The 922,746-nt window shown below is 59.2% G+C and carries 811 protein-coding genes, 10 tRNA genes, 1 other RNA gene and 27 pseudogenes (1 of these 849 only partly in view); 412 read left to right on the forward strand and 437 right to left on the reverse strand.

The window, feature by feature from the left end; all coding sequences use genetic code 11:
- From V3W39_RS00005 to V3W39_RS00015, 3 genes are all read left to right on the forward strand, one after another.
- Window positions 1-1,333, forward strand: a 1,333-nt coding sequence (locus V3W39_RS00005; protein ID WP_330211855.1) for an RHS repeat domain-containing protein, incomplete at its 5' end; no start/stop codon positions are given.
- A complete protein-coding gene (locus V3W39_RS00010; protein WP_177122031.1) occupies window positions 1,334-1,699 on the forward strand; it encodes a hypothetical protein in 366 nt (121 codons plus the stop codon).
- 166 nt (window positions 1,700-1,865) lie between these two features.
- Window positions 1,866-2,282, forward strand: coding sequence for a contact-dependent growth inhibition system immunity protein (locus V3W39_RS00015; protein WP_310503561.1), 417 nt, complete (start codon window positions 1,866-1,868; stop codon window positions 2,280-2,282).
- A 610-nt stretch (window positions 2,283-2,892) separates the two neighbouring features.
- Here the strand turns inward: V3W39_RS00015 and feaR are convergent.
- The 3 genes from feaR to V3W39_RS00030 all read right to left on the reverse strand — a co-directional run bounded on the left by feaR (window position 2,893) and on the right by V3W39_RS00030 (window position 6,028).
- Window positions 2,893-3,846 (reverse strand): transcriptional regulator FeaR, encoded by a 954-nt coding sequence (gene feaR, locus V3W39_RS00020; protein WP_177078332.1) that lies wholly within the window; start codon window positions 3,844-3,846, stop codon window positions 2,893-2,895.
- 117 nt (window positions 3,847-3,963) lie between these two features.
- The gene (locus V3W39_RS00025) at window positions 3,964-4,548 is read right to left on the reverse strand and encodes a DUF3156 family protein (protein WP_330212305.1); all 585 of its coding nucleotides are present in this window, start codon (window positions 4,546-4,548) and stop codon (window positions 3,964-3,966) included.
- On the reverse strand, window positions 4,529-6,028 hold the full coding sequence (locus V3W39_RS00030; protein ID WP_177048700.1) for an APC family permease: 1,500 nt from the start codon (window positions 6,026-6,028) through the stop codon (window positions 4,529-4,531). Before V3W39_RS00030 ends, V3W39_RS00025 begins: the two co-directional genes overlap by 20 nt.
- Before the next feature lie 217 nt (window positions 6,029-6,245).
- On the opposite strand from V3W39_RS00030, the gene V3W39_RS00035 reads away from it, so the two are divergent.
- On the forward strand, window positions 6,246-7,574 hold the full coding sequence (locus V3W39_RS00035; protein ID WP_330211856.1) for a hypothetical protein: 1,329 nt from the start codon (window positions 6,246-6,248) through the stop codon (window positions 7,572-7,574).
- Between the two features lie 171 nt (window positions 7,575-7,745).
- Here V3W39_RS00035 and V3W39_RS00040 read toward each other — a convergent pair.
- Together V3W39_RS00040 and V3W39_RS00045 are read right to left on the reverse strand one after the other, a co-directional pair.
- Window positions 7,746-8,222: pseudogene (locus tag V3W39_RS00040) on the reverse strand (flavin reductase family protein); the annotation flags it as partial.
- A 59-nt stretch (window positions 8,223-8,281) separates the two neighbouring features.
- On the reverse strand, window positions 8,282-9,451 hold the full coding sequence (locus V3W39_RS00045) for a p-hydroxyphenylacetate 3-hydroxylase oxygenase component (protein WP_177048697.1): 1,170 nt from the start codon (window positions 9,449-9,451) through the stop codon (window positions 8,282-8,284).
- Between the two features lie 228 nt (window positions 9,452-9,679).
- Between V3W39_RS00045 and V3W39_RS00050 the strand changes: the two genes are divergently transcribed.
- Entirely contained in the window at window positions 9,680-11,167 is a 1,488-nt protein-coding gene (locus V3W39_RS00050) for an aldehyde dehydrogenase family protein (protein WP_330211857.1), read from the forward strand.
- 135 nt (window positions 11,168-11,302) lie between these two features.
- On the opposite strand, the gene V3W39_RS00055 is transcribed toward V3W39_RS00050, so the two are convergent.
- The 6 genes from V3W39_RS00055 to V3W39_RS00080 all read right to left on the reverse strand — a co-directional run bounded on the left by V3W39_RS00055 (window position 11,303) and on the right by V3W39_RS00080 (window position 17,171).
- Window positions 11,303-12,913: a gamma-glutamyltransferase family protein gene (locus V3W39_RS00055; RefSeq protein WP_330211858.1), complete on the reverse strand. Its 1,611-nt coding sequence runs from the start codon at window positions 12,911-12,913 to the stop codon at window positions 11,303-11,305.
- 25 nt (window positions 12,914-12,938) lie between these two features.
- The gene (locus V3W39_RS00060; protein WP_330211859.1) at window positions 12,939-14,030 is read right to left on the reverse strand and encodes a polyamine ABC transporter substrate-binding protein; all 1,092 of its coding nucleotides are present in this window, start codon (window positions 14,028-14,030) and stop codon (window positions 12,939-12,941) included.
- A gap of 20 nt (window positions 14,031-14,050) precedes the next feature.
- Complete coding sequence (locus V3W39_RS00065) at window positions 14,051-14,830, reverse strand: amino acid ABC transporter ATP-binding protein (RefSeq protein WP_330211860.1); 780 nt, start codon at window positions 14,828-14,830, stop codon at window positions 14,051-14,053.
- A gap of 2 nt (window positions 14,831-14,832) precedes the next feature.
- Window positions 14,833-15,609 carry an amino acid ABC transporter permease gene (locus tag V3W39_RS00070; RefSeq protein ID WP_177115499.1) on the reverse strand — a complete coding sequence of 259 codons (777 nt, stop codon included), beginning with the start codon at window positions 15,607-15,609 and terminating at the stop codon, window positions 14,833-14,835.
- 12 nt (window positions 15,610-15,621) lie between these two features.
- A complete protein-coding gene (locus V3W39_RS00075) occupies window positions 15,622-16,428 on the reverse strand; it encodes an ABC transporter substrate-binding protein (RefSeq protein WP_177078346.1) in 807 nt (268 codons plus the stop codon).
- A 74-nt stretch (window positions 16,429-16,502) separates the two neighbouring features.
- Entirely contained in the window at window positions 16,503-17,171 is a 669-nt protein-coding gene (locus V3W39_RS00080; RefSeq protein WP_177078348.1) for a GntR family transcriptional regulator, read from the reverse strand.
- Window positions 17,172-17,499: 328 nt separating this feature from the next.
- Between V3W39_RS00080 and V3W39_RS00085 the strand changes: the two genes are divergently transcribed.
- The gene (locus tag V3W39_RS00085) at window positions 17,500-17,805 is read left to right on the forward strand and encodes a DUF6482 family protein (protein WP_177078350.1); all 306 of its coding nucleotides are present in this window, start codon (window positions 17,500-17,502) and stop codon (window positions 17,803-17,805) included.
- Window positions 17,802-19,343 (forward strand): cryptochrome/photolyase family protein, encoded by a 1,542-nt coding sequence (locus tag V3W39_RS00090; protein ID WP_330211861.1) that lies wholly within the window; start codon window positions 17,802-17,804, stop codon window positions 19,341-19,343. The genes V3W39_RS00085 and V3W39_RS00090 overlap by 4 nt, the downstream gene beginning before the upstream one ends.
- Here V3W39_RS00090 and V3W39_RS00095 read toward each other — a convergent pair.
- Window positions 19,335-20,615: an MFS transporter gene (locus V3W39_RS00095; RefSeq protein WP_259198435.1), complete on the reverse strand. Its 1,281-nt coding sequence runs from the start codon at window positions 20,613-20,615 to the stop codon at window positions 19,335-19,337. The two genes, V3W39_RS00090 and V3W39_RS00095, sit on opposite strands and share 9 nt — an antisense overlap.
- Before the next feature lie 133 nt (window positions 20,616-20,748).
- Between V3W39_RS00095 and V3W39_RS00100 the strand changes: the two genes are divergently transcribed.
- Window positions 20,749-21,213 carry a hypothetical protein gene (locus tag V3W39_RS00100; protein WP_177078356.1) on the forward strand — a complete coding sequence of 155 codons (465 nt, stop codon included), beginning with the start codon at window positions 20,749-20,751 and terminating at the stop codon, window positions 21,211-21,213.
- Between the two features lie 170 nt (window positions 21,214-21,383).
- Here the strand turns inward: V3W39_RS00100 and V3W39_RS00105 are convergent, their stop codons facing one another.
- Window positions 21,384-23,489: a TonB-dependent receptor family protein gene (locus V3W39_RS00105; RefSeq protein WP_177048681.1), complete on the reverse strand. Its 2,106-nt coding sequence runs from the start codon at window positions 23,487-23,489 to the stop codon at window positions 21,384-21,386.
- A 412-nt stretch (window positions 23,490-23,901) separates the two neighbouring features.
- Between V3W39_RS00105 and V3W39_RS00110 the strand changes: the two genes are divergently transcribed.
- Window positions 23,902-25,089 (forward strand): acyl-CoA dehydrogenase family protein, encoded by a 1,188-nt coding sequence (locus V3W39_RS00110; protein WP_177078360.1) that lies wholly within the window; start codon window positions 23,902-23,904, stop codon window positions 25,087-25,089.
- Window positions 25,090-25,097: 8 nt separating this feature from the next.
- Complete coding sequence (locus V3W39_RS00115) at window positions 25,098-26,186, forward strand: sigma-54 interaction domain-containing protein (RefSeq protein ID WP_177048678.1); 1,089 nt, start codon at window positions 25,098-25,100, stop codon at window positions 26,184-26,186.
- A 34-nt stretch (window positions 26,187-26,220) separates the two neighbouring features.
- Here the strand turns inward: V3W39_RS00115 and V3W39_RS00120 are convergent, their stop codons facing one another.
- The 15 genes from V3W39_RS00120 to V3W39_RS00190 all read right to left on the reverse strand — a co-directional run bounded on the left by V3W39_RS00120 (window position 26,221) and on the right by V3W39_RS00190 (window position 46,756).
- On the reverse strand, window positions 26,221-28,026 hold the full coding sequence (locus V3W39_RS00120; protein WP_330211862.1) for an ABC transporter ATP-binding protein: 1,806 nt from the start codon (window positions 28,024-28,026) through the stop codon (window positions 26,221-26,223).
- A gap of 415 nt (window positions 28,027-28,441) precedes the next feature.
- Window positions 28,442-28,954 (reverse strand): GNAT family N-acetyltransferase, encoded by a 513-nt coding sequence (locus V3W39_RS00125; protein ID WP_330211863.1) that lies wholly within the window; start codon window positions 28,952-28,954, stop codon window positions 28,442-28,444.
- Window positions 28,951-30,393: an MFS transporter gene (locus V3W39_RS00130; RefSeq protein ID WP_330211864.1), complete on the reverse strand. Its 1,443-nt coding sequence runs from the start codon at window positions 30,391-30,393 to the stop codon at window positions 28,951-28,953. Before V3W39_RS00130 ends, V3W39_RS00125 begins: the two co-directional genes overlap by 4 nt.
- A complete protein-coding gene (locus V3W39_RS00135) occupies window positions 30,390-31,598 on the reverse strand; it encodes an acyl-CoA dehydrogenase family protein (protein WP_259198432.1) in 1,209 nt (402 codons plus the stop codon). Before V3W39_RS00135 ends, V3W39_RS00130 begins: the two co-directional genes overlap by 4 nt.
- Before the next feature lie 20 nt (window positions 31,599-31,618).
- Window positions 31,619-33,334, reverse strand: a complete 1,716-nt coding sequence (locus V3W39_RS00140) for an ABC transporter ATP-binding protein (RefSeq protein WP_330211865.1) — start codon at window positions 33,332-33,334, stop codon at window positions 31,619-31,621.
- Window positions 33,331-34,194, reverse strand: coding sequence for an ABC transporter permease (locus V3W39_RS00145; protein WP_177048665.1), 864 nt, complete (start codon window positions 34,192-34,194; stop codon window positions 33,331-33,333). The genes V3W39_RS00140 and V3W39_RS00145 overlap by 4 nt, the downstream gene beginning before the upstream one ends.
- Window positions 34,191-35,171: an ABC transporter permease gene (locus tag V3W39_RS00150; protein WP_330211866.1), complete on the reverse strand. Its 981-nt coding sequence runs from the start codon at window positions 35,169-35,171 to the stop codon at window positions 34,191-34,193. Before V3W39_RS00150 ends, V3W39_RS00145 begins: the two co-directional genes overlap by 4 nt.
- Window positions 35,168-36,829, reverse strand: a complete 1,662-nt coding sequence (locus tag V3W39_RS00155) for an ABC transporter substrate-binding protein (protein ID WP_256348211.1) — start codon at window positions 36,827-36,829, stop codon at window positions 35,168-35,170. Before V3W39_RS00155 ends, V3W39_RS00150 begins: the two co-directional genes overlap by 4 nt.
- Window positions 36,830-37,796: 967 nt before the next feature.
- Window positions 37,797-39,191 carry an LLM class flavin-dependent oxidoreductase gene (locus V3W39_RS00160; RefSeq protein WP_330211867.1) on the reverse strand — a complete coding sequence of 465 codons (1,395 nt, stop codon included), beginning with the start codon at window positions 39,189-39,191 and terminating at the stop codon, window positions 37,797-37,799.
- Window positions 39,192-39,227: 36 nt separating this feature from the next.
- The gene (locus V3W39_RS00165) at window positions 39,228-40,886 is read right to left on the reverse strand and encodes an ABC transporter ATP-binding protein (RefSeq protein ID WP_330211868.1); all 1,659 of its coding nucleotides are present in this window, start codon (window positions 40,884-40,886) and stop codon (window positions 39,228-39,230) included.
- Complete coding sequence (locus V3W39_RS00170; protein ID WP_330211869.1) at window positions 40,883-41,746, reverse strand: ABC transporter permease; 864 nt, start codon at window positions 41,744-41,746, stop codon at window positions 40,883-40,885. The genes V3W39_RS00165 and V3W39_RS00170 overlap by 4 nt, the downstream gene beginning before the upstream one ends.
- A gap of 15 nt (window positions 41,747-41,761) precedes the next feature.
- The gene (locus tag V3W39_RS00175) at window positions 41,762-42,814 is read right to left on the reverse strand and encodes an NADP(H)-dependent aldo-keto reductase (protein ID WP_330211870.1); all 1,053 of its coding nucleotides are present in this window, start codon (window positions 42,812-42,814) and stop codon (window positions 41,762-41,764) included.
- 32 nt (window positions 42,815-42,846) lie between these two features.
- Window positions 42,847-44,100 (reverse strand): acyl-CoA dehydrogenase family protein, encoded by a 1,254-nt coding sequence (locus V3W39_RS00180; RefSeq protein ID WP_177078960.1) that lies wholly within the window; start codon window positions 44,098-44,100, stop codon window positions 42,847-42,849.
- Between the two features lie 23 nt (window positions 44,101-44,123).
- Window positions 44,124-45,056 carry an ABC transporter permease gene (locus V3W39_RS00185; protein WP_330211871.1) on the reverse strand — a complete coding sequence of 311 codons (933 nt, stop codon included), beginning with the start codon at window positions 45,054-45,056 and terminating at the stop codon, window positions 44,124-44,126.
- Window positions 45,053-46,756: an ABC transporter substrate-binding protein gene (locus tag V3W39_RS00190; protein WP_330211872.1), complete on the reverse strand. Its 1,704-nt coding sequence runs from the start codon at window positions 46,754-46,756 to the stop codon at window positions 45,053-45,055. Before V3W39_RS00190 ends, V3W39_RS00185 begins: the two co-directional genes overlap by 4 nt.
- A gap of 423 nt (window positions 46,757-47,179) precedes the next feature.
- On the opposite strand from V3W39_RS00190, the gene V3W39_RS00195 reads away from it, so the two are divergent.
- On the forward strand, window positions 47,180-49,330 hold the full coding sequence (locus V3W39_RS00195; protein WP_330211873.1) for a TonB-dependent receptor family protein: 2,151 nt from the start codon (window positions 47,180-47,182) through the stop codon (window positions 49,328-49,330).
- Between the two features lie 74 nt (window positions 49,331-49,404).
- On the opposite strand, the gene V3W39_RS00200 is transcribed toward V3W39_RS00195, so the two are convergent.
- Together V3W39_RS00200 and V3W39_RS00205 are read right to left on the reverse strand one after the other, a co-directional pair.
- On the reverse strand, window positions 49,405-50,025 hold the full coding sequence (locus V3W39_RS00200) for an NADPH-dependent F420 reductase (RefSeq protein WP_330211874.1): 621 nt from the start codon (window positions 50,023-50,025) through the stop codon (window positions 49,405-49,407).
- A gap of 52 nt (window positions 50,026-50,077) precedes the next feature.
- Window positions 50,078-51,019: an SDR family oxidoreductase gene (locus V3W39_RS00205; protein ID WP_330211875.1), complete on the reverse strand. Its 942-nt coding sequence runs from the start codon at window positions 51,017-51,019 to the stop codon at window positions 50,078-50,080.
- Window positions 51,020-51,160: 141 nt separating this feature from the next.
- Between V3W39_RS00205 and V3W39_RS00210 the strand changes: the two genes are divergently transcribed.
- Window positions 51,161-51,613 carry a winged helix-turn-helix transcriptional regulator gene (locus V3W39_RS00210; protein WP_177043901.1) on the forward strand — a complete coding sequence of 151 codons (453 nt, stop codon included), beginning with the start codon at window positions 51,161-51,163 and terminating at the stop codon, window positions 51,611-51,613.
- Between the two features lie 78 nt (window positions 51,614-51,691).
- On the opposite strand, the gene V3W39_RS00215 is transcribed toward V3W39_RS00210, so the two are convergent.
- The gene (locus V3W39_RS00215; protein WP_330211876.1) at window positions 51,692-52,291 is read right to left on the reverse strand and encodes an NADPH-dependent F420 reductase; all 600 of its coding nucleotides are present in this window, start codon (window positions 52,289-52,291) and stop codon (window positions 51,692-51,694) included.
- A gap of 15 nt (window positions 52,292-52,306) precedes the next feature.
- A complete protein-coding gene (locus V3W39_RS00220) occupies window positions 52,307-53,041 on the reverse strand; it encodes an SDR family NAD(P)-dependent oxidoreductase (RefSeq protein WP_330211877.1) in 735 nt (244 codons plus the stop codon).
- A gap of 111 nt (window positions 53,042-53,152) precedes the next feature.
- Between V3W39_RS00220 and V3W39_RS00225 the strand changes: the two genes are divergently transcribed.
- Window positions 53,153-53,515 (forward strand): winged helix-turn-helix transcriptional regulator, encoded by a 363-nt coding sequence (locus V3W39_RS00225; protein WP_177043904.1) that lies wholly within the window; start codon window positions 53,153-53,155, stop codon window positions 53,513-53,515.
- A 301-nt stretch (window positions 53,516-53,816) separates the two neighbouring features.
- Window positions 53,817-55,253, forward strand: a complete 1,437-nt coding sequence (locus V3W39_RS00230; protein WP_330211878.1) for a tyrosine-type recombinase/integrase — start codon at window positions 53,817-53,819, stop codon at window positions 55,251-55,253.
- Here V3W39_RS00230 and V3W39_RS00235 read toward each other — a convergent pair.
- The 3 genes from V3W39_RS00235 to V3W39_RS00245 all read right to left on the reverse strand — a co-directional run bounded on the left by V3W39_RS00235 (window position 55,250) and on the right by V3W39_RS00245 (window position 57,386).
- Entirely contained in the window at window positions 55,250-55,855 is a 606-nt protein-coding gene (locus V3W39_RS00235) for a hypothetical protein (protein ID WP_330211879.1), read from the reverse strand. The genes V3W39_RS00230 and V3W39_RS00235 overlap by 4 nt on opposite strands.
- A 69-nt stretch (window positions 55,856-55,924) precedes the next feature.
- The gene (locus V3W39_RS00240) at window positions 55,925-56,650 is read right to left on the reverse strand and encodes a hypothetical protein (protein WP_330211880.1); all 726 of its coding nucleotides are present in this window, start codon (window positions 56,648-56,650) and stop codon (window positions 55,925-55,927) included.
- Window positions 56,651-56,813: 163 nt separating this feature from the next.
- Window positions 56,814-57,386, reverse strand: a complete 573-nt coding sequence (locus V3W39_RS00245) for a hypothetical protein (RefSeq protein ID WP_330211881.1) — start codon at window positions 57,384-57,386, stop codon at window positions 56,814-56,816.
- Between the two features lie 1,204 nt (window positions 57,387-58,590).
- Here V3W39_RS00245 and V3W39_RS00250 point away from each other — a divergent pair.
- The 11 genes and pseudogenes from V3W39_RS00250 (at window position 58,591) to V3W39_RS00300 (ending at window position 69,562) form a co-directional block, all read left to right on the forward strand.
- Window positions 58,591-58,923: pseudogene (locus tag V3W39_RS00250) on the forward strand (hypothetical protein).
- Between the two features lie 648 nt (window positions 58,924-59,571).
- Window positions 59,572-61,380 carry an allophanate hydrolase gene (gene atzF, locus V3W39_RS00255; RefSeq protein WP_330211882.1) on the forward strand — a complete coding sequence of 603 codons (1,809 nt, stop codon included), beginning with the start codon at window positions 59,572-59,574 and terminating at the stop codon, window positions 61,378-61,380.
- 15 nt (window positions 61,381-61,395) lie between these two features.
- Entirely contained in the window at window positions 61,396-62,505 is a 1,110-nt protein-coding gene (locus tag V3W39_RS00260; RefSeq protein WP_330211883.1) for a BMP family ABC transporter substrate-binding protein, read from the forward strand.
- Between the two features lie 9 nt (window positions 62,506-62,514).
- Window positions 62,515-63,624 carry an ABC transporter permease gene (locus V3W39_RS00265; RefSeq protein WP_330211884.1) on the forward strand — a complete coding sequence of 370 codons (1,110 nt, stop codon included), beginning with the start codon at window positions 62,515-62,517 and terminating at the stop codon, window positions 63,622-63,624.
- Window positions 63,617-64,537, forward strand: a complete 921-nt coding sequence (locus V3W39_RS00270; protein ID WP_330211885.1) for an ABC transporter permease — start codon at window positions 63,617-63,619, stop codon at window positions 64,535-64,537. Before V3W39_RS00265 ends, V3W39_RS00270 begins: the two co-directional genes overlap by 8 nt.
- Before the next feature lie 27 nt (window positions 64,538-64,564).
- Window positions 64,565-65,581, forward strand: coding sequence for a formamidase (locus V3W39_RS00275; protein ID WP_330211886.1), 1,017 nt, complete (start codon window positions 64,565-64,567; stop codon window positions 65,579-65,581).
- Between the two features lie 4 nt (window positions 65,582-65,585).
- Complete coding sequence (gene biuH / locus V3W39_RS00280) at window positions 65,586-66,272, forward strand: biuret amidohydrolase (RefSeq protein ID WP_330211887.1); 687 nt, start codon at window positions 65,586-65,588, stop codon at window positions 66,270-66,272.
- 2 nt (window positions 66,273-66,274) lie between these two features.
- Entirely contained in the window at window positions 66,275-67,810 is a 1,536-nt protein-coding gene (locus V3W39_RS00285; RefSeq protein WP_330211888.1) for an ABC transporter ATP-binding protein, read from the forward strand.
- Entirely contained in the window at window positions 67,807-68,484 is a 678-nt protein-coding gene (locus V3W39_RS00290; protein WP_330211889.1) for a cysteine hydrolase family protein, read from the forward strand. Before V3W39_RS00285 ends, V3W39_RS00290 begins: the two co-directional genes overlap by 4 nt.
- Window positions 68,484-68,879, forward strand: coding sequence for an oxalurate catabolism protein HpxZ (gene hpxZ, locus V3W39_RS00295; protein WP_330211890.1), 396 nt, complete (start codon window positions 68,484-68,486; stop codon window positions 68,877-68,879). Before V3W39_RS00290 ends, hpxZ begins: the two co-directional genes overlap by 1 nt.
- Window positions 68,876-69,562: a GntR family transcriptional regulator gene (locus V3W39_RS00300; protein WP_330211891.1), complete on the forward strand. Its 687-nt coding sequence runs from the start codon at window positions 68,876-68,878 to the stop codon at window positions 69,560-69,562. Before hpxZ ends, V3W39_RS00300 begins: the two co-directional genes overlap by 4 nt.
- A gap of 231 nt (window positions 69,563-69,793) precedes the next feature.
- On the opposite strand, the gene V3W39_RS00305 is transcribed toward V3W39_RS00300, so the two are convergent.
- Window positions 69,794-70,441, reverse strand: coding sequence for a hydrolase (locus tag V3W39_RS00305; RefSeq protein WP_330211892.1), 648 nt, complete (start codon window positions 70,439-70,441; stop codon window positions 69,794-69,796).
- A 179-nt stretch (window positions 70,442-70,620) separates the two neighbouring features.
- On the opposite strand from V3W39_RS00305, the gene V3W39_RS00310 reads away from it, so the two are divergent.
- The gene (locus V3W39_RS00310; protein ID WP_330211893.1) at window positions 70,621-71,538 is read left to right on the forward strand and encodes a LysR family transcriptional regulator; all 918 of its coding nucleotides are present in this window, start codon (window positions 70,621-70,623) and stop codon (window positions 71,536-71,538) included.
- Between the two features lie 394 nt (window positions 71,539-71,932).
- Here V3W39_RS00310 and V3W39_RS00315 read toward each other — a convergent pair whose 3' ends face one another.
- The 3 genes from V3W39_RS00315 to V3W39_RS00325 are packed head-to-tail and all read right to left on the reverse strand — an operon-like array spanning window position 71,933 to window position 74,782.
- Window positions 71,933-72,847, reverse strand: coding sequence for a DNA/RNA non-specific endonuclease (locus V3W39_RS00315; RefSeq protein WP_330211894.1), 915 nt, complete (start codon window positions 72,845-72,847; stop codon window positions 71,933-71,935).
- Between the two features lie 46 nt (window positions 72,848-72,893).
- Complete coding sequence (locus V3W39_RS00320; protein ID WP_330211895.1) at window positions 72,894-73,151, reverse strand: hypothetical protein; 258 nt, start codon at window positions 73,149-73,151, stop codon at window positions 72,894-72,896.
- Window positions 73,148-74,782, reverse strand: coding sequence for a S8 family peptidase (locus V3W39_RS00325; RefSeq protein WP_330211896.1), 1,635 nt, complete (start codon window positions 74,780-74,782; stop codon window positions 73,148-73,150). Before V3W39_RS00325 ends, V3W39_RS00320 begins: the two co-directional genes overlap by 4 nt.
- 1,981 nt (window positions 74,783-76,763) lie before the next feature.
- Between V3W39_RS00325 and V3W39_RS00330 the strand changes: the two are divergent.
- A pseudogene (locus V3W39_RS00330) lies at window positions 76,764-77,842 on the forward strand (tyrosine-type recombinase/integrase); the annotation flags it as partial.
- A gap of 476 nt (window positions 77,843-78,318) precedes the next feature.
- Here V3W39_RS00330 and V3W39_RS00335 read toward each other — a convergent pair.
- The 13 genes from V3W39_RS00335 to V3W39_RS00395 form a co-directional block, all read right to left on the reverse strand.
- Window positions 78,319-79,746, reverse strand: coding sequence for an aldehyde dehydrogenase family protein (locus V3W39_RS00335; protein ID WP_330211897.1), 1,428 nt, complete (start codon window positions 79,744-79,746; stop codon window positions 78,319-78,321).
- A gap of 75 nt (window positions 79,747-79,821) precedes the next feature.
- Entirely contained in the window at window positions 79,822-81,321 is a 1,500-nt protein-coding gene (locus tag V3W39_RS00340) for a CoA-acylating methylmalonate-semialdehyde dehydrogenase (RefSeq protein ID WP_330211898.1), read from the reverse strand.
- Between the two features lie 79 nt (window positions 81,322-81,400).
- Window positions 81,401-81,760 carry a RidA family protein gene (locus V3W39_RS00345; RefSeq protein ID WP_027620518.1) on the reverse strand — a complete coding sequence of 120 codons (360 nt, stop codon included), beginning with the start codon at window positions 81,758-81,760 and terminating at the stop codon, window positions 81,401-81,403.
- Window positions 81,761-81,792: 32 nt separating this feature from the next.
- A complete protein-coding gene (locus tag V3W39_RS00350) occupies window positions 81,793-82,827 on the reverse strand; it encodes a zinc-dependent alcohol dehydrogenase (protein WP_330211899.1) in 1,035 nt (344 codons plus the stop codon).
- 104 nt (window positions 82,828-82,931) lie between these two features.
- The gene (locus tag V3W39_RS00355) at window positions 82,932-83,723 is read right to left on the reverse strand and encodes an IclR family transcriptional regulator (RefSeq protein WP_330211900.1); all 792 of its coding nucleotides are present in this window, start codon (window positions 83,721-83,723) and stop codon (window positions 82,932-82,934) included.
- Between the two features lie 61 nt (window positions 83,724-83,784).
- On the reverse strand, window positions 83,785-84,954 hold the full coding sequence (locus V3W39_RS00360) for an NAD(P)/FAD-dependent oxidoreductase (RefSeq protein ID WP_330211901.1): 1,170 nt from the start codon (window positions 84,952-84,954) through the stop codon (window positions 83,785-83,787).
- On the reverse strand, window positions 84,951-86,432 hold the full coding sequence (locus V3W39_RS00365; protein WP_330211902.1) for a 2Fe-2S iron-sulfur cluster-binding protein: 1,482 nt from the start codon (window positions 86,430-86,432) through the stop codon (window positions 84,951-84,953). Before V3W39_RS00365 ends, V3W39_RS00360 begins: the two co-directional genes overlap by 4 nt.
- Window positions 86,429-87,244 (reverse strand): ABC transporter permease, encoded by an 816-nt coding sequence (locus V3W39_RS00370; protein WP_330211903.1) that lies wholly within the window; start codon window positions 87,242-87,244, stop codon window positions 86,429-86,431. Before V3W39_RS00370 ends, V3W39_RS00365 begins: the two co-directional genes overlap by 4 nt.
- Before the next feature lie 4 nt (window positions 87,245-87,248).
- Window positions 87,249-88,130: an ABC transporter permease gene (locus tag V3W39_RS00375; RefSeq protein ID WP_330211904.1), complete on the reverse strand. Its 882-nt coding sequence runs from the start codon at window positions 88,128-88,130 to the stop codon at window positions 87,249-87,251.
- Entirely contained in the window at window positions 88,127-89,209 is a 1,083-nt protein-coding gene (locus tag V3W39_RS00380; protein WP_330211905.1) for an ABC transporter ATP-binding protein, read from the reverse strand. Before V3W39_RS00380 ends, V3W39_RS00375 begins: the two co-directional genes overlap by 4 nt.
- 97 nt (window positions 89,210-89,306) lie before the next feature.
- Window positions 89,307-90,341 (reverse strand): ABC transporter substrate-binding protein, encoded by a 1,035-nt coding sequence (locus V3W39_RS00385; RefSeq protein ID WP_330211906.1) that lies wholly within the window; start codon window positions 90,339-90,341, stop codon window positions 89,307-89,309.
- A 13-nt stretch (window positions 90,342-90,354) separates the two neighbouring features.
- Complete coding sequence (locus V3W39_RS00390) at window positions 90,355-91,365, reverse strand: ABC transporter substrate-binding protein (RefSeq protein WP_330212306.1); 1,011 nt, start codon at window positions 91,363-91,365, stop codon at window positions 90,355-90,357.
- 158 nt (window positions 91,366-91,523) lie between these two features.
- Entirely contained in the window at window positions 91,524-92,861 is a 1,338-nt protein-coding gene (locus V3W39_RS00395; protein WP_330211907.1) for an NAD(P)/FAD-dependent oxidoreductase, read from the reverse strand.
- Between the two features lie 502 nt (window positions 92,862-93,363).
- Between V3W39_RS00395 and V3W39_RS00400 the strand changes: the two are divergent.
- Window positions 93,364-94,188: pseudogene (locus tag V3W39_RS00400) on the forward strand (IS5 family transposase); the annotation flags it as partial.
- 315 nt (window positions 94,189-94,503) lie between these two features.
- Here the strand turns inward: V3W39_RS00400 and V3W39_RS00405 are convergent.
- Together V3W39_RS00405 and V3W39_RS00410 are read right to left on the reverse strand one after the other, a co-directional pair.
- Window positions 94,504-95,679: a sensor histidine kinase gene (locus V3W39_RS00405; RefSeq protein WP_330211908.1), complete on the reverse strand. Its 1,176-nt coding sequence runs from the start codon at window positions 95,677-95,679 to the stop codon at window positions 94,504-94,506.
- 5 nt (window positions 95,680-95,684) lie between these two features.
- The gene (locus V3W39_RS00410; protein WP_330211909.1) at window positions 95,685-96,374 is read right to left on the reverse strand and encodes a response regulator; all 690 of its coding nucleotides are present in this window, start codon (window positions 96,372-96,374) and stop codon (window positions 95,685-95,687) included.
- A gap of 97 nt (window positions 96,375-96,471) precedes the next feature.
- On the opposite strand from V3W39_RS00410, the gene V3W39_RS00415 reads away from it, so the two are divergent.
- The 7 genes from V3W39_RS00415 to V3W39_RS00445 all read left to right on the forward strand — a co-directional run bounded on the left by V3W39_RS00415 (window position 96,472) and on the right by V3W39_RS00445 (window position 105,053).
- Window positions 96,472-97,953: an efflux transporter outer membrane subunit gene (locus V3W39_RS00415; protein ID WP_330211910.1), complete on the forward strand. Its 1,482-nt coding sequence runs from the start codon at window positions 96,472-96,474 to the stop codon at window positions 97,951-97,953.
- Complete coding sequence (locus tag V3W39_RS00420) at window positions 97,950-98,759, forward strand: MipA/OmpV family protein (protein WP_330211911.1); 810 nt, start codon at window positions 97,950-97,952, stop codon at window positions 98,757-98,759. The genes V3W39_RS00415 and V3W39_RS00420 overlap by 4 nt, the downstream gene beginning before the upstream one ends.
- A gap of 16 nt (window positions 98,760-98,775) precedes the next feature.
- Window positions 98,776-99,894, forward strand: a complete 1,119-nt coding sequence (locus V3W39_RS00425; protein WP_330211912.1) for an efflux RND transporter periplasmic adaptor subunit — start codon at window positions 98,776-98,778, stop codon at window positions 99,892-99,894.
- Complete coding sequence (locus V3W39_RS00430; RefSeq protein ID WP_330211913.1) at window positions 99,891-102,950, forward strand: efflux RND transporter permease subunit; 3,060 nt, start codon at window positions 99,891-99,893, stop codon at window positions 102,948-102,950. The genes V3W39_RS00425 and V3W39_RS00430 overlap by 4 nt, the downstream gene beginning before the upstream one ends.
- A gap of 137 nt (window positions 102,951-103,087) precedes the next feature.
- Window positions 103,088-103,246 (forward strand): hypothetical protein, encoded by a 159-nt coding sequence (locus tag V3W39_RS00435; RefSeq protein WP_330211914.1) that lies wholly within the window; start codon window positions 103,088-103,090, stop codon window positions 103,244-103,246.
- Between the two features lie 101 nt (window positions 103,247-103,347).
- Complete coding sequence (locus tag V3W39_RS00440; protein ID WP_330211915.1) at window positions 103,348-104,091, forward strand: haloacid dehalogenase type II; 744 nt, start codon at window positions 103,348-103,350, stop codon at window positions 104,089-104,091.
- Window positions 104,092-104,117: 26 nt separating this feature from the next.
- Complete coding sequence (locus V3W39_RS00445; protein WP_330211916.1) at window positions 104,118-105,053, forward strand: DMT family transporter; 936 nt, start codon at window positions 104,118-104,120, stop codon at window positions 105,051-105,053.
- A 30-nt stretch (window positions 105,054-105,083) separates the two neighbouring features.
- Here V3W39_RS00445 and V3W39_RS00450 read toward each other — a convergent pair whose 3' ends face one another.
- A complete protein-coding gene (locus V3W39_RS00450) occupies window positions 105,084-106,649 on the reverse strand; it encodes a PucR family transcriptional regulator (protein WP_330211917.1) in 1,566 nt (521 codons plus the stop codon).
- A 398-nt stretch (window positions 106,650-107,047) separates the two neighbouring features.
- Here V3W39_RS00450 and V3W39_RS00455 point away from each other — a divergent pair, with 398 nt between their 5' ends.
- The 4 genes from V3W39_RS00455 (at window position 107,048) to V3W39_RS00470 (ending at window position 110,279) form a co-directional block, all read left to right on the forward strand.
- The gene (locus V3W39_RS00455) at window positions 107,048-107,377 is read left to right on the forward strand and encodes a tRNA-binding protein (protein ID WP_152748516.1); all 330 of its coding nucleotides are present in this window, start codon (window positions 107,048-107,050) and stop codon (window positions 107,375-107,377) included.
- An 89-nt stretch (window positions 107,378-107,466) separates the two neighbouring features.
- Complete coding sequence (locus V3W39_RS00460; protein ID WP_152748515.1) at window positions 107,467-108,186, forward strand: haloacid dehalogenase type II; 720 nt, start codon at window positions 107,467-107,469, stop codon at window positions 108,184-108,186.
- Between the two features lie 216 nt (window positions 108,187-108,402).
- The gene (gabT, locus tag V3W39_RS00465) at window positions 108,403-109,686 is read left to right on the forward strand and encodes a 4-aminobutyrate--2-oxoglutarate transaminase (protein WP_152748514.1); all 1,284 of its coding nucleotides are present in this window, start codon (window positions 108,403-108,405) and stop codon (window positions 109,684-109,686) included.
- Between the two features lie 110 nt (window positions 109,687-109,796).
- Window positions 109,797-110,279, forward strand: a complete 483-nt coding sequence (locus V3W39_RS00470) for an Lrp/AsnC family transcriptional regulator (protein ID WP_152748513.1) — start codon at window positions 109,797-109,799, stop codon at window positions 110,277-110,279.
- A 20-nt stretch (window positions 110,280-110,299) separates the two neighbouring features.
- Here V3W39_RS00470 and V3W39_RS00475 read toward each other — a convergent pair whose 3' ends face one another.
- Window positions 110,300-111,205, reverse strand: a complete 906-nt coding sequence (locus V3W39_RS00475; protein WP_330211918.1) for a D-isomer specific 2-hydroxyacid dehydrogenase family protein — start codon at window positions 111,203-111,205, stop codon at window positions 110,300-110,302.
- Between the two features lie 245 nt (window positions 111,206-111,450).
- Between V3W39_RS00475 and V3W39_RS00480 the strand changes: the two genes are divergently transcribed.
- The 4 genes from V3W39_RS00480 to V3W39_RS00495 all read left to right on the forward strand — a co-directional run bounded on the left by V3W39_RS00480 (window position 111,451) and on the right by V3W39_RS00495 (window position 116,281).
- Window positions 111,451-112,695 (forward strand): D-amino acid dehydrogenase, encoded by a 1,245-nt coding sequence (locus V3W39_RS00480; RefSeq protein WP_152748511.1) that lies wholly within the window; start codon window positions 111,451-111,453, stop codon window positions 112,693-112,695.
- 114 nt (window positions 112,696-112,809) lie between these two features.
- Window positions 112,810-113,169, forward strand: a complete 360-nt coding sequence (locus V3W39_RS00485; protein WP_152748510.1) for a tautomerase family protein — start codon at window positions 112,810-112,812, stop codon at window positions 113,167-113,169.
- 69 nt (window positions 113,170-113,238) lie between these two features.
- Entirely contained in the window at window positions 113,239-114,714 is a 1,476-nt protein-coding gene (locus tag V3W39_RS00490; protein ID WP_152748509.1) for an NAD-dependent succinate-semialdehyde dehydrogenase, read from the forward strand.
- Window positions 114,715-114,919: 205 nt separating this feature from the next.
- Window positions 114,920-116,281, forward strand: a complete 1,362-nt coding sequence (locus V3W39_RS00495) for an aminotransferase class III-fold pyridoxal phosphate-dependent enzyme (protein ID WP_152748508.1) — start codon at window positions 114,920-114,922, stop codon at window positions 116,279-116,281.
- Between the two features lie 69 nt (window positions 116,282-116,350).
- Here V3W39_RS00495 and gabP read toward each other — a convergent pair whose 3' ends face one another.
- From gabP to V3W39_RS00520, 5 genes are all read right to left on the reverse strand, one after another.
- Complete coding sequence (gene gabP, locus V3W39_RS00500) at window positions 116,351-117,784, reverse strand: GABA permease (RefSeq protein WP_152748527.1); 1,434 nt, start codon at window positions 117,782-117,784, stop codon at window positions 116,351-116,353.
- Window positions 117,785-117,886: 102 nt separating this feature from the next.
- The gene (locus tag V3W39_RS00505; protein WP_152748507.1) at window positions 117,887-118,396 is read right to left on the reverse strand and encodes a hypothetical protein; all 510 of its coding nucleotides are present in this window, start codon (window positions 118,394-118,396) and stop codon (window positions 117,887-117,889) included.
- A gap of 11 nt (window positions 118,397-118,407) precedes the next feature.
- Window positions 118,408-119,640 carry a pyridoxal phosphate-dependent aminotransferase gene (locus V3W39_RS00510; RefSeq protein WP_152748506.1) on the reverse strand — a complete coding sequence of 411 codons (1,233 nt, stop codon included), beginning with the start codon at window positions 119,638-119,640 and terminating at the stop codon, window positions 118,408-118,410.
- A 174-nt stretch (window positions 119,641-119,814) separates the two neighbouring features.
- Window positions 119,815-122,724: an FAD-binding and (Fe-S)-binding domain-containing protein gene (locus V3W39_RS00515; RefSeq protein WP_330211919.1), complete on the reverse strand. Its 2,910-nt coding sequence runs from the start codon at window positions 122,722-122,724 to the stop codon at window positions 119,815-119,817.
- A gap of 210 nt (window positions 122,725-122,934) precedes the next feature.
- A complete protein-coding gene (locus V3W39_RS00520; RefSeq protein ID WP_152748504.1) occupies window positions 122,935-124,173 on the reverse strand; it encodes an MFS transporter in 1,239 nt (412 codons plus the stop codon).
- Between the two features lie 322 nt (window positions 124,174-124,495).
- Between V3W39_RS00520 and V3W39_RS00525 the strand changes: the two genes are divergently transcribed.
- Both V3W39_RS00525 and V3W39_RS00530 read left to right on the forward strand, forming a co-directional pair.
- Window positions 124,496-126,097 (forward strand): amidohydrolase family protein, encoded by a 1,602-nt coding sequence (locus V3W39_RS00525; protein ID WP_330211920.1) that lies wholly within the window; start codon window positions 124,496-124,498, stop codon window positions 126,095-126,097.
- Window positions 126,087-127,079 (forward strand): CobW family GTP-binding protein, encoded by a 993-nt coding sequence (locus tag V3W39_RS00530; protein ID WP_330211921.1) that lies wholly within the window; start codon window positions 126,087-126,089, stop codon window positions 127,077-127,079. The genes V3W39_RS00525 and V3W39_RS00530 overlap by 11 nt, the downstream gene beginning before the upstream one ends.
- Window positions 127,080-127,145: 66 nt before the next feature.
- On the opposite strand, the gene V3W39_RS00535 is transcribed toward V3W39_RS00530, so the two are convergent.
- From V3W39_RS00535 to V3W39_RS00545, 3 genes are read right to left on the reverse strand one after another with little or no spacing between them, the layout of a single operon-like run.
- Window positions 127,146-127,457 (reverse strand): DUF962 domain-containing protein, encoded by a 312-nt coding sequence (locus V3W39_RS00535; protein ID WP_330211922.1) that lies wholly within the window; start codon window positions 127,455-127,457, stop codon window positions 127,146-127,148.
- A gap of 16 nt (window positions 127,458-127,473) precedes the next feature.
- Entirely contained in the window at window positions 127,474-128,343 is an 870-nt protein-coding gene (locus V3W39_RS00540; protein ID WP_330211923.1) for an SDR family NAD(P)-dependent oxidoreductase, read from the reverse strand.
- Entirely contained in the window at window positions 128,333-129,757 is a 1,425-nt protein-coding gene (locus tag V3W39_RS00545) for a flavin-containing monooxygenase (protein ID WP_330211924.1), read from the reverse strand. Before V3W39_RS00545 ends, V3W39_RS00540 begins: the two co-directional genes overlap by 11 nt.
- Window positions 129,758-129,978: 221 nt before the next feature.
- Between V3W39_RS00545 and V3W39_RS00550 the strand changes: the two genes are divergently transcribed.
- Window positions 129,979-131,025 (forward strand): AraC family transcriptional regulator, encoded by a 1,047-nt coding sequence (locus V3W39_RS00550; protein WP_330211925.1) that lies wholly within the window; start codon window positions 129,979-129,981, stop codon window positions 131,023-131,025.
- 9 nt (window positions 131,026-131,034) lie between these two features.
- On the opposite strand, the gene V3W39_RS00555 is transcribed toward V3W39_RS00550, so the two are convergent.
- The 7 genes from V3W39_RS00555 to V3W39_RS00585 all read right to left on the reverse strand — a co-directional run bounded on the left by V3W39_RS00555 (window position 131,035) and on the right by V3W39_RS00585 (window position 138,792).
- Entirely contained in the window at window positions 131,035-132,966 is a 1,932-nt protein-coding gene (locus tag V3W39_RS00555; protein WP_330211926.1) for an SDR family NAD(P)-dependent oxidoreductase, read from the reverse strand.
- A 69-nt stretch (window positions 132,967-133,035) separates the two neighbouring features.
- Entirely contained in the window at window positions 133,036-133,656 is a 621-nt protein-coding gene (locus tag V3W39_RS00560) for a hypothetical protein (RefSeq protein ID WP_330211927.1), read from the reverse strand.
- A 10-nt stretch (window positions 133,657-133,666) separates the two neighbouring features.
- Window positions 133,667-135,148, reverse strand: a complete 1,482-nt coding sequence (locus V3W39_RS00565) for an aspartate aminotransferase family protein (RefSeq protein WP_330211928.1) — start codon at window positions 135,146-135,148, stop codon at window positions 133,667-133,669.
- Window positions 135,145-135,822, reverse strand: a complete 678-nt coding sequence (locus V3W39_RS00570; RefSeq protein ID WP_330211929.1) for a class II aldolase/adducin family protein — start codon at window positions 135,820-135,822, stop codon at window positions 135,145-135,147. Before V3W39_RS00570 ends, V3W39_RS00565 begins: the two co-directional genes overlap by 4 nt.
- On the reverse strand, window positions 135,819-137,447 hold the full coding sequence (locus V3W39_RS00575; RefSeq protein WP_330211930.1) for a xylulokinase: 1,629 nt from the start codon (window positions 137,445-137,447) through the stop codon (window positions 135,819-135,821). The genes V3W39_RS00570 and V3W39_RS00575 overlap by 4 nt, the downstream gene beginning before the upstream one ends.
- Before the next feature lie 10 nt (window positions 137,448-137,457).
- On the reverse strand, window positions 137,458-138,339 hold the full coding sequence (locus V3W39_RS00580; RefSeq protein ID WP_330211931.1) for a TorF family putative porin: 882 nt from the start codon (window positions 138,337-138,339) through the stop codon (window positions 137,458-137,460).
- Window positions 138,340-138,366: 27 nt separating this feature from the next.
- Window positions 138,367-138,792: a DUF2147 domain-containing protein gene (locus V3W39_RS00585; protein ID WP_330211932.1), complete on the reverse strand. Its 426-nt coding sequence runs from the start codon at window positions 138,790-138,792 to the stop codon at window positions 138,367-138,369.
- Window positions 138,793-138,954: 162 nt separating this feature from the next.
- Here V3W39_RS00585 and V3W39_RS00590 point away from each other — a divergent pair, with 162 nt between their 5' ends.
- The 4 genes from V3W39_RS00590 (at window position 138,955) to V3W39_RS00605 (ending at window position 143,515) form a co-directional block, all read left to right on the forward strand.
- Window positions 138,955-139,629 (forward strand): TetR/AcrR family transcriptional regulator, encoded by a 675-nt coding sequence (locus V3W39_RS00590; protein ID WP_330211933.1) that lies wholly within the window; start codon window positions 138,955-138,957, stop codon window positions 139,627-139,629.
- Between the two features lie 210 nt (window positions 139,630-139,839).
- On the forward strand, window positions 139,840-140,988 hold the full coding sequence (locus V3W39_RS00595; RefSeq protein ID WP_330211934.1) for an amino acid deaminase/aldolase: 1,149 nt from the start codon (window positions 139,840-139,842) through the stop codon (window positions 140,986-140,988).
- A 55-nt stretch (window positions 140,989-141,043) separates the two neighbouring features.
- On the forward strand, window positions 141,044-142,480 hold the full coding sequence (locus tag V3W39_RS00600; protein ID WP_330211935.1) for a coniferyl aldehyde dehydrogenase: 1,437 nt from the start codon (window positions 141,044-141,046) through the stop codon (window positions 142,478-142,480).
- Between the two features lie 21 nt (window positions 142,481-142,501).
- Window positions 142,502-143,515 carry an AraC family transcriptional regulator gene (locus tag V3W39_RS00605; RefSeq protein WP_330211936.1) on the forward strand — a complete coding sequence of 338 codons (1,014 nt, stop codon included), beginning with the start codon at window positions 142,502-142,504 and terminating at the stop codon, window positions 143,513-143,515.
- A gap of 9 nt (window positions 143,516-143,524) precedes the next feature.
- Here V3W39_RS00605 and V3W39_RS00610 read toward each other — a convergent pair whose 3' ends face one another.
- From V3W39_RS00610 to V3W39_RS00645, 8 genes are all read right to left on the reverse strand, one after another.
- Window positions 143,525-145,060, reverse strand: a complete 1,536-nt coding sequence (locus V3W39_RS00610) for an aldehyde dehydrogenase family protein (protein WP_330211937.1) — start codon at window positions 145,058-145,060, stop codon at window positions 143,525-143,527.
- Between the two features lie 396 nt (window positions 145,061-145,456).
- Window positions 145,457-145,678 carry a hypothetical protein gene (locus tag V3W39_RS00615; protein ID WP_330211938.1) on the reverse strand — a complete coding sequence of 74 codons (222 nt, stop codon included), beginning with the start codon at window positions 145,676-145,678 and terminating at the stop codon, window positions 145,457-145,459.
- Window positions 145,679-145,798: 120 nt separating this feature from the next.
- Window positions 145,799-147,427, reverse strand: coding sequence for a methyl-accepting chemotaxis protein (locus V3W39_RS00620; protein WP_330211939.1), 1,629 nt, complete (start codon window positions 147,425-147,427; stop codon window positions 145,799-145,801).
- A gap of 228 nt (window positions 147,428-147,655) precedes the next feature.
- Window positions 147,656-149,026, reverse strand: coding sequence for a DUF1329 domain-containing protein (locus V3W39_RS00625; RefSeq protein WP_330211940.1), 1,371 nt, complete (start codon window positions 149,024-149,026; stop codon window positions 147,656-147,658).
- Between the two features lie 16 nt (window positions 149,027-149,042).
- Complete coding sequence (locus V3W39_RS00630) at window positions 149,043-150,854, reverse strand: DUF1302 domain-containing protein (protein ID WP_330211941.1); 1,812 nt, start codon at window positions 150,852-150,854, stop codon at window positions 149,043-149,045.
- Between the two features lie 77 nt (window positions 150,855-150,931).
- The gene (locus tag V3W39_RS00635; RefSeq protein ID WP_330211942.1) at window positions 150,932-152,323 is read right to left on the reverse strand and encodes a spinster family MFS transporter; all 1,392 of its coding nucleotides are present in this window, start codon (window positions 152,321-152,323) and stop codon (window positions 150,932-150,934) included.
- Window positions 152,324-152,417: 94 nt separating this feature from the next.
- Window positions 152,418-153,968, reverse strand: coding sequence for a class I adenylate-forming enzyme family protein (locus V3W39_RS00640; protein WP_330211943.1), 1,551 nt, complete (start codon window positions 153,966-153,968; stop codon window positions 152,418-152,420).
- Between the two features lie 115 nt (window positions 153,969-154,083).
- Complete coding sequence (locus V3W39_RS00645; protein WP_330211944.1) at window positions 154,084-155,055, reverse strand: LysR substrate-binding domain-containing protein; 972 nt, start codon at window positions 155,053-155,055, stop codon at window positions 154,084-154,086.
- Between the two features lie 107 nt (window positions 155,056-155,162).
- Between V3W39_RS00645 and V3W39_RS00650 the strand changes: the two genes are divergently transcribed.
- The gene (locus V3W39_RS00650; RefSeq protein ID WP_330211945.1) at window positions 155,163-155,450 is read left to right on the forward strand and encodes a hypothetical protein; all 288 of its coding nucleotides are present in this window, start codon (window positions 155,163-155,165) and stop codon (window positions 155,448-155,450) included.
- A gap of 386 nt (window positions 155,451-155,836) precedes the next feature.
- Here V3W39_RS00650 and V3W39_RS00655 read toward each other — a convergent pair whose 3' ends face one another.
- From V3W39_RS00655 to V3W39_RS00665, 3 genes are read right to left on the reverse strand one after another with little or no spacing between them, the layout of a single operon-like run.
- Window positions 155,837-157,633, reverse strand: a complete 1,797-nt coding sequence (locus V3W39_RS00655; protein ID WP_330211946.1) for a long-chain-acyl-CoA synthetase — start codon at window positions 157,631-157,633, stop codon at window positions 155,837-155,839.
- Between the two features lie 33 nt (window positions 157,634-157,666).
- On the reverse strand, window positions 157,667-159,022 hold the full coding sequence (locus tag V3W39_RS00660; protein ID WP_330211947.1) for a 3-oxoacyl-ACP reductase: 1,356 nt from the start codon (window positions 159,020-159,022) through the stop codon (window positions 157,667-157,669).
- Between the two features lie 13 nt (window positions 159,023-159,035).
- Window positions 159,036-160,316 carry an acetyl-CoA C-acetyltransferase gene (locus tag V3W39_RS00665; RefSeq protein ID WP_442968379.1) on the reverse strand — a complete coding sequence of 427 codons (1,281 nt, stop codon included), beginning with the start codon at window positions 160,314-160,316 and terminating at the stop codon, window positions 159,036-159,038.
- A gap of 315 nt (window positions 160,317-160,631) precedes the next feature.
- Here V3W39_RS00665 and V3W39_RS00670 point away from each other — a divergent pair, with 315 nt between their 5' ends.
- Together V3W39_RS00670 and V3W39_RS00675 are read left to right on the forward strand one after the other, a co-directional pair.
- Window positions 160,632-161,378: an SDR family oxidoreductase gene (locus tag V3W39_RS00670; RefSeq protein ID WP_330211948.1), complete on the forward strand. Its 747-nt coding sequence runs from the start codon at window positions 160,632-160,634 to the stop codon at window positions 161,376-161,378.
- A 153-nt stretch (window positions 161,379-161,531) separates the two neighbouring features.
- A complete protein-coding gene (locus V3W39_RS00675; protein ID WP_330211949.1) occupies window positions 161,532-162,263 on the forward strand; it encodes a TetR/AcrR family transcriptional regulator in 732 nt (243 codons plus the stop codon).
- A gap of 62 nt (window positions 162,264-162,325) precedes the next feature.
- On the opposite strand, the pseudogene V3W39_RS00680 reads toward V3W39_RS00675, so the two are convergent.
- Together V3W39_RS00680 and V3W39_RS00685 are read right to left on the reverse strand one after the other, a co-directional pair.
- Window positions 162,326-162,774, reverse strand: a pseudogene (locus V3W39_RS00680) (acetyl-CoA C-acyltransferase); the annotation flags it as partial.
- A gap of 352 nt (window positions 162,775-163,126) precedes the next feature.
- Complete coding sequence (locus V3W39_RS00685) at window positions 163,127-164,035, reverse strand: LysR family transcriptional regulator (protein ID WP_330211950.1); 909 nt, start codon at window positions 164,033-164,035, stop codon at window positions 163,127-163,129.
- 105 nt (window positions 164,036-164,140) lie between these two features.
- Here V3W39_RS00685 and epsC point away from each other — a divergent pair, with 105 nt between their 5' ends.
- The 9 genes and pseudogenes from epsC (at window position 164,141) to V3W39_RS33685 (ending at window position 172,466) form a co-directional block, all read left to right on the forward strand.
- Complete coding sequence (epsC, locus tag V3W39_RS00690) at window positions 164,141-164,905, forward strand: serine O-acetyltransferase EpsC (protein ID WP_330211951.1); 765 nt, start codon at window positions 164,141-164,143, stop codon at window positions 164,903-164,905.
- Between the two features lie 15 nt (window positions 164,906-164,920).
- On the forward strand, window positions 164,921-165,811 hold the full coding sequence (locus V3W39_RS00695) for a VOC family protein (protein WP_330211952.1): 891 nt from the start codon (window positions 164,921-164,923) through the stop codon (window positions 165,809-165,811).
- 14 nt (window positions 165,812-165,825) lie between these two features.
- Window positions 165,826-166,716 carry an NAD(P)-dependent oxidoreductase gene (locus tag V3W39_RS00700; protein WP_330211953.1) on the forward strand — a complete coding sequence of 297 codons (891 nt, stop codon included), beginning with the start codon at window positions 165,826-165,828 and terminating at the stop codon, window positions 166,714-166,716.
- Between the two features lie 3 nt (window positions 166,717-166,719).
- Window positions 166,720-168,237, forward strand: coding sequence for an aldehyde dehydrogenase family protein (locus tag V3W39_RS00705; protein WP_330211954.1), 1,518 nt, complete (start codon window positions 166,720-166,722; stop codon window positions 168,235-168,237).
- Window positions 168,238-168,242: 5 nt separating this feature from the next.
- The gene (locus V3W39_RS00710; protein WP_330211955.1) at window positions 168,243-169,400 is read left to right on the forward strand and encodes a M20 aminoacylase family protein; all 1,158 of its coding nucleotides are present in this window, start codon (window positions 168,243-168,245) and stop codon (window positions 169,398-169,400) included.
- A 231-nt stretch (window positions 169,401-169,631) separates the two neighbouring features.
- Window positions 169,632-170,672: an amino acid ABC transporter substrate-binding protein gene (locus V3W39_RS00715; RefSeq protein WP_442968380.1), complete on the forward strand. Its 1,041-nt coding sequence runs from the start codon at window positions 169,632-169,634 to the stop codon at window positions 170,670-170,672.
- Between the two features lie 64 nt (window positions 170,673-170,736).
- Window positions 170,737-171,927 (forward strand): annotated as a pseudogene (locus tag V3W39_RS00720) (amino acid ABC transporter permease).
- A gap of 76 nt (window positions 171,928-172,003) precedes the next feature.
- Window positions 172,004-172,221, forward strand: a pseudogene (locus V3W39_RS33680) (amino acid ABC transporter permease); the annotation flags it as partial.
- A 50-nt stretch (window positions 172,222-172,271) separates the two neighbouring features.
- Window positions 172,272-172,466, forward strand: a complete 195-nt coding sequence (locus V3W39_RS33685; protein WP_442968381.1) for a hypothetical protein — start codon at window positions 172,272-172,274, stop codon at window positions 172,464-172,466.
- Window positions 172,467-173,574: 1,108 nt separating this feature from the next.
- Here V3W39_RS33685 and V3W39_RS00730 read toward each other — a convergent pair.
- Both V3W39_RS00730 and V3W39_RS00735 read right to left on the reverse strand, forming a co-directional pair.
- Window positions 173,575-175,056, reverse strand: coding sequence for a diguanylate cyclase (locus V3W39_RS00730; RefSeq protein WP_442968389.1), 1,482 nt, complete (start codon window positions 175,054-175,056; stop codon window positions 173,575-173,577).
- Window positions 175,057-175,243: 187 nt separating this feature from the next.
- Window positions 175,244-175,390, reverse strand: a complete 147-nt coding sequence (locus tag V3W39_RS00735) for a hypothetical protein (RefSeq protein ID WP_330211957.1) — start codon at window positions 175,388-175,390, stop codon at window positions 175,244-175,246.
- A gap of 733 nt (window positions 175,391-176,123) precedes the next feature.
- On the opposite strand from V3W39_RS00735, the pseudogene tnpC reads away from it, so the two are divergent.
- Window positions 176,124-176,740 (forward strand): annotated as a pseudogene (tnpC, locus tag V3W39_RS00740) (IS66 family transposase); the annotation flags it as partial.
- 807 nt (window positions 176,741-177,547) lie between these two features.
- On the opposite strand, the gene V3W39_RS00745 reads toward tnpC, so the two are convergent.
- Both V3W39_RS00745 and V3W39_RS00750 read right to left on the reverse strand, forming a co-directional pair.
- A complete protein-coding gene (locus V3W39_RS00745) occupies window positions 177,548-177,925 on the reverse strand; it encodes an antibiotic biosynthesis monooxygenase family protein (protein ID WP_330211958.1) in 378 nt (125 codons plus the stop codon).
- A 207-nt stretch (window positions 177,926-178,132) separates the two neighbouring features.
- On the reverse strand, window positions 178,133-178,699 hold the full coding sequence (locus V3W39_RS00750; RefSeq protein WP_330211959.1) for a flavodoxin family protein: 567 nt from the start codon (window positions 178,697-178,699) through the stop codon (window positions 178,133-178,135).
- Between the two features lie 281 nt (window positions 178,700-178,980).
- Here V3W39_RS00750 and V3W39_RS00755 point away from each other — a divergent pair, with 281 nt between their 5' ends.
- The 8 genes from V3W39_RS00755 (at window position 178,981) to V3W39_RS00790 (ending at window position 187,838) form a co-directional block, all read left to right on the forward strand.
- A complete protein-coding gene (locus tag V3W39_RS00755) occupies window positions 178,981-179,343 on the forward strand; it encodes a winged helix-turn-helix transcriptional regulator (RefSeq protein ID WP_330211960.1) in 363 nt (120 codons plus the stop codon).
- 1,248 nt (window positions 179,344-180,591) lie between these two features.
- Window positions 180,592-181,494, forward strand: a complete 903-nt coding sequence (locus V3W39_RS00760) for a SphA family protein (RefSeq protein WP_442968382.1) — start codon at window positions 180,592-180,594, stop codon at window positions 181,492-181,494.
- A gap of 122 nt (window positions 181,495-181,616) precedes the next feature.
- Window positions 181,617-182,882: an ABC transporter substrate-binding protein gene (locus tag V3W39_RS00765; RefSeq protein WP_330211961.1), complete on the forward strand. Its 1,266-nt coding sequence runs from the start codon at window positions 181,617-181,619 to the stop codon at window positions 182,880-182,882.
- Window positions 182,879-183,751 carry a branched-chain amino acid ABC transporter permease gene (locus V3W39_RS00770; RefSeq protein WP_330211962.1) on the forward strand — a complete coding sequence of 291 codons (873 nt, stop codon included), beginning with the start codon at window positions 182,879-182,881 and terminating at the stop codon, window positions 183,749-183,751. The genes V3W39_RS00765 and V3W39_RS00770 overlap by 4 nt, the downstream gene beginning before the upstream one ends.
- Before the next feature lie 10 nt (window positions 183,752-183,761).
- Window positions 183,762-184,772, forward strand: a complete 1,011-nt coding sequence (locus V3W39_RS00775) for a branched-chain amino acid ABC transporter permease (RefSeq protein ID WP_330211963.1) — start codon at window positions 183,762-183,764, stop codon at window positions 184,770-184,772.
- A complete protein-coding gene (locus V3W39_RS00780; protein WP_330211964.1) occupies window positions 184,769-185,485 on the forward strand; it encodes an ABC transporter ATP-binding protein in 717 nt (238 codons plus the stop codon). Before V3W39_RS00775 ends, V3W39_RS00780 begins: the two co-directional genes overlap by 4 nt.
- A complete protein-coding gene (locus V3W39_RS00785; RefSeq protein ID WP_330211965.1) occupies window positions 185,482-186,216 on the forward strand; it encodes an ABC transporter ATP-binding protein in 735 nt (244 codons plus the stop codon). The genes V3W39_RS00780 and V3W39_RS00785 overlap by 4 nt, the downstream gene beginning before the upstream one ends.
- Complete coding sequence (locus V3W39_RS00790) at window positions 186,213-187,838, forward strand: methyl-accepting chemotaxis protein (protein WP_330211966.1); 1,626 nt, start codon at window positions 186,213-186,215, stop codon at window positions 187,836-187,838. Before V3W39_RS00785 ends, V3W39_RS00790 begins: the two co-directional genes overlap by 4 nt.
- 2 nt (window positions 187,839-187,840) lie before the next feature.
- Here V3W39_RS00790 and V3W39_RS00795 read toward each other — a convergent pair whose 3' ends face one another.
- The 11 genes from V3W39_RS00795 to V3W39_RS00840 all read right to left on the reverse strand — a co-directional run bounded on the left by V3W39_RS00795 (window position 187,841) and on the right by V3W39_RS00840 (window position 203,621).
- Window positions 187,841-189,667, reverse strand: a complete 1,827-nt coding sequence (locus V3W39_RS00795; RefSeq protein WP_330211967.1) for a sigma 54-interacting transcriptional regulator — start codon at window positions 189,665-189,667, stop codon at window positions 187,841-187,843.
- A 145-nt stretch (window positions 189,668-189,812) separates the two neighbouring features.
- Window positions 189,813-190,586 (reverse strand): coniferyl-alcohol dehydrogenase, encoded by a 774-nt coding sequence (locus V3W39_RS00800; RefSeq protein WP_330211968.1) that lies wholly within the window; start codon window positions 190,584-190,586, stop codon window positions 189,813-189,815.
- Window positions 190,587-190,607: 21 nt separating this feature from the next.
- Window positions 190,608-192,083 (reverse strand): aldehyde dehydrogenase family protein, encoded by a 1,476-nt coding sequence (locus V3W39_RS00805; RefSeq protein WP_330211969.1) that lies wholly within the window; start codon window positions 192,081-192,083, stop codon window positions 190,608-190,610.
- Window positions 192,084-192,196: 113 nt separating this feature from the next.
- Entirely contained in the window at window positions 192,197-192,511 is a 315-nt protein-coding gene (locus tag V3W39_RS33690) for a helix-turn-helix domain-containing protein (protein ID WP_442968383.1), read from the reverse strand.
- Window positions 192,512-192,780: 269 nt separating this feature from the next.
- Entirely contained in the window at window positions 192,781-193,377 is a 597-nt protein-coding gene (locus V3W39_RS00810) for a TetR/AcrR family transcriptional regulator (protein ID WP_330211970.1), read from the reverse strand.
- Between the two features lie 3 nt (window positions 193,378-193,380).
- Window positions 193,381-194,283, reverse strand: coding sequence for a hydroxymethylglutaryl-CoA lyase (locus tag V3W39_RS00815; protein ID WP_330211971.1), 903 nt, complete (start codon window positions 194,281-194,283; stop codon window positions 193,381-193,383).
- Window positions 194,280-196,193, reverse strand: a complete 1,914-nt coding sequence (locus tag V3W39_RS00820; protein WP_330212310.1) for an acetyl/propionyl/methylcrotonyl-CoA carboxylase subunit alpha — start codon at window positions 196,191-196,193, stop codon at window positions 194,280-194,282. Before V3W39_RS00820 ends, V3W39_RS00815 begins: the two co-directional genes overlap by 4 nt.
- A 35-nt stretch (window positions 196,194-196,228) precedes the next feature.
- On the reverse strand, window positions 196,229-197,017 hold the full coding sequence (locus tag V3W39_RS00825) for an enoyl-CoA hydratase-related protein (RefSeq protein WP_330211972.1): 789 nt from the start codon (window positions 197,015-197,017) through the stop codon (window positions 196,229-196,231).
- Between the two features lie 95 nt (window positions 197,018-197,112).
- Window positions 197,113-198,720 carry a carboxyl transferase domain-containing protein gene (locus V3W39_RS00830; protein WP_330211973.1) on the reverse strand — a complete coding sequence of 536 codons (1,608 nt, stop codon included), beginning with the start codon at window positions 198,718-198,720 and terminating at the stop codon, window positions 197,113-197,115.
- An 85-nt stretch (window positions 198,721-198,805) separates the two neighbouring features.
- Window positions 198,806-199,987 carry an isovaleryl-CoA dehydrogenase gene (locus V3W39_RS00835; protein WP_330211974.1) on the reverse strand — a complete coding sequence of 394 codons (1,182 nt, stop codon included), beginning with the start codon at window positions 199,985-199,987 and terminating at the stop codon, window positions 198,806-198,808.
- A gap of 91 nt (window positions 199,988-200,078) precedes the next feature.
- Complete coding sequence (locus tag V3W39_RS00840; protein ID WP_330211975.1) at window positions 200,079-203,621, reverse strand: indolepyruvate ferredoxin oxidoreductase family protein; 3,543 nt, start codon at window positions 203,619-203,621, stop codon at window positions 200,079-200,081.
- A gap of 129 nt (window positions 203,622-203,750) precedes the next feature.
- Here V3W39_RS00840 and V3W39_RS00845 point away from each other — a divergent pair, with 129 nt between their 5' ends.
- The gene (locus tag V3W39_RS00845; protein WP_330211976.1) at window positions 203,751-204,671 is read left to right on the forward strand and encodes a LysR substrate-binding domain-containing protein; all 921 of its coding nucleotides are present in this window, start codon (window positions 203,751-203,753) and stop codon (window positions 204,669-204,671) included.
- Window positions 204,672-204,787: 116 nt separating this feature from the next.
- On the opposite strand, the gene V3W39_RS00850 is transcribed toward V3W39_RS00845, so the two are convergent.
- Window positions 204,788-205,678 carry a LysR substrate-binding domain-containing protein gene (locus V3W39_RS00850; protein ID WP_330211977.1) on the reverse strand — a complete coding sequence of 297 codons (891 nt, stop codon included), beginning with the start codon at window positions 205,676-205,678 and terminating at the stop codon, window positions 204,788-204,790.
- Window positions 205,679-205,810: 132 nt separating this feature from the next.
- Between V3W39_RS00850 and V3W39_RS00855 the strand changes: the two genes are divergently transcribed.
- The 5 genes and pseudogenes from V3W39_RS00855 to V3W39_RS00875 form a co-directional block, all read left to right on the forward strand.
- Entirely contained in the window at window positions 205,811-206,593 is a 783-nt protein-coding gene (locus V3W39_RS00855; RefSeq protein ID WP_330211978.1) for an enoyl-CoA hydratase-related protein, read from the forward strand.
- A gap of 1 nt (window position 206,594) precedes the next feature.
- Window positions 206,595-207,815, forward strand: coding sequence for a CaiB/BaiF CoA transferase family protein (locus V3W39_RS00860; protein ID WP_330211979.1), 1,221 nt, complete (start codon window positions 206,595-206,597; stop codon window positions 207,813-207,815).
- A 45-nt stretch (window positions 207,816-207,860) separates the two neighbouring features.
- Window positions 207,861-209,051 (forward strand): alpha-hydroxy acid oxidase, encoded by a 1,191-nt coding sequence (locus V3W39_RS00865; protein WP_330211980.1) that lies wholly within the window; start codon window positions 207,861-207,863, stop codon window positions 209,049-209,051.
- A gap of 61 nt (window positions 209,052-209,112) precedes the next feature.
- Entirely contained in the window at window positions 209,113-210,417 is a 1,305-nt protein-coding gene (locus V3W39_RS00870) for an MFS transporter (RefSeq protein ID WP_330211981.1), read from the forward strand.
- Between the two features lie 278 nt (window positions 210,418-210,695).
- Window positions 210,696-210,884 (forward strand): annotated as a pseudogene (locus V3W39_RS00875) (IS66 family transposase); the annotation flags it as partial.
- 150 nt (window positions 210,885-211,034) lie between these two features.
- Here the strand turns inward: V3W39_RS00875 and V3W39_RS00880 are convergent.
- The 9 genes and pseudogenes from V3W39_RS00880 to glcC form a co-directional block, all read right to left on the reverse strand.
- Window positions 211,035-211,729 (reverse strand): annotated as a pseudogene (locus V3W39_RS00880) (IS5 family transposase); the annotation flags it as partial.
- Between the two features lie 203 nt (window positions 211,730-211,932).
- Window positions 211,933-212,676, reverse strand: a pseudogene (locus tag V3W39_RS00885) (AbrB family transcriptional regulator); the annotation flags it as partial.
- Between the two features lie 702 nt (window positions 212,677-213,378).
- Entirely contained in the window at window positions 213,379-214,665 is a 1,287-nt protein-coding gene (locus V3W39_RS00890) for an OprD family porin (RefSeq protein WP_330211982.1), read from the reverse strand.
- A 54-nt stretch (window positions 214,666-214,719) separates the two neighbouring features.
- Complete coding sequence (locus tag V3W39_RS00895; protein WP_330211983.1) at window positions 214,720-216,036, reverse strand: MFS transporter; 1,317 nt, start codon at window positions 216,034-216,036, stop codon at window positions 214,720-214,722.
- A gap of 64 nt (window positions 216,037-216,100) precedes the next feature.
- Entirely contained in the window at window positions 216,101-216,625 is a 525-nt protein-coding gene (locus V3W39_RS00900; protein ID WP_330211984.1) for a gamma carbonic anhydrase family protein, read from the reverse strand.
- A 12-nt stretch (window positions 216,626-216,637) separates the two neighbouring features.
- On the reverse strand, window positions 216,638-217,828 hold the full coding sequence (locus V3W39_RS00905) for a CaiB/BaiF CoA transferase family protein (protein ID WP_330211985.1): 1,191 nt from the start codon (window positions 217,826-217,828) through the stop codon (window positions 216,638-216,640).
- A gap of 25 nt (window positions 217,829-217,853) precedes the next feature.
- A complete protein-coding gene (locus tag V3W39_RS00910; RefSeq protein ID WP_330211986.1) occupies window positions 217,854-218,783 on the reverse strand; it encodes a hydroxymethylglutaryl-CoA lyase in 930 nt (309 codons plus the stop codon).
- A 117-nt stretch (window positions 218,784-218,900) separates the two neighbouring features.
- The gene (locus tag V3W39_RS00915) at window positions 218,901-219,800 is read right to left on the reverse strand and encodes a LysR family transcriptional regulator (RefSeq protein WP_330211987.1); all 900 of its coding nucleotides are present in this window, start codon (window positions 219,798-219,800) and stop codon (window positions 218,901-218,903) included.
- Window positions 219,801-220,568 carry a transcriptional regulator GlcC gene (glcC, locus tag V3W39_RS00920; RefSeq protein WP_330211988.1) on the reverse strand — a complete coding sequence of 256 codons (768 nt, stop codon included), beginning with the start codon at window positions 220,566-220,568 and terminating at the stop codon, window positions 219,801-219,803.
- Between the two features lie 232 nt (window positions 220,569-220,800).
- On the opposite strand from glcC, the gene glcD reads away from it, so the two are divergent.
- The 6 genes and pseudogenes from glcD to V3W39_RS00950 all read left to right on the forward strand — a co-directional run bounded on the left by glcD (window position 220,801) and on the right by V3W39_RS00950 (window position 228,565).
- Window positions 220,801-222,300, forward strand: a complete 1,500-nt coding sequence (glcD, locus tag V3W39_RS00925; RefSeq protein WP_330211989.1) for a glycolate oxidase subunit GlcD — start codon at window positions 220,801-220,803, stop codon at window positions 222,298-222,300.
- Window positions 222,300-223,364 (forward strand): glycolate oxidase subunit GlcE, encoded by a 1,065-nt coding sequence (glcE, locus tag V3W39_RS00930; RefSeq protein ID WP_330211990.1) that lies wholly within the window; start codon window positions 222,300-222,302, stop codon window positions 223,362-223,364. Before glcD ends, glcE begins: the two co-directional genes overlap by 1 nt.
- 3 nt (window positions 223,365-223,367) lie before the next feature.
- Window positions 223,368-224,585 carry a glycolate oxidase subunit GlcF gene (gene glcF, locus V3W39_RS00935; protein ID WP_330211991.1) on the forward strand — a complete coding sequence of 406 codons (1,218 nt, stop codon included), beginning with the start codon at window positions 223,368-223,370 and terminating at the stop codon, window positions 224,583-224,585.
- 20 nt (window positions 224,586-224,605) lie between these two features.
- A complete protein-coding gene (locus V3W39_RS00940) occupies window positions 224,606-225,007 on the forward strand; it encodes a heme-binding protein (RefSeq protein ID WP_330211992.1) in 402 nt (133 codons plus the stop codon).
- 54 nt (window positions 225,008-225,061) lie between these two features.
- Entirely contained in the window at window positions 225,062-227,242 is a 2,181-nt protein-coding gene (locus V3W39_RS00945) for a malate synthase G (protein ID WP_330211993.1), read from the forward strand.
- 122 nt (window positions 227,243-227,364) lie between these two features.
- Window positions 227,365-228,565, forward strand: a pseudogene (locus V3W39_RS00950) (IS3 family transposase).
- Window positions 228,566-228,905: 340 nt separating this feature from the next.
- On the opposite strand, the gene V3W39_RS00955 reads toward V3W39_RS00950, so the two are convergent.
- Window positions 228,906-229,808: a LysR family transcriptional regulator gene (locus tag V3W39_RS00955; RefSeq protein ID WP_330211994.1), complete on the reverse strand. Its 903-nt coding sequence runs from the start codon at window positions 229,806-229,808 to the stop codon at window positions 228,906-228,908.
- 138 nt (window positions 229,809-229,946) lie between these two features.
- Between V3W39_RS00955 and V3W39_RS00960 the strand changes: the two genes are divergently transcribed.
- From V3W39_RS00960 to V3W39_RS01010, 12 genes and pseudogenes are all read left to right on the forward strand, one after another.
- Window positions 229,947-230,561, forward strand: coding sequence for an FMN-dependent NADH-azoreductase (locus tag V3W39_RS00960; RefSeq protein WP_330211995.1), 615 nt, complete (start codon window positions 229,947-229,949; stop codon window positions 230,559-230,561).
- A 34-nt stretch (window positions 230,562-230,595) separates the two neighbouring features.
- Window positions 230,596-230,997 carry a DoxX family protein gene (locus V3W39_RS00965; protein ID WP_330211996.1) on the forward strand — a complete coding sequence of 134 codons (402 nt, stop codon included), beginning with the start codon at window positions 230,596-230,598 and terminating at the stop codon, window positions 230,995-230,997.
- A 56-nt stretch (window positions 230,998-231,053) separates the two neighbouring features.
- A complete protein-coding gene (locus tag V3W39_RS00970) occupies window positions 231,054-232,109 on the forward strand; it encodes an Atu2307/SP_0267 family LLM class monooxygenase (RefSeq protein ID WP_330211997.1) in 1,056 nt (351 codons plus the stop codon).
- A gap of 13 nt (window positions 232,110-232,122) precedes the next feature.
- Entirely contained in the window at window positions 232,123-232,968 is an 846-nt protein-coding gene (locus V3W39_RS00975) for a pirin family protein (RefSeq protein WP_442968384.1), read from the forward strand.
- 32 nt (window positions 232,969-233,000) lie between these two features.
- Window positions 233,001-234,119 (forward strand): NAD(P)/FAD-dependent oxidoreductase, encoded by a 1,119-nt coding sequence (locus V3W39_RS00980; protein ID WP_330211999.1) that lies wholly within the window; start codon window positions 233,001-233,003, stop codon window positions 234,117-234,119.
- A gap of 294 nt (window positions 234,120-234,413) precedes the next feature.
- Window positions 234,414-234,562 (forward strand): annotated as a pseudogene (locus V3W39_RS00985) (AlpA family phage regulatory protein); the annotation flags it as partial.
- Between the two features lie 327 nt (window positions 234,563-234,889).
- On the forward strand, window positions 234,890-235,207 hold the full coding sequence (locus tag V3W39_RS33695; RefSeq protein ID WP_442968385.1) for a 2Fe-2S iron-sulfur cluster-binding protein: 318 nt from the start codon (window positions 234,890-234,892) through the stop codon (window positions 235,205-235,207).
- Between the two features lie 37 nt (window positions 235,208-235,244).
- The gene (locus V3W39_RS00990; RefSeq protein ID WP_330212000.1) at window positions 235,245-236,498 is read left to right on the forward strand and encodes an NAD(P)/FAD-dependent oxidoreductase; all 1,254 of its coding nucleotides are present in this window, start codon (window positions 235,245-235,247) and stop codon (window positions 236,496-236,498) included.
- A gap of 236 nt (window positions 236,499-236,734) precedes the next feature.
- Complete coding sequence (locus tag V3W39_RS00995) at window positions 236,735-237,043, forward strand: hypothetical protein (RefSeq protein WP_330212001.1); 309 nt, start codon at window positions 236,735-236,737, stop codon at window positions 237,041-237,043.
- A 24-nt stretch (window positions 237,044-237,067) separates the two neighbouring features.
- On the forward strand, window positions 237,068-237,898 hold the full coding sequence (locus V3W39_RS01000; RefSeq protein ID WP_330212002.1) for a protocatechuate 3,4-dioxygenase: 831 nt from the start codon (window positions 237,068-237,070) through the stop codon (window positions 237,896-237,898).
- A 581-nt stretch (window positions 237,899-238,479) separates the two neighbouring features.
- Complete coding sequence (locus V3W39_RS01005) at window positions 238,480-239,445, forward strand: fumarylacetoacetate hydrolase family protein (RefSeq protein ID WP_330212003.1); 966 nt, start codon at window positions 238,480-238,482, stop codon at window positions 239,443-239,445.
- A gap of 57 nt (window positions 239,446-239,502) precedes the next feature.
- Complete coding sequence (locus V3W39_RS01010) at window positions 239,503-240,537, forward strand: aromatic ring-hydroxylating dioxygenase subunit alpha (protein ID WP_330212004.1); 1,035 nt, start codon at window positions 239,503-239,505, stop codon at window positions 240,535-240,537.
- 659 nt (window positions 240,538-241,196) lie between these two features.
- Here the strand turns inward: V3W39_RS01010 and V3W39_RS01015 are convergent.
- The gene (locus V3W39_RS01015; RefSeq protein WP_330212005.1) at window positions 241,197-241,679 is read right to left on the reverse strand and encodes a hypothetical protein; all 483 of its coding nucleotides are present in this window, start codon (window positions 241,677-241,679) and stop codon (window positions 241,197-241,199) included.
- A gap of 156 nt (window positions 241,680-241,835) precedes the next feature.
- Here V3W39_RS01015 and V3W39_RS01020 point away from each other — a divergent pair, with 156 nt between their 5' ends.
- The 4 genes from V3W39_RS01020 (at window position 241,836) to V3W39_RS01035 (ending at window position 246,039) form a co-directional block, all read left to right on the forward strand.
- Window positions 241,836-243,038, forward strand: a complete 1,203-nt coding sequence (locus tag V3W39_RS01020; protein ID WP_330212006.1) for an acyl-CoA dehydrogenase family protein — start codon at window positions 241,836-241,838, stop codon at window positions 243,036-243,038.
- A gap of 118 nt (window positions 243,039-243,156) precedes the next feature.
- Complete coding sequence (locus V3W39_RS01025; protein ID WP_330212007.1) at window positions 243,157-243,777, forward strand: NADPH-dependent FMN reductase; 621 nt, start codon at window positions 243,157-243,159, stop codon at window positions 243,775-243,777.
- Between the two features lie 115 nt (window positions 243,778-243,892).
- A complete protein-coding gene (locus tag V3W39_RS01030) occupies window positions 243,893-245,017 on the forward strand; it encodes a M24 family metallopeptidase (protein WP_330212008.1) in 1,125 nt (374 codons plus the stop codon).
- 2 nt (window positions 245,018-245,019) lie between these two features.
- Window positions 245,020-246,039: a 2-hydroxyacid dehydrogenase gene (locus V3W39_RS01035; RefSeq protein WP_330212009.1), complete on the forward strand. Its 1,020-nt coding sequence runs from the start codon at window positions 245,020-245,022 to the stop codon at window positions 246,037-246,039.
- 109 nt (window positions 246,040-246,148) lie between these two features.
- Here V3W39_RS01035 and V3W39_RS01040 read toward each other — a convergent pair whose 3' ends face one another.
- The gene (locus V3W39_RS01040) at window positions 246,149-246,814 is read right to left on the reverse strand and encodes a glutathione S-transferase family protein (protein WP_330212010.1); all 666 of its coding nucleotides are present in this window, start codon (window positions 246,812-246,814) and stop codon (window positions 246,149-246,151) included.
- 315 nt (window positions 246,815-247,129) lie between these two features.
- On the opposite strand from V3W39_RS01040, the gene V3W39_RS01045 reads away from it, so the two are divergent.
- Both V3W39_RS01045 and V3W39_RS01050 read left to right on the forward strand, forming a co-directional pair.
- The gene (locus tag V3W39_RS01045) at window positions 247,130-247,855 is read left to right on the forward strand and encodes a TetR/AcrR family transcriptional regulator (RefSeq protein ID WP_330212011.1); all 726 of its coding nucleotides are present in this window, start codon (window positions 247,130-247,132) and stop codon (window positions 247,853-247,855) included.
- 427 nt (window positions 247,856-248,282) lie between these two features.
- Window positions 248,283-248,771: a cupin domain-containing protein gene (locus tag V3W39_RS01050; RefSeq protein WP_330212012.1), complete on the forward strand. Its 489-nt coding sequence runs from the start codon at window positions 248,283-248,285 to the stop codon at window positions 248,769-248,771.
- Window positions 248,772-249,335: 564 nt separating this feature from the next.
- Here the strand turns inward: V3W39_RS01050 and V3W39_RS01055 are convergent.
- From V3W39_RS01055 to V3W39_RS01065, 3 genes are all read right to left on the reverse strand, one after another.
- Window positions 249,336-250,772 (reverse strand): carbohydrate porin, encoded by a 1,437-nt coding sequence (locus tag V3W39_RS01055; RefSeq protein WP_330212013.1) that lies wholly within the window; start codon window positions 250,770-250,772, stop codon window positions 249,336-249,338.
- Window positions 250,773-251,394: 622 nt separating this feature from the next.
- A complete protein-coding gene (locus tag V3W39_RS01060) occupies window positions 251,395-252,018 on the reverse strand; it encodes a VOC family protein (RefSeq protein ID WP_330212014.1) in 624 nt (207 codons plus the stop codon).
- A gap of 55 nt (window positions 252,019-252,073) precedes the next feature.
- Window positions 252,074-252,991 (reverse strand): polysaccharide deacetylase family protein, encoded by a 918-nt coding sequence (locus V3W39_RS01065; protein WP_330212015.1) that lies wholly within the window; start codon window positions 252,989-252,991, stop codon window positions 252,074-252,076.
- Window positions 252,992-254,237: 1,246 nt separating this feature from the next.
- On the opposite strand from V3W39_RS01065, the gene V3W39_RS33700 reads away from it, so the two are divergent.
- Window positions 254,238-254,501, forward strand: a complete 264-nt coding sequence (locus V3W39_RS33700; RefSeq protein WP_442968386.1) for a transposase — start codon at window positions 254,238-254,240, stop codon at window positions 254,499-254,501.
- Between the two features lie 170 nt (window positions 254,502-254,671).
- Here the strand turns inward: V3W39_RS33700 and V3W39_RS01075 are convergent, their stop codons facing one another.
- Window positions 254,672-255,466, reverse strand: coding sequence for a DNA-binding transcriptional regulator (locus tag V3W39_RS01075; protein WP_330212016.1), 795 nt, complete (start codon window positions 255,464-255,466; stop codon window positions 254,672-254,674).
- A gap of 134 nt (window positions 255,467-255,600) precedes the next feature.
- On the opposite strand from V3W39_RS01075, the gene V3W39_RS01080 reads away from it, so the two are divergent.
- The 18 genes and pseudogenes from V3W39_RS01080 to V3W39_RS01165 all read left to right on the forward strand — a co-directional run bounded on the left by V3W39_RS01080 (window position 255,601) and on the right by V3W39_RS01165 (window position 272,527).
- Window positions 255,601-257,259, forward strand: a complete 1,659-nt coding sequence (locus V3W39_RS01080) for a bifunctional 3-(3-hydroxy-phenyl)propionate/3-hydroxycinnamic acid hydroxylase (RefSeq protein WP_330212017.1) — start codon at window positions 255,601-255,603, stop codon at window positions 257,257-257,259.
- A gap of 1 nt (window position 257,260) precedes the next feature.
- Entirely contained in the window at window positions 257,261-258,214 is a 954-nt protein-coding gene (gene mhpB, locus V3W39_RS01085; RefSeq protein ID WP_330212018.1) for a 3-carboxyethylcatechol 2,3-dioxygenase, read from the forward strand.
- Between the two features lie 15 nt (window positions 258,215-258,229).
- Entirely contained in the window at window positions 258,230-259,093 is an 864-nt protein-coding gene (locus V3W39_RS01090; RefSeq protein ID WP_330212019.1) for an alpha/beta fold hydrolase, read from the forward strand.
- Between the two features lie 14 nt (window positions 259,094-259,107).
- Complete coding sequence (gene mhpD, locus V3W39_RS01095; protein ID WP_330212020.1) at window positions 259,108-259,902, forward strand: 2-keto-4-pentenoate hydratase; 795 nt, start codon at window positions 259,108-259,110, stop codon at window positions 259,900-259,902.
- Window positions 259,903-259,934: 32 nt separating this feature from the next.
- Window positions 259,935-260,870, forward strand: coding sequence for an acetaldehyde dehydrogenase (acetylating) (locus tag V3W39_RS01100; RefSeq protein WP_330212021.1), 936 nt, complete (start codon window positions 259,935-259,937; stop codon window positions 260,868-260,870).
- A 10-nt stretch (window positions 260,871-260,880) separates the two neighbouring features.
- Window positions 260,881-261,900, forward strand: a complete 1,020-nt coding sequence (gene dmpG / locus V3W39_RS01105) for a 4-hydroxy-2-oxovalerate aldolase (RefSeq protein ID WP_330212022.1) — start codon at window positions 260,881-260,883, stop codon at window positions 261,898-261,900.
- A 124-nt stretch (window positions 261,901-262,024) separates the two neighbouring features.
- Window positions 262,025-262,300, forward strand: a pseudogene (locus tag V3W39_RS01110) (helix-turn-helix domain-containing protein); the annotation flags it as partial.
- Between the two features lie 526 nt (window positions 262,301-262,826).
- On the forward strand, window positions 262,827-263,582 hold the full coding sequence (locus V3W39_RS01115; RefSeq protein WP_330212023.1) for a hypothetical protein: 756 nt from the start codon (window positions 262,827-262,829) through the stop codon (window positions 263,580-263,582).
- Window positions 263,583-263,692: 110 nt separating this feature from the next.
- Window positions 263,693-263,923 carry an AlpA family phage regulatory protein gene (locus V3W39_RS01120; protein ID WP_330212024.1) on the forward strand — a complete coding sequence of 77 codons (231 nt, stop codon included), beginning with the start codon at window positions 263,693-263,695 and terminating at the stop codon, window positions 263,921-263,923.
- A gap of 4 nt (window positions 263,924-263,927) precedes the next feature.
- The gene (locus V3W39_RS01125) at window positions 263,928-264,770 is read left to right on the forward strand and encodes a ParA family protein (protein ID WP_330212025.1); all 843 of its coding nucleotides are present in this window, start codon (window positions 263,928-263,930) and stop codon (window positions 264,768-264,770) included.
- A gap of 84 nt (window positions 264,771-264,854) precedes the next feature.
- Window positions 264,855-265,064 carry a hypothetical protein gene (locus tag V3W39_RS01130; protein WP_330212026.1) on the forward strand — a complete coding sequence of 70 codons (210 nt, stop codon included), beginning with the start codon at window positions 264,855-264,857 and terminating at the stop codon, window positions 265,062-265,064.
- A gap of 15 nt (window positions 265,065-265,079) precedes the next feature.
- The gene (locus tag V3W39_RS01135; protein ID WP_330212027.1) at window positions 265,080-266,666 is read left to right on the forward strand and encodes a ParB family protein; all 1,587 of its coding nucleotides are present in this window, start codon (window positions 265,080-265,082) and stop codon (window positions 266,664-266,666) included.
- Complete coding sequence (locus tag V3W39_RS01140) at window positions 266,663-267,211, forward strand: DUF2857 domain-containing protein (protein ID WP_330212028.1); 549 nt, start codon at window positions 266,663-266,665, stop codon at window positions 267,209-267,211. The genes V3W39_RS01135 and V3W39_RS01140 overlap by 4 nt, the downstream gene beginning before the upstream one ends.
- On the forward strand, window positions 267,208-268,398 hold the full coding sequence (locus tag V3W39_RS01145; protein ID WP_330212029.1) for an STY4528 family pathogenicity island replication protein: 1,191 nt from the start codon (window positions 267,208-267,210) through the stop codon (window positions 268,396-268,398). The genes V3W39_RS01140 and V3W39_RS01145 overlap by 4 nt, the downstream gene beginning before the upstream one ends.
- 215 nt (window positions 268,399-268,613) lie before the next feature.
- Window positions 268,614-269,369: a PFL_4669 family integrating conjugative element protein gene (locus V3W39_RS01150; protein ID WP_330212030.1), complete on the forward strand. Its 756-nt coding sequence runs from the start codon at window positions 268,614-268,616 to the stop codon at window positions 269,367-269,369.
- Window positions 269,366-269,884, forward strand: coding sequence for a DUF3158 family protein (locus V3W39_RS01155; protein WP_330212031.1), 519 nt, complete (start codon window positions 269,366-269,368; stop codon window positions 269,882-269,884). Before V3W39_RS01150 ends, V3W39_RS01155 begins: the two co-directional genes overlap by 4 nt.
- Complete coding sequence (locus V3W39_RS01160; protein WP_330212032.1) at window positions 269,881-270,351, forward strand: single-stranded DNA-binding protein; 471 nt, start codon at window positions 269,881-269,883, stop codon at window positions 270,349-270,351. The genes V3W39_RS01155 and V3W39_RS01160 overlap by 4 nt, the downstream gene beginning before the upstream one ends.
- Window positions 270,352-270,559: 208 nt before the next feature.
- On the forward strand, window positions 270,560-272,527 hold the full coding sequence (locus V3W39_RS01165) for a DNA topoisomerase III (RefSeq protein ID WP_330212033.1): 1,968 nt from the start codon (window positions 270,560-270,562) through the stop codon (window positions 272,525-272,527).
- A 136-nt stretch (window positions 272,528-272,663) separates the two neighbouring features.
- Here V3W39_RS01165 and V3W39_RS01170 read toward each other — a convergent pair whose 3' ends face one another.
- Window positions 272,664-272,786, reverse strand: coding sequence for a hypothetical protein (locus V3W39_RS01170; protein WP_330212034.1), 123 nt, complete (start codon window positions 272,784-272,786; stop codon window positions 272,664-272,666).
- A 636-nt stretch (window positions 272,787-273,422) separates the two neighbouring features.
- Here V3W39_RS01170 and V3W39_RS01175 point away from each other — a divergent pair.
- The 11 genes from V3W39_RS01175 (at window position 273,423) to V3W39_RS01225 (ending at window position 281,753) form a co-directional block, all read left to right on the forward strand.
- Window positions 273,423-274,004, forward strand: a complete 582-nt coding sequence (locus tag V3W39_RS01175) for an STY4534 family ICE replication protein (RefSeq protein WP_330212035.1) — start codon at window positions 273,423-273,425, stop codon at window positions 274,002-274,004.
- A 70-nt stretch (window positions 274,005-274,074) separates the two neighbouring features.
- Window positions 274,075-274,332 (forward strand): hypothetical protein, encoded by a 258-nt coding sequence (locus V3W39_RS01180; protein ID WP_330212036.1) that lies wholly within the window; start codon window positions 274,075-274,077, stop codon window positions 274,330-274,332.
- A gap of 100 nt (window positions 274,333-274,432) precedes the next feature.
- The gene (radC, locus tag V3W39_RS01185) at window positions 274,433-274,927 is read left to right on the forward strand and encodes a RadC family protein (RefSeq protein WP_330212037.1); all 495 of its coding nucleotides are present in this window, start codon (window positions 274,433-274,435) and stop codon (window positions 274,925-274,927) included.
- A gap of 54 nt (window positions 274,928-274,981) precedes the next feature.
- The gene (locus V3W39_RS01190; RefSeq protein WP_330212038.1) at window positions 274,982-275,728 is read left to right on the forward strand and encodes a DUF5983 family protein; all 747 of its coding nucleotides are present in this window, start codon (window positions 274,982-274,984) and stop codon (window positions 275,726-275,728) included.
- 106 nt (window positions 275,729-275,834) lie between these two features.
- Window positions 275,835-276,377 carry a PFGI-1 class ICE element type IV pilus protein PilL2 gene (pilL2, locus tag V3W39_RS01195; RefSeq protein WP_330212039.1) on the forward strand — a complete coding sequence of 181 codons (543 nt, stop codon included), beginning with the start codon at window positions 275,835-275,837 and terminating at the stop codon, window positions 276,375-276,377.
- Window positions 276,374-277,045, forward strand: coding sequence for a chemotaxis protein (locus V3W39_RS01200; protein ID WP_330212040.1), 672 nt, complete (start codon window positions 276,374-276,376; stop codon window positions 277,043-277,045). The genes pilL2 and V3W39_RS01200 overlap by 4 nt, the downstream gene beginning before the upstream one ends.
- Before the next feature lie 9 nt (window positions 277,046-277,054).
- A complete protein-coding gene (locus V3W39_RS01205) occupies window positions 277,055-277,774 on the forward strand; it encodes a TIGR03759 family integrating conjugative element protein (protein WP_330212041.1) in 720 nt (239 codons plus the stop codon).
- Window positions 277,756-278,304 (forward strand): lytic transglycosylase, encoded by a 549-nt coding sequence (locus tag V3W39_RS01210; RefSeq protein WP_330212042.1) that lies wholly within the window; start codon window positions 277,756-277,758, stop codon window positions 278,302-278,304. Before V3W39_RS01205 ends, V3W39_RS01210 begins: the two co-directional genes overlap by 19 nt.
- Complete coding sequence (locus V3W39_RS01215; RefSeq protein ID WP_330212043.1) at window positions 278,301-278,816, forward strand: integrating conjugative element protein; 516 nt, start codon at window positions 278,301-278,303, stop codon at window positions 278,814-278,816. Before V3W39_RS01210 ends, V3W39_RS01215 begins: the two co-directional genes overlap by 4 nt.
- A 9-nt stretch (window positions 278,817-278,825) precedes the next feature.
- Window positions 278,826-280,931, forward strand: a complete 2,106-nt coding sequence (gene traD, locus V3W39_RS01220; protein WP_330212044.1) for a type IV conjugative transfer system coupling protein TraD — start codon at window positions 278,826-278,828, stop codon at window positions 280,929-280,931.
- Between the two features lie 90 nt (window positions 280,932-281,021).
- A complete protein-coding gene (locus V3W39_RS01225) occupies window positions 281,022-281,753 on the forward strand; it encodes a TIGR03747 family integrating conjugative element membrane protein (protein ID WP_330212045.1) in 732 nt (243 codons plus the stop codon).
- 235 nt (window positions 281,754-281,988) lie between these two features.
- On the opposite strand, the gene V3W39_RS01230 is transcribed toward V3W39_RS01225, so the two are convergent.
- A complete protein-coding gene (locus V3W39_RS01230) occupies window positions 281,989-282,906 on the reverse strand; it encodes a LysR substrate-binding domain-containing protein (protein ID WP_330212046.1) in 918 nt (305 codons plus the stop codon).
- Window positions 282,907-283,093: 187 nt separating this feature from the next.
- Between V3W39_RS01230 and V3W39_RS01235 the strand changes: the two genes are divergently transcribed.
- From V3W39_RS01235 to V3W39_RS01265, 7 genes are all read left to right on the forward strand, one after another.
- Window positions 283,094-284,614, forward strand: a complete 1,521-nt coding sequence (locus V3W39_RS01235) for an ABC transporter substrate-binding protein (protein WP_330212047.1) — start codon at window positions 283,094-283,096, stop codon at window positions 284,612-284,614.
- 81 nt (window positions 284,615-284,695) lie between these two features.
- On the forward strand, window positions 284,696-285,613 hold the full coding sequence (locus tag V3W39_RS01240; protein ID WP_027603429.1) for an ABC transporter permease: 918 nt from the start codon (window positions 284,696-284,698) through the stop codon (window positions 285,611-285,613).
- Between the two features lie 9 nt (window positions 285,614-285,622).
- Window positions 285,623-286,525, forward strand: coding sequence for an ABC transporter permease (locus V3W39_RS01245; RefSeq protein ID WP_065926124.1), 903 nt, complete (start codon window positions 285,623-285,625; stop codon window positions 286,523-286,525).
- A gap of 32 nt (window positions 286,526-286,557) precedes the next feature.
- The gene (locus V3W39_RS01250; protein WP_330212048.1) at window positions 286,558-287,574 is read left to right on the forward strand and encodes an ABC transporter ATP-binding protein; all 1,017 of its coding nucleotides are present in this window, start codon (window positions 286,558-286,560) and stop codon (window positions 287,572-287,574) included.
- On the forward strand, window positions 287,571-288,560 hold the full coding sequence (locus V3W39_RS01255) for an ABC transporter ATP-binding protein (protein ID WP_065926122.1): 990 nt from the start codon (window positions 287,571-287,573) through the stop codon (window positions 288,558-288,560). The genes V3W39_RS01250 and V3W39_RS01255 overlap by 4 nt, the downstream gene beginning before the upstream one ends.
- Window positions 288,557-289,981, forward strand: a complete 1,425-nt coding sequence (locus V3W39_RS01260; protein ID WP_065939601.1) for a M20 family metallopeptidase — start codon at window positions 288,557-288,559, stop codon at window positions 289,979-289,981. Before V3W39_RS01255 ends, V3W39_RS01260 begins: the two co-directional genes overlap by 4 nt.
- Window positions 289,978-291,132: a M20 family metallopeptidase gene (locus V3W39_RS01265; protein WP_065947786.1), complete on the forward strand. Its 1,155-nt coding sequence runs from the start codon at window positions 289,978-289,980 to the stop codon at window positions 291,130-291,132. Before V3W39_RS01260 ends, V3W39_RS01265 begins: the two co-directional genes overlap by 4 nt.
- 34 nt (window positions 291,133-291,166) lie before the next feature.
- Here V3W39_RS01265 and V3W39_RS01270 read toward each other — a convergent pair whose 3' ends face one another.
- The 3 genes from V3W39_RS01270 to V3W39_RS01280 all read right to left on the reverse strand — a co-directional run bounded on the left by V3W39_RS01270 (window position 291,167) and on the right by V3W39_RS01280 (window position 293,246).
- Entirely contained in the window at window positions 291,167-291,589 is a 423-nt protein-coding gene (locus V3W39_RS01270; RefSeq protein ID WP_323146679.1) for a hypothetical protein, read from the reverse strand.
- Window positions 291,590-291,636: 47 nt separating this feature from the next.
- Window positions 291,637-292,101, reverse strand: coding sequence for a transketolase (locus V3W39_RS01275; protein ID WP_065947787.1), 465 nt, complete (start codon window positions 292,099-292,101; stop codon window positions 291,637-291,639).
- A gap of 128 nt (window positions 292,102-292,229) precedes the next feature.
- Complete coding sequence (locus V3W39_RS01280) at window positions 292,230-293,246, reverse strand: 1-aminocyclopropane-1-carboxylate deaminase (protein WP_330212049.1); 1,017 nt, start codon at window positions 293,244-293,246, stop codon at window positions 292,230-292,232.
- Between the two features lie 198 nt (window positions 293,247-293,444).
- Between V3W39_RS01280 and V3W39_RS01285 the strand changes: the two genes are divergently transcribed.
- The 10 genes from V3W39_RS01285 to V3W39_RS01330 all read left to right on the forward strand — a co-directional run bounded on the left by V3W39_RS01285 (window position 293,445) and on the right by V3W39_RS01330 (window position 302,017).
- On the forward strand, window positions 293,445-293,954 hold the full coding sequence (locus V3W39_RS01285; RefSeq protein WP_065926116.1) for an Lrp/AsnC family transcriptional regulator: 510 nt from the start codon (window positions 293,445-293,447) through the stop codon (window positions 293,952-293,954).
- A 595-nt stretch (window positions 293,955-294,549) separates the two neighbouring features.
- Window positions 294,550-294,885 carry an integrative conjugative element protein, RAQPRD family gene (locus V3W39_RS01290; protein WP_330212050.1) on the forward strand — a complete coding sequence of 112 codons (336 nt, stop codon included), beginning with the start codon at window positions 294,550-294,552 and terminating at the stop codon, window positions 294,883-294,885.
- Window positions 294,882-295,121: a TIGR03758 family integrating conjugative element protein gene (locus V3W39_RS01295; RefSeq protein ID WP_330212051.1), complete on the forward strand. Its 240-nt coding sequence runs from the start codon at window positions 294,882-294,884 to the stop codon at window positions 295,119-295,121. The genes V3W39_RS01290 and V3W39_RS01295 overlap by 4 nt, the downstream gene beginning before the upstream one ends.
- Before the next feature lie 17 nt (window positions 295,122-295,138).
- A complete protein-coding gene (locus tag V3W39_RS01300) occupies window positions 295,139-295,510 on the forward strand; it encodes a TIGR03745 family integrating conjugative element membrane protein (protein WP_330212052.1) in 372 nt (123 codons plus the stop codon).
- A 7-nt stretch (window positions 295,511-295,517) separates the two neighbouring features.
- Window positions 295,518-295,931 (forward strand): TIGR03750 family conjugal transfer protein, encoded by a 414-nt coding sequence (locus V3W39_RS01305; protein WP_150788076.1) that lies wholly within the window; start codon window positions 295,518-295,520, stop codon window positions 295,929-295,931.
- Window positions 295,928-296,569 (forward strand): PFL_4703 family integrating conjugative element protein, encoded by a 642-nt coding sequence (locus tag V3W39_RS01310; protein ID WP_330212053.1) that lies wholly within the window; start codon window positions 295,928-295,930, stop codon window positions 296,567-296,569. Before V3W39_RS01305 ends, V3W39_RS01310 begins: the two co-directional genes overlap by 4 nt.
- Window positions 296,566-297,378, forward strand: coding sequence for a TIGR03749 family integrating conjugative element protein (locus tag V3W39_RS01315; RefSeq protein ID WP_330212054.1), 813 nt, complete (start codon window positions 296,566-296,568; stop codon window positions 297,376-297,378). The genes V3W39_RS01310 and V3W39_RS01315 overlap by 4 nt, the downstream gene beginning before the upstream one ends.
- A complete protein-coding gene (locus V3W39_RS01320; protein ID WP_330212055.1) occupies window positions 297,368-298,885 on the forward strand; it encodes a TIGR03752 family integrating conjugative element protein in 1,518 nt (505 codons plus the stop codon). The genes V3W39_RS01315 and V3W39_RS01320 overlap by 11 nt, the downstream gene beginning before the upstream one ends.
- Window positions 298,848-299,264 carry a TIGR03751 family conjugal transfer lipoprotein gene (locus V3W39_RS01325; RefSeq protein WP_330212056.1) on the forward strand — a complete coding sequence of 139 codons (417 nt, stop codon included), beginning with the start codon at window positions 298,848-298,850 and terminating at the stop codon, window positions 299,262-299,264. Before V3W39_RS01320 ends, V3W39_RS01325 begins: the two co-directional genes overlap by 38 nt.
- On the forward strand, window positions 299,264-302,017 hold the full coding sequence (locus V3W39_RS01330) for a conjugative transfer ATPase (RefSeq protein WP_330212057.1): 2,754 nt from the start codon (window positions 299,264-299,266) through the stop codon (window positions 302,015-302,017). Before V3W39_RS01325 ends, V3W39_RS01330 begins: the two co-directional genes overlap by 1 nt.
- 126 nt (window positions 302,018-302,143) lie before the next feature.
- Here the strand turns inward: V3W39_RS01330 and V3W39_RS01335 are convergent.
- Both V3W39_RS01335 and V3W39_RS01340 read right to left on the reverse strand, forming a co-directional pair.
- Window positions 302,144-302,317: pseudogene (locus V3W39_RS01335) on the reverse strand (DUF3987 domain-containing protein); the annotation flags it as partial.
- Between the two features lie 1,066 nt (window positions 302,318-303,383).
- A complete protein-coding gene (locus tag V3W39_RS01340; RefSeq protein ID WP_330212058.1) occupies window positions 303,384-303,746 on the reverse strand; it encodes a LasR-specific antiactivator QslA in 363 nt (120 codons plus the stop codon).
- Window positions 303,747-304,170: 424 nt separating this feature from the next.
- On the opposite strand from V3W39_RS01340, the gene V3W39_RS01345 reads away from it, so the two are divergent.
- Window positions 304,171-305,337, forward strand: coding sequence for a DUF3800 domain-containing protein (locus V3W39_RS01345; RefSeq protein ID WP_330212059.1), 1,167 nt, complete (start codon window positions 304,171-304,173; stop codon window positions 305,335-305,337).
- Window positions 305,338-305,385: 48 nt separating this feature from the next.
- On the opposite strand, the gene V3W39_RS01350 is transcribed toward V3W39_RS01345, so the two are convergent.
- Together V3W39_RS01350 and V3W39_RS01355 are read right to left on the reverse strand one after the other, a co-directional pair.
- Complete coding sequence (locus V3W39_RS01350; protein ID WP_330212060.1) at window positions 305,386-306,837, reverse strand: hypothetical protein; 1,452 nt, start codon at window positions 306,835-306,837, stop codon at window positions 305,386-305,388.
- Window positions 306,834-311,816, reverse strand: coding sequence for an AAA domain-containing protein (locus tag V3W39_RS01355; RefSeq protein WP_330212061.1), 4,983 nt, complete (start codon window positions 311,814-311,816; stop codon window positions 306,834-306,836). The genes V3W39_RS01350 and V3W39_RS01355 overlap by 4 nt, the downstream gene beginning before the upstream one ends.
- Window positions 311,817-312,433: 617 nt before the next feature.
- Here V3W39_RS01355 and V3W39_RS01360 point away from each other — a divergent pair.
- The 4 genes and pseudogenes from V3W39_RS01360 (at window position 312,434) to V3W39_RS01375 (ending at window position 315,627) form a co-directional block, all read left to right on the forward strand.
- Window positions 312,434-312,751, forward strand: a complete 318-nt coding sequence (locus V3W39_RS01360; protein WP_330212062.1) for a hypothetical protein — start codon at window positions 312,434-312,436, stop codon at window positions 312,749-312,751.
- 116 nt (window positions 312,752-312,867) lie between these two features.
- On the forward strand, window positions 312,868-314,709 hold the full coding sequence (locus tag V3W39_RS01365) for an AIPR family protein (protein WP_330212063.1): 1,842 nt from the start codon (window positions 312,868-312,870) through the stop codon (window positions 314,707-314,709).
- Window positions 314,710-315,095: 386 nt separating this feature from the next.
- Window positions 315,096-315,203 (forward strand): annotated as a pseudogene (locus V3W39_RS01370) (IS5/IS1182 family transposase); the annotation flags it as partial.
- A 16-nt stretch (window positions 315,204-315,219) separates the two neighbouring features.
- Entirely contained in the window at window positions 315,220-315,627 is a 408-nt protein-coding gene (locus V3W39_RS01375; RefSeq protein ID WP_330212064.1) for a hypothetical protein, read from the forward strand.
- A 337-nt stretch (window positions 315,628-315,964) separates the two neighbouring features.
- Here the strand turns inward: V3W39_RS01375 and V3W39_RS01380 are convergent, their stop codons facing one another.
- From V3W39_RS01380 to V3W39_RS01415, 8 genes are read right to left on the reverse strand one after another with little or no spacing between them, the layout of a single operon-like run.
- Complete coding sequence (locus V3W39_RS01380) at window positions 315,965-317,287, reverse strand: MFS transporter (protein ID WP_330212065.1); 1,323 nt, start codon at window positions 317,285-317,287, stop codon at window positions 315,965-315,967.
- A complete protein-coding gene (argE, locus tag V3W39_RS01385; protein WP_173645616.1) occupies window positions 317,284-318,525 on the reverse strand; it encodes an acetylornithine deacetylase in 1,242 nt (413 codons plus the stop codon). The genes V3W39_RS01380 and argE overlap by 4 nt, the downstream gene beginning before the upstream one ends.
- Window positions 318,526-318,547: 22 nt before the next feature.
- Window positions 318,548-319,495, reverse strand: coding sequence for an EamA family transporter (locus V3W39_RS01390; RefSeq protein ID WP_330212066.1), 948 nt, complete (start codon window positions 319,493-319,495; stop codon window positions 318,548-318,550).
- Between the two features lie 46 nt (window positions 319,496-319,541).
- On the reverse strand, window positions 319,542-320,825 hold the full coding sequence (locus tag V3W39_RS01395) for an ATP-grasp domain-containing protein (RefSeq protein ID WP_258345760.1): 1,284 nt from the start codon (window positions 320,823-320,825) through the stop codon (window positions 319,542-319,544).
- 9 nt (window positions 320,826-320,834) lie between these two features.
- Entirely contained in the window at window positions 320,835-321,692 is an 858-nt protein-coding gene (locus V3W39_RS01400; RefSeq protein WP_330212067.1) for a TauD/TfdA dioxygenase family protein, read from the reverse strand.
- Window positions 321,683-322,852 (reverse strand): NAD(P)/FAD-dependent oxidoreductase, encoded by a 1,170-nt coding sequence (locus tag V3W39_RS01405; protein ID WP_044310844.1) that lies wholly within the window; start codon window positions 322,850-322,852, stop codon window positions 321,683-321,685. Before V3W39_RS01405 ends, V3W39_RS01400 begins: the two co-directional genes overlap by 10 nt.
- Before the next feature lies 1 nt (window position 322,853).
- Complete coding sequence (locus V3W39_RS01410) at window positions 322,854-323,975, reverse strand: pyridoxal phosphate-dependent aminotransferase (RefSeq protein ID WP_330212068.1); 1,122 nt, start codon at window positions 323,973-323,975, stop codon at window positions 322,854-322,856.
- A 28-nt stretch (window positions 323,976-324,003) separates the two neighbouring features.
- Window positions 324,004-324,714 (reverse strand): iron-containing redox enzyme family protein, encoded by a 711-nt coding sequence (locus V3W39_RS01415; RefSeq protein WP_330212069.1) that lies wholly within the window; start codon window positions 324,712-324,714, stop codon window positions 324,004-324,006.
- 300 nt (window positions 324,715-325,014) lie between these two features.
- On the opposite strand from V3W39_RS01415, the gene V3W39_RS01420 reads away from it, so the two are divergent.
- A complete protein-coding gene (locus V3W39_RS01420; RefSeq protein ID WP_330212070.1) occupies window positions 325,015-325,572 on the forward strand; it encodes a helix-turn-helix domain-containing protein in 558 nt (185 codons plus the stop codon).
- Between the two features lie 772 nt (window positions 325,573-326,344).
- Here V3W39_RS01420 and V3W39_RS01425 read toward each other — a convergent pair.
- A complete protein-coding gene (locus tag V3W39_RS01425; protein ID WP_330212311.1) occupies window positions 326,345-326,869 on the reverse strand; it encodes a LysR substrate-binding domain-containing protein in 525 nt (174 codons plus the stop codon).
- Here V3W39_RS01425 and V3W39_RS01430 point away from each other — a divergent pair.
- Complete coding sequence (locus V3W39_RS01430) at window positions 326,862-327,179, forward strand: glutathione S-transferase family protein (protein WP_330212071.1); 318 nt, start codon at window positions 326,862-326,864, stop codon at window positions 327,177-327,179. The genes V3W39_RS01425 and V3W39_RS01430 overlap by 8 nt on opposite strands.
- A 200-nt stretch (window positions 327,180-327,379) precedes the next feature.
- Here V3W39_RS01430 and V3W39_RS01435 read toward each other — a convergent pair whose 3' ends face one another.
- Complete coding sequence (locus V3W39_RS01435) at window positions 327,380-327,637, reverse strand: LasR-specific antiactivator QslA (protein WP_330212072.1); 258 nt, start codon at window positions 327,635-327,637, stop codon at window positions 327,380-327,382.
- 169 nt (window positions 327,638-327,806) lie between these two features.
- Between V3W39_RS01435 and V3W39_RS01440 the strand changes: the two genes are divergently transcribed.
- From V3W39_RS01440 to V3W39_RS01460, 5 genes are all read left to right on the forward strand, one after another.
- Window positions 327,807-328,061, forward strand: coding sequence for a helix-turn-helix domain-containing protein (locus V3W39_RS01440; protein WP_330212073.1), 255 nt, complete (start codon window positions 327,807-327,809; stop codon window positions 328,059-328,061).
- Window positions 328,062-328,166: 105 nt separating this feature from the next.
- The gene (locus tag V3W39_RS01445; protein ID WP_330212074.1) at window positions 328,167-329,123 is read left to right on the forward strand and encodes a TIGR03756 family integrating conjugative element protein; all 957 of its coding nucleotides are present in this window, start codon (window positions 328,167-328,169) and stop codon (window positions 329,121-329,123) included.
- On the forward strand, window positions 329,120-330,502 hold the full coding sequence (locus V3W39_RS01450) for an integrating conjugative element protein (RefSeq protein WP_330212075.1): 1,383 nt from the start codon (window positions 329,120-329,122) through the stop codon (window positions 330,500-330,502). Before V3W39_RS01445 ends, V3W39_RS01450 begins: the two co-directional genes overlap by 4 nt.
- 3 nt (window positions 330,503-330,505) lie before the next feature.
- On the forward strand, window positions 330,506-330,814 hold the full coding sequence (locus V3W39_RS01455; RefSeq protein WP_330212076.1) for a hypothetical protein: 309 nt from the start codon (window positions 330,506-330,508) through the stop codon (window positions 330,812-330,814).
- Window positions 330,815-330,824: 10 nt separating this feature from the next.
- Window positions 330,825-332,381: a conjugal transfer protein TraG N-terminal domain-containing protein gene (locus V3W39_RS01460; RefSeq protein ID WP_330212077.1), complete on the forward strand. Its 1,557-nt coding sequence runs from the start codon at window positions 330,825-330,827 to the stop codon at window positions 332,379-332,381.
- 8 nt (window positions 332,382-332,389) lie between these two features.
- On the opposite strand, the gene V3W39_RS01465 is transcribed toward V3W39_RS01460, so the two are convergent.
- The 3 genes from V3W39_RS01465 to V3W39_RS01475 form a co-directional block, all read right to left on the reverse strand.
- On the reverse strand, window positions 332,390-332,755 hold the full coding sequence (locus V3W39_RS01465; RefSeq protein WP_330212078.1) for a DUF3742 family protein: 366 nt from the start codon (window positions 332,753-332,755) through the stop codon (window positions 332,390-332,392).
- Between the two features lie 179 nt (window positions 332,756-332,934).
- The gene (locus tag V3W39_RS01470) at window positions 332,935-333,525 is read right to left on the reverse strand and encodes a hypothetical protein (protein ID WP_184316136.1); all 591 of its coding nucleotides are present in this window, start codon (window positions 333,523-333,525) and stop codon (window positions 332,935-332,937) included.
- Window positions 333,525-334,256 carry a hypothetical protein gene (locus V3W39_RS01475; RefSeq protein WP_330212079.1) on the reverse strand — a complete coding sequence of 244 codons (732 nt, stop codon included), beginning with the start codon at window positions 334,254-334,256 and terminating at the stop codon, window positions 333,525-333,527. Before V3W39_RS01475 ends, V3W39_RS01470 begins: the two co-directional genes overlap by 1 nt.
- Before the next feature lie 448 nt (window positions 334,257-334,704).
- On the opposite strand from V3W39_RS01475, the gene V3W39_RS01480 reads away from it, so the two are divergent.
- Together V3W39_RS01480 and V3W39_RS01485 are read left to right on the forward strand one after the other, a co-directional pair.
- A complete protein-coding gene (locus V3W39_RS01480) occupies window positions 334,705-335,034 on the forward strand; it encodes a hypothetical protein (protein ID WP_184316133.1) in 330 nt (109 codons plus the stop codon).
- A 131-nt stretch (window positions 335,035-335,165) separates the two neighbouring features.
- Window positions 335,166-336,125: an ArdC family protein gene (locus V3W39_RS01485; RefSeq protein WP_330212080.1), complete on the forward strand. Its 960-nt coding sequence runs from the start codon at window positions 335,166-335,168 to the stop codon at window positions 336,123-336,125.
- Window positions 336,126-336,254: 129 nt separating this feature from the next.
- Here V3W39_RS01485 and V3W39_RS01490 read toward each other — a convergent pair whose 3' ends face one another.
- Window positions 336,255-336,452, reverse strand: a complete 198-nt coding sequence (locus tag V3W39_RS01490; RefSeq protein ID WP_007901093.1) for a DUF7740 domain-containing protein — start codon at window positions 336,450-336,452, stop codon at window positions 336,255-336,257.
- 223 nt (window positions 336,453-336,675) lie between these two features.
- On the opposite strand from V3W39_RS01490, the gene mobH reads away from it, so the two are divergent.
- Complete coding sequence (gene mobH / locus V3W39_RS01495) at window positions 336,676-338,400, forward strand: MobH family relaxase (RefSeq protein ID WP_330212081.1); 1,725 nt, start codon at window positions 336,676-336,678, stop codon at window positions 338,398-338,400.
- Here the strand turns inward: mobH and V3W39_RS01500 are convergent.
- From V3W39_RS01500 to thrS, 16 genes are all read right to left on the reverse strand, one after another.
- Window positions 338,397-339,317: a hypothetical protein gene (locus tag V3W39_RS01500; RefSeq protein ID WP_330212082.1), complete on the reverse strand. Its 921-nt coding sequence runs from the start codon at window positions 339,315-339,317 to the stop codon at window positions 338,397-338,399. The genes mobH and V3W39_RS01500 overlap by 4 nt on opposite strands.
- Window positions 339,318-339,319: 2 nt before the next feature.
- Complete coding sequence (locus tag V3W39_RS01505; RefSeq protein WP_330212083.1) at window positions 339,320-341,326, reverse strand: ORC-CDC6 family AAA ATPase; 2,007 nt, start codon at window positions 341,324-341,326, stop codon at window positions 339,320-339,322.
- A 3-nt stretch (window positions 341,327-341,329) separates the two neighbouring features.
- Window positions 341,330-342,247, reverse strand: coding sequence for a phosphoribosyltransferase-like protein (locus tag V3W39_RS01510; RefSeq protein WP_330212084.1), 918 nt, complete (start codon window positions 342,245-342,247; stop codon window positions 341,330-341,332).
- Between the two features lie 128 nt (window positions 342,248-342,375).
- On the reverse strand, window positions 342,376-343,365 hold the full coding sequence (locus V3W39_RS01515) for a hypothetical protein (RefSeq protein WP_330212085.1): 990 nt from the start codon (window positions 343,363-343,365) through the stop codon (window positions 342,376-342,378).
- Between the two features lie 61 nt (window positions 343,366-343,426).
- Window positions 343,427-345,148 carry an ORC-CDC6 family AAA ATPase gene (locus V3W39_RS01520; RefSeq protein WP_330212086.1) on the reverse strand — a complete coding sequence of 574 codons (1,722 nt, stop codon included), beginning with the start codon at window positions 345,146-345,148 and terminating at the stop codon, window positions 343,427-343,429.
- Window positions 345,148-346,371 (reverse strand): HsdM family class I SAM-dependent methyltransferase, encoded by a 1,224-nt coding sequence (locus tag V3W39_RS01525; RefSeq protein WP_330212087.1) that lies wholly within the window; start codon window positions 346,369-346,371, stop codon window positions 345,148-345,150. Before V3W39_RS01525 ends, V3W39_RS01520 begins: the two co-directional genes overlap by 1 nt.
- 784 nt (window positions 346,372-347,155) lie before the next feature.
- On the reverse strand, window positions 347,156-348,913 hold the full coding sequence (locus V3W39_RS01530; RefSeq protein WP_330212088.1) for a hypothetical protein: 1,758 nt from the start codon (window positions 348,911-348,913) through the stop codon (window positions 347,156-347,158).
- 399 nt (window positions 348,914-349,312) lie between these two features.
- Window positions 349,313-349,389 (reverse strand) — tRNA-Pro (locus V3W39_RS01535).
- A 90-nt stretch (window positions 349,390-349,479) separates the two neighbouring features.
- Entirely contained in the window at window positions 349,480-349,836 is a 357-nt protein-coding gene (locus V3W39_RS01540; protein ID WP_003174972.1) for a MerR family transcriptional regulator, read from the reverse strand.
- Window positions 349,817-350,119 carry an integration host factor subunit alpha gene (gene ihfA, locus V3W39_RS01545; protein ID WP_002553164.1) on the reverse strand — a complete coding sequence of 101 codons (303 nt, stop codon included), beginning with the start codon at window positions 350,117-350,119 and terminating at the stop codon, window positions 349,817-349,819. Before ihfA ends, V3W39_RS01540 begins: the two co-directional genes overlap by 20 nt.
- Window positions 350,120-350,122: 3 nt before the next feature.
- On the reverse strand, window positions 350,123-352,501 hold the full coding sequence (gene pheT, locus V3W39_RS01550; protein ID WP_330212089.1) for a phenylalanine--tRNA ligase subunit beta: 2,379 nt from the start codon (window positions 352,499-352,501) through the stop codon (window positions 350,123-350,125).
- Between the two features lie 26 nt (window positions 352,502-352,527).
- On the reverse strand, window positions 352,528-353,544 hold the full coding sequence (pheS, locus tag V3W39_RS01555) for a phenylalanine--tRNA ligase subunit alpha (protein WP_003219939.1): 1,017 nt from the start codon (window positions 353,542-353,544) through the stop codon (window positions 352,528-352,530).
- Between the two features lie 109 nt (window positions 353,545-353,653).
- A complete protein-coding gene (rplT, locus tag V3W39_RS01560; protein ID WP_003219940.1) occupies window positions 353,654-354,010 on the reverse strand; it encodes a 50S ribosomal protein L20 in 357 nt (118 codons plus the stop codon).
- Between the two features lie 28 nt (window positions 354,011-354,038).
- Complete coding sequence (gene rpmI, locus V3W39_RS01565) at window positions 354,039-354,233, reverse strand: 50S ribosomal protein L35 (RefSeq protein ID WP_002553160.1); 195 nt, start codon at window positions 354,231-354,233, stop codon at window positions 354,039-354,041.
- 59 nt (window positions 354,234-354,292) lie between these two features.
- The gene (gene infC, locus V3W39_RS01570; protein ID WP_169875357.1) at window positions 354,293-354,844 is read right to left on the reverse strand and encodes a translation initiation factor IF-3; all 552 of its coding nucleotides are present in this window, start codon (window positions 354,842-354,844) and stop codon (window positions 354,293-354,295) included.
- Window positions 354,844-356,766 (reverse strand): threonine--tRNA ligase, encoded by a 1,923-nt coding sequence (gene thrS / locus V3W39_RS01575; RefSeq protein WP_177078969.1) that lies wholly within the window; start codon window positions 356,764-356,766, stop codon window positions 354,844-354,846. Before thrS ends, infC begins: the two co-directional genes overlap by 1 nt.
- Window positions 356,767-357,130: 364 nt before the next feature.
- On the opposite strand from thrS, the gene V3W39_RS01580 reads away from it, so the two are divergent.
- The gene (locus V3W39_RS01580) at window positions 357,131-357,445 is read left to right on the forward strand and encodes a hypothetical protein (protein ID WP_177044037.1); all 315 of its coding nucleotides are present in this window, start codon (window positions 357,131-357,133) and stop codon (window positions 357,443-357,445) included.
- 289 nt (window positions 357,446-357,734) lie between these two features.
- Entirely contained in the window at window positions 357,735-357,947 is a 213-nt protein-coding gene (locus V3W39_RS01585) for a cold-shock protein (RefSeq protein ID WP_003179963.1), read from the forward strand.
- Between the two features lie 73 nt (window positions 357,948-358,020).
- Here V3W39_RS01585 and V3W39_RS01590 read toward each other — a convergent pair whose 3' ends face one another.
- On the reverse strand, window positions 358,021-358,341 hold the full coding sequence (locus V3W39_RS01590) for an I78 family peptidase inhibitor (RefSeq protein WP_177043906.1): 321 nt from the start codon (window positions 358,339-358,341) through the stop codon (window positions 358,021-358,023).
- A 146-nt stretch (window positions 358,342-358,487) separates the two neighbouring features.
- On the reverse strand, window positions 358,488-358,793 hold the full coding sequence (locus V3W39_RS01595) for a hypothetical protein (protein WP_330212090.1): 306 nt from the start codon (window positions 358,791-358,793) through the stop codon (window positions 358,488-358,490).
- Window positions 358,794-358,938: 145 nt separating this feature from the next.
- On the opposite strand from V3W39_RS01595, the gene V3W39_RS01600 reads away from it, so the two are divergent.
- Entirely contained in the window at window positions 358,939-359,151 is a 213-nt protein-coding gene (locus tag V3W39_RS01600) for a hypothetical protein (protein ID WP_003219951.1), read from the forward strand.
- Between the two features lie 33 nt (window positions 359,152-359,184).
- Here V3W39_RS01600 and V3W39_RS01605 read toward each other — a convergent pair whose 3' ends face one another.
- The 7 genes from V3W39_RS01605 to V3W39_RS01635 are packed head-to-tail and all read right to left on the reverse strand — an operon-like array spanning window position 359,185 to window position 366,153.
- Window positions 359,185-360,213: a nucleoside hydrolase gene (locus V3W39_RS01605; RefSeq protein WP_010175635.1), complete on the reverse strand. Its 1,029-nt coding sequence runs from the start codon at window positions 360,211-360,213 to the stop codon at window positions 359,185-359,187.
- Between the two features lie 26 nt (window positions 360,214-360,239).
- On the reverse strand, window positions 360,240-360,644 hold the full coding sequence (gene rbsD / locus V3W39_RS01610) for a D-ribose pyranase (RefSeq protein WP_330212091.1): 405 nt from the start codon (window positions 360,642-360,644) through the stop codon (window positions 360,240-360,242).
- Entirely contained in the window at window positions 360,641-361,558 is a 918-nt protein-coding gene (rbsK, locus tag V3W39_RS01615) for a ribokinase (RefSeq protein ID WP_177115340.1), read from the reverse strand. The genes rbsD and rbsK overlap by 4 nt, the downstream gene beginning before the upstream one ends.
- Before the next feature lie 23 nt (window positions 361,559-361,581).
- A complete protein-coding gene (locus V3W39_RS01620) occupies window positions 361,582-362,604 on the reverse strand; it encodes a LacI family DNA-binding transcriptional regulator (RefSeq protein ID WP_003219958.1) in 1,023 nt (340 codons plus the stop codon).
- Window positions 362,605-362,607: 3 nt separating this feature from the next.
- Window positions 362,608-363,585, reverse strand: coding sequence for an ABC transporter permease (locus V3W39_RS01625; RefSeq protein ID WP_330212092.1), 978 nt, complete (start codon window positions 363,583-363,585; stop codon window positions 362,608-362,610).
- Window positions 363,582-365,135 (reverse strand): sugar ABC transporter ATP-binding protein, encoded by a 1,554-nt coding sequence (locus V3W39_RS01630; protein ID WP_330212093.1) that lies wholly within the window; start codon window positions 365,133-365,135, stop codon window positions 363,582-363,584. The genes V3W39_RS01625 and V3W39_RS01630 overlap by 4 nt, the downstream gene beginning before the upstream one ends.
- Window positions 365,136-365,193: 58 nt before the next feature.
- Window positions 365,194-366,153, reverse strand: a complete 960-nt coding sequence (locus tag V3W39_RS01635) for a sugar ABC transporter substrate-binding protein (RefSeq protein ID WP_177043911.1) — start codon at window positions 366,151-366,153, stop codon at window positions 365,194-365,196.
- Window positions 366,154-366,720: 567 nt separating this feature from the next.
- Between V3W39_RS01635 and V3W39_RS01640 the strand changes: the two genes are divergently transcribed.
- The 3 genes from V3W39_RS01640 to V3W39_RS01650 all read left to right on the forward strand — a co-directional run bounded on the left by V3W39_RS01640 (window position 366,721) and on the right by V3W39_RS01650 (window position 368,984).
- Window positions 366,721-367,809 (forward strand): asparaginase, encoded by a 1,089-nt coding sequence (locus V3W39_RS01640; RefSeq protein WP_010175648.1) that lies wholly within the window; start codon window positions 366,721-366,723, stop codon window positions 367,807-367,809.
- Between the two features lie 229 nt (window positions 367,810-368,038).
- Entirely contained in the window at window positions 368,039-368,290 is a 252-nt protein-coding gene (locus V3W39_RS01645; protein WP_010175649.1) for a DUF1654 domain-containing protein, read from the forward strand.
- A gap of 4 nt (window positions 368,291-368,294) precedes the next feature.
- Complete coding sequence (locus V3W39_RS01650) at window positions 368,295-368,984, forward strand: endonuclease (protein ID WP_177043913.1); 690 nt, start codon at window positions 368,295-368,297, stop codon at window positions 368,982-368,984.
- Between the two features lie 42 nt (window positions 368,985-369,026).
- Here the strand turns inward: V3W39_RS01650 and V3W39_RS01655 are convergent, their stop codons facing one another.
- The gene (locus tag V3W39_RS01655) at window positions 369,027-369,419 is read right to left on the reverse strand and encodes an SPOR domain-containing protein (protein ID WP_256390381.1); all 393 of its coding nucleotides are present in this window, start codon (window positions 369,417-369,419) and stop codon (window positions 369,027-369,029) included.
- A gap of 247 nt (window positions 369,420-369,666) precedes the next feature.
- On the opposite strand from V3W39_RS01655, the gene csrA (V3W39_RS01660) reads away from it, so the two are divergent.
- On the forward strand, window positions 369,667-369,861 hold the full coding sequence (gene csrA / locus V3W39_RS01660; RefSeq protein WP_003192511.1) for a carbon storage regulator CsrA: 195 nt from the start codon (window positions 369,667-369,669) through the stop codon (window positions 369,859-369,861).
- Between the two features lie 120 nt (window positions 369,862-369,981).
- On the opposite strand, the gene V3W39_RS01665 is transcribed toward csrA (V3W39_RS01660), so the two are convergent.
- Window positions 369,982-370,440 carry a DUF2214 family protein gene (locus V3W39_RS01665; protein ID WP_177115342.1) on the reverse strand — a complete coding sequence of 153 codons (459 nt, stop codon included), beginning with the start codon at window positions 370,438-370,440 and terminating at the stop codon, window positions 369,982-369,984.
- Between the two features lie 212 nt (window positions 370,441-370,652).
- Here V3W39_RS01665 and V3W39_RS01670 point away from each other — a divergent pair, with 212 nt between their 5' ends.
- Both V3W39_RS01670 and V3W39_RS01675 read left to right on the forward strand, forming a co-directional pair.
- Entirely contained in the window at window positions 370,653-370,871 is a 219-nt protein-coding gene (locus tag V3W39_RS01670) for a hypothetical protein (RefSeq protein ID WP_371321481.1), read from the forward strand.
- 115 nt (window positions 370,872-370,986) lie between these two features.
- The gene (locus V3W39_RS01675; RefSeq protein ID WP_177115343.1) at window positions 370,987-371,301 is read left to right on the forward strand and encodes a hypothetical protein; all 315 of its coding nucleotides are present in this window, start codon (window positions 370,987-370,989) and stop codon (window positions 371,299-371,301) included.
- Between the two features lie 17 nt (window positions 371,302-371,318).
- Here the strand turns inward: V3W39_RS01675 and V3W39_RS01680 are convergent, their stop codons facing one another.
- Window positions 371,319-371,993, reverse strand: a complete 675-nt coding sequence (locus V3W39_RS01680) for an HAD family hydrolase (RefSeq protein WP_177043917.1) — start codon at window positions 371,991-371,993, stop codon at window positions 371,319-371,321.
- 251 nt (window positions 371,994-372,244) lie between these two features.
- Between V3W39_RS01680 and V3W39_RS01685 the strand changes: the two genes are divergently transcribed.
- From V3W39_RS01685 to V3W39_RS01715, 7 genes are all read left to right on the forward strand, one after another.
- Complete coding sequence (locus V3W39_RS01685; protein ID WP_177043918.1) at window positions 372,245-372,457, forward strand: phage infection protein; 213 nt, start codon at window positions 372,245-372,247, stop codon at window positions 372,455-372,457.
- 169 nt (window positions 372,458-372,626) lie between these two features.
- The gene (locus tag V3W39_RS01690) at window positions 372,627-373,397 is read left to right on the forward strand and encodes an alpha/beta fold hydrolase (RefSeq protein WP_177078975.1); all 771 of its coding nucleotides are present in this window, start codon (window positions 372,627-372,629) and stop codon (window positions 373,395-373,397) included.
- Between the two features lie 111 nt (window positions 373,398-373,508).
- Window positions 373,509-373,760 carry a DUF2790 domain-containing protein gene (locus V3W39_RS01695; RefSeq protein ID WP_330212094.1) on the forward strand — a complete coding sequence of 84 codons (252 nt, stop codon included), beginning with the start codon at window positions 373,509-373,511 and terminating at the stop codon, window positions 373,758-373,760.
- A 50-nt stretch (window positions 373,761-373,810) separates the two neighbouring features.
- The gene (locus tag V3W39_RS01700; RefSeq protein WP_010175671.1) at window positions 373,811-374,482 is read left to right on the forward strand and encodes a heavy metal response regulator transcription factor; all 672 of its coding nucleotides are present in this window, start codon (window positions 373,811-373,813) and stop codon (window positions 374,480-374,482) included.
- The gene (locus V3W39_RS01705; protein WP_330212095.1) at window positions 374,479-375,879 is read left to right on the forward strand and encodes a heavy metal sensor histidine kinase; all 1,401 of its coding nucleotides are present in this window, start codon (window positions 374,479-374,481) and stop codon (window positions 375,877-375,879) included. Before V3W39_RS01700 ends, V3W39_RS01705 begins: the two co-directional genes overlap by 4 nt.
- 93 nt (window positions 375,880-375,972) lie before the next feature.
- Window positions 375,973-376,518 (forward strand): hypothetical protein, encoded by a 546-nt coding sequence (locus V3W39_RS01710; RefSeq protein WP_330212096.1) that lies wholly within the window; start codon window positions 375,973-375,975, stop codon window positions 376,516-376,518.
- Window positions 376,519-376,618: 100 nt separating this feature from the next.
- Complete coding sequence (locus tag V3W39_RS01715; RefSeq protein WP_177078976.1) at window positions 376,619-377,122, forward strand: SPOR domain-containing protein; 504 nt, start codon at window positions 376,619-376,621, stop codon at window positions 377,120-377,122.
- A gap of 3 nt (window positions 377,123-377,125) precedes the next feature.
- On the opposite strand, the gene V3W39_RS01720 is transcribed toward V3W39_RS01715, so the two are convergent.
- Complete coding sequence (locus V3W39_RS01720; protein WP_177079049.1) at window positions 377,126-377,551, reverse strand: GNAT family N-acetyltransferase; 426 nt, start codon at window positions 377,549-377,551, stop codon at window positions 377,126-377,128.
- 165 nt (window positions 377,552-377,716) lie between these two features.
- Between V3W39_RS01720 and V3W39_RS01725 the strand changes: the two genes are divergently transcribed.
- Window positions 377,717-378,637 carry an SGNH/GDSL hydrolase family protein gene (locus V3W39_RS01725; RefSeq protein WP_330212097.1) on the forward strand — a complete coding sequence of 307 codons (921 nt, stop codon included), beginning with the start codon at window positions 377,717-377,719 and terminating at the stop codon, window positions 378,635-378,637.
- Between the two features lie 23 nt (window positions 378,638-378,660).
- On the opposite strand, the gene V3W39_RS01730 is transcribed toward V3W39_RS01725, so the two are convergent.
- The 3 genes from V3W39_RS01730 to V3W39_RS01740 all read right to left on the reverse strand — a co-directional run bounded on the left by V3W39_RS01730 (window position 378,661) and on the right by V3W39_RS01740 (window position 380,697).
- Complete coding sequence (locus V3W39_RS01730; RefSeq protein WP_177121305.1) at window positions 378,661-379,137, reverse strand: hypothetical protein; 477 nt, start codon at window positions 379,135-379,137, stop codon at window positions 378,661-378,663.
- Between the two features lie 55 nt (window positions 379,138-379,192).
- Window positions 379,193-379,822, reverse strand: a complete 630-nt coding sequence (locus V3W39_RS01735) for a flagellar biosynthesis protein (protein WP_259197326.1) — start codon at window positions 379,820-379,822, stop codon at window positions 379,193-379,195.
- A gap of 101 nt (window positions 379,823-379,923) precedes the next feature.
- Window positions 379,924-380,697, reverse strand: a complete 774-nt coding sequence (locus V3W39_RS01740; protein WP_330212098.1) for a helix-turn-helix transcriptional regulator — start codon at window positions 380,695-380,697, stop codon at window positions 379,924-379,926.
- 211 nt (window positions 380,698-380,908) lie between these two features.
- Between V3W39_RS01740 and V3W39_RS01745 the strand changes: the two genes are divergently transcribed.
- From V3W39_RS01745 to V3W39_RS01770, 6 genes are all read left to right on the forward strand, one after another.
- Window positions 380,909-382,525 carry an APC family permease gene (locus tag V3W39_RS01745; protein WP_177043932.1) on the forward strand — a complete coding sequence of 539 codons (1,617 nt, stop codon included), beginning with the start codon at window positions 380,909-380,911 and terminating at the stop codon, window positions 382,523-382,525.
- Window positions 382,526-382,555: 30 nt separating this feature from the next.
- Complete coding sequence (locus tag V3W39_RS01750; protein ID WP_330212099.1) at window positions 382,556-383,482, forward strand: 4-hydroxyproline epimerase; 927 nt, start codon at window positions 382,556-382,558, stop codon at window positions 383,480-383,482.
- A gap of 38 nt (window positions 383,483-383,520) precedes the next feature.
- Complete coding sequence (locus tag V3W39_RS01755; RefSeq protein WP_330212100.1) at window positions 383,521-384,468, forward strand: dihydrodipicolinate synthase family protein; 948 nt, start codon at window positions 383,521-383,523, stop codon at window positions 384,466-384,468.
- A 179-nt stretch (window positions 384,469-384,647) separates the two neighbouring features.
- On the forward strand, window positions 384,648-386,219 hold the full coding sequence (locus V3W39_RS01760) for an aldehyde dehydrogenase (NADP(+)) (protein WP_330212101.1): 1,572 nt from the start codon (window positions 384,648-384,650) through the stop codon (window positions 386,217-386,219).
- Window positions 386,220-386,222: 3 nt separating this feature from the next.
- Window positions 386,223-387,476, forward strand: coding sequence for an NAD(P)/FAD-dependent oxidoreductase (locus V3W39_RS01765; protein WP_330212102.1), 1,254 nt, complete (start codon window positions 386,223-386,225; stop codon window positions 387,474-387,476).
- Window positions 387,477-387,678: 202 nt separating this feature from the next.
- A complete protein-coding gene (locus V3W39_RS01770; RefSeq protein WP_177121363.1) occupies window positions 387,679-388,782 on the forward strand; it encodes an alpha/beta hydrolase in 1,104 nt (367 codons plus the stop codon).
- Between the two features lie 109 nt (window positions 388,783-388,891).
- Here the strand turns inward: V3W39_RS01770 and V3W39_RS01775 are convergent.
- Window positions 388,892-388,968: transfer RNA gene (locus V3W39_RS01775), tRNA-Val, on the reverse strand.
- A gap of 184 nt (window positions 388,969-389,152) precedes the next feature.
- Between V3W39_RS01775 and V3W39_RS01780 the strand changes: the two genes are divergently transcribed.
- Window positions 389,153-390,436 (forward strand): NAD(P)/FAD-dependent oxidoreductase, encoded by a 1,284-nt coding sequence (locus V3W39_RS01780; protein ID WP_177043943.1) that lies wholly within the window; start codon window positions 389,153-389,155, stop codon window positions 390,434-390,436.
- A gap of 165 nt (window positions 390,437-390,601) precedes the next feature.
- Here the strand turns inward: V3W39_RS01780 and V3W39_RS01785 are convergent.
- The 19 genes from V3W39_RS01785 to leuC all read right to left on the reverse strand — a co-directional run bounded on the left by V3W39_RS01785 (window position 390,602) and on the right by leuC (window position 409,674).
- Window positions 390,602-390,678: transfer RNA gene (locus V3W39_RS01785), tRNA-Asp, on the reverse strand.
- A gap of 105 nt (window positions 390,679-390,783) precedes the next feature.
- Window positions 390,784-390,860: transfer RNA gene (locus V3W39_RS01790), tRNA-Asp, on the reverse strand.
- Window positions 390,861-390,915: 55 nt separating this feature from the next.
- Window positions 390,916-390,991 (reverse strand) — tRNA-Val (locus tag V3W39_RS01795).
- A gap of 107 nt (window positions 390,992-391,098) precedes the next feature.
- On the reverse strand, window positions 391,099-391,863 hold the full coding sequence (locus tag V3W39_RS01800; RefSeq protein WP_330212103.1) for an SDR family oxidoreductase: 765 nt from the start codon (window positions 391,861-391,863) through the stop codon (window positions 391,099-391,101).
- Between the two features lie 11 nt (window positions 391,864-391,874).
- Window positions 391,875-393,086: an O-succinylhomoserine sulfhydrylase gene (locus V3W39_RS01805; protein WP_008438742.1), complete on the reverse strand. Its 1,212-nt coding sequence runs from the start codon at window positions 393,084-393,086 to the stop codon at window positions 391,875-391,877.
- 186 nt (window positions 393,087-393,272) lie between these two features.
- Entirely contained in the window at window positions 393,273-394,778 is a 1,506-nt protein-coding gene (gene purF, locus V3W39_RS01810; RefSeq protein WP_003212683.1) for an amidophosphoribosyltransferase, read from the reverse strand.
- Between the two features lie 41 nt (window positions 394,779-394,819).
- Window positions 394,820-395,377, reverse strand: a complete 558-nt coding sequence (locus V3W39_RS01815; protein ID WP_003212681.1) for a CvpA family protein — start codon at window positions 395,375-395,377, stop codon at window positions 394,820-394,822.
- 175 nt (window positions 395,378-395,552) lie between these two features.
- Window positions 395,553-396,215, reverse strand: a complete 663-nt coding sequence (locus tag V3W39_RS01820; protein WP_177043945.1) for an SPOR domain-containing protein — start codon at window positions 396,213-396,215, stop codon at window positions 395,553-395,555.
- Window positions 396,199-397,506 (reverse strand): bifunctional tetrahydrofolate synthase/dihydrofolate synthase, encoded by a 1,308-nt coding sequence (gene folC, locus V3W39_RS01825; RefSeq protein ID WP_177121310.1) that lies wholly within the window; start codon window positions 397,504-397,506, stop codon window positions 396,199-396,201. The genes V3W39_RS01820 and folC overlap by 17 nt, the downstream gene beginning before the upstream one ends.
- Window positions 397,503-398,423, reverse strand: coding sequence for an acetyl-CoA carboxylase, carboxyltransferase subunit beta (gene accD / locus V3W39_RS01830; protein WP_177043947.1), 921 nt, complete (start codon window positions 398,421-398,423; stop codon window positions 397,503-397,505). The genes folC and accD overlap by 4 nt, the downstream gene beginning before the upstream one ends.
- Before the next feature lie 243 nt (window positions 398,424-398,666).
- Window positions 398,667-399,299, reverse strand: coding sequence for a phosphoribosylanthranilate isomerase (locus V3W39_RS01835; protein ID WP_330212104.1), 633 nt, complete (start codon window positions 399,297-399,299; stop codon window positions 398,667-398,669).
- A 63-nt stretch (window positions 399,300-399,362) separates the two neighbouring features.
- Window positions 399,363-400,187, reverse strand: a complete 825-nt coding sequence (gene truA / locus V3W39_RS01840) for a tRNA pseudouridine(38-40) synthase TruA (protein WP_177044041.1) — start codon at window positions 400,185-400,187, stop codon at window positions 399,363-399,365.
- Window positions 400,188-400,395: 208 nt separating this feature from the next.
- Entirely contained in the window at window positions 400,396-402,966 is a 2,571-nt protein-coding gene (locus tag V3W39_RS01845; RefSeq protein WP_330212105.1) for a FimV/HubP family polar landmark protein, read from the reverse strand.
- 160 nt (window positions 402,967-403,126) lie between these two features.
- Window positions 403,127-404,137, reverse strand: a complete 1,011-nt coding sequence (locus tag V3W39_RS01850) for an aspartate-semialdehyde dehydrogenase (protein WP_177043950.1) — start codon at window positions 404,135-404,137, stop codon at window positions 403,127-403,129.
- 249 nt (window positions 404,138-404,386) lie between these two features.
- A complete protein-coding gene (gene asd, locus V3W39_RS01855; protein WP_177043951.1) occupies window positions 404,387-405,499 on the reverse strand; it encodes an aspartate-semialdehyde dehydrogenase in 1,113 nt (370 codons plus the stop codon).
- 64 nt (window positions 405,500-405,563) lie between these two features.
- Window positions 405,564-406,646, reverse strand: a complete 1,083-nt coding sequence (leuB, locus tag V3W39_RS01860; protein ID WP_330212106.1) for a 3-isopropylmalate dehydrogenase — start codon at window positions 406,644-406,646, stop codon at window positions 405,564-405,566.
- A 53-nt stretch (window positions 406,647-406,699) separates the two neighbouring features.
- Entirely contained in the window at window positions 406,700-407,464 is a 765-nt protein-coding gene (locus V3W39_RS01865; RefSeq protein WP_318301608.1) for a class I SAM-dependent methyltransferase, read from the reverse strand.
- Window positions 407,465-407,600: 136 nt separating this feature from the next.
- Window positions 407,601-408,245: a 3-isopropylmalate dehydratase small subunit gene (gene leuD, locus V3W39_RS01870; protein ID WP_094953214.1), complete on the reverse strand. Its 645-nt coding sequence runs from the start codon at window positions 408,243-408,245 to the stop codon at window positions 407,601-407,603.
- A 10-nt stretch (window positions 408,246-408,255) separates the two neighbouring features.
- The gene (leuC, locus tag V3W39_RS01875; RefSeq protein WP_177043953.1) at window positions 408,256-409,674 is read right to left on the reverse strand and encodes a 3-isopropylmalate dehydratase large subunit; all 1,419 of its coding nucleotides are present in this window, start codon (window positions 409,672-409,674) and stop codon (window positions 408,256-408,258) included.
- A gap of 145 nt (window positions 409,675-409,819) precedes the next feature.
- Between leuC and V3W39_RS01880 the strand changes: the two genes are divergently transcribed.
- Together V3W39_RS01880 and V3W39_RS01885 are read left to right on the forward strand one after the other, a co-directional pair.
- Window positions 409,820-410,710 carry a LysR family transcriptional regulator gene (locus tag V3W39_RS01880; RefSeq protein WP_003212656.1) on the forward strand — a complete coding sequence of 297 codons (891 nt, stop codon included), beginning with the start codon at window positions 409,820-409,822 and terminating at the stop codon, window positions 410,708-410,710.
- Between the two features lie 63 nt (window positions 410,711-410,773).
- On the forward strand, window positions 410,774-414,052 hold the full coding sequence (locus tag V3W39_RS01885; RefSeq protein ID WP_177043954.1) for an EAL domain-containing protein: 3,279 nt from the start codon (window positions 410,774-410,776) through the stop codon (window positions 414,050-414,052).
- Between the two features lie 3 nt (window positions 414,053-414,055).
- Here the strand turns inward: V3W39_RS01885 and V3W39_RS01890 are convergent, their stop codons facing one another.
- The 12 genes from V3W39_RS01890 to gltX all read right to left on the reverse strand — a co-directional run bounded on the left by V3W39_RS01890 (window position 414,056) and on the right by gltX (window position 423,580).
- On the reverse strand, window positions 414,056-415,654 hold the full coding sequence (locus tag V3W39_RS01890; RefSeq protein WP_330212107.1) for a hypothetical protein: 1,599 nt from the start codon (window positions 415,652-415,654) through the stop codon (window positions 414,056-414,058).
- A gap of 149 nt (window positions 415,655-415,803) precedes the next feature.
- Entirely contained in the window at window positions 415,804-416,742 is a 939-nt protein-coding gene (locus V3W39_RS01895; RefSeq protein ID WP_330212108.1) for a hypothetical protein, read from the reverse strand.
- Between the two features lie 90 nt (window positions 416,743-416,832).
- Entirely contained in the window at window positions 416,833-417,768 is a 936-nt protein-coding gene (locus V3W39_RS01900) for a hypothetical protein (RefSeq protein WP_330212109.1), read from the reverse strand.
- A 588-nt stretch (window positions 417,769-418,356) separates the two neighbouring features.
- Window positions 418,357-419,313, reverse strand: coding sequence for a tRNA dihydrouridine synthase (locus tag V3W39_RS01905; protein WP_177043957.1), 957 nt, complete (start codon window positions 419,311-419,313; stop codon window positions 418,357-418,359).
- 40 nt (window positions 419,314-419,353) lie between these two features.
- A complete protein-coding gene (locus tag V3W39_RS01910) occupies window positions 419,354-419,803 on the reverse strand; it encodes an acyl-CoA thioesterase (protein WP_088422507.1) in 450 nt (149 codons plus the stop codon).
- A gap of 50 nt (window positions 419,804-419,853) precedes the next feature.
- Entirely contained in the window at window positions 419,854-420,687 is an 834-nt protein-coding gene (locus V3W39_RS01915) for an alpha/beta hydrolase (protein WP_177043958.1), read from the reverse strand.
- A gap of 28 nt (window positions 420,688-420,715) precedes the next feature.
- Window positions 420,716-421,255: a TetR/AcrR family transcriptional regulator gene (locus V3W39_RS01920; protein ID WP_177043959.1), complete on the reverse strand. Its 540-nt coding sequence runs from the start codon at window positions 421,253-421,255 to the stop codon at window positions 420,716-420,718.
- Between the two features lie 183 nt (window positions 421,256-421,438).
- A tRNA-Glu gene (locus tag V3W39_RS01925) sits at window positions 421,439-421,514 on the reverse strand.
- 80 nt (window positions 421,515-421,594) lie between these two features.
- A tRNA-Ala gene (locus V3W39_RS01930) sits at window positions 421,595-421,670 on the reverse strand.
- A 50-nt stretch (window positions 421,671-421,720) separates the two neighbouring features.
- Window positions 421,721-421,796, reverse strand: a tRNA-Glu gene (locus V3W39_RS01935).
- Between the two features lie 79 nt (window positions 421,797-421,875).
- Window positions 421,876-421,951: transfer RNA gene (locus V3W39_RS01940), tRNA-Ala, on the reverse strand.
- Window positions 421,952-422,098: 147 nt separating this feature from the next.
- Window positions 422,099-423,580: a glutamate--tRNA ligase gene (gene gltX, locus V3W39_RS01945; RefSeq protein ID WP_177043960.1), complete on the reverse strand. Its 1,482-nt coding sequence runs from the start codon at window positions 423,578-423,580 to the stop codon at window positions 422,099-422,101.
- 196 nt (window positions 423,581-423,776) lie between these two features.
- Between gltX and V3W39_RS01950 the strand changes: the two genes are divergently transcribed.
- Window positions 423,777-424,823 carry an HlyD family secretion protein gene (locus tag V3W39_RS01950; protein ID WP_177043961.1) on the forward strand — a complete coding sequence of 349 codons (1,047 nt, stop codon included), beginning with the start codon at window positions 423,777-423,779 and terminating at the stop codon, window positions 424,821-424,823.
- Window positions 424,824-424,872: 49 nt separating this feature from the next.
- Window positions 424,873-426,363, forward strand: a complete 1,491-nt coding sequence (locus tag V3W39_RS01955) for an MDR family MFS transporter (protein ID WP_177044043.1) — start codon at window positions 424,873-424,875, stop codon at window positions 426,361-426,363.
- 118 nt (window positions 426,364-426,481) lie between these two features.
- Here V3W39_RS01955 and uvrB read toward each other — a convergent pair whose 3' ends face one another.
- The gene (uvrB, locus tag V3W39_RS01960; RefSeq protein WP_017478784.1) at window positions 426,482-428,497 is read right to left on the reverse strand and encodes an excinuclease ABC subunit UvrB; all 2,016 of its coding nucleotides are present in this window, start codon (window positions 428,495-428,497) and stop codon (window positions 426,482-426,484) included.
- A gap of 343 nt (window positions 428,498-428,840) precedes the next feature.
- Here uvrB and V3W39_RS01965 point away from each other — a divergent pair, with 343 nt between their 5' ends.
- Both V3W39_RS01965 and V3W39_RS01970 read left to right on the forward strand, forming a co-directional pair.
- Entirely contained in the window at window positions 428,841-430,037 is a 1,197-nt protein-coding gene (locus tag V3W39_RS01965) for an amino acid aminotransferase (RefSeq protein WP_259197311.1), read from the forward strand.
- Window positions 430,038-430,347: 310 nt separating this feature from the next.
- Window positions 430,348-430,557 (forward strand): hypothetical protein, encoded by a 210-nt coding sequence (locus tag V3W39_RS01970; protein ID WP_177043963.1) that lies wholly within the window; start codon window positions 430,348-430,350, stop codon window positions 430,555-430,557.
- Between the two features lie 570 nt (window positions 430,558-431,127).
- Here the strand turns inward: V3W39_RS01970 and ptrR are convergent.
- Complete coding sequence (gene ptrR, locus V3W39_RS01975; RefSeq protein WP_177043964.1) at window positions 431,128-432,003, reverse strand: putrescine utilization regulator PtrR; 876 nt, start codon at window positions 432,001-432,003, stop codon at window positions 431,128-431,130.
- 104 nt (window positions 432,004-432,107) lie between these two features.
- Between ptrR and V3W39_RS01980 the strand changes: the two genes are divergently transcribed.
- Window positions 432,108-433,499: an aldehyde dehydrogenase family protein gene (locus V3W39_RS01980; protein ID WP_330212110.1), complete on the forward strand. Its 1,392-nt coding sequence runs from the start codon at window positions 432,108-432,110 to the stop codon at window positions 433,497-433,499.
- Window positions 433,500-433,533: 34 nt separating this feature from the next.
- Here the strand turns inward: V3W39_RS01980 and V3W39_RS01985 are convergent, their stop codons facing one another.
- The gene (locus tag V3W39_RS01985) at window positions 433,534-434,172 is read right to left on the reverse strand and encodes a TetR family transcriptional regulator (RefSeq protein ID WP_259197309.1); all 639 of its coding nucleotides are present in this window, start codon (window positions 434,170-434,172) and stop codon (window positions 433,534-433,536) included.
- A gap of 129 nt (window positions 434,173-434,301) precedes the next feature.
- Here V3W39_RS01985 and V3W39_RS01990 point away from each other — a divergent pair, with 129 nt between their 5' ends.
- Genes V3W39_RS01990 through V3W39_RS02005 form a run of 4 tightly spaced genes read left to right on the forward strand, consistent with a single transcriptional unit; the run spans window position 434,302 to window position 437,890 of the window.
- Entirely contained in the window at window positions 434,302-434,958 is a 657-nt protein-coding gene (locus V3W39_RS01990; RefSeq protein WP_330212111.1) for an O-methyltransferase, read from the forward strand.
- Window positions 434,959-434,983: 25 nt separating this feature from the next.
- A complete protein-coding gene (locus V3W39_RS01995; RefSeq protein WP_330212112.1) occupies window positions 434,984-436,189 on the forward strand; it encodes an arabinose transporter in 1,206 nt (401 codons plus the stop codon).
- A 22-nt stretch (window positions 436,190-436,211) separates the two neighbouring features.
- Window positions 436,212-437,423 carry a YeeE/YedE family protein gene (locus tag V3W39_RS02000; RefSeq protein WP_330212113.1) on the forward strand — a complete coding sequence of 404 codons (1,212 nt, stop codon included), beginning with the start codon at window positions 436,212-436,214 and terminating at the stop codon, window positions 437,421-437,423.
- Window positions 437,424-437,449: 26 nt separating this feature from the next.
- Window positions 437,450-437,890: a bifunctional diaminohydroxyphosphoribosylaminopyrimidine deaminase/5-amino-6-(5-phosphoribosylamino)uracil reductase RibD gene (locus V3W39_RS02005; protein WP_177043969.1), complete on the forward strand. Its 441-nt coding sequence runs from the start codon at window positions 437,450-437,452 to the stop codon at window positions 437,888-437,890.
- A gap of 164 nt (window positions 437,891-438,054) precedes the next feature.
- Here the strand turns inward: V3W39_RS02005 and V3W39_RS02010 are convergent, their stop codons facing one another.
- Window positions 438,055-438,402: a c-type cytochrome gene (locus V3W39_RS02010; RefSeq protein ID WP_442968390.1), complete on the reverse strand. Its 348-nt coding sequence runs from the start codon at window positions 438,400-438,402 to the stop codon at window positions 438,055-438,057.
- Between the two features lie 144 nt (window positions 438,403-438,546).
- On the opposite strand from V3W39_RS02010, the gene V3W39_RS02015 reads away from it, so the two are divergent.
- Window positions 438,547-439,083 (forward strand): hypothetical protein, encoded by a 537-nt coding sequence (locus tag V3W39_RS02015; protein WP_330212114.1) that lies wholly within the window; start codon window positions 438,547-438,549, stop codon window positions 439,081-439,083.
- Here V3W39_RS02015 and V3W39_RS02020 read toward each other — a convergent pair.
- The gene (locus V3W39_RS02020) at window positions 439,080-439,973 is read right to left on the reverse strand and encodes an alpha/beta hydrolase (RefSeq protein ID WP_330212313.1); all 894 of its coding nucleotides are present in this window, start codon (window positions 439,971-439,973) and stop codon (window positions 439,080-439,082) included. The genes V3W39_RS02015 and V3W39_RS02020 overlap by 4 nt on opposite strands.
- A gap of 188 nt (window positions 439,974-440,161) precedes the next feature.
- On the opposite strand from V3W39_RS02020, the gene V3W39_RS02025 reads away from it, so the two are divergent.
- From V3W39_RS02025 to V3W39_RS02035, 3 genes are read left to right on the forward strand one after another with little or no spacing between them, the layout of a single operon-like run.
- Entirely contained in the window at window positions 440,162-441,580 is a 1,419-nt protein-coding gene (locus V3W39_RS02025; RefSeq protein ID WP_330212115.1) for an FAD-binding oxidoreductase, read from the forward strand.
- Between the two features lie 44 nt (window positions 441,581-441,624).
- On the forward strand, window positions 441,625-442,563 hold the full coding sequence (locus V3W39_RS02030; RefSeq protein ID WP_177115368.1) for a LysR family transcriptional regulator: 939 nt from the start codon (window positions 441,625-441,627) through the stop codon (window positions 442,561-442,563).
- 55 nt (window positions 442,564-442,618) lie between these two features.
- Window positions 442,619-443,971: an MFS transporter gene (locus tag V3W39_RS02035; protein WP_330212116.1), complete on the forward strand. Its 1,353-nt coding sequence runs from the start codon at window positions 442,619-442,621 to the stop codon at window positions 443,969-443,971.
- Here V3W39_RS02035 and tspO read toward each other — a convergent pair.
- Together tspO and V3W39_RS02045 are read right to left on the reverse strand one after the other, a co-directional pair.
- The gene (gene tspO / locus V3W39_RS02040; protein ID WP_330212314.1) at window positions 443,921-444,361 is read right to left on the reverse strand and encodes a tryptophan-rich sensory protein TspO; all 441 of its coding nucleotides are present in this window, start codon (window positions 444,359-444,361) and stop codon (window positions 443,921-443,923) included. The two genes, V3W39_RS02035 and tspO, sit on opposite strands and share 51 nt — an antisense overlap.
- 142 nt (window positions 444,362-444,503) lie before the next feature.
- Window positions 444,504-445,103 (reverse strand): hypothetical protein, encoded by a 600-nt coding sequence (locus V3W39_RS02045; protein ID WP_177043973.1) that lies wholly within the window; start codon window positions 445,101-445,103, stop codon window positions 444,504-444,506.
- A gap of 438 nt (window positions 445,104-445,541) precedes the next feature.
- On the opposite strand from V3W39_RS02045, the gene V3W39_RS02050 reads away from it, so the two are divergent.
- On the forward strand, window positions 445,542-445,868 hold the full coding sequence (locus V3W39_RS02050; protein WP_294738839.1) for a DUF6124 family protein: 327 nt from the start codon (window positions 445,542-445,544) through the stop codon (window positions 445,866-445,868).
- Between the two features lie 170 nt (window positions 445,869-446,038).
- Complete coding sequence (locus tag V3W39_RS02055; RefSeq protein ID WP_330212117.1) at window positions 446,039-446,275, forward strand: hypothetical protein; 237 nt, start codon at window positions 446,039-446,041, stop codon at window positions 446,273-446,275.
- 102 nt (window positions 446,276-446,377) lie between these two features.
- Here V3W39_RS02055 and V3W39_RS02060 read toward each other — a convergent pair whose 3' ends face one another.
- On the reverse strand, window positions 446,378-446,611 hold the full coding sequence (locus V3W39_RS02060) for a hypothetical protein (RefSeq protein WP_003214497.1): 234 nt from the start codon (window positions 446,609-446,611) through the stop codon (window positions 446,378-446,380).
- A gap of 293 nt (window positions 446,612-446,904) precedes the next feature.
- Between V3W39_RS02060 and V3W39_RS02065 the strand changes: the two genes are divergently transcribed.
- A complete protein-coding gene (locus V3W39_RS02065; RefSeq protein WP_330212118.1) occupies window positions 446,905-449,148 on the forward strand; it encodes a restriction endonuclease in 2,244 nt (747 codons plus the stop codon).
- A 113-nt stretch (window positions 449,149-449,261) separates the two neighbouring features.
- On the opposite strand, the gene V3W39_RS02070 is transcribed toward V3W39_RS02065, so the two are convergent.
- Complete coding sequence (locus V3W39_RS02070; RefSeq protein ID WP_330212119.1) at window positions 449,262-449,774, reverse strand: AAA family ATPase; 513 nt, start codon at window positions 449,772-449,774, stop codon at window positions 449,262-449,264.
- A 451-nt stretch (window positions 449,775-450,225) separates the two neighbouring features.
- Here V3W39_RS02070 and V3W39_RS02075 point away from each other — a divergent pair, with 451 nt between their 5' ends.
- The gene (locus tag V3W39_RS02075; protein WP_330212120.1) at window positions 450,226-451,170 is read left to right on the forward strand and encodes a DMT family transporter; all 945 of its coding nucleotides are present in this window, start codon (window positions 450,226-450,228) and stop codon (window positions 451,168-451,170) included.
- A 99-nt stretch (window positions 451,171-451,269) separates the two neighbouring features.
- Here V3W39_RS02075 and V3W39_RS02080 read toward each other — a convergent pair whose 3' ends face one another.
- From V3W39_RS02080 to V3W39_RS02095, 4 genes are all read right to left on the reverse strand, one after another.
- A complete protein-coding gene (locus V3W39_RS02080; RefSeq protein ID WP_330212121.1) occupies window positions 451,270-451,512 on the reverse strand; it encodes a hypothetical protein in 243 nt (80 codons plus the stop codon).
- Window positions 451,513-451,524: 12 nt separating this feature from the next.
- Window positions 451,525-452,004 (reverse strand): hypothetical protein, encoded by a 480-nt coding sequence (locus tag V3W39_RS02085; protein WP_177043981.1) that lies wholly within the window; start codon window positions 452,002-452,004, stop codon window positions 451,525-451,527.
- A 55-nt stretch (window positions 452,005-452,059) separates the two neighbouring features.
- Window positions 452,060-452,560, reverse strand: coding sequence for a GNAT family N-acetyltransferase (locus V3W39_RS02090; protein ID WP_177079012.1), 501 nt, complete (start codon window positions 452,558-452,560; stop codon window positions 452,060-452,062).
- A 115-nt stretch (window positions 452,561-452,675) separates the two neighbouring features.
- Window positions 452,676-453,065, reverse strand: a complete 390-nt coding sequence (locus tag V3W39_RS02095; protein ID WP_177121334.1) for a hypothetical protein — start codon at window positions 453,063-453,065, stop codon at window positions 452,676-452,678.
- A 579-nt stretch (window positions 453,066-453,644) separates the two neighbouring features.
- Between V3W39_RS02095 and V3W39_RS02100 the strand changes: the two genes are divergently transcribed.
- The 3 genes from V3W39_RS02100 to V3W39_RS02110 are packed head-to-tail and all read left to right on the forward strand — an operon-like array spanning window position 453,645 to window position 456,156.
- Complete coding sequence (locus V3W39_RS02100) at window positions 453,645-454,982, forward strand: MFS transporter (protein ID WP_177079015.1); 1,338 nt, start codon at window positions 453,645-453,647, stop codon at window positions 454,980-454,982.
- A 37-nt stretch (window positions 454,983-455,019) separates the two neighbouring features.
- Window positions 455,020-455,679, forward strand: coding sequence for an aspartate/glutamate racemase family protein (locus tag V3W39_RS02105; protein ID WP_330212122.1), 660 nt, complete (start codon window positions 455,020-455,022; stop codon window positions 455,677-455,679).
- 24 nt (window positions 455,680-455,703) lie between these two features.
- Complete coding sequence (locus V3W39_RS02110; RefSeq protein ID WP_177121335.1) at window positions 455,704-456,156, forward strand: thiol-disulfide oxidoreductase DCC family protein; 453 nt, start codon at window positions 455,704-455,706, stop codon at window positions 456,154-456,156.
- 139 nt (window positions 456,157-456,295) lie between these two features.
- On the opposite strand, the gene V3W39_RS02115 is transcribed toward V3W39_RS02110, so the two are convergent.
- The 4 genes from V3W39_RS02115 to V3W39_RS02130 all read right to left on the reverse strand — a co-directional run bounded on the left by V3W39_RS02115 (window position 456,296) and on the right by V3W39_RS02130 (window position 459,900).
- On the reverse strand, window positions 456,296-456,787 hold the full coding sequence (locus V3W39_RS02115) for a DUF2269 family protein (RefSeq protein WP_330212123.1): 492 nt from the start codon (window positions 456,785-456,787) through the stop codon (window positions 456,296-456,298).
- Window positions 456,788-456,790: 3 nt separating this feature from the next.
- Window positions 456,791-457,918, reverse strand: a complete 1,128-nt coding sequence (locus tag V3W39_RS02120; protein WP_330212124.1) for a saccharopine dehydrogenase family protein — start codon at window positions 457,916-457,918, stop codon at window positions 456,791-456,793.
- 72 nt (window positions 457,919-457,990) lie between these two features.
- The gene (locus V3W39_RS02125; protein WP_177043991.1) at window positions 457,991-458,491 is read right to left on the reverse strand and encodes a DUF2867 domain-containing protein; all 501 of its coding nucleotides are present in this window, start codon (window positions 458,489-458,491) and stop codon (window positions 457,991-457,993) included.
- Between the two features lie 191 nt (window positions 458,492-458,682).
- Window positions 458,683-459,900 carry an MFS transporter gene (locus tag V3W39_RS02130; protein WP_330212125.1) on the reverse strand — a complete coding sequence of 406 codons (1,218 nt, stop codon included), beginning with the start codon at window positions 459,898-459,900 and terminating at the stop codon, window positions 458,683-458,685.
- Window positions 459,901-459,965: 65 nt separating this feature from the next.
- Here V3W39_RS02130 and V3W39_RS02135 point away from each other — a divergent pair, with 65 nt between their 5' ends.
- Window positions 459,966-460,973, forward strand: coding sequence for an AraC family transcriptional regulator (locus V3W39_RS02135; protein ID WP_330212315.1), 1,008 nt, complete (start codon window positions 459,966-459,968; stop codon window positions 460,971-460,973).
- Window positions 460,974-460,975: 2 nt separating this feature from the next.
- Here V3W39_RS02135 and V3W39_RS02140 read toward each other — a convergent pair whose 3' ends face one another.
- Both V3W39_RS02140 and V3W39_RS02145 read right to left on the reverse strand, forming a co-directional pair.
- Window positions 460,976-462,085: a threonine aldolase family protein gene (locus tag V3W39_RS02140; RefSeq protein WP_330212126.1), complete on the reverse strand. Its 1,110-nt coding sequence runs from the start codon at window positions 462,083-462,085 to the stop codon at window positions 460,976-460,978.
- Window positions 462,086-462,142: 57 nt separating this feature from the next.
- Window positions 462,143-463,069 carry a DMT family transporter gene (locus V3W39_RS02145; RefSeq protein WP_330212127.1) on the reverse strand — a complete coding sequence of 309 codons (927 nt, stop codon included), beginning with the start codon at window positions 463,067-463,069 and terminating at the stop codon, window positions 462,143-462,145.
- A 123-nt stretch (window positions 463,070-463,192) separates the two neighbouring features.
- Here V3W39_RS02145 and V3W39_RS02150 point away from each other — a divergent pair, with 123 nt between their 5' ends.
- The 7 genes from V3W39_RS02150 (at window position 463,193) to V3W39_RS02180 (ending at window position 468,572) form a co-directional block, all read left to right on the forward strand.
- Complete coding sequence (locus V3W39_RS02150) at window positions 463,193-463,999, forward strand: AraC family transcriptional regulator (RefSeq protein ID WP_330212128.1); 807 nt, start codon at window positions 463,193-463,195, stop codon at window positions 463,997-463,999.
- Between the two features lie 73 nt (window positions 464,000-464,072).
- Window positions 464,073-464,525, forward strand: a complete 453-nt coding sequence (locus V3W39_RS02155) for a MarR family winged helix-turn-helix transcriptional regulator (RefSeq protein WP_177132080.1) — start codon at window positions 464,073-464,075, stop codon at window positions 464,523-464,525.
- Between the two features lie 28 nt (window positions 464,526-464,553).
- Entirely contained in the window at window positions 464,554-465,117 is a 564-nt protein-coding gene (locus V3W39_RS02160; RefSeq protein WP_330212129.1) for an isochorismatase family protein, read from the forward strand.
- Between the two features lie 2 nt (window positions 465,118-465,119).
- On the forward strand, window positions 465,120-465,449 hold the full coding sequence (locus V3W39_RS02165; RefSeq protein ID WP_330212130.1) for a hypothetical protein: 330 nt from the start codon (window positions 465,120-465,122) through the stop codon (window positions 465,447-465,449).
- A gap of 5 nt (window positions 465,450-465,454) precedes the next feature.
- A complete protein-coding gene (locus V3W39_RS02170) occupies window positions 465,455-466,669 on the forward strand; it encodes an MFS transporter (protein ID WP_177043999.1) in 1,215 nt (404 codons plus the stop codon).
- Between the two features lie 1,347 nt (window positions 466,670-468,016).
- Window positions 468,017-468,388, forward strand: a complete 372-nt coding sequence (locus V3W39_RS02175; protein WP_330212131.1) for a hypothetical protein — start codon at window positions 468,017-468,019, stop codon at window positions 468,386-468,388.
- A 4-nt stretch (window positions 468,389-468,392) separates the two neighbouring features.
- Entirely contained in the window at window positions 468,393-468,572 is a 180-nt protein-coding gene (locus tag V3W39_RS02180; RefSeq protein ID WP_177044001.1) for a DUF1289 domain-containing protein, read from the forward strand.
- A 19-nt stretch (window positions 468,573-468,591) separates the two neighbouring features.
- Here V3W39_RS02180 and V3W39_RS02185 read toward each other — a convergent pair whose 3' ends face one another.
- The 4 genes from V3W39_RS02185 to V3W39_RS02200 form a co-directional block, all read right to left on the reverse strand.
- The gene (locus tag V3W39_RS02185) at window positions 468,592-469,455 is read right to left on the reverse strand and encodes a DNA/RNA non-specific endonuclease (RefSeq protein WP_177044002.1); all 864 of its coding nucleotides are present in this window, start codon (window positions 469,453-469,455) and stop codon (window positions 468,592-468,594) included.
- A gap of 125 nt (window positions 469,456-469,580) precedes the next feature.
- A complete protein-coding gene (locus V3W39_RS02190) occupies window positions 469,581-469,970 on the reverse strand; it encodes a DUF2846 domain-containing protein (RefSeq protein WP_218171048.1) in 390 nt (129 codons plus the stop codon).
- A 35-nt stretch (window positions 469,971-470,005) separates the two neighbouring features.
- Window positions 470,006-470,434, reverse strand: a complete 429-nt coding sequence (locus tag V3W39_RS02195; RefSeq protein ID WP_177044003.1) for an Sbal_3080 family lipoprotein — start codon at window positions 470,432-470,434, stop codon at window positions 470,006-470,008.
- Window positions 470,435-470,479: 45 nt separating this feature from the next.
- The gene (locus V3W39_RS02200; RefSeq protein ID WP_330212132.1) at window positions 470,480-471,136 is read right to left on the reverse strand and encodes a TetR/AcrR family transcriptional regulator; all 657 of its coding nucleotides are present in this window, start codon (window positions 471,134-471,136) and stop codon (window positions 470,480-470,482) included.
- Window positions 471,137-471,207: 71 nt separating this feature from the next.
- Here V3W39_RS02200 and V3W39_RS02205 point away from each other — a divergent pair, with 71 nt between their 5' ends.
- Entirely contained in the window at window positions 471,208-472,074 is an 867-nt protein-coding gene (locus V3W39_RS02205) for an aldo/keto reductase family oxidoreductase (RefSeq protein WP_330212133.1), read from the forward strand.
- 3 nt (window positions 472,075-472,077) lie between these two features.
- Here the strand turns inward: V3W39_RS02205 and V3W39_RS02210 are convergent, their stop codons facing one another.
- On the reverse strand, window positions 472,078-472,773 hold the full coding sequence (locus V3W39_RS02210) for a tRNA (adenine(22)-N(1))-methyltransferase (protein ID WP_330212134.1): 696 nt from the start codon (window positions 472,771-472,773) through the stop codon (window positions 472,078-472,080).
- 94 nt (window positions 472,774-472,867) lie between these two features.
- Here V3W39_RS02210 and V3W39_RS02215 point away from each other — a divergent pair, with 94 nt between their 5' ends.
- From V3W39_RS02215 to V3W39_RS02240, 6 genes are all read left to right on the forward strand, one after another.
- On the forward strand, window positions 472,868-473,374 hold the full coding sequence (locus tag V3W39_RS02215) for a GNAT family N-acetyltransferase (protein ID WP_330212135.1): 507 nt from the start codon (window positions 472,868-472,870) through the stop codon (window positions 473,372-473,374).
- Window positions 473,375-473,449: 75 nt separating this feature from the next.
- Window positions 473,450-474,340 carry a bestrophin family protein gene (locus V3W39_RS02220; protein ID WP_177044007.1) on the forward strand — a complete coding sequence of 297 codons (891 nt, stop codon included), beginning with the start codon at window positions 473,450-473,452 and terminating at the stop codon, window positions 474,338-474,340.
- Between the two features lie 128 nt (window positions 474,341-474,468).
- Complete coding sequence (proP, locus tag V3W39_RS02225; protein WP_177044008.1) at window positions 474,469-475,971, forward strand: glycine betaine/L-proline transporter ProP; 1,503 nt, start codon at window positions 474,469-474,471, stop codon at window positions 475,969-475,971.
- A gap of 123 nt (window positions 475,972-476,094) precedes the next feature.
- Window positions 476,095-476,523 (forward strand): DUF2231 domain-containing protein, encoded by a 429-nt coding sequence (locus V3W39_RS02230; protein WP_330212136.1) that lies wholly within the window; start codon window positions 476,095-476,097, stop codon window positions 476,521-476,523.
- Complete coding sequence (locus V3W39_RS02235; RefSeq protein WP_177132099.1) at window positions 476,520-477,812, forward strand: PQQ-dependent sugar dehydrogenase; 1,293 nt, start codon at window positions 476,520-476,522, stop codon at window positions 477,810-477,812. The genes V3W39_RS02230 and V3W39_RS02235 overlap by 4 nt, the downstream gene beginning before the upstream one ends.
- An 82-nt stretch (window positions 477,813-477,894) precedes the next feature.
- Window positions 477,895-478,191 carry a DUF3144 domain-containing protein gene (locus tag V3W39_RS02240; protein WP_177115395.1) on the forward strand — a complete coding sequence of 99 codons (297 nt, stop codon included), beginning with the start codon at window positions 477,895-477,897 and terminating at the stop codon, window positions 478,189-478,191.
- 23 nt (window positions 478,192-478,214) lie between these two features.
- Here V3W39_RS02240 and V3W39_RS02245 read toward each other — a convergent pair whose 3' ends face one another.
- Entirely contained in the window at window positions 478,215-479,438 is a 1,224-nt protein-coding gene (locus V3W39_RS02245; protein WP_177044012.1) for an MFS transporter, read from the reverse strand.
- Window positions 479,439-479,562: 124 nt separating this feature from the next.
- On the opposite strand from V3W39_RS02245, the gene V3W39_RS02250 reads away from it, so the two are divergent.
- Window positions 479,563-480,267, forward strand: a complete 705-nt coding sequence (locus tag V3W39_RS02250) for a TetR/AcrR family transcriptional regulator (RefSeq protein ID WP_330212137.1) — start codon at window positions 479,563-479,565, stop codon at window positions 480,265-480,267.
- Here V3W39_RS02250 and V3W39_RS02255 read toward each other — a convergent pair.
- Window positions 480,170-481,093: a LysR family transcriptional regulator gene (locus tag V3W39_RS02255; protein WP_177044014.1), complete on the reverse strand. Its 924-nt coding sequence runs from the start codon at window positions 481,091-481,093 to the stop codon at window positions 480,170-480,172. The genes V3W39_RS02250 and V3W39_RS02255 overlap by 98 nt on opposite strands.
- Before the next feature lie 153 nt (window positions 481,094-481,246).
- Here V3W39_RS02255 and V3W39_RS02260 point away from each other — a divergent pair, with 153 nt between their 5' ends.
- The 5 genes from V3W39_RS02260 (at window position 481,247) to V3W39_RS02280 (ending at window position 488,493) form a co-directional block, all read left to right on the forward strand.
- Window positions 481,247-481,768, forward strand: coding sequence for a sigma-70 family RNA polymerase sigma factor (locus tag V3W39_RS02260; protein WP_177044015.1), 522 nt, complete (start codon window positions 481,247-481,249; stop codon window positions 481,766-481,768).
- 4 nt (window positions 481,769-481,772) lie between these two features.
- Window positions 481,773-482,732: a FecR family protein gene (locus tag V3W39_RS02265; RefSeq protein ID WP_330212138.1), complete on the forward strand. Its 960-nt coding sequence runs from the start codon at window positions 481,773-481,775 to the stop codon at window positions 482,730-482,732.
- Window positions 482,733-482,806: 74 nt separating this feature from the next.
- On the forward strand, window positions 482,807-485,248 hold the full coding sequence (locus V3W39_RS02270; protein WP_330212139.1) for a TonB-dependent siderophore receptor: 2,442 nt from the start codon (window positions 482,807-482,809) through the stop codon (window positions 485,246-485,248).
- A 90-nt stretch (window positions 485,249-485,338) separates the two neighbouring features.
- Complete coding sequence (locus tag V3W39_RS02275; RefSeq protein WP_256348124.1) at window positions 485,339-487,195, forward strand: McrB family protein; 1,857 nt, start codon at window positions 485,339-485,341, stop codon at window positions 487,193-487,195.
- The gene (locus V3W39_RS02280) at window positions 487,192-488,493 is read left to right on the forward strand and encodes an McrC family protein (RefSeq protein ID WP_177044019.1); all 1,302 of its coding nucleotides are present in this window, start codon (window positions 487,192-487,194) and stop codon (window positions 488,491-488,493) included. The genes V3W39_RS02275 and V3W39_RS02280 overlap by 4 nt, the downstream gene beginning before the upstream one ends.
- 25 nt (window positions 488,494-488,518) lie before the next feature.
- On the opposite strand, the gene V3W39_RS02285 is transcribed toward V3W39_RS02280, so the two are convergent.
- Window positions 488,519-489,094 (reverse strand): flavodoxin family protein, encoded by a 576-nt coding sequence (locus V3W39_RS02285; protein WP_177044020.1) that lies wholly within the window; start codon window positions 489,092-489,094, stop codon window positions 488,519-488,521.
- A gap of 114 nt (window positions 489,095-489,208) precedes the next feature.
- Here V3W39_RS02285 and V3W39_RS02290 point away from each other — a divergent pair, with 114 nt between their 5' ends.
- Window positions 489,209-489,793, forward strand: coding sequence for a TetR/AcrR family transcriptional regulator (locus V3W39_RS02290; RefSeq protein ID WP_177044021.1), 585 nt, complete (start codon window positions 489,209-489,211; stop codon window positions 489,791-489,793).
- On the opposite strand, the gene V3W39_RS02295 is transcribed toward V3W39_RS02290, so the two are convergent.
- From V3W39_RS02295 to V3W39_RS02320, 6 genes are all read right to left on the reverse strand, one after another.
- Window positions 489,773-491,608: a peptide transporter gene (locus tag V3W39_RS02295; RefSeq protein ID WP_330212140.1), complete on the reverse strand. Its 1,836-nt coding sequence runs from the start codon at window positions 491,606-491,608 to the stop codon at window positions 489,773-489,775. The genes V3W39_RS02290 and V3W39_RS02295 overlap by 21 nt on opposite strands.
- The gene (locus tag V3W39_RS02300) at window positions 491,605-494,517 is read right to left on the reverse strand and encodes a two-partner secretion domain-containing protein (protein WP_330212141.1); all 2,913 of its coding nucleotides are present in this window, start codon (window positions 494,515-494,517) and stop codon (window positions 491,605-491,607) included. Before V3W39_RS02300 ends, V3W39_RS02295 begins: the two co-directional genes overlap by 4 nt.
- 10 nt (window positions 494,518-494,527) lie before the next feature.
- Window positions 494,528-497,557 carry a porin gene (locus tag V3W39_RS02305; RefSeq protein ID WP_330212142.1) on the reverse strand — a complete coding sequence of 1,010 codons (3,030 nt, stop codon included), beginning with the start codon at window positions 497,555-497,557 and terminating at the stop codon, window positions 494,528-494,530.
- Between the two features lie 45 nt (window positions 497,558-497,602).
- A complete protein-coding gene (locus V3W39_RS02310; protein ID WP_177044025.1) occupies window positions 497,603-498,652 on the reverse strand; it encodes a hypothetical protein in 1,050 nt (349 codons plus the stop codon).
- Window positions 498,653-498,749: 97 nt separating this feature from the next.
- Window positions 498,750-499,733, reverse strand: coding sequence for a hydroxyacid dehydrogenase (locus tag V3W39_RS02315; RefSeq protein ID WP_442968387.1), 984 nt, complete (start codon window positions 499,731-499,733; stop codon window positions 498,750-498,752).
- A gap of 85 nt (window positions 499,734-499,818) precedes the next feature.
- Window positions 499,819-501,183, reverse strand: coding sequence for an MFS transporter (locus V3W39_RS02320; RefSeq protein WP_330212316.1), 1,365 nt, complete (start codon window positions 501,181-501,183; stop codon window positions 499,819-499,821).
- A gap of 154 nt (window positions 501,184-501,337) precedes the next feature.
- Here V3W39_RS02320 and V3W39_RS02325 point away from each other — a divergent pair, with 154 nt between their 5' ends.
- Window positions 501,338-502,270 carry a LysR family transcriptional regulator gene (locus V3W39_RS02325; RefSeq protein ID WP_330212144.1) on the forward strand — a complete coding sequence of 311 codons (933 nt, stop codon included), beginning with the start codon at window positions 501,338-501,340 and terminating at the stop codon, window positions 502,268-502,270.
- Entirely contained in the window at window positions 502,248-503,141 is an 894-nt protein-coding gene (locus V3W39_RS02330) for a LysR family transcriptional regulator (RefSeq protein ID WP_259197265.1), read from the forward strand. The genes V3W39_RS02325 and V3W39_RS02330 overlap by 23 nt, the downstream gene beginning before the upstream one ends.
- Here V3W39_RS02330 and V3W39_RS02335 read toward each other — a convergent pair.
- On the reverse strand, window positions 503,126-504,034 hold the full coding sequence (locus tag V3W39_RS02335; protein WP_177115404.1) for a LysR family transcriptional regulator: 909 nt from the start codon (window positions 504,032-504,034) through the stop codon (window positions 503,126-503,128). The genes V3W39_RS02330 and V3W39_RS02335 overlap by 16 nt on opposite strands.
- A 117-nt stretch (window positions 504,035-504,151) precedes the next feature.
- On the opposite strand from V3W39_RS02335, the gene V3W39_RS02340 reads away from it, so the two are divergent.
- From V3W39_RS02340 to V3W39_RS02350, 3 genes are all read left to right on the forward strand, one after another.
- Entirely contained in the window at window positions 504,152-504,817 is a 666-nt protein-coding gene (locus V3W39_RS02340) for an RraA family protein (RefSeq protein ID WP_177044030.1), read from the forward strand.
- Between the two features lie 10 nt (window positions 504,818-504,827).
- Complete coding sequence (locus V3W39_RS02345; RefSeq protein WP_177079043.1) at window positions 504,828-506,036, forward strand: pyridoxal phosphate-dependent aminotransferase; 1,209 nt, start codon at window positions 504,828-504,830, stop codon at window positions 506,034-506,036.
- A gap of 90 nt (window positions 506,037-506,126) precedes the next feature.
- Window positions 506,127-507,443: a cation:dicarboxylate symporter family transporter gene (locus V3W39_RS02350; RefSeq protein WP_330212145.1), complete on the forward strand. Its 1,317-nt coding sequence runs from the start codon at window positions 506,127-506,129 to the stop codon at window positions 507,441-507,443.
- A 112-nt stretch (window positions 507,444-507,555) separates the two neighbouring features.
- Here V3W39_RS02350 and yghU read toward each other — a convergent pair whose 3' ends face one another.
- The 4 genes from yghU to V3W39_RS02370 all read right to left on the reverse strand — a co-directional run bounded on the left by yghU (window position 507,556) and on the right by V3W39_RS02370 (window position 514,326).
- Complete coding sequence (yghU, locus tag V3W39_RS02355; RefSeq protein WP_259197256.1) at window positions 507,556-508,389, reverse strand: glutathione-dependent disulfide-bond oxidoreductase; 834 nt, start codon at window positions 508,387-508,389, stop codon at window positions 507,556-507,558.
- A gap of 145 nt (window positions 508,390-508,534) precedes the next feature.
- Entirely contained in the window at window positions 508,535-509,962 is a 1,428-nt protein-coding gene (locus tag V3W39_RS02360; RefSeq protein WP_330212146.1) for an efflux transporter outer membrane subunit, read from the reverse strand.
- Complete coding sequence (locus V3W39_RS02365; protein WP_330212147.1) at window positions 509,955-511,136, reverse strand: efflux RND transporter periplasmic adaptor subunit; 1,182 nt, start codon at window positions 511,134-511,136, stop codon at window positions 509,955-509,957. The genes V3W39_RS02360 and V3W39_RS02365 overlap by 8 nt, the downstream gene beginning before the upstream one ends.
- Window position 511,137: 1 nt before the next feature.
- Window positions 511,138-514,326, reverse strand: coding sequence for an efflux RND transporter permease subunit (locus V3W39_RS02370; protein WP_330212148.1), 3,189 nt, complete (start codon window positions 514,324-514,326; stop codon window positions 511,138-511,140).
- 233 nt (window positions 514,327-514,559) lie between these two features.
- Here V3W39_RS02370 and V3W39_RS02375 point away from each other — a divergent pair, with 233 nt between their 5' ends.
- Window positions 514,560-515,030 (forward strand): MarR family winged helix-turn-helix transcriptional regulator, encoded by a 471-nt coding sequence (locus V3W39_RS02375; protein WP_256390387.1) that lies wholly within the window; start codon window positions 514,560-514,562, stop codon window positions 515,028-515,030.
- Window positions 515,031-515,634: 604 nt separating this feature from the next.
- Here V3W39_RS02375 and V3W39_RS02380 read toward each other — a convergent pair.
- From V3W39_RS02380 to V3W39_RS02395, 4 genes are read right to left on the reverse strand one after another with little or no spacing between them, the layout of a single operon-like run.
- A complete protein-coding gene (locus tag V3W39_RS02380; RefSeq protein ID WP_330212149.1) occupies window positions 515,635-516,579 on the reverse strand; it encodes an aldo/keto reductase in 945 nt (314 codons plus the stop codon).
- A gap of 12 nt (window positions 516,580-516,591) precedes the next feature.
- Window positions 516,592-517,971 (reverse strand): efflux transporter outer membrane subunit, encoded by a 1,380-nt coding sequence (locus V3W39_RS02385; RefSeq protein ID WP_330212150.1) that lies wholly within the window; start codon window positions 517,969-517,971, stop codon window positions 516,592-516,594.
- A gap of 18 nt (window positions 517,972-517,989) precedes the next feature.
- On the reverse strand, window positions 517,990-519,444 hold the full coding sequence (locus tag V3W39_RS02390; RefSeq protein WP_259197495.1) for an MFS transporter: 1,455 nt from the start codon (window positions 519,442-519,444) through the stop codon (window positions 517,990-517,992).
- On the reverse strand, window positions 519,441-520,472 hold the full coding sequence (locus V3W39_RS02395) for an HlyD family secretion protein (RefSeq protein WP_330212151.1): 1,032 nt from the start codon (window positions 520,470-520,472) through the stop codon (window positions 519,441-519,443). The genes V3W39_RS02390 and V3W39_RS02395 overlap by 4 nt, the downstream gene beginning before the upstream one ends.
- A gap of 104 nt (window positions 520,473-520,576) precedes the next feature.
- Here V3W39_RS02395 and V3W39_RS02400 point away from each other — a divergent pair, with 104 nt between their 5' ends.
- Both V3W39_RS02400 and mug read left to right on the forward strand, forming a co-directional pair.
- On the forward strand, window positions 520,577-521,200 hold the full coding sequence (locus V3W39_RS02400) for a TetR/AcrR family transcriptional regulator (protein ID WP_330212152.1): 624 nt from the start codon (window positions 520,577-520,579) through the stop codon (window positions 521,198-521,200).
- Window positions 521,197-521,712, forward strand: a complete 516-nt coding sequence (gene mug, locus V3W39_RS02405) for a G/U mismatch-specific DNA glycosylase (protein ID WP_330212153.1) — start codon at window positions 521,197-521,199, stop codon at window positions 521,710-521,712. The genes V3W39_RS02400 and mug overlap by 4 nt, the downstream gene beginning before the upstream one ends.
- Here mug and V3W39_RS02410 read toward each other — a convergent pair.
- The 4 genes from V3W39_RS02410 to V3W39_RS02425 are packed head-to-tail and all read right to left on the reverse strand — an operon-like array spanning window position 521,679 to window position 525,885.
- Window positions 521,679-522,827 carry an agmatine deiminase family protein gene (locus V3W39_RS02410; protein WP_330212154.1) on the reverse strand — a complete coding sequence of 383 codons (1,149 nt, stop codon included), beginning with the start codon at window positions 522,825-522,827 and terminating at the stop codon, window positions 521,679-521,681. The genes mug and V3W39_RS02410 overlap by 34 nt on opposite strands.
- 20 nt (window positions 522,828-522,847) lie before the next feature.
- Entirely contained in the window at window positions 522,848-523,933 is a 1,086-nt protein-coding gene (locus tag V3W39_RS02415; RefSeq protein ID WP_259197490.1) for an extracellular solute-binding protein, read from the reverse strand.
- 1 nt (window position 523,934) lies between these two features.
- A complete protein-coding gene (aguB, locus tag V3W39_RS02420) occupies window positions 523,935-524,828 on the reverse strand; it encodes an N-carbamoylputrescine amidase (RefSeq protein ID WP_177046177.1) in 894 nt (297 codons plus the stop codon).
- A gap of 4 nt (window positions 524,829-524,832) precedes the next feature.
- A complete protein-coding gene (locus V3W39_RS02425; protein WP_330212155.1) occupies window positions 524,833-525,885 on the reverse strand; it encodes an agmatine deiminase family protein in 1,053 nt (350 codons plus the stop codon).
- A gap of 134 nt (window positions 525,886-526,019) precedes the next feature.
- Between V3W39_RS02425 and V3W39_RS02430 the strand changes: the two genes are divergently transcribed.
- Window positions 526,020-526,889, forward strand: coding sequence for a LysR substrate-binding domain-containing protein (locus V3W39_RS02430; RefSeq protein ID WP_330212156.1), 870 nt, complete (start codon window positions 526,020-526,022; stop codon window positions 526,887-526,889).
- On the opposite strand, the gene V3W39_RS02435 is transcribed toward V3W39_RS02430, so the two are convergent.
- On the reverse strand, window positions 526,886-528,931 hold the full coding sequence (locus V3W39_RS02435) for a prolyl oligopeptidase family serine peptidase (protein ID WP_330212157.1): 2,046 nt from the start codon (window positions 528,929-528,931) through the stop codon (window positions 526,886-526,888). The two genes, V3W39_RS02430 and V3W39_RS02435, sit on opposite strands and share 4 nt — an antisense overlap.
- A 311-nt stretch (window positions 528,932-529,242) precedes the next feature.
- On the opposite strand from V3W39_RS02435, the pseudogene V3W39_RS33705 reads away from it, so the two are divergent.
- The 6 genes and pseudogenes from V3W39_RS33705 to V3W39_RS02460 all read left to right on the forward strand — a co-directional run.
- Window positions 529,243-529,950: pseudogene (locus tag V3W39_RS33705) on the forward strand (cache domain-containing protein); the annotation flags it as partial.
- A gap of 363 nt (window positions 529,951-530,313) precedes the next feature.
- Window positions 530,314-530,808 (forward strand): annotated as a pseudogene (locus tag V3W39_RS33710) (methyl-accepting chemotaxis protein); the annotation flags it as partial.
- A gap of 163 nt (window positions 530,809-530,971) precedes the next feature.
- The gene (locus V3W39_RS02445) at window positions 530,972-531,715 is read left to right on the forward strand and encodes a gluconate 2-dehydrogenase subunit 3 family protein (protein WP_259197486.1); all 744 of its coding nucleotides are present in this window, start codon (window positions 530,972-530,974) and stop codon (window positions 531,713-531,715) included.
- Between the two features lie 2 nt (window positions 531,716-531,717).
- Complete coding sequence (locus tag V3W39_RS02450; RefSeq protein WP_177046188.1) at window positions 531,718-533,493, forward strand: GMC family oxidoreductase; 1,776 nt, start codon at window positions 531,718-531,720, stop codon at window positions 533,491-533,493.
- 12 nt (window positions 533,494-533,505) lie between these two features.
- Window positions 533,506-534,831: a cytochrome c gene (locus V3W39_RS02455; protein ID WP_330212159.1), complete on the forward strand. Its 1,326-nt coding sequence runs from the start codon at window positions 533,506-533,508 to the stop codon at window positions 534,829-534,831.
- 265 nt (window positions 534,832-535,096) lie between these two features.
- Window positions 535,097-535,366, forward strand: coding sequence for an Ada metal-binding domain-containing protein (locus V3W39_RS02460; RefSeq protein ID WP_177046192.1), 270 nt, complete (start codon window positions 535,097-535,099; stop codon window positions 535,364-535,366).
- Window positions 535,367-535,413: 47 nt separating this feature from the next.
- Here the strand turns inward: V3W39_RS02460 and V3W39_RS02465 are convergent.
- Window positions 535,414-535,677, reverse strand: a pseudogene (locus V3W39_RS02465) (glutathione binding-like protein); the annotation flags it as partial.
- Here V3W39_RS02465 and V3W39_RS02470 point away from each other — a divergent pair.
- The 5 genes and pseudogenes from V3W39_RS02470 to V3W39_RS02490 all read left to right on the forward strand — a co-directional run.
- Window positions 535,677-535,805, forward strand: a pseudogene (locus V3W39_RS02470) (TetR/AcrR family transcriptional regulator); the annotation flags it as partial. The pseudogenes V3W39_RS02465 and V3W39_RS02470 overlap by 1 nt on opposite strands.
- Before the next feature lie 177 nt (window positions 535,806-535,982).
- Window positions 535,983-536,058, forward strand: a tRNA-Asn gene (locus V3W39_RS02475).
- Window positions 536,059-536,219: 161 nt separating this feature from the next.
- A complete protein-coding gene (locus tag V3W39_RS02480; RefSeq protein WP_330212160.1) occupies window positions 536,220-537,542 on the forward strand; it encodes a tyrosine-type recombinase/integrase in 1,323 nt (440 codons plus the stop codon).
- Window positions 537,543-538,454: 912 nt separating this feature from the next.
- A pseudogene (locus V3W39_RS02485) lies at window positions 538,455-539,425 on the forward strand (integrase domain-containing protein).
- Window positions 539,422-539,723: pseudogene (locus V3W39_RS02490) on the forward strand (hypothetical protein). The pseudogenes V3W39_RS02485 and V3W39_RS02490 overlap by 4 nt, the downstream one beginning before the upstream one ends.
- A gap of 16 nt (window positions 539,724-539,739) precedes the next feature.
- On the opposite strand, the gene V3W39_RS02495 reads toward V3W39_RS02490, so the two are convergent.
- From V3W39_RS02495 to V3W39_RS02525, 7 genes are read right to left on the reverse strand one after another with little or no spacing between them, the layout of a single operon-like run.
- Window positions 539,740-540,177 (reverse strand): hypothetical protein, encoded by a 438-nt coding sequence (locus tag V3W39_RS02495; RefSeq protein WP_032904920.1) that lies wholly within the window; start codon window positions 540,175-540,177, stop codon window positions 539,740-539,742.
- 10 nt (window positions 540,178-540,187) lie between these two features.
- Window positions 540,188-541,021 carry an enoyl-CoA hydratase/isomerase family protein gene (locus V3W39_RS02500; RefSeq protein WP_020302259.1) on the reverse strand — a complete coding sequence of 278 codons (834 nt, stop codon included), beginning with the start codon at window positions 541,019-541,021 and terminating at the stop codon, window positions 540,188-540,190.
- Window positions 541,022-541,058: 37 nt separating this feature from the next.
- Entirely contained in the window at window positions 541,059-541,793 is a 735-nt protein-coding gene (locus V3W39_RS02505; protein ID WP_020302260.1) for a nitroreductase family protein, read from the reverse strand.
- The gene (locus V3W39_RS02510) at window positions 541,793-542,713 is read right to left on the reverse strand and encodes an alpha/beta hydrolase family protein (RefSeq protein WP_020302261.1); all 921 of its coding nucleotides are present in this window, start codon (window positions 542,711-542,713) and stop codon (window positions 541,793-541,795) included. The genes V3W39_RS02505 and V3W39_RS02510 overlap by 1 nt, the downstream gene beginning before the upstream one ends.
- Window positions 542,710-544,401, reverse strand: a complete 1,692-nt coding sequence (locus V3W39_RS02515) for an AMP-binding protein (RefSeq protein WP_230147460.1) — start codon at window positions 544,399-544,401, stop codon at window positions 542,710-542,712. Before V3W39_RS02515 ends, V3W39_RS02510 begins: the two co-directional genes overlap by 4 nt.
- Before the next feature lie 12 nt (window positions 544,402-544,413).
- Window positions 544,414-546,189, reverse strand: coding sequence for an acyl-CoA dehydrogenase family protein (locus V3W39_RS02520; RefSeq protein ID WP_115486828.1), 1,776 nt, complete (start codon window positions 546,187-546,189; stop codon window positions 544,414-544,416).
- A gap of 21 nt (window positions 546,190-546,210) precedes the next feature.
- A complete protein-coding gene (locus V3W39_RS02525; RefSeq protein WP_038442105.1) occupies window positions 546,211-547,008 on the reverse strand; it encodes a crotonase/enoyl-CoA hydratase family protein in 798 nt (265 codons plus the stop codon).
- 173 nt (window positions 547,009-547,181) lie between these two features.
- On the opposite strand from V3W39_RS02525, the gene V3W39_RS02530 reads away from it, so the two are divergent.
- Window positions 547,182-547,757, forward strand: a complete 576-nt coding sequence (locus V3W39_RS02530; protein ID WP_020302265.1) for a TetR/AcrR family transcriptional regulator — start codon at window positions 547,182-547,184, stop codon at window positions 547,755-547,757.
- On the opposite strand, the gene V3W39_RS02535 is transcribed toward V3W39_RS02530, so the two are convergent.
- Complete coding sequence (locus tag V3W39_RS02535; protein ID WP_020302266.1) at window positions 547,754-548,341, reverse strand: TetR/AcrR family transcriptional regulator; 588 nt, start codon at window positions 548,339-548,341, stop codon at window positions 547,754-547,756. The two genes, V3W39_RS02530 and V3W39_RS02535, sit on opposite strands and share 4 nt — an antisense overlap.
- Before the next feature lie 128 nt (window positions 548,342-548,469).
- On the opposite strand from V3W39_RS02535, the gene V3W39_RS02540 reads away from it, so the two are divergent.
- Window positions 548,470-548,865 carry a cupin domain-containing protein gene (locus V3W39_RS02540; RefSeq protein ID WP_020302267.1) on the forward strand — a complete coding sequence of 132 codons (396 nt, stop codon included), beginning with the start codon at window positions 548,470-548,472 and terminating at the stop codon, window positions 548,863-548,865.
- Window positions 548,866-549,414: 549 nt separating this feature from the next.
- On the opposite strand, the gene V3W39_RS02545 is transcribed toward V3W39_RS02540, so the two are convergent.
- Window positions 549,415-550,119 carry an SDR family NAD(P)-dependent oxidoreductase gene (locus tag V3W39_RS02545; protein WP_259197483.1) on the reverse strand — a complete coding sequence of 235 codons (705 nt, stop codon included), beginning with the start codon at window positions 550,117-550,119 and terminating at the stop codon, window positions 549,415-549,417.
- A gap of 290 nt (window positions 550,120-550,409) precedes the next feature.
- On the opposite strand from V3W39_RS02545, the gene V3W39_RS02550 reads away from it, so the two are divergent.
- A complete protein-coding gene (locus tag V3W39_RS02550; protein WP_330212161.1) occupies window positions 550,410-551,792 on the forward strand; it encodes a glycerophosphodiester phosphodiesterase family protein in 1,383 nt (460 codons plus the stop codon).
- A 5-nt stretch (window positions 551,793-551,797) separates the two neighbouring features.
- Here V3W39_RS02550 and V3W39_RS02555 read toward each other — a convergent pair whose 3' ends face one another.
- Entirely contained in the window at window positions 551,798-552,673 is an 876-nt protein-coding gene (locus V3W39_RS02555) for a pirin family protein (RefSeq protein ID WP_177046205.1), read from the reverse strand.
- 20 nt (window positions 552,674-552,693) lie between these two features.
- Window positions 552,694-553,134 carry a DoxX family protein gene (locus V3W39_RS02560; protein WP_177046207.1) on the reverse strand — a complete coding sequence of 147 codons (441 nt, stop codon included), beginning with the start codon at window positions 553,132-553,134 and terminating at the stop codon, window positions 552,694-552,696.
- A 153-nt stretch (window positions 553,135-553,287) separates the two neighbouring features.
- On the opposite strand from V3W39_RS02560, the gene V3W39_RS02565 reads away from it, so the two are divergent.
- On the forward strand, window positions 553,288-554,205 hold the full coding sequence (locus V3W39_RS02565; protein ID WP_177046209.1) for a LysR family transcriptional regulator: 918 nt from the start codon (window positions 553,288-553,290) through the stop codon (window positions 554,203-554,205).
- 6 nt (window positions 554,206-554,211) lie between these two features.
- Here V3W39_RS02565 and V3W39_RS02570 read toward each other — a convergent pair whose 3' ends face one another.
- The 3 genes from V3W39_RS02570 to V3W39_RS02580 are packed head-to-tail and all read right to left on the reverse strand — an operon-like array spanning window position 554,212 to window position 557,788.
- Window positions 554,212-555,444 carry a CaiB/BaiF CoA transferase family protein gene (locus V3W39_RS02570; protein ID WP_177046211.1) on the reverse strand — a complete coding sequence of 411 codons (1,233 nt, stop codon included), beginning with the start codon at window positions 555,442-555,444 and terminating at the stop codon, window positions 554,212-554,214.
- A gap of 26 nt (window positions 555,445-555,470) precedes the next feature.
- Window positions 555,471-557,000, reverse strand: coding sequence for a 3-hydroxyacyl-CoA dehydrogenase (locus V3W39_RS02575; protein WP_330212162.1), 1,530 nt, complete (start codon window positions 556,998-557,000; stop codon window positions 555,471-555,473).
- 2 nt (window positions 557,001-557,002) lie between these two features.
- Window positions 557,003-557,788, reverse strand: coding sequence for an enoyl-CoA hydratase (locus V3W39_RS02580; protein ID WP_010175990.1), 786 nt, complete (start codon window positions 557,786-557,788; stop codon window positions 557,003-557,005).
- A gap of 263 nt (window positions 557,789-558,051) precedes the next feature.
- On the opposite strand from V3W39_RS02580, the gene V3W39_RS02585 reads away from it, so the two are divergent.
- The 4 genes from V3W39_RS02585 (at window position 558,052) to V3W39_RS02600 (ending at window position 562,704) form a co-directional block, all read left to right on the forward strand.
- Window positions 558,052-558,909, forward strand: a complete 858-nt coding sequence (locus V3W39_RS02585) for an IclR family transcriptional regulator (protein ID WP_177046215.1) — start codon at window positions 558,052-558,054, stop codon at window positions 558,907-558,909.
- 69 nt (window positions 558,910-558,978) lie between these two features.
- A complete protein-coding gene (locus tag V3W39_RS02590; RefSeq protein ID WP_330212163.1) occupies window positions 558,979-560,133 on the forward strand; it encodes an acyl-CoA dehydrogenase family protein in 1,155 nt (384 codons plus the stop codon).
- Between the two features lie 200 nt (window positions 560,134-560,333).
- Window positions 560,334-561,608 (forward strand): MFS transporter, encoded by a 1,275-nt coding sequence (locus V3W39_RS02595; protein ID WP_177046219.1) that lies wholly within the window; start codon window positions 560,334-560,336, stop codon window positions 561,606-561,608.
- 169 nt (window positions 561,609-561,777) lie between these two features.
- On the forward strand, window positions 561,778-562,704 hold the full coding sequence (locus V3W39_RS02600) for a GGDEF domain-containing protein (RefSeq protein WP_177046221.1): 927 nt from the start codon (window positions 561,778-561,780) through the stop codon (window positions 562,702-562,704).
- 35 nt (window positions 562,705-562,739) lie between these two features.
- Here V3W39_RS02600 and V3W39_RS02605 read toward each other — a convergent pair whose 3' ends face one another.
- From V3W39_RS02605 to V3W39_RS02635, 7 genes are all read right to left on the reverse strand, one after another.
- The gene (locus V3W39_RS02605; RefSeq protein WP_218171005.1) at window positions 562,740-563,501 is read right to left on the reverse strand and encodes a TenA family transcriptional regulator; all 762 of its coding nucleotides are present in this window, start codon (window positions 563,499-563,501) and stop codon (window positions 562,740-562,742) included.
- A 79-nt stretch (window positions 563,502-563,580) separates the two neighbouring features.
- Window positions 563,581-566,043: an EAL domain-containing protein gene (locus V3W39_RS02610; protein ID WP_177046225.1), complete on the reverse strand. Its 2,463-nt coding sequence runs from the start codon at window positions 566,041-566,043 to the stop codon at window positions 563,581-563,583.
- Window positions 566,044-566,118: 75 nt separating this feature from the next.
- Window positions 566,119-567,939 carry an ABC transporter ATP-binding protein gene (locus tag V3W39_RS02615; RefSeq protein WP_177078423.1) on the reverse strand — a complete coding sequence of 607 codons (1,821 nt, stop codon included), beginning with the start codon at window positions 567,937-567,939 and terminating at the stop codon, window positions 566,119-566,121.
- A complete protein-coding gene (locus tag V3W39_RS02620; RefSeq protein WP_177046235.1) occupies window positions 567,932-568,567 on the reverse strand; it encodes a DsbA family protein in 636 nt (211 codons plus the stop codon). Before V3W39_RS02620 ends, V3W39_RS02615 begins: the two co-directional genes overlap by 8 nt.
- Window positions 568,568-568,570: 3 nt before the next feature.
- Window positions 568,571-569,515, reverse strand: a complete 945-nt coding sequence (gene trhO, locus V3W39_RS02625; protein ID WP_330212164.1) for an oxygen-dependent tRNA uridine(34) hydroxylase TrhO — start codon at window positions 569,513-569,515, stop codon at window positions 568,571-568,573.
- 278 nt (window positions 569,516-569,793) lie between these two features.
- Window positions 569,794-570,087 (reverse strand): BolA family protein, encoded by a 294-nt coding sequence (locus V3W39_RS02630; protein WP_003216739.1) that lies wholly within the window; start codon window positions 570,085-570,087, stop codon window positions 569,794-569,796.
- A 6-nt stretch (window positions 570,088-570,093) separates the two neighbouring features.
- On the reverse strand, window positions 570,094-570,612 hold the full coding sequence (locus tag V3W39_RS02635; RefSeq protein ID WP_003216742.1) for a DUF2059 domain-containing protein: 519 nt from the start codon (window positions 570,610-570,612) through the stop codon (window positions 570,094-570,096).
- Between the two features lie 193 nt (window positions 570,613-570,805).
- Here V3W39_RS02635 and V3W39_RS02640 point away from each other — a divergent pair, with 193 nt between their 5' ends.
- Window positions 570,806-572,194, forward strand: a complete 1,389-nt coding sequence (locus tag V3W39_RS02640) for a class II fumarate hydratase (RefSeq protein ID WP_330212165.1) — start codon at window positions 570,806-570,808, stop codon at window positions 572,192-572,194.
- Here V3W39_RS02640 and V3W39_RS02645 read toward each other — a convergent pair.
- The 3 genes from V3W39_RS02645 to pap all read right to left on the reverse strand — a co-directional run bounded on the left by V3W39_RS02645 (window position 572,188) and on the right by pap (window position 576,615).
- Window positions 572,188-573,147, reverse strand: a complete 960-nt coding sequence (locus tag V3W39_RS02645) for a DMT family transporter (RefSeq protein ID WP_177121058.1) — start codon at window positions 573,145-573,147, stop codon at window positions 572,188-572,190. The genes V3W39_RS02640 and V3W39_RS02645 overlap by 7 nt on opposite strands.
- Window positions 573,148-573,810: 663 nt before the next feature.
- Window positions 573,811-574,995 (reverse strand): thiolase family protein, encoded by a 1,185-nt coding sequence (locus tag V3W39_RS02650; RefSeq protein WP_259197476.1) that lies wholly within the window; start codon window positions 574,993-574,995, stop codon window positions 573,811-573,813.
- A gap of 102 nt (window positions 574,996-575,097) precedes the next feature.
- A complete protein-coding gene (gene pap / locus V3W39_RS02655) occupies window positions 575,098-576,615 on the reverse strand; it encodes a polyphosphate:AMP phosphotransferase (RefSeq protein ID WP_177046243.1) in 1,518 nt (505 codons plus the stop codon).
- A gap of 141 nt (window positions 576,616-576,756) precedes the next feature.
- On the opposite strand from pap, the gene mnmC reads away from it, so the two are divergent.
- Window positions 576,757-578,736, forward strand: a complete 1,980-nt coding sequence (gene mnmC / locus V3W39_RS02660) for a bifunctional tRNA (5-methylaminomethyl-2-thiouridine)(34)-methyltransferase MnmD/FAD-dependent 5-carboxymethylaminomethyl-2-thiouridine(34) oxidoreductase MnmC (RefSeq protein ID WP_259197475.1) — start codon at window positions 576,757-576,759, stop codon at window positions 578,734-578,736.
- On the opposite strand, the gene V3W39_RS02665 is transcribed toward mnmC, so the two are convergent.
- Window positions 578,733-583,532 (reverse strand): NEL-type E3 ubiquitin ligase domain-containing protein, encoded by a 4,800-nt coding sequence (locus V3W39_RS02665; protein WP_330212166.1) that lies wholly within the window; start codon window positions 583,530-583,532, stop codon window positions 578,733-578,735. The two genes, mnmC and V3W39_RS02665, sit on opposite strands and share 4 nt — an antisense overlap.
- A 211-nt stretch (window positions 583,533-583,743) precedes the next feature.
- Between V3W39_RS02665 and V3W39_RS02670 the strand changes: the two genes are divergently transcribed.
- The 4 genes from V3W39_RS02670 (at window position 583,744) to V3W39_RS02685 (ending at window position 588,909) form a co-directional block, all read left to right on the forward strand.
- Window positions 583,744-585,516: an N-acetylglutaminylglutamine amidotransferase gene (locus V3W39_RS02670; RefSeq protein ID WP_330212167.1), complete on the forward strand. Its 1,773-nt coding sequence runs from the start codon at window positions 583,744-583,746 to the stop codon at window positions 585,514-585,516.
- Window positions 585,517-585,519: 3 nt separating this feature from the next.
- Window positions 585,520-587,265: an N-acetylglutaminylglutamine synthetase gene (gene ngg, locus V3W39_RS02675; RefSeq protein WP_330212168.1), complete on the forward strand. Its 1,746-nt coding sequence runs from the start codon at window positions 585,520-585,522 to the stop codon at window positions 587,263-587,265.
- Between the two features lie 172 nt (window positions 587,266-587,437).
- On the forward strand, window positions 587,438-588,622 hold the full coding sequence (locus V3W39_RS02680) for an osmoprotectant NAGGN system M42 family peptidase (protein ID WP_330212169.1): 1,185 nt from the start codon (window positions 587,438-587,440) through the stop codon (window positions 588,620-588,622).
- Window positions 588,623-588,681: 59 nt separating this feature from the next.
- Window positions 588,682-588,909 (forward strand): YheU family protein, encoded by a 228-nt coding sequence (locus V3W39_RS02685; protein ID WP_003192759.1) that lies wholly within the window; start codon window positions 588,682-588,684, stop codon window positions 588,907-588,909.
- A 6-nt stretch (window positions 588,910-588,915) separates the two neighbouring features.
- Here the strand turns inward: V3W39_RS02685 and csrA (V3W39_RS02690) are convergent, their stop codons facing one another.
- Both csrA (V3W39_RS02690) and V3W39_RS02695 read right to left on the reverse strand, forming a co-directional pair.
- Window positions 588,916-589,104 (reverse strand): carbon storage regulator CsrA, encoded by a 189-nt coding sequence (csrA, locus tag V3W39_RS02690; RefSeq protein WP_177046253.1) that lies wholly within the window; start codon window positions 589,102-589,104, stop codon window positions 588,916-588,918.
- A gap of 405 nt (window positions 589,105-589,509) precedes the next feature.
- Window positions 589,510-590,331, reverse strand: coding sequence for an SDR family oxidoreductase (locus V3W39_RS02695; RefSeq protein ID WP_177046255.1), 822 nt, complete (start codon window positions 590,329-590,331; stop codon window positions 589,510-589,512).
- A 329-nt stretch (window positions 590,332-590,660) separates the two neighbouring features.
- Here V3W39_RS02695 and V3W39_RS02700 point away from each other — a divergent pair, with 329 nt between their 5' ends.
- Window positions 590,661-590,813, forward strand: a complete 153-nt coding sequence (locus tag V3W39_RS02700) for a DUF3309 family protein (protein WP_003216767.1) — start codon at window positions 590,661-590,663, stop codon at window positions 590,811-590,813.
- A 59-nt stretch (window positions 590,814-590,872) separates the two neighbouring features.
- Here the strand turns inward: V3W39_RS02700 and V3W39_RS02705 are convergent, their stop codons facing one another.
- A complete protein-coding gene (locus V3W39_RS02705) occupies window positions 590,873-592,960 on the reverse strand; it encodes an LTA synthase family protein (RefSeq protein WP_177046257.1) in 2,088 nt (695 codons plus the stop codon).
- Window positions 592,961-593,282: 322 nt separating this feature from the next.
- Here V3W39_RS02705 and V3W39_RS02710 point away from each other — a divergent pair, with 322 nt between their 5' ends.
- Window positions 593,283-593,753, forward strand: coding sequence for a methylated-DNA--[protein]-cysteine S-methyltransferase (locus tag V3W39_RS02710; RefSeq protein ID WP_259197500.1), 471 nt, complete (start codon window positions 593,283-593,285; stop codon window positions 593,751-593,753).
- A gap of 117 nt (window positions 593,754-593,870) precedes the next feature.
- Here V3W39_RS02710 and V3W39_RS02715 read toward each other — a convergent pair whose 3' ends face one another.
- The 4 genes from V3W39_RS02715 to V3W39_RS02730 all read right to left on the reverse strand — a co-directional run bounded on the left by V3W39_RS02715 (window position 593,871) and on the right by V3W39_RS02730 (window position 597,141).
- Window positions 593,871-594,062: a PLDc N-terminal domain-containing protein gene (locus V3W39_RS02715; RefSeq protein ID WP_010176042.1), complete on the reverse strand. Its 192-nt coding sequence runs from the start codon at window positions 594,060-594,062 to the stop codon at window positions 593,871-593,873.
- A gap of 68 nt (window positions 594,063-594,130) precedes the next feature.
- Window positions 594,131-594,661, reverse strand: a complete 531-nt coding sequence (locus V3W39_RS02720) for a hypothetical protein (RefSeq protein WP_218264039.1) — start codon at window positions 594,659-594,661, stop codon at window positions 594,131-594,133.
- A gap of 41 nt (window positions 594,662-594,702) precedes the next feature.
- Window positions 594,703-595,218 carry an ankyrin repeat domain-containing protein gene (locus V3W39_RS02725; RefSeq protein WP_010176046.1) on the reverse strand — a complete coding sequence of 172 codons (516 nt, stop codon included), beginning with the start codon at window positions 595,216-595,218 and terminating at the stop codon, window positions 594,703-594,705.
- 96 nt (window positions 595,219-595,314) lie between these two features.
- The gene (locus V3W39_RS02730; protein WP_330212170.1) at window positions 595,315-597,141 is read right to left on the reverse strand and encodes a long-chain-acyl-CoA synthetase; all 1,827 of its coding nucleotides are present in this window, start codon (window positions 597,139-597,141) and stop codon (window positions 595,315-595,317) included.
- A gap of 397 nt (window positions 597,142-597,538) precedes the next feature.
- Between V3W39_RS02730 and V3W39_RS02735 the strand changes: the two genes are divergently transcribed.
- A complete protein-coding gene (locus V3W39_RS02735; RefSeq protein ID WP_003216777.1) occupies window positions 597,539-597,817 on the forward strand; it encodes a DUF3509 domain-containing protein in 279 nt (92 codons plus the stop codon).
- Window positions 597,818-597,869: 52 nt separating this feature from the next.
- Here the strand turns inward: V3W39_RS02735 and V3W39_RS02740 are convergent, their stop codons facing one another.
- The 4 genes from V3W39_RS02740 to aroC form a co-directional block, all read right to left on the reverse strand.
- Window positions 597,870-598,157, reverse strand: a complete 288-nt coding sequence (locus tag V3W39_RS02740; RefSeq protein WP_330212317.1) for a response regulator transcription factor — start codon at window positions 598,155-598,157, stop codon at window positions 597,870-597,872.
- Between the two features lie 245 nt (window positions 598,158-598,402).
- Entirely contained in the window at window positions 598,403-598,948 is a 546-nt protein-coding gene (locus V3W39_RS02745) for a 1,2-dihydroxy-3-keto-5-methylthiopentene dioxygenase (protein WP_177046263.1), read from the reverse strand.
- Between the two features lie 28 nt (window positions 598,949-598,976).
- Complete coding sequence (locus V3W39_RS02750) at window positions 598,977-600,128, reverse strand: MFS transporter (protein WP_259197499.1); 1,152 nt, start codon at window positions 600,126-600,128, stop codon at window positions 598,977-598,979.
- A gap of 148 nt (window positions 600,129-600,276) precedes the next feature.
- Window positions 600,277-601,368, reverse strand: coding sequence for a chorismate synthase (gene aroC / locus V3W39_RS02755; RefSeq protein WP_177121045.1), 1,092 nt, complete (start codon window positions 601,366-601,368; stop codon window positions 600,277-600,279).
- Window positions 601,369-601,511: 143 nt separating this feature from the next.
- Here aroC and V3W39_RS02760 point away from each other — a divergent pair, with 143 nt between their 5' ends.
- Window positions 601,512-602,474 (forward strand): alpha/beta hydrolase, encoded by a 963-nt coding sequence (locus V3W39_RS02760; protein ID WP_294739559.1) that lies wholly within the window; start codon window positions 601,512-601,514, stop codon window positions 602,472-602,474.
- A 100-nt stretch (window positions 602,475-602,574) separates the two neighbouring features.
- Window positions 602,575-603,378, forward strand: coding sequence for a hypothetical protein (locus tag V3W39_RS02765; RefSeq protein ID WP_330212171.1), 804 nt, complete (start codon window positions 602,575-602,577; stop codon window positions 603,376-603,378).
- Window positions 603,379-603,515: 137 nt separating this feature from the next.
- Here V3W39_RS02765 and prmB read toward each other — a convergent pair whose 3' ends face one another.
- Complete coding sequence (gene prmB / locus V3W39_RS02770; RefSeq protein ID WP_330212172.1) at window positions 603,516-604,424, reverse strand: 50S ribosomal protein L3 N(5)-glutamine methyltransferase; 909 nt, start codon at window positions 604,422-604,424, stop codon at window positions 603,516-603,518.
- A gap of 240 nt (window positions 604,425-604,664) precedes the next feature.
- Here prmB and V3W39_RS02775 point away from each other — a divergent pair, with 240 nt between their 5' ends.
- From V3W39_RS02775 to V3W39_RS02795, 5 genes are all read left to right on the forward strand, one after another.
- Window positions 604,665-605,255 (forward strand): cysteine hydrolase family protein, encoded by a 591-nt coding sequence (locus tag V3W39_RS02775; RefSeq protein ID WP_177075533.1) that lies wholly within the window; start codon window positions 604,665-604,667, stop codon window positions 605,253-605,255.
- 130 nt (window positions 605,256-605,385) lie between these two features.
- On the forward strand, window positions 605,386-605,706 hold the full coding sequence (locus V3W39_RS02780; protein ID WP_177046270.1) for a hypothetical protein: 321 nt from the start codon (window positions 605,386-605,388) through the stop codon (window positions 605,704-605,706).
- A 75-nt stretch (window positions 605,707-605,781) separates the two neighbouring features.
- Entirely contained in the window at window positions 605,782-606,339 is a 558-nt protein-coding gene (locus V3W39_RS02785; protein WP_177046271.1) for a Smr/MutS family protein, read from the forward strand.
- A 78-nt stretch (window positions 606,340-606,417) separates the two neighbouring features.
- Window positions 606,418-606,963 carry a GTP cyclohydrolase I FolE gene (folE, locus tag V3W39_RS02790; RefSeq protein ID WP_011062625.1) on the forward strand — a complete coding sequence of 182 codons (546 nt, stop codon included), beginning with the start codon at window positions 606,418-606,420 and terminating at the stop codon, window positions 606,961-606,963.
- Between the two features lie 101 nt (window positions 606,964-607,064).
- On the forward strand, window positions 607,065-607,436 hold the full coding sequence (locus V3W39_RS02795; protein WP_063031984.1) for a glutathione S-transferase N-terminal domain-containing protein: 372 nt from the start codon (window positions 607,065-607,067) through the stop codon (window positions 607,434-607,436).
- Between the two features lie 94 nt (window positions 607,437-607,530).
- Here V3W39_RS02795 and V3W39_RS02800 read toward each other — a convergent pair whose 3' ends face one another.
- From V3W39_RS02800 to V3W39_RS02810, 3 genes are read right to left on the reverse strand one after another with little or no spacing between them, the layout of a single operon-like run.
- Entirely contained in the window at window positions 607,531-607,845 is a 315-nt protein-coding gene (locus tag V3W39_RS02800) for an AtuA-related protein (RefSeq protein WP_177046273.1), read from the reverse strand.
- Window positions 607,842-609,173, reverse strand: a complete 1,332-nt coding sequence (locus V3W39_RS02805; RefSeq protein WP_177132317.1) for an acyclic terpene utilization AtuA family protein — start codon at window positions 609,171-609,173, stop codon at window positions 607,842-607,844. Before V3W39_RS02805 ends, V3W39_RS02800 begins: the two co-directional genes overlap by 4 nt.
- A 1-nt stretch (window position 609,174) precedes the next feature.
- The gene (locus V3W39_RS02810; RefSeq protein WP_177046277.1) at window positions 609,175-610,467 is read right to left on the reverse strand and encodes a CitMHS family transporter; all 1,293 of its coding nucleotides are present in this window, start codon (window positions 610,465-610,467) and stop codon (window positions 609,175-609,177) included.
- Window positions 610,468-610,598: 131 nt separating this feature from the next.
- Between V3W39_RS02810 and V3W39_RS02815 the strand changes: the two genes are divergently transcribed.
- On the forward strand, window positions 610,599-611,486 hold the full coding sequence (locus V3W39_RS02815) for a LysR family transcriptional regulator (protein ID WP_177046279.1): 888 nt from the start codon (window positions 610,599-610,601) through the stop codon (window positions 611,484-611,486).
- Between the two features lie 75 nt (window positions 611,487-611,561).
- Here V3W39_RS02815 and V3W39_RS02820 read toward each other — a convergent pair whose 3' ends face one another.
- Together V3W39_RS02820 and V3W39_RS02825 are read right to left on the reverse strand one after the other, a co-directional pair.
- The gene (locus V3W39_RS02820) at window positions 611,562-612,164 is read right to left on the reverse strand and encodes a glutathione S-transferase family protein (RefSeq protein WP_330212173.1); all 603 of its coding nucleotides are present in this window, start codon (window positions 612,162-612,164) and stop codon (window positions 611,562-611,564) included.
- Between the two features lie 11 nt (window positions 612,165-612,175).
- Entirely contained in the window at window positions 612,176-613,342 is a 1,167-nt protein-coding gene (locus tag V3W39_RS02825; RefSeq protein WP_330212174.1) for an aminotransferase-like domain-containing protein, read from the reverse strand.
- Between the two features lie 82 nt (window positions 613,343-613,424).
- Between V3W39_RS02825 and V3W39_RS02830 the strand changes: the two genes are divergently transcribed.
- The 3 genes from V3W39_RS02830 to V3W39_RS02840 all read left to right on the forward strand — a co-directional run bounded on the left by V3W39_RS02830 (window position 613,425) and on the right by V3W39_RS02840 (window position 616,086).
- On the forward strand, window positions 613,425-613,859 hold the full coding sequence (locus V3W39_RS02830) for a MarR family winged helix-turn-helix transcriptional regulator (RefSeq protein ID WP_003212841.1): 435 nt from the start codon (window positions 613,425-613,427) through the stop codon (window positions 613,857-613,859).
- 190 nt (window positions 613,860-614,049) lie between these two features.
- Window positions 614,050-615,396, forward strand: coding sequence for an NCS2 family permease (locus V3W39_RS02835; protein ID WP_003212843.1), 1,347 nt, complete (start codon window positions 614,050-614,052; stop codon window positions 615,394-615,396).
- 63 nt (window positions 615,397-615,459) lie between these two features.
- Window positions 615,460-616,086 carry a LysE family translocator gene (locus V3W39_RS02840; RefSeq protein ID WP_017479988.1) on the forward strand — a complete coding sequence of 209 codons (627 nt, stop codon included), beginning with the start codon at window positions 615,460-615,462 and terminating at the stop codon, window positions 616,084-616,086.
- Here the strand turns inward: V3W39_RS02840 and V3W39_RS02845 are convergent.
- A complete protein-coding gene (locus V3W39_RS02845; RefSeq protein ID WP_330212175.1) occupies window positions 616,083-621,296 on the reverse strand; it encodes a dermonecrotic toxin domain-containing protein in 5,214 nt (1,737 codons plus the stop codon). The two genes, V3W39_RS02840 and V3W39_RS02845, sit on opposite strands and share 4 nt — an antisense overlap.
- Window positions 621,297-621,452: 156 nt before the next feature.
- Window positions 621,453-621,806 carry a hydroxyisourate hydrolase gene (gene uraH, locus V3W39_RS02850; protein ID WP_088426303.1) on the reverse strand — a complete coding sequence of 118 codons (354 nt, stop codon included), beginning with the start codon at window positions 621,804-621,806 and terminating at the stop codon, window positions 621,453-621,455.
- Window positions 621,807-622,265: 459 nt separating this feature from the next.
- Between uraH and puuE the strand changes: the two genes are divergently transcribed.
- The 8 genes from puuE (at window position 622,266) to V3W39_RS02895 (ending at window position 629,512) form a co-directional block, all read left to right on the forward strand.
- Window positions 622,266-623,192, forward strand: coding sequence for an allantoinase PuuE (puuE, locus tag V3W39_RS02860; protein WP_008432189.1), 927 nt, complete (start codon window positions 622,266-622,268; stop codon window positions 623,190-623,192).
- A complete protein-coding gene (gene uraD / locus V3W39_RS02865) occupies window positions 623,189-623,704 on the forward strand; it encodes a 2-oxo-4-hydroxy-4-carboxy-5-ureidoimidazoline decarboxylase (RefSeq protein ID WP_259197448.1) in 516 nt (171 codons plus the stop codon). Before puuE ends, uraD begins: the two co-directional genes overlap by 4 nt.
- 80 nt (window positions 623,705-623,784) lie before the next feature.
- Window positions 623,785-624,780, forward strand: a complete 996-nt coding sequence (gene alc / locus V3W39_RS02870; RefSeq protein WP_294738158.1) for an allantoicase — start codon at window positions 623,785-623,787, stop codon at window positions 624,778-624,780.
- A gap of 121 nt (window positions 624,781-624,901) precedes the next feature.
- Window positions 624,902-625,405: an ureidoglycolate lyase gene (locus tag V3W39_RS02875; protein WP_294738156.1), complete on the forward strand. Its 504-nt coding sequence runs from the start codon at window positions 624,902-624,904 to the stop codon at window positions 625,403-625,405.
- A 50-nt stretch (window positions 625,406-625,455) separates the two neighbouring features.
- Window positions 625,456-626,757, forward strand: a complete 1,302-nt coding sequence (locus tag V3W39_RS02880) for a urate hydroxylase PuuD (protein ID WP_087694785.1) — start codon at window positions 625,456-625,458, stop codon at window positions 626,755-626,757.
- A 181-nt stretch (window positions 626,758-626,938) separates the two neighbouring features.
- Window positions 626,939-628,291: a nucleobase:cation symporter-2 family protein gene (locus V3W39_RS02885; RefSeq protein WP_177115838.1), complete on the forward strand. Its 1,353-nt coding sequence runs from the start codon at window positions 626,939-626,941 to the stop codon at window positions 628,289-628,291.
- A 43-nt stretch (window positions 628,292-628,334) separates the two neighbouring features.
- Window positions 628,335-628,730 carry a hypothetical protein gene (locus V3W39_RS02890; protein ID WP_177132329.1) on the forward strand — a complete coding sequence of 132 codons (396 nt, stop codon included), beginning with the start codon at window positions 628,335-628,337 and terminating at the stop codon, window positions 628,728-628,730.
- On the forward strand, window positions 628,727-629,512 hold the full coding sequence (locus V3W39_RS02895) for an outer membrane protein OmpK (RefSeq protein ID WP_003209104.1): 786 nt from the start codon (window positions 628,727-628,729) through the stop codon (window positions 629,510-629,512). Before V3W39_RS02890 ends, V3W39_RS02895 begins: the two co-directional genes overlap by 4 nt.
- Window positions 629,513-629,647: 135 nt before the next feature.
- On the opposite strand, the gene V3W39_RS02900 is transcribed toward V3W39_RS02895, so the two are convergent.
- Window positions 629,648-630,799 carry a patatin-like phospholipase family protein gene (locus tag V3W39_RS02900; RefSeq protein ID WP_177046292.1) on the reverse strand — a complete coding sequence of 384 codons (1,152 nt, stop codon included), beginning with the start codon at window positions 630,797-630,799 and terminating at the stop codon, window positions 629,648-629,650.
- 32 nt (window positions 630,800-630,831) lie between these two features.
- On the reverse strand, window positions 630,832-631,767 hold the full coding sequence (locus V3W39_RS02905) for a lipid A biosynthesis lauroyl acyltransferase (RefSeq protein ID WP_330212176.1): 936 nt from the start codon (window positions 631,765-631,767) through the stop codon (window positions 630,832-630,834).
- A gap of 118 nt (window positions 631,768-631,885) precedes the next feature.
- Between V3W39_RS02905 and minC the strand changes: the two genes are divergently transcribed.
- From minC to V3W39_RS02930, 5 genes are all read left to right on the forward strand, one after another.
- Complete coding sequence (gene minC, locus V3W39_RS02910; protein WP_003209099.1) at window positions 631,886-632,623, forward strand: septum site-determining protein MinC; 738 nt, start codon at window positions 631,886-631,888, stop codon at window positions 632,621-632,623.
- Window positions 632,624-632,822: 199 nt separating this feature from the next.
- On the forward strand, window positions 632,823-633,635 hold the full coding sequence (gene minD / locus V3W39_RS02915; RefSeq protein ID WP_010176105.1) for a septum site-determining protein MinD: 813 nt from the start codon (window positions 632,823-632,825) through the stop codon (window positions 633,633-633,635).
- 3 nt (window positions 633,636-633,638) lie between these two features.
- Entirely contained in the window at window positions 633,639-633,893 is a 255-nt protein-coding gene (gene minE / locus V3W39_RS02920) for a cell division topological specificity factor MinE (protein ID WP_003175252.1), read from the forward strand.
- Between the two features lie 191 nt (window positions 633,894-634,084).
- Window positions 634,085-634,720 carry an RluA family pseudouridine synthase gene (locus tag V3W39_RS02925; protein WP_177046296.1) on the forward strand — a complete coding sequence of 212 codons (636 nt, stop codon included), beginning with the start codon at window positions 634,085-634,087 and terminating at the stop codon, window positions 634,718-634,720.
- A gap of 195 nt (window positions 634,721-634,915) precedes the next feature.
- Window positions 634,916-636,205: a M18 family aminopeptidase gene (locus tag V3W39_RS02930; RefSeq protein ID WP_003209095.1), complete on the forward strand. Its 1,290-nt coding sequence runs from the start codon at window positions 634,916-634,918 to the stop codon at window positions 636,203-636,205.
- Window positions 636,206-636,348: 143 nt separating this feature from the next.
- Here V3W39_RS02930 and V3W39_RS02935 read toward each other — a convergent pair whose 3' ends face one another.
- Together V3W39_RS02935 and moaB are read right to left on the reverse strand one after the other, a co-directional pair.
- Complete coding sequence (locus V3W39_RS02935; RefSeq protein ID WP_330212177.1) at window positions 636,349-637,575, reverse strand: molybdopterin molybdotransferase MoeA; 1,227 nt, start codon at window positions 637,573-637,575, stop codon at window positions 636,349-636,351.
- The gene (gene moaB, locus V3W39_RS02940) at window positions 637,559-638,098 is read right to left on the reverse strand and encodes a molybdenum cofactor biosynthesis protein B (protein ID WP_003209092.1); all 540 of its coding nucleotides are present in this window, start codon (window positions 638,096-638,098) and stop codon (window positions 637,559-637,561) included. The genes V3W39_RS02935 and moaB overlap by 17 nt, the downstream gene beginning before the upstream one ends.
- A gap of 75 nt (window positions 638,099-638,173) precedes the next feature.
- Between moaB and mobA the strand changes: the two genes are divergently transcribed.
- Together mobA and V3W39_RS02950 are read left to right on the forward strand one after the other, a co-directional pair.
- Window positions 638,174-638,776: a molybdenum cofactor guanylyltransferase MobA gene (gene mobA / locus V3W39_RS02945; RefSeq protein WP_177115840.1), complete on the forward strand. Its 603-nt coding sequence runs from the start codon at window positions 638,174-638,176 to the stop codon at window positions 638,774-638,776.
- Window positions 638,777-638,856: 80 nt separating this feature from the next.
- Window positions 638,857-639,078 carry a YgdI/YgdR family lipoprotein gene (locus V3W39_RS02950; protein ID WP_003209090.1) on the forward strand — a complete coding sequence of 74 codons (222 nt, stop codon included), beginning with the start codon at window positions 638,857-638,859 and terminating at the stop codon, window positions 639,076-639,078.
- A 57-nt stretch (window positions 639,079-639,135) separates the two neighbouring features.
- On the opposite strand, the gene V3W39_RS02955 is transcribed toward V3W39_RS02950, so the two are convergent.
- The 3 genes from V3W39_RS02955 to V3W39_RS02965 form a co-directional block, all read right to left on the reverse strand.
- Window positions 639,136-640,026 (reverse strand): pseudouridine synthase, encoded by an 891-nt coding sequence (locus tag V3W39_RS02955; protein ID WP_330212318.1) that lies wholly within the window; start codon window positions 640,024-640,026, stop codon window positions 639,136-639,138.
- Window positions 640,027-640,091: 65 nt separating this feature from the next.
- Window positions 640,092-640,427 carry a hypothetical protein gene (locus V3W39_RS02960; protein ID WP_003209087.1) on the reverse strand — a complete coding sequence of 112 codons (336 nt, stop codon included), beginning with the start codon at window positions 640,425-640,427 and terminating at the stop codon, window positions 640,092-640,094.
- A gap of 74 nt (window positions 640,428-640,501) precedes the next feature.
- Window positions 640,502-640,738 carry a glutaredoxin family protein gene (locus V3W39_RS02965; protein WP_330212178.1) on the reverse strand — a complete coding sequence of 79 codons (237 nt, stop codon included), beginning with the start codon at window positions 640,736-640,738 and terminating at the stop codon, window positions 640,502-640,504.
- 141 nt (window positions 640,739-640,879) lie between these two features.
- Here V3W39_RS02965 and V3W39_RS02970 point away from each other — a divergent pair, with 141 nt between their 5' ends.
- Entirely contained in the window at window positions 640,880-642,601 is a 1,722-nt protein-coding gene (locus V3W39_RS02970; RefSeq protein ID WP_330212179.1) for a cation:proton antiporter, read from the forward strand.
- On the opposite strand, the gene V3W39_RS02975 is transcribed toward V3W39_RS02970, so the two are convergent.
- Window positions 642,588-643,796 (reverse strand): ammonium transporter, encoded by a 1,209-nt coding sequence (locus V3W39_RS02975; protein WP_259197441.1) that lies wholly within the window; start codon window positions 643,794-643,796, stop codon window positions 642,588-642,590. The two genes, V3W39_RS02970 and V3W39_RS02975, sit on opposite strands and share 14 nt — an antisense overlap.
- Before the next feature lie 348 nt (window positions 643,797-644,144).
- On the opposite strand from V3W39_RS02975, the gene V3W39_RS02980 reads away from it, so the two are divergent.
- From V3W39_RS02980 to V3W39_RS03015, 8 genes and pseudogenes are all read left to right on the forward strand, one after another.
- Window positions 644,145-644,459 (forward strand): DUF883 family protein, encoded by a 315-nt coding sequence (locus V3W39_RS02980; protein ID WP_003209080.1) that lies wholly within the window; start codon window positions 644,145-644,147, stop codon window positions 644,457-644,459.
- A gap of 3 nt (window positions 644,460-644,462) precedes the next feature.
- On the forward strand, window positions 644,463-644,849 hold the full coding sequence (locus V3W39_RS02985) for a phage holin family protein (protein WP_003209078.1): 387 nt from the start codon (window positions 644,463-644,465) through the stop codon (window positions 644,847-644,849).
- Window positions 644,846-645,187: a hypothetical protein gene (locus V3W39_RS02990; protein WP_088426394.1), complete on the forward strand. Its 342-nt coding sequence runs from the start codon at window positions 644,846-644,848 to the stop codon at window positions 645,185-645,187. The genes V3W39_RS02985 and V3W39_RS02990 overlap by 4 nt, the downstream gene beginning before the upstream one ends.
- A 92-nt stretch (window positions 645,188-645,279) precedes the next feature.
- Window positions 645,280-646,443 (forward strand): EAL domain-containing protein, encoded by a 1,164-nt coding sequence (locus V3W39_RS02995; protein ID WP_330212180.1) that lies wholly within the window; start codon window positions 645,280-645,282, stop codon window positions 646,441-646,443.
- Between the two features lie 72 nt (window positions 646,444-646,515).
- The gene (locus V3W39_RS03000; RefSeq protein ID WP_177046309.1) at window positions 646,516-647,847 is read left to right on the forward strand and encodes a deoxyguanosinetriphosphate triphosphohydrolase; all 1,332 of its coding nucleotides are present in this window, start codon (window positions 646,516-646,518) and stop codon (window positions 647,845-647,847) included.
- Window positions 647,848-648,072: 225 nt separating this feature from the next.
- The gene (locus V3W39_RS03005) at window positions 648,073-648,489 is read left to right on the forward strand and encodes a response regulator (RefSeq protein ID WP_177075565.1); all 417 of its coding nucleotides are present in this window, start codon (window positions 648,073-648,075) and stop codon (window positions 648,487-648,489) included.
- 241 nt (window positions 648,490-648,730) lie between these two features.
- Window positions 648,731-649,356: pseudogene (locus V3W39_RS03010) on the forward strand (response regulator).
- Between the two features lie 8 nt (window positions 649,357-649,364).
- A complete protein-coding gene (locus V3W39_RS03015) occupies window positions 649,365-652,997 on the forward strand; it encodes a transporter substrate-binding domain-containing protein (RefSeq protein WP_330212181.1) in 3,633 nt (1,210 codons plus the stop codon).
- A 37-nt stretch (window positions 652,998-653,034) separates the two neighbouring features.
- On the opposite strand, the gene V3W39_RS03020 is transcribed toward V3W39_RS03015, so the two are convergent.
- On the reverse strand, window positions 653,035-653,517 hold the full coding sequence (locus V3W39_RS03020) for a GAF domain-containing protein (RefSeq protein WP_330212182.1): 483 nt from the start codon (window positions 653,515-653,517) through the stop codon (window positions 653,035-653,037).
- Window positions 653,514-654,404 (reverse strand): ATP-binding protein, encoded by an 891-nt coding sequence (locus tag V3W39_RS03025; RefSeq protein ID WP_177046316.1) that lies wholly within the window; start codon window positions 654,402-654,404, stop codon window positions 653,514-653,516. The genes V3W39_RS03020 and V3W39_RS03025 overlap by 4 nt, the downstream gene beginning before the upstream one ends.
- 167 nt (window positions 654,405-654,571) lie before the next feature.
- On the opposite strand from V3W39_RS03025, the gene V3W39_RS03030 reads away from it, so the two are divergent.
- Window positions 654,572-656,881 carry a hybrid sensor histidine kinase/response regulator gene (locus V3W39_RS03030; RefSeq protein WP_177075567.1) on the forward strand — a complete coding sequence of 770 codons (2,310 nt, stop codon included), beginning with the start codon at window positions 654,572-654,574 and terminating at the stop codon, window positions 656,879-656,881.
- Here V3W39_RS03030 and V3W39_RS03035 read toward each other — a convergent pair.
- The 3 genes from V3W39_RS03035 to msrB form a co-directional block, all read right to left on the reverse strand.
- Window positions 656,865-657,317, reverse strand: coding sequence for a MarR family winged helix-turn-helix transcriptional regulator (locus tag V3W39_RS03035; RefSeq protein ID WP_330212183.1), 453 nt, complete (start codon window positions 657,315-657,317; stop codon window positions 656,865-656,867). The two genes, V3W39_RS03030 and V3W39_RS03035, sit on opposite strands and share 17 nt — an antisense overlap.
- Window positions 657,314-657,799, reverse strand: a complete 486-nt coding sequence (locus tag V3W39_RS03040) for a glutathione peroxidase (protein ID WP_177046320.1) — start codon at window positions 657,797-657,799, stop codon at window positions 657,314-657,316. Before V3W39_RS03040 ends, V3W39_RS03035 begins: the two co-directional genes overlap by 4 nt.
- Before the next feature lie 132 nt (window positions 657,800-657,931).
- Window positions 657,932-658,324, reverse strand: a complete 393-nt coding sequence (gene msrB / locus V3W39_RS03045; protein WP_177046322.1) for a peptide-methionine (R)-S-oxide reductase MsrB — start codon at window positions 658,322-658,324, stop codon at window positions 657,932-657,934.
- 202 nt (window positions 658,325-658,526) lie between these two features.
- Here msrB and V3W39_RS03050 point away from each other — a divergent pair, with 202 nt between their 5' ends.
- Together V3W39_RS03050 and htpX are read left to right on the forward strand one after the other, a co-directional pair.
- Window positions 658,527-659,738 carry a pyridoxal phosphate-dependent aminotransferase gene (locus V3W39_RS03050; RefSeq protein WP_063032067.1) on the forward strand — a complete coding sequence of 404 codons (1,212 nt, stop codon included), beginning with the start codon at window positions 658,527-658,529 and terminating at the stop codon, window positions 659,736-659,738.
- A 314-nt stretch (window positions 659,739-660,052) separates the two neighbouring features.
- Window positions 660,053-660,940 carry a protease HtpX gene (htpX, locus tag V3W39_RS03055; protein ID WP_003209055.1) on the forward strand — a complete coding sequence of 296 codons (888 nt, stop codon included), beginning with the start codon at window positions 660,053-660,055 and terminating at the stop codon, window positions 660,938-660,940.
- A gap of 50 nt (window positions 660,941-660,990) precedes the next feature.
- Here the strand turns inward: htpX and V3W39_RS03060 are convergent, their stop codons facing one another.
- Complete coding sequence (locus V3W39_RS03060; RefSeq protein ID WP_330212184.1) at window positions 660,991-661,647, reverse strand: thiopurine S-methyltransferase; 657 nt, start codon at window positions 661,645-661,647, stop codon at window positions 660,991-660,993.
- A gap of 102 nt (window positions 661,648-661,749) precedes the next feature.
- Between V3W39_RS03060 and V3W39_RS03065 the strand changes: the two genes are divergently transcribed.
- Window positions 661,750-662,517: a DODA-type extradiol aromatic ring-opening family dioxygenase gene (locus V3W39_RS03065; RefSeq protein ID WP_177132351.1), complete on the forward strand. Its 768-nt coding sequence runs from the start codon at window positions 661,750-661,752 to the stop codon at window positions 662,515-662,517.
- Between the two features lie 69 nt (window positions 662,518-662,586).
- Here V3W39_RS03065 and V3W39_RS03070 read toward each other — a convergent pair whose 3' ends face one another.
- Window positions 662,587-664,260 carry a DEAD/DEAH box helicase gene (locus tag V3W39_RS03070; RefSeq protein WP_003209050.1) on the reverse strand — a complete coding sequence of 558 codons (1,674 nt, stop codon included), beginning with the start codon at window positions 664,258-664,260 and terminating at the stop codon, window positions 662,587-662,589.
- Window positions 664,261-664,683: 423 nt separating this feature from the next.
- On the opposite strand from V3W39_RS03070, the gene V3W39_RS03075 reads away from it, so the two are divergent.
- A complete protein-coding gene (locus tag V3W39_RS03075; RefSeq protein ID WP_330212185.1) occupies window positions 664,684-665,475 on the forward strand; it encodes a crotonase/enoyl-CoA hydratase family protein in 792 nt (263 codons plus the stop codon).
- Between the two features lie 845 nt (window positions 665,476-666,320).
- On the opposite strand, the gene V3W39_RS03080 is transcribed toward V3W39_RS03075, so the two are convergent.
- Entirely contained in the window at window positions 666,321-667,076 is a 756-nt protein-coding gene (locus V3W39_RS03080) for a spermidine synthase (RefSeq protein ID WP_177045434.1), read from the reverse strand.
- 118 nt (window positions 667,077-667,194) lie between these two features.
- On the opposite strand from V3W39_RS03080, the gene V3W39_RS03085 reads away from it, so the two are divergent.
- Window positions 667,195-668,541: a class II 3-deoxy-7-phosphoheptulonate synthase gene (locus V3W39_RS03085; protein ID WP_330212186.1), complete on the forward strand. Its 1,347-nt coding sequence runs from the start codon at window positions 667,195-667,197 to the stop codon at window positions 668,539-668,541.
- Here the strand turns inward: V3W39_RS03085 and V3W39_RS03090 are convergent.
- Window positions 668,521-669,750: a winged helix-turn-helix domain-containing protein gene (locus tag V3W39_RS03090; protein ID WP_330212187.1), complete on the reverse strand. Its 1,230-nt coding sequence runs from the start codon at window positions 669,748-669,750 to the stop codon at window positions 668,521-668,523. The genes V3W39_RS03085 and V3W39_RS03090 overlap by 21 nt on opposite strands.
- A gap of 45 nt (window positions 669,751-669,795) precedes the next feature.
- Window positions 669,796-670,002 (reverse strand): DUF1127 domain-containing protein, encoded by a 207-nt coding sequence (locus tag V3W39_RS03095; RefSeq protein ID WP_177045440.1) that lies wholly within the window; start codon window positions 670,000-670,002, stop codon window positions 669,796-669,798.
- A gap of 70 nt (window positions 670,003-670,072) precedes the next feature.
- Here V3W39_RS03095 and V3W39_RS03100 point away from each other — a divergent pair, with 70 nt between their 5' ends.
- A complete protein-coding gene (locus V3W39_RS03100; RefSeq protein ID WP_177130545.1) occupies window positions 670,073-670,954 on the forward strand; it encodes a LysR family transcriptional regulator in 882 nt (293 codons plus the stop codon).
- Here V3W39_RS03100 and V3W39_RS03105 read toward each other — a convergent pair.
- Window positions 670,944-671,693, reverse strand: a complete 750-nt coding sequence (locus V3W39_RS03105; protein WP_330212188.1) for a sulfite exporter TauE/SafE family protein — start codon at window positions 671,691-671,693, stop codon at window positions 670,944-670,946. The two genes, V3W39_RS03100 and V3W39_RS03105, sit on opposite strands and share 11 nt — an antisense overlap.
- Window positions 671,694-671,801: 108 nt before the next feature.
- On the opposite strand from V3W39_RS03105, the gene V3W39_RS03110 reads away from it, so the two are divergent.
- From V3W39_RS03110 to V3W39_RS03125, 4 genes are all read left to right on the forward strand, one after another.
- Window positions 671,802-672,752 (forward strand): LysR family transcriptional regulator, encoded by a 951-nt coding sequence (locus tag V3W39_RS03110; RefSeq protein ID WP_177075575.1) that lies wholly within the window; start codon window positions 671,802-671,804, stop codon window positions 672,750-672,752.
- 77 nt (window positions 672,753-672,829) lie between these two features.
- Window positions 672,830-673,282 (forward strand): MarR family winged helix-turn-helix transcriptional regulator, encoded by a 453-nt coding sequence (locus V3W39_RS03115; RefSeq protein WP_010176158.1) that lies wholly within the window; start codon window positions 672,830-672,832, stop codon window positions 673,280-673,282.
- A 151-nt stretch (window positions 673,283-673,433) separates the two neighbouring features.
- The gene (locus tag V3W39_RS03120) at window positions 673,434-673,853 is read left to right on the forward strand and encodes an organic hydroperoxide resistance protein (protein ID WP_010176159.1); all 420 of its coding nucleotides are present in this window, start codon (window positions 673,434-673,436) and stop codon (window positions 673,851-673,853) included.
- 25 nt (window positions 673,854-673,878) lie between these two features.
- The gene (locus tag V3W39_RS03125; protein WP_177045447.1) at window positions 673,879-674,895 is read left to right on the forward strand and encodes an alpha/beta hydrolase fold domain-containing protein; all 1,017 of its coding nucleotides are present in this window, start codon (window positions 673,879-673,881) and stop codon (window positions 674,893-674,895) included.
- A 159-nt stretch (window positions 674,896-675,054) separates the two neighbouring features.
- Here V3W39_RS03125 and V3W39_RS03130 read toward each other — a convergent pair whose 3' ends face one another.
- Both V3W39_RS03130 and earP read right to left on the reverse strand, forming a co-directional pair.
- Window positions 675,055-675,627, reverse strand: a complete 573-nt coding sequence (locus V3W39_RS03130; protein ID WP_003218698.1) for an elongation factor P — start codon at window positions 675,625-675,627, stop codon at window positions 675,055-675,057.
- A 49-nt stretch (window positions 675,628-675,676) separates the two neighbouring features.
- Window positions 675,677-676,810: an elongation factor P maturation arginine rhamnosyltransferase EarP gene (earP, locus tag V3W39_RS03135; RefSeq protein ID WP_177113253.1), complete on the reverse strand. Its 1,134-nt coding sequence runs from the start codon at window positions 676,808-676,810 to the stop codon at window positions 675,677-675,679.
- Window positions 676,811-677,063: 253 nt separating this feature from the next.
- On the opposite strand from earP, the gene V3W39_RS03140 reads away from it, so the two are divergent.
- Both V3W39_RS03140 and V3W39_RS03145 read left to right on the forward strand, forming a co-directional pair.
- Complete coding sequence (locus V3W39_RS03140; protein WP_330212189.1) at window positions 677,064-677,435, forward strand: hypothetical protein; 372 nt, start codon at window positions 677,064-677,066, stop codon at window positions 677,433-677,435.
- Window positions 677,436-677,450: 15 nt separating this feature from the next.
- Window positions 677,451-677,933 carry a GreA/GreB family elongation factor gene (locus tag V3W39_RS03145; RefSeq protein ID WP_177075581.1) on the forward strand — a complete coding sequence of 161 codons (483 nt, stop codon included), beginning with the start codon at window positions 677,451-677,453 and terminating at the stop codon, window positions 677,931-677,933.
- 5 nt (window positions 677,934-677,938) lie between these two features.
- Here V3W39_RS03145 and cysB read toward each other — a convergent pair whose 3' ends face one another.
- The 5 genes from cysB to V3W39_RS03170 all read right to left on the reverse strand — a co-directional run bounded on the left by cysB (window position 677,939) and on the right by V3W39_RS03170 (window position 681,869).
- Window positions 677,939-678,913 (reverse strand): HTH-type transcriptional regulator CysB, encoded by a 975-nt coding sequence (cysB, locus tag V3W39_RS03150; RefSeq protein ID WP_010176165.1) that lies wholly within the window; start codon window positions 678,911-678,913, stop codon window positions 677,939-677,941.
- Window positions 678,914-679,017: 104 nt separating this feature from the next.
- Window positions 679,018-679,518: a universal stress protein gene (locus V3W39_RS03155; protein WP_017477371.1), complete on the reverse strand. Its 501-nt coding sequence runs from the start codon at window positions 679,516-679,518 to the stop codon at window positions 679,018-679,020.
- 63 nt (window positions 679,519-679,581) lie between these two features.
- The gene (locus V3W39_RS03160) at window positions 679,582-680,499 is read right to left on the reverse strand and encodes a 5'-nucleotidase (RefSeq protein WP_177113257.1); all 918 of its coding nucleotides are present in this window, start codon (window positions 680,497-680,499) and stop codon (window positions 679,582-679,584) included.
- 15 nt (window positions 680,500-680,514) lie between these two features.
- Window positions 680,515-681,480 carry a putative 2-dehydropantoate 2-reductase gene (locus tag V3W39_RS03165; RefSeq protein ID WP_177045458.1) on the reverse strand — a complete coding sequence of 322 codons (966 nt, stop codon included), beginning with the start codon at window positions 681,478-681,480 and terminating at the stop codon, window positions 680,515-680,517.
- Window positions 681,477-681,869, reverse strand: a complete 393-nt coding sequence (locus V3W39_RS03170; RefSeq protein WP_177045460.1) for a thioredoxin — start codon at window positions 681,867-681,869, stop codon at window positions 681,477-681,479. Before V3W39_RS03170 ends, V3W39_RS03165 begins: the two co-directional genes overlap by 4 nt.
- Between V3W39_RS03170 and V3W39_RS03175 the strand changes: the two genes are divergently transcribed.
- Window positions 681,868-682,302, forward strand: a complete 435-nt coding sequence (locus V3W39_RS03175) for a PilZ domain-containing protein (protein WP_177045469.1) — start codon at window positions 681,868-681,870, stop codon at window positions 682,300-682,302. The genes V3W39_RS03170 and V3W39_RS03175 overlap by 2 nt on opposite strands.
- A 133-nt stretch (window positions 682,303-682,435) precedes the next feature.
- A complete protein-coding gene (locus V3W39_RS03180) occupies window positions 682,436-683,512 on the forward strand; it encodes a 3-deoxy-7-phosphoheptulonate synthase (protein WP_003218719.1) in 1,077 nt (358 codons plus the stop codon).
- Between the two features lie 58 nt (window positions 683,513-683,570).
- Here the strand turns inward: V3W39_RS03180 and V3W39_RS03185 are convergent, their stop codons facing one another.
- Window positions 683,571-683,852: a GNAT family N-acetyltransferase gene (locus V3W39_RS03185; protein WP_003189869.1), complete on the reverse strand. Its 282-nt coding sequence runs from the start codon at window positions 683,850-683,852 to the stop codon at window positions 683,571-683,573.
- A 626-nt stretch (window positions 683,853-684,478) separates the two neighbouring features.
- On the opposite strand from V3W39_RS03185, the gene oprI reads away from it, so the two are divergent.
- Window positions 684,479-684,730 carry an outer membrane lipoprotei OprI gene (gene oprI, locus V3W39_RS03190; protein ID WP_003172710.1) on the forward strand — a complete coding sequence of 84 codons (252 nt, stop codon included), beginning with the start codon at window positions 684,479-684,481 and terminating at the stop codon, window positions 684,728-684,730.
- Window positions 684,731-684,889: 159 nt separating this feature from the next.
- On the opposite strand, the gene V3W39_RS03195 is transcribed toward oprI, so the two are convergent.
- From V3W39_RS03195 to V3W39_RS03205, 3 genes are all read right to left on the reverse strand, one after another.
- Window positions 684,890-685,852, reverse strand: a complete 963-nt coding sequence (locus V3W39_RS03195; protein ID WP_177045471.1) for a L,D-transpeptidase family protein — start codon at window positions 685,850-685,852, stop codon at window positions 684,890-684,892.
- A 72-nt stretch (window positions 685,853-685,924) separates the two neighbouring features.
- Window positions 685,925-686,218 (reverse strand): hypothetical protein, encoded by a 294-nt coding sequence (locus V3W39_RS03200; protein ID WP_003218723.1) that lies wholly within the window; start codon window positions 686,216-686,218, stop codon window positions 685,925-685,927.
- A 58-nt stretch (window positions 686,219-686,276) separates the two neighbouring features.
- Complete coding sequence (locus tag V3W39_RS03205; RefSeq protein WP_330212190.1) at window positions 686,277-686,882, reverse strand: arylesterase; 606 nt, start codon at window positions 686,880-686,882, stop codon at window positions 686,277-686,279.
- A gap of 10 nt (window positions 686,883-686,892) precedes the next feature.
- Here V3W39_RS03205 and V3W39_RS03210 point away from each other — a divergent pair, with 10 nt between their 5' ends.
- Window positions 686,893-687,576 carry an ABC transporter ATP-binding protein gene (locus tag V3W39_RS03210; protein ID WP_003218726.1) on the forward strand — a complete coding sequence of 228 codons (684 nt, stop codon included), beginning with the start codon at window positions 686,893-686,895 and terminating at the stop codon, window positions 687,574-687,576.
- Complete coding sequence (locus tag V3W39_RS03215) at window positions 687,576-690,086, forward strand: ABC transporter permease (RefSeq protein ID WP_177113259.1); 2,511 nt, start codon at window positions 687,576-687,578, stop codon at window positions 690,084-690,086. The genes V3W39_RS03210 and V3W39_RS03215 overlap by 1 nt, the downstream gene beginning before the upstream one ends.
- Window positions 690,087-690,132: 46 nt before the next feature.
- On the opposite strand, the gene greB is transcribed toward V3W39_RS03215, so the two are convergent.
- On the reverse strand, window positions 690,133-690,606 hold the full coding sequence (gene greB, locus V3W39_RS03220) for a transcription elongation factor GreB (protein WP_177045477.1): 474 nt from the start codon (window positions 690,604-690,606) through the stop codon (window positions 690,133-690,135).
- Window positions 690,607-690,760: 154 nt separating this feature from the next.
- Entirely contained in the window at window positions 690,761-691,921 is a 1,161-nt protein-coding gene (locus V3W39_RS03225; RefSeq protein WP_177045479.1) for a hypothetical protein, read from the reverse strand.
- A 320-nt stretch (window positions 691,922-692,241) separates the two neighbouring features.
- On the opposite strand from V3W39_RS03225, the gene V3W39_RS03230 reads away from it, so the two are divergent.
- From V3W39_RS03230 to V3W39_RS03240, 3 genes are read left to right on the forward strand one after another with little or no spacing between them, the layout of a single operon-like run.
- Entirely contained in the window at window positions 692,242-693,168 is a 927-nt protein-coding gene (locus V3W39_RS03230) for an ABC transporter ATP-binding protein (protein ID WP_330212191.1), read from the forward strand.
- Window positions 693,165-693,890 (forward strand): ABC transporter permease subunit, encoded by a 726-nt coding sequence (locus V3W39_RS03235; protein WP_177075591.1) that lies wholly within the window; start codon window positions 693,165-693,167, stop codon window positions 693,888-693,890. Before V3W39_RS03230 ends, V3W39_RS03235 begins: the two co-directional genes overlap by 4 nt.
- Before the next feature lie 15 nt (window positions 693,891-693,905).
- A complete protein-coding gene (locus tag V3W39_RS03240) occupies window positions 693,906-695,711 on the forward strand; it encodes a Gldg family protein (protein WP_330212192.1) in 1,806 nt (601 codons plus the stop codon).
- Between the two features lie 4 nt (window positions 695,712-695,715).
- Here the strand turns inward: V3W39_RS03240 and V3W39_RS03245 are convergent, their stop codons facing one another.
- The 3 genes from V3W39_RS03245 to V3W39_RS03255 all read right to left on the reverse strand — a co-directional run bounded on the left by V3W39_RS03245 (window position 695,716) and on the right by V3W39_RS03255 (window position 698,239).
- Entirely contained in the window at window positions 695,716-696,024 is a 309-nt protein-coding gene (locus V3W39_RS03245) for a class I SAM-dependent methyltransferase (RefSeq protein ID WP_177045487.1), read from the reverse strand.
- Between the two features lie 255 nt (window positions 696,025-696,279).
- Window positions 696,280-696,714 (reverse strand): DoxX family protein, encoded by a 435-nt coding sequence (locus V3W39_RS03250; RefSeq protein WP_177130564.1) that lies wholly within the window; start codon window positions 696,712-696,714, stop codon window positions 696,280-696,282.
- 103 nt (window positions 696,715-696,817) lie between these two features.
- Window positions 696,818-698,239, reverse strand: a complete 1,422-nt coding sequence (locus tag V3W39_RS03255) for a transglycosylase SLT domain-containing protein (RefSeq protein WP_177075599.1) — start codon at window positions 698,237-698,239, stop codon at window positions 696,818-696,820.
- 238 nt (window positions 698,240-698,477) lie between these two features.
- Between V3W39_RS03255 and V3W39_RS03260 the strand changes: the two genes are divergently transcribed.
- From V3W39_RS03260 to V3W39_RS03270, 3 genes and pseudogenes are all read left to right on the forward strand, one after another.
- Entirely contained in the window at window positions 698,478-699,284 is an 807-nt protein-coding gene (locus V3W39_RS03260) for a TatD family hydrolase (RefSeq protein ID WP_177045493.1), read from the forward strand.
- A gap of 96 nt (window positions 699,285-699,380) precedes the next feature.
- Window positions 699,381-700,862, forward strand: a complete 1,482-nt coding sequence (locus V3W39_RS03265; protein ID WP_330212193.1) for a methyl-accepting chemotaxis protein — start codon at window positions 699,381-699,383, stop codon at window positions 700,860-700,862.
- A gap of 108 nt (window positions 700,863-700,970) precedes the next feature.
- Window positions 700,971-701,228, forward strand: a pseudogene (locus V3W39_RS03270) (terminase); the annotation flags it as partial.
- Between the two features lie 19 nt (window positions 701,229-701,247).
- Here the strand turns inward: V3W39_RS03270 and V3W39_RS03275 are convergent.
- The 3 genes from V3W39_RS03275 to V3W39_RS03285 form a co-directional block, all read right to left on the reverse strand.
- Window positions 701,248-702,045 (reverse strand): acyl-CoA thioesterase, encoded by a 798-nt coding sequence (locus V3W39_RS03275; RefSeq protein WP_177045499.1) that lies wholly within the window; start codon window positions 702,043-702,045, stop codon window positions 701,248-701,250.
- Window positions 702,046-702,146: 101 nt separating this feature from the next.
- Window positions 702,147-702,911, reverse strand: coding sequence for a CHAD domain-containing protein (locus V3W39_RS03280; protein WP_177075605.1), 765 nt, complete (start codon window positions 702,909-702,911; stop codon window positions 702,147-702,149).
- Between the two features lie 79 nt (window positions 702,912-702,990).
- Window positions 702,991-703,269, reverse strand: a complete 279-nt coding sequence (locus V3W39_RS03285; protein WP_177045503.1) for a hypothetical protein — start codon at window positions 703,267-703,269, stop codon at window positions 702,991-702,993.
- A gap of 217 nt (window positions 703,270-703,486) precedes the next feature.
- Here V3W39_RS03285 and V3W39_RS03290 point away from each other — a divergent pair, with 217 nt between their 5' ends.
- Window positions 703,487-704,524, forward strand: coding sequence for a patatin-like phospholipase family protein (locus V3W39_RS03290; RefSeq protein ID WP_177045505.1), 1,038 nt, complete (start codon window positions 703,487-703,489; stop codon window positions 704,522-704,524).
- A gap of 123 nt (window positions 704,525-704,647) precedes the next feature.
- Here V3W39_RS03290 and V3W39_RS03295 read toward each other — a convergent pair whose 3' ends face one another.
- The 6 genes from V3W39_RS03295 to kdpF form a co-directional block, all read right to left on the reverse strand.
- A complete protein-coding gene (locus V3W39_RS03295; RefSeq protein ID WP_330212194.1) occupies window positions 704,648-705,343 on the reverse strand; it encodes a response regulator in 696 nt (231 codons plus the stop codon).
- Between the two features lie 37 nt (window positions 705,344-705,380).
- Entirely contained in the window at window positions 705,381-708,032 is a 2,652-nt protein-coding gene (locus V3W39_RS03300) for a sensor histidine kinase (RefSeq protein ID WP_177113270.1), read from the reverse strand.
- Between the two features lie 156 nt (window positions 708,033-708,188).
- Entirely contained in the window at window positions 708,189-708,734 is a 546-nt protein-coding gene (kdpC, locus tag V3W39_RS03305) for a potassium-transporting ATPase subunit KdpC (protein ID WP_177045509.1), read from the reverse strand.
- Window positions 708,735-708,801: 67 nt separating this feature from the next.
- Window positions 708,802-710,859, reverse strand: coding sequence for a potassium-transporting ATPase subunit KdpB (gene kdpB / locus V3W39_RS03310; protein ID WP_330212195.1), 2,058 nt, complete (start codon window positions 710,857-710,859; stop codon window positions 708,802-708,804).
- Window positions 710,860-710,883: 24 nt separating this feature from the next.
- Window positions 710,884-712,581 carry a potassium-transporting ATPase subunit KdpA gene (kdpA, locus tag V3W39_RS03315; RefSeq protein ID WP_177120571.1) on the reverse strand — a complete coding sequence of 566 codons (1,698 nt, stop codon included), beginning with the start codon at window positions 712,579-712,581 and terminating at the stop codon, window positions 710,884-710,886.
- Between the two features lie 9 nt (window positions 712,582-712,590).
- Entirely contained in the window at window positions 712,591-712,680 is a 90-nt protein-coding gene (gene kdpF, locus V3W39_RS03320; protein WP_003218754.1) for a K(+)-transporting ATPase subunit F, read from the reverse strand.
- A 344-nt stretch (window positions 712,681-713,024) separates the two neighbouring features.
- Here kdpF and eat point away from each other — a divergent pair, with 344 nt between their 5' ends.
- The 3 genes from eat to V3W39_RS03335 all read left to right on the forward strand — a co-directional run bounded on the left by eat (window position 713,025) and on the right by V3W39_RS03335 (window position 715,346).
- The gene (gene eat / locus V3W39_RS03325; protein ID WP_076017313.1) at window positions 713,025-714,389 is read left to right on the forward strand and encodes an ethanolamine permease; all 1,365 of its coding nucleotides are present in this window, start codon (window positions 713,025-713,027) and stop codon (window positions 714,387-714,389) included.
- Window positions 714,390-714,499: 110 nt separating this feature from the next.
- Entirely contained in the window at window positions 714,500-714,667 is a 168-nt protein-coding gene (locus V3W39_RS03330; RefSeq protein WP_177045515.1) for a DUF2897 family protein, read from the forward strand.
- Window positions 714,668-714,767: 100 nt separating this feature from the next.
- Entirely contained in the window at window positions 714,768-715,346 is a 579-nt protein-coding gene (locus V3W39_RS03335; protein ID WP_177113272.1) for a TetR/AcrR family transcriptional regulator, read from the forward strand.
- A gap of 27 nt (window positions 715,347-715,373) precedes the next feature.
- Here the strand turns inward: V3W39_RS03335 and V3W39_RS03340 are convergent, their stop codons facing one another.
- From V3W39_RS03340 to mtnA, 29 genes are all read right to left on the reverse strand, one after another.
- Window positions 715,374-715,706 (reverse strand): ComEA family DNA-binding protein, encoded by a 333-nt coding sequence (locus V3W39_RS03340; RefSeq protein ID WP_177120574.1) that lies wholly within the window; start codon window positions 715,704-715,706, stop codon window positions 715,374-715,376.
- 386 nt (window positions 715,707-716,092) lie between these two features.
- Window positions 716,093-717,370 (reverse strand): O-antigen ligase family protein, encoded by a 1,278-nt coding sequence (locus V3W39_RS03345; RefSeq protein ID WP_177075622.1) that lies wholly within the window; start codon window positions 717,368-717,370, stop codon window positions 716,093-716,095.
- 317 nt (window positions 717,371-717,687) lie between these two features.
- A complete protein-coding gene (locus V3W39_RS03350; protein WP_177120665.1) occupies window positions 717,688-719,682 on the reverse strand; it encodes a polysaccharide biosynthesis protein in 1,995 nt (664 codons plus the stop codon).
- A 164-nt stretch (window positions 719,683-719,846) separates the two neighbouring features.
- The gene (locus V3W39_RS03355; protein WP_177045523.1) at window positions 719,847-721,025 is read right to left on the reverse strand and encodes a DegT/DnrJ/EryC1/StrS family aminotransferase; all 1,179 of its coding nucleotides are present in this window, start codon (window positions 721,023-721,025) and stop codon (window positions 719,847-719,849) included.
- Between the two features lie 99 nt (window positions 721,026-721,124).
- Window positions 721,125-721,751 (reverse strand): acetyltransferase, encoded by a 627-nt coding sequence (locus V3W39_RS03360; protein ID WP_177045525.1) that lies wholly within the window; start codon window positions 721,749-721,751, stop codon window positions 721,125-721,127.
- Window positions 721,748-722,344 carry a sugar transferase gene (locus V3W39_RS03365; RefSeq protein WP_177045527.1) on the reverse strand — a complete coding sequence of 199 codons (597 nt, stop codon included), beginning with the start codon at window positions 722,342-722,344 and terminating at the stop codon, window positions 721,748-721,750. The genes V3W39_RS03360 and V3W39_RS03365 overlap by 4 nt, the downstream gene beginning before the upstream one ends.
- Entirely contained in the window at window positions 722,341-723,558 is a 1,218-nt protein-coding gene (locus V3W39_RS03370; RefSeq protein ID WP_177045529.1) for a glycosyltransferase family 4 protein, read from the reverse strand. Before V3W39_RS03370 ends, V3W39_RS03365 begins: the two co-directional genes overlap by 4 nt.
- Before the next feature lie 2 nt (window positions 723,559-723,560).
- Window positions 723,561-725,105, reverse strand: coding sequence for a heparinase II/III family protein (locus V3W39_RS03375; protein ID WP_256390326.1), 1,545 nt, complete (start codon window positions 725,103-725,105; stop codon window positions 723,561-723,563).
- A gap of 281 nt (window positions 725,106-725,386) precedes the next feature.
- Entirely contained in the window at window positions 725,387-727,531 is a 2,145-nt protein-coding gene (locus tag V3W39_RS03380) for a bi-domain-containing oxidoreductase (RefSeq protein ID WP_177045533.1), read from the reverse strand.
- Window positions 727,532-727,630: 99 nt separating this feature from the next.
- Window positions 727,631-729,559, reverse strand: coding sequence for an asparagine synthase (glutamine-hydrolyzing) (asnB, locus tag V3W39_RS03385; protein WP_177045540.1), 1,929 nt, complete (start codon window positions 729,557-729,559; stop codon window positions 727,631-727,633).
- 10 nt (window positions 729,560-729,569) lie between these two features.
- Window positions 729,570-730,880, reverse strand: a complete 1,311-nt coding sequence (locus V3W39_RS03390; RefSeq protein WP_256352250.1) for an oligosaccharide repeat unit polymerase — start codon at window positions 730,878-730,880, stop codon at window positions 729,570-729,572.
- Window positions 730,881-730,894: 14 nt separating this feature from the next.
- Complete coding sequence (locus tag V3W39_RS03395; RefSeq protein WP_177075635.1) at window positions 730,895-732,142, reverse strand: hypothetical protein; 1,248 nt, start codon at window positions 732,140-732,142, stop codon at window positions 730,895-730,897.
- A gap of 52 nt (window positions 732,143-732,194) precedes the next feature.
- Complete coding sequence (locus V3W39_RS03400; protein ID WP_256348347.1) at window positions 732,195-733,169, reverse strand: glycosyltransferase; 975 nt, start codon at window positions 733,167-733,169, stop codon at window positions 732,195-732,197.
- A gap of 81 nt (window positions 733,170-733,250) precedes the next feature.
- On the reverse strand, window positions 733,251-734,165 hold the full coding sequence (locus V3W39_RS03405) for a GDP-mannose 4,6-dehydratase (RefSeq protein ID WP_259196079.1): 915 nt from the start codon (window positions 734,163-734,165) through the stop codon (window positions 733,251-733,253).
- The gene (gene gmd / locus V3W39_RS03410; RefSeq protein ID WP_177045547.1) at window positions 734,149-735,186 is read right to left on the reverse strand and encodes a GDP-mannose 4,6-dehydratase; all 1,038 of its coding nucleotides are present in this window, start codon (window positions 735,184-735,186) and stop codon (window positions 734,149-734,151) included. Before gmd ends, V3W39_RS03405 begins: the two co-directional genes overlap by 17 nt.
- Window positions 735,187-735,212: 26 nt before the next feature.
- Window positions 735,213-736,661 carry a mannose-1-phosphate guanylyltransferase/mannose-6-phosphate isomerase gene (locus V3W39_RS03415; protein ID WP_177045549.1) on the reverse strand — a complete coding sequence of 483 codons (1,449 nt, stop codon included), beginning with the start codon at window positions 736,659-736,661 and terminating at the stop codon, window positions 735,213-735,215.
- Entirely contained in the window at window positions 736,658-737,923 is a 1,266-nt protein-coding gene (wecC, locus tag V3W39_RS03420; RefSeq protein ID WP_177075637.1) for a UDP-N-acetyl-D-mannosamine dehydrogenase, read from the reverse strand. Before wecC ends, V3W39_RS03415 begins: the two co-directional genes overlap by 4 nt.
- 9 nt (window positions 737,924-737,932) lie before the next feature.
- Window positions 737,933-739,063 carry a non-hydrolyzing UDP-N-acetylglucosamine 2-epimerase gene (gene wecB, locus V3W39_RS03425; RefSeq protein ID WP_177075639.1) on the reverse strand — a complete coding sequence of 377 codons (1,131 nt, stop codon included), beginning with the start codon at window positions 739,061-739,063 and terminating at the stop codon, window positions 737,933-737,935.
- A gap of 783 nt (window positions 739,064-739,846) precedes the next feature.
- Window positions 739,847-741,229 carry a Wzz/FepE/Etk N-terminal domain-containing protein gene (locus V3W39_RS03430; protein ID WP_330212196.1) on the reverse strand — a complete coding sequence of 461 codons (1,383 nt, stop codon included), beginning with the start codon at window positions 741,227-741,229 and terminating at the stop codon, window positions 739,847-739,849.
- A 389-nt stretch (window positions 741,230-741,618) separates the two neighbouring features.
- Window positions 741,619-741,864 carry a lipopolysaccharide assembly protein LapA domain-containing protein gene (locus V3W39_RS03435; RefSeq protein ID WP_330212197.1) on the reverse strand — a complete coding sequence of 82 codons (246 nt, stop codon included), beginning with the start codon at window positions 741,862-741,864 and terminating at the stop codon, window positions 741,619-741,621.
- Window positions 741,865-741,888: 24 nt separating this feature from the next.
- On the reverse strand, window positions 741,889-742,185 hold the full coding sequence (gene ihfB, locus V3W39_RS03440) for an integration host factor subunit beta (protein WP_003218804.1): 297 nt from the start codon (window positions 742,183-742,185) through the stop codon (window positions 741,889-741,891).
- A 337-nt stretch (window positions 742,186-742,522) separates the two neighbouring features.
- On the reverse strand, window positions 742,523-744,217 hold the full coding sequence (gene rpsA, locus V3W39_RS03445; RefSeq protein ID WP_003218806.1) for a 30S ribosomal protein S1: 1,695 nt from the start codon (window positions 744,215-744,217) through the stop codon (window positions 742,523-742,525).
- 119 nt (window positions 744,218-744,336) lie between these two features.
- On the reverse strand, window positions 744,337-745,026 hold the full coding sequence (gene cmk, locus V3W39_RS03450; RefSeq protein WP_016971485.1) for a (d)CMP kinase: 690 nt from the start codon (window positions 745,024-745,026) through the stop codon (window positions 744,337-744,339).
- On the reverse strand, window positions 745,023-747,233 hold the full coding sequence (locus tag V3W39_RS03455; protein ID WP_330212319.1) for a bifunctional prephenate dehydrogenase/3-phosphoshikimate 1-carboxyvinyltransferase: 2,211 nt from the start codon (window positions 747,231-747,233) through the stop codon (window positions 745,023-745,025). Before V3W39_RS03455 ends, cmk begins: the two co-directional genes overlap by 4 nt.
- A 28-nt stretch (window positions 747,234-747,261) precedes the next feature.
- Window positions 747,262-748,374 carry a histidinol-phosphate transaminase gene (gene hisC, locus V3W39_RS03460; RefSeq protein ID WP_177045560.1) on the reverse strand — a complete coding sequence of 371 codons (1,113 nt, stop codon included), beginning with the start codon at window positions 748,372-748,374 and terminating at the stop codon, window positions 747,262-747,264.
- Window positions 748,375-748,383: 9 nt separating this feature from the next.
- Window positions 748,384-749,478, reverse strand: a complete 1,095-nt coding sequence (gene pheA / locus V3W39_RS03465; protein ID WP_003218812.1) for a prephenate dehydratase — start codon at window positions 749,476-749,478, stop codon at window positions 748,384-748,386.
- Entirely contained in the window at window positions 749,478-750,563 is a 1,086-nt protein-coding gene (gene serC / locus V3W39_RS03470) for a 3-phosphoserine/phosphohydroxythreonine transaminase (protein ID WP_177045562.1), read from the reverse strand. The genes pheA and serC overlap by 1 nt, the downstream gene beginning before the upstream one ends.
- Before the next feature lie 218 nt (window positions 750,564-750,781).
- Window positions 750,782-753,436, reverse strand: a complete 2,655-nt coding sequence (gene gyrA, locus V3W39_RS03475) for a DNA gyrase subunit A (protein WP_177045564.1) — start codon at window positions 753,434-753,436, stop codon at window positions 750,782-750,784.
- 302 nt (window positions 753,437-753,738) lie between these two features.
- Window positions 753,739-754,815 (reverse strand): S-methyl-5-thioribose-1-phosphate isomerase, encoded by a 1,077-nt coding sequence (mtnA, locus tag V3W39_RS03480; protein ID WP_177045565.1) that lies wholly within the window; start codon window positions 754,813-754,815, stop codon window positions 753,739-753,741.
- Window positions 754,816-754,923: 108 nt separating this feature from the next.
- On the opposite strand from mtnA, the gene V3W39_RS03485 reads away from it, so the two are divergent.
- The 4 genes from V3W39_RS03485 (at window position 754,924) to V3W39_RS03500 (ending at window position 758,613) form a co-directional block, all read left to right on the forward strand.
- On the forward strand, window positions 754,924-756,255 hold the full coding sequence (locus tag V3W39_RS03485) for a TRZ/ATZ family hydrolase (protein ID WP_330212198.1): 1,332 nt from the start codon (window positions 754,924-754,926) through the stop codon (window positions 756,253-756,255).
- 63 nt (window positions 756,256-756,318) lie between these two features.
- Window positions 756,319-757,017: a bifunctional 2-polyprenyl-6-hydroxyphenol methylase/3-demethylubiquinol 3-O-methyltransferase UbiG gene (gene ubiG, locus V3W39_RS03490; RefSeq protein WP_003218825.1), complete on the forward strand. Its 699-nt coding sequence runs from the start codon at window positions 756,319-756,321 to the stop codon at window positions 757,015-757,017.
- A gap of 4 nt (window positions 757,018-757,021) precedes the next feature.
- Window positions 757,022-757,693 carry an N-acetylmuramic acid 6-phosphate phosphatase MupP gene (gene mupP / locus V3W39_RS03495; RefSeq protein WP_177045568.1) on the forward strand — a complete coding sequence of 224 codons (672 nt, stop codon included), beginning with the start codon at window positions 757,022-757,024 and terminating at the stop codon, window positions 757,691-757,693.
- A gap of 179 nt (window positions 757,694-757,872) precedes the next feature.
- Window positions 757,873-758,613, forward strand: a complete 741-nt coding sequence (locus tag V3W39_RS03500) for a YciK family oxidoreductase (protein WP_003218829.1) — start codon at window positions 757,873-757,875, stop codon at window positions 758,611-758,613.
- Between the two features lie 127 nt (window positions 758,614-758,740).
- On the opposite strand, the gene V3W39_RS03505 is transcribed toward V3W39_RS03500, so the two are convergent.
- The 6 genes from V3W39_RS03505 to V3W39_RS03530 are packed head-to-tail and all read right to left on the reverse strand — an operon-like array spanning window position 758,741 to window position 764,914.
- Window positions 758,741-760,255 carry an ABC transporter substrate-binding protein gene (locus V3W39_RS03505; protein ID WP_177075651.1) on the reverse strand — a complete coding sequence of 505 codons (1,515 nt, stop codon included), beginning with the start codon at window positions 760,253-760,255 and terminating at the stop codon, window positions 758,741-758,743.
- A gap of 15 nt (window positions 760,256-760,270) precedes the next feature.
- Window positions 760,271-761,272, reverse strand: coding sequence for an ABC transporter ATP-binding protein (locus tag V3W39_RS03510; RefSeq protein WP_177075653.1), 1,002 nt, complete (start codon window positions 761,270-761,272; stop codon window positions 760,271-760,273).
- Window positions 761,269-762,225 carry an ABC transporter ATP-binding protein gene (locus V3W39_RS03515; RefSeq protein WP_177075655.1) on the reverse strand — a complete coding sequence of 319 codons (957 nt, stop codon included), beginning with the start codon at window positions 762,223-762,225 and terminating at the stop codon, window positions 761,269-761,271. Before V3W39_RS03515 ends, V3W39_RS03510 begins: the two co-directional genes overlap by 4 nt.
- Window positions 762,222-763,079 carry an ABC transporter permease gene (locus V3W39_RS03520; RefSeq protein WP_003218837.1) on the reverse strand — a complete coding sequence of 286 codons (858 nt, stop codon included), beginning with the start codon at window positions 763,077-763,079 and terminating at the stop codon, window positions 762,222-762,224. Before V3W39_RS03520 ends, V3W39_RS03515 begins: the two co-directional genes overlap by 4 nt.
- A complete protein-coding gene (locus tag V3W39_RS03525; protein ID WP_076017283.1) occupies window positions 763,076-764,023 on the reverse strand; it encodes an ABC transporter permease in 948 nt (315 codons plus the stop codon). The genes V3W39_RS03520 and V3W39_RS03525 overlap by 4 nt, the downstream gene beginning before the upstream one ends.
- 3 nt (window positions 764,024-764,026) lie before the next feature.
- Window positions 764,027-764,914: a proline iminopeptidase-family hydrolase gene (locus V3W39_RS03530; protein WP_008437674.1), complete on the reverse strand. Its 888-nt coding sequence runs from the start codon at window positions 764,912-764,914 to the stop codon at window positions 764,027-764,029.
- Between the two features lie 182 nt (window positions 764,915-765,096).
- Between V3W39_RS03530 and V3W39_RS03535 the strand changes: the two genes are divergently transcribed.
- Both V3W39_RS03535 and V3W39_RS03540 read left to right on the forward strand, forming a co-directional pair.
- Window positions 765,097-765,861 carry a LuxR family transcriptional regulator gene (locus V3W39_RS03535; RefSeq protein ID WP_177045584.1) on the forward strand — a complete coding sequence of 255 codons (765 nt, stop codon included), beginning with the start codon at window positions 765,097-765,099 and terminating at the stop codon, window positions 765,859-765,861.
- Between the two features lie 94 nt (window positions 765,862-765,955).
- Window positions 765,956-766,888: a proline iminopeptidase-family hydrolase gene (locus tag V3W39_RS03540; protein WP_330212199.1), complete on the forward strand. Its 933-nt coding sequence runs from the start codon at window positions 765,956-765,958 to the stop codon at window positions 766,886-766,888.
- Window positions 766,889-767,002: 114 nt separating this feature from the next.
- Here the strand turns inward: V3W39_RS03540 and V3W39_RS03545 are convergent, their stop codons facing one another.
- Window positions 767,003-768,514, reverse strand: coding sequence for a nucleobase:cation symporter-2 family protein (locus tag V3W39_RS03545; RefSeq protein WP_259196092.1), 1,512 nt, complete (start codon window positions 768,512-768,514; stop codon window positions 767,003-767,005).
- A gap of 173 nt (window positions 768,515-768,687) precedes the next feature.
- On the opposite strand from V3W39_RS03545, the gene V3W39_RS03550 reads away from it, so the two are divergent.
- On the forward strand, window positions 768,688-769,638 hold the full coding sequence (locus tag V3W39_RS03550; RefSeq protein ID WP_330212200.1) for a LysR family transcriptional regulator: 951 nt from the start codon (window positions 768,688-768,690) through the stop codon (window positions 769,636-769,638).
- 144 nt (window positions 769,639-769,782) lie between these two features.
- On the forward strand, window positions 769,783-770,616 hold the full coding sequence (locus tag V3W39_RS03555; RefSeq protein WP_023659076.1) for a hypothetical protein: 834 nt from the start codon (window positions 769,783-769,785) through the stop codon (window positions 770,614-770,616).
- Window positions 770,617-770,758: 142 nt separating this feature from the next.
- Here the strand turns inward: V3W39_RS03555 and punC are convergent, their stop codons facing one another.
- Window positions 770,759-771,943: a purine nucleoside transporter PunC gene (gene punC / locus V3W39_RS03560; protein ID WP_330212201.1), complete on the reverse strand. Its 1,185-nt coding sequence runs from the start codon at window positions 771,941-771,943 to the stop codon at window positions 770,759-770,761.
- Window positions 771,944-772,065: 122 nt separating this feature from the next.
- On the opposite strand from punC, the gene punR reads away from it, so the two are divergent.
- Window positions 772,066-772,977: a DNA-binding transcriptional activator PunR gene (punR, locus tag V3W39_RS03565; protein WP_177045596.1), complete on the forward strand. Its 912-nt coding sequence runs from the start codon at window positions 772,066-772,068 to the stop codon at window positions 772,975-772,977.
- 165 nt (window positions 772,978-773,142) lie between these two features.
- On the opposite strand, the gene V3W39_RS03570 is transcribed toward punR, so the two are convergent.
- Window positions 773,143-774,312: an aspartate aminotransferase family protein gene (locus V3W39_RS03570; RefSeq protein WP_330212202.1), complete on the reverse strand. Its 1,170-nt coding sequence runs from the start codon at window positions 774,310-774,312 to the stop codon at window positions 773,143-773,145.
- A 103-nt stretch (window positions 774,313-774,415) separates the two neighbouring features.
- Here V3W39_RS03570 and V3W39_RS03575 point away from each other — a divergent pair, with 103 nt between their 5' ends.
- Window positions 774,416-775,321 (forward strand): LysR family transcriptional regulator, encoded by a 906-nt coding sequence (locus tag V3W39_RS03575; RefSeq protein WP_177113305.1) that lies wholly within the window; start codon window positions 774,416-774,418, stop codon window positions 775,319-775,321.
- On the opposite strand, the gene V3W39_RS03580 is transcribed toward V3W39_RS03575, so the two are convergent.
- Complete coding sequence (locus tag V3W39_RS03580; protein ID WP_177075667.1) at window positions 775,318-775,941, reverse strand: HAD family hydrolase; 624 nt, start codon at window positions 775,939-775,941, stop codon at window positions 775,318-775,320. The genes V3W39_RS03575 and V3W39_RS03580 overlap by 4 nt on opposite strands.
- 196 nt (window positions 775,942-776,137) lie before the next feature.
- On the opposite strand from V3W39_RS03580, the gene V3W39_RS03585 reads away from it, so the two are divergent.
- Entirely contained in the window at window positions 776,138-777,370 is a 1,233-nt protein-coding gene (locus V3W39_RS03585; RefSeq protein WP_330212203.1) for an anthrax toxin-like adenylyl cyclase domain-containing protein, read from the forward strand.
- Window positions 777,371-777,435: 65 nt separating this feature from the next.
- Here the strand turns inward: V3W39_RS03585 and fabV are convergent, their stop codons facing one another.
- The gene (gene fabV, locus V3W39_RS03590; protein WP_177045604.1) at window positions 777,436-778,629 is read right to left on the reverse strand and encodes an enoyl-ACP reductase FabV; all 1,194 of its coding nucleotides are present in this window, start codon (window positions 778,627-778,629) and stop codon (window positions 777,436-777,438) included.
- Between the two features lie 385 nt (window positions 778,630-779,014).
- Between fabV and V3W39_RS03595 the strand changes: the two genes are divergently transcribed.
- A complete protein-coding gene (locus V3W39_RS03595; protein ID WP_177075669.1) occupies window positions 779,015-779,839 on the forward strand; it encodes an aspartyl/asparaginyl beta-hydroxylase domain-containing protein in 825 nt (274 codons plus the stop codon).
- A gap of 147 nt (window positions 779,840-779,986) precedes the next feature.
- Window positions 779,987-781,360 carry a nucleotide 5'-monophosphate nucleosidase PpnN gene (gene ppnN / locus V3W39_RS03600; RefSeq protein ID WP_017477293.1) on the forward strand — a complete coding sequence of 458 codons (1,374 nt, stop codon included), beginning with the start codon at window positions 779,987-779,989 and terminating at the stop codon, window positions 781,358-781,360.
- A 1-nt stretch (window position 781,361) separates the two neighbouring features.
- Here the strand turns inward: ppnN and V3W39_RS03605 are convergent, their stop codons facing one another.
- On the reverse strand, window positions 781,362-781,754 hold the full coding sequence (locus V3W39_RS03605) for a RidA family protein (protein WP_330212204.1): 393 nt from the start codon (window positions 781,752-781,754) through the stop codon (window positions 781,362-781,364).
- A gap of 98 nt (window positions 781,755-781,852) precedes the next feature.
- Between V3W39_RS03605 and V3W39_RS03610 the strand changes: the two genes are divergently transcribed.
- The 3 genes from V3W39_RS03610 to V3W39_RS03620 all read left to right on the forward strand — a co-directional run bounded on the left by V3W39_RS03610 (window position 781,853) and on the right by V3W39_RS03620 (window position 783,008).
- The gene (locus V3W39_RS03610) at window positions 781,853-782,167 is read left to right on the forward strand and encodes an AbrB/MazE/SpoVT family DNA-binding domain-containing protein (RefSeq protein ID WP_177045611.1); all 315 of its coding nucleotides are present in this window, start codon (window positions 781,853-781,855) and stop codon (window positions 782,165-782,167) included.
- Window positions 782,164-782,559 (forward strand): PIN domain-containing protein, encoded by a 396-nt coding sequence (locus tag V3W39_RS03615; protein WP_177045612.1) that lies wholly within the window; start codon window positions 782,164-782,166, stop codon window positions 782,557-782,559. Before V3W39_RS03610 ends, V3W39_RS03615 begins: the two co-directional genes overlap by 4 nt.
- A gap of 74 nt (window positions 782,560-782,633) precedes the next feature.
- Window positions 782,634-783,008, forward strand: coding sequence for a hypothetical protein (locus tag V3W39_RS03620; RefSeq protein WP_177045614.1), 375 nt, complete (start codon window positions 782,634-782,636; stop codon window positions 783,006-783,008).
- A gap of 15 nt (window positions 783,009-783,023) precedes the next feature.
- Here V3W39_RS03620 and V3W39_RS03625 read toward each other — a convergent pair whose 3' ends face one another.
- Both V3W39_RS03625 and V3W39_RS03630 read right to left on the reverse strand, forming a co-directional pair.
- Window positions 783,024-783,353 (reverse strand): YXWGXW repeat-containing protein, encoded by a 330-nt coding sequence (locus V3W39_RS03625; RefSeq protein WP_063032202.1) that lies wholly within the window; start codon window positions 783,351-783,353, stop codon window positions 783,024-783,026.
- 158 nt (window positions 783,354-783,511) lie between these two features.
- Entirely contained in the window at window positions 783,512-784,411 is a 900-nt protein-coding gene (locus V3W39_RS03630; RefSeq protein WP_330212205.1) for a DMT family transporter, read from the reverse strand.
- Between the two features lie 97 nt (window positions 784,412-784,508).
- On the opposite strand from V3W39_RS03630, the gene V3W39_RS03635 reads away from it, so the two are divergent.
- Window positions 784,509-785,357, forward strand: coding sequence for a LysR substrate-binding domain-containing protein (locus V3W39_RS03635; protein ID WP_177075677.1), 849 nt, complete (start codon window positions 784,509-784,511; stop codon window positions 785,355-785,357).
- On the opposite strand, the gene V3W39_RS03640 is transcribed toward V3W39_RS03635, so the two are convergent.
- Window positions 785,354-786,250 carry a LysR family transcriptional regulator gene (locus V3W39_RS03640; protein WP_177130663.1) on the reverse strand — a complete coding sequence of 299 codons (897 nt, stop codon included), beginning with the start codon at window positions 786,248-786,250 and terminating at the stop codon, window positions 785,354-785,356. The genes V3W39_RS03635 and V3W39_RS03640 overlap by 4 nt on opposite strands.
- A 97-nt stretch (window positions 786,251-786,347) precedes the next feature.
- Between V3W39_RS03640 and V3W39_RS03645 the strand changes: the two genes are divergently transcribed.
- Both V3W39_RS03645 and V3W39_RS03650 read left to right on the forward strand, forming a co-directional pair.
- Complete coding sequence (locus tag V3W39_RS03645) at window positions 786,348-787,019, forward strand: NADPH-dependent F420 reductase (RefSeq protein ID WP_330212206.1); 672 nt, start codon at window positions 786,348-786,350, stop codon at window positions 787,017-787,019.
- A gap of 113 nt (window positions 787,020-787,132) precedes the next feature.
- Entirely contained in the window at window positions 787,133-790,060 is a 2,928-nt protein-coding gene (locus V3W39_RS03650) for an HD domain-containing phosphohydrolase (protein WP_330212207.1), read from the forward strand.
- 89 nt (window positions 790,061-790,149) lie between these two features.
- Here V3W39_RS03650 and mqo read toward each other — a convergent pair whose 3' ends face one another.
- On the reverse strand, window positions 790,150-791,796 hold the full coding sequence (mqo, locus tag V3W39_RS03655) for a malate dehydrogenase (quinone) (RefSeq protein WP_177045625.1): 1,647 nt from the start codon (window positions 791,794-791,796) through the stop codon (window positions 790,150-790,152).
- A 493-nt stretch (window positions 791,797-792,289) separates the two neighbouring features.
- Between mqo and V3W39_RS03660 the strand changes: the two genes are divergently transcribed.
- On the forward strand, window positions 792,290-793,477 hold the full coding sequence (locus V3W39_RS03660; RefSeq protein ID WP_177130671.1) for an MFS transporter: 1,188 nt from the start codon (window positions 792,290-792,292) through the stop codon (window positions 793,475-793,477).
- An 87-nt stretch (window positions 793,478-793,564) separates the two neighbouring features.
- Here V3W39_RS03660 and V3W39_RS03665 read toward each other — a convergent pair whose 3' ends face one another.
- Window positions 793,565-793,786 carry a hypothetical protein gene (locus tag V3W39_RS03665; RefSeq protein ID WP_330212208.1) on the reverse strand — a complete coding sequence of 74 codons (222 nt, stop codon included), beginning with the start codon at window positions 793,784-793,786 and terminating at the stop codon, window positions 793,565-793,567.
- A gap of 245 nt (window positions 793,787-794,031) precedes the next feature.
- Between V3W39_RS03665 and V3W39_RS03670 the strand changes: the two genes are divergently transcribed.
- The 3 genes from V3W39_RS03670 to tal all read left to right on the forward strand — a co-directional run bounded on the left by V3W39_RS03670 (window position 794,032) and on the right by tal (window position 796,525).
- Entirely contained in the window at window positions 794,032-794,169 is a 138-nt protein-coding gene (locus V3W39_RS03670; RefSeq protein ID WP_176438721.1) for a hypothetical protein, read from the forward strand.
- 105 nt (window positions 794,170-794,274) lie between these two features.
- The gene (gene dusA, locus V3W39_RS03675) at window positions 794,275-795,270 is read left to right on the forward strand and encodes a tRNA dihydrouridine(20/20a) synthase DusA (RefSeq protein ID WP_330212209.1); all 996 of its coding nucleotides are present in this window, start codon (window positions 794,275-794,277) and stop codon (window positions 795,268-795,270) included.
- A 328-nt stretch (window positions 795,271-795,598) separates the two neighbouring features.
- A complete protein-coding gene (gene tal, locus V3W39_RS03680) occupies window positions 795,599-796,525 on the forward strand; it encodes a transaldolase (RefSeq protein ID WP_177045629.1) in 927 nt (308 codons plus the stop codon).
- Between the two features lie 87 nt (window positions 796,526-796,612).
- Here tal and rssC read toward each other — a convergent pair whose 3' ends face one another.
- The 3 genes from rssC to V3W39_RS03695 all read right to left on the reverse strand — a co-directional run bounded on the left by rssC (window position 796,613) and on the right by V3W39_RS03695 (window position 799,312).
- The gene (gene rssC, locus V3W39_RS03685; RefSeq protein ID WP_003218919.1) at window positions 796,613-797,095 is read right to left on the reverse strand and encodes an anti-sigma factor antagonist RssC; all 483 of its coding nucleotides are present in this window, start codon (window positions 797,093-797,095) and stop codon (window positions 796,613-796,615) included.
- Window positions 797,095-798,276, reverse strand: a complete 1,182-nt coding sequence (gene rssB / locus V3W39_RS03690; protein ID WP_177045630.1) for a two-component system response regulator RssB — start codon at window positions 798,274-798,276, stop codon at window positions 797,095-797,097. Before rssB ends, rssC begins: the two co-directional genes overlap by 1 nt.
- A 346-nt stretch (window positions 798,277-798,622) precedes the next feature.
- Window positions 798,623-799,312 (reverse strand): MlaA family lipoprotein, encoded by a 690-nt coding sequence (locus V3W39_RS03695; RefSeq protein WP_029616133.1) that lies wholly within the window; start codon window positions 799,310-799,312, stop codon window positions 798,623-798,625.
- Window positions 799,313-799,508: 196 nt separating this feature from the next.
- On the opposite strand from V3W39_RS03695, the gene V3W39_RS03700 reads away from it, so the two are divergent.
- Window positions 799,509-800,120 carry an HAD family phosphatase gene (locus V3W39_RS03700; RefSeq protein WP_177120636.1) on the forward strand — a complete coding sequence of 204 codons (612 nt, stop codon included), beginning with the start codon at window positions 799,509-799,511 and terminating at the stop codon, window positions 800,118-800,120.
- A 110-nt stretch (window positions 800,121-800,230) separates the two neighbouring features.
- A complete protein-coding gene (locus V3W39_RS03705; protein WP_003218929.1) occupies window positions 800,231-800,497 on the forward strand; it encodes a DUF4404 family protein in 267 nt (88 codons plus the stop codon).
- Window positions 800,498-800,623: 126 nt separating this feature from the next.
- Here V3W39_RS03705 and queF read toward each other — a convergent pair whose 3' ends face one another.
- Both queF and copI read right to left on the reverse strand, forming a co-directional pair.
- The gene (gene queF, locus V3W39_RS03710; protein WP_330212210.1) at window positions 800,624-801,454 is read right to left on the reverse strand and encodes an NADPH-dependent 7-cyano-7-deazaguanine reductase QueF; all 831 of its coding nucleotides are present in this window, start codon (window positions 801,452-801,454) and stop codon (window positions 800,624-800,626) included.
- Window positions 801,455-801,511: 57 nt separating this feature from the next.
- The gene (gene copI, locus V3W39_RS03715; protein WP_177045633.1) at window positions 801,512-802,036 is read right to left on the reverse strand and encodes a copper-resistant cuproprotein CopI; all 525 of its coding nucleotides are present in this window, start codon (window positions 802,034-802,036) and stop codon (window positions 801,512-801,514) included.
- 156 nt (window positions 802,037-802,192) lie between these two features.
- Here copI and V3W39_RS03720 point away from each other — a divergent pair, with 156 nt between their 5' ends.
- Window positions 802,193-802,873, forward strand: a complete 681-nt coding sequence (locus tag V3W39_RS03720) for a heavy metal response regulator transcription factor (RefSeq protein WP_330212211.1) — start codon at window positions 802,193-802,195, stop codon at window positions 802,871-802,873.
- Complete coding sequence (locus tag V3W39_RS03725; RefSeq protein ID WP_330212212.1) at window positions 802,873-804,225, forward strand: heavy metal sensor histidine kinase; 1,353 nt, start codon at window positions 802,873-802,875, stop codon at window positions 804,223-804,225. The genes V3W39_RS03720 and V3W39_RS03725 overlap by 1 nt, the downstream gene beginning before the upstream one ends.
- Window positions 804,226-804,340: 115 nt before the next feature.
- Here the strand turns inward: V3W39_RS03725 and V3W39_RS03730 are convergent, their stop codons facing one another.
- The 3 genes from V3W39_RS03730 to V3W39_RS03740 are packed head-to-tail and all read right to left on the reverse strand — an operon-like array spanning window position 804,341 to window position 807,585.
- Window positions 804,341-805,585 carry a lipoprotein-releasing ABC transporter permease subunit gene (locus tag V3W39_RS03730; RefSeq protein WP_010176339.1) on the reverse strand — a complete coding sequence of 415 codons (1,245 nt, stop codon included), beginning with the start codon at window positions 805,583-805,585 and terminating at the stop codon, window positions 804,341-804,343.
- A gap of 58 nt (window positions 805,586-805,643) precedes the next feature.
- Window positions 805,644-806,327, reverse strand: coding sequence for a lipoprotein-releasing ABC transporter ATP-binding protein LolD (gene lolD / locus V3W39_RS03735; RefSeq protein WP_017477213.1), 684 nt, complete (start codon window positions 806,325-806,327; stop codon window positions 805,644-805,646).
- Window positions 806,328-806,334: 7 nt separating this feature from the next.
- Window positions 806,335-807,585, reverse strand: a complete 1,251-nt coding sequence (locus V3W39_RS03740; protein ID WP_177075705.1) for a lipoprotein-releasing ABC transporter permease subunit — start codon at window positions 807,583-807,585, stop codon at window positions 806,335-806,337.
- A 94-nt stretch (window positions 807,586-807,679) separates the two neighbouring features.
- Here V3W39_RS03740 and V3W39_RS03745 point away from each other — a divergent pair, with 94 nt between their 5' ends.
- Together V3W39_RS03745 and V3W39_RS03750 are read left to right on the forward strand one after the other, a co-directional pair.
- Window positions 807,680-808,264 carry a PilZ domain-containing protein gene (locus tag V3W39_RS03745; protein WP_177045637.1) on the forward strand — a complete coding sequence of 195 codons (585 nt, stop codon included), beginning with the start codon at window positions 807,680-807,682 and terminating at the stop codon, window positions 808,262-808,264.
- Window positions 808,265-808,330: 66 nt separating this feature from the next.
- A complete protein-coding gene (locus V3W39_RS03750; RefSeq protein ID WP_017477211.1) occupies window positions 808,331-809,053 on the forward strand; it encodes a glycerophosphodiester phosphodiesterase in 723 nt (240 codons plus the stop codon).
- 42 nt (window positions 809,054-809,095) lie between these two features.
- Here V3W39_RS03750 and sthA read toward each other — a convergent pair whose 3' ends face one another.
- Together sthA and V3W39_RS03760 are read right to left on the reverse strand one after the other, a co-directional pair.
- Window positions 809,096-810,490, reverse strand: a complete 1,395-nt coding sequence (gene sthA / locus V3W39_RS03755) for a Si-specific NAD(P)(+) transhydrogenase (protein WP_177045641.1) — start codon at window positions 810,488-810,490, stop codon at window positions 809,096-809,098.
- Window positions 810,491-810,679: 189 nt separating this feature from the next.
- Window positions 810,680-811,597 carry an FAD:protein FMN transferase gene (locus V3W39_RS03760; protein WP_442968391.1) on the reverse strand — a complete coding sequence of 306 codons (918 nt, stop codon included), beginning with the start codon at window positions 811,595-811,597 and terminating at the stop codon, window positions 810,680-810,682.
- A 157-nt stretch (window positions 811,598-811,754) separates the two neighbouring features.
- Between V3W39_RS03760 and V3W39_RS03765 the strand changes: the two genes are divergently transcribed.
- The gene (locus V3W39_RS03765) at window positions 811,755-812,297 is read left to right on the forward strand and encodes a chalcone isomerase family protein (protein ID WP_259196124.1); all 543 of its coding nucleotides are present in this window, start codon (window positions 811,755-811,757) and stop codon (window positions 812,295-812,297) included.
- 172 nt (window positions 812,298-812,469) lie between these two features.
- The gene (locus V3W39_RS03770; RefSeq protein WP_177045644.1) at window positions 812,470-813,768 is read left to right on the forward strand and encodes an MFS transporter; all 1,299 of its coding nucleotides are present in this window, start codon (window positions 812,470-812,472) and stop codon (window positions 813,766-813,768) included.
- A gap of 162 nt (window positions 813,769-813,930) precedes the next feature.
- Here the strand turns inward: V3W39_RS03770 and V3W39_RS03775 are convergent, their stop codons facing one another.
- Window positions 813,931-815,394 carry a glyceraldehyde-3-phosphate dehydrogenase gene (locus V3W39_RS03775; RefSeq protein WP_177045645.1) on the reverse strand — a complete coding sequence of 488 codons (1,464 nt, stop codon included), beginning with the start codon at window positions 815,392-815,394 and terminating at the stop codon, window positions 813,931-813,933.
- A gap of 339 nt (window positions 815,395-815,733) precedes the next feature.
- On the opposite strand from V3W39_RS03775, the gene mfd reads away from it, so the two are divergent.
- Genes mfd through V3W39_RS03790 form a run of 3 tightly spaced genes read left to right on the forward strand, consistent with a single transcriptional unit; the run spans window position 815,734 to window position 822,464 of the window.
- Window positions 815,734-819,183, forward strand: a complete 3,450-nt coding sequence (gene mfd, locus V3W39_RS03780) for a transcription-repair coupling factor (protein ID WP_177075711.1) — start codon at window positions 815,734-815,736, stop codon at window positions 819,181-819,183.
- A gap of 11 nt (window positions 819,184-819,194) precedes the next feature.
- Entirely contained in the window at window positions 819,195-819,764 is a 570-nt protein-coding gene (locus tag V3W39_RS03785; RefSeq protein WP_177045647.1) for a CsiV family protein, read from the forward strand.
- Between the two features lie 9 nt (window positions 819,765-819,773).
- Window positions 819,774-822,464 carry a DEAD/DEAH box helicase gene (locus V3W39_RS03790; protein ID WP_177045648.1) on the forward strand — a complete coding sequence of 897 codons (2,691 nt, stop codon included), beginning with the start codon at window positions 819,774-819,776 and terminating at the stop codon, window positions 822,462-822,464.
- Window positions 822,465-822,557: 93 nt separating this feature from the next.
- Here the strand turns inward: V3W39_RS03790 and nagZ are convergent, their stop codons facing one another.
- Together nagZ and V3W39_RS03800 are read right to left on the reverse strand one after the other, a co-directional pair.
- Window positions 822,558-823,568, reverse strand: a complete 1,011-nt coding sequence (gene nagZ, locus V3W39_RS03795) for a beta-N-acetylhexosaminidase (protein ID WP_330212213.1) — start codon at window positions 823,566-823,568, stop codon at window positions 822,558-822,560.
- A 169-nt stretch (window positions 823,569-823,737) separates the two neighbouring features.
- Window positions 823,738-824,445 carry a TetR/AcrR family transcriptional regulator gene (locus tag V3W39_RS03800; RefSeq protein WP_177045651.1) on the reverse strand — a complete coding sequence of 236 codons (708 nt, stop codon included), beginning with the start codon at window positions 824,443-824,445 and terminating at the stop codon, window positions 823,738-823,740.
- Between the two features lie 262 nt (window positions 824,446-824,707).
- Here V3W39_RS03800 and lexA point away from each other — a divergent pair, with 262 nt between their 5' ends.
- Both lexA and sulA read left to right on the forward strand, forming a co-directional pair.
- Complete coding sequence (gene lexA, locus V3W39_RS03805) at window positions 824,708-825,316, forward strand: transcriptional repressor LexA (protein WP_003172575.1); 609 nt, start codon at window positions 824,708-824,710, stop codon at window positions 825,314-825,316.
- A 10-nt stretch (window positions 825,317-825,326) separates the two neighbouring features.
- Window positions 825,327-825,800, forward strand: coding sequence for an SOS-induced cell division inhibitor SulA (sulA, locus tag V3W39_RS03810; RefSeq protein ID WP_330212214.1), 474 nt, complete (start codon window positions 825,327-825,329; stop codon window positions 825,798-825,800).
- A 112-nt stretch (window positions 825,801-825,912) separates the two neighbouring features.
- Here sulA and V3W39_RS03815 read toward each other — a convergent pair whose 3' ends face one another.
- From V3W39_RS03815 to V3W39_RS03845, 7 genes are all read right to left on the reverse strand, one after another.
- Complete coding sequence (locus V3W39_RS03815; RefSeq protein ID WP_003218969.1) at window positions 825,913-826,146, reverse strand: hypothetical protein; 234 nt, start codon at window positions 826,144-826,146, stop codon at window positions 825,913-825,915.
- 197 nt (window positions 826,147-826,343) lie between these two features.
- Window positions 826,344-826,865, reverse strand: a complete 522-nt coding sequence (locus V3W39_RS03820) for a DUF6586 family protein (RefSeq protein WP_088424509.1) — start codon at window positions 826,863-826,865, stop codon at window positions 826,344-826,346.
- Between the two features lie 147 nt (window positions 826,866-827,012).
- Window positions 827,013-829,634 (reverse strand): type I DNA topoisomerase, encoded by a 2,622-nt coding sequence (topA, locus tag V3W39_RS03825; RefSeq protein ID WP_177045655.1) that lies wholly within the window; start codon window positions 829,632-829,634, stop codon window positions 827,013-827,015.
- A gap of 114 nt (window positions 829,635-829,748) precedes the next feature.
- Window positions 829,749-829,985, reverse strand: coding sequence for a DUF1653 domain-containing protein (locus tag V3W39_RS03830; RefSeq protein ID WP_088424511.1), 237 nt, complete (start codon window positions 829,983-829,985; stop codon window positions 829,749-829,751).
- Between the two features lie 97 nt (window positions 829,986-830,082).
- The gene (gene fadA / locus V3W39_RS03835; RefSeq protein WP_076017236.1) at window positions 830,083-831,258 is read right to left on the reverse strand and encodes an acetyl-CoA C-acyltransferase FadA; all 1,176 of its coding nucleotides are present in this window, start codon (window positions 831,256-831,258) and stop codon (window positions 830,083-830,085) included.
- A gap of 29 nt (window positions 831,259-831,287) precedes the next feature.
- On the reverse strand, window positions 831,288-833,435 hold the full coding sequence (gene fadB / locus V3W39_RS03840) for a fatty acid oxidation complex subunit alpha FadB (RefSeq protein WP_330212215.1): 2,148 nt from the start codon (window positions 833,433-833,435) through the stop codon (window positions 831,288-831,290).
- A gap of 452 nt (window positions 833,436-833,887) precedes the next feature.
- Entirely contained in the window at window positions 833,888-834,325 is a 438-nt protein-coding gene (locus V3W39_RS03845) for a hypothetical protein (protein WP_177045657.1), read from the reverse strand.
- A gap of 105 nt (window positions 834,326-834,430) precedes the next feature.
- Between V3W39_RS03845 and V3W39_RS03850 the strand changes: the two genes are divergently transcribed.
- Entirely contained in the window at window positions 834,431-834,868 is a 438-nt protein-coding gene (locus V3W39_RS03850) for a universal stress protein (RefSeq protein ID WP_003218985.1), read from the forward strand.
- Window positions 834,869-834,983: 115 nt separating this feature from the next.
- Here the strand turns inward: V3W39_RS03850 and V3W39_RS03855 are convergent, their stop codons facing one another.
- Complete coding sequence (locus V3W39_RS03855) at window positions 834,984-836,903, reverse strand: ATP-binding cassette domain-containing protein (RefSeq protein WP_330212216.1); 1,920 nt, start codon at window positions 836,901-836,903, stop codon at window positions 834,984-834,986.
- Window positions 836,904-837,115: 212 nt separating this feature from the next.
- On the opposite strand from V3W39_RS03855, the gene V3W39_RS03860 reads away from it, so the two are divergent.
- Window positions 837,116-839,044, forward strand: coding sequence for a transglycosylase SLT domain-containing protein (locus V3W39_RS03860; RefSeq protein WP_177075723.1), 1,929 nt, complete (start codon window positions 837,116-837,118; stop codon window positions 839,042-839,044).
- A gap of 182 nt (window positions 839,045-839,226) precedes the next feature.
- On the opposite strand, the gene V3W39_RS03865 is transcribed toward V3W39_RS03860, so the two are convergent.
- Window positions 839,227-840,999, reverse strand: a complete 1,773-nt coding sequence (locus V3W39_RS03865) for an ABC transporter transmembrane domain-containing protein (protein WP_177045676.1) — start codon at window positions 840,997-840,999, stop codon at window positions 839,227-839,229.
- Window positions 841,000-841,254: 255 nt separating this feature from the next.
- Between V3W39_RS03865 and V3W39_RS03870 the strand changes: the two genes are divergently transcribed.
- Window positions 841,255-841,428, forward strand: a complete 174-nt coding sequence (locus tag V3W39_RS03870) for a PA1571 family protein (protein WP_176438723.1) — start codon at window positions 841,255-841,257, stop codon at window positions 841,426-841,428.
- Between the two features lie 51 nt (window positions 841,429-841,479).
- Here V3W39_RS03870 and pdxB read toward each other — a convergent pair whose 3' ends face one another.
- The gene (pdxB, locus tag V3W39_RS03875) at window positions 841,480-842,622 is read right to left on the reverse strand and encodes a 4-phosphoerythronate dehydrogenase PdxB (protein ID WP_177075725.1); all 1,143 of its coding nucleotides are present in this window, start codon (window positions 842,620-842,622) and stop codon (window positions 841,480-841,482) included.
- 310 nt (window positions 842,623-842,932) lie between these two features.
- On the opposite strand from pdxB, the gene V3W39_RS03880 reads away from it, so the two are divergent.
- On the forward strand, window positions 842,933-844,321 hold the full coding sequence (locus V3W39_RS03880) for an MATE family efflux transporter (RefSeq protein WP_330212217.1): 1,389 nt from the start codon (window positions 842,933-842,935) through the stop codon (window positions 844,319-844,321).
- Here V3W39_RS03880 and tusA read toward each other — a convergent pair.
- Window positions 844,318-844,569 carry a sulfurtransferase TusA gene (gene tusA, locus V3W39_RS03885; RefSeq protein ID WP_003218998.1) on the reverse strand — a complete coding sequence of 84 codons (252 nt, stop codon included), beginning with the start codon at window positions 844,567-844,569 and terminating at the stop codon, window positions 844,318-844,320. The two genes, V3W39_RS03880 and tusA, sit on opposite strands and share 4 nt — an antisense overlap.
- 101 nt (window positions 844,570-844,670) lie before the next feature.
- Window positions 844,671-845,744, reverse strand: coding sequence for a 23S rRNA (cytidine(2498)-2'-O)-methyltransferase RlmM (rlmM, locus tag V3W39_RS03890; RefSeq protein ID WP_177045683.1), 1,074 nt, complete (start codon window positions 845,742-845,744; stop codon window positions 844,671-844,673).
- 191 nt (window positions 845,745-845,935) lie between these two features.
- Between rlmM and acnA the strand changes: the two genes are divergently transcribed.
- The 3 genes from acnA to V3W39_RS03905 all read left to right on the forward strand — a co-directional run bounded on the left by acnA (window position 845,936) and on the right by V3W39_RS03905 (window position 851,231).
- On the forward strand, window positions 845,936-848,677 hold the full coding sequence (gene acnA / locus V3W39_RS03895) for an aconitate hydratase AcnA (RefSeq protein WP_330212218.1): 2,742 nt from the start codon (window positions 845,936-845,938) through the stop codon (window positions 848,675-848,677).
- A gap of 111 nt (window positions 848,678-848,788) precedes the next feature.
- Window positions 848,789-849,580: a CPBP family intramembrane glutamic endopeptidase gene (locus V3W39_RS03900; RefSeq protein ID WP_177045687.1), complete on the forward strand. Its 792-nt coding sequence runs from the start codon at window positions 848,789-848,791 to the stop codon at window positions 849,578-849,580.
- An 85-nt stretch (window positions 849,581-849,665) separates the two neighbouring features.
- Window positions 849,666-851,231 carry a methyl-accepting chemotaxis protein gene (locus V3W39_RS03905; RefSeq protein ID WP_177130714.1) on the forward strand — a complete coding sequence of 522 codons (1,566 nt, stop codon included), beginning with the start codon at window positions 849,666-849,668 and terminating at the stop codon, window positions 851,229-851,231.
- Window positions 851,232-851,315: 84 nt separating this feature from the next.
- Here the strand turns inward: V3W39_RS03905 and V3W39_RS03910 are convergent, their stop codons facing one another.
- A complete protein-coding gene (locus tag V3W39_RS03910) occupies window positions 851,316-852,008 on the reverse strand; it encodes an alpha/beta family hydrolase (RefSeq protein WP_177045691.1) in 693 nt (230 codons plus the stop codon).
- Between the two features lie 79 nt (window positions 852,009-852,087).
- On the opposite strand from V3W39_RS03910, the gene ccoN (V3W39_RS03915) reads away from it, so the two are divergent.
- From ccoN (V3W39_RS03915) to hemN, 16 genes are all read left to right on the forward strand, one after another.
- Window positions 852,088-853,521: a cytochrome-c oxidase, cbb3-type subunit I gene (gene ccoN, locus V3W39_RS03915; protein ID WP_177120647.1), complete on the forward strand. Its 1,434-nt coding sequence runs from the start codon at window positions 852,088-852,090 to the stop codon at window positions 853,519-853,521.
- 10 nt (window positions 853,522-853,531) lie between these two features.
- Entirely contained in the window at window positions 853,532-854,140 is a 609-nt protein-coding gene (gene ccoO / locus V3W39_RS03920) for a cytochrome-c oxidase, cbb3-type subunit II (protein ID WP_177045695.1), read from the forward strand.
- A 3-nt stretch (window positions 854,141-854,143) separates the two neighbouring features.
- Complete coding sequence (locus V3W39_RS03925) at window positions 854,144-854,350, forward strand: cbb3-type cytochrome oxidase subunit 3 (protein WP_177045697.1); 207 nt, start codon at window positions 854,144-854,146, stop codon at window positions 854,348-854,350.
- Window positions 854,347-855,294: a cytochrome-c oxidase, cbb3-type subunit III gene (gene ccoP / locus V3W39_RS03930; protein WP_177075732.1), complete on the forward strand. Its 948-nt coding sequence runs from the start codon at window positions 854,347-854,349 to the stop codon at window positions 855,292-855,294. The genes V3W39_RS03925 and ccoP (V3W39_RS03930) overlap by 4 nt, the downstream gene beginning before the upstream one ends.
- 473 nt (window positions 855,295-855,767) lie before the next feature.
- Window positions 855,768-857,210: a cytochrome-c oxidase, cbb3-type subunit I gene (gene ccoN, locus V3W39_RS03935; protein ID WP_177045701.1), complete on the forward strand. Its 1,443-nt coding sequence runs from the start codon at window positions 855,768-855,770 to the stop codon at window positions 857,208-857,210.
- The gene (ccoO, locus tag V3W39_RS03940; protein ID WP_003193167.1) at window positions 857,210-857,818 is read left to right on the forward strand and encodes a cytochrome-c oxidase, cbb3-type subunit II; all 609 of its coding nucleotides are present in this window, start codon (window positions 857,210-857,212) and stop codon (window positions 857,816-857,818) included. The genes ccoN (V3W39_RS03935) and ccoO (V3W39_RS03940) overlap by 1 nt, the downstream gene beginning before the upstream one ends.
- Window positions 857,819-857,823: 5 nt before the next feature.
- Entirely contained in the window at window positions 857,824-858,009 is a 186-nt protein-coding gene (locus tag V3W39_RS03945; RefSeq protein WP_008437575.1) for a CcoQ/FixQ family Cbb3-type cytochrome c oxidase assembly chaperone, read from the forward strand.
- Window positions 858,006-858,983 carry a cytochrome-c oxidase, cbb3-type subunit III gene (gene ccoP, locus V3W39_RS03950; RefSeq protein WP_177045703.1) on the forward strand — a complete coding sequence of 326 codons (978 nt, stop codon included), beginning with the start codon at window positions 858,006-858,008 and terminating at the stop codon, window positions 858,981-858,983. Before V3W39_RS03945 ends, ccoP (V3W39_RS03950) begins: the two co-directional genes overlap by 4 nt.
- A gap of 170 nt (window positions 858,984-859,153) precedes the next feature.
- Window positions 859,154-859,408 carry a type II toxin-antitoxin system Phd/YefM family antitoxin gene (locus V3W39_RS03955; RefSeq protein ID WP_177045705.1) on the forward strand — a complete coding sequence of 85 codons (255 nt, stop codon included), beginning with the start codon at window positions 859,154-859,156 and terminating at the stop codon, window positions 859,406-859,408.
- On the forward strand, window positions 859,408-859,818 hold the full coding sequence (locus V3W39_RS03960; protein WP_177045707.1) for a type II toxin-antitoxin system VapC family toxin: 411 nt from the start codon (window positions 859,408-859,410) through the stop codon (window positions 859,816-859,818). Before V3W39_RS03955 ends, V3W39_RS03960 begins: the two co-directional genes overlap by 1 nt.
- Before the next feature lie 207 nt (window positions 859,819-860,025).
- Window positions 860,026-861,429: a cytochrome c oxidase accessory protein CcoG gene (ccoG, locus tag V3W39_RS03965; protein ID WP_177045709.1), complete on the forward strand. Its 1,404-nt coding sequence runs from the start codon at window positions 860,026-860,028 to the stop codon at window positions 861,427-861,429.
- A 14-nt stretch (window positions 861,430-861,443) separates the two neighbouring features.
- Window positions 861,444-861,983, forward strand: coding sequence for a FixH family protein (locus tag V3W39_RS03970; protein ID WP_177045711.1), 540 nt, complete (start codon window positions 861,444-861,446; stop codon window positions 861,981-861,983).
- Window positions 861,984-862,096: 113 nt separating this feature from the next.
- On the forward strand, window positions 862,097-864,547 hold the full coding sequence (locus tag V3W39_RS03975; RefSeq protein ID WP_330212219.1) for a heavy metal translocating P-type ATPase: 2,451 nt from the start codon (window positions 862,097-862,099) through the stop codon (window positions 864,545-864,547).
- Between the two features lie 22 nt (window positions 864,548-864,569).
- A complete protein-coding gene (ccoS, locus tag V3W39_RS03980) occupies window positions 864,570-864,788 on the forward strand; it encodes a cbb3-type cytochrome oxidase assembly protein CcoS (RefSeq protein ID WP_003219033.1) in 219 nt (72 codons plus the stop codon).
- Entirely contained in the window at window positions 864,781-865,464 is a 684-nt protein-coding gene (locus V3W39_RS03985; protein ID WP_259196156.1) for a sulfite exporter TauE/SafE family protein, read from the forward strand. Before ccoS ends, V3W39_RS03985 begins: the two co-directional genes overlap by 8 nt.
- A 103-nt stretch (window positions 865,465-865,567) precedes the next feature.
- Window positions 865,568-866,950: an oxygen-independent coproporphyrinogen III oxidase gene (hemN, locus tag V3W39_RS03990; RefSeq protein ID WP_330212220.1), complete on the forward strand. Its 1,383-nt coding sequence runs from the start codon at window positions 865,568-865,570 to the stop codon at window positions 866,948-866,950.
- Between the two features lie 5 nt (window positions 866,951-866,955).
- On the opposite strand, the gene V3W39_RS03995 is transcribed toward hemN, so the two are convergent.
- Window positions 866,956-867,429, reverse strand: a complete 474-nt coding sequence (locus V3W39_RS03995) for a hypothetical protein (protein ID WP_330212221.1) — start codon at window positions 867,427-867,429, stop codon at window positions 866,956-866,958.
- Between the two features lie 153 nt (window positions 867,430-867,582).
- On the opposite strand from V3W39_RS03995, the gene fnr reads away from it, so the two are divergent.
- Complete coding sequence (fnr, locus tag V3W39_RS04000) at window positions 867,583-868,317, forward strand: fumarate/nitrate reduction transcriptional regulator Fnr (RefSeq protein ID WP_003219044.1); 735 nt, start codon at window positions 867,583-867,585, stop codon at window positions 868,315-868,317.
- A gap of 80 nt (window positions 868,318-868,397) precedes the next feature.
- Window positions 868,398-868,946: an adenine phosphoribosyltransferase gene (locus V3W39_RS04005; protein WP_177045721.1), complete on the forward strand. Its 549-nt coding sequence runs from the start codon at window positions 868,398-868,400 to the stop codon at window positions 868,944-868,946.
- A gap of 150 nt (window positions 868,947-869,096) precedes the next feature.
- Here the strand turns inward: V3W39_RS04005 and V3W39_RS04010 are convergent, their stop codons facing one another.
- From V3W39_RS04010 to dnaX, 5 genes are all read right to left on the reverse strand, one after another.
- Entirely contained in the window at window positions 869,097-870,245 is a 1,149-nt protein-coding gene (locus tag V3W39_RS04010) for an acyl-CoA dehydrogenase family protein (RefSeq protein ID WP_330212222.1), read from the reverse strand.
- Between the two features lie 228 nt (window positions 870,246-870,473).
- A complete protein-coding gene (recR, locus tag V3W39_RS04015) occupies window positions 870,474-871,076 on the reverse strand; it encodes a recombination mediator RecR (protein WP_003219049.1) in 603 nt (200 codons plus the stop codon).
- Between the two features lie 65 nt (window positions 871,077-871,141).
- Window positions 871,142-872,176, reverse strand: a complete 1,035-nt coding sequence (locus V3W39_RS04020; protein ID WP_177045725.1) for an NADP-dependent oxidoreductase — start codon at window positions 872,174-872,176, stop codon at window positions 871,142-871,144.
- A 288-nt stretch (window positions 872,177-872,464) separates the two neighbouring features.
- The gene (locus tag V3W39_RS04025) at window positions 872,465-872,803 is read right to left on the reverse strand and encodes a YbaB/EbfC family nucleoid-associated protein (RefSeq protein WP_003193199.1); all 339 of its coding nucleotides are present in this window, start codon (window positions 872,801-872,803) and stop codon (window positions 872,465-872,467) included.
- Window positions 872,804-872,846: 43 nt separating this feature from the next.
- Window positions 872,847-874,904, reverse strand: a complete 2,058-nt coding sequence (dnaX, locus tag V3W39_RS04030) for a DNA polymerase III subunit gamma/tau (RefSeq protein WP_330212223.1) — start codon at window positions 874,902-874,904, stop codon at window positions 872,847-872,849.
- A 133-nt stretch (window positions 874,905-875,037) separates the two neighbouring features.
- Here dnaX and V3W39_RS04035 point away from each other — a divergent pair, with 133 nt between their 5' ends.
- The gene (locus tag V3W39_RS04035) at window positions 875,038-875,787 is read left to right on the forward strand and encodes a substrate-binding periplasmic protein (RefSeq protein WP_177045730.1); all 750 of its coding nucleotides are present in this window, start codon (window positions 875,038-875,040) and stop codon (window positions 875,785-875,787) included.
- A 209-nt stretch (window positions 875,788-875,996) separates the two neighbouring features.
- Here the strand turns inward: V3W39_RS04035 and V3W39_RS04040 are convergent, their stop codons facing one another.
- The 3 genes and pseudogenes from V3W39_RS04040 to V3W39_RS33720 all read right to left on the reverse strand — a co-directional run.
- Window positions 875,997-877,688: a putative bifunctional diguanylate cyclase/phosphodiesterase gene (locus V3W39_RS04040; protein WP_177075750.1), complete on the reverse strand. Its 1,692-nt coding sequence runs from the start codon at window positions 877,686-877,688 to the stop codon at window positions 875,997-875,999.
- A gap of 18 nt (window positions 877,689-877,706) precedes the next feature.
- Window positions 877,707-878,198, reverse strand: a pseudogene (locus V3W39_RS33715) (methyl-accepting chemotaxis protein); the annotation flags it as partial.
- 795 nt (window positions 878,199-878,993) lie between these two features.
- Window positions 878,994-879,422, reverse strand: a pseudogene (locus V3W39_RS33720) (PAS domain-containing protein); the annotation flags it as partial.
- 310 nt (window positions 879,423-879,732) lie between these two features.
- Here V3W39_RS33720 and V3W39_RS04050 point away from each other — a divergent pair.
- Together V3W39_RS04050 and V3W39_RS04055 are read left to right on the forward strand one after the other, a co-directional pair.
- A complete protein-coding gene (locus tag V3W39_RS04050) occupies window positions 879,733-880,047 on the forward strand; it encodes a helix-turn-helix domain-containing protein (protein WP_003219061.1) in 315 nt (104 codons plus the stop codon).
- 147 nt (window positions 880,048-880,194) lie between these two features.
- Window positions 880,195-880,566: a VOC family protein gene (locus V3W39_RS04055; RefSeq protein WP_330212225.1), complete on the forward strand. Its 372-nt coding sequence runs from the start codon at window positions 880,195-880,197 to the stop codon at window positions 880,564-880,566.
- Here the strand turns inward: V3W39_RS04055 and V3W39_RS04060 are convergent.
- On the reverse strand, window positions 880,480-881,448 hold the full coding sequence (locus V3W39_RS04060; RefSeq protein WP_330212226.1) for a DMT family transporter: 969 nt from the start codon (window positions 881,446-881,448) through the stop codon (window positions 880,480-880,482). The two genes, V3W39_RS04055 and V3W39_RS04060, sit on opposite strands and share 87 nt — an antisense overlap.
- A gap of 97 nt (window positions 881,449-881,545) precedes the next feature.
- Between V3W39_RS04060 and V3W39_RS04065 the strand changes: the two genes are divergently transcribed.
- Both V3W39_RS04065 and V3W39_RS04070 read left to right on the forward strand, forming a co-directional pair.
- Window positions 881,546-882,409 carry a LysR family transcriptional regulator gene (locus tag V3W39_RS04065; RefSeq protein ID WP_177045739.1) on the forward strand — a complete coding sequence of 288 codons (864 nt, stop codon included), beginning with the start codon at window positions 881,546-881,548 and terminating at the stop codon, window positions 882,407-882,409.
- A 61-nt stretch (window positions 882,410-882,470) separates the two neighbouring features.
- Complete coding sequence (locus V3W39_RS04070; protein ID WP_330212227.1) at window positions 882,471-883,382, forward strand: DUF2167 domain-containing protein; 912 nt, start codon at window positions 882,471-882,473, stop codon at window positions 883,380-883,382.
- A gap of 57 nt (window positions 883,383-883,439) precedes the next feature.
- Here V3W39_RS04070 and V3W39_RS04075 read toward each other — a convergent pair whose 3' ends face one another.
- The gene (locus tag V3W39_RS04075; protein WP_177113355.1) at window positions 883,440-884,051 is read right to left on the reverse strand and encodes a hypothetical protein; all 612 of its coding nucleotides are present in this window, start codon (window positions 884,049-884,051) and stop codon (window positions 883,440-883,442) included.
- A 1-nt stretch (window position 884,052) separates the two neighbouring features.
- On the reverse strand, window positions 884,053-885,099 hold the full coding sequence (locus tag V3W39_RS04080; protein WP_177045745.1) for an N-acetylmuramidase family protein: 1,047 nt from the start codon (window positions 885,097-885,099) through the stop codon (window positions 884,053-884,055).
- Between the two features lie 284 nt (window positions 885,100-885,383).
- On the opposite strand from V3W39_RS04080, the gene V3W39_RS04085 reads away from it, so the two are divergent.
- Together V3W39_RS04085 and V3W39_RS04090 are read left to right on the forward strand one after the other, a co-directional pair.
- Window positions 885,384-885,917, forward strand: coding sequence for a hypothetical protein (locus V3W39_RS04085; RefSeq protein ID WP_177045747.1), 534 nt, complete (start codon window positions 885,384-885,386; stop codon window positions 885,915-885,917).
- Between the two features lie 14 nt (window positions 885,918-885,931).
- Complete coding sequence (locus V3W39_RS04090; RefSeq protein ID WP_330212228.1) at window positions 885,932-886,519, forward strand: hypothetical protein; 588 nt, start codon at window positions 885,932-885,934, stop codon at window positions 886,517-886,519.
- Between the two features lie 104 nt (window positions 886,520-886,623).
- On the opposite strand, the gene ffs is transcribed toward V3W39_RS04090, so the two are convergent.
- The 6 genes from ffs to V3W39_RS04120 all read right to left on the reverse strand — a co-directional run bounded on the left by ffs (window position 886,624) and on the right by V3W39_RS04120 (window position 895,939).
- An RNA gene (gene ffs / locus V3W39_RS04095) (signal recognition particle sRNA small type) lies at window positions 886,624-886,720 on the reverse strand.
- A 208-nt stretch (window positions 886,721-886,928) separates the two neighbouring features.
- Window positions 886,929-888,092 (reverse strand): zinc-binding metallopeptidase family protein, encoded by a 1,164-nt coding sequence (locus V3W39_RS04100; protein WP_330212229.1) that lies wholly within the window; start codon window positions 888,090-888,092, stop codon window positions 886,929-886,931.
- A 138-nt stretch (window positions 888,093-888,230) separates the two neighbouring features.
- Window positions 888,231-890,591, reverse strand: a complete 2,361-nt coding sequence (gene ligA, locus V3W39_RS04105; RefSeq protein ID WP_330212230.1) for an NAD-dependent DNA ligase LigA — start codon at window positions 890,589-890,591, stop codon at window positions 888,231-888,233.
- Between the two features lie 87 nt (window positions 890,592-890,678).
- The gene (gene zipA / locus V3W39_RS04110) at window positions 890,679-891,530 is read right to left on the reverse strand and encodes a cell division protein ZipA (protein WP_330212231.1); all 852 of its coding nucleotides are present in this window, start codon (window positions 891,528-891,530) and stop codon (window positions 890,679-890,681) included.
- A 258-nt stretch (window positions 891,531-891,788) separates the two neighbouring features.
- Window positions 891,789-895,277, reverse strand: a complete 3,489-nt coding sequence (smc, locus tag V3W39_RS04115; protein WP_330212232.1) for a chromosome segregation protein SMC — start codon at window positions 895,275-895,277, stop codon at window positions 891,789-891,791.
- Window positions 895,278-895,279: 2 nt separating this feature from the next.
- Window positions 895,280-895,939, reverse strand: a complete 660-nt coding sequence (locus V3W39_RS04120) for a GntR family transcriptional regulator (protein WP_177134675.1) — start codon at window positions 895,937-895,939, stop codon at window positions 895,280-895,282.
- A gap of 280 nt (window positions 895,940-896,219) precedes the next feature.
- Here V3W39_RS04120 and xdhA point away from each other — a divergent pair, with 280 nt between their 5' ends.
- The 4 genes from xdhA to guaD all read left to right on the forward strand — a co-directional run bounded on the left by xdhA (window position 896,220) and on the right by guaD (window position 902,338).
- On the forward strand, window positions 896,220-897,668 hold the full coding sequence (gene xdhA / locus V3W39_RS04125; RefSeq protein WP_330212233.1) for a xanthine dehydrogenase small subunit: 1,449 nt from the start codon (window positions 896,220-896,222) through the stop codon (window positions 897,666-897,668).
- Window positions 897,661-900,060, forward strand: coding sequence for a xanthine dehydrogenase molybdopterin binding subunit (gene xdhB, locus V3W39_RS04130; protein WP_330212234.1), 2,400 nt, complete (start codon window positions 897,661-897,663; stop codon window positions 900,058-900,060). Before xdhA ends, xdhB begins: the two co-directional genes overlap by 8 nt.
- Before the next feature lie 123 nt (window positions 900,061-900,183).
- Entirely contained in the window at window positions 900,184-901,026 is an 843-nt protein-coding gene (xdhC, locus tag V3W39_RS04135; RefSeq protein ID WP_088424560.1) for a xanthine dehydrogenase accessory protein XdhC, read from the forward strand.
- A 7-nt stretch (window positions 901,027-901,033) separates the two neighbouring features.
- A complete protein-coding gene (guaD, locus tag V3W39_RS04140) occupies window positions 901,034-902,338 on the forward strand; it encodes a guanine deaminase (RefSeq protein ID WP_330212235.1) in 1,305 nt (434 codons plus the stop codon).
- A gap of 124 nt (window positions 902,339-902,462) precedes the next feature.
- Here the strand turns inward: guaD and V3W39_RS04145 are convergent, their stop codons facing one another.
- Window positions 902,463-903,227, reverse strand: a complete 765-nt coding sequence (locus V3W39_RS04145) for a GntR family transcriptional regulator (protein ID WP_003219095.1) — start codon at window positions 903,225-903,227, stop codon at window positions 902,463-902,465.
- A 218-nt stretch (window positions 903,228-903,445) separates the two neighbouring features.
- On the opposite strand from V3W39_RS04145, the pseudogene V3W39_RS33725 reads away from it, so the two are divergent.
- Together V3W39_RS33725 and V3W39_RS04150 are read left to right on the forward strand one after the other, a co-directional pair.
- Window positions 903,446-903,532 (forward strand): annotated as a pseudogene (locus V3W39_RS33725) (outer membrane lipoprotein carrier protein LolA); the annotation flags it as partial.
- Window positions 903,533-903,562: 30 nt separating this feature from the next.
- Window positions 903,563-904,753: a benzoate/H(+) symporter BenE family transporter gene (locus V3W39_RS04150; RefSeq protein WP_177045771.1), complete on the forward strand. Its 1,191-nt coding sequence runs from the start codon at window positions 903,563-903,565 to the stop codon at window positions 904,751-904,753.
- A gap of 55 nt (window positions 904,754-904,808) precedes the next feature.
- On the opposite strand, the gene V3W39_RS04155 is transcribed toward V3W39_RS04150, so the two are convergent.
- Window positions 904,809-905,153, reverse strand: a complete 345-nt coding sequence (locus V3W39_RS04155) for a YggL family protein (RefSeq protein ID WP_003219101.1) — start codon at window positions 905,151-905,153, stop codon at window positions 904,809-904,811.
- A 237-nt stretch (window positions 905,154-905,390) separates the two neighbouring features.
- Here V3W39_RS04155 and dacB point away from each other — a divergent pair, with 237 nt between their 5' ends.
- A complete protein-coding gene (gene dacB, locus V3W39_RS04160; protein ID WP_177045773.1) occupies window positions 905,391-906,851 on the forward strand; it encodes a D-alanyl-D-alanine carboxypeptidase/D-alanyl-D-alanine endopeptidase in 1,461 nt (486 codons plus the stop codon).
- A gap of 119 nt (window positions 906,852-906,970) precedes the next feature.
- On the opposite strand, the gene V3W39_RS04165 is transcribed toward dacB, so the two are convergent.
- Together V3W39_RS04165 and rlmKL are read right to left on the reverse strand one after the other, a co-directional pair.
- Window positions 906,971-909,370 (reverse strand): sensor domain-containing diguanylate cyclase, encoded by a 2,400-nt coding sequence (locus tag V3W39_RS04165; protein WP_330212236.1) that lies wholly within the window; start codon window positions 909,368-909,370, stop codon window positions 906,971-906,973.
- A gap of 140 nt (window positions 909,371-909,510) precedes the next feature.
- Window positions 909,511-911,775 carry a bifunctional 23S rRNA (guanine(2069)-N(7))-methyltransferase RlmK/23S rRNA (guanine(2445)-N(2))-methyltransferase RlmL gene (gene rlmKL / locus V3W39_RS04170; protein ID WP_177113371.1) on the reverse strand — a complete coding sequence of 755 codons (2,265 nt, stop codon included), beginning with the start codon at window positions 911,773-911,775 and terminating at the stop codon, window positions 909,511-909,513.
- Between the two features lie 532 nt (window positions 911,776-912,307).
- On the opposite strand from rlmKL, the gene rmf reads away from it, so the two are divergent.
- Complete coding sequence (gene rmf, locus V3W39_RS04175) at window positions 912,308-912,523, forward strand: ribosome modulation factor (protein ID WP_002553055.1); 216 nt, start codon at window positions 912,308-912,310, stop codon at window positions 912,521-912,523.
- 93 nt (window positions 912,524-912,616) lie between these two features.
- On the opposite strand, the gene V3W39_RS04180 is transcribed toward rmf, so the two are convergent.
- From V3W39_RS04180 to sctC, 4 genes are all read right to left on the reverse strand, one after another.
- A complete protein-coding gene (locus tag V3W39_RS04180; RefSeq protein WP_177045792.1) occupies window positions 912,617-913,669 on the reverse strand; it encodes a quinone-dependent dihydroorotate dehydrogenase in 1,053 nt (350 codons plus the stop codon).
- Between the two features lie 86 nt (window positions 913,670-913,755).
- Window positions 913,756-914,211: a transglycosylase SLT domain-containing protein gene (locus V3W39_RS04185; RefSeq protein WP_330212237.1), complete on the reverse strand. Its 456-nt coding sequence runs from the start codon at window positions 914,209-914,211 to the stop codon at window positions 913,756-913,758.
- On the reverse strand, window positions 914,208-914,573 hold the full coding sequence (locus V3W39_RS04190) for a winged helix-turn-helix domain-containing protein (protein ID WP_177045794.1): 366 nt from the start codon (window positions 914,571-914,573) through the stop codon (window positions 914,208-914,210). Before V3W39_RS04190 ends, V3W39_RS04185 begins: the two co-directional genes overlap by 4 nt.
- Window positions 914,574-914,712: 139 nt before the next feature.
- On the reverse strand, window positions 914,713-916,176 hold the full coding sequence (sctC, locus tag V3W39_RS04195; protein WP_330212238.1) for a type III secretion system outer membrane ring subunit SctC: 1,464 nt from the start codon (window positions 916,174-916,176) through the stop codon (window positions 914,713-914,715).
- A 236-nt stretch (window positions 916,177-916,412) separates the two neighbouring features.
- On the opposite strand from sctC, the gene V3W39_RS04200 reads away from it, so the two are divergent.
- The 5 genes from V3W39_RS04200 to nirB all read left to right on the forward strand — a co-directional run.
- Window positions 916,413-917,612, forward strand: a complete 1,200-nt coding sequence (locus V3W39_RS04200) for a CmpA/NrtA family ABC transporter substrate-binding protein (protein ID WP_177113375.1) — start codon at window positions 916,413-916,415, stop codon at window positions 917,610-917,612.
- 12 nt (window positions 917,613-917,624) lie between these two features.
- Entirely contained in the window at window positions 917,625-918,200 is a 576-nt protein-coding gene (locus V3W39_RS04205) for an ANTAR domain-containing response regulator (RefSeq protein ID WP_177045799.1), read from the forward strand.
- Between the two features lie 1,037 nt (window positions 918,201-919,237).
- Window positions 919,238-920,449 carry a nitrate/nitrite transporter gene (locus V3W39_RS04210; RefSeq protein WP_010176415.1) on the forward strand — a complete coding sequence of 404 codons (1,212 nt, stop codon included), beginning with the start codon at window positions 919,238-919,240 and terminating at the stop codon, window positions 920,447-920,449.
- Window positions 920,449-922,119: a bifunctional protein-serine/threonine kinase/phosphatase gene (locus V3W39_RS04215; RefSeq protein ID WP_330212239.1), complete on the forward strand. Its 1,671-nt coding sequence runs from the start codon at window positions 920,449-920,451 to the stop codon at window positions 922,117-922,119. Before V3W39_RS04210 ends, V3W39_RS04215 begins: the two co-directional genes overlap by 1 nt.
- Before the next feature lie 232 nt (window positions 922,120-922,351).
- Window positions 922,352-922,746 carry the start of a nitrite reductase large subunit NirB gene (gene nirB / locus V3W39_RS04220; protein ID WP_177077491.1) on the forward strand. It continues 2,059 nt past the right edge of the window, so only the first 395 of its 2,454 coding nucleotides appear in the window; it begins with the start codon at window positions 922,352-922,354; its stop codon lies off the right edge, out of view.

Genomic DNA, 922,746 nt, shown 5'->3' on the forward strand with positions numbered 1-922,746 from the left:
ACTCGACCGCCTGACCCGCGCCGACCATTCGTACGACCTGCAGGAGCGCTTCGTCCACGACCCGGCCGGCAACCTGCTGATGCAAGACCGCGTAGGGCCGAGTGTGATCAAAGGCAACCGCCTGTTGATGCAAGGCGACCGTCATTACGACTACGACGCCTTCGGCAACCTCCTGCGCGAACGTCGGGGCCGAGCCCAGCAACTGGTCACCGAGTACCACTACGACTGCCAGCATCGACTGATCAGTGTCATCCAACCCGACGGCATCCACGCCAGCTACCGCTACGACCCATTCGGTCGGCGCATAGCGAAAACCCTCGAGGGCCAGACGACAGAGTTTTTCTGGCAAGGCGACACGCTGATCGCCGAGCACAGCGCTGATCATCACCAAAGCTATATCTATGAACCCAACAGCTTCCGCCCGTTAGCACTGCTACAAGGCTACGGCCCGGAAGCCGTAAAACCCTTCCACTACCAACTCGACCACCTCGGTACCCCACAAGAACTCACAGCACCCGACGGCGAAATCGTTTGGTCCGCCCACTACCGCGCCTACGGCCAAATCGCGAAGCTGGACGTCAATACCATCACCAACCCACTGCGCTTCCAGGGCCAATACTTTGACCCGGAAAGCGGGCTGCACTACAACCGCCATCGCTACTACAATCCGGACGTTGGTCGCTATCTGACGCCTGATCCGGTGAAACTGGCGGGTGGGCTGAACGGATACCAGTACGTACCCAACCCGACGGGGTGGGTGGATCCGTTGGGGTTGAATACCTGTCCGGGGGCGAACGGTTGTAAACCGGATGTCGGGGTTGGAGATCCGACCGAAAAAACTACGGTTAACGAAGGCCAGCCTGCTTTACCTCGTCTGACGCAGGCCGAACGACGCGCACGAATTGATGAGCTTGGCGAGGCGAATGCATACCGCCGTCTTGATGAACTTGAACAAGCAACACCCGGAGCGCATTTTCTGGAAAAGCATGGGGCGCAGACGTCGCTAGCTTCCCAGTTGGAACGTGTAATGACAGCTAGAAACCCTACTACTGGTGACATTGAGAGATACGTTAGAGGTTCGAATAGGGGGCAACCAAGACTTCCTAGCGCCGCGACTCATTTTGTTAGCCATAGAGACCAACTAAATGCAATTCACCGCGCACAACTCATATTTAAACTCACTAACATATCGACATCCAGCAAACCGATGGACATGAAAAAAATTATTGGTGAGGGATATAAAAAAGACGGCTTCGAGTATGGAAAACAGACAAAAGCAAGAGTAATACTAGACCCGCACGGACAACCCATCACTGCTTACACGGAGTTTTAAATGAAGTTTTCACCAGACCTCCAAATCACCAGAAACCTGCTATTTACCTATTGCATCGAAAACTCGGACGACATAGAAAGAGAAGACTTCATCGTCTCAAAAAACGTCAATGACGACGGAGAACTCTCTGAACTTTTTGACAAACTTACAAAGCCTGTATTTTTTTCATACAAAGTCGATGAAAGGCAGTGGCATATAGACACACTCAAATACTTCTTAAAAACCAATGATAGCTTCGATTCCGTATTCTATCTTTTCGACACTTACTTTGAAGGCGAAATAATTGACAGAAAACAGTTTATGAGAACCTTGCTCCAGTGCCTTGTGCGCTACCAAGTTGAGTTTACTGAAAGACCACCTACATAAGGCATTGCAGACAAACCTATGGGGTAGAAAAACAGTGACAACCTCACTCGTCCAAACCACTGCTTAACCGCCTTTCAATCTTGACAACAATAAAAACGAGGGATACCCTACTTAAGTCAACCCTATGAAATTAGTCCTCTTGGTAAAAACTGAACAAGACCAAACAATGAGCCCTGCATTAACTATATTGCAACAATTTTTAGGTGGCTATTTTAACCAGGACTGGGTCTACGAGCATGACTCCGCAGATGAAGTAATTGACTCTTTTATAAACGAATCAGCCCCCGAGACATTATGTCAAGTAAGACAGGAAATCATTGAACTCCTAGCCGTTCAAAATACAGAGATAGACCTTCAACAAAACCTGTTCTGCGAACAGTACTGTTACTACCACTACCTCCACGAGTGGACATCAGGGCAACTGTGGCTTGAGCATGTCATAAGAAAGCTCGACGCGGCACTGACTGAAAGAACGGAAAAAGGAGGAAAGATTGAGAGAATAAATGGTCCCCTGTACCGCCCACACACTATCTGCTCCCACCTCGTTTCCAGAAAATTCTTCAGCGGCACTTCAAACCGCTGACTAAATGCGCCGAAAACTATACATAGGCATACCCCACGACTCAACAGAGGCAGGGGAATTATCGGAAAAGACAAAAGATATGTAACATTAATGACAACAAAGAAAACTTATCATTTATGCTAAAAAATCAGGACCCCTAAACCGCTTACACGGACTTTTAAAAATTAAATTAAAACCCAAACTTTCGATCATTAGAAGCTTACTATTCACCTACAACATCGAAAACACTAAGAACCTCGAGCGGGAGGAGATAATAGTCTCCAAAGACGTCAATGACGACAAACAACTTGCGGAGTTATTTGACGAGCTAACCAAACCTGAATACATCCTATATGACAATGAAGAACGGCAATGGTATATCGACACACTCGATTACTTCCTGAACACTGGCGAAACTTTCGACTCCGTCTTCTACCTATTTGACACATACTTCGATGACGAAATTTCCGACCAGCGCCAATTTATGAGGGTTTTACTCGGGTGTTTGATCCGATACCAGGCAGAAGCCACGGAAAGTATTAAATAGTCAGAAGCCATTAACGCGGACAACAGCAAAGGGGGGGGACTTTCATAAAGCACTCCCTTCCTCTCTCGCATCCCCCCTAAAATTTCACCCCACCTGCTGCAACCGCCCAGCCCGAAAATCCTTCGGCGACACTTCAAACTGCTTCTTGAACGACCGGCTAAAGTGCGCCGAATCCGTAAACCCCCACTTATACGCAATCGACGTAATCGACTCGCTGCGCAAAAACGGGTTGGTCAAATCATCCGCACTGCGCTTCAACCGCGCTCGCTGGATGTACCGGCACACGCTGTCATCCTGCTCCTCAAACAACCGATACAAATGCCGCACCGAGATGTTCAACCGACTCGCCAACCCCACCGGGCTCAGCCCTGGCTGGGTCAACGATTCATCAATCACTTTCTGCACATAGCTGCGCAGATTGCTGCCCTGCAACCCGCCACAATCATCGCGTTCATCATCCTCTTGCTCAAACGCCGAGCCCAGCAGCGAGACAAACGCCGACTGCAACGCCTGTCCCTCACCCACCGCGCCTTCGCCGTTGAGCGCGTCCTTGCAGAGTTGGTCCATCAGCACGTGCAACATGCGCCCGCAGGCTTTGCTCGAGGAGATTTTGCCGAAGGTCTTGGGCTGGTTGCCAAGCTGTTTGCACACCTCTACGCGGGACAAGGACAGGGACGCGTGTTCGATCAGCCCGAACGGGGTGATGTCGATGGAGCCCACCGAGTCCATCAACAGTAATTCGCCGGGGGCAAGTTGCACGCTCTGGCCGTTTTGGGTGATCTGGCAGTAGCCGCTGCGCTGGCTGACGAGGAAGCAGTTCTGGTCGTCATCGTGGTCGGCGCGGGTTTTCGGGCGCTTGATCAGGCCGGCGTTGGTGCGCAGGTTGGCCAAAGGCAAACCGCCGCGGGAAAAGGTGGTGATGCTGCCGATGAACAGCGAGCGGTTGAAGGCCAGTTCTGTGTCGAAGTGACCGCAAACCGCGCGCAGATCCCGGGTCCAGCGATCCAGCCCGTCTTGCCCAATCTGTTGCATGCTCATGGTTGTTTCCACCTTGGCTTTTTGTTTTTGTCGGGCAATAGTTAACATGTTATCTATATGCGCGCAACAAGTACGTGTCTGCCAAGGTGGTTGCACTATTGATGCCAAATCCCGCGATCAGTGGGCCTGTAATGCGCGCTGGAAACCGCTCAGAGCGTCCAGCAACCAGGCGCGCTGGATGCTGCTCAAGGCGATATAGCGCCGGAACGCCGGCATGCGGTTGACCACCTCGCTGCCGCCCATATGCTCAAGCCGCACGCACCACTGCTGATCCGCCAGGTCGATGCGCAAACGCTTGAAGTCCAGCGGCATCAAGGCCCGATGCAATGCACTGCCCTCCTGCAATTCAGTTTGCAGAACGCCTAATAGCGCCTTGTCTCCCGACCGCTGCCGACAGCGGATTCCGGTGCGTCGAACGGCCCCGGTGTGGTGCAGTTCGAAGCTCGCCGTGCCCTGCTGCGAGGCAGGGATGCGCAGCACGAATTCGGTCATCACCAGGTGCATCAACAGCTGGGATTCGGTGCGCTCCACGATCTCTAATTGCAACCCGAGGTCGCCCAGGGCAACCCGGGCCGTGGTAGGGCCGCACACCTCATAACCGGCCAGGCCAAGGTTACGTCGCAAGTGCTCCAGCGTAACCCCGGGCCGATACCCGGCAGGCGCACGCCGGGCGCTGAACAGCTCAGACAGTTTTTGCAGCATGGCTGACATACCCGTTGTGGGACTGACCCGGCTCATGGGCGAACTCCTTGGCCAACACCTCTTCCACCGAGGCAGGCTTGAATGGATTGACCTTCTGCACCACCAGGGTCCAGAACAGCGCGTACGCCGCCGTGCACCCGAGCATCACGCCAAAGGGAATGTAGATGTCGGCAGGGTTCATGCCCGGCGGGGTGATAAACCACATGCCCAGCAGGATGCCGATGCTCGACAGAATCTGCGGCAGCGGGAAGAACGGCGAACGATAAGCGCGAGGCAGATCCGGCCGGCGAATCCGCAAAATCACCACCGACAACGTCACCAGCAGGTAAGCAAAACTCCAGGCACACACCGCCGCCAGCACCAGGTGCATGATGTTGTCGGTGTTGCCCCCCAGGTACAGCGCGTGCAGGCACGGGATCAGCATCGCCACCAGGATGCACAGCAGCGGCGTCTTGAAGCGCGGGTGCAGGTAGGTGAAGACCTTGGGCAACGCGCCGTCGACCGCCATGCCATACAGAATCCGGGGCACGCCGGCCATCAGGGTGTTGATGGTCGCAGCGCCGGCAAACAGAAAGCCGATGCCCAGCCACATCGGGCCGATGCTGCCCATCACCTGCTCGGCGAATTTCGGGATGGCCATCGGCGTGTCCAGCAGGTGCACGCCGCCCGCCGCGTCGATCAATACGTTTTCCACCTGGCGCTTCATCGCGGCGCCGTAGATGAACATGCACGTGGCCACGCCCAGCAGCCCCAGCACCATCGCCCTGGGCATGACCTTGGCCGAGTTGCGCAGGTCCGGCGCCAGCGGCGTGACGAATTCACAGCCAACGAACATGAACATCGCCATGCCCACCAGCGACAGGATGGTGATCAGGTCGGTGCCCACCAGGGACTCACCGAACCAGCCGTCCAGTTGCACCGCCGGGGCCGCGATCAGGCCCAGCACGCCGAACACCATCAAGGTGGTCCACATGCCGAACGTGAGGATGATCTCCGCCCGGCCGAACGCACTGACACCAAACGCATTCAGCACCCCGAACACGATCACGAAACCCACTCCCAGCAGCCACGAACCGCCGGCGGATTCCGCCAGGGTGTTGAGGTGCTCGAAGTTCACCAGCGCCATCACCCCGGACAGGATGGTTTCGGCGGTGCCGGCAAACACATGCACGATCAGGTACGCCGACAAGGTGCCGGTGATCGCGAAGAACCGGCCCATGCCGCAGTTGATGTAGTCGTAGACCGAACCGGTGGTGGGCAGGATCGAGGCGGCTTCGGCGAAGGTGGTCGCCTGGGCCAGCATCATTACCACCGCGATCAGCATCGCCACCGCGAAGGCGCTGCCGCCGATGCCAAACCCCATGGTCGCGGTGAGGATCACCGGGCTGGCCATGATCAGGCCGATGGTGCTCGCCAGCGCCGTGGGAAAGCCCACCGTGCCGCGTTTCAGGTGTTCGGTGAGCCGGTCGTTGATCGACATGGTGCGGATCCTCAAGAAGCGGATTTTTAGAAGTATTGGCACTCTGCGCCCCGCCCTGGCTGATCGTCTTGCTCCTGGCTGCCGCCGGTTTTGTTGCTGCCTGCCACCGCCCCGCCGCTGGCGGCCTGGGACAATTGCCTGGCACGCAGGGGAAAGACTTGGCCCGGCGGCGCTCGCCTTAATGCTCCCTCAATTCACCTTGCTGGGGACTATAACAATGCAACACACACAACAAATCCGTCACCTGTACAGGGCCATCAGCCTGGGCATCGCCCTGACACTCATCGAGTCATCGGCCCAGGCCTTCGAGCTGTATGCCGATGACGACACCCACGTCACCGGCAACTTCCTGGCGGTGTACGGCCTGTTCAACAGCCGCAAGAACTACGACGGCACCACCGGCGGTTCAACCTGGCGCGAAGGTTTCATCAAGTATGGCTTGAGCATCGACCAGCGCTTCGGCGCCCTGGGCAGCGTGTATGGCACCGCCAATCTGGTCAGCTCCGGTACCTGGGGCGACGGCGATGCGTCCGGCGTGACCACCGGCAGCGAGCGCACCACCAAGTTCGACGAAGCCTTCGCCGGCTGGCGCTCGGGGGAGCTGTTTCCGGCATTGGGCAAGGATGGTGTGGACCTGTCGTTCGGCCGCCAGGTCATCATGCTCGGCGACGGTTTCATCATCAACGACGACGGCCCCAACCTCGGCAAAGGCGTGGACGACGGCAAGTTCAACCGTGGCGGCGCCTACTACATCGCCGCGCGCCATGCCTTCGATCAAACTGCCGTGCTACGCCTGGGTGGCAAGGACGGCGTGCATGGCAGCGTGATGTGGATCAAGTCCGACAACCGCGCCCAGGCCAACACCGAAATGGCCGCCGGGACCCTGGACTACACCGCTGCGCCCGGCACCCTGGGGTTGACCTATATCCATGGCATCAGCGTTGACGACCGTTACGCCAATGACCTGCAAAAACAGCGCGCCGGCATGAACATCTACAGCCTGCGGGGCGCCGGCAATGCCGGGATCGAGAACGCGCACTTTTCCTTTGAATACGCCTGGCAGGACAAGGACGCTGGCCCGGAGAAGGCCTGGTACACCGAGGGTGGTTATAGCTTCGCCGCACTGCCCTGGTCACCGGACCTGACCTACCGCTACAGCCGCTACTCGAAGAACTGGGACGCGATGTTCTCGGGCTTCAACCGAGGCTACGGCACCTGGGTGCAGGGTGAAGTGGCCGGCAATTACTCGGGGCCGTTCAATACCAACACCGAGGTGCAACACGTGGCGTTGAAGGTCAAGCCGCTGGGCAGCGTCACCCTGGGCGCGCTGTTCTTCGACTACAAGACGTTGAGCAAGGGCGGCATGCTCAACCTCGATGGGCGCGAACTGGACCTGTACGCGGAGTGGGCGGTGAACGAACACCTGATCGTCACGCCGCTGCTGGGTTTGTACAAGCCGAACAAGGATGAGAGCAACGGTGGTAATCAGGTGGGTGGCAATGGCACCAATCTCTATAGCCAAGTCACCGTGGCCGTGCCGTTCTAGCGCAAATCCAACGAGCTGATGAAGATCAAATGTAGGAGCTGGCTTGCCTGCGATGGCATCACCGCGGTGTCTCTGATGTACCGAGGTGTCTGCATCGCAGGCAAGCCAGCTCCCACATTCAAGCGGCGTCAGTCCTCTAGAGAGGCGTTCGCCCTACGGTTGCCGCTCTTCGATCCGCGCATACGCCCCCTGGTGATAAAGCAACGGCGCACGACCAAAATCATCAAACGCCACCACCTTGCCGATCATGATCCAGTGATCGCCGCCATCCACCTGCTGGTACTTCTCGCAGTGAAACCGCGCCGAGCAATCGGCGAAGACCGGCGAGCCGCCCTCCCCCGGTTCGAATTCGATTTCGGCAAAACGATCATCCCTGGGCCGGGCAAAGTTGTTCGACAGGTGGATCTGGTCGGCCGCCAGCACGTTGACCGCAAAATGGCTGGCCTGCTCGAATACCTCGTGGCTGTTGGAGCGTTTGTCGATGCTCCACAACACCAGCGGCGGGTCCAGGGACACCGAGTTGAAGCTGTTGGCGGTAACGCCCACCTTGCGCCCGCTGGCGTCAGCGGCAGTGACCACGGTGACGCCAGTGGCAAAGTTGCCCAGGGCCCGGCGAAAGGCACGTGGGTCGAAACTGTTATCAGACATGCAAGACTCCCGGACTGCATCAACGCGCAGTCCTGATTGTTGTGATGGCCGGGTCGGCGTCAAATCATGCTCGGATCAGGCTCAAGCCCCATCAGCTCGCGGCCAAGAATCTGCGCGCACACGTCGTAGTCGGTGTAGGCGTGGGCGCCGGTCATATGGGAATCGCGGAACAGGCGCTGCATCTCGTTGTGCTCGAACCACGCATTGCCACCGGCGGCCTCGAACAAGCGGTCCACCGCCTGGATGCACATCTTGGTGGCGTACGCCTGGTTGGTGCGCCAGAACGCCAGGGTCTCGCGGCTCGGGTAACGGTGCTGTTCGCTGTGTTCGGCGTGTTCCTGCCAGGTCTTTTCCAGGAACGCCCGGGCAGCGGCCACCTGGTGTGTCGACTCGGCCAGGCGCATCAACGCCGGGGTCGCGGCGCCCACCGCCGCACCGGTGTAGGCACGCACGCGGGTCTTGGTTTTTTCGCGGAACACCTCAAGCATGCGCTCGGCCACGCCCAGGCTGACGGTGGAGAAACCACTGGCGAAATACGGCCGGTACGGCGAGTAGAAAATCTTGCTGTCGGGGTACAAACCAAAGCCGGCGGACTTGCCTTCCATCATGTCCCGGGCTTTCTGGATGCGGTGTTCGGGCACCAGCACGTTGTCGATGATCAGGGTCTTGGTGCCGCTGCCTTTCATGCCGGCAGCGAACCAGTCATCGCGAATCTGATAGTCGCTGCGGGGCAGGACCGCGAAGCAATAGTCCTGGGTGCCCTCGGCGTTTTTGCGACGGAAGCCGACAATCGCCCACTCGGCGTGATCGCAACCGCTGCTCCAGCCCATTTCACCGCTGAACAGCACACCGCCTTCAACCTCCTCGGTACGGCCAAACGGCGCGATGCTGCTGCTGGCGGTGGCATTCGGGTTATCGCCCCAGACTTCCTGCTGCAGCTTGGCGGGAAACAGCGCCAGTTGATGGCTGTGGGTGCACAACAGGCTCATGGCCCAGGCGGTGCTGGCACAGGCGCCGGCCAGCAAGGCAATGCAGTCGGCAAATTGCGGCAGGGAGATTTCCATGCCGCCAAAGGGTTTGGGTTGAAAGGCACGGTGCATGCCGATGCTCTTGAGCAGCGCAATGTTCTCGTCGGGGACTTTGCGGTCCTGCTCGGCCTGGAAGGCGTTGGCAGCGATGGTCGGCAGAATCGCCTTGAGGTCTTCGAGGAGCGGGTTTGGCTTTTTCATGGACGGCCCTGCTTATTATTGGATGTCCGGCTGGCGTTCAAACTCAACGAACGGCGCTGGATGTGGGGCCAGTATGGAGCGGGCAACACCCGCGGAAAATGCACCTTCCACAGCCAAGATTGCACTTTCCACAGGCCTGGCAGCCACAGACATATCGCTCGGCAGGCACAGACAAGCCCGGCTCGCCCAGGCTGGTTAACCTCGGGCTTTTGCGAGCAGGAACATCCCATGAGCGATATTGCGCTGCTGCCTGAAGTCCACGCCTTCCTCCGTCGAAACCATGCCTTGTTTATCGACGGCGGCTACGTGCCAAGCCATTCCAGCCAGACCCTGGACGTGATCAACCCGGCCACCGGCGAAGTGATCGCCCAGGTGGCTGACGCCGACCTTGCCGATATCGACGCGGCGGTGGAGTCCGCCCGGCGCGGCTTCCGCCAATGGTCCCAAGCCGCACCGGCGACACGCGGCAACGTGCTGCTGAAACTCGCCGACCTGCTGGAGCAACACCGCGAAGAACTGGCCCAGATCGAAACCTGCCAGTCGGGCAAGATCATCCAGATTTCCCGGGCCTTTGAAGTGGACCAGGCCGCGCACTTCCTGCGCTACTACGCCGGCTGGGCCACCAAGATCAGCGGCCAGACCATCACCCCGTCGCTGCCCTCCTTTGCCGGCGAACGCTACACCGCGTTCACCCTGCGTGAACCGGTGGGCGTGGTGGTGGGCATCGTGCCGTGGAATTTCTCGACCATGATCGCCATCTGGAAACTCGCCTCGGCGCTGGTGACCGGTTGCAGCATCATCATCAAGCCCAGCGAGTTCACCCCGCTGACCATCCTGCGCATCGCCGAACTGGCCATCGACGCCGGCCTGCCGGCGGGCGTGCTGAACGTGTTGACCGGCGGCGGCCACGTGGGCAAAGGCCTGGTGGAGCACGCGGGCACCGACAAGGTCTCGTTTACCGGCTCGGTGCCCACCGGCATCGCCGTGGGCCGCAGCGCCATGGGCGCCGGGTTGACCCGGGCGACCCTGGAACTGGGGGGCAAGAATTCCGCCGGGTTCCTGCGGGATATGGACCTCGACAAGGCCGTCAACGGCATCATCGAAGCCGGCTTCCTGCACTCCGGCCAAATCTGCGCGGCGGCCGAACGCTTCTTCGCCCACCGCTCACAGATCGAGCCGATCATGGACAAGCTGGCGCAACGCCTGAGCCAGCTGAACATCGGCTCGCCCCTGGATGAGCGCACTGAATTCGGCCCGGTGACCAACCGCCAGCACCAACAGAAACTCGAATGGTTTTTTGCCAAGGCCCGCGCCGAGAACAACACGATTGTCCACGGCGGCAAGCTGATCGACCGCCCGGGCTGCTATGTGGAGCCCACCGTGATTCTCGCCAACACTATCAACGACACCCTGCTCAACGAAGAAACCTTCGGCCCGATCGCCACGTTCTTCCCCTACGACACCGAGGAAGAGCTGCTGGAACTGATGAACAACACACCTTACGGCCTGAGCGCCAGCCTCTGGACCAACGACTTGAGCAAGGCCCTGCGCATGGTACCGGCGATCAACGCGGGCACGGTGTGGGTGAACATGCACACGATGCTCGACCCGGCGGTGCCGTTTGGCGGCAACAAGTCTTCGGGAGTGGGCCGTGAGTTTGGCGGGGCCTTTATCGAGGACTACACCGAGCTCAAGTCGGTGATGATTCGCTACTGACCGGCATTCGTCAGGCGCCTGAACGCCATCCACTGTAGGAGCTGGCTTGCCTGCGATGCAGACAACTCGGTTTTTCAGATACACCGAGGTGATGCCATCGCAGGCAAGCCAGCTCCTACAGAAAATCGGGTGCGCCTACCACACCGCAATATGCGAATCCGTCCGGGGCTCGGTACCTCCCCACAGCACACCGCTGGCCGGGTCCCGCAGGATGATCTGCCCGCGCCCGTAGTCCGTCAGGTCGCTGGCGATCTGCACCTGATGCCCGCGCCGGGCCAGGGCGTTGGCCAGGTCCCGGGACGCGCCCTGCTCGATGCCGACCTTCATATCTCCCAGCCATTGCCAGCGCGGTGCGTCGAGGGCCGCCTGGGGGTTGAGGCCGAAGTCCACCAGGTTCATCACCATTTGCACATGGCCCTGGGGCTGCATGTAGCCGCCCATCACGCCGAATGGCCCGAGGGCCTGGCCATTCTGGGTAAGGAACCCGGGGATGATGGTGTGGAAGGTCTTTTTACCCGGTGCCAGGCAGTTGGCGTGGGTCGGATCAAGGCTGAACTCCTGCCCACGGTTCTGCAGCGCGATGCCGCTGTCGGGCAGCACCACGCCGGAGCCGAAGCCGTGGTAGTTGCTCTGGATAAACGAGACCATGTTGCCTTCCGCATCGGCGGTGGCCAGGTACACGGTGCCGCTGGCGTGGGGGTCGCCGGGCTTGGGCGGTTGGGCCTGTTCGCCGATCTGGCTGCGACGCCGGGTGCTGTAGTCATCGCTGAGCAGGTCGGCCACCGCCACGCGCATGTGCGCCGGGTCGGTGATGTAGTGCAGGCCGTCGCTGTAGGCGAGTTTCATCGCCTCCAGTTGGCGGTGCCAGGTTTGCTGGCTGTCACGGTGATCGAAGCTGAAGCCTTCGAGAATCTTCAGGGCCATCAGCGCCACCAGGCCCTGCCCGCTCGGCGGGATTTCCCAGACGTCGACGCCGCGATAATTGATATGGATCGGCTCCACCCACTGTGCGCGGTAGCCGCTGAGGTCGCGGGCCCGCAGGTAGCCGCCGGTGGCCCGGGAATGTGCATCCAGGCGCTCGGCCAGGGCGCCGCGGTACAGGCTTTCGCAGCGGGTATCGGCCAGTTCTTCAAGGGTTCTGGCCTGGGCCGGGTTGCGGAAAAGCTCGCCGGCCTGTGGCGCTCGGCCGTCGATCAGGAAGGTGTCGAACCACGCCTCCAGCACCGGGTCGCGGTGGGGCGTGAATTCCTCCAGAGCGACCTGCCATTGATGGGCAACCACCGGCGACAACGGAAAGCCGTCCCGCGCCAGGCTGATGGCCGGTTGCAGCAACTCGGCAAACGGCAGTTTGCCAAAGCGCTGCGACAACTCGGCCCACGCCGACGGGCAGCCCGGCACCGTCACCGGGGTCCAGCCATACAGCGGCATCTGGGCATGGCCCGCGGCCTTGACCGCCTCGATCGACACCGCCGCCGGCGCGTGCCCGTTGCCGTTCAGGCCATGCAACTGGCCCTTGCACCAGACCAGCGCAAACGCATCGCCCCCCAGGCCGCAGCCGGTGGGCTCTACCACGGTCAGCGCCGCCGCGGTGGCGATGGCGGCGTCGATGGCATTGCCGCCCTTTTGCATGATCTCGATGCCGGCCTGGGCAGCCAGGGGCTGCGAGGCGGCGACCATGCCGCGCCGGGCAAATACGCTCTGGCGCTGGGAGGGATAAGGGTATTCATGGGCAGACATTTTCAACATGGCAAAGGCTCTTCAAAACAAGGATTCATTGGCCGGATTTGACCCGGTTCCATTCCCGGGTCATCAGGCGCTGGATGGCTTCCGGCAGGTCGGCGGAAACGAAGGTGTGGCTGATCACGTCGTCACCGGGATAGATGCCCGGGTTGCCGCTGACTTTCGGGTCCATCAGCGCAGTGGCGTCTTTGTTGGGGTTGGCGTAGCCCACGTAGTCGCTGATGGGCGCGATCACGTCGGGGCGCAGCAGGTAGTTGATCAGGGCGTGGGCGTTGGCCACGTTGCCGGCGTCCTTGGGGATCGCCAGCATGTCGAACCACAGGTTCACGCCTTCCTTGGGAATCAGGTAGCGGATGTCGATATTCTTGCCCGCTTCCTTGGCCCGGCTCCGGGCCTGCATCACGTCGCCGGAATAACCGATGGCCACGCAGATATCACCGTTGGCCAGGTCGGCGGTGTACTTCGACGAGTTGAAGTAGGTCACCGAAGGCCGCAGTTCCATCAGGCGTTTCGAGGCTTGCTTGTAGTCGTCGGGCTTGACGCTGTTGGGGTCCAGGCCGAGGTAGAGCATCACCTGGGGAATGATCTTCACCGGCGCATCGAGAAACGCCACACCGCAGCTTTTGAGCTTGGCCAGGTTGCCGGGTTCGAACACCATCGACCAGGAGTCCAGCAGCGCATCCTTGCCCAGCACCGCACGGACTTTTTCCTCGTTGTAGCCGATGCCCACGGTGCCCCACATATACGGCACGGCGTAGCGGTTGCCGGGGTCGGCGGCTTCCAGGCGTTGCATCAGCCGCGGGTCGAGGTGCTTCCAGTTATCCAGCAAGAAGCGTTGCAGCGGCTGGTAGGCCCCGGCGCGAATCTGCTTGGACAGGAACTGGCTGGACGGCACCACCACGTCATACCCCGAGTGCCCGGAGAGCAGCTTGGCTTCGAGCATCTCGTTGGTGTCGAAGATGTCGTACTGGACCTTGATGGCGCTGTCTTTCTCGAAGTTTTTCAAGGTATCGGGCCCGATGTAGTCGGACCAGTTATAGACCTTCACCACCGGGTCGGCAGCCTGGGTCATAGGGACAATCGCGGCGCAGCACAGGGCCGCGAACAAGCTCGATAAGCGCATGGTGAATTTCCTTGGGAGGGTCATAGCACACGGCTGAGAAAGGCCCGGGTACGGGGATGGCTGGGACGGCTGAAAATCTGTTCCGGCGGCCCTTGTTCGATGAGTTCGCCCTGGTCGAGCACCACCACGCGGTCGGCCACTTCACGGGCAAAGCCCATTTCGTGGGTCACGACCACCATGGTCATGCCCTCCTCGGCCAGCTCTTTCATCACTTGCAGCACTTCGCCCACGGTTTCCGGGTCGAGGGCGCTGGTGGGCTCGTCGAACAACATGGCCTGGGGCTTCATGGCCAGCGCCCGGGCGATCGCCACCCGTTGCTGCTGCCCACCCGAGAGCATCGACGGATAGTGGTCGGCCTTGTCTGCCAGGCCTACACGCTCCAGCAGGCCGCGGGCTTGCTCCAGCGCGGCGGCACGCGGCACCCCGAGCACCTGGATCGGTGCCTCGATGATGTTCTCAAGGGCGGTCATATGGGGGAACAGGTTGAAGCGCTGGAACACCATGCCGATGTCCCGGCGCTGGCGGGCGATGTTGCGTTCCGAGTCCCGCACCATGCTGCCGTCGGCGCGTTCGCGATAGCCCATGGCCCGGCCGTTGACGCGGATGCGCCCGCCCTGGATGTCTTCCAGCAGATTGATGCAGCGGATAAAGGTGGTCTTGCCGGAGCCCGAGGCGCCGATCAGCACCACCACTTCGCCCCGGCGCACTTGCAGGGAAATGCCCTTGAGGATCTGCAACCGGCCGAAGGACTTGTGCACATCCAGCGCCTCGATGATCAACTCTTCACTTTTGTGCGCCATGGTTAGCGTCCCCTCAGCAATTTCAGGGTGCTGCGACCGAACATCCGGCTGGACGCCGGCGGCGGCGATGAGGGCCGATCCGACTGGCCGAAACGCGCCTCCAGCCAACGCTGGAAAAAGCCCCAGAGCGTGGTCAGCAACAGGAAGTAGATGGCGACCACCAGGTACAACTCGAACACCCGGAAGGTGGCCGAGGTGACCATCTGGGTACTGAGCAACAGCTCCTGCACGCCGATCACACTCACCAGGGTGGTGTTCTTGAGCATCACGTTGAACTCGTTGCCCAGCGGCGGGACGATCACCCGGAACGCCTGGGGCAGTACGATGCGGCGCATCAGCTTGGCGAAGCCCATGCCCAGGGAACGTCCGGCTTCGTATTGGCCCTTGTCCACCGCGCCGATGCCCGCCCGGATGATCTCGGCCATATAGGCGCCTTCATTCAGGCCCAGAGCGATGATCGCCGCCTGGATATTCCCGGGAATGACCAGGCCGAACAGGTCGATATCCTCGAAACGGAAAATCCCGCCCGCCGCCAGCGCCGTGTACAAAAACACGATCTGCACCAGCAACGGCGTGCCGCGCATCAGCCACACATAAAAGCGTACCGGCAGGTGCAGCAGCGGGTTCTTCGACAGCCGCAACAACGCCGCCGCCAGCCCCAACGCACAGCCCAGCAGCATCGCCGACACCGCGATCAGGCAGGTCAGCCAGAGCCCGGTGAGGTACACCCCGCTGGGCTGCAGCAGGTACTGCCAGAACACATCCCAATTGAAGTTCATCGCGGGTTTGCCTCAGTCGAGTGTGTCGCTGCTGACATGCCACTTGTTCAGCAACTGGACGTAACTGCCGTCGCTGCGCATGTCGCTCACCACTTGCTGCACCGCGGCGCTGAGCTGCGGGTCATCCTTGCGGATGCCCAAGCCTGTGAGGATCCGGCTGAACGCCGGCACGCCTTCCTGGAACAGCTCCGGGGCCATCGCGGCGTAGTAACCGGCGGTCTCCACGGTGGTGCCATAGGCGTCCACCTGGTTGATGCGCAGGGCCTGGAAGGCATCGGTGTCGGTGTTGTACACCACCAGTTTCATCGGTGGCTTGCCGGCCTTGGCCAGGCTGTCGTTCTGGGCGTCGAGCAGGGTCTTGATGGTGGAGCCGTTAAGCACCGCCACCTTGTGCCCGGACAGGTCATCCAGCGCCTGGATGCCCTTGGGGTTGCCCTTGGGCACCACCACCGACTGGCTGGAATACATGTAGTTGACGATGTCGATCACTTGCCGCCGCTCGGGCTTGTCGAACAGCTGGTCGACGATCATGTCGCACTGCTGGGCCAGCAGCGCCGGTACCAGCCCGGAGAACGGAATCACCCGCCACTGCACCTGCTTGTTCCCCAGGCGCTTGGCGATTTCCAGGCCCAGGTCGACGGTCAGTCCCCGGGGTTTCTGGGCTTCGTCGAAGGACACCAGGGGCGGTGAATCCATCCCTGAGCAATACACCAGTTTGTCGACCTTTTGCAGGCGCTCCGGCACCTGGGGCGCAGCAGTGGCCCATTGTGTGCAAAGGCCCAGGGAGACAGCGACCAGCAAGGCGCGGCGTTTATGCATGACCAGACACTCCACTTCGTTGAACAACGGGGGCAGGACTCAAAGTCAAAACACGGGCGGGTTGAAACCCGCTTCTATTTTTCCGTTTGCAGGAACTGAATCAGCGCCGGCACGGTGCCTTCGATGTGTTCGCGCACCACGGCTTCGGCGCGGTCGGCGTCACCGGCACGGATCGCATCGAGGATCACCGCGTGTTCCTGGCGGGCACTCAGGGGTTTCTCGCCGTGTTGCAGCCATAGCCGCATCGGCGCCTCTACCAGGGAATACAGCGCCGAGATCTGCTTCATCAGCCGCGGGCGGCCGCTGAGGCTGCACAGGTATTCGTGAAAGGCGCGGTGCCGGCTGACCCACTCGGCGCTTTCATCGCGGTAGTCGTCCATCTCGTCCAGCAGCCGCTCCAGCGCGGCCAACTGGCGCTCGCCGATGCGCCCGACCGCCACGCGCACCGCGAGGCCCTCGAGCGCGCTGCGCATCTCGAAGACTTCGTGTAATTCGTCGATATCCAGGCCACTGACGATGGCACCCCGGTTGGGCCGCAAGGTCACCAGGCCCTGGGCATCCAGGCGGCGAAAGGCTTCGCGCACCGGCATGCGGCTCATGCCGATCTCGCTGGCGATGTCTTCGGCGATCAACCGGTCGCCCTTGCGGTAGCGACCACTGCAAATCGCGTCCAGCAAAAAGGCGTAGGCCTCCTCCTCGGCGGTCAGCGGCTGGCGATCAACGTAAGCGGGAGCGAATTGCATGGGCGGCACCTTTTGAATTTTTGTATCCAATTATCCACAAATGCAAAAAAGCAGTTTGCGTGCCAGATTGGCGGTTAAAGGTTTAAGTGATTGATTCAGATGGAGTTGGAGGGCGCCATTTCACGATGCGCAAACGGTGCATCGCAGGAAGCTGCTACCAAATGGCCCAGGGAGCGCGCCATAAATGTGCAGGTCAGTAGCAGGAGCAGCCGGGAGGCTTCTCAAAATACCTGTACAAAATTAATTTTGTGTACAAGTATCAGGTATAGCGTCCGCTGTATCACGCCCGTACAGGGAGAACGCAATGATCCGTCTATTGGAGTGAACCGTGAACCTGCATGCCCTGACCAAACTGGCCACTGACGGCAAGGTACGTGAGATGGAACTGCTCTCCCTGGAAGGCGGTTTCTATCTGGCGCGCGTCCGGCTGGACCACGGCCAGTTCACGCTGCTGGACGCCGCCGCAAAGCCCATGCACTTTCGCTCCGTCAATCACCTGCGTGACGTGTTGCAATCAGTCCCGGCATTCCCCTGCACCCTGGTGCATCAGTGCGTCCATGATGAAATGTGCGGCCGGCGTGAAGGGCCTATCGAGCCACTGCGCACACCGTTTTCCCTGGAAGTGCCCTGGTGATCCCTCCAGTTCGAAATCTGTGCCTGGTGCTGGGCGACCAGTTGTCGTTTGACCTCGCCTCGTTGAAGGGGCTGGATAGCCAGCGCGACGCGGTCTTGATGGTCGAGGTGATGGAGGAAGCCAGCCATGTACCCCACCACCCGCAGAAAATCGTCCTGGTCTTCAGCGCCATGCGCCACTTTGCCCAGGCGTTGCAGCAGCGCGGCATTCGGGTGCAGTACGTCACCCTGGATGACCCGCAAAACACCGGCTCGGTACCGGGCGAGTTAAGGCGCTGGCAATCGCTGATGCAAGCGCGTGAAGTGCACCTGACCGAATGCGGCGACTGGCGCCTGGAGCAATCCCTGAAAGACTGCGGCTTAGCGCTCCAGTGGCACGCCGACAGCCGATTCCTGTGCAGCCGCGACGAGTTCGCTGCCTGGGCAAGCGGCAAAAAACAGCTGCGCATGGAGTTCTTCTACCGGGAGATGCGCCGCAAGAGCCGGCTGTTGCTCAACGGTGACGGGACGCCGGTCGGCGGCGCCTGGAACTTTGATGCAGACAACCGCAAGGCCCTGCCCAAGGGAACCAAGGCGCCCTACCCGGCGCGCTTCAGCTCGGACTCGATCACCCAGGACGTGTTGGCGCTGGTGGCTGAACACTTCAGCAGCCACTACGGCGCTCTCGACACTTTCGATTACCCGGTGACCCACGCCGATGCCCTGGCACTCTGGGATTACTTCCTGGATTACGGCCTGGCGGGCTTCGGCGACTACCAGGACGCCATGGCCAGCGACGAGCCGTTTCTGTTTCACGCCCGTATCAGCGCGGCGCTGAACATCGGCCTGCTGGACCTGCGCCAGCTGTGCAGCGATGTGGAAGCGGCCTATTGGTCGGGCAGCATCGGGCTGAATGCCGCCGAAGGTTTTATCCGCCAACTGATTGGCTGGCGTGAATACGTGCGCGGCGTCTACTGGCTGAAGATGCCGGACTACGCCGCCGGCAATGCCTTCGGCAACAGCCGCCCGCTGCCGGAGTTCTACTGGACGGGCGAGACGCAAATGAACTGCATGCGCCAGGCGATCGGCCAAAGCTTGAAACACGCCTACGCCCATCACATCCAGCGGCTGATGGTCACCGGCAATTTCGCCCTGCTGGCCGGCATCGTGCCCAGCCAGATATGCGAGTGGTACCTGGCGATCTACATGGACGCTTTCGACTGGGTCGAACTGCCCAACACATTGGGCATGGTGATGCATGCCGATGGCGGCTACCTCGGGTCCAAACCGTATTGCGCGAGCGGCCAATATATAAAGCGCATGTCGGACTACTGCCGCGACTGTGCCTACAAAGTCACTGAAAGCACCGCTGAGAATGCCTGCCCGTTCAATTCGCTTTACTGGCACTTCCTGATGCGCCACGGCGACCGGCTGCGGGGCAATCAACGCATGGCCATGCTGTATAAAAATCTCGATCGCATGCCTGAATCCAAACAGGACGCGCTCTGGAACCGGGGCCAGAGGTTGCTGGCCAAGCTGGATGCGGGTGAATCACTCTGACAGGGTGACCCGCTGTTTCCCGGCCCGCTCACCGAGCAGCATCAACCCACCGCCTGTGAGCAGTAGGCCCGCCGCGATAACAATGTAGTCACCGTACACATCCGCGCCTTGCACGAGGTTGAGCGTCTGGGAACACGCCAGGGTGCCGGTCAACGAAGCAATGGCCAGCACCGGCGTCACCGTCGCCGACACCCGGCCCATATACCCCGCCGGCACGGCCTCTTGCAGCATCGGCCCCTGCACCATGGCAAACACCGAAAAGCACAGCCCGCAGCAGAACATCAGCGCCCAGGCCAGGTAAAACGGCGGATGCAACGCGTAGCCCAGGTAGCTCAACCCCAGGCACAGCAGCGCCACGGTAAACGCCCGGCGAATGCTCAAGGCCCTCAACAACGGCCGCACCAGCAAGGCCGCCACCAGCCCGCCGACGGGGAACGCGGCGAGCACCAGGCCATATTCACGCGGGCTCAGGCCCAACGTTTTGAAGGCATACAACGACAGGACGACGTTGTTGATGCCGAGGGAAACCCCGTACAACGCCACACCGGTCAGCAGGGTCCGAATCGACGGGTGCCCCCAGCAAAACCGCAGGCCGTCCAACAGTCCACGCCAGAATGAGGCGCGCTCGACCGGTAATGCGGCGCGCAAGCCCCGGGTGGCCACGATACACAGCGCCGAACAGCTGAACGCCAGCACATTGATCAGCAACGCCCAGATCGGCCCCACCCACACAAACAAGGCCGGGCCCACGGAGGCTGAAAGCACCGAAATGCCGGTCAGGGAAAACATCGTCTTGGCCGACGCTTCCACCCGACGCTCAACGGGAATGATCACTTGCATGATCGCCTGGCGGGATGGGTTGAAGAACTGCGCGGCGCTGCTGTTCAGCACCAGCAACAGCAGTACACCGGCGAATACCTGCATCGGGTCCGGTCCGGACAGCGAATAGATCAGGATAAAGATCAGGAAGTTGATAACCCGGATCGCATCAGCCGTGATCATCACGTAGAGCGCAGGCAGGCGATCGACCCAGGCGCCCGCCAAGGGTGCCACCAGCACCCGCGGAAGCGCCGATGCCGCCACCGCCAGGCCAACGGCGCTCGGCACAAAGGCGCTGTCACGGAACAGGTCGGTCACCAGCCAGACGATGACCGTGCTCTCCAACACAAACTCGCCGAAGGACGAGAGCGCCTGGCCCAGCCATAACAATGAAAAATTGCGGCTGATGAAAAACCCGGCAAACCGGTGTGTCCCCTGCTTCGTCCTGAACACCATCGCTTCCCTGTGCGAAACCCTGTGAAATTTTCCGGCCGCTGCGAATTGTTGTGAAGCCGGCGATAAATGGCCAATTGCCCATGCTAACGTCGGCGCCGATGTCATCCATTCCATTGAGGGAGCAGCGCCGATGTCTACTACCGTAACACCCGCCGGTGGCGGACCGACTACTCAAAAAGCCTCGACGTCGGTATTCGACGACAAGTTGAATATTTCCAAGTCGAGCAAGGTGATCGCTGATTACATGCGCCAGTCGGGCAAGTCGGCGATTACCAAGCAAGAGCTTTCGCAACTGGCCAGCAATGCCTCGGGCAAGGTGCCCGCCGATGTGAGCGCTGCGGCCCAGTATATGGAGCGCCACCCCGACGTGTTCACCGCCATCGAAACCCATGACGTGGCGGGTGCCGATAACCTCTCCGGCGTATGGAACTTCGACTGGGCGGCCAACGGTGGCCTGAACGGCACGGCCACCGATGCGATCGCCAAGATGCAGGACACCTTCGATTTTGCGATTGCCAAGTCGGCGCAGATCACCGAGATCAGCACCGGTAAAAAGGCCGAGCTGGATTCGACCAAGCAGCGGCCGCAGAACTAGGTTTCTGGACGCAACAAAAATCAAATGTGGGAGCTGTCGAGCTTTAGCGAGGCTGCGATAGCGGTGGGCCAGGCAACATCCATGTTGACTGTGCTGACGCCATCGCAGCCTCGCTAAAGCTCGACAGCTCCCACAGGATTTCCTTTGTTCGTTAGAGCGCCGGCCTGCGGTCAGAAGTGAAACGCGACCCCAGTGGTCACGTTGAACGCATCCCCCACATAGAAGTTGGCCGAATCCTGGCCCTTGGCGTCATACGCGGTGTTGGTGGCCGTGGCATAGCGTTTGTTGGTCAGGTTGCGCGCATCGACGAACACTTCCCACTTCTTGCTCGGTGCCTCATAGCCCACCTTCGCGCCCCACAACGTGTAAGACGGCGCACTCAGTGAGTTGGCAAAGTCGACGTAATAGCTGGACGCCGCCCGGGCGTTGAGCTGCGCATAGAAACCGCTGCCCTGGCGATATTCCAATTCAGCCTGGTAGACCTGCCGTGGCAGGCCCGGCAGTTGGTTGTCACCGAACACCGAGTCATTGCGGTAGTGGAAGTCGTTGAAGGTGTAGGCCTGGCGCAGGGTCACCGTGTCGCCATTGCCGCCGTCCCACAGCTGCGCATTCAAGCCGGCTTCGATGCCCTGGTGAATGGTCGCGCTGCCGTTGGAGGTGGCCACCAGTTGGTCCTGGGTAGCGGTTGCCTGGCGCACCACCACCGACAGCAATTCTTTCTGCACCCACGAACGGTAGACCGTCAGGCTCCCGTCGAAAATACCGTGGCTGCCGCGAATCCCGAACTCCACGGTGTTGGCTTTTTGTGGCCGCACATCGCGGATATACGGCGTGCCGGTGCTGCCCAACTGCCAGGTCACCGGTGGGTCCACCGAGCGGCTGACGTTGCCGAACACTTCGAATTCCGGGGTCAGCTGATAACGCAGGCCGATGCGCGGCGCGACGTCGGTCTCGTCGTATTCCACGCCACTGGGGAACGCGCTGGTATTGGTGCTGGTGCTGTATTCGATCTGTGCCTTGCGCTTGATATCAATCAGCGACAGCCCGGTGGACAGCCACGTACGGTCATTCAGTTGCAGTTCGTTGCCGAGGGAAAACACCGTGTCCCGGGAGCCGGTGTAGTTGGTTTTCTGCTGGGTGATGCCGGTGGCCTTGCTGTGGGATTTCACATCGGCCAGGTACGCCAGGGTGTTGCTGAAGGTCACGCTGCTGTCGCTGCGCAGGCCGAAGAAGGTGTCGGCGGTGCGCAGGTAGCGCAGGGTCAGGTTGACGTCCTGGGAGCGCCATTCCTGGGGCGTTGGCGAATAACGCCAGCCGTTGTCCAGCGGGTAGTCGTTGTAGCCCAGGCCGACTTCGAGCTTGGCATTGTCGTCAAAGGTGTAGGTGGTGGTGCTGCCCAGCAGGGTCGAGCCGTCCTTCTTGCGCCCGATGGGCACGAGGTTGCTCGTGGGGTCGTGCTTGAGCTGGTATTTGGTCAGGGTGTTGCCCTGGCTGAGGGTTTCTTCCTTGTAGCGAATGTAGAAGCGCGTCTCCAGTTGCGGGCTGAACACGTGGCCGAAGTTGGCGACGATCCCCTGCCCTTTGTTCGGCGTGTTGTCCTGATAACCGTCACGCTCGTTGTGCTGGATGCTGACGTAGTAGTCGTTGTCGCCGTCCACGCCGCCGGTGCTCAGTTGCTGCTTGCGGTAGCCGAAACTGCCGGCTTCGAAGCGTGCGTAGTTGCCCGGATCGGTGCGGCCGGTCTTGCTCACGAAGTTGATCGCGCCACCCAGTGACAACGCCGAATAACGGAAGGCGTTGGCGCCATAGAGCACCTCGGTGTGGTCCACGGAGGCCATGTCCAGCATGTCTTCCTGGGTGCCGCCCGGGCCGGTCAACGGCAGGCCGTCGTAGAGAAATTTGATCCCCAGCACATAGCCTTGGTAGAAGGTGTTGAGGCCCGAACCACGGATCGAAATCTTGTTGGCGCCCGAGCCGCTGGTGGCCTGGGCGAAGACCCCCGGCTGCAACGCCAGCACGTCTTCGGCATTCGCCGCCCGGCCCTGCTCGATCTTGCGGTTGTCGATCACCGCGGTTTTGCCGGGCACCTTGGCCAGTTGCTTCTCGGCTTTTTGCGCTTCGGTGGCTTCGGCGCCGGTGACCACCACCGTGGCCAGGGTGGGGTCTGTCTGGGCGGCAACAGCCGCACCGTGTATCAGCATCAACAGCACGCCAAGGCTGGACGCGGTGGCCAGTGACTCAAAACGACGAGCGCGTGGTTCAAACAGTTGCCGCATGGACTCAATACTCCTGGGGTCTCTAATTAGTTGGAGCATCTATTCGTATAGTCGCGCTCTGTTTTCAACTTTGCAGGGTTCGTGCCACGTCAAAACATCAATAAACGCTGGCCCAGCGCGTAATTTAACCGCCATTGGCGCAACACTTTGCTGGTGAAATGTTCGATTCACAACAACGCTTAAAAAACACATTCAATTATATGTTTAATCGATAAAAGCATAACCAAAGCCCCGCCCCACAAGCCTCGGACCCAACTGTGCAAATCCCAACAGCGGACCAACAAAAGTTGCATATCCGACACTCTTCGTTCTTGCACACCCATAAGAAAGCGCAAGTTATCGGCCCACTATTACTTGGTATGAGTCTTGCTCCATCCAACATTCAGGGAAATTAATTAAATGGGGTATTCACGTGACGGCCAACTTACTCTGCACCCGCAGGACGCCGCTGGAGATTGCCCGTGACCTGGCGAGCGAATTCGCCCGCACCGCCGTCGACCGCGACGCCAGCGGCGGCACGCCCAAAGCCGAGCGCGACAAGCTGCGCGGCAGCGGCCTGTTGTCCCTGAGCATTCCCGGGCAATTCGGCGGGCTGGACGCCAACTGGTCGGAAACCTTCGAAGTGGTGCGCGAATTCGCCCGGGTCGACAGCTCCATCGCCCACGTATTCGGTTTTCATCACCTGATGCTCGCCACCGTCCGGTTGTTCGCCACGCCCGCACAGTGGCAAACCTGGTTCAGCCTGACGGCCAGCAACAACTGGTTCTGGGGCAACACCCTGAACCCGCTGGACACCCGCACGGTGGTCAAGCGCCACACCGGCTGGAGGGAATTCTCGGGGCAGAAGAACTTCTGCTCCGGGGCCAACGACTCGGAAATGCTGATCGCCTCGGCCATCGACGAAAGCGCCGGCGGCAAGTTGCTGATCGCGGCCATTCCCAGTGCCCGCAGCGGGATCATCCTGCACAACGACTGGAACAACATGGGCCAGCGCCAGACCGACAGCGGCAGCGTGACCTTCAAGCGCGTACGTGTGGAAGAGTCCGACCTGCTGCTGGACCCGGGCCCGCTGAGCACGCCATTTGCCTGCCTGCGCCCGCTGATTGCGCAACTGCACTTCGCGAATATCTTCCTCGGCATCGCCGAAGGCGCGTTCGAAGAGGCGCGCCAGTACACCCTGGAAGAAGCCCGCCCGTGGTTCCGCTCCAGCGCCAGCCACAGCACCCAGGACCCTTACATCCTCAGTCATTACGGCGACTTCTGGGTGGCGCTGCAAAGCACCCGCCTGTTGGTGGAGCGCGCCGGCCAGGTGCTGGACGCGGCATGGGCCAAGGGGCCGGCACTGACCAGCGAGGAACGCGGGGAAGCGGCCATTGCCATCGCCACCGCCAAAGTCGCTGCCAGCCGCAACGGCCTGGAGTTGTGTAGCAAGGTCTTCGAGGTTACCGGCGCACGGGCGACCAACGCCTCGGTGGCCCTCGACAGGCACTGGCGCAACCTGCGCACCCAGAGCCTGCATGACCCGCTGGACTACAAGCTTCATGAACTGGGCGAATGGGCACTGAACGGTACCCCGCCCATCCCGACTTTTTATTCATAGGGATTACCATGCAACTGCTGACCTTACCGCCCTCGCCCGCCCTTGCCACCTCCATCCGCGCCACCGCACAGGTGTTTGAAGACCCCAGGTCCAAGGCCTTGCTCAAGCATGTGCAACAAGTCGCGCCGAGCGAAGCCAGCGTGCTGATCATCGGCGAAACCGGCACCGGCAAAGAGCTGGTGGCGCGGCATATCCACAACCTCAGCGGCCGCAAGGAACAGCCGTTCGTGGCGGTGAATTGCGGCGCGTTCTCCGAATCCCTGGTGGAAGCCGAACTGTTCGGCCACGAGAAAGGCGCGTTCACCGGCGCCCTCGGCGCCAAGGCCGGCTGGTTTGAAGAGGCCAACGGCGGCACGCTGTTCCTCGATGAAATCGGCGACCTGCCGATGTCGATCCAGGTCAAGCTGCTGCGGGTGTTGCAGGAACGTGAAGTGGTGCGCCTGGGTTCGCGCAAAAGCATTCCGATCAATGTGCGGGTGTTGGCCGCCACCAACGTGCAGCTGGAAAAAGCCATCAACGCCGGGCATTTTCGCGAGGACCTGTTCTACCGCCTGAACGTGGTCAACCTGGAACTCAGCCCGCTGCGGGACCGCCCCGGCGATATCCTGCCGCTGGTGCAGTACTTCATCGACACCTACACCCGCCGCCTGGGGTATGGCGAGGTCATCCTGAGCAAGGACGCCGAGCAACGGCTGGCCACCTACAGTTGGCCGGGGAACATCCGCGAACTGGAAAACGTCATCCACCACACCTTGCTGATCTGCCGCGACGGCGTGATCCAGGCCGATGACCTGCGCATGTCCAACCTGCGTATCGAACGCCAGGAAGACAGCACCACCGCCCATGACCTGCTCGAGCAGGCCTTCCAGCGGCTGTTCGAGGAGCAGATCGACAACCTCCACGAACAGGTCGAGCGCAGCCTGCTGACCGCCGCCTACCGGCTGTGCCACCACAACCAGGTGCACACCGCCGAGTTGCTGGGGTTGAGCCGCAACGTGACCCGCACCTTACTGATCAATCTGGGTGAGCTGAAGGTCAACAAGCGCCGGCCCCTGGCCAACGCCAAGGATGACCGGGTGCTGCACCTGTCGATCTGAACCCCACAGGCGGCGTACTCGGTACGCCGCCTGATCACAGCACCGCTTCGTCCAGGGCATCGCTGAACTGGCGACTCCACAACCGCGCGTATTGCCCGCCCTGGCGCAGCAGTTGTTCGTGGCTGCCGTCCTCGACCACCCGACCATTGTCGAACACCAGGATCCGGTCCAGATGGGCCACGGTGGACAGCCGGTGGGCGACCACCAGCACGGTCTTGTCTTCCATGATTTCGTCGAGCTTGTCCTGGATAAAGCGCTCGGTGATGGAGTCCAGGCTCGAGGTGGCTTCATCCATCACCAGGATCGGCGCGTTCTTCAGCAACACCCGGGCGATCGCAATGCGCTGGCGCTGGCCGCCGGACAACTTGACCCCGCGCTCGCCCACCAACGACTCGTAGCCGTGTTCCATGCTGTCGATGAATTCACTGGCGCCGGCGCGGTGAATGGCCTCGGCGACTTCGTCCATCGAGGCATCCAGGCGGCCGTAATGAATATTTTCGCGAATGCTGCGGTGGAACAGGCCGGGCTCCTGGGGAATCAGGCCGATCTGCTGGTGCAGCGAATGCTGGGTCACATCGCGCACGTCCTTGCCGTCCACCAGCACCTGGCCTTGCTGCACGTCGTAGAGGCGCAGCAGCAGGCTCAGCAGCGTCGACTTGCCGGAGCCCGAAGCGCCCACCAGGCCGACTTTCTGGCCGGCGGGGATGACGATATTCAACTGCTCGAAAATCGGCCGGCCGCTGCCATAGCTGAAGCCCACGTCGCGAAACTCGATATCCCCGCGCTTGACCTGCAACGTCTTGGCACCGGGTTGGTCGATGACTTCGTGGGGGCGAATCAGGGTGCGCACGCCGTTGGCGATATTGCCGGTGGCTTCGAAGAATTCAAGAAAGCGCCGCGACAGGTTGCCCACGTCACTGATGATCAACAGCGACAAGCTGGTAGACATCACAAACGCGGCGATATCGATGCGGTGACTGCGCCACAGGTACAGGGCAAGCAGCAACAGCCCCAGCTTGAGCACCACGCCACAACTGGTCTGGAACCAGCGGATGCGCTCCATGTAGCCGAGTGAGCGGTAAGCGGCGGTCACCTCCTTGTCGAGGAAGGTGCCCAGGTAACTGTGCTCGAACGCATGCCGGGCAAACAGGCGGATATTGGCCAGGTTGGACACTGCATCCACCACCTTGCCGGTGCTGGTGCTGCGGGCGGCCGAATACTGTTGAGCAAGGGGATGACTGCGCCGCGCCAGCAGGTAACAGATGGCGATAAACGCCAGCGACCAGCCGGCCATGAACAGCGCCAACAGCGGCGAAGCCGTCCACAGCAGCGCTGTCGCCAGGCTCAGCGTTACCAGCAGCGGGATCAGGTCGAACAGCAGGATGCTCAGGGTCTGGTTTACGCCAAGCGTCACCTCGGACACCCGGTGCGCCAGGGCGCCTGCGAACTCGTTGCTGATAAAACGGTGGGAGTGCTGTTGCAGATAGGCGAAGACCACGTGGGTGACTGTGCGCCGCTGCAACGGCAACACATGGATGTGGCAGCCTGCCGCTGCACGGGTGAATAACACCTCGCACACCAGCAGCACCGCAAACAGCGTCAACGGCCAGCGCAGCACCTCAAACGCCCGCTCCGCGTCCAGCCCGTTGCTGACGGTGCGGGTGATCTGCCCGAGGCCCCAGGGAATCAGGATCGAACACACCACGGCGGCAATCTGCAGCAGCAGAATCGCCAGGTACCACCCTTTGAAATGACCGATGAAATGCCGCACAAAGGCCGCCGGGGTCGACGGCAAGTGCTGGACATCCCAGGTGCGAAACGATGAAAAAGACGAGCTCATGGCCTATGGCATTCCTGAATGACGCCTGTGGCCGCGCAGCTTTCAGGCAAAAATGGCACCGTTGGTGCTTGATGGTCAGCAAATGGAACAGACAACCGAATCACCTGTGGCAGGGGGCTTGCTGTGGCAGGGAGCTGCTGTAGCAGGGAGCTTGCTGTGGAGAGGAGCTTGCTGTGGCGAGGAGCTTGCTGTGGCGAGGGAGCTTGCTCCCGCTGGGCTGCGCAGCGGCCCCAAAATCCTGGGAGCGCTTCGCACTCCAGCGGGAGCAAGCTCCCTCGCCACAGCAAGCCCCTCGCCACAGCAAGCCCCTCTCCACAGCAAGCTCCCTCTCCACAGCAACCTCCCTCTCCACAGCAGCTCCCTCTCCACAGCAAGCGTACTCACCACAGCAACCTCCCTCACCACAGGTTCAGTGTTACGTTTGCGATTGGTAGCGAATTTCCTCCAGCTCACGACCGCCCCGGGTGAGGGTCCGGCTTGATTCGGCCTGCGCTATCCAACCGGCGTTTTGGTAAAAACGCACTGCCCGCCGGTTTTCAGCCAGCACCCACAACGTCGCCGTCTCCAGGCCCTGGCTCGCAAGATGCTCCAGGCCCCTGAGCCACAGCGCCCTGCCCACCCCGGTCCCCCAATGCTCGGCCAGCACATACACCGCCTGCACTTCACCGGTTTTTCCAGAATCCGCATCCTCATCACGGCTCGGGCTCACCGCAATCCAGCCCACCACACGCCCCTCGACCTCCGCGACAAATACAGCCTCGTTTGCCTGCTCGATCGACTGCCGCCAAAAGGCTTCGCGCCTGGGCTGTGTCGCTTCCAGCGAAGCCAGGTAATCCGCCGGCATCAGCTCACGATAAGCCTCCTGCCAACTGCGAATATGCACCCAGGCAATGTCACCTGCATCTTCGATACGTGCCGTGCGAATCATCCAGTACCCTCTGCGCGTTTTGCATAAATCGCCGAGCCCGCCTGCGGCGACAGCCTGCGATAAACCAACCCCGATAATGCACACAGCAATCCGGCACCCGCCATGATCCAGGCGATATCGCCCTGCTCCACCGTGGCATGCCCACGCACGGCCATGATCAAGCCGAGCAAGGCCGCCGCGATGCCCACCGACAGACTCAAGGTCAGTTGAATGGTCATCGCCGACAGGCTGCTGGCGCGGCTGGACTGCTCCGGCGGCACGTCGGCGTAGGTCAGCGCCCCCAGGGTGCTGAATTGCAGCGAGCGAATGATCCCGCTGCCAAATAACACCAGTATTACAATCCAGTAAGGCGTTGATACCTCGAACAAGCTGCACGCCAGGATGGTTGCACCTGTGAGCACGGCGTTACTGATCAAGGTACGCCGGAAACCGAAGCGGCTGACGATGCGTACCGCCAGCATCTTCATCAGCAACGCACCCACGCCACCGGCAACACTCAACAGCCCGGCCTGCAACGGGTTAAGCCCGAAACACAGCTGAAACAGCAGCACCAGCAAAAACGGCTGTGACGCACTGCCGATGCGCATCAGGTTGCCGCCCCAGAAACTCACCGCAAACGTCGGGATTTTCAGCAGTGAAAAATCGATCAACGGGTGCGCCGTGCGCCGCGCATGCCGGACATACAGCCAGGCACTGAACAGCCCGCCTCCAATCAGCAGCAATGCCCACTGTCGCGGCAACAGGCCGTGGCCCAGCACCTCGAAACCGAACACCAGACCACCCAGCGCCACACCGCTGAGCAACAGGCCGGGAACGTCCAATGGCTGGCCGGGCGCCCCGGAATAATCCGGGATGTAGCGCAGCACCAGGATCACCCCGAGCACGCCAATCGGCAGGTTGATCAGGAAGATCCAGTGCCACGACAACACCGTCACCAGCAGCCCGCCCAGCGGCGGCCCGAGCAACGGCCCCACCAGCGCCGCCACCGTGAGGTACGACATGGCGCGCAGCAGGTTTTCCCGTGCCGACCAGCGCAGCAGGATCACCTGCCCCACCGGCACCATCATCGCCCCCGAAGCGCCCTGGGCCAGACGCGCCAGGGACAATTGCAGCAGCGAGCCCGAGCAGGCACACGCCACCGACGCCAGGGTGAACAGCACAATCGCGCTGATAAATACCCGGCGCGGCCCGAAGCGGTCGGCCGCCCAGCCGCTGACCGGCACAAACAGCGCCACCGCCAGCAGGTACAGCGACACCACCAGGTTCATGCGCACGCTGGGTTCGCCGAAATCCTGGGCCATCTGCGGCAGCGCCGTGAGCACCGCCGTGGCGTCGATCAGTTCCATGAACAGCGCACAGCCGATGATCATCGGTACCCGTCGCGCGTGCCCGGTGCCCACCTCGCCCAAAGGGTGTGAAAGGTCGAGGGCTTTGTTCAAAACAGCCCCGAGGTCGGTGGCGGCGTGCCCTTGAGCTGCCAGGCGCCCACGGCCGCGGCCTTCCAGTGCCGGGGATTGTGGTTGGCCACGGTGCGCGCGTTGCGCCAGTGCCGGTCGAGGTTATGGGCACGGCCGGTAGTGGACGCGCCACCCACGTCGAACACCAGCTCTGCAGCCTTGAGTGCCGATTCGGCCGCGATGTATTGCGCTTGCGCCACATCCACTGCGGCCTGGTCGACGGCCACCGCATCCAGGTCGGCAGCCCAGGCGCGGTCGATGGAGTCGGCCGCGTGCAACACCACCGCTTCGGCGGTAAAAGCCCGGGCCGACACGTCGCCCACACTCAGCTCTACATACGGGTCATCCACCGAGCGCGTGGCGCTGCTGTGCTTGATGGGCCGCGCATGTTCCTTGGCGAAGGTCACCGCGTCATTCAGCGCATTGCGTGCGATACCCGCCTGCACGGCCGCGAGGAACACCTGCAGAAACGGCGTGACAATCGTGCGCTTGCCTTCCTCGACCGTGCGAGTGCGGATCTCGCTGGCCAACACCTGCACGTCATGCAGATGGGTGGTGCCGCTGGCGGTCAGGCGCTGGCCCATGGCATCGAAATCATCCAGCAGCTCAAGGCCCTGGCGGTCCCGGGGCAGGATGAAAGAGACAGGCTGGTCATTCTCGTCCAGGGCGACGGCACTGACCCAATCGGCGTACAACGAACCGGTGCTGTAGTACTTGCTGCCGGACGCGCGAAAGTGCTCGCCGTCACGCACGATGCGCGCGCTGATGGAACCGTTGGCGCCGCCGACTTCCCAACCGGCATTGCCGATCACGGCGCCTTGCAGATAGCGTGCGAACCAACGCTCGCGCTCCTCCTCCGCCCCTTCGGCGCGGGACGCCAGCAGGCCTTCGACAAACCCGAAACCGGGGCGCAATGCCTGGGCCACGTTGGAGTCGGCCGAGGCGATGCGAATCAGCAAGGCAATCACGTCCTTGACCGAACCGCCAGCGCCGCCAAAACGCTTGGGAATCCGCACGGTAAACAGCCCGGCCTGGGCGATCTGCGCCACCGCCTCATACGGCAGCTGGCGGTCGCGTTCGCGTTGCGCGGCACCGGCGGCGATCTGCGGCAGGATGCGGTCGGCGCGGGCGTTCAGTTCGGCCACCGTCACAACCGGCGGCTTGGGTACAGCAGACAACTTGCTCATGGCACTTCCTTGATTCAGGTCTAGATGGCGATTTTCCACAGGCGCGATTCATCAAACAGCCAGCCGGGGTGTTCCGGCTCCAGGGCCGGCACTACCAGCTTCGTACCGCTGCCGGGCAGGCGCGGGACTGCGCCCAACAGGCGCCGGGTGTATTCATGTTGAGGGGATTCAAACAACGTCTCGACGCTGGCGCTTTCCACCACCTGGCCGTGGCGCATCACAAGCACCTCGTCGCTGACGTGGCGAATCACGCCGAGGTCGTGGGAGATAAACAGGTAGGCCAGGCCCAGCGAGGCTTGCAGGTCGGCCAGCAGGTCCAGCACCTGGGCCTGCACCGACACGTCCAGCGCCGACACCGGCTCGTCGCAGATAATCACTTTGGGGTTGCTGGCGATTGCCCGGGCTATCGCCACGCGCTGGCGCTGGCCGCCCGACAGTTGCAACGGTCGGCGCTCGGCCAATTGCGGCGCCAGGCGTACCTGGTCGAGCAACTGTGTCACGCGGGCCGCCTGTTGCTCGGCGTCGATACCGGCAACGTCCAGCGCGTCACTGAGGATCTGCCCGACCGTCCAGCGCGGGTCGAACGAACTCAGCGGGTCCTGATAGATCACGCTGATGTCGCGGCGATGCAAACGCCGGGGCTTCTCCTCGACCCGTTCGGCGCCTGCCGCTGCCCACGGCTGATCAAGAAAACGCACCTCGCCGGCATCCGGTTGCAGCAGGCCGAGGGCGATGCGCGCCACGGTGGTTTTGCCCGAGCCGGATTCACCGACGATGCCCAGGGTGCGGCCGGCGCGCAGCTCGAAGCTGACGCCGTCCACCACCTGGCGTGACTGTTGATCGGGGCCGACATACCGTTTGCCCAGGCCCGAGGCCTTGAGCAACACCGGCGAATCCGCCCCCGGCCGTGGTTGCGCCGCAGCGTTGCTGCGCTCCGGCGACAGGCGCGTGCCACGGGCATGTTCGGCGGGCACTGCATCCAGCAGCGAGCGCGTGTAGGCGTGGCGCGGGTTGAGCAGCACCTGATCCATCGGGCCCTGCTCCACCACTTCACCGTGGCGCAAAACGAGTACCTCATCCGCCAGTTGCGCGACCACCGCCAGGTCATGGCTGATGATCAGCAGCGAATCACCACGTGCCTTGATCTGCTGCAACACCTGCAGGATCTGCGCCTGCACCGTGGCATCCAGTGCAGTGGTCGGTTCATCGGCAATCACCAGGCCCGGGTTCAACGCCAGGGCACTGGCGATCAGCGCACGCTGGCGCAGGCCGCCGGAGAGTTGATCGGGGCGCTGGCGGGCGCGCAGTTGCGGCTCGGGCACGCCCACCAGGTCCAGCAGTTCGATCACCCGTTCGCCACGGCTGCGGCGGTCGCCCCAGCGGTGGGTCTCCAGCACTTCGAGAATTTCCTTGCCCACCGGCCGCAACGGGTCGAGGGACACCAGCGCGTCCTGCAGCACAAAGCCGATGCCGTTGCCACGCAAACGGCGCCAGCCGCGCTCCGACAGGCTGAGCAAATCCACCCCGGCGTAGCTCAAGGTGCGCGCCGTGACCTTGGCGCCTGCACCTGCAAGGCCGATCAGGCTGCGGGCGGTGACGCTCTTGCCCGAACCGGACTCACCCACCAGCGCCAGGGTCTTGCCCGGCTCCAGGGTGAAAGACAGGTTGCGCACCACCGACTGCCCGGCAAACTCGATGGACAGCCCTTCAACGATCAAGCGTTTCTGGTCGCTCATGAAAGACGGCCCTCCAGGCGTTGTTGCAGGTAACGGCCAGTGACCGTGGTCGACAAGGTGGTGAGTACGATGAACAGGCCGGGGAAGAACGTCAGCCACCAGGCGTTGGCGATAAAGTCGCGGCCCATGGACAACATGGTCCCCCACTCCGGCGCCGGCGGGCGGGCGCCCAGGCCGAGAAAGCTCAGGGCCGAGGCCCAGACAATCGCCTGGCCCACGCCCATGGTCAGGGTCACGATCAACGGGCGCATGGCGTTGGGCAGCAACTGGCGCAGGATGATCCGCAGCGGCGGATGCCCGAGCGCGCGGGCGGCTTCGATGTAGCCTGCGTTGCGCACCGCCAGCACCTGGCCCCGCACCATGCGGGCGTAACCCGGTGCACTGCCCAGCCCGGTGGCGACGATCAGCGGGCCGATGCCGCTGCCGAAGATCGCCACGAACAGCAACGCCAGGATCAGGCTCGGGAACGCAAACAGCACTTCCAGCAACCAGCCCACGCCACGGTCTACCCGGGCGCCGCCCAGCCCGCCCAGCAGGCCGAGCACGATGGCGATGCTCATGGCAATCGCGGTGGCAGCAAGCCCGATGAACAGCGACTGGCGGGTGCCGTAGATTACCCGGGAAAAGATATCCCGCCCCGACTGATCGGTGCCGAACCAGTGGGCCCAGCTCGGCGGATGAAACGCCTCGCGGGGCACGATGGCCAGCGGGTCGCTGTAGGCGAACAACTGCGGCACCAGCGCCGCGGCAATCACCAGCAGCAGAAAGGTAATCGCCAACAGCGGGCCGGGCCGCAGCGTGCGGGTGGTGCGCTGAGTCCGCAGCGCGGGCAGCGGTGTTTCGAGGGTCAGGCCGCTCATGCCGCAATCTCCTGTTGGCGAGGATCGACCCACAGGTACAGGAGGTCGACCAGAATGTTGGCGAGCACGTAACCGGCAGCGACCACCAGGCTGATGCCGATGGTCAGCGGCAGGTCCTGTGCCTGCACCGCCTGGTACAGCTGACGGCCAAGGCCCTTGCGGGAAAAGATCACTTCAATCACCACCGCGCCACTGATCAGCGCGCCGATGGCCCAGCCCGACAGCGAAATCCCCGGCAACACGGCGTGGCGCAGCGCGTGTTTGAAGCGCACGTTGAAGTCACTCAGGCCACGGGTGCGGGCGGTCAGGATAAAGGGTTGGTCGAGGGTCAAATCCAGGGATTCACGGGTGACCTGGGCGATAAACCCCGCCAGCGGAATCGCCAGGGCGAACGACGGCAACACCAGGGTGCGCCAGCCATCGCTGCCGGCCGGCGGGAACAGCCGCAGGCCGAAGGCGAACACCGCCAGCAGCAGAATCCCCAGCCAGAAATGCGGCAGCGCGGCGGCCAGGGTTTCGGCGAGCGAGGCCAGGCTGGCTACCCAGCGGCGGCGCCCGGCCGTCAGTACCGTCAGCGCCAGCACCAGAACCCAGGCCAGGGCGAGAGAGGTCAGGGTCAGTTCCAGGGTCGGCCAGGATTGTTCGGCGAGGACGCGCGTCACCGGCAGGTGCTGGGAATAGGAAACCCCTAAATCACCCTGCACCAACCGCCCGAGGTAAAGCGCATATTGCACCGCGAGGGGCTTGTCCAGGCCATATTCGCGAGTGGCTTCGGCGATGGTTTCCGGGCTGGGGTTGCCGCTCGGCCCCCCGAGGATCGCCAACACCGGATCACCGGGCATCAGGCGCAGGGCAAAGAAGGTCAGCGTGGCCACCGCCCAGAGCACCAGCACTCCGCCGGCAAGGCGCCACAGCGCACGTTTGCCGAGCCGGGCCAGGCGCTCGCGCCGTGGGTTGGCAAGTGATGGACTGCTCATTTGTTCACCCATGCGTCATAGAGATAGGTCACCGCCAGCGACGGCTCCAGCCGCACGCCCTGGGTGGTCTTGTAGATACCCAGCCGCGTGCTTTGCGGGTAGGTGGTCAGTTGCAGGTACTGGCTGGAAGCGATTTTCTGCGCCTGGTAATACAGGGCCCGTCGCTGCTCGCTGTCCTGGGTGGTGAGGGCCTGCTGGATCAACGTGTCGAAGGCCGGGTCACTGAACCCGGCGGTGTTCTGGTGGTAGCCACCGACGCCCGCCGGGCGGATGAATTCACTGCCGAAAATGATCCGCAGCACGTCGGCGGTGTTGGTGTTCCAGTAGCCGAGGCGAATGTCGTAGTCCCAGTCGGCCTGGCGCTGGGTGGCCTGCACGTCACTCATCTGGTCGACGATCAGATCGAAGCCGGCCTGCCGGGTGGTGGCTTGTACCTGCTCCCACAGGGTGTATTCCGAGGGTGGCGTGCGGTTGCCCATCACCACGTGGACTTGCAGGCGCTTGCCATCCTTGGTGCGGTAGCCCTCGCTGTCGCGTTGGGTCCAGCCGGCCTGGTCGAGCAACTGCGCGGCCCGGGCCGGGTCGTAATCCTGGGCGTGCTGGAACTCCGGGCTGTAGAAGCGCGTGGCCGGGCTCAACGGGCCGCCGGCGCGGGGGAATTCGTTGAAGTACACACTCTTCAGCGCGCCCTCGATGTCGGAACTGCGCACGAAGGCTTCGCGCACCCGCAGGTCATCGAACGGCGCACGGGTGATATTCAGCGTGCCGTTTGTGGGGTTGCCGGGGCGCTGGGCGATCACCAGGGTCAGGTCCGGGTTACGCCGCGCGGCCTCGTGGGATTCGGGCGGCAACGCTTCGATCACGTCGACCTCGCCGGCCTGCAACGAAGCGAAGCGCACGGAAGGTTCCTGGATGAACTTCCAGACGATCCGGTCGAGCCACGCCGGGCCCTGGTGTTTGGCGGTGGGCGGGGCCCAGTTGTAGTCGGGGTTGCGCACCAGTTCGACCTGGCTTTGGCGGTCCCAGCGCACGACCTTGAACGGGCCACTGCCCACCGGGCTTTCGCAGTTCACGTCGCGGGAGCGCAGCAGTGCCGTGGGGGATTCGATGCCGAGGAAGCCTTGGGCCAACACTTCCAGGAACGCCGCGTAAGGCGTGGCCAGGTGCACCACTGCGGTGTATTCGTCGAGCACGTCGGTGCTGCGGTATTGGCGGATGTAGCCGCCGGCGGTGCTGGACTGGGTCTTGGGGTTGGCCATGTGGTCGAGGTTGGCCTTGACGGCGGCGGCGTTGAACGGGGTGCCGTCGGTGAAGTGCACGTCGTTGCGCAGGTGGAAGGTGTAGGTCAGGCCGTCCGGGGACACTTCCCAGGTTTTGGCGAGCCAGGGGCCGATGCGGCCGTCGGTGTCCATTGAGACCAGGGAGTCCAGGTACTGCTGGGCGACGAATACCTGGGGCATGTCGCCGGCCACGTGGGGGTCGAGGCAGGTGGGTTCGCGGTCGGTGGCGTAGACCAGGGTGCCGCCCTTTACCGGTTGGTCACTGCGTGTGGCGGTGGGGCCGCTTTGGCCGCAGCCCAGGAGCAGGCCGCAGAGTGTGGCGGTGCCGATAAGGAACAGCGGGCTGGATCGTCGCGGGTAAGGGGCGGGTTCTTGCATGATTGGTGAGGCCTGAAGTCCGGGGATTGGGTCATTGCACAAGGCATGCCGGGTTTTTTGGCCTGTAAACAGGGGGGATTGGGGGGCTGGGGGATTGCGGAAAACGACAATGTGTGTGGGAAGTGTTGGTCAGGCAACAGCTCGGCCTTGGTGGGAGTACATATCCGTTATTTAGGTAACGGCTGATATTGGTTCCGCTCTTACAGCGGCTCACTTTTGAAAAGCGCAAAAGTAAGCAAAACGCTCTTGCCCCACCACTCGGCACCTCGCTTGGGCTCGGTGTGCCCTCTCTCCGGTAGCACGAAGCGGGCCGCCGCGACGGGGCGTCCCTGCCCCGTCGCGGCTAAACCGGCGTCCTGCCGGTTTACCCGCTCCGTACTACCTGCGTTCGGCCAGCGTGGTTTAACGGGGCGCCTAAGATCAAGATCAAAAGCAGATCAAGAACACAGCGGCCTACAGGCCGGCTTGAGTGTGGTGAAGCAAAGGCAAGATCAACATCAAAAGCCAGAGCGGGCACGGTCAAACATGTGGGAGCTGGCTTGCCTGCGATGCAGACACCTTGGTGCATCAGGTACACCCAGTTGATGCCATCGCAGGCAAGCCAGCTCCCACAGAAAAGCAGCTCTGCTTTCGCTCTGGATCTTGCTTTTAACACTCAGGTCGGCTTTCAGGCCGCCGTGCTGTTGATCTTGATCTTGCTTTTGATCTGACTGCCCCATTCAGCCCGAGGCCGAACGCAGGGATTGAGGAGCGGGTAAACCGGCAGGACGCCGGTTTAGCCGCGACGGGGCAGGGACGCCCCGTCGCGGCGGCCCGCGGAGCAAGCCCGGAGTGAGGGAACGCCGAGCCTAGGCGAGGCGCCGACAGGCGGGGCAGAGCGTTTTGGTTACTTTGCCGCTTTTGCAAAGTGACTCGCTGTAAGAGCGAAACCATAAGTAGCCGTTACCTAAATAACGGATATGTACTCTCAAAACCGCAACGGCAAAGCAGGCTGAAGCAACGCCGCCGGATCCCGATAACGCGCGCCAAAATGATCATGCGGCAACCGCGCCCGCCCAGCCCCGAACAACCGCTCCCGCAGCGTCTCCCCCTCGTTGTACCGCTCACGAAACCGCCCCCGACGACGCAACTCCGGCACCACCAATTCGATAAAATCCCGCGCCGTCTCAAACGACAAATACTGCCGCAGGTTAATCCCGTCGATCCCATCCTCATCCAGCCATTTCTCAATGGCGTCCGCCACCACCGTCGGCGTACCCGCCACAAAAAACCGCTCGCGATTAAAACCACCAAGCTGCGCCAATACCGCCCCAACGGTGGAGTCCGCTTTGTACCGACTCAAACTCTCCCACCCCTTGACCTGCAGACTCACCAGATCACTGATCAACGTATCGCGCGGATACGCCGTCAAATCGATCGCAGACTGCCCATGAGCCAGCGACGCCTCGACACTCACCAGCTTGCGATAACTGTCGAGCTTGGCACTGACCTCCTCATCGGTCCGCCCGACGATCACCCCGGCCATGACGATAAACTTCACCCCCGCCGGATCGCGATCATGCTCCACCGCCTTCTGCCGCATGGCCTGGATATTCGCACGCACCTCCGGCGCATCACTTCCACCGGTGAACACCACTTCAGCATGCCGCCCCGCAAACTCGATGCCGGCAGGCGACCCGGTGGCCTGGAACAGCACCGGCGTACGCTGCCGCGAAGGCTGGCACAGGTGCGGCCCGGCAACCTTGAAGTGCTCACCCACGTGGTTGATGTAGCGCACCTTGTCCGGATCGGTATAGATCCGCCGCTCGCGGTCGACGATCACCGCATCGTCGTCCCACGAGCCCTCCCAAAGTTTGTACAACACGTCGAGGTACTCGTCGGCGATCTCGTAGCGGTGATCGTGAACCACCTCGGTGTCGTGCCCGAAATTGCGCGCCGCATTCGGCAGGTACGAGGTGACGATGTTCCAGCCCACGCGGCCCTTGGTCAGGTGATCAAGGGTGCTCATGCGCCGCGCAAAGGCAAACGGCGGTTCGTACGTGGTGGAAAAGGTCGCGCCGAAACCAAGGTTTTTGGTCACCCCGGCCATCGCCGGAATCACCAGCAACGGATCGTTGCTGGGGATCTGCATGCCTTCACGCAAGGACGTTTCGGGGCCGTCGCGAAAGCGGTCGTAAGTGCCGATCACGTCAGCCAGGAACACCCCGTCGAAGGTGCCGTATTCCAGCAATTGCGCAAGCTCGGTCCAGTAGTCCAGGTCGTTGAAGCGGTGCCGGTTGTTGTCCGGGTGTACCCACAAACCATGGACGATGTGGCTGACGCAGTTCATCTCAAACAAATTCACGTGCAGTTGCTTGGGCACCAGGAGCACTCCTTCGTAGATGCTTTTTCCAGGACGTCAGATCGCTACGTTCAGGTAGAACGGGACTGGCGTGTAGTCGGTTTCAAGGGTCGGAATCGCGTCGATCAGCGCGCGGGTATAGGCGTGGGCCGGGCGGTCGAACACGGCGCGTACCGAGCCGGACTCCACCACTTCGCCGGCCTTCATCACCAGCACGCGCTCGCTGACGTGGTTGATCACGCCAAGGTCGTGGGAGATGAACAGGCAGGCCAGGCCGAGGCGGCGCTTGAGGTCGTCGAGCAGCTCCAGAATCTGTGCCTGTACCGACACGTCCAGCGCCGACACCGGCTCATCGCAGATCAGGATCTGCGGCTCGCAAGCCAGGGCCCGGGCAATCGCGATGCGCTGGCGCTGGCCGCCGGAGAGTTCGATGGGCCGGCGCGACAAGGCGCTGGCATCGAGGCGCACCAGGTCCAGCAGTTCCAGGGCGCGGTCGCGCCGGGCATGCCGCGGTACACCGGCCACCACCAGCGCTTCGAACAGCACACGTTGCACGGTGTAGCGCGGGTCGAAGGAGCTGAGCGGGTCCTGGAACACCACTTGCACTGCACGCCGGGCTTCGCGTTTTTGCTTGGCGTCGAGGTCGGACCAGCGCTGGCCCTTGATCCATACCTCGCCGGCATCGGCGGTTTCCAGGCCGAGTATCAGGCGGGTCAAGGTGGTCTTGCCGCAGCCCGATTCGCCCACCACCCCCAGCGTCTCGCCACGACGCAGTTGCAACGACACCTGGTTCAGCACCGTGCGGGTTTTGCCGTCGGGGCCGACAAAGGTCTTGGACAGCTCGCGCGCTTCCAGCAGTACTTCGCCCTGGGGCGCAGGCTCGGGTTCAACCGCCGTGAGCAGTCGGCGGGTGGGCTGGAAGTGCACGGCCTTGGCGGCCCGCAGCAGCAGTTGCGTATACGGATGACGCGGGTCTTGCAGGACCTGTTCGGTGCTGCCCTCCTCCACGATCACCCCGTGGCGCATCACGGCCACGCGGTCGGCCAGGCGCGAGACCACCGACAGGTCGTGGCTGACCATCAGCAGTGCGTTGTGTTCGCCGCGCAGGCTTTCCAGCAACGCGATGACCTGAGCCTGCACCGTGGCGTCCAGTGCGGTAGTGGGTTCATCGGCAATGATCAGCCGTGGGTTGCAGGCAATGGCCGAGGCGATCAGTGCACGCTGGCGCAAACCGCCGGAGAGCTGCCAGGGGTATTGGCTGGCGCGCAGTTCGGGTTCCGGCACGCCGACATCCCGCAACAGCTCCAGCACCCGCAGGCGGCGCGCTTCCAGGCCCAATGCGGTGTGCAGGTGCAACGGTTCTTCAATCTCGGCACCCACGCGGCGCAGCGGGTCCAGCGCGCCGAGGGCATCCTGCATCACAAAGCCGATGCTGGCGCCGCGCAGCTGTTGCCAGGCCCGCTCGTTGAGCTGGCGCAGGTCGATGCCCTGGAAAGCCAGCTTGGCGGCCTGCACGTGGGCGTCCTTGCCGGTGAGGCCGGCCAGGGTGCGGGCGGTGACGCTTTTGCCGGAGCCCGACTCCCCCACCAGCGCCAGGCATTCGCCGCGATGCAACTGCAGGCTGACACCGTGCAATACCGGTTCGGCCTGACCGAAACGTACGGTCAAGTCGCGGATGTCGACCAGTGGGCCGAGGGTATGGATATTCATCGTCATAGGGGCTTTCCTTCGCTGCGGCGCAACAGTTCGCGGCCGATGGCACTGATGGAAACAACGGTCAGGGTGATGATCAGGGCGGGCCAGGCCACCAGCCACGGCGCATTGGCCAGGAAGCTGCGCCCGATGGCCAGCATGCCGCCCCACTCCGGCGCGGGCGGCGGTGCGCCGAAGCCAAGAAAACTCAAGGCGGCACCGGCGGTGATCGCACCGCCGATGCCGATGGTGGCGAGGATCAGCACCGGTTTGAACGCATTTGGCAGGATGTGCCGCAGCACCACCGCCAGCTGCGATTGGCCGAGGGTGACGGCGGATTCGACGTAGCCGGCGTTGCGCACCGTGAGGGTTTGCGCCCGCACCAGCCGCGCATACCGCGGCACGCCGGCGATGCCCACGGCAAGGATCAGGTTGGCGGTGCCCTGGCCGAAAAACGTGATGATCACCAGCGCCAGCAACAGGTCGGGAAACGACAGCAGCACGTCGATCCCGCGCATCAAGGCGCCGTCCAGCCAGCGCGGGCCGAGGCCGGCGATCAGCCCGAGCAAGGTGCCCCAGGCCAGCCCCAGCGCGGTGGCGGCCAGGCCCATGAACAGCGACGAGCGCACGCCGTAAATCAAGCGGCTGAGCACGTCACGCCCATTCTCATCGGTGCCCAGCCAATGCACGTTGCTCGGTGCCTGGAACGCCAGGCGCGCCGAGGCATCCAGCGGGTCATACGGGGCCAGCCACTGTGGAAAAACAGCGGCCAGCAGCAACAGCCCGACAAATACTCCGGCGAGCAACAGCCCGGGCCGCAGTTGGGTAAACCCGGCAAGACGCAACGGGTGATTGCCGCTCAACGTTTCAATGCTTTGCGTCATGCCAGGCTCCTGGTACTAGGGCGCGGGGTTGGGAATGCGCTGGTGGATGGCCTGGATCTGCGCCTTGATCTCGTCGCTGAGGCTCACGTCCAGCGCGCCGAGGTTGTCGCGCAATTGCGCCAGGCTGGTTTGCCCGGTGAGCGCGCTGGTGACGAAGGGTTTGTCGATGATGAATGCGAGAGCCAACTGGGCCGGGGTCAGACCGTGTTGCCGGGCAATTTCCACGTAGCCGGTGATGGCTTCCTGGGCCGAGGCGCTGTCATAACGGTTGAAGGTGCGGTACACCGCCGACAATCGCGAGCCCTCGGGGCGTGCCCCGCCCAGGTACTTGCCGGTGAGCGCACCGAAGGCCAGCGGCGAGTACGCCAGCAGGCCGACGCCTTCGCGGTGGCTGAACTCCGAGAGCCCGCCCTCGTACAGGCGGTTAAGCAAGCTGTAGGGGTTTTGCACGCTGGCAATGCGCGGCAGGCCAAGGCGTTCGCTTTGCTTGAGAAACTCGGCGACGCCCCACGGGGTTTCGTTGGAGACGCCGATGTGCCGCACCTTGCCGGCCTTGACCTGATCGGCCAGCACCGCCAGGGTTTCCTCGATAGCCACGCTCTGGTTGTCTGCCTGATACGGGTATTCGCGCTGGCCGAAGATGTTGGTGGTGCGGTCGGGCCAGTGCAGTTGGTAGAGGTCGAGGTAGTCGGTGTTCAGGCGTTTGAGGCTGCCGTCCAGGGCTTCGACGATGTTGCGCCGGTCGTGGTGGCTGAGGCCGTCGCGGATGTGCTGCTGGCTGCTGGGGTCACGGGCCGGGCCGGCAATTTTGCTCGCCAGGATCACCTCGTCACGTCGACCACTGGCCGCCAGCCAACTGCCGATATAGCGCTCGGTGGTGCGCCAGGTTTCGGCCTTGGTGGGCGTGGGGTACATCTCGGCGGTGTCGATGAAGTTGATGCCTTCGGCCAGCGCCAGATCAATCTGCTGATGGGCATCGGTTTCGGTGTTCTGGTGGCCCCAGGTCATGGTGCCCAGGCCCAGCACGCTGACTTGGATATCGCTGTTGCCCAGTTGGCGGTAACGCATGGGTGATCCTTTTTTATTCAAGGGTTGGAGGCTCATACCGCACTCGCTTCGTCGCGGGCGGCCTGCTGCTCGGCGTCGGCGGCTTGCAGGCTGCGCCACGCGGCGTTGGGGGTGACGTCGTTGAGGTAGTAATTGCCCAGCGCCCGCTCGCGAAAAATCGCCGGGTTGTGGGAGGCCAGGGTGCGGGCGTTGCGCCAGTGGCGGTCGAAACGGCGCGACTCGCTGGTGGCAGAGGCGCCGCCGACTTCGAACAGCAGCGTGGTGGCTTCCAGCACTTGTTCCAGCACAATCTGCTGGGCTTGAAAGGCGCGGATCTCGGCCTCGGTGTAATGCTGTTCGCTGGCGTAGCCGCCCTGCTCCGCGTCGTGCACTTGCTGCAGCACCTCGGCAACGGCCAGCACCTGAGTGCGGGCCGCGTAAGCCAGGCTCGACAGGCGACCGATCACCCGCTGCACCAGCGGGTCATCCTTGGGACTCGATTGCCCCGGCACGCCAAACGCACGGGTGCGGCCTTTGACGAATTCGGTGGCGTCGCGCAGCACCGCGTTGGCGATGCCGGCCAGGGTCGCCAGGTGGAACAGTTGGTAGAAGGCACTCAGGTAGGACTCGGCACGCAGCTCGTCTTTCTTGAAGCGCCGCACGATGTGCCGGGCCGGTACGTCGACCGCCTTGAAGCGGGTGGTGCCGCTGCCGGTGAGGCGCTGGCCGAAGCCGTCCCAGTCGTCCTCGACAGTCACACCCGGCGCATCGGTACGCACCGCAAGGCTGACAAAGTCCTCGCCATCCAGGGCCACGGCGGCAATCCAGTTGGCGTACAGCGTGCCGGTGCAGTAGTACTTCTCACCGTCCAGCTGCCAGCCGGAGTCGACTGCGCTGAGGGTCACCGAGTTGCGGGTGGTGTCGGTGCGCTCGGCCATGGCGGCGCCCCACAGTTCGCCGTCGACGACTTTGGCGAACCAGTAATCCTGGGACTCGCTGTCGCGGCTGGACAGCCGGCCTTCAACGAAACCGAAATGCGCACGCACGATCTGCGGCAGGTTTGAATCCGCCTCCCCCAGTTCAATCAACAGGCGAAACAACTGCGGCAGGCTGGCACCCAGGCCGCCCTGGGCCTGCGGCACGCGCAGGGCACCAAAGCCGGCTTCCCGCAGCCATGCCACCGCATCGTGGGCCAGCTCGCGCTGCTGCTCGCGGGCGACGGCGGTGTCGGCTATCCGTGCAAATACGTCGGCGAAACGCTGGTGCAAGTCGGCATAACTCACTTCAGCGGGGATCGAAGCACTCATGGTTTTTCCTTCTTCAAAGGCACTCACGCTTGATTGGCCCGGGGGTCGATCCAGCGGTTGATCAAATCGACAGCCAGGTTCACCAGCACGTACACCGTGGCGGCGAGCAAGGTCACGCCCAACACCATCGGCACGTCTTTGTTGCTGGTGGCGTCGAGCATCAAGCGCCCGATGCCCTGGCGTGCAAACAGCAATTCCACCACCACCGCGCCGCCCAGCAGGCTGGCGAACACGAACCCGGCCAGCGTTACCAATGGCACCAGCGCGTGGCGCAAGGCGTGACGCAGGCGCACGGCGGTTTCGGACATGCCGCGTGCACGGGCCATGGCGATAAAGGGTTGTTCGAGGGTGTCTTCCAGAGACTGGCGCAGCAGCTGGGTCAGCACCGCCGCCACCGGCAAGGCCAGCGCAACGGAGGGCAGGATCAACGAGCGCCAGCCCACCGAACCGGACGGCGGCAACCAGTGCCAATGAAACGAAAACACCAGCAACAGCAGCATGCCGATCACGAACGAAGGCGCCGACGACAGCACCAGCTCGCTGCCTGAAGCAACCGAGCGAACCCAGCGCGAACGGTTGGCAGTGAGGATCGCGCACACCAGCGCCAACACCACCGCCAGCAGCGCGGCGCTAAGGGACAATTGAATGGTTGCGCCGATCTGCTCGGCAATCGCCTGCTGCACCGGGATGCGCAGGCGGTAGGACTCGCCCAGGTCGCCGTGAGCCAGACGCAGCAGATAATTGCCGTATTGCACGATCAGCGGTTGGTCCAGGCCGTACTCGGCCCGCACCCGCGCCAACAGCTCCGGGGTGGGCATCGCATCCGGGCCACCGAGGATCGCCAGCGCGGTGTCACCGCCGCTGAAGTTGACGGCCAGAAAGGTCAGCGTCGCCGCGCCCCACAGCACGCCGATGCCCGCCAGCAGGCGCCAGGCGATGGATTTGAACAGGCTCATGGTTGCCCCCGGTCCAGCCAGATGCTGGTGAAGAACGGTACGTTGTGGGAGGTATCGAAAATCACGCCCTGGACTTGTCGGCCATAGGCGGTGAGTACCTGGGCTTCCACCGAAGGCACCGACGGCACGGTTTCAGTCAGGCGCTTTTGTGCTTCGCCGTAGAGCGCCTGCAACTCAACCGGATCGCGGGATTGGCGAGCGGCGCTGAGCACTCGATCCAACTGCGCATCACGGAAGCGCCCAACGTTCTGGCCAATCCTTTTATCGGTGCTGATGGACTCGCTGTGATAAAGCACGAACATGCCGTCGGGTGTGTTGGTGTGCCAGTAACCGTCCGCCATCGCCTGGAACTTCCCGGCATAGCGCCGCTCGATCACCCGGGTCAGCGGCAGCATCTCGACGGTCATCTCAAAGCCGACTTTTTTCAGGTCGGCCTGGATGGCCACCGAAACGCCGCCGGGAAAGGCCGGGCTGCTGTAGGCCAACAAGGTCGCCTTCAGGCGCTGCCCGGCCTTGGTCCGATAGCCCTGGGCGTCGCGCCCTGTCCAGCCGGCGTCGTCGAGCAAGGTATTGGCCGCCTTGACGTCGTAGGCCAGGGCCTCTTTGTTGGGTTGATAAAACCGGGTATTCGCCGCCAGGAAATCGGCTTTGGCGATGTATTCGCCGAAGCCGGAAATCCACGCCAGACCTTCGCGGTCGACGGCTTTGGCCACGGCGCGACGTACTCGCACGTCGTCGAAGGGTGCCTGCTCAACGTTGAACACGATGCCGCGGCTGGGGTTGCCCTTGCGAATCCGACTGCGCATCACCAGGTTGGGGTTGGCGCGGATGGCGGCGGCGTTCTGGGCTGGGGCGTCGAGGGCGAAATCCGACTGGCCGGACTCAAGTGCAGTGAAACGAATCATGGCTTCGGGGACGTAGCTCAACTCGATACGGTCCAGGTATGCCTCACCCTTGTGACGGGTCACCGGCGGCGCCCAGTTGTAGCCGGGGCGCTTGATGAACACTGCGCCCTGGTCACGGGTGTAGCTCTGCAACGTAAACGGACCGCTGCCGATGGGATGTTCGGCGATGGTCTTCGGCGCCTCGCGGATCTGCCTGGGGGAGATCATGCTCAGCCAGGACTGCGCCAGGACGTCGAGGAAAGGCGTATAGGGTTCGCGCAAATGGGCTTCGAAGGTGTAGTCGTCGATGACCTTGCCATCCAGATACGGCGCGATATAGGCCGCTGCCAACGGGGACTTGGTTGCCGGATCGCGCATGTGCTCCAGGTTGGTTTGCAGCGCCTGGGCGTTGAATTTCTCGCCGTCGCTGAAGGTCACGTCATCGCGCAGGTGAAAGGTGTAGGTCTTGCCGTCGTCGGAGATGTCCCAGGAGCGGGCCAGCCAGGGGCTGATATTGCCCTGCTCGTCCTGGTACACCAGGCAATCGAAGAGAATCCGGCCCATCCACTGGATATTGCCGTTAGACAGTGCATGAACATCGAAACTGCCGGCGTCGGAGGCGGCTGAGACTCGCAAAGTTCCACCGCTACGCCCCGGTGACGACTCATGAAAGTCCGTCGCCGAATAAGTCACTACACCGTTGGTGACCGTGCCATCAGCCGCAGACGTTTCATGTTTCGGTGCCGCAGCCGGCGAACAGGCATTGATCGCCAGGGACAGTGAAAGAACCGCCGAAAGTTTCAGGATGGTTGTCAATGACGCTTCCTTTGAGGAACTCTGAAAGTTTGCAACTACACGGTGTAATGCAGTGAGCATGCCAGTCTTCAAGAAATGCCTTTTTGACCAACAAACAAGCGCATACCCCTTACAAACAGGGCTTTTCGCTACCAAATACTTATATGTTTATACCCGCAATATCACACTGGGTTGTTGGTTGCCTTACACACTGCTTATCAACTGTTGCGTTCGCGACAGTTACAGTAAACCGGTTAAAAAAGTTGACTGTTGAGAATTAAACATCGATTCAAAACAAAGTGTCCGGTAGAACACTTCACCCCCACTAAACCACCGTATTCCTTGATAAATAGCGTTGGCACAGAAACTGCTCAGAGCGAAACAGGCATGACTATTCGAATAGAAAGCTGGGGCTCATTTATCTATTCACAAGGAACACGCTTAATGGATCCAATCTTTCGGGGAGAGTTGCAAAAGTTGACACTTGCCGTGCGGCAGGCAACTTGGCTGGCCATGTTGGGACTGGGCTCGGCCCTGGCATTTTCCGCCAGCGTACAAGCCGATGACGAAGTCACGCCCGCCACCGGGACGCGGCTGAAAACAGTGACGGTAGAGGCACAAAAAATCACGCCCGTTGAGGCGGCAAAAAGTCAGTTGTCCGAAGTGCCAGGCGGTACCAGCGTGGTCGACAGCGAACAAGTGGCCAAGGGACGGACCGCCACTTTGCAGGACACCCTCGCCTATCAGCCGGGCGTGTTCGTGCAGTCCACCGGCGGCAACGACGCCGCCAAGATCTCCATCCGCGGATCGGGCGCCAACACCTCGCCGGGGTACTTCCGTGAGGGCATCAAGTTCCTGTTCGACGGCCTGCCGATCACCGGGCCGGGCGGTACACCCTACGAATTCCTCAACGGCTCGGGGGTGAACTACACCGAAATCCTGCGCGGTGCCAACGCCTTCCAGTACGGCGCGCTGAGCCTTGGCGGCGCCATCAACTTCGTCAACCAGACCGGCTACACCGCGCCCGGCCTGCGAGTGCGGGCGGAAACCGGAAGCTACGGCTACAACAAACAAAGCCTGAGCGTCGGTGGCGTGGAAGGTGCGTTCGATTACTACCTGAATGCCGACAACTACCGCAGCGACGGTTACCGCGACTACAGCCTGTCGAAAAGCCAGGGCGTGGTGGCCAACTTTGGCTACCGCTTCAGCCCGCAACTCGAAACCCGAGTGATGCTGCGTTACCGCGACGAGTTCCACAACGACCCGAGCGCCACCACCCTGGATGCGGTCAAGCACCACTCCGACCGCGCCAGTGACACCGCCGAAAGCAGCGGCGCCGGCAGCCGTCGCCCGGGTAGCGTATGGGCCGGCAGCAAGACCACCTACACCTTCGACGACGACGCCACCCTGTCGGTGGGTTTCGTCTACTACCAGTACGCCCACAACAACAGCCCGAACAGCCCGAGCAACCCCAGCTACTGGGACTGGCATGACCTGAGCGCGGTGATCAACTACGACCGCCGCGACACCCTGTTCGGCCACGAAAGCCGCTCCAGCCTGGCCTTCACCTCCACCGAACACCTCAAGGGCCAGGTCGACTCCACCTTCGCCAACAAACAGACGCGCAAGTTCGTCGACTACAGCTCCTCGTTCGATCACGTGTTCTCCGTGGGCAACGACCTGGAACTGGTGGACGGCCTGTGGCTGACCAGTGGCGTGTCAGCGATCAACGTACGCCGCCATGCCGACGTCAAGGAAGCGCTGGTGGCCAACACCACCACTTACCCGAGCGACGTGACCTACGACAACTGGAGCCTGGCACCGCGGCTGGGCGTGCGTTATGAGTTCACCCCGCAACTGCAAGTGTTTGCCAACGTCAGCCGCTCGGTCGATCCACCGGCGTCGTGGGAATACTCCGGCTCCGGGCCGACCACGCCGTACGTACGGCCGCTGGTGGAGCAAAAAGCCAACACCGTGGAAATCGGCATCAAGGGTTCGTCGGGCATCTTCGACGGCAGCCTGGCGCTCTACCGTTCGTGGGTGAAAGATGAATTGCTCAACGTGCAGATCATCCCGGCCACCTCCACTGCCGCGGCGATCACCGGTGCCTTCAACGCCACACCGACGATCCACCAAGGCATCGAGGCCGGCTTGAATACGCGCCTGTGGGAGAACACCTCGGGTGAAAAGGTCACCCTGCGCCAGGTGTACACCTACAACGACTTCTACTACCGGCACGACCCGACCTTCGGCGACAACCAGTTGCCGGGGATTCCGAAGCATATCTACCAGGGCGAGCTGCAGTATCAGCACCCGGCGGGCTTCTATACCGGGGTGAATGTGCAATCGGCGTCGCGTACGGCGGTGGATTATGCGAACAGTTTCTATGCGCCCTCCTACACCATCTTCGGGGCGAACGTGGGGTATGAGACGCCGAGCAAGGACTGGAAGGTGTCGCTGGACGTGAAGAACCTGACCAACCAGAAGTACGTGACGGCAGTGCAGCCGTTGTATGACGCGAAGGGCCAGGATACGGCGTCGTTGTATCCGGGGGATGGGATTGGGGCTTATGTGGCGGTGGAAATGAGGTACTAGGTCGGAAATGATCAAGCATCGGCGGCTGGGGTTAGTCGTAGCCCCAGCCGCCGAGCCCATCACCGAAAAAGAACTCAGCCGATATCGACATTCATGGCGATGTCCCAGGTGCCGGCGCCGTTTTTGGCCAGGCCGATCATCATCAGGCCAAGCCACTCGAGCGACTGGGCCATCTGCAGGCCGCCGACATCCAACGGACGCAGCCCGAGACTCTCGAGGAAGGTCGAGACGCGCGCCTTGGCGTCCACATCGTCCGCCGCGATGAACGCATCGAGGCGTTCACCCTTGGCAAGTACGTGGCCGAAGAGCGTATTGAACGCCTTGACGACATGCGCGGTGGCCGGGGCGACCTTGGCGATCTCCTGCGCGCCGGAGCTGCCCTGGGAAGTAACGAGACCCGAGAGATCGGGAGCGACCGGGTTGGTGATGTCGATGATCACCTTACCGTCGAGCGCTTTCCCGAAGTCGGCCAGTACCGCGAGCGCATGGGTGTACGGTACGGCGAGAATGACGATGTCGCCCGCCGGAGTGGCGCCGTAAGTCCCGGTGATCGCTCCGGATGCGAGCTTGTCGGCAAGCGCCTGGGCCTTGCCGGGATCGCGGCTGACCACCTCGACGGTGTGTCCGGCCTTGGCGATGCGGCCGCCGACCGCTGTGGCCATGCCTCCCGAACCGATGATGCTGATAGTGCTCATGTGCAGTCTCCGTTTGAAATCGGGTAGTTTTCCAGCATGTGCCCTCATCCCATCAGCCGGCCGGGAAGTAATGACCGTTATCCAGGTCGGCGAAGAGTCCGGGCTGGGTCGGTTCCCAGCCAAGCAGCCGGCGCGTGATGGCATTCGATGTCGGGGTGTCCAGCGTGACCAGATTCGCAAGGAACCCGAAGTATCCGGGCAGCATCAGCACGTCCGCGGGGATAGGCACGGCCGGCAGATTCAAGCGGCTGGCGATGGCTTCGGCGATTTGACGGTATGGGATAGCGACCTCGGCGATTGCATGCCAGCTTCTGCCCGCTGCGCCTTTTTCCAGCGCCAGGCGAAATACGGTGGCGAGGTCGCGGGCATGCACGGTCCCCCAACGGTTGGCACCGTCTCCGGGGTAGCCGACGACGCCCTTTTCCTTGGCCAGCCCGATCAACAACGCAAGAAAGCCGGCGTTATCGGTGGAGCTGTGCATGATCTCCGGGATCCGCACGATAGAAGACCGTATGCCCTTTTCGGCGAGACCGATCACCGTGGTTTCCACGATGTTGCGAACCCGCAGGGTGTTCTTGTACGGATCGCCGCCAGGAAGGGGCGGATCCTCCTCGGTGGCTGGCCGGCCCAAGCCCTCCCACCCGGGCGAGCCGACGCTACCAGACACGACCAACGGCTTTGCGCTCCCGGCCAATGCTTCGCCATAGGCGAGCATGATCTCAAGCTCGGCGGCCGCAACGGCGTTAATCCCGCCGGTTGGAATCAGATCCTGCCGATGCGCGAGGTGAATGACGCCGTCCGAGGCTGCGGCCGCTTCCTTCAGCCCGTCGAGATCCTCGAGATTGCCGCGACGCACCTTGGCGCCGAGCGCAGCAGCCTGCGCCGCGGCCGTGTCGGACCGAGCGAGGGCCGTGACCTCATGGCCGGCAGCGATAAGATCGGAGATGACGTATGGACCGGAATGGCCGGTGCCGCCGGTAACAAAAACATGCATGTGCGTGTTCCTCGTGAGTGATGGGGTGCGCGAAAGGTGTTGGGGACTCAACGTAGGAATCATGCTGGCCGCATCACTTGTAAAAAGCAAGTGATCTGGCGAATCTTACTTGCGCCACGCAAGTGATGCTAAGATGCGGCCATGAAAAAAACTCTCAAAGAAGACTTTCGGTCCCATTGCGCGGTGAACTACGGCGTGGAGATTTTTGGCGACCGGTGGTCGCTCTTGATCATTCGCGACATCGTTTTTGTGGGAAAGAAAACGTATGGCGATTTCCTGAAATCGGAAGAGGGAATCGCGACCAATGTGCTGGCTTCCCGATTGGCCTTTCTGGAGGAGCAAGGGGTTCTCTCCAAGGCCCCCAGCCCCGACGACAGGCGCAAGGACTTTTACACGTTGACCGAGAAGGGCCTGGACCTCATTCCCATTGTGATCAACATCGTGCTCTGGAGCGCGAAGCATGACTCGAAGTCGTACGTGCGGCGCAGCGAGGAGTTTTTTGCTCGATTAAGTCAAGACCCGATGCAGGTGAGCGAGGAAGTGAAGGCGCTGGTCCGCAATGGCGGGTGCATCTTTCCTGAGAGCGGGGGATGAACAAGGCGGCTGATGCCGCCCTGTCTATCGGCGAGGACCTGAGGTCGTCTCGCATCAAAATGTGCGATCACTGATCCCTCAATCGAACTTGACCAAGTCCTTGAAGATCAACTGACCCCAGCTGTTTCCGCGCGCCTGCACAAGCAGCCCGCCGTCCGAAAGCCCGCCAAGCTTGATCGGCGAAAAACCTAGATTTTCCGCGAGCGCACCAATCTCCGCTGCGGCGCCGTCATCGTCACTCGCCAGGAACACGACTCTCCTGCCACCCTGTACGGCCGGGTCCTGGTCTAGAACGGCAGCGGCCAGATGGTTGAAGCCCTTGACCAGTCTCGCACCCGTGAAGGCCTGCGCGACGACCCTGGAGGAAGGCTGTCCTCCCAGTTCCTGAGTGGGCACGCCGTAGGCATTGGTCACATCGATGAGGGTCTTGCCCTTCCAGGTCGGCAGTGTCTTTGCGACATCCGGGTGAGACTCAAAACGAACAGCCAAAAAGACGGTATCCGCCTCGAGGGCTTGCGCCAGTGTTTTTGGAATAACCCCGGGGCCGATCGCGGCCGCTTCGGCTGCAAAACTTTTCGGATCGCGCGTGGTTGCAACGGATACTTCGATGCCTTTGCGGGCAAATGCCTTGACAAGCGCCTGGCCGAGTTTGCCGAAGCCGATAATGGCGTAACTCATAAAAATCTCCTTTGGTCAGATTTGCGCCAGGCCGCCGTCGACGGCGAGCTCACTGGCAGTCATGAAGCTGCTGTCCCGGGACGCAAGAAACGCGGCTGCCGCTCCGATTTCCGCCGGATCGGCCATGCGCTGGAGCGGATTCATCGAGGCGAAGACCTTCATGCCTTCTTCGCCCAGCGCTGCCTTCGCGAGTTCGGTCGCAGTCGGCCCGGGCGACAACACATTGACCCGGATACCCGTGCCCTTCAGATCTTCCGCCCACGTGCGCGCGAGGTTGCGCACGGCCGCCTTGCTTGCGCTGTAGACGCTGAATGCCGGGGCGCCCGTGGTGCCGGCGCTGGATCCGGTCAGGATGATCGAACCGCCCTGCCCCATCAGCGGCAGCGCCTTCTGGACCGTGAAGATCAGGCCCTTCACGTTGGTCTCGAAGGTTTCGTCAATGTGCCCGGCGGTGAGCTTGCCGAGCGCAAGCGGGCTACCCGCCCCGGCATTGGCGAAGACGATGTCGAGGGTTCCGCGCTCGGCCTTCACTGCCGCGTAGAGTCGGTCGAGGTCGGCCTGATCGGAGACCGAGCCCTTCACCGCGCGGGCATTAGGCCCCAGCTCGGCCACGGCGGCATCGAGCGCTTCCTGGCGGCGGCCAAAGATGAAGACAAAGGCACCCTCGTCGATGAAGCGTTTTGCTGCGGCGAGGCCGATGCCCGTAGCGCCGCCGGTGATCACGGCGGTCTTTCCATTCAGTCTGGTCATGACGTGCATCCTTCGTTGGCGTTGTACCCAAGCAGGAAATTGCTTGCTTGAGACGAGGATGCAGCGCTGCTAACCTAAGGACAAGTATGCACCTTTTGGTAAGTATCAAAAATGACGACAACATCTGAAATCTGCGACACCGGCTGCGGGCTCAACGCCACGCTGCGCATCATCTCGGGCAAGTGGAAACCGCTGGTCCTGTTTTTCCTGCGCGGAGGCCCGAAACGCTATGGCGAGCTCAAGCGTTTGATCCCTGGCGTCAGCGACAAGGTACTGATCCAGCAGTTGAAGGACCTGGAAGCCGATCAGGTGCTTGCACGGACCGACTACAAGGAAGTGCCCCCGCGCGTGGACTACACGCTGACCCCGCTTGGCCTTAGCCTGGCGGATGCGATCATCCCGCTGTGCACATGGGGAACCGAGAACGCGGCGCAAATGGCAGACATCTTTGCCAGGCGCGACGCGTTGGCCTAGGGAAGAGCCGGCTGTTTTGTGGGGGGTAAAATGCAGGCAAATAAAAAGGCCGCGAGATAAATCTCGCGGCCTTTTCAAATTATATGGTCGGGACGGAGTGATTCGAACACTCGACCCCTAGCACCCCATTCAGTTGATCACTATTCATCCTTGACTCGCCTTGCTCCTCTATAGAATCATAAAGCCCAATGATATATAGGCTTTCAGCCACTCACGTTTCCAACGACCTCTATCCTGATCTACCCTTAGCTGACGAATCGGTGGGAGTAAATGTGGGAGTAAACCTATCAGGAGGTTGATTATGGCCAAGCTCACTGCCAAGGAATTGGAAGCACTGACGGAGCAGGATGTCGGAATCATCATACGCGATGAAGGCAGTCTTGCCGGCAGGGTAGCACTCCGCAAAAAAGGCATCGCCATCCCCTTTTACTTCCAGTTTCGCTGGGAAGGGATTTACACCCGCTTTTCGTGCGGCACCTGGCCAAACAAGTCGTTAACCGACATCCGCAAAGAGCGCAACGAAGCGCGAGACCTAGTAGGCAAAGGGATCAATCCAAATGAGAACAAGCGCGCAGAGAAGGTCAAACTAAAAGCGGAGCTGGCGGCAAACCTCGCAGAAGCCGATCACCAGAAATCAATGGAGTTAACGCTGCTAGACCTAGCAGGTGAATGGCTTCGCGATGGTGTGGCACGAAAGGATGGTAATGCCGAGCTACGGAGAAAGTTCGCGAAAGATCTTTACCCCGCCGCGGGCTCAAAAGTCATCAGTACAATCACTGAGCATGATCTGCGAGCCCTGGTGCGTTCCGTCATGGCTCGCGGCGCTACTCGTCAGGCCATCAGTCTTTTTTCGGATATCGTCCAGATGTTTGGGTGGGCCCAGAAACGTAAGCCATGGCGAGCACTGCTAGTCGACGGAAATCCAGCAGACTTGGTCGAAATCGATAAGCTTATACCCAGTGACTACCAGGAAGAACGTACGCGAACCCTCTCAGCCACCGAACTTCAAGAGCTGCACCAACGCTTTCAAAAAATGACCTGCGATTATGCGGCTCTACCTGTCGGCGAGAAGTACGATGGAATTCGCCCTCTGAAACCTGAGTCTCAACTTGCGCTTTGGATCTGCTTGGGAACGTTATGCAGAATCGGTGAATTGCTTCAGGCCGAATGGCAGAGTGTCGATCTGGAGAACCATACGTGGTTCATTCCAAGCTCTAACGTCAAAGGCAGCCGGCGCAAAAAACAAGACCATCATGTTTTCCTCTCACCCTTTGCCCTGCACTTCTTTCAGAATCTGAAAACTTTGACTGGACATAGCCAATGGTGCTTTCCGAACAAGCAGAGGGATGGGCATGTGGACGTGAAAGTGGTGAGCAAGCAAGTGGGTGACCGCCAGGCCCGATTCAAAAATCGCAAAGCGCTCTCACGACGTCGCCATGACGATACGCTGGTACTTGCCGACGGCCAGAACGGTGACTGGACGCCTCATGACCTGCGTCGCACAGGCGCGACCATGATGCAGGGTTTAGGTGTCAGCCTGGACATTATCGATCGCTGCCAAAACCACGTACTGGCTGGCTCACGGGTAAGACGCCACTACCTGCATCATGATTATGCCGAGGAAAAAAAACGCGCTTGGAACTTGTTGGGTGATCGACTCAGCGAAGTGCTGTCCTCTCCCTACGAATATCCGCCAACCGAGCCACCGCATGACCGAACAAGCGATGAACATCCCTAACAGATATTGCGAAGCCAATGCCTGAGCATCAAGCCTGCGCTCAATATGGGTTCAAATAAGCTGCGCGCATAATAGCTCTGTAGCTTCATTTGATCCGCAAGGAACGCCTTGGGATTCTCATCGACACGCCCCTTCCACTGCGTCGGAAAGGCTAACAAAACCACGACTGCCTCATCTGCAAGATGAGCACAGACAGTATCTATCGCATTCAATCCCAGATCATGCCCTCTGTACGAAGCGTCAATACACAAGTGATCAATAATGAGCAGACGCTCTATGTCAGAACCTATCCAACGCGCAACGGTAGGTTTGAAACGCCGCGTACGCCGTGAGATCAGCTCACAAAAATGAGCCACTCCCGCGTTTAAACTATCAAGCACTTCCCAAGGATCTTCGCCGTCGTAATAAGACTTTGCCAACTCTGCGATGTAAACAGACATTCTTCCGACCGGTTGATCAAGGCTTTCACCTGAAAAAACGGCGCCCTCGTAGTGAACGAGATAGTCAGAGGGCTCCCCGTATCGAGGCCCGATATCCAGTTTGAGTTCCAGCCGAACCTGGCTGAAGTCGATTACCTCATCAGTGATCTCATCGCTATCCACTCACTTCTCCTAATGGGCAACGACCTCCTTCCACGATGGCAGCGTGCAGCTACGCGGCAGAAAAAACTTCTACACGTAGGCTTCCCAGTAAGCCTGCTGACGTAATGGCTGCATAGACGGGTGGGTAACGTTGTAGAACGCCTGAGACAAGGGCGTTCCATTCACAAGCTGTAGTTTGGACTTACGTTCGGCCTCCACGACTAAGCCTTCGTAGATCCGTACAAATTTGTAAGCCAGTGGCTGCCCCGTTCCGTCTCCAAGCAACGCGAAAAAGTCCAGCTTGGCTTTATGCGCAAGCCGCCCGACGACGATCGTATCCACGTATTGAAAGACGGCCTCTTCATCACCGTATTTCACCCGGGCGGCGATAGGCGTCAGTATCGGATCGACCGAGTGAATGCCAATATGTTTATCGATCAATCGGCGAAGAATGCTTAAGGCACTCTTTTCAGCGTCCGCTCGGAAACGAAAAAAAGCGTCGTCACTATAATTTCTCTGAACCTCGTCGCTTAGCGGGTTGCTGCTAACTTTGAGCGCTTCAAGATTGTGAATATGCCGCATATTGATCAGTGTCAAGAGCACACCCAGTGAAATTAATCCTAAGCCGATCGCTGTAGAGGGATCGGAGATTTTGACATCGAAGTATTTGACAACCAAGGGAGTCAGCAGGTTGTTCCACCAGGGCGCTGCACCGAGTGCTGCAATACCCGCTGCCAGCAGCCCCATCGCTATTTTGTACACGGGATTGCCTCGAATAATGCGAAGCACCTCTAGCACAAACTCTTTGTTCTTCATTTATAACGGACTCCATTCCAATGCTGATAAGGCACTGAAACTGTGCTGACAAACGCCGATTGTAACCAATAGCCTTCGAGGCGTCGCGTTTGTTGCTCCAGTGGCATTGAATCTGTTTGATCACCCCATCACACGCTTTAGCGTTTGGCACTCAGCCAAGCCGTTACCCTGCCCGGCCACCCGGTCGGAGTTTGAACAGGCGATTGGCTGTGCTCATACCGAACGCCACCCACGTTGCCGTCAGCATAAAGAGAATCGCGCTGATGAGAGCGAAGCCCGCGGCAGAGACTCCTTGAGCCTCAAGGTAGAAAAAAGCGACCATCAGTGCGGTATAAACAAGCAAGCCAACCAAGGCAACGTAGATCGGAAAATTGCCATAGGTGTTATCGACGTTGCCATGAGCCATTCGCTGAAAACGCTGACCATCTTCCGAAATCCGAACGAACTCTCGGGCAGCAAGATAATGTCTCATCGCTGCAAAAGCATGGTCGTCATAATCAAGAGCAAGTCGTAGGGCACGTGGATCAAGGTTAATGCGTTTATTGAACGCCTCTCGCACATCCATGACCAACACCATAGGATGAACCGTGCGCCATTCGCCGGAATGCACCAGATCGCGCAAGCGCTGCGTGCGTTGGTGAGAGATACTGGCCACGTTGTGGCTCCAGTTTACGAATAAGGTTAATAGCCCGATTATGAGTGGCACAACTACAGCCTGCCAAACTTGAAAATCCATCAAAGACCCCATAAATATTGATCTGAACAGTGGTTCAGCCTCTCGCAACAACGAATTTAATAAGACATTTAAGCGAGATGGCATCGAGGTGTGATTAATAACACTAAGAGTGCTCTACAACGTTTTCTGATCTCGAGATCTGCTCCCTGGCAGCCCTTCGCCATGCTTTTTGGTTGAGTATTGCCAGAAACCGGAGTCGAACTCAGGATTGTCGCGCGCTGAAGGTTCGCATCCATCCCCGAGGCCGACGAACAATGACTGGTCGCACTTCGAGAATGCCAGGCGCACGTCAAGACTGTCTCGCGTATGGTTTGACAGCATGCGATAAACTATACAAATTTGATTTCGTCGTACCGGTTGAGGCAAATGGATCTACGTCTCGTTGGGCTTGCAGTGCTAATGACCACCTCTTGGGTGACGGTCGTGTCGCTAACCATTTACGTAATGGCGAAGTAGAAGAAACAAAGCCCCGGAGGTTCGCGGCTCCAGGGCTTCTATTTTCGTCTCCATCCCTTAATGGCTGACGAACGTAGCCTGAAGATTACCAGCGGCCGTTGAATAATTCATTACTACTATAGAATATTGTGTTCAGTCGACGGGACGCCGTGGAGGGTGGTTTGCTATAAAATACTACCTAGCGCTAGGCCGGCTTCACTGGCCTTAAAGCCTCCGAAATGCCGTTAGGATTTTAAGCGGCTGCCCGCCGAAAGCCGAGCGGCACGTGGCCTATGCATCGATCAAGCCCATACTGCTGCAGCGTGCCTGCTTGATTAGTATCGAGGACTTGGTGAGGTCGCATCGGGCGAAAAGAAAACTCAGCGGGCCTACGCCTGAGTCGAAAAACCTATCCTCCTTCCTACTTTCTACTTTCGCTTCTTAAGACGCAGGTGGCTCCCAATACTCGACTAGTGGAGTTCGGTGACATGGAGTAGCGAAAGCAAACGGTGAAAGTCACCCTCGGATTATGACGGCTTTTTGTGATCGCCCTTGGCCGGCTCTACCTGTCGTGAGCGGCAGAGACTGGCCGAATTCTGCCAATGCTGATCGGCAGCTGAGGGTCGACAGCTGCCAGTAATATAGGCGGCAGATGGAAACGCCGACATTCGCCGGTATCTGCTGGCCCTTACCTCTTGAGGTCTCACCCCAGCGACGCTTTACAACAGAATCTGGTCACCCTGATAGAATCGATCAGGTTATAAATGGCATGAATACAGAATTGATAGAAGATGAGATGCGCCGGGCGCTATTCGGTGATCCTGAGCCCTCTGCGCCGGCAATTCATCCAAACGCGCAGGACACTGTCTCGGATGTTGTGATCGTGCAACCGGTAAAGGCAGCGAAGAAAAAAAAAAGTCTCAAAAGGCTTCACGCCCAGGCTGAGAGTCACGCTACGGGTGGGAAATGAACTTGAAGGCAAGATGCACGAAATGGTACATGAGGCCGATACGCTGAGCTCCCTACTTGCAGAACAAGAAGCTACTAATACGGCCAGAAAAAATTCAGGTTTGTGGAAGTCGTATCGGTCAAGTCGATGTAAGTGGGTACTTTCCCATGGCTCACTCTCCTGGGCATTAAACCGCATTCGGTTCCCGCAGATTACCCAACAGGCTCGTATCGAATGAGTCCACAAAGATTAGCCATACCCCGATCTGGATTCAACATCATCACTCCAGACCGCTCTCAATGTTAATTGGTCGCCAGCCCAGGCCACATAAATGAAGGTGTCGACAGGCAGATATCGGCCAGCAGCGGTCATGCAATATTTGGGAAGGAGCTATTCAGTTTCTTGCCGTTAATAATCAGCGATGCCCCAGTGCTCTTTTTTGGTCAGTTGCCGGTACTCCTCTTGGAATGGCTATGGCACATTTAAAAGCTTGGCGACGTCATCCTTCAGATCAGGCGCAAGCTGCGCAGGCGCATTGCTGTATGGCATTGGGCTGACCGCCCACTCAGTAGGATCCTTCCAGCTAGCAGCGGACGTTTGCCCCTCGCCATAGAGCAGCCTAGGGAAAGGATGAACGTTCGCTTTCTGTGCAACCCAGCATTCCTGCACATCTTTAGCGCATATCCGCGCTCCCCAACTAACTGCTGAAACCTTCTATCATCTACCAAACGCGGACTGGCGGACGCTGGCATGGGTCATGCATTCAGACACGGAACCTTGTATACATGAATGAACACACCCATGACTGCTCTCGATATTTCTGCTGTTCAAATGTCGCTGCGATCTCGCCAAACGACATTGACCACTTCTCTGAGGCACCTGCTCGCCGGAATAGATGCGGACGCCCAACCAGAAGTCTGGATTCATCGCGAACCATTAGCCTGTTTATTGGAGAGAGCAGCGGCGCTGGAATGCCTGGCTACAGAGCTAGGGGATGCTTTGTACGAAAAGCTGCCGCTGTTCGGTGTGCCTTTTGCGGTCAAAGATAATTTCGACGTAGCCGGCCTTCCCACTACCGCAGGCTGCCCGGCTTTTGCGTATCAAGCTCAGACCAGTGCACATGTGGTGCAGCGGTTGATGGATGCTGGCGCGATCCTGATAGGCAAGACCAACCTCGACCAGTTCGCAACAGGCCTGGTGGGAGTTCGCTCGCCCTACGGCGCAGTACGCAACGCGCACGACCCGGCCTATGTCAGCGGGGGTTCCAGCTCGGGTTCCGCCGTTGCTGTGGCACGGGGTTACGTCTGTTTTGCCTTGGGTACAGACACTGCGGGGTCCGGCAGAGTGCCGGCAGGATTCAACGCCATCGTTGGGCTGAAACCCAGCCTCGGGCTCTTTAGCAGCCGGGGAATGGTGCCCGCCTACCGCACCCTGGATTGCCCATCGATTTTTGCCAACGACGTGGCGCAAGCCTGGCAGGTCGCACAGGTAATGGCGGATTTCGATCCCATGGATCCGGGCAGCATCGCTGTACCAGCGCTAGCGGTGCAACGGCGCGGGCGGCGGGTCGCTGTTCCAGAGCAATGTGAATTTTTCGGGGACGAGCAAGCGGCCGCAGCCTTTGCTAAAGCCTTGGCCTCCCTTAGCTGCGACCCGCTTGTAAGCATAACGCGTGTTCCGTTTGACGTTTTTGCGGAAGCCGCCGCCCTGCTCTATCAAGGGCCATGGGTCGCCGAACGGCGGGCTGCAGTAGAGGCGTTTTTCGAGAGTTCCTCACAGGAGATCCACCCAGTTGTACGCGGCATTTTGCAGAGCTCCGATCAGTATGATGCCGTGGACAGTTTTAACGCTCGGTATCGCTTGGCGCAGCTCACTCGCTCGGCCATGGAGCTGCTGGCCGACGTTGACGTGCTGGTTGTCCCGACCGCCCCCTGTATGCCGACCATTGAGGCTGTATTGAACAACCCGCTGGAGCTCAACTCGCAGCTGGGCTACTACACCAACTTTGTGAATTTGATGGGCATGAGCGCGATAGCTATCCCGTCGCATAGCCGTGGTGATGGCTTACCGGCCGGCATCACCCTGATCGGCCCGGCCGGCGCCGACCAGCGGCTGGCCGAGATCGCAGCTGGCTGGCAAGCCCATTTTGGTTCTACGGATCAGCGCGACATCGTCGCTATGGCCCCCCTCGCCTTTAACAGTCCCACCGTACAGGTCGCGGTAGTGGGCGCTCACCTGCAAGGGCAGCCGCTAAATTGGCAGCTACTGGAAAACGGCGCCCGGCTGAACAGCCTTACCACCACCAGCTTCGACTACCGGCTGTACGCACTTTCCGACACGACACCGGCAAAGCCCGGCCTTGTTCGGGTACGTCAACAAGGCGCCGCCATTGAGGTGGAGGTATGGGAAATGCCGCTTAGCCAGTTCGGCGCATTCGTTGCCGGGATTCCAGCACCACTGGGTATTGGCTCGTTGCAGTTGGCTGATGGCCGATGGGTCAAAGGCTTTATCTGCGAGCCCAGAGGGCTTGAAGGTGCGCTGGATATCACCGAGTTCAAAGGCTGGCGCGCCTATCGCGCCGCACATACCACTTCTTCCAAGAATCCTTGATCAGGGGTAGCACCAATGTCCAATGTGGATCGTCGCAGCTTTATCAAATTGGCCGGGATCATTGGCCTCAGCGCAGCGTTGCCATTCAGCCGCGCCTACTCGGCCGATGCACCCTTGATAGTGGGTTTTATTTACGTGGGTGCACGGGATGACTTTGGCTACAACCAAGCCCATGCACAGGCGGCTGCCATCATCAAGACGTTGCCCAACGTCAAGGTGATCGAAGAAGAAAATGTTCCAGAAACCGTGGCAGTACAGAAAACAATGGAGGCCATGATCCGCCAGGACGGCGCCACCTTGATATTCCCAACCTCTTTCGGCTACTTCGATCCGCATGTGATCAAGGTCGCAAAAAAATACCCGGAGGCGCGTTTTGCCCACTGCGGGGGTCTTTGGCAGAAAGACCGCGATCCCATGAATGCTGGCAGCTTTTTCGGCTACATCGATGAAGCCCAGTACCTCAACGGCGTTGTCGCAGGACACATGAGCAAATCAAAGAAACTCGGGTTCGTCGCTGCCAAACCAGTACCCCAAGTGCTGCGCAACCTCAACGCCTTCGCAATAGGTGCGCGTTCGGTCGACCCAAGCATTGTGACCACTGTGATCTTTACCGGTGACTGGTCGTTGCCGGTGAAGGAAGCTGAAGCAGCCAACAGCCTCATAGACCAAGGCTGCGATGTGCTTACCTGCCATGTAGACGGCCCCAAGGTGATAGTTGAGACCGCCGAGAAGCGCGGTGCCATGACCTGTGGCTATCATGCCAGCCAAGCTGCCTTGGCCCCTAAGGGCTATCTGACCGGTGCTGAATGGAATTGGGAAACACCTTATCGAGCTCATATCGCCAGCCTCCAGAGCGGCGCGCCAATGATCAACTTCCTACGCGGAGGTCTTAAGGAAGGGTTCGTCAAGACTTCTGCGTACGGCCCGGCCGTGAGCGCGCAGGCCAAGCAACAAGCGGACGGCATCAAAGCGGAGATGCTGGGTGGGAGCTTCGCCATCTTCAAAGGACCGCTCAAGGACAACAAAGGCAACGTAGTGATCGCCGATGGCCTTGTGCAAGGCCAGACCGACATCGCCCTGGAAAGCATGAACTACCTCGTCGAAGGTGTTCTCGGCCAGCTCTAAGGAACGTCCATGATTGCCTTGTGTATACTTCGCCGCATCGCGAGCGCCGTGCTGCCCGGGCTTCCCACGCTATTGGCAGTGGCGTCTTCATGCGTTCTCTTTTTGTTGTTTCTCGCAGTCCAGGGAACGCCCGCATGGCAAGCATTGCAGCTGGTCGGCGAAGGCGCGTTCGGCTCCTGGTTTGCCCTGGAAAACACGCTGCAACGGGCGGCACCACTGATGCTCACCGCGCTCTGTGTGGCTTTACCGGCGCGGGCTGGGCTGATCATCATTGGCGGTGAAGGCGCGCTGGTGCTCGGTGGCCTCGCCGCTGCCGTCACACCCTTGTGGTTGCCGCCGCTAGCCCCTTGGCTGATGCTTGGATGCATGGCGGTAACCGCAATGCTTGCCGGAGCACTATGGATCGGCCTCAGTGGCTGGATGCGCCAAAGTCGGGGCGTCAACGAAACCATCAGCAGTCTGCTGCTTTCGTACATCGCCTTGGCACTGTTCAGGCAGCTGGTAGAAGGGCCGCTGCGGGATCCGGCAAGTCTCAATAAGCCCTCTACCCCTCCCTTGGACGATCCCTATCTTGTCGGCACCATCAGCGACAGCTTTGAAGTGCACTGGGGACTGGTGGCGGGCGTGGTTGCCTGTGTGCTGGCGTACGTACTTGTCCGACACAGCGTCAAGGGTTTCGCCCTCGCTGTGGTTGGCGGCAATGTACGTACGGCGTTAATGATTGGCCTGCCGGTGGATCGTCTGATCCTCTTGAGCTGCTTGCTAGGAGGGGCAGCAGCTGGTCTGGCCGGTATGTTCGAGGTCACCGCGGTACAAGGCAGTGCCAATGCTGCGCTGATCGCCGGCTATGGGACCAGCGGCATTCTTGTGGCCTTCGCGGCACGCCATCATCCGCTGGCGATCATTCTGTGCGCGATTCTGCTTGGCGGTCTGGAAGCCAGTGGAGGTCTGCTCCAGCGGCGCTTGGGATTACCGGATGCCACAACGTTGATTCTTGAAGGTTTGCTATTCACCAACCTGTTGCTCTGGGAAGCGTTGAGCGGCCGTCTGGCTGCCTGGCGGGTGAAGCTTGCGCCAGCTCCGGTTCCCGTCGAAAAAGGATCGCTGCAACATGGCTGATATTGACCTAAGCACATTTGTACTAGCGCTGGTGGCCGGTGCCATCCGCGTTGGTACGCCCTTTCTGTTTGTCAGTCTGGGTGAATGTCTGACTGAGAAGAGTGGCCGTATCAATCTGGGGCTTGAAGGCATTCTTGTAACGGGGGCGATGTCCGGCTACGCCGTCGCCTGCATGAGCGATTCAGCCTGGCTAGGGGTAGGCGCAGCTGCGGGTGTAGGGCTCCTGCTAGGCCTTTTGCACGGCATAGCTTGCTCCCTGCCCAGGGTTAACGATATTGCATTCGGGATCGCCTTGATTCTGTTGGGCACTGGGTTGGCGTTCTTTCTGGGCAAAGCTTTTATCCAACCCCAGGCCCCGATGTTGCCATCGTTGGCGTTAGGCGGCTGGAGTAGCGAGGAACGCGTGCGATCGGCGCTGAATATCAACGTGCTGTTCTTCGCCGGTGTAGTCCTCGCCTTCGTGTTGCACTGGGGACTGCGAAGCACCCGGTGGGGCCTGATGCTGCGCCTGGTAGGTGACCACGCCGAAGCTGCTCAAGCGCTGGGCTATCGGCCACTCGCAGTGCGCATTGTGGCCACGGCCATAGGCGGTGCGCTGGCCGGGGTCGGTGGCTCTTACCTGTCGTTGTACTACCCCGGCAGTTGGAACGAAGGGCTTTCCAGCGGCCAAGGGCTGATGGCCGTAGCGCTAGTGATTTTTGCCCGCTGGCGGCCTCTGGCGTGCCTATGGGCGTCGCTCCTATTCGGAGCCGCCGGAGCCATCGGCCCGGCGTTGCAAGCGGTAGGTATCAGTAGTGGTTACTACCTGTTCGCAGCGGCACCTTATGCATTGACCCTGGTGGTGATGTACGCCACCTGCCGAAAAGGCCGAACCTTGAACGGCGCCCCTGGCGAACTAAGCCTGACACGCTGAACCTACCTTTCTTACAGGAGATATGACATGGCCAGTGGTCTTGGTGGCTTGAATAAATCGCCCAATGGCGTGGTTATCGGTTTGGCGCAACTTGCCCTACCCGACCCACATACGCGTGAAGCTCTGTGGGTGCAAACGCAAAAAGTAGTCGGCATGGTTGCCAAAGCGCGACGCAGTAACCCTGGCATGGACCTCATCGTATTCCCTGAATACTCGTTGCACGGCCTGTCCATGAGCACCGCTGCCGACATCATGTGCGACCTGGACGGCGTTGAGGTCGAGGCGCTGCGTCAGGCTTGTCGTGACCATCATATCTGGGGCTGCTTTTCGATCATGGAAGCCAATCCCCACGGAAACCCGTTCAACAGTGGATTGATCGTCGACGACCTTGGAGAAATCCGCCTGTACTACCGCAAACTGCACCCTTGGGTCCCGGTGGAGCCGTGGGAGCCCGGTGACTTGGGCATACCTGTGTGCAAAGGCCCCCGTGGCAGCACGCTGGCCTTGATCATCTGCCATGACGGCATGTTGCCGGAAATGGCTCGCGAGTGTGCCTACAAAGGCGCTGACATCATGCTACGCACCGCCGGCTACACAGCACCCATTCGCCACTCGTGGAAAATCACCAACCAGACCAATGCTTTTACTAACTTGATGCAAACTGCCAGCGTGTGCATGTGTGGTTCGGACGGCACGTTCGATTCCATGGGCGAGGCGATGTTCGTCGATTTTGACGGCACGCTCATGGCAGAGGGCGGCGGCCGCGCCGATGAGATCGTCTGTTGTGAAATGCGCCCCGACCTGGTCCGCGAGGCCCGTCTGCACTGGGGGGTGGAAAATAACATCTATCAGTTCGGCCACCGTGGGTATGTGGCGGTAAAAGGCGGTGCCCAGGATTGCCCTTACACCTACATGCACGACCTTGCAAAGGGCCAATATCGCCTGCCTTGGGAAGCGGACGTTGCGCACACCGACGGCCGCGCCTGCGGTTTCGCTGCACCCGATCGCGACTTCACGCCGACCCCGAGCACCTGGAAGGAATGACCTCATGAGCGAACGCTATCTGCCCACCGAGCCTTACCCTTGGCCATGGAACGGACAACTGCACGCGCACAACACGGCGCTCATCGTGATCGATATGCAGACGGATTTCTGCGGTGTCGGTGGTTATGTGGACACCATGGGCTACGACCTCGCGCTGACCCGCGCGCCCATCGCGCCACTTAAGGCCCTGCTGGCTCTGATGCGCCCCTTGGGCTTCACCATCATTCATACCCGCGAGGGCCATCGCCCAGACCTCAGCGACTTGCCCGCCAATAAGCGCTGGCGTTCGCAGCGTATCGGTGCGGGGATCGGCGATCCCGGCCCATGCGGCAAGATTCTGGTGCGGGGCGAACCGGGCTGGGAGCTCATCGAAGAGCTCGCGCCAGTGCCGGGCGAGATCGTTATCGACAAGCCTGGGAAAGGCTCCTTCTACGCCACCGATCTGGAACTGGTGCTGCGCACCCGAGGCATCGAGAACCTGATCCTTACCGGCATTACGACCGACGTATGCGTTCACACCACTCTGCGCGACGCCAATGATCGGGGTTTCGAATGCCTGCTGCTGGAAGATTGCTGCGGTGCCACTGACCCGGCTAACCATATCGCGGCCTTGAGCATGATCAAGATGCAAGGCGGCGTGTTCGGCGCCGTTGGCCATTCTTCGATGCTCAGCAACCTGCTAAGAGGATGACAATGCGCGCGTTGAGTCTCGAAACAATCGGTGCCAGCAAAAGCTTCGGGTCCTTCCGGGCGCTGGACGATGTGTCTTTCAAAGTGCGCGCAGGCACGGTGCACGCGTTATTGGGTGAGAACGGCGCGGGCAAAAGCACCTTGGTCAAGGGCATTATCGGCTACGCCCCGCTGCAGTCGGGCAGTATCCTGGTCAACAATCGCGAGCATGCCATCGGAAAACCCCGTGACTCGCACCAGTTGCAGATCGGGATGGTGTATCAACACTTCACCGTCGCACCCGGTCTGAACGTCGCGGAAAATCTCGTACTGTCCCGTGGCGACTTGCCGTGGCGTATCAATTGGGCCGCCGAGTACGACCGTTTGCAGGCATTCATGGCGCGCATGCCGTTTCGTCTGGATATTCAGCGGCCAGTCAGTGGCCTGGCGGCTGGTGAGAAACAAAAGCTGGAAATTCTCAAGCAGCTGTATCTGGAGCGTCGGTTAGTGATCCTTGACGAGCCGACTTCGGTACTCACGCCCCAGGAGGCCGACGAGGTACTAGGGTTGATGCAGCAAATGGCCCGAGACGGCGAGCTGACCGTGCTGATGATCACTCACAAGTTCCGCGAGGTCAGCACCTACGCTGACGACGTCACCGTATTACGCAAGGGGCGCTGGGTGGCGAGCAGCGTCGTCGCCGATACGACTACCCAGGAAATGGCCACTTGGATGGTGGGCCATGCGCAAACCGGGATTGTTGGCCGCGAGCGCCCCACGCTGCCAGTGCAAGCCCCGCAACTACAAATTGTTGGATTGGACGTGCCGGGCGACAGAGCGACGTTGGCTGTGAAGGGTATGAACCTGGCAGTCAGGCCCGGTGAAATCGTCGGCATTGCCGGTATTTCTGGCAACGGTCAACGCGAACTGACGGAGGCGCTGCTGGGGCAGCGCCCATTCAGCGCCGGACGTGTCGTTATTGACGGCCAGCCATACCACGCCAAGCGCGAGCAGATGCAACGCCTACGCGTATTCAGCCTGCCCGAGGAGCCTTTGCGCAACGCGTGCATCGCCGGACTCAGCGTTGCTGACAACCTGGCCCTGCGCAACTTCGACCACGCTCCGCTGTGTCGCCATGGATGGCGTATCGACCGAGCTGCGGTGGCGGCCCAGGCACGCCGCCTGATCGAGCGCTTCCAGGTCACTCCCAAGGACCCGGATCGCCCAATCGGTACGCTGTCTGGTGGTAATGTGCAGCGCGCGGTGCTGGCCCGTGAACTTACTGATGACATTGCCGTACTGATCGTCTCCAATCCGGTATTCGGTCTGGACTTTGCATCCGTGGCCTTGATCCACCAACGTCTGATCGACGCTCGCAACCATGGCGCGGCAGTGTTGCTGCTGAGCGAAGACCTGGATGAATTATTGGTGCTTGCAGACCGCATAGCCGTGATCCACGACGGCGCGCTGGTGTTTGAAACTTCTGCATTAACCGCTGACCGCACTGAACTTGGCCGACATATGGCGGGTGCCGAACAGCCTCATCAGGAGCCCGCATGATTAACGTCAGTGCCCGTCCGAGCAATTTCACCTTCGACCCCCACTGCACCGCCCTTGTGATCATCGACATGCAACGCGATTTCCTCGAGCCCGGTGGTTTTGGCAGCGCATTAAGCAACGATGTTCTGCCACTGCAGGCGATAGTCCCTGCGGTCCAGCGCCTATTGTCGCTCGCGCGCAGGTATTCCCTGACAGTCGTGCACACCCGTGAGTCGCACAGCCCCGACCTCTCCGACTGCCCAGCTGTAAAGCTCGAACACGGCCTGCCAGGTCTGCGCATCGGTGATCCTGGCCCCATGGGTCGAATACTGGTACGCGGCGAACCGGGCAACCAGCTTATTGAGCAGTTGACGCCCTTACACTCCGAGTGGGTAATTGACAAACCGGGCAAAGGTATGTTCTTCGCCACCGAGGTGCACGAACGCCTAATCGGGGCAGGGATCACCCACCTGATATTCGCCGGGGTGACTACTGAAGTCTGTGTGCAGACCAGCATGCGTGAGGCCAATGATCGAGGCTACCGCAACCTGCTAATTGAGGACGCGACCCAGAGCTATTTTCCCGATTTCAAACGGGCGACCATCGATATGATAACGGCCCAAGGGGGGATAGTCGGTCGGGTGGCTCAACTTGCCGAGCTTGAGCATTCACTGAACACAAGGAGCCCACTCTGATGGAGATTAATCTTCCCCATGTGGTGACCGCGGTCACACGCGCATTCGTCGATTACGAGCGTGCATTGCTGGCCAACGACCTGGCCACACTGGATGCCTATTTCTGGAACTCGGAGCACACTGTCCGTTACGGCGTAGCGGAGAATCTCCACGGCGCCGATACCATTGCCCGCTATCGACGCCACTGCCAGCCCGTCGGCCCAGGACGGCAGTTGTTGCGTACAGTGGTCAGCACCTTCGGCGAGGATTTCGCCACGGTAAGTACTGAGTTTCAAGATGGCTCTAATTCACGTCTGGGCCGGCAAATGCAGACATGGGTACGCCTGGATGGTGGTTGGAAAGTCGTCGCGGCACATGTCAGCATCGACCTCAGTAGTTTGGAGTCAATTCCGTGAACGCCCCGCATACCGCAAACGCACTTGCAGAAGACGTGTACCGCCGACTGAAACAAGAAATCTTCGAATTCTACCTTCTGCCGTCCGATCGCTTCACCGAGACGCAATTAGCCGACCGGTACCAAGTTTCACGCACCCCGGTGCGGGACGCACTGTATCGCTTGCAACGTGAAGGCTACCTAGACGTAGAGTTTCGCCGGGGATGGTCGGTCAAGCCACTGAACTTCACCCAAATTGACCAGCTTTACGACTTGCGCATCGTGCTCGAGTGCGCAGCGGTAGAGCGCATTTGCGTGTCTGCCGAGGTTCACCCTGAACTTTCTATCTTGCGAGACCAATGGCTGGTTGACCGTAGCCTGTGGCAAACGGACATGCAGACCGTTGCTGACCTTGATGAACAGTTCCATACCCAACTTGTTGCCGCCTCGGGCAACCTAGAGATGACCCGCGTGCACCAAGAGGTCACCGAGCGCATCCGTATCGTCCGACGCCTGGACTTCTTCAAGAGCGCGCGGATTGAGCACACTTACTTGGAACACGCGGCAATTCTTATTGCACTTCAAGCGCGTAAGCGTGACGAAGCACTGTTACTCCTACGCTCTCATGTAGAGCTAAGTAAGCTGGAGGTCCGAAAGTTGACAATTTCAATGCTAAGCGACGCTCGGCGGCAGCATAAGGCGTGAGTAACTGCTCGGACTTCAAGAAATGACCTTAGTGACCCTTTACGTCCAAGCTGCTCCAACTTCGCGCTAAAACTTAACATCACCATCTCGCGCCAATCCAGATCAACGGATACATTCGCCGCTCAAAGCGTACCCCTGGCAGCTATCGGCCAAAAGTAGACGTTTGGCGTAGGGAAAAAATAAAGGCAGCGCCCGCTTTCGCGAGCGACGCCTTCATCAACTGCCCGCTAATCAGGCCTTCTTGTCCGCGTCATCCAGAGCCTTTTCAGCGTTGAACCCGTCGAAGTTATCGAACACGCCAAGAAAGCCCGGCACGGTCACTTCTCGCGCCCAGTCGCGCTGTAGTTCGCAATACATTTGCACCCGGCTGATAAGCTTCGCGCCCGCCTGTTCCATTCTGCGCAACGCCGCCTCGTGCGCGGCGAGCGATGTGCCGCCGACCGCATCGATCGGCACATAAACCTCATAACCTTCCTGGATCGCGTCGAGCACCGGGAATGTCAGGCACGCTTCGGTCCAGAGCGCAGTCATGATGAGTTTCTTGCGCCCGAGCGCCTTGACTGCCTGCTTGAGTTCCGTGTCCTCCCAACTGTTGATCGATGTGCGGTCATAGGTCGGCAGATGGCCGAGCACCTTTTGCAGCTCCTGAATCGGCGGTTTGTTGCGGCCGGTAGCGACATTGACCGTCGAGTGGATGATCGGAAGGTTGTAGTTGACTGCCGCCTTCGCGACGCTGGTTATATTGAAGACGAGTTCATCACGCGGCATCGAGCGGATCGAAGAAACCTGAACAGGCTGATAATCGATGATGATCAACGCCGAATTCTCCGGGGTTAGTAGCTGATCGGTATGGGGGTTGCGGAGAGTCTCGCTTGCCATTGGCAAATCCTTTTCATGGGTGACGCACGTTTGTTAATAAGGCCGGAGCCTGTGCGACTGATGGATTCCGAGACACGTGCGAATGATGCCATGCCTGGAAAATCCATTGTGCTGTTCCCATGTTCGATGCAGTAGTAGCATTGCGCGACGTGCTGTGTCTCGAAAAGGGGAACGCAAGAATGGATATCGAAGAATTACAGACCTTCGTGGAAGTGGCTGATGCCGGGGGCATTTCGCAGGCTGCACTGCGTCTTGGCGTGTCGAAATCGATCGTCAGCCGCCGCCTGGCTCGGCTTGAAACCGAATTGGGTGTGCAACTGCTGGCACGCTCCACTCGCGGGGCGGCGCTTACCGAGGCCGGTGCGATGTTCCGGGACTACGCCGCCAGGGTATGCACCGAGATCGACATCGCCAAGGAAACGATCCTGCCCGCTGGCGTCCTCCGCGGCCGCTTGCGCGTGGCCGTCCCGCTGTCGTTCGGCCCGACCCACTTCGCCCCGATGCTGGCGGAAATGGCACGTCGTCATCCGGAGCTGCACATTCAGACCTGTTACAGCGATCGCTTCGTTGACCTCATTGCCGAGGGATACGATTGCGCCATCCGGGTGGGCTATCTGCAGGACTCCAATCTGATCGCAAGACGGATTGGCCCGGTCTACGGCAAGCTCGTCGCGAGCCCCGACTACATCAGCGCGCACGGCGAACCCGAGACACCGGATGAACTGAGTGCTCATCAGGCGCTCATGCAGGGCACCGAAGCCTGGCAATTCATGGATGGCGACAAAATCATCACGGTTCGTCCGCAAGGGCGCTTCAAGGCCGACAACGGCACCGCCCTCGTCGCTGCCGCGACCGCAGGCCTCGGTGTCGCCTACCTGCCCGACTGCCTCACCCATGAACGCGTGGCATCCGGCGCACTGGTGCCGATCATGACAAACCATCCACCCCCTCCGGCCGGTGCCTACATCATCCGCCCGCCTGGTCCGCATCCAGCGCGGAAAATACGTGTGCTCACTGAACTGCTGATCGAGTTCTTCGGCGAAACTCCGCACCTGGCGGTGCAGCCGCTGTCACATCAAGATGATGCGCTGGCGTGAAGCTGAGCAAAGCAGGAGCGACAGACATTCCCCTGTTGGTGCCGACACCGAATTGACCCAGTTGCCGAGATGTCACTGATCCTGCGTGAATCCTTGCGAACTGTTGTCAGCGCTAAATTTGGGCCGATTGGAGTTAGGTCAGTCCTGCCTCAGCACGTTGGTCAATTCGGCATTGGCATCAACATACGGGGGTAACTTACCGAGGCTCCTACGGTATCGGAGAGGAAACCAGAGAGTATGATCAACCTGGTTTCATGGCTCGCCCCGGCTAGCGCTGATCGACTCTCTCCTTCAAGCTGCCGGGCATCAGACCTTACCGATTCCATTATGGACTGCAGCTCTTCAAGCAGCGGTGCGCAGTGACACTTCAGGTAGGGCGGCTATCGTCGCTCTTCTAGCCTCCCAAATGTGTATCTGCCAAGCGCCGAATGGGTTGAACGAACGCTACATCCGCCCCCGCGAAAACATCCTTGCCATTCAGACTGGCGAAACACAGACCGGTCTTCATCTCTATTGCTGCCAAAGGCACTTGGGAGGTCTGGAAGTCTTCAAGGTCTCTAGCAATGCCCGTGTCCAGGTACTTGCGCTGACTCATCACATACGCGATGGCTGTCAACTCCCCCGTCTGCTCGCTGATGAAAGCGACCACTTTCCAGAAGTCAGTGGGGATTTTCACTTCAAATCGCACCGGGTCGTCTTCACGAAAGAATGGCCCGGTAAACACGGATACTTTCTTCTCATCCCCTTGGGCATTAACTAGGATGTAGTCCTCCAGATCCCCCCACAGGCCGTCATTAAACGGCTGCCATTGGGGACAGGCATTGGTGACGAAGAAGGTATCGATATTCGCTTGCTGGGCGATCTCAAACGTTCCCCAGTTCGGATCTTTGCGGCGTGTCATGTGTCCACGAGAGAAGCGCTTGTCTTCTACTTTCCCGTAAACCTCTTTCAGAATTTGATATTGCTTGCCAATACGTCCGTCGTAAGACCAGACGCTGTGCCGGGGCACGTTCTTGCTCTCAGCACCATTTATGTTGCAGGCTGAATAAATGGGCAAACGCCGGGATGTCGACTGTACAGTGCTGAAGTGCTGGTATTTGAGTTCAAACGAACCATCCGTCAACGTCGCCACATCGGCGAGACGATCAGCGTCCGTGAACATCGGCAACTCAACAGTCGACGGCACTCCCAAAAAATCGATGGCATACCCCGTACGCCCCTCGAAATAAGAAGCAGGCTTGGGAGTCAAGACGACCCCCTGGATTCCAGCCCAAGTGCTTGCGACTAACTCAACGTTTTGATCGGACATGATCCCTCCCTGGAACATCGCATCCGCTCTTGGATGCAACGGGTCGTTATTTCATCCCAAGCACTTTTTCGCGAAGTGTGCTCCAGTTCGTACCCGGTCTACGAATCTCGGCGTAGGACGGGAAAGTCACTTGCCACTGGGATTCACCAGCAATGATAGACAACTGCCGTTCATCGACTTGAGCCTCGAAAAGGTCAGTTGCCCTGCAGACAAAGTCTGCGCCCTGCAGCTTCTGACGCAGGCGTGACTCCGCCTCCTTTCTCATTGAAGGGGGGCCTTTGTAAGTCAATACGACGCTAGTCATTTCAGTACTCCGAAACCTTCGTAGTCGTTACTCCAACCGACTTTCCTTGTCGCCCCAAACAGCATTTGGATGATGGCGTCAGCACGCGCTGGGCCACGTGCCATTGCAAGGATATCAGGATGCTTCGACAGCAGGCGGGCCGCCATACCAGTGGTGAACGGCGTCGCCATTGAGGTACCTGACATATTAGCATATAGCCCCTTGGGGAACGTCGAGACGACAGATACCCCTACACCGATGAAATCCGTCTCTCTCCCGTAATTAGAGAACTGGGCAACGAATTCATTCCCTCGCCTTACAGAACTTTCATGATTCACATCCGGTGAGTCGAGGGGAAATGTCCCGTCTCGCCCTAGCGCCCCTACTGCTAACGTATGGGTATAGCGGGCCGGGTAGCGAATCACAGGCTCTCCATCGTTGCCCGTTGCCGCAAAAACAACCATGCCAGCGTTGCGTGCCTGCTCAAGGAAATCAGGCACCTCTGGCATGGCTTCAAGACTGCCCATGCTGATATTCACCAGATCACACCCGTCCGCTATCGCTTTCTCAATGGCGGCAGCAATTTCAATAGACCTGGCTCGCCCCCGATTTCCAGTCTTCGGGCAGACACGGTACGAAAATAGACGACAAGCGGGGGCAATTCCGTATACCTCAGTTCCTAGCAGTTTTTTCGCCGCAATGGTACCGGCGACGTGCGTACCGTGCCCAAGGCCGTTATCAAGGTAATCAGCAGAGTTCTCGCCCGGCACCAGACACGCGCCTCCAGCCACCTCCAAAGCTTCGTGCGGGCCCACACCACTATCAATGACACCAACGCTCACGTTTGCGCCCGCGTTTTCTTCATAAGGCGCATAACGGTTCATCAGACCAAAACTATAGGGGATCAGTGCCTGCAACTGAACGTTCACCCGCTTTGGCGCTGCAGTTCGCTCGAAACCGGAAACGAACACTGACCAATAGGTGTGCTCAGGCTCGACAATGATGAGTTCGATTTTGGGGTATGTGAGAGGAATCGAAAAAAGAGCAATGCCATTGCTATCGGACTCGACACTGATGTGGGCCCCGCTCCAGTCCACCAGCGCGCGCACATTGACTTTCGATACTGGATTGCCCCCCGTATCAGTGAGGCGTACTTCAAAGTGCTTGCCCCTCGTCCCTTCGGTGACGTGAATTGCGAAGGTATCCAGTTCATCCCCCATTGGTCGAATGTACTGTGGATAGAGCCATGTGGCGGAAGTAACTTTCAGCCCGGGTGAGTTGATACGCACCGACATTAGAGCAGACATATTTGCTTTAACAGCCATCGAGCCATCGAACTGATGAAGCAAAGCCATCTTGGGAGCCGCCCGCCTTCCGAGGTTAGCGATGCCTAAGGCTACGTTGCCCACTCCAAGAACCGAAGCCGACTGAACCTCAGGGCTCCCTGCGGCGCCTTCATCAGACAGTCGCACCACAACGACGTCATCCGAGAACTTTTCCTCTTCAATGGCACGCGTTTTACGAAGGTGCCTCACCAACTGCTCAAGTCGACCGAGCTGTTCGCTATCGACAAAATCAACTTTTCCACTGAGAACGTCGAGCTCATGCAGGACCCTTGGCTTGGCCTTTCTGGCTTTAGGCTTGGCAGGCATGTCACGAACCTCCTTTTCGTCAGATCTGAAATTAGATGATCTGAGCCTAGCACGCACCTTTTCACAAACCCACTTGCCGACGTAACGCGGACTCAATTTCAATTTAGAGCCTTGAACGGGCGACCATAGGGCTTTGAGCTACTGCGGCGGCACCCAGGCCCTCTGATCAGCAGTGCCATGTTTACGGAGAAATTACTGCATTGCATCCGAGACGGGACGCTCAATATGGAAGCAGCCTCGGAAGCGCCATCATCAAGGGGGTCTTTCCATAGACTGTGGGCAAACAGACGATGGCAGGGTCGTCCTGTACGGAGAAATGCGCTAAAACGGCGTGCAATGCACCCAACTGTCCAGGTCTAAATCCATGATTGGGAATACGCTGCTGTTGAAGCAGGTTCAGCGTCCCCGCTTGCTCAACAAAAAATTCGCCACCGCAATCCCTCCTTTGGATCCGATTGAAGACCATTGGTCAGACCGCGCTTCTAGGCCTCACGTGACGATTAAAAAGGCTAAAGGTCGGCAGTCCTACGCACTCACCATCAGAAACCGGCCCTCCATGCCTTGGGCGCAGTAAATGGAACCTGGTTCATGCCCGGCGAAGAACGCAACTAGGTAGAGGACGCGCATAGCAGGGCTATTGTGGTAGAGAACGGCCGTAAGGGGTTCGGCGACCAATTCATAATGCCCTACTACTGCGAAAGTTCCGGCCTCGTTGGGCACGATCCGGGCAGCCCGATCAGCACCATCACTACGCTTGACCGGTGCACTTGGTACGCGGCGATGAAATTACGAGCGAGGACTTGGGGGCACAGTCATTCCCACCCACCACCTGGCACTTGACAACTGGCCAGCAATGCGTTGCCTCCCATAGCTGGACAGCGAGTTATCAATGCCTTGCTATGAACCGCCTGATCGAAGATTCCAATTGTGCAATGTACTTTTCCGGGAAGGCCACAGCTTACTTCGATGCAAGTAATCTTAGCGAAATGATGCTTATCGCCTGAAACGTCCTTCGGTCCTGATAAGCGATAATGCGTCTTTTGCTTGGTGCATATTTCTCGACAAAAGGCAAACGTGAACTACTTTCATACTGTGAGTATCTGCTCACTTAAACAAATCATAAAAGAACAGGGAGCCTTTATGAAAAAAATTTATGTGATTTTCTCCATAATAGCTTTGTCGGTTTCCACCCAAGCTTCTGCTTGTGACTCGCCAAAGTGGTGCACCCGCGTCCCAAATGCAACGAACAATTGGTCGTCAGCAAGCTACCAATGCGGATGTAACGACGTTAAGCCTATCGATAACAATCCGAAATTGGGAGAACAAAAAACCAAAGATATAATTGGGGGCGCCGATCACAGCAATGACGACACCATTGATCCTACCGCGAGATAATTAACTTTAAATAGTTCGGCAATTGCAGGCGGCTGACTTCAGCCGCCACACCTACAAAAGAAAGTCCCCATTTAAACCAAATAGACTTCCAAAATAACCATATCACTCAGTCACTTTATCGACACCGATCGAGCATCACCTTACATAATGCATGGTCGATATTTGAATAGTAAAAACCGAACGGCAAATCGGGGGACATTGGCCCCATAAAAATCTTGCTCCTATCTCCTCCGATAGAGGCGAAGATTCCACCCAGATCCAGTCATTTTGTAGGGGTAAAAACAACCAAAAATAAAAAAGGGTCGCTAGATAAAATCTCGCCCCCCTTGAATTATATGGTCGGGACGGAGTGATTCTAACACTCGCCCCCTAGCACCCCATCTCCTTTTTCATACTTCTTGAAAGCTTCCAAAATTTTACTCTGATTTTTCTAAGCTAGTATTTACCTGAGCTCCAGCGGTGTACTGCTCTACGAGAGCCCAGCAACGTCCATCAAGAGTCGACGTTTTTGTGGGGGTAAAATTTTATGGCCAAAATCACGATCAAAGAACTCGAGTCACTGACTGCCAACGATGCCGGCCGAATCCTCCGGAAGGTTGCGCGTAAAGACGGCAATGCCGAGCTGCAGCGCAGTTTTAACAAGGACCTTTATCCGGCACTCGGCAAGACGTCAGCCAGTAGTGTGTCCGAGCACGATATTTGGGCCCTGATCCGAGCGGTCCTCAGCCGCGGCGCTCACCGGCAAGCCATCAGTTTCTTCGCCGACCTCACCCAGATGTTCAACTGGGCCAGAAAGCGCCAACCCTGGCGGGCCTTATTGGTCGAGGGCGATCCGACTGAGCTGGTCGACATCACCCCGCTGATCCCTGCCGACTATGAGGCCGAACGAAGCCGCATCCTTTCGCCGGCTGAGCTGTTGGAACTGCATACCCGCTTACAACAAATGACCGCCGATTACAACGCCCTCCCCGCCGGCCAAAAATACAAGGATAATCGGCCGTTAGAAAAAGAAACCCAACTCGCGCTCTGGATCAGCCTGGGCACGCTATGCCGAATTGGCGAGTTGCTGCAGGCCGAATGGAAAAATGTCGATCTAGACCAGCAGACCTGGTTCCTCCCCAGCGAAAATGTCAAAGGCACCCGTGGCAAAAAACAAGACCACCATGTCTTCCTCTCCCCCTTCGCCCTGCATTTCTTTCAGGAACTCAAAACCCTCACGAGCGACTCTCGCTGGTGTTTTCCCAACAAACAGGATGATCAGCATGTTGACGTGAAAGTGGTAAGCAAACAGGTGGGCGATCGTCAGGCCCAGTTCAAAAACCGCAAGGGCCTCTCACGACGGCGTCATGACGACACCCTGGTCCTGGCCGATGGCCAAAACGGCGACTGGACTCCACATGACCTACGCCGTACAGGAGCAACCTTGAAGCAGGCCTTGGGGGTCAGCCTGGACGTCATCGATCGCTGCCAAAACCATGTGCTGGCGGGCTCGCGCGTCAGGCGCCACTACCTGCACCACGATTATGCCGAAGAGAAGAAGCGGCCTTGGAACCTGTTGGGCGATCGGCTCAGTGCCGTGTTGTCCTCACCTACGAGCACCCACCAACCGAGTCGATGATGTCTTTTCCAGCGTACGCGGCGACAGAGACGCGGACACCGTCATAGGTCGGTTGCCCCCAGCGCACTCAGGGATTTAACATCCGCGGCAATCGGTATTGTGACCTTAAATCCGCGATGAGCAAAGGTGACCGACTGCATATACACATTCGTGAGCTTCACCGTTGCGGAACTGTTCAAAAAAATATAGCAAACGCCCATGGTAAAATTGGTCCACGACATTGTTGTTTCCGACGTCGCCATCGCCAAGGCTTGCCGCAAAGCCGGCGTCCCTCTCCCTGGGCGTGGCCACTAGGCCAAATCGAAAAAGCAGCGACAACGCAAACCCAAGCCTCCCAAGGTCGAGGGCAAGATCGGATTCCAAGTGCTCGACCGGATACCCCACCCGCCAAGACTGGCACTGATTCAAACTCACCTAGCCATGGTTGCTTGCTGACTCCGTGGTGGCCGCGAGAGGCCAGGCCTATGAATGGATGAATTCATAAGCCCGGCCTCCCCCCCTCTGATGTAAGCCGCCTCGTACGTCAGTTGCCCCAGCCAACCACGCCCTTGATCTCCAGGAAGTCGTGAATACCCCAGCCAGCATACTCGCGACCATTACCGGACTGCTTGTAACCACCGAAGGGCGCAAAGGTATCCCAGCTCGGATAGTTCAGATAGACCGAGCCGGCGCGCATGCGCCCCGCCACTGCGCGGGCATGTTGGATATCACTTGATTGCACATAGGCAGCCAGGCCGTAGACGGTGTCGTTGGCGATTTCGATGGCCTGCTCTTCGCTGTCGTATGGAATGATCGCCAGCACCGGGCCGAAGATTTCCTCGCGAGCAATGGTCATCTGCGCCGTCACGTTGCCGAAAACTGTGGGCCGCACGTAGTAGCCCTTCTCCAAGCCATCCGGACGCCCCAAACCACCCGTCACCAACGTGGCGCCCTCCTCGATGCCAATGGCGATCAGGCCCTGGATCTTGGCGAACTGCGCCTCGCTGATCACCGGACCGAGGTGAGTGCTGGCGTCAAGTGGGCTGCCCGTCACCATCTGCTCGGCGGTCTGCCGGGCAATCTGCAGGGCGCGCGCGTGCTGCGAAGCCGGTACCAACATGCGGGTGGGCGCATCGCACGATTGCCCGGAGTTGGAGAAGCAGCCTTGCACGCCCTTGGCCACCGCAATGTCGAAGTCAGCATCCTCCAGCAGGATGTTCGCCGATTTCCCGCCCAGCTCCTGGGCGACGCGCTTGACCGTATCGGCCGCCGCCTTCGCCACCATGATCCCGGCGCGGGTCGAGCCGGTGAACGAAACCATATCAACCTTGGGGTGGCTTGCCATGTACTGGCCAACGTCGGGACCTGTACCGTTGAGCAAGTTGAACACCCCGGCCGGTACGCCCGCTTCGTGGAGGATTTGCGTGAAGATGATCCCGGTCAGCGGTGCGATCTCGCTGGGCTTGAGCACCACGGTACAGCCCGCAGCGATGGCTGGCGCGACCTTGCAGACGATCTGGTTCAGCGGCCAGTTCCAGGGCGTGATCAGGGCGCATACGCCAATCGCTTCACGCACGACCCGAGTGCTGCCGTGCGATTCGCTGAACTGGAATTTTTCCAGCGCGCTGATGGTCGACTCAAGGTGCGCACGACCACTCCAGATCTGCGCATCACGGGCGAAATGCAATGGCGCGCCCATTTCCTGGCTGACGGCCTTGACCAGGTCTTCGTAACGCAGGTTGTACACCCGCAGAATTTCCTTGAGCAGTGCCAGACGCTCGCCGACGCTGGTCACCGAGAAGGCCGGGAATGCCTTGGCAGCGGCCGCTACGGCCTTGTCCACATCCGCCGCATTACCCACCGCGATGTTGATAAAGGCCTGTTCGGTGGAGGGATCGATAACTTCCAGGGTATTGCCGGACAGGGCATAGGTCCATTGGCCATCGATGTAGAACTTGAGCGCGTTGTTCATGTGTTTTCTCGCCTCGACTGGGTCGCTGGGCGAGGACTATTGGGTCCTCGCCACCGTTGAAGGGATTGCGCAGGTTCAGCTGTTGCTGGGGAACGCAAACTGAGCCGCCTCATGGCTGGCACGGCGTGGCCAGCGCTGGGTGATGGCTTTCTTGCGGGTGTAGAAACGCACCCCGTCCGGGCCATAGGCGTGCAGGTCGCCAAACAGCGAACGCTTCCAACCGCCAAAGCTGTGGTAGCTCACCGGAACCGGCAAGGGCACGTTGACGCCGACCATGCCCACTTCGATCTCATCGCAGAACAGGCGCGCCGCTTCACCGTCCCGTGTGAAGATGCAGGTGCCGTTGCCATACTCGTGATCGTTGATCAGTTGCATGGCCTCTTCCAGGCTGCCAACGCGGACAATGCACAGCACCGGGCCGAAAATTTCGTCGGTGTAGATGCTCATCTGCGCGGTCACCTGATCGAACAGCGTGCCGCCGACGAAAAAGCCGTTTTCATGGCCGGCCACCACCAGGTCACGGCCGTCCACCAACAGGCTAGCGCCCTGGGCAACCCCGGCGTCGATATAGCCCTTGACCTTGTCACGCGCTGCACCGGTCACGAGTGGGCCCATGTCCAGGCCACAGGAAGTACCGGCACCGACTTTGAGTGCACGCACCTGCGGCACCAGTTTTGCCACCAACGCGTCAGCAACCGCATCGCCGACACACACTGCCACCGAGAGCGCCATGCAGCGTTCACCGCACGAGCCATACGCCGCGCCCATCAACGCACCAACAGCGCTGTCCAGGTCCGCATCAGGCATCAGCACCGCATGGTTCTTTGCCCCACCCAGGGCCTGCACACGTTTGCCGCGCTTGGTGCCTTCGCTGTAGATGTACTCGGCAATCGGGGTGGAACCGACAAAACTCAGCGCTTTGACATGGGGAGACTCGATCAGGCCATCGACTGCTTCCTTGTCGCCATGCACCACGCTCATCACGCCCTTGGGAAGGCCCGCTTCGATCAGTAACTCGGCGATATAAAGGGTCGAGCTGGGGTCGCGCTCAGAAGGTTTGAGGATAAAGCAGTTACCGCAGACGATGGCCAGTGGGTACATCCAAAGCGGCACCATGGCCGGAAAGTTGAACGGCGTGATGCCCGCCACCACGCCCACCGGTTGCAAGTCGGTCCAGGCGTCGATATGGGGCCCGACGTTACGGCTGTAATCGCCTTTCAGCAGCTCCGGTGCGCCGCAGGCGAACTCGACGTTTTCGATACCGCGCTTTAGTTCGCCCAGCGCATCTTCCGGGGTCTTGCCGTGCTCCTCGCTGATCAACTGCGAGATCCTGGCTTCGTTCTGTTCCAGTAGTTGCTTGAAGCGGTACATCACCTGCGCACGTTTGGCTGGCGAGGTGTTGCGCCAAGCGGGAAATGCGGCGCGGGCGGCGTCGATGGCTTGCTGCAAGGTGGCGCCGTCGGCCAGTGCCACTTGTTTGGTCACTGCGCCGGTGGACGGGTTGTAGACATCTGCGGTGCGCCCCGTGCCTTGCACGCGAACACCGTTGATCAGATGGGGAACGATACTGCTCATAAAACTCTCCAGTCCCGGACAGGTACATCCCGCCGGCAGCTATGAATGGCTAATGCCCGTGTGGCGGATGCAAGGCAGTTCAGGCTTTGACGGCCGCCTGCAAGGCAATTTCCACCAGAATATTGTCCGCTGCCATGTTGGCCTCGACGGTCGCTCGCGCCGGCAGCGCGTCCTGCGGCACCCACTCGCGCCAGACGGCGTTCATCGCCGCGAAGTCCTGGACCGCATGTTTGAGCCAGATCTGCGCAAACAGGATGTGCGACTTGTCGGAGCCGGCCTCGGCCAGCAGCGCATCGATGCGCGCCAGCACCTGGGCGGTCTGCCCGGCGACGTCCTGGGTACGGTCGGCAGGCACCTGACCGGTGATGTAGACGATGCCGTTGTGCACCAGCGCGTGGCTGAGCAGACCGGGGTTGGGTTGTAGTCGGGTGATGGTCATCGTGGTGACTCCTGCTAAGAAAGTGGGTTGAATCAGGCGATTTGCAGCACCGTGCGGCCGACCAGTTGGCCCTTGCGCATGCGTGCGAAGATGTCGTTGATATCGTCCAAGCGTTCGAGGTTGATCTGTGCCTTGACCAGACCACGGGCCGCGAATGAGACCGCCTCGTTCAAGTCGTGGCGGGTCCCGATGTTGGAACCGGTGATCGACAGCTCCCAACCGCTGATGCTGGAAATGGAAGCGCGCACCGTGTCGGCATCGCCACCTGGCAGGCCAATAAACACTGCCGTACCACCGGGGCGCAGCATCTTCACCGACTGCTCGAACGCAGCGTTGGCGGTGGCGGTCACCAGCACGGCGTGGACGCCGCCGGGAATCTGTTGCCTGAGGGTCTCGACCGGGTTGTCGAGTGCGTTGATCAGGCACTCGGCGCCATAGCTGCGAGCCAGTTCAAGCTTGTCGTCGGCCACATCGATGGCCGCCACGCGCAGCCCCATAGCAATGGCGTACTGCACCGCCACATGGCCTAATCCACCGATACCCATGACCGCCACCCACTGCCCCGGCCGGGCACGCGAACGCATCAGGCCACGGTAGGTGGTCACGCCAGCGCAGAGAATGGGCGCTAGGGCGTACAGGTCCACATCAGGCTCGATAGTGGCAACGAATGCTGCCGGCGCCACCATATACTCGGCGTAGCCACCCTGCTTGCTGTAGCCGGTGGATTCACGATGCTCGCAGATGGTTTCCATTCCACCGAGACAGAACTCGCAGGTGCCACAAGCGCTGTACATCCAGGGCATGCCGACCGCGGTGCCGATCGCGGGCTCGCTGACACCTTCGCCATGGGCGGCCACATGACCGGTAATTTCATGGCCGGGAATCAGCGGCAGCGTGGGCAAGGCCGACCAGTCGCCGTCGATGGCATGCAGGTCGCTGTGGCATACGCCGCAGGCGACGATACGAATCAGTATTTCGCCGGGGCCGGGTTGAGGAATCGGTACCTGTTCAATACGCAACGGTTCGCCGACGGCATGCAGAACGGCTGCCTTCATGGTTTGACTCATCGCTCTCTCCTGAAACATCCGCCCAATTTTCGGGCAATTGGACACCTATACCGCGGGCCAGCGCCGGCGGCAGGGTGTGTGGGTCGTAAGAATTCCCCGGGGCGTCAGCCCACGGGGCGTAAACTGCGCGTTGCGCTGGCGATGTTGCGCGCAGTGTTGATCACCTTGGGCGCCAGGTGTTTGCGCGCGTCCTCCAGGTTCCAGCGGCTGAACGGCACCGAGATGTTGACGGCCCCCAGGGGGTAGCCATCGGCATTGACCACCGCCGCGGCGACGCTGATGTCCCCCGCGAAATATTCTTCCTGGGCATAGGCATAGCATTCACGACGCGCCTCGGCGACGATCGCGCGCAACTGGTCCAGCTCGGTGATGGTGCTGGCGGTATAGCCCTGGCGTTCGGAGGCAATCAGAATGGCATCCGTCTCCGCCTCCGGCAGTGCGGCCAGATACGCGCGCCCTGCCGAGGTGCAGTACATCGGCAGATGACGGCCCAGCGGCATATGAATGGCAATCTGCTTGTGGCTGGGGAAACGCGCGACGTAGAGCATGTCCAGGCCGCAGGGTTCGAGCAGGTTGCAGCTCTCCTCGACATCGCGGTTGAGCTCATGCAGGTAGGGGTTGGCGCGTTCGATCAGCTCACTGGTTTGCAGATAGCCGGTGCCAAGGTCGAGAGACTTGGGCGCGAGGCGAAACCGTTTGGTGACGGGTTCCTTGTACAGGTAACCCAGCGCCTCGAGAGTAAAGGTCGAACGTTGCACGGTGCTTTTGTTCAGACCGGTGGCTTCAGCCAGTTCAATCAGGCTCATGCTCGGACGCCCGGCACGGAATGCCGTCAGGATCGATAGTCCCTTGGACAAAGCAGTAATGAAGAGTGGCGAGTCTTCTAGGGAACTCATGGGGTTATCCTTGTTGTTGCCGCGACAGGCGCGTGCATAACGATGCTGTTCATTCTGTGTTTCATTCGAAATGACTCAAGACAATGCCCGGTTCCACGACCGGCTTGTTGCATTCAAACCTGTTCACTGCAAAGGGGCGCATGCGCTCATCCACTTCGCCGCTGACAATGGCCTTGGCCAGAAATTCACCCGCTGCCGGTGCACCGGCGTGGCCATAACACCAGCCCGCGCTGACGAATAAACCCGCCAGGTCCTGGTGGGCCCCCAGTAGCGGCCCAAAATCCTTGGAGATATGCACCAGACCCGCCCATTGGCGCAAGATGCGCGCGTGCCCCAATTGCGGAAACATCTCCAGATACGCTCGCGCCGTCGCCGCCATTACCGGTACGTCGGCGTTCAGCGTGTGCTGCGGTCGTTCGGCAACTTCGGCACCGCCCACCACTTCGCCGCGTGCGGTCTGGTGCATGTAGCAGAGTCGATCCAGCAGCGCTACGGCAGGACCGATCAGTGCACGGGTCGGCTCCAGCGCCATGGCTTCCAGGCGCATCGGATAACCTTCCAGTGGCACGCCCGCCAGTTGCGCCAGGCGATTGCTCTCGGCACCGCCGGCCAGCACCACGGTGTCGCTTGCAATCCAATGCGCCCCCACCCAAACCCCGCAGACACGCCCGGCGCTTTGGTCGATGGCGGTGACTTCGGTGCGGTAACGAATATCCACCCCACGCGCTGCACAGGCTTGCCGATAGGCATACATGGCAGCATGGTGCGGCGCCACACCGCTGTCGGGCAGGTGCAGGGCCGCGCTCACCCGTCCATGGGCCAACGCCGGAAGCACCTTGCGCAGTTGTGCGGGGGTGAGCAAGCTTGAGGTGATGCCACAGGCCTTGTGCACTTCAAGCGTGCGATTCAGTAGCGCCGCCGTGGCACTGCTCTCGCCCACCATGGTGTAACCCCGGCGAGAGTACATGACATTTGCGCCCAGGCGCTTGGACAATCCCTGCCACAGGTGGCAGGAATGGTCAAAGAAGCGCGTCCACTCGGGCGAACTGAACGCACCGCGAATCAGTGTGCCGTTACGGCCCGACGCGCCGCCCTGCCAGTAACCGGCGTCCAGCACGAGAATGTCGCGCACGCCCAGCTCGGCCAGATTGAATGCCAGTGACAGGCCCTGAATACCGGCCCCGACAATGATGATCGATGCCTTCCCAGGCAAACGGTTGACGTTATTCATTGCAAAGGCTCAACTACATGGGCCAGGCCGGCCGCCTGAGCAACACTCAGAGCACGGCGTGGCGGACGCAGCGTCGGCCGGGCCAACACAGCCAGGGCGATGCCGCTACGGGCACTGACCAACGCCCGCAGCGAATCCCAGCAGGGTTGCCCCTGACAGGGTCCCATGCCACAGGAGGTCAGGCGCTTGATCACTTCCAGGTCGGTAATGCCCTGTGCCAGCAAGGCCTCGACCTCATGGTCAGACACATCGAAGCACGGGCACAACAACGCCTTGTGGCGAGAGCGCGCGGCCACCGGCAGCACCTGGTCGGCCTCCATGACCGACCCCGTTTCACGCAGGCGGCTCTGGCGTTGCTCGCGCAGTTGCAGCAAACCTTCTGCGCGGCTTTGGAAGGTCAGGCTGGCATCGGCCAGCCAGGGCCCGGCATGCACCACGGCGTCACAGGCGACCGACTTTGCGAACAGCGCCGCCGTCACCCGGCTGCGCCCCACCACCCGGCGCAAATCGTCAACCGGTCGCGCGGCGACCACCGTGACGCCCAGTTCGCGCAAGCGACTGGCCAAAGCCTCCTGGTCGCCATTGCCGACCACCACGACCCGCGCCCCCGGAGCCACCGCTTGTTCATGGGTCATGATCAACGCCGTGCGCGCATCCATCACTCCGGGCAACCATATCCCTGGAATGACCGGCGGGCAGGCACGGCGGCCGCTAGCCAGGATCACCTCCTCCGCTTCCAGGGCCAATGCACCTTGCGTCGGGTCATGGGGCGCCGCGAGCAGCAGCTCGCCTTCCCTGTAGGCGCCGAACACTTCCACGCCACTCACCAGTTGCACCCGCTCGTCCAGTGTTGGTCGAGGGTGGCCCGCCGCCTGGGCATAACGGGCCAACGATTGACCGCGCGTCACCAGTACCACGCTGCGTCCTGCGGTCGCTGCGTCATTAGCTGCGGCACAACCGGCAGGCCCACCACCGATGACCAATACATCCGCACTCATATGCCGCGCCGTCGGCACAGTCACTTCGCCTGTGCCTTCAGCCGGTTTGGCCACACCCGCGAGGAAAGCCAGGATAGTCTCCCAGCGCTGGAACAGTGCCGTACCGCTGGGCACCAGGTTGGAGTGTTCGAAACCGCCTTGAATCCAGCTGGCAGGAATCAGTCGCGACAGACGCAGCAGATCGAACCCCGGAACTGGCCAGCAGTTCTGCATTTCCACCCGTGCACCGGGCGTCACCGGCAACAGATCCAGACGCACATTCGGCACACCATTCACTCGGGCCAGAACGCCCGTGACATAGCTGCCGGAATAGCCCAGCGGTCGATGGGATTTGCGACTCCAGGCCAGCGTGCGGATGCCATTGGCCAACAACGCCGTCGCCATGCTTTCCCCCTGGCGCCCCTGCACGACACGACCGTTCCAGAAGAACTCGACCACCTCCGTGCTGGCACGCTCAAGGCGCAGATTGGCGTTGCTCATACCGCATTCCTCTTGGCCTTGCGCTGCGCCATGATGCTGATGCACAGCATGATGATCGACAGCAGGGTCATCAGCGTCGCAACCACGGCGATCAAGGGGTCGATCTCGGAGCGCAGCGAACTGAACATCCGCTTGGTCAGGGTAGAGCTGTCACCGCCACTGATAAATAGCGAGATCACCGCTTCGTCCAGGGAAATGGCAAAGGCGAACATCGCGGCGGCAATCACGGAAAACCGGATCTGTGGCAACGTCACATCAAAGAACGCCCGCAGCCGACTGGCGCCGAGGATACAGGCAGCCTGTTCCTGGGTCATGTCGTAGCTGCGCAGCCCCGCACTGACATTGATCACCACATAGGGCAAGGCCAGCAGCGTATGCGCCAGCACCAGGCCAGAGATGGTGTTGTTCAGGTCGAAGCGCGCGTAGACGAAAAACAGGCCAATAGCGATAAAGATCGTTGGCACGATCATCGGTGCCAGCATCAGGCCGCGCAGCACGCCCGAGAGGCGTGACTGGGTGACATGCAGCGAATACGCTGCCGCCGTGCCCAGGGTGGTGGCCAGCAGCATGGTCAGCGTGGCGGTGATGAGCGACACCTTGGTTGCCGTGCGCCACTCCAACGACGCGAAGTAACTGAAGAATGGCTCGATGCTGAACGACTTGGGCGGAAAGCTCAGGTACCGCGCATCGGACAGCGACATCGGTATCACGATCAGCGTCGGCAGCACCAGGAACAGCATGGTCACCAGTACCAGCAGGTACAGCCAGGAGGCGCGCACCGCCCCTGTCAGGTTCTGTTTAAATCGGCTCATGGTCTCACTCGCTGCGCCGGCCGAGGCCCGCGCTCTTCTTGACGATATACAACATAAGCAAGGTGGCTACCAACAGCACCACACCCAGCGACGACGCAGCGCCCCAGTTAGCGTACATCGACACGTCACTCTCGATCCGCATCGAAATCATCTGCACCTTGCCACCGCCCAACAATGCCGGGGTGACGTAGAACCCGAGGGTGATCACGAACACCAACGTTGCCCCGGCAGCCAGACCCGGCAGCGAAAGCGGAAGAAACACATCGCGAAAGGCACGCGATGGCGATGCACCAAAGGCCGCAGCGGCCTGGTTGAAGATCGGGTCGATGCTCTTCATCGACGCGAACAGCGGCAAAATCATGAAAGGCAACATGATGTGCACCATTCCGATTACCGTACCTGTCAGGTTATGCACCAGCGGCAAAGGGACGTCAGTAATGCCCAGGCTCATGAGCAGGTCATTGGCCATACCGCGGCGCTGCAGGATGATCAACCAGGCATAGGTACGTACCAGCAGTGAGGTCCACAGCGATACCAACAGTAGGCCCATCGCCAGGTTGGCCAGCCAGCGCGGCCCCTTGATCATGAAATACGCATAGGGGTAGCCGATCAGCACGCAGGCGACGGTGACGATGATGCTGATCTTGAAGGTCTGCACAAAGGTCAGCACATAGATTGGTTCCAGCAGCCGGGTGTAGTTCTCCACCGTCAGCTGGCCATTGGCATCGAAGAGCGAAAGCCAGAACAACCATCCGATTGGCAGCACGAACGTCAGCAGTACCAGCAGCAGCGCCGGCAGCCCCGAGCCGAACAGGTACCAGCGATTGCGTCGTTCTGCGCTACGCAGCTCGCGCGCATTGCGCGCACCCGGTTCGGCGCGGCTCATTGCTCGTCTCCCACCACCAGCGTGTCTTGCAGATGCAGCCCCAACACCACAGCCTCGCCACGAGTCGGCAGGCGGTTGCTGGCAGAGCTGCGGGTTGGCCGGCGAATGGCCACGGCCATACCCGCACCCAGGTCGATCTGCACCAGTTGGCTTTCGCCCTGGAAAATGACATCGGTGACATGGCCGTGCAGCAGGTTGCAATCGCCGGCATCGGCCGTCACGAATTGCAGCTTTTCCGGACGCACCACCAAGCTCGGGTTTTTCAACCCGGCGGTGACGCTTGCTGCGCGCAAGGGGCGGCCCTGAAACTGGACCTGGCCGTCCTGCAGCGTGACAGGCAGGCAGGAGGACTCGCCGACGAATTCGGCGACAAACCGGTTCGACGGGCGCTCGTAAAGATTAATCGGCGTGTCGACCTGACGAATCCTTCCCTTGCTCATCACCGCGATGCGGTCCGACATTGTCAGTGCTTCGCGCTGATCATGGGTCACGTAGACCACGGTCATACCCAGGCGCTCGTGCAGGCGGCGCAGTTCCAGCTGCATGGTTTCGCGCAAGCGCTTGTCGAGGGCCGAAAGGGGCTCATCCATCAGTAGAATCTTTGGTTCAAATACGATGGCGCGGGCCAGGGCGATACGCTGACGCTGGCCGCCGGACATTTCGGTGATGCCGCGTTCAATCAGATGATTCAGCTCCACAGTGGCCAGCGCCTGTTCGACCCGTTGGCGGATGTCGGCACGACTGTAGCCGCGCAGCTTCAGCGGATAGGCCACATTCTGAAACACGTTCATGTGGGGGAACAGCGCATAGCTCTGGAACATCATGCCGACATCGCGCTTGTGCGGAGGCTCGAAGATCATCTCACGGCCGCTAAAGCGAATACTGCCGGCATCGGGGCGGACGAACCCGGCCAACGCCATCAACAGCGTGGTCTTGCCGGAGCCGGAGGAGCCTAGCAAGGACAGGAACTCGCCGCTCTTGATCGACAGCGAGACATCATCCAGCGCAGCAAAGTTATCGTAGGTCTTGGTCAGGTTCTCGATGTCGATGGACATCGAAAGTTTAGGGTCTTCAGACATGCTCACACTCGGCACAAATCGGACGCTTTGCGTCCTTTTTATCGTAGATCGGGCGCCATGGGCGCCCCACCCCACTTCTCAAACCACCCGCAACAGATCAGTTGGCAAGGAACAAGGCGAACCGCTGGCGAACGGTTTCCTGATTCTTGACCCACCATTCGGGAGACACCGCGACCACCTTATCGATGTTCTGCGGCGACGTCGGCAGGCGCGCAGCCAATTGCTCGGTAATGATTGGTAGCTCGTAGGCCTTGGCATTCACTGGCGAGTACGGAATCAGCGTGGCCAGGGTCGCCTGACTTTCAGGTTTCATTATCTGGGCAATCAGCTTCATCGCCAGCGCCTTGTTCGGTGCCCCCCTGGGAACGATCAGGCAATCATGGCTCAACAGCGCACCGTCGAAACTGTAATCGACTGCTTCGCCGCTGGCCTTGACTTCACTGACCCGGCCGTTCCAGATCGCCAGGAAGTCCACTTCACGACTGCGCAACAACTGCGCCGAGTCGGCACCGGCGCTCCACCAGTTGACCACCTGGGGCTTGATACGCGTGAGCACCTTGATCGCGCGCTCGACATCCAGCGGATACAGGTCCTTGGGCGCCACACCATCACCCAGCAAGGCCGCTTCCATGGTGAGCCAGGGCTGACGGTACAGGGCGCGTGCGCCCTTGACCTGCGGGTCGAAGAATTGCTGCCAGTTCTTCGCCACGGGGGCTCCGCTGTCTTCAGCCCAAGCCACCACCGTGGCGTACGCATGACTGGCAATCCAGTGGCTACTGACCACTGTCTTGTCGACATGCGTGGCATCGATCACCGAATAGTCCAGCGGCTCGACCAGCCCTTCCTGTTGGGCCTGGGCGCACTCGGTACTGCCCAACTCAACCACATCCCACTTCGGCTTGCCCGACATCACCTGCGCACGAACGGCGGCCAGGCCATCCATGTTGTCTTCCTTGATCGTGACACCCAGCGCCTTCGCGGCGGGCTCGAGATAAGCTTTGCGCTCCGCGTCCTGCAACGCACCGCCCCAACCGGAGAAGGTCAGGCTATCCGCCAGCACAGAGGAACTTGCACCCACTGCCAACACCGCTGCAACTGCACCCTGCAGGAAGTTTTTCTTGATGATATTCATAGGTATGGCCTTATCAATTCTGGATGAACAGGTCAAATCGACGCTGGACTTCAGCTTGGTGCGCCTGCCACCAGACCGGATCGAAGAATATAACTTTGTCAATGTTGGCCGGGGCAGTCGGCAAGGTGGCAGCCATCGCGGCGGGAATAATGCCGGTATCGTAGGCCTTTACGTTGATGGGCGGATTTGGAATCAAGGTCACCAGGTTCGCCTGGCTATGGGGCTTCATGATTTCAGCCACCAGTTTCATCGCCAACTCCTTGTTCGGTGCACCCTTTGGCACGACCACACAGTCGTAGTCGACCAACGCATGGTCATAGGTGTAGTCGACGGCATCACCGGAATGCTTCAGCTCGTCAACCCGGGACGCCCAAATCGCCAACGCATCCACTTCGCGGCTACGCAGCAACTGTGCAGAATCGGTACCGCTGCGCCACCAGTTGACCACTTGCGGCTTGATGCGCTCCAGAACCTTGAAGGCACGATCAACATCCAGCGGGTAAAGTGCCTTGGGCGATACACCATCGGCAATCAGTGCCAGTTCGAGCGTGGTATAGGGTTGCCGGTACATGGCTCGCGAAGCTTTTACTTCGGGGTCAAAAAAGGCTTTCCAGGTTTTCGGCGTGTTCTCGCCCGCATCGTTCGCCCAGGCCAGCACGGTGGAATAGGCGTTACTGGCAATCCAGTTCTTGCCGTAGAAATTCGCGGCAACGCCATCAGTACTGATTACCGAGTAATCCAGCGGTTCGGTCAGCCCTTGCTCCTGCGCCATCACGCAATCATTTGAGGCCAGTTCGACCACGTCCCACTTCGGCTTGCCCGACATCACCTGGGCGCGCACCGCAGCCAGGCCATCCATGTTGTCTTCCTGAATCTTGACCCCCAACGCAGCTTCCGCCGGTTTGAGATAAGCCTTGCGTTCAGCGTCCTGCAACGCCCCTCCCCAACCAGCAAAGGTGACAGCACCTGACGCCTGCGCCTGGGCAACGGAACACAAGGACATGGCAAACGCCACACCCGCCATTCGTTTATTGATTGATCGCATTTTCAACTCCTGAGCTTATTGTAGTTAGACAGTTGAATCGAACGCCGGGCGTTGCTGCCCACCTGCTAGTTGTTATATCGGGAGACGTTTTCCGCCATCCTCTCTTGTCTATTTTTGAAGCCGCCACACGTGTCTGTTTATTGCGCATCCTTGAAACGATACCAGGCGTACGCCAGCCGTTGCCCCAAGCGCAGGAACGGCTGAAACGGAAAACGATTGGGACTCTTGTGGAGAAAATCGATTGCGGTGGGCCTTGAATCACCCATCACCATTTGAGCCAGGCGCTTGCCGGTCTGCACGGAAAAAGACACGCCGCTACCGGCGTAACCGCCGCCGGAAAACACGTTGTCCAGGCCCGGCACCTTACAAATGAACGGCAACGAGTTTTCGCTGACCGCGACCCAGCCGCCCCAGTTGTAATCCACCGCTATGCCCCGCAATACCGGAAATTTGCGGCACAGTGCGTCATGCAGGTTTTGTCGGTGCTGGGGGTTTTCTGCGTCGCGACCGGTGATGGCGCTGCGCCCGCCAAACAGAATGCGATCATCCGGTAAGCGGCGGTAATACGAGAGCAGATTGCGCGTATCAAACATGCACTCACTGCCGACCAGGCTCTGTTGTTTCTCGTCAGAGGTTAAAGGACGCGTCACGATGATTTGCGAGTGAACCGGGAGCACCCGTCCGGCGGTGGCCTTGTTCAGCGCCCCGGAGGTATAGCCATTCGTGGCCACCACCACCTGGCGTGCGGTCACCACCCCGCCCGGCGTCACCAGACGATGGCGGCCGTTGTCGCTGCGCCAATCGATCACGGGCGAGGCGGTATGCACCTTGACCCCGGCAGCGCGAGCCATGCGATGGATACCCCAGGCCAGCTTCAGCGGATGCATCGAAAAACCGTCGGGCATGTAGAGCCCACCGAATGACTCGGCGCCGCCATGCACGACACTCACTTGCGCGTCACTGACAAACTTTGCACCGTACTTCAATACGTCGTTATAAAGACCCACTTCACGCTTGAGCCCGTCCACATGGCTTGCATGGCTGGCGACCTTATAGACGCCATCCGGTTGCACGTCGCAATCGATCTGACCTTGGCGAATCAGAGCACGCACGGTGTTCAGACCCGCTGACATTTCCTCGAAATAGGCTTTTGCCCCGCTTGCGCCATAGCGCTGGATCAGCTCCGCCAGAGGCACACGACCACCTGAAATCCGAGCAAAACTGCCATTGCGACCACTGCACCCCCACGCAACCTGATTCGCCTCCAGTACCACTGCGCGAATTCCATGCTCACGGGCCAAATGCAGCGCACAACTCAGGCCCGTATAGCCGGCACCAATGATCGCCACCTCGACCTCCATAGCCCCGCTGACCGGGCCATCATCCAGGGGAGCAGCACCTGCGGTATCCGCCCAATAGGATGCTGAATGTGGCATTCCGACGCCAGGATGAGCGTTGACCAGAGGATCGTACAATTTATTCTCCGTATCGCTGTGCGATTCACAAATATCACTTAACTGAAATACTCATGCATTTAATGATTCATGTCAAACTATTATCGGATCTAATGAATCGACTTAAACGCTTATGGAGGCTTGGTTATTAAGGAATGAGCGCGTGCAGCAGCCCGTCCTGGCGACGAATGTCTGTCTGAACACTTTCGGCTACCTACCTTTCGGCCGCTGGGCACCATCCAAGCTACGGGACAATGTATGAAAACTGTCGGCGCAAACCGCCTGTAGAACTGGCAAGCGCTTTCAGAGTTTTTTCTCGACACCGAGATCACCGATCTCGACCTTTGACTATGTCGCTCGCGTGATCTTGGAAACAGGCTATTCGCCCCAGGAAATTCACAGCATCCTGTGGATTAAAGTTTTCCCGGCACTAGGCTCTGTACGAAATCCTGTGAAACCCAACCAGCGCGTCTAGGGATCCGAGATTTTGTAGAGTCTTCAGCCATCTACGGAAAGGAATTCTGTGAGGGCAAAGCGTTATGGACTCTCGGATGAGGCATGGGATGTGGTCGCTGATCTTTTCATCGAAACCCATAGCAGAGGCAGGCCGCGGCTCAGTGATCGCCTGATGCTCGATGGCGTGCTGTGGGTTCTCTTCTCTGGTGCAGCGTGGCGGGACATGCCAGAGCGCTTCGGGCCTTGGTCAACGGTGTACCAACGGTTTCGAGATTGGCGAAACCGGGGAACCTTCGATCAGATGCTCAAGCGGTTGCACCTCAAGCTCAACGATCAAGGCTTGATCGACCTGCAAACCTGGATGATTGATTCAACAGCTGTGCGAGCAACCCGGGCCTCATCAGGTGCCGGAAAAAAAGGGGGCCTGATGAACCTGCCGATCACGCTCTAGGCCGCAGTCGCGGTGGCCTGAAGACCAAAATCCACATGCTTTGCGACGCCAAAGTACACCGTTGCGTTTCCTCCTGTCTGGCGGTCAAGCCAGTGATATCAACTACGCCCAGCCACTGTTGGAGGATGTCAGCATTCCAACGAGCTAACGAGCCAACGTGGTCATCCTCGCAAACACTGTCAGTGGTTGCTCGCCGACAAGGGCTACGACGCCGATGCGCTACGCCGCTACTGCGACCGGTATCGCATGCAACCTGTCATCCCGCTGCGCTCAATGAAGCGCAAACCCAAACCCGGTTTGCCCAGGTTGTTTGACCGACAAAAATACCGACAACGCAACATCATTGAGAGCATGTTTGGCTGGCTGAAAGAGAACCGCCGAATCGTGACACGCTTCGACAAGCTTGCGAAAAGTTACGTCGCAATGGTCTCGCTGGCTTGCGCCAGCCAGCCAGTGCCATACTGGAAGCTGTCAGAAATCGGTCTTCGTGATTGCTCCAACACCAAATGCGAGCGGGGGCAAATGAGGGAGCATAGCAAGCAACCCTCGGCCTGAAACTATCGAAATAGAGCCTCATTCAGATGTTTCTTGGCGACCATGAGAGTCTTTAGGCGTCGTCTGGCAGGCTGTTCGACTGATCATTTTTGCCTTTCCACAAACCATGGAGTTCCATTCACTTCCAGTGGATTACTACATTGGGGGCATATTTGAGGGCATGATTTACATAGCTATCTGTATAGGTATACGGGGCCACGGTTACAACGGAAATACCGCGCTGATCATGGTGCCACCCTGGCCACGATTGCTGGCGGTAATAGCGCCACCATGGGCCTGGCAAATCGCACGGGCGATGGAGAGACCTAATCCGCTGCCGCCCGAGTAACGCGCCCTCGAACGCTCCGCACGCCAGAAGCGATCAAATACGCTGTCCAAGTGCTGCGCCTCGATACCGGGGCCGCGGTCCCCGATCTCAATCACCACTCGATCTTCGTCCTGCCGCGCCATGATGCTCAGCTCGCCGCCTCCTGCCGCGTAGCGCAGCAGGTTATCAATCAGGATATTCAGCACCTGGCCCAAGCGATCGCGATCAGCATGGATACGAAACCCATCGGCAATACTCACGTGCATACGCACACAGGCGTCATCCAATTGCGGCTGGAACCAGGCCAATCGTTCGCTCACCAGGGCCGCGAGGGAAAAGTCGCTGCGTTCCAGCACCAACCGACCCGCCCTGGCCATCGACAACAGGTGCAAGTCATCCACCAACTTTCTGAGTTGATCGAGCTGACGCTTGACCATGCCCAATTGTGCTACATCGCTGGGGAACACCTCATCGAGCATGCCCTGCACGCGCCCCATGGCGGCATTCAGGGGCGTGCGCAGTTCATGGGCGATGACCGCGCTTGACTCGCGCACATCCCGCTCGTAACGCTCCAGTTGCGTGGTCATGCTGTTGAAGTCGCTGATCAGGCGTTGCAGTTCGTCGGGCGTGTGTCGGTGAATCGGCAGACGCGTGAAGAAGTCTCCACCGGCAACCTGCCGTGCCCCTTGGGCTATCGCCGAGAACTGGCTGGACAAGGGGCGCGAAAACCACAAGCCACAGACGATGATGATCGGGATGGCCGCCAACACCAGGCAGGCCAGGATCAGCCAGTCACGGTTGGCAATTTCCGGCTGGAAAAATTCCACCGGGTAGTATTCGGCTACCAGTTGGCGCAAGCGTGTCTCGTTGAGTTGCGGCTCGGCGCGCAGGTGCAGCAATTCCTCACGCGCTTGCGGCGGCAGGCGCTGCAAGAAATACCAGTCCGAAAGCTTGAAGTTGACCCACATGCACAGGGCAATCACCACCACGGCGCCGATCGCCAATAGGCTCATGCGCATACCGACCCAGCGCCACAGCGGTTTGTCGTTGACCCGAGATTTCTCAGACATGCGGGTTACCTGAACCGATAGCCAATGGAGCGTACGGTCACCAGTACCCCGGCGATGCCATGGGTTTCCAACTTGCGTCGCAGGTTGTGAATATGGGCGTCAACGACCCGGGCCAGGGCTTCGCTCTCCGGTAGGCAGATTTCCAGCAACTCATCACGGGTGAACGCCTTGGACGGTGTCTTGAGCAACGTGACCAGCAGCTTGAACTCCGTCGGCGTCAGGTCCAGCAACTGCGTTGGCGCCCCGCGGTGCTCAATGGCCGCCGTGAAGGCAGTGAGGTCAACGCGCAGGTTTTCATGGCGCAGCAGTTGCTCAACCGGTTGGCTGCCCAGGGTACGTCGCAATACCGCATGCACCCGTGCCACCACTTCCCGCGAGCTGTAGGGTTTGACCACGTAGTCATCCGCGCCATAACGCAAGGCGCCGAGTTTTTCCGGCTCGTCGCCCATGGCCGTGACCATGATCACCGGCGTATCACTGCTGCGGCGCACGGCGGACAACACTTCAGTGCCACTCAAGCGGGGCAGCATCACGTCCAGCAGGATCAGGTCGGGCTGCCAGCTTTTGTGCAAGTCCAGACCACGCTGACCGTCTTCGGCCAAGGCCACCTCAAAGCCATCCCGGCGCAGATAGGCTTCGAGAATATTGGCGCTGTCGGCATCGTCTTCGACAATGAGGATACGTTTTCCTGACACAAAGAAGCCTCTTGATGAAACCTTGATAATTCACGAACGGTTTATTGAAAGTCCGCTGCCAGTATTGCCCTACGCCCGACTTTCGCGAACCGATCCTATGCCGACCACTGCACCGCTGTCCAAGCCTATCAAGCTGCCTGAACACCTTGGCGCGGTTTTGCTGCTGTCCGGCATGCTGGCCGGCTGTTCACTGGCGCCGACCTATCACACGCCTGCGTTGCCGTTACCGAACAGCCTGCAAGGCACATGGGTCGCGGACGCCCCCTCCTCCACGATCAACGACGTAGAAGCGCTCAGCGAAGAAGAGAAACAGCTGCTGGGCAGCCTGGACTCATCGGCGCAGTTGCTGCACCTGGTTGAGCAGGCCCTGGACTACAACCGTGACCTGCGCCTGGCGTTGCTGCGTGTCGAGCAAGCCCGCGCCCAGTTCGGTATTTCCCGCGCCGATCGCCTGCCCACCGTGGCCTTAGGCCTGCAACGCAACCGCCAGCACCTGCACGACAAGGCCGCCGACGAACGCTATGGGCAGGACATCGCGGTGGCGTCCGTGGGTATTTCGGACTTTGAGCTGGATTTTTTCGGACGCTTGCGCAGCCTGTCCGAAGCGGCGCGACATGATTACCTGGCCACGCGCTACGGTACCCAGGCCGCTCGTAAGGCGCTGATCGTCGAAGTGGCGCGGCTATATTTGCAGCAACGCTTGCAGGCCGACGTTAGGGCCGACACCCAGTCCATTCTCGACAACCAGAACCAGCTGCTGAGCGTGCTCGACGGTCAGCAAAAAGCAGGTCTAGTGGCGCAGGACACGGTTGACACTCAGCGCATGCAGGTCCGTCGTTCCGCGCTGCAACTTGAGGATGCGAGCGCTGAACATGCGCGTGCGCAACAGGCGTTGTCGTGGGTCACAGGGTATCAAGTCGCCCCTCTGGCAGGGGCGGCACAAAGCCCAGTCATCAATCTCAACCCGCCGTCATGGCTGGTCGATCTGCCGTCACAGCGGCTTTTGCAGCGCTTCGATGTGCGCCAATGCGAGGAAGCCCTGCGCGCCGCGAATGCCAACATCGGCGCCGCGCGAGCAGCGTTCTTCCCCTCGATCACCTTGAGCACCGGCGCGGGCATCGCCAGCCCGCGCTTGAGCAACTTGTTTTCATCCGGCAGCGGCGCCTGGCTGTTCACCCCGCAACTGAACCTTCCGCTATTCGACGGTGGCCGCAACCAGGCCAACCTGGATCTCGCGACCGCTCGCCAACAATCAGCCGTCGCCCAATACGAAAAGACCGTGCAGGACGCCTTCCGCGAAATCGCCGACCTGTTGACTCAACGTCAGCAAGCGTTGGCCAACGCCACCACGCAAATTGATCTGGCGGCATTGACCGCATTGAAGGCCAAGCGTCTGGACCAACAGATTGCCTCCGGTGCGGCTGCACGCTCAGAACACCCGGCCGCCTCAATTCGTCTGGCTGAATCCGCCATCGAATTACGCAAGGCCACCTACCAGTTGTTGTTCAACCGCCTGGCGCTGTATCGCGCGCTGTCCGGCGCACCGTTATTTTCCTCCGCTGAAAGGGTTTCACCATGAAACTGACCACTCCCCCTACCCGCACCGTGCTGTGGGGCGCCGCCTTGGTGGCCTGCACGCTCGCAACCCCAGCACAGGCGGCCGACGCCAACCCCGCAGCCGACAAAACCACCGCCACCTTGGGCCTTGGCATGGGTGTCACGCCGCGCTACATGGGTGCCAACCGCTACCGCGCGCTCGTGCTGCCGATGTTCAGCATCCAGCGCGGCGTGCTGTTCGCCGACACCACCCGTGGTGTCGGCCTGCAATTTCAATCCGACAGCGGCTTTGGCGCCAGCGCGGCGATCAACTACGACCTGGGCCGTAAGGAAAAGGACAGCACCAGCCGCCCGGGCGACCGCGAGCTGAACGGCATGGGTGATGTCAGCGGCGCCACCGTCGCCGACTTCACCCTCAGCCAGCAACTGCTTGACTGGCTGTCGGTCAGTGGCGAAGCCGAACTGCGCATGGCCGGCGAACATCGCGGTAACCGCTACCGATTCGGCCTGGAAGGCATTCTATTCCACACAGGCAGCGACACCCTGGCCCTGGACATCGACGCCCATGCAGGTGATGGCCGCTACAACCAGACCTTCTTCGGCGTCACCCAGGCACAGAGCCAACGCTCACTGTACGGGCGATACGACGCCGACGCCGGGATCTATGCCTACTCCGCCGCCTTGAACTGGCAGCACAGCCTGGACGCGCACTGGTCGACGCTGGTCAGCCTGACGCTGACCCAGTACGCCGACCAGGCCCGTAACAGCCCGCTGGTCCGACGTGAAAGCGCCGGCCTGGGCATGTTCGCCATCAACTACACCTTCTGATAACGAGGCGCCAGGCATGCAGGGTTTTGCTCAGTTGTTCCGTCCTTGGGGCCGTCCCCTGCTGCTCGGCGTTGCCTGCCTCATGGTGGCGGCCTGTTCGCGCGAGGAAGCGGTGTCGCAGCCAGCCGTAAGGTCGGTGAAAATCACCACCGTACACGCCGCAGAGGCCGACGCTGCGCCATTGACCGGTGTGGTGCGCCAACGCCAACGCGCAGCCCTGGCCTTCGAAGGCGCGGGCCGATTGGTGACGTTAAACGTCGACGTCGGCGATACCGTAAAACAAGGTCAGGTACTGGCAAGCCTGGACACTGCAGCCGTGCGGTTACGTCTGAAACAATCGCAGGCGGACTTGTTCGCCAGCGTGGCGCAAACCGGCGAGCGCAAGCGCAACAAGGTCCGCCAGCAACAGCTGTTTACCCAGGGCAGTGTCGCGGCCAGCGCTGTGGAGCAAGCTGAAGCGGCGTGGCAAGCGGCCGTCGCGCAGCAGACCGCCGATGAAGCGGCGCTGGACCTGGTACGGCGCGATCAGCGCCAGGGCCAACTGATTGCGCCGTTTGACGGCCGCGTCGTGGCAAGACCCGCGCAGTTGTACAGCGAGTTGTCGCCCGGCCAAGTGGTGATGGAGCTGGAGGCCAGCGGCGCGTTGCAGGTCATCGTGCAAATCCCGGTGGAACAGGCCGCGGGCCTCAAGCCTGGGGACCACGCCGTCGCAGCCGACCCGGCAGCACCCGGCTCAACCCTGCCGTTGGTGCTCGAAGGCTTGTCGGCGCGGGCGCAGAACGGCCTGTTGCAAAGCGCGCGTTTCCGCCTGAACGCCCGCGACCTCGCACTCCCCAGCGGCGTAAACCTCAACGTGCGATTGGCGCCCCCTGCCGCGCCCGCGTTGTCGATTCCAGCCCAGGCCCTGCGCATGGGCGGCGACGCCAGCCAGGTACAGGTGTTTGTCTATGACCCGACCCAGGGCAAGGTCGCCCTGCGTGACATTACGATCGGCCTGATCGACCAGGGCCGTGTCGCCATCGACAACGGCCTCAAGGACGGCGAGCAAGTGGTCGTCACCGGCGTCGCGTTTCTCAGTGATGGTCAGCCCGTCAACCTGCTAGTGCCTTCCAGTCGCCTGAGCACAATCGAATGATCAACCTGACCCGATACGCCTTGGGCGCAAGCCGTCTGACGCTATTCACCGCGCTGTTGATCCTGATCGCAGGCGTGGCAACGTTCTTGAGTTTCCCGACCCAGGAAGAACCCTCGGTGACCATCCGCGATGCGCTGGTGAGCATCCAGTTCCCCGGTCTGCCCAGCGAACGCGCCGAAGAGCTGCTGGCGCGGCCAACGGAAGAAAAACTGCGCGAGCTGTCGCAGATCAAAAATATCGTGACCACCGTTCACCCCGGCAGCGTGGTGATCCAGGTGACGGCGCGCGACGAAATCAAGGATCTGGGGGTGCTGTGGCAACAAGTGCGCAACAAGGTCGCCGAAGCCGGCGCCGGCTTTCCACCGGGCACCCAAGGGCCGTTTGTCGACGATAATTTCGGGCGCGTCGCCGTCGCATCCATCGCGGTTACCGCGCCCGGCTACAGCATGAGTGAGATGCGCGGGCCGCTGAAGCGCCTGCGCGACCAGTTGGGCGGGCTACCCGGCATCGGCCAAGTGACGCTGCACGGCATGCAGGACCAGCAGTTGTCGATCGACTTCAACTCTCAGCGCCTGGCGGGGCTGGGCTTGTCTCCCCAGCAACTGTTCCAGCAATTGCAGCAACAGAATGTGTTGGCCCCCGGGGGTATCGCCAACATTGGCGGGCAGATCACCACCCTGACCGTAACCGGTGAAGTGCTCAGCGTGGAGCAACTGCGCCAGCTGCCGATCCAACTGCCCGGTGTAGACGGCACCACGCAATCGGTAGCACTCGGCGCCATCGCGCAGATCTCGGTGATGGCTGCCGACCCTCCACAGACCGCTGCGGTGTATCAAGGCCAGGACGCGGTGGTGCTGGCTGTGTCCATGGCTGCGGGACAGAACATCCATCAGTTCGGCACAGCCCTGCGCGCTCGTTTGGCACAGTTGGAACAGCAACTTCCGCTGGGCTTTACCGCCCATGTAGTGACGTTCCAGGCCGATGTGGTCGATCAGCAGATGGCCAAGATGAAGCACGTAATGATCGAGACGGTGGTCATCGTCATGGCCGTGGTCATGTTGTTCCTAGGCTGGCGAACCGGGCTGGTGGTCGGCGCCATTGTGCCGCTGACCATCCTAGGCACATTGATCGCCATGCGCATGCTCGGGGTTGAGCTGCAAACCGTGTCCATCGCCGCGATTATCCTCGCCCTGGGCCTGCTGGTGGACAACGGCATTGTGATTGCCGAGGACATAGAGCGCCGACTGCATGCCGGTGAGGATCGACGCCAAGCCTGCGAGGATGCCGGGCGTACCCTGGCGATTCCGTTGCTGACCTCCTCACTGGTGATTGTGCTGGCCTTCTCGCCGTTCTTTCTCGGCCAGACCAGCACCAATGAATATCTGCGCTCATTGGCCATCGTGCTAACACTGACGCTGCTCGGCTCATGGCTGTTGAGCGTCACCGTCACGCCGTTGCTGTGCCTGTATTTTGCCAAGGTCCCACGCCATAAGGCACCCGAGGACAGCTACGACAACGGCTTTTACCGAGGCTATCGGGCCGTCATTCGCCAGGTGCTGCTGCACAAGGTGCTGTTTCTGATTGCGATGCTGGTGCTACTGGCCGCCGCCGTTTTCGAGTTGATGCGCGTGCCCTATGACTTTCTGCCTCAGTCGGACCGCATGCAGTTCCAGGTGCCCATCACCCTAGAGCCCGGTAGCGGTTCGCGCAAAACCTTGCAAAGCGTGCGCGAGATCAGCCTGTGGTTAGGCAAGGAGCCTCAGGTGGTCGACAGCATCGGCTACGTGGGCGATGGCGGGCCGCGCATCGTGCTGGGCCTAAACCCGCCCTTGCCCGCGTCGGAAACCGCTTACTTCACCGTCAGCGTCAAGGCCGGAACGGATATCGATGCCGTGATTGCCAATATGCGTCGCTATCTGCTCAAGCAACACCCCGAGCTGCGTGCCGAACCCAAGCGGTTTTCCCTGGGCACTACCGAGGCCGGTAGCGCCATCTATCGCGTGATTGGCCCGGACGAGAACGTCATACGTACGCTGGCCGGCCAGATCGAACAGGCCCTGCGTAACATGCCGGGCACACTGGATGTGCGCAATGACTGGAGCACGCGCCTGGCGCGCTATACCGTCGAGGTCGACGAACACAGTGCGCGCCGCGCAGGGGTGGACACCCAAGCCATTGCCCAGGCCTTGCAACTGCACTTCGGCGGCATCCAGGTTTCGTCGTTGCAGGACAACGAAACCCGCGTGCCCCTGGTGGTACGTGAACTCGCTTCGGCCAACCATGACGCTCCCGATTTGCGCGGCATTCTGGTCTACCCGGCCGACGGTTCGACGCCTTTGCCGCTGACGGCCATCGCACGCATCGTCGCGTCCAGTGAGCCCTCCACCCTGATACGCCGCAATCAGGAACGCTGCATCACCGTGGTCGGGCACAACCCGTTGCTGACCGCAACCTCCATCGTCGAACAACTGGTGCCACAGGTGGCTGCACTGGCATTGCCACCGGGCTACCGCATTGAGCTGGGGGGCGAAATCGAAGACTCGGCAGAGGCCAACCAGGCGCTGTTGCAATACCTGCCCCACGCGCTGATCGCCATGCTGCTGTTGTTCGTCTGGCAATTCAATTCGTTGCGCAAGGTGCTGATCGTCGTCTCTGCCATTCCCTTCGTATTGATCGGCGTTGCGGTGGCGCTGCTGATCACAGGCTACCCGTTCGGCTTCATGGCCACGTTCGGCCTGTTGTCCTTGGCGGGGATTATCGTCAACAACGCGGTGTTGCTGCTGGAACGGATTGAGGCGGAACTCCACGATGGCCTGCCGGTGTACGAGGCGGTGGTGAATGCTGCCGTGAAACGCCTGCGCCCCATCGTCATGACCAAGCTGACCTGCATTATCGGGTTGATCCCGCTGATGCTCTTCGCCGGCCCACTGTGGGAAGGCATGGCGATCACGCTGATGGGTGGCCTGGCGCTGGGCACATTGGTGACCCTTGGGTTGATTCCGGTGCTCTATGTAGTGCTGTTCAATAAAAAATCGGCCGCCTCCCTTGCTCAATAGTCACGCGAAACATGGGAAAAAATCGCTACACATTCCTATGATTTATAGGTGATACGTTCAAACAGGCATCGTTATCATGACCCGCTAATACCTTTGCCCGTTCAACAGCGAACACCATCGAAGCGAGAAGCGCGTCCATGAGTCTCAATACCTGCAGGGTGATGCATTTTTTGCGCAATGCCGCGATCAGGCTCGGCGGGCAAGAAAAGCCGGCGGCCCACCTGAAGGCACAAAAAATGCCTGTTCGGCACCTGTTCAGCGCAGGCAGTCCTCACGCGCATTTGTGCATCTGGTGATGCGAGCCAACTGACAGGGTATGCTCGACCGGAGAGGGTCTTTGTTGAGCTGGAAGAGGCCAAAGACCGCTGCCCCAGTGCCTATTTATGAGAGGTTGAGCATGAAACTGACAGATTTTGAGGTCCTTAGCTTCGACTGCTACGGCACACTGATTGATTGGGAAAGTGGCATCTTCAATGCCTTGAAGCCGCTGGTGGTCCGTTCGGGAAAAAAACTTACTCGCGATCAGATTCTTGAGGTGTTCGGTCGGCACGAGTCGCCGCAGCAAAAAGCAACACCGACGGCACTCTACTCAGATATTTTGCGCAAAGTGTACGACCGCATTGCGAAAGAATGGAACGTCGAGATCAATCAACAAGAGCGCGAGGCGTTTGGAACTTCTGTCCAGCACTGGCCACCTTTCCCTGACTCGATCAAGGCACTCAACTACTTCAAGCAATTCCACAAGCTTGCCATCCTATCCAACATTGACCGCGGCGAATTCGAATTCAGCAAAGAGAAACTGGGCGTTGAATTCGACTGCGTCGTCACGGCTCAAGACGTTGGCTCTTATAAACCCGACCCCAGAAACTTTGCTTACTTGATGGACGCCCTGGGGAAAATGGGCTTTGAAAAAACATCCATCCTCCATGTGGCCGAAAGCCTGTATCACGACCACGTGCCGGCCAACGCGGCTGGGCTGGCCAGCTCGTGGATTCATCGTCGTCACGGCAAAGAAGGCTTTGGCGCGATCCATGTTCCCGCGACTGAAGCCACCTACAACTTCCGTTTTATCAGTTTGGCAAAAATGGTTGAGAGCCATAAAAAACTGATATTAGAAAAGACCGACAACGTGATTGTCTGACTCCCCTACTATCTGCAGCGAGTGATATGTCGAGCCGTAACCCCTCTTCTTCTTTTTATCTTATGGCTGCGGCCGGTGCGATTCTGATCTGGAGCACCCTGGCAGTCAGCGTGACGTTCTGCAACACGCTAAATCCAATGTTTATCACGGGAGCCGCGTTGTCGGTGGGCGGCATTATTGGATTGCCCTGGCTACGCTTCTGGAAAATGCCCAAGCGATTGTTGGCGGTCGGTACTGCTTGCATGCTCGGTTATCACGTTATCTATTTCTACGCGCTGCAGTTGGCCGACCCGATTGGCGTGAGCCTTATCCATTATCTATGGCCGATATTGATCGTATTACTGGGTCCACTCTTCGTCCAAAACGGGAAGGCCTCATTGCGTTGCCTGCTTGCGGGAGTGGCAGGCTTCGTTGGGGCCTTGGTCAGTTGCCGACCAGGGCAGCTTGATGACTTGAGCAACCTGGCAGGCTACGGGCTCGCGTTTTTATCTGCAGTGGTCTGGGCGGCGTACTCCCTGACATCAAAGAGGTACCCAGAGGTCAAAAGTGCCTCTGTTGGCTTGTTTTGCATGATCTCCGGGCTGGCCTGCCTGACTCTGTATCTAAGCAGTGCGCCTTGGCCCACATTGACCACGAATGAGAGCCTGGCGCTGCTGTATATGGGCGTAGGCCCCATGGGCGGCGCTTTTTATCTGTGGGACTTTGCAATGAAGAAGGCGGACCACCAGACAGTCGCCGTTTTAAGCTACGCGACGCCCGTTTTATCCACGGCCTTTTTAGCCTTCTATTTAGGCCAAGGCATGGAGGTATCCATCTGGATAGGTGCCGCATTGGTAGCGCTATCGATGGCCATGGCAGCAGGCGGCAGTACTGCGCCCCAAAACCATCAAAGCACCAGTGCCTGGTTTAAGCGCTACAGCAAAGGGCCAACCGTTCCATCAGGATCTGACGCTCAGCTTTAGTAACCACCCTATACCGAACCCAAGCGTTTTTTACTCGTCATGCTCCAAGCGATACATCTCTGCAGCGACTTGAATTTGAAACCGCGATTCCGGGTTTTCCAGGGAGATGTCGAGCAACTTCTCAATACGGGCCAAACGGTAGCGTAAGGTACTGATATGTACCTCCAGCACCTTTGCAGTATTGGCTAACTGAAAACCTTCGCTGGATAAGGCACAGACTGTTTCCAGCAGCATGGTGCCGTTCTTTCGATTGGCCAGAGGTTCGATCAGCCGCTGAAGCAGCATCCCACGCGCTTTTTTGTCGCCCATCAGGGCCCGTGGAAACAAAACTTCGTTGAACACATGAAGACGCCCTGGCCGCAGCAAGGGCACCAATGCCGCCACATCTTCAGCTCCTTGAGCCATGCCTGAAACACCTCGATGGACGCGACTGACAGCCATCGCCCCACCTTCGTGACGCAACTGCTTCCAGATCGTTTCGGGCGCGAGCGTCGCCGGAATAATAAAGCTGATCTGGTTCAGCGACACTGAAATCAACGGCGAAATGCTGCTGGCTATCATCAGATTAAACACGCGCGCGGTTTTTTCCTTTCTCCGCTTGAAGCCTTCCAGACTCAGCGGAATAGGTTCGTCCAACAGCACCAGGCAGATCCTGTAATCGCGGGTTTCGCTCCACCCCGACACCAGGGCTCGCTCAATCGCGCTGGGTGTCTCTGGAAACTTACCCTCCAGCAGCCCCGCCACCAGTGCATGGCCCAGCCGAGTCTCTTGGTCCAGCAACTCTCGCTGGTGGGAAAGATGCAGCGCAGCAATGACCGCCGAGTGCTCAAGCGCTCGGGAATGCAGCTCCTCAAATTGATCCTTGGGGCTTTCAAGCCAAACGATGCCGGCAACCTCCCCTTGCAGCCATATCGCGCAGCCAAGCCTGAAACGAGGCCGGCTATCCGAGAGGTTGATCGATAAGGTCTGCGACTCATCAAAGCGGTGTTCCAGAGGGCGTTCGGCGATAAATTTTGTAATCAGATCGCGTTCAAACTGCTCGTTCGTATCGATGTCATGCTCGCTCAAAATATCCCCGGAAGCCGAGACGACCAGGGCGGACACCTCCAGGGCACTGGCCAACGCGCTGCCCAGGCTATCAAGGTTGTCGGCCTCGATGGCGGCCTTGGTCAACTTGCGATGGATCAAATCCGAGCGCTGAATGATTTCGGTCTGCAGGTTGATGATCTTGGCCAGGATCTCTTGCGTAATTGCACTGAAGGGCACCTCCCATGGCAGCTCCAACAGTGGAAAGTTGCACTGTTCGGCTTCAGCGATGGTGGCTTGCGAGAAATGCTCGCGGAAATGCGGCACCGCAAGCACTACGCCAGCGAGCCCCAGATCGTTGAGTGTTCGCACCAGCCCCCGGCTTTCTTCATCGTCCTGAGGCCAGTTGTAGCCGGTGGTAAGCAACACGTCTCCCACCTTCAACCACTGCGTGATATCAGGGTGATCGATAATGTGGACCCAGGCGATTTGCCGATCCAGGCCATTGGCTCCCGCCACGACGGTGGCCTGCCGCAGGATGGTCTGCTCTAGTGCGGTAGATAGTTTCATTACTTGTCCACAAGTGGAGGGCCGACCGAGGTGTGCCAATAAACACGATCACGGGTGTATCGAGCGTTTCACTTTAAACCGCATGTAGCAGCACTATTACCTACTTAGAGTAGGTCAAAATCAAATAAACATCCTACTTTACACACTATCCATGCTGTTTTCCCTCACCTCATGTGTGCCGATGACCGCCGCCCGCGGATTGGCGGAACACCGCTCGACAGGCGCCAGGACTAAAACCCACCATCTTCATGCACAAAGCAGGATAAACCCTGAATAACCTGCTGCCTTTTGTAGGTGGTTTGGCCATTTAACAGTTCCTATGATTGTAAAACGTGAACACGGGTCCCCACCGCAGGGAGCATCGGTGCAAGCTCACTTTAAAATGTCAGGAGCGATGTATGACGCCATACGAAGCGTTTTCCAGTGTCGACATGCGAGTCGGCCAAGTAACCAAAGTTGAAATAAACGATAAGGCAAAGAAACCTGCCTACAAGTTCTGGATCGACTTTGGTGAATTGGGTGTAAAAACCACGAGCGCGCAATACACCCGTCTTTATTCAGCAGAAGAGCTGGTGGGTGAATATGTCGTTTGCGTGGTTAACCTGGGCACTCGAAACATCGCTGGCTTTGCCTCAGAAGTACTGATGCTGGGTGCGGAAACAACGCCTGGCGATGTGGTTTTTCTTAAACCGGAACGCCCGATCACACCTGGCCAAAAAATCTTTTAAACGTCCACCGACGCCGAACGGCATCGGCCTATGAAGTTGGTCTCGAATAACGCTACGTCATACCGATGGGTATATTGAGAGGAAAGGCAATGAAACTCACTGATTTCACCACACTGTCGTTCGATTGCTACGGCACCCTGATTGATTGGGAAAGCGGTATCGTAAACGGCCTCCAGCCGCTGGCTGATCGCAGCGGCAAAGGGCTGGATCGCGAGCAGATTCTGGAAGTGTTTGGCCGCCATGAATCGCCGCAACAAACGCTGACCCCAGGCGCTTTGTACCCGACCATTCTGGGCGCGGTGTATGACCGCATTGCCACCGAATGGGAGCTTGAACCCATCGCCGCCGAACGCGAAAAGTTCGCCACGTCGGTCAAGGACTGGCCTGCATTCCCTGACTCGGCAGAAGCCCTGCGGTACCTGAAACAGCATTACAAACTGGTGATTCTGTCCAACATCGACCGTACCGAATTCAAGTTCAGTGAAGCGAAGCTGGGTGTTGAGTTCGATCACATTGTGACAGCTCAGGATGTGGGCTCCTACAAACCGAACCCCAACAACTTCACCTACATGATTGATCTGTTGGCCGAGGCCGGCATTGCAAAAGACGATATCCTGCATACCGCAGAAAGCCTGTATCACGACCATGTTCCAGGCAAAGTTGCCGGCTTGGCGGGTGCATGGATTCATCGTCGTCATGGCAAGGAAGGTTTCGGCGCAACGCATGTACCGGCGACCGAAGCCAAGTACGACTTCCGTTTTATCAGCATGGCAGACATGGTCGAAGCTCATAAGAAACTGGTGAGCTGACAGTCACGTGCTATTGGCTGATGCCACCTGAGTGTGGCATCAGCTTTCGCCTGCCGGGTGACCATTAACCCGCCGGTACCTTATTTATTACTTCTTTTGGATCGCAGTACTGGGCTGTCTGAAAGAACGTTGCCGCTCGTTTCGTATTAACGGCGCCAGATGATAACGCTTGGCCAGCGCTTCTGTGAGCGCTGAATAACTAACGGAATTTTTAGAATGAGTGACATTAATTCAAACCCGGTTTTGGCCGCACGAGAAACCCACGTGTCTCGCGGTGTAGCGTCCGCACACCCAATCGTTATCAGCCGTGCAGCCGGCAGTTATGTCTGGGATACGGATGGCAAAAAATACTTGGATTTCGTGGGTGGGATTGGCGTACTGAACGTCGGGCACAACCACCCCGCGGTCGTTGATGCGATCAAGAAACAAATCGACAGTTTTACCCACGTCTGCTTTCAAGTTGGGGCTTATGAACCTTATGTGGAACTCGCGGGCAAACTGAATGCACTGGTAGGCGCTGGAGCGCCCTACAAGTCAGTGTTCCTCACGACAGGCGCTGAAGCCGTTGAAAACGCCATCAAAATCGCACGCAGCCACACACGCCGCTCCGGGGTGATCGCGTTTCGCGGTGGTTTCCATGGTCGCACGCTGCTGGGGATCTCGCTGACCGGATTCAGCCAACCGTACAAGCAGAACTTCGGCCCTTTCGCACCTGACGTTCATCACGCGACTTACCCGAATGAGTATCGCGGTGTTTCGACCGAACAGGCACTCGCCTCACTTCAGGACATTTTCGATACGCAGATTTTGCCCGAGCGCGTTGCGGCCATCATCATTGAGCCGGTGCTCGGCGACGGCGGTTTCGTGGCAGCCCCACCCGCTTTCATGAAAGCACTGCGTGAACTGACCACACGTCACGGCATTGTGCTCATCTGCGATGAAATCCAAACGGGCTTTGGCCGCACCGGCAAGATGTTCGGGTTTGAGCACTCAGGCATCCAGCCGGACCTGGTCACCGTTGCCAAAAGCCTGGCTGGCGGGATCCCCTTGTCGGGAGTAGTGGGTAAAGCCGAGATCATGGACGCCCCTGCGCCTGGCGGCTTGGGCGGCACCTACGGCGGCAATCCACTGGGCTGCGCGGCTGGCCTGGCGGTGCTGTCCATTTTCGAAAACGAGCATCTGCTGGAACGCAGCCAAGGCATTGGCCAACAGTTGATGACAGGGTTCGAAAAACTGAAAGCCCGCCTGCCACAGATCGGTGATGTACGCACCCTGGGAGCGATGGCTGCGGTTGAGTTTGTCACCGACAGAGCCAGCAAGGCGCCGGACGGTGAGATCGCACAAAAAGTCATCGAGCAGGCGCGGTTGCGCGGGCTGTTGCTGATCAAATGCGGGATTCACCGAAACATCGTGCGCTTCCTGTGCCCTCTCAATACCTCCGAGAGTGATGTCGAGGACGCATTGACCCTGTTTGAGCTGGCGCTGGAGGCCAGCCTTTGATTCATCGCCCTCTGCGAGACGGCAAATGAATCAGCAAAAGTCGCCTCGGTTGGCGACTTTTGCATTGCAGCATACGCCGAGAGTGGTGTTCATTAGAGAGGCGAATGGAGATGCACGATCTAAACAGGCTTGACCGCATAGATATTTCCATTCTTGCCCAACTGCAGAAGGACAGCTCATTGACCAATGCGGCCCTGGCTGAAAGAGTCAACCTTTCGCCGAGCCCGTGCTACATCCGGGTCAAACGCCTGGAAAAAAGTGGCTACATCTTGCGATATTCCGCAACCCTGAACATCGCAAAGATAGCCGACTCACTGACTATCTATTCTGAAATCGAACTGGACCAGCATCGTAAAGAGAGCTTTCAGCGATTCGAAGTCGCCATTGGCAAGTATCCCGAGGTGCAGGAATGCTACATGGTGACCGGTAAAATAGACTATGTATTGAAGTTCACTTGCAAAAGCGTGGTTGAATATCAAGCCATCATGGATGAGCTATTGCAAAGCGATTGCGGCGTTGCACGATTTCATACGTTCTTTGTGACTAAAACAGTATTTCGCAGGGAAGGTGTCGATTTACAGGCACTTCTGTAGTCCAGAAATGCCTGACAATGCTACCGATGCGCGTAAGCGCCCATAGCGCTCACCGTGCGCTTCCACAGCTCTATGTAGGCATCTTCGGTCATATAGGCGGCATGCGGGGTCAAGGTTACATCTTCTCTGTCACACCATAGGTCATTCGCCCCAATCGGCTCTTGCCAGTAGACGTCTAGCGCGGCGTGCCCGACATGACCTGAGTGCAGCGCTTGAGCAAGGTCGTCCTGATTGATCAACCCGGCGCGAGCGGTGTTGATTAACAGTGCTCCCGGGTTAAGCAAGCGCAGGCGCGCGCTATTGAGAAAGCCTGCGGTCTGATCATTAAGTGCCACGTGCAGTGACACGACCTCTGCCCCGGTAAGCACCCGCTCTAAGTCCGGCTCAAAATGGGCTGTATCCACCGGCGTACGATTCCACACTGAAACACACATGCCCAGCGCACTTGCCATTTCGGCGTAGCAGCGGCCGACCTCTCCGAAACCAATCACTGCGACCTTGCGACCTTTAAGCTGCATGCCGCCCCGTGGTCGCCAAACGCCGCGAACCATGTCCTTTACCATTGGCCCTAACTTGCGCGCCGCAGCAAACGTCAACGCCATGGCATGCTCAGCGACTGCCGTACTGCCATATCCAGGTGTGGTACTCACGGCAATGTTGTTGGCCTTCGCCCATTCCAGTGGAAGGTATGTGCCGGCGCCCGTGCCCATGAAAACGATCGCTTTTAGATGAGGGCATGCAGCCAGCGTCTGTGCCGTGATCACAGTGTGTTCAACCAGCATGACCTCGGCGGTTTGACACAACGCAAGGACATCCGCAGCAGTCGGCTCACCGACATGTATATAAGTCCCCTCCGGAATAACCAAGCGACCTGTCTCAAACAGCGCGTTAAGCTCGTGCGTACAATCAACCAATACAACCTTCATGACATAGCCTCCGTTAGTCGTCAACACAGACTAAGCCAGCGCCTTTTAAAAAATAACTTTAATGCTTCATTGAAAAGAGAATTTGCATCGTTACGAGTGATGTTTCGAATAAAAAATAATAAGCCGATGCTCATAATCAAGTGGCAGTGCAGCGGGTGACTATTGCCAGGCAGTACATGCAATGAGCCAGGGACTACTTCGTCACGGCCAAACGATAACGATGTTTATATTCAAAAGGTCTGATTATGAAAGTGTTGGTGCTGGGTGCAGGTCTTGCCGGGATTCCTTCAGCTTACTATTTGGCCCGGGACGGTCATGAAGTCACTGTGATTGATCGCCAGTCCGCGCCGGCCATGGAGACAAGCTTTGCCAACGGAAGCCTGCTTTGCCAGGGTCACTCGTACCCGTGGGCTAGTCCGGCGGCGCCACGCATCATGCTCAAATCTTTTTTCCGAAATGACCAGGCGTTGCGCATTGCGCCCAAGATCGACCCAAGACTGTGGTCCTGGCTCATCAAGTTTCTCTGCGAATGCCCAAGAGCGCGTGCAGATAAGCACGCAGCCACCCGCCTGAGATTGGCCGCCTATTCTCAGGCGGTCATGAAAGAGGTGGTGAGCGATACCCAAATCGAGTTCCATCACATCGATAAGGGCCTTCTGTATGTCTATCGAACGCACCATTCGATGGAAGAAGGCTTGCGCCAAATGCGCTTTCTGGAACAAGCAGGATTGAACATTGAGGTGGTGTCCGGAGCGCGTGTCGCTGAGCTTGAGCCCGCACTCAAACCTGTCGCCGATAAACTGGTGGGAGGCGTTTACGTACCGTCTGATGGAACGGGCGACGCCCGGCTGTTCACGGCCGAATTAGCTCGCGTGTGTGCGGAACGTGGCGTCAAGTTCATGTTCAACACCCAAGTACTGGGCCTTGATATCGACAACAGAAAAGTGCGCGCAGTCAGCACGTCTAAGGGGTTGATCGCTGCAGACGCTATTGTCGTCGCCATGGGGTCTTACTCATCCATTCTATTGCGCAAGCACGGCGTAAACATTGATGTATTCCCCGTCAAAGGCTACTCCATGACTGTTCCTATCGAGCGGCCCGAAGAAGCCCCGACGATGGGCGGGCTCGACGAAGATAATCTTTTGGCATTTTCCGTACTGGGAGATCGCTTGCGCCTGACCGCAACAGCGGAGTTCAGCGGCTATGACATGAGCATTTCGCGCGACGACTTTCGCTACATGACACAGGCCGCAAAAGACCTGTTCCCAACCATTGGCGATTACAGCAAGGCAGAACTGTGGTGCGGCCTGCGCCCCGCCACACCGGACGGCAACCCGCTATTTGGTGCAACACCGATCAGCAACCTTTTCCTCAATACAGGTCATGGCTCCCAAGGGTGGACCATGTCCTGCGGCAGCGGGAAGGTGACTGCCGACCTCATCGGGGGTCGTACACCAGACCTGGATATAAGCGCAATGCTGTATCAGTAGCCCCTCCCTTACTGCCTGTCATAGGAGAGAACTGCCGTTCTTTCCTATGCCGTATTTGTAGTTCGAATTCACCGCGCTCTTTACTCTAAAGATGAGTCGACTTGGAGGTTTGCCATGCCATTAACCTTAATCGAAACCTGTCGCAAACATACCGATGATGAAATAGAGCAGTTGTTGCAGGCGATCTATGAGGCGCAGCTAAATGCATTCAATGCGCCCGCCTCAGATCGGCAGTTGCGTTATGTCGAACACAACCCTAAGCAATTTTTTACGCCGCCAGACAGCTCGAAGAACTTTACCCTTATTACGATCCAACTGTTTTCCGGGCGTACAGATGTCGCCAAACAAATGCTGTACCAAGAGATCATCAAACGCCTCGGCGCCTTAGGCATACACGAGATTGATATTTTTATCAGTTTGATTGAATCGCCCCGCGAAAACTGGTGTATCCGAAATGGTCGGCCTGCGCCGTAGCGACTTTTTCTCGCAGTATCAAGCACGCTATACGGCGCGATTGAACTGTCATTATGTTATGGAGGTAACATGTCTTTCGCTCTTGAAAATACCGAATTATTGCTCCAGATGAACTTCATCGACGGCGCATGGTGCGATGCCCGCAGCAAGAACATACTGCCGGTAATCAACCCGGCCACGGGCGACGTGTACGCCACTGTTCCCGACAGTGATGAAGTTGACGCCAAGGCTGCCGTCGACGCGGCGGCGGCGGCGTTCACGAACTGGAAAAGGGTTCCTGCGAAACAACGTGCCAACATCCTCAAGCGTTGGAACGACTTGATCCTGGCGAACGCCCAGGACCTGGGGAAAATCATTTCCTCGGAACAGGGCAAGCCGCTGGCAGAAGGTGTAGGAGAGGTCGCTTACGCGGCCAGTTACGTTGAGTGGTTCGCCGAGGAGGCGACACGTTCCAATGGAGAGATCATCCCTTCTCCAGCGACCGGACGGCGTATGGCTGCGCATAAAGAGCCCGTGGGCGTCATCGCGGCGATCACCCCCTGGAATTTCCCTGCTGCGATGATCGCTCGCAAAATCGCGCCAGCCTTGGCAGCAGGCTGTACGGTGGTGTGCAAACCTGCGGCAGAAACCCCTTTGACGTCGCTGGCACTGGTCAAGCTGGCCGAATTGGCCGGCGTTCCTCCTGGCGTCTTGAACATCGTTGTGACGTCGAAATCCAAGGAAGTCGCTGATGTCTGGTTGAATGACCCGAGGGTTCGCAAGATTACCTTCACCGGCTCCACTCCGGTCGGTAAGCACCTGGCGCGGGCGTCTGCCGATACCCTTAAAAAGCTGTCATTGGAATTGGGCGGCAACGCCCCCTTCATCGTCTTTGATGATGCCGTGATTGATGACGCCATCGAGGGCCTGATGGTTGCCAAGTTCCGAAACGGCGGTCAGACCTGCGTATGCCCCAATCGCATTTATGTGCAGGACGGCGTTTACGACGCGTTCGTAGACAAACTGACTACACGCGTTGCCGCGCTGGTAGTTGGCCCTGCGACAAACCCCGCTTCGCAGATTGGCCCGATGATCAATGCCAAAGCCATTGAAAAAATCGAGAGTCATGTGGCGGATGCCGTCAGTCGCGGGGCGCGAGTGGCAACCGGCGGCAAGCGAATCCAGTCGAAGGACTGCGTGAGTGATACCTACTATGCGCCGACTGTGTTGGTCGATGTCGATAAGTCCTCAAGGTGCTTCCAGGAGGAAACCTTCGGCCCAGTCGCGCCGGTCACCCGATTCACCACCGAGGCTGAAGTGCTGCTGTGGGCCAACGATTCACCCTTCGGCCTGGCCTCGTACTTCTACACGACAGACCTGCGCCGAGTCACCCGAGTGGCCGAAGCACTCGAGTGTGGAATTGTAGGGATCAACGAAGGTGCCCTGGCGGCCGAAGCAGCGCCTTTTGGTGGTGTGAAAGACTCGGGCTATGGCCGCGAGGGCTCCACCCATGGCCTGGAAGAGTACATGCATATCAAATACACCTGCCAAGGCGGGCTGGATTGATTTACCACACTTGAAGGGCGCATTACCGGCTGCCGTGCCACGGGGTCGGTAATGACTGGCCTCTATTCGATAACACCTCTATTTGCGCCCTCCCCCTGCTGTGCCGGTTGTTTCCTGCCCTCCACGCGGAACGGCCTTAAGTCCCACCTGGAAGCCCGTGCACAGCCTGTTTGATCTCATCCATCCATTAGTCATTGGAGTTTATATGCACGACGTAGATCGCCTGGTGCGCCAGGATCGTCATTGGGTTCACCCGGTCACCGCATTGCTGGAACACGAAGCGATGGGGCCCTGTATATGGAAGTCGGCCGAAGGTATCCATCTGACCGATATTCACGGCAAACGGGTACAGGATGCCTTCTCCGGTTTGTGGTGCGTGAATGCCGGCTATGGGCAGCAATCCATTGTGCGGGCGGCCCAGCAACAGCTGGAGACGCTGCCCTACGCCACGGGTTATTTTCATTTCGCCAGCGAGCCGGCCATACAGCTCGCAGCCCGGCTCGCAGCGATAGCACCTAAAGGCCTGGATCGGGTGGTGTTCGGCCAGGGTGGATCGGATGCAGTCGACACGGCGATTCGCCTGGTTCGTTACTATTTCAATGCCACTGGCCGGCCGCAAAAGAAGCAGTTCATCGGGTTGCAGCGCGGCTACCACGGCACTTCGTCCAATGGCAGCGGGTTGACCGCATTGCCCTTGTTCCACCGCTATTTCGATGTGCCCACCCAGGAACAGCATCACATACCCTCCCCTTACACCTATCGGCATCCAGCAGGCCCGGACGAGAGCCAGGTGCTGCGCAGCATGGTCAAGGCGCTGGAAGACAAAGTCGCTGAGATCGGCGCGCAGAACGTTGCGGCCTTCATCTGCGAACCCATTCAAGGTTCAGGTGGAGTAATCGTTCCGCCGACCGGCTTTTTAAGGGCGATGCGTGACGCGTGTGATCGCTTGGATATCCTGCTCATCGTCGACGAAGTAATCACCGGGTTCGGGCGTACAGGCCCGATGTTCGCCTGCGAGTCGGAAGGGGTCAGCCCGGATTTGATGACACTCGCCAAGGGCCTGACCTCCGGTTATGCGCCGATGGGCGCAACCTTGATTGGCGAGGAAATCTACACCGCCATTGCCGCGGCCGGCAGTGACGGAACAGCATTGGGGCATGGTCAAACCTACGCAGGACACCCGGTCAGTGCCGCCATCGCGAACGCAACGCTCGACCTCTATCTCGACGGTGGTCTTCTGCAGAATGGCCAGGACGTTGGCGCTTACTTTCAACGCAAGCTCAAGCAACTGGAGTCATTGGCTTGCGTGGGTGAAGTGCGCGGACGTGGCATGTTGGCGGCCTTGGAATTCGTGGTCGATAAACAGAGCAAATCAAAGCCTCCGGCTGCTCTGCAATTCGGGCAGAAAGTCCTTAAGCGCGCGTTTGCAGAAGGTTTGGTATTCAGAGCCTTCTCCGACGACATCCTGGGGTTTGCACCATCGCTGAACTACACCACGGCCGATGTCGATACGCTCATCGACATCTTGAAACATGCGATCGAGAAGACGGCTGCTGACACGCTCTAGGGAACGGAACAGCAACACACAAAAAAGCCCAGACCATAACGGCCTGGGCTTTTTCATATGACCACGGCGTTAGCGTGGCGCTTCCTGGACGACCCGGTCAGGTACCCACGCCTGGGACGGGCTGCCTCGTTTAACCAGCAGACCGGTAATCACCACCAAGGCTGCCAACCCTGCAGTGGCAAGGACTTCGCCTTGATGCGCCGGCAGAGTGAGCATCACGCCCAGCGCGCCAACGATGAACACAATCACCGCCCAGGTCAGCCCAGGGTACAACCACATTCTGAAACTGATGCGGTGCCCATGGGCAATCAGTTTCTTACGCATGCGCAACTGGGAGACTGCAATCACCAGGTAAACCAGCAGCGCAACCGCGCCGGAGGTGGCCAACAGGAAGGAGAACAGGCGCTCCGGCGCGAAGTAGTTGATGATCGTAGTGACGCAGCCAATGGCGGTACTTGCAATGACCGCCTGGCGCGGCACTTTGGCGAGCGTCGTCGTTTTCAGGAACGCTGGCGCCTCACCGCGCTTGGCCAACGAAAACAGCATTCGCGACGCGGTGTAGATAGCGGAGTTGAGACAGCTGGCAACAGCGACCAATACTACGATATCGACAATAAACTTGGCGTTCGGAATTTGCAGATACTCAAGTGCGCGCTGGTACGAGCCCACAAGAGCCAGGGCCGGATCATTCCAAGGGACAATCGACACAATCATGAAGATCGAGACGATGTAGAACAAACCGATACGCCAGATCACCGAGTTGGTGGCCCGCGCAATTTGCTTGCTGGGGTTATGAGATTCCGCCGCCGCGATGGTGACGATCTCAGTGCCCATGAAGCTGAACATAGTGGTGAGCAAGGCCCCCAGTACGGGGGCATATCCATTTGGCGCGAACCCACCGTTGTTGTTGATCAGTGTACCGATACCACTGACCGTAATATTAGGAAGCCCACCCACCAGTGCGATGGCGCAAACCACGATGAACGCGATGATCGCCAGCACTTTCGCCAGGGCAAACCAGAACTCGAACTCGCCGTACCGCGCCACACTGTAGAGATTGGTCAGGGTGAGCCCGCAGGTGATCGAAAGCGCAAAGATCCACGTATCAATACCAGGAAACCAACTGTGCAGGATCGCTGCGGCAGCAATGGCTTCAAGGGGAATCACTAGCACCCAGAACCACCAGTAAAGCCAGCCGATGGTAAATCCCGCCCAAGGCCCAATGGCGCGATTTGCATAGGTTGAAAAAGATCCGGTATCCGGCGACGCTACGGCCATCTCGCCGAGCATTCTCATGACCAGCACCACGAGCGTGCCGGCAGCCAGGTACGAGAGCAGCACCGCAGGCCCTGCGGCCGCAATGGCATGACCCGAACCGACAAAAAGCCCGGCACCGATGACGCCCGCAATCGATAACATCGTGACATGCCGCTGTTTCAGACCAGGGGCAAGCGAAGAGCCGGCCTGTCCTCCGGACTCGAGGGTTGTTTGTATCTTTGACATAGATTCACCGTTTTTTTTATTAGGCAGGTTGTGAAATTCCGGGTGCACGAAGACACCCTATTATTGTTTTATAGTTCTCCAAATATTCGAACTTGGTTTCACTCAGGCGATGACATGGTCGCGTTCCATGACCTGTTCCTGCTCCCGTTTCGGCGCTTCAATAGTGGCTCGCAATCTATCGGCGAGGCACTCGGCAATGTCCCACTGCACCTCCTCGGCTCGACCGGTCAACCAAGTCAGTTGGTTATGAATAAGCACAGGGATAACACCCAGATCCGCCAGGGTTCTTATCGTGGAAAGTGCGTGCAAAAGTTGACGATCAGTTCCATCACGGCAACGTTCCACCACCAGTTGCGCACTCAGGATATTGGACTCACTGAACACCGCGACCCACTGTGCAATCAGCCGAGTTTGTTCAATTAGCGCAGCGGGAGCCCCCCCCATGCAATAGATCGCCGCCCCCGGTTCAGCCTGTATAACGACTACAGGTTTTACCCCACGCGCCAACATCTTCAATAATGTTTCAATAACCTGACGAAAAAGGGCCGGTTGCAACTCGTGGCGATTAGTTAGTTCACCCTGAGTTATCTTGAGGATCGCGAATTCGCTCACACGTCATCTTCCTATCGGTGGCTGTACTCTTTCAGCGATGTGCAGAAGTTGGCGATAGCGCTACAGCTTTGCTCAAGTGATGCGTCGTCCAGTGCATAAGCGATCCGGATAAAGGGTGACAATCCGAAGGCCGCACCATGTACGACGGCTACATGGGCTTCTTCAAGCAGCGCGTAGGCCACGTCTTCATCGGTGTTCAGAAGCCGACCACCCGGCGTCATCTTGCCCAGCAACCCTTCACAATCGGCAAACGCATAGAAGGCACCGGCAGGTGATGAGCACGACAAACCAGGTGTTGCGTTGAGCAACCGCACCATCAGGTCCCGACGGCGCTCAAACACGCCACGAGAGCGCGCAATGAAATCCTTCGGCCCGTTCAGCGCCGCCAATGCCGCATATTGGGAGATGGTGCACGCACCGGATGTCTGCTGACTCTGGAGTTTCTCCATGGCCTCGATCAGCCACCTGGGCCCAGTGGCAAAACCAATCCTCCAGCCCGTCATCGCATAGGCTTTCGACACGCCATTCATCGTCAATACGCGTGGCTGCAAGCGTGACTCTACTTGAGCCAGCGTAAAAAACGGCCTGGCGTCGAATATCAGGTGTTCATAGATATCATCGGACAGGATTAAAACCCCTGGGTAATCCAGCAAGGTTTCAGCCAGCGCTTTTAGTTCTTCTTTGCTGTACACCGCACCGGTCGGGTTTGACGGTGAATTCAATATCAACCACTTCGTTGCCGGCGTAATAGCTGCCCTCAACAAGGCCGGCGTCAACTTGAATCCGGTGTCAGGGGGGCACGGCACAATGATAGGCGTGGCGCCACCCAGGCACACCATTTCGGGATAGCTGACCCAGTAAGGTGCGGGAATAATAACCTCATCGCCTTCATTCAGCGTGCAGGCCAGCGCATTGAAGATAACGTGCTTGCCACCATTACCAACAATCGTATCTTTCCAGCCTACGTCCAACTCATTTTCAACACGAAACTTGTTTGCAACCGCCTCGCGCAGTGCCTGCATACCGGCAACGGCCGTGTAACCTGTGAAACCGGCATTGATCGCGTCAATCGCGGCATTGCTGATAGAGGCCGGTGTATCAAAGTCCGGTTCACCTGCACTGAGCGAAATAATAGTCTTGCCCTGTGATCTAAGTTCCGCCACGCGAGCGATCATCCCGTAAGTCGCCGATGGTTGAGCGCGCGCCAGGTGTTTATTTAGAAATGTCGGCTTCGTCTCAGTCATGGTCGAGTCTTTCCTATGTAAACGACGAGGTGCCCTCGCACGATCAAAGTCGATGGCACCGCAGCGCAGAAACCAAATGCGGTACAGCTCATAGAATCAACAATCGCGGGCTTTAATTCTTCAAACTCCGCAGGTGAATAAGCGAAGACGGCATCCTATTCGGGATAGGACGCTTCAGCGCAGAATCATCGCCAGGTACTCCGCCAGGTGCATCGGTTGTCGGCCACTGACGTTGCGTATTTGTCCCCTGCAGCTGAACCCGTCAGCCACCACTCGGGCGTCCTCGGGCAATTTGTCCAGGTGCGGTTTGAACTCCTGTTCACCGATTATCTTGGCGATGGGCGCACTTTTCAGGTGGTAGCCGTAGGCTCCGGCGACCCCGCAACAGCCTGCCGGGATGATCCCGCCCTTATCACCCAATTGCTTGAGGACCGATTGCTCAGCGCTCAGCCCCCCGCACGACTTCTGATGGCAATGCCCATGGATGCGAACGTCTTCCTCGATTCTGGGCAATTCAATAGCGTGGTTTTGAATCAGCTCGCTCAGCGTGACCAACGATTTAGTCAATTGCTTTGCCCGGGTGTCATCCGGGAAAAGCCCGGGCATTTCATCCCTGAACACAGACAGGCAACTGGGCTCAAGCACAACAATCGAAATACCTTCGCGCAGCGGTTTGTCCAACTGCGTCAAGATCGCTTCCAGATTGGCTTTGGCCTGATCGAGCATCCCCACATCGTAGTAAGGCCGCCCACAGCAGATATGCCGCTGCATGAGCTTGACGCGAAAACCCAGTTTCTCCAGCACCTCGACCCCGGCCTCCAGCACCGTCGGTGTGAACCCGTTATTGAAACTGTCGACCCAGAGCAGGACATCCGTTGCCGAGACATCGTCCTTATGTTCACGCAAACGCCTGGCGGTCTTGCCTGCCCTGAAACTCTGGCCCGCGATCCTGGGAAACTTGACACTCGGCGCCAGGCCAAACAACGCCCCTGCAGCCCTGAACAGCGGGTTGCCCATGGCGTAATTGAGGACGGGTGAGACCTTCGTCGCGACGGGCAGCCACTCGCCAATGCGACCAATCATGGCGTCCATCAGTGATCGAGAATTCTTCTGGTAGTGTCGATACAGGAATTCAGTTTTATAACGTGCAATGTCGACATTGGTCGGGCAATCCGACTTGCAGCCCTTGCAACTGAGGCACAGGTCAAGGGAGTCCTTGATGTCCTTGTTGTTCCAGTCATCCTGGATCACATCGCCCTTGAGCAATTCGAAAAATAAACGGGCGCGGCCCCGCGTAGAGTAACGCTCTTCTTTGGTTGCGCGGTAGCTGGGGCACATCGTCCCGCCTTCCGGCGAGCGGCACTTGCCCATGCCGATGCACCGCTCGGTCTCCCTGGCAAACCCTTTGTCGCCCAGCCGCGCGTCGTACGTGAACAGGCTGCTGACCTCCCTGCGCGTGTAGTCCGGCCCCATGCGCAGGTTGGCGTCCACCGGCATGGCGTGGATCAGCTTGCCGGGGTTCATTTTATTCAGGGGGTCCCAGATTGCCTTGAAATCAGCGAGTGCCTGCATGATGGTTTTGCCGTACATGATGTGCAGATACTCCCCCTTGGCCTGGCCATCGCCATGCTCACCGGACAGCGATCCGCCATAGCGCACTACCAGATGGGCGGCCTCATCCAGAAAAGCCCGCCAGGTATCAATGCCATTTTGGGATTTGAGGTCGAAGGTGATACGCGAATGGATACAGCCGTCACCGAAGTGGCCATACAAGTTGGTCTTGTAGCCGTAGTTGGCAACGATCCGGGAAAATTCGCGTAAATACTGGCCCAGCAAATGCGGCTCGACGGCGGCATCTTCCCAGCCAACTGTCGGATCGGGCTCGTTTGGATCGAGCCCCAGGGATGTCGCGGATGCACCGGTCTCACGGATGGTCCAGATTCGGTTCATCAACGCCGCATCCGTGACCAATCGCACACTGGGACGCCCTGGCAATGAATCAGCGATATCCCGAGCCCTGGTCGCCGCAGCCAGTACATCCGCGTCATTGGTGGCACCGAACTCCACCATCAGCCAAGCATTTCCCGCCGGAAGCTCTGCAATATCGTCGACCTTCATGCCCCGCTCAAGCAACCCGCCGATGATGCCATCGTCCAGCCCTTCCATGGCGATGGGTTCCAGCGGGAGCAACTGGGGTACAGAGTCAGCCGCCAGGAAAATATCCTCGAAGCCAAACACGACCAGCAGGCGATGGGTGGGGTTCTTGACCAGTAACGTCTCAGCTTGCAGTACCGTCACGCAGGTGCCTTCCACGCCAACGAGGGCCCGCGCAATGTTGAAGCCATTTTCCGGCAACAATTGATCGAGGTTATAACCCGAGACCCTGCGCTTGATCGTCGGGAAAATCCCGCGAATGTCGTCGCCGTACTGATCAGCCAGTGCCTTGAGCCCACGTACAATTTCCGCACGCCTGCCGCCTGCGGCCAGGTGCTCCTGATATTGCGCCTCGTCTGTCGGGCCTACCCAGAAGCGCTCACCGTCGTAAGTGAGGATCTCCAGGCGTTCCACGTTTTCGACCGTTTTTCCGGCCATGACCGAATGCGCACCACAGGAGTTGTTGCCGATCATGCCGCCCAAGGTACAGCGGCTGTGGGTGGCCGGATCCGGACCGAAGGTCAAGCCGTGTTTGGCCGCGGCGGTTTTGAGCTGATCACAGATAACGCCTGGCTCTACGCGGGCAATCCTCTTTTGGGAATCAATATCGATGATGCGGTTCAGGTATTTTGACGTATCGATGATGACCGCAGCGTTCACCGATTGGCCACACATCGAGGTGCCCGCCCCGCGAGGCAGCAGTGGCAGGTTTGCCTCCCGGCAAAGGCGCATTGCGGTAATGACATCCTCAATGGACCGGGGCACTACAACGCCGATGGGCAACTGGCGGTAGTTGGATGCCTCCGAGGCATACACTGCGCGTGTGGCGGCATCGAAGCGAATGTCCGCAGTGGTTTGCGCCTCCAATTGTGATCGAAGCTTCATCAGCACGTTCAGGTCAATGATGGATGCGGCGGTACTGGAGGTCATAAGGTTGCCTATTGTTGTGTCAGCGGCTACGCACTGGGTGACGACTGGTGCTGCGCCGGCGTAGGCCGGCGCCTTCAGCGATGATTCATCCTATGCATTGCCGGGCGGCGGCTCCACGGCTGAAAAGTAGGAAAGAAATAACCTTCTCTACTGCGCCAAGTGTGAGCCCGGCCGATCGCATAACGCAGCCCGCCCAGCAACGAACAGGCGTTATTTGGGCTGGCGATACCCCAGCATGACGCCAAGGAAGCTGAAAGCAGCGGCGAACATCACATAAAAGGCGGGTGCGGTTGCGGTGCCCGTCGTTTGAATCAACCACGTCAAAATCAGCGAAGCGAAACCTCCAAACGTCATGACCGCCAGGTTGTAGGCCACCGACAGCCCGGTAGAAAGCACTTTGGTCGGGAACGTTTCAGACAACGCCGCCAATATCGGCCCCGTGTAGGTCGCGATCAACAGCCCGAACACCGCCTGGAAAATGCACAGCGTCTGCAATGACGGCTGCGAAACGATCATATTGAACAGCGGCCAGGCCAACACCAGCATCGCAGCAGACGCGCCGCCCAGTAGCCATTTGCGCCCCACTTTGTCCGACAACCAGCCGGTAATCGGTGAGCAGATCGAGATCACTGTCCCGCCGACAATCGCAGCCATGAAGGACGCTGATTGCGGCAGTTGCAGGACCCTCACCGAGTAGGTCGGCATATAGAACAGAATGACGTAAATGCACACCGTCCAGAGCACCACCATGGCGAAACTGGCAAAGGCCTGCTTGGGGTACTCCCGAATCACGTCCTTGAAGGGCGTCTCGGATTTGTCACCCGCCTCCAGAAATGCAGGCGACTCATCCAGGTTGCGGCGAATAAAATAACCAATAGGGCCAATCAACAAGCCGAATAGAAACGGAATGCGCCAGCCCCAGCTCTCGACCTGCTCCGGGCTCAGGTTGAGGGTAATGCCTGTGCCGAAACAGGCCCCCACCAGCACGGCAAAACCGATACTGGTCTGGATCCAGCTGGAGTAGTAGGCCTTTTTGCCCGCCGGAGCGTGTTCGGTCAGGTACGCCGTGGCGGTCCCCATTTCGCCGCCCGCGGAAATCCCCTGCAGCAGCCTGGCAAATACGATGATGCAGGGCGCCGCCATGCCGATTTGCGAGTAAGTAGGTGCCAGCCCGATAAGGGCTGTGCCTATCCCCATCAGAATGATCGTCAGGGACAGCGCGCCTTTTCTTCCGTAACGGTCCGAATAGATGCCGATGAGCACTCCGCCTATGGGGCGCACCAGGAAGCCGACGCCGAAGGTGGCGGCAGAGAGCATCAGCGAGGTGACGTCATTGCCGGTGGGGAAAAAAAGCTTGCCGATGGTGATGGCAAAGAAGCCATACACCATAAAGTCAAACCACTCAAAACCATTGCCCAATACGGTGGCCACGATGGCCTTGCGGCGCATCGATCCGTGTGCCTGGGAATGGAATGCTAGCGGTGCTGTAGTCATAACGCCTCCGAGCTTTCAGCTATTCGCGCAAGTGAAAAAGCCGTGCCCATCTTGTTGTTGGGGGGGGGTATGCATTTGGCCCACTTGGGCGACACCTGCGTCACCTGAGCCAAGTAGGAAAAAAAACTGCTGCAATAGCACCTGAAATAGGAGAACCCGCCAGCGGCGCGAATCTATGCTGACAACACGCTCTAATGACGTGCCTCAATAACAATCTGAGCCCGCCCCCTCCCCATGCACAGCGTGGGCTGAAAGGGCGAGGCGCCGGGAGGATTCAGTGAAAGACCTTGTAACCCCCGCCATCGAAGTCGGCGAAGAGATGGTCGCAGGCTTTGCGAAAAAAGGGCTTGGCCAAGTCGTACCTGCCACGACCAATGATCGGGGGCACGGCCCCTTCCAGCGCCTCGTGTTGCGTGGGGCCACCGTGATTGACGGTACAGGCGCCCCGCCCTGGGGGCCTGCCGACGTTGTGATCGAAGGTGAGCGCATTGTTGAAATCGCGGCCGTTGGCGTGCCCGGACTGCCCATCAACCCCATGAGACGGCCCGCCAGTGGCGACCATGAAATCAATTGCACCGGCAAGTTCATCACCCCGGGCTTTGTCGATTGCCATGCGCATGTCGGCACGCCATTTCATGGCGAAAATGGCCAAATGCTTCCCGCCGATTACGCCTACAAGCTGTGGCTGGCTCATGGTGTAACGTCGGTGCGCGAAGCCGGGTGCATGAACGGACTGGCATGGACCTGTGAGCAAAAGCTGGCGTCTTCGCAAAACCGCATTGCAGCGCCGCATCTGTATGCCTATGTCTATTTTCCGGCGGTGAATGATTACCTGAAAGCGATCCATACACCCGAACAAGGCCGTGAATGGCTGCGCCAGGTAAAGGACAAAGGGGCTGACGGCGTGAAGTTCTTCGGCGCCTCCCCCGCGGTCATGGAAGCGGCCCTCGACGAAGCGCAGAAACTGGGCTTGCGCACGTGCTGCCACCACGCCCAGCTATCGGTCGGCCGAATGAATGCGTTGCGCACCGCCAAGTGGGGCCTGACCAGTACCGAGCACTCCTATGGGTTGCCGGAAGCGTTATTGGAGGGGCGCACGCTGGCCCTTATCGACGACGACTACAACTACAACGACGAGTACTTACGCTTCGCCACGGCCGGACAAACTTTCCTCCATGCGGCCAAGCCGGGTAGCTCGAAATGGAACCAGGTGTTGGAGGCGTTTCTTGAGGCCGGCCATACATTCGTCCCCACCATGAATGTATACGATGCCAATCGCGACCTGATGCGTGCGCGGCGTGCGGAATGGCATGACCAATACACCGACAGCACCACCTGGAATTATTTTCAGCCGCAACGTGGCGGGCACGGCGCCTATTTCTATCGATGGTCGGTCAAGAATGAGCTTGAGTGGAAGGAAAGCTTCACGATCTGGATGCAGTTTCTGAACGAGTTCAAAAACAGAGGTGGGCGTGTCTGCCCGGGCAGTGACTCCGGATTCATGTTCCAGATCTACGGCTTTGGTTTCATTCGGGAGTTGGAGCTGTTCCAAGAGGCCGGCTTCACCCCCCAGGAGGTCTTGCGCGCAGCCACTCTGCACGGCGCTGAGCTGCTAGGAATCGACAACGAAACCGGTACGCTGGAACCTGGAAAGAGAGCGGATATCCTTATCCTGAATCAAAATCCGATGACGGATTTCAAACTGCTTTATGGCACCGGTGCATTGCGGCTGAACGACAGCACCCGCTCACTGGAACAGAATCGTGCCCTTGAAACCACGATAAAAGCCGGGGTCCTGTTTGAGGTGACCGATCTCCTGGCTGACGTGCGTGACATGGTCGCACGCACCTGGAAGAGAGAAAGCCGTGATGAACGCTGACGCTCACAGCACGCCATGGGAACTCACCCAGTTCATCATTCTTGCGGGCCCGCTGGGCAGCGGTAAAACAACCCTGCTTGAAACGGTCATCACCGCCCCAAACATGGCGAGCTCGACGGCGGTGATCATCAATGAAGCCGGTGCTATCAACATTGACGGGGCCATTTTGGCCGACTCCGCCCAAGGCCTGCCGATGGCGACGCTGAGCAACGGCTGCGTTTGTTGCTCGCTGACCAATGACCTGGTGTTTACGGTAGAAGAACTTATCGCTAGCCGGGCCAGATCTGGCTCGCCCCCCTTGGCGCGTATCATCCTGGAGTGCAGCGGGCTTTCAAAGCCAGGACCCGTTATGCGCTCATTGGCCGGACTGGCAGAACTGCGTATGCGCGTCAGTGTCGTTTCAACTCTCGATTGCAGCCGTGACATAGGTTCTAGCATTGATGCGCAAGCAGAGTTGGCACAGTTGGCAGCCGCACAGGTGATCGTACTGACAAAGGGAGATCTGGTTTCAAATACAGTAAGCGCTCATCGCGTTGAATCCGTCAAACGGCTGAATCCGTTCGCCACCGTCATCAATGAAATCGAACCACACAAACGAATGAATTGGGCCCGTATCAGCGGACCCACCGAGCGGCATGTTCAGTCCTTCATCTCACGGCCAATAGACTCGCAAAGGGTTCAGCATCCGCGCATCCAGGTTCTTCATGCACAGCTGGACAAGCCGGAATGGGAAGATGTACAGGATTGGTTGGAAAACATTGCCAGCGTGCTGGGCGAGCGGCTTTTGAGGATAAAGGCGCTGGTGAATGACCCAAAGGGCATCGCGGTTTTACTCCAGAGCGTCGGTACGACATTCTCAGCAGCGCGACGCTTGTCGGCCCCAGCGACGGAGCGCACATCCGTCGTGTTCATCGTTTGTGATGGTGATGTTGCGTTGCTTTCCGGTGTCGGCACGCATCTGAGCGTAGAGTGGGCCTCATGAGCGGCAGACTGCTTCATCCACCGGCCGGCCAGACACTTCGTCTGGCGGCCTATCTTCCAGCATCTGTCAGAACGGTATTTTTCCCGTCAGTATTTCCCACCACATTCGCCAATCCCCAGCAAAACTCTTCAAGGGGTGCTTGAAAGTGGCCGGTCGGTTTTTCTCGAAGAAAAAATGCCCGACCCAGGCAAATGTGTAAGCCTCAATAAATGCCAGCACCAGCAACCACCACACACCGGTTACTACGCCCACCACCAGCAGGACGACTGCAAGAGTCGATCCGATAAAATGCAGTCGACGTGACGTTCTATTCAGGTGTTCACTCAGATAGAACCTGTAGAACTCATCGACTGCTTCGCCCTTCTCTGCTCTGTTCATATTACTGCCCCTTCGCTCATTTCAGGCGCCAGCCTTCACCATCTCTGGTTATCAACCCTCGCTGCTCGAGCGACACGACGTAGTTGCGATGGCCCTTTTCGCTCTTGCGCCGGAACAAGGGCAATATGTACGGTAAAATTCCCGGCACCAGCATGGCTAACCGCGCAGTCCAGGATTCACTGGGACGAACGAACAGTTCCAGCCGAGGTTTTTCCAGCGCTTTGATGACGGTTTTAGCCACGTCTGCGGGCATTTGAGGCGGGTCCATAAACTGCATCTTGTTGCCATTTTCAATGGCCTCACGCATCAGCATCGGCGTTTCCGTCGCGGACGGATTCACAATGGTGAATTTTACGCCTAAGCGTTTGCCATCCAACCCCAAGCAAAGCATGGCGCCACGCAGGCCAAATTTTGTTGCCGAATAAATGCATGTTTCCGGCATGGGAAATAATCCCCCTAAGGAAACAATTGAAATAACCCGTCCGTCACTGGCTTGTTGCAACAAGGGTAGAAACGCCTGACACAGTTCCAAAGGAACCATCATATTGAGCTGGACTTCACGCGCAATCGATACAATTGGCCTGGTTTCGAATGGAATATTGCTTAATATCCCGGCGTTATTGACCAGCAGATCGAGGCGACCGATCTCCCTACTCACATAGTTCACCAGCCCCCCAAGCGCTTCACGATCGGTAAGGTCCGCCTGATAGGTCAATGCCTGGGACCCGAGGGCAGTGGCGGCCTCGGCCAGGCGCACTGCATCAATATCGACCAGCACGCATTTGACACCGCGGGCGATCAGCGCCGCCGCGATCGCCCGCCCCAACCCACCGGCGCCTCCCGTAATCAGCGCTGTCCAGCCCGTAAATGACGTATTACTTGCCATGCAGACTCTCCCCCAGCACTTCATGAACCACAGGAGCAGCGCTCTTTGGAAAAGGCTGATCGAGCTTGATGGCTGCATACATATCTTCAGTCAAGCGCGGCCAATGCATGCGTGTGCGTAGCGTCTCCAGGTAAGCAGTGAAGGACCGAGCATCCAGATAAACCGCATGCCGGTCAGATTGAACAAACTGAATCCCGCCACTGAGGTCCGGCTCGTCGCTCTGAATCAATTGATCGAATTGGCGCGCGGTGTCGAGCCCATCCAGCTGCGCCCGAAAATACGCAGCCAGGGTGAGCGCCTGGGTATCGAAAAGCTTGAAAGCACTGGAGTTCTGGTCGAGGTAACCGATGGCGCAGAGGTTACGGTGAGTGCGGCTGAACATCGACAGATAAAGCAGGGGCCTGCCATGCTTCCATTCGAAAAACTGCGCAGCGCATTCAGCGCCCCATTTGAACCCTGTGGCACAAAGAATCAAGTCGATTTTTTCGCGTGCACCATCTGAAAAAATGACGACATCACCCTCCAGCCGGTCGATGTTTTTACGCACCGCAATATTGCCGTGCTGAAGATGATGCAGCAGTTGCGAGTTCACGATCGGGTGGGTCTCGAACAAACGATGATCAGGCTTCGGTAAGCCCCATCGTGTCAGGTCTCCCACAAGCAGCTTCAATAAGAACTTGAAGACAGGCCTGGCCAGCCACAAAGGGAGGTGCGGCCCATTTTCACCAAACACATCGGCAGGTACACCAAACACATGCTTGGGAATGAAATAGTAACCACGGCGCATGCTGATAAAGGCTTGTTTTGCGTGAATGGCGGCCTCGCAGGAAATGTCCGCGCCAGAATTTCCCGCGCCCACCACCAACACGTTCTTGCCTTGGAATTCCGATCCGGATTGAAACGAGTTGGAATGACGTATTTCCCCATTGAACTCACCACGAAACGCTGGCAGGTTGGGCTTCCAGTTTGTCCCGGTCGCTAACACGATCCAACGGTATCGCCGTGTAGAACCATCACTCAGGCTGACGGACCAGTGCCCGTCAGGATCCTTTCTAATCAGGGTCACCGTTGTACTGAACTGAATAGACTCACGCAGCCCGAATGCTGCAGCGAAGCTCCTGAGATAGTGCGCGATTTGACGGTGGGAGGGGTATTCCGGAAAGTCCCTGGGCATTGGAAACCCGACGAATCCCGACAGATCCCTGGACGAGATAAAATGCGCCGAATCGTACATCGGTGTACCGACATTGGTGATATCCCAAATCCCTCCAACATCCGAATGCCGCTCGAACTGGTCATACGTAATTTTCTTTGCTTTGAGTGCGCGTGCGGCACTCAGCCCACCAGGCCCGGCGCCAATAATGCAGGCGCTATTTCCTCGGTCGATAATCGCTGCGTCTTGTTCTAATTTCATAGCGCTTTCCTTGGATATCCAGTTCAGTGTTGAACCGAAATCTAAAGGGAAGTCGATGCTTTCGATGAGCCTTTCGCGGCCATTCAGGGGACCATGGAGGACAGATAAGCTGCGCGCACAGGAAATCACCCGCTATGCCCGCAATAGCAGAAAGGGAGGTGCTAGATTACTGACCGAAAGGTATCGTCTACAGACTCATTCTGATGGAGAGCGTGTGATCTATGTTAGAACCCGCAGCCGCTGCCCAGCACTGGAAGCAGCATCCCCAACAAAATGAAGCGGTGGTGGTTCCCAACGTCGCGCGGGCGTTGTTCAGCCTGTTAATGGAAAGCGGGCTCTCGACAGAGCGCATTTGTCGCGGGCTCGGGTTCGGTTATGCCGAACTGCTTGATCTGGACATGCGCTTGTCTTATCGGCAAACCCGAATGCTGATTACTCGAACGCAGCGAGTGGTCAAGGACCCTGCGCTGGGCCTATCTACCGGCGCGCGTCAGACCCCGGTGTCGTGGGGGTTGGCGGGCCTGGCCATGCTGACCTGTAAAACGCTGGGTGAAGCCATCACCTACGGTCTCGAACACCAAGGTGATACCGGAGCGTTACTGGAGCACCGTGCCTGCGTCCATCCCAATGAGTTCATCATTGAGGTCAAACCCAAAGTGTTTGATCTGGAAATTGAGCCCTTCTTGATCGAAGAGGCCTTTGCGAGCGCGGTGTCCGTGGTAAGGCGGCTTGTCGGGCCAGCCTTCAACCCTCTCAGGGTAGAGTTGTCGTACGCTCGCCCGAATTATGCCCAGGCCTATCGGCGCGAATTTCGTTGCCCGATAAAATTCATGGCCGGGAAAAATCGCTTGATCTGCGAAGCCCATTGGTTGAACGCACGCCTGCCGGATTATGACGACATGGCGTGTGGACCATTGCGGGCGAAATTGGATCAGCTGATGAACAGAGGCGATTCACGAAATGATTTGATCGAAACCCTCTCCAGTCATATCCGCCTCAACCTCGACGATCCTGAAGCGCTACAGACCTTTTCCAAGGCGCTCAACATGAGTGAGCGTACCCTGCGTCGTCGCCTGACGGACCTGGGCGTGACGTACAGCGGGCTGCTGGATCGAGTCAGGCACGAGCGTGCTTGTGACTTACTGCAAAACACCCGTATGTCGATAGCTGACATTGCGCACATCATTGGCTTTAGCGACGCACGGGGCTTCAGGCGCGCCTTCAAACGCTGGACGGGTGCGTTGCCGAATACGCAGCGCACCACCTGATGTCAGACTTTATGCCGAGGTATTCTTGAAGGCGATCACGGGTGAAGATGCGCTGCTGTCATTGGCCAGCACGGGCAACTCTCGACGCAATACCCAGAGCGTGATCGGTTTGGGCAGAACTCTGGCCAAACGGATCAGCCACCTCATCGGCCAAGGAAACAAGTAGTCCCAGCGCTGGCTGCGCATCGCGTAGAGCATGTGATCGACGGCTGCCGCTTCGGAAATTTCCAGCGGTGCTGGCATGCCATCGTTTGCGGTTTGCGCGGTGGCGACAAAACCTGGGTAGAGCGATAGAAAGCGAATACCTCTGTTACCAAACTCAATGCGACATGTATCAATCAACAGGCGCAGTGCGCCCTTAGCGGCGCTATATGGCCCCTGCAACGTCACCCCCAGGAACCCCGCCAGTGAATTGGTGTGCACGACAAAACCATGCCCCTGGCGACTCATATGCTCCAGGGCGGGGAACAGATAATTGACCACCACATCATAGTTCGAGCGCATATACGAAGTGACGTCGGACGCATTCATCTCACGCATATCCAACGCAGGTGCGCCGCCGGCATTGAGTACGACCACATCCAGACGACCGTACAGCTCGACAATTTCACCCACCAGATCGGCCGCCGCATGCTCATCCAAGGCGTCCACTGCCGAGACCATGCATTTGCCACCCTGGAGCGTTATTTCCAGTTGCAGGTCATTCAACAGCTCCTTGCGCCGGGCCGTGGCCACAACCCAGGCGCCTTCCTGCGCCAGACGCACCGCCAGTGCGCGCCCCATGCCTGAGGACGCCCCCACCACCAAGACCACTTTGCGTGCAAAGCTGACGCGCTTGCTTGCCGGGCACCGGCGAAGCAAGCCGACCAACGTCAATGCAATCAGCGAGAACACAGCACTGACCAACAGCACGTACTCGGCGTTCTCCCCCACCACCCATTGTGACGCCATCAAAGGCCCGAAAGCGCACCCCAACAGCTGCATGCCCGGCACCAACGCGGCAACTCGCCCCGAAGGATCAAGTTGCAGAGCAATACGTACCTGGAAGGGTGTCAGCATCAGCCAGACCAGGCCAAACGCGCCGCACAGCACCAGAAATACCCTGACGCCCATATCCGCAGAAAAATACATACCCAGCGCGATGCCGCCCAACAACAAGGCGGCGACGGCCAACAACGAAAAGTCCGAGACCCGGCGTACCAGGACGATCCCCAGGCAGCCGCCCAATACCTGCATGAGCAAGGTACCGGAGATCAGCAATTGTGCGTTTTGCGCATCAAGCCCCACGTATTTGCTTAACGGCTCAAGATAAGCCCAAAGCCCACCAATCGCGCTGAGCTGCATGAAGACCAGCCCGAGCAATAACAGGTGATTAAGACCCCAACCGAACCCGGCATCATCCGTTCGCTGTGCTTGCTGATTGGCCAGCCGAATGGGTTGCCACCGGACCAACAACAAAGAAGCTGCCGTCAGCGTACCCATGAACACAAAACCATAAGAGGAGGTGCTCTGAATAGGCAGGACCCAATACGCCAACACCGCAGCCACCAAGGCCTGGCCAAGGGTTTGCACCACCATGAACAGCCCCGCCACGCGGTCAGGTGCCGGGCCTTGGACGATCAGGTTCACGGTGCCCCATAACAGCAAACCTTCGGCCAGGCCGGCCAAGGCCCGCGCCACTGCCAGTGGGCCATCCCCGGTGGTATTGGCCGTAACCAGGTCCATACCCGATGCCGCCAGGATAGCGACGACGGTAAGCTGGCGTAGGCTGAACACGGAGCGCAATAAATCGCCCAGGACGACACCCAGCCCCAACGAGAGAATTTCGCCCATTGCAACCAAGCCGACGCCCTCAAGTGACAGGCGGTTTTGCGCCAGCAACTCTCCCAGCAACAAGGGTTGCAGCCCCACCATCAGCACGGCGATCGAGCCCAGCGCCAAGGCGACACTCAGGTGTTTACGGGAAACAGCGGACGACATGTGCATGGCGTTACACCTCTTGAAGGGTTTTCAGTAACCACGGTTCTCGGGCGGAATCTCGCCTCGGGCAAAACATTGCGTTGCACGTTGCTCATCTTTCATCAGTCGGCTGTTGGCAACTCGCACTACCCACCAAGGCAGCAGTGTCATCTTGGCACCGGAGGCCTTGGCGAGGGTGAACGCCTTGGCGCACTTTTCAAACAGCTGCGCATTCATCGCCATCCGGGTACCGGTGGTGCCCAGGGTCGCGGGCACGCCCTTGATCAACACAGCATTGCCGCCCCGCTGCAAGGTACCGGGAATGTCGTGGACTGACGCCGCCGGCGCACCCATGTGGCCAATATGCCGTGCCTGCTCATCAAACAGAATGGGCATGACCCCGCCAAAGTCTGCCAAGCGCTGGGCGAAGTCCCCTCCGCCCAGCAAAATGGCGCCGACGTCACTCCGGGCACGGTAGATCGCGTGGTGGGTCTGGCTGTCACCCAGCACATGCACCGGCCAATCGACATGAGTGGGGGCCAAGTCATCCAACTGGCCCCACCACATGCTTTGCTCGCCCGGTATGCGCAAGGAAAAACTGCTCCCTTCCTGCACCAGACCCACCAGCCGTTGCCGGATTTCCAGCCATTGTTGCCGCAGTACAGCCTGCATCACGCTCACCTCACACCAGTTGAAAAACGGCGTCGAATCGCTCGAGCGCGTCGTCGATGACGTCGTCGGTATCAGCCAGGCTGGTATAGATCCGACTGCCGGCCAGCGTGATCAGCCCGTGGGCCGTATAAGCAGCCCCCATTTCTTCCATCATGTGCTTGCGCGACTTGGCTTCGTTACGTGCACGCAGCAACTTGAGCGGGTTGCTGGTATCCAGCAACAACACGCCTGAGGTTTGCAGATGCACGATCGAGCCCATGTTATAGGCCACATACGGTAAGCCACGGCGGTTAATGATTTCGTCCAGCCCCTTGCGCATACGGTCACCCGCGCGTCCCGCCAACGCCGGCGCATTCAGTTTGCGCGCCTCGATCAAGGCGTAGTAGCCCGCCACGCAGGACAACGGGTTGGCCGACAATGTGCCGCCGACAAAGGCCCGTCGTGCAGAGGTGCCGATACCGCCGGCGAGCAGTTGCATGACATCCCTGCGTCCACCAATTGCACCCGCCATCGGGTAGCCACCGGTCAGGCATTTACCCAGTACGGTGATGTCCGGCATCACGTTGAAATAACCTTGCGCACCACCCAATCCCGCACGAAAACCGGTGACCACTTCGTCGAAGATCAGCAACGTGTCGAACTCGTCGCACAGCTTGCGCAGTTGGCGGTTGAAGTCCGGGTGCACCGGACGCGTGCCGCTTTCCGGGCCAAAGGGTTCCACCATGATCGCCGCCGTGCCGCCGCGCAGGCGATTGATCTGCAAGCGCCGACGCAACGCGTCCAGGTTATTCGGCGGGCTCTCCTGAGTGTGCGCCGTGGCGCCACGTGGAATACCGACGGCCTCCATACGGCCGGTGCCCGGCAAGCGCATGCCATACACCAACTGGTCACTCCAGCCGTGATAAGCACCACCGATCTTTATCACCCATTTCTTGCGAGTGTAAGCACGCGCCAGACGCACCGCCGCCATGACGGCCTCGGTGCCGGAACCCAACAGGCGCACCATATCGACGCCGGGCATCACTTCGCAGACCAACTGCGCCAACTTCACCTCATATTCATGGAGCAGGCCGGTGACCGGACCGCACTCATCGAGTACCCGATTGACTTGCTCACGAATGGCCGGATGGCTGGAGCCCAACAGGGTTGGTCCACCGGCCTGCAGAAAATCGATATAGCGGTTGCCGTCCACATCGGTCAGGTGCGCGCCTTTGGCCTGGGCGATGGCGAGAGGGAATGGGTGGTTGAATGCCAGGTTGTGCTGTACGCCTCCCGGTATAAATTTTTTCGCCTCCTCAGCCAGCCGCCTCGACCCCTGGCAACGCTCGTCGAAGTAACCCATCACCTTGCTTAGTGCTTCGCGCTTCAATGGGCGAATCGGTTGTTTGACCAGCGCATCGAACCGTCGATAGAGCGAGTCGACATCAGGCCATTGCGAAACCGCTGAGTCTGCCGCAGCAGGCAATGTGATGGGATCAAGAGGCTTGTTCATGATGGAGTCTCGGAAGAAGGGTGAGCATCGACAGCGCTGGAACGCACCAGGGCCTCGACCAGGCGTGCCACGGCGGCAGGTGACTGTGATTTATGACGGGACTGTTCGGTGATTTGGCGTAACAGGTAGTCACGGCAAAAGGTCTCGAGGTCCTCGAGGCGCAACAGAGTTGTCTCGACATCCGGGCCACAGCACAACACCCCGTGGTTGCGCATCAGGTACGCGTTGTAATCCCAACGAATGGCCCGGCCGAACTTGCCGGCCAGCCAGCTGGACCCTGAAGGCGCGTACCCGACCAGGGGAATGTGTTTACCCAAGGAATCCCACAGTTCAGGGTTGGGCACATCCATGGGTTCACCGAGCAAGGTGCAAGCACTGGCTACGGGCTGATGCGTGTGGATGCTGCACTGCACATCCGGGCGCGCCCGCAGGATTTTTGCATGTAGCCCGCTTTCAACCGTTGGGGCACGGTCACCGGAGAGCTGCGCCAGATCCTTGAGGCGCAGCACGCAGACATCCTCGGGGAGCATGGTGAAATAGTCAGTCGCAGACGGCGTGACAGCGATGTGCTGCGCGTCGATGCGCAACGCGAGATTGCCGCCCGTGGCCGCAAAAAAGCCGCGGTGACACAGATGCTGCGAGAGCTCGACAATTTGTTCTTGGACATGACTCATGAGGCCGTCTCCTGTATGGGGTTCAGTCGCCGGTAAAGCGGCGCAAGGCGCTTACGCACCTCCTGGAACGTGGCGAATTGATCGTCGTACAGCGCGCGGGTCACGCGGGACGGCTCAAACAGGCGATGGGGGCGCTTGAGGCTGGATAGGTCGTGGAACTGCAGCTTGCCCAACGCCACCGCCGCAATGAACGCCGCCCCGCGTGCATTGGTCTGGATGGCGTTCTGCGGCTGCTGGATAACGCGCCCACAGACGTCAGCCATGATCTGGCACCACACATCCGATTGGGCACCGCCACCGGTGGCCACGATCACATCGCTGGGCTGGCCGAGAAAACGCGCGAACGGCTCGAACATCCAGCGCGTATTGAGGGCGACTCCCTCCATGAAGGCGCGGATGATGTCCTCCCGCGAGTGCTCCAGCTTCAGATTGAACAGACCGGCGCGCAGGCTTGGATCACTGATTGGTGAGCGCTCACCACACAGCCAGGGTGTGTAGATCAACCCTCTCGACCCCGGTGGCACGCGTGCGGCGATACGGTCAAGCAAGGCATAGACGTCCGGCTGCTGTTCATCACTGAGCAGCTCATCCGGGTGGTACAGCACCTTGTCGCGCAGGAATGAAAGGTTTGCGCCCGCCGCCGACTGCATGGCCATCGCCAGGTAGCGACCGTTGACGGCACTGGGTACCGCAGCTATGTGGTGACGCACGCTGGTTTTCTTGAAAGGGACGTGAGCCCCCACCCACGACGAGGTGCCCAGATAGAGGTGCGGAGCAAAATCGCTGACGCTGGCGCCGACGGCCACCGCCGAGGTGTCGACGGCACCCGCCACCACTTGCGTAGTGCGCGCCAGTCCGAGAGTCTCAGCAAGCTCCGGGCGCAGCGTGCCGATAACTTCGGTGGAGCGGACAAGCTCAGGCAGTTTGCCGGCCTCTATTCCCAGTGCCTTGACCAGCCCGTCGTCGTAGCGGATGCGGTGAGGGTCGCGGTTATCGGTGATCCATGCGGTCAACATCGAGTCGCTGGTTGCACAATAGCGACCCGACAGCCGTAGGTTCATATAGTCGAGCACGTTGAGAAACTTGTAGGTCCGTTCATAGCGCTGCGGCTCGTGATCGACGATATAGGCCATGTGCCCGGCGGCATCCATGCCGGACAACGAGGCCACGCCACCGGTCAGGCGTAATGAACGCCAGAGCTTGAGCGGTCCATAGCCAGCCAGGCTGAACCGCCCTCCTCCCATGCGTTTTTTCACCGCGCCGGCCCCTCGTTTGTCCAGCCACAACATGGCACGTCCAATGGCCACGCCGTCCCGATCTACACACACAGTGCCTTCGCCCTGTGTCGAGCAACACACCGCGATCACCTGGCGCCGCCGGACTGGATCGGCGCTGAGCAGTTCGTTGGCGCCACGCAGGAAAGCATTCCACCAATCCTGCGGTTCCTGTTCGACGCTCAACCCGCTCACATGCAGCGGCACACTGTGAAACGCCCACGCCCGGATATCGCCTTCCAGTGAAACCAGGGCACATTTGCAACCGGAGGTGCCGAGGTCCACAGCGAGGATGAGTTGCTCCAGACCGGTGGCCGCCTGAGGCGTCCGGGATAAGAAAAGCGAAGTCATAGAGGTTTACTCAAAAAGTACGCGAAATCGATGCGACCCAACGGTTGTCATCCGTGGCACGCACATGCCCGTCGTCCTCGACCATGTACAGTTCACGCGCCTTGGTCTTGACCGCTATCCAATCGATGCCCCAGTCGAATCCCAACCAGCGGTGACTCAGGCCGATGTCATAGTCGGCCGCATCCGCCTCGGAAAAATTGACAAGTTGCTGGTAGCCAGCGTGCAGCTTCAGCGTGGTGTTCATCCCCAGCGCATATTTGTAGTCCAGGTCATAGAGCATGCTGCCCCGGGAGTTACGGTCGCCCTTGGCGTAGCATTCCAAGCCCTTCGTGGGATCGTCACGAAACTGCAACTGGGCGCCGCACACGCCGCCGGTGTTGGCACCACGGTAGGTTTTGGACAGCACCCGAGCGACTCGACCTTCCAACGCACCGTAGCCAATTTCCAATACCGCGAACTGGCTGTTGTAGTTGGTCGTGCGCTCATCGGTGGGGGTGAAGGTTTCAAAGTCAAATTTGTTCGGCGCCTTGAACTGCGCCCCGGGGAACATTTCCGCGGCCAGGCCCAGGCCGTAATGCCACGCCTCCGGATCGCCGAACCGATAACCGCCCGCCAGTAAAACGCCCACTCCGTCGCCATCAATAAATTGTTTTTTGCTGACGGTGGTGAACTCGGCAAGCGCGACCAGGCCACTTTCATGGGCAACCTGAACGGTGACGCGTGCGCCTGGATGGTTCAACGAATCCGAAACGCCGCGGGTCCTGACATCGGATACAGCCTTGGCTGTGACATCAATGGCATAGCTGGCCATTTCGTCGGCGAATGCCAAGGACGGGCTGACGATAGGCCACAGCAAAGCAGCCATCAGACAATGGTGTGTCGTTGCACGCATGAGACTCTCCTACAAGAAAGGTCGGATTTACAAAGTGCAAACCGGTGCAGGAGGCAGTGAGGCAACACGTTCGAATTGCTCTGTCTTGCCGAGTATCTCGGTACCGACAAAAGCCCGGACATTGAGGAGCCCCTCTTTGACCCGAACGACGCCTTTGTATTTTTTATGATCGCGGGGATCAAACACCCAACCATCGCGCCATGCTTCCTGGTCGAAACGATCCAGTTGCATGATCTGTACGCCGCAATCGCTGGCGGTGGAGGCCATGTCCTTGACCCAGACCACCTTTCCACACAGCGCGCCGGGTTTATCGACGCAATCGTCGACTTTGACCACCGCATCCTTTTCCGAGGTAAGCCATAGACCTTTGGCTTCCTGTGGACCCGCCGCCGCATAACCGATGGAAGAGCACGCCAGTGCCAGTGAAAGGAACAGCCATTGCCGAGCGTTCATAGTCATCACCTGTATTTTTTGTTTTAAGAGACCGTCACACTAGCGACGCATCGGTTATGATAGTCATCGCTACACGATAGTTATAACTACCATTTTCTAGCTCAGCAACATTTTTTTTCATTTTGATAAGCTGACTCTTCAACCTTTCTTTGCTAGGTGCCTATGGCCAAGCCCAACACTGCCAGCGCCCGCGCCGTTACCGCCGGGAAAACGCAAGACCAAAAGAAATCGCCTGCACAGCAGCGCAGCACCGAGACCTACGAGCGGATCCTGGTCGCGACCGCGCAGACCCTGTGTGATGTGGGTATCGAACGTCTGTCCACCAACCTGGTTTGCGAATGTGCAGGGCTGACGCCGCCGGCGTTGTACCGCTACTTTCCGAACAAATACGCGCTACTGAGCGTGCTGGGTGAGCGCCTGCTGGAAAAACAGAACGGCCTGATCGACCACTGGATTACCCCGCAATTGTTGTCCGGGCCGCCCGAGGATCTGGAATCGGCGCTGGCCGAACTGATCCTGGAAACCTACCGGGTCACCGACGCCACCTTGGGCGGTATGTGGATTCTCAAGGGGCTACGCGCGGTACCGGCGCTGGAGCATGTGAGGATCGACTCCCACCGGCAGGTCTCAAGCGCACAGGCAGAAATCCTCGCGCAGGTGTTCCCACAGGCAGATCCACAGCAACTCGCCACCGCCGCCAGGGTTGCGGTAGAGATGATCCACGCAACGATCGAGTTGTTGTTTGATGAGTCCCTGGACCCCAAGAGCGTGTGTGCCATGGTTGCCTCGATGATTATCAGTCATCTGGACCGGTTGACCCCGGCTCCAAACGTGTAAAGAGAGAGGAGCCAACATGGCCGGTGCGGACCCGTTTCCCGGCCGGATCGCACCTTCAACAGCAGCCATGTGCCCTTTACCCTCTCAGCAGCGAGACCCCGCGTCACCTCACTTACCGCTGAACTCATTGGGTCCTTCATGCGCCGTGTCGAAAATCCCCCGCCGCCCCCTGTTCACAATTACGCCCACTACCATCAGGCGCTGGCTGGGGTGCAGCTACCCGCCGCCTTCATCGATCTGGATGCACTCATCGTAAACCTGCAGCGCCTGGGCAAACGCGCCGGGGGCTTGCCCGTGCGGCTGGTGACCAAATCCATACGCTCGGTGGAGATGATTCGCACGATCATGGCCGCGGGGCCATTTATGCAGGGCCTGCTGTGCTACTCCGCCGCCGAGGCCGCCTGGCTGGCCGGCTTGGGGTTTGACGACATCGTCGTGGCTTACCCGACGGTCGATGAGCGCAGTCTGGTAAAAGTCGCCTGCCAATTGCGCCGTGGACGCTCGATTACCTTGATGGTCGATAACCGGGCCCAGGTACAGGCGATCAACGAGATAGCCGTGACAGAAGGTGTGGTCATGCCGTTGGCGATCGATCTGGATATGTCATCGGCTTTTCCTGGGCTGTACTTTGGCGTGCACCGTTCGCCGATCAATGACGTGGGGAGTGCGCTCCAGCTGGCCGCTAATATCGCCTCGTGCCAGGGTGTCGTACTGCGGGGGCTGATGGGCTATGAAGGGCAAATTGCCGGGTTGATGGACGCGGTGCCAGGCCAAGCCGTCAAGAATGGAATCATCCGTTTTCTCAAGCGCCGCTCCATTGCCGAAGTCAATAAACGCCGTGAGCAAGTCGTGCAGGCATTGCGTAAGGCCGGCCATACGCTGCAGTTCGTGAACGGCGGCGGCACTGGCAGTTTTGAAAGCACCCGACTCGACCCTTCGGTTACCGAGTTGGCGGCCGGCTCCGGCCTGTACGCACCGACCTTGTTCGACCATTACCAAGCCTTCGAACTGACGCCCGCTGCCGGTTTTGCCTTGCCGGTGACACGCACCCAGGCTCCCGGCGTGATGGTGTGCTCAGGCGGCGGTTACATCGCCTCCGGGCCGGCGGGTAAGGACCGATTGCCCCGGCCCTGGCTGCCCAGCGGCTGCCGCTTGATCGACAACGAAGCCGCCGGCGAAGTACAGACCCCCCTGCTGCATACCCTGGCGCAAGCGTTGAACATCGGTGACCCGGTGCTGTTTCGTCACGCCAAGGCGGGCGAACTGTGTGAGCGTTTCGATGAACTGTTGGTAATCAGCAACGGGCGCGTGGTGGACCGTGTACCGACTTACCGCGGCGAGGGCAAAAACTTCTCCTGATGGCCCACGCGTTTCTCACCACTCCTCTTCCTGCACTTTGCCCAAGGATACCGTCATGAATCAGCCTCTCAGCAACCTGCCCTCTTCGCTTGAGCCCGTGCCGTTACTCAGTGAACTGTTCACGGCCCAACAAGACGCCGTGCATGCCCAGGGAGCCCCCACCTACGAGCAGCGTATCGCTGCCCTGGACGCCGTGTTGCGCCTGGTCAGCGATCACCACGACCAACTGCTGGAAGCGGTGTGTGCGGATTTCGGCAACCGTTCGTTCGCCGAGACCCAACTCAGTGAGCTGATGCCCATCGTCAACGGCATCAAGCATATTCGCTCGCACCTCAAAGCCTGGATGCGCCCCAGCAAACGCAAAGTGGGCATTGCCTTCAAGCCCGCCACGGCACGGGTGATCTATCAACCCTTGGGCGTAGTCGGCATTCTGGCGCCATGGAATTACCCGCTGACACTGACCCTTGCACCGCTGGTGGAAGCGCTGGCAGCGGGCAATCGGGTGATGATCAAACCATCGGAACTGACGCCGCGTACCGCCCTGTTGCTGCAATACTTGCTGGCCCAAACCTTTCCCGCCGACCAGGTCAGCGTGGTCATCGGCGACGCGCAAGTGGCCAGCCGTTTTAGCGAACTACCGTTTGATCACTTGTTGTTTACCGGTTCTACACAGGTCGGGCGTCTGGTAATGGCGGCTGCGGCGCGCAACCTGACCCCGGTGACCTTGGAATTGGGAGGCAAATCGCCGGTGGTACTCGCTGCGGATTTTCCACTGAAGAAAGCCGCGCGGATGATCGCCATCGGCAAGCTATTCAACGCCGGTCAAACCTGCGTCGCCCCCGACTATGTGCTGGTGCCGCGCCATTTGGTCGAGCACTTTGCCACCGAATGGGTAGCGGCGGCCAAGCAGCTGTATCCCACCATTGACGGCAACAAAGACTACACCTCGATTATCTCGCGGCGTCACTACGAACGCCTGTTGAATCTGGTCGATCAGGCCATCGTGGCCGGGGCCAAGGTGTGGCAGGACAAGGCGTTCGACCAGAGCACCGAGCGCAAAGTCCCCCCAACCTTGCTGACCGACGTGCCCTTGAACACCGATATCATGCGCGAGGAAATTTTTGGCCCACTGTTGCCGGTAATCGCCTATGACACACTTGACGAGGCGCTCGCCTTCATCAATGCGCGGCCCAAACCGTTGGCGCTGTATTGCTTCTCCAATGATCGAACCAGCATCGCGCATGTGTTGCAGCAAACTCGTTCAGGCGGTGTGACCATCAATGGCACCATGCTGCATGCAACCCAGGACGACCTTCCCTTCGGCGGCGTCGGTGAAAGCGGCACAGGCGCCTATCACGGCTATGAAGGGTTCGTGCGCCTGTCGCATGCACGGGGCGTATTCAAGCTAAGCCCCTTCAATATGTCTGACAAAGTCTCGGCACCCTATGGGCGGCTGACCCGCCTGGTAGTCCGCCTGATGCTGGGCAAGTAGGCGCACAACGAGGAGCACTACATGCTTGCCCCCCTATGGCACACCGCGGATTTACCGGTCAACCTGCTGCGCAGCCTGGCGGATCTCATTGCGCAATTAGGCCTGGACCCCAGCCGGCTGTGCATGGGGCTGGGTTTCAATGTCGCAGACCTGGCCAACCCGCAAAGCCGGGTCTCGATTCGTCAAGCCTGCCTGATGATCAAACGCGCCCTGGAGATGACTAACGGCCGCGACCGAGGACTGGGTCTGGACATGAGCGCGACCGAGTCCATCACCTCCATGGGCCTGGTAGGTTACGCCATGCTGACCAGCGCCACCCTCGGCAGTGCGATAGCCCTGGGCATCGACCTGCAGAAGCAGACCGGCGCGCTGTTGAGCTTTGAGCACCTCGAATCTCCTGGGCATATCACGCTCCAAGTCACGTGCCCATTTCATGAGCCCGACATTCTGACCTTTCTCGTTGAAGAAGCCTTCGGGATGCTGCTGAATATCGCCCGCGCGCTGGCGGGCCCGATGTTCAGCCCATCGTCGATCGAGCTGAGTTACCCAAGGCCCGCCTACGCCGATCACTATGAACACTTGTTTAGATGCCCGGTGCACTTTGATCGCAAGGACAATCTATTTGTCTGCGCCAATCACTGGGCGAATACCCCCATCGGCACCCACGATGCGCTGAGCAATCGACAAGTCGTTGAGCTACTGGAGATGAGTGCTGATCGAGGCGGTGAACTTGAGTTCATCGAGTCCGTCGAGCGCATTCTGCGTCGTGATCTACGTACAGCTGTCAGCCTGTCAGCAGTTGCCTCACAACTGTGTATGAGCGAGCGAACCCTGCGCCGCCGCCTCGCCCAGAACGACATGTCCTATCAGGCCATCCTGGATGACCTGCGCAAACAACGGGCCCTGGCGCTGCTGGGCAATGTGCGCCTGACCCTGGATGAGGTTGCCTACGAGGTGGGTTTCAGCGACGCGCAGAACTTCCGCAAGGCGTTCAAGCGCTGGACCGGCCAGGGTCCACGGCAAACGCGCGCTTGAACATTTCAATTAGTCACGCGGCTTTTGGCTGAAGGCTTCAAGCCTGAAGCCATGCCAAGCGATTGCCAGCAGGCGCAAACGCCGCGGCCCATACAGCGCCTGGATGAAGCGTTCGAACAGTTGGAATTTGCGCGGTGTGTAGGGGTACCAATTGGCTTCGATCTTGCTCCCGGCCTTGTCGATCAGTATGGCTTTACTGCGAGTGAACCCCAGCAACCCTTCCGGCCCACGCAGTTTTCCGAATCCACTTTTCTTCGCCCCACCGAACGGCAGGCCTGGGTTGCCTTCGCTCATGTTGACGTTGTTGATCGAAACACCACCGACCTCAAGTGCACCGGCCATCCGCAGCGCGCGCTGCGCATCGGCGCTGAACACACTGGCGCACAGGCCGTAATGGGTGTCGTTGGCCAACTCGATGGCGTGGGATTCGCTGGTAAAGGCCATGATCGGCAATACCGGCCCGAACGTTTCCTCGTTCCAGACCCGCATGTCCGACGTGACACGGTCCAGAATGATTGGCCGCACTGTCAGGGAATTCGCATCGGGTATGACACCAAATCGCAGGCGAGCACCGCGATCGAGGGCGTCTTGAACATGTTCGATGACCTTGTCGCGCTGAAAGCCGACGGTCATACGCCCGACGTCGGCGTCGCCGTTATCGCCACAGCGTACTACGACCTTTTCCGCCGCCTGGACCAGACTGTCGACGAAACGATCCAGCACGCTGTGTTCTACCAATAAACGCTCCACACCACTGCAGGATTGTCCGGCATTCGTGAAACCGCCCCACAACGCACCCGCCACCGAACGCGCTATTGGCGCGTCGGCAAACACAATCATCGGATCTTTACCGCCCAGCTCCAGCTCAACGGGGATCAGCTCGCGACCGGCCTGGGCCATGATCTTGCTGCCGGTGGGGCCGCTGCCGGTAAAAAAGATCTTCGCCGGCTGTTGGTCGATCAACGCCGAGCCCAGGCTGCCGTTGCCGTACACCACCTGGACCAGGGCCTGGAGTATCGGAGAGCATGCAAGGACCTGTTCGACCAGGCCTTTGCAGGGGGCGTGTTCGGAGGGTTTGTAGACCACCGCATTGCCCGTCGCAATCGCTGCTGCAATACCAGTAATCGCGTTATGGAACGGGTAGTTCCAGGGACAGATGATCAGCACTACACCCAGGGGTTCATGCAGCAGCAACGATTGCTTGCCCAACAATGTAATTGGCGTCTTGACCTTTTCAGGTTTCAGCAACCGTTCGGCATTATTCTCCAACCAATTGAGCCAATCGAGGGTGCCAAGGATTTCCGCGATCAATGCATCTGTTCGACATTTGCCAACCTCCTGCATGACCCGCGCGATGATCATTGAGCGGTGGGCCAGAATCGCGTGTTTGAGCTTGGACAACTCGGCCAGACGCGCCTGGATCGACAGCTGTGAATGAGCACGCAAGGCCGTGCGGGCGTTTTCGAATGCGACCCGGGAAATCGCAGCCTCATATGACAGCACATTGTCGTGCGGGCGGGATTCGAATTCATTATGCGGGGTCATTCAACGCTCCTCGGGATCATCGGCCAGCTGCCAAGATAACGGGCTGTCGGGCACTGAGGCAGGGTTGATACGGACGAAAAAGGGTTCAAACCGGCTATATCTCGATACCGACCTACGAGACCCAGATACCTTATGTATGTCCAGGATGTCTAATGCGAAACGAAACTAACAAACCGTTGAACGGACTCTAGGACTGGCAGCTTGGCCAACGCACTGTTAGGCGTGGGGCTGCAACCAGTAAATGAAGGCGCCGAGGTCGCCGTCGTTCCCAAACCGAGTAATTCCAACTGGGTAGTTCCGTCGCATGGTAAGGGTGAAAGCATTGCAGAAGAAAATGCCCGATGATAGTAGGATGATCGGACCGATTGGCTGCTGTCGCGCCAAGACGTTCTCCTACTATTGCGGGCCCGAGTCAACGGAATTCGAATCCATCAACTCGCTCATCAATTGAAGGTTCGCCTTGATGGCCTCGATGTCCATGAAATGCCCTCTAGCAAAGCCCATAAAATGACCAATGACGAAATCCTTGAGTGGTTTGTTGAAGCTGATCGATGATCCGATGTACATCATCGCTGCTGCGATTCGATACTCGGTGGTGCCCTTGTCATAGGCTGCCAAAAAGAACCTCATTCCATAGATAAAAACGTGTGAGGTGTAAATTATCCAGGGTGTATCAGCATTGCTTGGATAATAACGCCGTCAACTGAGCACACTTCTCTCGCACGCCCACTAGCAGCCCTACATATGAAACTGCTTCACCAGCCGATTCAATTCGACCGCAAGTTTTGCAAGTTCAGATGTTGCAATAGCTGTCTGACTAGATCCCTCTGAAGCTTGATTTGACAGGTCTCGAATGCTAACCAGGCTGCGATCCACCTCCCTGGCAACTTGGGCCTGCTCTTCCGACGCCGTTGCAATCAAAACATTACGTTCGGTGATATTATCAATGGATTCGGTGATTTCCACCAATGCACTCCCTGCGCCTTGAGCAGTGTCAAGAGTTCTCTGAGCTTGGGCGTTAGTATGAGTCATTGCCGAAACAGCCGCTCCAGTTCCTTTCTGAATCGAACTGATCATCTGTTCAATCTCACTGGTTGATTGCTGGGTACGGTGAGCTAAAGCCCTCACTTCATCCGCCACTACTGCGAAGCCTCGACCCGCCTCGCCGGCACGAGCAGCTTCGATTGCAGCATTCAAAGCAAGAAGATTCGTCTGCTCGGCGATAGCCCGTATCACATCCAGAACTTTGCTGATGTCTGCTGCCATAACAGCGAGCCCTTGTACCTCTATGGATGCGTCTTCAACATTTGCAACCATCAAGCTGATGGCTTGAACGGTTTCATCTACGCGTGCACGACCTGCCAATGCGGCGGAATTGGACCGATTGGCTGCTTCAGAGGCTGCTGAGGCATTTCTTGCTACTTCTTCTACAGCTGCGCTCATCTCAGTGACGGCAGTAGCCGCCATCTCGACCTCTTTATACTGTCGCAGCATTCCTTTATTAGCATCCTCAGTGACAGCATGCATTTCTTCAGAAGTCGACGCTAGTTGGTTAGACGAATCAGATATCAAAGAAAGCGTACTTCGCAGACCATGCTGCATAGCTTTCAGAGCCTGCATGAGCCTGGAAACTTCATCGTTTCCTTGCACTTCGATGACCTCGCTGAGATCGTTTTTGGCAATACGCTCAGCGATAGCCAGTGACTGATTAACCGGGCTAGTAACGCTGCGGGTGTACATTAGAGCGAGAGTAATTGCAGACAATATGCTGACCAAGATAAAGCTGCCAACAATCATTTGTGACTGCTCGTAGATAAGAGTGGCTTCCTCGCTTGCCTTTTTAGCTTTGTTGTTGTTCAGTGCAATCAGTTTTTCTATATCGCGCTCCACAGTATCTGCCGATTGCTTCATTGCCTCGTTGGACAATTTGACAGCTTCATCCAAACTGCCAGAAGCAATAAACGACAGATACTGATCCTGTAATTTCTGATAATCGGCATAGCTCCGGGACAGCTCACCAAAAAACTGCTTTCCCATAGGAGTCACTATGAGCGGCTCAAGCTTCGAAAGCAGTTCCTGGACGCCTGCTCGGGCTTTCCTTACGTCCTCAAGTGCTTGAGTTTTACGATTTTCTGGCTCTACAGGATTACGCAACCGCGCGTTGCTGCCTCTAATACTTACAAACTCCCTGTCAATCATTCCCAGCAGGGATATGCTAGGCACTACATTGGTTTCTACGAATTTTTCAGAAGCGTTCAAACTCGCGGTTTGCTTGAGGGCGATGATCCCCAACGCAATAATCAGCATGCAGAAGAATCCGAAGCACAGCGCCGAGCGTGGAGCAAGGTTGAGCTTGCGCAATTTCATAGTGAAATCTCCCGTGGTTTTACCTGTCTCGACGCTTCCGAACAAGCCTGAAGCGCCGTTCGTCACCCCAAGTGACGCAGTCAATGAACGCGAGTTTCCGAAGGCAAAAAACATGTATCTGAATGTAACAGCGCATTCGGCCTGCGTCGTAGGTGCCGCCAGTAAGCATACGCCGCATCGCAGGACGGATAATTCAAGGAGTTTGTTACTCCTTGAATGCTTCAACCGTTACTTCACCCCTGCACTCCTTAGCGCAGAAGGCGTGAAATCAGCCGCCGAATTCTTGCGGTCGAATTGTACGAAGGTTTTTTCCTCGTTACTCATGCCAGACACGATGTACCGACCGGCGACAACGTCGTAAAGAGCCTCGAAGGTGGAAGCGGGAATTTGCCGGGAGAAGTACGGAATAAGCATCGATTGGCCGACGCGCCACAGTTGACCACGGCCGTCGTACAAATCGGACATCGCGATCATCCAGGAATCTTCGTCGACATAGAAACGACGTTTGGCATAGATGTTTCGCTCGCCGGATTTAAGGGTCGCTTCAACGACCCAGACACGATGCAGTTCGTAACGGGCCAGCTCCTGATTAGTGTGGCCTGGATTGAGGATATCAGCGTATTTGACGGTGGTCTGCGCCAGCTTGAAGTTGTTGTACGGGATGTACTTTTCCTGTTTGCCGATCAATTTCCAATCGTAACGATCGGGCGCGCCGTTAAACATATCGAAGTTATCGGAAGTGCGTAGCCCATCCGAGGCCGTGCCTGGTCCGTCATAAGAAACCTGTGGCGCTTTACGGACGCGGCGTTGGCCGGCGTTGTAAATCCACGCCTGACGCGGTTGCGCAATTTGATCGATGGAATCCTGTACCAGCAATACAGTACCCGCCAGGCGTGCGGGTGCTGTCACTTCTTGCTTGAAGAACAGCAACACGTTTGCAGAATCTGCCGGGCTCATTCCCGACATTTGATCAGGAAACGCGACCTCCTCCTGGAACCCAACAAGGCTGTACGCACCATTAGCCTGCGGGGCTGCCTGTACGTATTGCCGGCTCAGGTTGCCGCCACGATAACGGGTGATATGGTTCCAAATCACTTCTAGACCGTTGGACGGAATAGGGAACGGGTAAAAACGGCTGTCTGTGAAGCCTTTGAGCGCGTTCCCGTCTGCAGACAGAGTGGTCTTTGCAGCACTGACTTTTGCTGCCGCTTCCACTTTAGCCGGCACTGACATGGAGCGATGAGTCACATACACAGGAATAGTGTAGGTATCCGGGTACCGCGTGAACATCGCCATCTGCCCCTCAGAGAGCTTCGCCTTGTACTGCTCGACATTCTTTGCAGTGATAACAAACAACGGTTTTTCACCGGCGTACGGATCACCGAGAAAACCGTTTGCCGTCACCGCGGCTGCATCCGTTTTTAATCCTCCGGTATAGGCAGGGATTGAACCATCGGCATTGCCGGCCATTTCTGCACCCAATGGCGTCAATGTAGTACCCAACTTCGCGACCTGATCGGCACTTACGGCAGCCATTACATTGACAGCCATCAAACTCAGGATCAGTACGCCGGATTGAATCACGGTCTTGAAAATCATAATGGTTGCTCCTGATTTAGAAGTTCATGCCAAAGCTCAGGGCCAGGAAATCTCGATCGGTGTTGACGTTGTAGTTACCGCCGAAGAAATTCGTGTAGCTCAGGCTCGCGGTGTAGGTATTCAGATAATCGGCGTCAACACCTAAACTCGTCGCCTTGACCCCTTCATTGAAGGTAGGACCCGTGCCCTTGACGTCCTGCGACCAGGCGATATTGGGCTTGAGATTGATGCCCGCAAATACGCTCGAGTAATCCCAGATTGCGCGTGCGCGATAGCCCCACGAGGTGGAGGTGTAATAACCACCATCGCCGTATTGCACGCTGTTCACGATTGATTCCGGAGCGCCAAAGATAGAGTCGCGCCCCATGCGCTCATCGATTTTGTTGGAAATCCCGCCTACACGTGTCAAGCCAACTTCGCCAATCAATGTCAGTCGTTCAGCTCCCATGACTTGGTCAAAGAAGTGCGTCAGCGTGGTTTGTGCTTGAGTGACCTCCTTGCGACTGTAGCCATGAGTCACCGCATTGGCTTGACCGAGCGCGCCCGCCACACCGCCCGTGGCGAGGGCGTCGGTGACGCTGTTACCTAGGCGACTGGTCACGTCAACCGTGTTGATCTGTAGCGGCATGTTCGGCCGATAGCTGATTTCCCCGCTCCAGGCTGTTCCCGTAGGCAGCGTGGTGGAAAAGCTCAAACCGTAGAGCCGGATGTCCTCCGGGTACTCCATGAAGTAGCTGCCGCGACCGAGAATAATCGGTGAAGCCAACGCCGCAGTCGCCGGGTTACTCGCGGCTCCAAGTGCGGCGGCTAGTCCTGCCGCGTTGGCGTTTTTTACGCTGAAGATCGGCGCACGACTGTGATAATTCATGGCATAAGCGGCGTATTCGGTGCTGTCTCCGAGCCAGCGTAATGCTAACCCCCACTGCCCCGAATTCCGCGCGTCACGGTCTGAGCTGCGCGGAATTATCAACCCCTCTTGGGAAACGCCGACGCCGCGCGCATTCAGGTAGGCTCGGGTACCCGGCTGGTTAAGAGCCGAGACGGTAGCTGGATCAAGAATTGTGAAGTTATTTCGGCAGCCGTCGGCAGCCACGTCTGAGTTTGAGAAGAAGGTGCCGCAGTTGTCGACGACCGTCTGATCCCACTCAAGCTGATAGAACGCCTCAGTGGACAAATGATCCGTCAGTCCTTGAGACACATACAGCATGTTGACCGGTATCAACCCTTCCTTGATCTCGGCCCCTGGGCGTCTAAAGGCGGACACATCTATAGGGTTGATTGAGTTGATGCTATTGCCAATAAACGTGCTCTCCCCCCAACTTACCACCTGCTTACCCACGCGTATGCTGCCGGGTTTTTCATCGAGTTGATAATTGTAATAGGCGAAGGCATCCAGCAGCTCAAAGCCGGAAGACTTAGCAGCTTCCTTGCGACCCGAATTGCTGACGGGCTTGAACTCGCGACTTTCGTCCTGCAGTTCAAAGTCGTACCAATATTTACCGCGGGTAAATACACCGAAGTCGTTGTACTTCAGCTCCAGGTCATGGACGCCTTTGAAAATCTTGGAGAACGTCTCACCCTTTTTGAAATTCAGATGGCCGTCGTCGGTGTTCTGCGTTGCACCGTGGCCACCGTTCACCCTGCCAATCAGGTTTTGAGAGGGGCTCTGAGTACTCCAACTGGCACCTACAGACAGCGATGAGTCGAATTGCCCCTGGATCTCACCTATGTCGAAGGCTACAGCGCGTGCTTCGACACTGATCGCAAGCCCAACTGCCAGCGAAAGAATATGACGACGAACATGGGGTGTATTTCTTATTATTTTCATGTGGATGCTCCTAAATTGATCATCACGCAGGCAAACACTCAGTTGATGCCGGATACCCTGGGACGGCGCGCTTGCACTCATTTGAACTCTGCTCGCGGGTTAGAAGCCGTTTTCAGACTCGAATGCCTGTACGCGGTAGGGTGAGGTGTATTCGTTGGCAAGTGAGCCATGGATAAACCTTGCGCCTTGGCGGAGTCAGCAAGGAAGTGGCGCGACGCCGCCAAAATGGCGAGTGAAGTGAGGAAAAGAGCCAAGGGCACGACCGTAATCAAGGCGGTTTGCAACCCAAGAGCTTTCATCGCCTCGGTTACCTCGGGGGCTCCCACTGCTCGCGCGGCGCTTGTGGCAAACCGATCAGACAATAGCCCTGTGACCAAGGTGCCAAAACCTGCACCCAGAACATATTGGAAGAAGAAGAAAATCGACATAGCGGTGCCGCGCAAACGCGGCTCCACGACGTCCTGGACGGACGGCAGAACCGTCACAAAATACATGAACCATAAAAGCCAGCCTCCACCGATCAGCGCCGTTAGCACTACGAGGTTGCCTGAAGGCTGCGCCAGTCCACACCAAACCAACGGCGCCGATATAATCAGGCAGATCGCACCTAGGCGAAGTCGTCCTTTTGCAAAGGTTTTATGCAGCCGGTCAGCGACAGGCCCCCCAATGAGCAGACCAACCAGCCCTGTCAAACCGAAAACAATGGCCCCCACGATACCGGCCTCAGCGACAGTGGCCTGGTGGTAACGAATCAACAAAGACGGCAGAAACGTATTCAATGCATAAGCGGCAAAATTGAACAGTGCGCCTGAAACGGTTAGCCACCACAGCGTTCTAATCCCCAGGACTTTGCGAAAGGGCTGCGTGACGGGCGCATTACTCACCACATAGGTTTCCTGAGAGCCTCGCACAGGTTCGGCACGAAACAGCAAAAATACCGCGACCAGCACGCCGGGGACCGCAGCTGCGTAAAACGGCGCTCGCCAACCGTAGTGATTGGCCAGCCAACCTCCCAACGCAAAGGCCACCAGTGTGCCCAGTGGCAGCCCCAGCATGAACACGCCCAGTGCTCGAGATCTTTTTTCAGCAGGGTATAAATCACCGATCATGGAGTTTGCTACGGGGGCGCAAGTGGCCTCACCGACACCAACGCCGAGGCGTATCAGAAACATGCTGGTGAAGTTGGTTGCCGCCCCGCTGGCAGCCGTCATGGCGGACCACACGAACACGCCCCCCGACAACAGCCAGGTGCGTCGTACACGATCGGTCAACCGACCAATCGGTACGCCAGCGACGGCATACACCAGGGTAAATGCCGTTGCCAGAAGACCGAGCATCGTGTCGTCCAGCAAGAACTCCTTACGAATGGGTTCGAGTACAACGGCCGGTATAACGCGGTCAAAGAAATTCAGGAAGTTGACCAGTAACAACGCAAATAACGTTGTCCGGGTAGCGCTCGCGCGATCCATGTTGCCTCCACTACGCCGATCGAAGCCGACGTTTTGTTGTTGTTTTTAAACATCTTTTCTGCGGATTAAAATCCGTCGAGATGTTCGAGGTGCGTTAGTAAAGTGACACCGAAAGGAATGGGTACTCCGAGTGAAAACGATCACGCAGTTCGCGCTTTAGGACCTTGCCTATCGCGCTCAACGGCAGTTGATCTATTGCCTGCGCGCCGGAAAGACGTTGCGTTTTACCCACGCGCCCGTTCACCCAGCTCACCACTTCGTCAACTGAGAAAGAATTTGTTTTCCCCACAAAGAACGCATAAGGCGTCTCTCCCCAGGCTGAGGAAGGCACCCCAATGACTGCGCAATCATCGATCTCGGGATGTTGGCGGATCACCGCCTCTATATCCGGTGGATAGACGTTGAATCCACCACTGATAATCATGTCCTTGGAACGACCTAACAGGATCAGAAAGCCGTCGTCATCGAATCGGCCCAGATCACCATGACGGAAATACTGTCGGCCTTGTCCGTCGGTCCAGATCGCTTTACGGGTCGTGTCTGCCTGGCCGTGATAACCGGACATCATGGCTGCCGAACGCCCCACCACTTCGCCGACTTCGCCAGCTGCAACCTCGTTACCTTGCTCGTCAATCAAGCAAATGTCACAGCCAGGCGCCGGGCGTCCTACAGTGTGAAGTTTCGCGGGAAATTGGTTGGCCATCAGCAAGCACGTCCCACCGCCTTCGGTCATGCCATACACCTCAACCAGCAGTCCAGGCCAGCGACGCACAACCTCCCTTTTGAGCTGTTCGGAGAACGGCGCGCTGGTACAAGACTTGAACCGAAAGCTCGTAAGATCGAACGTATCGAAATCGGGCAAGTTCATGATGCGTTGGTATTGAACAGGAACGAGCATTGTGTGCGTTGCCTGTAACCTTTGCGCTTCGGCCAAAAATTCATGTGCATCGAACTTACCCAGCAGCACCGCAGTACCACCGTAAGCAAGGGTGGGCAACAAGCTGATGAGCGTCGAGTTTGAGTACAACGGCGTGGCGACCAGGGTCACCGCCTGATCGAATTGGGCAACGCCATAGCCCGAGATCTGAGCCCAGCGCATGCCGTGCGTATGGACAATCCCTTTCGGAACGCCAGTGGTGCCTGACGAGTAGATGATATTGAAAGAGTGCTGCGGCTCAATCGTAACCGGCGCGGGCTCAACACCTTCAGCAGGCAGCCAGCTTTCCAGTCGTTCCAAATCCACTACTTGAATGTCGAATTGAATGTCGAGCGCAGGCAGGAGCGCCTTCGCCTCGGCATCGACCAATACCACCGCCGCCGCAGAGTCTTTGATCATTGCCAAGATTTGTTCGGCGCTGCCGGACGGCGCGATGGGCGCGGGCACGCAACCGGCCTTGATAGCGCCCAGAAAGATGAGAGTCGCTTGCACTGTGGTTGCAGAAACGATGGCTACCGAGCGCCCTTGAGTCACGCCGTCCCGTTGCAGAGCAGCAGCAATACGTCCTGTTGTGGCGTTGAGCTCGTGGTAGGAGATCGTAGTGCTGCCTTGTACGATCGCGCACTTTTGCGCTTGTTCGCTGGCATGAATTGCAATCAACTCTGGCACGTGAGCAAACGTGCGAGCAGCTAGCTGGAGCGCACCCATAACTTAAATCCTTTATTTTTATAATCTGCACTATCTCCTTGGTAAAGGTGCATGACTAGACGCGGTAAAGAAACACGGCGTTCCATTTATGAAACGCCGGAAACATGCAAGTTCTTTAAATCTTCAGATGTGGAAAGCACTCGTCTGCCAACGGCTGCAACTCCAGGCGTTGCCGCTGGATAATGCTATCGACGAAGTCCAAAAATGCGCTGAGTTTGGGCACCATCGCCACACGGTCGGTATATAACGCATAAAGCGTGGGCGGATCGTAGATCTCAAACTCCGGAAAGATATGCACCAGTTCTCCGCTGCGCAGATCATGAATGGCGCTCGCGGCGGCAATGGGAGCGATGACGTTACCGTGCCTCACAAGCTCCAGTATCTGCGAATGGTCGGTGGAGGCAAATCGTCTCCATGTTGGCAGCAGGTAACGCTCTTCACCCCGCACGAGTTCAAGTTTCGGCACATACGCGGGTAAACGACCGGGCTCAGCCACATTCGAGTCAAGGTAGAAGTTACCGATTATTGGATGGCCTGAAAGGTCATCGGGTGAAGCAGGCATACCCTTTATCTGTACGTAGGCTCTGCTCGCGACGAGTATCGTCCTAACCTCGACGATTTTGCGCGCGATCAGCCGTGAGTCCGATAGCCAGCCCGAGTGGATCACCACATCAAGACTGTTCGGCTCAGGCAGCAGCCGCTCCCCCACCCGAATGCGCACGTCAATACTGGGGTACATGTCCAGAAATTCGTAAAGATAGGGGGTTAACAGGCTTCTCGCGATGTCGCTGGAACAGCCAATCCTGAGGGTACCCGCAGGATCACCGCGATGCGCAGCTATCTCGGCGTCCACATCCTCCATTTCTTCTCGCATACGTACGCAACGAAGATGCAGAATTTTACCGACCTCAGTCAGCACGCTGCGCCGAGTGCTGCGTTCGATGAGTTTGACGTGATAAAGCTCTTCCAGACGAGAGACCGCCCGACTTACTGTGGCCTTGGGCATGCCCAAGGCCCGAGCGGCACCTGACACAGATTCCAGTTCCCCAACCATCGCAAAAATGATGAATGCATCGCCCTTTTCCATGGTTGCTCCCAATACTATTCGCGCACGTTCAAAAACCATTGGTTGTATGTGACCGGTGAAAGACGGTTTATTAAATCCAGTGTTGAACATTTGGTCAGGAATAATCAATGTCAGCCGCGCTATTGGTGAGCCACGGCGCAGTTCTTTCAGGCTTATTCGCGAACTGCTTTGCGCTTTGCGAGCAAACCAGCGATCCCTCCGACAGAGCCAAAGAAAAAAATCCCCAGCAGCAGCGAAGTGAACATTTCCAGCATGGTGATACCGACATGCACGAATGGTATCGACCCAATGGTGAGCAACAGCATGGTTGCTATGTGAAGACAACCTTCACTTTGCCCACAAGTCGCAGGTACACCACTGCCAGCGTTAGCACAAAAGCCGCTGAAGCCGCTTGATCAGGGGGGGTAGGTAGAGTGAGAAGAGCGCGATGGAATACGATGCCAACAAGCCAGTCAAAGCGCCGAACACCGCAGAAAACAATCGGTCCAGCCGTGCGTCTTCGATCCCCAACCAATAGAACATGAACAGTAAACCGACCTAAAAATTCTTGACCCCCAGTGAGGTGCATATCCCAAAAAAACACAGGATCAACACCGCAAAGATGCAGAGGACCGCTAAGCCTCTGAGCGGTGGGAGTGCTGCGGATGAGTTTTCTTCGGGTAGCGACACTGCAGTCGTCCTGTAGGCGAGGTGGCCGAATACAGCTTGCGTGGGACAGCTGTGGTGAGTCGAGCTTAGAGCGCTGCAGTTTCCGTCTGACGGAAACCCGCGCACCGGCAATTCAAAAGCGTATCTCTGCGCGTTCAATAGCCGCGTGCAAGTGAGTGGTGAGCGGTTCGTAGCCCATCGCGCGGTCGCGCAGGAAGTAGACGGGATCGCCGCTCAAACGGAATCCCTGTTGCTTCAAATCGATTTTCTTAACTTTAAACGTGGCTGTAGTTTCCTGCTGGGCCTGCAGCTTAATAAACAGCGGCACCGCATAAGCTGGCAGACTTTTGCTCACGTGCTTGTAGAAGTCAGCTAGGCAAAACGCGACACTGGGCTCCAAGGTCAGCGCCAACATGCCAGCACGCCCATCGGCGTGAGGAACCTGCACGCCATACACCACCGCATCAGCCACGCCGGGGTAACGCTGCACAACTCCCTCGACTTCAGTGGTCGCCACGTTTTCCCCCTTCCAGCGGAAGGTGTCTCCCACGCGATCGACAAATGCCACATGGCGAAACCCCTGATCCCTCATCAGGTCCCCGGTGTTGAACCACGTGTCGCCGGGGCTGAAGACATTTCGTAATAGCTTGGCCTCAGAGGCTTGGTTGTCTGTGTAGCCGTCAAAGGGTACGGCGTCAGACACTTCGCAAAGCAGCAATCCAGTCCCGCCTTTCTCCACGCGCTCCAAGTAGCCACCCTCCCCGCGTATCGGGCTTTCGGCCTCAGGGTCAAAGCGAACGATGGCATAACTCATCGGGCAAAACCCGGCTGTTCGTTTCAGGTTCAGCAGATTCACAAAACCCAGGTTGTTTTCGCTTGCACCATAAAACTCACAAATGTGCCGGACACCAAACCGTTGTTGAAACGCCTCCCAAATATCCGGACGCATGCCATTGCCGATGATTACGCTCAGGCGGTTGTCACGGTCGTTTTGCCTAGGGGGGGAATTGAGCAGGTAACGGCAAAGCTCACCGACGTAAATGAAACTCGTGGCGCCAACTGTGCGAATATCATTCCAGAACCGAGAGGCGCTGAACTTGCGAGAAATAGCGATGGCGCAGCCGCTATTGATCACTGAACTCAATGCCACCGTTAGGGCATTGTTGTGGTACAGCGGCAGAGGGCAGTACATGATATCCCGGCGCGTAAGGCGCATCGCCAGCTGCCCCATCCCGATACCCGCTTTGTACCACCGCAAATGCGTCATGGCGGCGGCTTTGGGCATGCCTGTCGTGCCTGAGGTGAAGATGTAGTAGCATTTTTGCTTGAGCTTTACCTGGCGCGTTTCCGGCAAGTTATGCATTGCGCGCTCAGCGCTATCCCGTTCCAGGTCGGCGTAGCCCGCAGGTAATTGTCCAATGCCACTCCAGAATACCGTCACCCCACCCTCCAACGTGGCGCGCTGCGGGTCAAAGGACTCAAAGCATTCTTCACCAATGACCACCAGGCGCGGCTGCATCAGGTCAAGGCTGTGGTTGAGCACGTCTCCCCGCTGATGGTGGTTCAGCATCCCGGCAATGGCGCCGAGTTTATTGGCCGCCAGCACACAGGCGAGCAATTCCGGCCTATTTTCAAACATGAGAGCCACACAATCGCCGTTTCTCACACCCTTGGCCTTGAATGACTGAGCCAGTCGATTGACCCAGCCATTGAACTGCTCATAGCTCCAAGTCTTGCGCTCGAACAATAGGAATGGCCGGCTCGGCTGCTGCTCGGCCCTCGTCTCGAAAATACGTCCGATAGACGCGAGCTGTTCGCCATCAGCCTTGGCGAGCGCCCTTTGACTGACTAGCATTCGGCCAAAATGGGGGGCTAATCGAAACCCCGCCGCCGCCACATCCATTAGCGAAAACGTGTTGTCGTGATTCATATGTGTTTTCTTATTCTCGTTCGGTTGCACGATTCAGGCGCCGATGAGGCCCTGGCCACAAACACGCAGGGTGCTACCCGTCACTCCATAAGCTTGGGGCGAACATAGAAACGTGATCATCTCGGCAGCATCGCGCGGCGCGCCGCTTTGTTTGAGCGAATTGAGACGACGCCCGATTTCCCGGGTCGCGAACGGCATGGCGTCCGTCATCGGTGTTTCAATAAAGCCAGGCGCAATGGCGTTGATACAGATATTGCGCTCAGACAGCCCTAGGGCTTGTGCACGCACGTACCCGATCAACGCAGCTTTGGTAGCGGCGTAGTTGGTCTGGCCAAAATTGCCGGCAACTCCGCTGATCGATGACAGACACACCACTCGCCCCTGGTCACGTAAAACACGCTCGCCGATCAACACTTCGTCGACGGCAACAATGGCCGCCAGGTTTACGGCAACGACCTGATCCCAAAGATGCTCTTTCATATTCGCCAATGTGCGATCTCGCGTGATGCCCGCGTTGTGCACAACGATATCGACGCCGCCGAACCGCTCCATCAGAAAGTCTGCCAGGCGTCGTGGTGCCTCGGAGGACGCAATGTCCAACCCCAGCGGCGTAGCACCTATCTCCTTGCAACGTTGCTCCAGCTCCAGAGTCATGGCGGGCACGTCGAGGCAGACCAGGGTCGCGCCTTCTTGAGCAAGGCGCTGTGCCGTTGCCAGGCCGATGCCCCTAGCGCTGCCCGTCACCAGTGCAACTTTCCCGGCGAGCACTTGTTCCGTCGGCAGGTGCTCAGGCGTTGCGACCAGCGTACGAATATGCACGGCCTGGCCGGTCACATAAGTGGTTTGTTTGGCGCAGAAAAACCGTACGACGCCTTCCAGCCGTTCAGCACCGGTGACCCCGACATACACTAGATTAACGGTGATGCCTTTTTTACCCACCTCTTTGCTCAAAGATCGGCTGAAGCCTTCAATCCCTCGAGCAACCGCAGCCGCAACCGGCGAATCGAGCGAATCCGGATCAGTTGCAACGATCAACACACGGGCGTTAACGGCAAGCTTGCGCAGACGCGGATTCAGGCTGTCGTAGAGGAACCGATACTGCGCCGGCGTGCGACATCCGCTGGCGTCTAGCACCACAACATCCAGCGTCTGATCCGCCGCAACGAGCACGTCGCAAAGATCGGCGCCAGCTTTCTGCAGCGAGCCGCGCAGAACCCGGGTGTTCTCACTTTCCTCACAGGCTCCCAGCCAGGCGATTTTGCCGGCTAAGGGCCTGGTAGCATAAGCACCCAGTTCACGGGCGAGCGGCACCGGGTTTGGCAAGCCCAAGGCACGTGCCAGCCAAGCCGACAAAGGGTTTGCATGAAGCTGCATCAGCAAATCGGACATAGTGCACCTGTTGTTATTTTTCGATGATTGCGGTGACGGCCTGACCACCCGCCGCACAAATGGAAATGAGGCCACGGCCACCGCCGTTCTCATGGATGGTTTTGGCGAGCGTGCCGACGATGCGCCCACCGGTCGCGGCAAAAGGGTGCCCTGTAGCCACCGAGCCGCCCTTGACGTTGAGCCTGGAGCGATCAATTACTCCCAGCCCCTTTTCCAGCCCCAGGCGCTCGCGGCAAAACTCATCAGACTCCATCGCCGCCAGGGTGCAGAGAACGACCGCCGCAAACGCCTCGTGAATTTCATAGAAATCGAAATCCTGCAGCGCAAGTCCGGTCTTCTTCAGCATCCGCGGCATAGCATAGGCACCTGCCATCAGCAGGCCTTCACGCTCGTCGATGTAATCAACGGCAGCGACTTCACCGGCACGTATATAAGCCAGAATCGGCAACCCCCTCGCCTGCGCCCATTCCTCCGAAGCCAGCAGTACCGCAGACGCGCCATCGGTAAAGGGCGTGGCGTTGGCCGCAGTGATCGTGCCCCCACTACCGAATGCCGGCGAGAGCTTGCCTAGCTTCTCCAACGTAGAGTCACCACGCATATTGTTGTCTTGAGAGAGGCCGTGGTACGGCATGATCAAATCGTCAAAAAAGCCTTCGCTGTAAGCCTTGGCGAGGTTGCGATGACTGGCGAAGGCCAGCGCATCCTGATCGGCGCGTGAGATTCCGTAGCGCTTAGCGGTAATCTGCGCGTGCTCGCCCATGCTCAGCCCGGTGCGATGTTCACCCTTACCGGGTAGTTCAGGAATTAGGTGAGATGGCCGCAGCAATTTGAGCCCAAGACACAGCTTGTCACCCTGGGTTTTGGCAGCGTTGAGTTTGACCAATGCTCGCTGCAAGTTGCGATTGGCACCGATCGGAATATCCGAGGTGGTGTCCGTGCCGCAGGCAATACCTGCATCAATCTGCCCCAGGGCAATCTTATTGGCCACCAGAATCGCCGCCTCAAGACCGGTACCACACGCCTGCTGAACGTCAAACGCTGGTGTGTGCGGGTGCAAACCACTGCCCAGCACCGCCTCACGCACAAGGTTCCAATCACGCGAATGTTTTTGCACCGCTCCACCGACGACCTCCCCCAGTTGGACATTCTGCAGGTCGAACTTCTTCACAAGCCCACGAAGCGTGTCCGTCAGCATCGTCAGATTGTTCAGCTCGGCATAGGCCGTATTCGAACGGGCAAAGGGAATACGGCATGAGCCCACGATGGCAACTCTACGAGGCGAACCGATAAGCATAATGTGCAAGCTCCTGGGTACAGGCATGTAGTTATTGGAGTTTGATAACGGGGCCAGTCCCTGTGTCCGGCAACCGCTCATACAACGTGTATCGCTGCACCTTCGCGTCCGGAAAAACGACCGAATCCGCACAACGGCACGCGGCAATAATACACACATGAACCCTATTGTACACTTACGTTTATTTATATTGCCGGCGGACTTTTTTCCTGAAAGGTGAACGAACATCTATCATTATCGCGCTTGAGCGCCCGGACCACCCTAAATATACGAATCTGTACATTTGCACAAAGCTCAGTATTGTTGACTCAAATAATGCGTCCGCGAACACCCCACAATCAGAGAAAAGCCTTTATTAACATCCTCATCAACGGTGCAAGCTCAGGGTTAGGTTCAGGCATGGCGCACGCATTTACCGCACAACGACACAACCTTGCGCTGTGCGCGCGTCGCCTTGACCAGTTGACTGAGCTTCGCGAGCAACTGCTGCGTGACTTCCCCGCCATTCATGTGTCTATCCAGGTTCTGGACGTCACTGACTACCTGCAGGTGTTTGAGGTGTTTCACGAGTTCAATAAAGAGTTTTCAAGTATTGATCGGATCATTGTCAATGCGGGACTGGGAAAGGGACCGTCACTGGGCACCGGGTGCTTCGATGCCAACCTGGCAACTGCTAACACAAACTTCGTGGATACCCTCGCGCAATGCGAGGCAGCTATGGAGATTTTCCGCGCGCAAGGGCGTGGGCACTTGGTAACTGTTGCATCGGTGGCAGCCATCCGCGGACAAAAAAACGCAAGCCTGACGTATGCCGCTACTAAGGCCGGTCTTGCTTCAATGTCAGAAGGACTACGCCTGGAATGCCGTGACACGGCCATTTACGTGACCACCCTGTTTCCGGGGTTTATCAGCACGGAAATCACCAAGTACAGTGGGAAGAAACCTTTTCAAGTAGACTTGACCACGGGCTGTAAGGCGATGGTTCGAGCCATCGAACGAAAGCCGGCCACCGCTTGCGTGCCTTCATGTCCATGGACTCCGATCAGTTTCATATTGAAGTGACTTCCAGACAGTCTTCTCGCCAAGCTCTGAAGGCCTCGCTCCGCTGGAGCCGACAAGCTGCAACGGGGTGGGCCAAGCGTTTTTAGCTGCTTATCTTTTTTAAAAGTTCAATGCGTTGACATACGCCGTACTCATCTGGATGGGCAAATACTGATGACCGCCAAAACAACCCCGAAGCCGAGCAGCAAAAAGGTCTCGACCGTTCGAGCGGAGGAAATGGAAGACCCCTTGCTGGTGCCACGAGTATTACCGCGCGGGCTCAATAGCCTGCCACGTGACATCGTGCTTTTGTCTCAACGTAGTCGGCTGGTCGAAGCCATCGCCCACTTTGTCGCCGCCAAGGGTTATCCCAATACCAGCGTGGCCGACATCATTGCCAGAGCCGGCGTGTCACGGACAACCTTTTATCAGCAGTTCCAGGATAAGGAAGATTGTTATTTCTCTTGCTTTGAGCGGTTGAGTGAGTCCCATCTCAAACGCGTGACCAACGCAATGCACTCAGATGGAACACCAAAGGAACGTCTGATCGCCAGCGTCGGCGCCTATCTTGAGCACCTGTCAGAAGACGGCGAATTCGCGTTGGCCTTTTTTGCCGAGGCTTCAAGCGCCGGCGACCGGGTTCGCGCGCGCAGTCTTGAAATCAAGACAGAGCAAAAGAACAACTTGATACGCTGGCATCAGGACTTGCGCAAAAGCCACCCAGAACTCATCGCCCCGCCCTCAGCCGTCTTCGATTTGGTCATCGATGGCAGCGATGCATTTCTGGTTCGCTGGGTTCGGAATGGGTTCCAATTAAGCGTGCGAGAAGCGAAACGCGACATCTGCTATTTCCTGTTTGCCAGTCTGGGTCTGCAGGAATGGGCCAAAGAAGTCCTCGCAGTGTAAATACCTCCGGCCGTTCAGCTTTTTTGCAACAAGCGCCGCGAGCAAAAGGGCCGATAGTCGCTCTATGCCACTTCGAACAAAGCCGCGGCGCCCATTCCTCCGCCGATGCACATGGTGACCACGACGTACTTTACCCGTCTGCGTTTGCCTTCGATCAGCGCATGTCCAGTCATGCGCGATCCGCTCACGCCATAAGGGTGGCCGAGAGCAGTAGCGCCTCCATTCACGTTAAGACGATCATCGGGATACCGAGCTTGTCCTGACAGTACAGCACCTGCACCGCGAATGCTTCGTTCAGCTCCCGCAGATTGATATCGTCGACGGTGAGCCCGTGACGCTTGAGCAGTTTGGGAATGGCAAACACCGGACCAATGCCCATCTCGTCCGGCTCACAACCTGCAACGGCAAAACCCCTTAACACACCTAGGGGCTGAAGGTTGCGCTTGGCCGCCTCTACAGAGCTTATGACCAGGCAAGCCGACACGCCATCGGAGAACTGGCTGGCGTTACTCACGGAGATGACACCGCCTGACGACGCCGAGGAGATTTTCTCGACCGCCTCCACGGCTGTGTCAGGTTGTATATCTTCAACGAGGGAAGTGGTGACCAGTTTGCTGATGATCGTACCCGTTGTGCTCTCACGCGCAGCCATCAGCGTTTTGATCGAAGCGATCTCATACCCTTCCCCAGGGAGAGGTGGAGCGCAGTATGGGATGGGCGTTTAGCAACCAACAACAGCATCTATTTCTTATTTTCTGCAACACAAAAAAACAAATATTTTGTATTAAACCATATGACTTATATATATAAATATAAATTAACCTCTACGTCTTCCAGTACAATTTCGAACAAGCCTACCCGTTTTACCGAGCTTTGAATGCCGCCATTTCCTGGAGCAGCATCGTGAGCAAGCGACTCGAACCAATACTCAACTGCCGGCCAAGACGACTGATCAAATGAACACGCGGGCTGGCAAAAATCTCGTTGTGTAAAGGAAGGGTACAAAGCCGTCCCACCGCCACCTCTTCGTCCACCACGAAGGTGGGCAGGAGCGTCACCCCGCCTTGCATCGAGTAACGCTTAAGCATGGCAATGGTATTGCAGGTCAAGGTCGGGCGTAGCATCACACCCAGGTGGTGCTCAGCGAGCGTGATAATCTGTCTAATACCAAATGAGACACCTGGTAAAGCCAATCGGTACGCATCCAAACCCGCAAGCGAAATCGGGCGATCCGATTGAGCCAAAGGGTGCTGGGGATTAACAACCACGCAGACCGGCTGAGGCTGCGAGGCGTGCGAGCGTATTTTCGGATCCGCGGCCGGGTTGAATACCAGGCCTAAATGCGCTTCGTCCTCTACTACCTGCCGTATTACTTCGTTGCTGCCGCACACATTCACCTGAATCTCGACGTTTGGATAAAGCGTGGAGAAATTGCTCAGTGGGCCTGCCAGTCCATCAATGAAGCCCTCCCCCACCGCCAGTACGACAGATCCGCTTTGTAGGCCTCTCAACGCTTGAAGGGAGTCGAGTAACAGTTCCTGGTGTGTCAGGCGTTGACGGTAGTACCCCAAAACTCGGTCGCCTGCCTCAGTCGGTTTCACGCCTCGCCGATGCCGCTCAAGCAGTGGCGCACCCAGCTCCTGTTCGAGCTGGCCTATCTGCCGACTGACTGCAGACGGGGCGACATTCAGATAATCCGCCGCAGCTCGTACGCTGCCGAGCCTTACCGCCTCAAAGAAATAAAGGATTCGACGATCCTGCACCAAGCTCATAAATCTCCTGTGTTGCGATATAGGCAACAAAACTTCGAATTTATGAATATTGCTGGAGCGTCTGCCGCGTGTCCATACTCGATCCATCAGCAACAGGAGATGGATATGAGCTCTCTTTGGCAGCGCCTTCGTGATCAAGCCCACCAATTGACCGAGCGCAACCCGGTACTACGCGACTACGCGACAAGCCATCTGTTGGCCTATTCCACCTTCGAGGCTGCGCTGGCAGCGAACCTCGCACGTCAGATGCAAGCTCAAGCAAACACCTTGGCGTTGGAAAGCTGGTTCAAGTCGATCATCGACTCCACGCCCTCCATCGGGCAGGCAGCGGCTGCGGATATCAATCATCTTGAAGTTGTGAATCCTGCCTGCCCCGATCACCTCACGGCTTTTCTGACGTTCCGTGGCATCCAGGCCGTCCAGACCTATCGCATTGCCCACGCGCTTTGGACTGACGGTGATGTGCAAAGCGCAGTGCTGGTGCAGAACTGGGCGGCAAACACCTGGAGCATTGACATCCATCCGGCGGCACGCCTCGGCAGAGCCCTGTTCGTTGACCATGGCATTGGCCTCGTCATTGGTGAGACCGCTGTAGTTGAGGATGAAGTCAGCCTTTGGCACGGCGTCACCCTCGGCAGCACGCTCAGCGAAGCAGGCGACCGCCACCCGAAGATCCGCCGAGGCGCACTGATTTGCGCGGGAGCGACCGTTCTCGGGAACATCGAAGTGGGTGCTAACGCCATCGTGGCGGCTAACTCTACGGTGCTCAAACCCGTAGCTGCCGGAACAGTCGTGGCTGGATCACCCGCCAAGGTTGTCGGTAACGCCCCGGCATCACTTGCCACTCTTACAACAAAAACCAAAGGCTAATCCGGAGCTACCACCATGACAGCCGTTGCTCAATTCCCGCAGGGTATCGATCACCCTCTGGTTACCGTGCGTAATCATGCGCAGGCTTTGGAGCTTTACCGCCGGATGGGGTTCGCGCCTTCTCCTGTCAGTTACCACCCTTGGGGAAGCGTTACGTCGCTGATGATGTTCCCGAGTAATTTTATCGAATTGATTGGCGTTGAAGACCCGTCAAAATTCGACACTAACTCGGTGAACGGCTTCTGTTTCGGACGTCAGCTGGGTCAGTTTCTTGACCGAGGCGAGGAAGGCGTGTCCTTGGTGGCACTGCACAGCAAAGACGCCGACGCTGACCACGCTCGCATGATCGAATCAGGGCTTGAAAGCCAAGGCCGGATTGATTTTCGCCGCAGAATGACACTGCCCGATGGTCACCACGATGAAGCCGTTGTTTCCCTGGCGCTCTTCATTGACCCGCAACTCCCTGACGCATCCAACTTTATCTGTCACCAGCATCGCCCTGAACTCATTTGGGTTCGAGGGTGGCAGAACCATCCAAACGGTGCAGACGGGATTCTCGCGATTACCTACCTGGCAGATCACACGCTGCTGGAGCCTCGCTGGCGCGCCATCTACGGCGACGCCGTGAAATACAACGGTTCGGTCCTGGAAGCAGATACCCAATGTGGCGTCTTGCGTGCCATTGACGCTGCGACGGCGGCCCAGGAATTTCCTGGTATCGAGCTGCCCAAGGTGGCTCAAGAACGACCTCATGCGATTTCTATTCGCCTGCACACCACAAGCCTCACCACCTTGCGTTCGATCCTCGAACATAACGAGGTCCCGCATCGTGAAGTCCCGGGATGCGTGTTCGTACAACCCCAGGCAGCAGGCAACGTCATCCTCGAATTCGTACAGAACAATTAACTGAGACTGTTGAAATGACTATGAAAGTAGGCGTCATTGGTTTGGGCAATATGGGCGGTGGCATGGCTGCCACGCTCGCCAGCAAAGGCTTTGACGTGAGCGGGTTTGACCTTTCCGAGGCCGCGTACGTCCATGCCAGGGAAAAAGGCGTCAAGCCGATTACTGATCGCAATCAGTTGATCAAAGAGTCGGATATTTTGATCCTGTCGCTGCCCAAGGCCGAGCATGTGGAAGCCGTCTGCCTTGGAAAAGGCGGCATCCTCGAGTTTGGCCGTGAAGGCTTGATAGTTGTCGACACCACCACATCAACACCTGAGGCCAGCCGCAAAGTTGCTGCCGCACTTGCAAGTATCGGTATCGCCTTCATCGATGCGCCGGTCTCGGGCGGACCTAAAGGCGCCGCTGCCGGAACCATGTCGATGGTTATCGGCGCAGAAGATGCGGATCTGGCCCGCGCCATGCCGGTGCTGGAAGGTATGAGCGGCACTCGCGTTCATGTCGGTAAATGTGGCGCTGGCAACGTGGCGAAAATCGCCAATAACATGCTGACTGCCTGTCACCTCATCAGCACCGCAGAAAGCGTCTCGATGGCCGCTAAGGCCGGTGTTGAACCTGAAAAGCTTCTCCAGGGCTTGAATGCGGGTTCGGGGCGAAGCGGTGCTACGCAAATCATGTTCCCTACCTGGGTTCTGAACAAAGCTTATGACTCTGGGTTCACCATGGGCTTGATGCGCAAAGACGTAGGCCTCGCCAGCGATCTGGCCGACAGCCTCGACCTAGATCTGCCTCTGTCGCGGATCGTCGCCCTCCTCTGGAAAGCCAGTAGTGAGTCGCTGCCCGATAACGAAGATTTCTGCGCGATTGTCCAGCGCACCGATGCCAAGCTTTATGGCCGTGGAGAATAATGAATGAGCACTCAAAAAATCCTCGAACTGATGCGCCCATTCTGGGGTGATCGCAGCGTGGTCGGCAGCTATGTCGGCGGTGAGTTTATCGATGGTCACGGTACCCTTGTTGAAGTGCGTAACGCCCACGATGACAGCGTCTCGCTTACCTATCCGGATGCTGATGACTCGCTGATCGCGCACACGGAAAAAGTCGCCAAGGCAGCCCAGGCTGAGTGGTGGGCGCTCACTGCACAGGCACGTGGTCGCACGATGTATCAGATCGGCGCGCTTATTCGGGACAACACCGACAGCCTCGCGCAGATCGAATCGCTGACGGGCAACAAACCAATCCGTGACGCCAGGGTTGAGGTGTCCAAGGTCGCGGAAATGTTCGAATACTACGCAGGTTGGACAGACAAACTGCACGGCGAAGTCATCCCTGTTCCGACCTCGCATTTGAATTATGTGACCTACGAACCGCTGGGCACAGTGCTGCAAATCACGCCGTGGAATGCGCCCATTTTCACTTGCGGTTGGCAGATTGCTCCGGCTATTGCCGCTGGCAATGCGGTCATCCTCAAGCCGTCTGAGTTGACTGCCTTGTCGTCGCTGATGGTTGGTGTATTGATCGAGCGTGCCAGCGTGCCTAAAGGCTTGGTTAACATCATCGCGGGTTTCGGTCACACCATCGGCCAAGGCTTCATCGCTAAGGCAGATATCCGCAAAGTGGTATTTGTGGGCTCTCCAGCGACAGGCCGGCACATTGCCGTAGCCGCGGCACAACGTTGCATCCCGACGGTGCTGGAGCTGGGCGGCAAGTCGGCAAACATCGTGTTCGAGGACGCTGATCTGGAAGTCGCGTTGCGCGGCGCACAGGCAGCGATCTTCTCAGGTGCTGGTCAGAGTTGCGTATCAGGATCTCGCTTGCTGGTTCAAGAATCGATCTTTGAGAAATTCACCCAAGCGCTCGCCCAGGCGGCGAAGAACTTCAAGGTCGGCGATCCGAGTGATCCTGAAACCCAGATCGGCCCGATTAACAACGCCAAGCAGTACAACCACGTAAAAACCATGGTCGAAGGCGCGTTGAAAGATGGCGCGAAACTCGTCGGCCAGGATGCAGATCCCATTCCGGACAGACCTGGATACTACATCAATCCAACCGTATTGGCAGGCACCAACGACCTTTACTGCGCGCAGGAAGAGATCTTCGGGCCGGTAGTGGTCGCAATTGCGTTCAAAGACGAAGCGGATGCAATCCGCATCGCCAACGACAGTCGATTCGGATTGGCCGGCGGGGTCTGGACGCGCGATGTCGGTCGGGCACACCGCATAGCCAGGCAAGTCCGCGCAGGTACCTTCTGGATTAACGGCTACAAGACTATTCACGTCAGCTCACCCTTCGGCGGCTACGGCGAGAGCGGTTACGGTCGGTCTTCCGGGCTCGATGCTCTACGCGAATACAGCGAAGTCAAAAGCGTTTGGGTCGAGACCGCTGCTAAACCTGCCGCAAGCTTCGGCTACGGCGCGAGCCTGGAGTAACGGCGATGTCGATCTCTAAAGTATTGATAGAAGATGCCATCGGCTGGCGTCGTGATTTTCACGCAGCCCCCGAACTCGGTTACAACGAACTGAAGACTTCTGAGCGTGTTGCGCAGCTTCTTGAAGGCTTTGGAATCGAAGTCAATCGCGGGCTTGGCGGTACAGGCGTCATTGGCACTCTGAGCAATGGACAGGGGCCCACTATCGGCATTCGAGCCGACATGGATGCCCTACCCATTCAGGAGTTGGGTCAGTGCACGCACAAGTCGACTCATCAAGGCTGCATGCACGCCTGCGGTCATGATGGTCACACGGCGATACTGCTGGCTACAGCCCGTCACTTAAGTGAAACCCGAAATTTTAGCGGAACTGTCCACTTTGTTTTCCAACCTGCCGAGGAAGGTCTCGCGGGGGCGAAGAAAATGATTGAGGATGGATTGTTCGAGCAATTTCCCATGGATGCTATCTATGGGCTGCATAACTGGCCGGGAGCCCCGGCTGGGCAGGTGGTAATCAACCCCGGCCCTATGATGGCGTCGCTCGATACTTTTGAAATCACGCTGACGGGCAAAGGCTGTCACGCAGCTATGCCGGACAAGGGGGCAGATCCGATCGTCGCGGCGGCAGAGTTGATCCTGGCCTTGCAAACAATCCCGTCTCGACGGCTTTCACCGCTCGACAGTGCGGTGATCAGCGTTACCCAAATCAATGCCGGTGAAGCAATCAATGTCATCCCTGAAACGGCCGTTCTCAAAGGGACAGTGCGTTGCTTGCAGTCCCCGGTTCGTGACAAGGTTCAAGCGCTGATCGGTCAGTTCGTAGAACAGTTGCCGGGTGCGTTCGGCATCAAGGGAGCAATGGTTTTTCACGTCGGATACCCAGTCACCGAGAACCATATTGAAGCCGCATCCATCGTTCGTCGGGCGGCGGTCGCGGCAGTTGGAGAGTCAAATGTTCAGTGGGGGTGTAGCCCTTCAATGGCCTCGGAAGACTTCTCTTTCATGCTTCAAGCTTGTCCTGGAGCTTACTTATGGATGGGGGTAGATGGAGAGAAGCCCTCCGCTGCACTGCATAACCCCTACTACGACTTTAATGACCAGGTTATCGAGCCTGGGGTAGCCGTTTGGATTCAACTGGTAGAGCAGTCACTACCGATAACCTAACGGATCGCTGATCCCTCACTTATCGTAAATTCGGCCTCAAACCGACATAAAAACAAGAAGACGACCATGCCAAATAATAAAAACAAATACAGCCCCTGCTGGGTGCCCTGACGCCCCGCTCTTGTTTCTGCCCTCCCAATTTCGAAGTTGAACACTACGCCAGCAATCCAGGCCAAGGCCCGCCTGCGCGTGGCGTTAGCACTAACTCGCCACACACACGAGAGCACTGCAATGAAACGAGAAAACAAGCTGTTAAAACTGACTTCAACCGTAGCGTGCCTGACCCTCGGTACTGTATTTGCAATCACTGCCAATGCGGGCGCTACGCTTGATAACGTCAAAAAGAAAGGGTTCGTGCAATGTGGCATTAGCGACGGACTTCCTGGCTTTTCATATGCCGACGCCAAAGGAGACTTTCATGGTTTTGACGTTGATGTCTGTCGTGCTGTAGCCGCCGCGGTATTCGGCGACGCGAAGAAGGTCAAGTACACCCAGTTGACCGCCAAAGAGCGTTTCACCGCACTCCAATCGGGTGAAGTCGACATGCTGTCCCGAAGCACAACATGGACGTCATCTCGGGACGGCGCTATGGGCATCCAGTTTACGAATGTCGCCTACTACGATGGACAGGGGTTTCTAGTAAACAAAAAGCTTGGCGTAAAAAGTGCGAAGGAGTTGGACGGGGCTACCTTTTGCATTCAGGCGGGCACTGTAACCGAGCTGAATCTGTCGGATTACTTTCGTAGCAACGGCATGAAATACACCCCGATCACCTTTGATACCTCTGATGAGAGTTTCAAGGCTCTGGAGTCGGGGCGTTGTGATGTGCTGACGACCGATCAATCGCAGCTTTACGGCCAACGTCTGAAACTCGCTACGCCGGATGACTTCATTGTTCTCCCTGACGTGATTTCAAAAGAACCATTGACTCCGGCGGTACGCAGAGGCGATGAAGATTGGTTCACCGTGGTGCGATGGTCACTCGCCGCCATGCTCAATGCCGAAGAGATGGGTATTACCTCGCAGAACGTTGCCGACATGATCAAGTCTTCCAAGAATCCCGACATTGCGCGCTTGCTCGGAACAGAAGGTGCACTGGGCAAAGATCTAAATCTGCCCAATGACTGGGCGACGAAGATTATTGCTCAGGTTGGCAACTACGGTGAGTCCTTTGAGCGCAATCTGGGGACAGGCAGTGACATGAAGATCAAACGCGGCCTGAACGCGCTATGGAGCCAAGGCGGCCTGCAATACGCCCCGCCGGTACGCTGACCTCCACTTGCCCGGCAGGTGTTTGCCGGGCACTGTCCCTTCACCTGATTTTCAGGGGCGCTTCATGCCCACTCATATCCCTTCTTCGCCCGGTTTCTCTTTGAACAACCCAGCCAAAATAGCTTGGATCTTTCAGCTTCTGACGGTCATTGCGGTCATCGGATTCGGCTGGGTGCTCTATGACGATACCCATACGAATCTGGTGCATCGCAGCATCACAACCCGCTTTTCTTTTCTGCAAAATACCGCCGGTTTGGTCATCGCTCAACATTGGATTGACTACAGATAGTCCAATACCTACGCGCGCGTGTTCCTGATCGGTCTCATCAATACCTTTCAGGTTTCCGTCACCGGAGTCATCCAGGCCACGATACTAGGTTTTATCTTCGGCATTGCGCGACTTTAGCCAAACTGGATGATTAACAAACTTGCAACCGTCTACGTAGAAGTACTTCGCAACATTCCCCCCAATGCTTCAAATCCTGTTCTGGTATTTCGCCGTCTTCCTCACAATAACTCATCCGCGTAATGCTCACGGCTTTATGAACGTGGACTTCAGCAGCCGCCGCGGCTTAAACATGCCGGCATCCATGCCTACGGACGGTACATGGCCTTTTTGGCCTGCGTAGCAATACGCGGTAATGGCATCCGCCATGATGTGCAAGTGGGCAAACCGCCGATTTGAGGCAACCGGTGTGTCGGTTCACATGTTTTGGATATCCTGGCGCTCATTTTCGTGACACCTGCCTTCAGCCTCCTGATCTGGGGTGCTCCAGTACTCTGGGAAACATCTGAGATCAAGAGTTTCAATTTCGTCGATGACTAGGTGCTCATTCCTGAACCACTGCCACTGCCACTGCCACTGGCGCTTGCGCTCCCGATGTACACGGCCGCATTTATTGCGGAATAGTCCGCTCCGGCATCAAATCAGTGAGCCATGGGCAATCCGAGGCAGCTCGCTAATTGGCGCTGCGCCCAGGGCCGATGCTCTCAAAGGTCATTATTCCGCAGGCCATGCGGGTGATCATCCCTCAGCTCACCAGCCAGTACTTCAACTTGGTAAAAAACTCTTCTCTGGCAGCCGGTATTGGCCACCCCGAAATGGTGACTTTGTTGCTGGCACAGCTCTCAACCAAACGGGCTAGGCGATTGAAGTCATCGCCATCACGATGAGTGTTTACCTGGACGCCTCCAGCTCAATGCATCAATGCTGATGAACATCTACAACAAGCGCACTGCGCGGATTGAGCGATAAGGGTTAGCCCATGAGCGGACATACCTTTAAACCGGATATGCCGCCTCCCAATACCAGCATCGGTTCCATTGAGTAGATGCGCGCAAATCTTTTCTCGAGCAGGCTTAACCCCCTGTTGACACTGGTCCAGGTTTACCTGGTTCGGCTAGTGTTATCACCACTGCTGAGCTGGGCATTTTCGACGCCAATTGGGTAGGTTCTACGCGAGAGGACTGCGCCAAAGAAGAGGCCTGCAGGGTATCTACTCAACAACACTTTGGCCAGTTTATGTATGGGTACTACCCGTCTCACTTGGACTCGAACAAAGCGGGTTCACACAGCAGATCAAAAGACTTGAATCAGCTATGAATGTCGGACTCTTCATTCGAGGCAATAGTGGAATCACTTTGAGTGCTCCCGGCGAGGCGTTTCTGGCCAGAACGAGACTGATATTGCGAAAGTACGATTACGCTCAGATTGAAGCCAAGAGCAGCGGTGAAGATGTCTTGGGTGAACTACCTCTTCCGAAGCCTTATCTGGGACTCTACTGCCTGTCCTGAGGATTTTTTGAGCAGTACAAGGCGTCTCCATGCACATTACAAGTAGACCATCCAACGGACTGCTGTCGCGAGTGAGGGAGACCAGCCTCGATTTCGCAATCCCACTTGTCGCCACCACGGTGCACATGAGTGACCTGATGCAAATCCCGCTGGACCTGGCCCATCCAGCGGTCATCCGCCGCGCAGGCCACCCACTCGTAAACTGCACCATCCTACTGGAACTGCGAGAAGCAGAATGGGTGGGCACTGGCCCATATGCTCGCTAAGGCTCACCATTAAACCGGCTGTATGACCTATTCGAGGCCGAAGGGTACGATCAACCAAATGTCATTATGCAAATCGAATCATTATTCGATTAACTCAGTTTGTTGCTCGAGAGCGAACTGCTATTCCTTGCACCATCATTCGTTCTCGATACTGCCGGTTTTCGCGAGCACCTTGCACAGATCCAAATAAAACAAGCTATTCCCACTACCAATCTGAGTCTCGTCCAGAGACGCGACGTTCCCTTGCCCCACAAGCGACGACGTTGAGCGCTATGGACAGTCTCGCTCGCGAGCATGCGCAGAATAGCGCGCATAATATACATTGCCGCTGATGCGCGAAGACGAATCCCATAAAAGGTCCAAAAAGGCCTTGTTGCCCCAAACCCTGAAATCCTAATGAGATTGACCTGGCTAATGTAAAGGGGGCGAAAGTGGCAAAGGTATCATTAACGGGGCGTCAATGTGATTTCATACACCCTCTTACACTCATATCACGCGCTGAAAATAAAAGTTGATTCAACGCCTGTCAATGATGCTATTACGTGATACCAGTCAGCAGAAAGACTGATTGGTTTACGCCCGATCACATACAGCCTTATATCTATCCCGGCGACAGTTGTGGTTGCGCGAACTGACATCGTTGCGAAATAACTATAGGGGCGCCCCGAAATACTGAAGCCCAAGATAAATTCATTAAGATCAAAAAATTAACTGCTTATTCTTTGAATAACCACAGAGCATCTTTCTTAAAAGCCAATAAACATTGGGAATGTAGCAAAATTACGGAGCAAATTTTCCGAACCTCTTAAAATTGATACCATCATCCGATTGCGAAACTCTGATCACTTACGGTACCTCTGAAAATTGTTTCGCCCGGAAGCCTTTGCGCCATAGAGGGCCTGATCTGCCGATCCGATTAAAACTTGCAATTGATCCAACTCCGAACCAGCTGCCGTGGCAATTCCAATACTCACACTTACACGCCCCAACGGGCTGGCTTTGTGAGAAATATTTTCTTGCTTCAACCGGTCCAAGATGTGTTGCGCTACTGCATCTGCACTATTACTGTTGGTATTGGGCATAATAACCCCCATTTCTTCTCCACCGTACCGCGCCACCAAATCCGTAGGCCACCGTATGCAATTCTCTATGACTCTGCTAACTGTCTGCAGACAAGTGTCGCCGGCAACATGCCCAAAGGAATCATTGAATAGCTTGAAATAATCGATATCGATCATCAGCAATGTCAACGATGTACCGTCTCGCTGTGCTCGTCGTGCCTCCTTGGTAAGGGTCTCATCAAAGCAGCGCCGATTCGCCAGACCAGTCAATGCATCCCTCATCGCCAACCATTCTAGTTGCCGATTCGAGCCTAGCAATTGCTGCTGAGCGACCAGCAACTCTCCTTCGACTTTGGTCCTCCGACGGATATCCAGGATCAAAAACCAACCGATCATGCAGGTTAGTCCCAACATGCTAGTCACCACGCCTATTGACAGTAGTGCTTCCAGTCGCCACGTAGCCAATGCTTCTCTTTTGCCAAGCGCTACCGTGGTCACCAGTGGAAACTTGTCACTTTTACGGAAGGCATAGAGCCGCTCAACACCATCTAGGCTGGAGGTGAACGATGCGGTACCGACCGATTCATCCACAAGATACTTTGCATACATCGGCAACTTCGAAAATTTGCGTCCCATATCCTGCTCGCGGAAGGGATAGCGAACCAACAGCGTACCATCGGTATAGGATAACCCGATGGCCCCCTCCTGCCCCACATCGATCTGTCCGAAAAGCCGCAGGAAAGTTTCCACCCCCAATGTCACCGCTACCACCCCAGCAAACTCTCCCCGAGCGTCATTGAAACGTCGACTAACAGTGATCACCCATAACTGATTGAACCGGCTACGTATCGGCGGCCCTATGTATAGCTCCCGGGATGGATCGTCGCGGTGATGAGTAAAATAGGCGCGGTCACTGCTGTTGACGCCGGTTGGAATAGGCTGATTAGAAGACATCAGCCAGCGTCCCTGACTGTCATAGATAGCGACGCCGCTCAGTTGCGGCATCAAGCGCTGTTGTCGACTCACTAAAGAACTTAGTCGCTGGATCTGAACAGGACCGCTACCCTCGGTTTCCAAACGCTCAACAAGCCCTACCAAGAGCAACGAGCTTTGCCGAACGATACCTTCGGAATAGGTAGCGAGCGCCTGGGCAAGGTTCAATCCATGGACGTCTACCTCCTTCAGTACCCGATCTCGAGAAGCCAGCACCTTCCAGATGGTCAGCGACGCGAGGAAACAACAGATAACCAACAGCAAGAGCATTACGAGGCGGATTTCACTCTTCACTTCAGTACCTTTTGGAAAGCCCGGCTTCCCCCCCTAGCTATTATTAGTTAGCAATGAAGCAGGCTGACACCCTCGGTGTGCGTAAGGATACAAGCAGAACAGCAGGGGTGCAGCAATAGAATAGGGCGTCTCGAGACAATTAAAAGAGGACTGATAAGTTACGTTAACTCGCTGGTCCGCAACAGAGCCCCTCCTCATATTTTCGCCACGACATGCCGTCCACGCCCACCGCTACATCGCGGCGCAGGGAATAGAAACTCTGCACCAATAACTGCGGTGTGATGTGGTGCGGCAATGCCATGAACTGCATGCCCTTGTTCCTTCGGACAGCTTCACATCCACCTTCAAGTCCCATCGATGCGCAACGGATCCGGCTCAGCGTCCGGCGCGCGGGATGCCTGTTGTGCTTCCCTTGGCTGCGTCCCTTTTCTCCACTATCTCCGAAGGATCAGGTCCTTTGTTCGATGGCTTCTCAAGTACTACAAATGTATCCGACTCCTCAGCGACGTGGACAGTAGGGTTACGGTAGCCTTCCACTGGCCGGTGCTTGCACACCGAGCTGTGCTGAGTTCTCACAGCTTCAGCCACCCGCTTGAGTTCTGTTCGCAAACGACGCAGTTCTGCGTGCTGATCATCGTAAGCGCCCGGTGAACACACCTTCAGAATCCCAGCATTAAGGACGAAGGTGTCATCTTTATTGCGGACGCGATCACCCTTATCGCCAGGATTTCCATGCGCCAACGAAGCGCCAATCCATACCCATTCAAAGCCCGGTCGCTCAGAGATGCCTGCAACTGGGCTCCACCGTTTCCAGCATCGACCTCAGCCACGGCATAAACGCCAACGTGATCCGCAAGTGGCTGCCGACTTACCGCGACCAAGCCTCTACAACCCTGCCGGCATTCGTACCGTGAATAGCTGCAGCGAACTGATGAATCGGTGGTGATCGTATAGCCGCTGGGTGACAAATCCATTACTGTCAAATGGCCAGCCTCAGATCCAAACGGCCGCGTGCGCTTTATTCGTAGCCTCTCGCAATGATCCGTAACTTCTTCTGCTCCTGGAACGGCAAGCTAGTCTGTGATGACTTCGCCGACTACAAAGCCAGCTTCGAGCGGGGCATCACTTAAATCGGCTGCATGGCCCATGCGCGCCGCAAGTTCTTCGACCTGCACGTGGCAAATAAAAGTCAGTTGGCGGAGCAGGCGCTTAACTCGATTGGCAGGCTGTACGAAGTCGAGCGACACGCCAAGGAAATGAGCGACGAAGACGGCTAGCGAGTAGGTCAAGAAACAGCGGTGCCTATCGCTGAAAAACTGCATGAGTGGAGCTGGCCCAACGCGAACTTGTGCCCGAGGGTACGACCACAGCCAAGGCCCTTGATTACAGCCTAAAACGCTGGGTAGCACTGACGCTCTACCTGCAAGATGGTACTGTGCCCATCGACAACAACCAGATCGAGAACTTGATCCGGCCATGGGCGCTTGGGCGTTCCAATTGGTTATTTTCCAGGTCGCCTCGCAGCGGCAAACGGGCGGTGGCGATCATGAGGTTGATCCCATCGGCATGTATGAATGGGCATGATCTGTCTGCTTATCTGAAAGATAGACTGACGCGCCTCGTCGGTCAGGACAAATCCGCCGTGTTCTTCAGCATTCCACCAACTCAACAAAAAGCTGACCACCACGCAGCCTTGCTCGTTGTCGCACTAAGCGATGGTCAACAGCTGTTCCAGGGCGTGATGGGGATGTGGATCAAGGACAGCATTAACAGGATCGTTTCCTTATCGAGCTAGCGGCAGTAGCTATGCGAAACCACTTTAGGGGGGCTGATAGAACAGGCTAGGAGGTAATGGTCCCTGCGCACAAAAAAGGCCCTTACACCTAGTCGAAGTGTGGGAGCCTTTAAACATAAGCGGCGATATGTCGATTGGGGACATTTGCTCTTTTATCGGAAAGCCAGTTCATACAGCCGCTTTTTCGAATGCCACTTGAAACACGTTGCCCAAATTGTCAGTGTCGAGCCGAGACAGCTTCCCATGAGCCTCAAGGCTCCACAGCAGAGCGCGGGTGGAGTACTCAAGCCTGATTGCTTCGATTCGAGAAGATGCCGCAGCAATCTCAGCAAGAAGAGAAAGGGCTTCTCGAGCGGCTGTGTGAAGGTCGTTTCTCTGCTAGATTATACATCGCCCTTCGTGCTCACCGTTGTGCAACGATGGAATGACGACTGTACGCTTATATGTACAAAGTGCTACCGCCCTTTTCTCGTTTTAAAGTACATGATTTTAAAACGCATCAGCGCCACTCCCTATTTAGGCGAATTAGGCGGCATGGAGCGCATTCCCGTTAATATATACAAAAGGTCAACGTCGATCTGAGCCAAGCGGGCGAGGTATAGCACACTACAACCCTACCGCTGGTGCCTTTCGGACAATCCAGCCGTTTCCTAACACCGCTTGGCTAAGCTACTACTGCTGATAACGCTTCATTTGCATCGTAGAGGACTCTATGTCTTGCATGAACGTAGCAGCTGCTGGTGCTTTCTTAAAACTTGCCATTGAAGCATTTGCGTCTTGAACTGAACGCCAGTGAACGATTACGAGCCATTCACCAGCGTCACTCCAGGCGCTCTCCCGTGACTTGAAGCCTGGCTGCTTAGAAACGTGGGTGACTTCCACTTTCTTATCTATGACTTTAAATTGATCTGGAGTAACACCAGGCTTTAGTTTAAATGTAACAACTTCGACAACATCTCCCACCGGAGCTGCCTGCACACTAAAAGCCCCTAACACCAATATAAAAACAGCAGTGCCCAGTGAAAAAAATCTTAAGAAATTTAGTCTCATCAATCAATCCCTCAATTCAAAAACTTGCCTGCGAGCAAGTCAAGCACAAAGCCACTCTACAGGCTATATATTTTCAAGATGCACATTAATCCATCATAGATGGTAGTCCAGATAACGAGAGCCGAATTGAGCACGTCTTAGACTGCACCCTAACTGATTTCCACAACCCGCTAAGCTGACTGTCGCCAAGCTGGACTACCTCAGTTGTCAACTTAGCTTTGTAGCAAGTTCCGCAATGCGTTTACCAAGGAGCCTGGCAGTTTCAAGATCACCGGCTCGAGGCGCTTCATCTGGCGAGGCATCTGACGGAGAGATAGCGAGAGCACCTCCGAAGCCACCACTCCAATTCAGGTCTGCCGGACCGTGAGCCTTAGTGTTGGACGGCATCAATCCAGTGCCGATCCAGATCTGGCCGTGCTGTTGGGACAAAGTCCAGAAATATTGCAGAGTGCTGAATTTGTCGCCATTGGTCGATGCCGAGTTGGTGAACCCCCCAGCAACTTTGTCTTTCCACCCCTGAGTAAACCAAGCTTTGGAGGACGCATCTGCGAATTTTTTGAACTGCCAAGCGGGGCCGCCCATGTAGGTAGGACTGCCATATATGATCGCGGCAGCCGCACCAATTTCCTCCCACCCCCCCTCAGGCAGATCACCATTGGCATCGATTGCATACAACGCGGCATCTGCGACGGACAATGCCCCTTCGAGTACTGCTTCGGCTTGTTTTGCGGTATGCCCATAACCACTGTAAAAGACGATGGCAACAGTTGGCATGAAAGACTCCTTCTCGAAATTTTAAAGGGTTGCAGCTACACGGAGATTCGTCATAGCGTCAAAGGTATCCCTTTTGCACTTGGTCTCTGCGCGCATCGCAGATACTATAACGGAGCACCTAGCGCTGAGAAGGAGGCACCTCGTGGTTACCTGGTAACTATTCGGAAACCGATATTTCCAAACCTTCTCTTCCCCTCTGAACAGGCAGCAGCGATCGCCGAGGCAGCGGGCTCCCCCAAAACCCTCGCTAAACAATAGCGATTATTTGTGAAGCCATACTAATGAAATGGAACCCGTACTCAGCAAATTGCCCTACCCGAATTGTGTTGGATTGCATTGCTGACAAATGGGCAGTGCTTATTATCGGACTACTTAAGATAGAAAAATTGCGCTTTAACGCTTTATTGAAAAAAATTGAGGGTATGTCGCGCAAGGTTCTTTCACAAACACTAAAACGATTGGAGCGAGACGGACTCCTCACACGGACCGCATATCCAACGGTGCCTGTTTCCGTTGAGTACGCGCTGACGCCTTTGGGGGTCAGCCTAGCAGAATCACTCGAGCATATATTGTTGTGGTCAGAGAGAAACATCAATGCTGTGCTGATTGCGCAACAAGCCTATGACGCAAGCAAGAGCAATTAAGGAATGTCCACCCTAGGTGTAGAATGTAGAATATGGTTCTCAAGAACATACACAACTGCACAACCAATATAATCATGTGGACGACACTAACTGCATCTACTTCGGCGACGCGGCAATTATACCCCATGAAAAGCTTACGGCTTTTCTGCACAGGGTACTCAAGCTGTATTGCGGCGCTAAGGACCAGCTGAGGTATCGATTGTTTTCGAGAAGAAACCTATTTTGAAGTCATTCCTACCAAGATCGGTGGCTGGAGGGCCCAGATGCACCGCCTATACTATTATACTAGCCGAGTTGAAGGGTTCGTCTTCAATCGCGAGGCTGACAATGCACCTACTTATCCAGATCTGGCTGAGTGGTGAGAATCGGCATGCCCCCCTCCTAAACCATTGAGTAAGGATGCATGCTTGGAAAAAATCTGTTAGTCGCAACACCTTTTACAGGACGTCGCGCCGAACTCTATTTCCGTCGAATGCTAAAATTGGTTAGTCAGCACCGCGCTTAATATATATTAGTCAGACTACAGTGACACCTAACCTAATAGCATTCCGCCTCAGATACGTATTGTTTGATATTGTACAGCTCTTATAAATTATACAGTCCGCTGGCGACACAGCCCAATTTTAAATCACAACCTCAGCAGGATGTCGCCGCTAAGATACGAAAAGCCAAAATAGACTTCCCGACATAAAATAGAACTCTCAACCTTCGCAAAACTGCTTTAACTAATTTCGGATACAGCAGAACTTGGAGGTTTGCCTCGTGCCCATTTGAAAAACTTTAGAAAAAAACTAGCCCTGAGAGGCCCAAGCTGTCGGACACCTGATTTACGTTCGTAGATGTATAAATCAGATTAACCTCGGCGCCGATGATGCTAACGCCGACTGACTACTTGCAAAGCAGATTGTAGCATTTGGCAATTACCATCCCCACATAGCGAGCCTCTCGAAACTAACAGGCCAAGCTTGTTCCGAATACCAGCACTGAAGTGCGCCGACCCGATACAAAAACAACACCAATGCCCGACCCTTACCCTCCGTCGAAAAGTAAACACCCATAAATACTTCTCTTAAGAAAATAATGATCCAGGCTTAAGCAAGGCCCGTAAAATCAGACCGAGCATATATGCATCTTATTGTTTTATAAAGATTTTTATTTTACCCGAAAGTTTTTATAAACTTGGCATACGAATTGATACAGCACTGACCTGCCGACAAGGCGAATAACAAAAATAAGGAAACATCGATCATGGCAATGCTCCGTCTCAATGCTTTGCGCTTCGCATGCCTGTCCTCGCTTGCAATGCTCACCAGCCAGGCTGTCACTGCCACGGAAGGTGGTGGTTCTACTGCGCCGATGGGCTCGGATAACTGGGCAGTTGCTGCAATCCCCCCTCCAGGCCTCTACGCTCAGGTCTTCGCCAGTCACTATCGAGCCGATTCTCTTCGCGACAATCGAGGGGATAAGGTGCCAGTGGATTTTTCGGTAACGGCAGACTCCGTTTCGCCACGACTGATATGGGTCACCGATCAAAAAGTGCTAGGGGGATCGCTGGCGTTCCACTCGATCATGCCGTTGGTGGACATGAAGGTTGATCTCAACGGCCAATCCCAAAGCAAACGGGGTCTAGGCGATATGTACTTTGGGTCGGCCCTAGGCTTTCATCACAGCGACAAGCTGCACTCACTGGTTGCTCTCGACGTGATCGCCCCGACCGGCGATTACGACCGCCACGATCTGGCTAATATCGGCCGAAACTATTGGGTAGTCGAACCGGTCGTCGCCGCCTCGTACATCGACCCTGCGGGCCTGAACGCCGATATCAAGATGATGTACGACTTCAACATGGAGAACCGTGCCACTGACTACCGCTCCGGGCAGGAATTCCATTTCGACTATTCCGTCGGCTGGGCGGTCTCACCGAGTTGGGTGGTCGGCGTGGGCGGTTACTTCTATCGCCAGACCACCGATGACCGCGTCGATGGCGACCAGCTCTCGGACAACAAGGGCCGGGCATTCGCCATCGGACCTTCGATCAAGTACGACAGCGGCAAGGGCTGGTTCCTCAGCGCCAAATGGCAACAGGAAAGCAGCGTGCGCAACCGCGCCGAAGGCGATGCCTATTGGCTGAAGCTGGTCTTCCCGATCTGACCTCAGCGTCTACCTGAACCCCCGATTCCAGGCCGCAAGCTAGACCTTGCGCGCCTTAAGGCCAGGTCCTGAGCACTCGTCTGCCCGGCCACTCCTGTGCCCTTTGCCTTGTGGAGCACTCTATGAAAACCATTCTTTCAAAAACCTGGCTGCACTATCTGTCCCTTTTTGGTCTGATGTACGGCTACCAGGCATTGGCAGCTGAACCAATACTTTGCGGTCCGACTGGTGCCGCGCCGGCAAGCGGCACGCCAATCCTCGTAGGCGCCATCGTCGGCAAAACCGGCCCAGATGACTTCAGCTCGGCAGCCGCCGCCGCGCGCGCCTATTTTAAATGCGTCAACGAGAACGGCGGGATCGGTGGACGACCTATCGAGTACACCATCGAAGACGACAAGTGGAACCCGGAGACAGCCGCCCAGGCCGCTTCCAAGCTGGTCAAGGACCGTAAAGTGGTAGCCCTGGTCGGCAGCGGCAGCTTTATCGAAATGTCGGTAAACGCCAAGCTCTATGAACAGGAAAAAGTCATTTCCATGGCCTCCGGCTGTGCGGTTCGCGAGTGCTTCGAGGCGCGCAATATCGCCACCACTAACCAGGGCCCTCTACCGAGTAACCTGGGCGCGGTGCAGTGGTCTGTGCGCAAACAAGGCAGCAAGCGCGTCGCATGCATCGGACTGAATATCCCAAGCAATGGCGTCTGGTCCTGCGACGCGGTCAACGACTGGCTCAAGCAACGGGGCCTGGAAGGCATCTCTGTGGTCTTCGACCCGGCCGCAGCGGATTTCACAGGAGTAGTCCTCGAAGCAATGGCCGCCAACCCGGACACCATCCTGCTCAACCTGCCCGCAGGTGCCGGGTTGGGAGTGCTCAAAGCCGCCCAAGAACAGAACCTGCGTGACCAATACAAATGGATTGCTGCTACTCCACTCTACGACAGCAAAATCCCGGCAGCTTTGGGTGACTACTGGGACGGTCACCTAGCAGTGCAAATCGAGTTAACCCGCCTCGACGGCCAAGGCCCTGATGCCAAACGTTGGCGCGCATTGATGGCCAAGTATGGGGTCGGTGATAGCCGTGCGAGCAACCGGATCGACACGTTCTCTCAGGCGGGTTTCGTCTCGGCGAACATCTTCGTCGAAACCTTGCGCAAAATGGATCCCAACCAGATCGACCGCGCTTCGGTCAGCGAGGCCCTCCGCGGCGTTAAGGACTACCGCACTGACTTGCTCTGCGCGCCCTGGACTTTTGGCACCGGGGACAAACACATGGCCAACCATGCAGGAATGATGGTTCAGGTCAAAGACCTGGGCTACAGCGATCTCGAAGGCTGCTTCGAAGTCGAAATTCCGGCGATCTATCGTCAGGATGAACTGGGACAAGGCGCGTGAATAGCTATCTGATCTTTCTAATGGCGGGCCTGGCAATCGGCTCGATCTATGCCCTGTCCGGCGTGGGACTGGTGCTGCTTTACCGGGCCACTGGGGTCCTCAACCTGGCCTATGGCGCTATTGGAGCGGCGGCGGCGCTGATAAGTTGGCAACTAGGCCAGTGGGGCGGATTCGCGCCGCTCTGCTGGCTGGCCGGGATCGTGGTCGCCGGGTTGATTTCCCTGGGCTATGGCCTGCTGATTTCACCACGCCTGGAACACCGCGAACCGGTGATCAAGGCCATGGCCACCCTCGGCGTGCTCCTGATTTTGCTGGGACTGCTGTATAGCCTGTGGCCCGCAAACCCGCGCAGGCTGGACCTGCCCAGTGACACCATTGCATTCAATCTTATGGGCGTGCGCCTGACCCTGACCCGGCTACTGGCGTTTATCGCCACCCTAGTGCTAACCGCCGCCATCACGCTGTTTCTCGCCCGAACCCGGATTGGCTTACACATGCGGGCCTTGGCCAGCCACCGGCAGCTCTCAGCCATCGTCGGGATCCGAGTGATACGAGTCGAGGTGCTGGCATGGTCCATCAGCGGCGTGATGGCCGGCATCAGTGGAATCTTGCTGGGGGCGCTAGTCAGGCTGGACGCCGGCGCGCTGACCTTCCTGGTCATCCCAGCACTGGCGGCGGCGATCATTGGGCGCCTGCAGTCCCTGTCGCTGACCCTCGTCGCCGGCCTGCTCATCGGCGTGGTCGAGTCTCTGTGTACCCTGCTTTCAACGCTGTCGCCCTACCGCTCCGCGACGCCGTTCGTCCTCGCGGTGTTGGCGATTTTTTGGTTGCAACGAAATAACCGTTTGCTGTTCGCCAGCCATCAATAAGGGGCCTGGAATGATGACTCACACACTGCAAAACCACGCCGTGACACGCCCCGCCGATTCACGCCAGGCTCTCAAATGGCTGGCCTTCGGCGCATTGGCATTGTTGCTGGTGTTCGTACCCGAAGTCCTGAGCGCCTACTGGCTGCGTGTCGCCACCACCGCGGCAATCTATACCCTAGCCGCCGCCTCCTTGAGCCTGTTGTATGCCCGCTTAGGCTTGGTTTCACTGGCTCAGGTGGCACTGGTCGGCGTCGGTGGCTGGGTATCATTGCGCGTCGCCCACAGCGGCCACTGGCCCTATGAGCTGAGTCTACTGGCTGGCGGGATCGCCGCCGGTATCACGGGCATGCTGGTCGGCTTGCCCGCCCTACGGCTGCGTGGCCTCTATCTGGCTCTAATCACACTAATGGCCGCCGCAGGCTTCAGTGTGTTGATAACCGCCGTGCAGTTTCCCAATGGTGGTGAGGGCTTGCGCGGCTTCAACCCGGCGGGCGGAATGTTGATGGCCCGGCCCTGGCTTGGGCAGAGCGACATCGGCATGTTCCGCTACTGCGTGATCGTGGCTGGCCTGGGGTTCCTGCTGATCGAATGGCACCAGCGCAGCCGCCCCGGGCGAGCCTGGGCACTGATCCGCAAGGGAGAGGCCTGTGCCATGGCGGCCGGGATCAATGTCTCGCTGTACAAGAGTTGGGCTTTTTGCCTGGCGGGGTTTCTCGCGGGGATCGCTGGCGCGTTGCTCGCGGCTAGCTTGGGCACACTGGATGCGCGCTCCTTTCCGGCCAGCGAATCGATCATGCTCGCGGCCCTGAGTATTGTCGGTGGGGCCTACAGCATTCTGGGTGCGATCATCACTGGGGTCTTGTATCGAGTGTTTCCAGCCTTTCTCGACAACCTTGGACTGGCGGGCGATTTGTCATATGTGATCTTCGGCATCGCCCTGCTGCACACACTCATCACCGCCCCCCAAGGCATTGCAGGGCAATTGCTCGCACAATTGCGGCACTGGAGGGCACGCCCATGATTGAGCTCAATAACCTGTCGGTTTGGTTTGGCGGTGTCCAGGCGCTCAAGAGTATCAGTGTCACTATCGACGCCCCTCTGGTCGGTATTATCGGACCCAATGGCGCGGGCAAAACTACCCTGCTCAACGTACTGAGCGGTTTCGTCACCCCGCGTACCGGCACCCTGAGGGCATTCGGCAGCGACCTCCGCGCTATGCCCCCGCACCTTCGGGCACGCTGGGGCCTGCGCCGCTCCTTTCAGAGGGAACTGGTAGTCGAAGACTTGAGCGTACTCGATAACATTCGCGCCATGCTCGACGCCTTGCCCGGAAGCCACACCGAAAAACGCCGCCAAATCGACGACGTGCTGGAATTCACTGGCCTCACCGCCCAGGCCGATATCCTAGGTGCGCGCCTCAATGGCTTCGAACGGCGCCGCGTGGAACTGGCCAAAACCCTCGCCGGCCAGCCGCGCATCGTCTTGCTCGACGAGCCCGGCGGAGGTCTGAGCGGCGAAGAGATGGCCGAACTGCAACGAATCGTATTAGGTATCGGCCCGCGCTTCTCGGCCACCACCCTGATGATCGACCACGACGTCGAACTGATCGCCAACACCTGCGTCAACACTCTGGTGCTGGACTTCGGCACCTTGATCGCCTACGGACCAACCACCCAGGTGCTTCAAGACCCAAGGGTAAAAGCCGCCTACCTGGGCGACGAGGAACTGCAATGACTGATTCGCTGATTATCCGCGGTCTGAGCCTCGCGCGCGGCGGGAAGCGTGTACTCGACCGCGTAAGCATGAGCATCGAACCAGGTCGCATCACTGCTGTACTTGGCCCGAATGGCGCCGGTAAAAGTAGCTTGGTCATGGGCATCGCCGGGGCATTGCCATTGCTCGACGGCGCGGTGTGCCTGGGCGAACAGTCGCTAACCGGCATGTCCGCCGAACGCATCCGCCGTGCGGGCGTCGCCGCCGTTCCCGAAGGTCACCTTGTGTTTGCCGGACTGAGCGTGCTGGACAATCTCAAGGCTGCGGGCAACCTGCTCTCCAACGCAGAACTGGCTAACGCACTAGAGGAAGTCTTCGAGGTTTTTCCTGAGCTAGCCCAGTGCCGTACCCAGGCCGCCCAAACCCTCTCCGGTGGCCAGCAGCAGATGGTAGCCCTGGCTCATGCACTGATGGCTCGGCCACGGTTCATCCTGGTGGACGAGATGTCTCTGGGATTGGCACCGGTGATCGTTAAACGCCTGGAGGGGGTCATTGAATTGCTGGCCCAAAACGGCACAGGGATCATGCTGATCGAGCAGTTCACGCAGGTCGCCTTGCGCCTCGCGGATTACGTCTATGTGATGAATCAGGGTCGCGTTGTTCTGGAAGGCGATCCCCAGCGCTTCAATGATGCCCCACAGGCTCTGCAAAGGGCCTATCTAGCTCACGGTAACCAGGTGGATCAACCATGACGCCCATATTAAGCACAATCAAGGCTCGTCTAAGTGCATTACTGGTGTTGTTGAATCTGCTGCTTATCCTGCTCGGCGGATGGAGCCTGTACAGTCTTGAACAAGCCAGTACTAAACTGGAAGATATGTACAGCGCCAAGCTGCTGAATATTGAAAGCCTGGGAAGGATGCTGGAAATCAACAGCTCCGCGCGATTTCCCATCTTGCTAGGCGCGATTGAGCGCGACGAATCTAAAACCCAGCGCATCGTTGATAGCATTATACCTTTGCGAAACGAAGTCATTGAACTCTGGACGCGCTATCAAGCTATGCCCAAAAGCCCTCAAGAGCAGGCATTACTAGGAGAGCTGGAAAAAACCCGCAGTGTTTTTCTCGAAAGGATGGACAAAGCAGTACAGGCCTTCCTGGCAAATGACTTTGATCGCACCCTCACACTATTGAGCGGTCCAGTCGACAGTGCCTTCTTGGCTCAACGAGAAGTATTTCGTCACTTGTTCCAACTGCAATCGGCGAGTGCCCTGGAGGCCTATCAGGCGTCACTTGAAAGCAAGCGTACCGCCATGCGCGCGACCTTACTGACCGTACTCGCCAGCATGCTTATTTGCCTGGGTGCGGGGTTTTGGCTGATTCGTTCGATCTCTGGACCGCTGGGGGCAGCCGGGCAATTAGCTAAAAACATCTCGGCAGGTAATTTAGACCAGGAGACGACTGTTGGTGCTACAGGCGAACTAGGCGTTCTGCTCAAAGTTCTGGGGGGAATGCAAAATACCCTCCGGTCGGCAATTCAGCGGATTGCCCAGGCATCCACCCAGCTTAACGGGGCCGTCACAGAGCTCGGCGGCCTGACCGAAGACGGCGCGCGCCAACTCAACGCGCAGAATGCTGAATTGCAGCAAGCCGCCACCGCCGTCAACCAGATGAGCGCCAGTGCCGAGCAGGTGGCGCGCCATGCCCAAGACACAGCAGGTGCCACCCAGTCATTGCAGACGGCCGCACGGCAAGGCCATGAACGAGCGTTGGCGTCGGTGGCGGCGATCGGGAGGATGTGCGGCGATTTGAGCGACATGCAAAATCTTATGGAAGGCCTATCGGGCCAAGTCGAAGGAATTCATAAGGTGCTGGACGTAATCCGCGGTATAGCCGAGCAGACCAACCTGCTGGCCCTCAACGCGGCGATCGAGGCGGCCAGAGCAGGCGATTCTGGGCGTGGCTTTGCGGTGGTTGCCGATGAAGTACGGGCGCTGGCCTTACGCACCCAATCCTCGACTGTGGAAATCGAACGAATGATCGAGGGTGTCAGCAGCGAGACTCAGCGCGCCTTGTCATCCGTCAAGCAAGCCAATGCCCAAGCCGAAGACTCTCGGAGCACTTGCGAGTCGGCCCAGCGGGCGCTGGAAGATATCGGTACCTCGGTGGCGCAAATAAACCAGCGCAATCAAGAGATTGCCAGCGCCGCCGACGAGCAAGCGCATGTTACCCGCGAAATAGACCGCAGCCTGTTGAACATTCGCGGACTGGCCGAAGACAGTGCGACCAATGCCGACAGTATCTCCCAGGCTAACCATCGCCTAGCCCTCCTGCAAGGCGATTTGCGGGAGCTCGTCAGTCAGTTCCGAACCTGAGTCTAGCGGCCCTTGACCCGGTAGCTCAGTTGCGCCCGGGTCATCCCCAGCATTTGCGCGGCCAACGTATAGTTGCCATGGCTTCGCTGCATAGCGGTGCCGACCAGCAAGCTCTCTATTTCCTCCAGAGAGGTACCCAATGTGGTTTGATCACCACGGAGGAAAGCGCGTAGGTGTGTTAACGGTTGCTCACCACCGACCTCCGCCACAGCCTTCAGAGGCCTCACCGTAGCGACGGAAGGTAACTGTACCAAAGGGGCCATCACCAACTGTCCCTGGGCGTTGAGGCCAATAGCATCGCTGATAGGGTTGCGCCCCCCCTGGGACAAATGATGGATATCCATCAGTTCGTTGTCCTGCGCACTGATGACGCCGCGTTCGATCAAGTTTTGCAATTCACGGATATTTCCCGGAAACGGATGAGCCAACAACGCATTGACCAAACGGCTGGTGAAGCCGGTGACCGAACGTCCGTGGCGCTTGCAGAACTTACGCAGGAAATAGTTCATCAGCAGCGGGATATCATCGCGCCGCTCACGCAGGGGCGGCAAATGGATCGGGTAGACATTCAGTCGGTAATACAGGTCTTCACGAAAGCGTCCGGCCTTGACCTCTTCCAGCAGATCGAGGTTAGTCGCCGCCACCACTCGAACATCGACTGAAATTGCCTTACTGCCGCCAACGCGTTCAATTTCCCTCTCCTGCAAGACCCGCAGTAATTTGCCTTGGGAGGACAGGCTGAGGGTGGCGATTTCATCGAGGAACAGCGTACCGCCATCGGCACGCTCGAAACGACCGCTGCGTGAACGGTCGGCACCGGTGAAGGCGCCGCGCTCGACGCCGAACAGTTCCGACTCCACCAGATTCTCTGGCAGGGTCGCACAATTGAGCGCTACGAAGGGCTTCCCGCTACGCGCGCCGATGGTGTAGAGCATGTGGGCAAACAGCTCCTTGCCCACACCCGACTCGCCGGTGAACAACACGGTAGCCTGGGTCGAGGCAACCCGACGCAGCATATGGCAAGCAGCGGTGAATGCCGAGGACACTCCAACCATATGTTTATCGGAGTCCTCGACGTCGCTCGCCGGCGGTTCGCTGGCCGTATTTGTGTCTTCGTAGGCGCTGCGGCTTAGAAAGTCTTCAGCGTTGAAGTGATTCAGATCGCTCTGCACGTCCGGCCATTGCTCGGCCGGCTTACCAATGATCCGACACTGGCTCTGACCAGTGGAGCGGCACTCGACTTCGCGATAGACAATCAACCGACCCAACAACGATGACGCGTAACCGCTGGCGTAGCCGATCTGCATCCAACAGGCAGACTCACTGCCGATACCGTGAGCAGCGATGTGGCTATCGTCTTCAATAGAGTTATGCCATAAAAATTCGGCATAGAAATGACCCTGCGCATTATCGAACTCAAAACGAATCACTTCGTTTTTTACCAAGCCCTCAAGTGCGTGCAACCGCGGCCCTGCGGAAAACAGAGCCGCGTGATCGCCATCGGGCCAACGCTCACGGACCAACTGCGCATCACGAGTACCGGCCATCCAGCCAAGGCGTGTAAACAGCCCACGCGTCTTATCGAGGCCAATAGTTTCCGTTAGTTCACTGCGCAGGGCACCCAACGCCGAACTATGCATCAGCATCACACGCTGGCCGCACATCCAAATGCTCCCGTCCTCCGGCGAAAACGCCACAGTTTCAGCAAGCTGCTCTAAAGTAGGAGTGTGGCCTAGAGTAAGGTGATCCTGAGGGTCAGTAAGCAAATCAGGAATGAGTGGTTGGAAGCCTTTGAATACACCTGAATTATTATTTTTTGGCTGAGTCATCACGGCGTTCCTGATGCTTGCCACGTCAAATCGAGCGCAACAAACAAGGTGGATGGATGGGATCAATCATCCCATCCATCACAACCATTGCCTAGTTGGCAAAACACTGACCGTCCGTTAATCGAACAGTCTTGAACCGCCTAGATTACAAGCCGGAACTGGAAGCCAATAGGTGTGAATGCATCCCACCGTCTACTGCCAAATTAGTACCTCGCATCCAGATTGAGCCATCACCGAGCAGAAATGCCACCACCGGTGCAATATCCGCGGCTCGGCCCGGACGGTCCATAGTCTTCATGTCCTCCTCGGCCCGAGCGCCCAATGTCTCGATGAAGTCCTTGAGAATCGGCGTGTCCACCGGCCCAGGGCTGACCGCGTTCATCCGGATTCCACGCTCGCGCCAAGTCCAGCGGTTCTGCAAAGTCCAGGTGATCAGCGCCTCCTTCGAGAAAAAATAGCTACGTGGTCCGACGATCCCGTGCTGTTCACAGAAGGCTGTCGTGTCAGCGAAGCTCAAACCTTCGGCGGCCTTGATGGTCGCCACAGCATCCGGCCAGCCCACCCCCGCCAGCGAGGCCAGGTTGACGATGGAAGCATTGTTCGCAAGCTTTGGCAGCAACCCCAGGGTAAGGTACTTGAGGCCAATCAGGTTGACCTTGAGCACTCGGTCAGCGCTTTGGGTTGGCGGCAATCCGGCGATATTGGCCAGGCCATCTATCCCCTCGGGCAACTGGGCGAGTAAGGCGTCGATCGAGTCCTGAGAGGACAGGTCGACCTGGATGAATTGATCGACCTCAACCTTCGGCGGATTGATGTCCACGCCAATTACGCGAGCACCTTGTTGGCGGGCTACGCGTGCGGTCTCTTCGCCAATACCCGAAGCAACACCGGTAATGAGCAGCGTTTTGTTCTTCAACATGCAAAATTCTCCCGGCGGGGCTTAGAAAGGGTAATGACGTGGGCTGTGCTGAACACTGATCCAGTGGTCAGTGGTGAACTCTTCAATAGCCCATTCGCCATTGAAGCGTCCCAACCCGGAGTTTTTCTCTCCGCCGAACGGCGCATGAGCCTCGTCATTCACCGGGATGTCGTTGACGTGAGTCATACCTGCCTTTATCTGGCGAGCAAAACGAACGCCGCGCTCCAGGCTGCTCGTGAACACCGCGCTGGACAGCCCATACTCGCTGTCGTTGGCCAGCTCCAAGGCGTGGCCTTCATCCCGGGCACGCAGGATGCCGACCATAGGACCGAAGATTTCTTCCCGAGCTATTTCCATATCAGGGGTGACATCGGCGAATACGTGAGGCGGCAGCAATTGGCCAACCACTTCCCCTTCCACCACTACCCGCGCACCCTCTTCCTTGGCACGACCTATCTTCGCCACCAGCCCCTGCAACTGCTTGGCATTGATGATCGGCCCGATCACAGTGTCGGCTTCATGGGGATCACCGACCTTGAGCGTGCTCACGCGCTGGGCGTAGCGTACGACAAAAGCGTCGTACAAGCCGTCTTCGACGATGATCCGGTTGATCGCCATGCAGATCTGCCCCTGGTGCAGAAACTTGCCCATGACTGCGGCATTCACCGCCTGTTCGAGATCGGCATCCGCCAGTACTACGAACGGGCTGTTGCCGCCCAGCTCCAGCGCCACGTGCTTGAGGTGTTTGCCACCGCTGGCCAGACGCCCGATGTTCAGCCCCACGGGTGTCGAACCGGTGAAGGAAATGAATTTCGGCACTTCATGCACCACGAAGGAATCGCCGATCTTGGCACCCGAGCCAACCACCACACTGAGTAATCCTGCCGGAAGCCCCGCCTCTTCATAGATTCGCGCCAGGAGCAGGCCCCCGGTGACAGGAGTATCGCTTGCCGGCTTGATGACTACCGCATTTCCCAGGGCCAGCGCTGGGGCCACCGAACGCTGGCTCAAATGCAGAGGGAAATTCCAGGGGCTGATGACCCCCACTACACCCAAGGGCGCGCGGTAGACCCTATTCTCTTTGCCTGGAATGTTGGACGGCAGGATCCGACCATGGACGCGGGCCGGGAAAGATGCCGACTCCAGGGTAATGCCCCGTGCCGCCCCCCACTCAATTTGTGCCTTGACCCGGGTGCTGCCAGACTCGCGAATGATCCAGTCGATGATTTCTTCGCGGCGCTGGTCGAAAATCTGGACCACTCGGTGCATCACCGCCGCCCGTTCGGCCGGGCTGACGGCGGCCCATTTCTGTTGTGCCTCCGCAGCTTTGTGATAGGCCTCATCGAGGTCTTCGCGGTCTGCTTGGACAATCTCGGTCAACAAGCTGCCATAGAATGGATCATTAACCTGCAGTACCGCGCTATCGCGACCATCGCGCCAGACACCAGCAATGAATTGTTGATTGAAGACAGGATACTTATCGACAAAGTTGGTCATGAAAAACCTCTTATTGGTATAGCCCCGGACTTGGGGTGCGTACTCGGAAAGTCCAGCGGCCCTGCTGCCCATACAATTCACATGCCAAACCGAGAAAATCCTGAGCGACACTTCTAGAGCCCATTGAACCGGGCGCTTTGTACGGACCAGAAACATAAGAGAGTTTTTGTGCGCCTCCACCCTGCCATCTGACTGATAATTTTATGAATGAAATTCTCAAACGGATACGCCAACGTCCCGATATACCTTTCCTTCAATCGGTAACTCATTTGCGCACGGCCCATCCTCAGCAACTGCGCGGCAACGGTAATGTTTCTCTGGGATTTTTCCAGGACCAACTCGACCGCTAGGCCCTCGATGTCCTTGAGCGAGGTACCCAACCCGATCAACGCTGGCAGACTGGTCAGAAAGAGATCTTGGCCTTCCACAAGCAGAACCGTCTGATCATCTCGCAAGCATTGAAGGTTCGCCGCGATAGACTCGCCACCTCCCCTCCTAGGACAGCACCACCGACTGCAGCGTGCCTGCAGGTGTCGCCAGAAGGCGCGATAGCAAAAGATGCTTTCATCTGTCCGACTCAACAGTGCCCAACTCCAAGCATTATGGACGATTAGGGAATCAAGACGCCCCAGCTTCAGAAAACCCGAATACGTGGCACTGGTATTAAGAGATTGGGGCAAAACACAAAAGTCGGGCGCTAATCTCGCCCCACAAGCAGCATGGATGCCATATTGCGCAGCTGTCGCCTCACAAATTTATTGGGGTCTGTATAGGGGGCAGCCTCCAGATTGATGTGGCAGTCCAACAGTGCGTGAAGCTCCTCGCACAGTTTCCCCAGCCCTTCGCTACTCAAGCCGATGTCGCCCGCACACTGGACTATCAATAGCTGCAGTTGAAGCATTCGACTTCGACGAATTTCTAAGACGGCTGAAGCCTGAGCAAAATTCAGGTGGTGCGATTCAGATCGTGCCAGCTGCGCCAAACTCTTGTTTTGTGAGACATAGATCGACACTTTGTCCCACAACAGAGCGATCATCTGCACTGCGCTCTCGCACCGCCTCAGTCTTTTGTTTTTGAAGACATGTAGCAGATCGAGCTCATATTCGCTAATAAGCTCATAGAGCAGCGCTTGCTTGCTTTCAATGTGGTTGTACAGCGATCCAGCTTGGATACCAACTGCAGCAGCCAGACTGCGCATACCCAAACCCTTATAACCGGTTTGACAGAACAGATCGCTGGCCGCTGTTCGGATTTTGTCGAACGTCGCTGATTTTTCAACTGTGGCAGTCCCCATGACTCAGCCCCTTGCGCTCAATGCAGCAGAGACTTTCGACCCCGAGGTTCGCCCTAACACCTGTGAGATAGCTCGCCCTGCATAGGCGACCTGCTCAAGATCAACGCCGGTTTCAATGCCTAATCCATTGAGCAGGTAAACCACATCCTCTGTCGCGACGTTACCAGAGGCACCCGTCGCGTAAGGGCAGCCACCCAGACCTGCAATAGAACAATCGAAAACCGCAATGCCCTCCTGAAGACTAGCGTAGATGTTAGCAAGAGCTTGCCCATAGGTATCGTGAAAATGACCCGCTAGATGCTCACGCGGTACCTTGCCTCCTACTACCTCAATCAGGGTACGGGTAGCAGAAGCAGTGCCTACGCCGATCGTGTCTCCGAGTGAAATCTCGTAGCAGCCCATGGTGTACAAGTCCCGGGCAACAACCATCACCTGCTCAGGATCAATCATGCCCTCGTAAGGGCAACCGAGGGCACAGGAGACATACCCCCTAACCCGGACACCATGCAGACGAGCGGCATCCATAATTGGGACGAAACGGGAAAGGCTTTCGGCAATTGAGCAGTTAATGTTCCGCTGCGAGAAAGACTCCGAAGCGGCTGCAAATACCGCTACCTCTGTTACACCGGCCGCCATCGCAGCCTCGAATCCGCGCCTGTTGGGGGTGAGCGCCGCATACGTGATGCCGGGCTTACGCCCGATGCCGGCAAACACCTCAGCACTACCTGCCATCTGCGGCACCCACTTGGGCGAGACAAAGCTACCCACCTCGATGTGTTCAAGCCCTGCCGCTGACAGATCATCCACGAGCCGGATCTTCTGACTCACCTCGATTGGATTACGCTCGTTCTGCAAACCGTCACGAGGGCCGACTTCAACAATGCGCACATGGGAGGGCATGTTCATGGCGCAATCTCCACATCAACCAGAACGATACCCTCGCTGATCAGCTCGCCTTCTTGACAGTACACAGCAGTAACTTTGCCAGTCTCTGGAGCTCGGATGGTATGCTCCATCTTCATCGCTTCCAGTACCGCCAGAGCCGCACCGGCTTCCACTTCCTGGCCAACCTCAACCAAAACTCGAACGATGCTGCCGTTCATGGGTGCCGTCAGACCGCCCTGATGTCCGTTGGAGACTTCGGCCTCGGCGATTGGGTCGAAACGACTGACAGCATGCCACTCAACTCCCCATCGCACATACGCTGTGTGACCTTTGCGAACGACGCCAAAATTGCGAGGCAAGCTCGAGCCATGCTGCTGTAGGTCGACGCTACGCTTAACGCCGCCGGATACCAACTGCAGGCGCACGGTCGCAGACAAAACCGATCGCCAAGACGTGTTTATTGCCCAGGGAGAGTTTGTATCATCCAACCTTGCGCTTACAGGATCTGTAGCAATGAGCGCCTGAGCAGCTCGTTGCCAGAACGCTTCCGGCAACTCCACGATCGCTGGTAGAAGGTCCTCATGATGGCGCTCAATGAAGCCGGTATCTAAGTCTTCGGCCGCAAACGCCTCGTGACTGAGGATGCGCTGAAGCAACGCGAGATTGGTCTTGAATCCGCCGACGACCGTTTCGCCCAGCATCGACAGCAGGCGCTGCCTTGCTTCTTCACGATCTTCACCCCAAGCAATCAGCTTGGCTACCATGGGGTCATAGAATGGGGAGACCTCGTCCCCTTCCTCGACACCGCTGTCCACTCTACGCCCTGGGCCTGTTGCAGGTTCGCGGTAAAGCTCCAGATGACCGCTAGCAGGCAGAAATCCTGCCTCTGGATCTTCCGCATAGAGGCGTACTTCGATGGCGTGTCCACGAAGCGGCACCTGTTCTTGGGTAATGGGCAGTGGCTCTCCACGCGCAACTCGAATCTGCCAGGCAACCAAATCAAGGCCTGTGATAGCCTCGGTCACAGGGTGCTCAACCTGCAAGCGCGTGTTCATCTCCATGAAGAAAAAATCGCCACGCTCATCAAGCAAGAACTCTACGGTTCCCGCGCCTACGTAACCGATAGCCTGGGCCGCTCTAACAGCTGACTCACCCATAGCTCGACGTAGCTCTGAGGGCAGCCCTGGGGCAGGCGCCTCCTCGACAACCTTCTGATGACGGCGCTGAATCGAACAGTCGCGCTCATGAAGGTATAAGCAGTTGCCATGCTGATCAGCGAAAACCTGAATCTCGACGTGGCGCGGTTTGAGGACATATTTTTCCACCAGCATACGCGAGTCGCCAAAGGCAGACTGGGCTTCGCGTTGGGCAGCAGATAAAGCCTCGACGAGTTCACTATCGCGCTCGACCACCTTCATGCCTTTACCACCACCTCCCGCAATGGCTTTCAAGAGCACCGGGTAACCAATACTCTCGGCAGCTTCACGGAAGGTCTGCAGATCCTGCGCATCGCCATGGTAGCCAGGCACAAGCGGCACCCCAGCCTTTTCCATGAGTGCCTTGGCAGCGGATTTGCTACCCATGGCGTCGATCGCACTTGCAGGTGGGCCCAGGAAAATAAGACCTGCCTCCTCAAGCTTGCGCGCGAACGTAGCGTTCTCCGACAAAAATCCATAACCCGGGTGAACCGCCTGTGCGCCCTTAGAAAGGGCAGCGTCGATGATCTTGTCCATCAACAGATAGCTATCGCTAGGCTTGGCGCCGCCGAGGTTGACTGCAACGTCTGCTTCCCTAACGTGTAGGGCACGCTGGTCGATGTCACTGTGCACTGCGACAGTCGTAAGCCCCAGCGCCTTCGCAGTGCGCATGATTCGGCAGGCGATCTCACCACGGTTCGCAACGAGGACAGTGGAGATTGTTGTTTTTTTCATGTCATTTTGCTCAATCAATGGTGCGTCTGTGCGGTTCAAACCCACGCCGGTTTGCGTTCCTGGAGGAAAGCACTGAGTCCCTCTTGGCCCTCATCACTGACCCGAATTCCTGCAATGACTTTCTCGGTACGCTGCCTTAACTCTTCGCTAAGATCACCGCTACCAACATCTTGTAGAAGCGCTTTACAGACGCGCATCGCCTGAGGGCTGTTCTGCAATAACAAGTCGATCCATTGCTCAACAGCATCGTCCAGTTGAATCGCCTCATAGGTTGCAGCGAGCAAGCCGATGTCACGAGCCCGTTCGCCAGTGAACCGTTCCCCGGTGAGCGCATAGCGTCGGGAAGCTCGTTCTCCGATGGCTTGAACCACATATGGGCTGATTACACCTGGCACCAGGCCGATTCGAACCTCAGAAAGACTAAACACGGCATCAGAGGTACCAATTGCCATATCGCAGCAGGCGGTCAGACCAACCGCCCCGCCGAATGCACCGCCATGCACGACCGCTACTGTCGGGAACGGCAAGTGACTGAGCAGGCTCATCAGCTCTCCAAGCTCATGGGCATCCTTCAAATTAGCGGCATAATCCAAGGCCGCCGAGGCCTGCATCCAGGTCAAATCGGCACCTGCACTAAAATGCTTACCACGCCCTCTCAAAACTAGAAAACGCACAGCCTCGTTATCCTTCAAATGCTGAAATACGCTAATTAATTCAGCGATCATCTCGGCGTTGAGCGCGTTATTTTTTTCGGGGCGGTTCAACCAGATAGTTGCGATGCCCTTTGGGCTGACTTGAAGTTCAATTGTGCTGAATGTGTTCATGGGACAGTCCTCAATAGGAAATCCTGAAAAATTGAAGCCACTCACGTCGCATAGACTCCGGGGTGAATACGCCAAACGAACCAGGGCTTACCTGATTACATCCGGAAAACACCAAATCGGGTCGCTTCGATCGGAGCGTTCAAACTGGCAGACAGCGCCAACGCCAACACTTCTCGAGTTTGCGCAGGGTCAATAACGCCGTCATCCCAAAGACGAGCACTTGAGTAGTAGGCATGCGCTTGGTGTTCGTATTGCGCAATGACAGGCTGCTTCAGACTTTCCTCATCTTCGGCCGAGAACTCTTGACCGGCGCGTCGTGCTTGCTCCTGTTTGACTTGCACCAAAACGCCAGCGGCTTGATGGGCACCCATTACGCCGATCTTGGCGTTAGGCCACATCCACAGGAAACGTGGGTCGTAAGCTCGCCCACACATGCCATAGTTCCCTGCGCCGAAACTGCCACCGATGATCACCGTGAATTTCGGAACCTGTGCACACGCTACAGCTGTAACAAGTTTCGCGCCGTGCTTGGCGATACCACCTGCCTCATATTTTTGTCCGACCATGAACCCTGTAATGTTCTGCAAGAACACCAGTGGAATTCCCCGTTGACAGGCGAGCTCGATGAAATGAGCCCCCTTCTGCGCTGCCTCCGCAAAAAGAATACCGTTGTTAGCTAAGATGGCGACCGGGTAGCCATTGATTCGAGCGAAACCGCACACCAACGTGGTACCGAACAGCGCTTTGAACTCATCAAGCTGCGAGCCATCGACGACTCGAGCGATGACCTCGCGGACATCAAACGGCTGCTTGGGATCAACGGGGATGACGCCGTACAGTTCGTCCGGGGAGTAACGCGGAGCGATGGATGCTATCGCTTCCAACTGACCAAGTTTGCGCCAATTGAGGTTCGCCACACATCGCCGGGCGAGAGCCAAAGCATGACTATCATTGTCGGCATAATGGTCAGCTACGCCCGAGGTCTTACAATGGACGTCTGCTCCACCCAACTCTTCTGCAGTGACCACCTCCCCCGTTGCGGCCTTCACAAGGGGTGGGCCCGCGAGAAAAATGGTCGCCTGATTGCGAACCATGATGGTCTCATCACTCATAGCGGGAACATAGGCTCCGCCGGCCGTGCATGAGCCCAACACCACAGCAATCTGAGGTATGCCTTGCGCGCTCATATTCGCTTGGTTGAAGAAAATGCGCCCGAAATGCTCCCTGTCCGGAAACACCTCATCTTGGCGAGGAAGGTTCGCACCGCCTGAGTCCACCAGGTAGATGCATGGCAACCGATTTTGCTGAGCAATAGCTTGGGCGCGAAGGTGCTTTTTTACGGTTAGAGGATAGTAACTACCGCCCTTTACGGTTGCGTCGTTGGCAATGATCATGCACTCCACGCCTACTACGCGACCAATCCCCGCAATGACCCCCGCTGCCGGGACATGCTCGCCGTAAACCTCGTATGCCACCAGTTGTCCTATTTCCAGGAACGGAGAGCCGGGATCGAGCAATTCGTCGATCCGATCTCGTGGCAACAGTTTGCCGCGAGAAACATGGCGCTCCTGAGCTTTGCGTCCGCCACCTTGGTGCACTTCAGCCAGCAGCATGCGCAAATCCTCAACCTGGGACAGGATCGCTTCACGGTTAGCCACGTATTCGGCGGAACGGGTATTGAGTTGGGTAGTGAGCGTGCTCATTGTTGCCCCTTCTTGTTCTAATCTGCTCGTAGCGCAAGTGCAGCCCACTCTGGACTGCGACTATTCAGATACTCGGTTGCTAGGTTCAACGCGTCTCGTTGAACAGCTCACGGCCAATCAACATGCGCCGGATTTCGCTGGTACCTGCGCCGATTTCGTAGAGCTTGGCATCACGCCAAAGACGCCCGACCGGAAACTCATTGATGTACCCATTGCCGCCAAGAATTTGAATCGCCTCGCCGCAGAGCCATGTCGCTTTTTCTGCTGCATACAGAATTACGCCTGCACAGTCTTTGCGCACTTGCCGGGCATGACCTGAACCTAATGCATCGAGGTGTTTGCCGACGGAATAGAGATAGGATCGGCAGGCTTGCTGGGTTGTGTACATGTCTGCGATCTTGCCTTGAATCAACTGGAACTCACCGATGCTTTGGCCAAACTGCTTGCGGTCATGGATATACGGAACAACCACATCCATGGCCGACTGCATCAATCCAAGCGGCCCACCGCTGAGTACTGCGCGCTCGTAGTCGAGCCCACTCATGAGCACTCGTACACCTTCGCCCACACCACCCAAGATGTTTTCTTCCGGAACTTCAACATCTTGAAAAACCAATTCGCCCGTATGCGATCCGCGCATTCCAAGCTTGTCCAGCTTCTGCGCTACAGAGAACCCTGGTGCTCCTTTTTCAAGGATGAACGCCGTCATTCCCTTAGCACCTGCAGCGATGTCTGTTTTCGCGTAAAGCACTAACACGTCACAATCAGGGCCATTGGTAATCCACATTTTCGTGCCATTGAGCACGTACCGATCGCCTTTTTTCTCTGCTCGTAACTTCATTGACACTACGTCGGAACCAGCATTTGGCTCACTCATCGCAAGTGCGCCAATGTGCTCGCCAGTGACAAGCTTCGGCAAAAACTTATCCTTCTGCGTGTCAGTACCATTGCGGTGAATTTGGTTAACACACAGGTTCGAATGAGCACCATAAGAAAGGCCTATGCCGCCTGCCGCTCGAGAGATTTCCTCCATGGCGATCATGTGAGCCAAGTAACCCATGCCCGATCCGCCATACCGCTCATCGACGGTCAAACCCAAAAGGCCCATATCGCCAAATTTGCGCCACAAATCCATAGGAAACTGATCGTCACGATCCGCAGCCTCTGCACGAGGAGCAATCTCCTTCGCAGCAAAACCCGCGACCGAGTCCCGCAACATATCTATCTCTTCACCAAGGAAAAAATTCAGGCTAGGCAACTGATTCATCTCAGCATTTCGCTCTTTTAGTTATTTAATAGAGCCGACCTGATGAGCCGGCTATATGGGCTTCAGCTAAAACTCGAATGCGCGGTTGAAGTTAAAGCTGCTTCAACGCGATCTTTGAATTTCGATTAGATGTGGCATCGATGAAGCCAGGAGCAGTCCAACGGGACATCAGGGTTTTCAGGCGATCTTTGGCGCTCACCATGTACCGATCCTTTACGGGGCCGTAACCTCTTACTGCGTCGGGTAACTCAGCAAGCTCGATGGCCAAACTAAACTTCTGCGATGAAAGATCCGACTCCAATACATCAAGGAGGAGCTCATACTCCTTCAACCAGGCAAGCTCGACTTTTCGCTCATGCGTCCGAGCAAATGGATCTACCCAAGAGTTACGAATTCGGCGAACACTGGAGAGCAATTTGAACGCGCGAAGCATCCACGCACCGTAACCAGATTTTTTACCGCCACTGAACAGCGGTGGTGCGAGATGGAACTGGAGACGGAAGTCACCTTCGAACTGAGCATTGACTTTGTCCAGGAACTCAGGCCGGCTGTAAAGGCGAGCTACTTCAAACTCATCCTTGATCGCCATGACCTTAAAGTAATTGCGCGCCACAGCGTCAGTCAGTGCGCCGACTTGCCCCATCACACGCGACTCTAGGGCCTTGAACGTTTGAACCCGGCGATAAAAACGCTCCGCATACTTGGCATCTTGATATTGAGTCAGAAATTCGACCCGACGCTGCACTACCTCATCCAACGATTGAGACAGCTGTTCACTCACAGGAGCTGAATTTTTACGAGCGATCATCTCTTTCACTCGTGTCAGGTCGACAGCGGCGCGACGTCCCCACATAAATGCCGCTTTATTAGACGCTACAGCAGTACCATTGAGCTCCACTGCTTGTAGCAGTGATTGCTGACTCACTGGCAGCCAACCCATCTGACAGGCATAGCCAAGCATGAACATATTGGTGGCAATCGAATCCCCCATCAAAGCGGTGGCCACTTCGCTGGCTTCGATGAATACAGCCCTGTTCGAGCCTAAGGCATCATTGATCTGAGCTTGCAGTTGGTCCGCGCAAAAGTCGGGTTCAGGGTGCTTCAGAAGATCCCCGGTTTCGGCTTGTCCCGCATAGGTTCGTACGAATGCACTGGTAATGCTTTCCTCTACGTTGACCACCGCATGAGTAACGTTCTGTCGTAGTTTGACCAGGGTTTCACTATTGGCGCTCACCACAAGATCGCAACCAAGAAGTAGCTTCGCTTCGCCTTCTGCAATGCGAGGGGCATGAAGGTCAGCTTGCTTGTCCGCGATCCGAATGTGCGACCATACCGCTCCACCTTTTTGTGCCATCCCCGCCATATCGAGGTTCAGAACGCCTTTGCCCTCGACGTACGCAGCCATACCGAGCAGCGCACCGATGGTCACAACACCAGTACCACCGACACCAGTGATCAGAATGTCGTAGGGCTGCTCCACGGACGTAACCTGTGGCTCCGGTAACATCCACAAATCCTTAGCGGACTCTTCGAGTGCGGCAGGCTTTTTCAGCTTACCGCCTTCTACGGTTACAAAGCTGGGGCAGAATCCATCTAGACAGGTGAAATCCTTGTTGCAAGATGACTGGTCGATCTTTCGCTTGTTGCCGAACTCCGTCTCAACGTTAGTAACCGACATACAGTTCGATTTACTGCTGCAATCGCCGCATCCCTCACAAACAGCTTCGTTGATGACAACGCGACGAGCGGGGTCTGGGAATTGCTTACGTTTGCGACGTCTACGTTTTTCAGCAGCGCACGTTTGGTCGTAGATGATGGCCGAAACGCCCCGAAACTCTCGCAATTCCTTTTGAATCTCATCCATGCGATCACGACGAAAAACAGGAACGCCAGGTGCGAGGTCGGTAACTTGCTCGTACCGTTCTGGTTGATCCGTGACGACGACAATCCGGCCTACTCCTTCCGCTGCTAGCTGACGGCTGATCTGCGGAACAGTAAGCGTGCCATCAACGGGTTGCCCACCGGTCATCGCGACGGCATCGTTGTAGAGAATTTTGTAGGTGATCGCGACTTTGGCAGCTACTGCCGCACGGATCGCCAAAATGCCGGAGTGGAAATATGTACCGTCACCTAAGTTGGCGAATACATGAGGTGTTTTGGTAAAAGGCGCCTGTCCGATCCAGGCCACACCCTCCCCCCCCATCTGACTGAACGTGCCATTCTGCGGATAGATCCACTTCGCCATGTAGTGACAACCGATACCAGCCAAAGCACGGCTGTTCTCGGGCACTTTGGTAGAAGTGTTATGTGGGCAACCCGAACAGTAATGCGGTACTCGCTCAACCAATGTGGCGTAATGAGATCGGCCAGCTTCCTGAGCCTCCAGAACGGCGAGGCAAACCTGCAGCTCGCCGCTGGAAACGTGGCCAAGGATCCGCTTGGCAAGCGCCCGCGCGATCATCGCAGGCGTGAGCTCGCCAATAGCAGGCAATAGCCAGTCTGCGTGTGGAAGTGTCCATTCACCCTTATCCGCAAATTTGCCGACGATGCGAGGTCTGACGTCCTCACGCCAGTTGTACAATTCTTCCTTCAGTTGGTACTCGATTAAGTGGCGCTTTTCTTCAACCACCACGATCTCTTCAAGACCCTCGGCAAACTGACGAACCCCTTCAGCGTCCAGCGGCCAGACCATACCGACTTTGTAGACTCGCAGCCCCAATTGTCGAGCACGATCATCATCGATACCGAGCATCTTCAACGCCTGGCAGACGTCGAGATACGACTTGCCTGAGGTGATGATGCCGACCTTCGCCTTTGGAGAATCCATTATCAGGCGATCAAGACCATTCTTTCGAGCGTAAGCAACAGCTGCATAAAGCTTATGCTCAAAAAGCCTCTGTTCCTGTTCCAGCGGAGGATCGGGCCAGCGAATATTCAAACCGCCATCAGGGATGGGAAAGTCTGGCAGCAGCGTTTTTACCCGTTCATGGCTAACATCCACGATCGCGGCACTTTCCACAGTGTCCGCGACAGCTTTTAGAGCGACCCAGCATCCGCTGAAGCGCGACAGGGCGAATCCGTGAATACCAAAATCCAGGTACTCTTGCACCCCTGACGGCGCGAGCACCGGCATCATCACCGCTTTGAAAATATGCTCGGTTTGGTGGGGTAGAGACGAGGATTTGGCGCCGTGGTCGTCGCCAGCGATGGCAAGAACACCGCCGAATTGCGAGGTGCCTGCAGCGTTCGCATGTCGAAAGACATCACCGCATCGATCGACACCAGGCCCTTTGCCATACCAGATGCCGAAGACGCCATCGTATTGCGCGCCTTCAAACATATTGACCTGTTGAGTGCCCCACAGTGATGTCGCCGCTAAGTCCTCGTTCAAGCCAGGCTGAAAGGTGACGTGGTGCTTCTTCAGATGATCCTTAGCCTTCCACAAGGTTTGGTCATAGGTACCAAGCGGCGATCCGCGATAGCCGGAGATAAATCCAGCCGTGTTTAAGCCAGAAGCAAGGTCACGTTGCCGCTGCATTAGCGGCAGTCGAACCAACGCCTGCACACCAGTCATTAAAACCTGACCCGACTCCTGAACGTACTTGTCCTCCAACGACGGAACCTTCGCACTCATGGGCTAATCCTCATCTTTTATTTTTATGTCGAGCACTGAAGGATCTCAGTGAGCGACTTTGAGGTAGATTATTCAGCGACGGTGATATCGTATATTTATAAAAATTGACACGAGGTATAAATAAAACAGATGGCAAATCCACGAGACCTCACCCTTCGCCAACTTAGATACTTCAAGTCAGCAGCAGAAACTGGCCAGTTCTCACAAGCGGCGATGAACAACCATGTATCTCAGTCCGCCATTACCACCGCCATTGGGCAGCTTGAGGCGTCGCTTGGGGTCAACTTATTTGAACGCCTTTCCCATGGCGTGAGGCTGACTCTGGAGGGCCATCGATTTCTCGAAAAAGCACAAACCATTCTCTATGCCGTTCAGGATGCGATGGTCGAACCATTGGCGACGACAAGATCCCTTTCAGGTGTCGTGAGGATTGGAGCAAGCTACACCGTTCTGGGCTATTACCTACCGACGCTACTGGCCAGATTTCGGCGCAGTTATCCTGAGATTGTTTTCGACCTTCATGACCTGGATCGAGTGTCCATAGAACGCGGCGTCAAATCGGGCACACTGGATCTGGGAATTATCATCAGCTCGAACTCCGAACAGTCCTTACCACTCGACAAGGTCGTACTTATGCGATCAAGGCGACAGGTCTGGCTCGCGACCGATCACGAACTCATGGCGAAAGAGTCGATCAGCCTGCAAGACATTCGATCTTTCCCCTACCTTTTATTAACCGTGGATGAGGGAGAACGTTCGGCTATGCGTTATTGGAAGGAGGGAGGAATGATGCCGGAAATAGCCTTGCGTACCGGATCTATGGAGGCATTACGGGGTTTTGTCGCAAATGGCTTTGGCGTCACCATACTGTCGGACATGGTCTACCGAGCTTGGTCTCTGGAGGGAAGAAGATTGGAGACCAGACCTATTTCAGATTCGATACCAGACATGGAACTCGGTCTAATCTGGGATGACGCTGCGCTGAAATCCGCGCCCGCCAAGGCCCTGCACCAATTCCTGCTTTATGCCGGGCATGCGGCGGCCGGTTAACACCGCTTTAGAAAATCGACGAACTGTCGGCAGAACGGTAACAAGAGTTCATACCCACGACTAACGATCTGGAATCGGCGAGCATCACAGCTAGGTAATAATTCGCTACGTTGCGACTAAAAAGTTTGACGTATCAATTCCTCAAGGATGCTGTGGACATGCTCCGCAGCCTCCGTTTCATCCTCTAGACGAGAGATACTTAGGTAGATATGACGCACCATGCGTCGATCTTCGATCATCCGTCCGTCCACCTCACCGTTGTTGATGCTCTCTTGAACCGCACTTTTTGGCAAGATCGCACCACCAAGACCTTTGCTCACGGCCAGCAAAAGCAAATGCGGTGAATTAATCTCTGCGACCACATTCGGGACCATCTTTTCCTTTTTCCAGATGCGTTCCAAAGTTTCTCTCACACCATTTGGACGACTTAATAACAAGAGTTTATGGCTCATCACGTCGGATAGTGCAATGGCGTCAGCGTCGGGCAGGCTTCCATGAGGAGCAACAAAAAGCATGGGTTCCGTCGCGATTTTTGTCATGATCATGCCCCCATCCGCACTGTTATCAAACAGTACAGCCATGTCTAGGCTGCCCTTGGCTAACAAGTTGGCCAAAAAAGAACTCGGCCCCTCGATTACCTCCAATTGGATCGCAGGGCAATTGCTGGTGACCATGACCAGTAGCTCTATGCCGATTCTCGATGAAATAGTCCAAGGTAGGCCAATTTTAACCGGCCCTGCTGGGCCAGTTTCGGCTTGGCTGGCTATAAGACGAGCCGTTTCGACTTGCTTCAGAATCAATTGCGCCTGACGCAGGACGGCTTTGCCCGTCGCTGTCGGTGTAACCCCCTTTACGCTACGTAGCAACAACTTCGCACCCAATTCTACTTCAAGATTTATTAACTGTTGGCTCAGCGCAGGTTGGGCGATGTGCAGTAATTTCGCAGCTCTGGAGAAGCTTCCCTCTTCAACGATGCTGATGAAATAGCTCAATTGTCGAAGGTTCATGGTGGTTGCCTGTTAACGAATAACGGTTTGGACAGGGTAAAGGAAAAAACGATAGTAGCATCGTTAAAGCGTATTTTTAGTGATGACATGAAGTGGCTAACCTTGGCTTGACCAATAAAAAGGAGGCCACCCATGAGTGGGCATATAAAGCTGGAGCGAGCTGGGAACGTCGCTAGGTTGGTGCTGGATAACCCAGGGAAACACAATGCGATGAATCGGAGAATGTGGGTCGAGCTCAGCGATCACATGTCCGACCTCTCAAATGATACTGATCTGAGATGCATCATTCTGACCGGGGCGGGCGATAAGGCTTTCGGCAGTGGTGGTGATATCGACGAGTTTGAAACCGAGCGCGGAACGCGTGCTCAAGCTGAAGCGTTCGGTGCGGATTGCCACAAGGCCATGTCAGCCGTTATGTCTTCCCCTGTTCCTACGTTGGCGGCCATCAAGGGTATATGCGTCGGCGGGGGACTTGAATTAGCGGCTCACTGCGACTTGCGTATTGCTCGATCTGACAGCCGCTTTGCTATCCCGATCGCTCGCTTGGGAGCGGTACTCGCTTATCCGGAAATGCAAGGCCTTCTGCGTCTGGTCAGTTCCTCTACAGCGCTGGAATTGCTCTTGGAAGCCCGAACAATGGATGCCAATGAAGCAATGCTCAAAGGTCTGGTTAATCGCGTGATTTCTGCCGAAGTTTTTGATGAGGAGCTGGAAAAGACAGTCGAGCGCATCGTTAACAACGCCCCGATGTCCGCCCGTACCCACAAGCGCTTTATCGAACGGCTACGGTCTGCACATCTGGAACTTAGCGTTGATGAACTGGCTGAGGGCTATGTCTGTTTCGACAGCAAAGATTATGCGGTCGGCTATCGCTCCTTCCTGGCCAAAACCCGTGCGCAATTTCAAGGAAACTGAGATGAACGAGAATGTACGCAAAGGACCATTGGCAGGCCTTCGAGTAATTGAAATGGCGCATGTGATGTCTGGCCCGGTGGGCGGTTTGTTTTTAGCCGATATGGGAGCGGATGTGATCAAGGTGGAGAAGGTTGCCGGGGGGGACGATACCCGTCGGACGGTACCACCGGCCATCAACGGTGAAGCAGCCTCTTTTATGATTCTGAATCGGAACAAACGAGGCATTGCCGTCGACGCGAAGCAACCTAAAGGACAGGAAGTGCTGCGGAAATTGATGGCCGGTGCCGATGTTGTGCTCGAGAACTATCGCCCCGGGGCCATGAAGAGAATGGGTCTGGCTTACGAGGATCTAAAGCGGCTCAATCCAGGTTTGATCTATTGCACCATAAGTGGATTTGGCAACGATGGGCCATATGCGCAAAGGGCAGGTTACGATCTTATATCCCAAGGCATGTCAGGTCTTATGAGCTTGACCGGCGAAGGCCCGGGGCGTGCTCCGGTCAAGGTGGGCGTTCCTGTCGGTGATGTGACCGCGGGCATTCTCGCAGCAACGGGGATTCTTGCTGCCTACATTGAAAAGTTGCGTACGGGCAAGGGACAGTACGTTGATACTTCTTTGCTCGAGGCGTCCATGATCCACACCTACTGGCCGGCAGCGCTCGCTTTCGCCACAGGTAAATCGGCAGGTCCGATGGGTTCTGCTCATCCTGTTGCGGCACCCTATCAAGCTTTTCGCACCGCAGATGGCTGGATAAATATTGGGGCCATTGGCAATTCTAATTGGGACCGGATTGCTCGAGTGCTGAACATGCCTTCGCTGCACACTGACGTGCGCTTTCAAGACAACGGTGGACGGATGGATAACCTACCGGTCCTCGTCGACCTGATTGAGACCGCATTATCGTCGCGCAGCACAGACGAATGGGTAACCAGTTTCGAGAGTGCTGGAGTGCCGGCGGGCCCTGTGCGGAACATGATGCAGGTATTGGAAGATCCGCACACTCTGGCGCGCAAAATGGTTATTGAGGTAGAACATCCCATCGCCGGGAACATAAAGGCGCTGGGTTGCCCGATAAAGTTCTCCAATCCCGACGGTGTCACCCGGCGCGGCGCGCCCTTGTTAGGAGAGCACACCGAACAAGTTTTGAAGGAGGTTGGTTTCAGCACTGTGCAGATCAACGAACTGCGCGAACAACGCGTAGTGCATGCGCTGCTGGGATAGCTGTGCCGCAAACCGACTTACTCAAACGACAAGACCGGTGACGACATGTTGAGTACAGCTGCGAATATTGAAGACTTGCGCCTGATGGCGCAACGGAACTTGCCCCGAATGGTGTTCGACTATATCGACGGGGCAGCGGGATCCGAGCTAACCGCCAAACGTAATCGTCAAGCGCTGGATGACGTGATACTGCTGCAGGACGTCATGCTTGACCTTTCGAAACGAACCACGGCAATCGAGCTATTCGGCCAGACAATCGCTATGCCAATGATCATTGGCCCTACTGGACTAAACGGGGCTTATTGGCGCAAGGGTGATATATGCCTTGCAAGGGCTGCCAAAGACGCGCAGATACCCTTTGTGATGAGCACTGTAGCGACTGCCGACCTCAAGCAATTAACTGCGGCAGCCGGCCCAATGCGCTGGTTTCAACTGTACATGCTCAAGGATCGCAGTATGGCTGAGACATTGCTCGATCGAATTGCAGACAGTGGTTTCCATGTGCTGGAACTGACAATCGATACACCACTGCCAGGGCGACGCGACCGTGATATCAGGAATAGCTTCACCGTTCCGTTTCGATGGACAGTGAGTAACTTTCTGAATGCGGCGATTCACCCTCGGTGGGCATTTTCAATGCTGTTGGAGGGAGCGCCAACACTGAAGTTATTCACCGAAATCGTTGGTCATGTTCCTCCCGGCAAAACCATCAGTGAGATGGTTCAGCAGCAATTCAGCTGTAGCTTCACCTGGAAGGATATCGAATGGCTGCGTGCCCATTGGCAAGGAAAACTAGTGCTCAAGGGTATCAGTTCTGCCGCGCACGTACGCCGCAGTCTTGCGGCAGGCGTGGACGGAGTGGTTGTGTCAAATCATGGAGGACGTCAGCTCGATGGAAGCCGCGCTAGTATCGAGTGTCTTCCTGAAGTGGCGGAGGCCGCAGCAGGCCGCTGCACTGTTTTGATAGACAGTGGCTTTCGTAGTGGTACCGACGTCGCTAGGGCCATTGCATTAGGAGCTGATGCCGTTCAACTCGGCCGCGCGACATTGTTCGGACTTGCAGCAGCGGGCCAAGTCGGCGTGATGCACGCTTTGAACATTCTCGCAGCAGAGTTTGACAAGGCCATGGCATTGAGCGGCGCTACAAGCCCGGCAGATTTACGGGGACGTACACTATCGCCGCCGCACCTGCATATAGCCGCTCCGCCCTCTCAATCGTTCACTTCGCCTCGTTGACCAGACTGTAACCTTTGCATCGAAGATGCGCTCTATTACAACAATAAAAATGGAGTCCAACATGAGTATGACAAGTACGTTGATTTTAAGCGGCGACGACCTTGAAGAACTGAAGCTTTTCAGACGAGTAACGTGGCGCATTATGCCTTTGGCCATCGTGTGCTTTTTCTTCTCCTATTTCGACAGAATTAATATCAGTTTCGCAAAACCGCAGATGCAGGCCGAACTCGGCCTTAGCGATGCGGCGTACGGACTGGCGGCAAGTATATTTTTCGTTGGCTATGTGTTGTTCGAAGTGCCCAGCAGCCTGGGCCTCAAACGCTACGGTGCCCCGGCCTGGATTTGCCGCATCATGGTTTCCTGGGGACTGGCCACCGCCGCGCTAATGTTTGCATATAACCAATACACGCTTTATTTCCTGCGCTTTCTGATTGGGGTCATGGAAGCGGGTTTCGGCCCCGCCATCCTTTTTTACCTCGCCTGCTGGTTTCCGAAGAAAAAAATCGCCAGCATCAACGGCCTGTTTTTTCTTGCTGTGCCGCTGTCTGGCGCGTTAGGGGCGCCTATCGCCGGCGTAATTCTTGAAAAAATGAATGGCGTTTTAGGTCTGGCTGGCTGGCACTGGTTGTTTCTATTATCTGGTCTTCCGTGCGCCATGATGGGTTTTATCACGCTTTGGAAACTTGATCGGGATATCCAGTCTGCGAAATGGCTTAGTTCATATGAAAAAACAAAACTGCAAAAGATTGTCGACGATGATCGGAAAGTTATCAACCTAAAACATACATCGATGTGGCGAGTGCTACTCTCTCGCGAAGTTACAATATTTGCTGCACTTTACTTCGTCATAAAATTGGCTGCCTATGGCCTTAACTTCTGGATGCCTAACCTCATATCAAAATCTGGTGTGCATGACTTGCTAACGGTCGGTTTTTTAACAGCCCTGCCATACGCTGTGGCATTTGTTGGGATGATTGTCGTAACACGATATTCAGATCGAACAGGCAATCGACGCACGCCCATATGGTGCTGCATGTTGGTGGCAAGTTTGGGTTATTTTCTGGCTTGCATTTTTTCGGACAACCCGGTTGTGTTGATGAGCGCCCTGGTACTGGCAACCGCCGGGTCATTTATTGTGGTACCCATCTTCTGGACACTACCCCAGAGCAACTTCAACGGTTTAGCAATCGCGAGCGGCATCGCTGCGATCAACTCTGTGGGACAATTGAGCGGTATCGTCGCACCGCTATGGGTGGGCTATATCAACGACCTGACGGGCAATGCTTATATGGGGATGATCTCTATCGCTCCGGTATTGCTTGTAGGGGTATACATCGTCATACGGTTTGTTCCTAAGCAGGTCTGAGCAGAAAGTTTTTAAGAAACATGCTGATAAAAAATGGCCCTCAGAGGGTATTGCCAGTTAATTCCAAATTGACTGGCATTTCATACCCGAGCGGGGCGGATACTACTTATCCGTCCAGCAGAACCATCTACCCAGCCCTGCAAAGCCAAGATATGGTGTGCACCTGAGTTTAAGTGGCACCGGTTCTAACCTTTTACGCCAAGCGCAAAGAAATCCATTGCGCGTTAGTCTGTGCCCTGCGGCACCAGCTGGATTCCTACTCTGGCAAAATCGGCGACTTGACTTACACCCTTAATCTCGACCAGTTAAATCCTGAACAACTGCGTGTTCTGGCCACGCAGCTGATGCCACGCGTCGAGACGATGGACAACCAAAGTCACCGTCACACAACGGTCAACGAGAAACTGACCTATGAGATTGCGCAGTTCAAATGTTACAAGTTTGCCAAGCACAGAAAACAACTAAGCATAGGGATAGGTTGAAGTAGTCATGTGTTTCTGGCTGACTTAGGCCGCCGCTGATTTTGAAAGTGCTGAGTCGACCCCAAACGCTAAGGTCACCTGCCCAATCCTGTGTTTTTAGTCGCTGCGACCACCTCGCGACGGCTATCCCCCACATTACAGGCGCGCCTCGCCTGCATTGCTCAGTAAATGTCGGCTGGCCATCCACAGGTTCGACAGCGGAAAAAGCGTCACTAGCTGTGCCGTTTTTTTGGTCTGGTCACGAAAACGCGTATTCACATAACCGAAGTGGCGCTTGTTCACCCGGAAGGGGTGCTCGACCTTCGCCCTCACCTGCGTCTTGGCTTTTTTGATCTTGCGCTTGGCTTTATATAGGATGCTGCGCTTGGCCGGTATCTGGTAGGTACTAAGCCGGGCGAGAATCTGCCAGATGACCTGGTGACCTGGTGACCTTCATGCTAGGGACGTTTCTCCACACCGGTATAACCAGCGTCGGACACACGACGTTTTCGTCGCCGTGTAGCAGCATATCGACCTGCGTGACATCGGCCGCATTGGCCGCCTTATCCACCATGCTATGCACCTGGCCTGACTCATCCACCCCAATATGAGTCTTCATGCCAAAGTACCACTGATTGCCTTTCTTGGCCTGGTGCATTTCCGGGTCACGCTTGCTGTCCTGTTTTTTAGTCGAACTCGGCGCATGAATCAGCGTGGAATCGACGATGCTGCCCTAGCGCAGCGATACTCAGATAGCCATTTAACACGCCCAAAATCTCTGCTGCCAACTCGTGCTTTTCCAGCAGGCGACGGAAGTTGAGGATGATGGTTTCGTCGGGTATGCGCTCTAGGTCTGGCGACGTAGCGAGCGAATCATATTGACAAGCTTCTGCCGCATATATGGAACCGGCTGGCCGCATAAGACGGGATGTCGGGACGCATGCCCTGCAGATTCAGGCTCGCTGGACACATTGCTAGCTCGGTGCGCACCATAGTTTCGTTGAAATTTGTCACCTACTGTTTCGAATACTCTCTAATGTGCGCAGGCAAATTTTCACCAAAGGGGAGTAAGCAGCACGACTGCGAATAATCTCAGTGTCTGCATTGCCATAACCAAACCTATGTCGCAGTTCGATTCGATAGCAATAATCGATAGTGAATCTAGACCCCCAGTGCTGGTAGCGAGAAATGCCGATAGGTAATCGCGCTCCAGCAGTACCGCGAACAGCCAGGCCGAAAGTCCACAAAGCGTGATAAGGGCCAATTCCGCAGCAAGCATGATCGGTAGTTTGCGCATAACGTACAAAAGTGTTGTCCGATCAAAACGCAAACCCACATAACAACCAATGGTCGCATATGCCAACTCCATCAAGAGTTCCGGTAACTTAATTATCAGGATTCCCGTTAATTGCAACACTACAGCAAATATTTGCGGGCACAGCATCAACCCTGCCGGAACACGTAGCCCAATCACCACCCCGACTACCACTAGGACGAGACTGAGCGAAACGTTGAGCCAATAGCCGGACGTGACAGGCTCTTCCGATATGGGCTGTACGATCTCCGCTGAACCAGCTAATTGATGGCTGATCAAAGCACTTATTGCGACAACACATATCAGCCTTACGTATTGCATTGTGGCTACAAGGCGTGAGTCCGCGCCATCATTATCGGGGCCGCACCTGGAGTGCGTCCCCCATAAAGCACTATAGGCTGCAAGACCACCAAGCCACGTTAGTAACAACCCCGCCAGCAAACTTAAAAGCACCGTATGCATGGTCACGGCAAGCATAAATGGCCATTCTTGAACTAACTATGCAAGGACCCCAGCTTTTACTGAATGGCCTACCAACATACCAACTAGGCCAATGGAAAGCTGATAGGCGCGTACTGGAATGATCGTGGCGCTGCCCATTACTCCAAACGCGATACCTGAGAACATAGGTCCAAGGAAAAACTCTGCTGGTAAATTAATTACCCGAAACAGTTCACCCAACATCCCGGCACCCAACACAAGTGGTGCCCACTGTAGCGATACCGGACGCGACGAGAGCCATTCCCCCTTATCATACATTGCACCGGAAAAGACATAGATTGGGGTGCGTTCGCAGCAAAGTATAAAAGCCTGTGTGTGCCATTTTATCCCCTCGCAAGATCCTGGCAATACTGGGCCGGACACATCCTGGCTAAACAGGAAACGACTCACCAGTCCATCGAGCCCGCGCGAAGCTGCGAAAGTTCAGCACTGGCAATTGCCGTTTGATTTGAACTAAACGCTGCCCGATATCTCTAGCCTGCATAGCAAGGTCTTCCACATCTTTTTATGTGGACTGCGAAATGATTGCCATCGCATTAACAGCGATGGCGGTCGCATCAAGTAAACGAGTTCACTTTTCCGTAGGTTGTTCAAAAGGGATTTCCCGCAAACTGCGTGTGAGAAAGTCACCATAGATTATCTGCAGACCAAGGAGCCTTATGAGATTCCTCATCATTTTGTTGGCTAAAAAGCGAGGGTGTAGCCCAAGATGATTCGGTTTTCATCCGCCGCATCGGCGAAGTTCGAGCGCATGGTTGCGTTACGCCAACGTAGCGATACGTTTTTGAACGTGCCTGACTGGATGACGTAGCTCAGGTCCGTCGTTCGTTCCCACTCTCCGCCTTCCCCGCCCGAGGCCCGTAAGGCTCTGGCCTTAACGCTGCTGATATTCGCCGGATCGACTTGATCGCCTTTCACATAACGCAGGTTGAAGGCCAGCCCGGGAATTCCGAGCGCAGCGAAATCGTAGTCATATCGCGTCATCCAGGCCCGTTCATTGGCCAGGGCGAAGGTGCTGACCTGCTGTTCACTGAACAGATAGGTATCAGTCCCGCCGACGTAGGCGTAAGCCGTATCTCCGCTGACTTTCTGGTAGCCGCCGCTAAAAGTGTGTCCTTTGATCGAATAGCCAAAGTTGGTGCTTAAGGTTCGGTTATCGACCTTCCCAAGCAAGTCTCGACCTTGTTCCTTGGCGGAAAAGTAACGCCACTCGGTGAACACCTCACCGGGTCCCACCCAGATCCTGTACTTGAACCCCGCAAAGTGTCGCCGAAACAGGTCCTCCAACTGACTGGTGTGCAAGCTCAGCGTCAAATTTTTCAGCAGTTGATAATCGACCCCTAAATAATACAACCGATCACTGGTGACCGTTGTTGAGTAAGCCCCCTGCTGCGCCATGGCCGTCAGGTCTTCGTAATCGGTAGAATCACGAAGCTTGGTTGAATCCACTTCCAGTGCCGTGAAGGTGAATTTTTCCAGATCCTTACTCACCAATTGAGCGCCGTTGAACCATTGCGGGAACAGCCGACTGTAGTTGGACGCCAGCAACGGCAATTGAGGGCTGAGACCACCCACTCGGGCTTCTGTCTCGGACATCTTGGCCTTGAACGTGGCAACCGCCTTTGAATAGTCGTCGACGGCGCGTTTGTCCGCCCCCCGTGGTAACAACCCGGTGCCTGAACGGTCCGGACTCGAATCTAGCTTGACTCCCAACATACCAACGGCATCCAGGCCAAAGCCTACGGCGCCCGGCGTGAAACCCGATTGCAACTTCAACATGAGGCCTTGCGCCCATTCGCCGCGCCGGGATTGAGTAGCCGAGTCACCATGAAAATCACGATCAAAATAGAAGTTACGCAACTCCAGACTGCCTTTTCCATCGTCTACAAAACCTGCATGAACCGTCGAATGAAAGGCGCAACAAAGCGTCGCGAGCATCAGCGATGCTCGCGGGGTGGTGAATGAAGCCATATCCATACCTGTTTTATTGTTGTTATCAGGAGAGTACGTCGATTGAAAACTACCTCAGTGTTTCGGATTTTTTACATAGCGCATGAGCACAAAGCATCCGACCAGGATCACTGGAACGATGGACAACATACCCATGTAACTGATCCCAGAGACATCATTGATCTTACCCACCATCACCGGTGCGACCATGCCGCTAAGCTGGCCGATGGAGTTGATGGCCGCGGTGCCACTGGCAACCGCGAGACCTGAAAACGTCGATTGAGGGATTGTCCAGAAAAGTGGAATAGCGATGAACGTGCCAGACGTAGCCAGGATAAGAGCCGACATCATGGCCCAGGGCGAAGTGGAAAACAGGCAGGCCAACAGGTATCCCACGGCCGCTGCCAGCAAGCACATCACCAAGTACTTCTTGCGTTCGCCGGTGCGATCCGAGAGCCGGGTCAGCCAAATCATGCCAACACACGCAATGATGTAAGGCAGCGATGACAGCATGCCGACCCAAAGAACGCTTTGTACACCAGACGATTTGATCAGGCTCGGCATCCAGAAATTAAGGCCATAGGAAGCCGTTTTGATCACGAAGTAGATCAGCGCCATGATTGCCACTTCGCGCGTCAGTAACACTCGCCACAACGACCCCAATACCGGCTTTTGCCTGGCTTTGTCATGAGCCAAATTGGCGGTGAGCAGATCTTTCTCTGCCCGTGTCAGCCACTTGGCAGACTCGATGTCACGATCGAGTTTCCACAACACCAGCACTCCCAGCACCACACACGGTAAACCTGACATCAGGAACAGCCAATGCCAACCCGCTAGGCCAAGCACGCCATCCATTGTGCCCAACAATATACCGGCGGCCGGCCCACCCAATGCTCCTGCCAGAGGGACCGACAAAAACCAGAGGCCGTTCATCTTTGCCAAGTGCTTTTTCGGGAACCAGCACGCCAGGTAGAACAGAATCGCCGGGCCAAAACCGGCCTCCATGACCCCAATCAGAAAGCGCAAGAAGTAGAGCGTGTACTGGGTGTAAGCGAACATCATCGCCGCCGTGGCCAGCCCCCAGGAAACCATGATCCGGCAAATCCAGGCCGGTGCGCCGTAGCGCTTTAGACCCAGGCTGCTAGGCACTTCGAACAACACATAGCCAATGAAAAACATACTCGCGGCCAGACCATACGCCGCATCGGTCAAGCCTAACTCATGTTGCATCTGGGTCTTGGCGAAGCTGATGTTGATCCGGTCAAAATAGGAAAACAGAAAACAAATAATGGCCAGCGGCATGATGCGCCAAGCCACACGCCGATAGAGCAATAGCTCGTTGATCGTTTCTTCGCTGCGCGAAAGCGCGATTTCGCCAGTCATGGCAACCATGATGTTTCTCCATTGTTGTAATTATTGGAGAGAGGCAACGCCCTTAGGACCTTGCTCAACGGGTTTAGCTGATTCGAATCAATTTTTCCCTGTAAACCTGCCCCTTGACGACATAGTCCTGGGCGTTACGCCGCATATCCACGATGGCTTCGGGCGTCAGCTCTCGCACCACCTTGGCAGGTGCTCCGAGAATCAGGGAGTTGTCTGGGAACACCTTACCTTCGGTGACAATCGCGCCGGCACCGACCAGGCAGTTCTTGCCGATGACCGCGCCATTGAGCACCACTGCCTGAATCCCGATCAGCGCTCCATCACCGATGGTGCAGCCATGCAACATGGCCTGGTGGCCGATGGTGACGCCATTGCCCACCGTCAGCGCAAATCCGGGGTCGGCGTGCAAGACCGCGCCTTCCTGTACGTTGCTGTGCTGACCGATTCGAATCGGCTCGTTGTCACCGCGCAGAACCGCGTGGGGCCAGACACTGACACCCTCCTCCAGCGTGACATTGCCAATGACAGTAGCGTCTTCGGCGACGAAGGTTTCGGCATGGATGACGGGGATCAGCGTATCGTATTGATAGATAGCCATGGCAGCACCTCCTCAGACCTGAGCGTCGATTTTCAGAACACCGGCCGCACACAACTCGGCAATGTGGTCGTCGCTGTAGCCGAGTTCGCGCATAACCTTATGGGTGTGCTCGCCAATACGCGCAATCGACTGGCGCGGTTGCAGGCGCTCACCATCGAGTGACAACGGCAGCAGCGGCATGGGGGTGAACGATCCGTCCTCAAGTTCCAGATTCGCCAGACCACCGCTTTGCAACAGGTGCGGATCCTCGAACAGCTCTTCCGGGCGACGTATTGGTGCAAAGGGAACGCTATGAGCTTCAAACTCCAAGGCCAGCGCTTGAGCATCCATCGTGGCAAATATCTCGGCCAGGAGAGGCAGGAGCCGTGGTCGCTGCATCACTCGATCATTGTTGGTAGCGAGGGTTTGATCATCGAGTAACGCGGTCTGACCGAGCAGTTGACACAGTGCATTCCACTGACCTTCGCCGGTGGCCGCGACGAACATCTGCTCACCGTTCGCGAAGTCAAACACGTCGTAGATCGCCCAGGCATTGATGCGGTTCGGCATCGGTGCGGCCGCCTGACCAGTGACCACAAACTGCTGCATGTGCTGAGCGGCAAGCAGTACGCAGTTTTCGTAAAGCGCGCTCTGAACCTCACGACCGACACCAGTGGCGTTGCGGTCGTTGAGCGCGGCCAGCACGCCGATGGCACCGAACATTCCGCCCATGATGTCATTCACCGAACTGCCGGCCCGCAAGGGCCTGCCAACGGGGCCGGTCATATAGGCCAGGCCCGCCATCATCTGCACCACTTCATCCAGGGCGAGGCGATTGTCGTAAGGCCCATTGAGAAAGCCTTTGTGCGAGGCATAGATGATGCGCGGATTACGCTCACGCATCGCTGCGTAACCGAAGCCCAGTTCCTGCATGCGCCCGGGTTTGAAGTTCTCGATAAACACGTCGGCGGTGTCGATGAGCTCCAGCACTGCATCGCGCCCTTGCGGCGTGTTGACGTCGATGGCGATGCATTGTTTGTTGCGGTTGAAGGTGCGAAAGAAACCAGCACCGGCACCCAGCAGACGGCGAGTGCCGTCGCCGCGGGTCGGTTCGATCTTGATGACCTCAGCGCCGAGATCACCCAGGATCATCCCGCAGGTCGGGCCCATCACCATGTGAGAAATTTCGACGACACGAATGCCGTCCAATGGAAGTCTAGACATTATTGTTCTCCTCGATCGGACCGGCTCAAGCGCGGATGGCGGCTGACGTGTAATTGAGTGGCAGACCGGCGCGCGCGATGCAGCCGTACAGGGTTTCATCCGGCAACGCGGCGCGAAGCACTTCCCGCGATTCGATCAGTGCAGCCAGATCGATGCCGGTGTCGTAGCCCATGCTTTGCAGCATGAACACAAGGTCTTCGGTCACCGTATTACCGGAAGCACCCGGGGCGAACGGGCAACCACCTAGACCAGCCAGAGAAGCATCCAGCTCGGTAATGCCTTGCTGTACAGCGACCAGACTATTAGCCAACGCAAGACCGCGGGTATCATGAAAGTGCGCGGACTTGAGCTTGTCACCGGCGATGGCTCGAACCGCCTGTAACGTAGTCGCCACCTGAGCGGGATTGGCATATCCGGTGGTATCTGCGAGCGAAACCAGATCGCAACCGGCCTCAAGTACGTGTCGAATTAATTCGCACAAGTCGCTCAACGGCACATCGCCCTGGCGGGTACAACCGAACGCGACGGACATCCCAGCAATCACTTGAACGTCGTGCAAGCCCAGCTCTGACCGCAACTGGCACATCCGCGCCAGCTCTTCGACCATTTCCAGCGGCGTACGACGAACATTGGCCAGGCTATGGGCCACGCTGACAGATACGGGGGCAATGATGCGGTGGGCACCTGACTCAAGCGCATCCTTGGCACCACGCAGATTGGGGGCCAAAACAGTGACGATAAGATCAGGGTAACTGAGGGCGTGGTTAACCACTTCCTTGGCATCGGCCATTTGCGGCAGCAGCTTGGCAGGCACGAAGGAAGCAACTTCCATATGGCGTACACCTGCCGCGTAAGCGGCATCAATCCATAGGCGCTTGGACACAGTGGGCATGATGGTTTGGAGGCTTTGCAAACCGTCGCGCATGCCGACTTCGTTGATCGTTATTATTGTCATGAAGTTCTCTCACAGGCGGAAGCTCAGCTCCAGACTAGAGAGAGGCCGGGACCTCGAAAAGACGTCATTTACGGCCTTATCCATCGTCAGACGCGATGGATAGGATCAGGACGGCGCTTAACGTGATGGGGCGCGCAACAGCAGATGATCCAGCAGGCGCCGCGCGGAAAGCGACAGCGCATCATGATCCCGCACGCAGATCACGAACTCACCCAACGCCCAATCGTCCGTCAGCGGAATGATGCGCAGGTCGAAGAGTTCGGCGTATCGCACCACGGCCTCAAGTGGGAACACTGCCAGGCCCAGTCCGAACTGAGCCAGCCGGAACGCTGCATCGAATGACGACACATAGGAGCGGAAACGCAACTCCCGGCCATGCTTCTCTGCATCTTCGCGCATGGTGGTATTGAGTGTGGCAAACACCGACAACCCTAGATGATCAAAATCCAAGGTCTCCGAGAACGCGATGCTAGTGCGATCGGCCAAGGGATGATCCGCTCCCACCACGACTGCCAGATGGTCCTGGCGGTAAGGCAGAAACTCCAGATCGCCCACGGCCGTCGACCGCCTGCATATGCCCAGGTCAGCGTTGCCCTCCGCCACTCCACGAACCACATCGGGGCTGAAACGCTCTTCGATGTCGGCCTGGATTCTCGGGTTGTCCATCATGAAATCGGACAGTTCCTCCGGCAAAAACTCCATGATCGACGACACATTCGCCAATACCCGGACATGTCCGCGAGCTCCTTCGGCGTACTCGCTGAGTTCGCTGTCCAGCTTTTCCATCGCTCGCGTCAACGATCGGGCATGCCGCAACAAAGCCTGACCGGCAGGTGTGGGTTCAACCCCGCGTTTGCTGCGTTTGAGCAGCGGCGTACCGAAGCGGGCCTCAATGTCGGAGATCCGCTTGCTAACCGCCGACGGTGCAATAAATGCCCGCTCGCTGGCCCGTGCGATGGTGCCTTCCTCGCAGACTAGAATAAACAGGTGTAGGGAGAAATGATCCAAAGGCTGCATCTATGCCCACCCCTCAAGCCGCAGCGTGGCACGCACCAGTCGTTGCTCTTCGCCTTCGATTTCCTTGAGGTTTTCGCAGATGCTCTGAATATGCGCAATGGCCGCCTTGCGCGCCTGTTCCGGCATACGGCTGGTGACGGCGTTGTAGAGGCGCGCGTGGTGACGGTCGATCTGCTTTTTTTGCGTTTCGCGGTGATAGAGATTATTGACCGAGGCGAACACCGTGTTCAGCAGTAAGTCAGTCAGCGAACGCAAGGTCTGCACCAACACCGGATTGTGCGAAGCCTCGCAAATCGCAAGGTGAAACGCATGGTCGAGTCGGGCGTGGGCAGACGCATCCAGCGAACGGCTGTGGGCATCGAGCAATGCTTCATAGGCGCGGGTGATCAGGACAAAATCAGCGTCCGTACCGCGTAGGGCCGCCAGGCGTGCGGACTCGCCCTCCAGCAGGCTGCGCACCTCGAACAAATCATAAAGCGTTCGTGGCTGCGAGCTGAACAAATGCATCAGCGGCGATGCGGCACCATGCCCTGACAGGTCGGCCACGAATGAGCCCTTGCCCTGTTCCGTCTCGATAATCCCGCGAGCGCGCAACAGCTTCAGGCCTTCGCGAAGTGCAGTGCGGGAGACACCGAGTTTTTCAGTCAGGCGCCGCTCCGACGGCAACAACTGCCCGGTTTTGAGTACCCCGTCGACGATCAGGCGTTCTATTCGCTCACAGACCACGTCTGCAACTTGTGGATTACGGGTCACCGCGGTGCTGTCCATCGAACTCTCCAACTGGTATGACCAGCCTCAACATCAAAACCGTACAGACTCAAACACAAACATAACAAGCTGTTTAAGCTTGTTTTTTTTAAAACAATAAGAAACTGCCTAGTAAAAAACTGGTTCGACCAGCCAAACAACGCATAGACAGTAGAACGCCTCGGGCCAATGATGCAAGTCAGCTGCATACGCAAACAGACCTCTTATAAAAACAAGCGAGTGTCGTGCACCGATGAACATTCTCTACGACGAACGCGTTGACGGTGTCCTGCCTGACGTCGACAAAAATGCACTGCTGCAAGCCCTGCACGCGCAATGGCCGGATCTGGAAGTCCTGCATCAGCAGGAAGAACTCAAGCCGTACGAGTGCGACGGACTTTCAGCGTATCGCACCACGCCCATGCTGGTGGTGCTGCCGCGAACCATCGACCAGGTTCAAGGCGTGCTTCGCCTCTGTCATGAAAATAAAGTGTCAGTCGTTGCTCGCGGCGCCGGGACCGGTTTATCTGGCGGCGCATTGCCACTGGAAAAAGGCGTGCTGCTGGTGATGGCGCGCTTCAACAACATCCTCCACATCGACGCCGCCGCTCGCACTGCTCGCGTCCAGCCGGGCGTTCGTAACCTGGCGATCTCCCAGGCTGCCGCGCCGTGTGGCTTGTACTACGCGCCGGACCCTTCTTCGCAGATTGCCTGTTCCATTGGCGGCAACGTGGCGGAAAACGCTGGTGGCGTGCATTGCCTGAAGTACGGTTTGACCGTGCACAACCTGCTCAAGGTCGACATCCTCACCGTCGACGGCGTACACCTGACGCTGGGCTCGGAAGCGCTCGATTCACCGGGTTTCGATCTGCTCGCGCTGTTCACCGGTTCTGAGGGCATGCTCGGGGTAATCATCGAAGTGACGGTCAAATTGCTGCCAAAACCGCAAACCGCCAAGGTGCTGCTGGCGGCGTTCGACTCCGTGGAAAAGGCCGGTCGTGCGGTCGGCGACATTATTGCCGCTGGCATCATTCCGGGCGGTCTGGAAATGATGGACAACCTGGCCATTCGCGCCGCCGAAGACTTTATCCATGCCGGCTATCCGGTCGATGCCGAAGCCATTCTGCTGTGCGAACTCGATGGTGTTGAAGCCGACGTTCACGATGACTGCGACCGCGTGCGCCAGGTGCTGGAACAGGCCGGCGCCACCGAAGTGCGCCAGGCCAGGGATGAAGCTGAACGCGTGCGTTTCTGGGCCGGGCGCAAGAATGCCTTCCCGGCGGTGGGTCGGCTCTCACCGGATTATTACTGCATGGACGGGACGATCCCGCGTCGCGAACTGCCCGGCGTGCTGCACGCGATTGCCGCGTTGTCGGCCGAATACGACCTGCGAGTCGCCAACGTTTTCCACGCCGGTGACGGCAACATGCACCCGCTGATTCTGTTCGATGCCAATCAGCCGGGTGAACTCGATCGCGCCGAAGCCCTGGGCGGCAAGATCCTCGAATTGTGCGTGAAGGTCGGCGGCAGCATTACCGGCGAGCACGGCGTGGGCCGCGAGAAAATCAATCAGATGTGTGCGCAGTTCAATAGCGATGAGTTGACCGTGTTCCATGCCGTCAAAGCCGCGTTCGATCCGAGCGGTTTGCTCAACCCCGGCAAGAACATTCCCACCCTGCACCGCTGCGCCGAGTTTGGCGCGATGCACGTCCACATGGGTCAGATGCCCTTCCCTGAACTGGAGCGTTTCTGATGCGCAGCGAACACGATATCGATGACAGCGGCGCACTGCTGGAACAGGTTAACCAGGCACTGCAAAACGCCACGCCGTTGCGCATCCAGGGTTCCAACAGCAAGGCGTTCCTGGGGCGCATTGTCCCGGGTGAAGTGCTCGACACGCGCATCCATCGGGGCATCGTCAGCTACGACCCGACTGAACTGGTGATCACTGCCCGCTGCGGCACGCCCTTGGCAGAATTGTCCGCAGAGCTGGACGCGGCGCAGCAGATGCTGCCCTGCGAACCGCCGTCCTTCGGTGACGACGCGACAGTGGGCGGGATGATCGCCTGTGGGCTCTCGGGACCACGCCGCCCGTGGTCAGGCTCGGTTCGCGACTTCGTTCTCGGGACACGGGTCATCACCGGGCACGGCAAGCATTTGCGCTTCGGCGGCGAGGTCATGAAAAACGTCGCCGGTTACGATCTGTCGCGGTTGATGGCCGGCAGCTATGGCTCCCTTGGCTTGATCACCGAAGTCTCGCTCAAGGTTCTGCCTAAGCCGCGTCAATGCTTGAGCATCAGCCTGGACATCGACAGCGATCGCGCCTTGTTGCGCCTGGCGGAATGGGGCCAGCAGCCGTTGCCGATCAGCGCCGCGTGTCATGACGGTCAACGCCTGCACTTGCGGCTTGAAGGTGGTGAAGGCTCGGTGGCAGCCGCCCACGACCGTTTGGGCGGCGAGTTGCTGGACGCGTCGTTCTGGGCCGACCTTAACGAACAGCGCTTGAGTTTCTTCGATGAGGATCAACCGCTTTGGCGTCTGTCCTTGCCGAATAACACCGCGAAACTGTCCCTGCCCGGTCGTCAACTGATCGACTGGGGCGGTGCTCAGCGCTGGCTCAAATCCAACGCCGAAGCCGCCTTCATCCGCAAGGTTGTCGAAGCCGTCGGCGGGCATGTGACCTGCTACAGCCACGGTTTGATCGACAGTCCGTTCCAACCGTTGCCGGCGGCACTGATGCGCTACCACCAGAACCTCAAGCAACAACTCGATCCCCGAGGCATTTTCAACCCCGGACGCCTGTACGCGGAGCTTTGACCCATGCAGACCACCCTGAGCGAACACGCCCGCCAACTGCCCCGCGCCGAAGAAGCCGAAAGCATTCTGCGTACTTGCGTGCACTGCGGTTTCTGCAACGCCACCTGCCCGACCTATCAACTGCTCGGCGATGAACTGGATGGCCCGAGGGGCCGCATTTACCTGATCAAACAAGTGCTGGAGGGCAACGAGGTCACTCAGAAAACCCAGCAGCACCTGGATCGGTGCCTGTCGTGCCGCAATTGCGAAACCACCTGCCCCTCAGGCGTTGACTACCACAACTTGCTGGACATTGGCCGCGCGGTGGTCGATGCGGCGGTGCCGCGTTCACTTGGCCAGCGGCTGTTGCGCGAGGGGTTACGGGCAGTCGTACCCAATCCGGGACTGTTCAAAGGGTTGGTCGGCAGCGGCCAGGTGTTCCGTGCCTTACTGCCCAACACCCTGCACGTGAAATTGCCGCGAAACGTGCATCCGGCGAAGCCACGCCCGACTACCCGCCACACTCGACACGTGCTGATGCTCGAAGGTTGCGTGCAGCCGAGCCTGTCTCCCAACACCAATGCGGCTGCGGCCCGGGTACTGGATCGCCTGGGGATCAGCGTGACGTCAGCCAGTGAAGCCGGTTGCTGCGGCGCCGTGGACTATCACCTCGACGCTCAGGGTGCCGGCCTTGATCGCGCCCGCCGCAACATTAATGCGTGGTGGCCGAGCATTGAAAAAGGTGCTGAAGCGATTGTGCAAACTGCCAGCGGTTGTGGCGCGTTTATCAAAGACTATGGGCACCTGCTCAGCGGCGACCCTGCGTATGCCGAGAAGGCGAAAAAAGTCAGTGCGCTGGCCAGGGACCTGGTTGAAGTACTGCGTGACGAGCCGCTGGAAAAGCTCGGCGTACACAGCGGCCAGCGTCTGGCGTTCCATTGCCCCTGCACCTTGCAGCACGCGCAGAAACTCGGCGGCGCCGTTGAGGCGATTCTGACGAGTCTGGGCTTTAATCTCACCGCGGTTCCCGATAGCCACCTGTGCTGCGGCTCGGCGGGCACCTATTCGATCACTCAACCCGAACTGTCGCGACAACTGCGCGACAACAAGCTCAATGCGCTGGAAAGCGGACACCCCGAAGTCATTGTCACGGCCAATATCGGCTGTCAGTCGCATCTCGCCGGTGCGGGCCGAACCCCTGTCCGGCACTGGATCGAACTGGTCGAAGCCGCCCTGCCTTAACCGAGCCCTGGAGAATCCACATGAAAAACAAAGCCCTACTGAGCCAGACCGAAGTCAGCCAAATCCTCGCCGCCGCACGCACCGAAGCGCAGAACAATCAATGGGCCGTGACCATCACGATTGTCGATGATGGCGGCCATCCTTTGGCCCTTGAACGCCTCGACGGTTGCGCCCCGATTGGCGCCTATATCGCCACCGAAAAGGCCCGCACCTCGGCGCTTGGTCGGCGTGAATCAAAAGGCTATGAGGAAATGGTCAACGGTGGTCGCCATGCGTTTTTGTCGGCGCCGTTGCTGACCTCCCTTGAAGGTGGCGTGCCGATCATCGTCGATGGTCAGGTGATCGGCGCGGTCGGCGTGTCCGGGGTCAAGGCCGAACAGGATGCACAGGTGGCCAAGGCCGGCGCGCAATGCCTGAAATGAACTGAACGTGACGCTGTCAGCGCTCGATAAACAACGTGTAATGGAGATACAAAAGTGACCGATTTCGTTAACTGCCATGGCCTTAAGGTTGCGCCTGTCCTGCAGCGTTTCGTTGATTCGGACGTGCTGCCGGGAACCGGCCTGGATTCGCAAACGTTTTGGGGGGGGATCGCCGCACTGGTGCATGAACTAGCGCCGGTCAACCGCGCGTTATTGGCTGAACGGGACCGCCTGCAAATCGAACTCGATACCTGGCACCGAGCACACCCAGGCCCAGTGACCAACATGGCGGCGTACCGCGACTTCCTGAGCGGGATCGGTTACCTGCACGCACAACCCGAGAACGTCAACGTCAGCACCCGTAACGTCGATACCGAGATCAGTGTGCAGGCGGGACCGCAACTGGTTGTCCCCGCAGTCAATGCACGTTACGCGCTGAATGCGGCCAACGCCCGTTGGGGTTCGTTGTACGACGCCCTGTATGGCACCGACGTAATTTCCGAGGATAGCGGCGCTGAGCCGAGTCGGGCTTATAACCCTGTGCGTGGGGCGAAAGTCATCGCGTTTGCGCGGGCATTTCTCGATCAGGCGTTCCCGTTGAGCAGTGGCTCCCATACAGCCGTTTCGCGTTACGGCATTGAAGGGGCTGCGCTGCAAGTTACCCTGAACGATGGCAGTCAAACCGGCTTGGCGAATGCCGCGCAGTACATCGGCTACCAAGGCTCGCTCGCTGATCCCACGGCCATTCTGCTGAAAAATAACGATCTGCACGTCGAGATTCAGGTCGATCGGCAGAGCGACATCGGCCAGGCTGACGCTGCCGGCGTCAAGGATTTGCTGATCGAAGCAGCCCTCTCGACCATCATCGATTGCGAAGATTCGGTGGCAGCCGTCGACGCCGACGACAAGGTACAGGTGTACCGCAACTGGCTGGGCCTGATGAAGGGCGACCTCAAGGAAGACCTGGAGAAAAACGGTAAAACTATCACTCGACGGTTGAACGCAGATCGCGAATACACCGCCGCTGATGGCAGTTCACTGACGCTACACGGGCGTTCGCTGCTGTTCATCCGCAACGTCGGGCACCTGATGACCAGCCCGGCGATTCTCGACAATGGCGGACTGGAAATCCCGGAAGGCATTCTCGACGGCGTCATCACCAGCCTGATTGCCCTGCATGACCTGCAACGCCGGGGCAACTCCCGGGCCGGCAGCGTCTATATCGTCAAACCGAAAATGCACGGCCCCGCCGAAGTGGCCTTCGCCGAGCAGTTGTTCAGCCGCATCGAAGACCTGTTGCAGCTCGAACGTCACACCCTGAAAATGGGCATCATGGACGAGGAGCGGCGCACCAGCGTCAACCTCAAGGCCTGCATTGCGGCGGCGTCCTCACGGGTTGCGTTTATCAATACCGGTTTCCTCGATCGCACCGGCGACGAGATGCACACTGCCATGGAAGCGGGCCCAATGTTGCGCAAGGGCGACATGAAAAGCACCGCGTGGATCGAGGCCTACGAGCGCAACAACGTGCTCGTAGGTCTGGACTGCGGATTACGCGGGCGGGCGCAGATCGGTAAGGGCATGTGGGCCATGCCGGATCGTATGGCCGACATGCTCCAACAGAAAGTCGTCCACCCAAAGGCGGGTGCCAACACGGCGTGGGTGCCCTCGCCGACCGCCGCTACCCTGCACGCTTTGCATTACCACCAGGTCAACGTGCGTTCAGTGCAAACGTCCCTTGAAACGACAGACTTCAGTGGCGTAAGCCCGGCATTACTGGACGGCTTGCTCAGCGTGCCGGTCGTCACCATCCCGTCATGGACAGCCGAGGAGATTCGTCAGGAAGTCGAAAACAATGCACAAGGCTTGCTGGGGTATGTGGTGCGTTGGGTCGAGCAAGGCATCGGCTGCTCGAAGGTGCCCGACATCCATAACATAGGCCTGATGGAAGACCGCGCGACCTTGCGCATTTCCAGTCAGCACATGGCGAACTGGCTGCGACATGGTGTGATCACCCGGGATCAGACCCTCGAAATTTTGCAACGCATGGCGCGGGTCGTTGATGGACAGAACGAGGGTGATCCGCTCTACACGCCCATGGCACCAGACTTCGAGCAATCCATTGCCTTTCAAGCGGCCTGCGCGCTAGTGCTCGAGGGCTGCGCACAACCCAATGGCTACACCGAACCATTACTGCAGAGATTCCGACACTCATTCAAACAATCAAAGACCTAAATAGAGAACCGTTTAAATTTGGATCCCATGCCCATGATTTCCCGTGCCCCCTTGAACGAGCCCCACGAAAGACAGGACACCGTTTCCCCCTTACGAGAAGGGATAGGCAAACGGGTTTGTTTATGACTAACAGCAACGATAAGGGTGGCGAGCTGCTCGGCCAGGAGCGACCGCCCCGCTGGAGCCTAGAGCAAAAGCTGAACATTGTTCGAGAGAACCTTGAGCCAGGGCAAAATGTGTGGGTCGTCGCTCGGCGTAACGGCATCAATGCCAATGAGTTATTCCTGTGGCGCAAGCTGTATCAGGACGGCAACCTGTAGCCGATCAGCGCGGGAGACGCGTGGTGCCGGCCTTCGAACTGAGCGATGCGCTCAAGCAGATCCTTGAACTACACCGGATGTTAGGCAAGAACACAATGGAAGCGAATATCCTCAAAGAAGCCGTGGAGATCGCCCGGTGCCGAAAGTGGATTGCACACTCACCCTTGTTGTCGGGGTGAAGCTGGGCAGCGAATGTCTCGGTGTGGCGCGCTCACAATTAACGGAACGGTTCGAATCAAGCAATCGGTATTGCCAAAGGCACGGCGAAGCTGGCCTGTCAACGACGCTGAGTTAGTGGCCGAATCCAGCAACAGCTCAGCGAACTGTCCAGCTACGGCTACCGTCGTGTCTGGGGATTGCTGCGGCGTACACGCGAACCCCAGTCGCTGCCCGCAAGCAACGTGAAACGGGTTTACCGGGTGATGCATGATCACAACTTGCGGCTTGAACGCCGGATCAAACAACCCGACGTGCCACATCGGCACTAAGGCCGTATTGCGGTGAAAACCAGCGATACTCGTGGATACTCGGACGGTTCTTGAATTCCGTTGCGGGCACGGCGCCAAACCTAGCGCGACCATCGCTCTGGACTGCTGTGATTGCGAAGCCATAGGTTGGGTCGCCAGCCCAACAGGCTACAGCGGCGATAATATCCGCTATTTGATGTTGGAAAGCGTAGAGAAGTGCTTCGGTGATCAACTGCCTGCAACACCGGTGCAGTGGCTCAGCGATAACGGTTCGGCCTAGAGCGCCGAACAGACGCGGCTGCTTGCTCGACAGATCGGCTTACAGCCGGCGACCACACCGGTAGTAATGGCAGGCAGAGAGCTTCGTAAAGACGATCAAGTGTGATTACATGGCGTACATGCCCAAGTCGAATCGAGACACGGCGCTGCGTAACTTGGCAATTACCTTCGAACATTACAATGAGCAGCATCCGCTCAGCGCCTTGAACTACCATTCACCGAGGGAGCCTAGGCGCTTGGCAGAGGCATCAATTTAACGGGGAGTTGGTGTTCGGTTTTGAAGGGGCAAGTCCAATCTTCACAGATCATCTAAGTAGGCACATTTCCGCTTTCTAAGGGAGGACACGTAGCCTGCTTCTGTTTGAGCGACAGCCGAACTCCGATGTGCTCTTACGCTTACAGAAAAGCTACTGACTCTGGGACCGCTTCAGACTTAAAGAACTGTCCACATCCAAGCTAAAACGGCCCCCTCAGTCAATGGTCCCATGAACCCACGGCTCCATCATGCACCCCGTTGTCTTCACAACTTAAATTTTAAACAGGCTGCCGGGGAAAAACACGGAGGAGCTCAGGCTTTACCTTAACTGATCCAATTTGTTAATGATGCTTCGAACAAGCAATGACGCGCTCAATGAGCCAGCGACCTGCTGGTCCAGGAGGAGCGTCCACTCGATAGACGGCAGACATCAACATGCTCACGCCACCAGCAGGTTCTTCCTCGATATGAAGCCGCACCAGTTGGCCACTGTCGAGGTCTGTCTGTACCGTGTGCAACGGCATGCCTCCCCAACCTAGGCCATTGAGCAGGAACGCGCGCTTGGCGAAGAGGTCGGCAAGTTTCCAGGTCTTGGGTGAGAACACGCCGAAGTCACGACCTTTCGACAATTCGGACCGGTCGGTCAACACGAGTTGGATATGCTTGGCGAGTTCACTGTGGGGAATTGGGCCTTGCAGAGCGGCCAAGGGGTGATCAGCCGCAGCCACCATGGCAAAGGCAATGTTCACCAGGGGCTCAGTGATGATTCCTGGCGGAGTCACCGGCAGGAATCCGACGATTCCGACGCTGGCCTGCCGGTCAAGCACAGGTTGGAACGTGGCCCCCAGCGCTTCCACATAAACGCGCAGCGGCACAGCCGGGAACTGCTCACGAAACTCCTTGGCCACCCCAGCAAGCGCCTCGATCGGAAAGAATACATCAACAACAACCGAAAGTTCGGGCTCCAGACCGGCTGCCATGCCCTTGGCTCGCGATTTAATGGCATCGACACTGGCCACCACGTCGCGTGCCTGCACAAGAAGCGCAGTGCCAGCGGAAGTCAATTGCGGATAACGACCGACGCGATCAAATAACGAGACCCCCAACTGTTGCTCCAGCCCTCGCACCAGTTCGCTGATCGCTGATTGTGCGCGGCCTAACCGACGCCCTGCAGCGGAGAAGCTGCCCTCATCCACGGCGGCGACGAATGTTCGCAGTTGGTCCAGCGATACACCGTCAAGCATATGACCTCCAAATGTATCTGATATTCAGATCCAATCCATAAGAATATACCGTCTATTCAGATGCATTATGCAATGAAATCATGCTGGCGCGTCTACAGCCAATTAGCAACCTCCCTTTTTTTCGATTGGAGCGCCAGCATGACCAGCATTCTTCACATCAGTGCCAGTATCTTGGGCGACTACTCCGCCAGCCGAGACCTCACAGCCGAAATCGTCGCCAAACAGGTTGCACTGTACCCCGGCGCCTCCGTTGTTGTCCGTGATCTGGTCGATGACGCGTTGCTGCATCTTAGTCCCGCCCACCTCGCCGTCTTCCAAGGCGCCGTGCCGGCCTCCCCCGAATTAGGTCAGGACATCGCCCAAGGCGGCGCCTACATCGATGAACTATTCGCCGCCGATGTCATCGTCATTGGTGCGCCGATGTATAACTTTTCCATCCCGAGCCAGCTCAAGGGCTGGCTGGATCGCGTGCTGGTCGCTGGACGAACGTTTCACTACACGGTGAATGGTCCTGAGGGCCTGCTTCCTAAAGGCAAGAAGGTGTTCATCGCTTCGACCCGCGGCGGTATTTATAGCGGTGCAAGCCCACTGGCCGCACTGGATCACCAAGAGAGCCTGCTGACCGCTGCGCTGAACTTCATTGGCTTAAGCGAAGTGACCATCGTTCGTGCCGAAGGCCTCGCGCTCGGCGATGAAGCCAAAGCTACAGCCCTAAGTCAGGCCAAAGCTGAAATTGATGCAATCCGAGCCTAAACGTTTGCCCTTCCTAAATCACGAGCATGAACTTATGAACACAAGCTTGACGGCCGTTTCAGCATCAACCAGTACAAAACTTCGAATTGCATCATGGGTGTTGCAACTAATTGCGGCAGCCGCTTTTCTCGCAGCCGGGACGGCCAAGCTCGCAGGCGTTCCGATGATGGTGGGCATTTTTGACCAGATTGGTATTGGGCAATGGTTCCGTATCGCCACTGGGCTCGTTGAGATAGCGGGAGCGTTGGCGCTGCTAGCTCCAGCGTCTGCAGCTTTTGGTGGATTGTTGCTAGCTATTACGATGCTTTTTGGTATTGCGACTCACATTTTCATTATCGGGGGTAACCCAACCCCAGCCATTGTCCTCCTGTTGATTACGTCCGCAATTGCCTACCTGCGCCGGCAAAGCATTACTAGGCTGCTCAAGCGCAGCTAAATCTATTTCTGTCTTCACCACATTGGCAACGACGAATGCCCCATTAAGGAAACTATATGGAGATCGGTATCCACAGCTTTGCAGCGCTACTTCCCGATGCAGCTAGCGGGCGCGTGCCCAGCCCAGCGCAACGGCTCGCAGCTTTGCTTGATGAAATTGCGCTCGCCGACGACGTTGGTATTGATGTATTCGGTATCGGCGAGCATCACCGTCCGGACTACGTCGATGCCTCGCCGGCGGTGATCTTGGCTGCGGCTGCCTCCCGTACGTGCAGGATCAAGTTAACCAGCGCCGTGTCCGTGCTTAGCACGGCCGATCCGGTCCGGCTATTCCAGGATTTCTCCACGCTGGATTTGCTCTCGCAGGGCCGCGCTGAGATCACCGTAGGCCGAGGTTCCTTCGCCGAGGCCTATCCACTGTTCGGGCACGCTCGGGATGACTACGACGCGCTCTTCACCGAAAAGTTGGGGCTGCTGCAGCGACTCCGCAGCCAGACGCATGTTACTTGGTCGGGAAAGTTCCGCCACGCACTGACCGGCCAGGGTATCTATCCTCGGCCAATGCAGGACGTGCTGCCGGTCTGGGTGGGCGTGGGCGGGACACCGCAATCGTTCGCTCGCGCCGGTACCGCCGGACTGCCGTTGATGGTGGCGATCATCGGAGCTGACGTAGCGCGCTTCCGTCCCTTAATAGATATGTATCGCCGGGCCGGACTCCAGGCCGGTCACCCGTTAGAAAAACTGAAGGTAGGCGTACATGTCACCGGTTTTTTGGCCGATACGCCCAGCGCTGCCCAGAACGCATTCTACCCTGGATGGCTACATGCGTTCACGCAGGTTGGCAAGGAGCGCGGATGGGGTCCCGTCACACGTGCACAGTTCGATGCAGCCTGCAGTCCGTCGGGCGCCTTTCTAATCGGTGATTCGACGACAGTCATCGCCAAGGCCCACGCCATTTCGGACACGCTTGGTGGCATCGACCGACTGGCATTCCAGATGAGCGCGGCCAATGCTGGGCCGCAGGTGATGGCTCGTTCGATAGAACTGATCGGGACGGAGGTCGCACCCGCGCTCCGTGATTCAGCCAGTAGCAAAATCACCTCCGCGACTTGATGGAATATTTGTCATGACACATTCCCACGATAACGCAAGCCCCCTCCGGACTATTCAGTTCCGCACGCCAGGCCATCGCCTGGGCCCAATTACCCGGCTCATGAGCCCGAGCGACTTGGGCGAGCATCTCAAGCCGTTCGTTTTCCTGGACTTGTTCGAATTCTCACATTCGGGTGATCGCGGCTTCGTGCCTCATCCACACTCAGGCATTGCCACACTCACAGCGTTCTTCGAAGGACACATGACATACGGCGATACCACCGGCAAGCGCGGGGCTATGGCCAACGAATCGGTGGAGTGGATGCGAGCGGGCAGCGGCGTCTGGCACGCGGGCGAACCTTCGCCTGGGAGCCTTATGCGAGGCTTCCAGCTGTGGGTAGCATTGCCTCCGCATCTGGAGCTTGCCCCTGCGGAAAGCCTCTACTTCGAGGCCGATCGCATCGAGCGCGATGGTCCAGCCCGCATCCTACTCGGCAATTACCAGGGCAAGGAGAGCCCGATCCCTGCGCCGGCGTCGATTACCTACCTGCACGTGAGACTGGCCGATGGTGAACGATGGTCCTACCACCCAGCGCCTGATCACGAAATCGCTTGGCTGGCGACGAATGCTGGAAAGCTGGAGACAGGTGGGCTCGTGCTCGAACGGGAACTGGCAGTGTTCGCTGAAGGGCGTGGCGCTATCGACATCGTCGCGCAAGGCAAAGCCGAATTCGTAATCGGGTCTGCGGCTAAACATCCCTATCCTCTTGTAAATGGCTCCTCATCCGTCCACACCAGCGCGGCTGCCCTGGCCGAAGGTGAGCGCACGATCGCGAGCCTGCAGCGCAGCCCCGCGTTTGCGGCACTTGCATCGCGCTGAACCTCTCGTAACTCCATCAAGAAGGAAGCAGCATGGACAAGAAATCAGTTCTCGTTATCGGTGGCGGCGCAGCAGGACATCAGATTGCCTATCAACTGCGCGATATTGCCGACACCACTTTGGTTGACCCCAAGACCTACTGGGAAGTCCCCATGGCCGTTCCACGCCTACTGGTGGAACCGGACGCTCTGGCCGCACGGATACCGTACGCCAGCTTTATCGGTTCTGCTCAGCATTTACAGGGGCGGGTCACGGCGCTGAATGACGCTAGTGCCAAAGTAGCTCTAGCGGATGGTAGTCAGCAAACCCTCTCCTTCGACTATGCGGTAATTGCCACCGGTTCAGCGTCGTTAGACCCTATTATTAAGGCGCAGGCACCCACTGAATTACAGAGAGCCGCAGAGCTTCTGGCATTGAACAAGCGGTTACGCACCGCGCGCGCTGTCGTGGTTGTTGGTGCAGGCCCAGTCGGCGTGGAGACCGCTGCTGAGTTGCGCGAAAGCTTGCCAAATGTTGAGGTGACGCTCGTCCACGGCGAAGGTCGTGTACTCGACAAAGCGCCAAGCAAGTTTGCTGGCTGGGCGGAAAAGTACTTGCGTATTAAGGGTGTCAATCTGGTGCTCGGTGAAACCGTCACGACACCGTCGGTAAGCAAGCAACCCGGGGATGGCAAAGTGATCACCAGCACCGGCCGAATCCTACCGGCAGACGCGATTATCTGGGCAGCGGGGATCCGTCCGGCAACCGCTTTTGTCGCCGACTCCTGGCCGGATGCGGTTCAAGCCAACGGCCTGGTCAAAGTCGACTCATACCTGCGTGTAGCCAGTCATCCAACGGTCTTCGCTGTAGGCGATGTGACCAACCTACCTGAGAACAGGCTGGCGATCGTTGCAGGGCTTCACGTCAAGTCTGTAGTAGGTAACCTCAAGCGCCTGATCGCGGCCGAAACACCTTCGCAAACCAAACTGAAGCCTTACAAGCCAGCTTTGCCGGGCAAGGGCTCCGGAAAACTGATGATCGTCTCTTTGGGGCGCACTGACGGCTTAACGTCAGTGCCGTTCGGGCAATTCCGCATATCGTTCCTGGCTCGCAAAATCAAATCGCATGACCTCCTTGTGGGCATGTCGCGTAAAGCTCTAGATCTCAGGTAACCGAACCAGCAAGCACACCAAGTAATAACATTGAAGCAGGCGTACGAAATAAAACGTGTGCACCAAGTAAGAATGGAACCTCTCCATCTGAGTTATTTGTAGGCGTAACAGAAAACGTCACTCTGCTCGTGCAGCGCTTGCAGGTCGAACAGTCACCTAGCGTTGCAATGACTCGTCTCATTTTTTGGTACTGAATCCTGGTCACTTCCTAACCCGCCAATCGGCGCCAGGAGTGACCTTCATGCCCCCACCTTAATTGCTGGAACACCTCAACCACTGGTCGAACGCCGCATCATGCGTCGCGACGAGGTGGAGCGGAAAACCGGCTTCAAACGTGCGCATATCTACAAGAAGGTAAGTTCCCGCCAGCCAAATGCATTGGATTGAGTGCGGTAGGCTGGGACTCACAGGAAATCGAGCAGTGGATCGTTGAGCACCTAGGGGCCAGCATGCTTAAAGGCCTGCGTTGCAGGAAATGTCTAGCTAGCGTTCAGGATGTCAGAAGCTTCGGGATACGTATTTTCTCACCTCTACACCTGCGCCTCTTGACTTAATTCTCAGCGAGCAACAATATGGACATAACACAATAACGATCTTGTTTCATTTTTTACGCTTGATCTCCAGCGAGGAGAATCGATAATGAGAAATATGTCCAATAAATCGGATCGGCTGCTGCGGTGGGCTGAACCGAGAGACGTATCACCCCTTGGGGCCGGCATTGGAAAGCCTCCCAAAGCGGGCGCCTATGGGAACGAAAGAGGACTTCCCCTGTGTTGAAAATCTGGGTTACGACCCGCAGCGGAGAAGAGACAGCCATAGAGGCCAAGCCGGGGCGTTCCGTGATGGAAACCATGCGGGACCAAGGCGTTGATGAAATGCGGGCGCTATGCGGAGGCTGTTGCGCGTGCGCAACCTGCCATGTCTTCGTCGACGAAGCGTTTGTGGATCGCCTCCCTGTGCTCGGCGAGGACGAGAACGCTCTGCTTGAGAGTTCGAGCTATCGAAACGCCAGGTCGCGCTTGTCATGCCAGCTCCAATTCGAGGAACAGTTCGACGGATTGCGAGTAACGCTCGCACCCGAAGACTGATGCCCCGTGCTAACCGAACGCTAAGGAAACAATTTCCATGACTATCACCTACGACGTATTGATTGTCGGCTCCGGCCATGCCGGCGCACAAGCGGCGATAGCTTTGAGGCAACTCAAGTTTGAAGGTTCGATAGCCATCGTTGGCGACGATCCCGAGATCCCCTACGAGCGGCCACCGTTGTCGAAGGACTATCTTGTCGGTATCAAATCCTTTGACCGCATCCTAATTCGGCCGGAGGCATTCTGGGTCGATCGGGGGGTGGACTTGTTGCGCGGTCTTCGAGTCGTCTCGATCGATCCATCGGCGCACCGCGTAACAACCGACGATTGCGGCGTAATCGGTTACCGCCAACTGGTCTGGGCCACTGGCGGTCAAGCGCGAAAACTCCAATGCCCTGGGTATGATCTCGCCGGCGTCCACACCATACGCTCGCGTGACGACGTGGACAATCTGCATGCCGAGATCGACACAACGATGCGGGTGGTAGTGGTCGGCGGCGGCTATATCGGACTGGAATGTGCCGCATCGCTCTCAAAAATGGGCAAGCAGGTGACAGTGCTGGAAGCGCTCGACCGGGTACTAGCACGGGTCGCCGGCGAACCCTTGTCACGGTTCTATGAGGCAGAGCACCGCGCCCACGGCGTTGATATCCGGCTGAACGAGCAGGTTGAGTGCATAGAGGGACGCGCTGGCCGCGCCATCGGCGTGAGGCTCGCCAGCGGTGAGGTGTTTGCGACGGATATGGTCATCGTCGGCATCGGTATTGTCCCTTCAGTCGAGCCTCTGCGAGCGGCCGGTGCTGCAAGCGGCAACGGCATCGCAGTCGGCGAGTACGGACAGACCTCGTTGCCGGACGTATTCGCAATCGGCGATTGCGCGCTGCATACCAACGTGTTCACCGACTACTCGGAAATACGGCTCGAATCGGTACAGAACGCCCACGATATGGCTCTATGCGTTGCCAAGGCGATCATCGGTAATCCCGAACCGTACCGCGCCGTGCCTTGGTTTTGGTCCATCCAGTACGACCTGCATCTGCAGACGGTAGGCCTGTCCACCGGATACGAACAGGTAGTATTGCGGGGCAACCCTGAAGACCGTTCGTTCTCGCTGGTGTATCTGAAAGCGGGTCGAGTGGTGGCGCTGGATTGTGTGAACGCCGCCAAAGATTACGTGCAGGGAAAAGCGCTCGTCGTAGGTCGTGTGGCAGCCAAAACACAGGACTTGAGCGATGTATCGATCCCACTGAAGACGCTCGTTGGGACGCTTTCGGACGTCACCTCGGAATGAGCTATAACAAAGCCGCGCACATTGCCAACGCCGTCTTGAATTGGAGGTGGTTACCTCGAAGTCAAATTTGTAACTTGCATCCAGGTCAAACTTTGCTGCCTAACGTTCGGCAATGACCCTGCAACACACTCAAAAGAGGCCAACATTGACATGAAGCTATTGAAAATGAAAAAGGAGGATCAACTGCGCGGCGCAATGGTACTCGGCAATGAGACACAAGCTTCGGGAGAGCACCTATGAGCAGCTTCACCATTGAAGCTTTTCTGTACGACCTCGCATACAAGGCAGGTCACATGCAGCGTTTCAAGACCGAGGCGCAAAGCCTCTTCGACGAGTACTTCATGTCGCAACAGGACCGTTCGGACATCTTGAACTGGGAAGTGCGTGCGATGCACGAACGTGGCGTCAGTCCGATGCTGCTGCTGCTGTGCTACACGGCCGTCTACGGCATCGAGAAGCGCGACGAATACCTAGTCAAGATGGGCATGACGGAAGAGCCTGCGGTCCTGGCGACTTCTGCTGCCCTCGCACACAACCCAACATAAACACGCGCAAGGAGCTTTAGAAGCATGGCAACTATCGTTTCGGGATTCATCGTACCGCACGTACCATTGATGTGTGTAATGCCGGATGCGCCCTCCGCAGAGCAGCGTCAGGTCTGCTGGGACGCCTTCGCAACCATCGGGCGCCGCCTGACCGAGCTAGAGGTCGACACCGTCATCGTGGTCGGTGACGACCACTACACGCTATTTGGTCCGCAGTGCATCCCTTCGGTATTGATCGGCATCGGCGACCTGTATGGGCCGGTAGAGCCCTGGCTCACCGTTCCACGCAGCCGTATCGCCAACAATGAGCCGCTGGCCCAGCACATCATGCGTTACGGCCACCGCAACGGCGTCGATTGGGCGGTCGCGAAATCACTGACGGTGGACCACTCAGTGTTCGTGCCATACCACCATGTGATTCGTCCGCTGGAGCGCGTCCGGATGATCCCGGTCTACTTGAACACCGGCGTCGACCCCTTGATCGACAGCCGTCGCTGCTACCAGATTGGACGTTCGATAGCGGACGCGGTCGACGCATGGAGTGGCAACGAACGGGTTGCGGTGTTCGCCAGCGGCGGCATCGCTCACTGGCCTGGCAATGCGCAGATGAATCAGCTCAATGAGGTCTGGGACAGGCTGGTGATCAAGCACCTCGAATCCGGCGACGTCGAGGCGCTCGCAGTCATCTCCGACGAAGACATTTTCAATGCGGGCGGTAACGGCGGCTGGGAGATCAAGAACTACCTCTGTATGCTCGGCGCGTTTGGCAACTGCACCGGCAAGCTCATCGCCTACGAGGCGGTCCATGAGTGGCTTGGCAGCTGCGCTTACATGGAAATGGGGCGTTTAACCTAACGCACTTGATCGGTGACCTTACACACATCCTTTTTCCCGAAGTCGAAGTCGACGACTGACACTTTGCTGAGGGCGACACCCGCCCCCCCTTGACAAATACACGCTGCTGATCGAGAACTTGCTTGACCTCACGTATCTTCAGTTCCTGCATGGCGCCGAACTCTCCGACATTGCTGACGAATTCGCCCGATACCATCGCATTGACCAACGCTTCCTTACGACCACAGCATTGAAGGTCGCCGCCTGCGGAAAACATCTCATAGGCAGGGTCATATCCGTTGTTGTTGATCTGGCTGATCGGCCAGGGTCACCGTCGATTTGAAGGGGTTGACCAGAAGGCTACGGTCATTCTTGTCAGGTTCGTAAAACATCGGCTCATTCCTGAAGTGCACAGTCAGGGCGTCTAGGGCACTTCGATCACAAGATCCATAAAATTATAATTTGTCCATATTTAGCATAGAGAACACTTATTATAACTGCTATTATAGTGCCTGATCGACGAGAACTCACCCCGGGCTGGACCTGGGTCATGATAAGAATCCACGCAGCACAGCGTGGGAAACTGCTTTTGGAGGATTTTGATGAAGCTGCTAACCGTTTGTGTAGGGGATACCTTTCATCCCAGCGTAGCTGTCGGCGATGATGTGCTCGACCTTGTTGTCGCGCGTGAAGTGATTGCCCTCGCCAGCGATGTTCCCGATCGGATGACCGCCTTGCTGGCCGGAGGGGCCGATACCCTGTCGTTGATCGCGCGCATCGTAGCCCTCGTCGCCGATCCTGAGACGCGCGAACACCTTGTGTCGGCCGCTGCCTTGGTACCCTTTAGCAAGATCATTCTAGGACCGGTCGTACCCGATCCGGATCTCGTGCTTTCAGGGTCGATGAACTCGCACGGACACCTGAATGAAATGGGCGACCAGCCGCCTAGCTACCCCTGCGCCTTCCACAAAGTGAGAAGCGCCCTTTCCGCTTCGGGCTCGGCTATCGTGCCGCCCCCCGGTCATGGCCATATGCTGGACTGGGAAGGAGAGCTTTGTCTCGTCATTGGCGCACGTTGCCACCGCGTTTCGGTAGAGGAAGCGCTCGACTATGTCGTCGGCTACACACTCATGAATGACGTTTCGGCGCGCGAATATGTGATCCCGTTCGTTACCGCCAAGGGCCCTGCACCCACCGCTCAGGCATGGGAACGCAATGTGCTCGGCAAGAACTATCCTACATTCTCACCGATCGGACCGGTGATCGTAACCAAGGACGAGCTCTCGTCGCCGTTTACATATCACATGGAGACCCTGGTAAACGGTGAAATCATGCAGTCCTCTACTCAGGAAGATCTGGTGTTCGGGCCGGCCGAGATGGTGTCGTATTTCTCGCAGTTTTATGTTTTCGCGCCAGGCGACATTATCAGCATGGGCTCGCCTCCGGGTGTCGGCATGGCACGTAAGCCACAAGTCTTCCTGAAGGAAGGCGATACTGTAGAGGTACGGGTCGCATCTATCGGCTCTCTGATTAATACCGTGGCATCCGAAGGTGTCGCTCAGTTCTAAATCCGAACGCGGGTTGGAGGTGAAGCATCACCCCATTCATCTCTGGGAGGAGATATAGTGGCCTATTTGAGAAACTGCTGGTACATCGCGGGACACGCTGAAGAAGCAACCGATAAGCCATTCGCACGAACCTTGCTCAATGAGCCGGTGCTGATCTATCGCACCTCGGACGGCAATGTGGTCGCGATGGACAATCGTTGCCCCCACCGCATGGCGCCCCTCAACCAGGGAAAAGTTATCGAGGACACGATCCAGTGCCCCTATCACGGACTGCGTTTCGACGGCACGGGCGCCTGTGTCTCCATGCCTCTGGGCGGAGTGGCTCCGCCCCGCGCCAAGCTGAAGACCTATCCGATCGTCGATAACCACAGGCTGTTGTGGATCTGGATGGGTGAAGCCGATAGGGCTGATCCCACACTGATTCCAAACTATTCCGACCGCAACGACGACAGTATGGGCTGGTTCACTGGCGTTCTTCATTGCAAGGCGAACTATCAACTGATGGTCGACAATCTGCTTGACCTGACCCACGCAGAGTTTTTGCATCCCTTCCTGTCTTCGGACGGCTGGGCGGGGCGCAATGAACAGAAGGTGACCCAGCAAGGCGATCAGATCACAATCGTCAACATCGCAGAAAACGACAACATTCTGCCCATCATGGCGCAGCTCAAGCCTTCGCTTGGGACGATCGGCAAAACGATCCAAGTCGAACGGTGGGATGCGCCCTCGCTGATCCGACTCCAGGTGGATTACTACAGTGGCGATGACTGTATTCTGCTTCCCAGCGCCCACATGCTTACCCCGGAGACGGAGACCAGCACACACTATTTCATTCGCGGCGGCCAACCCCTCGATCCTGCGAACGGCGAACTTACACAGGCGATGCGCGATGGAGTTCTGTCGATTTTCCAGAACGAGGATATTCCAATCATCGAGGCGCAACAAAGGCTTCTAGGGGATAGGGATTTAATGGAACATGATCCCGCGATCCTCAAAACGGACCTCGGACCGATCCGAGCCCGGAGACATCTGGCGAAATTGATCCGGCAAGAACAGCAGAGTCCGGATGTGCCTGCGGTTGCCGCCGAATAAAGCCGTATCGTCATGATCGTGAAGTTCGCGATTCGCTTTGGCACGTTGACAACAACGATGGCATAACCTCCGATCGGTGGTTTGCCGTCGTGACAACCTGACCTCAGCATCGACCCGCACCTGTCTGACCACGGGAGGGCTTCATCGGCGACAGCACATCTGTGGGTGCGTACCGCGCAGCAACGACCTATTTCACGACGCTGCTGGCTTTTGGAGGTCACCGAAGTCCGCCGCATGGCCCACATACGGCGCAAGTTCTTCGATCTGCATGTGGCCAATCAGACCCTGTGGCCGCCGAGGTGTGGCAAAGGATTGCCGAGCTTTACGAGATGGAGGACGCGGCGGGAACCTCGACACATAAACAGCGACAACAATTGCGCGCCAAGAAACAGACCCAAGTTGCAAATGCTGCACGATTGGTTGCAGTCGACTCATTAAGGTGTGACCAACGACGGCTGGCCGGACAAATCCATGGATAACAGCCTTAAGCGGCGTCCGGACGCTGTCGCGGTGAGCGGTGAGTTACACATTGGATGTCAATCTCGTCGATAACGTCATTCGACCGATCGCTCGGCAAAAATGGTTGATTGCGCTCGCGCTGACGAACAGCGCCTCCTCCGGTACCCCGCCGAAATAGGCTAAGGCCTCACGCAAACCGTTCAGCCAGGCATCGCTAACCTAGCGAGCACCAAAGCGGCGCGGCTGTAGACAATCGCGGCGACGAAGGCCTCGAGTGGGTCGCGGCCCTGCTGGCCCCAAGTGTCGAAGCGCATTGCCGGGTCGTGAAGCGGGCGCTTGAACAGCGCCAACCAGGATTTGAGCCGGCTGGCGCCACCGGCATAGCCTTGCGCCTGGATTTCGCGAAGCAGTACCGTCGGCTGAATCCAATGCGACCGGGCTGCGTCTAGGAGCTCTCGAAGAGACGCGCTGAAGACGTCGAGCCTGCCCCGGTGCGTTGCCCACATCGAATAACGCGTTTGCGACGCTTCACCGCGCAGATACCCGCGAATGGTGTTACGCGAGAACCCGAGAAAGGGTGCGATAGTTTTGATGGCCACTCCCTGACGGGCCAATACCCTGATTTCCACTGACTGCGCCTGGGCCAACACCAGGGCAGCTAAAAAGCCATTTTGATCGCCCAAGGGTCATATTAGCCTCGGCGCCAGGGGGCGGTTTTACATTGGCAGTGACAAGAATACGCCGCTTGACTTAATGCTTAGCGAGCATCAATATGGACAAAACACAATAAAGGTCTAGTATCATTTTTGAATCTTGACCTCCAGCAAGGAGAATCGATGATGAACAACATGTCTAATAAAGCTGCCGTTATTCGCCTTCATGAAAACTCTGTATTCTCAAAAGTGGCCGCATTGATTTCTGAAATTGCCACCAGAGCTACAGAAATAGAGAAAAACTGCGCTGTGCCTATGGACCTCCTAGAAAAAGTAGAGGCAACAGGTGCTTTTCGTATGGCGCTTAGCGCACATTACGGTGGCGGGCAAATGTCGGTGTCCGAAGTTTGCGAAGTCATCGAGAAGATCGCCGCCGTAGACGCGTCCGTGGCATGGCATTTAATGATTGCTATCGGCTCGCAGTACTTCACTGCTCGCTTACCTCGCGAGACATTGGATACGTACTACGCCGCCGGGCCGGACACTTGGTCCAAAGGTGCGCTGGCCCCAAAGGGCCTTGCTGTCCCGGTTGAAGGAGGGTATAGGCTCTCCGGGCGCTGGCCGCTTGCGAGTGGGGCGAGGGAGTTCAAGTGGGTCAGCGTCGGATTCTTCATCCGAGACGAAAATGGGTTGCGCAAAGGTGCGGACGGTAAACAACCGGATTTCCGTATTGGCTTGGTCTCCCATGAGCATGTGAAGGTCATCCCAACCTGGGATGCAGTCGGCCTACGTGGCACCCGAAGTGATGACTTGGAGATGCATGACGTATTCATCGCCGAGGACAGGCAAGGCCCGCTCTGGGGTCCCTCGAACATAGATGCACCGTTATACCGAATCCGCCTCCCCGTTGCGACGGACTCTTACCATGGCGCCGTTCTGATTGGTGCGGTAAAGGCGGCCCTCGTTGAATTGGCAACCAATTCACTAGACCGCAAACCGGCATTCAACCCGGCAGTGCTGATGCGAGATGAACCGGTATTTAAATCACGCTTTGGAGAGCTTGCCGTCCGATTCGACGCTTTGGAAGCGCTCTACCGGCAATGTATTGCGACTCTAGATATGTGCGCGGCGCAAGAGCGCGACGTGACAGAGCAAGAAGCGGCCAAGCTTGGCGCTGCGAACGCCCTGCTGCACCACGAGTGCCCGCGCATTATGGACGAAATAATTGATCTCTCTGGCAGTGGCTCAATATATATGACGAACATCCAGCAGCGGCGCTGGCGAGATGTTCGGTGTGTTGCGCAACACCAGTCCGGAAACATCTCGCTCTACGCGGCCTACGCGGAAAGCTTGGTAGACACTTCCCTCCAGCAGTCCCAAGTGGGCTGAGAAAGACTGTTTCTGCGATATCGATCCAACGGTTGATTTATATCGCAGACTGACGCTTTGTCTCACCATGAGCGGCGCGTCGGAATGCACTCACATGTTTGTCCAGCGAGAAACGGTCATGAAAACCAACAATCAACACGATGTAGATAGGCGGCCATTTATTGTCGGCGTCGGCGGCACAGCTACCGCGGGGTCTTCCACCGAACAAGCACTCAAGCTGGCACTCAAGGCAGCACAATCGGCGGGGGCCAAAATTCAGTTGTTCGGAGGTGAGTTTCTTGCCCAATTACCGCATTACCTAACACCGGCTTCGGTAGGATGCCCGGCTGGACAGCAGTTAATCGAGGCCATACGCAATGCCGACGGCATCATCTTGGCCAGCCCCGGCTATCACGGCACAATCTCAGGCCTAGTCAAGAACGCTATCGATTATGTCGAAGAGACTGCAAAAGACTCGCGCGCCTATTTCGACGGAATCCCCGTAGGACTCATTGCTACGGCTTATGGTTGGCAGGCGACCACAAGCACTATAGCCACTTTGCGCTCGATCGTTCACGCCTTGCGCGGCTGGCCAACGCCCTTGGGCGCGGCGATCAACACGTCCGGCGGCATCTTTCGCGAAGGCGCTTGTAGCGACGCCGCAGCCTCACGACAACTTGAGCTCGTTGGTCAGCAAGTTGCCGAACTAGCTCATCTGCGCTTGAGCGCTCCCCAGTTGCTGCAAGCCGTTTCGAACTGAACGTTAACGGCATTGATCGGCCCTGTTCCATCATTAGTCCAGCGCCGTAACTGCCAGAACATTCTCTCTGCTTTTTATCCAAGCTCTGTACCTGCAGAGCAGGAGTTTGAATCAAATGATGTCTAAAGAAGAGATGCAGCGTCGTTGGTCGCTCACGCGCGCAGTAATGCGCGAAGATGGTCTGGACTGGATCGTATGCACACTGGGCCACCCTTTCGGTTATGCCAAATGGCTAGCCGGACGTGTTGGGCTTGCTGGCACCCTAGTGGCTTTCCCAGTCAAGGGAGATCTTATACTCGCAACTCATGGCGATGCTGTACACCATCGGCCTTATGATTCCGAGGGCGTACGCCATATTGCGACCTGCGCGCAACCTAACCTGTTGGCCAATACTCATGCAGCAGCATTGATTGATCAAATACGCGATTGCGCCCCTAAAAGAATCGGCTTCGTCGGCCTGGGCTACTTGTCTGCCGCTACCTACGCGACTTTCCTAAAATTATTGCCGGACGTTGACTTCGTCGACGCCACTGACAGCCTTGCTGCGATCAAAGCGGTCAAAAGCGATGAGGAGTTGGTTCACATGCGAGCTGCAGCCGCCTTGCATGATCAAGCGGTGGAATTAGTTCGCGCTAATGTTCGCCCAGGCTTGGCACCTAAGCAGATTATCGAGGTTGTGCGCAGTTTTATGTGCACACAGGGCAGCGCGTCTCAAACGTTCATGGCCGGCTCCGCCCCACCAGGGCAACCCTGCAAGTACGCAGGCCCGCAGGACCGGGTCATGGAAAAAGGTGATCAGTTCGCGATGCTGATCGAATGCAGCGACTCCGAAGGCTACTATAGCGAGGCAATGCCAACGTTGTGCATCGGCGAAATTCCCGCCCCGCTCGCCCGAGCCCATGCTGACGTGCTGGAAATCCAGAGCACTCTGGTCTCCATGTTGCGGCCGGGAATCCAAGTCAGTGAGTTACTGAGGGTCAATGATGAGTTCATGGTTCGCAAGGGCTATCCACCCGAGCAGCGATTGTTAGGCCATGCACAGGGCCTTGATCTCGTCGAGCGACCTGCTGCGACGCCATCTGGCGAAAATCTGGTTATTCAAAAAGATATGGTGTTTTCGGTGCACCCGACCGTGCATGCCGAGCAGGCTTGGGGTTTCCCGGTCAACCTGAGTTTTCTAATCACCAACGGTAAGGCTGAACCGATGTTAAAGACCTCTAACACTATTTTCGTGGTTTAACTATGGACAGTCGTGTATTCATTTGTAGCGACAGCGTCCAATGGCAGTTGCTTGATGCTCTGGAGGCTAAGCTGCTATCAGATGGTGTCGACGTGGTGCGCGGACCATCCGATGCAGAAGGTCGAAGAACTTACAGCAGCGAGGACCTGGCACTGCTGAGCAATGTGGACGTCGCAGTCATGACTATACGCCATGACTGTAACCGCGATCTACTGGCGAGTTCTCCTCGCCTACGTGGACTATGCTTCCCGACGACGGGCGTAGAGTCGGTGGACATAGTTGCCGCCAATGAACTCAATATCGCCATTGCCCACGGTGCCACGCAAGGAAACGTCATCGGCATTGCAGAGGCAACCATCATGCTTGCCCTTAACCTTCTATATGACTTGCGTGACTCTGAATGGCGAATGCGCGAAGGTTTGAAAAAGCCACACTATCCGAAGGCGACGGCACTGTTCGGTAAGACTGTGGGCTTTGTTGGTTTCGGTAGAATTGCACAAGCAATGGCATCACGGCTCTACGCCTTTGGCACAACAATGCTTACATACTCCCCGCGCTTGAATCCGGATCGCTTAACCTTTGGCGTCAAGGCAGTGGATCTTGACACACTGATGCGCGAAAGTGATGTCGTGTTCGTTCTAGTAAGCATCACACCGCAAAGCACCCAACTAATTGGCCGCCATGAATTGAGCCTCATGAAACCTTCTGCGTTTCTTGTAAACACTGCTAGAGGGGAAGCGATCGATGAAGCCGCGTTAGAGGAGGTGCTGGAAAACAAGCGGATCGCAGGTGCCGCATTAGACACCTTTGCTTCCGAGCCGCTTTCGCGTGACAGTCCGTTACTGGCGTTTGATAACGTCATTTTGACACCACACATGGTTGGTCAAACCAAAGATGCTCGAGAAGAATTTCTACCCGCTATGCATGAGAACGTCATACGAATGTTGCGTGGCCAGGTGCCTCGATACTTGAAGAACACTGAGGTATCTGCTGCTTGGCTCGAAAAATGGAATAAGTGCTAGTTGGACCGTTACCGTTAGCATGAACACGCGCAAAGACCTGTGGCGCTCTGGCACGAGATCAACCTCTGGATGTGGAACCGTCGCCAATCGCCGGTCCACATCACACTAGTTAGAGCATAACCCCCGCAGGCAGCGGTAATTCAAAGCGATGAACTGCATCTCTTTCGCGCTCCAGAGCGCGCAGAAACGAAGGGCGTTGTTCTACGCGCTCACGATGACGAGTTAATCCAGCGTAATTGTTCAACTCAAACCCAAACTGGGCGGCTGTACTGTATAGCCAACATAGATTGACATCTACAATCGACCAGGCATCCCCATACCACCAGCGGTTTTCACAAACCCGTTGTTCGATGAGGCAGGCAGCCGCGCTAAACTGCGTAAGGGCGTCAGCCTTGATTTGCGCCGTATCATTTGCGGCGTAGGCGCTTGGACGGAAAATCCGATGGACCATCGGGTGCAACGAACTCGCGCACCACGAAAGGTCCGCCAAACTCAACGCTTGCGCTATAGAATCAGAACAGGGAAGCAGTCTTGCTTCGGGCGAGGTATTAGCAAGGTAGTGCAGGATAGCTGGCGTCTCGGTCAGGAATACATCCCCTACTTTCAACATCGGTACCTTACTCTTTGGGTTCATCGCGACATAAGCATGACCGTATTGTTCGCCACGCATAAGCGCGACGCCGTGATCCTGATAAGGTTTACCTATTTCCTCCAGCGCATTCAGAGATATACGCGAGCAAGCACCCGGCATATGGAAAAGCGTCAGCATGGTCATTGATCGTCCTTTGGCTTCGTGTCGATGAGATCGTCATCCGCCGCAGTAAATGCCTGCAGATGCAAACGGTTAAGAGTTACCTCCCAGATTTAACAAATGAAATAGTACGCGCTCGGTACTCTCCAGATCATGCTCCGGGCAACGAAGCTGCAAGATAGCGACATTGCTGCTATCTCCGCCCCGTGGTATATTGCATCCAACACATCTAAAGTACAAATAGTAATTATGGACAAAGATCATAATTCAGACAGGCGTCATTCGATCGCTTTTCCAAAGCGATAGATGTACCTGACCTGATCAGAGCTGTCTGATCCCGTGACCTTCCTTCAGATTGATTTAGAGGAAATTTTTTTGACACTGCAAAAAAATTTGGACCGCTCAGAACCGGATTTGTACCAGCTCCTCGCGCAGGCTCGTTTAGGAGGAGAAGTACTGGGTCGTCGCGAAAGACACAAGCTCGACAAGCTTGAGCGCATTTCCAATGCAACGCATCTGTTGTTTTCGCGTGAAGGGTACGAACGAACAACGCTCAGGGAGATCGCCAAAGAGGCGGACGTCGCGTTAGGCACCCTTTCCTTGTATGCGCGTGACAAGCGGGACTTGGTATTGTTGATATTCAATCGGGTCATACCACCTCTGATTGAGCAAGGCCGGACAAACAGCCGCCGACCTAGGACCCTGACCAACAAGATGGTTGCTTTCTTTGAGCCGTTTTATCAAGCGTATGCCAAAGAGACGCCCCTGTATCGCATCGTTCTCGGGCAATTGCTGAGCGGCACGGAAAGCGTGCATGCACGGGAAAACGACGCAATCCGCACAGAGATGATTGCTTATTTGGCAAAAATGATCGGTGGCTTAGCACCGGACTCGAGCAATGAGCTGTCCGGCCACCTTACGCTGCAGGCTAGATCGTTCTACTACCTGTATTTTGCATCCGTGCGCGTTTGGCTCAGCCAGGACAACCCCGTTCCCGATCAGGGCTTGCGTGACCTACGCGATCTTTTTGCGTTACATATTTCGGGGATCCCCAACGCGTCCTGATCCTCCGTGCAAATGCATCTCTGCAGCATCAATACTTCGACCTTACAAAAGCGTCGATGTCCGCCCTTCTCTCCTATGACCAATCGGTAGCCGCAGGTAATAACTCGCGGCTATCGCTCACGAGTCTTGTCATCGCGATACCCCAGACATGCTAACTACCGTTAGTCGGTAGGCGAGCTGCACACCATACGGCAGAACTCTGCGACTCCCCTTATTCACGCCTGTTTCTCACAGAAGCGAACTTTTAAGAAAATATAAACATACACGAATCATTTATGGACAAAACCTATAAATATACCTCATTATGTCAACTCTGCTATTCCCCCTTAACCCTTGGCGCTGAGCGTGGGGCAAAGCTTTCGGCTTGCGGTCGAGCAACGCCCCCCCACATAGGCGCCCCTACAAAGATCTTTACTGGAGGCTGACAATGAAAGACGGAATGCTAATACTGGAGCCGCCACAGATCATGATTAATCCGGCGGCAGCGGCAGGTCAAAAAAAGGTAGTAGTTTCCTTTGCGAGCCAGCCAAAACTAGTGCCTGGCCGCAGGTCATGGGTCACATACAGGGAGTTGGGTGTCACCGATGCCTCGCACGGCGAAATGCGCGCTCAGGTTATTCAATCCGAGGGCGGCGGTGATACGAAATCAACAGGTTGGCACCTACACCATTGCGATATGCAGTTTTTGTATGTGATGAGTGGCGCAATCAATATCGCATTTACGCCAGAACACGTCGTTCGTCTTGCGCAGGGCGATTCAATCATGATTCCTGGGGGAACGGTACATACGGAACTTGGGGAGCCTGGCGGAGTTAATGTACTTGAGCTGTCTTTGCCAGCGGACATGGGCACCGTATCATGCACCCCGCCGTGGGCCGAAATTGATGTTGACCTTTCCAAAGCAATCAGCCACTAGTCGTTCCTTCAATCGTCGCCTTGAAAGCCTGGCGACGGTTACGCTTCGTCGCAATAGGGCATTTTTAGCACATGCGCTGTACCTGATTATGGTGCTTTAGTGAGGTCTATCTGTATCCGTCCGGCCAAGTCATCTATCCAGCCCCGCAAAGCCAAGACATGGTGCGCACTTAAATCTAAGTGAGCACCGTGTCTATCCCTTTAAGCGGATATTTCATGCAGCCAACACGCAGCCCCTACTCCAAATCCTTCAAAGCACAGATCATTCAAGAGTGTGGCCGGCCCAGCTATTCAATTACTAGCATCGCTCTCTCCCCTCACCAACTATCACCACGCGGAGAGTTCTGTCCTCCAGTGACGGGGCAGGATAACCATCGTGAGTACGCAGATACTTATCGATAGGGGACAATCAGCCTTTTGCTGAATGTAGCGGAGATATGGTTTTAGGGTTTAGATAAACGCTAAACTTGCTCTCGCCCATAAGATCTAGTTTCGCGGGCACCTCTTGAAGTGAAAGACTCAGGGGCGAAGGTCAGTACCTTCCCCCCAGCCGATGAGTTGGAGCTTAACGTCGACGCTGAGGATTGAGTCCTAGCAATTCGTCGATCTGCAAGTGTAGCGTAATCCCCATATAAATTCCGCTGGACGGGTTACCCTGTCCAAACGGGTCTAGATAGGCGCTAGTACCCCACGTTTTATAAATGAATGGCATCGCCACGAGACTGTCGGTCAAGACAAAATTTGCATCGATGCCTAACGAATATTCATTACGACCCGGTGAGTAACTTCCACCGCTGTTCGAGACCTCGTGCGCATCTTCGAGAAACTTTTGCTTACGGGATGTCAGTTGCACCCAGTTCATGTTTAAAGAATAGGTGTCAAGGGGTCGGCTATGAAACGGCGAAGACAGAAGTACGCCAGCATTGACTTGGGTGGCAAGCCCCGTACCGACTTTGTCGTTGAGGTTGTGCGCCACACTCCCATAAAGACTCACTGAGGTTGGCATAGTCATGTCTAGCTTCTCAGCATCTTCGCGCCATATCGCTTTCTTGACACTTACATAGAAACCGGACGCATTTGAGCGCTCCCGCACCGGGACCGTGGGATTGAGGACTTTAGAATCGCCATTAACGGTGTAATAAGGATCGGTCTGAGTGCCATTATTTCTAAACAACATGACCTCGTAGGATTGGGGGTAGGCTTCTTCCTTCATTGACGTTTGGTACAGAAGGTTAGCTAAGTAGATCGTGCTTTCCTTACCGCCCAAACCGTCTTTCGCAGACTCCCAGCCATTGGTGTTCTGGGCTAGCGGATAATAACGCCAGGCACCCAACTGGGCACGAAACCGAGAGTTGTAGTTGTAAGCTACGCGCGCGCCCCAGTTCGAATAGGCAGGTGCATTGATTCCCCCATATTGCAAAAGCGTATTGACGCAGCCCAATATATTATTACAAACCGGCAAGCCGAAATAATCGCCCGCGTTGCTTTTTCCGGCCTCCAGCGTCAACGTGTCATCTAGAAGTTTTTGCTCATAGGTAAATTTTACTAAGTGACTAACCCGAGGAAGATAAGGCGTTGACCCACCCGCTACGATACCTGTGCCTCCCAGTAGAGGATAATCCGGATTATTCACAAACGGCGCATACCACTGATCGAAGTGGATGGTGCCTCCCGGTATGCCCGCTATTTTCGACATATCCAGGTGTCCACCCAGCGAGAATATTGTCACTCCCGAATATTGGCCCTTGTCCCGACCTGCGCTGGGATTTTCCAGAGCGAACTGCGTGATGCTAAAGCTTGGGCTGATCCCTCGATCATTGAGCCAGTTACCTTGGTCCTCAAGCATCTTTTTCGCAGCCAACCGCATAGGTGCCTCCACCTTTGTAGCATCTTCCTTTTTTATTTGTGACGCCGACTGGACCGAGGCATCAATGTTTTCTGCATGAATCTGCAGGGATAAGCACGCCACGCCGATCAGCCCAAAGAGCTGTTTGGTATCCATCTTCACACCTCATTATTTTTATTGTGAGTGCATTTTTTGGCTATCGATTTCCCGTTAACCTGCGATTATCTTTTACAGCCGGCTCAAATTAAATCGACAACGTATCTCGCCACAACCAAATCAATCACGCCAACCCTTCGAATAAAGATTAACCTCATACATGATCACGCGACATACATTTACCCAAACGAACAGATTTTGAGGAACTTATGTAAAACTTTACAGGCAATTAGTTGATGGCAACAGCATCCTATTACCTGGAATATATATAACCGGCTTTTACTTCCCCCACCGCACCCTCCGAAAATTAAACGTTGCCTTGGCGGTAATGGTCATTAGGAAGTCGGCATCAATGACTGTAAGTCGGCCAATAATTTACAAGATCTCATTTGGGGTTTCGTCTCATTATTTGCGCCAACTCTGCCCAATGAGCCACGTCCATGGTATCGAAAATTATGATGCTGTAGTCGCCCGACTAGTTGCTCACTGTTGATGTAATGGTGGGGCCGATGACATCGCCACGATGGCTGGCGATCAATTCCTAGAGTCGTACTGCTCTCGGCGCACAGAGAACCCTGAGAGCAATACGGCTACCGGAAAGCCTAGTTGCTTTTCCGTGGACTCATGCACTCTCGCTTTGCGCTTCGACATCGCGATCTCGCGCACGATTGGCCAGATACATGCGGACCAGGTCGTGACTGACTGTCTCGGCTCGTGCGAAGTAATCTTCGTACTCCCGAGTGTTGCAAGAGAACTCTAGGTGCAAACCGTTGGGATCTTCTACGTACAGTGAATGACAAAAACCATGATCCATTTCAAAAGTTTTATAGCCGGCTTTTTCCAGGCGATCTTTGATGTATGCGATCGCCTCTGAATCGTCGACCTTGACCGAGAAATGGTGGTCGAAAATCGTCAGCTCCGGGAATGGCCGCTTGCTGTGAATAGGCACGGCTTCAAAGAAAGCAATCATGCTCCCATCGCCCATTTCGAAGAAGATATGCAAAAACGGGGTCGGTGTAGGATCGTTGGGGTGCAAATCACCCTCGTCCACCAAGGCCAGCACCATCTTGAGCTCTAGTATATCTTCATAGAAGTGACGCGTAGCTTCTACGTCTTTTGTAAAGAAGGCGTGGTGATGCAAGCGCTTGATACGTGTATTCGCCCTGCGCCTCTCGGCCATTTCAAAAGCCTGAGGTGGTGCTACGAGGTTTACGATACCTGCCAGTTGGTCGTGTTCGAGAGACATGGTTGACTCCTATTTTTTTAGATTTGTTGGTCGTTGGAGCTGTCAATTGGTTTAGTTAAGAGATCCGCAGTTGTTGCGCAGCAAAACTGGCAACCTCATAGGTTGGGGCTACCCAGATATTCGAATCTTCTCGCACGCGATCAAGCAAACGCTTTAGCACATCAAGTTTTTCGGCACTGTGGGCCAGAAAGTGTGGATGAAAAATCAACGTACGCTGTCCGCCCTCCTCCAGCACCCGCTCCAGGGTGTGGTCCAGGTGTTCCTGCCATTGACCGAGCGTATAGGCCTGCTCCGAATCGCCCTGCTGACGACGCAGAAACGCGACGATGTCCTCTAACATGTAGACATCAACCCCTTGCCATTCGAACGGTAAAGAAAGCAGATGACCCACTGGTCTTATGCCCGCAGACCCGCTATTGGAGCAGTATTCAAGTCCAACGCTCTGAAACTCATCCCAAGCCTCTGGGGGAATAGCTCCACCAGGCGGTCGAAAGCCTTTGGGATGAATCCCAATAGCGCGCAAGGCTTCCATTGACTGCCGCAAAAGAGTAATCCGACGGCTCGAATCACACTTGGCCCAATTTTCATGGCGCCAGCCGTGGATACCGATTTCATGACCGTTGTTTTGCCATAACCGCAATGCATCAGGATAGAGCTCCGCATTCATCGCCTCTACGAAATAGGTAGCGCGGATCTCACCTAAGGCATCTATCAAGGTCGGTAACCAGGCAGCAGTGTAATGACGGCCTAAAGGTGCGCCGTCCCAAGATCCCAATTCGAGGTCGGCAGCCTCCCCGAAGTTGTCGAACGTGATGGACAATGCGCAACGTTTGCCGTCTGGTCCCCAACCCTGCTTTGGAAAAAAAATGTCAGACATAATCGTGCTCTCTCTCAACGTGACAGGTGTATCGCTATTCAAACAGAATCGTCCCGAGGTGACTTCGCAAGCTTGAGCCGTTTTCAGTTCGACCATTGGCGTTCAGCTTCACACAGCGCCACAGATGTCCACTTGTCCACTCATCCCTGCAATTCTACAAAGATAATCATACAAAAAATGGTGTTCGTCCATATTTAGTATATGTTTTTTATGGCGTGTCACTGAAGCAAGCTTCAGTCGTCTCGAATGCTTTCGCGGTTGTCCTGTTTCAAGCGCTCTCGCAATGTCGGGTCGGCGTAGTGCCATCGGGCTAGAGTCACTTTCATATTCAACGAGTTAAGTCTGGATGAGATCCCCCTAACAGCCTGTTGGTCTTAATCGCCGTAATCCAGGATAATCCGGGCACAGTCCAGCCGATGACCACCGAACGAACCGCTTTTGCCTGATCAACCGCAGGACTGACTACCTGCTCTCACCATCGCTAGTGACTGGCTGCCAGAAGATCACCTCGCCCGTTTCATTCTCGAAGCCGTCGAACGGCTCGACCTAAGCACGCGCGCCCGGCTTTGTGGCGGACACGGCAGCGCCGTCTGTCACACCGAGGTGCTGCTCAGTCTGCTGGTCTATGACTAGGCGATCGGCACTTTTTGAGCCGCAAGATTGAGCGTGCTACGTACTACTTCGCTCGCCTTTCGCTATCTCGCAACCGACAGCCCCCCCGATCACGACACCCTTCCCAACGTTCGCCGACGTTTCCTCGACGAGTTGGCCGACATCTTCCTTCAGGTGCTGGAGCTAGTAGAAAGCTGCCGATCAGACAGGACTCTTCGTTGGCATCGATCTAATGGGCGAGATAAAACGCCGGCAAGATCGATTGGTCGCCATGGCTGCGGCTAAGGCCAGGATCAAGATGCGCGCTTCGACCAGGATCAGCCCATCTATCAGGAAACTAGGCCAACGCGCGAGGAGTACGGCCAAAACCGGCAAGAAACCCGGCGGTAAGCCGCCCAACGCACCAGTGGAAGGGCCTACGGCGCACGACCAAATTAACCTCACCGACGAAGACTGGCGCCTCATGCGGGTGTCCGGCGGAGGCTTTGAACGGTGCTGAGGTGGATACCTGCACGCTACTCATAGTGGCGCAGAGCCTCACTCAAGAAGGCAACGACAAGCAACAAGTTGAGTGGAACTCATGGCGCTATCGGCCTCGTTAGGTCAGGTGTAGGCGCTACTCGGGGACTGAGGCGACAGCCGCGAAAGCAACATCGCCACCTGCGAAGTGCGCCGAACTCGAACCCTACCTGGTGGTGGCGCGCGAAGACCACCGCTCCGGCTGGCGGGCATGCTTCGCGGAACCGAAGCCGCTCGATGCCAAGGCCCAGCAACGCATGTCGCACAAGCTCACGACTTAGCGGGACGCCATCTCTATGCCGTACGCAAACAGACGTTGGAGCCGGTCTTCAGCATCATCAAATCAGTGATGGGTTTTCGTCAGTCTCTGCTAAGGGTCAAGGAAGAGGTGGGCGGGGAATGGAGCCTGGTCTGTCTGGACTGGAATTTGAATCGCATGGCCGCTATGCGCCAAAAATCCGTCCAAGACGGGTAAGAATGGACTAAATCAGATCGCACCCAGGAAGCGCAGGACATAAATGACTGTAAATACGTAAATACGTAAATACGTAAATACGTAAATACGTAAATAGCGAGGCAAATTGCTTGTCTTCGCTATTGATACCCCTCTCATGAGTTCAAGTCAGACAGGCTACTAGGAGATTGTCAATAACGGCTAGCGCCCGATACCAAACCGGCCTCGATCTTACCTACTAACCCTTGTATGGCCCCCAGATAGCGGCGAACCGCTTCTTCGATGGGCATCGCCTTAGCGATGTACACCAGATTCAAACAACCCATTACTCGCTGCTCATGCAGGATCGGCGCGGCAATTGCGGCAATTTTTCGTTCCTGCCCCCAATGAGCGTGGTTCTCCCCATAGCCTTTGTTCAAGGTATGCTCGACCAATCTCTCGATAAAGCGCTGGTCTCGGGCCAGCACCGATTGCTCGTCGTCCCGACTGACCATGATTTCGATCAATTCCTCACGCTCGGCGACTGGGCAAAAGGCGAAGTATGCCCTCCCCGTCGCCGTCATCAGTAACGGCAACCGCCGGCCCACCATCGAGCGATGGAACGACAGCCGACTGAAGCGGTGGGTAGTTTCGCGAATGACCATGGCGTCGCCGTCCAGCGTGCACAGGTCGGTGGGCCACGCGACCTGCTGCAGCAACTCACCGAGTAAGGGGGCTGCAATGGAAGAGATCCATTGTTCATCGCGAAATCCCTCACTCAGCTCGCGCACTTTTAACGTCAATCGATAACTGTCATCCGACTCACTACGCCGTACATAACCTTCAGACTGCAACGTCTCCAATAGCCTGCGCACGGTGGTGCGATGCAAGCCACTCTGCTCTGCCAGTTGCGCGGTACTGGCGCCGCCGTCGAAGCGGTTCAAGGCATTGATCAGTGTCAGACCGCGCATCAGACCCCGCACGGCTTTGTATTCGGTCTCGCTCATGGATAGACCCTTTATTGTCTTAAATCAACCACGTGCATCTAGTGCACCCTAACAAGGTTTGTCGTTGTCGAACAGCCATGTGATTTCCATACTGCGACTAACAATAAACTCAAAAGCGCTGTACGGAGATGACCATGAATTCCGCACCCACTTCCTCCGCTTTGGACCTGACTACCGACGTCGCCATTGTCGGTGCCGGCCCTGTCGGTTTGATGATTGCCAATTACCTGGGCCAATGTGGCGTGAGCGTCACCGTTGTGGAAAAGCTCGACAGCCTGATCGATTATCCCCGCGCCATTGGTCTGGACGATGAAAGCCTGCGTACTTTCCAGGCTGTCGGTCTGGCCGAAAGTGTCCTGCCGCATACCACGCCCTGGCACGCCATGCGTTTCCTGACATCCAAGGGTCGCTGCTTTGCCGACATACAGCCCAAGACCGATGAGTTCGGTTGGTCGCGGCGCAATGCTTTCATCCAGCCCCTGGCCGACCGTGTGCTGTTCGAAGGCTTGCAGCGTTTTGCCAACGTCAAGGTTCTGTTCAGCCGTGAGCTCGACAGCTTTGAACAAAGCGACAGCGCTGTGGTGCTCAACCTCAAGGATCAGAACGGCCGCAGCGAACGCTTGCATGCCCGGTATCTGATTGGTTGCGACGGCGGTAACAGCCTTGTGCGACGCAGCCTGAACATCAGTTTCGAGGGCAAGACAGCGCCGAATCAGTGGATCGTCGTAGACATTGCCAACGACCCATTGAGCACCCCCCATGTTTACCTTTGCTGCGACCCTGTGCGCCCTTACGTTTCCGCCGCCCTGCCCCACGCCGTACGTCGCTTCGAATTCATGGTCATGCCCGGCGAAACCGAAGCCGAGCTAAGCAAGCCCGAGAACATGCGCAAACTGCTGGCAAAAGTTCTGCCGAATCCGGACAACATCGAATTAATCCGTAGCCGCGTCTATACCCACAACGCCCGCCTGGCCGGTCGATTCCGTGAGGGCCGGGTTCTACTGGCTGGCGATGCGGCGCACATCATGCCCGTATGGCAGGGTCAAGGTTACAACAGCGGCATGCGCGACGCCTCTAACCTAGCCTGGAAGCTGTCGCTGGTCATCAAAGGCCTGGCGGCCGACAGCTTGCTCGACAGCTATGAATTGGAACGCCGTGATCACGCCAAGGCGATGATCGACCTATCGGTGATGGCCGGCCATGTGTTGGCACCACCCAAACGCTGGCAAGGCGTCTTGCGTGATGGCGTGTCGTGGGCGCTCAACTACCTACCGCCCGTCAAACGCTACTTCGTGGAGATGCGCTTCAAACCGATGCCGCAATACACCCAAGGCGCCTTGATCTTACCCAGCGAAAGACGCTCCCCCGTGGGCAAGATGTTCATTCAGCCTCGGGTACTGACCGAAGCAGGCGATACGGTATTGCTGGATGAAGTGATCGGCGAGCACTTCGCGATCATCGCCTGGGGCTGCGACCCGACCTGGGGCCTGACGGCTGCACAGATAGAACAATGGCAAGCTCTGGGCACACGCTTTATCCAGGTGTTGCCAGACGTTCAGCTCGAAGCCGCCAGTGACGTTAGCCAAGGTGTGATTCGCATCGGCGACAGCACCGGCCGTCTCAAGGAATGGTTCGCCCGTGGTTCGGCGTCCATAGCCCTGGTGCGCCCGGACCGCTTCCTTGCCGGGCTGGCCATTCCACAAACCGTCAGCCAAATCTGCGATCAATTGGCCCTGGCCATCAAGGCATTGCCGCAACCTGCCGCGGCGATCATTGCCAGCAAGGTGGCCTGAGATGAGCGCCTATCTGCACTGCTTGTCCCACACGCCGCTGGTGGGTTACGTCGACCCCACGCCTGACGTGCTGGCCGAAGTCGACGGCATGATCGCCGACGCCCGTGAGCGCATCGCCCGCTTAGATCCGGAGCTGATCGTGCTCTTCGGCCCCGACCACTACAACGGTTTTTTCTACGACGTAATGCCGGCCTTCTGCATCGGCATGGCAGCCCAAGCCATCGGCGACTTCGATACGGCCGCCGGTCCCTTGGACGTGCCCAAAGCGCTGGCCGAATCCTGCGCGCAGGCGGTCCTCAATGCGGGTGTCGACGCTGCCGTTTCCTATCGTATGCAGGTCGATCACGCGTTCGCCCAGCCGCTGGAATTGTTGCTTGGCGGTTTGCAAAGCTGCCCGGTGATTCCGGTGTTCATCAACTCAGTGGCCGTGCCTTTGCCCGGTTTCAAGCGTGCGCGCCTGCTCGGTGAAGCGATCGGCCGGTGGGCGCTGACGCTGAACAAGCGCGTGCTGTTTCTGGCCTCAGGCGGTTTATCCCACCAGCCTCCGGTTCCGGAACTGGCGCGGGTCGATGCGCGCATGGCCGATCGCCTGATGGGCAGCGGCCGCAACTTGCCTGCCGATGAACGCCAGGCGCGTCAGCAGCGTGTCATTCAGGCAGCCCTGGACTTCGTTGAAGACCAACACAGCCTGCACCCGCTCAACCCTACGTGGGACCGGCAGTTTCTTGACACCCTCGAACAGGGTCGACTGAGCGACCTCGATGCGCTGGGCAATGACGAGCTGTCGGCATTGGCCGGCAAGTCCACCCACGAAGTGAAAACCTGGGTCGCTGCCTTTGCTGCACTGTCCGCTTTCGGCCCCTATCAGACCGAGGGCCGCTACTACCGTCCGATTCCCGAATGGATCGCAGGCTTCGCCGCCCTTGGCGCCCAGCCGCTGAACAACAACCACTGAATCCGAGGAACTGTCATGACTGCCACTGCATTCACCGAAGCGTCCACCAGCCGTTTTGCCCGTATCAAGGAAGGTGAACTAGACCTGCAACTGCATTACAACGACGTGGGTCAAGGTGCCGACACCGTGGTCATGCTCCACGGGTCCGGACCCGGTGCAAGCGGTTGGGCCAACTTTCACCGCAACATCGAACCGCTGGTGAACGCCGGTTACCGCGTAATCCTCATGGACTGCCCAGGCTGGAGCAAAAGCGACCCGATCGTTTGTGACGGCTCGCGCTCGGACCTCAACGCCCAGGCCCTCAAGGGTTTGGTCGATGTGCTGGATCTGGACCGCGTGCACATCATCGGCAACTCCATGGGCGGCCACAGCACTGTAGCGTTTGCCCTCGCCTACCCGGAGCGCATCGGCAAACTGGTCTTGATGGGCGGCGGCACTGGTGGCCCTAGCGCCTTCGTCCCGCAGCCTACCGAAGGGATCAAGCTGATTGGCGCGCTGTACCGCGAGCCGACCATCGAAAACCTGAAGAAGATGATGAACGTCTTCGTTTTCGATGCCAGCAGCATGACCGACGAACTGTTCCAGACCCGCCTGGACAACATCCTCGCGCGCCGCGATCACCTGGAAAACTTCGTCAAGAGCAGCACCCTCAACCCCAAACAATTTCCGGATTTCAGCCACCGCCTGCACGAAATCAAGGCCCGGACCCTGATCGTCTGGGGCCGCGAAGACCGCTTCGTGCCCATGGACACCGGTCTGCGCCTGCTGGCCGGCCTGCCCGACGCACAGCTGCACGTATTCAACCGCTGCGGTCACTGGGCCCAGTGGGAACACGCCGAGACGTTCAACCGCATGGTCCTGGACTTCCTGACCCACTGATCACCGAGGCCAACATGAACCCTATTCAAAACACGTTGGAACAACTCGCTGCGGATCTGCGTCAGGCCGAAGCCCGCAACGAGGCCATTGCACCACTGCGCGAAGAGATCGGCGAAGACAACGCCGAGGCGGCTTACACCATTCAACGGCTCAACGTCGCCCACGGCGTGGCCAGCGGGCGGCGCGTGGTCGGACGCAAGATCGGCCTGACCAACCCCAAGGTGCAACAGCAACTGGGCGTCAATCAGCCGGACTTCGGCACCCTGTTCGCCGATATGTGCTACGGCGATAACGAAAGCGTGCCGGTAGGTCGCGTACTGCAACCGAAGATCGAGGCGGAAATCGCCTTGATCCTAGAACGCGATCTGCCCCGCGCCGACACCACTTTCACCGACGTGATGGCGGCCACCGGCTGGGTCGTCCCGGCACTGGAAATCGTGGGCAGTCGGGTCCAGGACTGGAACATCCGCTTCGTCGATACCGTTGCGGACAACGCCTCCAGTGGTTGCTTCGTATTGGGTGGCCCGGCTCGACGTATCGATGGACTTGAACTGCGCCAGGCCAGTATGCGCATGACCCGCAATGGTGAAGAGGTCTCCAGCGGCAGTGGCGCCGAATGCCTTGGTCATCCACTCAATGCGGCCGTCTGGCTGGCTTGCACCATGGCTCGCTTGGGCGATCCGCTGCGGGCGGGCGACATCATTCTCACCGGCGCACTCGGACCGATGGTGGCGGTAGCCGCCGGTGACCGTTTCGAAGCCGAGATCGAAGGCATCGGTCGGGTGGGTGTGGAGTTCACTACCGATTGATCGGCAACTTGCGTGCAATAGAGGTCATAACAATGAACAAACTCAAAGTCGCCATCGTCGGCTCCGGCAACATCGGCACCGACCTGATGATCAAGATCCTACGTAACGCCAAGCATCTACAAATGGCAGTCATGGTCGGCATCGACCCGGCCTCCGACGGTCTGGCGCGTGCACAACGCCTCGGTGTGGATACCACCCATGAAGGCGTTGAAGGCCTGACCCGCATGGACGTCTTCAAGGACATCGTGTTCGTCTTCGATGCCACCTCGGCGGGCGCCCATGTGAAGAACGACGCCTTCCTGCGCTCGATCAAACCCGGCATCCGCCTGATCGATCTGACACCCGCCGCCATCGGCCCGTACTGTGTGCCGGTGGTCAACCTCGAGCAAAACCTCGATCAGCTCAACGTCAACATGGTCACTTGCGGTGGCCAGGCAACCATCCCCATGGTCGCGGCCGTATCGCGAGTGACCAAGGTGCATTACGCCGAAATCGTCGCCTCGATCGCCAGTAAGTCCGCGGGTCCTGGCACCCGTGCCAACATCGACGAATTCACAGAAACCACCTCCAAGGCTATCGAAGTGATCGGCCTTGCGGCCAAGGGCAAGGCGATCATCGTGATGAATCCGGCCGAACCGCCGTTGATGATGCGCGACACGGTGTTTGTGCTGTCCGAAGCCGCCGATCAGGCGCTGGTCGAAGCCTCTATAGTGGAGATGGCAGCCGCCGTACAGGCTTATGTGCCGGGCTATCGCCTGAAGCAAAAAGTGCAGTTCGACGTCATCCCTGAAGACGCACCATTGAACATTCCAGGCTTTGGAAAATTTTCTGGCCTGAAGACCTCGGTGTTCCTCGAAGTCGAAGGCGCCGCCCATTACCTGCCGGCTTACGCCGGCAATCTCGACATCATGACCTCCGCTGCCTTGGCCACCGCCGAGCGCATGGCGCAGTCGATGCTGAACGTCTGAGGAGACCGACATGACTTTCAACCCCGGCAAAAAAATCTACATCTCCGACGTGACCCTGCGTGACGGCAGCCATGCCATTCGTCATCAGTATTCGATCCAGAACGTGCAAGACATTGCTCGAGCGCTGGATAAGGCCAAGGTCGACTCGATCGAAGTCGCTCACGGTGACGGTCTGCAAGGTTCAAGCTTCAACTATGGCTTTGCGGCGCACACCGATCTGGAGTGGATCGAAGCCGCGGCCGATGTGATCAGCCACGCCAAGATCACCACTTTATTGCTGCCTGGCATCGGCACCGTGCATGACCTGAAAGCGGCTTACAACGCCGGTGCCCGGGTGGTGCGCATCGCCACCCATTGCACCGAAGCGGATGTCTCGAAACAACACATCGAATACGCCCGTGAACTGGGCATGGACACCGTCGGCTTTTTGATGATGAGCCACATGATCCCGGCCGAGCATCTGGCGCTACAAGCCAAGCGGATGGAAAGCTACGGCGCGACCTGCGTGTACATGGCCGACTCCGGTGGGGCAATGAACATGCAGGACATCCGCGACCGCTTCCGTGCTTTCAAAGCTCTACTCAAACCGGAAACCGAAACTGGCATGCACGCTCACCACAACCTGAGCCTTGGTGTGGCCAACTCCATCACCGCCGTCGAGGAAGGTTGCGACCGTATCGACGCCAGCCTCGCCGGCATGGGTGCCGGGGCCGGTAACGCACCACTGGAAGTGTTCATCGCCGCGGCCGAGCGACTGGGCTGGAACCACGGAACCGACCTTTACACGCTGATGGACGCCGCCGATGACATCGTTCGTCCGCTGCAGGATCGTCCGGTTCGAGTCGACCGCGAGACGCTCGCGCTGGGTTATGCCGGCGTCTACTCAAGCTTCCTGCGCCACGCCGAAATCGCCGCGGCCAAGTACGGCCTCAAGACCCTAGACATCCTCGTCGAACTGGGCAAACGCCGAATGGTTGGTGGCCAGGAAGACATGATCGTCGATGTGGCGCTGGACCTACTTAAACGCTGACAGTGTGCAATATACCGGCTGGCCGCCCACTGTAGAGGTGAGCAGAACCTGTTTTGCACATTACAAAATAAAACGGGTACCACCATAACGCTAAACCTGTTAATCCGCCGCATATGCGGTGGAAAGCCAATATCCCTTACTCCGCAACAACTCGGCCGGACTGATCGGCGATAGTATCGTGAGCCTTTGGGATGACGTTCTGAAGAACAAACAGGAAGAAAAGCAACTCGAACACAACTTCCGCGTCTTCAAGCAGAACCGCCTCAAGGCGCACATCGAGCGGCATTTGGCCGATAGGGAGCTGACGATCGAACGTATCGCCAATGCCGAGCAGTACTCGGTACACAGCTTGCATCGCGCGTTCCTGGATGAACTCGGTTGCAGCATCAGCGAATACATCTGAGCACCAGGCACGAGATGCCATGGATGGTTGCCAAAATGCTCTGAAAGATTCGGTGGGCGCCTCACGGCAAGTTGGCGAGTTTCTGACGCGAATCAGCAATAGCATTCAGGATATTAATGAAATGAACCAACACCTTGCTTTGGCTGCGCAAGAGCAAAGTACTGTCGCGAAAACGGTGAACGGAAACATGATCACCATTCACCGACGGAGTCTCCAACCATTTCAATTACTTGGCTAACGGAACACGAATTCCGAACAAACAAAGTCAGTTACCGCACCACAGAGTAAGTTATTTTAAAGTGTAGCGACAAATAGATTATGGAGAGGAGCATCACAGAACGGACATTCCTCCTAAAACTAACCATGTGTAAAAATCCGAATACCAGAGATGCAGACTTGAACATTCATCACAACTTAAGGCACACCAATTTAAGTCAAGGGACAGTCGCAGCACGGAAGCCCAGGTAGTATAGGCCACTAGACGTACTTAGCGGATCTGCCCCTCAAATATGAGGCTGCTTCTATGTACGAACCCAATAGCTGCAACGCTTTAGCGAAGGTTTTTTATCGCCCCATTGAAGCTGCTATACGCTGGTGCAATCTCATGGATCATGAAACCCAAATACTTGAGTCTGCATCGGACGACCCTGCGCTGCTGTTGAGAAACTTTCCCCAATGGCCGTGTCTCTATGCAAATACCGAAAAAATTTTCGACGCTATCCTCCATGGTGAGCTCGCCTATGGCTGCTTCGGCGTTCCGGTTGCCATTGGCACTCCCGTCGATAGCAGCCAGCTAACCGTGCGCCATACTGAACTCAGACTTTGGATGGCACGCTACTACCCTGACCAGCGACCAAATTTTCTTTTCGAACAGCCCCACAAACAACAAGGAATTATCAGTATTGGCACATACTTGGCATTACAAGCTGATCGAGATTCCCTGCAATTGCAAATTAAAAAAATAGAAGCGTCTTATCAGCAACTAATCAATGAACTTGAGGCAATAGGAATAGAAAGGGAAAATATCCATCAATTGGTCCAGGCTAATAGTAAACTCAGTGACCGAAGTGAAATCGGCTACCTGAAAATCATCGGGGCATTGCTTGAACTCATTTTAGGGAGCTCCCCATCGGGTAAGCCTCACTCAGTATTCAATAGTCAATCTTCCATTGTCGACTCTATAACTGCACATTACAGCGGGGTTACAGGACTGAGCAAGCGCTCGCTGGACGAAAAATTTGCGGCTGGCAGACGTAGCCTTGCCCAGGCTAAAAGGTGAGGATTGCACTGCAATGGGTACGATTGCAATGCAATGACTCTCCCCCATTTCTGCTATTCAATTCAGGTCACCTTCCCACCATGCGCCAACCGGCGCCAGGAGTGACCAGCATGTCCAGCCAATCTTCATCCATCGTTGAAGCACCTCAACCTCAGGTCGAACGACACATCATGCGGCGTGACGAGGTGGAGCGCAAAACCGGCTTCAAGCGTGCGCACCTCTATAACCTGATGAAGGAAGGTAAATTCCCACAGGCTAAACGCATTGGATTGCGTGCAGTCGGCTGGGACTCGCTGGAGATCGAACGGTGGATCGTTGAGCGCCTGGGCCAGCAGGCCTGATGCCATGCGAGTGGTATCGGTGGTTTCCACCAAAGGTGGGGTAGGCAAAACCACAGTAGCCGCCAACCTGGGTGGTCTGCTGGCAGATGCTGGTCTACGCGTTCTGCTGCTCGATCTGGATAGCCAACCCACCCTTTCCAGCTACTACGCCTTGAGCCAGAAGGCTGATGCAGGTGCGTACGAGCTCATCGCACTCAACCTAACAACGCCTACCCAGATTATTTCCAGGGCAGTGATCACAGGACTCGATCTGATCCTCTCCAACGACGATCAAGGCCGACTGAGCACCTTGCTGCTGCATGCCCCTGATGGACGCTTACGACTGCGCCATTTACTCGACAATTTCCGTCTCAACTATGACCTGCTTTTGATCGACACTCAGGGCGCCCGTAGTGTGCTGTTGGAGATGGCCATCCTCGCCTCCGATCTCGCCCTCTCTCCCATCACCCCGGAAATGCTCGCCGCCCGCGAACTGCGCCGCGGTACCTTGAGGCTGATGAGTGAACTCGAGCCGTTCCGTCACCTGGGCATTCCACCGCCCCCTTTGCGATTGCTACTGAACCAGGCGAATACCATTCGAGTGGACACACGGATGATCATCCGTGGCCTGCGCGAGACCTTCGCTGGGGATAACACCATCTCAGTTCTAGACACCGTAGTTCCAGACCGAGTGGCTTATCTCAATGCCGCCTCCCTTGGCCTACCAGTCCACCGAATCGAGACGCATCGCTCACGTGAACGACGCTCGCCATCCGCGATGGAAACCATGCAAGCGCTGGCCATTGAGTTATTTCCCGAATGGCGCGAAGCGATCTCTACGGTGAGCAGATGCGCGGAGGTTCAATGAGAGGAATCACCAACTGGCATTTCTCACCCAGTCATTGGGTTTGTTCGATCTTGTAGCCAACAGTTTTTGGCAAGGAGTCTTTTGATGTTGGATCAACTGCCCATCATCGTTCAACCATCCATTCGCCTCCACCACCCACCTTGCGAGGAGTACTGCACCGTGGTCTTTCGCTTGCAGGGTGGGCGCTCGGCCATGGGGTGGTTCCTCACAGAACTTTCCCAACACTTCGAAGGTTCGGGCACTGCCGAGATCGTCAAGTTCGAGGTCGGTGACCATTTGCGTAACCGGCGTTAACTGAGGTTGTTACCAATGAAGAAGCTCAGTCAGGGGCAGATCACCGACAAGCTGAACCAGGAGCACTTCCCTCGAGGGCCTGAACTGGGGCAGTTGTCCGATCCACTTACTGACACGCCTATGCTGGTCACGCTGGAGCAGTTACGGCCCTACGAACACAACCCGCGCTTCATCCGTAATCCGCTGTATGACGATATCAAGGCCTCGATCCGGGAACGCGGGCTGGATCAACCACCGCCGATTACCCGCCGCTCGGGAGAAACTTATTTCATCATCCGCAACGGCGGCAATACGCGCTTGGCGATTCTCGGCGAGCTGTGGCAGGAAACCCGCGACGAACGCTTCTTTCGGATTCATTGCCTGTTCCGACCTTGGAGCAATGAAATCACCGCCCTACTCGGCCATCTGGCTGAAAGCGATCTGCACGGCCAACTCACCTTCATCGAACGGGCTCTGGCGGTAGCCAAGCTCAAAACCATGCTCGAAGCAGAGGGAGCGGTGCTCTCACAACGTGAGCTGGCACGACGCCTTGCCGCAGGAGGCTATCCAATTTCGCAGTCCCACATCAGCCGGATGCTGGACACCCTTGAACACCTACTACCCGCCATTCCACAAACCCTGTATGCCGGATTGGGCAAGCCCCAGGTCGAACGCCTGATCGCTCTGCGTAGCCAGGCAGAACGAACCTGGAACCGTTATCCAACAGACATCGTTGCGTTTACCGAGTTTTGGCTCGAAACCCTGGGTTACTTCGATGCCGACCCTGAGTCCTTCGATCTTGAGCAAATCCAGGATGAACTGCTCGAACGCATGAGCCGCTTACTCAGACAGTCCTACCGTATGTTGGCCCTAGAGCTGAGTGACACCCAACAGGTCATCTCGACGTCAGGCCCTGTCGTCACCACGCCCTCCGAGAACAGCCATCTGCCGAGAGTCAATAAAGCCGCGGCCGAACCTCCACCCTCCGAGTCCCGTCCCCAATCAACTGAGACCAGGGCCCAGACCGAAACAGCGCGAGAGGAACTGCTCACACCGCCAGAAACGAATGACGTATCAGCGGTCAGCCCTCCGTCGCGTGTTCAACAGATTCGCGAACAGATCGATCGCGAGATTTCAATCGAAGCAGCACCGAGAGTAGAGGCCTGCGCGATCGAAGACATCTGGACCATCGCACCCACACTGGACAGCCCCGAACAACTGCGTTCAGCCATCGCCGGGCTGGCGCGGGAAATGGCAGCCTATGCCGGACATCCCGAGAGCATCATCGATCAACAGCTTGGCTTGGGTTTTGCCCTAGATATGGAGCGGGTAGATCTTGCGACACCTAGCGCGACCGGTGTTAACCTGCTACTCCTGGCCCTGTTGCGCGCTCAAGACGAGGTGAACTGGGAGGATCGCAAGCAACTGCCCTCAGCCCTGTTCGGCCAGCTGTTGTTGGGGGTCTATCAACTTCCGCTGACAGATCGTCCCGCCGTGGATATGGGACTGGAACGACTGCCCGACAGCCTGTTAATCAAACTGTATCGCCTGATCCGCCTGGCCCGGCGTCTGATCGACTTAACGCTTACCCCTGAAGACGACTCACCGAAGGAGTTGCCATGAACCTGTCCTTCAATGTGCTCAACCAGGCCATGCTGACTCAGGTACTGCATGAGCTGCGCCTAGGTAATCTGCAACGCTGTAAGGCACTCGGACTGAGTGAAGACGACATCTACCTGTTGCAATCCTTACCGCCAACCACGCTGTCGCGCCTGGCCCATGCCACCGTCCCCTGGGTTGAGGTCAAGATTGACTCGCCGGTGCTGCACCGGTTGATTGAGCAAACCGAACGCGACGAGCAGAACGAGCGATTGATCAACCGGGCGCTCAAGCTCGGTGCCAGCAGCACCATCATGTATCAGTGCTTCGGCTTGGCGCATTCGGAAACCGCCCTGCGCCGACGTCTGCTCAAGATAGAAACCCGAAAGGGCCGCCCTCTGCATTTGAGCGAAGCGCAGGAACATGCGCTCTGGCAGCGATGGTGCCAATTACGCACGCAGCACGGTACCGAGGATCAGCTCGATGCCATGATGATGCTGGCCGAAGAACAGCAGATCAGCTTGACCATCGTCTGGCAGCAGATTGACCAGTACAGCTCCGAAACATGAACAGTGCCCCTTCCAGCCGCTGGCAGCGAGTCCTGCAGCAATGCGCCCAGCAGCTGAGTGAACGCTGGCCCGCACGCCCGACCACCGAACAACCTTCCAACCAAACTTTGCAGGCAGGCTTTCTGTTCAGTGGCCAAGCTCACGAAGTCGTGCCTCGTCGGCTGCTGTTGGATTTTCGGTTAACGCCGTTGGAGCGTAATGCCTGGCAAGTGTTTCGGCTCATGCTGCAAGACCAGGGCGTGGTCACACCGCGTTATGAGGATTTGCAGCCTTACCTATCAAGCGTGCCCTACGGGGCGTCCGCCTCCCGTGAAACCATTGCTCGCGTCTTGACCATGCTCAGGCTCACGCGCTGGCTCAGCTTGGTGAGTCGCGGACGCGATCAGCTCAGCGGGCGTCTTCAAGGTTCTCTGTACGTTCTGCACGATGAGCCGTTAACCCCCGCCGAAGCCATGGAGCTGGATCAAGACTACCTAGAACTGGTCGGACATTGCCTCAGTCATAACACCAAGTCTGTGCGTATTGTCGCAAAGCACATTTGGGAAGAAATCCGCCAAGACACGGATATCGATCAGGGTCGACTACCGACGCGGCTCGACAGCTGGGGCGAGCACTGGACGCAGCAAGGATTGGATCAAGCAACCGATGACGCTTTACACGATTCCGAACCGGGAGAAAATGCCCTAGTTCGGAATCGTGCAAGCCCTCGTTCGGATTCCGAACCGAGTCTGAACGCCAGTCTTTCCGGCACCGTTCGGAATCCGAACGCCGACTGTACTGTATTAAAAGAAAGTATTTGTACAGTACCGCGCGCGACCCCAGCGTTGGATAACCCGCGCTGGCCCGCTGCGCTGCACCTGAGTCCAAACGAGCGTCAGGCCGTCGCCGTCGCGCTGAACAAGCTCAAACCAGTGGATCGGCAGGCGGTGCTCAACGAAGCGGAGGCACGCTGTGTGGCCGGTGGAATCCGCAAGCCAGCGGCGTATCTGATGGGTCTGATCCAGCGTGCGCTGAAAGGTGACTTTCATCCTTGGGCAGGTCAGGCCAAACCGTCACCCATTGCAGAGCCGCCGGCACCAACTCCCTCGCGCCCCATTCGAAAACAGGGCGAACCCGCATCCGCCCTCGCCCAAGCGTGCCTGAATGAGCTGCGCCAACTGCGAGGCAAACGCGGTGGACGTCAGTAGATTTGATGCCACTGGCATCAAATCCATGGTGTTCCACTCTACGAACACATCGGACCAAACTGTGAAACTCTTAGGGAAAGCCGGTCCACCCTTCACTGACGTCTCCTTAGTTAGCCCTCTTAAACCAAACCGAACAGACCGCATTCAACTTTTCGGCTGTCCTTAACCCTCATCTGTCGCAACGTTTCCGTCCAAGCCTATGCGAGGACCACACCGTGGCCGATCACTATCAACTCAACCTAGGTTCATTGCGCAGCAGCATCACCCTGACCCTGCACACTCACCACGCCGCCCGTATCTGGCAAGGTCGAACCGCACGCGAAGGCGTCCACTCGATCATGGGTATGGCTGGCTACATCAGTGTCACCAACCTGATCAAACAAACCGCGGCCCAGGACGACCCCTATGCCGATTGGGCCATCGTGCAACTCGAAGAAAAGCTGATGCAGGCCAAAGCTGGGATGCTGGAATTGACCCAACAGCTGGATCGGATCAGACAGGATCTTCCAACACAGATCGACATGAGCGACAACCTCAATATTCATCCCGTCACTTTGCCGTTGTACATCGGCAGCCAGTTGGGTTTTCTAGCAGTCTACCTGCTGACCGATTACGACACTCTGGTGCGCCGAACTCTGTTGTCTCATCACACCGCCCTGATCGGCCGCGTCGACATGGAAGCCTGGATCGACGACGGTGCGCACCTCCTGCGCAGCCTATTCGGCCAGGCCCAGCGCTATCGGCATGCCGGCGTCACCCGCGTTGACATGGCGGCGAACAACGCCCGCGCCATTGCGGCCATCGAGAAGATGGGTTTGCCCCCGATGGACATCCTGGAGGGTCATCGCCGCTCCCAGTTCGCGCCGCCAATCACTCGCCGTGGTGCGGTGGCAGTGGATGACGCCGACGCGTTGGCAGAAGACGTGGGAGCGTCGTCTGCGACAGTGAATGAGCCGGAGGACGAAGCATGAATCCCATGATCCCGGCTCAACCAATGCCCTTCGATGCGTTAACACCAGATACCTATCGACAGCTCGAACACGCTGCCTCCCTAAAAGGCCTTTTGAAACCTTTTAAGGGTAAGGGGGAGTTGGAACAGCTGGCGCAGGTCGCGAGGGAAATCGAGGCGCAGTTATGTCACTTGATGGAGGCTGTGGTGCAGCAGGCCGGACAACCTCCTTACTCACTGCTGGATATCCGACTGGTACTACAGAACACCGGCGCAGGCAGCACCTTTTTGCGTTGGCGCACCCGTGACTTCGCCCGTATGGGGGTTGCGGTCTGGGAACGCCAGGTCTGCAACAACGCCCTGCCGCAGGCCGTACGCGAGAGATTGCACCGTTTCGAATGCGATCGCATTGCACTGAACCTGCAGATGAGCGTGGTGCATTCGCTCTACCGCCAGGCCATGACCTGCGCGATCAACATGGCCAGTGCCGAACGGCTGCTACGCCAATTCACACCCGCAGTGGAGGTATCACGATGAGTACTTTTTTCGTTGGCGAAGGCAATATCGGCAGTGCGCCAGAGTTCCAAGAATTTCCATCAGGTAATGACGAGCCGCGGCGCTTGCTACGGCTGAATGTGTACTTCGACAACCCCATCCCACGCGAGGGGAGCTATGAAGATCGAGGCGGTTATTGGGCGCCGGTTGAGCTCTGGCACCGTGAGGCTGAACACTGGAGCACGCTGTTCCAGAAAGGCATGCGTGTGTTGGTCGAAGGCCGTACGGTGCGCGATGAGTGGGAGGACAGCGAGGACAATGCGCGGGTGACCTTCAAGATCGAGGCCCGTCGAGTCGGTATTCTGCCTCACCGGGTACACGGCGTGCTCATGCGCGAGCGCTCCAGTGAACCGACGGCCTCTCAAAATACAGTGCCGACCAGTTCACCGGCGTCGAAATCCAAGAAACGCAGGGGACCGCCTACGTCTGACAGACAGACTCAGGCATAAAAATTGCGCCTTTGCGCGAAGTTGCTGACCCGTCATTACACGCTGCTCGTGAAGCTCCATACTGCCGGTCAGTTGCAATGGGCTAGCAGCCTCGACCATTCAAGGCTGCCCTCTCCGACTAATATGAGGAACCTGCCATTCAGGTTTCTCATATCTCGCCCCTGCTACTACGAATAACGCTGCTCCGAACTCAATCTGGAGCAGTTCTATGCGTCTCTTCCTCTGCGAGAAACCGTCCCAAGGTCGGGACATTGCCAAAGTACTCGGAGCCACCCGGCGCGGGGATGGTTGCCTGATCGGCGCCGACTCCATCGTCACCTGGTGTATCGGCCACTTGCTGGAGACCGCCCCACCTGAAGCTTATGATGCTCAGTACAAGTCCTGGTCGCTAGATCACCTACCGATCATTCCCGTGCAGTGGCGGGTCGAGGTCAAACCCAAGACTGCCGCGCAGTTCAAAATTATCAAGCGCCTGCTGAGTGATGCCCCAAGTGTAGTCATTGCGACCGACGCCGATCGAGAAGGTGAAATGATTGCCCGCGAATTGCTGGAGCTTTGCAGGTATCGAGGCCCCGTTCAGCGCCTCTGGTTGTCCGCCCTCAACGAGGCCTCCATTCGCAAAGCTCTGTCCTCGCTGAAGTCTGGCCACGAGACCTTCCCGCTGTATCACTCAGCCCTCTCCCGTAGCCGCGCCGACTGGCTGATCGGCATGAACCTCAGCCGTTTATTTACCCTTCTTGGTCGGCGGGCAGGCTACGGCGGCGTTTTGTCAGTGGGACGCGTCCAGACACCCACTTTACGTCTGGTGGTCGATCGGGATCGTGCGATTGCCAGTTTCGTCCCGGTACCTTACTGGAACGTTGAAGTGCATCTATCGTCGATGGGTCAGCAATTTATCGCATCGTGGTTACCGCCATCTTTAGGACGGGACGAGGCGGGTCGCTGCCTGCAGCAGGCGCTTGCCAGTCCGGCCGTCCAAGCGATCTCTATCAGTAAGACCGCCACAGTGCTCTCGCTGCAGACTGAGCACTCCCGCGAACCGCCGCCCCTGCCCTTCGACTTGAGCACACTGCAAGAAGTCTGCTCACGCAAGCTGGGACTCGGCGCTCAGGAAACCCTTAACATCGCCCAAACCCTGTATGAAACCCACAAAGCCACCACCTACCCCCGCAGCGATTGTCGCTATTTGCCGGAGAGTATGTTCAACGAGGCACCCACGGTACTCGATGCGCTGCTCAAAACGGATCCTGCACTCAGAACTGCATTTGGGAGCCTGGATCGATCATTACGCTCCCGCGTATGGAACGATACCAAGGTCACCGCGCACCACGGCATCATCCCCACAACCGAGCCGGCAAACCTGGTGCGGATGTCTGAACAAGAACGCCAAGTCTACGAACTGATTCGTAGCCACTACCTCGTGCAATTTCTGCCGCATCATGAGTTCGATCGAACCGAGGTAGAGCTGGAGTGCGGCGAAGAGCGTTTGATCGCTGTTGGCAAACAGATCCTGGTCCAGGGCTGGAAAGGCTTACTCTGCGAAAACACCGAGGAGGATGAGCCCAGTCACAGGTCCCAAGTCTTACCCGTCTTGCAACAGGGCACGCAGTGCGCAGTAAGCGACGTCGAACTCAAGTCTATGTACACAACAGCTCCCAAACCGCTGACCGAGGGCGATCTGATCAAGGCCATGAAAAATGTGGCCAAGCTGGTCAACGACCCACGCCTGAAACAGAAACTTCGGGACACTACCGGTATCGGTACTGAAGCCACACGAGCCGGCATTATCAAAGGATTGATTGATCGCGGTTATTTGCTGAAGAAAAAACACGCGTTAATGGCCTCCGCCGCGGCCCATACCCTGATCGAGGCGGTACCGGCAGCAGTCGCAGATCCGGGTATGACCGCAATCTGGGAACAGGCGCTGGACGAAATCGAAGCGGGACGCGTGACCCTGGAGGAGTTCGTTGCCAAGCAGGCGAACTGGATTGCGCAGTTGGTCGCACACTACCGCTCGCTCACTTTGGCAATAGCGGTCGAGATAAGCCCGGGCTGCCCCAAGTGCAACGCGTCAATGCTCAGGCGAAAGGGAAAATCAGGACCGTTCTGGTCATGCTCCCACTACCCGGATTGCAAGGGCACTGTGTCAATCAGTAAAGCGACGCGTCGCTCATGATGTGCCATGAGACGATCATCATGAGAACGGTGAGTTCTCTGCCTTGACGTCGTCCCACCCTCTCTGCTGTAGTGCCTCAGGATCATCGCCAACGGCGACCCAAGACCGATTTGCTCCGGGTAGCTCGGTCGGACTCCTAGAGTTCGGAGCCTTCTTTTCTGCGGAATTTACTTCCCGTTTTATGCTCGACCTGATCGTGGTGGCGGATGACCGCTGTTGCCTCAACCCGGCAATAGCGGTCATCCGCTTCGGCGATCATATTCAGCCCCGGAGCCCGCCGGGGAAACACCGGGCACCTTTTGTGCGCGGATGCGTGCCAGCAGGTTCCGACCCAGGCCACGACAAGGGTCGGTTGGCGAATCATGGCGCAGTTCAAGCAAGTGTTGCGAGGAGCTTGTGACTGCGTAAGACCGTCAAAGGTGGCTTTTCTGTTCCCCGCCTGGCGCCTCGTCAGGCCTACTCTTCATTTTTTTCATTCCAGTGACTGCTACCGTATTCTAGGCGTAAAAAATCGGGTGGCAGCGCCTTGACGCTCCCCTGTGACAGGCTTATATAAAGGGCGTGGTTCGCTGTCGTTGACAGCCCAGCCCAGGTAGCCAGAACCTTCAAGGCTACGCCACGTTCGTGGTGGTTTACCTCAGTGCGATCAGCGTTCGGAAGCTCGCACGGTTACCGCTTCAGCGGTGATGAATGCCTACTACCCCATGCCTGTGGCTTACCACTGCGGACATTTCTCTGCTGCGGCAGTATTCCCCCAAACGCATCGTTCTGATCTCCATCGCTTGCCGGTGGCGAGTCGTTCATCGCTCGACTTCACCTTACCCACCCTGACGGGGGCTCACTTCCCCGCCAGGGATCGTGCGTCACCGTTTTCCATTGAAACAGGAGAACCACCATGGCCAACGCCAATCAATCCCATGAAGCGACCACCTACTTCAATCTGCACACCGTCGGTATCGGCTACCTTAACCGTGTGCGTGAAGTGCAAGTGCGCCGTGGCCAACCGTTCATGGCGTGCGATATCGCAGCCCTGCACGGAGCCACCGATGCGGTCGAGTACACCCGCTTCGACTGCAAAGTCGCTGGGGGTGAAGCTGAACGCTTGATTCGTCTCTATATGGACGCCGTCAACGCCGAGAAAAAGGTCTTGCTGTCGTTCCGTATCGGCGACCTGTGGATCGATCCATTTCTTTACGAGAAAGGCGCGAAACAAGGCCAACCGGGCGCCAGCCTGAAAGGTCGTCTTCTGTTCATTGACTGGATCAAGGTCAATGGCGTATTCGAGTACAAAGCGCCCGCCAGGCAGGAAGCAACAGCACCTGCTGAGCAAGCGCCTAATAGTGAACCATCCTCTACGTCGGCCGATGCCGATGCTAAGGAATCCGAAAACTCAACAGAGGCTCAGGTCCAACCTGAATCTCCACCTGCTCCCCGCACGGCACGCCGCGATGCCACCCGTAACGTTCAGTCCGCCTGAACCGTCCACGATGCTACACATCAAGGCGCTCTTTTGAGCGCCTTTTCTTCAATCAGCATAGGGGACCAATATGGAATCCTTCTGGCTTTGCGACGACTGCCTGTTCGCAGCGGCTTACGAGGACTACAGCACGCTATCGCTTTACTACACGACGGATGAAACCGTGAAACGCTTCGCCAGTACTCATCATGGTCTGATGCGGTTGATGCCCATCAGTGCCGACTTCGATTCCGAAGCCGGCTGGGGGGTAGAAGCCTTTTCCCTATTGCCCTGCGACGGTTGTGGTTCGCCCCTAAACGGTCAACGCCACCGATTCACGCGGCTGTAAACAACGCGCCATCGGCTAACACCCGCGCCTCTTTATCCACCTTGGGGACACCACTCCTCTCGGGTGTGTACCCCTGATTGTTCCCTTCGGAGGTACCACCATGAGCACCCAACTCACACTGATTGAGACCTCGAACTTCGAGGCTAATAGTGTCATTCACGAAAACCAGCTGATCGACCAAGCGTTGGCTATTTTGGATCGTCGGTTGTTCACCTGCGGCCCTGTCCTGACCTCTCCCGATACCGTAGCGGCTTACCTAAAACTGCAGCTTGTACAACAAGAGCATGAAGTTTTCGGTGTGGTTTTTCTCGATGCCCAACACCGGGTACTGGCGTTCGAAGTCCTCTTTCACGGCAGCATTGACGGGGCCAGCGTTTACCCCCGCCAAGTCGTTAAACGCTCCCTTGCGCACAACGCTGCTGCTGCCATTTTTGCTCACAACCACCCCTCAGGTTGCTCGGCGCCCAGTCAGGCAGATCGCGTCTTGACCGCACGATTGAAGGAAGCCTTGGCCTTGATCGAAGTGTGCGTACTGGACCACTTCATCGTGGGTGAAGGTAGCCCTCTCTCCTTTGCCAAACATGGCTGGCTGTAACCCCTCACAGGCGCCTTCGGGCGCCCTTTTCCATTCTCATTTTGGAGAATCCTGATGAATTCCATATACCAAGCAACAGCTCTGCCACTGGCTTCAAACCCCTTTGCTCGCGGTTACGACCACCTGCACATCGAACGGCTGCTAATGATCACCTACGAAGACGATTACCCTCCCTGTTTTCGACCCGTCCACGCCTCACAGGCGCATCTGCCCGACAATGCGCTGCACCTGTTCGCATGCCAGTTCAATGACGATTTCGCCTTGATCAGCGAAGGCCAATCCATTTCGGACGATTTGGATGAACGCTGCCAGTCCACCGGCCTAGTGCGCCAAGTGATCTACGCTGTGATGGGCGAAATGCTCAACGAGCGGCATCACCTCGGTGATCTGTACTCCCTGGAAGAGGCACAAGCCATGGTCCATCGCTTGAGCTTCGAAACGGGACGCTACAGTCGAGCCTGGGAGATCAGTACCGCACACCTTCCTGAAGAAGCGATGCTTTATCTGGAAGGGTGGGTCAGTCACTCCGCTCCGAGGCGAACCGGCCTCTTGTTCGAACTTTTCACACTGCATGATTGCTCAGGCATAGGTTGCAAACTGATCGGCACGCCATGGACGGACGAGAACTTGCTGAACATTGAGGGCAATCGTTATTCGAGCTTGAGACAAGAACAACTCGACGCAGGCACACCGGAAGCCTTGGTCAACGTACTGTATTTGGCGGCATTGGCGGATGTGCGATTGTTGATCTTCGACCCCGACGCTGCCGTCTTGGATGGGCTCGCCATTTTTGATGAGTAACAACGTGTTCAGTTTTAACACGACCCGCCTTGAATCGACTTTCTCACTGAATCGCTCCTTCACCTCATGTCAGGTTCTGCACTGAATCTGACATGAGGCTTTTTCCATGGAGCGTTTTTTCACGCCTGTCTGCCTGCTGGGTTTGCTGAGCGCCTGCACCGCGCCAATCCCCAATACATTGCCGACCGATCCAGAAATCGACAGTGGCTCCAATCGGGCCCTGCACTCGAGGGGCACAGCCGAAGAAAGCCATCCGCCAGAACTCCACTATGGCCGCTATACGCTGGTCAGCACCGAGCCCACCACGGAACAACGCGATCTTCTTGCCCAAATCATTGACGTGAGCATCCCGTCCAGCCTGAACCCTTCTGTGCTGGATGCATTGCAGTACGTATTGCAGCGTTCGGGCTATTCGCTCTGCCCCGTTACCGCGTCCGTGAGGGTGCTGTTTACTCGGCCCCTGCCCGCAGCCCATTACCGGCTCGGCCCGATCTCTTTGCGTCGCGCGCTGCAAGTGCTGGCTGGCCCCGCCTGGCAACTCACGACCGACGAAGTCAGCCGTTCGGTCTGCTTCGAACAGCAGAAAACGGAGGCCGGCGTCGCGCTGATCACACCCGTCTCGCCCCATCTGTTGGAGGCACGCCCATGAGAGCCTCGACGTTTCAAACCCTCATCATTGGGCTGCTTTGCTTGGCGGTCGCAGGCCTGAGCGGTGGTTTGTATAACCAGTATCAACGCGTGGCCGAACTGCAGAGCACGAACACTCAACACCTACAAACCCTGGACACCCTGCAACATGATTCAAGCGCCCTCAAGGATGCCCAGGAGAAGCTGCAGTACGCGCTGAAAGACCTGAAGCAGATGGTCGATACTGGTGAGCAACAGGCCAATACCCTCGATCCGATGTTGGATCAGTGGGCGCAAGAGATACAGGAACTGCGTGATGGTCTCGCAGCCCGCGCCACCCAGGCAGACCTGACAGCGCTGCGCGCACGCCTTGAACAGGTCGAGCAGCAGCTCCTGGAGCACAAGACCCAGCCATCACCCCCATCGCCGACGCCTTCTGCGACCAAACCGAAAAAGACCGCTCGCCCCAAACCCACCCCGCTCTCGCCACCGTTCTCGGTTTTGAACGTCGAGTCTCGCGGTGGTGAGCGTTTTCTAGCGGTCGCTCCTCATGACAGTCGCTCGCTTATGGATGTTCGGCTGCTGCATAGCGGCGAGCAGCTCGGCGCCTGGCACCTGAAAGTGCTGGGGCCGAACGCAGTCATCTTCGCAGTGGCCTCTCAGCCAGACCAGACCGTGCACCTCCCTTGAGAAGCGATCATGAACAGAGCGCTATTGCCCACCGTTGCCTGTCTCGCTTCGCTACTGGCCATGGGCGTTGCGATGGGTAACCCCGTCACGACACCGTCACGGATCCAGGACACACAGTCCGCTCCGCTGGGGCGCTCTCACTCTGAACAGGCGGCAAGCTGGGGACTGACGGAGCAGGAGTGGACGCGCTTCGAACAGATCCAAGCCGGTCCACGCGGTTTCTGGAGCCCGAACCTCGATCCGTTGACCGCACTTGGGGTTGAGGCCCAGACAGACCAAGAGCGCCAGCGCTATGCCGAATTACAGGTAGCGCTGGAAGCCAAACGCGCCGAGCGCGAGTTGGCCTATCAAAACGCTTACACCGCGGCCTGGGCCAAGCTGTTTCCCGGACTGCTGCCGATCCAGGGCATGGCATCCCCGGCCCCTGCCAACTCGGCGGTCGCGCCGCGCCAAGCCCTGTTTGTGGAGGACCACTGCCCGGCGTGCACCGCCGAAGCGCAGCGTCTGCAAAGCAGTAATACGGCGTTCGATGTCTACCTGGTGGGCAGCCAAGGCGAGGATGAACGCGTCCGTAGCTGGGCTCGGCAAGCAGACATCGATCCGGCCAAGGTGCAACGCCGGCAGATCACCCTGAACCATGACCGTGGTCGCTGGTTCAGCCTAGGTGCTCCGGGGCCATTGCCTGCCACATTTCAACAGGTGAGTGGTCAATGGCAACGCCTCGACTGAGTGGTATTGCGCTCCTAATGACGGCGCTCGCCGGCCAGGCTGACGAACTTCCGCCTCCCGCTTACCAACTGGCGGCGCATGACGCCGACATCCCATCTACGGTGCTGTTCGCGATTGCCTTGCAGGAGAGTGGTATCCGCGTCCGTGGTCGACTACTGCCCTGGCCGTGGACCCTGAACATCGCCGGAACACCCTACCGCTTCGCCACTCGCCAGGCCGCCTGTCACGCCTTACTTCAGGCGCTCGCTCTGCATGACGCCAAGCGGGTCGATGTCGGTCTTGGACAAACCAACCTGGGTTACCACGGGCAACGTTTTTCCAGTCCCTGCGAAGCCTTCGATCCCTACCGAAATCTCGCCGTGACCGCCGCGCTGCTGCACGAGCATCACGCCGCCACCGGTGATTGGGTGTTAGCTGCCGGACGCTATCACCGCCCGGCAGGAGGAGCGCCCGCCGCGCGTTACCGCGCAGGTTTTTCCCGGCAACTCGAACGACTGATGGTTTCCTTCAAACAGAGCACGCCGCCATGAAGCGCGTACCTCTTACCTGTTATTTCCTCCTGCACTTGGCACCTTTCGTCCAGCCGGAACTGACCGTAGCCGGGGATCAGCCTAGCGACTTCACTCGACCCCATTTTCAAGCTGCCAGGCCGCCCATCAACAACAAGACTCAGTCTGATCGGGCCATGCATGCGGACCTGTCCACGTTTGCCAATGAAGCCTGGATACTGCCCGTCCGAAGCTCTCACTTGAGCCCCGGCCAGATCACGTCCCGCGCCCTGAACATGCCAGGCTTGCGGCCATTTTTTCTGGTCGGTGAGGATTCCCAATCACTGGCTTGGTTGCGTCAACGTGCGGCTGAACTGCAGGAAATGGGCGCGGCCGGCCTCGCCGTCGAAGTGACCGATACTGAAGCCCTGGCCCGGATTCGAGCAGCCGCTCCGGGCATCACCATCCTGCCGGTCAACGGCAACGACATCGCCACCCGTCTGCTGATTGAGCACTACCCAGTCTTGATCACCGCCACCTCACTGGAACAGTGAGTCCAGGTCATGGCCGAGCATGCAATGGAGTCCAAGCTCCGGCCAGCGGTGGAGCTGTATACCGTAGCGATCTGCATCGCCGCTACAGTGCTGTGCGTGTACTCGCCCTGGGCCGTGGCCCTGTCACCCGAGATCGGTCTGGTTGCGGCGTTGGCCTATACCCTGTTCGGCCTGATCCGCCTGCGCCAAGCCTGGGAAGTGCTGCGTTATCGGCGCAATATCCGCCGGCTGCCCCGCTACGAGCTGACCAGTCGGCAGATTCCGGTCAGCCGCAAACGTCTGTTCATGGGCCGCGGCTTTCGCTGGACCCGTCTGCACACCCAGCGCTTGGTCGAGGCCCAGGATCCGGCTGTCGCTCACTATGTCGACCACCCGACCCGTTACCGCCTGGCCCGTGGACTCGAACGTCGCCTGGAACATGCACCGTTTCCGTTCTCGACACTGGCCCGTGTCACGGCTTGGAACAGCGCCTTCAATCCGATGCGCCCTTTACCCCCGGTCGGTGGCTCGCCGCTGTTGCATGGGGTCGAGCCCGACGAAACGGAAGTCAGTTTGCCGCTGGGCGAACGGGTCGGACACACCCTGGTGCTCGGCACGACCCGTGTCGGCAAGACACGACTCGCCGAGGTGTACATCACCCAGGACATTCACCGCATCGAACATGAGGTGGTCATCGTCTTCGATCCGAAGGGCGATGCCGACTTGCTCAAACGGATGTACGTTGAAGCCAAGCGGGCCGGTCGGGATAAGGAGTTCTATGTTTTCCATCTGGGCTGGCCGGAAATATCCGCTCGTTACAACGCCGTGGGACGCTTTGGGCGTATCTCGGAAGTGGCGTCACGCATCGCCGGGCAGCTCAGCGGCGAAGGTAACTCCGCGGCCTTTCGCGAGTTTGCCTGGCGTTTCGTCAACATCATCGCCCGTGCCCTGATCGAGTTAGGCCGGCGTCCGGACTACCTGCAGATCCAACGGCACGTGGTCAACATCGACGCACTGTTCATCGAGTACGCCCAGCAGTTTTTCGCCAAGACCGATCCAAAAGCCTGGGAGGTGATCGTCCAGCTGGAAGGCAAGCTCAACGAGAAAAACATTCCCAGGCATATGGTGGGACGCGAAAAGCGCGTGGTGGCCATCGAGCAGTACCTGGCGGCCAAACGGGTATTTGATCCGGTACTGGACGGACTGCGTTCCGCAGTGCGCTACGACCGTACTTACTTCGACAAAATTGTTGCCTCGCTACTGCCGCTGCTGGAGAAACTCACCACCGGCAAGACCGCCCAGTTACTGGCCCCCAACTACACCGACCTGGATGACCCGCGGCCGATCTTCGACTGGATGCAGATCATCCGTAAGCGAGGCATTGTTTACGTCGGCCTGGATGCACTGACCGACGCCGAGGTGGCCGCTGCGGTGGGCAACTCCATGTTCGCCGACCTGGTTTCGGTCGCGGGGCACATCTACAAACATGGCATTGACCATGGCCTGCCCGCATCGAGCAGCAGCAGTGACAAGCTGCCGATCAACCTCCACGCTGACGAGTTCAACGAGTTAATGGGTGATGAGTTCATTCCGCTGATCAACAAGGGTGGCGGTGCCGGTATCCAGGTAACCGCCTACACCCAAACCCTCAGCGATATCGAAGCGCGCATTGGTAATCGCGCCAAGGCCGGCCAGGTCATTGGTAATTTCAATACCTTGCAGATGCTCCGTGTACGCGAGACCGCCACCGCGGAGCTGCTCACCCAGCAGTTGCCCAAGGTCAACGTGCTGACCAAGACCCTGGTGTCGGGTGCGACTGACACCTCCGACCCTGAGGCCAATACCGACTTCACCTCGTCCTCACAGGACCGTGTCAGCAGCACCAGCGTGCCGTTAATCGAGCCTGCTCACATCGTCAGTTTGCCCAAGGGACAGATGTTTTCCTTCCAGGCCGGTGGCCAGCTCTGGAAAGTCCGCATGCCGTTGCCCAAACCCTCCAACGACGACGCCATACCCAAGGACCTACAGGAACTCACTCAACGGATGCGGGCGGCCTACAACGCGCAGGCGGGACAGTGGTGGAGCGCAAGCGGTGGCGGCCCGACTACCAACTTCGATCTAGATCAGGTGGGGTAGCCCTAACCCACCACAGGTTTCGATTCAGCAGAAAACGATCCAGGAGACGTATTGCCCACATCAACTCTGCAGTGCGCAACGGAGTGAACGATGGCGACTTCCGTCCAGAACACGCCGCCACAACCGGTCCAGCGTCCGGGATTAATCGTCTCGGCGATTGGCTTGGTTTTACGCATTATCGGTTTACTGATCGCCTCGTTGCTGTTTTCGATCCTCATCGAGTTCGTCGGCCTACTGCTGTTCTGGGGTGATCAGGGTTGGCGGCACAGCCAAGCTATGTTGACGAACGAACTGGGCTGGCTGAGTGAACACTTCAAATCCTCACTGATCCTCCAGCAGCCCGGACAGACGATTGTCCAATGGCTGGATTTTCTCAATGAGAGGTTGTTGGTCAAGACTGGCTTTGCGGATTTTGCCCGGCAGGCGCGGGTGTCGGGCCAGGGCAACGGATTCTGGAGCTGGGCGAATCAGCTCTACGTGAGCATTGAGGATTTCGTACTGGCGGCGGTGTATGTGACCTTTACCTTCGTAGTGCGCCTAACCGTCTTGGTTCTGGCCACACCGCTATTTTTGTTGGCTGCGTTCACCGGTTTTGTCGATGGTTTGATGCGCCGCGACCTGCGCAAGTTTGGAGCCGGGCGAGAAAGCAGTTTTGTCTATCACCGAGCTAAACGAGCAGTGATACCCCTGCTGATCGTGCCCTGGGTCATTTACCTGTCCCTGCCCTTTTCACTCAATCCTATAGCTATTCTTTTGCCTTGCGCAGTAATACTTGGAGCAACAGTAGCGATCACCGCGACGACGTTCAAAAAATATCTCTGAGTGCGTTCGTCAGAGGGCGAGTGTCAACATAACACTGATAAACGAACACCCTACTTTATGGTTGTCGCTCCCGGGGGATAGGAATAATCATCCTGGTAGGCTCGCACCAAAAGGGGAGCGGCCAATGGCGTTAAGCTAAAAGCTTCAACGTCTTGAAGACATGATCGAAGGTTGCCCTAGTCAATTTGGGTGCTAGAGCGACCACAAGACGGTAGAGTCAAGTAACCTCGTCTTTTCAACGACGCTTCGCCTTCGCTAGCTCAGCGATCAGAAAATCCCTGAAGGCGCAAACCGCCGCCGGTAGATTGCGCCCAGCCATGCTTTGCAGTTCGATGCGTCGTGCATGCATGCCTTCATCAAGGATTGGCAAGCATTGCAACTGCTTGTCCGCCACCTGTTTGTGCAAGGTCATTTCGCTGGCCAGGCTGATGCCGCCCTCTTCACGGACGAAACTGTAGAGCGCGGCAACGTAATTAGTGGTCAAGACCGGATCGAACAACAACCCCTGTACGCCGCAACAGATGTCGAAGAGTTGCCGTATCGTAGTGTCGGCCTTGGGTAACGCAATGGGCCAGGGTTGCAACTCGGCGAGGTTGACAGACTCCCGCCCGGCCAAGGGATGGGCATTGGAGACCACGGCAAAAATTGCCCCGCTCAGGACATGTTCGACCTTGATTTCCTTTTGCGGCGTCAGGCTGAACGTCATTGCCAGATCGGCTTCACCGGAGCGAACCTTCTCGGTCGCTTCAGCGGGCGCACAGACCTCCAGCGTAAAATGAATGCCCTGATACTCACGCCTGAACGCGCTGATGCTCCTGGGCATGTATTCCAGGGCAAATCCTTCCGAACAGGCAACATGCACATGACCCCGTTGCAAGCCATGCAACTCGGTAATTTCCAGCACCACCTGCTCGGCCTCAAGCTGCGACTTGCGCGCATAAGCCGCCAGTCGCGCCCCCGCCTCGCTGAGCACCATGCCGCGGGCACGACGCTCAAACAGGCTGGCATCCAGGGCCAACTCAAGCTTGGAAATTTGCCGGCTCACCGCTGATGCCGCCACATTCAGCCGCATTGAGGCCTCGCTGATCGATCCGCATCGGGCGACTTCAAGAAAATAGCGCAGTGCCGTGGACTGCACGCCATACAGCTGCATCGGAGCCCCCAAGGATTGCCTTTTCGGCAAAGGAAGTATCGAAATATTGTGCTTGCGGCATTGATAGCCCTTCCCTACATTCGTGTCCAGACCAAAAAAAACAGCGCCCGACCTTTTCCTCCTCCTTCTACGCATTTGCGATTCGCTGCCCTTTGATTCAACCACTCTCGCCAACGGAGACGACGGCATGGGCATCAAAGGTTTCGCCTGCAGTATCGCGCTGATGGGCCTTATCAGCAGCTTTCCGGCGCATGCCGGCAAAGCCAACGACACCCTGGTTTACGCTTCCGACAGCGAGCCTGAAAACATCAGCCCCTATCACAACGATTTACGCGAAGGCGTGATTCTCGGCCGGCTGATCTGGGACAACCTGATCTACCGCGATCCCAAAAGCGGCGAATACAAACCCATGCTGGCTACCAGCTGGAAGCAGGTCGACGACACCACCCTCGACTTTGAGCTGCGCAAGGGCGTCAAATTTCACAACGGCGACGCCTTCACCGCCGACGATGTGGTGTTCACCCTCAACTACGTGGTGTCGCCCGAAGCGAAAGTCGTTACCGTGCAAAACGTAGACTGGATCAAGGGCGCCGAAAAAACCGGCAACTACAGCGTCCGCCTGTATTTGAAGAAGCCTTTCCCGCCGGCACTGGAATACCTGTCCAACGCCGTTCCGATGTTTCCCAAGCAGTACTTCGAGAAGGTCGGCCTGGCCGAATTCAGTCGCAAGCCCATTGGCACCGGGCCGTATAAAGCCGTGTCGGTGGTGGCCGGCGAAGGCGTGACCATGGAGATCAACAAGGACTACTTCCCGGACAGCCCACAAGGCAAGCCCCATATCAGCCACCTCAAGTTCCGCGTGATCCCGGATGCAGAAACCCGTCTGGCCGAGTTGATGACCGACGGTGTCGACTGGACCTGGCGTGTGACCTCGGATCAGGCGGTCGACCTCAAGGGTATGCCGAACCTGACCGTGACCAGTGGCGAAACCATGCGCATCGGTTTCCTGATTCTTGATGCACGTGGCACCTCCACTGAAAACTCACCGATGAAGAACCTCAAGGTGCGCCAGGCCATCAACCATGCGATCAACCGCAATGCGCTGGCCACGCAATTGGTGGGGGGCGAAGCCAAGCCCTTGCAGGTTGCCTGTTATCCCGGCCAGTTCGGTTGCGATACCACTGCGGCCACGGTCTACGACTATGACCCCGCCAAGGCCAAGGCGCTGCTCGCCGAAGCCGGTTACCCAAATGGCTTCGAGACAGAAATCTTCGCTTATCGCGACCGTGATTACGTCGAAGCCATCATCGGCAACCTGCGCGCAGTGGGCATCAACGCCAAGCTGCGCTACTTGAAGTACGCCGCCCTGCGCGATCAGCAACGTGGCGGCAAGGTGCCCATGTCGTTTCAGGCCTGGGGCTCGTTCTCGATCCTCGACACCTCGGCGTCGGCCGGTACCTGGTTCAAGGGCAATCCGGACGACAATATCAAGGACCCACAAGTCCAGGGCTGGTTGCAGACCGCCGACAATGCCCTCGACCCGCAAGTGCGCAAGGATAACTACCGCAAGGCCTTGCAGCGCATCAGCGAGCAAGCCTACTGGGCGCCGCTGTTCAACTACTCGATGAACTACGCCTACACCTCGGAACTCGCGTTCACACCGTACCCGGATGAGCTGCCGCGTTTCGTCGAGTCCACGTGGAAGTAATACGTAACCGGGCGCACGGACTCTCGTGCGCCACGGACACGTCCTCACACTTGTCATCCATTGGATATGAGGAAACTTGCCATGCTTGGATTCCTTCTGCGCCGCCTGGGCATCGCCATTTGCGTTGCCATTACCGTGTCGGTGATCAGCTTTTCTCTTTTGCACCTGTCCGGCGACCTCGCCACTGCCATTGGCGGACCGGAAGCCACCAGCGAACAGATCGAACAGATTCGCGTGCAGTACGGCTTGAACAAACCGCTGCCGACCCAGTACTTCAACTGGCTGGGCGATTTGCTGCGGCTGGACCTGGGCAACTCGTTTTTCTTTCAGGAATCGGTCTACAACCTCGTCGCCAGCCGCTTGCCGATTACCCTGGGGCTGGGTGCCATGGCGCTGGGGATCGCCTTGCTGGTGGCCATTCCACTGGGCGTGCTGGCCGCAGTCAAACGCGACACCTGGGTTGACCGGCTGGCCTTGAGCATCGCGGTGCTGGGCCAGGCGATGCCAAGTTTCTGGTTTGCGCTGATGCTGATCGTGGTGTTCGCGGTGACGCTCAAGTGGCTGCCGGTGTCCGGCAACGCGACCCTGTTGCACTTCGTCATGCCGGCCATTGCCCTGGGCTACTACGCGACGCCGGCAATCATGCGCCTGACCCGCGCCGGCATGCTTGATGTGCTCAGTTCCGATTACATCCGCACCGCCCGCGCCAAGGGCCTGCGCCCTGCCCGCGTGCTGTTCAAGCATGCACTGCGCAACGCGCTGATTCCGGTCGTCGCGCTGGCGGCGGTGGAGTTCGGTTTCATGCTCGGCGGCTCGGTGGTGATCGAAACCGTGTTCTCCCTGCAAGGCATCGGGCAACTGGCCTGGGACGCCATCGCCCGTGACGACTTTCCGGTGGTACAGGCCGTGGTCCTGTTGATTGCGGTGATCTACATCATCCTCACGTTGCTGGCCGATGTGCTCAACGCACTGCTCGACCCGCGTATTCGCGTGCGCTAGGAGGCCTACATGAGCACCCCCACTACCCTCGCGATCAATGACTACCTGCCACCACCGAGCAGCCTGAGCCGAGTGCTTGGCAAGAGCTTGCGTCATCGGGGTTTCGCCATCGGCGCGGTGTTGTTGCTGATTATCTTCGCAGGTGCACTGTTCGCGCCGTGGCTGGCACCTTACGACCCTTATGCGCAAGACGTGATGCTGCGCATGAAACCACCGGTATGGATGGCCAACGGCACCTGGGAATACGTGCTCGGCACCGACAAGCTGGGCCGTGACTACCTGTCGAGGCTGCTCTACGGCGCACGTATTTCGCTGTTCATCGGCATTGCAGCGGCGCTGATTTCCGGCTTTATCGGCACGCTCATGGGGCTGTTGGCGGGCTACTACGGCGGCAAGGTCGATGGGTTTATCAGCTACCTGATCACCACCCGGCTGGCGATGCCGGTGGTGATGGTCGCGCTGGCCTCGGCCTCGTTGATGGGCGGCTCACTGAAAGTGGTGATCGTGCTGCTCGGCTGCCTGTTATGGGATCGCTTCGCGGTGGTGGTCAGGGCCTCGGTGCAACAGATTCGCGATGCTGAATATGTGGCGTCGGCCCAGGCGCTCGGCTGCTCGACCCTGCGCATTCTGGTGAGTGAAATCCTGCCCAATCTGGTCGGCGCACTGATCGTCGTCGCGACGCTGGAAATGGCCCACGCGATCCTGCTGGAGTCGGCCCTCTCGTTCCTCGGGGTTGGCGTGCAGCCACCGACGCCGTCCTGGGGCCTGATGATCGCGGAAGGCAAACCCTACATGTTCTTTTCCCCGTGGGTTATCGCCATTCCCGGCGTCGCCCTGATGATTCTGGTGCTGGGCATCAACCTCGTCGGCGATGGCCTGCGCGATCTGATCCTGCCCGACGGCCGTAACTGATAGACCGCCGTAACTGATAGAGGGAACCGAACATGGCACTACTCCATGTAGAAAACCTGCGCGTGGACATCCCCATGGGCAACAGCCCGACGCCGGATGACATGCTGCATGCCGTACGCGGCCTGAGTTTTGAAGTCGAGCGCGGTGAAATGCTGTGCATCGTCGGGGAATCCGGCTGCGGCAAATCCCTGACCTCGCTGGCGTTGATGGACCTGTTGCCACGCAAGGCCAAACGCACCGCGTCCCGGCTGACGCTGGACGGCATCGACATGCTCGGCCAGAGCGAGCGGCGCATGTGCGACCTGCGCGGCAACCGCCTGGCGATGATCTTCCAGGAGCCGATGACCTCGCTGAACCCGGCCTACAGCATTGGCGATCAACTCAGCGAGGTACTGACCCAGCATCGCAAGGTCTCACGCAAGGAGGCCCTGGCGCGCGCCGCGCAGATGCTGGAGAAGGTCGGGATCAGCAATGCCACCGAGCGCTTGCGCCAGTATCCGCATCAACTTTCCGGCGGGCTGCGCCAGCGAGTGATCATCGCCATGGCGTTGATGTGCGAACCGGACCTGATCATCGCTGATGAGCCCACCACGGCGCTGGACGTGACCATTCAAGCGCAGATCCTGCGCTTGATCCGCGACATTCAGAAAGAACTCGGCCTGGCGGTGATCTTCATCACCCACGACCTTGGGCTGGTGGCACGGATCGCCGACCGGGTCGCCGTGATGTATGCCGGGGAAATCGTCGAAACCGCCCCTGCCCTGCAACTGTTCGAGAATCCGCAGCATCCGTACACCCGGGGTCTGCTGGCGAGTATTCCAATCCCTGGCCGGACCAAACCGGGTGAGGCGCTGGGTTCGATTCCAGGCCTGGTGCCGAGTCTGGTCGGCGAACAGCAAGGGTGTGCGTTCCGCAATCGTTGCGGTCAGGCGATCCCGGCCTGCGCGCAAAACATCCCCGAAGTCGAACAGGACGGGCACATGGCGCGCTGCCTGTTCGCCGCCCCGGCCCCGGCACCGATTCGCCTTCAGGAGCGTGCAAGGTCATGAAAAAAGATATCGCTTTGGAGCTGTGTGACATCCGCCGTGAGTTTCGGATCAACCAGGGCTTTTTCAAACCCGCCGCCACCCTGAAGGCCGTGGATGGTGTTTCCCTGCGCCTGATGCGTGGCGAGACCCTCGGTCTGGTGGGCGAGTCCGGTTGCGGCAAAAGTACCCTGGCCAAGATGCTGCTCGGTCTGTTGCCGCCCACCAGCGGCGACGTGTTGGTCAATGGCAAACACCTGGCGGCGACTGATCGCAAGGCAATGTCCCGGCATATCCAGCCGATTTTCCAGGACCCGTATTCCTCGCTGAATCCACGCAAGACCCTGCGCGAAATCGTTACCCTGCCGCTGATCGTGCATGCCATCGGCAGCACCGCCGAGCGCCGCAGGAAGACCGAAGCGATGCTTGATGTGGTCGGCCTGCCCAAACGGGTGATCGACAGCTACCCGAGCCAGCTGTCCGGCGGGCAACGCCAGCGGGTGGCGATTGCCCGGGCGCTGATCATGCGCCCTGACGTGTTGATCTGCGACGAGCCCACCTCAGCGCTGGATGTGTCGGTGCAGGCGCAGATTCTCAATCTGCTGCAGGACCTCAAGCGTGAATTCGGCCTGACCTATCTGCTGATCAGCCATAACCTGGCGGTCATCGAACACCTCGCCGACCGGGTCGCCGTGATGTACCTGGGGCGCATCGTCGAAGAACGCACGCGCGAATCGTTGTTCGCGGAGCCCGGTCACCCATATACCCGCGCCTTGCTGGATTCGGTGCTCACGCCCGATCCGCGCCTGGGCATTCCCGAGATCGGCCTGCACGGCACCTTCCCCAACCCCATGTCACCGCCGTCCGGCTGCGCTTTCCATCCGCGCTGCCCGAGCTGCCTCGCCCCCTGCAAAACGGCCTACCCGGCCAATGGTCCGCTTATCGGCGGCAACGTGCGTTGCCACCTTCACGACACTTCTGCCCAAACACTGGAGCTTGTCCACTCATGAGTCGTTCACTGGCTATCAGCAACACCACAGCACAATTCGACAATGGCGAGTTTTTCAATCTGCTCCAACGTAGCGTCGCCTTGCACACCGAAAGCCAGGCAGCGGACAGCCAGCCCGAGCTGTATCGCTACCTCAATGAGTTCATCACCCCACATGTCGAGGCGATGGGTTTCAGCGTCAAGATCTATGACAACCCGGTGGCCGAGCGCGGCCCCTTCATGATCGCCACGCGCATTGAACACCCGGACCTGCCGACCGTGCTCAGCTACGGCCACGGTGATGTGGTGCGCGGCTATGAGGCGCAATGGCGCGAAGGCCTGTCGCCGTGGCACGTCATTGCCGAAGGCGATCGCTGGTACGGCCGCGGCACGGCGGATAACAAAGGCCAGCACCTGATCAACCTGACCGCGCTGGAACAAACGCTCAAGGCGCGCGATGGCCAACTGGGTTTCAACGTCAAGCTGCTGCTGGAAATGGGCGAAGAAGAAGGCTCGCCGGGCTTGAACGCATTCTGTGCCGCGCACAGCAAAGAGCTTGCGGCGGATATTTTCATCGCCTCGGACGGCCCGCGCCTGGCGGCATCACGCCCGACGATTTTTCTCGGCTCGCGCGGGGTATTCAACTTCGAGCTGGTGGTCAATTTACGTGAAGGCGCCCACCACTCCGGCAACTGGGGCGGGTTGCTGGCCAATCCCGGCATCATCCTGGCCAATGCCATCGCGAGCATGGTCGATGAACACGGTCGGGTGAAAGTGGCGGGCCTGATGCCCGAGACACTGCCGGAGCCGGTTCGGCAGGCGCTGGCCGATATTGCCGTGGGTGGCGGACCGGGCGATCCGGACATCGACGCCAACTGGGGTAACCCGGCGCTTTCGCTGAGCGAAAAGGTGTTCGGCTGGAACACCCTCGACGTCATCGCCTTCAAGACCGGCAACCCAGACGCCCCGGTGCATGCGATTCCCGGCAAGGCTAACGCCCACTGCCATATCCGCTTCGTGGTCGACAGCGACTACACGACCTTTATCCCGGCGGTACGTACCCACCTGGATGCGCATGGCTTCAGCAATGTCGAGGTCAAGCAAAGCCGCATCGATGTGATGCATGCCACTCGGCTGGACCCGCAGAGCCCTTGGGTCGATTGGGCGCTCGGCTCCCTGGCACAGACCACCGGCAAAAAACCTGCGCTGCTGCCAAACCTCGGTGGTTCGCTGCCCAACGACGTGTTCGCGGACGTGCTGGGCCTGCCGACATTGTGGGTGCCGCACTCGTACCCGGCCTGTTCACAACATGCGCCGAACGAACACTTGCTGGCGCCGGTGGTCAAGGAAAGCCTGCAAATCATGGCCGGGCTGTTCTGGGACCTGGGCAACGATGCGGCACGCCTGACCCGGGAACATCAGTTACGGGAGCAGGCGCAATGAGCGCCACGCCACAACAGGCCCTGGACTGGCTAGCCGACCAGCGCCCAGCCATGGAAGCGCTGCTGCGGCGCATCGTCGACACCGATTCCAACAGCTATGACAAGGCGGGTGTCGACGCCGTGGGCGCGCTGCTCGCGGCTGAACTGGAGGCCGACGGCATCCTGCTCAAGCGCATCCCGGTCGAGGGTTTTGGTGACGTGCTGCTCGCCGAAGTGCCAGGCGATTCTGGAAAACCGGTGCTGTTGCTGGGCCATCGCGACACGGTCTTCCCCAAGGGCACCACCACGACTCGCGGCTACAGCCGCGACGCCAACCTCGCCTATGGCCCCGGCGTCGCCGACATGAAAGGCGGCCTGGTGCTCAATTGCTTCGCGCTCAAAGCACTCAAGCGCGCCGGCCGGTTGCCCTATCCGGTGCAGGTCCTGTACACCGGCGACGAAGAAATCGGCTCCGGCAGCGCCAGGCCCCATATCGAAAACGCCGCCCGTGCCGCCCGCGCCGTGCTCAATACAGAACCCGGCCGGGCCAGCGGCAACGTGGTCAGCGCACGCAAAGGCGGGGCCACGCTGATCATCGAAGTCAGCGGCCGCGCGGCGCATGCCGGGGTCAACCATGCCGACGGGGCCAGCGCCATCGAGGCCCTGGCACGCAAGATCGTCAAGCTGCATGCCTTGACCGATTACCCGGCCGGCATCACCACTAACGTTGGGCTGATATCCGGTGGTACGTCGAGCAACACCGTCGCGCCCAGCGCCTGTGCGCGGCTGGACGTGCGCTTCATCGAACTCAAGCATTGGGATCGGATCTTCAGCGCAATCCAGGCCATCGTCGCCGAAGAAGAACTGATCGGCACCCGCGCCGTCCTCAAGGAAGCGACGACCTTTCTACCGATGGAAGCACGCCACAGCGAACGACTGCTGCACCTCTACCAACAAAAAGCACTGGCATTGGGTTTCAGCGTCGAAGGCGAATTCACCGGCGGTTGCGCCGACTCCGGCTTTACCGCCAGCCTGGGCGTTCCAACCCTGTGCGGGCTCGGCCCGGTGGGTGGCAAGGTTCACACTGATCGCGAATACCTGGAACTGGACACCCTGGTGCCTCGCGCCCTGGCCCTGGTGGCGACCATTCTGGCGGTCGGCGACAGCGTTTGAGGCCATGGTTTTCTACGTGTGGTCCCCGACAGGTTCACAGGCAGCTCCCGGCGCTGTCGGGTATCGTTTCAAGGTAACGGGAATGGCTCACTCGGGCGAAGTTTTTGACCTGTTCTACTGCTGCAATCACCGAACATTCGGCCGACAGGTCTGGCGCTATGGAGTAGAGGCATCGCTTACCCATGGAAAGGCTATGCAATACACGTTCATCCAGTTCACCGAGCACGACAAAAGAACAGTCACTCCTGGCCACTTGCACATCAACGTGCTTGCCAGGGACGGTGTCCACCGCATCGACATGGAGCAGCGCAACATTGTCAAAACAGCTGAACCCTTGATGAATCAAGTCAATATGAGCGCTATCAAGTCCGCACACGATGACCACGATGCGCGTGCAACTTGATGGCTCGCGCATCCACCTCATTGCGTTGGGACGACAATCGACAGCTTGGCTCATAAGCGATGCCTTTATGGTTCCAACAGGAGAATGGACCAGGTCATTGGTTAAATGACGCCGCGTGCCTGCAACACGCTTTTCGCCAGGCTTCGGGTCGCCGCTAACACAACCTCCACCTGTTGATCCATCTGTGCAGTGGAGGAGGCTACTTCTCCAAGCTCGACCACGCGCAGCGGATGACCAAAGACGGACCCCAGCCACGTCATGCCGCAATCCGTGCCAGTTTCGACATCCAGTAAAAAGCTGCCGTGGGAGACGCCGCGCAACAGTTGGCTGGCATGGCACGCGTAGGCCCCGTCGGACGGCTCCGGGCTGGACCCGACCTGCAACCAGTCGAGCCTCAACGCCTCGGACTGTTTGATGGCTAGATAAGCCACCTGGTCCCACTCATCTATCGCCACATGCAGCTTGTCGATCATGTACGGGGGCAACGCGGCGCTGGTAACGATCACTACTCCGGCATCCGCCGAAGGCTCCTTGATCCAGACTGCAGATTGCGTTATCGCATGCATGGCGGTACTTCCGGCGGTTGGATAGGAGCAACGTGCTCCGGGTGGCGATTCGACGATGGGGTCGTGACATTCAATATTGATGCCGACTCACCCATCGCTTCGTGAGCTCCCTGGTTTTTTGGCGTTAATCAGCCGTTGCGAAACAGGAAGCTGTAGGCATTCAGCGCAGGCGCCCCACCCAAGTGCGCATACAGCACTTTGGAGCCTTCGGGGAACTCACCACGGCGGACCATTTCAATCATCCCGTGCATGGATTTGCCTTCGTACACCGGATCGGTCAGCACACCTTCCAGGCTCCCGCACAAACGAATGGCTTCCAGCGTGCCTTCGTTGGGCAAACCGTATTCCGGGTAGGCAAAACGTGTATCGAGCACCACGTCGTCTTCGGTGATCTCACGGCCCAGTTCCACCAACTCTGCGGTGTGCCGGGCGATACGCAGGATCTGCGCCTTGGTTTGCTCCGGCTTGGCCGAGGCATCAATGCCGATAACGTTCTTCGAACGGCCGTCCGCGGCGAAACCGACGACCATGCCGGCCTGGGTACTGCCGGTCACAGAGCAGACCACGATGTAGTCGAACGTGAACCCCAGTTGTTTTTCCTGCTCTCGCACTTCCTCGGCAAAGCCGACGAAACCAAGGCCGCCGTAGGGGTGTTCGGAACAACCCGCCGGTATCGGGAACGGGTTGCCACCCCGCGCCACCACATCGTCCATGGCCTTCTCCCAACTGGGCCGAATGCCGATATCGAACCCGGCGGCGTCCAGTCGTACCTCGGCGCCCATGATGCGAGACATTTCGATATTGCCAACGCGGTCATATACCGCATCGGAGTAGTTCACCCAGTTTTCCTGCACCAGCACGCACTTCATGCCCAGGTGAGCGGCAACGGCGGCCACCTGGCGGGTCTGGTTCGACTGGATGCCGCCGATGGAAACCAAGGTATCGCAGCCTTGCTCGAGCGCTTCGGGAATCAAATATTCGAGCTTGCGCGTTTTGTTCCCGCCGAAGGCCAGGCCACTGTTGCAGTCTTCACGTTTGGCATACAACTCGACCTTGCCACCCAGGTGTTCACTGAGGCGCTTCAAGGGCGTGATGGGAGAAGGACCGAAGGTCAACGGATAACGTTTAAAACGATTCAGGTTCATGACGCTGCTCCTTGATTACTGGACATCAAAGCGCCAGACCGAAAGGCAAAGGTTGCCTTCCAGGTTCTTTCAGGCGGGCTTCGATGAGTTCAATATTAAGAAGATTTCCAAAAAGATGTGTTGCAAACTTCTACCACTTAAAGAACTATAATTTCTCGCTATAAATATCGAACATACTTTAATTGCGAATAAACAGCCATGAACGCAATAAACACTCGCAAGAAGCCAAGTGTATCGGCCCCGGTGCCGCAGCCGCTGGATCGAACCGACCGCGCCATTCTCAAGGCCCTGCAGCGAGATGCCTCCATCTCCAATGTGGCGCTGGCAGAGAAGGTGAAATTGAGTGCACCGGCGTGCCTCAGGCGAGTCGAGCGGCTCAAGCAAGTCGGCCTGATCAAAGGCATAGTCGCGCTGCTCGACAATGTCGCGCTGGATGCGGGGATGGTGGTGTTGATCGGCGTGGTGCTGGACCGCTCCACACCGGAATCCTTCGCCGCATTCGAGGCAGCCGCACAAAAAGTGTCCGGCTGCATGGAGTGTCATGTGGTGACGGGGGAATTCGACTACTTCATGTTGATACGAACCAAGGACAGCAACAGTTTCAATCGGCTCCACGCGGAGCAATTGCTTTACCTGCCCGGGGTTCGCCAGATACGCTCGTTCATGGGATTGCGCCAGGTTTTGTCGACAACCCACATCCCCCTTTGATGCTCAAATCAGCCCGAGCAGGCGTCGGTCTGCAGTCCCGTGTCCCAGAAACATCAGCATCCATTCATGGTCGATCTCATCAAAGAACGACATGAGGTCCGCATCCAATAGCAGGGTCAGTTGGTCGATCCTCAGCGAAAGACGACACATAAAGAAGCCCGCAGATACGGCAGGTAGCAACGCCCATAATGCTGACCCCCTTGTAAACGTGGGCGAGAAAGTGGTCCTTTCCTATGGACTTAGCCTGCGCATTGGCGGGCATGCCGTGGAGCGGCTTTTACGGCCTTTTTACGTCGGGTGTTCAACCAGGTGAAAACGGCTCAATCGACGGGAGTCAGCGTAAAGCCAACTACGTGGCCGACTAAATGATCAGGGAAATGGGTTCTGACGATATCCTCATTAACTAAGCTCATCGAGAGCGAAATTTCACTAGAACCTCAACCACTCTCTCCATCAAAGATCGAAGGACCACATAGCTGTAAGTAAACATCTCCAGTACCTCCCCAGAAAAAGCGATTCATCAGACCTCAGGTTTCTTACGGAAAAATTAGACCTCTAACTTGATTCTGCTCCCAGATCCATATGGGCCAGCATCATGCCAACTACCATCTTTCGCTGCTTGTTACTGCTCTCGCTGGCTATCGTCGATGGCAACAGCTATGCCGCATCTGGTCATGAGCAGGATCAACTCAGCCTAGTCCAGCAGCAGCTCGATATTATCGAACGCCTTGCAACGCAAGCTGAGGCAGCCAGCACGGCTGAACCAGTCGAGCGCTATCGCTTCGACTATCTCCGTCTTTCCCAAGACATCCAGCGCATCCGCCACGGTGTGCAGGGCTACCTGTCCCCCTCCCGTGCTCAACCCCGCGATCCCAGTGAACTGGCCGGTGATTACCTCCTCGACACTCTGCCCGCGGAGCCGTCGCCATGAGCATGACGGACGCTCAGACCGCGGCCTTCCAAAACGCCTCCAGTTTTTCGGCGCAGAGCAGCTCGACGCTCTGGCTATCCCTAGTTCTGGTCCTGGCTTTGCTCTGGTGTGCCTGGGTGATGTGGACGGCTTACCGGGGGTGGGCCGCCGGCAGTGTGCGCTTTGGAGCCTTCGGTGGCAGCGCCATGCGCGTGCTGCTCACCTTGTTGGTCCTGATGTTCTTCACCCTTTCCTAATCCAGGAGATCGCCGTCATGCTCAAGTGCCTTGTCCCCCTGAAAAACAACCTGCGTGATCGCGCGAGCCCGCGCTTGATCGGTCTGCTGCTGGTGCTCGGTCCAAGCCTGGCTTTTGCCGAACTTCCGACCATGGAAGCTCCTTCACGGGGTGAAGGTTCCGGGTTGATCGAGACGATCAAAAACTACGCCTACGACGGTGGCATCCTGCTCGGCCTGCTGATTGCCCTGCTCGCTTTTCTCGGTGTGGCTTGGCATTCCCTGACTGTCTATGCCGACGTGCAGAACCAACGCAAGACCTGGAAAGACTTAGGTGCGGTGGTCGGTATTGGTGCTCTGTTGGTGGTGATCATCATCTGGTTCCTGACCAAGGCTGCCGCGATTCTGTGAGGTTGGCATGAACGACGCTATCGAACGCCTTGCCGACGGCACCTTGGTTTTTCTACCAGAGCGACTCAATCGTGATCCTGCCGTATTGCGTGGTTTGACTAATGATGAGATGTGGGTGGCGCTCGGTGCCGGCGCACTTGTCGGCCTGGTACTGGGTGTACCTCTGGCGATCGCAACCGTCTCCATTGCCGTGGCGCCAACCAGCATGATCGCAGGCATGGCCGTGGTGCTATTTGCCGGTGGCACACTACTGCGTCGGGCCAAACGGGCCCGGCCCGAGACCTGGTTGTACCGCAAACTCGAATGGGTACTGGCCAGCCGTTGGCGCCTGGGTCGCGGAAGTCTGATCCTGCACTCCGGCGCCTGGACGGTTCGCCGTTCGCGTCGACTGCGCCCTGCCCTGTCCCGGTGGCAGCCATGAGCCGATTTCGGAATAAGGTAGATGCCCAACAGGCCCACATCTTCAGCCTGCGTCTGGCGGTAGTGATTCTGGCCCTGGTCTGTGCCGGACTTTGGTATGGCTGGCGCTCGGCACCGACCGATCTGACGGTGCATGTCCCCCCGGATCTGCGCTCGGGCAGCACTCGTAAGTGGTGGGATGTCCCCCCAGAGAATGTCTATGCCTTTGCCCTGTACATCTTTGGCCAACTCAACCGCTGGCCTTCGGATGGCGAGCAGGATTATCGCCGCGCCATCTATGGCTTGCAGTCCTACCTGACACCCGCCTGCAAGGCCTTCTTCGACGGTGATTATGAGTACCGTAAGGCCGCCGGCGAGCTGCGCCAGCGGGTGCGTGGCGTCTACGAAATTCTGGGCCGAGGCTACAGCGAAGATCCGGAACTCAGGGTCAAGCAACTCGACCGCGACAGCTGGCTGGTCAAGCTCGATCTCAATGCCGATGAATATTACGCCGCCGAACCGGTGAAACGGGTGGTGGTGCGGTATCCATTGCGCGTGGTGCGTTTTGATCTGGACCCCGAACGCAATAAGTGGGGGCTGGCACTGGATTGTTATCAGGGCACTCCGCAAAAAATCTCCCTACCTGGAGTTGCACCATGAAGCGGATTTCTACCCTGGGACTCACCGTCGCACTGATGCTATGGGGAGCTGCAGCGCAGGCCGTCGAGCTGATGCACTGGGAACGCCTCCCTCTCGCGGTCCCACTAGTGATCAATCAGGAGCGGGTGGTCTTTGTCGATGAGGATGTTCGCGTCGGTGTGCCCTCAACCCTGACGGGCAAGCTGCGTGTGCAATCAACCGGCGGCACGCTATACCTGCGCGCATCGGAAGCCATTGCACCGACCCGACTGCAACTGCAATCAGTCACGACGGGCGAGATCATCCTGCTGGATATCGCGGCCACTCCCGGCGATCAACCGCTGGAACCCGTGCGTATTCTCAAGAATGCTCAGGTGCAAACTACCGAGGCTGAATCTAGAACCGTCCCTGTTCCAGAACGCACGCCGATCCCGGTCGCTTTGACGCGCTATGCCGCGCAAAGCCTGTACGCGCCGCTGCGCACCGTGGAGTCACTGCCCGGCATACGCCGCGCACCGCTTAAGTTGCGCACTGAACTGCCGACCCTGCTGCCGACGGAAAACGTGTCCAGCACACCCATCGCCGCCTGGCGACTCGGTGATTACTGGGTAACGGCGGTGAAGTTGTGCAATCGTGGTTCAGAGACGGTGCAACTCGATCCGCGTCGGCTTCAGGCCAAGCTGTTCGCTGCAGCCTTCCAACATGCTTTCCTCGGGCCTGTCGGCAGTGCCGAAGACACCACGATCGCTTACCTCGTCACTCGCGGTGCCGGCCTCGAACAAGCGGTGCGACTCCCGCCCGTTGCGCGAGGTGCTGACGATGAAAGCTAACGCCTTGCTCAAATGGCTGGTACCGGCTGCGCTGCTGGCCGTGGTGTTGATCATCCTGAAAACCTGGGTCGCAGGTGGCAGCACTCGCTCTCCAGAAAACCCAGTTGATCAGGGCAACATTCAGTTATCCGCCGAGCAAGCCAAGTCGCTCGGCGTTGCTGGCGATACCCCACGCGACACCGTCGCCACCCTGGTCGGTCAGGTGAAGGCCATGCGCAGCGACATGCTTGGCTTGAAGAAACACAACGATTCACTGCAGACGGAAAACAACCGCCTGCGCGAGCGGGAAAACAGCGTCGATTCTCGCATCCAGACGGCGCTTGGCAGCGTGAACCAGCAGGTCGACGAAGGCCGCCGACAAGCCAACGAGGCTCGACTCAAAGCGGAACAAGACAGTCGACAGGCCCGCGGTCTGCTGACGCAATTACAGGAACAGTTGTCGGGGCTGACTGGCAAAGGCAAGGACATGCCAATTGGATTAGGGCTTGAGCCGGGCGATGGGGCTCAGTTCAATGGGCAGCATTCTGCCAATGATGCGCTGCAGTGGATTGAACCCTCGGATGTTCTGACCACCGACGCCCGAGGCAACACCAAGACCTCCTCCGCACTGAGTTTGCCTACCGCCTTCAACTCACTGGAAGGCTTGAACGATAACGCGATTGATCGCAGCCAGAAACAGCTGCGTGCAGTCACCAAGGGTGAGAGTGACCTGACGCGATCCGTTGATCGTAGCGAAGGCGCGAAGCCGGTCTACACCATTCCCGAAAACGCCACGCTGATGGGCTCGATCGCCATGACCGCGCTGATCGGCCGCGTCCCGGTGGACGGCACTGTGAATGACCCCTATCCCTTCAAAGTGCTGGTCGGCCCCGAGAACCTAACCGCCAACGGTATCGACCTGCCAGACGTCGCGGGTGCCGTGATGAGCGGCACGGCGTCCGGTGACTGGACCCTGTCCTGCGTACGCGGACAGGTCGAGTCAATCACGTTTGTATTTACCGATGGCACCATCCGCACGGTGCCTCAGCCGAAGGCGGTAGCCAGCCGTACTGCCTCCACCACCCAGACCTCAAATACCGACAAGATCCGTGGCGGACTCGGTTACCTGTCCGATCCGTATGGCATTCCTTGCATTGCCGGCGAGCGCCGCTCGAACGCCCAACAGTACCTCGGCAGCCAGAGTCTGATCACGGCGGCCGGCGCGGGTGTCGCCGCCTTGCTCGGGGATAAGCAGAGCAACAACAGCGTGATCAGTTCGGGAGGCAGTGCGTTCGGGGTCACCAACAGCACGGGCAACAGTGCGTTGAACTCAATTCTCAGTGGTGGAGTCAGCGACATCCGCGAGTGGGTCAACAAACTGTATGGCGAAGCCTTTGCGGCCGTGTACGTGCCACCGGCCGCCCAAGTCGCCCTGCACCTCGACCATGAGATCACCATCGACTACGAGCCCAAGGGCCGGAGCGTTCGCCATGAAAAAGACCATGCTTCTCTGTCTGACCTGGATTAGCTTGATTTGCTGGGTCCTGACGGGGTGTTCCACCGACAAGGAGAAGCTTTTGCCCCATGGCGAGCAAACCATGCTGGACATCTGGAACGGCGCCGGTTCGCAAGGCACTCAGCAGCAACTGCTGGATGCTCGGCAGCAGTTACGCCGTCCGCTGGCTCAGGCAGATTTCTCTGCCTCTCTCCAAGAACCGTACACGCGCACCGCGACGAACGAGATCCGCAACCTGTTCCCTCGCCTGCCCAATCCCGATCTGGCGCTGTACGTGTATCCGCATCTGAGCGGTACCGAGCAGGCACCAGTCCCAGGTTACTCGACCGTCTTTCCGTTCTACCAACGGGTGCAGTACGCATTACCGGGTGAACGTCAGGAAGACTTGTAGTGCGTACCAGCGATTCGGGGAACCGCACTCCTGCGTGGAAAGCCTGGCGCCATCCAGTGCACCCTCGCGCCACCTTGGTCGATGAAGCCGCGCTGTATGCGCACAACCCCAGCTTCACCGATCACCTGCCGTGGGTCGAATACCTCGATACCGAGCAGTGTTTTCTGCTGGATGACAATCGTTCGGTGGGGGCGGTGTTCGAGTTGCTGCCCATTGGCACCGAAGGGCGCGAACCCGATTGGCTGATGGCAGCCCGCTATGCCCTCGAGGATGCTCTGCAGGATAGCTTTGACGAGCTGGATCAAGCGCCGTGGGTGGCGCAGTTTTTCTGCCAGGACGACAACGACTTCACCCCCTACCTGACCCGGCTCACCGATTATATCCAAGACAGCGCGCGAGGCACGGTCTTCACCGAGGCGTACTTGGAGCTCAGCCGCCGTCATCTGAAGGCCATCGCCAAGCCGGGTGGTCTGTTTGAGGATAAGGTGGTGACACGCCTGCCCTGGCGTGGCAATAACCGTCGGGTGCGCCTGGTGGTCTATCGCTGGCTCGAGTCCGGCGATGAGGAGACGGGACTCAGCCCGGTGCAATCCCTGCATCAGGCTTGCGAACGTATTGCGGCTTCGTTGCAGGCATGCGGGGTGCAATCGACGCGAGTCGATGGCCGGGGGCTGTATGCCTGGCTGCTACCCTGGTTCAATCCGGCCCCCACGCTCACCGATGAAGCACCCGAGGATTTCTACCGCCGCGTAGTCTATCCGGAGCCGGGCGATGGCGAGTCGCTGGAACTGCCCTTCGATCACGACTTTGCCGAGCGGCTGTTCTTCAACGAACCGCGCTCGGATGTGCAATGCGGACTCTGGTTTTTCGACGATCAGCCCCACCGGGTGATGGTGGTGGACAAACTGCGGCGGGCACCCTTGATTGGCCAACTCACCGGCGAAACCCATAAGGGCGATGCGGTGAACGCACTATTCGACCAGTTACCCGAAGGTACGGTGATGAGTCTGACCTTGGTGGTCAAACCGCAGGATGTACTCGAGGAGCAGTTGAGCCGTCTGGCGCGCAAAGCCATTGGTGAAAATCTGGCCTCGACCCAGGCCCGTCAGGATGTAGAAGAAGCTCGCGCGATCATTGGCCGCCAGCACAAGTTGTACCGGGGAACCCTAGGGTTTTACGTACGAGGTCATGATGAACAGCAACTGCACCAGCGCTCGGTCAGCCTGGCTAATGCGCTGCTGGGTGCGGGCCTGCAACCAGTACGTGAAGGCGATGAAGTCGCCGCCTGCAACAGCTACCTGCGTTGGTTACCTATGGCTTACAACCCGGCCCGCGATACGCGCAACTGGTACACCCGCCTGATGTTTGCCCAGCACCTGGCGAATCTGGTTCCGGTGTGGGGCCGCAGCACCGGTACCGGCCACCCGGGCATCACCTTGTTCAACCGCGGCGGCTCGCCATTGAGCTTCGACCCATTGTCGCGCCTGGATCGGGCCATGAACGGTCATCTGCTGTTGTTCGGCCCCACCGGTGCCGGCAAGTCGGCGACCCTGGTCACCCTGCTGATGCAGGTCATGGCCGTGTACCGCCCTCGCCTGTTTATCGTCGAGGCCGGCAACTCATTCGGCTTGCAGGGAGACTACTTCGCGACACAAGGTCTCTCAGTCAACAAGGTCCAATTGAAACCTGGCGCCTCGGTCAGTCTCGCCCCGTTCGCCGATGCTTGGCGCCTGGTCGAGCAGCCGGATCGGGTGGCGAGTCTGTCGATCGATGAGCTGGACGATGAGGTGGTAACCAGTCGCGAAGACCAGCGTGATGTTCTCGGCGAACTGGAAATCACTGCCCGTCTGATGATCACCGGCGGCGAGGCCAAAGAAGAGGCGCGCCTAAGTCGAGCCGATCGCAGCTTGATTCGCGAGTGCATTCTCGCTGCGGCACAGACCTGCGTCGCCGCGGGCCGGCAGGTACTGACCCGCGACGTACGCGACGCCTTGCTGCGCGTCGCCGCCGACCCGCACTTGCCGGAGAAACGCCGCGAGCGCGCCCAGGAGATGGGCGAGTCCATCGACCTATTTTGCCAGGGTTTCGAGGGCGAACTGTTCGATCGCGAGGGCACGCCTTGGCCCGAGAGCGATGTGACCATTGTCGACCTGGCCACTTACGCGCGCGAAGGCTACGAGGCGCAGATGTCCATCAGCTACATCAGCTTGATGAACACCGTGAACAATCTTGCCGAGCGCGACCAGTACCTGGGCCGACCGATCATCATGGTCACCGACGAGGGTCATATCATCACCAAGAACCCGTTGCTGGCGCCGTTCGTGGTCAAGGGGACGAAGATGTGGCGCAAGCTCGGCGCTTGGTTCTGGCTGGCGACGCAGAACCTTGCTGATTTTCCCACTGCCGCGCAGACCATGCTCAACATGATCGAATGGTGGATTTGTTTGAACATGCCGCCCGCGGAAATCGAAGAGATCGCACGGTTCAAGAAACTCACGCCGGCACAGAAAGCCTTGCTGCTCTCCGCCAGTAAGGAACCGGGTAAATACACTGAGGGGGTCGTGCTATCGAAGAAGCTCGAAACGCTGTTTCGGGTCGTGCCGCCCAGTCTTTATCTCGCCTTGGCCATGACGGAGCCCGAGGAAAAAGCCGAGCGCTGGACACTGATGCAGGAGAACGGCTGCTCAGAACTGGAAGCGGCGTATAGGGTAGCTGAACGGATCGATAGAGCGCGAGGCATAGAACCTGCATAGCGAAATCCATTCAAGTATCGCAGACTAACGCGAGTGACAGATTAGTGCGGTACGCGCCGGAGCCGCTTCTGAATCCTCAACAGCAATCCGGGTTCAAAAGCATCTTGACAGTCGCCAATGGGGGGACACCGATTGCGCAGCAATCGCTTGGGGCACGCCGATGACCTCGGACATGCGCTCAACCGCAGGCCCAAGAATCCCACCCAGTGCCAGCACCGGATAAGGCTGGGCCACGGGATTCGACTCAATCAGCGGTCGAGGTGGTTGCGGTAGTTCAAGCTTCGGATCTAACTGCTGCATGGACCCTCTCCTCGTTCATTGCTGGTTGTCCTCACGTAGTCCCGCCACGGACGTTGAGTGTTATCAGGGATCAAGGCCCCTGCAGCCTGTGAGGTGTTCACTGACGTGGAACGAACGGCTCCTTACGACCGGGAGCAAGGGCATGACCCCATGAATCTGGCCTCCTTAGACGCTTCCGAAGATGCGGGCGGGTGGAGGCTGTACCGGCTGACGAGTTCGGCACCTAGAGATCCTGAGCGGGAGAAGGCAACAACATCGACGCCAGGGGCATGCCTGACTGTCAGTCAGGTGCAGCCTTTCCATGGGCTGCGGCACCAGTGCCTGTGTCGTTGCGGATGGCGACGAATCGGATTTATCAGGCCGATTGTCACGAGGAGAGTTGCGGCAATGCCTTGTACGAAGTGGCTTGCAGCAGTGGTACGAGCGACCGTCTCTTTCCGGGAGAAAGAGACGGGCGTGGTCTGGCGCAGCGAAGTGTGCCGAGAGATGAAGTTGCTGCAGCGCAGCGGGGAAGGTCCATCTTCTGCCGCAGTGAGCAGATAAGTCGAGTAGGCATCCATCACTCTTGGGGAGTGACCGTGCGAGCCGCCGGACGCTAATCGCACTTCGGAAGAACCACCACGCAAGTGGCGTAGCCTTGAAGATTCCGGCTACCTGGGCTGGTGCTGTCAACGACAGCGATCCGTGCGCCAATTTTTATACCCACTTGAAAAGGCGGTCAAGCGTCACGGCTAAGACGCTCAGAAAGTGGCGACTGTCGCCACTTCTGTCGCCATGCTCCAGACCACGTTATACGTGGGTTGTCGCCGGCGTCGCCGCTGTCGCCACACCTACATCCATGCCTAACGAAAAGACTCGGACGCACACTGAATAACGTTGCGCTCGATGGAAGTCGCGGAGAATTACTGATGGTGAAAGCAGGCGTGGTGGGAATTAAATTTGAGCATGGAGAGTGGAACGCGGCGGCTTCGAGAAAAAGCGAGTGAACCCTCCGATCGGCGCGATCAAAGATCGCTTGATCGGAGGGTTTGGCCGGAAAAGCAAATCTTAAACGTCAATTACAGACTCAGGCATCAAAGCGGGTTGATTGGGAAGTGACGGCCTCACGTCGCATGATCAGCGTCTGCTGCAACCGCAGCAGAAAACCTGCTTCAAATGCCTCTTGTGGATCACCTTGACGATGACGTTTTCGGTTCTGAGACAGCGCCCACCATAACGGTAATGATGAGCCTTCAAGCCAAGCCTCTGCGCAACGAACACCCGCCTTTATTACCGGAGCGAACTCATCGCCCCAAGGTGTTTGGATCGCGGGAGACCCTTCTGCGGACGGGACAGAGACATACTCATGGATCTGTTGATGAACGCTTTGAGCTGGAATACCAGTCAAGTTTCGGAATGCCTTGTCGTACAAAACGGCGGCGTCATCCAATAGCTCTACTGCCAGCTCAACGTCTTGCGGAAAATGGAGCAGAATACTCTGTGCTCCGTTAAGGCGCTCCTGACTGACCCAGGATACTGACCCCTCACATACGCTCAGCTTTGGGGTTTAATATCTCTTCCTGAGCCTCAGTACCGAGGTGGTCAGGCTCAACCATGCCTCAAAATGATAGGCTGGCTGCTGTCGTATTCTGAGCACAAGGAAGCCGCCAAGGTCTTGGCCAAACGCACCAACTCAGCTTAACCTGATCGACCCGAGAGGGCAGGATAACGATCACCATACGTGTAGCAGGACCCGCGGACGTTGAGGCTGTCCAGACGATCTATGCGCCTGTTGTAACGGGTAGAGCAGACACCTTTGGTTACAGGCATTCTGGCACACAAAGCACTCCAACACACAGGGATGAAAGTAAGGCATGAAGATCTACATCGATGAATCAGGCTTGTTCGATGCGCACAAAAAAATGGAGAAAATCGATAAGGCATGGTGCACAGTGGGAGCCCTCACCGTTCCGCATTTCAGTGAAAAGCAGGTGCAAGCTGCGTTGGCTGAACTTAAACAGGAGCTGGGCATCAAGCCCCATGAAGAGATAAAAAATCCGAGGCCCAGCCCTGACAGCCCTGAGTTCATTAAATTTTTAGAAAAGCTCAAGAAGGCAAAATGCACCTTGCATGCCGTGACCACGAATCGCTTTTTATTCAATGATCAAAAAACGGAAGCTCACAAGCAAAGTCAAATAGCAGGCAGAGAAAACTATCTAAAACTTGTAAAGCCCGAGATGGATAGCCAGTCGTTCATGCTTATGAGACAAGAAGCAGACCGTATCATTCAGCTGATTCAGAAATCGAGCATACAAGAATATAATCAGATCATTTTTCAAGCGGCACTGGTCGCATTCATGCTGGACAAGACTCTAACCTTCTATGCTATTCATGCCCCAAAAGAGCTTTCCCGGTTTTCGTGGGTCATCGATCAAAAAAATCGGGAGATGAAGGTATTCGAGACCCTGTATTTAGCGCTGATGCCTCCATTTGTTCAGGCAAATTTCAAAAGAGAACTCAGAGGCATCCCGCTCACTGCAAAGAATGACTTCAGGTATTTTCTCAAAAACTATGGCGGATCGACGCCATTTGCCCCAATGAGTCAGGAGGAGCTGGCAGAGCGAAAGAAAATCTACGGAATGGACTATTCCGAGATTACAAGCTCCACGATGAGTTTTGACTTCCATAAACTGCTAGATCACGATTCAAAATTCGATGATTCTAAAACAACACTTGGACTCCAGGTGGCTGACTTAGTGATCTCTGGCCTTAACCGGTTTCTCAAAGGAAACGTTGATGATCCAGCCCAGGCTGCGAAAGTATTGGGCCCGCTAACTCTGAACGCTCCCAGACTAGGCTTACCATCCACCCCTCAGCTTAACTTCTACGAGGGGACGGTGTTCCGCTCAGAGGTTAACTATGAAAACCTTGAGCTGCTCAACAGAGAAGCAACCCCACTGTACACCGACCAATTCAGATCAGGTTTTACTGATAGCTACAACCAATTCATGAGCCGACAAATGACACCACAACCGACCTAGTATGATAAGGCTTGGCGAGCACATGGCCAGCTCTGCCAAGCCCAGCTTTTACTCTTCAGGAAGATCAATGTCCTCTTCCGAAACACGCTCTTTCGGAACTTCTATCTCTCCAAACTGCGAGAGATATTCCTCCGTCCGACTAACCACATGCGGGTCAACACTTATGAAACCCAGTGGAACTGCATGGCCGTAGGTAGCAGTCCCCGGCAAGTGAATCAGGACGCCAGCGGCTACGCCAGGTACAAGGAATATCTCAACCGAATCAGGCGGACCTCCGTTCGAGAAAACTTGCGTCTTGGTAAAAGCCTTGATCGGCCCCTGCGCATTACTCTCAAGCAGCAACACCGTTTCGGGGGGGAGATCTTCGGTACCTAGTTTTTCAACAATCCGCTCTTGAACATTTTCCAGGATCGAGGGGAGAACCCAAGTAGTACCCCAATATGGTCTTCTAGGGGCTTTCCAGTAGATTTTACTAGGAAGAAAGCTCGCTGGCGTGTACTTCACTGCCTGGTTCACCGCTAGGTCAAGAACCCCTGAGTTGATTGGCGAAAAGAACGGGCCGATAACTGGTATGGTTTTCCTAAGCTTATGAAACCTGTGCTCTTTCATACCCAAGGCATAACGTTGGTATCGTAAAACTGAAAACTCACTCTTTACCGTGTAGCTGCGAAAGAATTCTGGTGCGAGTTCGATCAGCAACCGGTATTCATTAATCGCTGTATCGGCTACCTGGATCCGCAGATCATCTACAAAGTTCCCGATTGCAGCGGCAACCCCAGACCGGTCATCAAGCTCATCCTCTGGCCGCCACTCAAGGAGATTTGCTGCCCCTTGGGTAAGGGTTGCTCTCGGAGCCTTCACGAACACAGGCACCAATGCCGAGAATTTCTCAGCAGGTGTTACGGCGTCAATCGAATACAACGAACGCTTTAAATACGCTCGTGCCCCTTTCCTTGTATTGAGCTCAGTGAAATGGCGCTTGAATGAGCCAGGTATCTTCCCACTCGCGTTACTGACCATTTCCGTGTCCATTTCGAGAGAGTGTAGGCAATGGTCGAACGCCTCGGTCCGATCCCAGCGTTGTGGGGCAAAAGAAATGAGGTCGAAACCGACTGTCGACGTGCGTTTCTCAACATTAAAAATCTGCGGTTCGTCGCCCCCTGTTAAGAATAGGTCTCGACCAGCACGAGTGATCCTTAGCCGGCCTGAGTCTCGGCTCACATAACCAAGGCTGACTGCATCGTTAAGCAGGAAAGTCATTTCCTGGGGAGAGAAATCGAAAAATTTGGCAACCTCAGCTTCAGGCATCCCGTCAACTGAGTAGATCAGGCGCACAAGAAATTCGGTTGTCAGGGATACTTTGCCAACTTCAGCGACCTTGTGCTCGATCTTGTAGTTCCTACCCGGCAACAGAGCGTCATAAACACCGATGACAACATCTGCTACTTCCTCGTCATCGGGCGTTTCGGCGATCCTATTAAGGGTCAGAGTTCCGATCATGACACCACCTTCTTATCTTTTCTCGCCTTGAACGATTGCGCTGACGCCCCAAGAGCTGCCCGCTGTTGCTCCAGTAGCTGTTCGGCTTCAACAAAAACTGCTCCACCGGTCTCAACTTCTACATTGAATTTTTCAATCAGGTTTGCCATCGGTCCACCTGACGCCCAACGTTGCTTGGCACCAACGATTATTAGCCTGTCCATTGCCCGGCTAACTGCAACGTTGATCCGGTTGGGCCTTCCCATGAAGCCAGGTCTGATGGAAGGCTCCCCCTCCACCAGAGATCCATCCGCATTGTTCCGAACCAGAGATAGAATCACGATAAGGTTCTCTTTTCCCTGATAGCTGTCCACTGTGTCGATTTTGATGGCATGCCGCATAACATTACTCAAGCCTGCAACCCGAAGCTTATTCCTTAGAGCCGACGCCTGAGCTCCATAGGTACAAATGACGCCAATAGCGTGATCGGGGTTTTCTCGACCCTCAAGCCACTGAACAAACCTGATGCATTTGTCCCATTCAAGGATCATCCCCATGATGAGCTCAATCTCTTTGGGGTTCGTAAGCGACTTCCGAGACTTACCTACTTCCGGCTTCTGGTAGGACTCCTTTTTGAGCTCATCCGTGTAAACCCAAGTTAGTGGGTGTTTCAGACTATCAGGGAATACCTCAGGATTGATTTTTGGGGTTTCGCGACCTGGTTCCAAGTCGCCGTCATAAAACGCACTGGAAACCACGCGTCCAATTGGGGGTAGCATGCGGTATTGAGTTGTAATTCTCCTGCCTATCTGCTTACCAAGAGGAGACTCGAATACTCGTTCGAAGTCGCTTTTCACGATCTCGTTGGCAGCAAAGCCGGTGGCATCCACAACCGTAGAGACGACATTTTCCTTGAACCGCGGTTCGAGCTGTTCCTGATCACCGACAAGCACCACCCAACGACCGGCTTGCATTGGTACAGCAAGCTCACTTGCTGTGGATCGGGCAGCTTCATCAATTACAACCAAGTCGAAAACAGTGGACGTTAGCCCAAGTGATGAGCGACCGAGACCGACACAAGTGCCAGCAACGATCTGCCTGGTGCCGGCGAGGAAAGTCTCGAAACTACGCTCGGCAGTGGAGACACTCCCGATAATATCTCGTGTCAATCTTGCCACAGCTCGAAATTTTGCCACGTTGTCCAGTGAACACTTATTCCTGCCCGCTACTGTGTGGAAGAAACGGTCAAGTAGATCCGAATAGGGAAGATCCCTCATTTCTGATATCTCAAGCCCGAGTTCGTAATCAATGTTCAGCGTTTCTAGAGTCCCTAGAAGGCTATGGATTCGATCCACTGCACCGTCAGCTTCTTTATCCTCGGCCAGTCTATTTATCTGTTCAACAACGGGCCGTACGGTGATTTCAAGCAGCGTGAATGTTGATGCCACTTCCAGAGGAATTCCGATCGCCTTCGCTGATGTGAGTAATCGATCTTTTAGTGTCGCTTGGAATTTGTCTTTGTAGAGTTGCTCCACACGCGCGACGTGGAATGGAAGTAGACGCTCCGACACGTTTGGCTCATGACCTACGCGGATAATGCTCGGAGCTTCCAGTGGCGTCGGATATAGCTTCAAAACGGCTTCAGCTGCGTTATTAACAGCTTCGTGTGACTGACTTGAGAGCAGGACATTTCGCACGTAGCCCTTCGTCAAGGCGTAGTGGATCAGCGCACCAATGAACAGAGTTTTGCCTGTCCCAGGCGGACCTTGCAAAAGGCCGAGCGGGCGAACCCTGAAAAGATCCGCGAATGCCTCTGCTTGACTCTGGTTAAAGCCATACAGGGTCCGAATCTCTTCAACATCGACATAAATGGGTTCGTATTTCACCTGAGCATTGCTGTCGGGATTGAAATAATCGATTAGGTTCCTCACCGCCGACCGCCGTTCCAGAATGCGTGAAACTGCAGATACCCGCCGGTCTATATTGGCTTGCTCCATATGACTCTGGAAGCGAAGCCTTTGGTCCGAATCGACAAGATTACCGCTGGCGGACAACCAACCCTCGGCGTCAATGAAGACTGTTGTGTCGTTAGAACTACTGACGTCAAGAAGGCCTATCCTCCTCCACCCCCTCTTGCTCAAACGTTCAACATAGACTCGGTCACTCCGATCAAAGTCGAAAGTTCCGCACTCAAGGACGATTGGGACGACATGGAGTTTTGTTTCTTTTCGGAAGCTGCTGATTCCCAACGCGACAGCTTCAATGGTTAGGTCTTTCTCGACATCGACAAGCTTGCGCCACAACTCAGGGACGCTGGTGAACGCGCGCTCAATTTGGCTGTTTACAAGCTCGGTAATCGCGTCCTCATCAGTCTCTGCCTCAGTTAGCAGCTCCTCTGGCTGCTCCTGATCCTCCTCATCTAATCTCTCGGTGACGGCTGCATCGTCGACCTCTGAACCGGAAAGTAGAGCTGCAAAAGGCTCTTCATGGAACAGCGCCTGGAAGTCGCCAAAGGAGTTAGAGACGCCTCCGACAACCTGAATCTCGAGGGGGAGCGATCCATGCTGGCGTAGTGAAAGAATCTTATTCGTCAGATGAGAGGTCGCAGAAATCCGAGCAAATTTGATCTGGCTTCCCTTCGTTCTGAAGAAAATTGCCTGAGTGGCACCACGAATGAAGAATTGTCCCCGGTCGAATCCGTAGCCAAACACTCCTTCATCAGAGAGCAGTTCGCCGGTCTCAGCGCTTGGCAGGCCAATGGATAAATGCCGGATCACTTTTGGAGGTTCAGGTGCAAGCACCTTTGCCAGAGCATCGGCGAGAGGGTGCAGGGTCGCGTTCTCAGGCGACTCACCCTGACACACCTGAATGGCTGTCACAATGCGTTGCAGGTCCTCTGATGTAATGTCCAAACCATCCAGAATTTCTTCACACATCACCGTTACAGCAAAACGGTCACGCTCAAACCGCCCGCCTTTAACAGGCGAATATGATGACGTCTGAACCTCTCCATCGGCCGCACATGAGAAATCGTGGTAGTCAATGAAATGAGGGGTAAAGGGTTCATCAGTGACAAGGACGTTGCTGGGTTTCAGATCTCCATGAGCAGCACCCGAGTCATGCATTCCCATAATGCTATGTACAAGAGCCAGCAAAAACGAAAGAACAGAGTGAGTGCAAAGTCCAGCTCGATCTCGCATCAACGCATGTTCAGCCAGATTCGGCCCGTCAACATGCAATTGAGTAATGACGATCCCATCGCCAAGCCAAATAGCGCTCTTGATCGGAACGCATGAAGGCGGAGGTGAATAGGAAAGTTCTTGTGCTTTCTCCAGAAAGTCCAGTATCCGAGGGTAGTCTGAATCTCCATCGCTCCATGAGGTTCTTTTCCAGAGCTTCACAACCAGGCGTTCGCCAGCTTTTTCCGACAACCACATGAGCACATAATTGTCTTTCTTCAGCGCCTCCTTGAACGGATACTCCAGAGAAAGCTCCATCTGCCCGTCCACAGTTTTGAAGCGCTCGAGTCGCTTCAAAACTGCAGCTCCGTTCACCTGATTGCTCAAGAGCGAATTGAAGCGATCTAGCATCTGTGAGGCATTCTCAAAACGCTCCGAGGCCTCCCAGGATAGCGAGCGCTCCAAGACCTCGTAAACCAGTTGATACGTGCCATCAGGATCTACATCAGAGTTCCATTCAGGCGGTTCATTTTTGACTGACTGTGGAAGGCGTTCGTAAAGGAAAAGGTGCATCAAACACCCTAGATGGTAAACATCCTTCTGTGGTGCGCTAGATGTCACATCAAGGGCCTCTTCGGGTGTTTGCACACTGGAAAGAAACTGGTACCTGGACTCACGTAGCGAATTGGCTTCCGGATACCGGGCTGACATCAAGTGAGAAAAGCGTACGACGGAAGGTGCGTCTACCCAAACGCTGTGCGGCCCAAGGTCCAGATGCGCAGCGTCATAGGAGTGGAGCGTTTTGGCTTGAGAGAGCATCTGTCGTACTAACTCAAGCCGCTCCTTTGGCCGAAGAAATGGCAGTTCGCTGATTGCGAAGTCCGACAGACGCCTCATATTGCGACGACGCTCGTAGACCTCCCAGTTGTCGACACCTGCCTCTAGGTCGAAGGCTTTAACCTGTAGAACAGTCTGCTCAGTGGCAGTACTACGATCGTTTAGCCACGCAATTACTTTGCGCTCGCGTCCTGCAATTTCCGCGCGTCCCTTTTCTGTCTGAAATCGCGTATCTGCCTTGCTAAAATCCCACCGACGAAGGAGGCCTACTGCTTGAGCGGCGGAGTCATCTTGAACGTTGAACTCCTTATAAACTCCCTTTTCATGCTCATACACAGACTCGCCAGACCCGATGACGACATAGCCCCCATAGTGGCGCATCCCTTCTTTAAAGAGTCCATCTCTTACATTAAAGAACCTCTCCAGTCGCGGCTTCCATTCGGTCGAATTCACTGGTCGCGAAACGAAGTCAGAGTTGACCGCAGCGAAGCGAGCAAGACGCTTTCGGGTATCAGTGACCGTGTCCACGAAATTTTTTAGCGTAAAAACCTGACAGTTTTCAGTTGGAGCAATGCCGCTGAGGTCAGAGCTTCCGGTCAAAACAACTACGCCTTCGATGCGTGGGGTCGGAAGTTTTGGATGTCCCGTGCGCTTAGCTAATTCAGCCAAATGCTCGCGAAGAAGAATCATCACCTGCCTTGCTGTTTCGAGGATTTTCTTTACTGGGGATCGTCCTTCTTGAGGCTTTCCGTTGAGAAACCAATCGCCATTTTTGCTTTCGTAACGCCCATGGCCATCTTTAAGGTCAACAAGGTAAATACGATCATTGGCAAAGAGGATTACGTCGATTTCACGCGGCCCCTGGGGAAGCGACAAGTCCAGATTGGTGTGTCCAACCCAATCTTCGGGGAGATTCTTTTGGAAGTAGTCGATCCCTGGGACTTCACGTTCGTGGATACCCAAGCCATGGTTGACGATTTTCATGAAAGTCCCTTTAGCTCTCGTGCATTTGGCATCGAACTTACACCAGTTTGATATCAAACTGCCAGACTTCGAAAATCTGCCCCATCCTCAGGCGATCCAGACGCTGTATGGGATGCACGCCAAATGAATTGGCTTCAAGCCGGTAGCCAGAATCAAAGACAAACGAGATGACTGACGAACAACGCATCATTCAATGGCCCTGCCCACTCGATAACTGTCCCATCATGCTGCGTGCTTCCATGCTGGCCAATGCAGAGATTTTGCCGCAGGCCAGACAGGGGAGCTACTTTTTCAACAGAATCGGCCGGTTTCTGCCTGTCAGCACCTTCAGCCTCTTATCAAACTTAACCTACCCACCTACTGCAGGAAGATCCCCTTCCTCATAGATGAGAGGCAAGGGTGTCAAATCAATTACAGGCGACGGGCTAAGGCGTGACTATCTCCCGAGGTATTCCAATCAAAATAAAAAACATAAATTAACTTTAATAATCAATTACATAGGAAACGATCTCAGATTACCCCGGTTCCAGATCGCCGCTACCTAGCGCCCTAAATCGCCTGAGATAGCATAGTGCCATTTTGGGAATTTTCGGTAGAATCCGCAGGAAGCTAGATTTATGAACGGTATCGAAATGGACTTCACCCCTATCATCGCTCAAGTCTGGGACATGCGGATCTGGGTTATCCCAACCCCACTGCTACTTGGCTCCCTGAAATCGCCGCAGGCGCAGAAGTACATCTTTGACCTTCTCGTGCGTTTCTTTGGTCGTACTCAGGTCAATCAACAAATCTTTCACCGGCCGCACAGTGCCTCAATGACTATGCCCGGCGAGCCATACAACTCGATTACAGAATGCTCTTGGCACACGGCATATCCGCGCTGCACTATAAAAAATATTAGATTCATTTCTGGCATTAAGAGACAAGCCATATAAAACACAAGCTAATGAGGCTAGAGACTTGGCAAGTTCAACATTTGAAGTAGAGCCACGTCCAACTCAAGAAAAACAGTCAGTCTTCTTCCCCCCTAAACATCTGACAGGATACACGCATGTCAAAGTACCAAACACTTATAAATATTCTCGATCAAATCCGCTTTGAATCTCCTAGAGAGGCAGTGAAATACCGGCCGTCACTTGACGACCTGGAAAAAGTAAACCAAGCAAGATCTAGGGCGCTCTTGCATCTGTTTTTAAAGGTTAATTTCGGCCTGTTAGACTTTAAAACCCGAGAAACATTAGTTACTGACGGCACATATGACGGAGGTATAGATGCGTACTTTATCGACAAAGAAAATAAAAAAATCTTCTTTGTGCAATCCAAATTCAGAGCCACTGAAAAAAACTTTGAAGAAAAAGAAATAGATTTATCAGAAATATTAAAAATGGATGTAGACAGGATCACCGACGGTGAGGACTGCGACGAAGACGGAAATGAGTACAACGGCAAAATAAAACAACTAAAAAGGGAAATCACTCAAATTGAAGATATTGGCAGATATTCGTACGAAGTCATAATTCTTGCAAACTTAAAAAACACCAAGCCAAGCCAGCTAAAAAAACTCACCAATGGATTTTCAGTCAGCGTCTATGATCACGAAAAATCCTATAGCGAACTTGTATTTCCCGTTGTAACGGGAACATATTACAACAACAGTCAACTCTGTATATCCCTAAATCTTAAAAACAAAAACTCCTCTGGATCGAGGATCAGCTACAATGTCGAAACAGAATTTAAAGACTGTGACATCACGGTTGTATTCGTACCAACTGAAGAAATCGGGAGAATCCTATACAGATACAAAAACTCCATACTAAAATTCAACCCAAGATGCTATCTTGAAATGCAATCTAATTCTGTAAACAAGGAAATATATAGCACCATAAAAGAGCGAAAGACAAACGAGTTCGCCCTATTCAACAACGGCATTACGATGCTCTCAGATGAAACTCTCGTTAACGAGAAAGTAGGGCAAAAAGACAAAGCACAAATAATAATCAAAAACCCCCAAATAATAAACGGCGGCCAAACAGCTTACACCCTAAGTAGGATATATGATGAAACAGAAGGAAAACGAGAAGACATAAAAATATTCGAAAACAAAGAAGTACTTTTAAAGATAATTACTTTCGGGGAAACTGCGGCGAAAGATGAGGCTGCAAAACTCAAGCTAATTGAAGACATCTCAAAAGCAACAAACAAGCAGAGCACCGTCAGTGACGCTGATCGTCGTTCAAATGACAAAATACAAATAGAACTGCAAAAAAATATTTTTGAAAGCTTTGGATATTATTACGAAAGAAAAAAGGGCGAATACGCCGATGGAATCAAAGAGAAATACATATCCCGCGATCTAGTTATAGATCGAGAAACCTTGCTCAGACTGGCAATGACATGTGATGGGCTTCCTGCGCAGGCGCGAAGAACCAGTTCAAAGCGTTTATTCCAAGAGGAAAACTTTCGAAAGTTTTTGAATAGCCCTGATAGACACTCTGAGTATTTCTATGCCTACAGCTGCTACCTTAGCTTATTTGACCTTGAAAAAGAACTCTCTAAATATAAGGATGACAGATTTGGAACATCAAACTTCGGACAAGGCGTAAGGTATGGGAAGTTTGCTGTAGTCAGCGTTTGCGCCAAAAGATTCGGCAACAAAAAAGGCAGCCACCAAGATGCAAGAAGCCACATCATGGATGTACTAAATGAATGGGTTAACTTTGAGAGATTTGCTATAGCCAACCCTCTCAACCATACATACTTCCGCGTCTATACTGATGAAGAAAGCGGAGTAACAAACCAAGAGCTTAATTTTGAAGGCTATTACAAAGGGCGAACTTTAAACAATGACATCCAGCATTATTTTTTGAGTGATCGCACAATTGAAAAAGAATGAACACTCAAATGTACACTGGGTAAGCGCTCCATAAACCGCACAGGAATTCAATTTTGATAGTGCGCTCAGCTAGCGTGAAGCCAGTCTCGACTACCTGTAAAGTTGAGCACTGGCTGTTACGCTTTTAGGCGTAGACCTGAATAACGGAACGAATTATTTAGTCCGCAGCGTTTCGACTGATCGGCAAAAACTCGTCTTGGACACTTCGCTTCAGGTTGCTTCATTTTTTTGCCGAAGGGTTAAATCGACTCTACTAAGACGGGTTGAGCACTCATATGCGACTGAGTTTCACGTCCACAACTCATCTTGCCATCGAGTCAGCACAGGCCGTCTGACCTGTGCTGAAAGAGCCCTCCTTTCATCTGCCCCAAGAATTCCTCCAATCCATGAATCATGTGAGCTTTTCTAATTTCGAATACGTCGGCAAACAAAAACAAACCCGCCGCGAGCGCTTTCTAGCCGAGATGGAAAGGGGTATGCCGTGGAGCAGATTGGCCAAGACGCCGCCCAATGCTGGCTTCTAAGCAACTTGCTCGGATTTTCCTTCAAGCTTCAGCCGCCGCCACCCGTCACGAACCAGCTTCAAACAAGGTACATTTACACATGCCGAGAACGATTAGAAATGGCGGCATGGAGAAATTTGGCTGCCTTGAAAGAGAACTGAGATTATGGACAAAAAGTCGCTTTCTGAACGGGACATCTGCAGCAAGTACATCGCCCCAGCCGTTCAGCAAGCTGGATGGGACGTGCACAATCGTGGGCGAAGTCATGCATAGCTGGAACGACACCAAGCTGCGCTTTGGCAAAACCGAATGGTTGGCGGTACTCGCACAGATGAAAAAACACAAAACCCTAATGCCCACCGGCTTTGGCAAACCCACCTCTGGAGGCATGCTCAGCTTGCCCGATTTCGAGTAAACAGAGATTGCTTTTGGCCGTCCTCGGAAAGATACGGATACAAAGCATATTGCTCGATCCAACTTCTCTCGGTATTCCAGTTGGTATTCCAAAGAAATTTACAAATTCACATTAATCAATTAAATCAAAAACCTAAACATCCAATTCAGATTACCCCGGCAGGTGGGTGGGCCCAGCACCGAGACTCGCTGGATCCCACGCGTAATTGGACAATGATCTCTCACTGATCCGACCCAAGCTCAGACAAGCAGCAACGCAGAACTATTCACTACGAATCTTGCTTTCTGATTTTTATCACCGAGTAGGCGTGGATCGGGACCGGCAAGACAATTTTTGTTCACTCATACTTTCTCTGGATGGCTATCCTCATGCTGGAACTCGCCCGACTTTTCGATAGGCACACCCAGGCCAGCGGTGTCGCACTCAGGCATCCCGCTGTAAATAACCAATGAGCGGCCGCTAAGGGATCCCCGCTCTGGCGGTAAATCAGGGTAATCAGCGTCGGAGTGGAACTACCGAAAATAGTCACCGATAAGGCATAAGCCAGCGAGACGCCCAACGCCCTGACTTGCACCGGAAACAGCTCTGCCAATGCCGCCGAAGCCGGCCCGGTATAAAGCACCATCAGCACTGCCAGCCCGCATTGGAAGCTGATCAGCGCCTGGAGACTGGGGTTGTTGTTCAACCATACGAACCCCGGGTAGGCACAGAGCGCGACCCCCACAGCACCAATGAGCATGACGGTGTAGCGCCCGATGCGGTCCGACAGTAGGGCCGTCAAGGGGCACAGCAGCGTGATGAGGCCGACCAAAACCAACCCCAGGTAGGCCTTGTTGCGCGGAAGCTCAAGCACCATCGATGCATAGGTCGGCATGAAATTGATCAATTGTGTCGCGACCGTCCAGAGAACGACGATCAACACCCCCATCACGAGGTTGGGCAGATAAGGGCGAAGGCTAGGCCCCTTCCGTGCCATCGCGTGCTTGTCTTGACTATCGAGAAAGCGGCGCAGCGGCTCGCTTTCCTCAAGACTGCGGCGAATTTTCAAACCTGCCACCACGACCAGCAGTCCGAAGACGTAGGGCACGCGCCAACCCCACTCATCCAACTGAGCGGGCGTCAGCACGCTCGACAACAGACTCGCACTTACACCGCATAGCAGGAATGATCCGGCTTGCGCCACTTGTTGGCTGGACGCAAATAGACCGCGGCGGTTCGCAGGTGCCGTTTCGACAAGATAGGCCAGCGCGCCGCCGATCTCTCCCCCAGCTGCCACCCCCTGCAATATGCGCGCGACGACAATGCTCAACGGCGCCCACCAACCGATGGCCTCGTAGGTCGGGCATACGGCCATGATCAGGGTCCCGGCGCCCATCAACATGATGGACAGGGTCAGCGCGGCCTTGCGCCCCCGGCGATCGGCATAGCGCCCCATCAGCAGCGCGCCCAACGGGCGGGCCACGAAGCCAACGGCGAGCGCCAGGTAGGAAGCGAGCAACGACATCAATGGGTCGGACGCCGGAAAGAACGCGACGGCGATCTGCAAGGCAAAGATTGCAAACAGGGTAAAGTCGAACCATTCCAATGCGGCGCCCACGCTCACCGCCAGGACCAGTTTCCTGCGTTCGCGCCCCTGGCTATCCAGGGCTGTGGCGCTCATTGCTCCCCCCCGGCGGGCATCGGGGGCAATGGCTCGTAACACGCCAGGCGGCGCAGGAACTGTTCACAGGCTTCAAGCTGAGCCAGGTCCACATACTCGTTCGCCTTGTGCGCTTGCTTGATACTCCCTGGGCCGCAGACGATCGTCGGAATTCCTGCGGCCTGGAACAACCCGGCCTCAGTGCTGTATGCCACTCGTTGTCGGTCATGGGCCATTGCACTGGCCTCACGGACCCATTGCGCGAAGGCCTGGTTGCCCTTCTCATCCAACCCCGGGGTATGCAACGTGTGGGAAAACTCGATGGACGCCGTCGCAGCGCGATCATTCATCTCACCGTGCATGGCCTGCTTGGCGTCGTCCTGGATCTGTACCAGCAGTTGCTCGGCATCGCAGCCGGGCAAGTAGCGAATCTCGAAGTCGAAGCTGCATTGACCAGGAATGACATTGCCAGCGACACCACCGTTGACCCGGCAGACCTGGACGGTGGTGTACGGGACATCAAACCCGCTGTCCAACGGCCCCTGTGCAAGCCGTCTGGCCACTTGCTGAAGCTGCATCTGTACCCGCGCGGCATAATCGATGGCGTTGACTCCCTCACTCGGCAACGATGAGTGCGCCACCTTGCCCTGGACACAGCAATTGATTTCATGACGCCCTTTGTGACCGATCACCAACGCCATTGAAGTCGGCTCGCCGACAATGCAACCGGCGGGTTCCAACTGTGCCTGTATGATGAACGGGGCCAAATGTTTCGCCCCAATCGCCCCCACCTCCTCGTCATAGGACAAGGCCAGGTGGAAGCTTTGCCGTGCAGACGCCATCAGCTCGGGAACCATCGCCAGCACCACGGCGATGAAGCCCTTCATATCCGAACTGCCGCGACCGTACAGCCGATCCTGATCCAGGTGGGCGCTGAACGGATCCTGCGCCCAGGCCTGGCACGCTACCGGCACCACATCGGTATGTCCGGACAGGATGATGCCCCCCGGGCGCGGCGGTCCAAGGCTGGCAAACAGGTTCGCCTTGCGCCCGGAGGCGTCCGGCAGAATCTGGGCATGCACCCCGACACCATGCAGGTACCCGCTCACCCATTCGATGAGGTCCAGATTGGAGCGGTCGCTGACCGAGGGGAAACCAATCAAGGTTCGTGCGATTTCCAACGTGCGTGCCAGCACGCTGCGGCCGTCATTCGAGCAAGCGTCTGCCGCTCCCTGCGCAAAGGCCAAGGAAAGAGTCATGGGATCTCCAGCAAACAGAAGTCTATTTTTGAAGAGCAACAGGCATGGGCCCAGAATGAACAGCGCGCCTGTCTCGCGAAAACCAGACGTTGGACAACAACACCGCCACGCACACCACCGTCACCAGGACGGGAACCCAAGGACTATGCCAGGTGGAGAGCACGAACTCGGCGGCCAAGGCAATGACCGGCACGCAAGGCGTGAGAATTGACACCCGCCCGCCTCCCAAGTGCTGAATGGCAAATTGCAGGGTGAACACCGGAATCAGCACACTGACAAACGCCAGCTTGATCAACTGACCGAGCATGGCAGTATCCAGCGTGAGCAACTGGTGCAAATTTTCCCGGCCGACCCACCCTGTGACGATCAATAGCAGGAAGAATCTGACGCACAGGATATCCATGGCGCTGTACTTGCTGTCGCGGTTCAGTCGAGCCGAGCAGAACACATAGATCCCGCCAGTGATCCCGGCGACAGTCGCCAGGGCTATGCCCTCATGCAAGTTGACCAGGCTTACCTGGGCCGTGACCCCAAGCGCGAGACGCATAAGGACCAACGCCATCAGCGACAACAGGATCAGCAGCGCGCCCAGCCAGCGGGAACGACTGACCGAGGAGCGCGCCACCAGCATTTCACAGACCACCACCACCAGCGGCATCCAGCCCTGATAGATCGCCGACTCCACCGACGCCTCGATGCGCTGCAATGCCATGAACATCAACCACCAACTGAACAACGTCAGCACATTGAGCAGCAGCACGCCTCGCCACTCCTCCCGCAGCAGGCGAAACGGTTCATGACTTCGCAAGGTATGCACCACGAAAAATACCGCCCAGGCCATCAGGAAGGTAATGAATGTCAACGCCGCCCCACTGATACGGGTGAACGCCACCATGACCCAGACGGCCGAGAGCGCCGTCGAGATGCAGTAGACCGCCATGCTGACGGCACCGAGTATTCCTGTCTTCATGCCTGCTCCTTGAGAAAAACCTGCTGCCTGCCGCCCACTGGATTGATCAAGCGGTGCCCGGCTCCAGCACTTCCACCTGGGTCGGTACGTAGTGCTGCAAGGCTTCGAAGTCAGCGCGAAGTACCTTTGGATCAGCGTTATACAAAGTCAGGATGCCCGCGGTATCGGCCAGGGACCGGGAGTCCACCACCATGCCGGGGGCGACCCGCCAGTCGATGTTGTAGGTACTGGAAATGGGGGGCTCGTTGAGCTGGCTGATCCGGCCTTTGCGCAAGGGCAACAAGGCGGACACCACGTTGTTCTTCTCGTTGGGCTTGATGTCATCGAGCGCCGCGGCGCCAGCTACGAGGTAGAGATTGGCGTCGATCAGGTTGATGTCGCTGTTTTTCTCATGGTATGGCACCCCGATGCCGCCAGGTACGCGTGCGGCAATTTCCAGGAACACCGGATAACCGCGCTTGCGGTCCACGAAGACCTCGTGGTGCGTCGAACCGTTGCGAAAGTTCAGGGCCGCAATCACGTCCCGGTTGAAGGCTTCCAGGGTTGCCTTGAGCGTGGGGTCGGCCACGGGAATCACGCTCAAGGGCTTGCCCTGGACGAAGTCGAAGTTGGTGCAGCCCAGTTCCAGCACACCGCAGTAACGGATTTGACCGTCAACCACAAACGAGTCGCACTGGAACATGTCGCCGTCGATGAACTCGTCCACCTCATAATCAAAATGATACGGCGAGGCCAATACTTGTTCGCGGGCCTTGATGAATTCGGCCTCGTTGCGAATGATCGACACCTCGAAACTGCCCGCTGCGTTCACCGGCTTCAGGACCAGGGGCAAGCCCAATCGCGCCGTCAGCTCGGCGTAGTAAGCCTGCGGCTCAGCCGATAGCCGTACGTGATCCAGTGGCACAAACTCGGGAATGCGTATCCCTTTCTGGCTGACTGCGTGCTTCATCAGCACTTTGTCGCGAAAGTTCGCCACGATCGCCTGCGTATCGCCCTCTAATCCGAACTCCTCGCGCAACTGAGCCGCCAGCTCAACGTGGCACTCTTCCTGGCAGAAAATACGCAATGACGAAGTATTGCCCTGCACGGCTCGCAGCTCATCGCTGACGATGCTGCGGCATTGGTCATGATCCAGCAGCGGACGGATGTTGCGCTGCAGGTCGGCATCCACACGCACAATCTGCGAGACATTACGCTCGAGCGCAGGCGGCAGGACGTCGGCATGATAGGCGATCAGCACTGTCCGGCAATCTCGACCCAGCGTCTGCAACGCCTTCTCGGAGGCAAAGTTGAGGTAATGGGGCGTCAGGAAAACGATGGTCTGGATCATGGTAGTGCCTCACTGGAAGTCGACGTTCATGCGATAGAGAAGACGCGCATCGGCGCCCCCTTCACTTTTGGGTATTGGCGGACCTTTATGCAGCGTTGAGAGGTTGTCCCAGATCACGATGTCGCCTGGGCGGTAGGCATGCCGATAGCGCGGCGCGTGCTGGACAAGAAAGTCGACCAGACTGTCGAGAATGCGATGGGACAGTACAGGCGTTACCCCGTCTATTTGCATGGCCGTGGCGGCCGGCGCATACAGCGACGCCGTGCAGGCGAGCGGGTGTTTGTACACCAGGGGGTGGACCACGGTGTTTTCCAGTGCGCCAGCCTCCTGGGGATTGAGCTGTTGCACTGCGGCGTCGACATTGCGCAGCGTGTCGCGATTGCCGAAACGGTGGTGAATCCGCAGGTTTTCCAGGTCGAGACCCTTCAGGTGCGGCGGGCAACCTGGGCTTTCCAGCCACTGGCGAACCTGATGCAGGCCTGCGACACAATCTATGAATTGGGTCTCCCCGTGCTGGTCCGGAACACGTACCGACAGCAGTGACGTGAACACTGTGTTCGCCGATTTGTACGACATGTCGGTGTGCCAATACCCTCCTCCTTCATGCACTCCCAAGGCTTCGCCGTCCCGATGAAGATTGGTCACGGTCAGCACTTCCCGATAGTCCTCAAGGCAGTACTTGGCCAACACGTGATGCACAGGCGAGCCCAGCCTGCGCATCAACTGCACATAGGGGGCAACGCTGACGTCCTGGTTGGCGATGACCAGCACCTTGGCCTGCGCGATGGCCTGCTTGAGCTCTGCTGCCGACAGCCCTAGCACGTCGCCAAGGTCCAGACGCAGCGGCTGGAACATCCTCACGCCCATGACCGCAGTCCTTCTTGCAGCGATGTCTCGGCACTCATTTCTGCGGCGGCGGGCACCATCGTGTTGATCGACGCATAGCCTGAAGCTGCACCCGCGAAATACAGACCGGCGACAGGGCTTTTCCCATCCTGATGACAGGTAAAGCCGGTTTGCTGGTTGAGCAGTTGCGGCCAGTCGGTGGCGGGGAGTTGTGCGGTGACGCCGATGGCCGAAACCAGGCATTGGTCCTTCGCCGATACATCCAAGTGCAACTCATACCCCTCGGATGCCTGGGCAGCGACCAGCCGACCCACCTCTTGAGCTTTGCGACAGGACGCCTGGAGCAGCGAATTGCCGTTGAGTGATGCAGGAAGGTCCAGGACGACCTTGTCGCCGTCCTGGCGAATGCTGTTGTAGGCATGCAGCCAGATATTGGCCCGGCCCGTACAGTTTGCGCTGTTGAGTGGCCCTTGGAAGGAACTGGAGGAAGTCTTAGCAATCATTTCCAACGTGCGCTGGCTCAGGGACCTGAGGGCAAAGCGATCATCGGTCTCTTGGGGGTACAGTCCCAGATAGGACTTGATCAGGATCGACACATTGCGGGCGAACGGGGCCAACAACAGTGCGATCTGAAACGCACTGTTACCGCTGCCGAAGATGACCACATCCTGCTGCAGGAAACGCTGGGCCTGGCCTCGCGCAACCATTTGGTAGACTTCAAAGCAATTCAACCAACGGGCATTGGGCATTTCAAAGGGCGGCGCCTTCGGGCGAATTCCGGTTGCCAGGATAATCTGCCGCGCGCGCAAGGAATGATGCTGGGAGCCCGGGGCCAGACTCACCTCGAACAGCTCCTGGGCCTTGCTGACGGTGACCGCTCGTTGCTGGATCCGGGTCAATGGCAAGGCTTTGAAGTTGCTCCGGATATAAGCTGCGTATTCCTCACCGGTGGGGCTGATGCACAACTTGCGCATGAACCGATGCAAGGGATAGGGCGCACCTTCGATCTCCAGTTCATTGCAATATGACTGCAATTGATGGTCTCCCATCATGCCCATGCACCCCCCGAATACATCGCTGATGACAGCGACTTTCAGGCCAAGATCGATCAGCCTGATACACTCGCCAAGCCCTGCGGGACCGCCGCCTACGACAATGACGTCGAATACATGCTGCTCCATTTCAAAAATCCTCCAGACGGGCACAGGCTTGATCAACAATGGGTTTGGCTACCGAGAAAGAAAACCTGACATAGGTAGGGCACTGCCCCAGGTAGAAAGGCGTCGCGGGCAATGGCATGACCCCGCAACGAACGGCCAGGTGTTGACTGAATTCAACCGGAGACAATGAAGGCGCCCGCCGTGAATAGTCGGCCATGATGTAATGGCCGCCTGCCGGTAACCGGATATCCAACCCAGCAGCCAGCAGTGCACCAGCCAGGCGATCACGTTTGTGCTTGTAATGCTCACGCAAGCTATCGAGTCGCCCGACGGTCAACTCATCAAGCAAAACAGCTACGGCTGCCTGTATGGGAGTGGGTTGGCAATAGCTCAGGTAGAGGTGGTGGGCATAGGCTCGCTCCATGAAGGTTGCCTGCGCGCATAACCAGCCGATCCGGACTCCCGTCATGGACAACAACTTTGAAGCGCTACCGGCCACCATCATGGGAATCTGCTGGTGGGGGTACCACGTCGGTGCGTCAGTGTCGTATTGATAGTGACGATAGGCTTCGTCGACAATCACCATGAAGTCATGGTTTTTTGCCAATGCCACCATGTGCTGCCAATCATCAGCGGACATGCACCACCCTGTCGGGTTGTGGGGCGTATTGAGCAGCAATATGCGAACACCGGCACGCAATTGCTGTTCGAGCATTGCCCAGTCGGGACCGATTGAATGCCCCACCGATAACGGCACTGCAACAAACTCCAACCCCAACAATGTGGCCATTCCTGGGTAATAGGGATAGAAGGGTTCAAAAAAAGCGACCTTGCTGCCGTATTGCGTGGACGCTGCGTAGAGGGCCAAGTACAAGGCCTCGGTACAGCCGCTGGTCACCAGAACCTCGGTGTCGGGCGCATAGCCGGCATTGTGGCCCGCAATGCTTTCGCGCAAGATCATTTCGCCGCGAGGGTCGGCGTACTGCCAGCCCGCCCGTACCTGGCGGACCAACGCCGCATTCATGGCATTGTCAAACAGGGGTTCGGGAAGTCCTTGCGACAGGTTCAAGGCCCCTGAGGATGCTGCATATGCACTGGCATCCCTGAAGGGCGCCACTCGACCAATCAATGTCCAATCATCCATGGCTTCCCGCCCCCCTTGTCTTGATCGTTCAAGCGTGAGTGGCTACTCGGTTGAGTCCTTGCCAGAATCGGGTCAACAAGTTCAGCACATCGGCAGCGCCCTCCAGGATATCGTTGCCGTTGTCAGTGTCCCGGGCAGCCTCCATGACCGCATCACTGATCCATTGCACATGATCGGTTTCGACCAGCATGTGCAGATAGAAGTAGGTGAAGTCTTCGTGTTTCCACCCGCTGTAGAGGCGGAAGCCTTCGTAGAGGTTGGCGATCATCGGAAAGCCGAACTCTTCGATAACGTAATGAGCACCAATGGCATGCTCTGTCGAACCCTCGAGGAAAATTCGACGCAGGCCATCGACCAGCTCGCTGGCCTCGGGAATGTATTCAACCTTCTTCCAGTCATCCAAAGTGATGCCAACGCCGGCAAGTACACGCTCAAACATGATGAAGTGTGCCTCGCCTACCCCATCGCCCAGCTCAGACACGACGGTGCGCGCCAACTTCATCCGAATCACTTCACTGTCGGTACGGTGCGAGGTGCCCGCCAGGATCTGGGGGAACGTACGAATGTAGTAAAAGTACTGCTGGAACACTTTCTTCAACGTTGCCTTGGGCAGCGGGGCCTGGCGAAAGGTTTTATAGAACGCATTGGTGTTGATCCCCGAAGCCGTAATCATGCCTTTCATCGAATGGATGATTTGCTCACCCGTCAGACAGCCTTGTTCCATTTGCTGAGCCGGCATAGATCCCCCCAGATACGATAAGGTAGCTTGGACGGCAGTGACGAAATGTCGCTGCTCGTTTCAGATAGTAAACAAACGATCCATGTAAACAAATTAATACTTTCAATCGGCTGTGTTGCGAACCATAGATTTATTTTGAAACAAGAAAAGCCAATAACTATTTATAAATAAAATCAACTACATATAATTTAATAAAATTTTTACGCACAAAGATAGAGCATTATTTATTTTTTGCATCAACAGAATGCACGTCGGCCGCTAAGCTCAAATTAAATCTCCCCGATCTGGAAGTCTTCTATAGTGAACAATCAACCCATTGACATCGCCCTAACCATCAAAGCCGAGCGAGCCGCGCGCGAGTGGTCCATCGGCGAGCTCGCCCAACTCTCCGGCGTATCAAAAGCAATGATCAGCAAAATTGAAAACGCGCAGGTCAGCCCGACCTCAACGATCCTGGGCCGGTTGTCGGGTGCTTTTGGTTTGCCCCTCTCCACCCTGTTACATCGGGCCGAGGGGCGCTCGGGACTTCTTTCAAGGGCGGTGGAACAACCGCGTTGGGTGGATCCAGAAACCGGCTACACACGCCAGCAAATCTCTCCGCGGGAAGGGTGGCCACTGGAGCTGATCAGCGTGAAACTGCCCTCAGGGGTTCGCATCAGCTACCCCGCTACTGCCTATGCATTTCTTCATCAGCAGGTATGGATCACAAAAGGCACATTAACGTTTACCAAAGGCACTACCACCTACATTCTGGAACAAGGCGACTGCCTTCAACTGGGTCTACCTGAAGAAACTTGCACATTTGAGAACGCTACATCGATCGCTTGTGAATATGTCATTGCCTTGAATCGTAAATAAACCGAAGCCTGCTTAGATCCAACAGTCCGGAAGCACTCGGGCAGCGCAAAGGCCGCGCCCACAGCGCCCAATAATGCTTCCGTAACACCGGCGTGGTGGCGCTGTGCAAATAATCGCGTCGGGTGTGGCTGTCCGGCCCCTGCGGCCTGACGGCATTGCCCAGGCAATCACCTTCCCCCAGTCGGCGGGTTGCATGCCGTGGCGCCGTTGACGATGGCCTCTTGGAACACGCTGACAGCGTCAGGCGCTCGCAATAACAATACAATCGGCAGGCCGAGGCCATAGACGGTAAAGGCGTCAAACTCTGCTTCCGTCGGCAAGTTGGTAAGCTTGATCCTCATCTGGCGCAGCTATGCGTGAGCCAACCCTGAGTTGGCGCCGTAACGTGTGCCGGTGGCGCAGGCGATCGTATTCAGGGCAGATCTGATCGACTCCGGGGCGACCAGGATTTCGACCACCGACGGTGGCGTCGCCGAACAGACCGGCACCCTGGCGATACCCACTGATAACCGCCCAGAATCAGCGCAGAAATAGCGTATTGAATCGTCAATTGCATTAGTGAATACCTGCTGCCCCCCCCTTAACAGGCACAGGATCATCAAGTGACACGGAGAGGACACCGAGGGATTTACCCGTGTAGAACATAAGTTATTGACCTTGAACCACGACATTCAGAAATGTGGGTTCAAGGCGATGCGAACTTTCGCCCGCGGCCACTACGAGGCGTTGTTGCGAAGATAGATCCATTCGGGCAAGGCCTCCTGCAGCCATTCTAGTTCAGCTGGGCGAGGTAACGTTCTACTTCCTCGGACAACCAATGGGAAAATTCGCGTTGTTTGTCTTCCGAACTTTCCCTGGGTGGCCACACCAACCAATAGGGGTGGGCGTAAGGTGCACCGACGTCGCACAGCTGGACCAACTCGCCCCGCTCGATAGCGTCATGCACCAGGCTGCGCCGCTCCAGCGTGATGCCTTGCCCCAGGCGAACGGCTTCCAACACCAAGTTGGCGTCATTGCTGCACAACCCCTTGCGCTCGTTGCCCATCTCCACACCGGCCGCCTCGCACCAGGGCCAGGATTCAGTGTTGTAGATAATCGTGCTGTCGATGACCTCTTGCGGCGTCTGCGGCAGGCGTCCACCATTGAAATGAGGAGCGGCAACCACCACGACTTCATCATGAAACAACAGCTTTTGCTCGACGCCCTCCCAATCACCCTTGCCCATGCGGATGCCGATATCCACCGACTCCTGATGCAGGTTGGAAATTGTCAGGCTGGCTTGCAGGCGAATGCTGATATGCGGGCACCTGAACCAGACTCAAACCTTGTTTGAGGTGTTCGAGCAGGCAATCGCCGGGCAACTGTTCATTTGCGGCGACTTTTCCATCGCCGACATGGCGATTTATCCCTGGCTGCGGCTGCACAAACTGCTGCACGTCAGCCTTGAGGCGTTGCCGAACGTTGCGCAGTACCTGCAACGCATGGCCCAACGGGACGACGTTCGACGCGCCTATGCTGCCGGCGCGCCGTATCACGAGCGTGCGCACGGCGACATCGACAAGCTACAGGCGATTGCCGGCAGCCTCGAGCGCCACGCTGTCGGCTAGACCGCCGCCGCGTATTTGCCCCCGTGAAAAATCAACGGACTGCCTTCGTTCAGGTGGCTGTCCGCGACGCTCAGACATGTCGTGAATTTGGGCGGTGTATTCAAGAACAACTGAGGATAGCTGCAAGCGGATTAGAGCTCTGACAAATGAGACTCAATTAACGAAAAGAGCAATTCTATGCGGAAGCTATCAATAGAGCATCACCGAAGTTTCCACTGGAGCCGCTGTTGAATCCTCAACAAGAATCCGGCTTCGAAGGCATCTTGGCTATCACCGACAGGAAAGGTCTTGCGGGTTTGCACCAGCTCCCACCAAAGGGGCGTTTCGCCGGGCGTATCAAGCCAAGCCTGAGCACATTGCACGCCCCGTTCGATCATCGGAGCAAATTCGCTGCCCCAAGGCGTCAGAAGACTTGGGCAACCGTCCGCCGCCGGAATTGAAATGTAGTTTTCGTCCATACACACCCTAGATGTCTGATTTAGTGTTAGACGTGAAATCCAGCCATGAAAAGCTTAACGACACCAAATGAACGCTCGATAACAGGCATGAACATCAAATGGGCTAGATCAATACCAATGTAGACTATATCCCGTGGATTGAGAGTCCCTCAAGGCGCAATTTGCGCGCATGACTCAAGACTACGAACAGCTTCGTCTGCATCTAGCGGAAAACATCCGCCTGATGCGGCGTGTAAAGAACCTGACCCAAGAGCAGTTGGCGCTCATGGCCGAGGTGGATCGCACCTACGTCAGTCAAATCGAACGATGCATGGGCAATCCGTCGCTAATGGTCCTGTGCAAGCTCGCCAATATTTTCAAAATTACCGCAGATCAGTTACTTGTGGAACCCGATAGCCTGCGCCGTTCCCTTAACGTCAAATAATAGTCTCCTGTATCACAAACCCGATAGATCCGCCTTCATAATTTCCACTGACAGTCTTCAGTCCCTAACCGAACCTGCCCAGGCCAACCACCGAGAGCCTGGATCATGCCTGTTGCCTGCTCGTCAATCTCGCCCACAAAGCTAAGGCCCCTGGCGCTGAGCATCTTGCTGGCGTGCGGCCCAAGCGTGGCGCTGGACACCGGCAGCATCACGTCCTCTGTGCTTTCGCCAAGCTGTCTCGAATACAGGGTCGTCGGCATTTGTTTCTGGCTGCTCTGCACCCCCTTCGGCTGCACAGTCAAAACCTCGACCAAGGTTCGTCATTTCATTCCTGAACTGGTGGTCTCGAGCTACGCCACCACGGGCAATAACCCATGGACCGAGATGGCCCCCCTCTCCTCTCCCATCAGCGGTGCGGAAGGTGGCGGTAACTTGATCACGCCGAACACCCAGCGCGACAACCTGCCCCGTTTCAAGAACGTTGACGGTATTGGTCACCCCGGTGGCTGGGCCGCAACGCAACTGGCCTCGCAGTCCGGCTATGCCTGCGCCAGCGGTGCAACTGCATTCATACCCTACTACCTGAGTACCCTGGACTCACTGGCCTGGCGCCATGGCATCCCGGAAAGTTTCTACCCCGAGGCCCTCATGCCAGGGATCCGTGAAATCGGTCGTCAGGCCTCGGGAAACATGTGGGGCAACGTATATCCCCGTCAGGGTTTTCTGGTACAGCCCGACGATTTCAAGGCGGCCGCGGTGATGGCGCAACGGGCCGGCGATGTCATCACCCGTAACGGGCAACCACATGTGTACTTACCGCTCACACCCGCACCACGCGACGGCTACTGGCCGCCGGGGCCGATCGTTGAAAACGATGCTTCAAGCCACAAATGGCAGCTGCTCTCCCCCCAGATTCAGCCCACGTGTGCCATCTTCCCCAGCGATCCGGTGCAGAGCGCTGATGGCGGCTACGCCTGGGCGATGTGGCGCTCCTATAGCTGTTGCAAACGTGAGGGACAGACCTTCCTGTTCAGCATCGACTTCGAAGGTGGTGCTTCATGAGTCGGCTTCTCGCACGACCATGGTTGGGCCCGATGAGTCTGTTGCTCTGCGGACTGCTCGCCATGGCCACGCATGCCCACGCCGCCGAGGGTGATTACCGCCTGGGTACTCAAGGCGAAGTGCTCGACGACCGGGTGATGTACACCATTGGTGGCGGCTCGGCAGTCGGCTCACCGAGCTCGCTCTACCGACCCAGTGGTCTCGGTGTCGGCGGGTCCTGGCAAGCGAACATGATGTGCGGAAACATGAGCCTCACCAATACCCTGCAAAACCAGCTGAACGGTGCCACCGAAGGTTTCCAGCAGATCATGGGCAGCGTTGTGCAGAACGCGACCCAAGCGGTGATGTCGCTGCCAGCGTTGATCATCCAGCGCGCCAACCCTGGCCTCTATGAGTTGTTGAGCAACGGGGTGATGCAGGGCCGTATCGACTTCGATCGCTCCAAGCTGACCTGCCAAGCCATGGCCGAGAAAATGGCGGACAAGGTCGGCCAAGCCGGCTGGGGTGCACTGGCCAAGAACCAGGAGATGCAGGGCAATCTGGAGCACACCGGCGGTGATGCGGTGGCCGCGGTGAAAAATACCGAGGCCCACAACGGCAACAATGGGGTGTCCTGGGTCGGCGGACAGAAGGCTGGAGGTAGCGGGCAGACGCCCATCCGGGTGACCGCCGACGTGGTGCGTGCCGGCTATAACCTGCTGCATAACCGCACGGTGGATGACAGCACCTCGATCAGTAGCAGCGACTGCCTGGGTGGGGCTATTTGCCAGACCTGGGCCTCGCCCCAGGAGGAATCCGAATGGGCTGTTCGCGTGTTGGGCGAGAGCGAAGTCTCGACCTGCGACACCTGCGAAACCCTGCGTGCTACCGCTGGCAGCGGATTGACGCCGCTGATCCAGGAGACCTACAGCGAACGCCTCAAGGCCTTGCAAGGGTTGCTGTCTGGTTCACTGCCGCCTACCCTTGACAACCTAGTTAAAGCCTCGAGCCCGATGCTGCCGGTGACCCGTGGCGTGGTCGAAGCCCTGCGCGACGATCCCGACCAGGATCTGCTGACGCGACGCCTGGCAAGCGAGACGGCCTTGTCCAGCGTGCTCGACAAGGCACTGCTGCTACTGCGCACGCTGCTGGCGGGCAGTCACGAACCGAACATCGCTTCAGCCGAGCCGGCCCAGACCGCCTTGACGAAAAATATCGACGCCCTGGAGCGCGAAATACGTCTGCTACAAACCGAGCTGCAGGTCCGGCAGATGCTCGCCACCAATACCGCCAGCCTGGTGCTCGATCGGCATGCCGGCGGTGCTGATGCTTCGCGTACCGTCGAGCAAGACGACCCTGAGCCGGGCCGACTCAATGATGCTGACGCCAGGCGCAAGTGAGCCATGAAACGCTCACCGCTATTCACTCTGCTTTCAGGTCTGGGGATTGCCGCGGTGATGATCCTGACCGCCGCACTGGTCGCCTGGATCGGCCGCACTGCGCTGGGTAGTTTCGAGGTCTGGCAGCAGGCATTCGAATCCGCACGAGCTTATCTGCGGTGGTGGCGCGCCCTGCACTACGCCGCCCTCTTTGCGCTCTGGTGGGATCTGCTTCGGCGCTACCGACATCGACCACAGGTTCGACTGTGCGTGAAACGCATCGGAGCATTAGGGCTTGTGCTCTTTACCTGCGTCGAACTCACCCGACTGTGAGGTCACCACCATGCTCATGAGCACCAACAGCTACCTGGAGTTTTACCTCTCTCTGCTGGCCTGGATCATCAACAACGGCCTCTGGAGTGTCCTGTCCGACACCGGGCTATTTGCCGCGCCCTTTGGTGCAATCATCTTGCAGGAATGGTTGTCTGCCCGTCAGCAAGGCGCGGATGAAGGCAACAAGGGACTGCTCTCGGTGCCGCGGATCGAGAACCGGTTGTGGCTGGCCTACATCGTCGTGTTGTTCGGTTGCGCGCCGGTCTTTCCGTTGAGCCTCACGTCAATGGCGTTCGATGATGCGGCAAGCCAGCGCTGCGGTATCAGTGTGGCTAAGCCAGCAGAAACCGCCTGGGGGACGACTTTCAATACCATTGGCGAACGCTCCGCCAATGTGCCGATCTGGTGGTTTCTGGTGCATGCCTTGAGCAAAGGCGTGACCGCGGCGGCTACCGCTTCCATCCCCTGCGCACCGGATATCCGGCAGATGCGTATGGAGATCGACAGCTCGCGCATCGACAGCCAGGTACTGCTGCAGGAAGTCGCCGACTTCACCCGCGACTGCTATGGCTATTCCCGTTCTCGGCTGTTCACCAACCGTCCGCAGTTGGACAAGGCGCAAAGTCACGACGCCTCCTGGATCGGTTCAAGCTATTTTCTCGACACGCCCGGCTACTACGATACGGATCGTTCACGCACACCACGCGTCAGCTGGCCCTATGACGAAAGCCGCGATGTCTCCTTGCCGCGGCTAGAGAATGGCGCGGGCTACCCCACCTGCAAGCAGTGGTGGAACGACAGCGGTGTCGGCTTGCGCGGGCGCTTGATCGAGCAAGTCGATCCTTCGCTGCTGACTCAGCTGAAAGGTTGGTTGACTGGCCGTTCGAACAATGAGATCGAGGATGCCACCCTGCGCGAACTGGTCAGCCCGCGTCAGCAATCGATATCCATGTCGCCCGGACAGGTGTACCAGGACTATGGCTCCAGCGCCCGTGGCGGCTCGATCAATCAGGGGCTCAATAACCTCGCCACCAATACCGGGTTGGCCCTCGGCTCCTTCAGCAACTTCCCGGCAATGAATGCACTACGCGCCGCCTTGCCAATGGTGCAGGCCTTCCTGCTCATGGGCATCATCATCAGCTTGCCGTTGATCCTGCTGGTCAGTACCTATCAGCTGAAAACCGTCATGACCGTGACGTTCGCGCTGTTCACCTTACACATGCTGAGCTTCTGGTGGGAACTGGCGCGCTGGGTCGACTCCAGCATGCTCGACACCTTGTACAACCAAGTTTCGGCTTCCAATCAAGTGCTGTTGTCGCTGCCTACGTCCGGTTTTATGGATGGAACCGTCACGGCGCAGGTGATCGAGTATGTGATGGGGGCGATGTTCATCGTGCTACCAATGCTGTTTCTAGGGGCCATGAGTTGGGCCGGATATAGCGTAGGTTCAGGCGTAGAAGGAATGCTCAGCAGGGGAACCCACGCAGCACAGACAGCGAGCTCTAACGGAACCTCTCAGTTGATGAGCGGTGCAAGAATTGTTTCGGGTAAATCGAGCTCAAAATAACCAAGAGACTACTTCAAAGAACCCCATTTATCGTACCGCTCAGGCCAAGACGTTCTATGCGTTGGATCATAGAGATGGTCAATACCTAGAGTGTCTGAATCTTGAATTGGGATAGCTGCTAATAAGACGATTGTGCACATCAGCACAAACAACCAGAAGCTAACAAAAAGAAATGCTCCGAGCAGAGCAAACTTGGCAGTCAGAAAACTCCCGCGAACAAGTAATTTACCTGCGGGCATACCTGCCGTTTCCGCACGCTCAACCACGCGGGATTCAAACGTTTTCAACTTACGGTAACCACGCTTCACAGACATACCACAGGCGAACGCCCAGCGGTGGGCACGTGAACTCTGAACAGGTTGCTGAGTCGGCATGGTCTCGCCCTCTTTTGAGCGTTTTCATGGTTGAGACAAGAGTAATAGCCTACTACTGAAAACGGTCTATATCTGACCGTTTATCAGTTTGCTCAGACGGCACCGCGAGCTTTGATATGGGCGGTGCGTTGAACGCAGCACCCATATCGCATTCCGCCAGGAATAGGACTCGTAAACGGCTAGTAACCTTTCGGTATGCGATAGGTCTTGCCCTTTGTGCGGTCTTCGAAAAAGTCCGCATGCTCCGATTCGTCCGTGCGTATGCAATCGCGCGTCTGACCATTCCCAACATTGCATTTCGACCACTCAACCCGACTGCCTAATTCGTCCAGCCTCGCCACTTCGCCTCGACGCGCTTTTATTTCGTCTAACGACGGCACCCACAGATAGAGAGACACTACTACCAATGTAAGGATCGTAGCCTGCGCCGACAGGAAGTAGAGCCAACGCCTGCTATTCAATTTCTTTGCTGCCACGTTGTACAGTCCAGCAGCCCGCTGAGCGGCAGCATCTGCCTCGGTGAATCTCTTGCTCAACAGCTCAGCGGCTTGATTTGCAGTTGACTGTGCAGAACTCTCGATACTCTGCTTGACGCCAGCCTCCAGTCGAACCAGCTTCTTCTCGACGCTATCCTGCAGCTCACGCAACGCATCAGTAGCCCGTCGAGACTTGCTCTCATCGATCTCTACAGCTTCAAGGACTTTGCGAGCCGCGCCAAAGAGGGCCTGAAAATTTCGATCGTGCGCTTGCTCTTGACTTGTTCCGGTCATCAATATCTCCCTAAAGTCGGACCTTTTAGGTCGGGCATCTCGTGATCTGGTTGCTTCATATCTCTCTGAAGGGAAAGATACTGCTCCTGGCTGTACTCGATCCATTGTTTGTGGGACAGGTTCAAATCCATCAAATCCTGTAAGGCGGCGAAATGTAGACCTCCACCGCTGTCGGCCACCAGCACCAATCCGCCTGTTCCGGTCTCCTCTGGCCCTTGAGCAAGCCGCACCAGATCAATGTAGTCGCGCTCAGCCCTTGTGATCTCAGCCGATCTGCGTTGCAGAATGCCAGCAGCCAGCTCCTCGATAAAATTTTGGAACCTCTCGGTTGACTTAGGCCGTTGCCTGGCGCCTTCGCCAAACGCATCGAGATAGGGCTCAATGCGTGCCGACAGTGCAGCGCTGGGAAGAGGCGCCGTTTCGATGTACCAATGCACCCGCCGCGAAGTACCTGGTAGATCAGGCAATTCGTCCAATTTTTCGGAAAAAATTCGAGATAGAAACTGGTGACGACCAGCCTCTTTTTTTGACTTGTTAGCCTCAGTCTTAAACTCGATCAAACGTACTGTACCGGGGAATGCCATCAGCAAATCCCCCAATCGTTTATCGTCTGGCGTTTGTTGAAGCAAGTTCACCATGCTTGGTAACTGACCGGATCTCAGCTGTGAACCAAGAGCGAACCCCAGCCCATAGAGAAAATTTCCGATAACCACATTTTCGTACAGTTTCATTGAACGTCATCGCCCTATTTTCATGCCTACTCAATTTCTAGAAGCTCACCGGTAGAGCCCTGCGCTAAACCGTTTGTCAGTTTATCGGCCAGGAAAAGCAAACCTGGAGCTCAGTAGACTCAGACCGTCAAACGTTCTTGCCTATCTGATTGATATTCATAAATGACTTGGCTAAAACCAAGGTACGGATCGCTGTTATCGACAGCACTTTCCCTGATAGCCAGAACCTTCAAGGCTACGTCACGTCGGTGATGGTTCTCCCTAAGTGCGATTAGCGTTCGGTAGCTCGCACGGTCACCGTTTCTACGGTGATGAACGCCTACTGCTCTCCTGAGCGCCGTTCGAGCTCTGCTCGCAAGGCAAATCTTCTTGTTTTTCTTCAACCCATTGCGGGGAAATTCTTTCCCCCACGGGTCAGGTTTCTTCGCGCCTTCAACGGAGACATACCATGCCCGACTCACTTACACCGCAAACACTGAACACCCTTCGGTTGCCCATCGTGTTCACCCCTGGCGCGTGGCAACGCGCAGTACTGCTCGAGCAATCCGATCACGCTGAGAAGCTGCAGGTCGATCGGTTGAGCCACGTATTGCGCGCAGCCTTCGAAGCCCACCTGGCCTATCCACACAAGCCCTACGTGCTGTTCGAGGTAATCCACATTGAACCAACCGATCACTTAGACCACGACCCGTTGCTGCAATTGAGTCTGAGCCTACTCCAAGAACCGGGTCAGCCTGGCGCCTTGCTGATAGCGCTTGCAGGAGAACACCAGCGCTAAGCGAAATTGGCGGCGCCCACCTCCACATTCGGACGGCATGCAAGACCTGCATCAATCCAGCACATCACCCAACCGGGGAACCCTCCCCGACGGGCACGGCGTTCCTCCGTTTTTCTCTCGAGGAAATTGCCATGCGCGATATCTACCAAGACGTAACTGACAAGATCGTTACCGCGTTAGACCAAGGCGTTGCTCCCTGGATCAAACCCTGGTCCTCAAGTGGCTCCGCTTACATCGGCCATCAACCCTACCCCATCAACGCCATCACGCGACGCCCGTATTCGGGCATCAATTTACCGCTGCTCTGGGCCGAGGCCAGGTTGCAGGGCTTCACCCAAGATCGTTGGCTGACCTTCAACCAAGCCAAAAAGACCGGTGGGCACATTCGTAAGGGTGAGCACAGCACTCTGGCGGTGCTCTACAAGCCGATGGAGCGCGAGGAACAGACCGAGTCAGGCCAACCCGTACTCGATGAAAACGGCCAGCCCAAGGTCGCTCACTTCGGCATTCTCAGGACGCATTTGCTGTTCAATATCGAGCAAACGGAGGGGCTCGATATGTTCAATGACACCCTGCTTGAGACGGAACAGAGTGATTCCTTCCAGCCCAACAGCGCCGCGGAAAATCTGCTGTTAAGTTCAGGTGCACGCATCGTTCATCGGCCTGCCGACGAAGCCTTTTACCACCCGATCAGGGATCTCATCCAACTGCCGACAAAAGCGCAATTCCACGATGAAGGCGGGTACTACGCCACTGCACTTCACGAGCTGACGCACTGGACCGGGCATCACGCTCGGTTGCAGCGCGAAGGCATGACGTCAGCCTGTCCGTTCGGCTCGCTAGGCTACGCGTTTGAGGAGTTGATCGCCGAGATGGGTGCTGCGTTTTTATGCGCCTACACCGGTATACAGGGAGAGCTGCGCCACGAGGGCTACATCGACTCCTGGCTCGGCCTGCTCAAGGCTGACAAACGCGCGATCTTTCGCGCCAGTGGTCAGGCCCGAAGCGCCTCGGAGTATGTACTCAACCTGGAGCAGCAACTGAAGCAGATGGTAATGGATGACTCACGATGCATGAACGATGAAGTTTGATCATTACCGCACCGCTGCAATCGCATCACAGGGCCCAACGCGAGTTGGGCCCTTTTTTTGCGCCCAGAAAACCCCATGCCGCGGGGCTCTGATGCAAAGAGTCAGAGGTGGGCACACACCCGCAGCCTGTCATTCCGCATCCAGGTTCTGCGCCAGAAAATCCACCAGTTCAAGCGGACTCCGACTGTCGATCACCTTATAAATCAGATCGCGTTTACTGCGCGGCAACTTCTTGACCACGCTCTTCGCCGAGGCTCTGACGGCTTCGTCTGTCCCATGGATACGTGCCGCGAGCAGCAGCACGAGCGTGGCGTCAGTGAGATTCATGGCAAGACCTAAAAAATATGCACCGCAGTGTACCGACTCTTGTCTTTTCCGTACTAGCCCCCCAACAAAACGATGTCTAGCAGTATCAATATCCCGATTGCCACACAAAGGGACTCGAGCCAAAAGGACGGGTAAGGGTTGGAAGGGAATGGGCACTCAAGGGTAAGAGCGCTATCCGAAAAGGCTAAAAGGCCACTGACCCAGCCACTTGCCGGAGGTCACGATGCTCAGTCTGTTTCGCCACAAAAGGCAGAAGCCCCCTCCGCCACCGACACTGAGCGCCACCGAAGGTTACCTGCCCATCGAGTCGGCCCACAGCTTGTTAGCCGCGGAGCACCGCCGCCAGTTGCTCGATCGCATCTGGCAGTACACCGCCCTCTCCCACGCGCAGTTCATCCAGCTCTATTTAAATCCGATTCATCGCTACGCCGAGCAGGTCCAGCAACTCCCGGCCAGCGAGACGCACCACCATGCGTATCTCGGTGGCATGCTTGACCATGGCCTGGAGCTGGTAGCTTGCAGTTTGAAACTGCGTCAGTCGTATCTACTTCCGACCGGCGCCGCGCCCGAAGACCAAGCCGCCCAGACCGATGCCTGGTCGGCTGGCATCGCCTATGGCGCCCTGCTGCATGACATCGGCAAGATCGCCGTGGACCTGCTGGTCGAACGCCAGGATGGCCGTGTTTGGCATCCTTGGCAGGGCGCCATGGATCAGCCCTACCGTTTTCGTTACATCAAGGGTCGTGACTACCACCTGCACGGCGCCGCCGCAGGCTTGCTCTACACCCAAATTCTCGACCGCCCAATCCTCGATTGGCTCAGTGAATTTCCGCCACTATGGGCCAGTCTGCTGTATGTCCTGGCGGGCCAGTACGAACGTGCCGGCGTGCTCGGTGAGTTGGTGATGCAGGCCGACCGTGTTTCCACCGCACAGAACATCGGTGGTAACCCGAGCAAGGCGCTACAAGCACCGATTCAGTCGCTGCAACATCACTTGATCAGCGGACTGCGTCATCTGGTTCAACACGAACTAAAACTCAACCAGGCAGGTGCCGCGGGTTGGCTGACCCAGGACGCCCTCTGGCTCGTGAGCAAAACGGTCACGGACAAGCTGCGAGCCTATCTGCTGTCGCAAGCGATTGAGGGCATTCCCTCCTCCAACATCGCGGTGTTCGACGAACTGCAATCGCATGGGCTGGTCGAGTCCACACCAGAAGGCAAAGCCATCTGGACCGCGCTTATCGCGCAGGGAAACTGGCAGCAGAGCTTTACCTTTCTGCGCATTCAACCGGCATTGATATGGGGAAGCGAAGACCGCCCAGAAGCTTTCAGCGGAACAGTGAGCATTGCAGTCGATGACCACCCGACTGACGTTCCGGCACCTGCACTAGCCCCCAAGGCAGGTGGAACAGGATCGCATCAAAACCAATCGCTGGAAGATCCTATGGCGATGGAGGATGCCGACTACCTCGGAACGTTGCTGGACATGTTCGAATTGTCAGACCCCGAGGCCAGTGACGCACCGTCAGAAAGCGCTCTCGAAATCTCAAATCCCCCTTCGAATAACCCTGGTCAGGTTTTCCTAAATTGGGTCAAGGAAGGCATCCTGAGCCACAAGCTGATCATCAACGACAGTAAGGCAAAAATCCATACCGTAAGCGGAACTGTGTTTCTAGTAACACCTGGCCTCTTCCAACGCTACGCTCAGGAGTTTCCTGGTATCTCACAGGGTGCCACTCAAGAGATTGAAGAATGGCGTTGGGTGCAGAAGCAATTCGAAAATTTAAAAATACATAAAAAACGCAATAACGGACTAAATATTTGGAGTTGTAAAATTCAAGGGCCCAGAAAAACTTCGAAACTTAAAGGTTATTTGATAGAAGACACAAAAATAATTTTTGATGAGCGCCCTAGCGACAATTCTTATCTGGCATTTGAAAATGACTAGTCCCCCACATCACCATCACACCACGCAGTAAAAAGATGCACTTTCCCTACACCGCTGGATCTTCCCTGAGAGCGACGTGGGTAATCATATCTAACGGAGACGCCACGATGTTCAGCTGCAAATAAAGCGGATGCGATCGCTGCTGGCTTAGTGCCAAGCGGCGCAACTTCAAATGAAGAATTATAATCTCTAGTTTTATAGAGCATCAACAACACTTCATAGCACGAGTATGGATTATTAGCACCTGCATAAAGAATCTCCTCGACCTGCTGATCCAACAGGATTGATGCATTCTCCATCAAAGAATGAGTTTCCCACTCTGTCTTGAATGGCGGAATACCAAAAACAATATTAAACCGCTTCAAAACCTCAGGCTCTGAATCAGCAATTAAATTGCGTAAACGCGCACCTTCAAAGCCGACAAAAACAGTGACACTCCCCACACTATTAGGATTTGTCTGCAAACTTATAAACCCCGGAATAGGATAGTAATCCGATGCATAGCTATCACTCAACTGAAATTCATGCCTAGTTTTAGAACCAGTGGCGCTATTATAAGAATGCGGCTCGGCATAGAGAAAATAGAACCTAACTGCCTCCCCTCGCAACAGGTATCCTCGAATTATCAGTAGCAAATCAGGAAAATCTAAAGTAGTGGCATCAAAAAGAATATTTTTAGCCGGAAACTCAAGCGCGATATTTTCGACCTCATTCGCTCTCCAACTTCTCCCATCAATGTGAATTTTATACTCCGAGGGGACATAGCTTACACTTAACGTTTTAGTCGCAGCTCTAGTCGCTATCGACAGGCAGTGAGCACCCCGATCATCCACGACCGTACCGACAAATGCCACATCGTATGATGCACTTTTGAAAGCATCATCTCCACACACCGAGACCCAACTAAAATTCATCATAATCAAAACAACTTATAGTTTATTCCTATCTCTGTCTCAGTCGGCTCTTCCCATTTATCCACGTAATCTTTGAGAAGGGCCTTAAACTGCTCTCCAGAACCAACATATAGAGTGTTAACCTCGCTGGCAGAGAGTGAAAGCTTACGTTTCTTTCTATAACTTATACCAAAATATGGGGCAAAAATCGGATTCGGAACGTAATCATTTTGCATTATATCATAATCACTTTTATTTTTAGTATCAGATGTCTCATACAACACAGACCACATAAGCCCATCCTTAATTAGAGAAACCACCTCACTATCTAACGCTACTCGCTGGCTATCGTTGATGGAAAAGTGATTTATCTCGGGTTCGCTCTGACTAGGTCGTCGCTGAGCAGATTCAAATATACTACCGAGACGCATAATCATGCTGTGTAGCTTTTTCCCGCTTGCCCCTGCCCGCTCTACCTCATCAAGCAATTTGCTACTCACCGCAAATGCTGCAGACGCTTGAGTTTTTGATGTTATGACCAGTGTTGATGAGTCTGACATCTCACCATTAGCATTTGCCTCTAGCAAGGTCTTATGACAAAGCTCTTGAAAATACCGCAAGTTAGGTTTAGAAAGCCCACAAAACCTCCCGAATCCGGCATACAAGAGACAGTCTTTTTGTGGGAGGCCCTTATACAGATAGAGCAAAGACCCAAACAATGTATTTTCAACCCAACCACCCTCTTTACAAAAAAGGCTTAATCCTCTCGTTTTATCATCTTTCGTTTTTTGCAATTCTTCCAGAATAACCGCTGTTGATGCTGAATTGCGACTTAGGATGCTAGCGGATACAACGGAAACATCTGGAGTTACACCGTCAAAGAACAGATCTATAGGAATACCTTCATCTCCTCGCTTTACTAGAGCTTTTCTAATAGTAGTGACAATCCTATTTTTCAATGCTTTATCTGAAACAGAAAAATTAGCCACATCTCGGGCAGACATTTGAGGAAAAATCTGCCTAGCTCGTCCCAAAACCGCAGATTTGTAAGCATCTGTATTTCTGGCTTCAATATGCCCCGGATCAAACAGAGACTCTTTATTGAAATCACCAAGTGCCAGTTCATATCCTTCGTTCTGCAAACGCAGCAGCATCACTTCTGCAGCTAGCAAATCAAAACCTTGATCACTTCGGCCCAACTCTAACTCAATGTTAATAGTTCTGTAGTCATGCGGCTCTATTAACTGCTCTTGGGTACTAGTCAAAAACTCGGAAATTGCGTGAGAGCGAACAGAAAAATTAATGCAATATTGATCATCTGGCTGCTTGACATAATCATTTATAATTACTTGTTGCGCAACCTGAAGATTTTCAAACTCATCAACAAAAACCCTAAAAAAACATCCTTCAAGCCGGGGATCACTTGAAGAAACAGCACCTATCAAGCTCTTAAATACGCTTTTAAAATTAAACATCATCGGACGACTAAGGGAGGGATTCTGAACCCATAACTCAAACTCGGCCAGTTTCTCCTCTACAAATTCACGGACATCATAAAAAGTTTCAACGCCATCGCCTAAGTATCGCTTTGCTGCGCTTGGAATCTTCGTACCTCTCACATCCAACACACCAGACTCTAACGAAGCGCGGGAAATGCTCAGCAAACTTTTTTCCAGCTCTCCCAAAACACACAAGGCAAAATAATAAGAAAAAACAATATCTGCATCATCATCCAACCAAGCACTTGTCAACAACTTACAAAATCTGATGTCAGGCTTCCAGTAAAGCCCTATAAACTTAAGCGACTGATCTGGCACACTGGCTCTATTTGCACTAAACACACTAGGATGACACAAATAACGCATTAACATGGTCTTTCCGCAACCACGTCCACCTTCAATTTTCACCGCTTTTTTTTCTTTAAAAATACTTAAAGATGAAAAAAAATGCGGAACAATAAACTGCCCCCAAACGTCATCTGGTAATAATTCAGCTCTATTACGCAGAAACGCATCAACAATATTTTTGTCCATTACTTAGCCCCGATTAATCAGCGGACACCATTGTCCTTTGGATGTCCAGTAGGCAGCAAGCGTATTGTTCGGTATAGTTCTATTGAAAGCTACTGTCAAATCCAGATCAAATTCAGATTGTTTTAAAACCACATCCCTTGACAACAAGACTTCATTATAATAAAAATCTTTCACATCCTTAATGCTATTATATTCATCCCTACCCCACATCATGCCAGCCGGCATTGATGCGAAAAACCCATGAGATGCTGATAAAATCTCTGCACAGTCAAAATCAACATAAGAACAATCTCTTGCAATTTTACTTACACCCACTGAGTGCGCCATAAAGGAAAGCAAAATCACGTTACGACTTACAGTCCATTGCTCTACACCATAATACTTAAAAAATTTTTCTGCTTGTTTTCCAGTACCTACAAAATCATCAACCAGCACCAACCACTCGACATGTTTCGGTAACTTGGCCACATCCTCTGGTCGAATCGTTATACCTTTGTTTATCAATCCATCCTCCCTGAAGTTCCTAAGCAGAGCAGCGCCGCTTTTACCAGGAGTTCTATCAAATCCACCATCTACAGAAACAAACCTAATCGGTAATCTATGGTTCCCTTCCTTTAACCCGTTTAGGAAGTCATCTACGGTTATAGGTACTTTATATCCAGAACGTTGTAAAGCAGCTGCCAACTGCATTTCTAGCATATGTCGCCTCATGCTTTTTAGCATATCAGGAGATCTATATATGAACGCATCAAGAAGGTGTGCTGCCAAATAGAGCGCGCGCTGGCTTGAGAAATTGTTTAACCAGCCCTGCAACTCATAGTGTTTTATTCCAGAAAGAATATTTTTACGGATAAGCGACTCAATTTTTTGCTTTGTATCACTGAAAAACCGCTCTTTCCCTGGGGGAATTTCGAATGACATTGCCTACCCCTCTATCGAAACACTTTTTATGCAAATCAGACCTATTGTAGCCTGTAGTAGACCTACACTTAGAAAGCAAGAGTCTCTATCTAAACCGCAAAGCTTGAAGCTCACAACGGGCAAACCTTTTATACATTACTGAGCACCTTACGCAGGATTTTTTTCTGCACTTTTTGTTTGCGTTCAGGTAGATTCTGAATCTCGGGCTTCAATGCGGAACAAAACTTTTCGTAGGCCGCTCGGAGCGTCATTGACTTGTAAACATCTTCTTTAGAACTGAATATCTTATAATATTTGTTAAACCTTTTCTTATCCTTCGCATACACCCAAAGCCATTCAACTTCATAGCATACGCCACCTGAGTCATCTTTATTTTTCACAGACCGCTCAAGTAAAAATTTAAACACATAGTTATTAATCGATCGCACAAAGTTATCGACTATAAATGCGATCTTATCCACATCCTCTGCCAACAACAAAATCGGCTTCTCTAGTGACTTAGTATGCGCCGCCAATCCGAGACGTATTGCGTTCTTTGAACCTAACTTTCCAAATCGATGCACACAGCAGTGACGGAGTTCACAAACCTTTTTGAATTCTTGAGATGGGAGAATCAACGGGTTTGGGCGGTTACCCTTCATTCCTATTAGTTCTTTGAGCGTTTCAAAGACGTTATAAGGACTAGCAAGGGAAAAATCCTCCAGAAGAGCTTCTGGCAGAATTTCTTTTTTATGATGTAATGCTGCCGCATACGATACGCTTTTCTCAGAGACAAGTGCCGATATATATTCATCAGAGTGAATCAATTTTCGTATCAGCGCTCGAATGTAACTTTCAGCTGCAGAAACATAGCCAAGCAAAATTAAATTACCTAGTACGGGGCTATAGTCGCCAGTAACTAATTTATTTAACTTCTTAGTATTCGTGATAAATAGATCGATAGGTGATAAATCACTATCACTATGTTCAAAATCAAACTTACTACTTGTCTCAAATGGTGACGTTATGGCTTCTAGCTTACATAGCTCGAAAAACTCTTTCGAAGCTATTTCTGTTGCACTTTCCGACCCGGCTGCTCCTTCTAGCAACACACCTTCTGGTTTTTTTCGCAGACTCATCGCTCATTCCTTCGGGTACTAATCCATAACCATCACAACAGCAGTTTTAAGTCACACATGGTCACGACAAAAACTCATCCACGTAAAGGAGCACATTACTAATGATTTTATCGGCGGTCTTACGCCCGACCCTGCGAAGCTTTCTTAACTCAGTTCCAGGGTCTTGCATAGATAGAATATCTCCAACAGTTTTAGCCCCATCTAAACCGGTGATAACTTTACTTTGCCATGACGTGAGCCGTGGGAGATTCGACAGTTCTAATGCCATACACTTATTAAATGTTGATTCATCAACAAGCAAACTGCCACACTGATGGCAAAAGCGTTGCGTGTCAGTTAATCGGATAGCATTACACTTTCGACAAGGTGGTAATGTAAGTTGTAGCTTCTGAAGCAACTCTTCTCCAAGAAGAGTTTTAGAGGACCGTCGAACAGGATGCTTAACGTTTTTTCGCCCTATGAAGTCAATCACATGCTGAGGGGAGAACCCATGTAGGCCTTGGCTGAACACCCGATTTCTTATCAATAGGGCCAAATGGGGAATATACCGCTCGTAAGACCTATCCTCTCCGTGAGAGACATTTGGGAGCTTTAAGAGCAGACCTACCTCGACAAGCAGGCTAATCATCCTATTGAATAGAGGGTTCTCTTCCTCCTCTATTCCGACAATAATCTGTTTTTGAGTCGTTTTTTTGGCCGGCGAGTTAGCGTCTTTTATTAACTCAACGATTTTGTTCAGCGCCGCTTCGCCTGTATCAATAATACTTTCCAACCTAGGCAGTTTACTTACTAGCGACCTGTATTCACTCAGCCGAACGCTTGTATATTTCTCAATGAGCTTATTAAATTTCTGCTGTGAACTTCGCGAGGTGTCAGAATGATACTCTCGGAGCATCATCAAATAAGCTCGAGGTATTCCAAAAGCCGCATATTTTAGAAGTTGCGAGATATCATCCGGCACTTTCTCATATTCATTGAATCGTTTGTGTGCGATTGCACCCAACACTAATGCGTAGTTTTCCGCTTCAATAGAAAGCCAAGCATCAACACTCTCGGCCTCATGTGCTACGTGAAATTTTGGGCCATATTCAGTAGTTCCTGGATACACCGATGCCTTTGGGGATATACGGGACGTTTTTAGTGTCCTAACAATATCAAAAAACTCGTAAAGATACTCCGGCGTTAAGGTTATTGCAGCATCATCGAGTAAAACAACTATCCGCTTTCTCTCTAGCCAATCAGTCAAAGAGTGGAGCGCGCTTGTTACTCCTGAAACGCTTATTTTTTCTACTAAAAATTCCAAATCGGATGTGGGTGACAAGCTTTGCTCTAGCCGTTCAACAATGCTTTCTAGATCTTGCTTTTTTGCAAACAGGATTGAGCTCAAATCAAGTTCTTGATCATCCTCGATATCACATGCCACTTCGTGCGCTGCAATAAGTATTTTTGCTAGTACCCACGTATTAAAAAGTGCAATTGCGTTAGGCTTCGATTTTAGCAAAGGCTCGAGCCGAAAATATTTATTGAAGGATACATAAATAGCTAAGGGTAACGAATCGTCCCCTTTGCATTTAGTCCAAGCATAACGCATTAAATGCGTTTTCCCACAACCTCGGGGCCCTACAATCAATTTAGTTCCCCGAGAAATCAGGGCAGTATAGATACTCTTGTAGAAATCGCCATCCTGAACAGTACACGCTAAGAGCTCATTCTCTTCGAGATAGTCTGCGCGCTCTTCTAAAAACGACGTGAGCTCTTCAACTTCCACTTGTTGTTTTGCCATTATTTAAAATCCATTTTTAGATGAGCAAGCTGTTTCATGGACATTTGAGCAGCTGCGACACCATAGCTCAATTCGGATATTTTCAACTGCCCGTCTTTCGAACTCACATATTTGAATATCTTCTTCGAATTTTTTTTATCAGAACGAATTATGAATAGGCAATCACTAACAACTGCGTATCCTGAGACTACGTTAGCTATTTTTTTAAAAAAACCCCGCCCTACACGTGCAATGAGTATATCTCCAGGACACGCCACTAAAAACTTAGTAGGGTCTAAACTCAGAAGATCAATACCACCCAAGAGTTCATAATTCGAATGTACGCCGCTTAAATCTGTGGTGTGAACAGTCGCACACTCCAGATCTCTGACTTGTACGGAGGACTGCTTTCCTCTCTTGATTTCCGCAATAGCTTGCAACTCAAGGCTACGAGATGAAGAACTTGTCTTATGTCGTTGCATCCGCGAGTGATAGCTATAATCCAACCGATGAACACCATCATCTGAGGAAATCGATATAGCCGGAGATAGAATTCCGGTTTCCAGAATAGTACGAAGTTCTATTTCTTCACTGCTTCTTTCACAAGAAGCTTTATTGAAAATCAATATATGCGTTTGAGCTTCAGTTCGCTTAAAAATATTTCGAGGCAGTTGTATTATTTTTTTTACACAATGTTCTTTTAAAAGAAACTCTCTAAAACTTGAAAACTTGTCCGCTGTAAATATTCCATCGGGCAGTATAACGCCTGCCTCACCGCCACTTTTCAACATTCTTATCATCTGTGCCAAAAACAACACTTCGGACGAACAAATTTTTGTAATCGAGGAGTATTTACATATTCCAATCTGCTCAGAAACCTGCTGAAACTCATCCCGCCAATCGGGTTTTATATATGGAGGATTACATACCGCAAGGTCTATTGACCCCTCAGTCATCCCGAGAGTGCTTGGGAGGTTAAATAGCAATGCATCTCCAACTACATGATGCCTATTCTGATTTTCAGAATTAGTAATCTGATGCCTGCTTTCAATATCAAGAGAGAATATTTTCGCATCATTCCAACGCTTAGAAGCGGCAAATGATAGACTGCCCAGACCACAGCCCAAATCCAATATATTTGTGGCTTTAGCAGTATCCATCAAAGACACCAGCAAACTACTTATGTCGTTTTCTGTATAATACCGACCGAGACTATCTCTAGAAGTAAATGGAACTATATTCATACTTTTCTAACATCTCTAGAGTATTTTAACGATTCCGCTATTCGAAACATTTGTTCGACATTGCCTAGGTCGTCTCGCATGTATTGTCTCATTACAGGTGACAACCCTCTAAGGTCTGAACACTCCATCTTCAACGCCAGAAGGCAGAAGGCATCCTCAACGTTACGCCCATCGTCCAGCTGAAGGAGCCTCCCCTTTAGGTTAATCATCCCACATCCCACGCGCGCCTAACAAAATATCTCCAATCCGAACCTGCTGTTCGTCTGCCCAATGAGCCTCATAAGATCAAATGAATATACGTACCTAGCAGACTCGGATCCCAGAACCTAAAGCCGCCCCCTAGCCCACAGCATTCGGGAGCCAGAGACCAAATTGAACCAGCCGCACGGCTTAACATCCTAAGTAAATTTGACATGATACTTTTCCCCTACGCCTCACGCTTAAACCTGCCTGGGGCTGAGGCACAACCGGTCACTGGTAGCAGACATGTGGCGCTTTTCGTCAAGAAGGGCTGTGCACCCTGCGACACCATGGCCCTTGAGTTTCAGGCGGTCGGGGAACCCTTCGATGTGTACATGGTTGACAGCCACCAGGATGACGCGCGCGTCCTGAGTTGGGCAACGCACGTCGGCATTGATCCGGGGAAAATCCACGCCGCGCGATCACCCTGGACCATGATGGAGGCCGCTGGCAATCTCTTGATCTACCCGTGAACTACCCGCTGCGGTTCGCGACGCTGATGGAGCATGGCAGCAGCAATGAAGGCGCCCTGAAGCTTATGTCTTCAACCTCTAGCAAGAATGCGTTGTAATGGGCCATTGATTGCCGCGAAAGAATCGACCACTCCATCCATTACAAAATCAAGCGCCCGACCATAGCCGTGATGCAAGCTCGCGGTATCGAATCCTTGATCCTGTAGCTTCTGCAGGGAATCACCCACAGTATCGTGGGCGTCAGCAATTCGAAGATCGTTGGTTACGAAAAGCATTGCAACCCTTGGGTTTCTGGCATCCCACTCTTCAGGTTCCCTATCGCTCTTGAATGCATCCGTCGCCTCTTCATCTGCATCCAACCGGTCCAAGATGTTCTGTAGTGTCTGCAGCAACTTCAAGCTGGCCCGGTCAGCAATCTGCTTTCGTGGGACACCGGCTGCTTGCAGAATTTGCTTAAGGATGCCATTGGGTAGTTTCTGCCAGATTTCATGAATGGATTTGCACCGAGCAAGGAATGCTTGCTGGCTCATCGCTAAGGGCGCGACCCGAGCCAGCTTTCCCAACTGTGGGTAATGCAGCCAACCATTGGCCCTTACTTCGCCCCGAGATAATCCAATCAGATCTTCGGCCGACTTCTCTATGCCCAGGGCACCCGCGAGCTTGGACAGGTTTTCTCCCAAAGCCAGCAGTTGATCAAGTAGCCGGTCCACCTTGGAGGCGATGTGCTCTTCGTTCAGATCGAGCTGAGCGACGATCCCTGAATCCAACGCATGGTTATAGGCATGCAGAATTTCCCGGTCGGGCTTGCCCTTGTACAGCTCACGTAACTGCACCCTGATCAGGTTGCGACCAACTCGCCCGCAGCCTGTGAAGGCCCACTGTCCCAGGTAGGAAGGATTGCAGCACCAGAAACCATGCAGATTGACCGGTGTAGTGGCGTAGAAACTGTTCTGCTCATATCGTTCAAGAAATCTGTCGTCGAGATAGACGCTGGTTCCATCGATCATGCTGTTGGCGCGGTCGCGCGTGACTGCGCCTGCAACACCAGGCCAACGCAGGCCTTCGGCACTCTGCCCTGGGGATAGCTCGCAGGAAACTGCTTCTACCGTCGCCCATACCTGGAGTAGCAAACCGTCACGATCCTCACGAAGATCGCCCTCGAGCCAATCCCCCGGCTTTCCAAGCTCGACAAACGTACAGCCCTTCATCCAGGCGCGTAACGCCGGTCCGTCCTGAAGCATCGCCTTGTAGTAGAAGTGGCGGACACCACGTCCGCCTCGTAGCCACAGGTACTTGCGCAAGTACTCATTGGACATGAACCATTGGATGTTCCGAGACGCCGTAAAGTGGTATTGAGCTGAAATCTCGCCCTCCGCAACGCCAAATTCCGGCAGTTCTAAATCGTCGTATACCAGGCGCTGCTGTTCATTGCCCAAGCAACGTGGGGTGAGCCCCAGCGCCATCCATACCTTCTCTGCCAAGTGATAGGTATAGAACGCACCACTACCCCACGAAGCGACAATATAGTCATTCCCGCTCACACTGGGCGCGAAGTTTCTTTCACTACCCTTACCGCGCAGCACCGGGGTCGAATGTGCTACCTGGCCTTGGTCGCTGTGAAGGATGGGAACTAAGTTTTGGTCGTCGTCGGGAACGACAGCCATCAGCATATGCACTGCCTCGCTGTTTGGTCCGTAGGGGTCATTTTCTGTGAAACAACTGACCTCCACCCGAAGCGCGGGGTCGGTAGCGCTTGGTTGTAGCAGCGAACGCAATCGCTCCGGCAGCAGATTGGCTGGAATGGGGAATGCAGCGAGATAGTCGATCATCTGTACGCGTCCTTGCTATGTCGAAGCCAACTCCATCGTCGCGCCAAGGTTGAACCAAAGTCAGAAGTGGAAGTTGGCGTAAGTTAATGCGCTGAGCTCAAGTTGGTCAGTCGTCAGCATCTGCTCGCTCCACCCAGGATATTAACGATATCGCCGTGTATTCAGGTAGCGGCGAATACTTCTCTACCCAATCTTGTATTGAGCGTTTCTATGCCCTTACTACCTACCAGGCGCTGCCTGGCATCGATGGGGGGCCAGAGCCGGCGCGAAGCAGTGCCGACGCTATCGCTAGCTCGCAGCCACCTAGATCCGGGATATTCGTGGGAGTAAATGTGGGAGTATTTTTTCAGACATGAAAAAGCCCAACCGTTTCAGATTGGGCTAAGTCATTGAAAAATATGGTCGGGACGGAGTGATTCGAACACTCGACCCCTAGCACCCCATGCTAGTGCGCTACCGGACTGCGCTACGCCCCGACTAGGCGTGTTACTGGGTTTGCTTCGCAACGAAGCGATCAGGAATATACCGCAAGCTTTTGAAATGTGGAAGTATTTTAAAAGCCGGAATTACTTCTTCAAAACCACCAGCACATCTTCCAGTTCGGAGATCATCTGGCGGATCAGTTGCTTGTATTGGGTGGTGTCGTCTTTGGCTTCATCACCGGACATACGCTGGCGCGCGCCGCTGATGGTGAACCCCTGGTCGTACAACAACGCACGGATCTGCCGGATCATCAGCACATCCTGGCGCTGATAATACCGACGGTTCCCGGTGCGTTTGACGGGGTTGAGTTGAGGAAACTCCTGCTCCCAATAGCGCAGCACGTGCGGCTTTACCGCACAGAGCTCGCTGACTTCACCAATGGTGAAGTAGCGTTTGCCTGGGATGACGGGCAGTTCGTCGTTATGACTTGGTTCCAGCATAAGCCTCAACTCGGGCCTTCAACTTCTGCCCTGGACGAAAGGTGACCACACGGCGAGCCGTGATCGGGATTTCTTCTCCCGTTTTTGGATTGCGGCCAGGCCGCTGGCGTTTGTCCCGCAGGTCAAAATTGCCGAAACCGGACAATTTGACCTGTTCGTTGTCTTCAAGAGCGTGCCTGATTTCTTCAAAGAACAGCTCGACCAATTCCTTGGCCTCGCGTTTGTTCAGGCCCAGCTCTTCATACAGACGTTCCGCCATCTCAGCTTTCGTCAAAGCCCCCATACGTCACTTCCTTAACGTGGCGTTCAACCTTTGTTCGAGCGAGGTGAGGATATTTTGTGTCGTCGTATTCACCTCATCGTCATTAAGAGTGCGCGATGGATGCTGCCAGGTCAAGCCAACTGCAAGGCTTTTTCTATGCGGATCAATGCCTTTACCCTGATAGACGTCAAATAGCCTGAGGTCTGTAAGCCATTCCCCTGCATTTTCACGGATTACGTCCAGAACAGCACTGGCGGCAACACCTTGATCAGCAATCAGCGCCAGATCACGTCGTACTTCAGGGAAACGCGACAACTCGCTGAATTTAGGCATTTTGCCCGAGGCGACTTCAGCCAAGACTAGCTCAAAAACGAAGACTGGACGGTCCAGCCCCAGGGTTTTCGACAGTTCAGGGTGAATCGCACCCACGAAGCCCACCAGGCGACCTTCACGTTCGATACGTGCAGTCTGCCCCGGGTGCAACGCCGGGTGTTTGCCTGGGGTGAAAGTGAAGGCATCCAGCGCACCGGCAAAGCCCAGTACCGCTTCCACATCGGCCTTGACGTCGAAGAAGTCGACGGTGTCGCGCCCCTGTGCCCAGCCTTCCGGCAGACGGCTGCCGCAGACTACGCCAGCCAGCATCGGCTCTTGCTTCAGGCCATCCAGCTGACCGACAAAACGCAGGCCGCTTTCGAACATGCGCACACGGTCTTGCTGACGGTTCAGGTTATGGGAAAGCGCTTTCACCAGACCCGGCCACAGCGACGAACGCATGGCCGCCATGTCGTTGGAGATCGGGTTAGCCAGCAACAGCGGCTCGACGCCTGGGTTGAACAGTTCGAATTGCTTTGGATCGATGAAGCTGTAGGTCACCGCTTCCTGATAACCACGAGCCACCAGCAGGCGACGCAGTTCCGGCAGGTGCGCACGGGCTTCAGCTTTCGGCTGTGGCGCCAGGCGCGCTTGCGGGTAACGGACCGGCAGGCGGTTGTAGCCGTACAAGCGGGCCAGCTCTTCGATCAGGTCGACTTCCAGGCTGATATCGAAGCGATGGCTTGGCACTTCTACGTGCCACTGCCCCGCTTCACCGGCAGAAATACCGAGACCGAGTGCCGACAGCAGGCGCTCGATTTCAATCGGGTCGATCACCAGGCCAAGCATTTGCTCAACGGCCTTGGCGCGCAGGATGATCGGTGCAACCGACGGCAGGTGCTGCTCGCTGACGGTCTCGATGATCGGGCCGGCTTCGCCGCCAGTGATTTCCAGCAGCAGGCCAGTGGCGCGCTCCATGGCTTCACGGGCCAGTTGCCAGTCCACGCCACGCTCGTAGCGGTGCGAGGCGTCGGTGTGCAGGCCGTAGGAGCGGGCCTTGCCGGCAATGGCGATCTGATCGAAGAAGGCGCTTTCGAGGAAGATGTCACGAGTGGTTGCGGACACGCCGCTGTGCTCGCCACCCATCACGCCGGCAATCGCCAGGGCGCGGGAGTGGTCAGCGATCACCAGGGTGTCGGCGCGCAGGCTGACTTGCTGGCCATCGAGCAGCACCAGCTTTTCGCCTTCTTCGGCCATGCGCACGCGGATGCCACCGTTGATTTCGGCGAGATCGAAAGCGTGCAGCGGTTGACCCAGCTCCAGCATCACGTAGTTGGTGATGTCGACGGCAGCGTCGATGCTGCGCACTTCGGAACGGCGCAGACGCTCAACCATCCACAGCGGGGTTGGCTTGGACAGGTCGACGTTACGGATCACACGACCCAGGTAACGTGGGCAGGCGTTGGGTGCCAGCACTTCGATAGAGCGTACTTCGTCGTGCACGGCAGGGACAGCTGCAACCGCCGGACGTGTGACGGCGGCGGCGTACAGCGCGCCGACTTCACGTGCCAGGCCGGCCAGGGACAGGCAGTCGCCGCGGTTCGGGGTCAGGTCAACCTCGATGCTGGCGTCTTCCAGTTCCAGGTAGACACGGATGTCCTGGCCCACTGGTGCGTCGGCCGGCAGTTCCATCAGGCCATCATTGCCTTCACCGACCTGCAGCTCCGCCTGGGAGCACAGCATGCCGTTGGATTCAACGCCACGCAGCTTGGCCTTCTTGATCTTGAAGTCGCCCGGCAGCTCGGCACCGATCATGGCGAACGGGATTTTCAGGCCCGGGCGCACATTGGGCGCTCCGCACACGACCTGGAAGGTTTCCGCACCATTGCTGACCTGGCACACACGCAACTTGTCAGCATCCGGGTGTTGCTCGGTGCTCAGCACCTCGCCCACTAGCACGCCACTGAAAACACCGGCGGCCGGCGTAACGCTATCGACCTCAAGGCCGGCCATCGACAGACGGGCAACCAGCTCGTCGCGACTTACCTGCGGGCTTACCCAGCCACGCAGCCATTGTTCACTGAATTTCATCCTGCTCTCCTAAAGATCCGTTACGACTAGCGAAATTGCGCGAGGAACCGCAAGTCGTTGTCGAAGAACAGACGCAAGTCGTTCACGCCGTAACGCAGCATGGCCAGACGCTCAACGCCCATGCCGAAGGCAAAGCCCGAGAATTCTTCCGGGTCGATCCCGGACATGCGCAGCACGTTGGGATGAACCATGCCGCAACCCATCACTTCCAGCCAGCCGGTCTGTTTGCAGACGCGGCAGCCTTTACCGCTGCACATCACGCATTCCATGTCGACTTCAGCGGATGGCTCGGTGAACGGGAAGAACGAGGGACGGAAACGCACCGCCAGCTCTTTCTCGAAGAACACCCGCAGGAACTCTTCGATGGTGCCTTTGAGGTCGGCGAAGTTGATGTCGCGATCAACCAGCAGGCCTTCGACCTGGTGGAACATCGGCGAGTGGGTGATATCGGAGTCGCTGCGGTACACACGGCCTGGGCAGACGATGCGGATCGGCGGCTTCTGCGATTCCATGGTGCGGACCTGTACCGGCGAGGTATGGGTGCGCAGCAGCATGTTCGCATTGAAATAGAAGGTGTCATGCATCGACCGGGCCGGGTGATGGCCTGGGATGTTGAGCGCCTCGAAGTTGTGATAGTCGTCTTCGACCTCAGGGCCTTCGGCAATGCCGTAGCCGATGTGGGTAAAGAACTGCTCGATACGTTCCAGAGTCCGGGTAATCGGATGCAGGCCGCCCGAGGTCTGGCCACGGCCAGGCAGGGTCACGTCAATGGACTCGGCGGCGAGCTTGGCCGCAAGATCGGCCTCCTCGAGCGACGCCTTGCGCGCATTGAGAACCTCTGTAACACGCTCCTTGGCCACGTTGATCAGCGCACCGACTTGCGGACGCTCTTCAGCCGGCAAATTCCCCAGGGTCTTCATCACCTGAGTCAATTCACCCTTTTTGCCAAGGTAGTGAACCCGGATTTGTTCCAGGGCATTGATATCTTCTGCGCTTTGCACAGCCTCTAGTGCTTGAGAGACCAGCGCATCCAGGTTTTCCATGTACAGACTCCAGATACAAAATAGGGGAAGAGCTTGAAGGCTCTTCCCCTATTTAAGACGTTTAACACCTTGGGCCACGAAAGCGGCCCAGGGTGACTGTCGGGGGTACTTAAGCCAAGGTGGCTTTAGCTTTCTCGACAATCGCAGCAAACGCCGCTTTTTCGTTCACTGCCAGATCAGCCAGAACCTTACGGTCGATCTCGATGGACGCTTTTTTCAGGCCAGCGATGAAACGGCTGTAGGACAGACCGTTAACACGTGCACCGGCGTTGATACGAGCGATCCACAGAGCGCGGAACTGACGTTTTTTCTGACGACGGTCACGGTAGGCGTATTGGCCAGCCTTGATAACCGCTTGCTTGGCAACACGGAATACGCGTGAACGCGCGCCGTAGTAGCCTTTAGCAAGTTTCAGAATTTTCTTGTGGCGCTTACGCGCCATGACGCCACGCTTTACACGAGCCATGAGTTACTTCCTCTATTCTTGACTAAAATTAACGAAGGCGCAGCATGCGCTCGACTTTTGCCACGTCAGACGGATGCAGCAAGCTGCTACCGCGCAGTTGACGCTTACGCTTGGTCGACATTTTAGTCAGGATGTGGCTCTTGAAAGCGTGCTTGTGCTTGATACCGTTAGCAGTTTTCAGAAACCGCTTAGCAGCACCACTTTTAGTTTTCATCTTTGGCATGTTCGGTACTCCGCATTCAGTTGATAAACATAATCAGAAGGCCTGCCGTGCCCTATTGATTACTTCTTCTTTTTCGGGGCGATGACCATAATAAGCTGGCGTCCTTCCATCTTCGGATGCTGTTCGACCGAACCGTACTCGAGCAGGTCAGCTTCAACCCGCTTGAGGAGTTCCATCCCCAGCTCCTGGTGGGCCATCTCACGGCCGCGGAATCGCAAGGATACCTTGGCCCTGTCCCCATCACTCAGGAAACGTACCAGGTTGCGCAGTTTTACCTGGTAATCCCCTTCCTCCGTCCCTGGACGAAACTTGATTTCTTTTACTTGAATCTGCTTCTGGTTCTTCTTCGCCGCGGCAATCTGCTTCTTCTTTTCGAAGATCGACTTGCCGTAGTCCATCACCCGGCAAACGGGTGGGATTGCGTCGGCGGAGATTTCCACCAGGTCCAATTTGGACTCTTCAGCAATACGAAGCGCTTCATCAATCGAGACGATGCCAATCTGCTCGCCGTCAGCGCCAATTAACCGAACCTCGCGTGCCGAGATATTCTCGTTGATCGGGGCTTTCGGTGCAGCTCGTTTATCTTGTCTCATTTCACGCTTAATAATAATTACTCCGAATCTGGGCGACCACGCCGGGAAACCGCTTGCGCGAGGAACTCAGCGAACTGGGCGACGGGCATCGAGCCCAGGTCAGCACCTTCACGAGTACGCACAGCGACAGTCTGCATCTCGACTTCCCGATCTCCGATAACCAAAAGATAGGGAACCTTGAGCAAAGTATGCTCGCGGATTTTAAAGCCGATCTTTTCATTTCTCAAGTCGGACTTGGCACGAAACCCGCTTTCATTGAGAGTTTTTTCAACTTCAGCGGCAAAATCTGCCTGTTTATCAGTGATATTCATGATCACTGCCTGTGTCGGAGCCAGCCACGCAGGGAATGCACCCTCGTAGTGCTCGATCAGGATCCCGACGAACCGTTCGAACGAGCCGAGGATCGCCCGGTGCAGCATAACCGGGTGTTTACGGCTGTTGTCTTCGGAGACGTATTCGGCTCCCAGACGGATCGGCAGGTTAAAATCGAGCTGCAGGGTACCACACTGCCAGACGCGACCAAGGCAATCTTTCAGCGAGAACTCGATCTTCGGACCGTAGAACGCGCCCTCGCCCGGTTGCAGGTCGTACGCAAGGCCCGCGCTATCAAGGGCGGCGGCCAGTGCAGACTCGGCGCGATCCCACAACTCATCGGAACCGACGCGTTTTTCCGGACGAGTGGACAGCTTCATTTCGACTTCGGTAAAGCCGAAATCGCGGTACACGTCCATGGTCAGCTTGATGAACGCAGCGGATTCGGCCTGCATCTGCTCTTCGGTGCAGAAGATGTGGGCGTCGTCCTGAGTGAAGCCGCGCACGCGCATGATGCCGTGCAGCGCACCCGACGGCTCGTTACGGTGGCAGGCACCGAACTCGGCCAGACGCATCGGCAACTCGCGGTAGCTCTTCAGGCCCTGGTTGAACACCTGTACGTGGCACGGGCAGTTCATCGGCTTGATGGCGTAGTCGCGGTTTTCCGACTGGGTGGTGAACATGTTGTCGGCGTAGTTGGCCCAGTGCCCGGATTTCTCCCACAGGCTGCGGTCAACGACTTGCGGAGTCTTGATCTCCAGGTAGCCGTTGTCGCGCTGAACCTTGCGCATGTACTGCTCGAGCACCTGGTACAGGGTCCAGCCGTTCGGGTGCCAGAACACCATGCCCGGCGCTTCTTCCTGGAGGTGGAACAGGTTCAGGCGCTTGCCGATCTTGCGGTGGTCGCGTTTTTCGGCTTCTTCGATGCGCTGGATGTAGGCCGCCAGCTGCTTCTTGTCAGCCCAGGCAGTGCCGTAGATCCGCTGCAGTTGTTCATTCTTTGCGTCACCGCGCCAGTAGGCACCGGACAGCTTGGTCAGTTTGAACGACTTGAGGAACCGCGTGTTCGGCACGTGCGGGCCACGGCACATGTCGACGTATTCTTCGTGGTAATACAGGCCCATGGCCTGCTCGTCCGGCATGTCTTCCACCAGGCGCAGCTTGTAGTCTTCGCCGCGGGCGGTGAACACATCGATCACTTCGGCACGCGGAGTGACCTTCTTGATGACGTCGTAATCTTTCTCGATCAGCGCGTGCATGCGCTGCTCGATGGCCGCCAGGTCGTCCGGAGTGAAGGGACGCTCGTAGGCGATGTCGTAATAGAAGCCTTCGTCGATGACCGGGCCGATGACCATCTTCGCGGTTGGGTACAGCTGCTTGACCGCATGGCCAATCAGGTGCGCGCAAGAGTGGCGAATGATCTCCAGCCCCTCTTGATCCTTGGGCGTGATGATTTGCAGGCTGGCATCAGAGGTGATCAGGTCGCTGGCGTCAACCAGCTTGCCGTCGACCTTGCCGGCCACGGTGGCCTTGGCCAGGCCGGCACCAATGGATGCGGCGACCTCGGCTACGGAAACCGAATGATCGAATGAACGTTGACTGCCGTCGGGAAGAGTAATAGTTGGCATGGCGCCTCCTCTCCTAGTGGTGACCCCTACCAAAGGTCACGTGGGTTGGGATGAGCCAGTACAAGATCCAACACCAGGCCGTTCAGTGATGAACGCCTGCCTTACAGCGGCAGGAGCCTTTCGGCCAACCGATAATCGAACCAGAGTGACTGGAGTTAAACAAAAAAGACCTTGGCAAGGCGGCAAAGGGCGCGCCGGAAAATAGCCAAGCGAAAGATGCTAGCACAGATGAACGGTCATGGCGCCGGCTCCGCTTCATGAAACGCAAATTCCCGGCTTTTAGCGCCAAAAGTGAACTTGAACTGTACGGCGAGCCTCAAACACACCGAGAATCACCGTTCGTCCACGACTCCAGGAGCATTTCATTATGCGTTTTACCTCGACTTTCGCCCTTGCTGCATCCCTGACCTTCATGTCCCTTGGCGCGCACGCCGCAGCCCCTTCGAACTGGCCTGCCGGCGCGCGGGACAGCTTCATCAAGGACTGCAGTGCTGCCGCCCAACAAAGCGTTGATGCCAAAACCGCCAAAGACCATTGCGAATGTGGCGCGGACAAGATCAATGCCGAATTGAGCGGTGCGGAGATCAAGGAACTCATGACCAACCAGAACGCAGATCCCGCGCTCAAGAACAAAGCTGTCGCGGCTATTTCGTCCTGCAAAGTCGTGAAGAAAAAGTAATATTCAGGCCCTGCCAGACCAGTTAATGGACCAAAAACAGCCCTGAAAACTGCCATTTCTCACAAATTACGCAGCTTTTACGGCTTTTTTTACCAGCTGATATTTCGTGCAGAAGCCCCGTAGATCGGGGCTTTCAGCCAACCAAGGCATGAAACACAACGCGATTGATTAGCAAACAATGCCTTGGGGGGGCTCCCAAGCCGAACATTTCGACTATGATAGCTCGGTGTGCCCAGTTGGCCTGAGCAGCACAGCACTACTGAAAATATATGTTTCTTGGAGATACACCATGTCTAATCGCCAAACCGGCACCGTTAAATGGTTCAACGATGAAAAAGGCTTCGGCTTCATCACTCCTCAAGGTGGCGGTGACGACCTGTTCGTACACTTCAAAGCTATCGAAAGCGACGGTTTCAAAAGCCTGAAAGAAGGCCAAACCGTTTCCTTCGTGGCTGAGAAAGGCCAAAAGGGTATGCAAGCTGCACAGGTTCGCCCAGAGTAATTTCTGCGCTGATCTAAAAAACCCCGTCCATGTGACGGGGTTTTTTATGGCCTGGATAAAAGCGCTGTAACAATCAGCCGCAATTGACCCGATTGATCACCAGGTTGTCATCGGTATTGAGGTTCAGGCGGTCGGAGCGGTATTCCAGGGTGACCATGTCGTCTGGCTTGAGGATTCGTGCGTTCTGCGCACCGGCGCGGCTACGGGCCTGTTCCAGCAGTTGTGGCGAAGCCTTCTGGCCGATTGCGAATTCGGCCGCCTTCGCCTCACAGCGGCTATGACCGGCATCGGTCACGGCAGTGTCTTTGGCTGGCTCAGAGGTACCCGAGGTGCTGCAGCCCGTCAAGACAAGCGCAGCCAACAAAGTACCGAGTGATGCGAGCTTCCAAGGCATGAAGCCTCCTTTGAGAAAAATGGACAGAGATCGTGCGACCATGGTTTGGCCGTTTGGTTTCAGAATTGTCACAAATGGCCGTGGGCCAGTCTGCCTGAGTCGACGCTTCAGATTGGCGAATCAATCGTCACCAGATATGAACGCACTCAGTAGATGTCGATGTAATCAAACGGCGGCTTCGGCCAGTTCTGCTTGAGGGCGTTGAAAATCTGCATCACCCACACTTCATCGCTGGCCGCGACGCTGCCGACATAACCGGAACCCGCCGCCCAAGTCTCCAGGCGGAACAACAGGCCATCGATATCAACACCGCCCACCACGCCCGAAGAGATGTAGGCAATGCCGGCCTTGGTGACGCGCAATTGGGTGTGAACGTTGTCACTGGCGCTGGCAAGCAACTGCCTCACAGCGTCCAGCGTGAGGCTCTCGGGGTTGTTCAAATCGATCTGCACGCGGCTTGCCCTGGCAATTAAACAGGCCGACAGTGTCGCACAGCCCTCCCCTCATGCCTAAGTAGCAGTGTCAAACGCTGCGCAAAATGGTTAACTCCACGCGCCAGTTAATGCACCAACCGCCTTTCAGCCTCGCGAGACACCCATGACCATCGTGACGATCCACGCCGACATCAAAGCCAAGTGGCCCCACGGGCAAAGCTCCTACAGCCCGGGCAGCCCGGAGGAGTTGGCAATCATCGGAATCGACCTGCTGGTCAAGGAACTGGGAACACAGGCCGCGCAGGCATTTATCGGCCAGGTATTCGAGAAATACCCGGCCGATCACATGGGGGCACCAGACCCCGAGCGCGAATAAGACCCGGCCGACGAGCGTCGACCGGTAGACCGCTTACTTCAGGCGACCAAGACGTTCGGTCAGCAGATCGAAGAAGCCCTGGGCATCGCCGTTTTCAACCCAGAACGCGTTCTTCGGTTGTTTCAGACCGTCGTACCAGTCGACGATGGTCTGGCCGAAGGTCGGGCCTTCACGGCTGTCCACCACCACGTTGACCTCACGGCCACTGAACAGCGAAGGCTTGAGCAGGTAGGCAATGACGGTTGCGTCATGCACCGGGCCACCCGGGATGCCGTAGTGCTCCATGTCGCCTTTGACATATTCATTAAGAATATCGCCCACCACCTTGCTCGCGTTGTTGTTCAACGCAGCAATCTGCTTCAGGCGTGCGTCGCTGGTCAGCACCTTGTGGGTCACGTCCAACGGCAGATACGTCAGCTTGACGCCACTTTTGAGCACGATCTCGGCCGCGATTGGGTCCGCGAACAGGTTGAACTCAGCCACCGGCGTGATATTGCCGCCGTTGAAGTGCGCGCCGCCCATCACCACCACTTCCTTGATGCCTTGGGTGATTTCCGGTGCCTGGGTCAATGCCAGCGCCAGGTTGGTTTGCGGGCCGAGCATGGCGATGGTGATGCTGTGAGGCTTGGCGGTGCTGAGGGTCTTGATCAGGTAATCAACGGCATTGCCCTCGGCCAGGCCTTTTTTCGGCTCATGCACGGTGACACCGGAGATACCTTCCTTGCCGTGGATGTTTTCGGCATAGATCGGCGTGCGCAGCATCGGTTTAGGCGCACCGGCGTAGACCGGGATTTCCTCGCGCCCTGCCCACTCGCGGGCCAGGCGCGCATTGCGAGAGGTCTTGTCGAGACGCACATTGCCGGCAACGGTGGTCAGCGCGCGAATCTTCAACTCATCGGGCGAGGCCATGGCGAACAGCAGGGCCACCACGTCATCGGCACCGGGGTCGGTATCGATGATCAGGTCGATTTTTTCCGCCCCGTGGGCGCTTGCAGCGGTTAGCACGGACAAAAGCAGCACACTCCGGAACAGGTGTCGCAGGGTTTGGGTACCACGTTGCATGACGCACTCCTTGTCGTTGGGAAATTCTAGAACGTTACGCCGGAGACCAGCGCGATATTGCAGTAAGGCTGGCACTCGCCGGTGCGCACCACCGCCCTCGCCTTGCGGCTGAGCTGCTTGAACTCTTCGTGGCTGACCAGGCGGCGCTCGCCAAGGGCGACCTGCTCGGTCAGGGTATTGAGATCAGCCAGGGCCGGCGGTTGCTTGAGCAGGATTTCTTCGGCAAGCACGTGGCTTTCTACCTGCATTTCGCTGAGCACGATGCGCAGGGTGCTGACGAAATCCGGGATGCCTTTGGTCAGTGCCAGGTCGATCAGCTCGACGCCCGGCGGCACAGGCAGGCCGGCATCACCGATCACCAGAATGTCGCCATGGCCAAGGGACGCGATCAGCCGCGACAGCGCGATATTGAGCAAGGGAGTCTTTTTCATGAGGGCACAAAACCTTGGACGTCATGCAATGTAGGAATGGAGGGTTGTGCGCCGGCCCGGGTCACGGACAACGCCGCCGCCACCTGGCCGAAACGAATGGCCTCGGCCTCGCTCTTGCCGTTGGCCAGCGCCGCCGCAAAACCACCAACGAACGTGTCACCGGCAGCCGTGGTATCCACCGCCTTGACCTTGGGCGCCACCAGGTGCTCAAAGCCGTGGCCGTCGGCAAACAACGCGCCTTCGGAGCCGAGGGTAATGATCACTTTGCCGGCACCGGCCTTGATCAAATGCGTGGCGGCGACCTTGGCGCTGTCCAGTGAGTCGACCACCACGCCACTCAAGGCCGAGGCTTCGCTTTCATTGGGAATCAGGTAGTCGATGGCAGCGTACCAATCCTCAGGCAGCGGACCGCTGGCCGGCGCCGGATTGAGGATCACGGTCTTGCCCAGTGCGCGACCGCGCTTGAGGGCATGGCCGACGGTGTCCATCGGTGTTTCAAGCTGGCAGACGATGACGTCGGCGGCTTGCAGCACGTTATCAAATGTCTGCAATTTGGCAGGAGTCAGCTCGCCGTTGCTGCCGGCGACGATAACGATCGCGTTCTGGCTGCTGTCATCCACCACAATCAGCGCCACACCGCTGGAACCGTCGACGGTGCTGACGGCCTGGCAGTCGATACCTTCCACCAACAACGCGTCGCGCAACTGCGCGCCATAGGCATCGGAGCCCACGCAGCCAACCATCGCGACCTGGGCCCCGAGGCGCGCCGAAGCTACCGCCTGGTTGGCGCCCTTGCCGCCCGGGACGGTGGAAAACGATTGGCCGATCAGGGTTTCACCGGCGCGGGGCAGCCGGCTGGCCCGGGTGACCAGGTCCATGTTCAGGCTGCCTATTACCACTACTTTTGCTGGCATACATCAGTACTCATCAATTCGGTTCAGCGGTATTGGGCGAACACACCGGCCAACGGCGCCGTCGACTCGCGCAGGACAATACTCGGCGTCACGATGCGTTGATCGATCGGCAATTGGGGTGTCGCAATTCGTCGCAACAAAAGCTCGGCCGCCATCTCTCCCAGTTGCAGGATCGACTGGCCTACCGTGGTCAGCGCCGGGTACACGTACTGGCTCATTTGAATATCATCGAACCCGATCACCGACAGCTCGCCGGGTACGCGGATATTGCGTTCGGCAGCCGCGCGCAAGACGCCGAAGCCGATCATGTCGTTGCCGGCAAAAATCGCGCTGGGCGGATTATCCGCCAGCAGCTGCGCCGCAGCCGCGTAACCACCGGTGCTGGTGAAATCACTTTCCAACACGCGTCCGGCAGGCACTTCCAGCCCGGCCTCGGCCAGGGCGCGGTAGTAACCCGCCATACGCATCTGCGCCACACGGGTATGGCTCGGGCCACCAATGCAGGCAATGTCGCGATGGCCCAGATCCAGCAAGTGCCGGGTCGCCAGGTAAGCGCCCTGTTCGTGGTCGATGCGCACCAGGTCGACATCGATCCCGTCCAGCGCCCGGTCGACGATGACCATGGGCGTGCGCACCGCTTTCAGGCCCGTCGCCAGGCCGCTGTCGTCACCGCCAACGGAGGTCACGATCAGCCCGTCGATGCGTTTTTCCAGCAGCACCCGCAGGTAGCTGCGCTGTTTTTCGGCATTGTCGTCGGAGTTGCAGAGGATCACGCAATAGCCGTTACGCTCGCAGTAATCCTCGATGCCCCGCGCCAGCTCCGCAAAATACGGGTTGAGGCTGTTAGGCACCAACAGGCCGATGGTCGCGGTGGTCTTGGCCTTCAGCGATCGCGCGACCGCACTGGGCACGTAGTCGAGCTGCTTGATGGCCGCCTCGACCTTGATCCGCACCGGCTCGCTGACCGGGCGCGTCTTGTTCACCACATGGGACACGGTGGTGTAGGAAATCCCCGCCAGCGCAGCCACATCCTTGATCGTTGCCATGGCTCAGGCTCGCCGACTGGCGCGCTGGCTACGGTAAGTATCCAGCACCACCGCGATCACGATCACGGCACCGGTGATGATACGTTTGGTCGGTTCGGTGGCACCAATCTGCGCCAACCCTGCCGCCAGTACCGAGATGATCAGCACGCCGAAGAACGTGCTGATCACCGAGCCACGCCCGCCCATCAGGCTGGTGCCGCCAATGACCACGGCAGCGATCACTTGCAACTCCAGGCCGGAACCGGCGTTGGGGTCTGCCGCTTCCAGGCGGGAAATCTGGAACAGTGCCGCCACGCCGGCCAGCAGGCCCATCAGGCTGAACACCAAAATCTTGTAGGGCTTTGGATTGATCCCGGCCAGACGCACGGCCTCTTCGTTGGTACCGATGCCGATCAGGTAGCGACCGAACACGGTACGCGTCAGCACCAGCTGCGCGGCGATGATCACCAGCAGAGCGATGATGAACGACGGAGAAATCCCGAAAGCCACCGGGTTGGACAGCCAGGCAAACGAATCACCGATATAGGCGGTGCGCGAGCCGGTCATCTGGTACGCCACGCCGCGGGCCATTTCCAGCACGCCGAGTGACACGATGAACGACGGAATACGCCAGGCCACGGTGATCGAACCGGTAATGGTACCAGCCAACGCGGCGCAACCCATGCCCAGCACAGCGGCCGGCAACACACTCCAGCCCCAGCCGAGAATCGCCACGCTGACGGCGGATGCGGCCAGGGCCAGCACCGAACCCACCGACAGGTCGATGCCGCCGATGATCAGCACGAAGGTCATGCCGACCGCCAACACCATCAGGTCGGGAATCTGGTTGGCCAGGGTGCTGAAGGTGTCGTACGACAGGAAGTGGTCGCTCAGGAACGAGAACAGCGCAATCATCGCCAGCAAGGCACCGGCCAGGCCCAGGTAAGTGCCCAGACCGTAGAAATTGCCGCCACGTTTTGCGGCGGAAGAAGTCGTTTTCATGGGGTATTCCTAGGCGCTGCGTCGTTGAGCAGCGCATCACGTTTCTGATAGCCGGCAAAAGCGGCGGCAAGCAATTCGTCCTGGGTCCAGCTGTCGCGCTCGAAGGTCTCGATCAAGCGCCCGGCGGAGAGCACGCCGATACGGTCACAGATCAGCATCAACTCACGCAGGTCGCTGGACACCACCACCAGCGCCTTGCCCTGGCGGGTCAGATCGCCGAGCAAAGCGTAAATATCGAATTTGGCGCCGACGTCGATGCCCCGGGTGGGCTCATCAAACAGCATCACCGCGCAATCGCGCTCCAGCCAGCGGCCAATCACCACTTTCTGCTGGTTACCGCCCGACAGCTCGGACACCAACTGTGCAGGGCTGGAACTGCGGATGCGCATGGCGTCGACCTGACGCTTGGCCAAAGCGGTTTCGTCGCGACTGTTCACCAGGCCGGCGCTGGACACTTTCGGCATGTTGCCCAAGGCGATATTGGCGCCGATGGATTGAGTCAGCAGCAGGCCTTCGCCTTTACGGTCCTCGGTGATCAGGGCAATGCCATGACCGACCGCGTCGGCGGGCGAGCGAATGCTGACGACTTGCGCGGGTGTACCCAGGGCCACGGTGCCGCTGTCGGCCAGGTCGGCCCCGAAGATCAGGCGCAACAACTCTGTACGGCCGGCACCGATGAGACCGGAGATGCCGTAGATTTCGCCGGCACGCACTTCAAACGACACGTCGCGGACCTTGTCCGAGCGCGTCAGGCCTTTGACCGTCAACAGCGGGGCGCCGATGGTGCGCGGGCCCAGGTCGATTTTCTCGCCCAGTTCGCGGCCCACCATCAGCGTGACCAGTTGCTCACTGTTGTAGTTGGCCATCGGCTCGACACATACCAGTTTGCCGTCACGCAATACCGCAATGCGCTGGGCGACACGGGCCAGTTCTTCGAGCCGGTGGGAAATATAGATAATCGCCACGCCCCGGGCTTGCAGGCGGGTGATTTGCTCAAACAGCATCTCGACTTCACGGGCGGTCAACATCGCCGTGGGTTCGTCGAGGATCAATACGTGGCAATCGCCGATCAGGTTGCGGGCGATCTCGACCATCTGCTGGTGGCCGATGCCGAGGCTGCCGACCAGGGTGTCGGGGTCGATGGCGTCCAGGCCAACTTGGGCCATGGCTTCAATCGCGGCCTTGCGCAGTTGCTTGCGGCTGATCCAGCCACCGTGGCTGGGCAGGTTATCGAGGAACAGGTTTTCGGCAACCGTCAGGGTCGGCAGCAGGTTGAGCTCCTGCATGACCATGCGGATGCCCTGCTCTTCAGCCTGGGTGCGGCTGCCCGGTGTGTAGGCCTGGCCATTGAATTGCATCTGGCCGTCGGTCGGAGTGACCAGCCCGCCGATGATCTTCGACAGGGTGCTTTTCCCCGCGCCATTTTCACCGGTAAGCGCCAACACTTCCCCACGATTGAGTGTCAGGGTGATGTCGGATAGAACCGGTTGGGCATAGGTCTTGCCGATACCGCTGACCGAGAGGACAGCGTTCGGTGCGGAAGATGACATAGGAACGTCTCCAGGCGTCCGCTCGGGATGAGCGGACGCTGTTTTGTGCTGCCGGGGATTACTTCTTGAGGATGAGTTCGACCGGGGTTTCGATCATGCCATCCACGGCATCGACTTTTTCACCCTTGACCAGTTTCAGAGCGTTCTGGATACCGAACACGGCTTGCTGGGCAGCGGCCTGGTCGGCGGTGGCCAGGACACGGCCGTCCTGCAGCATCGGCTTGATGGCTTCGATGTTGTCGTAGCCAACCACGAATACCTTGCCCGCCTTGCCGGCGCCGCGCACGGCGGAGACTGCGCCCAGTGCCATGTTGTCGTTACCGGCCAACAGTGCCTTGATGTTCGGGTTTGCCTGGAGCATCGCAGCGGCAATCGCGTTGCCCTTGTCGATTTCCCATTCGCCGGACTGGGTGGAGACGATCTTCATGCCGGCGGCATCCATCGCATCCTTGAAGCCAGCGGTACGCTGCTGGGCGTTGGTGGTGGTGGACACACCTTCGATGATGCCAACCTCGTCACCCTTGGTGAGGTGCTTGGCCAGTTCTTCACCCACCAGGCGCGCGCCTTTGCGGTTGTCCGGCCCCACGAACGGAATATTCAGGGATTTGCTTTTCAGCACGTCCACATCAAGACGGTTGTCGATGTTGACGATCTTGATGCCTTTGTCGGAGGCCTTTTTCAGCACGGTGACCAAGGCTTTCGAATCAGCAGGAGCAATGACGATGGCGTCCACTTTGGACAGGATCATCTGATTGACGATATCAATCTGCGCAGCGGTATCGGTTTCGTTCTTGATCCCGTTGGTGATCATGTCGAAATCGGCGGCGTGGGCTTTCTGGTATTCCTTGGCACCGTCTTGCATGGTGACGAAGAATTCGTTGGCGAGGGATTTCATGACCAGGCCGACCTTGGGTTTGGCGGCGGTCTCGGCGGCAAATGCAGAGGAAAGAGGCAGGGCAGCGGATGCGGCAGCAAGCACAGCGACAGCAAGAAGACGTCCAGCAAATGGCAGCTTCATGGGTTCACTCCGATCTTATGATTATTGTGAGCAACGCTTGCACCGAAGAACGCTTCGGCAGCCATCCCACCCGGGCGACTGATACGAGTTTTCACGACACTCGGGGGGCACCCCGTGAAACAACTCGCAAACGTTTGCGTTAGATCAAACTATGAGAAGCTTGTCGAGATTTGTCAACGGGAGAAAACAGCCTTTTGATGAATACGCTCTACGCCCTGCCCTCGCGGCCATTGGCTGCCCTCATTAAACATCGGCGCCGTTTGCTCGTTCTCTGAAACGACAGGTCGCGGTGTGCCTGCCACGTATAACGCCCTCTCTTTTCCGTCATCCTTTTCGGACAACCGAACACTCACCGCCAGTTTGTTCGGAAAGCCGGACACGAAACAAAAATCATCGGCTGAAAAACGAACAAAAATAGATATAAATCAATAAGTTAAATTCTATTTAATAACAAAATACCGCTGGTACAAATCCTGCTCTTACTCAGCACCTCGCGGCGCTCAGAACCGCCCGGGTGTTTCTAGATGAACCTGCATCAGCACTCATCCAAAACTAGAGAGAAGAATAATGAAATCTGCGTTGAAAACTTTCGTCCCGGGCGCGTTAGCCCTCCTGCTGTTGTTCCCTGTTGCCGCTCAGGCAAAAGAAGCTGAAACCAAGCAAAAACTGTCCAACGTGGTGATCCTCGCCACTGGCGGCACCATCGCCGGCGCTGGCGCCAGCGCAGCCAACAGTGCGACGTACCAGGCCGCCAAAGTCGGCATCGAACAATTGATTGCCGGTGTTCCTGAGCTTAGCCAGATCGCCAATGTACGCGGCGAGCAAGTGTTGCAAATTGCCTCCGAAAGCATCACCAACGAAAACCTGCTGCAACTGGGTCGCCGCGTCGCCGAACTGGCAGACAGCAAGGACGTCGACGGCATCGTGATCACCCACGGTACCGACACCCTGGAGGAGACCGCCTACTTCCTGAACCTGGTGGAAAAGACCGACAAGCCAATCGTGGTGGTCGGCTCGATGCGCCCGGGCACTGCCATGTCGGCTGACGGCATGCTCAACCTGTACAACGCCGTTGCTGTAGCCGGCAGCAAAGACGCCCGCGGCAAAGGCGTACTGGTGACCATGAACGACGAGATCCAGTCGGGTCGCGATGTCAGCAAGATGATCAACATCAAGACTGAAGCGTTCAAGAGCCCATGGGGCCCGCTGGGCATGGTAGTTGAAGGCAAATCCTACTGGTTCCGCCTGCCAGCCAAGCGCCACACCATGAACTCGGAATTCGACATCAAGACCATCAAAAGTCTGCCGGATGTCGAAATTGCCTACTCCTACGGCAACGTAAGCGACACTGCCTACAAAGCCCTGGCCCAGGCCGGTGCAAAAGCCATCATCCACGCCGGTACCGGCAATGGTTCGGTGTCTTCCAAGGTGGTGCCTGCCCTGCAGGAACTACGCAAGCAAGGCGTGCAGATCATTCGCTCTTCCCACGTGAATGCCGGCGGTTTCGTTCTGCGTAACGCCGAACAGCCTGACGACAAATACGACTGGGTGGTTGCCCACGACCTGAACCCGCAGAAAGCCCGCATCCTGGCGATGGTCGCCCTGACCAAGACTCAGGACAGCAAGGAACTGCAACGGATGTTCTGGGAATATTGATCGCCCTCAGGCCTGGCCGGTAACGGTTGGGCCATCCCGCTCGTGGCGCACCGCGAGCGGGTCCAACTTCCCCCGCTTTACCCCTCGCGCAAAAAATCCTTGAAAAACAAAGCCCTCCTACACCAAATCGGCAAAAACATTGTCAGAAGAACTTCTTGAATTTTAAGCAGTTGCGAAATTGCCCACAGTTAAATACTGTATGCACGTACAGCCTAACAAGGAATACTCCGTGGCAAAGCCCTCTTCCGCAGCACCCACAGCTCCCGACGCCTACCAACGCCTGGCCGTTCGCGTGCAGAAAATCATCAATTCCACCAATGCCCAAAAAAACAAGGCGGCGTTGATTTTCCGTTTGCCGGAGGAACCGGAAGACGAGTGGGCGCGACTACTGGAGGAGATTGCAGAAAACGACAACGTCACCCTCGCCTATCGCGATGACGGTGGCGTGCAGATTTTCTGGGTTGTGCCGAAGGAAGATTGAGTCAATGAGTGTCCGTTTTATCAGTGTGCTGTTTGTGTTTTTTGCTGTCACCGCTCACGCGCAAGCCCCCAAGACCTTCAGCGAAGCCAAGAAAATCGCCTGGAAGCTTTACCAGCCGCAATCCACGGAGTTTTATTGCGGCTGCAAATACAACGGTAACCGGGTGGACCTGAAAGCCTGCGGCTATGTCCCGCGCAAGAACGCCAACCGGGCGGCACGTATCGAGTGGGAGCACATTGTTCCCGCCTGGCAAATCGGCCATCAGCGCCAGTGCTGGCAGGACGGCGGGCGCAAGAACTGCACCCGCAAGGATGCGGTATACAAGCGTGCCGAGGCGGACCTGCACAATCTGGTGCCGAGCATCGGCGAGGTGAATGGCGACCGTAACAACTTCAGTTTTGGTTGGCTGCCGGTGCAAAGCGGGCAATACGGGTCGTGCCTGACGCAGGTGGACTTCAAGGCCAAGAAGGTCATGCCTCGCCCATCCATTCGCGGAATGATCGCCCGTACTTACTTCTATATGAGCAAGCAGTATGGCTTGCGCCTGTCGAAGCAGGATCGGCAGCTCTACGAGGCCTGGAACAAGACTTATCCGGTACAACCCTGGGAACGCCAGCGCAATCAAACCGTGGCGTGTGTGATGGGGCGCGGCAATGAATTCGTCGGCCCGGTGAACCTGAAAGCCTGCGGCTGAATAAAAACGCGGGAGCGCTGGCGTCTCCCGCAGGCCGGTAGCTTACTGTGCAACCTTGTGTTCGATGACCTCGGACACGGTGTCATTCTTCTTCGCCGTGACCAGTTTCTGGGTCAACTGCGCCTGCTTCGCTTCAGCCTCGGCCTTGGTGCTGAACGGCCCCATCAATACCTGGTCCTTACCGTCTTCCTTCACCAGATAGAAACTGAAACCGTGTTCGAGCAACCACGCGGTCAGGTCAGTCATCGCCTGGAGCTTGTGATCCGGCGGCCCCACCCATACATCCCACTCTTGAGAGGCGATCGCACCGACCGCAGGTTGGGCCTGGGCGGGCGCCTCGGCAACGGCAGGCCTGGCCTTGGGCGCATCGACGCTTTTACCTTCACCGCAACCGGCCAATGCCAACACCGCAATTGCCATCGCTACTTTACGCACTACCCTGCTCCTTAGAGGATCAAAGAGGCGACTTTATCATTCACTGTCTATTCTGGCCGTCATAAACGTTGGCTTAAACAATGCGAATGATGTATCGCAGACCTGTATGATGGCGCCATGGGAATTAATGCCGCCTCTATGCGTCCTAAAAGAGGCAGCCACAGGGAAGCGCTTCGCAGTAAGCTACACACATCCGACATCTGCCCTGTCTGAACATGTGCCTTTCAAAGCAATCAAGGAGAAGTCCATGCTGATACTCACCCGCAAAGTCGGTGAAAGCATAAATATCGGTGATGACATTACCATCACCATTCTGGGCGTTAGCGGCCAGCAAGTAAGAATCGGCATCAATGCTCCAAAGGACGTTGCCGTGCATCGCGAGGAGATCTACCAACGTATCCAGGCGGGCCTGACGGCTCCGGATAAAAACCAGACACCTTGAAGCGCCTCCAGTAGCCAGCCCTTTCGTTCACTGTAACGGCTGGCGAAAACCTCTTTAGCCTGCTCGCGGCTTTACGCGGCCAGCGCGCCCTATTTCCCTCGCTCCAACCCCGGGCCGCCTTCAGCCAAGGCCGACGCCGCGCGCCATACCCGTTGCCGCGATCATCATCAGCACAACCAGCAGCGCCTGCAGGTGGCTGATGCGTGCAAAAAGACCTGCCTGGTGCAGATCCAGACGCGTGCCCCGAACCAAGCCGATACGCCATTTGATAAAGCGGATCATCGGCGCGAGCTCAAGTAACAAAATTAATGCAAACAGCGTCATCTTCACGTGAAACAACGGCTGGTGCAGGTAATACTCACTGCCTTTTTCGTAACTGCCAAAGGCCCGCAGGCCACCGGTTATCAGGAGCACCAGAGCACTGATCCCCCAGATGTTGTCCGCGATCAACACGCTGCGTACGGTGGATGGGGCACTATCAGAAACACCGCGCAGGGCCTTGCCCCGCGCAAGCACGGCTGATAAAGCCATGGCGAATGCCAGTAAATGGACGGCTGCAAGAAACCACTGGATGAACATAAGGCGTACTCCCTTCTGTCTGACACATGGCAGGAACCCTGTTCAGTAATAGCCGCTGGCTGCGTTACACGCATGAAACAACCTGCAAACAAAGGGAACTTGTTGAATGTTACAGAGCCGAATCTCGTGACAAATCTTTTACAGTCTGCAGCGCGCCAAGGAGCACGTTGATGAGGCGACCTGGTAAACAACCCCACTTATCCAAGTCCTGGATGATCGCCGTGCTGATAGGCGTGGTCTTTTTTGGGCTGGAATATGGTCTGCGGTACAAAATGGAGGGCACCTCCGACAAGGCCTACTCCTGGCTGGACCTGACGCTGTTCCTGAGCGCCTATTTGTTTTTCTTCTGTCTCAAGCCGATCCAGGCCGCCATTCATCGAAAACTGTGCCGGCGTGCTCCTCGCCGCGAGCGCCGGAAAGCGTCCTCCTGATCCAAGGCAGGGCCCCGTGAAACCCCGTTTAATCGCTATCAGATCGCCGGTATTTACAGCCGCGCGCCACAACCTATGCTAGGGCGTGCACGGTCAGTGAAAGGTTGCAGCGCAGATGGACACTCTGAGCAAAACTGAAATCGAAGCAGCACTGGCAGCGCGCCTGCCGAGCTACAAAATCGTCTGCACCCTGCATGCCGACGGCACGCTTTCGGCGGTCCTCAGCGGCCCGGAAGCTGATCACTTTGCGGTGACCGGTATCGTCCGGGCGCACCATCGAGGGCCGGAGGCGATTGCCAGGCTCGCCAGCGAAATCCTCAAGGAAATGGTGTTGTCTCGTCAGGGGCTCAAGAGCAACCGCCTCCAGACGCTGGCCGACAACGACTCCGCTGCTGAACCGTCTGCTTACAAAGAAGGCCGATCCGGGTAACCCGATCGGCCTTCTTTTCATGTCAGGCGCTGTAAGTGCAGCAGCCCGGCATCATCGCGCTGAACCTGCAAATGCTCGTACCCGGCAATCGACGGGTGCTCGGTGACCATCGGCACAAGGTGCGTCGACGTCACCACCATCACATCAGCCCCCGCCGCCTCACCGGCGCGAATCCCGACGCTGGCATCTTCAAACACCAGGCAGTCCTGTACCGCCACTCCCAGCCGTTGCGCACCGAGCACATAACAGGCCGGATCCGGCTTGCCGCTGGCCACGTCCTCCGCCGTGACCAGGACCGCCGGCGGATTGATCCCGGCCGCTTGCATACGGCGCAGGGCCAGAGCCCTGGGCGCAGACGTGACCAGCGCCCATTGATCGCCAGGCAACGCGTTGAGAAATTCCACCGCGCCGGCAATCGCCACTACCCCTTCCACATCCTCGAGTTCAGCCTCGGTGATCCATTGCGCCTCTGCCTGCGCATCAACACCGGGCAACGCCTGACGGGTGATGGTATCGATGGCCCGGGCGCCATGGATGGTCTTCAGGAACGCCGCGACATCCAGCCCATGGCGTTCAGCCCAGGTGGCCCAGACGCGCTCGGCGGCGGCAATGGAGTTCAGGAGCGTACCGTCCATATCGAACAGAAAGGCACGGTAACGATTGGCGAATACAGCTGAATCGCGGGTGGACACTGCTCGGCTTCCTCTTGCTTTCGTCACCCGGTCTTGGGTGCTGACGAACCACTTGCCTGATGCAATCTACGGATCGGCCCAAACGCTGTAAACCTTATTCCGGGCGACGGTTTTGTATCGGACTGTATGGAAACCCTGCCTGGATACGCGGACCTGCATTTGGCCACGCCCGGGCACACATGGCGGATACACCGCGAGGATCAACTACGACCACCAGCCAATCCGGCTGCCTCACTCGCAGGAGCATCACCATGTTCAATTTCTCGAAAGCTTCCTCCCTGGTATTCGGCCTGGCGGTCGTCGCAGGCCTCGGGCTGTCATCCGTGGCGTCGGCCCACACCCACGCCGCGGTAGTCAAAGGCGAAGCTTCGCACCTGGTTGCCGAGGGTGGTGCGGACCGCCTGCATGAGCGCGGCCTGGCAGAAGGTGGCGCCGAGCGCGTGCAGGCAGCCCGTACGGTGTGATGCGGCATCACACCACGCTGAACCCGGGCAGCCTCCAGGCTGCCCATTGCATTACAAACTTGTCATTAAGCTGTCAGTGTTGCCAGCACCCTCACTTCATACAGTGAAGTCGTCGGTCACCCACAGCGGGTGACCCAACTTCCCACTGATAAAGAAGCGAGCCCGCCCCATGAAACCTGCAAGCAAACTCTGCCTGATCGCCGCCAGCCTGTTGATGCTGGGCACCGGCGCCGCCGTAGCCGGCCCGATTGCCCCGGTGAAAGCCAACAACGTGGTACTGGTACACGGCTCCTGGGCTGACGGCTCCAGCTGGTCCGAAGTGATCACCCGCCTGCAAGCCGCCGGCCTGCATGTGACCGCCGTACAAAACCCGCTGACCTCGGTGGCAGATGACGTCGCCGCCACCAACCGCGTACTCGATCAACAGGACGGTCCTACCGTGCTGGTGGGCCATTCCTACGCTGGTACCGTGGTCAGCGACGCCGGGGCCAACCCGAAGGTCAGCTCGCTGGTGTACGTCGCCGCCCGCGCCCCGGATGCCAACGAAGACTTCGTCGCCCTGTCGGCCAAGTATCCGTCCACGCCCGTACGTGCAGGCGTGGTGGAGCACGACGGCTACCTGACCCTGAACCAGGATGCCTTCCTCAAGTACTTCGCCGCCGACGTGCCTCGCGCCAAAGCCATGGAGTTGTACGCAGTCCAGCAACCCATCGCCAAGACTCTGTTCAGCGGCCGCACCGTCAACGCCGCGTGGCATACCAAGCCGTCCTGGTATGCGGTGTCCAGCAACGACCAGACCATCAACCCGGACCTGGAACGCTTCCTCGCCAAGCGCATGAACGCCACCACCATCGAGCTGCCGTCGAGTCACTTGTCGCTGGTTTCCCACGCCAAGGAAATCACCGACCTGATCCTCGAAGCGTCCGGCCGCCAGCCTTAATCCCTTCATTACGATCTTGTCATCATCCTGTTGGTTGGCTGTTTGTGTCCCCTGGTTACTGTGAACTCACTGCCGCAGACCGGCAGCCAACCCTTAAAGAGAGATACCGCCATGAAAACTTTTATCCTCGGTTTTGCCGCCCTCCTCGCCACCGGCTCGGCCTTTGCCGATACCACGACCTCGGTGATCCACGACAAACCTGGCTTCTTCATACACATGGACGTGGCGAAAGTACTGTCGAGCACCGACACCTACGGCCAGTGCGGCATCGTCCCCGCCCGCCTCGACTACCTGGACAGCCAGGGCCGCGAACACGTGCTGGACTACCAGGTACAGGGCATCGGCTGCCCCAATGACAATTGATCGGGCTACACTTGCGCCACGCACAACCGGCACATCACCAGGGCAATCCCATGAATATCCTCGTAGTCGAAGACGAGCCCAAGGCGGGCAACTACCTGCTTAACGGCCTGCAGGAACTGGGTTACTCCGTGAGCCTCGCCCGCGATGGTGTGGACGGTTTGCACCTGGCCCTGGAAACCCCGTTCGACGTGATCGTGCTGGACGTAATGATGCCGAAGATGGACGGCTGGGAAGTGCTGCGTCGCCTGCGCAAGGAAGCCGATACGCCGGTGCTGTTCCTCACCGCCCGGGATGACATCGCCGACCGCATCAAGGGCCTGGAGCTGGGCGCCGATGATTACCTGATCAAGCCGTTTTCCTTCGCCGAACTGGTGGCGCGTCTGCGCACCCTGACCCGGCGCGGGCCGAGCCGTGAAGAAGAACAACTGCAGATCGCCGACCTGCAGATCGACGTGCTCAAGCGCCGCGTCACCCGCGGCGGCGTGCGCATCACCCTGACCAACAAGGAGTTCGCCTTGTTGCACTTGTTTGCCACCCACCAGGACCAGGTCCTGTCGCGCTCGCTGATCGCCTCGCGGGTATGGGACATGAATTTCGACAGCGACACCAACGTGGTCGACGTGGCCGTGCGCCGCCTGCGCCTGAAAATCGACGACCCGTTCCAGCTCAAGCTGATCCACAGCGTGCGCGGCATCGGCTACCGCTTCGATACCCAACCATGAGCCAGCCTCGGCATTACTCCCTGACCCTGCGCCTGGCACTGATCTTTGCCTTGCTGGCCTTCGCCCTGCTGGCCACTCTCGGCGTAGCACTGTACCGCGAGCTTGAGCGCGAACTGATCCACCGTGACGACGCCGCACTGATCTACCGCGTCGACCAACTGCGCAACCTGCTGAACGACAGCAACACCCTGGACCTGATCAAGACCAAGCCGGAGCTGTTCCAGAACATGCTGGGCAACCGCGAGTCGGTGCTGAGCATCGCCGCGCCCGGGCAGAAGCCATTGCTGGAGGTGAACCCCGGTAACATCGACATGCCCGACGTGACCCCGGTGCCCAAGGACCACACCCTGGAATTCGCCGACGTGCAGCACTTGCCCGGCATCAATGGCGTGCCCTTCTCTACCCTGGCTGCCACCATCGATTCGGGCGACCTGGGCAGCCTGCAAGTCACCACCGGGCGGCTGATGACCGAGCGCACCGCCGTGCTCGCCAGCTATCGGCTGAGTGTCTACATCCTTGCCAGCATCGCCGCGTTGGTGCTGGCGGTGGTCGGCTACCTGATGGTGCATCGCGGCCTGCTGCCATTGCGGCGCCTGGCGGTGCATGCCCAAGGCATCGGCGTGGGTAACCTCGCTGCGCGCCTCGACAGCCACGGCGCACCGAAAGAACTGCTGCCGATGATTGATTCGTTCAACACCATGCTCGAACGCCTGGCCAAGGGCTTCGTGCAATTGGGCCAGGTCTCCACCGACATGGCCCACGAACTGCGCACACCGATCAATAATTTGCTCGGAGAAACCCAAGTGGCGTTGCAGCAACACCGCAGCGTCGAGGCCTACCAGCAACTGCTTGCCTCCAACGTCGAAGAGCTCGAACGCCTGGCGCGCATGCTCGACAACATGCTGTTCCTGGCCCGTACCGACCCGGCCAGCGCCCTGCGCCAACGCCAGGAACTGGACGCGGCCGACGAAGTGGAACGCATGGCCGACTACTTCGAAGGGCTGGCGGGCGACGTCGACATCAGCATTCTCGCCCAAGGGCACGGGGTGATCTGGGCCGAACCCATGCTGCTGCGCCGTGCCCTGGCCAACCTGTGTGCCAATGCCATCAAATATGGTGCGCCAGGTACCGAACTGCTGATCCGCGCCACGCCCTGCGCCGAGGGTATCAGCCTGAGCGTGACCAACCACGGCGCGACCATTGCGGCGGAGCACTTGCCGAGGTTGTTCGAGCGGTTTTATCGCGTGGATGAATCCCGGGAACGTTCGGCCCATTCCAACGGGTTGGGGCTGTCGATTGTCGCGACCATCATGCTATTGCATAACGGCCGGTACAGCGTGAGCAGTGAAGACGGCGTGACGTGCTTCGCGTTGTTTTTTCCCGGGCGGGAGGCATAGCTGCTTGCCATGGAGCAGGGTCTTCAAGCATCGTAGCGCCCCCATCGGATACGGTGGCTTCCCCTCTCTCAATCTCTGTGGATACGGAAATCAATGAAAACCTCCAAGGCCCTGTTTGCCCTGTCGTTCGCTGTCGCCCTTTCGATGCTGGGTGGTTGTGCCGCCAAGGTAAAAAGCGGCGGTACAGACGCCCTGGCCATTCCGGAATCGGCCAAACAAAACCTGGTGGTGAGCTTTAAAGGCAATACCACCGTCGAGCAAAACCAGGACTGGCCACTGCTCAAGCAACAATGGGGCGCGGCCCTGCAAACCGAAGCGCAACAGGCCGGCTATAGCCTCAAGGAAACGCCAACCATCAACACCGGCAGTGCCGACGGCGTGGGCATCACCATCAACGTCAGCAAGTTCCGCTACCTGACCGCGGGCACCCGCTACGCTGCCGGTGCGCTGGTGGGCAACGCCTGGGTGTTCTCGAAAGCCGACTTTTCCGACTTGAAGTCCGGCGCACCGCTGGGCGCGCGCACCTATGAAACCGAGTCTTCGGCGTGGGAAGGCATTGCGTCGGCCATGACCCAGAAGCAAGTCCAGGCGATTGCCAAGCAAGTAATCGCGGATATCAAGAACGCCAAGACGCAGTAATCCCCTGGCGGGTATCCATGTTGCCAGCGCTGCGAGTGCCGACGTTGGGCTATGCCCGGCGTCGGCATTGCGCTCGCTAAATAAAGACAAGGACGAATAAATGAGCATCTACCCTCCCCTTTTGCTGGCACTCGCCATTGTGACCGCCTACGTGGCCAGTCAGCGCGGCCGATCAGGGCCAAGATGGTTTGCGATAGCCGTGTTCGTGCCCGTGGTCCCGCTGATTGTCCTCCTGCTGCTGCCACGCATTCCCAAGACCGGTGTTGACGCCCTGGTGCATGAAGACCTGCGCCCTTGCCCCGCCTGTTCCAGCCCCATCAAGGCCGCCGCCGCGCAGTGCAAACACTGTGGAGCCGAGGTGGAGCCCATCGCCCTGAAAGATCGCAGCGGCTGGGTCGTGCGCATTACCGCCGATAGCGATGAAGGGTTTGGCCTGCTGGTGGCGCAATTGCAGGAACTCGATGTGCCCACCGTTCTCGATGAACCTCCCCACGCCTTTGTCGGCCCGTTTGAAGAAAAGGCCCAGGCCCAGAATGTGCTCAGGTATTTGAAGTCCGATCAGGGTTTGGACGGACTGGTGACTTGGCGGTCCGTGAGTCGCTAGCCCTCAGGCCAGGTGCTTCTGGAAAAAATGGCGTTTGTGCCCTGGCGGGTAGTCGGCGATATGCCCGAACTCGCTGAAGCCCAGTTTTCGATAAAAGCCGGGAGCCTGGAAGCTGAAGGTATCCAGCCAGATCCCCGCGCACTTTTTCTCCCGCGCCAGGTCCTCAGCCGCCTGCATCAGCTTTGAACCGGTGCCTTGGGTGCGCATCGATTCAGGCACGCTCAAGAGTTCAATGAACATCCAGCCATAAGAGATTTTCCCGTAGAGGCCGCCCACCACGTCCTGGCTGACAGGATCGCGCAGCAAAAGCCCGAAGGTTTCAAACGGGTTCTCGCCACACTGGCTGATGTTGTACGCCCTCAGCGGCTGGAGGATGGCCTGGCGCTCTTGTTCCGTAACGTCGAAAGACAACTCTATCGCTGATGCCATCTCAATCTTCCTGATGTGAATGCCCAATCCGGCGGACATTAGCAGCGATAACCCCCTGTCGCATACAGAACAGTCCTTGCGCCCTCAGCTACACACAGGTCGCAACCGCCCCAGGACAAATACCGCGTGGCCGGTACTCTGGGATGACCACCCGGGAGATTTCCAATGACTTTACGCGCTTGCCTGGCCGCTCTATTGGTACTGACCGCCTCCACCGCCTGTGCCGCCCCGCGCTACGATCACCTGTATGCATTCGGCGACAGCTACTCCGACAACGGTGCGGGTGAACGCTTCACCAAAACCCTGGCCACGCAGAAGGTCAAGGATGCGCAGGAACTACCCGGCTCGCTGTATTGGAAAGGCCGCTGGAGCAACGGCCCGACTGCCGTCGAGAACCTGGCTCACGCCTTGAAGACCCCCTTGACCGACTACGCCGTCGGCGGCGCCAAGAGTGGCAACGGCAACTACTACGCCTGGATGGAACCGGCGCGCGACACCGGCGTTTCCGGCCAGATCGCCGACTACCTGAAATCCGCCAAGGCACACAAGGCGGACCCGAACGCGCTGTATTTCATTTTCATCTCGGCCAACGACTTTTTTGAATGGGCCGACTTCTCACACCCCGAGTCGGTTGCCGTGCTCAGCCAGAACAGCGTAGCGAATATTCAGAAAGCCACCGAGACACTGATTGCCGCAGGCGCCAAACATGTGATGGTGGTGGGCACCACGGATTTGAGTCATGTGCCGGCCGTGGTGCAGGGCAATCAAGTCGAGAACGCGAAAAGCTACCAGCAGGCGCTCGAACAAAAGTTGCCGGTGGTGCTCAGCACATTGGCCAAAACCCATCAGGTCAGCATCAGCTACTTCGACCACGTGGAGTTCAGCGACAAGTTGCGCGCAGCACCCGAGGTTGCGGGGTTGAGTGACCTCGATACGCCGTGCCAACACACCTATCCAGTCGTGAAGCCGGTATGCGAAAACCCGGATGCACATTACTACTGGGATGAATGGCACCCGACGCGCAAGGTGCATGCGCTGGCAGCGCAGGCGATGCTTGAAATGCTGAAAGCTGGCCAGGGTATTTGAACAGCTCCCACAGCCCTATTGAATCAAGGCGAGCACCCACCCGTGACAGCTTCCCTCCTGAAGGAATCAGGCGAGAGTCTGGTGCTTTTGTCGGTGATCTCCACCACGCAGCCACTCACGGGTACCGCCTGGATGATTTGATAAGTCGCGCCAACGGCAGGGATAAAACTGGCGACGTTGGCGCAACTGCGAAAATAATTTGCGCCTTCCTTGTTGGCTCCACCGCTGCTCATGACATTCACGTAGACGCGTCGATCGGGGATCAGTAAAAACCGCTCGCTGGCCTCGCCTTTGCGAGTACCCAGCACGCCGGTCTCTGCCGTGTCATTGCAGCCCGGGTCGTAGTAGGCCCAATACATTTGCACGCCACCGTTGAGCAGGGTGTTGGTTCCCTGGATGGCTTCAAGTGTGGCGTGGGGAGCAGTGGGGGCGGGTTGCTGGTAAAAACCGACACAACCTGTGGTCAGGCTGCAGAACAGCGCCAGGGCCAGTTTTTTCAAAGGCAGATCTCCATGAAAAAAGCCCTGTCATCAAGACAGGGCCAGTCGTTGCCCATCAGAGTTTCTTGAAGGTTTCCTGGGAGACTTCCTGAAGACCGGCTTCGGTGATTTTCTTCCAGTCGCTTTCAGTCACCGCCTGCATACTTTCCTTCTTGCGGGTGATCACTTCCAGGGTGTTGGGGGCCGAAGTTTCGATGCGCAGATGAGACTTGTTGTTCACGTCCACCGAGAAGAAACCCGGGGTAAACCAAGACCAAAACTCGACGATGTGCACCTTCACCGGCTCTGCACCCGTTGCGTTGGCTTCAGTCACCACTTCATAACCCGCCTGCTTGTAGGCCAGGGCTACAGACTCACTGACCAGTTGCGACACCGTACGACCGGACGGCAACAAAACGTCACCCAGCCCTTTCCCGTAGGTGTTGCGCTTGCGGGCGATAGCGCGCTCGGTGATGGTTTTGTCCGTCACTTCGTCGTTTTTCAAGGAGGGGATATCGGCTTCGGGAGGATCAATCTGGAACACACGCTCGTCCACAGCACTGATCAACACCTTTTTACCGTTGCTGGCTGCAGCGACGTGAGCAGCGCTCAGCGGTGCAACGTTCACATCGACTTCCGAACGGCTGGTAGCGCAGCCCGCCAATACCATCAGTGCCACCATCCCCAACGCTATCCGAACGCTCATCTGAATCACCTATTCCATATCGCCATCATTGGCTTGGCCGGGATCGGCCGCGGGTGATTGTATCTGAATGATAGCAATTCGACATCAACCTCTACATGACATTAACTGCCGGTTGCCTGCCGATACTGCCTCGGCGTAAACCCGGTCAACGCCTTGAACTGCCGGGTAAACGCACTGTGATCCGTATACCCACACTGCAACGCCACGTCGGTGATCGGCATCTCGGTATGCAGCAGCCGGTGCGCATGTTCCAGGCGCACCTTCTGGATCATCTGGCGCGGCGTCAGGTGGAACACGCGTTTGCAGTAGCGCTCCAGTTGCGCCACTGAAATCCCGGCGATCCGCGTCAATTCACCCAGGGTAACGCGGCGATTGAAATGCGTCCGAATGTGCTCGTCCACCGCCGCCAGGCGTTGATAGGCCGGGTGGGTTTCACTGGCGGTCTGCAGGTCGACCGAGATGCCCGCCAGGCCGATGATTGCACCGTCGCGGTTATACAGCGGCCATTTGTGCGTCAGGCACCAACCCGGCTCGCGGGTGCCGTACAGGTGCAATTCCAGCTGATCCTCCAGGACAAATCCCTGCTCCAGAACCCGCCGATCCTGCTCGGTGTAGCCGGGGCCCAACTGCGCCGGAAATACCTCGGCGCTGGTTTTTCCCAGCAACGGTTGCAGGTGCTTCAACCCGCACCGCTGCACCAGGGTGCGGTTGGCCAATACGTAGCGCGCCTGCACGTCCTTGATAAAGATCGCGGCATTGGGAATCACGTCCAGCATCGGCAACAACAGCCCCACGCCGGCCAGTAATTCTTCAATGGTTTGCGGGCGGTGGGTCTCGCTCCCTTGGCAAAGGGTTGCGAACGCGCTCTGCATCATGACGCTCTCTCCTGCATTTTGCGGACAGGCCAAGCGCCCGGCGGGCGGTGCCTGGCGAGCAGATTGCCGCATGGTGGCGGCCATGTCGAGTACCCGAAACTGTGCTGATTTCGTCATCGCAGCCTGCGCAAAACATCAATCGCGGCGCCGTTGATGGGTTCACTGTATGGCCACTGCATGCCTATCCAATAACCCACAAGAAGGCGCCGCCATGTCAGCCCAAGGCAAGTTCAAGAAACAGCTTTCATTGATCGACCTCACCTTTATCGGACTGGGAGCGATCTTCGGTTCGGGCTGGCTGTTCGCGGCCAGTCACGTCTCCGCCATCGCCGGGCCGGCGGGGATTTTTTCCTGGTTGCTGGGCGGTTTTGCCGTGCTGCTGCTGGGTATTGTGTACTGCGAACTGGGGGCGGCATTGCCCCGTGCCGGTGGCGTGGTGCGCTACCCGGTTTACTCCCATGGCCCGCTGCTGGGCTACCTGATGGGCTTTATCACGCTGATCGCGTTTTCGAGCCTGGTGGCGATTGAAGTGGTCGCCTCACGCCAATACGCTGCGGCCTGGTTTCCCGAACTGACACAGGCCGGTTCCAGCAACCCCACCGTGCTTGGCTGGTTCGTGCAGTTTGCGCTGCTCTCGCTGTTTTTCGCTCTCAACTACCGCAGCGTAAAGACCTTCGCCATGGCCAATAACCTGGTCAGCGTGTTCAAGTTCATCGTGCCGCTGCTGGTGATCGGCGTGCTGTTCACCTTCTTCAAACCGGAGAATTTCCATTCCCAGGGCTTTGCACCGTTCGGCCTGTCGGGCATCGAAATGGCCGTGTCCGCCGGGGGTGTGATTTTCGCTTACCTGGGCCTGACGCCGATCATCTCGGTGGCCAGCGAAGTGAAAAACCCACAACGCACCATTCCGATTGCGTTGATCCTGTCGGTACTGCTCTCCACGGCGATCTACGTGCTGTTGCAGACCGCCTTCCTCGGCGGCATCCCCACCGAAATGCTCGCCAACGGCTGGGCCGGCGTGGCCAAGGAACTGGCCCTGCCGTATCGCGATATCGCCCTCGCCCTGGGTGTGGGCTGGCTGGCCTACCTGGTGGTGGCCGATGCGGTGATCTCCCCCAGCGGTTGCGGCAACATCTACATGAACGCCACGCCACGGGTGATCTACGGTTGGGCGCAAACCGGGACCTTCTTCAAGGTCTTCACGCGCATCGATGAAAAGTCCGGCATCCCGCGCCCTGCGCTGTGGCTGACCTTTGGCCTGTCGGTGTTCTGGACCCTGCCCTTCCCGTCGTGGGAAGCGCTGATCAACGTGGTGTCCGCCGCGCTGGTGTTGAGCTACGCCGTAGCACCGGTTTCTGTTGCCGCGCTGCGCCGCAACGCGCCAGACCTGCCGCGCCCGTTCCGGGTCAAGTGGATGGCGGTGCTCGGCCCGCTGTCGTTCATCATCGCCGCGCTGATCGTCTACTGGTCCGGCTGGAGCACCGTGTCGTGGCTGCTCGGCCTGCAAATCCTGATGTTCGTGGTGTACCTGCTGTGCGGGCGTTTTGTGCCGACCCTGCACCTGAGCCTGGGCCGCCAGGTGCGTTCCTCCGCCTGGCTGATCGGCTTCTACGCCGTGACCATCCTCCTGTCGAAACTCGGCAGCTTCGGTGGCCTGGGCATCCTCAGCCATCCCTTCGACACCGTGGTCGTCGCCGTTTGCGCGCTGGGTATTTATTACTGGGGCGCAGCCACCGGCGTGCCGGCCCATCTGGTTCGCCTGGAAACCGAAGACGACGAAAGCGAAGCGCCTGAGCCCGACATCGGCCGAGTGCAGCTTGCTTCCTGAGCCTCAGCCCACCCCTGAATGGATAGTGATATGAAACGAGTCCACATCATTGACTCTCATACCGGCGGCGAACCCACGCGCTTGGTGATGAGCGGTTTTCCCACGCTTGCCGGCGAAACCATGGTCGACAAGCTCGACGACCTGCGCACCCAACATGACCAATGGCGCAGGGCGTGCCTGCTGGAACCCCGTGGCAACGATGTACTGGTGGGCGCGCTGTATTGCGCACCGGTCTCGGCCGATGCCACCTGCGGCGTGATTTTCTTCAACAACGCCGGCTACCTCGGCATGTGCGGCCACGGCACCATCGGCCTGGTCGCCTCGTTGCATCACCTGGGGCAGATCGCGCCGGGTGTGCACAAGATCGACACGCCGGTGGGCCCGGTCAGCGCCACGTTGCACGCAGACGGCGCGGTGACCCTGCGCAATGTGCCCGCCTATCGCTATCGCCAAAAGGTGCCGGTAGATGTGCCCGGGTACGGCCGGGTGTACGGCGACATCGCCTGGGGCGGTAACTGGTTCTTCCTGGTTTCCGAGCACGGCCAAGTGCTGCAAATGGACAACGTCGAAGCCCTGACCGATTACACCTGGGCGATGCTCAAGGCCCTTGAACACCAGGGCATCCACGGCGAAGACGGCGCCCTGATCGACCATATCGAACTGTTCGCCGACGACGCTCAGGCCGACAGCCGCAACTTCGTCATGTGCCCGGGCAAAGCCTACGACCGCTCGCCCTGCGGCACCGGTACCAGCGCCAAGCTGGCGTGCCTGGCGGCCGACGGCAAACTCGCCGCCGGTGAACCCTGGGTGCAGGCGAGCATCACCGGCAGCCAATTCGAAGGCAGCTATGAATGGGAAGGCGAACGTGTGCGCCCTTCCATCACCGGCCGCGCCTACATGACCGCCGACAGCACCTTGCTGATCGACGAACAGGATCCCTTCGCGTGGGGCATCTGAACCGCCCCCGCCCCTTCAATCAAACTGGAGCTGAAACCATGAACACCAACATCTTCACCGGCTGCATCCCCGCGCTGATGACCCCGTGCACCGCCGACCGTAAACCGGACTTCGACGCACTGGTCGCCAAGGGTCGCGAACTGATTGATATCGGCATGAGCGCGGTGGTGTACTGCGGTTCCATGGGCGACTGGCCGTTGCTCACGGAAGCCGAACGCCAGGAAGGCGTGGCACGCCTGGTGGCCGCTGGCGTACCGACCATCGTCGGCACCGGCGCAGTCAACAGCCGTGAAGCGGTCGCCCACGCGGCGCATGCAGCCAAGGTCGGTGCCCACGGCTTGATGGTCATCCCGCGGGTGCTGTCCCGTGGCGCGTCGGCGACGGCACAAAAGGATCACTTTGCGGCCATCCTCAAGGCAGCGCCGAACCTGCCGGCGGTGATCTACAACAGTCCTTACTACGGCTTCGCCACCCGCGCCGACCTGTTCTTCGAACTGCGTCGCGAGTACCCGAACCTGATCGGTTTCAAGGAATTCGGCGGCGCTGCCGACCTGCGTTACGCGGCAGAACACATCACGTCCAAGGACGATGACGTGACCTTGATGGTGGGCGTGGACACCCAGGTGGTCCACGGCTTCGTCAACTGCAACGCCACCGGCGCGATCACCGGCATCGGCAACGCGCTGCCACGGGAAGTGCTGCAATTGGTGGCCCTGAGCAAGAAAGCCGCCAAGGGTGATGCCACCGCACGCCGCCAGGCGCGGGAGCTGGAGGCGGCGCTGGCAGTGCTGTCGTCCTTCGACGAAGGTTGCGACCTGGTGCTGTTTTACAAGCACCTGATGGTGCTCAACGGCGACAAGGAATACACCCTGCACTTCAACGAAACCGATGCCCTGAGCGACGCCCAGCGCCGTTATGCCGAGAACCAGTACGCGCTGTACCGCCAGTGGTACGCCAACTGGTCGGCTGAGCAGAACGTCGCTTAACACTATTCAAGGCAGCAAAGATCAATTGTGGGAGCTGTCGAGCCCCGGCGAGGCTGCGATGGGATCACCGCGGTGTCCCTGTTAAACCGCGGCGCCTGCATCGCAGCCTCGCTCGGGCTCGACAGTTCCCACACTGGATGTTCTTTGCCAGCCCCATCTTTAGCTTTCAGGACTACGCCATGACTCTGACGGGCACCATGCTGATTGGTCAGCACTCCATTCCAGGCAGCCGCGAAGCAATCCGGGCGATCAATCCTGCCACCCACCTTGCGCTCGAACCCGCCTACGCCGGCGGCACCGCCGAGCATGTGGAACAAGCCTGCACCTTGGCCTGGAGCGCCTTCGACAGCTATCGCGAAACGCCGTTGGCGGCTCGCGCCGAATGCCTTGAAACCATCGCCAGCGAAATCGAAGCCCTGGGCGATGAATTGATTGAACGGGCGATGGCCGAGACCGGCCTGCCCCGCCCACGGATCCAGGGTGAACGCGGGCGCACCTGCCAGCAACTGCGCACCTTTGCCCGCACCGTGCGCGCCGGTGAATGGCTGGATGTGCGGGTCGATACCGCGCAACCGGATCGCCAACCGCTGCCCCGCTCGGACCTGCGTCAGCGCCAGGTGCCGTTGGGGCCGGTGGCGGTGTTCGGGGCGAGTAATTTTCCGTTGGCATTTTCGGTGGCGGGCGGTGATACCGCGTCGGCACTGGCGGCCGGTTGCCCGGTGATCGTGAAGGCTCACAGCGCGCATCCTGGCACCAGCGAACTGGTGGGGCGCGCGGTGGCCAAGGCGGTTAAGCAATGTGGGCTGCCTGAAGGTGTGTTTTCGCTGTTGTATGGCTCGGGGCGTGAGGTCGGTATCGCATTGGTCTGCGATCCGCGTATCAAGGCCGTGGGCTTCACCGGTTCGCGCAGCGGCGGTATTGCCTTGTGCCAGGCGGCCCAGGCGCGTCCCGAGCCGATTCCGGTGTATGCGGAGATGAGTTCGATCAATCCGGTTTATCTGTTTTCGGCGGCATTGAGCACGCGGGGCGAAGCATTGGCGCAGGGATTTATCGCGTCACTCACCCAGGGTGCCGGCCAGTTCTGCACCAACCCCGGCCTGGTGATTGCCGTCGCCGGGCAAGCACTGGACCACTTCATCGACAGCGCCACCCATTTGCTTCAACGCAGCGCAGCCCAGACCATGCTCACACCGGGGATCTTCAAGGCTTACGAAGACGGCGTCAGCGAGTTTGCCAAGCACGCTCAGGTCGCGGGTACCGGTTTGCCGGCAGCGGGCCCCAACCAGGGCCGAGCCCATCTGTTCGTGACCCATGCCCGGGATTTTCTCGCCAATCACAGCTTGCAAGCCGAGATATTCGGCGCCGCCTCGTTGATTGTGCAATGCGCCAATGCCGATGAAGTCCGCCAGGTCAGCGAACACCTGGAAGGCCAACTGACCGCCACCCTGCATCTGGATGAGGACGACCTGGACACCGCCCGCGCATTGTTGCCGACCCTGGAACGCAAGGCCGGTCGCCTACTGGTCAACGGCTGGCCGACCGGCGTGGAAGTGTCTGATGCGATGGTGCACGGCGGGCCTTTCCCGGCTACCTCGGATTCGCGCACTACCTCGGTGGGTACGGCCGCCATCCTGCGATTCCTGCGGCCGGTGTGCTACCAGGACTTCCCGGATGGCTTGCTGCCGACGGCGCTCCAACACGGCAATCCATTGCTGCTGCGGCGCTTGCTCGACGGCCAGAGAGAAGCCTAGGCCATGTCCGATAACGTCATGCCTGATATCGCCGTAGTGGGCGCCGGAATCATCGGCGTTGCCTGCGCGCTGCAACTGGCTCGCCAAGGCCGGCGCGTGATCATCATCGACCAGCAGGAACCCGGCCACGGCGCCTCGTTCGGCAACGCCGGGCACCTGGCGACCGAGCAAGTGTTCCCGATCGCGGATGCGTCGATCCTGACGCGCTTGCCCGCCATGCTCATGGACCCGATGGGGCCGCTGCGCCTGGACTGGAAATACATGCCGCGTGCACTGCCCTGGTTTACCCGCCTGCTGTTGAACCTGCGTCCGGCGGCCTTCCAGCGTACGGTCGCCGGCATTCGCGCCCTTAATGAAAGCAGCCTGGGCGCCTGGCACCGGCTGCTGGGCAGTATCGATCGCCCCGGGCTGATGCGCGAAGACGGCTCGCTGCTGATCTTCGAACGCCCCGACTCGCGACAAACCATCGATGCCTTGCAGGCCCGCATGCACCAGCAGGCAGTGCCGGTGGATTACTGGCAGGCCAGCGCAGTGCAGGAGGTAGCGCCGCAACTCAGCGAAGGGATTCAGGGCGGGCTGTTCTTTCCACGCACCGGGCACTTTCTTGATCCCTATCAGGCAGTTTGCGAGCTGATGGAAGCAGCCAAGGCCAGTGGAGTACAGTTTCTCAAGCGCCAGGTGGTGGGCGCAAAGCTGGACGAGCACGGTGTTTCGTTGATGACCGGCCAAGGCGTAGTAGCGGCGCGTCAGGTGTTGATCGCCTGCGGTGCGCATTCGGCCAGATTGACCGCCGCGCTGACGGGCAAGAAGGTCCCGCTGGACACCGAGCGTGGCTATCACCTGATGCTGCCCCACGAGCACGGGCGACTGCCGTTTGCCGTCACCTCCCTGGAGCGCAAGTTCATCATGACGCCGATGACCGACGGGCTGCGATTGGCGGGCACGGTAGAGTTCGCAGGCCTGGATCGCCCACCGAACATGGAGCGCGCATGGCAGTTGCATCGACTGAGCCGGGGGTTGTTTCGTCGTGACTTGAAGGCTGAAGACGCGACGCCGTGGATGGGGTTCCGGCCTTCCCTGCCGGACTCGCTGCCGATCATCGACAAGGTGTGCCAGGGCAAGGTGTTGCTTGCGTTCGGGCATCAGCATCTGGGGCTGACACAGGCGGCGGTGACGGCGGAGTTGATTGCACAGCTGGCATCGTCTGCACCCGATGGATTACTGGCACTTGGGCCCTATCGGCTGGATCGTTTCTGAGATCGCAAGAAACGTCTTGCTACTGTTTCGCACTATCGGCGATACCTGGCAGGTAATTATCGTGCATGACCTTAGGGTTACGCCCCACTGAGAACCTGCCTTGAACAACACGCCTTATATGCTGCCCCGCAAAACGCTCTGGAGCGTTGCTTGCGGCATCCTCGCTCTTCTGCTCTGCACTGTCGCGTTCGCCGAACAGGGCATGCCGTTGGGCCAGAAGTCATTCGAAGCGTACCGACTCGATACTTTGCAATGGCTGCGCGACCATCGCAATTTCCAGGGCACCGACAGGGAAGCCGAACTCAACTGGAATGCACCACAGGAGTGGCGACCGGCTGGAGCGCCCAAACGCGGGATCATCCTGGTGCACGGTTTGGGTGACTCACCCTGGTCCTTCCACGACCTCGGCAGCGCGCTCGCCGCCCGCGGCTTTCTGGTAAGGACCGTGCTGCTTCCGGGCCATGGCACACAGCCGTCCGACATGCTGCAGGTACGCATGGAGGACTGGCGCCGGGTAGTCGACGAACAGGCCGCGATACTTCGCGCGCAAGTGGGTGAAATCTACCTCGGCGGCTTCTCCACCGGTGCCAACCTGGTGCTCGACTACGCCTACCAACACGACGACGTCGCCGGGTTGCTGCTGTTCTCCCCCGCTTTCCAGTCCAGCATGACCTACGACTGGCTGACGCCGTTGATCAGTTGGGCGCGCCCCTGGCTGCTGGCGCCAGACGCCAGCCGGCCACAACAGAGCCTGGTGCGCTACATGACCGTCCCCACCAACGGCTTCGCCCAGTTCTACCGCAGCAGCCGGGTGGCCCGCCAGGATCTTGAGCATCGAACCTACGACAAGCCGGTATTCATTGCCGTCGCCGCCCACGACTCAGTGCTCGATACAAACTATGTGCTGGAGACATTCCAGCAACGCTTCAGCAACCCCCACAGCCGCCTCGCCTGGTACGGCACATTGCCGGAGAGCGCCTGGGACACCCAGCGCGTAAAAGCACGCACCGACTACTTGCCGCAGCTGCGGATCAGCCAGTTCTCCCATATGGGCTTGTTGTTTTCACCCGATAACGCACTGTACGGCGAACAGGGCAGCCTGCGGTTTTGCTGGAACGGCCAGACGGAAGATGCCACACGCGCCTGCGAACAGGGGTCAGAGGTGTGGTATTCGGACTGGGGTTATCGGGAAGCGGGCAAGATGCATGCGCGGTTGACGTTCAATCCGTATTTCAACTGGCAGCTGGGGGTGATTGATGAGGTGTTGGGCAACCTTGCTGTCGCGGGTGGGAAAGGTGAGCGCTGAATAGCGTATTGATTGAGGGATTTGTCGCTGGCTCACAAATCCCAGGCAACAAAAAAGGGCCCACCTTTCGGTGAGCCCTTCTAGACCGCCCAGCAGAGCGGATTTTGTTTGGTAGGCGCGATTGGACTCGAACCAACGACCCCCACCATGTCAAGGTGGTGCTCTAACCAACTGAGCTACGTGCCTGCTGTGAGGCGGCATTCTACGGAATTCCGGAGGGCTGTCAACACCTTTTTTGCAGCTAAGCCTATGAATATGCGAATTTTTTATTTGTGACCGGTACAACCGTATTTTTCCGGTGGCTGGCAGCGGATTTTCAACTCAGGTAGGATCGGCGCACTCGTAAAAAATATAAAACAGAGGTTCCAGGATGGCGAACACCCCCTACCCCCAGTCGTATTACGCCGCGTCTGCGAATGCGGTACCTCCTCGCCCGGAGCTGCAAGGCGAAGTCGAAACCGATGTGTGCGTGATCGGTGCCGGCTATACCGGGCTTTCCAGCGCGCTGTTTCTGCTGGAGAACGGTTTTCGCGTGACGGTACTGGAAGCCGCCAAGGTGGGTTTTGGCGCGTCGGGCCGCAACGGCGGGCAGATCGTCAACAGCTATAGCCGTGACATCGATGTGATCGAGCGCAGTGTCGGCCCCAGGCAGGCGCAGTTGTTGGGGGATATGGCGTTTGAGGGCGGCAGGATCATTCGCGAGCGGGTGGCCAAGTATCAGATCCAGTGCGACCTGAAGGACGGCGGTGTGTTCGCCGCACTGAACAGCAAGCACATGGGCCACCTGGAGTCGCAGAAGCGCCTGTGGGAGCGCTACGGCCACACCCAGCTGGAGCTGCTGGACGAACGCCGGATTCGCGAAGTGGTCGCCTGTGACAACTATGTGGGCGGCCTGCTGGACATGAGCGGCGGGCATATTCACCCGCTGAACCTGGCACTGGGCGAAGCGGCGGCGGTGGAGTCCCTCGGCGGCACGATTTACGAGCAGTCGGCGGCGACTCGCATTGAGCGCGGTGCCAATCCCGTGGTGCATACGGCACATGGCAAGGTCAGGGCCAAGTTCATTATTGTCGCAGGCAATGCCTACCTGGGGAACCTGGTGCCGGAACTGGCAGCCAAGTCGATGCCGTGCGGCACACAAGTGATCACCACCGCGCCGTTGGGCGACGAGTTGGCGAAGACGCTGTTGCCGCAGGATTACTGCGTAGAAGACTGCAACTACTTGCTGGACTACTACCGCCTGACCAGCGACAAGCGCCTGATCTTCGGTGGGGGCGTGGTGTATGGCGCGCGGGACCCGGCGAATATCGAAGCGATCATCCGGCCGAAGATGCTCAAGGCGTTCCCGCAACTCAAGGACGTGAAGATTGATTACGCCTGGACCGGCAATTTCCTGTTGACCCTGTCGCGTCTGCCGCAGGTTGGTCGCCTGGGCGACAACATCTACTACTCCCAGGGCTGCAGCGGCCATGGCGTGACGTACACCCACCTGGCGGGCAAGGTGCTGGCGGAAGCCCTGAGAGGCCAGGCTGAACGTTTTGATGCGTTTGCCGGCCTGCCGCACTACCCGTTCCCGGGCGGGCAACTGTTGCGCACGCCGTTCGCGGCATTGGGGGCCTGGTATTACGGGCTGCGAGACAAACTGGGGTTCTGATCCCGAGTCGCGGGGCTGGCTTGCCGGCCCCTGCGCATCAAGCACTTAGCCAAATCGCAGACACAAAAAACCCCGGTCTTTCGACCAGGGTCTTTGCTATCGATCCAACCAAGCCAGCGGCTTGTTTTGGCGTCTCAGGGCGTTCAGTGGGCCCTGGAACAGATATGGCGCAGCGGACGGGACTCGAACCCGCGACCCCCGGCGTGACAGGCCGGTATTCTAACCGACTGAACTACCGCTGCGTATCGCTCAGACTGCTGAAGTGTCACCTTCAACCGCCTTCAAACATCTGACTGATCAGCCTTGGCTGTTCAATCTCAAATCTGAAACATCAGACCTGGAAAATATGGCGCAGCGGACGGGACTCGAACCCGCGACCCCCGGCGTGACAGGCCGGTATTCTAACCGACTGAACTACCGCTGCGCGTCGGTGCAACCTTTAACGTTGCGTCTTGCCCGAAGGCAAAACTCTCAAGAAGTGGTGGGTGATGACGGGATCGAACCGCCGACCCTCTGCTTGTAAGGCAGATGCTCTCCCAGCTGAGCTAATCACCCTTTGCTTCGTTGAGGCCGCGAAATTTACGCAGGTAGCGGACCTAAGTCAATAGCCCGCTTGAAGTTTTTCTGAAAAAGACAAAATTGCTTCAGGACCGTCACGCGCCCTACTCGCTGTAAATCATCTTCTTGCTCATGCCACCGTCAACGACGAACTCCTGCCCGGTCACAAACCCCGCATTGCGCGACAGCAACCACGCCACCATCGCCGCCACGTCTTCCACAGTGCCAACCCTGCCCGCCGGGTGCTGGGCGTGATCGGCATCCGTCAGCGGCTCGGCACGGCGTGCAGCCGGGTCGCGGGCATCGATCCAGCCCGGGCTGACGGCATTGACCCGCACTTCCGGCCCAAGGCTGATGGCCAGCGCATGAGTCAGGGCCAGCAAACCACCCTTGCTCGCCGCGTAGGCCTCGGTGTCCGGTTCCGACTGACGAGCCCGGGTCGAGGCCAGGTTAACAATCGCACCACCGTGAGCCCGCAGATACGGCGCACAGTGTTTGGCCAGCAACATCGGCCCACTGAGGTTCACCGCCAGCACCCGGTTCCAGTAAGCCAGGTCGAGGCTTTCCAGGGTGATATTGCGCGGGTCGGCCACCGCGGCGTTGCACACCAACGCATCCAGGCGCCCGAACTGGCCAAGCACCTCGGCCACGCCCCGGGCAACCTGCCGCTCATCGGCCACGTCCATGGTGATAAACCAGGCGTTGTCGCCCAGCACCTTGGACACCTTGGAACCGCGCTCACGGTCGAGGTCGGTGAGCACCACCTGCCAGCCTTCGCTGATCAACCAGGCAGCAATCCCCAGGCCGATGCCCCGCGCCGCGCCGGTCACCAGCGCGACCCGCCCGTTACTGGCGCTTGCCGCCTCCATGGACCACTCGATCACAGGGCAGCCAACCCACGGGCCAGATCGGCCTGCAAGTCAGCAACGTCTTCCAGGCCCACGGCAATGCGGATCAGGCTGTCGCGAATACCGGCCGCTTCACGCTCCTGCGGCGCCAGGCGGCCGTGGGAGGTGGTGCTTGGGTGAGTGATAGTGGTCTTGCTGTCACCCAGGTTGGCGGTGATGGAGATCAGGCGGGTTGCATCGATAAAGCGCCAGGCGCCCTCTTTGCCGCCCTTGACCTCGAAACTCACCACGGCGCCGAAACCACGTTGCTGGCGCTGGGCCAACTCGTGTTGCGGGTGGCTCTTGAGCCCGGCGTAGTGGACTTTCTCGATGCCGTCCTGCTGCTCCAGCCACTCGGCCAAGGCTTGGGCGTTGGCACAATGGGCCTTCATCCGCAGGCTCAGGGTTTCCAGGCCTTTAAGGAAGATCCAGGCGTTGAACGGGCTCAGGGTCGGGCCGGCGGTGCGCAAGAAGCCCACCACTTCCTTCATCTGTTCGCTGCGACCGGCAACCACACCGCCCATGCAACGGCCCTGGCCGTCGATGAACTTGGTGGCCGAATGCACGACGATATCCGCGCCCAGCTTCAGCGGCTGCTGCAATGCCGGGGTGCAGAAGCAGTTGTCGACGATCAGCATCGCGCCCTTGGCGTGAGCCACCTCGGACAATGCGGCGATGTCTACCAGCTCGGCCAACGGATTGGACGGCGACTCGACGAACAGCAATTTGGTGTTGGCCTTGATGGCCGCGTCCCAGCCGGACAGGTCCGCCAGCGGCACGTAGTCGACTTCGATGCCAAAGCGCTTGAAGTACTTTTCGAACAGGCTGATGGTCGAGCCAAACACGCTACGCGACACCAGCACGTGGTCGCCGGCGCTGCACAGGCTCATCACCACCGCAAGAATCGCGGCCATGCCCGTGGCGGTGGCAACGGCTTGCTCGGCGCCTTCCAGCGCGGCGATACGCTCTTCGAACGCACGCACGGTCGGGTTGGTGTAGCGCGAATAAACGTTGCCCGGCACTTCACCGGCAAAGCGCGCAGCGGCGTCGGCCGCGGTGCGGAACACGTAGCTGGAGGTAAAGAACATCGGGTCACCGTGCTCACCTTCCGGGGTGCGGTGCTGGCCGGCGCGCACAGCCAGGGTATCGAAAGCTACGCCATCGAGGTCGCTGTCCAAGCGACCGGCATCCCATTCCTGACTCATGCTCTACTCCTCAACTCAATGCTTTAAAAATCCAAACGCCCCCAGGCATAACCTGTAGGAGCGAGCTTGCTCGCGAAAGGCTCAAGAACAGCGCGCTAATTCAGAATGCCCGCGTCATCGTTGACGACCTTCGCGAGCAAGCTCGCTCCTACATTGTCAGCCACCGATACCAGGGCCGGTGTCTACTCAGTTGTTGTACAGGTCGATGATCGCGCTGACCGCCTGGGTCTTGATCTTCGAGGAATCGTTACGGGCCTGCTCGATCTTGTTCAGGTAGGCCTCGTCGACATCGCCGGTGACGTACTTGCCGTCGAACACCGCGCAGTCGAACTCCTCGATCTTGATCTTGCCACCGCCGACGGCTTCGATCAGGTCCGGCAGGTCCTGGTAGATCAGCCAGTCGGCGCCGATCAGGTCCGCAACGTCCTGGGTCGAACGGTTGTGGGCGATCAGTTCGTGGGCGCTCGGCATGTCGATGCCGTACACGTTCGGGTAACGCACGGCTGGCGCGGCGGAACAGAAGTAAACGTTCTTGGCCCCGGCTTCGCGGGCCATCTGGATGATCTGCTTGCAGGTGGTACCACGTACGATGGAGTCATCCACCAGCATCACGTTCTTGCCGCGGAATTCCAGCTCGATGGCGTTGAGCTTCTGGCGTACCGACTTCTTGCGTGCTGCCTGGCCAGGCATGATGAAGGTCCGGCCGATGTAGCGGTTCTTGACGAAGCCTTCGCGGAATTTCACGCCCAGGTGGTTCGCCAGTTCCAGCGCTGCGGTGCGGCTGGTGTCCGGGATCGGGATAACCACGTCGATGTCGTGATCCGGGCGCTCGCGCAGGATCTTGTCGGCCAGCTTCTCACCCATGCGCAGACGCGCCTTGTACACCGAAACACCGTCGATGATCGAATCCGGACGCGCCAGGTAGACGTGTTCGAAGATGCACGGGGTGAGTTTCGGGTTCAGTGCGCACTGACGGGTGTGCAGCTTGCCGTCTTCAGTGATGTAGACCGCTTCGCCCGGCGCCAGGTCGCGGATCAGGGTGAAGCCCAGCACGTCCAGGGACACGCTTTCGGAGGCGATCATGTACTCGACGCCTTCGTCGGTGTGACGCTGGCCGAACACGATCGGGCGGATACCGTGGGGGTCGCGGAAACCGACGATACCGTAGCCGGTCACCATCGCTACGACGGCGTAACCACCGACGCAACGGTTATGCACGTCAGTCACGGCGGCGAACACGTCTTCTTCGGTCGGCTGCAGCTTGCCGCGCTGGGCCAGCTCGTGGGCGAACACGTTCAGCAGTACTTCGGAGTCCGAGTTGGTGTTGACGTGGCGCAGGTCAGATTCGTAAATCTCCTTGGCCAGCTGTTCAACGTTGGTCAGGTTGCCGTTGTGCGCCAGGGTGATGCCATACGGCGAGTTGACGTAAAACGGCTGGGCTTCAGCCGACGTCGAACTGCCCGCGGTCGGGTAGCGCACGTGACCAATGCCCATGTGCCCGACCAGGCGCTGCATGTGGCGCTGATGGAACACGTCACGCACCAGACCATTGTCCTTGCGCAGGAATAACCGGCCGTCGTGGCTGGTCACAATACCGGCAGCATCCTGGCCGCGGTGCTGGAGGACGGTTAGCGCGTCATACAGCGCCTGATTCACGTTCGACTTACCGACGATACCGACGATGCCACACATGCGACGCAACCCCTACTTAATGAATCTTGACTGAACACAACTTACTGAGGCGTTTTGGCCGGCAAGAGGTGTTCCTTGAACGGAAGATCAGCGGGTACGCTGATCCCGCTGGCCAGCCACTGACTGCTCCACCCCAAAATGAGGTTTTTGGACCAATCTGCAACCAATAGAAATTTTGGCACGAGTACCGACTCCTGCCACCACGAATCCTGCTGTACCGGCCCCAGGCTCAACAGCCCGACCGCCACAACCACCAGCAGCCCGCCACGGGCGGCGCCGAAGGCCATGCCGAGAAATCGATCGGTCCCGGAGAGGCCGGTGACACGTATCAATTCGCCGATAAGATAATTGACCATTGCCCCCACCAACAACGTGGCGATGAACATGATGGCGCAGCCCGCGATGACGCGAGCCGAAGGTGTCTCGATGTATCCGGCCAGGTAGACCGACAATGACCCGCCGAACATCCAGGCTACAACCCCTGCGATGATCCATGTCAGCAACGACAGTGCTTCTTTAACGAAGCCGCGGCTTAGACTGATCAAAGCGGAGATGGCGACGATTGCAACGATCGCCCAGTCAACCCAGGTAAATGGCACAGTTCAGCCTACAGACGGATAAGGCGGCGCATTTTAGCAGAGCGCCGGGCTATCGGTAAGCTGTGATTGGCAGTGCATTTGAAATCAATGAGTTGCGCCAGATAAATGCAGGAGCCGGCTTGCCGGCGATAGCGTCCTCGAGGCCGCCATCGCCGGCAAGCCGGCTCCTGCAGTTTTAACCGCGCTCAGGCTGGAAGCGAACCACAAAACCTTTCAGGTTCTGCTGGCGGTCCAGCAAGTCCCGCAGGCGATCGGCTTCGGCACGCTCGATCAACGGTCCGATAAAGACCCGGTTCTTGCCATCGGCACTGCGGATATAGGCGTTGTAACCCTGAGTACGCAGCTTTTTCTGCAACGCATCAGCACTTTCGCGGTTCGCCAGGCTGGCCAGCTGGATCGACCAAGTGATCGGCAAGCCGTTCGGATCGATGCGGCTCTGGCCCACGTCCGGCTTGCCCGGTGCAGCCGGTTGCGGCGCTACCGGTTTTGGCGCAGGCGCAGGCGTTGCAGGCTTGGCCGCGACGGCCGGAGCAGCAGGTGCAGGCTTCACCACCGGCACGCTCGGCTGAATCGGCATCGACGGCGCTTGCTGTGCAGCCACTTCGTCATCGGTTGGCACCGGCTCTTCTTCAGGCAACGCCTGCGGCTCGGGCACCACCACCGGCTCAACCTGAACCTGCGGCACCGCTGGCGCCTGTGGCGCAGCCGGAGCTTCTACAACCACCTGGCGCTGCTCGTCCTGGCGGGAAAACAGCATCGGCAGAAAAATCACCGCCAACGCCACCAGAACCAGGGCTCCGACCATTCGCTGCTTGTATGCGCTATCCAGTAATGCCATGTGCAGCTTCCTCCGTGGAGCGCCGGGACAACCATTCGAGCGCCTCGGCAACACAATAAAATGATCCGAACAACAGAATCTCATCCTCAGGCGTCGCAATCGCGCACTGGGCTTCCAGGGCGGCTGTCACGCTTGCATGGGACGTCACCGACGCACCAAGGTTCTGCAACGCTACCTGCAACTCGGCGGCAGGACGACTGCGTGGCGTATCCAGCGGCGCAACTGCCCAGGCTTGAACGTTGCCCAGCAAGGGCGCAACCACGCCATCCAGGTCTTTATCGGACAACAACCCGAACACCGCCAGGCGGCGACCGACAGGCGGCGTGCGCGCCAGGCGCTTGGCCAGATATTCGGCGGCGTGAGGGTTATGCCCCACGTCCAGCAACAGGTTCAGGCGCTTGCCATTCCAGTCGAAGGCACGTCGATCCAGACGCCCCACCACGCGAGTAGCCTGCAACGTAGCGGCAATCTGCTCGGCATGCCAGGGCAAATCCAGCAACAGATAGGCTTGCAGGGCAAGGGCCGCGTTTTCCATCGGCAGGTTCAGCAGCGGCAGGTCGCGCAACTCGACAGCCTGGCCGCGCGCATCAAGCCCGCGCCATTGCCAATGCTGCTCGCCAATCTCGAGATTGAAATCACGCCCACGCAGGAAGAACGGGCAATCCAGCTCACGCACCTTGTCCAGCAAGGTATGCGGCGGATCCAGGTCGCCGCACAGTGCCGGCTTGCCCTGGCGGAAGATCCCGGCCTTTTCATAGGCCACGGATTCACGGGTGTTACCCAGGTAGTCGGCATGGTCGACGCCGATGCTGGTGACCAGCGCCAGGTCGGCATCCACCACATTGACCGTATCCAGTCGCCCGCCCAGGCCAACTTCCAGCACCACCACATCGAGTTGTGCACGCTCGAACAGCCAGAACGCCGCCAGGGTGCCCATCTCGAAATAGGTCAGGGAAATTTCGCCACGCCCGGCATCGAGTGCGGCGAAGGCTTCGCAGAGCTGCTCGTCAGTGGCTTCGACGCCATTGAGTTGCACCCGCTCGTTGTAGCGCAGCAGGTGCGGCGAGTTGTACACGCCGACCTTCAGGCCCTGGGCTTGCAGCAAGGCTGCGACAAAGGCGCAGGTAGAGCCCTTGCCGTTGGTGCCGGTGACCGTGATCACGCGCGGCGCCGGCCTGCCCAACCCGAGGCGGGCCGCTACCTGTTGCGAGCGCTCCAGGCCCATGTCGATGGCTGACGGATGCAACTGCTCAAGGTAGGCGAGCCATTCGCCCAGGGTACGTTGGGTCATATGTTTGCAGGCACCGGCGGCACGACGATCGGCTCTACTTTAGGTGCGACGTACACAGGTGTCGGCAGGCCCATCATTTGTGCCAGCAGGTTACCCAGGCGCGGACGCAGTTCGCCACGCGCAATGATCAGGTCGATCGCGCCGTGCTCCAGCAGGAATTCGCTGCGCTGGAAGCCTTCCGGCAGTTTTTCGCGCACGGTCTGCTCGATCACACGCGGGCCGGCGAAGCCGATCAGGGCTTTGGGCTCACCGACGATCACGTCACCCAGCATTGCCAGGCTGGCGGAAACGCCGCCGTAGACCGGATCGGTCAGCACGGAGATGAACGGAATACCTTCTTCACGCAGACGCGCCAGTACCGCGGAGGTCTTGGCCATTTGCATCAGGGAAATCAGTGCTTCCTGCATCCGCGCGCCGCCGGACGCTGCGAAGCAGATCATCGGGCAACGGTTTTCCAGGGCGTAGTTGGCGGCACGTACGAAACGCTCACCGACGATGGCACCCATGGAACCACCCATGAAGGAGAATTCGAAGGCGGAAACCACTACCGGCATGCCCAGCAGCTTGCCGCTGACGGAAATCAGCGCGTCCTTTTCACCGGTCTGCTTCTGGGCAGCGGTCAGGCGGTCCTTGTACTTCTTGCCGTCGCGGAATTTCAGACGGTCAACCGGCTCCAGGTCGGCGCCCAGCTCGGAGCGACCGTCGGCGTCGAGGAAGATATCAATGCGGGCGCGGGCGCCGATACGCATGTGGTGGTTGCACTTGGGGCAAACGTCCAGGGTCTTTTCCAGCTCCGGGCGGTACAGCACCGCGTCGCAGGATGGGCACTTGTGCCAAAGACCTTCAGGAACCGAGCTTTTCTTCACCTCGGAACGCATGATCGAGGGGATCAGTTTGTCTACTAACCAGTTGCTCATGCTTTCTTTCTCCAGTACCGGTGGCTTGAACACAGCCCCGCGTATGCCCTTGAGCTAAATTCATATGTGGCGATGACACAAGCTGGACGGGGTCAGACGTTCGACCTGCCATTTCCTGCCTGTGTCCTCAGCCTTCCAGACAACCTGCCATGCAGGGTTGCCACTTCATTTCCGGGCCTCCCACAGGCGGCGCCGGGCTGTTTTACACAGTGGTAGTTATGGACGGCGGCAGACTGCCAGCCGTCACATCGTCCCGCTGCTGTCGCGCACGGCTTGCATGAATGCGCGAATCTTTGCGTGATCCTTGATGCCCTTGCCCTGCTCCACCCCGCCGCTGACGTCCACGGCATACGGCCGAACCTGCTGGATGGCACTCGCCACGTTGCCTGGATTCAGACCGCCGGCGAGGATGATCGGCTTACTCAAGCCCTCGGGAATCAACGACCAGTCGAACGCTTCTCCAGTGCCACCGGGAACGCCTTCGACGTAGGTGTCGAGAAGAATCCCGCGAGCGCCAGTATAAGCAGCGCATGCCGCAGCGATATCGTCACCGGCCTTGACCCGCAGCGCCTTGATATACGGACGCTGATAGCTTTCGCACTCGTCAGGGCTTTCATCGCCATGGAACTGCAGCATGTCCAGTGGCACGGCATCGAGGGTTTCGTTGAGTTCGCAGCGGCTGGCGTTGACGAACAAGCCCACGGTGGTCACGAATGGCGGCAACGCGGCAATGATCGCCCGCGCCTGCACCACATTCACCGCCCGCGGGCTCTTGGCATAAAACACGAAACCGATGGCATCGACCCCCGCCTCGACCGCCGCCAACGCGTCTTCTATGCGGGTAATCCCGCAAATCTTGCTGCGAACGGCAGACATGTCGTTGAAACCTCAGGGCGTGTCCGGGAAAGTCCCGGATGGTAACAAATGCTTTTGAGGGCGTCAGCCGCCAAGTTCGCTGAAACCTGTGAGGAAGTGTGGCCCGATGAACCGCTGGGGCAGTTCGAACTCGTCGCGATACTCCACATCCACCAGGTACAGGCCGAACGGATGCGCCGTGACACCGCCGGTGCGGCGAATCCGGCTTTCCAGCACTTCCTTGGCCCACTCCACCGGGCGTTCGCCGGTACCGATGGTCATCAGCACCCCGGCAATATTGCGCACCATATGGTGCAGGAAGGCCCCGGCGCGGATATCCAGCACGATCATCTTGCCGTGGCGCGTCACCCGCAGGTGATGGACCTCCTTGATCGGCGACTTGGCCTGGCACTGGCCGGCACGAAACGCGCTGAAATCGTGGATACCCACCAGATGCTGGGCCGCTTCAGCCATACGCTCGGCGTCCAGCGGGCGGTGGTTCCAGGTGATTTCTTCGTTGAGGTGCGCCGGACGAATCTGATCGTTGTAGATCACATAGCGATAACGCCGGGCAATGGCCTTGAAGCGCGCATGAAAGTGCGCGGGCATCACCTTGGCCCAACTGACGCTGACGTCGTGGGGCAAATTGATATTGGCGCCCATGACCCACGCCTTCATCGTGCGCTCGGCCTGGGTATCAAAGTGCACCACTTGCCCGCAGGCGTGCACACCGGCGTCGGTACGCCCGGCACACATCAGCGAGACCGGCGAGTCGGCGACTTTCGACAAGGCCTTCTCCAGGGTTTCCTGCACCGTCGGCACGCCGGAGGCCTGGCGTTGCCAGCCACGATAGCGCGAGCCTTTGTATTCCACGCCCAGGGCGATTCTGAAAAAGCCTGCGGCCGCCATTTCGGCGGCCGCGTTATCTATATTTGCCAAGAACTGAGAGCCTGATGAGTTGCGCAAAGGCGGCCATTATAAGGCTGCGAGCCGTGCGTGGGGCTTTTTGTAGGAGCGAGCTTGCTCGCGAAGGTCGTTAACGATAACGCGCCAGCCCAGGATAACCGCGGTGCCTGGACGGTCTTCGCGAGCAAGCTCGCTCCTACAGGGGAAGGTATCAAGCCAGCCGGCCGAGCATTTCCTTGGCTTCGCCTTTCTGGCCGTCATCGCCCTCGTTGAGCACTTCGGCGAGGATGTCCCGCGCGCCATCGGCGTCGCCCATGTCGATGTAGGCCTGGGCCAGGTCGAGCTTGGTCGCCACTTCGTCGGTGCCGGAGAGGAAGTCGAATTCCGGTTCGTCGCCACCCAATGCCGCATCTTCGGCAGTGAAGGACGGTTCGATCGGCGGATGCTCCAGGCTTTGGGACAGGCGATCCAGTTCGGCGTTGACGTCGTCAAGCTCCGAAGCGAACGCGTCCGGTTTGGCCGCAGCAGGCGCCTCGGGCTCGTCGGCCAGGGACAGGTCGAAATCTTCCGGCAGGTCGAGGTCGTCCAGGTCAGCTGGCGTCAGGGTCGGCGGCTCTACCGGCGGCAGGTCCTTCATCTGATCTTCAAGGCCGGAGAGGAAGTCGTCGTCGGACTGGGTCGACGATGGCGGATCAAGTTGCAGGTCCAGGTCGAAGTCCGAGAGGTCCTCCTCGCTGGCCTTGGCCTCGGTCTGCTGCTGCAGCACGGACTCGAAGCTCAGGTCGTCCGCTTCCGGGTTGACCACGGCCGGCGAAGCGGCTTCCAGGTCGTCCAGGCTCAGGTCGAAATCGGTGTCAAACGCGTCCAGCTCGGGCGCAGGTTCCGGCGCGGGTGCAGGCGACGCGGGTTCGTCCTTGAGCAGGTCCTTGACGTACTGGGCGTCGAGGGCCGCAGCGGCAACGGCAGCGCTGACGCCCGCCGCGAGCACAGCCATGGCCGGGAAACGGCTCTTCAGCTGTTCAACCTGGGCATGGTTGTCACCGTTGGCGACCAGTTGGCGCTCCTGGGTGACGAACCCGTCCTTGTTGCCCTGCAAACCGTGAACTTCCATCAGCTTGAGACGCAGGTCGCTGCGGGCAGGCTCTTGCTTGATCGCCTCTTCCAGCACTTCAGCGGCCTGGTTCAGATGACCACGGTCGATGTGCGACTGGGCTTGCGCCAGGGCGTCGGCTGGACGCTCGGCAGCCACCGGGGCCACGACCGGTGCAATCACTGGAGCCACCACCGGAGCAACGACTGGCGCTGGAGCCGGGGCCAGCTTGACGTTCGGCGGCGGTACATCAAGGCCTTCGAAGCTGTCGGATGGCAGGTCGTGATCAATGTTCGGCGCAAACTCCGGCTCTTCAGCCAGGGCCCGCGCCATGCGCAGGTGCTTTTCTTCTTCAAGGCGCGCGTTGCGATGGCGGGCCCACAGCAGTAGCAGCAACAGCACCAGCAAACCCGCCGCGCCGCCGATCACGCCGAGCACGATCGGGTTGGTCAGCAGGTCGTTGAATTTGCCTTCGGTGGTGGCGGGCGCGGCGTCAGCCTTGACCGGCGTTTCGACCGGCGCAGCCGCCGGGGTTGCCGCCGGAGCGGTCGCTGCCGGTGTGGCCGGTTGTGCAGCCAGCTCGGCCGGCATCGTCGCGGTGGTTGCAGGCTGCGCTGCAGCGCCACCCGGGGTCTGCAACTTGGCCAGTTGATTGTTCTTGAGCTCGATCAGCCGCTGCAACTTGTCCAGCTGACTTTGCAGGTCAGCCATGCGGCTTTTCAGTTCTTCATTTTCGCGACGGGTCGAATCCAGGCTTTCCTGGGTCACCGCCAGCTTGTTGCTCAAGGCCCGGATGTCGCCCGCCCCGCCCTTCACGCCTTTCTTGGCGGCTTCAGCCGAGACCAGGCTCAGGTTGTCCTTGGTATTGGTCTGCGAAGGCGCATTACCCGCCTGGGTACGCTTGGTGGCATCCAGTTGCGCCTTGCCGGCGAGCTGATTGCCGCCGCGACGCCCCTCGCGCCACGCAGCGTTTTGCGCAGTCACTTCAGCAATCGCCTCGGGCTGCGGCAGGCTGGTGCTCTGCCCCGAATCCGGCAGGCGCAGGACCTGGCCGGTTTTCATGCGGTTGATGTTGCCGTCGATAAAGGCGTCAGGGTTCAGCGCCTGGATGGCCAGCATGGTCTGCTGCACCGAGGCGCCATTGCGATTCTTCGCAGCGATTTCCCACAACGTGTCGCGGGAAGTCGTGGTGTGTTCCTTGGGCTTGCTGATGGCCGGAGCCGTCGCAGGCGCGTTCAGGCGTGGCGCCGATGCTGGTGCTGGCGCACCGGCTGCCGGGGTCGACTGATCGAACTTGGCCGGGTCGAGCAACACGCTGTAGTCGCGCATCAGGCGGCCGTTGGGCCATTGCACCTGCAGCAGGAAACGTACATAGGAATCAGGCAGCGGCTTGCTGGAGGTGACACGCACCACACTGCGGCCGTTGGGATTGACCACCGGGGTAAAGGTCAGGTCGTTCAGGAACGCCTGGCGATCAACGCCCGCGTCCACAAAGGCTTGGGACGAAGCCAGGCTGGGGGTGATCTCGGAAGCGGTCAGGCCGCCGACGTCGAGCAACTCGATTTCCACCGACAGCGGCTGGTTCAGCTTCGACTTGAGGGTCATCTCCCCAAGTTGCAGTGCTTGCGCCATACCGGAGGACAGCGCCGAGGCGGCCGCTATTGCTAACACCAGTTTGCGAACTTGAACCATAGCCTCATCCTTTTTGAACACTCCTCGGCCCGCGAGAAGGTTGGTAACCGCTGCCATTAGGCATGGCGAGCCGATAGGTCACCGACGCGCAATTTTTCCAGCTTGGGGCCAAGCATAGCGCTTGGCTAGAATCAATCTACAAATTGCCGCCAAGTATCTTTTACACAAGGCCTTTTATCAACAACTGCGCCAGTTGCACGGCGTTCAGTGCGGCCCCTTTGCGTACGTTATCTGACGCCAGCCACATATTTAGTTCCGCCGGGTCATCGACTCCGGCGCGAACACGGCCGACATAAACCACGTCCTGACCCACCGCATCGCCAACAGCAGTAGGGTAATCACCCTCTTCCACCCGCTCGATACCCGGTGCTGCGTCCAGGGCTCGGTTGACGGCGGCGAGGTCGACCGCTGCGCCCAATTGCAGTGACACAGTCAGGCTATCGCCAAAAAACACCGGGGCTTGAACGCAAGTGACGGAAATCTTTAGTAAAGGCATTTCCAGCACGGCGCGTAATTCGTGCACCAGGCGCTTTTCCAGGGCGGTGTGGCCCTGGGCGTCGGGCTTGCCGACCTGGGCCAGCAGGTTGAAAGCCATCTGCCGGTCGAAGAACTTCGGTTCCAGCGGGCGCACGTTCAACAGCTCGGCGGTCTGCCGGGCCAGTTCGCTGACGGCTTCGCGGCCCTGGGCGGACACGGCGAGGTTGGCGGTGACGTTGACGCGCTGGATATCCAGCAAACCGCGCAGTGGCGCGAGCACCACGGCCAGGGCGGTGGCCGATGGGCTTGGGCTGCTGACCTGATAAGGCTTTTTCAGGCCGTCCAGGACGTGGGCGTTGGCTTCCGGGACCACTTGCGGCGCCTGATCGGCGGGCAAGGCACCGGACAGGTCGATCAGGGTGCAGCCGGCGGCGGTGGCGCGCGGCGCAAAACTCAAGGTGACCGCCGGGCCGGCGGCGAAGAACACCAGCTGGACTTTGCTGAAATCAAATTCGTCGACTTCCCGCACCCGCACGTTCTTGCCACGAAACGGCACCGAATGCCCGGCCGACTCGCTGCTGGCCAGCAGGTGCAGGTTGCCCACCGGGAAGTCCTGTTCTTCGAGGATCTGCACCAGGGTTTCGCCAACGGTGCCGGTGGCGCCGATCACGGCAATATCAAAGGTCTGGGTCATGGGGGCTGCCTCGGGCATTGCGGGGGGAGCGGCACTTTACCGGGTGGCTGGGGGTGAGGCAATTCGCCTGGGGCTTGGGGTGAGGCTGATGGCCCCATCGCGGGCAAGCCCGGCTCCCACAGTTGACCGAGTAATTCAGGCAAACACCGTTCAATGTGGGAGCCGAGCTTGCCCGCGATGAGGCCCGAAAGCGCAATAAAAAACCCGCGCCTGTCACCAGAGCGCGGGTTTTCTCATAACAAGCAGCGATTACCGCTCCAGCAGAATCCGCAGCATACGACGCAACGGCTCAGCCGCGCCCCACAGCAGTTGGTCGCCCACGGTGAACGCGCCCAGGTACTGAGTGCCCATGTTCAGCTTGCGCAGACGGCCAACCGGTACATTCAGGGTACCGGTCACCTTGTTCGGGCTCAGTTCCTGGATGCTGATATCGCGGCTGTTCGGCACCAGCTTGACCCAAGGGTTGTGCTGGCTGATCAGCCCTTCGATGTCGGCGATCGGCACGTCTTTGTTCAGCTTGATGGTCAGCGCCTGGCTGTGGCAGCGCATGGCGCCGATGCGCACGCAGATGCCGTCCACCGGGATCGGGCTCTTGAAGCGACCGAGGATCTTGTTGGTCTCGGCCTGGGCCTTCCACTCTTCACGGCTCTGGCCGTTAGGCAGTTCCTTGTCGATCCAAGGGATCAGGCTACCGGCCAATGGCACACCGAAGTTCTCGGTCGGGTAGGCGTCACTGCGCATGGCTTCGGCCACACGGCGGTCGATGTCGAGGATCGCGCTGGCCGGGTCGGCCAGTTGATCGGCAACAGCGGCGTGGGTCGCGCCCATTTGCTTGATCAGTTCACGCATGTTCTGCGCGCCGGCACCGGAGGCCGCCTGATAGGTCATGGCGCTCATCCACTCCACCAGGCCGGCTTCGAACAAGCCGCCCAGGCCCATCAGCATCAGGCTGACGGTGCAGTTGCCGCCGATGTAGTTCTTGGTGCCCGCGTCCAGCTGCTGGTCGATCACCTTGCGGTTCACCGGGTCCAGCACGATAACCGCGTCATCCTGCATGCGCAGGCTGGAAGCGGCGTCGATCCAATAGCCCTGCCAGCCGGCTTCGCGCAGCTTGGGGAAGACTTCGCTGGTGTAGTCGCCGCCCTGGCAGGTCAGAATGACGTCGAGGGTCTTCAGTTCTTCAATGTTGTAGGCGTCCTTGAGCGGAGCAATGTCCTTGCCCACAGACGGCCCTTGACCACCCACATTGGAGGTGGTGAAAAACACCGGCTCAATAAGATCGAAATCCTGCTCTTCCAGCATCCGCTGCATGAGCACGGAACCGACCATACCGCGCCAACCGATCAGACCTACACGTTTCATCGCAACTACACCTTGTTCAAAAGTGGGCCGCCTTGCAGCAACATCTGCAAGCGGGCCCGAGAGATTACAGATTCCGTAGCGCGGCGACTACTGCGTCGCCCATTTCTTGCGTACCGACCCTGGTGCAACCCTGGGACCAGATGTCGCCGGTGCGCAGGCCCTGGTCGAGCACCAGGCTCACCGCCTTCTCGATGGCATCCGCCGCGTCGGTCAGGTTGAAGCTGTAACGCAGCATCATCGACACGGACAAAATGGTCGCCAGCGGGTTGGCAATGCCCTGGCCTGCGATGTCCGGCGCCGAACCGTGGCACGGCTCGTACATGCCCTTGTTGTTGGCGTCCAGGGACGCCGACGGCAGCATGCCGATGGAACCGGTGAGCATCGACGCCTGGTCGGACAGGATGTCGCCGAACAGGTTGTCGGTGACGATCACGTCGAACTGCTTCGGTGCACGCACCAGCTGCATGGCGGCGTTATCGACGTACATGTGGCTCAGTTCAACGTCCGGGTAGTCCTTGGCGACTTCCTCGACAATTTCGCGCCACAGCTGGCTAGACGCCAATACGTTGGCCTTGTCCACCGAGCAGACCTTCTTGCCACGCACGCGGGCCATGTCGAAACCGACACGGGCGATACGGCGGATTTCGCTTTCGCTGTACGGCAGGGTGTCGTAGGCCTGGCGCTCACCATTCTCCAACTCGCGCACGCCCCGTGGCGAGCCGAAGTAGATACCGCCGGTCAGTTCGCGGACGATCAGGATGTCCAGGCCAGCAACGATTTCCGGCTTCAGGCTGGAAGCGTCGGCCAGTTGCGGGTAAAGGATCGCCGGGCGCAGGTTGCCGAACAGACCCAGTTGCGCGCGGATCTTCAGCAGGCCGCGCTCAGGGCGAATGTCACGTTCGATCTTGTCCCATTTCGGGCCACCCACGGCGCCCAGCAGCACGGCATCGGCTGCACGGGCACGGTCCAGGGTTTCGTCGGCCAGGGGCACGCCGTGCTTGTCGATGGCCGCGCCGCCGATCACGTCGTGGCTCAGTTCGAAGCCCAGGCTGTACTTGGTGTTGGCCACTTCCAGCACCTTGACCGCTTCGGCCATGATTTCCGGACCAATACCGTCGCCAGGGAGAATCAGAATCTGCTTGCTCATGCGTTCCTCATTTCATCAAGCGACCCGCCCGCAGGCAGGTCGGGAAAAATTAATCAGCGTTCGGCCCACACCACCAGCACGTCGGTGCTGAAGGTGCCGTCGGCTTGAATCTCGAAATAATCACGCACTTCCTGGCCCATCGCCTTTTGCAGCTCAAGAATCGCCGCACGCAAGACCTCGGGGGTGCGCATGCGCTCTACCCACGAGGTGTATTCCAGGCGCAGGCGCTGGCGGCTGCTGTTGCGTACATGCAAACCGGCTTCGCTCAACTGGTGCATCCACTCGCCGGCGGAATAATCGCGCACATGGCTGGTGTCGCGCAGCACTTCGACGGTTTGCAGGTAAGTGTCCAACAGCGGGCTGCCCGGTGACAAGACGTCAACAAACGCCGCCACGCCACCCGGCTTGAGCACCCGGCGCACTTCGCGCAGGGCCAGGCCAAGGTCGCTCCAGTGGTGGGCCGAGTAGCGGCTGAACACGAAGTCGAACTCACCGTCGGCAAACGGCAGGCGCTCCGCGGCGCCGTGCACCGTGCGGATATTGTCCAGGCCACGGTCCACGGCAGCGGCGGCGACCACATCGAGCATTTGCTGGGACAGGTCGTAGGCCACCACTTCCTTGACCAGCGGGGCAACGTTGAAACTCACGTGCCCGGCGCCGCAACCCAGGTCCAGCAGGCGTGCAGCGCCCTGCCCGGCCAGCTCGGCCTGGAGCAGCGCGAACTCGGTGCCTTGAGCGTGCACGGCACTGCTCAGGTAGGCCGAGGCCTGTTCGCCGAATTGTTTTTGCACGACTTGGGTGTGGGCGGTGCTGGTCATGGTGATTTTCCTTGGGTTTCGGGGTGTTTGTACGGGCGCTATCGCAGGCAAGCCAGCTCCTACAGTTGACCGGGTTCACAGGTCAAAAAGTGGGAGCGGGCTTGCCCGCGATGGGGCCCGCACGGCCTACCTCAAATCAAGCGTCGCGAAACAACCACGGCTGGCTGGCCCGGTGCTTGGTTTCAAACGCTGCAATCGCATCGCCGTCCTGCAAGGTCAGGCCGATATCGTCCAGGCCATTGATCAGGCAATGCTTGCGGAAGGCGTCCACTTCAAAGTGATACACCTTGCCGTCCGGACGGGTCACGGTCTGTGCCGCCAGGTCCACGGTCAACTGGTAGCCCACATCGGCTTCCACTTGCTTGAACAACTCATCCACTTCGGCATCGCTCAAGATGATCGGCAGCAGGCCGTTCTTGAAGCTGTTGTTGAAGAAGATGTCGGCGTAGCTCGGCGCGATGATGCTGCGAAAGCCATATTCTTCCAGGGCCCACGGCGCGTGCTCACGGCTGGAGCCGCAACCGAAGTTTTCCCGGGCCAGCAGCACGCTGGCACCCTGGTAACGCTCGGCGTTGAGTACAAAGTCTTTGTTCAGCGGGCGTTTGGAGTTGTCCTGGTAGGCATAGCCCACGTCCAGGTAGCGCCACTCGTCGAACAGGTTCGGGCCAAAGCCGGTGCGCTTGATCGACTTCAAGAACTGCTTCGGAATGATCTGGTCGGTGTCCACGTTGGCACGGTCCAACGGCGCGACTAAACCGGTGTGTTGGGTAAAAGCTCTCATCGGGTATTCCTCAGATCAATTCGCGAACGTCGATGAAACGACCGTTGACGGCAGCCGCAGCAGCCATGGCCGGGCTAACGAGGTGGGTACGCCCACCGGCGCCCTGACGCCCTTCGAAGTTACGGTTGGAGGTGGACGCGCAATGCTCGCCCGACTCCAAACGGTCCGGGTTCATCGCCAGGCACATCGAGCAGCCCGGCTCACGCCATTCAAAACCGGCTTCGAGGAAGATCTTGTCGAGGCCTTCGGCTTCGGCCTGGGCTTTAACCAGACCCGAACCTGGCACCACGATCGCCTGCTTGATGGTCGAGGCAACCTTGCGGCCCTTGGCGATCACCGCCGCAGCGCGCAAATCTTCGATCCGCGAGTTGGTGCAGGAGCCGATGAATACGCGGTCCAACTGGATGTCGGTGATCGCCTGGTTGGCTTTCAAGCCCATGTATTTCAAGGCGCGCTCGATGGAGCCACGCTTGACCAGGTCGGTTTCCTTGGCCGGGTCCGGCACGTTCTGATCAACAGCCAACACCATTTCCGGCGAGGTGCCCCAGCTGACTTGCGGCTTGATCTGGGCGGCGTCGAGGGTGACCACGGTGTCGAACACCGCATCGGCGTCGGAAACCAGGTCTTTCCAGGCTTCTACTGCAGCGTCCCAATCGGCACCGCTCGGCGCGAATGGGCGACCCTTGACGTAGGCAATGGTCTTTTCGTCTGCTGCCACCATGCCTACACGGGCACCGGCTTCGATGGACATGTTGCAGATGGTCATGCGGCCTTCGATGGACAGGTCGCGAATCGCGCTGCCGGCGAATTCGATGGCATGGCCGTTACCGCCGGCGGTGCCGATCTTGCCGATCACGGCGAGCACGATGTCTTTGGCAGTAACGCCGAACGGCAATTCACCCTCGACCTCTACCCGCATGTTCTTCATTTTCTTGGCGACGAGGCACTGAGTGGCGAATACGTGCTCCACCTCGGAAGTGCCGATACCGTGAGCCAGGGCACCAAACGCGCCGTGGGTGGAGGTGTGTGAGTCGCCGCAGACCACGGTCATGCCCGGCAACGTGGCACCCTGCTCCGGGCCGATCACGTGGACGATCCCTTGACGCACGTCATTCATCTTGAATTCGGTGATGCCATATTCGTCGCAGTAATCATCGAGGGTCTGCACCTGAAGGCGCGACACGGTGTCGACGATGGCGTCGATCCCGCCTTTACGCTCCGGGGTAGTCGGCACGTTGTGGTCCGGGGTGGCGATGATCGAGTCGACACGCCAAGGCTTGCGCCCGGCCAGTCGCAGGCCTTCGAACGCTTGAGGCGAGGTCACTTCATGGATGATGTGACGGTCGATGTAGATCAGCGACGACCCATCATCGCGCCGTTTCACTTCATGGGAATCCCAAAGCTTGTCGTAAAGCGTTTTGCCGGCCATCACGCGGTCCTCATCAGGTGTTTCTATGCCCCGGGCCTTGAACGATTCAATAACCCTTTGGCTTGTGAGGCTGATGGTATGGCGCTACATTAAATAACTCAAATTCATATTTTTTATGCTTTGGATTACCAACTGGAATACGACAATGGACCTGGCCAACCTCAACGCCTTTATCGCCATCGCCGAGACCGGCAGCTTCTCCGGCGCCGGTGAACGCCTGCACCTGACCCAACCGGCCATCAGCAAGCGCATCGCCGGTTTAGAGCAGCAATTAAAGGTGCGACTGTTCGACCGACTGGGGCGCGAAGTCGGCCTCACCGAAGCCGGCCGTGCGTTATTGCCCCGGGCTTATCAGATTCTCAACGTGCTGGACGACACCCGGCGCGCCCTGACCAACCTCACCGGCGAGGTCAGCGGGCGCCTCACCCTGGCCACCAGCCATCATATCGGCCTGCACCGCCTGCCGCCGGTGCTGCGCACGTTTACCCGGGAATACCCGAACGTCGCCCTCGACATTCAGTTTCTAGATTCGGAAGTTGCCTACGAAGAAATCCTCCATGGGCGGGCCGAAGTGGCGGTGATTACCCTGGCCCCGGAGCCGCATACTCTGGTGCGTGCGACACCGGTGTGGGACGACCCGCTGGACTTCGTGGTGGCGCCGGAACACAGCCTGATCAGCAACGGCAGCGTCAGCCTGGCGGACATCGCCCGGCACCCGGCAGTGTTTCCCGGTGGCAACACCTTTACCCACCACATCGTGCAGCGGCTGTTCGAGGCCCAGGGCCTGACGCCGAATATCGCCATGAGTACCAACTACCTGGAAACCATCAAGATGATGGTCTCCATCGGCCTGGCCTGGAGCGTGTTGCCGCGCACCATGCTGGACGATCAGGTGGCACGCATCGCTTTGCCGGGCATACAGCTCAGTCGCCAGCTAGGCTATATCGTGCACACCGAAAGGACGCTGTCGAACGCTGCGCGGGCTTTCATGAGCCTATTGGATGCACAGGTCGATCTGCCAGGGAATCAGGCTTGAATCGCCGTGGCCCCTAGACCGTGAACCCGCGCCGAACGCCCATTGAGCCAAGGCCCTTTGATAATGCGCAACCCCGCCGATTCCGTGCCACCCCTGCCCCGCATCCACGCCCTGGACCCACAGGAGGCGGAGCAAAGCTGGGACAGCGCGCCGCAACTGCTGGCGGCGCTCAACGCTGCCCGGCTGGGCGCCTGGAGCTGGGACATCGACACCGGCCGGATAAGCTGGTCCCGGGGCACCCAGGCGTTGTTCGGCTTCGATCCGCGCCAGCCCCTGCCCAAAGACCTGGAATACCTCGACCTGCTGGCCCCTGAGGACCGCGCCAAAGTGGTTCGCGCGTTTCATGCCGTACTCGCGGGCGAGCCGTTCGCCCAGGCCATGCACCACCGCATCCAATGGCCGGATGGCAGCCTGCACTGGCTGGAAATCAACGGCAGCCTGCAGCCGCAAAAGTCCGGTCGCCGACGGATGATCGGGGTGATCCGCGAGATCACCCAGCAGCGCGAACGCGAACACGCCCTCAGCCATTCGGAAAAACGCTTCGCCACACTGTTTCACCTGTGCCCGCTGATGGTGCTCTTGACCCGCCAGGCCGACGGCCTGATCAGCGAAGCCAACCAATACTTCGAAAGCCTGTTCGGCTGGCCGCTGGCTGATGCCATTGGCCGCAGCACCCTGGACCTGGGCCTCTGGGTGCACCCCGAGCAACGCGCACTATTGACTAAGGCCACCCAGCGCAAAGGCACGCCCATCACCATGGAAGTGCAGTTTCGCGCCAGCAACGGGCAAATCCACGATGGCACCCTCAGCGCCCAGAAAGTCGAGCTGGACGGCGAGGACTACCTGATCAGCACCTTCCTCGACACCACCGAACGCAAGAACGCCGAGCAAGCCCTCAAGGACAGCCAGGAGCGCCTGGACCTGGCGCTGGATTCGGCACAGCTGGGCACCTGGGACTGGCACATTCCCAGCGGCATGCTCTACGGCTCGGCCCGCGCCGCCCAATTGCACGGCCTGGAACCCCAGCCGTTCCACGAATCCTTCGAGGCCTTTTTTGAAGGCATGCCCAATGAAGAGCGCGAGAACATGCGCAACGCCTACCGCACCCTGCGGGAAGGCCCGGCGGGCAACTACCAACTGACCTACCGCGTGCAACTGGAAGATGGCAGTTCGCGCTACCTGGAGAGCCGCGCCCGCCTCTATCGCGATGAGCTGGGGGCGCCATTGCGCATGGCCGGGACCCTGCTCGACATCACCGACCAGGTGGAACGCGAGCAACGCCTGATCGCCTCGGAAGAAAAATTTGCCAGCCTGTTCCTCGCCAGCCCCGACCCGATTTGCGTCACGCGCCTGGAAACCGGGCAGTTCATCGAGATCAACCCGGCCTTCACCCAGACCTTCGGCTGGACCGCCGCCGAGGTGATCAACAACAACGCCGAACAGATCGGCCTGTGGGACGAGTCCAGCCAGCGCCTGCAGCGCATCGAGCAGGTGATTCGCGAACAAGCCCTGAGCAACGTGGCAATCATCGTCCATCACAAAAACGGTCAGGCGCTGAACTGTGTGATTTCCAGCCGCCTGATCCAGGTGGGCGACCAACCGTGCATCGTCACCACCCTGCGGGACATCACCCAACAGCAACGCTCGGAAGCGGCACTCAAGGCCAGCGAGGAGAAATTCGCCAAGGCTTTTCACTCCAGCCCCGACGCGGTGTCAATCACCGAGCGCGATACAGGGCGCTACGTGGAGGTCAACGACGGTTTCTGCCGCCTCACCGGCTACCGTGCCGAAGAAGCGATTGGCCTGACGCTGTACCAGATCGGTATCTGGGCCGACGAAAACCAGCGCGCCGCATTGCTCGCCGAGCTGCAGATCAAGGGCCGCATCCATCATCTGGAAATGCTCTGGCACAACAAACGTGGCGACGTGCTGGCGGTGGAAGTGTCGGTGGAGCCCATCACCCTCAATGAAACGCCGTGCCTGCTGCTGACCGCGCGGGACGTCAGCCTGCTGAAAAACGCCCAGGCGCAGATTCGCCACCTGGCCTATCACGACCCACTGACCAACCTGCCCAACCGTGCGCTATTGATGGACCGCCTGAGCCAGCAGATCGCCCTGCTCAAGCGCCACAACCTGCGGGGCGCGCTACTGTTTCTCGACCTGGACCACTTCAAGCACATCAACGATTCCCTCGGCCACCCGGTGGGTGACACGGTGCTGAAAATCGTCACTGCACGCCTCGAAGCCAGTGTGCGCATGGAAGACACCGTGGCGCGCCTGGGTGGTGATGAGTTTGTGGTGCTGCTCAGCGGCCTGGAAGGTACGCGCTCGCAAGTCAGTGTCCAGGTCCAGGAACTGGCCGACACCCTGCGGGAGCTGTTGTCGGAGCCGATGTTTCTCGACGGCCACCGCTTGCAGGTCACCCCCAGCATCGGCGTGGCACTGATTCCCGATCACGGCTCCACCCCGGCGGATCTGCTCAAGCGCGCCGACATCGCCCTGTACCGGGCCAAGGATTCGGGGCGCAACACCACCCAGATGTTCCATAACAGCATGCAGAAAACCGCCAGCGAGCGCCTGCGCATGGAAACCGACCTGCGCCTGGCCTTGTCTCGCGGTGAATTCAGCGTGCACTACCAGCCACAGGTGGATGCCCGGGGCAACCGGATCGTCGGCGCCGAGGCCCTGGTGCGCTGGCAGCACCCGCAACTGGGCGCGCAGTCGCCGACTGAATTTATCAAGGTGCTGGAAGACAGCGGGCTGATCCTGGAGGTGGGCACCTGGATCCTCGACGAAGCCTGCGGGACCTTCGCGCAATTGATCGCCGAGGGCCTGGTGGACCCGCTGAACTTCAGCCTGTGCGTCAACATCAGCCCCCGGCAGTTTCGCCAGAACGACTTCGTGGAGCGGGTGGAACGCAGCCTGCGCACTCACCAACTGCCCTTCACGCTGCTGAAGCTGGAAATCACCGAAGGCATCGTGATCCAGAACCTGGACGACACCATCAGCAAAATGCGCCGCCTGAAAAAGCTCGGCGTGAGTTTTGCGATGGATGACTTTGGCACGGGCTATTCATCACTGACCTACCTCAAGCGCCTGCCGGTGGATGCGCTGAAGATCGACCAGTCGTTTGTACGCGATGCGACTCACGACCCTAACGATGCGGAGATTATCCGCGCCATTGTGGCCATGGCCCGCAGCCTGAATCTGGAGGTGATTGCCGAGGGTGTGGAAACCCCTGAACAGCTGGCATTTTTGCAGGGCTTGGGCTGCCATTTGTACCAAGGGTATTTGCACAGTCGACCGCTGCCGATGGAGGGGTTCAGGCAACTGTTGTTGTAGGCCTTAGACCAACTTTACTGCGTAGCCGCTCTTGTTATTCCAGGTCGACGACAGCAGCGATTCTTTATAACCATAAAGGTCGATATCACCGTTGACCACCACGACCGAGTGCTGAAAGTTGGCCAAGGTGCCCAATACCCCGCCGGCCAACTCCTGAACGGTGCTTGGCCGTGTATAGGCGTAGAGCCCCAATCGACGGAATCCGTCCCCGGGGAGCTCACCATTGTTGAGGGTCTCCATAGCCGTCTCAAAACTCTGCCCGGCGCGACCCTCATGATTTTCCAACTGCGCCCGCTTGGCGCTCACCGCATATAAAAAATTGGCATCCTTCACCAATACTTTGTCAGTCCCGTTGAGGTTGGAATGTTGCTCGGCTTTTTTTAACTCTTCGTGGGTAATGCGCAACTTGAAACCATCTCGCATGACGACTGCGTAACCATCACCGGTTGCGCTGATGCGTTTGTAGATGCCCGCTGGGCTTTGACCCAACTTCATCATCGCGGCTTTCATCGCCGACACCGTCACACAGTTACCTTCCACGCCTTGGTAGAAGCCAGCCCAGATATTCTCGGGTTTGACCCCTACCGGCACACTGGAAACCTGAACCGTGCCCTTGCGGGGATCGACAAGCAACTCATCTGAAAGGGTTTCATCACCAGTAAGCCTGTAGCCATAGCTGTCGCCAAGGCGCTCCCGTGCCCGATAGTTATACCTGACCCCATCCAGCACCAGGGATGCCCCCAGATAACGCGTTTCAGCGAGACCAACGGTATCCTTACCCCGTAGAAAACTGGAAGGGACGTATTGCATGAAGCCCGTCATGCCCATGCCTTCCAAAGCCCGCTTTGGAAACTCACCAGACAAGGTTTTTGTCAGGGCCTCGTCAAAGCTTGCGTCCGCCCTGAGCTCCAAAGTTTCCATCTGCTTGCGCTTCACAAAAGTGGCAAATATGAAACTGGCATCCCGTATCGCGCCCTCATCACTGCCACCAAATCTTGCTGCCCGGGTTGCGCGCGTTAACTCATCATGAGCCACATGGACTGTAAAACCGTCTTTCATAGTGATGTCATAACCAGTGGTAGACCGCTTTACCTCATCAAATACATCGGCAGGGCTTTGACCAAATTTGAGCATCATCATCTTGATGACGGCGGCGTGGGTACTGACATCAACATTATCGCCAAAGCCGGGTTCTTTGGCAGTGAACGCGTTAACGATGTCTTTAGGTTTTCCGCCGTTTTTTCTCAGAAAGAAATCTGCAGGGAAATCGGGCATGACAGGTTTGGGAGTATCCAACGGTACTTGCTTGTCGGGTATCACTTTTACCGGGGGCTCTGCGTCTGGAGTTACTGTGTTTTTATCGGTAGTTAACACGTCCCGATCGAGAAGCTCTCGCAGCCATCGCACAATCGTATTCAGGGACGTTAATACGTCCGCCCAGGAAACATTTCCAGAATCCCGAACACCTGAAGCATTACTGGCAGGTATAAATTCCTGGCTACTCTTGGCCGAAGATGGAACGTGCCACAATTCATTATCTTTTATGTTAATCATCCGAACAGTACCGCTCGACACTGAACAAACCATATTCCACTCCTTCATGTTTATACTTAACAAGCGATAACAACCAGACCGCATCAAGCCAACCAACAGGCACAGTTACCCTGCCGGAGGAGGTTGACTCGACGCCCCACCGCTGGTGTTGCCCAAAAAACGGAACTCTATTCAGACGTAAGCCACACTAACCGGCTTCATACCAACGCAATGGCGTCGCCACGTTTTGGCGCTCCGCCCTTTTTCCCATACAACTCTTCAATACCGTTGATCACCGCCACCGAATGCCCTGTGCGATTGACCATGCCCAGCGTGCCTTTTGCAAGTTCACTCACCGGCACTTTCTTCATATGCTGCTTCAGGCCCAGTCGCAGGAACCCTTCCCCGGCGCCTCTTTCATCTTCACCATCATTGAGACTGCGCACCGCAGCGCTATAACTTCGCTGGGCAGTGCCATCATTATTTTCCATCTGCGCCCGCTTGGCGCTGACCGCAAACAGAAAGTGCGCATCCTTGAGCATCTCCTTGTCGCGCCCGACAAACTTCGACCCACGAATGCCCTCTGCCAACTCCTGACGGCTCAGGGTGAGAGCAAATCCATCGCGCATGGTCACCCGGTAACCCTCTGCGACCTTTTGAACTTCTTTATAGATATCCGTGGGGCTCTGGCCAAACTTCACCATGGCCGCCTTGATGGCCGATATCGTCACGCAATTGCCGTCCGGCCCCTGGCGGAACCCGCCCCAGATATCATCAGCCTTGGCCCCGCCACGCTTGCTGGAAAGATCCGGAAGGTGGCTCGCCCGGGGATCGGGCAGCGGGATGTCCGGTTTAGGCAGTACCGGTGTCGTGGGGACAGGTGTTGCATCGAGATTTACTTTGGTGCCCTTGTCCGACAGCACGCTTTGCAACTGCGCAAAAAACTGCGTGAACATCTCAAGCATATTCTTGAGCAACTGCGAACTGTCTGCAGTGTCACGAAAGCCACCTTGCGCTTTATCGCCAAAGGACAAAGCGTTATCGGTCGCAAAGCTAATATTCTTTGGAGCACTCTTCGCTGCCGCTGTTGCAGGTCCCCCAGACTGTAAGTACTCGGGCCTTATAATCGCTGGACTATTAATCACCTTATCAAACATGCACTCACCTCCTGGAACGTGCTCCCCCTGCATTAACGAGCACGGGGAGCTACCGCCTCTAGTTAAACCCTGAAAAAAACCGTGACGAACTTATGCCCTTGTTCGACGACCGTTATCGAACTGCCGGGGGCTGTCGAACCGACTGCGGTTATATTTATTGAATGAGTTGGTCGAGCAGTCTTCCGCAGGCCCGGGAGCAGTCAAATCCGGCTCGGGCGTGGGACGCACGTCTGGCGTTACATCAGGCTGCGGGACTATGGGTGTTTTTTTATCGACTTCAGACTTCACGGGGGGCTGCGGTATGAGTGGAGTTTTGCCATCGTTCCCAGGCTTTACCGGCGACTGTGGCAGCACCAGCGTTTTGGTCTCGACTTGCGGCAGGATCGGCAGATTCGGCACAACCAGGGTGTTGGCATCAACACCCGGCTTTACCGGCGAGTGCGGAACCACCGTGGCTCTGCCATCGATTTCTCGTGTCACTGTCGTACGCGGTGCAACTTTCGCCTCGGGATGGGGGCAGTGGCAGTTAGCGACCTGAACGGTCACGTTAATATCATTCATCGGCTTGTTTTGCGGCTCCGCATCCCGCCTTACTTCAGGCAAAGGGCCGGGCATTACTTTCGCCAAAATCCCCAAATCCGCCTGCACTTTAGGCACCGGCGCAGGAGCCACTTTCAACGCAGGGTTGGCCTCTGGTACAACCTTCGGTGCCGGACCTGCCTCGGGTGGGACTTTAGGTAAAGGGACAACCTCAGACATCGGCTTGGGCAGGCTGCCTTGAGTCGCTAACATGTTGCGCATCGCCTTCACGACAGAATCAAACATCTCAAACAACTTCTGCAGCGAGTCTCTGGTCACAGTAACGTTACTGTCTTTTGAACCTGCGTCATGATCACGAACAACTGCATTGGAAAAACTGTTTGGAAGCAGGTTATTGCGAGGCTTATTCACGCCGCCCTGCTCTTGGTCCAATGAGCGATAGTCGAGATTCATGGGAACAGAAGTATTAATCGACAGATTAGACATGGACTTATCCTTTTCAAGGCTCCCCTGAACCGGCAAACGGCCTGGGAAGTCATGGTCTTCATTTGGTTTTAAATATGTACGAGTGAACTCACTCCCTACTTTCGTGGAACCTGAGCCCATTGAGTTCCGATAATCCAGCCTTACATAAGGAAACCATAAGACAAGCAGAGAATTTTCCCTATGGACATACGGCAGAAATTCGTATTCCGTCTCGTCTCGTACGAAAAAAACCCGATATATCACGCAACAGTCAGATCTGCATGCAACGTAATGAAATCACTCGCATCGAATAACGGAGTTAACTTGTGTTAGTTACCGCGCGCGCCATTACCTCGCGCCAACTAATTCAACCTATATGCCTTAAAACTTCTGCATTACTAAAACCGGACGCACATTATTTTTTACACACATGAAGAAATCCTGCGCCACCGAGAGCGGTCCGTGCGCACTGGCAAAAACCCGTCAACTTCAACAACTTTACTCGCACATCGTTTATTTCAGGCACAAAAAAAGAGGCACTCGGAGTGCCCCTTTAATTACGCGATGAAACTTCTATATATATAAACTTAATCTTGCAACGCCAATGCCTCAGGCTGCCTGATCGGGCACTCCCAGCAAGCGCGCGACCTGGTCCAGGTCCGTTTCACGACGCATCGCCGTGAACAGCTCCACCGCTTCAGGATAATTGCGTGTCAGCATCGCCAGCCATTGCTTCAAACGACCGGGCGCCTGGCGCTCGGTGAGTTGTTCCACCGACTGGCGCCAGAACTCATGCAGCATCGGCTGCATCTCGGCCCAGGTCATCTCCACCACTTCTTCGCCGGCACGCGCCGCCGTAATCTGCCGGGCAAGGTCAGGGCGCGCCACCAGGCCGCGACCGAGCATGATGTCTTCCACACCACTGATTTCCCGGCAACGCCGCCAGTCTTCAACGCTCCAGATATCACCGTTGGCGAACACCGGCACCTTGACCACTTCCTGCACACGCGGGATCCACTCCCAATGGGCCGGCGGCTTGTAGCCGTCGACCTTGGTGCGCGCATGCACGACGATATGCGCCGCGCCGCCTTCGGCCAGGGCCGTGGCGCACACCAGCGCACCGTCCGGGCTGTCGAAACCCAGGCGCATCTTCGCGGTAACAGGAATATGCGCCGGCACCGCGCGCCGCACGTGCTCGACGATCTGGTTGAGCAGCTCCGGCTCCTTGAGCAGCACCGCACCACCACGGGACTTGTTGACGGTCTTGGCCGGGCAACCGAAGTTCAGGTCGACCACTTGCGAGCCCAACTCACAGGCCAGGGCGGCGTTTTCCGCCAGGCACACCGGGTCCGAACCCAGCAATTGCACGCGCAGGGGCACGCCGGCAGCGGTCTTGGCACCGTGCAGCAACTCGGGGGCGAGCTTGTGGAAGTAGGCAGGCGTCAGCAGGCGGTCGTTGACCCGAATGAACTCGGTCACGCACCAATCAATACCGCCGACCCGGGTCAGCACGTCCCGCAGGATGTTGTCGACCAACCCCTCCATGGGCGCCAAAGCAATTTGCATGGAAAACACTCAACGAAAAACGTGGCGCAGTTTACTGGTTTCAGACGCCAGCAGGTAATTCGCCTTGCAGTGCAGGGCCGTAACCCTCAAGAAATTCCGACGGCATGCGCTTGGGCTTGCCGCTGGACAGTTCGATGCAGACAAAGGTGGTTTGCGCCCGCAGCAAGGTGGCGCCGTCACGCGGGCGTACCAGCTGGAAGCGTCGGGTCATTTTCAGGCGCTGGTCCCAGTCGACGATCCAAGTCGCCAACTGCAGCTCGTCGCCTTCGTAGCCGGCGGCCAGGTAATCAATCTCATGACGCACCACGGCCATGGCGCGATCCAGCCGGCGGTACTCGGTCAAGTCCAGCCCCAGGCGCTGGGAATGGCGCCAGGCGCAGCGTTCCAGCCAGGACACGTACACGGCGTTGTTGGCGTGTCCAAGGCCGTCGATGTCTTCGGTACCGACCTGAAGATCGATGATAAACGGCGTTGCCAAGTCCCAGCCCATGCGGTGCTCCCGGTCGATTAATGTCGGCGGCGAGCAGTGTAACCCATGGCTCAGGCGGTTTGGCGCTCCGGCACGTGGCGGCCGGCCAGCAGCGTCAGTACGCCTTCGATCACACGCGGGTCTGCCAGCACCTTCTGGTGCCCGCCCTGCTCCAGGCGCAGCAGGCGGCTGTCAAACCAGGCGTCATGGATGACCTGGCAGGCCTTGACCGAGACGAAGGTATCGTCTTCGGCATGCACGATCAGGCCCGGGATATTCATTTGATAGTGAGCGACGTCGAGGTGCTTGAGGGGCATGCCCATCGTCAGCTCCACCTCCTGGATAAACGCCGAACGCGCTCGCGCCGGCAGACCGACCATGCCGGCAAAACCGCGCAATACGTCGAGGAACCGCGAAGGCGCGGCGATGCTGACCAACGCCTCGGTGCGCAACCCCAACTGGACCGCCAGCATCGCACTGGCACCGCCCATGGAGTGACCGACAACGGCATGCAACGGTGGCAGCTCGGCTGCTGCTTCCAGCATGGCGCGGGCAAACAGCAACACATGGGCTTCGCGCCCCGGTGAGCGGCCGTGGGCCGGGCCATCCAGGGCAACCACCGAATAACCCGCCGCCACTAACGCAGTGATCAGGCTGGCGAATTGCGTTGGGCGCCCTTCCCAGCCGTGCATCAAAAGCACTGCCGGGCCCTGGCCCCACTTCAGCGCCGACAGGCCGAAACGCAACGTGATGCGCTCCGACTGCGCCAGCAGCGGCAACTCCCAGTCACGGGGCGGCAGATCCCGAGGCGTCATGAACACCCGACGCATCTTGCTGGCCACCGTTTGCGGCGCCAGCCGGCCCAAGGTGCCATTGACGCCACGAATCCACTTCAACGTGCCCATCGCTCATTCCTCAGGCCAGAAGCCGTTCTTAACGCACCGCGGACTTGGCCGCACGCAACACACGATCCGACAACTCACCCGGGCCCAGGGCGCGGGCCAGCGACAAGCCACCGATCATCAGAGCCATGTCGGCCAGCGCCTTGTCGGTGTCTTCGGGGCTGGCGGCCAGCTGTGCGGCCATCAATTCACAGTGTTCATTCAAGGCTTGGCGGAACTCGTCCGGCAAGCGGCTCATCTCGCCCACCGTGGCCGGGATCGGGCACGCGTGGGACGTGGAGTCGCGGTGCTTGCGTGACAGGTAGAACGCCGCCACCAGCGCGCGACGCTCCTCGCCGGTCAGCGTCGAGTCCATGTCTTCAACCGCGGCGCGACGTCGGGCCAGCAACTCGGTGAAGGCCTCCAGCATCAGCGCGTCCTTGCTTTCAAAGTGCGCGTAGAAACCACCGACGGTGAGCCCCGCCGCGCCCATCACTTCGCCCACACTGGGCTCGGCCGGGCCACGCTGGATCAAGGCTGCGCCAGCTGCTTGCAGAATACGTTCGCGGGTTTGTGCTTTTTTATCGTTCATCGTTGCCTCCGAATCTCATGCCTCGAATATTATTACCATAATAATATTTCGCAAGCCACCGGCATGACCATTGGTCAGAAGAACATGTGAGGAAGAGGAAGGAAGATTGGCCAAACGCCAGACAAACAAAAGGGCCATTCAATAATTGAATGACCCTTAAAAATCCCGCAGAGCGGGTAATCGTGGCGTCCCCTAGGGGACTCGAACCCCTGTTACCGCCGTGAAAGGGCGGTGTCCTAGGCCACTAGACGAAGGGGACACAAACCTTCTGTACAACTGATCAGCGCTGAGAACTGATCTGATTCAAGGACGGTGTGGCCAGACCTTGAACCTGTAAATTGGTGGAGCTAAACGGGATCGAACCGTTGACCTCTTGCATGCCATGCAAGCGCTCTCCCAGCTGAGCTATAGCCCCGGATTTTTCGCCTCGCGGCGCAGCAGACCTTTCGAACTGCTTGTTGAAACTGGCGTCCCCTAGGGGACTCGAACCCCTGTTACCGCCGTGAAAGGGCGGTGTCCTAGGCCACTAGACGAAGGGGACACAAACCTTCTATACAACGTGATCAGGCTGAGTCTGATCGAATTCAAGGACGGTGTGGCCAGACCTTGAACCTGTAAATTGGTGGAGCTAAACGGGATCGAACCGTTGACCTCTTGCATGCCATGCAAGCGCTCTCCCAGCTGAGCTATAGCCCCTCGTCGGTGAGGACGGGGCGAATCTTAATGGCGTATTCGAAACGTGTCAAATTTATTTTCAACAATTTTCAAAATTTTTTGCCGAGATAACAATCACTTACCGAGCAAACCCCGGAAAACCGGGGTTTGGCCGTTCCCACAGCGAGCTTAGGCGATAGCGCCCAGCAGCTTTTCCCATTCCTTGTTTTCTTTCTTCGACACACCACCAAGCAAATCAAGGGCTTGGCGCAGACGGAAACGCGTCAGGTCCGGGCCCAGAATTTCCATCGCATCGAGTACCGACACCGAACTGGCGTGCCCGGTGATCGCAGCAAACATCAGCGGCATGGCGTCGCGTAGTTTTAATTCCAGGGATTCAACCACCGCCTGGATGGTCGCGGTGATTGCATCCTTCTCCCACTGGCGCAGGCTTTCGAGCTTCCACAGGATCAACTGCATCAACTGGCGAACCTGATCGCCCGACAGCTTCTTCGACTCAAACAGCTTCACATCGGGGTTCACGCCACCGGCAAAGAAGAAACTCGCCAACGGTGCCACCTGGCTGAAGGTCTCTACCCTGCCCTGCACCAGCGGCGCGATCTTCATCATGTACTCGGGGTTCAACGCCCACTGCTGCACACGGCTGGCGAACTCTTCCACCGGCAGGTCACGCAGCCACTGGCCGTTGAGCCACGACAGCTTCTCGATGTCGAAGATCGGCCCGCCGAGGGACACGCGGGACAAGTCGAAGTTATCGACCATTTCCTGCAGCGAGAACTTCTCGCGCTCGTCCGGCATCGACCAGCCCATGCGGCCCAGGTAGTTGAGCATCGCTTCCGGCATGAAGCCCATGCGCTCGTAGAACGTCACCGAGGTCGGGTTCTTGCGCTTGGACAGCTTGCTCTTGTCCGGGTTACGCAGCAGCGGCATGTAGCACAGCTGCGGCTGTTCCCAGCCGAAGTATTCGTAGAGCAGGATCAGTTTCGGCGCCGACGGCAGCCACTCTTCGCCACGCAGTACGTGGGTGATGCCCATCAGGTGATCGTCCACCACGTTGGCCAGGAAGTACGTCGGCAGGCCGTCGGTCTTCATCAGCACTTGCATGTCCATGCGGTCCCACGGAATCTCGACGTCGCCGCGCAGCATGTCCGGCACCACGCACACGCCTTCGCTCGGCACTTTCATGCGGATAACGTGCGGCTCGCCGGCGGCCAGGCGCTGGGCCACTTCTTCTTTCGACAGCAGCAATGCGCGGCCGTCATAGCGCGGGGTTTCGCCACGGGCCTGTTGCTCGGCGCGCATCTGGTCCAGCTCTTCTGCGGTGCAGAAGCATGGGAAGGCGTGGCCCATGTCCACCAACTGCTGGGTGTACTTTTTGTAAATGTCGCTGCGCTCGCTCTGGCGATACGGGCCGTGGGGGCCGCCGACGTCCGGGCCTTCAGCCCAGGTAATGCCCAACCAGCGCAGGGCATCGAAAATCTGCTGTTCCGACTCACGGGTGGAGCGCAGTTGATCGGTGTCTTCGATCCGCAGGATGAATTCACCGCCGTGCTGCTTGGCAAAGCAGTAGTTGAACAAGGCGATGTAAGCAGTACCTACGTGGGGATCCCCAGTAGGCGATGGCGCGATGCGCGTGCGGACGGTGGTCATGGCGGGTCTCGAATTGGCGATAAAACTGAAAATGAAACAAGGGGCGAATGGTAACAGCCCCAAGCCCTTGGGCTCCAGCGTGGGGAGGCGAACAAAGGGCATATGAGACAAGCTCCGGTCTCAAGACTCGACATGGCTATTTGCCAGAGCGTTCGCTGGCTATATTCCATTACCTTTTGTTACCGACATGATCGCCATGCCTGCCCCGCTCAAACGCCGCCTGTTTATCTTCCTGTTTATCGTGATCCTGATCGCCGCGGGCTTTTTCGCCCAGTGGTTCTTCAAGGGCCGCTTTTATGAAAGCACCGACAACGCCTACGTCCAGGGCGAGATCACCCGCGTCTCCAGCCAACTCGGCGCGCGGATCGTCGAGGTGCTGGTGGGCGACAACGAACACGTGGAAAAGGGCCAGTTGCTGGTCAAGCTCGAAGGCGACGACTTCCACCTCGCCGTCGACCGCGCCAACGCCGCCCTGGCCATGCGCGAGGCCGAGCGCGTGCAGGCCCAGAGCAAACTCACCCAACAAGCCAGCCTGATCGCCGCCGGTGCAGCCAAGGTGTCCTCCAGCCAGGCCACCCTCGGCCGCTCGCAGATCGACCTGAACCGCGCGCAAACCCTGCGCAAGCCAGGCTACGTATCGGAAGAACGGGTGACCACCCTCGACGCCGACAACCATATCGCCCGTTCCCAGGTGACCATGGCCCAGGCCGACCTGCAGGGCCAGCGCCAGCAGGTCAACGCACTGAACGCCGAGATCAAGCGCCTCGACGCCATGATCGCCAACGCCAAAACCGACCTGGCCCAGGCCGAACTGAACCTGACCCGCAGCGAAATCCACGCGCCCATCAGCGGCCTGATCGGCCAGCGGGCCGCGCGCAACGGGCAATACGTGCAGGCCGGCGCCTACCTGCTGTCGATCGTCCCCGACCAGGACATCTGGGTGCAGGCCAACTTCAAGGAAACCCAGATTGGCCACATGCAGCCCGGGCAAAAGGCCGAGCTGACCTTTGATGCCTACGGCGACACCCCGATCGAAGGCCGCGTGGCCAACCTGTTCGGCGCCTCCGGCGCGCAGTTCAGCCTGCTGCCGCCGGACAATGCCACGGGCAACTTCACCAAGGTCGTACAACGGATTCCGGTAAAACTGACCTTCGCCGCCGACAACCCGCTGCAAGGCAAAATCCGCCCGGGCATGTCGGTGACGGTCAAAGTGAACATCCAAGACCCGCACGATGGCCGGTGATCAACTGCTGGCCCCGGTCGGCGAGCCGAGCCGGCGCGACTGGATAGCCGTGATGAGCGTGATGCTCGGCGCCTTTATGGCGGTGCTCGACATCCAGATCACCAACTCGTCCCTCAAGGACATCCAGGGCGCGCTGTCGGCCACCCTGGAAGAAGGCTCGTGGATTTCCACCTCCTACCTTGTAGCCGAAATCATCATGATCCCCCTCACCGCCTGGCTGGTGCAGCTGTTGTCGGCGCGCCGGCTGGCGGTGTGGGTGTCCGGCGGGTTCCTGATCGCCTCGCTGATGTGCTCCATGGCCTGGAGCCTGGAAAGCATGATCGTGTTCCGCGCCTTGCAGGGCTTTACCGGCGGCGCACTGATCCCGCTGGCGTTCACCCTCACGCTGATCAAGCTGCCCGAACACCACCGCGCCAAAGGCATGGCCATGTTCGCCATGACCGCCACCTTCGCGCCGTCCATCGGCCCGACCATCGGCGGCTGGCTGACCGAGAACTGGGGTTGGGAATACATCTTCTACATCAACATCCCGCCGGGCCTGATCATGATCGCCGGCCTGCTGTACGGGCTGGAGAAAAAGGATTCCAACTGGGACCTGCTCAAAAGCACCGACTACCTCGGCATCGTCACCATGGCTGTGGGCCTCGGGTGTTTGCAGGTGTTCCTGGAGGAAGGCCATCGCAAGGACTGGCTGGAGTCGAGCCTGATTGTCAGCCTGGGCACCGTCGCCCTGCTGAGCCTGATCACCTTTGTGATCGTGCAGATGTCCAAGCCCAACCCGCTGATCAACCTGCGCATCCTCGGCAATCGCAACTTCGGGCTGTCGAGCATTTCGAGCCTGGGGATGGGCGTGGGGTTATACGGCTCGATTTACCTGCTGCCGCTGTACCTGGCGCAAATCCAGAACTACAACGCGCTGCAAATCGGCGAAGTGATCATGTGGATGGGGGTTCCGCAGTTGTTCCTGATTCCGCTGGTGCCCAAGCTGATGAAATACGTGTCGCCCAAATGGCTGTGCACCCTGGGGTTCGGGCTGTTCGGGTTGGCGAGCTTTTCGTCGGGGGTGCTCAACCCGGACTTTGCCGGCGACCAGTTCAACCGGATCCAGATCATCCGCGCGCTGGGCCAGCCGTTGATCATGGTGACCATCTCGTTGATTGCCACGGCATACATCATGCCGAAAGACGCGGGGTCGGCGTCGAGCCTGTTTAATATCCTGCGAAATCTGGGTGGGGCGATCGGGATCGCATTGCTGGCGACGCTGCTGGATGCGCGCACCAAGACGTACTTTGATTATCTGCGGGAGGCGATTGTGCCGACCAATCCGCAAGTGGCGGAACGGATGGCGACGTTGACCGAGAAGTTTGGCAACGAGACGGCGGCGTTGGGGAAGTTGAGTGAGATTGCCCATCAGCAGGCGCAGATCATGGCCTATAACGATGCGTTTCACTTTGTGGGGTTGGCGCTGGGGATCAGCATGGTGGCGATCTTGTTGACCAAGGCGTTACCGGCGGGGCTTAAGGCTGGGGAGTCTCATTAGACCGAGGTGCCGCCATCGCAGGCAAGCCAGCTCCCACAGTAGACCGAGTTGTTCAGAAGAACACCGATCAATGTGGGAGCTGGCTTGCCTGCGATGAGGCCAGACCCGGCACCGCAAATCAAACAGCCAACAGACGCTCGCGCAACTTGCCAATCTCATCGCGCATCTGCGCCGCCGCTTCAAACTCCAGGTCCCGCGCCAACTGGTACATCTTCTCTTCCAACTGACGAATACGCTTGGTGATCTCGCTCGGCGAACGCAATTCCGCTTCGTACTTGGCGTTCTCCTCCGCGGCCTTGGCCATGCCCTTGCGCTTCTTGCTGCGCGAGCCCGGCACAGTCGCGCCTTCCATGATGTCGGCCACGTCCTTGAATACGCCCTTGGGCGTGATGCCATGTTCCAGGTTGTAGGCAATCTGCTTGTCACGACGACGCTCGGTCTCACCAATCGCCCGTTCCATGGAGCCGGTAATCCGGTCCGCGTACAAAATCGCCCGGCCATTGAGGTTCCGCGCCGCGCGGCCAATGGTCTGGATCAGCGAACGCTCGGACCGTAGGAAGCCTTCCTTGTCCGCATCCAGAATCGCCACCAAGGACACTTCCGGCATATCCAAACCTTCGCGCAGCAGGTTGATCCCCACCAGCACATCGAAGGTGCCCAGGCGCAGGTCGCGGATGATTTCCACGCGCTCCACGGTGTCGATGTCCGAGTGCAAATAGCGCACGCGCACGCCGTGGTCGGCCAGGTAATCGGTCAAGTCTTCGGACATGCGCTTGGTCAGCGTGGTGACCAGCACCCGCTCTTCCAGGGCCACACGCTTGGTGATTTCCGAGAGCAGGTCATCCACCTGGGTCAGCGCCGGACGGATTTCGATTTGCGGGTCCACCAGGCCGGTCGGGCGCACCAGTTGTTCAATCACACGCCCGGCATGTTCGGCCTCGTAGTTACCCGGCGTGGCCGAGACAAAAATCGTCTGCGGGCTGATGCCTTCGAATTCGTCGAAACGCATCGGCCGGTTATCCAGCGCCGACGGCAGGCGGAAACCGTACTCCACCAACGTCTCTTTACGCGAGCGGTCACCTTTGTACATCGCGCCTACCTGCGGCACGCTGACGTGGGACTCGTCGATCACCAGCAAGGCGTCGTCCGGCAGGTAATCAAACAGGGTGGGCGGCGCCTGCCCGGACTCGCGGCCCGAGAGGTAGCGCGAGTAGTTTTCAATGCCGTTGCAGTAGCCCAGCTCGAGGATCATCTCCAGGTCGAAGCGGGTGCGCTGTTCCAGGCGCTGGGCTTCCACCAGCTTGTTGTTGGAGCGCAGGTATTCCAGGCGTTCCACCAGTTCGCCCTTGATGCCCTCGATGGCGCCCATCAGGGTTTCACGCGGGGTCACGTAGTGGCTTTTCGGGTAGAAGGTAAAGCGCGGCAGCTTGCGGATCACCTCGCCGGTCAACGGGTCGAAGGCCGACAGGCTCTCGACTTCATCGTCGAACAGTTCGATGCGGATCGCTTCCAGGTCGGATTCCGCCGGGTAGATGTCGATCACATCACCGCGCACGCGGAAGCTCGCCCGGGCGAAATCCATGTCGTTGCGGGTGTATTGCAGGCTCGTCAGGCGCCGCAGCAGTTCGCGCTGGTCGAGTTTGTCGCCGCGGTCGACGTGCAGCACCATCTTCAAATAGGTTTCCGGGCTGCCCAGGCCGTAGATGCACGACACCGTGGTGACGATGATCGCGTCCTTGCGCTCCAGCAGCGCCTTGGTCGCCGACAGACGCATCTGCTCGATGTGGTCGTTGATCGAGGCGTCTTTCTCGATAAAGGTGTCGGACGACGGCACGTAGGCTTCCGGCTGGTAGTAGTCGTAGTAGGAAACGAAGTACTCCACCGCGTTGTTAGGGAAGAACGCCTTGAACTCGCCATACAACTGCGCGGCCAGGGTCTTGTTCGGCGCCAGCACCAGGGTCGGGCGGTTCACCTGGGCGATCACGTTGGCAATGCTGAAGGTCTTGCCGGAGCCGGTCACCCCGAGCAAGGTCTGATGCGCCAGGCCGGCCTCGATGCCTTCGACCATCAGGCGGATGGCTTCCGGTTGATCGCCGGCGGGCTCGAAGCGGGTGACTAGCTGGAAATCCGACATAACGTACCTCTTGAGTCACCCCGGGGCCGGAAAAAGCAGCGGGGACGAAAAAGACCGCGACCCGCGACTGTTCGGCGCAGGTTGCAGGAAAAAACCATGATAGCTGTAGAAGTGGAGGCGAATGTGACGGGTTTCAAGGCAATCGTCCTACATGCCGCTGGCCGCCAATGTTGCAATAAGACTAACGGTCGGTAAATAAACCGAAAAACTTGGCCGAAAAGCCGTTTCGGCTGTCGCCGCGAGCGGTGATGGCCTCTATACTAGCTCCCCGTTTGTGCACCGCTCTAGTGCATTCGGCTGGAGCGCGACACGTCCCTCCACTCTCTATAGAGCTGCCGCAAAAATGAGCCTGTTCTCCGCTGTCGAAATGGCACCACGCGATCCAATCCTGGGCCTCAACGAAGCATTCAACGCCGATACCCGAACCACCAAGGTCAACCTTGGCGTGGGCGTTTACTGCAACGAGGAGGGGAAGATTCCACTCTTGCGTGCCGTTGCCGAAGCGGAAGCCATTCGCGTGGCGCAACACGCCGCCCGTGGCTACTTGCCGATCGACGGTATCGTCGCCTACGACCAGGCCGTGCAAAAGCTGCTGTTCGGTGCGCAGTCGCCACTGATCAGCTCCGGCCGCGTGATCACCGCCCAGGCTGTTGGCGGCACCGGCGCCCTGAAAATCGGCGCAGACTTCCTCAAGCAACTGCTGCCCAACGCCGTCGTCGCCATCAGCGACCCGAGCTGGGAAAACCACCAGGCGCTGTTCGAAAAAGCCGGCTTCCCGGTACAGACCTATCGCTACTACGACGCGGCCACCCACGACGTCAACCGCGCCGGCCTGCTGGAAGACCTCAACGCCCTGCCGCCTCAGTCCATCGTTGTGCTGCACGCCTGCTGCCACAACCCGACCGGCGTCGACCTGAGCCCGGCCGACTGGCAACAAGTGCTGGACGTGGTCAAGGCGAAAAACCTAGTGCCGTTCCTCGACATGGCCTACCAGGGCTTTGGCGACGGCATCGACGAAGACGCCGCTGCGGTGCGCCTGTTCGCCGAGTCGGGCCTGACCTTCTTTGTGTCCAGCTCGTTCTCCAAGTCGTTCTCGCTGTACGGCGAGCGCGTGGGCGCCCTGTCCATCGTCACCGACTCCAAGGAAGAAAGCGCGCGCATCCTGTCCCAGGTCAAGCGCGTGATCCGCACCAACTACTCCAACCCGCCGACCCACGGCGCGGCGATCGTTGCAGCGGTGCTGAACAACCCTGAGCTGCGCGCCCAGTGGGAAGCGGAACTGGCCGAAATGCGCCTGCGCATTCGCGGCATGCGCGAGCAGATGGTGGCTGAACTGGCCAAGGCTGCTCCTGGCCACGACTTCAGCTTCGTCGGTCGCCAGCGCGGGATGTTCTCCTACTCCGGCCTGAGCGTTGAGCAAGTGACCCGCCTGCGCAGCGAGTTTGGTATCTACGCGCTGGATACTGGCCGTATCTGTGTGGCGGCGTTGAACCAGAACAACATCGATGCCGTGACCAAGGCTATCGTTCAGGTGCTGTAAGCCTGTTGTGATGCACAAAAAGGGGAAGCCGGTGGCTTCCCCTTTTTCATTCTGAACGCCGCGCCCAATGTGGCGAGGGAGCTTGCTCCCGCTGGGCTGCGAAGCGGGCCCCAAACCTGCCACCGTGAACTTTCTGAATGATTGCGGTGCCTGAATGGGGGCTGCTGCGCAGCCCAGCGGGAGCAAGCTCCCTCGCTACAGGGTGTGGTGGCTTACCTTAAGAAGTGAGGCGTGGCCCTTAAAAATTCGCTGCTTTCAGTGCGCTACCCCTAGACTGACAGCAAGACTGTCCCTTCCCCTCGAGTACCCTATGAGAAACGACGACCTGGACCTGCGTGCCGACCGCGACGAACTGGACCACTTCACCCCACGCCCAACCCCCGCCAAGCGCCAGAAAAGCCTGGTGCTGCAAGTCGCCCTCGGCGTATTCCTCGGTGGTTTGGCGTTGTGGCTGGTGCAACTGGGCGCCGGCGCCCTGATGGCCAAACTGGCCATGGGCACCCTGCAATTTGGCGGCTGACAAAGACCAAATGTGGGAGCCGTCGAGCTTTAGCGAGGCCGCGATAGCGGTGGGTCAGGCAGCATCAATGTCGACTGTGCCGCCGCCATCGCAGCCTCGCTGAAGCTCGACAGCTCCCACAGGGAACCTATTCCGCCTTCAGTCCGCGCTCTTCCAGCAATCGTGGTTTGGCCTTGTGGCTGGTACAACTGGGCGCCAGAGCCCTGTGCAATTTGGCGGCTGATAAAGATCAAATGTGGGAGCCGTCGAGCTTCAGCGAGGCCGCGATAGCGGTGGGTCAGGCAGCATCAATGTCGACTGTGCCGACGCCATCGCAGCCTCGCTGAAGCTCGACAGCTCCCACAGAGGGACCTACTTCGCCTTCAGTCCGCTCTATTCCGGCAACTATGGTTTGTGCAAATCGGTGCAAGCAGACACCCTGTAATTTGGCGATTAACTCCCTGAGTTGAACTTCCCGTAGCAGCTGTCGAGCCCCGGCGAGGCTGCGTTGGCCGCGCTGCCGCTATCGAGTCATACTCTGAACCGAGTCGCGCCTCACGCAGCCTCGCTGGGGCTCGACAGCTGCTACGGCTACGATGTTAAGGCCAGGCCGCGCTCTTCCAGCAACCGCACAAAACTGTTCAGACTCTGCGACACCGTGCCCCTTCGCCAGATCAGCCAGGTATTCAATATCCGGAATGTATCCGTCAGCGGCCACACACTCACCGTCGTAAACCCCGGCATGCTCTCCAGCATGCTCCGCGGCATCAGCGCCAACCCGGCACCGGCGCTCACGCAAGCCAGCATCCCGTGATAAGACTCCATCTCGAAAATCTTCCCCGGCACCGCGCCATCCTGTGAAAACCAGCGCTCAAAGTGATGCCGATACGAGCAGTTCGAGCGAAACGTGTAGATGCTCTCCCCGCTCACATCCTGCCCCCGGGTAATGGGCGCATGGTGCAACGGCGCAATCACCACCATCTCTTCCTCAAACACCGCCACGCCTTCGAGTGTCGCGTGCAACACCGGCCCATCGACAAACGCCGCCGCCAGCCGCCCCGACAACACGCCCTCGATCATCGTGCCGGACGGCCCGGTGGTCAGGTCCAGCTCGACCTTGGCGTGCTTCTGGTTATACGCCGCCAACACCGCAGGAATCCGCACCGCCGCCGTACTCTCCAGCGAGCCCAGGGCAAACGCGCCCTGAGGCTCCTCCCCCGCCACCGTCGCCCGGGCTTCCTGCACCAGGTCGAGGATGCGCCGGGCATAGCCGAGAAAATTCCACCCGGCCGGGGACAACCGCAGCCGGCTTTTCTCGCGAATAAACAAATCCACGCCCAGGTCCTGCTCCAACTGCTTGATCCGCGTGGTCAGGTTCGACGGCACGCGGTGGATCAATTGCGCGGCAGCGCTGATGCTGCCTTGCTCGGCAACGGCTTTGAAAATTTCCAGCTGGACCAGATCCAAGTCATTCTCCAAACGTGAATGTATTGCTTAATATTATTCAGTTTCCGAAAAAGATACAGCCCCGTACGCTGGCCTCCATCCCATTCACTGCGCAGGACGGTGCCATGAACCAGATTTCCTCCCAGACCCACGCCTTGTCGATCAACCCCGCCAACGGTGAAACGGTCGCCAGCTACCCGTACGAAACCGAGGCGCAGCTGGATGCCGCCCTCACCCGCTCCATCACCGCCTTCCGCAACGGCCGCAATACGCCCGTCGCCCAGCGCGCCGAATTGCTGCTGGCCCTGGCCAGCACCCTGCGCGACCAGGCCGAAGAAATGGCCCAAATGATCACCCTGGAAATGGGCAAACCCATCGCCCAGGCCCGTGGCGAAATCGAAAAATGCGCGCAACTGGCCGAGTGGTACGCCGCCCACGGCCCGGCCATGCTCGCCCCGGAAGCCACCCTGGTGGACAACGGCACCGCCCAGATCGAATACCGCCCGCTGGGCCCGATCCTCGCCGTGATGCCGTGGAACTTCCCGGTGTGGCAAGTGCTGCGCGGCGCCGTGCCGACCATGCTCAGCGGCAACACCTACGTGCTCAAACACGCGCCTAACGTAATGGGCAGCGCGTACCTGATGAAACAAGCCTTCCAGCGCGCCGGCTTCGCCGATGGCCTGTTCGAAGTGATCAACGTCACCCCCGACGGCGTGTCCAAAGCCATCGCCGACCCACGCATCGCCGCCGTCACCCTCACCGGTAGCGTCCGCGCCGGCATGGCCATCGGCTCCCAGGCCGGTGCCGCGCTGAAGAAATGCGTACTGGAACTGGGCGGCTCCGACCCGTTCATCGTGCTCAACGACGCCAACCTCGACGAAGCCGTGCAAGCCGCCCTGATCGGCCGCTTCCAGAACTCCGGCCAGGTGTGCGCCGCCGCCAAGCGCCTGATCATCGAAGCAGGCGTGGTGGAAGCCTTCACCGCCAAATTCCTCGAAGCCAGCCGCAACCTGGTGATGGGCGACCCGACCGCGACCGAAACCTACATCGGCCCAATGGCCCGCTTCGACCTGCGGGACGAACTCGACGGCCAGGTCCAGGCCACCCTGGCCGAAGGCGCCACCCTGCTGCTGGGCGGCCATAAAGTCGAAGGCGCGGGCAACTTCTACGCACCCACCGTGCTGGCCAACGTCACTGACCAGATGACCTCGTTCAAACAGGAACTGTTCGGGCCGGTCGCCTCCATCATCACCGCCTGCGATGCCGACCACGCCGTGGCCCTGGCCAACGACAGCGAGTTCGGCCTCACCGCCAGCGTGTTCACCACCGATCCGCAGAAGGCACGCAGCATCGCCAACCAACTGGAAACCGGCGGGATCTTTATCAACGCCTACAGCGTGTCCGATCCTCGGGTCTCGTTTGGTGGTGTGAAAAAGAGTGGCTTCGGGCGGGAGTTGTCGCACTTCGGCGTGCGGGAATTCTGCAATGCGCAGACCGTGTGGCTGAACCGCCGTTAAGGCAATCGCGTCAAACGATGGCCCGCCCTGCGGGTCATCGTGCTGTCTGGTTAAGCACCGTCACATACGCACCGAACATATCCGCCATCGCGTCCGCATAGGCGGCAATTTGCGCCTCGGTGCGCGGGCTTCCCGAGAACTCCTTTGCCACTGAACTGAAGGTGGTGGCGATCAAATCACAGGCCAATACGCGAGTGGCTTCCGGCACCTGCGGCAGCAATTCAAACATGAACGTCTGGAAGATGTTTTGTCCCTCCGCCCGAACTTCATGGGCCTCCGGCGCGTCACGATAAAGCGGCGCCGCGTCGCTCAGGGCTACCCGCATCTGCGCCTCCTCGCACTCCGAACGAATGAACGCATGCACCAGGGTGCGCAACCGCTCCAGAGGCGGTTGACTCACGTCCTCCAGGATCCGGCTGAGCATTTGCGAGGTTTGCTGCCATTCATCGGTCTGCAACCGGAACAGGATCGCCGCCTTGTTGGGGAAATACTGGTACACCGATCCCACGCTGACACCGGCCTTTTCCGCGACACGGGCGGTGGTGAAACGGCTGGCGCCTTCCTTGGCCAAAACCTGAATAGCCGCTTCCAGAATGGCCGACACCAACTCGGTGGACCGCGCCTGTTTTGGCTCTTTACGTGAGGAAATCTGCGAGGTCTGGCGGTCGGTCATGGCGCGTTCCTGCGGCTGGGCGAATGCGAATAGCGAATGTGACGAATTGTTCGCATACTTTAAATGCGACGAATCATTCGCATACTAGCCTGGCGCCTCACGGCGCTCAACCTGCAGCAGGACATCCCCATGAATACGCTTACCTCCGCCCCGATGGCGGCCCTGATTGAACGGTTGTACACACAGGCCGAAGCTGTCTCGAGCCCTGTTTTCAGCACCATGCCCCACGAAGAACGCAATCGCCTGATGCACAGCAAGACTGAATACCTCGAACTCTACGGCCTGCTGAAAGACCTGTGGCTGCCCGTCTCCCGCGACACCGGCACCCTGCTGTACATGCTGGCACGCAGCGCAAAAGCCCGGGCCATCGTCGAGTTCGGCACCTCGTTCGGCCTGTCCACCCTGCACCTGGCGGCCGCCCTGCGGGACAACGGCGGCGGCGCGCTGATCACCAGCGAGTTCGAGCCCTCGAAGATCGCCCTGGCCCGAGAACACCTGATAGAAGGCGGCGTGAGCGACCTCGTCGACATTCGCGCAGGTGATGCCCTGGTGACGCTGGCAACCGGCCTGCCCGACAGCGTCGACCTGCTGCTGCTCGACGGCGCCAAGGCGCTGTACGGCGATGTGCTGAACCTGGTGGAAAACCGCCTCAAGCCCGGCGCCTTGATCATCGCCGACAACACCGACTACTGCCCCGACTACCTGGCCCGCGTGCGCTCCCCGGCAAACGGCTACCTGTCGGTGCCGATCGGCGACGACGTCGAGCTTTCCGTACGCTTGGGCTAATGCCCCTCACCGGAGGATTCAACCCATGCCTGGATTGGTAAGCCCCGTGGTACTGAAATTACTACCCATCACCCTGGCGGTGTTTGTCGGGTTCCTGATCATCGGCATGCAACTGCCGGTGCTGCCGTTGCACCTGCACAACACCCTGGGCATGGACACACTGGTGGTGGGCGTGGTGATCGGCGCACAGTTTGCCGGGGCGTTGTTGTCGCGGTCCTGGGCCGGCAATTTTGCCGACATGCGCGGCCCCAAGCGCGCCATGCTCCTGGGCATGCTGGTGGCCGCCAGCTCCGGCCTGGTCTACCTCGCGTCCCTGGCGTTTGTGGCGTCGCCGGCCATCTCGGTCTGGGTGTTGCTCGCCGGGCGCGTGGTGCTGGCGCTCGGGGAAAGCCTGATTGTTACCGGCTCGATGGGCTGGGGTGTCGGGTTGGTGGGGCCGCAAAATATCGGCAAGGTCATGGCCTGGATCGGTATCGCGATCTACGCCGCCTTCGCCCTGGGCGCGCCCCTCGGCGTGGCGGTGAATAGCCAGTGGGGTTTCAGCGGGATCGCCGTGGCCACTATGGTGATTCCGCTGCTGGCACTGGCCATCGTCGCCGGGGCGCGGGGCGTTGCGCCCACCAGCCAGCGACGCACTTCGTTTTTCAAGGTGCTGCGCACGGTGTGGGTACCAGGCTTGGGCCTGGCCTTCTCCAGCGTCGGGTTTGGCGTGATCACCGCGTTTATCGCGTTGCTGTTTGCCACCAAGGAATGGGGCAATGCGTCATTGGCGTTCACCGCCTTCGGCCTGGCGTTTATCGGCGCGCGGATTTTCTTCGGGCACCTGCCCGACAAGATCGGCGGCGCCAAGGTCGCGCTGGTGTGCGTGGTGATCGAGGCCGCCGGGCAACTGTTGATCTGGGGCGCGGACACCGCCTTGATCGCCTACGTCGGCGCGGCGCTGACCGGCTTCGGCTATTCCCTGGCGTTTCCGGGCTTTGGGGTGGAGGCGATAAAACGTGCACCGCCCCAGTCCCGCAGCCTGGCGATGGGTGCGTATGTGGCGTTCCTGGATATTTCGCTGGGGGTCAGTACGCCGGTGATCGGCGCGTTGGCAGGCGTAGCCGGGGTGGCGTCGGTGTACCTGGCCGGTGCGGTGGCCGTGGCGCTGTCGGTGATCGTGGCGCTGGCGTTGCTTTTCAAGGCGCCAGTGGCAGAGCGCGAGGTTTATACTGCGCCACCTCGCTCTTAACCCATATCACCCGAGATTCCCGATGAGCCTTTCCCTCTCTACAACCCCTGCGCGCAAGCCGGTCGCGCCACTGCTGGCATTTGTCATCCTGCTGCTGGGCGCCGCCTTCCTGCAAAACAGCGTCGGCGGGCGCCAAGTGCTGTTGCTGGTGGTCGGCGCTGCACTGGGCCTGACGCTGTACCACGCCGCGTTCGGCTTTACCTCGGCCTGGCGGGTGTTCATCACCGACCGACGTGGCGCGGGCTTGCGTGCGCAAATGGTGATGCTGGCGATTGCCGTGGTGCTGTTCTTCCCCGCGCTGGGAGCGGGCACATTGTTCGGCCAGCCTGTGGTCGGGCTGGTGGCGCCGGCCGGGGTGTCGGTGGTGTTCGGGGCCTTTATCTTCGGCATCGGCATGCAACTGGGCGGCGGCTGTGCGTCCGGCACGCTGTTCACCGTGGGCGGCGGTAACGCGCGCATGCTGGTGACCTTGTTCTTCTTTATCTGCGGTTCGTTGATCGCCACCCACCACGTCGACTGGTGGTTCTCGCTGCCGTCGTTCCCGGCGGTTTCCATCGTCAAAAGCTTCGGCGTGGTGCCGGCCTTGCTGCTCAGCCTGGCGGTGTTCGCGATCATCGCGGCGGTCACCGTGCGTCTGGAAAAAGGCCGTCACGGGCAACTCGAAGCCGGCGTGACCAGCGAACACCAGGGCCTGCGCCGTTGCCTGCGTGGGCCATGGCCGTTGGTGTGGGGCGCGATTGGCCTGGCCCTGCTCAACTACGCCACCCTGGCACTGGCCGGTCGGCCGTGGGGCATCACTTCGGCGTTCGCCCTGTGGGGCGCCAAAGTGGCCACCGGGTTGGGCGTGGACGTAAGCAGCTGGGCGTTCTGGCAAATGCCGGGCAATGCCAAAGCGCTGGCGGCGCCAGTGTGGGAAGACGTCACCAGCGTGATGGACATTGGCATCATCCTCGGTGCGCTGTTGGCTGCGGGCCTGGCCGGACGTTTCGCTCCAAGCCTGAAAATCCCGGCGCGCTCGCTGTTCGCCGCGGTGATCGGTGGCTTGTTGCTGGGTTACGGCTCACGCCTGGCGTACGGCTGCAACATCGGCGCGTACTTCAGCGGGATTGCCTCGGGCAGCCTGCATGGCTGGGTGTGGTTGGTGGCGGCGTTTGTCGGCAATAGCGTGGGTGTGCGGTTGCGGCCGTTCTTCTTTGCGGGCGAGCGTCCGCAGGTGGCGTTAAGCGGGTGCTAAGGCACGACTAACAGGATCACAACGACATGCCCACCCCATCCTCCAACGCCGACTTCATGCGCCTCGCCCTCGCCCAGGGCCGCCTGGCACTGCCCAAGTGCCTGCCAAACCCACCTGTGGGTTGCGTGCTGGTGAGGGATAACGCGGTGATCAGCCAAGGCCATACACAACCGCCGGGGCTGCATCACGCGGAGGCAATGGCGCTGAGCAATGTGTCCGGTGATTGCTCCGGGGTCACTGCATTTGTGACGCTGGAGCCCTGCTCCTTTCACGGCCGCACGCCGTCCTGTGCGCTGGCCTTGATCAACAGCGGTGTCGAGAAAGTGTTTGTTGCGATGCTGGATCCCGACCCGCGAAACTCGGGAGTGGGCATAAAAATGCTGCAGGATGCGGGGATTACCGTGGAGGTCGGTTTGCTGGCAGAGGACGCGGCCAAAGACCTGGCCGAGTTTCTGGTGCGCAAGTAGGAGCCGGCTTGCCGGCGATGGTCGTCAACGATGACGCTGGTACGCTGGATGAACGCAGCGCTCTCGGATTTTTCGCCGGCAAGCCAGCTCCTACAGGGGAAGGCCCGCCCTCGCGAAAAGCCTTGGAGAGCCCCAACACCTGCCGCGAGACTTTCCTCTCAACATCATCGGCTTTTTGAAATCACTCCACTCATGTACTCGTTCAAATCACGAAAGTCCTGAACCTTCCAGGTGAACGGCGACAGCCTCACACCGTTCTCGCGCAACGTCCTGGGAATCAGGTCGCCATTTGGGCGAAGAATGATGGATGACACGATAACGCCCGGATAATCATTCAGGCGTTTCTTGAAAGCGGGTGTCGTAAGGTCAGGCGTAGGCGGCTTGCTTTTATTGGCCAAGGGTCCTGTGCCCTTGATATCGGCCCCATGACACATGCCACAGCGCTGCACGTAGATATTTTTCCCGTTCACATTTTCCGCAAAAGACAGTGATGTTTGAACGAGCGCCAACATCCCCAACGAAGCGATGAATACTATTTTTGCTTTCACTGTTCCCTGTGACCTTGTTATATAAACCGGATGATTTTCCTTCGGGCCGCACTTGCTTGCAAGGATCGCCAAGAGAAACCAATAAACACTCAGCATGGAGCGAGTCGATTGAAAGCCGTTAAATTCCTGGCCCTTTTAGCCCTGCCACTGTTTGGCGGGTGCTCTACCATGGGCGCCCTCAAATCCTTTACCACCGCGTATCACGAGCCGCAAAACCCGACCACCAGCAGACTTAGGGTGATCACTGATCAGGTCGTGCGGTTGGTACCCGGCAGCACCTGCATCAACTGGGATTTGCCGGGGGCCGGCTCGGTCAACTCAAGGAGCCTAGCCCCGTTGAATGATAAAACCTTCAATGACAAGCGCCTGGGCATCCCCGGTGGCGAGGGTGTAAAAAACAGCGCCGAAGTGTATGTGCAACCGAACACGCCGCTGACGGTGGTGTACTCAGGTGCTGACGGAAGACATCAGTGCCTCTACAGCACTTACTTTGAGCCTGAAGCCGGCGCCGACTATGAGGCTGCCTCAGAGTACTGCACGATCGCCATTTATAAGGTCGTCAAGAATGGAGCCACAGGAGAAGTCAGCCGCGGGCTTGTTAAAAGCGCCCCGGCAAAGGTGTGCCCCTCGGTGTCCCCCCTCTAAACCTCGACTCGAGCCGTTATCCACTCGCGGCTGTAAGCAAGCACGCGACTGGACATCGCCGTCGGAAAATGGATAAACCCATGGGCGGCCTGCGGTAACAGGAACACCTCACTCCCCGCCCACCGCTCGGCCATCTGCAACGTGTCGTCGAGCAACGGGTCCAGCTCCCCCACAAACATCAGCGCCGGCGGCAGCCCCGCAAGGTCGCCATACAGTGGTGACAACGCCGGCTGCCGACGCTGCTCGTCACTCAAGCCCGGCGTGAGCAGGCGCAACGCATCCACCATCCCCGGCCCGTCCAGCAGCAGCGTTTCCCGCCCCGCCGTGCGCACACTTGGGGTGCCGGTCAAATCGTAGACGCCGTAATACAGCACCGCCCCGCTCACCCGCGCCAGCAACTCGGGCCATTGCTTCAGCGCCAGCAACGTCGCCGCCGCCAGGTGCCCACCGGCAGATTCGCCGACGACAATCACCGGCAGGCCGGCAAACTCATCACACTCCCCAAGCAACCAGCGCGCCGTGGCCAGGCAGTCTTCCAGAATCCCTTCCACCGGCGTGTTGACCGCCAGCCGGTAATCCACCGACACCACGGCCACGTCACACGCGTTCACCATGGCCACGTTGAGGTCGTCATTCATCTGCGCATTGCCGATCACCCAGCCGCCACCATGAATATCCAACACCACGCCCTTGACCTTGCCCTTCGGCCGAATGATGCGCACCGGCACCGAGCCCACCCGGCGGCTTTCGGCTCGCAGGCCATGCTTGAGCAACTTGTTGCCCACCACCATCTGGCCGGAGCGCAACAACGCCTGGATCACCCGGGGCGTCACGCGGTTGCGGATGCGAAAACGCGGCAACCACGCCAGTTTCTGGTTGAAGCGCTGCATTTGCGCCACTTCATGTTCGTTGGCAGGCCACAGCGTATGAGTTCCCAATTCGATATTCCCTCTATCTCTAAAAGAGATGGCACCCTCTGAAATCAGCACTACACGTGTTGACCCCCGTCTGCCTAAGATAAGCAATAACTCCCCAAAATGCCGCCCTCATGCGGCGCACAAAAAAAGGAGACTGCTCGATGACCGTTCCTGCCGCCCCTGCCCACCCGCCGCTGCCACAATCGCTGCTGGATGAACTGAGCCAGCTGCTCGGCAACCGGTTTTCCACTTCGGCCAGTGTGCGCGAACACCATGGCAGTGATATTTCCGCCCTCGACCCCATGCCGCCGGATGCCGTGGCCTACGCCAACAGCCTGGACGATATCGTCGCCATCAGCGCCGCCTGTTATCGCCACGATGTGCCGATGATTGCCTACGGCAGCGGCACATCCCTGGAAGGCTGGCTGCAAGCGTCCCACGGCGGCATCAGCATTGACGTGTCGGGCATGGACCAGATTGTGCAGATCCGCGTCGACGACATGGACGTCACCGTGCAACCTGGCGTAACCCGCAAACAACTGAATGCCGCCCTGCACGGCACCGGGCTGTTCTTCCCGATTGACCCGGGCGCCGATGCGTCCCTGGGCGGCATGGCGGCCACCCGCGCCTCCGGCACCAACGCCGTGCGCTACGGCACCATGCGCGAAAACGTGATGGGCATGACCGCCGTGCTCGCCGACGGCCGTGTGATCCATACCGGCGGCCGGGCCCGCAAGTCTTCCTCCGGCTACGACTTGACTCATTTGCTGGTGGGCTCCGGTGGCACCCTGGCGACCATCGCCGAACTGACCGTAAAGCTGCACCCGATTCCCGAGGCGATTTCGGCGGCGGTGTGCCGCTTCCCCACAGTGGACCACGCCGTACGCGCAGTGATTCAAACCATCCAGCTCGGCGTGCCCATCGCCCGCATCGAACTGCTCGACGCGCTGACCATGCAAGCCCTCAACGCCTACAGCAAAACCCAACTGCGCGAGGCGCCGTCGTTGTTCTTTGAACTGCATGGCTCCGAGGCCAGCGTGAAGGAACAGATCGAAACCGTGCGCCTGGTGGCCGACGAACACCAGGGCCTGGATTTTGAATGGGCCGTGCACCCGGAAGACCGCAGCCGTTTGTGGCAGGCGCGGCACGATGCGTACTTCGCGGCCCTCGCCCTGCGCCCCGGTTGCCGCTCGCTGACCACCGACGCCGTGGTGCCGATTTCGCGCCTGGCCGAATGCATCGAAACCACCGCCGCCGACCTCGCCGAAAATGGCTTTCTGGCGCCGATTTTCGGCCATGTGGGCGACGGCAATTTTCACGCGCTGATCCTGGTAGACCCGCACAACCCGGACGAAGTCGAACGCGCCGAAGCCGTGGCCCATCGCCTGGCCGAGCGCGCCATCGCCATGGGTGGCAGTTGCACTGGCGAGCACGGGATCGGTCTCACCAAGCAGCACTTCATGCCGGTGGAACACGGGGCAAACGCGGTGGACGTGATGCAAGCGATCAAGGCCGCCCTGGACCCGAAACAACTGATGAACCCCGGGAAGATTTTCCCTCGTGGGCACACGGCCGGTTAGCGCGGTACCCTCATCGGCCCCATCGGTTTGCAGGAAGCGCCCACATGGAAATCCGCCAGATCAAATACTTTGTCGCCGTGATCGATTGCGGCAGCCTGTCCCAGGCCGCGCGCCAGGTGCATGTGGCGCAATCGGCCTTGAGCAAGCAGATGTCGGCGCTGGAGCAGGAACTGGAGGTGCAACTGTTCCACCGCAGCCACAACGGTGTGGTGGCCAGCGAGGCCGGCAAGGTCTTCTACGAATACGCCCAAGGCATGCTCAAACACCTGACCGACGCCCGCGCCGCCGTGCGCAGCAGCCCCAACGCTGTCAGCGGCTCGATCGTCGTCGCCTTGCCGCAAAGTGTCGCCACCATCCTCGCCATGCCGTTGATGCGCGCCGTGGCCGCGCGTTATCCGCAGGTGGCGTTCCACCTCAACGAAGAACTCACTGGCAACGTCATGGACCAACTGATCCATGGCCGCGTCGACCTCGCGCTGTTCACCTCCCGCGAGCTGCCGCCGCAAGTGGTGTTCGACGCGCTGATCGAAGAAGACTTCTACCTGATCCACCGCGCCAACGCCCCCGACGCGCCGCCAGCCGGCGAGGTAACGCTGCAACAGGCCCTCGCTCGCGCGCTGGTATTCCCCAGCCAGGCCCATGGCCACAGCACCCGCACTCTGGTGGAACACGTGGTGAAACAGCGCGGGCTGGCGGCGGGCGAGATCGCCATGGAAGTGAACTCGGTGCACATCCTCAAAAGCGCGGTGGAGGCCGGCATTGGCTACACCATCATGCCGCTGAACCTGGCCATGCGCGAAATCGAAGACGGCCGCCTGGTGGCCCATCGCATTAACGATACCGAGCTGACCCGCACCCTGGGCATTTGCAGCTGCGCCTCGATGGCCGCCAGCCACCTTAAAACCCTGATCAGCGAGCTGATCCGCGAAGTCGTCCACGGCATGTGCCAGAGCGGCGACTGGCCGGGAGGTCGCGCCCGCTGACCACGCGCCACACCGCAAAACAATCGCCCCTACAACAACAAAAAAGAGGCCCACCATGAAGCCATTAACGGCGCCCCTCGGCGACCTGCCCGACCAGGCCCTGCACTCGGCCTACCGCAAGACCGCCTGGCGAATCATCCCGCTGCTGATGGTGTGCTACCTGGTGGCCTACCTCGACCGGGTCAACGTCGGCTTCGCCAAGTTGCAGATGCTCGATGACCTGAAGTTCAGCGACGCGGTGTATGGCTTCGGCGCCGGGGTATTTTTTGTCGGCTACCTGATGTTCGAGATCCCCAGCAACATCGCCCTGCACCGCTTCGGCGCCCGGCGCTGGATCGCCCGCATCATGATGACCTGGGGCCTGCTGTCGGCCGCCATGATGTTCATCGAAACCCCCATGAGCTTCTACCTGCTGCGCTTCCTGATCGGCATCGCCGAAGCGGGCTTCTTCCCGGGGATCATTTTCTACCTCACCACCTGGTTCCCCAGCCATCGCCGGGGCGTGATGATCTCCCTGTTCATCGCCGCCCTGCCGATCTCCAGCATGCTCGGCTCGCTGATCTCCGGGTTGATCATGCACACCCTCGACGGCGTGGCGGGCTACGCCGGCTGGCAGTGGCTGTTCGTGATCGAAGGCCTGCCCGCCGTGGCACTCGGTGCCGCCGTGTTCTTCCTGCTGCGCGACCGCATCGCCGATGCCCACTGGCTCAGCCCCGACGAAAAGCGCGGCATGCAATCCGCCCTCGACCGCGAAGCCCGGGAAAAGCCCCGCCATTCGGTACGCGACGGCTTGTTGAACCCGACCATCTGGCTGCTGGGCGCGGTGTACTTCTGCCTGGTGCTGGGCCAATACGTGATCAGCTTCTGGATGCCCACCATCATCCGCAACAACGGCGTGGCCGAACCCTGGGCCATCGGCGTGCTCAGCGCGATTCCCTACTCCGTGGCCGCCGTGAGCATGGTGCTGGTGGGCCGCAGCAGCGACCGCCACCGCGAATACCGCTGGCACCTGGCGATCTGCGCCGTGGTCGGCGCCGGGGGCGTGGTGTTCGGCACCTTGTTTGGCGACAGCCTGTGGCTGTCGATGCTCGGCCTCACCCTCGGCACCGCCGCGATGATCAGCGGCCTGCCGGTGTTCTGGGGCATGCCCACCGCCGTGGTCGGCGGTGCCGCAGCCGCGGCGGGCATAGCGCTGATCAACTCGCTGGGCAATGTGGCGGGCTTTTTCAGCACCATCGTCGTGGGCTGGTTGACCCAACTCACCGGCAACACCCAGGCGGCCATGTACTTCATGGCCGGGGCATTGGTGGTCGGCGGGTTGCTGGGCTTGAGCGTGGCACGCAAGCCCGGCGCGGCCTCAGCGGTTATTGCGCAAAATGGAGAAATTCAACGCCGCCGCAACGCTTAGCCACACCAGGTACGGGAACAGGATGAGCCCGGTGATCAGGTCCAGCCGCACGGTCAGCAGCACCATGGCGGCGACCACCAGCCACAGCAGCGCGAGGATCACCATGCCGGCGAGAATGCGGTGGGCGCCGAAGAAAACCGGCGTCCACAGCGTGTTGAGCGCGATCTGCGCGGCCCATAAAGCCAGCACGATTTCGCTGCCGGGGATCAGCGTCAGGCGATAGCCGGCCCAGGCGAGCAGCAGGTAGATGATCGTCCAGGCGACCGGGAACAGCCAGTTGGGTGGGGTGAAGCCGGGTTTGACGAGGGTGGCGTACCACTCGCCCGGCTTGAAGATAATGCCGGTGCTTGCGGCGGCGGCGCAGGCCAGAAGAAAAATGAAGAACGTCAGCATAAGCGGTCCTTAGCTGGGAGCAGCTACCTGGAGATGAAAGCCATGACGGCGGTTTCAGGGTTGGACGTTCAGCGAGGTAAAAAGTGTATTTTTCTTTCCTCCGCACTCCGGCGCAGATGCGCAGGGTTGTTGACGACTACTACTTTTCCGGGCAGGGATTGAACACTTCCGTCGCCGCCACCGCAGACACATACGGAATTTTCGTACCCGGGACCATCCCGACGGAGTAGGCGTTTTTGCCGGTTTCGCGCACATAGGTCTTATCCGTGGTCAGGTCGCCCGGCTGGTTCTCACCCAGCAGGTAATCCAGAAACTGGATTTTCACCGGTGTGTTGAACTGCCCTTCAGCCGTCAGCGGAATGATCTGAGCAGCCCCCGCCCGAGTGAAGGCGAAAAACGCGGCGGCCGCTTCACGACTGCGGAAGGTTTTGACGCACAGCACATCGCGGGTACGCAGCGTGATGAAACGCTGATAGCTGCCACCGGAATAGGTACTCAGAATCAAGCCATCGTCCACCAGAACGCCCAGGCCCTGAGTGGCACGGCACTGGCCATCGCCGCCATTCTCCGAGCCGTAGGGCAGGTAGCACCAGTTGGTCTGGCTCAGGGCCCGCACCGAGCCGGGGGCAATCTTCAGGTCGTGCTCGATTTGCTGGCGAGCTTCAGGGGTTTGATACGGAATGCTGCAGCCGCTGAGGATCAGGGCCAGTAACACGAACAACAGGCGATAAGAGCGCATAGGTTTTCCATAACGGGCACGGCAGGTCGTTGCGCGGGTTGCCAGGGCGAGAGCCTGGAGGGTTTGAGTGATTTGGGGTTGAAGGCGTATTGGATGGTGGTTCCGTTTGTGGGGTAAAGGAGCCGTGGTATTGACCGCAGCAGCTTGCTCCATTGCCTACGCTTGCGTCAGAATCCGCCGGCTTGTGCACCTGGGTGGTCATCTCTAAGGTTGCTCGGTCGCTGAAAACTCAGTGATCGGGTTTAGTAGCCTGAGTTTGGATATCTGTGCATGAGCTTCACCTTCTTCAGACAAGTTGTCTGCGCTTGATGGTGGCTGTGCGCAGGGCGCTTTCGGGCGCGCCGGCTTTAGATATCCACCGGTCTACTAACCTGTGCACAGCTGCCACCCCATCGTTTAGTAGCGACAAGGTGGCGGCCTCATCCAGGGTATCTATATATGTTCAAAATAACGCCGAATCCTCCGAAGAAACCGGATTTAAAGCTCTACCAAGCGGCTGAGCGCGCGCTTGATCACTATCTAAATCCCGCCACCGAAAGCGCCTCGGGATCAGAAGCCCTCTTCAGCGTCAGCTCCGGCGCCAGCAACGAAATCCTGATCGCCAATAGCTACGAAACCGTGTCCTCCGTCAGCGCCCTGCTGCTCGACCTGTCCGACCAACTGACCGGCAAAGACCGCGACGTGGCATTGGCCATACACCAACTGAGCGAATTGAGCGTACTGCTGATCGGCAAACTGATGGACCGCGAAACACCTCGGGCGTAAAGCCCAACACGGTCCTGTGGGACTAGCCCTTCAATCATCCAACCGATTACTCGCCGCGTCGTCGTATGCCACATACAGCGACTCGGCGGGAGGTACACGGTGCATTCAGCCATTGCTGAACCCCGCCTGGTTAGTTGTAATGAGCCAAGTCGAAATCCAAAAGGTGATTCATGGAAGCTGATCCGCTGTGCCTGGTATTTGTACCCGCCCTTGTAGCCGTTCTCACCGCCGCTGAAGACAGAAAGGGCTCACCTCTTACTGAGGCTGAGGTCTGTGATATTCGAGACCGGGCAGTTTGTATCACCCTTCCCTTCAGCGTTGCGCTCGATATGGAAAGGCAGCGCGGCTATCCCGATTTGATTGCGGAGAATTGCTGGAGTGAATGGCAAAACTACAAAGGTCGTTGATCTATAAAGACCGCGATGCGGCAAAGGCCATTCACCTGCTGATCGGCGAACTGATGGACCGCGAGACACCTCGGGCGTAGAGCCCAACGCGGTCCTGCGGGATTAGCCCTTCAACTCACCCAAGCGATTACTCGCCGCGTCGTCGTATGCAACGTACAGCGACTCAGCGATTTGGCTTTTGATGGCCTTGGCGCTTTCCAGACCCAATACGAAGCCTTCGGCCTTGCCACCTGCGCGGTTCAGGTCTTCTTTGGTGTCAGCACCGGTGATGGCGTCGAGGAGCTTGATGGCTTGCGGGCCTACGCCTTTTGGGAGGCTGATTTGGTCGATGCTCATTGGGATGCCTCGGATGGGGTGCGGGATGGGGTGGTGCGGGTGAACGAGGTCATGGGCGATACCTTGAGATTGAGGTCGGTAGCGCGTGGAACCACTGCCGGGGGTGAGCATGGTAGACCGGTATGGGGATTAAAAGGGTGGTTTCGGCCAGAAACGGACGCTGGGCCCAGATCTGCTTCCGGCAAAAAATCGGTCACTCATGCATGTCTACGAACCTATCTTGGTCGATTCACAAACCCACGATAGCAGGCACAATGCTATTATTACTCCAGAAATTGGAAGGGGTGCAGTGAGTGAGTGATTACGACTTCTCGCGTTTAAATGACAAAGAATTTGAGGTGTTTTGTATTGACCTCATTGGTGCCATGAAGGGGGTTCGCTTTGAGCGATTCAAGCCAGGGCGTGACGCTGGAGTTGACGGTCGCTACTTCACTCCTGACAAAGGGGAGTGGATCCTTCAATGCAAGCACTGGGCCTCCACACCTTACTCTCGCCTCGTCGCTCACATTAGGGATTCTGAAGCGCTGAAGGTGGCGAAGCTCAAGCCAGAACGCTACTTCCTTGTCCTGTCTCACCCGCTGTCTAGGGCAAATAAATCTGAGATATTGTCACTTCTCGCTAATCATACATCCAGTCCAGTGGAGGTCTTCGGACGAGAAGACCTCAACGACTTCCTGCCAAAACATCCCGAAGTAGAAAGACGACATTTCAAATTATGGATCAGTAGCACCAATGTCCTTGCTATCCTCTTGAACAATGCTATTAAAGGTCGTAGCGACTTCATGATGGAGGATATAATCGAAAAGTCTAAAATCTATGTCGCAACGCCTAATTTTCAACATGCACTGGAAACCCTTGAAAAACTAGGGGTGGTAATTATTACCGGGCAGGCTGGCATCGGTAAAACAACGCTTGCCGAACAAATTATCCTCCACTTCATAAGTGACGGGTTTGACCTTGTATGCATCAGTCAAGATATTTCCGAGGCGGAACAAGCCTACGATCTTGAGAGATCGCAACTATTTTATTTTGACGACTTCTTAGGAAGAAACTATCTGCAAGCTCTTACAGGTCACGAGGGTAGTCAGATAGTAAATTTTATCAAGCGAGTCGGACGGGATAAATCCAAGAAAAAATTCATACTTACCTCCAGATCAACAATACTTAATCAAGGCCGAATACTTAATGATGTGTTTGATAACAACAACATCAAAAGAAATGAATTAGAGATAAAACTGAATTCACTATCCAGTCTCGACAAAGCACAAATTCTTTACAATCACATCTGGCATTCAAATCTACCTCCAGATCACGTCGAACAATTCTACCCCGACAGGCGCTATCGCCGCATTATAGAGCATAATAACTTCAACCCTAGGATCATCAGTTTTATCACCGACCCGCAACGAGTAGTTGACCTGCCGATATCTGAGTACTGGCGTCATGTCACTGAGTCGCTAGATAATCCAGCAAAAATATGGGAGCACCCGTTCGAATCCCAGCTGGATGATTTTGGAAGAATCATCGTTCTGCTAGTAGCTCTAAATGGGCTGAGTTTAACGGAAGAAGATCTCGCTGCGGCGTATGCGCGAGCCATTTCGATGCCCTTGCTTTCGCATATGAAAGGCAATCGTGATTTTCATGTGTCGATAAGGCATCTGACCAACTCGATGTTGAACAGAGCACTTCTTAAAGATCAGGTGCGTTACAGCTTATTCAATCCTTCGCTTGGTGACTTTCTATTAAGGAGATACTCCACCGACACGCCGACGCTTGCAGTAGTATTCAATTCGTTGCGCAGCCGCAGTGCGGTCGACGTTTTGTTAGATATGTCGAAAAACAAATTCATCAACGGCTCATTAACACAGGAATTTTTGCTGGATTTGTTTAAATCGGAAGATACTATTGAGTTTAGGGGTAGCGACCCGGAATACATCTCAAAACTTTGCTTGGCAATCAATGAGCGAAGCACTTCCGAATCGCTTACTCTCACTTGCACGAAAAAAGCAGCGACTTTCGTCTTGGCATTGGCTAGCCCACCATCCTATGCAAGCTGCGCCGAACTTATACTATCCGCTATAGAGATGGGTTTTACGCAACCTACTTTAGTAGAGTGTTTTGCATTAAGTGCAATGAGGGTTCCTGCCAATGATAGGGAGCTTCCTCATCTAGGCGCAATCGTGAATTATCTCGAACGGCATAACATGCATGAGGCCTCTGAGCCTTTCGCAGATCTGGCTCGGGATTATCTGTTAGATGCGATTGATGAAGTGTTTGACGAAAGCGAAATTTTTGGAGGGGGCGATAGTATTTCAGAAGCACGCAGCAATCTCCAGACATGCATTTCTCAACACCTTCTTAATTGGGGAATATCTCATAACACCGAAATAATTCACGTCATTTCGGAGCATTACGACATTGCAAATAGAATTGAAAAATATTTTGAGCCTCAAGAAGACCAGCCAATGCGCAGCCATTCGATGCAGCAAAGAATGGAGATTGACAGCATCGATGATTTGTTCCAAAGAGACCGTTAGGCTAGGGACTGATTCTGAAAAACCAATCAGTACCTGTACCTGCCCTAAGCAACATGAACTTATGTTCTGTGAAACAGGGGTCAGACCACCATTATTGAAGGGTGGTCTGAACCCTATTCTTTCTCCTCGGGTAAAAATCGTTTAGTGATCATTGCCACTGCCTCCGCCGGAGACGTCAAGGCTGTGTCGATATCAAACGGCGCGTTATCCCACGGCTCATATTCATGATCCAATACAGACTGCCAGGTTGGTGGCGACAGGCCAGGAATATCAATCTTCCTGGTTTCGACCCGTCGCTGGTGTTCATATTTATCAGAACAAACCACCTGGATATTCACTAATGGAGTACCAGAGCGAGTAGCGATCTCGCTCCACGCGTTTCGGCTTTCGATTACTGGGTTAACACAGTCGACTATGACAGTACTGCCAAAACGAAGATTGCTCAGAGCAAGCTCATTAGCGACCATATAACCGCTCCGTCCCACGTCTTGTGCCAGAGCACCGGAGTTTCGGATAGCCTGCTCAATCGTATCGATCCGCAGATACACCGCACTTGTTCTGGTGGCAAGGTCGCTTGCTATAGTCGTTTTTCCAGTACCCGGAAGGCCGCTGAAGACAATAAGCATTCTATCTCCTTCGATTATTGAGTTGACCCAGTCTAGGCCAATACCTGCCGAAGCCAATGTCCTCTTTTGACCTGCCTGTAACGAAGGGCAGCTATCGACCATCAAAAGTCAGTGCGCTTATCTCCATATTGCATGGACAAAAGGGACCTATTCCAAATCAATAAATCCCTCCCTTTCCACCCTAGCAGCCAAAAGCACGCTGGGACGCCTCCGCCAACAACTCATACGACCTCCTCCTAATGACGAGCTGAATCATAGCTATCCGTCCCGGGCCCGCCCCCCCTGCGAATTTCAGCGGAGGCGGCTTCGGAAGGAATTCTTAGCCAACCACACTAAAACAACTCCTTGCCCCCTCCCACCAAACACGCTACAAATCCACCACTAAGTTGTACGACAACCTAAAAATAATCCCCCATCCCCGACGATGGCGCCAACTCCCCGAGCCCCCACCATGACTCCCCCTGCCCCCACCCAATTCCCCCGCCACATCGCCGTCCTGATCCTCCTCTGCATGGGCTGCGCCTTCGCCGGCAACCACATCGCCGCCCGCGTGGCCTTCGACGACGGCGCTGGCGTCCTCCTCGCCATCCTGATGCGCTCCGGCGGCACCCTGTTAGTGCTGGCGATACTGGTCCTATACCAACGCCAAAACCTGCGCCTCCCCCCAGGCGCCTGGCGCTGGCAAGTCCTGCTGGGCCTGCTCATCGCCACCCAAAGCCTCTGCCTCTACTCCGCCGTCGCCCGCGTGCCGGTGGCGCTGGCCTTGCTGGTCGCCAACGTGTTCCCCATCCTGCTGGCCCTGCTCACCTGGGCACTCGGCGGCCCACGCCCCACCGCGCGCACGGCCTTGCTGATGGGCCTGATTCTGGTGGGCCTGGTGTTCGTGCTGGACGTTCCCGGCCGCCTCTCCGCCAGCACCACCCTCGGCCCGGAATGGCTGGTCGGCGTCTCCCTGGCCTTTTGCGCCGCGTTCGTGTTCGCTTGCGCGCTGTGGATCACCGACCACAAGTTGTCCCAGGTGCGCGGTTCGGTGCGCAGCCTGTTGACGATTTTCATTGTGTTCAGCAGCGTCAATCTCGCGGGCTTGAGCGGTGCGCTGGTGGATGGCCTGAACCTGCCGGCCACCAGCACCGGTTGGTTGGCATTGGCGACGTTGGTGGTGCTGTATGGCACGGGGTTTATCGTGCTGTTCATTTCGGTGCCGCGCCTGGATATGCCGCGTAATGCGCCGGTGATGAACATTGAGCCGCTGGCGACGTTGTTGATGGGCTGGATCGTGCTCGATCAGATGCTCAGCGCCGGGCAGGTGGTGGGCGGGGTGATTGTGGTGACGGGGATTGTGCTGCTGACGTATCGCAAGTCTGCCGCGCCTCCCGTCAAGGCGCAGGTCGCGTAAGTCGAGAGGCGGAACGAAAAAGGGGACGGATCCATTTTCAAATGAATCCATCCCCTTTTACTGCGAGTTCAGGCCAAGGCCTGGAATGCCTGCATCCCTTCAACCCATCTGCTCAAACCGCCGCCGCTTCAGGAACAACCCTACCCCCAGCGCAACGGCAAAGATCGACAGCAACCCAAGGTCAACCCCCAACAACCGGACCTGGCTCGCCACAACGCAGCCAACCGCACCCACCGCCACCAGCAACACCCCCAGCCACTTGCGAAGCAGGTGCGACTTCACAAACCGGTCAATCAGAAAGAACAGCACCAGGGCCACGACCAACTGGGTAATTTCGGACATGTGTTTCTCCAGTCAGGTCTTGACGATCAGTGTCGTGGCGGTGCGTTGCGGGCCGATGCCGCCATTCACCTGCGCCTCGATGCTGACCAGTACGTCGCCTGCATGATAGGTGGGCAGGGTTTCATTCACATAGGTGCGCACACCGGCGCCGACCGGTACACCCGCGTATGGGGAGGCCACGTAAGAGGTGGCGCCGGCGAAGGCCGAGGCCGCAAGGTTGGCGATTTTGGTGCGTTGGGCGTTGAGCACGTCGCCCTGTTGCCGGGTCAGCGGCTTGGAGATACCGATCATCATCAGGCATGGCAGGTTCTTGGCCAACATCTTGTCGTACACCTCGACGACCTTGCGGTTGACCTCGTAGTGGGCGCTTTTCGCCTCGCCAAAATGCAGCTCGCTGAGGCGTCCGCGCTCGCTGTCGGTGAGGGTGATCTGCGAGACGTTGAACACGATCCCGTGATTGCCCATGTATTGGAAGGTCTCTTCGAACTTCATCGCACGCATCCTTTCGAGCCAAAGGCGGGGATTGTCTAGAAGGCGCGCGCCGGATTCAAATCATTTCACCTGGCTGGCAAGATGTGTTGCCCGCCGTAAGGTGCTGACGGACATAATAATTGTCGAACTCAGTGCTTTCGACGAACTGGAAGCCATGGCGGGTGTAGAAACGGTTCGAAGCGCTTTCTTTGAGGGCTCCCACTTTGACAGGGAGTGCGACCGCGTCAGCCGCTTTGAAAATCTGAGCGAGCACAGCAGAGCCGATCCCCGAACCTTGCGCGCTCGGTCTCACGTAGAAGTGGTCGAGCACGAGCTCGGTGGAGTGGTGCTTGACTACTACAAAGCCAACCCTCTCTCCAGACACCTCGATGTGATGGGTGTTGTGGGCTTCAAAACCGCTAACAAACCGCTCGCGCGCCCGTACTGGATCAAATCGCCCGACACGTTCCAAGCTTTCGCGCATGGCTTCGATTCGGATGGCGACAAGATCGTCCAGGTCGCTTTGTTGAGCGCGGACTAACGTCACCGGGGAGTGTTGATTGGGTTTGATCGGCATAGGTTGCGCTCTGCGTACCGTCCTGGAATGGCCAGTGTAGGTGGATTGGGGGGCGGTCACGCTCCGCTATTTTCTATCGTGGCCTGGCCCCATTTTTCTGAGGGACAAGGCAAAGCTACTTAAACTTGACTAACGCAGCCGCAATCACAAACCAGGCAGCACAGCTCAACATCATCACCAATTTGATCTTCAGCAGCCGCTTAAGATAAGCGGGAAAGTTTTCAAGGTCGACAGGATCCAGTTCGCCGATGATGAGTGATGCCCTCGGCATCATGATCATTTGAGTGAGCTTTACTATTTCCAAGAGGGACCAAATCAAACCCCGCCTCCCCAGACTCGGCCCCCAAAGATACAGATAACGGCTGTTTTTCAAGGCCTCCTTGATGGCGCCCAAATGACGTCGGCACAGGTACAAGCTGTAGGCAATGCTCAAAATTTCTAGAAGACCCGGGCCACCGGTAACGATGATCACAACCCACAACGGCCATGTATCGATACTGGTCATGGTTGTGCTGTCCTTTTCTGGCGCCCAAAACGGGCTCGAACACCGCAAGGGTGTTGCTGCATAAGGGTCGGGATTGCGCCTGAATGGCGCGCCAGAGATGCTGCTGGACCGCCCAAAACCTGACAACTGTCCGTTCGGCCAGGTTCTACAAAAAACGAATCGTCAGACGCGCCATCCGGAAAAACCTGTGGGAAAGTCACCTGTCGCCCCGTTCTCTAACGCAACTCTGTCGAATACTTGGGCGCGCATGGGTTACCCGACGATGCGTCGGCTGGGGGGCGCTGCCTTCGCGGGCAAGCCCGCTCCCACATTTTTGACCGCGTTTCGGCAGCTTTCAGTTCGGCCGGATGAAGTGACCAGTGCAGCCGGCGGGGTCTGGAAGGCGCGCGCCGGGTTTAAATCATTTCACCCCTGGCCAGGTACGCCGAGGCTGTTCGTCCCCAGGACTTGGCCCAATTCCTGCCTCCCCTACCCCATCAAGTCGCTACTGACTACGCGGACGACTCTTTTGAGCCCCGCCGCCCAACCCCCTTCCCCCGATAATAAAGCATCCCCCTACCACCGCCGAGGCCTTCCCCCATGACGAGCCCATCCACCGAACAGGTCAGCCCCCAAACCCTGCGAAGAGTGATCATCGCCGCCGGCATCGGTAACTTCGTGGAGTGGTTCGACTTCGCCGTCTACGGTTTTCTGGCCACCACCATCGCCCAGCAATTCTTCCCCAGCGGCGACGCCAGCGCGGCGCTGCTGAAGACCTTCGCGGTGTTTGCGGTGGCCTTTGCCTTCCGGCCCCTGGGCGGGATTTTCTTCGGCATGCTCGGCGACCGCATCGGGCGCAAACGCACGCTGGCCATGACGATTTTGCTGATGGCCGGCGCCACCACGCTGATCGGCCTGCTGCCTACCTACGCCGCCATCGGCGTGGCGGCGCCGATACTGTTGTCGCTGATCCGCTGCGCCCAGGGCTTCTCCGCCGGCGGCGAATATGCCGGGGCCTGTGCCTATCTGATGGAGCATGCGCCGAGTGACAAACGCGCGTGGTACGGCAGCTTTGTGCCGGTGTCGACGTTTTCTGCATTCGCGGCGGCGGCGGTGGTGGCCTACGCGCTGGAGGCTTCGTTGTCCGCCGAGGCGATGGGCAGTTGGGGCTGGCGCTTGCCGTTCCTGATCGCTGCGCCACTGGGGCTGGTGGGGCTTTACCTGCGCTGGAAGCTGGATGAGACGCCGGCGTTCCAGGCGGTGAAGCAAGAGCATGCGGTCGCTCACTCGCCGCTCAAGGAAACCCTGCGCAACCATGGTGCGGCGATCTGCTGCCTGGGCGCTTTTGTGTCGCTCACGGCGCTGTCGTTTTATATGTTCACCACCTACTTCGCGACGTATCTGCAGGTGGCGGGCGGGCTGAGCCGGGCGATGGCGTTGCTGGTGTCGCTGATCGCGCTGATTTTTGCGGCGGCGATCTGCCCGCTGGCGGGGTTGTATTCGGATCGGGTGGGCCGTCGGGTTACCGTGATGACGGCGTGTGTGTTGTTGATGGTGGTGGTGTATCCGTCGTTCCTGATGGCCAGTTCCGGCTCGTTCGCGGCGTCGGTGGTCGGGGTGATGTTGTTGGCGGTGGGCGCGGTGTTGTGCGGGGTGGTGACGGCGGCGTTGCTGTCGGAGACCTTTCCGACTCGCACGCGCTATACCGCTTCGGCGATTACTTACAACATGGCTTATACGATCTTCGGCGGTACGGCACCGTTGATGGCGACGTGGTTGATCAGTACCACGGGCAGCAACCTGTCACCGGCGTTTTACCTGATTGCCGTGGCGGTGCTGGCGTTGGCGGGTGGGTTGGCGTTGCCGGAGACGTCGCGGATTTCGCTGCATGACGTGGGCTCGGAGGAAAAAGGCGCGGCGGCGGTGTTGTCGCGTTAAAGTCGGCGGGTGTTCACCCCCTCCGGAGACCTGAGCGATGCGGATTAGCTGCCTTCATACCGCCGAGAGCAACATTGCAGTGTTTGACGCCGCAGCAGCAGCGCTGGGGATCGGGTCGCAGGTGTTGCACCATGCGGTCCGGGCCGACCTGCTGGCAGCGGCCGAACACTCGGGCAAGCTGACTGCAGATATCGCCGAAGAAACGCGGCTGGCGCTCGTTGCCCTGGCTCAGCACTGTGATGCGGTGGTGCTCACCTGTTCGACCCTGGGCCCGGTGGTTGAACTTGCCGGTACTCACACCCGGGTGCCGATTTTGCGGGCGGATGAAGCGCTGGCCTACGCGGCGGTTGAGGCAGGTGGGAAGGTTGTGGTGTTGTGCGCCGTAGAAACCACGCTCGAACCGACTTCTCGCCTGTTTCTCCAAACGGCACAGCACACCGGGGCATCGGTGCAGGTGCAGTGGGTTGCGGGGGCATGGGCGATGTTCAAGGCGGGCGACCTGCAGGGTTATCTGGCGACCATCGCCAAGGCGGCCGACCGTGCCTATGAGGATGGCGCGTCTATCGTGGCGCTGGGGCAAGCGTCCATGAGCGGCGCCGCTTCGCTGGTAACCGCGGGCCCTGTTCCGCTGACCAGTGCATCGACAGGGCTGCGGGCTGCACTGAGTCGTGCCGAACGCGGGTATGATCCAGGCTGACCCGGCCCGATTGGACCCACCCTCATGCCCGCCTCCCAAACCCGTCCTACCCCCGCGCCACTCCTCAAGCCCGGTGAAACCGTGGTGTTGTTCGATGGCGTGTGCAAGCTGTGCAATGGCTGGGCAAGGTTCCTGATTCGCCATGACCGCGACCACCGCGTGCGGTTGGCGGCGGTGCAATCGCCCGAGGGCCAGGCGCTGCTGGCCTGGGCCGGATTGCCGCTGGATCAGTTCGACACCCTCGCCGTGATCCGCGACCGGCGCTGTTGGGCGCGTTCGGAGGCGGTGTTCGAAATCATCGCGCAACTGCCGGCCCGCTGGCGCCCATTGCTGGTGCTGCGCGCAGTCCCGCGTGTCCTTCGGGACTGGGCGTACGACCGCATCGCGCGCAATCGCTATCGGCTCTTCGGAAAGTACGACACCTGCCTGTTGCCGGATCCCGATCATGAACAGCGCTTTTTGAAGGCCCAGCCATGAACGCCCTGGTGCGCATCAACTGGATCGCCCGGAGATGCTCAGGGAGGCGTTTAATTCGGTGTCGCTGAATGTGGCGGGGTTGGCGTTGTGTGGGGTGGCGTGGAATACCAGGGCTGGAACGTAATCTTATCCAGCCCTTCTATACCAGCAGCCCAACCAACTGCCACGGCGTCATCTTCGTCACCATGATCATCACGATCACAAACATCCCCAAGAACCCGAAAACACCCATCCAGAACCATTTGCGGTAAACACCGGCGTATCCATCATCAAGCACCCTGCCCGTCTCAACCGCACTCAACGCCATTTGCTGCAAACGCTTCTGCAACACCAGCACCGGCAGCCACAGCGCCCCCACGCACAGGAAGATGATCAGCGAGGTCAGCACCCATTCCGTGGTCAATGGCAGCCCGGTAAGCCTGATCAGCAGGAAGCCCGTGATGATCTGGATAAAACCCGCCGGCGTGGTGATCCAGGTATCGAACCGCACCACCATCCGCGCCACATGGGCGATCACCTGCGGGTTGGCCGTACGGCTGGCGGCGATCAGGTACAGGTACGAGCCCATGCCGAAACCGAACAGAAAAATCGCCGCGAGGATGTGGATGTACTTCAAGCCCAGATAGAGCATGGGTCAGCCCTGCCCGTCGGAGAACTGCACGCTCAGGCTAAGGTTCGCCGGGTCGTTGATGGCGCCCATGTATTCGTCGACGGTGATTTCACCCACGCATGGCCGCGCGCCGGGTTCTGGCACGTAGCCCTGGGCAATTTTGATGGCGAGGGCCACGGCGGCGCAGCTGGGGATTTCCGGGCCTTTGTCATTCAGGGCCGTGAGTTGCACCGCCAGGGACAGCGGTTGCCCGTCTGTGCCGAGGCCGTGTACGTCGATGTACATCGCGCTTTTGCCATCGCCGAAGCGCTCGAACCAGGTACCCAGCCGGTGCAAACGTGCGGCCCAGGTGGCGTGGTCGCGCACGATTCCCATGCGCAGCGCCTGGGCCAGCAGGCCGTTGGCGACACCGCCCAGCTTGAGCCCCGCGCCGGCCTTGAAGCTCAGGGTGTGGGCACCGTAGCGGCTGGCGAAGATGTCCATATCGGGCACGTCCACGTTGGCCAGGACTCGTGTGCCAAGCTGGGGCAGCTTGCGCAGTGTCAGGTCCTGCCAGCCCAGCACTTCATGCACCTGGCCATTGCGCAGTTGCTTGATCGGTTTGCCCGCGTAGGCCAGCACGCCTTCGACGGTCGAGAGGCCCGGCATCTTGGCGGAAGAGGAAATGCCATGCGCGATCGAGTCGATGCGCGTGAAGCGATAGCGGTACTGATCGATGATCGCAGACGACAGCGTCGGTACCGAGCTGCAGCCACTGAGAATAGCCACGCCCGCCAGTTTGGCCTGTGCATCCAGCACGCCCACACCGTTGACGAAGGTGCGGCAGTCGGACAGGTCGCAGTAGTTCACGCCTGCGTCGATGCAGCTCTGGGCGACGGCATAGGATTGCCCCTGGAACGGGCCGCCGGTGTGGATCACCAGCTGGATGTTCATCGACGGCAAAACAGCGGCGAACCCGGCGCCCATGGCATCGCCGCACCAGCCTTCGCAGCCTGCGGCCGAGTGGCTTTTGAACTCATCGACTTTGCGCTGCAACTTGTGTGGGTCGCGGCCCGAGATCACCAGTTCGATGCCCGGCGCCAACGCCAAGTGCCGGCAAACAATGCTGCCGAAATTGCCGTAGCCACCGACCACCATCACCCTGAGTGTCATTCCATTCTTCCCTAAAAAATCGATCATGCGCCGAGTCTGAGGCAGACTGGCGCCATAGGCGGCTGAATGCCCCTACCCGCCAGGCGTTGCGGCCCGGTCTTCCAGCTTTCGCCTCAGCCGCTTCAGGTGATGATTGACGATCAGCTTGTGCGCCGGGCCAACCGGCAGCATGTAGAGGCGCCCGTAGGTGTTATGGGTGACAACCGATGCGGTGATCGTCAGCACGCGCTCGGCGATCGCAAGACAGATCATCACGTCCAGGTGCCGGTCACGCTCGGTCAGCACCAACATGTCGCGGGCACAGTGCTCCACCAGGAAGAAGTCCAGCCGGTCACCCACCTGCACCGTCTCGCGCCGGGTGCCGGAGAACCCGCCGATGCGCTTCACGCCAAACATCGACGAAATCCCGTCCCTGATTCGGAACGCCTGGCGCAAGAACGGCCCCGGTTCGCCGGTCATGATGTTCCAGGCCTCCAGTGCGGTGATGTCAGCTGGCAGCGGTACCGACCGGGTGTCGTAGTAATCAAGTTCGGACGGTGCGCGCAGCGTGTGAACAACATGGGTAATCGCCAATAGTCTCTTCCCTGTTCGCTCGGCTAGAGCGGTTGGCCTGCATCAATACGATTCCCGTCCGGGTCTTCGAACACAGGTGAAATCGGCGGCAGGACGGCGCCGGCGAGGCAGAGGTTATTTTGCGTGAAGGCTGAAGTAAAGAGAGGAAAGGCTTGCCGTGTTTCGGGAGTGGCTTTCCTCTCTAACGTTTTTCAAAGGTGGAACGCCGCCGCCTCCGCGCCCTGTGGAGCCGCCTCAACCTTCACCTTCAACGCAATCAACAACGCCGCCAGCAGCATCAACACCCCCGCCGCCACAAACACACCGTCGATCCCCCTGAAACTGAACATCGCGCCCCCCGCTGCCGCCCCGGCGGCAATCGCCGACTGCACTGACGCCACCACCATGCCGCCGGCGCTTTCGGCCTGATCGGGCACCGCCCGCGCCACCCAGTTCGACCAGGCCACCGGCACCCCGCCAAACGCCAGGCCCCAGAGCATCAACAGCCACACCTGGCCCGTCACGCTAGCCGGCAACAGCGCCAGGGCGAGCGCCGCAACGCCCACCAGCGCGGGCATCAGCACCAGGGTGCCGCGCGGCAGACGGACCAGCAGCCATCCCGCCAGCAGCGTGCCGGCGAAGTTCGCCACGCCGAAGCCCAGCAGCATCAGCGCCAGCCCTTCGGCGCCGACACCGGTGGTGCTTTCCAGGAACGGCCGGATATAGGTGAACAGCGCAAAGTGCCCGGTGTGCACCAGCACACATCCCAACATGCCCACGGCGATGCCCGGGCGCAGCAGTACGTCGAGCACCGTTCTCAAGCGCGCAGTCCTGCGGGGTGCGAGCGACGGCAATGTGAACAGCTGGAAAACCAGCGTCACGCCGCCCACTGCCGCAGCGGCCAGGAACGCGCTGCGCCAGCCATAAAGACCACCCAAAAAGCTGCCCAGCGGCACTGCCACGACAGTGCCCACCGCGATCCCGCTGAAGATGATCGACAGCGCACGCGGCAGCAGCGCCGCCGGGACCAGCCGCATCGCCACCGCCGCCGCCATGCTCCAGAAGCCGCCCAGAGCGATGCCCAGCAGGACGCGCATCAGCAGCAACACCGTCAGGCTCGACGAGACCGCCACCAGCAGGTTGGAACAGATCATCAGCGCGCTGAAACCCAGCAGCACCACACGCCGGTCGATCCCGCGGGTCAGGCCCGGCACCAGCAGCCCGGCGAACAACGCCACCACCGCCGTGACCGTCACCGCCTGCCCGGCCAAGGCTTCCGACACGCCAAGTTCGGCCGCCATCGGCGTCAGCAAACTGGCCGGCAGGTACTCCGCCGTCAGCAAGCCGAACACGCCCATCGCCAACGAAAACACCGCCATCCAGGCGGGTGTCGCCGGTACGGCATCCGCATCACACACTCTGTTGCTCATCACCAGACATCCTCCAAACGTTATCGAGGCCGCAAGTCTAGGTGCGACGATCAGGATGATCTATGATGCGGAATCTTGAATCCTTTACCGAAACCCCGGAAATGATGCCGACCGAACCGTTCGACGCGTCCTCTGACCTTATCAACGAGCTGCTGCGCGGCATGCGCCTGAGTGGCGTCGAGTACCGCCGCATCCAGGCCGGGCCGGCATTTGGCTTGGGCTTTGCGGCCAGGCCCGGGCACGCCTACTTCCACCTTGTCGCCGCCGGCTGCGTCACCCTGCGTACCGAGGACGGCACCCTGTACGAGCTGACGCCGGGCAACGCGGTGTTCATCTCCCATGGGGGCGCCCACCAGTTGCTCTCCAGCCCGGAGGTGCCGGTGCAGGACATCGCCGGCTTCGACGCGGCGTCCCTCGGTGATGCGGTGTGTGCCGTGGATGCCCGGGCCGATGCGGGCGTGGCTCAAAGCGCCCTGCTCTTCAGCGGCTGCATGGAGTTTGAGCTGGGCAGTTTGCACGGCCTTGGCCGCCTGATGCCGGACCTGATGCTGATCGACGCCAAGGGCCAACGCTATCCGGGGCTGATGCCGATCCTGGCCGCCATGGAGCGTGAAGTCAGCAGCGCCCGCATCGGCTTCGCCGGCATTCTTGCGCGGCTGGCGGACGTGGTGGCGGCGATGGTGGTTCGCGGCTGGGTTGAATGCGCCTGCGGGAATGCCTCGGGCCTGGTGGCCGCGCTACGCGACCCGCGTCTGGCCAAGGCCTTGCTGGCGTTGCACCAACAGCCTGGGCGCGATTGGACGGTGGAGGAACTGGCAGCGCAGTGTCATACCTCGCGCTCGGTGTTCGCCCAGCACTTTCAAACCACCCTCGGCATACCGCCGCTGCGCTATGCCACCGAACTGCGGATGCGCCTGGCCAGCCAGTGGCTGACGCTGGAGCGGTTGCCAATCGAGACCGTGGCGCAGCGCCTAGGCTACAACTCCCAGGCGGCGTTCAGCCGGGCGTTCAAGCGCGTTACCGGGCAGCCGCCAGGGGCCAGCCGGCGACCGGCCAGCCCCGCGCCGGCTTGATGTCAGGCGGCTTGAGCCGCTAGCCGCATCAAGTCCGTGAACAGTTGCACAACCCGCTCATCCTCCACGCCCAACAAGCGGTCACCGACATAACACTCGGTCTTGCACCACCCCGGCACGTCTGTGGGTTCCAGGTTTGTGAACAGCCAATACCCGTGCTCTCGGGCAATCTCGTCGCGGGCGTTGAGCAGTGCCGCCCGGTCTGCGTCGAAAAACAGGTGGAGCATGTTCACCTGCGGCGTGCGCGGCAGAAGGCGAATACCGGGAATCGCCTGCAGGCAGGTCGCCAGGCTCAGGGTGCGTTGATAGCAGGCCTCCAGCATCCCCAGGCGTTGATCAAAGCGCATGGCCGCCGAGACCAGCATTGGGCTCTGTTTGATCAAGGTGCCCCCCATCCGTTGGCGCCACAGGCGTGCCTGTTGGATAAAGTCGGTATCGCCCGCCAGCAGCGAGCCGGCGATGCCACCGAGGCCCTTGTAGGCCGAGACATACACGGAGGAGAAACCTTCAACGATTTCGGCGTAGGGGCGCTGGTAGAAGGCCCGGGTTTCCCACAGGCGAGCCCCGTCCATGTGCAGCGGTGTACCCGAGGCCGCAGCGGCGGCCTTCAGGGCCTCCAATTCGTCCCATTCGGGCAACTGCCCGCCAATCTCGCGGGCCGGTAGCTCCACCACCAGGCAGCTCAGTGGCTCGGCCACCGCTGTCAGATCGTCGGCAACGATCGGTCGCAAGCGGTGACCCACGATCACCCCATGCAAGTGCAGCAAGGCCTGAAACGCTTGCTCTTCGTGCAGCTGCAAATGAGACGAGGCATGGATCCCGAAACGCGGCAGCCGGCGTCGTTCGCTCCAGAGGTTGACCGCAATCAGTTGCGCCATCACCCCGCTGGGCATGAATACCGCAGCGGGCTTGCCCAGCAGTTCGGCGACCTTGGCTTCAAAGCCTTCGATCAGCGCCCCGCCGCCATAATGGTCATGGGACACATGGTTGGCCTGGGCCCAATCCGCCATTTCCTGGAACCACTGGGCAGGCGTGGGCTCTGCAAACCCGCTGATCTCGGCCGTGCAGGCCGACTTGAGTTGGCGGCGTTCTTCATCAGTGTTTGGTATCACGGTAGAGCGCCTGTGCAGGGAGAAAGTAGGTTCAGGAATATCCGGCCCGTGAACGTATCAGTCCTTGACGAGCCTGGCCATGCGCAACCTGAAAAGATCATGCCCACTCACCACCACAATCCCCACCAGCACCAACACCGAGCCCACAATGAACGACGACTGCAACGTCTCGTCCAGTAACCAGACCCCAAACACCACGCCAAACAACGGCGTCATGAACGACAGCACACCGAGGCGCGAGCCCAGGTAACGCCCCAGCATCCAGAACCACACCAGCAGGCTCAGGAACGAGAACACCACCGTCTGGAACGCCAGGCTGGCGACGGTGATGGCCGAAAAATGCACCCCGGTTTGCCCGGTGGCCCACGCCAATGCAGCCAGGATCACAAACGCCCCGGCGAGCTGATAGAACAAGGTCAGTGGCGCCGGTGCCTCGGCCAGCCGCGAGCAGCGAATGGTGACCGTGGTCGCGCCCCACGCCGCAGCGCCCAGCAAGCCCAGCGCATCGCCCAGGCGTTGATCGGCCATCGAGGCACTGCTTTCACCGGGTGCAAAAAACGCGACGATCACGCCCGCAAACGCCAGTAATATTCCGCCCCACTGCACTGCCGTCAGGTGTTCACTGGGGAACCGGACGTGCAAACCGATGGCTGCAAAGATCGGCGCCGTGTACAGGAAAATCACCATGTGCGCGGCGGACGTATAACGCAGCCCCTCGCCGACGGCCACGTATTCCAGGGCAAACAGCGCGCCCACCAACAGCCCGCCGCGCCAGGTGTCGAGGTTCAAGGTCATTTTGTTCCGGCGCAGGATCAGGATCAGCCCCACCAGCACCGCCGCAATGCCGGAGCGCAGGGCGATCTGGAAGATTGGCGCAATATCCGGCGCGGCGACCTTGATCGCCACTTGCTGAAGCCCCCAGATGGCGCACATCACCGTCATGGTGACCGCTGCTGGCCCATCAATCGGCTGACGCTTATCCACGACACTCTCCCACCCACGTTTGTATGGGCGGAGTCTGCGATCTGCGGAACCGCTGGATATAGCGCCAAAACGACAAGCGATAGCGCACAATAGCCATTCGACCAGCCTCGTTGCGTGATCCTCATGAACAAGCCATTTGCCCACCGGGTCGTTGCGCCTTTCACTGATGAGCTGCCGGCACCGCTGTACTTTCGCGCCGCGCAGATGCAGGCCTTGACCACCTACCCGTGGCACCGGCACCCGTGGGGCGAGTTTGTGTATTCGTTCAGCGGCGTGATGGAGATCAAGCTGGCCGACGAGCACTTCATCGTGCCGCCGCAATTTGGCCTGTGGCTGCCGCCCGAGGCCGAGCACCTGGCGCTCAATCGCCAGGAGGCTTATCACTCTTCGCTGTATATCGCGCAGCCCTTGTGCGAGCACTTGCCGGACACCGCGTGTGCCTTGACGATCACCCCGTTGATCCGCGCCCTGCTCGACGACCTGCGGGCCTCACCGCCCGCGCCGCTACAAACCGAGGAAGACAGCCGCCTGCTCTACGTGCTGCTGGACAAGCTGAATCAAACGTCGCGGGTCGGCTCCTACCTGCCCGGCTCCAATGACCCGGTGTTGTCGCCCATTCTGGAAGCCCTGGAACAGAACCCGGCAGACGCCCGTTCCCTGGCCGACTGGGCGCGCCTGGTCAACGCCACCGAACGCACGCTGCTGCGACGCTGCCAGCGTGACCTGGGGATGTCGCTGAACCACTGGAAACAACGGCTCAAGGTGATGCACTCGCTGAGCCTGTTGCGAAGTGGCGTTACCGTCGAGACCATTGCGCTTGACCTGGGCTACAGCAGTTCTTCGGCCTTTATCAGCATGTTCCGCAAGCTCACGGGCGAGACACCCGATGAGTATCGCAAGGCAAAATTAGGCTCAGTCAAGGAAGGTTGATGCGGGGTTTTCTGACAAGAATTTCATACAGCTAAACTGTACAGTTTTCCTGCACGCATGCTAATGTCCGGGCATGAACGCATCTACCAACACTTCCGAAACCCAATCCGCCGCGGCCCTGGCCGCCGAGCTGCGCATCTCCCTGGGCAAGCTGATACGCCGGCTGCGGGAACAAACCCATCCGAATGATTTCACCTCGGCCCAGAAGTCGGTATTGCTGCGCCTGGACCGTGACGGGCCCAGCACCGTCTCGGCCCTGGCCCGGGCCGAGAGCGTGCGCCCGCAGTCCATGCGCATCACCGTGGCCGGGCTGGAGACAATGAAAGCCGTCACCGGCAAACCCGACCCCAGCGACGGCCGACAAACCCTGATCGACCTGACACCCGCCTTTCGCAAACACCTCATCGCCAGCCGGGCAGCCAAGGACGATTGGCTGCTGCGGGCGCTGCAAGAGCAACTGTCTGCCGAAGAACAGGCCGAACTTGCGGCGGCAGTAAAGCTGCTGGAGCGCCTCGCCGACTTTTGAACCACCCCTTCCCGTTTGAGGACATCCCATGGCCGTCACCTCGCTGGATCCCAACACCGCGCTGATCATCGTGGACCTGCAAAAAGGCATCGCCGAATACCCGCTCATCCACCCGATCGGCGATGTGGTGGAGCGCTCCCGCGCACTGCTCGACGCCTTCCGTGAACGCAGCTTGCCGGTGGTGCTGGTCAACGTCACAGGCTTTGCCCCCGGGCGCACCGAGCGGCCACGGCGCAGCGATGTATTTCCGGCGGGATGGGCCGACCTGCTACCCGCACTCAATCAGCAACCCGGCGACATCCTGGTGACCAAACGCACCTGGGGCGCCTTCGCCAGCACCGACCTTGAGGTGCAGTTGAAGGACCTCGGCGTCACCCAGGTGGTGATCACCGGTGTGGCCACCGGCACCGGCGTGGAGTCCACCGCGCGCCAGGCCTATGAAGCGGGTTTCAACGTGACCCTGGCCATCGACGCCATGACTGACGCAAACCCCGAGGCGCACCACTACAGCCTGCATCAGGTGTTCCCGAAGCTGGGGGAAACCGGCACGGCGCAAGACATCATCGGTTTGCTTGAAACGAGAGGTGCGTGACCATGCAGTGGCATGAGCTGGTGTCTTACTTCTTCGGCGGTGTGTTCCTCGCCAACGCGGTGCCGCATTGCGTCGCCGGCGTGATGGGCCAGGCCTTCCAGACGCCGTTTGCCAAGCCTCGCGGGCAAGGCCGGTCGTCCTCGACGCTGAATGTGTTCTGGGGATTTTTCAACCTGGCGGTCGGCTACGTGCTGGTCTGCCGGGTCGGGGATTTCGCGCTCGAAAGCACCTCTGATGTGCTCGCCCTCGGGCTTGGGGCATTGGCCCTGAGTGTGTTCCTGGCGCAGCATTTCGGGCGCTTCAACGGTGGTAATCCTTCAAGGCCGGTGTGAGTTCGATGGGCATTTTCCGCTCGCTGCGCAGCGTCAACTACCGCATCTGGGCCGTCGGTGCACTGGTGTCGAATATCGGCACCTGGATGCAACGCACGGCCCAGGACTGGCTGGTGCTGACCCAACTCACGCCGCATAACGCCTCGGCCGTCGGTATCGTCATGGCGTTGCAGTTCGGGCCGCAATTGCTGTTGCTGCCCTGGACCGGCTTTGCGGCCGACCACTACGACAAACGCAAGCTGTTGATGGTCACCCAGGGTGTGATGGGCGTGCTGGCGCTGATGCTGGGGGTGTTTACCCTTACCGGTTTTGTCCAGTTGTGGCATGTGTATCTGTTCGCGTTCTTGTCCGGTTGCGCCTCGGCGTTCGACGCGCCGGTGCGGCAGATTTTCGTGGCGGAGCTGGTGGGCGAAGCGGACCTTTCCAATGCCATCGCGCTCAATTCCACCTCATTCAACATGGCCCGCATGATTGGCCCGGCGGTGGCCGGCGTGACCATCGCGTCGGTGGGCACCGGCTGGGCCTTCCTGCTCAATGGCGCGAGCTTTTTCGCGGTGCTGGCCTCGCTGTTCCTGCTGCGGGTTTCGGGCCTGCACACCAGCCTGCGGGCATTGCGCACCAAGGGCAGCCTCACCGAGGGCTTGCGTTATGTGTGGGCACGGCCGGACCTGATGGCGATCCTGATCATGCTGTTCTTGATCGGTACCTTCGGCATGAACTTTCCGATATTCATCTCGACCATGGCCGTCACGGTGTTCCACGCCGATGCCCGTGGTTATGGGTTGCTGACGTCGACCCTGGCCATCGGCACCGTTGCCGGAGCGCTACTTGCCGCCGGTCGCGAGCGGCCGCACTTCAAGGCGCTGCTGATCGGCGCACTGGTGTTCGGGGTGGGTTGCACACTGGCGGCGATTGCCCCGAACTATTGGCTGTTCGCCGGGGCACTGGTGATCATCGGCGTGGGCGCCCTGACCTTCAGCAACACCACCAACAGCCTGATGCAACTCACCACCGAACCGTCCATGCGCGGCCGGGTGATCGCCCTGCGGGTGGGCGTGGCGCTGGGCGGCACACCGATTGGAGCACCGATTGTGGGTTGGGTGGCCGACCATCTGGGCCCACGCTGGGCACTGGCGGTCGGCGCAGCCTCAGGCCTCCTGGCGGCCGGGGTGGCGATCTACACCATGACGCGCAAACTGGATCGGCCCAAAGAGATCTGACCGTCCAGCGTAGGAGCTGTCGAGCTTAAGCGAGGCTGCGAAGAGGCCCTGTCAGGCGATACAGATGTCGCCTGCCAATCCGCCATCGCAGCCTCGCTAAAGCTCGACAGCTCCTACAGTTGATCTTCTCAGCCTTGAACAGCGTGCCCGCCTGGCTGACGAGGCTGCGGCCAAACGTACCTTTCCCGCTGATGTCTGTGCGTGGGAGCTGTCGAGCTTAAGCGAGGCTGCGAAGAGGCCCTTTCAGACGATAGAGATGTCGCCTGCCAATCCGCCATCGCAGCCTCGCTAAAGCTCGACAGCTCCCACAGTTGATCTTCGCAGCCTTGAGCAATGTGCCCGCCTGGCTGACGAGGCTGCGGCCAAACGTACCTTTCCCGCTGATGTCTGTGCGTAGGAGCTGTCGAGCTTCAGCGAGGCTGCGAAGAGGCCCTGTCAGGCGATAAAGATGTCGCCTGCCAATCCGCCATCGCAGCCTCGCTTAAGCTCGACAGCTCCTACAGTTGATCTTCGCAGCCTTGAACAGCGTGCCCGCCTGTCTGACGAGGCTGCGGCCAAACGTACCTTTCCCGCTGATGTCTGTGCGTAGGAGCTGTCGAGCTTCAGCGAGGCCGCGAAGAGGCCCTGCCAGACGATAGAGATGTCGCCTGCCAGTCCGCCATCGCAGCTCGCTAAAGCTCGACAGCTCCCACAGTTGATCTTCGCAGCCTTGAACAATGTGCCCGCCTGGCTGACGAGGCTGCGGCCAAACGTACCTTTCCCGCTGATGTCTGTGCGTAGGAGCTGTCGAGCTTCAGCGAGGCTGCGAAGAGGCCCTGTCAGGCGATAAAGATGTCGCCTGCCAATCCGCCATCGCAGCCTCGCTTAAGCTCGACAGCTCCTACAGTTGATCTTCGCAGCCTTGAACAGTGTGCCCGCTTGGCTGACGAGGCTGCGGCCAAACGTACCTTTCCCGCTGACGTCTGTGCGTAGGAGCTGTCGAGCTTCAGCGAGGCTGCGAAGAGGCCCTGCCAGGCGATAAAGATGTCGCCTGCCAATCCGCCATCGCAGCCTCGCTAAAGCTCGACAGCTCCTACAGTTGATCTTCTCAGCCTTGAACAGCGTGCCCGCCTGGCTGACGAGGCTGCGGCCAAACGTACCTTTCGGCTGATGTCTGTGACTCAAGAGATCGCGCGCGCCAACAATCCTGCGTAGGAGCTGTCGAGCTTCAGCGAGGCTGCGAAGAGGCCCTGCCAGGCGATAAAGATGTCACCTGCCAGTCCGCCATCGCAGCCTCGCTTAAGCTCGACAGCTCCCACACTGGTTCTCTCGCGTATCATCCCTATCCTCCCCGCCCAAGGAATCGTCATGCCTTCAACCAAACGCGACAGCGCCCGGATCGAACGTCGCCTGGTCACGACCCTGACCCAAGCCTGTGAAATCGCCAAGGCCGAAATCACCGGCTTCGACTGGCTGACCCACGAAGTCGATTACGCAGCCTTCGCACAAAGCCTTCGGGTGGTCTGGGTATTTGATACCCGGGCGAACAAGGAGCTGGCCCTTTCAACGGGACTGGACGGGCGTATGCGCGAGCTGACCGCCACGGCACTGGAAGACGCCGGCGTGGATCGCCCCGCTTCGGAGCGCTATGTTCGCTTCGACTCCGAAGAAGAATGCCACCTCCAGCATGGCGGCGATTGGCGCCTGCGCGTGGCCAGACTGTATGCCGTAAAGGGGTGAAGCCTTGGCTAAAGATATCGAGAATCCATGTGTCTCAACCTGCCAGCTCAGTGGTGAGCTGTGCGTGAGTTGTGGACGCACCAAGGACGACATCCGCAAATGGAAAAAGATGAAGCGGCCAGAGAAGATGGCCGCTGTGCAGCGTGCAACATTGCGCTTGAAGACGTTGAAAAAGGCCAAGTGAGCCCCTCAGATTCAAGCCCTCACGTACGCCCCACCGATCCCGTCACCGGCAGGTTCCCCAACAGCTTGAGCCCGGTGGTCTTCACGAACGTCGCGTAGTCCATCGGCTTCTCGATGCGGGTTTCAGCGTTGGGCAATACGTAGGCCCAGGCGCGCTGGGACGATACGTCGTACACCAGCTTGAACAGGCGGGTCGGCACCCACACCTTGTTGTCGCCGATGGTGCTGTAGCCCGGGTCAAACAGCGGGCCGGTGAACACGAAGACATTGCCGTCGGCACGCTTGGCAAACTTGCGCACGTCCGCCTCGACCTTGCTCCAGATCTTGCGGTTGTTGGTGGGGTCCTGGGGCACCATGTTCGACAACGCGAAGGATTGGGCCATGGCGTTGGTGCTCGGCGCATCGGCGGCCGGGGATTGATGGCCGCGGTCCACGGCCGGGTGTTGGCCACGGTAGTCACTCAACTCGGCGCGTGCGCCCTTGGGAATGCGCGGGTCCGGGTAGAACTGGTTGGTGCGCTCCTCGCCTTTGGCGTCCTGCAACTGGCCGGCGTTCAGGCGCTCGACCACCACCAGCGGGGTCTTGCTGGTTTGCGAATACAGCACCGCAAAATTATCGGAGCACAGCGCCAGGGGTTTCATGGTGGCCGGCACGGTGGCGGTGTTGATGGGTTGCCTGGCCGGGAACAGGTCGGCGCAACTGTCGAACGACGGCTTTTTCTGTTGGCTTGAATAGAGATCCAGGGCCGCGCCCTGGCCAATGGAGCCCGAGCGGGAAGTGTGTTGCGGGTGCGGCGTGATGAGGTCCAGCAGGCCACGGGCTTGTGCCCCGGTGGAGAGCAAAACAAGGGCCGACAGCCCAACTGCAATTTTGCGAAGGTGCATGGGTTAAATCTTCAAATGGGAGGGAGGAAAAAACGTACCGCGAGGCTCTATTCCGAGCCACACGACCGCTGACAGTCGTGCGGGGGTTATTGACCGTCACCCATCACATTAGTTGCCGGGTACCGTTACTTCACCGGTATATACGAATACCCGCGCACCATGGTTTTCCCTTCGTTCGCCTCCCGCTTGCGAATCTTCTCGAACATGTTCTCCTGGGTGTACTCAACGAAGTATTCCTTACCCGGCTCAACCGAGAGCATCAGGAATACGTTCCGGGCATTCGGACGTTGCCCGGCAGACACCTTGTGCACGCCCGGGCTGACCAGCACCCAGGAATAGGTCTCGCTGCTCAGCCCCACGATTGCGCTGTCATCGATACTGAACACGCTGTCATAGAAGCTGCCCTGGATAACCTGGGTCCGCATCATGTAAACCAGCGCCTTGCCCGCAGGCGGCGCCGGAGGTTCGAAGTAAGGTTGGCTGGTGCTGGTATGACCACACCCGGTCAGCAGCATGAGCAACAGGACCGCGATACTTTTGATGAATCTGCTCACTTGGCCTGCCCCAATAGCTGGTTGATCACCGGTGCCATTTTTTCCTCGACCGTCTTGTATTTCGACAAGTCGAAGCCGCCCTCGCCCGTCAGGTTGTAGTGCGCAACGCCAATGGACTGCTCGCCTTTGTAGAGCTGAACGCTGGCATCGGACAGGTAGGCAGAAAAGTCCCAGGAACGAATGGCGGTGTAGGTCAGGCGGTATTCACAGTTGCCCGGCACCGGCGCGGCATACAGCCGGCTCTCAATGTGGTGTTTGCGCAGCAGCGTTTGCAGGCCATCGACAAAATCCCCTACCACTACCTTGGGGTTCTCTTCGATGCACAGCTGGGAGATTTTGTATTGAGGCGCGACAGGGTCCACCTTGACGTTTGTACACCCGGCCAAGGCCAGTAGAAGGCCTGCCGTAAGGGCTCTGGACAGCATGTTCAATCCCTGAATCAGAAGTGATATCAAAATAATGGCCACATGCTAGCTTGACGCTCCTTGGCGGTCAATTGACAGTGACTGATAGGTTTGAAGATAAGCCCGCAGCAGCCGGATCACCTGCTGTTCCAGGCCGGCCTCATAGGCCGGCGTCGCATTGCCCTCCAGCAGGGCTCGCACCGGGCCCACCACCGCGCTGATCGAGATGGCGGCGGTCAAGGATGGGTCTTCAAAACGGGCATCCGATGCCGTCGCCAGCATCGCCGCAACGGCGGTCACCATCCGCTGGCCGATACGCGCGACAAGCTCTGCACCGCCCCGCTCCCCCGCAATGGCATAGAGGGCTTTGGACGCCGTCGGGTCCATGAGCTTCACCGCCAGAAAAGCCGTGACAAACCCCGACGCCATTTCCGCCACCGTGGTGCCCTGATGTCGATCGCACGCCTGCTCGACGGTCTCGGCCACGTGCACCAGATGCTTTTCCAGCACCGCCGCGAGGAGTGCATCGCGGTTCGGATAGTACTGATACAGACTGCCCACCGACATGCCCGCCCGCTCGGCCACGCGAGTCGTGGTGCACCGCACCAGGCCCTGGGCGGTCAAAACCTGAAGGGTTGCCGTGTGCAGCGCGTCGACCGTCGCCGCCGACCGCGCCTGAACCGCTGATTTTCTTGGCTTTAGTGAGGCTTTGGGAGGGCTCATGGAATGCGAATTCTAAACCTGAAGGATCCTTCATATTATAGGCTTCCTCCCGTCAAGCAAGAGCCACAGCCATGACCCGCTCAGGAAACCGCAGCACCTTCACTCTCGGCGATCGCAACGTCAACCGCATAGGTTATGGCGCCATGCAACTGGCCGGCCCCGGAGTATTTGGCCCGCCAAAGGACCGTGATGCGGCGCTGGCCGTACTGCGCGAGGCCGTCGCATCCGGCGTGAACCACATCGACACCAGCGATTTCTACGGGCCGCATATCACCAATCAGATTATTCGCGAGGCACTGCATCCGTACATAGACGGCCTCACCCTCGTCACCAAGGTGGGCGCCCGTCGAAGCGACGATGGCGGCTGGCTCAACGCCTCGTCGAAGGCCGAGCTGACCCAGGCGGTACATGACAACCTGCGCAACCTGGGCCTGGACGTGCTGGACGTGGTCAACGTGCGGGCCATGCACGGCGTGATGGGCACTGCCGAAGGCTCGATCGAAGAGCCCCTGAGTGTCATTGCCGAGCTGCAACAGCAGGGGCTGATACGCCATATCGGCATCAGCAACGTCACGCCCACGCAGGTGGCCGAGGCGCGAAAACTCGTGCGTTTCGTGTGTGTGCAGAACCTGTACAACATCGCCCATCAACACGATAACGCGCTGATCGACGAGCTGGCCCGGGACGGCATTGCCTATGTGCCGTTCTTCCCGCTGGGCGGGTTCTCACCGGTGCAGTCGGCGGTGTTGTCGAACGTCGCGCAGCGGCTTGGCGTAACACCGATGCAATTGGCGCTGGCATGGTTGCTGCGTCGTTCTCCCAATATCCTGCTGATTCCTGGAACGTCTTCGGTCACCCATTTGCGTGAAAATATCGCGGTGGGCGAACTGCAGCTTTCGGACGAGGTTGTGGCAGAGCTGAATACTATCGCGGGCTGACCCTCAGGCCAGCAGCTCGGTAATCCACCGGGCTTGTTGTGCGACCTCATGCACCTTGTCCTCGGGCACTGCCTGCCGCGCCTGGGCAAAGTCCTTCAGGGTTTGCTGTTTGTGGCGCAGGATGCGCTGCCACTTGAGCAGGAACTGCGGGCTGCGGGCCTGCATTTGCAACGGGCCGAAGTACAACTCTTCGGCGCTGTAGATCACAGGCGCCGCGCGCTCGGCCACGATGATTTCGTAGAAGAAGCGGTTTTCCCGCAGCAGTTCCTCGCAGACGATGGAGTAAGCGTTTTCCATCAGCCATTGGCGCAAGGGTTGCTCGCCGCCGTTGGGTTGCAGCACCAGGCGCTCCTGGCCGTTGAGACGCGCCTTGCCGTTGTCGAGGATGTCGCGGATGGTCTCGCCGCCCATGCCGCAGATGCTGATCGCAGTGATCCCGTCTCCCGGCTCGATGGCCGCCAGGCCACTGGCCAGGCGCACGGTGATGTGTTGCTCCAGTTCATTTTCGCGCACCGTACGCTCGGCCGCGCGGAACGGCGTCAACGCCACCTCCCCCGCCACCGCTGCGGCGATCGCCCCGCGACGCATCAACGCCACCGGCAAGTAACCGTGATCGGAACCAATATCCGCCAGATGCGCACCAGCGGGCACATGCGCTGCCACGCGCTCCAGGCGCATGGACAATGTGTGTTCGTTCAACTGCCGTTCCTTTTTGCCGCGATAGGGCTGATCGGTTCAGGATAACTGATGGGGTATGCTTGCTCACCGCACAATTGCATGGAAGAGGTGATCGATGACGTCATTCAGGGTTCGCGAGCTGAGCAGTACGGACACCGAAGCATTGCTGGCATTTGAAACACTGAACCGTGAGTGGTTCGAGTCGCATATCGATGCCCGCGCTCCGTCGTTCTACTCCCTGCAGGGTGTGGCCGAGCATATCCAGGCCTACCTGGCCGACTTCGCCCTCGGCGCCTGGCACCCGTTTGTGATCGAAGACGCCAGCGGCGAAATCGTCGGTCGCGCCAACCTGAAAAGCATCGACTCACCGAAGGGTTCTGCCGAAGTCGGTTATCGCGTGGGTGAGCGTGCGTGCGGCCAGGGCCTGGCCACCCAGGCACTCAAGCATCTGATCCAGCAGGCACAGGCACGCTGGGCGCTGACGCAATTGGTGGCCTATGTATTCCCGGAAAACGTGGGCTCACAAAAAGTGCTGCAGCGCTGCGGATTCGTGGCTGAACAGCCTGCACCGGGCGACCAGGCGCCTGGCGAAAAGCGCTTCGTCCTGACGATCCAGGCCTGAAGGCGCGAACCTTTACCCGGTAAACACCGTCCGAGCTAAGGCATTGATGCCTACCGCTCGCCACGAGGTTTCCGTTTGAAAGCTGCCATCATCAAAAAATACCGCCTGATCATCAAGACCATGGGCTATGTGGGCTGGGCGCTGTTCTGGCTGCTGCTCTGGGATATCGCCGTCACCGTGGACTTCATGCTGTTCCTCAACAGCAAGATCAACCTTCCACTGATGCCGCTGACCTTGCTCGGCTCGGCCCTGGTGGTGCTGATCAGTTTCCGCAACAGCAGTGCCTACAACCGCTGGTGGGAAGCGCGCACGTTGTGGGGTGCGATGGTCAACAATTCCCGCAGCTTCGCCCGCCAGGTCCTGACGTTGCTGGATGACCCGGGCCACGAGATCAACCCGATAAAAGCGACCTTGTTGCGCCGTCATGTGGCCTATGTGAACTGCCTCGCGGCGCACCTGCGGGGCCAGCCGTGCCCGGAAGAAATACGTGCATTCCTGCCGGCCGCCGAGTTCACCCGCAGCGCCACCACCAATAACTTTGCCAACGACATCCTCAACGGCTCCGCGGCGCTTTTGGCCCAGGAATACAAGGCCGGGCGCCTGGACAGCATTCGCCTGGCACGGCTGGAGTCGACCCTGGTGGACTTGTCCAACAGCCAGGGCGGCATGGAGCGCATCGCGAATACGCCGCTGCCCTACCCTTACGTGTATTTCCCACGGCTGTTCATATCGCTGTTCTGCCTGATCGTGCCGGTGGGCCTGGTGGAATCCCTGGGCTGGTTCACCCCGCTGGCCTCCACGGTGGTGGGTTTCATGCTGCTGGCCATCGAACGTATCGGCACCGATTTGCAAAGCCCGTTTCGTGACAGCGAGCACCAGATCCAAATGGAAGCGCTCTGCGAAACCATCGAGAAAAACCTGCAGTCGATGCAGCGGGATTCCCTGGGTGGCGAGCGGATCAGTTGATCCTTGCCGGGCCGATAACAAAAAAAACCGGCCAGTGGTGAATTATTCAGTGTCCGCATGTATCTGACCCATTAAGCGCATGCCACCAAAACAGTGGCATCGAAATGGACCTGCGGTTGAGTATTCCCATGAAATCACGCAAGAAAACCGTCAATCCGATTGGATTGGATGACATCACCATTGTTGACGACGCCAAGATGCGCAAGGCGATCACCGCCGCGGCGCTGGGCAACGCCATGGAATGGTTCGACTTCGGGGTGTACGGCTTTGTCGCCTATGTGCTCGGCAAGGTGTTCTTCCCCGAGGCATCCCCCAGCGTACAGATGATCGCTGCGCTTGCGACCTTCTCGGTGCCCTTCCTGATTCGCCCGCTGGGCGGCCTGTTCTTCGGCCGGCTGGGGGACAAATACGGCCGGCAAAAGGTCCTGGCGGCGACCATCGTGATCATGTCCCTGAGCACCTTCGCCATCGGGCTGATCCCCTCATATGACTCTATCGGCATCTGGGCGCCGATCCTGTTGCTGCTGGCCAAGATGGCCCAAGGCTTCTCGGTAGGCGGCGAATACACCGGCGCCTCGATCTTCGTCGCCGAATACGCCCCGGACCGCAAGCGCGGCTTCCTCGGTAGTTGGCTGGACTTCGGCTCCATCGCCGGCTTCGTTCTCGGCGCGGGCGTGGTGGTGCTGATTTCTGCGGTGATCGGCGAAGAGGCGTTCCAGTCCTGGGGCTGGCGCCTGCCGTTCTTCCTCGCGCTGCCGTTGGGCATGATCGGGCTCTACTTGCGTCATGCGCTGGAAGAGACTCCGGCCTTCCAGCAGCATGTGGAACAACTTGAGCAGGGCGATCGCGAAGGCCTGGCGGGCGGCCCGAAAGTGTCGTTCAAGGAAGTCGCCACCAAGCACTGGCGCAGCCTGATGACCTGCGTCGGCGTGGTGGTGGTGACCAACGTCACGTACTACATGCTGCTCACCTACATGCCGAGCTACCTGTCCCACAACCTGCACTACAGCGAAAACCACGGCGTGTTGATCATCATCGCGATCATGGTCGGCATGTTGTTCGTGCAGCCGATGATTGGCTTTGTCAGCGACAAGATCGGGCGCAAACCCTTCATTGTCGTTGGCAGCATCGCACTGTTCCTTCTGGCCATTCCGGCGTTCATGCTGATCAACAGCGGCAAGCTCGGGCTGATTTTCTCGGGGCTGCTGATCATTGCGGTGGTGCTCAACTTCTTTATCGGCGTGATGGCCTCCACTTTGCCGGCGATGTTCCCCACGCACATTCGCTACAGCGCGTTGGCCAGTGCCTTCAATATCTCGATCCTGGTGGCCGGCCTCACGCCGACGGCCATGGCCTGGCTGGTGGAGACCACCAACAACCTGTACATGCCGGCCTATTACCTGATGGTGTTCGCCGTACTGGGCCTGTTCACCGGCCTCACCATGAAAGAAACCGCCAACAAGCCCCTGCGCGGCGCGGCACCGGCGGCTTCAGACCTTGAGGAAGCCAAGGAGCTGCTGCAGGAGCATGAGGACAATATCGAGCAGAAGATCGAAGACATCGACGCTCAAATCGCCGAATTGGAAGCCAAGCGCGAGAACCTGGTGCAGCAGCATCCACGTATCAACTGACGCAACATATTTGGAAACGAATAGACGGTGAACTAACGCGCAAGCGCCAGGCTCCTTCCTTAAGCGCAGTCAGCGCGGCCCTGATAAACCTCATCAGGGCCGCTCAACGATAAGGAGCCGCCCGTGACCGTCACCCCCGCCCTCACCCACCGCTGCACGCCTGGCCCGCTTCATGCGACCTTGCTTGCCGGTACCGTCCCGCTGTTTCTCGGCGCCTTGCTGAGTGACATTGCCTACTACCAGACCTTCCAGATCCAGTGGAGCAACTTCGCCGCCTGGCTGATCGCCGGCGGCCTGGTGTTCTGCGGGCTGGCGTGGCTGTTTGCGCTGGTCAACCTGTTGCGGGCCGACCGCAAGGCCGGGCGCCCTACCCTGTACTTCCTGCTGTTGCTGGTCACCTGGGCGCTGGGATTGGTCAACGCCTTTGAACACGCAAAAGATGCCTGGGCCGTGATGCCTTCGGGCGTGGTGCTGTCCGCGATCGTGACCCTGCTGGCCTGCGTGACCACCTGGGTCGGGCTGACCAACCTGCGCTCGGGAGGTGACCAATGAAGCATTCCAGCACACTGACAATGTTGAGCATGGCGATGCTGTTGAGCGCCTGCGGTGGCGAAGCCGACAGCACCCAAGCCCGCGGTCCCGATCCCAAGCTGCCGGAGCCCCAGCGCGGCCTGTTGCCCAGCATGAAGATCGCCGAACCGGTGGCCTGGGGCGAACAGAAACCCACAGTGCCCGAGGGTTACAGCATTACCGCCATCGCCACCGACCTGCGGATTCCGCGCCAGACCCTGGTACTGCCCAATGGCGATATCCTCGTCGCTGAAGGCCGCGGCGGCAGTGCGGCCAAACTCAAGCCCAAGGACGTGATCGCCAGCGTGATCAAGGCCGAGGGCAACACCAAGGTCAAGGGCGGCAACCGCCTGACGCTGCTGCGCGACGCCGACGGTGACGGCACCTACGAGCTGAAAACCGTGTTCGCCGACAACCTCAACGCGCCCTATGGCCTGGCCTTTGCCGACGGCAAGCTGTACGTGGCCAACCAGGATGCGCTGGTGCGCTTCGACTACCAAGACGGCCAGACCAAAGCCGGCGGCCCGCCCACCACCGTCACCGACCTGCCCGCCGCGATCAACCATCACTGGACCAAATCCCTGGCGATCAGCCCCGATGGCCGCTCGCTGTATGTCGGCATCGGCTCCAACAGCAACATCACCGAGCGCGGCATGGAGGTGGAGATCGACCGGGCAATGGTCTGGCAGATCGACGCCGCCACCGGCGCCCACAAGCCTTACGCCACCGGCCTGCGCAACCCCACCGCCTTGACCATTCAACCGGGCTCCGGCCAGGTGTGGGCGGTGGTCAACGAACGGGATGAGTTGGGCCCGGACCTGGTGCCGGATTACCTGACCTCGGTGCGCGAAGGCGCGTTCTACGGCTGGCCGTACAGCTACTGGGGCCAGAACGTCGACACCCGCGCCCAACCGCAAAACCCGGCCAAGGTCGCCGCCGCGATCAAACCGGATTACAGCCTGGGTTCTCACGTCGCGGCACTGGGCGTGGACTTCTCCATCCCGGCCATGGGCGAGAAATTCGCCGACGGCGTGTTCGTGGGCGAGCACGGCAGTTGGAACCGGGACAATCCGGTGGGTTACAAGGTGATCTTCGTGCCGTTCAGCAACGGGCGGCCGTCCGGTGAACCGCTTGACTTTGCCACGGGCTTTCGGGGTGACGACGGCAAGACGCGCGGGCGGCCGGTGGGAGTGACCGTCGATCCAAAGGGTGCGCTGATCATTGCAGATGACCTGGCCAACACCGTGTGGCGGGTGACGCGCAATAAATGAGGCACGAATCTGCCAACGTGGTTGCCTTCCCGTGGAGCGTGGCGGTACCTTCGCCGCACTCACGAACAGGAAGGTAACCGCAATGCCAGACACCACCGACAACGGCTTCTACGATCGCGCGGATGCGCACATCGAGCTGTCAAACGAACAGTTCAGAGCGTTCGCCGACCTGGGCAAAGTCAGCGCCTCGATGATGTTTGGCACCACCCGCTTCAATGCCTGGGTCAGTGCTCGCAGCTTTAAATCCGGCGAAGAAATGGCCCAGGCGCGTGAGGCGATGCTGAAGTATTTCTGTGATCAGTACCGGATGATGCTTGAGGATAATCTTGATGATCACATCAATAATTTCAGCAAATACATGCTCGTAAAAAGCAGTTGAGCAGGCAGGTTGCCGCTCCCCATTCAGTGGGCGGCAACCGCAGGCTTGCCGTGGGCCCGATGCCCCGGCTTGAAGCCATGATTGCGAGCGGCCCACACAATCGCAAACCCCACCGCCAACAACACCAACATCGCCCACGGGAACGAAGCCACACCCCAGGTATCGAGCAACACCCCACCCACCACGCCGCTCCCGGCAATCGCGCTGTTCCACGCCACCACATTCAGCGACAGCGCCACATCGGCCCCGTCTCCGGCAGCATCCGCCAGCGCCGTTTGCAGCAACGTCGCCGCGCCACCAAAACTCAAGCCCCACACCGCCACACCGAGGTAGATCACCCCCGGCACCTGCGCCAGAAAACCGAACGCCAGGCACGTCGCCGCAAAGCCCGCGAGGCTGACCAATACGGTGTTGCGCAACGCCGCATCCACCAACCTGGCGGTCACCCAAATGCCCATCAGTGCCGCCACGCCAAACACCAGCAGTACCAGGTCCACCCGATCCACCAACCCCGCCGGGGCCACGAACGGTGCGATGTAGGTGTAGAGAATGTTGTGGGCGAGCATCCAGGCGATCACCACCGCGAGCACCGGCCGTACGCCCGGCGTGGTCAGCACCTTGCGCAAGGGCATGCGCTGATGGGCCGACTGGCCGGGGTAGTCCGGCACCTTCACCAGCACCCACACGATCAGCACCAGGGTCAGCGCCGACATGATGCCGAAGGTGGTGCGCCAGCCCACCAGGCCGCCCATCCAGGTGCCCAGCGGCACCCCGAGTGACAGCGCAATCGGCGTTCCCACCATGGCCAGCGCCAAGGCCTTGCCCTGTTGCTGCGGCGCCACCATGCGCCGCGCATACCCGGCCAACAAACTCCACGCCAGCCCCGCCGCCATGCCGGCAAGGAACCGCGCCAGCAGCGTCAGCCCGTAGTGGGAGGACAGCGCCGTGATCGAGTTGAACAGCAGGAAACCGACGATGGTCAGCAGCAGCACATTGCGCCGCCGCCAGCCGCGGGTGGCGATGGTCAGCGGGATCACCGCCAACACCGAGCCCAGCGCATAGGCGGTCACCATCTGCCCGGCCATGGACGCTGAAATTCCCAGGCCGTCGCTGATCAACGGCAACAGGCCCGCCGGCAGGGTTTCGGTGACGATGCAGATAAAACCGGTCATGGCCAGAGCGAGCAAGGCGCCGATGGGCAAGCGGTCGGGAACGGCGTCTGCCGATAAGGTGGTTGAGGGGGTCACAGGGAAACTCCTTGAACGAGAGGACTTAAATACCGATCGATATAAATGTTGGGCGCCCTACGAAGCGTTGTCAACGACTTATGTATCGACTAGTATTTATCTCATCACCCGAGAGGATTTCCCCATGGCACAGATGGGCCGCCCCCGCACCTTCGACCGCGACCAGGCCGTGGAACAGGCCATGCACCTGTTCTGGCAGCACGGTTACGACGCCACGTCCCTGAGCCAGTTGAAAGCCGGACTGGGTGGCGGCATCTCCGCGCCGAGTTTCTATGCGGCGTTCGGCTCCAAGGACGCGCTGTTCCAGGAGTGCGTGCAGCGTTACCTGGCGACCTTCGCCCAGGTCACCGAATGCCTGTGGGATGACAGCCTGCCGCCACGCCAGGCCATCGAGACCGCGCTGCGCCAATCGGCGCGCATGCAGTGTGAAGACGGCCACCCCAAGGGCTGCATGGTGGCGCTGGGTGTGATGAGCGCGCCCTCCCCCGAGAACACACAAGTGACCCACGGGCTGACCCATTCCCGGGAGCGCACCCGGGCGGGCATCGTGCATTGCGTGGAGCGTGGCATCCGCCTGGACCAGCTACCCGCCGAGACCAACGCCCGCGCCATGGCCACGGTCTACGACAGTTTCCTGCAAGGCGTGTCGATCCTCGCCCGGGATGGTGTGCACGCCAACACCATCGACGCGGCCATCGGCCAACTGATGCTGACCTGGGATTTATCCGCCGCTACAGCGCCGCCCACTCGGCGCGATGCTCCAGCAGAAAGTCGACAAACGCCCGCACCCGATGGGGCACGTAGCGGCCGTGGGGATACAGCAGGGTAAACGGCCGCGAACGCCCGCCGTAAGGCTGCAACACCTCCACCAGGCTGCCGCTGGCCAACTCTTCCTCGACGATGAATTTGTAGGTCTGGAACAGCCCGGCGCCATGCTTGGCCAGGGTCACGCCGCCGAGCACATCGTCGGAGCAGCTGTAACCGGCCTCGCCGGCAAACTCCCGCTCCTTGCCATCGACCTGGAACAACCAGGAAATACGCCGCCCGTTGCTCGGCAATTCGTACTGGATGCATTCATGGGCCGGCAAATCCTCCAGGGTCTGAGGCGTGCCGGCGCGCTGCAGGTACGCTGGCGTCGCGACCACCACCAGCCTGGCGTCTTCCAGCAAGCGCGCAATCAGCGTCGAGTCCGGCTGGGCACGCACGCGGATCGCCAAGTCGTAGCCTTCGGCGACGAAATCGATGTTGCGGTTGCTGATGTGGATATCCACGGTGACTTGCGGGTACAGCGCGCGGAATTTCGGCAGCAGCGGCAGGATGCGGTGATGGCCATAGGTGGTCGGGATGCTGATGCGCAACAGCCCGGACGGCACCGATTGCGCGCCCATCATTTCCTGCTGGGCTTCCACCAGTTGCGTCAGGGCCTGGCGGCATTGCTCGAAAAACGTCCGGCCGCCGTCGGTCAGGCGGATGCTGCGGGTGGTGCGCACAAACAGCCGCGAGCCCAGGCGTTCTTCCAGCCGCGAGATGCTGCGGCTCACCGCGGCCGGGGTCACGCCCGCCACCTGGGCGGCGGCGGTAAAGCTGCTGGCCTCGGCGGCGAGGCAGAACAGCTCGATGCTGCCCAGCTGCAAATCTTCGAAATGGCGCTTCATGATTGATTACACCGGGTATCGACTTAAGGATGCTCCCGCGCTATTTATCAGCACAGGCCGCATAAATATACAGCGCCACCCGCCCCACGCTTGCTTTCATTCCATGCACACCGCTAATCTTGCGAATAATTCTTATCCGCAGACACTCCCGCCATGTCCGCCAGCGACCTTCCCTTGAACCAGGCCGTCCATATGCTCTACGCCGAGCACCATGGCTGGCTGTTCGGCTGGCTGCGCAAAAAGCTCGGTTGCCCGCAAAACGCGGCGGACCTGTCCCATGACACCTTCGTGCGCATCCTCGCGTCCCGCGATGCATTGGGCGGCATGCGTGAGCCTCGGGCGTTTCTCACCACCACGGCGCGCCACCTGATCATCGACCGCGCCCGCCGCCGCCAGATCGAGGACGCGTACCTGCGGGAACTGGCGCTCACCGTCGACCTGCTGGAAAGCTGCCAGCAATCGCCGGAGCAGATCCTGCTGACCCTCGAAGCCCTGGAGCAGATCGCGTTCGTGCTCGACGGCCTGGCGCTGAATGCCCGGCAGGCGTTCCTGATGCATTTCCTGGAAGGGCTGCGCCAGGCTGAAATCGCCAGCCGCCTGGGGATTTCCGAGCGCATGGTGCGCAAACACCTGATGAACGCCCTGGTGCACTGCCACCACGCGCTGGATGTTTGAGCCGATGCTTGATTCCCCGCATAGCCTCGACGAGCAGGCCGCCAACTGGATGATGCGCCTGCACGACGGCAACCTCAGCGAGCGCGAGCGCCTGCAGTTCGAACAATGGAAAGCCCAGGACCCGCACCATGCTGCCGCGATCGAGCGCCTGCAAGGTTTCGTCGGCCGCTTGCAGGCCCTGCGCCCGCAACACGCGCCGGTGCATGCCGCGCTGGATGCGGCGCTGGTGAAACGTCGGCGCAACCCGGCCGGCAGAGTGGTGCTTGGGTTGATGCTCGCCCTGCCCCTGGCATTGCTGCTGCGCAGCTATCCGCCAAGTTATTTGCTGGCCGACCAGCGCACCGCACCGGCCGAGTGGCAGCGTATCGACCTGGACGACGGCTCGCAGTTGATCCTCAGCGGCAACAGCGCCGTGGACCTGACCTTCAACCCGCAGCAACGCCAGGTGAAACTGCTGCGCGGGGAGATCCTCGTGCAGGTGGCCCATGACGCCACTCGGCCATTTATCGTAGTGACTGAGGACGGACAAATGCGCGCCCTCGGTACCCGCTTCACGGTCAAGCGCGAGGCGCCCGGCACGCTGCTGACCATGCTTGAATCGAAGGTCGCCGCCCAGGATGCCAACCACCACCCTGCCGTCGAAGTCAGTGCCGGCGAGCAAGCGCGCATTACTGCGCAGGCGGTCACGCGGTTGGGCCATGTCGACACCCGGGCGACCAACGACGCCTGGCAGTACCACCAACTGGTGGTCCAGGACCGCCCGCTCCCGGAAGTGCTCGACGAGCTCGCCCGCCAGTACGGCGGCCACCTGCAATTCGACCGCGAGCAACTGGCCGACCTGCGGGTGTCGGCGGTACTGCCGCTGGATGAGCCACGGCGGGCGCTGCAATTGATCAGCGATGCGTTCCCGGTGCGGGTGCGCTCGTTCAGCCCGCTGTGGTTGAAGATCGAGCGCGAAAAATAAATCGGCGCGCCGGGTTCCGCTTTTTGCAATCGCCCCGTCAAGGAAGAAAGCACCTCATCACAGGAACCTCTTCCATGCCGTCGGACTTCAGCGTTTCGCGCCACCCCAAGCGTTCTTTTGTGCCCCTCGCCCTGGCGATCAACCTGGCGACGTTTTCCCTGCTGGGCCTGGGCATCAGCACGCCGGCGGCGGCCCAGAGCGAGGTACAGCGCTACGCCATTGCACCCGGTGCGCTGGGCCCGGCGTTGAACCTGTTCGCCCAGCAGGCGCATGTGGCATTGCTGTTCGACGCGCGCAGCGTGGCCGGCTTGAGCACCGCCGGGTTGCAGGGTGAGTTCGCGGTCAACCAGGGTTTTGCCCGGCTGCTGCAAGGCAGTGGTTTCCAGGCCGTACAAGGCGCCAACGGTTTTGTGCTGGCGCCGGTAAGCAACACCACCGGCTCCCTCGAACTGGCGCCCACCGCCGTCACCGGGCTGACCGAAGAGGCTTCCACCGAACACGTCAAAGGCTACGTGGCCACCCGTAACCTGAGCGCCACCAAGACCGACACACCGATCATCGAAACCCCGCAATCACTGTCGGTGGTCACCAGTGACGAGATCCGTGATCGCCAATCCGAAACCTTGTCCCAGACCCTCGACCTGACGCCCGGTTTCACCAGCCAGCCCACCAGTTTCAACCGCACTTCGGACCGCTTCCGCATCCGTGGTTTCGACGTCGAGTCGGCCACCGGCGGCTCCCTGCGTGACGGCCTGCGCCTGCAAAACAACTCCTACGACGGCGTGCAGGAACCCTACGGCCTGGAACGCGCCGAAGTGATTCGCGGCGCGGCCTCGGTGCTCTACGGCCAACTGTCGCCGGGCGGGCTGATCAATACCGTCAGCAAGCGCCCGAGCCAGACGCCGTACCACGAAGTGAACGTGCAGGCCGGGCAAAACAATCGCAAGCAATTGTCCGCCGACTTCACCGGCCCGCTGGGCGACAGCGAGACCTTGAGCTACCGCCTGACCCTGCTGGACCGCAAGAGCGACACCAGCGCCGACCACATCGACAACGACAAGGTCTACGTCGCCCCGGCCCTGACCTGGCGCCCGGATGACGACACCTCGCTGACCCTGTTGTCGTTCTACCAGAAGACCGAGACCCGCTTCTCCGCGCCACTGCCCTACCAGTTGGTAAAAGGCGTCGGCGACGGCAAGTTCCAGATCGGCCGCCACGACTTTATCGGCGACCCGAACTACGACGAAATGAACGGCGAGATGTCGGCGCTGGGCTACGAGTTCGAGCACCGGTTCGACGAGCACACCCGTATCAGCAACAAGCTGCGTTATTACCAGTCGGAGGTGACCTGGCGGTACCTGCAAGTGAACGCCACGCCGGCCTTCATCGCGACCGCGCAAAACACTGGCATCCTGCGCCGCCAGTACAGCGACCGCGTCGAACGCTCCCGTGGCCTGGCCAGCGATACCAACATCGAAAGCAAATGGCAGTTCGGCGATTGGCAGCACACTTTCCTGCTGGGCTTCGACGGCTATGACACCAGCTACGACTCTCACAACTTCCGTGGCAATGCGCCGTCGCTGAACCTGGCGAACTACGTCAACAACCAGCCGGTGGTGGTCAACCGCGCACCGAATACCGACCGGGGATCGCAGATCGACACCCTGCAAAAAGGCGTGTATTTCCAGGACCAGATCACCTTCGACGAACACTGGATTGCCGTGCTGGGTGGCCGCCATGACTGGGCTGACCAGGACACCGAACTATTTCGCAACTCCGCCAAGACCAGCCAGAGCGACGAGGCCACCACCTGGCGCGCTGGCCTGGTGTACAAGGCCGACAACGGCCTGGCGCCCTACCTGAGCTACAGCGAATCGTTCTTCCCGGTGGCAGGCGTGAACAAGGCCGGGCAAGCGTTTGTGCCCACCGAAGGCAAGCAATACGAAATCGGCATTCGCTACCAACCCGAAGGCAGCGCCACCTTGCTGAGCGCCGCCGTGTATCAGTTGGTGCAGAAAAACGTACTGACCCAGGACCCCACCGACCTCACCCAAACCTATTCGGTGCAAACCGGCGAAGTACGCTCCCGCGGCCTGGAGCTGGAGGCCAAGACCGAAGTCACGCCGAACCTCAGCCTGATCAGCTCGTACGCCTACATCGACGCCCGCATCACCAAAAGCAATATCGCCAGTGAAGTCGGCCAGCGCAGCGAAGACACGCCCTACCACCAGGCCGCCCTGTGGGCCGATTACCGCTTGGCCGAACTCGGCTTGCCGCAACTGCGCATCGGCGGTGGAGCGCGCTACAAAGGCACCACCCAAGCCTCCGGCGTGCCGTCAGAGATGCCCGCGTATACGCTGTATGACGCCCGCGCCAGCTACGAGATCGACCCGCATTGGGAAGTCGCGCTCAACGCCAACAACGTCACCAACAAACGCTACACCTACTGCGAGTTCGCGATTTGCCGGTATGGCGATGAGCGCCAGTTGGTGAGTTCGGTGACGTATCGCTGGTGAGTCCGAATGCGTATGGGGAGTGAAAGCTAAAGGCTATTTGCTACTATGGCCTAACGCTTCACTCACCTATCAGGAAGGCACTACGTGGAAATGGACGAGCCGCAAAAGGACGATTCCGCTTTTAACGCCAAAAACATCAAGATCTGGAAGCTATCTCACGGCGGAAAAACCTTTACCGCCGACCAACATGCCAGTTTCGTGAGCAACCGGCTTGCTGTAGTGCACAGAGATACCAAGGTCAATCAAGGCAAGCATTTCAAAGGTGAACCGGAGGGTACATTGTTCTACCTCTGCCACGGCAATGCCGTACAGGCTCTGGCCCGTTTTTGCGGCCCGGCCAAGGTCGATGACGAGGGCTGGCAAAAACGTCCGTATCAATTACTAAGACGCTCCAGCCAACAAACGCCCTATCGGGACAGCAAAAAAAAGTGGACGCCTCAAGGCAATTCGACTTTCTTCTCGGTCCCGACAGCAGAGCTACCGGAGTTTGAACAAACCCTGCTCCAACCTTACTTCGGACTCAAACTGGCGGAACTCATGAATCTGGAACCCATAGACGACACTATTGAATTTCTGCGTGTCCCCCAACTGCAGGCGGCGGAGCCAGGGCCACTCAACCGAATTCTCTTTGGCCCTCCAGGGACCGGTAAAACCTACCGCTCGGTGGCCGAATCGGTAGCGATCGTCGAGTCGGTGGCGCTTGCTGACGTGCTCAATACGGCGGCTTATACGGACACGAAGGCACGCTTCGACCATTACCGAAAAGAAGGCCAGATTGATTTTGTAACCTTCCATCCCTCGTATTCTTATCAGGACTTCGTGGAAGGTATTCGACCAGACACGGTGGACGGTCAACTGTCGTATCAGGTCGAACCTGGGATACTCAAGCGAATCGCCGACGCCGCAACGGCCAACTGGCATGCAAGCCTGCAAACCGCCGGAACGACCCTGAGTGATACGGAACGATTTGACAGGGCATTCGAACAGGTCCTGGAAGATGTCGAGGAAGCGACCTCCGGTTTCGTCCAGGCCACGCTTTACAACAAGACCAAGGTGAACGTCCGAGTTAGTGTGCGTGAGAAGAGTCTGTTACTGACCAAGCCGGGATCCAACACACAGTTCAGTGTTGCCAAATCCCAACTGCGCAAGCTTTGGGCAAATCGCGCAAATATCAATAAGCCAGCCGACACGGGGATTCACACGCGATCGTCCTATTACGCCGCATTGAAACTGCTCGAGGAAACCGATCTGGAACTCGGGCAACCCGTCGTGCATACCCCAATCACCTTAAAGCGTTATGTACTGATCATCGATGAAATCAACCGCGGCAACATCGCAAAGATTTTCGGTGAGCTCATCACACTGATTGAAGACGACAAGCGCCTAGGCGAAAGAAACGAACTGACCGTGCGTCTGCCCTACAGCCCGGACGAACTGCCCTTCGGCCTGCCACCGAACTTGTACCTGTTGGGCACCATGAATACAGCCGACAGGTCTATCGCGTTGCTCGATACCGCATTGCGTCGCCGTTTCGATTTCCGGGAGTTGATGCCAGATGCCTCAATACTGGAGGGAAAAGTAGTAGAAGGCATCAACCTGCAAACCTTGCTGGATACGCTCAATCGCCGAATCGTTTTTCTGGTCGGGCGCAATCACACCCTGGGCCATGCCTACCTGACAGACGTCAAAGACTTTGGTGCATTGGAGTCGAGGTTTTTCAACCGAATAATTCCATTGTTGCAGGAGTACTTTTTCGATGACTGGGCCAAGATTCGTCTGGTCTTCAAAGATAGCGGCAAGAAGCAATATGCCCTGCAGATCGTACGAGAGTACGAAGAGGATGCACTCGAGGTACTGGGGGATGATATTGACGTTATCCAAAATCGCACTCGCTATGAAATCGCCAGCAAGCTGACACCTGACATGATCCGAGCCATTTACGAATGACGGTCGTCAGCTTTCGGGAATACCTACCCATCACCGTGTGCAAGGCACTTTCCAGCCCAACGGAATCGGTGCTGACACACGATGAACTCGACGCGTTGGAGGCGCTCGGAAAGCAGCTGAATATCACGATCATCGAACACATCTCAAGAACCAAAGTACGTCCTCGCCAGTTCGTGGGAAGTGTCCAGGTAGGTGATCGACTGCTTGAGTTTCTTCCGAAAATCGAGCCTGAGGGGCTAAGCGACCTTCCCGTCGTTCGGCAAAATCTTCTGCAAATGCTACTGGTCGCTCACGATCTTGAACTAAGTCACACCAACTTGGCTGACCTGACACACACCTCAGGAAGCTGGCTCGACTTGCTGATGCGTTTTTTCTGTAATGCCTTTACCGCACAACTGCGCCATGGCCTGGTGAAACGCTACCGTGTCGAGGAGGACGATCTACCTGTAGTACGTGGGCGCTTGCTCTTGGATGAACAAGTATCCCGCAACTTCATTCACAAGGAACGCATGGCCTGTGAGTTTGATGAGCTCGATGAAAATCATCCGCTTAACCAAGCGTTCAAATGGGTCATCGGGCGAATGCTGCGTTTGGCGCAATCGGAGCGGACTCAGCAGGCAGCCAGAGAACTGCTGCTGCATTTGTCGGCGGTATCTGACGTCCCCATCAATCGGCTGAACATTGCTCAAATAACCTTGGATCGCAGTGCTGAACGCTTCCGCATGTGCTGGGAGCTGGCGAAGTTGTTTATTACAGGTAATACGTCTGATATCTACGCAGGAGCACAACAGTCATTCGCACTGCTGTTCGACATGAATGACCTATTTGAAGGCTATATAGGTAAAACTTTCCAACGAGCCCTGCGCCAACACCCAACGCAAAGGGTACGGCTACAACACTCGGAACGCTATCTGGTTAAAGAGGTAGCCTCCGGCCAGCGCCTGTTCAAGCTTCGACCCGATATCGTGATCGTAGAGGGCGACACTATAAGCTGCATTGTTGACACTAAATGGAAGCGCCTGCTCGCGAAACAACGCAAAGCCGGTGTATTACAGTCGGATCTTTATCAGATGTATGCCTACGCCGGACAGCATCAGTGCGACTCTATTGTCTTGCTTTATCCCTGGAATCCCGACGCTGGCGAACTTCAAAATATACGTAAGCGCTTTCAAGTCGAGGGATCGGATGTCTGTATCAAAATCGCTGAAGTTTCCCTCTACGACCTGTCAGGGGTACCCGCGCAACTGCTTGGGTTACTGAGTGGAGAGGTTTCAACCGCTCCACTCACAGCAGGATAGGTGAATGGTGATGAATGACTGCCGGTCAACTCGCAGACGTATCGCTGGTGAGTTTGAGGCGCCCGGCGATCTTCGCCACCCGCTCGCCGTAGAGCAGCGCGGTCTTCATGTCACCTTCGGGAATACCTGAGGCATCCGCATCCGCCGGGGCCTGTACGATCAGGCCCACCGAGCCGCCCAGGTTGTTGACGTCGTTACGGGTGGCGGCCACGGTGTTGGCCGGCAGCAGGCCCAGGCTGACCCAAATGCCGCCGTGCTGGGAGGCCAGGGTTTGCAGGCCGATCAGCGTGACCTGCTTGTCCCCGCTGAAGCTGGCACTCACGGTAAAGCCGCCAAACACCTTGTCTTGCCAGCCCCGGGTAAACCAATACTTGGCCGTGGCGTCCGAGAACTTCTTGAACTGCCAGGCGCTGGAGCCCATGTAGGTTGGCGTGCCGAAGATAATCCCGTCGGCGGCGCTCAATAGTTCCCAGCCGTCTTCGGGAATATTTCCGTGTTCGTCCACTTCCAGCAGCCGCGCGCCTGCACCTTCAGCCACGGTCTCGGCGACGCGGCGGGTATGGCCATAGCCAGAGAAAAACACCACTACTGTGTTGGTCATGTGCAGCTGTCCTGTCAAGATTTGAGAGTAAGCATACTGACCAGTCGGTTTGACTCTCGTCAAGAGGCGGCCCTAGACTCTTTTCAACGGTTTTTTGAAAAGGCGGGCATAACCATGGGACGACCCTCACGCAAGGACGAGCTGCTGGCAGCAGGCATCGCGGTGCTGCATCGCCAGGGCTATGCAGGCTCCTCGGTGGACGCCATCGTGGAAGAGGCCGGGATGCAGAAAGGCTCGTTCTTCGGGCATTTCGGTTCCAAGGAAGCCTTTGCGAGTGAAGCCCTCAAGGGCTATTTCAAAGGCTGGACCGGCAACGCGGAAGCCATTTTGGCTAACCCCGACCTGAATAACCGGGCAAAGCTTGAGGCTCTGGTGCGGATTTCCACGCCCGGGGACTGCGAGACCTACGGTTATGGCTGCCTGATCGGCAACCTGGCCGCCGAGATGAGCATGCGCCACGACGACGTGCGCAACACCCTGGTGGATATCCTTGCGGAGTGGACCAGGCCCTTTGCACAACTGGTGCGCGAGGGCGTGGCCAGCGGGGAGTTTCGCGCCGGGCTGGAGCCCGAGGCGACGGCGCGCTTTTTGATCAATGCGCTACAGGGAAGCGTACTGCGCGGCAAGGTGGACCGCACCACCGAGCCGTACGAGGATTTCCTCGCATTGGCCTCCACGTTACTGCTGGCGGATGCGTGAAAGCAACGCCTCGCCCAACGCCTCGGGCCGCCCGCTGAACAAGGTTTGCAACGGCTGCGGCGACGCCAGGTGGCGGTACAACGCACTGCGCTCGGCGTAATTGCCGGCCAGGCGTACCGCCGCCTGCACGTACGCTTCAAGGGTCGGGGCGATGGTCCAGTCGGGCAAGCCGACACGGCGAAACAACCCCTCGTCGATATGCTCGAACACCTGCGGCCCGGTCTTGCATACGCCCGGCAGGCCGACCGTCAGCGCATCGATGATGCCGTTGGTGTTGCCGAACGGGAACGGGCTGAGGAACAGGTCGCAGCGATTCAGGGTGGCCATGTAATCCGCGTACGGCTGGTGCGGGTACACGGTGGCATCGCCCACGTAGCGCTCGATCAGGCGCACCAGTTGCGGGAACAACAGGCCCTGGGCCTGGCCCACCAAAAAGTGAAAACGCACGCGCTTGCCAGTCTCGCGCAAGGTGCTCAGGGCGATCGCCTGGCATGCGCGCAAAAACGTCGGGTTGAGTTTCATGGTGGTCGCTGCAATGGCGATGTTCACCACCGGCGCGTCGAGCCGCTCCAGCCGTGGCAGGTCGACGCTGATGGCCGACGGACGATACGGCTGGCCATCGGCAGGCAAGCGCAGCAGGTGCTCGCTGAAGCAGGCCGGATCACCGACAAAATCATCTTCCACGCTGATGCAGTCGATATGCCGCGAACCGGTAGTTGCCGGATGCCCCAGCGCCGCCACCTGCAACGGTGCAAAGCGCAGGTTGCTGGCAAACATCGTGATCTGGAACATGCCGACGCTGGGCATGTAGAACACCTCGGGCCGGCGTGATTCGGCCAGTGCCGTCAGTTCCCGCAGGCAGGCGAACAAGTCATCCGGCCGGGCCAGCTCGATAAACTCATCGAACACTTCACGCCCCAGCGCATCCACGTTGGCGCCGTAGCCGACTGCGACCACGTGAAAATCCCGTCGAGCGGCCTGCAGGGTCAGCGAGTGGGTGCGGTAGATCGAATGCCCGCCGGAAAACCATTCCAGCAGCACCAGCATCAGCGGCTTCTCCCGGGCGACCGGTGCTTGTGGCACCACGCTGCGGATGCCCAGGCTTTCCAGCTTGCGTTCGATCAGCGTATTGATCGAGGCCTTGATGCGGTGCCGCTCCGGCAGGTCGGCGTAGCTGCAATGCATGTACACATCGTGCAGCACGTTCAGCGGCAGCGCGTCGAGGCTGTCGAGTTGCTCAAGGCGCCCCGGCAACCAGGCCAATAACGCCTCGCGCTTGGAATGGGCCGCCGGGGTGCCGAGAAAGCGCGGCGACATCAACGCCATGAACAGCGCCGCCGCCAGCGTCGGGTTTTGCGCCCACAGCAGTTCCACATCCAGCGGCAATTGCGACTCGGGGGAATACAGCAGGCAGAACTTCACCAGGTCCTGTTCGGCAATCCGGTAATCGCCGCCCGGGCCCAGCAGGTTCAGCGAGCGCAGGATGTGGTCGCAGTTGACGAAGGCGCTGGCGGCAAACAGTGATGACAGCCAGCGTTGCAGGTTGATGAGCTGGCCAAAACCGTTGGGGCTGATGCTGAAACCCGGGTCGGAAAACAACGCGGTGATGGCGCTGGTGAGCCGGGTCAACACGTGGCTTTCCAGCTCTCCCGGGCTGATCGCCGGGGACACCGACAATGAGAACTGCTCCGACAGTTTTCCGTAGTTGCGATCGATCAACTGCAGCAGGCGCACCAACTCCCGGGCGCCGCCTTCGTGGTCGCGGGTGTAGCACAGGTATTCGAACGTCTCGAGGGAAAACACCGGATCATTCATCGGGTTTGCACCACGTCGATGTTCACCTCGTCGGCGGCGCTGCCCATTGCGGTGAGGTGATAGTCCGGCGCCAGCGGCTGGCTCCAGGCACCGCCCACGGCTTGCGCCTGCTGGTACTGGCGAGTGGGTTCGCTGGCGGTTTCCAGCAGCCCGTTGTGGATCAGCCCGCCACGGCTGATCAGCACCGCGCCACTGCCGCTGGCAGTCAGGGTGGTGACGTCGTCGGTGTGGGTGATGTAGTTGGCGGAGGGTGTATCGAGGTTCAGGCGCAGCAACCCGTCCGCCACCTGCAGCAGGTTGTTGCCGTGATCGAAACTCAAGGCTGCACCGCCGCCGCTGCCATTGAGGGTGATATTGCCGCCGGCGCCGGTCATCACGTTGTTGTAGCCCTTGGCATTGGTGGCGCTGAAGGCAATCCCGGCGCCCGAACCTTGCGCCGTACCCTGCAGGCTGATATCGCCGCTGCCGGAGAGGATATTCACCCCATTGCCAGGGCCCGACGCACCGCTGCGAATACTCAAGCCCGCCGCACTGGAAGCCGGCCCGGCGCGCCCGTTCAACGTGATGTCGCCGCTGGCCGTCGACACGTTGATCACCGAACCGGTGCCGGTGGAGTTGAGGGTCGTGCCCGCATCTCCGTCACTGCTGCCATCGATAAAAATATCACCGCCCTGGGCCGCGTTCAGCGTGACCGTACCGGTGCCGGAAGACGCGATAAACACGCCACGCCCGGAGCCGCTGCTGCCTTCAATGGTCAAGGTGCCGCCACCCACGCTGAGGGTTTGCGCGGAAGTCGCCGCCGTCGAACACACCAGCACGCCGGCCCCCGACACGGCACTGCCGCGCAACGTGACATTACCGCTGCCGCTGGCCGCGATGGTGTTGCTGGTGCTGAAAATCCGTGTGCCGTTGCCGCTGCCCAGGTTGGTGCTGTCCACCGTGATCGAGCCCGCGCCCGCCGTCAGCAGCTTGCTGCCGCCGGTAAGCACGAACGCATCGCCGGTGCCAGTGCTGCTGGCTTGCAACGCGGTAAGGCTGATATTGCCGCCGCCGGCATCAATGGTGCTGTTGCTGATGGTGATCGCCGTCGCGGTGGAGCCCGCCGCCAGTGTTGAAGAAGTGGCGCCCCGCAGGTTCACGTCGCCGCCCTTGGTGGTGAGCCGCGTGCCGTTGCTCAGGGAAATCCCCGTGCCGTTGCTGACGTTGGTGCTGGCCCAGGACTGGTCCGGCTGCACCGCACCGCTGATGGTGAGGTTGCCGCCGTTGGTGCTGATGGTGGCGTTGCTCAGCGCCACTGAACCGTTGCCGCTGTTGTTGAAGTTGGAATACAGCGACACGTTCAAGGTCTTGCCGTCGGCGGCGCTGATGCTGGTATTGGTCATCACGATATTGCGGTGGGCCTGCAAGGTCAGGGTGGCGTTGCCCACGCCCTTGACGTTGTCCAGCACGTTGATGTCTCCCGACGTGCCGGCGCCCGAGGAGGTGCACACAAGAATCTTCGCGCCTTCGGACAGCGATGCGTTGAGGGTCGCCGAACTCAGGTTGGAGCTGCCACCGGCATTCGGCGTGAACGGCGAACCGGTGGATGTGCCGGAACTGGCGCCCTTGGTGATGTTGATATTGAACGGATCGATCAGCCAGGTACCGCCCTGGCCGGACACTGCGCTGAGGTCGACGATGCCGGTGATTTCCAGGGCATGCCCGGAGGTCTCCACCAACCCGCCACGTCCCTGGCTGCCAGCGCCGCTGACGCTGATGCCGCCGTGGAATTGGGTGCTGTCCTTGGACCAGAGGATCACCTTGCCGCCGTCGCCGCTGCTCAAGGCGTTGGCGCTGATGTGCGCGTCCTGGCCCATGAAGGTGCTGTCGGCCTCATGCACATTGCCGCCGCCCTGATAGTCGCCGCCCATCAGCACGGTGCCGCCGCCGATATCACCGTCGGCATTGATACGGCCGCTGTCAAACAGGCCGACGTACTGGCCGGTCATGGTCACGTTGCCGCCCCGCTCGCCCGCATTGCGCCCCGACACATCGAGCACGCCGCTGTTGACCACCACCCCGTTGCTGCCGCCGTCGAGAATGATCCGGCCGTTGCGCTGTTCCAGGCTGCGGGCCTCGATCACGCCTTCGTTGTTCACCACATTGCTGAGCATCGCCTGGGAGTCCCGGGCGCTCATGGCCACGGCGCCACCGTTGGCACTCAACAGCCCGCGGTTGACCACACTGGCGCCGATTGCCGGGTCGTTGACTTCCAGGTTGATCAGCCCATCGCCGTTGAAGTCGAGGGTGATTTTCTCGCCGCCGCCCAGCACCACCGAGCCCAGCCGCGCGACCACTGTGCCTTCGTTCAGCACCTGGCTGCCGAGCAGCGCGACACTGCCGCCGTCTTTGGCATTGATGGTGCCCTGGTTGATCACCGCCCCCTTGCCTTGCCCGGCGAATACGTTTTTACCGGCCATGAAATCGCTGTTGGAGATGTCCAGGGAACTGGCCACCAGGCCACCCACATCCACCATCGAGCCGGCGCCAAACAGTACGCCCGAGGGGTTGATCAGGAACACCTGGCCGTTGGCATTCAGGTGCCCGAGGATCTGCGAACCGTCGCTGCCGGTGACGCGGTTGAGGGCAATCGAGGAAGCGCCCGGTTGCAGGAAATTAACCTGGGCGCCGCTGCCGATATTGAAGGTGTCCCAGGTGGCGATCAGCTTGTCGCTGCCCTGGTGCACCGTCATTACATTGCCGTTGCTGACGATGGTCCCGCTGCCGGCGATCACCTGGCCGTTGGTGGGCAGTGCGTTGCTGTCCAGGGCCAGCGCCGGGATGGGCACCAGGCTGTACAGGGCGCACAACACGGCAAAACTCAGGGGCTTGAGCACCGGCAATTCGGCTTTGGATGGATGCGTCTTCATGGCCTTCTCCTCAGAACGAATAGTTGATGCCAGTGCCGATGGCGCTGATGGTGGTGCCCGCGCCCGGCGAGTAGCCGCTGGCCGCGGTGACGCCGGTCAGGGCGAAGTTGTAGTTGGCCAGGGAATTGTTTTTCAACAGCACGTACTGGCCGAACAGGTCGATGCGCTTGGTCAGTTTGTAGTTGGCGCCGACGGCGTACTGGGTGGCCCCCATGCCGTGGGTATCGCAGTCGGGCGCAGCCGCGCCGATCATCTCGCACTTGCCAGGCAGGGCCTTGCCGTAGGTGGCCTTCAAGGTCCAGGCGCCGATCTTGTGGGAGGCGCCCACCAGGTAGGCGCGGCGGCGGTAGCGCGACAGGTCGCTGGAAGTGGTGCTGGTGTTGACCACCCCGTCTTCGGAGTACGACAGGTCATCGGCGATCACCGACAGTTCGGTGTCACCAAAGTCATAGCCCAGGCCGTAGCGGAAGCTGAAATCGTCCGACGAGGTGCCGTCGGTGACATGGGTGCTGCTGCCCAGGCCCCGGGCGTTGCGGCCCAGGTCGGCAATCCCGAAATAGTTGATGTGCCGCTCGGCCGCGAACACGGCGGTGAAACCACCGTTGTTGTAGGTCAGGCTGGTGCCGTAGACGTAGCCCTTGTCCACATCATTGGCCACGCTCATGCCGTTGTTCGAGTACGCCAGCTTGAGCTGCAGGCCGTTCCACACCGGCGTCCAGTATTCCACCACGCCGGACTGCCGCCGGTTGAACGCCGCGTCGCCATTCACCGCCGTGTCGTCATAGCTTTGCGGACCGACAACATTCGTCGACAACCCCGCGCTGAAGCCCGGCGAGCCGATGATGTTGAAGTACGCGGCGCTGGTCTTGCCGTTGAACGGATCGAGTGTGGTGGTGGCTTCTTTCATCGGCATGTCCCACACGCCATACAACAACGTGCCGTAATCGGTGTTGTTGAACGCCGCACCGGTGTTGCGCAACTTGGTGCTCGGGGACGCCGAGGGGTTCACCGATTTGTCGTCGCTCGCGGTGTAGTTCATCGAGATGCCGTATTCCAGTTGCCAGAGCAGTTTCCAGTCGTCGCTCAGGCCGTAGCCGCCGTGCACGCCGATGGCCGAGACGTTATCGCGGGCACGCCAGAAGCTCGACATATTGCGCCCATTCGGGGTGGCCAGGCGGTTCTGGTTGGCGGGCGCGGCCGGCGTGGCGCCGTGACGGTCGACGTATTCGGGGACGATGCCGAAGTCGCCGTAGATCACCGTGTCGGTCTCGGCCACGGCGAAATCCTCGCCCTTGGAACCCAGGTCACTGGCCAGCCCGGCAAACGCCTGGGGCGAGCCGGTGACAGAGAACCACAGGCGCTTGGCGGCGCGGTCGTCGCTGGTGGGATCGTCGCCCGGGGAAAACGCCAGGCTGGCATTCATCACCAGGTCGCGGTGGTAGAGGTTCACGCCCAGGCCGTAGCCGTAGCGGCTCAGGTGGTTTTCGCTGCGGTCCCATGGGTCCTTGTTGACCCGCACTTTGCCGGCGTCGGCGAACAAGGTGCCTTCGGCGATGGCCCCGGAAAAGTTGCCGAGGTATTTGCGCAGTTCAAGGCGGCCCAGCACACCTTCGTCGCCGGCCACTTCGCCCACCGGGTAGGCGCGCACGCCGTTGGGGCCGCCGAGGCTGAGTTTTTCCGAAGAGTCGAGGTTCTTGTTGGCCCACTGGGCGGTCACCGAACCAAACAGCGAGTAGCCGTTGCCGATGGTTTGCAGGCGGCTGAAGTTGAAGTTGGTCTTCTGGTAACGGCCTTCCGCCCGGGCGGTCAGGGCATCCAGCGACGCGTCGATGGGGGTGTTTTTATCCAGGTAACCAATGCCGTAGGACAGGCTCCAGGCGTTGCTGCCCTGCCAGTCATCGCGCCAGTTGCCGTAGAGGGTGGCGCTGCGAAACACCGCCGCTTTCTCCACGGTAAGGCCGCCGGCGCTGTCTTCGAAACGCCGGTGATCTTCCGCCAGGTTGAAGTTGATGTTGCTGTCCCGCGAGCGCAGCAGCGAGCTGTTGATGAACACCGACGACACTTCGGCGGTGCCGCCCGCGTTGACGCCCTTGAGGTTTTTACCGATGGCGTATTCCAGCTCGGCATAGTTGGCGCCCACCGAGATCCCGGTGGCCCCCAGCGGCTGCTGATAACCGACACCCTTGATGTCCAGGCCCTCGAAGGTGTTCTGCGAGTTGACGGTAAAACTGTCGCCCACACCGAAGGCGTCGTTGAGGCTGACGCTGGAGGTGAGCCGATTGGAACCGGTGTAGTAGTTGCCGTAGTTATCGATGGCGGCCCGGGCGGTGATGGCGGTCATCTCGCTGAGCTTGAGCACGATGTCGGCCGCGCCCGGCTGCTGCGATGGCCGCAGGATCGCGCGCACCGCCACCCCGGTGATGTCCGAGAGGCGCAGCAGCACGCGCTCCAGGTCCTGTTCACGAATGATGGTGCCCGCGGGCAAGGCGTCGACAAACTGTTGCTGCACGCCGGGACGCAGGCGCACGTTGGCATCCGGCAGCGCACTGACCTGGCCGATCACCCCTTCGGAAATCCCGATGATCACCTGGCCATTTTGAATGTCCTGGGCCGGCAGATACGCCCGGGCCACCAGGTAACCGCGGGCACGGTACAACGCGGTGACCCTTGAAGCGGCTTCCCGCAGGCCATCAAGGCCGAGGGTCTGTTGGGTGTACGCCAGCAACTGCGCCTGCACGTCGGCATCGCTGACTTGCCGGTTGCCCTGCACGGTAAAGCGCTGCACCACCAGCTTCACGGTGGAGGGGCTCGGCGCACTCTGGGGCTCATCGTTCTGGCTTTCGATACGCACGCTGCCGGGCCGGGCGGCCTGGCCGCTTTCGGTGGGGCGCAGCACCGAACGGCTCGAATCGAACAAGGTGCCGGAGGACGGCAAGGTGTCTGCCTGGGCGTGCAGGGCAATCAACGTGGCAGCCAGCAAGGTCAAGCGGCCAGGCCCCAGGGCGCGATGCGCCCGGGTAAACGGGAGGTGTGGGCTCATACGGTTCTCTTATTGTTTTTATCGAGACGCAGCGGGCGGTGAGTCTTACGGGAAGAGGATCCGGGCGACGTCCTTATCGCCGAACAACCGTGCGGCGTTGTGGCCAATACCGGGGATCGTGTACTGCGGATGGCGCAGCGGCACCTGCCATTTGTTCGACAGGAAGCCTTCATAACCGACGTACGTCAGTTGGCGCTGCAGCCGGGTTTCACCCTGGTAGTTGGCCCCGCAGGAATTGTCCAGCACGCGGCTGGTGGGGTTATTGTCCTGGGCGCCCACGAGGTAGGTCACATCCCGTGCGGCGTAGCGGGTGAACAGCTGGCGCCCGGTCAGGTGCTGCATTTGCAGGTATGCCGGGGCCGCTTCAATGCCGTAGCGGTAGCGGTTATAGCTGGGGCACAGGATGCTCACGACGGGGGCGAACGCGCCGTCCTGCAGACGGTTTTCGTCGACGTACAGGTAGTTCGACGGGCTGGCGATCACGTAGCGGATGGTCAGGCCATGGGCCTTGAGACCGGCATCGAGGTCGTTGACCACGGCGTAGCGCTGCATCAGCTGTGCGCCTGCCGAGTGGCTGACCATCACGATTTCCTTGAGGGCCGGAAAGCGCTGGCGGTCGGAGAGGTAGCGCACCACATCATCGAGCACCTGGAAGGCCGGGATGCCCTTGTGGCCGTACTGCGATTCGATGCCGTGCATCCACCTGTCCCGGGGCCACAGCGGCATGTCATCGCTGACGCCTGAATCCTGCGGGGTGAGGAAGTTGGGGGCCAGCAACAGGGTGCGTTCGCCAGGGAGTTTGGCGTTGCCCATCAGCTTGCGGCCGGTCTTGAAGTACTGGTCGGCGTCGCGTTGTACGCCGTGAACGATCACCACCGCGCGTTCGATGGATTTGGGCGGGTTGTACAGATCGGCATTGGCGTAGATCAGGAACGGGTAAGCCTGATCGTCATGGCCCAGGCGCAGGACCTGGCGGGCGTCGACGTCGCGCTTGTCGCTGGCGTCGGCCTGGATATCGACTTTGGCGCAGCTGGTCACGCCCACCATCAAGGCGAAGGAGACCAGCACGGTGGCGAAGGTTTTGCTGCGCTTCATGTAGGCAGTTCTCTTGTTTTTTGCGAAGCCTATCAGCGCCGTCCTCCTATGAAAAATATCTAAATAATGCGGTTTGAATACTTTAAAAATATGGTGTTCACCCCCTGGCCTCGCGCAGCCGTTCACAAAACCGCTCCCACACTTGCGGGTTCAACAGATGCGCCGGACGCTCGCCCCGCAGCATCAAGGCGATCTGTTGCGCCGACGACCTCGCCACATTGCGCCGCCCACCGTGAGTGACGCCCGCCGTGTGGAAGGTGGCGACCACATTGGGCAGTGTCATCAATGGTGCGTCCTGCGCCGGCGGCTCGCAGGCCCACACGTCGAGGCCGGCACCGCCAAGGTGGCCGCTGCTCAGCGCCTGGAACAGCGCTGCTTCGTCGTGAATACCGCCACGGGCAGTGGAGACAAACACTGCGCCCGGCTTCATCGCCGCGAACTGTTCGGCACCCATCAGGTGCTGAGTCGTGGCGTTCAACGGGCAGTGCAACGACACGTAGTCACTGCGCCCCAGCAACGCCTCCAGCGTCACCGGCTGTGCGCCCCGGGCGTGGATTTGCTCGGCGCTGAGGTATGGATCGTACGCCAGCACCTCCAGGCCAAAACCCTGGGCGATGCGCGCCGTGCGCTGGCCGATTTCGCCGAGGCCGATCAGCCCCAGGGTGTTGCCGTGGATCTCTTCGCCCATCAGGTCTTCACGGCTGAAACCCCGTTCGCGGCGCAGCTTGGTGTCGGACTCGACGATGCGCTTGACCACCGCCAGCAGCAAACCGAAGGTGTGTTCCGCCACCGAGAACGCATTGGCGCCCGCCTGGTTCACCACCGCAATACCGGCGCGGGTGCAGGCCTCGACGTCCACCGTGTCAAAGCCCGCGCCGCCGGAAGACACGCAGAGCAGATCAGGGCACTGGGCGATCAACGCCTGGTTGACGAACCATGCCCGTGGCAGCTCGTCCTTGGCCGCCGACACATGGTAGGCATGGGCCCGGCTCAGGGCCGCCAGGGTGCGCGGGTCCTCGCCTTGATGAGCCAGCACCTGCAACGCCAGGTTGGCCTCGCTGCGAACCAGATCGTCAAACACGGGGCTGATCCATAAATCGAGCCGACAAACCTGCATGACGCGCGACGAATCGTTCATCCGGGATCCTTCAATGAAAGTGAGTGGTTCAGGGTTTGGCGTGAGCCAGGGGCGATGCCAAGGGCTCGCCGTGATCCTGCACACGTGCAACGGGTCGAGGTTCGATCATGGTCAGCACGATGGCGAAGGTGATCAGTGAACACACACCCAGAAAGCCAAATACGTAGTCCCAACTGAAGCTGTCCAGCAACAGGCCGACCACGAACGGCGCGAAGGCCCCGCCCAGCGAGCCGCCGGTATTGACGATGGAGGCGGCAAACGGCACCCGGTCCTTGGTCGCCAGGCCCATGGGGTACACGAGGAAGGTCGAAAAACCGATATTGAGCAACACACCCGCCAACAGGAATACCGCCGCCAGCAGCGCCGGGTCGCTCGGTGAATGCAGCAGCACAAACATCATCACCACCGTGGCCAGCGAGCTGATCAACATGGCCGGCTTGCGGCGTTTGTCGAAGACCCGGTCCGACAGCCAGCCTCCCAGCAGGTTGCCGATCACCGCGCCCACCCAGGGGGCCGATGCCACGGCGCCCATGGTGATCACCGAGAACTGCTTGACGGTGATCAGGTAGGTCGGGATCCAGGTCATGATCGAATAGGTGATGCCCACCATCATGAAATAGCCGAACGCGCAGGCCCACACATTCCACGACGCCAGGATGCTTTTGTTGTCGGCCAGGGGTTTGACGTCGCGGCTGCGAATCAGCCTGTCGACCCATGCCGGCATGCGCACCATGGGCCTGGCTACCACTTGCCCGTGCACTTCGGTGCCCTGGATATGCCGCACTTCGCTGGGCGAGACATACGGGCTGTCCGCCGGATCATCCTTGACCAGCCACCACCACAGCAGCGCGACAAAGAACCCCGGCACGGCAAACAAATAGAACACCTCGCGCCAGCCATACAGGTGCACGATCCAGGCGCACAACGGCGGTACGAAGGCCGGGGCGAACTTGATGGATGACATGAAAATACCGGTGGCCAGGCCCTTCTCGCTCGGCGGGAACCAGCGGTTGATGATCGACACGATCCCGATATTGATCGGCCCTTCCGCCGCCCCCAACAAGGCCCGCGCCAGCTTCAGTTGCAGCACGCTGCTGGTGAAGCCGATCAAGAGCGTGGCCAGGGAGGTCAGCACCAGGGAGCCGGTCAGCAGCTTGCGGATGCCGTACTTGCCGAACAGGTAGCCAGCGGGAATCTGCACGATGGCGTAGGTCAGGTAAAACAGGCTGGCCAAGGCACCGATGTCGGTGTTGCTGAGGTGGTATTCCTGCTTGATGAAGGGCACCACCACGCCGATGTTCGCGCGGTCGGCACCGGCAACCATATAGGCCAGGAAAAACAGGGCCGCCACAACCCAGCGAAAGCCGCTGGCAGGCTTGGAGTCCGCTTTCATTTCTTCACCGATTTTATTGGATTTATGGTCGGTAACTTCGTGAAGGGTCATTCACGCCAGTAGGCCGTGAGCCAAATAGTGCCGAGGAAATTTAAGTAGACATAGGGATATTCCGTGAACTAAGAATATTCCAAAACCAGATGAGAACGCACCCGTGGCCACCTTCAAACAGCTGGAAGCGCTGATCGCCGTGGTCGATCACGGCACCTTCGACGGCGCTGCCACGCGCCTGGGGCTGGTGCAATCGGCGATCACCCGGCAGATCCAGGAACTGGAGCACTGGCTGGGTTTCCCGCTGTTCGACCGCAGCGGGCGCAGCGCCAAACCGACCCTGATGGCCGCCGAAGTCGTGACCCACGCCCGGCAGGTGCTGCTGCAACGCGACATCGTGAGCAGTTGCCTGATCAGCCCCGAGGTGTTGAGCCGCAAACTGCGCATCGGCATCACCGAGCTGAGTGCCCTGACCTGGCTGCCGCGCCTGATCAAGGCGATTGCCACCCGCTATCCCAAGGTGCGCATCGAGCCGGAAGTGGAACTCAGCGTGCGCCTGCACGGGTTGCTGATGGCAGGCCAGGTGGACGTGATCGTGGTGCCGGATGCCTTCAGCTCCAACGGCCTGGTCAAGGTCGCGCTGGATGAAGTGCGCAACAGCTGGTTCTGCGCCCCCGGCCTGCTGGACCACCAGCGCCCGCTGGCCCTGGAAGACCTGACCCGCTACACCCTGCTCACCCAGGGCAAGCTCTCGGGTTCGGGGTTGCTGGTCGACCGCTGGCTGGCTGCGCGGCACGCCAGCCCCCAGGCGCATATTCCCTGCAGCAGCCTGGCCGCGCTGGTGGGCCTGACGGTGTCGGGGCTCGGCGTCACCTACCTGCCCGACTCCACCGCCGCGCCCTACCTGGCGAGCGGGCAACTGGTGCGGCTGCGGGTGGAGCCGCCGCTGCCGTCGACGCCGTATGTGGCGCTGGCCCGGGCCGACAGCTACAGCCCGTTCCAGCGGCATGTCATTGAGTTGATCCATACCCATTGCGACCTGCACCACCCCTATCAGCGGGAGGGCCTTGAGCATGATCAACCTCAAGCAGATTGAAGCGTTCTACTGGACCCTGAAACTCGGCACGCTGCAGCGGGCGGCCACGCAGTTGTTCCTCACTCAATCGGCGGTCACCAAGCGTTTGCAGGAGCTGGAAAAACAGGCGTGCCTGCCGCTGTTCGAAGGCTCGGGGCCCAAGGCGCACTTGAGTGCCAAAGGCGCTGAACTGCTGGAGGCCTGTGAAGGTTTGATCGACAGCCTGGCCAGGCTTGACGGGCTGCGAGGCGCGTCGCGGCACACCCTGCGCACGGTACGCATGGGGCTCACGGAGTTGGTGACGGTGACCTGGTTTTCGGACTTTGCGGCGCGGGTGAAAGCGGTTCACCCGGAGGTGGCGTTGCATCCGGATGTTGATCTGTCGGCGTCGCTGCAAAGGAAGCTGCTGGATGGCGACCTGGACCTGGTGGTGATCCCGCAGGACTACGTGACGCCGGCGATGGCGGCGATCGATCTGCAATCCGTCGAATTTACCTGGCTGGCGCCGGCGAGCCTCGCGCTGCATGCGCGCTCGCTGTCCCTCAAGGAACTGGCGCAGTGGCCCATCATTGTCCAGGGCACGCACTCGGGGATTACCCAGCGTTGCGAGCAGTTGTTTGCCCGGGCGGGGATCGAGTTCAACCGGGTGTATGGCAGCAACAGCCTGTTCGCGCTGGTGGCGTTGATTCGCGCCGGGGTCGGGGTCAGTTGCTTACCCCGAGGGCTGTTTGGCGATGAGATCCGGCGTGGCGAACTCCAGGAAATGCTCCTGGATACACCGCCCGAGCCGGTCAACTATCAACTGGCCTTCCTCAAGCATGGGCACCTCGGCCTGACTGCCTCCCTGGCAGAGCTGGCCAGCCAGTGCGCGGCGGCTCACACAAACCGCTGAAGCAACAGCCGGGAAAAATCACAGCATTGGCGGGCCAGTTGCGCGACATTGCGGTTCAAACCCAACTGGCGATCCGAGCGATGCAGGGCCACATAGCGGATGCTCGGCAAGGCCGGCTCGGTGACCAATACCCGCAACGCCCCCGCCTCCACCAGGTGTGAAAGGCACGCGGTAGGCAGGTAGCTCACGCCCACGCCCGACAGAGTCAGGCCCACCTGAACCAGCAGGTTGTGACTGGTCAGGGTGCGTGGCAGCTGCACCTCGTGGGCCGCCAGCCAACGCTCGTAAGTCAGGCCGGTGCCCGACTGCGAGCCCTGGGTCAGCACGGTGTAGTCCGCCAACACCCCGAGGCTGACCGGGTCGTTGTCAGGGATCAGTCCGGGCACGCACATCCAGGCGTTTTCCACACTGCCCAGCGGCGTACTCAGGAATCGCGAATCACTGTAGGCATCGGGCACGATCACCAGGTCCAGTTGATCACTCTCGAGCTTGCGAAACAGCTCGCTGCTCAACTCCACCGACGGTTCGATCTGCACCTTGGGGTAGGCCTCGCGCAATGCCTCGACCAGCGCGGGCAGCCAGGTCAATGCCGTCAGCTCGGTGACCCCCAGGCGAAACCGGCGCACCAGCACTTCCTGAGCGCTGACCCGTTCCAGCAGGTAGTCGCGGCGCTCCAGCAGGTCCTTGCCGTAGTCCAGCAGCTCGGCACCTTTTTCGGTCAGCCGCGCATTGCGCTTGCTGCGGTCGAAGATCTGCACATCGAAGGTTTCTTCCAGCTCCTGGATACGCTTGGAAATCGCCGACTGCGACATGTTCAGCTTGTTCGCCGCCGCCTCGAAACTGCCCAGCTCGGCAATCCAGTACAACGCGTCGATTTGCTTGAACGTGATCATCGGCCACCTCCCATGAGAAAAAGCGATCCTATCAGATAATAAAATATCGCTAAAACTGTATGTTCATCGCTCCTAAGATCTAGCCACAGACCCATAAGATCAATCGGAGTTACAGCCATGTCCTTGCCCGGTTCCCGCATCCTCCCCAACCCGCCACTGGCCAGCGCCGAGGTGCTTGAAGCCTTCGCCCAGGTGGTCACCCCGCACATCAGCGACAACCTCGGCCGGCACATCGGCGCCCGTGGGCTGAACCGCTACAACCGTACCGGCAAGCTGGTGGGCACCGCGCTGACGGTGAAAACCCGCCCCGGCGACAACCTGCTGATCTACAAGGCCATGAGCATGCTGCAGCCGGGCCACGTGCTGGTGGTGGACGCCCAGGGCGATACCAACAACGCGGTGATCGGCGAGCTGGTCAAGCTCTACGCCCAGCAACGCGGCTGCGTGGGGTTTGTGATTGATGGGGCGATCCGGGATGTCGCCAGCTTCGAGGACACCCCGTGCTACGCCCGCGCCGTGGTGCATTGCGGGCCGTACAAGACCGGCCCGGGCGAGGTGAATGTGCCGGTGTCCATCGGCGGCATGCTGATCAACCCGGGGGACCTGCTGGTGGGCGATGAAGACGGCCTGGTCGCCTTCTCCCAGGCCGACGCCGCCGAGGTGCTGCGCAAGGCCGCCCAACACGCGGCCCATGAGGAAGAAGTCAAAGCCGAAATCGCCACCGGTGCGGTGCGCCAGAGCTGGATGGACAAGGTCCTGAAACAGGCCGGCCTGGCAGACTGAAGGAGCCATCATGAGCACTGCATTTCTCTCCGCTCGGGTACTGGGCATTGCGCCCTCCCCGAGCATCGCGGCCAATGCGCTGGTGACCGAACTGCGCGCCCAGGGCCGGGACATCGTCAACTTCACGGTGGGCGAGCCGGATTTCGATACCCCGGCGCATATCCTCGAAGCCGCCAGCGCCGCGATGCACAGCGGCGATACTCACTACACCGCCACCAGCGGCACGCTCGCCCTGCGCAAGGCGATCTGCCTCAAGCTCAAGCGTGATAACCAGCTGGATTACGGGCTGGACGAAGTGATTGCCGGCTGCGGCGGCAAGCACATCATCTATCACGCCCTGGCGGCGACCCTGAATCGCGGCGATGAAGTCATCGTGCACACGCCGTATTGGGTGTCGTACCCGGACATCGCGCGGCTGAATGACGCGACGCCGGTGATCATTCCCGGCGACGAGTCACTGGGGTTCAAGCTCTCGCCGCAAGCCCTCGAACAAGCGATCACCCCGCGCAGCAAATGGGTGATCCTCAACAGCCCGAACAACCCCAGTGGTGCGGTGTACAACGAGGCCGAGCTGTTGGCCCTGGCCGAAGTGCTGCGCCGTCACCCCCATGTGCTGGTCATGGCCGACGAGATCTACGAGCACTTCGTCTACGGCGATACACGGCATGTGTCGCTGACCCGTCTCGCACCGGACCTGAAGCCGCGCACGCTGATCGTCAACGGCGCCTCCAAGGGCTACGCCATGACCGGCTGGCGCCTGGGTTTCGGGGCCGGCCCGGCCTGGCTGGTTGCGGCCATCGCCAAGTTGCTCTCGCAAACCACCACCTGCCCCAGCTCCCTCAGCCAGGCCGCGGCGGTGGCCGCATTCGCCGGTGACCAGGCGCCCATCGCCGGGATGCGCGAGGTGTACCAGCAACGCCGCGAACGCATGCTGAGCCTGCTTAAGGACATTCCCGGGGTGAGCTTCACCCCACCGGACGGCGCGTTCTACGTGTTCGCCAACGTTGCCGGGCTGATGGGCAAGACCACGCCCCACGGCGAGCAGATCGACAGCGACACCCAGCTGGCCGAGTACCTGCTGCGCGAACACGGCCTGGCGACGGTGAGCGGCGCGGCGTACGGCATGTCGCCGTATATCCGCCTGTCTTTTGCCAGTTCCCTTGAAGTGATTGAAGAAGGTTGCCGTCGCCTGAATGAAGCGTGCCATCGATTGCGCTGACGGATTCCCGCCCCACCCGGCGGCCATGGATGGCCGCTATTGACTGCCTAGAACAACACTCATAATCATTGATATAAATGAGGCATTCCCATGCACAAGCCCCGCATCGCGCTGGTCTGGCAAATCCTGATCGGCTTGCTCGCCGGCATCGCCATCGGCGCCCTGCTGCACCGTTTCCCCGAATCCCGGCCGTGGCTGGTTGAAAACCTGCTGCAACCGGCGGGCGATATCTTTATCAAGCTGATGAAGATGATCGTCGTGCCCATCGTGTTTTCCTGCATGGTGGTGGGCATTGCCGGGCACGGTGACGGCAAATCCCTGGGGCGCATCGGGGTCAAGTCCCTGAGCTATTTCTTCTGCATCACCACCCTGGCGATCATCGTCGGGCTGGTGATGGGCAACCTGCTTAAACCCGGCGCCGGCACCGAGTTGTCCAGCCTGCAAGCCAGTGCGGTGACCTTGCCCACCAGCAGCGCTGGCGGTGGCCACAGCCTGGGGCAGATCATCGTCGGGATCATCCCGGACAACGTGATCAATGCGATGGCCCAGGGCAGTTTGCTGTCGGTGCTGTTCTTTGCGGTGATGTTTGGCCTGGGGGTTTCGCGCTTGCCGGCCGAGCGTAAAGACCCGGTGATTGCCCTGCTGCGCGGGGTGTCTGAGGCGATGTTCAAGGTGACGTCGATGATCATGGCCTACTCGCCCATCGGCGTGTTCGGGATGATCGCGGTCACCGTGGCCAACTTCGGTTTCAGCTCGCTGTTGCCGTTGGCCAAGTTGATCATGGTCAGCTACGTGTCGATCGCGTTCTTCGTGCTGGTGGTGCTCAACCTGGTGGCGCGCCTGTGCGGGATCAACCTGTTTGCGCTGATGCGGCATATCAAGGATGAGCTGATCCTGGCGTTCTCCACGGCAAGCTCCGCGGCGGTGATGCCGCAACTGATGAAGAAGCTCGAAACCTACGGCGTACCGCCATCGCTGGTGAGCTTTGTGGTGCCGGTGGGGTATTCGTTCAACCTGGACGGTGCTTCGCTGTTCCTGGGGATCGGCACCTTGTTTGTGGCGCAGTTGTATGGCATCGACCTGAGCATTGGCGACCAGGCGCTGCTGGTGGTGACCATGGTGCTGACGTCCAAGGGCGCGGCCGGGGTGCCGGGGTTCATGTTCGTGATTTTGTCGGCGACCCTGGCGAGTGCGGGCTTGCCGTTGGAGGGCATCGCCTTTATCGCCGGGGTGTATCGCCTGATGGAAATGCCGACCACCGCGTTGAATGTGCTGGGCAATGCCCTGGCACCGCTGGTGATCGCCAAGTGGGAACGGCGCGAAGGCGCCGCTGACACCTGTGGCGAGGGAGCTTGCTCCCGCTGGGCTGCGAAGCGGCCCCAAAACCTGCCCCCACGTTCTACCTGAAAGAATGCGGGGTGCTTATTGGGGCCGCTTCGCAGCCCAGCGGGAGCAAGCTCCCTCGCCACAGCAAGCTCCCTCGCCACAGCAAGCTCCCTCTCCACAGGGAGCGCTGGGGTCAGTCGAGGTCCGACGCGTCATGACGCTCGCGCAGTTGCTCTGAAGGCTCGCCCGAAACGCGGTTGACCCGGCGCCCTCGCTGCACCGCCGGCCGCGCTTCGATGGCATCGGCCCAACGCAGCACGTGCTTGTAATCCTGCACCGACAAAAACTCTCCACCCTCATACAAGCGGCCTTTCACCAGGCCGCCGTACCACGGCCAGATCGCCATGTCGGCGATGGTGTATTCATCCCCCGCGATGTATTCGTGCTCGGCCAACTGCTTGTCCAGCACGTCCAGCTGGCGCTTGGTTTCCATGGCGAAACGGTCGATGGCGTATTCGATCTTGGTCGGCGCGTAGGCGTAGAAATGTCCGAAGCCACCGCCCAGGTAAGGCGCGCTGCCCATCTGCCAGAACAACCACGACAGGCACTCGGCACGGGCCGCAGGCTCGGTGGGCAGGAACGCACCGAACTTCTCGGCCAGGTACTGCAGGATCGCCCCGGACTCGAACACCCGGATCGGCTTGGGCCCGCTGCGGTCCAGCAATGCCGGAATCTTCGAGTTCGGATTGACGCCCACGAAGCCGCTGCCGAACTGGTCGCCGTCGCCGATCTTGATCAACCACGCATCGTATTCCGCGCCGGTGTGACCCAGTGCCAACAGCTCTTCCAGCAGGATCGTGACTTTCTGGCCGTTCGGCGTTGCCAGCGAATACAGCTGCAACGGATGACGGCCCACCGGCAATTCCTTGTCGTGGGTCGCGCCGGCGACAGGCCGGTTGATGCTGGCGAAGGTGCCGCCGTTTTGGGTCTTCCAGGTCCAGACTTTTGGCGGTACGTAATCAGTCATGCAACTACTCCTTGGATTGAATGTTCACTGCCACTATCTAACGAACTAACTGTAGGAGCGAGCTTGCTCGCGAAAAACCCGAGAGCGCCGCGTTCATTCAGAGTGTCCGCATTATCGTTAACGACCTTCGCGAGCAAGCTCGCTCCTACAGGTTTTTTTGCGCCAGTTGGGCAATATTCCAGCCGCCACCCAATGCCTTGATCAGCCCCACATTGGCGCTTAACTGTTGAGTCTGCAGATCCAGCACAGTTCGTTGTGCCTGCAACGACGCGACCTGCGCCGTCACCACGTCCAGGTACGCCGCGCCGCCCTGGCGATACCGCGCCAGGGACAAGTCCTCGGCGTACTGCGCGGCAGCCGCCGCGTCCCGCTGGTCTACCAGGGCAGTGTCGAGCCCCGAGATGATCGACAGGTTGTTCTCCACCTGTTCGAACGCGGTCAACACTACACCACGATACTTGGCCGCGGCTTCATCGGTGGCCGCCTTGGCACTGTCGACACCGGCCTGGCGCGCGCCGCCGTCAAAGATTGTCCCCACCAGCGACGGGCCAATCGCCCAGAAAATATTCGGCGCGCTCAACAGGTGCGCGAACTCGTCACTCTGGAAACCACCCTGGGCACTCAGGGTGAGGGCCGGGAACCAGGCGGCTTTGGCCACGCCTATGCGTGCGTTGGCCGAGGCGATCCGGCGTTCAGCGGCGGCGATGTCCGGGCGGCGCTGCAACAGCGTCGACGGCACGCCGGTGGGTACGCCGGGCAAGGCGATATCCGCAACACTGGGGGCAATCGCGTAGGTCGATGCCGACTCACCCAACATCGCCGCTATCGAGTGTTGCAGCACCGCGCGCTGCACCAGGTTCTGGCTCAGCTGCGACTTGACCGTCGACAGTTGGGTACGCGCCCGTGCCACGTCCAGGCCGGAGACGATGCCGCCGCCATGCAGGCCTTCGGTGAGGCTCAGGGCCTTGGCATAGGCGTCGGTGGTTTGTTGCAGCAACTGGTCCTGGCGGTCGATGCCGCGCAGGCGGATGTAGCTGTCGGCCAGTTGCGCCTGCAGGCTCAAGCGTACCGAAGCCAGGTCGGCCCTGGCGGCCTGGGCATCGCTGGTGCCGGCGGCCACGGTGTCGCGCACGCGGCCCCACAGGTCGACTTCATAGTCCACTTCCACGCCAACGGTCCCCGAATCGTAGACATTCGGCGGGGTGGCCGAGCGCAACGGGCGCGTGTCGGACTGGCGAATACGCTGGGCATTACTGGACCCGATGACTTTCGGAAACAGCCCGGATTGCGCCTGGGCCAAAAACGCCTGGGCCTGGGAATAGTGAGCCAGTGCCGCACTCAGGTCCGGGTTGTTTTGCAGCAACTGTTGCTCCATCGCATCCAGTTGCGGGTCCTTGTAGATCTGCCACCAACCGTCGCGACTCGCTTGGTCGTTCGGCGTGCCGACGGTCCACGGGCCTTGGGTATGGAATTGCGCAGCCACGGGCACATCGGGCACGTCCAGCGGCGGCGCAAGGTGGCAGGCGCCCAGGCCCAGGGTGGCGGCCAATACCAGGCAAGTGCGCTTAGCCATGGGGTTTGGCCTCTGGAGTATTGGCGGCCAGTTGCACCGAATCGTCGTCGGCCAGGCCGTCGGGCGGAGTGTCGATCACGCGGTCGGTGGCGGCCAGGCCGCTGCCGATTTCCACGCTGTCGCCGAAGTCACGGGCGATGGTCACGGTCTTGAAGTGCACGTGATTGTTCGCATCCAGGGTTGCCACGCGCATGCCCTTGTCATCGAACACCAGGGCACTGGCGGGCAAGCGCAGCACGTCGGTCTGCACCGGCAAGTTGAACTGCACGCTGGTGTAGGCGCCCGGCAACAGGCGGCTGCCGGGGTTGTCCACCAGCAGCTGTACCAGGGTGCTGCCGGACGCTGCATTCACGGCATCGGCGGTGGCGATCACCTTGGCGTTGAAGGTTTCACCGCGATATTCCGGAACGCTCAAGCGAGCCACGGTGCCTACCTGAATCTGCGGCGCCGACGATTGCGGCACCTGCACATACACCCGCAGGCGGCTGACATCGGAGACTGCGAACAACTCTTTGCCGGTGGCGCCACCGGCATTGATCAGCGCGCCCACATCAGTGGAACGCGCGGTCACCACACCGGCGAACGGCGCGGTCAACCGCTGGAAGCCCTTGGTGGCGATCAACTGGTCGACGTTGGCCTTGGCCGCGATCACCTTGGCCTGCTTGGCGGTCAGGTCGCCGGTGCGTTCATCCACGTCCTGGCGCGATACCGAGTCTGAGGAGAGCATCGCCTGCCAGCGCTTGGCGGTGGTTTGCGCCAGCGACTCGTCGGCCTGGGCCGAGGCCAGCACGGCCTTGGCTTGCAGCAGTTGTTGATCGAGCTCCGGCGTATCAATTTCAGCCAGCAGTTGCCCGGCTTTCACGTGGTCGCCGATGTCGACATTCCAGGTCTTCAGGTAGCCGTTGACCCGGGCAAAGATCGACGCCCGGGAGTACGCCTCAAGGCGCCCCGGCAGGTTCAGGATCGGGCCCTGGGGCTGCACGCTCGGGGTGATCAGGTTCACGCTGGGCAAGGCCTGGGTGTCGGTCCAGGTTTTCAGGTCACGGGATTCGCTGGCGCGCACCCCGATGCCGAACACCACCACGGCGACGAGCACTACCAGCCCCAGCACCAGCCAGAGCAGACCACGGGATTTACGGCGGGGTGAACCCGGATTGGAAACGGAAGTGGACATGTCAAACCCCTTGAGTGGCGGTGGTCGCAAGCGTGGCGTGCTGACGCCGCCCGTGCACAAGACTGAAAATCAGCGGAACCAGAAACAACGTGGCAATGGTGGCGAAGGCCAGCCCGCCGATGACCGCACGGCCCAGCGGAGCGTTCTGTTCACCGCCCTCCCCCAGGCTCAGGGCCATCGGCGCCATGCCGATGATCATCGAGATGGCAGTCATCAATACCGGGCGCAAACGGGTAAAGCCGGCTTCCAGCGCCGCCTGCACCGCGTCACCGTGCACCGCGAGACGTTCGCGGCAGAAGCTGACCACGAGGATCGCGTTGGCGGTGGCCACGCCCATGCACATGATCGCCCCCGTCAGCGCCGGCACCGACAGCGGCGTGTGGGTGATGAACAGCATCCACACGATCCCCGCCAGCGCTGCCGGCAAGGCGGTGATGATCACGAACGGGTCGGCCCAGGACTGGAAGTTGACCACGATCAGCAGGTAGATCAGCACCACTGCGCCGAGCAGGCCAAACAGCAAGCCACTGAAGGCCGCGTTCATGGTTTGCACCTGGCCCTGCAACAGCACCTTGGAACCGGTGGGCACTTCGCTGGCGTGGGCGGTAATGATCGTCTGGATGTCGGCCGCGACGGCGCCGAGGTCACGGCCCTGGATCGCGGTGAGGACCTCGACCACCGGCTGGATATCCGACTGGGTCACCACCGAGTTGGCGTGGCTGCGTTCGATGGACGCCAGGCCGCCGAGGGTCTGGTCTTGCGCCGCACCCGGGCTGCCGCTCAACGGCAAGTTATGCAGCGCGGCCAGGGTGTCGAGGCCGTATTGCGGGGTCTGCATCACAATCGGGTAGGACACGCCATTGGCCGGGTTGAGCCAGAACGTCGGCGCCACCTGGCTGGAACCCGCCAGGTTGACCACCAGGCTGTTGGTCACGTCGCGCTCGTTCAGGCCCACCAGTTGGGCCTGGGTGCGGTCCACATCGATCTTGAAGGTGGGCAATTGCCGCGACTGCTGGATCCGCGCATCCACCACCCCCGGCACCCGGCGAATTTCCCGCAGCAAGGTGCTGGCATAAGTGAAGTTGGCCGGCAGGTTATTCCCGGCGATTTGCACATCCACCGGCGCGGAAGAACCGAAGTTGAGGATCTGCCCGACGATGTCGGAGGCCGGGAACGAGAACACCGCATTCGGGAATTCACGGGGCAGCCGTTCGCGCAGTTCGCGCATGTACTCGGCGGTGGGACGATGGCCCTCTTTCAGGCTGATCTGGATGTCGCTGTCCTGGGAACCGACGGTGCCGGTGTTGTTGTAGGCCACGTTGATCCCGCTGATGGCCAGGCCGATGTTGTCGACGATGGCCGCCAGCTCCTTGGGCTCGATCACTTTATGAATGGTGTTTTCGATCTGCGACACCAGCCGCGCATTGCTCTCCACCCGCGTGCCGACCGGCGCCCGCACATGCAGCAGGATCTGCCCGGAGTCGACGTCGGGGAAGAAGTTGCGGCCCAGGAATGGCACCAGCGCAAACGACACCGCGACAAACGCCAGCATCGCGATCACCGCGATACGCCGATGGTGCAAGGCACTTTCCAGCGCCCCATGGTAAACCCCGCGAAACGCCTCGAACTGGCGCTCGAACCCGCGCTGGAACTTCACCAGCGGGTTGCTCGACGGCGCCACCACCGGCGTACCGTCCGCATGATGTTCATGAGGCTTGAGCAGGTAGTTGGCGAGGGTCGGCACCAGGGTTCGCGAGAGGATGAACGAGGCGATCATTGCGAAAATCACCGCTTCGGCCATCGGCACAAACAGGAAACGCGCCACGCCTTCCAGGAAAAACATCGGCACGAACACGATGCAGATACACAGCAGCGAGACAAACGCCGGGGTGACGATCTGCGCCGCGCCGTCGAGGATCGCCGTCTCCACCGGCTTGCCCTGTTCCAGGTGCCAGTTGATGTTTTCGATGGTCACCGTGGCGTCGTCCACCAAGATCCCCACGGCCAACGCCAGGCCGCCGAGGGTCATGATATTGAGGGTTTCACCGAGGGCCGACAGCGTGGCAATCGACGCCAGGATCGCCAGCGGGATCGACGTGGCGATGATCACCGTGGAGCGCCAACTGCCGAGGAACAGCAGGATCATCAGGCTGGTCAACGCCGCGGCAATGATCCCTTCACGGGCCACCCCGCTGATGGCCGAACGCACGAACAGCGACTGGTCGCCGATCAGGTCGATATTCAGGTTGGGCGGCAAGGCAGCCTTGTTGTCGGCCAGTTTGTCCTTGATGCCGGCGATCACCCCGAGGGTCGAGGCCGAGCCGGTCTTGAGCACCGGCAGCAGCACGGAGCGGTTGCCGTTGACGTGCACGATATTGGTTTGCGGCGGGTTGCCGTCACGCACGGTGGCCACGTCACGAATCAACACGGTGGTGCCGTCGGCGGTCTTGATCGGCAGGTTTTCCAGGTCGTGGAAATCCGTCGGCGCGTTGTTCAGTTGCAGGTTGAACTCATAGCTGCCGATCTTTTGCGTGCCCACCGGGGTGATCAGGTTCTGGGTGGCCAGGGCGTTGGCCACGTCCTGGGCCGAGAGACCCCGGGCCTGCATGCGCGCCGAGTCGAGGTCGATCTGCACCTGGCGGGTCTTGCCGCCGAACGGGTATGGCAGCGCGGCGCCGGGCACGGTGGTCAGCATCAGGCGCACGGTGTTGAGGCCAATGTCGCCCAACTTCTGTTCGGTGAGGCCTTTGCCGGACAATGCCAGCTGCACGATCGGCACCGTCGAGGCGCTGTAGTTGAGCACCAGCGGCGGCGTGGTACCGGGCGGCAGCTGGCGCAGGATGGCCTGGGACACCGAGGTGACTTGTGCGTTGGCCGTACTGATATTGACGCCCGGCTGGAAGTACACCTTGACGATGCCGAAGCCGTTCAACGACTGCGCCTCGATATGGCGGATGTCGTTGACCGTGGTGGTCAGCACCCGTTCGAAGGGCGAGGTGATACGGCCGGCCATCTGGTCGGGTGGCAAGCCGGTGTACTGCCAGATCACGGCAATCACGGGGATGCGAATTTCGGGGAAGATGTCGGTCGGGGTACGCCAGGCCGCGAGCGGGCCCACAATCAGGATGAAAATGGCCAATACCAGGAAGGTATAGGGGCGCCGCAATGCGATGCGCACAAGGTTGAGCATAGGTGTGATCCAGACAGGAAGTTGATGACTGAAGGAGGTACCAAACAGCGCTTCCCTCCTGCCCCGCCCGTCTGTGATCCGGGCCAACTGCACTGACATCCGGTCAAAATAGAGGCATATGCCACGATATAGCGTTTAGAGGCATACGCAACTAATTTGTTGCAATATGTGTCAATATTCATCTTGCCGGATTAACGTTTGGTTAACCCTTTAGCTGTAGCGAGTGACCGCCCGTGAAATGTGCACCGCCCACCCTGAATAGCCCCAGCACCTGCTCCAACGGAGCCGTGCGTCGCGCGTCCCGGCGCATGGCGCAGATCTATGACGAAGCGTTTGTGCCGTTTGGTCTGAAGGCTACCCAGTATTCGTTGATGAACCACATTGCCAATGGGGACGCGCCGAAGATGCGCGACCTGGCGCATTCGCTGGTGATGGATTTGTCGGCCCTGGGGCATACGCTCAAGCCGCTGGTGCGCGATGGGCTGGTGGTGTTGCAGGTGGACGAGTTGGATCGCCGTAGTCGGCGGGTGTTGTTGACCGATGCGGGGCAGCGTAAGTACGAGGAGGCGCGGGTGGTGTCTCGGGAGATGGCGGTGCGGTTTGATGAGGCGTTTGGGGCTGAGGCGGCTTGCGAGCTGCGTAAGGCCATGGATTTTATTGCGTCTGATGAGTTTGCTCGGGCGTTGTTGGGTAAGGGTGGGTGATTGGGGGCATATCCGTTTCTTCGGTTATGGCCGCTATTGGAATGCCGGCCCAGTCAAAAGTAAGCAAAACGCTCTTGCCCCACCACTCGGCACCTCGCCTAGGCTCGGTGTGCCCTCAGCTCCGGCATCACGAAGCGGGCCGCCTAAGATCAAGATCAAAAGCAAGAGCACAGCGGCCTACAGGCCGGCTTGAGTGTGGTGAAGCAAAATCTAAAGCGAGCACGATCCCCTGTAGGAGCTGGCTTGCCGGCGATGGTCGTTAACGATGACGTTTGCGTCCTGAATGAACACGCCGTTCTCAGGTTCTTCGCCGGCAAGCCAGCTCCTACAGAAAAGCGGCTTTTGCCTTTGCTTCACCACACTCAGGTCGGCTTTCAGGCCGCCGTGCTGTTGATCTTGCTTTTGATCTGACTGCCCGGAGCGGGCCGCGGAGCAATCCCGGAGGGAACACCGAGCCTAGGCGAGGTGCCGACAGGCGGGGCAGAGCCCTTTGCTTACTTTGGGCTGGGCCGGCATTCCGGCTTTTCAAAAGTGACCCGCTGTAAGAGCGAAACCATAAGCCGCCGTTACCTAAATAACGGATATGCCCCTCCCCCGATTAAACTCAAAACTTCTCCCGCGAAACAAACCCCAACACCCCGGTATCCATCACCGGGTTAAACCGCACCCGAGTCGTAACGTCCTTCTCAATCTCACGCATCGCCACCTGAGGCAACGTAGAAATATCCGCATCCTCCCGAATCCGTGCCGGCGTCACCGAAGACGTCAAAAACGCCACCCCACGCTGCACCGACCAAGCCAACGCAACCTGAGCCGGCGTCTTCTGCACCCGCCGCGCAATCGTGGTAATCACCGGCTCATCCAACACCCGCGGCCTCATCCCATGCCCCAACGGCGCAAACGCCAACACCACAATCCCGTGCTGCTTGCAGAACTCCAGCAACTCCCACTCAGGCAAATACGGATGTGACTCAACCTGCACCACCGCCGGTTTTATCCGCGCCACCGCCACCAGCTCCCGCAGCGTTTCCAGGCTGATATCCGACAACCCGATAGACCTGCAGCGCCCCTCATCCACCAGACGCTCAAGCACCCGCCACGTCTCGATCAACGTCACACCCGAGTCATACAGCACATGCCCAAACGCATCCCGAGGATGCAGCTCATCACCCGGCAAAAACGCAAACGGCGTATGAATCATGTAGCAGTCGATCACATCCACCTCAAGCCTGCGACAACTGGCCTCGAACGCCGGCACCACCCGTTCGGGCCGATGGTTGTTGTTCCACAGTTTGGTAGTGATGAACAATTCCTCACGCCGGACTTTACCGGCCGCCATCGCATCGTGAAGCGCCGCCCCCACCTGCGCCTCGTTGCCATACCGCTCGGCGCAATCGAAATGCCGAAAGCCCGCCTCCAACGCTTCCGTGACCGCCTCGGTGGTGGCCGTCAAATCCCTGAACAGCGTGCCGAACCCCACCGCCGGCATCGCGCCCGAACCATGCTGCAACGGAAAACGGGTATCGCGAAGTGCATCGTAATAGCTCATCTGTTGACTCCACTAGCGTTTGAAATCGTTGACCGAACGACCACCGAGCGCCACGAACAAGCGCACCGTGTCGAGGTGTTGGGCAGTACCCGCCCGCAGTTGCCCGAGCAAGGCCTGCTCATAGGCCCGTTGTGCCTCCAGCACTTGCAGCAAGCCGTTCTCCCCTGCCCCATAGGCTTGCTGGTTCAGGCGCAAACTGTTGTCGGCGGCTTGCAGTGCGGCGGTCTGCGCCTGGTATTCCTCGGCGTCGTGGTTGATCGCCTGCAGGGTGTCTGCAACCTGGCCGAAAGACTGGATGACGGTCTGCTGGTAGTGGGCGAGCGAGGCGTTGTAGCCCTCCACCGCCGCCTGGCGTTCGGCCTTGAGGGTGCCGCCGTCGAAGATCGGCCCCGCCAACCCGGCGGCAAAACTCCACAGCGCGGCACCGCCATTGCCCGACGCGGCCTGGGCCAGGGACGCGGACAGTTCCACATGGGGATAAAGATTGGCGGTGGCCACGCCGACCGCCGCACTGGCCGCATGCAGTTCGGCTTCGGCTTGCTGCACGTCCGGGCGGTCGTGGGCCAGCTCGGACGGCAGGCTGACAGGCAGCGTGCCGGCCGAGGCAAATTCAGCCAGTTCGAAGTCCGGTGCGCGCCAATCCGCCGGGCCCTTGCCGGCCAGGATCGACAGCGCATGCCGCGCCGCATCGCGCTGCTGGGCCAGTGGCGGCAACAGCGTGCGGTCCTGCGCCAGCCGCGTTTCAGCCAGGGACACCTCCAACTGCGTCGCCGCGCCACTGTGTTGCGCTGCACGCACCAGCTCGAGGTTTTTCGCGTCGGTGGCGAGCAAGCTCTGCACCGCCTCCATCTGCGCGCCGGCCGAGGCCATCAACAGCGCCTGGCTGGCGACGTCGCCGGTCAGCGTCAGGTAGGCCGCTTCGAAGCGATGCCGTTGGAGATCGGCAAACGCCTGCTGCTGCTCGACCCGGCGCTGATTGCCGCCGAACACGTCGAGGTCGAAGCTGACCTGCGGCCCGACGCCATAGAAGTTCGCCACCGCAGGCCGAGCGGCGTTATGCACACGCTGGCGCCCCGCTTGCGCGGCGAAATCCACCCGCGGGAAAAGCGCGCCCTCCGCCGCCGCCACCGAAGCAGCCGCCTGGCGCAACGTGGCGTCCGCCGCCGTCAGCTCAAGGTTGCCGGCAATCGCCCGGCGCATGACGCTGTCGAGCTTGTGAGAATGAAAGGTCGACCACCAGTCGACGTTCACCTTCTGGTTGAACGACACGCGCTGTTCGGCCTGCACGTCATAGTGCTGCGAAGCGGCAACGGACGGCGCCTGATAGTCCGGACCAACCGAACACGCGGACAGGGTCATGACGGCCGTGATAACAAGCCCATGGGGTTTCATTTGGCACACTCCGGAAAACTAGTGGGTCGTGACAGGTTTACGCAGCAGCAGAACCAGCGGGCTCACCACCAGCATTGCCCACAGCAGAATCTTGAATTGACCGAGCACCGCGATGAAGGCGGCCTGGCCGGTGATGGCTTCGTTCAGCGCACCGAAGCCCGCCAGGGACGTCGATGCCGGCACCGAATGCACGGTCAGATGACTGGCCAGCGCCACATGCATCGCCTGGGTGTTGTTGAAGAAAAACCACTGCACCACCGCCACGCCAAGGGTGCTGCCGTAGACCCGGGACAGGTTGAACAGCCCGCTGCCTTCGGGGCGCAAGGTCGGGTCGAGGGTGCTGAACGCCACCCGGGAAAGCGCCGGCATCAACAGTCCCAGGCCGGCTCCCTGGATAGCGCCGGCCACCGCCACGGGCCAGCCGTCCATCAAGGGTGAATAACCGAGCATCGAGTGGTTGGCGTAGATCACCACGGCGATACCAGCGGCTACGAACGGGCGGCCATCCCGATGCGCGGGCACCCGGTTCATCAACCAGAACGCACCCAGCAGGCCCACGCCACGAGGGAGGGTGAGGAAGCCCGTGGTGTCCGGCGGGAAGCCCAGCAGCTCATCCAGCATCGGCGAGGTCATGGCCATGGTTGGCAGCAGCACGAAGCCGACGGCGAAGAAGATAGTGGTCGACAGCACGAAGTTGCGGTCGCGCAATAAGCCCTTGCTGATGAAGTGCGTGCTGGAGGTGAACCGGTGCACGGCGAACAGGTAGAACCCCAGGACGCTGGCGGCGGCCTCCAGCCAGATCTCCGGCGAGTCGAACCACTCCAGGCGCTGGCCACGGTCGAGGAGCATTTGCAGGCCGATCACGCCGAGGGTAAAGCTGGCAAACCCTGCAAAATCAAACACCGGCGCGCTGTTGGCTTTCTTCTCGGGTTGCAACAACGCCACGACCAATGCGGTGTACGCCAACAGCGGCAGGCTGGCGTAGAACATCCAGCGCCAGCCGAAATGTTCGCTGATCCAGCCACCAATCGCCGGGCCGCTGACGATGCCCAGCAACCCTATCGCCGTCCACAGCGGGCCGAATTTTGGCCGTCGTGCCGGGGCCAGTGTCTCCAGGGCGATGGCCATCGACAGCGGCGCCAATACGCCACTCGCGGCACCCTGGATAACCCGTGCGCCGACGAATTGCAGCGAGGTGGTTGCCCCGGTCGCGAGCAGCAAGCCGAGGGCGAAGATCGCCATCGCCGCCTGGTAAACCGCCTTCACGCCGAAGCGCGCGGCCAGCCATTGGGCCACCGGCAAGGTGATCGCGCTGGCGGCCAGGTACGAGGTGAAAATCCACCCCGCCTCGTCGTCCGTCATCGACAGGCTGCCCTGGACAAACCTGAGAGCCGAGTTCGGCAGCGATACGTTGACCGCCTGCAACCAGGTCACCAGCAAGGCCGTGAACCTGAGGGTGCGTGCGCCGTTCATGGGCCGGTCCTGATATCAACCGTCACCGTGGCGCTGGTGCCGGAAAACAGCGGCAAGTCGGCGTTGGCATCATCCAGCTCCAGGCGCACCGGCACCCGCTGCACCACCTTGACCCAGTTGCCGGTGGCGTTTTCCGGCGGGAGCAGCGCGAAGTCGGCGCCGGCCCCCGGGCTCAGGCTGGTGATGTGGGCCTTGAAGGGATGATCCGGGTAGGTGTCGAGCCTGATGGTTGCCTGCTGGCCGGCGCGCATATGGGTCATCTGGGTCTCACGGAAGTTGGCTTCAACCCAGGTGCGACGGGGCGACAGCAAGGCGAAGGCCGGCGCGCCGCTGTTCAGGAAATCGCCGACTTGCACGTCATCCACCTTGGCGACGACGCCATCGTCGGGGGCATAGACCGTCGCGTATGAGAGGTAGAGTTGTGCCTCGTCGAGTTGCGCCTGGGCCTCGCGAATCGCGGGATGGCGGTCGATATCGATGTCAGGATTGCCGTTCAGCGCCACCACGGTATTGGCGATCTGCTGCTCAATGGACGCGACACGTTGCCGGGCGACTTTCAGGTCGGTGTCGGCCCGTTCGAACACGGCCTGGGACACAAACTCGGTGGCCACCAGGGCCTTTTTACGGGCGAACTCCTTCTGGTCAAAACCCGCCGACTCCCTGGCCGCTTGCAGCTCGGCCTGCTGTTGCCGGTAGCTGGCCTTGAGGCCTTCGATACGCAGGCGCGCCACGCTCAATTGGGCCTGGGTGCGGTCGACCGCCACCTGGAACGGCTCCGGGTTGATCCGCAACAGCACCTGCCCTTTGTGCACCGCCTGGTTGTCCTCCACGGCAATCTCGACAACCTGCCCGGACACCCGCGCATTGATCGATGCTTTCGCCACCCGGGCATAGGCGTTATCGGTGGATACGTACGGCGCATCCTGCAGGTAATACACATACCCCGCCGCGGCGACGAGTACCGGCAAGCCCACCATCAACAGTAAACGCCAGGGGGGGCGGGTCGTGTTTTCCAACGCATTGCTCATGATCGAATCACCTTTGCTGAGCCCGGGATTTCTGGGGATCTAATTTTGTGCGATGATGTAAGAATATCGACCCACCCACCTCTACTCAAGGATTTTTGTACGCCATGGCACAAAAAAAGATCACAGAGGCAAAAGGCCGTGGCCGCCCACGCGCCTACGACCCTGAAACGGCGCTGCAAAAAGCCCTCGGGGTGTTCTGGAGTACCGGGTATTCCGGCGCCTCACTGGACGGCATCGCCACCGCCGCCGGGATGAACCGGCCAAGCCTGTACGCCGCATTCGGCGACAAACACGCGATCTACCTCAAGGCGCTCGAACAGTATTGGGGCCTCGCGTCAGCCGCCATCGACGAGGCGCTGGACGACCCGAGCCGGACGTTGGCGGACGCGCTGATGCGCCTGTATGAAGGCCAGCTGTCGATCTATTTTTCGGGGGACGGCGAGCCACGGGGCTGCTTCATCATCGGCACCGCCACCACCGAAGCGGTCGAGGACGCCGAGATTCGCGCCGTGCTGTTACAGCGCCTCGACGCACTCGACGCTCATCTCGAAACCCGCCTGCGCACCGCCATTGAGGCCGGTGAATTGAAAGGCGGTGCAGACCCGGCGGCCGTCGCCGTCCTCGCCTCCTCCTTGGTGCACAGCCTGTCGATACGCGCACGGGCGGGCAAACCCCACGCCGAGCTGATCGCCCTGGCGCGCAGTGCCGTGCAAGTCATCTGCGGATGAAGGAAGGACTGGAAGACATTCTGGCCGAGCATCTCGCCGTGATTTTTTGCGGGATAAACCCGGGGCTGAAGGCCGCCGCCACCGGGCATCACTTCATGGGCCGCAGCAACCGGTTCTGGCGCACCCTGCACCTGGCCGGGTTTACACCCCATGAAGTGCAGCCGGAAAACGACCGCACGATCCTGGAGTATCAGTGCGGGCTGACCACGGTGGTGGAGCGGCCTACCGCCCGGGCAGATCAGTTGTCGGCGGATGAATTCAAGGCAGCGGCAGCGCGTTTTGAAAGCAAGATCACCCGTTACGCGCCGCGGTTTGTCGCGTTTCTGGGGAAGGCGGCCTATAGCGCGTTAAGCGGGCAGCGGGACATTGCGTGGGGGTTGCAGCCGCGAAGACTGGGGACGTCAGCGGTTTGGGTTTTGCCCAATCCCAGCGGCAGGAACCTGGGCTTTACCCAGGCACAGTTGGTCGAGGCATACGGTCAACTGAAGCTGGCATCGCGCGCCCCTGCCTGAACCGCCGGCTGGTGACTGGTCACACAGTGAATCCCGCCGCCACCCGCTGCAATCGCATCGATATTGAGCTGCACCACCTCGCGCTCGGGATAGAGCCTGGACAGTAGCTCAAAGGCTTTTGCGTCGGCCACCTTGTCACCGAACTCGGGCGCAATCACCGCCCCGTTGATGACAAAGTAGTTGATATAGCCTGGTGCAAAATCCGGATTGTTGCGATTGAAACGGCTCTTGCGTGGATTAAGCGGCGGCGACACGGTATGCACCTGCAGCGGTCGGCCGTCTGCATCGGTGGCCCGCTTGAGGATGTCCAGGTGCGCCAGCGTGACCTTGTGATCATAGGATTCGGGGTCGGTGTCGAGGTTGGCGATCACCACGCCCGGCTTGACGAAACGCGCATAAAAATCCACGTGGGCATCGGTGATGTCTTTGCCCTTGATGCCCGGCAGCCAGATGATTTTGCGCAGGCCCAGCCGCGCCTTCAGCTCGGCCTCGACGTCGGCCTTGCTCCAGCCGGGGTTGCGGTTGGCATTGATCCAGCTGCTTTCGGTCATGATGCCGGTGCCGTGACCATCCACCTCGATGGCGCCGCCCTCACCCACCAGTTCGCTGCGAATTGCCTGGGCCTCGGTGACTTCAGTGACCAGGGCCGCTACCTGCGCATCCTCGGCGTGCTGCTGCTTGTTGCCCCACCCGTTGAAGTTGAAATCCACCGCGCCCAGGCCGCCCTGGCCGTCGATGACAAAGTTGGCGCCGGTGTCACGCATCCAGATGTCATCCAGCTCGGTGACCACAAACGTGGTGTTGCGGGTGCCGCATTTTTCTTCAGCCAGCGCTCGCTCCTCTTCCCGACAGAACACGGTCACCGGCTCGTGACGGGCGATGGCGCGGGCGATCCGGCCCAAGGCTGCTTGCACGTCGGGCGTAAAGTCCTCGTGAATGGCCTCCTGCGCGCCAAAGGCAATGAACGCCTGCTGATGTTTTTCGCCTTCGTCGGGCATGAGCCAGTGGCCCTCGGGGGCGGCCTGTGCCCAGCGCGAGACCAGCCCGACGGACATGGCAGCGCCCAGGGTGGCAACCACCGATACCTGTTTGATGAATTCGCGACGTGTTGCCATGGGTACCTCTGGAAGTTGGATCATTGGACGGAAGCGGTTTTGAATTTGGTCCATACGCGCATGCGTGCACGCATGTCCGCCTGGGGGATGTCTTTTCCCGGGATCAGCCGTTCAAACGTGGCCTCGTCCGGGTAGATCTGCGGGTTGTTGCGCATCGCCGGGTCAACCTCGGGACGCGCCTTGGCGTTTGCCGTGGGGTAACCGGTGAAGTTGCTGATGGCGGCCATGTTCTGCGGGCGCATCACGAAATTGATGAACGCGTAGGCGTACTCCGGATGCCGGGCATCCACGGGGATCGCCATGGTGTCCATCCACACCGTGGTGCCCTCACGAGGGATGTGATAGTCGAACGTGACCTTTTTTCCGGCTGCGTCCGCCGCCCGTTGCGCCTGGGTCATGTCGCCGCTGTAGCCGAGGGACAGGCACAGGTTGCCGTTCACCAGGTCGGTCACCGGCTGCGACTGGAACTTGCGGATGTAGGGCCGCAGCTTGAGCAACAGCTCGCTGGCGGCGGCCAGGTCGGCCGGCTTGGCGCTGCGCGGGTCACGCCCCAGGTAATTGAGGGCCACCGCCAGCACTTCGTCCGGTGAGTCGATCAGGGAAATCCCGCAATCGGCGAACTTGGCGGCCAGCTCCGGCTTGAACAGCAGGTCGAGACTGTTGACCGGCGCGTCCGGCATGCGCTGTTTGATCTGCTCGGTGTTGTACGTCAGGCCGATGGTGCCCCAGGTGTAGGGGACGGTGGCGTTGTTCGAGTAGGTGTAGTGCGCGCGCAACTTCTGCAAACCGGGCTCGATGTCATTCAGGGCGGTGAGCCTGGACTGATCCAGCGGTTGCAGGCTACCCGCGCGCATCAGCCGTTCGCCCACAGTGTCGCCAGGAAAAATCAGGTCATAACCGCTGCCGCCGGCCATCAGCTTGGCCTCCAGGGTTTCGCTGCCGTCCATCACATCGTAGATCACCTGGATCCCGGTTTCGGCGGTGAAACGCGACAGCGTGTCCTCGGCGAAGTAATCGGCCCAGTTGTAGAGCTTCAGGGTTTTTTCTTCGGCGTGCAGCGACGACGCCACCAGGGCCCCTAGCAACAGCGTGCAGATAATCTTCATGTCAAAGCCCTCGGTAGGTGTGATGACCGTCCAGACTCAACAACCCGCCATACATTTCCGGGCGACGGTCACGGTAGATGCCCCAGGTCAGGCGGTCCTCGCGCATCGTCGCCAGGTCGAGGCTGTGCACCAGCACGCCGGTGCTGTCGCGGTCAGCTTCGGCGAGCAGCTTGCCCTTGTGATTGCAGATAAAGGACGAGCCGTAGAAGTCCATCTGCAAGGTCGGGTCGGTGGTCGCTACCTCGCGGCCGACACGGTTGGCAGCGACCACCGGCACCAGATTGGCGGCGGCGTGCCCACGCATGGTCATCTGCCAATGGTCCCGGGAGTCGAGGGTCGCGCAGCCCGGTTCAGAGCCGATCGCCGTGGGGAACAGCAAGACTTCAGCCCCCATCAGCGCCAGGCAGCGCGCGGTTTCGGGGAACCACTGATCCCAGCAGATACCCAGGCCGATACGTCCGAACGCGGTGTCCCAGACCCGAAAGCCGGTATCGCCGGGGCTGAAGTATTCTTTCTCCTGATAGCCGATGGCGTTGGGGATATGAGTCTTGCGATACACCCCGAGTAACTGCCCATCCGCATCGGCCACGCTCAGCGAATTGAAACAGGCATTGCCGGCCTTTTCGAACCAGCTGAGGGGCAGCACCACGCCCAATTCCCGGGCCAGGGCGGCAAAGCGTTTGAGCACCACGCTGTGCCGGTATTCCTGCGCCAGCGCCAGGTGTTTGTGATGCTGCTCGATGCAAAAGTATGGCGTGGCAAACAGCTCTTGCAGCAGGATCACCTGGGCGCCCTGCTTGGCCGCGTCACGTACCAATTGCTCGGCCAGATCGAGGTTCGCGGGCAGGTCCCAGGTGCAGGGCATTTGCGTGACAGCAATCGTCAGTACGGTCATGGCATCACCCCTTCACCGGCCAGGCGGGTTGCTGTTGGGTGATGCAATGCACCCCGCCGCCGCCATGGGCCAGGTGATTGATGCGCACCGGTACCACCACGCGCCCAGGGAAAGCACGGGCCAGGACATCGGCGGCAATCTGGTCGGCGTCGATGCCATAGGCAGGCATGATGATCGCGTGGTTGGCGATGTAGAAGTTGGTGTAGGAGGCGCAAAACACTTCAGCCTCAGTGTCCACCGCGTCGGTGGCTTCATGCAGGTCGATCATCTCGAACCGGCGGCCTTGGGCATCGGTGGCCAATTCCAGGGCCCGACGGTTTTCCCGCACCACCTCGGCGTACACCGAATGGGTGTCATGGGTGGCATCCACCAGCAACACGCCGGGGCGGGCAAATGCGCACACGCCATCGACATGGCCGTCGGTCATGTCACCGGTCACATGGTCGGGATCGCCCGGCAGCCAGATCGTTTTCTTCACACCCAGCAAGCGCGCGAAAATCTCCTCGATCTCGGCCTTGGTCACCCCTGGATTTCGATTGGGGTTGAGTAACACTGATTCGGTGGTGATCAACGTGCCTTCGCCGTCCACATGAATGGCGCCGCCTTCGTTGCTCAACGGTGTGCCCAGGCACTCCACGCCCAGGTGACTGAGCACCCGGCGCGCCAGGCTTTCATCCAGATCATGGGCCGACTTGCCGCCCCACGCGTTAAAGCGCCAGCTCACACCGGCGAGCCCCTGTTGCGGATGGCAAACAAAGCTCGGGCCGGAATCGCGACACCAACTGTCATTCACCGCCAGTTCGATCAATGCAATGTTCGGCCCGCACAACGCTTTGGCGCTGGCCACAGCGCAAGGATCGACGATCATTTTCACCGGTTCAAAACGCGCAATCGCATTGGCGACACGGGCAAAGTCCTCCTGCACCAGCGGCAATGTAACGCCCCAGCCGGACTCCCAAAGCGTTTGGTTATGCGGCCAGACCATCCACGTCGCCGCATGCCTGGCCCACTCCGCCGGCATCCACCAGCCACCGTTCTGAATTTCATTCTGCTGCATGACAAATACCTTTGAGTTAAGTCATTGTGTTCAATGAAAACTGCCCGCGAGGTCTTGGCATGCATGCTACGGCTGTAAAAACGGGCTAACAAACGATGGATTTTGTGGAAAACTGATTAGAGGAACTTATCAGCATGCTTAACCATTGGCCGCCTCTGGGCACCCTCCGCGGCTTCGAAGCCGCCGCCCGGCTGGGCAGTTTCCACAAGGCCGCCGAAGAACTGCACCTCACTCAATCGGCCATCAGCCAGCAGATTCGCAGCCTTGAGGCGTACCTGGAGCAACCGTTGTTTTTCCGCAGTGGGCGCAGCGTCAGCCTGACCGATGCCGGGCACGATTTCCTCAGCACCACCCAGGCGCTATTGCAGCAATTGGCCGTGGGCGTTCGTCGCCTGGGCCAGTACCGCAAACCCAACCAACTGGTGCTCAACACCACGCCGACCTTCGCCCGTCACTGGCTGCTGCCGCGCCTGGAGGATTTCCGCCGCCAGCACCCGGAAGTGGACCTGTGGATATTCAGCACCGACGAAGTCCCGGACATGGCCAGCCAGACCATCGACCTGGCCGTACGCGACGACATCAGCTCCCAGGCCGAATGCAGCTTCAAGGTGCTGCATGCCGACCGCCTGTTCCCCGCGTGCAACCCACGCGTGCTGGCACTGCCCAGGGAGCAGCGCACCACCCTGCACGGCGAACGGGAGATGGATTGGAGCCATTGGGCGGTGGAGGCAGGGATTGATGTGGGGCAAAAAGATCAGGGACTGAATTTCTCCGACCCCGGGCTGTTGCTGGATGCGGCGTGTACCGGGTTGGGGATTGCGCTGGTCAGCCAGTTATTAAGCCGACTGGCATTGGAAGACGGGTTGCTGCAACCGCTGGTAGAGGCAACCATTCGCGGGCCCAATTGGGCCTTGCTGACCCACCGTGACAGCGAGAACAACCCGCTGGCACGGTGTTTCATTGAATGGTTGACGAGCAAGCTGGTCACCGCCGTAGCCGATTAGTCCCGGCTGGCGTTCAGCTTCTCCCACAAAAAGCGGTAGACCAGCGCACTCATATGCGCAGCCTGCGCATTGTCCGCCGCCCCCCCGTGCCCACCTTCGATGTTCTCGTAATACGTCACGTCCTTGCCGGCCTCGATCATCTTCGCCGCCATCTTGCGGGCATGGCCCGGGTGCACACGGTCATCGCGGGTCGAGGTCAGGAAAAACACCGGAGGGTAAACCTTCGCCGGATCAAACAGGTGGTACGGCGAAAACGTCCGGATGTAGGCCCACTCTTCAGCTACGTCCGGGTTGCCGTATTCCTCCATCCACGACGCCCCAGCCAACAAGTGGTGGTAGCGCTGCATATCGAGCAACGGCACCTGGGACACGATTGCACCGAACAGTTCCGGGTATTGGGTGAGCATATTGCCGGTCAACAGGCCGCCGTTACTGCCGCCCTGTGCGCCCAGGTGCCGGGGCGAGGTAATCCCGCGGGCGATCAGGTCCCGGGCCACCGCCGCGAAATCTTCATAGGCCCGCCCACGGTTCTGCTTGAGTGCCGCCTGGTGCCAGCGCGGGCCGTATTCACCGCCACCGCGAATGTTGGCAACCACGTACACGCCGCCTTTCGAAAGCCAGGCGCGGCCTACTTCACCGGAGTAATTCGGGGTCAGGGAGACCTCGAAACCGCCATAGCCATAGAGCAACGTCGGCGCCGCTCCATCGAGTTGCAAGTCCTTGCCGCTCACCATGAAATACGGCACACGGGTGCCATCCCTGGAGACCGCGAACTGCTGCTCGATCACGTGCCGGCTTGAGTCGAAAAACGCCGGCAGGGTTTTCAGCACCTCGGGCGCCTGACCGATCTCGGCCAGCGCCAGGGTGGTGGGCGTCAGGTAATCGGTGGTCACCAGCCAGACGGCATCACTGTCGTCGCTGTCCACTGCGCGGGCATACACCGTGCCCATGCCGGGCGCCCCCGTGAACGGGCTGTGCTGCCATCCGTTTGCGCCGGGCGTGAGCACGCTGAGGCGACTCTTGACGTGATCGAGCACGTTCAGCACCAGGTGATTCAGGGTCCAGATAAACCCTGTCAGCGATGTGCTGTCCGTGGGCGTGAACAGCACTTCGAAATCCCGCTGGCCCGCCATGAAGCGATCAAAGTTGATCGCCAGCAACGAGCCGGAAACAAACACTTCATCCAGCGCCCAGTCCTCGCGCAACTCCAGCAACAGCCAGTCTTTATGCACCGACTTTTCAGCCGAGTTCGGCGCATCGATTTTGCTCAACCGGCCATCGTTGCCCCGCAGGTACAGCTCGTTGTTGTAGAACGCCAGCGTACGGCTGACGAAGTCACGCTCATAGCCGGGCGTGTCGTCGTGCATCGCCGCGATGTACATATCATCCGGCACGCCTTCGTAGACAACACGGGCAGCACTCAGCGGCGTGCCGCGCTGCCACTGCTTGGCAATGCGCGGGTAACCCGAGCGGGTCATCGAGCCTTCGCCAAAATCGGTGAAGACATACACGTTGTCACGGTCGATCCAGCCCAGGCCGCCCTTGGACTCCGGCAACTGGAAGCCGTCTTCGACCCAGGTCTTGCTGGCCAGATCAAACTCCCGTGTGACACCCGCATCAGCCCCGCCGCGGGACAACTCCAACAGGCAGCGCTGGTAATCCGGGCGCAGGTAATCAGCACCGTGCCACACCCAGTTTTCGCCTTCGGCGGCGTTCAGTGCATCCAGGTCCAGCAGCGTTTCCCAGGCGGGTTGCGCCTTGCGGTACTCCGCCGGGGTGGTGCGACGCCACAGGCCGCGCGGGTGAGCGGCGTCCATCCAGAAGTTGTAGTAATAGGCGCCGACCTTGTTGACGTGGGGGATGTTGCTGTCCGAGTCCAGCATCTCCAGCACCTCGGTTTTGATTTGCTGGAAGCTGTCGGAGCGGGCGAGCCGGTCTTCGGTCTTGAGGTTCTGGGCCTGTACCCAGTCCAGTGACGGGGTGCTGTCGATGTCTTCAAGCCATAGGTAGGGATCGGGGGTAGTTTGGTGAGCTGTTGACATGCTCGAGTCCTGTCGAAAATTGCGGTGAATATCTCGTGGGTACCCGCTGGGGTATGAGCCCCAAGCTGATCATTTCTTCAGGCGCGAAGCGCACTAATTATAAATTGACGTCAAAATGCCATCATTCTTTATCAAGATATGTCTTACCGGGTCGATACGTTACAAAACCACACTGACCTGAGGGCATATCGTTCATGAAGCTTACAGTCAAAGGCAAGTTGCTGTGTCTGGCCATCATCCCCGCATTGTTGTTCGCATTGATTATCAGCGGCCTTGCGTCGTGGATGCTGCAGCGCACTGCCGATCAGCAAATGCTCGAAACCCGAGAAGGTTTGATCAAGCGCAATCGTGACGTACTGAAGAACTATGTCGAGGTGGCCCTGACCACCATCAAGCCGCTGCACGACGCCTCGGCAAAGGGCGATATGGCAGCCCGGGACAAGGCCCTCGAGTTGCTCAAGCCAGTGAAGTTCGGCGATGAAGGCTACTTTTTCGGTTACGACACCAAAGGCATGCGGGTCTTCCGTGGCGACAGCACCGCCGGGGTCGGCAAGAGCTTCTGGGACACCCAGGACCCCGACGGCTCCTTCCACTACCAGACGTTTGTCGAAGTGGCCAGGAACGGTAAGCACTACGTCGATTACTTCGCGCCCAAACCCGGCCAGGAAAGCGTGCAGGTGCCCAAGCTGGGCTACACCGTGTACCTGGAAAAATGGGACATGGTGCTCGGCAGTGCAATCAATATGGATGACATCGACGCCGCCATGGCGCTGGAGCAGATAGCGGTCACCGAACGCACCCGCGCCCTGCTGGGCAGCATCTTCCTGGTGACCCTGGTGTTGCTGCTGGTCACCGCAACGGCCGGTATCTGGACGGCCAATGGCGTGGTCCGCCCGCTGCGTGTGCTCAAGACCAACCTGGATGACATCGCCGCCGGTGAAGGCGACCTTACCCATCGCCTGGCGATCACCAGCAACGATGAATTGGGTGACCTGGCCGCCTCGTTCAACCGGTTCATCGACAAGATCCACACCATGGTCAGCCAGGTGGCGAAGATGACCACCGACCTCGACGGCCTGGTGCATCAGGCGACCCAACAAACCCTGCGCTCCGAACAAGCGATGCAGCGCCAGCGCAACGAGACCGACCAGGTCGCCACCGCGATCCACGAAATGTCAGCCGCGGCCCAGGAAGTGGCGCTCAGTGCCCAGCGTGCGGCCCAGGCGGCGGCAGAGACCGACCAGCAAGGCCACGCCGCCCGCAAGGTGGTGGGCGACAACATCACCGGGATGAGCGCACTGGTGTCGGATATTCGCCTGAGCGGTACCAGCCTCGACAGCCTGCAGCAGGATGTACGCTCCATTGTCTCGGTGCTCGACGTGATTCGTTCGATTGCCGACCAGACCAACTTGCTGGCACTCAATGCCGCGATTGAAGCCGCGCGTGCCGGTGAGGCCGGCCGTGGTTTTGCGGTGGTGGCCGATGAAGTTCGTGCACTGGCCAGCCGCACGCAACAGAGCACGCAAGAGATCCAGGGCATGATCACGCGCCTGGAAGCCGGCACCACCGCCTCGGTGGCCGCGATGCACCGTTCGACCGAAGCCGGCGAAGGTGCCAATCAGCAGACCAACGAAGTGGGGGTTTCGCTGGATTCGATCTCGGACCTGATCGGCACCATCAACGCAATGAACGCGCAGATTGCCAGCGCCGCCGAAGAGCAGACCTCGGTCGCCGAAGAGATCAACCGCAGCGTGCATCAGATTGCAGGCGCGGTGGAAAGCCTGGCCGACGAAACCGAACACAGCGCGCGCACTATGCGCGATGTGTCTGCGCTGGGGGCCAACCTCAACAGCCTGGTGCGCCAATTCAAGATCTGACCCGGTGCGCCATTGCCTTGAAACAGGGGGCGATAGCTGTTTTAGTGACGACTTATTAGTTAGCTTGATCATTATTAGGTAGCGATTCAATTGCCGTCTTCGGGCGGCAAATCATAAGAAAAACCAACGCACACCCGTGTTTAGACTCAGGAGTGAGTAACCGATGTCCGAGAACGATACCTCCCCAGGGCGTCGCGACTTTTTACGCAAGTCGTTGACGCTGATCCCCGTTGTCACACTGGCCAGTACCGGCCTTTCCTCCGGCGCCTTCGCGCAGACCCCGGCCAGTGACAGCCAGGCTGGCACGCCAGCACCGGCCAGGGTCGATGATTACAAACCGACGTTTTTCACCCCGCAGGAGTGGGCCTTCCTGATGGCGGCCTGTGACCGCTTGATCCCGTCCGATCACGTCGGCCCCGGCGCCGTCGAACTCGGCGTGCCGGAGTTTCTCGACCGGCACATGCAAACGCCCTACGCCAACGGCGGCATCTGGTACATGCAAGGCCCCTTCGTCGAAGCGGCCCCGGAGTTCGGCTACCAGGGTCGCCTGACGTTGCGCGAAACCCTGCGGGTCGGGATCAAGGCCATCGACGCCAGTTGCCAGAAGACCTTCGCCGGCAAGACCTTTGCCCAGCTCTCGACGGCCCTGCAGGAAGACCTGTTGAAGAATGCCGAGAGCGGCAAACTGGCACTGGAAGACATTTCCTCGAAGCTGTTTTTCAGCAACCTGCTCAACGAAGTGCGCAACGGCTACTTCGCCGACCCGTCCCACGGCGGCAACAAAAACATGGGCGCGTGGAAAATGATCGGTTATCCCGGCATGCGCGCCGATTACATGGACTGGGTCACGGTACGGGACAAGCCGTACCCGTTGCCGCCGGTCGATCTGGCCGGACGGAGGGGTTGAGCATGGCGAACATCAAACCAAAAGCAGACGTAGTGATTGTGGGCATGGGCTGGACCGGGGCAATCATGGCCAAGGAACTCACCGATGCAGGGCTGCACGTGGTGGTACTGGAGCGCGGTGCCGACCGTGACACGCAACCTGATTTTGCCTACCCGAAAGTCGTCGATGAGCTTGAAGGTTCAGTGCATCGCCGCTACCTGCAAAGCCTGTCCCAGGAAACCGTGACCGCACGGCACAACCTGACCTCCACTGCCGTGCCGTATCGCCAAATGGGCTCGTTCAAGCCGGGCACCGGTGTCGGCGGTGCGGGCAGCCACTGGTCTGGCTGCCACTTTCGCGCACTGCCGGAAGACTTCAAGTTGCGCAGCAATACCGAGCAGCGCTATGGCGCCAAGTTCATTCCCGACGACATGACCATCCAGGATTTCCCGGTCACTTACGAAGACCTGGAACCGCACTTCGATCACTTCGAATACGTGTGTGGCACCTCCGGCAAGGCCGGGGTTATTCAGGGTGCGAAACAGGTGGGCGGCAACCCGTTCGAAGGGTCGCGTTCCCGTGAGTTTCCGTTGGGCCCGAACCCCAATTACCTCGGCGCAGAGATGTTCTACGGTGCAGCCCGCGAGATGGGCTGGGACCCGTACCCGATCCCCGCGTCCAACGCGTCGGCACCTTACGTCAACCCCTACGGTTGCCAGATGGGCCCGTGCAACGCCTGCGGTTTCTGCAGTGACTACGGTTGCCTGAACTACTCCAAAGCCAGCCCGAACATCAGCATTCTGCCGGTGCTGCGCCAGCGCAAAAACTTTGAGCTGCGCACCCATGCGCAAGTGCTCAAGGTCAACCTCGACAGCGATGGCAAGAAGGCCACCGGCGTCACGTACCTGGATGCCCAGGGCCGTGAAGTGGAGCAACAGGCCGACCTGGTGCTGCTGTGCGCGTTTTCGCTGTTCAACGTGCATTTGATGCTGCTCTCGGGGATCGGCAAACCCTACGACCCAGTGAGCGGTGAAGGCACCATCGGGCGCAACTACTCGTACCAGAACCTCAATCGCGTGGTGCTGTTTTTCGGCAAGGAAGTACAGGCCAACCAGTTCATCGGGATCGGTGGCGCAGGCACCACCATGGACAACCTCAACGGCAACCAGCTGGACAATGCCAAGGCCGGTTTTGTCGGCGGCGGGATTATCTGGGCACGCCAGCCGGGCGCCGGTCCGGTGCGCGGGATCAACGTACCGCCGGGCACGCCAGCCTGGGGCACGCAGTGGAAACAGGCGGCCAGCGATGCGTTCCGTCATTCGTTCTACTTCGAGGTGCAAGGTGCCTGCATGTCGTACCGTCAGCACTACTTGAGCCTGGACCCGACCTACAAGGACGGCTTCGGTCGACCGCTGCTGCGGATGAACTTCGACTGGCACGACAACGAAATCAAGGCCTCGCAGTTCCTGGTGGGCAAGGCGCTGGAGATGTCGAAAATCCTCAACCCGACCGCCATGGCCGGCGACGCCAAGAAGCCGGGCGAGCACTACAACATCACCAAGTACCAGAGCACCCACACTTGTGGTGGCGCGATCATGGGCAGCGACCCGAAAACCTCGGCATTGAACCGCTACCTGCAGTCGTGGGACGTGCACAACGTGTTCGCCATTGGCGCCAATGCGTTCCCGCAAAACAACGGCTACAACCCCACGGGGATGGTGGGGGCGCTGGCGTACTGGTCTGCCACGGCGATTCGCGAGCAATACCTCAAAAACCCCGGCCCGCTGGTTCAGGCATAAGGAGAGAGACCAATGAAAAAGTTTCTCTTGAGCCTGGTTGGCTTGGTGGTGACGGTGCTGGTCGTGTTGTTGGCATTCGCCTTCTGGCCGACCCACACCCGTGGGTTACAACCGGCGCCTGAAGCGCAACAGGCCGCATTGATCGAGAAAGGTCGCTACCTGGCGGATGCCGGCGACTGCACCGCGTGCCACACCGCCAAAGGCGGTCAGCCGTTCGCCGGTGGCCTGCCGATCGCCTCGCCCATCGGCACGCTGTACAGCAGCAACATCACGCCCGACAAAGCCACCGGTATTGGCGGTTATTCGCTGGAAGATTTTGACCGCGCGGTTCGGCACGGTATCGCCGCCAATGGCAGCAGCCTGTACCCCGCCATGCCGTACCCGGCGTATGCCAGGGTAGACGACGATGACCTGCAGGCGCTGTACGCCTACTTCATGCACGGCGTCGCGCCGGTCAATGCCGAGAACCGCGCCAACGCGGTGCCGTGGCCACTGTCCATGCGCTGGCCGCTGGCGATCTGGCGCAAAGTGTTCGCCCCCGACCCCGACGTTGTGGCATTCAAGGCCGATGGCTACAAGGACGCCGACGTGGCACGCGGTGCCTATCTGGTCCAGGGCCTGGGCCACTGCGGCAGTTGCCACACACCACGGGCGGTGACCTTGCAGGAGAAGGCGCTGGATGAATCCAGCCCGGTCTACTTGTCTGGCGGGCCGGTGATCGATGGCTGGCTGGCGGTGAACCTGCGGGGCAACCCGGCAGACGGCCTGGGCAGCTGGAGTGTCGACGACATCGTCGCGACCCTGCGCAGCGCCCGCAGCGAAACCCATGCGGTATTGGGTGGTGCGATGGGCGATGTGGTGGTTCACAGCACCCAGCACCTCAACGACCGGGACCTGCACGCCATGGCGGCGTACCTGAAAACGCTGCCTGCCGACGGGCGCCAGGTCTCGAGCTTCACCGCCGACCCGGCCACCGCCAAAGCCCTGGCTGCGGGGCAGGAAGGCAGCCGTGGTGCCGAGCTGTACATCGACAACTGCGCCGCCTGCCACCGTACCAACGGCCAGGGCGATGCACGGGTATTCCCGAAAATCGCCGGTAACTCGTCGGTGTTGTCCCAGGACCCGGTGTCGATGATTCGCCTGGTGTTGGCGGGCAGTAGCCTGCCGGCCACCGCGACTGCCCCTTCCACCCTGGGCATGCCGGGTTTCGCCTGGCGCCTGTCGGATGACGAAGTGGCACAGCTGCTGAGCTTTGTCCGCACTAGCTGGGGTAACCAGGCACCGGCGGTGAGTGCGGTGCAGGTCAAGCAAATCAGGGACACGTTGCCGCAGCCGTAAGGCCACGCGATAGGTGACGAGGCAGGCTGACGTGCAAGGCGTCAGCCTGCTGATGTTCCTTGACGTTACATACCCGGGTCGAATACTCCGGCCGCGCTGAATCCCACCTAGTTGCCAGGTCGAAAAGCAGCAATCGGAAGTACGTAAGGTGTCCGACTTTGACCTTCTTTGAGGAATAAAAAAGCAAGAAACCGGGTGCGCGGCCCGATCTGATAGGCGATACAGGGGAACGCAAGGGTGGGCCGTTACGGCAGGAGTACGGGCGATGGCTGAAAAAACCGCGTGGATGCTGATGGGCAAAGACGCCAACCTTTTCCCAAGCCACGAGCCGGGAACGCTGGGCGGCCACCGTCGTAGCAGGCTCTATGGAAAGCTCGACTGTCGTGCGGCGCTGCAAGCGATAGCACGCGGTGGTTATGTGAAAAATCGCGTGTTTTTTCTCGATGAAGCTACCGCTATAGCTGCGGGATATCGGCCTTGTGCTGTCTGTATGCCCGACGAATATCGCCGACTGGCACCGGCAATAAGTGACTGACTCCAACCTGGGTTGCCCAGCGCTGGAGTCAGTCACGGCTACCGACCTCAGGCAGTCGGGTCAGACATGCTCACCCTGTTCTTCACGCTCGGGCGCGCCTGCATACTGGCGTACCACGCTTGCAGTGCTTCGCACTCGGCTGGCACCGCCAGCTCCACCAGTTGGGCAAAGATCAACCCTCCTATAACAGTGATATCGGCCATTGAAAACGCCTCCCCCGCAACGAATGGCTGTCGTTTTAGTACCTCGTTGAAATAGTGCATGCCCCTGAGCGCCTTATCACGCTGACGAAAGCCCCACTCGACGTTTTGAAAGCCGGGGCCGGGCGATCTTCGCCGCAGTGGCCGGTGCCCAGTTGATGGCGAGGAGCCGCTCGGATATTGCGCTTTATGATGGGTTGATTGAGGGGTACCGGCAGGCGGGATTGCTGCCGGTGTAGCGATTGATGGCGCAAGCCGGGTTGCCGATTCCCAATGGGCAAAATGTTGGGTTTACCCAACAGCCGTTGATGGATGTGCACAGACCACTCAGGCGAGCCTTGGGAAATCGCCGGGGCAAATCCCCATCACCACATAAAGCTTGACTTATCCTTTCCAATCAGTAACATACGGCGCATTCCGCGATAGCTCAGTTGGTAGAGCAAATGACTGTTAATCATTGGGTCCCTGGTTCGAGTCCAGGTCGTGGAGCCAGACAAGGTTCCAGAGAAGGCTTTCAAAATCTCTGAAACCCCCGAAAACCCGCCTTCTGGCGGGTTTTTTCGTTTTGGCGTTCTGTCGGATTCCGGTGGATACCAGCCATTTTAAGGGTAGAGTTTGGGATAAAGGTCAGTTCGATAAAAGGGAGTACCCTTATGTCGCGCACTACTGCTCCACTCTCCGACGCCGCTTGCCGTTCGGCCAAGCCCACAGACCGCGCCTACAAGCTTTTCGACGGCGACGGCCTTTACCTTCTAGTCCAACCCAATGGCCGCAAAGGCTGGCGTCTCAGATACGTCAAACCTGATGGCCGGGAAGGACTGACCTCATTCGGCAACTACCCCATCGTTGGCCTCTCGGATGCGCGCCGCAAGCGCTTGGAGGTCAAGCGAATGCTGGCGGATGGCATTGACCCTATAGGAGCCAAGCACCAAGCCAAGACGCAAGCCCTAATCAAAGGCTGCACCTTTGAAAGCGTTGCCCTCGGCTGGCACACGGAAATGTCAGCCAAGTGGGCACCGGACTATTCCAAGACAGTGATGAGTCGCCTCAAAACTCATCTCTTCCCGCTGATCGGCGCCCGCGCCATTGTCGACCTTGATACCCACGACCTTATGCGGCCCCTGGACGCGATTAAGAAGCGCGGAACGATAGATATTGCTTTAAGGGTACAAAACTACCTGCAGAGCATCATGCGCGAGGCAAAGCGCCTCCGGCTTATCACCGTAAACCCTGCTTACGACCTCGTAGGCTCGATCAAAGCCTCGCGGGTCGTCCACCGCCCCGCCTTATCCTTATCGCGCTTGCCTGAATTGCAGGAACGGATCGACACCTATAAAGGCCGCGCACTTACCCGGCTGACGGTCTTGCTGTCGCTGCACGTGTTTGTACGCTCCAGCGAGCTGCGCTTCGCCCGCTGGAGCGAGTTCGACCTCAAACGTGGCGTCTGGGAAATACCCGACACGCGACCAGCGTTGGAAGGCGTACCCTTTTCCACAAGGGGTACGAAGATGGCAGGCGATATCCATCTTGTACCCTTATCGCCGCAAGCGATCGCCCTGCTCGAGCAGATCCACGCAATCACAGGCAAATTTGACTTGGTGTTCGCAGGCGATACCAAGTCTTGGAAACCAATGTCCGAAAACACGGTGAACAGCGCGCTTCGGAAGATGGGGTACGACACCAAATCCGAGATCTGTGGGCATGGGTTTCGTTCGATGGCCTGCAGCGCACTGATCGAGTCAGGCTTGTGGACGGACACAGCCATCGAGCGGCAGATGAGCCACAAGGAACGCAACAACGTCCGCGCCGCTTACATCCACAAGGCCGAGTTCATCGAGGAGCGCAGGCTGATCATGAACTGGTGGAGTCGCTACCTTGAGGCTAATCAGCAGAAGCATGTCAGCCCACGCGAATTCGCCAATCAGACGGGTGCCAATGTCACTCGCCTAAAAGCAAAACGTGGCGCAACTGAGTAAGCGCTCGGTCCTCATATCTCAGTGATCCGTTTGTCCACGCGGGTCCATCCAAACAGGGCTGCAAAGCCGCCCTGTTTGGATGGACCTCACTTAAAAAATCTAAAGCCCACGCAATTGTCTGTGGAAAACCACTGATTTCCATTAGTGGATAATTTCATCCACAGCCGCACAACTCCCGAAAATTCGAGCCTTGACCCTAATTCTCCACAGGCGTAGAAAAGGTCGGGCAAAGCGCTGTCGCTGACAGCAACCCAGGTAGCCAGAACCTTTAAGGCTACGCCACACCGTGGTGGTTCTCCCAAAGTGCGATTAGCGTCCGGCGGCTCGCACGGTCACTCACCGAGTGATGGATGCCTACTTTTACCAGTGTGCCCACTGCGGCAACTCATACCCTTTTATAGCTGCCCTGCAGCAACCTATTCGCTTGGCCATTTCATTGCGCCAACCTGCGCCCGTCTCTTTCTCCCGGAAAGAGACGGGCGCTCCTACCGCTGCTGCAGCCCAACTCGTACAAGGCTTTGCGGCATTCCCCCTCGTGACAATCGGCGTGACAAACACCGAAGTCACCAGCAACAGCGATGCAGATGATGGTGCCGCAGCCCAAGGAATGGGTTGCACCTGACTGACAGTCAGGCATGCCCCGGTCATCTCATCACTGCCTTCACCCGACTCAGGATCTCGCGGCGCTGGTCTCGTCAGCCAGTGCAGCCTCCACCCGCCCACTTCCTCGGAAGTGCTCAGGAGGTCAGATCATGAGATGCCCAAGCTCCCGGTCGTAAGGAGCCGCCAGTCCCGCGTGAGTGGACAACCCTCACAGGCCGCAGGGGCCTTGATCCCTGATAACACTCAACATTCTTGGCGGGATGACGTGGGGAAGGTTTTAAAAGTATTGGCTTCGAGAGGCGTTCGATCATGGCACTGGTGGGCAGGCGAGATGGACGCAATTTTGGCTATGGCCGGCAACTGAGTTATGCCGGGCCGCAGGCATTGCGCGATCTATTTGGCGGCGGGCATTACGGGACCGTCAAGGCGCACAGTGATCGCTGGCAGGCGTTTGTACGCTGGTGTCGCTCGGAGGATGGGCCAGGGTTTAACGATGCGCGGCAGATTGATCGGCAGACCTTGCTGGACTACGCCGGACATCTGCGCCAGCACGTTGAACAAGGCGCTATCGGCATCGCCACCGCGCAAAACCGGTTGTCCAGCGTGAACCGAACGATGGCTGCGCTGCGCGGTGATCAGTATGTGAAGGTGGCGAGTCCGAGCAAGGCGTTGGGAATGCGGCGCACCAGTGTTCGTCGCTCGGTGCCGCAAGGCCAAGACCGCGAACACGTGAAGCGGGTCGTAGACGGGCTCTGCGGACATCAGCAGTCGCGCGCCGCCTCCATCGCGCAGTTGGCGCGAGCAACCGGTATGCGCTTACGCGAGGCGATTTTGGCCGACCTTCCCCGACTACAACGGGAAGCCGAGCAACTCGGGAGGATCAACATCCAAGACGGCACCAAAGGTGGCCGATCCGGCGCCTCGGCCCCTCGGTGGATGAGCACATCCTCGACGCACTGGCATTCGCCCTTCAAGTCTCGCCTGACGGTAGCCGCAACCTGCTTGCAGCGAATGAACGCTACCTCGATTTCCAACAGGTAATCGTTCGCCCCGCACGGGAGATTCTCCATGCGCACAACCTCAAGGGTTTCCACGAATTGCGGGCGACCTATGCGTGCAAACGCTATGAGCAAATCACCCAGCATCCTGCACCCATCAACGGTGGCAGCTGCTACCAGCCCGACCGACACCTCGATCAGGAGGCCCGAGCACAAATCAGCTATGAGCTGGGGCACGGTCGTATCGACGTAGTTTCGGCTTACATAGGGGGCCGAGCATGAGTAAGGCATTCGATATGGAGTTGTTCCTGGCGGGCGGGTCTCATACCACACGCCAACGCCACCTGCGTCAGCGAAGGCTATCCAAACAGCAATAGCTGATCGCTGGCGACGCGACAATCCATGGACTTGGCAGCAAAAGCATCTCGCATGGTTCCTATATCACCATATGAACCAGCACGCTGAATCGACGCGCTATTACTATCTGCTGACCGTGCACTTGCTTGCTCATCGTCTAGGAAAGTCCTGGCAGTTCAACCGCCAAACAAGGGCCAACAACCGGCCAAAAACGAACCTTTGAGCAGGGTATCAAGATGTCAGCGAAGTACCGTCAGATAGACACCACAGGCTAGTGCCACCAGCCCAGCCGGGATGGCCAACAAGGAGATCTGGTCGATCATCTTTGACTGATAAATGACATCGGCGAGGTCGTCTGTCTCTGCGGATGCACGTCGCTTCAGTACGGGCACAAGGCACAGTGCATTGCCGAGAACAGCGATGCCTCCTGCCACAACTTTTAGGGCATAAATTCCGTCGAAGCGCGCAGGCTCGATGAGCAGCAATCCGGTCACCAGCACCACGCTGAAGGCGGGCATCTCGAAGAACAGATCGATCTGGCTGTGCAGCCTGGCGACTGTGAAGCCCTGACTCCGACTCTGTGCTCGGGTGCGTTCAAGCAGGTACTCGACCGCTACGACGCCCAGCCAGAAGGCCACGGCGAAAAGATGTAGTTGAAGCAAAAGGTTAAATCGCATGGTGTTCTCCTCAGTCCCTGATCAAACCTGGCGTCTTAGTTGGCGCATCGGAGCGTCTGTCGGGATGATCGCGCTCAAGAAAGCGACGCAGCCCCTCGCGGGTCTCGGGTTGATGGATGGAACGGTTGAAACACTCCGCCTCGATGCGCAAGCCCTCAGACAGGGGTTGGCCATAGCCGCGGATCGCGGCCTCCTTGTCCCCGCACATGGCGGGTTGAGGGAGGGCACAGAGGAATTTGGCCAGTTCCATCGCACGCTCCAGTGAGCGCCCTTTGGGGACCACTTCATTGGCCAAGCCGATGGTGAGGGCTTCAGAGGCCGAGATGACCTTGCCTGTCAGGATCAGCTCCATTGCCCTGCCCAACCCCACGATGCGCGGCAGGCGTTGGCTGCCGCCATCGGCCAGGCCAATGTTCCAGCGGCGACAGGTCACACCGAAGGAGGCGTGCTCCTCGGCGATGCGCATGTCTGCGAAGCAGGCCCATTCCAGGCCGCCGGCGTAGGCAGCGCCATTCACAGCAGCGATCACGGGCTTGTAGATGTCCGTCCAACGGCTGGGTCCGAGAATACCCGGGCGCTCGCCGCGGTCGTGCGCAGCAATCTCGTCCGCGGTGGAAGGCACCAGGTCAAATCCTGCCTCAAGGTCTCCACCGGTACAGAAAGCTTTGTCGCCGGCACCAGTGATGATCGCAACCAGAGCACTCTGGTCATCCCGGAAACGTGTCCAGGCCTCCACCAGCTCCAAGTGGGTGGTTGGCCCAATGCAGTTGCGCTTGTCTGGGCGATTGAAACGGATGACCCTGATAGGGCCGTGTGTCTCGTAGTCGATTTGGGTAAAAGCCATGGCAGCTAGCCCTCTTGTTATTGTTCTGTGCGGATGATCAATGCCACGCCACGCGCTGATTGAGCGGGAAGCGCAACCGTGGGTTGTAGACCGCGCGTTCTCCGGGCATCCCGACCGCCAGCAGCATGACTGGGATTGCGCCTTTCGGAACGGGCAGCACCTGCTTCAGACGCTTCTCATCGAAGCCCTCCATGGGGCAGGTGCTGTAGCCGTGGCTCTGGAACGCCAGCATCAGGTTCTGCGCCGCCAGCGCTGTCGACTTCACGGCCCAGAGTCGCATCTGTTCCAGGCTATTGGGCGTGCGCATGACGGGGCGCCTGAAGCCCATCAGCCTGACCATCTGTCGTTTGAGCAAACCGCGCCAACCCAACCAGCCTTGGTTGTACTGGAATGGGGCGCTGTTCTTGTAGAAATGCTCAATCGCCTTGGGCACAGCGGGTTCTGGCCAAAGCCTGAGTACATCGGCACATGCCTGTTCCCAGGTGTTCGAATGTGCGAACACGGCAATGATCAGCGGTGCTTTCGCAGCGCTCTGGCCCAAACACACAGGCTGCAGTTGTTGCAGGAGATCGGGATTGCGTACGACATGAAAAGACCAAGGCTGCAGATTACATGAGCTAGGTGCCAGCATTGCCAGCTCCAGGCACTCCTGGATAACCGCCTTGGGCACCGCTTCGGCCGTGAAATGTCGCACTGCGCGCCGACTTTCGACCAGTGAGCGGAATACCTTGGCAGATGCAGAAAACTCTGTGCGTGGCGCGGTGGTGCTCATCAGCGGCATCCCGTGCCAGCGCGACTTTGCGTCGTTGTACTGTTGCTCTGCGCCGCAAACCAGTTGAGCACCTCGTCCCAGGCATCCGTAGCTGAAGCCCGGAAATACCCCATGTGACCGATGGGGTGCTTTTTCGTCTCGGGATGGAGATCACGCGTCAGCAACGGAGCATTGCGATAACCCTTGAGGAAGGCGTCTCGCGAGGCAGGAGGCGCCCATGGGTCATCCACCGCATTGGCGAAGACGCAGGGCATGCGGACTTCGGCATAAAGGCTGGCGACCGGAGCCATTGAGGGATCGTCGAAAAAGTAATGGGGGTGGGCACACCAGCGCCGCCAGTCTTTGTAGACACCCAGTGGCAGGTCATCGCCCATCCCCAGCATGCTCCAGGCCATGTAGCCCTTGTACGCGACGATCAGCGGCAGAACACAAGACCACAGCAGGCGAACTTTGAAGGCTTCAAGCCTGGGCATCCACCCGGCCCATCCGGCGCCAGTACCGAAGCAATAGGCAGAAGTGATCTTGTGATGATTGGGCAGCAAGCCCAGAGCATGCCCACCAAAGGAGTGGCCGACCCAGAACAGCGGAGTCCTGCCATCGTCCATGTGCTCAACGGCTGCTGCCAGATCGCGAAAGCCCCAGTCCAGGTAGGACATCTCGAAACCTTTCAGGGATGTGGGCCTGGACTCTCCGATACCTCGGTAATCGACAGTCAGGACGTTGAAGCCTTGTTTACTGGCATGCTCGGCGAAGCGGCGGTAGAAACGCTGTTGCACACCGGTCGCACCGGCCATGATCAGGTTGCCCTTCAGATTGCCCTGTGCTGAATAGTGGGTGGCGGCGAGGCGGTAGCCGTCGTCGGCCACTAGCGTCAGTTGATCAATCACCGAGAAGGTGGCGGCTGAATTAGGCAGAGTCATTCAGAGCACTCCTGCTGTTCTGCGCCAACCAGTTCTTTTCGGAGAATCTTGCCCACATTGCTCTTGGGCAAGTCGTCTCGGAAGATGATGCGGCGGGGACGCTTGTAGCTGACCAGATACTTTTCGCAGTGTGCGATCACGTGGGCCTCATCCAGATAGGGTTGGCGACGAACGACGTAGGCGATGGGTATTTCTCCGGCCTTCTCGTCAGGAGCCGGCACGACCGCCGACTCCATCACCCCGGGGTGAGCATTCAGAACTCGCTCGATCTCCGAAGGGAAGACTTTGAATCCCGAGGAAATGATCATTTCCTTCTTGCGGTCGACCAGGCGCAGATAGCCGTCCGGGTCGAAGAGACCGATGTCCCCCGTGCGGAAGAAGCCATCGCTGGTGAATGCAGACGCGTTTTCTTCGGGCCGTCGCCAGTAACCGGCCATGATGGCGGGGCTGCGCACACATATCTCGCCGGCACCGACGGTGACCTCGTCGTCATTCTCGCTTCGTAGGGAAATTTCAATTCCCGCTACTGGCAAACCTACCGAGCCGGGGCGGGAGCGTCCGGCCGGGTTGCAGGAAATCAGTCCGGTTTCAGTCATACCGTAGGCTTCGGTGATATGGCAGCCAGTGATCCGGTGCCAGAACTTGGCCGTGGACTCGCTGACCGGCATGCCCGCACCGAGGCAGAGAGCGAGGTCCGTGAAGTCCTGCGAGTGAAATTCTTCGTTCTCCAGGAGCGAGTTGTAGAGGGTGTTGACGCCGGGGAAACTGCTTATGCGGTGCCGGGACCACTCTTTGACAAACGCCGTGGTATCGCGTGGATTCATCACCAATACCGCTTTACCGCCTTTGGCCAGGGTGAAGAGCAGATTGCCCAGGCCGAGAATGTGGTAGAGCGGCACCGCGAGCAGCAACACGTAATCCGGCTCGGCCCTGCCTAAAAGATGCGGACGCAGAGCCGAATGCTGTTGGCCAACGTTGAACAGCAAAGCCCGATGACTGATGGGCACTCCTTTGGGCTGCCCTGTAGTGCCACCGCTATAGATTATGAAGGCCGTCTGCTCGGCTGTAATGGGCGCGCGTTGACTTAGTTTGGTCGCACGAGTCGCTACGACCTTGCGCCAGTCGACGGCTCCTTCTATGCGGGTGAACTTACTACCCAAGCGTCGATGAGCTACCCAATTAACCAATGACCGTCGCCAGCCTAGTTGATCACCTGGGGCGACTTGCACAGCAATACTTACACCGGCCTTGAGCATGGCCTGCTGGACACCCTGGCCCATGGGTTCGAAGAGAAATACGGCTTTGACTTCACTGTCCTTGAAAACCTGCGCCAGCTCCTGCGGCGTATACAAAGGGTTCACACAGACGGCGATCAAACCCGCCCGGATTATTCCCAGGCACGCCACCGGATGGGCGAGCATGTTCGGCAAAGCGACTGCAACCCGAGCTCCCGGTTGCAGCCCCTGGTTGATCAACCAGGTCGCTACCGCAGCACTCAGATTCTGTAATCGCTCGTAGCTTATGTTGGCACCCATTGCCGACAGGGCCGGGGCTTTAGGCGTTTTCATAGCGCTACGCTGCAGCAGCTCTTCTATGGTGCAAACCCCAAGGTCAGCAAGCTCGCTGCCACTCTGCGGGGTACTGACTAACTTCAGTTTCTCATTATCTTTTTTATTTGAACGATTCATCTGTGGTCCGCCCTAGCAGAGTTGGATCTGTTCGAGCAGCCCAAGACGCGATGCATTGCGCTTCAGCTTTTCGATAAGTGAAGGGACACGTACTTCGGCTTCGGAAAAATACAGACGGGCCAGAGCAGGTTTGCTTCTGAGGAATTCTTCATCAGACGTTGACGGCGCGACGGCATCCGCGATCCATGCCCACAAATAGCCAAAAACAACGGTACCCAGCAGTTCAAGGAAGTCCGGCGCAACCAAACCCACAACGTCCCGGTTGAAAACCGTATCGACCGATAGTTGCTGAACCAATGGTTCGAACTCGGTCCCCCATGACGCCAAGGTCGTGGCGACCCCTTCCAGTCCTGGACGCTGGCGCAGACGCTCGGCTAGCGCGGGGATGTGGCTGAGGAAGATCCCCAAGCGCTGTCCCTGATCGCTCAGAGTCTTGCGCCCTAGCAAGTCCAGAGACTGGATGTAGTTCGTGCCTTCATAGATCGGACAGATGGCCGCATCGCGCAGCAGCTGCTCCATGCCGGTTTCGACGATGTAACCGTGCCCACCGAACAGCTGGAGAGCGGACGAGATATGTGTACCCGCGTGCTGAGACAGGTAGCCCTTGACGATGGGGGTCAACAACTCTGCCAGCTGTGAGGCCTCCTTGCGTCGCGCGTCATCCGGGTGGCAACGCGCTTCATCAAGCAGGGTGCCGACCCAGGCGCAGAGCAAGCGTGCTGGCTCAATAAACAGCCGCTGCTGAACAAGGCTCGACTTGACGCCAATATGACTTAACAGAGGGTCAGCGGGTTGATCGGGGTGCGTGGCACCATTCAGCGCGCGGCCTTGCAAGCGCTCCTGGGTATAGCGCAGCGCGTTTTGGTAAGCGACCTCGGCCAGACCTACGGTTTGGACACCGACGGCGAGCCGTGCGCTGTTCATCAGCAGGAACATGCAGGCAAGGCCACGGTTCAATTCGCCGACGCGGTAGCCCCTGGCATTCTCGAATGCCAGGGCGCATGTGGCGTTGGCACGAATGCCATGCTTGTGCTCAAGCGCGATGACCGACACCCCGTTGGCTGAGGCAGGAACCTCCAATTGGTATTTCGGCACGACGAATAGGCTGAGGCCGCCAGTACCTGCCGGGGCCCCTTCCGTTCTGGCGAGCACCAGGTGAACGATGTTCTCGGTCAGGTCGTGATCGCCGTTCGAGATGAATATCTTGGTTCCACTCAGGAGGTAGGAGCCATCCGACTGCGTGACTGCAGTCGTGCGAATCAGACCAAGATCGCTGCCAGCCTGAGGCTCGGTAAGGCACATGGTGCCAAGCCATTCGCCACTGGCAAGCTTGTCGGAAAACAGGGATCGAACCCGCTCATCGCCGAATCGGTCGACACAACGGAGAACACCTTCGCGCACGTTGGCGAAAATGCTGAAAGACAGGTTGGTGGAGGCGAGCATCTCGTCAAAGAAGACACCTGCCGTTCCTGGGAAACCTTGCCCCCCAATGGACAGTGGGACCGTCAGGGCGGGCCAGCCGTTCTCCTGAAACAGGCGGTAAGCTGACTTGAAGCCCTGTGGGGTTTTGACCCCACCCTGTTCAAGCCTGCAACCCTCGGCATCGCCGCTGCCGTTCAAGGGCAGCAGTTGCTCTTGGGTGAGCTCGGCACCGACCTCCAGAGTGGCCTTGAACAGGTCGACGTCGATATGGTGGTGCTCTGGCAGCAGAGGCAACAGCTCTGAAAGTCGAAGAACCTTGTGAGCGAGGAAGTTGAACTCCTCCAGTGGTGCTTGGTACTGCAGCATCTCTTGCCCCTGCCTTATTGGTTAACGACCTTTGAACACCGGTTCGCGCTTCTGCATCATCGCCATGACGCCTTCACGCACGTCTTCGCTCTTGATCAGCGTGAACAGCAGTTCGTTGAGCTTGGAGAGCGCGGCATCGTCACCCTCGTCGCGCGCCTGGAAGGCAGACTGCAGGGTGGCCTTGATGGCCAGCGGTGCGGCTTTGGCGATGCGCTCGGCGTACTCGATGGCGCGCGCCAGTTCCTGGCCTGGCTCAACGACCTCGGTCAACAAACGCATAGCCAGCGCCTCGTCAGCCCCAAACTCTTCGCCGGTCAGCATGTAGCGCATGGCGTTAGTCCAACCTGCGGCCTGAGTAAAGCGCACGGTGGAGCCGCCAGACGGCGGAATGCCGCGCAGCACCTCCAGGTGGGCGAAGCGGGTGTTGCTGGCGGCAATCGCGATGTCGGCGTTGAGCACCAGCTCGATGCCCGCAGTCCAGCAGGTGCCTTGCACGGCGAGGACCACTGGTTTGGTGCGGCGCGGCTTCGAGACGCCCCACGGGTCGATACCCTCGTCCGGGTACTTGAAGCCGCCCGAAGCCAGCTTCGGCGTCAGCTCCATCAGATCGAGGCCTGCCGTGAAATGGTCGCCGTGGGCGAACACGACGGCGCAGCGCATTTCATCGTTGCGCTCGAATTCCCCCATGGCCAGGGCCAAGTCATTGAGCATGGCGCTGTCGAAAGCGTTGCGTTTGCCGGCCCGTTCAAGACCGATAAGGAACAGATGACCACGCTGCTCTCGGGTAACGCGACCCGGACCGCTGTTTGCTTCGCTCATGGGAGACTTCTCCTGGCTTAATGAGGGGGCTGCCTGGCAATTCCAGGCGGGCTCTAATTACTTACCGAATGTTCGGTTTGATAAAACTAAACAAACATTCGGTAACCGTCAAATTGAGACGCCAAGGCTTATGACGTAGAATCAATCTGCATGATTTAGAGCAGGAGTAACCCGTGCGCCCACTGAAAATCCCACGCGATGAGCTTCTGCAGCGCTGCGCCAATACCTTCAAGCGCCTCGGCTACCACGGCACCACCATGGATGCGTTGTCGTCCGCCTGCGGGTTGACCAAGGCGTCCTTCTACCATCACTACCCCAACAAGGAATCGCTACTGCGGGACGTGCTGGGCTGGACGCATGAGCGGTTGAAACAGTCGCTGTTCTCCATCGCCTTCGATGAAAACCTGGCTCCGCAAGAGCGACTCACAAGCATGGGGCGCAAAGCCAAGAAGCTCTTCCAGGACGACTCGATCGGTTGTCTGATGGGCGTCGTCGCGGTCGATGCCACCTATGGCAAGGTGGAGCTGATGGAGCCGATCCGGCTCTTCCTGGATGACTGGACTGCCGCGTTCGCCAAGCTCTATAGCGCCGGGTACAGCCAGGAGGAGGCGCAACGGCTGGCGAGGCAGTTGGTGGCCGACTTCGAGGGGGCCATCTTGCTGGCTCGTATCTATGGCGATCCGAGCTACATAGATGCTGTGACCGAGCGAGGCCTGCATCAGCTGGAATCAGCGGGCGTAGGCGTCTAGGCCAGTTCCCGCTCAAAACTCCGTTGCAATTCCTGCCAGATCAGGTCGAGCGGCTCCACACTGCGAGCGGCTCTGCACAGCGCGACAGAACCCTCGATGGAAGCAATCGCGAACAGTGCCAAGCTGCGAGAGCGGATTTCCGCTACGCCCGCTTCCTGTAGCGAATGACTGATGATTTCCTGCCATCGCACAAAGATGCCGTTGGCCTGATCCAGCAGCTGCAACTGGATCTGCGCTTCCAGTTCGGTTTCCGACTCGCCGCGCTGGTCGGACGTGTACTGCTCGACCGCCACGGCCAACACCGCACAGCCGGCCTGGAAGGCCGTCTCTTCAAGGGTGCTGCGCCACAGGGCGACGAACAGCTCCAAACCTTTCAAAGGACCATGCTTGCCCAGCAGCTGCACCAGCGGCTCGCTAACCTCTCGACCCGCGTGGTCGACGGCGGCCTCAAGCAGCTGACGCTTGCCGCCGGGAAAGTGGTGCGCAATGGAGCCGCGCGGCGTGTTCGAGTAACGAACGACCTCGCGCATGCTGGTCGCGGTCATGCCCTTGCGGCGCAGAAGATCCGCGGCGCCGACGATCATTCGGTCACGAGTGGAAGCGCTCATCGTAAAAATTATGCCACCTGTCATATTTTGATGTAGTCTCGACCTCGACTATGCCACTTGTCATAGTCGTTCATCCACCTCTTCCAATACGAGGCACCGAAAAGATGACCGTTCGCCCCACACTTCCCAATCCAATCGATTCCGTAGCCCTGGCATCGCTGAACACTCCCGATGGCTGGCTTGCCTACCCACTGGGCGATGATGTGATCGAAGGCAATCCCGACACCCGGATGAAGCTTCTGCGTACGGTCGGCGTGAAAACCCCGTACAAAGCCGTGGCGTTCTTCACTTCACAACCGTCGAAGTTTGACTGGCGCTTCGATAATGATGAAGCCTTCGTGCTGATCGAAGGTCGCATCGCCATCACCATGGACACCGGCGAGCGATTCGAGATGAGCGCGGGCGATGCCGTCTCGATTCCGGCTGGGCACACGGGGGTCTGCGAGGTCTTTGAGTTCAGCCGGAAATTCACCGTGGTAACCAGCGGATCCGTTGATTGACCTCACATGGATCTTCGCATCGTGTTCAGGCCACCTGCAGTCATGCTCCAGTTTTATGACCTGAACAGTTGCTCGCCCCGCTCACAGGTGAACGCACCCAACTTGAATTGAAATTGATTGGCTGCTTTGGGTTGCTTTCGGCCATTTATGACAAGCAGTCACAACCAAAAGGAGTCATTCGGATGTACTTTCCTGATCCAGCACAGAATGGCCTGGGTACGCCACCTTCGGCAGCTTGCTGCTGCCGTGCTCATGGGGAATCGAAAGAACTCCAATAAAATACGGGCTTGATTAGGATAATCGTAGGGATATGAATACTAAAAATCAGCATAATTTCATTGTAAAACAAATGCTTATTTTTCTGTTCGAGTCCAGGTCGTGGAGCCAGACAAGGTTACAGAGAATGCTTTCCAAATCTCTGAAACCACCAAAAAACCCGCCTTCTGGCGGGTTTTTTCGTTTCAGCGCCCCGTCGAACTCAAGGGGATACAAGCCTCTTCGCCAATGCAGTGCGACGACTTGATCACGACAAGAAACCAGGCTGATCACTTACCAGGGAAGTGTCTGTATATGGTCTTCTTCCAGGCTATAGAAACGTGACGGATCTGGCCGCATCGCAATGAGTTGGAAAAGTCGCGCGGCAGAATCATCTGCTGTCAACTCCGCGCCATTGACGCCCATCCCAGTGCGTAACCGACCGGGATGAACGGTATAGCTCAACAGTCGGCCACCCAACTCGTCCACAACACAAAGCGAAAGCATATTGAGTGCCGATTTCGAAATTCGATAGGTATAGGAACAACCTGTTTTTGAAATGCACTCATCAGCATTTTGAGCAACAGAGCCGCGGCGCGAGGAAATATTGACTACTGTCGAGAGAGAGAACGATGCAGCCAATCGCTTTATCAATTGACCTGGTCCAATACAGTTTACCTCTAGCGCATGCCGCAACTCATCGGCGGTTTCATGGAAGATCGAGTGCTGCTTACTTCCGATGCCGGCATTGTTAATAAGTAAATCTACTGCTGTTATTCCTTTGCTGCTCAAGAAGTCTTCAAAATCCGAAAGATTGGCGTCCAGGTCTTTGGCCAAATAATCCAACGCAAATACCTCGTCGACTGATTTCGACTGGCGAAGCATGTTTAGTTTTTCCGGTGACTTGCTAACACCTACGACTTTGTAGCCAGCGAATTTCGCTTGAAGGCAAAGTGCGTTGCCATAGCCCCCGGTTGCTCCAGTGATGACTGCTATCATGAGGGACCTGAATGATTGAGTGAGTTGTGATTGTTCGGGCAATATAACTTTGATATCCACTCCGACTAGGGAGAACAAATTTTTCTTGGCTGGATATAACTAACTGTATCAAGCGTAGTGGTCAAGATCGCCTGCTCTGCACGGGTCATGGAACCGTTGAGTTTTCTAGACTCTCAACAAAAGGCAAACGGTTAAGGCTAAATACGCCCACACCCTGTCACAACGCTGTCATACGCCAACGCCAACATCCGCAGATACCCCGCCCCTACCCTCCTCTTGAAGGACAACACATGCACACTCGCTCAGGCCCGCCTGCGGTAAAAACCCTGCTCGCCCGTTTTATCGTTATCGGATGCGCGCTGACGGTGAGCGCGTGTGACAGTGTGACCGGGCGCGCACCTGCCGCATCGGCTGCGTTCAAGACCCTGGACGGTGCACCGCCCCTGGTGATCGGCCATCGCGGCCTGCCAGGGCTGTACCCGGAGGAAACCCGGGCGTCGTATGAACATGCGGCCGACGCAGGTGCGGATTCCCTTGAGCTGGACCTGCACATGACCAAGGACTGTGTACTGGTGGCTCGGCACAATCCCTGGTTAAGCGACAACACCAATATCAGCGACGTCGCGAAGACCAACCCCGAGGTTGCACGCCGCAAGCGTACGGTTCCGGGCGTTTTGGTTAACGTCCGGTATCCTGCCACCGCCGAGAATGGCCCGGCCCAGTACCTGAGCGACTTGACCAACCCCAACGATCCAAAATCCGTATTGAAGTCTCTGATCGTGGATGGCGAAGACCACACCAACGACTGGTCGATCAGCGATTTCACCCTGGCCGAACTCAAGCAGTGGATCGGCGGCACAACCTACGATGCCCGGGATGAGCGCCCGACCGACCTCAACGGCAAACTGCCGATCCTGAGTTTCCAGGAAGTGATCGACATCGCGAAAGCCAAAAGCGCCGCCACAGGCCGCGTGATCACGACCTACCCGGAAAGCAAAAACCCGATCTGGAACAACGCCCAGGCGATTGCCAACGGGTGCGGCGCACCGGGCAGTCATCCGTTCGAAGCGGCCTTTCTCAAGACTCTCAAAGACAACAACCTCAATCGCAAAGACGCGCCGGTGTTTGTGCAAAGCTTTGACCCGAACAGCCTGAAATACCTGCGCTCCATCGGCCTGCACGCCAGGGCGGTGCAGTTGGTGGATGGCAACGGCGTGAACTTCAAGACCGGCGAAACCATTTTCATCACCGACAAACCCAACACCTTCGTCAGCGGCCGCCCGTACAGCTGGACCGTCGCGGGCGACCCTCGCTCCTTTGGCGCGCTGCTGACGCCGGCCGGCCTGGCCGAAGTCAAAACGTACGCCGACGGCATCGGCCCGTGGAAGCCGCAAGCAATGTCGCTGACCGCCGCTTCAGCGCAAAACCCCGGTTTGCCTGAAGTCGACACCTTCAAGCCCACCAGCCTGATCAGCGATGCCCACAAGGCCGGGCTGTTCGTGCATATCTTCACCTTCCGCAATGAAGCAAAGTACCTGGCAGGCGCCTACAAGGGCAACCCGGCGGCCGAATACCTGGCCTTTTTCCGGGCCGGTGTGGACGGTGTGTTTACGGACTTCACGCCGACTGCCGTGGCGGCCCGCACGACCTACCTGAAGGAAGTCATGCACTAAAGCGCCTACCGGAAGACGGGCACGCTGGTGGACGGATTCGCGCCCGCCAGGTGCTCACGCAACCGGGCGCCGATTTCGGCAATCTTTGCCTCTCCCGCACGCAGCGCCTGGGCGTTGGTGTGAACCGAGTAGTTTCCCAGCGCCAGGTCATAGGGATGAGGCGCTGCGGAACCGATCACGAACACCGTATCGCGGTGCATCGCTGTCAGCGTCACGGCACCGCTGCCGGGTTCGAACACAGCCATTTCCCCCGCCATGACCCGCCCGGGTGCACCAAGCTGTCCCCGGCTGACACTCAGCCACAATGACTCATGCCCATCGGGCGGCACATAGGTCCAGGACTCACCGTCCTGCAGGGTCACCAGCAGATAATTGATGCCCGCAGGTGCACGAACCGGGCTTTGCACGCCCTGGTATGCGCCAAGAATCACCCGGGCAGGGCCCGCTTGCGGCATCACGCCGGACGCCAGGTACTGGCTATCGACGCGCGCGTTTTCCAGCGATGGAGGCAGCGCAATCCACAGTTGAAAGCCCTGGATCCGCTTCGATGTGCCTACCGACATTTCCTTGCCGTGCCACACGCCACCGCCCGCCCGCATCCATTCAACCCCGCCGTAGTCGAGGGTGCCGGCACCCGATTCGGCATCTTCAAAATGCAAATTGCCTTCGGTAATCAGGGTGACGGTGGCGATCCCCGAGTGGGGGTGCATCGGCATGCCGTTGATAAATGAGCTCTCGCCTTCAAACAGATCAAGGAACACGAAAGGCTTGATCAGGTGCCCCAGGTCCGAAGGGCTCATCAGCCGGGCAATCGGGCCATGCCCACTGCCGGTGGTGCGGTAAGTGATTGCCCGAGGGGCGACGGTTTCATGCACGGTCATGGTGATTGCTCCGGGGTATATCAGCGGCGACGCGCGTCGAGGCTGAAGCGACCGGCACCAAAGGCAACCACTTGCAGCAGGCCACCGGCCATGGCGATGTTCTTGAAGAAGTGGATGAACTGGTTTTGATCCCCCAGCGCATGATGGAAAGCCAAAGCCGTGGCCACGCTGAACAGCGCCAGCACCGCAGCAACCACACGGGTGCGATAACCCGCAATCAACGCCAGGCCACCACCGACTTCAACGATGACCGCCACCACCAATGCCAGCTGTGGAAATGGCAGCCCGACGGAGCTGATGTAGCCGATCATCATCGCGGGAGCGGCCAGCTTCGAAACGCCGGAGAGGATGAAAATCACGCTGAGCAGCACTCGGCCGATCAACGATACCGAGGCCTGGGTTGCGTCAGACTGGCTGCGTTCAACGTTGTCCGAATGAGCAATGTGTTGAGAAGTAGACATGGGGGTATTTCCTTCAATGGGAAACGGTTCGACATGAACCGTTCTGTTGAAGAAATGTTGCGCCGGGTGAGCTAATCTGAATAGCCGGTTAATTTAGATCATTAGATTCGATAAAATAGACAAGCCACCCAACGCTTGCTTGAGGAACCCCACATGCCTTCCGAGCCCGGAACCCCCACACTGGAACAACTGCGCGTGTTCCTGACGGTGGTGGAAGTCGGCAGTTTTGCAGCGGCCGCGCGAAAACTTCACCGCGCCACCTCGGTGGTCAGTTACTCCATCGCCAACCTGGAAACACAGCTGGGCGTGTCGCTGTTTGACCGCCAGACCACCCGCAAACCCCAACTCACCGAGGCCGGGCGAACCGTGCTGGCCGAAGCCAGGACCATCACCAACGGCATTCACGGCTTGCGCGCCAAGGTCAAAGGCCTGCTGCAAGGGCTCGAAGCCGAGGTCCATGTGGTGCTGGATGTGATGCTGCCCGCCGAGCGGGTGGTGGACGCGCTCAAATCGTTTCGGGAGGAATTTCCTACGGTCTCACTTCACCTGCACATGGAGGCGCTGGGCGCCGTCACAGACCTGGTGATCAACCGTGAAGCGATCATCGGCGTGAGCGGGCCGATGAATGACGGCATCGACGGGATCGAAAGAATAGGCATCGGCAGTGTCGAGCTGATCCCGGTGGCCGCGCCGAATCATCCGCTGGCCTCTGGCGCCGCCAATGTGCCGGGCGCGGGGCGCGAACTCACGCAACTGGTGCTGTCGGATCGCTCGCGCCTGACCAAGGACAAGGACTTCGCCGTACTCAGTAACCGCACCTGGCGCCTGGCCGACCTGGGCGCCAAGCACATGCTGCTGCGCGAAGGGATTGGCTGGGGGAACATGCCGACCCCGATGGTGCAGGAAGACCTGGACAGCGGCCGGCTGGTGAAACTGAACATCCCGGAATACGAAAGCGGCAAATATATGTTCGACGTGATCTACCGCACGGACTTGCCACCGGGGCCTGCGGCGAGGTGGTTGATCGAACGGTTTGTTCAACAACGCTCAACGCAGGAACCGGCGGCTTGAAACGCCTCAGTCCAACTGCTCGATCACCCCGCCGGCCTTGAGCTGCCCCAGTTGCTCTGCCGACAACCCCAGGCGCTCGCCCAGCACTTCATCCGTATGCTGGCCCAGCATCGGCGCCGGCCTTACATACTCCACCGGCGTACCCGACATCTTGATCGGGCTGCCGACCATCTCGAACTGCGGATTCTTGGGATGCGGGATCTTCACCATCAACCCACGGGCAATCACCTGCGGTTCTTCCAGGGATTGAGCGATGTTGTTGATCGCGCCCACCGGCACTTTCGAGGCATGAATGCTCGCCACCCACTCGTCCGCCGTACGCCCCAGGAAGTGCGCCGACAACAGCTCGACAATCTCTGCCCGATGCGCAACCCGGTCGGCATTGCGCCGAAAGCGCGGGTCCTGCGGCAAATGCGGCAAGCCGATGCTGTGGCACAGCGCAACAAACTGGCTGTCGTTGCCGCAGGCAATGATGAAGTCGCGGTCGGCGGCACGGAACACCTGGTACGGCACGATGTTGGCGTGGGCGTTTCCGTAACGCTGGGGCACCTTGCCCGACGCCAGGTAGTTCATGCTCTGGTTGGCCAGGGTTGCCACTTGCACGTCCAGCAACGCCATGTCGATGTGTTGGCCGACGCCGGTGCGTTCGCGGCTGAGCAATGCCGCCTGGATCGCGACGGTGGAATACAGGCCGGTCATCAGGTCGGAGAATGCCACGCCGACTTTTTGCGGGCCGCCGCCGGGCAGGTCGTCGCGCTCGCCGGTGATGCTCATCAGGCCGCCGATGCCCTGGATGATGAAGTCGTAGCCAGGCTCTTCGGCACGCGGGCCGGTCTGGCCGAAGCCGGTGATGGAGCAATACACCAGCCGTGGATTGATCTCGGCCAGGGTCGCGTAATCCAGGCCGTAGCGCGCCAGGGAACCGGCCTTGTAATTTTCGATCAGTACGTCGGAACTGGCCGCCAGCGCTCGCACCAGTTCCTGGCCTTCGCTGGTGGCGAGGTCGATGGCCACGGATAATTTTCCGCGGTTGGTGGACTGGTAATAAGACGCCTGCCCGGACGATTCGCCGGTGTCAGTCTTCATCCACGGCGGGCCCCAGCCACGGGTGTCGTCACCGCTTTGCGGCCGTTCGATCTTGATCACTTCCGCGCCCAGGTCAGCCAACACCTGGCCACACCAGGGCCCGGCCAATACCCGGCTTAAATCCAGCACCCGCAAACCTGTCAATGCACCCATTATTCTTGTCCTGTGATGAATCGAAATCAGCCGACTGCCGGCTCTTCATGCCGCAGGGAAATCCCCAGCGCCGCACGCCGCCGCAGCCAGGGGCTTGGGCGATAACGCGGGTCGTGGGTGAGTTCGCTCATGCGCTGCAAAATCGTGAGGATGCGCCGTGGCCCAAGGGCGTCGCCCCAGGCCAGCGGGCCTTGTGGATAACCCAGGCCGAGCTGCACCGCCTGGTCGATGTCGTCGACGCTGGCGATGCGTTGCTGGGCAATGTCGCAGGCCAGGTTGACCACCATCGCCAAGGTACGCTGGGCGACAAAGCCGACGCTGTCGCTGATCACCGTCACGCCTACACCATCATTGGCGAGCAGCGCGTGGGCGGCGTCGCGGCTGGCGCTGGATGTCAGCGGGTTTTGCATCAGGGTGCGATGGCGCGACAGGTCGGTCAGCAGGTCGATGCACAGGGTGCGCGCCGGGTCGGTGTGGAAGCGTTCGCTGGCCGACGTGGCGTCAAGGCCGTACGGCGCCAGCAGGCACAACGCTTCTGGCGAAGGCTGCGCCGCGCTTTCCAGGTGCGCGCCCAACTCGATCACCAGAGCGCTGAGGCGCTCGTAGTCGTCGGCATTTTCGGTGGCGATCCACACCGGCGGGAATGGCTTGATGGCGGGCACCGGTTGCGGCTGCGGGCCGTCGACCACCTGGCCATTTTCATAGCGGTAGAAGCCCTGCCCGCTCTTGCGCCCGAAGCGCCCGCCCACCAGCATCTGGCGGGTCAGCGGCGACGGCTTGTAGCGTGGGTCTTGATAGAACTGGTTGTAGATCGACTCCATCACCGGGTGGGAAACGTCGAGCCCGGTGAGGTCCAGCAGTTCCAGCGGGCCCATGCGGAAGCCGGCGCCTTCACGCAGGATGCGGTCGATATCGCCGCGCTCGGCAATGCCTTCATCGAGCATCTTCAAGGCTTCGGTGCCGTACGCACGGCCAGCGTGGTTGACGATAAAACCCGGGGTGTCCTTGGCGCGCACACCGCGATGGCCAGTGCGGGCGACGAAGGCCAGCAGGTCATCGCCGACCTTCGGCGCAGTGGCCAGGCCGTCGATCACTTCGACCACACGCATCAGCGGCACCGGGTTGAAAAAGTGCAGCCCGGCCACTCGCTCAGGGTGTTGGCAGCCGGTGGCAATGGCGGTGACCGACAGCGACGAGGTGTTGGTGGCAAGGATGCACTCCGCACTGACCACTCCTTCAAGTTGCTGCAGCAGGCCGCGCTTGGCGTCGAGGTTTTCGACGATGGCTTCCACCACCAGGTCGCAATCGTGCAGCGCCTCAATGGTGGCGGCCACTTGCAGGTTTTCCAGTGTAGCGTCCACCGCCGCCTGGGTGATCTTGCCCTTGGCGGACAGCTTGAAAAGCGTGGTGCCGAGGTTGTCCCGGGCAGTCTGTGCCGCACCGTCACGGGCATCGAACAAACGCACCAACACGCCAGCCTGGGCGGCAATCTGTGCAATCCCGGCGCCCATCACGCCGGTGCCTACCAGGCCCATGATCTTGATTGAATCCGTCATCGTCATTCTCCCAGGTAGTTCGCGGTGCGTTTTTCGAAGAACGCGGCGGCGCCCTCCTTCTGGTCTGCCGAATCGAACAGCAATTGAAAGGCCTTGCGCTCCAACACCAGCGCACTTTCCAGCGGCAGGTCGGCGCCGGCGAGCATCACTTCCTTGATCTGCTCCACTGCCAGTGGCGGCAAGGCGGCGATCTGCGCGGCCAGTTCCAGGGCGCGGGGGATGGTCTGGTCGTCCGCCACCACCTCGCTGAGCATGCCCATGGCCAGGGCTTCCGGCGCCTTGACCATGCAGCCCGTCAACGCGATGCGCATCGCCTGGAACTTGCCCACGGCGCGCACCAGGCGCTGGGTGCCACCGGCGCCCGGCATCAGGCCCAGCTTGACCTCGGGCTGGGCGAACCGAGCCGACTCACCGGCCACGATCAGGTCGCAATGCATGGCCAACTCACAACCGCCGCCCAGGGCAAAGCCATTCACCGCGGCGATCACCGGCTTCGGGCAGCGGCTGATGGCTTCCCACAGGTATTCGGTGTGGCGGCGGTACATCTCGATCGGGCTGGCACTGGCGAACTCCTTGATGTCGGCACCGGCCACGAAGAACTGATCGCCACCAGTGAGCACGATGGCGCGCACATCACGGCGCTTGGCCAGGGCACGAAAATGCTCCGCCAGCTCTTCGCGGACCTGGGCGTTCAAGGCGTTTTTCACTTCGGGACGGTGGATGCGTACCACGGCGACGCCATTGTCCTGGACATCGAGGTGCACTACGGGTTGGTCGAGGCTGGCCACAAGTTCTCCTGCTGCAATGTTCTTGTTAGTTCGGAGATTGACAGTTTCGCTATGCGAAACAACATTCCGTATTTAGCGATAATCATAAGGACCGACCCGACGTGATGTAAACGTAAAAACCTGACACGCCCGTAAATCGGGCTATAACTCGTTGTTTAGAAGGGTTTTATTAAACAAAAACACAATCGCCCAGCAAGTTGCTTAGTTTCGCTGTGCGGAATACAATTTTGTTTTGTTGATTTTCTAAAAAAAGGGGGACTAACATGCGCCGTCGAAACCTGGACCCGAACACACCCGAAACACCGGCCGGCAATAACGGGTTCGAGCACTTGCTGATCGACCCGATGAACGCCGACGAGGAGGAAGACAAGGACCGCCAGTTCGTCACCGCCCTGGCCCGAGGCCTGGAATTGCTGCGCTGCTTCACCCCCAGCGAAAGCGTGCTGGGTAACCAGGAGCTGGCGCGCAAGACCGGGCTGCCAAAGCCGACGATCACGCGGATGACCCACACGCTGACCCGCTTGGGCTATCTCAAGCACCTGCCGCAGTCGGGCCGGTATCAGCTGGATGTAGGGGTGATGGCGTTCGGTTACGCAATGCTGTCGAACCTGTCGGTGCGGGCCGTGGCCCATCCGCTGATGGAGACGATGGCCAAGTACGCCCAGGCCGCAGTGGCGATGGCCACGCGAGACCGCCTGGACATGGTGTACCTGGACGTGGTCCAGGGTGAAGCCAACATGACCATGCGCCGCCAGGTCGGTACACGGTTGCCGTTGCACTTGAGTTCCGCAGGCCGCGCCTGCCTGGCAGCGATGCCGGAAAACGAGCGGGAATTTATTCTCGACCATATCCGCCAGCGTCATCTGGAGGACTGGCCGGGCATCAGGAAGGGCCTGGAACGGGCCTTCCGGGATTACACCGACTTCGGCTATTGCATGTCGATCGGTGAGTGGCACCGCGATGTAAACGCCATCGCCGTACCGCTGCTGCATGCACAACATGGGCTGCTGACGTTCAACTGTGGCGGACCGAGTTTTCACCTTTCCCGGGAGAAACTCGAGGACGACATCGGGCCCCGTCTCAAGCACATGGTGAACAACATCGAGGCCGCCGCCCGCTAGACAGATCGGTGCAGGGCCTCGGCAGATTGATGACAACAGGCCTGCCGAACAGGCCGCTGAGGAATGCACATGATCAGAGACCCGGAAACGCTTCACCTGTTGCTGGAAACCCTGCAGCAGTTCGTCAACGAAGCGCTGATCCCACGGGAAAACGAACTGGCCGAGACCGATGACGTCCCGGCGGATATCGTCAGCCAGTTCCGCGAGTTGGGCCTGTTCGGCCTGACCCTGCCCGAAGCCTATGGCGGCCTCGGGCTGACCATGGAAGAAGAGGTCAACGTGGCCTTTGAACTGGGGCGCACCTCGCCGGCATTCCGCTCCTACTTCGGCACCAACAATGGCATCGGCTCCATCGGCATCCTGCTGGACGGCACCGAGGCGCAGAAGCAGCACTACCTGCCGAAGCTGGCCAGCGGAGAGCTGCTCAGCTCGTTCTGCCTGACCGAGCCAGACTCCGGCTCCGACGCCGCCTCACTGAAAACCACCGCCGTGCGCGATGGTGACCACTACGTCATCAACGGCACCAAGCGCTTTATTACCAACGCGCCCCACGCCGGGATCTACACGGTGATGGCCCGCACCAACCCGGACATCAAGGGCTCGGGCGGCATCAGTGCATTCATCGTTGAGCGCAACACACCGGGCCTGTCCCTGGGCAAGCGCGACCACAAGATGGGCCAGAAAGGCGCCCACACCTGCGACGTGATTTTCGACAACGTGCGTGTGCCGGCCGACCAGTTGATCGGCGGCGTCGAAGGCGTGGGCTTCAAGACGGCGATGAAGGTGCTCGACAAGGGCCGCCTGCACATTGCCGCCGTCAGCGTCGGCGCCGCCGAGCGCATGCTCAACGATGCCTTGCACTACGCCCTGGAACGCAAGCAGTTCGGCCAGCCGATTGCCGAGTTCCAGCTGATCCAGGCGATGCTCGCCGACAGCAAGGCCGAGATCTACGCCGCCCGCTGCATGGTGGTGGACGCCGCGCGCAAGCGTGATGAAGGCCTGAACATCGGTACCGAAGCGTCCTGCTCGAAGATGTTCGCCACCGAGATGTGTGGCCGGGTGGCCGACCGTTGCGTGCAGATTCATGGCGGTGCCGGGTATGTGAGCGAGTACGCCATCGAGCGGTTTTATCGCGATGTGCGCTTGTTCCGGCTGTATGAAGGCACCACGCAGATCCAGCAACTGGTGATCGCCCGCAACATGATTCGCGAGGCCAAACACTAAACCCCACAAACAACACAAAACAACTGTAGGAGCTGGCTTGCCTGCGATGCAGACAACTCGGTCTGGCAGTAACACCGCGGTGATGCCATCGCAGGCAAGCCAGCTCCCACACAAGCCAGCTCCCACATTTTGACCGTGTTCCAACCGTATTACCGCAACACCCATAACTTGTGCCCTAACAACTACAACAAGGTATCGCTATGGAAGTCGCCGCTTCGGCGGGTGCGTTGTCGCCCGCGAAAAACAACCTGTGGATCATCGTGTTCATCTTCTGCTTCCTCGGCCTGCTGATCGATGGTGCAGATTTGATGCTGTTGTCCTACAGCCTCAGCAGCCTCAAGGCCGAGTTCGGCCTGACCAGCGTCGAAGCCGGCAGCCTGGGCAGTTTCACCCTGGCCGGGATGGCCATCGGCGGGATTTACGGCGGCTGGGCCTGTGACCGTTTTGGTCGGGTGAAAACCGTGGTCTGGAGCATCGTGCTGTTCTCCGCCGGCACCGCAGTGCTGGGCCTGACCCACAGCTATTGGCAGTTCGCGAGCACCCGCTTCTTCGCCTCCCTCGGGCTGGGCGCGCTGTATGTCGCGTGCAACACGCTGATGGCCGAATACGTGCCGACCCGCTACCGCACCACCGTGCTCGGCACCCTGCAGGCCGGTTGGTCGGTGGGCTATATCGTCGCCACCCTGCTCGCCGGCTGGATCCTGCCCAACCATGGCTGGCGCTGGTTGTTCTACGTGGCGATCATCCCGGTGATCCTCGCCGTGCTGATGCAGCGCCTGGTGCCGGAGCCACAAGCCTGGATCAAGGCCCAGGCCGAGCGCGCCCGGGAAAAGGCCGAAGGCATCAAGCGCGTGTCGGCGAAGAAACCCGACGGCATGTTCAAGCTGATCTTCAGCGACCCGAAAGCCAGCCGCATGTTCATCCTCTGGGCACTCACCGCAGGCTTCCTGCAGTTCGGCTACTACGGGGTCAATAACTGGATGCCGTCGTACCTGGAGGGCGAATTGGGGATGAACTTCAAGTCGATGACCAGCTACATGGTCGGCACCTACGCGGCGATGATTTTCGGCAAGGTGCTCGCCGGGCTCGCGGCAGACCGCCTGGGCCGGCGCCTGGTGTTCGCGGTTGGCGCGCTGGGTACGGCGATTTTCCTGCCGGTGATCGTGCTGTTCCAGAGCCCGGACAACATCCTGTGGATGCTGATTGTGTTCGGCTTCCTGTACGGCATTCCCTACGGTGTGAACGCGACCTACATGACCGAAAGCTTCGAGGCGAAGTTTCGCGGTTCGGCGGTGGGCGGGGCCTACAACATTGGCCGGATTGGTGCCGCAGTGGCACCGGCTGCGATTGGCTTTCTCGCGTCCCACGGCTCGATCGGCGTAGGATTTTTGGTGATGGGCGGCGCGTACTTTATCTGCGGGGTGATCCCGGCGCTGTTTATCCGCGACAAGCAGTTTGACCCGCAAAAACAATAAGCCCCACGCCGGGGCCCGCTGCAACGCGGCCCCGGCTATAAGACGTGCGGCAGTTATACCCTCAAGCAAACCGGGCTAGACTGTACATCAGTCCTACGGAACTGAAGGAACAGTAAGACGCTCTCACCCAGCCTGTAAGACAGTTTTGTGCTTAGAGGCTCATACGCTTATGAAAACACCGACCCAGACCAACGCAATTGACTTCGACAGCGCCAAATTGCAACGCCTGGGCTTTGGTCAGCCTTCCCTTCTTACCCGCCGCCCCGCCACGGTTGCGCAACTTCGCCAGCAATTGGGCATGCAGTTGCAAACCAGCCTGGAGCCGGAACACATCCTTGCGTTGTTCTTCCGCGAGATCCAACGCCTGGTGCCCCTGGACGCCCTGCAATACCGTCACGACACCAGCGACCTGCGCCTGGAATACGGCCACCGCGGCCATCATTCGGTGAGCTATACCCTGAGCCATGAAGGCGAACACCTCGGCACCCTGGTGTTTCGGCGCAACCAACGCTTTATCGAAGACGAGCTGGGCCAGCTGGAGTCCCTGCTCTCCACCCTGCTCTACCCGATGCGCAACGCCCTGCTTTACCGTGCGGCGACCCGCAGTGCCCTGCGCGACCCGTTGACCGAAACCGGCAACCGCATCGCCATGGACCAGACCCTGCAACGGGAAATCGACATGGCTCGCCGGCACCTGCAGCCGCTGTCCCTGTTGATGCTGGACATCGACCACTTCAAGCACATCAACGACACTCACGGCCACGCCACGGGCGACAAGGTGCTCAAGGCGGTGGCCGCCTCGATCAAGAACCAGCTGCGCAATGTGGACATGGTGTTTCGGTTTGGCGGGGAAGAGTTTCTGATCCTGCTGTCCAACACCGGCCGGGATGCGGCGTCGATGGTCGGTGAGCGCCTGCGCCAGGCGGCACAGGCCCAGGATTATTGGGCGGATGAGGAACGTATCGAATTGACGGTGAGCCTGGGTTGCTCGACCTTGCTGGCGGGAGAGTCCGCCGAGAGCCTGTTGCGCCGGGCGGACAATGCCTTGTATGTGGCCAAGCGCGAAGGCCGCAATCGCCTGGCAATGGCGGGGTAACCGCTTCACTTCAAGCGGCCCCGCCATCACGCTGTTTACGCCTCGCTGGCAACCAGTTCCGGTTGTTTGCGGGTGGTGGTCGCCGACTTTTCCAACTGCATGCAGCGTTCCAGGAACAGGTACATGTAGTCGTAGCTCTTGCACACCGCCTGACGCAGCTCTACCTGCAGCTCCTTGGTCGGGTTCATGCCAGCCAGGGTGCAGATGATTTCCAGCGCTTCCCACGGATGGGCATCATCGTACTGGGCATGCATCTTCAGCCACTTCATGGCGCGCTTGCGGTCTTCCTCAGGGAATGCCGCGGCATACACGCCAGTGGAACACACCACGGCAGACCACTCCCCAGTGGCCCCCTCGATGGCGTAGTTGGTGGCGGCAATCGCGACGATCAGCGAATCGGCCGAGCTGGTGTGCCAGCACCAATGGCTCAGTGCATGCAGCTCCGGCGGCACTTCCTGGGCCTGCAACTCTTCCAGGCTCACGCCATGGGCCCGGGCCCAATGTACCCAATAGTCGGCGTGGTTGAGTTCCACGCGAATATTGCGCATCAGCCAGCGGCGCGCCATGTCCTCCCCAGGATGGCGGGCAAATTTGGTCTTGGTGAGGTTCTGTGCCATGTACAACGCAAACTGTTCCACCACCGGCCAACCACCAATCAGGTAGTGGCGCATGGTCTTGGCGCTGAGCTTGTTATCGCGCATGCGCTGGTACAGTTCGTGTTCGACAACGCGGCGCTTGCTCTCACTACAGGCCTGGATCAACTGTTGCGCCCAGGCGGGGTAACTCGAGGCTTCCATAAGCGGGCCGGTTCTGTTGAATGTGTCGATCACTGTCGGGCTCCTTTTGATTTGTGATATGTACAGACCAGCAAATGTTTCATCGGAACGTGCCAGGCGCCTTGAATAACAGAGGCTGCGGTCGCACAGGTCGACACTGCAAACTATCAAAGGTAAACAACTGCGGACGCTCGATCAGGTATCCCTGAGCGTAGTCGACCCCGATCTCAAGCAAGGCTTGTTCGATCTGAGGTGTCTCGACAAATTCGGCAATTGTGCGCTTACCCATGACATGACCGATGTGATTGATCACTTCGACCATAGCGCGGTTAATCGGGTCGTCCAGCATATCCTTTACGAAACTTCCATCGATCTTCAAGAAGTCTACAGGTAAATGTTTAAGATATGCGAACGAGGACATCCCGGCGCAGAAGTCATCCAGGGAGAAATAGCACCCTAACTCTTTGAGCTCGTTGATAAAACGAATTGCACTGCCCAAATTCGCGATAGCGCTGGTTTCTGTAATTTCAAAACAAATCATTTCTGGCGGGATGCCATAGGCGCTGAATTGCTCACGCAAAAACCCGAGAAAGTCTTCATCGCCGATGGTAATGCCTGACAGATTGATCGCACACATGGCCATGGGCCGGCCCGGGCGCTCACGCATGCAGCCCGCGATGATCTTGAACACGTTCTCCACCACCCAGCGGTCCAGGGAGGTCATCAACCCGTAACGTTCGGCCGCCGGAATAAAGCTGTTCGGCAGGATGATCCGCCCCGCCTCGTCATGCAGGCGCAGCAGGATTTCGATGTGCCCATCGCCATGTTCGGTGTGCCCCAGCGGCGCGATTTCCTGGGCGTACAGGCAAAAACGGTTCTCTTCCAGGGCCATGTGCAGGCGCTGCACCCAGGCCATCTCGCCAAAGCGCAGGGACAATTCCGAGTCATCGGCGTGATACACCTGAACGCGGTTGCGGCCCTTTTCCTTGGCCATGTAGCACGCCATGTCGGCGGCCCGCAACGAGGTCTCGAGGGTGGTCGGCGCCTGGGTGATGTGCACCAGGCCGATACTCACGGTGGTGACAAACGGCCGCCCCTTCCACACAAAGTGCAGGCTCTGCACGGTATGGCGCAGGCTTTCGGCGATCTTTTCCGCCACCGGCGCCGGGCAGTTCTCCAGCAGGATGCCGAACTCGTCGCCGCCCAGCCGGGCCAGGGTGTCGCCTTCCCGCAGGTCGGACTGCAACAGCGCGCAGATATGCCGCAACAGCTCATCCCCCGCAGCATGCCCGCAGGTGTCGTTGACCAGTTTGAACTGGTCCAGGTCGAGGAACATCAAGGCATGGCGCCCGGTTTGCTGGCGCCCGACGTTATGCAGCACCTGTTCCAGGCGGAACTCAAACTCACGGCGGTTGGCAAGGCCAGTCAAGGCGTCGTGGGTCGCCTGCCAGGACAGGTTGGCGATGTACTGGCGCTCCTGGGTCATGTCGTGCAGCACCAGCACCGCGCCGACGACTTTGCCGGCACTGCGGATTGGCGCGCCCACCAGGGTGACCGATACGGTGGTGCCATCCAGGCGCTGGATCAGCTTTGAATGCTCGCTGCCCCCACCGAGCTGGCCGCCCAGGATGCGTTCGATCAGGGTAAAGCCGTCGGCCTGGGCGTTTTCGTCCAGCAGGTTGAACAGCGCCGCCAGCGGAAGCCCCTGGGCCTGGGCGGCTTTCCAATGAGTCAGGGCTTCGGCGGCCGGGTTCATATAAGCAATGGCACCGTCGACGTCGGTGGTGATCACCCCGTCGCCAATCGACTCCAGGGTGATCTGCGCCCGCTCCTTCTCCAGTTGCAGGGCATCGGCGAACGCATGCCGCTGGGCCAGCAACTTGTGGGTGCGCAACAGCGCCAGCACGATCAAGCCCAGCGCCGTGGTCAGGTTGGTCACCAGCAGCAGGCGCAGGATCACCCGCGAGCCTTCGCCCAAGGCATCGCTGAAGGCTTTTGCGGCCGGGGTCACGCCATCGTTGATGGCGAAGATCCGTTCCTTCCAGCGGTGCACGTCGCCGCTGCTGACCTGATTGACCAGGATCGCCCGGTGCATCTCCTGGGCCAGGTCGTCCAGCTGCACCAGATAGCCATCGCCCACCGTCCACAGCTCGATGGCTTTTTCCAGGTAACTGAAATGGCGAAAGTTGAGGTACAGCCAGATCAGGCTCGAGACGTCGTCACGGTGGTTGCCGCCCTTGAGGATGCCCAGGCGTGCGGCGGTCAGGTCCGGGGTCGGGCGGTCGAGGGCCACTCGCAGCTCATGCCCGCCCTGGGGCACGGCAATCGCGTTCTGGTATTTAAGGAAGGTGGCTTCGTCGCGGTTGTCGGCGTACAGCGTCAGGTAGAAGATCGCGTCTTTCTGGCCCTTGGACCACAGGCTCTCGCCCGCCACGTAGCCGCGCACCGCCGAGAGCACGTAGAGACTGACGCAGCCTAACAATGCCTGGAACAGTACAACGGCGATAAAAGGCCACACGATGCCCAATAACCGAGGGGTTCCGAGAGTCTGCTTTTGCTTCATGAGGTCCCTTGCACATGCACAACTAAAATACGCACGCGAGTGAAAACCGCTCCTGATAGCTCAGCGTAGGCTAAATCACCGCACTTGTTGCAAGTGTCCGTAAAGTTTGGCGTACAGGCCACCGTCGGCAATCAACTGCTGATGGTCGCCATCTTCGGCAATATGCCCGCCATCAAACACCAGTACCCGATCCGCCTGTTTCACCGCCGACAGCCTGTGGGCGATGATCAAGGTGGTCCGGCCACTGAGAAACCGCGCCAGCGCCTGATGCAGGTTGTATTCGGTCGCCGCATCCAGGGCCGAGGTGGCTTCGTCGAGTATGACCACTTTCGGCTCCGCCAGTACCATCCGCGCAATGGCCAGGCGCTGGCGCTGCCCACCGGAAAAACGCACGCCGGAGCGCCCGACCACGCTGTCCAGGCCCAGCGGCAGTGCCTTGACGGTCGCATCCAGCTGGGCAATTTCCAGCGCCTGCCAGCACGCCTGGTCACTGCGTTCGCGGCCCATGGTCAGGTTGGCGCGCACCGTATCGTTGAACAGCGCCGGGTGTTGCAGCACCACGGAGACATTCTCGCGAATAGTCTCCAGGCCGATTTCCTGCTGGGTCAAACCACCGAAACGGATACTGCCGGCCTGGGGCGTATACAGCCCCAGCAACAGTTGCACCAGGGTACTTTTGCCGCCGCCGCTGGCGCCGACAATCGCGACTTTTTCACCCGGGGCAATGTTCAGGTTCAGTTGGTCGAGCACCAACTCTTCGCCATAACCGAAGTTCAGGCCGCGCACCTCGATGCCGACGGTCTCACGCCCGGTAAACGGATCGGCACCGCCGGCGTATTGCGGTTCGTCGGCGCGGGCCAGCAGTTCGTTGATCCGCGTCAGCGCCCCGCCCGCCGCGTAGTAGGCGTATTGCAGGTTCAGCAGTTGCTCCACCGGGCTGATCATGAACCACAGGTAACTGAACACCGCGAGCATCTGGCCGATGGACAGGTCGGAAAACAGCACCGTGAGCATCGCCGCCGCACGGAAGATGTCGATGCCGAACTGGAACAGCAAGCCACTGGCGCGGCTGGAGGCGTCGCTTTTCCACTGGGAATTGATCGCAAAGTCCCGCACTTCCTGGGCGCGCTGGCCCAGGCGCCCGAGGAAAAAGCCCTGGCGGTTGCCGGCGCGCACTTCCTGGATCGCATCGAGGGTTTCGGTGAGGGCCTGGGTAAACCGCGAGGTGCTGTCGTTTTCCAGTTTCTTCAGGTGCTTGACCCGCTTGCCCAACTGCACCGTGAAGTAAATCACCAGCGGGTTGAACAGCAGGATCAACAGCGCCAGCTTCCAGTGCATCCACATCAGGATGCCGGAGGTGCCCACCAGGGTCAGCATCGCCACCAGGAACCGGCTGAGGGTCTCGCCGACGAATTTGTCTACCGTGTCCAGGTCGGTGACCAGGTGCGTGGTCACCGTGCCGCTGCCCAGGCTTTCATATTCACTGAGGGAAATACGCTTGAGGCGCTCGATCAGCCGCACCCGAATCCGATAGACGATGTCCTTGGCCAGCCGCGCAAACAACCGCGCCTGCAACACGTTGAACACCAGGGCACCGCAACGCAGGAGCAAGGTCACCAGCAGCATCAGGCCGATATAACCGGCAGCCTTCTGCCAACCCAGGGGCAGCGCGTGGTTCATGACTTTCAGCGCCGCGTCGCCATGGCCCAGCAGCACTTCGTCCACCAGCAACGGCAACAGCAACGGAATCGGCACGCTGCACAGGGTCGCCAGCACGGCAACGCCGTTGGCGATCCACAGGGATTTTTTGTGACGCAGGGCCAGGCGGCGGACTTCCGCCCAGGTCAGCCGGTCGACGCGCTTGGGTTGTTCAACGGGATCGGGCTGATCATGCACAGGCAGCTCGCTCCAGCCAGCGACTCAACAGCGGCGCCAATTCGGACAGCGGCTGATAGCCGTTGGTGAGTAACGCCAGTTGCCCGTTGCGCTCGGCCAGCAAGGTCGGAAAGCCGGCGATGCCCAGATCCTGGACCCAGGTGAAATCCGCCGCGGTGGCCGCATGCTGATCGGCCCGGTCGAAGGCTTCGGCGAACTCGATACGCGGCACGCCGGCCGTCTCGGCCAGCTCCACCAGCACATCGGCGCGGGTCACGTCGCGACCCTCGACGTAAAATGCGTGCTGGATCAGGCCCAGCAGTTTCCACGCGCAATCCGGCGCCAGGCTGCGGGCGGTGACCACGGCACGGCAAGCCGGCTCGGTGTCGTAGACAAACCCTTCAGGCAACGCACCTTCGACCTTGAACGGCTGGCCGGTGGCGTCGGTGACGGCCTGCCAATGCTCGAGAATGTAGCGCCGGGTGGTCGGCTCCAGCGCCGCACCACTGCCGGTGCGCAAGCCGCCCACCACCAGGTGCAGTTCCACGCCTGCAGCCTGGGCCTGCTCAACCAGCGCCTTGGCCACCGGGGCAAAACCCCAGCACCAGGAGCACATCGGATCCATTACATAGAGCAGGCGCGCGGACATGGCTCAGGCCTCGGAGGATGGAGATTGCTTGTAGTTGTAGCCAATCGGGTGCGGCATATTGCGGGCCTTGGCCAGTTCAATCTGCTTCTGGCGGTCGATCGCGCTGCGACGGGTCTTCTCTGAAAGCTTATCCCAGCAATGCGGGCAACTGATGCCAGCCACGTAGTGTTCGGATGCACGGTCTTCTACGCTGACCGGTGTGCGGCAGGCATGACATTGATCGTAGTCGCCTTCGCTCAGGTCGTGGCGCACGGTGACGCGATTGTCGAACACAAAGCAGTCGCCTTGCCACTTGGTTTCTTCCTGCGGCACCTCTTCGAGGTACTTCAGGATGCCGCCCTTGAGGTGATACACCTCGTCGAAACCCTCGCTGAGCATATAGCTCGAAGCTTTTTCGCAACGAATGCCGCCGGTGCAGAACATGGCGACTTTCTTGTGTTTGGCCGGGTCGAAGTTGGCTTTGATGTAGTCGGGAAATTCGCGGAAGCTGGTGGTCTTCGGGTCGATCGCGCGTTCAAAGGTGCCGATGGACACTTCGTAGTCGTTGCGGGTATCGATCAGCAGCACTTCAGGGTCGCTGATCAGCGCATTCCAGTCCTGCGGGTTAACGTAGGTGCCGACTTTCTTGTTGGGGTCGACGCCTTCGACGCCCAGGGTCACGATCTCTTTCTTGAGCTTGACCTTGGTGCGGTAAAACGGCTGCTCATCGCAGTACGACTCTTTGTGGTCGATGTCGTCCATGCGCGGGTCGTTCTTGAGCCAGGCCATCAGGCCATCAATGCCTTCGCGGCTGCCGGAAACGGTGCCGTTGATGCCTTCTTCGGCGATCAGCAAGGTGCCTTTGATGCCGTTGTCGACCATTGCCTGCAACAGTGGCTCGCGCAGGGCGACGTAATCTTCGAGGGTGACGAACTTATACAGTGCCGCCACGACAATCGGTTGAGTCATGGGTGTTCTCTCCAGGTGGCTACCCTCGTAAAGGGTGAACCGGATGCAAAAAAAACGCGCCGACTAAGCGGCGCGTTGCGGATTCTAACAAAAATGGCGACGATTATGGACCGCCTCTTTTTTACTGTGGCGAGGGAGCTTGCTCCCGCTGGGCTGCGAAGCGGCCCCAACAAGGCAGTTGCAACCTTTCAGAAAGATCGCGGTGATTGGCGCAAGGGCTGCTGCGCAGCCCGGCGGGAGCAAGCTCCCTCACCACATCAAGCCAATGTGCCACAGTGTCAGTGACCGCCGGCGCAGGTCGGCGAGGCCGGGGCTGCGTCGATTTTCGCCCATTCTTCGGGCGTGTAGGTATGCAGCGCCAACGCATGGAATTCGCTCATCAGGTCACCCAGGGTGGCGTAGACCTTCTGGTGGCGCTTGACGCGATTGAGCCCCTCGAACTGCTGGCTGACCAGCACGGCCTTGAAGTGGGTCTGCAACCCACGGCTGTGCATATGGCTTTCATCCAGCACGCTCAAGTGTTCCGGGCTCAGGGCGACGAGTGCCGATTCGATACGCTGTTGCATGGTCATTCCTGTTTACTTCTTCTTGGCCGGGGCTGGGGCTTTTGGCGTCAGCTCGTTGGTCATGTCTTCCAGCAGCTTGTTCACCACAGGTACCGCGCTTTCCAGCTTGGCCTGGGTCATCTGGGCCGATTGCTGGGTCAGCTGAGGCATTTTCTCCAGGACTTTCTTGCCCAGTGGCGACTGGTAGAACGCAACCAGGTCCTTGAGCTCGGATTCGCTGAAGTTGTCGGTGTAGAGCTTGATCATGTCCGGCTTGAGCTTGTTCCAGCCGATGGCCTGGTCCAGGGCGGTGTTGGCCTTGGCCTGGTAGGTGTCCAGGACGGTTTGCTTGGAAGCCGGCGCCTTGGTCTGTTCGAAACGCTGGGCGAACATTTGCTGCACTTGCATGTACACCGGGGTACCCAGCTTGTCGGCATGGGCCAGGGTAAGGAAGGCTTCGGCACTGGCGTTGTGGCTGGCGGTATCGGCAAAAACCTGGCCGCTGGCACATACCAGAGCAACCGCGGTACAGATGGCACGAAGACGAGTCATCGAGTTTCCTTTTCTAGCAGGCGAGGTAAGACCCCAAGGGCGCCCATTCTGCGCCTAAAAAACGCCGCGGCTCAACCCCACGCCTTATGGGGCCTGGTTTTGCGGGGCTTAATCCGATGAAAAGTCTTTTAAGGGAACCCCCAGGGACGATCAAGGCCTAAACTGCGCAAACGAACCTGAAGGAGTGTGCCCGATGAGCCGTATCGAAACCGACAGCCTGGGAGAAGTGCAAGTCCCGGATGACGCTTACTGGGGTGCGCAGACCCAACGCTCGCTGGTGAACTTCGCCATCGGCGACCAACGCATGCCCCTGGCCGTGTTGCACGCCCTGGCCCTGATCAAGAAGGCCGCGGCCCGGGTCAACGACCGCAATGGCGACCTCCCCGCCGACATCGCCCGGCTGATCGAACAAGCCGCCGATGAAGTGCTCGCAGGCCAGCACGACGACCAGTTCCCGCTGGTTGTGTGGCAGACCGGCAGCGGCACCCAGAGCAACATGAACGCCAACGAAGTGATCGCCGGCCGCGCCAACGAGCTGTCGGGCAAGGCCCGTGGCGGCAAGACCCCGGTGCACCCCAACGATCACGTAAACCGCTCCCAAAGCTCCAACGACTGCTTCCCCACGGCCATGAGCATCGCCGCCGTGCAGGCCGTCACCGAGAAGCTGTTGCCGGCGATCCGCGAACTGTCCGGCGGCCTGGCGGAACTCTCGGCGCGGCACATGAAGCTGGTGAAGACCGGCCGTACCCACATGATGGACGCCACGCCGATCACCTTCGGCCAGGAAGTGTCGGCCTTTATAGCGCAACTGGATTACGCCGAACGCGCCATCCGCAGCGCCCTGCCCGCCGTGTGTGAACTGGCCCAGGGCGGTACCGCGGTGGGCACCGGGCTCAATTCACCCCACGGTTTTGGCGAGGCGATTGCCTCGGAGCTGGCGGCGCTGTCGGGCCTGCCGTTTGTCACCGCACCGAACAAATTCGCCGCGCTGTCCGGCCATGAGCCGCTGACTACCCTGCACGGCGCGCTGAAAACCCTCGCCGTGGCCCTGATGAAAATCGCCAACGACCTGCGCCTGCTGGGCTCCGGGCCGCGTGCCGGGCTGGCGGAAGTCAAGCTGCCGGCAAATGAACCCGGCAGTTCGATCATGCCCGGCAAGGTCAACCCGACCCAGTGCGAAGCGCTGTCGATGCTGGCCTGCCAGGTGCTGGGCAACGACGTGACCATCGGCTTCGCGGCGAGCCAGGGGCATTTGCAGTTGAACGTGTACAAGCCGGTGATCATCCACAACCTGCTGGAGTCGATCCGACTGCTGGCCGATGGTTGCAGCAACTTCCAGGAGCACTGCATAGCCGGGCTGGAACCGGACGCCGAGCAAATGGCTGCGCACCTTGAGCGCGGCCTGATGCTGGTGACCGCGCTGAACCCACACATCGGCTACGACAAGTCGGCCGAGATTGCGAAGAAGGCCTATGCCGAAGGGCTGACCCTACGGGAAGCGGCGCTCAAGCTGGGTTACCTCACCGATGAAGAGTTCGACCAGTGGGTGCGTCCGGAAAACATGCTGGAAGCCGGTCATTGAGACGCTAACCGTGCACGCCGGGCCCTGAGCCCGGCGAACAACGACGGCGCCAGCGCCACCGTCGCAGACCCCAACACCACCAACACGGCCCCGCCGTAGCCGAGGGCATTGATGTCTTCGGCGTGCACGTAGTCGGGCCACATCCAGGCAGCTATGGCTACCGCGACGAAGGTCACCAGTGGCGTCAACGCCAGGGTGGCGCTGACCCGCGAGGCTTCCCAGTGGGCCAGGGCTTCGGCGAATGCGCCGTAGGCAACCAGGGTGTTGAAGCAGCAGGCGACCAACAGCCAGCCTTGTACCGGGCTCAGTTGCAGCGCTTCCAACGGGTGCGCCCAGGGTGTCAGCAAGAGCGCGCAGGACAGGTAGATCACCATCATCACCTGCACCGAATTCCACACAGTCAGCAACTGCTTCTGCCCCAGGGCGTAGAAAGTCCAGACCGTGGTGGCGAGCAGGATCGTCAGTACGCCGGCGGTGTAGGCGCCCAGGGAGGTCAGCAGTTCGGTCAGGCGCTGGTTGAAGAACAGGCCGAAACCGGTGATCAATATGAGCAGGCCCACTCCCTGGCCCAGGCTGAAGCGCTCCTTGAACACGAAGACACTGGCGATCATCAGGAAGATCGGGCCCACCTGCACCACCAGTTGCGCGGTGCCGGGGCTCAGCAGCTTCAGGCCCACCAGGTAGAGCACGTAGTTGCCCATCAGGCCGCACACGGCGATTGCCACCAGCCAGCCGCCTTTGGGGCCGAGAGCGCGCCAATTGGGCAAACGCCGGACCGCGGTGAGGTAGACGAACAGGCAACTGCCGGAGACCACCAGGCGAAACCAGGTGACGGTGACCGGGTCCATCACCTGCAATACCTGTTTGAGTTTGATCGGCAGAATGCCCCAGAGCAGCGCGGTCAGCAGGGCCAGGGATAAACCGTAGACCCAGCGGCCGGAAGAGATGTGCATGAGTGCCCCAAATGCCAGAGGTGGAGGAGCTGCATTCTAGGGGGATGCCGGGGGTGGGTGTATATCCGTTTTTTCGGGTGTTGCTGAAATGGGTTCCGCCCTTACGGCGGCTCACTTTTGAACAGCGCAAAAGTAAGCAAAACGCTCTTGCCCCACCACTCGGCACCTCGCTAAGGCTCGGTGTGCCCGAACGCAGGCAGCGTGGTTTAACGGGGCGCCTAAGATCAAGATCAAAAGCAGATCAAGTGCACAGCGGCCTACAGGCCGGCTTGAGTGTGGTGAAGCAAAGGCAACATCAAAATCTAAAGCGACCACGGTCCACTGTAGGAGCTGGCTTGCCTGCGATGGCATCAACTGGATGTATCTGATGCACCGAGTCGCCTGCATCGCCGGCAAGCCAGCTCCTACAGAAAAGCAGCTTTTGCCTTTGCTTCACCACACTCAGGTCGGCTTTCAGGCCGCCGTGCTTTTGATTTTGATCTGACTGCCCCATTCAGCCCGGAGTGAGGGAACGCCGAGCCTAGGCGAGGCGCCGACAGGCGGGGCAGAGCCCTTTGCTTACTTTGGGCTGGGCCGGCATTCCGGCTTTTCCAAAGTGAGTCGCTGTAAGAGCGAAACCATAGGTGGCCGTTACCGAAGAAACGGATATGCCCCCCTCAAAAACTACCGCACCGCCTCAAACAACCCAGTAGCCCCCATCCCACCGCCAACGCACATCGTGACAATCCCATAACGCAAATTCCGCCGCTGCAACTCACGCACCAGATGCCCCACCTGCCGCGAGCCAGTCATCCCAAAAGGGTGCCCGATGGAAATCGACCCACCATTAACGTTGTACCTGGCATTATCAATTTCCAGCCGATTACGCGCATACAGGCACTGCGAAGCAAACGCCTCATTCAACTCCCACAAATCAATATCCGCCACCTCCAGCCCCCGAGCCTTGAGCAGCTTGGGCACCGAAAACACCGGCCCAATCCCCATCTCATCCGGCTCACACCCGGCCACCGTAAACCCGCGAAAAAACGCCTTCGGCTTAAGCCCCAACTCCAGCGCCTTCTCCAAACTCATCACCAGCGTCATCGAAGCCCCATCGGACAACTGCGACGAATTCCCCGCCGTCACCGACCCATCCTCGGCAAACACCGGCTTCAACCCCGCAAGGCTGGCCAGAGTGGTATCCGGACGATTGCAATCATCCCGATCCACCACCCCGTCCAGCACCTGAACCGCCCCGGTGTTCTTGTCCTCAACCTTGTACTTCACCACCATCGGCACGATTTCATCGTCAAACAACCCGTCCGCCTGAGCCTGGGCCGTACGCTGCTGGCTTTGCAGCGCATACAGATCCTGCTCTTCACGGCTGACGTGATACCGCCGCGCGACAATCTCCGCCGTCTGCCCCATGGGAAAGTAGATACCCGGCACCTGCTCCTTGAGCAACGGGTTGATCAGATTGTCGGTGTTCACACTCTTCATGGTCAGGCTGATCGACTCAACCCCGCCAGCAACGATGATGTCACTGCAACCGGAAGCAATCTGGTTGGCCGCAATGGCGATCGCCTGCAAGCCCGAGGAACAGAAACGGTTGAGGGTCATGCCCGCCGTACCGGTGCCCAGTTGCGACAGCACCGCCACGTTGCGCCCGATGTTGTAGCCCTGGGCACCTTCGTTGGAGCCGGCGCCGACGATGCAGTCCTCGACCGTGGCCGGGTCGATGCCGTTGCGGGTCAGCAGCGCGTTGACGCAATGGGCAGCCATGTCATCAGGACGGGTCTGGTTGAACTTGCCGCGAAAGGACTTGGCCAGGCCGGTTCGCACGCTGTCGACGATCACTACTTCACGCATGGGCCACCTCGATTGTTGTGGTTGTTGAGAGATGGACCGAGCATAGATCCAGCCCTCTTCAACCGCGACAATCATTCATCCCGCGTATGCAAAAGCATGGCGTTACTTCTTCTTGTCCTTCTTGTCGTGCTTGTCCGACTTGTCGAAGGCCTCTTCCAGCGCCAGGTTGATGGTGCGCAGTACCTTCACCCGGGCCCAGCGCTTGTCATTGGCTTCCACCAGCGTCCAAGGCGCAATCTCGGTGCTGGTGCGATCCACCATGTCACCCACCGCCGCCCGGTAGTCGTCCCACTTTTCGCGGTTGCGCCAGTCGTCTTCGGTGATCTTGAAGCGCTTGAACGGGATTTCTTCGCGGGCCTGGAACCGCTCCAGCTGCGTCTGCTTGTCGATCGCCAGCCAGAACTTGACCACGATCACCCCGGCGTCCCGCAGTTGCTCTTCAAAGTCGTTGATTTCGCCGTAGGCGCGCATCCAGTCCGTGGGCGTGCAGAAGCCCTCGATGCGTTCCACCAGCACCCGGCCGTACCAGGAGCGGTCGAACACGGTGAACATGCCCCGCGACGGGATTTTCTGCCAGAACCGCCACAGGTAAGGCTGGGCGCGCTCGTCTTCGCTGGGCGCGGCAATCGGCACGATGTGGTACTGCCGGGGGTCGAGGGCCGCCGCCACACGCCGGATCGCCCCGCCCTTGCCTGCCGCGTCGTTGCCTTCAAATACCGTCACCAGGGCGTGCTTGCGCATGCGCTTGTCGCGCATCAGCCCGGAAAACCGCGCCTGCTCGGTGATCAGCTGTTCTTCATAATCGTCCTTATCCAGGCTCAGGCTCATGTCCAGGCTGTTGAGCAAACTCATCTGGTCAACCGCCGACGGCAGCGGTGCCGGGTTCATCCCGCTGGCTTTGCCCTTGGGCAGTTTCAAGGCGTTTTGCAGGCCTTCGAGCAGGATCTTGCCCACGGTCAGCCCACGGTAATGCGCATCCACGCCCTCGATCACAAACCACGGCGCATAGTCACGGCTGGTGCGACGCAGGATCCGCTCACCGAAATGCACAAACTTGTCGTAGGTCTTGGACTGCTGCCAGTCCAGCGGGCTGATGCGCCAGCTGTGCAGCGGGTCGTCCTGCAGGGCCTTGAGCCGGGATTTCATTTGCTTCTTGGAGAGGTGAAACCAGAACTTGAAGATCAGCGCGCCTTCGTCGCAGAGCATCTTTTCCAGGCGCTCGGCGCCGGCGATGGCCTGGTCCAGCCGCGCATCCTTGATCTCGCCATGGACACGGCCCTGCAACATCTGGCTGTACCAGTTGCCGAAAAAGATGCCCATGCGGCCCTTCGCCGGAAGCTGGCGCCAGTAGCGCCAGGCCGGCGGGCGGGCGAGTTCTTCGTCGGTCTGCTGGTCGAAGGTGCGCACCTCGATCAGGCGCGGGTCCATCCATTCATTCAACAACTTGACGGTTTCGCCCTTGCCGGCGCCTTCGATGCCGTTGATCAGGATGATCACCGGGAAGCGCTTTTGCTGCTGCAGTTCGTACTGCACTTCCAGCAAGGCTTCGCGCAAGGCGGGCACTTCGGCGTCGTAGGTTTCTTTGTCGATGGCGTGACCAATTTCGGCAGATTCGAACATGGGCGGCTCCGTTTCAGAATGAGGCAAGACTAGCGGATTGGACGGCGCTGCGCCGGAGGAAATTCCACGCCCGGTTGTCATGGATCAATGACACCCCGGTTGATCGGCTAGAATGGCCGCCTTGTCTTTACCGAGCCGCCCATGAACCCCGTATCCCACGCCCAGCTCGACTGGGATGACCAAGGCCGCCCGCACTCGCGGGTGTTCGACGACGTGTACTTCTCCGACCAGTCGGGCCTTGAAGAAACCCGCTATGTGTTCCTCCAGCAAAACCGTTTGCAGGAGCGCTTTGCCGCTTTGCCGGCGGGCGGGCGGCTGGTGATCGGTGAAACCGGCTTCGGTACCGGCTTGAATTTCCTGTGTGCCTGGCAGCTGTTTGAACAACACGCCGTACCGGACGCACGCCTGCATTTTGTCAGCGTGGAAAAGTACCCGCTGAGCCACGCCGACCTGCAACGCGCCCTCGCCCTCTGGCCGGAACTGGCACCCTTCGCCGAGCAGTTGCTGGCGCAATACGTCGCGATCCATCAGGGCTTCCAGCGGCTGATCCTGGATAACGGCCGCGTCACCCTGACCCTGTTGATCGGCGACGCCCTGGAACAATTGCCGCAACTGGACGCACAGATTGATGCCTGGTTCCTCGACGGTTTTGCCCCGGCGAAAAACCCGGACATGTGGACCGCCGAGCTGTTTGCCGAACTGGCGCGGCTGGCGGCGCCGGGTTCGACCATCAGCACCTTCACCAGCACCGGCTGGGTGCGGCGGCTGATCAACGCGGCCGGGTTCAAGATGAAACGCACCCCGGGCATTGGCCATAAGTGGGAAATCCTGCGGGGCGAGTTTCTGGGCTGGCCCGCCGAGGCACCGCCCTCCCTCGCCGCCAAACCGTGGTTCGCCCGCCCGCCGGCCATCAGCGGTGAGCGTCGTGCACTGGTGATCGGCGGCGGCCTGGCCGGTTGCGCGAGTGCCGCCAGCCTGGCGGCGCGCGGCTGGCACGTGAGCCTGCTGGAGCGTCACGACGGCCTGGCCCGGGAAGCCTCCGGCAACCCACAGGGCGTGCTGTACCTCAAGCTGTCGGCCCATGGCACGGCGTTGTCGCAACTGATTGTGAGTGGGTTCGGCCACACCAGACGCCTGCTGGAACACCTGCAACGCGGCACGGACTGGGACGGCTGCGGCGTCCTGCAACTGGCCTTCAATGCCAAGGAAGCCGAGCGTCAGGCGCAACTGGCCCAGGCCTTCGCGCCGGACTTGCTGCACCGGCTGGATCAGCCACAGGCGCAGGCCCGCGCAGGTGTTTCCCTGGATCACGGCGGGCTGTTTTTCCCCGAAGGCGGCTGGGTGCATCCGCCTGCGCTGTGCCAGTGGCAGGCCGGGCAACCGGGGATTGAAGTGCTGACCCACCATGAGGTGCTGGAACTGCGCAAGGTCGACGGCCAGTGGCAGGCCTGGGACGGCGAGCGTCTGCTGGCCGGCGCGGCGGTGGTGGTGCTGGCCGGGGCCGCCGAGATCAAGCGCTTTGCGCCGAGCGCAGGTTTGCCGCTCAAACGCATTCGCGGGCAAATCACCGAGCTGGCCGAAACACCGGCCAGCTCGGCCCTGAACACGGTGGTCTGCGCCGAGGGCTACGTGGCCCCGGCTCGCCTGGGCCAACACACCCTGGGGGCGAGCTTCGATTTCAACAGCCTCGACCTCACGCCCAGCGCCGCCGACCACGCGGGCAACCTGGCACTGCTGGAGGAAATATCCCCTGACCTACGCCAGCGCCTGCACGCCGACGCCCTCGAACCCGAACAGCTTCAGGGCCGCGCCGCCTTCCGCTGCACCAGCCCCGACTACCTGCCCATCGTCGGCCCGCTGGCAGACCCGCACCTGTTTGCCCAGGCCTACGCCGTACTGGGCAAGGACGCGCGCCAGGTGCCGGACGCGCCCTGCCCCTGGCTCGACGGTTTATACGTCAACAGCGGCCATGGCTCCCGCGGACTGATTACCGCGCCATTGTCCGGGGAACTGCTCGCCGCCTGGCTGGAAAACGAGCCGCTGCCGCTGCCCCGCAGCGTGGCAGAGGCCTGTCATCCGAACCGGTTTGCGCTGCGCACGTTGATTCGCGGCAAGGGTTAAAGCGGGCACTGCAGCTTCAGCGGTTTATCGGCATCCTCCAGCGCCGTGCGGGTCAGGCGTTCTACCAGTTGATCGCGGGCTTGCTGATGGTCGGCCTGCAGTTTGAGCGTTTGTTCCAGGTAGGTGGTGCTGGCAAGGTCCAGCGCATTGTATTGGGTATCGTAAACCCGGCTGACGTTGGTGAACTCGGCCGCGAATTGATGCTTGAGGTACTCCAGCCAAAACCCCTGGCGCGCCAGAAAGCGTGACAGGTCAGAACTCATTTCCCGTGTGGTGACCTGGGCAATCGCCTCCGTAAGGTCCTCCTGGCTCACGCCACCAACGTCACGGTAAGTGATGCTTTCCGGCTGCCCCGGCAAGTCCAGGGTCTTGGCCAACCCGCTGCGATACACCAGGCGCACCGCCAACTGATCGGCAATGTTTTTGCGCCGGCTGAACACGTCGGAAATGCTGTCCACCTGCTCAAGGCGAAACAGCCCGCGCCCCAGTTTGAGCAGTATCGCGACACTGGGCTTGGTCACCCCGGCCTCTTTCATGGCCTTGTCGAGCATCACCGTCACCTCCATTTCACTGAAACTGTAGGCTGCCGCATCCACGCAGTTGGGTTCACCCTTGGCCAGGTTGAATAACAGCTCGCGCAGTTCGCTGTTCTCGATGGCGGCGTCCATCACGTGCCACACCCGGCGAACCAGGTCATGGCGCACCTGCTTGTATTGCGGGGTATCGACCATCTGCCGCAGCACGGCGAAAAAATCCCCGGACCGCCAGTCGTCCTTGAGCAACTCCCACTTGGCCTGGCGTGCGAGATAGGTATCGGCGGTCTCCCCTTCAAGCCAGGCCTGGCGGGAACGCAGTTCACTGAGCATGGGGATGTCGTCGTCCTGCAAGCCCATGCCCACGCCGGTACGGCGCCGGTATTCATCCAGGTCCATACGGCTCTGGACCGAGATCGGATTGAGCCGCAGGTTGATTCTTTCCGTGACGGCGACCGGTGCCGTGAACAATTCGGGGGGCAACTCGACAATGTTGTTTTCCCGCAAATTAGCGTCTTCCAGGTGCAGGCGTGTGAGCAATCCTTCGGGCAGCTCCCTCGCTCGGGTGTCACGCAGGTTCAGCGAGCGCAATTGATCCATTTGCTTGACCGAGGGCGTTTCACCCAACGGGTTGCTGCTCAAATCCAGGCCGCGCAGCCCGTTCATGGCTTGTAGTTTCCGGGTGGTCTCATGGGTCAGATTAATCCGGTTTTGCGCCAGACTCAGCACCTCAAGGGACGGCATGTGGGACAGCACTTCCGGCAGCCAGGTGAGCTGGTTATTGTCCAGCTTCAGCGAATGCAGGCCCTTGAACGCCTTGAGGAAATACGCCACATCGTTGTCCAGCGCCATGTTTTTCAAGGACAGGCGCTGTATATGGCCAAACTCGATGTCGGGGGGCAACGCCGGCAGTTTGCCGACCCGCATATTGTCCAGGCTCAGGCCATACACCGAGGCGCGGCGAGCATCCGGCAAACGGGTCTGGTGGCGCCAGGCACCGCGCAAACGGTCCGCGACTTGCTGGCGACTATGACGATAGTCATCCAGGCGCCCCGGGAGTTTGCGCATCTCATCATCCTGTTGGACCCACGCCTTGAGCACCGCCTCCAGCCTGGCCAACTGCTGCTCGCGCTGGCGCACCATGGTGGCCCGTGACGCATCATCCGCCCCCAGGCCCTCGATCATTTGGCGGGCCTCACGCTCGCTGAAGAACGGATACAGGGTCATGACTTTGCGCACCATCACGCGCGGTACACGTGTCGGGGTCGGGAGCGGCGGCGGGTCGATAACCTGGCAGGCGGCGATTGACGAGACCGGCTCGGCAGGCACCTTGCCGCGGGCCGCCAGTGCCTGGTCGAGCAACTGATACCGCAACCGCTGGGCATCCGATAAGCCGCTGCCGCCAATGTCCAGGGCCGTGCGCATGCTGACAGGCAGCGCCTGTAACGTTGCTCGATAGAACCCTTGCGGGCCACTGAAGGATTCGCCCAACGCCCGCCCGTCGCGCTCGAAGGCCGCGTATTGCTCAGCGTCCTTGACCACCGTGCGGCTCTGCGTGGCAATCGCAGCACCGACCTCTTCCAGCACATTCCCGCTGATCGACCCCTCGCGAAGTTGCAACTGCAACCCCGACGGCCATTCCGGCAATTGCTGCAAAAGACGCAAGGAAAAACCATGGGCCCGGGCATCCGCCAGTTCCGGCAAATGGAAACTGGCCATCAACCGCTCACGCTGGATCTGTGCCGTGGCCTCACGGGCCGCCTGGGCCAACGCCAACGGCACTCGGCGTTCGTTGCGCAGGTGAACCCGGTCGACGCTGCTGGCGTTGGCAATCAGTTCCCCGGCGATTTTCGCGGGCAGGCCCGGTACCTCCTCGATCAGCCGGGCCTGCTCCGGTCCCAGAGCCCGGTCGTAAGCGGCGTAGAGCCGTCGGTGCAAGGGCTTGCAGTCGATCTTCAAGGTGTATGCCAGTCGCCGCGCCAACGCTTCCCCCGCAGTTTCGCCGGTCATGGCAGGCGTTTCCCCCATCAGCACGTCAAGTTCGCGCTGGTACAAGCCGTCGGCCACGCCCAGCAGGACTTCGCCTTCCTCCAGTTGATCGTGGGTGATGGCCACGCTCAATTCATTGTCGATACGCGCGTCAGCCGGGAACGTTGCCGTGACGTGGCCCTCGGCATCCAGCACCTCAAGGTAGCGTCCACGGGGCCATCCCGGCATCAACGGCACGGCCTCCAGTTGCAAGTCCAGACTTTCGCGCGTGAACGGCTGGCGTTTTTCCAGGCGCCAGATCAAGTCATTGATTTTTTGGTCCAGGGCAAACCATTGGATGTTGTCCTGAAAACTGGCCGGCAGTTTGAGGTTTTCCTGGCCCCACTGCTGAACCTGGGACAACTGAACATCACTGGCTTGGCGTACCTGTTCCAGGCGCCCATCGGCAAGGTCGGTGAGGCTCGGGTCCAGGCGGCGCAAGCCATAGAGGCTGCTGTTCCAGGCCTGCTGCGGGCGCTCATGGAAAGAGCGCCAGCCGCCGGCCCCGTTATGCACCACCGGTGGCGAGTAAGCCTGCAGGCGGCTGGGATGACGGATACACCATTGCCCCTTTAACGGGTCAAAACGTACCGCGTAGGCGAGGCCATCAATGCTGATCAACTGCTGGCCCGCCTGCCGGAAAAATCCCTGGGCATCCGGCTCTTTAACGGCGACAGGCTGCGCGTAAGGCTTGAGGCTGGGGCGCCATAAGCGGGGCTGGCCGTCGGTGTTTTCGATCGCCTCGACGTCATCGAATGCTGCGACGTGATCCCGCGCAGCACGGCGTACCGCGCCGACAATTTTGCCCCCGGCCGCAAACGCGGCCATGGACGCCACGCCCTCCAGCACCGCGCGCAAATGCGAGAGTGCGCTGCTGCGGTCATGATGGCGCCAGTCCTGTACCCCTTCGTAGATCTCACCGAGCATCTGCCCCATCGCCACGCCCATCATCAGTTGACCGATAACCGGCACAAAAAAACCGGCGAGATTGAGCAGGTCCAATCCGAGGGATTCATAGTATTGCCAGCGCTGGTCGCGCACCGCCTGATCAAAATCCGCCGTGGGCACCGCCAGTACCCGGCTGTCTTTTTGCAGCTTGCCGACCATGCTGTTGAAAAAAAACTGAAACAACCCGCTATTGATCGCCAGGGGTTTGATCAACCCCAAGGATTTATGGGTGGTAAACCCGCTGAAAAAGTCTTTGCGTGAAGCTTCGTCGAGATACCGCACAAAAAAATCCGCATAGCTTTTCACGTGCAGCTTCAACCTCAGGTAGAGCTGGAACTCGGCAAACGTCGGGTATTCGAAAATCGGGCGATGCGGCTCCCCCGGCATATAGACGATACAGCGGGTTTCGGGGTGTTCATCAATCGCCGCGAGGCTGAACACCACTACGCCCCACAGGCAGCAATCATGCACACTCAGGCCCTGACACAGCAGCGGTTGGTCATCGAGCGTCAGGCCGGCAATGGTTGACTGGGTGAGGTTCGGCCCTTGGCGAGTAACATCCAATAACAGCTTGAACACTGGCTCGCCGATGTCGCCGCGCAGGTACGCCAGGTAGACGTCCACCGCCATGTCATAGACTTTCATCTGCTTTATTTCACTGGCATCAGGGTTGTGCAGCCTCTCGTCAGCCAGCGGCAGCGCCTGATTCACCGCCGCCCGCAAGTGCAGTTGGTAACGTTGCCCGAGGTCCAGCTCGCGACACAAGGTGGCGAATGCCGGGACGCTGATTTCAGGCACCAAAGCGCCAGTGTCACTGCGATGCACGTCGCTGTCCCGAGGGAACCGCCCGCCCTGTGCCTCCTCCTCGGAAAAATTCTGCATCGCCGCCTGCAGCAGCGTGCGGGTTTCGACCACCACCTTCGGCTGGTGCAGGCTCAGAGGCGAAGGCGCCGGGTCGATCCAGACCCAAGGGAGGTGCAGATAATCGTGCTTGACGTCCAGGGTCACCCCAAACCGGCTTTTCAGGCCACGGGTCAGTTCGTCGGCGCAAAACGTATCCAGGCTTTTGATTCGTTGCAGGACGGCCTGGACCCTGGGTTCGTGAAGCCCCGCCAACTCATGAACCTTCTCCAGTTGCTCCAGCAATTCAGGCTTGGCCTTGAGCAGCCAGGGCGCAATGCGTTGTTGCAGTACATCGGCTTTGTCCAGGTCGCCCGTCAGCTCCAGCAGCGTGGCCGAGAGTTGGTCCTGGGTGAGTTGAACGGAGGCGGAAGTGGCGTCCGGCATCGGCAATGTCCTTTTGGCTCGAAATGAAGTGCGCACCATAACCAGCACTCGCCGCCGCAATCCCATAAGTATGTGACGCCGCTCCCGGATAGCTTGCTTATAACCGATCGGTCTAAAACTCCACGGATTCACCCGTGTCAGTTTCCAGGTACCCGCCGTTTTGGCGCGATTGTTTTTACCCCTCCCCAACGGAAAAACCGGTAAGGAATCTATGTGCGGATTAGCTGGCGAGTTACGCTTTGATCACCAACCTGCCGACCTGGCAGCCGTGGAACGAATCACCCATCACCTCGCCCCCCGAGGCCCCGACGCGTGGGGCTTCCATGCCCAAGGGCCGATTGCCCTGGGCCATCGTCGCCTGAAAATCATGGACCTGTCGGACGGCTCCGCCCAACCGATGGTCGACGCCCAATTGGGGCTGTCCCTGGCGTTCAATGGCGCGATCTACAACTTCCCCGAACTGCGCCAGGAGCTTGAAGCGCTGGGCTATGCCTTCTATTCCGGTGGCGACACCGAAGTGCTGCTCAAGGGCTACCACGCCTGGGGCGAGGCGTTGCTGCCCAAGCTCAACGGCATGTTCGCGTTTGCCATCTGGGAGCGTGATGCCCAACGCCTGTTTATCGCCCGTGACCGCCTCGGCGTGAAGCCGCTGTACCTGTCGCGCACCGGCCAGCGCCTGCGTTTTGCCTCCAGCCTGCCGGCGTTGCTCAAGGGCGGCGATATCAACCCGATCCTTGATCCGGTGGCCCTCAATCACTACCTGAATTTCCACGCCGTGGTACCTGCCCCGCGCACCCTGCTGGCGGGCATCGAGAAGCTGCCACCGGCCACCTGGATGCGCATCGACGCCAGCGGCACCGTCGAGCAGAAAACCTGGTGGACGCTGCCCTACGGCCCCCACGCCGATGAAGCCAACCTGACCCTGGAAGACTGGACCGACCGCGTGCTCGACAGCACCCGCGAAGCCGTGGCGATTCGTCAACGAGCGGCGGTGGATGTGGGCGTGCTGCTCTCGGGCGGTGTCGATTCGAGCATGTTGGTGGGCCTGTTGCGCGAAGTGGGCGTGCAGGATCTGTCGACGTTCTCCATCGGTTTTGAAGACGCCGGTGGCGAGCGCGGCGACGAGTTCCAGTACTCGGACCTGATCGCCAAGCACTACGGCACCCGACACCACCAATTGCGCATCGCCGAAAGCGAAATCATCGAGCAACTGCCGGCGGCCTTTCGTGCCATGAGCGAGCCGATGGTCAGCCATGACTGCATCGCGTTCTACCTGCTGTCCCGGGAAGTGGCCAAGCATTGCAAGGTGGTGCAGAGCGGCCAGGGCGCCGATGAACTGTTCGCCGGTTACCACTGGTACCCGCAGGTGGACGGCGCGAGCGACCCGTATGCCGCTTACCGCGATGCATTTTTCGACCGCAGCTACGACGACTATGCCGCCACTGTCACGCCCAAATGGCTGACCGCCAATGACGCAGCCGGTGACTTCGTGCGCGAACATTTCGCCCAGCCTGGCGCCGATGCCGCGGTGGACAAGGCCCTGCGCCTGGACAGCACCGTGATGCTGGTGGACGACCCGGTCAAGCGCGTCGACAACATGACCATGGCCTGGGGCCTGGAAGCGCGCACGCCGTTTCTCGACTATCGCCTGGTGGAACTGTCGGCCCGGGTGCCGGGTAAATTCAAGCTGCCCGACGGCGGCAAGCAGGTGCTCAAGGAAGCCGCACGCCGGGTGATCCCCAGCGAAGTCATCGACCGCAAGAAAGGCTACTTCCCGGTGCCCGGGCTCAAGCATTTGCAAGGCGACACCTTGAACTGGGTGCGCGACCTGCTGCTGGACCCGAGCCAGGATCGCGGCCTGTTCAACCCGGCGATGCTCGACCGCCTGCTCACCGATCCCCAAGGCCAATTGACCCCGTTGCGCGGCTCCAAGCTGTGGCAACTGGCGGCGCTGAACCTGTGGCTCAGCGAACAAGGAATCTGATTCATGAAACCTCATGCCACGGCTTACAGCCAACGCTTGCTGCGGGGCCAGGCGCCCTCTTACGAGCGCCTGCAAGCCCGCCTCGCCGAAGACGGCAGCGCGCTGGACACCACGCCGATTGCCGTGCATTGCGGCTGGGGCCGGCTGTTGATCGGCCACACCTTCCCGGACCCGGCAAGCCTGGCCCTGGAGTTGCTCAACGAGCAGCCCGGCGAGCGCGACATCGCCCTCTACGTCGCGGCGCCGCAGCAGATCCTGGGGATTGATCCGCAGCAGTTGTTTCTCGACCCGTCCGACACCTTGCGCCTGTGGTTCACCGACTATCGCCCGGCGACCCGGGTGTTTCGCGGGTTCCGGATTCGCCGGGTGCAAAGCGAGGCGGACTGGCAAGCAGTGAACCAGCTGTACCAGGGGCGCGGCATGTTGCCGGTGGACCCGGCGTTGCTGACCCCGCGTCACCAGGGCGGCCCGGTGTATTGGCTGGCGGAAGACGAAGACAGCGGCGCGGTGATCGGCAGCGTGATGGGCCTCAATCATCAGAAAGCCTTCCACGACCCGGAGAACGGTTGCAGCCTCTGGTGCCTGGCGGTGGACCCGCAATGCACCCGCCCCGGCGTGGGTGAAGTGCTGGTGCGCCACTTGATCGAGCACTTCATGAGCCGTGGCCTGAGCTACCTCGACCTGTCGGTGCTGCATGACAACCGCCAGGCGAAGAGTCTCTACGCCAAGCTCGGATTTCGCGCACTGACCACCTTCGCTATCAAGCGCAAAAACGGCATCAACCAGCCGCTGTTTCTCGGCCCCGGCCCGCAGGCGGAGTTCAATCCTTATGCGCGGATCATCGTCGAGGAAGCGCATCGGCGCGGGATTGATGTGCAGGTGGACGATGCCGATGCCGGCCTGTTCACCCTGAGCCACGGTGGCCGCCGCGTGCGCTGCCGCGAGTCGTTGAGCGACCTGACCAGCGCCATCAGCATGACCTTGTGCCAGGACAAGAGCCTGACCCACAAGGTTCTCAAGGCCGCCGGCTTGAACCTGCCGCAGCAACAGCTGGCCGGCAGTGCCGACGACAACCTGGAGTTTCTCGACGAGCACCAGCGCATCGTCATCAAGCCGCTGGATGGCGAGCAAGGCCAGGGCGTGGCGGTGGATTTACAGACGATCGAGGACGTGCAAAAAGCAATCGAGGCCGCACGCCAGTTCGACTCGCGCGTGCTGTTGGAAAGCTTCCACGAAGGCCTCGATTTGCGGATCCTGGTGATCGGTTTTGAAGTGGTCGCCGCCGCCATTCGCCGCCCGGCAGAAGTCACCGGTGATGGCCAGCACTCCATTGGCGCGTTGATCGAAGCCCAGAGCCGTCGACGCCAGGCCGCCACCGACGGCGAAAGCAAAATCCCCCTGGACCACGAGACCCAACGCACCCTGCACGCCGCCGGCTACGACTACAGCAGCATCCTGCCCCGTGGCGAACGCCTGGCCGTGCGGCGCACCGCCAACCTGCACACCGGCGGTTGCCTGGAAGACGTCACTGCCATCCTCCATCCGACCCTGGTGGACGCCGCCGTGCGCGCCGCCCGCGCCCTGGACATTCCCATGGTGGGCCTGGACCTGATGGTGCCGGCCGCCGACCAACCGGACTACGTGTTTATCGAAGCCAACGAACGGGCCGGGCTGGCCAACCATGAACCGCAGCCGACGGCTGAAAAGTTTGTGGATCTGTTGTTTCCCCATAGCCAACCGACGGCTTGAGAAAGGTGTTGCCTTGACTGGCGCTTTCGCGGGCAAGCCCGCTCCCACCTGTGGAATGCATTCCCCTGTGGGAGCCGGGCTTGCCCGCGATGGGGTCGGAACAGTCGATGATTCTCTAGCCAATCGCCCACTCATCGAAACCATCGATGCCCTCAACTCATCAGGAGTTTCCATGACCCGAACCATCCCCGAACCGGATCTCGCTTACCTGCAAAAAGTGCTGCTGGAAATGCTCGCCATTCCCAGCCCCACCGGGTTTACCGACACCATCGTGCGCTACGTTGCCGAGCGCCTCGAAGAGCTGGGCATTCCGTTTGAAATGACCCGGCGCGGCACCATTCGCGCCACCCTCAAGGGCCAGAAAAACAGCCCCGACCGCGCCGTCTCCGCGCACCTGGACACCATCGGTGCCGCCGTGCGGGCGATCAAGGACAACGGCCGCCTGACCCTGGCGCCGGTAGGCTGCTGGTCCAGCCGGTTTGCCGAAGGCAGCCGCGTCAGCCTGTTTACCGATAACGGTGTGATCCGTGGCAGCGTGCTGCCGCTGATGGCCTCCGGGCACGCATTCAATACTGCCGTGGACGAGATGCCCATCAGCTGGGACCACATCGAACTGCGCCTGGACGCCTACTGCGCCACCCGTGCCGATTGCGATTCCCTGGGGATCAGCGTGGGGGACTTCGTCGCCTTCGACCCGCTGCCGGAGTTCACCGAAAGCGGCCATATCAGCGCCCGCCACTTGGACGATAAAGCCGGGGTCGCCGCCCTGCTGGCGGCGCTCAAGGCCATCGTCGACAGCGGCGAACCGTTGCTGATCGACTGCCACCCGCTGTTCACCATCACCGAAGAAACCGGCAGTGGCGCAGCGGCGGCCTTGCCGTGGGATGTGAGTGAGTTCGTCGGCATCGACATCGCGCCGGTGGCCCACGAGCAGCATTCCAGCGAACACGCGGTGAGCGTGGCGATGCAGGATTCCGGCGGGCCCTATGACTATCACCTGTCACGCCACCTGCTGCGCCTGGCGGCGGAGAACGAGTTGCCGGTGCGCCGCGACCTGTTTCGCTATTACTTCAGCGACGCGCATTCGGCGGTGACCGCCGGCCACGACATTCGTACCGCGCTGCTGGCGTTTGGTTGCGATGCCACCCACGGCTACGAGCGCACCCACATCGACAGCCTGGCCGCGCTGAGCCGCCTGCTGGGGGCCTACATCCTCAGCCCGCCGGTGTTCGCCAGCGATGCCCAGCCGGCCAAAGGCTCACTGGACCGGTTCAGCCACCAGATCGAACACGACACACAGATGGAGAGCGATACCCGCGTGCCGTCGGTGGACAGCCTGGTGGGCCAGAAAACCTGAGACTGGCAACTGGGATCCCGGCGCAGTAGCATCGCCGGGATTCCTTAGCTGAGGCTTGTATGCTGATTCCCTACGATGCACTTGAAGTCGACACCCTGACCCGCCTCATCGAAGACTTCGTGACCCGCGACGGCACCGACAATGGCGACGACACGCCCCTGGAAACCCGCGTGCTGCGCGTGCGCCAGGCGCTGACCAAGGGCCAGGCCCTGATCGTTTTCGACCCCGAGAGCGAGCAGTGCCAGTTGATGCTCAAGCACGATGTGCCCAAGCATCTGTTTGACTGAGGACTGTCAAGGGTTGGGGACGGGCTGCCCCTGCCGGCTGAGAATCTTCTGATAGACCTCCGCCCGATGCACATTGACCCCCACTGGCGCTTCGACACCCAATTTTACTTGGGTGCCGCTCACCTCCAGGATGCGCAAGGTGATCTGGTCACCCACCGAGATTATTTCGCCTACCGCGCGGCTTAGTACCAGCATGGGGTTCGTCCTTTTTGAATTACCGGACGCCGACCTTGCGCTACCCGCCTGTCACCATCAATGACCTTCAGGTTAAACAGGCATGCCTTACACGCCAGGGTAAATTACCCTACAGACAGGCAGTGAATAGTCGCGAATAGCATCCAAGAACTAAACGGCATGTTCATATTTGCAGGCGATCTCTGTGGCTAGAGAACTTGCTGTGGCGAGGGAGCTTGCTCCCGCTGGGGTGCGAAGCAGCCCCAAAACCTGCCGCCCAAGTCTTCCTGAAAGAATGCATTGATCTTGTTAGGGGCGCTTCGCACCCCAGCGGGAGCAAGCTCCCTCGCCACAGCAAGCTCCCTCACCACAGCAAGCTCCTTGCCACGGCAAGCTCCCTCGCCACATCAGGTGCTCACCTGAAATTCAACCTTTCACCGCCTGCGACTGAGCTTTCGCCCGCATCTTGTCCGCCATCACGGTCATTTCGTCATACAGCAGCTGCGGGTTCTTCTGCTTCAGCGCCCAGGCCATGCGCCCCTGCTCGTGGGGCAGGATCATGAATTGTCCCTCAGCCACTTGCTGGTAGATGTAGTCGGCGATCTCTGCAGCGGTAATCGGTGAGCTTTCCAGCAACTTGCCCACCTGGGCCTTCATCGCCGGAGTCGGCCCGCGGAACGAGTCCAGCAGGTTGGTCTGGAAGAACGACGGGCACACCACATGCACGCCCACTTCCTGTTGTTTGAGTTCCACCAACAGGCTTTCGGACAGCGCCACCACACCAGCCTTGGCCACGTTGTAGTTGCTCATGGCCGGGCCTTGCATCAGCGCAGCCATGGAAGCGATGTTGATGATGCGGCCCTTGCTCTTTTCCAGCAGCGGCAGGAACGCCTTGCAGCCCTTGACCACGCCCATGAGGTTGATTGCGATCTGCCAGTCCCAGTCTTCCAGGGACAACTCGCTGAAGAACCCGCCCGACGCCACACCGGCGTTGTTGACGATCACGTCGATGCCACCGAGCTTTTCCTCACAGGCCTGTGCGAAAGCCGTGAGCTGGCTGTAGTCGCGCACGTCGCAGCGCTGGGTGAAACCGTCGCCGCCGGCCTGGCGCACTAGCTTGAGGGTTTCTTGCAGGCCTGCTTCGGCGACGTCCGACAAGGCCAGCTGCCAACCCTCGCGGGCCCAGCGCAGAGCGATTTCGCGACCCAGGCCAGAACCGGCGCCGGTGATCATCATGCGATTTTGCATAGGAAAGTAGCCTTGTGGTTCACGGAAGAAGTGAGCCGCAGTGTAGCGAAGGTTTTTGCGCCACCCACGCACCATCAGAGTGCTGAATGCCCCGGGCAAACCGTGGGCCGGGTCGGATAGCGGGAAACCCGCCAAGTTCAATTTATTTAAACTAAGGATGGATAGTTGCAACGCGCTTAAAGGAAATAAGCAAGTTAGCAAAATGCTTTAAAAAAACACGGAATTTTCTGACGAACGCACCGGTCGGAGTTATTAAGGCGTCCGTAATAGCTGTCGGGCTTACTCGTTAAATATCAGGTCTTTTCAGAAGACAATAAGGAAAACAAAACATGAGCCTCATTCTTATCATTATTCTGATCCTCCTGCTGGTCGGTGGTCTTCCAGTGTTCCCTCACTCGCGCAACTGGGGTTACGGACCATCGGGTATTCTCGGTACCGTGTTGGTAGTGCTGCTGATTCTGTTGTTGCTCGGCAAGATATAACCGGTTTAAGAGCGCAAAAAAAAGAGGCCTTGAAGGCCTCTTTTTTTATGCGCGGGTGTTTAGTCCGGCTTGCCGTCCACCACACCTGCGGTGTTATCCAGCAGGCTCTTGGTAGCGGTCTGCAGGAACGATTCGAGCTTCTGCTTCAACGCAGCCTCGTCCGGCGACTCTGGAATCACTTTCCCGGTAGGGTTGGCGCCCAGTTCGTATTCCCACAGCTTCGGTGGCATTTCCTTGGGCAGTACCAGCACACGGTCGCCGGTGAGCAAGGCCACGGTCTGGTCGCTGCCCGACGGCTTGATCACGCCGAAACCCTTGTCGCCTTCCGGCAGGTTGAGCAGGTCGCGGCCCCAGCACTGGTGCAGGGTGTCGCCGCCGAGGCGGCCCATGATGGTCGGCACGATGTCGATCTGGGTGCCGACGGTGTGGTCACGCTCGCCGAATTTTTCCTGCATGCCCGGTGCAATCATCAACATCGGTACGTTGAAGCGGCCCAGGTCCATCTCGGTGATCTGCTGTTCGTTGCCGAAGCCGTGGTCGCCCACAATCACGAACAGGGTTTCCTTGAAGTACGGCTCCTTGCGGGCCTTTTCAAAGAACTGGCCCAGGGCCCAGTCGGAGTAGCGCATGGCCGTCAAATGCTCGTTGAGGCTGCCACGGTCAGTGACTTTCTCAACCGGCAATGGCGTCGGCAACGCGTACGGCGTGTGGTTGGACAGGGTTTGCAGCAGCGCGTAGAACGGCTTGCCGCCTTCACGTGCCTTCAACTCTTCCAGGCCACGGCTGAACATGTCCTGGTCGGACACGCCCCAGGTCGGATCCGAGAACACCGGGTTGACGAAGTCATTGCGGCCGATGAAGTTGGTCATGCCCTGGTTGCTGAAGAAGCCCGACTGGTTGTCCCAGGCGAAGTCGCCGTTGTAGACATACACGTCGTCAAACTTGCGGGCGCTGAGCAACTGCGGCAGGCCCGAGAGCTTGTGGCTGCCTTCCGGCGTCTGCATCAGGTATTCGAAACCCGGCAGGTTCGGGAAGCAGGCCATGGTGGCGAACATACCCTGGTGGGTGTGAGTGCCGTTGGAGAAGAAACGGTCGAACAGCAGGCCTTCCTTGGACAGTTTGTCGAAGTACGGCGTGATGTTGCCCGGGCGGCCCAGGGCGCCCACCGAGTGACCGGCGAAGCTTTCCATCAGGATAACCACGACGTTCTTGATCGGCAGGGTCTTCTCGGCCGGCGGCGTGAAGTCACGACGCACGGCAGCGGTATCGGTATCCACCAGCTTTTCGGTCGGCAGCACCAGCATGTCGCGCACGGTCTGGGTCGCCAGAGGCTGCTCCAGGGTGGCTTTCCAGATGTTCGAACGTTCTTCGGAGAAGCGCGATTTCGCCGCCGAGATCAGCGACAACGTACCGTTGAGGCCCAACTGGTTGGCGAAGTTCGAATCGGTGGTGTACACGTCACCCCAACGCAGTGGCGGGCCCTGACGCAGGGTGCCACGGATGGCGACCACGGCCACCAGCAGGCAGACCACGAACACCGCGATGCGTGTGTACCACGGCGCCACCTGGCGGGTGCCGATGCTGCCACCGCTGAACGGGCCGCGTGGGCGCGTTGCACGGTCGGCGCCTTTGAAGGCGATGCTCAGGATCAGCGTGCCCACGGCCCAGGCCAGCAGGTAGCGCACCACCGGGAAACCATACCAGAGCATGCTCATCACGGTTTTCGGGTCTTCCTTCACATACTGGAAGACCAGGCCGTTGAGGCGCTGGTGGAATTCGCGGTAGAAGTCCATCTCCATCAGGCCCAGGAACAGCGCGATGCTCGACGCGACCGTCAGCCACAAGCGGAAGAACCCGCGCGCCGCCATGGCCCGCACGCTGAACAAGGCCAGCAGCAGCGGGACCAACACGTACATCACCAGGCGGATATCCAGGCGCAGGCCGTTGGCGAATGCTTCGAGGAAGGTCGAGGCCGGTGTGTCGAGGATCATTTCGCGGTTGTAGACCAGCAGCGCCAGGCGCAGCAGGGAGAACATCACCATCATGATCAAGGCACAAAGCAGCGTGTACGCCAGATGGGATTTGACGGTCGGTTGCAGCAAGCGATTAGAAGCTCGCTGCTGATTCAGGGCGTCCGGGTTTGCCATGTCGTTTTAGGACCCATTGGAAGTTTAAGTTGCGAATGAATACAGCGGCGCCCCGCCCTCGCCCAGGCTGGCTGGGGTAGACGGTGAACGCAATGGCGCAAATGGTGCCCGATCAACGCCGGCAACGCCATTGATTACTCACTCCGGCCGTTTGTTGGCACTCGTCTTAGAGCACTCGGACAGGAAAATAGCCGGCGAATTGTCTTGGATGGAATGTGAAAATTTTGTACAGCGAATATCTCGACACACAAAAAACAACGGGATTGTAGCGGCCAACTTACGGCCGTATCTTTGCCCCCTGCCCTTTTGGATCGCCCCGATGATGTTTTATTGCTATCACCCAAGCCCGCTCGGGCCGCTGTTACTGGCGGCGGATGAACAAGGGCTGCGCCTGTTGTATATGGACGTGCATCAATGCCCGGTGCAGGCGGACTGGATCCCGGCAACTAATGAACTGGATGAAGTGCGTCGGCAACTGGATGAGTATTTCGCGCGCAAGCGGGAAGTGTTCGACCTGACATTGGCACCGGTGGGTACGCCGTTTCAGCAGCAGGTCTGGCAGGCGTTGTTGCAGATCCCGTACGGGCGCACCTGGACGTATGGCGAACAGGCCCAGTACCTGGAAAATCCCAAGGCGATCCGCGCGGTGGGCACGGCCAATGGCGCCAACCCGATCTCCATCATCATTGCGTGCCACCGCGTGGTGGGCAGCGATGGAACATTGGTGGGGTTTGGCGGCGGGATTGAAAACAAGGTGAAGTTGCTGGAGCTGGAAGGCAGCTGGTTGATCTAACCCACAATAGGGGTACCCGCGTAGCAGCTGTCGAGCTTAAGCGAGGCTGCGTTTGCGGTTTGCCTGACACACCGCAGACGCAGCCTCGCTTAAGCTCGACAGCTGCTACGCAAAGCTTCAGATCCGCACGTTGCCGCGCGGCCCGGCGATCGCCCAGATGATCAAGCCCAACACCGGCAGCAGCAGGATCAGCAGGATCCACAGCACTTTGGCGCCGGTACCCGCGCCGCTTTTGAACACGTTGATGATCGCCCAGATATCCAGCGCGAGGATGATCAACCCGATCAGGCCATTAAAAGTGGAACCCATGGTATCGCTCCTAAGTGAGGGCTTGCCTGCTTAGGATAGTCAGCCGTGGCCAGGGGTTCCGTTTTATTTCAGACGTGCACCGCAACCCGCAGGGCTTCCAGGGACGGTTCGCCCTTAATCCCGACTTCAGCGCACAACTCCAGCACCCGTGGCACGTCGTTGCCGTAGACCAGCACGGCCTGAATCTCGTCGTCCAGCAGTTGGCTGAAGTTGACCAGCACGTAGCCGCCGTTTTCCGGGTTGAGGGCACTCATCTGGATCTGGATGCGGTTCAGTGCGGTCAGGGCTTCGGTCTTGGCCAGTTGCTTGGGCTTGAGGTTGAACGCCACGCCGGGGCCGAAGGAGGCGACGATCTGGGCAAACAGGTCCAGGTAAGTGTCGGCCTGGAACAGCACGGTGTCGGGCAGGCTGCCGACGACGATCCACTCGCCCAGGGGAATCGGGAAAGTGTCGTCGTAGTTGATGTCCGGGTTGGCGGCCAGGAAAGCTTCAGGATCGGCGTAGGCCTGGGCCGCTTCGTCAGCCACCTTGGCGATCTCGGGTTCGCTCATGCAGCCGGAGCTGATTTTGCTGATGAGTTCGACGAGTGCGGTTTTCATGGGGTGGTCCTGTGGCGGGGCTGATTTTGAGGGCGCAAAGCCTACACCAGTTTTTGCAACTGCGCCGCCGTATCCACCGCCCCCATGGTCTGGGCCGCTGCCAGCGCGGTCACGCCCTGGGCATCGGTGGCCTTGGGGTTGGCGCCCTGGCTGATCAGGTAATCCACCATTTCGGTACGGTTGAACATCGCCGCCATCATCAGGGCCGTGCGGCCATCGGAAGACGCGCCCTCGACCAACGCACCGCCTTCGATCAACGCCTTGACCACCGGCAGGTTGCCCTTGAACGCCGCGCCGGCAATCGGCAGCTGGTTCTTGTCATTGGCAATCTGTGGGTCGGCCTTGAATTCCAGCAGCACTTTCACGGCATCGACATGGCCGTGGTAGGCAGACAGCATCAACAGCGTATCGCCATTGTGGTTGCGCAGGTTCGGCGGCAAGCCCTTGGCCAGCAACGCAGCCAGCATCGCGGCGTCGCCCTTGCGCGCCACGTCGAACACCTGCTCGGCAAATTCGGCGGCTTCGTCTTCGGTCATTTGTTTGGCTTGGTCTGACATGTGGGGCTCCTTGTCTGGTGTTTCATAAGGCGTCCAGTCTCGCGACGGAGTTCCCCACTGTCATGCCTTTTTTCCCAAAAGCGGCGATAGCCAGAATCAATAACGGAACTTGCCCGCCTGGATGTCCGCCAGCAGTTGCCCGGTGACCGGCACGTAGCTGTCCGATCCCGGCAGCCAGGCAAAGATCGGATCATCGCCCGCCTTGTCCGGGTCGAATGCCTCCTCCTTGAGTTTTACCTTCTGGTATTTGAAGGTGCCGGTCGTCTCCATCTTTACCTTGATCCGCAGGAACAATGGCACCGCATACGCCGGCAACTGCCCGTGGGCAAACGTCAGCAGCTCGCGCATGTCCAGGGATGCCAGGGATTCAGCGGGCGTGATGGCCGCCATGCCGGCGCGGCCATTGGTGTTTTCGATCTCTACGCCGTAGGCCACCACTTCGGAAATCTGCGGGTGCTGCAGGAAGATGTTCTCGACTTCGGTGGTGGAGACGTTTTCGCCTTTCCAGCGGTAGGTGTCCCCCAGCCGGTCAACGAACTGGGCGTGACCGAAACCGATATTGCGCAGCAGGTCGCCGGTGTTGAAGTAGCGGTCACCCTTTTCGAACACATCGCTGAGCACAACCTTGCGGTTCTTCTCGGGGTCGGTGTAGCCGTCGAAAGGTGCCTTGTCATCGATCCGGGCCAGCAACAAGCCCTGGCCGCCCTTCGGCACTTCGCGCATGAAACCGTCACTGCCGCGAATTGGCTCACAGCTGTCGTGGGCGTAGTCCACCAGTGCCCAGTGCATCAGAGAAAAGCCGATGGTGTTGTCGAAATTCAGCACGTTGGTGAAGCCGATATTGCCGTCGCTGGCGGCGTACAGCTCACAGATGTGATCGACGCCAAAGCGCTGCTTGAACTCGGCCCAGACGCCGGGGCGCAGGCCGTTGCCGATCATCTTCGTCACCCGGTTGTCACGGTCCAGCTCACTGGCGGGCTGGTCGATCAGGTAGCGGCACAGCTCGCCGACGTAGCCCAGGGTGGTCGCGTTGAAGCGGCGCACCTCGTCCCAGAACTGGCTGGCGCTGAATTTGCGGCGAATGGCAAACCCCGACGCCCCGGCAATTGCCGAACCCCAGCACACGCACAGGCCGGTGGCGTGATACAGCGGCAAGGTGCAATAGACGACGTCTTCGGGGCCCATATCCAGGGCGATGGTGCCGAAACTGGCCGAGGACTTCATCCAGCGGCCGTGCTTGAAAATGCCGGCCTTGGGCAAACCGGTGGTGCCGGAGGTGTAGATATAGAAGCAGGGGTCGTTGAAGTAGATCTGCTGGGTGCTGGCGGGATTTTCCAGCGAATGGTCAGCGCTCGCGGCCATCAGGTCGACATAACCCGCCGGTACGTTGTCCTGCTGCTGATCGGCGACAAACCAGGTTTTATCCGCCTGGATGCTCACTTGGCTGCGAACCACCTCGTAGGCGCCTACCAACTCGGCACCGACCACGATCGCCGCCGGCGTCACCAGGTTGAGGCTGTGCACCAGTGCGGCCTGGGTTTGCGCGGTATTGAGCATCGCGCAAATGCCGCCGACCTTGGCCACGGCCAGCACGTTGAGCAACAACTCGGGGCGGTTCTCGATAAACAACGCCACCACGTCGCCCTTGCCGATGCCCTGCGCTTGCAGGTAGTGGGCCATGCGGTTGGCCTGCTGGTTGGCCTGGCGGTAGCTGAGCACCTTGTCGCCATACAGCAGTGCGGCGCCATCGGGGTTGCGTTGGGTGGCTTGCTCGAAGGTCCAACCGAGGCCGCATGGCTGGTCGGGGTCGGTGATGTTGGCAACGCGGATACCGCGGACCAATCGCGGCAACGCACGGACAATGGTGGGCACCTTACGCAGCATCATGCCCCAGGTGATCATGTCACTTGGCGGGTGGTTCATGGTGGGAACGTCCTTTTTCTTATTGTTCGTATGACCCTCAAACACCCTTTGCACCGTAAGACTGGCGCCGGATGCCTTGCAGGAAAATACGCCAGCCATTCTTTGGCTGTACATGCAGGATTTGAAAAGTTTTGTATCCCATAAGGAAAAGGAATTTAACCGCCCGTTTCGCGGTCACTATGGAAGACCTGCCTTGCGCGCCTGCGGATAAATCTTACGCAGAACCACGCAAAATGCAGGATGCACGATGGCCATTCATGCAAATTGCACGAAACTGAAAATCTTAAAATTTTTCAAATCACTGATTTATAACGATTTTTTAAGATAACCAGTACTGGCACAATCACTGCACCTATCACTCCACGCTGCAAAACACGAGCTAACGGAGCTGATAGACATGAGCCTGATCCAAGATAAGTTTTCTTCTGTGTTCTCCAATTTCGACGTCACCACCCAGGCACGTCCTGATGGCGGCATCCTGCTGACCTTGCGTAACAGCGAAGGCAAGCAGATCAAACGTTCGATCTCTTATCAGCAGTTGCACACGGCCGACCAGCTCACTTGGGTCATCAGCGCCATTCGCCGTGACCTGGCTGAGCAAGCCAGCGATCTGCCGCAGATTTCGATGCTGCAAAGCCAGAACCGCTTTGCCCTGCCGACTTACCATTCGGCCTGATAGTTTTGCCGCAATGAATAAGGCCGTGATGCGCTGACGCATCACGGCCTTTTTATTGACACAACTGCAGCTTGAGCGCCTCGTTCACGGCCTGTACCCGATTGCATACCTGCAACTTGCCGTAGATGTTGCGCAGGTGAAACTTCACCGTGGCTTGGGAGATTGAGCGAATCCTGCTGATTTCCCACACTGTCTTACCCTCGACTGCCCAGCGCAGAATCTCCAGTTCTTTAGGCGTCAGGGGTTTGCCTGACAATACCCTGCGTGCCTTGCTTTTGACGGCAGTGGGCGTGTGATCTGTTTCAGTGGACGGTTGTTCCAGCTGCTTTGGGCCGCTCATTTCTGCCTCCCCCACTTCCATAGGCCTTTGTAGCGCCGACATTCGGATTCCTCCTATTGACAGGCATTCAAATAATTAGGGGAGGGAGAGTTACACAAAGAGTGGAAATATTAAGTCACTGCCGTGATAAACATCCGTTACTTACAGACCTTTAAGTTTCTTCCCACAACATTTTCCAACGCATATGGGTTGAAGTTTAAAACAGCCTCAACTACCGAGGCTGTTTCCTCAACATCCCTTCGGACTCAGTCCTCCAGGCGCGCAAATCCTGTGGCAATGGTATCGCCGGTCAGGTTGATCGCCAGCCCTTCTTCGCCGTTGAACAGGCGGATCACCACAAAATGCGGGTTTTCCCCCATGTCGAACCAATGGGCGATGCCGCCCGGGATGGCGATCAGGTCGTTTTTCTCGCAGAACACCGCGTACACATAATCCTCGATGTGCAGGGTAAACAGGCCACGTCCGGCGACGAAGAAGCGTACGTGATCCTGCGCCAAACGGTGTTCGTCGAGCCGCTCGGCACGCAGTTCGGCTTTCTGCGGATGGTCGTTGCTGATACTGACGACATCGACGTGGGTGTAGCCGCGCTCGGTCATCAGTTGGTCGATGGGCTGCTGATAGGCGGCAATGATTTCAGCCTCGCTGGCACCCGCCTCAAGCCGGGCGGCGGCCTGCCAGCGCTGGAAACCCACGCCCAGTTCGGCCAGGGTCGAGGCAATATCGTCGAGGTGAGTCAGCACCTTGTTCGGGGTGTCGGGGGTGGAGACGGGGTAAACCGCGAGATAGCTCATCAAACTCTTCCTCTGTCACGGGAAAGGCTCATGGCCTCTCCTCTTGCAATCGAATGCCAATGATTATGGCGGCGGCCAGGGCCGCAAGGCTGGCAATGCTGAAGGTCAGGGTCGGCCCCAGCAGGTTCCAGCTGTAACCTGAATAGAGTGCGCCCAATGCGCCGCCGGTACCGGCCAGTGCGGCATACAGTGCCTGGCCCTGGCCCTGCTGGCGAGCGCCAAAGCTGCGTTGCACGAACTGGATGGCCGCCGCGTGAAAACTGCCGAAGGTCGCCGCGTGCATCACTTGCGCCAACAACAGCACCCAGAAAAATTCGGCGAATGAGCCCAGCAGCAACCAGCGCACGGCCGCCAGCAGGAAACTCGCCATCAGCACCCGGCGTACCGAAAAGCGCGTGAGAACCCGGCTCATGGCCAGGAACATCAACACTTCGGCGACCACGCCCAACGCCCACAGCATGCCGATCACCCCACGGCTGTAGCCCAGGTGTTCAAGGTGCAGGGTGAGGAAGGTGTAGTACGGGCCGTGGCTCATTTGCATCAACGCCACACAGGCGTAAAACGCCAGCACGCCGGGGCTGCGCAGTTGTCGCAGAAAGCCGTCACCGGCCAGGCGATTGCCCTGGGTCAACGGCTGCGCATTCGGCACCCAGAGACTGGCACCGATGATGCCCGCCATGATCACCACAACCACCACCGGGTAGATGTCCAGGCTCAGCCAGTCGAACAGGCGCCCCATGATCACCACGGTGAGAATAAAACCGATGGAGCCCCACAGCCGCACCTGGCTGTAGCGTGAGGTCTGGCCCTGCAGGTGCGCGAGGGTGATGACTTCAAACTGCGGCAGCACCGCGTGCCAGAAGAACGCGTGCAACGCCATCACCAGCGCCAGCCAGGCGTAGGTCTTGCTGACAAAGATCAGCGAGAAGCTCACCAGGGTACACACCGCGCCAAAGCGCACGATGGCCAGGCGCCGGCCGGTGTAGTCCCCCAGCCAGCCCCACAGGTTGGGGGCCACGCAGCGCATCAGCATGGGGATGGCCACCAGCTCGCCGATGCGCGCGCTGGAGAACCCCAGGTGATCGAAGTACAGCGCCAGGAACGGCGCCGTCGCCCCCAGCAGGGCGAAATAGAACAGGTAGAAGCTGGAGAGTCGCCAGTACGGGAGTGCTCCCGTCAGCATAAGTGGCTTGTGGCGAGCGAGCTTGCTCGCGCTGGGTCGCGAAGCGGCCCCGATAGAAGCGCCGCATTTTTCCAGGTAACACCGGGTTGCAGGCTTTGGGGCTGCTTCGCAGCCCAGCGCGAGCAAGCTCGCTCGCCACACACCGTCACAGCTGGCCCAACACCGGCGTACTGACCTTCACATCGGCGTTCTGCCCGCGATGGCGCAGCAGGTGATCCATCAGCACGATAGCCATCATCGCCTCGGCAATCGGCGTGGCACGGATGCCCACGCACGGGTCGTGACGGCCCTTGGTGATCACGTCCACCGGGTTGCCGTGCACATCGATCGAACGGCCCGGCGTGGTGATGCTGGACGTTGGCTTGAGGGCCAGGTGCGCAACAATCGGCTGGCCGGAGGAGATGCCACCGAGGATGCCGCCGGCGTTGTTGCTGAGGAAACCTTCCGGGGTCAGCTCGTCACGGTGCTCGGTGCCACGCTGGGCCACGCAGGCGAAGCCGGCGCCGATTTCCACACCCTTGACGGCGTTGATGCTCATCAGCGCATGGGCCAGTTCGGCGTCGAGGCGGTCGAAGATCGGCTCGCCCAGGCCCGGCATCACGCCTTCGGCAACCACGGTGATCTTGGCGCCGACGGAATCCTGGTCGCGGCGCAACTGGTCCATATAGGCTTCCAGTTCCGGCACCTTGTCCGGGTCGGGGCAGAAGAAGGCGTTGTCTTCGACGCTGTCCCAGGTCTTGAACGGGATTTCGATCGGGCCGAGCTGGCTCATGTAGCCGCGAATCACGATGCCCTGGGTGGCCAGGAATTTCTTGGCAATCGCCCCCGCCGCCACGCGCATCGCGGTTTCCCGCGCCGAACTGCGGCCACCGCCACGGTAGTCGCGTTCGCCGTACTTGTGGTGGTAGGTGTAGTCGGCGTGGGCCGGGCGGAACAGGTCCTTGATCGCCGAGTAGTCCTTGGACTTCTGGTCGGTGTTGCGAATCAGCAGGCCAATGGCACACCCGGTGGTGCGGCCTTCGAACACGCCGGAGAGGATTTCGACTTCATCGGCTTCCTGGCGCTGGGTAGTGTGGCGGCTTGTGCCGGGCTTGCGGCGGTCGAGGTCACGCTGCAGGTCTTCCAGGGACAACTCGAGGCCCGGCGGGCAGCCGTCGACAATGGCGACCAACGCCGGGCCATGGCTTTCGCCCGCGGTGGTAACAGTGAACAGCTTGCCGTAGGTATTGCCGGACATGCAGGGCGCTCCGTGAAATCAGTTGAATCAAGTCAACCGTAATAACTTAAGGCGGCCAGTATACGCAGGCTAACCGACTAGTTCATCCTCGAAACCTTACCGGTAGACGTTGGTCCAACCGGCACCTTCCTCATGATGGCGCGATGATGCTGCGAGTTCTGCTTTTGACCCTCACCCTGTTTTCCAGCCTTGGCTTCGCCGCCTCCCCTGTCGTGCTGCAACGGCCTATCAGCCTGGACACCGGCAGTGGCGAGCTGTTTGGCTCGCTGTTGTTGCCCAAATCCGACAAACCGGTGCCCGTGGTGCTGATCATTCCCGGCTCCGGCCCCACCGACCGCAACGGCAACAGCGCCGATGGCGCACGCAACGACAGCCTCAAGCGCCTGGCCTGGGTGCTGGCCAGACACAACATCGCCAGCGTGCGCTACGACAAGCGCGGTGTAGCCGCCAGCCTTGCCGCCACCCCCGATGAACGCAACCTGACCCTGGATGCCTACGTGTCCGACGCCGTGGCCTGGGGCAAGCTGCTCAAGGCCGACCCGCGCATGGGCCCGCTGATTGTGCTGGGCCACAGTGAAGGCGCACTGGTCGCCGCCCTCGCCGCCCCGCAGCTCAACCCGGCCGGGGTGATTTCCCTGTCCGGCAGTGCGCGCCCGGTGGACCAGGTGATCCGCCAGCAACTGGCCGACCACATGCCACCCGCGCTGCTGCTACGCAGCAACCAGATTCTCGACCACCTCAAGGCCGGCCAGGTGGATGCCGACGTGCCTGCCCCGCTTGAGGGGATTTTCCGACCCAGCGTGCAGCCTTATCTGATCAGCCTGTTCCGCGCCGATCCGTCGGCAGCGTTTGCCAAACTGAAGATGCCGGCGCTGATCGTCCAGGGCACCAATGACCTGCAGGTGGGCGTGGCCGACGCGCAACAACTGCAGAAGGCCAAGCCCGACGCCGAACTGACGGTGATCGAGGGCATGAACCACGTGATGCGGATCGTGCCCAATGACGTGAAGCAGCAACTGGAATCCTATAACGACCCTCAGTTGCCGCTGGCTGCCGAACTGGGCACCCGCCTGGTTCGCTTTATCGACGGACTTCGCGCCAGTTAAGCGAGTATTCCCCCTCCAGTCCTGAGTAAAACGGCCGATAAGCCATGGGTCGACAGCAAAAAGCCTGTCGGCCCGCAGAGCTTGGACAGGATCGCGCCGAATGACGAACACCGAAGCAACACCCGAATCTACCGCCGAGAGCACGGCTGAAACCGAAGCCGCCGCATCGGCCGCGTTACCGTGGGCGGAGGTCCAGGCCGAACATTTCAAGATGCTGCGCCTGGCTCCTTTGGCCACCGATCGCTCCACCGGCGTGAGGCCACTGCGCTTTGTGCAGTTTGGCTGGGCCGAACGCAATAACAAGGACCACAGCCTGCTGCGCATGGTCATTCAGTTGCCTGGCCAGCGGGTACGCCGGGAACAGAATCACCTGGATATCTGGGTGGATCACGCCACCCAGCGGGTGCATTTTGGTCCGGGCAACAGCCTGGAGATCGAACCGGCGAACCGCGGTATCGGCCGTTTCCTGGTAGCCCAGGGCGCTGCCTGGGCGAAAAAGAAGTGGGCGCACTATCGTGTCGACGGCGTTGACCTGGCCAACAAGGACGCGCTCAACGAAGCCACGCGCCTGCGCCGGGATCACTTCCTGCGCATTCAGGGGTTTGATGTGGCGTATGCCGATGTCCAGCACCTGAAGGGCAACGTGCAGCCGGGCAAGGCCAGTGACGTGCTGGACAGCTGGAACACTGAAAAACTGCAGTTCGTGGAGATTCTGGAAGCGGCGCAAATGCTGCAACAGGCCGAGCAGAACCTGGCCGAGCAGGAAGTGAAACTGCGCAAGGAAGAGGAAAAGGTCACCAAGTTCAAGCGCGAAGACAGCGGGCTGCGCTTCACGATTACCTGCCTGGTGGCGTTTACCGTGTTTCAGGCGGGGTTGTTGATCTGGATTGCGACACATCGGTAATCCTTCTGCAGAAACCGGATACCAATGTGGGAGCTGGCTTGCCTGCGATAGCGGTGTATCAGCCGGCATCCCCGGCAATGACACTCCGCTGTCGCAGGCAAGCCAGCTCCTACACTGACCGCATTCCTGCCGTTAGATCAGACCCTGGCGGCAAACACCGCCTGATGCGCCCGGCACTGCTCAGCCGTCAACATGAACACACCATGCCCACCACGCTGGAACTCCAGCCAGGCAAAGTCGACTTCCGGGTACAACGCCTCGACGTGAACCTGGCTGTTGCCCACTTCGACAATCAGCAAGCCCTTCTCGGTCAAGTGATCTGCCGCCTCGGCCAGCATCCGCCGAACCAGGTTCAACCCGTCATCGCCGCACGCCAGGCCCAGTTCAGGTTCGTGCTGGTATTCGTCCGGCATGTCGGCAAAGTCTTCGGCATCGACATATGGCGGGTTGGACACGATCAGGTCAAAACGCTGGCCCGGCAAACCATCAAAGCCATCGCCCTGCACGGTGTACACCCGCTCGTCGACGCCATGGCGCTCGATGTTCAGGTTGGCCACTTCCAGCGCTTCAAAAGACAGGTCGCCCAATACCACTTCGGCGTCCTGGAACTCGTAGGCGCAGGCAATACCGATGCAACCGGAGCCGGTGCACAGGTCAAGGATGCGCGCCGGCGGTGTGCCCAGCCACGGTTCGAAGCGGTTTTCGATCAGTTCGCCAATCGGTGAGCGTGGAATCAACACGCGCTCATCGACGATAAACGACATGCCGCAGAACCAGGCTTCCTTCAACAGGTAAGCGGTGGGCACGCGCTCGTGGATGCGGCGGTGCAGCAACCGTTGCACGTGGGAGATTTCCTCTTCTTCCAGGTTGCAATCCAGGTAGCTGTCGGCAATTTCCCATGGCAGGTGCAAGGCGCCGAGCACCAGTTGCCGAGCTTCATCCCAGGCGTTGTCGGTGCCATGGCCGAAAAACAGGTCTTCCCCATGGAAACGGCTGACGGCCCAACGGATATGGTCGCGCAAGGTGCGCAGGCGAGAAGTGATCACGGGGGCAAGCTCCTGGAAAAAACGACCGGCGATTCTAACAGCCTTAAGCTGTACCGACGATGTACGAAAAAACCCTTTGCCGCACGTCGGATTTCATCTTAATTGGGCTTTTTGCCTAAACGTAGTGCCCTATTGACATCGCTACACGCCAACAACGGCGTACCTTACGATGGTAGCGATTCACAGAAGCGCTCAGCCAGAGGACAATGTCACAAAAGCCCCACTCACAGGAGCCCCAGAATGTCCGTTCCAAAGACGATGTTTCAACTCAGCGGTCGTGGTTACGCAGCGGCGAACCTGAACCATGCGACCCTCGTGATCATCGACGCCCAGAAGGAATACCTCAGTGGTCCCCTCGCCCTGTCGGGCATGGACTCTGCTGTCGAAAACATCAAGCAACTGACCGCTGCCGCGCGCAACGCCGGGCGCCCGATCGTGCACGTGCGCCACCTGGGTACGGTGGGCGGGCTGTTCGATCCCCAGGGCGAGCGCGGTGAATTCATCCCGGGGCTTGAACCCCAGGCTGACGAAACCATCATCGGCAAGCTGCTGCCCAGCGCCTTCCACGGCACCGGCCTTGAAAAGCACCTGCAAGACCTCGGCTCCCTGGACCTGATCGTCTGCGGCTTCATGAGCCACTCCAGCGTCAGCACCACCGTGCGCGCGGCGAAGAATCTGGGTTTCCGTTGCACCCTGGTGGAAGACGCCTGCGCCACCCGCGACCTGCCTTACAAAGGCGGCATCCTCAGCGCCGACCACGTGCAGCAGACCGAAATGGCCATCATGGCTGACAACTTCGCCACCCTCGCCTTGACCAAAGATCTGATCTGATCGACCTTCGATGAGCGGGTAGCCACCCGCTCATCCGCAAAAGCCTCTCATTTGCTGCAATTGCCTCTGTACCCGGAACAACCTGTGTATCTTCCGGTCGAAGGGCCGATACCCTGGAGGAAAGGTCGGAATGAAGATATCCGATGGTTTTGATGCACGTCGCTTGCGCCCCAAGGGCCCGAGCAACTGGCGTCTGCGCATCGGCGCCGGCTTTGCCGCGCTGTTTGCGATAGCGGGTGTGCTGCTGGCAATTGCCGGCGCCGCTGGTTTGTTTGGACACTCACCGGCCCTGGGCGAGCTGAATGCCAGCCCTGGCGGTTCTGCCATACTGTTGGTGATCGGCCTGCTGGTGCTGTGGTTCGGCCTATGGCTGTGGCGCCGTTGCCGTCGGCGCATGCGCCAACCCTTGTCACTGAACATCGCCTCGCACCTGATGAAAAAGCACGACTGATGGCGCACAGATAGCGTTTGTTGCGCATCAAGCCGCCGCGATTAGGTAAACTGCCCGCCCTTCGCGGAGGCTGACATGCAAGACGACGATTTTTCCCTGTTCAAGAACGAGCTGCGCGGCGTCAAGCCGATCAAGCACGATCGCGCCGAAACCGGCAAACCCAAGACCGACCGCGCCCAGATCGCCAAGCTGCGCCAGGCGGCGACCGTGCGCACGGACGCCACTACGGTGGACGGCCTGTCGGATCAATTCGTTATTGATGTAGGTCCCGAAGACGAGTTGATGTGGGCCCGCGACGGCGTGCAGGAAAGCCAGATGCGCAAGCTCAAGGTCGGCCAGATCCCGTTCGAGGGCAGCCTTGACCTGCATGGCATGAACGTCGAAAAAGCCCGCGAAACCCTCTGGGCGTTTCTTGCCGAAGCCACCAAATTCGAAATCCGCTGCGTGCGCGTCACCCACGGCAAGGCCGTGCGCCTGGACGGCAAGCGGCCGATGATCAAAAGCCACGTCAACACCTGGCTGCGCCAGCATTCCCAAGTGCTCGGCTTTACCTCGTGCCAGCCGCGCCACGGCGGCGCTGGCGCGGTGTATGTGATGCTCAAGCGCACCATGATGGAAGGCCGCGACGAGTAACAAGTGCCATCGTCAGGCTTGCAGCGATGTGTCGGCCACCGTACCCTTGCCGTTTGCGAAAATCCCACAGGTAGTTTCATGTCCCTGGAACAGAATTACACCGCGATCCTCGGCCAGCTCGGCGAGGACGTTTCCCGCGAGGGCCTGCTCGACACGCCAAAACGTGCCGCCAAGGCCATGCAGTACCTTTGCCGCGGTTATGCACAGACCCTCGAAGAAGTCACCAACGGTGCCTTGTTCAGCTCCGACAACAGCGAAATGGTGCTGGTCAAGGACATCGAGTTGTACTCGCTGTGCGAACACCACCTGCTGCCGTTCATCGGCAAGGCACACGTCGCGTATATCCCGAGCGGCAAAGTGCTGGGCCTGTCGAAGGTCGCGCGTATCGTCGATATGTATGCCCGTCGCCTGCAGATCCAGGAAAACCTCAGCCGGCAGATCGCCGACGCGGTCCAGCAGGTCACCGGCGCCCTGGGCGTTGCGGTGGTGATCGAGGCCAAGCACATGTGCATGATGATGCGCGGTGTGGAGAAGCAGAATTCGTCGATGATCACTTCGGTGATGCTGGGTGAGTTCCGCGAAAACGCGGCGACCCGCAGCGAGTTTCTCAGCCTGATCAAGTAACAGGCTGCCTGGGAAAAAACCGGCGTTCATCGCCGGTTTTTTTTCGCCCGCAGAATTAAGGTAAGCTGCGGCCCCTTCTTCATGGGCAAGAGGTTTCAGCCATGTTCGTCAAAGCACTTCGAGTGGGCCTCGGCCACGTCATCATCGCCGGCGACTTCCTTACCCGCCCGCGCAAAAAGCAGCGCCCTGCCGAACAACAGGCGCAGGTGAACGCAGCGGCCAAGGACCTGACCCTGTATCAATTCCACGCCTGCCCGTTCTGCGTGAAGACCCGCCGCACCCTGCACCGCCTGAACGTGCCGGTGGCCTTGAAGGATGCGAAGAACAACGAACAGGACCGTCAGACCCTGCTGGAGCAAGGCGGCAAGATCAAGGTGCCGTGCCTGCGAATTGAAGAGAACGGCCAGACCACCTGGATGTACGACTCCAAGGTGATCATCGATTACCTGGACAAGCGGTTTGCGGCGGTCTGATAGGCAACGTTCTCTGTAGGAGCCTGGCTTGCCGGCGATGGCGGCCGAAAGATCATTGACTGACTTTCGGGCCTCATCGCCGGCAAGCCGGCTCCTACAGGTGGATTTCCAGGTCCAGCAATGCTGAGCCCAGGCACTTGCCATGGGCGTCCAGCGCCAGCGACCGCGTGACCCCGCCCCGCAGGATCCCCGGCAACACGAAGTTCAGTGCCTGCACATTGGGCAGCTCGTAACGCCGCACCGGTGCCGCGCCCGCCTCCAGCAACGGCGCAAAAAACGCCGCCACCACCTCGGCCGTCAGTTGTTCGCAGAGCAGCGGATAGTCCTCGGCCCGATACGCAATGATCGAGATGTTCGAGGTGTCGCCCTTGTCTCCCGTACGGGAGTGGGCCAGGGTGTGCAGCTTCATGACTCGATCCTCGGATTGACCGCGTTACGGGGCAGCAACAGCGACGCCACCGCCACCACCTGGCGCAGGCTTTTGCTGGCACCACCGCCGCCGGACGGGCCGTTGGTGTAGAGGGTTTCCACTTCATTGCCGACGCGCACCGCTTCGCTGCGCTCTTCGCAGCGGGCGCTGACCCGCAGCCGGACTTCCCAAGGTTCCACCGTGCTGCGCGGCCCATGCAGGGAGTCCATGCCGATCAATTCGGCGCGTACGTCCTGCATTCGCACCCCGGTCAATTCCAGACGTTTGAGGACCACATCCCGAGCCAACTGCGCTCGGGCGACCGCGCCCGGGCCACCGTAGGAGATCTGACCTTCGCCGATCCAGCCGTCCAGATACCCGACACTGACTTTCAACCGCTCAGGCCGTGGCTGCCCGTTCGCGCCGCCGGCCCGCACCCGGTCCACCGCTTCCTCGGTAAACGACACCCGGGAAAAATCCGCGCACACGTCCGGCGTGAGGTACGCCGCCGGGTCGTGCACTTCGTAGATCAGTTGCTCGGTGCAGGTGGCACGGCTGACGCGCCCGCCGGAACCTGCGACCTTGGTGATCAAGGCTTCGCCGTCGGCGTCAATCTCGGCCAACGGAAAACCCAGGCGCGCCAGGTCGTCCACATCCTTGAAGCCCGGGTCGGCAAAGTAGCCGCCACTGACCTGCCCCGCACATTCCAGCAAATGCCCCACCAACGTGCCGCGCCCCAGGCGCAGCCAATCATCGGCCGCCCAGCCGAATTCGAACATCTGCGGCGCCAGGAACAACGACGGGTCGGCCACCCGGCCGGTGATCACCACGTCGGCATCGGCGTGCAAGGCCTCGATAATGCCCTCGGCACCCAAGTAGGCATTCGCGGAAATCAGCCGCTCGCCCAGTGAGCCAAGGGTCTGCCCATTGTCCAGCAACTGCTCCGGCTCGCGGCGCAACACCTCAAGCACGTCATCCCCCACCACCGCCAGTACCTTGAGGTTAAGCCCCAGTTCACTGGCGATCCGCCGCACTTCAACCGCCGCCGCCACCGGATTGGCCGCGCCCATATTGGTGATCACCCGCAAGCGCCGGCGCCCGTCAGGCTGGCCGACAAAGGGCAGCACGCGGCGCATGCGCTCACTCAACAGCGGGTCGTAACCGCCTTGTGGGTCGCTGATGCGTGCCTGTTGCGCCAGGGCAATGGTTCGTTCAGCCAGGCATTCGAAGACCAGGTAATCCAGGTCGCCCTGTTCGGCCAATTCCACCGCAGGTTCGATACGGTCGCCGGAGTAGCCGGCGCCGGAACCGATGCGCAAGGTTTTCATCTCAAATCACTCCCAGGAGCAAAGCCGTCAGGGTCATCAACACCGACGCGGCAAACAGAAAGGGGATGGTGAAGCGCTGGTGATCGGCCAGTTCAATCTTGCACAGGCCCACCAACAGGAAGGTCGCGGGCGTCAGCGGGCTGACCGGGAAGCCGGTGGTGTGCACCCCCAGCAGCGAGGCCTGGGCCACTTGCAGCGGGTCGACGCCCAAAGCCTTGCCGACTTCGGCGATCACCGGCATCACGCCGAAATAGTAGGAATCGGGATCAAACAGCATGCTCAACGGCATCGACAGGAAACCCACCACCGCCGGGATCAGCTTGCCGTGGCCCGCCGGAATCTGCGCCACCGCCACTTCGGCGATGGCCTTGAGCATGCCGGTGCCTTGCATGATGCCGGTGAACACGCCGGCGGCGAGCAGGATGCTGGCCATGGTCAGGGCGGTTTTGGCATGAGCATCGATCCGCGCGCGTTGGGCGTCGACATTCGGGTAGTTGATGCACAGCGCGACCACGGTGCCGAGCATGAACATCACCACCGGGTCGACCCAGCCGGCGATCATCACCACCATCACCAGCACGGTCAGCACCAGGTTGACCCAGAACAAGCGCGGGCGGCGCAGGGCGATGTCATCGTCGCTGAGCACCCGTTGCGGCACCGCGTCCACGCTGGAACCGGCGCCCAGGCCCAGGCGTTTTTCTTCGCGATGGCCCAGCCACCAGGCGCAGGCAAACACAAAGACCAGGCCGACGATCTGCACCGGGATCAGTGGCTGAAACAGGTCCGCCACCGGCACATGCAGTGCCGCCGACGAGCGCAGCACCGGGCCGGTCCAGGGCAGGAAGTTGACCCCGGCCGCCATCGCCGCCACGCAGGCCAGGATGCGTTTATCGATACCCAGCCGCGTATACAGCGGCAGCATCGCCGGTATCGTCACCAAAAAGGTCACCGCGCCGGAGCCGTCCAGGTGCACCAGCAGCGCCAGCGTCGCCGTACCGACGACAATTCGTGTAGGACGCGTCCCTACCGTGCGCAGGATGCGATCAATGATGGGGTCAAGCATGCCGGCATCGGTCATGATCCCGAAAAACAGGATCGCGAACACAAACATGCCCACCACGGGGGCGACGTTCTTGATGCCGGTGATGATAAAGGCGCTGGTTTGCAGGCCGAACCCGCCCAGCAGCGCGGCGATGATCGGCAAGGCAATCAGGGCCACCAGTGGCGAGAGGCGCTTGCTCATGACGGCAGTGAGCAGGCACAAGATGGTGATGACACCCAGGGTAGCGAGCATGGGGTAGCTCCAGAACGGCGTTTTCGGCCGGTTATTGTTTTCCCTGGAGTATTGGAATCGCGTTAGGCTTTGTAAATTGGAATATTCGGCACTCCATATTCGAAAAAACAAAACGCTCGAGCAAAATAAAAATGAAAAATTCGATCCAGCATATCCAGGCGTTTCTCGCCGTGGCCCGCACGGGCAGCTTTACCAAGGCCGCCAACGAACTGCACCTGTCGCCCTCGGCGCTGACGGTACAGGTACAGCAACTGGAGGAGTGGCTGGGGGTTGCCCTGCTCGACCGCAGCCCGCGCCACGTCAGCATCACCGCCGCCGGGCTGGACGCCCGCGGGCCGATGGAAAAGCTGTTGCTGGACCTGGACAACATCGTCACCGGCTCCCGCGACCTGGCGGCCTTGCGCCGGGGCGTGGTGACCATCGCCGCCCTGCCCTCGGTGTGCGCCGGCGCCTTGCCGCCGGCCCTGCGCCTGTTTCGCGAGCGCTTTGCCGGGATCGAGGTGCGGCTGCACGACCTGGTGGCCCATCGGATTCATGCGCAAGTGCGTTCGGGTGAAGTGGATTTCGGCATTGGTGTACGGGCGCGGCTGAGCCACGGATTGGCGTTTGTGCCGGTGCTGAATGACCGGCTGTGTGCGTTTGTGCCGCTGGATCACGCCCTGGCGCGCCATGGCCGGCTGACCCTGCCCCAACTGGCCGACCAGCCGATCATCCTCACCGGGCGCGACAGCAGCGTGCGCGAACAGGTGGATGCGTTGTTCGATGAGCGACAGGTGACGATGCAAGCCGGGATGGAGGCCAACTACATGTCGACGGTGTTGGCGCTGGTGCGACAGGGATTGGGGATCAGTATCTTGCCGGAGTCGGCGGCGGACAGCCTGGAGGGGTTGAAGCGAATTACGATTGATCATCCGGGGGTGAACCGGGAGATCGGGTTGATCAGCCGCAGTGGGCAGCCGTTGAGCCCGGCGGCGCAGCGCTGTTTTGAGTTGCTCAATGAAGAACTGCGCCCCTTGTAGGAGCCCGGCTTGCCGGCGATGGCGTCCTTGAGGGCGCTATCGCCGGCAAGCCGGGCTCCTACAGGGTTTCGGTGATCAGCCCAGCATTGCCACATGCTTTGGATGGCTGGCCACGCGTTTCAACCAGGCCTGCACGCCCGGATAAGCGCCCAGGTCAAAGCCACCTTCATCCGCCACGTGGGTGTAGGCATACAGCGCCACATCGGCAATCGAGAACTGGTCGCCCACCAGGTACGGCGTCAACTGCAACTGGCGCTCCATCACCTTGAGGGCCTTGTAACCGCCCTTGTGCAGCTTCTTGTACTCCTCCAGCCGATCTTCCGGCAGCCCCAGGTAAAACTGGATAAACCGCGCCACCGCGATGTACGGCTCATGGCTGTACTGCTCGAAAAACTGCCACTGCAGCACTTGGGTGCGCAGGCGCGGTTCGGTCGGCAGGAACTCGCTGCAGTCGGCCAGGAAGTTGAGGATAGCGTTGGATTCCCACAGGCAGGTACCGTCTTCAAGCTCCAGCACCGGGATCTTGCCGTTGGGGTTCTTGGCCAGGAACTCGGCGGTCTGGGTGTCGCCCTTCAGGATGTCGACATCGATCCACTCATAGTCGATGCCCAGCAGGCTGAGCATGAGTTTGACCTTGTAGCAGTTGCCCGATTTGTAATCGCCGTAGACCTTGTACATGGAGGCTCCCCTTATGCCGCTTGCGCGTGCTGTGCTTGACGGACCACCGCAGCGAGACGCTTGAGACCTTCGTCCAAACGCGCCGGGTCGATATGGCTGAAATTGAGCCGCAAGTGACCGTGATGGTTATCCGGCTCGGAAAAGAACGGTTCACCGGGCATGAACGCGATGTCCTGGTCGAGCGCAGGTGCCAACAAGGTGCGGGTGTCGAGCGGTTGTTTCAAGGTCAGCCAGAAGAATAATCCGCCCTGGGGTATTTGCCAGTCGGCCAGGTCGCTGAAATGCCGCTCCAGTGCCGCCTGGAACGCATCACGGCGGCCGCGGTAGAAACTGCGCAGCTCCACCAGGTGGTGCTGGTATTTCTCGGTGCCGATCCATTGCATGGCCTGCCACTGGCCAACACGGTTGGTGTGCAGGTCGGCAGACTGCTTGAGCTTGAGCAGATGCGGGAACAGGTCGGGGCTGGCGATCAGGTAACCGACCCGCAAGCCCGGCAACAGGGTTTTGGACACGGTGCCGGTGTAGATCCAGCTGGCCTTTTTCAACCGGCTGACGATGGGCTGCGCGCTGGCGCCGTCGAAGGTCAGCTCGCGGTAGGGTTCGTCTTCGATCAGGGTCACGCCGAACTCGTCCAGCAAGGCGGCGACGGCCTCGCGCTTGGCATCGCTGTAGCGGACGGCTGACGGGTTCTGGAACGTCGGGATCAGGTAGACGAAGGATGGACGATGCTGCTCAAGGCTGTTGCGCAGCGCCTTCAGGTCCGGACCGTCCGCTTCAAGCTGCACTGTCAGGCAATCGGCGCCGAACAGCTGGAATATCTGCAACGCCGCGAGATAGGTCGGGCCTTCCAGCAGGATCTTGGTGCCCTTGTCGATGTACAGCTTGGCCGCCAGATCCAGGGTTTGCTGGGAACCGCTGACCACCATTACCTGGCTGGCCTGGCAGGCAATGCCCAGCCCCCGCGCCTCGGCGGCCAGCAGCTCACGCAACTGCGGCTCGCCTTCGCTCATGCCGTACTGGCCGATGTTCAAGGGCATATCCGTCCAATCCAGCTTAGGCAGCATCACTTCAGCCGGCAGGCCACCGGCAAAGGACATCACCTGTGGCTTTTGCGCCGCCGCAAGGATTTCACGGATCAAGGAGCTTTTAAGACGCGAAACACGTTCTGAGAAGGCCATAAGGGTCACCGGTAGCAAAGCCAGGGAAAAATACGTCAAACTGCTTGACCGAAATTACGACGACTTGGGCAGATACGTCAATATGCTTGACCTTAAAAACCAGACCAGCCAACAAACCGCCATGGAAGCCTTCTTCTTCGGCTACCAGGCGTTCACCGCCAAGGCCGACGAAATGCTCGAGCGCCGCGGCTTGAGCCGGGTGCACCAACGCATCGTGTTTTTTATCGCGCGCTACCCGGCCTTGAGCGTCAAGGAGCTGCTGGAACTGCTCGGGGTGAGCAAGCAGGCGTTGAACATGCCGTTGCGCCAATTGCAGGAAATGCACTTGGTGGACAGCGTGGCGTCCGAGACCGACAAGCGTAAGCGTTTGCTGGAGCTGACCGAGGAAGGGCGACGTTTCGAACAGTCCTTGCGACGCGAGCAGGTGAAGCTGCTGCAACGGGCGTTCGCCGAGGCTGGCGAGACAGCGGTGGAAGGCTGGCTGGCGGTGAACAAGGCACTCAGTGGCCAATCCTGAATTGCCTTTCATCCCTTTCGCACACAAAATAGAAAACATTATTTGCTTTATTTGTATACAAAAGCATAATTCGCTTCGTGCGAGTTCCTGACCTATTGGTCAACAAAACCCGCTGGTACCTCAAAGCGCTGCTGCCCACTCATGTGTCCGGCGCTGGAAATAACAATAAAACTCTTGAGGAGTACTTGCTGTGGAAAGCCGCAAATCCGAAGCCCCTACGCTCGACCTCTCGCCAACCCACAACGGTTGGCTGGAACGCCTGTTCAAACTCCGCTTGCATGGCACCACAGTGAAGACCGAGCTGATCGCCGGCCTCACGACGTTTATCACCATGGCCTACATCATCTTCGTCAACCCCAACATCATGGCCGACGCCGGCATCGACCATGGCGCGGCGTTTGTCGCCACCTGCATCGCTGCGGCACTGGGTTGCCTGTTGATGGGCCTTTACGCCAACTGGCCGGTAGGACTGGCGCCGGGTATGGGCCTGAACGCATTTTTTACCTACACCGTGGTCGGCACCATGGGCTACAACTGGGAGACCGCACTGGGTGCGGTGTTTATCTCCGGTGTGTTGTTCATGATCCTGACGCTCTCACGCATCCGCGAGTGGCTGCTCAACAGTATTCCGGTGAGCCTGCGCCATGCCATGGGCGCCGGTGTGGGGCTGTTTCTCGGGGTGATCGGCCTGAAAACCGCCGGCATCATCGTGCAAAGCCCGGCCACCCTGATCAAGCTCGGCTCCCTGCATGAACCCGCCCCGCTGCTGGCGGCCATCTGCTTCCTGCTGATTGCAATCCTCAGCTATCACCGGGTATTCGGCGCGATCCTGATCAGCATCATCGCCGTGACCCTCGCCGGTTGGGGCCTGGGCCTGGTGGAATACCACGGCATCCTGGCCACCCCGCCAAGCCTGGCACCGACCTGGATGGCCATGGACGTGATGGGCGTGTTCAACGTCAGCATGATCAGCGTGGTGTTCGCCTTCCTGTTTGTGCACATGTTCGACACCGCCGGCACCTTGATGGGCGTGGCCCAGCGTGCAGGCCTGGTGAATGCCGACGGCAAGATCGAAAACCTCTCCCGCGCCCTGAAAGCCGACAGTGCTTCCAGCGTGTTCGGCGCGATGGTCGGCGTACCGCCCGTGACCAGCTACGTGGAAAGTGCCGCCGGTGTGGCCGCCGGTGGCCGTACCGGGTTGACCGCCGTCACCGTGGGCGTGCTGTTTATCGCAGCAATGTTTTTCGCCCCGCTGGCTGGCATGATTCCCGCTTACGCCACTGCCGGCGCGCTGATCTATGTGGCGATGCTGATGATGAGCGGCATGGCCCATATCAACTGGGACGACGCCACCGACAGCATTCCGGCGATTGTCACCGCGATCATGATGCCCCTGACCTTCTCGGTCGCCGACGGTATTGCCCTGGGGTTTATCACCTACGTGGCGCTGAAAGCCGGCACCGGTAAACACAAGGAAATTTCCATCAGCCTGTGGGTGCTTTGCGCGATCTTTATCGCCAAGTTCGCGTTCCTGTAGGCCAACCCGTTTCACCCCGCCTCACCCCGTCGGGTGGGGCTTTTGTACGAATGGAGGAATGCAATGAGTCTGGAAACCTGGCTGCTGTTCAGCGGCGCTGCGCTGGTGGTGATCCTGATCCCCGGCCCCCTGTCCTTGCTGATGATCAGCAACAGCCTGAACTACGGCCTGCGCCGTTCGTACCCGGCCTTTCTCGGCGGGGTGATTGCTTCGATCTGCCTGTTGAGCGCGTCGGCGCTGGGTCTTGGGGCCTTGCTGTTGGCGTCGGAACAGCTGTTCAGTGCACTGAAAATCGTCGGTGCGGTGTACCTGTTCTACCTCGCCTGGCAGAGCTGGCAGCAATCCCGGCAACCGTCCCACGGCGCCGACGTGCCGCAAGTGGCCGCCACTCCGCGTTTTCGCGCGTTGTTTGGCCGGGCATTTGTACTGGGTGCAAGCAACCCGAAAGACATTCTGTTTTTTGCCGCCTTCCTGCCGCAATTTCTCAGCGCCCAGCAGGCCTTTCTCCCGCAGTTGCTGATCATGATCGCCACCTGGACCGTGCTCGACCTGCTGTGCAAGCTGGCCTACGGCCTCGGTGCCCATGGCGCCGCGCGTTACCTGCGCAGCGGCAAGGGCCAAAGCTGGTTCAACCGGATCAGCGCGGGGCTTTTTTCCGGGGCCGGGGCGGCCTCGTTGTTGAGCCGCTAGAGGTCCGTCAGTTTGACGAAGTACACCGTGGCGCTGCTGGAGCGGGCGTCATGATGTATACCCGCAACGATCCTGACCAGACGCCCCTCTTTCAGCGCCCGGAGGACCGACTGGTGCGCTTGTGCCCGCCCCACGACCGTCGACCGGGCGTTGCTGCGCAACCAGGCGTCGGACAACTGCACCAGGCCGCCCGAGCCCAGGGCAATACTCGGTGTTTCGGTCCAGCGCGTCAGCACGTAATACAGGTTGTTCGACTTCGGATGGGTGCCGACAAAATTGACCAGGGTGGCCGGGCTGCCTTTGCGCAGCGTCTGCAGCACAAACCCCTGCCGCTCCAGCACTGACCTCACAGCGGCTTGCGCCGCAAGGGGCCGGGCGTTGTCCAGTGCCCTCGCCGTATGGGCGAATAACCTCGGATCAAGGGCGGTTGGCAACTGGAAGTCCACACGCTCCAGGCCCGGCGCTTGCCCTGCATGACCAATATTGACACTGACCTGGCGCCTTCTTGAAATAGGCCTGAGCAGGCGTAACAAATCATCCGTTTGCCCAGCCAGTGCGGGCGCAGGTGGCAGCCAGTCATCCAGCGTGGCGCGGATATTGAGGATCCGGGTTGCAGTCATCGAACGACCGGAATCCGCCAACTCAATCAGGCGCTCCGTCACAAAGCGCTGGCTGGCCTGGGTCAAGCCGGGGAACGCCATGCCCACCGACGTTGACAAGGGATGGCTGAACAACGGTTCGCGAGGGACCCACACCTGATCCGCGCCCCAGGTGGCCGGTATGGGTTGCTCGCTGACAACGCCAGGTATCAACCAGCGGCCCAGCTCATCCCGGGCGGGAGCGTAGGGCAACTCGGGAGCTCTTAAAAAGATCACGCCGTCCGGTACCGTCGAACCATTGGGCAGCAGTTCGTAGTAATGGCTACCCAGTTTTACCGCGTCGTAGCCGGGCGCACCCGGTACCCGATGCAAGCGGCGTGACGCCGAAATATCCAGTACCGCCTGCTCGTTGAGATGGCGGCCCCAGGGGTGCCAGTGGGTGGAGAGCAACGGTGGTTGCCGCGCTACCCGTTCGACATGGGAGGCCGATGGCACCACCCACTCTGTACCACCCGCCGGCGCTTCCCATGGACGCCGTATACCGGAGCTTGGGCCTGCACGAGGCGCTGGCGGCGCATCGGCGCCCAGCAGCCATTCGCCAGGCTCCTCGATGGACAGCAACAGTTCGTTCTGGCCGCTGTCCCCGGCATTTTTCAAGCGCAATGCTGGCTCGTTCCGGCGTCGATAAACCGGATAGGCATGGCTGCCCTCGACCACGAACTGCTCGCCGCCCTTCACATGGCTGCCTTTGTTGATCGGCCCGTGCAAGGCCACCGCGCCTTCCGGCGTGAGGTCCTTGCGATAGCCCTCAAACCCCTTGAAGCCTCGGGCTACAGGCGGTAATCCGGAACTCATGCCATGGGCCCGTTGCGGGCGGCGGATCACGTTCAAGGCCGACAACATCGAGACCCGCCTGACTGGCAACCCGGGTTTTGGAGCCCCTTTGGCCAGCGGGAATGCCGTCAGCGCGACATCAGCAATCAAGATCAATGCGGCAAAGCCGGTAGCGATGCCATCGCGAGCGTCACCGCTGTGGTGAAAACGCCGGGCGGCCGACAGCACCTCGTAGAGGTTCACCCCGATACTCACCCCGGGGATGAACGACAACAGCCCGCGCACCCGCGCCGCCGATTGTTCGCCCAGGCGCAATTGCCGATAACTGACAAGGTCCCTGGCGGAGTTGGCAACCGCTTGTACGTCGCGCTGCATCGCCAGTACCCGGGCGTGGGTCAGCATGCGCAGCAGGTCGCAGCCGGTGGTCGGGGTAATGCCCAGCCACTGCTGCGGCGCCTGTTCGATCTGTTCGCGAATCTCTTTTTCAATCTCCCCCAATGCCACCGCCGGCTGCGCCCGCCGCACCCCGAACCAACCCCGGAGCACTTGCGCCATGGTCCACAGCGAGGCATAGGAAAAGGGCCAGATAGCGCCCCACGCCGACAGGGCCTGATAGCTGCGGTCTGGCTTGCCACGGGTTGGCCGAACCGCCACCGGGTAGCTTTCCAGGGCTTGCGCCTCCCAGCCGGGAGCGATGGATTGAGCCAGTACTTCAAGGTTTCCAGGGCTCAGCGCCGCCGTCATTAATGCTTGCCGCGCCGCTGCCACACTGTCGTGCTCGGTCAGCGGTGGATAGCCCTTCACCGCCGGCCAGTAGAGCAGTGTCTTGCCCAGCACTCGGTCATCAATCACCAGCACCCCGGCGACATGCCGCGGCTGCTCCAGGGTGAGTGCCGCCAGATGCACACAGCACAGTTGTAAGTGATGACCATTTTTCTTCAAGTCCTCGGGCGTCCTGGCCGCCAGGGCCGTGGAGAACGCACTCAACGCACCCTCGCTCAAGCCTTGCTGTTGAGCGCTGAAATGATCCCGCCGCGCACGCTGCAACCACGGGCGCTCCAGCAGCGCAGTGGACAAGCTGGCCGGTGCCCCGCTGGCATCCGGATAGAACGTGCGGGCAATCAATCGCTCGTATTGGCCCCCCAGGTCCAGGCCGGCGATCAGCCGGGTCAAGTCCTCAGCCGGCAGATGCTGCGCCCACAAGGGCTCAAGGTAGCGGCTGTAGCGCAGGCGCTCACGCGTCCAGGGCGCGTCGGCATCCAGGTTGTGCAAGGCCAATTGCAACAGGCTGTAGGTATGCCGCTCCTGGCTGACCAGCGTCCGAACCCCGGAATCCCCGGCTGGACGCTGTGGATGAGATTCCCAATGGGTGCTGACATCGTCGGGCATGTCCAGGAACGGCGTGTCGATATCCAGCGGCGAGGGCAGCCCCTCGCGCTTTAACGCCTCGACCAGGGTCTTGCGGGCGAATACCTCAAGGCTCGGCAGCACATGCCCCAGTTCCTGCTCAAGAGCACTGGCACTGGCCAGGTAATGCGTGTGCAGACGCTGATAGCGCTTGCGCTGCGGGCGCGAACCACTCGCAAGCCACGCCGGCAATGTGTTGGCCTGGGCCACCGCCTGGCGCAACACACTGATATTGGCGAACGCCTGGGCACGCGCGGTGCTGAGGGGCAGATGCAGGCTGTCGGCCAGCTCGCGGGCGAGCAAAGTGCGTGTCAGCGCCAGGTCCGTGACCTCGCTGAACGGTCGCCCGCCCTGGCCTACCCAATGGTCGGTCTGCGCGTAGCGATTGATCTGCTCCTTGAACGGATCGGACAACACGTTGCCTTCCATCGCCTCGTAGTACACGAGTGTCGGCTCGCTGGCCGCCAGTGCCCGGATCAGCTCGCGGGCTTCGCGCCGTTGATCCTGCGGGATGCAGTGCCAGAGCATCGAACCGTCCGGGCTCCTGAGGCTCGCATCGAGGCTGGCGGACAACTCATCCAGCGAGCCGAAGGCCTGAAAGCCACCGTACTTTCCAGGCACCTGGAGCACTACAGGGTGCGGGCGATCAGCCTGGCTGACGGCTTCCCGGGTGGTGACGACCAGCACCCCGAGCAATCGGTAGAGCGGCTGCCGCGCGCGCCCGATGGACAGTTGCAGGACCCGGGTGGTGCCGGCCGCCCGGTCGCTGGCGAGTGGCGCTGTGTACACCTCGGTCAGCAACGTGCGCTCGACCTCATCCAGTAATCCCAGCCGATAGTAAAGGTGCGCGTCTTTGATCAAGGCCAAACGCTGGGCATTGAGGCGTTGTACGCCCCGACTGGCGATCGAGCCGGGCTCTTTTTCCAGCCAGAAAGCCCTGTCACCCAGCCGATGTTCCTGGCCGTCCAGCATCCCGTGCAGCGTCTCTACGCGTTCAAGCCATTGCCTTTGCAAGGTTTCAACCTCGCTGAAAGGCCGGAAGTCCCGGCTCAGGTCCGAAGGGTTCAGCAACGCCAACAACCCTTGCTCATGACGCCGCACCAACGCCTCGGCGGTGCCCATGGCCAGGCCCGGCGCCAGTGCTGCGCAGATGACTTGCGACGCCCGGCGCTGGCGGTCCCACTCCAGCAGTTGCTCCACGGCTACGCGCAACAGTTCGTCGGCAGGCGACCGACGCCGGGCCTGTTCAACCCGGCGCAATCGTTGGGACGCGCTCCACGAGACGCTTGCCCTATCCACACTCACCCTGGACGCATGACGTGCCAGCAGGCACTCCCACTCGTTGTTCCGCTGAAGGTACAACTGCGCCAACGCACTGTGCCTGAGTGCATCCCCTGCCAGCGCCGGCCCACGGTGTACGCTGAAATCCTCCGCCAACCCGTGCCGACGCCGCAGGGGCAACTGTTGCCAGAGGGTAGCTCGGTGTACACCGTTGATCAGTGCGGGCAACTTGACCTGCATCTGGGCCAGGCTGGCGAACTCATGAAACCCCTGGCCAAGCCATGGCAGGTAAACCACCTGGCGTTTGTCCAGGGCGTCTCCCGAGCGGTAGATATGCAGCGCACCGGCCAAGGGCACCCCGCTTCCTGCATCCGACGGCCACAGCACCGGGCTGACCTGCAAGCGCTCCCAGGCACCGCCAGCCCGCGCACGGACCTGCGGAGTCGGCGCATCGAGAATGCCCAGCGCCATGGCAAACCCATGATCCGACAAGTCGTACAGCGCATGGGCGAGGTACGCGCGCTCCGCAAAGGCCTCGAGGTGCACTTGCACCCACCGCTCCTCCCGGGACAGCGCGCTGCCAAATGCCAACCCTTGCCAATAACCGGACATCGCCGCCTGGATTTGCCCGGACAACCCCAGGGCATTGACCTTGTTCAACACGTCGCTGACGCTGAACGGCAATGTACCTGTGGTATCACCTTGAAGGCTCAGGGTGGTGTAGCGATTGATGTTGATCGGGAACTGCGGGTTATCCAGCAGGCCCAGTGCCCGGTCGGTGAGGCTGTCCACCGCCAGCGGCCCGCCCGGCGTCACCGGCTCGCTGAACAACAGGCAATCGGGGTCGAGGTCGAACGCTTCGCGCAGCGCCTTGCGCACCACACGATGGATACTCGGCGCCTGTTCCAGCAACCGTCGCAGTTGCCTGTTGGCCTCGCGGCAACGCACGTGGGCGCCCCGCAGCTGGTTGATGAACCGGCTGGGCCTGGGGCTTGACTCAATCCTGCGGGTCAGACGGTGACGAAGGCGTGCCAGCTCGTCCTGGGCGTCATCGGGGTCAGGTTGGGGAGAATCGGGGTCGGTAGTCATGTCGCCATCGGTTCCAGATGAAAAACCGAGGGTAAGCAGCGCCTTGCTCTACGGGGCCTTACATAGTTAGGCCGATCACCAGGCAAAAAAAAGCCCGCAGTGTGAGCGGGCGAAAAACCAACGAAGAGCTTTGGGGGTGTGAAGCGCGGTGACGACTCAGCTACCGCGATAGGTCGAGTAGCTGTAAGGCGAAATCAGCAAAGGCACATGGTAATGATCCTGCTCGGCACTGATGCCGAAGCGCAGCACCACCACATCGAGAAACGCAGGCTCGGGCAGTTGCACACCGCGGGCGCGGTAGTAATCACCGGCGCTGAACTGCAACTGGTAGACACCACTGCGGTAGTCATCGCCTTGCAGCAGAGGCGCATCGCAGCGGCCATCGCTGTTGGTCAAGGTACTGGCCACCAGCTCAAGCTGCGTGCCTTCGACACGGTACAGCTCAACCTTGATCGCGCTGCCGGGGCAACCGTGCGCGGCGTCCAATACGTGTGTGGTCAAACGTCCCATAGCGTCTGCGCGCCTCCCGAAGTCAGTAAAGTGAAAGACCGCACCTTTTCAGGGCACTGAAAAGGCCGGCGATGACTGATTAAGACACTTTTATAAAAAATTGTACACAATAAATTCAACAAGCTCGTTTTCCGCTGCTGGCGCCGATTCTGTAGGAGCGAGCTTGCTCGCGAAGATCGTCAACGATAACGCAGCACTTGAGGGTTACCGAGGCGTTCTCAGGTTTTTCGCGAGCAAGCTCGCTCCTACAGTGAATGAGGTTTTTTCAATTTAGTTGACCAGTCAGGCAGGTTTCTTGCAATGCTATCCTGCAAAGACCCTGCGGAAAAAATGCAGAAATACAGGCTTACAAAGTGCGCATCAAGTTGTATACAATCAGTCATCGTCGTGACGCCATCCAGTCTTTCCGCTGCCCGGCCGCCACACACACCGCTACCACGAACAAGAAGGAAGACTGCAGTGAGCGCTGACTACCCACGCGACCTGATCGGTTACGGCAGTAACCCTCCTCACCCACACTGGCCAGGCAAGGCCCGTATCGCCCTGTCGTTTGTACTCAACTACGAAGAAGGCGGCGAGCGCAATATCCTGCATGGCGACAAAGAGTCGGAAGCCTTCCTCTCGGAAATGGTTTCGGCGCAGCCGCTGCAAGGCGAGCGCAACATGAGCATGGAGTCGCTGTACGAATACGGCAGCCGGGCCGGCGTGTGGCGCATCCTCAAGCTGTTCAAGGAATTCGACATCCCGCTGACCATCTTCGCCGTGGCCATGGCCGCCCAGCGCCACCCGGACGTGATCCGTGCGATGGTCGCCGCCGGCCACGAGATCTGCAGCCACGGCTACCGCTGGATCGACTACCAATACATGGACGAGGCCCAGGAACGCGAGCACATGCTCGAAGCGATCCGCATCCTCACCGAACTCACCGGCGAACGCCCGCTGGGCTGGTACACCGGACGCACCGGCCCCAACACCCGGCGGCTGGTGATGGAGGAAGGTGGCTTCCTCTACGACTGCGACACCTACGACGACGACCTGCCCTACTGGGAACCCAACAACCCGACCGGCAAGCCGCACCTGGTGATCCCCTACACCCTGGACACCAACGACATGCGCTTCACCCAGGTCCAGGGTTTCAACAAGGGCGACGACTTTTTCGAATACCTCAAGGACGCGTTCGACGTGCTGTACGCCGAAGGCGCGGACGCCCCGAAGATGCTCTCCATCGGCTTGCACTGCCGCCTGATCGGCCGCCCGGCACGCCTGGCCGCCCTCAAGCGCTTTATCGAATACGCCAAGGGTCATGACCAGGTGTGGTTCACCCGCCGCGTCGACATCGCCCGTCACTGGCATGACGTACATCCTTTCCAGGGAGCCGCCAAATGACCGCGTTCCAGACCTTGAAACCGTCGACCCTGAGCCGCGACGCATTCGTCGCAGCCTTCGCCGACATCTACGAACATTCGCCATGGGTGGCCGAAAAGGCCTTCGACCTGGGCCAGGACGCGTCGATCGACGAGATCGAAACCCTGCACCAGCGCATGAGCGACATCCTGTTGAGCGCCGATCACACCAGTCAACTGGCCCTGATCAACGCTCACCCGGACCTGGCAGGCCGTGCGGCCGTCCAGGGCCAACTGACCCAAGCCAGCACCGATGAGCAAGCTGGCGCGGGGATTCACCAATGCTCGAGCGACGAGTTTTCGCGCTTCACCGAGCTGAACGATGCCTACAAGGCCAAGTTCAAGTTTCCCTTCATCATGGCGGTAAAAGGCAGCAACCGGCATCAGATCCTCGCCGCGTTTGAAACGCGCATTCACAACTCGGTAGACGCCGAGTTCAAATGCGCGCTGGCCGAGATCAATAAAATCGCGTTGTTCCGATTACTGACCCTTTAGCAGACCTGGCCCGAGCGGTTCATGAACGCCCAGGGCCTCGCGAGCATCCCAAGCCACTTACTTTAAGGCAGACAAGAAGAATGAAAGCGCAACCCGTACCTTTCGAGAAGTTCGTCAACCTGGCCGACGCACGCCTGGGCACCAAGATCATCTCTGTCACCGATGACTGGTTCGCCGACGCCAACCGCCTGTTCCAGCCGACCCCGGCCGTGTGGAAGGAGGGCGTTTTCGATGACAACGGCAAGTGGATGGACGGCTGGGAGTCGCGCCGCAAGCGCTTCGAAGGCTACGACAGCGCCGTGATCCGCCTGGGCGTACCGGGTTCGATCAAGGGCGTGGACATCGACACTTCATTCTTCACCGGCAACTTCCCGCCATCGGCGTCCCTGGAAGCCTGCTTCCTGGCGTCCGGCGAGCCGGATGACAACACCCAGTGGGTTGAAGTGCTGTCGGCCGTGGAGCTGCAAGGCAACAGCCATCACTTCCACGAGATCAACAACGACCAGGCCTTCAGCCACCTGCGTTTCAACATCTACCCGGACGGTGGTGTAGCCCGTCTGCGTGTGTACGGCATTCCGTTCCGCGACTGGTCGGCGGTGGGCGACAACGAACAGGTTGACCTGGCTGCGGCACTGAACGGTGGCCGTGCACTGGCCTGCTCCGATGAACACTTCGGGCGCATGAGCAACATCCTCAACCCGGGCCGTGGCATCAACATGGGCGACGGCTGGGAAACCGCACGTCGTCGTACGCCGGGCAATGACTGGGTGATCGTCGCACTGGGCCACCCGGGCGAGATCGAGAAGATCGTGGTCGACACCCTGCACTTCAAGGGCAACTACCCGGACACCTGCTCGATCCAGGGCGCGTTCGTGAAAGGCGGCACCGACAGCCAGATCGAAACCCAATCGCTGTTCTGGCGCGAACTGCTGCCGGCGCAGAAACTGGAAATGCACGCTGAACACACGTTTGCCGAGCAGATCAAGGCGCTGGGCCCGATCACTCACATTCGCCTGAATGTGTTCCCGGATGGTGGTGTGAGCCGCCTGCGGGTTCTCGGTAAGGTAGCGAAATAAGCGGCGAACCGAAATCTGTAGGAGCCCGGCTTGCCGGCGATGGCGGTCTCACGGACGCCATCGCCGGCAAGCCGGACTCCTACACAGAAATCACATCATTCAAAAGATTAAGAAGACAGCCATGCGCACACTGATGATCGAACCCCTGACCAAAGAAGCCTTCGCCCCTTTCGGAGACGTTATCGAAACCGATGGCAGCGATCACTTCATGATCAACAACGGGTCGACCATGCGCTTTCATAAACTGGCGACGGTGCAAACCGCCACGCCAGAAGACAACGCGATCATCAGCATCTTCCGCGCCGACGCGCAGGACATGCCGCTGACCGTGTGCATGCTGGAACGACACCCGCTGGGCAGCCAGGCTTTCATTCCGCTGCTCGGCAACCCCTTTCTGATCGTGGTCGCGCCAATTGGCGATGAACCTGTATCGGGCTTGGTCCGCGCCTTCGTTACCAACGGCAGGCAGGGCATTAATTACCATCGCGGCGTCTGGCACCACCCGGTGCTGACGATCGAAAAGCGGGATGACTTCCTGGTGGTTGATCGCAGTGGCACAGGCAATAACTGCGATGAGCATTTTTTCAAAGAGGATGAGCGGTTGATCCTCGCCCCCCACCAATAAGAGAAGGTCTGATCACTCGACGACAGAGTGACAGGCGAGAGGTAAAGACTGTGGAAGCACATTTGATGGAATGGCTGAACCTTAGCGTGCGCTGGGTTCACATGATCACCGGCGTCGCCTGGATCGGCGCTTCGTTCTACTTCGTCTGGCTGGAAAACAACCTCAATCGCGTCAACCCCAAGGACGGCCTCGCCGGTGACTTGTGGGCGATCCACGGTGGCGGTATCTACCACCTGGAAAAATACAAACTGGCCCCGCCGACCATGCCGGACAACCTGCACTGGTTCAAATGGGAAGCCTACTTCACCTGGATGTCCGGCATCGCGCTCCTATGCGTGGTGTTCTACGCCAACCCGACCTTGTACCTGCTGGCCCCGGGCAGCAGCCTCAGCGGTCCGGAAGGTGTGTTGCTGGGCCTCGGCTCGTTGCTGGCCGGCTGGTTCATCTACTCCTTTCTCTGCGACTCGGCCCTGGGCAAGCGCCCTGCCCTGCTCGGCCTGATCCTGTTCGTGCTGTTGATTGCCGCCGCGTACGGCTTCAGCAAAGTGTTCAGTGGCCGTGGTGCGTACCTGCATGTAGGCGCCGTGATCGGCACCATCATGGTGGGCAACGTATTCCGCATCATCATGCCGGCCCAGCGCGCGCTGGTGGCGGCGATTGCGGAGAACCGCACACCCGACCCGGCGCTGCCGGCCAAGGGTCTGCTGCGCTCACGTCACAACAACTACTTCACATTGCCGGTGCTGTTCATCATGATCAGCAACCACTTCCCGAGCACCTACGGCAGCCAATACAACTGGCTGATCCTGGCAGGTATCGCAGTGGCGGCGGTGTTGGTGCGTCACTATTTCAACACCCGTCATAACAGCCAGAAATATGCCTGGACCCTGCCTGTGGGCGCGCTGGCGATGATTTGCCTGGCCTACGTGACCGGCCCAAAACCGGTGGCGACTGCACCGGATGTGGCCAAGGCGCCAGCAGCCATCGAGTACCAGCCGCTGCCGGAAACGGCGTTGGGTGGCGGGCTTAAGCCAGCTGCGCCAGCAGCACCTGCACCGGCACCCGCCGAAGCGGCACCGGCCCAGGCGTCGATTGATTTTGACAAGGTCCACGGGGTGATTCAGGAGCGCTGTGCGGTGTGCCATTCGGCCAAGCCCACCAGCCCGCTGTTCAGTACGGCACCGGCCGGCGTGATGTTCGATACGCCGCAGCAGATCCAGCAAATGGCGCCGCGCATCCAGGCACAGGCCGTGGCCAGCCAGATCATGCCGCTGGGCAACATCACCCAGATGACCCAGCAGGAACGGGACTTGATTGGCACCTGGATCACTCAGGGGGCGCGTACCAACTGACTGATTAACGCAGGACCCAATGTGGGAGCTGGCTTGCCTGCGATAGCGATGTTGAATTCACCGCCGCTATCGCAGGCAAGCCAGCTCCCACAATTGAGAGTTGCGGTGTGCTTTGACGAATGAGTTCCACCCGGCAATTGAATGCCGAACAACACAACAATAAAAAGATTCGAGGTGTTGCATGTCCCAGTTAGAAACGCAGATTCCTGCCGCGCCTCCCATGGTGCGGCTTCCCCTCTTGCAACTGATTCTGGTAGGCCTGCAACACGTCTTGCTGATGTACGGTGGCGCCGTCGCCGTGCCTTTGATCATCGGCCAGGCCGCGGGCCTGAGCCGTGAAGAAATCGCCTTCCTGATCAATGCCGACCTGCTGGTGGCGGGCATCGCAACCATGGTGCAGTCGTTTGGCATCGGCCCCGTCGGCATCCGCATGCCGGTGATGATGGGCGCCAGTTTCGCCGCAGTCGGCAGCATGGTGGCCATGGCGGGCATGCCCGGCATCGGCCTGCAAGGGATCTTCGGCGCCACCATCGCCGCCGGCTTTTTCGGCATGCTGATCGCGCCGTTCATGTCCAAGGTCGTGCGCTTCTTTCCGCCGTTGGTGACCGGCACCGTGATCACCGCCATCGGTCTTTCGCTGTTTCCCGTCGCGGTCAATTGGGCCGGCGGCGGTGCTGCGGCCTCCACGTTTGGCTCACCGATTTACCTGGCGATCGCCGCACTGGTGCTGGCCACCATTTTGCTGATCAACCGTTTCATGCGCGGCTTCTGGGTGAACATCTCGGTGCTGATCGGCATGGCCCTGGGCTACGGGTTGTGCGGCATGATCGGCATGGTCGACCTCAGCGGCCTCGCGCAGGCGCCGTGGGTGCAGGTGGTGACGCCGCTGCATTTCGGCATGCCCAAGTTCGAGTTGGCGCCGATTCTGTCGATGTGCCTGGTGGTGGTGATTATCTTCGTCGAGTCCACCGGGATGTTCCTCGCCCTGGGCAAGATCACCGGCCAGGACGTCACGCCGAAGATGCTGCGTCGCGGTTTGTTGTGTGATGCCGGCGCGTCGTTTTTTGCCGGGTTCTTCAACACCTTTACCCACTCCTCGTTCGCGCAGAATATCGGCCTGGTGCAGATGACCGGCGTGCGCTGCCGCTCCGTGACGATCATGGCCGGTGCGTTTCTGATTGTGCTGAGCCTGCTGCCCAAGGCCGCGTTCCTGGTGGCCTCGATTCCTCCCGCTGTACTGGGCGGTGCGGCGATTGCCATGTTCGGCATGGTGGCGGCCACCGGGATCAAGATTCTGCAGGAAGCCGACATCGCCGATCGCCGCAATCAGTTGCTGGTGGCGGTAAGTATCGGCATGGGGCTGATCCCGGTGGTGCGTCCCGAGTTCTTCGCGCAACTGCCGCTGTGGATGAGCCCGATCACCCACAGCGGTATCGCCATGGCCACGATCAGTGCGCTGTCGCTGAACCTGTTATTCAACATTCTGGGTGGCGCCGAACGCGCTGCCGCAAGCGAACACGCTCACCAACATTGATTCCTGCGTCACAACAAAAACAATAACGATCAGGGAATACACCATGCACGCCATTCACCCGGGGCCGGCCACGCGCCGTGCCCCATTCTCGCCCCGCGCGCTCTGTAACGGCGCACTTGAGCACCAGCCTCTGAGTCAGTATTCTCGGCGCCCGCTCAAATCGACTCAAAAAAAAACAGCAAATGTAAAAGCTGACTGCAAGGCCAACTTATCCCGGCCCCAAGTCCGCAGCCAATGTGTGCAAAAACTCTCCGAATTCGACTGTGTTCATCACAGCCGACGGGGATTTTTTGGCTTTTTAAACACCTTGGCGCAGCTCTTGCTAAAAGCATTAAAGCTGACCGAACAGACGATTTTTGCGGCAAGCCAAAAGACGCCACACCAGAGCGTCCGCTTAGAAAAAAAACCAGAAACCTTTACCTCGGGAGCAACCGAATGAAACGTACTGTGAATAGCCTGATGCTGGCAGGATCCCTGCTGGCCGGGGGCCAGGCCATGGCGGGTGATCTGCTGCAGTGGCAGAACAACAGCCTGACTTATCTGTGGGGCAAGAACTTCACTGTTAACCCGCAGATCCAGCAAACCGTGACCTTCGAACACGCCGACGCGTGGAAGTACGGTGACAACTTCTTCTTTCTCGACCGCATCTTTTACAACGGCAAGGAAGACGGCAACGTAGGCCCAAGTACTTACTACGGTGAGTTCAGCCCTCGCTTGTCGTTCGGCAAGATTTTCGACAAGGACTTGTCGTTCGGTCCGATCAAGGACGTGTTGCTGGCGTTCACTTACGAGTTCGGTGAAGGCGATAACGAATCGTACTTGCTGGGTCCGGGCTTCGACTTGGCAATCCCTGGTTTCGATTACTTCCAGCTGAACTTCTACCAGCGCCAGACCGAAGGCAATCGCCCGGGTGACGGCGTGTGGCAGATCACTCCGGTGTGGTCGTACACAATCCCGGTGGGCAACTCCAATGTGCTGATCGACGGCTTTATGGACTGGGTGGTGGACAACGACAAGAACGCCCGTGGCACTTACCACGCCAACCTGCACTTCAACCCACAGATCAAATATGACTTGGGCAAGGCGTTGCATTGGGGCGAGAAGCAGTTGTATGTCGGTATCGAGTACGACTACTGGAAGAACAAGTACGGCATCCAGGACAGCGGCGCGTTCGAGACCAATCAGGACACGGCGAGCCTGTTGGTGAAGTACCACTTCTAACCACACCGCATATCCCCTGTGGAATCGGGCTTGTGTGGGAGCCGGGCTTGCCCGCGATAGCATCACCTCGGTATGTCGGTTACACCGAGGTGATGCTATCGCAGGCAAGCCAGCTCCCACACAAGCCCGCCATATTCAGTTCGGTGTCAGGCCCAGAAACCGCTTCAGCTCTTCGCGCTTGGCCAGCGCATCCCGCCGTCCCAGTTCGATCAACTCGCTGCAATACCCCGCCTCGAACAGCAAATAGCTGAGCACACCCGCGCCACTGGTTTTGGTCGCCCCCGGCCCGCGCAGGAACAGGCGCAATGCCGCCGGCAATTCCTGACGGTGACGCGCCGCGATTTCGTCGATCGGCTGGCTCGGTGCAATCACCAATACCTCCACCGGCGCCAAACCTTGTATCGCCGCATCGGCAGGTAGTACATGACTGAACTGGTTCAGGCGTTCGAGCAATTCGATGTCGCTTTCCAGGCTGTCGATGAACGTGCTGTTGAGCATGTGCCCACCGATCTGCGCCAACGTCGGCTCCTGGCCGGTGAAGGTGCGTGCCGGGTTCGAAGGGTCGTTGCCGCGCGGGTTGCCACTCACGCCCACTACCAGCACACGGCTGGCTCCCAGGTGCAGCGCTGGGCTGATCGGCGCCGACTGCCGCACGGCACCGTCACCAAAATATTCCTGATCGAGTTTCACCGGCGCAAACAGCAACGGAATCGCCGAACTGGCCAGCAGGTGCTCAACGGTCAATTGGGTGGGAATGCCAATACGCCGATGCCGCAGCCAGGCATCGATGGTGCCGCCGCCCTGATAGAAGGTCACGGCTTGCCCGGACTCGTACCCGAAGGCAGTCACAGCCACCGCATGCAGGTGCTTTTCGCGGATCGACTGTTCGATGCCTTCCAGATGCAGCTTGTCCCGCAACAAATCCCGCAGCGGCGAACTGTTGAGCAGCGCCACCGGCACCTGTGCGCCCAGCCCCAGCAGGCTGTGGATAAGAAACCGGCTCGCCTGGCTGATCACCCCGGGCCAGTCGCTGCGTAGCACCAGGTGGCTGCGAAAGCCTTGCCAGAAGGCGGTCAGGCGCTGGATGGCGGCGGTAAAATCCATCGCGCCGCTGGCCAGGCTCACCGCATTGATCGCCCCGGCCGAGGTGCCGACAATCACCGGAAACGGGTTGGCTGCCCCCGGCGGCAACAACTCGGCAATCGCCGCCAATACCCCCACCTGATAGGCGGCCCGCGCCCCGCCTCCGGAAAGAATCAAGCCTGTGACCGGTTCAGCTGGGCGCATTGCATCACTCCATGTTGCTTGGGGACTTCAGATCAACGACGGCGTTTTTCATACAGCTTAGGCTCACCCGGCGGCCGGCTCTTGAAGCGGCGGTGGGTCCACAGGTATTGCTCGGGGCATGCGCGCACGGAGGCTTCGACCCACTGGTTGATGCGCAGGCAATCGATCTCGTCGGTTTCACCGGGGAAGTCGGTGAGCGGCGGGTGGATCACCAGGCGATAACCGCTGCCGTCAGCCAGGCGTTCCTGGGTGAACGGCACCACCAGCGCCTTGCCCAGGCGCGCAAATTTGCTGGTGGCGGTCACGGTGGCGGCCTGAATGCCGAACAACGGCACGAAGATACTTTGCTTGGCGCCGTAGTCCTGGTCCGGTGCGTACCAGATCGCACGGCCGGCCCGCAGCAGCTTGAGCATGCCGCGCACGTCTTCGCGCTCTACGGCCAGGGAGTCGAGGTTGTGCCGCTCGCGGCCACGGCGCTGGACGAAATCGAACAGCGGGTTGCCGTGCTCGCGGTACATGCCGTCGATGGTGTGCTTCTGCCCCAGCAACGCGGCGCCGATTTCCAGGGTGGTGAAATGCAGGGCCATGAGGATCACGCCCTTGCCTTCCAGTTGCGCCTGCTTGAGGTGCTCCAGCCCTTCGACATGGGCCAGGCGCGCCAGGCGCGGCTTGGACCACCACCAGCTCATGGCCATCTCGAAGAAGGCGATGCCGGTGGAGGCAAAGTTTTCCTTGAGCAAATGTTTACGCTCTTTGGCGGACTTTTCCGGGAAACACAGTTCCAGGTTTCGCGCGGCGATGCGTCGACGTTCACCGGCTACCCGGTACATTCCCGCCCCCAAGGCACGGCCAATCCCCAGTAAAGCCCGGTACGGCAACTGCACAATCAGCCACAGCAAACCGAGTCCCAGCCATAACAGCCAAAAACGCGGGTGAAAAAATTCAGCTCGAAAACGCGGGCGATCCATTAATGATTCCGGCAAAGACAACGGCCGCGCATTCTACAACGGTTCGACCCGGCTTGCGGCTAGCGGATGTTCTCGTTATAAGTCTCGACACTTTTCGTGACAAGCCGCTTTGCCGACCATGAGCCAAACCGAACCGCTAGACCAAGATCCCGTGTTCCAGTTGAAAGGCAGCATGCTCGCCATTACCGTGCTGGAACTGGCCCGCAATGACCTTGACGCCCTGGACCGCCAGCTCGCCGCCAAGGTCGCCCTCGCGCCGAACTTCTTCAACAACGCGCCGCTGGTGCTGGCCCTGGACAAACTCCCGGCCGGCCAGGGCGCTGTCGACCTGCCCGGGTTGATGCGTGTGTGCCGCCAACATGGCCTGCGCACCCTGGCGATTCGTGCCAGCCGTATCGAAGACATTGCCGCGGCAATCGCCATTGAACTGCCAGTACTGCCTCCGTCCGGTGCTCGGGAGCGTCCGCTGGACCCGTTGGTCGGCGAAGAGAAGAAAAAACCGGAAAAACCGCCGGAGCCGACGATCAAACCTACAAAGATCATCACCTCTCCCGTGCGGGGCGGGCAGCAGATTTACGCCCAGGGTGGCGACCTTGTGGTCATCGCCCCGGTCAGTCCGGGGGCGGAACTTCTCGCCGATGGAAACATCCATGTATACGGTCCCATGCGGGGTCGTGCACTGGCCGGCATAAAAGGTGACACAAAGGCCCGTATTTTTTGCCAGCAGTTGACCGCTGAGCTAGTGTCCATCGCAGGCCAGTACAAGGTTTCGGAAGATTTGCGCCGCGATCCGCTGTGGGGGGCCGGGGTACAAGTCAGCCTGTCGGGCGATGTGTTGAACATCGTTCGTCTTTAACGGATACTGCCGCATTTTCCAAGCATCTCTGGACTCTGATAGCACAGCGAAAACGGCAAAACTTGTGTAGGAATAATTTAAAGGCGGGGTTTGCCTAGGCAAGCCGTGCTTTCTCCTACAACAGCTGCCCGCCTGCCGCGAGTTTCAAGAGATGTTTTTCAGGGGCTAAAAAGTCCTTTTTCCTTAGGGGTGAAACACCTTGGCCAAGATTCTCGTGGTTACATCCGGCAAGGGTGGTGTGGGTAAGACCACCACCAGCGCCGCTATCGGTACCGGCCTCGCTCTGCGCGGCCACAAGACAGTCATCGTCGACTTCGACGTCGGTTTGCGTAACCTCGACCTGATCATGGGCTGCGAACGCCGCGTGGTGTACGACTTCGTCAACGTGGTCAACGGCGAAGCCAACCTGCAACAGGCCCTGATCAAGGACAAGCGCCTTGAGAACCTGTACGTACTGGCCGCCAGCCAGACCCGCGACAAAGAAGCGCTGACCAAGGAAGGCGTGGGCAAGGTCCTCGCCGAGCTGAAAGAAACCTTCGAATACGTGGTGTGCGATTCCCCGGCGGGTATCGAGACCGGTGCTCACCTGGCGATGTACTTCGCCGACGAAGCCATCGTCGTGACCAACCCTGAAGTGTCGTCGGTACGTGACTCGGACCGCATGCTCGGCCTGCTGGCCAGCAAGTCCCAGCGCGCCGAGAAAGGCGAAGAGCCGATCAAGGAACACCTGCTGCTGACCCGCTACAACCCTGAGCGCGTGAGCAAGGGCGAGATGCTTGGCGTTGAAGACGTCAAGGACATCCTGGCCGTGACCCTGCTGGGCGTGATCCCGGAATCCCAGGCCGTGCTCAAGGCGTCCAACCAGGGCGTGCCGGTGATTCTCGACGACCAGAGCGACGCCGGCCAGGCGTACAGCGATGCGGTTGATCGCTTGCTGGGCAAAACCGTGGAACATCGCTTCCTCGATGTAGCGAAGAAGGGATTCTTCGAGCGTATCTTTGGAGGCAACTAAACAATGAAATTTCTCGACTTCTTTCGCGCCAACAAAAAGCCAAGTACCGCGTCGGTAGCGAAAGAGCGTCTACAGATCATCGTGGCGCACGAACGCGGCCAACGCAGCACTCCGGATTACCTGCCAGCCTTGCAGAAGGAACTGGTCGAGGTGATCCGCAAGTACGTCAATATCGGCAACGATGACGTGCATGTCGCCCTGGAAAATGACGGCAGCTGCTCGATTCTGGAACTCAATATCACCCTGCCTGATCGTTGATCGAAAAGGCGGTCGCCACGGCGGCTCGGTTACTGGACTTCTGTAGGAGCGAGCTTGCTCGCGATGGACGTTAACGATAACGCGCTCATCCTGAATGAACGTGTTGTTCTTAAGTTTTTCGCGAGCAAGCTCGCTCCTACAGAAACTTCAGCAACCCAGCCGCCGTTGGCGTTTGTTACGAGGCTGTTTTAATGCCGTTGTCCAATGTCCATATCCTTCATCAGGACGCTGCTGTCCTGGTGGTGAACAAGCCTACCTTGCTGCTCTCGGTGCCCGGTCGCGCCGACGACAACAAGGACTGCCTGATCACCCGCCTGCAGGAAAACGGCTACCCCGAAGCCCGTATCGTTCATCGCCTGGATTGGGAAACGTCCGGCATCATCCTGCTGGCCCGCGACGCAGACAGCCACCGTGAACTGTCCCGCCAGTTCCACGACCGGGAAACCGAAAAAGCCTACACCGCGCTGTGCTGGGGCCAACCGGAACTGGACAGCGGCAGCATCGACTTGCCATTGCGCTACGACCCACCGACCAAGCCACGGCACGTGGTGGACCATGAGTTCGGCAAGAACGCACTGACCTTCTGGAAAGTCCTGGAACGTTGCGGCGATTGGTGCCGGGTTGAGTTAACGCCGATTACCGGGCGCTCCCATCAACTGCGGGTGCACATGTTGTCCATCGGGCATCCGCTGCTGGGCGATGGCTTGTACGCCCATGAACAGGCATTGGCCGCCTGGCCACGCCTGTGCCTGCACGCCAGCATGCTGAGCTTCACCCATCCCCAGAGCGGCGAGCGGTTGCGCTTCGAGTGCCCGGCACCGTTTTAAGCTGCAAACCCGATCAAATGTGGGAGCTGGCTTGCCTGCGATAACGGTGTGTCAGCCCCCAATTGGTTACTGGCAGACCGCTATCGCAGGTAAGCCAGCTCCCACATGGGTTTTGCGCCCGTCTCAAGACAGCAGCTTCCCTCCAAATTCTGAGCCAATACGGTAAACTCGCGCCATTGCTGTCTGGAGCTACTTATGCGCGAAGAGTTGAACCAAGGCCTGATCGACTTCCTCAAGGCCTCCCCTACCCCGTTCCATGCCACCGCCGCCCTTGCACAGCGCCTGGAAGCGGCCGGTTTCCAGCGTCTTGACGAGCGCGAGACCTGGACCACCGAGGCCAACGGTCGCTACTACGTGACCCGCAACGACTCCTCGATCATCGCCTTCAAGCTCGGCCGCCACTCGCCGCTGCAGGGCGGCATTCGCCTGGTCGGCGCCCACACCGACAGCCCGTGCCTGCGGGTCAAGCCACAGCCTGAGCTGCAACGCCAGGGCTTCTGGCAACTGGGTGTGGAAGTGTACGGCGGCGCGCTGCTGGCACCGTGGTTCGACCGCGACCTGTCCCTGGCCGGCCGCGTCACTTTCCGGCGTGACGGCAAGGTCGAAAGCCAACTGATCGACTTCAAGCTGCCCATCGCGATCATCCCCAACCTGGCCATTCACCTGAACCGTGAAGCCAATCAGGGTTGGGCGATCAATGCCCAGACCGAACTGCCGCCGATCCTCGCGCAATTTGCCGGTGACGAGCGTGTGGACTTTCGCGCAGTACTCACCGAGCAACTGGCCCGTGAACACGGCCTGAATGCCGACGTGGTGCTCGACTATGAACTGAGCTTCTACGACACCCAGAGCGCCGCGGTGATTGGCCTCAATGGCGACTTTATCGCCGGTGCCCGCCTCGACAACCTGCTGTCGTGCTACGCCGGCCTGCAAGCCTTGCTCACCGCCGAAACCGACGAAACCTGCGTACTGGTGTGCAACGACCACGAAGAAGTCGGCTCGTGCTCCGCCTGCGGTGCCGACGGCCCGATGCTGGAGCAGACCTTGCGCCGCCTGCTGCCGGAAGGTGATGAATTCGTACGCACCATCCAGAAGTCGCTGCTGGTGTCTGCCGACAACGCCCACGGCGTACATCCCAACTACGCCGAGAAACACGACGCCAACCACGGCCCGAAACTCAATGCCGGCCCGGTGATCAAGGTCAACAGCAACCAGCGCTACGCCACCAACAGCGAAACCGCCGGGTTCTTCCGCCACCTGTGCATGGCCGAAGAAGTGCCGGTGCAGAGCTTTGTGGTACGCAGCGACATGGGTTGCGGCTCGACCATCGGCCCGATCACCGCCAGCCACCTGGGGGTGCGCACTGTGGATATCGGCTTGCCGACATTTGCCATGCACTCGATTCGCGAGCTGTGCGGCAGCCACGACCTGGCGCACCTGGTGAAGGTGTTGAGTGCGTTTTACGCAAGTCGTGATTTGCCATAATTGGCAGGCTGAAACCCATCAACTGTAGGAGCCGTGCTTGCCCGCGATGGCGTCGGCACAGTCAACATGTATGTTGGCTGGCCCACCGCTATCGCAGGCAAGCCAGCTCCCACAGTTGATCTTCATTGTTTGATAGATCGGGCTCAGTTCAACACTTCACTCAACGGAATGAAGTTGACCCGGTCACCGATCGTAAGCGTCGTCCCTTCCAACACTTCCACCAACCCCTCGGCCCACGCCGCACTGCGCAGCACACCCGAGCTCTGGTTGCGGTAGATGATCGCCTTGCCCTGCTCCAGCCGACCGCGCAGGTACTCGCGACGATTCCCCGGCTTGGCCCACACAAACCCCACCGGCACTTCAACGCGCAACGGTGCCACGTCCTGCACGCCCTGGCGACGCAACAGGTAAGGCCGCGCCAGCAAGGCGAAGGTCACCAGCGTCGACGCCGGGTTGCCCGGCAAACCGATCACCGGTACGCCACGGAAATGCCCGAACGTCAGCGGCTTGCCCGGCTTGATCGCCAGCTTCCACAGCGCCAGTTCGCCCTCTTCGCGCAGGGCAATCCCGAGGAAGTCCGCCTCGCCTACCGACACACCGCCGGTGGACAAAATCAGGTCAACCGAGCCCAGCGCACCCAGGCGCTCACGGGTTTGTTCCAGGTCGTCCGGCAGGATCCCGGCGTCCACCACTTCGCAGCCCAGGCGTTCGAGCCAGCTGCACAGTACCCGGCGATTGCTGTTGTAGATCTGCCCGGGACCCAGCGGCAGGCCCGGCTCGATCAACTCGTCGCCGGTGGACAGCACGGCCACCCGGGCACGTCGTATCACCTCCAGGCGATCACGGCCCAGGGAAGCCGCCAGGCCCAGTTCGATCGGGCCCAGGCGCGTGCCAGAAGGCAGTACCAGCTCGCCCACCGTGGTTTCCTGGCCTTGGGGACGGATGTTCTGATCCACCTGCAACGCCTCGGTAAAGCTCACGCGCTCGTCCGCGTGGACCACTGCGTTTTCCTGCATCTCAACGCAGTCCGCGCCTTCCGGCACCGGAGCGCCGGTGAAGATCCGCGCACAAGTACCGGCGGCCAAGGCCTCCGGTGCCGTGCCGGCAAAAATGCGCTGGCTGACCACCAGCGGCTCGCCGGTCCAGTCCGCCAGGCGCAGGGCGTAACCGTCCATGGCGCTGTTGGGCCAGGGCGGCAGATCGAGGGTAGAGACCAGCGCCTGCGCCAGCACCCGACCGTCACACTCGGCCAGCGGCAAGGTTTCCTGCTCGCGAATCGGCGCAGCCTCGGCCATCGCCAGCAGTTGTTCCAGGGCGTCTTCCACCGGCATCAACGCGCCGGCCTTGCCCGGCTTACCCACGAGATTCACAAGGCTCGGCCTGTTTCAAATGCGGGACGAAGTTGCACGGGCGGTGACGGTTATCCAGTTGCTCGGCGAGGATCCCGTCCCAGCCGGTGCGCACCGCGTTGGTGGAGCCCGGCAGGCAGCACACCAGGGTGCCATTGGCCAGGCCGGCCAGGGCTCGGGATTGCACGGTAGAAGTGCCAATATCGGCCACGGAGATTTGCCGGAACAGCTCGCCGAAACCATCTACCTGCTTGTCCAACAGGCAGCTCACCGCTTCAGGGGTGCTGTCGCGACCGGTGAACCCGGTGCCGCCGGTGATCAACACCACCTGCACCACGTCCTCGGCGATCCAGTGCGCCACTTGCGCACGGATTTTGTACAGATCATCTTTAAGCAAAACCCGCTCGGCCAGCAGGTGGCCAGCGGCGGTCAGGCGGTCGACGAAAACCTGGCCCGAGGTGTCGGTTTCCAGGGTGCGGGTGTCGCTGACCGTCAGTACAGCGATATTCAGGGGTACAAAGGGCGCATCAGCCTTGGCTTTCATGGCTCGGTCCGGTTGTCGAAGGAACAGCCCGATGTTATATCACAGCCCCCCATTTCACTGCCCGCAGGAGCCGTCATGCCCAGCCATTTTTCCCCACTGCCCTGCTCCGTATTGCTACTGGCCGGCGGCCGCGGCCAGCGCATGGGCGGCCTCGACAAGGGCTTGCTCGACTGGCACGGGCAGCCGCTGATCGCGCATCTGCATCGCCTGGTGCGACCGCTGACCGACGACCTGATCATCTCCTGCAATCGCAACCAGGCGCAGTACGCGGCCTACGCCGATCAAGTGGTCGGCGATGACAGCCCGGACTTCCCCGGCCCGCTTGCCGGCATCCGCGCAGGACTGGCAGCGGCGCGGCACGGGCATCTGCTGGTATTGCCGTGCGATGTGCCGCAAATCGATGAGCGATTGCTCGCCGACCTGCTCCACACGGCGCAGCAGAACCCGTTGCTGCCGGTAATGGTGCGCCACGGCGATTTCTGGGAGCCGTTGCTCTGTGTGATACCCACTCTGCTACATGAAACTTTCGAACAGGCCTGGGAGGCCGGCGAGCGCAGCCCGCGCCAGATCATGCAGGCGCTGGGCGCCAAGGCCCTGGATTGCCCCGCGAACGACCCGCGCCTGGCCAACTTCAACACACCTGAGTTGTTGCACCAGCCACCCAGCGTGTCAGAATGAGCGTCGCACAAGGAACTTTGCCGACGTTGCACACGTCACAAGGTCAGTACTCAAAAAAGCATTCTCTCGGAGACAAACTCATGACTCAACGGACCATCGCCGCTCTCATGCTTGCACTGGGCCTCGCTACCCTTGCCGGTTGCGCCTCGCCTACAGTGATCACCCTGAATGACGGTCGCGAAATCCAGGCCGTCGACACTCCTAAATTCGACAAGTCCACCGGCTTCTATGAATTTGAACAGCTGGATGGCAAGCGCACACAGATCAACAAGGATCAGGTTCGCACCGTTAAAGACCTGTAAGTCTTAACGCCGGATACGAAAAAGCCCGCTTGATGCGGGCTTTTTCGTGCCTGGGGTTTACCAGTCCAGGCTGATCTCGCTGCGAAAACTGCGCTCCTGGCCGGTGACCGGGTCGATGAACCGTACACCCTGGGCCAGCAGCTTGAGCGGATTGGCGTAGTCGTCCTCGGCATCCTGGATGACGTCGGGGTAGAACGGATCGTTGCAGATACTCGCCCCCAGCGCCGTCATGTGTACCCGCAACTGATGCTTCTTGCCGGTCACCGGGAACAGGCCGTAGCGCCACAGGTCGCCGTTCTTTTCCCGCACCTCGAGCGCCGTCTCGGTGTTGCTCGCCCCCTCTCCTTCCTGCATGCGAAAGAATGGCTCGCCATCCACCAGCCGGCTTTTATGCACCAACGGAAAGGTCAGCCCAGGCAATGCCGGGGCGATGGCTTCGTAGAACTTGTCGATCTTGCGCGTGGGAAACAGCTGTTGATACGCCGAACGGGTCTGGGGGTTGGCCGAAAACAGCACCAGCCCGGCGGTATGCCGATCGATGCGATGCAGCGGCACCAGGGCCGGGTTGTCCAGGCGACGGATCAAGCGCCGCAACAGGGTCTGCTCGACGTACTCACCGGCGGGCGTTACCGGCAGGAAATGCGGTTTGTCGGCCACCACCAGGTGTTCGTCGGCGTACAGGATGGTCTCCTGCACCGGGATCACTTTCTCGTTCGGCACTTCGCGAAAGTAGTAGATGCACAGGCCTTCGCGGTAGGCCAGGTGCTGGCTGATGGGCGTGCCGTTGATGTCCAGCACCCGGCCCCGGGCGATGCGGTCCAGCCAGTGCTCACGGCTGATGGCCTGGAAGTGCTCGCAGAGGCAATCCAGCACAGTCGCCCAATTGCCCGGGGGCAGGTACAAGGTGCTGGCTTGATGCTGGGCAGCGGAAAAAACGGACATGGGCAGGCTCAGAGCTTGGAAATACAGGCGGGCATTATCCCGCATGCAGCCGGATCAGGCCCAGCACAGATTCACGCCTTGGCCAATTCCGCGCGCAACACCGGCGATGCACTGGCCGCCTCGGTGAACTCCTTGAGCCAGCGCAACACATCCACCGCTTCCCAGCGGCCTGGATCATAAAGCGCGTAGAGCAAGCCCTGATAGCCCACTACATCCAACTGCTTGTGATAACCGGCGCGCTGGAACAACGCCTCGATCTCGGCAAAGCAGGTATTGAAATGCACTTTGTTAAACGGCGTCTTGCCTTCCGTGACCAGGCCATCGAGGCGCAGCTCGTTCACCGCGTCGCGCACGACGTCGGCGGACATGCGATTGACGCTGCTTTTCAGTTGTTCAACATTCACCACGGGCGTTCCCTCTCATTCAATCGCTGTACAAACATACAGTAACCGAATAATCGGGAACTCGCCATCGCCGAGTGCTAGCTAAGAAAGTTCACCACCTGCGCTTCGTCGAACGGCCACTCCAGCTCGGCGCCCGTGTCCACCCGGCGCAGCACCGGAATCCGCAGGCCGTAGGCTTCGAACAGGGACTCGGAATCGGCGATATCCACCAACTCCACCAGTAGGCCGTGTTCGACCAACGGCATGATTTCGGCTTCGGCAAACTCACAAAGATGGCAGCCCAGGGTGCCGAACAACTGACATTCAGGAAGCATGGCAAAGGGTCCGGGAAGAATCAGGTGCCTATTCTAACAGTGTCCGGGTACCGCAAAAGCCTGACCCAGATCACCATGGCGTATAACTGATTCAGCGACTCTCGCGACTTTTTTCCCCTGATACCTGCAATGGAGCTGCGCGTGTTTGCCAACCTGCTGATTATCCTGGCCTCCTCTCTCGTGGTAATTGCGCTGTTTCGTCGCCTGCAACTGCCCCCGGTGCTGGGCTATCTGTGTGTTGGCCTGGCCGTAGGCCCCACCGCCCTGGACTGGGTCAATGACAGCGAAGAGCTGCCAGACCTTGCCGAACTGGGGGTGGTCTTCCTGCTGTTTTCCCTGGGCCTGGAGTTTTCCCTGAGCAAAATGCTCAGCCTGCGCCGGGTGGTGTTTGGCCTGGGCAGCCTGCAGGTGCTGTGCTGCGGGTTACTGTTGGGGGGCTTGCTGGCGCTGTTCGGCCTGTCGCCGACTACTGCCCTGTTGCTCGGTGCCGGCCTGGCGTTGTCGTCCACTGCGATCGTCAGCAAAGAGCTGACCAGCCTCGGCGAAATCTTCAGCAGCCACGGCCAGAATGCGATCGGGGTATTGCTGTTCCAGGACGTGGTTGCCGTGTTGCTGCTGACCCTGGTACCGGTGTTCGCCGGCAACAGCGAGCAAGCCTGGTACTGGGCGTTGCCGTTGACCCTGGGCAAAACCGTGGTGCTGTTCCTCGGCCTGCTGCTGGCCAGTCGCTGGTTGCTGCCGCGGCTGTTCCGTGAAGTGGCGGCCTCCCACTCGGCGGAATTATTCGTACTGCTGGCACTGGTCATTGTGCTGCTCACCGCCTGGCTGACGCACCTGCTGGGCCTGTCCCCGGCGCTGGGTGCCTTTCTCGCCGGGATGCTGCTGGGGGAAAGCCATTACCGCCACCAGATCGAAGCGGATATCCGGCCGTTTCGCGACATCCTGCTGGGCTTGTTTTTCGTCAGTATCGGCATGCTGATCGACCTGCAACTGTTCATCAGCCACAGCCTGTTGATTCTTGGCCTGACCCTCGCCCTGATGTTGATCAAAGGCTGCGTGGTAGCCCTGCTGGTGCAATTGCGCGGCAGCGACGGCGAAACCGCCTGGCGCAGCGGCCTGGCCTTGGCCCAGGGCGGTGAATTCTGTTTCGCCTTGATGGCGCAAATGCAGCAGAGCCGGCTGATGCCCGCCGACATCAGTGGCCTGTTGCTGGCCGCCACGTTCTGCTCGATGCTGCTCACCCCGCTGCTGCTCAGGACTGCACCCGCCATCGCCCTGCGCCTGCACCGCAAGCCCAACCAGCAAGTGCAGCTTGAAGAGATAACCGCCCTCAACGCCGAGCTGCGAGGCCATGCGGTGATCTGCGGTTATGGCCGGGTTGGCCAGTCCATCGGACGATTCCTGCACCGCGAACAACAGGCCTTCATCGCCCTGGATGACGACCCGGAGCGGGTCCAGGAAGCCGCCAGCGAAGACAGCGCCGTGCACTACGGCGACTGCCGCCGTGGCGCCCTGCTCAGCGCTGTCGGCCTGGAGCGTGCGCGCCTGGTGGTGATTGCGGTGGACAACAGCGACGTCGCCCTTACCGTGCTCAACGAAGCACGGCGCCTCAACCCGAAGGTGCCGATCCTGGTGCGCACCCGCGACGACAGTCAGTTGGCCGAACTGAAAGCCGCCGGCGCCACTGAAGTGGTGCCCGAGTTACTGGAATCGAGCTTGATGCTCGCCTCCCATGCGCTGATCCTGCTGGGGTTGTCGGACCAGCAGGTAAAGGGCCGCGTGGATGAAGTGCGGCAAAGCCGGTATCGGCTGCTGCATGGCTGCAACCCGAACGAAGGTGACTCCTCCCTCAATCCTGACTGACGGCGCCAATCTTGTGGATCGACAGATCGGCGCCGTAATACTCCTCTTCCTGACTCAGGCGCAGGCCGTAGACGCGCTTGATCACGCCGTACACCAGCAAGCCGCCGGCCAGCGCCACCACCACACCCAGTGCGGTGCCGATCAACTGGCTGATCAAGCTCACGCCGCCCAAGCCACCCAACGCGGTCTGGCCGAAGATCCCGCAGGCGATCCCGCCCCACACACCGCACAGGCCGTGCAGCGGCCACACACCCAGCACGTCATCGATCTTCCAGCGATCCTGGGCCGCGATGAAGCACCAGACGAACAAACCGCCCGCCACCACGCCGGTCACCAGCGCGCCCACCGGGTGCATCAAGTCGGAGCCGGCGCAGATCGCCACCAGCCCCGCCAACGGACCGTTGTGCAAAAAGCCTGGGTCGTTACGCCCGATCACCAACGCCGCTACGGTGCCGCCGACCATGGCCATCAACGAATTGACCGCCACCAGCCCGCTGACCCCGGACAGGGTCTGCGCACTCATGACGTTGAAGCCAAACCAGCCGACGATCAGAATCCACGACCCCAGCGCCAGGAACGGAATGCTCGACGGTGCGAACGCCACCAGGCGCCCTTCCCGATAACGCCCCTGGCGTGGCCCCAGCAACAACACGGCCGCCAGCGCCAGCCAGCCGCCCATGGCATGCACCACCACGCTACCGGCGAAGTCGTGAAAGCTGGCGCCGAAAGTGCCCAGCAACCAGGCTTGCAGGCCGTAGTTGCCGTTCCACACCATGCCTTCGAAAAACGGATAGATAAACGCCACGATCAAGGCGGTGGCACACAGTTGCGGAACAAAACGTGCACGCTCGGCAATACCCCCGGAAATGATCGCCGGGATCGCCGCCGCGAAGGTCAGCAGGAAGAAGAATTTCACCAGGCCATAACCGTGGTCGGCGCTGATCACCGCCGCCGGTTGCATGAAGGTCACACCGTAGGAGATCCAATAGCCTATAAAGAAATAGGCCAGTGTGGAGATGGCGAAGTCACTGAGGATTTTCGACAGGGCGTTGACCTGGTTCTTCTGCCGTACCGTGCCGACTTCCAGGAAAGCGAAGCCGGCGTGCATGGCCAGGACCATGACCGCACCAATCAGAATAAACAGCGTGTTGGAACTATGGACGAGGGTGTCCACCGCGCTTTGCAAATTTTCCATGGAGAATGGCAGGCCTGCACAGGCAGGAAAAAGCACCAAAGCAGTTCATGACCTTCATGACGCGCACTAAATTGGCACCGACGGTCCGACCCTCTTTTGAGGCCGTGAACCGCTTTGGCGCAGCGTTCAGGGTGAAAGGCAGAATCCGACAGGGTTTTTCCGCGAATTTTAGTTATTTAGGGTAAGGTTTTTCAGGGTTTAAGCCCCAACCGCCCGGATTCAGCGCAAGGCCACCGGCCTGCGCACCAAGGCAAAGCAAAAGCTGTACCAGACAATTGCAGTGAACCTTCACCGACACCGGTGACTCGAAACCAAAAGTAAACAGACCAGCCACTCACGGAGATAACCATGGCCAGAAAAACGGCAAAGACTGCTCAGGAAATATTGATGGCGGATTTTCAAACCCTGGTCAGCGATACCGAGAAGCTGCTGGACGATACCGCGATCCTCGCCGGTGACCAGGCGGACGAACTGCGCAGCAAGATTCACGAAAGCCTGCTCAAGGCCCGTGAAACCCTGCAACTGACCGAAGATTCCCTGCGCGAACGCGGCCAGGCGGCCGTCACCGCCACTGAGGACTATGTTCAGGCCAACCCCTGGCAGTCCGTCGGCATCGCGGCCGGTGTGGGCTTTTTGATCGGCCTGCTGGCCACAAGGCGCTAATTTATGTCTATCGGCGAATCCGGCTCGTCCACGGGCCCAAGTTCTACCTCACGGCGCCTGGGCGCGGCTGTCCTGGGTTTGCTGCACAGCCACGTCGAGCTGTTTGGCATCGAGTTGCAGGAGCAGAAAGCCCGCACCGTCAGCCTGCTGCTGTTCGCAGGCCTGGCGCTGGTGTTTGCCTTGCTGTTGCTGGTGGGCTTGTCGGCGCTGGTGATGATTCTGGTGTGGGATACCTACCGCCTGACCGGGATCATCAGCCTCTGCGTGTTCTACATACTGGCCGCGGCCTTCTGTGGGTTGCGCTTGAAGGCGGCAGTGTTCGATGAGTCCACGCCGTTCCACGCCACCCTCGAAGAGCTGGCCAACGACCGGGAGCGCCTGCTGCCATGAGCCTGACTGAATTGCCGCACAACACTTCCCGGCGGGAGATGCGCAAGGCGTTGATCCGCCTGCGCATGGAAATGCACCGTCAGGAAATTCGTCACGAGTCCCAGCAACTGATGCTGCCGCTGCAAAAGGTCCGCAACATGGGCCAGAGCTGGCAGGACGGTTTTGGCATCAAGCACGCGCCGCTGTGGGGCGTGGGCGTGGTGACACTGCTGGGCTTCCTCACCGGCAAAGGCGCCAAGGGCGGCGGGATCGGCACCATGACTCGCCTGGTGCGGCTTGGCGCCGGTCTGATCCCACTGATCAAACTGGCCATGCAAGGCGCATCGCGCAAAAGTTGAGCCCGCTGGCTGCATTCTTGCAAACAGATCAGGCCCGGCCCTCTCCATCGAGGGCCGGGCCTTTTTCATTTCCGGTCTTTTAAGGAGGCCCCGTGATCGACGGGCAACCGCTCGCCTGCTTCCAGCCCTTCATCGACACCGCCACCGGCCGCATCGCCGGCGTAGAAGCCTTGGGCCGCCTGCGCCAGGCGGATGGCCAACTGCGCTCGGTGGGTCCGCTGTTCGCCGATCCGCGTACGCCTTCCGTGGCCTTGCGCCGCCTGGACCGGCAGATTCGTGACAACGCCCTGAGCCGCCTGCATGAAGCACCGCAAGAGTGGTTCCTGAGCCTGAATATCTCGCCACGCTGGATCACCCGCCTGCGCCCGGGGCAGGCCCTGCCGAGCCTCAAACAACTGCAGATACACAACGTCGACCCGCGCCGCATCGTGTTCGAGATCACGGAACTGGGCGGCGATATCCTACGCCTGGCCGAAGTGGTGGAGCGCTACCGCGAGGCCGGGGCGCGGATTGCCATTGATGACTTCGGCGCCGGCTATTCCCAGCTGGACCGGGTGCTGGCCTTGCAGCCAGACATCCTCAAGCTGGACATGCGCCTGTTCCAGGCCGCTGCCCGGGGCGGCCCAAGTGGTGAGGTGGTACGCGCACTGGCGCAGATGGCGGAAAAAACCGGCTGCTGGATCATTGCCGAAGGCGTGGAAACCGAGGCACAGCTGAATTTCGCCCTGGAATGTGGTTCACGTTATGTCCAGGGCTACCTGTTTGCCCAGGCCCAGCTGGACTGGTTCGCCACCGACGCGTTCGTGTCGCGTTTCGCCCAGCTGCGCACCGGGTATGTCCAACAGAAGCTGGCCGAGCGCGGCCGGATCATGCACCTGCGCCACCAACTGGCAGAACTGATGCAGATCCTGCAAACCTGGGCGCAGGCACAGGCGCCCCTGAGCCAGCTGCCGCAATTGCCGGCGTTTCCCTGGCTGCTGCGTTTTTACCAGTGTGATCGGCATGGCACGCAACTGACGCCCAATTTCGAATGGCACCAGGGCGCCTGGCAAGCCGACAGCCGCTACCTGGGCCACAACTGGTCATGGCGCCCGTACTTCTATCATCTGCTCGCCGAGGGCTGGGAGGAGCGGCGCTTGAGCCTGTCATCGACCTATCGCGATGCCACGACCAACCAATACTGCCTGACGGCCGGACAATTCTTTGATAACGGTCAGCGCCTGCTGTTAATCGATATCGACGCCGTCGGCCTGTAGTTTTTCGCTTGCGAAGGCCTGGCTGAACCGGGAAGCTGGGCGGTGTCATTCACCGCACGGAGAGTACCCGCCTTGGATTGGCCCACCCTGCTTACCCGCGAACGCCTTGGAAAACCCCTGCACAGCCCGGAAGAACTGGGCCGCAGCCCCTTTCACAAAGACCACGACCGCATCATCTTTTCCGGCGCGTTTCGCCGCCTGGGCCGCAAGACCCAAGTGCACCCGGTGACCAGCAACGATCACATCCACACCCGCCTGACCCACTCCCTGGAAGTCAGTTGCGTGGGCCGGTCCCTGGGCATGCGTGTGGGCGAAACCATCCGCAGCGCATTGCCCGACTGGTGCGACCCGAGCGACCTGGGCATGGTGGTGCAATCGGCCTGCCTGGCCCACGACATCGGCAATCCGCCCTTCGGCCATTCCGGTGAAGACGCAATCCGGCATTGGTTCCAGCAGGCGTCGGGGCGTGGCTGGCTGGACGACATGACCAGCGCCGAGCGCAATGACTTCCTCAATTTCGAAGGCAATGCCCAGGGTTTCCGGGTACTCACCCAGCTGGAATACCACCAGTTCGATGGCGGCACCCGGCTCACCTACGCCACTTTGGGCACCTACCTGAAATACCCCTGGACCGCACGCCACGCCGACTCCCTGGGTTATAAAAAACACAAGTTCGGCTGCTACCAGAGCGAACTGCCGATTCTCGAACAGATCGCCCACAAACTTGGCTTGCCGCAACTGGAAGAGCAACGCTGGGCCCGCCACCCGCTGGTGTACCTGATGGAGGCCGCCGACGATATCTGCTACGCGCTGATCGACCTCGAAGACGGCCTGGAAATGGAGCTGCTGGAATACGCCGAGGTCGAGTCATTGCTGCTGGACCTGGTGGGCGACGACTTGCCGCAAACCTATCGGCAACTCGGCCCGCAGGACTCCCGGCGACGCAAGCTGGCGATTCTGCGGGGCAAGGCCATCGAGCACCTGACCAACGCCGCAGCCCGGGCGTTCGTCGAGCAACAGGACGCGCTACTGGCCGGTACCCTGCCGGGAGACCTGGTGGAACACATGCACGGCCCGGCCAAGCGCTGCGTGCTGGATGCCAAGGACATGGCCCGCAAGAAAATCTTCCAGGACAAGCGCAAGACCCTCCACGAAATCGGCGCCTACACCACCCTGGAAATCCTCTTGAACGCCTTCTGCGGTGCGGCCCTGGAACAACATGGCGGGCGTACTCCGTCGTTCAAGAACCGGCGCATCCTCGACCTGCTGGGCAACAGTGCCCCCGACCCGTCGTGGTCATTGCACGCCTCGTTCCTGCGCATGATCGACTTCATCGCCGGCATGACCGACAGCTACGCCAGTGAAATGGCCCGCGAGATGACCGGGCGCTCCAGCCCGCAATGAACCCGAGCCCTGGCTTATGGCCAGGGCTGCTTTTCAAAGAATCGCCCTACGCACGGAACAGAGCGGCCTGATCGAAGTTCTTCCCCGCCGCGATGAATAATCGCGCGCCCTGACCGCAGTCTTTCGACCTGTTCCTACGCCCTATGGCTGGCAGGCCCACTAACTTCTTACTACACGCCCTGGTGGAGCATCTTCAGGGCTCTTGTCCATTTCATGGAAAACCCCATGCTCGAACAACTTCGTATCCTGTTGGTGGAGGATCATCCCTTTCAATTGCTGGCCACCCAATGCCTGCTAAGAAACTATGGCTATCACGACCTGACCCTTGCCGAAAATGCCGAACAGGCAATGCGGCTGATGACGCAAACCGAAACGCCATTCGATATTCTGCTCTGTGATCAATGCTTGCCCGACTTGCCGGGGCTTGAGTTGATTGAAATCGCCAAACGCAGAGGCTTTATAAGATCGGCGATATTGCTCAGCGGCCTGCCGATTAATGAACTGGAGAACCTCAAGGCCCAGGCATTCCAGCGTAATTTTCCGTTACTTGGCTACTTGCCAAAGCCATTGAACCCCATTGGGTTGAACCAACTCATCCACCAACTCCCTCCTCCTCCGCTCAACAAAAAAGTAGGAAGTTAAACGTTCCTCCACTACGAAAGTTCTTCGTAATAAAACCACTCGCCCGTTGCCGCCGACTTTCAAATTCCACCCACGCGAAATTCTCACGCCAAAACAACAAACACCCTGCGAAGCGTAATCCTTTGCTTTTTTTAATGTAGGAACATTCTTGTTTTACGTTTGTTCCACGTTCGGTTCATCCTCCTTCATTGCCATGTGGGCTAATGTGCCGACTTTATTTGCGCTTGTATGGAATTTGATCATGAACTCAGTTTTTATTATCGACGACCACCCTGTTATCCGGCTTGCCATTCGAATGTTATTGGAACATGAAGGCTATAAAGTAGTGGGTGAAGCCGACAACGGTTGTGATGCAATACAAATGGTCAAGGAATGTCAGCCGGACCTGATCATCCTTGATATCGGTATTCCAAAACTCGACGGCCTGGAAGTGTTGTGCCGGTTCAACGCAATGAGCACGCCCACCAAGACGCTGATCCTGACGGCTCAGACGCCCAAGCTCTTTGCCACACGGTGCATGCGCTCCGGCGCCGATGGTTATGTGTGCAAGGAAGGAGACCTGAGTGAGCTGCTCAGTGCCATCAGGGCAGTCTTGTCCGGTTACAACTACTTTCCGAGCCAGGCCCTTAACGGCAACAGCAATGAAACAGATTGCAATGAAGAGCTTGAACTTTTCAAAATAGTGAATGATCGCGAACTCATGGTATTACAACTTTTTGCACAAGGCCGGACAAACAAGGAAATAGCCAAAGGCATGTTCCTCAGTAACAAAACCGTCAGCACTTACAAAAAAGGCTCATGCAAAAACTAAAAGCCAAATCCTTGGTAGAACTTATCGAGATGGCAAAACGTAACGCGCTAGTGTGAGAAATCGGATGCCCAGGCGTATAAAGGACTATCTAATCATTTTGAGCATCGGGGTATGCCTCAGCACGGCCGTGGCTGGCGAACAAACAGTTCCCGAGCAATACGCACTGCTGGGGCGTGCCGGTGCGGTTCAACTGGACACCCCGCTGAATAAGACACAACGCCAGTGGCTGCAGAACAAGCGGGACCTGATACTGGGCACCTCCGGGCCAGACTACCCGCCCTTCGACATCACCTCCAGCGGGCGAGACTATGAAGGGCTGACTGCCGATTACGCCGGCCTGGTGGCCAGGACCCTGGCGATACCGTTGAAGGTGCTGCGCTATTCCTCCCGGGAGGCAGCGATCCAGGCGCTGGAAAACGGCGAGATCGACTTTCTTGGCTCATCCAACGGCTTTGAAGCGGCGAATCCCGACATTGTCCTGTCATTGCCCTATGCGGTGGATCAGCCGGTACTGGTCACTCGTGAAGGTGAGCGTCGTAACCTGGGTGACGGCCTGGCAGGCCTGCGCCTGAGCCTTGTCTACCACTACCTGCCCATGGACGAAGTGCAAGCGTTGTATCCAAAAGCAACCATCCATGCCTACCCGTCCTATCAAAATGCCTTGAATGCGGTGGCATTCGACCAGGCCGACGTCTTCCTGGGCGACACCATTTCCACCCACTACATGATCAACAAGGGCTACCTCAGAAATATCCGCATGGCCAACTTCGGCAAGCACGAGGCCAATGGCTTCAGCTTCGCCCTGCGCAAGGACCAGCCCATTCTCCTGAGCATCGTCGATTCGGTGCTCGATGGCGTGTCGACCTATGAACGCGACAGCATCGCCAAACGCTGGAGCGCCGGCAGCGACATCCTGCTGACGGACCGCAAGCTGCAGTTGACCCAGCGCGAAGAACGCTGGCTTCGGGACCACCCTGTGGTCAAAGTCGTCGTCAACGAAACCTTCGCACCGCTGACCTTCTTTGACAACGACGGCAACTTCCGGGGCGTGACCGCCGACCTGCTGGAGCTGATCCGGCTACGAACCGGCCTGCGCTTCGAGATTCAACACATGCGTGATCTCACCAGCATGATTGACCAGGTCGATTCCGGCGCCGCCGACATCATCGGAGCAATCACGCCCAGCACCGGCCGCGAGTCCCACCTGAACTTCAGCCGCCCTTACCTGGAAAACTCCTATGTACTGCTGACACGCAAGGAAGCCGGTGCACCCACAAGCCTTCAAGAGATGACAGGCAAGCGCCTGGCGATCACCCAAGGCAATCCGCTGGAGAGGTTTCTACGGCAGGAATTTGCCCAGATAACCCTCGTCGAAACAGGTGACACCTTCAAGGCATCGGAATTGTTGGCACAGGGACAGGTGGACGGTGCTGTGAACCCCTTGGTGATCGCCAACTATCTGCTTTCGTCTCCGGCATTCCAGGACAAATTGCAGATCAGTTCCAGCATCGGCACGTTGCCTGCGACGTTTGCCCTGGCGACGTCACGCCACGCCGTCGAGCTGAGTTCGATCCTGGACAAGGCGTTGCTGAGCATTGCTCCGGATGAGATGACGGCGATCAACAGCCGTTGGCGTGGCTACAACGCGGCGTCTGATGGCTATTGGCGCAACTATCACCGCCTGATTGCCCAGATCATCATCGGCACAGGGCTGCTCCTGTTGATTTCCCTGACGTGGAACGGCTATCTGCAGCGCCAGATCAAACACCGGAAACTGGCCGAGCGCGCCCTGAGCGACCAGTTCGAGTTCATGCGGGCGCTGGTCAACGAGACCCCGCATCCCATCTACGTACGTGACCACAACGGCTTCTTGCAGACCTGCAACGACAGCTATCTGCAAACCTTCGACGTCAAGCGTGAAGACGTCATCGGCAAAAGCATTACCCAGATGGGCATGGCCCTCGAGACGGAGGCGGCTCAGTACCATACCGACTATCAACAGGTCGTGGCCGAAGGCAAACCGTTGATCCTTGATCGCACCCTGCACGTTCATGGAAAAAAACTCACGATCTATCACTGGATTCTTCCTTACCGCGACTCCATGGGCGAGGTCCAGGGCATCATTGGCGGCTGGATCGATATCAGCGAGCGGCGCCAGTTGTTCGATGAACTGCGCGCCGCCAAGGAACGCGCCGACGAGGCCAACCGGGCGAAAAGCACATTCCTGGCCACCATGAGCCATGAAATCCGCACGCCGATGAACGCCGTGATCGGCATGCTGGAGTTGACACTCAAGCGTGCCGACCAGGGCCACCTGGATCGCCCTGCCATCGAGGTGGCCTACAACTCAGCCAAGGACCTGCTGGAGCTGATCGGCGACATCCTGGACATCGCCCGTATCGAATCCGGTCGCCTGAGCCTGGCCCCGGAGCGGGTCAACCTGCGGGAGGTGATCGAGTCGGTGGTCCGCGTATTCGATGGCCTGGCACGCCAGAAAACCCTGAGCCTGGTGCTGGAGTTCGCCCCCGATGTGGACGACACCGACGTACTGATCGACCCCTTGCGGTTCAAGCAGGTGCTGTCGAACCTGGTGAGCAATGCGATCAAGTTCACTGAACGCGGGCAGGTGAAAATCAAGGTACAACTGAAGGCCACCGGGCAACCCCAACAGATCGAGATGAAACTGGTGGTGGAGGACACCGGCATCGGGATCAATCGCGAAGACCAGCGGCGCCTGTTCGAGCCTTTTGCCCAAGCCGACAATTCCGGGCACCTGGCCAGGAGTGGCGCCGGCCTGGGCCTGGTGATTTGTCGTAGCCTGTGCACGATGATGGGCGGGCAATTGAGCCTGAGCAGCGTGCCCATGGTGGGCACCCAGGTCCACGTCAGCCTGAAGATGCCCAGCCTGCAACCGCTCAAGGCCGTCGATAAACTGGAGCCGGCCGCGACCACCCCTGCGCCGGTTCTCAATGTACTGGTGGTGGACGACCATCCGGCAAACCGCCTGCTCATGTGCCAGCAACTGGGCTTCCTGGGGCATCAGTTCACCGCCGCCCATCACGGCGCTGCGGGGTTCCAGGCCTGGCGAGAAGCGCACTTCGATCTGGTGATTGCCGACTGCAACATGCCGATCATGAACGGCTACGAGTTGAGTCGTTCCATTCGCGAGTATGAGCAGCGTGAGCAAAAAACACCGTGCGTGATACTTGGTTTCACCGCCAATGCCCAACCTGAGGAGAAACAACGCTGTTTCGATGCAGGCATGAATGATTGCCTGTTCAAACCCATCAGCCTCACTGCGCTGGAGGAGCACCTGGCGCAAGTCGATCCGCTACCCACCCGCAACGTGTTTACCCTTCAAAGCCTGGATGCGATGACGGGCGGCGATCCACAGCTGAGCCGGCGCCTGCTTGAAGAACTGTTGAGCAGCAGCCGCAATGACCGGGTAGATCTGATGGCCATGCTGGTCCGACAAGCCGCCTACCAGGACCTGATCGAGCAGGCACACAAGATCAAGGGCGCTGCCAGGATCATCCAGGCCGATAACCTGGCTGGGCAATGCGAAACCCTCGAACAGGCCTGTGGCCAAGGCGAGAATCGACACGTTATCGAGGCGGGCATCAAGGCCATGGAGAAATCCATGCTTGAGCTGGAGAGGATGCTGCAGATGCAACTGGACGTCCTGGACCGTCTGTAGGAGCGAGCTTGCTCGCTCCTACAGGAGGCTCACCCCATCAGCAATCGGTCAACCGCAGGAAAATCGCCGCCAACTGCTCGATGCCGGCCTGGTCCTGCGGGGTAAACCGCGACAGCGACGGACTGTCCAGGTCCAGTACACCGATCAGGCGCCCTTCCTTGACCAGCGGAACCACCAGTTCGCTGTTCGACGCGCTGTCACAAGCGATATGCCCCGGGAATGCGTGCACGTCTTCCACCCGCTGGGTTTGCCGCGAGGCCGCCGCCGCGCCGCAAACACCGCGGCCAAACGGAATACGTACACAGGCGATCTGCCCCTGGAAAGGCCCGAGCACCAACTCTTCATTACGGTTGAGGTAGAAGCCCGCCCAGTTCAAATCGTCCAGCTGGTTGAACAGGAACGCGGAAAACTGCGCGGTATTGGCAATGAAATCGCGCTCATCCGCCAGCAAGGATTCCAGCTGTGCATGGAGCATGGCGTAGCCATCAAGGCCGGTTCCGGCCTGTTGCAAATCGATCATGGTTGACGCTCCAGCAATTTGAGGCCCACCCAATAGCGGGCGAACTGATAGGCACAACGGCCGTTGCGATTGCCGCGGCCGGTGGCCCAGCGCACCGCGAGGATGTCCAGCTCTTCATCGCGCTGCCATTGCAAACCGGCCTTGCTCGCCAACTCACCGATCCAGTGCTCGACCACATCCAGGAAGTGCTCCTGGTTGAACGGGTAAAACGACAGCCACAGGCCGAACCGGTCAGACAGGGCAATCTTGTCCTCAACCGCTTCGTTGGGGTGCAGTTCACCGTCTATGTTCTTCCAGTTTTCGTTATCGCTCTGGTTCTCGGGCACCAGGTGACGACGGTTGGAGGTGGCATACAACAGGACGTTTTCCGGTGCCTGCTCCAGGGAGCCATCGAGCACGCTCTTGAGCACACGGTAATCGCTCTCGCCGGCTTCAAAGGACAGGTCATCACAGAACAGCACAAACCGCTGTGGCAATTTGATCAGTTGCTCGACCACCCGTGGCAAGTCCGCCAGGTGATCGCGCTCGATCTCGATCAGGCGCAAACCGGCCTTGGCATGCTGGGCCAACAAGGCGCGTACCATGGACGACTTACCCGTGCCGCGCGAGCCCCAGAGCAATGCATGGTTGGCCGGCAGGCCGTCGAGAAACTGTTGAGTGTTACGGGCCAACTGCTCGCGCTGTTTATCCACACCGATCAGGTCGGACAGGCGCATGTCCAGGCTGACTTCCAGCGGTAGCAAAAAGCCGCTGCGGCCTTCGCGCTGCCAGCGGGCAGCCAGGCAATGGTCCCAGTCAACGGCTTCACGGGGGGCCGGCAAAAGGGGTTCCAGGCGAGCAAGTACCGCGTCGGCACGCTCAAGAAAGGCATTCAATCGAGAATCCACGACTATTCCTCTGGCAAGTTCTTGTAAAAGATGGCGTATTGGCAACCCTGAGGCAGACCGTGCAGGGCTGCACCGAATAAAGTCGATTCGTGCCGGGCAAGTTCGAGCCTGTGGATGTTCAGCTATGCTTGCCGGGCGAAAGGAAACGTAAAGTGGTACAGCACCCGATGGATATCAAGTTCGCCCACCGCTTGTCTTATAAACAAGCCAGACTGACAGTGCTGGTCGGATTCGTCTTGGGAACCTTGCTCAGCCTGATACAGATTGGGATTGATTATGCCAGCGAAGACGCTTCCATCAACCGGGAAATACGTGCACTGATTGAAATCAGCCATAACCCGGCTTCGCGCATCGCCTATAACATCGACGCCGAACTGGCTCAGGAACTGACCCTGGGACTGCTGCACTCCCCTGCCATCACCCGTGCACAACTGGTCGACAACAACGGTTTGGTACTGGCCGATGTGAATCGCCCGCGCAAGGAAAGCACCTACCGCCCTATCAGCGATTTCCTGTTTGGCGCCAACCGCCAATTCGAAGACCGGTTGTACCTCACCCACATGCCCAATGACGCCCTCGGTGTATTGCGGCTCGACGTCGATACCTACGCATTCGGCAGCCGCTTCCTGCGCCGCGCCGAGATCACTCTGCTCAATGGCTTTGCCCGCAGCCTGCTGCTCACCGGGATTCTACTGGCGCTGTTCTACGTGATGCTGACCAAGCCGCTGGTGCGGATTATTCGCGAGCTGAGCTCCCGCAAGCACGAGCGCCTCGACTGCCCGCCGGGGCACGAACATGACGAGATCGGGGTGCTGGTCAACGTCGCCAACCAACAGTTTGAAACCATGGAGACGGAAATCCAGCAACGTCGGCACGCCGAGAACCGCCTGACTGAATACCTCGGGCAACTGGAAGACATCGTTTCCGCGCGCACCACCGAGCTCAAGGCCATCAATCATCGACTGACGCTGTCGAACGACGAACTGGAAGCGGCGAAGATGACGGCCCTCGCCATGGCCCAGGCACGGGCAGCATTCCTGGCCAACATGAGCCATGAAATCCGTACGCCGCTCAACGGTCTGTTGGGGATGATCGCCCTGTCCCTCGACAGCCCGCTGAACGCCGAGCAACGCCAGCAACTGTCGATCGCCCATGACTCGGGCAAAGTGCTGGTGGAGCTGCTCAACGATATCCTCGACCTGTCCAAGTTCGACGCGGGCCAGCTGGAACTTGAAAGTATCCCGTTCGACCTCGGCGCACTGGTGGAAGACACCGCCAACCTGCTCTCGCAAAACGCCGCGCCCAGCGTGGAATTGACGTGTTTGATCGACCCGCAGTTTCCCGCCCAGGTGCTGGGCGACCCGACGCGGGTACGGCAGATTGTCAGCAACCTGCTGTCCAACGCCCTGAAGTTCACGCGTTTTGGCCGGGTGGATGTGCGCCTCAGTGCGCAGGCCGGCCGGGTCAGGATCGAGGTGTGTGACACCGGTATCGGGATCGCCCAGGACGCCCAGGTGAAGATCTTCCAGCCATTCACCCAAGCTGGTGCGGGCATCACTCGCCAATTTGGCGGGACCGGACTGGGCCTGGCGTTGACCCATAACCTCTGCGAGGCCATGAAGGGCCGCCTGAGCATCAGCTCCGAGGCCGGCTTTGGCAGCCAGTTCTGCGCCGACCTGCCATTGCCGACGCATTTGCCGGCGACGCGCCAGACACCGTTGTCGGGCGACGTGATCGCAATCACCAGCACCAACAGCGGCCTGGCGGAACTGCTCGGCAGCCTCCTGCCAAGCTGGGGGCTGGCGCCGCGCGTCTACTCCATCGAAGATGACTTGACCGGGCAGACCCCGGACCTGTTGATCACCGATTGCCCCGAGTGCCTGTTTCGCCTGCGCCCGACGATCACCGCGCCGATCCTGCTGGTGACTGCCTACGGCAACTTCATGCCCAGTGAAGAGGTCGCCGCCCTGGCGCCTTTGCAGCAACAAGCCCGGCCGCTGAGCCGCACGGCGCTGTACCAGATTCTGCAACGCAACTTGCGCACCGATCCGGACCTGGTCCTTGACCTGATCCAACTGGAAACCGCCCCCCTCGCCCACCGGGCGCGCATCCTGCTGGTGGAGGACAACCCGGTCAATCAACTGGTGGCCAAGGGCATGCTCGGCAAGCTCGGCTGCGAGGTGATCGTCGCGGCCCATGGTGGCGAAGCCCTCAAGCTGCTTGAAGAACAAAGCTTCGACATGGTGTTGATGGACTGCAACATGCCGGTGATGGATGGCTATGAAGCCAGCCGGCAGATCCGCCGCAGCGGGCGCTGGCCGGACTTGCCGATTGTGGCCCTGACCGCCAACGCCATGTCCGAGGAACGCGAGCGTTGCCGGGCGGCGGGCATGAATGACTACCTGGCCAAGCCGTTTCGCCGCGAAGAACTCAAGGCCTTGCTCGACCTGTGGGTGCCGACTACGACAAGCCTTTGATCTGGCGTAATAGCTCGTCCAGGCCGTCACGCAGGGCATCGGCCTGGTTCAGGTCAACCCCGCTGTCGCACAGCAGCCGCGCCTTCAGCGGTTGCACCCGGTCGCGCAGGTTGCGGCCTTCATCGGTCAGGCGCAGGTGCACTTCCCGCTCATCCAGCGCACTGCGCTGACGCCTCACCAGGGCAAGCTGCTCCAGGCGCTTGAGCAGCGGCGTCAGCGTGCCGGAATCCAGCAACAGACGCTCGCCCAAGGCCTTGACCGTGGGCTGCGGCATGGCTGCATCCTGCCATTCCCACAGCACCAGCATCACCAGATATTGCGGGTAGGTCAGGCCCAACTGGTCGAGCATCGGCTTATAGGCCCGGGTCACTGCGCGTGAGGCGGCGTACAGCTTGAAGCACAGTTGGTCGTCGAGGGCCAGGGACAGGTCGGTCATTTGAGCAGGGCTTCAATCTCTTGGGTCAGGTCCTGGGGCTTGGTAGTGGGGGCGAAACGCTTGACTACCTTGCCGTCGCGTCCGATCAGGAACTTGGTGAAGTTCCACTTGATGCCCTTGGAACCCAGCAAACCCGGGGCCTGCTTTTTTAGCTGCACGAACAACGGGTGGGCGTCGCCGCCATTGACGTCGATCTTCTTGAACAGCGGGAAACTGACACCGAAGTTCAGCTCGCAAAATTCCGAAATGGCGCCTTCGTTGCCCGGCTCCTGCTTGCCGAACTGGTTGCAGGGAAAGCCCAACACCACCAGGCCCTGGTCCTTGTAGTGCTGCCAGAGTTCCTCGAGCCCCTTGTATTGCGGGGTGAAGCCGCACTTGCTGGCGGTATTGACCACCAGAATCGCCTTGCCTGCGAAATCGGCCAAGGTCTTTTGCTCACCCTTGATGGTGGTGCAAGGGATGCTCAGCAGGTTGTCGCTCATGGCAGTGCCTCGAAAGAAATGGGAAGAACTGAAAGATAGTAGGCAATTCAATTGTGTGCAATTGAATTGCCCGGACTTATACCTGGGTATAACGGCCCCTGCGGGCGCGAAGGCCCGCAGAAGGCGTACGGTCTAGCGCGGCACCAGGTCCAGGCACACCGAGTTGATGCAATAACGCAGGCCGGTGGGCGGCGGGCCATCCGGGAACACATGGCCCAGGTGCGCATCGCACTTGGCGCAGGTGACTTCGGTACGGATCATGCCATGGCTGATGTCGCGAATCTCGACCATCGCCTGCTCGGCAATCGGCTCGTAGAAGCTGGGCCAGCCGCAGCCGGAGTCAAACTTCGCGTTGGAATCGAACAGCGGCTCATTGCAGCAGATGCAGTGGTACACGCCGTCGGTCTTGGTGCCGTTGTACTTGCCGCTGAACGGTCGCTCGGTGCCCTTGAGACGGCACACGTTGTACTGCTCCGGGTCGAGCATGGCTTTCCATTCATCAACGGTTTTCTGCAACTTTTCCATCGGTACACCTCGGCAACTGAAAAAGCCTGATCTGTGTCTTTTCCATGGATCAGGCGGCACGTATGATTGCGCCTCTTCAAAACGCCAGTCTGGCACCCGCGTAACCGGCATTCAAACGTATTTATGGGTCAGGCCAACGCAGGATTCTCAGCACGGTAGTCTTCACACCGTCTGGATCGTTCATTTTCAGGATCACATCGCCATGCAGGTCAGCAAATCGAACAAGCTCGCCAACGTCTGCTACGACATTCGCGGCCCGGTGCTCAAGCACGCCAAACGCCTGGAAGAGGAAGGCCATCGCATCCTCAAGCTGAACATTGGCAACCCGGCACCCTTTGGTTTCGAAGCGCCGGACGAAATCCTCCAGGACGTGATCCGCAACCTGCCTACCGCCCAGGGCTACAGCGACTCCAAAGGCCTGTTCAGTGCCCGCAAGGCGGTGATGCAGTACTACCAGCAAAAGCAGGTTGAAGGTGTCGGCATCGAAGACATCTACCTGGGCAACGGCGTGTCCGAACTGATCGTCATGTCCATGCAGGCCCTGCTCAACAATGGCGACGAAGTGCTGGTACCGGCGCCCGACTACCCGCTGTGGACCGCCGCCGTAACCCTGGCCGGCGGCCACCCGGTGCATTACCTGTGTGACGAGGGCGCCGACTGGTTCCCGGACCTGGCCGACATCAAGGCCAAGATCACCCCGAACACCAAGGCCCTGGTAATCATCAACCCGAACAACCCGACCGGCGCGGTGTATTCCAAAGAAGTACTGCTGGGCATGCTCGAACTGGCCCGACAGCACAACCTGGTGGTGTTCTCCGACGAGATCTACGACAAAATCCTCTATGACGATGCCGTGCACATCTGCACCGCCTCCCTGGCGCCGGACCTGTTGTGCCTGACCTTCAACGGCCTGTCGAAATCCTATCGGGTGGCGGGTTTCCGCTCCGGCTGGATCGCGATTTCCGGTCCCAAGCACAATGCCCAGAGCTATATCGAAGGCATCGACATGCTGGCCAACATGCGCCTGTGTGCCAACGTGCCAAGCCAGCACGCCATCCAGACCGCACTGGGCGGCTACCAGAGCATCAATGACCTGGTGCTGCCACAAGGCCGCCTGCTGGAGCAGCGCAACCGTACCTGGGAACTGCTGAACGCGATTCCGGGTGTCAGCTGCGTCAAGCCCATGGGCGCGCTGTACGCCTTCCCGCGGATCGACCCCAAAGTGTGCCCGATCCTCAACGATGAGAAGTTCGTGCTCGACCTGCTGCTGTCGGAAAAGCTGCTGGTGGTCCAGGGCACGGCGTTCAACTGGCCGTGGCCGGATCACTTCCGGGTGGTCACCTTGCCGCGGGTGGATGACCTGGAAATGGCCATCGGTCGTATCGGCAACTTCCTGAAGTCCTATCGCCAGTAACGGGCATTGCGCTGTACGGCCCACCCGCGGTCGTACAGCGATTATCTGGCAACACTTCTTTGCCCTGCGCGGGCCCCTTCGCCTTTTACACTCACCGGTTCCCCCCCTGTTCGGGCATCACCCTATAATTACAGGGCGGCAAGGGAGTGGAGCGAGACGCCCGTGCCGTCCCGGGTGTCGGAAATTCCCTTCAAGGCTCTACATTCAGGCTGTAGGACACAGTTTGAAATAGTCCCTCGGTTGAATAGCCCCATGCCGCACCTTATATACCCCGCAGTACGCGACATATTAAGCATGAGGAGAATTCTACAACCATGATGCGCATTCTGCTGTTCTTGGCCACTAACCTGGCGGTCGTGCTGATTGCCAGCATCACGCTGAGCCTTTTCGGCTTCAATGGGATCATGGCGGCCAACGGGGTTGATCTGAACCTCAATCAGCTGCTGATCTTCTGTGCGGTCTTTGGTTTTGCCGGTTCGATTTTCTCGCTGTTCATCTCCAAGTGGATGGCGAAGATGAGCACCAGCACCCAGATCATCACCCAGCCACGTACCCGGCATGAACAATGGCTGCTGCAAACCGTCGAGCAACTGTCCCGCGAAGCCGGGATCAAGATGCCCGAAGTCGGGATTTTCCCGGCCTATGAAGCCAACGCCTTCGCCACCGGCTGGAACAAGAACGATGCACTGGTGGCGGTCAGCCAGGGCTTGCTGGAGCGGTTCTCGCCCGACGAGATCAAGGCGGTGCTGGCCCACGAGATCGGCCACGTGGCCAACGGTGACATGGTCACCCTGGCACTGGTCCAGGGTGTGGTGAACACCTTCGTGATGTTCTTCGCGCGGATCATCGGCAACTTCGTCGACAAGGTGATCTTCAAGAACGAACAGGGCCAGGGCATGGCCTACTACGTGGCGACCATCTTCGCCGAACTGGTGCTGGGCTTCCTGGCCAGCTCGATCGTGATGTGGTTCTCGCGCAAACGGGAGTTCCGCGCAGACGAAGCCGGTGCTCGCCTGGCCGGTACCGGCGCGATGATCAGCGCCCTGCAACACCTGCGCTCCGAACAGGGCTTGCCGGTGCACATGCCGAACACCCTGACGGCCTTTGGCATCAACGGTGGTATCAAGCAGGGCATGGCTCGCCTGTTCATGAGCCACCCGCCGCTGGAAGAGCGGATTGACGCACTGCGTCGTCGCGGCTGATAGCGACAAAAAAAGGGGCGATTCAATCGCCCCTTTTTTGTGGGCGCGATTCAGCCTTTGGCCAGGCGATACACCCGCTCGTCCAGGCGCGTGACGCCATCCTGAACAAACTTCCAGCTGTCCCCCAGGATGTCCTGCTCCTCCAGCACATCCAGTCTCCACTGCCCGCCAAGCAGCAGCCTCACCTCGTCGTCACTCACCGCAAACGGCGGGCCGGCTTTCTGCGATTGTTCATAGTCGAGAGTGATCAACAGGCCTAGGCTGCCTTCAGCCAGCACCCGGTTCAAATGCGCTGCGTACTGCTCGCGCATCAGCGGCGGCAAGGCAATCAATGCTGCCCGGTCGTATAACGCCGTGCACTCAGTTACTGCTCCAGCGTCCAGCGCAAAGAAATCCCCGCACCACAGCTCGATGGCCCCCGCCTGGAAGACCTTGAACGCACCGCGTTGATGGATCTGCGGCGTCAGTCCCTGCTCGCTGAAAAATTCCTCAATGGCCTTTTCCGACAGCTCAACCCCCATCACCCGATGCCCGATGCTCGCCAGCCATGCCAGATCCAGACTCTTGCCACACAACGGCACCAGCACCTGCGCCCCGTTTGACACGCCCAGGCCCGGCCAGTGGCGTAGCAGGTAAGGGTTCACCTCGCTCAGATGGAAACCTGTCTGATTACGCGCCCAGCGCTCATGCCAAAATCCCGGCTCCATGATTCACCCTGAAAATTCGATCAAATAGCGCTAAAACTTATATTAGATTTAGATCAATGATCTGATTGAAGATGGTCCCATCTTAACCCTCTGGACCCGCTCATGCTCCCTAGCCTGTTTATCTCCCACGGTTCGCCCATGCTTGCCCTGCAACCCGGCGCCAGCGGCCCGGCGCTCAAGCGCCTGGCGGCCGAGCTGCCACGCCCCAAGGCCATTGTGGTGGTCTCGGCGCACTGGGAAAGCCAGGGCCTGCTCGTGACGGGCAGCGCTGCCCCCGAGACCTGGCACGACTTCGGCGGCTTCCCGCGGGAACTGTTTGCCGTGCAATACCCGGCCCCCGGTGACCCACAACTGGCAGCCCAAATCGTGGAACTGCTCAAGGCTGACGGCCTGGAGGCGCGCATTGATGACCAGCGCCCCTTCGACCACGGCACCTGGGTGCCCCTGTCGCTGATGTACCCCGCCGCCGATATCCCGGTGGTGCAGGTATCGCTGCCAAGCCGCATGGGCCCTGCCCTGCAGACCCGCGTCGGCCACGCACTGGCGAGCCTGCGGGAACAAGGCGTGCTGCTGATCGGCTCCGGCAGCATCACCCACAACCTCGGCGAACTGGACTGGCACGCCGGGCCGGAAAGCATCGAGCCATGGGCCCGGGATTTTCGCGATTGGATGGTCAGCAAACTGGCGGCCAACGATGAAGCCGCGCTGCACGACTATCGCCGCCAGGCCCCCCATGCCGTGCGCAGCCATCCCAGCGACGAGCATTTGCTGCCGCTGTATTTCGCCCGGGGCGCAGGCGGTGAATTCAGCGCCGCGCACCAAGGCTTCACCATGGGCGCGCTGGGCATGGACATCTACCGGTTCGCTTAATAGCAGGCAAAAAAAACCCCCGAACCAGTCGGGGATTTTTTATGTTCGATCAATCAGCCCAGGGGCGGATCAATCTTCGCGGTAGCGACGCAGCTTCAACTGCTTACCGGCAACGCGAGTGTCCTTCAGCTTGGTCAGGAGTTTCTCCAGGCCATCTTCCGGCAGCTCCACCAGGGAGAAGCTGTCACGCACCTGGATGCGACCGATCGCTTCACGTGCCAGGCCACCCTCGTTGAGGATAGCGCCCAGCAGGTTCTTGGCGGCGATGCCATCACGCGCGCCCAGCGCGGTACGGCAGCGAGCACGGCCTTCAGCCAATGGAACCGGAGCACGACGCTCACGGTCACCACGGTCTGGACGGTCGCCAGTACGTTCTGGACGATCACCGCGCGGAGCGTTGTTCGGCACCAGTGGACGTTCTTTCTCGATCGCAGCCAGGGTCAGGGCCTGACCGTTGGTCGCCTTGCGCAGCAGGGCTGCAGCCAGGGCACGCGGGGTGCAACCGATATCGGCAGTCAGGCGGTCCAGCAGGTCGCCGTGGGTCGATTCAGCGTCAGCCACCAGCGGCGACAGGCTGTTGGTCAGTTTCTTGATGCGGGCATCGAGAACGGCCTGGGCATCCGGCAGGCGGACTTCGGCAACTTTCTGACCGGTTACACGCTCGATCACTTGCAGCATGCGGCGCTCACGTGGAGTCACCAGCAGCAATGCACGACCTTCGCGACCGGCACGGCCGGTACGGCCGATACGGTGAACGTAGGACTCTGGATCGTAAGGCATGTCAACGTTGAACACGTGGGTGATACGTGGAACGTCGAGGCCACGGGCAGCAACGTCAGTCGCCACAACGATGTCCAGACGGCCATCCTTGAGGGAGTCGATCACGCGCTCACGTTGGTTCTGGGCAATGTCACCGTTCAGCGCAGCGGCTTTGTAGCCTTTGGCTTCCAGGGCACTGGCCAGGTCCAGGGTCGCTTGCTTGGTGCGCACGAACATGATCAGGGCATCGAAGTCTTCGACTTCCAGCAGGCTCAATACAGCCGAGGTCTTCTGGTCAGCGTGAACCAACAGGTGAGCCTGTTCGATCGCGGTAACGGTCTGAGTCTTGGTCTGGATCTTCACGTGTTGCGGATCGCGCAGGTGGCGTTCGGCAATGGCACGGATCGACTGTGGCAGGGTAGCCGAGAACAGTACGGTCTGACGGGTGGCTGGCAGCGCCTTGAAGATGACTTCCAGGTCGTCCATGAAGCCCAGCTTGAGCATCTCGTCAGCTTCGTCCAGAACCAGGTGGTTCACGGTCGACAGTACTTTTTCATCGCGACGCAGGTGGTCGCACAGACGGCCCGGAGTGGCGACAACGATCTGTGCGCCGTTACGGATTGCTTTCAGTTGTGGGCCCATAGGCGCGCCGCCGTAAACGGCCACAACGGTAACGCCCGGCATTTGCTTGGCGTAGGTTTCGAAAGCGGTTGCTACTTGCAGCGCCAACTCACGGGTTGGCGCCAGGATCAGGGCTTGCGGCTCGCGCTTGGCAGGATCGATGCAGTGCAGGATTGGCAGGGCGAACGCGGCGGTTTTACCGGTACCGGTTTGCGCTTGGCCAATCATGTCTTGGCCGGCCATGATGATCGGGATCGATTGCTGCTGAATAGCCGAAGGTTCTTCGTAGCCAGTCGCGATGACGGCAGCAAGAATATTCGGGTTAAGATTAAAAGCGGCGAAGCCGCCGGTTTCCTGGGTCATGGGTCTGCCTCTAAGTGCATCCGCAAAGACCCATGCTCCAAAGCTGCGCATGCCGTGTTGAGACTCAAGAGTCGCCCTGGCTGCTTTGTCGGCGGGGATTTGCGAAAACGAATGAATGAAAAAGATTCGTCAAGGAAGAGTCCGCTGTGCGGACGTGCAGCCGAAGCTGACTTCGGGGAATTGCGCTACCTAAACGCGGCCCGGTTAAAGGCCGGCGCGCACTATACCGGAAATCGCTGAAAAAGGGAGCTTTTTTTATCGGAAAACCCAGGTGAACGGCTCTGCATCAAAGGCTTTGCGCATCCAGGCAGCAGGGTCTATTTTTCAAAGGCCCGGCCCTGTTGGTCATGACGCTTAAACGGTTCACCCTTAACAGCGGGCCCTTCGGTCCGAAACCTCCCTTTGCGCCCGAGGGCACACCCCATGAACCAAGCCACCAGCAGCCGCGTCAGCCGTGAACAGCAGGGGCATATCCTGTTGCTGGGCCTGGATCGCGTGGCCAAGCGCAATGCGTTCGACCTGGAACTGCTCAACGAGCTGAGCCTGGCGTATGGTGAATTTGATCGTAATGACGAGGCGCGGGTGGCCATTGTATTTGGGCACGGCGATCATTTTACCGCCGGGCTGGACCTGGCCAATGTGGGCCCGACCATGGCGCAAGGCTGGCAGCCGCCTCTGGGTGGTTGTGATCCGTGGGGTGTTTTTGCGGGGCCCCGGGTGAGCAAGCCGGTGATTGTGGCGGCCCAGGGGTATTGCCTGACCATCGGGATCGAGCTGATGCTGGCGGCGGACATCAACCTGTGTGCCAGTAATACGCGGTTTGCGCAGATGGAAGTGCAGCGTGGGATCTTTCCTTTTGGGGGGGCGACGTTGCGTTTTCATCAGATTACGGGCTGGGGGAATGCCATGCGTTGGCTGCTCACGGGGGATGAGTTTGATGCCCACGAGGCGCTGCGGTTGGGGTTGGTGCAGGAGGTGATGGCCAGCGAGGATTTGTTGCCCCGGGCGGTGGCGTTGGCGAACCGCATTGCTCAGCAGGCGCCGCTGGGGGTGCAGGCCACGCTGATGTCGGCGCGACAGGCGCGGATTGAGGGGGAGACTGCGGCGGCGGCGGGGTTGCCGGTGTTGGTGGAGAAACTGTTGAACAGTGAGGATGCCAAGGAGGGTGTGAGGGCGATGGTCGAGAAGCGGCCCGGGGTGTTCAGGGGGTGTTGATTGGGGGGTCGGGGACATATCCGTTTTTTCGGGTGTTGCTGAAATGGGTTCCGCTCTTACAGCGGCTCACTTTTGAAAAGCGCAAAAGTAAGCAAAACGCTCTTGCCCCACCACTCGGCACCTCGCCTAGGCTCGGTGTGCCCGAACGCAGGCAGCACGAAGCGGGCCGCCGCGACGGGGCGTCCCTGCCCCGTCGCGGCTAAACCGGCGTCCTGCCGGTTTACCCGCTCCGTACTACCTGCGTTCGGCCAGCGTGGTTTAACGGGGCGCCTAAGATCAAGATCAAAAGCAGATCAACAGCACAGCGGCCTACAGGCCGGCTTGAGTGTGGTGAAGCAAAGGCAACATCAAAATCTAAAGCGAGCACGTTCTACTGTAGGAGCTGGCTTGCCTGCGATGGCATCACCTCGGTGTATCTGATGTACCGAGTTGTCTGCATCGCCGGCAAGCCAGCTCCTACAGAAAAGCAGCTCTGCGCTTGCCTTGGCTTTTGATCTGGCTTTTAACACTCAGGTCGGCTTTCAGGCCGCCGTGCTCTTGATCTTGCTTTTGATCTGCGGGCCCCGTTAACCACGATGGCCGCAAGTAGGCACGGTGGAGCGGGTAAATCGGCAGGGATGCCGATTTAGCCGCGCCGGGCCATGGATGGCCCGTCGCGGCGGCCCGCGGAACCGGGCCTTCGTTCCGGCATGCCGAGCCTAAGCGAGGCACCGAGTGGTGGGGCAAAGACCTTTTGGTTACTTTTGGCTGGGCCGGCATTCCGGGCGTTTGCCAAAAGTGACCAGCTGTAAGAGCGGAACCATAAGTCGCCATTACCGAAGAAACGGATATGTACGCAATAACACCTAAGTAGCCGACCGAATCGCCTTAATCAGCGACTGCAGCGAATACCCCAACCGCGGCGCCAACCCCTCAGCCCGAGCCGACAACGCAGCCACATCAAGCACCTGATCCAAATCCGCCGGCACCAGCAGAATCACATTCCCCTCCTTCACCGGCAGCTCCCAATAATGCCGGTGATACAACCCACGCAACAACGCAGCCCCCAGCGGCTTGCCATCATCAGTAGCCCACTGATTGATCACCAACCACCCCCCAGGATTCAGCTTCTTCTGGCAGTTCTCCAGAAACTTCCAAGCCAGGTGCCCCACCCCCGGGCCAACATCCGTATACAGGTCGACAAAAATCAGGTCCGCCGACTCCGCCGTGGGCAACAACTCCAGCGCATCCCCAACGCGGATGTACAATCGCGGATCATCATCCAACCCCAAAAACTCGATGGCCAGGCGCGGCACATCCGGCCGCAACTCGATGGCTTCAACATCGTCCAGAGGCAAAAACTTCAGGCACGCCTGGGTCAAAGTCCCCGCGCCCAAGCCAAGAAACAACGCACTCTCCGGCCGCTCATGGCACAACGCCCCAATCAACATCGCGCGGGTGTAGTCGTATTCCAGCCAACTCGGGTCGGCGGTAAACACGCAGCTCTGCTCGATGGCATCGCCAAACTCGAGAAAGCGGTAATCGGCCACTTCCAGCACGCGGATCATGCCGAAGTCATCATGGACCTCGGCCAGCAGGCGCTCGACGCGCTCCTCAGACATTGCAACTCCTAACGGCGTGCCAACGGGAAAGCCGGGATTGTGGGCGAACCGGCAGCAGCAGGTCACGTACTAATTGCTGATAACATGGCCGCCCGACCGTCAATCACTCGAGTTCATGATGAGCCAACCCTGGAGCCCCGACAGCTGGCGCGCCCTGCCGATCCAGCAACAACCCCAGTACCCTGACGCGGCGCACCTGGCGCAAGTCGAGCAAAACCTGGCGAGTTATCCGCCGCTGGTGTTTGCCGGTGAAGCCCGTGAGTTGCGCCGTCAGTTTGCCGAGGTGACCCAGGGTCGCGCCTTCCTGTTGCAGGGTGGCGATTGCGCCGAGAGTTTTGCCGAGTTCTCCGCAGCGAAAATCCGCGACACCTTCAAGGTGCTGCTGCAGATGGCCATTGTGATGACCTTCGCCGCCGGTTGCCCGGTAGTCAAGGTCGGGCGCATGGCGGGCCAGTTCGCCAAGCCGCGCTCGTCCAACGATGAAACCATCGACGGCATCACCCTGCCCGCCTATCGCGGCGATATCGTCAACGGCATCGGCTTCGACGAAAAAAGCCGCGTGCCGGACCCGGACCGCCTGCTCCAGTCCTACCACCAGTCCACCGCCACGCTCAACCTGCTGCGAGCGTTTGCCCAGGGCGGTTTTGCCGACCTGCACCAGGTGCACAAGTGGAACCTGGACTTCATCGCCAACTCGGCCCTGGCGGAAAAATACAGCCAACTGGCCGACCGTATCGACGAAACCCTGGCCTTCATGCGCGCCTGCGGCATGGACAGCTCGCCGCAATTGCGCGAGACCAGTTTCTTCACCGCCCACGAGGCCCTGCTGCTCAACTACGAGCAAGCGTTCGTGCGCCGCGACAGCCTGACCAACGACTACTACGACTGCTCGGCACACATGCTGTGGATCGGTGACCGCACCCGCCAATTGGACGGTGCCCACGTCGAATTCCTGCGCGGGGTGAACAACCCGATCGGGGTCAAGGTCGGCCCGAGCATGAACCCCGACGAGCTGATCCGCCTGATCGACATCCTCAACCCGGACAACGACCCGGGCCGCCTGAACCTGATTGCGCGCATGGGCGCCAACAAGGTCGGCGACCACCTGCCGAACCTGATCCGTGCCGTACAGCGGGAAGGCAAGCAGGTGCTGTGGAGTTCCGACCCGATGCACGGCAACACCATCAAGGCCAGCAGCGGCTACAAGACCCGGGACTTCGCGCAGATCCTCAGTGAGGTGAAGGAATTCTTCCAGGTACATGAAGCCGAAGGCACTTATGCCGGCGGGATTCATATCGAGATGACCGGGCAGAATGTCACCGAGTGCATCGGCGGCGCGCGGCCGATTACCGAAGATGGCCTGTCGGACCGCTACCACACCCACTGCGACCCACGGATGAATGCCGATCAGTCGCTGGAGTTGGCGTTCCTGATTGCCGAGACGCTAAAACAGGTCAAGCGCTAAGAGCTCTACCCGCAACCGCGCTGCACTGGCCCGCTGGCAATTGAGCTGTATCTGCTCAAGCCCGAGCCAGTCGGCCATCTGCCGCAGATTCAGGGCAAGCGCCTGCATGCCCTCCTCGTCCAGCCCCGGTTCTTCCTCGTGAACGGCATGCACCGCCAGGCGCCCGGCCGCTCGCTCGGCGCGTAGATCCACCCGCGCCGCGATCCGCTCGTTGTGCAGGAACGGCAACACGTAATAGCCATACACCCGCTTGTCCTGGGGCGTGTAGATTTCCAGCCGATAGCGGAAATCGAACAAACGCTCGGTACGGCTGCGCTCCCAGATCAGCGAATCAAAAGGCGATAGCAACGCGCTGGCGGGCACCTTGCGCGGGATTTTTGGCTCCGGCAGGCAATACGCCGGCTGCTTCCAGCCCTGGACCTGGCACGTGATCAACTGCCCATCCTCGACCAACTCTGCCAGGCGACCGCGGCTGTCGCTCGGGTCCAGGCGGAAGTAATCGCGCAGGTCTTTTTCGGTGCCCACACCCAGCGCCGTGGCGCTGTGCAACAGCAGGCCGCGCTGGGCTTGAGCTTCATTCAAAGGGGCTTGCTGGAGAATTTCCGCCGGGATTACCCGCTCCGGCAAGTCATACAGCCGCTCAAAACCCCGCCGCCCGGCGACGGTCACCAAGCCTGCTGCGAACAACCATTCCAGGGCATGCTTTTCATCGCTCCAGTCCCACCACGGGCCGGCGCGTTCCTCACGGGTGGACAAACTGCCCGCACCCAAGGCGCCCTGTTGCTCGACGATGCCCAGCACTCGCGCAATGGTCGCCTGCTGCTCGCGACCAAACCGTGCCATTTGCTGATAGATCCCCTGCCCCTGGGCCGCCCGATCCATGCGCCAGCGCATCAACGGGTACAGCGCCATCGGCAGCAACGAAGCCTCGTGGCCCCAATACTCGAACAGCGAACGGCGCCGGCCCGAGCTCCAGGCGGCCTGTTCGAGAATCAACGGAGAGTAGTTACCCAGGCGGGAAAACAGCGGCAGGTAGTGCGAGCGCACCACCGCATTTACCGAATCAATCTGCAACACACCCAAACGCTCAACCAGGCGATTGACCTGCGCGGCCTTGATCAACGCCGGCGGCTGGCGCCCGGAAAAACCCTGGGAGGCCAGCGCCAGGCGTCGCGCCTGCTTGAGGGAAAAGGACAGTTCTGCGGGCATGTGCATCTCCTTGTGTGCTCGCGAACCACCCTACTGCATCCCGAGTCATTTTCGCAGCGGATCTTCCCAAAAGTGCCGGCGGCTTTCCTGCTCGACATCACCACGGTTGAGCCCGATATCCTTGAGCGCCTCATCGCTCATGCTCATCAACAGCTGGCGTTCACGGTGCACGGCGATCCAGCGGGAACCCAATTGAAGCAACCCGGAAAACGGCCGTTTCGCCATCAGTACAAAGCCTCTTTGACCTTTCATCATCTCGCCCTCCAGTAGGGATGACTGAAGTCTGTGCCTGACGCTATGATCAATCCAACGAATGTTTCTTATGCAATACATCTCGGAGATTGATCGATTGTCCAGCTACCCGAGTATCGATACCGAAGTCCTTCGCACCTTCGTCGCCATCGCCGATCAGGGTGGTTTTACCCGCGCCGGCGAGCAGGTCAACCGCACCCAGTCGGCCGTGAGCATGCAGATGAAACGCCTGGAAGAAGATGTGTTGCAGCGCAAGCTGTTCGAGCGCGATGGCCGCCAGGTGCGGCTGACGCCCGAGGGCCAAGTGCTATTGGGCTATGCCCGCCGGATCCTCAAGCTGCACAGCGAGGTGTTCAACACCTTGCGCGAGCCGCACATGGTGGGACTGGTGCGCATCGGCACGCCGGATGACTACGTGATGCGCTACCTGCCGGGAATTCTCAAGCGCTTTTCCAAGGCTTACCCGCTGATCCAGATTGAAATGCACTGTGAATCGTCGCCGGTGCTGATGCAGCGCCGGGACCTCGACCTGACGGTGATCAGCCGCGAACCGGGAAATGAAATCGGTGAACTGCTGCGCCATGAGCGCATGGTATGGGTGGCGGCGCCCTGCTTCTGCATGGATGAGCACAGCGCCGTGCCCTTGGCCATTTCCGGCCTCGACAGCTTTTGCACGCAGTGGGCACGCGCCGCGCTGGACGCCCAAGGGCAGGAGTATCGGCTGGCGTATCACAGCTCCAACGGGGCCGCGATCCTCGCCGTGGTGGGTGCCGGCCTGGCAGTCACGATCAACATGGAGAGCCTGGTGACCGAGGACCTGCGCATATTGGGCGCAGCGGATGGTTTCCCGGCGCTGCCGTCGGTCAATCTGCGGCTGTTGCGCAACCCGCGCACCACCTCGCCGATTACCGAATGCCTCGCCGAGTACATCATCGAAGGCTTCAAACTTTAAAGGTCAGCATCACCGCACACAGCGCCAGGAACCCGCAGAACAGCCCGCGCAACAGACGCTCGGGCATGGCGTGGGCGACTTTCACGCCCCAACTGATGCTGAGCAGGCCGCCGACGGCCAGGGGCACGCCGATCAGCCAGTCCACCTCATGGTGCCAGGCGTAGGTCACCAGGGTCACGCTGGTGCTCGGCAGGGCCAGGGCCAGCGACAGCCCTTGGGCCACCACCTGGCTGGTGCCGAAGATGCTGGTCAACACCGGCGTGGCCACCACCGCGCCGCCGACGCCAAACAAGCCACCCATGGACCCGGAAGCCGCGCCCAACACCCCCAACCATGGCCAGGAATAACGCATCTGCGCCGAAGGCGGTGCGTTGTGGGTAAACATTCGCAGCAGGTTGTAGGACGCCAACACCAGCAGGAACGCGATAAACCCCACCCGCATCACGCCCGCATCAATCCCCACCGCCCAGATCGAGCCCAGCCAGGCGAAGGAAAACCCCATCACACCCAGCGGCAAGGCATGACGCAGTTCGATGCGGTTGCGCTGGTGATAACGCCACAACGCTAGCATCACGTTTGGCACCACCATCACCAGGGCCGTGCCTTGGGCGATCTGTTGGTCCAGGCCGCAAAACACCCCCAGCACGGGGATGGCAATCAGCCCGCCGCCAATCCCGAACAAGCCGCCGACGGTGCCCAACGCCACACCCATTACCAAATACAACGCTAAATCTGCCACCACTGCGCTCCCGCCGATCCCAGGCCTTGCATGCTACGCAGTCCGCTCTAGCGCGGAAACGCACAGCAACGCACAATGGCTATGCCAACTTCGCATAAGCAGCCGCTGATGAACCCTAATACGCTGACCGACCAACTGAGCCTGTTCCTGGATGTGCTGGAAGCCGGCAGCTTTTCCGCCGCCGCGCGCCGTCATCCGCTCACGCCCTCGGCCGTGGCGCGACGCATCGACAGCCTGGAAAGCTCGGTAGGCAGTCGACTGTTTCAACGCAGCACTCATGCCGTGGTGCCGACGCCCGCCGGGCTGGCGTTTGCCGAGCGCGCGCGGCGGATTGTCAGTGAGCTGCAACTGGCGCGGGCCGAAGCGGTGTCGCTCAGCCACGCACCTGAAGGGTTGATCCGCGTGGACGCCCCTGCAGCCTTCGGCCGACGTCACTTGGCGCCTGCCATTGCCGACTTTCTTAACGTGTATCCGGGCCTCGACGTGCACCTGCACCTGATCGACAGCTTTGTCGACATGCAGGGCGAGCATCTGGGCAAGGTCGACCTGGTGCTGCGGGCCGGGCATATCGTCGACACCCGCCTGATCGCCACGCCCCTGGCCAGCATCGTGCGCATCGCCTGCGCCAGCCCGGCCTACCTGAAGAGCCGTGGCACACCGACCCATCCCAGCCAGTTGAACGAACACGACGGCCTGGACTGGGAAGGCCTGGCACCGATGTTCGCCTGGCGTTTTGAGCTGGATGGGCGCAAGACCACCTACCGCCCGCAACGCATCCGCATGAGCGCCAACAACGCCGAAGCCCTGCTCTCCGGGGCGCTGGCCGGGCTTGGGGTTGCCCACCTCCCGACCTGGCTCGCCAGTGAATACCTGGTGCGCGGCGAACTGGTGCCGCTGTTCTGCGAGAACGGCCTGCCGACGCCTGAAACCGCTGGCATCTATGCGCTGCGCCTGGAGCAACACGCCAACGCCCGCAGCCGGTTATTGCTCGAATACCTCAAGGCACGCTTCAGCCCGGTGCCGCCGTGGGATCTGGCGCTGCAAAGCGGCTTGGGCTGACCGGCCGGACAGAATTGTCTGGCGCGTTAAAGGTTTGCCCGCTAGATTCAAAACCAGACACGTTTTAAGGCACTGCCATGACCAAGCCCCTCGATACCTGCGAATCCTTGCTGCTCGACAACCAACTGTGTTTTGCCCTGCATTCCACCTCGTTGCTGATGACCAAGGTCTACAAACCGCTGCTGCAAGCCCTCGGCCTGACCTACCCGCAATACCTGGCCATGATGGTGCTGTGGGAAGAAGATGGCCTGACCGTCGGGGAAATCAGCAACCGCCTGCTGACGGACCCCGGCTCCCTGACGCCGCTGCTCAAGCGCCTGGAAGCCGAAGGCCTGCTCAGCCGCACCCGCAGCCGCGAAGACGAGCGCGTGGTGGTGGTTGAATTGACCGAGGCCGGGCGTGCCCTGCGAGACAAGGCAATGGACATACCGCAGTGCATTCTGGGCGCCAGCGGGCTGGACATTGAACAACTGCGCAAGCTGCAGGGTGACTTACTGGCGCTGCGCGGGAATTTGCAGCGTAGCGTTTAACCCCGGAACCCGCGTGCCAGAGGGCTCCAACCCTCACACGCGGATTTTTTTGTAAATTTATCTTGCGCACTAACTATTAGCGCGATACATTCACCTCACCACTTACTTAGCGCGCAAACAATTAGCGCAAACACCGACGAGGAAAATCACCATGCAAACTCTCTACACCGCAGTAGCCACCGCCACCGGCGGCCGTGATGGTCGTGCTGTTTCCAGCGACAACATCCTTGACGTAAAACTCTCCACGCCAAAAGAGCTGGGCGGCGCAGGCGGCCAGGCCACCAACCCGGAACAACTGTTCGCCGCCGGCTACTCCGCCTGCTTTATTGGCGCCCTGAAATTCGTCGCCAGCCAGACCAAACGCAAAATCCCGGATGACGCTTCGATCACTGCCCACGTCGGCATCGGTCAAATCCCCGGCGGTTTCGGCCTGGACATCGACCTGCACATCAGCCTGCCCGGCCTGGCCCAGGACGACGCGCAAAGCCTGGTCGACGCGGCGCACCAAGTCTGCCCGTACTCCAACGCCACCCGTGGCAACGTCGATGTACGCCTGCACGTAACCGTCTAACCCACGCGGTTTTTTGGAGAAGAACATGAACACATTTGGCAAAGTACTCACCGGCACCCTGCTCGCCTTCTCGATCACCAATGCCTTTGCGGCCAGCGGTGACGTGGAACACAACACCCAGGCGTTTCTCGATGTACTGAACGCCGGCACCGGCAAACCGATGGAGCAACTGACACCCAAGGAAGCCCGTGCGGTGCTGACAGGTGCACAGTCGGGTGTAAAGCTCACACTGCCCAAGGCCGACGTCAGCCAGAAGACCATTCAGGTCGACGGCCAGCCGCTGAGCCTGACCATCGTGCGTCCGGCCGGGGTCAAGGGCACGCTGCCAGTGTTCATGTTCTTCCACGGCGGGGGCTGGGTGCTCGGGGATTTCCCGACCCACGAGCGGCTGGTGCGCGACCTGGTGGTGGGTTCGGGGGCGGCGGCGGTATTCGTCAACTACACGCCATCACCTGAAGCGCATTACCCGGTGGCCATCAATCAGGCCTACGGCGCAACGAAATGGGTGGCCGAACACGGCAGCGAGATCAACCTCGATGGCAAACGCCTGGCCGTCGCCGGCAACAGCGTCGGCGGCAATATGGCGGCGGTGGTCAGCCTGATGGCCAAGGACAAGGGCACCCCGGCGATCAAGTTCCAGCTGCTGTTATGGCCGGTGACCGACGCCAACTTCGACACCGGTTCCTACAACCAGTTTGCCGAAGGCCACTTCCTGACCCGAAACATGATGAAGTGGTTCTGGGACAACTACACCACCGATGCCAAGCAACGCGCCGAGATCTATGCGTCACCGCTACGGGCCACCACCGCACAGCTCAAGGGTTTGCCACCTGCGTTGATTCAGACCGCAGGCTCCGACGTGCTGCGTGATGAAGGAGAAGCCTACGCCCGCAAGCTGGACGAAGCCGGTGTACCGGTGACCGCCGTGCGCTACAACGGCATGATCCACGACTACGGTTTGCTGAATGTCGTCAGCCAGGTTCCGGAAGTTCGCTCGGCCTTGCTACAAGCCTCGGATGAGCTCAAGCAACACCTGAAGTAAAAACTTAACGCCCAATAAAAAGCCCGCTTGTAGGAGCAAGCTTGCTCGCGAAGAACTCATAGGCACCGCGTATATCCAGGATGTACGCGTTATCGTTGAAGTTTTTCGCGAGCAAGCTCGCTCCTACAGCGGGCTTTTGTCGTACCGGTGCCGCAAGAATTACTTCTTGGCGCGACCTTTGTACGAACCACCTTCACGGGTGTCGATCTCGATCAGGTCGTCGATTTCGATGAAATCGGCCACTTGCAGTTCGGTACCGTTAGCCAGCTTGGCAGGCTTCATCACTTTGCCCGAAGTGTCGCCGCGAGCGGAACCTTCGGTGTAGGCAACCTTACGCACGATGGTGGTCGGCAGCTCTACGGAAACCAGACGGTCTTCGAAGAAGATAGCTTCGCAGACGTCTTCCATGCCTTCTTCCACGAACGGCAGAACGGCTTCGATGTCTTCAGCGTTCAGCTCGTACATGGTGTAGTCGGTGGTGTCCATGAACGTGTAGGTGTCGCCGCTGATGAAGGACAGGGTCGCTTCTTTGCGGTCGAGGATCACGTCGTCCAGTTTGTCATCGGCGCTGTAGACGATCTCGGTCTTGTAACCGGTCAGCAGGTTCTTCAGCTTGGTCTTCATGATTGCGCTGTTACGACCAGACTTGGTGAACTCAGCTTTCTGAACCAGCCAAGGGTCGTTTTCGAGACGGATCACTGTACCGGGTTTCAGTTCTTTACCAGTTTTCATTGCGAATATCCGAAATTTGGATGGGATTTACAAAAATCAAGGTCGCGTATCATATCCAATTTACATAAAACTGTACCAGCGCCGTCGCAAGATCGGTCCGCGAGCCTTGTTCCAGAGCCCATTTTTCAGCGTTCGCCGTCACTTCCGGCCAGTGTTCGAGGAGCATTTTCCAGCTATGTGCCATATCGCCATCAGCGTTCCAGGCCTGCCAAAGGGTGACCAACGCGACTTTCGCGGCCGGTGACAAGCCCTCGGTGTACAACTCAAGGAAAGCGTCCAGCTTGTCCAGGTGAATGTCTTCGTCCTGGCGGTAGATGTGCCACAGCAGGGGTCGCCCGGCCCATTGCGCCCGCACGAACGAGTCTTCGCCGCGCACGGCGTTGAAGTCGCAGCACCAGAGCAATCGGTCGTATTGCTCCTGGCGCACGAACGGCAGCACCTGCACCGTCAAGGCATCGCGCTGGTGCACCTCGCCCACATTTAGCGACGCGACACCCAGCCAGCGCTGCACGTCACCCAGGATCCGCCCTTCCGGTACCAGCAGATGAGTGGTTCGCCCATCGGCGGCCAGCACGTCGAGCCAACTGGCCAGTCCGGCGTTTTCGTAGGCAAACAACGACATGATCCGCGCGCCCGAGGTCGGGAAAACCCCAAGCGCCTGCAGAAACTGCTGCCGGGCGGCGGCGTCTTGCTGGAAGGCATCGCGCTGTTCCAGCAGCCCGGCTTCGCGCAGCAAACCGCCAGTACCGAGACGGAATCCGGGAAAGAAGAAGTACTTTTGCACGCCCTTGAATTTCACCGACGGTAAACCGTGGCAGCCGACCACCCAGTCCTCGGCGCTCAGGTAATCCAGGTTCATCCACAGCGGCGTGCGTTCCCGTGCGGCCATCGCTTCCATATAGTCAGGCGGCAGCTGGCAGGCGAACGCGGCGATCACCACGTCTGCCGCATCGGTTGCCGGCCAGTCGCGAGGCCAGTGGCGTACGTCGACGCCCTCCTGCCATTGCTGGTGCACCTGCACATCGATTTCGGGGCACATGCGTTCGAACGCCCGCAGGTCATCGACCCACAGGCGCACCGCACAACCTTGTTCCGCCACCAATTGCCGGGCCAGGCGCCAGGTCACGCCGATGTCGCCGTAGTTATCGACGACGCTGCAAAAAATATCCCAGCGGGCTTTCATTCCGGGCTCCAACGCTCAAAGGCTCGATTGTCCGCACAAATGCCCCGATTGCGAAGGGTTGATCGCGATTATTCTGCACGCGGCTGTGGGACAATCAGCGCCATCCGGCCCCGTAGCAGCTGTCGAGCCCTGGCGAGGCTGCGTGACGGTGGTGAATCTGACGATTTACTTTGGCTGGAACACCGCTACGCAGCCTCGCCAGGGCTCGACAGCTGCTACGTCGCTACGTTGTTCATTTAAGGGGATATTCATAATGGCCACCAGCGCACCGCTCTCGCTGTTCAAACTCAGTATCGCCGTGGCCTTCGGCCTGTGGCTGGGGTTTATCGCCATCGTGCTGAGCGTATGGCTGGCGTCCCGCTATTTGCCTGAGCAAACCGTGGCGCCGGTGGCTCGGGTGGTGCAGCAGTTGGGCAAACCCGAAGTGGTCGCACCGGAGCCGCCGAACCGCATGTTCGAGCAGTATCAGGAGAACCTTCGCAAACAGGAGCAACAGCAGACCCTGGACCAGGCCCGCAACAACCCGCGCAACCTGTCCAACCCCAAATGCCAGTTCTGGCTGCAACAGGACCAGAACGCCCCCAACGACAAGAGCCGGGCCAACGTCCTGCAATTTTGCGATTGATCACGAAAGCCGCCCATGAATAAGCACGCCGTTCACCAACTGGTCCTGGACAAGCTCGCGGTCGATCTCGATATCGCCCAGCGCGCGGCGCAAACCGCCTACGAAACCGCGACCCACGAAGAAAACATCGCCGAGAACAAGTACGACACCCTGGGGCTGGAGGCGTCTTACCTGGCCGCCGGCCAGGCCCGGCGCGTCGAAGAGATCAAGCAGGCACTGACGCTCTGCCAGAACATGCAGCTGCGCCCCTACGACGAGCAGCGCGGGATCGAGGTGGGCGCATTGCTGGGCCTGGTGGATGAAAACGATCGCCAGCAGTGGCTATTCCTGGCACCGGACGGCGCAGGTTTGAAAGTCGATGTGGTGGGGCAACCAGTGACCGTCATCACCCCGCGCTCGCCCCTGGGCAAAAGCCTGCTGGGCAAGTTCGAAGGGGATGAGGTGGAGATTCTGGTGGGAGGCGCTCGGCAACAGTTTGCTGTTACCGAGGTGAAGTAAGCCGATCAGTGAACCGGTAGTTCAACGCCGTCGAACAGCTCTTCCAGTTCCTGCTTGTTGTGGCACTGGATGGCCTTGGCCATCACTTCGCGGGTCAGGTGCGGGGCGAACTTCTCGATGAAGTCGCACATGAAACCACGCAGGAAGGTGCCGCGACGGAAACCGATCTTGGTCACGCTGGATTCGAACAGCTCGCTGGCATCAAGCACCACCAGGTCGCTGTCGAGCTTGGTGTCGACCGCCATCTTGGCGACGATGCCAACGCCCAGGCCCAGGCGCACGTAGGTTTTGATCACGTCGGCGTCGGCAGCGGTGAACACTACTTTCGGCGTCAGGCCACGGTGACTGAAGGCTTCGTCGAGTTTCGAACGGCCGGTGAAACCGAATACGTACGTCACGATCGGGTATTCAGCCAGGGCTTCCAGGGTCAGCTTCGGCAGCTTGGCCAGCGGGTGACCTTGCGGGACCACAACGCAGCGGTTCCAGCGGTAGCACGGCATCATCACCAGGTCGCCGAACAACTCCAGGGCTTCGGTGGCAATCGCGAAATCGACGGTGCCGTCTGCGGCCATCTCGGCGATCTGCATCGGCGAACCCTGGTGCATGTGCAGGGCCACGTCCGGGTACTGCTTGATAAAGCTGCTGATTACCGGCGGCAACGCATAACGCGCCTGGGTGTGGGTGGTGGCGATCGACAGGGTGCCCTTCTTCTCGTTGGAGAATTCCTGGGCGATCTGCTTGATGCTTTCGACCTTGCGCAGGATCTCGCCGGCGGTGGTGATGATTCGCTCCCCGGCCGGGGTGACGCGCGTCAGGTGCTTGCCGCTGCGTGCGAACACTTCAACGCCCAACTCGTCTTCGAGCAGGCGGATCTGCTTGCTGATACCAGGTTGCGAGGTGTAAAGGCTTTGAGCAGTAGCGGAAACGTTGAGGTCGTGGTGCGCCACTTCCCAGATGTAGCGCAGTTGTTGAAGCTTCATATGTGTCCCTCAAAGCGGATAGACGCCACGGGTATCAGCGACGGTATATAACTATATTAAAGGTTAGACGGATAAATCTAGAACTTTTTATCGTTTTCTACCAATCACACGTCATCACTGCGTCGACGCTGCAACAGCGGCACCAGATATACCGGCACCTGCGACAGCTGCAACACCCGTGCGGCGGTTCTCCCCAGAGGTGTCGCCACCCCGACCGCCTGGCTGTGACTACCTACGATCAACAAATCCACAGAGAGTTTCTGCGACTGGTCGAGAATCACTTCACAGGGGTCGCCCTGGATCACCCGCACCGAACGGATCAACTTGAGGTCCTGCTCCCCTTCCCCCAACTCCTCACGAAAACTGTCGAGCACCCGTTGCTCGATGGTCGCCATCACCGTGGTCAGCCCCTGGCTTTGCCATTCACTCAGGGCCTTCTCATCAAGGTAGCTCTGCAACACCGATTCGGCGAACAGCCCGATGGGCTCGACCACGTGAATCACATACAGATCAGCCTTGAACGTTCGCGCCAGCGCCAGGGCATGTTGCATCACATAAGGCGCGTACAGACCCAGGTCCGTGGCGTACAACATCGAACGAATCATAGAACCTCCTGGATAGCCAGGATGGCGGAGATTGATTCAGCTTAGCAGCGCCTTTGGCAGTGCTCAGCCCTCGGTCTGAATTTTCAACTCGTTACTGATGCCATGGGGCACGTGCCCGGTGGCCACGAACTCCCGGGCCTTCTCGCAATGCCCTTCCTGGTCATCGAAAAACACATCGGCGGCAAAGGCTTCGAGGAACGCCGACTTTTCCAGGCCGCCGAGAAACAGCGACTCGTCGAGACGGATATCCCACTCGCGCAGCGTGCGAATCACCCGCTCGTGGGAAGGCGCCGAACGGGCGGTCACCAGCGCGGTGCGGATCGGGCAGGACTCGTCGGGAAACTCACGCTGCAACAGGTTGAGCGCCGCCAGGAAGCCCTTGAACGGACCGCCACGCAACGGCTCCCGTGCCGACTCCCGCTCGCTGGCCTGGAACGCTTCCAGGCCTGCGGACTGGTAGACGCGCTCGGACTCGTCGGAAAACAGCACCGCGTCGCCATCGAAGGCGATCCGCAATTCAGCACTGGAGGCACGACCTGCACCGCCTGAAAGAATGGTCGCGGCGGCAAACCCGGCATCCAGGGCGCTGCGCACGTCCTCGGCATGTGTGGACAGAAACAGGTGGCAGCCAAACGCTGCCAGATAAGGATAAGGACTGCGCCCGCCGACAAACGCGGCGCGGGAGATATCCAGGCCGTAATGCTGGATCGAATTGAATACGCGCAAACCGGTGTCGGCACTGTTGCGCGACACCAGCACCACCTCGACCCGGGCACGGCCGAGGCTGGCGTTGAGGCTCAGGAGTTTTTTCACCAGCGGGAAGGCGTCACCGGGCTCGAGGGTTTCTTCCTCGTGGTCGATCTGGTACTTGCGGTACGCCTCGACGCCTTGTGCCAGGTAGACCTTGTGGCTTTCGCTCAGGTCGAACAGTGCCCGCGAGGAAATCGCCAGCACCAGTTTGTCGCCCAATCCCTTTGCCATGTGTGTTCCCCCCAATCAGCGGTTATGCCGATCCATAAAACTCAAGGCCTGGTACAGCGCCTGCATTCGTGGCAGCTCACAACCGGCTGCCTTTGCGGCCGCCAAGGGGCGCGCGTAGATCGCCGCCAGCTCCAGCGGGCGCTTGTGCACGTAATCGTGATACATGCTGGGCAGGTAGTCATCCATGCTTTCGGTCATGGTAAACATCTGCCCGGCGTAACTGGCGGGGATTTCATGCCCGCACGCGTGGGCGCCCTGCACCACTTCGGCCATCAGCGCCTGGATCAGTTCACGACTGGACTCATCCGCCATCATCGCCGTGGTGCCGGTGCCGAACAATACGGAGAGGCCGTTGTACGGCACGTTCCACACCAGTTTATGCCAGCGTGCCTGATGCACATTGGCCATGGCCTGGGAATCGATGCCGGCCTGGTGAAACAGTGCGGCGCCCTCTTCGACAATCGCCTGCCGACCGGTGTCATCGTTGGCCGCGGGGCCACTGTGGTAACCCAGGTTGACCCGGCCCAGCGCCTGATGCTCGACAATCCCGGGGCCGGAACGGTGCACGCCGATGTAGCACAGGCCACCCAGCAGGTGCAGCGACGGCGGCAGGTGTTCGCGCAGGCTGTCTTCGACATCCAGGCCATTTTGCAGCAGCACAACTTTGGCGCCCGGAGCGGCGATCTGGGCGATGGTCGGGGCCAGCTCGACATTCCCCGTCGACTTGGTACCCACCAGCAGCCAGTCGCAAGGCGGCATGTCGGCGGCACGGGCATAGGCCTGCACCGGGTGCAGGTGCAAGGTGCCATGGACGGTACTGTTAAGTTGCAGGCCGCGCTCGCTCACCGCGGCGTATTCGCTGCGCAGCAAAAAATGCACATCGAAGCCGGCACGCGCGAGCATCAGGCCGTAGAAACCACCAATGGCCCCGGTGCCGATAATCCCGATCCGGGGCGACTGTGTTTTTGCAACGTCGGTCATGGCAACTCCTCTGGTATTCGTTTGAGCGCCTGCTGCACACCCTGAGTCAGGTCGCTGGCGGTCAGACGCGTCAATGACGCTAATATTCCATGGAATTTCCCGTCACACACCACAAACAGCGCCGGCAGGTGAAAGATCTCGTAGCGCTCCACCGCGCCACCATTGTGGCCCGCATCCACCCAGCAGACCCGGTCCACCGGCAAATCCCAACCCGGCAGTTGCTGGTGAAGGAAGCGGCAACGGGAACAACCCTCACCGGTAAACACCACCAGCGAGGTGCCGGGCAGCCCCAATAATTGCTGGTCGATATCCAGATCGGTAAGTTGCAGTTCTTTCACTATACTGCTGCCACCGCCGTCAACTGGACGGTGCTCGGAGTCCGTGTGCATGGGTCGTTTCTTTCCTCACCCTGATGATGTCGCTGTCGAAATAACCCAACGCCCCCTTTCCGGCATTTCCCGCCAACGGCTGCACACTATCGGCCTGGGCGGCGTCGCATGCAATTGCCCGCGCGCCTGGCGCCAGGGCACGGCCATCGAAATGCACATCCCTGCACTGGGCCTCACGGCCCGCTATCCGGGCTATGTAGCGTGGTGCCGCAAAGGCGAACACGGCTACCGCGTCGGCATTGCCTTTACCGATGAGCAGGCCTTGTTCGGTGCGCGGATGGGCGAGCAAGTGTGCCAGATCGAACGCTATTGCCGGCTGCACGAAGGCAGCGGGCCGACACCCAGGCAGAGCGAAGCCCTGGCCCGGGAATGGGTCACGCGCCATGCCGGCGAGTTCTCCCATGAGGCTTTTGTGCAGCCAGCACTGGATTAAAGCGGCCTTTGCCCATTGTCTCCCAGCCTTGTAACGCGCTAAGGTTCGGCTCCCCGCTGCACTTAAATCATGCTGTGCTCCGCCGCACGGGGATCGCTGGCGGCCGGCACCCGTGACCCTGACGAGTAACACGATGGCTGATTTACCGATCAACGACCTTAACGTCGAATCCAACGAGACCCTGATCACACCCGATCAGCTCAAGCGCGAAATCCCCCTGAGCGACGCTGCCCTGCAGACCGTCACCAAGGGCCGCGAAGTCATCCGTGAGATTCTCGACGGCACCGACCACCGCCTGTTCGTGGTCATCGGGCCGTGCTCGATCCATGACCTCAAGGCTGCCCACGAATACGCCGAGCGCCTGAAAGTGCTGGCGGCGGAAGTGTCCGACACCTTGTACCTGGTGATGCGCGTCTATTTCGAGAAACCGCGTACCACCGTGGGCTGGAAAGGCTTGATCAACGACCCGTACCTGGACGACTCGTTCAAGATCCAGGATGGCCTGCACATCGGTCGTCAACTGCTGCTGGACCTGGCGGAAATGGGCCTGCCGACGGCAACCGAAGCCCTGGACCCGATTTCCCCGCAGTACCTGCAAGACCTGATCAGCTGGTCGGCGATTGGTGCGCGTACCACCGAATCCCAGACCCACCGGGAAATGGCTTCCGGCCTGTCCTCGGCTGTCGGCTTCAAGAACGGCACCGACGGCGGCCTGACCGTGGCGATCAACGCCCTGCAATCGGTCTCCAGCCCACACCGTTTCCTGGGCATCAACCAGGAAGGTGGCGTGTCCATCGTTACCACCAAGGGCAATGCCTACGGTCACGTGGTGCTGCGTGGCGGCAACGGCAAGCCCAACTATGATTCGGTCAGTGTGGCCCTGTGCGAACAGGCGCTGAACAAGGCGAAGATCAAGCCGAACATCATGGTCGACTGCAGCCACGCCAACTCCAACAAGGACCCGGCCCTGCAACCGCTGGTGATGGAGAACGTGGCCAACCAGATTCTGGAAGGCAACCAGTCGATCATCGGCCTGATGGTCGAGAGCCACCTGAACTGGGGTTGCCAGGCGATTCCGAAGGACCTGGCCGACTTGCAATACGGCGTGTCGATCACCGATGCCTGCATCGACTGGTCCGCCACCGAGACCACCTTGCGCAGCATGCACGCCAAGCTCAAGGACGTCTTGCCCAAGCGCCAACGCGGCTGAGCAAAGACTGCGGACACAAAAACGCCGGGCTAAGCCCGGCGTTTTTTATGCCTGCTCGTCAGAGCTTCGCGGCATGGCGCTGATGGCGCTCCATGTAGCGCTCCACGTAGGAGCAGGACGGGATCACCGTATAACCTGCCTCTTCGGCGAACTTCAACGCTTCCTCGGTGAGCGCAGCAGCAATGCCACGGCCCCGCAGCGCGTTGGGCACGAAGGTGCGATAGATATCCAGGGTCTGTTTCCCAAGGTCCATATAGGTCAGATAGGCACGATGACCGTCCACATTGGTCTCGAACTGATGACCAGCCTGGTCATGGTGGATGGACAACGCCTCGCTCATCACTACTCCTCGCGGGTCTTGGTTTCTGACCCCTACCTTACCGATGTTTTTCCGGCGAAGGAACATCTACGCCACCCGGTGCCGGTTTCGACAACGAGAAAAGTCGCCAGTGCCTTGCACTAACGCTCACAACCAGCACAGGGAAATAGTAGGCGCCAATCGCACAATTGCTCAAGACACGCTCGTCCTCCGTTGCGCTGGCGGACATAGAAAGGGCCAATCGAGCATCCTTAGGTCGATGGCCTGAACATTGCCGGCAGTTGAAGCTTGAGACGAACACGCGCTCTTAAAGTCACCTCTACATGCACAAAAGATACCGGGTGGCGAAAAGACATTCTGAACAATAGTGTCGGGGACGATATATAAATTGACTTATGTTTACATGGCTTAACACATGCCAGCCGGCCCTTTCAGGCTGGATCCAATCCCCGGCAGAGTGCAAAAATCTGGATAATTTTTATACAGACTCTCAAAAGATTAGCCAAAATAGATTGGCCGCGAGAATTTTTTTTGCTTCTTGCGCTACGTCAGTTTACTTACTACAAGTAATGGGTAGTATGTACGCCGGCTATTAGCTCACTCTGAGAAAGTAGCCATTTAATAGAAAGTCCTTGAAGGGGAACACGATGAACAACGTTCTGAAATTCTCTGCTCTGGCTCTGGCCGCAGTTCTGGCTACCGGTTGCAGCAGCGTCTCCAAAGAAACCGAAGCTCGTCTGACTGCAACTGAAGACGCAGCAGCTCGCTCCCAGGCTCGTGCAGACGAAGCCTACCGTAAAGCTGATGAAGCTCTGGCTGCTGCTCAAAAAGCACAACAGACTGCTGACGAAGCTAACGAGCGCGCTCTGCGCATGCTTGAAAAAGCAAGCCGCAAGTAATAATCCTTCGGGGTTGTTATCAAGCCGATCCATTCTTGGATCGGCTTTTTTTTGCCTGGAATTTCGTGGGAGCGGGCTTGCTCGCGAAGATCGTCAACGATGACGCGTGCAGCCTGAAAGAACGCGGTGCTCGGGAGTTTTTCGCGAGCAAGCTTGCTCCTACTGATCGACCGGCGTGCTCGACACCATCGGCGCCCCGCCCGGCACACCGATTTCGGTCGGCAAACCGTCTTCGGCGGCAACTACGTCACGCACCTGGTCCCAGTTGACCCGCAGGTTGCTGGACAGGTCTTCACGCTTGAGCAAGGCGTTGATCACCGCAGTGTGCTTGTCGACCACCGACGGGGTGCCGTCGTCGTTCAGCGGCGTATGGGCTTCCAGATAGACCTTGCCACCGGCTGCGCCGAACTTGTAGGCATCGTTGATGATCCGCACCGACGTGCCCACCGGCACCATGCTCGCCATTTCCAACACGTTGTTGTTGAACATGCGGAAGCAGCCGTGGCTGGTACGGGTACCAATACCAAACTTCATGTTGGAGCCGTGGATCAGGTAACCCGGGGTGCCGAGGGTGAACTTGAACGGCCCCAGCGGGTTGTCCGGGCCGGCCGGCACCACGTTGGGCAGCGGGTCGCCGTTGGCAGCGTGTTCGGCCTTGATCGAGGCGGGCGGGGTCCAGGTCGGGTTGGGGATCTTGCCCGTGATGGTGGTGTGGGCGACCGGAGAGCCCCAGCCCTCACGGCCAATACCCAGCGGGAACGTGTACACCACGTTCTGGCCCTTGGGGTAGTAGTAGAGCCGGTATTCCGCCAGGTTGATCACGATGCCCTCACGCGGGCCCGGCGGCAGGATGAAGCGCGTCGGCAGCACAATCTCGGTACCCGCCCCCGGCAACCAGGCATCGACGCCCGGGTTGGCCGCGACCATCTCCGAATAACCCAGGTCGTAGGTCGTGCCCAGGTCGGCGAAGGTATCTTCGTACTTGGCCTTGATCACCTGGACCTGGCCAACGATATCTTCACCCGGTGGCGGCAAAGGCAACTGCAAGGCTGCAGCGGAACCGGCCGCGCAGAGCGCAGCAAGAGACAGGCAGCAGGTGACGACGGAGAGGCGCGACAACATCCGGGAATTCCTTCGCAGATCGACGGGTAGTAAAAAATGGATTGTACACGGCTGCCCGGCGGGCACCCATATTCAAAGTTCGAAGCGCAGCTCTGGCCAGATCGGCGGTGTGCCGCGCTTTTGCGACTCAAGGATCGCCCGGCATAAGGGGCACAAACGCTGGTCCTGGAAGATCGAGCGATCCACCGACGACCAGCGTGGCTGAGCGGGCAACAACGTACCGCAGAGGGTGCGGTCAATGGACCCGCCCAACTCCAATTGACGCGTCACCAGATGCACCCGGACTTCCTGGCAGGCGAACAGATCCAGCTGCTCGTCAGGCTCGATCAGTTGGTAGGCAAACAGGGACCAGGCAGGACGCGACATCAGGGGCTCCAAATCGGGGGGGCGCCACCTTAGCCGAAAGACCGCTGCTAGAAAAGCGTCATAGCAGTGGTTTTAGCGTTGGCCAGACATTTTCCAGCAACTTGCCCTGCGCGCCAACCGCCGGGTGCAATTGGTCAGCCTGCATCAGCTCCGGATGACCGCCAACTCCCTCCAGGAAAAACGGTACCAGCGGGACGTTTTTTTCCTTGGCCAGGGCGCCGTAGACCTCGGCAAATGCCGTGGTGTATTTCGGCCCATAATTGGGCGGCAACTGCATGCCCAACAGCAGCACCTTGGCCCCACCGGCCTTGGACTGGTCGATCATCGATGCAAGATTTTGTTTCAATTGCGCCGGTGGCTGTCCACGCAAGCCGTCATTGCCGCCCAGCTCAATGATCACCACGTCCGGCTTATGCTCTGCAAGCGCCGCCGGCAGCCGCGCCAGGCCTCCGGCACTGGTGTCGCCGCTGATGGAGGCGTTGACCACTTTATCGTCGAAACCTTCGCTCTTGAGCCGTTGTCCCAACAACGCTACCCACCCTTTGCTGGTATCCAGTCCGAAACCGGCACTGATACTATCGCCAACGATCAGGACTGTACCCGCCGCTGCGTTCTGGGCCATGCACATCAAGGCCAGGCCAGCACTCAAAAACCACATTCGCATTGGATTCTCCATGGGCGCAAGCATTCTCACCGCGCGAAACCTTAGCAAAGTGGTTCCCAGCGCGGAAGGTGAACTGACTATCCTGCACGAACTGAGCCTGGAACTGAACAAGGGCGATAGCCTGGCTATCGTCGGCGCCTCCGGTTCCGGCAAATCCACCCTCCTCGGCCTGTTGGCCGGCCTCGACCTGCCCAGCAGCGGCGAAGTCACCCTCGCCGGCCAGGCCCTGAGCACCCTCGACGAAGATCAACGTGCGCGCATCCGCGCCGAACACGTGGGTTTTGTGTTCCAGTCCTTCCAGTTGCTCGACAGTCTCAATGCGCTGGAAAACGTGATGCTGCCGCTGGAACTGGACGGCCGCAAGGACGCCCGTGAACGCGCCAAGCACCTGCTGGAACGCGTCGGCCTGGGCCAGCGCCTCACCCACTCGCCCCGCCAGCTCTCGGGCGGCGAACAGCAGCGAGTGGCGATTGCCCGGGCATTTGCCGCCGAACCGGATGTGCTGTTTGCCGATGAACCCACCGGCAACCTCGACAGCCACACCGGCGAGCGCATCAGTGACCTGCTGTTCGAACTCAACAAAGAGAGCGGCACGACCCTGGTGCTCGTCACCCATGACGAGCGCCTGGCCCACCGTTGCCGACGCCTGATCCGTCTTGAAGCCGGCCTGATGGTCGCGCCCCTGGAGCCTTGATGGCACGTTTGCCGCTGTTGCGCCTGTTCAGCCTTGCCCTTCGCCAGTTGCTGCGCGATGCCCGCGCCGGCGAACTGCGCGTGCTGTTCTTCGCGCTGCTGGTGGCCGTCGCCGCCAGCACCGCCATCGGTTACTTCGGTGCCCGCCTGAACGGCGCCATGATGTTGCGCGCCACCGAATTCCTGGCGGCCGACCTGGTGCTTGAGGGCAGTTCGCCCGCCCGCACCGAGCAAATCCAGAGCGGCACCGAGTTGGGCTTGCAGCACGCCCGGGTCGTGGAGTTCTCCAGCGTGATTGCCACTGACAATGGCATCCAGCTGTCCAGCATCAAGGCGGTCAACGAGGAATATCCGTTACGCGGCGAGCTGAAGAGCGCCGCCGAGCCCTTCGGCGCAGAAACCGCCGGGGGTGGTCCCAAACCCGGTGAAGCCTGGGTGGAAGCGCGGCTGCTGACGGCGCTGAACCTGAAGATCGGCGACAGTATCGACGTCGGCATGAAGACCCTGCGTCTGGCTCGCGTGCTGACCTACGAACCGGATCGCGCCGGCAACTTCTATAGCCTGACGCCCAGGGTGATGATCAACCTCGCCGACCTCAATGCCACCGGCGTGGTGCAGCCCGGCAGCCGCGTGAGCTATCGTGACCTCTGGCGCGCGCCCCAGGGCGGCACCGTGCTGCAAACCTATCGCGACCTGGTCAAGCCCGGCCTCGCGGCCAACCAGCGGCTGCAGGATGCTCGCGACGGCAACCAGCAGATCGGTGGTGCCTTGGGCAAGGCCGAGCGTTACTTGAACATGGCCAGTCTGGTGGCAGTGCTTCTTTCCGGGGTGGCGGTGGCGCTCTCGGCGAACCGCTTCGCCAGTCGACGCTTTGATGCCAGTGCCTTGCTGCGCTGCCTCGGGTTGTCGCGGCGCGAGACCATGTTGCTGTTCAGCCTGCAACTGACCGTGCTGGGGCTGCTGGCCAGCCTGAGCGGCGCCCTGCTCGGCTGGCTGGCGCAACTGGGGCTGTTTGCGCTGTTGCATGACCTGCTGCCGGCGGATGTTCCGCCTGGCGGGCTATTCCCGGCCATCGCCGGGATCGGCACCGGGCTGGTGGCCCTCGCCGGTTTTGCCCTGCCGCCACTGGCCGCGCTGGGTCGTGTGCCACCGCTGCGGGTACTGCGGCGCGACCTGTTGCCGATCCCTTCCAGCACCTGGATGGTCTACGGCGCGGCGCTCTTCGCCCTGGGCCTGATCATGTGGCGCCTGAGTCTCGACCTGGTGCTGACCTTCGCCCTGCTGGGTGGCGGCGTGATCGCCGCGCTGGTTCTCGGCGGACTGCTCCTGCTGCTGTTGCAGAGCCTGCGTCGCCTGCTGGCCCGGGCCTCCCTGCCCTGGCGCCTGGGGTTGGGCCAGTTGCTGCGTCATCCACTGGCCGCGGCGGGCCAGTCCCTGGCGTTCGGGTTGATCCTGTTGTCCATGGGCTTGATTGCATTGTTGCGTGGCGAACTGCTCGACACCTGGCAAAACCAGTTGCCCAAGGACGCCCCCAACTATTTCGCCCTGAACATCCTGCCCGCCGACAAAGACACCTTCGGCGCCCGCCTCCTGGAGTTGCAGGCGCAGTCTGCGCCGTTGTACCCGGTGGTGCCGGGGCGACTGATCAGTATCAATGGCGCGCCGGTGCAGGAGATCGTCAGCAAGGACTCCAGCGGCGACCGCGCAGTACAGAGGGACTTGAGCCTGACTTGGGCCGCCGATCTGCCACCGGGTAACAAACTCACGGCAGGATCCTGGTGGACGACGCAACCGAGCGACGAGATTCCCGGTGTCTCGGTGGAGGCCAAGGTTGCCGATAGCCTGAAACTCAAGCTCAACGATCACCTGGTGTTCACCGTCGGCGGGGAGAACCGTGAAGCGCGAGTTACCAGCCTGAGGGAAATCAACTGGGACAACTTCCAGCCCAACTTCTTCATGATCTTCCAGCCCGGCACCTTGAAGGACCTGCCGGCGACCTACCTGACCAGCTTCTACCTGGCGCCCGGTCATGACCAGCAGATCGTCGACCTCTCCCGGGCCTTTCCGGCGGTGACCATCCTGCAAGTGGAGGCCCTGCTGGAGCAACTGCGCAGCATCCTGGCCCAGGTCACCCTGGCGGTGGAGTACGTGCTGTTGTTTGTGCTGGCTGCGGGGATGGCCGTGTTGTTCTCCGGCCTGCAGGCCACACTTGATGAACGGATTCGCCAAGGTGCCCTGCTGCGGGCGCTGGGGGCGGAGCGCAAGTTGCTGGTCAAGGCCCGGCGTATCGAGTTCGGGTTGTTGGGCGCGGTCAGCGGCCTGCTGGCAGCGCTGGGCACGGAACTGGTGACGCTGGTGCTGTATCGCTATGCGTTCGACCTGACCTGGCACCCGCATCCATGGCTGTTGCTGCTGCCGGTGATCGGCGCGGTGCTGATCGGCGGCGCCGGCGTGTTCGGCACCCGCCGCGCGTTGAATGCCAGCCCGTTAACGGTGCTGCGCGAGGGCTGAAAACGCAGATGGCCCGCGCTCTTTAAAAAGCACGGGCCATCCGCTGTTACTTCACATATTCGATAGCCGTGATCCACCAGCACACTTCGCCGGTTGGAGTCTGCACAAGCGCTTCATCATCCACTTCCTTGCGCAACAATGCCCGGGCCATGGGTGAGTCGATGGAGATGTAGTCCATGCGCTCATAGATCTCATCGTAACCCACGATGCGAAAACGCTTGGTCTGCCCCTGCTCGTTTTCAATCTCTACCCAGGCGCCGAAGAATACCTTCCCTTCCTGCTCCGGCATGTACTCGACCACGCGCATGTCTTCAAGGCGCTTGCGCAGATAGCGCACACGGCGATCAATCTCCCGCAGCAGCTTCTTGTTGTACTGGTAGTCGGCGTTCTCGCTCCGGTCTCCCAGGGAAGCGGCCCACGTCACTTTACGGGTGGTATCAGGGCGCTTTTCTCGCCACAGGTAATCAAGCTCCTTTTTCAGGGCTTCATGACCTTCTTTGGTAATCAGCTTGGTGCTCAAAAGCTCTACATCCCCTGGAAGTTTCCATTTTTCAGACCCGCAGCCGCGGCCTGCACAGCGCAATTAACGCCCGATGCAGACTGTGGGGGTCGATGATAAATGAACGCAGGAAAGTAGCCAGACCCAGCGCTGGATTCCGGCAGCCAACGCCGCGTCAGTTCGCATCCGGTTGAAGCGGGTGCCCTTCAGGCTGGGAGCGCCCAGTCTCGCTCAGCCAAGCAAGAGACTCATCCAGGGTTTGAAGCGCGACCCTCAGGTTGTCCCGCAGAACCGGCAATTGAAACAGTGCTGCCGCCAACTGTTGCTCCTTGTGGCGAACCGCCAGGTCACGGTCATGCAACCGGGTTTCCTGGCTCTCCAGATAGCGCGCACGCTCATCCATTCGACGCTGCTCCGCCTGGTTTAACGCGGCGCTGCCGGCCAGTTGTTCCTCCCGGGCAGTCAGCGTGTGGGCCAACAACTGCAGGGACGCTTCTTTCTCGGCAATGCTCTCGCCGCTGCGCTGGCTCTCCTGCTCGAAGTCGGCCTTTTCCTGACGAAGTTCCAGACTCAGCTGCTCGAGCGCTTCCTCCTGCCTGAGCACAGCGAGCTTCTGCTGCGTCAACTCTTGCGCCACTCGGGAAAGATTGGCGAGCGTATCGTCCACCTCGAATAGTGTGGGCGAGTCTTGCCGGGCGGGTTCAGGTTGTCGGATTACCGGGGCCTGCAGTGGAGCGGCGACCACAGGTGCCTCGACCAATGCTGAGGGTGGCGGTTCAACGAGGGGTTCGGGTACCGGCGGCGCAGGCTCTGAATGTTCAAGGGCCCGTGGAGGAGAAACCATCGTTGAGGAGAAACGAATCGACGGCACGATCAATGAGTTGCTTTCGATAGCGGGCAAGCCGGGCGCGGAAGTGCCGAGGGTGATCACCTTCATCACCAGGGATTTCTTGATCGTCAACGAATGATGATCTTCAGGCCTGGCAGGTGGCAGTTTGCAGCCTTTCAGATCAACGAAATGATAGGGAATCTGGGGCTCACCGGTGCTTGCGGATTTTGCCACGGGCGCAGCGGCAAGTGTCAGGATCTGCTTGAAGACACGGGTCGCTGTTTGCAGGTCTTCCTTGGAATCTATCGCCCCGAGAAAGTAGCGTTCGGACTTTTTACGCAGCGCCGCGAGATATACCCGTGAACTACCGGGCTCTGTCTCTTCATCCAGGCTATAGGCAAGGAAATTGGAAGCAATCTGAGCCACCGCAAAACTACAAAGCAGTGCACCGTTGACCGGCGCATCATGCCCGGACTGCTCAAGAACAAGGGTACGTAGAAGCAGCATGATGATCAGGCTCCATTTGAAATTGGCAGAACGTCAGATTCACACCAAATAAAATATGACAACAATTGACGCATCAACAATATAACAATTGTTGATGCGCGTTATCGCGCCGTACGTAGGACTTATCTTATTCAGGCACTTCGGCGTTTCCAAGACAGCCTATTGAACGTACCATTTTTAACAGTACGACACTGGACATACCCCAATCATAAATATTTCAAATTTTGACTTTTCGAGCACTCACAACCTGCGGTTCATGCAGGTTAATCGGGGTATCGATTTAATCGGGCCTCGCCATATTCATTCAGTAGAAAAGCATAATGATCGAGATAACGAGCCTGACAAAAAACATGGGCGCAAAAAGCATTATCCATGATATGTCATTCAACGCCAAAACCCAGGAATGCCTGGGCTTATTTGGAAATGATGGTGCAGGGAAAACAACTATCATCAAAATGATATCAGGCTCGATCACACCCTCTTCAGGCCAAATAAAAATATTCGGTAACGATATAGCCCTCAATGCATTCCAGGCAAAGAAGATGACGGGCTACCAGCCAGAATCACTTCCAAGCCATAACACAATGAGCGTGAAGGGGTATCTTGATTTTATTGCTGACGTACGCGGATTCCGCGGCGCGCAAAAGCGCAAGATGATTGACCGGGCGGTCGCACGGCTGGAGCTCTGGCGGATACTCAAATGCCCGATCGAAACGCTCACGGCAGGCTTGAAACGCAAAGTCGCCATCGCCCAGGCAATCCTGCATGACCCCGGCCTGCTGTTGCTCGACGAGCCAACGGAAGGGCTGAGCGCCGATCAAAAACACAAAGTCAGAATGCTCATCAAGTCGCTCAACGATGAAATGACGATCATCGTCGCGTCCCGCTCTCCTGAAGAGCTGACCAGTATTTGTAACAGGGCACTGGTGATCGCCGACGGCCGCCTGGTGGCAGACACTTCCCTGCCCGAATTGCAACGCAGTTCCCGTCATTACCAGGCGGTCACCCTTGCAGCCGATACGCCACTGGACCTGCTGGCCCTGGCAGTATTGCCAGGCGTCGCCGGCATCGAGGAAGACCGTGAGACCCCCGGCACGGTGACCATACTCGCTATCCCGGGGCAAACGATTTATCCCCAGATCAATGCCCTGATCGCCCACCGCCGGTGGAAAATCAACGCCCTGAACCTCGAACTCGGGCGCCTGCACGAAGTGGTCCGCCACATGAGCCAGGAGGCCTCGAATTGAAACTTCTACCGGTGATATTCAAGCGTCAACTTGTCAGTTACTTTTCAGCACCCGTCACGTATCTGAGCACTGCTGTTTTCCTGACAGCCGCCACTGCCTTTGGCTTCCATACAAGCCAGCTACTGGAACAAAGCAGTGTTGACTTATACGGTTTCTTTCAACTGCATCCATGGCTTTATTTACTATTGATACCTTTTCTTGCCATTCAATTTTGGGCAGACGAGCCCAACGCGGGCGCCATGAACTTTCTAAAGACCCTGCCGGTCACTTGTTTCGAAATCGTTATCGGGAAATTTCTGGCCGCCTGGGTCGTTTCCGGTATTGCCTTGTTATTGACCTTTCCCATCGTCATCACCGTCAACTATTTGGGAAACCCGGACAATACAGTCATTGCTTCCCAGTACCTGGCAAGTTGGTTGTTAGCGGGAAGCTACTTATCGGCTGGCTGCCTTATTTGCACACTGACGAATCACCGCGCCGTTACATTTACCGTCACACTGTGTTTGCTCCTGGCCGCCAGCGGGCTGTCCTCAATTCTTGATGCCATTGAACACCAAGCGCCAATCTGGCTCATTGATCGTATTCTTTCCCTGAGTCCGTCGACACGCTTTGATGCCATTGGCCAAGGCGTCTTTGCTCTTCAAGACAGTGTGTACTTCATCAGCATGATCGTTGCCTTTCTCGCTGCAGCGATCATTGCCCTGAATGCCAGAAACGGTTGAGAAGGACAAATCACGATGAAATCGCCACTAAGCGCCAGCCTCACCATTATCACCCTACTGCTACTCTTTCTCGCTTTTAACCTGGTATGGGCACTGAAACTTCCCAATCTGCGGCTGGATTTTTCAGAACAAAAAATCCACACACTCTCTGCCCCGGTACAGACGTTACTTGCCTCACTGGAACAGCCGGTTGATCTGTACTTTTTCAACTCAAGCAAACATCCGAAAAAAACCAGCGCGATAGAAAGCTACGGTAAACGTGTGGAGTTGCTGCTCAAAGAGTATGAAGAAGCCGCACAGGGCAAAATCAACCTGCACCTCATCGACCCCGCCCCTTTTTCGGAAGATGAATACAAAGCCAGGCTACTGGGGCTTGACGACCAACAAGGGTTCTTTGGCCTTGTCGGCACCAGCGCCGGCCATGGGCCACACAGCATTGATTCATTCAGCCCGGACCGGGAGTCGCTGCTGGAATATGAAATCAGCCATTTGATTCATAAAGTCATCCACCCGGAGCAACCCGTTATAGGTCTGATATCCGGGCTGCCAATGGACGGTGAACGCGACGAGCGCAACGGCGTGAATACGCCTGACTGGCAGGTGGTTCAAGCGATGCGCCGCCAATTCAATCTCGTGAGCCTGGCACCCGGTATCGAGAAAATCCCCGAACACGTCAAAACCTTGATGGTGGTTCACCCCGGCAAACTGCCGGATCAAACCTTGTACGCGATCGATCAGTTTGTGCTTGGCTCAGGCAGGCTGATGATGTTTATCGACCCGCTAACCGGGCTGGATACCAGCCCCTACCCCCCTGAAAACCCCAAGCTGCAAACACTGCTGACAGCCTGGAGTATCCAGATGCCTGCGAATAAGGTCATTGCCGACCGCAACTATGCCACCTCAGTAATCATCGCCACCGGCCAGCCAGCGGTGCGCCATCCCGCTGCACTGACCTTGCCCCGCCAGGCGATGACACAGGATGACATCAGCACCTGGAAACTCCACAGCGTGAATGTCTTGAGCAGTGGCGCACTGGCGCCCGCGAAGAAAAGCCGCATGACCTTCACTCCCCTGCTCCAAAGCTCCGGCCAAGCGGCCCTGCTTGATGCCAAGCGCGTTGCCGAGCCGGCACCGTTTGATTCACTGATCAACGAGGCAGCCACACGCGGCCAACAGCATGTGATCGCAGCCCGTGTGGAGGGACCCGCCTATTCCGCTTTTCCTGAGGGGCAAGGCGGGCGTGAGGCCAGTTTGCAAAAGTCTGAGAACATCCACGTCGTGGTGGTCGCCGATACCGATCTGCTCAGCGACCGTGTGGCAGGAGTGCCCCAAAACAATCGCGCGATGAGCGGAGCCTCGTCGAACAACGCAATGTTTGTCTTGAACACCCTGGATAACCTGGCAGCACCCGACGCGCTGATGAACGTTCGCCCCCGCGCAGGCGGCGGTCGATCACTGCAGGTGCTGCTGGCTATGCATGAAGACGCTGAACAGGCCTATCGGGAAAAGTCGGCCGAACGGGTGCAACGCCTGGAACGAACGGAGAAGGAATGGCAATTGCTGAACCCCCTGACAATTTCCCCCGCGACCCAGGCGGTAACCTCCAACGCACTGCTGCAGGCACTCAACAAGGAGCGTTTGCGCATCCCCATGGAAATTCACGCGATTAAGGTTCAGGCATACGCCCAGGTTCATGCCCTGGAGCGCAAGGTGAAGCTGCTCAATATCCTGCCGATACCGCTGATACTGTGCCTGATTGCGTGGACCATCTGCTGGTTGCGCCGCCGTCGCCGGCACCTGCCTTCAACGGCGTTTTATTGAAGGCTCAGCGCCGGGCGATCAGCCCTTGCCGGGCAATACGGGTCAACTGGCGTATCACTTCGTGCGCATCACTCGCGCTCGGCGCTTGAATAACGGCCAAGTCAAAGCTGTTGGACGCAAAGCGCGCAAGGGAGTCGCCATCTTCCACGAACTGGATCAGAAAGGCTGAAGGCCGCCCGGTACGGCGCGGCCAGCCATCCAGATAACGCAACAGTGTCGGCTGATGCTTGCCGCCCAGAAGGATTTTTGGATTGCGTTGGGTAAGGTCCGCGGTGATCGGGGCCAAGCGTATGAGGGGGCGTAGTGCATTCATCGTGTCGTGTCTCTGCCTCAAAAGTCTGCGGGCAGGTGAGAGGCAACACCGAACCAGCGCTTTAGCGGAATTTCGAAACCGGCCCATGAGCTCTGGCTTCTGTCGGGACTGTGATCAGTCACCGGTGGCGCCCCGCAATTAGCTGTTTAAATCGGCGCATGGGCAACATCCTAGAGAAGCCCGTAGGGCGGTGTCAAGAATCCCGAGCAATGAAAAGGCCCGCACGGGCGGGCCTTTAGAGGGCGTTGCGCAGTATCAGTGAGTGATGGCGCGGTCGGCAGACAGTTTGCCTGCACCTTCCACCAACACCGCCAGCGTACCGCCCAGCAACGCCAGGGCGAACTCATAACCGTTGTTGGCCATGAACAAACCGTTATGGATATGCACCGAGAAAATCGCTACCAGGGAAATGATCGACAAGCCCAACGCCGCAGGCCGCGCCAGCAAACCGATGATCAGCGCGAGCCCGGCGAAGAACTCGGTACCGCCGGACAACAGCGCCATCAGGGTGCCCGGGGTCAGGCCGATACTTTCCATCCATTGGGCTGTGCCCGCCAGGCCGCCGCCGCCAAACCAGCCAAAGAGTTTCTGCGAACCGTGGGCGGCGAAGATGATCCCGACAAAAATCCGCAGGACGGTCAAACCGTAACCGGCGCGGGTGGAGAGGACGCGGGTGATCAATGGGCTCATGCTGATAATCCTTTTCAATGTAGGGGGTGGTTGGCCGCTATATTAATCAGTTTAAACAATGATAAAAGCCGATAAAACGGCTAATTATAATCGACTTAATAGATCATTTGCGTGAGGCTACCCTTGGCGCTGCAGGCTCCAGAGACTCCCGCTCCCGGTCAAACGCCAGGTAGTACTTGTTCACGCTATTAACATAGCTGACGCCACTCATTCCCACCTGCTCCATGGCAATGCGCTCGACCTGGAAGAACCACTGATTCGGGTTAAGCCCCCGGCGCCGGGCTTCAGCGCGCATGCCCTGGACCCGCTCCGGCCCCATGTTGTAGGCCGCCAGCACAAAGGCCATGCGCTCGCGCTCGTTGAGCTTGGGGCTGGAGAAAAACTTGCGCCGGATCATCGCCAGGTAACGCGCGCCCGCCTGTACATTGTTATCCAGGCTTTCGATGTTGTTGACCCCAACCCGCTGCGCCGCCGACGGGGTGATCTGCATCAACCCGGTGGGGCCGCCGCTGCTTCGCGCGCCGGGGTCGAGGGCCGACTCCTTGAACGCCAGCGCGGCCAGGTTCAGCCAGTCCATGCCTTGCTCGCGGGCATGCTTTTGCAGCACCGGGCGCAGCTTTTCCAGGCGCTGGCGGTCGGCCCTGGCCAGTGGGTAACGCACTTGATACAGGCGACGATAGATGCGCTGGAACGCCACATCCTGGTCAGACGGCGTGCGGTAGGTCTTGAGGAAACGGTCGATGCTGGCCCGCAGCATCGAGGCATCCTGGCGTACGAACCAATACTCTTCGCCCGGCTCGCTGATGGTCACCTGCCGGTCAAAACGCAGCTTGGGCAGGATCTTCGCCCAGCGCTCGGCAATCGGCCGCTCGACAATCGTCAGGTGAAAAATCCCGGCCTGGACCATCTCCAGCACGTCTTCCACCGCCAGGCTGGGGTCTACCCATTCCACCTTCACCGGCGGCAACTTGTGCAGCGCCAACTTCTGGTTGACCTGATTGATCGCATCCGACGCGGCGCTGCCGGTGGTCAGCGCCAGGGTGCGCCCGGACAGTTGCTCCAGCTTGGTAAACCGCCGCTCGCCCTTGAGCCCTACCAGCCACAACGGCACGTCGCTGGCGATCGGGTCACTGGTGGCTATCTTGTGGGCGGCCTTCACGTCGAGCAATTCACCGGGGGCCACCAGGTCGCCCTCGCCACGGGCCAGCGCACCGATCAACTGGTCCTTGGCCTTGGGAATAATCTTGAGGTTGATTTCCTCACCGTCACGGGCGTGACCGTTGAGGTATTGCTCGAAAGCCCGCAGGCGATGGTATTCAACACCGATGGCCTGGCCCTGGACTTCGCCGGAGCTGTTACGGCTCTGGTTGACCAACACCCGCAAGGTGCGGCTGCTGCGGATCTCCGCAAGGTCGCGGACCTTGCCGGTCCGGGTCACTTCCAGCGGCCCGTCCAGACGCGCAACCGCCGCCATGGGCAGCAGTAACGTCAGGCACAACATAAGCAACGCCGAGGGTCGGATCATCCGCTCTCCGGAAGAAAGAATACTGCCCATTGCATCGCGAAAAACGAGGCGTTGGGGGACAGAAACAGAGCGCCATGAGCGCAGGCTTTGGGCGCAAGGGTGGCACGGCAGATGGCAATAAACCAAACACGGTGTTACTTGCGACTTTCAAAGACAGCTTTAACTCGTTGTAGTTCTTGGCTTTTCTTATAAATCTACAGCTCTGATATGCTTTCCGACCGCAGGCGGAGGTAGCACCATGCAACTCATTGATATCGGCGTCAACCTGACCAACCCAAGTTTCGACGAAAAGCACCAGGCCGTCCTCGACCGTGCCTACACCGCCGGGGTGAGCCAATTGGTGCTGACCGGTACCAGTGTCGACGGCAGCGAACAGGCCCTGGAGCTGTGCCAGCGACTGGATGAAAGTGGCCAGCGCCTGTTCTCTACCGCCGGCATCCATCCCCACTCCGCCAGCGATTGGAACGCCGAGAGCGCCAAGCGCCTGCGCGGCTTGCTCAACGAAAGCCGCGTGCGTGCGGTGGGTGAATGCGGGCTGGATTTCAACCGGGATTTCTCGCCACGCCCCCAGCAGGAAAAAGTCCTCGAAGAACACCTGGCCCTGGCCGTGGAGTTGAAACTTCCGGTGTTCCTTCACGAACGCGACGCCAACCAGCGGCTGCTGGAAATCCTGCGGGACTATCGCGATCACCTGTCAGCCGCCGTGGTGCACTGCTTTACCGGCGAGCAGAGTGCGTTGTTCAGCTACCTCGACCTGGACCTGCATATCGGCATCACCGGCTGGATCTGCGACGAGCGCCGTGGGACGCACCTGCATCCGCTGGTCAGGGAAATTCCCCGGGGCCGCCTGATGCTGGAAAGCGATGCGCCCTACCTGCTGCCACGAACCCTGCGGCCCAAACCGAAAAACGGTCGCAACGAGCCCGCCTATTTGCCGGAAGTCTTGCGGGAAGTCGCCCTGCACCGCGAAGAAACCGTGGAAGACCTGGCGCAACATAGCACCGCCTGCGCCCGGGCATTTTTTGGATTGCCTGTGCCGGATTGACGCGGCGCATTGACCCATATCAAAACCCGTTGGCTCGATAGCGGCACAATAATGGCACCTTGCCAATGCTGTTTCCGCTATCAGAGAAAACCTTCCATGGGTGCCTGGCTTAGCAACATCTCGCTGAAGTACAAATTCTGGGCCGTCAACGCGGTCGCCTTCATCACCACCCTGTTGCTGGTGTTGTACGCCGTGCAGCTCGAACAACAGGCCCGCAGCCAAGCCGCTCAGGCTTCAGCACAAGCCCAGGCCCACCTGCTCGGTGCCTGGCCCGCCGGCCAGCCACTGCCCAAGGGCGAGCACTGGCTGACGTTTGCCAAGGGCAAAATCCCGCAACTGGGCGACCAGGATCTGTCAGCCCTCGCCGCAGCCACCGGCTGGGTGGATATCAATCACATGCCACTGTTCGGCGAAAACCCGCTGATGGGCGCCAAAGTGATCAGCCGTGCCGACGGCCAGCAGGTCGCCGTGCTGGCCTATGCACCCAGCTTGAGCCAGGTCTTCGAAGAGCGTTTCGCCAACTACGCCGTGGCAGTGATGATTCTGATGCTGGCCATGCTTGGCGCCTCACAGCTGCTGATCCGTTTTCTGCTCAGCCAGCTCAACACCTTGAAAGACGTGATGCTTCACGTCGAGAAAACCGGCGACCTCTCAGCGCGCGTGCCCCTGGCCTGCAAGGACGAAGTCGGGCAGATGGCCAGTGCCTTTAATGCGATGCAGGCGGGTTATCAACGGGTGGTCAACACCGTGGCACGCACCGCCAAGCAACTGGACGACGGTGCCGCTCGCCTGGCCAGCAGCATGAACGAGGTGCAGCACGGCATGCTCGGCCAGCAAAGCGAAACCGACCAGGCCGCCACCGCGATCAACGAGATGACTGCCACCGTCTACCACATCGCCCAGCACGCCGGCGCCACCCGCGACTTGTCCCAGACGGCCGACACCCTCGCCGGCAGCGGCCAGGAAGTGGTCAGCCGGGTGCAACGCTCGATTGCCGGGCTGTCCAGCGGCGTGCAGCAGACCGCCGAGATGATCCAGAAACTGGCCGAGGACAGCCAGAAAATCAACAGCGTTGTCGGGGTGATTCACAGCATCGCCGAGCAAACCAACCTGCTGGCCCTCAACGCCGCCATCGAAGCCGCCCGCGCCGGCGAGATGGGCCGGGGCTTTGCCGTGGTGGCCGACGAAGTGCGCAACCTGGCCAAGCGCGTGCAGAGCTCCACCGATGAGATCACACGCATGGTGTCCGCCCTGCAGGCCGGCACCCGGGACGCGGTGGACTTTATGCAGGAAAGCTCCTTCAAGGCCGACGACTGCGTGCAGCAGGCCCAGGAAGCCGGGATAGCCCTCGCCGAAATCACCGGCGCCGTGGCGCAAATGCGCGAGAGCAACACGCAGATTGCCGTCGCGGCCGAACAGCAAAGTCATGTGGCCGAGGAAATGAATCGAGCGGTGGTGAGCATTCGTGACGTCACCGAGAACACCGTGCAACAGACCGTCGACTCGGCAACCACCAGCAATGAGCTGGCGACCCTGGCCGGGGAACTGAGCAAGGCCATCGGACAATTGAAGCTGTAGACCCTGAAGGGATGGCTATGGCCCCCATAGCCATCCTTGATTCGCCGCGCCGCCCTGCCCGTCCTACACTCGGTCCAAGATGTTTCAACGGACAGAGGAATCACGATCATGGGCAAACGTCATCCAAATCTCCCCGCCTGGCAATGGCGCAACCAACCGCAGAATCATCAGCACGCGACCAATCAAGTGTTGCAGCTGCTGGCGCTGCCGCTGCTGGTGATCGGCTTTCTGCTGATGGTGTCTGGCGTGTTCGGCGAGAACCTGGCGAGCGTTGCTATCGGGGTTGTCGGCATTGTGGCCGCGCTGGCTTTGCAGCATCACGGTCGTAGCCTGGAGGCGCGCGCCAGCGACGCCTCCCACGATCAACACCTGTTGGTCTGACGGGTCAGGCGAACACCACCACCGACTGGCGGCTGATAGCGATCAACTGGCCGTCCGGGCTCCACAGCTGCGCAGCCGCATGGCCGTAGCCGTCGCGGGCATGTTCGATGTGGACCAGGTATTGGCACCAGTCCAGGGTGCTGAGTTTTTGCAACGGCTGGACGAACTCGATGGTCCAGCTCAGGGTACTGCCGGCGGCCGGCCGGGTCAGGTGCGGCAGCACCGACGGTGGCCACGCATCCACCAGCGCGAGGAGATGCGCTTCGGTCAGCGGCTCTTCTTTCACATCGCCACGCAAGCGTACCCAGCCGCCCATCTCACGGGATTTATTGCCGGTGAACGGCAGGCCGCCCACGCTCCAGCGCATCGCCAGGTGCCGCATGAACTCCGGCGTCACGCCTTTGATGTACGGCAACTCCTGGCACTCGTCCCAGTGCTTGAAGGTGGGCGCAGGTTCAGCCGCGACGTCGATCTGTGACGGGCGCGACGCGCCAAAACTCGCTTGCACCAACGTCATCGTTTCGCCGTTCTGCACCACGCGGCCCAGCAGTTGGCTGACGGCCTTGCCTTCGCGCAGCACTTCGACTTCGTAGCGGGCGGACACCTCCGGCGCCACCGGGCCGACAAAGGTAATCGCCAGCGAACGCAACGGGCGATCCGCCGGAACCTGCGCGCGCAAGGCCTCGTACTCCAACGCCGCGACCAGGCCGCCAAAGCTGGCGCGGCCCTGGGCCCATTCGGCCGGAATCGAAATGTCGAGGGGATGGCTGCGGGCAGCGTCGAGCAAATCACTAAAGCGCATGGCGATCTCAACTTGAAAAAAGGATTGAGGGATCTTAACCAGCCAGCCAGCGCCGTACAGCACCTATTCCAGCCAAAAGTCCGGACAGATAGGCCGCGGGCTCAAGCGAAGCAGTCGGCGCTCAGTTTATCCAGCACACGATCCGCCCGCCCTTCGGCCTCGGCCATGGTGCGGTGCCAGCCCGACACGCACGGCTGCAAATCCGGCTCGTGCCCGGCTTGCGCCAGCCATTGCCAGCAATCATGCCAATCGCCAAGGGCACCCTGGGCCGCCTTGAGACGGGACACGGCCTTGGGGGGCAGCTTGTCCAGCTCGGGATAAGCTTCGGCGGCATAGCGCACGCGCTTGATCAGCAGACGCAGGCGATGACGATCATGGTTGGGGTCGTTCAGCGCCTCGCCGAGGTTTTTCCATTGCTTGGCCAGGCGCTTTTCAATCCGAGTGCGCAAGCCCTTGAGCAATTTCTGCCGTTGGGATGCACGGATAAAGCGGGGGAATGCCTCGAGGATCAGCAGCAAATGCGCCAGCTCCGGCCCTTGTGCGACCGAGCGATAAGTGGCTGGTTGCTGACGGATACGCCGGTCAGCCGCCTCATGATGGCCGTGCTGGTGCAGGTACGCCGCCAACACTTCCCGGTCACGAAACGGCGTGGTCAGTTGGCCGACGGCACTGGCGGACTGTTCGAGTTGCTCGACACCGGGCAACCCGCGCAATGGCCGCAACAGGCTGCGCAAGCGCCGCACGGTGGTGCGCAGATCATGCAGGGCCTCGTCATCCGTGACGGCGGCGAGTCGCGCCTGGCAGTTCAGCAACCCTACTTCCAGGCCTATGACCTGAGCGACCAACTGATCTACCAAGGCTGACATCCTTTCCTCCTCAATGATTAATCCTGGGTGGGCTTGAGGCCGCCGACGCAGCCTCGTTGCACTCGACAGCTGCTACGGGTCAACGTCCTGCGCGAGACTCACGAATGTAGAAACGGGCTTTCTCGGCCTTTTCCGAGCAGCCTTGAAACGCTTCGAACTGCTGCTGGGTCTTGGCGCCCGTCAACAACGACAGGGCCTTGGAGTAACTCACGGTGCCGGCAAACCCTTCGGCCTTGGCCAGGTCAAGCTCGTGCCACGCTGCATCCAGTTGCGTGCCGCAGCTGTCGCGATAAGCGGTCTTCCCGGCACAACCGGCCAGGGCCAACACGATCACAGGTACACACATCCAGGCTTTCATCAAATGACACCTCAAGAAAAGAAAAAACAGTCACAGGAGTAGACGTTGCCCACACCGAAAAGTGCCTTATCCGACTGCCTGAATCCGCAGCGCCGATTGCCAGAGCATACCCGAGCGGAGTAGCCCACTTGCGAAAATAATCGGTTGCGACCGTGATGATTGAAGCGTGCCCCTCGATGGGTGCATTGTGGGCACCTGTTTTGCGAAGGATCTGGTCATGAAGAAACGTGTTGCATTGGTGCTGGGCTCCGGTGGCGCCCGGGGCTACGCCCATATCGGCGTGATCGAGGAAATCGAAAGGCGCGGCTATGACATCGCCTGCATTGCCGGCTGCTCCATGGGTGCCGTGGTGGGCGGGATCTATGCTGCGGGCAAGCTGGACGAGTATCGGAACTGGATCGAAAGCCTCGATTACCTGGACGTGCTGCGCCTGGTAGACGTGAGTTTTCGCCTGGGAGCAATCCGTGGCGAGAAGGTCTTTGGGCAGATCCGCAAGATCGTCGGCGAGATCAACATCGAAGACCTGCGCATTCCCTACACCGCCGTGGCCACCGACCTCACCAACCAACAGGAAATCTGGTTCCAGGAAGGCTGCCTGCACCAGGCCATGCGTGCCTCGGCGGCGATTCCCAGCCTGTTTACCCCGGTGATGCAAGGCAACCGCATGCTGGTGGACGGCGGCCTGCTCAACCCCTTGCCGATCGTGCCGGTGGTGTCGAGCCACTGCGACCTGATCATTGCGGTCAACCTCAACTCCACCAACCAGAAGCACTACACGCTGCCGGTGATCCAGCGTCCGCCGGCGTTCAAGAGCCGCTTCGATAACCTGGTGCGTTCATTGGGTTCGCACTTGCCGTTCCGCCGCAAGCAGGCCGAGCAGTTGTTGCTGCTAGAACAGGAAGCGCTGCTGGCCCAGGCCGCGGATATCAACCCGTGGCTGGAGTCGGCCGAACCCGAGGCACAGCAACCGGCGGCGGCCCCGGAAAAGGCCGGCGCGCCGAAGTCGGCGACCGGCTCGTTCATCATCGATAACGTGGGCCCGGCGTCGCTGCTGGATTTGATCAACCAGAGTTTCGAGGTGATGCAGACGTCGCTGGCGCAGTACAAGATCGCCGGGTATCCGCCGGATGTCCTGATCAACGTGCCGAAGCGGGTGTGCCGGTTTTTCGAGTTTTACAAGGCGCCGGAGTTGATCGCCCTGGGGCGGGAGATTGCGAGCGATACGCTGGACCGGTATGAGAGTGAACAACACTGACGCCCCGTAGCAGCTGTCGAGCGCCAGCGAGGCTGCGTTGGCCTCACCACCGATTCGAGACTGGCACAACACCGGGTTGCGTCCAACGCAGCCTCGCTGGCGCTCGACAGCTGCTACGGACAATCAGGATTCGTTATTTAACAACCGATACCCAACACCCGCCTCGGTCACGATAAACCGTGGCTGAGTCGGATCATCCGCCAGCTTCTGGCGCAGATGCCCCACCACAATCCGCAGGTAATGGCTGTCTTCGGTATGGGTTGGCCCCCAGATATCCTTGAGCAGTTGCTGCTGGGTAATCACCCGCCCGGGATGCCGCGCCAACTGTGCCAGCACTGCGTATTCCTTGCGGGTCAGAGCCACTTCCACACCGTCCAGCAGCACTCGCCGATAGGCCAGGTCGACCGTCAGCGGGCCGAAACGCAACGCCGCTTCCTGGGCCTCCCCCGCCGGCGCCTGGCGCAGCAACGCCCGCACCCGCGCGAGAAACTCCTGGATGCCAAACGGCTTGGTCACGTAGTCATTGGCGCCGTTGTCCAGTGCCTCGACCTTTTGCACTTCACTGGCCCGCACCGACAGCACCAGCACCGGCACCGTGGACCACTCACGAAACTCGCGCAGCACCTGCTGGCCGTCCATGTCCGGCAGGCCAAGGTCGAGCACCAGCAGGTCCGGTTTACTCAAGGCGGCCTGGGCCAGGCCTTCGTTGCCGGTGCCGGCCTCGATCACTTTGTAGCCCTGGGAGGCCAGGCTGATACGCAAGAACTTGCGGATCTGCGGTTCGTCGTCAATGACCAAAATCGTCGCAGTCTGGCTCATGGTGTCCAATCAAAATCCGTGAAGAAAAGAGGGTAGCTCAAGGTTCGCTTTCCAGGCCAGGCTGGGCCTGCAATGGCAGGAATAAAGTGATGCAGGTGCCGCGGCCTTCAATGCCGTCGGCCACGCTGATATGCCCGCCGTGGGCGCCGACCATGCCCTGGCAGATCGCCAGGCCGAGCCCGGTGCCCTGCCCTCCGCGATCACCACGAGCGGCGGTGTAGAACATGTCGAAGATCTTCGCGCGCTCCTCCTCGGGAATGCCCGGGCCTTCATCGGCGACGGCAAAAAACAATTGGTTATCCACCACGCCCGCACTGAGTTTCAGGCGGCCTTGGGGCGGCGAGAAGCGTGCAGCGTTTTCCAATACGTTGACCAGCGCCTGTTCGATCAAGGCCGCATGCACGTAGAGCAGTGGCAGCTCGGGCGGTACGTCGGTGGTCACTTGCAGCGGCGCCAATACCGCACGCAAGCGGCCCAGGGAACTGCCGACGATATCGCCGGGGGAAACCCAATCCCGCGCCAGCTTCAGGGCGCCGTGGCCCAGGCGGGTCATGTCCAGCAGGTTCTGGATGTAGCGGTCCAGGCGCTCGGCTTCATCGCGGGTGCCTTCCAGCAACTCCCGGCGATCCTCCAGGGGAATCGCTTCGCCGAGGGCCAGCAGGCTGTCGATGCTGCCCCGCATGGAGGTCAGCGGCGTGCGCAAATCGTGGGACACCGAGGCCAGCAAGGCACTACGCAGTTGCTCGGTTTCGCCATGCAGGCGAGCGGCTTCCAGCTCCTGGCCCAGTTGCGCCCGGGCCAAAGCCTGGGCCAAGGGCTGGCTCAGGGCTGTGAGCAGGCGGCGGCGTTGGCCACTCAATTCCAGGCCGGCTTTCGGGCTGACACCCAACAAACCCAACGGACCTTCTTCGCCGGACAACGGCCACCACCACCAGCGCCCAAACGGCAAGGTGCCCGTGCCCATGCCCGCCGGCTGATCGTGCTGCCAGGCCCAATCGGCGGCAGCGCGCTCGGCTTCGGTGAAGGTGATCGGGCCGCCGGTCTCGACCTTCCAGTCGCCCTGCCCGTCACGGTTGAGCAGGCACAATTGCAGGTCGCTCCAGCCTTCCAGATGATGCGCGGCGGCACTGATCACCGCTTGGCGATCGGTGGCGGCGGTGAGCTTGCGCGACAGGTCGAGCAACTCGGTGGTTTCTTCCTGGGTATCGCGCAGCGCCTGCAACTGCCGACGCTGGCGCGCAGCGAGGTTGCCGGTGAGCGCCGCCATCAGCAGGAAGAACAACAGGGTCAGCACGTCCTCTTCACGCTGGATCGCGAAAGAGAAATTCGGCGGGATAAACAGAAAGTCGTAGCTCAGGAATGACAACGCCGCACACGCCAGCGCCGGGCCCAGACTGCTGCGTACCGCCACCAGCAGCACGGCGGCGAGGAACACCAGCGAGATGTTCGGCAACGGCAGCACACTGGCGACACCCCAGGCGACGGCCGCCGCGATCACGGTCGCTACCACTGCCAGCGCGTAGTCAAACCACACCAACCCACGCACATCCGGCAGGCGTGGTGGGGCCGGGATTTCGTCGCTGTCGAGGACGTTGATTTCCAGGCCCCGGGCATTGCGCAGCAAGCGTGACGCCAGGCCACCACCAAACAGGGTGCGATGCCAGCGCGGACGTGATTGCCCCACCAGAATCAAGCTGGCGCGTCGTTCGCCCGCATGCTGGATCAGCGTCTTCGCCACCTCCCCCGCCCGCAGCAACACCACTTCACCGCCAAGGCGCTCGGCCAATTGCTGGGCGTTTTGCAGGCGCAGACGCGATTGTTCATCACGCACCCGGCCGTTATCCACATGCACCAGGCTCCACGGCAAATGCCGACGCTGGGCCACGCGGCTGGCGTGACGCACCAGGCGTTCGGCCTGGGCGTCGCCGTCCACGCCCACCAACAACCGGCCACGCACGGCGGGCGCAGCCTGGCCCAACTGGCGATAACCCTGGGCCAGGTCGTCGTCGACGTGGGCCGCAGCGGTTTGCATCGCCAGCTCGCGCAGGGCCATGAGGTTGGTCTGGGTGAAGAAGGCGTCGATGGCCGCGCGAGCCTGTTCCGGCACGTAGACCTTGCCGTCGCGCAGGCGCTCCAACAGTTCGCGGGATGGCAGGTCGATCAGCAGCAGTTCGTCGGCCTCCTGCAAGACCCAGTCGGGCAAGGTCTCGCGCACTTGCACGCCGGTGATACCGCGTACCTGATCGTTGAGGCTTTCCAGGTGCTGGACGTTGACCGTAGTGAAGACGTTGATGCCGGCAGAGAGCAGTTCCTGGATGTCTTGCCAGCGTTTTTCGTGACGGCTGCCGGGGGCGTTGCTGTGAGCCAGCTCGTCCACCAGCACCAGTTTGGGCTTGGCAGCGAGCAGGCCGTCGAGGTCCATTTCTTCCAGCATCACGCCGCGGTATTCGGAGCGCAGCAGCGGCTGTTGCGGCAGGCCGCTGAGCAAGGCTTCGGTCTCGGCGCGGCCGTGGGTTTCCACCACGCCGGCAATCAGCCGCACGCCCTGGCGCAGTTGGGTGTGGGCGGCCTGGAGCATGGCGTAGGTCTTGCCCACGCCGGGGGCGGCGCCGAGGAAGACTTTGAGCCGGCCACGGCCGTCCCGGGGTAGTTCGGCTAACAGGGCATCGGCGCGGCCGGAGTCGCTCATGCGGGCGGTCTTCCTTCAGGTGTTGATGTAGTGATTGTGATGCAGCCATCGCGGGCAAGCCCGGCTCCCACATTTGATCTTCAGTGAATCCAGACTTTGTGTTCAACAAAGATCAACTGTGGGAGCGGGCTTGCCCGCGATTGGCGGCGCCACTGCTTACAACTTTTCCAGCGCCATATTCAACGCCAAAACGTTCACCACCGGCGGCCCCACCAGCGGGCTTTCGATGTGCTCATCCATCAAGCGCTCCAGGGTCGCCACCGGCAGGTTACGTGCGGCCGCCACCCGCGCCAGTTGATAGGCAATCGCCTGTGGTGGCAAGTGTGGATCAAGACCGCTGCCGGAGGTAGTCAGCATTGCCATGGGCACCGGCCCCTGGCCTGGCACCAGCAGTTTGTTGGCATCATCAAATACCCGAGTGGCCAGCGCCGGGTTGCTTGGGCCGAGGTTGCTGGCACTGCTGGAAACGGTGGCAAACGCCCCGGCGGATGGCCGCGGGTGGAACCAGCCGTCACCGGTGAAATCCTGGGCGATCAGGCTCGAACCACGCACCTTGCCGCCGGCATCGCGCACCAGGCTGCCGTTGGCCTGGTCAGGGAACGCGACTTGCGCCACGCCGGTGACCACCAGGGGATAGGCCACGCCGGTGATCAGGGTCATCAACACCAGCAGGCTCAGGGCCGGGCGGATTATGTTGGACATTTCAAATTCCTCAATTCGGTCATTGCAACCTGCAGGCACCGGTTTGCCGGCACCCGCAGGCATCGGGTCAAACCAGGTGCAGCGCGGTCAGCAGCATGTCGATCGCCTTGATGCCCACGAACGGCACCACAATCCCGCCCAGGCCGTAGATCAGCAGGTTGCGACGCAGCAACGCTGCCGCACTCGCCGCCTGCACACGCACACCACGCAGGGCCAGCGGGATCAGCACCACGATGATCAGGGCGTTGAACACGATGGCCGAGAGGATCGCGCTCTGCGGGCTTTGCAGGTGCATCACGTTGAGCACACCCAGTTGCGGGTAGATCGAGGCGAACAGCGCCGGCAGGATCGCGAAGTACTTGGCCACGTCGTTGGCGATGGAGAACGTCGTCAGCGCACCGCGGGTCACCAGCAACTCCTTGCCGATCTGCACCACGTCCAGCAGCTTGGTTGGGTCGCTGTCGAGGTCGACCATGTTGGCGGCTTCACGGGCGGCCTGGGTGCCGTCGTTCATTGCCATGCCGACGTCCGCCTGGGCCAGCGCCGGGGCGTCGTTGGCACCGTCGCCGCACATCGCAACCAGGCGCCCGTCGTTCTGTTCGTGACGAATGCGCGCGAGTTTTTTCTCAGGGGTGGCTTCGGCCAGCACGTCATCCACGCCGGCTTCCGCAGCAATCGCCGCAGCGGTCAGCGGGTTGTCGCCGGTCACCATCACGGTGCGGATCCCCAGCTTGCGCAGCTCGGCGAAACGTTCGCGAATGCCGGGCTTGACCACGTCCTTGAGGTGAATCGCGCCGAGCAACTTGCCGTCGGCACACACCAGCAACGGCGTGCCGCCGCTCTGGGCGATCTTGTCGATTTCACGGGACAGCGCCGGTTGCAGGTCGCGGCGTTGCAGGCCGATGAAGGCCAGCAGCGAATCCACCGCGCCTTTACGGAACACACGGCCCTGATAGTCGACGCCAGACAGGCGGGTTTCTGCGCTGAACGGTACGGAGGTCAACTCATCCGTCGACGGCTCGGCTTGCGGGTGCAGGCCACGCAGGTGTTCGACGATGGATTTGCCTTCCGCCGTGTCGTCCGCCAGGGACGCCAGCAACGCGCCTTCTGCCAGCTCCTTGCCGCTGACACCGGGTGCGGCGATCACGTTGGTGCAACGACGGTTACCGAAAGTGATGGTGCCGGTCTTGTCCAGCAACAGCACGTGCACGTCCCCTGCTGCTTCCACCGCGCGACCGGATTTGGCGATCACGTTGAGGCGTACCAGGCGGTCCATGCCGGCGATACCGATGGCCGACAACAGGCCGCCGATGGTGGTCGGAATCAGGGTGACCAGCAGCGCCACCAGGAACACCAGCGGCAGGTTGCCATTGGCGAAGTGGGCGAACGGCTGCAGGGTCACCACCACCAGCAGGAAGATCAGCGTCAGGCCGATCAGCAGGATGTCCAGCGCGATTTCGTTGGGGGTTTTCTGGCGTTTGGCGCCTTCCACCAGGGCGATCATGCGGTCCAGGGTCGACTCGCCCGGGTTGGCGGTGATGCGGATCATCAACCAGTCCGAAACCAGGCGGGTGTTGCCGGTGACGGCCGAACGGTCGCCGCCGGACTCACGGATGACCGGGGCGGATTCGCCGGTGATCGCCGCCTCGTTGACCGCCGCGATACCTTCGATGACTTCGCCGTCGCCAGGGATCATTTCCCCGGCGGCCACACGTACCACATCACCTTTACGCAGGCTGGCGGCCGGTACGACCTTGAAGCTGCCATCGGCTTCCTTGCGACGGGCGCTGAGGCCCTCGCTGCCGGCCTTGAGGCTGTCGGCACGGGCCTTGCCGCGACCTTCAGCCAGGGCTTCGGCGAAGTTGGCGAACAGTACGGTGAACCACAGCCACACCGCGATTTGCACCGCGACGTAGGTCGGTACGGCGTCCTCCGGCACGAAGCACAGGAGGGTGGTGAGGATCGCGGTCAGTTCGACCACCAGCATCACCGGCGAACGTTGCAGTTGGCGCGGGTCCAGCTTGACGAACGCCTGGACCAGCGCCGGGCGCCACAGGGCCGACATTGCGGTTTTGGCCGGCTCCTGGGTTTTCACCGGAGCCGCGTTTTTTGCAGGCATATTCATTTTCATATCCCCTAGGCTCTTCATTTAAAAAGCAGCCATGCTCAAATGTTCAGCGATAGGCCCAAGTGCCAGCGTCGGCAGGAAGGTCAGGCCGCCCACCAGCAAAATGGTCACGGTCAACAGGGTCACGAACAGCGGGCCGTGGGTCGGGAAGCTGTTCTGGCCAATCGGCGCGGTCTTCTTCATCGCCAGGCTGCCGGCCAACGCCAGAACCGGGAGGATGTAGCCGAAGCGGCCGAGCAACATCGACAGGCTCAACATCAGGTTGTGGAACGCGGTGTTGGCACTGAAGCCGCCGAACGCCGAACCGTTGTTGGCACTGGCCGAGGTGTAGGCGTACAGCAACTGGCTGAAGCCGTGGGGCCCAGGGTTACTGATGGCGCCGGCCGGGCCAGGCAGGCTGGCGGCGATGGCGCCGAGTACCAGGGTGCCCACCGGCATCACCAGCAAGGTCACCACCAGCAATTGCACTTCCCGGGCCTGGAGTTTCTTGCCGAGGTATTCCGGCGTGCGACCAATCATCAGGCCGGCGAGGAACACCGCGATCAACACGTTGAGCAACATGCCGTACATGCCGGCACCGACGCCGCCGAAGATCACTTCGCCGACCATCATGTTGACCAGCGACACCATCCCGCTCAGGGGGTTGAGGCTGTCCTGCATGCCGTTGACCGAACCGTTGGACGCGGCGGTGGTAGCCACCGACCACAGCACGGTGCCGGTGGTGCCGAAGCGCGCTTCTTTACCTTCCTGCGGCGCGGCCTGTTCCACCGCCGGGTTGTTCAGCGCAGGGTTGGGCTGATACTCGGCCCACATCGCGGTTGCACCGCCGATGATGAACAAGGCCAGCATGCAACCGAGAATCGCCCGGCTCTGACGCAGGTCTTTCACGTAGTGGCCAAAGGTGAACACCAACGCCACCGGAATCAGGATGATCGCGCCCAGCTCAAACAGGTTGGCCCAGGCAGTCGGGTCCTCGAACGGATGCGCCGAGTTGACGCCGAAGAAGCCACCGCCGTTGGTGCCCAATTGCTTGATCGCAATCTGGCTGGCGGCCGGCCCCAGTGGAATCACCTGGTCAACGCCTTGCATGGTCACGGCGTTAACGTAGTGAGCGAAGGTTTGTGGCACGCCCTGCCATACCAGGAACAACGCAAACACCAGGCACAACGGCAACAGGCCGTAGAGGGTGGCGCGGGTCATGTCGACCCAGAAGTTGCCCAGGGTCTTGGTGGATTTGCGACCGATCCCACGGCACAACGCGACCAGTACGGCGAGGCCGGTGGCAGCGCTGACGAAGTTCTGCACGGTGAGGCCGGCCATCTGACTGAGGTAGCTCAGGGACGCTTCACCGCTGTAGTTCTGCCAGTTGGTGTTGGTCATGAAACTGATGGCGGTGTTGAACGCCAGGGTCCATTCCTGGCCCGGCAACTTCTGCGGGTTCAGCGGCAGGTATTCCTGGAACACCAGGATGGCGAAAAGCAGAACGAAACCGGCAAGGTTGAACGCCAGCAAGGCCAGCGCGTACTTCTGCCAGCTCTGCTCCTGGTCGGCATCGACACCCGAAAGGCGATAGCAAACGCGCTCGACCGGGCCGAACACCGGCGTGAGCCAGGTTCGCTGCCCTTCCATTACCTTGTAGTAGAACCGCCCCAGGGCCGGTGCCGGAATCAGCACCAAGGCAAAGAAGGCGATGATCAGCCAATAGTCATAACTGTGCATAGCCTGCTCCTAGTTCCGATCCGCGCGTAACAGCGCAACCAGCAGATAAATGAACAGCGCCACAGCCAACAGCAGTGACACCCCGTCCAGAACGCTCATGGAAGTTTCTCCGTCGTGCGGCGACTGCCGCGTGTAGGAGGATTGTCCGCAGGAGTGGCGTAAAGGAACGAGAGCGACGGTATGGGTGGGGCGTAAAGACGGCGTAAAGAGTGGGTTTATGCGGGGTTTACAGGGGCTGTGCACTTCAAATGTGGGAGCCGGGCTTGCCCGCGATGGCGTCAGACCAGACACCCACGCCCTCATCTGGTGCAGCGCTTGAAATGATTCAAACGCCAAACCGTTCCCTCGGCGACAGTTCGGCGCCTTTACGACACGGCATGGGTTAATGGCATGCCCGCTGCAATGCCCTGAAACATTCCAAACCGTTCAGGGAGAGCTACACGATGAACACACAACTCAAACCCACCTTGGGCACCCTGCATTTATGGGGCATCGCCGTCGGCCTGGTAATTTCCGGAGAATATTTTGGCTGGAGCTACGGCTGGGGCGTGGCAGGAACGCTGGGCTTCCTGGTGACCTCATTGATGGTCGCCGCCATGTACACCTGCTTTATATTCAGTTTCACCGAACTGACCACCGCCATTCCCCACGCTGGCGGCCCGTTTGCCTACAGCCGCCGGGCGTTTGGCGAGAAAGGCGGTCTGATCGCCGGACTGGCGACGCTGATTGAATTCGTCTTCGCCCCGCCCGCCATCGCACTGGCCATTGGCGCGTACTTGAATGTGCAGTTTCCGGCCCTTGATCCGAAACACGCGGCAGTCGGCGCCTACATTGTATTCATGGGCCTGAACATCCTCGGCGTGAAACTGGCCGCGACCTTTGAACTGGTGGTGTGCGTGCTCGCCGTCGCCGAGTTGCTGGTGTTCATGGGCGTGGTCGCCCCTGCGTTCAGCTTCAGCAACTTTGCCCTCAATGGCTGGGCCGGCTCCGACACCTTCGGCGCGCCGGCGATTGCCGGGATGTTTGCGGCGATTCCATTTGCCATCTGGTTCTTCCTCGCCATCGAAGGCGCCGCCATGGCCGCCGAAGAAGCGAAAGATCCCAAGCGCACCATTCCAAAGGCCTACATCAGCGGCATCCTGACCCTGGTGGTTCTGGCGATGGGCGTGATGTTCTTCGCCGGCGGCGTCGGTGACTGGCGCACGCTGTCGAACATCAACGATCCCCTGCCCCAGGCGATGAAAACCGTGGTCGGCGACAGCTCGGGCTGGCTGCACATGCTGGTGTGGATCGGCCTGTTCGGCCTGGTGGCCAGCTTCCACGGGATCATCCTGGGTTACTCGCGCCAATTCTTCGCCCTGGCGCGCGCGGGTTACCTGCCCTCCTTCCTCGCCAAACTGTCGCGCTTTCAGACACCGCACCGGGCGATCATCGCCGGTGGCATCGTCGGTATCGCTGCTATCTATAGCGACGGGCTGATCAACCTGGGCGGTATGACCTTGACCGCGGCAATGATCACCATGGCGGTGTTCGGCGCCATCGTCATGTACATCATGAGCATGCTCAGCCTGTTCAAGCTACGCAAGACCGAACCGTTGCTGGAACGCACCTTCCGTGCACCGGGCTATCCAATCGTGCCGGGGATTGCGCTGGTACTGGCCGTGGTGTGCCTGGTGGCAATGGCGTGGTTCAACGCGCTGATCGGGCTGATCTTCCTGGGCTTCATGGTGGTGGGTTTTGTGTACTTCCAACTGACCGCACAAGACCGCGCCGATGCGCCGGCGGACGCGATGCTGACCGGGCTATAAGGTTACCGGGGCAGAACGGGCCTACAATGAACTACTAAGAAAGCCCGTTACTCAAAGCAGCTATTACCGTGGGAAATTTCCCCGCGGTTTGCTGCCTCAAGGAGAGCCCTATGCCGTGGTATGCCTGGTTGATTTTAGTGGTCGCGATCGGCTCGATCGTCGGTGGTTTGCTGATGCTGCGAGACAGCGCCAACAAGGTTGAATTGACCGACGAACAACGCCGACGCGTGGCCGAGCGCAATGCCCAAGCGGACGCCAAGGATGCGCAGGATCGCTGAGCCTGAGGCGGCTCTACCGAGGAGCCGCACAATTTTGTAAACACCCGCCTATGCCCAGGCAAGCTTGGTTAATATGGCCTGATGTTTCGGAGGCCTCCCCATGCGCTATTCACAAGATCACAAAGCTCAAACCCACCAGCGCATCATCAAGGAGGCCTCTGTACGCTTTCGCCGCGACGGCATTGGCGCGACCGGCCTCCAGCCGCTGATGAAAGCGCTTAACCTGACCCATGGCGGGTTTTATGCGCACTTCAAGTCCAAGGACGAGTTGGTAGAAAAGGCACTGCAGGCCGCAGCTGCAGAGTTGGATGTGCATTGCGAAATGCTGTTCAGCCAGGAGCGGCCGCTGGAGGCGTTCATCGACAGCTATCTGTCTGAATGGCACCAGACCTCGCCGGATCAAGGCTGCCCGCTGACGACGATGTCATCGGAGATGGGGTTGCGTGGGCAGAACAGCCGCACCACGGATGAAGTCCTCAATGCTCGACTCAAGCAGGTTGAAACGGCGCTTGGCAACCCGAATGCCGGGGAGCAGAGCCTGGTGCTGATGTCGACGCTGGTGGGGGCGTTGGTGTTGGCGAGAAGTGTCGAGAGTGCCGAATTGGCGACACGGATTCTCGATGTGGTGAGGGGGAGCTTGAAAGCAGAACTCGCTGAACAGAAGAAAGCCGGTCAATGACCGGCCTCCTCGCCTGCTTTCAGATCCTCAATTCACCTCAAGCCGGGCGCGGTTCTTTTCCAGCAATGCCTTGCCGATTCCTTTTACTTCCAGTAACTCATCTATCGCCGTGAACGGCCCGTTGGTTTCGCGGTAGGCGATGATGGCCTTGGCTTTGGCGGCGCCGATGCCGAACAGGTCGCGGCGCAGGGTTTCGGCGTCTGCGGAGTTGAGGCTGACTTTGGAGGTTTGTTCGGCCTTGGTCATTTGGGTGGTGATGGGGGCTGGGGTTTCAGGTTTGATGGAGGGTGCGGCGGTGGTGGCCAGGGAAATGCTGGTAAGGAAAGCAAAGACGAGGGATGAGAAAGTAGCTTTACGCATTGGTGACGCTCCATGACATCGATAAGGGAAAAGCAGCTTTTCCGAAGCTGCTTTTTAAACTTAGGCGATGTTTGGAGAGAGTCAAAAATGGGTGAGTTACAGGGTGTGAGCTGAATGAGCGGTCCTTGAGCCCGGCAGCGAGAGCGCCGGCCCGCCTGCCCCACTACGCTCTCACACGCTCTTGCGGGCCTGCTCGCCAGGACGATCCAACGCAAACGCCGAAACGTGTTCCTGTACCCTTCCCCCTGATAATCCGGCGCCCTAGCACTGGAGCAATCGCTTCGCGCCTCATCGGTAGCGTTACGAACCGCGGCTGCCGTGACCTGCTCACTGAGTTTCAACCGTTCAATGTGTACTGCGCAGGCCTCACCAAATGCAGAGCCGCTTTAGAGCCGCCTTAAGTTAAACGCATGCGCACTATAGAAACCTAGAATAAATAAAAATATAGGTCCCGTAGACGGCGAAGAAAGTCCGTCCTGAAACAGATTGAATACGGTAACGAATGGGAAAATTATGGCGACCATCGCAATATAAAATCTCTTTTGATAATCGTCACTTTGCGGATTCTTGAAAAACGGCCTGATGATGCTCCACAGGAACAAAATATAGAAGAACCCTGCGAGCCCACCCATTTTCCATATAGCCCCAAGATATTGATTATGTGGCGTATAGCCTGACGTGCCTACATCATTGTTGAAATAACCAAGTTCGGAGTCAAACAGTCCATACCCACTGAACCCAGTACCAAATATTGGGCTTTTCATCAAATCCTCAGCCAGAATCACATACAACCCAAGCCGGCCGGAAGATACACCATCCCAGTTCCCTGAATAGATATTGTTTGCCATGATCACGATTTTGGCAAAGAGCTCCACAAAGTAATCCGAGAAAAACGAAATAATAACGGCGGACGCAATGAAAGAGGACAGAATGTATAAAACAACCATAGCCAGTCGTTTAAACGTCATTCGTCCGGCAAAAAAACAACACAGACAACTTATGATCACCCCAAAGGCGGCTTGCCTGGAACCGCTGCCCAAGACCAGAATCAAACTGCACAACATACCGACATAGGCGATCAGCCTGACGTTTCTCGGTGGCTTCATCATTACCCCTAGCGACAGGCAGACCATGAAGGAAAATGAGAAAAACACGGCGATGCCGTTTATGCCGTTACTACCGTGAAACTTGAGACCGAGAAAAGTCGGAGCAAATACGCCGCCATAAATGAATTCCCCTGGAACCCGTTCAAACTCAGCAAATATTGCCACACTCCCCTTTATGAAAATCGCATCCAGGGTTGCTGCCAACGCCGTCGCGGACAGCAGGTAAATGAGCGTCTTATTGAATTTTTCCGGCTGAAAGTCTCCCGCCGCGATACTTCTTCCGAGCAAGTAAATCAGGTAAGGTTTGAAGAAAAAACCCAGGGATAGAAGCGCTCTTGCGATATTTCCCGGCTGGAAAAACAACTGTACATAGATCAGCGAAACCAGTGATAGCACAATGCTTATGAGCAGCCATTTATTTATTTTCTGATGAACCAAAAACACATACGGCAGTGCAAACAGGCATAAGACGTCAGCAGGAGCGATTTCAACGCCAAGAGCCGGAACAAATATACGCAATGGAATGCATAATAAGATGGCTGAAAAAAACAGAAGCATCTTTTACGGTCCTTGCAGTTGATACTGACAAAAAAAGAAAGAAACTGTACGCGACGGCCGCATAAATGTCCATTTGGTATCCAGCATGCTCTCAATATCGGAGAGCACACTTCGTTTTTGACGTGCGGCAGACTTTCAGGGCTATTGAGGCAGTGGATTTGCAGATCGCTTGCCCTGCGCCAAGAAGCGGAAGTGCACTACCAATGGGTCACAAATAGCCAATTGGCGCACCCTCCCATTCTCTCAGCAACTTTCCGCGCTTCAATTTCAGCTGCTACGGGAGATCAGCTAAAAATAAATACCTGCACGGCGTGATCTCAAGGATCGAGGCGGCGCTGCTGGTAAATCCAGTCAACGATTTCACCGTCCGGGGAATAGCCGCTGACCGTTTCGCGCAGCAGTTGGCGCACACGCGTGTAGTCATCCTGTTCGACGGCGCTGAGCAGCTCCGTTAAACGGGCCTTCAAGACGTCCCAAGGCAAGTAGTCCTCATTGGCACTCATAATCATGGGGTGCGGAGTCGTGACTACGTTGTCGCCGATCAGCAATTCTTCATAGAGCTTTTCGCCAGGACGCAACCCCGTGAACTCAATGGAGATGTCACCTTGAAGATTTTTATCAGAACGAATACTCAAACCGGAAAGATGCACCATCTTCTCTGCCAGCTCGACGATTTTCACCGGCTCGCCCATATCCAGAACAAATACGTCACCGCCCTGCCCCATGGAACCCGCCTGGATAACCAATTGAGCGGCTTCAGGGATACTCATGAAATACCGGGTAATCTTGGGGTGTGTAACCGTCAGCGGGCCACCAGATTTTATTTGCTTGTGGAACAACGGGATCACCGATCCGGATGAACCCAGCACGTTGCCGAACCGCACCATGGTAAAGCGGGTCTTGTTCACACGGGAAACATTGGACGTTTCACCGAAAAGCACCGGAGCTATCTCACTGCTGAGCGCCTGCAGCGTCATTTCTGCGAGACGCTTGGTGCTTCCCATAACATTGGTCGGACGCACCGCCTTATCAGTAGAAATCAGCACGAAGTTCGCCACGTTGGCGCGTAAAGAGGCTTGTGCGGCGCTCAACGTGCCCATCACATTATTCAGTACGCCTTCAGCAATATTATGTTCGACCATCGGTACATGCTTGTAGGCCGCCGCATGGTAGACCGTGTTCACGCGCCAGGTTTTCATGACGTCAAAGAGCTTTTCCTGATTGCGGACAGAGCCCAGGATTGGCAATAACTTAACTGAAAGCGACTCACGTACGATTCGCTGCTCAAGCTCTTGCAGGATGCTGTAGAGATTGAACTCGCTATGCTCATACAACAGCAGTGTCGTGGGTTGTAGCGTGAGAATCTGCCGGCAAAGCTCAGATCCGATTGAACCGCCCGCCCCGGTTATAAGAACCGACTGCTCCTTAATGCAATGTTCAAGCAGCTCATCCTGAGGGGGGACAGAGTCGCGGCCTAACAAGTCAGCAATATCAACTTCCTGGATATCGTCAACTTTCACTCGCCCGCTGGCCAAATCCATAAAACCGGGCACGCTTTGCACATGGAGCGCGAAGCCCTCCAGAAAGGTCAATATCTCCCGGCGACGCCCGCGATTGGCAGACGGAATGGCGAGAAGAATCTGCTGGGCACCGGTTACATCAACCATCTGCTGGATATGCTTTGGCTTATAGACATGCAAGCCTGAAATCACACGATCGGCAATGCTGCTGTCATCATCAATAAAGGCGACAGGACGCAACAGCCTCCCCATGCGCAACGCAGCAACCAACTGATTACCGGCTGCCCCTGCACCATAAATGGCCACCTTCGGTAGTCCATCATCCCGGTTGGTAAAAGGAACATGTTGCGCAGCCGTAAACCAGTCTCCCAGGAAATACTGGCGCATCGCGAGGCGTAGCCCCCCGATCATGACCATGCTCAACCACCAGTAATTGAAGATGACCGAGCGTGGAACAAACATTTGATGGTTGCCGCTCCAGTAAACAACCAGCGCGAGAAACAACGATGACAGGCTGACGGCCTTGATAATTGCGATCAGCGCATCGTTTCCAAAATAGCGCATGACTGCACGGTACATACCAAACCGTACAAACAGCGGAATCGCAATGACCGTGGCGCTCAGGAATAACCATAGGTATTCAGTGAAAGGATTGATCAGCTCATCAATCCCCAGACGGACGACAAAGGCCATCCAAAGGGCAAACCAGACAAGAAAAACGTCGGTCACTACCTGGAAGGCACGTTTCTGCCGCCGCGTTAAACCCAGTAATAAGGTTCTCAACTTATCCATAACGCCTTGAAACACCTCTGTTACTCCTAAAGTACATCCGCCACCACCATGAATGATTCCAAGGGACCTCATCCCATGATGATGGAAAACTCCATTTGACCGGCCCGCAGCTCAAGTCCTTCTGCGTTGCAAACAAAGACGGGCATTCCTGACTGTCTAACTGATTACTCTTCGGTAGCCAACTGCATAACGGTCTTGAGCACCGAGCATGTCTTGTCAATTTCAAGCTGCGTCAACGTTGGGTGCACGAGAAACATCACACTTGTTTCGCCGAGTTCTCGTGCTACCGGCAACCGGCTCGCCGGACGCCAGCCAGTATTGTCAAACGCCTTCTCAAGATAGACCTCAGAGCAGGAACCGGAAAATACCGGAACGTCCCGTGCCGAAATCTCCGCCAGAATACGATCGCGATCCCATCCGGCCTTGAGCGCCTGAGGCTCAACAAACACGTAGCACTTATACGCCGCGTGAACACTGTCCTCAGGCATGACTGGCACACGTAAACCTTTGAGTTGGCTGGCGCACTCCCAGATCTGCCCGGCATTCGCTAGCCGACTGGCCTGCCAATCGGTCATGCGCTTGAGTTGAATCCGGCCGATCACGGCCTGAACCTCAAGCATTCTCCAGTTCGTACCGAAGCTTTCGTGCAACCAGCGAAAACCTGGGGGATGGTTGCGTTCGTAGACTGCTTCCCAGCTTTTGCCATGATCCTTGAACGACCACATGTCCGACCACAACTTGCGATCGTTGGTTGTGACCATTCCGCCCTCGCCGCCTGTGGTCATGATCTTGTCCTGACAAAAGGACCAGGCAGAGATGTGGCCAATTGACCCCACCGAGCGCCCCTTGTAACGAGCGCCATGGGCCTGGGCACAATCTTCGATCACTTTAAGGTCGAATTCCTCGGCCAGGGACATGATCGGATCCATATCGCAAGGCCAGCCAGCCAAATGCACACAAATTACGGCCCGGGTGCGAGGCGTCAGCACAGCGCGGATAGTCTGCGCGCTGAAGTTTTGCGAATCGCGATCCACGTCGGCGAAAACCGGAACAGCCCCGGCATTCACAATGCTCGAGACGGAAGCAAGAAACGTGCGTGAGGTGACAATCACTTCATCGCCAGCACCGATACCCAAGGCCTTCAAGGCAAGGTCCAGGGCAACCGTTCCGTTGGCCAGTCCGATGGCGTATTCGGTGCCCGCCCATGCAGCGAACTCCTTTTCAAACTCACGCCCCTGTGTACCGGTCCAGTAGTTGACCTTATTGGACAGAATCACATCACGTACGGCATCAGCCTCCTCTTCACTAAAAGAAGGCCAAGGAGAAAATGGTGAATTCAACACAACCAGTACCCGTCAGTTTTCATTCGAAAATATGAAAGACTCGTCAACACGAGCCCCGTTGCAATTCGCTCAATACGCTGTTCACGCGGCGACGATATTTCAAGAACCGTCAAACAACCTGGCCGGCACTCCGGCGACCGTAACCTTGTCTGGCACATCTCTGACAACTACGGCACCCGCGCCAACCATGACCTGTGAACCGATGTTCACAAGTTGTCGCACGCAGGCACCTATGCCAATCCAGCTCAAATCCTGCACGCAGACGCCGCCTGCAAGCCGGGCGCCGGGGCTGATGTGCACACACGATCCCAATAGACAATCGTGGTCGACGCTGCTGCCCGTATTGAGAATAGCGCCACTGCCTACTCTGGCATCGGCATTTACCACAGCGCCAGCAAAAACCACCGATCCTTCACCAAGCGTGGCATACCGGCTGACGGTTGAATCCGGATGGCGCAGCGTAACCAGCGCAGCGCCTGCCGCCTTGAGCTGGTCCAGTTTTGCCTGGCGTACCCGATTATTGCCGATCGCCACCAGCACTCCGTCATATTCATCCACAGCCGCCAACAGTCTCTCAGTGTTGCCTACGACGTTCCAGGCACCATTTCGAAGCAACCCGGGCCAGGCATCATCAAAGAACTCAATGGTGTCCCAACCACAGCATTCGGCTGTATCCGCGACGACTTTGCCATGGCCGCTAGCACCCAGCACCGCGAGGCGGCTCATGACTTGGAGCCTGTGAACTTCGATGCTGTCGCTTCGCCTTCGGCACTGATACCGTCACGTACCAGAACTTTCTTGATCGTCAGGAAAATCACCTTCATATCCAGCCAAAAAGACTGATTATCGACATACCAGGTGTCCAGCTTGAACTTTTCTTCCCATTCAATTGCATTCCGCCCGTTGATCTGTGCCCAGCCGCTGACGCCAGGGCGCACCTCATGGCGACGATATTGTTCGGCGCTGTAGAGAGGCAGGTATTCCATCAGCAACGGTCGTGGGCCCACCAGGCTCATATCGCCCTTGACCACATTCCACAGCTCGGGCAGTTCATCCAAGCTGCTGGATCGCAGAAAACTGCCAAAGGCTGTCATGCGCTGGGAATCAGGTAAAGGCTCACCGTTTGCATCATGAGCATCTCGCATCGTACGGAACTTGATCATTTCGAACGGCTTGCCATTACGACCTGGACGAACCTGACGAAACAGAACAGGAGATCCCAATTTCTTGCGAATGTTCCAGGCAATTACTGCTATGACCGGAGAAAGCAGAATTAGTCCAAGTAATGACGCAAATAAATCAAAACCACGCTTGATCATCTGGCAACACCCTCCAGCCAATCCACAAACCGATCAGCCAACTTACGTCGGTCAAACTCTCTGACCGCCAATTCTCTGCCTCGTGCGCCCTTGGCCCGCAGCTCGTCACGATCATCTGCCGCCTGTATCAACGCATCTGCGAAAAGAGCAGCATCATCAGGAGGTACGACAAAACCGCAGTTTTCCGTGGAAATCATCTCGGCGAGCCAGCCTGGATAGTTATTTAAAACAGGCAACCCCGAAGCGATATAGTCGAAAAACTTGTTAGGCGACGTTCCGTAGTAAAAGGCCGGTACGTTTGCCAATATTTGCAGCCCCAGATCCGCGCTGGCCATCAAACCGGACAATCGGGCTTTGTTCACCGGGTCATGAAATATCACATTGTCCAGCTGTTCTTCCGTTGCACGCTTCTGAAGCGCGGGCTTGAGCTTGCCCTGCCCGATCAAAACCAGCCGGATATCATCGCGCTTTCGCAGTTTCAGCTCTCGAGCCGCATCGAGCACCGCGTCCAGCTTGTTGGCCACCCCATGCGTACCCGCAAAGACCGCTACCAGATGACTTTTATCCACTCCAGCCGGCAACCATGGCTCAGCAGGCGTGTTGAAAATATCCAGGTCACAACCGTTTGGGATCATTTCGATCCGATCACGCGCCACACCGCGGTGCGCAATGCCATCCACAATACCCGGCGACAACCCAATGACCCGGTGAGCCGAGCGATAGCTTGCCCACTCAAGAAAAGACATGGCGGCAAGGATTACCGGATTACGAATGACACCCATCGCTTTCGGCAGCTCGGGCCAGAGGTCCCGCACCTCGAATATAAACGGCTTATTGCGAAACCACCGGGCGAATATCCCGGGTATACCGGCTGTCAAAGGCGTCGTGGTCGCAAAAACCAGGTCGTAACGCTCGGTTAGTGCAATACCGATACTGCGCACTGCAAACTTCAAAAAGCTGAGCGCTCGAACGAACAGGCCATCGCTGTTGGAGTACGCCAAGTCAAATTCGATGATCTCAATACCGTCGACGGTACCTTTGCGTTTTCCACCAACGAAAGAGCTTTCCAGCCCCGTTTGGCCACCACCATAGCTGCCACAGACCATCGTCACCTGGTGACCCCTGGCAACCAGGCGGCGGGCCATCTCATAGGACCGGATACCAGTTGCTCCTTTCGGAGTTGAAAAATGCTGATGAAAATAAAGGACTTTCATGTCTACCAGTGATACTCCGTAGTCAAAACGCCCGCCGAAGTCACCTCAACCTCAAGCACCGGCACCTCAGTTTTTTGTAAGTAGTAACGAGACTCCAAACCCTGGACGAGTTCCCGCCGAACGATAGGCATGCTGCCCGCAACGGATATTCGATGCGAGCCGTTGGTCAGAACCTCGCCCTCAAACCGCCAGTCCCCAGGCTGCAAACGCCAGCGTAGAACTGCACGATCCTTGAATCCGGTGAATTCATCCCTGACCTTCATGCCGGTATCGGTCAGGCTGACATGCCGCTTATGACGGACGCCGTTGCCGTCGATGTACGTGGCGCCGCAGGAGCTGGTTCCAGCCTGCTCAACCAGACTTTCGACCTGGCGCGTACGCAACCATTCCCCGAACAGAAACCGGCTGAGCCTGGGCATCTGGTCTTGCCCATCAAATTGAACGGTGTTGTGGCTGGCGGTACCCGGAAAATAACTCAGCCAATGGGCAGAGGTGTTGTAGCTGAAGGTCCCTGCATCCCGGAGCAAGTTAATGCCTGCACGCCATAGATCCACATGCAGGGCATCTGCCTGGCTGGGGCGAAATCGGAAGCGCGGGTAGCGCAATACAGCATAGGTTTGTTCACGCCGTAACAATGCATAACCACCCTGATCAAACAGTTGACTACCTGGACGCTCCGCTATCGCCGATGGGCCAGGCAGGAGCAGCCAGCGCAGTGGCAAATCCCATTCACCTGCCGACTCATAGGCTCTCTTTCCGGCAAACAACGCCATGGCCAACTGGACCGCAGGCCTGAAGTCGCGATAGTCCGTATCCGTCAGTGGCAGCAGCCGGGCACCATCATTTGCGCCAATGTTCGGAGCATCTCCAGTGTGCTCGTCGACTAACGAAAATAACCAATGCGCGGCTGTGCGAGCCCTGAGTTGGAAGGTAGCGGAGAACGCCGGGAGCCCCAGTTTGTTTCTCCAGACTTCAACCATGGAAAACGTGTCGAGCATCACCCGATGATAATTGACGGAGTACTGGCTGAAACTGCCATCTTGCTCAATCAACCGAGCGGCCCGGTTTTCGAGCCATTTGCGCCCCAATCGCTGCCAGCGTTCGCCCTCGGGGCAACCGCTTAACGTCAACCAACTGCCGCCGACAAAAAGTGCGGCAGCCTCGGAAGTCCCGTGGTTATTGTCCTGAGCCATCGCATAGCTCAGCGTCGGCTCAATACGTTTGAGATGCAGTCGAACCAGATCCACAAGCCCCGGCAACGGGTGGGCAAACTGTTCAAGAATGACCGAACTCATCGCCAGGTGCAGGACACGAATGGACGCCTCCTGACCGCACTTCCAGTTCGGACCGCAATAGGGAGGATTATTGACACACCAATCCGCCAACCAACCGTTTAACTGCGCCGTCCCTGAAGATCCGCCAACACAGGACTTCTGGGCAAAGACCAACGTCCAGTCAAATCGCGAAGCTTCCCAGATATTCTTGATATCACCGACAGCGGCATCAAAATCCGGAATCCGCCACCATTCCCGGCCGGGATCAGGCACTCGAACTCCATTCAGCGGATTCAAATGCCAGTCAGGAGGTGCGTCCGATACCGGACATTCCCAGAACCCGAAATATCGGACCTGGGAATCCCATTGGGACGCACATGGCAACGAGCCGGCCTGTCTCGCACTTTCCGCAAAAAACGGGCCATGGGGAATTTCAGCCCGAAGGCGTCTGACAGGGTTCAAACCAGTCTTGACCCCAAGCCGATACGTCAATGCACGCGCCAGATTGCCAAAACCGAGAGCTATCGCAGTTTTGGCTTTAACAAGGAGAAGGCTCATTGCTCGCGCAGAATCCGGGCAACTTCAATGCTCACGCGCGCCACTTCGAAAATTTCATCGGAAGTGATCGGCGTGACAGCCCCGTTTTGCACCGCTGCAAGGAAAGCCGCAGCGCACTCGCTTTGCCCCTTGTTCTGTTTCCAGAGATTCAGCTTGCTGAAGCCCGGCCAGCCGAAACCTTTCAACTTGCGGAAGTTATCCAGTTGCAGGACGCGCCCGGCAGCAAAGACTTCAACTCGCTCTTTTGGAAAGCTTGAAGCGCCATTGGCCAGGTAGTGGATTGTGCCGAAAGAGCCATCCTCAAACCCCAGGGTAATCGCCGCTTTATCTTCCGTAATGGCAACAGCAGGCGTATCTCCCATTCTGCGGGCCTGAATCGAAACAATTTTGCTGCCCGCCAGAAAACGCATCAGGTCGATGAAATGACACGCTTCGCCAATAATACGCCCACCGCCGACTGACGGGTCCTGGGTCCAGTGATTCGCGGGAATCGCTCCGGCATTCATCGTCATGATGAAAGACTTGGGCTCTTTTACAGCCGAGAGCAACGCCTTCATCTTTTGGACCTGTGGCGAAAAGCGTCGATTGAACCCAACCATCAAATGTGGCTTGAGCCCTTGTTCGACAGCCTTTCGATAGGCCTCTTCAACCGTTGCCAAATCCTGGGATTCAATTGCCAATGGCTTTTCGACGAACACATGTTTACCCGCCTCCAGCGCTTGAGCGACAAAACGGGCGTGGCTGTCGTGACGGGTGACAATTGCAACGGTATTGATCGTGCTCTCGCCAAGCATCGCACTGATATCAGTCGAGGCTTGTGCAAATCCAGCCTTGCTGCCGTGTATTACACCGTTGATACCGCCGGCAGTCACAATCGTATGGAACTGAGCGCCCGCGGCCTTAAACGCCGGTATCAGCATTCTTGATGCATAGTTTCCTGCACCGATGAAGCCAACCACGGGTTTGACCGGGTCGAAACTGGCTACCGCACCAGGTGCCAGCACGACTTCCTTGATGTTTCGCTCGGTATCTTCCGAGGTGTACTGAAGAATGATACCCAGCGCCGAGTTATCCGTCGTAAGCGTCTGATAAGCATCCGCGGCATCTTCAAATGCAACCCGATGGGAGATCAACGAGTTGACCTCCAATTGGCCGCTGGCGAGCATATCCAGGACGGCTTCGAAGTTGCGCTGCTCAGTCCAACGAACAAAACCTATCGGGAAGTCGTTGCCTTGATCTTCGTAACTCGGATCATAGCGCCCGGGCCCGTAAGAACATGAAACCTGGAATGTCAGTTCCTTCTCGTAGAAGTCAGCTCGACTCAACTCAAGCCCGGTGACCCCCACCAGAACAATGCGCCCACGCTTGCGGCACATGTGTGCCGCCTGGGTGACCGGATCGGAAGACTTGGTCGACGCGGTAATGATGACGCCATCCACGCCTCTTCCGCGGCTGAACGTCATCCCCGCCGATACAACATCTTCCCCTTTGCCGGGATTGCAGGTTTCGGCGCCATAACTGCGAGCCAACGCCAGTTTTTGCTCATCAAAGTCAATGGCAAGTACTCGGCAGCCCTGGGCTCGCAGGAGCTGAACCGTCATCAGTCCGATCAGACCTACGCCGGTGACGACAAAGGTCTCGCCCAGCGTAGGCTGAGCCAGCCGAATCCCCTGCAAGCCGATGCTGGCCAGCACGGTAAACGAGGCGGCTTCGTCGCTGACCGAATCCGGGATCAAGGCGCACAGATTCTTGGGAACGATAACGATATCGGCATGAGGGCCATTGGAAACCACGCGGTCGCCGGGCTTAAACCCGGATACGTCACTGCCCACGGCGCCTACAACACCCACGTTGCAGTATCCAAGCGGCAACGGCTGTGCAAGCTTCGAGCGAACGGCTTCTACCGTTGTCGCCAAACCATCGGTCTGCACCTTTTGCAGAACCATGCGAACCTTGTCAGGTTGCTGGCGAGCTTTTTCCAACCAGTTGGCCCGGCCAAATCCTACAAGCATGCGTTCCGTGCCGGCAGAAATCAGCGTATTGGTTGTATTGATCTTTAGCGTGCCACTGCGAACGGCGGGAGCGGGTGCATTAACCAATGACGTCTCACCGCTAGCCATGTTCTGAACAACCTGCTTCATGCATTCACACCAATAAAGTTAAAAATTCACTCATCACTGAGAAACTTGTATAGAGCTATCTATCCTACCATCGGATAAGACCGGGACGTGCCCGCCGACTCAACCGTCCAGGGCAAAATCGCCGTCCAGATACTGTTTGCACCACAGCTCCATGCAAACGATGCCAAACAACGTATAAGCAGCGTCTATTCGGCCTGAACGATCTGCTTCGATCAGATGCGCCACTGCTTTGGGGTCGAAAATCCCCCTTTTCAGCAGGGATGCCGGAGAAAGCACCTCATCGACCAAAGGCTTCAGGCGTCCTTGCAACCAGTTGCGAAGCGGTACACCGAAGCCCGTCTTGGGCCGATAGATGACGTCGTGAGGCAGATAGGGTTCCATGGCCTTCTTGAAAATCCATTTCCCTTCCCGGCCTTTTTGCTTGATATGCGATGGCAGTGAACCCGCCAGGCGTACCAGGTCAAGATCCAGCAGCGGAACACGCACTTCAACGCCCGTCGCCATACCCATTTTATCGGTGTAGTTGAGGTTGTGATCGGTGAGAAAATGCTTGCACTCCAGGGTGAGCATTTTATCAAGAGGTGTTGCATCCGAAGGCAGCCGCGAAAGTGTTTCTCGCATAGGCGCAAACAGATCATCGGCCGCCAACTGGCGTCGCAAGTCTGGCGCCAACAGCCCATACGCCTGATCAGGTTCAAGCCAGAGGAAATAACTGATCAAGCGATCATCAGCAGGCAAGTCCGCGTAGCGAAAAGCCTTCCCGAGGCGACGAGACAGCGGAGACGACGCCGGAAGCAAGCTTGAGCTACGGGCCAGTACCGAACGCAGCGGTCGAGGCATGCCGCCCCACCAACGCTCTTGTGCCAGAGCGAAATGACGACGATAGCCTGTAAAAATATCATCTCCCCCGGCACCCGACAGCAGGACCTTGATACCGTTCTGGCTCGCCAGTTCCGAGATGAACAACGCATTCAACGCGGCCGGATCCGGCGTAGGTTCATCGAGCAGGTAAACCATTTCCGGCAGACGATCCATCATCTCATCGCCGACGCCTACGACATGCAGGTCGACATCCAGATGCTTGGCAACGCGCTGTGCGTACGGAAGGTCATCGGCGAACCCCTCGTTTGCAGTGGAGCCGTTGTCTACACGGATACTGAAGCACTGCAAACGCCCCTTGTCCCGCATTTCCTGCGCTGCAAACGCGACGATGGCGCTGGAGTCCAAGCCGCCTGACAAGAATGAACCCAACGGTACGTCGGACACCAACTGACGCTGGACGGCAGTCCTGACCGCATCGGCAACATCAACAGCGACATCCGCAACCGTTTTTGTCAGGGGTTTCTCGGAAATTGGCAGTTCGTAGTAAAACCAGCTCTTCTCAATATGCCCATTACGAACGCATAACGCTTGGCCAGGTAAAACTTTTTTGATATCCCGCACAATCGTCCGATCACCTGGTGACCAGAGAAAACCAAGGTGCGCGAGTACGGCTTGCGGGTCAATTTCAGTTTTACTGAAGCCGCCTCGGATCAAGCCTTTCATCTCACTTGAAAATGCAAAACAACCATCATTGGAATGGATATAGAGGGGTTTGACACCCATCTGATCTCTAGCCACCCAAAGTGTTTCAGTGTCGCGCTCCCAGAATACGACCGCAAAAATCCCGTTCAAGCGGTTTAAACACTCAATTCCATAACGACAGAACAGTGCGAGCAATACTTCGGAGTCGGACTGGCTGGAAAAGTGATCCCCCGCCGCTTCGAGATGAGCCCTTAATTCTCGAAAGTTATAGATTTCACCGTTAAACACCATGACCACTCGCCCATCGGCAGAGACCATTGGTTGGTGACCGGCTGAAGTCGTATCGAGAATGGAAAGGCGCACCTGGCCCAGCCATACACCAACGTCGGTATCGGCCCAAACACCTTGATCATCAGGCCCACGACGTCTAATAAACGAAAGCGCCGAAGAGAAATCAATAGATTCCCGCGTTCCGTTATGAATGTAGCCCAAAATTCCGCACATATCAGTTTCTCTAGATTGGGTTATTAACTGGCTCTTCGCGCTTTGAGCTCAAGAATAAAAAAGGAAGCCATATAGACGCCATGAGCAGAGCGACCGAAGCCAATTCTCCTCGGAAAAGGTGAAGCATGGAGGCGACCGTTAACGCATAGACTCCCAACGCACGGTCGCTTTTAGGGTTATAAATAACAGCACCATGGAGCCGCCCCCATATAACCCCAAGAAGAAGCCCGCCCACCAGCACGCCGAGGACGCCAAAATTCATGTAAAACTCGCCAAAAATACCTGGAGGCATTGTCGTTCCTTGCAGCAGCCACATATTGGGCCAGAACGCACCTGTAAATATACCGGCAGCGGTAAGCGGCTTATTCGGAAAAAGCACCGAAGGCAACAAAATCAATACGAGCATCAACAGCGTCTTTCCGTTCTGCCACTCAAGCCCCTGTGGCATTGCGTCTATCAACACCGTCATCGTCTGCAACTGCATAAGATTGCCAGTAAACTGTATCATCAGAAAATGAACAAGCGACAGGAACACTCCTTGGTCTTGATTAATAAAAGAGAAGTTTCCCGTCACGAGATACTGCTGCTTGAACAGATGGTAGGCCATCAACGAAACAAACATCACAACACCCAGCAAAGCGCATTTCAAAAAACTGACCCGCTTGACTCGATAATGCCGAACTATAACCAATGAAAGCACAATAATGAAAAGCGTCGATTTTTGCCCTTGAAGTGAGCAGATAAATAACCCGCCCAAAAAGTAAACCCAAAAACAAACTCGCTCGGAAAGGGACTTCTTCTTGTCGCGCGTCAAGCGGATAAACCATGCCAGCGAGACCGAAAGCAACAGATTCTGTAGTAGGAACAGCCCGTTCAAACCTGCAAACGCCCTGGTTCGATCACTGGCACCTTGGAGCAGCCCTGAAATCCCGCCCAGTAAGAAAAGAATTGCTGCAAATGCCAATATCGCAACGAAGGTAAATACTAATGATCTTTGAGAAAGGACCTTCGGTTCTACAATATAACGGAGCTTGACCGGAATCATAAGATGCGTCCTACGCCCTAGATAACACCCTATCAAAACAAGCACAAGAGCGCCGAAATACAACAAAATGGCCTTTTCAATGGAGCCATTTTTGTCGGAATAAACAAACCCCCATATCTGACTAAACCCATCAAACCCCTTAATAAAGGGGTATAAAGGAACAATGACGCCCGCGCACCAAATTACCAGAAAGAAAAACCCTGCACCAAAAAAATCAAACCCGCTCTTCTTCACCGGGGGACGCAAGGCACCACCGTCCAAATCACTTCCGCTCAAGGTAGCTCCCTTAATCATAAATCAGCGAGGCGGATTTTCACCGCGGTCAGAAGCAGCGTAACGGATAGAAGCGCACCGACTGCATACGCCAGAACCCCAGCCCAGCCACCCAACACGGGAATACCAAAAGACAAGATCATGAGAGCAAATACGCCTTCAACGATATTAACTTTCAGGCTCAAACCAAAAACACGTAGCGCTACAAGCATCGTACCGCAAGCCAGTGCGATAGCTTTCAGCGGTAACGTCAACGCCAACACAATCACATACATGGCAGTCAACTTATATACACCACCCACAAATACCAGCCACGCGGCCGAGGCCACAATCAACAACAACGCAACCGCCGACGATACCTTGAGCATACTTTTTACAAACGCATTATACCTCGCAGACAAAACGCTCTTATTATTGAGTACCTCAACCAGATCAGGAAGCGCTCTTTGCGCAATGATCGCCAGCGGAAGCAAGCCAAGAACAAGGCTTAATATGGCTATACCAAAAAACCCTATTTCCTCAGTTTTGATATGAAATGCAGTCAACATAAGAACAGGCAAACTATCCACTAGCAGCCGGACGAAAAGCCCGGCATTGATAGTCAGGCCAGACGTAGCAGTTTCGATCACCTTGCGCCGGTCTACCTGCACAAAATTCAGCGCTGGAAAAATATAAGTCCTGAGCTTCCACCACACCGCAACCAGGCAGAAAAACTCACCAAGATAACGGGCAATAATCCAACCTTCGACACCATATAACCTAGTAAGTACAATATGCAAAACAATGCCAACCGCTGTAACCAGCATCAATATAAAATAGATTTCGCTGATGGCTTTTACGCCTTGAGCAAAACCTGTAGTGACACGTAGCAGGTTCGTGAGCAACACCAGCCCACAAGCATTTAACACATACAAACTAATCGCCGAAGACAACAAATATTTATGCGTGATGTATATACCGGCAACGACCACAGCCGAGGTAATGCCCACCAATAAAAAAACCTGTCGCAGCACGTCACTCTGACGAGAAAGCCCCGTACTCGCAGCAGTATCCCGGATAGCGATACTTTGCATTCCCAAGCTACCCGCCAATACGACAAGTGCGATTACTGTTTCTAACGAACGCACAACCCCGACAACCGATGGATCCACCCAAGGTGTGATCAAAAACTGACTAATTATTACGCCACCCTGAATACAAGCCGTGATAAAAAAGAGATGCAATAGCCTCGAATTCTCGAAGATGCTGATTAGACGAGCTAACACGCAGTACCACCATTAATCTCGATAAACATTCTCAATGAGGCTCACCCTTATTTTATCGGTGCAAGGAATCCAGGACACTTTTGAGCGCGGTACGGCGAGCGGCAATGGAATAGTTGGAGGAAATCCACTGATGCCTGGCTTTGGCATCTTCAGCGCAAGTCGGCGTGGCAACAACCGCCTCCATGGCCGCAGCAATTTCTTCCTGGCTATCTGGTTGAACCCAGTAAGCGAAGTCACCCGCGACCTCAGGCACCGCGCCCCGAGGCGAAGTTATCACTCGCGCTCCACACGCCAGGGCCTCGCCGATCGCATGCCCGAAACCTTCATAAAGCGTTGGTTGAACATAGGCCAGGCAATTGCGGTAATGGTGCAGCTTCTCTTCATCGGAGATCATCCCGACAAACTCCACCTTGTCTCCTACACCCAGGCGCTGCGCCAGGTCTTTTAGTTCCTGCAGGTAGTCACCATGCTTACCAGCAACAACCAGTCGAAGATGACGTGCGTTAGCCGAAACCTTTGCAAACGCCTCAATCGTCGGAATGAGCCCTTTACGAATGGCATTTGTACGACTTGTCCAGGTCACCGTAAAAAAGTAATCCGATCCAACCGCCGGAAGCTCGCTAGGAGAATAGTAGTCTGTATCGATCGCCAGCGTTGCGTACACTGGGTTTCTGACCGGCAGGTTGGTTGTGACTTCCTCACACTCAGATCTTGAGATAAACAGGTTTCGATCAGCCAACAACAGCGAGGTGCGCAGTACTGCCTTCTGCCATAACGGGCGGTCCAGGTAACACAGACCCGGAATTTCCTTCCGGCAGGTGGAATAGTCAAAGGCCCCAGTTACAATTACTGGACGACGACGTAGTTTTCCGGCGAGCAACGGAAGCGGTGAATGCCCCCACCACCAACAAAAATAGAGATCCGCCTTCCAATCTAATGTGCCCGGCGTCCCCGACAAAACGACTTCGTGTCCAAGCTCCTTGAGAATACGAATATCGACCCGATAAAATTCGACTTTATCAAACATCTCGCGCCAATTAGCGTGAGCGGACATATTAGCAAAAAAACATATACGCACAGTGCACCAACCCGTTACCAGCCACCAGTATTAAACAACCACCTTCTGCTGATACATTGAAAGCAATGTATCGTGCAAATTAGGCACATCAATTTCACCCACCGCATCAAAGAGCTTGGCCGGACTACCGTAAAGCTCTTTAACTTCATCTTCCCTGACAAAGGCAGGATCAACTATTATCGTTGGCCGATAACCTGCAATCTGTGCCATTTCATCAATCACGCTCAGTAAAGAAATGCTGCGACCTGAGCAAATATTTATAAACTCACCGCGTTGATCAGACGTCAACAGCCTCGAATAGGCCTCCACCACAAAACCGACATCAGACAAGTCCCGGGAAACATCCAGGTTGCCTAGCCTGAGTTCCTTTTCCCCACGAGCAAACGCGCCCACGATCTTGGAGAAAACGAATGACTCCGACTGGCCTGGTCCGGTGTAGTTGAATGGCCGCACCACCAATATAGGCATACGAGAAAACCACTTGCGGACCAGGGCCTCCATCGTCAGCTTGCTCAATGCGTAATGGTTAACGGGCTGCGGTTCACTGCTCTCTGAAATGGGCGATGAAATGGCGTTTCCGTAAATATTTGCACTGCTTGCAATGATGATTTTCTCAACAGCCACCGCTGCCTCCTTAATCGCATTAAGAAGGCTTTCCGTACCCAACACATTGACCCGGTAGTATGACAAGGCATCGCTGCCAGTGACATGCGCCAGCGCGGCCAAATGAATAATATGAGTGGGTTGAACCTGCTTGATCCAACCACTGAGCCGCTCCGTGTCATTCAGGTCCGCGTCCAGATGGTCAAACTCACACGCCAGCCGCTCCCCTCCCAGGCCGGCGACCCGCCAGCCAGCTTGGGTGAGGCTTTCCGCCAAGTGCTTCCCGGTGAAACCTGAGAGCCCTGTAATCAGTACTGTCCGATCGTTACTTTGAAGTGCCATTGCGAACCCTTCTCAAGTCAGCTTCAACCATCAACTGGCACAGTTGCTCCAGCGTCGTTTCTGGTTCCCAGCCTAACCGCTCTTTTGCAAAGGACGCATCGCCAATCAACAACTCTACTTCCGCAGGTCGATAGAAGCGTGGATTGACTTTTACCCGGGTGACGCCGGTCCGACGATCAACGCCGAATTCATTCTCGCCACTTCCGGACCAATCAATATCAACGCCTACAGCTTTGAAGCTCATGGCAACAAAATCACGAACAGTTTCCGTGCGATTTGTGGCCAGCACAAATGTTTCCGGCGTGTCGATTTGCAACATCCGGTGCATGCCATCTACATACTCTTTAGCAAAACCCCAGTCTCGTTTGGCATCCATGTTTCCAAGTTCCAAGACTTGCTGCTCGCCCATTTCGATACTGGCTACAGCATCGGTAATTTTCCGAGTAACAAACTCTTTTCCTCGCAGCGGAGACTCATGGTTGAACAGAATGCCGCTGGTGGCAAAAATGCCATATGACTCGCGATAATTAATGGTTGTCCAATGCGCAAACAACTTCGCAACGCCGTAAGGACTACGCGGGTAGAAGGGTGTGCTTTCAGATTGAGGAACAGCCTGTACCAATCCAAACATTTCAGATGTCGAAGCTTGATAGAAGCGAATCTTCGGATTTACTATTCGGATCGCTTCCAGCAAATTAAGCGCACCGACACCCGTAATCTGCGCGGTTGTAATAGGCTGATCGAAGGAAACACCTACGAAGCTTTGAGCCGCCAGGTTATACACCTCGTCCGGGGCGCAATTCTGAATTAAACGAATGGTCCCGGAGAGGTCAGTCAAATCAAATTCGACGAGGTGAAGATCATCATGCCCAAAAACGCCAAGTTCCTCTAATCGCCAAAAACTTACAGAACTTGTCCGGCGATAGGCGCCATAAACCTTATACCCCTTGGACAGCAGCAGTTCGACAAGGTAAGCCCCATCCTGACCTGTAACACCAGTAACCAGCGCATGCTTCTGCATCTGTACAACTCCTAAAAATTTAAGCCTTAAACACGTCCATAGGTATCGTCAAATCGAACAATATCATCCTCACCCAAGTACGTTCCTGACTGCACCTCAATGATCTCAAGAGGAATGGTGCCGGGATTGGAAAGGCGATGAACATGGCCAATAGGGATATAAGTACTCTGGTTCTCGTTCAGCTGAAAAACGCGATCTTCACAGGTGACCTCAGCGGTGCCAGACACAACAATCCAGTGTTCCGCGCGGTGGTAATGCTTCTGCAAACTCAATGTTGCTTTAGGCTTCACCAGTATTCGCTTCACCTGAAAGCGCGAGCCGGAATCTATGCTGTCGTACCAGCCCCAGGGGCGATGAACACGACGATGAAGCTTTGACTCTGGCCTGGCCTTGACATTCAATGCTTCGACAATGGCCTTGACACCCTGGCTACGGTCTTTATCCGCAACCAATACCGCATCAGGCGTTTCGACGATAACAATATTTTCAAGCCCCACGGCCGTTACTAAACGGTGAGAGGCGTAAACCAATGTATTGGAGCTGGAGTCTATGATTACATCGCCATGAGTAGCGTTTTGTTTTTCGTCCTTTTCACTCGAACGCCAAACAGCATCCCATGCACCCAGATCAGACCAACCGGCGTCCATCGTCAGCATTTTTAGCGTCAGACCGGCTGAAGGCGTTTTCGCACAATGTTCGATCACGGCATAGTCGATTGACTCTGGCGGTATCAGGGAGAACGCTTCGAGTTGTGGTCGAATAAACCCATTATCCTGAACTCGGCCCTTCCACGCGGCTTCAGTGGCATCGAAGATGTCCCTTCTGAACGCGCTCAGTGCTTTCAACCAGACTGACGCACGCAGCACAAAAATGCCGCTATTCCAGAAATAGCTTCCATCTTCCAGGTATTTTTCTGCAGTTGACCGCTCAGGTTTTTCAACAAACGCGTCCACCCTCTTGACGTTAGAGGGATCTGCCGAGTGGATATAACCATAACCCGTTTCAGGACGGTCAGGCGTGATCCCCAAGATCACAATGCTGCCGTCTTTTGCAACGTCGATAGCTTTACTGACCGTATCAGTAAAGGCTTGAATATCGAGAATCATCTGGTCGGCCGGGACAACAACCAGGACAGGGTCAACTTCCTGACCCACTTCATCGCGCGCATAGAGCGCCGCCAACGTAAGCGCAGGAGCAGTATTGCGTCCTACCGGCTCAAGAATGACTACAGCTTTAGAAACGCTCATCTCCCGTATCTGGTCGAGACACAGGAAACGATGCTCATCATTGGCAACGATGCATGGGGCCAGCAAATCCGAGCCTTGACCGCCGATCTTCAACAGTCGGGCAATAGCCTGCTGAAACAACGTCTCTCGCCCCGAAATTGCCAGAAACTGCTTGGGGTAAAGAGTTCTGCTAAGCGGCCAGAGCCTCGTTCCAGAGCCCCCAGACATAATAACCGGAAGAATTTTCATACAAGCCAGATTCCCCGAGTATCAACAATCTGACGCCCCTGGAGAAGTGAAGAAGCAACACTTTTGAATGGCTTGTGATCCACTAACAACAATAAGACATCCGCTCGCTCAAACGCTTCTTCTATTGTGCATAACTCAACATTCGGCAACGTCGCAGGCAGAGAATCAATATTAGGTTCTACGACAATAACTTTCCCGGCGTGACGGTTTGAGATATTTTTCGTAATTTCCAGAGATGGACTTTCACGCAGGTCGTCAATATCGGGCTTGAATGCCAGGCCGAAGCACGCAATAACAATGTCTTTTTCCGACTTCTCGGGGTGACTCGACAGATGATCGGCCACAGCAGCATCAACCTTTTCAATAACCCACGATGGTTTCGAGTCATTGACCTCACGTGCCGTTTTGATCAGTTTCGCCTGACCATCAGCCTGGCTGACGATGAACCAAGGGTCAACGGCGATGCAGTGTCCACCCACGCCAGGCCCTGGCTGGAGAATATTAACGCGAGGGTGCCGGTTGGCAAGCTTGATAAGCTCCCAGACGTCGACATCAAACTTATCGCATATCATCGACAATTCGTTCGCGAAGGCGATGTTGACATCGCGAAAGCTGTTCTCTGTCAACTTGCACATTTCTGCGGTTCGGGCATTGGTGATAATACACTCGCCCTCTACAAACAACTTGTAGAGACGTGTCGCCGCGTCCGAGCACTTGGGGGTCATCCCGCCAATGACTCGATCATTCTGTACCAACTCACGCAAAACATGACCTGGAAGTACACGCTCAGGGCAGTGCGCAACGCGAACGTCCGACGCCTCGCCATGGGTCTGCGGAAACGTCAGGTCAGGACGTGCTTCAGCCAGCCACGACGCCATCTTTTCGGTCGCCCCCACCGGTGAGGTGGACTCAAGAATGACCAGGTCACCCTTTTTCAGTACTGGCGCAATGGATTTGCTTGCGGACTCAATGTAAGAAAGATCTGGAGCATGACCATCCTTGAACGGAGTGGGCACGGCAATCAGGAAAGCATCCGCCGGCTCTGGTCGAGTGCTCGCGCGCAGATACCCCTCGGTCACGGCCGCATGCACGACTATGTCCAAATCAGGCTCAACGATATGAATCTGTCCACCGTTGATCGTGTCGACGGCCTTTTGATTAACGTCGACACCAATGACCTTTAACTTTCGCGCGGCAAAAACGGCTGCGGTTGGCAAACCAATGTAGCCCAGACCAATGACAGAAATAGTGGAAAATTCCATGACCAAACCTTAATTTTTGAAAGTGGCTAGAGCATTAACAATGCGCACGCAGGCGTTACCATCACCATAAGGATTATGAGCAAAGCTCATTTCCTCGTAAGCCTTTTGATCAAGTAAAAGCTCACGCAAATGGTGAACTATCTTGTCCTTCTCTGTACCGACCAATCTTACGGTACCGGCCTCAATCGCCTCAGGCCGCTCAGTAGTGTCCCGCATTACCAGGACAGGCTTGCCCAAAGAAGGAGCCTCTTCCTGCACGCCACCGGAATCAGTCAGAATCAAATACGACCGATTCATCAAATATACGAAAGGCAGATAATCCAAGGGTTCTATGAGGTGAATATTTTTTATGCCAGCCAACAAACGATTGACCGGTTCACGGACATTTGGATTTAAATGAACAGGGTAGACAATCTCGACATCATCAAACTCATGGGCAATCGTAGCCAACGAACTGCAAATTCTTTCGAATCCATCGCCGAAGCTTTCACGTCGATGCCCTGTCACGAGGATGACGCGGCGCTGAGTGGGTAAAAAAGCGAACTGCTGAGAAAATTTCTGCTTTAACTGTTCATTGGACTCGAGCTTCTGGACGACCTCAAGCAGAGCGTCAATTACAGTATTTCCCGTCACATGAATTGCGTCAGGTGCAACCCCTTCACGCAGTAAATTCTGCTCCGATCTTTCGGTAGGAGCGAAGTGAAGACACGCGAGCGCTCCCGTCAACTTTCGATTGGCCTCTTCCGGCCAGGGAGAGTATAAATTCCCGGTACGAAGTCCTGCTTCGATATGAGCGACAGGAATTTGCTGATAATACGCCGCCAATGTAGTTGCAAAGGTCGTGGCGGTATCGCCATGCACCAAAACAATATCCGGCCGATAGGTCCGGAAGATTTCCTTCATTCCCTGAAGAATACCAGTTGTCACATCGGTAAGGTCTTGACCCGACTTCATGATATTCAGATCAAAGTCAGGCTCAAGTTTAAATAACTCTAACACTTGATCCAGCATTTCACGGTGTTGACCCGTGACGCAGATTTTGGCCTCAAAACGCTCATCTGCATTCAACGCTAAAGCTAATGGAGCCATTTTTATAGCTTCCGGTCGCGTACCGAAAACACTCAAGATCTTTAAAGTCATTAGATTACCAACGATTCCATATCATTATTTAGTCAGAGAATCAGTCTGGAAACCAGCAACGCTGCCTTGCTCCTGCCTGACCTACCGATTACGCGCAAGCGACCTTTTGCCGCTCCAACTGCAACCACTTCTGCTCTGCAGCATATCATCACCAAGCGTGCCGACATAACGCCTCGCTGGTCCCCTATACTGCGTATGAGACCCCACCACCCCTGCCCAGTTCAGGACCGGACAACGTTTTACCGCAACATTTGCAGTGCGTCGTTTCACGGCAGCGGCGCGTCGCAACCATTCATTGAAATTGGGTCGTTGTCCCATAAGGATCCCGCCCCATCTGTATATTCCCCGTGACGATTGAGCCCACGCTCGACCGTACCACCTAGCTCATTGGTGCTCGCCGGCGCACTTCGCGCAGCCAACCTGAGCAGGCCGCACCTTTATCCAACTCTCACCAGATACTAGCCATAAGCCACTAATCAAGAAGTCACACGCAAATCAGTGACATCAAACCTCGTTGGCCGGCGCAACCTTCAACTATTAAGCTAACAATATAAACTTGCGCAGCACGCTTGACCGCACGCACAAGTAAATACAGATCAAACATCGAAACCTCATGAAGACCCGTCGCGAAATTCAGGTAACTTCCGATAGTCGAAAGCCGCCCAGAAGAGCCTTTCAGATGACCGTTCAGATTTGCGCTGGCGTGTAATATAGATTCCGCACGAAAACAAGACATACGGCCCGGGGGAAGCACGTGAGGCGAAAGGCTTCACGTGCGTGGAATTATTTTTGGAGTAACTTATTGCCAAGCTCTTGTTGCCGATCCAGCTGAGCGGCCCCGGAGCCCGAGGACTGAAGAAGCGAAGCTGCCAGGTCGTGCCTATCGTGCTCTGTATTAACCCGAGCAGCACGTAACGCCTGCCTGACCAGCGCAATACCTATCGCGGCAACAGCGCCGAAGAGCAGGCCAAGCAAAATGATCAATGGGCGATTAGGACTCGACGGAACCAGTGGCTCAAGGGCTTGCTGGTCAATGCTCACCAACTTCAGCTTCGCCATATCAATATTCAGACTGCTCAAGCGGAAAATCTCTGTTCGCAGCGGTTGAACACCCGCAAGAAAGATATCTTCATTTTTTCGAGCATCCAGCACTTCAACCTCTCGGTTGGAGGCCAGCAACTGAAGCTCCTTGGCGATTTGAGCGATGCGCGACTCGGTAAAGTCGTCCGACTTCCGCGACTGCAATGCAGCAAGCTCAGCCTTAAGCGCATCCACCCCCATAAAATAGAGCGGAATCTGCTGATTGTTCACCTCAGTACGCATCACACTGCCAGCACCTGTTACAGCCGATTCGCCAAGTGAGGAAGGCGTAGCTGGCTTTTGAATACCCAAGGAACGGGCAATCCCTATTGCCTCATTCAGTTGAGCGATACGGTCACTACGTAAGGTCTTCAGCTGAGACCGCAGCGCCTTCAACTCATCTTGCAATTGCGCCCGCCTCAAGGAGTCGGATTCTCGCAATGATGCTATTTTGGCTTCTTTTTCAATATCGTAGTTTGAGCGAGCCGAATCGAGCTTGCCGTTAAGCTCCCTCAAACGGTTTTTAGCGATCACATTCAAATCAGCCGTGATGCGCTCGCGCTCACTTGCGATAGCGTAGTCGACAAAGCCATTAAGAATAGAGACGCCGTCGACGCCTTTCGGATACATCATCTCGAGCTTGATGTAGGCACTCAGCGAATTTTTCTTATCTGCATCAGGAAGAATCAAACGGATAGAGTCATGATTGAATTCTTGAAAACTCTGCTCCAGCGTCTGCCCAGGACGAACAAACTTCTCGAAAAGCTTCTGATTTTTCCTGAAATAGCCCAGACGGGTATCATAGGAGTCAAGTGCCGCGCCTACTTTGAGGAGCGCTTCGGAAGGAGGCAGCTGATAAATCTCTGAACGATTTAGCGCATCTAAATCATTAATAGCGGCAGGACGCAAAACACTGCTGATTTTATATAAAGGATCAGCTAAAAATGCGTAGGATGCAGCAATCAATCCCGCGCCGATGGTGACAAAAAGCAGAAGTTTTTTTTGTTGCCAGACAGACGCGAAAAGCCGCACAAAATCAATTTCTTCGGATGATCGAACCGGGGGAGCACGGAAGCTACTACTCACAACAAAAACCTGCCTTCAAAGAGAAACTGCGGGCTCGTTATGCAGACAAAATTGTGTATTTTTATTCTAGTTATATGACCGAAAAACCCAGCGTCGCTGCCGAGTTTTGAGCGCAAAAAATGCCTGTTATCGAGAACAGATTCCATTCTGCCATCTCGCTGACATATTACAAGTCTTGACTTATCCGTAGGGCGCTTCCTTAACACCTAGGGGCAACCCTGATAAAGGTCGCCCGAGAAGGACAAGAAAGAAAATTTTGTAGCAACGAGACAATAATCAGTGGTATCGCCGGATTTACCACCCGCCAGATCACTCCAAGCACTGATGTGTACTGCACGAGAATCGTCCGACGAACGGTTCAGGAGTTCACTGCAATACCCATGGAAGCTCTACCCGCGCCCTGCAGTCATAGACTTTTCACGTCGATTCCATCCAACGATGACACTTAACAGCGGCCCCAGCAGCATTCCAATTATCAAGGCCACCACCACAAACACCGATACGGGCATCTGCCCGGTCACCAACCCCAGGAATGAAAGACACACACCCTGCTGGTTTTCCAGCACGAACCCTAACACTGCCAGCACGACAATCAGCATCGCCAGCACGAGAACAACGCGCTTAATCCCACGCATAACCTTCTCCTACCCAAAAAACACTCAGACGCCTTCTTCCTCGTCTTCGTTCACCCGATCCCGCAATTCCTTGCCTGGCTTGAAGTGAGGCACGAACTTGCCATCGAGGCTAACGGATTGGCCAGTCTTCGGATTACGCCCCACACGCGGCGCCCGATAATGCAGCGAAAAGCTACCAAACCCACGAATCTCAATCCGATCGCCGGTAGCAAGACACTGGGACATCTGCTCAAGCATGGTCTTGATGGCCAGCTCCACATCCTTGGATGAGAGCAGCCCTTGATGGGTGACAATTCGTTCGATCAACTCCGACTTCGTCATATTTTTCCCTTCTTTTTCAAGCAGCTAGGAAAAGCGCTTCGAAGGTTTTAGCATGACCGGAGGAATTTGAACAGCCCAAGTATTGACTTATATTCAAAGAGTTGGGGCGTAACTCTCGGAGCCACAGCTTTAGAGCCCACCACCCCTCGCCTCGCGTAGAGGCACAGAAGCCACTCAAGCGTGGTAACTGGCTGAGGGAGCCTATGAGCGCGAATGCGCTACCAGCAAGACCACAGCGCGCCAGCTGCAGAACACCCAGACGAAGTTCGCGCAACACCAAATCCCAGGCACAAAAAAGGGCGACCGAAGTCGCCCTTTTTCTATGGTCTGACAGAACTTAGTTCTGTTTTTCCATTTGTGCACGCAGCAGGTCGCCCAGAGTGGTAGGACCAGCAGAAGGCTCAGAGGTAGCTGGCTTGTCGCGCAGGCTCTGGATGGCTTCTTTCTCTTCAGCATCGTCTTTCGACTTGATGGAGAGCTGGATTACGCGGCTCTTGCGGTCAACGCTGATGATCTTGGCTTCTACTTCTTCGCCTTCTTTCAGAACGTTGCGCGCGTCTTCAACGCGGTCACGGCTGATTTCGGAGGCTTTCAGAGTCGCTTCGATATCGTCGGCCAGAGTGATGATGGCGCCTTTGGCGTCAACTTCTTTCACGATGCCTTTAACGATTGCGCCTTTGTCGTTCTCTTGAACGTACTCGGAGAACGGATCGCTTTCCAGTTGCTTGATACCCAGGGAGATGCGCTCGCGCTCTGGGTCAACCGACAGGATAACGGTGTCCAGCTCGTCGCCCTTCTTGAAGCGACGAACAGCTTCTTCGCCCACTTCGTTCCAGGAGATGTCGGACAGGTGAACCAGGCCGTCGATGCCGCCGTCCAGACCAATGAAGATACCGAAATCGGTGATCGACTTGATGGTGCCGGAGATTTTATCGCCCTTGTTGAACTGGCCAGAGAAATCTTCCCATGGGTTAGATTTGCACTGCTTGATGCCGAGGGAGATACGACGACGCTCTTCGTCGATGTCCAGAACCATAACTTCCACTTCGTCGCCGACTTGTACGACTTTCGAAGGGTGGATGTTCTTGTTGGTCCAGTCCATTTCGGAAACGTGTACCAGGCCTTCCACGCCTTCTTCCAGCTCTGCGAAGCAGCCGTAGTCGGTCAGGTTGGTAACACGCGCGGTGACGCGAGTGCTTTCTGGGTAACGAGCCTTGATAGCGACCCATGGATCTTCGCCCAGCTGTTTCAAGCCCAGGGAGACACGGTTGCGCTCACGATCGTACTTCAGAACCTTGACATCGATCTCGTCGCCAACGTTGACGATTTCCGATGGATGCTTGATACGCTTCCAAGCCATGTCGGTAATGTGCAGCAGGCCATCGACGCCACCCAGATCGACGAATGCGCCGTAATCGGTGAGGTTCTTGACGATACCTTTGACTTGTTGGCCTTCCTGCAGGGATTCCAGCAGAGCTTCACGCTCGGCGGAGTTCTCTGCTTCCAGGACACTGCGACGGGAAACGACAACGTTGTTGCGTTTCTGGTCGAGTTTGATGACCTTGAATTCGAGTTCTTTGCCTTCCAGGTGCGTGGTGTCGCGCACAGGACGAACGTCGACCAAAGAACCTGGCAGGAACGCACGGATGCCGTTAACGTCGACAGTGAAGCCGCCTTTAACCTTACCGTTGATAACGCCCTTGACCACTTCTTCAGCTGCGAAGGCTGCTTCGAGAACAATCCAGCATTCAGCGCGCTTGGCTTTTTCACGGGACAGCTTGGTTTCACCGAAACCGTCTTCAACCGAGTCCAGAGCAACGTGAACTTCGTCACCGACATTGATAGTCAGGTCGCCAGCATCGTTGTAGAACTGTTCCAGCGGGATCAGAGCTTCAGACTTCAGACCAGCGTGAACGGTTACCCAGCGAGCTTGGTAATCGATATCAACAATAACACCGGTGATGATGGAGCCTGCCTGAAGGTTCAGGGTTTTTAGGCTTTCTTCAAAGAGTTCCGCAAAGCTTTCGCTCATTTTAATTCCTGTTGATAAGGGCGAAGAATACGCCCATCTCCACACCCCAGACGGTGTGGGTTAGTTTCAATTAGAAGAAGCACCGCAGGACTATGACTGGTCCCCTGCAGCCTTCTTGGTCACCCGGCGATATCGCGAATGGCGATTTCACTCAAGATGCGTTCCAGCACCTGCTCGATGGACAACTCCGTGGAATCCAGCTGTATGGCGTCAGCCGCCGGCTTGAGCGGGGCTACCGCACGCTGGGTATCACGCTCATCGCGTGCACGTATCTCATCTAGCAGACTCGACAGACTAACACCATCGACTTTGCCCTTCAACTGCAAGTAACGGCGACGGGCCCGCTCCTCGGCGCTGGCGGTCAGGAAAATCTTCAGTGGCGCGTCGGGAAACACCACCGTGCCCATGTCGCGGCCGTCAGCCACAAGGCCCGGCGGTTCCTGGAAAGCCCGCTGGCGCTGCAGCAAAGCGTCGCGCACCGCCGGCAGTGCGGCGACCTGCGAAGCCCAGGAACCGACCTGCTCGTTACGTAGATCATCGGTCACATCATCCCCTTCAAGGATGATGCGCTGGGGATGACCTTCCGTCGCCCCGACGAACTGCACATCAAGATGCGCAGCCAACAACTTCAGCGATTCTTCGTTGGTCAGGTCGACGCCATGGTTGCGGGCCGCAAAGGCCAGCAAGCGGTACAGCGCCCCGGAATCCAACAGGCACCAGCCCAGGCGCTTGGCCAGGATGCCGGCGATCGTGCCTTTGCCCGAGCCACTTGGCCCGTCGATGGTAATCACCGGTGCTTTGATATTCACAATTGAGCCTCTTGGGCTACACGGAGGCCGACTTGGGCACACAGTGTAAGAAAATTCGGAAAAGACGTAGCCACGTTGGCACAGTCATGGATACGAATCGGCGCAGCCGCTCGCAGGGATGCCACGCTGAAGGCCATGGCAATCCGGTGATCTCCATGGGCATGGACCTCACCACCACCTATCACGCCACCCTCGATGATAATCCCATCAGGTGTTGGTTCACACTTCACACCCAGGGCCAGCAGACCGTCGGCCATGACCTGGATCCGGTCAGACTCCTTGACCCGCAGCTCCTCTGCCCCGCGCAGTACCGTCCGGCCTTCGGCACATGCCGCAGCCACGAACAGTACCGGAAACTCATCGATAGCCAGCGGAACCAGGGCTTCGGGAATCTCGATGCCCTTCAACGCCGCCGCACGAACGCGCAGGTCAGCAACCGGCTCACCACCGACTTCGCGCTGGTTTTCCAGGGTGATATCCGCCCCCATCAGCCGCAGGATATCGATCACCCCGGTACGGGTCGGATTGATGCCCACATGCTCAAGCAACAACTCGGAGCCTTCGGCAATCGATGCCGCCACCAGGAAAAACGCCGAGGAGGAAATATCACCCGGCACTTCAATATGAGTCGCAACAAGCGAGTGACCGGATTCGACCGAAGCCGTAGCACCCACCACCTCCACCGGATAACCAAAACCGCGCAACATCCGCTCGGTATGGTCGCGGGTCGGCGCCGGCTCGGTAATCGAGGTTTTACCCTCGGCATACAACCCGGCCAGCAACAGGCAGGATTTAACCTGGGCACTGGCCATCGGCAATGCGTAGGTCAGCCCTTTCAGTGCCTGGCCACCACGAATCGTCAGCGGCGGCCGGCCTTCCGGCCCGGTCTCGATCACCGCGCCCATTTCGCGCAATGGCTTGGCCACGCGATTCATTGGGCGCTTGGACAGCGACGCATCGCCCGTCAACACACTGTCGAAGCTCTGGGCCGCGAGCAAACCGGACAACAACCGCATGGAAGTGCCCGAATTACCGAGATAGATCGGGCCTGGCGCCGGCTTCAAGCCATGCAGGCCAACCCCATGAATGGTGACGCGCCCATGGTGCGGGCCTTCAATCACCACGCCCATGTCACGAAACGCCTGCAAGGTCGCCAGGGCGTCTTCGCCTTCCAGGAAGCCTTCCACCTCGGTGACACCGTCCGCCAGGGAGCCCAGCATGATCGAACGATGGGAGATCGATTTATCCCCAGGCATCCGAATCTGCCCGCTCAAGCGGCCACCGGGGCTGGCGAGGAAGACCAGATCATCCGCGTTTACAGCAGCATCCATATAAGCCCGACGCGCCAGAATCTTGCTGAAATGCTCCCGCGCCACCCGCGCACGGGTGAACACGCCCAACAACTGATGCCCGTCGCCGGCATCGACCGCGTCGCGCAAGGCGTCAAGGTCGCTGCGGAATGTATCCAGAGTGCGCAACACTGCATCGCGGTTGGCGAGGAAGATGTCATGCCACATCACCGGGTCGCTGCCGGCGATCCGGGTAAAGTCGCGGAAGCCACCGGCGGCGTAACGGAAAATCTCGAGGTTCTCGTTGCGCTTGGCCAGCGAATCCACCAGGCCAAACGCCAGCAAATGCGGCAGATGACTGGTCGCCGCCAACACTTCATCGTGGCGCTCGACCTGCATATGCTCGACATCCGCCCCCAGCTCGCGCCAGAGCCGATCCACCACGGCCAATGCCGCAGGATCGGTTTCATCCAGTGGCGTCAGAATCACTTTATGACGGCGGAACAACTGCGCATTGGACGCTTCCACGCCGCTCTGCTCGGAACCGGCAATCGGGTGCCCCGGTACAAAGCGCGCAGGCATGCCACCAAAGGCCAGCCGGGCGGCACGAACGACATTGCCCTTTGCACTGCCGACGTCGGTCAGGATGGCTTGTCCAAGGTCCATGCCAGCCAACAGCGCCAGCAACTTCTCCATGGCCAGGATCGGCACCGCCAACTGAATGACATCCGCGCCCTGACAAGCAACGGCGAGGTCCGCCTCACAACGGTCCACCACCCCCAACTCAACCGCCAACTTGCGCGATTGCGGGTCCAGGTCTACACCGACCACTTCGCCACACAGGCCACTTTCCCGCAGGCCCTTGGCGAAGGAGCCGCCGATCAATCCCAGACCGACCACCACCAGGCGACCGATCATAGGCACAGCAGGTTGCAATGCAGTGACATCAACCACGAGCCAGAACCTTGGCCAGCGCCTCAAGGAAGCGACTGTTTTCAGCAGGCAAACCGATGGTGATACGCAGGTGGTTCGGCATGCCGTAGTTGGCCACCGGACGCACGATCACGCCTTCGCGCAGCAGGCCCTGGAACACCGGCGCCGCTACCTGGCCGAGATCGACACAGATGAAGTTGCCCTTGGACGGAATCCAGCCCAGGCCCAGCTCACGGAAACCCTCCTGCAACTGCAGCATGCCGCTTTCGTTGAGGCGACGGCCTTCTTCCAGGTACTCGGCATCCTGCACCGCAGCGCAAGCCGCCGCCAGCGCCAGGCTGTTGACGTTGAAGGGCTGGCGAACACGGTTCAGCACATCGGCCACCACGGCGGTGGACAGGCCATAGCCGACCCGCAGCGACGCCAGGCCATAGGCCTTGGAGAAGGTGCGCGAGACCAGCAGGTTCGGATAAGCCGCGAGGAAGTCCAGGCCGTCCGGCAGGTCACTGCCTTCGGCGTACTCGATGTAAGCCTCGTCCAACACCACCAGCACGTGCTCCGGCACGTCTTGCAGGAAGTTGTCCAGCACCTCGGCGCTGAACCAGGTGCCGGTCGGGTTATTCGGGTTGGCGATAAACACGACGCGGGTCTGGTCATCGATGGCCGCCAGCATGGCCGGCAGGTCATGACCCCAATCTTTCGCAGGAATCACGCGCGCCTCGGCGCCAACGGCCTGAGTGACGATCGGATAGACCGCAAACGCATGCTCACTGAACACCGCGTTCAGGCCCGGCGCCAGATAGGCACGTCCGACCAGCTCCAGGATGTCGTTGGAGCCGTTACCCAGGGTCACCTGGTTCAGCTCAACCCGGCATTTTTCCGCCAACAGGGACTTGAGCGCAAAGCCATTACCATCGGGATAGCGGGTCAGCTCGGCCAGCGCATCACGGATCGCGGCCAATACCTTGGGACTTGGACCCATCGGGTTTTCGTTACTGGCCAGCTTTACGATCTTCGATGGATCCAGATTCAACTCACGCGCCAGCTCGTCCACAGGCTTGCCCGGAACGTAAGGCGACAGTTGTTGCACGCCCGGCTGCGCCAGGGCGAGGAAGTTGCCACTCATGTTAAAGCCTCACAAAACCGCTTTCGGGTAAGAGCCCAGCACCTTGAGTGCCACGGCTTCCTGACTGATTTTCTCGAGCACACCCTTGACCAGTGGGTCGCGGTGATGGCCGACGAAGTCGATAAAGAACACATAAGTCCATTTACCGCTGCGCGAAGGACGAGTCTCGATTCGCGTCAGGTCAATCCCGTTGTCGTGGAACGGCACCAGCAGCTCATGCAGCGCGCCGGGCTTGTTGCTCATGGAGACGATGATCGAGGTCTTGTCGTCGCCGGTCGGCGGCACTTCCTGGCTGCCGATCATCAGGAAGCGCGTGGAGTTATCCGGGCGGTCCTCGATTTTCTCGGCCAGGCGCGTCAGGCCATACAGGCCAGCAGCCATGTCGCCGGCAATCGCCGCCGAATTCCACTCGCCCTTGACCCGCTTCGCCGCTTCGGCGTTGCTGGATACCGCCACGCGCTCCACGTTCGGGTAATGCGCGTCCAGCCACTTGCGGCACTGGGCCAGGGACTGCGCGTGGGAGTAGATGCGGCTGATGCTGTCGGTCTTGGTGTTTTCGCCCACCAGCAGGTGATGGTGGATACGCAGCTCGACTTCGCCGCAGATCACCATGTCGTGCTCAAGGAAGCTGTCGAGGGTGTGGTTGACGGCACCTTCGGTGGAGTTTTCCACCGGCACCACGCCAAAATTCACCGCCCCGGCGGCCACTTCACGGAACACTTCGTCGATCGCAGCCATTGGCTTGCTGATCACGGCGTGGCCAAAGTGCTTCATGGCCGCGGCTTGGGTGAAGGTGCCTTCAGGGCCGAGGTAAGCCACTTTCAGCGGCTGCTCCAATGCCAGGCACGAAGACATGATTTCACGGAACAACCGCGCCATCTCTTCGTTGCCCAACGGGCCCTTGTTGCGCTCCATCACCCGCTTGAGCACCTGGGCTTCGCGCTCCGGGCGGTAGAACACCGGCACTTCGCCTTCAGCCAAAGAAGCCATTTTCACCCGTGCAACTTCCTGGGCGCACCGCGCGCGCTCACTGATCAGCTCCAGGACTTTCTCGTCCAGGCTGTCAATGCGTACGCGCAGGGCCTTGAGTTCTTGCTCAGACATTAGCCGTGTTCCTTTTCGAACTCTGCCATGTAAGCCACCAGCGCCTTGACGGCGTGGATATCGACAGCGTTATAGATGGAGGCGCGCATGCCACCTACCGAACGGTGGCCCTTGAGGTTCAACAGGCCGCGCTCGTCGGCGCCGGCCAGGAATGGCTTGTCCAGACGGTCGTCCGCCAGGCGGAACGGCACGTTCATCCAAGAACGATCAGTCAGGTTGATCGGGTTGCTGTACAGGCCGCTGGCGTCGATGAAGTCGTACAGGGTACGTTTCTTCTCTTCGTTGAGCTTGCCCATGGCAGCCACACCGCCCTGCTCTTTCAGCCACTCGAATACCAGGCCCGACAGGTACCAGGCGAAGGCCGGCGGGGTGTTGTACATCGAGCCGTTATCGGCCGCGACCTTGTAGTTGAGCATGGTCGGGCACAGCGAACGGGCACGACCCAACAGGTCTTCGCGAATGATATTGACCAGGATGCCGCTCGGGCCGATGTTCTTCTGCGCGCCGGCGTAGATCATGCCGTACTTGGACACGTCGATCGGGCGCGAGAGGATGTCCGAGGACATGTCGCACACCAGCGGAACATCACCCACCTCGGGAACCCAGTCAAACTCCAGGCCGCCGATGGTTTCGTTCGCCACGTAGTGAACGTAGGCCGCGTCCTTCGAGAGTTTCCACTCGTTCTGACCGGGAATGGCGAAGTAATCGTAAGGCTTGGCCGTGCCCGCCACATTGACGTGACCGTAACGGGAGGCCTCTTCAATGGCCTTCTGCCCCCAGATACCGGTGTCGATATAGTCGGCAGTGCCGCTTTCCGGCAGTAGGTTCAGCGGAATCTGAGCGAACTGCTGGCTCGCCCCACCCTGCAGGAACAACACTTTGTAGTCGGACGGGATGTCCAGCAAGTCGCGCATATCCTGCTCGGCCTTGGTGGCAATGGACACGAACTCATCGCTGCGATGGCTCATTTCCATCACGGAGAGGCCTTTTCCATGCCAGTCGAGGAGTTCACCCTGCGCGCGCTGCAGGACTGCTTCAGGAAGCGCCGCGGGACCGGCACAGAAGTTATAGGCTCTCTTGCTCACATCCAATCTCTCTGATCTGGTGGGACTGCAATCAACATCCCGCAACGCGGACCCCTGTAGGTGCTGGCTTGCCAGCGATGCAAACGACTCGGCACTTCACTTGAACCGAGTTGATGCCATCGCCGGCAAGCCGGCGCCTACAAGAGCGGCGCGGCGTCGTATTTCAAAAGGGACAAACAACAAGGGGGCGAATCTTCATCCGCCCCCTGTGTGTCCGCTTATTCCTGCGGTTCTTCTTCGTCTGCGGCAGCGTCGAGTGTTGGCTCGTCGACGTTGTCATCGCCACCGGCGATTACCTCGCCCTCAAGCTCTTCACCTTCCAGCTCCTCGCCCTCGACTTCCGATGGCTCCTGGACACGCTCCAGGCCTACCAACGTCTCGTCGCTGGCCAGCTTGATCAAGGTCACGCCCTGGGTGTTACGCCCCAGGCTCGACACTTCATCAACCCGGGTACGTACCAGGGTGCCCTGGTCGGAAATCAGCATGATTTCCTCGCCATCCAGCACCTGGACCGCGCCGACCAGACGGCCGTTGCGATCGTTGCTGACCATGGCGATAACGCCCTGGCCGCCACGCTTGTACTCAGGGAACTCGCTGATGGCCGTACGCTTGCCGTAGCCGCGGGCCGAAGCAGTGAGGATCTCGCTGCCTTCTTCCGGGATCAGCATCGAAATCAGCTTCTGCCCTTCCGGCAGACGCATGCCGCGCACACCGCGGGCGGTACGGCCCATGGCGCGAACGTCGGATTCCTTGAAGCGCGTCACCTTGCCGCCGTCGGAGAACAGCATGACTTCACGCTCGCCATCGGTAATGGCGGCCGAAATCAGTACGTCGCCTTCATCCAGTTCGAGGGCGATCAGGCCCACGCTGCGTTGACGGCTGAAAGATTCCAGCGGGGTCTTCTTCACAGTGCCCTTGGCGGTGGCCATGAAGATGAAGTGACCTTCGGTGTATTCGTCCACCGGCAGCATGGTGGTGATGTATTCATCACTGTCCAGCGGCAGCAGGTTGACCAACGGACGACCACGGGCGGCGCGGGACGCTTCCGGGATTTCGTAGGTTTTCAGCCAGTACACCTTGCCCTTGCTGGAGAACAGCAGCAGCGTGGTGTGACTGTTGGCAACCAGCAGGTGAGCGATGTAGTCCTCATCCTTAACGCCGGTAGCCGATTTGCCTTTACCGCCACGACGCTGGGCCTGGTACGCAGCCAACGGCTGGGTCTTGGCATAGCCACCGTGGGAGATGGTCACGACGCGATCTTCTTCCGGGATCATGTCACCCAGGGTCAGGTCGAGACGGGCGTCGAGAATCTCGGTGCGACGCACGTCGCCGTATTCGGCGCGGATCACTTCCAGTTCTTCGCGGATCACTTCCATCAGGCGCACGGCGCTGTTGAGGATGCGGATCAGCTCGCCGATCTGGTTGAGGATCTCCTGGTACTCGGCCAGCAGTTTCTCGTGTTCCAGGCCGGTCAGGCGGTGCAGGCGCAGTTCCAGGATGGCCTGGGCCTGTTCCGGGGACAGGAAGTACTTGCCGTCGCGCAGGCCGTATTGTGGGTCCAGGGTCTCCGGACGGCACGAATCGGCACCGGCACGTTCAACCATTGCCACTACGGCGCTGGATTCCCACGGCATCTTGATCAGGGCTTCCTTGGCTTCCGACGGTGTCGGCGAAGCCTTGATCAGGGCGATAACCGGGTCGATGTTCGACAGCGCAACCGCCTGGCCTTCCAGGATATGGCCGCGTTCACGGGCCTTGCGCAGTTCGAATACGGTACGACGGGTAACGACTTCGCGGCGGTGACGCACGAAGGCTTCCAGCAGATCCTTGAGGTTCAGGATGCGCGGGCGGCCGTCGATCAGCGCTACCACGTTGATACCAAATACGCTTTGCAGCTGGGTCTGGGCGTAGAGGTTGTTGAGGATCACCTCAGGCACTTCGCCACGACGCAACTCGATCACTACGCGCATACCGTCTTTGTCAGACTCGTCGCGCAGTTCGGTGATGCCTTCCAGCTTCTTCTCTTTAACCAGCTCGGCGATCTTCTCGATCAGACGGGCCTTGTTCAGCTGGTACGGGAGTTCGGTGATGACGATCTGCTGACGGCCACCGACCTTGTCGATGTCTTCGATCATCGAGCGGGCGCGCATGTAAATGCGCCCGCGACCGGTGCGGTAGGCTTCGATGATGCCGGCGCGACCGTTGATGATCGCGGCGGTCGGGAAGTCCGGACCCGGAATGTATTGCATCAGCTCATCGACGGTCAGCTCGGGGTTGTCGATGAGGGCCAGGCAACCGTCGATGACTTCACCGAGGTTGTGTGGCGGGATGTTGGTGGCCATGCCCACGGCGATACCGCTGGAGCCGTTGACCAGCAGGTTGGGAATACGGGTCGGCATGACCGCCGGGATCATTTCGGTGCCGTCGTAGTTCGGCACCCAGTCCACGGTTTCTTTATGCAGGTCGGCCAGCAGCTCGTGCGCCAGCTTGGTCATGCGCACTTCGGTGTATCGCATGGCCGCAGCGTTGTCGCCGTCGACCGAACCGAAGTTGCCCTGGCCGTCTACCAGCAGGTAGCGCAGGGAAAACGGCTGAGCCATCCGAACGATGGTGTCGTACACCGCAGTGTCGCCGTGAGGGTGATACTTACCGATCACGTCACCGACAACACGGGCAGATTTCTTGTACGGCTTGTTCCAGTCGTTACCCAGCTCGCTCATCGCGAACAGCACACGCCTGTGCACGGGCTTCAAGCCATCGCGCGCATCAGGCAGTGCCCGACCGACAATTACGCTCATCGCGTAGTCGAGGTAGGACTGTTTCAGCTCGTCTTCGATATTGACCGGGAGGATTTCTTTGGCCAGTTCGCCCATGAGAAGCCTGATTCCTTTTTCGGGTGAAACCTCGTCACATCCTATGGGACGAACGAAGCTCGCCGCTGCTGGCATGATGCCTGGCAACGACTTACGACAAATCAACGAGTTATGACACGGATCTGCGCATTAAAGGTTACCCCTTGGGGTGACCCTGGAAACCGCCGGATGTTATCACAATCGCCGCCACGCACCTATCCCCCTGATGCGCATGGAGCATAGTAAGTTGACGGATGACAGGCTTGACGGCGACGAGAGGGGCTTAGAGCCGGATCCAAGGGGATTTTTGCGGGCGAATTGCCTCAATGCAGGCGTTTACGACACATCAGTTGCGCCATCTTCGCCGTGTCGGGCCGCTCGACGATGCCTTTTTCAGTCACGATGACGTCAATCAGGTCCGCCGGCGTTACGTCAAACACCGGGTTGAAGGCATCTACATCGGCCGCCACACGGGTGCCGCCGACCTCCAGCAGCTCACGGGCGTCGCGCTCTTCAAGCGGCACGTCATCGCCACTGGCCGCCATCAGGTCGATGGTGGAGCTGGGCGCCACCACCATGAAACGTACGCCGTGATGCATCGCGCACACTGCCAACTGATAGGTGCCAATCTTGCTGACCACGTCACCATTGGCGGCAATGCTGTCGGCACCGACGATCACCCAGGTCACACCCTTGGTCTTGAGAATATGCGCGCCGGCCGAATCGGCATTCACGGTGACCGGAATGCCGTCGTTGGACAACTCCCAGGCCGTCAACCGCGAGCCTTGCAGCCAGGGCCGGGTTTCGTTGGCGTAGACCCGCTCCACCATGCCTTCCAGGAACGCCCCGCGGATCACACCGAGGGCCGTACCCACGCCGCCCGTGGCCAGCGCACCAGCATTGCCATGGGTGAGGATCGCCTGGACATTGCCCTGGTGCTTGCGGATCAACTCCACACCCAACTGCGCCATGGTCAGGTTGGCCTCACGGTCGCTTTGGTGAATCGCCACCGCCTCGGCCTCCAGCACCTTCAACGGGTCGGCGTGTTTCTTGAGGCGATCGAGGCAATCGCGCATGCGCTTCATGGCCCAAAAAAGATTCGACGCCGTCGGGCGGGTGTCCGCCAGCAGCGCGTAGTCCTCTTCCCAGGCGGCCTGCCAGTCATCGCCCTCTTTGATGCGCGCACGCGCGGCCAGCACCAGGCCATACGCCGCACTGATGCCAATGGCCGGTGCTCCGCGCACCACCATCGAGCGAATGGCCTCGGCCACCTCGGCCGCACTGGTGCAGGCGACCCAGGTTTGCGAGGACGGCAAAATACGCTGATCGAGCAGGTACAGTGCGCCATCACGCCAATCAATGGCCTTCACCGTCTCCGCTGCCAACAGTCGATCGCGCATCCTTCACCCCGCACTCATGAACAAAAGCCGCCGATTATAGCGATCCGCCAGCCAGGACGCTCGGGTATACTTCGCCGTTCTTTATAGATGCCTGGGAAACCGCCCTCGATGACACCGACTGCCGCCCCGCTCGACTTATTGCTGCTGCCCACCTGGCTGGTACCTGTCGAGCCTGCCGGTGTCGTGCTCAAGGAACACGGCCTGGGCATTCGCGACGGGCGCATTGCGTTTATCGGCCCACGCGCGGCGGCCTTGAAGCTCAAGGCTACCGAGGTACGTGAACTGCCGGGCATGCTGCTCAGCCCCGGCCTGATCAACGCCCACGGCCACGCGGCGATGACGCTGTTTCGCGGCCTGGCCGATGACCTGCCGCTGATGACCTGGCTGGAAAACCACATCTGGCCCGCCGAGGCCAAGTGGGTCGACGAAGCCTTCGTGCGCGACGGCACCGACCTCGCGATCGCCGAACAGATCAAGGGCGGCATCACGTGCTTCTCGGACATGTACTTCTTCCCGAAAGTCGCCAGCGAACGCGTGCACAACGCGGGCATTCGCGCACAAATCGCCATCCCGATCCTCGATTTCCCGATTCCCGGCGCTGCTGACGCCGACGAGGCGATTCGCCAGGGCGTCGAGCTGTTCGGCGACCTCAAGCATCACCCGCGAATCAAAATCACCTTCGGCCCGCACGCGCCGTACACCGTCTGCGATGAAAACCTGGAAAAAATCCGGGTGATCGCCGAGGAGCTGGACGCCTCGATACACATGCACGTGCATGAAACCGCCTTCGAAGTGCAGCAGTCCGTTGAACAGCGCGGCGAACGCCCGCTGGCACGGCTGGGTCGCCTGGGTTTGCTGGGGCCGCGCTTCCAGGCCGTTCACATGACCCAAATCAGCGAGGACGACCTGGCTTTGCTGGTAGAAAGTAACACCAGCGTGATCCACTGCCCGGAATCCAACCTGAAACTGGCCAGCGGTTTCTGCCCGGTGGAACGCCTGTGGCAAGCCGGCGTCAATGTGGCAGTAGGCACCGACGGCGCCGCCAGTAACAATGACCTCGACCTGCTGGGCGAAACCCGCACCGCCGCGCTGCTGGCCAAGGCCGTCGCTGGCTCGGCCACCGCCCTGGATGCCCACCGCGCGTTGCGCATGGCCACCCTCAATGGCGCCCGAGCCATGGGCCTGGAAAGTGAAGTCGGCTCGCTGGAAGTGGGCAAGGCCGCCGATATCGTGGCCTTCGACTTGTCGGGCCTGGCGCAACAACCGATCTACGACCCGGTCTCACAGCTTATATATGCCACCGGACGCGATTGTGTGAAACACCTTTGGGTCGGCGGCAAGCAATTGCTCGACGACCGGCAACTGACCCGCCTGGATGAGCAACAGTTGTGCGCCACGGCCATCGCCTGGGGCCAGCGCATCAGCGGTCACACCGAATAACGCCCGCCCTGGCAGTGCATGCCAGGACCGGCAAAACGCTTTATCAGATTTAGAGGATTCCCCATGAGCAACGTCGACCACGCTGAAATCGCCAAATTCGAAGCCCTGGCCCACCGCTGGTGGGACCGCGAAAGCGAGTTCAAACCCCTGCACGACATCAACCCGCTACGGGTCAACTGGATTGACGAGCGCGTCAACCTGGCCGGCAAGAAGGTGCTGGATGTGGGTTGCGGCGGCGGGATTCTCAGCGAATCCATGGCCCAACGCGGCGCCACCGTGATGGGCATCGACATGGGCGAAGCGCCCTTGGCCGTGGCCCAACTGCATCAGCTGGAGTCGGGCGTGAACGTCGAATACCGGCAGATCACCGCCGAAGAGCTGGCCGAAGAGATGCCCGGGCAGTTCGACGTGGTCACTTGCCTGGAAATGCTCGAACACGTGCCAGACCCGTCCTCGGTGATCCGCGCCTGCTTCCGCATGGTCAAGCCCGGCGGCCAGGTGTTCTTCTCCACCATCAACCGCAACCCGAAGGCGTACCTGTTCGCGATCATCGGTGCCGAATACATCATGAAGCTGCTGCCCCGCGGCACCCATGACTTCAAGAAATTCATCCGCCCTTCCGAGCTGGGTGCCTGGAGCCGCCAGGCCGGGCTGACCGTCAAGGACATCATCGGCTTGACCTACAACCCGCTGACCAAGCACTACAAGCTGGCCAGCGACGTTGACGTCAACTACATGATCCAGACCCTGCGCGAGGAGTAAGCCTGTGAAGTTGCAAGCGGTTCTTTTCGACATGGACGGTACCCTGCTGGATACCGCGCCGGACTTTATCGCCATCTGCCAGGCCATGCGGGCTGACCGCGGCCTGGCGCCGATGAACGACCAGCACATCCGCGATGAAATCTCCGGCGGCGCCCGGGCGATGGTCGCCGTGACCTTTTCCATGGACCCCGAATCCCCAGGCTTTGAAGAGCTGCGCCAGGAATTCCTGGAGCGCTACCTCAAGGGCTGCGCCATCCACAGCAAGCTGTTCGAGGGCATGGAAGAGCTGCTGGCGGATATCGAGAAATCCAGGCTGATCTGGGGCGTGGTCACCAACAAGCCGCTGCGCTTTGCTGAACCGATCATGCAGCAACTGGGCCTGGCGGAGCGCTCGGCGCTGCTGATCTGCCCGGACCACGTGAAGAACAGCAAGCCGGACCCGGAGCCGCTGATCCTGGCGTGCAAGATGCTCGACCTGGACCCGGCCAGCGTACTGTTCGTGGGGGATGACCTGCGGGACATCGAGTCGGGCCGCGACGCCGGCACCCGCACTGCGGCGGTCACCTATGGCTATATCCACCCGGACGACAACCCGCGCAACTGGGGTGCCGACGTGGTGGTGGATCACCCGCTGGAATTGCGCAAGGTCCTGGATAGCGCGCTGTGCAGTTGCTGATCGGGAATGCTTGAGGTTGATGTGCCTTTGTGGCGAGGGAGCTTGCTCCCGTTCGACTGCGCAGCAGTCGCGAAAAGCCGGGGCTGCTGCGCACCCCAGCGGGAGCAAGCTCCCTCGCCACAAGAGCCTTAGCCGCACTCAATCACATGGATTTTCTGTGAACTTTGTCGAGGTTGTTTATGTTTGATTACTCCGCACGTCCAGAACTGCTCAAGGGCCGGGTCATCCTGGTCACCGGTGCCGGTCGCGGGATCGGCGCAGCGGCGGCAAAAACCTATGCCGCCCATGGCGCCACCGTGCTGTTGCTGGGCAAGACCGAAGCCAACCTGGCGCAGGTCTATGACGAAATCGAAGCCGCCGGCCAGCCACAGCCCGTGGTGATCCCGTTCAACCTGGAGACCGCCCTGCCCCATCAATACGATGAGCTGGCAGCGATGATCGAAAAGGAATTCGGCCACCTCGACGGCCTGCTGCACAACGCCTCGATCATCGGCCCGCGCACGCCGATCGAACAGTTGTCGGGTGAGAATTTCATGCGGGTGATGCACGTGAACGTCAACGCGATGTTCATGCTGACCAGCACGCTGCTGCCGCTGCTCAAGCTGTCCCAGGATGCGTCGGTGGTGTTCACCTCCAGCAGCGTGGGCCGCAAGGGCCGCGCTTATTGGGGCGCGTATGGAGTGTCGAAGTTTGCCACTGAAGGCCTGATGCAGACCCTGGCCGATGAGCTGGATAACGTCGCACCGGTGCGTGCCAACAGCATCAACCCGGGCGCTACCCGCACCAGCATGCGGGCCCAGGCGTATCCAGGGGAGAACCCGACCGATAATCCGACACCGGAAGAAATCATGCCGGTATACCTGTACCTGATGGGGCCGGACAGTACGGGCATCAATGGGCAGGCGTTTGACGCGCAATAAACCCTGATACGGTCTGTGTGGGAGCTGGCTTGCCTGCGATAGCATCACCGCGGTGTGACTGAAACACCGAGGTGCCCGCATCGCAGGCAAGCCAGCTCCCACATTGGTTGGTGGTGTGGTTAAAAACTCAGTTCTTCACCACTTCCTCAAGCGTGAAGCGCCCCAGCGGGTTTTGCAGGAAGTTGCTCACGTTCTTGCGTGAGATGTTGATGTACGGGCTGTAGTACAGGTCGATCCAGTTCACATCCTGTTTCGCCATTTTCTGCAGGTCGACATACATCTGCTCACGCTTGGCCGGGTCGGCCTCGATCCGTGCGGCCGCCACCAGGTCCTTGACCTTGTCGTTCTTGTAGCGGGTCATGTAGTTCTGGTTGGTGTCGTGGCCCAGCACGAAGGTGGTCTTCTGGTCCGGGTCGAGGATGTCGTTGGTCCAGTACATCACCGAAATGTCGTATTCGCCGTCCACCAGCATCTGCCAGCTTTGGGTCGGGTCGACCTTTTGCAGGTTGGCTGTCACGCCGACCTTGGCCAACTGATCCTTGATCATCACCGCGATCTGCTCGTCGGCTTCGTTGCCGGCGTTGACCACGTAGTTGAGCTTCAAGTCCTGAGCGCCGGCAGCGGCCAATAGTTTCTTGGCTTCGGTCGGGTCATACGGACGTTGCAGGTTGTTGGCGTAGTGGTACAGCGAGCCTTTTGGAATGTAGGAATAGGCCACAGTGCCCTGGCCGAAGGTGGCGGTTTTCACCAACGACTGTTTATCGATGGCCATGTCCAGCGCCTGGCGTACTTCCGGCTTGGCCAGCAGGCCGTGGGCATGGTTGATCAACAGGTGATCTTCACGGGTCGACGGGTCGGAGTGGACCACCACGTTCTTGTCTTTTTTCAGCTCTTCAACCCGGGAAAACGGGACGAAGATCGCCGTGTCCAGCTCGTTGTTCTGCACCATGCGCATGCGCGTATTGTCGTCGGTGACCGACACCCACTCCACGCCATCCAGGCTCACCTTGCCGGCCTGCCAGAAGTTCGGGTTCTTCTTCAGGATCACCCGATCGCCCTTGCGCCACTCGCCCACGGTAAACGCGCCGGAGGTCACCGGGTTTTCCGAGTAGGCGTCTTCGCCCATCTTGGTCATGGCCTTTTCCGACAGGATCGATACCGTCGGCGAAGCCAGTTGCGAGAGGAAGGCTACCGCCGGGGTTTTCAAGGTCACTACCAGGGTTTGCGGGTCGCTGGCCTTGGCCGTGTTGATCAGGCTGAACGGGTCGCTCCACAGCGAGGCCTTGTTGTCGCGGATGCGCAACAGGCTGAACGCGGCGTCGTCAGCGGTGATCGGCGAGCCGTCCGAGAACTTCGCGGCACGCAGCTTGAAGGTATACGTCAGGCCGTCTTTGGAAATGTCCCAGCTTTCTGCCAGCCCCGGTTCCATTTTGGTCCCCAGGTTATCCACGCGCACCAAGGTGTCGTAGACGTTGGCGAACACCCAGGTATCGCGGTTCTGCGCGCTTTTGATCGGGTCAAACGTGGTGCTGTCTTCGCGGCAGCCGATGGTGAGCACACCCGCCGCGTGGGCGATACCGGCGGTCAGCGACCAGGCGGTGAGCGTGGCGGCGGCGAGCAACTTCAAGTGACGGGATTGCATGTCATAACTCCTTGTCTATAACGGCGGTTGTTCACGAGTGGCAGATAGGGTCAAAGGCTCTTCAAGCACGCAACTGTACCGATGCGTTTGCACAAAATGAGTCGGCGGCAATACCTCGGCACACACCGCGCGTGCATGCCGGCAGCGCGGGTGAAAGGCGCAACCATTGGGCAATTTCAGCGGGCTGGGAGGCTCGCCCGGCAAAGGTTCACTGGGCAGCGGGCGATACGGGTCTATCTCCGGGATCGCCTGGATCAGCGCCGCCGTGTACGGATGACGCGGCGTGGTGAACACCGCTTCCACCGGGCCTTCCTCGACGATTTTCCCCAGGTACATCACCGCCACCCGGTCGCACAGACGGCGGACGATGGCCAGGTCGTGGGCGATAAACAGGATCGCCAGGTTCATGCGCTGTTGCAGTTCCAGCAGCAGGTTGATGATCTGGCCCTGGATCGACACATCCAGGGCCGCCACACATTCGTCGGCAATAATCAGCCGCGGTTCTACCGCCAGCGCCCGGGCAATACCGACGCGCTGGCACTGGCCGCCGCTGAGGGAGCCAGGCTTGCGGCTGGCAAGCTCGGGGCGCAGGCCTACCAGGTCGAGTAATTCGTCGACCCGGCGCGGGATATTTTCTGACGACACCTTGCGTTGCACCCGCAGCACTTCAGCAATGGTTTCGCCGACCGTCAGACGCGGGTTCAGGGCCGCGTAGGGATCCTGGAAGATCATCGCCGTCTCGTGCCGCAAACGCGCGATATCGACCGGCCCGGCGTGGGCCATATCGATGCCATCAAACACCACCTGCCCGGCGCTGATCGGGTTGAGGTGCAGGATCGCCCGCCCCAACGTACTTTTGCCGCTGCCGGACTCGCCCACCAAACCGAGGGTTTCACCGGCGGCCAGGGTCAAGGACACGCCGTTGACCGCCCTCACCCACTGTTTATTCAGACCCAACAGGCCGCCGCCGCTGGCGGCAAAACGCACCTCAAGGTCATTCACCTGTAACAGCGTCATGGGCGAGCTCCCAAGGGATAGTGACAGGCCACTCGCGCGCCTTCCGGCAACAGCTCGGTGCACAAGGTGCCGACTTGCGGGCAGCGCGGGTTGAACCGGCAGCCCTTGGGCAATGCGTCGAGCAATGGCGGCTGCCCGGCGATGGTGCGCAACAAGGCGTGGCCGCTGCTCGTGGCAGGCTGGCACTCGATCAGGCCGGCGGTGTAAGGGTGTTGCGGGTGCGCCAGCAGCTCGTATTTGCTGCCGTGCTCACACAGGCGGCCGGCGTACATCACGGCGATGGAATCACAGGTTTGCGCCACCACGCCCAGGTCGTGGGTGATCATGATGATCGACAGGCCACGCTGGTCCCGCAGGTCCAGCAGCAGGCGCAGGATCTGCGCCTGTACGGTGACGTCGAGGGCTGTCGTGGGTTCGTCGGCGATCAGCACCTTGGGATTGCAACCCAGGGCCACGGCAATCATCGCCCGCTGGCGCATGCCGCCGGAAAACTCGTGAGGGTAATTGTCGATACGCGCTTGAGGATCGGGAATGCCAACCTGGCGCAGCACTTCGATGGCCTGCAAGCGCGCGTCCTTTTTCGACGCCCCCTGGTGCAGACGGATGCCTTCGGCGATCTGCTCGCCGATGCGCATCAGTGGGTCGAGGTGACTGCTGGGGTTCTGGAAAATCATCCCCAGTTGCCCGCCGCGCACCGCGCGCATCCCGGCATCATCCAGCGTGAGCAGCTCCTGGCCGGCCAGACGTACCGAGCCGCCTTGCACCCGCAGGCTCGGGGACGGCAGCAAGCGCATCAGCCCGCGACAGGCCATGGTCTTGCCCGAGCCGCTTTCACCCACCAGGCCGAGGATTTCACCTTCGGCCAGGTCGAAGGACACCCGGTCCACCAGCGTCACATCACGCCCAGTGTTATTGGCGATCACGCTCAGGTCGCGCACTTGCAGAAGGCTCATGAGCGGTCCCCCAACACTTGCGCCACACCATCGGCCAGCAGGCTGAAGCCCATGGCCAATGTCACGATGGCCAGGCCCGGGAAGGTGCAGATCCACCAGGCGGTGGTGATGAACGCCTGGCCTTCGGCAACCATGGTGCCCCACTCGGCTGTCGGTGGTTGCACGCCCAAACCGAGGTAGCTGACCGCCGCACCGTTGAGCAGCACCAGCACCGCGTCAGACATCGAGAACACAATCGAGCCGAACATCGCGTTGGGCAACAGATGCCGGAACAGAATGCGCCCATGGCCAAAACCCAGGCTTTTGGCGGCCAGGGCGAAGTCGCTTTCCTTGAGCACCAGGATTTGCGAACGAATCAGCCGCGCGTAGGACACCCAGCCCACCAGCGCCATGGCGATATAAAAGCTCTTCAAGCCCGGGCCGAGAATGGCCATGATCGCCAGCATCAATACCAGGAAGGGGAACGCGAGAATCACGTCGATCACCCGCATGCAGAAGCTGTCGAACCGCCCGCCGATGTAGCCGGACACCGCACCGACAAAGGTGCCGATCAGGAACGGAAAGATCACCCCTACCACTGCCAGTTGCAGGTCGATACGTGCACCCCATATCACCCTCGAAAGGATGTCTCGCCCGTAGTTATCCGTGCCAAATGGATGGGCCTGGCTGGGACCCAGCAAACTGATGTCGGTGTTTTGCGCAATCGGGTCAAAGGGTGCGATCCACGGTGCAAAAACGGCCAGTGCCAGCCATGTCAGCAGAATCAACAGGCCCCAGGCCGCCGTCAGCCGGCCATTGCGAAAGCCGAAGCGCAGGCGCAAGCGCCACGGAGCAATCAAGGGGCGGCTGCTCATTGCATTTTCACTCGAGGGTCCAGCGCGACCGTCACCACATCGGCGACAAAGTTGACGAGCACCGTCGCACAAGCCAGCACCATCGCCACGCCCTGCACCACCATGTAGTCGCGGGTGAAGATCCCGCGCACCAGCAACTGGCCGATGCCGGGAATTGCGAACAGGCTTTCGATCACCACCGTGCCGCTGATCAGCCAGCCGATGTTCACCGCCAGCAGGTTGACCGCCGGCACCAGGGAGTTGGGCAATACGTGGCGACGAAACACCGCCGCCTCCGACAAACCGCGCGCCCGGGCGGCGGTGACGTGATCGGCCTGCAACTCCATCAACATGCTCGCCCGCAGGTTACGCACCAGCACCGCCGACAGCGCCAGGGCGATGGTCAAGCACGGCAGGACCATGTGGTGCGCCTTGTCCAGCCAGGTACGCCCATAGCCGGAGACCGGGAACAGCCCCCACTGCACGCTGAGCAACAGGATCAGCATCAAGCCCAGCCAGAATGCCGGCATGCCCAGGCCGACCGTGGTGAACAGCCGGATCAGGTTATCCGCCCAGCCGCCCTTGTTACGTGCGGCCACGGTGGCCATCGGCACCGCGATCAACAGCGCCAGCAGCACGCTGCCGAGCACCAGGAACAGGGTCGGCTCGATGCGGGTGACGATCAGTTTCAGCGCGTCGACCTTGTACAGCAGCGACTGGCCCAAATCGCCCTTGAGCAGGTTTTTCAGGAAGTAGAAATATTGCAGCCACAAGGGCTGGTCGAGGCCGTACTGCGCGCGGATCTTCAGCAACGCATCCGGCGTGCTGCGCGATCCCAGCAGGGCACGCGCCGGGTCGCCGGGAATCGAGCGCACCAGTACAAAGGTGATCAGGCTGATGCCAAACAGCACCGGCAGCAACTGCAGCGGCCGGGACAGCACAAAACGGTAACGCGCCAGGTTCATCCGTCAGCCTCGGTGACGAGCAAGGAAGTCCAGCAGCACCGGGAAGTAAGCCTGGGGCTCTTCGTAGAACGGCATATGGCTGCTGTTGGGAAACACGTGCAATTCAGCGTGCCGGGCGGCGCTTTTCATACGCATGGCGCAGGCCGGGGTCAGTTCATCGTGCTGGCCGGTGGTGATCAGTATCGGCATTTTGAATTCGGCCATCTCGGGGATGCGGTTCCAGTCCTTGAGGTTGCCGATGTAGAGGAATTCGTTGGGGCCTTGCATGGTTTCGTAGGGGCCCATGTTCCAGTCGCCGAGGGAACGCTGGACCGGCGCCGGCCATTCATCCAGGCGGCAGACGTGGCGGTAGTTGAGCAAGGTGATGGCCGCCTGGTACTGCGGGTGATCGAGGGTGCCCATGGCTTCATGGCGCTGCATCATCGCCACGGTTTCGCTGCCCAGGGCGCCGCGCAGGCGCTCCAGCTCCAGGGACAGGTGCGGAATGTCGCCGACGGTGTTTTCCAGGATCAGGCTTTTCAGCGCGTCGGGGTAGTGAATGGCGTATTCGATGCCCAGCCATCCGCCCCAGGAATGCCCCAGCAAATGCACGCGACCAAGGCCGAGGGCCTGGCGCACGGTTTCGACTTCTTCGACATAACGGCTGATTTCCCACAGCGAAACATCAGTCGGTCTGGCTGAAGCGCCCGTGCCAAGCTGGTCGAATGCAACCACTCGCAGGCCGTTGTCCTTGAGCCAGCCATGAGCGTCGCGCAAGTAGTCGCAAGGCAGGCCCGGGCCGCCATTGAGACACAGCAACACCTCATCGCCTTCGCCAAAGCTATAGGCCACGAGGTTGTGACCATCGACTTGCACGTTGTACCGCTGGTCGGGGGCAATTTCACGCCACATGTATACATTCCTTGTTGTGTGTCGGCCCTGGGAATAGTGGCCGTTTAAAGGCCAACACTACCGAGGATGCCGCGCGTCCATAACCTGGTAATTCTTATAGGTTTGGTCTGGCAGTCCTTCGCCGGGGCGTGGCATTCTACTTGCAGCAAGACGAGATTCAAACGAATTCGGGAGCAGAACGGATGCTGGCCAGGCTAACGGCGTTTAATGACCGTCTCATCCCCGGCAGGAGCCTGGATGAACAGATGGACAACACCCTCGTATTGGCCCAGGACCTGGGTTTCGACGCGTTGGTCTACGACTACACCCCCGTGCCCATTGACCATAATGGTGCACTGATCACCCCTTCTGTGCTGCAACTGCGCAATACGCCACCCGACTGGTACAGCTTGTGGTGCAGCGCTGGCTTCTATCAGATCGATCCGGTGCAGCACCTGGCACTGTCTACGGTTTCACCATTTGTCTGGTCCTACGAGGCCAAGGCCGATACGGCACTGCAAAAGATCATCGACCCCTGCCACGCCCCGGTTTCCAGCTACCTGCACGACCGGCAGATGACCTGCGGCGTCAGCGTGCCGATCCATTTGCCCCGGGGCGGCTTCGCCTCGCTGACCGGCCTGCGCACCGGCAAGGCCAGTACGGTGTTGCAGGACGCCCGCCGCACGTTGTCAGACTTCAGCCTGATTACCCACGCCTTGCAGGAAGCGGCCTACCCGCTATTCAGCAAGGAGCTGCGTTCCTACCCGCATATCCGCCTGACCAAGCGTGAGCGTGAATGCCTGAAATGGGCCGCCGACGGGCTGACCGCCGCCGAGATTGCCACGCAATTGAGCCGGTCCCTGGCCGTAGTCACCCTGCACCTGGCTTCGGCCATGCACAAACTGGGGGCCAAGAACCGGGTACAGGCGGTGGTACGAGCCACCCACTACCGGTTGCTGGAAGACTGATCCGAAGGAAAAACCTAGCTGTTTTGCTAGTTACTTAAACTTTCCGTGCCGACTATCGTGTGCCTGATCATTTTTTCTCAAGGCAGGGCACGAAATGGAATTCATCGAAACAATCCGCGAAGGTTATGCGGCCTTTCGCGACTACCAAACCTGGTATCGGGTCACCGGCAACCTGGACAGCGGCCTTACGCCGCTGGTCATCCTCCACGGCGGCCCGGGTTGTACCCATGATTATGTCGACGCCTACAAGGACGTTGCTGCCAGTGGCCACGCGGTCATTCACTACGACCAACTGGGCAACGGCCGCTCCACGCACCTGCCTGACAAAGACCCTTCATTCTGGACCGTCGGCTTGTTCCTGGAAGAACTGGACAACCTGCTGGACCACCTGCAAATCAGCAACAACTACGCAATCCTGGGGCAATCCTGGGGCGGCATGCTGGGCAGCGAACACGCCATCCTGCAACCCAAGGGCCTGCGTGCGTTTATCCCGGCCAACTCGCCGACCTGCATGCGTACCTGGGTCAGCGAAGCCAACCGCCTGCGCAAGCTGTTGCCTGAAGGCGTGCACGAGACCCTGCTCAAGCACGAACAGGCCGGCAGCTACCAAGACCCTGAATACCTGGCCGCTTCGCGGATTTTCTATGACCAGCACGTGTGCCGGGTCAATCCGTGGCCGGAAGAAGTGGCTCGCACATTCGCCCAGGTGGATTCGGACCCGACGGTGTATCACGCCATGAGCGGCCCGACGGAATTCCATGTGATTGGCAGTTTGAAAGACTGGAACGTGATTGGCCGGCTGTCGAAGGTCAATGTGCCGACCCTGGTGATTTCCGGTCGGCATGATGAGGCCACGCCACTGGTGGTCAAGCCGTTCCTGGATGAGATTGCCGACGTGCGCTGGGCGCTGTTCGAAGACTCCAGCCACATGCCGCATGTTGAAGAGCGGCAGGCGTGCATGGGGACGGTGGTGCAGTTTTTGGATGAGGCTTGTTCCTTGCCCCACAAAGCACTCAAGACTGGCTAACCAGCCGTAGCAGCTGTCGAGCCTTGGCGAGGCTGCGTCAACGGTGTATCTGACCCACCGCTGACGCAGCCTCGCCAAGGCTCGACAGCTGCTACGCAAAGCTCTTCTGCTTCGTCAAACTTCGCTGGTCTGTGCCCTGCCCTGCACCGCCGCTTTCTTCGGCACTTCCGCCAGCAATGGAATCTCTTTGCCCTCGGCATCAAACAGTTTGCCGCCGCTGAAGTAATCCCCATCCCGCAACGCCGCCACATCCTGGAAGCACAAGCTGCGTTCAGTGCCGGCAACAAACACCGACTGCTGGTCCGAGTTGCCGGTGGTGAAGTGGTTGAACGCCAGGTTCAACAGGATGGCCATGATCGCCGACGAACTGATCCCCGAATGGAAAATAGTCGCAAACCAGCTCGGGAATTGATCATAGAAACTCGGGGCCGCAATCGGGATCATGCCAAAACCGATGGAAGTGGCGACGATGATCAGGTTCATGTTGTTGCGGTAATCGACCTTGGACAAGGTACGAATCCCACTGGCCGCCACCGTACCGAACAGCACGATCCCGGCCCCGCCCAGCACCGAAGTCGGCACCGCCGCAATCACCCGCCCCATGAACGGCAGCAGGCCGAGGATCACCAGGAATATCCCGCCGGTGGCGACCACGTAGCGACTCTTGACCCCGGTAACCGCCACCAGCCCGACGTTCTGGGCGAACGCGCTTTGGGTGAACGAACCGAAGATCGGCGCAAACATGCTCGACAGCATGTCGGCACGCAGGCCATTGCCGAGGCGCTTGGAGTCGACCTTGGTGTCGATGATTTCGCCCACCGCGAGAATGTCCGCCGAGGTTTCAACCAGCGTCACCATCACCACGATGCACATGGAAATGATCGCCGCCAGGTGGAAGGTGGGCATGCCGAAATGGAATGGCGCGGGAAAGCCGAACATCGGGCCCTGGGTCACGCTGGAGAAGTCAGCCATGCCAAGGAACACCGCGATGATCGTGCCGATCACCATCGCCAGCAGGATCGACAGCCGCGAGATGGTCGCGCTGCCGATCTTGCTCAGCAGTAACACCAGCACCAGGGTCAGTGCCGCCAGGCCGATGTTCGGCATGCTGCCGAAATCCGCGGCGCGGCTGTTACCGCCCATGGCCCACCGGGCGGCGACGGGCATCAGGGTCAGGCCGATGGTGGTGATCACAATGCCCGTGACCAGCGGCGGGAAGAATTTGGTGATTCGTGAGAACACCGGGGTGATCAACAACCCGATCAACGACGCGGCCATCACCGCGCCGAGAATCGCCGGGATGCCGCCCGCGCCATCGCTGCCGACAATCGCCACCATCGTTGCCACCCCGGCAAAGGACACCCCTTGCACCAGCGGCAACTGGCAGCCGAAGAACGGCAGCCCAAGGGTTTGCAAAAGCGTGGCCAAGCCACCGGCAAACAGCGAGGCGGCAATCAGCAAGCCAATATCGGCCGGCGACAACCCGGCCGCCTGGCCGACGATCAACGGTACGGCCACGATGCCGCCGTACATGGTGAGCACATGCTGCAGGCCGTAAGCCATGTTGGCTGCGACGCCGAGATTCTCATCTTCTGGCCGCTGCGGTGACGCCTTCGGGATAGTCATGGTGAGGGGTTCTCTGTTTTTGTTGTGCACTCACTGTATGCAATAGAAAGATTGGATGTCCATAGAGTTGTATACAATCAATTTCACAAAACCATCATCAACGATGTTACAAAAATCCATTCAGCCGCCCTGCCCCGTGGCTTGAAGCGCTGCGCACAAGGACTTGAAAAAAAATGCTCAACCGCAAGCTGCGCATTCACGCCCCGGCGATTTACTACTTCGACATGGTTCGCCGCTGCCACTCGATCCGCGAAGCCGCGCGCCGCCTGAACGTCGCCTCTTCGGCGGTGAACCGGCAGATCCTAAAGCTGGAGGATGAAGTGGGCGCGGCGCTGTTCGAGCGGCTGCCCGGCGGGCTGCGCCTGACCGCCGCCGGCGAGATCCTGACCCGTCACGTGAGCATCCTGTTGCAGGATGTGGAACGTGTACGCGGTGAGCTGGACGGTTTGAACGGTGTGCAGACCGGTCATGTGGAAATCGCCACGGTGGAAGGTGCCACCGTGGAGCTGTTGCCCGCCGCCCTCAAGCGCATGCGTGAGCGCTACCCGAAGGTGACCATTGGCGTCACGGTGCAGGGTTCGCAGTCAATTCCAGGCGCGGTGGTCAATGGCCAGGCTGATCTGGGGCTGGCCTTTGCCTTACCGCGCAGCAGCGAAACCATCCAGGTGTGTGTCGGCCATTTCCGCCTGGGCGCGTTGATGGCGCCGGGGCATCCCCTGGCGGGCGAGGCCAGCGTGAGTTACGCGCGCTGCTGTGAACATGGGGTGATCCAGGCCAAGAGCGAGCTGTCGGTTCATCACCTGATCGCGCCTCTGCACAAGCGCTCGGCGGCGACGAACAAACCGCTGCTGCACAGCAACTCCATGGAACTGGCCCGGCAACTGGCGCGCCAGCAACTGGGCATCGCGTTCCAGACACGCATCGGCGTGGAGGTGGATTTGGCCCGCGGTGAACTCCTGCACATTCCGCTGAGCGACCAGGGCGGGATCTTCAGCGACCTCGGTCTGTACGCCCGCAAAGACCGGGACTTGCCGATTGCGGTGCAAGCCATGGCCCATCTGCTCAGTGAAGAAATCAGCTTGCGCGAAAATCGGGAAACACCCCGGGCACCGCGTATTTCCTGACTTCCAGGCCAGCTTCAGTGCTGCCGTTTCGGCATCGGCCCAGGCGAGATTCTGTTCTTTGGAACCCACAACGGATGTGCGGATACTGCGCCCGGCGACCCTTGCACGGTTGCCATGAGCCAAAACGCCAAAGGAATTAAAACAATGAAAAAGGCACTGCACGGCGCAACCGTATTACTCACACTGTTCGGCGGCGGGGAGGCTGTCGCGCTGGAGTGGATGAACAACAGCGTAGGATTTCGCTACGGCCAACAGTTCACCAATCCGAACAACCCGGATGAATTCAGCAAGCGCATCTACAGTTTCACCCACGCCAGCGGCTACCAGTACGGCAGCAATTACCTGAACCTCGATGTGTTCCTGTCAGACAGCCGCGACCCGCGCAAGGGTACCGACCACGGCGGCAGCGAGGTGTACGCCGTGTACCGGCACCAGTTGTACGCTTCAAGGGTCTTCGATGTGCCGCTGGGCACCGGGGTGATCAAGGATTACGCACTGACCTTCGGCTTTGACGCCAACCGCAACAACAACCTGGCGTCGGCGAAAAAGCGCGCGCTGGTGATTGGCCCGACCTTGAAGTTCAACACCGTCGGCGTGCTGGACCTGAGTCTGATGTACTACAAGGAAAGGAACCATTCCGGCATCCCCGGCGCGAAAGAACCCGACCACACCTTCGACGATACCTACATGCTCAACCTGACCTGGATGCGCCCTTTCGAGATCGGCAACCACGGGGCGAAGTTTCAGGGGTTTATCAATCATGTCGGGGAAAAGGGCGAGGACTTCCACGGCCGCGACACCGCGCCGGAAACCCTGATGCGCACCGCGCTGATGGTGGCGGTGCGCCCGGGCAAAAGCGTCAAGCCCAACCTGTACCTGGGCGTGGGCTACGAGTACTGGCATAACAAGTTCGGTGTGGACGGCGGCCGGGGCAGCCGCACTTCAACGCCGACGGTGAATATGGAAGTGACTTTCTAATCCCCCCATGCTTGCTCAAGGAGCCCGATCAACTGTGGGAGCTGGCTTGCCTGCGATAGCGGTGGGTCAGCCAATAATGATGTCGGATATGCCGCCCTCATCGCAGGCAAGCCAGCTCCCACAGTTTGACGGCATTATCAGATCAAGCACGCGCAAGCTCCGAATCACTACCCTTCGGCCGCGCCAGCCAGTAGCCCAACACCGCCAATGGCGCCGTCGCCAGCATCACAATCGCGGTAATCAACAGCGGCTGGTCGATCATCGACGACACGATCAGGCTTGCAAGAAAGCACAGGCCCAACTGCAAGGTGTTCTGCAATGCCGCTGCCTTGCCGGAATTTTCTGCAAACGGCATCAGCGCATTCGCCACCACGATCGGGTAGCTGGCGCCGTTGACCAGCGCCATCAGGCAGAACGGAATCAGCAAGGTGGCGAGCGTGGGCACGGTCAAGGTGGCCACCAGGTACAGCGCCACCATGCTGACGCAGTACGCCAACAGTAGCCACGGCAACAAGGTCTGGCCCTGGAAGCGCTGCAACGCGCTGCGGCAACTGTAGCCGCCGATCAGGAATGACAGCGTTGGCAGTACATAGCTCAAGCCAATGTCGTTGGGGCTGTAGCCCATGCCGCCGAGGATGAACGGCGAGGCGGTGAGCCAGGCGAAGAAACTGGCCGAGCACGCGGCAAAGATCATCACGTTGCCGGTGAACACCCGCGACTTGAGCAGTTGCCCATAACCGAGTCGGGAAGGTTCGCCGTCGGTTGTCAGGCGTTTCGGCAAAGGCTTGAGAAACAACGTCGGCAACAGCAGTAACAGCGAAACCACCAGCAACACACCGAAGATCGCCTGCCAACCCCAGTGATTCAACATCAATGCCCCCAGCAGTGGTGCCAGGGCGGGTGACAGGGACATCAGCGGCATGATGCCCGCGAACACCCGATGGGCCTTATCCGCCGGGTAACGGTCGATCACCAGCGCCTGCCAGCTGACGGCGGCGGAACACACGCCAATCGCCTGCACAAAGCGCAAGGCCAACAACTGCGGTGCGGTCTCGACCCAGAACATGCCCAGGCAACCGAGCACAAACAGCGAAAGGCCCGTGAGCAGCACCGGTTTGCGCCCCAGCCGGTCGGACAGCGGCCCCCACAGCAACTGCCCGACGGCAAAGCCGGCGAGGAAAATGCTCAGGCTCGCGCCCACCGCGCCGGGTGAAATCTGCAGTTGCTCGCCCATGGCGCCAAACGCCGGCAAGTACATATCCATGGCCAGATAGCCGAGCATGCTCAGCCCCGCCAGGTACCAGGTGAATCCAAAAGAATTTTTCATTGAAGCCTTGTATAACCTGCCATCAAACTATTTGCTGACTGGCGCCTATTATGAAGCTGCATACTTCCCTGTGAAGCGAGAATAATTGGACTTTCCTATCAATATTTTTGAAGGCAACACCCATGTGGTCTGAATATTCCCTGGATGTAGTGGATGCAGTGGCCCGCCACGGCAGTTTCAGCGCCGCCGCCCAGGAACTGCACCGCGTGCCGTCGGCCATCAGCTACACCGTGCGGCAAATCGAAGAATGGCTGGCGGTGCCGCTGTTTGTCCGACGTCATCGGGATGTGGAACTGACGCCCGCCGGTAGATTGTTTATCGACGAAGCCCGCGGCGTCATGAAAAAAATGCTCGGCACCCGCCGGCTGTGCCAGCAAGTGGCCAATGGCTGGAGTGGCCAACTGAAAGTCGCGGTGGACTCCATCGTCAAACAGCAGCGCTGCCGGCAACTGGTGCTGGATTTCTATCGCCAGTTCCCAGAGGTGGAATTGCTGCTGGATTACGAGGTGTACAACGGGGTGTGGGATGCCTTGGCCGACGACCGCACCGACATTGTGATCGGCGCCACCAGCGCGGTGCCGGTGGCCAGCCAGTTCACGTTTCGCGACATGGGTTTGTTGAACTGGCTGTGCGTGGTCAGCAGCCGGCACCCGCTGGCGACGGAAAAAGGCTTGCTCAGCGACGACCAATTGCGACCTTTCGCCTCCCTGTGCATGACCGATACCTCGCGCAACCTGCCCAAGCGCGACACCTGGACCCTGGATAACCAGCGTCGTTTAGTGGTGCCCCATTGGGCCTCGGCGATTGATTGCCTGCGAGATGGCCTGTGCGTCGGCATGGCGCCGGCGCACCTGGTGCAACCGTGGATCGAACGCGGCGAGCTGAGCGCCCTGCAACTGTCCCGGCCCTTCCCAGCCAGCCCGTCGTGCGTGGCGTGGGCGCAGAACAAATTGTCGCCGGCCATGGCCTGGTTGCTGGATTACCTGGGGGATACCGAGACCCTGAATCAGGAGTGGTTGAACGGCCCCGCGTAGCAGCTGTCGAGCTTTAGCGAGGCTGCGTCGGCAGCACCACCGCCATCGAGTTTGACCCGCGGCCCTGCGTCGGCAGCCCCACCGCCATCGAGTTTGAACGGTGACCGAGGTGCGTCCTACGCAGCCTCGCTGGCGCTCGACAGCTGCTACGGAAGGTGGGTAGATCTAGTCCAGCAGCCGGGAAAGCGCCCGCACGATCATTTCCACTTCCTTGCCGTCAATGGTCAACGGCGGCAACAACCGAATGATCTTGCCCCGCGTCACGTTGATCAGCAGCCCATGCTCGTGCGCCGCGCGCTGGGCCAGGTCGCGGTGAGGCGTCGCCAGCTCAATGCCGATCATCAGCCCCTGCCCGCGAATCGCCAGCACCTGGGGATGTTCGCTCAACTCCACCCGCAAGCGCGCCAGCAACCGCTCGCCCTGTTGTGCCGCGTTGTCGAGCAGGCCTTGTTCTTCGATGATCTCCAGCACCGTACACCCCACCCGACAGGCCAGCGGATTGCCGCCGAAGGTGCTGCCATGGCTGCCAGGCGTAAACAATTGCGCCACGGCAGCCCGGGCCAGGCACGCACCAATCGGCACGCCATTGCCCAGGCCTTTGGCCAGGGTCATCACATCGGGCACGATGCCTTCATGCTGGAAGGCAAACCAGCGACCGGTGCGGCCGATCCCGGTCTGGATCTCATCGAGTATCAATAACCAACCTTGGCGAGTGCAATGCTCGCGCAAGGCTCTCAGGTAACCCGGCGGCGCGACTTGCACACCGCTTTCGCCCTGGATCGGCTCCAGCAGCACCGCGACAATCCGCGCGCCGAACTCCTCGGTCACCGCCTCCAACGCCTTCAAGTCACCGAAGCCGACCTTGATGAAGTCCCCCGGCAGCTTTTGAAACCCCAGCCGCACGGAAGGCCCGTCGCTGGCAGACATAGTGCCCAGGGTGCGCCCGTGGAAAGCATTCTCCATCACCACCACCAGAGGCTGTTCGATACCCTTTTTCCAGCCATGCAACCGCGCCAGCTTCAGCGCCGTTTCGTTTGCCTCGGCCCCGGAATTGTTGAAGAAGGCCTGGTCCAGCCCGGAAAGTTGGGTGAGGCGCTGGGCCAGCCGCTGCTGCCAGTCGATGCTGTAGAGGTTGGAGGTGTGCAGCAGCAAACCGGCCTGCTCACTGATGGCCGTCACCAACCGTGGGTGGGAGTGGCCGACATTCGTCACCGCCACACCCGCCACGGCATCCAGGTATTCACGACCCTGCTGGTCCCACAGGCGCGTGCCAAGGCCACGGGTAAAGCTCAGGGGCGACGGTTGATAAGTGGTCATCAGGCAGGCGGCGGTCATGGCGTGAGGCTCCAGTGCATCGTAGTGATGACGCCAGTATCGTTAGCCACCCGAGCTGGATAAACTGCGCATTCCTGCAATCACTTTAAACCAAGGCTTGATAATGGATCTGTTCCAGGCGATGACGGTGTACGTGAAAGTGGTGGAAGCCGGCAGCATGACGGCGGCGGCGCAAGCGTGCGGCATGTCCACCACCATGGTCGGCAATCACCTGCGCGCTCTGGAGCAACGCCTGGGCGTCAGCCTGCTCAAGCGCACCACCCGCAAGCAAAGCCTGACCGAGTTTGGCGGGATTTATTACCAGCGTTGCCTGGAAGTACTCGGGCTGGTGTCCGACTCCGAACAGATGGCCGAACAAGCCAACAGCGACGTACCCAAGGGCCTGCTGCGGATCACTGCGCCACCGGCCTTTGGCACCGAACGCCTGGCACCGGCACTCAGTGAATTTTCCCAGCGCTATCCCCAGATCAAGCTGTACGTAGTGCTGAGTAATCAGCGGATGGACATGGTCGACAGCGGCTTCGACGTGGCCATCCGCCTGGGGGAGCTGGACGCTCCAAGCCTGATTGCCCGGCCAATGCTGGATTACACCATCACCCTCTGCGCGTCCCCGGGTTACCTGGCGCGGCGTGGCACGCCCCAACTCCCCGATGATCTGCAGGAGCACGACTGCCTGGCATTCGCCTACCCGGCGACCGACGACTGGCGCAACGCCGACAAACTGTGGCGCATGCGCGGCGCAGAGGGCGAAGTGGAAATTCCCGTTTCCGGCTCGTTGACCATCAACAGTTCCCAGGCCTTGCGCCAGGCGGCACTGGAAGGCATGGGCATCGTGATGCTGCCGGACGCACTGGTAGAGCCCGACCTGCGGGCCGGGAAGCTGGTGGCGTTATTGACGTCCTACCAACTGCCCAGCCGGCCGATGCATTTACTGTACGCCCAGGACCGCTATCGCCTGCCCAAGCTGCGGGCCTTTGTGGATTTCGTCATGGAGAAGTGGGCGCGCTAAAGGCTCACTCCGAGCTCACGCAAGCGTTCGCGTGTCTGCCCGGCAGACACGTGATGAATCCCCTGCCAGCCCAAGGCAATGGCCGCCTCGGCATTACCGGCCACGTCATCAATAAATACCACTTCAGCCGGCTGGATATCTGGCAGATGGGCACGCACCTGCGCCAGGCTGGCGTGGTAGATCGCGGCATCGGGCTTGATCAACTTGATTTCGCCAGACACCACGATGTCGCGAAAATACTGCAGGAACGGATAGTTGGCACGGGCGTAGGGAAAGGTCTCGGCGGACCAGTTGGTCAGGCCGAACAGTGGCATCTTCGCCTCATGCAACGCTTCCAGAATCGCCACGCCTTCAGGTAATGCGCCACGCAGCATCTCGTGCCAGCGGTCGTAGTACGCCTGGATCAAGCGTTCGTGTTGGGGGTGTTCGGCGATCAGCGTGCGGGTCGCATCGGCCAGGCTGCGGCCGGCATCCTGCTCGGTGTTCCAGGCCTGAGTGCAGACCGTGTCCAGGAACTGCTGGCGCTCGTGGTCGTCGGCAATCAGTTGGCGGTAGAGATGGTGCGGGTTCCAGTCGAACAGGACACCGCCGAAATCAAAAACAACTGCGCGAATCGTCATAAGGACATCTCCGTTTAAAACACCTGCAGATGCGGGATAAATGGATTGCATAAATATGCATCGAAACACTTCAGATATTTCCGACAGCACGGACTAGACGGGTTGCTTAGTGTCGAAGGTGCAATCGGTCACACATTTGTCTGGAAGGGAACTCCATAAAACTTACGACACATCGCGAAGAAGTTGGAGGTAACCCATGAACACTATTAATACTTCTGTCATTTCCCCATCAAGCGCCAGCAGAGCAATGCTGGAAAATCGTCAAATGGAACAGGGGGCCGGATCCGGCCCTCTGGAGAAACGGTCCCTGGAGTCGGCGATCGAACGGGTCAAGGGCCAGACCGGAATTGCATCAGGCCATCTTGCACCTTTCCAACGCCTGGCCGCTGAGCACAACACCCTCATTGGGGTACGTGCCGTCGAGCCAGTGGCAACCGGGCTGATCGAGGCAGGGCATCCCACCAAAGACTTTCATATCAAAGGCAAAAGTGCCGACTGGGGGCCGCAGGCCGGCCTGATCTGCGTGGATCAGGGGCTCAGTAAACTGGAGAAGTTTTCTGAAACCAATCCGCAGAAAATCGCCAAGGCCAGCGAGCAAACCACCAGTTGCATCCAGGATGGCTATGCGGTTTCAGTTCCGCTGGCGGTGTCGAGCAACCGCCTTAACGACCTGCTGAAGCTCGGCAAAATCGATCAACTCCAACCCGAGACCCCTGACGGCGTCATACGCTTCAATGCACAGGGACCCAGCCATAAAATCTACGCATTCGAAGGCAAGCGCCAATCACCTTTAGATAACGACTTTCAAATCACCCACCAAGGCAAGCCTGTCGAAGTGCTGGCAAAAACCGAAGGCGGCAAAGCCCTGACGGCTGACTATGATTTGCACTTGATCGGCCCGCACATGAGTGACCTCGGCCCGCAAGACAAGCTACTCGTGCCGGATGTCGCCCACAGCGTATTTAAGGAGCGGGTTGATGGCTATAAACAACGCAGTGCAGATCCCAATCAATACAAGGCGCCAAATGAACTGCGCGAAGACTATGAAAGCGCTGATCGTTTTTATCAAAAGGAAGACAGCAACATCGGCAATGCCACGTCGCGAATAGCGAACATGATCCCGGCGATCAATGAGGCGCTGGTGGGGAAGGGAGAGCGGGTGGTTCACCACAGTACGGATTCAGGGAGCCCGGTGGCTGATGTTGCTGCCAACTACCCGGTAACCTTTTTCCTGCCGGCCAAACTCGGACGGTTCGACGAAATCGCCATCATCAATGACAGCAAGGAAATGGCAGAACTGATCCGGACAGCCAAAGACAGTGGTTACCACATGCCCTTGAACCCACTGTGGGAAAAAGAAGTGGTAAACGTCAGGCGGCCCGCGTTCAGCGAGGCACAGGCGCGCCTCTCTTCATCCCGCACCGTCTGAAGTTGTGAAGTAACCCGCCGCGGCCTTGATAACACCTCTTCAAGGTCGCGGCCCGCTCACATCGCTCAGGCCTGAACCAGGCCCTGGATCTTCACGGTTGGATTGACGTCAGCGTCGTAGTCCACGCCGTCGATCTCGAAACCGAACAGGCGGAGGAACTCCGCCTTGTAGCCGGCAAAATCGCTGATCTCGTTGACATTGTCGTCGGAGACCTGATTCCACAGTGCCGCGACCGCGTCCTGAACCTTCGGCTCAAGTTCCGCGAGGTCGGCACGCAGGCGGCCGTCGGCGTCGAGCTTGGGCTCTTTGCCGTACAGGCTGTCCTTGAACAGGCCATAGACCTGCTCGATGCAACCTTCGTGGGTGCCCTGTTCTTTCATCACTTTAAACAGCAGCGACAGGTACAGCGGCATGATCGGGATCGCCGAGCTGGCCTGGGTGACCACGGCCTTGAGCACCGACACACGGGCGTCGCCCTTCAGTGCAGCAAGGTTTTCGCGCAGGGTCAGGACTTTCTTGTCCAGGTCCTTCTTGGCTTCGCCGATGGAACCGTTCCAGTAGATGTCCTGGGTCAGCTTCTCGCCGAGGTAGGTGAACGCGGTGGTCTTGGCGCCTTCGGCCAACACGTCGGCGTCACGCAGGGCGTCGATCCACAGCTGCCAGTCTTCGCCGCCCATGACTTTCACGGTGCCGTCGATTTCTTCCTGGGTGGCCGGCTCAAGGGTGGTGTCGACCACGACGCCCTTGTCGGTGTTGATACCGCGCAGGGTCACGGCCTTGCCGATCGGCTTGAGGGTGGAGGTGTGCACCACGCCTTGCGGGTCGGTACGGCGTGGCGCGGCCAGGCTGTAGACCACCAGGTCGATCTTGCCGAGGTCTTTCTTGATGGTTTCGATGGTCAGGCGCTTGATCTCGTCAGAGAACGCGTCGCCGTTGATGCTCTTGGCGTACAGGCCTTTTTCCAGTGCGAACTTCTCGAAGGCGGCGCTGTTGTACCAGCCGGCAGAGCTGAGCTTGCCCTCTTCGCCTTCTTTCTCAAAAAACACGCCCAGGGTGTCGGCGCCGCAGCCAAAGGCAGCGCTGATGCGCGCGGCCAGGCCGTAGCCGGTGGAAGCCCCGAGGACCAGCACCTTTTTCGGGCCGCCTTCAATGGCACCGTGTTGGGTCACGTAGTCGATCTGCTCTTTGACGTTCGCTTCACAGCCAACCGGGTGAGCGGTCACACAGATAAAGCCACGAACCCGCGGTTTGATGATCATAAAATTTCTGCCTCTTCCAAGGTGCCGAAGGCCAATGGTGGCCATTACAGCGTCAATCGTACCGGTCTATGACGCCCGGAAAACCGAAGCGTCACGATAGTCGCAAATCTTCTGTTCACAAAATGCTATCCGCAACACTGCTGATCCGGCTATTAGCCGAGGTGTTTTAAAGGGACAACGGTAAAAAACTGTGCAGTGACTTCACAAATTTCCAGCATTTAAAACGCCACCTGAGCGCGATAACACCCTATCATGACCATATTATTTCGATATGTTTCAGCTCGGGCATGATGCCCTACGGGTTGACTGACTCCTTTGCCTGGCCTGCCAGTCGATCGCGGACGGTTTTGAAGCAATCGAAAACCGCCCGATGGAGCCAAGTTTCATGAGTAAGAGTGTCATCCGCAAACGCCTGGCGTCCGCCGCCTGGGTCCTTGGCGTATTGCTGTTCATCTATTGCTTCCCGAAAACCACCCTGGTGTTTCTGCTGCTGGTGGTGTTCTGCGGGCTGTATGACTTCCTGCGCAATGGCCTGTACGACGGCACGACCATCAAGAAGTATTTCATCGGCAATGGTCGCAATACCTGGCTGCTGGCACCCTTCAACACGCTGTTTGACCTGTTGAGCCAGCGCAATCGCCACGTTTATAAGATGAACGACCTGCCACCGGCCTGGCGTGAAGACCTGCAGAAGGTCATCGACGACGCCATGGCCAACAAGGACGAAATCATTCAGTACCTGGATGAGCGCATGGCCGAGAAAAAGCGCGGCATGTTGTTCTTCCAGTGGTACGGCCGTCCGATCGAGACCACTCTGGATATTCCGCAACTGCGGGAAAAACTGCCCTATGTGAAAACCATCGGCGTGTCGGTGTTCAATGAAAACCGCTCCACCTCGTTTCACTTCGGCCCGCTGCGCATGATGTTCCGGGTGCTCTACAACATGGCACCGGCGCCCCATCACGACGGCGTTTACATCCAGGTCGGCAAGCACAAGCACTACTGGCACGATGACCCGCTGTTTATCTTCGATGACACGCTGATGCACGCCTCCTTCAACAAGAACGACGCCAAGCGCTACTGCCTGTTCATCGATATCGTGCGGCCCACCCGGGTGCCGTCCGTGCTCAACGGCCTGATCGCCGGCTTTGCCGGAGCGGTCTTTACCTTGCGGCGGTTTTTCTACAAAAACTGGAAGCTGATTCAGTAACTTCTGCGGCATGATGGTGCGCGACGGTATTTGCGCTCGGCTCCAGTGCCGGGGAAAATGCCAGTCCAATGCGACCGTTAACGGCGCGCACTATCCTCAAGCCACTGGCCTTCCATGGTCCGGTGGCTGTGCTTTCAGGGAATCAGAATGCCCCAAAGACAAGTCATCAATGCCTCCGTAAGCCCTAAAGGCAGCCTTGAAACGCTGTCGCAACGTGAAGTCCAGCAACTGAGCGAAGCCGGTACCGGCAGCATCTACACCCTCTTCCGTCAATGCGCCCTGGCCATCCTCAACACCGGCGCGCATATCGACAACGCCAAGACCATCCTCGACGCCTATAAAGACTTCGAAGTACGCATCCACCAGCAGGACCGTGGCGTGCGCCTCGAACTGTTGAACGCCCCGGCTGACGCCTTCGTCGATGGCGAAATGATCGCCAGCACCCGGGAAATGCTGTTCAGCGCCCTGCGCGACATCGTCTACACCGAAAACGAACTGGACAGCCAGCGCATCGACCTGAGCAGCTCCCAGGGCATCACCGACTACGTGTTCCACCTGTTGCGCAACGCCCGCACCCTGCGCCCGGGCGTGGAGCCGAAGATCGTGGTGTGCTGGGGCGGGCACTCGATCAATACCGAAGAATACAAATACACCAAGAAAGTCGGCCACGAACTGGGCCTGCGCAGCCTCGACGTGTGCACCGGCTGCGGCCCCGGCGTGATGAAAGGCCCGATGAAGGGCGCGACCATTTCCCACGCCAAGCAACGCATTACCGGAGGGCGCTACCTGGGCCTGACCGAGCCGGGGATCATCGCCGCCGAGGCGCCGAACCCGATCGTCAACGAGCTGGTGATTCTGCCGGACATCGAAAAGCGCCTGGAAGCCTTCGTGCGCGTCGGCCACGGCATCATCATCTTCCCGGGCGGCGCCGGCACGGCTGAAGAGTTCCTGTACCTGCTGGGCATCCTGATGCACCCGGACAACCACGACGTGCCGTTCCCGGTGATCCTCACCGGGCCGAAACACGCCGCGCCGTACCTGCAACAGCTGCACGCGTTTGTGGGCGCAACCCTGGGGGAAGCGGCCCAGGCTCACTACCAGATCATCATTGATGATCCGGCAGAAGTGGCGCGGCAGATGACGGCCGGCCTGAAAGCGGTCAAACAGTTCCGCCGCGAGCGCAACGACGCGTTCCACTTCAACTGGCTGCTGAAGATCGACGAAGGCTTCCAGCGCCCGTTCGACCCGACCCACGCCAACATGGCCAGCCTGCAACTGAGCCACGCCCTGCCGCCCCACGAACTGGCGGCCAACCTGCGCCGGGCGTTCTCCGGGATCGTGGCGGGCAACGTCAAGGACAAGGGTATTCGCCTGATCGAGCAGAACGGGCCGTATGAGATTCATGGCGACCCGGCGATCATGAAGCCGCTGGATGAGTTGCTGAAGGCATTTGTGGAGCAGCACCGGATGAAACTGCCGGGCGGCGCTGCGTACGTGCCGTGCTATCGCGTGGTGCAGTGAGTCAGCGCTGAACCGCGACGCACTTGATCTCCAGCAGCAAGCCTGGATTGGCCAGTTCCGATACGCCAATGACCGTCCAGGCGCACAACCCTCGCGGGAACAGGCGGTTTTTCACTTCACGGAAAACCGCCATGTGTTCGCTCATGTTCACGTGGTAAGTGGTCATGTCGACCACGTCTTCAAACGTACAACCCCCCTCCTCCAACACCAGCCGCAGGCTCTCCCAGGCTGCGACGAATTGCGCCTCGGGGTCGGTGATGACTTCCAGCCTTTCCGTGCGGCCGACCTGGCCTGCGCAGTACAACGTCTTGCCGACTTTTACGGCCGGCACGTAGCCGGCGCGCTCGACGATGGGTTGCATGGAGGTGGGGATGATGAGGTGGCGGTCGGTCATATGTTGTATCTCTTGAGGCCGGTATCAGGCGTGTCGACAGGGACAGTTCGGACTATCGTTTTACCTGTTCCGACCCACCCACGCCAGATGAGTAATCTATGGACCAATGGATCTTGCCCTCCACAATTCCTTACCCTAAGGTAAGGAGTATCACGAGAGAGGCTTTCAACATGGCTACCGCCACACTTACTTCAAAAGGACAAATCACCATCCCTGTTCAAGTCCGCGCCGCGCTTGGGCTGGACACTGGCGACCGGGTCGAATTTGTGGAAATGGAAGAAGGCAAATTCGCCATCATCGCGGCCAGCAAAACCGTACTGGACCTCAAAGGGCTGATCCGCAAACCCGCCAAACCTGTCAGCATCGAAGCAATGAACCTGGCCATCGCTGCGCAGGGGGCAAAAGCACGATGATCGGACTGGATACCAATGTGCTGGTGCGCTATGTCACCCAAGATGACCCCGTTCAATCGCCAAAAGCATCCAGACTGATCGAATCTCTCACCACTTCCTCGCCGGGTTTCGTCAGCCTGGTTTCAGTGGTGGAGTTGGTATGGGTCCTCCAATCCAGCTACCAGTGCGCCAAGAGTGAAGTGGTTGCCGTCCTGGAAACGCTGCTACGCACCCGGGAACTGACTGTAGAACACGCCGAAGTCATCTGGCAGGCACTGCGGCGATTCACAAGCACCAAGGCCGACTTCGCCGACTGCCTGATTGAACGCTGTGCCCACGCAGCTGGATGTGAATATACGGCGACATTTGACACCAACGCAGCCAAGGCTACAGGCATGCGGCGGCTGACATGAGACGCCGCGTTGCAGCAGCGTTCAGGCTTTGGTAGAAAATGCCGTTACCGACTTTATCCAGAGATACGACCAACGTGCGCACGCTTCTTCTCGCCGGCTTGACGTTAACGTCCCCACTGGCCTTCGCCGAAACCATCACCTGGCCCGACCTGCCCTCCACCTGCTTCGTCAGTGGCCGCTCCGCCACCAGCCAGGATGTGGATACCGGTTGTGCGGCATTTCTGATCAATGTGAAAGGCCAGGCGGCAGGCACGCCGATCAAGCTGGATATCCCGCAGTACGCGATGCATGTCGACGAAGCCACAGGCAAGCAAACACCAGTGATCCTCATCCAGGCGGAAGAGAATGGCGACGTAAAAGCCGTGGGCTACAAGGAGCTGGGCACCGGCCAGTTGGGCGCGGCGCTGCTCAGGGAAGTTCGGCTTCTGGGTACACAGAAGCCGATTTAAGCGACTGCAATACGGTCAGCGAACCCAACCGCCGCCCTGCCAGTGATAGCCGTCATTGCGTTGTACCCAATGCGGATGCACGTAGCGATAACCTGGACGCTCCGGCTCCCAGTGGCCGTGCACCGCCACATAACGCCCGCCTTCCCAACGCCAGTAACCCCGCGACCACAGGTAGCCTGGCCGCCCTTCGGGCTCGACCTCGATGACCTGCACCGGCGGCGGTTGCGGCGCGACGACTTCTACATATTCACGCTGCACCGGTCGTCGATCATGCACGACCCGCTCCTCTACACACCCGGAAGCCGCGACGACCAGCGCCGCCAATGCCGCATAACGTAACAACATACAGAATCCTCGGGCGTCACCGCCCAGCGTTTACACCAGTAAAAAATGCCCCCTTGTTCCAGCCGCGCTCCTGCTTGGCTATAAGACTTTTTAACAGGTGCCAACTGTCAGGTTGCTGAACCTGCGGGCAGACGGCAGGTAAAGAAAAACTGACCTTTTCAAGAGGTACACACTGCGACCGGTTGTTTCAGGCGCACCAGAATCAGGCCTGCCACCACCACGGCGATCCCTGCATACGTCGATGCATAAATCACGTCGCCGAACATCATTGCCGCCCATACCAGTGTCACCGGAGGCTCCAGGTACACCAACGCAGCCACATGGGTGGCCGTCATCACCCGCAACAACATCCACAGGCTCAGGTAAGCGAGGAAGGTAGAAAACACCGTCAGCCAAAGGATGGAGATCAATACATCGGGGGCCCGGGGAATGCTCAACGTATCGGTGTAGAGCACCGCTGCGGCAAAACCGATCAAGGTCAACGACGACTGGATAAACAACGCCAGGGCAAGGTCGCCGGACTGAGCCTGGGCCGAACGTCGTTCATACAGCGTGGCGACGGTCAGCCCCAGCGCCGACACCAGGGGCAATGCATACATGACCAGCCCGACATCGGCTCCGCTGTTGCGGTATTGCCCCGAGATCACAATCGCCACGCCGGCAAAACCGATCATCAGCCCCAGCCACTGCCAGCCACCACTGCGCTCGGCCACGCTGCCCGATGACAGGGCCGCCGTCATCAACGGCTGCAAGGCCGCGATGATCGCCGCAATCCCCGGTGGCAACCCGTTCTGGATCGCCACGTAGACACAGCTCAAATAGAGAAATTGCGACAGGAACCCGATTACGGCGTGATGGCGGATCCGCGCCCAGGAAACCTTCAGCAGCCGCACGTTCAAGAACAGCGCCAGGCACAGCGACACCAGCAGAAAACGCCAGAACAGCACGTTGAACACCCCATCACTACGGGCCGCCAATTTCGCGCCGATAAAGCCCGAACTCCACGACAGCACGAAGACTATCTGTAACAGCAGCAGCCCTAAGGTCGATCGTTTCATTGAGCCTCCGGTTCGCTTGATTGACCGAAAGGCTAAGGGCCGCGCATGATTCTGTATATTTGAATAGTCTGCACCACTAATCCATAAAAGTGGAATCATGAGTAAACAACTGAACATCGACCTGTTGCGCACCTTTCACGCGGTAGCCCGCTTTCAGCGATTCAACGAAGCGGCCAACCACGTGCACCGCAGTGCCTCCACGGTGACCACACAGATTAAAAAGCTCGAAGAGCAAGTCGGCCAGCGCCTGTTCAGCCGCAGCAACCAGGGGGTTGAGCTGACCATGTACGGCAAGAAACTCCTGGGTGAAACCACCGAGTTCCTCAAGAGCCATGATCGCCTGCTGGCCTCCCTCACGCCGCAACGCATGCAGGGCAAGATCCGCCTTGGCCTGCCTGACTCTTACGCACCAGACTTCATGCAGGATTTTCTGCCGCGCCTGGTGGCCGACAACCCGCTGCTGGAATTGGAGGTGGAAGCGCGTTCCAGTGGCGAACTGCTCACATTGTTCGGCAGCAAACAGCTGGACCTGGCCCTGATTGTCAGCGCCCTGCCCTTGGAACAGGGCGAACGCCTGGGGGAAATCCAGCCACTGTGGGTCGCCGCCGAACACTTCAGCTATCCACAGCAGGCGCCGTTACCGATTGCGGTGCAACTGTCAGGCTGCCCTTATCGCGCCGCCGCGATTCGGGCGCTGAAGGAGCACGGCACTTACTATCGGGTGCTGCTGGAAAGTGCCAGTTCGCCTGCCGTTGAAGCGTGCATTCGCAGTGGCATGGCGGTGGGCCTGGTGGAAGAAAGCCGCATGGGCAAGGGATTGACCCGAGTGATTGCCGGGGCCCAATTGCCCCCATTGCCGGTGCATCACCTGTATCTACTTTGCGATAGCAGCAACCTGCTGGCGCTGCATGTGTATGAGCAGGTCAAAGTCGGCTTCAGCGTCTAGGGCGGGCCGAAACGCAACAGCACCGCGTCGACAAATCGCCGCAGCTTGGCGGTGCGCTGGCGGTTCGCGGTGTAGAGCAAATGCATCTGCCGGCTTGGCGCTTCAAACTCCGGCAGCACGCGCACCAGTTCGCCGCGCGCCAGGGCCGAACGCAAAAAATCTTCTGGCCCCAGGACAATGCCAAAGCCATCCAGCGCCGCAGTCATCAACGCCCGGCTTTCATTCACGTGCAGGCGGCTGGTGACTTGCGCCTTGTGCAAGACGGCGCCTTGGTAGAACGACCATTCGCGATCGACCGGGCGCGACCAGTAGGCGTATCCCAGGCACTCGTGGTGTTCAAGGTCTGCCGGCGTCAGCGGCGTACCGCGCTCGGCCAGGTATTTGGGTGCGGCACAGACCACCAGACGGTAGGGCTGCAACGGCCGGGCGGTGAGGCTGCTGCTTGCCAGAGGGCCGATACGGAACGCCACTTCGTAGCCCTCCTCCACCAGGTCGACAAACCGGTCGGTCAGGTGCAGGTCGATTTCCACCTCGGGGTTGTCCCGTAGAAACCCGGTCACCAGCGGCATCAGGCTGTAGGAGCCAAACGTCACGGGAGCGCTGATCTTGAGCTTGCCCCGCGGCGTGTCATTCATGATCTGTGCAAGGGAGTCCGCCGCCTCAGCCTCCGTCAGGATATGTTTGCAGCGCTCGTAGTAAGCACTCCCGAGCTCCGTCAGGCTTTGCCGACGCGTGGTGCGGTTGAGCAAGCGGGCGCCCAGCCGATGCTCCAGGGCCGCCACATGCTTGGCCACCATTTGCGGCGACAGGCTCAAACGCTCCGCCGCACGGGCGTAGGACCCCATCTCGGCAGCCGTCACAAAGGCATTCATGCTTGAAAGGCGGTCCATCATTCACCACTCCCAGTAACAACACCAAGATCAGAATGGCCATTTATCGCCATCCAGTCGCTAATCATCATAACGGCTCTCTCAACCCAGGAGCACCGACATGAAAATTGGCATCATCGGAGCAGGCTTTATCGGACGCGCCGTTGCGCAGTTGGCATTGGCCGCCGGCCATGAAGTGATGTTGAGCAACTCCCGTGGCCCTCAGTCAATGACCAGCGTGCGCAGCGGCATTCGCGGGGTTCAAGTGGGCACTGCGCAAGATGCAGCGCAATTTGGCGACCTGGCACTGCTGGCCATTCCGTTCGAGCATTACCGCAGCGTGCCGGCGCAGTGGCTGGAAGGCAAAATCGTGATGGATGCCAACAACTACTACCCGGATCGCGATGGCCATATTCCAGTGCTCGACCGTTTTGAAACCACCACCAGCCGGTTGGTCGCCGAGCACCTGTCGCAGTCGACGGTGGTGAAAGTGTTCAACGCCATCCTGGCGCCAGACTTGACCCAGGACGCGCGCAGCAGCGGCGCACCCGATCGGCGTGCGCTGCCGGTCGCTGCAGATGATCCGGCCGCCAAGGCGCAAGTGATTGCCTTGCTGGACGACATAGGCTTTGACGCAGTGGATGCCGGCGGGCTGGATGAGAGCTGGCGGTTTGAACGCGCCAAACCTGCGTACTGCATTCCACTGGACAAAGAGGGGCTGAAGGCGGCCCTGGCGGCGGCGGAGCGCCAAGTAGAGCTGCCCGCCGGTGACTGGTACACGCCCAGACCGTAAACCCTGTAAAACCCCGCCGGCCACTGTCGTGTTCGGCGGATCCCCAGGCACTGCCGGCCCCGCAAATACGACCTATAGTCACACGACGATCAATTTCGCAGGGGTGCTGCAAAATGCCATCTCGTCGCGTCCCTCTCTATGTGCACCTTTCCTACCTGTTCGTCGGGTTGCTGCTGCTTTTTGCGCTGATCAACCTCAGCTATCAATTCCTGCAGACCAAGCGGTTCATGGCCGATGAGGCCCGTTCGCGCTTCGAGATCGCCGGCCAGCTCACCCTCAAAGAGTTGCAGAACCTGTACGGACCCGCCCAGCTCACCGTTGGCCTGCTGTCACAGCAGCGCCTGATGAACGCCACCACCCTGGATGAACGCCTCGACAGCCTGCCCTTCCTGGTGACGATGCTGAAGGCGCAGCCGGCGGTGCGAGGGGTTTACATGGGATACGGCAATGGCGATTTTTTCATGCTGTTTCGCGGGGATGAAAACCCTGCACGAGATCCAAGGCTGGCACCGCCAACAGGCACCGCCTGGACCCTGCAGAACATCCAGGCACACGATGGCAAACCTGTCGGCGAGTATCTCTACTTGAACGCCGACCTGTCCGTGATGGAGCGCCGGGCTGATCCAGCCAACCAGTTCGATCCCCGCACCCGCAGCTGGTACACAGGCGCGAAATCCGCAGGAAAGCTGTTTGCAACCCAGCCATACCCGTTTTTCGGCACCGAGGACGTAGGGGTCAGTTTTGCTCAGCCTACGCAAAATGGTGCCGGGGTCGCTGGCATCGATATCAGCTTGCAGTCTATCGACCAACTTCTGCAGTCGGCCAAAATCACCCCGGGCTCACACCTGACCATCCTCAATCATAAAAACGAGGTGATCAGCTCTGAAAAAGGTTCGCGGCTGATATCGAACAGCAATGGCGAAAATCGCCTGGCGCGCCTGGATGAGCTAAGCCTGCCGGTGACTCAGCAATTTGTGGCGGCCGCGGCCACCCAACACAACGACCGATTAAGCCTCGGTACCCGCGACGGTGAATGGCAAGGCATGCGCGTTGAACTGCCGTTGGCGGGCACGGAAAATCTTTCCCTATGGATGACAACGCCGTATCGAGAGCTGATGGCCAATGCGATTGCCACCCGCAATCACGGCTTGTTCATCTCCCTGGCGTTTCTTGTCGTGAGTATCCTGGTGGCCCTGGCCATGTCCCGTGCGGCATCCCGGCCGTTGGCGGCACTCACCCATCAGGCTACGCAAATAGAACAATTCAACTTTGAGGCATCAACGCAGGTTAAATCGAACATCGCCGAGGTCATCGACCTGGCACATGCCATGGGCAGCATGAAGTCCACCATTCAGCACTTTCTGGAACTATCGACGGTGCTGTCCAGCGAGACCAACTTCCAGAACCTGCTGGCGCGTTTGCTGATGGAAATGCAGGAGACCACCGGTGCCAAAGGCGGCTTGATCTATCTGGCCGATGCCAATGCCGGCCACTTGAAAGTGGCGCGAGTGCGTTGGGGCAATGAGTTACAGGAAACCGCCGAGGGCAAGCCGATTGAACTGGCCGACAACCCGAACCACCCACTGGTGCAGGCACTCAATACGCCCCAGGCAAAGCCTGCGCGATTGAGCCGGGAACAACTGCAGACTCATTTTGGTTTTCTGAAGGATATCCAAACCTCACTGACGCTTTGGGCTTTACCGCTGAAGGACCGCAGCGGCCTGTTGCTGGGCGCCCTCGTGTTGCTGGTGGATGAGAACGAACGGCGACTGACACCCTCGCTAATGGCCTTCGTGGAAGCCTTGTCGAGCACCGCCGCCATCGCCCTTAACACCCAGCGCCTGATCGATGAGCAGAAGACCTTGCTGGAGTCGTTTATCCAGCTGATCGCCGGCGCAATCGATGCCAAGAGCCCCTACACCGGCGGCCACTGCCAGCGCGTACCTGAGCTGACGAAGATGCTCGCCCACGCGGCCTGTGCTGAAAGAGACGGGCCATTCAAGGATTTCGCGCTCAATGAGGAGCAGTGGGAGGCGCTGCATATCGCGGCATGGCTGCACGACTGCGGCAAAGTCACCACGCCTGAATATGTGGTGGATAAAGCCACCAAACTTGAAACGCTGTACGACCGTATCCATGAAGTGCGGATGCGTTTCGAAGTGCTCAAGCGCGACGCCGAACTCGACTACTGGAAAAGTATCGCCGCTGGAGGTGCGGCCGAAACATTGCAAATAAAACTGGCTGAGAAGCTCGCGCAACTGGATGACGATTTTGCCTTTGTGGCCCAGTGCAATATTGGCGGAGAGTTTATGGCGCCGGACCGTGTTGAACGCGTGCAGAAGCTGGCCAACTACACGTGGCGTCGCACCCTCTCGGACCGTATCGGCGTTTCCAACGAAGAAAGTGCCCGTAAACAACGTTCGGCCGAAGCAGAACTTCCAACCATGGAACCCTTATTGGCAGATCGTGCCGATCACCTGTTCCCGCGCAGCAGCCGCGAAACCCTGAGTGATGACAATCCGTACGGCTTCAAGGTCAAGGTTCCGGAACACCTCTACAACCGCGGGGAGCTTTATAACCTGTGTATCAGCCGCGGCACCCTGACCGAAGAAGAGCGCTACAAGATCAACGAGCACATCATCCAGACCATCAGCATGCTGGAAAAACTGCCGTTCCCGCGTCACCTCCAGCAAGTCCCGGAAATAGCTGGCGGCCACCATGAGAAAATGGACGGCAACGGCTACCCGAAGCGTCTCACCCGCGAACAGATGAGTTGGCCGGCACGCATGATGGGGATCGCGGATATTTTCGAGGCACTGACAGCCGTCGACAGGCCCTATAAAAAGGGCAAGAAGTTGTCGGAGGCGATCAAGATCATGGGCTTTATGAAAAAGGATCGGCACATCGACCCGGAGATTTTCGACCTGTTCCTGCGCTCGGGGATCTATCTTGAATACGCCCGGCGTTACCTGCCCGAGGAATTGATTGATGCGGTGGATATCCAGCCCTACCTGGACATGAACTGCACTGAAGACGCTTGATTCGCAGCCAACAAAAAGCCCGCTGACCGTTACCGGTTCAGCGGGCTTTTTACATCGGTTTGGTCCTGAATCAGGACCTCACCGACGTCTTACAGTGCGAGGTCAGAAGCTGGCTTGCTCGGCTCAGCCGCAGGCTTGGCAGCCTCGGTGGCTTTTGGAGCAGTCAGCTGCGGAATCGCTGGCGGAGGCGTCAGCTGCAGAATGTTGGCGGTGTAGGCCCATTCTTTAGCAACAGCTTCAGGGCTGTCGTTCAGCTTGGTGCCGTAGCTAGGCACGATCTGGTGCAGCTTTTCCTGCCAGGCCGGGGACGCAACCTGTTCCTTGAACACTTTCTGCAGCACGGTCAGCATGATCGGAGCCGCGGTGGACGCGCCTGGCGATGCACCCAACAGGCCTGCAATGGTGTTGTCGGCGGAGCTGACCACTTCGGTACCGAGTTTCAGGACGCCGCCCTGCTCTTCGTCACGCTTGATGATCTGCACGCGCTGACCGGCTTGCCACAGGCGCCAGTCGGATTGCTTGGCGTTCGGGAAGTACTCTTGCAGCGCCTTGAAGCGGTCGTCATCCGACAGCATCAGTTGGCCGGCGAGGTACTCGACCAGTGGGTATTCGCGGATACCGACTTTGGTCATTGGCCAGATGTTGTGGGTGGTGGTGCTGGTCAGCAGGTCCAGGTACGAGCCTTCTTTCAGGAACTTGGTCGAGAAGGTGGCGAATGGGCCAAACAGAATCACGCGCTTGCCATCCAGCACGCGGGTGTCCAGGTGCGGAACCGACATCGGCGGTGCGCCAACCGACGCTTTACCGTAGGCCTTGGCCAGGTGCTGCTCGGCAATCGTTGGGTTATCGGTCACCAGGAACGAACCGCCAACAGGGAAGCCTGCGTATTCCTTGGCTTCAGGAATGCCCGACTTCTGCAGCAGGTGCAGTGCACCGCCGCCCGCGCCGATGAACACGAACTTGGCGTCAGTCGACGTCTTGGTGCCGTCTTTCAGGTTTTTGTAGCTGACACGCCACGAACCATCGGCGTTCTTGGTGATGTCCTGCACTTCGCTCGACAGTTTCAGGTCGAACTTCGGCGTAGTTTGCAGGTGAGCGACGAACTGGCGGGTGATCTCGCCGAAGTTCACGTCCGTACCGATCGGGGTCCAGGTGGCCGCGATTTTCTGGTTCGGGTCACGCCCTTCCATCATCAGCGGGACCCACTTCTTGATCTGCACCGGGTCTTCGGAGTACTGCATGCCGGCGAACAGCGGGCTCGCTTGCAGCGCTTCGTAACGCTTCTTCAGGAACTTGATGTTGTCATCGCCCCACACAAAGCTCATGTGCGGAGTGGAGTTGATGAACGAACGCGGGTTCTTCAGGACGCCCTGCTGAACCTGCCAGGACCAGAACTGACGGGAGATCTGGAACGCTTCGTTGATCTCGACCGCTTTCGGGATTTCAACGTTGCCGTTCTTGTCTTCCGGGGTGTAGTTCAGCTCAGCCAAAGCCGAGTGACCGGTACCGGCGTTGTTCCAGCCGTTGGAGCTTTCTTCGGCCACGCCATCGAGGCGCTCGACCATCTCCATCGACCAGTCCGGTTGCAGCTCGTTGAGCCACACACCCAGGGTCGCACTCATGATGCCGCCGCCGATCAGCAGCACATCGACTTTCTTTGCCTCTTCCGCGTGAACGGACGTGATCCCCATCGACAAAGCCAGCCCCAGCAGGGCAGTGTTTACTTTTTTAAACATCAGTAGCACCTATGATAAAACGCCATCCGCCCCACCGCCCCTGATCATGGGCAACCCTCAATCACGCTGCGCCAGGCAACGCACCGCGGGGTTTGCACATTCACATGAGGACCGCAGGGTGGGCACACAAGGCCGACGTATCGACCTCACTTTTATGTCCCTTCTGCGCTGACTTCTTATCATTATTGGCTTCAGCTACCTGGACGACAGCCAACCGCCGGGACGTATACGGGTGTACGCACCGGAGAAAGACTAGACCAAGACGGCGCGCAGAATATCACGGCAAACAGCCGGTATGCGCTGTTTGGCCAATTGACAGCTCTAAATCGCGGGTTTTAACGCCCAAGTGTCAAGCGCGACAGGCGCGACGTGGGGTCACAGGCCGCTTGATGAAACTGAACTCTGCGGCATAAGGCTGTTCTAGACAGCTTCGTCGCTGCTTGCGTAGCATCGGCGGCTGTCCTTCGTGCACTTCTTCCAAACAGAGTTACCCATGACTATCCAGCAAACACCCGGGCACGTGCTGCCCGCGCGCAGCGCCGCCAAAATGGAAGCTGCCATGGCCGTGGGCGCCTTCGCGATCGGCACCGGCGAATTCGCCATCATGGGCTTGATGCCCGACATCGCCCACAATTTGAATTTGAGTGAACCCCAGGTCGGCCACGCCATCAGTGCCTACGCGTTGGGCGTAATGGTCGGCGCCCCGCTGCTGGCCATCCTTGGCGCCAAGCTGCTGCGCAAACACATGCTCCTGCTGCTGATGGGCCTGTACGCTTTGGGCAACCTCGCCACCGCCTTCACCCCGACCTTCGGCTCGCTGGTGGCCTTCCGCTTCATCAGCGGCCTGCCCCACGGCGCCTACTTCGGCATCGCCGCCGTGGTCGCCTCCAGCATGGTGCCCAACGACAAACGCGCCGGCGCCGTGGCCCGCGTAATGATGGGCCTGACGCTGGCCATGCTGCTCGGCAACCCCATCGCCACCTTCCTCGGCCAACACCTGGGCTGGCGCTCGGCGTTTGCACTGGTCAGCGTGATTGCCCTGTGCACCATCGCGTTGGTCTGGCAGTTCGTACCGGATCGCCACGACGAACCCCGCAGCGACCCGCGCAAAGAACTGCGCGCCTTCACCAAACCGCAGGTGTGGATGGCGCTGTCCATTGGCGCTATTGGTTTTGCCGGGATGTTTTGCGTATTCAGCTACCTGGCGCCGACCATGCTCGAAGTGACCAAAGTATCGCCGCAGTGGATTCCATTCGGTTTGGCTGCGTTTGGCGTAGGCGGCATCATCGGCAACATCGCCGGCGGCAAACTGTTTGATCGCCTGCAATTTCGCGCGGTGGGCTGGATCATGGTGTGGTCGATGGCCGTGCTGATTTTCTTCACCTTCGCCGCGAGTTCGCTGTGGAGCGTACTGGTGGGCATCGGCCTGGTCGGCACCATGATCGCCATGGCCGCGCCGCTGCAAATCCGCTTGATGGACATTGCTCATGAAGCGCCGAGCCTGGCGGCGGCGTCCAACCACGCGGCGTTCAACCTGGCGAATGCGCTGGGGCCGTGGTTGGGTGGGATGGCGATTACGGCGGGGTATGGGTGGACCAGCACTGGATACATCGGTGCTGCAACAGCGTTGGTAGGTTTGGGCATCTACCTGATCGCCCGACGCATGAAAGGCGGCCACTAACGCCCTCCCACGATCCAATGTGGGAGCGGGCTTGCTCGCGAAAGCGGTGGGTCAGTCACTGAGTAAATGACTGCCCCACCCGCTCAGTCAGTCATCATGCATCAACCCCGAACCATACTCCCCGTAACTACTCCCCAGCGCGTTGCCCCCAAAATTCATCTTGGCGGCTTTGCTGGGGCTGTGGTCGCCAAAGGCCTGGCATCCCCCGCTGAAACAAGGGTCGCTGCTCACGTTCGACGACCCAGTCGAGCAAGCGCTCAACAGCAAAGTGCCAGCGACCATCACGACCTTGACGAGATTGGAGATCATTTTTCAGTTCCCTTGGCTGGACGCGTAGGCATATACGCTTATGAGGCGAGCGTAGACCTCAATGTCAGTGGGAATTATGAAACTTTGCCGTACGACAGGATTGGTTCAGCTTGATGTCGTTTTGGCGACGAATTATCCCGGCACATATTCTGATTGGCGATATCAACAGTTAGCTCCTACATATTAAAGCCGAAGGGGCATCAATTCAGATGATCCTGCGACCTACGTACAGGGAAGCTCAAGTAATGGCTAAAGACGAAAAAACCAGCGAAAGCGTCGCTTCAAAGGCAGCCAAGCTGCTGGCGGATCCAAGCACTCCGCCGGATGTAAAATCTGTCGCAGCGTCGGCGCTGACTCAAGCGCCGGACAAAAAGAAGAAATAGGTTGGAACGGCGCCAGGGCGGCGGAAGCTCTGGCACTGACCGCCACGGGAGCAGGCACATTCCTGTTAAACTATCCGCCCTTCGCCTTATCCACCTCAGATCCTAATGTCCTCACCTATAGCACCAACGCCATCGTTCTCCCGTCGTTTCTCTGTTGCCCCGATGATGGACTGGACGGACAGACACTGCCGCTTCTTCCTGCGCCTTCTCTCCAAAAACGCCCTCCTCTACACCGAGATGGTGACCACCGGCGCAATCCTCCACGGCGACCACGAACGCTTCCTGCGCCACAACGAGGCAGAGCACCCACTTGCCTTGCAGTTGGGCGGCAGCGTCCCGGCTGACCTGGCCGCCTGTGCCCGCATGGCCCAGGACGCCGGCTACGACGAGGTGAACCTCAACGTCGGCTGCCCCAGCGACCGGGTGCAGAACAACATGATCGGCGCCTGCCTCATGGCCCACCCGGCCTTGGTGGCGGATTGCGTGAAGGCAATGCAGGACGCGGTATCGATCCCTGTCACGGTTAAGCACCGGATCGGCATCAACGGCCGGGACAGTTACGCCGAGCTGTGCGATTTCGTCGGCCAGGTGAAAGACGCGGGCTGCACCAGTTTCACCGTGCATGCGCGAATCGCCATCCTGGAAGGTCTGTCTCCGAAGGAAAATCGGGACATTCCGCCATTGCGCTACGACGTGGCGGCGCAGTTGAAGCAGGATTTCCCGGAGCTTGAGATCGTTCTCAACGGTGGGATCAAGACCCTTGAGCAGTGCCAGGAGCATTTGCAGACGTTCGACGGCGTGATGCTGGGCCGTGAGGCTTATCACAATCCGTATTTGCTGGCCGAGGTGGATCAACAGCTGTTTGGCAGCACTGCGCCGGTGATCACCCGCGCGGAGGCGCTGGCGCAGTTGCGGCCTTATATAGCCGAACACCTGGCAACAGGTGGCTCGATGCACCACATTACGCGCCACGCACTGGGGCTGGGGACCGGTTTCCCAGGGGCGCGCAAGTTTCGGCAGTTGTTGTCGGTGGATATTCATAAGGCCAGTGATCCGCTGGCGTTGCTGGATAAGGCCGGGGAATTGTTGGAGGGGCGGTGATTGGGGTGTCAGTGGGTTTATTGGGTGGCTGATACGATGCTTTCGCGAGCAAGCCCGCTCCCACATTTGGATGGGGGCGCATCAGGGAGATTGGTGTGGTTTTGAGGGCCTCATCGCAGGCAAGCCAGCTCCCACAGTTTGAGCGGGGTGGTCATCGGGCAGTCGGGTTGAACCTGCCGGCGGTTTTGGCCTCCTAGTTAGCAGTGGCCGGTGTTTCAAACGGCTGTTTTCAGGTTGTTGCCCTCGCAAACGATCGAATGCATTTGCGCCCTTGAGCGGCTGTCAGCGCTCGGGTAATGTCATCAGACCCACAGGACAGAGCACGCCCATGACTTCCAAGCTGGAACAACTCAAGCAATTCACCACCGTAGTAGCCGATACCGGCGATTTTTCTACCCTCGCCAAGCTCAAGCCACAAGACGCCACTACCAACCCTTCCCTGCTGCTCAAGGCCGCGTCGATCCCAGGCTACGCCAAGCTGCTGGACGAGGCTGTTGCCGACTGCAACGGCGATGTAGGCCTGGCCAGCGACCGTTTCGCGGTGGCCGTCGGCCAGGAAATCCTGAAAGTGGTGCCGGGCCGCATTTCCACCGAGGTGGATGCCCGCCTGTCGTTCGACACCGACGCCGTACTCAAGCGCGCGCACCGTCTGATCGACCTGTACGACAAGGCCGGCATCAGCCGTGACCGCGTGCTGATCAAGATCGCCTCCACCTGGGAAGGCATCCGCGCCGCCGAGCAGCTGGAAAAGGAAGGCATCCAGACCAACCTGACCCTGTTGTTCTCCTTCGCCCAGGCCGTGGCTTGCGCTGAAGCCGGCGTGTTCCTGATTTCGCCGTTCGTGGGCCGTATCTACGATTGGTACAAGAAGGCCAACGGCAACGACTACACCGGTTCCGATGATCCGGGCGTGCAGTCGGTGACGCGCATCTACAACTACTACAAGGCCAATGGCTACAAGACCGTGGTGATGGGTGCGAGTTTCCGTAACCTGAGCCAGATCGAAGAGCTGGCCGGTTGCGACCGCCTGACCATCAGCCCGGACCTGTTGGAAAAACTGGCAGCCGACAACGGCAAGCTGGAGCGCAAGTTGGCACCAGGCCACGCGGGCGAAGCTCGTGTGCACTTGACCGAAGCGCAGTTCCGTTGGGAGTCCAACGAAGATGCGATGGCCACCGAGAAACTGGCCGAGGGCATTCGTCAGTTCGCCCGCGACCAGGAAAAACTCGAAGCGCTGTTGACCGCCAAGCTCTAAAAACGGGCGACGGCAAAAAGGGCGGTACCCTCGCGGGTACCGCCCTTTTTCGTGCCTGGCTCTTTTTTAAAAGAGGCAGCTATAAACTCAATGGCGCTCCAGCGCATTCACCAGGTCGTGGAACGCCTCGCGGTTGGAGTCGTTCAAGCCCATCAGGATCTTGTGGGCTTCCAGCACCTTGACCCGTACCACTTCCTCGGACTGGTCCTGGGACGGCAGGTCGGTCAGGCATTCCGGGCACGGGATCGGGCGGTCAACGATGTTGAACACTTGATCGAAGCCCATGGACTGCAACAGACGGGTGATGTCTTCGTGGGTGGTGACGACGGTCGGCAGCAGTCCGACCTTCTGCCGAGACAGAATGGACAACTTGGCCAACAGCCCAAGGGTGGTGCTATCGATGCTGCGGGTTTCGGTCAGATCGATCACGATCGCCGAGAAATTCAAGGCTGTGAAAATCCGCTCAATCGTCGCATCCAGCGCTGAACACAAGGTCAGGCGCACTTCACCGACAAACTTCAGGACAAAAGTCCCGTCTTGCTCGGCGAATTGGATTCTTCCGGTACTCATCAAAGATTCCTGCTCAACACCAATAGGGCGATATCATCCGGCATCTCCCCTAGCGTGGCCAATCCAAAAACCTGCCGCAGGCCATCCAGGCTGCCGCCCGCCGACCTGACCCGTTGGGGTAAGGCGGCTTCTTTCTCTTTGAGTGTAGGCTCTGACAAAAGGTCCAGGATGCCATCAGACATCAGCGTCAGGCTGAATGTCGGCGGCAGTTCCAGAATGTGGTCTTCGTAGGTGGCTTCATTGAACAAGCCCACCGGCAAACCACGCCCTTCCAGGTAGCGCACACTGTCTGGAGTGTATAAAACCGGCAATGGCAGGTGACCGCCAATGCTGTAGGTCAAAAGACCTGTTTCTTCATCTATCACGCCGCCGACCATCGTTACGTGCTTGCCCAGCTTGCAGCTGATCAGGCCCCGGTTGATGTGGCCCAGCACTTGCGACGGGGTGAACTCCGGCAAGGTGCCATTGCGCTTGGATTCGAACAACAGCCGTGTGGTCATGAATTTCAACAACACGGTCACGAATGCCGAGGAGGCGCCATGGCCGGAAACGTCGGCCAGGTAGAACGCGACACGCCGCTCATCAACGCGGAAGTAATCGACAAAATCACCCGACAGGTACAGCGACGGGATGATCTGGTGGGCAAACTTGAACTCGTCGATGCTCCACGGGCTCACCGGCAGCATGTTCATCTGCACCTGGCGACCGGCGTTCTGGTCTTCCTGGAGCAGGTTCAGGCTGGCTTCGAGTTCGCGGTTGGCGGTTTCGAGCTTTTCACGGTAACGCTGGTTTTCCAGCAGCAACCGTGCACGATCCAGTGCACGACGCACCGAGTGCTCCAGTACGGCCAGGTCTTCCAGGGGCTTGATCAGGTAGTCGGCGGCGCCCAGGCGCAAGGCCTCGACAGCATCGTTCATCACGCCGGCACCGGACACGACGATCACCGGCGTCTGCGGGGCAATGTCGGTCACCTGGCGGATCAGCTCGAGGCCGCCCACCTGAGGCATGCGCAGGTCGCAGATAACCAGGTCGGGCTTGTCGCGCTCGAACACCTGGAGACCCTGGAGGCCGTTGCTGGCCTGCAGGACACTGAAGCCACTGTCTTCCAAATAGGCCGCGAGACTCGCGCGCACTACTTCGTCGTCATCGATTATCAGCAGCGTGGCACTGGTTTTCTGCATGTGGGCAAACGGCGCCAGAATTAGGTTGGCGTAGGCAGCTCGACAATGGCCGGGCTTACTACTGGATTCGCTTTCTAGCCTCTCTGTCCTACAAAACGCCGGGATATTTCCCGTGCACAAAGGTAAAGCAGAGGTGCCCTTCTAAGGCGCAGACGGTACTCCCATCCGCCAGGGGTTTCAAGCTCATGGCGATGGTCGCCGGGCGTCTTTACATCGCAAATCACCGGTGGTTATAAGAACGTATAAAACCGCGACTTAAAGTAAGGACGTAACTCACGGATAAACCTCGAATCCCGCCCACGAAAAAGGCGACCCGAGGGCCGCCTTCTTCATTTAAGCCCCAGGCTTAAAAGTCGTCTACAACCTTGCCATCCTTGACCTTGAACTCGCGATTCTGCAAGTAGGCGTTACGGATAAAGGTGTATTTGTCGCCGCTGATCAGCTTCTCGGAGGACAGCAGGCTGGCACGTGTGTCGACGATATTCAGGCCGAAGGTGCTGTTGCGCCAGCCGATGTCGTTCATGTAGCGGTAGGGCTGGGTGTAGCTGTCCACGTACTTGGACGGCGCATCACGCAGGGTGCTTGGGCCCAGCAGTGGCAGCATTACGTAAGGACCACTGCCAACGCCCCAGTGACCGAGGGTCTGGCCAAAATCTTCGTCATTGCGTTGCAGCCCCATTTTGGTGCCGACATCAATGAAGCCCAGCACGCCGAACGTGGTGTTCACCAGCAAGCGGGCAGTGTCGACGCCGGCAGCGTGCGGCTTGAGTTGCAACACGTCGTTGGCAAAGTTGCCGACATCGCCGATGTTGCGGAAGAAGTTGTGAACGCCGTCCTGCACGAACTGCGGGGTCACGAACTGATAGCCTTGGGCCAATGGCTTGAGGGCGTAGGTGTCAACGGTGTCGTTGAAGGTGAAGATCGGGCGGTTGACGCTTTCCCATGGATCATCTTCCGAGGCCGCCTGGGCCGCGAAAGGAACCAGCAATACGCTGGCACATACGGATAGCTGAGCTAGACATTGGCTCCAGCGCATAGCTTGAACTCCTTGAATGGTCTGTCATGGGCGCTATGCCCTGAATGTGGCCGTCAGTATATGACGGAAGTGTCAGATTAGGCAGCCTTGCAGAAATGTCATTCCGGTAAATGCACAAAATTCCTACAAATAGAACCGATGTAACCTGCTTGTCATCGGCGTCCGCTAGCGTGACTGCTATTTCAGGGACGTCGAAATGCCCCACGCCGAAGTTGTTGCTGCCAGCGCCCCGTCCTTGACGGCCGTATTGTTCGGGCTGAGTGGTTGCCTGGTGGATTTTGGTTCCCAGGCCCGCGCGGACTCAGCGCCCTCAATCGACCCCCACGCCACCGTCGGCGCCCTGAAGATCCTGCGCAGCCTCGAAGAACAGCGTGTGCCTTGTGCGTGGCTGGACGAGCTCCCTCTGTCGGTTTCCACACCCTTGGCCGCCGGGCTACCCCGCTGGATCAAGGCCACCCAGCCCTCCTCCACCCGCTGGCCCGCGCCCCACGCTTGCTGGCAGGCTTTGATGGAACTGAACATCGAGCGCCTGGAAGGCTGCGTGCTGGTCAGCGGCGAGCCGCGCCTGCTGCAATCCGGGCTCAACGCCGGCCTGTGGACCATTGGCCTGGCTTCCTGCGGCTCACTGTGCGGGCTTTCCCCGGAGCAATGGCAGGCACTCAGCGAAAAGGAACGCGAGCATAAGCGTGCCAAGGCCACTGTCGCGCTGTATGGCCTGGGCGTGCATTCGGTGATTGACCACCTCGGCGAACTGCACACCTGCCTGGCAGACATCAGCCTGCGCCAGCTCAAAGGCGAGAAGCCCTGATCGAGATCATGCACAGTCGGCGCCAGTGGATTAATCTACAGGTCAGCCCGTAGACCTTTCACGGCGTGCCGCGGTCTATGCCAGTGCCTATCGATAAAAGGAAGAACGCCATGCCTGCCCGCGAACAACTGCAAGAACAGGTCAAAATTTTGCGCGAGCAATTGGATCAGAATCCAGAGATGCCACTCGAAAAGCGCGAAGAGCTGCAAACATTGATTGCTGAACTGGAAGTTCAGGAGCCGCTGGAAGGCGCCATTCAGGATCCGAGTATCGCCGACGGTGTGAACCTGGCGGTGGAACGCTTTGAGCTGGACCACCCGGGAATTGCCGGGACCTTGCGCAATATCGTCGTGACCCTGGGCAACATCGGGATCTAAAAGCCGGACACCTACCCAATGTGGGAGCGGGCTTGCTCGCGAAAGCGGTGGGTCAGTCAATACACCTGGTGACTGACACACAGCTTTCGCGAGCAAGCCCGCTCCCACATTTATTTTGTGTGAAGGCTACTGGCGAGCCAGGCGCAGGTTCTGGAATTCCACCGCCTCCGTACTGCGATACGGGTTGATATCCAACCCGCCGCGACGCACGTACCGCGCATACACCGTCAATTTTTCCGGCTTGAGCAGGCGTTGCAGGTCGAGAAAGATCCGCTCCACGCACTGTTCATGGAAGTCCGAGTGCTGGCGGAAGCTCACCAGATACTCCAGCAGGCTGGCATGATCCAGCGCCGCGCCACGGTACTCCACCGCCACGCTGCCCCAGTCGGGCTGGCTGGTCACCGGGCAGTTGGACTTGAGCAGATGGCTGTGGACGCTCTCCTCCACCACGCGCGAGTCATCGCAACGCAACAGTTCCGGGCGCGGGTGCTCGTAGTTGCTGACGGTAATGTCCACGTCATCAATGCACACACCCGGCAAAGCGACCACACCTTCGGTTTCAACCTCACCCAGGCTGCGGATGCGCACGCCTACTGGCTTGCCGGCGGCTGCACTCAGGTCGGTGCGCAAGGTCGCTTCAAGGCTCGGCACATCGGCAAACGCCGTCTGGTTCAACGAGTTGAGGTACAGCTTGAAGGATTTCGACTCGATGATATTCGGCGAGTCGGCCGGGATGCTGAATTCACCGATGGCCACCACGGGCTTGCCGGAAGGCAGCAGCCAGGACAGTTCGAAGCAGTTCCAGAAGTCCACGCCTTTATACGGCAGGGTCTCGGCACTCAGGCCCAGCTCGGCCCACTTGGCGGCGCGAGGGATCGGGAACAGCAACGAAGGGGTGTAGGTGGAGATGTATTCACTGGACTTGCCCAGCGGCGAATGTTCGGCTGCGGGATGCATGGCGGAAACCTGGCTAAATAAACGCGGCCATTCTACCCGCCTTTGCACCCCATTTGCTTATTGGCTGACCGTCAGCTTGCCCACCATGCCCGCCTGGTAGTGGCCGGGGATGTTGCAGGCGAACTCAAGGCCAGTGGCCTTGGTGAAGGTCCAGGTCAGTTCGGCGGTCTTGCCCGGCTCTACCAGCACGCTGTTAGGGTCGTCGTGTTTCATGCCGCCCATGTCGCCGTGGCCCATCGCACTGTGGTCCATTTTGCCCATGCCTGTCGCGGTCAGCATGCCGCTGGCCTGCATCTGCAGCATTTCTTTCTGATGTGCCGCGTGCATGGCGGCGTCGCCAAGGTTGAACTCGTGGAGCAACTGGCCTTTGTTGACCAGCACAAAGCGCACGGTCTCACCGGCTTTTACATCGATGGCCTTGGGCGAAAAGGAAATATCCTGCAGCACCACTTCCACTGTACGGGTGGCCTTGGCGGCCGGTGCAGCTTCACCGAAGGCGAAAGTTTCAGCCGGGGACGCCAGCACCGGAAGACTCAGCGCCATCAGGCAGCCGGCCAACAGCCAGGATTTACGCAAAAACATGCTCACACTCCAAAGGTTCGGAATCAGTCTGTGGGACACTTTACGAACGCGCCGCTGCCAGCCAACTGACGGCCAGATTACAACTTTGTCAGCTTGAGCCTACCGCCGGGTGTGCGCTGTATAAAGTCTGTGTTTACGTAAAGCCATGAGCCGCCCATGAAACTGCTGATCGTCGAAGACCAACCGAAAACCGGCCACTACCTGCGCCAGGGTCTGGCCGAGGCCGGGTTCAACACCGAACTGGTGGCCGATGGCATCAGCGGTCAGCACCTTGCACTGACCGGCGACTACGACCTGTTGATCCTCGACGTGATGCTGCCGGGCCGTGATGGCTGGCAAATCCTCCAGGCCGTGCGCGGTGCCGGGCTCGATATGCCGGTGCTGTTCCTCACCGCGCGGGACGCCGTGGAAGACCGGGTGCACGGCCTGGAACTGGGCGCCGACGACTACCTGGTCAAGCCCTTCGCCTTTTCCGAGCTGCTGGCCCGAGTGCGCAGCCTGTTGCGCCGTGGCAGCAGCCCGCCCCAGGAAACCAGCCTGCAACTGGCCGACCTGCGCCTGGACCTGATCCGCCGCCGGGTGGAGCGCGACGGCCAACGCATCGACCTCACGGCCAAGGAGTTTTCCCTGCTGGAACTGCTGCTGCGCCGCCAGGGCGAAGTGTTGCCCAAATCGCTGATTGCCTCCCAGGTGTGGGACATGAATTTCGACAGCGACACCAACATCATCGAAGTCGCGATCCGCCGCCTGCGCCTGAAAGTCGACGATAACTTCCCCAACAAGTTGATCCATACCGTGCGCGGCATGGGCTATGTGCTCGAGGAACGGTTCAGTTGATGAAACGGATTTCCCTGGCCAGCCGCCTGGCGCTGCTGTTTGCCGGCTGCACCGCCGTGGTTTCATTGTTGGCCGGCGTGCTGTTCAACCACGCCAGCGAGGCGCACTTTATCGAGCTGGACCAGCAGTTGCTCGACGGCAAGCTGGTAGCGCTGCGCAGCACATTGCAGGGTGCCTACACGCCTGAGCTGTTTGCCTTACGAGAAGTGAAGCTACGGGACGAACTCAATCGCCAGCCTGACCTAGCCCTGCGCATCACCTCAGGCGATCAACGCTGGTTCGACGGTGCACCCGGCATCACCCTGCCCCGGGCGCCGGGCCTGCACAGCATGCAGAACGCCGGGACCGACTACCGCGTGTACAACGCGCCACTTGTTCCGGGTGACCCTGACTCTCCACGACTGACGCTGATGCTCGACATCACCCACCACCAACACTTCCTGCAACGCATGCAGCATCTGATCTGGTTGACGGTCGGCCTTTCCGCCCTGGCCACCGCCCTGCTCGGTGCATGGGCCGCCCGCAGCGGCTTGCGCCCTTTGAGGCGCATGAGCGAAGTGGCCAGCAGCGTGTCCGCCCACTCCCTGACCCAGCGCCTGCCCCAGGAGCAAATGCCCGCCGAACTGGCGGAGCTGGCCCAGTCCTTCAACGCCATGCTTGGGCGCCTGGATGATGCGTTCCAGCGGCTCTCGGCGTTTTCTGCCGACATCGCCCATGAGTTGCGCACCCCACTGTCGAATCTGCTGACACAGACCCAGGTCATCCTCACGCAGCCACGGCCGCTGGAGGACTACCGCGAGGCCCTGCACAGCAATCTGGAAGAACTGCAATGGATGGCGCAGTTGGTCAATGACATGTTGTACCTGGCCAAAGCCGACCATGGGCTGCTGGTGCCCAAGCGCGAAACCTTGATGCTGGCGGACGAAGTGGATGCCTTGCTGGAGTTTTTTGCGCCATTGGCAGAGGACGTCCAGGTGCGCCTGGTTCAAGAAGGCGGCGCCAATACCTCAGGTGACCGCAGCATGTTGCGCCGGGCGATTTCCAATCTGCTGGATAACGCATTGCGGTTCACGCCGGCGGGGGGCGAAGTCAGTGTGCGGGTTGTCGAGGGTGTGCAAGGGGTGAGGTTGAGTGTGGAAAACACCGGGGAAGGCATTCCAGAGGCGTTGTTGCCAAGGCTGTTTGACCGGTTTTACCGGGTAGATCCGGCTCGGCATGAAGGGAGTAGCGAGCACGCGGGGCTGGGGCTGGCGATTACACAGTCGATTGTGCGGGCCCATGGCGGGCGGATCTTCTGTGAGTCTGGGCCGGGATGGACGCGGTTTGTGATCGAGTTGCCGCTAGGGCATTGATGCAAGCTGTTCCGGCCTCATCGCGGGCAAGCCCGGCTCCCACATTAGACTGAGTTGTTCTGGCGAACTCGGTCAAATGTGGGAGCTGGCTTGCCTGCGATAGCGGTCTTAAGAACTACGAATACCTGAGGGCATGCGCCGGCTCGATCTTCGCCGCCCGATACGCCGGATAGATCGTCGCCAGAAAGCTCAACACAAACCCCGCCGAGCAAATCAGCAGCACATCCCCACCCTGCAATTCCGAAGGCAGGTTGCTGACGAAATACACGTCCGAACTGAAGATATGCTGCCCGGTCACCCGCTCCAGCCAACCCACCAGTTCACTGACGTTCAGCGCCGCAATCACGCCGAGGATGCCGCCGATCAACGTACCGACGATGCCGATCACCGTGCCCTGCACCATGAAGATCGCCATGATCTGCCGCGGCGTGGCACCAATGGTGCGCAGGATCGCAATGTCGGCGCCCTTGTCGTTCACCACCATGATCAAGGTCGCGATAATGTTGAACGCCGCCACGGCAACGATCATCAGCAACAGCAGGCCGATCATGGTCTTTTCCATCTTCATCGCGCTGAACAGGCTGCCCTGGGTGTGGGTCCAGTCGTCCGCCTTGTAGTCAGCGCCAAGGCTGGCGGCGATATCCGCCGAGACCTTGGGCGCCGCATACAGGTCTTTCACCGCCAGGCGCACGCTTTGCACCTGGTTCGGTTCCCAATGCTGGATCTCTGCCGCGTCGGCCATGTGGATCAGGGCCATGGAGCCATCCAGTTCGGCGCCCACCTTGAACACACCGACTACGTTCAGACGCTGCATGCGCGGGGTAATGCCACCGGGTGCGCTGCTGATTTCCGGCACGATCAGGGTGAGCTTGTCGCCAACGTTCAGGCGGAAACGCCGAGCGGTAATTTCGCCAATCACCACACCGAACTCGCCCGGTTTCAGGTCTTCCAGATGGCCCTGGACAATATGCTGGGCCACGATCGACACCTTGCCTTCCTGGGCCGGATCAACGCCGCTGATCTCGATCGGCTGCATCGCGCCCTTGTAGGAAAGCATGCCGTCCATCTGTGTGAACGGTACCGCAGCGGTGACTTCAGGATTCTTCATCGCCGCATCCGCCACCGGCTGCCAGTCGCTGATGGGCTTCACGCCAACGATGGTCGCATGGGGCACCATGCCGAGGATGCGTGAGCTCATTTCCCGCTGGAAGCCGTTCATCACCGACAACACCACGATCATCGCCAGCACGCCCAGGGCGAGGCCGATCATCGAGGTCATCGAGATAAACGAAACAAAACGGTTGCGGCGCTTGGCGCGGGTATAGCGCGTGCCGATGAAAATCGATAACGGTCTGAACATTCGCGGGCACCGTTGAAAAAATAGAAAACCCGGCGTCAGGCGCCGGGCTTGAAACAGGTCAGATGGCGACCAGATGACCTTCCTGCAGGTGCAGCACACGGTCCATCTGACGGGCCATGCTCATGTCATGGGTCACCACCAGGAACGCGGTGCGCATCTGGGTGCTCAGTTCCAGCATCAAGTCCTTGATGCCCTGGGCGGTGTGGGAGTCGAGGTTGCCGGTAGGCTCGTCGAGCATCACCAGGCCCGGGTTGTTGACCAGGGCGCGGGCAATCGCCACACGCTGGCGCTCGCCGCCGGACAGTTCAGCCGGTTTGTGCTCCAGGCGATGGCCCAGGCCGACCCGCTCCAGCAACGCCTTGGCACGCTGGCGTGCTTCCGGGATCGCGGTCTTGCCGATCAACAGCGGCATGCAGACGTTTTCCAGGGCGGTGAACTCAGGCAGCAAGTGGTGGAACTGATACACAAAGCCCAACGAACGGTTACGCAACTGGCCGCGGGCCTTCTCGCCCAGGGCCGACAGTTCTTCGCCGGCCAGCCAAACGCTGCCCTGGGACGGCGTATCAAGGCCGCCCAACAGGTTGAGCAAGGTACTTTTACCGGAACCAGAACTGCCGACGATCGCCACGCGCTCGCCCGGGTGCAGTTCCAACTGCAGGTTGGACAACACCACCACGGATTCCGGGCCTTCCTCGTAGGATTTGCCCAGGTTGCGGCAGCTCAGGATTGCTTTTTCACTCATGCCCGATTCACTCATAACGTAAAGCCTGCGCCGGCTGGGTACGTGCCGCGCGCCAGGCTGGATACAGGGTGGCAAGGAAACTCAGGACCAACGCAGCGGCGCCGACCATCAACACGTCCTGGCTCTGCACCTGGGACGGCAAGTAGTCGATGAAGTAGACGTCGGAGTTCAAGAATTTGTGGCCGATCAACACTTCCAGCCCGGCGATGGCGGCGCTGACGTTCAGCGCAGCGAGAATCCCCACCACGGTGCCGATCAGGGTGCCGACCACGCCGATCACCGTGCCCTGGACCATGAAGATCGCCATGATCTGCCCCGGCGTGGCGCCGAGGGTGCGCAGGATAGCGATATCGCCCTTCTTGTCGTTCACCACCATCACCAGCGTGGAGATGATGTTGAAGGCCGCCACGGCGACGATCAGCAGCAACAGCAGGCCGATCATGGCTTTTTCCATGCGGATGGCCTGGTACAGGTTGCCGTGGGTACGGGTCCAGTCGCGGGCGTAGTACTGGTTTTCACCCAGGTGCTGGGCGATTTCCCACGAGGTACGCGGCGCGTCGAACAGGTCGTTGAACTTGAGGCGCAGGCCCTGCACCTGGTCCGGCTTCCAGCGATGCAGGCGGGCCAGGTCGGTCAGGTTGGTCAAGCCCAGGTAACCGTCGATCTCACCGGCGCCGACATGAAAGATGCCGACCACGGTGAAACGCTTCATGCGCGGGAACATGCCGGCCGGGGTCACGGTGACTTCCGGCGCGACGAAGGTCAGCTTGTCGCCGATGCTCACGCCGAGCTTGGCCGCGGCCTTGTCGCCGATAACAATGCCAAAGCTGCCGGGCGACAAGTCGTCCAGTTTGCCCTGTTGCATGAAGTTATCGATGATCGAGACGTTGCGTTCCTGTGCCGGATCGATGGCATTGAGCAGGACTTTCTGCACTTTGCCGTCGTTGGTCAGCAAGCCCTGCATCTGGGTGAAGGGCGCAACCGCCAGCACTTTGGGGTTCTGCTTGACCTTGGCGGCCAGGCTTTGCCAGTCGCTGATGGGCTCACCCGACTCGATGGTCGCGTGGGGCACCATGCCCAGCACGCGGGTGCGCATCTCATGATCGAAACCGTTCATCACCGAAAGCACCACGATCATCACGACAACGCCAAGGGCGAGCCCGATCATCGAGGTCAAGGAAATGAACGACACAAAATGATTGCGACGCTTTGCACGGGTATAACGCGTGCCAATAAATACGAAGAGAGGTCTGAACATGTCGGGGCTTGTTCGGAGGAAAAGAAGACGTCCCGGTGGCGGGGTCTGGTAAGCAGCTTTACACTCAGACCATCACCGCTGCCTTGGGTTCGCCATGTCGACATTAGATGAAGAAGATCGCCGCGAATACTACCGTATCGAGGACATGATCGCACTGGAAATTACCCCGCTGTCGGGCCCGGAAGCGCTGAGCAAGGAAGTATTGCTGGATGATTCTCCGCTGTTCAATCTGCTCAGCGAGTTGCACCTGAGCGAATTCGAATCCCAGCACCTGCTGCGCCAGATCGGCGAGCGGGACCGCACCCTCGCCGCCTTCCTCAAAGTGCAGAACAAACGCATGGATTTGCTCAGCCAGATCATGGCGCAAAGCCTGCTGGGCGAGATCGGTACGCCGCAGCCCGTGGTCATCTCCGAAGGCGGCATCGAGTTCCTGAACCCTACGGCAATCCAGCCCGACAGCCACCTGGCGGTCAAGCTGGTGCTGATGCCACAAGCCCTCGGCCTGTTACTGCGGGCCAAGGTCACCCATTGCGATGCCAAGACCGGCGGCTTTGAAGTCGGCACTGAATTCGAAGCCATGACCGATGCCCAACGCCAACTGCTGGCGCGCTATATCCTGCAAAAGCAGGCGCAGGAACGGCGCCTGGCGCGGGAAAAAAGCGAAGAATCCGACACCTGAAGACGAACAATGAATGGCGCGTCGCGTCATCCATCCAGCCAGGAACCCTGGCGTAAAGGAGCAACTGTGACCCTGATTTATGGCCACCGCGGTGCCAAAGGCGAAGCACCGGAAAACACCCTGACCAGCTTCCAGGAATGCCTCAAGCACGGCGTGCGCCGTTGCGAACTGGATTTGCACCTGTCCATGGACGGCGAGCTGATGGTCATCCATGACCCGACCCTCAAGCGCACCACCGACCGGCGCGGCAAGGTCGTCGAATACTCAGCCGCCGACCTGGTGAAGATGGACGCACGCAAAGGCGGCCCGGGCTGGGTCAATCCCTGCCCGATCCCACGCCTGGAAGAACTGTTCGAAAAATGCGACTTCGATCACTGGCAACTGGAAGTCAAAAGCGCGTCACGCACCCGCGCGGCAACCACCGTGCTGGCGATCCGGGAAATGGCCCAGCGTTTCGGGCTGATGGACAAGGTCACGGTCACCTCAAGCTCGCGGGAAGTATTGAAAGCTGCGCTGGACCTCACCCCGGACCTGTCCCGCGGACTGGTAGCCGAATACGCCTGGCTCGACCCGTTGAAGGTAGCGGCCAACTATGGCTGTGAGATTCTGGCGTTGAACTGGACGCTGTGCACCCCTGAGCGTCTGGAAAAAGCCCAGCGCCAGGGTTTGCACGTGTCCGTGTGGACCGTCAACGAACCCGCGCTGATGCGCAGGCTCGCCGACTTCGGCGTAGATAGCCTGATTACAGACTTTCCCGGTTTGGCCACTGCCACTCTCGGGAATTACTGAAATCGGTCTCCCCGGCCGGCTCAGGCCACCGGCCGGAGCCGCTCAAAAAAGCCGGTTGATGCCGTCGTAGGCCGCTACCCGATAGGCTTCAGCCATGGTCGGATAGTTGAACGTGGTGTTGACGAAATACTTGAGGGTATTCAGCTCACCCGGCTGGTTCATGATCGCCTGGCCGATGTGCACGATCTCCGACGCCTGGTAGCCGAAGCAATGCACGCCGAGGACTTCCAGGGTCTCGCGGTGGAACAGGATCTTCAGCATTCCCTGCGGCTCGCCGGCGATCTGCGCACGCGCCATGCTCTTGAAGAACGCCTTGCCGACTTCGTAAGGCACCTTGGCCTTGGTCAGTTCGTGCTCGTTCTTGCCGATCGAGCTGATCTCGGGAATGGTGTAGATCCCGGTCGGCACGTCGTTGACGTAGCGCCAGCTGCCGTTGTCGACAATGCTGCCAGCGGCCGAACGGCCCTGGTCGTGGGCGGCACTGGCCAGGCTTGGCCAGCCGATCACGTCACCGGCACCGTAGATGTTCGGCACGCAGGTGCGGTAGTTCTCGTCGACTTCGATCTGGCCACGGCTGTTGACCTTGACCCCGATGTTTTCCATGCCCAGCTTGTCGGTGTTGCCGGTACGGCCGTTACACCACAGCAAGGCGTCGGCCTTGATCTTCTTGCCGGATTTGAGGTGCAGGATCACACCGTTGTCCAGGCCTTCGACCCGCTCGTACTCTTCGTTGTGGCGCACAGTGATGTTGTTGTTGCTGAAGTGGTAACTCAACGCCTGGGAAATTTCCGAGTCGAGGAAGCTCAGCAACTGGTCACGGTTATCCACCAGCTCGACCAATACGCCCAGGCCGCTGAAGATCGAGGCGTATTCACAGCCAATCACGCCGGCGCCATAGATGATCAGTTTGCGCGGGGTGTGGCCCAGGCTGAGGATGGTGTCGCTATCGTAGATGCGCGGGTGGTGGAAATCGATATCCGCCGGGCGATACGGGCGCGAGCCGGTGGCGATGATGATGTGCTTGGCCACCAGTTTCTCGACCACGCCGTTGGCGCAGACCACTTCGACGGTTTGCTCGTCGGCGAAGCTGCCGGTGCCGAAGAACAGGTCGACGCGGTTACGGGCATAGAAGCCGGTACGCGAGGCAACCTGTTTGGAAATGACTTTTTCAGCGCTCTTGAGCACGTCCGGGAACGAGAACCAGCGCGGCTCACCAATGGCCCGGAACATCGGGTTGGTGTTGAACTGCATGATCTGGCGCACCGAGTGACGCAAGGCCTTGGACGGGATGGTACCCAGGTGGGTGCAGTTACCGCCGACCTGGCGACGGCTATCGACCATCGCCACCTTGCGCCCTGCTTTGGCGGCGTTCATCGCCGCACCTTCTCCAGCAGGGCCGGAACCCAGTACTACCACGTCGTAGTTGTAGACAGCCATGCGTACTCCTCAGAACAGGCCAAGGCGCACGGTTGGGCGCCTGGCTAAATCATGCCGCGGCCAGCGGTCATGAAGGATCAAATAGGCTCAGTGTGTGAGCCGGGGCACAGTCTATAGAAGGCTTAACGCCGCGCACATTAACCCTTGGTCGCGTCGTAGGCCAGTTTTGCCTTTACTACACGGCATTCGTTACGGCTTCACTGCCGTCAGTTGCTCGAATGCCTTGTTGCTCCGTGTGACGAAACCAGCGCCCTCGCGCATCACAAAAAACGCGGCGACCTGGTGTTTTTCGGCGTATTCCCAACCCTGTTCGGGCCCGAGGATCAGCAGCAGCGTCGACAATCCATCGGCCATCAGTGCCGAAGGCTGCAATACCGTCACCGACGCCAGCTGATGGGTGATCGGCGTGCCGGTCCGGGCATCCAGGGTGTGGGAATAACGCCGACCATCCTGCTGGAAATAATTGCGATAGTCACCCGATGTCGACACACCAAAGCCATCCACGGCGATGATTTTTTCGGCCACTTGCTGATCGTCGCGGGGCTCTTCCAGGGCTATGCGCCAGGGCGAGCCGTCGGGTTTGACGCCAGCGGCCTTGAGTTCGCCGGTGGCTTCGGCGAGGTAGCTATGAATGCCAAGCTGGGTGAGTTGCGCGGCAATGCGGTCGACGGCGTAACCGGCGGCGATGCTGTTGAAGTCGACTTCGACGGCCGCGTCCTTGCACAACTGGTTGCCGTCGATGTGCAAATACTGATGGCCTAAACGCTGGCGGACCTGCTCAAGGGTGGTGGCGTCCGGGACTTTTATCTCACGGGCCTGAGGGCCGAAGCCCCACAGGTTCATCAGTGGTTCGACCGTCAGGTCAAACGCGCCATCGCTGGCCTGGGACAACTGCTCGCCAGTGCGCACCAGGTGCAGGACAGGCTCCGGCATCGGCTGGCAGCTGTGGGCCGGCAGGTCGTTGAAACGTTCGATATCGGAGTCGCTGCGGTAGGTCGACATCTGGCGGTCGACCTCTGCGAGAACGCCTTCTACCTGGCGCTGGACTTCGGCCGGGCCAGGAACCCCTGGCGTGCGCACATACTGGATGGAATAAGTGCTGCCCATGGTCGGGCCACCGAAGCGCTCGAGCGAGTCGCCGCCGCAGCCGGCCAGCGCCGCAAGCCCGGCTAAAACCAAAATATGCCGCACGCCGCCCATAAAACCTTTCACTGTCGGAAATTGAATTAACCTGTAGGCAAGCACCTTTTCAGGACTGGCCATTATGCGGCATGTCGTTTTCTGTTTATTGCTGATGTTTTCGGTCCCGGTGTTGGCGAATGAGGCTGATCGGCTCAAACAAGCCGACTTTCCTGCGCAATCACATCAATTGGTGCTGAAAAACCAGGCCGTCCTGACCTACCTGTGGGCAGATGTGTATGCGGCGGCGCTGTTCGCCCAGGCTGACCTGAGCGCCAAGCAGGCCCTGGATCAGCAAAAGGACCTGCGCCTGGAGCTGTATTACTTTCGCGACATCGACCGCAACGATGTGATCAAGGCCGCCACCGCCACCCTCGAACGCCAGCAAGCGCCCGCCGCCCTCGCGCGCCTCAAGCCGGAACTGGATCAACTGCACCAAAGTTTTCGCGATATCCGCAGTGGTGACCGTTATGCGCTGGATTTTCGGCCTCAGCGTGGCCTGAACCTGGAAATCAACGACACGGTAGTGTTCAGCAGTCGCAATGACGAGCTGGCTAAAGCGTATCTCGGCATCTGGCTGGCACCGAAAGGCTTGTCCGACAGCCTGCGCAACACCCTCCTGAATTAATCCCCGCACCCTGCGGCAATTTGCCAGCTTGCTATCGGTTTTTTGTTGCCTGTGGTGGCTTATACACATATCGTTACAAAACTGTTCAGCGCCAGCTTCGTGCCGAGGCTTCAACAGCAAGGACGGTTGCGACCAGGGATTACTAATAAGATAGCCAAAATGAGTGCATGACATGTCCACTACAACGGGCAAGGGCAAGGCGATCTTTCGCGTTGTCAGCGGTAATTTCCTCGAAATGTTCGACTTCATGGTCTACGGCTTCTACGCCACGGCCATTGCCAAGACCTTTTTCCCCACCGACAGCGCCTTCGCCTCCCTGATGCTGTCCCTGGCAACCTTTGGTGCCGGGTTCCTGATGCGTCCGCTGGGCGCGATTTTCCTCGGTGCCTACATCGACCGTCACGGCCGTAAAAAGGGCCTGGTGATCACCCTGGCGCTGATGGCTGCCGGCACGGTGCTGATTGCCTGTGTCCCCGGATACGCCACCCTGGGCGTTGCGGCGCCCCTGATCGTGCTGTTCGGTCGCCTGCTGCAAGGCTTCTCGGCCGGTGTAGAGCTGGGCGGTGTATCGGTGTACCTGGCGGAAATCGCCACTCCGGGCCGCAAAGGCTTCTTCGTCAGCTGGCAGTCCGCCAGCCAGCAAGCCGCGGTGGTATTCGCCGGCCTGCTGGGTGTGGGCCTGAACCACTGGCTCAGCCCCGAACAAATGGGTGACTGGGGCTGGCGCGTGCCGTTCCTGATTGGTTGCCTGATCGTGCCGGTGATCTTCGTGATTCGTCGTTCCCTGGAAGAAACCCCGGAATTCCAGGCACGCAAACACCGCCCTACCCTGCAGGAAATCGTGCGCTCCATCGGCCAGAACTTCGGCATCGTGATCGCCGGCATGGCGCTGGTGGTGATGACCACTGTGTCGTTCTACCTGATCACCGCCTACACCCCGACCTTCGGCAAGGCAGAACTGCACCTGTCGGACTTCGACGCATTGCTGGTAACGGTGTGCGTGGGCATCTCCAACTTCATCTGGCTGCCGGTGATGGGCGCGGTGTCCGACAAGATCGGCCGTAAACCCCTGCTGCTCGGCGCGACAATTCTGGCGATCCTCACTGCTTATCCGGCGCTGTCCTGGCTGGTGGCCAACCCGAGCTTCAGCCATCTGCTGATCGTGCTGCTCTGGCTGTCGTTCCTGTACGGCTCGTACAACGGTGCGATGGTGGTGGCGCTGACCGAAATCATGCCGGTAGAAGTACGTACCACCGGGTTCTCCCTGGCCTACAGCCTGGCGACAGCGACCTTTGGTGGCTTTACTCCGGCGGCTTGTACCTACCTGATCCACGTGCTGGACAACAAGGCCGCGCCGGGGATCTGGCTCAGCGGTGCGGCGGTGCTCGGGTTGGTCGCCACGTTGATCCTGTTCAAAGGCAACCGTCATGAGCTGCGGACTGCGCAGGCTTCGATAGTCGGCGGCGCTTGATGGATCGCTATCGCAGGCAAGCCAGCTCCCACATTTGAGTGGATTCACACATCAACATGTGGGAGCTGGCTTGCCTGCGATGAGGCCGGTACAAACAACACAAAACCCACAGACATAAAAAAGCCCCGAACCAGTCGGGGCTTTTTCATTTACTGCTGATGCTTAGCGCGGGAACGCTGGCGGGTTGACCCCGGCCATGTCTTCCATCACGCGAACCACCTGGCAGCTGTAACCGAATTCGTTGTCGTACCAAACGTACAGAACAACGCGGTTATCCTGGGTAATGGTCGCTTCCGCGTCCACCACACCGGCGTGGCGCGAGCCTACGAAGTCGGTGGAAACCACTTCCTGCGAATTGACGAAGTCGATTTGCTTATGCAGATCGGAGTGCAGCGCCATGTAGCGCAGGTACTCGTTCATCTCTTCACGGGTGGCGGCTTTCTCAAGGTTGAGGTTGAGAATGGCCATCGACACGTTCGGCGTCGGAACACGGATCGCGTTACCGGTCAGCTTGCCGGCCAGCTCAGGCAGGGCCTTGGCAGCAGCGGTGGCAGCACCGGTCTCGGTGATCACCATGTTCAGCGCGGCGCTGCGGCCACGGCGATCGCCCTTGTGGAAGTTGTCGATCAGGTTCTGGTCGTTGGTGTACGAGTGAACCGTTTCAACGTGACCGTTAACGATGCCGAACTTGTCGTTCACCGCTTTCAGCACCGGCACGATGGCGTTGGTGGTGCAGGAAGCAGCCGAGACGATCTTGTCTTGCGCGGTGATTTCACCGTGGTTGATGCCGTGCACGATGTTCTTCAGCTTGCCCTTGCCAGGCGCGGTCAGGACAACGCGGTCGATACCCGGGCAAGCCAGGTGTTGGCCCAGGCCCTCGGCGTCGCGCCACACGCCGGTGTTGTCCACCAGCAGTGCGTCCTTGATGCCGTACTGGGTGTAGTCCACTTCAGCCGGGTTCTTCGCGTAGATCACCTGGATCAGGTTACCGTTGGCGGTGATGGTGTTGTTTTCTTCGTCGATGACGATGGTGCCGTTGAACGGACCGTGTACCGAGTCGCGACGCAAGAGGCTGGCGCGTTTGGTCAGGTCGTTTTCTGCACCTTTACGCACCACGATGGCACGCAGGCGCAGGCCGTCGCCGCCACCGGTTTTTTCGATCAGGATGCGCGCCAGCAGGCGGCCGATACGACCGAAGCCGTACAGCACAACGTCGGTGCCTTTGCGGGCGGCGGCGTTTTGCTGGCCAACCACGTCGGCCATTTCTTCACGCACGAACTGCTCGGCGGTACGGCCAGCGCCTTCCTTGCGGAATTTGTAGGCCAGCTTGCCCAGGTCTACCGAGGCCGCGCCGAGCTTGAGCTCGCTCATGGCTTTAAGCAGAGGGAATGTTTCGTGGACGGAGAGTTCGCTGTCGTCGGCGGAGCGATGGCGAGCAAAGCGATGAGCCTTGAGAATCGCGATGACTGATTGGTTGATCAGGCTGCGGCCATAGATCGAGCTCACCACGTTGTTATTGCGGTAGAGCTGACCGATAAGCGGAATCATCGCTTCAGCGAGTGCTTCACGGTCGATCCATTCACCAAGACACTGGTCGGGCTTCTGAGTCACGGGAACCTTCCACATGTAGGGGCAGAAAAAAGGGGCTACATTATGCCGCCCGACCGCCCTCGGAGCAATGCGCGGCCAGCAACAAAACCCCTTGCAAAAAAATAACGCCGCGCTGGAGCCCAGTAAATACGTGGCTTTCAGGGCACCCCCTTCCGGGCCATTGTGACAAAGTGTCCGTAACCCTCCGAAACATACGCCGATTTCGGCACTACATAATGAGTCAAAAGACGCCTTTGTTTGTCTTAGCCACTACATTTCCTGCAAACCGTAATAGGCTCAGTCAGCAACTGACAGGCGGCACTCCGGGCCGTTACAATTACCGACTTTGTCGCAACGCTTGGAGCTCAACCTTCCGTGCCCGTTCTGCGTCTACCGCTTCTCCCTGCCGCGGCAGGTAAACAGCACTGGGGCAACCTGCCCGGTGCCGCCCTCAGCCTGGCCATCGCCGAGGCTGCCAGCGCTGCCAAGCGCTTTACCCTGCTGCTCACCGCCGACAGCCAAAGTGCCGAGCGGCTGGAACAGGAGCTGAGTTTCTTCGCCCCCGATTTGCCGGTGCTGCATTTCCCGGACTGGGAAACCCTGCCCTACGATCTGTTCTCGCCGCACCAGGACATCATTTCCCAGCGCATCGCCAGCCTGTACCGCTTGCCGGAACTGGCCCACGGCGTGCTGGTGGTGCCGATCACCACGGCCCTGCATCGCCTGGCGCCGACCAAGTTCCTGCTGGGCAGCAGCCTGGTGCTGGATATCGGCCAGAAGCTCGACGTGGAACAGATGCGCACCCGGCTTGAAGCCAGCGGCTATCGTTGCGTCGACACGGTGTACGAGCACGGCGAGTTCGCGGTACGTGGCGCGTTGATCGACTTGTTCCCGATGGGCAGCAAACTGCCATACCGGATCGACCTGTTCGACGACGAAATCGAAACCCTGCGTACCTTCGACCCGGAAAACCAGCGCTCCATCGACAAGGTGGAGTCGGTCAAGCTGCTGCCGGCCCGGGAATTCCCGCTGCAAAAAGATGCGGTCACGCGCTTCAAGGCACGTTTCCGCGAGCGCTTTGACGTGGACTTCCGCCGCTGCCCGATCTTCCAGGACTTGAGCAGCGGGATTACCCCCGCCGGTATCGAGTACTACCTGCCGTTGTTCTTCGACGAAACCTCCACCCTCTTCGATTACCTGCCCCAGGACACCCAGGTGTTCTCGCTGCCGGGCATCGAACAGGCGGCAGAGAACTTCTGGAATGACGTGCGCAACCGTTATGAAGAGCGCCGCGTCGACCCGTCCCGTCCTTTATTGCCACCGGCCGAATTGTTCCTGCCGGTGGAAGACTGCTTCGCCCGCCTGAAAAACTGGCCGCGTGTGGTCGCCAGCCAACAGGACGTGGACGCAGGCGCCGGCCGCGAGCGCTTCCCGGCGCAAGCACTGCCGAACCTGGCGATTGAAGCCAAGGCCAACCAGCCGCTGGAGGCGCTGTCGAACTTTCTCGGTGACTTCCCCGGCCGTGTGCTGTTTACCGCCGAGTCCGCCGGGCGCCGCGAGGTGCTGCTGGAGTTGCTGGAGCGCCTGAAGCTGCGGCCGAAAACCGTCGACAGCTGGCCGGACTTTGTCGCGAGCAAGGATCGCCTGGCGATCACCATCGCGCCGCTGGACGAAGGCCTGCTGCTGGACGACCCGGCCCTGGCATTGATTGCCGAAAGCCCGCTGTTTGGTCAGCGGGTGATGCAGCGTCGCCGTCGCGAGAAACGCGCCGACGCCAACAACGATGCGGTGATCAAGAACCTCACCGAACTGCGCGAAGGCGCGCCGGTGGTGCATATCGACCACGGCGTGGGTCGCTACCTGGGCCTGCAAACCCTGGAGATCGACAACCAGGTGGCCGAATTCCTCACCATGGAATACGCCGAGGGCGCCAAGCTCTACGTGCCGGTGGCCAACCTGCACCTGATCGCCCGCTACACCGGCAGCGACGACGCCCTCGCGCCGTTGCACCGCCTGGGCTCCGAGACCTGGCAGAAAGCCAAGCGCAAGGCCGCCGAACAGGTGCGCGACGTGGCTGCCGAACTGCTCGACATCTATGCCCGCCGCGCCGCCCGCGAAGGTTATGCATTTGCCGACCCAAAGGCCGACTACGCCACCTTCAGCGCCGGCTTCGCCTTCGAAGAAACCCCGGACCAGCAAACCACCATCGACGCCGTGCGCGCCGACATGCTGGCGCCCAAGCCAATGGACCGCCTGGTGTGCGGCGACGTGGGCTTCGGCAAGACCGAAGTGGCGATGCGCGCCGCCTTTATTGCGGTGCACGGCGGCCGCCAGGTGGCGATCCTCGTACCGACCACCCTGCTCGCCCAACAGCACTACAACAGCTTCCGCGACCGCTTTGCCGACTGGCCGGTGACCGTGGAAGTGATGAGCCGCTTCAAGTCGGCCAAGGAAGTGAACGCGGCGATTGCCGACCTGGCGGAAGGCAAGATCGACATCGTGATCGGCACTCACAAGCTGCTGTCGGATGATGTGAAGATCAAGAACCTGGGCCTGGTGATCATCGACGAAGAGCACCGCTTCGGTGTCCGTCAGAAGGAACAGCTCAAGGCCCTGCGCAGTGAAGTCGACATCCTGACCCTCACCGCCACGCCGATTCCGCGCACGCTGAACATGGCGGTGTCGGGCATGCGCGACCTGTCGATCATCGCCACGCCGCCGGCGCGCCGGCTGTCGGTGCGCACCTTCGTCATGGAACAGAACAAAAGCACGGTCAAGGAAGCCCTGTTGCGTGAGTTGCTGCGCGGCGGCCAGGTTTACTACCTGCACAACGATGTAAAAACCATCGAGAAATGCGCCGCCGACCTCGCCGAACTGGTGCCGGAAGCGCGGATCGCCATCGGCCACGGGCAGATGCGTGAACGCGAACTCGAACAGGTGATGAGCGACTTCTACCACAAGCGCTTCAACGTGCTGATCGCCTCGACCATCATCGAGACCGGCATCGACGTGCCAAGCGCCAACACCATCATCATCGAGCGGGCCGACAAGTTCGGCCTGGCGCAGCTGCACCAGTTGCGCGGCCGGGTCGGTCGCAGTCACCACCAGGCGTATGCCTATTTGCTGACGCCGCCGCGCCAGCAGATCACCTCCGACGCCGAGAAGCGCCTGGAAGCGATCGCCAATACCCAGGACCTTGGCGCCGGCTTTGTGCTGGCCACCAACGACCTGGAAATCCGTGGCGCCGGCGAACTGCTGGGCGACGGCCAGAGCGGGCAGATCCAGGCCGTGGGTTTCACCCTGTATATGGAGATGCTCGAGCGCGCGGTGAAAGCCATCCGCAAGGGCGAACAACCGAACCTCGACCAACCGCTGGGTGGCGGCCCGGAAATCAACCTGCGCTTGCCGGCGTTGATCCCCGAAGACTACCTGCCGGACGTGCACGCGCGGCTGATCCTGTACAAACGCATCGCCTCGGCCACCGACGAAGAAGGCCTCAAGGACCTGCAGGTGGAGATGATCGACCGCTTCGGCCTGCTGCCGGAACCGACCAAGAACCTGGTGCGCCTGACCCTGCTGAAATTGCAGGCCGAGCAACTGGGTATCAAGAAGGTTGATGCCGGGCCGCAAGGCGGGCGTATCGAGTTCGAGGCGCAGACGCCGGTGGACCCTCTGGTGCTGATCAAGCTGATTCAGGGCCAACCCAATCGCTACAAGTTCGAAGGGGCTACGCTGTTCAAATTCATGGTGCCGATGGAACGCGCCGAAGAACGCTTTAATACACTGGAGGCGCTGTTTGAGCGCCTTATCCCGAAAACTGCTTGAAGGACGCCCCAATGCGCCTGTTCCGCATTTTGAGCTTGTTGTTGGTGGTCGTTGCCCCTTCGGCGTTTGCCGACAGCCCGTACCTGGTGGAGATGATCCTGGTGCGCCAGAACGCCGAGCCGGTGATCACTAGCCGTGCGGCGCCGGAAAACTGGGACGCCGGCGCGCCACGCCTGCCGGCCGACAAAATGAGCCCGCCGCGGCTGGGCAACATCGTCGAAAAACTCAATGCCGACAATAGCTACACGGTGTTGCTGCATCGCACCTGGGAACAGAACCTCGGTGAGCAGCCGATCAAGCTGGCGATCAGTGACGGCACGGAGCAGTTCGGCCAGTTTCCTATCGAAGGCACCCTGAGCCTGCAACTCGGACGCTTTACCGATATCGATGCAGACTTCTGGGTCAACCAGTTCGACGCCAACGGCAGCGTCATCGCCAGCGAGCACCTCAGCCAGCAAGACGTGCGCACCAAGAACAACCAGCTCAACTACCTGGACGGCGGCCACCTCGCCCTGCTGATCAAAATCACCTCGCTGACCGCCAAGCCGCCCAGCGCGCCACCGCCCGACGTCCAGGACTGATCCAGCACCATGCCCCTGACGTCGTCGTTGACCAAACCCCTGGCCCCTTCGTGGGCCAATCGCTTTAAAGAGCAAAGCCTTGAGCGCGGCCGGCGCTACGCCCTGGAAAACCGCGTGCGTATCGTCGAGTCTGGCGACAGCACCATCATTGCCAGCTGCGAAGGCTCGGGCGGCAATGTCTACCGCCAGACCATCTCCCTGCGCGAATCCGCCAAGGGCACGCTGATCCTGGTGGACAGCCGCTGCACCTGCCCCGTGCACACCAATTGCAAACACATCGCCGCCGTGCTGCTCAAGGTCCAGGAAACCCTGGCCTACCCGGCGGCGGCACAGGATGCCGAGCTGCTGGAGAAACTCCAGGCGGTGCTGGATAACCGCGTGGTGCTGCCGCAAGTGGTGATGGAAGACGTGCAGCCGGTGCCGCGCCTGTGGCTGGCGAGTATCGAGTTCAGCGCCTTCGAACCGCGCAACGGCAAGATGCAGCGTTACATCCAGCATCGCGCGGCGCTGTCCTTCAACTATCTGGGCAACTACGTCAGCGGCCAGAAGAACGCCGACATCATCGTGCGCCAGGAACAGCAGAGCCTGCGGATCAAGCGCCACCCCGAGGTTGAGCAACAGTTTCGCGAACAACTGCGCCTGCTGGGCTTCAAGATTGCCACGCGCCAGAGCAAGGCCTTGCCGGAAAGTGCGGGTGAGCTGTTCGAAATGGTCAATGACAGCGCCTGGCTGACCTTCACGTTGAATGCGTCACCGACCCTGCGCGCCCAAGGCTGGGAATTGCAGATCGATGAGGATTTCGGTTTCGACTTGAGCGCCGTCGACGACTGGTACGCCAGCGTCGACGAAGTGCCGGAACGCGACTGGTTCGACCTGGAGCTGGGGATCATCGTCAACGGCGAACGCCTGAGTTTGCTGCCGATCCTGTTGAACCTGATGCGCTCCCACACCGAGATCCTCAACCCGGAAAAACTCGCCCGGCGGCGCGACGACGAACTGATTCTGGTGAACATCCCCGGCCTGCCCAACGGCCACGGCCCGCTGCAAGTGGCGCTGCCTTACGGCCGGCTGAAACCGGTGCTGGCGACCCTTGGCGAGTTCTACCTGCAAGAGCCCGGCACCACCGCGCTGCGCCTGGCCAAGGCAGACGCCATTCGCCTGAACCCGCTGGAAGACCTGCCACTGCAATGGGAAGGCGGCGAAAAGATCCGCAACTTCGCCCAGCGCCTGCGGGATATCAAGGATTTCAGCTGCGAAGCGCCCGAAGGGTTGAACGCGACGTTGCGCCCTTATCAGTTGGAAGGTTTGAGCTGGATGCAGTCGCTGCGCCAGCTCGATGTCGGCGGGATTCTCGCGGATGACATGGGCCTGGGCAAAACCCTGCAAACCCTGGCGCATATTCTGAGCGAGAAAATCGCCGGGCGCCTGGACCGGCCGTGCATGGTGGTGATGCCCACCAGCCTGATCCCGAACTGGCTCGACGAAGCCGCACACTTCACGCCGCAGCTCAAAGTATTGGCGCTGTATGGCGCAGGGCGTAAGAAACATTTCCCGCAGTTGCAGGACTACGACCTGCTACTGACCACCTACGCCCTGCTGCCCAAGGACATCGAGCAACTGGCCGCCCTGCCCTTGCACGTGCTGATCCTCGATGAAGCGCAGTACATCAAGAACCCCAACAGCAAGGCAGCCCAGGCTGCCCGCGAGCTGAACGCCCGCCAGCGCCTGTGCCTCAGTGGTACACCGCTGGAAAACCACTTGGGCGAGTTGTGGTCGCTGTTCCACTTCCTGCTGCCGGGTTGGCTGGGTGATGTGAAAAGCTTCAACCGCGATTACCGCGTGCCGATTGAAAAGCGCGGCAGCGACGTGCGATTGCAGCACCTCAATGGTCGGATCAAACCGTTCCTGCTGCGCCGTACCAAGGAGCAGGTGGCGACGGAATTGCCGCCCAAGACCGAGATCATCCACTGGGTCGACCTCAACGAAGCCCAGCGCGACGTGTACGAAACCATGCGCCTGGCGATGGACAAGAAAGTCCGCGACGAGATCACCCGCAAGGGCGTGGCCCGCAGCCAGATCATCATCCTCGAAGCGCTGCTCAAATTGCGGCAGGTGTGCTGCGATTTGCGCCTGGTCAATGACGCAACCCTGCCGGCCAAGGGCAGCAGCTCGGGCAAGCTCGACAGCTTGATGGAGATGCTCGAAGAGCTGTTTGCCGAAGGACGCAGGATTTTGCTGTTTTCCCAGTTCACCTCGATGCTGAGCCTGATCGAGGCCGAGCTGAAGAAGCGTGGCGTGGCCTACGCGCTGCTGACCGGGCAAACCCGGGATCGGCGCACACCAGTGAAGGACTTCCAGAGCGGCAAGCTGCAGATTTTTCTGATCAGCCTGAAGGCCGGCGGCGTCGGGCTCAACCTGACGGAAGCGGACACGGTGATTCACTATGACCCGTGGTGGAACCCGGCGACGGAAAACCAGGCGACCGACCGCGCGTATCGCATTGGCCAGGAGAAGCCGGTATTCGTCTACAAGATGATTGCCCGGGGCACGGTGGAAGAGAAAATCCAGCATTTGCAGAAGGAAAAGTCTGATCTGGCGGCGGGCGTTCTGGATGGGCGTACGACAGGGGATTGGAAGCTGGGGAATGAGGATATCGAAGCGTTGTTTGCGCCGTTGCCTCACAAGCAAGAGAAGCGCTGACTTTAAGACCGCTATCGCGGGCAAGCCCGCTCCCACATTTGGAATGCATTTCCCTGTGGGAGCTGGCTTGCCTGCGATGAACGCGACACGGTCTTAATCAATCAATTGAGCATCCCGCAGGGCACCCAACGCCGCCAGCCAACGCGGATCCTGCTTGTACTCGGTCGACGCCACCGCCTGGCCACGCATCCGCGCGATACGTGCCGACGGCGTGACTTTCATGCGCTGGGCAGCACTCAGGGCCAACTCGGCGGCGGCGCGGTCGTTACACACCAGGCCCATGTCGCAGCCAGCCGTCAGCGCGGCTTCGATACGGCTGGCGGCATCACCGACCACATGGGCGCCGGCCATCGACAGGTCATCACTGAAAATCACCCCGTCGAACTGCAACTCACCGCGCAGGATGTCCTGCAGCCAGCGCCGAGAGAAGCCGGCGGGTTGCGCGTCGACCTGTGGATAAATCACGTGGGCGGGCATAACGGCCGCCAACTGCTTGCTCAATCGTGCGAAAGGCACCAGGTCATTGGCACGAATCTGTTCCAGGCTGCGTTCATCATTGGGAATCGCGACGTGGGAATCGGCCTCAGCCCAGCCGTGACCAGGGAAGTGCTTGCCGGTGGCCGCCATGCCCGCGCTGTTCATGCCACGGATAAAGGCACCAGCGAGCAAAGCGGCACGTTCAGGATCGCCTTCGAACGCGCGAGTGCCCACGACGGCGCTGCGCCGGTAATCAAGGTCCAGTACCGGGGCGAAGCTCAGGTCTAGCCCGACCGCCAGCACTTCGGTGGCCATGATCCAGCCACACTGCTCGGCCAGCTGTTCAGCATTCGGGTTGTCGGCCAAGGCACGCATCGCCGGCAGCCGCACAAATCCCTGGCGCAAGCGCTGCACCCGGCCGCCTTCCTGGTCGACCGCCAGCAGCAGGTCCGGGCGCACCGCACGAATCGCGGCGCTCAACTCACGCACCTGGCGCGGATGCTCGATATTGCGCGCAAAAATGATCAGGCCACCCACCTCGGGCTGGCGCAACAAGTGACGATCTTCAGCCGTCAGCCAGGTACCGGCGACGTCCACCATCAAAGAGCCTTGCAGGGCTTGGGTCATAAAGCTTCCTTAAATAACGCACGCAGCCCGAAGCCTCCGCGAGATCGCATCGCCAGGATTGAACCTGGAGACGGACGCTCAGCGAGCGCAACGGGCTGTGGGTAAATAGCTGAAATCGGCATGGGCGGCTAGCTTAGCGGATGCAAGCGGCCGCGCACACCCGGGCGGGTCAAACCTTGGCCGGGGCCGGCACCGACTTGCTGCGGGGGCGCAACTGGGCGGCCGCCATGGCCTGGTCGGTGACGCCGCTTTCGGCACGCATGCCGGCGGCAAGAAACGGCACCATCAGACGCATGACCTGCTCGATGGATGTATTGACGCCAAAGTCGGTCTCGGCAATCGCACGCAGGGCCTTGATCCCGGACATGCTGAACGCCGCGGCGCCGAGCATGAAGTGCACGCGCCAGAACAGTTCGATCGGCGGAATACGCGGTGCGGCTTCGTTGACCAGCAACATATAGCGACGGAACACCTTGCCGTACATGTCTTCCAGGTAGCGCCGCAGGTGACCCTGGCTCTGGCTGAACGCCAGGCCCAACAGGCGCATGAAAATCGACAGGTCATTGCCACTGCGAGGCTGGACTACCAGCGCTTGCTCGACGAGGATTTCCAGCAGGTCTTCCAGGCTGGGCTTGTTTTCAGGCTTGGCCTGGCGGCGCTCCAGCTCACGGTCGAGGCTGATGCAGAAAGGCCCCAGGAACCGTGAGAACACGGCCTGGATCAGCGCTTTCTTGGAGCCGAAATGATAATTCACTGCCGCCAGGTTGACCCCGGCCTTGCTGGTAATCAGCCGCAATGAAGTTTCAGCAAATCCTTTTTCCGCGAACAACTGCTCGGCAGCATCGAGAATGCGTTCAACGGTTTCCGACTGGGCCATGGCTACTCCGCCTGACAAACACTTGTTTGAAACATACGTTTCAAGCTATGTCTTGTCAAGCCTGCAGGTCGGTTTGCGGCCGGTCGGTCAGTTAATTCATGGCCATTTAATCACATTCGCTGAGGTCTGTAGGCAGCGCTATCTCCAGCCTGTAGGACAGGTGATAAATGACCGTCCAGCGGAGTGACTGAAAACGGTGATTGCCAAGCGCAGTCCACTGTATATAATCCCAGTCACTGTATAAAAAGACAGAGCGATCAACATGCTAAAACTGACGCCACGCCAAGCTGAGATTCTGGCTTTTATCAAGCGCTGCCTCGATGACAACGGCTACCCGCCGACCCGGGCGGAAATTGCGCTGGAACTGGGATTCAAGTCGCCCAACGCCGCTGAAGAACACCTCAAGGCCCTCGCCCGCAAAGGCGCGATCGAGATGACCCCGGGTGCTTCGCGCGGCATTCGTATCCCTGGCTTCGAAGCCAAGGCCGACGAGTCGACACTGCCGATCATCGGCCGGGTCGCAGCCGGTGCGCCGATCCTGGCACAACAGCACGTCGAGGAATCCTGCAATATCAACCCGACCTTCTTCCATCCTCGTGCCGACTATCTGCTACGGGTCCATGGCATGAGCATGAAGGACGTGGGCATTTTCGACGGCGACCTGCTGGCCGTCCACACCACACGTGAAGCCCGCAACGGCCAGATCGTCGTCGCCCGTATAGGTGATGAAGTGACGGTCAAACGCTTCAAGCGCGAAGGCAGCAAGGTCTGGCTACTGGCTGAGAACCCTGAGTTCGCGCCGATTGAAGTGAACCTGAAGGATCAGGACCTGGTGATTGAAGGCTTGAGCGTCGGCGTTATTCGCCGCTAACGGAGGCATCATGCAGTTCCTACAGACCCCACAACACACCCAGCTTTCGCTGTTTGAGGCCTTCATGGCCCAGCCCCTTGCGCCCATCCTCAAGGAAACGGTCGAAGCGCCCTGGAGCGCCGAACCCGAAGCGTTCAGTGAACTGTCGTTGCGCGGGGCTGCCGGGAGCTGCCTGAGCCTGCTGGCGCCGATTCTGCGCGAGTTGAGCGAGGAGCAGGACGCACGCTGGCTGACGCTGATCGCCCCACCATCCAGCCTGACCCGGGCCTGGCTGCGGGACGCCGGCCTTAATCGCGAACGCATCCTGTTGCTGCAACCCCGCGGCACTCAGAGCGCCCAGCAGTTGACCTGTGAAGCCTTGCGCCTGGGCCGTAGCCATACGGTGGTCAGCTGGCTGAACCCGCTGAGTACAGCGGCCAGGCAGCAACTGATCAGCGCCGCACGCACAGGCGATGCACAGAGTTTGAACATTCGGTTGGGATAAAACGATGTGCGGGCGACTGGCTGTTGCCAGGGTCCGCCATGACACGAGGCTTCTTCAGGATTGAGAAGCCGATCTGCATAATTGAAGCTTACAAAAAAGCCGACAGACGGACTCAGTGAAGAATCCGTGGGCCGTCTTCCTTCTCCGGCTCGCCTTCAGCCAGGCGCCCCGCCATCTGCACACCTACGCTCAACATGGCTTTTGCCACTTCCACGTGCTGGCCTTGCAGGAACGCTTTTGCGTCCTCGGAAAAATCCAAAATAACCAGAGAACCCTCGTCCTCAGCCCGGCGCAGCTCGATTCGGCCGTCGGGCAGTTCAACAATTTCCAGAAAGGACGTTGGCATAAAAGTCTGTTCTCCACGAAAGGCCGGCATTATATCAGTGTTGTGACGAGCGGGCTTGCCCACGTTGGGCGGTGCAGCAGCCCTCCGACAGCTGACATTGCCAGACCGGAAAAGCCTTGGGGCTGCTTCGCAGCCCAGCGGGAGCAAGCTCCCTCGCCACAAAAGCGCTAGCTGCCAGTGAGAGACTTAAATAGCCCTCAGCACTCGTTCAACCCATCCCGAAACCGAATGGCCAGCTTCTTCAGCTCCTGCCGCCAGCTTTCCAGCTCTTCCCGGCTCAACGGCTCAGGGCCTTCTTCATCCAGGCTCACGGCCACGATCAGCGGCTGCGTCACATCACCCTTGGGCGTGTGTTTCACCCGTGGCGGCTGAAACATTTCGGCGTGGGCTACCAGCAACCGCGCCAGCCAACTGTCCGGGCTCTGCGCCATCTCGACCAACTCGGCCAACTCCGGGATGGCCATGGATTCCAGCACATCCCGGTTGATGATCATCTCGGCACGCGGCGAACCGGCCTGAGGCAAACGATAGAACCCGGCGATCTCATGGCACAAGCCAAGCAAGGCGCCATACAGGTGGAACAGCGCGGCTTCACGCCCGGCCTGTACCAGCGCGATAGCGTTCATCTCCTTTCCTTCCTCGGCACGGCCAAGGGCTTCCAGGGACAAACCCGCGAAGTAAATTTTCTGGTTGGTGCGGGTATAGAGTTCGTTGGCCATGAAGGCAGTCTCCACAACGAATAAGGCGTGATGCTGGCTGTGTAGGAGCGAGCTTGCTCGCGAAGACCTAAAGGATAACGCGTTTAGCCAGAATGCCCGCGTTATCGTTAACGACCTTCGCGATCAAGCTCGCTCCTACAGCCTGGGTCAAGCGCCCTGGCGCTTGTCCTCGACCTTCCACTTGCCACCGTCGTAGAACGCTTTCCAGCCGGTAGGCTTGCCTTCAACCTCGGTTTGCACGTACTGCTCCTTGGTCTTGCGGCTGTAGCGGATCACGGCCGGGCGACCGTCCGGGTCCTTCTTCGGCGCTTCGCAGAGGAAGTGGTATTTCGGATCGATCTCGTCTTTATGGGGCACGATCTCCATCACCAGCGGGGCACGAGTCTCGCGGTTTTTCGGGAACTGGCTGGCAGCCAGGAACAGCCCCGAAGCGCCGTCACGCAGGATGTAGGTGTCGTTGACCTTCTCGCACTTGAGTTCAGGCATCTTCACCGGGTCCATCTTCGGCGGCGCCGCATCACCGCTTTTCAGCAGTTTGCGGGTGTTCTTGCAGGTCGGGTTGGTGCAACCGAAGAACTTGCCGAAACGGCCGGTCTTGAGCTGCATCTCGCTCCCGCACTTGTCGCATTCCAGGCTCGGACCTTCGTAGCCCTTGATGCGGTAAGTGCCCTCTTCGATCTCGTAGCCGTTGCAATCCGGGTTGTTACCGCAGATGTGCAGCTTGTGCTTCTCGTCGAGCAGGTAGGCATCCATCGCCGTGCTGCAGATCGGGCAACGGTGCTTGCCACGCAGTACCAGCGACTCGGATTCACCCTCGTCATCGGCAGCGATTTCATCGCCCGGCACCAGGTTGACGGTGGCCTTGCAGCGCTCTTTCGGCGGCAGGCTGTAACCCGAGCAACCGAGGAATACGCCGGTGGATGCTGTACGAATCTGCATCGGGCGGCCGCAAGTGAGGCACGGAATGTCCGTCATCACCGGCTGGTTGGCGCGCATGCCGTTCTCGGCGCTTTCAGCTACTTCAAGTTTCTTCTTGAAGTCGCCGTAGAACTCGTCGAGCACGTTTTTCCAGTCGCGTTCGCCCTGGGCCACGTCATCGAGGTTCTCTTCCATGCCGGCGGTGAAGCCGTAGTCCATCAGGTTGGAGAAGCTCTCGGACAGGCGCTCGGTGACGATGTCGCCCATCTTCTCCGAGTAGAAGCGACGGTTGTGCAGCGCCACGTAGCCGCGGTCCTGGATGGTGGAAATGATCGCCGCATAGGTCGAAGGACGACCGATGCCACGTTTTTCCATCTCTTTTACCAGGCTGGCTTCCGAATAACGCGCCGGCGGCTTGGTGAAGTGCTGGGACGGGTCGAGCTTGATCAGCTTCAACACATCGCCCTGGGCCATGTCCGGCAGAACGTCGTCGTCGCCCGGCTTGGCGATTTGCGGCATCACGCGGGTGTAACCGTCGAACTTGAGGATACGGCCCTTGGCGCGCAGCTCGAAGTCACCGGCACCCACGCTGACGGTGGTAGACAGGTATTGCGCCGGCAGCATCTGGCAAGCCAGGAACTGGCGCCAGATCAGCTCGTAGAGGCGCTCAGCGTCGCGCTCCATGCCGCTCAGCTTGCTTGGCTCGGTGTTGGCGTCGGAGGGACGAATCGCTTCGTGAGCCTCTTGTGCGCCTTCCTTGCTGCTATAGACGTTCGGCTTCTCCGGCAGGTACTTCTTGCCGAACTCGCTTTCAATATAAGTGCGCGCCATCGCCACCGCGTCTTGCGACAGGTTGGTGGAGTCGGTACGCATATACGTGATGTAGCCCGCTTCATACAGACGCTGGGCCATCATCATGGTCTTCTTCACCCCGAAGCCCAGGCGGTTGCTCGCGGCCTGTTGCAGGGTGGAAGTGATGAACGGCGCCGACGGCTTGCTGCTGGTGGGCTTGTCTTCACGCTTGACGATGCTGTAGCTGGAAGCCTTGAGCTTCTCCAGCGCAGCCATGGCCTGGGCTTCGTTGAGCGGCTTGAAGGCCTCGCCTTTCTCGCGGGCCACTTCAAAGCGCACGTTGTTGCCCTTGGCAGTGCCCAGGTCAGCGTGCACTTCCCAGTATTCTTCGGGGTTGAACGCACGAATCTCGCGCTCACGTTCCACGACCAGTTTTACCGCAACCGACTGCACACGGCCGGCGGACAGGCCACGGGCGATCTTCGCCCACAGCAGCGGCGAGACCATGTAGCCCACGACGCGGTCGAGGAAGCGACGGGCCTGCTGGGCATTGACGCGGTCAATATCCAGTTCGCCCGGCTTGGAGAAGGCTTCCTGAATCGCCTTCTTGGTAATTTCGTTGAACACCACGCGCTTGTAGCGGCTGTCGTCACCACCGATGGCTTCCCGCAGGTGCCAGGCAATAGCCTCCCCTTCGCGGTCCAAGTCGGTTGCGAGATAGATGGTGTCGGCATCTTTGGCGAGCCGGCGCAGCTCTTCGATGACCTTTTCCTTGCCCGGGAGGATCTCGTACTTGGCTTTCCAGCCATGATCGGGATCGACACCCATGCGCGAGACCAGCTGCTTGCGCGCTTTCTCTTTAGGCGTGAGCACCGGACCTTCGCCCGCAGCCGCCTTGCCGCGCTTGGCGGCAGGCTCCTTGCTGGCGCTAGCCGAACCGCTGGTGGGCAGGTCTCGGATATGGCCGATACTCGACTTCACCACGTACTCGTTACCCAAGTACTTGTTGATGGTCTTGGCCTTAGCCGGGGATTCCACAATGACCAGCGATTTGCCCATGGATCGGAAAATTCCTGAATTCGAGAAGTGAAAGGCGGTTGGCGCCTGACGCGGCAACGCTATATATAGTGGCAACAAGGTGAGGTCAAGCGCAGCATTCTGCGCGGCCTGCCTTTATTGCGCGGAAAAAAGGCTGGGTTCGACCTGGATCAAAGCAAAGCGCGGGACCTGTTCGCCGTCAACTTCGACGGTCTCCAGGAACATGCTCAAGGGACGCACCCAAAAGCCGTAATCGCCATACAGTGCTTGGTAAAACACCACTTCCTCTTCGGTCTCGGAATGCCGCGCCACATTAAAAACGCGGTACTTCGGACCTTTATAATGCTGGTAGAGCCCTGGTTCGACTTTCATGCTCTGGCCCTCTTACAAAATTTGTTAAAAAAAAATATAAAAAATTCCAAAAAACAAAAACCGGGGCACTGGGCCCCGGCTTCCGTCAACGAAACGTTTAGATACGTTCGAAGACGGTGGAGATGCCTTGGCCGAGACCAATGCACATGGTTGCAACACCCAGGTTGCCGCCATTTTGCTTCATCACGTTAAGCAACGTGCCGGAGATACGTGCACCGGAACACCCGAACGGGTGACCCAAGGCAATCGCGCCGCCGTGCAGGTTAACCTTCTCGTTCATCTTGTCGAGCACTTTCAAATCTTTCAGCACTGGCAGGGCCTGTGCGGCGAAAGCTTCGTTGAGCTCGAAGAAGTCGATGTCGGAGATGCTCAGGCCTGCGCGCTTCAATGCTTTTTGTGTGGCCGGTACTGGACCATAGCCCATGATCGCCGGGTCCACACCTGCGACCGCCATCGAACGAATCACCGCCATCGGCTGGATGCCCAGGTCCTGGGCACGCTGGGCCGACATCACGATCATGCACGAAGCACCGTCGGTGATCTGCGACGAAGTACCCGCTGTCACGGTGCCGCCCTTTGGATTGAAGGCAGGCTTCAGGGCCGCCAGGCTTTCCAGGGTGGTGTCCGGACGAATGGTTTCGTCGTAGTCGAACAGTTTCAGGAAACCGTTCTCGTCGTAGCCGTTCATCGGGATGATTTCATCCTTGAACTTGCCTTCCAGCGTCGCCTTGTGGGCGAGCTGGTGGGAACGCAGGCCGAATGCATCCTGGGCTTCGCGGGTGATGCCGTGCATTTTGCCGAGCATTTCTGCGGTCAGGCCCATCATGCCCGAGGCTTTCGCCGCGTACAGGGACATGTGCGGGTTCGGATCCACACCGTGCATCATGCTGACGTGGCCCATGTGCTCCACGCCGCCGACCACGAACACATCACCGTTGCCGGTCATGATCGCTTGTGCAGCAGTGTGCAGTGCGCTCATGGACGAGCCACACAGGCGGCTGACGGTCTGGCCGGCAGCAGTGTGCGGGATCTGCGTCATCAAGGAAGCCATGCGGGCGATGTTCCAGCCCTGCTCCAGGGTCTGGTTGACGCAGCCCCAGATCACGTCTTCGACTTCATTAGGGTCGACCTTGACGTTGCGCTCCAGCAATTTGCTGATCAGGTGCGCCGACATGTCTTCAGCGCGGGTGTTGCGGTGCATGCCGCCCTTGGAGCGGCCCATCGGAGTACGACCGAAATCGACAATCACGACGTCTCTTGGATTCAAGCTCATAAATATTCTCGCTCAAGTGTCTGGGGCGCTTAACCGAAGAAGCTCTGGCCGTTCTTGGCCATCTCACGCAGCTTCGCAGTCGGGTGGTACAGCGGGCCCAGATCAGCGTATTGATCAGCCAGGGCAACGAACTCGGCCACACCGATGGAATCGATGTAACGCAGCGCACCACCACGGAATGGAGGGAAACCGATACCGTAGACCAGGCCCATGTCGGCCTCGGCTGCGGTTTCAACGATGCCGTCTTCCAGGCAGCGCACGGTTTCCAGGCACAGGGCGATCATCATCCAGTTGACGATGTCCTCGTCGGACACTTCACGCTGTTCGTAGATGACCGGCGCGAGTACTTCGTGAACCGAAGGATCGGCCACTTTCTTCTGCTTGCCCTTCTTGTCGGTCTCGTAGGCGTAGAAGCCCTTGCCGTTCTTCTGGCCCAGGCGCTTGGCCTCGTACAGTGCGTCGATCGCCGAGCGGCGGTCGTCTTTCATGCGATCCGGGAAGCCTTCAGCCATTACGTCGCGACCGTGGTGACCGGTGTCGATGCCGACCACGTCCATCAGGTACGCCGGGCCCATTGGCCAGCCGAATTTTTCCATGACCTTGTCGATGCGCACGAAGTCCACACCAGCACTGACCAGCTTGGCGAAACCGCCGAAGTACGGGAACAGTACGCGGTTGACCAGGAAGCCCGGGCAGTCGTTGACCACGATCGGGTTCTTGCCCATTTTCTTGGCGTAGGCAACGGTGGTGGCGACTGCCAGCTCGCTGGACTTCTCGCCACGGATCACTTCCACCAGCGGCATCATGTGCACCGGGTTGAAGAAGTGCATGCCGACGAAGTTTTCCGGGCGCTTGAGGGCCTTGGCCAGCAAGGTGATGGAAATGGTCGAGGTGTTGGAAGCCAGGATAGTGTCTTCCTTAACCTGGGCTTCAACTTCAGCCAGTACCGCCTGCTTGACCTTCGGGTTCTCGACAACCGCTTCGACCACCAGGTCGGCGTGGCCGAAATCGCCGTAGGACAGCGTAGGACGAATGCCGTTAAGCACTTCAGCCATTTTCGCTGCAGTCATGCGGCCTTTATCAACGCGGCCCACCAGCAGTTTCGCGGCTTCTGCCAGACCCTGCTCGATGCCGTGCTCGTTGATGTCCTTCATCAGGATCGGCGTGCCTTTGGACGCCGACTGATAGGCAATACCGCCGCCCATGATACCGGCGCCGAGTACGGCAGCCTGTTTCACGTCGCGGGCGATTTCGTCGTAGGCCTTGGCCTTTTTCTTCAGTTCCTGATCGTTCAGGAACAGACCGATCAAGCTCTGCGCGGCAGAGGTCTTGGCCAGTTTGACGAAGCCGGCAGCTTCGATTTCCAGGGCCTTGTCGCGGCCGAAGTTCGCGGCTTTCTGGATGGTCTTGATCGCTTCAACCGGCGCCGGGTAGTTCGGGCCGGCCTGGCCTGCCACGAAACCTTTGGCGGTTTCGAACGACATCATTTGTTCGATGGCGTTGAGCTTGAGTTTTTCGAGTTTTGGCTGACGCTTGGCCTTGTAGTCAAATTCACCGCTGATGGCGCCCTTGATCAGGTTCAGTGCGGCTTCTGCCAGCTTGTCGGGAGCAACCACGGCATCCACGGCGCCGACTTTCAGCGCGTCTTCAGCACGGTTTTCCTTGCCGGCGGCAATCCACTCGATGGCGTTGTCGGCACCGATGATGCGCGGCAGGCGCACGGTACCGCCGAAGCCCGGGTAGATGCCCAGCTTGACTTCCGGCAGGCCGATTTTCGCGGTGGCCGACATCACGCGGAAGTCGGCGGCCAGGCACATTTCCAGACCGCCGCCCAGGGCGATGCCATTGATCGCGGCAACGGTCGGCACGTTGAGGTCTTCGAAATCGCTGAAAATCTTGTTGGCTTCGAGGTTGCCAGCCACAAGCTCGGCATCGGGCAGCTTGAAGTTGTCGACGAATTCGGTGATGTCAGCGCCGACGATGAACACGTCCTTGCCGCTGGAGACGATCACGCCCTTGACCGATGCATCTGCTTTGATGGTGTCTACGGCCTGACGCAATTCATTCAGGGTTAGACGGTTGAACTTGTTGACGGACTCACCCTTGAGGTCGAATTTCAATTCGACGATGCCACTTTCAAGAGCCTTAACCGTGATGGCTTTACCTTCGTAAATCATCAACTGATCTCCACGATATGGAAGCTGAACAGTACACGTCGGACGCAGGATTCAGCGTAGGCACTGACGTTACCGTCGATGCTAACGCCAATTTGCCAGGCACACCCGCCAACGCGATAGTCGGGATTCTGTACGAACGGTCTGAAAGACAAACGCTCAATTCATACGCCCGTTTGATTTGGGTACGTCACCTTCAGCCAAATCCGAAGAATTGTCAATCGCTCGAAAGGGCCGCAAAAACGCGACTTTTCAGTCATTTCAGAACCCGGGGCAGCCGGCATCGCCTCGCCAATGTTTAATCATTCACGAAATCAATAATAAGAAATTTGATTTAAAGGGCTGTACAGAACCGAATATGCGGCTAGGCTAGCGGCACGTTTAACGAATTACCGGCCTGCCTGGCCAACTCCAGCCCGATGATGCTTTCGGGCTTTTTAATGCCCGCAAAAAACTCAGGCCAGCGCCTTGAGCACCGCATCAATGTCCTGCAACACGCTCAACTCGCCCTTTTCGCCCCAGTACAGGGTGATCATTTGCTTGTCGGCTTCGACTTTGTAGACGTTCGCCGGCAGCGTCGCAAAATGTGGCAACAACTTTTCATCGACGCAGCTTTCCTGCCACTGATTGACCCAAACCCCCGGTTCCAACTGCCAATAACTCCAGGTGACCAGTTTGGTGCCGCGCCGTGGCCGGTGATATTGCGCACACGGGCTCGGCGGCTCGTGCTTAAGCCAGTGCGGCCAGTCCTGGGGCGTCAGTTGCATGGCCAAACCGATGCGTCGCGCCTCCATGCGCAGGGCCATGCGCCCGCTCGAATGGCGCGACGGACGCAACCACGCCAGAGGGCTTAAAACCAGCGCAAGGATTGACACCACTATCCAGACCGTCATATGTGTACTCCCGAATTTCTTGATGAGCGGATTTGACCTGACGCAATCCCATCCGCTTGAAACCAGCCATACTGAACTTATCGCTTTCCTTTGGAGGAACTCCTCATGCCCTACGAACATATTCTGGTCGCCGTGGACCTGACCGAAGAATGCGACCCCGTGATCAAGCGGGCCGTAGGCCTTGCAGGTGACTCGGTGAAACTGTCCCTGGTGCATATCGTCGAGCCGATGGCCATGGCCTTTGGCGGCGACGTGCCGATGGACCTGTCCCAACTGCAACAGCAGCAGTTCGACCAGGCCAAGGAACGCCTTGATCGCCTGATCAACAAGTACCCTGCCCTGAAAAAAGACCAGAGCCACCTGACCTACGGCCAGCCGCGCCAGGAAATCCACCACCTGGCCAAGGAGCAAGGTTGCGACCTGATCGTGGTCGGCAGCCATGGCCGCCACGGCCTGGCCTTGCTGCTGGGGTCTACAGCCAATGACGTGCTGCACGGCGCACCTTGCGATGTGCTGGCAGTGAAACTGGTAAAGAGCTCGTAAGACCAAAGGCGATCTAATGTGGGAGCAAGCCCGCTCCCACATTTGAACTGTATTTCATATAAAAAAACCGGTGCTCATATAAATGAGCGCCGGTTTTTTATTGCGCTTGAATCACTCAGGCATCCAGCTCGGCCCAACGTTCAACCAGTGCTTCCAGCTCGCTGTTCAACTGTTCAAGGGAGGCAATCACCTTGGCGGTTTCTGCAGCAGGACGCAGATAGAAACCCGCGTCAGCCATTTCAGCTTCCACGGCAGCGATCTGCTGTTCCTTGGCGTCGATATCACCCGGCAGTGCTTCCAGCTCACGCTGGAGCTTGTAGCTGAGCTTCTTCTTCGCAACAGGCGCTTCCTGGGCTGGAGCTGGCTCGGCAGCCACCGGGGCAACCACGGCCGAGGTCAGGTCAGCCTTGCCGGATTTGCTCTCGGTCACGCCCAGCAGGCGCGGCGAGCCGCCCTGGCGCAGCCAGTCCTGGTAACCACCGACGTATTCGCGAACCTTGCCTTCACCTTCGAAGACCAGGGTGCTGGTGACCACGTTGTCGAGGAATGCCCGGTCGTGGCTGACCATCAGCACAGTGCCGTTGAAGGTCAGCAAGACCTCTTCCAGCAGCTCCAGCGTTTCAACGTCGAGGTCGTTGGTCGGTTCGTCGAGCACCAGCAGGTTGGCCGGTTTGCTGAACAGCTTGGCCAGCAGCAGGCGCGCACGCTCACCACCAGACAAGGCTTTAACCGGCGTACGTGCACGCTGCGGGCTGAACAGGAAGTCGCCCAGGTAGCTCAGCACGTGGCGGCTCTGGCCGTCGATGTCGATAAAGTCGCGACCTTCGGCGACGTTGTCGATCACGGTTTTTTCCAGGTCCAACTGGTGGCGCAACTGGTCGAAGTAGGCCACGTCGATGCGCGTGCCCTCTTCCACTTTACCGCTGGTGGGTTGCAGGCCGTTGAGCATCAGCTTGAGCAAGGTGGTCTTGCCGGTACCGTTGGCACCGAGCAGGCCGATACGGTCGCCGCGCTGCAGGACCATGGAGAAGTCCTTGATCAGGAACGGGCCGTCCGGGTGATGGAAGCTGACGTTTTCCAGCACCATCACTTGCTTGCCCGACTTGTCGGCGGTATCCAGCTGGATATTGGCCTTGCCGGTGCGTTCGCGACGCTCGCCGCGCTCAACGCGCAGGGCTTTCAGGGCGCGTACGCGGCCTTCGTTACGGGTGCGGCGGGCCTTGATGCCCTGGCGGATCCAGACTTCTTCCTGGGCCAGCTTTTTATCGAACAGGGCGTTGGCGGTTTCCTCGGCGGACAGCGCGGCTTCCTTGTGCACCAGGAAGCTCGCGTAGTCGCCGTTCCAGTCGATCAGGCCACCGCGGTCCAGTTCGAGGATGCGGGTTGCCAGGTTCTGCAAGAAGGAACGGTCGTGCGTGATGAACAGCACGGCGCCCTGGAAATCCTTGAGGGCTTCTTCCAGCCAGGCGATTGCACCGATGTCCAGGTGGTTGGTCGGTTCGTCGAGCAGCAGCAGGTCCGGCTCGGACACCAGGGCCTGGGCCAGCAGGACGCGGCGACGCCAGCCGCCGGACAATTCGGCGAGGGTCTTGTCGGCCGGCAACTGCAGGCGGCTCAGGGTGCTGTCGACCAGTTGCTGCAAGCGCCAGCCGTCACGGGCTTCGAGGTCTTGCTGGACGTGCATCAGCTTGTCCAGGTCGGCTTCGGTGACGCAGTTCTGCGCCAGGTGATGGTATTCGGCAAGCAGTGCGCCTACGCCGTCGAGGCCTTCGGCAACCACGTCGAACACTGTCCGTCCGTCGGCCACCGGCAATTCTTGCGGCAATTCGCCGATCTTGAGGCCCGGGGCGCGCCACACAGAGCCTTCATCGGACTTCTGGTCGCCTTTAACCAGCTTCATCATGCTGGACTTGCCGGTGCCGTTGCGGCCGATGATGCACACCCGCTCACCACGGGCGATCTGCCAGGACACCTTGTCCAACAACGGCATAGCGCCGAAAGCAAGGGACACATCGCTGAATTTGAGCAGGGTCATACGCTTCTCCAAAAACTGGGCGCGCATTCTACCTGACTTAGGGCTCGAGGCGGCCGGCATTTTCGCCGTTGACACGTTCTGTCGGACATTTCAGATGAACTTGAATGAAGCGACCGGCAAAGCTTTCACCGGTTGCGGCCAAAAGGCTAAGCTAGGGGCAATCAGTGTCGGCGACGTCGGCACTAGTCCAGTTTCCTCTGCACGGACGTCTCATGCGCAGTCGCCTTTTCAACTTTTTATCTTGTCTGCTTCTTTCTGCCACCGCCGTTCAATCCGCCCAGGCCGTGGACCTCACCACCCAACGTCAATATTACGATGAAGCCAAACGAGCCCTCGCCAAAGGCGACAGCGGCCCGTATTTCCAATACAGCCAGGCCCTGGCCGACTACCCGTTGACGCCGTACCTGGCCTACGACGAACTGACCGCACGCCTGAAAACCGCCAGCAATGAGGAAATCGAACAATTCCTCGCCAAGAACGGCGACCTGCCCCAGGCCAACTGGATGAAACTGCGCTGGTTGCGCTGGCTGGCCGACCGTGGCGATTGGCAAACCTTTGAAAAGTACTACGACCCAAAGCTCAATTTCGTCGAACTGGACTGCCTCCATGGCCAATTCCAGCTGACCCACAACCAAAAAGCCGAAGGCTACAAAACCACCGAGAAGCTGTGGCTGACCGGTAAATCCCAGCCTGCCGCCTGTGATGCAACCTTTGGCCAGTGGGCCGCTGACGGCCAACTGACCGAACAGAAAATCTGGGACCGCGCCAAGCTGGCCACCGAAGCGCGCAATTACCCGCTGGCCAACAGCCTGGTAAAAACCTTGCCGACCCTTGGCGCCCAAGGCCGCCTGATGGTGGACGTGGCGCAGAAGCCCGACATGCTCAGCGACCCGTCGCGCTTCCTGCCGGCCAACGAGGCCATGTCCGACGCCGTCGGCCTGGGGCTTCGCCGCCTGGCACGCCAGGACCCGGACAAGGCCATGGCCCTGCTCGACGGTTATGCCAGCAGCATGCACTTCTCTCGTGACGAAAAAGTGTCGATCGCCCGGGAAATCGGCCTGACCCTGGCACGCCGCTACGACCCGCGCGCCCTCGACGTGATGACCAAATACGATCCGGAACTGCGGGACAACACCGTTTCCGAATGGCGCCTGCGCCTGCTGCTACGCCTGGCGCGCTGGGAAGATGCTTATCAGTTGACCCGCAAGCTGCCGCAGGATTTGGCCACCACCAACCGCTGGCGCTACTGGCAGGCCCGCAGCCTGGAGCTGGCAGAGCCGAAGAACCCGCAAGCCCTGGTGCTGTACAAGGGCCTGGCCAAAGAGCGCGACTTCTACGGTTTCCTCGCGGCAGATCGCTCCCAGTCCCCGTACCAACTGAACAACAAGCCGCTGATGATGAGCCAGGCGCTGATGAACAAGGTGCGTAACACCCCCGGCGTACGCCGTGCCCTGGAGTTCTACGCCCGTGGCCAGGTCGTTGATGGCCGTCGCGAGTGGTACCACGTCAGCCGACACTTCAACCGCGACGAAATGGTCGCCCAGGCGAAGCTGGCCTATGACATGAAGTGGTACTTCCCGGCGATCCGCACCATCAGCCAGGCGCAGTACTGGGACGACCTGGACATCCGCTTCCCGATGGCCCACCGCGACACGCTGGTGCGTGAAGCCAAGGTCCGCGGCGTGCATTCAAGCTGGGTGTTTGCGATCACCCGCCAGGAAAGCGCCTTTATGGACGACGCCCGCTCCGGCGTCGGCGCCACCGGGCTGATGCAACTGATGCCCGGCACCGCGAAAGAGACCGCACGCAAGTTCAGCATCCCGCTGGCCTCGCAACAGCAAGTGCTCGACCCGGACAAGAACATCCAGCTCGGCGCGGCGTACCTGAGCCAGGTCCACGCTCAGTTCAACGGCAACCGCGTACTCGCCACCGCCGCCTACAACGCCGGCCCCGGCCGTGTGCGCCAATGGCTGCGTGGCGCCGACCACCTGAGTTTCGACGTGTGGGTGGAAAGCATACCTTTCGACGAAACCCGCCAGTATGTGCAGAACGTGCTGTCTTATTCGGTGATCTACGGGCAGAAGCTCAATGCGCCACAGCCGTTGGTGGATTGGCATGAGCGGTATTTTGATGATCAGTAACACGACTTTCAGAGGCTGATACATAACCTGTGGCGAGCGAGCTTGCTCGCGTTGGGCTGCGCAGCAGCCCCAAGTAATGTCGCGGCGTTATTCAGATAGATCGGGTTGTAAGGATTCAGGGCTGCTTCGCAGCCCAACGCGAGCAAGCTCGCTCGCCACAACGATCCGGTATGGTCGTCAGGTCAGTGCCTAACCGGCTCATCACCATCACTGAACTGCAACGCCGCCAATCGCGCATACAGCGGATTACTCGCGATCAACTGCTGATGCGTCCCCACCGCCACCAGCTTGCCCTGGTCCATCACGGCAATCCGGTCGGCGTTCTTCACGGTGGCCAAGCGGTGGGCAATCACCAGGGTGGTGCGCCCTTCCATCAGCTGCGGCAACGCTTGCTGAATCAGGTGTTCACTCTGGGCATCCAGGGCGCTGGTGGCTTCGTCCAGCAGCAGGATCGGTGCATCCACCAGCAACGCCCGGGCAATGGCCAGGCGTTGGCGCTGGCCGCCGGAGAGGCCCATGCCGCCGTCGCCCAGGTGAGTCTGGTAGCCATCGGGCATTTGCAGGATGAAGTCGTGGGCGTGGGCGATACGTGCTGCCTCTTCGACCTGGGCGAAGGTGGCCGACGGATTGCCGTAGCGAATGTTTTCTTCAACGCTTCCGAAAAACAGCGCCGGGCTCTGGGATACCAGGGCGAAACAGCGGCGCAGGTCCAGCGGGTCGAGTTCGGTCAGCGGGTGACCTTCCAGGAGAACGCGACCTTGCTGTGGATCGTAGAAGCGCAGCAACAGGTCAAAAATGGTTGATTTACCCGCACCGGACGGGCCGACCAAGGCCAGGGTTTCGCCGGCATTGATCGTCAGGCTCAGGCCATCAATGGCGTAGCTGTCTGGCCGCGACGGGTAGGAAAAGCGCAGGTCCTGCAACTCCAACCGACCGCTGACCCGCTCTGGCAGCTTGATGACATTGGCCTCGGGGGCCTTGATTTCATTGCTCGATTGCAGCAACTCGCCAATCCGCTCTGCCGCACCGGCTGCGCGCTGCAGTTCACCCAACACTTCACTCAACGTACCGACGGCGCTGCCGACGATCAGGCTGTAGAACACGAACGCCGCCAGTTCACCACCGGAAATCCGCCCGCTGATCACATCCATTCCGCCCACCCAGAGCATCACGCCCACGGCGCCCAGCACCAGCATGATCACCAGGGTAATCAGCCATGAACGCTGCAGGATACGTTTGCGCGCGGTGGTGAACGCCTCTTCCACCGTCACGGCAAAGCGTTGTTCGTCCTGCACCTGGTGGTTGTAGGCCTGCACGGTCTTGATCTGGCCGAGGGTCTCGGACACGTAGCTACCCACATCGGCGATACGGTCCTGGCTCAGCCGCGACAGGCTGCGCACCCGGCGGCCGAAGATCAAGATCGGTGCCAGCACCAGCGGCAGCGCGATCACGACGATGCTGGTGAGCTTGGGGTTGGTGACAAACAACAGCACGATCCCGCCGATCACCATCAAGGCGTTGCGCAGGAACAGCGACAGCGAGGAGCCGATCACCGATTGCAGCAAGGTGGTGTCGGTGGTCAGCCGCGACTGGATTTCCGAGCTGCGGTTGTTTTCATAGAAACCCGGGTGCAGGTAGATCAAGTGATTGAACACCTGCCGCCGGATGTCCGCCACCACCCGCTCGCCGATCCACGACACCAGGTAAAACCGCGCAAACGTGCCCACCGCCAGGCCCATCACCAAAATCATGAACAGGCCGATGGACTGGTTGAGCAGGTGCGGTGACTGGGTCATGAAGCCCTGGTCCACCAGCAGGCGGATGCCCTGCCCCATGGACAAGGTGATGCCTGCGGTGACGATCAACGCCAACAAGGCCCCCAGGGCCTGCCAGCGGTAGGGAGCGACGAAGCGGCTGGCCAGGCGAATCGCGCGGCGTTGACGGGCTGAGAGCATGGAGGGTTTCACCTGAAGGTTGGAGACGGGAACCTGCACCTTTACATGGGGGGAACTTGAGTGAATCACAATGAGTCAGGTTAATTATGCTTACCGAACCTAGCCCCTAGAGGCTATCGGTCTAAGGCTCGGCTGGAAATTTGTATCGGTTTCTGCTGGACTGGGCATTCGATCCGCTGGACGTGTATGGAGTTGTAATAACGCGTTCACGCGGGGGATTTAGAGTAGGTACACAACCTGATGAGGAGACGGGCCATGTCCTTGCAAAACAGCAGCAACGCCAAAATTGAAGTGATCCGCCAACCGCAGCAGTTGCCTTGCTCGTACATCGACGCTCAAGGCCGCGAAGTGCAAATCACCGAAGAGATGATCCAGAGCGCATGCGCCGAACTGGAGCAGAAATTGGTCAAGCCTGCCAAGCAAGGCTGATTCGCCCAAGCTCTTTTAAACCCGGCCTTGTTAGCCGGGTTTTTTATGGGTTCAGATTGCCTGTGCACCCAACGCCGAGACGATGTTCGACAAGGCGGCAGACTCGCCGCTGATCCGCACCTTCAAGCCATCAATCTCACGCCGCGGCGGGTAGTGCTTGCGCAGTTGGTCAAATGCCTTGCGCTGCTCGTCAACTGTGCCTACAAGGCTGCGGCGGAAATCCGCGTCATCACGGCGCGGGTCGTACACGCCACGGCAAATAGCCGCCAGCGCCCAGGCCGGGTCGGTATTGGCGTTGAGGCTGACCTCGGCCAGCCAGGGCTCTGGTAGCAAGTCGCTGAGTTGAATGGTTGGCTCCTGGCCCAGATACTGGCAAAGCGCCTGGTAGATCTGCGCGGTGCCGCGCTGCCGGCCGTCCAGGCTGTAGCCGGCGATATGCGGGGTGGCCAGCACACACAGGTCGGCCAGGTCGACGTCCACCTGGGGCTCGCCTTCCCATACATCCAGCACTGCTTGAAGGTCTTCGCGGTCCAGCAGCACGTCCTTGAGGGCGGCGTTGTCGACCACCGGGCCGCGGCTGGCGTTGATCAACCAGGTGCCGGGTTTCAGTTGGTTGAGGCGCTCGCGATCAAACAGGTGCCAGGTCGAACCGTTGCCGGATTTGTTCAGCGGCGTGTGCAGGCTGATCACATCGCATTGCTCGATAATCTGTTCCAGGCTGACGTAATCGCCGTCCTCGGCGATCTGCCGGGGCGGGTCGCACACCAGCACGTTCCAGCCCAACGCCTTGAGCACCTTGACCAGGCGCCCGCCGACCTCACCGGCGCCCACCACGCCGTAGGTACGCTGGGCCAGGTCAGCGCCTTCGATTTCGGCCAGGGTCAGCAGGCTGCCCAGCACATAGTCGACCACGCCACGGGCGTTGCAGCCGGGGGCGCTGGACCACTGGATACCGGCGCGCTGGAAGTAATCGAGGTCGAGGTGGTCGGTGCCGATGGTGCAGGTGCCGACAAACCGCACCGGTGTGCCTTCGAGCAAGGCGCGGTTGACGTTGGTCACCGAACGCACCAGCAGCACGTCGGCCTGCTCAAGGGTCGCACGGTCGATGGACCGCCCCGGAACCCGGCGAATCTCGCCAAAACCTTCGAAGAATGCATCGAGCAGCGGGATATTTTCGTCGGCAACAATCAGCATGGCAGGCTCCTTTCGCGGATCAGCAGTGTACAGCGGTTTTCCTTGTGGCGAGGGAGCTTGCTCCCGCTGGAGTGCGGAGCGCTCCCAAATGAAGCAACGTTTTTTTTCAGGTACACATCGGTTGCCCGTTCTGGGGCTGCTGCGCAGCCCAGCGGGAGCAAGCTCCCTCGCCACAGCAAGCTCCCTCGCCACAAAAAGCAATCTTTGCGCGCGCAAGTGCTTACAAATCCACAACACAGGTTTTTTCCTGACCAACACGTCAGGGCGTAGAATGCGCCGTCCTGCGCTCCGCCTCTCTGGACATCCGTACGTGAACACTGCCGCAACTACCCCCGCCCTCTCTCGCCCCGCCCGCGTCAGCCTTGAGGTGCGCAACCTGCTGGCGCTGGCCCTGCCGATCATGATCGGGCAACTGGCGACCACGGCCATGGGCTTTGTCGATGCGGTGATGGCCGGGCGTGTCAGCTCCCGGGACCTGGCGGCGGTCGCCCTGGGCAACTCCATCTGGATCCCGGTGTACCTGTTGATGACCGGCACGCTGCTGGCCACCACGCCAAAGGTCGCCCAGCGCTTTGGCGCCGGTACCCACGGCGAGATCGGCCCGCTGGTGCGCCAGTCAATGTGGCTGGCGCTGGTGGTGGGGATTACCGCTCTGCTGTTGCTGATCAGCGCCGAACCGATCCTGCACCTGATGAACGTCGACCCCGAGCTGATCAAACCGTGCATGGGCTACCTGCACGGCATCGCCTCGGGCATGCCGGCGATTGCGCTGTATTACGTGCTGCGCTGCTTCAGCGACGGCCTGGGCCGCACGCGGCCGAGCATGGTTATGGGCCTGTGCGGGCTGGCGCTGAATATTCCGCTGAACTATGTGTTCATCTACGGCCACTTCGGCGTGCCGGCCATGGGCGGCATCGGTTGTGGCTGGGCCACGGCGATCGTGATGTGGGTGATGATGCTCGGCCTGGCCGCCTGGACCCGCTGGGCGCCGGTCTATCAGAGCAGCGAGCTGTTCAAGCGCTTTGACTGGCCGCAGTGGTCGGTGATCAAGCGTGTGTTGAGCATTGGCTTGCCCATCGGGATTGCGGTGTTTGCCGAGTCGAGCATTTTCGCGGTGATCGCACTGCTGATCGGCAGCCTTGGTGCCACGGTGGTGGCCGGGCACCAGATCGCCCTGAACTTCAGCTCGCTGGTGTTCATGATTCCCTACTCCCTGAGCATGGCGGTCACCGTGCGCGTGGGCCAGGCCCTGGGCCGTGGCGAACCCCGCGAGGCGCGTTTCGCCGCCGGTGTGGGGATGGGCACGGCGCTGGTTTACGCCTGCCTGTCCTGCAGCCTGATGCTGCTGTTTCGCGAACAGATTTCCACTATCTACACCTCCGACCCGAGGGTGATCCAGGTCGCGGCGATGCTGATTGTGTTTGCGGCGTTGTTTCAGTTCTCGGACGCGATCCAGGTCACGGCCGCCGGCGCATTGCGCGGTTACCAGGACACACGGGTGACCATGGTGCTGACGCTGTTTGCGTATTGGGGCGTAGGGTTGCCGGTGGGCTATGCGCTGGGGCTGACCGACTGGCTCGGCCAGGCACGCGGCCCGAGCGGCTTGTGGCAGGGGCTGATCGTTGGCCTGAGCTGTGCGGCCGCAATGCTGGTGATCCGCCTGGTGCGCAGTGCACGCAAGCGGATTCGCCGGGTTTAAGCGGACTTCTTGCGGATCCAGTACAGGTAAGTACCGGCCTGTTCCTGCTGGTCCACCAGTTCATGGTCGAGAAACACGCAGAACTTGGGGATGTCGCGACGGGTCGACGGATCGGTCGCGATCACCTTGAGCAAGCCTCCGGGCGCCAGGTCGCGGATGTGCTGGTGCAGCATCATCACCGGTTCCGGGCAGTTGAGGCCGGTGGCGTCGAGAACGGCGTCGACGGGTAAATCAGGGGTCAGGCTCATGGTTTACTCCTAAACAGGCCGGCATTTTAGCGGTAATGCGGGGCGCCAGGTAGTCAGCGGCGCCCTCAAGGTTTTCGCGAGCGAGCTCCTACAGGGGCGGGTTACCGGGCCTTTGGCTTCTTCACATCCAGCCGACGCAAATGGCAGGTCACTTCTTCACGGTCGTGGTACAGCTGCTTGCAGCCGATTTCCACCCGAATGCCCCGTTCCTTGAAGCCGTCGGCAATGCGGTCGAGCAAGCGCCGTACTTCGGCATAACGCTGCTTCATCGGCAACTTCAGGTTGACCACCGCTTCGCGGCAATGTCCCTCGCCAATCCAGGTTTCCAGCAGGGCCGCGTTGCGCGCCGGTTTCTCGACGATGTCGCAGACCATCCAGTCCACCGGCTGCTTGGGCGTATAGATGAAGCCGTCGGCCATCAAGTGCTGCACCAGGCCGGTGTCCATCAGGCTTTCGGCCATCGGGCCGTTGTCGATGGCGGTCACCAGCATGCCGCGATTGACCAGCTGCCAGGTCCAGCCGCCAGGCGCTGCGCCGAGGTCGACGCCGGTCATGTCGCTGTGCAGGCGCTCGTCCCACTGATCCCGAGGGATAAAGTGGTGCCAGGCTTCTTCCAGCTTCAAGGTCGAGCGGCTTGGCGCGTCCCGGGGGAATTTCAGGCGGGGAATGCCCATCGGCCACATCGCCGAGTTGTTCGACTCGGCCAGGCCCATGAACACTTCACGGCCGCTTTTGAAGGTCAGCAACAGGCGCGGCTTGCTGGCGTCTTCCACCAGTTTGCCGGCGGCCATCAGCGCCTTGCGCAGGTGCCCTTCGAATTTCTTGCAGAAGTTCGACAGTTCCTTGCCGTCGTTGGTGTCGACCATCTCCAGCCACAGGCTGCCGCACACCGGGAAATCCCGCAGGTGCGCCAGGATCACGCTGATACGGTCGGTTTCCGGCAAATCGATGAACACCCCACGCGCCCATTGCCTTGGGAAGATCAGCTCGGCAAAGCGTTGGCCGCGCATCAGGCGCTGGGCGCCGTCTTCTTCGGTGCACACGAATTCGGCGCAGGCGCTGCCGGTCTTGGCCTTGGCGTAGCCCGAAACATTCAGGCGCGCGGCGTGTTCCGCGATCTCGGAACAGACTTCGCCCTCAAAACCCGGGCGGCAGTGCATAAAAAGGGTGTTCATCAACTCTCCTGGATCACGGGCTTGCGATAGCGCAATGCCTGTCATGAAAACGCGCGCATGATAGCCGAGTTCGGAACCTTGGACTTATCCATAGAGTCCAGTAATTAGCCAGCTACCTAAAACAGGGCTAATTTATAAGCTCTGTTCGTCCCGTCAGGTCCGTAGCCGTGCGGACCATAAGGAGTCATGTAATGTCATCCCTTAATAGTCTGAGAACGCTTAAAACCTTACAGATCGACGACAAGACCTATCACTACTTCAGCCTGCCCGAAGCCGCCAAGAGCCTGGGTGATCTGGACAAGCTGCCGATGTCCCTCAAGGTGCTGCTGGAAAACCTGCTGCGCTGGGAAGACGAAAAGACCGTCACCGGCGCCGACCTCAAGGCCATTGCCGCCTGGCTCAAAGAGCGCCGCTCCGACCGCGAGATCCAATACCGCCCCGCCCGGGTACTGATGCAAGACTTCACCGGCGTCCCCGCCGTGGTCGACCTGGCCGCCATGCGCGCCGCCGTGGCCAAGGCCGGCGGTGACCCGCAGCGTATCAACCCGCTGTCACCGGTGGACCTGGTGATCGACCACTCGGTAATGGTCGACAAATTCGCCACCACCGGCGCCTTCCAGGAAAACGTCGACATCGAAATGCAGCGCAACGGCGAACGCTACGCCTTCCTGCGCTGGGGCCAGAGCGCCTTCGACAACTTCAGCGTGGTACCGCCGGGCACCGGTATCTGCCACCAGGTCAACCTGGAATACCTCGGCCGCACCGTGTGGACCAAGGATGAAGACGGCCGCACCTACGCCTTCCCCGACACCCTGGTGGGCACTGATTCCCACACCACCATGATCAACGGCCTCGGCGTACTGGGCTGGGGCGTGGGCGGGATTGAAGCAGAAGCAGCGATGCTCGGGCAGCCCGTTTCGATGCTGATCCCCGAAGTGATCGGCTTCAAGCTCACCGGCAAGCTGAAAGAAGGCATCACCGCCACCGACCTGGTGCTGACCGTCACCCAGATGCTGCGTAAAAAAGGCGTGGTCGGTAAATTTGTCGAATTCTATGGTGACGGCCTGGCTGACCTGCCGCTGGCCGACCGTGCCACCATCGCCAACATGGCTCCGGAATACGGCGCTACCTGCGGCTTCTTCCCGGTGGATGAAGTGACACTGGACTACCTGCGTCTGTCGGGCCGGCCTGCAGAAACCGTCAAGTTGGTAGAGGCGTACACCAAGGCCCAGGGCCTGTGGCGCAACGCTGGCCAGGAACCGATCTTCACCGACAGCCTGGCCCTGGACATGGGCAGCGTCGAAGCCAGCCTCGCCGGGCCGAAACGCCCGCAAGACCGCGTCTCGCTGCCTGACGTTGGCCAGGCTTTCAGCGACTTCCTCGACCTGCAATTCAAACCCACCAACAAGGAAGAAGGCCGCCTGGAAAGCGAAGGCGGCGGCGGGGTTGCCGTCGGCAACGCCGACCTGATCGGTGAAGCCGATTACGACTTCGAAGGCCAGACCTATCGCCTGAAAAACGGCGCGGTGGTGATCGCGGCGATCACCTCCTGCACCAACACCTCCAACCCGAGCGTGATGATGGCCGCCGGCCTGGTGGCGAAAAAGGCGGTGGAAAAAGGCCTGAAGAGCAAGCCGTGGGTGAAAACCTCACTCGCGCCCGGCTCGAAAGTGGTCACCGATTACTATAAAGCGGCGGGCTTGACCCAGTACCTCGACAAGCTGGGCTTCGACCTGGTGGGTTATGGCTGCACCACCTGCATCGGCAACTCCGGGCCGCTGCCCGAGCCGATCGAAAAAGCCATCCAGAAAGCCGACCTGGCCGTCGCCTCGGTGCTCTCGGGCAACCGTAACTTTGAAGGCCGGGTGCACCCACTGGTGAAAACCAACTGGCTGGCCTCCCCGCCCTTGGTCGTGGCCTATGCACTGGCCGGCACCGTGCGCATGGACATCAGCAGCGAACCCCTGGGAACCGGCTCCGATGGAAAACCGGTGTACCTGCGGGACATCTGGCCCAGCAGCAAGGAAATCGCCGACGCCGTCGCGCAAGTCAGCACCCAGATGTTCCACAAGGAATACGCCGAAGTGTTTGCCGGCGATGAACAGTGGCAAGCCATTGAAGTGCCACAGGCCGCGACCTACGTGTGGCAGAAGGATTCGACCTACATCCAGCATCCACCGTTCTTCGACGACATCGGCGGCCCGCTGCCGGTGATCGAGGACGTGAAAAGTGCGAACGTGCTGGCGTTGCTGGGGGACTCGGTGACCACCGACCACATCTCCCCCGCCGGCAACATCAAGACCGACAGCCCGGCGGGCAAATACCTGCGCGAGCAAGGCGTGGAGCCGCGAGACTTCAACTCCTACGGTTCGCGTCGCGGCAACCACGAAGTGATGATGCGCGGCACCTTCGCCAACATCCGTATCCGCAACGAAATGCTGGGCGGTGAGGAAGGCGGCAACACGATCTACATCCCCACCGGCGAGAAAATGCCGATCTACGACGCAGCCATGAAATACCAGGCGTCCGGCACCCCGCTGGTGGTGATCGCCGGCCAGGAATACGGCACCGGCTCAAGCCGCGACTGGGCGGCCAAGGGCACCAACCTGCTGGGCGTCAAGGCGGTGATCGCCGAGAGCTTCGAGCGGATTCACCGCTCCAACCTGGTGGGCATGGGCGTGCTGCCACTGCAGTTCAAGCTGGACCAGAACCGCAAGGCGTTGAAGCTGACCGGCAAAGAGAAGATCGACATCCTCGGGCTGACTGATGCCGAGATCGAGCCGCGCATGAACCTGACACTGGTGATCACCCGGGAAGATGGCAGCAGCGAGAAGGTTGAAGTGCTGTGCCGCATCGACACCCTGAATGAGGTCGAGTACTTCAAGGCGGGCGGGATCCTGCACTACGTGTTGCGGCAGTTGATTGCCTCGTAACTAACACGCGCTACACAAAACACCGCCTTCGAAGGCGGTGTTTTCATTTTTGCCGCGGGAGACGGTCGTTATACTGCCGGCCTCAGATTTTGATAGTCACAAGGATTTCCCATGCTCGCGATGCCATGGCTGTACCTGGCGCTTCTTTCCATCGGCTATGTACTCGCCTTGAGCTACGGGCAATTGGGGTTGCTGGCGGGGTTGTCCGTCGCCATGCTGCTGTTGGCCGGGTTTGCCGTGCGCCAGCAGCGCAACCCTTGGGTGCGTTATCTGGGCCATGGGCTGTTTATCGTGCTGGCGCTGGGGTTGGCGATGCATTGGCTGCCGGGTTTCTACAACGGTCGGGGCATCGCCCCGCAGCGCTTTACTGACGATGCCGTGCCGTTCTCGATGTATTTGAATCAGGATAAGCCGCTGATCGGCTTTTGGTTGTTGCTGGCGTGCCCGTGGATTGTGGCTCGCAGGTCATTGCGGCTGTCGATCTATGCGACGGCCATGGCATTGACTCTGACGGCGATTGCCGCACTGGGCGGCGCTGCGTTGTTGGGCGTCATCAGCTGGGCGCCGAAATGGCCTGAGCAGGCGTGGTTGTGGGTGTTGAACAACTTGTTGCTGGTGACCCTGGTGGAAGAAGCGTTGTTTCGGGGCTATATCCAGGGCGGGTTGAGCCGGCGTTTCAGGCAGTTGCCCTATGGTGAAAACCTGGCACTGCTGCTGGCAGCGCTATTGTTCGGAGTGGTGCACCTGGGCGCAGGTTGGCAGTGGACGCTGTTGGCGACTATTGCTGGCGTCGGTTACGGGCTGGCGTATCGTTTTGGCGGGTTGGGCGCGGCGATCGTTACGCATTTCGGGCTGAATTTGCTGCATTTCGGGTTATTTACGTATCCGATGCTGGCGGGCTGAGGCGGAGCCGATTGTTGCAAAAAATAAGTTAAATAAAACCCCGCAACGGTCGACAACCTGTCAAAGCCTTGCGGATTGAAAACTCATGCGTAATAACCAACCCGTTACCCAGCGCGAACGTACCTTCCCCGCTCAGCAACGGTTGATCTCCACCACGGATGCCAAAGGCGTGATCACCTACTGTAACGACGCCTTCGTCGAGATCAGTGGGTTTTCCCGTGACGAACTGCTGCGTGCCCCGCACAACCTGGTTCGTCACCCGGATGTTCCGGCGGCAGTGTTTGCACACATGTGGTCCACGCTCAAACAAGGCTTGCCATGGATGGGCATCGTCAAGAACCGCTGCAAAAGCGGTGATCACTATTGGGTCAACGCCTATGTGACGCCGGTCTTCGACGGCAATCAGGTGATTGGCTACGAGTCGGTAAGGGTCAAGCCCACCGCCGAGCAGATCCGCCGTGCCGAAGCGCTTTACCAGCGCATCAACCAGGGCAAGCCAGCCATTCCGCGCCGCGACAAGTGGCTGCCGGTGCTGCAGGACTGGCTGCCGTTTATCCTGGTCAGCCAGTTGAGTTTTCTGATTGGCGTTTGGCTCAATTCCCACTGGGGCTTTGCCCTGGCCGCCGCGCTGTCGGTGCCGCTGGGCCTGCTGGGCCTGAGCTGGCAACAGCGCGGACTCAAGCGTTTGCTGCGCCTGGCCGAGCAGACCACGTCCGACCCGTTGATCGCGCAGATGTACACCGACAGCCGCGGCGCCCAGGCCCGCCTGGAGATGTCGATCCTCAGCCAGGAGGCGCGCCTGAAGACGTGTCTGACGCGCTTGCAGGACACTGCCGAACACCTCAACGACCAGGCCGCACAGTCCAATACCCTGGCGCATAACAGCTCCAGCGGTCTTGAGCGCCAGCGCGTGGAAACCGAGCAGGTGGCCACGGCCGTCAACCAGATGGCCGCGACGACCCAGGAGGTCGCCAGCCATGTACAACGCACGGCCGACGCCACCCAGGAAGCCAATCGCCTGACCGGGCGTGGCCGGGATATCGCCGGTGAAACCCGCGAGGCGATTCAACGCCTGTCGGTGGCCGTGGGCGAAACCGGCGTGACCGTGACCCAACTGGCCAAGGACAGCGACGAGATCGGCGGCGTGGTGGACGTGATCAAAGGCATCGCCGACCAGACCAACCTGCTGGCCCTGAACGCGGCCATCGAAGCGGCCCGTGCCGGTGAGATGGGCCGGGGTTTTGCGGTGGTGGCGGACGAGGTTCGGCAACTGGCGCAGCGCACCAGCGAGTCCACCGGGCAGATTCATGCGCTGATCGCCAAGCTGCAGCAGACCGCCAATGCCGCCGTACAGACCATGGACGCCGGGCATCGCCAGGCCGAGGAAGGTGTGGCGCGGGTGATGGAAGCGGATCAGGCGCTGATCGGGATCAGTGAGGCAGTGGCGCACATCACCGACATGACGGCGCAGATTGCCGCGGCGACCGAGGAGCAGAGTTCGGTGGCTGAAGAGATCAGCCGCAATATCAGCACCATTGCGCTGTTGGCGGACCAGACGTCGGAACAGGCGTTGAATTCGGCGCAGTTGAGTGAAGAGCTGACGCATACGGCGAATACCCAGTATTCGCTGGTGGAGCGCTTCAACCGGTAGACAGCTATCGCAGGCAAGCCAGCTCCCACATTTGAATGTATTCGCAAATCAAAATGTGGGAGCTGGCTTGCCTGCGATGAGGCCCTAAAGATCAGCAAGAAAGCTTGAAACCTTCACCGCCGCAGCCTCCAGATGCTGCTCATGACTAAACCCTGAAGCCTTCAACGGCTTCAAGTCATGATCCCCCGCCACCAGCCACATCACCTCGATGCACGGCGACAACACATACCCTTCCACCGCCGCCCGATTACCCAGTGCATCCCGCTCGCCCTGCACAATCAACGTCGGCGTCTTCAACCCGGCCAGATGCTCGGTCCGCGGCTTCTCCGGCTTGCCCACCGCATAGAACGGATAACCCAGGCACACCAACCCGTCTGCACCCAATTCATCCGCCAGCAAACTGGCCATTCGCCCGCCCATCGATTTGCCGCCAACCGCCAGTTTCCCAGCGACATGACGTCGCACCTCGGCGTACACCTCACGCCAGCATTCCAGCAATTTCGGGGCAGGATTAGGCGGGCGTTTCCCCCCGTCCACCCGACGCTGGGCCATGTACGGAAACTCGAAACGCAACACGTTCACGCCATGCCCGGCAAGGCGTGCAGCCATGTCATTCATAAAGCCCGAGTCCATCGGCGCACCCGCACCGTGGGCCAGGATCAGCGTCACCGGCGTACGCGCGATAGACCCTGTCGCGACATCCCACAACCAGCCGCGTTCCCGCACACACTGCGCCCATTGATCCCCGTCAATACTGGCCTTGTGCTCTTTGCCCATGCTTGCCTCGCTTTTTAGTCTGCCTATAACTCCAGCCCAAGTGCCGCATTTGCTTGGGTTGAACCGTGGATGGGGAACCATGAACACTACTTTAAGTACCGCCTATAACTACAAGGTGGTCCGCCAATTCGCCATTATGACGGTGGTGTGGGGCATCGTCGGCATGGGGCTCGGGGTTTTTCTCGCCGCCCAGTTGGTATGGCCCGAACTCAACTTCAATTTGCCCTGGACCAGTTTCGGCCGCTTGCGCCCACTGCACACCAATGCGGTGATCTTCGCCTTTGGCGGTTGCGCGCTGTTTGCCAGTTCCTTCTACTCGGTGCAACGCACCTGCCAGACACAACTGTTCGCGCCAAAGATCGCCCAGTTCTGCTTCTGGGGCTGGCAGTTGGTCATTGTGCTGGCCGCGATCACCTTGCCGCTGGGCTACACCAGCTCCAAGGAATATGCCGAGCTGGAATGGCCGATCGATATCCTGATCACCATCGTCTGGGTGGCCTACGCCATCGTGTTCTTCGGCACAGTGATGAAGCGCAACACCAAGCACATCTACGTCGGTAACTGGTTCTTCGGTGCGTTCATCATCACCGTGGCCATCCTGCATATCGTCAACAACCTGGAAATCCCGGTCAGCCTGACCAAGTCCTACTCGCTGTATGGCGGTGCGACAGACGCCATGGTGCAGTGGTGGTACGGGCATAACGCGGTAGGCTTTTTCCTCACCGCCGGCTTCCTCGGGATGATGTACTACTTCGTGCCGAAACAGGCCGAGCGCCCGGTGTACTCCTATCGCCTGTCCATCGTGCACTTCTGGGCACTGATCACCCTGTACATCTGGGCCGGCCCTCACCACTTGCACTACACCGCGCTGCCGGACTGGGCACAGTCATTGGGCATGGTGATGTCGCTGGTGCTGCTGGCGCCAAGCTGGGGCGGGATGATAAACGGGATGATGACGCTCTCGGGCGCCTGGCATAAGTTGCGCAGCGATCCGATCCTGCGCTTCCTGGTGGTGTCCCTCGCGTTCTACGGCATGTCGACGTTTGAAGGGCCGATGATGGCCATCAAGACGGTCAACGCCCTCTCCCACTACACCGACTGGACCATCGGCCACGTACACGCCGGCGCCCTCGGTTGGGTAGCGATGATCTCCATCGGCGCGCTGTACCACATGATCCCGAAAGTCTTCGGTCGCGAGCAGATGTACAGCCTCGGCCTGATCAACGCGCACTTCTGGCTGGCCACCATCGGCACCGTGCTCTACATCGCGTCGATGTGGGTCAACGGCATCGCCCAGGGCCTGATGTGGCGTGCAGTCAACGAAGACGGGACCTTGACCTACTCCTTCGTCGAAACCCTGGTGGCCAGCCACCCAGGCTTCATCGTGCGGCTGGTGGGCGGGGCGATCTTCCTCAGCGGCATGTTGCTGATGGCTTACAACACTTGGCGCACCGTGCGTTCGGCGCCATCCCTCCAAGCCGCCGAACACCCCGCCGCCGCGCAGATGGCCTGAGGAGTCGATGATGAAACACGAAACCATTGAAAAGAACGTCGGCCTGCTGATGCTGCTGATGGTGCTCGCCGTGAGTATCGGCGGCCTGACCCAGATCGTGCCGCTGTTCTTCCAGGACGTGACCAACAAGCCGGTGGAAGGCATGAAGCCCTACACCGCGCTGCAACTGGAAGGCCGCGACATCTATATCCGCGAAGGCTGCGTACAGTGCCACTCGCAGATGATCCGTCCGTTCCGCGCCGAGACCGAGCGTTATGGCCACTACTCGGTGGCCGGTGAAAGCGTGTGGGATCACCCGTTCCTGTGGGGCTCCAAGCGCACCGGGCCGGACCTGGCCCGCGTCGGCGCACGCTACTCGGACGACTGGCACCGCGCGCACTTGTACAACCCGCGCAACGTGGTGCCGGAATCGAAGATGCCGGCGTACCCGTGGCTGGTCACCGCCGCGGTCGACAGCAGCCATACCGAGACCAAGCTCAAAGTGATGCGCACCCTCGGCGTGCCGTATACCGACGAGGACATCGCCGGCGCCGTGGCCAGCCTCAAGGGCAAGACCGAGATGGACGCGCTGGTTTCCTACCTGCAAGTGCTCGGCACTGCCATCAAGAGCAAGAGGTGAGCCATGGGATTTGAATTCGATGCGGGAACCATCCGCGGCCTCGGCACGCTGGTCGTGGCCATCGCCTTCATCGGCCTGTCGCTGTGGGTGTTCAACTCCCGGCGCAACGCGGAGTTCGCAGAAGCCTGCCTGCTGCCGTTTGCCGATGAACCCCAACCGCCAACCCCCGACGCTCAAGAAGAGCCTGCAACAAGGAGCAACCGGCCATGACTACCTTCTGGAGTACATGGATCTGCGTACTGACCCTCGGCAGCCTGATCGGCCTGACCTGGCTGTTGATCGGCACCCGCAAGGGCGAGACCAAGGGCAGCGTCGACCAGACCATGGGCCACGCCTTCGACGGGATCGAGGAATACGACAATCCGCTGCCGCAATGGTGGTTCATGCTGTTCGCCGGCACCCTGGTGTTTGCCGTCGGCTACCTGATCCTCTACCCGGGCCTGGGCAACTGGAAAGGCGTACTGCCGGGCTATGAAGACGGCTGGACCTCGGCCAAGGAGTGGGACAAGGAAATGGCCAAGGCCGACACCAGGTTCGGACCGATCTTCGCCAAATTCTCGGCCATGCCCGTGGAAGAAGTGGCCAAGGACCCGCAAGCGCTGAAAATGGGCGGTCGCCTGTTTGCCTCCAACTGCGCGGTGTGCCACGGCTCGGACGCCAAGGGCGCCTACGGCTTCCCGAACCTGGCGGACAACATCTGGCGCTGGGGCGGTTCGGCCGATGCCATCAAGATGACCATCATGAATGGCCGTCATGCCGCGATGCCGGCCTGGGGTGAAATACTCGGTGAAGACGGTGTGAAGAACGTCGCTGCCTATGTGCGCCATGACCTGGCAAAACTGCCATTGCCGGCTGACAGCACGGCCGATGTGGCCGCCGGCCAGGCGGCGTTCAATACCACCTGCGTTGCCTGCCACGGCCCTGAAGGCCACGGTATGGAAGCCATGGGCGCGCCGAACCTGACGCAGCCAGGCGGCTTCATCTACGGCACCAGCCTGGCGCAGTTGCAGCAGACCATCCGCCATGGTCGCCAGGGCCAGATGCCGGCGCAGGAAGTGCTGCAGGGCAATGACAAGGTGCACCTGCTGGCCGCCTACGTTTACAGCCTGTCCCACAACGCCGATGGCGCAACGCCTGACAGCCAACCCAAGTAACCGCGCACTACCCAAAAGCCGCGCCTGATTCAGGTGCGGCTTTTTTGCGACCCATTGTCGCACCCTTCCGATCGCTGACTTTCCCCTCCTGCCATTCGGGTCTACGCTTGTTTGCACAATGGACCGGCATTGGCCGGTCGATGGCCGACTTGCACTCGATGGGTTGAAACATTTCTGCTCGATGACAGGCGCAAAGGCTGGTACTTACCGGCTGTCGTGCCACTGACCGTTCGTCGTCCGGGCCGCTTGTTTACACACACCTAGTTACAAGTACCTTCGACCCCTCTAAAATCCTGTCCAAGTCGTCAGCTTTTAACCCTGAATTTTGTCCTTACGCCAAACATGGAAAGGGCGCAGAATCTGGTTTGGAACGCATTGACGCAGGTCACCTTGCGTTGCAATGGAATCTTGCTTTCTCCATACTTGCGACCGATTTTTACCCTATAAAAAAACCTAAACCGTGGAACCTTAGAATGAGCACAGCAATCAGTCCGACTGCTTATAACTATAAGGTAGTCCGCCAGTTCGCCATCATGACGGTGGTCTGGGGGATCCTTGGCATGGGGCTCGGCGTTTTCATCGCCTCGCAACTGGTTTGGCCAGAGTTGAATTTTGGCCTGCCATGGACGACGTTTGGACGCCTGCGCCCGTTGCACACCAACCTGGTGATTTTCGCCTTCGGTGGATGTGCACTGTTTGCCACTTCTTATTACGTCGTGCAGCGAACCTGCCAAACGCGACTGATTTCCGATGCATTGGCTGCCTTTACCTTCTGGGGCTGGCAAGCGGTCATCGTTGGCGCGATCGTCACCCTGCCGCTGGGCTACACCACTACCAAGGAATACGCCGAGCTGGAATGGCCGATCGCCATTTTGCTGGCGATTGTCTGGGTGACCTACGCGGTGGTGTTCTTCGGCACCATCGTCAAGCGCAAGACCAAGCACATCTACGTCGGCAACTGGTTCTACGGGGCGTTTATCCTGGTGACGGCGATGCTGCACATCGTCAACCACGCGTCCTTGCCGGTGAGCCTCTTCAAGTCCTACTCGGCTTACGCCGGTGCGACGGACGCGATGATCCAGTGGTGGTACGGCCATAACGCCGTAGGCTTCTTCCTCACCACCGGCTTCCTGGGGATGATGTACTACTTCGTGCCGAAACAGGCCGAGCGTCCGATCTACTCCTATCGCCTGTCCATCGTGCACTTCTGGGCGCTGATCACCCTGTACATCTGGGCCGGTCCGCACCACCTGCACTACACCGCATTGCCGGACTGGGCCCAGTCCCTGGGCATGGCGATGTCGATCATCCTGCTGGCGCCGAGCTGGGGCGGCATGATCAACGGCATGATGACCCTGTCGGGCGCCTGGCATAAATTGCGCACCGACCCGATCCTGCGGTTCCTCGTGGTCTCCCTGGCGTTCTACGGCATGTCGACCTTCGAAGGCCCGATGATGGCCATCAAGACGGTCAACTCGCTGTCCCACTACACCGACTGGACCATCGGCCACGTACACGCCGGCGCCCTCGGCTGGGTAGCGATGATCTCCATCGGCGCGCTGTACCACATGATCCCGAAACTGTTCGGCCGGGCGCAGATGCACAGCGTCGCGTTGATCAACACCCACTTCTGGCTGGCCACCATCGGTACCGTGCTCTACATCGCTTCGATGTGGGTCAACGGCATCACCCAGGGCCTGATGTGGCGTGCAATCAACGATGACGGCACCCTCACCTACTCCTTCGTCGAAGCGCTGCAAGCCAGCCATCCGGGTTACATCGTGCGCGCCCTGGGCGGTGCGATCTTTGCCAGCGGCATGCTGTTCATGGCCTACAACGTGTGGCGCACCGTGCGTGCATCCGACCCTGTAGAAGCCGAAGCCGCTACCAAGATCGCCGTTGTGGGAGCTCACTGATGAAGCATGAAGTAGTCGAGAAGAATATCGGCCTGCTGGCCTTCTTCATGGTTATCGCCGTGAGTATCGGCGGCCTGACCCAGATCGTTCCGCTGTTTTTCCAGGACGTGACCAACAAGCCGGTGGAGGGCATGAAGCCGCGCACCGCGCTTGAACTGGAAGGCCGCGACGTCTACATCGCCAACGGTTGTGTCGGCTGCCACTCGCAGATGATCCGTCCGTTCCGCGCCGAAACCGAACGCTACGGCCACTACTCGGTGGCTGGTGAAAGCGTGTGGGACCACCCGTTCCTGTGGGGTTCCAAGCGTACCGGGCCGGACCTGGCCCGTGTCGGCGGTCGTTACTCCGATGACTGGCAGCGCGCGCACTTGTACAACCCGCGCAACGTGGTGCCCGAGTCGAAAATGCCGGCGTACCCGTTCCTGGTCGAAAACAAGCTCGACGGCAAGGACACCGCCAAGAAGATGGAAGTCTTGCGCACCCTCGGCGTGCCCTACACCGACGAAGACATCGCCGGCGCGGCCGCTGCCGTGAAGGGCAAGACCGAAATGGACGCACTGGTGGCCTACTTGCAAGGCCTTGGCACCATCATCAAAAGCAAACGGTGATCTGGATGGATATCGGGATGATTCGAGGCCTGGGCACCGTTGTCGTGATGGTGGCTTTTATCGGCCTGGCCTTGTGGGTGTTCAGCCCCAAGCGCAAGTCGGAGTTTGAAGACGCGACGTTGCTGCCCTTCGCGGATGATCCCGAAGCCATCAAGCACGTCGTGGAAGCGTCTAGGAGTAACAAAGAATGACTACGTTCTGGAGTCTGTACGTCACAGTCCTCAGTCTGGGTACCATTTTCGCCCTGACCTGGCTGCTGCTGTCGACCCGCAAGGGCCAGCGCGCCGAGCAAACCGATGAAACCGTTGGGCACTCGTTCGACGGCATCGAGGAGTACGACAACCCGCTGCCCAAATGGTGGTTCATGCTGTTCGTCGGCACCATCATCTTCGCCCTGGGTTACCTGGCGCTGTACCCTGGCCTGGGCAACTGGAAAGGCCTGCTGCCGGGTTACGCCTACCTCGACAACGACAAGCAAACCCCGTTTGCCAACGGCCAGACCGGCTGGACCGGCGTGCACGAATGGGAAAAGGAAATGGCCAAGTCGGACGCCAAGTTCGGGCCGATCTTCGCCAAATTCGCCGCCATGCCGATTGAAGAAGTGGCCAAGGACCCGCAAGCCTTGAAGATGGGTGGCCGCCTGTTCGCCTCCAACTGCTCGGTGTGCCACGGTTCCGACGCCAAGGGTGCCTACGGTTTCCCTAACCTGACCGACGCCGACTGGCGCTGGGGCGGTGAGCCGGCGACCATCAAGGAAACCATCATGAAAGGCCGCCACGCGGTGATGCCGGCCTGGGCCGAAGTCATTGGCGAGCAAGGCGTGGCCGATGTGGCCGGTTTTGTGGTGACTAACCTCGATGGCCGCAAACTGCCGGAAGGCGCCAAGGCAGACGTGGCCAACGGCGAGAAACTGTTCGCCGCCAACTGCGTGGCGTGCCACGGCCCACAGGGTAAAGGTACGCCAGCGATGGGCGCACCTGACCTGACCCACCCGGGCGCGTTCATCTACGGCTCGAGCTTCGCGCAACTGCAACAGACCATCCGTTATGGCCGTCAGGGCCAGATGCCTGCGCAGGAGCAGTTGCAGGGCAATGACAAGGTGCACTTGCTGGCGGCGTATGTTTACAGCCTGTCCCATGGGGATAAGGCAGCCGAGGCCGAGTAAGGCAAAGCGGCAATAAAAAACGGCCCCGCCAGTGGAAATTGGCGGGGCCGCTTTGTTTGCACATCGAAAAAGTCGTCACCCTCCAGCAACGTATCTACATTTGAGATTGATCAAGAAAAACAGCAGTAGTAACGTATCTACATTCGTACTCCATGAGGAGGCTAGCCCCCATGACCATCACCACCATTTCCAGCCGTGAATTCAATCAAGACACAAGCGGTGCCAAAAAAGCCGCCCGCCAAGGCCCGGTTTTTATCACCGACAGAGGCAGGCCGGCCCATGTACTGCTAAGCATTGAGGACTACCAAAAACTGACGGGGCTCAATGCGGATATTGTTGACCTGTTGGTGATGCCGGAAGCGGCAGATATCGAGTTCGAAACCGAACGTGCCGTGATCATCCATCGACCCGTGGACCTCTCTTGATGTATCTACTCGACACCAATGTCATCTCTGAACTTCGTAAACCCCAGGCTGACGTGAACGTCGTCGCCTGGGCCAAAAGCGTCATCGCACCACGGATGTATATTTCAGCCATCACCTTGAAGGAACTGGAAACAGGAATCCTGCGAATGGAGCGGCGTGACCCCGCTCAGGGGAAGATTTTACGTACCTGGCTCAAGCGCCATGTAATGCCGGCGTTTGATGCCAGAATCCTGCCGATTGATGCGGCAGTGGCACTACGCTGTGCCACCTTGCATGTGCCAGACCAAGCCAACGAAAGTGACGCGCTAATCGCTGCAACCGCCCTGGTTCATGGCCTGACAGTGGTCACCCGCAACATCCGTGACTTTCAATCCAGCGGCGTCACGCTGATCAATCCATGGGACGAATGACCTCTAAGGCCGTAAATACCGTCCATACTTCACAAGTCAATTGATCCAGATCACGTACACCATCAATTGATTTCCCCCAACGCGACCAAAGGTCGCACCCCTTGAGAGGGATCGGGGGCGTATCATTACGCCACTGCAACACCCCCAATTTGACCCCGGTTGGCACGTACTGGCCGAGGCAAATCTCCACCGCCGTGGGATGCAATGATGAGCGACCAGATACCGGTACAGAACGTTACCCCGCCTGCCAAAACCGTCGACCTCTACGCTTCGCGAGAGAAGATCTACACCCGCGCCTTCACCGGCCTGTTCCGCAACTTGCGCATGCTTGGCGGCGCGGCTTTGTTCCTCCTCTACTTCGGCACCGTGTGGCTGAACTGGGGTGGCCACCAGGCCGTCTGGTGGAACCTGCCGGAGCGTAAATTCTTCATTTTTGGCGCGACCTTCTGGCCCCAGGATTTCATCCTGCTGTCGGGCATCCTCATCGTCGCGGCGTTTGGCCTGTTCTTCATCACGGTGTACGCCGGCCGCGTCTGGTGCGGCTACACCTGCCCGCAAAGCGTGTGGACGTGGATCTTCATGTGGTGCGAAAAGGTCACCGAAGGCGACCGCAACCAGCGCATCAAGCTGGACAAGGCGCCGATGAGCGCCAACAAATTCCTGCGCAAGTTCAGCAAGCACAGCCTGTGGCTGATCATCGGGTTTGTCACCGGCATGACCTTCGTCGGCTACTTCTCGCCGATCCGTGAACTGGTGTTCGACTTCTTCACCGGCCAGGCTGATGGCTGGTCGTACTTCTGGGTCGGTTTCTTCACCCTCGCCACCTACGGCAACGCCGGCTGGCTGCGCGAGCAAGTGTGTATCTACATGTGCCCGTATGCGCGCTTCCAGAGCGTGATGTTCGACAAGGACACCCTGATTGTTTCCTACGATCCGCGCCGTGGCGAAACCCGTGGCCCGCGCAAAAAAGGCATCGACTACAAGGCCGAGGGCCTGGGGGATTGCATCGACTGCACGATGTGCGTGCAGGTGTGCCCCACCGGCATCGACATCCGTGACGGCCTGCAAATCGAATGCATCGGCTGCGCGGCCTGCATCGACGCCTGCGACAACATCATGGACAAGATGGAATACCCTCGCGGCCTGATCAGCTACACCACCGAGCACAACCTGTCAGGGCAGAAAACCCATAAGCTGCGCCCGCGCCTGATCGGTTATGCCCTGGTGCTGCTGGCAATGATCAGCTTGTTGGCGGGCGCGTTCTTCATGCGTTCGCTGGTGGGTTTCGACGTCAGCAAGGACCGCGTGCTGTACCGCGAAAACGCCGAAGGCCGGATCGAAAACGTCTACAGCCTGAAGATCATGAACAAGGACCAGCGCGACCACACCTACGTGCTCGACGCCGCCGGCCTGCCAGACCTCAAGCTGCAAGGCCGGCGCGAGATCAAGGTGGCTGCCGGGGAAATCTTCAGCATGCCGGTGGAGCTGTCCAGCGCGCCGGAACAACTGCCTTCGAGCACCAACGAGGTGAAATTCATCCTCAGGGATGCCGATGACGACAGCGTCCACATTGAAGCCAAGAGCCGATTCATCGGCCCACAAGTTCGTTAATAGAGAGCACAACAATGCCCGCAGCTACTGCCGCAAGCCCCTGGTACAAGCACCTCTGGCCCTGGATCATCATCGGGATCCTGGCCTGTTCGGTGACATTGACCTTGTCCATGGTGACCATCGCGGTGAAGAACCCCGATAACCTGGTCAACGACAACTACTACGAGGCGGGCAAAGGCATCAACCGCTCCCTGGACCGCGAACTGCTGGCCCAGACCCTGCAACTGCGCGCCAAGGTGCACCTGGACGAGCTGACCGGCGAAGTCGAGTTGCACCTGACCGGCAACAGCGGGCCCGGCACCCTGGAACTGAACCTGATTTCGCCGACCCAGCCGGAGAAGGATCGCAAGATCATCCTGACCCGCAGCGACAGCGAACCCGGCCGCTACATCGGCCAGGTGACCGACAAGGTCGAAGGCCGCCGCTTCGTCGAATTGCTGGGCGTGGAAGGCGACCGGACCTGGCGCATGTTTGAAGAAGAACAGGTCAGCCATGACAAGGATTTGCTGCTGGGCGACGAGCCGCTGCAGGGTGCTGAAGACCTGAAAAAATAAAAAGCCGCGCTCCGCGCATCGCGGGCAATCCCGCTCCCACATTTGGAATGCATTCCCCTGTGGGAGCGGGCTTGCCCGCGATGAGGCCCTACCCGCCACCATAGATTCAAACCATGACCACGCCCATCCCTTGCTACCACTGTGCCCTGCCCGTGCCGCCCGGCAGCCGGTTCACCGCCGTGATCCTCGGCGAGTCCCGCGAGCTGTGCTGCCCGGGCTGCCAGGCGGTGGCCGAGGCGATTGTCGCCGGTGGCCTGGAAAGCTATTACCAGCACCGCAGTGAAGCCTCGGCCAACCCCGAGGCGCTGCCGGTGCAACTGGTGGACGAACTGGCGCTGTATGACCGCGCCGATGTGCAAAAACCCTTCGTACGCCACGACGGCGAGCTGTCGGAAGCCACGCTGTTGATGGAAGGCATCAGCTGCGCCGCCTGTGGCTGGCTGATCGAAAAACACCTGCGCAACCTGCCCGCCGTGGCCGAGGCGCGCCTGAACCTGTCCAACCACCGCCTGCACGTGCGCTGGGCCGACGGGCAATTGCCACTGAGCCAACTGCTCGGCGAGTTGCGCCACATCGGCTACGCCGCCCACCCGTATCAAGCCGACCGCGCCGCCGAACAGCTGGCCAGCGAAAACCGCCTGGCCTTGCGCCAATTGGGCGTGGCCGGGCTGCTGTGGTTCCAGGCGATGATGGCGACGATGGCCACCTGGCCGGAATTCAATATCGACCTGAGCCCGGAACTGCACGTGATCCTGCGCTGGGTCGCGATGTTTCTTACAACTCCAATCGTGTTCTACAGCTGCGCACCGTTCTTCAAAGGCGCGATGCGTGACCTGCGCACCCGCCACCTGACCATGGATGTTTCGGTGTCGCTGGCCATCGGTGGTGCGTACCTGGCCGGGATCTGGACCGCCATTACCGGCACCGGGGAGCTGTATTTCGATGCGGTGGGCATGTTTGCCCTGTTCCTGCTGGCCGGGCGCTACCTGGAGCGCCGCGCCCGGGAACGTACGGCGGCGGCCACCGCACAGTTGGTCAACCTGCTGCCGGCCTCGTGCCTGCGCATGAGTGCCGACGGGCAAAGTGAACGCATCCTGCTCAGCGAGCTGGCCCTGGGCGACCGGGTATTGGTACATCCCGGAGCAGTGCTGCCGGCAGACGGCATCATCCTCGATGGCCAGTCGAGCATCGACGAATCCCTGCTGACCGGCGAGTACCTGCCGCAGCCACGACAGGTCGGCGATGCCGTCACCGCCGGCACCCTCAACGTTGAAGGCGCACTGACCGTCGAAGTCCGTGCCCTGGGCCACGACACGCGCCTGTCGGCCATCGTGCGCCTGCTGGAGCGCGCACAGGCAGAGAAACCCCGGCTGGCGGAAATCGCCGACCGCGCCGCCCAATGGTTCCTGCTGTGCTCGTTGATCGCCGCGGCAGTGATCGGCTTGCTGTGGTGGGAGCTGGATGCATCGCGAGCCTTCTGGATCGTCCTGGCGATGCTGGTTGCGACCTGCCCTTGCGCCCTGTCTCTGGCCACGCCCACCGCCCTGACGGCGGCCACCGGAACCCTGCACAAACTCGGTCTGCTGCTGACCCGTGGCCACGTGCTGGAAGGCCTGAACCAGATCGACACAGTGATTTTCGACAAGACCGGCACCCTCACCGAAGGCCGCCTGGTTTTGCGTGCGATTCGTCCGCTGGGCGTGCTGGGCAGCGACGAATGCCTGAGCCTTGCCGCCGCGCTGGAACAACGCTCCGAACACCCGATCGCCCGCGCATTTGGCCGTGCACCACTGGCGGCGGACGAGGTGTTCAGCACGCCGGGCCTGGGCCTGGAAGGACGCGTCGGCAACCGCCAGTTGCGCATTGGCCAGCCGGGGTTTGTCTGCGAACTGAGCGGTTGCGCCCTCCCCGCCTCGCCGAAGGACGCCGGCCAATGGCTGCTGCTGGGCGATACCGACGGCGTCCTGGCCTGGTTTGTCCTGGACGACCGCCTGCGCAGCGACGCGCCAGCCTTGCTCGCCGCCTGCAAGGCCCGCGGCTGGCGCACGTTGCTGCTCTCGGGGGACAGCTCGCCGATGGTCGCCAGTGTCGCGGCTGAACTGGGTATCGACGAAGCCCACGGCGGCCTGCGCCCCGACGACAAGCTGCACATGCTGCAACAGTTGCACAAGGAAGGCCGCAAGGTGCTGATGCTCGGCGACGGGGTCAACGACGTGCCGGTACTGGCCGCTGCCGACATCAGCGTGGCGATGGGCTCGGCCACCGACCTGGCCAAGACCAGCGCCGACGCAGTGCTGCTGTCGAACCGTCTGGATGCCCTGGTGCAAGCCTTCACCCTGGCCCGGCGCACCCGCCGGGTAATCATTGAGAACCTGCTGTGGGCCGGGCTGTACAATGGCCTGATGTTGCCGTTTGCCGCCCTCGGCTGGATCACCCCGATCTGGGCCGCGATCGGCATGTCCCTCAGTTCGTTGACCGTGGTGCTCAATGCCCTGCGCCTGACTCGCATGCCGAGCACGCCAGCCGCGAGCCCCGCCCCCGTAACCCGTCCGCTGCCGGCGTGAGCCGCCCGGGCATGGAGTGCAGATGCCAGCTCTTTACGTGATGATCCCGGCGGCGCTGTTGATCGTGGCCATCGCCATTTACATCTTCTTCTGGGCGGTGGACAGCGGCCAGTATGACGACCTCGACGGCCCGGCCCACAGCGTGCTGTTCGACGACCAGGACCCGAATCACCTGGCCGCCGTCGATGAAGCCAACGGCCCTGAGCAACCGCCCAAGCCGAAAGACCCGCCCCATGCTTGAACTCGCGCCCCTGCTGGTCTCGGCGGTGATCCTCGGCCTGCTGGGCGGCGGCCATTGCCTGGGCATGTGCGGCGGCCTGATGGGCGCGCTGACCCTGGCGATTCCCAAGGAGCAACGCAGCCGGCGTTTTCGCCTGCTGCTGGCCTACAACCTGGGACGTATCCTCAGCTACGCCACCGCCGGCCTGCTGATCGGCCTGGCCGGCTGGGCGGTGGCCAACAGCCCGGCGGCGATGTTCATGCGCATCCTCGCCGGGCTGTTGCTGATCTGCATGGGGTTGTACCTGGCCGGCTGGTGGAGCGGCCTGACACGTATCGAACGCCTCGGGCGCGGCCTGTGGCGCCATATCCAGCCGATTGCCAACCGCTTGCTGCCGGTGTCCAGCCTGCCCCGGGCCTTGCTGCTGGGCGCGCTCTGGGGCTGGCTGCCATGCGGGTTGGTCTACAGCACCCTGCTGTGGGCGGCCAGCCAGGGCAATGCGCTGGACAGTGCAGTGTTGATGCTCGCCTTCGGCCTCGGCACGTGGCCGGTACTGCTGGCCACCGGGCTGGCAGCCGAGCGTGTCACTGCACTGTTGCGCAAACGCAGTGTGCGCATGACCGGTGGGCTGCTGGTGATTGTGTTTGGCCTATGGACGTTGCCCGGCCCCCACCAGCACTGGCTAATGGGCCACTAGATCGCCATGTGGCATAGCGCCGCTCCCCGTTGATGCAAATCAAGATGGCCCCTGCACCCAGCCCCTAGACTCGGCCCACTAGCCTATCCGGGGGAACGCCCGCATGCTCGACGCCATTCGTTGGGACACTGATCTGATTCACCGCTACGACCTGGCGGGGCCGCGCTACACCTCGTACCCCACCGCCGTACAATTCGACAGCCAGGTCGGCACCTTCGACCTGCTCCACGCCCTGCGCGACAGTCGCAAGGCCGTCCGGCCATTGTCGCTGTATGTGCATGTGCCGTTCTGCGCGAATATTTGCTACTACTGCGCCTGCAACAAGGTCATCACCAAGGATCGAGGGCGGGCTCACGCCTACCTGCAGCGCCTGGAGCAGGAGATCCAACTGGTGGCCTGCCACCTCGACCCGAAACAGCCGGTGGAGCAGCTGCATTTTGGCGGCGGCACCCCGACTTTTCTCAGCCACGATGAATTGCGCCAGGTCATGGCCCGGCTGCGCCAGCACTTCAACCTGCTGGACGATGATTCCGGCGACTACGGGATTGAAATCGACCCGCGGGAAGCCGACTGGGCGACCATGGGCCTGCTGCGGGAGCTGGGCTTCAACCGCGTCAGCATCGGCGTGCAGGACCTCGACCCCGACGTGCAGCGCGCCGTGAACCGCCTGCAAAGCCTGGAAGAAACCCGGGCGGTGATCGACGCGGCGCGCACCCTGCAATTTCGTTCGATCAATATCGACCTGATCTACGGCCTGCCCAAGCAATCGCCGCTGAACTTCGCCCGCACGGTGGAGGAAGTGATCAAGCTGCAACCGGATCGCCTGTCGGTGTTCAACTACGCACACCTGCCGGAACGGTTCATGCCCCAGCGAAGGATCAATACCGAGGACCTGCCGTCACCGGCCGATAAGCTGTTGATGCTGCAAACCACCATCGAACAATTGACCAACGCCGGCTACCGCTACATCGGCATGGACCACTTCGCCCTGCCGGATGACGAACTGGCCATCGCCCAGGAAGAAGGCACCCTGCAACGCAACTTCCAGGGCTACACCACTCACGGGCATTGCGACTTGATCGGGCTCGGGGTGTCGGCGATCAGCCAGATTGGCGACCTGTACTGCCAGAACAGCAGCGACCTGAATCACTACCAGAACGCCCTGGCCGGCGCGCAATTGGCCACCAGCCGTGGTTTGTTGTGCACTACCGATGACCGGCTGAGACGGGAAGTGATCCAGCAGTTGATCTGCAACTTCAGCCTGACATTCGAGAAGATCGAAAAAGCCTTCAATATCGATTTTCGCGGCTATTTCGACGAACTCTGGCCACAGCTGGAAGCAATGAGCGAGGACGGACTGATCGAAGTCGACCCACAGGGCATCCGCGTATTACCGGCGGGACGCCTGCTCGTGCGCTCGGTGTGCATGGTGTTCGATGCCTATCTGGAGCATCAGAACCGGCAACGATTTTCGCGGGTGATCTGAGGGTGTTACTTCGCCATCAGGCTCATTGCTTCCATCTGGGCCTGAGGCGACTCGTCTTTCAAGACTTTGGCCAATTGAGTCTGGGCCGTCATCAAGCCGGCCTGGATGGTCGCCACGTCGCCCTGCAAGCCTGCCACCTTGGCCTGGCGTGCCTCCGGACTCAGGGAGGTGTTGGCCATGGCCGCGGAGAGCTCGGCCATCTTCTGCGCAAGTTGCTTTTTCAGCTCGCGGATCATTTTCAACAGTTGCTTGGAGGCGTCGCTCAGGCTGCTCTCATCAATATCGCTATTGGAGGATTTCTTCGCAGAGGCCATGCCCATCCCCGCCCCGGAAATAGTGACCTTCACGCCTTCGGTGGCCTTGGTTTCAGAAGCCGGCACCTTGGCGGCGTCGTCTTTTTCCTTGGCTGCATCGGCAGCCTTCCAAACCGACACCGCGGGCACGTTGATAACCGGATTTTGGACAGTGCTGACTGACATGATCTGAGCTCCAGCTCATAGAGAGACACCTGTGTATCGGCGCCGATACATAAAGCTTTATACCGTTGCTGCTTTTTTGTACACGCTGGCCTGATCATCCCCCAGTGCGGTACCCTTACGTCTTATGTGTGTTTTCCCACAAGGATTTAAGAAATGTCCGAGCCAGTTAAACTGCGCGCTCATAGCCAGGCTCATTGCAAGGATTGCAGCCTGGCCCCCCTCTGCCTGCCACTTTCGTTGAATCTGGAAGACATGGAAGCGCTGGACGAGATCGTTAAACGCGGTCGCCCGCTGAAAAAAGGCGAGTTCCTGTTTCGCCAGGGCGACAAGTTTGATTCCGTTTATGCAGTACGCTCGGGCGCGTTGAAAACGTTCAGCCTGAGCGATGGCGGCGAAGAACAGATCACCGGTTTCCACCTGCCCAGCGAGCTCGTCGGGCTGTCGGGCATGGACACCGAGATTCACCCGGTGTCGGCCCAGGCCCTGGAAACCACCTCGGTGTGTGAAATCCCGTTCGAACGTTTGGATGAACTGGCCCTGCAATTGCCACAGTTGCGCCGCCAACTGATGCGCGTGATGAGCCGGGAAATCCGCGACGACCAGCAGATGATGCTGCTGTTGTCGAAGAAAACCGCCGACGAGCGGATCGCGACTTTCCTGGTCAACCTCTCCGCGCGTTTCCGCGCCCGGGGTTTCTCGGCCAACCAGTTCCGCCTGAGCATGTCGCGCAACGAAATCGGCAACTACCTGGGCCTGGCGGTGGAAACCGTGTCCCGCGTCTTCACCCGCTTCCAGCAGAACGAGTTGATTGCGGCTGAAGGCAAGGAAGTGCATATCCTCGACCCGATCCAGCTCTGCGCATTGGCTGGCGGCTCGCTCGACGGCTGATCCAGACGCTTGCGGCCGAGCCAATCGGCTGGGCCGCAGGTATACTTCGAGTCCGTTTTCCGCCCCAGGACTCTTCGACGATGGTCTTCGATTCGTTCGACATCAAATCCCTGATTCGCCCAGTCATCGACTTCCCCAAGCCTGGGGTGATCTTTCGCGACATCACGCCGCTGTTCCAGTCGCCCAAGGCCTTGCGCCTGGTGGCCGATACCTTCGTGCACCGCTACGTCGAAGCCGAGTTCACACACATCGGCGCGATGGATGCCCGGGGCTTTTTGATCGGTTCGATCATTGCCTACCAGTTGAACAAACCGCTGATCCTGTTCCGCAAGCAAGGCAAACTGCCGGCTGACGTGCTGGCCGAGGGTTACCAGACCGAGTACGGCGAAGCGTTCCTGGAAGTGCACGCCGACAGCCTGTGTGAAGGGGATTCGGTGCTGATGTTCGATGACCTGATCGCCACCGGCGGCACGCTGATCGCGGCGGCCAACCTGGCGCGGCGCATGGGCGCACGGATTTTCGAAGCAGCGGCGATCATTGATCTGCCGGAGCTGGGTGGGTCCCGGCGCCTGGAAGACATGGGTATTCCTACGTTCTGCCTGACGCAGTTTGCGCTGACTGATCAGTAAGCCGGGACTCGTGTGGCGAGGGCGCTTGTGTGGCGAGGGAGCTTGCTCCCGCTGGAGTGCGCAGCGCTCCCAAAGATCTTGGGGCCGCTACGCAGCCCAGCGGGAGCAAGCTCCCTCGCCACACAAGCCCCCCCGCCACAAAAGCGCTGTCTACAAACCCATCTGCTTGCTGATGATTTCGTTCATCACCTCCCGAGTCCCGCCACCGATGGACAGGATGCGGTTGTCGCGATACAGCCGCTCCACCAGGTTGCCGCGCATGTAACCCTGGCCGCCGAGGATCTGCACCGCGTCAAAGGTCACGCGGTCCGCGGTGTCGGTGGCGAGGTTCTTGGCCATGGAGATTTCCTTGATCACACTCTTGCCAGCGGCCATCTTGGCGGCCTGGCGGTAGGTGAACTCCCGGGAGACCTCCACCGCCGTGGCCATTTCCGCCAGGCGATGCTTGAGTACCTGGAACTTGCCGATGGGTTTGCCGAAGGCCTCGCGCTGGGCCGCCCATTTCAGGCTTTCCTCCAGGGCCATCTGCGCGGTCATGTTGGCCATCAAGGCCAGGGCCAGCCGTTCGCTCTGGAAGTTGCCCATGATGCAGGCGAAGCCCATGTTCTCGACACCAATCAGGTTTCCTACCGGTACGCGGCAATCGTCGAAGAACAGCTCGGCAGTGTCCGACGCCCACCAGCCCATTTTCTTAAGTGGCATACCGGTGGTGAAGCCCGGAGTGTCCTTTTCGATCAACAACAGGCTGATACCGCCAAAGCCCGGCCCGCCGGTACGCACCGCCACGGTATAGAAGTCGGCACGCTGGCCGCTGGTGATAAAGGTTTTGCTGCCGCTGACCCGGTAATGGTCGCCGTCGCGAACGGCGCGGGTTTGCAGGTTGGCGACATCGGAGCCGCCGCCGGGCTCCGTGACGGCCAGGGCGGCGATCTTCTCGCCGGACAAGACCAGCGGCGCGACCCGATCGCGCACTTCAGGCCGGGCCCATTTGACGATGGGCGGCAAACCGATATCCAGCGAGCCCAACCCCGCCACCACGCCGCCAGAGCCGCAGCGCATCAGCTCTTCGCTGGCGGCGACCTTGGCGAACAGATCACCTTCGTGGCTGCCGCCCAGGGCTTCGGGGTAACCGATGCCCAGGATCCCGGCGGCGCCGGCCTTGAGGTACAACTCCCGGGGGAAGCTCTCGGCTTCTTCCCACAGCTCGATGCCCGGCAACATCTCGCGCTCGACGAAACGTCGCACGCTGTCGCGAACCAATTGGTGACTGGGGTCGAAGTATTCCTGATAGGCAGACATCGGCAAGCTCCACGGGAAGGTGGAGCGAACTTACCAAGCGCTTGCTTGGTTATCAAGATACAAGGCGGAGCCTGACGAAGACTTAGATGAACAGTAGAGATCAAATGTAGGAGCTGGCTTGCCTGCGATAGCATCACCTCGGTTTAACTGAAAGACCGAGTTGTCTGCATCGCAGGCAAGCCAGCTCCCACATCAAGCCCAGCTCCCACATGTCGTTCTGCGGTGTTTTTAGAGGGCGATCGGCTTACGCCCGGCAAATGAATGCGCCAGGGTTCCGCCATCCACCAGCTCCAGCTCGCCACCCAGCGGTACACCATGGGCGATACGCGAAGTGATCAGGCCCTTGTTGGTCAGCAATTGCGCGATGTAATGGGCTGTCGCTTCGCCTTCCACCGTCGGGTTAGTGGCCAGGATCACCTCGACAAAGGTCCCCTGCTCCTCGATCCGCGTCACCAGTTGCGGAATACCGATGGCCTCCGGCCCCAGCCCGTCCAGCGGCGACAGGTGGCCCTTGAGCACAAAGTAGCGCCCGCGGTAACCGGTCTGCTCCACCGCATACACATCCATCGGCCCTTCGACCACACACAGCAGCGTGTCGTCGCGGCGAGGGTCGGCGCATTGCGGGCACAGTTCTTCTTCGGTCAAGGTGCGGCACTGGCGGCAGTGGCCTACCCCTTCCATGGCCTGGCTCAAGGCCTGGGCCAGTCGGGAGCCGCCGCTGCGATCACGCTCCAGCAGTTGCAGCGCCATGCGCTGGGCGGTTTTCTGGCCCACACCCGGCAAAGTGCGCAGGGCGTCGATCAGTTGACGAATCAGGGGGCTGAAGCTCATGGGGAAAGGTCCGACAAAACAACGAGACGCGGTTTATACCCGCGCCCCGGATTAGCGTCAAATGCTCAATCTTGTGCGACGCGCACCACCAACTTGCCGAAGTTGCGCCCCTCCAGCAAACCGATAAAGGCTTCAGGTGCCTGCTCCAGGCCTTCCACCACGTCCTCGCGGAACTTGATCTTGCCGTCCCGCACCCACGGCGCCATGGCACTGAGGAACTCCGGCTGGCGGTCGCCATAGTCATCGAACACGATAAAGCCCTGGATCCGCACACGCTTGGTCAGCAAGGTACGTTGCAACGCAGGCAGCCGGTCGGGGCCGCTGGGGGCTTCGTGGGCGTTGTAGCCGGCGATCAGTCCGCACAAGGGAATGCGCGCCTTGGCGTTCAGCAGCGGCACGACCGCGTCGAATACCTTGCCACCGACGTTTTCAAAGTAGATGTCGATACCCTTCGGGCAAGCCTGGGCCAGCTCCTCGGCAAAGTTGTCGCCCTTGTGGTCGATGCAGGCATCAAAGCCCAGTTCTTCCACTACATAGCGGCACTTGTCGGCACCACCCGCCACGCCGACCACCCGCAGGCCCTTGATCTTCGCCACCTGGCCGACCACCGAGCCCACCGCGCCGGAAGCCGCCGCCACCACCAGGGTTTCCCCGGACTTGGGTTGGCCGATGTCCGTGAGGCCCATATAGGCGGTCATCCCGGGCATGCCCAGCACGCCCAATGCCATCGAAGGACTCGCCAGGCCCTTGGGCACCGGTATCAGGTTGCGGCCATCGGAGATGCTGTGGCTCTGCCAGCCGGTGGAACCGACCACCAGGTCACCCACCTCGAACTTGGGATTACGGGATTGCTCGATACGGCTGACAGCGCCGCCGGTCATCACCTCGTCGATTTCTACGGGCGCGGCGTAGGACGGTGCATCACTCATGCGCCCGCGCATGTACGGGTCCAGAGACAGGTAAAGGGTTTTCAGCAGGACTTGGCCGTCGGCCAGTTCCGGCAGCGCGACGCGTTCCAGGCGAAAGTTTTCCGGCACCGGTGCGCCGTGGGGGCGTGAGACCAGCACGATGCGCTGGTTTAGGGTCAATGACTCGGTCATCAGCGAGGCTCCTTCTATCGGTGATTGAATTCAACGGTATAGGGTGCAGACCCCAAGACAGGGTCCAGGGTTCGACAAAACTCCCGTAGCAGTTGTCGAGCGCCAGCGAGGCTACGTTAGCCGCACCGCCGTCTTCATGCCAGACGCGGGACCGAGTCGCTGCCGACGCAGCCTCGCTGGCGCTCGGCAGCTGCTACGGATGCGTATGCGTATGCGTATGCGGAAAATATTCAGCGCAAAAAAAATGCCAGGCACGGGGCCTGGCATCTTCAGTCGCGGGCTTGCCGATCAGAACGGCAGCTTCATACCCGGCGGCAGTTGCATGCCAGCGGTCACGCCGGACATTTTGTCCTGGCTGTTGGCTTCGATCTTGCGCACGGCGTCGTTGACGGCCGCGGCGAACAGCGCCTCGAGCATTTCCAGGTCGTCTTCGCCCACGCCCGGCAATACGCTTGGGTCGATGCTCACGCGCTTGATGTCGTGACGACCGGTCATCACCACGCTGACCATATCGCCACCGGCTTTACCGGTGACTTCGGCGTTGGCCAGTTCTTCCTGCATCTTGGCCATCTTTTCCTGCATCTGCTGCGCCTGCTTCATCAGGCCGGCCATGCCACCTTTCATCATGGGAATCACCTCAAAAGTACGTGGATCAATTATTGGCCCCGGCTTATGACGCCTGGGGAACCGGGGCTTCTACAGGTTCAATAGTATCGTGACGCACCACCGCGCCAAACTGCTCCATCATCTGCTGGATGAGCGGATCACCGTGGATCGACTCTTCAGCCTCGCGCTGGCGGTTGACCCGGCGACGGGACGCCGCCTGGGCCGGCGTTTCCTGCTCGGGCTTGATCAGCTCGATGCTGATGGTCAGCGTGCGTCCGTGGAACTGGTTCAGGGCATCGTTGAGCCGGCGCTGCTGGGTCGCGTTGAACAGGGCGCTGTGGGCCGGGTCCAGGTGCAGCAACCAATGGTCGCCATCGACGGCAATCAGCGTGCAGTTGGCGGCGATGCTGCCGGTCATGCCGGAAATCGGCAGTTTCGGGAACAGCTCCAGCCATTGCAGCGCCAGGCCGGTGGCCGGCATGGCAGCCGGTTCCGGCTCAGGCTCCGGGGCGGGCTCGGCGGTGTGCTCGCTGGCCAGGTCGTCCAGGTAGCTGTAGGCCGAGTCCATGTCCGGCTCGATGTAGTCTTCGTCCAGCGGCGGCTCGTCGTCGAGGTCGGCGCCCGGAGTGGCGGCGTCCACTTGAGCGACGGTTGGCTCCGGAACCGGGGCGGACACCCATTCGGGGGCGTCCGGCACCACGCTGTCCGGGGTCGGCGCTGGCATGGGTGTCAGTTCAGGCTGCTCACTGGTGGTTTCCAGCACTGGCTCGACGGCTGGCTGCAGCTCGACCTCGGCTGCTACCGGGTCATTCCACGGCAGATCGACTTCCGGCACGGGCGCAGGCTCAACCGCAGGCGTTGGCACCACCACAGGCGCCACCGGCTCGGCGACAACAGGGGCCGGTGCCGGAGCAACCGGCGCAGGCGGCGCAACCACTGGCGCGACAACAGCCGGGCCAGCCACTGGTTTGGCGGAATCAACTGTGGCCTGGCTGATCCCCACTGGCTTTAGCGGCTGTCTCGGTGCATCCGTCGTGTCGGCGGGCCTGAAGGCCAGCATCCGCAGCAGGACCATTTCAAAGCCGCCGCGCGGGTCGGGTGCCAGCGGCAAGTCACGCCGGCCAATCAGGCCCATCTGGTAGTAGAACTGCACATCTTCGGCCGGCAAGGCCTGGGCCAGGGCCAGCACGCGGTCGCGGTCGCCATGGCCGTTGTCGACACCCTCAGGCAAGGCCTGGGCGATGGCGACGCGGTGCAGCACATTAAGGATTTCCGAGAGCACGCCATTCCAGTCCGGGCCTTGCTCGGACAGGTGGCGCACGGCTTCGAGCAATGCCTTGGCGTCGCTTTCGATCAGTGCGTGCAGCACATCGAACACCTGGCCGTGGTCGAGGGTGCCGAGCATGGCGCGCACGTCGGCGGCCATGACTTTGCCTTCACCGAAGGCGATGGCCTGGTCGGTAAGGCTCATGGCATCACGCATCGAGCCGTCGGCGGCACGCCCCAGCAGCCACAGGGCGTCGTCTTCGAACGGTACGTTCTCGACGCCCAGCACGTGGGTCAAATGCTCGACCACCCGCTCCGGGGTCATGTTTTTCAGGGAGAACTGCAGGCACCGCGACAAAATCGTTGCAGGAAGTTTCTGCGGGTCGGTGGTGGCCAGGATGAATTTGACGTAGGGCGGCGGCTCTTCCAGGGTTTTCAACAGCGCGTTGAAAGAGTGGCTGGACAGCATGTGCACTTCGTCGATCAGGTAGACCTTGAAGCGGCCACGGCTGGGCGCGTACTGCACGTTGTCGAGCAGCTCGCGGGTGTCTTCGACCTTGGTGCGGCTCGCGGCGTCGATCTCGATCAGGTCGACAAAGCGCCCTTCGTCGATTTCCCGGCACACCGAGCACGTGCCGCACGGCGTCGAGGTGATGCCGGTTTCACAGTTCAGGCACTTGGCGATGATGCGGGCAATGGTGGTCTTGCCCACACCGCGGGTACCGGTGAACAGGTAGGCGTGGTGCAGCCGCTGGCTGTCCAAGGCATTGATCAGAGCCTTGAGCACATGGGTCTGGCCGACCATTTCGCGGAACGAGCGCGGACGCCATTTACGTGCAAGAACCTGATAACTCATCGAAAACCGTCGCAACTGGGAAGCGGAAGCGGGTAATGCTAGCGGAGCAAGGGGGAAATTGCATCCGGCACGCTCGTCTAATCTGACTAAGCTGCTCTAACCAAGCCTATAAAAGGCTGAACCCGGAGAGTTTATGCGCGCAGTCCTGGGCGCCTTGTGGATGATTGCCACGGTCAGCCTGGCGGCACCCGCACCCCTGCGTTTCTCCATTTCCGACAGCTGGACCATGCCCATGGTGCAACTCGACCAGGGCCAGCCGACCCAGGGCATTTTGTATGACGTGATGTTGAGCCTGGCAACTCAGGTCGGGCGCCCCGCAAAATTCCATGTGTTGCCCCGTGCGCGCATCGACACCGCCATGGAGCGTGGGGACGTTGATGTGCGCTGCTACGTGACACCCGCGTGGCTGAACAACCTGTCGGGCGATTACACCTGGAGCATCCCGCTGATGGTGCAACGCAATGTGCTGGCGACTGCCCACGTGCCGCCGCTGTCAGTGCGGCTGGACAGCCTTGCACCGCAACATATCGGCACGGTGCTCGGCTATAGCTACCCGCCCCTGGAACCGCGCTTCGCCAGCGGCCAGTTCACCCGCGACGACAGCCGCAGTGAGGAGCAGGTGCTGCAAAAGCTCGTGGCCGGGCGCTTCAAGTATGCGGTGACCAATGAATGGATACTCGACCGTTTCAATCAGCAACTACCGCCCACACAGCGCCTGCACACCGTGGCCGTGATCGAGGAGCAAAGCCTGGGCTGCTATGTGCGCAACGATCCGCAGGTGCCCGGGCAACAGATTCTGCGCACCTTGTTGCGCATGAAAATGTCCGGGGAGATTGATGAAATCATCCAGCTGTACACCGGGGACAGCGCCCCCGCCCCTTAAGATCATCTGATTTACTCTGTGGGGAGGGAGCTCCCTCTGGGGAGAGAGCTTGCTGTGGGGATGGAGCTTGCTGTGGCGAGGGAGCTTGCTGTGGCGAGGGAGCTTGCTCCCGCTGGAGTGCGCAGCGCTCCCAAAGATTTTGGGGCCGCTACGCAGCCCAGCGGGAGCAAGCTCCCTCGCCACAGCAAGCTCCCTCGCCACAGCAAACATCACTCGAGCTTTTGCCACTGCGGCGGCGGCGCAAATCCTTCGACCCAACCCGGCACCTCCCGCGCCGGCATCGGCCGGGCGATGAAATAGCCCTGGGCCACTTCGCAGCCCATGCGCATCAACAACTGCCCGTGCTCCAGGGTTTCCAGGCCCTCGGCGATGACTTCGCGGCCAAACGCCCGGGCCAGGCCAATCACCGCCTTGGTCAGCGCCAGGTCGTCCTTGTCGTGGAGGATGTCGCGCACAAACGACTTGTCGATCTTGATGGTCTGGGTCGGCAGGCGCTTGAGGTAGCTGAGGGAGGAATAGCCGGTGCCAAAGTCATCCAGGGAAAACTGCACACCCAGGGCCTGGCAGGCTTCCAGGTGCTGGGTGACGCGCTGGATATTATCGATGGCTACCGACTCGGCGATTTCCAGGTCCAGCCGGTGCGGCTCCACCTGCGGGTATTGCGCCAGCAAGTCTTGCAGCCGCTCGACAAAATCCTCGCGCTGGAAATGCCGCGCCGCGATGTTCACGCTCACCGCCCACCAGCGACCCTGCACCTGCCAGTGATGCATCTGCTCCAGCACCTGGGCGATCACCCATTCGCCGATGTCGACAATCAGGTCGGTCTGCTCGATCAGCGGCAGGAAATCCCCTGGCGTCACCAGCCCCCGCTCCGGGTGCTGCCAGCGCAACAACGCCTCGAACCCCACCACCGTGCCGCTGCGCAAGTTGACCTTGGGCTGGTAATGCAGGCACAGCTGCCCCGCCGCCAGGGCCTGGCGAATCTGCTCCACGGTCTGGTGGCTGGCCTTGACCTCCTGCTCCAGGGACACATCAAACAACTGGTAACGGTTACGCCCGCTCTGCTTGGCCACGTACATTGCCTGGTCGGCATGGCGCAGCAGGGTGTCGGCGTCCTCGTCATCCAGAGGAAACAGCGTGACGCCAATGCTGGCGAACACGTTCAGCTCCGCACCCTGGATCGAATACGGCTCGGAGATCGCCTTGAGGATGCGCAGCAGGGCCGCGTTCAGCTCGTCGATATCCCGCACGTAACGCAGGATCAGCACAAACTCGTCACCGGCCAGCCGGGCCACCACATCTTCGCCGCGAATGATCTCCCGCAGCCGCGTGGCCACCTCCACCAGCAGCAGGTCGCCGCAGGCATGCCCATAGCCGTCGTTGACCGCCTTGAAGCCGTCCAGGTCGAGCATGCACAGCGCCAGCGGGATGTCTTCGTTGCGGGAGAATTCCAGTGACTGGTTAAGCAACTCGGACAGGTAGGCACGGTTCGGCAAGCCAGTCAGTACGTCGTGGCCGACCCGCCATTGCAGGGTGTGCAGCAACTGGCGCTTTTCGCTGACATCAAAGCGGATCGACACGTACTTCTGCACCTGCCCGGTCTTCTCATCGAGCAGCGGCACCATGGTGCTGTCCACCCAATACAGGGTTCCATCCTTGGCCCGGTTGCAGATTTCCCCACGCCACACCCGGCCTTCGCTGATGGCTTGCCACATGCCCTGGAAGAACCCCGCGGGGTGCAGCCCAGAGCTGAGAATCCGATGGTTTTGCCCCAGCAACTCGTCACGCCCGTAGCCGGACATGGCGCAGAACTGGTCATTGACGTAAGTGATGCAGCCCGCCAGGTCAGTCTCGGAGAAAATGGCGGCTGCATCCACGGCCCTGCGGTATTTCTCGTCCATGAGTCAGGCTCACTGTGGCTAGCGGTTGAACCGCTCGACCAGGGCGCGCAACCCGGAAGAGATGCTTTCGAGTTCCCGGCCACGGGTGACTGCAGCGTTGGCAGTGCCCGCTGTCTTTTGCACCGTGGCGGCGACGTTATTGATCTGTTGTGAAACTTCCTCGGCGACGTGGGATTGTTCCTGTGAGGCAGCAGCCATTTGCTGACTCATGTCGGTAATTCGCTCCACCGCGTGGCGAATGCCTTGTAGCGCCTGTTGCGCCTCAAGCACTTGCTGCACACCCTGCTCGGCTTCGTGGATGCCCAGGCTTGCGATCTCGACCGCCTCATCGGCGCCGGCCCGCAGGTTCTGGATGATGCCCTGGATCTGCTGGGTCGACTCGCGCGTCTTGCCCGCCAGTGCGCGCACCTCGTCGGCCACCACGGCAAAGCCGCGGCCTTGCTCGCCGGCGCGGGCTGCTTCAATGGCTGCGTTGAGGGCCAGTAGATTGGTCTGGTCGGCGATCGCCTGGATCATGCTCGCAGCCACCTGGATCTGCTGGGTCTGCCCGGCCAGGTTGCCCACCGCCTGGTTGATCTGGGTGACGGTGCCGGCCAGCAACTGGATTGCCTCGCGGGAAGTACCGGCCACCTGGCTGCCCTGTTCGGCGAGGGTGTTGGCGGTGTGGGCTTCGCTGGCGGTTTGTTGCACGTGCACCGCCACTTCGGCGATGGACGCGGCCATCTCGGTCATGGCTGCGGCGGTCATGTCGGTCTCGGCGCGTTGCTCCAGCAGCGCCGACTCGGTGGTGCTCGACAGTACACTGGAGTGGGCCGCGGCTTCGGCCATCTGGTTGGCCAGGTCGCTGAGGCGCGTCAGGGCGGTTTTAAGCCGCGCCTCTTCGCTGATCAGGATCATTTCCAACTGCGCGGTGGGGCCCAGGGCGTCGCTGTAGGTCATGGCGCTGATGGGGTCGGAAAAGGCATTGGGTGTGTTCTGCACAATCCGCTTGAGCTGTAGCCCCAATCGCTGATGGCCCCAGATGCCTACCCCCAGAAACAATCCGACAGTCAGCGCCTGGGCCCAAGCGCCGGGGAACCATTGGAAGGCGGCAAGGCTGGCCACGGCGGCCGCCAGTGGCAAAGCCAAGGCCTGGGCCACGGGCGCCAGGCGTCGCAGCGGCGAGACCGCCGCCCCACCCGCCTGCAACCGTGCATACAGCGCTTCGGCGCGGCGCACCTGGTCGCGGGTGGGCTTGACCCGCACCGACTCGTAACCCGTCAGCCGCCCGTCTTCGAGAATCGGCGTCACATAGGCACTGACCCAGTAATAGTTGCCGTTCTTGCAGCGGTTCTTCACCACGCCCATCCAGCTGTGCCCGGCCTTGAGGTAGCTCCACATCAGCTGGAACACAGCGGGCGGCATGTCCGGGTGGCGCACCAGGTTGTGGGTGCTGCCGATCAGCTCCGCCTGGGTAAAGCCGCTCATGGCGGCAAACTCGGCGTTGCAGTAGGTAATGTGGCTGTTGACGTCAGTCGCGGAAATTAGCCGTTGCTGCTCCCCAAAAGTCTGTTCAACAGCAGTGACCGGCAAATTGAGACGCACGTTAAAGCTCCATGGACAGCATTCGATCGCTCGCTGGACCACCGGGTAGGCAGCACAGGCGTATTCGTATTTCCAGTCGGGCTGCGCCGTCGATCGGCTGATTGGCCGCAGAGGTACGCAAACCCACGATTTTGCACAGCAATTCACCATCCATTCAGTGATGATCAACTAGGCTTTAATTCGGGTATCCGGCACGTGAGGCGCAATGATGCGTGGCACTGACGAGCGACATTTCAGTCCCTGCCAAGCGTCCGTTTTGTGGGCACATTTATGAGAGTAAGGAGAAAGCAATGATTTCCTGTTTCATAAACCTGCCTTCTGAAACGAGACCACCAAATACTTGTCCTAGATGCCGATTCTACGAATTACATCACATTTTGCAAGAAAAGGTGATGGTACGTGCGGTTGTCTAATTTTAAGATTTATCGTTAAGTTCTTGATTCTAAATGGGAATTGAGCGATGCACATTTCAAGTTTGGGTCCAGCCATCAGACGTTACCGCAAGGTCGCAGGGCTTACTCAGGCTGAACTAGGTGAAAAAACCGGTTTTGACCCTAAAACCATCAGCCGCTTCGAAACCGGCACCTATACACCCAGCGTCGAGGCTCTGTTCTTGTTCGCAGAGGCGCTGGGAGTGAAGCTGAAAGTCTTTTTCGCAGATTTGGTCGACGAAGAGGAACAGCGCGCTTATCTGTTCGGTGTCATTCATAAAGCCACCCCGAAGGATCTGGGAAAGCTGATCGCAGCGGTAGACCAGGCCTTGTCCAAGCCTTAGAGCTCGTAACACAAGTGCACGCAATAAAAAGAGCAGGCAGCGCGACTGTCTGCTCTTTGCTGGATGACTCCTGACATGAACTGACAGGACAGCCCCTTAGACTAGGGACTGAGCCGCGCCATTGCTGCGCATTATCAGGGAGTCATCATGAATAGCATTGCCCATTACTTTTTGTTGTACGTCGACAGCCCGGCCACCAGCGCCAACCTCTATAGCCGGTTGCTGGACAAGCCTCCCGTGGAACTGGGGCCAACTTTCGCCCTGTTCATTCTCGACAACGGGGTGAAACTCGGCCTGTGGTCGCGCCACACCGTAGAGCCCGCGGCCCAGGCTACGGTTGGCGGTGGCGAGGTGGGATTCTGCGTCGCCGACGTGGCAACGGTCGATGAGCTGCACGCGCGCTGGGCGGATCTCGGGCTGAACATCATCCAGTCACCGGTCGAGGCGGACTTCGGCTACACCTTTGTCGCCCAGGATCCCGACGGTCACCGTCTGCGGGTGTTCACCGTGAACCCGTAGCGGCTTGCGGCGCCAGCGCCCTTCCAGGCTGATGGCGCCGACACTGGCCAGCACGATCAGGCCACCCAGCACCACCCGCAGCGAAACCTGCTCGCCCAGCAACGTGGCGGCCATCACCATCGCCACGGGTGGCACCAGGTACAACGCCACCGAAGCGCGGCTGACCTCCACATGCCGCAACACATAGGCCCAGGCCAGGTACGCCAGGGCGCTGGGAAAGGCGCCGAGCAACAACACCGCCAGGTTGGCTTGCGTCGATGATTGCGACACCACTGCCGGCAACCCCGGCAAATAGACACACAGCAGCAAAGTGCCCGACCACACGGTGTAGCACACGGTCGTCAGCGGGCTGTAGCGCCGCGAATAGTGTTTCTGGATCGTGAAGTACAGGCTCCACGACAGCGCCGCCACCAGGATCATCAAGCCACGCGGATCAATCTCGCCCAGGCCATGCTCGCCCCAGATCACCACCAGCACCCCGCTCAACCCCAGCAGCACGCAACCCCAGCGCCAGTTGGTGACGCGCTCCTTCAAGGCGAAAAACGCCACCAACACTGTAAACAGCGGAACCGACTGCGCCAGCACACTGGACGCGGCCGCCGTGACAAATTGCTGGCCGAAGTTGATGGTCAGGTGATGCAGGAAAATCCCGAAGAACCCCAGCACCAGCAGCCATGGCAAGTCCCGCAGACGCGGCCGCTCGATCCTCATGACCAATGCCACGCCGGCCATCAACACCGACGCAATCAGAAACCGCCCCAGGGCTAACTGCCCCGGACTGTAGCTGTGCAAGGCCATATGAATACCGATCGGCGAATACGCCCAACAGAGGATGACGCAGGCAGTGACTAGCGTAAGCTTTACAGGTGACGGGGTATTCATGAACGGCGTCCAGCAGTGGGAATGCCGTCAGTCTTGGCCCCGCCAAGGTGCAGGACAATTAACCGTTTCTGACTTCTGTAATCACTGGAACTGAGCGATGGAACTGGCCCAACTGAAAATGGTGAAAGCCGTGGCGCAAACCGGCAGCGTGGCCCAGGCCGCCCTGCAGTTGCACTGCGTGCCGTCCAACATCACCACGCGCATCAAGCAGCTGGAAAGCGAGTTGGGCACCCCGCTGTTCATTCGCGCCGGGCGCGGGTTGGCGATCAGTGCGGCCGGTGAGGTGTTTCTCGACTACTGCGAGCGCATCCTGGCGCTGGTGGAAGAGTCCAAGCGCGCCGTCGACAGCAACGCGATTCCCCGCGGCAAACTGCGCATCGGCGCGGTGGAATCCAGCGCCAGCGGCCGGCTGCCGCCCTTGTTGGCCGAATACCATCGACGCTATCCACAAGTGGAGTTGGAACTGGTGACCGGCGCCTGGGGCCAGCTACTCGATGACCTGCAACACCACCGCATCGATGCCGCGCTGGTGGCCGCCGGCGGCAAACGCGCGAAGCTTGAACAAAGTGTGGTCTACAGCGAGCGCCTGGTGCTGATCACCAGCGCTTCCAGCGCGCCCATCGAAGATGCCCGGGACCTGGCCGGCCGCACCCTGCTGGTCTGGCCGCCCGGCTGCCCGTACCGCGCCGCCCTGGAAAACTGGCTCAAGCCCCACGACATCAAACCGGCCATCGCCAGCTACGCCAGCTGGGGCACGATCATTGGCTGCGTCAGCGCGGGGATTGGCGTGGCGCTGGCGCCGGAAGGCATCCTGGCGCGCTACGAGCAGGCCAACCAATTGACGTCCTACCGCTTCGACGAGTTGGCGGCAGTGGATAACCTGCTGTTCTGGCACAAAGACACCCAACGCCACCTGGCGCGGGACGCATTTGCGGGGCTGCTGCGGGAAACATTCGGCTAACCCGTTGCAACATGTTTCAGTTATCCTGCCGCGAAATTAATTCAAATTGTAAGGGACTACCATGAATTACTTCCGCCTGTTGTTGGCGGCGGCCGCTCTGAGCCTGCCTGTCGCACCCGCTTTTGCCGCCACCAAGCCGGCGCCTGTTGAAGCCACCGCACCCGTCGAAGCCCCCGAAACCGCAGAACATTTTCTCGGCTCCCTCAAGCAGAAGACCGGTACCGTCACCCTGCCCGGCGGCATCGCCACCCTCAAGCTCAACGACGAGTTCTACTACCTCGACCCCGCAGACACTGAGCGCCTGCTGACCGATGGCTGGGGCAACCCGCCGGGCTTCAAAACCCTGGGCATGATCGTGCCGAAAGCCGTCAGCCCGCTGTCGGAACGCGGCTGGGGCGTGATCGTCAGCTACAAGGCCGACGGGCACATCTCTGACGAAGACGCGGCGAAAATCGACTACGCCGAACTGCTCAAGCAAATGCAGGAAGAAGACGTCGAAGACAACAAGCAACGCCAGAAGCAAGGCTACGCCGGCCTGCACCTGCTGGGCTGGGCCGAGCCGCCGCACTACGACGACACCACCCACAAGATGTACTGGGCCCGTGAACTGAAAGCCGACGACGCCAAGCAGACCACCCTCAACTACAGCATCCGCGTGCTGGGCCGTGAAGGCGTGCTGGAACTCAACGCCGTCGCCGGGATGTCCGACCTGGCCACCATCAAGCAGGAGTTGCCCAAGGTCCTGGCCTTTACCAACTTCACGGATGGCAACCTGTACACCGACTTCAACCCGAAGACTGACAAACTCGCGACCTACGGCCTCGCGGCACTGGTTGCCGGCGGGATCGCCGCCAAGGCCGGGCTGTTCGCCAAGATCGGCATCTTCCTGCTGGCGGCGAAGAAATTCCTGGTGATTGGCGTCGTGGCGCTGTTCGCCGTCATCCGCAAGCTGTTCAATCGCAACAAGGCCTGAGTTGCAGGCATAAAAAAGCCGCGGCGTGCCTGGCACACCGCGGCTCACAGAACAGCTTCAGCTTTTCGCAGGAGCCAGCCTGGCGTATTGGTCCTGGCTGATCCAGCCCTTGGAAGAGCGGCCCTCGCCGTTGATGTACTCCACCTGGGCCCAGCCATCCTTGAACGCCAGCACCGCGACCACATCGTCCTTGACCACGTAGGCACGATGACTGGCCTTGGCGTCCGGGGTTTTCTGCAGGAAGGCCTTGTCGGACGAAACGGTCACCAGGCCAATCCACTTCTTGGCAGCCGTCTGGCTCAGGTCCAGGCCGGTGGCAATTTCAGGCATCAACACACTGACGCAACCGGGATGTTCGCGGCCCTTCTCCACGGTCAGCGTCACGCCGTCCGAGGAGGCAGCAACGGTTCCCGGATAAGTCGCATCCAGCCAGGTGGACACCGACGCCTTCGCACCGTCGACCTTGCCCTGCAGGAAGAACGTGCACGTGCGGGTCACGCCCTCGCCCATCTCCTCAGAATAAAAACCTTCCACCTGATGCTCAGGCGTCACGGCCAGCATCAGCCCTTCGTACTTGCCCGCGTGCAACGTGGCGGCAAACGCGGGCGCTCCCACCACACACACGAAAGAGGCAACCCACAAACGAGACAGGCAATGTTTGAACGGCATACTATTTTTTCCCTTCAAGTGCTTCGTAGGCTTTTTTGATGCGCTGGTCATAGTCGCCATAATCCTTGCCGTTATAGTTCAGCGCCATGGCGGCGTAATCCTTGTTCTTCATGGCCTTGACCAGTGCCGGGCTCTGGCTGCAAAAACCGAGGAAGGCCTTTAGTTGCTGCCCGGCATTAATCTTCATGGCCACCACAAACTCAAACACCGTTTTATAACCGCATGCCGTGAAGTTGGAGCCCATTATCTGAAACATGCCCCAGGAGGCCGATTTCAAGGCTGCTTCCTGATCCAGTGCAAAGGCCGTGGCCATGGTTTCCCAGGCCTTGGTCTGGTCCTTGTTGTTGGCCTTCCACTGGGGGCCGGCTTTTTTCACGTAGGGGTACGACAACAGCGGGTGGGTCTGATCGTATTTATGATGGGTGTACTTGCGAAAGTGGTGCCCTTCAAAAGCGATCACCGGCAACTTGGCCGGCCCGAACCCTGAGCGCCCGCCCGACTCCACCGTGGCGAAGGCCTTGATGATATTGACGGAAATACCGTTACCCAACTGCGTGGCGGCGTTCTGAAAGTCCGTATCCGTCAGCGTCGTACCGCCGTCGCACGTGGCCTGGAGCATCATCTGCCGGTTGCGCCGCTCGGCCTCGATCATTGCCCGCATGCGGTCCAGGTAATGGTTGACGGTCGCCTGGACCATGTCGGAACTGGTATTGCCGAACACATTCAGGAAGGTCGGAATGCGCAGGGTCGGGTGCGGCTTGACCGGCACCTTCACCGCCTCTTCGATCAGGCTATTGAACGTGCGCCCGGTGGGGTCGATCACGCCATCAGGATGAGCGTACTTGAGATAGCGGAACTGATACTGGCTGATGCACTGCACCAACTGACCGTCGCACTTGCCGTTTTCGGCGAGGGGAAAACCCAACTTGGGAATGATCAAGTTGAACAAGTACTGGACGCACTGAACGTCGGCGGGCAAGTTGCGGGCTTTGCCCGGCGCACCGACGGAAGCGCTGATGAGAGTAGGCAACCCTTGCAGGCTTTTCATTACTGACATCCTTGTTAGTTGGAGTAGATGAGCCATAAAGCGCCATCACTTTAATATCATCCATGTGCCGCCGACATATTTAGAAATATGTCGCTGGCGCAAACTAACAAGGCGAATTTGGGTTGTCCAGCGCAAGGTTTTAAGGATGTGAGCAACCCCTCACTGACGTCGTCCCTGGGAATAATTTTTAAACGGACTGGGCACTTTGCCACTACTTGCGCTACTGTCTGTTGCGCAGGATGCATTGTCGTCCTGACATCTAACAATGACGTCCAGGGACTGACATGAAATCGACCTTTATTGCCTGTGCCATCAGCGGTTTGCTCTTCGTCTCGACAAACGCCCACGCAGAAGATTTTGCGGGCTACTTGCTCAAGGCCGTAACGCCAAAAGGTTCGCAATGGCAAACCAAAAACGATGACGAGATGGCATCAGCGTTCGCGAATGCCGGGGTAAAACGATACAAGTGGTCTGCCGACACCGGAAAAGACGAGATCACCCTGTTTGTGTTGCCGGGCCAGAATCAACCGCCAAGCGCGGCCCGTGATTCCGATACCCGGGCCGCCGAGAAGAACTGCAAAACACATATCAGCCAGACTGACATGGGAGATACCAGCACCCCGTATATGGGCTGGTCGGTGATCTGCACACAGGCGAACGGCAACGTCATGACCTTGCGGCATTTTGCCTATCAACTGGGGGGTGACACGTACAAGGTTTCCAGGACCTGGAGAGAAATGCCTTCAGAACAAACCGTTGCACAATGGAGCGCAACGCTCGCCAGCATCGCCGACCACATCAACAGCACTAAACCGTGACACAGGAGGTGCCCATGCGTTGGCTGATCGTGGTATCGACTGTCCTGCTGCTGTTCGGCTGTGCATCCAAACCGCCTGTGGCGCCGCCGGACCTGTCCCGCCCGTCGATCGCCGAGACAAAGTCGGTGGTGTTTGCCGGGAAAACATACGTCCTGAAATACCAGGCCCGGGGCAACGTTCCGCTCTGGGAATATTTCCTCGCACCAGAAAGCGTCAACGCCTGGAGCGAACTGGTGGATTTTCGCCTCGCGCCGCCCCAGACCACCGGCAACGAGCCCCGGGACCTTGCCAACCTGATCGCGCAGGCCCACAAACAGGAATACCCCAACCTTCCGGTGGAGATGTTTTCAGACGATAAAACCGATGCGATCTACGTGCTGCTGTTTTATCCGACCTCCACACGCAAGGACGGCAGCTTCTTTGAGTTCAATATCTTCAAATACTACAAGGACAACGGGACCGGCCAAATCATCAGCTTCCACTTTGCCAAGAACATCCCATCCGACACGCCTGCCGCACGACAGGAGTTGCCCGGGCACATGGCGAGGCTGCGCGCAGAAGTGATTCCGGCCATGGGAGAGTTCCCGCTGTACCGTCAGTAACCCTGATGAGCGAACAGCAGAAATCGCTTCGCAGATGACGATTGTCAGCGAAGGGTTTCATAAGGGTATTTTTTGAATCAAGGAGGGTCGCGTTATGGAGGCAACCCCACCAGCCACACCCCGGCACACAATGTTCCCGCTGTGGCTGCTGCCTTCCGGCTCTGACCAGGTTCACGGGTAATCGTTGCGGGGGGACCGATGGGGTCACCATAACGACGCTCGCCTCTCGGCAAGCCGCGCCATTGTACCGATCTCATCGGAAGTTACAACCGTTCGCGCGGGATTAAAAATATCTGATGGTTCAAGTACTTGGCTGTAGGTGCGAGCTAGCGCGCGAAGACCGCAAACACGCCGCGTTCATTCAGCATAGGCACGTCATCGTTGACGACCATCGCGAGCAAGCTTGCTCCTACAAAAGCACGACCTCATCTGCCCTGCCGCCCTCTTGCTGGATCACCAGGTGAATGAAGTGCAGCTTGGCAATCACCGCCGGCGGCAGGACGAACGGATAGAAATCCGGCTGGCCCATGCTGCGGGACAGTTCGTTGAGCATGCCGGCCAGTTCAATCCAGGCATTGACGAACGACAGGAATGCCGCGCCGCCCGGATGTTCAGGGTCATACAGGGTGCTGACGGGAAACGGCTGGTAATCCAGGTCCATCTCCCGGGCGCTCATGCCGAAGCCCAGCGCGGTGTCGACGGCGTCCATCATGTGCAGGTAATGCGCCCAGGTTTCCGCCCAGTCTTCCCACGGGTGCATGGTGGCGTAGGCGCTGACGCAGGTTTGCTGCCAGTCCGGGCGCGGGCCGTTCTGGTAGTGGTGCTCAAGGGCGTCGGCGTAGCTGGCGCGCTCGTCGCCGAACAGCGTGCGAAACGCTTCCTGCCAGTGGCTGTTGGCGATCAGGCGGTCCCAGTAGTAGTGGCCGACTTCATGGCGAAAATGCCCGAGCAAGGTGCGATAAGGCTCGCGCATCTGCACACGGATTTTTTCGCGGTGGGCGTCGTCTGCTTCCTTGATATCAAGGGTGACGAGGCCGTTGGCGTGGCCGGTGGTCGGTGCGTTGCCTTCCAGGTCGATGCCGACGAAATCAAAGGCCAGGCCGGTGTCTTCATCGACGGTCTTGGGGATGACCTGCAAACCCAGGCTGATCAGTTGCGCCACCAGGCGGCGCTTGGCGGTTTCGACCTTGCGCCAGCGTTCCGGGTTTTCGGGGATCGACAGGTCGGGGATGGTGCGGTTCAGGCTGCAAGCTACGCACAAGGTCTGGCCGTTGTTGGCGGGCAGCAACCAGTTGCAGGCGGCCGGCGTGTCGAGGTTGGCGCAGCGGCGAAAGGCAACGCCTTCGGGGTCGGCGTCCAGCAGCCACGTATCGGCGTACGGGCCGGGCTGCAGTGAGGACAGGCGGCTCTGCTCCGGCTGATAGCCCAGCAGCGCCGAACAGGCCAGGCACTGGCTGTTGCGAAAGAACAGCGACTGCCCACAGCGGCACTGCCAGACCTTGCTGTTGCGCGAGGTCTCGGCCATGAACGGTGCGGCAATGCGCGAACTGAGTTGTTCGAAGAAGCGGTACATGGCGATCTCTCCCTGGGCTGCCCAAGACTAGATCATTTCCTGCCGATGATCGTTCCCACGAATTGTAGGAGCCAGCTTGCCGGCGATGGCGATCTTGAAAACGCCATCGCCGGCAAGCCGGCTCCTACAGGATGAGCGTCAGGCAACGGTTATGCCGTGCTGGGTGAGGAACGCGACGAATGCTTCTTCATCCAGCACCTTCAAGCCCAACTCACTGGCCTTGGCCAGCTTGGAACCGGCGCCCGGCCCGGCCACCACGCAATGGGTTTTCGCCGACACAGAACCCGCCACCTTGGCGCCCAGGCTTTCAAGTTTTTCCTTGGCGACGTCGCGGCTCATCAGTTCCAGGGAGCCGGTGAGCACCCAGGTGTGACCGGCCTCGGGCAGGCCTTCGACGACCTTCTTCTCGCTCTGCCAGTGCATGCCGAAGTCCTTGAGCTGCTGCTCGATGGCCAGCGCGCGATGGGCGTTTTCTTCAACGTCGAAGAAATCCCGTACGGCCTTGGCCTGCTTCTCCGGCAAGGCCTGGCGCATGTCGAGCCAGTCGGCCTTGATCACGCCTTCGAGGGAGCCAAATTTATCTGCCAGCTTCTGCGCAGCACCCGGGCCTACGGACGGCACGTGCAGCTTGTCGAGCAAACCACCCAACGTGGTGCTGGCCGCGAACTCGGCGCTCAGCTCGCCCTGCTCCTGCAACTCCAGGCCGCACGCCTCCTTGGAGACCAAGGCCCCGATCACTTCCTGGTTATGGCTGTCTTCAAAGAAGCTGTGAATCTCGTGGGCCACTTCCAGGCCGACGTCCGGCAAGTACGTCAGCACTTCCGGCAAGGCCTGCTGCACGCGCTCCAGGGACGCCAGGGAGCGCGCCAGCACCTTGGCGGTCTCCTCGCCTACATCGGGAATGCCAAGGGCGTAGATAAACCGTGCGAGGGTTGGCGTCTTGCTGTTTTCGATGGCGGTGATCAGCTTCTTGCTGGAAACGTCGGCAAAGCCTTCCAGGTCGATGATCTGTTCGTACTTGAGCTTGTAGAGGTCAGCCGGCGAGCCGATCAGCTTCTCGTCCACCAGTTGCTCGATGGTCTTGTCGCCCAGGCCGTCAATGTCCATGGCCCGGCGCGAGACGAAATGGATGATCGCCTGCTTGAGCTGCGCACCGCAGGCCAGGCGCCCGACGCAACGATACACCGCGCCTTCACTGACGGTTTCCTTGCCCTTGCTGCGCTTGACCAACTGCGTGCGCTCAACGTGGGAACCGCACACCGGGCAACTCTCGGGGATCTGCACCGCACGGGCGTTTTCCGGGCGACGCTCGGTGACCACCGACACCACCTGCGGGATCACGTCACCCGCACGGCGGATGATCACGGTGTCGCCGATCATCAGGCCCAGGCGCGCCACTTCGTCCATGTTGTGCAGGGTGGCGTTGGACACGGTCACACCGGCAACCTTGACCGGCTTCAAGCGTGCCACAGGCGTTACAGCCCCGGTGCGGCCGACCTGGAATTCAACGTCCAGCAGTTCGGTCAGCTCTTCCATGGCCGGGAATTTGTGAGCGATTGCCCAGCGTGGCTCGCGGGCACGGAAGCCCAGTTCCCGCTGGTAGGCAATGCTGTTGACCTTGAACACCACGCCGTCGATTTCATACGGCAAGGCATTGCGGCGCTCGCCGATATCACGGTAGTAGTCGAGGCAATCCTGAATCCCCTTGGCCAGCTTCAACTCATGGCTGATGGGCATGCCCCACTGCTTCAGCTGTTGCAGATTGCCGATGTGGGTGTCGCTGATATCCGTGGTCACGCCGTAACAGCAGAATTCCAGCGGACGGCTGGCGGTAATCTTCGAATCCAGCTGGCGCAGGCTACCCGCTGCCGCATTGCGCGGGTTGGCGAAGGTCTTGCCGCCGACTTCCAGTTGGGTGGCGTTCAGCCGCTCGAAACCGGCCTTGGACATGAACACTTCGCCGCGCACTTCCAGGGTCGCCGGCCAGCCGGTGCCCTGCAGTTTCAGCGGAATATTGCGCACAGTGCGCACGTTGACGCTGATGTCTTCACCGGTGGTGCCGTCGCCGCGGGTGGCGCCACGCACCAGTTCGCCATCCTGATACAGCAGGCTGACCGCCAGGCCATCAAGCTTCGGCTCGCAGCTGTATTCCACCGCCGCGCCACCGCCAAACAGGTCGCCTACCGGCAGGTCCAGGCCCTCGGTCACCCGGCGATCGAATTCCAGCATGGTGCTTTCATCGAAGGCGTTGCCCAGGCTGAGCATCGGGATTTCGTGACGTACCTGAGTGAATGCAGACAATGCCGCACTGCCGACCCGCTGCGTCGGTGAATCACGGGTAACCAGGTCCGGGTGCTCGGCTTCCAGGGCCTTGAGCTCGTGGAACAGCCGGTCGTACTCGGCGTCCGGGATGCTCGGTTCGTCGAGGACGTGGTAACGGTAGTTGTGCTGATCCAGTTCAGCGCGCAGTTCGAGGATGCGGGTGTGGGCGGCGGTCATGGGTGTTCTCTCATAAAGCAAAAGAGCAGCCGAAGCTGCTCAATATGTTAGTGCATGGATTCTACAGGCAACGCTTAAGCTTGGACCTCAGCGCTTCTGTGTCAGGGCGCGACGCTCGAACTCGACGATGCGCTGACGGTAATGCTCGATGGTCTGGGCGGTCAGGACGCTGCGTTGATCGTCCTTGAGCTCGCCGTTGAGTTCCTGGGACAGCTTGCGGGCAGCGGCCACCATCACGTCGAATGCTTGTTTCGGGTGACGCGGGCCTGGCAGACCGAGGAAGAAACTCACGGCCGGGGTGCTGAAATGGTCGATGTCGTCCAGATCAAAGATGCCCGGCTTGACCGCGTTGGCCATGGAGAACAGCACTTCACCGTTGCCAGCCATGCTTTCGTGGCGGTGGAAAATATCCATTTCGCCGAAGCGCAGGCCGCTTTCCAGAATATTCTGCAGCAAGGCCGGGCCCTTGAAGCCGGCGGCGTCACGGCAGATCACGCTGATCACCAGCACCTCTTCGGCGGCCGGTTGGTCCTTGACGGATTCTTTATGGGCGCTCCTGGTCGGTGGTTCATCCGGGAAGTCATCGTCACGGCTGCTGAAGCTCGGGCCTTCGTCCAGGTCCAGGTTCAGGTCGCCCTGGGCCGGTTCGCTGGCCGCAGCACGTTTGCCGCGTTTGGGCTCGCGGGCTTCACGCACCGGTGCGCTCATCGACGGCAGGTCGTGCTCGTCCAGCTGCGGCTCTTTATGGTTATCCAGGACACGCGGTGGCCCCAGCAGCTCGGCGCTGCCGTCGTCGTCCGGCAGATTGGACAGGTTGCGGTCCAGGCGGAATTTCAACTTGCCCTTGCCGCCGCGCATCCGGCGCCAGCCATCAAAAAGAATACCGGCAATGACAATAATGCCGATGACGATCAGCCACTCGCGCAGACCGATTTCCATGTAATCCCGTGCCTCTAATAAAAAATGCTGAAAAATAAGGGGTTTAGCACCGTGCAAACCGCTTTAAAACGTGGCGCCAACTCTATGTTCTGAATGACGTTTTGCCCACGCATACGAAAATTTGACATTAAACTAGCACGACCAAAGATAACTTTACACCGTCTGTCAAAATGCCTTGAACAAATATGTCCATTTGCCACTTTTCCCAGACCGGTAAATCACCTTACATCCTGCTGAAAATCCTCCTTCGAAGTGGGCTCAGGATTCCACCAACGCCATCGCCTCTTCGACATCCACCGCCACCAATCGCGAACAGCCAGGCTCGTGCATCGTTACACCCATCAACTGGTCAGCCATTTCCATGGCGATCTTGTTGTGGGTGATATAGATGAACTGCACCGTCTGGGACATCTCTTTAACCAGTCGGGCATACCGTCCAACGTTAGCGTCATCCAGCGGGGCGTCAACTTCGTCGAGCATGCAGAACGGCGCCGGGTTCAACTTGAAGATCGCAAATACCAGGGCCAATGCCGTCAGTGCCTTCTCGCCACCGGACAACAAATGGATGGTGCTGTTCTTCTTGCCCGGAGGCCGCGCCATGATCGTTACCCCTGTATCGAGTAGATCTTCGCCCGTCAGTTCCAAGTAAGCGCTGCCACCACCGAAAACTTTCGGGAATAACGCCTGTAAACCACCATTAATCTGATCAAAGGTATCTTTGAAGCGATTGCGGGTTTCCTTGTCGATCTTGCGGATCACGTTTTCCAGGGTGTCCAGGGCTTCGACCAGATCGGCGTTCTGCGCGTCCAGATAACGCTTGCGCTCGGACTGCTGCTGGTACTCGTCGATGGCGGCGAGGTTGATCGCGCCGAGTCGTTGAATACGCGCGGCAATCCGCTCAAGTTCTTCTTCGGCTTCTTTCTCGTTGGCCTCGGCGGTCAAGGTATTGAGCACGCCATGCAGGTCGTAGCCGTCTTCCAGCAACTGGTCTTGCAGGGTTTTGCGGCGCACCGTGAGGGCTTGCCATTCCATGCGCTGCTGTTCGAGCTGACCACGGATCAGTTGCGACTGTTGCTCGGCCTGGGTCCGGCGTTTTTCCGCGTCGCGCAGTTCACGGTCGGCGTCTTCCAGGGCGATCTGTGCGGTCTTGAGTTCTTCGTCGACGGTCATGCGCTTGTCGAGCAACTCTTCGAGCTTCAGGCGCAGCTCTTCCAGCGGGGCTTCGCCCTCCTCCAGGTTGAGGCTCAGTTGCTCGCGTTTTTCGGTCAGGCGTTCGGACTGCATTTCCAGGCGTTCAAGGGCCTGGCGGGTGGAGTCGTGTTGCGCACGCAGGGAGCCGAGGCGCACGGCTAACTGGTGGGCGTGGTCCTTGTGCTGACGGGCTTCCTGGCGTACGCGGTCGAGGCGTTCACGCAGGCTGTCGCGCTGGGCCAGCAGCAACTCGCGCTGCTCGGTGTCCAGGGCCATGCTGTCGAGGGCTTCCTGCAGTTGCAGGCGGGCTTCACCGACTTGTTCATGTTCGAGAGCGCGCTGCTCGCCCATCTCGGCCACTTCTTCGTCGAGACGGGTACGGCGCAGGGTCAGTTGTTCGACCTTGGCCTTGCTCGCCGAGAGCTGGGCTTTCAATTCGCCTTGCTGGCGCGCTTCGTCCTGCAACAGGCGGCGCAGATGTTCGCGGCCGGTCTCTTGCTGGCGTTGGGTGGCGCGCAGGGTTTGCAGCTGGTTTTCCAGGGACTCGAGGGTGGCTTCGCGCTCTTCGCGCTCGGCGGTCAGGTTGACGATTTCCTGGCCACGGGCCAGAACGCCGCTTTCCGCTTCGCTGGCGCGACGCACCCGCAAAAAGTGCCGGCCAACCCAAAAGCCGTCGCGGCTGATCAGGCTTTGCCCGGCAGCCAATTGACCCCGCTGAGCCAGGGCCTGCTCAAGACTGTCCACGGGTTTGACCTGGCCCAGCCAAGGCGACAGGTCAATCGCCGCCTCGACCTTGTCCAGCAAGCTGCCCGGCACGCGAGTGCCGTCCGCCGCCGGGCTGAGCAAGCGCAGATCGCCCTGGGCAAACCCTGCCAGGTCAAAGCCGCCAAAATCATCCACCAGCACCGCTTGCAGGTCGGCGCCGAGCACGGTTTCCACCGCCAGCTCCCAACCGGCTTCAACCTTCAAGCCTTCGGCCAGGCGCGGGCGTTCGGCCAGGTGTTGATCGCGCAGCCATTCGGCCGTGCCGGTGCCCGGGTCGAGCGCCGCTTGCTGCAAGGCTTCCAGGGACGCCAACCGGCCGTTGAGCCGCTGCAAATCACCTTGAGCGGTTTGCTGGGCTTGGGTCGCCTGTTGCAGTTGCTGACGCAATTGCTCCAGGCGCTCCACTTGTTGTTCTTCGCTGGCTTCCAGCTCTTCCAGCGTCATTTCGCTTTCGGCGAGCTTCTCGCTCAACTGCAGGATCGCCGCATCTTCCGGGTCGGCAGCGAGCAGCACACGCTCCTCCACCAAACGCCGCTGACGCTCGGCCAGGCGCTCCATGCTGGTTTCCAGTTGCTGGATGCGCGACTGCTGCACCTCAGCCTGGCGGCGCGGCTCGGCAGATTGCAGGTTGAAATTGTCCCACTGCTCCTGCCAGCCATGCATGGTGGTTTCGGATTCTTCCAGGGCCGCAGCGGCTTCTTCAGCGGCGGCGCTGGTGACTTCCTGCTCGGGGGTGAGCATGCCCAGCTCTTCCCCAAGGGTCAGCAGCAACGTGCGGTCGTGGCCCAGGTGGGATTCGGTTTCCAGGCGCGCGCGTTCGGCTTCTTTCAGGTCATCCTGCAATTGGCGCAAACGTTGTTGACCGTGCTGGATGCTCTGCTCGACCCGAGCGATATCGCCGCCCACCGAATAGAAGCGCCCCTGCACCAGATTGAAGCGCTCGGACAGGTCATGGTGACCGTCCCGCAGGCGCTCGATGCTGGCGTCGGCATTGCGCTGTTCGGCCACCAGGGCTTCAAAGCTGATTTCCTGGGTGCCGATGATTGCTTCGCGCTGGCCCACTTGGTCGTTCAATGCTTGCCAGCGCAGAGCCGACAGTTGCGCCTTGAGCTGACGCTCCTCGCCCTTGTATTCCTGATACTTCTCGGCCGCCTGGGCTTGGCGGTGCAGGCGCTCCAACTGGCGCTCCAGCTCTTCACGCAGGTCGGTCAGGCGGGCGAGGTTTTCATGGGTACGACGGATGCGGTTTTCGGTCTCGCGGCGGCGCTCCTTGTACTTGGAGATGCCGGCCGCTTCTTCGATAAAGTTACGCAGGTCTTCGGGCTTGGCTTCAATCAGCTTGGAGATCATCCCCTGCTCGATGATCGAGTAGCTGCGCGGGCCCAGGCCGGTGCCGAGGAAAATGTCGGTGATGTCCCGGCGGCGGCACTTGGTGCCGTTGAGGAAGTAGCTGTTCTGGCTGTCGCGGGTCACCTTGCGACGGATGGAAATTTCCGCGTAGGCCGCGTACTCGCCCACCAGGGTGCCGTCGGAGTTGTCAAACACCAGTTCGATGCTGGCCTGGCTCACCGGCTTGCGGCTGGTGGAGCCGTTGAAGATGACGTCGGTCATCGACTCGCCACGCAGGTTTTTCGCGGAGCTCTCGCCCATCACCCAGCGTACGGCGTCGATGATGTTCGACTTGCCGCAACCATTGGGCCCCACCACTGCCGCCATGTTACTGGGGAAGTTCACCGTGGTCGGGTCGACGAAGGATTTGAACCCCGCCAGTTTGATGCACTTGAGCCGCACGCTTAGGCTTCCGCCAACGCAGCGATGACCAGCGAGCAACTGCGCTCACCGTAGGCCGAGAGCACCTGGCGAATCTGCGGCAGGTCACGGGCCAGCACGGCGGCGAGCAATTGCTCGAACAGCACCAGGTACTCGCTCATGGACGCCTTGCGTTGATCCAGCGCCAGGTAATAGGCACGGTTCATCGCCGGCTGCAGGTTCTCGACGGTTTCCTGCAGATACGGGTTGTTGGCGAACGGATAGGCGGCGCGCATCACGTTGAAGCTTTCTTCGACGAAGGCCCGGATGTCCTGGCGTTCGAAGCTGGCGATCAGGCGCTGCTGGATCTGCACGAACGGCGCCATGTCGGCCTGGGTCTGCCAGCCGGCGGCGACCGCGTTGCCCAGCAGGATATACAGCTCGCCCATCAGCGTGCACAGGCTCTGCACCTTGTGGGCGGAGAGTTCGGTGACATGGGCGCCACGGCGCGGCAGGATCGCGATCAGGTGCCGGCGCTCGAGAATCAGCAAGGCTTCGCGCACGGAGCCACGGCTGACATTGAGCGCCAGTGTGACCTTCTGCTCCTGGATCCGCTCCCCAGGCTTGAGCTCGCCGCGAATGATACGTTCGGCGAGGTGGTGAGCGATTTGCTCGGCAAGACTATCCGGCGCCTTGAACGTCATGTTTTCCCTTCAAAATCTTCTATCGGTACAAGCGCGGCAGTGTAGCGCACTTGCCGGTTGATGGCGTACGGCCCACAGAGCGGAATTTGGCATGAAATAAGCAGCCGTTAAAGTCCAGAAGCCCCCAAAAACGGCGGTTCCAGAGAACTGGACCATAATTAAAGATGTTGAGATCGCACTTTCTTGACCTTTCGGTCAGAAAATCGTTGACCGAAAAGTCAGACATGACTAGATTCGGCGCAAAGCGGTTAACAACAATAATGAGTCTGCGAGGCCTTCCGTGATCCAGTTTTTACTAAACCAGGAGCTCCGTAGCGAGCACGCCCTGGACCCGAACCTGACCGTGCTCAACTATTTGCGTGAGCACCTGGGCAAATCCGGCACCAAGGAAGGCTGCGCCAGCGGCGACTGTGGCGCCTGCACCGTGGTGGTCGGCGAGCTGCACACCGACGATCAGGGCGCCGAGCAGATTCGCTATCGCAGCCTCAATTCGTGCCTGACGTTTGTTTCGTCCCTGCACGGCAAACAACTGATCAGCGTCGAAGACCTCAAGCACCAGGGCCAGCTCCACAGCGTGCAACAAGCCATGGTGGAGTGCCACGGTTCGCAGTGCGGCTTCTGCACCCCGGGTTTTGTGATGTCACTGTTCGCCCTGCAAAAGAACAGTGATGCACCCGACAGCCAGAAAGCCCACGAAGCCCTGGCCGGCAACCTCTGCCGCTGCACCGGCTATCGCCCGATTCTCGCCGCCGCTGAACAGGCCTGCTGCAACAAGCCCCAGGACCAGTTCGACAGCCGCCAGGCCGAAACCATCGCCCGCCTGAAAGCCATCGCACCGACGCAAACCGGTGAACTGAACAGTGGCGACAAACGCTGCCTGGTGCCGCTGACCGTCGCCGACCTGGCCGACCTTTACGACGCGTACCCACAAGCCCGGCTGTTGGCGGGCGGCACCGACCTGGCGCTGGAAGTCACCCAGTTCCACCGCACGCTGCCGGTGATGATCTACGTCGGCAATATCGAAGAGATGAAGCGCATCGAAAGCTTCGACGATCGCCTGGAAATCGGCGCCGCGACTTCGCTGTCCGATTGCTACACCGCTCTCAACCACGAATACCCGGACTTCGGCGAATTGCTCCACCGCTTCGCCTCGTTGCAGATCCGCAACCAGGGCACCCTGGGCGGCAATATCGGCAACGCCTCGCCCATCGGTGATTCGCCGCCGCTGCTGATCGCCCTCGGTGCGCAGATCGTGCTGTGCAAGGGCAACACCCGCCGCACCCTGGCCCTGGAAGATTACTTTATCGACTATCGCGTCACTGCCCGTCAGGACAGCGAATTCATCGAAAAAATCATCGTGCCCAAAGGCGTGCCGCTGTTTCGCGCGTACAAGGTTTCCAAGCGCCTGGACGATGACATCTCTGCCGTCTGCGCCGCCTTCAACCTGAAGATCGATAACGGCGTTATCAGCGACGCGCGGGTTGCCTTCGGTGGCATGGCCGCCACCCCGAAACGCGCAAAAAACTGCGAAGCGGTGCTGAACGGAGCCACCTGGAATTCCGCCACCGTGGAAAAAGCCTGCGCTGCGCTGGCCGAAGATTTCACGCCGCTGTCGGACTTCCGCGCCAGCAAGAAATACCGCCTGCTCAGCGCGCAAAACCTGCTGCGCAAATACTTCATCGAACTGCAAACGCCGCACATCGAGACTCGGGTGACCGCTTATGTCTAACCATCACGCCGTGGAAAAATCCCAGGCCGAACTCGCCGAACTGTTTGCCCAGGACCTGACCAGCGGAGTCGGTCGCAGCGTCAAGCACGACAGCGCCGCCAAGCACGTCTCGGGCGAGGCGCAGTACATCGATGACCGCCTGGAATTCCCCAACCAGTTGCACCTGTATGCCCGCATGTCGGACCGCGCCCACGCGAAGATCATCAGCATCGACACCGCGCCGTGCTACGCCTTCGACGGCGTGCGCATCGTCATTACCCACGAAGACGTGCCGGGCCTGAAAGACATCGGCCCGCTGATGCCCGGCGACCCGTTGCTGGCCATCGACACCGTGCAGTTTGTCGGCCAGGTGGTGCTGGCCGTCGCCGCCCGCGACCTGGAAACCGCACGCAAGGCCGCCATGGCCGCCGTGATCGAATACGAAGACCTGGAGCCGGTGCTGGACGTGGTCGAGGCGTTTCGCAAAAAGCATTTCGTGCTGGAAAGCCATACGCACCAGCGCGGAGATTCCGCCGGCGCGCTGGCGACCGCCAAAAACCGCATCCAGGGCACGCTGCACATCGGCGGCCAGGAACACTTCTACCTGGAAACCCAGATCTCCTCGGTGATGCCCACCGAAGACGGCGGCATGATCGTCTACTGCTCCACGCAAAACCCCACCGAAGTGCAGAAGCTGGTGGCCGAAGTACTCGACGTCTCCATGAACAAAATCGTGGTGGACATGCGCCGCATGGGCGGTGGTTTCGGCGGCAAGGAAACCCAGGCCGCAAGCCCCGCATGCCTGTGCGCGGTGGTCGCACGCCTCACCGGCCAGCCGACCAAAATGCGCCTGCCGCGGGTCGAAGACATGCTGATGACCGGCAAACGCCACCCGTTCTATATCGAGTACGACGTGGGCTTCGATGACACCGGCCGCCTGCACGGTATCAATCTGGACCTGGCGGGCAACTGCGGCTGCTCACCGGACCTGTCGAACTCGATTGTCGACCGCGCCATGTTCCACTCCGACAACTCCTATTACCTGGGCGACGCCACCGTCAACGGCCACCGCTGCAAGACCAACACCGCGTCCAATACCGCTTACCGTGGCTTCGGCGGGCCACAAGGCATGGTCGCCATCGAAGAAGTGATGGACGCCATTGCCCGGCATCTGGCCCTCGACCCGCTGGCCGTGCGCAAGGCCAACTACTACGGCAAGACCGAGCGCAACGTCACCCACTACTACCAGACCGTCGAGCACAACATGCTCGAAGAGATGACCGCCGAGCTTGAACACAGCAGCCAGTATTTCGAGCGCCGCGAAGCGATCCGTCGCTACAACGCCAACAGCCCGATCCTGAAAAAAGGCCTGGCGCTGACCCCGGTTAAATTCGGCATTTCCTTCACCGCCAGCTTCCTCAACCAGGCCGGCGCGCTGATCCACATCTACACCGACGGCAGCATCCACCTGAACCACGGCGGCACCGAGATGGGCCAGGGCTTGAACATCAAGGTAGCGCAAGTGGTGGCCGAGATTTTCCAGGTGGAAATCGACCGCGTGCAGATCACCGCCACCAACACCGACAAGGTGCCGAACACCTCGCCGACGGCGGCTTCCAGCGGTGCCGACCTGAACGGCAAGGCCGCGCAGAATGCTGCCGAAACCATCAAGCAACGCCTGGTGGAATTTGCCGCGCGCAAGTATGAAGTCAGCGAGGCCGACGTTGAATTCCACAACGGGCATGTGCGGGTTCGCGATCATATCCTGACGTTTGAGGCGCTGATCCAGCAGGCGTATTTCGCCCAGGTGTCGCTGTCCAGCACGGGCTTCTACAAGACGCCGAAAATCTTCTACGACCGCAGCCAGGCGCGCGGCCGGCCGTTCTACTACTTCGCGTTCGGCGCGGCCTGTTGCGAAGTGATCGTCGATACGCTGACCGGCGAATACAAGATGCTGCGTACCGACATCCTCCACGACGTGGGCGCCTCGCTGAACCCGGCCATCGACATCGGCCAGGTCGAAGGCGGCTTTATCCAGGGCATGGGCTGGCTGACCATGGAAGAGCTGGTCTGGAACAACAAGGGCAAGCTGATGACCAACGGCCCGGCCAGCTACAAGATCCCCGCCGTGGCCGACATGCCGCTGGACCTGCGGGTGAAGCTGGTGGAAAACCGCAAGAACCCGGAAGACACGGTGTTCCATTCCAAGGCCGTGGGTGAGCCGCCGTTCATGCTCGGCATCGCCTCGTGGTGTGCGATCAAGGATGCCGTGGCGAGCCTGGGTGACTATCGTCATCAGCCGAAGATTGATGCACCGGCGACGCCGGAGCGGGTGTTGTGGGGGTGTGAGCAGATGCGCCAACTGACTGCCGCGAAGGCTGTTGAAACTGAAACCGAGCTGGCTTCGCTTTAGACCGAGGCGCTGCCATCGCGGGCAAGCCCGGCTCCCACATTTGGATGTGTGAACCCGATCAAATGTGGGAGCTGGCTTGCCTGCGATAGCGGTCGAACTGACAACAGAGATGCTGAGGTAAACATGAACAACTGGATCAGCGCCCTCGCCGACCTGCAGAACCAGGGTGAACCCTGCGTGCTGGTGACTATCATCGAAGAGCTCGGCTCCACGCCGCGCAATGCCGGTTCGAAGATGGTCATCAGCGCCGCCCACACCTTCGACACCATCGGTGGCGGGCACCTGGAATACAAGGCGATGCAGATCGCCCGGGACATGCTCGTGCGCGGCCAGCAGAACACTCACCTGGAGCGCTTCAGCCTCGGCGCCAGCCTGGGCCAGTGCTGCGGCGGCGTGACGGTGCTGTTGTTCGAACCGATGGGCCAGGTGCAGGCGCAGATCGCGGTGTTCGGCGCCGGCCACGTGGGCCGTGCGCTGGTGCCGCTGCTGGCCAGCCTGCCGTGCCGGGTGCGCTGGATCGATTCCCGCGAACAGGAATTCCCGGAACACATCCCCCAAGGCGTGCGTAAAATCGTCAGCGAAGAGCCGGTGGATGAAATCGACAACTTGCCTGTGGGCAGTTACTGCATCGTCATGACCCACAACCACGCGCTGGACCTGGAGCTGACCGCCGCCCTGCTCAAGCGCAATGACTTCACCTACTTCGGCCTGATCGGTTCGAAGACCAAGCGCGTCAAGTTTGAACACCGCCTGCGGGATCGCGGTTTCGACACCGCGCAACTGCAACGCATGCATTGCCCGATGGGGCTGACCGAAGTCAAAGGCAAACTGCCTGTGGAAATCGCCATCTCCATCGCCGGCGAAATCATCGCCACCTATAACGCCAACTTCGGCCAGCACACTGCGAGCGCCGAACCCATTGCCAAACTGCTGCCGGTATCACGCCGCAGCCAAGCGACTAACTGAGACGACCATGCCTTTGACACGCAAAGCCTACCGTGCCGCCATTTTGCACAGCATCGCCGACCCTGCCGAAGTTGGGATCGAAGCCTCCTACGAGTATTTCGAAGACGGCCTGCTGGTGATCGACAACGGCCAGATCAGCGCCCTGGGCCACGCCAGCGACTTGCTCGCCAGCCTGCCCGCCGATATCGAAGTCACTCATTATCAGGACGCGCTGATCACCCCAGGCCTGATCGACACCCACATTCACCTGCCGCAAACCGGCATGGTCGGCGCCTATGGCGAACAGTTGCTGGACTGGCTCAACACCTACACCTTCCCGTGCGAAAGCCAGTTCGCCGACAAGGCCCACGCCGAAGAAGTCGCGGATATTTTCATCAAGGAACTGCTGCGCAACGGCACCACCACCGCGCTGGTATTCGGCAGCGTGCACCCGCAATCCGTGAACTCGTTTTTTGAAGCGGCCGAGAAACTCGACCTGCGGATGATCGCCGGCAAGGTGATGATGGACCGCAACGCGCCGGACTATCTGACCGACACGGCAGAATCCGGCTACGCAGAGAGCAAAGCGTTGATCGAGCGCTGGCATGGCAAGGGCCGTTTGCACTACGCGGTGACGCCACGTTTCGCACCGACCAGTACGCCAGAACAACTGACCCTCGCCGGGCAGTTGCTGGGGGAATACCCGGACCTGTACATGCAGACTCACATCAGTGAAAACCTGCAGGAAGTGGAATGGGTGAAAGAACTGTTCCCGGAGCGCAGCGGCTACCTGGACGTGTACGACCATTACAAATTGCTGGGTGAGCGCTCGGTGTTCGCCCACGGCGTGCACCTGTGCGACGACGAATGCGCGCGGCTGGCAGAAGCCGGCTCGGCAGTCGCGTTCTGCCCGACGTCGAACTTCTTCCTGGGCAGCGGGTTGTTCAACCTGCCGATGGCCGAGAAGCACAAGCTGAATGTCGGCCTGGGTACGGATGTCGGTGGCGGCACCAGCTTCTCGCTGCTGCAAACCTTGAACGAGGCGTACAAGGTGATGCAACTGCAAGGCGCACGCTTGAGTCCGTTCAAATCGCTGTACCTGGCCACCCTGGGCGGTGCGCGGGCGCTGCGCCTGGAAGACAAAATCGGCACGCTGCAACCGGGCACTGATGCGGACTTTTTGGTGCTGGATTACAACGCCACGCCACTGCTCAGCTATCGCCTGAAGCAGGCCAATAACATTGCCGAGACGTTGTTTGTGTTGATGACGCTGGGGGATGACCGGGCGGTGTTGCAGACATATGCAGCGGGGCAACTCGTGCACCAACGCTGATTTAACAGGCACCACAAAACAAATGTGGGAGCTGGCTTGCCTGCGATGCAGACACCTCGATCATTCAGTTGAACCGAGGTGATGCTATCGCAGGCAAGCCAGCTCCCACATTTTTGATCGGGGTTTACAGTTTTACGGACGAGCGCCCCGGCTTCTTGGTCTGCAACAAATGCGAGAACACCGCATGCAGGTCATCCGACGCACTTTCCTCGTCGAGGTTGAGCTTGCTGTCGATGTGATCCATGTGGTGCATCATCAGGTTCACAGCCAAATCCGCATCCCGCGCTTCGATCGCGTCGATCAACTGGGTGTGCTCATCATAGGAACAGTGCGAGCGGTTGCCGCTTTCGTACTGGGCGATGATCAACGAGGTCTGGGACACCAGGCTGCGCTGGAAGCTGATCAGCGGCGCGTTCTTCGCCGCTTCAGCCAGCTTCAGGTGGAACTCGCCGGAAAGCCGGATGCCCGCGCCGCGATCACCCCGGGAAAAGCTGTCGCGCTCGTCGTTGACCATCTGCCGCAGTTCGGCCAGTTGCTCGGCCGTGGCATGCTGCACCGCCAATTCAGTGATCGCACGCTCCACCAGGCGCCGGGCGAGGAACACCTGGCGTGCTTCCTCGACACTCGGGCTGGCCACTACCGCGCCGCGATTGGGCCGCAGCAGTACCACGCCTTCATGGGCCAGGCGCGACAGCGCACGGCGAATGATGGTGCGGCTGACGCCGAAGATTTCGCCCAGCGCTTCTTCACTCAATTTGGTACCGGGCGCCAGGCGTTGCTCGAGGATGGCCTCGAAGATATGCGCGTAGACGATATCGTCCTGGGTTCCACTGCGACCGGCCTTACCGGCTCGCGGTTGTTTCTTGAGGGGCTGCAACTGTTCGTTCATGGGCACTCGGGTCGGGAGAACGGCGGCGAATTGACGTTGACTGTAATACGGCACAGAGGGTCGCTGGCAAGTATCGCGTAAAATCAGCGCACATTGTACACAACCCATTGCGCCAACACACTGTACGGCTGTTTGCGGCGCCGGCTGTATTGCAATGAATCGTTACGTTTGAGTTTAGGCTTGATTCCACGTTTTCTCCTTTCTTTGTAGGAGCGAGCTTGCTCGCGAAGGTCGTTAACGATGACGTTGGTTTACTGACACCCAACGGCGCCCTCAGGTTTTTCGCGAGCAAGCTCGCTCCTACAAGAACAGCCCGGTAGAAGGAACACCGCCCCATGTCTGACGTCCCCCAAGCGCGATTACGCCCACTGGCCGACACTTCGCCTTCGGCCATCGTCGCCGGTTTCATTGCCATGATGACCGGCTACACCAGCTCCCTGGTGCTGATGTTTCAAGCCGGCCAGGCCGCCGGCCTGACCACGGCGCAGATTTCCTCGTGGATCTGGGCAATCTCCATCGGCATGGCGGTGTGCAGCATTGGCCTGTCGTTGCGCTACCGCACGCCGATTACCATTGCCTGGTCTACGCCGGGCGCAGCGCTGTTGATCACCAGCCTGGGCGGCGTGAGTTACGGCGAAGCCATCGGCGCCTATATCACCTGCGCAGTACTGGTAACGATCTGCGGGCTGACCGGCAGCTTCGAAAAACTCGTCAAGCGCATCCCGGCCTCCCTGGCCGCAGCCTTGCTGGCGGGGATCCTGTTCAAGATCGGCAGCGAGATTTTCGTCGCCGCCCAGCACCGTACCGGGCTGGTGCTGGGGATGTTCTTCACTTACCTGATCATCAAGCGCCTGTCGCCGCGTTATGCGGTGCTCGCAGCCTTGCTGATCGGCACGGCGCTGTCCGGGTTGATGGGATTGCTGGATTTCAGCGGTTTCCACCTGGAAGTGGCGACGCCGGTGTGGACCACGCCGCACTTCTCCCTGGCGGCGACCATCAGCATCGGCATCCCGCTGTTCGTGGTGGCCATGACCTCACAAAACATGCCGGGGGTCGCGGTGCTGCGGGCCGATGGCTATAACGTGCCGGCCTCGCCCCTGATCACCACCACCGGCCTGGCCTCGCTGGTGCTGGCACCCTTCGGCTCCCACGGCATCAACCTGGCGGCCATCAGCGCGGCAATCTGCACCGGGCCCCATGCCCATGAAGATCGCAACAAGCGCTATACCGCTGCGGTCTGGTGCGGGATTTTCTACGGAATTGCCGGGGTGTTTGGCGCAACGCTGGCCGCGCTGTTCGCCGCCCTGCCCAAGGAACTGGTGCTGTCTATTGCGGCACTGGCGTTGTTTGGCTCGATCATCAATGGCCTGAGTATCGCCATGAATGAGCCGAAGGAACGGGAGGCAGCGTTGATCACCTTTATGGTCACAGCGTCGGGGTTGACGTTGTTTTCCATCGGTTCGGCGTTCTGGGGGATTGTGGCGGGGGTGTTGACGCTGGTGATTCTGAACTGGCGCAAGGCCTGAATCTTTAAGACCCAGTAACGAAAAAGCGACCCGAATGGGTCGCTTTTTCATGACATCAGACTGCCGGGTTGATCGGCTTTTCTGGATGCCAAGCGTCCAACAGGGCGCTGACTTCAACGCGGGTCAGCTCTGGACGAGCCTTCAGCCACGCTTCAACAGCGGCACGCTGTTCTTCGTTGACCGAACCACGGGTGGCTTTGCAAACCAGACCGAAGTCATCACCGCCAACGTAGTCCAGGCCGTTGCCGTCCATTGCTTCAGTCAGGAATGCTTCGAGGAAAGCGTCAACCGCTTCATCGTCCAAACCTTCTTTGAAGTCCAGGTTCAGTTCGAAACCCAGCTCTTGAAATTCATCAACGCACAGTTTTTTGCGCAGACGCCGGGAACGGTTAGTCGCCATTGGAACAATCCTCTTAAGTAATAACGGGCGGCACTTTAGCAGTTTAAGCCGGCCTTTGCCCGACTCTCTGGGACAGGCGGCAGAGTGCCAGTAAAAAAAACCGCGAATAGCAGCTATCGTTCAGGCACAAGTGCGACTGCCTTGGGGCATAATGCCGACACTTTCATGACCATTGAGGGATTTTTCGTACATACCCCTCGCCTTTTTCACCCCCTCAGCAGTAGGGTTTTAATTCTTATGATCAAATCTTTGCGTCCACTGTTACTTGCCGGTTTTCTTCTGCCCCTGGCCTTTTCCGTTACCGCCGCCCCCGTCAACACTTCCCTGCCGCCCAAGGTCCAGGAAGCCCTCCAGAAAGCCAAGCTGCAAAACAACGCCTTGTCCCTGGTGATGATTCCTCTCAATGGCCCGGGCACCCCGACCGTGTTCAACGCCGACGTATCGGTCAACCCGGCCTCGACCATGAAGCTGGTCACCACCTACGCGGCCCTGGAAATGCTCGGCCCCAACCATCAATGGAAAACCGAGTTCTACACCGACGGCACCCTGAGCGGCGGCATCCTCAACGGCAACCTGTACCTCAAGGGCGGCGGCGACCCCAAGCTGAACATGGAAAAACTCTGGCTGCTGATGCGCGACCTGCGGGCCAATGGCGTGCAGCAAGTGACCGGCGACCTGGTGCTGGACCGCGGCTTCTTCATCCCGCCGCAACTGCCGGAGTTCAATGACGACGGCAACGACGAGAACAAGCCGTTCCTGGTCAAGCCCGATGCCCTGATGGTCAACCTCAAGGCGCTGCGCTTCGTCACCCGCAATGATTCGGGCAAGGTGCTGGTGTCGGTGGAACCGCCGATTGCGAGCATTCGCATCGACAATCAGGTCAAGGTCTCCAACGCCAAGCAATGCACGGGCGATGTGCGCTACAGCCCGATGACCGCCGCCGACGGCAGCGTCACCGTGACCGTCAGCGGCCAGTTGGCGGATGGCTGCAGCTCGCAGACTTATCTGTCGTTGCTGGACCACGCCACCTACACCGCCGGCGCCGTTCGGGCGATCTGGAAGGAACTGGGCGGCAGCATCCAGGGCCGCGACATCCAGGCACCGGTACCGAAGAACGCCAAGGTGCTGGCCCGGGCGTTCTCGCCGGACCTGGCGGAGATCATCCGCGACATCAACAAATACAGTAACAACACCATGGCCCAGCAGCTGTTCCTGAGCCTGGGCGCGCAGTTCCGCACCGATGCCGACGGCGACGACGCCAAGGCCGCCCAACGCGTAGTGCGCCAGTGGCTGGCGAAAAAAGGCATCACCGCGCCCCACCTTGTGATGGAGAATGGCTCCGGCCTGTCCCGCGCCGAACGGGTCAGCGCCCGCGAGATGGCGACCATGCTGCAAGCGGCGTGGAGAAGCCCGTACGCGGCGGAATACATCAGCTCGCTGCCGATTGCCGGCACCGACGGCACCATGCGTAAACGCCTGAAGACCACCGCCATGCGCGGTGAAGCCCACGTCAAGACCGGCACCCTGAACACCGTGCGGGCGATCGCCGGCTTCAGCCGCGACAACAATGGCAATACCTGGGCGGTGGTGGCGATTCTCAACGACCCGAAACCGTGGGGAGCGTCCTCGGTGCTGGACCAGGTGCTGCTGGACCTGTATCGCCAGCCCAAGCTGGCGGCGGCTGCTCCGGTCCTCTAACTGCCGACGAAAATCAAATGTGGGAGCTGGCTTGCCTGCGATGCAGGCGCCGCGGTCTATCAGGGATACCGAGGTGATGCCATCGCAGGCAAGCCAGCTCCTACAGTGATCTGCAGGCTTCAGGCAAGCGTCCGCTCTGCCTCAACTCTGTCCCGGCCCGCCTGCTTCGCCGCATACACCCCCGAATCCGCCCGCAGCAACAAGCCGTCAACGCCCTCCTCGACCCGCCAACTGGCCACCCCGAAGCTCGCCGTCACGGTCCCCACACCCTCCATCGGCGCACTGCGCAACGCCTGCCATAACTCCAGGGCCACTCTGAAGGCCTGACCGCCGTCGGTATTGGGGCACAGCACCACGAACTCCTCGCCCCCCAACCGACAAAACACATCCGTGCGTCGCAACCGCTGGCTGATACGCTGGCACAACTCCTTGAGCACCTCATCGCCCACCCCATGACCATGCTGGTCGTTGATGCGCTTGAAGTGGTCGATGTCGAACATGATCACCGACAACGCCCCCGAAGCACGCTTGACCCGGATCATCTCGGCCTTCAGGCGGTCCTGGAAATAGCGTCGGTTATGGATACCCGTCAGCGAGTCGGTAATCGACAACGCCCGCAGCTCTTCCTCGACCCGCTTGAGGTCGGAAATGTCCGACACGTAGCCGTACCATAAGGTACCGCCGCCGGGCAGTTCTTCCGGCGTCGCTTCACCGCGAATCCAGCGCAGCCCGCGACGCGGCAATTGCACTCGGTACTCTTCACGCCAATGGCTCAGCTGCAGGGCAGACAGGCGAATGGACTCGCGTACCCGTTCGACGTCCAGCGGATGAATACGCTCGAACACCTTTCGCGCATCCTGCTGCAGCAGCCCCGGCTCGATTTCGTAGATATCGCGAATGCCGTCGCTGACATAAATGAAACGCGAGATATCGTTCGGCTCCAGAACGAACTGAAAAATGCCGCCAGGCACATGGGCACTGAGCTTCTTCAGCAGGCGATCCCGCGCGGCCAGCGCCTCATAGACGCGCTTTTGCTCGGTGACATCCAGGCAGATCGCCAGGTGCCCGACCCACAGGCCATGTTCATCCAGCAACACGGTGGCGAGCATGTTCACCGTCAGTTGGCTGCCATCCTTGCGCACCAGCGTCCATTCCCGGGCTTCGTGAACGGTGTCGGCACTGTCCACCAACATCGCCTGGCCTGGCCCGATGCGCTTGCCCAGGGCCGCACTCAACTGCGCGGCACGGTTTTCCAGCTCGGGCGCCCGGTGCAGGCTTTCGAGGGTCAGGTGGCCCAGAACCTCCTCCACGTCATAACCCAGCATCTTCTCGGCACCGGCATTGAAGGTGGTGATCACCCCGCGCAAGTCGGTGGCAATGATCGCCACCTGGGTCGCCGCATTCAGCACGCTGCGCAGTTGCCCGTGGGTACCCCGCAGCTCCTGTTCACGCTGACGCAATTGCGCGGTGCGCTGCTCCACCAGTTTCAATGCACGCTGGCGCTGGCTGACCAGCACGTAGAGCAAGGCGCTGAGTAACAGGCTCAGCAGGCCGCCCATCACCAGGATACTGGCCAGCGAAGAATGATTGCCCTGCTGGAACACCTGGCTGGGGCGCAGGCTCAAGGCATAGATGTGATCACCCAGGGTCAACCGGCGCGCGGCGACCAGGTCGCTGTCTGCCACGGCGTTGCCGGATTCGTACAACACGCGTTTTTCTGCGTCGGAGGTGTCGACGATCTGCGTCACCAGGTTGTCCCGGGCGACCTTGGGCAAGCCATCGGCCACCAGCTGGCGCATGCTGATCACCGCCATGACGTAGCCGTAAGGTTCGCTGACGGGCGTTTGTGTCGTCGGTGCCCGGCTGACCGGTGCCACCAGCAGCACGCCCATGGCGTAGGCCGGCTCCACACCCACCAGTTGCATGGGCTGGGACACCGCCATTTTGCCTGACTGTTGCGCACGCTCCACCGTCGAGCGCCGCAGTGGCTGGGCCAGCAGGTCAAACCCCAGTGGCGAGCCCAGCAGGCTCTGGGTCTGGCTGTACAGCACCGGCACATATTCATCACGCTGGCTGGCCGGGGTCAGTTCACCTGCCGCGTTCAATTCGCGAATGGAGAAGCTCGCGCGGCGCTCGGCCGTCACCTCTTGCTCAAACGCACTGCGCTGGTCACGCGAAACCCGGGGCGCCCAGGCATAGGCGCGGGCACGCAACAGCAAGGGCTGCGCGAAACCGTCGAACTCTGCGCGGGAGACCGTATTGGAGTTGACGAAGAACCGCCGCAGGCTGCCCAGGCGTTGCTCCTGGTCCTCGAAACGCTCCTGGAGGCGACTGTAACGCTCGTTGACCAGCAACTGAAAACGCTGGCGCAGCTGCTGCTGATAGAGATCGGAGGCGGCCCAGGCGACGATGACCGTCAGCGCGATACCGGACAGAAACACCACCACCGCCACCAGCCACGCCGACACCTGCTCACTGATGAAGCCTAGGATTTTCGGGCGGACGGCATGCAGCGGCATAGACAAGACTCAAAACGCCAGCGTGCAGGTGCGTCACTTTGGCCAGGCCTTAAGTTATAGCCACAGGACTTGGGTTTGACCAGCACAAAAAAAAGCCGCAAGCCCGGAATAATCCCGGCTTGCGGCTTTAGAGGGGCCGATCAGCGAGCGGTGATTTTCCACGCCCGATGAATCTTGGCGTTGCGCGCAAAATCCGGGTCGATGGTCTTGTCGCTGATCTCTTCGACGGCGTACCGCTCGACGAGGTTGTCTTCCAGCTGGAACTTGCGGAAGTTGTTCGAGAAGTACAACACGCCGCCCGGTGCCAGGCGCGCCATGGCCAGGTCCAGCAACTGCACGTGGTCACGTTGCACGTCGAAGATGCCTTCCATGCGCTTGGAGTTGGAGAAGGTCGGCGGGTCGATGAAGATCATGTCGAACTCATCGCGGCTGGCTTCCAGCCAGGCCATGACGTCGCCCTGCTCCAGGCGGTTCTTGTCGGAGAAACCGTTGAGGGAGAAGTTGCGGCGCGCCCAGTCCAGGTAGGTTTTCGACAGGTCGACGCTGGTGGTGCTGCGCGCGCCGCCTTTGGCCGCGTGCACACTCGCAGTGGCGGTGTAGCAATACAGGTTGAGGAAGCGCTTGCCGGCCGCCTCTTTCTGGATGCGCATGCGCATTGGGCGGTGGTCGAGGAACAGGCCGGTGTCCAGGTAATCCGTCAGGTTGACCAGCAACTTGACGCCGCCTTCGCTGACCTCGGTGAACTTGCCCTGGGCACTCTGGCGCTCGTACTGCTTGGTGCCGCTCTGACGCTCGCGACGCTTGACCACCACGCGGTTCTTGTCGATGCCCAGCGCCTGGGGAATGGCCGCCAGCGCATCGAACATACGCGCCGAGGCTTTTTCCGGGTCAATGGACTTGGGCGCCACGTATTCCTGGACGTGCACCCAGTCGTGGTACAGGTCGATGGCCATGGAGTATTCCGGCATGTCGGCATCGTACACACGGTAGCAATCGACGCCTTCGCGCTTGGCCCACTTGCCCAGCAGCTTCTGGTTCTTTTGCAGGCGGTTGGCAAACATCTGCCCGCCTTCGCTCAAGCGCGCCTGCTCGACCACAGGGGCCGGGGCGGGTTTGATCGGGTTACCGTTCTTGTTGTACTGACGCTCTTGCGGCTCGGTCGGTGCCTGGTCGTAGGCGGCCTGCTCGCGTTCGGCCTGGCGTTGCTCCGGAGTACGGCGCTCGCCGGTGACGAACTGGTCGGGGGTGACCTTGATCAGCAGCAATTTGCACGGCAAGGCGCCGTTCCAGAACGAATACTGTTTGTGGCTACGGATGCCCATGCGCTTGCCCAGGTCCGGCGCACCGGTGAACACCGCCGCTTCCCAGCCCAGGCACGCCTGACGCAGACGCTCGCCGAGGTTCTGGTAAAGGTACAACAGGCTGGCTTCATCACCCAGACGCTCGCCGTAGGGCGGGTTGCAGATCACCAGGCCTTTCTGGTTCTGGTCCGGGCGCGGCTCGAAGGTGCCGACTTCACCCTGGTAAATCTTGATCCAGTGGCTCAGGCCAGCACGTTCGATGTTGTTGCGCGCCGGCTGGATCAGGCGTGGGTCCGCTTCGTAGCCGCGGATCCACAGCGGTGGCTTGGCCATGCCGACGGCAGCACGTTCGCTGGCCTCTGTATGAAGTTTCTTCCACAGAGCCGGAACGTGGCCGAGCCAGGCGGTGAAACCCCACAGCTCACGGTTCAGGTTGGGGGCCATGTCGGCGGCGATCATCGCGCCTTCCACCAGGAAGGTACCGACGCCGCACATCGGGTCAGTCAGCGCGCCGCCTTCGGCAGCAATGCGCGGCCAGCCGGAACGAATCAGGATCGCCGCCGCCAGGTTCTCTTTCAATGGCGCGGCGCCCTGCTGCAGGCGGTAACCGCGCTGGTGCAGGCTGTGGCCGGACAGGTCGAGGGACAGGATCGCTTCGCCACGGTCCAGGCGCAGGTGAATGCGCAGGTCCGGGTTGATCTTGTCGATGGACGGGCGTTCGCCGGTCGGGGTGCGCAGTTTGTCGACAATCGCATCCTTGACCTTCAGCGCGCCGAAGTGGGTGTTGTCGATGCCCGAGCCATGGCCGCTGAATTCAACGGCAAGGGTGCCATCGGCGAGCATGTGGTCTTCCCACTCGATGTCCAGCACGCCGTGGTAGAGGTCTTCGGCGTCCTTCATCGGGAAGCGCTTGAGCACCAGCAACACGCGGTTGGCCAGGCGCGACCAGAGGCACAGGCGGTAGGCGGTCTCCATGTCGGCCATGCCGCGCACGGCCGAGGTGTGCTCGCGGGCTTCCTCAAGGCCAAGCCCGACGGCTTCCTCGATCAGCAGGCCTTCGAGGCCCTTGGGGCAAGTGAGGAAGAGTTCAAAACGGTCCGACATGGGGCATTCCAGGCTTTTCAGCAATAAGTGAACGGGCGACGCATCGCGCGTTCGGTTTTCAATCAAGCGCTTTTCTTGAAGAGCGCTCGTGTGGCACGAATGTGCCGTTCCACCCCGGCTACAGGCCTTATGGGCCTTTATTGACGGGGCAGTTCATGTATTGGGTGCAACAAAAAGAAATATTCTGACCCTTCGTCGAATAATAACCGACTGCAACAGGCGGGCATTCTCACTAAAGGATTAAACCCATCCTCTTTGAAGGGCACATCATAGCTGGGTTTGCCCAATAAAAGGGGCGAAAAGCCATCCCAGCTTATGGCTATAGCATCATTATCGTTACGTGCTTATGACAAAACGATCATTGAATCCATGTGACCTATTGGTTAGAACTCAACACAGGTTGGCGCCGTAACGACGCCGACACATAGGCTCGCCACGCCGGCAGCGAGCCCACCAACGGCAGAAAAACTCTGCCCGGCCTCGGACGAGGCCGAAGGATATCAAGACAGTCAACAAGTGAGGGAAACACCCTATGAGAAGACTTAAGCGTGATCCGTTGGAAAGAGCATTTTTACGCGGATATCAATATGGCGTTCATGGCAAATCCCGTGAGCTTTGCCCATTTACTCTACCGTCGGTACGCCAAGCCTGGATCAACGGCTGGCGAGAAGGACGCGGCGACAACTGGGACGGTATGACTGGCACTGCGGGAATCCACAGACTCAACGAACTTCACGCCGTCGGCTAATCAAGGGCATTTAATTCCGACACCACCACGAATACGCAACACCTTAACCACGCACGCCCTATCCGGGCGGCGGGCTTCGGCCCAGGGGCTCCTTCAAGGAGCCCTTTTTATTGCCTGCTCTGAGCCTCGTGGCAGCGCCGCGATCGCATCCACCGACTGGCGAATCAGTGCCGGGCCCTTGTAGATAAAGCCGGAATACAATTGCACCAGGCTGGCGCCGGCGGCGATTTTCTCGGCCGCGTGCCTGCCTTCGGTAATACCGCCCACCGCAATGATCGGCAAGCGCCCGGCCAGCTCGGCCGCCAGCACCTTGACGATGTGGGTGCTCTGGTCGCGCACCGGCGCGCCGGACAAGCCACCCGCCTCGTCACCAAAGGCCAGGCCTTCGACACCGACGCGGCTCAGGGTGGTGTTGGTGGCGATCACCGCGTCCATGCCCGAATCCACCAGGGCCTGGGCCACCAGCACGGTTTCTTCGTCGCTCATGTCCGGGGCAATCTTGATCGCCAATGGCACACGCTTGCCATGACGCACCGCCAGGTCTTCCTGACGCTGGCGCAGGGCCTCGAGCAATTGCTTGAGGGAGTCGCCAAACTGCAGGCTGCGCAGGCCTGGGGTGTTCGGTGAGCTGACATTGACCGTGACATAGCTGGCGTGGGCGTAGACCTTGTCCAGGCAAATCAGGTAGTCATCCACCGCACGCTCCACAGGCGTGTCGAAGTTCTTGCCGATGTTGATCCCCAGGATGCCCTTGTACTTCGCCGCCTGGACCCGCGACAGCAGGTTATCCACCCCCAGGTTGTTGAAGCCCATGCGATTGATGATCGCCTCGGCTTCCGGCAGGCGGAAGATCCGCGGCTTGGGGTTGCCCGGTTGCGGCCGTGGGGTCACGGTGCCGATTTCGACAAAGCCAAAACCCAACTGCGCAAAACCGTCGATGGCTGCGCCGTTCTTGTCCAGGCCGGCAGCCAAGCCGACCGGGTTGGGGAAGTCGAGCCCCATCACCGACACCGGCATTTTCGCCGGAGCCTTGCACACCAGGCCATTGAGCCCCAGGCGGCCACCGGCCCCGATCAAATCCAGGGACAGATCGTGGGAGGTTTCCGGAGAGAGTTTGAACAACAGCTGGCGGGCCAGGGTATACATGGGCGGGATTGACTCGGATGGCGGCGAAAGGTGGCGGCGATTATAGCCGGGGTGGAGGGCTGCATGCGAGGCGTGCCGAGCAATCGTCAGTGACGGTGCGCCATCAGTTCCTCGTAGCGCGTCCAGATTTTCTGCGCGTAACGAAGGCGCAGCTCCTCACGACGAGGCCCAGGGCCAGCACCAACATTATAGGAACCGATCGCCGTCCAGTTGTAGCCGAACTGTTTGATGAAGTCGGCCAGGATTGACGCGCCTACCTCCACGGACAGGCAGGGTTCATTGAGCAACCGCTGTTCGGTAATACCGTCCTTGAGCAGGCGCGGCAGGTGGATGCTGTTGATCTGCATCAGCCCGATATCACGGGTACCGTTGTTGTTGGCGTAATTCATGGCCTCGGCGCGATACCCCGACTCCACCGCAGCGATGGCCTGCAACAGCTCCGGCTCGATGTCATAGCGGCGGGCAGCCTCGGCCCAGCAATACGCCCTGGCGTCATCAGGGAAACACAACGCAAACACCAGCATCGCCATGGCTCCCTTCATACCTGGCCCCGACCACAGGCTGCACAGACGTCACTGACCCGCTTGACCGAGCAGGTCATGCGATACCCCTTGCCATACACCGTCTTGATCAGCCCCCTGCCGGCCTTCAGATATTTGCGCAGCGAACAGATGCAACGGGTGAGGGACTCTTCCGTGGCCTCGTTATGGGGCCAGGCCTTTTCCAGCAAGCGGTCCTTGGTTACCAGCGCGCCGGCCGAAACCAATAACAGGCGCAGCACCTGCCACTCCTTGGGCGGTAGCTGGATATCCGAGCCTTCACCGGTCAACCTGCCGTCGCCGTGCAATGTCCATTGATCAAAGACCATCGGGCCAGCCAGGTCCCGCTCTATCACAACGGCCATTGGTACCTCTGCATCCAACTCCCCCTCATGCCCACGCAGGTTCTCCAGAAAAGTGGCGACTATAAGAAGCTCAACCGCTGCACAGGAGAGGCAAAAGCCCACAGGCTTGTTTTTTTTCGGATTGCTGGTGTAAGACTTTTCAATGCGGCCCTCCCTCCGACTCCCGCGTAAATGCACGCTTCACCCGTTCATGCTGGGAGGGCGTCAACGGCGGCGCCTGCCCCGGCTCGGCCCCCGTAGGCACGGCATCACCCGCTGCCGTGGCCTGAATGACAAACAGCCGTACGCTATTGGCCATAGGTCCGTAGTAGCGCCCGGCCAAGGCCGGGCTGGTATCGCGCTGAAAGTCCCCCACCAGCAGCCGCCTGCCCGGAGCCATGCGCACCACGGTGTTGACCCCCGTGCGCTCCACCGCCTCCGAGCGCTTGTCGCGACTGCCGGCCTTGCCCATCTGGCGGCCATCCTCGATGGTGAGCAGCATCTCGATTTCATTCGCTTCGGCGAAGCGCGGCAGCACACTCACCTGTGTGCCATAGACCACCGGCTGCCATTCATCACGGTCCTCACCCGGCCGGGGCAGATAGAACGTCTGGTTATCGTTGAAAACGGCCGGCACATTTTCCTGGCCAAGGATCACCGGCAACGTCGTGACCTTCGCTCGCCGACGCTGCTCCAGTGCCGTGATCCGCTTCATGAATGCATCGTCCTCGACAGGCGTCATTACCCGCGTTGCAGAAGACTTGCCGGCCGCGTCAAAACCCATCTGCTTGAGCTCATCACGATCCACATCCACCAGCCACAACGAAACCTCCACCCCACGCTTGGGCACGTCCAGTTCTGCCACCAGGTTTTCGATAAAGCTCACCTGCGCCGGCTTGCCCTTGATCAACAAGCTATTGGTGTCGGGATACGCCAGCACCGAAATATTCTTGTCGGCGAGTAACCCGGGTTGCCGTGGGGAGGCCCCCTTCTGTTCTACCTCCAGGAGTTTTTCGATCATCGACGCCATGCCCGATACCGTGACGGTTCTGTCGCCCATGCTGTACTCGCGGTCGGCGACGTGGGTGTTGAGCACCTGCACCACCCCGATCCGCTGCGGCCCCATGCGCAGCTCCGCACGCTGGCGGTCCATCAGTTGGGCCAGACGCAGCACATGGTCGACATAGTTCGGTGGCCCGGATACATAGAACACCCGCGCCCCGCTCGCCCTTAGCGGATAGCGTGCTTCGTCGAGCCCCGAGCGCCGCATGAACCCGCGCAGGATATCGACCGAAATATGCCGCAGTGTCACCACCGAGCTTTTCGCCTCGTCGGCGTCATAGAGGTAAAGCACTTGCCCGTCGCTGTACCAGATCAAGCCATGCTGGCGGGCGACCGACTCCAGCAGCGGTTGTGCCGAATCGAAATCGAACGCCCCGCTGATGCGCTTGCGGGCCGCTGCCTGGCTGACAACGATCGGCAGCCCCAACGGCAAGGACAGCGCCGTAAAAAAGGTATGCAGGCTTTCATCACGGGCCTGGTAGGGCTCCCCGAACACGCTGGAACTGCCCAGCATCAACAGCCAGATGAACGCAGTCGCAAAACGATGACGATTGATGAACATGCCTGCAAAGCCCGGGACCAAGGAGCGGCCATACTGCGAGTCACGCCGGTTTCAATCCTGACGGGAAGCTGACGGCCGACCGAGCTTTCCCGACCCGTGGCATGTGCCTTGCTTTGCCTTGTCTATCGCAGCCCGCGCCAACGGCGGAACGGGTTCAGGACAAAGACGTCGTTACCCCGGGCCGCCCTTGTGAGCGGCCCGACGGAGCGACGTTTTTTTATGAAAGGTACGTGTAGATGAATGATCCCCTGGCTTGGGTCAACGGCAGTGATGCCCCGGAAAAGAGCAGCCTCAACCTGGGGTTCATGGCCCTGAGCGATTGCGCCTCGGTGGTGGTCGCCGCCACCCAGGGTTTCGCCCAACCCTATGGCCTGAAACTGAACCTCAAGCGCCAGTCGTCATGGGCCAGCCTGCGGGACAACCTGGTCAGCGGCGAACTGGACGCGGCCCACAGTCTGTACGGCCTGATCTACGCCGTGCACCTGGGCATCGGCGGCGTGGCGCCCACCGACATGGCAGTGCTGATGGGCCTGAACCAGAACGGCCAGAGCATCAACCTGTCCCGCGGCCTGCAACAGCTGGGAGTGACCAGTCCTGAGGCGCTGGACCGCCACGTGCACCAAAGCCGAACAAAACTCACCTTCGCCCAGACCTTTCCCACAGGCACCCACGCCATGTGGTTGTATTACTGGCTGGCCAGCCAGGGCATCCATCCGTTACAGGATGTGGACAGTGTGGTGGTGCCGCCGCCGCAAATGGTGGCGCACCTGCAAGCCGGGCGCATCGACGGGTTTTGTGTGGGCGAGCCGTGGTGCGCCAGTGCAGTGAAGCAGAACCAGGGCTTCACCCTGGCCACCACCCAGGCGCTCTGGCCCGACCATCCGGAAAAAGTCCTCGGCTGCACCCAGGCGTTTGTCGAGCAGTATCCCAACACTGCCCGGGTGCTGGTGATGGCGATCCTGCAGGCCAGCCGGTTTATCGAAGAGAGCACGGAAAACCGTCGCTCCACCGCGCAATTGCTGAGCGCCCCGCAGTACCTCGACGCACCGCTCGATTGCATCGAACCGCGCTTGCTGGGCAGCTATGACGACGGCCTCGGCAACCACTGGCAGGATCCCCACGCACTGCGTTTTTATGGGGATGGCGAGGTGAACCTGCCGTACCTGTCGGATGGCATGTGGTTCATGACCCAATTCCGTCGCTGGGGCCTGCTGCGCGAAGATCCGGACTACCTCGGTATCGCCCGGCGTGTGCAGCAACTGGACATCTATCGGCAGGCGGCCAGTGCGGTGGGTGTGCCGGCCGGTGGCGAGGCCATGCGCAGCAGCCAACTGATCGACGGCAAGGTCTGGGACGGTTCCGACCCGGCCGGGTATGCCCGCAGCTTTCGCCTGCACGCCATGGCAGATGTTGCCAGCCGCCAAGCCTTGCGCTGACAGGAGGACCTTATGTTGCGAATCCTGTTGATCAATGACACACCGCGCAAGGTTGGGCGGCTCAAGGCTGCGCTGACCGAGGCCGGGTTTGAAGTGATTGATGAGTCGGGGCTGACGATCGACTTGCCCGCGCGGGTTGAGGCGGTGCGCCCGGATGTGATCTTGATCGATACCGAGTCGCCGGGACGCGATGTGATGGAGCAGGTGGTGTTGGTGAGTCGCGACCAGCCGCGGCCGATTGTGATGTTTACCGATGAGCATGATCCGGGGGTGATGCGGCAGGCGATCAAGTCTGGGGTGAGTGCCTACATCGTCGAGGGGATTCAGGCGCAGCGGTTGCAGCCGATCCTGGATGTGGCGATGGCGCGGTTTGAGAGTGACCAGGCGATGCGCGCGCAGTTGCAGGCTCGGGATCAGCAGTTGGCGGAGCGTAAGCGGATCGAAACGGCCAAGGGGCTTTTGATGAAAATGAAGGGGTGTAATGAGGAAGAGGCCTACACGCTGATGCGGCGGCAGGCGATGAGTCGGCAGCAGAAGCTGATTCAGGTGGCGGAGCAGATTATTGCGATGAGTGAGTTGTTGGGGTGAGGGGTGTATATCCGTTATTTAGGTAACGGCCACTATTGGTTCCGCTCTTACAGCGGCTCACTTTTGAACAGCGCAAAAGTAAGCAAAACGCTCTTGCCCCACCACTCGGCACCTCGCTAATGCTCGGTGTGCCCGAACGCAGGCATTACTCCGCGGGCCGCCGCGACGGGGCGTCCCTGCCCCGTCGCGGCTAAACCGGCGTCCTGCCGGTTTACCCGCTCCGTACTACCTGCGTTCGGCCAGCGTGGTTTAACGGGGCGCCTAAGATCAAAATCAAGATCAAAAGCCAGAGCACAGCGGCCTACAGGCCGGCTTGAGTGTGGTGAAGCAAAAGCCAAATCAAAATCTAAAGCGAGCACGGTCCACTGTAGGAGCTGGCTTGCCTGCGATGGCATCACCTCGGTGTATCTGAAAGACCGAGTCGCCTGCATCGCAGGCAAGCCAGCTCCTACAGAAAAGCAAAGCCACCCCGTAGCAGCTGTCGAGCGCCAGCGAGGCTGCGTGCTTTTGATGTTGATCTGCTTTTGATCTTGATCTGCGGGCCCCGTCAACCAAGATGGCCGCAAGTAGGCACGGTGGAGCGGGTAAATCGCCAGGGATGCCGATTTAGCCGCGCCGGGCCATGGATGGCCCGGCGCGGCGGCCCGCGGAACCGGGCCTTCGTTCCGGCATGCCGAGCCTAGGCGAGGCACCGAGTGGTGGGGCAAAGACCTTTTGGTTACTTTTGGCTGGGCCGGCATTCCGGGCGTTTGCCAAAAGTGACCCGCTGTAAGAGCGGAACCATAGGCGGCCGTTACCGCAGCAACGGATATGTACACAACCCAACCCCTGTTGGCCCACCTCTTGCTAAAGAATCCCCACAGGTAGCCAACGGCGGTTGCCCCATCCACGACAAAGACGTCGCACATCCGGTTTGCCCTGGCAAACCCGGTGGCGGCGTTTTTTCGTTTTGGCCCCATAGCCCGGGGCCGATGGGGCGGCAACAGCCGCTCCATCACCAGGCCTTCTCATAAGACCCCTTACCGCTGAGGTGCGTGATGAAATCAAGCTTCTGGAAATCCGGTCACACCCCGACCCTGTTCGCCGCGTTCCTGTATTTCGACCTGAGTTTCATGGTCTGGTACCTGCTGGGCCCCCTGGCCGTGCAAATCGCCGCCGACCTGCACCTCACCACCCAACAACGCGGCCTGGTGGTAGCCACCCCGATCCTGGCCGGCGCCGTGCTGCGCTTCCTGATGGGCATGCTCGCCGACAAACTCTCCCCCAAGACCGCCGGCCTGATTGGCCAGGTGATTGTCATCTGCGCCCTCTTCGGCGCCTGGAAACTCGGAATCCACAGCTACGAACAAGCCCTGCTGCTGGGCATGTTCCTCGGCATGGCCGGCGCCTCGTTCGCTGTCGCCTTGCCCCTGGCATCCCAGTGGTACCCCGCCGAACACCAGGGCAAGGCCATGGGCATCGCCGGTGCCGGCAACTCCGGGACGGTGTTTGCAGCCCTGCTGGCACCGGTACTCGCCGCCGCGTTCGGCTGGAGCAATGTGTTCGGCTTTGCGCTGATCCCGCTGGTGCTGACCCTGATCGTCTTCGCCTGGCTCGCCCGCAATGCCCCGCAACGGCCCAAGGCCAAATCCATGGCCGACTATTTCAAAGCCCTGGGTGACCGCGACAGCTGGTGGTTCATGTTCTTCTACAGCGTGACCTTCGGCGGCTTTATCGGCCTGGCCAGCGCCCTGCCCGGCTATTTCAACGACCAGTACGGCCTGAGCCCGGTCACCGCCGGCTACTACACCGCCGCCTGCGTGTTTGGTGGCAGCCTGATGCGGCCGTTGGGTGGCGCCCTGGCCGACCGTTTTGGCGGGATCCGCACCCTGCTCGGCATGTACGGCGTGGCCGCGATCTGCATCGCGGCGGTGGGGTTCAACCTGCCAAGTTCCTACGCAGCACTGGCGCTTTTCGTGTGCACCATGCTCGGTTTGGGTGCGGGTAACGGTGCAGTCTTCCAATTGGTGCCCCAGCGCTTTCATCGGGAGATCGGTGTAATGACCGGCCTGATCGGCATGGCCGGCGGCATCGGCGGTTTCGCCCTCGCGGCGGGCATGGGCGCGATCAAGCAAAGCACCGGCAGCTATCAGTTGGCATTGTGGTTGTTCGCCAGCCTGGGCGTGCTGGCCTGGTTCGGCCTGTACGGCGTCAAGCGTCGCTGGAGAACCACTTGGGGCTCAGCGGCAGTGACGGCTGCACGGGTCTGATGAGTCTGCAACTGAGCTTCGCCCAAGCCAGTGCCACCGGCCCACGGCAGGAAAACCAGGACGCCTTGCGCCTGGTCACACCCGCCCCGGAGCTGGCCGCCAGCAAGGGCTACCTGTGCGCCATCGCCGACGGCGTCAGCCAGTGCGCAGATGGCGGACTGGCCGCCCGCTCGACCTTGCAGGCCCTGGCCCTGGACTACTACGCCACGCCGCAAACCTGGGGCGTGGCCCAGGCGCTGGAGCGTTTGCTGGTGGCACAGAATCGCTGGCTGCAAGCCAACGGTGGCGGCCTGCCGCTACTGACCACCCTCAGTGCCCTGGTGTTTCGCGGGCGGCGCTTCACCCTGGCCCATGTGGGTGATTGCCGGGTGTACCGCTGGCTCGACGGCGAGTTGCAACGCCTCAGCGAAGAGCACGTCTGGGTGCAACCGGGCATGCAACATGTGCTCAAGCGCGCCATGGGCCTGGACCAACACCTGGTGCTGGATTTCCTCGACGGTGAGTTGCGGGCGGGGGAATGTTTCCTGCTGCTCAGCGACGGCGTTTGGGCAACCCTGGGGGATCACGCCATTGGCGCGATCCTGCGGGAACAGTCAAACCTGGACCTCGCCGTGAACACCTTGGTCAGTGCCGCGCACCTGGCGGGCAGCCAGGACAATGCCAGCGCCCTGCTGGTGCGCGTTGACCAACTCGGCGCCGCCACCCTGGGCGATGCATTGGTGCAGTTGCAGCAATGGCCACTGCCGCCGCCCCTCAAAATCGGGCAACACTTCGAAGGCTGGCAGGTGGAAGCGCTGCTGGGGCAAAGTCGTCAGTCCCTGCTCTATCGGGTACGCGACGCCCAGCAACAGGCCTGGTTGCTGAAAACCTTGCCGATCAGCCATGACGACGATGTGTTCGCCGCCCAGGCACTGCTGTCGGAGGAATGGTTCCTGCGCCGGGTCGCTGGCCGGGCGTTTCCTGAAGTCCATCCCGCCAGCGGCCGTCAGCATTTGTACTACGTGATGCGTGAATACGCCGGGCAAACCCTCGCCGAGCTGTTCAAGCACCAGGGCCCGCTCCCCCTGGCACAATGGCAATCCCTGGCCGAGCGCCTGTTGCGTGCGGTCGGGCTGCTGCACCGCCGGCAGATCCTGCACCGCGACATCAAGCCGGAAAACCTGCTGCTGGGCGAAGATGGCGAATTGCGCGTGCTGGACTTCGGCCTGGCCTACTGCCCAGGGCTCTCGGAGGACCGCGCGCACCTGCTGCCAGGCACGCCGAGCTTTATCGCCCCGGAAGCCTTCAATGGCGAACGCCCTACCCCGCAGCAGGATCTGTATAGCGTCGGCGTGACCTTGTATTACCTGCTGACAGGGCATTATCCCTACGGCGAAATCGAAGCTTTCCAACGCCCCAGGTTCACCACGCCGGTCAGCGCCAGCCGTTACCGCCCCGACCTGCCCGACTGGCTGCAACAAAGCCTGGAACGCGCAGTCGCCGCGCAACCGGAGCAACGGTATGAAACCGCCGAAGAATGGTTGCTGGTGCTGGAACAGGCAGACCGCCGGGAGTTGAGCATGCGGCCAAAACCGCTGCTGGAGCGCGAACCGCTGAAGGTCTGGCAAACGTTGGCCGCGCTGTCGTTGCTGATCAATCTGGTGCTGTTGTACTGGCTGTTGCACCACTAAGAGGCGAAATTTCTCGATACCTTGGCGCCAGGCTGAACAAATCCGGCCAAACCGCTACTTGGCACAACCACTGCATTAGCTTTCCCATCAACACACATATAGCCGCACCTTCAACGTCGAAGGTCGAGCTTCCCGAGAGAACGGGACCAGGACAAAGGCGTCCTCGCTACTTGCGTAGCGGGGACGCCTTTTTTTGTTGCGCACGATTTGTCGAGCCACTGCGGAGAACGACATGAAGAAACTCAAACTGGTGATGATCGGCAACGGCATGGCCGGGGTTCGCACCCTTGAAGAATTGCTCAAGCTGAGCAGCGACCTGTACGACATCACCGTCTTCGGCGCCGAGCCCCACACCAACTACAACCGCATCCTGCTGTCGCCGGTGCTGGCCGGTGAGCAGACCTTCGAAGAGATCGTGCTCAATGACCTGAGCTGGTACCTCGACAACAACATCAAACTGTTGCTCAACCGCAAAGTGGTGCAGATCGACCGGGTCAAACGCAAAGTCATCGCCGAAGACGGCAGCGAGGCCGAATACGATCGCCTGCTGATCGCCACCGGCTCCACGCCGTTTATCCTGCCGATCCCCGGCAATACGTTGCAAGGTGTGATCGGCTACCGCGACAT

This window comes from Pseudomonas sp. Z18(2022) (assembly GCF_036346535.1).
GTDB classification, from domain to species: domain Bacteria; phylum Pseudomonadota; class Gammaproteobacteria; order Pseudomonadales; family Pseudomonadaceae; genus Aquipseudomonas; species Aquipseudomonas yamanorum_A.

Bases quoted from the DNA above. Each gene is read 5' to 3' on its own strand.
- V3W39_RS00010 (WP_177122031.1), top strand. From the start codon at position 1,334: ATGAAGTTTTCACCAGACCTCCAAATCACCAGAAACCTGCTATTTACC.
- V3W39_RS00015 (WP_310503561.1), top strand. From the start codon at position 1,866: ATGAGCCCTGCATTAACTATATTGCAACAATTTTTAGGTGGCTATTTT.
- feaR (WP_177078332.1), bottom strand. From the start codon at position 3,846: ATGAGCATGCAACAGATTGGGCAAGACGGGCTGGATCGCTGGACCCGG.
- V3W39_RS00025 (WP_330212305.1), bottom strand. From the start codon at position 4,548: ATGCTGCAAAAACTGTCTGAGCTGTTCAGCGCCCGGCGTGCGCCTGCC.
- V3W39_RS00030 (WP_177048700.1), bottom strand. From the start codon at position 6,028: ATGTCGATCAACGACCGGCTCACCGAACACCTGAAACGCGGCACGGTG.
- V3W39_RS00035 (WP_330211856.1), top strand. From the start codon at position 6,246: ATGCAACACACACAACAAATCCGTCACCTGTACAGGGCCATCAGCCTG.
- V3W39_RS00045 (WP_177048697.1), bottom strand. From the start codon at position 9,451: ATGAAAAAGCCAAACCCGCTCCTCGAAGACCTCAAGGCGATTCTGCCG.
- V3W39_RS00050 (WP_330211857.1), top strand. From the start codon at position 9,680: ATGAGCGATATTGCGCTGCTGCCTGAAGTCCACGCCTTCCTCCGTCGA.
- V3W39_RS00055 (WP_330211858.1), bottom strand. From the start codon at position 12,913: ATGTTGAAAATGTCTGCCCATGAATACCCTTATCCCTCCCAGCGCCAG.
- V3W39_RS00060 (WP_330211859.1), bottom strand. From the start codon at position 14,030: ATGCGCTTATCGAGCTTGTTCGCGGCCCTGTGCTGCGCCGCGATTGTC.
- V3W39_RS00065 (WP_330211860.1), bottom strand. From the start codon at position 14,830: ATGGCGCACAAAAGTGAAGAGTTGATCATCGAGGCGCTGGATGTGCAC.
- V3W39_RS00070 (WP_177115499.1), bottom strand. From the start codon at position 15,609: ATGAACTTCAATTGGGATGTGTTCTGGCAGTACCTGCTGCAGCCCAGC.
- V3W39_RS00075 (WP_177078346.1), bottom strand. From the start codon at position 16,428: ATGCATAAACGCCGCGCCTTGCTGGTCGCTGTCTCCCTGGGCCTTTGC.
- V3W39_RS00080 (WP_177078348.1), bottom strand. From the start codon at position 17,171: ATGCAATTCGCTCCCGCTTACGTTGATCGCCAGCCGCTGACCGCCGAG.
- V3W39_RS00100 (WP_177078356.1), top strand. From the start codon at position 20,749: ATGTCTACTACCGTAACACCCGCCGGTGGCGGACCGACTACTCAAAAA.
- V3W39_RS00105 (WP_177048681.1), bottom strand. From the start codon at position 23,489: ATGCGGCAACTGTTTGAACCACGCGCTCGTCGTTTTGAGTCACTGGCC.
- V3W39_RS00115 (WP_177048678.1), top strand. From the start codon at position 25,098: ATGCAACTGCTGACCTTACCGCCCTCGCCCGCCCTTGCCACCTCCATC.
- V3W39_RS00120 (WP_330211862.1), bottom strand. From the start codon at position 28,026: ATGAGCTCGTCTTTTTCATCGTTTCGCACCTGGGATGTCCAGCACTTG.
- V3W39_RS00125 (WP_330211863.1), bottom strand. From the start codon at position 28,954: ATGATTCGCACGGCACGTATCGAAGATGCAGGTGACATTGCCTGGGTG.
- V3W39_RS00135 (WP_259198432.1), bottom strand. From the start codon at position 31,598: ATGAGCAAGTTGTCTGCTGTACCCAAGCCGCCGGTTGTGACGGTGGCC.
- V3W39_RS00140 (WP_330211865.1), bottom strand. From the start codon at position 33,334: ATGAGCGACCAGAAACGCTTGATCGTTGAAGGGCTGTCCATCGAGTTT.
- V3W39_RS00145 (WP_177048665.1), bottom strand. From the start codon at position 34,194: ATGAGCGGCCTGACCCTCGAAACACCGCTGCCCGCGCTGCGGACTCAG.
- V3W39_RS00150 (WP_330211866.1), bottom strand. From the start codon at position 35,171: ATGAGCAGTCCATCACTTGCCAACCCACGGCGCGAGCGCCTGGCCCGG.
- V3W39_RS00155 (WP_256348211.1), bottom strand. From the start codon at position 36,829: ATGCAAGAACCCGCCCCTTACCCGCGACGATCCAGCCCGCTGTTCCTT.
- V3W39_RS00165 (WP_330211868.1), bottom strand. From the start codon at position 40,886: ATGACGATGAATATCCATACCCTCGGCCCACTGGTCGACATCCGCGAC.
- V3W39_RS00170 (WP_330211869.1), bottom strand. From the start codon at position 41,746: ATGACGCAAAGCATTGAAACGTTGAGCGGCAATCACCCGTTGCGTCTT.
- V3W39_RS00175 (WP_330211870.1), bottom strand. From the start codon at position 42,814: ATGCGTTACCGCCAACTGGGCAACAGCGATATCCAAGTCAGCGTGCTG.
- V3W39_RS00180 (WP_177078960.1), bottom strand. From the start codon at position 44,100: ATGAGTGCTTCGATCCCCGCTGAAGTGAGTTATGCCGACTTGCACCAG.
- V3W39_RS00185 (WP_330211871.1), bottom strand. From the start codon at position 45,056: ATGAGCCTGTTCAAATCCATCGCCTGGCGCCTGCTGGCGGGCATCGGC.
- V3W39_RS00195 (WP_330211873.1), top strand. From the start codon at position 47,180: ATGGATCCAATCTTTCGGGGAGAGTTGCAAAAGTTGACACTTGCCGTG.
- V3W39_RS00200 (WP_330211874.1), bottom strand. From the start codon at position 50,025: ATGAGCACTATCAGCATCATCGGTTCGGGAGGCATGGCCACAGCGGTC.
- V3W39_RS00205 (WP_330211875.1), bottom strand. From the start codon at position 51,019: ATGCATGTTTTTGTTACCGGCGGCACCGGCCATTCCGGTCCATACGTC.
- V3W39_RS00210 (WP_177043901.1), top strand. From the start codon at position 51,161: ATGAAAAAAACTCTCAAAGAAGACTTTCGGTCCCATTGCGCGGTGAAC.
- V3W39_RS00215 (WP_330211876.1), bottom strand. From the start codon at position 52,291: ATGAGTTACGCCATTATCGGCTTCGGCAAACTCGGCCAGGCGCTTGTC.
- V3W39_RS00220 (WP_330211877.1), bottom strand. From the start codon at position 53,041: ATGACCAGACTGAATGGAAAGACCGCCGTGATCACCGGCGGCGCTACG.
- V3W39_RS00225 (WP_177043904.1), top strand. From the start codon at position 53,153: ATGACGACAACATCTGAAATCTGCGACACCGGCTGCGGGCTCAACGCC.
- V3W39_RS00230 (WP_330211878.1), top strand. From the start codon at position 53,817: ATGGCCAAGCTCACTGCCAAGGAATTGGAAGCACTGACGGAGCAGGAT.
- V3W39_RS00240 (WP_330211880.1), bottom strand. From the start codon at position 56,650: ATGAAGAACAAAGAGTTTGTGCTAGAGGTGCTTCGCATTATTCGAGGC.
- V3W39_RS00245 (WP_330211881.1), bottom strand. From the start codon at position 57,386: ATGGATTTTCAAGTTTGGCAGGCTGTAGTTGTGCCACTCATAATCGGG.
- atzF (WP_330211882.1), top strand. From the start codon at position 59,572: ATGACTGCTCTCGATATTTCTGCTGTTCAAATGTCGCTGCGATCTCGC.
- V3W39_RS00260 (WP_330211883.1), top strand. From the start codon at position 61,396: ATGTCCAATGTGGATCGTCGCAGCTTTATCAAATTGGCCGGGATCATT.
- V3W39_RS00265 (WP_330211884.1), top strand. From the start codon at position 62,515: ATGATTGCCTTGTGTATACTTCGCCGCATCGCGAGCGCCGTGCTGCCC.
- V3W39_RS00270 (WP_330211885.1), top strand. From the start codon at position 63,617: ATGGCTGATATTGACCTAAGCACATTTGTACTAGCGCTGGTGGCCGGT.
- V3W39_RS00275 (WP_330211886.1), top strand. From the start codon at position 64,565: ATGGCCAGTGGTCTTGGTGGCTTGAATAAATCGCCCAATGGCGTGGTT.
- biuH (WP_330211887.1), top strand. From the start codon at position 65,586: ATGAGCGAACGCTATCTGCCCACCGAGCCTTACCCTTGGCCATGGAAC.
- V3W39_RS00285 (WP_330211888.1), top strand. From the start codon at position 66,275: ATGCGCGCGTTGAGTCTCGAAACAATCGGTGCCAGCAAAAGCTTCGGG.
- V3W39_RS00290 (WP_330211889.1), top strand. From the start codon at position 67,807: ATGATTAACGTCAGTGCCCGTCCGAGCAATTTCACCTTCGACCCCCAC.
- hpxZ (WP_330211890.1), top strand. From the start codon at position 68,484: ATGGAGATTAATCTTCCCCATGTGGTGACCGCGGTCACACGCGCATTC.
- V3W39_RS00305 (WP_330211892.1), bottom strand. From the start codon at position 70,441: ATGGCAAGCGAGACTCTCCGCAACCCCCATACCGATCAGCTACTAACC.
- V3W39_RS00310 (WP_330211893.1), top strand. From the start codon at position 70,621: ATGGATATCGAAGAATTACAGACCTTCGTGGAAGTGGCTGATGCCGGG.
- V3W39_RS00315 (WP_330211894.1), bottom strand. From the start codon at position 72,847: ATGTCCGATCAAAACGTTGAGTTAGTCGCAAGCACTTGGGCTGGAATC.
- V3W39_RS00320 (WP_330211895.1), bottom strand. From the start codon at position 73,151: ATGACTAGCGTCGTATTGACTTACAAAGGCCCCCCTTCAATGAGAAAG.
- V3W39_RS00325 (WP_330211896.1), bottom strand. From the start codon at position 74,782: ATGCCTGCCAAGCCTAAAGCCAGAAAGGCCAAGCCAAGGGTCCTGCAT.
- V3W39_RS00335 (WP_330211897.1), bottom strand. From the start codon at position 79,746: ATGAACAACGCGCTCAAGTTCTACATCGATGGCCAATGGACCTATGCC.
- V3W39_RS00340 (WP_330211898.1), bottom strand. From the start codon at position 81,321: ATGAGCAGTATCGTTCCCCATCTGATCAACGGTGTTCGCGTGCAAGGC.
- V3W39_RS00345 (WP_027620518.1), bottom strand. From the start codon at position 81,760: ATGACCATCACCCGACTACAACCCAACCCCGGTCTGCTCAGCCACGCG.
- V3W39_RS00350 (WP_330211899.1), bottom strand. From the start codon at position 82,827: ATGAGTCAAACCATGAAGGCAGCCGTTCTGCATGCCGTCGGCGAACCG.
- V3W39_RS00355 (WP_330211900.1), bottom strand. From the start codon at position 83,723: ATGAGTTCCCTAGAAGACTCGCCACTCTTCATTACTGCTTTGTCCAAG.
- V3W39_RS00360 (WP_330211901.1), bottom strand. From the start codon at position 84,954: ATGAATAACGTCAACCGTTTGCCTGGGAAGGCATCGATCATCATTGTC.
- V3W39_RS00365 (WP_330211902.1), bottom strand. From the start codon at position 86,432: ATGAGCAACGCCAATCTGCGCCTTGAGCGTGCCAGCACGGAGGTGGTC.
- V3W39_RS00370 (WP_330211903.1), bottom strand. From the start codon at position 87,244: ATGAGCCGATTTAAACAGAACCTGACAGGGGCGGTGCGCGCCTCCTGG.
- V3W39_RS00375 (WP_330211904.1), bottom strand. From the start codon at position 88,130: ATGAGCCGCGCCGAACCGGGTGCGCGCAATGCGCGCGAGCTGCGTAGC.
- V3W39_RS00380 (WP_330211905.1), bottom strand. From the start codon at position 89,209: ATGTCTGAAGACCCTAAACTTTCGATGTCCATCGACATCGAGAACCTG.
- V3W39_RS00385 (WP_330211906.1), bottom strand. From the start codon at position 90,341: ATGAATATCATCAAGAAAAACTTCCTGCAGGGTGCAGTTGCAGCGGTG.
- V3W39_RS00390 (WP_330212306.1), bottom strand. From the start codon at position 91,365: ATGGCGGGTGTGGCGTTTGCCATGTCCTTGTGTTCCGTTGCCCAGGCG.
- V3W39_RS00405 (WP_330211908.1), bottom strand. From the start codon at position 95,679: ATGTCTGAGAAATCTCGGGTCAACGACAAACCGCTGTGGCGCTGGGTC.
- V3W39_RS00415 (WP_330211910.1), top strand. From the start codon at position 96,472: ATGCCGACCACTGCACCGCTGTCCAAGCCTATCAAGCTGCCTGAACAC.
- V3W39_RS00420 (WP_330211911.1), top strand. From the start codon at position 97,950: ATGAAACTGACCACTCCCCCTACCCGCACCGTGCTGTGGGGCGCCGCC.
- V3W39_RS00425 (WP_330211912.1), top strand. From the start codon at position 98,776: ATGCAGGGTTTTGCTCAGTTGTTCCGTCCTTGGGGCCGTCCCCTGCTG.
- V3W39_RS00430 (WP_330211913.1), top strand. From the start codon at position 99,891: ATGATCAACCTGACCCGATACGCCTTGGGCGCAAGCCGTCTGACGCTA.
- V3W39_RS00435 (WP_330211914.1), top strand. From the start codon at position 103,088: ATGAGTCTCAATACCTGCAGGGTGATGCATTTTTTGCGCAATGCCGCG.
- V3W39_RS00440 (WP_330211915.1), top strand. From the start codon at position 103,348: ATGAAACTGACAGATTTTGAGGTCCTTAGCTTCGACTGCTACGGCACA.
- V3W39_RS00445 (WP_330211916.1), top strand. From the start codon at position 104,118: ATGTCGAGCCGTAACCCCTCTTCTTCTTTTTATCTTATGGCTGCGGCC.
- V3W39_RS00450 (WP_330211917.1), bottom strand. From the start codon at position 106,649: ATGAAACTATCTACCGCACTAGAGCAGACCATCCTGCGGCAGGCCACC.
- V3W39_RS00455 (WP_152748516.1), top strand. From the start codon at position 107,048: ATGACGCCATACGAAGCGTTTTCCAGTGTCGACATGCGAGTCGGCCAA.
- V3W39_RS00460 (WP_152748515.1), top strand. From the start codon at position 107,467: ATGAAACTCACTGATTTCACCACACTGTCGTTCGATTGCTACGGCACC.
- gabT (WP_152748514.1), top strand. From the start codon at position 108,403: ATGAGTGACATTAATTCAAACCCGGTTTTGGCCGCACGAGAAACCCAC.
- V3W39_RS00470 (WP_152748513.1), top strand. From the start codon at position 109,797: ATGCACGATCTAAACAGGCTTGACCGCATAGATATTTCCATTCTTGCC.
- V3W39_RS00475 (WP_330211918.1), bottom strand. From the start codon at position 111,205: ATGAAGGTTGTATTGGTTGATTGTACGCACGAGCTTAACGCGCTGTTT.
- V3W39_RS00480 (WP_152748511.1), top strand. From the start codon at position 111,451: ATGAAAGTGTTGGTGCTGGGTGCAGGTCTTGCCGGGATTCCTTCAGCT.
- V3W39_RS00485 (WP_152748510.1), top strand. From the start codon at position 112,810: ATGCCATTAACCTTAATCGAAACCTGTCGCAAACATACCGATGATGAA.
- V3W39_RS00490 (WP_152748509.1), top strand. From the start codon at position 113,239: ATGTCTTTCGCTCTTGAAAATACCGAATTATTGCTCCAGATGAACTTC.
- V3W39_RS00495 (WP_152748508.1), top strand. From the start codon at position 114,920: ATGCACGACGTAGATCGCCTGGTGCGCCAGGATCGTCATTGGGTTCAC.
- gabP (WP_152748527.1), bottom strand. From the start codon at position 117,784: ATGTCAAAGATACAAACAACCCTCGAGTCCGGAGGACAGGCCGGCTCT.
- V3W39_RS00510 (WP_152748506.1), bottom strand. From the start codon at position 119,640: ATGACTGAGACGAAGCCGACATTTCTAAATAAACACCTGGCGCGCGCT.
- V3W39_RS00515 (WP_330211919.1), bottom strand. From the start codon at position 122,724: ATGACCTCCAGTACCGCCGCATCCATCATTGACCTGAACGTGCTGATG.
- V3W39_RS00520 (WP_152748504.1), bottom strand. From the start codon at position 124,173: ATGCGCCGCAAGGCCATCGTGGCCACCGTATTGGGCAATGGTTTTGAG.
- V3W39_RS00530 (WP_330211921.1), top strand. From the start codon at position 126,087: ATGAACGCTGACGCTCACAGCACGCCATGGGAACTCACCCAGTTCATC.
- V3W39_RS00535 (WP_330211922.1), bottom strand. From the start codon at position 127,457: ATGAACAGAGCAGAGAAGGGCGAAGCAGTCGATGAGTTCTACAGGTTC.
- V3W39_RS00540 (WP_330211923.1), bottom strand. From the start codon at position 128,343: ATGGCAAGTAATACGTCATTTACGGGCTGGACAGCGCTGATTACGGGA.
- V3W39_RS00545 (WP_330211924.1), bottom strand. From the start codon at position 129,757: ATGAAATTAGAACAAGACGCAGCGATTATCGACCGAGGAAATAGCGCC.
- V3W39_RS00550 (WP_330211925.1), top strand. From the start codon at position 129,979: ATGTTAGAACCCGCAGCCGCTGCCCAGCACTGGAAGCAGCATCCCCAA.
- V3W39_RS00560 (WP_330211927.1), bottom strand. From the start codon at position 133,656: ATGCAGGCTGTACTGCGGCAACAATGGCTGGAAATCCGGCAACGGCTG.
- V3W39_RS00565 (WP_330211928.1), bottom strand. From the start codon at position 135,148: ATGAACAAGCCTCTTGATCCCATCACATTGCCTGCTGCGGCAGACTCA.
- V3W39_RS00570 (WP_330211929.1), bottom strand. From the start codon at position 135,822: ATGAGTCATGTCCAAGAACAAATTGTCGAGCTCTCGCAGCATCTGTGT.
- V3W39_RS00575 (WP_330211930.1), bottom strand. From the start codon at position 137,447: ATGACTTCGCTTTTCTTATCCCGGACGCCTCAGGCGGCCACCGGTCTG.
- V3W39_RS00580 (WP_330211931.1), bottom strand. From the start codon at position 138,339: ATGCGTGCAACGACACACCATTGTCTGATGGCTGCTTTGCTGTGGCCT.
- V3W39_RS00585 (WP_330211932.1), bottom strand. From the start codon at position 138,792: ATGAACGCTCGGCAATGGCTGTTCCTTTCACTGGCACTGGCGTGCTCT.
- V3W39_RS00590 (WP_330211933.1), top strand. From the start codon at position 138,955: ATGGCCAAGCCCAACACTGCCAGCGCCCGCGCCGTTACCGCCGGGAAA.
- V3W39_RS00600 (WP_330211935.1), top strand. From the start codon at position 141,044: ATGAATCAGCCTCTCAGCAACCTGCCCTCTTCGCTTGAGCCCGTGCCG.
- V3W39_RS00605 (WP_330211936.1), top strand. From the start codon at position 142,502: ATGCTTGCCCCCCTATGGCACACCGCGGATTTACCGGTCAACCTGCTG.
- V3W39_RS00610 (WP_330211937.1), bottom strand. From the start codon at position 145,060: ATGACCCCGCATAATGAATTCGAATCCCGCCCGCACGACAATGTGCTG.
- V3W39_RS00620 (WP_330211939.1), bottom strand. From the start codon at position 147,427: ATGAAATTGCGCAAGCTCAACCTTGCTCCACGCTCGGCGCTGTGCTTC.
- V3W39_RS00625 (WP_330211940.1), bottom strand. From the start codon at position 149,026: ATGATTTTCAAGACCGTGATTCAATCCGGCGTACTGATCCTGAGTTTG.
- V3W39_RS00630 (WP_330211941.1), bottom strand. From the start codon at position 150,854: ATGAAAATAATAAGAAATACACCCCATGTTCGTCGTCATATTCTTTCG.
- V3W39_RS00635 (WP_330211942.1), bottom strand. From the start codon at position 152,323: ATGGATCGCGCGAGCGCTACCCGGACAACGTTATTTGCGTTGTTACTG.
- V3W39_RS00640 (WP_330211943.1), bottom strand. From the start codon at position 153,968: ATGGGTGCGCTCCAGCTAGCTGCTCGCACGTTTGCTCACGTGCCAGAG.
- V3W39_RS00645 (WP_330211944.1), bottom strand. From the start codon at position 155,055: ATGGAAAAGGGCGATGCATTCATCATTTTTGCGATGGTTGGGGAACTG.
- V3W39_RS00650 (WP_330211945.1), top strand. From the start codon at position 155,163: ATGTCAGCCGCGCTATTGGTGAGCCACGGCGCAGTTCTTTCAGGCTTA.
- V3W39_RS00655 (WP_330211946.1), bottom strand. From the start codon at position 157,633: ATGAATCACGACAACACGTTTTCGCTAATGGATGTGGCGGCGGCGGGG.
- V3W39_RS00660 (WP_330211947.1), bottom strand. From the start codon at position 159,022: ATGTCCGATTTGCTGATGCAGCTTCATGCAAACCCTTTGTCGGCTTGG.
- V3W39_RS00665 (WP_442968379.1), bottom strand. From the start codon at position 160,316: ATGCTTATCGGTTCGCCTCGTAGAGTTGCCATCGTGGGCTCATGCCGT.
- V3W39_RS00670 (WP_330211948.1), top strand. From the start codon at position 160,632: ATGCGTCCGCGAACACCCCACAATCAGAGAAAAGCCTTTATTAACATC.
- V3W39_RS00675 (WP_330211949.1), top strand. From the start codon at position 161,532: ATGACCGCCAAAACAACCCCGAAGCCGAGCAGCAAAAAGGTCTCGACC.
- V3W39_RS00685 (WP_330211950.1), bottom strand. From the start codon at position 164,035: ATGAGCTTGGTGCAGGATCGTCGAATCCTTTATTTCTTTGAGGCGGTA.
- epsC (WP_330211951.1), top strand. From the start codon at position 164,141: ATGAGCTCTCTTTGGCAGCGCCTTCGTGATCAAGCCCACCAATTGACC.
- V3W39_RS00695 (WP_330211952.1), top strand. From the start codon at position 164,921: ATGACAGCCGTTGCTCAATTCCCGCAGGGTATCGATCACCCTCTGGTT.
- V3W39_RS00700 (WP_330211953.1), top strand. From the start codon at position 165,826: ATGACTATGAAAGTAGGCGTCATTGGTTTGGGCAATATGGGCGGTGGC.
- V3W39_RS00705 (WP_330211954.1), top strand. From the start codon at position 166,720: ATGAGCACTCAAAAAATCCTCGAACTGATGCGCCCATTCTGGGGTGAT.
- V3W39_RS00710 (WP_330211955.1), top strand. From the start codon at position 168,243: ATGTCGATCTCTAAAGTATTGATAGAAGATGCCATCGGCTGGCGTCGT.
- V3W39_RS00715 (WP_442968380.1), top strand. From the start codon at position 169,632: ATGAAACGAGAAAACAAGCTGTTAAAACTGACTTCAACCGTAGCGTGC.
- V3W39_RS33685 (WP_442968381.1), top strand. From the start codon at position 172,272: ATGAATGTCGGACTCTTCATTCGAGGCAATAGTGGAATCACTTTGAGT.
- V3W39_RS00730 (WP_442968389.1), bottom strand. From the start codon at position 175,056: ATGCTCTTGCTGTTGGTTATCTGTTGTTTCCTCGCGTCGCTGACCATC.
- V3W39_RS00735 (WP_330211957.1), bottom strand. From the start codon at position 175,390: ATGCAGTTCATGGCATTGCCGCACCACATCACACCGCAGTTATTGGTG.
- V3W39_RS00745 (WP_330211958.1), bottom strand. From the start codon at position 177,925: ATGAGACTAAATTTCTTAAGATTTTTTTCACTGGGCACTGCTGTTTTT.
- V3W39_RS00750 (WP_330211959.1), bottom strand. From the start codon at position 178,699: ATGCCAACTGTTGCCATCGTCTTTTACAGTGGTTATGGGCATACCGCA.
- V3W39_RS00755 (WP_330211960.1), top strand. From the start codon at position 178,981: ATGAAATGGAACCCGTACTCAGCAAATTGCCCTACCCGAATTGTGTTG.
- V3W39_RS00760 (WP_442968382.1), top strand. From the start codon at position 180,592: ATGGCAATGCTCCGTCTCAATGCTTTGCGCTTCGCATGCCTGTCCTCG.
- V3W39_RS00765 (WP_330211961.1), top strand. From the start codon at position 181,617: ATGAAAACCATTCTTTCAAAAACCTGGCTGCACTATCTGTCCCTTTTT.
- V3W39_RS00775 (WP_330211963.1), top strand. From the start codon at position 183,762: ATGATGACTCACACACTGCAAAACCACGCCGTGACACGCCCCGCCGAT.
- V3W39_RS00780 (WP_330211964.1), top strand. From the start codon at position 184,769: ATGATTGAGCTCAATAACCTGTCGGTTTGGTTTGGCGGTGTCCAGGCG.
- V3W39_RS00785 (WP_330211965.1), top strand. From the start codon at position 185,482: ATGACTGATTCGCTGATTATCCGCGGTCTGAGCCTCGCGCGCGGCGGG.
- V3W39_RS00790 (WP_330211966.1), top strand. From the start codon at position 186,213: ATGACGCCCATATTAAGCACAATCAAGGCTCGTCTAAGTGCATTACTG.
- V3W39_RS00795 (WP_330211967.1), bottom strand. From the start codon at position 189,667: ATGACTCAGCCAAAAAATAATAATTCAGGTGTATTCAAAGGCTTCCAA.
- V3W39_RS00800 (WP_330211968.1), bottom strand. From the start codon at position 190,586: ATGTTGAAGAACAAAACGCTGCTCATTACCGGTGTTGCTTCGGGTATT.
- V3W39_RS00805 (WP_330211969.1), bottom strand. From the start codon at position 192,083: ATGACCAACTTTGTCGATAAGTATCCTGTCTTCAATCAACAATTCATT.
- V3W39_RS00810 (WP_330211970.1), bottom strand. From the start codon at position 193,377: ATGGGGACTGCCACAGTTGAAAAATCAGCGACGTTCGACAAAATCCGA.
- V3W39_RS00815 (WP_330211971.1), bottom strand. From the start codon at position 194,283: ATGAACATGCCCTCCCATGTGCGCATTGTTGAAGTCGGCCCTCGTGAC.
- V3W39_RS00820 (WP_330212310.1), bottom strand. From the start codon at position 196,193: ATGAAAAAAACAACAATCTCCACTGTCCTCGTTGCGAACCGTGGTGAG.
- V3W39_RS00825 (WP_330211972.1), bottom strand. From the start codon at position 197,017: ATGAACACATTCAGCACAATTGAACTTCAAGTCAGCCCAAAGGGCATC.
- V3W39_RS00830 (WP_330211973.1), bottom strand. From the start codon at position 198,720: ATGAGCACGCTCACTACCCAACTCAATACCCGTTCCGCCGAATACGTG.
- V3W39_RS00835 (WP_330211974.1), bottom strand. From the start codon at position 199,987: ATGAATCAGTTGCCTAGCCTGAATTTTTTCCTTGGTGAAGAGATAGAT.
- V3W39_RS00840 (WP_330211975.1), bottom strand. From the start codon at position 203,621: ATGAGTGCGAAGGTTCCGTCGTTGGAGGACAAGTACGTTCAGGAGTCG.
- V3W39_RS00845 (WP_330211976.1), top strand. From the start codon at position 203,751: ATGGCAAATCCACGAGACCTCACCCTTCGCCAACTTAGATACTTCAAG.
- V3W39_RS00850 (WP_330211977.1), bottom strand. From the start codon at position 205,678: ATGAACCTTCGACAATTGAGCTATTTCATCAGCATCGTTGAAGAGGGA.
- V3W39_RS00855 (WP_330211978.1), top strand. From the start codon at position 205,811: ATGAGTGGGCATATAAAGCTGGAGCGAGCTGGGAACGTCGCTAGGTTG.
- V3W39_RS00860 (WP_330211979.1), top strand. From the start codon at position 206,595: ATGAACGAGAATGTACGCAAAGGACCATTGGCAGGCCTTCGAGTAATT.
- V3W39_RS00865 (WP_330211980.1), top strand. From the start codon at position 207,861: ATGTTGAGTACAGCTGCGAATATTGAAGACTTGCGCCTGATGGCGCAA.
- V3W39_RS00870 (WP_330211981.1), top strand. From the start codon at position 209,113: ATGAGTATGACAAGTACGTTGATTTTAAGCGGCGACGACCTTGAAGAA.
- V3W39_RS00890 (WP_330211982.1), bottom strand. From the start codon at position 214,665: ATGGCTTCATTCACCACCCCGCGAGCATCGCTGATGCTCGCGACGCTT.
- V3W39_RS00895 (WP_330211983.1), bottom strand. From the start codon at position 216,036: ATGGTTGCCATGACTGGCGAAATCGCGCTTTCGCGCAGCGAAGAAACG.
- V3W39_RS00900 (WP_330211984.1), bottom strand. From the start codon at position 216,625: ATGGCTATCTATCAATACGATACGCTGATCCCCGTCATCCATGCCGAA.
- V3W39_RS00905 (WP_330211985.1), bottom strand. From the start codon at position 217,828: ATGTCTAGACTTCCATTGGACGGCATTCGTGTCGTCGAAATTTCTCAC.
- V3W39_RS00910 (WP_330211986.1), bottom strand. From the start codon at position 218,783: ATGACAATAATAACGATCAACGAAGTCGGCATGCGCGACGGTTTGCAA.
- V3W39_RS00915 (WP_330211987.1), bottom strand. From the start codon at position 219,800: ATGCAGCCTTTGGATCATTTCTCCCTACACCTGTTTATTCTAGTCTGC.
- glcC (WP_330211988.1), bottom strand. From the start codon at position 220,568: ATGGACAGCACCGCGGTGACCCGTAATCCACAAGTTGCAGACGTGGTC.
- glcD (WP_330211989.1), top strand. From the start codon at position 220,801: ATGAACATTCTCTACGACGAACGCGTTGACGGTGTCCTGCCTGACGTC.
- glcE (WP_330211990.1), top strand. From the start codon at position 222,300: ATGCGCAGCGAACACGATATCGATGACAGCGGCGCACTGCTGGAACAG.
- glcF (WP_330211991.1), top strand. From the start codon at position 223,368: ATGCAGACCACCCTGAGCGAACACGCCCGCCAACTGCCCCGCGCCGAA.
- V3W39_RS00940 (WP_330211992.1), top strand. From the start codon at position 224,606: ATGAAAAACAAAGCCCTACTGAGCCAGACCGAAGTCAGCCAAATCCTC.
- V3W39_RS00955 (WP_330211994.1), bottom strand. From the start codon at position 229,808: ATGCTTGACGGTGTATCGCTGGACCAACTGCGAACATTCGTCGCCGCC.
- V3W39_RS00960 (WP_330211995.1), top strand. From the start codon at position 229,947: ATGACCAGCATTCTTCACATCAGTGCCAGTATCTTGGGCGACTACTCC.
- V3W39_RS00965 (WP_330211996.1), top strand. From the start codon at position 230,596: ATGAACACAAGCTTGACGGCCGTTTCAGCATCAACCAGTACAAAACTT.
- V3W39_RS00970 (WP_330211997.1), top strand. From the start codon at position 231,054: ATGGAGATCGGTATCCACAGCTTTGCAGCGCTACTTCCCGATGCAGCT.
- V3W39_RS00975 (WP_442968384.1), top strand. From the start codon at position 232,123: ATGACACATTCCCACGATAACGCAAGCCCCCTCCGGACTATTCAGTTC.
- V3W39_RS00980 (WP_330211999.1), top strand. From the start codon at position 233,001: ATGGACAAGAAATCAGTTCTCGTTATCGGTGGCGGCGCAGCAGGACAT.
- V3W39_RS00990 (WP_330212000.1), top strand. From the start codon at position 235,245: ATGACTATCACCTACGACGTATTGATTGTCGGCTCCGGCCATGCCGGC.
- V3W39_RS00995 (WP_330212001.1), top strand. From the start codon at position 236,735: ATGAGCAGCTTCACCATTGAAGCTTTTCTGTACGACCTCGCATACAAG.
- V3W39_RS01000 (WP_330212002.1), top strand. From the start codon at position 237,068: ATGGCAACTATCGTTTCGGGATTCATCGTACCGCACGTACCATTGATG.
- V3W39_RS01005 (WP_330212003.1), top strand. From the start codon at position 238,480: ATGAAGCTGCTAACCGTTTGTGTAGGGGATACCTTTCATCCCAGCGTA.
- V3W39_RS01020 (WP_330212006.1), top strand. From the start codon at position 241,836: ATGAACAACATGTCTAATAAAGCTGCCGTTATTCGCCTTCATGAAAAC.
- V3W39_RS01025 (WP_330212007.1), top strand. From the start codon at position 243,157: ATGAAAACCAACAATCAACACGATGTAGATAGGCGGCCATTTATTGTC.
- V3W39_RS01030 (WP_330212008.1), top strand. From the start codon at position 243,893: ATGATGTCTAAAGAAGAGATGCAGCGTCGTTGGTCGCTCACGCGCGCA.
- V3W39_RS01035 (WP_330212009.1), top strand. From the start codon at position 245,020: ATGGACAGTCGTGTATTCATTTGTAGCGACAGCGTCCAATGGCAGTTG.
- V3W39_RS01040 (WP_330212010.1), bottom strand. From the start codon at position 246,814: ATGACCATGCTGACGCTTTTCCATATGCCGGGTGCTTGCTCGCGTATA.
- V3W39_RS01050 (WP_330212012.1), top strand. From the start codon at position 248,283: ATGAAAGACGGAATGCTAATACTGGAGCCGCCACAGATCATGATTAAT.
- V3W39_RS01055 (WP_330212013.1), bottom strand. From the start codon at position 250,772: ATGGATACCAAACAGCTCTTTGGGCTGATCGGCGTGGCGTGCTTATCC.
- V3W39_RS01060 (WP_330212014.1), bottom strand. From the start codon at position 252,018: ATGTCTCTCGAACACGACCAACTGGCAGGTATCGTAAACCTCGTAGCA.
- V3W39_RS01065 (WP_330212015.1), bottom strand. From the start codon at position 252,991: ATGGTCGAACTGAAAACGGCTCAAGCTTGCGAAGTCACCTCGGGACGA.
- V3W39_RS33700 (WP_442968386.1), top strand. From the start codon at position 254,238: ATGCTTCGCGGAACCGAAGCCGCTCGATGCCAAGGCCCAGCAACGCAT.
- V3W39_RS01075 (WP_330212016.1), bottom strand. From the start codon at position 255,466: ATGAGCGAGACCGAATACAAAGCCGTGCGGGGTCTGATGCGCGGTCTG.
- V3W39_RS01080 (WP_330212017.1), top strand. From the start codon at position 255,601: ATGAATTCCGCACCCACTTCCTCCGCTTTGGACCTGACTACCGACGTC.
- mhpB (WP_330212018.1), top strand. From the start codon at position 257,261: ATGAGCGCCTATCTGCACTGCTTGTCCCACACGCCGCTGGTGGGTTAC.
- V3W39_RS01090 (WP_330212019.1), top strand. From the start codon at position 258,230: ATGACTGCCACTGCATTCACCGAAGCGTCCACCAGCCGTTTTGCCCGT.
- mhpD (WP_330212020.1), top strand. From the start codon at position 259,108: ATGAACCCTATTCAAAACACGTTGGAACAACTCGCTGCGGATCTGCGT.
- V3W39_RS01100 (WP_330212021.1), top strand. From the start codon at position 259,935: ATGAACAAACTCAAAGTCGCCATCGTCGGCTCCGGCAACATCGGCACC.
- dmpG (WP_330212022.1), top strand. From the start codon at position 260,881: ATGACTTTCAACCCCGGCAAAAAAATCTACATCTCCGACGTGACCCTG.
- V3W39_RS01115 (WP_330212023.1), top strand. From the start codon at position 262,827: ATGTACGAACCCAATAGCTGCAACGCTTTAGCGAAGGTTTTTTATCGC.
- V3W39_RS01120 (WP_330212024.1), top strand. From the start codon at position 263,693: ATGTCCAGCCAATCTTCATCCATCGTTGAAGCACCTCAACCTCAGGTC.
- V3W39_RS01125 (WP_330212025.1), top strand. From the start codon at position 263,928: ATGCGAGTGGTATCGGTGGTTTCCACCAAAGGTGGGGTAGGCAAAACC.
- V3W39_RS01130 (WP_330212026.1), top strand. From the start codon at position 264,855: ATGTTGGATCAACTGCCCATCATCGTTCAACCATCCATTCGCCTCCAC.
- V3W39_RS01135 (WP_330212027.1), top strand. From the start codon at position 265,080: ATGAAGAAGCTCAGTCAGGGGCAGATCACCGACAAGCTGAACCAGGAG.
- V3W39_RS01140 (WP_330212028.1), top strand. From the start codon at position 266,663: ATGAACCTGTCCTTCAATGTGCTCAACCAGGCCATGCTGACTCAGGTA.
- V3W39_RS01145 (WP_330212029.1), top strand. From the start codon at position 267,208: ATGAACAGTGCCCCTTCCAGCCGCTGGCAGCGAGTCCTGCAGCAATGC.
- V3W39_RS01155 (WP_330212031.1), top strand. From the start codon at position 269,366: ATGAATCCCATGATCCCGGCTCAACCAATGCCCTTCGATGCGTTAACA.
- V3W39_RS01160 (WP_330212032.1), top strand. From the start codon at position 269,881: ATGAGTACTTTTTTCGTTGGCGAAGGCAATATCGGCAGTGCGCCAGAG.
- V3W39_RS01165 (WP_330212033.1), top strand. From the start codon at position 270,560: ATGCGTCTCTTCCTCTGCGAGAAACCGTCCCAAGGTCGGGACATTGCC.
- V3W39_RS01170 (WP_330212034.1), bottom strand. From the start codon at position 272,786: ATGATCGCCGAAGCGGATGACCGCTATTGCCGGGTTGAGGCAACAGCG.
- V3W39_RS01175 (WP_330212035.1), top strand. From the start codon at position 273,423: ATGGCCAACGCCAATCAATCCCATGAAGCGACCACCTACTTCAATCTG.
- V3W39_RS01180 (WP_330212036.1), top strand. From the start codon at position 274,075: ATGGAATCCTTCTGGCTTTGCGACGACTGCCTGTTCGCAGCGGCTTAC.
- radC (WP_330212037.1), top strand. From the start codon at position 274,433: ATGAGCACCCAACTCACACTGATTGAGACCTCGAACTTCGAGGCTAAT.
- V3W39_RS01190 (WP_330212038.1), top strand. From the start codon at position 274,982: ATGAATTCCATATACCAAGCAACAGCTCTGCCACTGGCTTCAAACCCC.
- pilL2 (WP_330212039.1), top strand. From the start codon at position 275,835: ATGGAGCGTTTTTTCACGCCTGTCTGCCTGCTGGGTTTGCTGAGCGCC.
- V3W39_RS01200 (WP_330212040.1), top strand. From the start codon at position 276,374: ATGAGAGCCTCGACGTTTCAAACCCTCATCATTGGGCTGCTTTGCTTG.
- V3W39_RS01205 (WP_330212041.1), top strand. From the start codon at position 277,055: ATGAACAGAGCGCTATTGCCCACCGTTGCCTGTCTCGCTTCGCTACTG.
- V3W39_RS01210 (WP_330212042.1), top strand. From the start codon at position 277,756: ATGGCAACGCCTCGACTGAGTGGTATTGCGCTCCTAATGACGGCGCTC.
- V3W39_RS01215 (WP_330212043.1), top strand. From the start codon at position 278,301: ATGAAGCGCGTACCTCTTACCTGTTATTTCCTCCTGCACTTGGCACCT.
- traD (WP_330212044.1), top strand. From the start codon at position 278,826: ATGGCCGAGCATGCAATGGAGTCCAAGCTCCGGCCAGCGGTGGAGCTG.
- V3W39_RS01225 (WP_330212045.1), top strand. From the start codon at position 281,022: ATGGCGACTTCCGTCCAGAACACGCCGCCACAACCGGTCCAGCGTCCG.
- V3W39_RS01230 (WP_330212046.1), bottom strand. From the start codon at position 282,906: ATGCAGCTGTATGGCGTGCAGTCCACGGCACTGCGCTATTTTCTTGAA.
- V3W39_RS01235 (WP_330212047.1), top strand. From the start codon at position 283,094: ATGGGCATCAAAGGTTTCGCCTGCAGTATCGCGCTGATGGGCCTTATC.
- V3W39_RS01240 (WP_027603429.1), top strand. From the start codon at position 284,696: ATGCTTGGATTCCTTCTGCGCCGCCTGGGCATCGCCATTTGCGTTGCC.
- V3W39_RS01245 (WP_065926124.1), top strand. From the start codon at position 285,623: ATGAGCACCCCCACTACCCTCGCGATCAATGACTACCTGCCACCACCG.
- V3W39_RS01250 (WP_330212048.1), top strand. From the start codon at position 286,558: ATGGCACTACTCCATGTAGAAAACCTGCGCGTGGACATCCCCATGGGC.
- V3W39_RS01255 (WP_065926122.1), top strand. From the start codon at position 287,571: ATGAAAAAAGATATCGCTTTGGAGCTGTGTGACATCCGCCGTGAGTTT.
- V3W39_RS01260 (WP_065939601.1), top strand. From the start codon at position 288,557: ATGAGTCGTTCACTGGCTATCAGCAACACCACAGCACAATTCGACAAT.
- V3W39_RS01265 (WP_065947786.1), top strand. From the start codon at position 289,978: ATGAGCGCCACGCCACAACAGGCCCTGGACTGGCTAGCCGACCAGCGC.
- V3W39_RS01270 (WP_323146679.1), bottom strand. From the start codon at position 291,589: ATGAGCCAAGCTGTCGATTGTCGTCCCAACGCAATGAGGTGGATGCGC.
- V3W39_RS01275 (WP_065947787.1), bottom strand. From the start codon at position 292,101: ATGCATGCGATAACGCAATCTGCAGTCTGGATCAAGGAGCCTTCGGCG.
- V3W39_RS01280 (WP_330212049.1), bottom strand. From the start codon at position 293,246: ATGAACCTGAATCGTTTTAAACGTTATCCGTTGACCTTCGGTCCTTCT.
- V3W39_RS01285 (WP_065926116.1), top strand. From the start codon at position 293,445: ATGAACGCAATAAACACTCGCAAGAAGCCAAGTGTATCGGCCCCGGTG.
- V3W39_RS01290 (WP_330212050.1), top strand. From the start codon at position 294,550: ATGCCAACTACCATCTTTCGCTGCTTGTTACTGCTCTCGCTGGCTATC.
- V3W39_RS01295 (WP_330212051.1), top strand. From the start codon at position 294,882: ATGAGCATGACGGACGCTCAGACCGCGGCCTTCCAAAACGCCTCCAGT.
- V3W39_RS01300 (WP_330212052.1), top strand. From the start codon at position 295,139: ATGCTCAAGTGCCTTGTCCCCCTGAAAAACAACCTGCGTGATCGCGCG.
- V3W39_RS01305 (WP_150788076.1), top strand. From the start codon at position 295,518: ATGAACGACGCTATCGAACGCCTTGCCGACGGCACCTTGGTTTTTCTA.
- V3W39_RS01310 (WP_330212053.1), top strand. From the start codon at position 295,928: ATGAGCCGATTTCGGAATAAGGTAGATGCCCAACAGGCCCACATCTTC.
- V3W39_RS01315 (WP_330212054.1), top strand. From the start codon at position 296,566: ATGAAGCGGATTTCTACCCTGGGACTCACCGTCGCACTGATGCTATGG.
- V3W39_RS01320 (WP_330212055.1), top strand. From the start codon at position 297,368: ATGAAAGCTAACGCCTTGCTCAAATGGCTGGTACCGGCTGCGCTGCTG.
- V3W39_RS01325 (WP_330212056.1), top strand. From the start codon at position 298,848: ATGAAAAAGACCATGCTTCTCTGTCTGACCTGGATTAGCTTGATTTGC.
- V3W39_RS01345 (WP_330212059.1), top strand. From the start codon at position 304,171: ATGAAGATCTACATCGATGAATCAGGCTTGTTCGATGCGCACAAAAAA.
- V3W39_RS01350 (WP_330212060.1), bottom strand. From the start codon at position 306,837: ATGATCGGAACTCTGACCCTTAATAGGATCGCCGAAACGCCCGATGAC.
- V3W39_RS01355 (WP_330212061.1), bottom strand. From the start codon at position 311,816: ATGAAAATCGTCAACCATGGCTTGGGTATCCACGAACGTGAAGTCCCA.
- V3W39_RS01360 (WP_330212062.1), top strand. From the start codon at position 312,434: ATGAACGGTATCGAAATGGACTTCACCCCTATCATCGCTCAAGTCTGG.
- V3W39_RS01365 (WP_330212063.1), top strand. From the start codon at position 312,868: ATGTCAAAGTACCAAACACTTATAAATATTCTCGATCAAATCCGCTTT.
- V3W39_RS01375 (WP_330212064.1), top strand. From the start codon at position 315,220: ATGCTGGCTTCTAAGCAACTTGCTCGGATTTTCCTTCAAGCTTCAGCC.
- V3W39_RS01380 (WP_330212065.1), bottom strand. From the start codon at position 317,287: ATGAGCGCCACAGCCCTGGATAGCCAGGGGCGCGAACGCAGGAAACTG.
- argE (WP_173645616.1), bottom strand. From the start codon at position 318,525: ATGACTCTTTCCTTGGCCTTTGCGCAGGGAGCGGCAGACGCTTGCTCG.
- V3W39_RS01390 (WP_330212066.1), bottom strand. From the start codon at position 319,495: ATGAAGACAGGAATACTCGGTGCCGTCAGCATGGCGGTCTACTGCATC.
- V3W39_RS01395 (WP_258345760.1), bottom strand. From the start codon at position 320,825: ATGATCCAGACCATCGTTTTCCTGACGCCCCATTACCTCAACTTTGCC.
- V3W39_RS01400 (WP_330212067.1), bottom strand. From the start codon at position 321,692: ATGGGCGTGAGGATGTTCCAGCCGCTGCGTCTGGACCTTGGCGACGTG.
- V3W39_RS01405 (WP_044310844.1), bottom strand. From the start codon at position 322,852: ATGGAGCAGCATGTATTCGACGTCATTGTCGTAGGCGGCGGTCCCGCA.
- V3W39_RS01410 (WP_330212068.1), bottom strand. From the start codon at position 323,975: ATGGATGATTGGACATTGATTGGTCGAGTGGCGCCCTTCAGGGATGCC.
- V3W39_RS01415 (WP_330212069.1), bottom strand. From the start codon at position 324,714: ATGCCGGCTCAGCAAATGGAACAAGGCTGTCTGACGGGTGAGCAAATC.
- V3W39_RS01430 (WP_330212071.1), top strand. From the start codon at position 326,862: ATGCTGATATGCGGGCACCTGAACCAGACTCAAACCTTGTTTGAGGTG.
- V3W39_RS01435 (WP_330212072.1), bottom strand. From the start codon at position 327,637: ATGGACGAAAACTACATTTCAATTCCGGCGGCGGACGGTTGCCCAAGT.
- V3W39_RS01440 (WP_330212073.1), top strand. From the start codon at position 327,807: ATGACTCAAGACTACGAACAGCTTCGTCTGCATCTAGCGGAAAACATC.
- V3W39_RS01445 (WP_330212074.1), top strand. From the start codon at position 328,167: ATGCCTGTTGCCTGCTCGTCAATCTCGCCCACAAAGCTAAGGCCCCTG.
- V3W39_RS01450 (WP_330212075.1), top strand. From the start codon at position 329,120: ATGAGTCGGCTTCTCGCACGACCATGGTTGGGCCCGATGAGTCTGTTG.
- V3W39_RS01455 (WP_330212076.1), top strand. From the start codon at position 330,506: ATGAAACGCTCACCGCTATTCACTCTGCTTTCAGGTCTGGGGATTGCC.
- V3W39_RS01460 (WP_330212077.1), top strand. From the start codon at position 330,825: ATGCTCATGAGCACCAACAGCTACCTGGAGTTTTACCTCTCTCTGCTG.
- V3W39_RS01465 (WP_330212078.1), bottom strand. From the start codon at position 332,755: ATGCCGACTCAGCAACCTGTTCAGAGTTCACGTGCCCACCGCTGGGCG.
- V3W39_RS01470 (WP_184316136.1), bottom strand. From the start codon at position 333,525: ATGACCGGAACAAGTCAAGAGCAAGCGCACGATCGAAATTTTCAGGCC.
- V3W39_RS01475 (WP_330212079.1), bottom strand. From the start codon at position 334,256: ATGAAACTGTACGAAAATGTGGTTATCGGAAATTTTCTCTATGGGCTG.
- V3W39_RS01480 (WP_184316133.1), top strand. From the start codon at position 334,705: ATGCCCGACTCACTTACACCGCAAACACTGAACACCCTTCGGTTGCCC.
- V3W39_RS01485 (WP_330212080.1), top strand. From the start codon at position 335,166: ATGCGCGATATCTACCAAGACGTAACTGACAAGATCGTTACCGCGTTA.
- V3W39_RS01490 (WP_007901093.1), bottom strand. From the start codon at position 336,452: ATGAATCTCACTGACGCCACGCTCGTGCTGCTGCTCGCGGCACGTATC.
- mobH (WP_330212081.1), top strand. From the start codon at position 336,676: ATGCTCAGTCTGTTTCGCCACAAAAGGCAGAAGCCCCCTCCGCCACCG.
- V3W39_RS01500 (WP_330212082.1), bottom strand. From the start codon at position 339,317: ATGATGAATTTTAGTTGGGTCTCGGTGTGTGGAGATGATGCTTTCAAA.
- V3W39_RS01505 (WP_330212083.1), bottom strand. From the start codon at position 341,326: ATGGACAAAAATATTGTTGATGCGTTTCTGCGTAATAGAGCTGAATTA.
- V3W39_RS01510 (WP_330212084.1), bottom strand. From the start codon at position 342,247: ATGTCATTCGAAATTCCCCCAGGGAAAGAGCGGTTTTTCAGTGATACA.
- V3W39_RS01515 (WP_330212085.1), bottom strand. From the start codon at position 343,365: ATGAGTCTGCGAAAAAAACCAGAAGGTGTGTTGCTAGAAGGAGCAGCC.
- V3W39_RS01520 (WP_330212086.1), bottom strand. From the start codon at position 345,148: ATGGCAAAACAACAAGTGGAAGTTGAAGAGCTCACGTCGTTTTTAGAA.
- V3W39_RS01525 (WP_330212087.1), bottom strand. From the start codon at position 346,371: ATGAATATAGTTCCATTTACTTCTAGAGATAGTCTCGGTCGGTATTAT.
- V3W39_RS01530 (WP_330212088.1), bottom strand. From the start codon at position 348,913: ATGATCGACTATCTCGCTGCATTCCCCATTCCAGCCAATCTGCTGCCG.
- V3W39_RS01540 (WP_003174972.1), bottom strand. From the start codon at position 349,836: ATGCTGGAACCAAGTCATAACGACGAACTGCCCGTCATCCCAGGCAAA.
- ihfA (WP_002553164.1), bottom strand. From the start codon at position 350,119: ATGGGGGCTTTGACGAAAGCTGAGATGGCGGAACGTCTGTATGAAGAG.
- pheT (WP_330212089.1), bottom strand. From the start codon at position 352,501: ATGAAATTCAGTGAACAATGGCTGCGTGGCTGGGTAAGCCCGCAGGTA.
- pheS (WP_003219939.1), bottom strand. From the start codon at position 353,544: ATGGAAAACCTGGATGCGCTGGTCTCTCAAGCACTAGAGGCTGTGCAA.
- rplT (WP_003219940.1), bottom strand. From the start codon at position 354,010: ATGGCTCGTGTAAAGCGTGGCGTCATGGCGCGTAAGCGCCACAAGAAA.
- rpmI (WP_002553160.1), bottom strand. From the start codon at position 354,233: ATGCCAAAGATGAAAACTAAAAGTGGTGCTGCTAAGCGGTTTCTGAAA.
- thrS (WP_177078969.1), bottom strand. From the start codon at position 356,766: ATGCCAACTATTACTCTTCCCGACGGCAGTCAACGTTCATTCGATCAT.
- V3W39_RS01585 (WP_003179963.1), top strand. From the start codon at position 357,735: ATGTCTAATCGCCAAACCGGCACCGTTAAATGGTTCAACGATGAAAAA.
- V3W39_RS01590 (WP_177043906.1), bottom strand. From the start codon at position 358,341: ATGCCTTGGAAGCTCGCATCACTCGGTACTTTGTTGGCTGCGCTTGTC.
- V3W39_RS01600 (WP_003219951.1), top strand. From the start codon at position 358,939: ATGACCATCGTGACGATCCACGCCGACATCAAAGCCAAGTGGCCCCAC.
- V3W39_RS01605 (WP_010175635.1), bottom strand. From the start codon at position 360,213: ATGCAACGTGGTACCCAAACCCTGCGACACCTGTTCCGGAGTGTGCTG.
- rbsD (WP_330212091.1), bottom strand. From the start codon at position 360,644: ATGAAAAAGACTCCCTTGCTCAATATCGCGCTGTCGCGGCTGATCGCG.
- rbsK (WP_177115340.1), bottom strand. From the start codon at position 361,558: ATGCCAGCAAAAGTAGTGGTAATAGGCAGCCTGAACATGGACCTGGTC.
- V3W39_RS01620 (WP_003219958.1), bottom strand. From the start codon at position 362,604: ATGGCAACGATCAAGGATGTGGCTGCGCTGGCGGGGATTTCCTACACC.
- V3W39_RS01625 (WP_330212092.1), bottom strand. From the start codon at position 363,585: ATGAAAACGACTTCTTCCGCCGCAAAACGTGGCGGCAATTTCTACGGT.
- V3W39_RS01630 (WP_330212093.1), bottom strand. From the start codon at position 365,135: ATGTCATCTTCCGCACCGAACGCTGTCCTCTCGGTCAGCGGTATCGGC.
- V3W39_RS01635 (WP_177043911.1), bottom strand. From the start codon at position 366,153: ATGAAGCTGCCATTTGCTGGACGTCTTCTTGCTGTCGCTGTGCTTGCT.
- V3W39_RS01640 (WP_010175648.1), top strand. From the start codon at position 366,721: ATGAAATCTGCGTTGAAAACTTTCGTCCCGGGCGCGTTAGCCCTCCTG.
- V3W39_RS01650 (WP_177043913.1), top strand. From the start codon at position 368,295: ATGAGTGTCCGTTTTATCAGTGTGCTGTTTGTGTTTTTTGCTGTCACC.
- csrA (WP_003192511.1), top strand. From the start codon at position 369,667: ATGCTGATACTCACCCGCAAAGTCGGTGAAAGCATAAATATCGGTGAT.
- V3W39_RS01665 (WP_177115342.1), bottom strand. From the start codon at position 370,440: ATGTTCATCCAGTGGTTTCTTGCAGCCGTCCATTTACTGGCATTCGCC.
- V3W39_RS01670 (WP_371321481.1), top strand. From the start codon at position 370,653: ATGATCGCCGTGCTGATAGGCGTGGTCTTTTTTGGGCTGGAATATGGT.
- V3W39_RS01675 (WP_177115343.1), top strand. From the start codon at position 370,987: ATGGACACTCTGAGCAAAACTGAAATCGAAGCAGCACTGGCAGCGCGC.
- V3W39_RS01685 (WP_177043918.1), top strand. From the start codon at position 372,245: ATGTTCAATTTCTCGAAAGCTTCCTCCCTGGTATTCGGCCTGGCGGTC.
- V3W39_RS01690 (WP_177078975.1), top strand. From the start codon at position 372,627: ATGAAACCTGCAAGCAAACTCTGCCTGATCGCCGCCAGCCTGTTGATG.
- V3W39_RS01695 (WP_330212094.1), top strand. From the start codon at position 373,509: ATGAAAACTTTTATCCTCGGTTTTGCCGCCCTCCTCGCCACCGGCTCG.
- V3W39_RS01700 (WP_010175671.1), top strand. From the start codon at position 373,811: ATGAATATCCTCGTAGTCGAAGACGAGCCCAAGGCGGGCAACTACCTG.
- V3W39_RS01705 (WP_330212095.1), top strand. From the start codon at position 374,479: ATGAGCCAGCCTCGGCATTACTCCCTGACCCTGCGCCTGGCACTGATC.
- V3W39_RS01710 (WP_330212096.1), top strand. From the start codon at position 375,973: ATGAAAACCTCCAAGGCCCTGTTTGCCCTGTCGTTCGCTGTCGCCCTT.
- V3W39_RS01715 (WP_177078976.1), top strand. From the start codon at position 376,619: ATGAGCATCTACCCTCCCCTTTTGCTGGCACTCGCCATTGTGACCGCC.
- V3W39_RS01720 (WP_177079049.1), bottom strand. From the start codon at position 377,551: ATGGCATCAGCGATAGAGTTGTCTTTCGACGTTACGGAACAAGAGCGC.
- V3W39_RS01725 (WP_330212097.1), top strand. From the start codon at position 377,717: ATGACTTTACGCGCTTGCCTGGCCGCTCTATTGGTACTGACCGCCTCC.
- V3W39_RS01735 (WP_259197326.1), bottom strand. From the start codon at position 379,822: ATGAGCGTTCGGATAGCGTTGGGGATGGTGGCACTGATGGTATTGGCG.
- V3W39_RS01740 (WP_330212098.1), bottom strand. From the start codon at position 380,697: ATGATGCAGAGCGCGTTCGCAACCCTTTGCCAAGGGAGCGAGACCCAC.
- V3W39_RS01745 (WP_177043932.1), top strand. From the start codon at position 380,909: ATGTCAGCCCAAGGCAAGTTCAAGAAACAGCTTTCATTGATCGACCTC.
- V3W39_RS01750 (WP_330212099.1), top strand. From the start codon at position 382,556: ATGAAACGAGTCCACATCATTGACTCTCATACCGGCGGCGAACCCACG.
- V3W39_RS01755 (WP_330212100.1), top strand. From the start codon at position 383,521: ATGAACACCAACATCTTCACCGGCTGCATCCCCGCGCTGATGACCCCG.
- V3W39_RS01760 (WP_330212101.1), top strand. From the start codon at position 384,648: ATGACTCTGACGGGCACCATGCTGATTGGTCAGCACTCCATTCCAGGC.
- V3W39_RS01765 (WP_330212102.1), top strand. From the start codon at position 386,223: ATGTCCGATAACGTCATGCCTGATATCGCCGTAGTGGGCGCCGGAATC.
- V3W39_RS01770 (WP_177121363.1), top strand. From the start codon at position 387,679: ATGCCGTTGGGCCAGAAGTCATTCGAAGCGTACCGACTCGATACTTTG.
- V3W39_RS01780 (WP_177043943.1), top strand. From the start codon at position 389,153: ATGGCGAACACCCCCTACCCCCAGTCGTATTACGCCGCGTCTGCGAAT.
- V3W39_RS01800 (WP_330212103.1), bottom strand. From the start codon at position 391,863: ATGGAGGCGGCAAGCGCCAGTAACGGGCGGGTCGCGCTGGTGACCGGC.
- V3W39_RS01805 (WP_008438742.1), bottom strand. From the start codon at position 393,086: ATGAGTCAGGAATGGGATGCCGGTCGCTTGGACAGCGACCTCGATGGC.
- purF (WP_003212683.1), bottom strand. From the start codon at position 394,778: ATGTGTGGCATCGTCGGTATCGTCGGTAAGTCGAACGTGAATCAGGCG.
- V3W39_RS01820 (WP_177043945.1), bottom strand. From the start codon at position 396,215: ATGGCATTACTGGATAGCGCATACAAGCAGCGAATGGTCGGAGCCCTG.
- folC (WP_177121310.1), bottom strand. From the start codon at position 397,506: ATGACCCAACGTACCCTGGGCGAATGGCTCGCCTACCTTGAGCAGTTG.
- accD (WP_177043947.1), bottom strand. From the start codon at position 398,423: ATGAGCAACTGGTTAGTAGACAAACTGATCCCCTCGATCATGCGTTCC.
- V3W39_RS01835 (WP_330212104.1), bottom strand. From the start codon at position 399,299: ATGTCTGCCGTTCGCAGCAAGATTTGCGGGATTACCCGCATAGAAGAC.
- truA (WP_177044041.1), bottom strand. From the start codon at position 400,187: ATGGCGGCCGCAGGCTTTTTCAGAATCGCCCTGGGCGTGGAATACAAA.
- V3W39_RS01845 (WP_330212105.1), bottom strand. From the start codon at position 402,966: ATGGTTCAAGTTCGCAAACTGGTGTTAGCAATAGCGGCCGCCTCGGCG.
- V3W39_RS01850 (WP_177043950.1), bottom strand. From the start codon at position 404,137: ATGACCCAGACCTTTGATATTGCCGTGATCGGCGCCACCGGCACCGTT.
- asd (WP_177043951.1), bottom strand. From the start codon at position 405,499: ATGAAACGTGTAGGTCTGATCGGTTGGCGCGGTATGGTCGGTTCCGTG.
- leuB (WP_330212106.1), bottom strand. From the start codon at position 406,646: ATGAGCAAGCAGATTCTGATTCTCCCTGGCGACGGTATTGGTCCGGAA.
- V3W39_RS01865 (WP_318301608.1), bottom strand. From the start codon at position 407,464: ATGACCAGCACCGCCCACACCCAAGTCGTGCAAAAACAATTCGGCGAA.
- leuD (WP_094953214.1), bottom strand. From the start codon at position 408,245: ATGAGAGCTTTTACCCAACACACCGGTTTAGTCGCGCCGTTGGACCGT.
- leuC (WP_177043953.1), bottom strand. From the start codon at position 409,674: ATGGCCGGCAAAACGCTTTACGACAAGCTTTGGGATTCCCATGAAGTG.
- V3W39_RS01880 (WP_003212656.1), top strand. From the start codon at position 409,820: ATGGACCTGGCCAACCTCAACGCCTTTATCGCCATCGCCGAGACCGGC.
- V3W39_RS01885 (WP_177043954.1), top strand. From the start codon at position 410,774: ATGCGCAACCCCGCCGATTCCGTGCCACCCCTGCCCCGCATCCACGCC.
- V3W39_RS01890 (WP_330212107.1), bottom strand. From the start codon at position 415,654: ATGAAGGAGTGGAATATGGTTTGTTCAGTGTCGAGCGGTACTGTTCGG.
- V3W39_RS01895 (WP_330212108.1), bottom strand. From the start codon at position 416,742: ATGTTTGATAAGGTGATTAATAGTCCAGCGATTATAAGGCCCGAGTAC.
- V3W39_RS01900 (WP_330212109.1), bottom strand. From the start codon at position 417,768: ATGTCTAATCTGTCGATTAATACTTCTGTTCCCATGAATCTCGACTAT.
- V3W39_RS01905 (WP_177043957.1), bottom strand. From the start codon at position 419,313: ATGCAAATTGCTTTGGCGCCCATGGAGGGGTTGGTCGACAACATCCTG.
- V3W39_RS01910 (WP_088422507.1), bottom strand. From the start codon at position 419,803: ATGGGCTGGGACTTGGCAACGCCGTTTATCATCGATCTTCAGGTCGGT.
- V3W39_RS01915 (WP_177043958.1), bottom strand. From the start codon at position 420,687: ATGGGCACGTTGAAGTGGATTCGTGGCGTCAATGGCACCTTGGGCCGG.
- V3W39_RS01920 (WP_177043959.1), bottom strand. From the start codon at position 421,255: ATGAACGATAAAAAAGCACAAACCCGCGAACGTATTCTGCAAGCAGCT.
- gltX (WP_177043960.1), bottom strand. From the start codon at position 423,580: ATGACCACCGTCCGCACGCGCATCGCGCCATCGCCTACTGGGGATCCC.
- V3W39_RS01950 (WP_177043961.1), top strand. From the start codon at position 423,777: ATGCCTGCCCCGCTCAAACGCCGCCTGTTTATCTTCCTGTTTATCGTG.
- uvrB (WP_017478784.1), bottom strand. From the start codon at position 428,497: ATGTCGGATTTCCAGCTAGTCACCCGCTTCGAGCCCGCCGGCGATCAA.
- V3W39_RS01965 (WP_259197311.1), top strand. From the start codon at position 428,841: ATGAGCCTGTTCTCCGCTGTCGAAATGGCACCACGCGATCCAATCCTG.
- V3W39_RS01970 (WP_177043963.1), top strand. From the start codon at position 430,348: ATGAGAAACGACGACCTGGACCTGCGTGCCGACCGCGACGAACTGGAC.
- V3W39_RS01980 (WP_330212110.1), top strand. From the start codon at position 432,108: ATGAACCAGATTTCCTCCCAGACCCACGCCTTGTCGATCAACCCCGCC.
- V3W39_RS01985 (WP_259197309.1), bottom strand. From the start codon at position 434,172: ATGACCGACCGCCAGACCTCGCAGATTTCCTCACGTAAAGAGCCAAAA.
- V3W39_RS01990 (WP_330212111.1), top strand. From the start codon at position 434,302: ATGAATACGCTTACCTCCGCCCCGATGGCGGCCCTGATTGAACGGTTG.
- V3W39_RS01995 (WP_330212112.1), top strand. From the start codon at position 434,984: ATGCCTGGATTGGTAAGCCCCGTGGTACTGAAATTACTACCCATCACC.
- V3W39_RS02000 (WP_330212113.1), top strand. From the start codon at position 436,212: ATGAGCCTTTCCCTCTCTACAACCCCTGCGCGCAAGCCGGTCGCGCCA.
- V3W39_RS02005 (WP_177043969.1), top strand. From the start codon at position 437,450: ATGCCCACCCCATCCTCCAACGCCGACTTCATGCGCCTCGCCCTCGCC.
- V3W39_RS02010 (WP_442968390.1), bottom strand. From the start codon at position 438,402: ATGTTGGCGCTCGTTCAAACATCACTGTCTTTTGCGGAAAATGTGAAC.
- V3W39_RS02020 (WP_330212313.1), bottom strand. From the start codon at position 439,973: ATGCAGCGCTTCAACCAGAAACTGGCGTGGTTGCCGCGTTTTCGCATC.
- V3W39_RS02025 (WP_330212115.1), top strand. From the start codon at position 440,162: ATGACCGTTCCTGCCGCCCCTGCCCACCCGCCGCTGCCACAATCGCTG.
- V3W39_RS02030 (WP_177115368.1), top strand. From the start codon at position 441,625: ATGGAAATCCGCCAGATCAAATACTTTGTCGCCGTGATCGATTGCGGC.
- V3W39_RS02035 (WP_330212116.1), top strand. From the start codon at position 442,619: ATGAAGCCATTAACGGCGCCCCTCGGCGACCTGCCCGACCAGGCCCTG.
- V3W39_RS02045 (WP_177043973.1), bottom strand. From the start codon at position 445,103: ATGCGCTCTTATCGCCTGTTGTTCGTGTTACTGGCCCTGATCCTCAGC.
- V3W39_RS02050 (WP_294738839.1), top strand. From the start codon at position 445,542: ATGTTCAAAATAACGCCGAATCCTCCGAAGAAACCGGATTTAAAGCTC.
- V3W39_RS02055 (WP_330212117.1), top strand. From the start codon at position 446,039: ATGGAAGCTGATCCGCTGTGCCTGGTATTTGTACCCGCCCTTGTAGCC.
- V3W39_RS02060 (WP_003214497.1), bottom strand. From the start codon at position 446,611: ATGAGCATCGACCAAATCAGCCTCCCAAAAGGCGTAGGCCCGCAAGCC.
- V3W39_RS02070 (WP_330212119.1), bottom strand. From the start codon at position 449,774: ATGCTTATTGTCTTCAGCGGCCTTCCGGGTACTGGAAAAACGACTATA.
- V3W39_RS02075 (WP_330212120.1), top strand. From the start codon at position 450,226: ATGACTCCCCCTGCCCCCACCCAATTCCCCCGCCACATCGCCGTCCTG.
- V3W39_RS02080 (WP_330212121.1), bottom strand. From the start codon at position 451,512: ATGTCCGAAATTACCCAGTTGGTCGTGGCCCTGGTGCTGTTCTTTCTG.
- V3W39_RS02085 (WP_177043981.1), bottom strand. From the start codon at position 452,004: ATGAAGTTCGAAGAGACCTTCCAATACATGGGCAATCACGGGATCGTG.
- V3W39_RS02090 (WP_177079012.1), bottom strand. From the start codon at position 452,560: ATGCCGATCAAACCCAATCAACACTCCCCGGTGACGTTAGTCCGCGCT.
- V3W39_RS02095 (WP_177121334.1), bottom strand. From the start codon at position 453,065: ATGACCAGTATCGATACATGGCCGTTGTGGGTTGTGATCATCGTTACC.
- V3W39_RS02100 (WP_177079015.1), top strand. From the start codon at position 453,645: ATGACGAGCCCATCCACCGAACAGGTCAGCCCCCAAACCCTGCGAAGA.
- V3W39_RS02105 (WP_330212122.1), top strand. From the start codon at position 455,020: ATGCGGATTAGCTGCCTTCATACCGCCGAGAGCAACATTGCAGTGTTT.
- V3W39_RS02110 (WP_177121335.1), top strand. From the start codon at position 455,704: ATGCCCGCCTCCCAAACCCGTCCTACCCCCGCGCCACTCCTCAAGCCC.
- V3W39_RS02115 (WP_330212123.1), bottom strand. From the start codon at position 456,787: ATGCTCTATCTGGGCTTGAAGTACATCCACATCCTCGCGGCGATTTTT.
- V3W39_RS02120 (WP_330212124.1), bottom strand. From the start codon at position 457,918: ATGACACTCAGGGTGATGGTGGTCGGTGGCTACGGCAATTTCGGCAGC.
- V3W39_RS02130 (WP_330212125.1), bottom strand. From the start codon at position 459,900: ATGAGCAACAGAGTGTGTGATGCGGATGCCGTACCGGCGACACCCGCC.
- V3W39_RS02135 (WP_330212315.1), top strand. From the start codon at position 459,966: ATGCGGAATCTTGAATCCTTTACCGAAACCCCGGAAATGATGCCGACC.
- V3W39_RS02150 (WP_330212128.1), top strand. From the start codon at position 463,193: ATGAACAAGCCATTTGCCCACCGGGTCGTTGCGCCTTTCACTGATGAG.
- V3W39_RS02155 (WP_177132080.1), top strand. From the start codon at position 464,073: ATGAACGCATCTACCAACACTTCCGAAACCCAATCCGCCGCGGCCCTG.
- V3W39_RS02160 (WP_330212129.1), top strand. From the start codon at position 464,554: ATGGCCGTCACCTCGCTGGATCCCAACACCGCGCTGATCATCGTGGAC.
- V3W39_RS02165 (WP_330212130.1), top strand. From the start codon at position 465,120: ATGCAGTGGCATGAGCTGGTGTCTTACTTCTTCGGCGGTGTGTTCCTC.
- V3W39_RS02170 (WP_177043999.1), top strand. From the start codon at position 465,455: ATGGGCATTTTCCGCTCGCTGCGCAGCGTCAACTACCGCATCTGGGCC.
- V3W39_RS02175 (WP_330212131.1), top strand. From the start codon at position 468,017: ATGCCTTCAACCAAACGCGACAGCGCCCGGATCGAACGTCGCCTGGTC.
- V3W39_RS02185 (WP_177044002.1), bottom strand. From the start codon at position 469,455: ATGCACCTTCGCAAAATTGCAGTTGGGCTGTCGGCCCTTGTTTTGCTC.
- V3W39_RS02190 (WP_218171048.1), bottom strand. From the start codon at position 469,970: ATGCTGCTGACCGGGTGTGGTCATACCAGCACCAGCCAACCTTACTTC.
- V3W39_RS02195 (WP_177044003.1), bottom strand. From the start codon at position 470,434: ATGCTGTCCAGAGCCCTTACGGCAGGCCTTCTACTGGCCTTGGCCGGG.
- V3W39_RS02200 (WP_330212132.1), bottom strand. From the start codon at position 471,136: ATGAGCCCTCCCAAAGCCTCACTAAAGCCAAGAAAATCAGCGGTTCAG.
- V3W39_RS02205 (WP_330212133.1), top strand. From the start codon at position 471,208: ATGACCCGCTCAGGAAACCGCAGCACCTTCACTCTCGGCGATCGCAAC.
- V3W39_RS02215 (WP_330212135.1), top strand. From the start codon at position 472,868: ATGACGTCATTCAGGGTTCGCGAGCTGAGCAGTACGGACACCGAAGCA.
- proP (WP_177044008.1), top strand. From the start codon at position 474,469: ATGAAATCACGCAAGAAAACCGTCAATCCGATTGGATTGGATGACATC.
- V3W39_RS02235 (WP_177132099.1), top strand. From the start codon at position 476,520: ATGAAGCATTCCAGCACACTGACAATGTTGAGCATGGCGATGCTGTTG.
- V3W39_RS02240 (WP_177115395.1), top strand. From the start codon at position 477,895: ATGCCAGACACCACCGACAACGGCTTCTACGATCGCGCGGATGCGCAC.
- V3W39_RS02250 (WP_330212137.1), top strand. From the start codon at position 479,563: ATGGCACAGATGGGCCGCCCCCGCACCTTCGACCGCGACCAGGCCGTG.
- V3W39_RS02255 (WP_177044014.1), bottom strand. From the start codon at position 481,093: ATGAAGCGCCATTTCGAAGATTTGCAGCTGGGCAGCATCGAGCTGTTC.
- V3W39_RS02260 (WP_177044015.1), top strand. From the start codon at position 481,247: ATGTCCGCCAGCGACCTTCCCTTGAACCAGGCCGTCCATATGCTCTAC.
- V3W39_RS02265 (WP_330212138.1), top strand. From the start codon at position 481,773: ATGCTTGATTCCCCGCATAGCCTCGACGAGCAGGCCGCCAACTGGATG.
- V3W39_RS02270 (WP_330212139.1), top strand. From the start codon at position 482,807: ATGCCGTCGGACTTCAGCGTTTCGCGCCACCCCAAGCGTTCTTTTGTG.
- V3W39_RS02275 (WP_256348124.1), top strand. From the start codon at position 485,339: ATGGACGAGCCGCAAAAGGACGATTCCGCTTTTAACGCCAAAAACATC.
- V3W39_RS02280 (WP_177044019.1), top strand. From the start codon at position 487,192: ATGACGGTCGTCAGCTTTCGGGAATACCTACCCATCACCGTGTGCAAG.
- V3W39_RS02285 (WP_177044020.1), bottom strand. From the start codon at position 489,094: ATGACCAACACAGTAGTGGTGTTTTTCTCTGGCTATGGCCATACCCGC.
- V3W39_RS02290 (WP_177044021.1), top strand. From the start codon at position 489,209: ATGGGACGACCCTCACGCAAGGACGAGCTGCTGGCAGCAGGCATCGCG.
- V3W39_RS02295 (WP_330212140.1), bottom strand. From the start codon at position 491,608: ATGAATGATCCGGTGTTTTCCCTCGAGACGTTCGAATACCTGTGCTAC.
- V3W39_RS02300 (WP_330212141.1), bottom strand. From the start codon at position 494,517: ATGAAGACGCATCCATCCAAAGCCGAATTGCCGGTGCTCAAGCCCCTG.
- V3W39_RS02305 (WP_330212142.1), bottom strand. From the start codon at position 497,557: ATGAGCCCACACCTCCCGTTTACCCGGGCGCATCGCGCCCTGGGGCCT.
- V3W39_RS02310 (WP_177044025.1), bottom strand. From the start codon at position 498,652: ATGAAGCGCAGCAAAACCTTCGCCACCGTGCTGGTCTCCTTCGCCTTG.
- V3W39_RS02320 (WP_330212316.1), bottom strand. From the start codon at position 501,183: ATGAAAGCGGACTCCAAGCCTGCCAGCGGCTTTCGCTGGGTTGTGGCG.
- V3W39_RS02330 (WP_259197265.1), top strand. From the start codon at position 502,248: ATGATCAACCTCAAGCAGATTGAAGCGTTCTACTGGACCCTGAAACTC.
- V3W39_RS02335 (WP_177115404.1), bottom strand. From the start codon at position 504,034: ATGATCACGTTCAAGCAAATCGACGCGTTGTACTGGATTGCCGAGCTG.
- V3W39_RS02340 (WP_177044030.1), top strand. From the start codon at position 504,152: ATGTCCTTGCCCGGTTCCCGCATCCTCCCCAACCCGCCACTGGCCAGC.
- V3W39_RS02345 (WP_177079043.1), top strand. From the start codon at position 504,828: ATGAGCACTGCATTTCTCTCCGCTCGGGTACTGGGCATTGCGCCCTCC.
- V3W39_RS02350 (WP_330212145.1), top strand. From the start codon at position 506,127: ATGCACAAGCCCCGCATCGCGCTGGTCTGGCAAATCCTGATCGGCTTG.
- yghU (WP_259197256.1), bottom strand. From the start codon at position 508,389: ATGACTGATTACGTACCGCCAAAAGTCTGGACCTGGAAGACCCAAAAC.
- V3W39_RS02360 (WP_330212146.1), bottom strand. From the start codon at position 509,962: ATGGCTAAGCGCACTTGCCTGGTATTGGCCGCCACCCTGGGCCTGGGC.
- V3W39_RS02365 (WP_330212147.1), bottom strand. From the start codon at position 511,136: ATGTCCACTTCCGTTTCCAATCCGGGTTCACCCCGCCGTAAATCCCGT.
- V3W39_RS02370 (WP_330212148.1), bottom strand. From the start codon at position 514,326: ATGCTCAACCTTGTGCGCATCGCATTGCGGCGCCCCTATACCTTCCTG.
- V3W39_RS02380 (WP_330212149.1), bottom strand. From the start codon at position 516,579: ATGAGCTATTACGATGCACTTCGCGATACCCGTTTTCCGTTGCAGCAT.
- V3W39_RS02385 (WP_330212150.1), bottom strand. From the start codon at position 517,971: ATGAAACCCCATGGGCTTGTTATCACGGCCGTCATGACCCTGTCCGCG.
- V3W39_RS02390 (WP_259197495.1), bottom strand. From the start codon at position 519,444: ATGAACGGCGCACGCACCCTCAGGTTCACGGCCTTGCTGGTGACCTGG.
- V3W39_RS02395 (WP_330212151.1), bottom strand. From the start codon at position 520,472: ATGAGCAATGCGTTGGAAAACACGACCCGCCCCCCCTGGCGTTTACTG.
- V3W39_RS02400 (WP_330212152.1), top strand. From the start codon at position 520,577: ATGGCACAAAAAAAGATCACAGAGGCAAAAGGCCGTGGCCGCCCACGC.
- mug (WP_330212153.1), top strand. From the start codon at position 521,197: ATGAAGGAAGGACTGGAAGACATTCTGGCCGAGCATCTCGCCGTGATT.
- V3W39_RS02410 (WP_330212154.1), bottom strand. From the start codon at position 522,827: ATGGCAACACGTCGCGAATTCATCAAACAGGTATCGGTGGTTGCCACC.
- V3W39_RS02415 (WP_259197490.1), bottom strand. From the start codon at position 523,933: ATGAAGATTATCTGCACGCTGTTGCTAGGGGCCCTGGTGGCGTCGTCG.
- aguB (WP_177046177.1), bottom strand. From the start codon at position 524,828: ATGACCGTACTGACGATTGCTGTCACGCAAATGCCCTGCACCTGGGAC.
- V3W39_RS02425 (WP_330212155.1), bottom strand. From the start codon at position 525,885: ATGCAGCAGAATGAAATTCAGAACGGTGGCTGGTGGATGCCGGCGGAG.
- V3W39_RS02430 (WP_330212156.1), top strand. From the start codon at position 526,020: ATGCTTAACCATTGGCCGCCTCTGGGCACCCTCCGCGGCTTCGAAGCC.
- V3W39_RS02435 (WP_330212157.1), bottom strand. From the start codon at position 528,931: ATGTCAACAGCTCACCAAACTACCCCCGATCCCTACCTATGGCTTGAA.
- V3W39_RS02445 (WP_259197486.1), top strand. From the start codon at position 530,972: ATGTCCGAGAACGATACCTCCCCAGGGCGTCGCGACTTTTTACGCAAG.
- V3W39_RS02450 (WP_177046188.1), top strand. From the start codon at position 531,718: ATGGCGAACATCAAACCAAAAGCAGACGTAGTGATTGTGGGCATGGGC.
- V3W39_RS02455 (WP_330212159.1), top strand. From the start codon at position 533,506: ATGAAAAAGTTTCTCTTGAGCCTGGTTGGCTTGGTGGTGACGGTGCTG.
- V3W39_RS02460 (WP_177046192.1), top strand. From the start codon at position 535,097: ATGGCTGAAAAAACCGCGTGGATGCTGATGGGCAAAGACGCCAACCTT.
- V3W39_RS02480 (WP_330212160.1), top strand. From the start codon at position 536,220: ATGTCGCGCACTACTGCTCCACTCTCCGACGCCGCTTGCCGTTCGGCC.
- V3W39_RS02495 (WP_032904920.1), bottom strand. From the start codon at position 540,177: ATGCGATTTAACCTTTTGCTTCAACTACATCTTTTCGCCGTGGCCTTC.
- V3W39_RS02500 (WP_020302259.1), bottom strand. From the start codon at position 541,021: ATGGCTTTTACCCAAATCGACTACGAGACACACGGCCCTATCAGGGTC.
- V3W39_RS02505 (WP_020302260.1), bottom strand. From the start codon at position 541,793: ATGAGCACCACCGCGCCACGCACAGAGTTTTCTGCATCTGCCAAGGTA.
- V3W39_RS02510 (WP_020302261.1), bottom strand. From the start codon at position 542,713: ATGACTCTGCCTAATTCAGCCGCCACCTTCTCGGTGATTGATCAACTG.
- V3W39_RS02515 (WP_230147460.1), bottom strand. From the start codon at position 544,401: ATGAATCGTTCAAATAAAAAAGATAATGAGAAACTGAAGTTAGTCAGT.
- V3W39_RS02520 (WP_115486828.1), bottom strand. From the start codon at position 546,189: ATGCTGCAGTACCAAGCACCACTGGAGGAGTTCAACTTCCTCGCTCAC.
- V3W39_RS02525 (WP_038442105.1), bottom strand. From the start codon at position 547,008: ATGAGCGAAGCAAACAGCGGTCCGGGTCGCGTTACCCGAGAGCAGCGT.
- V3W39_RS02535 (WP_020302266.1), bottom strand. From the start codon at position 548,341: ATGATCGTCGGCGCCGCGGATCTTCTGCGCCGCAAGGGCATGACCGCG.
- V3W39_RS02540 (WP_020302267.1), top strand. From the start codon at position 548,470: ATGACCGTTCGCCCCACACTTCCCAATCCAATCGATTCCGTAGCCCTG.
- V3W39_RS02545 (WP_259197483.1), bottom strand. From the start codon at position 550,119: ATGATAGCAGTCATCACTGGAGCAACCGGGGGCTATGGCAACGCACTT.
- V3W39_RS02550 (WP_330212161.1), top strand. From the start codon at position 550,410: ATGCACACTCGCTCAGGCCCGCCTGCGGTAAAAACCCTGCTCGCCCGT.
- V3W39_RS02555 (WP_177046205.1), bottom strand. From the start codon at position 552,673: ATGACCGTGCATGAAACCGTCGCCCCTCGGGCAATCACTTACCGCACC.
- V3W39_RS02560 (WP_177046207.1), bottom strand. From the start codon at position 553,134: ATGTCTACTTCTCAACACATTGCTCATTCGGACAACGTTGAACGCAGC.
- V3W39_RS02565 (WP_177046209.1), top strand. From the start codon at position 553,288: ATGCCTTCCGAGCCCGGAACCCCCACACTGGAACAACTGCGCGTGTTC.
- V3W39_RS02570 (WP_177046211.1), bottom strand. From the start codon at position 555,444: ATGGGTGCATTGACAGGTTTGCGGGTGCTGGATTTAAGCCGGGTATTG.
- V3W39_RS02575 (WP_330212162.1), bottom strand. From the start codon at position 557,000: ATGACGGATTCAATCAAGATCATGGGCCTGGTAGGCACCGGCGTGATG.
- V3W39_RS02585 (WP_177046215.1), top strand. From the start codon at position 558,052: ATGCGCCGTCGAAACCTGGACCCGAACACACCCGAAACACCGGCCGGC.
- V3W39_RS02590 (WP_330212163.1), top strand. From the start codon at position 558,979: ATGATCAGAGACCCGGAAACGCTTCACCTGTTGCTGGAAACCCTGCAG.
- V3W39_RS02595 (WP_177046219.1), top strand. From the start codon at position 560,334: ATGGAAGTCGCCGCTTCGGCGGGTGCGTTGTCGCCCGCGAAAAACAAC.
- V3W39_RS02600 (WP_177046221.1), top strand. From the start codon at position 561,778: ATGAAAACACCGACCCAGACCAACGCAATTGACTTCGACAGCGCCAAA.
- V3W39_RS02605 (WP_218171005.1), bottom strand. From the start codon at position 563,501: ATGGAAGCCTCGAGTTACCCCGCCTGGGCGCAACAGTTGATCCAGGCC.
- V3W39_RS02610 (WP_177046225.1), bottom strand. From the start codon at position 566,043: ATGAAGCAAAAGCAGACTCTCGGAACCCCTCGGTTATTGGGCATCGTG.
- V3W39_RS02620 (WP_177046235.1), bottom strand. From the start codon at position 568,567: ATGTCCGCGCGCCTGCTCTATGTAATGGATCCGATGTGCTCCTGGTGC.
- trhO (WP_330212164.1), bottom strand. From the start codon at position 569,515: ATGACTCAACCGATTGTCGTGGCGGCACTGTATAAGTTCGTCACCCTC.
- V3W39_RS02630 (WP_003216739.1), bottom strand. From the start codon at position 570,087: ATGACCATGCAACAGCGTATCGAATCGGCACTCGTCGCCCTGAGCCCG.
- V3W39_RS02635 (WP_003216742.1), bottom strand. From the start codon at position 570,612: ATGACTCGTCTTCGTGCCATCTGTACCGCGGTTGCTCTGGTATGTGCC.
- V3W39_RS02640 (WP_330212165.1), top strand. From the start codon at position 570,806: ATGAGCCGTATCGAAACCGACAGCCTGGGAGAAGTGCAAGTCCCGGAT.
- V3W39_RS02645 (WP_177121058.1), bottom strand. From the start codon at position 573,147: ATGCACATCTCTTCCGGCCGCTGGGTCTACGGTTTATCCCTGGCCCTG.
- V3W39_RS02650 (WP_259197476.1), bottom strand. From the start codon at position 574,995: ATGCGTGAAGTAGTGATCGTCGACAGCGTGCGAACCGGCCTGGCCAAG.
- pap (WP_177046243.1), bottom strand. From the start codon at position 576,615: ATGTTCGAATCTGCCGAAATTGGTCACGCCATCGACAAAGAAACCTAC.
- mnmC (WP_259197475.1), top strand. From the start codon at position 576,757: ATGAACCCCGTATCCCACGCCCAGCTCGACTGGGATGACCAAGGCCGC.
- V3W39_RS02665 (WP_330212166.1), bottom strand. From the start codon at position 583,532: ATGCCGGACGCCACTTCCGCCTCCGTTCAACTCACCCAGGACCAACTC.
- V3W39_RS02670 (WP_330212167.1), top strand. From the start codon at position 583,744: ATGTGCGGATTAGCTGGCGAGTTACGCTTTGATCACCAACCTGCCGAC.
- ngg (WP_330212168.1), top strand. From the start codon at position 585,520: ATGAAACCTCATGCCACGGCTTACAGCCAACGCTTGCTGCGGGGCCAG.
- V3W39_RS02680 (WP_330212169.1), top strand. From the start codon at position 587,438: ATGACCCGAACCATCCCCGAACCGGATCTCGCTTACCTGCAAAAAGTG.
- V3W39_RS02685 (WP_003192759.1), top strand. From the start codon at position 588,682: ATGCTGATTCCCTACGATGCACTTGAAGTCGACACCCTGACCCGCCTC.
- csrA (WP_177046253.1), bottom strand. From the start codon at position 589,104: ATGCTGGTACTAAGCCGCGCGGTAGGCGAAATAATCTCGGTGGGTGAC.
- V3W39_RS02695 (WP_177046255.1), bottom strand. From the start codon at position 590,331: ATGCAAAATCGCATGATGATCACCGGCGCCGGTTCTGGCCTGGGTCGC.
- V3W39_RS02700 (WP_003216767.1), top strand. From the start codon at position 590,661: ATGAGCCTCATTCTTATCATTATTCTGATCCTCCTGCTGGTCGGTGGT.
- V3W39_RS02705 (WP_177046257.1), bottom strand. From the start codon at position 592,960: ATGGCAAACCCGGACGCCCTGAATCAGCAGCGAGCTTCTAATCGCTTG.
- V3W39_RS02710 (WP_259197500.1), top strand. From the start codon at position 593,283: ATGTTTTATTGCTATCACCCAAGCCCGCTCGGGCCGCTGTTACTGGCG.
- V3W39_RS02715 (WP_010176042.1), bottom strand. From the start codon at position 594,062: ATGGGTTCCACTTTTAATGGCCTGATCGGGTTGATCATCCTCGCGCTG.
- V3W39_RS02720 (WP_218264039.1), bottom strand. From the start codon at position 594,661: ATGAAAACCGCACTCGTCGAACTCATCAGCAAAATCAGCTCCGGCTGC.
- V3W39_RS02725 (WP_010176046.1), bottom strand. From the start codon at position 595,218: ATGTCAGACCAAGCCAAACAAATGACCGAAGACGAAGCCGCCGAATTT.
- V3W39_RS02730 (WP_330212170.1), bottom strand. From the start codon at position 597,141: ATGAACCACCCGCCAAGTGACATGATCACCTGGGGCATGATGCTGCGT.
- V3W39_RS02735 (WP_003216777.1), top strand. From the start codon at position 597,539: ATGAGCCTGATCCAAGATAAGTTTTCTTCTGTGTTCTCCAATTTCGAC.
- V3W39_RS02740 (WP_330212317.1), bottom strand. From the start codon at position 598,157: ATGAGCGGCCCAAAGCAGCTGGAACAACCGTCCACTGAAACAGATCAC.
- V3W39_RS02745 (WP_177046263.1), bottom strand. From the start codon at position 598,948: ATGAGCTATCTCGCGGTTTACCCCGTCTCCACCCCCGACACCCCGAAC.
- aroC (WP_177121045.1), bottom strand. From the start codon at position 601,368: ATGTCCGGCAATACCTACGGCAAGCTGTTCACTGTTACCACCGCGGGC.
- V3W39_RS02760 (WP_294739559.1), top strand. From the start codon at position 601,512: ATGATGCTGCGAGTTCTGCTTTTGACCCTCACCCTGTTTTCCAGCCTT.
- V3W39_RS02765 (WP_330212171.1), top strand. From the start codon at position 602,575: ATGACGAACACCGAAGCAACACCCGAATCTACCGCCGAGAGCACGGCT.
- V3W39_RS02775 (WP_177075533.1), top strand. From the start codon at position 604,665: ATGTCCGTTCCAAAGACGATGTTTCAACTCAGCGGTCGTGGTTACGCA.
- V3W39_RS02780 (WP_177046270.1), top strand. From the start codon at position 605,386: ATGAAGATATCCGATGGTTTTGATGCACGTCGCTTGCGCCCCAAGGGC.
- V3W39_RS02785 (WP_177046271.1), top strand. From the start codon at position 605,782: ATGCAAGACGACGATTTTTCCCTGTTCAAGAACGAGCTGCGCGGCGTC.
- folE (WP_011062625.1), top strand. From the start codon at position 606,418: ATGTCCCTGGAACAGAATTACACCGCGATCCTCGGCCAGCTCGGCGAG.
- V3W39_RS02795 (WP_063031984.1), top strand. From the start codon at position 607,065: ATGTTCGTCAAAGCACTTCGAGTGGGCCTCGGCCACGTCATCATCGCC.
- V3W39_RS02800 (WP_177046273.1), bottom strand. From the start codon at position 607,845: ATGAAGCTGCACACCCTGGCCCACTCCCGTACGGGAGACAAGGGCGAC.
- V3W39_RS02805 (WP_177132317.1), bottom strand. From the start codon at position 609,173: ATGAAAACCTTGCGCATCGGTTCCGGCGCCGGCTACTCCGGCGACCGT.
- V3W39_RS02810 (WP_177046277.1), bottom strand. From the start codon at position 610,467: ATGCTCGCTACCCTGGGTGTCATCACCATCTTGTGCCTGCTCACTGCC.
- V3W39_RS02815 (WP_177046279.1), top strand. From the start codon at position 610,599: ATGAAAAATTCGATCCAGCATATCCAGGCGTTTCTCGCCGTGGCCCGC.
- V3W39_RS02820 (WP_330212173.1), bottom strand. From the start codon at position 612,164: ATGTACAAGGTCTACGGCGATTACAAATCGGGCAACTGCTACAAGGTC.
- V3W39_RS02825 (WP_330212174.1), bottom strand. From the start codon at position 613,342: ATGGCCTTCTCAGAACGTGTTTCGCGTCTTAAAAGCTCCTTGATCCGT.
- V3W39_RS02830 (WP_003212841.1), top strand. From the start codon at position 613,425: ATGCTTGACCTTAAAAACCAGACCAGCCAACAAACCGCCATGGAAGCC.
- V3W39_RS02840 (WP_017479988.1), top strand. From the start codon at position 615,460: ATGAGTCTGGAAACCTGGCTGCTGTTCAGCGGCGCTGCGCTGGTGGTG.
- V3W39_RS02845 (WP_330212175.1), bottom strand. From the start codon at position 621,296: ATGACTACCGACCCCGATTCTCCCCAACCTGACCCCGATGACGCCCAG.
- uraH (WP_088426303.1), bottom strand. From the start codon at position 621,806: ATGGGACGTTTGACCACACACGTATTGGACGCCGCGCACGGTTGCCCC.
- uraD (WP_259197448.1), top strand. From the start codon at position 623,189: ATGACCGCGTTCCAGACCTTGAAACCGTCGACCCTGAGCCGCGACGCA.
- alc (WP_294738158.1), top strand. From the start codon at position 623,785: ATGAAAGCGCAACCCGTACCTTTCGAGAAGTTCGTCAACCTGGCCGAC.
- V3W39_RS02875 (WP_294738156.1), top strand. From the start codon at position 624,902: ATGCGCACACTGATGATCGAACCCCTGACCAAAGAAGCCTTCGCCCCT.
- V3W39_RS02885 (WP_177115838.1), top strand. From the start codon at position 626,939: ATGTCCCAGTTAGAAACGCAGATTCCTGCCGCGCCTCCCATGGTGCGG.
- V3W39_RS02890 (WP_177132329.1), top strand. From the start codon at position 628,335: ATGCACGCCATTCACCCGGGGCCGGCCACGCGCCGTGCCCCATTCTCG.
- V3W39_RS02895 (WP_003209104.1), top strand. From the start codon at position 628,727: ATGAAACGTACTGTGAATAGCCTGATGCTGGCAGGATCCCTGCTGGCC.
- V3W39_RS02900 (WP_177046292.1), bottom strand. From the start codon at position 630,799: ATGCGCCCAGCTGAACCGGTCACAGGCTTGATTCTTTCCGGAGGCGGG.
- V3W39_RS02905 (WP_330212176.1), bottom strand. From the start codon at position 631,767: ATGGATCGCCCGCGTTTTCGAGCTGAATTTTTTCACCCGCGTTTTTGG.
- minC (WP_003209099.1), top strand. From the start codon at position 631,886: ATGAGCCAAACCGAACCGCTAGACCAAGATCCCGTGTTCCAGTTGAAA.
- minE (WP_003175252.1), top strand. From the start codon at position 633,639: ATGAAATTTCTCGACTTCTTTCGCGCCAACAAAAAGCCAAGTACCGCG.
- V3W39_RS02925 (WP_177046296.1), top strand. From the start codon at position 634,085: ATGCCGTTGTCCAATGTCCATATCCTTCATCAGGACGCTGCTGTCCTG.
- V3W39_RS02930 (WP_003209095.1), top strand. From the start codon at position 634,916: ATGCGCGAAGAGTTGAACCAAGGCCTGATCGACTTCCTCAAGGCCTCC.
- moaB (WP_003209092.1), bottom strand. From the start codon at position 638,098: ATGAAAGCCAAGGCTGATGCGCCCTTTGTACCCCTGAATATCGCTGTA.
- mobA (WP_177115840.1), top strand. From the start codon at position 638,174: ATGCCCAGCCATTTTTCCCCACTGCCCTGCTCCGTATTGCTACTGGCC.
- V3W39_RS02950 (WP_003209090.1), top strand. From the start codon at position 638,857: ATGACTCAACGGACCATCGCCGCTCTCATGCTTGCACTGGGCCTCGCT.
- V3W39_RS02965 (WP_330212178.1), bottom strand. From the start codon at position 640,738: ATGCTTCCTGAATGTCAGTTGTTCGGCACCCTGGGCTGCCATCTTTGT.
- V3W39_RS02975 (WP_259197441.1), bottom strand. From the start codon at position 643,796: ATGGAAAATTTGCAAAGCGCGGTGGACACCCTCGTCCATAGTTCCAAC.
- V3W39_RS02980 (WP_003209080.1), top strand. From the start codon at position 644,145: ATGGCCAGAAAAACGGCAAAGACTGCTCAGGAAATATTGATGGCGGAT.
- V3W39_RS02985 (WP_003209078.1), top strand. From the start codon at position 644,463: ATGTCTATCGGCGAATCCGGCTCGTCCACGGGCCCAAGTTCTACCTCA.
- V3W39_RS02990 (WP_088426394.1), top strand. From the start codon at position 644,846: ATGAGCCTGACTGAATTGCCGCACAACACTTCCCGGCGGGAGATGCGC.
- V3W39_RS03005 (WP_177075565.1), top strand. From the start codon at position 648,073: ATGCTCGAACAACTTCGTATCCTGTTGGTGGAGGATCATCCCTTTCAA.
- V3W39_RS03015 (WP_330212181.1), top strand. From the start codon at position 649,365: ATGCCCAGGCGTATAAAGGACTATCTAATCATTTTGAGCATCGGGGTA.
- V3W39_RS03020 (WP_330212182.1), bottom strand. From the start codon at position 653,517: ATGATCGATTTGCAACAGGCCGGAACCGGCCTTGATGGCTACGCCATG.
- V3W39_RS03030 (WP_177075567.1), top strand. From the start codon at position 654,572: ATGGATATCAAGTTCGCCCACCGCTTGTCTTATAAACAAGCCAGACTG.
- V3W39_RS03035 (WP_330212183.1), bottom strand. From the start codon at position 657,317: ATGACCGACCTGTCCCTGGCCCTCGACGACCAACTGTGCTTCAAGCTG.
- V3W39_RS03040 (WP_177046320.1), bottom strand. From the start codon at position 657,799: ATGAGCGACAACCTGCTGAGCATCCCTTGCACCACCATCAAGGGTGAG.
- msrB (WP_177046322.1), bottom strand. From the start codon at position 658,324: ATGGAAAAGTTGCAGAAAACCGTTGATGAATGGAAAGCCATGCTCGAC.
- V3W39_RS03050 (WP_063032067.1), top strand. From the start codon at position 658,527: ATGCAGGTCAGCAAATCGAACAAGCTCGCCAACGTCTGCTACGACATT.
- htpX (WP_003209055.1), top strand. From the start codon at position 660,053: ATGATGCGCATTCTGCTGTTCTTGGCCACTAACCTGGCGGTCGTGCTG.
- V3W39_RS03060 (WP_330212184.1), bottom strand. From the start codon at position 661,647: ATGGAGCCGGGATTTTGGCATGAGCGCTGGGCGCGTAATCAGACAGGT.
- V3W39_RS03065 (WP_177132351.1), top strand. From the start codon at position 661,750: ATGCTCCCTAGCCTGTTTATCTCCCACGGTTCGCCCATGCTTGCCCTG.
- V3W39_RS03070 (WP_003209050.1), bottom strand. From the start codon at position 664,260: ATGACCCAGGAAACCGGCGGCTTCGCCGCTTTTAATCTTAACCCGAAT.
- V3W39_RS03075 (WP_330212185.1), top strand. From the start codon at position 664,684: ATGAACCAAGCCACCAGCAGCCGCGTCAGCCGTGAACAGCAGGGGCAT.
- V3W39_RS03080 (WP_177045434.1), bottom strand. From the start codon at position 667,076: ATGTCTGAGGAGCGCGTCGAGCGCCTGCTGGCCGAGGTCCATGATGAC.
- V3W39_RS03085 (WP_330212186.1), top strand. From the start codon at position 667,195: ATGAGCCAACCCTGGAGCCCCGACAGCTGGCGCGCCCTGCCGATCCAG.
- V3W39_RS03090 (WP_330212187.1), bottom strand. From the start codon at position 669,750: ATGCCCGCAGAACTGTCCTTTTCCCTCAAGCAGGCGCGACGCCTGGCG.
- V3W39_RS03095 (WP_177045440.1), bottom strand. From the start codon at position 670,002: ATGAAAGGTCAAAGAGGCTTTGTACTGATGGCGAAACGGCCGTTTTCC.
- V3W39_RS03100 (WP_177130545.1), top strand. From the start codon at position 670,073: ATGCAATACATCTCGGAGATTGATCGATTGTCCAGCTACCCGAGTATC.
- V3W39_RS03110 (WP_177075575.1), top strand. From the start codon at position 671,802: ATGAACCCTAATACGCTGACCGACCAACTGAGCCTGTTCCTGGATGTG.
- V3W39_RS03115 (WP_010176158.1), top strand. From the start codon at position 672,830: ATGACCAAGCCCCTCGATACCTGCGAATCCTTGCTGCTCGACAACCAA.
- V3W39_RS03120 (WP_010176159.1), top strand. From the start codon at position 673,434: ATGCAAACTCTCTACACCGCAGTAGCCACCGCCACCGGCGGCCGTGAT.
- V3W39_RS03125 (WP_177045447.1), top strand. From the start codon at position 673,879: ATGAACACATTTGGCAAAGTACTCACCGGCACCCTGCTCGCCTTCTCG.
- V3W39_RS03130 (WP_003218698.1), bottom strand. From the start codon at position 675,627: ATGAAAACTGGTAAAGAACTGAAACCCGGTACAGTGATCCGTCTCGAA.
- earP (WP_177113253.1), bottom strand. From the start codon at position 676,810: ATGAAAGCCCGCTGGGATATTTTTTGCAGCGTCGTCGATAACTACGGC.
- V3W39_RS03140 (WP_330212189.1), top strand. From the start codon at position 677,064: ATGGCCACCAGCGCACCGCTCTCGCTGTTCAAACTCAGTATCGCCGTG.
- V3W39_RS03145 (WP_177075581.1), top strand. From the start codon at position 677,451: ATGAATAAGCACGCCGTTCACCAACTGGTCCTGGACAAGCTCGCGGTC.
- cysB (WP_010176165.1), bottom strand. From the start codon at position 678,913: ATGAAGCTTCAACAACTGCGCTACATCTGGGAAGTGGCGCACCACGAC.
- V3W39_RS03155 (WP_017477371.1), bottom strand. From the start codon at position 679,518: ATGATTCGTTCGATGTTGTACGCCACGGACCTGGGTCTGTACGCGCCT.
- V3W39_RS03160 (WP_177113257.1), bottom strand. From the start codon at position 680,499: ATGGCAAAGGGATTGGGCGACAAACTGGTGCTGGCGATTTCCTCGCGG.
- V3W39_RS03165 (WP_177045458.1), bottom strand. From the start codon at position 681,480: ATGACCGACGTTGCAAAAACACAGTCGCCCCGGATCGGGATTATCGGC.
- V3W39_RS03175 (WP_177045469.1), top strand. From the start codon at position 681,868: ATGGGTCGTTTCTTTCCTCACCCTGATGATGTCGCTGTCGAAATAACC.
- V3W39_RS03170 (WP_177045460.1), bottom strand. From the start codon at position 681,869: ATGCACACGGACTCCGAGCACCGTCCAGTTGACGGCGGTGGCAGCAGT.
- V3W39_RS03180 (WP_003218719.1), top strand. From the start codon at position 682,436: ATGGCTGATTTACCGATCAACGACCTTAACGTCGAATCCAACGAGACC.
- V3W39_RS03185 (WP_003189869.1), bottom strand. From the start codon at position 683,852: ATGAGCGAGGCGTTGTCCATCCACCATGACCAGGCTGGTCATCAGTTC.
- oprI (WP_003172710.1), top strand. From the start codon at position 684,479: ATGAACAACGTTCTGAAATTCTCTGCTCTGGCTCTGGCCGCAGTTCTG.
- V3W39_RS03195 (WP_177045471.1), bottom strand. From the start codon at position 685,852: ATGTTGTCGCGCCTCTCCGTCGTCACCTGCTGCCTGTCTCTTGCTGCG.
- V3W39_RS03200 (WP_003218723.1), bottom strand. From the start codon at position 686,218: ATGTCGCGTCCTGCCTGGTCCCTGTTTGCCTACCAACTGATCGAGCCT.
- V3W39_RS03205 (WP_330212190.1), bottom strand. From the start codon at position 686,882: ATGCGAATGTGGTTTTTGAGTGCTGGCCTGGCCTTGATGTGCATGGCC.
- V3W39_RS03210 (WP_003218726.1), top strand. From the start codon at position 686,893: ATGGGCGCAAGCATTCTCACCGCGCGAAACCTTAGCAAAGTGGTTCCC.
- V3W39_RS03215 (WP_177113259.1), top strand. From the start codon at position 687,576: ATGGCACGTTTGCCGCTGTTGCGCCTGTTCAGCCTTGCCCTTCGCCAG.
- V3W39_RS03225 (WP_177045479.1), bottom strand. From the start codon at position 691,921: ATGCTGCTTCTACGTACCCTTGTTCTTGAGCAGTCCGGGCATGATGCG.
- V3W39_RS03230 (WP_330212191.1), top strand. From the start codon at position 692,242: ATGATCGAGATAACGAGCCTGACAAAAAACATGGGCGCAAAAAGCATT.
- V3W39_RS03240 (WP_330212192.1), top strand. From the start codon at position 693,906: ATGAAATCGCCACTAAGCGCCAGCCTCACCATTATCACCCTACTGCTA.
- V3W39_RS03245 (WP_177045487.1), bottom strand. From the start codon at position 696,024: ATGAATGCACTACGCCCCCTCATACGCTTGGCCCCGATCACCGCGGAC.
- V3W39_RS03250 (WP_177130564.1), bottom strand. From the start codon at position 696,714: ATGAGCCCATTGATCACCCGCGTCCTCTCCACCCGCGCCGGTTACGGT.
- V3W39_RS03255 (WP_177075599.1), bottom strand. From the start codon at position 698,239: ATGATCCGACCCTCGGCGTTGCTTATGTTGTGCCTGACGTTACTGCTG.
- V3W39_RS03260 (WP_177045493.1), top strand. From the start codon at position 698,478: ATGCAACTCATTGATATCGGCGTCAACCTGACCAACCCAAGTTTCGAC.
- V3W39_RS03265 (WP_330212193.1), top strand. From the start codon at position 699,381: ATGGGTGCCTGGCTTAGCAACATCTCGCTGAAGTACAAATTCTGGGCC.
- V3W39_RS03275 (WP_177045499.1), bottom strand. From the start codon at position 702,045: ATGCGCTTTAGTGATTTGCTCGACGCTGCCCGCAGCCATCCCCTCGAC.
- V3W39_RS03280 (WP_177075605.1), bottom strand. From the start codon at position 702,911: ATGTCAGCCTTGGTAGATCAGTTGGTCGCTCAGGTCATAGGCCTGGAA.
- V3W39_RS03285 (WP_177045503.1), bottom strand. From the start codon at position 703,269: ATGAAAGCCTGGATGTGTGTACCTGTGATCGTGTTGGCCCTGGCCGGT.
- V3W39_RS03290 (WP_177045505.1), top strand. From the start codon at position 703,487: ATGAAGAAACGTGTTGCATTGGTGCTGGGCTCCGGTGGCGCCCGGGGC.
- V3W39_RS03295 (WP_330212194.1), bottom strand. From the start codon at position 705,343: ATGAGCCAGACTGCGACGATTTTGGTCATTGACGACGAACCGCAGATC.
- V3W39_RS03300 (WP_177113270.1), bottom strand. From the start codon at position 708,032: ATGAGCGACTCCGGCCGCGCCGATGCCCTGTTAGCCGAACTACCCCGG.
- kdpC (WP_177045509.1), bottom strand. From the start codon at position 708,734: ATGTCCAACATAATCCGCCCGGCCCTGAGCCTGCTGGTGTTGATGACC.
- kdpB (WP_330212195.1), bottom strand. From the start codon at position 710,859: ATGAATATGCCTGCAAAAAACGCGGCTCCGGTGAAAACCCAGGAGCCG.
- kdpA (WP_177120571.1), bottom strand. From the start codon at position 712,581: ATGCACAGTTATGACTATTGGCTGATCATCGCCTTCTTTGCCTTGGTG.
- kdpF (WP_003218754.1), bottom strand. From the start codon at position 712,680: ATGAGCGTTCTGGACGGGGTGTCACTGCTGTTGGCTGTGGCGCTGTTC.
- eat (WP_076017313.1), top strand. From the start codon at position 713,025: ATGAACACACAACTCAAACCCACCTTGGGCACCCTGCATTTATGGGGC.
- V3W39_RS03330 (WP_177045515.1), top strand. From the start codon at position 714,500: ATGCCGTGGTATGCCTGGTTGATTTTAGTGGTCGCGATCGGCTCGATC.
- V3W39_RS03335 (WP_177113272.1), top strand. From the start codon at position 714,768: ATGCGCTATTCACAAGATCACAAAGCTCAAACCCACCAGCGCATCATC.
- V3W39_RS03340 (WP_177120574.1), bottom strand. From the start codon at position 715,706: ATGCGTAAAGCTACTTTCTCATCCCTCGTCTTTGCTTTCCTTACCAGC.
- V3W39_RS03345 (WP_177075622.1), bottom strand. From the start codon at position 717,370: ATGCTTCTGTTTTTTTCAGCCATCTTATTATGCATTCCATTGCGTATA.
- V3W39_RS03350 (WP_177120665.1), bottom strand. From the start codon at position 719,682: ATGGATAAGTTGAGAACCTTATTACTGGGTTTAACGCGGCGGCAGAAA.
- V3W39_RS03360 (WP_177045525.1), bottom strand. From the start codon at position 721,751: ATGAGCCGCCTCGCGGTGCTGGGTGCTAGCGGCCATGGCAAAGTCGTC.
- V3W39_RS03365 (WP_177045527.1), bottom strand. From the start codon at position 722,344: ATGATCAAGCGTGGTTTTGATTTATTTGCGTCATTACTTGGACTAATT.
- V3W39_RS03370 (WP_177045529.1), bottom strand. From the start codon at position 723,558: ATGAAAGTCCTTTATTTTCATCAGCATTTTTCAACTCCGAAAGGAGCA.
- V3W39_RS03380 (WP_177045533.1), bottom strand. From the start codon at position 727,531: ATGAAGCAGGTTGTTCAGAACATGGCTAGCGGTGAGACGTCATTGGTT.
- asnB (WP_177045540.1), bottom strand. From the start codon at position 729,559: ATGTGCGGAATTTTGGGCTACATTCATAACGGAACGCGGGAATCTATT.
- V3W39_RS03400 (WP_256348347.1), bottom strand. From the start codon at position 733,169: ATGTTTGATAAAGTCGAATTTTATCGGGTCGATATTCGTATTCTCAAG.
- V3W39_RS03405 (WP_259196079.1), bottom strand. From the start codon at position 734,165: ATGGCACTTCAAAGTAACGATCGGACAGTACTGATTACAGGGCTCTCA.
- gmd (WP_177045547.1), bottom strand. From the start codon at position 735,186: ATGCAGAAGCATGCGCTGGTTACTGGTGTTACAGGTCAGGATGGGGCT.
- V3W39_RS03415 (WP_177045549.1), bottom strand. From the start codon at position 736,661: ATGAAAATTCTTCCGGTTATTATGTCTGGGGGCTCTGGAACGAGGCTC.
- wecC (WP_177075637.1), bottom strand. From the start codon at position 737,923: ATGGAATTTTCCACTATTTCTGTCATTGGTCTGGGCTACATTGGTTTG.
- wecB (WP_177075639.1), bottom strand. From the start codon at position 739,063: ATGACTTTAAAGATCTTGAGTGTTTTCGGTACGCGACCGGAAGCTATA.
- V3W39_RS03435 (WP_330212197.1), bottom strand. From the start codon at position 741,864: ATGCGTGGGATTAAGCGCGTTGTTCTCGTGCTGGCGATGCTGATTGTC.
- ihfB (WP_003218804.1), bottom strand. From the start codon at position 742,185: ATGACGAAGTCGGAGTTGATCGAACGAATTGTCACCCATCAAGGGCTG.
- rpsA (WP_003218806.1), bottom strand. From the start codon at position 744,217: ATGAGCGAAAGCTTTGCGGAACTCTTTGAAGAAAGCCTAAAAACCCTG.
- V3W39_RS03455 (WP_330212319.1), bottom strand. From the start codon at position 747,233: ATGATCGGTCGCCTGGTGGTGGTCGGTCTGGGATTGATCGGCGGCTCC.
- hisC (WP_177045560.1), bottom strand. From the start codon at position 748,374: ATGAGTGGCAACTTCCTCGCCCTGGCGCAGCCGGGCGTGCAACAACTG.
- pheA (WP_003218812.1), bottom strand. From the start codon at position 749,478: ATGTCTGAGCAAGAACTCAAGGCCCTGCGCGTACGCATTGACAGCCTG.
- gyrA (WP_177045564.1), bottom strand. From the start codon at position 753,436: ATGGGCGAACTGGCCAAAGAAATCCTCCCGGTCAATATCGAAGACGAG.
- mtnA (WP_177045565.1), bottom strand. From the start codon at position 754,815: ATGCGCGATCGACTGTTGGCAGCGGAGACGGTGAAGGCCATTGATTGG.
- V3W39_RS03485 (WP_330212198.1), top strand. From the start codon at position 754,924: ATGACACCGACTGCCGCCCCGCTCGACTTATTGCTGCTGCCCACCTGG.
- ubiG (WP_003218825.1), top strand. From the start codon at position 756,319: ATGAGCAACGTCGACCACGCTGAAATCGCCAAATTCGAAGCCCTGGCC.
- V3W39_RS03500 (WP_003218829.1), top strand. From the start codon at position 757,873: ATGTTTGATTACTCCGCACGTCCAGAACTGCTCAAGGGCCGGGTCATC.
- V3W39_RS03505 (WP_177075651.1), bottom strand. From the start codon at position 760,255: ATGCAATCCCGTCACTTGAAGTTGCTCGCCGCCGCCACGCTCACCGCC.
- V3W39_RS03510 (WP_177075653.1), bottom strand. From the start codon at position 761,272: ATGACGCTGTTACAGGTGAATGACCTTGAGGTGCGTTTTGCCGCCAGC.
- V3W39_RS03515 (WP_177075655.1), bottom strand. From the start codon at position 762,225: ATGAGCCTTCTGCAAGTGCGCGACCTGAGCGTGATCGCCAATAACACT.
- V3W39_RS03520 (WP_003218837.1), bottom strand. From the start codon at position 763,079: ATGAGCAGCCGCCCCTTGATTGCTCCGTGGCGCTTGCGCCTGCGCTTC.
- V3W39_RS03525 (WP_076017283.1), bottom strand. From the start codon at position 764,023: ATGAACCTGGCGCGTTACCGTTTTGTGCTGTCCCGGCCGCTGCAGTTG.
- V3W39_RS03530 (WP_008437674.1), bottom strand. From the start codon at position 764,914: ATGTGGCGTGAAATTGCCCCCGACCAGCGGTACAACGTGCAAGTCGAT.
- V3W39_RS03535 (WP_177045584.1), top strand. From the start codon at position 765,097: ATGCTGGCCAGGCTAACGGCGTTTAATGACCGTCTCATCCCCGGCAGG.
- V3W39_RS03540 (WP_330212199.1), top strand. From the start codon at position 765,956: ATGGAATTCATCGAAACAATCCGCGAAGGTTATGCGGCCTTTCGCGAC.
- V3W39_RS03545 (WP_259196092.1), bottom strand. From the start codon at position 768,514: ATGACTATCCCGAAGGCGTCACCGCAGCGGCCAGAAGATGAGAATCTC.
- V3W39_RS03550 (WP_330212200.1), top strand. From the start codon at position 768,688: ATGCTCAACCGCAAGCTGCGCATTCACGCCCCGGCGATTTACTACTTC.
- V3W39_RS03555 (WP_023659076.1), top strand. From the start codon at position 769,783: ATGAAAAAGGCACTGCACGGCGCAACCGTATTACTCACACTGTTCGGC.
- punC (WP_330212201.1), bottom strand. From the start codon at position 771,943: ATGAAAAATTCTTTTGGATTCACCTGGTACCTGGCGGGGCTGAGCATG.
- punR (WP_177045596.1), top strand. From the start codon at position 772,066: ATGTGGTCTGAATATTCCCTGGATGTAGTGGATGCAGTGGCCCGCCAC.
- V3W39_RS03570 (WP_330212202.1), bottom strand. From the start codon at position 774,312: ATGACCGCCGCCTGCCTGATGACCACTTATCAACCGTCGCCCCTGAGC.
- V3W39_RS03575 (WP_177113305.1), top strand. From the start codon at position 774,416: ATGGATCTGTTCCAGGCGATGACGGTGTACGTGAAAGTGGTGGAAGCC.
- V3W39_RS03580 (WP_177075667.1), bottom strand. From the start codon at position 775,941: ATGACGATTCGCGCAGTTGTTTTTGATTTCGGCGGTGTCCTGTTCGAC.
- V3W39_RS03585 (WP_330212203.1), top strand. From the start codon at position 776,138: ATGAACACTATTAATACTTCTGTCATTTCCCCATCAAGCGCCAGCAGA.
- fabV (WP_177045604.1), bottom strand. From the start codon at position 778,629: ATGATCATCAAACCGCGGGTTCGTGGCTTTATCTGTGTGACCGCTCAC.
- V3W39_RS03595 (WP_177075669.1), top strand. From the start codon at position 779,015: ATGAGTAAGAGTGTCATCCGCAAACGCCTGGCGTCCGCCGCCTGGGTC.
- ppnN (WP_017477293.1), top strand. From the start codon at position 779,987: ATGCCCCAAAGACAAGTCATCAATGCCTCCGTAAGCCCTAAAGGCAGC.
- V3W39_RS03605 (WP_330212204.1), bottom strand. From the start codon at position 781,754: ATGACCGACCGCCACCTCATCATCCCCACCTCCATGCAACCCATCGTC.
- V3W39_RS03610 (WP_177045611.1), top strand. From the start codon at position 781,853: ATGGACCAATGGATCTTGCCCTCCACAATTCCTTACCCTAAGGTAAGG.
- V3W39_RS03615 (WP_177045612.1), top strand. From the start codon at position 782,164: ATGATCGGACTGGATACCAATGTGCTGGTGCGCTATGTCACCCAAGAT.
- V3W39_RS03625 (WP_063032202.1), bottom strand. From the start codon at position 783,353: ATGTTGTTACGTTATGCGGCATTGGCGGCGCTGGTCGTCGCGGCTTCC.
- V3W39_RS03630 (WP_330212205.1), bottom strand. From the start codon at position 784,411: ATGAAACGATCGACCTTAGGGCTGCTGCTGTTACAGATAGTCTTCGTG.
- V3W39_RS03635 (WP_177075677.1), top strand. From the start codon at position 784,509: ATGAGTAAACAACTGAACATCGACCTGTTGCGCACCTTTCACGCGGTA.
- V3W39_RS03640 (WP_177130663.1), bottom strand. From the start codon at position 786,250: ATGATGGACCGCCTTTCAAGCATGAATGCCTTTGTGACGGCTGCCGAG.
- V3W39_RS03645 (WP_330212206.1), top strand. From the start codon at position 786,348: ATGAAAATTGGCATCATCGGAGCAGGCTTTATCGGACGCGCCGTTGCG.
- V3W39_RS03650 (WP_330212207.1), top strand. From the start codon at position 787,133: ATGCCATCTCGTCGCGTCCCTCTCTATGTGCACCTTTCCTACCTGTTC.
- mqo (WP_177045625.1), bottom strand. From the start codon at position 791,796: ATGTTTAAAAAAGTAAACACTGCCCTGCTGGGGCTGGCTTTGTCGATG.
- V3W39_RS03660 (WP_177130671.1), top strand. From the start codon at position 792,290: ATGACTATCCAGCAAACACCCGGGCACGTGCTGCCCGCGCGCAGCGCC.
- V3W39_RS03665 (WP_330212208.1), bottom strand. From the start codon at position 793,786: ATGATCTCCAATCTCGTCAAGGTCGTGATGGTCGCTGGCACTTTGCTG.
- V3W39_RS03670 (WP_176438721.1), top strand. From the start codon at position 794,032: ATGGCTAAAGACGAAAAAACCAGCGAAAGCGTCGCTTCAAAGGCAGCC.
- dusA (WP_330212209.1), top strand. From the start codon at position 794,275: ATGTCCTCACCTATAGCACCAACGCCATCGTTCTCCCGTCGTTTCTCT.
- tal (WP_177045629.1), top strand. From the start codon at position 795,599: ATGACTTCCAAGCTGGAACAACTCAAGCAATTCACCACCGTAGTAGCC.
- rssC (WP_003218919.1), bottom strand. From the start codon at position 797,095: ATGAGTACCGGAAGAATCCAATTCGCCGAGCAAGACGGGACTTTTGTC.
- rssB (WP_177045630.1), bottom strand. From the start codon at position 798,276: ATGCAGAAAACCAGTGCCACGCTGCTGATAATCGATGACGACGAAGTA.
- V3W39_RS03695 (WP_029616133.1), bottom strand. From the start codon at position 799,312: ATGCGCTGGAGCCAATGTCTAGCTCAGCTATCCGTATGTGCCAGCGTA.
- V3W39_RS03700 (WP_177120636.1), top strand. From the start codon at position 799,509: ATGCCCCACGCCGAAGTTGTTGCTGCCAGCGCCCCGTCCTTGACGGCC.
- V3W39_RS03705 (WP_003218929.1), top strand. From the start codon at position 800,231: ATGCCTGCCCGCGAACAACTGCAAGAACAGGTCAAAATTTTGCGCGAG.
- queF (WP_330212210.1), bottom strand. From the start codon at position 801,454: ATGCATCCCGCAGCCGAACATTCGCCGCTGGGCAAGTCCAGTGAATAC.
- copI (WP_177045633.1), bottom strand. From the start codon at position 802,036: ATGTTTTTGCGTAAATCCTGGCTGTTGGCCGGCTGCCTGATGGCGCTG.
- V3W39_RS03720 (WP_330212211.1), top strand. From the start codon at position 802,193: ATGAAACTGCTGATCGTCGAAGACCAACCGAAAACCGGCCACTACCTG.
- V3W39_RS03725 (WP_330212212.1), top strand. From the start codon at position 802,873: ATGAAACGGATTTCCCTGGCCAGCCGCCTGGCGCTGCTGTTTGCCGGC.
- V3W39_RS03730 (WP_010176339.1), bottom strand. From the start codon at position 805,585: ATGTTCAGACCGTTATCGATTTTCATCGGCACGCGCTATACCCGCGCC.
- lolD (WP_017477213.1), bottom strand. From the start codon at position 806,327: ATGAGTGAAAAAGCAATCCTGAGCTGCCGCAACCTGGGCAAATCCTAC.
- V3W39_RS03740 (WP_177075705.1), bottom strand. From the start codon at position 807,585: ATGTTCAGACCTCTCTTCGTATTTATTGGCACGCGTTATACCCGTGCA.
- V3W39_RS03745 (WP_177045637.1), top strand. From the start codon at position 807,680: ATGTCGACATTAGATGAAGAAGATCGCCGCGAATACTACCGTATCGAG.
- sthA (WP_177045641.1), bottom strand. From the start codon at position 810,490: ATGGCTGTCTACAACTACGACGTGGTAGTACTGGGTTCCGGCCCTGCT.
- V3W39_RS03760 (WP_442968391.1), bottom strand. From the start codon at position 811,597: ATGGGCAGCACTTATTCCATCCAGTATGTGCGCACGCCAGGGGTTCCT.
- V3W39_RS03765 (WP_259196124.1), top strand. From the start codon at position 811,755: ATGCGGCATGTCGTTTTCTGTTTATTGCTGATGTTTTCGGTCCCGGTG.
- V3W39_RS03770 (WP_177045644.1), top strand. From the start codon at position 812,470: ATGTCCACTACAACGGGCAAGGGCAAGGCGATCTTTCGCGTTGTCAGC.
- V3W39_RS03775 (WP_177045645.1), bottom strand. From the start codon at position 815,394: ATGTGGAAGGTTCCCGTGACTCAGAAGCCCGACCAGTGTCTTGGTGAA.
- V3W39_RS03785 (WP_177045647.1), top strand. From the start codon at position 819,195: ATGCGCCTGTTCCGCATTTTGAGCTTGTTGTTGGTGGTCGTTGCCCCT.
- V3W39_RS03790 (WP_177045648.1), top strand. From the start codon at position 819,774: ATGCCCCTGACGTCGTCGTTGACCAAACCCCTGGCCCCTTCGTGGGCC.
- nagZ (WP_330212213.1), bottom strand. From the start codon at position 823,568: ATGACCCAAGCCCTGCAAGGCTCTTTGATGGTGGACGTCGCCGGTACC.
- V3W39_RS03800 (WP_177045651.1), bottom strand. From the start codon at position 824,445: ATGGCCCAGTCGGAAACCGTTGAACGCATTCTCGATGCTGCCGAGCAG.
- lexA (WP_003172575.1), top strand. From the start codon at position 824,708: ATGCTAAAACTGACGCCACGCCAAGCTGAGATTCTGGCTTTTATCAAG.
- sulA (WP_330212214.1), top strand. From the start codon at position 825,327: ATGCAGTTCCTACAGACCCCACAACACACCCAGCTTTCGCTGTTTGAG.
- V3W39_RS03815 (WP_003218969.1), bottom strand. From the start codon at position 826,146: ATGCCAACGTCCTTTCTGGAAATTGTTGAACTGCCCGACGGCCGAATC.
- V3W39_RS03820 (WP_088424509.1), bottom strand. From the start codon at position 826,865: ATGGCCAACGAACTCTATACCCGCACCAACCAGAAAATTTACTTCGCG.
- topA (WP_177045655.1), bottom strand. From the start codon at position 829,634: ATGGGCAAATCGCTGGTCATTGTGGAATCCCCGGCTAAGGCCAAGACC.
- V3W39_RS03830 (WP_088424511.1), bottom strand. From the start codon at position 829,985: ATGAAAGTCGAACCAGGGCTCTACCAGCATTATAAAGGTCCGAAGTAC.
- fadA (WP_076017236.1), bottom strand. From the start codon at position 831,258: ATGAGCTTGAATCCAAGAGACGTCGTGATTGTCGATTTCGGTCGTACT.
- fadB (WP_330212215.1), bottom strand. From the start codon at position 833,435: ATGATTTACGAAGGTAAAGCCATCACGGTTAAGGCTCTTGAAAGTGGC.
- V3W39_RS03845 (WP_177045657.1), bottom strand. From the start codon at position 834,325: ATGACGGTCTGGATAGTGGTGTCAATCCTTGCGCTGGTTTTAAGCCCT.
- V3W39_RS03850 (WP_003218985.1), top strand. From the start codon at position 834,431: ATGCCCTACGAACATATTCTGGTCGCCGTGGACCTGACCGAAGAATGC.
- V3W39_RS03855 (WP_330212216.1), bottom strand. From the start codon at position 836,903: ATGACCCTGCTCAAATTCAGCGATGTGTCCCTTGCTTTCGGCGCTATG.
- V3W39_RS03860 (WP_177075723.1), top strand. From the start codon at position 837,116: ATGCGCAGTCGCCTTTTCAACTTTTTATCTTGTCTGCTTCTTTCTGCC.
- V3W39_RS03865 (WP_177045676.1), bottom strand. From the start codon at position 840,999: ATGCTCTCAGCCCGTCAACGCCGCGCGATTCGCCTGGCCAGCCGCTTC.
- V3W39_RS03870 (WP_176438723.1), top strand. From the start codon at position 841,255: ATGTCCTTGCAAAACAGCAGCAACGCCAAAATTGAAGTGATCCGCCAA.
- pdxB (WP_177075725.1), bottom strand. From the start codon at position 842,622: ATGCTGATTGTTGCCGACGAAAATATCCCGCTGCTCGATGCATTCTTC.
- tusA (WP_003218998.1), bottom strand. From the start codon at position 844,569: ATGAGCCTGACCCCTGATTTACCCGTCGACGCCGTTCTCGACGCCACC.
- rlmM (WP_177045683.1), bottom strand. From the start codon at position 845,744: ATGAACACCCTTTTTATGCACTGCCGCCCGGGTTTTGAGGGCGAAGTC.
- acnA (WP_330212218.1), top strand. From the start codon at position 845,936: ATGTCATCCCTTAATAGTCTGAGAACGCTTAAAACCTTACAGATCGAC.
- V3W39_RS03900 (WP_177045687.1), top strand. From the start codon at position 848,789: ATGCTCGCGATGCCATGGCTGTACCTGGCGCTTCTTTCCATCGGCTAT.
- V3W39_RS03905 (WP_177130714.1), top strand. From the start codon at position 849,666: ATGCGTAATAACCAACCCGTTACCCAGCGCGAACGTACCTTCCCCGCT.
- V3W39_RS03910 (WP_177045691.1), bottom strand. From the start codon at position 852,008: ATGGGCAAAGAGCACAAGGCCAGTATTGACGGGGATCAATGGGCGCAG.
- ccoN (WP_177120647.1), top strand. From the start codon at position 852,088: ATGAACACTACTTTAAGTACCGCCTATAACTACAAGGTGGTCCGCCAA.
- ccoO (WP_177045695.1), top strand. From the start codon at position 853,532: ATGAAACACGAAACCATTGAAAAGAACGTCGGCCTGCTGATGCTGCTG.
- V3W39_RS03925 (WP_177045697.1), top strand. From the start codon at position 854,144: ATGGGATTTGAATTCGATGCGGGAACCATCCGCGGCCTCGGCACGCTG.
- ccoP (WP_177075732.1), top strand. From the start codon at position 854,347: ATGACTACCTTCTGGAGTACATGGATCTGCGTACTGACCCTCGGCAGC.
- ccoN (WP_177045701.1), top strand. From the start codon at position 855,768: ATGAGCACAGCAATCAGTCCGACTGCTTATAACTATAAGGTAGTCCGC.
- ccoO (WP_003193167.1), top strand. From the start codon at position 857,210: ATGAAGCATGAAGTAGTCGAGAAGAATATCGGCCTGCTGGCCTTCTTC.
- V3W39_RS03945 (WP_008437575.1), top strand. From the start codon at position 857,824: ATGGATATCGGGATGATTCGAGGCCTGGGCACCGTTGTCGTGATGGTG.
- ccoP (WP_177045703.1), top strand. From the start codon at position 858,006: ATGACTACGTTCTGGAGTCTGTACGTCACAGTCCTCAGTCTGGGTACC.
- V3W39_RS03955 (WP_177045705.1), top strand. From the start codon at position 859,154: ATGACCATCACCACCATTTCCAGCCGTGAATTCAATCAAGACACAAGC.
- V3W39_RS03960 (WP_177045707.1), top strand. From the start codon at position 859,408: ATGTATCTACTCGACACCAATGTCATCTCTGAACTTCGTAAACCCCAG.
- ccoG (WP_177045709.1), top strand. From the start codon at position 860,026: ATGAGCGACCAGATACCGGTACAGAACGTTACCCCGCCTGCCAAAACC.
- V3W39_RS03970 (WP_177045711.1), top strand. From the start codon at position 861,444: ATGCCCGCAGCTACTGCCGCAAGCCCCTGGTACAAGCACCTCTGGCCC.
- V3W39_RS03975 (WP_330212219.1), top strand. From the start codon at position 862,097: ATGACCACGCCCATCCCTTGCTACCACTGTGCCCTGCCCGTGCCGCCC.
- ccoS (WP_003219033.1), top strand. From the start codon at position 864,570: ATGCCAGCTCTTTACGTGATGATCCCGGCGGCGCTGTTGATCGTGGCC.
- V3W39_RS03985 (WP_259196156.1), top strand. From the start codon at position 864,781: ATGCTTGAACTCGCGCCCCTGCTGGTCTCGGCGGTGATCCTCGGCCTG.
- hemN (WP_330212220.1), top strand. From the start codon at position 865,568: ATGCTCGACGCCATTCGTTGGGACACTGATCTGATTCACCGCTACGAC.
- V3W39_RS03995 (WP_330212221.1), bottom strand. From the start codon at position 867,429: ATGTCAGTCAGCACTGTCCAAAATCCGGTTATCAACGTGCCCGCGGTG.
- fnr (WP_003219044.1), top strand. From the start codon at position 867,583: ATGTCCGAGCCAGTTAAACTGCGCGCTCATAGCCAGGCTCATTGCAAG.
- V3W39_RS04005 (WP_177045721.1), top strand. From the start codon at position 868,398: ATGGTCTTCGATTCGTTCGACATCAAATCCCTGATTCGCCCAGTCATC.
- V3W39_RS04010 (WP_330212222.1), bottom strand. From the start codon at position 870,245: ATGTCTGCCTATCAGGAATACTTCGACCCCAGTCACCAATTGGTTCGC.
- recR (WP_003219049.1), bottom strand. From the start codon at position 871,076: ATGAGCTTCAGCCCCCTGATTCGTCAACTGATCGACGCCCTGCGCACT.
- V3W39_RS04020 (WP_177045725.1), bottom strand. From the start codon at position 872,176: ATGACCGAGTCATTGACCCTAAACCAGCGCATCGTGCTGGTCTCACGC.
- V3W39_RS04025 (WP_003193199.1), bottom strand. From the start codon at position 872,803: ATGATGAAAGGTGGCATGGCCGGCCTGATGAAGCAGGCGCAGCAGATG.
- dnaX (WP_330212223.1), bottom strand. From the start codon at position 874,904: ATGAGTTATCAGGTTCTTGCACGTAAATGGCGTCCGCGCTCGTTCCGC.
- V3W39_RS04035 (WP_177045730.1), top strand. From the start codon at position 875,038: ATGCGCGCAGTCCTGGGCGCCTTGTGGATGATTGCCACGGTCAGCCTG.
- V3W39_RS04040 (WP_177075750.1), bottom strand. From the start codon at position 877,688: ATGGACGAGAAATACCGCAGGGCCGTGGATGCAGCCGCCATTTTCTCC.
- V3W39_RS04050 (WP_003219061.1), top strand. From the start codon at position 879,733: ATGCACATTTCAAGTTTGGGTCCAGCCATCAGACGTTACCGCAAGGTC.
- V3W39_RS04055 (WP_330212225.1), top strand. From the start codon at position 880,195: ATGAATAGCATTGCCCATTACTTTTTGTTGTACGTCGACAGCCCGGCC.
- V3W39_RS04060 (WP_330212226.1), bottom strand. From the start codon at position 881,448: ATGAATACCCCGTCACCTGTAAAGCTTACGCTAGTCACTGCCTGCGTC.
- V3W39_RS04065 (WP_177045739.1), top strand. From the start codon at position 881,546: ATGGAACTGGCCCAACTGAAAATGGTGAAAGCCGTGGCGCAAACCGGC.
- V3W39_RS04070 (WP_330212227.1), top strand. From the start codon at position 882,471: ATGAATTACTTCCGCCTGTTGTTGGCGGCGGCCGCTCTGAGCCTGCCT.
- V3W39_RS04075 (WP_177113355.1), bottom strand. From the start codon at position 884,051: ATGCCGTTCAAACATTGCCTGTCTCGTTTGTGGGTTGCCTCTTTCGTG.
- V3W39_RS04080 (WP_177045745.1), bottom strand. From the start codon at position 885,099: ATGAAAAGCCTGCAAGGGTTGCCTACTCTCATCAGCGCTTCCGTCGGT.
- V3W39_RS04085 (WP_177045747.1), top strand. From the start codon at position 885,384: ATGAAATCGACCTTTATTGCCTGTGCCATCAGCGGTTTGCTCTTCGTC.
- V3W39_RS04090 (WP_330212228.1), top strand. From the start codon at position 885,932: ATGCGTTGGCTGATCGTGGTATCGACTGTCCTGCTGCTGTTCGGCTGT.
- V3W39_RS04100 (WP_330212229.1), bottom strand. From the start codon at position 888,092: ATGTACCGCTTCTTCGAACAACTCAGTTCGCGCATTGCCGCACCGTTC.
- ligA (WP_330212230.1), bottom strand. From the start codon at position 890,591: ATGACCGCCGCCCACACCCGCATCCTCGAACTGCGCGCTGAACTGGAT.
- zipA (WP_330212231.1), bottom strand. From the start codon at position 891,530: ATGGAAATCGGTCTGCGCGAGTGGCTGATCGTCATCGGCATTATTGTC.
- V3W39_RS04120 (WP_177134675.1), bottom strand. From the start codon at position 895,939: ATGACGTTCAAGGCGCCGGATAGTCTTGCCGAGCAAATCGCTCACCAC.
- xdhB (WP_330212234.1), top strand. From the start codon at position 897,661: ATGTCTAACCATCACGCCGTGGAAAAATCCCAGGCCGAACTCGCCGAA.
- xdhC (WP_088424560.1), top strand. From the start codon at position 900,184: ATGAACAACTGGATCAGCGCCCTCGCCGACCTGCAGAACCAGGGTGAA.
- guaD (WP_330212235.1), top strand. From the start codon at position 901,034: ATGCCTTTGACACGCAAAGCCTACCGTGCCGCCATTTTGCACAGCATC.
- V3W39_RS04145 (WP_003219095.1), bottom strand. From the start codon at position 903,227: ATGAACGAACAGTTGCAGCCCCTCAAGAAACAACCGCGAGCCGGTAAG.
- V3W39_RS04150 (WP_177045771.1), top strand. From the start codon at position 903,563: ATGTCTGACGTCCCCCAAGCGCGATTACGCCCACTGGCCGACACTTCG.
- V3W39_RS04155 (WP_003219101.1), bottom strand. From the start codon at position 905,153: ATGGCGACTAACCGTTCCCGGCGTCTGCGCAAAAAACTGTGCGTTGAT.
- dacB (WP_177045773.1), top strand. From the start codon at position 905,391: ATGATCAAATCTTTGCGTCCACTGTTACTTGCCGGTTTTCTTCTGCCC.
- V3W39_RS04165 (WP_330212236.1), bottom strand. From the start codon at position 909,370: ATGCCGCTGCATGCCGTCCGCCCGAAAATCCTAGGCTTCATCAGTGAG.
- rlmKL (WP_177113371.1), bottom strand. From the start codon at position 911,775: ATGTCGGACCGTTTTGAACTCTTCCTCACTTGCCCCAAGGGCCTCGAA.
- rmf (WP_002553055.1), top strand. From the start codon at position 912,308: ATGAGAAGACTTAAGCGTGATCCGTTGGAAAGAGCATTTTTACGCGGA.
- V3W39_RS04180 (WP_177045792.1), bottom strand. From the start codon at position 913,669: ATGTATACCCTGGCCCGCCAGCTGTTGTTCAAACTCTCTCCGGAAACC.
- V3W39_RS04185 (WP_330212237.1), bottom strand. From the start codon at position 914,211: ATGAAGGGAGCCATGGCGATGCTGGTGTTTGCGTTGTGTTTCCCTGAT.
- V3W39_RS04190 (WP_177045794.1), bottom strand. From the start codon at position 914,573: ATGGCCGTTGTGATAGAGCGGGACCTGGCTGGCCCGATGGTCTTTGAT.
- sctC (WP_330212238.1), bottom strand. From the start codon at position 916,176: ATGTTCATCAATCGTCATCGTTTTGCGACTGCGTTCATCTGGCTGTTG.
- V3W39_RS04200 (WP_177113375.1), top strand. From the start codon at position 916,413: ATGAATGATCCCCTGGCTTGGGTCAACGGCAGTGATGCCCCGGAAAAG.
- V3W39_RS04205 (WP_177045799.1), top strand. From the start codon at position 917,625: ATGTTGCGAATCCTGTTGATCAATGACACACCGCGCAAGGTTGGGCGG.
- V3W39_RS04210 (WP_010176415.1), top strand. From the start codon at position 919,238: ATGAAATCAAGCTTCTGGAAATCCGGTCACACCCCGACCCTGTTCGCC.
- V3W39_RS04215 (WP_330212239.1), top strand. From the start codon at position 920,449: ATGAGTCTGCAACTGAGCTTCGCCCAAGCCAGTGCCACCGGCCCACGG.